At 40.9% G+C, this 922,746-nt stretch carries 801 protein-coding genes, 14 tRNA genes and 1 pseudogene (2 of these 816 running past the window's edge); 432 read left to right on the top strand and 384 right to left on the bottom strand.

Going from position 1 to position 922,746, the window contains the following annotated elements; genetic code table 11:
• The 7 genes from WG989_RS06300 to WG989_RS06270 all read right to left on the bottom strand — a co-directional run.
• On the bottom strand, positions 1-1,336 hold the 5' portion of the coding sequence (locus WG989_RS06300; protein WP_340428108.1) for a POTRA domain-containing protein. The gene continues 158 nt to the left of window position 1, outside the view; only the first 1,336 of its 1,494 coding nucleotides appear in the window; it begins with the start codon at positions 1,334-1,336; the stop codon falls past the left edge of the window.
• Positions 1,337-1,409: 73 nt separating this feature from the next.
• Positions 1,410-2,069, bottom strand: a complete 660-nt coding sequence (locus tag WG989_RS06295; RefSeq protein ID WP_340428107.1) for a CBS domain-containing protein — start codon at positions 2,067-2,069, stop codon at positions 1,410-1,412.
• A gap of 17 nt (positions 2,070-2,086) precedes the next feature.
• On the bottom strand, positions 2,087-2,860 hold the full coding sequence (locus WG989_RS06290; RefSeq protein WP_340428105.1) for an alpha/beta fold hydrolase: 774 nt from the start codon (positions 2,858-2,860) through the stop codon (positions 2,087-2,089).
• Positions 2,861-2,940: 80 nt separating this feature from the next.
• Complete coding sequence (locus WG989_RS06285; protein ID WP_340428104.1) at positions 2,941-3,480, bottom strand: CvpA family protein; 540 nt, start codon at positions 3,478-3,480, stop codon at positions 2,941-2,943.
• 5 nt (positions 3,481-3,485) lie between these two features.
• Positions 3,486-3,935: a GatB/YqeY domain-containing protein gene (locus WG989_RS06280; RefSeq protein WP_340428103.1), complete on the bottom strand. Its 450-nt coding sequence runs from the start codon at positions 3,933-3,935 to the stop codon at positions 3,486-3,488.
• A gap of 6 nt (positions 3,936-3,941) precedes the next feature.
• Entirely contained in the window at positions 3,942-4,286 is a 345-nt protein-coding gene (gene gldC / locus WG989_RS06275; protein WP_340428101.1) for a gliding motility protein GldC, read from the bottom strand.
• A 26-nt stretch (positions 4,287-4,312) separates the two neighbouring features.
• Positions 4,313-5,443 (bottom strand): glycosyltransferase family 4 protein, encoded by a 1,131-nt coding sequence (locus WG989_RS06270; RefSeq protein ID WP_340428099.1) that lies wholly within the window; start codon positions 5,441-5,443, stop codon positions 4,313-4,315.
• Between the two features lie 592 nt (positions 5,444-6,035).
• Here WG989_RS06270 and WG989_RS06265 point away from each other — a divergent pair.
• From WG989_RS06265 to murA, 4 genes are all read left to right on the top strand, one after another.
• A complete protein-coding gene (locus WG989_RS06265) occupies positions 6,036-6,500 on the top strand; it encodes a hypothetical protein (protein ID WP_340428098.1) in 465 nt (154 codons plus the stop codon).
• A gap of 50 nt (positions 6,501-6,550) precedes the next feature.
• On the top strand, positions 6,551-8,173 hold the full coding sequence (locus WG989_RS06260) for a T9SS type A sorting domain-containing protein (protein WP_340428097.1): 1,623 nt from the start codon (positions 6,551-6,553) through the stop codon (positions 8,171-8,173).
• A gap of 93 nt (positions 8,174-8,266) precedes the next feature.
• Positions 8,267-8,974: a DUF4290 domain-containing protein gene (locus WG989_RS06255; protein ID WP_340428096.1), complete on the top strand. Its 708-nt coding sequence runs from the start codon at positions 8,267-8,269 to the stop codon at positions 8,972-8,974.
• A gap of 146 nt (positions 8,975-9,120) precedes the next feature.
• Positions 9,121-10,431: a UDP-N-acetylglucosamine 1-carboxyvinyltransferase gene (gene murA, locus WG989_RS06250; RefSeq protein ID WP_340428094.1), complete on the top strand. Its 1,311-nt coding sequence runs from the start codon at positions 9,121-9,123 to the stop codon at positions 10,429-10,431.
• 69 nt (positions 10,432-10,500) lie between these two features.
• Here murA and typA read toward each other — a convergent pair whose 3' ends face one another.
• The 5 genes from typA to WG989_RS06225 form a co-directional block, all read right to left on the bottom strand.
• Positions 10,501-12,312: a translational GTPase TypA gene (typA, locus tag WG989_RS06245; RefSeq protein WP_340428093.1), complete on the bottom strand. Its 1,812-nt coding sequence runs from the start codon at positions 12,310-12,312 to the stop codon at positions 10,501-10,503.
• Between the two features lie 271 nt (positions 12,313-12,583).
• Entirely contained in the window at positions 12,584-13,498 is a 915-nt protein-coding gene (locus WG989_RS06240; RefSeq protein WP_340428092.1) for a cupin-like domain-containing protein, read from the bottom strand.
• A gap of 85 nt (positions 13,499-13,583) precedes the next feature.
• Positions 13,584-14,963 carry a UDP-N-acetylmuramate--L-alanine ligase gene (locus tag WG989_RS06235; RefSeq protein ID WP_340428091.1) on the bottom strand — a complete coding sequence of 460 codons (1,380 nt, stop codon included), beginning with the start codon at positions 14,961-14,963 and terminating at the stop codon, positions 13,584-13,586.
• 43 nt (positions 14,964-15,006) lie between these two features.
• The gene (locus WG989_RS06230) at positions 15,007-15,657 is read right to left on the bottom strand and encodes a polysaccharide deacetylase family protein (RefSeq protein WP_340431696.1); all 651 of its coding nucleotides are present in this window, start codon (positions 15,655-15,657) and stop codon (positions 15,007-15,009) included.
• A 68-nt stretch (positions 15,658-15,725) separates the two neighbouring features.
• Positions 15,726-17,564: a glycoside hydrolase family 9 protein gene (locus WG989_RS06225; RefSeq protein WP_340428089.1), complete on the bottom strand. Its 1,839-nt coding sequence runs from the start codon at positions 17,562-17,564 to the stop codon at positions 15,726-15,728.
• Between the two features lie 170 nt (positions 17,565-17,734).
• Here WG989_RS06225 and WG989_RS06220 point away from each other — a divergent pair, with 170 nt between their 5' ends.
• The 6 genes from WG989_RS06220 to WG989_RS06195 all read left to right on the top strand — a co-directional run bounded on the left by WG989_RS06220 (position 17,735) and on the right by WG989_RS06195 (position 22,212).
• Complete coding sequence (locus WG989_RS06220) at positions 17,735-18,742, top strand: fumarylacetoacetate hydrolase family protein (protein ID WP_340428088.1); 1,008 nt, start codon at positions 17,735-17,737, stop codon at positions 18,740-18,742.
• A gap of 25 nt (positions 18,743-18,767) precedes the next feature.
• Positions 18,768-19,154 (top strand): GxxExxY protein, encoded by a 387-nt coding sequence (locus tag WG989_RS06215; RefSeq protein ID WP_340428086.1) that lies wholly within the window; start codon positions 18,768-18,770, stop codon positions 19,152-19,154.
• 60 nt (positions 19,155-19,214) lie between these two features.
• Positions 19,215-20,069, top strand: a complete 855-nt coding sequence (locus tag WG989_RS06210) for a flavin reductase family protein (RefSeq protein ID WP_340428084.1) — start codon at positions 19,215-19,217, stop codon at positions 20,067-20,069.
• Positions 20,070-20,246: 177 nt separating this feature from the next.
• Positions 20,247-20,759: a hypothetical protein gene (locus WG989_RS06205; protein WP_340428082.1), complete on the top strand. Its 513-nt coding sequence runs from the start codon at positions 20,247-20,249 to the stop codon at positions 20,757-20,759.
• A gap of 131 nt (positions 20,760-20,890) precedes the next feature.
• Positions 20,891-21,358 (top strand): hypothetical protein, encoded by a 468-nt coding sequence (locus tag WG989_RS06200; protein ID WP_340428081.1) that lies wholly within the window; start codon positions 20,891-20,893, stop codon positions 21,356-21,358.
• Between the two features lie 77 nt (positions 21,359-21,435).
• Positions 21,436-22,212: a sterol desaturase family protein gene (locus WG989_RS06195; RefSeq protein ID WP_340428080.1), complete on the top strand. Its 777-nt coding sequence runs from the start codon at positions 21,436-21,438 to the stop codon at positions 22,210-22,212.
• Positions 22,213-22,274: 62 nt separating this feature from the next.
• Here WG989_RS06195 and WG989_RS06190 read toward each other — a convergent pair whose 3' ends face one another.
• The 4 genes from WG989_RS06190 to WG989_RS06175 form a co-directional block, all read right to left on the bottom strand.
• On the bottom strand, positions 22,275-23,315 hold the full coding sequence (locus WG989_RS06190; protein ID WP_340428079.1) for an AI-2E family transporter: 1,041 nt from the start codon (positions 23,313-23,315) through the stop codon (positions 22,275-22,277).
• Between the two features lie 103 nt (positions 23,316-23,418).
• On the bottom strand, positions 23,419-24,240 hold the full coding sequence (locus WG989_RS06185) for a CHRD domain-containing protein (RefSeq protein ID WP_340428078.1): 822 nt from the start codon (positions 24,238-24,240) through the stop codon (positions 23,419-23,421).
• A 141-nt stretch (positions 24,241-24,381) separates the two neighbouring features.
• Positions 24,382-25,437, bottom strand: coding sequence for a radical SAM/SPASM domain-containing protein (locus WG989_RS06180; protein ID WP_340428077.1), 1,056 nt, complete (start codon positions 25,435-25,437; stop codon positions 24,382-24,384).
• A gap of 71 nt (positions 25,438-25,508) precedes the next feature.
• Entirely contained in the window at positions 25,509-26,816 is a 1,308-nt protein-coding gene (locus WG989_RS06175) for a DUF418 domain-containing protein (RefSeq protein ID WP_340428075.1), read from the bottom strand.
• A gap of 138 nt (positions 26,817-26,954) precedes the next feature.
• Between WG989_RS06175 and WG989_RS06170 the strand changes: the two genes are divergently transcribed.
• The 7 genes from WG989_RS06170 (at position 26,955) to WG989_RS06140 (ending at position 35,286) form a co-directional block, all read left to right on the top strand.
• The gene (locus WG989_RS06170) at positions 26,955-27,395 is read left to right on the top strand and encodes a MarR family winged helix-turn-helix transcriptional regulator (protein ID WP_340428074.1); all 441 of its coding nucleotides are present in this window, start codon (positions 26,955-26,957) and stop codon (positions 27,393-27,395) included.
• A gap of 46 nt (positions 27,396-27,441) precedes the next feature.
• Positions 27,442-29,232, top strand: coding sequence for an acyl-CoA dehydrogenase FadE (locus tag WG989_RS06165; protein ID WP_340428072.1), 1,791 nt, complete (start codon positions 27,442-27,444; stop codon positions 29,230-29,232).
• Between the two features lie 100 nt (positions 29,233-29,332).
• Complete coding sequence (locus WG989_RS06160) at positions 29,333-31,075, top strand: N-acetylmuramoyl-L-alanine amidase (protein ID WP_340428071.1); 1,743 nt, start codon at positions 29,333-29,335, stop codon at positions 31,073-31,075.
• Between the two features lie 281 nt (positions 31,076-31,356).
• Positions 31,357-31,803 carry a hypothetical protein gene (locus tag WG989_RS06155; protein ID WP_340428070.1) on the top strand — a complete coding sequence of 149 codons (447 nt, stop codon included), beginning with the start codon at positions 31,357-31,359 and terminating at the stop codon, positions 31,801-31,803.
• A gap of 173 nt (positions 31,804-31,976) precedes the next feature.
• Complete coding sequence (locus tag WG989_RS06150) at positions 31,977-32,951, top strand: deoxyhypusine synthase family protein (RefSeq protein WP_340428069.1); 975 nt, start codon at positions 31,977-31,979, stop codon at positions 32,949-32,951.
• 113 nt (positions 32,952-33,064) lie between these two features.
• The gene (locus tag WG989_RS06145) at positions 33,065-33,517 is read left to right on the top strand and encodes an RDD family protein (RefSeq protein WP_340428067.1); all 453 of its coding nucleotides are present in this window, start codon (positions 33,065-33,067) and stop codon (positions 33,515-33,517) included.
• Positions 33,518-33,618: 101 nt separating this feature from the next.
• Positions 33,619-35,286: a putative transporter gene (locus WG989_RS06140; RefSeq protein WP_340428066.1), complete on the top strand. Its 1,668-nt coding sequence runs from the start codon at positions 33,619-33,621 to the stop codon at positions 35,284-35,286.
• A gap of 250 nt (positions 35,287-35,536) precedes the next feature.
• Here WG989_RS06140 and WG989_RS06135 read toward each other — a convergent pair whose 3' ends face one another.
• The 8 genes from WG989_RS06135 to WG989_RS06100 all read right to left on the bottom strand — a co-directional run bounded on the left by WG989_RS06135 (position 35,537) and on the right by WG989_RS06100 (position 44,809).
• The gene (locus WG989_RS06135) at positions 35,537-37,000 is read right to left on the bottom strand and encodes a M28 family metallopeptidase (protein ID WP_340428065.1); all 1,464 of its coding nucleotides are present in this window, start codon (positions 36,998-37,000) and stop codon (positions 35,537-35,539) included.
• Positions 37,001-37,108: 108 nt separating this feature from the next.
• Complete coding sequence (rpiB, locus tag WG989_RS06130; RefSeq protein ID WP_340428063.1) at positions 37,109-37,546, bottom strand: ribose 5-phosphate isomerase B; 438 nt, start codon at positions 37,544-37,546, stop codon at positions 37,109-37,111.
• Positions 37,547-37,674: 128 nt separating this feature from the next.
• A complete protein-coding gene (gene tatC / locus WG989_RS06125; RefSeq protein WP_340428061.1) occupies positions 37,675-38,556 on the bottom strand; it encodes a twin-arginine translocase subunit TatC in 882 nt (293 codons plus the stop codon).
• Positions 38,557-38,728: 172 nt separating this feature from the next.
• On the bottom strand, positions 38,729-41,314 hold the full coding sequence (locus WG989_RS06120) for a zinc-dependent metalloprotease (RefSeq protein WP_340428060.1): 2,586 nt from the start codon (positions 41,312-41,314) through the stop codon (positions 38,729-38,731).
• Between the two features lie 115 nt (positions 41,315-41,429).
• Positions 41,430-42,689, bottom strand: coding sequence for a hemolysin family protein (locus WG989_RS06115; RefSeq protein ID WP_340428058.1), 1,260 nt, complete (start codon positions 42,687-42,689; stop codon positions 41,430-41,432).
• 43 nt (positions 42,690-42,732) lie between these two features.
• The gene (gmk, locus tag WG989_RS06110) at positions 42,733-43,311 is read right to left on the bottom strand and encodes a guanylate kinase (protein WP_340428057.1); all 579 of its coding nucleotides are present in this window, start codon (positions 43,309-43,311) and stop codon (positions 42,733-42,735) included.
• 56 nt (positions 43,312-43,367) lie between these two features.
• Positions 43,368-44,114 (bottom strand): SDR family NAD(P)-dependent oxidoreductase, encoded by a 747-nt coding sequence (locus WG989_RS06105; protein WP_340428056.1) that lies wholly within the window; start codon positions 44,112-44,114, stop codon positions 43,368-43,370.
• Between the two features lie 62 nt (positions 44,115-44,176).
• Entirely contained in the window at positions 44,177-44,809 is a 633-nt protein-coding gene (locus WG989_RS06100) for a hypothetical protein (protein WP_340428055.1), read from the bottom strand.
• 284 nt (positions 44,810-45,093) lie between these two features.
• On the opposite strand from WG989_RS06100, the gene WG989_RS06095 reads away from it, so the two are divergent.
• Positions 45,094-45,591 carry a DUF5606 family protein gene (locus tag WG989_RS06095; protein ID WP_340428054.1) on the top strand — a complete coding sequence of 166 codons (498 nt, stop codon included), beginning with the start codon at positions 45,094-45,096 and terminating at the stop codon, positions 45,589-45,591.
• A 100-nt stretch (positions 45,592-45,691) separates the two neighbouring features.
• On the top strand, positions 45,692-47,413 hold the full coding sequence (locus WG989_RS06090) for a M3 family oligoendopeptidase (RefSeq protein ID WP_340428052.1): 1,722 nt from the start codon (positions 45,692-45,694) through the stop codon (positions 47,411-47,413).
• A gap of 149 nt (positions 47,414-47,562) precedes the next feature.
• Here WG989_RS06090 and WG989_RS06085 read toward each other — a convergent pair whose 3' ends face one another.
• The 3 genes from WG989_RS06085 to WG989_RS06075 form a co-directional block, all read right to left on the bottom strand.
• Entirely contained in the window at positions 47,563-48,213 is a 651-nt protein-coding gene (locus tag WG989_RS06085) for a hypothetical protein (protein WP_340428050.1), read from the bottom strand.
• A gap of 220 nt (positions 48,214-48,433) precedes the next feature.
• Positions 48,434-48,853: a Fur family transcriptional regulator gene (locus tag WG989_RS06080; protein WP_340428048.1), complete on the bottom strand. Its 420-nt coding sequence runs from the start codon at positions 48,851-48,853 to the stop codon at positions 48,434-48,436.
• A 12-nt stretch (positions 48,854-48,865) separates the two neighbouring features.
• The gene (locus WG989_RS06075; RefSeq protein WP_340428047.1) at positions 48,866-49,522 is read right to left on the bottom strand and encodes an SCO family protein; all 657 of its coding nucleotides are present in this window, start codon (positions 49,520-49,522) and stop codon (positions 48,866-48,868) included.
• 102 nt (positions 49,523-49,624) lie between these two features.
• Between WG989_RS06075 and WG989_RS06070 the strand changes: the two genes are divergently transcribed.
• Genes WG989_RS06070 through WG989_RS06055 form a run of 4 tightly spaced genes read left to right on the top strand, consistent with a single transcriptional unit; the run spans position 49,625 to position 52,446 of the window.
• Positions 49,625-50,023 carry a MerC domain-containing protein gene (locus WG989_RS06070; RefSeq protein WP_340428045.1) on the top strand — a complete coding sequence of 133 codons (399 nt, stop codon included), beginning with the start codon at positions 49,625-49,627 and terminating at the stop codon, positions 50,021-50,023.
• Positions 50,024-50,043: 20 nt separating this feature from the next.
• Positions 50,044-50,352 carry a DUF3817 domain-containing protein gene (locus tag WG989_RS06065; RefSeq protein ID WP_340428044.1) on the top strand — a complete coding sequence of 103 codons (309 nt, stop codon included), beginning with the start codon at positions 50,044-50,046 and terminating at the stop codon, positions 50,350-50,352.
• A 53-nt stretch (positions 50,353-50,405) separates the two neighbouring features.
• Positions 50,406-50,933, top strand: coding sequence for a PH domain-containing protein (locus tag WG989_RS06060; RefSeq protein WP_340428043.1), 528 nt, complete (start codon positions 50,406-50,408; stop codon positions 50,931-50,933).
• The gene (locus tag WG989_RS06055; RefSeq protein WP_340428041.1) at positions 50,920-52,446 is read left to right on the top strand and encodes a PH domain-containing protein; all 1,527 of its coding nucleotides are present in this window, start codon (positions 50,920-50,922) and stop codon (positions 52,444-52,446) included. Before WG989_RS06060 ends, WG989_RS06055 begins: the two co-directional genes overlap by 14 nt.
• 4 nt (positions 52,447-52,450) lie before the next feature.
• Here WG989_RS06055 and WG989_RS06050 read toward each other — a convergent pair whose 3' ends face one another.
• From WG989_RS06050 to WG989_RS06030, 5 genes are all read right to left on the bottom strand, one after another.
• Positions 52,451-54,109 (bottom strand): amidase, encoded by a 1,659-nt coding sequence (locus tag WG989_RS06050; protein ID WP_340428039.1) that lies wholly within the window; start codon positions 54,107-54,109, stop codon positions 52,451-52,453.
• A 56-nt stretch (positions 54,110-54,165) separates the two neighbouring features.
• Entirely contained in the window at positions 54,166-54,672 is a 507-nt protein-coding gene (locus WG989_RS06045) for a GNAT family N-acetyltransferase (RefSeq protein ID WP_340428037.1), read from the bottom strand.
• 51 nt (positions 54,673-54,723) lie between these two features.
• Positions 54,724-55,224 (bottom strand): hypothetical protein, encoded by a 501-nt coding sequence (locus WG989_RS06040; protein ID WP_340428036.1) that lies wholly within the window; start codon positions 55,222-55,224, stop codon positions 54,724-54,726.
• Between the two features lie 249 nt (positions 55,225-55,473).
• Positions 55,474-56,547: a recombinase RecA gene (gene recA / locus WG989_RS06035; RefSeq protein ID WP_445298474.1), complete on the bottom strand. Its 1,074-nt coding sequence runs from the start codon at positions 56,545-56,547 to the stop codon at positions 55,474-55,476.
• A gap of 124 nt (positions 56,548-56,671) precedes the next feature.
• A complete protein-coding gene (locus WG989_RS06030; RefSeq protein WP_340428034.1) occupies positions 56,672-57,586 on the bottom strand; it encodes a CE1 family esterase in 915 nt (304 codons plus the stop codon).
• Positions 57,587-57,766: 180 nt separating this feature from the next.
• On the opposite strand from WG989_RS06030, the gene WG989_RS06025 reads away from it, so the two are divergent.
• Positions 57,767-58,237 (top strand): DUF4920 domain-containing protein, encoded by a 471-nt coding sequence (locus WG989_RS06025; RefSeq protein WP_340428033.1) that lies wholly within the window; start codon positions 57,767-57,769, stop codon positions 58,235-58,237.
• Positions 58,238-58,315: 78 nt separating this feature from the next.
• Here WG989_RS06025 and WG989_RS06020 read toward each other — a convergent pair whose 3' ends face one another.
• Positions 58,316-58,954 (bottom strand): YceI family protein, encoded by a 639-nt coding sequence (locus WG989_RS06020; protein ID WP_340428032.1) that lies wholly within the window; start codon positions 58,952-58,954, stop codon positions 58,316-58,318.
• 232 nt (positions 58,955-59,186) lie between these two features.
• On the opposite strand from WG989_RS06020, the gene WG989_RS06015 reads away from it, so the two are divergent.
• Complete coding sequence (locus tag WG989_RS06015; protein WP_340428031.1) at positions 59,187-62,303, top strand: WD40/YVTN/BNR-like repeat-containing protein; 3,117 nt, start codon at positions 59,187-59,189, stop codon at positions 62,301-62,303.
• 77 nt (positions 62,304-62,380) lie between these two features.
• Here the strand turns inward: WG989_RS06015 and WG989_RS06010 are convergent, their stop codons facing one another.
• Entirely contained in the window at positions 62,381-62,920 is a 540-nt protein-coding gene (locus WG989_RS06010) for a DUF4199 domain-containing protein (RefSeq protein WP_340428030.1), read from the bottom strand.
• A 106-nt stretch (positions 62,921-63,026) separates the two neighbouring features.
• Entirely contained in the window at positions 63,027-63,509 is a 483-nt protein-coding gene (locus tag WG989_RS06005) for a helix-turn-helix transcriptional regulator (protein WP_340428029.1), read from the bottom strand.
• 125 nt (positions 63,510-63,634) lie between these two features.
• Here WG989_RS06005 and WG989_RS06000 point away from each other — a divergent pair, with 125 nt between their 5' ends.
• Positions 63,635-64,303 carry a hypothetical protein gene (locus tag WG989_RS06000; protein ID WP_340428028.1) on the top strand — a complete coding sequence of 223 codons (669 nt, stop codon included), beginning with the start codon at positions 63,635-63,637 and terminating at the stop codon, positions 64,301-64,303.
• Between the two features lie 11 nt (positions 64,304-64,314).
• Here WG989_RS06000 and WG989_RS05995 read toward each other — a convergent pair whose 3' ends face one another.
• Positions 64,315-66,003 (bottom strand): B12-binding domain-containing radical SAM protein, encoded by a 1,689-nt coding sequence (locus WG989_RS05995; RefSeq protein ID WP_340428027.1) that lies wholly within the window; start codon positions 66,001-66,003, stop codon positions 64,315-64,317.
• A 346-nt stretch (positions 66,004-66,349) separates the two neighbouring features.
• Here WG989_RS05995 and WG989_RS05990 point away from each other — a divergent pair, with 346 nt between their 5' ends.
• From WG989_RS05990 to WG989_RS05970, 5 genes are read left to right on the top strand one after another with little or no spacing between them, the layout of a single operon-like run.
• The gene (locus tag WG989_RS05990) at positions 66,350-66,706 is read left to right on the top strand and encodes an ArsR/SmtB family transcription factor (RefSeq protein ID WP_340428026.1); all 357 of its coding nucleotides are present in this window, start codon (positions 66,350-66,352) and stop codon (positions 66,704-66,706) included.
• Positions 66,690-67,145: an SRPBCC family protein gene (locus tag WG989_RS05985; protein ID WP_340428025.1), complete on the top strand. Its 456-nt coding sequence runs from the start codon at positions 66,690-66,692 to the stop codon at positions 67,143-67,145. Before WG989_RS05990 ends, WG989_RS05985 begins: the two co-directional genes overlap by 17 nt.
• A 20-nt stretch (positions 67,146-67,165) precedes the next feature.
• On the top strand, positions 67,166-67,642 hold the full coding sequence (locus tag WG989_RS05980) for an SRPBCC family protein (RefSeq protein WP_340428024.1): 477 nt from the start codon (positions 67,166-67,168) through the stop codon (positions 67,640-67,642).
• A 17-nt stretch (positions 67,643-67,659) separates the two neighbouring features.
• Entirely contained in the window at positions 67,660-68,100 is a 441-nt protein-coding gene (locus WG989_RS05975) for an SRPBCC family protein (protein ID WP_340428022.1), read from the top strand.
• Between the two features lie 11 nt (positions 68,101-68,111).
• The gene (locus tag WG989_RS05970) at positions 68,112-68,612 is read left to right on the top strand and encodes an SRPBCC family protein (protein WP_340428020.1); all 501 of its coding nucleotides are present in this window, start codon (positions 68,112-68,114) and stop codon (positions 68,610-68,612) included.
• Positions 68,613-68,708: 96 nt separating this feature from the next.
• On the opposite strand, the gene WG989_RS05965 is transcribed toward WG989_RS05970, so the two are convergent.
• From WG989_RS05965 to WG989_RS05955, 3 genes are all read right to left on the bottom strand, one after another.
• The gene (locus WG989_RS05965; protein WP_340428019.1) at positions 68,709-69,068 is read right to left on the bottom strand and encodes a cupin domain-containing protein; all 360 of its coding nucleotides are present in this window, start codon (positions 69,066-69,068) and stop codon (positions 68,709-68,711) included.
• 62 nt (positions 69,069-69,130) lie between these two features.
• On the bottom strand, positions 69,131-69,550 hold the full coding sequence (locus WG989_RS05960) for an OsmC family protein (protein WP_340428018.1): 420 nt from the start codon (positions 69,548-69,550) through the stop codon (positions 69,131-69,133).
• A gap of 75 nt (positions 69,551-69,625) precedes the next feature.
• Positions 69,626-70,741: a saccharopine dehydrogenase family protein gene (locus tag WG989_RS05955; protein ID WP_340428017.1), complete on the bottom strand. Its 1,116-nt coding sequence runs from the start codon at positions 70,739-70,741 to the stop codon at positions 69,626-69,628.
• 73 nt (positions 70,742-70,814) lie between these two features.
• Here WG989_RS05955 and pnuC point away from each other — a divergent pair, with 73 nt between their 5' ends.
• Both pnuC and WG989_RS05945 read left to right on the top strand, forming a co-directional pair.
• The gene (pnuC, locus tag WG989_RS05950) at positions 70,815-71,435 is read left to right on the top strand and encodes a nicotinamide riboside transporter PnuC (RefSeq protein ID WP_340428016.1); all 621 of its coding nucleotides are present in this window, start codon (positions 70,815-70,817) and stop codon (positions 71,433-71,435) included.
• A 49-nt stretch (positions 71,436-71,484) separates the two neighbouring features.
• Entirely contained in the window at positions 71,485-72,024 is a 540-nt protein-coding gene (locus WG989_RS05945; protein WP_340428015.1) for an AAA family ATPase, read from the top strand.
• On the opposite strand, the gene mtgA is transcribed toward WG989_RS05945, so the two are convergent.
• The 5 genes from mtgA to WG989_RS05920 all read right to left on the bottom strand — a co-directional run bounded on the left by mtgA (position 72,013) and on the right by WG989_RS05920 (position 77,612).
• A complete protein-coding gene (mtgA, locus tag WG989_RS05940; RefSeq protein WP_340428014.1) occupies positions 72,013-72,795 on the bottom strand; it encodes a monofunctional biosynthetic peptidoglycan transglycosylase in 783 nt (260 codons plus the stop codon). The two genes, WG989_RS05945 and mtgA, sit on opposite strands and share 12 nt — an antisense overlap.
• The gene (locus tag WG989_RS05935) at positions 72,795-73,316 is read right to left on the bottom strand and encodes a hypothetical protein (RefSeq protein WP_340428013.1); all 522 of its coding nucleotides are present in this window, start codon (positions 73,314-73,316) and stop codon (positions 72,795-72,797) included. The genes mtgA and WG989_RS05935 overlap by 1 nt, the downstream gene beginning before the upstream one ends.
• 65 nt (positions 73,317-73,381) lie before the next feature.
• Positions 73,382-74,017: a LysE family translocator gene (locus WG989_RS05930; protein WP_340428012.1), complete on the bottom strand. Its 636-nt coding sequence runs from the start codon at positions 74,015-74,017 to the stop codon at positions 73,382-73,384.
• 90 nt (positions 74,018-74,107) lie between these two features.
• Positions 74,108-75,634 carry a GH3 family acyl-acid amido synthetase gene (locus tag WG989_RS05925; protein ID WP_340428011.1) on the bottom strand — a complete coding sequence of 509 codons (1,527 nt, stop codon included), beginning with the start codon at positions 75,632-75,634 and terminating at the stop codon, positions 74,108-74,110.
• Positions 75,635-75,674: 40 nt separating this feature from the next.
• Positions 75,675-77,612, bottom strand: coding sequence for a glycosyltransferase family 2 protein (locus tag WG989_RS05920; protein ID WP_340428010.1), 1,938 nt, complete (start codon positions 77,610-77,612; stop codon positions 75,675-75,677).
• Between the two features lie 73 nt (positions 77,613-77,685).
• Here WG989_RS05920 and WG989_RS05915 point away from each other — a divergent pair, with 73 nt between their 5' ends.
• From WG989_RS05915 to WG989_RS05865, 11 genes are all read left to right on the top strand, one after another.
• A complete protein-coding gene (locus WG989_RS05915; protein ID WP_340428009.1) occupies positions 77,686-78,465 on the top strand; it encodes an inositol monophosphatase family protein in 780 nt (259 codons plus the stop codon).
• A 75-nt stretch (positions 78,466-78,540) separates the two neighbouring features.
• Complete coding sequence (locus WG989_RS05910; protein ID WP_340428008.1) at positions 78,541-78,933, top strand: four helix bundle protein; 393 nt, start codon at positions 78,541-78,543, stop codon at positions 78,931-78,933.
• A 21-nt stretch (positions 78,934-78,954) separates the two neighbouring features.
• Positions 78,955-79,989 (top strand): thiamine-phosphate kinase, encoded by a 1,035-nt coding sequence (thiL, locus tag WG989_RS05905; protein ID WP_340428006.1) that lies wholly within the window; start codon positions 78,955-78,957, stop codon positions 79,987-79,989.
• Between the two features lie 8 nt (positions 79,990-79,997).
• The gene (locus WG989_RS05900; RefSeq protein ID WP_340428004.1) at positions 79,998-81,497 is read left to right on the top strand and encodes a S41 family peptidase; all 1,500 of its coding nucleotides are present in this window, start codon (positions 79,998-80,000) and stop codon (positions 81,495-81,497) included.
• A gap of 19 nt (positions 81,498-81,516) precedes the next feature.
• On the top strand, positions 81,517-81,813 hold the full coding sequence (locus tag WG989_RS05895) for a hypothetical protein (protein WP_340428003.1): 297 nt from the start codon (positions 81,517-81,519) through the stop codon (positions 81,811-81,813).
• A gap of 135 nt (positions 81,814-81,948) precedes the next feature.
• On the top strand, positions 81,949-82,650 hold the full coding sequence (locus tag WG989_RS05890) for a response regulator transcription factor (RefSeq protein ID WP_340428002.1): 702 nt from the start codon (positions 81,949-81,951) through the stop codon (positions 82,648-82,650).
• 32 nt (positions 82,651-82,682) lie between these two features.
• Positions 82,683-84,062: an ATP-binding protein gene (locus WG989_RS05885; protein ID WP_340428001.1), complete on the top strand. Its 1,380-nt coding sequence runs from the start codon at positions 82,683-82,685 to the stop codon at positions 84,060-84,062.
• A gap of 219 nt (positions 84,063-84,281) precedes the next feature.
• Positions 84,282-84,782 carry a hypothetical protein gene (locus WG989_RS05880; protein ID WP_340427999.1) on the top strand — a complete coding sequence of 167 codons (501 nt, stop codon included), beginning with the start codon at positions 84,282-84,284 and terminating at the stop codon, positions 84,780-84,782.
• An 18-nt stretch (positions 84,783-84,800) separates the two neighbouring features.
• A complete protein-coding gene (locus WG989_RS05875) occupies positions 84,801-85,280 on the top strand; it encodes a hypothetical protein (RefSeq protein ID WP_340427998.1) in 480 nt (159 codons plus the stop codon).
• Positions 85,261-86,085 carry a YoaK family protein gene (locus WG989_RS05870; protein WP_340427997.1) on the top strand — a complete coding sequence of 275 codons (825 nt, stop codon included), beginning with the start codon at positions 85,261-85,263 and terminating at the stop codon, positions 86,083-86,085. The genes WG989_RS05875 and WG989_RS05870 overlap by 20 nt, the downstream gene beginning before the upstream one ends.
• A gap of 186 nt (positions 86,086-86,271) precedes the next feature.
• Entirely contained in the window at positions 86,272-86,601 is a 330-nt protein-coding gene (locus WG989_RS05865; RefSeq protein ID WP_340427996.1) for a hypothetical protein, read from the top strand.
• A 28-nt stretch (positions 86,602-86,629) separates the two neighbouring features.
• Here the strand turns inward: WG989_RS05865 and nagA are convergent, their stop codons facing one another.
• From nagA to WG989_RS05840, 5 genes are all read right to left on the bottom strand, one after another.
• The gene (gene nagA / locus WG989_RS05860; protein ID WP_340427995.1) at positions 86,630-87,745 is read right to left on the bottom strand and encodes an N-acetylglucosamine-6-phosphate deacetylase; all 1,116 of its coding nucleotides are present in this window, start codon (positions 87,743-87,745) and stop codon (positions 86,630-86,632) included.
• Positions 87,746-87,751: 6 nt separating this feature from the next.
• Positions 87,752-88,621, bottom strand: a complete 870-nt coding sequence (locus WG989_RS05855) for a nitrilase family protein (RefSeq protein WP_340427994.1) — start codon at positions 88,619-88,621, stop codon at positions 87,752-87,754.
• A 9-nt stretch (positions 88,622-88,630) separates the two neighbouring features.
• Positions 88,631-89,599 (bottom strand): lipid A-modifier LpxR family protein, encoded by a 969-nt coding sequence (locus WG989_RS05850; protein ID WP_340427993.1) that lies wholly within the window; start codon positions 89,597-89,599, stop codon positions 88,631-88,633.
• A gap of 36 nt (positions 89,600-89,635) precedes the next feature.
• Entirely contained in the window at positions 89,636-90,097 is a 462-nt protein-coding gene (locus tag WG989_RS05845; RefSeq protein WP_340427992.1) for a regulatory protein RecX, read from the bottom strand.
• Between the two features lie 146 nt (positions 90,098-90,243).
• Positions 90,244-90,840, bottom strand: coding sequence for a NifU family protein (locus WG989_RS05840; protein WP_340427991.1), 597 nt, complete (start codon positions 90,838-90,840; stop codon positions 90,244-90,246).
• 140 nt (positions 90,841-90,980) lie between these two features.
• On the opposite strand from WG989_RS05840, the gene WG989_RS05835 reads away from it, so the two are divergent.
• Both WG989_RS05835 and WG989_RS05830 read left to right on the top strand, forming a co-directional pair.
• Positions 90,981-91,502, top strand: coding sequence for a ferritin (locus WG989_RS05835; protein WP_340427990.1), 522 nt, complete (start codon positions 90,981-90,983; stop codon positions 91,500-91,502).
• 99 nt (positions 91,503-91,601) lie between these two features.
• Positions 91,602-92,333 (top strand): esterase family protein, encoded by a 732-nt coding sequence (locus WG989_RS05830; RefSeq protein WP_340427989.1) that lies wholly within the window; start codon positions 91,602-91,604, stop codon positions 92,331-92,333.
• A gap of 108 nt (positions 92,334-92,441) precedes the next feature.
• Here WG989_RS05830 and WG989_RS05825 read toward each other — a convergent pair whose 3' ends face one another.
• From WG989_RS05825 to WG989_RS05805, 5 genes are all read right to left on the bottom strand, one after another.
• Positions 92,442-93,713, bottom strand: a complete 1,272-nt coding sequence (locus WG989_RS05825) for an ATP-binding cassette domain-containing protein (RefSeq protein WP_340427987.1) — start codon at positions 93,711-93,713, stop codon at positions 92,442-92,444.
• A 17-nt stretch (positions 93,714-93,730) separates the two neighbouring features.
• The gene (locus tag WG989_RS05820) at positions 93,731-94,504 is read right to left on the bottom strand and encodes a class I SAM-dependent methyltransferase (protein WP_340427985.1); all 774 of its coding nucleotides are present in this window, start codon (positions 94,502-94,504) and stop codon (positions 93,731-93,733) included.
• A gap of 145 nt (positions 94,505-94,649) precedes the next feature.
• A complete protein-coding gene (locus tag WG989_RS05815) occupies positions 94,650-95,519 on the bottom strand; it encodes a TraB/GumN family protein (RefSeq protein ID WP_340427982.1) in 870 nt (289 codons plus the stop codon).
• Between the two features lie 10 nt (positions 95,520-95,529).
• Complete coding sequence (locus tag WG989_RS05810) at positions 95,530-96,153, bottom strand: DUF8845 family protein (RefSeq protein ID WP_340427980.1); 624 nt, start codon at positions 96,151-96,153, stop codon at positions 95,530-95,532.
• Entirely contained in the window at positions 96,143-96,652 is a 510-nt protein-coding gene (locus WG989_RS05805) for an RNA polymerase sigma factor (RefSeq protein WP_340427978.1), read from the bottom strand. Before WG989_RS05805 ends, WG989_RS05810 begins: the two co-directional genes overlap by 11 nt.
• A 75-nt stretch (positions 96,653-96,727) precedes the next feature.
• On the opposite strand from WG989_RS05805, the gene WG989_RS05800 reads away from it, so the two are divergent.
• The 4 genes from WG989_RS05800 (at position 96,728) to WG989_RS05785 (ending at position 99,835) form a co-directional block, all read left to right on the top strand.
• Positions 96,728-97,084 carry an arsenate reductase family protein gene (locus WG989_RS05800; RefSeq protein WP_340427977.1) on the top strand — a complete coding sequence of 119 codons (357 nt, stop codon included), beginning with the start codon at positions 96,728-96,730 and terminating at the stop codon, positions 97,082-97,084.
• A 170-nt stretch (positions 97,085-97,254) separates the two neighbouring features.
• Complete coding sequence (gene epsC, locus WG989_RS05795; RefSeq protein ID WP_340427976.1) at positions 97,255-98,067, top strand: serine O-acetyltransferase EpsC; 813 nt, start codon at positions 97,255-97,257, stop codon at positions 98,065-98,067.
• 32 nt (positions 98,068-98,099) lie between these two features.
• On the top strand, positions 98,100-99,011 hold the full coding sequence (gene cysK, locus WG989_RS05790; protein ID WP_340427975.1) for a cysteine synthase A: 912 nt from the start codon (positions 98,100-98,102) through the stop codon (positions 99,009-99,011).
• A gap of 302 nt (positions 99,012-99,313) precedes the next feature.
• On the top strand, positions 99,314-99,835 hold the full coding sequence (locus tag WG989_RS05785) for a transposase (RefSeq protein ID WP_340427974.1): 522 nt from the start codon (positions 99,314-99,316) through the stop codon (positions 99,833-99,835).
• A 37-nt stretch (positions 99,836-99,872) separates the two neighbouring features.
• Here the strand turns inward: WG989_RS05785 and WG989_RS05780 are convergent, their stop codons facing one another.
• The 3 genes from WG989_RS05780 to WG989_RS05770 are packed head-to-tail and all read right to left on the bottom strand — an operon-like array spanning position 99,873 to position 103,638.
• Positions 99,873-100,571, bottom strand: a complete 699-nt coding sequence (locus tag WG989_RS05780) for a DUF2490 domain-containing protein (protein ID WP_340427973.1) — start codon at positions 100,569-100,571, stop codon at positions 99,873-99,875.
• Positions 100,561-101,145, bottom strand: coding sequence for a hypothetical protein (locus WG989_RS05775; protein WP_340427972.1), 585 nt, complete (start codon positions 101,143-101,145; stop codon positions 100,561-100,563). Before WG989_RS05775 ends, WG989_RS05780 begins: the two co-directional genes overlap by 11 nt.
• A 36-nt stretch (positions 101,146-101,181) precedes the next feature.
• On the bottom strand, positions 101,182-103,638 hold the full coding sequence (locus WG989_RS05770) for an ATP-dependent helicase (RefSeq protein ID WP_340427971.1): 2,457 nt from the start codon (positions 103,636-103,638) through the stop codon (positions 101,182-101,184).
• A gap of 180 nt (positions 103,639-103,818) precedes the next feature.
• On the opposite strand from WG989_RS05770, the gene WG989_RS05765 reads away from it, so the two are divergent.
• Genes WG989_RS05765 through WG989_RS05755 form a run of 3 tightly spaced genes read left to right on the top strand, consistent with a single transcriptional unit; the run spans position 103,819 to position 110,263 of the window.
• Positions 103,819-106,881, top strand: coding sequence for a tetratricopeptide repeat protein (locus WG989_RS05765; protein ID WP_340427970.1), 3,063 nt, complete (start codon positions 103,819-103,821; stop codon positions 106,879-106,881).
• Position 106,882: 1 nt separating this feature from the next.
• Positions 106,883-108,550 (top strand): DUF6531 domain-containing protein, encoded by a 1,668-nt coding sequence (locus tag WG989_RS05760; RefSeq protein ID WP_340427968.1) that lies wholly within the window; start codon positions 106,883-106,885, stop codon positions 108,548-108,550.
• A 36-nt stretch (positions 108,551-108,586) separates the two neighbouring features.
• Positions 108,587-110,263, top strand: coding sequence for an RHS repeat domain-containing protein (locus WG989_RS05755; protein ID WP_340427967.1), 1,677 nt, complete (start codon positions 108,587-108,589; stop codon positions 110,261-110,263).
• 8 nt (positions 110,264-110,271) lie between these two features.
• On the opposite strand, the gene WG989_RS05750 is transcribed toward WG989_RS05755, so the two are convergent.
• Positions 110,272-110,433 carry a hypothetical protein gene (locus WG989_RS05750; protein ID WP_340427965.1) on the bottom strand — a complete coding sequence of 54 codons (162 nt, stop codon included), beginning with the start codon at positions 110,431-110,433 and terminating at the stop codon, positions 110,272-110,274.
• A 246-nt stretch (positions 110,434-110,679) separates the two neighbouring features.
• On the opposite strand from WG989_RS05750, the gene WG989_RS05745 reads away from it, so the two are divergent.
• The 3 genes from WG989_RS05745 to WG989_RS05735 all read left to right on the top strand — a co-directional run bounded on the left by WG989_RS05745 (position 110,680) and on the right by WG989_RS05735 (position 114,399).
• Positions 110,680-111,522: a CvfB family protein gene (locus WG989_RS05745; RefSeq protein WP_340427964.1), complete on the top strand. Its 843-nt coding sequence runs from the start codon at positions 110,680-110,682 to the stop codon at positions 111,520-111,522.
• A gap of 91 nt (positions 111,523-111,613) precedes the next feature.
• Complete coding sequence (locus tag WG989_RS05740; RefSeq protein ID WP_340427963.1) at positions 111,614-112,315, top strand: SGNH/GDSL hydrolase family protein; 702 nt, start codon at positions 111,614-111,616, stop codon at positions 112,313-112,315.
• A 170-nt stretch (positions 112,316-112,485) separates the two neighbouring features.
• Positions 112,486-114,399 carry an ABC transporter ATP-binding protein gene (locus WG989_RS05735; RefSeq protein WP_340427962.1) on the top strand — a complete coding sequence of 638 codons (1,914 nt, stop codon included), beginning with the start codon at positions 112,486-112,488 and terminating at the stop codon, positions 114,397-114,399.
• A gap of 194 nt (positions 114,400-114,593) precedes the next feature.
• Here WG989_RS05735 and WG989_RS05730 read toward each other — a convergent pair whose 3' ends face one another.
• The gene (locus WG989_RS05730; RefSeq protein ID WP_340427961.1) at positions 114,594-115,028 is read right to left on the bottom strand and encodes a hypothetical protein; all 435 of its coding nucleotides are present in this window, start codon (positions 115,026-115,028) and stop codon (positions 114,594-114,596) included.
• Between the two features lie 235 nt (positions 115,029-115,263).
• Here WG989_RS05730 and WG989_RS05725 point away from each other — a divergent pair, with 235 nt between their 5' ends.
• The 4 genes from WG989_RS05725 (at position 115,264) to WG989_RS05710 (ending at position 117,688) form a co-directional block, all read left to right on the top strand.
• The gene (locus WG989_RS05725) at positions 115,264-115,641 is read left to right on the top strand and encodes a four-helix bundle copper-binding protein (RefSeq protein WP_340427960.1); all 378 of its coding nucleotides are present in this window, start codon (positions 115,264-115,266) and stop codon (positions 115,639-115,641) included.
• Positions 115,628-116,005: a hypothetical protein gene (locus WG989_RS05720; protein WP_340427959.1), complete on the top strand. Its 378-nt coding sequence runs from the start codon at positions 115,628-115,630 to the stop codon at positions 116,003-116,005. Before WG989_RS05725 ends, WG989_RS05720 begins: the two co-directional genes overlap by 14 nt.
• Before the next feature lie 12 nt (positions 116,006-116,017).
• Positions 116,018-116,815 (top strand): hypothetical protein, encoded by a 798-nt coding sequence (locus WG989_RS05715; protein ID WP_340427958.1) that lies wholly within the window; start codon positions 116,018-116,020, stop codon positions 116,813-116,815.
• A gap of 327 nt (positions 116,816-117,142) precedes the next feature.
• Positions 117,143-117,688, top strand: a complete 546-nt coding sequence (locus WG989_RS05710; RefSeq protein ID WP_340427957.1) for a hypothetical protein — start codon at positions 117,143-117,145, stop codon at positions 117,686-117,688.
• Positions 117,689-117,794: 106 nt separating this feature from the next.
• Here the strand turns inward: WG989_RS05710 and WG989_RS05705 are convergent, their stop codons facing one another.
• Entirely contained in the window at positions 117,795-119,444 is a 1,650-nt protein-coding gene (locus WG989_RS05705; RefSeq protein ID WP_340427956.1) for a hypothetical protein, read from the bottom strand.
• Positions 119,445-120,020: 576 nt separating this feature from the next.
• On the opposite strand from WG989_RS05705, the gene WG989_RS05700 reads away from it, so the two are divergent.
• From WG989_RS05700 to WG989_RS05690, 3 genes are read left to right on the top strand one after another with little or no spacing between them, the layout of a single operon-like run.
• Positions 120,021-121,979, top strand: a complete 1,959-nt coding sequence (locus WG989_RS05700) for a hypothetical protein (RefSeq protein ID WP_340427955.1) — start codon at positions 120,021-120,023, stop codon at positions 121,977-121,979.
• On the top strand, positions 121,969-122,832 hold the full coding sequence (locus tag WG989_RS05695) for a hypothetical protein (RefSeq protein ID WP_340427954.1): 864 nt from the start codon (positions 121,969-121,971) through the stop codon (positions 122,830-122,832). The genes WG989_RS05700 and WG989_RS05695 overlap by 11 nt, the downstream gene beginning before the upstream one ends.
• A gap of 11 nt (positions 122,833-122,843) precedes the next feature.
• Complete coding sequence (locus tag WG989_RS05690) at positions 122,844-123,596, top strand: DUF6339 family protein (protein ID WP_340427953.1); 753 nt, start codon at positions 122,844-122,846, stop codon at positions 123,594-123,596.
• 91 nt (positions 123,597-123,687) lie between these two features.
• On the opposite strand, the gene WG989_RS05685 is transcribed toward WG989_RS05690, so the two are convergent.
• The 5 genes from WG989_RS05685 to WG989_RS05665 form a co-directional block, all read right to left on the bottom strand.
• Positions 123,688-124,830 (bottom strand): HpaII family restriction endonuclease, encoded by a 1,143-nt coding sequence (locus WG989_RS05685; protein WP_340427952.1) that lies wholly within the window; start codon positions 124,828-124,830, stop codon positions 123,688-123,690.
• Positions 124,831-124,835: 5 nt separating this feature from the next.
• Positions 124,836-126,113 carry a DNA cytosine methyltransferase gene (locus WG989_RS05680; RefSeq protein ID WP_340427951.1) on the bottom strand — a complete coding sequence of 426 codons (1,278 nt, stop codon included), beginning with the start codon at positions 126,111-126,113 and terminating at the stop codon, positions 124,836-124,838.
• Positions 126,110-126,349, bottom strand: a complete 240-nt coding sequence (locus tag WG989_RS05675) for a helix-turn-helix transcriptional regulator (protein ID WP_340427950.1) — start codon at positions 126,347-126,349, stop codon at positions 126,110-126,112. Before WG989_RS05675 ends, WG989_RS05680 begins: the two co-directional genes overlap by 4 nt.
• Positions 126,350-126,422: 73 nt before the next feature.
• Positions 126,423-126,836: a very short patch repair endonuclease gene (locus WG989_RS05670; protein ID WP_340427949.1), complete on the bottom strand. Its 414-nt coding sequence runs from the start codon at positions 126,834-126,836 to the stop codon at positions 126,423-126,425.
• A gap of 513 nt (positions 126,837-127,349) precedes the next feature.
• On the bottom strand, positions 127,350-127,892 hold the full coding sequence (locus WG989_RS05665; protein WP_340427948.1) for a nuclear transport factor 2-like protein: 543 nt from the start codon (positions 127,890-127,892) through the stop codon (positions 127,350-127,352).
• A 284-nt stretch (positions 127,893-128,176) separates the two neighbouring features.
• Here WG989_RS05665 and WG989_RS05660 point away from each other — a divergent pair, with 284 nt between their 5' ends.
• Together WG989_RS05660 and WG989_RS05655 are read left to right on the top strand one after the other, a co-directional pair.
• On the top strand, positions 128,177-128,932 hold the full coding sequence (locus tag WG989_RS05660; RefSeq protein ID WP_340427947.1) for a fatty acid desaturase: 756 nt from the start codon (positions 128,177-128,179) through the stop codon (positions 128,930-128,932).
• 315 nt (positions 128,933-129,247) lie between these two features.
• Entirely contained in the window at positions 129,248-129,517 is a 270-nt protein-coding gene (locus WG989_RS05655) for a hypothetical protein (protein ID WP_340427945.1), read from the top strand.
• On the opposite strand, the gene WG989_RS05650 is transcribed toward WG989_RS05655, so the two are convergent.
• On the bottom strand, positions 129,514-129,651 hold the full coding sequence (locus WG989_RS05650) for a hypothetical protein (RefSeq protein ID WP_340427944.1): 138 nt from the start codon (positions 129,649-129,651) through the stop codon (positions 129,514-129,516). The two genes, WG989_RS05655 and WG989_RS05650, sit on opposite strands and share 4 nt — an antisense overlap.
• Positions 129,652-129,666: 15 nt before the next feature.
• Here WG989_RS05650 and WG989_RS05645 point away from each other — a divergent pair, with 15 nt between their 5' ends.
• Positions 129,667-130,455, top strand: a complete 789-nt coding sequence (locus tag WG989_RS05645) for a helix-turn-helix domain-containing protein (protein ID WP_340427943.1) — start codon at positions 129,667-129,669, stop codon at positions 130,453-130,455.
• Between the two features lie 355 nt (positions 130,456-130,810).
• Here WG989_RS05645 and WG989_RS05640 read toward each other — a convergent pair whose 3' ends face one another.
• From WG989_RS05640 to ybeY, 5 genes are all read right to left on the bottom strand, one after another.
• Positions 130,811-133,264 carry a TonB-dependent receptor domain-containing protein gene (locus WG989_RS05640; protein ID WP_340427941.1) on the bottom strand — a complete coding sequence of 818 codons (2,454 nt, stop codon included), beginning with the start codon at positions 133,262-133,264 and terminating at the stop codon, positions 130,811-130,813.
• Between the two features lie 227 nt (positions 133,265-133,491).
• Complete coding sequence (mnmG, locus tag WG989_RS05635) at positions 133,492-135,360, bottom strand: tRNA uridine-5-carboxymethylaminomethyl(34) synthesis enzyme MnmG (RefSeq protein WP_340427940.1); 1,869 nt, start codon at positions 135,358-135,360, stop codon at positions 133,492-133,494.
• 71 nt (positions 135,361-135,431) lie between these two features.
• The gene (locus WG989_RS05630) at positions 135,432-136,049 is read right to left on the bottom strand and encodes a hypothetical protein (RefSeq protein WP_340427939.1); all 618 of its coding nucleotides are present in this window, start codon (positions 136,047-136,049) and stop codon (positions 135,432-135,434) included.
• Between the two features lie 71 nt (positions 136,050-136,120).
• Entirely contained in the window at positions 136,121-136,783 is a 663-nt protein-coding gene (locus WG989_RS05625; protein WP_340427938.1) for a CAP domain-containing protein, read from the bottom strand.
• Positions 136,780-137,220, bottom strand: a complete 441-nt coding sequence (gene ybeY / locus WG989_RS05620) for an rRNA maturation RNase YbeY (protein WP_340427936.1) — start codon at positions 137,218-137,220, stop codon at positions 136,780-136,782. The genes WG989_RS05625 and ybeY overlap by 4 nt, the downstream gene beginning before the upstream one ends.
• 57 nt (positions 137,221-137,277) lie before the next feature.
• Between ybeY and WG989_RS05615 the strand changes: the two genes are divergently transcribed.
• The gene (locus WG989_RS05615) at positions 137,278-137,505 is read left to right on the top strand and encodes a FeoA family protein (protein ID WP_340427934.1); all 228 of its coding nucleotides are present in this window, start codon (positions 137,278-137,280) and stop codon (positions 137,503-137,505) included.
• Between the two features lie 18 nt (positions 137,506-137,523).
• The gene (nadD, locus tag WG989_RS05610; protein WP_340427932.1) at positions 137,524-138,111 is read left to right on the top strand and encodes a nicotinate (nicotinamide) nucleotide adenylyltransferase; all 588 of its coding nucleotides are present in this window, start codon (positions 137,524-137,526) and stop codon (positions 138,109-138,111) included.
• Here the strand turns inward: nadD and chrA are convergent.
• Positions 138,091-139,269 carry a chromate efflux transporter gene (chrA, locus tag WG989_RS05605; RefSeq protein ID WP_340427930.1) on the bottom strand — a complete coding sequence of 393 codons (1,179 nt, stop codon included), beginning with the start codon at positions 139,267-139,269 and terminating at the stop codon, positions 138,091-138,093. The genes nadD and chrA overlap by 21 nt on opposite strands.
• Before the next feature lie 66 nt (positions 139,270-139,335).
• The gene (locus tag WG989_RS05600) at positions 139,336-140,280 is read right to left on the bottom strand and encodes an isopenicillin N synthase family dioxygenase (RefSeq protein ID WP_340427928.1); all 945 of its coding nucleotides are present in this window, start codon (positions 140,278-140,280) and stop codon (positions 139,336-139,338) included.
• 69 nt (positions 140,281-140,349) lie between these two features.
• On the opposite strand from WG989_RS05600, the gene WG989_RS05595 reads away from it, so the two are divergent.
• Complete coding sequence (locus WG989_RS05595) at positions 140,350-141,402, top strand: DUF3089 domain-containing protein (protein ID WP_340427926.1); 1,053 nt, start codon at positions 140,350-140,352, stop codon at positions 141,400-141,402.
• 2 nt (positions 141,403-141,404) lie between these two features.
• On the opposite strand, the gene WG989_RS05590 is transcribed toward WG989_RS05595, so the two are convergent.
• The gene (locus WG989_RS05590; RefSeq protein WP_340427924.1) at positions 141,405-142,082 is read right to left on the bottom strand and encodes a hypothetical protein; all 678 of its coding nucleotides are present in this window, start codon (positions 142,080-142,082) and stop codon (positions 141,405-141,407) included.
• 52 nt (positions 142,083-142,134) lie between these two features.
• Positions 142,135-143,583, bottom strand: a complete 1,449-nt coding sequence (gene asnS / locus WG989_RS05585; RefSeq protein WP_340427922.1) for an asparagine--tRNA ligase — start codon at positions 143,581-143,583, stop codon at positions 142,135-142,137.
• Positions 143,584-143,876: 293 nt separating this feature from the next.
• Here asnS and rho point away from each other — a divergent pair, with 293 nt between their 5' ends.
• The 9 genes from rho (at position 143,877) to WG989_RS05540 (ending at position 151,820) form a co-directional block, all read left to right on the top strand.
• Positions 143,877-145,535, top strand: a complete 1,659-nt coding sequence (gene rho, locus WG989_RS05580) for a transcription termination factor Rho (RefSeq protein ID WP_340427920.1) — start codon at positions 143,877-143,879, stop codon at positions 145,533-145,535.
• 21 nt (positions 145,536-145,556) lie between these two features.
• Positions 145,557-145,865: a hypothetical protein gene (locus WG989_RS05575; RefSeq protein WP_340427919.1), complete on the top strand. Its 309-nt coding sequence runs from the start codon at positions 145,557-145,559 to the stop codon at positions 145,863-145,865.
• A 44-nt stretch (positions 145,866-145,909) separates the two neighbouring features.
• Positions 145,910-146,098: a hypothetical protein gene (locus tag WG989_RS05570; protein WP_340427918.1), complete on the top strand. Its 189-nt coding sequence runs from the start codon at positions 145,910-145,912 to the stop codon at positions 146,096-146,098.
• A gap of 29 nt (positions 146,099-146,127) precedes the next feature.
• Positions 146,128-146,622 (top strand): hypothetical protein, encoded by a 495-nt coding sequence (locus WG989_RS05565; RefSeq protein WP_340427917.1) that lies wholly within the window; start codon positions 146,128-146,130, stop codon positions 146,620-146,622.
• Positions 146,623-146,624: 2 nt separating this feature from the next.
• Positions 146,625-147,704, top strand: coding sequence for a tRNA 2-selenouridine(34) synthase MnmH (mnmH, locus tag WG989_RS05560; RefSeq protein WP_340427916.1), 1,080 nt, complete (start codon positions 146,625-146,627; stop codon positions 147,702-147,704).
• A gap of 15 nt (positions 147,705-147,719) precedes the next feature.
• Positions 147,720-149,429 (top strand): hypothetical protein, encoded by a 1,710-nt coding sequence (locus WG989_RS05555; RefSeq protein WP_340427915.1) that lies wholly within the window; start codon positions 147,720-147,722, stop codon positions 149,427-149,429.
• 36 nt (positions 149,430-149,465) lie between these two features.
• Positions 149,466-150,341: a hypothetical protein gene (locus tag WG989_RS05550; RefSeq protein ID WP_340427914.1), complete on the top strand. Its 876-nt coding sequence runs from the start codon at positions 149,466-149,468 to the stop codon at positions 150,339-150,341.
• A 23-nt stretch (positions 150,342-150,364) separates the two neighbouring features.
• Positions 150,365-151,423: a selenide, water dikinase SelD gene (gene selD / locus WG989_RS05545; protein ID WP_340427913.1), complete on the top strand. Its 1,059-nt coding sequence runs from the start codon at positions 150,365-150,367 to the stop codon at positions 151,421-151,423.
• A 64-nt stretch (positions 151,424-151,487) separates the two neighbouring features.
• The gene (locus WG989_RS05540; protein ID WP_340427912.1) at positions 151,488-151,820 is read left to right on the top strand and encodes a hypothetical protein; all 333 of its coding nucleotides are present in this window, start codon (positions 151,488-151,490) and stop codon (positions 151,818-151,820) included.
• 37 nt (positions 151,821-151,857) lie between these two features.
• Here WG989_RS05540 and WG989_RS05535 read toward each other — a convergent pair whose 3' ends face one another.
• From WG989_RS05535 to WG989_RS05525, 3 genes are read right to left on the bottom strand one after another with little or no spacing between them, the layout of a single operon-like run.
• On the bottom strand, positions 151,858-152,088 hold the full coding sequence (locus WG989_RS05535; protein WP_340427911.1) for a 4a-hydroxytetrahydrobiopterin dehydratase: 231 nt from the start codon (positions 152,086-152,088) through the stop codon (positions 151,858-151,860).
• Positions 152,089-152,105: 17 nt separating this feature from the next.
• Positions 152,106-152,543: an IPExxxVDY family protein gene (locus tag WG989_RS05530; RefSeq protein ID WP_340427910.1), complete on the bottom strand. Its 438-nt coding sequence runs from the start codon at positions 152,541-152,543 to the stop codon at positions 152,106-152,108.
• On the bottom strand, positions 152,543-154,180 hold the full coding sequence (locus WG989_RS05525) for a M28 family peptidase (RefSeq protein WP_340427909.1): 1,638 nt from the start codon (positions 154,178-154,180) through the stop codon (positions 152,543-152,545). Before WG989_RS05525 ends, WG989_RS05530 begins: the two co-directional genes overlap by 1 nt.
• An 85-nt stretch (positions 154,181-154,265) precedes the next feature.
• On the opposite strand from WG989_RS05525, the gene feoB reads away from it, so the two are divergent.
• Positions 154,266-156,479, top strand: a complete 2,214-nt coding sequence (gene feoB / locus WG989_RS05520; RefSeq protein ID WP_340427907.1) for a ferrous iron transport protein B — start codon at positions 154,266-154,268, stop codon at positions 156,477-156,479.
• A 12-nt stretch (positions 156,480-156,491) separates the two neighbouring features.
• Here feoB and WG989_RS05515 read toward each other — a convergent pair whose 3' ends face one another.
• The 3 genes from WG989_RS05515 to WG989_RS05505 form a co-directional block, all read right to left on the bottom strand.
• Positions 156,492-157,637 carry a hypothetical protein gene (locus tag WG989_RS05515; protein ID WP_340427906.1) on the bottom strand — a complete coding sequence of 382 codons (1,146 nt, stop codon included), beginning with the start codon at positions 157,635-157,637 and terminating at the stop codon, positions 156,492-156,494.
• A 96-nt stretch (positions 157,638-157,733) separates the two neighbouring features.
• Positions 157,734-158,612, bottom strand: a complete 879-nt coding sequence (locus WG989_RS05510) for a serine hydrolase (protein WP_340427905.1) — start codon at positions 158,610-158,612, stop codon at positions 157,734-157,736.
• Positions 158,613-158,617: 5 nt separating this feature from the next.
• Positions 158,618-159,109, bottom strand: a complete 492-nt coding sequence (locus tag WG989_RS05505) for a hypothetical protein (RefSeq protein ID WP_340427903.1) — start codon at positions 159,107-159,109, stop codon at positions 158,618-158,620.
• Between the two features lie 66 nt (positions 159,110-159,175).
• Between WG989_RS05505 and corA the strand changes: the two genes are divergently transcribed.
• On the top strand, positions 159,176-160,270 hold the full coding sequence (gene corA / locus WG989_RS05500) for a magnesium/cobalt transporter CorA (RefSeq protein WP_340427902.1): 1,095 nt from the start codon (positions 159,176-159,178) through the stop codon (positions 160,268-160,270).
• A gap of 29 nt (positions 160,271-160,299) precedes the next feature.
• A complete protein-coding gene (locus WG989_RS05495) occupies positions 160,300-160,818 on the top strand; it encodes a RidA family protein (RefSeq protein ID WP_340427901.1) in 519 nt (172 codons plus the stop codon).
• Position 160,819: 1 nt separating this feature from the next.
• Here WG989_RS05495 and WG989_RS05490 read toward each other — a convergent pair whose 3' ends face one another.
• From WG989_RS05490 to WG989_RS05480, 3 genes are all read right to left on the bottom strand, one after another.
• Entirely contained in the window at positions 160,820-161,161 is a 342-nt protein-coding gene (locus WG989_RS05490) for a hypothetical protein (protein WP_340427900.1), read from the bottom strand.
• A 6-nt stretch (positions 161,162-161,167) separates the two neighbouring features.
• Complete coding sequence (locus WG989_RS05485) at positions 161,168-161,686, bottom strand: DUF2480 family protein (protein ID WP_340427899.1); 519 nt, start codon at positions 161,684-161,686, stop codon at positions 161,168-161,170.
• A 160-nt stretch (positions 161,687-161,846) separates the two neighbouring features.
• Positions 161,847-163,970 (bottom strand): peptidylprolyl isomerase, encoded by a 2,124-nt coding sequence (locus tag WG989_RS05480; RefSeq protein WP_340427898.1) that lies wholly within the window; start codon positions 163,968-163,970, stop codon positions 161,847-161,849.
• A gap of 595 nt (positions 163,971-164,565) precedes the next feature.
• On the opposite strand from WG989_RS05480, the gene nadA reads away from it, so the two are divergent.
• Entirely contained in the window at positions 164,566-165,579 is a 1,014-nt protein-coding gene (gene nadA / locus WG989_RS05475; RefSeq protein WP_340427897.1) for a quinolinate synthase NadA, read from the top strand.
• Between the two features lie 156 nt (positions 165,580-165,735).
• Here nadA and kdsB read toward each other — a convergent pair whose 3' ends face one another.
• Positions 165,736-166,452 (bottom strand): 3-deoxy-manno-octulosonate cytidylyltransferase, encoded by a 717-nt coding sequence (gene kdsB, locus WG989_RS05470; RefSeq protein WP_340427896.1) that lies wholly within the window; start codon positions 166,450-166,452, stop codon positions 165,736-165,738.
• Positions 166,453-166,557: 105 nt separating this feature from the next.
• On the opposite strand from kdsB, the gene WG989_RS05465 reads away from it, so the two are divergent.
• On the top strand, positions 166,558-167,193 hold the full coding sequence (locus WG989_RS05465; RefSeq protein WP_340427895.1) for a 3-keto-disaccharide hydrolase: 636 nt from the start codon (positions 166,558-166,560) through the stop codon (positions 167,191-167,193).
• 81 nt (positions 167,194-167,274) lie between these two features.
• A complete protein-coding gene (locus WG989_RS05460) occupies positions 167,275-168,594 on the top strand; it encodes a DUF389 domain-containing protein (protein WP_340427894.1) in 1,320 nt (439 codons plus the stop codon).
• Between the two features lie 6 nt (positions 168,595-168,600).
• On the opposite strand, the gene WG989_RS05455 is transcribed toward WG989_RS05460, so the two are convergent.
• Positions 168,601-168,927, bottom strand: coding sequence for an MmcQ/YjbR family DNA-binding protein (locus tag WG989_RS05455; protein ID WP_340427893.1), 327 nt, complete (start codon positions 168,925-168,927; stop codon positions 168,601-168,603).
• Between the two features lie 57 nt (positions 168,928-168,984).
• Here WG989_RS05455 and WG989_RS05450 point away from each other — a divergent pair, with 57 nt between their 5' ends.
• Positions 168,985-169,452 carry a hypothetical protein gene (locus tag WG989_RS05450; RefSeq protein ID WP_340427892.1) on the top strand — a complete coding sequence of 156 codons (468 nt, stop codon included), beginning with the start codon at positions 168,985-168,987 and terminating at the stop codon, positions 169,450-169,452.
• A gap of 48 nt (positions 169,453-169,500) precedes the next feature.
• Here WG989_RS05450 and WG989_RS05445 read toward each other — a convergent pair whose 3' ends face one another.
• The 3 genes from WG989_RS05445 to WG989_RS05435 form a co-directional block, all read right to left on the bottom strand.
• Positions 169,501-170,757, bottom strand: coding sequence for a pyridoxal phosphate-dependent aminotransferase (locus WG989_RS05445; RefSeq protein ID WP_340427891.1), 1,257 nt, complete (start codon positions 170,755-170,757; stop codon positions 169,501-169,503).
• Between the two features lie 85 nt (positions 170,758-170,842).
• Positions 170,843-171,946, bottom strand: a complete 1,104-nt coding sequence (locus WG989_RS05440) for a trypsin-like peptidase domain-containing protein (protein ID WP_340427890.1) — start codon at positions 171,944-171,946, stop codon at positions 170,843-170,845.
• A gap of 23 nt (positions 171,947-171,969) precedes the next feature.
• Positions 171,970-173,295 (bottom strand): type III secretion system chaperone family protein, encoded by a 1,326-nt coding sequence (locus WG989_RS05435; RefSeq protein WP_340427889.1) that lies wholly within the window; start codon positions 173,293-173,295, stop codon positions 171,970-171,972.
• 188 nt (positions 173,296-173,483) lie between these two features.
• Between WG989_RS05435 and dnaN the strand changes: the two genes are divergently transcribed.
• Together dnaN and WG989_RS05425 are read left to right on the top strand one after the other, a co-directional pair.
• On the top strand, positions 173,484-174,599 hold the full coding sequence (dnaN, locus tag WG989_RS05430; RefSeq protein WP_340427888.1) for a DNA polymerase III subunit beta: 1,116 nt from the start codon (positions 173,484-173,486) through the stop codon (positions 174,597-174,599).
• Positions 174,600-174,758: 159 nt separating this feature from the next.
• Entirely contained in the window at positions 174,759-175,454 is a 696-nt protein-coding gene (locus WG989_RS05425) for a hypothetical protein (protein ID WP_340427887.1), read from the top strand.
• A gap of 46 nt (positions 175,455-175,500) precedes the next feature.
• Here the strand turns inward: WG989_RS05425 and WG989_RS05420 are convergent, their stop codons facing one another.
• Positions 175,501-175,974, bottom strand: coding sequence for a hypothetical protein (locus tag WG989_RS05420; RefSeq protein ID WP_340427886.1), 474 nt, complete (start codon positions 175,972-175,974; stop codon positions 175,501-175,503).
• An 82-nt stretch (positions 175,975-176,056) separates the two neighbouring features.
• Here WG989_RS05420 and WG989_RS05415 point away from each other — a divergent pair, with 82 nt between their 5' ends.
• From WG989_RS05415 to WG989_RS05365, 11 genes are all read left to right on the top strand, one after another.
• A complete protein-coding gene (locus tag WG989_RS05415) occupies positions 176,057-176,479 on the top strand; it encodes a putative signal transducing protein (protein ID WP_340427885.1) in 423 nt (140 codons plus the stop codon).
• Positions 176,480-176,543: 64 nt separating this feature from the next.
• Complete coding sequence (locus WG989_RS05410; RefSeq protein WP_340427884.1) at positions 176,544-177,368, top strand: sterol desaturase family protein; 825 nt, start codon at positions 176,544-176,546, stop codon at positions 177,366-177,368.
• Between the two features lie 329 nt (positions 177,369-177,697).
• Positions 177,698-178,096 carry a PadR family transcriptional regulator gene (locus WG989_RS05405; RefSeq protein WP_340427882.1) on the top strand — a complete coding sequence of 133 codons (399 nt, stop codon included), beginning with the start codon at positions 177,698-177,700 and terminating at the stop codon, positions 178,094-178,096.
• A gap of 19 nt (positions 178,097-178,115) precedes the next feature.
• Entirely contained in the window at positions 178,116-180,347 is a 2,232-nt protein-coding gene (locus WG989_RS05400) for a PspC domain-containing protein (protein ID WP_340427881.1), read from the top strand.
• A gap of 108 nt (positions 180,348-180,455) precedes the next feature.
• Entirely contained in the window at positions 180,456-180,926 is a 471-nt protein-coding gene (locus tag WG989_RS05395; RefSeq protein ID WP_340427880.1) for a nuclear transport factor 2 family protein, read from the top strand.
• 213 nt (positions 180,927-181,139) lie between these two features.
• Positions 181,140-181,655: a GNAT family N-acetyltransferase gene (locus WG989_RS05390; protein WP_340427879.1), complete on the top strand. Its 516-nt coding sequence runs from the start codon at positions 181,140-181,142 to the stop codon at positions 181,653-181,655.
• 110 nt (positions 181,656-181,765) lie between these two features.
• Positions 181,766-182,851, top strand: coding sequence for a glycine cleavage system aminomethyltransferase GcvT (gene gcvT / locus WG989_RS05385; RefSeq protein ID WP_340427877.1), 1,086 nt, complete (start codon positions 181,766-181,768; stop codon positions 182,849-182,851).
• 104 nt (positions 182,852-182,955) lie between these two features.
• A complete protein-coding gene (locus WG989_RS05380; protein WP_340427875.1) occupies positions 182,956-183,426 on the top strand; it encodes an SRPBCC family protein in 471 nt (156 codons plus the stop codon).
• A 76-nt stretch (positions 183,427-183,502) separates the two neighbouring features.
• The gene (locus WG989_RS05375; protein WP_340427873.1) at positions 183,503-185,599 is read left to right on the top strand and encodes a matrixin family metalloprotease; all 2,097 of its coding nucleotides are present in this window, start codon (positions 183,503-183,505) and stop codon (positions 185,597-185,599) included.
• A gap of 79 nt (positions 185,600-185,678) precedes the next feature.
• A complete protein-coding gene (locus WG989_RS05370) occupies positions 185,679-186,410 on the top strand; it encodes a 2-phosphosulfolactate phosphatase (RefSeq protein ID WP_340427872.1) in 732 nt (243 codons plus the stop codon).
• 340 nt (positions 186,411-186,750) lie between these two features.
• The gene (locus WG989_RS05365; RefSeq protein ID WP_340427871.1) at positions 186,751-190,509 is read left to right on the top strand and encodes a DEAD/DEAH box helicase; all 3,759 of its coding nucleotides are present in this window, start codon (positions 186,751-186,753) and stop codon (positions 190,507-190,509) included.
• Between the two features lie 186 nt (positions 190,510-190,695).
• Here WG989_RS05365 and WG989_RS05360 read toward each other — a convergent pair whose 3' ends face one another.
• Positions 190,696-191,787, bottom strand: a complete 1,092-nt coding sequence (locus WG989_RS05360; RefSeq protein ID WP_340427870.1) for a ligand-binding sensor domain-containing protein — start codon at positions 191,785-191,787, stop codon at positions 190,696-190,698.
• Between the two features lie 237 nt (positions 191,788-192,024).
• Between WG989_RS05360 and WG989_RS05355 the strand changes: the two genes are divergently transcribed.
• Positions 192,025-192,915, top strand: coding sequence for a winged helix-turn-helix domain-containing protein (locus WG989_RS05355; protein WP_340427868.1), 891 nt, complete (start codon positions 192,025-192,027; stop codon positions 192,913-192,915).
• 131 nt (positions 192,916-193,046) lie between these two features.
• Here WG989_RS05355 and WG989_RS05350 read toward each other — a convergent pair whose 3' ends face one another.
• Positions 193,047-194,810 (bottom strand): hypothetical protein, encoded by a 1,764-nt coding sequence (locus WG989_RS05350; protein WP_340427867.1) that lies wholly within the window; start codon positions 194,808-194,810, stop codon positions 193,047-193,049.
• 267 nt (positions 194,811-195,077) lie between these two features.
• Here WG989_RS05350 and WG989_RS05345 point away from each other — a divergent pair, with 267 nt between their 5' ends.
• A complete protein-coding gene (locus tag WG989_RS05345) occupies positions 195,078-198,410 on the top strand; it encodes a S41 family peptidase (RefSeq protein WP_340427866.1) in 3,333 nt (1,110 codons plus the stop codon).
• A 94-nt stretch (positions 198,411-198,504) separates the two neighbouring features.
• Here WG989_RS05345 and WG989_RS05340 read toward each other — a convergent pair whose 3' ends face one another.
• From WG989_RS05340 to WG989_RS05330, 3 genes are all read right to left on the bottom strand, one after another.
• Positions 198,505-200,622 carry a glycoside hydrolase family protein gene (locus tag WG989_RS05340; RefSeq protein WP_340427865.1) on the bottom strand — a complete coding sequence of 706 codons (2,118 nt, stop codon included), beginning with the start codon at positions 200,620-200,622 and terminating at the stop codon, positions 198,505-198,507.
• A gap of 290 nt (positions 200,623-200,912) precedes the next feature.
• Positions 200,913-201,608 (bottom strand): hypothetical protein, encoded by a 696-nt coding sequence (locus tag WG989_RS05335; RefSeq protein WP_340427864.1) that lies wholly within the window; start codon positions 201,606-201,608, stop codon positions 200,913-200,915.
• Between the two features lie 135 nt (positions 201,609-201,743).
• The gene (locus WG989_RS05330; RefSeq protein WP_340427863.1) at positions 201,744-203,591 is read right to left on the bottom strand and encodes a hypothetical protein; all 1,848 of its coding nucleotides are present in this window, start codon (positions 203,589-203,591) and stop codon (positions 201,744-201,746) included.
• A gap of 284 nt (positions 203,592-203,875) precedes the next feature.
• Between WG989_RS05330 and WG989_RS05325 the strand changes: the two genes are divergently transcribed.
• Entirely contained in the window at positions 203,876-204,733 is an 858-nt protein-coding gene (locus WG989_RS05325; RefSeq protein WP_340427861.1) for a L,D-transpeptidase, read from the top strand.
• A 90-nt stretch (positions 204,734-204,823) separates the two neighbouring features.
• Here the strand turns inward: WG989_RS05325 and WG989_RS05320 are convergent, their stop codons facing one another.
• Positions 204,824-205,018 carry a hypothetical protein gene (locus tag WG989_RS05320; RefSeq protein ID WP_340427860.1) on the bottom strand — a complete coding sequence of 65 codons (195 nt, stop codon included), beginning with the start codon at positions 205,016-205,018 and terminating at the stop codon, positions 204,824-204,826.
• Between the two features lie 129 nt (positions 205,019-205,147).
• Here WG989_RS05320 and WG989_RS05315 point away from each other — a divergent pair, with 129 nt between their 5' ends.
• On the top strand, positions 205,148-206,053 hold the full coding sequence (locus tag WG989_RS05315) for a lysophospholipid acyltransferase family protein (protein WP_340427858.1): 906 nt from the start codon (positions 205,148-205,150) through the stop codon (positions 206,051-206,053).
• A 104-nt stretch (positions 206,054-206,157) separates the two neighbouring features.
• On the opposite strand, the gene WG989_RS05310 is transcribed toward WG989_RS05315, so the two are convergent.
• Complete coding sequence (locus WG989_RS05310; protein ID WP_340427857.1) at positions 206,158-207,489, bottom strand: Gfo/Idh/MocA family protein; 1,332 nt, start codon at positions 207,487-207,489, stop codon at positions 206,158-206,160.
• 125 nt (positions 207,490-207,614) lie between these two features.
• Here WG989_RS05310 and WG989_RS05305 point away from each other — a divergent pair, with 125 nt between their 5' ends.
• Positions 207,615-208,757, top strand: coding sequence for a methionine aminotransferase (locus WG989_RS05305; protein ID WP_340427856.1), 1,143 nt, complete (start codon positions 207,615-207,617; stop codon positions 208,755-208,757).
• Positions 208,758-208,801: 44 nt separating this feature from the next.
• On the opposite strand, the gene WG989_RS05300 is transcribed toward WG989_RS05305, so the two are convergent.
• Complete coding sequence (locus tag WG989_RS05300) at positions 208,802-210,349, bottom strand: BRO1 domain-containing protein (RefSeq protein ID WP_340427855.1); 1,548 nt, start codon at positions 210,347-210,349, stop codon at positions 208,802-208,804.
• Positions 210,350-210,752: 403 nt separating this feature from the next.
• Here WG989_RS05300 and WG989_RS05295 point away from each other — a divergent pair, with 403 nt between their 5' ends.
• Both WG989_RS05295 and WG989_RS05290 read left to right on the top strand, forming a co-directional pair.
• Positions 210,753-212,093 carry a M24 family metallopeptidase gene (locus tag WG989_RS05295; protein WP_340427853.1) on the top strand — a complete coding sequence of 447 codons (1,341 nt, stop codon included), beginning with the start codon at positions 210,753-210,755 and terminating at the stop codon, positions 212,091-212,093.
• 110 nt (positions 212,094-212,203) lie between these two features.
• The gene (locus WG989_RS05290; protein WP_340427851.1) at positions 212,204-212,491 is read left to right on the top strand and encodes a hypothetical protein; all 288 of its coding nucleotides are present in this window, start codon (positions 212,204-212,206) and stop codon (positions 212,489-212,491) included.
• A 33-nt stretch (positions 212,492-212,524) separates the two neighbouring features.
• Here the strand turns inward: WG989_RS05290 and WG989_RS05285 are convergent, their stop codons facing one another.
• The 20 genes from WG989_RS05285 to WG989_RS05190 form a co-directional block, all read right to left on the bottom strand.
• Positions 212,525-213,139, bottom strand: coding sequence for a hypothetical protein (locus WG989_RS05285; RefSeq protein ID WP_340427849.1), 615 nt, complete (start codon positions 213,137-213,139; stop codon positions 212,525-212,527).
• 42 nt (positions 213,140-213,181) lie between these two features.
• Complete coding sequence (locus WG989_RS05280; RefSeq protein WP_340431694.1) at positions 213,182-213,745, bottom strand: methyltransferase family protein; 564 nt, start codon at positions 213,743-213,745, stop codon at positions 213,182-213,184.
• A gap of 316 nt (positions 213,746-214,061) precedes the next feature.
• Complete coding sequence (gene argH / locus WG989_RS05275; protein WP_340427848.1) at positions 214,062-215,363, bottom strand: argininosuccinate lyase; 1,302 nt, start codon at positions 215,361-215,363, stop codon at positions 214,062-214,064.
• A 19-nt stretch (positions 215,364-215,382) separates the two neighbouring features.
• Entirely contained in the window at positions 215,383-216,456 is a 1,074-nt protein-coding gene (locus WG989_RS05270; RefSeq protein WP_340427847.1) for a M20 family metallo-hydrolase, read from the bottom strand.
• Positions 216,457-216,466: 10 nt separating this feature from the next.
• On the bottom strand, positions 216,467-217,258 hold the full coding sequence (gene argB, locus WG989_RS05265; protein WP_340427845.1) for an acetylglutamate kinase: 792 nt from the start codon (positions 217,256-217,258) through the stop codon (positions 216,467-216,469).
• On the bottom strand, positions 217,251-218,207 hold the full coding sequence (locus WG989_RS05260) for a Rossmann-fold NAD(P)-binding domain-containing protein (protein WP_340427843.1): 957 nt from the start codon (positions 218,205-218,207) through the stop codon (positions 217,251-217,253). The genes argB and WG989_RS05260 overlap by 8 nt, the downstream gene beginning before the upstream one ends.
• A gap of 38 nt (positions 218,208-218,245) precedes the next feature.
• Positions 218,246-219,388 (bottom strand): aspartate aminotransferase family protein, encoded by a 1,143-nt coding sequence (locus WG989_RS05255; protein ID WP_340427842.1) that lies wholly within the window; start codon positions 219,386-219,388, stop codon positions 218,246-218,248.
• A 75-nt stretch (positions 219,389-219,463) separates the two neighbouring features.
• Entirely contained in the window at positions 219,464-220,441 is a 978-nt protein-coding gene (argC, locus tag WG989_RS05250) for an N-acetyl-gamma-glutamyl-phosphate reductase (protein ID WP_340427841.1), read from the bottom strand.
• An 85-nt stretch (positions 220,442-220,526) separates the two neighbouring features.
• Positions 220,527-221,729 carry an argininosuccinate synthase gene (argG, locus tag WG989_RS05245; protein WP_340427840.1) on the bottom strand — a complete coding sequence of 401 codons (1,203 nt, stop codon included), beginning with the start codon at positions 221,727-221,729 and terminating at the stop codon, positions 220,527-220,529.
• A gap of 78 nt (positions 221,730-221,807) precedes the next feature.
• Positions 221,808-222,518, bottom strand: a complete 711-nt coding sequence (locus WG989_RS05240) for a GNAT family N-acetyltransferase (RefSeq protein WP_340427838.1) — start codon at positions 222,516-222,518, stop codon at positions 221,808-221,810.
• Positions 222,519-222,858: 340 nt separating this feature from the next.
• Complete coding sequence (locus tag WG989_RS05235) at positions 222,859-223,308, bottom strand: GNAT family N-acetyltransferase (RefSeq protein WP_340427836.1); 450 nt, start codon at positions 223,306-223,308, stop codon at positions 222,859-222,861.
• Between the two features lie 39 nt (positions 223,309-223,347).
• Positions 223,348-223,800 (bottom strand): DinB family protein, encoded by a 453-nt coding sequence (locus WG989_RS05230; RefSeq protein WP_340427835.1) that lies wholly within the window; start codon positions 223,798-223,800, stop codon positions 223,348-223,350.
• A gap of 34 nt (positions 223,801-223,834) precedes the next feature.
• On the bottom strand, positions 223,835-225,553 hold the full coding sequence (locus tag WG989_RS05225; protein WP_340427834.1) for a DUF2207 domain-containing protein: 1,719 nt from the start codon (positions 225,551-225,553) through the stop codon (positions 223,835-223,837).
• A 10-nt stretch (positions 225,554-225,563) separates the two neighbouring features.
• Positions 225,564-226,121 (bottom strand): LemA family protein, encoded by a 558-nt coding sequence (locus tag WG989_RS05220; protein WP_340427833.1) that lies wholly within the window; start codon positions 226,119-226,121, stop codon positions 225,564-225,566.
• A gap of 135 nt (positions 226,122-226,256) precedes the next feature.
• Positions 226,257-229,541, bottom strand: a complete 3,285-nt coding sequence (locus WG989_RS05215) for a S41 family peptidase (RefSeq protein WP_340427831.1) — start codon at positions 229,539-229,541, stop codon at positions 226,257-226,259.
• Positions 229,542-229,661: 120 nt separating this feature from the next.
• A complete protein-coding gene (locus WG989_RS05210; RefSeq protein WP_340427830.1) occupies positions 229,662-230,741 on the bottom strand; it encodes a WD40/YVTN/BNR-like repeat-containing protein in 1,080 nt (359 codons plus the stop codon).
• Positions 230,742-231,044: 303 nt separating this feature from the next.
• Positions 231,045-231,500 (bottom strand): hypothetical protein, encoded by a 456-nt coding sequence (locus tag WG989_RS05205; RefSeq protein ID WP_340427829.1) that lies wholly within the window; start codon positions 231,498-231,500, stop codon positions 231,045-231,047.
• Positions 231,501-231,657: 157 nt separating this feature from the next.
• Complete coding sequence (locus tag WG989_RS05200) at positions 231,658-232,809, bottom strand: hypothetical protein (RefSeq protein ID WP_340427827.1); 1,152 nt, start codon at positions 232,807-232,809, stop codon at positions 231,658-231,660.
• A 226-nt stretch (positions 232,810-233,035) separates the two neighbouring features.
• The gene (locus WG989_RS05195) at positions 233,036-233,701 is read right to left on the bottom strand and encodes a hypothetical protein (RefSeq protein ID WP_340427826.1); all 666 of its coding nucleotides are present in this window, start codon (positions 233,699-233,701) and stop codon (positions 233,036-233,038) included.
• A gap of 232 nt (positions 233,702-233,933) precedes the next feature.
• Positions 233,934-234,437 (bottom strand): hypothetical protein, encoded by a 504-nt coding sequence (locus WG989_RS05190; protein WP_340427825.1) that lies wholly within the window; start codon positions 234,435-234,437, stop codon positions 233,934-233,936.
• Positions 234,438-234,530: 93 nt separating this feature from the next.
• On the opposite strand from WG989_RS05190, the gene WG989_RS05185 reads away from it, so the two are divergent.
• On the top strand, positions 234,531-234,752 hold the full coding sequence (locus WG989_RS05185) for a hypothetical protein (protein ID WP_340427823.1): 222 nt from the start codon (positions 234,531-234,533) through the stop codon (positions 234,750-234,752).
• A 73-nt stretch (positions 234,753-234,825) separates the two neighbouring features.
• Here the strand turns inward: WG989_RS05185 and mqnC are convergent, their stop codons facing one another.
• Positions 234,826-235,950, bottom strand: a complete 1,125-nt coding sequence (gene mqnC, locus WG989_RS05180; RefSeq protein ID WP_340427822.1) for a cyclic dehypoxanthinyl futalosine synthase — start codon at positions 235,948-235,950, stop codon at positions 234,826-234,828.
• A 184-nt stretch (positions 235,951-236,134) separates the two neighbouring features.
• On the opposite strand from mqnC, the gene WG989_RS05175 reads away from it, so the two are divergent.
• The 6 genes from WG989_RS05175 to WG989_RS05150 all read left to right on the top strand — a co-directional run bounded on the left by WG989_RS05175 (position 236,135) and on the right by WG989_RS05150 (position 240,962).
• Complete coding sequence (locus tag WG989_RS05175; RefSeq protein ID WP_340427821.1) at positions 236,135-237,319, top strand: aspartyl protease family protein; 1,185 nt, start codon at positions 236,135-236,137, stop codon at positions 237,317-237,319.
• A 99-nt stretch (positions 237,320-237,418) separates the two neighbouring features.
• Positions 237,419-238,657 (top strand): M16 family metallopeptidase, encoded by a 1,239-nt coding sequence (locus WG989_RS05170; RefSeq protein ID WP_340427819.1) that lies wholly within the window; start codon positions 237,419-237,421, stop codon positions 238,655-238,657.
• Positions 238,658-238,684: 27 nt separating this feature from the next.
• The gene (locus WG989_RS05165) at positions 238,685-238,873 is read left to right on the top strand and encodes a hypothetical protein (RefSeq protein ID WP_340427817.1); all 189 of its coding nucleotides are present in this window, start codon (positions 238,685-238,687) and stop codon (positions 238,871-238,873) included.
• Positions 238,855-239,163: a type II toxin-antitoxin system RelE/ParE family toxin gene (locus WG989_RS05160; RefSeq protein ID WP_340427816.1), complete on the top strand. Its 309-nt coding sequence runs from the start codon at positions 238,855-238,857 to the stop codon at positions 239,161-239,163. The genes WG989_RS05165 and WG989_RS05160 overlap by 19 nt, the downstream gene beginning before the upstream one ends.
• Before the next feature lie 11 nt (positions 239,164-239,174).
• On the top strand, positions 239,175-240,473 hold the full coding sequence (locus WG989_RS05155) for a M16 family metallopeptidase (RefSeq protein WP_340427815.1): 1,299 nt from the start codon (positions 239,175-239,177) through the stop codon (positions 240,471-240,473).
• A gap of 129 nt (positions 240,474-240,602) precedes the next feature.
• Positions 240,603-240,962: a phage holin family protein gene (locus tag WG989_RS05150; RefSeq protein WP_182802888.1), complete on the top strand. Its 360-nt coding sequence runs from the start codon at positions 240,603-240,605 to the stop codon at positions 240,960-240,962.
• Between the two features lies 1 nt (position 240,963).
• Here the strand turns inward: WG989_RS05150 and WG989_RS05145 are convergent, their stop codons facing one another.
• Positions 240,964-241,341 carry a T9SS type A sorting domain-containing protein gene (locus tag WG989_RS05145; RefSeq protein WP_340427812.1) on the bottom strand — a complete coding sequence of 126 codons (378 nt, stop codon included), beginning with the start codon at positions 241,339-241,341 and terminating at the stop codon, positions 240,964-240,966.
• Positions 241,342-241,359: 18 nt separating this feature from the next.
• On the opposite strand from WG989_RS05145, the gene WG989_RS05140 reads away from it, so the two are divergent.
• Positions 241,360-243,378: an alpha-ketoacid dehydrogenase subunit alpha/beta gene (locus WG989_RS05140; protein ID WP_340427811.1), complete on the top strand. Its 2,019-nt coding sequence runs from the start codon at positions 241,360-241,362 to the stop codon at positions 243,376-243,378.
• Here the strand turns inward: WG989_RS05140 and WG989_RS05135 are convergent, their stop codons facing one another.
• Together WG989_RS05135 and WG989_RS05130 are read right to left on the bottom strand one after the other, a co-directional pair.
• The gene (locus WG989_RS05135) at positions 243,379-243,987 is read right to left on the bottom strand and encodes a response regulator (protein ID WP_340427809.1); all 609 of its coding nucleotides are present in this window, start codon (positions 243,985-243,987) and stop codon (positions 243,379-243,381) included. It abuts the gene before it with no gap.
• Entirely contained in the window at positions 243,956-245,899 is a 1,944-nt protein-coding gene (locus tag WG989_RS05130; RefSeq protein ID WP_340427807.1) for a sensor histidine kinase, read from the bottom strand. The genes WG989_RS05135 and WG989_RS05130 overlap by 32 nt, the downstream gene beginning before the upstream one ends.
• Positions 245,900-246,008: 109 nt before the next feature.
• On the opposite strand from WG989_RS05130, the gene WG989_RS05125 reads away from it, so the two are divergent.
• Positions 246,009-246,443 carry a hypothetical protein gene (locus WG989_RS05125; protein ID WP_340427806.1) on the top strand — a complete coding sequence of 145 codons (435 nt, stop codon included), beginning with the start codon at positions 246,009-246,011 and terminating at the stop codon, positions 246,441-246,443.
• An 11-nt stretch (positions 246,444-246,454) separates the two neighbouring features.
• Here the strand turns inward: WG989_RS05125 and WG989_RS05120 are convergent, their stop codons facing one another.
• The 6 genes from WG989_RS05120 to WG989_RS05095 form a co-directional block, all read right to left on the bottom strand.
• Positions 246,455-248,248: an ABC transporter ATP-binding protein gene (locus WG989_RS05120; protein WP_340427804.1), complete on the bottom strand. Its 1,794-nt coding sequence runs from the start codon at positions 248,246-248,248 to the stop codon at positions 246,455-246,457.
• 28 nt (positions 248,249-248,276) lie between these two features.
• Complete coding sequence (locus tag WG989_RS05115; protein WP_340427803.1) at positions 248,277-249,098, bottom strand: aminotransferase class IV; 822 nt, start codon at positions 249,096-249,098, stop codon at positions 248,277-248,279.
• Positions 249,099-249,100: 2 nt separating this feature from the next.
• Positions 249,101-250,231 carry a DmpA family aminopeptidase gene (locus WG989_RS05110; RefSeq protein ID WP_340427802.1) on the bottom strand — a complete coding sequence of 377 codons (1,131 nt, stop codon included), beginning with the start codon at positions 250,229-250,231 and terminating at the stop codon, positions 249,101-249,103.
• A gap of 18 nt (positions 250,232-250,249) precedes the next feature.
• The gene (locus WG989_RS05105) at positions 250,250-251,821 is read right to left on the bottom strand and encodes an N-acyl-D-amino-acid deacylase family protein (protein ID WP_340427800.1); all 1,572 of its coding nucleotides are present in this window, start codon (positions 251,819-251,821) and stop codon (positions 250,250-250,252) included.
• 172 nt (positions 251,822-251,993) lie between these two features.
• Positions 251,994-254,177: a penicillin acylase family protein gene (locus WG989_RS05100; protein WP_340427798.1), complete on the bottom strand. Its 2,184-nt coding sequence runs from the start codon at positions 254,175-254,177 to the stop codon at positions 251,994-251,996.
• 63 nt (positions 254,178-254,240) lie between these two features.
• Positions 254,241-255,014, bottom strand: a complete 774-nt coding sequence (locus WG989_RS05095) for a DUF2490 domain-containing protein (protein WP_340427797.1) — start codon at positions 255,012-255,014, stop codon at positions 254,241-254,243.
• Positions 255,015-255,281: 267 nt separating this feature from the next.
• Here WG989_RS05095 and WG989_RS05090 point away from each other — a divergent pair, with 267 nt between their 5' ends.
• The 3 genes from WG989_RS05090 to WG989_RS05080 are packed head-to-tail and all read left to right on the top strand — an operon-like array spanning position 255,282 to position 262,052.
• Positions 255,282-259,934: a GAF domain-containing protein gene (locus WG989_RS05090; RefSeq protein ID WP_340427796.1), complete on the top strand. Its 4,653-nt coding sequence runs from the start codon at positions 255,282-255,284 to the stop codon at positions 259,932-259,934.
• Positions 259,935-259,969: 35 nt separating this feature from the next.
• Positions 259,970-260,347, top strand: coding sequence for a response regulator transcription factor (locus tag WG989_RS05085; protein WP_340427795.1), 378 nt, complete (start codon positions 259,970-259,972; stop codon positions 260,345-260,347).
• A 25-nt stretch (positions 260,348-260,372) separates the two neighbouring features.
• Entirely contained in the window at positions 260,373-262,052 is a 1,680-nt protein-coding gene (locus WG989_RS05080; protein WP_340427793.1) for an adenylate/guanylate cyclase domain-containing protein, read from the top strand.
• A 4-nt stretch (positions 262,053-262,056) separates the two neighbouring features.
• On the opposite strand, the gene WG989_RS05075 is transcribed toward WG989_RS05080, so the two are convergent.
• From WG989_RS05075 to WG989_RS04885, 39 genes are all read right to left on the bottom strand, one after another.
• Positions 262,057-263,091, bottom strand: coding sequence for an adenylate/guanylate cyclase domain-containing protein (locus WG989_RS05075; RefSeq protein ID WP_340427792.1), 1,035 nt, complete (start codon positions 263,089-263,091; stop codon positions 262,057-262,059).
• Positions 263,091-263,465, bottom strand: a complete 375-nt coding sequence (locus tag WG989_RS05070; RefSeq protein WP_340427791.1) for a response regulator — start codon at positions 263,463-263,465, stop codon at positions 263,091-263,093. Before WG989_RS05070 ends, WG989_RS05075 begins: the two co-directional genes overlap by 1 nt.
• A gap of 12 nt (positions 263,466-263,477) precedes the next feature.
• The gene (locus WG989_RS05065; RefSeq protein WP_340427790.1) at positions 263,478-266,243 is read right to left on the bottom strand and encodes an ATP-binding protein; all 2,766 of its coding nucleotides are present in this window, start codon (positions 266,241-266,243) and stop codon (positions 263,478-263,480) included.
• A gap of 179 nt (positions 266,244-266,422) precedes the next feature.
• On the bottom strand, positions 266,423-269,782 hold the full coding sequence (locus tag WG989_RS05060; RefSeq protein ID WP_340427789.1) for a sensor histidine kinase: 3,360 nt from the start codon (positions 269,780-269,782) through the stop codon (positions 266,423-266,425).
• A gap of 199 nt (positions 269,783-269,981) precedes the next feature.
• Positions 269,982-275,843 (bottom strand): ATP-binding protein, encoded by a 5,862-nt coding sequence (locus tag WG989_RS05055; RefSeq protein ID WP_340427788.1) that lies wholly within the window; start codon positions 275,841-275,843, stop codon positions 269,982-269,984.
• 1 nt (position 275,844) lies between these two features.
• Positions 275,845-276,951 carry a hypothetical protein gene (locus tag WG989_RS05050; RefSeq protein WP_340427787.1) on the bottom strand — a complete coding sequence of 369 codons (1,107 nt, stop codon included), beginning with the start codon at positions 276,949-276,951 and terminating at the stop codon, positions 275,845-275,847.
• Between the two features lie 11 nt (positions 276,952-276,962).
• Entirely contained in the window at positions 276,963-279,014 is a 2,052-nt protein-coding gene (locus tag WG989_RS05045) for an ATP-binding protein (RefSeq protein ID WP_340427786.1), read from the bottom strand.
• A gap of 2 nt (positions 279,015-279,016) precedes the next feature.
• On the bottom strand, positions 279,017-280,057 hold the full coding sequence (locus WG989_RS05040) for a sensor histidine kinase (protein ID WP_340427785.1): 1,041 nt from the start codon (positions 280,055-280,057) through the stop codon (positions 279,017-279,019).
• Positions 280,058-281,191, bottom strand: a complete 1,134-nt coding sequence (locus WG989_RS05035) for an FIST signal transduction protein (RefSeq protein WP_340427784.1) — start codon at positions 281,189-281,191, stop codon at positions 280,058-280,060. It abuts the gene before it with no gap.
• A 33-nt stretch (positions 281,192-281,224) separates the two neighbouring features.
• The gene (locus tag WG989_RS05030; RefSeq protein WP_340427783.1) at positions 281,225-281,620 is read right to left on the bottom strand and encodes a nuclear transport factor 2 family protein; all 396 of its coding nucleotides are present in this window, start codon (positions 281,618-281,620) and stop codon (positions 281,225-281,227) included.
• Positions 281,621-281,662: 42 nt separating this feature from the next.
• Complete coding sequence (locus WG989_RS05025) at positions 281,663-282,826, bottom strand: FIST signal transduction protein (protein WP_340427782.1); 1,164 nt, start codon at positions 282,824-282,826, stop codon at positions 281,663-281,665.
• Between the two features lie 11 nt (positions 282,827-282,837).
• Positions 282,838-282,987: a hypothetical protein gene (locus WG989_RS05020; protein WP_340427781.1), complete on the bottom strand. Its 150-nt coding sequence runs from the start codon at positions 282,985-282,987 to the stop codon at positions 282,838-282,840.
• Positions 282,988-283,229: 242 nt separating this feature from the next.
• On the bottom strand, positions 283,230-284,642 hold the full coding sequence (locus tag WG989_RS05015; protein ID WP_340427780.1) for an APC family permease: 1,413 nt from the start codon (positions 284,640-284,642) through the stop codon (positions 283,230-283,232).
• 41 nt (positions 284,643-284,683) lie between these two features.
• Complete coding sequence (locus WG989_RS05010; RefSeq protein WP_340427778.1) at positions 284,684-286,000, bottom strand: agmatine deiminase family protein; 1,317 nt, start codon at positions 285,998-286,000, stop codon at positions 284,684-284,686.
• 11 nt (positions 286,001-286,011) lie between these two features.
• Positions 286,012-286,950 carry a hypothetical protein gene (locus tag WG989_RS05005; RefSeq protein ID WP_340427776.1) on the bottom strand — a complete coding sequence of 313 codons (939 nt, stop codon included), beginning with the start codon at positions 286,948-286,950 and terminating at the stop codon, positions 286,012-286,014.
• 3 nt (positions 286,951-286,953) lie between these two features.
• Positions 286,954-287,823 (bottom strand): hypothetical protein, encoded by an 870-nt coding sequence (locus tag WG989_RS05000; RefSeq protein WP_340427774.1) that lies wholly within the window; start codon positions 287,821-287,823, stop codon positions 286,954-286,956.
• Positions 287,824-287,903: 80 nt separating this feature from the next.
• On the bottom strand, positions 287,904-288,875 hold the full coding sequence (locus WG989_RS04995) for a hypothetical protein (RefSeq protein WP_340427773.1): 972 nt from the start codon (positions 288,873-288,875) through the stop codon (positions 287,904-287,906).
• A 3-nt stretch (positions 288,876-288,878) separates the two neighbouring features.
• On the bottom strand, positions 288,879-289,826 hold the full coding sequence (locus tag WG989_RS04990) for a hypothetical protein (protein WP_340427772.1): 948 nt from the start codon (positions 289,824-289,826) through the stop codon (positions 288,879-288,881).
• A 7-nt stretch (positions 289,827-289,833) separates the two neighbouring features.
• Positions 289,834-291,153, bottom strand: a complete 1,320-nt coding sequence (locus tag WG989_RS04985; protein WP_340427771.1) for a Zn-dependent hydrolase — start codon at positions 291,151-291,153, stop codon at positions 289,834-289,836.
• 41 nt (positions 291,154-291,194) lie between these two features.
• Positions 291,195-291,830 (bottom strand): DUF2306 domain-containing protein, encoded by a 636-nt coding sequence (locus tag WG989_RS04980; RefSeq protein ID WP_340427769.1) that lies wholly within the window; start codon positions 291,828-291,830, stop codon positions 291,195-291,197.
• Between the two features lie 21 nt (positions 291,831-291,851).
• Positions 291,852-293,621, bottom strand: coding sequence for a DUF885 domain-containing protein (locus WG989_RS04975; protein WP_340427767.1), 1,770 nt, complete (start codon positions 293,619-293,621; stop codon positions 291,852-291,854).
• 4 nt (positions 293,622-293,625) lie between these two features.
• Positions 293,626-294,777, bottom strand: a complete 1,152-nt coding sequence (locus WG989_RS04970; protein ID WP_340427766.1) for an acyltransferase family protein — start codon at positions 294,775-294,777, stop codon at positions 293,626-293,628.
• Positions 294,774-295,934, bottom strand: coding sequence for a DmpA family aminopeptidase (locus WG989_RS04965; protein WP_340427764.1), 1,161 nt, complete (start codon positions 295,932-295,934; stop codon positions 294,774-294,776). Before WG989_RS04965 ends, WG989_RS04970 begins: the two co-directional genes overlap by 4 nt.
• A gap of 19 nt (positions 295,935-295,953) precedes the next feature.
• Positions 295,954-297,399: an amidohydrolase family protein gene (locus WG989_RS04960; RefSeq protein ID WP_340427762.1), complete on the bottom strand. Its 1,446-nt coding sequence runs from the start codon at positions 297,397-297,399 to the stop codon at positions 295,954-295,956.
• Positions 297,400-297,441: 42 nt separating this feature from the next.
• Positions 297,442-297,888: a YybH family protein gene (locus WG989_RS04955; RefSeq protein WP_340427760.1), complete on the bottom strand. Its 447-nt coding sequence runs from the start codon at positions 297,886-297,888 to the stop codon at positions 297,442-297,444.
• A gap of 41 nt (positions 297,889-297,929) precedes the next feature.
• A complete protein-coding gene (locus tag WG989_RS04950; RefSeq protein ID WP_340427759.1) occupies positions 297,930-299,267 on the bottom strand; it encodes an APC family permease in 1,338 nt (445 codons plus the stop codon).
• 33 nt (positions 299,268-299,300) lie between these two features.
• The gene (locus WG989_RS04945) at positions 299,301-300,446 is read right to left on the bottom strand and encodes a serine hydrolase domain-containing protein (RefSeq protein WP_340427758.1); all 1,146 of its coding nucleotides are present in this window, start codon (positions 300,444-300,446) and stop codon (positions 299,301-299,303) included.
• A gap of 216 nt (positions 300,447-300,662) precedes the next feature.
• On the bottom strand, positions 300,663-302,141 hold the full coding sequence (locus WG989_RS04940) for a M28 family metallopeptidase (RefSeq protein WP_340427757.1): 1,479 nt from the start codon (positions 302,139-302,141) through the stop codon (positions 300,663-300,665).
• A gap of 5 nt (positions 302,142-302,146) precedes the next feature.
• Positions 302,147-302,998 (bottom strand): sterol desaturase family protein, encoded by an 852-nt coding sequence (locus tag WG989_RS04935; RefSeq protein ID WP_340427756.1) that lies wholly within the window; start codon positions 302,996-302,998, stop codon positions 302,147-302,149.
• A 9-nt stretch (positions 302,999-303,007) separates the two neighbouring features.
• The gene (locus tag WG989_RS04930) at positions 303,008-304,258 is read right to left on the bottom strand and encodes a DUF418 domain-containing protein (protein ID WP_340427755.1); all 1,251 of its coding nucleotides are present in this window, start codon (positions 304,256-304,258) and stop codon (positions 303,008-303,010) included.
• 115 nt (positions 304,259-304,373) lie between these two features.
• Positions 304,374-305,261 (bottom strand): dioxygenase family protein, encoded by an 888-nt coding sequence (locus WG989_RS04925; protein ID WP_340427754.1) that lies wholly within the window; start codon positions 305,259-305,261, stop codon positions 304,374-304,376.
• A gap of 82 nt (positions 305,262-305,343) precedes the next feature.
• Entirely contained in the window at positions 305,344-306,531 is a 1,188-nt protein-coding gene (locus WG989_RS04920; RefSeq protein WP_340427753.1) for an acetyltransferase domain-containing protein, read from the bottom strand.
• A 19-nt stretch (positions 306,532-306,550) separates the two neighbouring features.
• Positions 306,551-307,033 (bottom strand): lipocalin-like domain-containing protein, encoded by a 483-nt coding sequence (locus WG989_RS04915; RefSeq protein ID WP_340427752.1) that lies wholly within the window; start codon positions 307,031-307,033, stop codon positions 306,551-306,553.
• Positions 307,034-307,247: 214 nt separating this feature from the next.
• The gene (locus tag WG989_RS04910) at positions 307,248-307,889 is read right to left on the bottom strand and encodes a DUF2306 domain-containing protein (RefSeq protein ID WP_340427751.1); all 642 of its coding nucleotides are present in this window, start codon (positions 307,887-307,889) and stop codon (positions 307,248-307,250) included.
• 114 nt (positions 307,890-308,003) lie between these two features.
• Complete coding sequence (locus WG989_RS04905) at positions 308,004-309,044, bottom strand: DUF3500 domain-containing protein (RefSeq protein ID WP_340427750.1); 1,041 nt, start codon at positions 309,042-309,044, stop codon at positions 308,004-308,006.
• Positions 309,045-309,125: 81 nt separating this feature from the next.
• A complete protein-coding gene (locus WG989_RS04900) occupies positions 309,126-310,574 on the bottom strand; it encodes a flavin monoamine oxidase family protein (protein ID WP_340427749.1) in 1,449 nt (482 codons plus the stop codon).
• Between the two features lie 18 nt (positions 310,575-310,592).
• Positions 310,593-311,345 carry a hypothetical protein gene (locus WG989_RS04895; protein WP_340427748.1) on the bottom strand — a complete coding sequence of 251 codons (753 nt, stop codon included), beginning with the start codon at positions 311,343-311,345 and terminating at the stop codon, positions 310,593-310,595.
• Between the two features lie 74 nt (positions 311,346-311,419).
• Positions 311,420-312,595 carry an acetyltransferase domain-containing protein gene (locus tag WG989_RS04890; protein ID WP_340427747.1) on the bottom strand — a complete coding sequence of 392 codons (1,176 nt, stop codon included), beginning with the start codon at positions 312,593-312,595 and terminating at the stop codon, positions 311,420-311,422.
• Positions 312,596-312,811: 216 nt separating this feature from the next.
• A complete protein-coding gene (locus tag WG989_RS04885) occupies positions 312,812-313,552 on the bottom strand; it encodes a hypothetical protein (RefSeq protein ID WP_340427746.1) in 741 nt (246 codons plus the stop codon).
• Between the two features lie 226 nt (positions 313,553-313,778).
• Here WG989_RS04885 and WG989_RS04880 point away from each other — a divergent pair, with 226 nt between their 5' ends.
• Entirely contained in the window at positions 313,779-317,906 is a 4,128-nt protein-coding gene (locus WG989_RS04880; RefSeq protein ID WP_340427745.1) for a hybrid sensor histidine kinase/response regulator transcription factor, read from the top strand.
• A gap of 255 nt (positions 317,907-318,161) precedes the next feature.
• On the opposite strand, the gene WG989_RS04875 is transcribed toward WG989_RS04880, so the two are convergent.
• Positions 318,162-319,307 carry a dipeptidase gene (locus tag WG989_RS04875; RefSeq protein WP_340427744.1) on the bottom strand — a complete coding sequence of 382 codons (1,146 nt, stop codon included), beginning with the start codon at positions 319,305-319,307 and terminating at the stop codon, positions 318,162-318,164.
• Between the two features lie 83 nt (positions 319,308-319,390).
• Between WG989_RS04875 and WG989_RS04870 the strand changes: the two genes are divergently transcribed.
• Together WG989_RS04870 and ric are read left to right on the top strand one after the other, a co-directional pair.
• A complete protein-coding gene (locus WG989_RS04870; RefSeq protein ID WP_340427743.1) occupies positions 319,391-319,864 on the top strand; it encodes a GNAT family N-acetyltransferase in 474 nt (157 codons plus the stop codon).
• Positions 319,865-319,979: 115 nt separating this feature from the next.
• On the top strand, positions 319,980-320,717 hold the full coding sequence (ric, locus tag WG989_RS04865; RefSeq protein ID WP_340427742.1) for an iron-sulfur cluster repair di-iron protein: 738 nt from the start codon (positions 319,980-319,982) through the stop codon (positions 320,715-320,717).
• Between the two features lie 48 nt (positions 320,718-320,765).
• Here ric and WG989_RS04860 read toward each other — a convergent pair whose 3' ends face one another.
• The 5 genes from WG989_RS04860 to WG989_RS04840 all read right to left on the bottom strand — a co-directional run bounded on the left by WG989_RS04860 (position 320,766) and on the right by WG989_RS04840 (position 324,839).
• Positions 320,766-321,311 (bottom strand): DUF8685 domain-containing protein, encoded by a 546-nt coding sequence (locus WG989_RS04860; protein WP_340427740.1) that lies wholly within the window; start codon positions 321,309-321,311, stop codon positions 320,766-320,768.
• 268 nt (positions 321,312-321,579) lie between these two features.
• Complete coding sequence (locus WG989_RS04855; RefSeq protein WP_340427739.1) at positions 321,580-322,053, bottom strand: hypothetical protein; 474 nt, start codon at positions 322,051-322,053, stop codon at positions 321,580-321,582.
• A gap of 177 nt (positions 322,054-322,230) precedes the next feature.
• The gene (locus tag WG989_RS04850) at positions 322,231-322,662 is read right to left on the bottom strand and encodes a hypothetical protein (RefSeq protein ID WP_340427737.1); all 432 of its coding nucleotides are present in this window, start codon (positions 322,660-322,662) and stop codon (positions 322,231-322,233) included.
• Between the two features lie 147 nt (positions 322,663-322,809).
• Positions 322,810-323,904 carry a DUF695 domain-containing protein gene (locus WG989_RS04845; RefSeq protein WP_340427736.1) on the bottom strand — a complete coding sequence of 365 codons (1,095 nt, stop codon included), beginning with the start codon at positions 323,902-323,904 and terminating at the stop codon, positions 322,810-322,812.
• Positions 323,905-323,999: 95 nt separating this feature from the next.
• Positions 324,000-324,839: a class I SAM-dependent methyltransferase gene (locus WG989_RS04840; RefSeq protein WP_340427735.1), complete on the bottom strand. Its 840-nt coding sequence runs from the start codon at positions 324,837-324,839 to the stop codon at positions 324,000-324,002.
• A gap of 86 nt (positions 324,840-324,925) precedes the next feature.
• Here WG989_RS04840 and WG989_RS04835 point away from each other — a divergent pair, with 86 nt between their 5' ends.
• A complete protein-coding gene (locus WG989_RS04835) occupies positions 324,926-325,684 on the top strand; it encodes an FkbM family methyltransferase (protein ID WP_340427734.1) in 759 nt (252 codons plus the stop codon).
• A gap of 113 nt (positions 325,685-325,797) precedes the next feature.
• On the opposite strand, the gene WG989_RS04830 is transcribed toward WG989_RS04835, so the two are convergent.
• Together WG989_RS04830 and purN are read right to left on the bottom strand one after the other, a co-directional pair.
• The gene (locus WG989_RS04830; protein WP_340427733.1) at positions 325,798-326,535 is read right to left on the bottom strand and encodes a hypothetical protein; all 738 of its coding nucleotides are present in this window, start codon (positions 326,533-326,535) and stop codon (positions 325,798-325,800) included.
• A 64-nt stretch (positions 326,536-326,599) separates the two neighbouring features.
• On the bottom strand, positions 326,600-327,163 hold the full coding sequence (purN, locus tag WG989_RS04825; protein ID WP_340427732.1) for a phosphoribosylglycinamide formyltransferase: 564 nt from the start codon (positions 327,161-327,163) through the stop codon (positions 326,600-326,602).
• A 199-nt stretch (positions 327,164-327,362) separates the two neighbouring features.
• Here purN and WG989_RS04820 point away from each other — a divergent pair, with 199 nt between their 5' ends.
• A complete protein-coding gene (locus tag WG989_RS04820; RefSeq protein WP_340427730.1) occupies positions 327,363-328,271 on the top strand; it encodes a tetratricopeptide repeat protein in 909 nt (302 codons plus the stop codon).
• Positions 328,272-328,377: 106 nt separating this feature from the next.
• Here WG989_RS04820 and WG989_RS04815 read toward each other — a convergent pair whose 3' ends face one another.
• Complete coding sequence (locus WG989_RS04815) at positions 328,378-328,674, bottom strand: DUF6787 family protein (protein ID WP_340427728.1); 297 nt, start codon at positions 328,672-328,674, stop codon at positions 328,378-328,380.
• A 246-nt stretch (positions 328,675-328,920) separates the two neighbouring features.
• Here WG989_RS04815 and WG989_RS04810 point away from each other — a divergent pair, with 246 nt between their 5' ends.
• The 17 genes from WG989_RS04810 (at position 328,921) to WG989_RS04730 (ending at position 352,656) form a co-directional block, all read left to right on the top strand.
• The gene (locus WG989_RS04810) at positions 328,921-330,159 is read left to right on the top strand and encodes a c-type cytochrome (protein WP_340427727.1); all 1,239 of its coding nucleotides are present in this window, start codon (positions 328,921-328,923) and stop codon (positions 330,157-330,159) included.
• A 94-nt stretch (positions 330,160-330,253) separates the two neighbouring features.
• Positions 330,254-333,406: a TAT-variant-translocated molybdopterin oxidoreductase gene (locus tag WG989_RS04805; RefSeq protein WP_340427726.1), complete on the top strand. Its 3,153-nt coding sequence runs from the start codon at positions 330,254-330,256 to the stop codon at positions 333,404-333,406.
• Positions 333,407-333,615: 209 nt separating this feature from the next.
• A complete protein-coding gene (gene nrfD / locus WG989_RS04800) occupies positions 333,616-335,058 on the top strand; it encodes an NrfD/PsrC family molybdoenzyme membrane anchor subunit (RefSeq protein WP_340427725.1) in 1,443 nt (480 codons plus the stop codon).
• A gap of 90 nt (positions 335,059-335,148) precedes the next feature.
• Positions 335,149-335,739: a DUF3341 domain-containing protein gene (locus tag WG989_RS04795; protein WP_340427724.1), complete on the top strand. Its 591-nt coding sequence runs from the start codon at positions 335,149-335,151 to the stop codon at positions 335,737-335,739.
• A 10-nt stretch (positions 335,740-335,749) separates the two neighbouring features.
• The gene (locus tag WG989_RS04790; protein WP_340427723.1) at positions 335,750-336,406 is read left to right on the top strand and encodes a c-type cytochrome; all 657 of its coding nucleotides are present in this window, start codon (positions 335,750-335,752) and stop codon (positions 336,404-336,406) included.
• Positions 336,407-336,446: 40 nt separating this feature from the next.
• The gene (locus WG989_RS04785) at positions 336,447-337,724 is read left to right on the top strand and encodes a quinol:cytochrome C oxidoreductase (protein WP_340427721.1); all 1,278 of its coding nucleotides are present in this window, start codon (positions 336,447-336,449) and stop codon (positions 337,722-337,724) included.
• A gap of 52 nt (positions 337,725-337,776) precedes the next feature.
• Positions 337,777-338,880 carry a cytochrome c oxidase subunit II gene (locus WG989_RS04780; RefSeq protein WP_340427719.1) on the top strand — a complete coding sequence of 368 codons (1,104 nt, stop codon included), beginning with the start codon at positions 337,777-337,779 and terminating at the stop codon, positions 338,878-338,880.
• A 35-nt stretch (positions 338,881-338,915) separates the two neighbouring features.
• The gene (locus tag WG989_RS04775; protein ID WP_340427717.1) at positions 338,916-340,730 is read left to right on the top strand and encodes a cytochrome c oxidase subunit I; all 1,815 of its coding nucleotides are present in this window, start codon (positions 338,916-338,918) and stop codon (positions 340,728-340,730) included.
• A gap of 38 nt (positions 340,731-340,768) precedes the next feature.
• Positions 340,769-341,689, top strand: coding sequence for a heme o synthase (gene cyoE / locus WG989_RS04770; RefSeq protein WP_340427716.1), 921 nt, complete (start codon positions 340,769-340,771; stop codon positions 341,687-341,689).
• 51 nt (positions 341,690-341,740) lie between these two features.
• Positions 341,741-342,310: a cytochrome c oxidase subunit 3 gene (locus WG989_RS04765; RefSeq protein WP_340427714.1), complete on the top strand. Its 570-nt coding sequence runs from the start codon at positions 341,741-341,743 to the stop codon at positions 342,308-342,310.
• Positions 342,311-342,344: 34 nt separating this feature from the next.
• Positions 342,345-343,016, top strand: coding sequence for a cytochrome c oxidase subunit 3 (locus WG989_RS04760; RefSeq protein WP_340427713.1), 672 nt, complete (start codon positions 342,345-342,347; stop codon positions 343,014-343,016).
• Between the two features lie 36 nt (positions 343,017-343,052).
• Positions 343,053-343,481, top strand: a complete 429-nt coding sequence (locus tag WG989_RS04755) for a cytochrome C oxidase subunit IV family protein (RefSeq protein WP_340427712.1) — start codon at positions 343,053-343,055, stop codon at positions 343,479-343,481.
• Positions 343,482-343,567: 86 nt separating this feature from the next.
• The gene (locus WG989_RS04750) at positions 343,568-344,266 is read left to right on the top strand and encodes an SCO family protein (protein WP_340427711.1); all 699 of its coding nucleotides are present in this window, start codon (positions 343,568-343,570) and stop codon (positions 344,264-344,266) included.
• Between the two features lie 21 nt (positions 344,267-344,287).
• Positions 344,288-344,866 (top strand): DUF420 domain-containing protein, encoded by a 579-nt coding sequence (locus WG989_RS04745; RefSeq protein ID WP_340427709.1) that lies wholly within the window; start codon positions 344,288-344,290, stop codon positions 344,864-344,866.
• 288 nt (positions 344,867-345,154) lie between these two features.
• Positions 345,155-349,477, top strand: a complete 4,323-nt coding sequence (locus tag WG989_RS04740) for a T9SS type B sorting domain-containing protein (RefSeq protein WP_340427708.1) — start codon at positions 345,155-345,157, stop codon at positions 349,475-349,477.
• Positions 349,478-349,543: 66 nt separating this feature from the next.
• Positions 349,544-350,554: a PorP/SprF family type IX secretion system membrane protein gene (locus WG989_RS04735; RefSeq protein WP_340427707.1), complete on the top strand. Its 1,011-nt coding sequence runs from the start codon at positions 349,544-349,546 to the stop codon at positions 350,552-350,554.
• Positions 350,555-350,592: 38 nt separating this feature from the next.
• Positions 350,593-352,656: an OmpA family protein gene (locus tag WG989_RS04730; RefSeq protein WP_340427706.1), complete on the top strand. Its 2,064-nt coding sequence runs from the start codon at positions 350,593-350,595 to the stop codon at positions 352,654-352,656.
• A 57-nt stretch (positions 352,657-352,713) separates the two neighbouring features.
• Here the strand turns inward: WG989_RS04730 and WG989_RS04725 are convergent, their stop codons facing one another.
• From WG989_RS04725 to trmB, 9 genes are all read right to left on the bottom strand, one after another.
• Complete coding sequence (locus WG989_RS04725; protein ID WP_340427704.1) at positions 352,714-354,414, bottom strand: CHASE3 domain-containing protein; 1,701 nt, start codon at positions 354,412-354,414, stop codon at positions 352,714-352,716.
• 212 nt (positions 354,415-354,626) lie between these two features.
• Complete coding sequence (locus WG989_RS04720) at positions 354,627-355,862, bottom strand: purple acid phosphatase family protein (RefSeq protein WP_340427703.1); 1,236 nt, start codon at positions 355,860-355,862, stop codon at positions 354,627-354,629.
• A gap of 38 nt (positions 355,863-355,900) precedes the next feature.
• On the bottom strand, positions 355,901-357,205 hold the full coding sequence (locus WG989_RS04715; protein WP_340427701.1) for a sugar MFS transporter: 1,305 nt from the start codon (positions 357,203-357,205) through the stop codon (positions 355,901-355,903).
• A gap of 113 nt (positions 357,206-357,318) precedes the next feature.
• Positions 357,319-358,734: a SusD/RagB family nutrient-binding outer membrane lipoprotein gene (locus tag WG989_RS04710; protein ID WP_340427700.1), complete on the bottom strand. Its 1,416-nt coding sequence runs from the start codon at positions 358,732-358,734 to the stop codon at positions 357,319-357,321.
• A 35-nt stretch (positions 358,735-358,769) separates the two neighbouring features.
• The gene (locus tag WG989_RS04705) at positions 358,770-361,910 is read right to left on the bottom strand and encodes a SusC/RagA family TonB-linked outer membrane protein (protein ID WP_340427699.1); all 3,141 of its coding nucleotides are present in this window, start codon (positions 361,908-361,910) and stop codon (positions 358,770-358,772) included.
• Between the two features lie 243 nt (positions 361,911-362,153).
• Positions 362,154-365,738, bottom strand: coding sequence for an amidohydrolase family protein (locus WG989_RS04700; RefSeq protein ID WP_340427698.1), 3,585 nt, complete (start codon positions 365,736-365,738; stop codon positions 362,154-362,156).
• 117 nt (positions 365,739-365,855) lie between these two features.
• On the bottom strand, positions 365,856-366,230 hold the full coding sequence (locus WG989_RS04695; protein WP_340427697.1) for an MGMT family protein: 375 nt from the start codon (positions 366,228-366,230) through the stop codon (positions 365,856-365,858).
• Positions 366,190-366,408 (bottom strand): C1orf53 family protein, encoded by a 219-nt coding sequence (locus WG989_RS04690; RefSeq protein ID WP_340427696.1) that lies wholly within the window; start codon positions 366,406-366,408, stop codon positions 366,190-366,192. The genes WG989_RS04695 and WG989_RS04690 overlap by 41 nt, the downstream gene beginning before the upstream one ends.
• Positions 366,409-366,489: 81 nt before the next feature.
• Entirely contained in the window at positions 366,490-367,284 is a 795-nt protein-coding gene (gene trmB, locus WG989_RS04685; RefSeq protein WP_340427695.1) for a tRNA (guanosine(46)-N7)-methyltransferase TrmB, read from the bottom strand.
• Positions 367,285-367,467: 183 nt separating this feature from the next.
• On the opposite strand from trmB, the gene WG989_RS04680 reads away from it, so the two are divergent.
• The 3 genes from WG989_RS04680 to WG989_RS04670 are packed head-to-tail and all read left to right on the top strand — an operon-like array spanning position 367,468 to position 371,203.
• A complete protein-coding gene (locus tag WG989_RS04680) occupies positions 367,468-369,219 on the top strand; it encodes a hydroxysqualene dehydroxylase (RefSeq protein ID WP_340427693.1) in 1,752 nt (583 codons plus the stop codon).
• 41 nt (positions 369,220-369,260) lie between these two features.
• Positions 369,261-369,941 (top strand): transmembrane-type terpene cyclase, encoded by a 681-nt coding sequence (locus tag WG989_RS04675; RefSeq protein WP_340427690.1) that lies wholly within the window; start codon positions 369,261-369,263, stop codon positions 369,939-369,941.
• The gene (locus tag WG989_RS04670; protein ID WP_340427688.1) at positions 369,938-371,203 is read left to right on the top strand and encodes an adenylate/guanylate cyclase domain-containing protein; all 1,266 of its coding nucleotides are present in this window, start codon (positions 369,938-369,940) and stop codon (positions 371,201-371,203) included. The genes WG989_RS04675 and WG989_RS04670 overlap by 4 nt, the downstream gene beginning before the upstream one ends.
• Here the strand turns inward: WG989_RS04670 and WG989_RS04665 are convergent.
• From WG989_RS04665 to WG989_RS04655, 3 genes are read right to left on the bottom strand one after another with little or no spacing between them, the layout of a single operon-like run.
• Positions 371,200-371,655 carry a Crp/Fnr family transcriptional regulator gene (locus WG989_RS04665; protein WP_340427686.1) on the bottom strand — a complete coding sequence of 152 codons (456 nt, stop codon included), beginning with the start codon at positions 371,653-371,655 and terminating at the stop codon, positions 371,200-371,202. The genes WG989_RS04670 and WG989_RS04665 overlap by 4 nt on opposite strands.
• A 17-nt stretch (positions 371,656-371,672) precedes the next feature.
• The gene (locus WG989_RS04660) at positions 371,673-374,426 is read right to left on the bottom strand and encodes a hypothetical protein (protein WP_340427685.1); all 2,754 of its coding nucleotides are present in this window, start codon (positions 374,424-374,426) and stop codon (positions 371,673-371,675) included.
• Positions 374,423-375,037 carry an HD domain-containing protein gene (locus WG989_RS04655; RefSeq protein WP_340427684.1) on the bottom strand — a complete coding sequence of 205 codons (615 nt, stop codon included), beginning with the start codon at positions 375,035-375,037 and terminating at the stop codon, positions 374,423-374,425. Before WG989_RS04655 ends, WG989_RS04660 begins: the two co-directional genes overlap by 4 nt.
• 728 nt (positions 375,038-375,765) lie before the next feature.
• Here WG989_RS04655 and WG989_RS04650 point away from each other — a divergent pair.
• Genes WG989_RS04650 through WG989_RS04640 form a run of 3 tightly spaced genes read left to right on the top strand, consistent with a single transcriptional unit; the run spans position 375,766 to position 378,589 of the window.
• Positions 375,766-376,242, top strand: coding sequence for an Lrp/AsnC ligand binding domain-containing protein (locus WG989_RS04650; RefSeq protein ID WP_340427683.1), 477 nt, complete (start codon positions 375,766-375,768; stop codon positions 376,240-376,242).
• A gap of 60 nt (positions 376,243-376,302) precedes the next feature.
• Complete coding sequence (locus tag WG989_RS04645) at positions 376,303-377,145, top strand: GumC domain-containing protein (RefSeq protein WP_340427681.1); 843 nt, start codon at positions 376,303-376,305, stop codon at positions 377,143-377,145.
• Between the two features lies 1 nt (position 377,146).
• Entirely contained in the window at positions 377,147-378,589 is a 1,443-nt protein-coding gene (locus WG989_RS04640) for an O-antigen ligase family protein (protein ID WP_340427680.1), read from the top strand.
• On the opposite strand, the gene WG989_RS04635 is transcribed toward WG989_RS04640, so the two are convergent.
• Entirely contained in the window at positions 378,584-379,573 is a 990-nt protein-coding gene (locus WG989_RS04635; RefSeq protein WP_340427679.1) for a LacI family DNA-binding transcriptional regulator, read from the bottom strand. The genes WG989_RS04640 and WG989_RS04635 overlap by 6 nt on opposite strands.
• 268 nt (positions 379,574-379,841) lie before the next feature.
• On the opposite strand from WG989_RS04635, the gene WG989_RS04630 reads away from it, so the two are divergent.
• The 4 genes from WG989_RS04630 to WG989_RS04615 all read left to right on the top strand — a co-directional run bounded on the left by WG989_RS04630 (position 379,842) and on the right by WG989_RS04615 (position 391,355).
• A complete protein-coding gene (locus WG989_RS04630; protein ID WP_340427677.1) occupies positions 379,842-382,919 on the top strand; it encodes a SusC/RagA family TonB-linked outer membrane protein in 3,078 nt (1,025 codons plus the stop codon).
• Between the two features lie 24 nt (positions 382,920-382,943).
• Entirely contained in the window at positions 382,944-384,506 is a 1,563-nt protein-coding gene (locus WG989_RS04625) for a RagB/SusD family nutrient uptake outer membrane protein (RefSeq protein ID WP_340427676.1), read from the top strand.
• A 132-nt stretch (positions 384,507-384,638) separates the two neighbouring features.
• Positions 384,639-387,950 (top strand): VCBS repeat-containing protein, encoded by a 3,312-nt coding sequence (locus WG989_RS04620; protein ID WP_340427674.1) that lies wholly within the window; start codon positions 384,639-384,641, stop codon positions 387,948-387,950.
• Between the two features lie 36 nt (positions 387,951-387,986).
• A complete protein-coding gene (locus tag WG989_RS04615; RefSeq protein ID WP_340427672.1) occupies positions 387,987-391,355 on the top strand; it encodes a VCBS repeat-containing protein in 3,369 nt (1,122 codons plus the stop codon).
• Positions 391,356-391,358: 3 nt separating this feature from the next.
• Here WG989_RS04615 and WG989_RS04610 read toward each other — a convergent pair whose 3' ends face one another.
• Positions 391,359-392,291: a hypothetical protein gene (locus WG989_RS04610; protein ID WP_340427671.1), complete on the bottom strand. Its 933-nt coding sequence runs from the start codon at positions 392,289-392,291 to the stop codon at positions 391,359-391,361.
• A gap of 205 nt (positions 392,292-392,496) precedes the next feature.
• On the opposite strand from WG989_RS04610, the gene WG989_RS04605 reads away from it, so the two are divergent.
• The 14 genes from WG989_RS04605 to WG989_RS04540 all read left to right on the top strand — a co-directional run bounded on the left by WG989_RS04605 (position 392,497) and on the right by WG989_RS04540 (position 406,859).
• Complete coding sequence (locus WG989_RS04605) at positions 392,497-394,539, top strand: kojibiose hydrolase (RefSeq protein ID WP_340427669.1); 2,043 nt, start codon at positions 392,497-392,499, stop codon at positions 394,537-394,539.
• A 23-nt stretch (positions 394,540-394,562) separates the two neighbouring features.
• Positions 394,563-394,769 carry a hypothetical protein gene (locus WG989_RS04600; RefSeq protein WP_340427667.1) on the top strand — a complete coding sequence of 69 codons (207 nt, stop codon included), beginning with the start codon at positions 394,563-394,565 and terminating at the stop codon, positions 394,767-394,769.
• On the top strand, positions 394,766-395,032 hold the full coding sequence (locus tag WG989_RS04595; protein WP_340427666.1) for a type II toxin-antitoxin system RelE family toxin: 267 nt from the start codon (positions 394,766-394,768) through the stop codon (positions 395,030-395,032). The genes WG989_RS04600 and WG989_RS04595 overlap by 4 nt, the downstream gene beginning before the upstream one ends.
• Positions 395,029-395,691, top strand: coding sequence for an HAD family hydrolase (locus tag WG989_RS04590; RefSeq protein ID WP_340427665.1), 663 nt, complete (start codon positions 395,029-395,031; stop codon positions 395,689-395,691). The genes WG989_RS04595 and WG989_RS04590 overlap by 4 nt, the downstream gene beginning before the upstream one ends.
• 21 nt (positions 395,692-395,712) lie before the next feature.
• Complete coding sequence (locus tag WG989_RS04585) at positions 395,713-396,267, top strand: hypothetical protein (protein WP_340427664.1); 555 nt, start codon at positions 395,713-395,715, stop codon at positions 396,265-396,267.
• Positions 396,268-396,367: 100 nt separating this feature from the next.
• Positions 396,368-397,693, top strand: coding sequence for a vanadium-dependent haloperoxidase (locus tag WG989_RS04580; protein ID WP_340427663.1), 1,326 nt, complete (start codon positions 396,368-396,370; stop codon positions 397,691-397,693).
• A gap of 45 nt (positions 397,694-397,738) precedes the next feature.
• Positions 397,739-398,845 carry a transporter family protein gene (locus WG989_RS04575; RefSeq protein ID WP_340427662.1) on the top strand — a complete coding sequence of 369 codons (1,107 nt, stop codon included), beginning with the start codon at positions 397,739-397,741 and terminating at the stop codon, positions 398,843-398,845.
• 40 nt (positions 398,846-398,885) lie between these two features.
• Positions 398,886-399,830, top strand: coding sequence for a transporter (locus WG989_RS04570; RefSeq protein WP_340427661.1), 945 nt, complete (start codon positions 398,886-398,888; stop codon positions 399,828-399,830).
• A gap of 24 nt (positions 399,831-399,854) precedes the next feature.
• Positions 399,855-401,405, top strand: coding sequence for a vanadium-dependent haloperoxidase (locus WG989_RS04565; RefSeq protein WP_340427660.1), 1,551 nt, complete (start codon positions 399,855-399,857; stop codon positions 401,403-401,405).
• 89 nt (positions 401,406-401,494) lie between these two features.
• A complete protein-coding gene (locus tag WG989_RS04560) occupies positions 401,495-402,631 on the top strand; it encodes a DUF3179 domain-containing (seleno)protein (RefSeq protein WP_340427659.1) in 1,137 nt (378 codons plus the stop codon).
• Between the two features lie 137 nt (positions 402,632-402,768).
• Positions 402,769-403,761 (top strand): LacI family DNA-binding transcriptional regulator, encoded by a 993-nt coding sequence (locus tag WG989_RS04555; RefSeq protein ID WP_340427657.1) that lies wholly within the window; start codon positions 402,769-402,771, stop codon positions 403,759-403,761.
• 62 nt (positions 403,762-403,823) lie between these two features.
• Positions 403,824-405,089 carry an MFS transporter gene (locus WG989_RS04550; protein WP_340427656.1) on the top strand — a complete coding sequence of 422 codons (1,266 nt, stop codon included), beginning with the start codon at positions 403,824-403,826 and terminating at the stop codon, positions 405,087-405,089.
• A 2-nt stretch (positions 405,090-405,091) separates the two neighbouring features.
• The gene (treF, locus tag WG989_RS04545; protein ID WP_340431693.1) at positions 405,092-406,585 is read left to right on the top strand and encodes an alpha,alpha-trehalase TreF; all 1,494 of its coding nucleotides are present in this window, start codon (positions 405,092-405,094) and stop codon (positions 406,583-406,585) included.
• Positions 406,578-406,859 (top strand): hypothetical protein, encoded by a 282-nt coding sequence (locus WG989_RS04540; RefSeq protein ID WP_340427654.1) that lies wholly within the window; start codon positions 406,578-406,580, stop codon positions 406,857-406,859. Before treF ends, WG989_RS04540 begins: the two co-directional genes overlap by 8 nt.
• Positions 406,860-407,005: 146 nt before the next feature.
• On the opposite strand, the gene WG989_RS04535 is transcribed toward WG989_RS04540, so the two are convergent.
• The 7 genes from WG989_RS04535 to WG989_RS04505 form a co-directional block, all read right to left on the bottom strand.
• Positions 407,006-408,949: an alpha-amylase family glycosyl hydrolase gene (locus WG989_RS04535; protein ID WP_340427652.1), complete on the bottom strand. Its 1,944-nt coding sequence runs from the start codon at positions 408,947-408,949 to the stop codon at positions 407,006-407,008.
• Between the two features lie 6 nt (positions 408,950-408,955).
• Positions 408,956-409,909, bottom strand: coding sequence for a carbohydrate kinase family protein (locus WG989_RS04530; protein WP_340427651.1), 954 nt, complete (start codon positions 409,907-409,909; stop codon positions 408,956-408,958).
• A gap of 3 nt (positions 409,910-409,912) precedes the next feature.
• A complete protein-coding gene (locus WG989_RS04525; RefSeq protein ID WP_340427650.1) occupies positions 409,913-411,640 on the bottom strand; it encodes a glycoside hydrolase family 13 protein in 1,728 nt (575 codons plus the stop codon).
• 10 nt (positions 411,641-411,650) lie between these two features.
• On the bottom strand, positions 411,651-412,988 hold the full coding sequence (locus WG989_RS04520) for an MFS transporter (protein WP_340427649.1): 1,338 nt from the start codon (positions 412,986-412,988) through the stop codon (positions 411,651-411,653).
• 202 nt (positions 412,989-413,190) lie between these two features.
• Entirely contained in the window at positions 413,191-414,270 is a 1,080-nt protein-coding gene (locus WG989_RS04515; protein ID WP_340427648.1) for an ABC transporter permease, read from the bottom strand.
• 116 nt (positions 414,271-414,386) lie between these two features.
• On the bottom strand, positions 414,387-415,469 hold the full coding sequence (locus WG989_RS04510) for a glycosyltransferase (protein ID WP_340427647.1): 1,083 nt from the start codon (positions 415,467-415,469) through the stop codon (positions 414,387-414,389).
• 58 nt (positions 415,470-415,527) lie between these two features.
• Positions 415,528-416,340 (bottom strand): alpha/beta fold hydrolase, encoded by an 813-nt coding sequence (locus WG989_RS04505; RefSeq protein ID WP_340427646.1) that lies wholly within the window; start codon positions 416,338-416,340, stop codon positions 415,528-415,530.
• A 54-nt stretch (positions 416,341-416,394) separates the two neighbouring features.
• Between WG989_RS04505 and WG989_RS04500 the strand changes: the two genes are divergently transcribed.
• The 3 genes from WG989_RS04500 to WG989_RS04490 all read left to right on the top strand — a co-directional run bounded on the left by WG989_RS04500 (position 416,395) and on the right by WG989_RS04490 (position 418,035).
• Positions 416,395-417,192, top strand: coding sequence for a glycoside hydrolase family 25 protein (locus tag WG989_RS04500; RefSeq protein ID WP_340427645.1), 798 nt, complete (start codon positions 416,395-416,397; stop codon positions 417,190-417,192).
• A 70-nt stretch (positions 417,193-417,262) separates the two neighbouring features.
• Positions 417,263-417,724 carry a hypothetical protein gene (locus WG989_RS04495; protein WP_340427644.1) on the top strand — a complete coding sequence of 154 codons (462 nt, stop codon included), beginning with the start codon at positions 417,263-417,265 and terminating at the stop codon, positions 417,722-417,724.
• An 83-nt stretch (positions 417,725-417,807) separates the two neighbouring features.
• A complete protein-coding gene (locus WG989_RS04490; RefSeq protein WP_340427643.1) occupies positions 417,808-418,035 on the top strand; it encodes a hypothetical protein in 228 nt (75 codons plus the stop codon).
• A gap of 3 nt (positions 418,036-418,038) precedes the next feature.
• Here the strand turns inward: WG989_RS04490 and WG989_RS04485 are convergent, their stop codons facing one another.
• The 11 genes from WG989_RS04485 to WG989_RS04435 all read right to left on the bottom strand — a co-directional run bounded on the left by WG989_RS04485 (position 418,039) and on the right by WG989_RS04435 (position 430,440).
• Complete coding sequence (locus WG989_RS04485) at positions 418,039-418,359, bottom strand: SPFH domain-containing protein (RefSeq protein ID WP_340427641.1); 321 nt, start codon at positions 418,357-418,359, stop codon at positions 418,039-418,041.
• A 57-nt stretch (positions 418,360-418,416) separates the two neighbouring features.
• Positions 418,417-419,913, bottom strand: a complete 1,497-nt coding sequence (locus WG989_RS04480; protein WP_340427640.1) for a sulfatase-like hydrolase/transferase — start codon at positions 419,911-419,913, stop codon at positions 418,417-418,419.
• Positions 419,914-420,045: 132 nt separating this feature from the next.
• Positions 420,046-420,951, bottom strand: coding sequence for a prohibitin family protein (locus tag WG989_RS04475; protein WP_340427639.1), 906 nt, complete (start codon positions 420,949-420,951; stop codon positions 420,046-420,048).
• A gap of 51 nt (positions 420,952-421,002) precedes the next feature.
• Positions 421,003-421,428 (bottom strand): YybH family protein, encoded by a 426-nt coding sequence (locus WG989_RS04470; RefSeq protein ID WP_340427638.1) that lies wholly within the window; start codon positions 421,426-421,428, stop codon positions 421,003-421,005.
• A 113-nt stretch (positions 421,429-421,541) separates the two neighbouring features.
• Positions 421,542-422,444 carry a TIM barrel protein gene (locus WG989_RS04465; RefSeq protein ID WP_340427637.1) on the bottom strand — a complete coding sequence of 301 codons (903 nt, stop codon included), beginning with the start codon at positions 422,442-422,444 and terminating at the stop codon, positions 421,542-421,544.
• A gap of 73 nt (positions 422,445-422,517) precedes the next feature.
• Positions 422,518-423,156, bottom strand: coding sequence for a gluconate 2-dehydrogenase subunit 3 family protein (locus WG989_RS04460; protein ID WP_340427636.1), 639 nt, complete (start codon positions 423,154-423,156; stop codon positions 422,518-422,520).
• A gap of 21 nt (positions 423,157-423,177) precedes the next feature.
• Positions 423,178-424,863: a GMC oxidoreductase gene (locus tag WG989_RS04455; RefSeq protein ID WP_340427635.1), complete on the bottom strand. Its 1,686-nt coding sequence runs from the start codon at positions 424,861-424,863 to the stop codon at positions 423,178-423,180.
• Between the two features lie 21 nt (positions 424,864-424,884).
• Positions 424,885-426,567, bottom strand: coding sequence for a GMC oxidoreductase (locus WG989_RS04450; protein WP_340427634.1), 1,683 nt, complete (start codon positions 426,565-426,567; stop codon positions 424,885-424,887).
• Positions 426,568-426,800: 233 nt separating this feature from the next.
• Positions 426,801-427,703, bottom strand: a complete 903-nt coding sequence (locus WG989_RS04445; protein ID WP_340427633.1) for a hydroxypyruvate isomerase family protein — start codon at positions 427,701-427,703, stop codon at positions 426,801-426,803.
• Positions 427,704-427,723: 20 nt separating this feature from the next.
• Positions 427,724-428,950 (bottom strand): nucleoside permease, encoded by a 1,227-nt coding sequence (locus WG989_RS04440; protein ID WP_340427632.1) that lies wholly within the window; start codon positions 428,948-428,950, stop codon positions 427,724-427,726.
• 218 nt (positions 428,951-429,168) lie between these two features.
• Positions 429,169-430,440 carry an MFS transporter gene (locus WG989_RS04435; protein WP_340427631.1) on the bottom strand — a complete coding sequence of 424 codons (1,272 nt, stop codon included), beginning with the start codon at positions 430,438-430,440 and terminating at the stop codon, positions 429,169-429,171.
• A gap of 303 nt (positions 430,441-430,743) precedes the next feature.
• Between WG989_RS04435 and WG989_RS04430 the strand changes: the two genes are divergently transcribed.
• From WG989_RS04430 to WG989_RS04395, 8 genes are all read left to right on the top strand, one after another.
• The gene (locus WG989_RS04430) at positions 430,744-432,492 is read left to right on the top strand and encodes a GMC oxidoreductase (protein WP_340427630.1); all 1,749 of its coding nucleotides are present in this window, start codon (positions 430,744-430,746) and stop codon (positions 432,490-432,492) included.
• A gap of 43 nt (positions 432,493-432,535) precedes the next feature.
• Complete coding sequence (locus tag WG989_RS04425) at positions 432,536-433,207, top strand: gluconate 2-dehydrogenase subunit 3 family protein (protein ID WP_340427629.1); 672 nt, start codon at positions 432,536-432,538, stop codon at positions 433,205-433,207.
• A 29-nt stretch (positions 433,208-433,236) separates the two neighbouring features.
• Positions 433,237-434,655 (top strand): Gfo/Idh/MocA family protein, encoded by a 1,419-nt coding sequence (locus WG989_RS04420; RefSeq protein ID WP_340427628.1) that lies wholly within the window; start codon positions 433,237-433,239, stop codon positions 434,653-434,655.
• Between the two features lie 116 nt (positions 434,656-434,771).
• Positions 434,772-435,929 (top strand): Gfo/Idh/MocA family protein, encoded by a 1,158-nt coding sequence (locus WG989_RS04415; RefSeq protein ID WP_340427626.1) that lies wholly within the window; start codon positions 434,772-434,774, stop codon positions 435,927-435,929.
• A 128-nt stretch (positions 435,930-436,057) separates the two neighbouring features.
• Positions 436,058-437,113 (top strand): sugar phosphate isomerase/epimerase family protein, encoded by a 1,056-nt coding sequence (locus WG989_RS04410; protein WP_340427625.1) that lies wholly within the window; start codon positions 436,058-436,060, stop codon positions 437,111-437,113.
• A gap of 46 nt (positions 437,114-437,159) precedes the next feature.
• Positions 437,160-437,561: a c-type cytochrome gene (locus tag WG989_RS04405; RefSeq protein WP_340427624.1), complete on the top strand. Its 402-nt coding sequence runs from the start codon at positions 437,160-437,162 to the stop codon at positions 437,559-437,561.
• A gap of 2 nt (positions 437,562-437,563) precedes the next feature.
• Positions 437,564-438,334 (top strand): 3-keto-disaccharide hydrolase, encoded by a 771-nt coding sequence (locus tag WG989_RS04400; protein WP_340427623.1) that lies wholly within the window; start codon positions 437,564-437,566, stop codon positions 438,332-438,334.
• 115 nt (positions 438,335-438,449) lie between these two features.
• Complete coding sequence (locus WG989_RS04395) at positions 438,450-438,794, top strand: hypothetical protein (RefSeq protein WP_340427621.1); 345 nt, start codon at positions 438,450-438,452, stop codon at positions 438,792-438,794.
• 14 nt (positions 438,795-438,808) lie between these two features.
• On the opposite strand, the gene WG989_RS04390 is transcribed toward WG989_RS04395, so the two are convergent.
• Positions 438,809-439,471, bottom strand: coding sequence for a hypothetical protein (locus WG989_RS04390; protein ID WP_340427620.1), 663 nt, complete (start codon positions 439,469-439,471; stop codon positions 438,809-438,811).
• Positions 439,472-439,690: 219 nt separating this feature from the next.
• Here WG989_RS04390 and WG989_RS04385 point away from each other — a divergent pair, with 219 nt between their 5' ends.
• Positions 439,691-441,331, top strand: coding sequence for an ABC-F family ATP-binding cassette domain-containing protein (locus tag WG989_RS04385; RefSeq protein ID WP_340427619.1), 1,641 nt, complete (start codon positions 439,691-439,693; stop codon positions 441,329-441,331).
• A 113-nt stretch (positions 441,332-441,444) separates the two neighbouring features.
• Here WG989_RS04385 and WG989_RS04380 read toward each other — a convergent pair whose 3' ends face one another.
• Positions 441,445-442,617, bottom strand: coding sequence for a T9SS type A sorting domain-containing protein (locus WG989_RS04380; RefSeq protein ID WP_340427617.1), 1,173 nt, complete (start codon positions 442,615-442,617; stop codon positions 441,445-441,447).
• 486 nt (positions 442,618-443,103) lie between these two features.
• Between WG989_RS04380 and rbp the strand changes: the two genes are divergently transcribed.
• Entirely contained in the window at positions 443,104-443,409 is a 306-nt protein-coding gene (gene rbp, locus WG989_RS04375; RefSeq protein ID WP_340427616.1) for an RNA-binding regulator, read from the top strand.
• Between the two features lie 78 nt (positions 443,410-443,487).
• Here the strand turns inward: rbp and WG989_RS04370 are convergent, their stop codons facing one another.
• Together WG989_RS04370 and WG989_RS04365 are read right to left on the bottom strand one after the other, a co-directional pair.
• Positions 443,488-445,404 carry a peptidylprolyl isomerase gene (locus WG989_RS04370; RefSeq protein ID WP_340427615.1) on the bottom strand — a complete coding sequence of 639 codons (1,917 nt, stop codon included), beginning with the start codon at positions 445,402-445,404 and terminating at the stop codon, positions 443,488-443,490.
• A 9-nt stretch (positions 445,405-445,413) separates the two neighbouring features.
• The gene (locus tag WG989_RS04365) at positions 445,414-446,877 is read right to left on the bottom strand and encodes a DUF4369 domain-containing protein (protein WP_340427614.1); all 1,464 of its coding nucleotides are present in this window, start codon (positions 446,875-446,877) and stop codon (positions 445,414-445,416) included.
• Positions 446,878-446,959: 82 nt separating this feature from the next.
• Between WG989_RS04365 and rlmD the strand changes: the two genes are divergently transcribed.
• The 8 genes from rlmD to WG989_RS04325 all read left to right on the top strand — a co-directional run bounded on the left by rlmD (position 446,960) and on the right by WG989_RS04325 (position 456,092).
• Entirely contained in the window at positions 446,960-448,426 is a 1,467-nt protein-coding gene (rlmD, locus tag WG989_RS04360) for a 23S rRNA (uracil(1939)-C(5))-methyltransferase RlmD (RefSeq protein ID WP_340427613.1), read from the top strand.
• Between the two features lie 100 nt (positions 448,427-448,526).
• Complete coding sequence (locus WG989_RS04355) at positions 448,527-449,366, top strand: rhomboid family intramembrane serine protease (RefSeq protein WP_340427611.1); 840 nt, start codon at positions 448,527-448,529, stop codon at positions 449,364-449,366.
• 14 nt (positions 449,367-449,380) lie between these two features.
• Complete coding sequence (locus WG989_RS04350) at positions 449,381-450,310, top strand: rhomboid family intramembrane serine protease (RefSeq protein ID WP_340427609.1); 930 nt, start codon at positions 449,381-449,383, stop codon at positions 450,308-450,310.
• A gap of 5 nt (positions 450,311-450,315) precedes the next feature.
• Positions 450,316-451,455 (top strand): endonuclease/exonuclease/phosphatase family protein, encoded by a 1,140-nt coding sequence (locus WG989_RS04345; RefSeq protein ID WP_340427608.1) that lies wholly within the window; start codon positions 450,316-450,318, stop codon positions 451,453-451,455.
• Positions 451,456-451,580: 125 nt separating this feature from the next.
• The gene (gene cysS, locus WG989_RS04340; RefSeq protein WP_340427607.1) at positions 451,581-453,074 is read left to right on the top strand and encodes a cysteine--tRNA ligase; all 1,494 of its coding nucleotides are present in this window, start codon (positions 451,581-451,583) and stop codon (positions 453,072-453,074) included.
• A 156-nt stretch (positions 453,075-453,230) separates the two neighbouring features.
• Positions 453,231-454,193 (top strand): fasciclin domain-containing protein, encoded by a 963-nt coding sequence (locus WG989_RS04335; protein ID WP_340427605.1) that lies wholly within the window; start codon positions 453,231-453,233, stop codon positions 454,191-454,193.
• 58 nt (positions 454,194-454,251) lie between these two features.
• Positions 454,252-455,289: a sensor histidine kinase gene (locus WG989_RS04330; RefSeq protein ID WP_340427604.1), complete on the top strand. Its 1,038-nt coding sequence runs from the start codon at positions 454,252-454,254 to the stop codon at positions 455,287-455,289.
• 41 nt (positions 455,290-455,330) lie between these two features.
• A complete protein-coding gene (locus tag WG989_RS04325) occupies positions 455,331-456,092 on the top strand; it encodes a LytR/AlgR family response regulator transcription factor (RefSeq protein ID WP_340427603.1) in 762 nt (253 codons plus the stop codon).
• Here WG989_RS04325 and WG989_RS04320 read toward each other — a convergent pair.
• Positions 456,089-457,276, bottom strand: coding sequence for a glycosyltransferase family protein (locus WG989_RS04320; RefSeq protein ID WP_340427602.1), 1,188 nt, complete (start codon positions 457,274-457,276; stop codon positions 456,089-456,091). The two genes, WG989_RS04325 and WG989_RS04320, sit on opposite strands and share 4 nt — an antisense overlap.
• Complete coding sequence (locus WG989_RS04315; protein ID WP_340427601.1) at positions 457,273-458,085, bottom strand: UDP-2,3-diacylglucosamine diphosphatase; 813 nt, start codon at positions 458,083-458,085, stop codon at positions 457,273-457,275. Before WG989_RS04315 ends, WG989_RS04320 begins: the two co-directional genes overlap by 4 nt.
• A 224-nt stretch (positions 458,086-458,309) precedes the next feature.
• Here WG989_RS04315 and WG989_RS04310 point away from each other — a divergent pair, with 224 nt between their 5' ends.
• Positions 458,310-458,909 carry a DNA-3-methyladenine glycosylase family protein gene (locus WG989_RS04310; RefSeq protein ID WP_340427600.1) on the top strand — a complete coding sequence of 200 codons (600 nt, stop codon included), beginning with the start codon at positions 458,310-458,312 and terminating at the stop codon, positions 458,907-458,909.
• Between the two features lie 50 nt (positions 458,910-458,959).
• Complete coding sequence (locus WG989_RS04305) at positions 458,960-459,460, top strand: TlpA family protein disulfide reductase (protein ID WP_340427599.1); 501 nt, start codon at positions 458,960-458,962, stop codon at positions 459,458-459,460.
• Positions 459,461-459,482: 22 nt separating this feature from the next.
• Here WG989_RS04305 and WG989_RS04300 read toward each other — a convergent pair whose 3' ends face one another.
• The 8 genes from WG989_RS04300 to obgE all read right to left on the bottom strand — a co-directional run bounded on the left by WG989_RS04300 (position 459,483) and on the right by obgE (position 466,971).
• Positions 459,483-460,004 (bottom strand): hypothetical protein, encoded by a 522-nt coding sequence (locus tag WG989_RS04300; RefSeq protein WP_340427598.1) that lies wholly within the window; start codon positions 460,002-460,004, stop codon positions 459,483-459,485.
• The gene (locus WG989_RS04295; protein ID WP_340427597.1) at positions 460,004-461,113 is read right to left on the bottom strand and encodes a mandelate racemase/muconate lactonizing enzyme family protein; all 1,110 of its coding nucleotides are present in this window, start codon (positions 461,111-461,113) and stop codon (positions 460,004-460,006) included. The genes WG989_RS04300 and WG989_RS04295 overlap by 1 nt, the downstream gene beginning before the upstream one ends.
• An 80-nt stretch (positions 461,114-461,193) precedes the next feature.
• Positions 461,194-461,538 (bottom strand): hypothetical protein, encoded by a 345-nt coding sequence (locus WG989_RS04290; protein ID WP_340427596.1) that lies wholly within the window; start codon positions 461,536-461,538, stop codon positions 461,194-461,196.
• A 112-nt stretch (positions 461,539-461,650) separates the two neighbouring features.
• Positions 461,651-463,813: a S46 family peptidase gene (locus WG989_RS04285; RefSeq protein WP_340427595.1), complete on the bottom strand. Its 2,163-nt coding sequence runs from the start codon at positions 463,811-463,813 to the stop codon at positions 461,651-461,653.
• 89 nt (positions 463,814-463,902) lie between these two features.
• Positions 463,903-464,103, bottom strand: a complete 201-nt coding sequence (locus WG989_RS04280; RefSeq protein WP_340427594.1) for a hypothetical protein — start codon at positions 464,101-464,103, stop codon at positions 463,903-463,905.
• Between the two features lie 40 nt (positions 464,104-464,143).
• Positions 464,144-464,965, bottom strand: coding sequence for a hypothetical protein (locus WG989_RS04275; RefSeq protein ID WP_340427593.1), 822 nt, complete (start codon positions 464,963-464,965; stop codon positions 464,144-464,146).
• A gap of 83 nt (positions 464,966-465,048) precedes the next feature.
• Positions 465,049-465,942: a CPBP family intramembrane glutamic endopeptidase gene (locus WG989_RS04270; RefSeq protein ID WP_340427592.1), complete on the bottom strand. Its 894-nt coding sequence runs from the start codon at positions 465,940-465,942 to the stop codon at positions 465,049-465,051.
• A gap of 39 nt (positions 465,943-465,981) precedes the next feature.
• Positions 465,982-466,971, bottom strand: a complete 990-nt coding sequence (gene obgE, locus WG989_RS04265; protein WP_340427590.1) for a GTPase ObgE — start codon at positions 466,969-466,971, stop codon at positions 465,982-465,984.
• Positions 466,972-467,152: 181 nt separating this feature from the next.
• Here obgE and WG989_RS04260 point away from each other — a divergent pair, with 181 nt between their 5' ends.
• Together WG989_RS04260 and WG989_RS04255 are read left to right on the top strand one after the other, a co-directional pair.
• The gene (locus tag WG989_RS04260; protein ID WP_340427589.1) at positions 467,153-467,515 is read left to right on the top strand and encodes a hypothetical protein; all 363 of its coding nucleotides are present in this window, start codon (positions 467,153-467,155) and stop codon (positions 467,513-467,515) included.
• Positions 467,516-467,517: 2 nt separating this feature from the next.
• Positions 467,518-467,919: a hypothetical protein gene (locus tag WG989_RS04255; protein WP_340427588.1), complete on the top strand. Its 402-nt coding sequence runs from the start codon at positions 467,518-467,520 to the stop codon at positions 467,917-467,919.
• Positions 467,920-467,964: 45 nt separating this feature from the next.
• On the opposite strand, the gene WG989_RS04250 is transcribed toward WG989_RS04255, so the two are convergent.
• The 3 genes from WG989_RS04250 to paaI all read right to left on the bottom strand — a co-directional run bounded on the left by WG989_RS04250 (position 467,965) and on the right by paaI (position 469,775).
• Positions 467,965-468,558 (bottom strand): acyltransferase, encoded by a 594-nt coding sequence (locus WG989_RS04250; RefSeq protein ID WP_340427586.1) that lies wholly within the window; start codon positions 468,556-468,558, stop codon positions 467,965-467,967.
• A gap of 30 nt (positions 468,559-468,588) precedes the next feature.
• Positions 468,589-469,278, bottom strand: coding sequence for a hypothetical protein (locus WG989_RS04245; RefSeq protein ID WP_340427585.1), 690 nt, complete (start codon positions 469,276-469,278; stop codon positions 468,589-468,591).
• Positions 469,279-469,352: 74 nt separating this feature from the next.
• Entirely contained in the window at positions 469,353-469,775 is a 423-nt protein-coding gene (paaI, locus tag WG989_RS04240; RefSeq protein WP_340427584.1) for a hydroxyphenylacetyl-CoA thioesterase PaaI, read from the bottom strand.
• A gap of 274 nt (positions 469,776-470,049) precedes the next feature.
• Here paaI and WG989_RS04235 point away from each other — a divergent pair, with 274 nt between their 5' ends.
• Both WG989_RS04235 and WG989_RS04230 read left to right on the top strand, forming a co-directional pair.
• Positions 470,050-471,540, top strand: a complete 1,491-nt coding sequence (locus tag WG989_RS04235) for a hypothetical protein (protein WP_340427583.1) — start codon at positions 470,050-470,052, stop codon at positions 471,538-471,540.
• Positions 471,541-471,563: 23 nt separating this feature from the next.
• A complete protein-coding gene (locus WG989_RS04230) occupies positions 471,564-473,015 on the top strand; it encodes a T9SS type A sorting domain-containing protein (protein ID WP_340427582.1) in 1,452 nt (483 codons plus the stop codon).
• Positions 473,016-473,068: 53 nt separating this feature from the next.
• Here WG989_RS04230 and WG989_RS04225 read toward each other — a convergent pair whose 3' ends face one another.
• From WG989_RS04225 to WG989_RS04210, 4 genes are all read right to left on the bottom strand, one after another.
• Complete coding sequence (locus WG989_RS04225; RefSeq protein WP_340427581.1) at positions 473,069-473,845, bottom strand: enoyl-CoA hydratase-related protein; 777 nt, start codon at positions 473,843-473,845, stop codon at positions 473,069-473,071.
• A 29-nt stretch (positions 473,846-473,874) separates the two neighbouring features.
• Positions 473,875-474,516: an MgtC/SapB family protein gene (locus WG989_RS04220; protein WP_340427580.1), complete on the bottom strand. Its 642-nt coding sequence runs from the start codon at positions 474,514-474,516 to the stop codon at positions 473,875-473,877.
• 146 nt (positions 474,517-474,662) lie between these two features.
• Positions 474,663-475,982 (bottom strand): Gfo/Idh/MocA family protein, encoded by a 1,320-nt coding sequence (locus WG989_RS04215; RefSeq protein WP_340427579.1) that lies wholly within the window; start codon positions 475,980-475,982, stop codon positions 474,663-474,665.
• Between the two features lie 171 nt (positions 475,983-476,153).
• Complete coding sequence (locus tag WG989_RS04210) at positions 476,154-477,116, bottom strand: formylglycine-generating enzyme family protein (RefSeq protein WP_340427578.1); 963 nt, start codon at positions 477,114-477,116, stop codon at positions 476,154-476,156.
• A 162-nt stretch (positions 477,117-477,278) separates the two neighbouring features.
• Between WG989_RS04210 and WG989_RS04205 the strand changes: the two genes are divergently transcribed.
• Positions 477,279-478,193: a hydroxypyruvate isomerase family protein gene (locus tag WG989_RS04205; RefSeq protein ID WP_340427577.1), complete on the top strand. Its 915-nt coding sequence runs from the start codon at positions 477,279-477,281 to the stop codon at positions 478,191-478,193.
• Positions 478,194-478,265: 72 nt separating this feature from the next.
• Here the strand turns inward: WG989_RS04205 and paaD are convergent, their stop codons facing one another.
• The 6 genes from paaD to WG989_RS04175 all read right to left on the bottom strand — a co-directional run bounded on the left by paaD (position 478,266) and on the right by WG989_RS04175 (position 482,952).
• Positions 478,266-478,784: a 1,2-phenylacetyl-CoA epoxidase subunit PaaD gene (paaD, locus tag WG989_RS04200; RefSeq protein WP_340427576.1), complete on the bottom strand. Its 519-nt coding sequence runs from the start codon at positions 478,782-478,784 to the stop codon at positions 478,266-478,268.
• Between the two features lie 64 nt (positions 478,785-478,848).
• Positions 478,849-479,586 (bottom strand): 1,2-phenylacetyl-CoA epoxidase subunit PaaC, encoded by a 738-nt coding sequence (gene paaC / locus WG989_RS04195; protein ID WP_340427575.1) that lies wholly within the window; start codon positions 479,584-479,586, stop codon positions 478,849-478,851.
• Between the two features lie 20 nt (positions 479,587-479,606).
• Complete coding sequence (paaB, locus tag WG989_RS04190; RefSeq protein ID WP_445298473.1) at positions 479,607-479,972, bottom strand: 1,2-phenylacetyl-CoA epoxidase subunit PaaB; 366 nt, start codon at positions 479,970-479,972, stop codon at positions 479,607-479,609.
• A gap of 21 nt (positions 479,973-479,993) precedes the next feature.
• Positions 479,994-480,959: a 1,2-phenylacetyl-CoA epoxidase subunit PaaA gene (gene paaA / locus WG989_RS04185; RefSeq protein ID WP_340427574.1), complete on the bottom strand. Its 966-nt coding sequence runs from the start codon at positions 480,957-480,959 to the stop codon at positions 479,994-479,996.
• A gap of 99 nt (positions 480,960-481,058) precedes the next feature.
• Positions 481,059-482,141: a 1,2-phenylacetyl-CoA epoxidase subunit PaaE gene (paaE, locus tag WG989_RS04180; protein WP_340427573.1), complete on the bottom strand. Its 1,083-nt coding sequence runs from the start codon at positions 482,139-482,141 to the stop codon at positions 481,059-481,061.
• Positions 482,142-482,361: 220 nt separating this feature from the next.
• Positions 482,362-482,952: a TetR/AcrR family transcriptional regulator gene (locus tag WG989_RS04175; RefSeq protein WP_340427572.1), complete on the bottom strand. Its 591-nt coding sequence runs from the start codon at positions 482,950-482,952 to the stop codon at positions 482,362-482,364.
• Between the two features lie 189 nt (positions 482,953-483,141).
• On the opposite strand from WG989_RS04175, the gene WG989_RS04170 reads away from it, so the two are divergent.
• Entirely contained in the window at positions 483,142-483,609 is a 468-nt protein-coding gene (locus tag WG989_RS04170; protein ID WP_340427571.1) for a hypothetical protein, read from the top strand.
• A gap of 135 nt (positions 483,610-483,744) precedes the next feature.
• Positions 483,745-484,668, top strand: a complete 924-nt coding sequence (locus WG989_RS04165; RefSeq protein WP_340427570.1) for a PfkB family carbohydrate kinase — start codon at positions 483,745-483,747, stop codon at positions 484,666-484,668.
• 325 nt (positions 484,669-484,993) lie between these two features.
• Here WG989_RS04165 and WG989_RS04160 read toward each other — a convergent pair whose 3' ends face one another.
• On the bottom strand, positions 484,994-486,031 hold the full coding sequence (locus WG989_RS04160; protein ID WP_340427568.1) for a hypothetical protein: 1,038 nt from the start codon (positions 486,029-486,031) through the stop codon (positions 484,994-484,996).
• A 70-nt stretch (positions 486,032-486,101) separates the two neighbouring features.
• Positions 486,102-487,823 carry a lamin tail domain-containing protein gene (locus WG989_RS04155; RefSeq protein ID WP_340427566.1) on the bottom strand — a complete coding sequence of 574 codons (1,722 nt, stop codon included), beginning with the start codon at positions 487,821-487,823 and terminating at the stop codon, positions 486,102-486,104.
• Between the two features lie 314 nt (positions 487,824-488,137).
• Here WG989_RS04155 and WG989_RS04150 point away from each other — a divergent pair, with 314 nt between their 5' ends.
• Positions 488,138-489,127 carry an aspartate-semialdehyde dehydrogenase gene (locus tag WG989_RS04150; RefSeq protein ID WP_340427564.1) on the top strand — a complete coding sequence of 330 codons (990 nt, stop codon included), beginning with the start codon at positions 488,138-488,140 and terminating at the stop codon, positions 489,125-489,127.
• A 161-nt stretch (positions 489,128-489,288) separates the two neighbouring features.
• Here the strand turns inward: WG989_RS04150 and WG989_RS04145 are convergent, their stop codons facing one another.
• Entirely contained in the window at positions 489,289-489,963 is a 675-nt protein-coding gene (locus WG989_RS04145; protein WP_340427563.1) for a DUF2461 domain-containing protein, read from the bottom strand.
• Positions 489,964-490,042: 79 nt separating this feature from the next.
• Positions 490,043-490,957 (bottom strand): helix-turn-helix domain-containing protein, encoded by a 915-nt coding sequence (locus WG989_RS04140; RefSeq protein ID WP_340427562.1) that lies wholly within the window; start codon positions 490,955-490,957, stop codon positions 490,043-490,045.
• Positions 490,958-491,374: 417 nt separating this feature from the next.
• Between WG989_RS04140 and WG989_RS04135 the strand changes: the two genes are divergently transcribed.
• Both WG989_RS04135 and WG989_RS04130 read left to right on the top strand, forming a co-directional pair.
• Positions 491,375-495,034: a hypothetical protein gene (locus tag WG989_RS04135; RefSeq protein WP_340427561.1), complete on the top strand. Its 3,660-nt coding sequence runs from the start codon at positions 491,375-491,377 to the stop codon at positions 495,032-495,034.
• 27 nt (positions 495,035-495,061) lie between these two features.
• Positions 495,062-496,168, top strand: coding sequence for a T9SS type A sorting domain-containing protein (locus WG989_RS04130; protein ID WP_340427560.1), 1,107 nt, complete (start codon positions 495,062-495,064; stop codon positions 496,166-496,168).
• A 100-nt stretch (positions 496,169-496,268) separates the two neighbouring features.
• Here WG989_RS04130 and WG989_RS04125 read toward each other — a convergent pair whose 3' ends face one another.
• Positions 496,269-496,838 carry an NUMOD4 domain-containing protein gene (locus tag WG989_RS04125; RefSeq protein ID WP_340427559.1) on the bottom strand — a complete coding sequence of 190 codons (570 nt, stop codon included), beginning with the start codon at positions 496,836-496,838 and terminating at the stop codon, positions 496,269-496,271.
• Positions 496,839-496,902: 64 nt separating this feature from the next.
• Positions 496,903-499,047 (bottom strand): NAD-dependent DNA ligase LigA, encoded by a 2,145-nt coding sequence (gene ligA / locus WG989_RS04120; RefSeq protein ID WP_340427556.1) that lies wholly within the window; start codon positions 499,045-499,047, stop codon positions 496,903-496,905.
• A 132-nt stretch (positions 499,048-499,179) separates the two neighbouring features.
• Between ligA and WG989_RS04115 the strand changes: the two genes are divergently transcribed.
• On the top strand, positions 499,180-500,823 hold the full coding sequence (locus WG989_RS04115; protein WP_340427555.1) for an amidohydrolase: 1,644 nt from the start codon (positions 499,180-499,182) through the stop codon (positions 500,821-500,823).
• On the opposite strand, the gene WG989_RS04110 is transcribed toward WG989_RS04115, so the two are convergent.
• Complete coding sequence (locus tag WG989_RS04110; protein ID WP_340427554.1) at positions 500,820-501,665, bottom strand: AraC family transcriptional regulator; 846 nt, start codon at positions 501,663-501,665, stop codon at positions 500,820-500,822. The two genes, WG989_RS04115 and WG989_RS04110, sit on opposite strands and share 4 nt — an antisense overlap.
• A gap of 264 nt (positions 501,666-501,929) precedes the next feature.
• On the opposite strand from WG989_RS04110, the gene WG989_RS04105 reads away from it, so the two are divergent.
• The 13 genes from WG989_RS04105 (at position 501,930) to yidD (ending at position 518,623) form a co-directional block, all read left to right on the top strand.
• The gene (locus tag WG989_RS04105) at positions 501,930-504,842 is read left to right on the top strand and encodes an alpha-amylase family glycosyl hydrolase (RefSeq protein ID WP_340427552.1); all 2,913 of its coding nucleotides are present in this window, start codon (positions 501,930-501,932) and stop codon (positions 504,840-504,842) included.
• A gap of 166 nt (positions 504,843-505,008) precedes the next feature.
• Positions 505,009-507,981, top strand: a complete 2,973-nt coding sequence (locus WG989_RS04100) for a SusC/RagA family TonB-linked outer membrane protein (protein WP_340427551.1) — start codon at positions 505,009-505,011, stop codon at positions 507,979-507,981.
• Between the two features lie 19 nt (positions 507,982-508,000).
• Positions 508,001-509,581: a RagB/SusD family nutrient uptake outer membrane protein gene (locus WG989_RS04095; protein WP_340427549.1), complete on the top strand. Its 1,581-nt coding sequence runs from the start codon at positions 508,001-508,003 to the stop codon at positions 509,579-509,581.
• 22 nt (positions 509,582-509,603) lie between these two features.
• Entirely contained in the window at positions 509,604-510,446 is an 843-nt protein-coding gene (locus tag WG989_RS04090; RefSeq protein ID WP_340427548.1) for a SusE domain-containing protein, read from the top strand.
• Positions 510,447-510,457: 11 nt separating this feature from the next.
• The gene (locus WG989_RS04085; RefSeq protein WP_340427547.1) at positions 510,458-511,594 is read left to right on the top strand and encodes a SusE domain-containing protein; all 1,137 of its coding nucleotides are present in this window, start codon (positions 510,458-510,460) and stop codon (positions 511,592-511,594) included.
• Positions 511,595-511,719: 125 nt separating this feature from the next.
• Entirely contained in the window at positions 511,720-512,487 is a 768-nt protein-coding gene (gene uppS, locus WG989_RS04080) for an undecaprenyl pyrophosphate synthase (RefSeq protein ID WP_340427546.1), read from the top strand.
• A gap of 174 nt (positions 512,488-512,661) precedes the next feature.
• Positions 512,662-515,397, top strand: coding sequence for a BamA/OMP85 family outer membrane protein (locus WG989_RS04075; RefSeq protein WP_340427545.1), 2,736 nt, complete (start codon positions 512,662-512,664; stop codon positions 515,395-515,397).
• Positions 515,398-515,441: 44 nt separating this feature from the next.
• The gene (locus WG989_RS04070; RefSeq protein WP_340427544.1) at positions 515,442-515,957 is read left to right on the top strand and encodes an OmpH/Skp family outer membrane protein; all 516 of its coding nucleotides are present in this window, start codon (positions 515,442-515,444) and stop codon (positions 515,955-515,957) included.
• Between the two features lie 67 nt (positions 515,958-516,024).
• A complete protein-coding gene (locus tag WG989_RS04065) occupies positions 516,025-516,537 on the top strand; it encodes an OmpH/Skp family outer membrane protein (RefSeq protein WP_340427543.1) in 513 nt (170 codons plus the stop codon).
• A gap of 71 nt (positions 516,538-516,608) precedes the next feature.
• Positions 516,609-517,436 (top strand): glutamate racemase, encoded by an 828-nt coding sequence (gene murI / locus WG989_RS04060; protein WP_340427541.1) that lies wholly within the window; start codon positions 516,609-516,611, stop codon positions 517,434-517,436.
• Positions 517,437-517,696: 260 nt separating this feature from the next.
• Entirely contained in the window at positions 517,697-517,864 is a 168-nt protein-coding gene (gene rpmH / locus WG989_RS04055; protein ID WP_340427540.1) for a 50S ribosomal protein L34, read from the top strand.
• 104 nt (positions 517,865-517,968) lie between these two features.
• Entirely contained in the window at positions 517,969-518,376 is a 408-nt protein-coding gene (gene rnpA / locus WG989_RS04050; RefSeq protein ID WP_340427539.1) for a ribonuclease P protein component, read from the top strand.
• Positions 518,357-518,623, top strand: a complete 267-nt coding sequence (yidD, locus tag WG989_RS04045; RefSeq protein ID WP_445298472.1) for a membrane protein insertion efficiency factor YidD — start codon at positions 518,357-518,359, stop codon at positions 518,621-518,623. The genes rnpA and yidD overlap by 20 nt, the downstream gene beginning before the upstream one ends.
• Here yidD and WG989_RS04040 read toward each other — a convergent pair.
• On the bottom strand, positions 518,620-519,099 hold the full coding sequence (locus WG989_RS04040) for a GNAT family N-acetyltransferase (RefSeq protein ID WP_340427538.1): 480 nt from the start codon (positions 519,097-519,099) through the stop codon (positions 518,620-518,622). The genes yidD and WG989_RS04040 overlap by 4 nt on opposite strands.
• Before the next feature lie 57 nt (positions 519,100-519,156).
• Here WG989_RS04040 and WG989_RS04035 point away from each other — a divergent pair, with 57 nt between their 5' ends.
• Positions 519,157-519,726, top strand: coding sequence for a DNA-3-methyladenine glycosylase I (locus WG989_RS04035; RefSeq protein ID WP_340427537.1), 570 nt, complete (start codon positions 519,157-519,159; stop codon positions 519,724-519,726).
• A gap of 90 nt (positions 519,727-519,816) precedes the next feature.
• Here the strand turns inward: WG989_RS04035 and WG989_RS04030 are convergent, their stop codons facing one another.
• The 4 genes from WG989_RS04030 to WG989_RS04015 all read right to left on the bottom strand — a co-directional run bounded on the left by WG989_RS04030 (position 519,817) and on the right by WG989_RS04015 (position 521,873).
• Positions 519,817-520,416: a superoxide dismutase gene (locus WG989_RS04030; protein WP_340427536.1), complete on the bottom strand. Its 600-nt coding sequence runs from the start codon at positions 520,414-520,416 to the stop codon at positions 519,817-519,819.
• Positions 520,417-520,650: 234 nt separating this feature from the next.
• The gene (locus WG989_RS04025; RefSeq protein ID WP_340427535.1) at positions 520,651-521,013 is read right to left on the bottom strand and encodes a hypothetical protein; all 363 of its coding nucleotides are present in this window, start codon (positions 521,011-521,013) and stop codon (positions 520,651-520,653) included.
• A 117-nt stretch (positions 521,014-521,130) separates the two neighbouring features.
• Positions 521,131-521,433 (bottom strand): DUF6958 family protein, encoded by a 303-nt coding sequence (locus WG989_RS04020; protein ID WP_340427534.1) that lies wholly within the window; start codon positions 521,431-521,433, stop codon positions 521,131-521,133.
• A gap of 2 nt (positions 521,434-521,435) precedes the next feature.
• Positions 521,436-521,873 carry a nucleoside deaminase gene (locus tag WG989_RS04015; protein WP_340427533.1) on the bottom strand — a complete coding sequence of 146 codons (438 nt, stop codon included), beginning with the start codon at positions 521,871-521,873 and terminating at the stop codon, positions 521,436-521,438.
• Positions 521,874-521,991: 118 nt separating this feature from the next.
• Between WG989_RS04015 and WG989_RS04010 the strand changes: the two genes are divergently transcribed.
• The 5 genes from WG989_RS04010 (at position 521,992) to WG989_RS03990 (ending at position 526,303) form a co-directional block, all read left to right on the top strand.
• Positions 521,992-523,377, top strand: a complete 1,386-nt coding sequence (locus WG989_RS04010; RefSeq protein WP_340427531.1) for an aldehyde dehydrogenase family protein — start codon at positions 521,992-521,994, stop codon at positions 523,375-523,377.
• 6 nt (positions 523,378-523,383) lie between these two features.
• Complete coding sequence (locus WG989_RS04005) at positions 523,384-524,064, top strand: glutathione peroxidase (RefSeq protein WP_340427530.1); 681 nt, start codon at positions 523,384-523,386, stop codon at positions 524,062-524,064.
• A gap of 4 nt (positions 524,065-524,068) precedes the next feature.
• Complete coding sequence (gene trhA, locus WG989_RS04000) at positions 524,069-524,701, top strand: PAQR family membrane homeostasis protein TrhA (RefSeq protein WP_340427529.1); 633 nt, start codon at positions 524,069-524,071, stop codon at positions 524,699-524,701.
• A 70-nt stretch (positions 524,702-524,771) separates the two neighbouring features.
• On the top strand, positions 524,772-525,761 hold the full coding sequence (locus WG989_RS03995) for an MBL fold metallo-hydrolase (protein WP_340427527.1): 990 nt from the start codon (positions 524,772-524,774) through the stop codon (positions 525,759-525,761).
• 23 nt (positions 525,762-525,784) lie between these two features.
• The gene (locus WG989_RS03990; RefSeq protein WP_340427526.1) at positions 525,785-526,303 is read left to right on the top strand and encodes a hypothetical protein; all 519 of its coding nucleotides are present in this window, start codon (positions 525,785-525,787) and stop codon (positions 526,301-526,303) included.
• On the opposite strand, the gene WG989_RS03985 is transcribed toward WG989_RS03990, so the two are convergent.
• From WG989_RS03985 to dusB, 3 genes are all read right to left on the bottom strand, one after another.
• Positions 526,300-526,629, bottom strand: a complete 330-nt coding sequence (locus tag WG989_RS03985; RefSeq protein ID WP_340427525.1) for a DMT family transporter — start codon at positions 526,627-526,629, stop codon at positions 526,300-526,302. The two genes, WG989_RS03990 and WG989_RS03985, sit on opposite strands and share 4 nt — an antisense overlap.
• Positions 526,630-526,672: 43 nt before the next feature.
• Positions 526,673-527,275 carry a hypothetical protein gene (locus WG989_RS03980; protein WP_340427523.1) on the bottom strand — a complete coding sequence of 201 codons (603 nt, stop codon included), beginning with the start codon at positions 527,273-527,275 and terminating at the stop codon, positions 526,673-526,675.
• Between the two features lie 117 nt (positions 527,276-527,392).
• Entirely contained in the window at positions 527,393-528,433 is a 1,041-nt protein-coding gene (gene dusB, locus WG989_RS03975) for a tRNA dihydrouridine synthase DusB (RefSeq protein WP_340427522.1), read from the bottom strand.
• A 45-nt stretch (positions 528,434-528,478) separates the two neighbouring features.
• Between dusB and WG989_RS03970 the strand changes: the two genes are divergently transcribed.
• The 5 genes from WG989_RS03970 (at position 528,479) to WG989_RS03950 (ending at position 532,385) form a co-directional block, all read left to right on the top strand.
• Positions 528,479-529,435 carry a CPBP family intramembrane glutamic endopeptidase gene (locus tag WG989_RS03970; RefSeq protein ID WP_340427520.1) on the top strand — a complete coding sequence of 319 codons (957 nt, stop codon included), beginning with the start codon at positions 528,479-528,481 and terminating at the stop codon, positions 529,433-529,435.
• Positions 529,436-529,446: 11 nt separating this feature from the next.
• Positions 529,447-530,364, top strand: a complete 918-nt coding sequence (locus WG989_RS03965; RefSeq protein ID WP_340427518.1) for a phosphatidate cytidylyltransferase — start codon at positions 529,447-529,449, stop codon at positions 530,362-530,364.
• A complete protein-coding gene (locus tag WG989_RS03960) occupies positions 530,364-531,026 on the top strand; it encodes a M949_RS01915 family surface polysaccharide biosynthesis protein (protein WP_445298482.1) in 663 nt (220 codons plus the stop codon). Before WG989_RS03965 ends, WG989_RS03960 begins: the two co-directional genes overlap by 1 nt.
• A gap of 37 nt (positions 531,027-531,063) precedes the next feature.
• Entirely contained in the window at positions 531,064-531,720 is a 657-nt protein-coding gene (locus WG989_RS03955) for a phosphatidylserine decarboxylase family protein (protein WP_340427516.1), read from the top strand.
• 104 nt (positions 531,721-531,824) lie between these two features.
• On the top strand, positions 531,825-532,385 hold the full coding sequence (locus tag WG989_RS03950; protein ID WP_340427515.1) for a transposase: 561 nt from the start codon (positions 531,825-531,827) through the stop codon (positions 532,383-532,385).
• A gap of 78 nt (positions 532,386-532,463) precedes the next feature.
• Here the strand turns inward: WG989_RS03950 and WG989_RS03945 are convergent, their stop codons facing one another.
• Positions 532,464-533,162, bottom strand: a complete 699-nt coding sequence (locus WG989_RS03945; protein ID WP_340427514.1) for a YjjG family noncanonical pyrimidine nucleotidase — start codon at positions 533,160-533,162, stop codon at positions 532,464-532,466.
• 80 nt (positions 533,163-533,242) lie between these two features.
• Between WG989_RS03945 and WG989_RS03940 the strand changes: the two genes are divergently transcribed.
• The gene (locus WG989_RS03940) at positions 533,243-533,959 is read left to right on the top strand and encodes an SDR family oxidoreductase (protein WP_340427513.1); all 717 of its coding nucleotides are present in this window, start codon (positions 533,243-533,245) and stop codon (positions 533,957-533,959) included.
• 196 nt (positions 533,960-534,155) lie between these two features.
• A complete protein-coding gene (locus WG989_RS03935) occupies positions 534,156-535,955 on the top strand; it encodes a BatD family protein (protein ID WP_340427512.1) in 1,800 nt (599 codons plus the stop codon).
• Positions 535,956-535,963: 8 nt separating this feature from the next.
• On the opposite strand, the gene WG989_RS03930 is transcribed toward WG989_RS03935, so the two are convergent.
• Together WG989_RS03930 and WG989_RS03925 are read right to left on the bottom strand one after the other, a co-directional pair.
• On the bottom strand, positions 535,964-537,679 hold the full coding sequence (locus WG989_RS03930; RefSeq protein ID WP_340427511.1) for a tetratricopeptide repeat protein: 1,716 nt from the start codon (positions 537,677-537,679) through the stop codon (positions 535,964-535,966).
• Between the two features lie 215 nt (positions 537,680-537,894).
• Positions 537,895-538,992, bottom strand: coding sequence for a VIT1/CCC1 transporter family protein (locus tag WG989_RS03925; RefSeq protein WP_340427510.1), 1,098 nt, complete (start codon positions 538,990-538,992; stop codon positions 537,895-537,897).
• A gap of 52 nt (positions 538,993-539,044) precedes the next feature.
• Between WG989_RS03925 and WG989_RS03920 the strand changes: the two genes are divergently transcribed.
• Complete coding sequence (locus tag WG989_RS03920) at positions 539,045-540,865, top strand: DUF885 family protein (protein WP_340427509.1); 1,821 nt, start codon at positions 539,045-539,047, stop codon at positions 540,863-540,865.
• A 525-nt stretch (positions 540,866-541,390) separates the two neighbouring features.
• On the opposite strand, the gene WG989_RS03915 is transcribed toward WG989_RS03920, so the two are convergent.
• The 10 genes from WG989_RS03915 to WG989_RS03870 all read right to left on the bottom strand — a co-directional run bounded on the left by WG989_RS03915 (position 541,391) and on the right by WG989_RS03870 (position 549,410).
• On the bottom strand, positions 541,391-542,467 hold the full coding sequence (locus tag WG989_RS03915) for a glycoside hydrolase family 130 protein (protein WP_340427508.1): 1,077 nt from the start codon (positions 542,465-542,467) through the stop codon (positions 541,391-541,393).
• 87 nt (positions 542,468-542,554) lie between these two features.
• Complete coding sequence (locus WG989_RS03910; protein ID WP_340427507.1) at positions 542,555-543,289, bottom strand: hypothetical protein; 735 nt, start codon at positions 543,287-543,289, stop codon at positions 542,555-542,557.
• A 214-nt stretch (positions 543,290-543,503) separates the two neighbouring features.
• Complete coding sequence (locus WG989_RS03905) at positions 543,504-543,926, bottom strand: DUF1801 domain-containing protein (RefSeq protein WP_340427506.1); 423 nt, start codon at positions 543,924-543,926, stop codon at positions 543,504-543,506.
• A gap of 12 nt (positions 543,927-543,938) precedes the next feature.
• Positions 543,939-544,442 carry a GNAT family N-acetyltransferase gene (locus tag WG989_RS03900; protein WP_340427505.1) on the bottom strand — a complete coding sequence of 168 codons (504 nt, stop codon included), beginning with the start codon at positions 544,440-544,442 and terminating at the stop codon, positions 543,939-543,941.
• Between the two features lie 217 nt (positions 544,443-544,659).
• On the bottom strand, positions 544,660-545,214 hold the full coding sequence (locus tag WG989_RS03895; protein WP_340427504.1) for a hypothetical protein: 555 nt from the start codon (positions 545,212-545,214) through the stop codon (positions 544,660-544,662).
• Positions 545,215-545,432: 218 nt separating this feature from the next.
• Entirely contained in the window at positions 545,433-546,038 is a 606-nt protein-coding gene (locus WG989_RS03890; RefSeq protein WP_340427503.1) for a hypothetical protein, read from the bottom strand.
• A 107-nt stretch (positions 546,039-546,145) separates the two neighbouring features.
• Positions 546,146-546,862 carry a response regulator transcription factor gene (locus WG989_RS03885; RefSeq protein ID WP_340427502.1) on the bottom strand — a complete coding sequence of 239 codons (717 nt, stop codon included), beginning with the start codon at positions 546,860-546,862 and terminating at the stop codon, positions 546,146-546,148.
• 11 nt (positions 546,863-546,873) lie between these two features.
• The gene (locus tag WG989_RS03880; protein ID WP_340427501.1) at positions 546,874-547,845 is read right to left on the bottom strand and encodes a sensor histidine kinase; all 972 of its coding nucleotides are present in this window, start codon (positions 547,843-547,845) and stop codon (positions 546,874-546,876) included.
• Complete coding sequence (locus WG989_RS03875; protein WP_340427498.1) at positions 547,845-548,345, bottom strand: gliding motility lipoprotein GldH; 501 nt, start codon at positions 548,343-548,345, stop codon at positions 547,845-547,847. Before WG989_RS03875 ends, WG989_RS03880 begins: the two co-directional genes overlap by 1 nt.
• Before the next feature lie 186 nt (positions 548,346-548,531).
• Positions 548,532-549,410, bottom strand: a complete 879-nt coding sequence (locus WG989_RS03870; RefSeq protein ID WP_340427497.1) for a YicC/YloC family endoribonuclease — start codon at positions 549,408-549,410, stop codon at positions 548,532-548,534.
• A gap of 710 nt (positions 549,411-550,120) precedes the next feature.
• Here WG989_RS03870 and WG989_RS03865 point away from each other — a divergent pair.
• Positions 550,121-551,074: a UDP-3-O-(3-hydroxymyristoyl)glucosamine N-acyltransferase gene (locus tag WG989_RS03865; protein ID WP_340427496.1), complete on the top strand. Its 954-nt coding sequence runs from the start codon at positions 550,121-550,123 to the stop codon at positions 551,072-551,074.
• A 73-nt stretch (positions 551,075-551,147) separates the two neighbouring features.
• Here the strand turns inward: WG989_RS03865 and WG989_RS03860 are convergent, their stop codons facing one another.
• The 3 genes from WG989_RS03860 to WG989_RS03850 all read right to left on the bottom strand — a co-directional run bounded on the left by WG989_RS03860 (position 551,148) and on the right by WG989_RS03850 (position 554,488).
• Positions 551,148-552,236 (bottom strand): carboxypeptidase-like regulatory domain-containing protein, encoded by a 1,089-nt coding sequence (locus WG989_RS03860; RefSeq protein WP_340427495.1) that lies wholly within the window; start codon positions 552,234-552,236, stop codon positions 551,148-551,150.
• A 338-nt stretch (positions 552,237-552,574) separates the two neighbouring features.
• A complete protein-coding gene (locus WG989_RS03855; protein ID WP_340427494.1) occupies positions 552,575-553,564 on the bottom strand; it encodes an NAD-dependent epimerase/dehydratase family protein in 990 nt (329 codons plus the stop codon).
• Between the two features lie 75 nt (positions 553,565-553,639).
• Positions 553,640-554,488, bottom strand: coding sequence for a 3-hydroxyacyl-CoA dehydrogenase NAD-binding domain-containing protein (locus tag WG989_RS03850; RefSeq protein WP_340427493.1), 849 nt, complete (start codon positions 554,486-554,488; stop codon positions 553,640-553,642).
• Between the two features lie 82 nt (positions 554,489-554,570).
• Between WG989_RS03850 and WG989_RS03845 the strand changes: the two genes are divergently transcribed.
• Entirely contained in the window at positions 554,571-555,461 is an 891-nt protein-coding gene (locus tag WG989_RS03845) for a hypothetical protein (RefSeq protein ID WP_340427491.1), read from the top strand.
• Positions 555,462-555,514: 53 nt separating this feature from the next.
• Here the strand turns inward: WG989_RS03845 and pheS are convergent, their stop codons facing one another.
• Entirely contained in the window at positions 555,515-556,546 is a 1,032-nt protein-coding gene (pheS, locus tag WG989_RS03840; protein WP_340427490.1) for a phenylalanine--tRNA ligase subunit alpha, read from the bottom strand.
• Between the two features lie 151 nt (positions 556,547-556,697).
• On the opposite strand from pheS, the gene WG989_RS03835 reads away from it, so the two are divergent.
• Both WG989_RS03835 and WG989_RS03830 read left to right on the top strand, forming a co-directional pair.
• A complete protein-coding gene (locus tag WG989_RS03835; RefSeq protein WP_340427488.1) occupies positions 556,698-557,834 on the top strand; it encodes a formimidoylglutamase in 1,137 nt (378 codons plus the stop codon).
• Positions 557,835-557,857: 23 nt separating this feature from the next.
• Positions 557,858-558,502 (top strand): hypothetical protein, encoded by a 645-nt coding sequence (locus WG989_RS03830; protein ID WP_340427487.1) that lies wholly within the window; start codon positions 557,858-557,860, stop codon positions 558,500-558,502.
• 53 nt (positions 558,503-558,555) lie between these two features.
• Here the strand turns inward: WG989_RS03830 and WG989_RS03825 are convergent, their stop codons facing one another.
• The gene (locus tag WG989_RS03825; protein WP_340427486.1) at positions 558,556-559,005 is read right to left on the bottom strand and encodes a hypothetical protein; all 450 of its coding nucleotides are present in this window, start codon (positions 559,003-559,005) and stop codon (positions 558,556-558,558) included.
• 98 nt (positions 559,006-559,103) lie between these two features.
• Here WG989_RS03825 and WG989_RS03820 point away from each other — a divergent pair, with 98 nt between their 5' ends.
• Complete coding sequence (locus tag WG989_RS03820) at positions 559,104-560,438, top strand: D-alanyl-D-alanine carboxypeptidase/D-alanyl-D-alanine-endopeptidase (RefSeq protein ID WP_340427485.1); 1,335 nt, start codon at positions 559,104-559,106, stop codon at positions 560,436-560,438.
• A gap of 170 nt (positions 560,439-560,608) precedes the next feature.
• Here WG989_RS03820 and mutL read toward each other — a convergent pair whose 3' ends face one another.
• Entirely contained in the window at positions 560,609-562,513 is a 1,905-nt protein-coding gene (gene mutL, locus WG989_RS03815) for a DNA mismatch repair endonuclease MutL (RefSeq protein ID WP_340427484.1), read from the bottom strand.
• A 33-nt stretch (positions 562,514-562,546) separates the two neighbouring features.
• Here mutL and WG989_RS03810 point away from each other — a divergent pair, with 33 nt between their 5' ends.
• Positions 562,547-565,483 (top strand): serine hydrolase domain-containing protein, encoded by a 2,937-nt coding sequence (locus tag WG989_RS03810; RefSeq protein WP_340427483.1) that lies wholly within the window; start codon positions 562,547-562,549, stop codon positions 565,481-565,483.
• A 17-nt stretch (positions 565,484-565,500) separates the two neighbouring features.
• A complete protein-coding gene (locus WG989_RS03805; protein ID WP_340427482.1) occupies positions 565,501-566,004 on the top strand; it encodes a hypothetical protein in 504 nt (167 codons plus the stop codon).
• Between the two features lie 25 nt (positions 566,005-566,029).
• Here WG989_RS03805 and WG989_RS03800 read toward each other — a convergent pair whose 3' ends face one another.
• The 7 genes and pseudogenes from WG989_RS03800 to radA form a co-directional block, all read right to left on the bottom strand.
• On the bottom strand, positions 566,030-566,857 hold the full coding sequence (locus WG989_RS03800; RefSeq protein WP_340427480.1) for an alpha/beta fold hydrolase: 828 nt from the start codon (positions 566,855-566,857) through the stop codon (positions 566,030-566,032).
• A 143-nt stretch (positions 566,858-567,000) separates the two neighbouring features.
• Positions 567,001-568,413: a PSP1 domain-containing protein gene (locus tag WG989_RS03795; RefSeq protein WP_340427479.1), complete on the bottom strand. Its 1,413-nt coding sequence runs from the start codon at positions 568,411-568,413 to the stop codon at positions 567,001-567,003.
• A gap of 946 nt (positions 568,414-569,359) precedes the next feature.
• Positions 569,360-570,010: pseudogene (locus WG989_RS20950) on the bottom strand (DNA polymerase III delta subunit-related protein); the annotation flags it as partial.
• A gap of 78 nt (positions 570,011-570,088) precedes the next feature.
• Positions 570,089-570,634, bottom strand: coding sequence for a glutathione peroxidase (locus WG989_RS03785; RefSeq protein ID WP_340427475.1), 546 nt, complete (start codon positions 570,632-570,634; stop codon positions 570,089-570,091).
• A gap of 94 nt (positions 570,635-570,728) precedes the next feature.
• Positions 570,729-572,120 carry a beta-helix domain-containing protein gene (locus WG989_RS03780; protein WP_340427474.1) on the bottom strand — a complete coding sequence of 464 codons (1,392 nt, stop codon included), beginning with the start codon at positions 572,118-572,120 and terminating at the stop codon, positions 570,729-570,731.
• 56 nt (positions 572,121-572,176) lie between these two features.
• Positions 572,177-572,938, bottom strand: coding sequence for a ComF family protein (locus tag WG989_RS03775; protein WP_340427472.1), 762 nt, complete (start codon positions 572,936-572,938; stop codon positions 572,177-572,179).
• Between the two features lie 66 nt (positions 572,939-573,004).
• On the bottom strand, positions 573,005-574,399 hold the full coding sequence (radA, locus tag WG989_RS03770; RefSeq protein ID WP_340427470.1) for a DNA repair protein RadA: 1,395 nt from the start codon (positions 574,397-574,399) through the stop codon (positions 573,005-573,007).
• 507 nt (positions 574,400-574,906) lie between these two features.
• Here radA and WG989_RS03765 point away from each other — a divergent pair.
• The 4 genes from WG989_RS03765 to WG989_RS03750 all read left to right on the top strand — a co-directional run bounded on the left by WG989_RS03765 (position 574,907) and on the right by WG989_RS03750 (position 583,752).
• Positions 574,907-575,599, top strand: coding sequence for a zinc metallopeptidase (locus WG989_RS03765; protein ID WP_340427469.1), 693 nt, complete (start codon positions 574,907-574,909; stop codon positions 575,597-575,599).
• Positions 575,600-575,798: 199 nt separating this feature from the next.
• The gene (locus WG989_RS03760; RefSeq protein WP_340427468.1) at positions 575,799-578,879 is read left to right on the top strand and encodes a SusC/RagA family TonB-linked outer membrane protein; all 3,081 of its coding nucleotides are present in this window, start codon (positions 575,799-575,801) and stop codon (positions 578,877-578,879) included.
• A 38-nt stretch (positions 578,880-578,917) separates the two neighbouring features.
• Positions 578,918-580,282: a RagB/SusD family nutrient uptake outer membrane protein gene (locus tag WG989_RS03755; RefSeq protein WP_340427466.1), complete on the top strand. Its 1,365-nt coding sequence runs from the start codon at positions 578,918-578,920 to the stop codon at positions 580,280-580,282.
• 113 nt (positions 580,283-580,395) lie between these two features.
• Positions 580,396-583,752: a methylmalonyl-CoA mutase family protein gene (locus tag WG989_RS03750; protein WP_340427463.1), complete on the top strand. Its 3,357-nt coding sequence runs from the start codon at positions 580,396-580,398 to the stop codon at positions 583,750-583,752.
• Between the two features lie 57 nt (positions 583,753-583,809).
• Here WG989_RS03750 and WG989_RS03745 read toward each other — a convergent pair whose 3' ends face one another.
• A complete protein-coding gene (locus tag WG989_RS03745) occupies positions 583,810-584,400 on the bottom strand; it encodes a WG repeat-containing protein (protein ID WP_340427461.1) in 591 nt (196 codons plus the stop codon).
• A gap of 157 nt (positions 584,401-584,557) precedes the next feature.
• Between WG989_RS03745 and WG989_RS03740 the strand changes: the two genes are divergently transcribed.
• Both WG989_RS03740 and WG989_RS03735 read left to right on the top strand, forming a co-directional pair.
• A complete protein-coding gene (locus WG989_RS03740) occupies positions 584,558-585,370 on the top strand; it encodes an N-acetylmuramoyl-L-alanine amidase (protein WP_340427460.1) in 813 nt (270 codons plus the stop codon).
• A 188-nt stretch (positions 585,371-585,558) separates the two neighbouring features.
• A complete protein-coding gene (locus WG989_RS03735; RefSeq protein ID WP_340427459.1) occupies positions 585,559-588,174 on the top strand; it encodes an MGH1-like glycoside hydrolase domain-containing protein in 2,616 nt (871 codons plus the stop codon).
• Positions 588,175-588,196: 22 nt separating this feature from the next.
• Here the strand turns inward: WG989_RS03735 and WG989_RS03730 are convergent, their stop codons facing one another.
• A complete protein-coding gene (locus WG989_RS03730; RefSeq protein ID WP_340427458.1) occupies positions 588,197-589,738 on the bottom strand; it encodes a sulfatase family protein in 1,542 nt (513 codons plus the stop codon).
• A gap of 53 nt (positions 589,739-589,791) precedes the next feature.
• Here WG989_RS03730 and WG989_RS03725 point away from each other — a divergent pair, with 53 nt between their 5' ends.
• Positions 589,792-590,730 carry a DUF72 domain-containing protein gene (locus tag WG989_RS03725; RefSeq protein WP_340427456.1) on the top strand — a complete coding sequence of 313 codons (939 nt, stop codon included), beginning with the start codon at positions 589,792-589,794 and terminating at the stop codon, positions 590,728-590,730.
• 67 nt (positions 590,731-590,797) lie between these two features.
• Here the strand turns inward: WG989_RS03725 and WG989_RS03720 are convergent, their stop codons facing one another.
• From WG989_RS03720 to WG989_RS03710, 3 genes are all read right to left on the bottom strand, one after another.
• On the bottom strand, positions 590,798-592,090 hold the full coding sequence (locus WG989_RS03720) for a metal-dependent hydrolase family protein (RefSeq protein WP_340427454.1): 1,293 nt from the start codon (positions 592,088-592,090) through the stop codon (positions 590,798-590,800).
• Positions 592,091-592,162: 72 nt separating this feature from the next.
• The gene (locus WG989_RS03715) at positions 592,163-593,518 is read right to left on the bottom strand and encodes a Y-family DNA polymerase (protein WP_340427452.1); all 1,356 of its coding nucleotides are present in this window, start codon (positions 593,516-593,518) and stop codon (positions 592,163-592,165) included.
• A 39-nt stretch (positions 593,519-593,557) separates the two neighbouring features.
• Entirely contained in the window at positions 593,558-594,001 is a 444-nt protein-coding gene (locus WG989_RS03710; protein WP_340427450.1) for a LexA family protein, read from the bottom strand.
• A 292-nt stretch (positions 594,002-594,293) separates the two neighbouring features.
• Here WG989_RS03710 and WG989_RS03705 point away from each other — a divergent pair, with 292 nt between their 5' ends.
• The 23 genes from WG989_RS03705 to WG989_RS03595 all read left to right on the top strand — a co-directional run bounded on the left by WG989_RS03705 (position 594,294) and on the right by WG989_RS03595 (position 605,236).
• Positions 594,294-594,917 (top strand): 2'-5' RNA ligase family protein, encoded by a 624-nt coding sequence (locus tag WG989_RS03705; RefSeq protein WP_340427448.1) that lies wholly within the window; start codon positions 594,294-594,296, stop codon positions 594,915-594,917.
• A 168-nt stretch (positions 594,918-595,085) separates the two neighbouring features.
• Positions 595,086-596,195 carry a PA0069 family radical SAM protein gene (locus WG989_RS03700; RefSeq protein ID WP_340427446.1) on the top strand — a complete coding sequence of 370 codons (1,110 nt, stop codon included), beginning with the start codon at positions 595,086-595,088 and terminating at the stop codon, positions 596,193-596,195.
• Between the two features lie 35 nt (positions 596,196-596,230).
• Positions 596,231-596,635: a Dabb family protein gene (locus WG989_RS03695; RefSeq protein WP_340427444.1), complete on the top strand. Its 405-nt coding sequence runs from the start codon at positions 596,231-596,233 to the stop codon at positions 596,633-596,635.
• A gap of 326 nt (positions 596,636-596,961) precedes the next feature.
• Positions 596,962-597,117 carry a hypothetical protein gene (locus tag WG989_RS03690; RefSeq protein WP_340427442.1) on the top strand — a complete coding sequence of 52 codons (156 nt, stop codon included), beginning with the start codon at positions 596,962-596,964 and terminating at the stop codon, positions 597,115-597,117.
• A gap of 80 nt (positions 597,118-597,197) precedes the next feature.
• Positions 597,198-597,335, top strand: a complete 138-nt coding sequence (locus WG989_RS03685; RefSeq protein ID WP_340427440.1) for a hypothetical protein — start codon at positions 597,198-597,200, stop codon at positions 597,333-597,335.
• 82 nt (positions 597,336-597,417) lie between these two features.
• Positions 597,418-597,490 (top strand) — tRNA-Pro (locus tag WG989_RS03680).
• Between the two features lie 7 nt (positions 597,491-597,497).
• Positions 597,498-597,569: transfer RNA gene (locus WG989_RS03675), tRNA-Asp, on the top strand.
• 91 nt (positions 597,570-597,660) lie between these two features.
• Positions 597,661-597,733, top strand: a tRNA-His gene (locus WG989_RS03670).
• A gap of 101 nt (positions 597,734-597,834) precedes the next feature.
• A tRNA-Arg gene (locus WG989_RS03665) sits at positions 597,835-597,907 on the top strand.
• Positions 597,908-597,915: 8 nt separating this feature from the next.
• Positions 597,916-597,987, top strand: a tRNA-Met gene (locus tag WG989_RS03660).
• A 7-nt stretch (positions 597,988-597,994) separates the two neighbouring features.
• A tRNA-Ile gene (locus tag WG989_RS03655) sits at positions 597,995-598,067 on the top strand.
• A gap of 8 nt (positions 598,068-598,075) precedes the next feature.
• Positions 598,076-598,150, top strand: a tRNA-Ile gene (locus WG989_RS03650).
• 7 nt (positions 598,151-598,157) lie between these two features.
• Positions 598,158-598,229, top strand: a tRNA-Val gene (locus WG989_RS03645).
• A 5-nt stretch (positions 598,230-598,234) separates the two neighbouring features.
• Positions 598,235-598,309: transfer RNA gene (locus WG989_RS03640), tRNA-Lys, on the top strand.
• Between the two features lie 4 nt (positions 598,310-598,313).
• A tRNA-Asn gene (locus WG989_RS03635) sits at positions 598,314-598,385 on the top strand.
• Between the two features lie 47 nt (positions 598,386-598,432).
• A tRNA-Ser gene (locus WG989_RS03630) sits at positions 598,433-598,516 on the top strand.
• Positions 598,517-598,612: 96 nt separating this feature from the next.
• A tRNA-Ser gene (locus WG989_RS03625) sits at positions 598,613-598,702 on the top strand.
• Between the two features lie 188 nt (positions 598,703-598,890).
• Positions 598,891-599,373 (top strand): ribonuclease H-like YkuK family protein, encoded by a 483-nt coding sequence (locus WG989_RS03620; RefSeq protein ID WP_340427439.1) that lies wholly within the window; start codon positions 598,891-598,893, stop codon positions 599,371-599,373.
• Between the two features lie 109 nt (positions 599,374-599,482).
• On the top strand, positions 599,483-600,559 hold the full coding sequence (locus tag WG989_RS03615; RefSeq protein WP_340427438.1) for an AAA family ATPase: 1,077 nt from the start codon (positions 599,483-599,485) through the stop codon (positions 600,557-600,559).
• Between the two features lie 699 nt (positions 600,560-601,258).
• The gene (locus tag WG989_RS03610; protein WP_340427436.1) at positions 601,259-602,356 is read left to right on the top strand and encodes a slipin family protein; all 1,098 of its coding nucleotides are present in this window, start codon (positions 601,259-601,261) and stop codon (positions 602,354-602,356) included.
• Positions 602,357-602,485: 129 nt separating this feature from the next.
• Complete coding sequence (locus WG989_RS03605; protein ID WP_340427434.1) at positions 602,486-603,043, top strand: DinB family protein; 558 nt, start codon at positions 602,486-602,488, stop codon at positions 603,041-603,043.
• A gap of 5 nt (positions 603,044-603,048) precedes the next feature.
• Positions 603,049-604,494, top strand: a complete 1,446-nt coding sequence (locus tag WG989_RS03600) for an RtcB family protein (RefSeq protein WP_340427432.1) — start codon at positions 603,049-603,051, stop codon at positions 604,492-604,494.
• A gap of 133 nt (positions 604,495-604,627) precedes the next feature.
• Positions 604,628-605,236, top strand: a complete 609-nt coding sequence (locus WG989_RS03595; RefSeq protein WP_340427430.1) for a hypothetical protein — start codon at positions 604,628-604,630, stop codon at positions 605,234-605,236.
• Here the strand turns inward: WG989_RS03595 and WG989_RS03590 are convergent, their stop codons facing one another.
• Genes WG989_RS03590 through WG989_RS03580 form a run of 3 tightly spaced genes read right to left on the bottom strand, consistent with a single transcriptional unit; the run spans position 605,237 to position 607,208 of the window.
• On the bottom strand, positions 605,237-605,845 hold the full coding sequence (locus tag WG989_RS03590; protein ID WP_340427427.1) for a hypothetical protein: 609 nt from the start codon (positions 605,843-605,845) through the stop codon (positions 605,237-605,239). It lies immediately after the preceding gene.
• A complete protein-coding gene (locus tag WG989_RS03585; protein ID WP_340427425.1) occupies positions 605,832-606,323 on the bottom strand; it encodes an RNA polymerase sigma factor in 492 nt (163 codons plus the stop codon). Before WG989_RS03585 ends, WG989_RS03590 begins: the two co-directional genes overlap by 14 nt.
• Positions 606,324-606,362: 39 nt before the next feature.
• A complete protein-coding gene (locus WG989_RS03580) occupies positions 606,363-607,208 on the bottom strand; it encodes an alpha/beta fold hydrolase (protein ID WP_340427423.1) in 846 nt (281 codons plus the stop codon).
• Positions 607,209-607,434: 226 nt separating this feature from the next.
• Between WG989_RS03580 and WG989_RS03575 the strand changes: the two genes are divergently transcribed.
• Positions 607,435-609,363, top strand: coding sequence for a M1 family metallopeptidase (locus WG989_RS03575; RefSeq protein ID WP_340427421.1), 1,929 nt, complete (start codon positions 607,435-607,437; stop codon positions 609,361-609,363).
• A 66-nt stretch (positions 609,364-609,429) separates the two neighbouring features.
• On the opposite strand, the gene WG989_RS03570 is transcribed toward WG989_RS03575, so the two are convergent.
• Entirely contained in the window at positions 609,430-610,200 is a 771-nt protein-coding gene (locus tag WG989_RS03570) for a DUF2490 domain-containing protein (protein ID WP_340427419.1), read from the bottom strand.
• A gap of 25 nt (positions 610,201-610,225) precedes the next feature.
• A complete protein-coding gene (locus WG989_RS03565) occupies positions 610,226-611,314 on the bottom strand; it encodes a metallophosphoesterase (protein ID WP_340427417.1) in 1,089 nt (362 codons plus the stop codon).
• Between the two features lie 49 nt (positions 611,315-611,363).
• Here WG989_RS03565 and WG989_RS03560 point away from each other — a divergent pair, with 49 nt between their 5' ends.
• From WG989_RS03560 to WG989_RS03550, 3 genes are all read left to right on the top strand, one after another.
• A complete protein-coding gene (locus WG989_RS03560; protein WP_340427416.1) occupies positions 611,364-612,818 on the top strand; it encodes a RapZ C-terminal domain-containing protein in 1,455 nt (484 codons plus the stop codon).
• A 140-nt stretch (positions 612,819-612,958) separates the two neighbouring features.
• Positions 612,959-613,693, top strand: coding sequence for a nucleotidyltransferase family protein (locus tag WG989_RS03555; protein WP_340427414.1), 735 nt, complete (start codon positions 612,959-612,961; stop codon positions 613,691-613,693).
• A 42-nt stretch (positions 613,694-613,735) separates the two neighbouring features.
• Positions 613,736-614,188 (top strand): hypothetical protein, encoded by a 453-nt coding sequence (locus WG989_RS03550; RefSeq protein ID WP_340427413.1) that lies wholly within the window; start codon positions 613,736-613,738, stop codon positions 614,186-614,188.
• A gap of 67 nt (positions 614,189-614,255) precedes the next feature.
• On the opposite strand, the gene WG989_RS03545 is transcribed toward WG989_RS03550, so the two are convergent.
• On the bottom strand, positions 614,256-615,407 hold the full coding sequence (locus tag WG989_RS03545) for an acyltransferase family protein (protein WP_340427411.1): 1,152 nt from the start codon (positions 615,405-615,407) through the stop codon (positions 614,256-614,258).
• Positions 615,408-616,265: 858 nt separating this feature from the next.
• Between WG989_RS03545 and WG989_RS03540 the strand changes: the two genes are divergently transcribed.
• The 58 genes from WG989_RS03540 (at position 616,266) to WG989_RS03255 (ending at position 676,784) form a co-directional block, all read left to right on the top strand.
• Positions 616,266-616,775 carry a UpxY family transcription antiterminator gene (locus WG989_RS03540; protein ID WP_340427408.1) on the top strand — a complete coding sequence of 170 codons (510 nt, stop codon included), beginning with the start codon at positions 616,266-616,268 and terminating at the stop codon, positions 616,773-616,775.
• Between the two features lie 135 nt (positions 616,776-616,910).
• Positions 616,911-617,786, top strand: coding sequence for a polysaccharide biosynthesis/export family protein (locus WG989_RS03535; RefSeq protein WP_340427406.1), 876 nt, complete (start codon positions 616,911-616,913; stop codon positions 617,784-617,786).
• Positions 617,787-617,798: 12 nt separating this feature from the next.
• Positions 617,799-620,189 carry a GumC family protein gene (locus WG989_RS03530; RefSeq protein WP_340427404.1) on the top strand — a complete coding sequence of 797 codons (2,391 nt, stop codon included), beginning with the start codon at positions 617,799-617,801 and terminating at the stop codon, positions 620,187-620,189.
• A 553-nt stretch (positions 620,190-620,742) separates the two neighbouring features.
• Positions 620,743-622,518 carry an asparagine synthase (glutamine-hydrolyzing) gene (gene asnB, locus WG989_RS03525; protein ID WP_340427402.1) on the top strand — a complete coding sequence of 592 codons (1,776 nt, stop codon included), beginning with the start codon at positions 620,743-620,745 and terminating at the stop codon, positions 622,516-622,518.
• A gap of 157 nt (positions 622,519-622,675) precedes the next feature.
• The gene (locus WG989_RS03520) at positions 622,676-623,782 is read left to right on the top strand and encodes a glycosyltransferase family 4 protein (protein ID WP_340427400.1); all 1,107 of its coding nucleotides are present in this window, start codon (positions 622,676-622,678) and stop codon (positions 623,780-623,782) included.
• A gap of 193 nt (positions 623,783-623,975) precedes the next feature.
• Positions 623,976-625,019, top strand: coding sequence for a Gfo/Idh/MocA family protein (locus WG989_RS03515; RefSeq protein WP_340427398.1), 1,044 nt, complete (start codon positions 623,976-623,978; stop codon positions 625,017-625,019).
• 201 nt (positions 625,020-625,220) lie between these two features.
• The gene (locus WG989_RS03510) at positions 625,221-625,697 is read left to right on the top strand and encodes an acyltransferase (RefSeq protein ID WP_340427396.1); all 477 of its coding nucleotides are present in this window, start codon (positions 625,221-625,223) and stop codon (positions 625,695-625,697) included.
• An 85-nt stretch (positions 625,698-625,782) separates the two neighbouring features.
• Complete coding sequence (locus tag WG989_RS03505; protein ID WP_340427394.1) at positions 625,783-626,649, top strand: ABC transporter permease; 867 nt, start codon at positions 625,783-625,785, stop codon at positions 626,647-626,649.
• Positions 626,650-626,685: 36 nt separating this feature from the next.
• A complete protein-coding gene (locus tag WG989_RS03500; protein ID WP_340427392.1) occupies positions 626,686-627,534 on the top strand; it encodes a beta-keto acid cleavage family enzyme in 849 nt (282 codons plus the stop codon).
• Entirely contained in the window at positions 627,512-628,159 is a 648-nt protein-coding gene (locus WG989_RS03495; protein WP_340427390.1) for an LbetaH domain-containing protein, read from the top strand. Before WG989_RS03500 ends, WG989_RS03495 begins: the two co-directional genes overlap by 23 nt.
• Before the next feature lie 47 nt (positions 628,160-628,206).
• Entirely contained in the window at positions 628,207-629,286 is a 1,080-nt protein-coding gene (locus tag WG989_RS03490; RefSeq protein WP_340427388.1) for a DegT/DnrJ/EryC1/StrS family aminotransferase, read from the top strand.
• A 64-nt stretch (positions 629,287-629,350) separates the two neighbouring features.
• Complete coding sequence (locus WG989_RS03485; RefSeq protein ID WP_340427386.1) at positions 629,351-630,025, top strand: NeuD/PglB/VioB family sugar acetyltransferase; 675 nt, start codon at positions 629,351-629,353, stop codon at positions 630,023-630,025.
• Positions 630,026-630,042: 17 nt separating this feature from the next.
• Positions 630,043-631,308 carry an ABC transporter ATP-binding protein gene (locus WG989_RS03480; protein ID WP_340427385.1) on the top strand — a complete coding sequence of 422 codons (1,266 nt, stop codon included), beginning with the start codon at positions 630,043-630,045 and terminating at the stop codon, positions 631,306-631,308.
• Entirely contained in the window at positions 631,305-631,715 is a 411-nt protein-coding gene (locus WG989_RS03475) for a sugar 3,4-ketoisomerase (protein ID WP_340427383.1), read from the top strand. The genes WG989_RS03480 and WG989_RS03475 overlap by 4 nt, the downstream gene beginning before the upstream one ends.
• Entirely contained in the window at positions 631,702-632,265 is a 564-nt protein-coding gene (locus WG989_RS03470) for an acyltransferase (RefSeq protein WP_340427380.1), read from the top strand. Before WG989_RS03475 ends, WG989_RS03470 begins: the two co-directional genes overlap by 14 nt.
• A gap of 40 nt (positions 632,266-632,305) precedes the next feature.
• Complete coding sequence (locus WG989_RS03465) at positions 632,306-633,385, top strand: hypothetical protein (RefSeq protein ID WP_340427378.1); 1,080 nt, start codon at positions 632,306-632,308, stop codon at positions 633,383-633,385.
• 17 nt (positions 633,386-633,402) lie between these two features.
• Positions 633,403-634,509 (top strand): DegT/DnrJ/EryC1/StrS family aminotransferase, encoded by a 1,107-nt coding sequence (locus tag WG989_RS03460; protein WP_340427376.1) that lies wholly within the window; start codon positions 633,403-633,405, stop codon positions 634,507-634,509.
• Positions 634,509-635,444 carry a glycosyltransferase family 2 protein gene (locus WG989_RS03455; RefSeq protein ID WP_340427374.1) on the top strand — a complete coding sequence of 312 codons (936 nt, stop codon included), beginning with the start codon at positions 634,509-634,511 and terminating at the stop codon, positions 635,442-635,444. The genes WG989_RS03460 and WG989_RS03455 overlap by 1 nt, the downstream gene beginning before the upstream one ends.
• Entirely contained in the window at positions 635,417-636,280 is an 864-nt protein-coding gene (locus WG989_RS03450) for a glycosyltransferase family 2 protein (RefSeq protein ID WP_340427372.1), read from the top strand. Before WG989_RS03455 ends, WG989_RS03450 begins: the two co-directional genes overlap by 28 nt.
• Positions 636,280-637,503 carry a glycosyltransferase family 4 protein gene (locus WG989_RS03445; RefSeq protein WP_340427370.1) on the top strand — a complete coding sequence of 408 codons (1,224 nt, stop codon included), beginning with the start codon at positions 636,280-636,282 and terminating at the stop codon, positions 637,501-637,503. Before WG989_RS03450 ends, WG989_RS03445 begins: the two co-directional genes overlap by 1 nt.
• Before the next feature lie 5 nt (positions 637,504-637,508).
• Positions 637,509-638,675, top strand: a complete 1,167-nt coding sequence (locus tag WG989_RS03440; protein WP_340427368.1) for a glycosyltransferase family 4 protein — start codon at positions 637,509-637,511, stop codon at positions 638,673-638,675.
• A complete protein-coding gene (locus WG989_RS03435) occupies positions 638,672-640,228 on the top strand; it encodes a hypothetical protein (RefSeq protein ID WP_340427366.1) in 1,557 nt (518 codons plus the stop codon). The genes WG989_RS03440 and WG989_RS03435 overlap by 4 nt, the downstream gene beginning before the upstream one ends.
• Positions 640,229-640,234: 6 nt before the next feature.
• Positions 640,235-641,302, top strand: a complete 1,068-nt coding sequence (locus WG989_RS03430) for an NAD-dependent epimerase/dehydratase family protein (protein ID WP_340427363.1) — start codon at positions 640,235-640,237, stop codon at positions 641,300-641,302.
• Between the two features lies 1 nt (position 641,303).
• Complete coding sequence (locus WG989_RS03425) at positions 641,304-642,365, top strand: NAD-dependent epimerase/dehydratase family protein (RefSeq protein WP_340427361.1); 1,062 nt, start codon at positions 641,304-641,306, stop codon at positions 642,363-642,365.
• Between the two features lie 15 nt (positions 642,366-642,380).
• On the top strand, positions 642,381-643,097 hold the full coding sequence (locus WG989_RS03420) for an FkbM family methyltransferase (protein ID WP_340427358.1): 717 nt from the start codon (positions 642,381-642,383) through the stop codon (positions 643,095-643,097).
• Between the two features lie 22 nt (positions 643,098-643,119).
• A complete protein-coding gene (locus WG989_RS03415; protein ID WP_340427357.1) occupies positions 643,120-643,902 on the top strand; it encodes a glycosyltransferase family 2 protein in 783 nt (260 codons plus the stop codon).
• Complete coding sequence (locus WG989_RS03410; protein ID WP_340427355.1) at positions 643,892-644,764, top strand: glycosyltransferase family 2 protein; 873 nt, start codon at positions 643,892-643,894, stop codon at positions 644,762-644,764. Before WG989_RS03415 ends, WG989_RS03410 begins: the two co-directional genes overlap by 11 nt.
• Positions 644,765-644,815: 51 nt before the next feature.
• Positions 644,816-645,592 (top strand): class I SAM-dependent methyltransferase, encoded by a 777-nt coding sequence (locus tag WG989_RS03405; protein ID WP_340427353.1) that lies wholly within the window; start codon positions 644,816-644,818, stop codon positions 645,590-645,592.
• Positions 645,593-645,594: 2 nt separating this feature from the next.
• Entirely contained in the window at positions 645,595-646,575 is a 981-nt protein-coding gene (locus WG989_RS03400) for a glycosyltransferase family 2 protein (protein ID WP_340427352.1), read from the top strand.
• Positions 646,572-647,831, top strand: coding sequence for a glycosyltransferase family protein (locus tag WG989_RS03395; RefSeq protein WP_340427351.1), 1,260 nt, complete (start codon positions 646,572-646,574; stop codon positions 647,829-647,831). Before WG989_RS03400 ends, WG989_RS03395 begins: the two co-directional genes overlap by 4 nt.
• Positions 647,821-649,266 (top strand): MBOAT family O-acyltransferase, encoded by a 1,446-nt coding sequence (locus tag WG989_RS03390; RefSeq protein ID WP_340427350.1) that lies wholly within the window; start codon positions 647,821-647,823, stop codon positions 649,264-649,266. The genes WG989_RS03395 and WG989_RS03390 overlap by 11 nt, the downstream gene beginning before the upstream one ends.
• A gap of 9 nt (positions 649,267-649,275) precedes the next feature.
• Positions 649,276-650,301, top strand: a complete 1,026-nt coding sequence (locus WG989_RS03385; RefSeq protein WP_340427349.1) for a hypothetical protein — start codon at positions 649,276-649,278, stop codon at positions 650,299-650,301.
• Complete coding sequence (locus WG989_RS03380; RefSeq protein WP_340427348.1) at positions 650,288-651,196, top strand: LB_356 family protein; 909 nt, start codon at positions 650,288-650,290, stop codon at positions 651,194-651,196. The genes WG989_RS03385 and WG989_RS03380 overlap by 14 nt, the downstream gene beginning before the upstream one ends.
• A gap of 64 nt (positions 651,197-651,260) precedes the next feature.
• Positions 651,261-652,100, top strand: a complete 840-nt coding sequence (locus WG989_RS03375) for an O-fucosyltransferase family protein (RefSeq protein ID WP_340427347.1) — start codon at positions 651,261-651,263, stop codon at positions 652,098-652,100.
• 130 nt (positions 652,101-652,230) lie between these two features.
• Positions 652,231-653,445: a glycosyltransferase family protein gene (locus WG989_RS03370; RefSeq protein WP_340427346.1), complete on the top strand. Its 1,215-nt coding sequence runs from the start codon at positions 652,231-652,233 to the stop codon at positions 653,443-653,445.
• A gap of 55 nt (positions 653,446-653,500) precedes the next feature.
• On the top strand, positions 653,501-654,244 hold the full coding sequence (locus WG989_RS03365; protein ID WP_340427345.1) for an O-methyltransferase: 744 nt from the start codon (positions 653,501-653,503) through the stop codon (positions 654,242-654,244).
• Positions 654,245-654,308: 64 nt separating this feature from the next.
• Positions 654,309-655,334, top strand: a complete 1,026-nt coding sequence (locus tag WG989_RS03360) for a TDP-N-acetylfucosamine:lipid II N-acetylfucosaminyltransferase family protein (protein ID WP_340427344.1) — start codon at positions 654,309-654,311, stop codon at positions 655,332-655,334.
• Positions 655,335-655,343: 9 nt separating this feature from the next.
• Complete coding sequence (locus WG989_RS03355; RefSeq protein WP_340427343.1) at positions 655,344-656,159, top strand: glycosyltransferase family protein; 816 nt, start codon at positions 655,344-655,346, stop codon at positions 656,157-656,159.
• A gap of 44 nt (positions 656,160-656,203) precedes the next feature.
• Entirely contained in the window at positions 656,204-656,836 is a 633-nt protein-coding gene (locus tag WG989_RS03350) for a class I SAM-dependent methyltransferase (protein WP_340427341.1), read from the top strand.
• 4 nt (positions 656,837-656,840) lie between these two features.
• Positions 656,841-657,995 (top strand): glycosyltransferase family 4 protein, encoded by a 1,155-nt coding sequence (locus tag WG989_RS03345; protein ID WP_340427340.1) that lies wholly within the window; start codon positions 656,841-656,843, stop codon positions 657,993-657,995.
• A 76-nt stretch (positions 657,996-658,071) separates the two neighbouring features.
• Positions 658,072-659,229 (top strand): glycosyltransferase family 4 protein, encoded by a 1,158-nt coding sequence (locus WG989_RS03340; protein ID WP_340427338.1) that lies wholly within the window; start codon positions 658,072-658,074, stop codon positions 659,227-659,229.
• Positions 659,230-659,297: 68 nt separating this feature from the next.
• Positions 659,298-660,605, top strand: coding sequence for a hypothetical protein (locus WG989_RS03335; protein WP_340427336.1), 1,308 nt, complete (start codon positions 659,298-659,300; stop codon positions 660,603-660,605).
• 231 nt (positions 660,606-660,836) lie between these two features.
• A complete protein-coding gene (locus WG989_RS03330; RefSeq protein ID WP_340427335.1) occupies positions 660,837-661,991 on the top strand; it encodes a glycosyltransferase family 4 protein in 1,155 nt (384 codons plus the stop codon).
• Positions 661,992-662,036: 45 nt separating this feature from the next.
• Positions 662,037-663,764, top strand: a complete 1,728-nt coding sequence (locus WG989_RS03325) for a carbamoyltransferase family protein (protein WP_340427333.1) — start codon at positions 662,037-662,039, stop codon at positions 663,762-663,764.
• 4 nt (positions 663,765-663,768) lie between these two features.
• Positions 663,769-664,536 (top strand): glycosyltransferase family 2 protein, encoded by a 768-nt coding sequence (locus WG989_RS03320; RefSeq protein ID WP_340427332.1) that lies wholly within the window; start codon positions 663,769-663,771, stop codon positions 664,534-664,536.
• 99 nt (positions 664,537-664,635) lie between these two features.
• On the top strand, positions 664,636-665,748 hold the full coding sequence (gmd, locus tag WG989_RS03315) for a GDP-mannose 4,6-dehydratase (protein ID WP_340427331.1): 1,113 nt from the start codon (positions 664,636-664,638) through the stop codon (positions 665,746-665,748).
• Complete coding sequence (locus WG989_RS03310) at positions 665,748-666,677, top strand: GDP-L-fucose synthase family protein (protein ID WP_340427329.1); 930 nt, start codon at positions 665,748-665,750, stop codon at positions 666,675-666,677. The genes gmd and WG989_RS03310 overlap by 1 nt, the downstream gene beginning before the upstream one ends.
• Positions 666,678-666,907: 230 nt before the next feature.
• Positions 666,908-667,660, top strand: coding sequence for a tyrosine-protein phosphatase (locus WG989_RS03305; RefSeq protein WP_340427328.1), 753 nt, complete (start codon positions 666,908-666,910; stop codon positions 667,658-667,660).
• A 6-nt stretch (positions 667,661-667,666) separates the two neighbouring features.
• A complete protein-coding gene (locus WG989_RS03300; RefSeq protein WP_340427327.1) occupies positions 667,667-668,869 on the top strand; it encodes a glycosyltransferase in 1,203 nt (400 codons plus the stop codon).
• A 76-nt stretch (positions 668,870-668,945) separates the two neighbouring features.
• Positions 668,946-669,830: a MerR family transcriptional regulator gene (locus WG989_RS03295; protein ID WP_340427324.1), complete on the top strand. Its 885-nt coding sequence runs from the start codon at positions 668,946-668,948 to the stop codon at positions 669,828-669,830.
• A 167-nt stretch (positions 669,831-669,997) separates the two neighbouring features.
• Positions 669,998-670,498: an RNA polymerase sigma factor gene (locus tag WG989_RS03290; protein WP_340427323.1), complete on the top strand. Its 501-nt coding sequence runs from the start codon at positions 669,998-670,000 to the stop codon at positions 670,496-670,498.
• 12 nt (positions 670,499-670,510) lie between these two features.
• On the top strand, positions 670,511-672,010 hold the full coding sequence (gene crtID, locus WG989_RS03285) for a bifunctional phytoene desaturase/3,4-desaturase (protein WP_340427322.1): 1,500 nt from the start codon (positions 670,511-670,513) through the stop codon (positions 672,008-672,010).
• Entirely contained in the window at positions 672,007-672,843 is an 837-nt protein-coding gene (locus tag WG989_RS03280) for a phytoene/squalene synthase family protein (RefSeq protein WP_340427320.1), read from the top strand. The genes crtID and WG989_RS03280 overlap by 4 nt, the downstream gene beginning before the upstream one ends.
• Positions 672,844-672,865: 22 nt before the next feature.
• Positions 672,866-673,405: an isopentenyl-diphosphate Delta-isomerase gene (gene idi / locus WG989_RS03275; RefSeq protein ID WP_340427318.1), complete on the top strand. Its 540-nt coding sequence runs from the start codon at positions 672,866-672,868 to the stop codon at positions 673,403-673,405.
• A complete protein-coding gene (gene crtD, locus WG989_RS03270; protein ID WP_340427316.1) occupies positions 673,392-674,885 on the top strand; it encodes a 1-hydroxycarotenoid 3,4-desaturase CrtD in 1,494 nt (497 codons plus the stop codon). The genes idi and crtD overlap by 14 nt, the downstream gene beginning before the upstream one ends.
• Before the next feature lie 2 nt (positions 674,886-674,887).
• Positions 674,888-675,577 carry a carotenoid biosynthesis protein gene (locus WG989_RS03265; RefSeq protein ID WP_340427314.1) on the top strand — a complete coding sequence of 230 codons (690 nt, stop codon included), beginning with the start codon at positions 674,888-674,890 and terminating at the stop codon, positions 675,575-675,577.
• A complete protein-coding gene (locus WG989_RS03260) occupies positions 675,574-676,056 on the top strand; it encodes a sterol desaturase family protein (RefSeq protein WP_340427312.1) in 483 nt (160 codons plus the stop codon). The genes WG989_RS03265 and WG989_RS03260 overlap by 4 nt, the downstream gene beginning before the upstream one ends.
• A 5-nt stretch (positions 676,057-676,061) precedes the next feature.
• Positions 676,062-676,784 (top strand): lycopene cyclase domain-containing protein, encoded by a 723-nt coding sequence (locus WG989_RS03255; RefSeq protein ID WP_340427311.1) that lies wholly within the window; start codon positions 676,062-676,064, stop codon positions 676,782-676,784.
• Positions 676,785-676,856: 72 nt separating this feature from the next.
• Here the strand turns inward: WG989_RS03255 and WG989_RS03250 are convergent, their stop codons facing one another.
• Together WG989_RS03250 and WG989_RS03245 are read right to left on the bottom strand one after the other, a co-directional pair.
• A complete protein-coding gene (locus WG989_RS03250; protein ID WP_340427310.1) occupies positions 676,857-677,711 on the bottom strand; it encodes a DUF6089 family protein in 855 nt (284 codons plus the stop codon).
• Positions 677,712-677,830: 119 nt separating this feature from the next.
• Positions 677,831-678,127: an RNA polymerase alpha subunit C-terminal domain-containing protein gene (locus tag WG989_RS03245; RefSeq protein WP_340427309.1), complete on the bottom strand. Its 297-nt coding sequence runs from the start codon at positions 678,125-678,127 to the stop codon at positions 677,831-677,833.
• A 173-nt stretch (positions 678,128-678,300) separates the two neighbouring features.
• Between WG989_RS03245 and serC the strand changes: the two genes are divergently transcribed.
• The 8 genes from serC to pdxH all read left to right on the top strand — a co-directional run bounded on the left by serC (position 678,301) and on the right by pdxH (position 686,921).
• Positions 678,301-679,371: a 3-phosphoserine/phosphohydroxythreonine transaminase gene (serC, locus tag WG989_RS03240; protein WP_340427308.1), complete on the top strand. Its 1,071-nt coding sequence runs from the start codon at positions 678,301-678,303 to the stop codon at positions 679,369-679,371.
• A gap of 77 nt (positions 679,372-679,448) precedes the next feature.
• On the top strand, positions 679,449-680,687 hold the full coding sequence (locus WG989_RS03235) for a DUF1015 domain-containing protein (RefSeq protein ID WP_340427307.1): 1,239 nt from the start codon (positions 679,449-679,451) through the stop codon (positions 680,685-680,687).
• A gap of 64 nt (positions 680,688-680,751) precedes the next feature.
• Positions 680,752-681,768, top strand: coding sequence for a tetratricopeptide repeat protein (locus WG989_RS03230; protein ID WP_340427306.1), 1,017 nt, complete (start codon positions 680,752-680,754; stop codon positions 681,766-681,768).
• A 123-nt stretch (positions 681,769-681,891) separates the two neighbouring features.
• Positions 681,892-683,685: an AMP-dependent synthetase/ligase gene (locus tag WG989_RS03225; protein WP_340427305.1), complete on the top strand. Its 1,794-nt coding sequence runs from the start codon at positions 681,892-681,894 to the stop codon at positions 683,683-683,685.
• Positions 683,686-683,707: 22 nt separating this feature from the next.
• The gene (locus WG989_RS03220; RefSeq protein WP_340427303.1) at positions 683,708-684,097 is read left to right on the top strand and encodes a hypothetical protein; all 390 of its coding nucleotides are present in this window, start codon (positions 683,708-683,710) and stop codon (positions 684,095-684,097) included.
• Between the two features lie 264 nt (positions 684,098-684,361).
• The gene (pyrH, locus tag WG989_RS03215; RefSeq protein WP_340427302.1) at positions 684,362-685,075 is read left to right on the top strand and encodes a UMP kinase; all 714 of its coding nucleotides are present in this window, start codon (positions 684,362-684,364) and stop codon (positions 685,073-685,075) included.
• Between the two features lie 127 nt (positions 685,076-685,202).
• The gene (locus WG989_RS03210; RefSeq protein ID WP_340427300.1) at positions 685,203-686,219 is read left to right on the top strand and encodes a coiled-coil domain-containing protein; all 1,017 of its coding nucleotides are present in this window, start codon (positions 685,203-685,205) and stop codon (positions 686,217-686,219) included.
• A gap of 60 nt (positions 686,220-686,279) precedes the next feature.
• Positions 686,280-686,921 carry a pyridoxamine 5'-phosphate oxidase gene (gene pdxH / locus WG989_RS03205; protein ID WP_340427299.1) on the top strand — a complete coding sequence of 214 codons (642 nt, stop codon included), beginning with the start codon at positions 686,280-686,282 and terminating at the stop codon, positions 686,919-686,921.
• An 81-nt stretch (positions 686,922-687,002) separates the two neighbouring features.
• Here the strand turns inward: pdxH and WG989_RS03200 are convergent, their stop codons facing one another.
• From WG989_RS03200 to WG989_RS03150, 11 genes are all read right to left on the bottom strand, one after another.
• A complete protein-coding gene (locus WG989_RS03200; protein ID WP_182803750.1) occupies positions 687,003-687,122 on the bottom strand; it encodes a 30S ribosomal protein THX in 120 nt (39 codons plus the stop codon).
• A 123-nt stretch (positions 687,123-687,245) separates the two neighbouring features.
• Positions 687,246-687,515, bottom strand: coding sequence for an HU family DNA-binding protein (locus WG989_RS03195; RefSeq protein WP_340427297.1), 270 nt, complete (start codon positions 687,513-687,515; stop codon positions 687,246-687,248).
• 285 nt (positions 687,516-687,800) lie between these two features.
• Complete coding sequence (locus WG989_RS03190; protein WP_340427296.1) at positions 687,801-688,106, bottom strand: DUF4286 family protein; 306 nt, start codon at positions 688,104-688,106, stop codon at positions 687,801-687,803.
• Between the two features lies 1 nt (position 688,107).
• On the bottom strand, positions 688,108-688,878 hold the full coding sequence (locus WG989_RS03185) for an exodeoxyribonuclease III (protein ID WP_340427295.1): 771 nt from the start codon (positions 688,876-688,878) through the stop codon (positions 688,108-688,110).
• Positions 688,879-688,942: 64 nt separating this feature from the next.
• Positions 688,943-689,914 carry a c-type cytochrome gene (locus WG989_RS03180; RefSeq protein ID WP_340427293.1) on the bottom strand — a complete coding sequence of 324 codons (972 nt, stop codon included), beginning with the start codon at positions 689,912-689,914 and terminating at the stop codon, positions 688,943-688,945.
• 148 nt (positions 689,915-690,062) lie between these two features.
• On the bottom strand, positions 690,063-692,276 hold the full coding sequence (locus WG989_RS03175) for a TonB-dependent receptor (protein WP_340427292.1): 2,214 nt from the start codon (positions 692,274-692,276) through the stop codon (positions 690,063-690,065).
• A gap of 18 nt (positions 692,277-692,294) precedes the next feature.
• A complete protein-coding gene (locus tag WG989_RS03170) occupies positions 692,295-693,599 on the bottom strand; it encodes a tetratricopeptide repeat protein (protein WP_340427291.1) in 1,305 nt (434 codons plus the stop codon).
• 93 nt (positions 693,600-693,692) lie between these two features.
• On the bottom strand, positions 693,693-694,220 hold the full coding sequence (locus tag WG989_RS03165) for a DUF4331 family protein (RefSeq protein ID WP_340427290.1): 528 nt from the start codon (positions 694,218-694,220) through the stop codon (positions 693,693-693,695).
• A 34-nt stretch (positions 694,221-694,254) separates the two neighbouring features.
• Positions 694,255-694,920, bottom strand: a complete 666-nt coding sequence (locus tag WG989_RS03160) for a DUF4331 family protein (RefSeq protein ID WP_340427289.1) — start codon at positions 694,918-694,920, stop codon at positions 694,255-694,257.
• A gap of 243 nt (positions 694,921-695,163) precedes the next feature.
• On the bottom strand, positions 695,164-695,745 hold the full coding sequence (locus tag WG989_RS03155) for a fasciclin domain-containing protein (protein ID WP_340427287.1): 582 nt from the start codon (positions 695,743-695,745) through the stop codon (positions 695,164-695,166).
• A gap of 256 nt (positions 695,746-696,001) precedes the next feature.
• A complete protein-coding gene (locus WG989_RS03150; RefSeq protein WP_340427285.1) occupies positions 696,002-697,369 on the bottom strand; it encodes a vanadium-dependent haloperoxidase in 1,368 nt (455 codons plus the stop codon).
• 307 nt (positions 697,370-697,676) lie between these two features.
• Here WG989_RS03150 and WG989_RS03145 point away from each other — a divergent pair, with 307 nt between their 5' ends.
• Entirely contained in the window at positions 697,677-698,444 is a 768-nt protein-coding gene (locus WG989_RS03145) for a LuxR C-terminal-related transcriptional regulator (protein WP_340427284.1), read from the top strand.
• A gap of 46 nt (positions 698,445-698,490) precedes the next feature.
• On the opposite strand, the gene metH is transcribed toward WG989_RS03145, so the two are convergent.
• The 8 genes from metH to WG989_RS03105 form a co-directional block, all read right to left on the bottom strand.
• Positions 698,491-701,214 carry a methionine synthase gene (metH, locus tag WG989_RS03140; RefSeq protein ID WP_340427283.1) on the bottom strand — a complete coding sequence of 908 codons (2,724 nt, stop codon included), beginning with the start codon at positions 701,212-701,214 and terminating at the stop codon, positions 698,491-698,493.
• A 34-nt stretch (positions 701,215-701,248) separates the two neighbouring features.
• The gene (locus WG989_RS03135) at positions 701,249-701,635 is read right to left on the bottom strand and encodes a GxxExxY protein (RefSeq protein WP_340427282.1); all 387 of its coding nucleotides are present in this window, start codon (positions 701,633-701,635) and stop codon (positions 701,249-701,251) included.
• A 47-nt stretch (positions 701,636-701,682) separates the two neighbouring features.
• Positions 701,683-702,678: a homocysteine S-methyltransferase family protein gene (locus WG989_RS03130; RefSeq protein ID WP_340427281.1), complete on the bottom strand. Its 996-nt coding sequence runs from the start codon at positions 702,676-702,678 to the stop codon at positions 701,683-701,685.
• Between the two features lie 272 nt (positions 702,679-702,950).
• Positions 702,951-703,334: a hypothetical protein gene (locus tag WG989_RS03125; protein WP_340427280.1), complete on the bottom strand. Its 384-nt coding sequence runs from the start codon at positions 703,332-703,334 to the stop codon at positions 702,951-702,953.
• Between the two features lie 42 nt (positions 703,335-703,376).
• Complete coding sequence (locus WG989_RS03120) at positions 703,377-704,285, bottom strand: DUF5777 family beta-barrel protein (protein WP_340427278.1); 909 nt, start codon at positions 704,283-704,285, stop codon at positions 703,377-703,379.
• 3 nt (positions 704,286-704,288) lie between these two features.
• Positions 704,289-704,855, bottom strand: coding sequence for a YceI family protein (locus WG989_RS03115; RefSeq protein WP_340427276.1), 567 nt, complete (start codon positions 704,853-704,855; stop codon positions 704,289-704,291).
• A gap of 10 nt (positions 704,856-704,865) precedes the next feature.
• Complete coding sequence (locus WG989_RS03110; RefSeq protein WP_340427275.1) at positions 704,866-705,222, bottom strand: c-type cytochrome; 357 nt, start codon at positions 705,220-705,222, stop codon at positions 704,866-704,868.
• The gene (locus WG989_RS03105; protein WP_340427274.1) at positions 705,219-705,692 is read right to left on the bottom strand and encodes an OB-fold protein; all 474 of its coding nucleotides are present in this window, start codon (positions 705,690-705,692) and stop codon (positions 705,219-705,221) included. Before WG989_RS03105 ends, WG989_RS03110 begins: the two co-directional genes overlap by 4 nt.
• A 309-nt stretch (positions 705,693-706,001) precedes the next feature.
• On the opposite strand from WG989_RS03105, the gene WG989_RS03100 reads away from it, so the two are divergent.
• Positions 706,002-706,586: an RNA polymerase sigma factor gene (locus WG989_RS03100; protein WP_340427272.1), complete on the top strand. Its 585-nt coding sequence runs from the start codon at positions 706,002-706,004 to the stop codon at positions 706,584-706,586.
• Positions 706,576-707,781 carry a hypothetical protein gene (locus WG989_RS03095; RefSeq protein WP_340427271.1) on the top strand — a complete coding sequence of 402 codons (1,206 nt, stop codon included), beginning with the start codon at positions 706,576-706,578 and terminating at the stop codon, positions 707,779-707,781. Before WG989_RS03100 ends, WG989_RS03095 begins: the two co-directional genes overlap by 11 nt.
• Before the next feature lie 10 nt (positions 707,782-707,791).
• Here the strand turns inward: WG989_RS03095 and recR are convergent, their stop codons facing one another.
• The 4 genes from recR to WG989_RS03075 form a co-directional block, all read right to left on the bottom strand.
• Positions 707,792-708,412, bottom strand: coding sequence for a recombination mediator RecR (recR, locus tag WG989_RS03090; RefSeq protein ID WP_340427270.1), 621 nt, complete (start codon positions 708,410-708,412; stop codon positions 707,792-707,794).
• A 56-nt stretch (positions 708,413-708,468) separates the two neighbouring features.
• Complete coding sequence (locus WG989_RS03085; RefSeq protein ID WP_340427269.1) at positions 708,469-709,884, bottom strand: Ig-like domain-containing domain; 1,416 nt, start codon at positions 709,882-709,884, stop codon at positions 708,469-708,471.
• A gap of 108 nt (positions 709,885-709,992) precedes the next feature.
• Positions 709,993-713,151, bottom strand: coding sequence for an ATP-dependent helicase (locus WG989_RS03080; protein ID WP_340427268.1), 3,159 nt, complete (start codon positions 713,149-713,151; stop codon positions 709,993-709,995).
• A 421-nt stretch (positions 713,152-713,572) separates the two neighbouring features.
• Entirely contained in the window at positions 713,573-714,232 is a 660-nt protein-coding gene (locus WG989_RS03075) for a tetratricopeptide repeat protein (protein WP_340427266.1), read from the bottom strand.
• Between the two features lie 115 nt (positions 714,233-714,347).
• On the opposite strand from WG989_RS03075, the gene WG989_RS03070 reads away from it, so the two are divergent.
• From WG989_RS03070 to WG989_RS03050, 5 genes are all read left to right on the top strand, one after another.
• Positions 714,348-714,422 (top strand) — tRNA-Arg (locus tag WG989_RS03070).
• 347 nt (positions 714,423-714,769) lie between these two features.
• Positions 714,770-715,414, top strand: a complete 645-nt coding sequence (locus tag WG989_RS03065) for a carbohydrate-binding family 9-like protein (protein ID WP_340427264.1) — start codon at positions 714,770-714,772, stop codon at positions 715,412-715,414.
• Positions 715,415-715,425: 11 nt separating this feature from the next.
• Positions 715,426-716,457, top strand: a complete 1,032-nt coding sequence (locus tag WG989_RS03060) for a LacI family DNA-binding transcriptional regulator (RefSeq protein WP_340427263.1) — start codon at positions 715,426-715,428, stop codon at positions 716,455-716,457.
• A 271-nt stretch (positions 716,458-716,728) separates the two neighbouring features.
• Positions 716,729-718,081, top strand: coding sequence for a Gfo/Idh/MocA family protein (locus WG989_RS03055; protein WP_340427262.1), 1,353 nt, complete (start codon positions 716,729-716,731; stop codon positions 718,079-718,081).
• Positions 718,082-718,189: 108 nt separating this feature from the next.
• Positions 718,190-719,257, top strand: a complete 1,068-nt coding sequence (locus WG989_RS03050) for a phosphotransferase enzyme family protein (protein WP_340427261.1) — start codon at positions 718,190-718,192, stop codon at positions 719,255-719,257.
• Between the two features lie 34 nt (positions 719,258-719,291).
• Here the strand turns inward: WG989_RS03050 and WG989_RS03045 are convergent, their stop codons facing one another.
• Positions 719,292-719,705, bottom strand: coding sequence for a DUF4345 domain-containing protein (locus WG989_RS03045; protein WP_340427260.1), 414 nt, complete (start codon positions 719,703-719,705; stop codon positions 719,292-719,294).
• A gap of 84 nt (positions 719,706-719,789) precedes the next feature.
• A complete protein-coding gene (locus tag WG989_RS03040; protein WP_340427258.1) occupies positions 719,790-720,005 on the bottom strand; it encodes a hypothetical protein in 216 nt (71 codons plus the stop codon).
• A 250-nt stretch (positions 720,006-720,255) separates the two neighbouring features.
• Between WG989_RS03040 and WG989_RS03035 the strand changes: the two genes are divergently transcribed.
• From WG989_RS03035 to WG989_RS03015, 5 genes are all read left to right on the top strand, one after another.
• Complete coding sequence (locus WG989_RS03035) at positions 720,256-721,200, top strand: c-type cytochrome (RefSeq protein WP_340427257.1); 945 nt, start codon at positions 720,256-720,258, stop codon at positions 721,198-721,200.
• Between the two features lie 11 nt (positions 721,201-721,211).
• The gene (locus WG989_RS03030; RefSeq protein WP_340427256.1) at positions 721,212-722,486 is read left to right on the top strand and encodes an OmpA family protein; all 1,275 of its coding nucleotides are present in this window, start codon (positions 721,212-721,214) and stop codon (positions 722,484-722,486) included.
• A gap of 471 nt (positions 722,487-722,957) precedes the next feature.
• The gene (locus WG989_RS03025; protein WP_340427255.1) at positions 722,958-724,022 is read left to right on the top strand and encodes a sensor histidine kinase; all 1,065 of its coding nucleotides are present in this window, start codon (positions 722,958-722,960) and stop codon (positions 724,020-724,022) included.
• A complete protein-coding gene (locus WG989_RS03020) occupies positions 724,019-725,107 on the top strand; it encodes a sensor histidine kinase (RefSeq protein ID WP_340427254.1) in 1,089 nt (362 codons plus the stop codon). The genes WG989_RS03025 and WG989_RS03020 overlap by 4 nt, the downstream gene beginning before the upstream one ends.
• Position 725,108: 1 nt before the next feature.
• On the top strand, positions 725,109-725,882 hold the full coding sequence (locus WG989_RS03015) for a LytR/AlgR family response regulator transcription factor (protein ID WP_340427253.1): 774 nt from the start codon (positions 725,109-725,111) through the stop codon (positions 725,880-725,882).
• 62 nt (positions 725,883-725,944) lie between these two features.
• On the opposite strand, the gene WG989_RS03010 is transcribed toward WG989_RS03015, so the two are convergent.
• Positions 725,945-726,457, bottom strand: a complete 513-nt coding sequence (locus tag WG989_RS03010; RefSeq protein ID WP_340427252.1) for a GIN domain-containing protein — start codon at positions 726,455-726,457, stop codon at positions 725,945-725,947.
• Positions 726,458-726,595: 138 nt separating this feature from the next.
• Complete coding sequence (locus tag WG989_RS03005; RefSeq protein WP_340427251.1) at positions 726,596-729,655, bottom strand: ligand-binding sensor domain-containing protein; 3,060 nt, start codon at positions 729,653-729,655, stop codon at positions 726,596-726,598.
• A 273-nt stretch (positions 729,656-729,928) separates the two neighbouring features.
• On the opposite strand from WG989_RS03005, the gene WG989_RS03000 reads away from it, so the two are divergent.
• From WG989_RS03000 to WG989_RS02990, 3 genes are all read left to right on the top strand, one after another.
• Positions 729,929-730,699 carry a hypothetical protein gene (locus tag WG989_RS03000; RefSeq protein WP_340427249.1) on the top strand — a complete coding sequence of 257 codons (771 nt, stop codon included), beginning with the start codon at positions 729,929-729,931 and terminating at the stop codon, positions 730,697-730,699.
• 252 nt (positions 730,700-730,951) lie between these two features.
• Positions 730,952-731,635 (top strand): hemerythrin domain-containing protein, encoded by a 684-nt coding sequence (locus WG989_RS02995; RefSeq protein WP_340427248.1) that lies wholly within the window; start codon positions 730,952-730,954, stop codon positions 731,633-731,635.
• Between the two features lie 35 nt (positions 731,636-731,670).
• The gene (locus WG989_RS02990) at positions 731,671-732,516 is read left to right on the top strand and encodes an RNA-dependent RNA polymerase family protein (RefSeq protein ID WP_340427246.1); all 846 of its coding nucleotides are present in this window, start codon (positions 731,671-731,673) and stop codon (positions 732,514-732,516) included.
• A gap of 53 nt (positions 732,517-732,569) precedes the next feature.
• On the opposite strand, the gene WG989_RS02985 is transcribed toward WG989_RS02990, so the two are convergent.
• Positions 732,570-733,967: an MATE family efflux transporter gene (locus WG989_RS02985; protein WP_340427244.1), complete on the bottom strand. Its 1,398-nt coding sequence runs from the start codon at positions 733,965-733,967 to the stop codon at positions 732,570-732,572.
• A gap of 278 nt (positions 733,968-734,245) precedes the next feature.
• Here WG989_RS02985 and WG989_RS02980 point away from each other — a divergent pair, with 278 nt between their 5' ends.
• Entirely contained in the window at positions 734,246-734,863 is a 618-nt protein-coding gene (locus WG989_RS02980) for a PsbP-related protein (protein WP_340427242.1), read from the top strand.
• Between the two features lie 72 nt (positions 734,864-734,935).
• Here the strand turns inward: WG989_RS02980 and WG989_RS02975 are convergent, their stop codons facing one another.
• Positions 734,936-736,447 carry a peptide MFS transporter gene (locus WG989_RS02975; RefSeq protein WP_340427241.1) on the bottom strand — a complete coding sequence of 504 codons (1,512 nt, stop codon included), beginning with the start codon at positions 736,445-736,447 and terminating at the stop codon, positions 734,936-734,938.
• 148 nt (positions 736,448-736,595) lie between these two features.
• On the opposite strand from WG989_RS02975, the gene purD reads away from it, so the two are divergent.
• From purD to WG989_RS02935, 8 genes are all read left to right on the top strand, one after another.
• The gene (purD, locus tag WG989_RS02970; protein ID WP_340427239.1) at positions 736,596-737,900 is read left to right on the top strand and encodes a phosphoribosylamine--glycine ligase; all 1,305 of its coding nucleotides are present in this window, start codon (positions 736,596-736,598) and stop codon (positions 737,898-737,900) included.
• Between the two features lie 193 nt (positions 737,901-738,093).
• Positions 738,094-739,122 carry a rod shape-determining protein gene (locus WG989_RS02965; RefSeq protein WP_129131681.1) on the top strand — a complete coding sequence of 343 codons (1,029 nt, stop codon included), beginning with the start codon at positions 738,094-738,096 and terminating at the stop codon, positions 739,120-739,122.
• A gap of 43 nt (positions 739,123-739,165) precedes the next feature.
• Positions 739,166-740,014, top strand: coding sequence for a rod shape-determining protein MreC (gene mreC, locus WG989_RS02960; protein ID WP_340427238.1), 849 nt, complete (start codon positions 739,166-739,168; stop codon positions 740,012-740,014).
• Positions 740,011-740,541: a rod shape-determining protein MreD gene (locus WG989_RS02955; protein WP_340427237.1), complete on the top strand. Its 531-nt coding sequence runs from the start codon at positions 740,011-740,013 to the stop codon at positions 740,539-740,541. The genes mreC and WG989_RS02955 overlap by 4 nt, the downstream gene beginning before the upstream one ends.
• Before the next feature lie 32 nt (positions 740,542-740,573).
• Positions 740,574-742,667, top strand: coding sequence for a penicillin-binding protein 2 (mrdA, locus tag WG989_RS02950; RefSeq protein ID WP_340427234.1), 2,094 nt, complete (start codon positions 740,574-740,576; stop codon positions 742,665-742,667).
• On the top strand, positions 742,667-744,010 hold the full coding sequence (gene rodA / locus WG989_RS02945; protein ID WP_340427233.1) for a rod shape-determining protein RodA: 1,344 nt from the start codon (positions 742,667-742,669) through the stop codon (positions 744,008-744,010). The genes mrdA and rodA overlap by 1 nt, the downstream gene beginning before the upstream one ends.
• Before the next feature lie 92 nt (positions 744,011-744,102).
• The gene (locus WG989_RS02940; protein ID WP_340427232.1) at positions 744,103-744,396 is read left to right on the top strand and encodes a hypothetical protein; all 294 of its coding nucleotides are present in this window, start codon (positions 744,103-744,105) and stop codon (positions 744,394-744,396) included.
• 81 nt (positions 744,397-744,477) lie between these two features.
• Entirely contained in the window at positions 744,478-745,221 is a 744-nt protein-coding gene (locus WG989_RS02935) for an MBL fold metallo-hydrolase (RefSeq protein WP_340427230.1), read from the top strand.
• Positions 745,222-745,495: 274 nt separating this feature from the next.
• Here the strand turns inward: WG989_RS02935 and WG989_RS02930 are convergent, their stop codons facing one another.
• The 10 genes from WG989_RS02930 to WG989_RS02885 all read right to left on the bottom strand — a co-directional run bounded on the left by WG989_RS02930 (position 745,496) and on the right by WG989_RS02885 (position 754,598).
• Positions 745,496-745,921 carry a hypothetical protein gene (locus WG989_RS02930; protein WP_340427229.1) on the bottom strand — a complete coding sequence of 142 codons (426 nt, stop codon included), beginning with the start codon at positions 745,919-745,921 and terminating at the stop codon, positions 745,496-745,498.
• A gap of 18 nt (positions 745,922-745,939) precedes the next feature.
• Positions 745,940-746,734, bottom strand: a complete 795-nt coding sequence (locus WG989_RS02925) for a hypothetical protein (protein ID WP_340427227.1) — start codon at positions 746,732-746,734, stop codon at positions 745,940-745,942.
• A 36-nt stretch (positions 746,735-746,770) separates the two neighbouring features.
• A complete protein-coding gene (locus WG989_RS02920) occupies positions 746,771-747,319 on the bottom strand; it encodes an RNA polymerase sigma factor (protein WP_340427226.1) in 549 nt (182 codons plus the stop codon).
• Between the two features lie 194 nt (positions 747,320-747,513).
• Complete coding sequence (locus tag WG989_RS02915; protein WP_340427225.1) at positions 747,514-748,206, bottom strand: hypothetical protein; 693 nt, start codon at positions 748,204-748,206, stop codon at positions 747,514-747,516.
• A 133-nt stretch (positions 748,207-748,339) separates the two neighbouring features.
• Complete coding sequence (locus WG989_RS02910; protein ID WP_340427224.1) at positions 748,340-749,299, bottom strand: transketolase family protein; 960 nt, start codon at positions 749,297-749,299, stop codon at positions 748,340-748,342.
• Positions 749,300-749,471: 172 nt separating this feature from the next.
• Positions 749,472-750,527 carry a UDP-glucose 4-epimerase GalE gene (galE, locus tag WG989_RS02905; protein ID WP_340427223.1) on the bottom strand — a complete coding sequence of 352 codons (1,056 nt, stop codon included), beginning with the start codon at positions 750,525-750,527 and terminating at the stop codon, positions 749,472-749,474.
• Between the two features lie 21 nt (positions 750,528-750,548).
• Positions 750,549-751,412 carry a glucose-1-phosphate thymidylyltransferase RfbA gene (gene rfbA / locus WG989_RS02900; RefSeq protein ID WP_340427221.1) on the bottom strand — a complete coding sequence of 288 codons (864 nt, stop codon included), beginning with the start codon at positions 751,410-751,412 and terminating at the stop codon, positions 750,549-750,551.
• A 96-nt stretch (positions 751,413-751,508) separates the two neighbouring features.
• Complete coding sequence (locus tag WG989_RS02895; protein WP_340427219.1) at positions 751,509-752,648, bottom strand: inorganic phosphate transporter; 1,140 nt, start codon at positions 752,646-752,648, stop codon at positions 751,509-751,511.
• Positions 752,649-752,729: 81 nt separating this feature from the next.
• Positions 752,730-753,380 (bottom strand): DUF47 domain-containing protein, encoded by a 651-nt coding sequence (locus tag WG989_RS02890; RefSeq protein ID WP_340427218.1) that lies wholly within the window; start codon positions 753,378-753,380, stop codon positions 752,730-752,732.
• Positions 753,381-753,398: 18 nt separating this feature from the next.
• The gene (locus WG989_RS02885; RefSeq protein WP_340427216.1) at positions 753,399-754,598 is read right to left on the bottom strand and encodes a porin; all 1,200 of its coding nucleotides are present in this window, start codon (positions 754,596-754,598) and stop codon (positions 753,399-753,401) included.
• A 500-nt stretch (positions 754,599-755,098) separates the two neighbouring features.
• Here WG989_RS02885 and WG989_RS02880 point away from each other — a divergent pair, with 500 nt between their 5' ends.
• Together WG989_RS02880 and WG989_RS02875 are read left to right on the top strand one after the other, a co-directional pair.
• Entirely contained in the window at positions 755,099-757,897 is a 2,799-nt protein-coding gene (locus WG989_RS02880) for a TonB-dependent receptor (protein ID WP_340427215.1), read from the top strand.
• Positions 757,898-757,932: 35 nt separating this feature from the next.
• A complete protein-coding gene (locus WG989_RS02875; protein ID WP_340427213.1) occupies positions 757,933-759,303 on the top strand; it encodes a beta-helix domain-containing protein in 1,371 nt (456 codons plus the stop codon).
• Between the two features lie 362 nt (positions 759,304-759,665).
• Here WG989_RS02875 and WG989_RS02870 read toward each other — a convergent pair whose 3' ends face one another.
• On the bottom strand, positions 759,666-760,757 hold the full coding sequence (locus tag WG989_RS02870; RefSeq protein ID WP_340427211.1) for a sensor histidine kinase: 1,092 nt from the start codon (positions 760,755-760,757) through the stop codon (positions 759,666-759,668).
• 13 nt (positions 760,758-760,770) lie between these two features.
• On the bottom strand, positions 760,771-761,457 hold the full coding sequence (locus WG989_RS02865; protein WP_340427210.1) for a response regulator: 687 nt from the start codon (positions 761,455-761,457) through the stop codon (positions 760,771-760,773).
• Between the two features lie 155 nt (positions 761,458-761,612).
• On the opposite strand from WG989_RS02865, the gene WG989_RS02860 reads away from it, so the two are divergent.
• From WG989_RS02860 to atpA, 8 genes are all read left to right on the top strand, one after another.
• On the top strand, positions 761,613-763,796 hold the full coding sequence (locus tag WG989_RS02860) for a hypothetical protein (RefSeq protein WP_340427209.1): 2,184 nt from the start codon (positions 761,613-761,615) through the stop codon (positions 763,794-763,796).
• Positions 763,797-763,869: 73 nt separating this feature from the next.
• The gene (locus WG989_RS02855) at positions 763,870-765,153 is read left to right on the top strand and encodes a DUF5690 family protein (protein WP_340427208.1); all 1,284 of its coding nucleotides are present in this window, start codon (positions 763,870-763,872) and stop codon (positions 765,151-765,153) included.
• 94 nt (positions 765,154-765,247) lie between these two features.
• Complete coding sequence (locus WG989_RS02850; RefSeq protein WP_340427207.1) at positions 765,248-767,035, top strand: ABC transporter ATP-binding protein; 1,788 nt, start codon at positions 765,248-765,250, stop codon at positions 767,033-767,035.
• A gap of 188 nt (positions 767,036-767,223) precedes the next feature.
• Positions 767,224-768,354 (top strand): F0F1 ATP synthase subunit A, encoded by a 1,131-nt coding sequence (atpB, locus tag WG989_RS02845; protein ID WP_340427206.1) that lies wholly within the window; start codon positions 767,224-767,226, stop codon positions 768,352-768,354.
• Between the two features lie 36 nt (positions 768,355-768,390).
• The gene (atpE, locus tag WG989_RS02840) at positions 768,391-768,627 is read left to right on the top strand and encodes an ATP synthase F0 subunit C (protein ID WP_340427205.1); all 237 of its coding nucleotides are present in this window, start codon (positions 768,391-768,393) and stop codon (positions 768,625-768,627) included.
• 93 nt (positions 768,628-768,720) lie between these two features.
• Entirely contained in the window at positions 768,721-769,215 is a 495-nt protein-coding gene (gene atpF, locus WG989_RS02835; protein WP_340427204.1) for a F0F1 ATP synthase subunit B, read from the top strand.
• 72 nt (positions 769,216-769,287) lie between these two features.
• Complete coding sequence (atpH, locus tag WG989_RS02830; RefSeq protein ID WP_340427202.1) at positions 769,288-769,851, top strand: ATP synthase F1 subunit delta; 564 nt, start codon at positions 769,288-769,290, stop codon at positions 769,849-769,851.
• A gap of 59 nt (positions 769,852-769,910) precedes the next feature.
• The gene (gene atpA / locus WG989_RS02825) at positions 769,911-771,491 is read left to right on the top strand and encodes a F0F1 ATP synthase subunit alpha (RefSeq protein WP_340427201.1); all 1,581 of its coding nucleotides are present in this window, start codon (positions 769,911-769,913) and stop codon (positions 771,489-771,491) included.
• A 106-nt stretch (positions 771,492-771,597) separates the two neighbouring features.
• Here the strand turns inward: atpA and WG989_RS02820 are convergent, their stop codons facing one another.
• Positions 771,598-772,968: a vanadium-dependent haloperoxidase gene (locus WG989_RS02820; protein WP_340427200.1), complete on the bottom strand. Its 1,371-nt coding sequence runs from the start codon at positions 772,966-772,968 to the stop codon at positions 771,598-771,600.
• Between the two features lie 271 nt (positions 772,969-773,239).
• Here WG989_RS02820 and WG989_RS02815 point away from each other — a divergent pair, with 271 nt between their 5' ends.
• The gene (locus WG989_RS02815) at positions 773,240-774,379 is read left to right on the top strand and encodes a sensor histidine kinase (protein WP_340427199.1); all 1,140 of its coding nucleotides are present in this window, start codon (positions 773,240-773,242) and stop codon (positions 774,377-774,379) included.
• Complete coding sequence (locus WG989_RS02810; protein ID WP_340427198.1) at positions 774,351-775,076, top strand: LytR/AlgR family response regulator transcription factor; 726 nt, start codon at positions 774,351-774,353, stop codon at positions 775,074-775,076. The genes WG989_RS02815 and WG989_RS02810 overlap by 29 nt, the downstream gene beginning before the upstream one ends.
• Positions 775,077-775,098: 22 nt before the next feature.
• Here the strand turns inward: WG989_RS02810 and WG989_RS02805 are convergent, their stop codons facing one another.
• Positions 775,099-775,530 (bottom strand): GNAT family N-acetyltransferase, encoded by a 432-nt coding sequence (locus tag WG989_RS02805; RefSeq protein WP_340427197.1) that lies wholly within the window; start codon positions 775,528-775,530, stop codon positions 775,099-775,101.
• Between the two features lie 60 nt (positions 775,531-775,590).
• Between WG989_RS02805 and WG989_RS20945 the strand changes: the two genes are divergently transcribed.
• The 4 genes from WG989_RS20945 to WG989_RS02785 all read left to right on the top strand — a co-directional run bounded on the left by WG989_RS20945 (position 775,591) and on the right by WG989_RS02785 (position 778,576).
• On the top strand, positions 775,591-775,995 hold the full coding sequence (locus WG989_RS20945; RefSeq protein ID WP_445298471.1) for an acyl carrier protein: 405 nt from the start codon (positions 775,591-775,593) through the stop codon (positions 775,993-775,995).
• A 45-nt stretch (positions 775,996-776,040) separates the two neighbouring features.
• Positions 776,041-777,291, top strand: coding sequence for a beta-ketoacyl-ACP synthase II (gene fabF, locus WG989_RS02795; protein WP_340427196.1), 1,251 nt, complete (start codon positions 776,041-776,043; stop codon positions 777,289-777,291).
• A gap of 78 nt (positions 777,292-777,369) precedes the next feature.
• The gene (rnc, locus tag WG989_RS02790; protein ID WP_340427194.1) at positions 777,370-778,080 is read left to right on the top strand and encodes a ribonuclease III; all 711 of its coding nucleotides are present in this window, start codon (positions 777,370-777,372) and stop codon (positions 778,078-778,080) included.
• A 31-nt stretch (positions 778,081-778,111) separates the two neighbouring features.
• The gene (locus WG989_RS02785; protein WP_340427193.1) at positions 778,112-778,576 is read left to right on the top strand and encodes a hypothetical protein; all 465 of its coding nucleotides are present in this window, start codon (positions 778,112-778,114) and stop codon (positions 778,574-778,576) included.
• 54 nt (positions 778,577-778,630) lie between these two features.
• Here the strand turns inward: WG989_RS02785 and WG989_RS02780 are convergent.
• Both WG989_RS02780 and WG989_RS02775 read right to left on the bottom strand, forming a co-directional pair.
• Positions 778,631-778,717: transfer RNA gene (locus tag WG989_RS02780), tRNA-Ser, on the bottom strand.
• Between the two features lie 32 nt (positions 778,718-778,749).
• On the bottom strand, positions 778,750-779,517 hold the full coding sequence (locus tag WG989_RS02775; RefSeq protein ID WP_340427192.1) for a TatD family hydrolase: 768 nt from the start codon (positions 779,515-779,517) through the stop codon (positions 778,750-778,752).
• Positions 779,518-779,680: 163 nt separating this feature from the next.
• Between WG989_RS02775 and WG989_RS02770 the strand changes: the two genes are divergently transcribed.
• The gene (locus WG989_RS02770; protein WP_340427191.1) at positions 779,681-780,574 is read left to right on the top strand and encodes a hypothetical protein; all 894 of its coding nucleotides are present in this window, start codon (positions 779,681-779,683) and stop codon (positions 780,572-780,574) included.
• 114 nt (positions 780,575-780,688) lie between these two features.
• Here the strand turns inward: WG989_RS02770 and WG989_RS02765 are convergent, their stop codons facing one another.
• Together WG989_RS02765 and WG989_RS02760 are read right to left on the bottom strand one after the other, a co-directional pair.
• Positions 780,689-781,315 (bottom strand): polysaccharide deacetylase family protein, encoded by a 627-nt coding sequence (locus WG989_RS02765; RefSeq protein WP_340427190.1) that lies wholly within the window; start codon positions 781,313-781,315, stop codon positions 780,689-780,691.
• An 8-nt stretch (positions 781,316-781,323) separates the two neighbouring features.
• Positions 781,324-782,265 (bottom strand): ARPP-1 family domain-containing protein, encoded by a 942-nt coding sequence (locus WG989_RS02760; RefSeq protein WP_340427189.1) that lies wholly within the window; start codon positions 782,263-782,265, stop codon positions 781,324-781,326.
• A 78-nt stretch (positions 782,266-782,343) separates the two neighbouring features.
• Between WG989_RS02760 and gltX the strand changes: the two genes are divergently transcribed.
• Positions 782,344-783,858, top strand: coding sequence for a glutamate--tRNA ligase (gene gltX / locus WG989_RS02755; protein ID WP_340427188.1), 1,515 nt, complete (start codon positions 782,344-782,346; stop codon positions 783,856-783,858).
• Positions 783,859-783,918: 60 nt separating this feature from the next.
• Here gltX and WG989_RS02750 read toward each other — a convergent pair whose 3' ends face one another.
• Positions 783,919-784,908 (bottom strand): aldo/keto reductase, encoded by a 990-nt coding sequence (locus WG989_RS02750; protein WP_340427186.1) that lies wholly within the window; start codon positions 784,906-784,908, stop codon positions 783,919-783,921.
• A gap of 35 nt (positions 784,909-784,943) precedes the next feature.
• On the opposite strand from WG989_RS02750, the gene WG989_RS02745 reads away from it, so the two are divergent.
• The 5 genes from WG989_RS02745 (at position 784,944) to WG989_RS02725 (ending at position 789,276) form a co-directional block, all read left to right on the top strand.
• Entirely contained in the window at positions 784,944-786,500 is a 1,557-nt protein-coding gene (locus WG989_RS02745; RefSeq protein ID WP_340427185.1) for an ArnT family glycosyltransferase, read from the top strand.
• A 71-nt stretch (positions 786,501-786,571) separates the two neighbouring features.
• Positions 786,572-786,979, top strand: a complete 408-nt coding sequence (locus tag WG989_RS02740; protein WP_340427184.1) for a cobalamin B12-binding domain-containing protein — start codon at positions 786,572-786,574, stop codon at positions 786,977-786,979.
• 25 nt (positions 786,980-787,004) lie between these two features.
• Positions 787,005-787,787, top strand: coding sequence for an enoyl-CoA hydratase/isomerase family protein (locus tag WG989_RS02735; protein ID WP_340427183.1), 783 nt, complete (start codon positions 787,005-787,007; stop codon positions 787,785-787,787).
• A 49-nt stretch (positions 787,788-787,836) separates the two neighbouring features.
• The gene (locus tag WG989_RS02730; protein ID WP_340427182.1) at positions 787,837-788,529 is read left to right on the top strand and encodes a hypothetical protein; all 693 of its coding nucleotides are present in this window, start codon (positions 787,837-787,839) and stop codon (positions 788,527-788,529) included.
• Positions 788,530-788,580: 51 nt separating this feature from the next.
• Positions 788,581-789,276: a hypothetical protein gene (locus tag WG989_RS02725; RefSeq protein ID WP_340427180.1), complete on the top strand. Its 696-nt coding sequence runs from the start codon at positions 788,581-788,583 to the stop codon at positions 789,274-789,276.
• A 1-nt stretch (position 789,277) separates the two neighbouring features.
• Here WG989_RS02725 and WG989_RS02720 read toward each other — a convergent pair whose 3' ends face one another.
• Entirely contained in the window at positions 789,278-790,696 is a 1,419-nt protein-coding gene (locus WG989_RS02720; RefSeq protein ID WP_340427179.1) for an alpha-L-fucosidase, read from the bottom strand.
• 86 nt (positions 790,697-790,782) lie between these two features.
• On the opposite strand from WG989_RS02720, the gene fumC reads away from it, so the two are divergent.
• Entirely contained in the window at positions 790,783-792,180 is a 1,398-nt protein-coding gene (gene fumC, locus WG989_RS02715) for a class II fumarate hydratase (RefSeq protein ID WP_340427178.1), read from the top strand.
• 49 nt (positions 792,181-792,229) lie between these two features.
• On the opposite strand, the gene WG989_RS02710 is transcribed toward fumC, so the two are convergent.
• On the bottom strand, positions 792,230-792,451 hold the full coding sequence (locus WG989_RS02710) for a hypothetical protein (protein ID WP_340427177.1): 222 nt from the start codon (positions 792,449-792,451) through the stop codon (positions 792,230-792,232).
• 73 nt (positions 792,452-792,524) lie between these two features.
• Positions 792,525-796,487, bottom strand: a complete 3,963-nt coding sequence (locus WG989_RS02705) for a PQQ-dependent sugar dehydrogenase (RefSeq protein ID WP_340427176.1) — start codon at positions 796,485-796,487, stop codon at positions 792,525-792,527.
• Positions 796,488-796,782: 295 nt separating this feature from the next.
• Here WG989_RS02705 and WG989_RS02700 point away from each other — a divergent pair, with 295 nt between their 5' ends.
• The 3 genes from WG989_RS02700 to WG989_RS02690 all read left to right on the top strand — a co-directional run bounded on the left by WG989_RS02700 (position 796,783) and on the right by WG989_RS02690 (position 806,720).
• Positions 796,783-799,119 (top strand): T9SS type A sorting domain-containing protein, encoded by a 2,337-nt coding sequence (locus WG989_RS02700; RefSeq protein ID WP_340427175.1) that lies wholly within the window; start codon positions 796,783-796,785, stop codon positions 799,117-799,119.
• A 141-nt stretch (positions 799,120-799,260) separates the two neighbouring features.
• Positions 799,261-802,827 (top strand): T9SS type A sorting domain-containing protein, encoded by a 3,567-nt coding sequence (locus tag WG989_RS02695; protein WP_340427174.1) that lies wholly within the window; start codon positions 799,261-799,263, stop codon positions 802,825-802,827.
• Positions 802,828-803,108: 281 nt separating this feature from the next.
• Positions 803,109-806,720, top strand: a complete 3,612-nt coding sequence (locus WG989_RS02690; protein ID WP_340427172.1) for a hypothetical protein — start codon at positions 803,109-803,111, stop codon at positions 806,718-806,720.
• Between the two features lie 142 nt (positions 806,721-806,862).
• Here WG989_RS02690 and WG989_RS02685 read toward each other — a convergent pair whose 3' ends face one another.
• The 6 genes from WG989_RS02685 to gldF form a co-directional block, all read right to left on the bottom strand.
• Positions 806,863-807,567 carry a lipoprotein signal peptidase gene (locus WG989_RS02685; protein ID WP_340427170.1) on the bottom strand — a complete coding sequence of 235 codons (705 nt, stop codon included), beginning with the start codon at positions 807,565-807,567 and terminating at the stop codon, positions 806,863-806,865.
• Positions 807,568-807,672: 105 nt separating this feature from the next.
• Positions 807,673-807,999: a four helix bundle protein gene (locus tag WG989_RS02680; protein ID WP_340427169.1), complete on the bottom strand. Its 327-nt coding sequence runs from the start codon at positions 807,997-807,999 to the stop codon at positions 807,673-807,675.
• A 75-nt stretch (positions 808,000-808,074) separates the two neighbouring features.
• Positions 808,075-810,537, bottom strand: a complete 2,463-nt coding sequence (locus WG989_RS02675) for a bifunctional UDP-N-acetylmuramoyl-tripeptide:D-alanyl-D-alanine ligase/alanine racemase (protein WP_340427168.1) — start codon at positions 810,535-810,537, stop codon at positions 808,075-808,077.
• Between the two features lie 17 nt (positions 810,538-810,554).
• Positions 810,555-811,526: a TerC/Alx family metal homeostasis membrane protein gene (locus WG989_RS02670; RefSeq protein WP_340427167.1), complete on the bottom strand. Its 972-nt coding sequence runs from the start codon at positions 811,524-811,526 to the stop codon at positions 810,555-810,557.
• Positions 811,527-811,552: 26 nt separating this feature from the next.
• Positions 811,553-813,385, bottom strand: a complete 1,833-nt coding sequence (gene gldG / locus WG989_RS02665; RefSeq protein WP_340427166.1) for a gliding motility-associated ABC transporter substrate-binding protein GldG — start codon at positions 813,383-813,385, stop codon at positions 811,553-811,555.
• Between the two features lie 6 nt (positions 813,386-813,391).
• On the bottom strand, positions 813,392-814,114 hold the full coding sequence (gene gldF / locus WG989_RS02660; protein WP_340427165.1) for a gliding motility-associated ABC transporter permease subunit GldF: 723 nt from the start codon (positions 814,112-814,114) through the stop codon (positions 813,392-813,394).
• Between the two features lie 267 nt (positions 814,115-814,381).
• Here gldF and WG989_RS02655 point away from each other — a divergent pair, with 267 nt between their 5' ends.
• Entirely contained in the window at positions 814,382-818,545 is a 4,164-nt protein-coding gene (locus WG989_RS02655) for a T9SS type A sorting domain-containing protein (RefSeq protein WP_340427163.1), read from the top strand.
• A gap of 213 nt (positions 818,546-818,758) precedes the next feature.
• On the opposite strand, the gene WG989_RS20940 is transcribed toward WG989_RS02655, so the two are convergent.
• The 5 genes from WG989_RS20940 to carB form a co-directional block, all read right to left on the bottom strand.
• Positions 818,759-819,118 (bottom strand): SxtJ family membrane protein, encoded by a 360-nt coding sequence (locus WG989_RS20940; protein WP_445298470.1) that lies wholly within the window; start codon positions 819,116-819,118, stop codon positions 818,759-818,761.
• Position 819,119: 1 nt separating this feature from the next.
• Positions 819,120-819,272, bottom strand: a complete 153-nt coding sequence (locus WG989_RS02650) for a DUF5989 family protein (RefSeq protein ID WP_340427162.1) — start codon at positions 819,270-819,272, stop codon at positions 819,120-819,122.
• Positions 819,273-819,338: 66 nt separating this feature from the next.
• Positions 819,339-821,201 (bottom strand): carbamoyltransferase family protein, encoded by a 1,863-nt coding sequence (locus WG989_RS02645; protein WP_340427160.1) that lies wholly within the window; start codon positions 821,199-821,201, stop codon positions 819,339-819,341.
• A 70-nt stretch (positions 821,202-821,271) separates the two neighbouring features.
• Complete coding sequence (locus WG989_RS02640; protein WP_340427159.1) at positions 821,272-822,354, bottom strand: SGNH/GDSL hydrolase family protein; 1,083 nt, start codon at positions 822,352-822,354, stop codon at positions 821,272-821,274.
• 193 nt (positions 822,355-822,547) lie between these two features.
• Entirely contained in the window at positions 822,548-824,194 is a 1,647-nt protein-coding gene (carB, locus tag WG989_RS02635) for a carbamoyl-phosphate synthase large subunit (RefSeq protein ID WP_340427158.1), read from the bottom strand.
• 332 nt (positions 824,195-824,526) lie between these two features.
• Here carB and WG989_RS02630 point away from each other — a divergent pair, with 332 nt between their 5' ends.
• Positions 824,527-826,233 carry a M23 family metallopeptidase gene (locus WG989_RS02630; protein WP_340427157.1) on the top strand — a complete coding sequence of 569 codons (1,707 nt, stop codon included), beginning with the start codon at positions 824,527-824,529 and terminating at the stop codon, positions 826,231-826,233.
• Between the two features lie 76 nt (positions 826,234-826,309).
• Entirely contained in the window at positions 826,310-826,888 is a 579-nt protein-coding gene (gene bcp, locus WG989_RS02625) for a thioredoxin-dependent thiol peroxidase (RefSeq protein ID WP_340427155.1), read from the top strand.
• Positions 826,889-826,897: 9 nt separating this feature from the next.
• On the opposite strand, the gene WG989_RS02620 is transcribed toward bcp, so the two are convergent.
• Positions 826,898-827,980 (bottom strand): acyltransferase family protein, encoded by a 1,083-nt coding sequence (locus WG989_RS02620; protein WP_340427154.1) that lies wholly within the window; start codon positions 827,978-827,980, stop codon positions 826,898-826,900.
• Between the two features lie 172 nt (positions 827,981-828,152).
• Here WG989_RS02620 and WG989_RS02615 point away from each other — a divergent pair, with 172 nt between their 5' ends.
• On the top strand, positions 828,153-828,542 hold the full coding sequence (locus tag WG989_RS02615; protein ID WP_340427153.1) for a hypothetical protein: 390 nt from the start codon (positions 828,153-828,155) through the stop codon (positions 828,540-828,542).
• A gap of 54 nt (positions 828,543-828,596) precedes the next feature.
• On the opposite strand, the gene WG989_RS02610 is transcribed toward WG989_RS02615, so the two are convergent.
• Both WG989_RS02610 and WG989_RS02605 read right to left on the bottom strand, forming a co-directional pair.
• On the bottom strand, positions 828,597-830,048 hold the full coding sequence (locus WG989_RS02610; RefSeq protein ID WP_340427152.1) for an NADP-dependent isocitrate dehydrogenase: 1,452 nt from the start codon (positions 830,046-830,048) through the stop codon (positions 828,597-828,599).
• An 84-nt stretch (positions 830,049-830,132) separates the two neighbouring features.
• Positions 830,133-830,876 carry a biotin--[acetyl-CoA-carboxylase] ligase gene (locus WG989_RS02605; RefSeq protein WP_340427150.1) on the bottom strand — a complete coding sequence of 248 codons (744 nt, stop codon included), beginning with the start codon at positions 830,874-830,876 and terminating at the stop codon, positions 830,133-830,135.
• 100 nt (positions 830,877-830,976) lie between these two features.
• Here WG989_RS02605 and rsfS point away from each other — a divergent pair, with 100 nt between their 5' ends.
• The 8 genes from rsfS to WG989_RS02565 all read left to right on the top strand — a co-directional run bounded on the left by rsfS (position 830,977) and on the right by WG989_RS02565 (position 837,948).
• The gene (rsfS, locus tag WG989_RS02600; RefSeq protein ID WP_340427148.1) at positions 830,977-831,384 is read left to right on the top strand and encodes a ribosome silencing factor; all 408 of its coding nucleotides are present in this window, start codon (positions 830,977-830,979) and stop codon (positions 831,382-831,384) included.
• A 109-nt stretch (positions 831,385-831,493) separates the two neighbouring features.
• Entirely contained in the window at positions 831,494-833,542 is a 2,049-nt protein-coding gene (gene ftsH / locus WG989_RS02595) for an ATP-dependent zinc metalloprotease FtsH (RefSeq protein ID WP_340427147.1), read from the top strand.
• A 2-nt stretch (positions 833,543-833,544) separates the two neighbouring features.
• A complete protein-coding gene (locus WG989_RS02590) occupies positions 833,545-834,183 on the top strand; it encodes a LutC/YkgG family protein (protein ID WP_340427146.1) in 639 nt (212 codons plus the stop codon).
• Between the two features lie 55 nt (positions 834,184-834,238).
• A complete protein-coding gene (locus tag WG989_RS02585) occupies positions 834,239-834,667 on the top strand; it encodes a gamma-glutamylcyclotransferase family protein (RefSeq protein WP_340427145.1) in 429 nt (142 codons plus the stop codon).
• Positions 834,668-834,699: 32 nt separating this feature from the next.
• On the top strand, positions 834,700-835,458 hold the full coding sequence (locus WG989_RS02580; RefSeq protein WP_340427144.1) for a UDP-2,3-diacylglucosamine diphosphatase: 759 nt from the start codon (positions 834,700-834,702) through the stop codon (positions 835,456-835,458).
• Entirely contained in the window at positions 835,455-836,255 is an 801-nt protein-coding gene (locus WG989_RS02575; RefSeq protein ID WP_340427142.1) for a hypothetical protein, read from the top strand. The genes WG989_RS02580 and WG989_RS02575 overlap by 4 nt, the downstream gene beginning before the upstream one ends.
• A gap of 33 nt (positions 836,256-836,288) precedes the next feature.
• Positions 836,289-837,356, top strand: coding sequence for a mechanosensitive ion channel family protein (locus WG989_RS02570; RefSeq protein WP_340427141.1), 1,068 nt, complete (start codon positions 836,289-836,291; stop codon positions 837,354-837,356).
• A 34-nt stretch (positions 837,357-837,390) separates the two neighbouring features.
• Positions 837,391-837,948, top strand: coding sequence for a GNAT family N-acetyltransferase (locus tag WG989_RS02565; protein WP_340427140.1), 558 nt, complete (start codon positions 837,391-837,393; stop codon positions 837,946-837,948).
• Positions 837,949-837,978: 30 nt separating this feature from the next.
• On the opposite strand, the gene WG989_RS02560 is transcribed toward WG989_RS02565, so the two are convergent.
• From WG989_RS02560 to WG989_RS02550, 3 genes are all read right to left on the bottom strand, one after another.
• Positions 837,979-838,491 carry a thioredoxin family protein gene (locus WG989_RS02560; RefSeq protein ID WP_340427139.1) on the bottom strand — a complete coding sequence of 171 codons (513 nt, stop codon included), beginning with the start codon at positions 838,489-838,491 and terminating at the stop codon, positions 837,979-837,981.
• Between the two features lie 31 nt (positions 838,492-838,522).
• The gene (locus WG989_RS02555; RefSeq protein ID WP_340427137.1) at positions 838,523-838,939 is read right to left on the bottom strand and encodes a MerR family transcriptional regulator; all 417 of its coding nucleotides are present in this window, start codon (positions 838,937-838,939) and stop codon (positions 838,523-838,525) included.
• Between the two features lie 189 nt (positions 838,940-839,128).
• A complete protein-coding gene (locus WG989_RS02550; RefSeq protein ID WP_340427135.1) occupies positions 839,129-840,100 on the bottom strand; it encodes a M23 family metallopeptidase in 972 nt (323 codons plus the stop codon).
• Positions 840,101-840,211: 111 nt separating this feature from the next.
• On the opposite strand from WG989_RS02550, the gene alaS reads away from it, so the two are divergent.
• The 4 genes from alaS (at position 840,212) to WG989_RS02530 (ending at position 846,888) form a co-directional block, all read left to right on the top strand.
• A complete protein-coding gene (alaS, locus tag WG989_RS02545) occupies positions 840,212-842,830 on the top strand; it encodes an alanine--tRNA ligase (RefSeq protein ID WP_340427133.1) in 2,619 nt (872 codons plus the stop codon).
• 172 nt (positions 842,831-843,002) lie between these two features.
• Positions 843,003-844,043: a PDZ domain-containing protein gene (locus tag WG989_RS02540; protein ID WP_340427132.1), complete on the top strand. Its 1,041-nt coding sequence runs from the start codon at positions 843,003-843,005 to the stop codon at positions 844,041-844,043.
• Positions 844,044-844,284: 241 nt separating this feature from the next.
• Positions 844,285-845,736 carry an Asp-tRNA(Asn)/Glu-tRNA(Gln) amidotransferase subunit GatB gene (gatB, locus tag WG989_RS02535; RefSeq protein ID WP_340427130.1) on the top strand — a complete coding sequence of 484 codons (1,452 nt, stop codon included), beginning with the start codon at positions 844,285-844,287 and terminating at the stop codon, positions 845,734-845,736.
• A 9-nt stretch (positions 845,737-845,745) separates the two neighbouring features.
• Positions 845,746-846,888: a redoxin domain-containing protein gene (locus WG989_RS02530; RefSeq protein ID WP_340427129.1), complete on the top strand. Its 1,143-nt coding sequence runs from the start codon at positions 845,746-845,748 to the stop codon at positions 846,886-846,888.
• A 72-nt stretch (positions 846,889-846,960) separates the two neighbouring features.
• Here WG989_RS02530 and WG989_RS02525 read toward each other — a convergent pair whose 3' ends face one another.
• From WG989_RS02525 to WG989_RS02500, 6 genes are all read right to left on the bottom strand, one after another.
• Positions 846,961-848,406: a RagB/SusD family nutrient uptake outer membrane protein gene (locus WG989_RS02525; protein ID WP_340427128.1), complete on the bottom strand. Its 1,446-nt coding sequence runs from the start codon at positions 848,404-848,406 to the stop codon at positions 846,961-846,963.
• Positions 848,407-848,426: 20 nt separating this feature from the next.
• The gene (locus tag WG989_RS02520; RefSeq protein ID WP_340427127.1) at positions 848,427-851,570 is read right to left on the bottom strand and encodes a SusC/RagA family TonB-linked outer membrane protein; all 3,144 of its coding nucleotides are present in this window, start codon (positions 851,568-851,570) and stop codon (positions 848,427-848,429) included.
• Between the two features lie 405 nt (positions 851,571-851,975).
• Positions 851,976-852,839, bottom strand: a complete 864-nt coding sequence (locus WG989_RS02515) for a hypothetical protein (RefSeq protein WP_340427126.1) — start codon at positions 852,837-852,839, stop codon at positions 851,976-851,978.
• A gap of 19 nt (positions 852,840-852,858) precedes the next feature.
• A complete protein-coding gene (locus WG989_RS02510) occupies positions 852,859-854,358 on the bottom strand; it encodes a RagB/SusD family nutrient uptake outer membrane protein (RefSeq protein WP_340427125.1) in 1,500 nt (499 codons plus the stop codon).
• An 18-nt stretch (positions 854,359-854,376) separates the two neighbouring features.
• Positions 854,377-857,499, bottom strand: a complete 3,123-nt coding sequence (locus WG989_RS02505; RefSeq protein WP_340427124.1) for a SusC/RagA family TonB-linked outer membrane protein — start codon at positions 857,497-857,499, stop codon at positions 854,377-854,379.
• Positions 857,500-857,663: 164 nt separating this feature from the next.
• Positions 857,664-860,066, bottom strand: coding sequence for an efflux RND transporter permease subunit (locus WG989_RS02500; RefSeq protein ID WP_340427122.1), 2,403 nt, complete (start codon positions 860,064-860,066; stop codon positions 857,664-857,666).
• Positions 860,067-860,254: 188 nt separating this feature from the next.
• Between WG989_RS02500 and porZ the strand changes: the two genes are divergently transcribed.
• Both porZ and recO read left to right on the top strand, forming a co-directional pair.
• Positions 860,255-862,555, top strand: a complete 2,301-nt coding sequence (gene porZ, locus WG989_RS02495) for a type IX secretion system anionic LPS delivery protein PorZ (RefSeq protein WP_340427121.1) — start codon at positions 860,255-860,257, stop codon at positions 862,553-862,555.
• A gap of 20 nt (positions 862,556-862,575) precedes the next feature.
• Positions 862,576-863,316 carry a DNA repair protein RecO gene (gene recO / locus WG989_RS02490; protein ID WP_340431690.1) on the top strand — a complete coding sequence of 247 codons (741 nt, stop codon included), beginning with the start codon at positions 862,576-862,578 and terminating at the stop codon, positions 863,314-863,316.
• Between the two features lie 115 nt (positions 863,317-863,431).
• On the opposite strand, the gene WG989_RS02485 is transcribed toward recO, so the two are convergent.
• Positions 863,432-864,607: an amidohydrolase family protein gene (locus tag WG989_RS02485; protein ID WP_340427119.1), complete on the bottom strand. Its 1,176-nt coding sequence runs from the start codon at positions 864,605-864,607 to the stop codon at positions 863,432-863,434.
• Between the two features lie 70 nt (positions 864,608-864,677).
• On the opposite strand from WG989_RS02485, the gene prfA reads away from it, so the two are divergent.
• The 3 genes from prfA to WG989_RS02470 all read left to right on the top strand — a co-directional run bounded on the left by prfA (position 864,678) and on the right by WG989_RS02470 (position 867,790).
• The gene (gene prfA, locus WG989_RS02480) at positions 864,678-865,739 is read left to right on the top strand and encodes a peptide chain release factor 1 (RefSeq protein ID WP_340427117.1); all 1,062 of its coding nucleotides are present in this window, start codon (positions 864,678-864,680) and stop codon (positions 865,737-865,739) included.
• Positions 865,740-866,066: 327 nt separating this feature from the next.
• Positions 866,067-867,014, top strand: coding sequence for a thrombospondin type 3 repeat-containing protein (locus WG989_RS20935; protein ID WP_445298469.1), 948 nt, complete (start codon positions 866,067-866,069; stop codon positions 867,012-867,014).
• Between the two features lie 191 nt (positions 867,015-867,205).
• Positions 867,206-867,790 (top strand): hypothetical protein, encoded by a 585-nt coding sequence (locus tag WG989_RS02470; RefSeq protein WP_340427116.1) that lies wholly within the window; start codon positions 867,206-867,208, stop codon positions 867,788-867,790.
• Positions 867,791-868,221: 431 nt separating this feature from the next.
• On the opposite strand, the gene WG989_RS02465 is transcribed toward WG989_RS02470, so the two are convergent.
• Genes WG989_RS02465 through WG989_RS02450 form a run of 4 tightly spaced genes read right to left on the bottom strand, consistent with a single transcriptional unit; the run spans position 868,222 to position 870,110 of the window.
• Positions 868,222-868,614 carry a VanZ family protein gene (locus WG989_RS02465; RefSeq protein WP_340427114.1) on the bottom strand — a complete coding sequence of 131 codons (393 nt, stop codon included), beginning with the start codon at positions 868,612-868,614 and terminating at the stop codon, positions 868,222-868,224.
• Entirely contained in the window at positions 868,614-868,991 is a 378-nt protein-coding gene (gene gcvH, locus WG989_RS02460; RefSeq protein ID WP_340427112.1) for a glycine cleavage system protein GcvH, read from the bottom strand. Before gcvH ends, WG989_RS02465 begins: the two co-directional genes overlap by 1 nt.
• A 48-nt stretch (positions 868,992-869,039) precedes the next feature.
• Positions 869,040-869,702, bottom strand: coding sequence for a peptidylprolyl isomerase (locus tag WG989_RS02455; protein ID WP_340427110.1), 663 nt, complete (start codon positions 869,700-869,702; stop codon positions 869,040-869,042).
• A complete protein-coding gene (locus WG989_RS02450; RefSeq protein ID WP_340427108.1) occupies positions 869,703-870,110 on the bottom strand; it encodes a hypothetical protein in 408 nt (135 codons plus the stop codon). It lies immediately after the preceding gene.
• Positions 870,111-870,275: 165 nt separating this feature from the next.
• On the opposite strand from WG989_RS02450, the gene WG989_RS02445 reads away from it, so the two are divergent.
• The 5 genes from WG989_RS02445 to rsgA all read left to right on the top strand — a co-directional run bounded on the left by WG989_RS02445 (position 870,276) and on the right by rsgA (position 875,166).
• Positions 870,276-871,277, top strand: coding sequence for an AAA family ATPase (locus WG989_RS02445; protein ID WP_340427107.1), 1,002 nt, complete (start codon positions 870,276-870,278; stop codon positions 871,275-871,277).
• Between the two features lie 69 nt (positions 871,278-871,346).
• Positions 871,347-872,219 (top strand): DUF58 domain-containing protein, encoded by an 873-nt coding sequence (locus WG989_RS02440; RefSeq protein WP_340427106.1) that lies wholly within the window; start codon positions 871,347-871,349, stop codon positions 872,217-872,219.
• Positions 872,216-873,109 carry a hypothetical protein gene (locus tag WG989_RS02435; RefSeq protein WP_340427105.1) on the top strand — a complete coding sequence of 298 codons (894 nt, stop codon included), beginning with the start codon at positions 872,216-872,218 and terminating at the stop codon, positions 873,107-873,109. Before WG989_RS02440 ends, WG989_RS02435 begins: the two co-directional genes overlap by 4 nt.
• A complete protein-coding gene (locus WG989_RS02430; RefSeq protein ID WP_340427104.1) occupies positions 873,102-874,106 on the top strand; it encodes a vWA domain-containing protein in 1,005 nt (334 codons plus the stop codon). Before WG989_RS02435 ends, WG989_RS02430 begins: the two co-directional genes overlap by 8 nt.
• 130 nt (positions 874,107-874,236) lie before the next feature.
• A complete protein-coding gene (rsgA, locus tag WG989_RS02425) occupies positions 874,237-875,166 on the top strand; it encodes a ribosome small subunit-dependent GTPase A (protein ID WP_340427103.1) in 930 nt (309 codons plus the stop codon).
• Positions 875,167-875,212: 46 nt separating this feature from the next.
• Here the strand turns inward: rsgA and WG989_RS02420 are convergent, their stop codons facing one another.
• From WG989_RS02420 to WG989_RS02410, 3 genes are read right to left on the bottom strand one after another with little or no spacing between them, the layout of a single operon-like run.
• Positions 875,213-875,527, bottom strand: a complete 315-nt coding sequence (locus WG989_RS02420; protein ID WP_340427102.1) for a hypothetical protein — start codon at positions 875,525-875,527, stop codon at positions 875,213-875,215.
• 51 nt (positions 875,528-875,578) lie between these two features.
• Positions 875,579-875,752 carry a hypothetical protein gene (locus tag WG989_RS02415; RefSeq protein WP_340427099.1) on the bottom strand — a complete coding sequence of 58 codons (174 nt, stop codon included), beginning with the start codon at positions 875,750-875,752 and terminating at the stop codon, positions 875,579-875,581.
• A gap of 49 nt (positions 875,753-875,801) precedes the next feature.
• Positions 875,802-876,335, bottom strand: a complete 534-nt coding sequence (locus WG989_RS02410; RefSeq protein WP_340427097.1) for a gamma carbonic anhydrase family protein — start codon at positions 876,333-876,335, stop codon at positions 875,802-875,804.
• A 168-nt stretch (positions 876,336-876,503) separates the two neighbouring features.
• Between WG989_RS02410 and WG989_RS02405 the strand changes: the two genes are divergently transcribed.
• Positions 876,504-877,778 (top strand): aspartate aminotransferase family protein, encoded by a 1,275-nt coding sequence (locus WG989_RS02405; RefSeq protein ID WP_340427095.1) that lies wholly within the window; start codon positions 876,504-876,506, stop codon positions 877,776-877,778.
• A gap of 383 nt (positions 877,779-878,161) precedes the next feature.
• On the opposite strand, the gene WG989_RS02400 is transcribed toward WG989_RS02405, so the two are convergent.
• Positions 878,162-880,660 (bottom strand): DUF5686 and carboxypeptidase-like regulatory domain-containing protein, encoded by a 2,499-nt coding sequence (locus tag WG989_RS02400; RefSeq protein WP_340427094.1) that lies wholly within the window; start codon positions 880,658-880,660, stop codon positions 878,162-878,164.
• A 168-nt stretch (positions 880,661-880,828) separates the two neighbouring features.
• On the opposite strand from WG989_RS02400, the gene WG989_RS02395 reads away from it, so the two are divergent.
• The 6 genes from WG989_RS02395 to WG989_RS02370 are packed head-to-tail and all read left to right on the top strand — an operon-like array spanning position 880,829 to position 884,697.
• Positions 880,829-881,512, top strand: a complete 684-nt coding sequence (locus WG989_RS02395) for a hypothetical protein (protein WP_340427093.1) — start codon at positions 880,829-880,831, stop codon at positions 881,510-881,512.
• Positions 881,509-881,811 (top strand): winged helix-turn-helix domain-containing protein, encoded by a 303-nt coding sequence (locus tag WG989_RS02390; RefSeq protein WP_182802367.1) that lies wholly within the window; start codon positions 881,509-881,511, stop codon positions 881,809-881,811. Before WG989_RS02395 ends, WG989_RS02390 begins: the two co-directional genes overlap by 4 nt.
• Positions 881,812-881,862: 51 nt before the next feature.
• A complete protein-coding gene (gene creD / locus WG989_RS02385) occupies positions 881,863-883,212 on the top strand; it encodes a cell envelope integrity protein CreD (protein ID WP_340427088.1) in 1,350 nt (449 codons plus the stop codon).
• Positions 883,209-883,688 (top strand): Coq4 family protein, encoded by a 480-nt coding sequence (locus tag WG989_RS02380; RefSeq protein WP_340427086.1) that lies wholly within the window; start codon positions 883,209-883,211, stop codon positions 883,686-883,688. Before creD ends, WG989_RS02380 begins: the two co-directional genes overlap by 4 nt.
• Positions 883,689-883,696: 8 nt before the next feature.
• On the top strand, positions 883,697-884,047 hold the full coding sequence (locus WG989_RS02375; RefSeq protein ID WP_340427084.1) for a diacylglycerol kinase family protein: 351 nt from the start codon (positions 883,697-883,699) through the stop codon (positions 884,045-884,047).
• Entirely contained in the window at positions 884,044-884,697 is a 654-nt protein-coding gene (locus tag WG989_RS02370) for a DUF1361 domain-containing protein (protein ID WP_340427082.1), read from the top strand. Before WG989_RS02375 ends, WG989_RS02370 begins: the two co-directional genes overlap by 4 nt.
• Here WG989_RS02370 and WG989_RS02365 read toward each other — a convergent pair.
• Positions 884,694-888,128, bottom strand: a complete 3,435-nt coding sequence (locus WG989_RS02365) for a hypothetical protein (RefSeq protein ID WP_340427080.1) — start codon at positions 888,126-888,128, stop codon at positions 884,694-884,696. The genes WG989_RS02370 and WG989_RS02365 overlap by 4 nt on opposite strands.
• Before the next feature lie 70 nt (positions 888,129-888,198).
• Between WG989_RS02365 and WG989_RS02360 the strand changes: the two genes are divergently transcribed.
• Together WG989_RS02360 and WG989_RS02355 are read left to right on the top strand one after the other, a co-directional pair.
• Complete coding sequence (locus WG989_RS02360; RefSeq protein ID WP_340427079.1) at positions 888,199-888,837, top strand: MBL fold metallo-hydrolase; 639 nt, start codon at positions 888,199-888,201, stop codon at positions 888,835-888,837.
• A 43-nt stretch (positions 888,838-888,880) separates the two neighbouring features.
• The gene (locus WG989_RS02355) at positions 888,881-889,207 is read left to right on the top strand and encodes a hypothetical protein (protein WP_340427078.1); all 327 of its coding nucleotides are present in this window, start codon (positions 888,881-888,883) and stop codon (positions 889,205-889,207) included.
• Here WG989_RS02355 and WG989_RS02350 read toward each other — a convergent pair.
• Complete coding sequence (locus WG989_RS02350) at positions 889,204-890,694, bottom strand: oligosaccharide flippase family protein (RefSeq protein WP_340427077.1); 1,491 nt, start codon at positions 890,692-890,694, stop codon at positions 889,204-889,206. The two genes, WG989_RS02355 and WG989_RS02350, sit on opposite strands and share 4 nt — an antisense overlap.
• Before the next feature lie 101 nt (positions 890,695-890,795).
• Here WG989_RS02350 and WG989_RS02345 point away from each other — a divergent pair, with 101 nt between their 5' ends.
• On the top strand, positions 890,796-891,434 hold the full coding sequence (locus WG989_RS02345) for a hypothetical protein (protein ID WP_340427075.1): 639 nt from the start codon (positions 890,796-890,798) through the stop codon (positions 891,432-891,434).
• Between the two features lie 33 nt (positions 891,435-891,467).
• On the opposite strand, the gene WG989_RS02340 is transcribed toward WG989_RS02345, so the two are convergent.
• Positions 891,468-892,499, bottom strand: coding sequence for a cytochrome-c peroxidase (locus tag WG989_RS02340; RefSeq protein ID WP_340427074.1), 1,032 nt, complete (start codon positions 892,497-892,499; stop codon positions 891,468-891,470).
• A 5-nt stretch (positions 892,500-892,504) separates the two neighbouring features.
• Entirely contained in the window at positions 892,505-892,960 is a 456-nt protein-coding gene (gene arfB / locus WG989_RS02335; RefSeq protein WP_340427073.1) for an alternative ribosome rescue aminoacyl-tRNA hydrolase ArfB, read from the bottom strand.
• Between the two features lie 11 nt (positions 892,961-892,971).
• Here arfB and dtd point away from each other — a divergent pair, with 11 nt between their 5' ends.
• From dtd to WG989_RS02315, 4 genes are all read left to right on the top strand, one after another.
• Positions 892,972-893,424, top strand: coding sequence for a D-aminoacyl-tRNA deacylase (gene dtd / locus WG989_RS02330; RefSeq protein WP_340427071.1), 453 nt, complete (start codon positions 892,972-892,974; stop codon positions 893,422-893,424).
• 26 nt (positions 893,425-893,450) lie between these two features.
• Positions 893,451-893,789: a nucleotide pyrophosphohydrolase gene (locus WG989_RS02325; RefSeq protein WP_340427069.1), complete on the top strand. Its 339-nt coding sequence runs from the start codon at positions 893,451-893,453 to the stop codon at positions 893,787-893,789.
• Between the two features lie 107 nt (positions 893,790-893,896).
• On the top strand, positions 893,897-895,354 hold the full coding sequence (locus WG989_RS02320; protein ID WP_340427068.1) for a glycine--tRNA ligase: 1,458 nt from the start codon (positions 893,897-893,899) through the stop codon (positions 895,352-895,354).
• 112 nt (positions 895,355-895,466) lie between these two features.
• On the top strand, positions 895,467-895,763 hold the full coding sequence (locus WG989_RS02315; RefSeq protein WP_340427067.1) for a hypothetical protein: 297 nt from the start codon (positions 895,467-895,469) through the stop codon (positions 895,761-895,763).
• A 77-nt stretch (positions 895,764-895,840) separates the two neighbouring features.
• On the opposite strand, the gene WG989_RS02310 is transcribed toward WG989_RS02315, so the two are convergent.
• On the bottom strand, positions 895,841-900,871 hold the full coding sequence (locus WG989_RS02310) for a S8 family serine peptidase (protein WP_340427065.1): 5,031 nt from the start codon (positions 900,869-900,871) through the stop codon (positions 895,841-895,843).
• Between the two features lie 215 nt (positions 900,872-901,086).
• Here WG989_RS02310 and mfd point away from each other — a divergent pair, with 215 nt between their 5' ends.
• The 6 genes from mfd (at position 901,087) to WG989_RS02280 (ending at position 910,381) form a co-directional block, all read left to right on the top strand.
• Positions 901,087-904,506, top strand: a complete 3,420-nt coding sequence (gene mfd, locus WG989_RS02305; RefSeq protein ID WP_445298468.1) for a transcription-repair coupling factor — start codon at positions 901,087-901,089, stop codon at positions 904,504-904,506.
• A gap of 79 nt (positions 904,507-904,585) precedes the next feature.
• Positions 904,586-905,632, top strand: coding sequence for a sensor histidine kinase (locus tag WG989_RS02300; protein ID WP_340427062.1), 1,047 nt, complete (start codon positions 904,586-904,588; stop codon positions 905,630-905,632).
• The gene (locus tag WG989_RS02295; protein WP_340427060.1) at positions 905,632-906,339 is read left to right on the top strand and encodes a LytR/AlgR family response regulator transcription factor; all 708 of its coding nucleotides are present in this window, start codon (positions 905,632-905,634) and stop codon (positions 906,337-906,339) included. Before WG989_RS02300 ends, WG989_RS02295 begins: the two co-directional genes overlap by 1 nt.
• A gap of 105 nt (positions 906,340-906,444) precedes the next feature.
• Positions 906,445-909,081 (top strand): outer membrane beta-barrel protein, encoded by a 2,637-nt coding sequence (locus WG989_RS02290; protein ID WP_340427058.1) that lies wholly within the window; start codon positions 906,445-906,447, stop codon positions 909,079-909,081.
• A 153-nt stretch (positions 909,082-909,234) separates the two neighbouring features.
• Positions 909,235-909,600, top strand: a complete 366-nt coding sequence (locus tag WG989_RS02285; protein WP_340427056.1) for a DUF4870 domain-containing protein — start codon at positions 909,235-909,237, stop codon at positions 909,598-909,600.
• A 124-nt stretch (positions 909,601-909,724) separates the two neighbouring features.
• Entirely contained in the window at positions 909,725-910,381 is a 657-nt protein-coding gene (locus WG989_RS02280; protein ID WP_340427055.1) for a hypothetical protein, read from the top strand.
• Positions 910,382-910,465: 84 nt separating this feature from the next.
• Here the strand turns inward: WG989_RS02280 and WG989_RS02275 are convergent, their stop codons facing one another.
• Positions 910,466-910,663, bottom strand: a complete 198-nt coding sequence (locus WG989_RS02275) for a hypothetical protein (RefSeq protein WP_340427054.1) — start codon at positions 910,661-910,663, stop codon at positions 910,466-910,468.
• Between the two features lie 189 nt (positions 910,664-910,852).
• The gene (gene gyrB, locus WG989_RS02270; RefSeq protein ID WP_340427052.1) at positions 910,853-912,850 is read right to left on the bottom strand and encodes a DNA topoisomerase (ATP-hydrolyzing) subunit B; all 1,998 of its coding nucleotides are present in this window, start codon (positions 912,848-912,850) and stop codon (positions 910,853-910,855) included.
• A 267-nt stretch (positions 912,851-913,117) separates the two neighbouring features.
• On the opposite strand from gyrB, the gene WG989_RS02265 reads away from it, so the two are divergent.
• From WG989_RS02265 to WG989_RS02255, 3 genes are all read left to right on the top strand, one after another.
• A complete protein-coding gene (locus WG989_RS02265) occupies positions 913,118-914,053 on the top strand; it encodes a helix-turn-helix domain-containing protein (protein ID WP_340427050.1) in 936 nt (311 codons plus the stop codon).
• Between the two features lie 133 nt (positions 914,054-914,186).
• On the top strand, positions 914,187-916,634 hold the full coding sequence (locus WG989_RS02260) for a TonB-dependent siderophore receptor (protein WP_340427049.1): 2,448 nt from the start codon (positions 914,187-914,189) through the stop codon (positions 916,632-916,634).
• Between the two features lie 101 nt (positions 916,635-916,735).
• On the top strand, positions 916,736-918,016 hold the full coding sequence (locus WG989_RS02255; protein ID WP_340427048.1) for a PepSY-associated TM helix domain-containing protein: 1,281 nt from the start codon (positions 916,736-916,738) through the stop codon (positions 918,014-918,016).
• Between the two features lie 32 nt (positions 918,017-918,048).
• On the opposite strand, the gene hemL is transcribed toward WG989_RS02255, so the two are convergent.
• The 5 genes from hemL to WG989_RS02230 all read right to left on the bottom strand — a co-directional run.
• Positions 918,049-919,332: a glutamate-1-semialdehyde 2,1-aminomutase gene (hemL, locus tag WG989_RS02250; protein ID WP_340427047.1), complete on the bottom strand. Its 1,284-nt coding sequence runs from the start codon at positions 919,330-919,332 to the stop codon at positions 918,049-918,051.
• A gap of 16 nt (positions 919,333-919,348) precedes the next feature.
• A complete protein-coding gene (gene hemB, locus WG989_RS02245; RefSeq protein WP_340427045.1) occupies positions 919,349-920,326 on the bottom strand; it encodes a porphobilinogen synthase in 978 nt (325 codons plus the stop codon).
• 17 nt (positions 920,327-920,343) lie between these two features.
• Entirely contained in the window at positions 920,344-921,309 is a 966-nt protein-coding gene (gene hemF, locus WG989_RS02240; protein ID WP_340427043.1) for an oxygen-dependent coproporphyrinogen oxidase, read from the bottom strand.
• A gap of 61 nt (positions 921,310-921,370) precedes the next feature.
• Positions 921,371-922,399, bottom strand: a complete 1,029-nt coding sequence (hemE, locus tag WG989_RS02235; RefSeq protein WP_340427042.1) for a uroporphyrinogen decarboxylase — start codon at positions 922,397-922,399, stop codon at positions 921,371-921,373.
• A 66-nt stretch (positions 922,400-922,465) separates the two neighbouring features.
• Positions 922,466-922,746, bottom strand: the end of a protein-coding gene (locus tag WG989_RS02230) for a uroporphyrinogen-III synthase (protein WP_340427041.1). The gene runs 421 nt beyond the window's last position; 281 of the gene's 702 nt are visible here — the last part of the coding sequence; the start codon falls outside the window, past its right edge; its stop codon occupies positions 922,466-922,468.

The following is a 922,746-nucleotide window of genomic DNA, read 5'->3' as shown; positions in this document are numbered from 1 at the left end:
GCAAGTGGCTTGCTCCAATATCACCATAAACTTTAGCTACTATCTTGAACGGTATTTTTTTGTACTTCTCATTTTTAATAATGAATGTAGGCACATTCAAATTCAGGATCTCTTGCCGGATCGTTCCTTTTAATATGCCAGCCTGCACGCCGTCGATCACATAGTATTCCAATCCACGCAGGAAATAATCGCCATATCCCAATGCGCCCATGTTATACATTGGTTGCTGAAACGGCACTTTCACAATATAATAACCAACCGTTGAAACAGAGGTTTTTTTCGACAGCTGGAAAAACTTTCCGGCTTTACCGGAGAACTGCCACAAGTTCATTCCCTTTGCACCTAATCCTCTTTGTGTAAAGATGCCACTGAAAAGAAATCCCTTCCAGGGATATACATTGTTATTGGCATTGAAATATTGATAGCTGTACACAAACTCACCATATGCCTGCCGTATTTTGTTGTTGTTAAAATACGGAAGAAATCCTTTTAGTGAATTATCGGCAATGAGCTGATTAACACTATCAGGAATTTTTTCATCTACATAATTTAAACGGAATGTATGCCGGTGGTTCACTCCTTTCCTGATCGAATAACCTGCCTCAATTTTAAAAGTGGTGCGTACAAACTCATTGATCTGTGCATTACTAACGGGAAAGAACACCTGTTTATTACTATCTGTTGCATAGGTCATTTGGCGTGACTGCTTGTAATAGATGCCTCCGAGAAAACCTCTTTCCAGTTTTTTATCGGCATAAGGCTGTTCGTAAAAAATGGAATACTCTCTTGTATAGCCGTTGATAAAATTGAAGTTGAGTTTATCTCTACGGCCCGATACATTATCCCAATTTAATTTCAAACCATAATTTACCCGTTCAAGACTTCCACCTTGTTCTACCAGCCATTGATTGGGGTTTCGGTCTACCAATTTAAAATAGGGAAAGGGAAACAAATACCATCGTTCTTTTACATCAAATACGAGATCAATATTTTTTTCATCCCACGAAACAATGCGGGGAATAACTTCAAGAAAAAGTAACGTGTTCAACACATTCACCCTTGCCTGCTCAATTTGCTCTTCCAGTTGATTAGTAAAAAATTTTGAACCTGCCCGAAAAGGAACTTCACGAAGAATAATATATTCCTTTGTTTTTTTATTTCCTGTTACAATAAGAGTCCGTATAACAAGTTCAGCAGAATCAGGAAATTGACGAATGATTTTTTGCAGTTTTTCTTTTGCCGTATCTATGGCAACAGAAGGCTGTGCACAAATGTTTGCAGACAGCAAGTGAAAAAGAAAAAAGAAAAAAATACTATAAAAAAATTTCGGCAGCATAGATAGTTTTCCGCTAAGAACAGAACCTTAAATGTACTATGATTTGAGGAGAAAAAAGATACCGTTGAACAATCTAAATGTTAAGATAATTCATGAGGTGGTCGTAATTAAGGCGCAGTTCCTCTTCCGAAAGATTTTCACCAAAATATTGGATGATATTATACTCGTATCGTTCAAATGATGAAAGGATATCCTGAATATCGCTTTTGTTTACTTTGATAGCCACCATTAATTCACCGGTTGAAGGATCGGTCCAGGTATTGAGGTGAATGATCTTTGCATTGTTCGATTCAACAATGCGGCCGATCTCAGAAATATAAAAGCTGTTGGGCGACATTTGCAGAATAATTATTCCGCCTGGAATTGCTGCTGAATTATAGTGTGCTGTTGCCTGTAACAGATCTTCCATTGTAATGATGCCCATCAATTCCCCATCTTCTTTCACCACCGGTAACACACTCAGCTTTTGCTGATGCATGATTTTTAATGGAACAAGAAAAAAGTCAGCAGGGTTAATACGGGCGGGCACACCATTGTGCAGCATGGTTTCCACTGCTAATGTCACCTCCTTATCTTCGAGGTCTTCTTCATGTACCAAACCAATGTATTTGAGATCTTTTACAACAGGTAATTCTGTAACCCGATGCTCTTTCATGAAATCCATCGCCTGCCGAACCGTATCTGTGGCTTGTAGTGTGGGTATGTGATTTGATATGAGTTCGGCTGCTGTCATTGTCATTTGTTTCTTCTTTAGACGGGTACCGGGGTATTCAACTTGGTAAGAAACCCGTTTAATATTTCGTTAAACTCATCCGGTCGCTCCATCATGGGGGCGTGGCCGCATTTATCAATTAAATGCAATTCAGAGTTTGGAATCAGCTTGTTAAATTCTTTCCCTACAAACGGAGGTGTAATAGTATCATTATTCCCCCAAATAAGTAAAGTTGGTGTTTGAATTTCTTTCAACTCATCGCCAAGATTATTGCGGATGGCACTTTTTGCCAATGCGATCACCTTAATTACTTTCAACCGCACATTTACAATTTCATACACTTCATCTACTAGTTCCTTGGTTGCCATGGCAGGGTCGTAGAATGTTACTTCCGTTTTTTTACGAATGTATTCATAATCGCCACGCTTAGGATAAGTATCGCCCATTCCATTTTCAAACAACCCGGAGCTGCCCGTTAATATGAGCGACTTGATCCGCTCAGGATGTTTCAACACATGCACCAACGCCACATGACCACCCAATGAATTACCTAATAAATGAATATTGTTATAATTTTTGTACTCAATGAACTTTTGAACATACTTCTCCAGGCCACCAACTGTTGTATGTAACAGATCCAATTCAAATAAAGGCAGCATGGGAACCACCACTTTATTTCGCTGGCTGAAATAGTCGATCAGGTCCTTGAAGTTACTCAATGCACCAAATAACCCATGAAGCAACATCAACGGCTCGCCTTCGCCTGCTTCGATATACTTAAATTTTCCTTCCTGTATAATTTCGTAGTTCATGTACTGGCAGCAAATAACGGTTGTTAATTGCTAAAATAGTCGATTTGAGTGAAAAATTGTAATTCAGTTGCAGAATGATGCTATTGCCGCTGCAGTTGGCTACCGAGCTTTTCAAAGTAGGCTTCCAGCTCTGTAAACATGTTGCTGAAAATTGGAATTACAATGCCGATCATTTCAATAACTTTTGGTCCAAACGGTTGAATAATGGCGTATGTGCGTGATGCTGCAATTGCTTCAGCTGTAATTAATTTCATCTGTGCCGCATAAAAAAACAGTACACTTAAAATGAGTGCATAAAGCACAGCATATACAAGTACACCTGCCAGTTTATTCATCCAACCCATCCAGGCCATATCAACCGCTTTCTCAATCAACTTTGCAACAAAACGTATTGCAAATACAGTGATGAAAAACACCAATGCAAACGCAATGAACGGCAGCCATTGCATATTGATATTGGTAGATTGTGAAAGCCATGCAGCCACTACAGTACTAAGCTTCAATGCTGCAGCTAATCCTATTACAAATGCAAGAATGGAAAATACGGCGATTATCAGGCCATTACGAATGCCCTTTATCACTGCAAATGCCATTGCTATAATTACAATGATATCAAGCATTGTTATTATTTACTGAGAAGTTCTTTTACAACTGCACTGATCGTTTTACCATCAGCTTGTCCGGCGAGTTGTTTGTTTGCTGCTCCCATTACTTTCCCCATATCTGCTGCCGATGACGCTCCCGTATCAGCGATGATAGCAGCGATGATCGTTTTCAACTCTTCTGCATCCAATTGTTTCGGCAAAAATTTCTCAATGATCGCAATTTCTTCTTCTTCTTTCTGCGCAAGATCAGCACGGTTTTGCTGACGATAAATATCCAACGAATCTTTTCGCTGCTTTACTAATTTCTGCAACAGCTTTACTTCATCATCACTTGTAAGTTCGCCACTTCCGCCGGAAGTTTTTGCCAACAGGATAGCTGCTTTAATTGCACGTAAGCCACGTAAACCTGCTTCATCTTTTGCTTTCATGGCATCTTTCATCTGTGCCATGATCTGTGTTTCAAGACTCATCGTTAATTATTGATTTTGTTTTAATTGCTCTTTCTTGAATTTTTGCATGAAGTCTTTTGCAAATGCCTTCATTTCTTCGCTCAACTGTGGTTGATTGGTAGCACGATTAAATGTGTCGGCCATCGTCATCAATAATTGATAATAAAAATCGGCCATTTCATCAACCATCATTTCTTTCGTCCAGAGATCGATCCGCAATGCCGATTTATCGGCACCATCCCAAAATGCAACCATCATAGCTTTAGCTACCTGTTCCATATCTGCATTACTGTCGCTGGCTTTCCACTTAATTTGTTCGGGCACTTTCTGATCGTCCAGGTAAACGTCAATTGAAATATTACTTTTATGCATACGTAAATTTGTGCGGCAAAGGTAAGTTATTCAGTAACTGCAGCCAGCTCAATACAGCTCCACATTTTTTCGGCAGCAGCATCCCAACTAAACTGAGGCAATCGCTTTTTTCCGTTTTCAATCAACCGGCTTCTCAAGGCTTCATCTTTATAGATCAGCAGCATTTTCTCAGCCATATCATCTACCCGTTCAGGGTCAATATATAAGTAAGCATCACCACCCACTTCAGGCATTGCACTGTTGTTGGAAACAATAGCTGGCACATGGCATTGAAGTGCTTCGAGAGGAGGCACGCCAAATCCTTCAAAAAAAGATGGATAAACCATTGCATAGGCCGATGCAACCAATGCAGCCAGCTCCTTTTTTTCAAGATATCCAGTAAGTATAACATCGTTCCTGAACTTAAACGTGGAAAGAAGTTTGGTGAATTCATCCGTTTTCCAGGCAAGTCGCCCTGCAATCACCAGCTTCATATTGCTCCGTTGCCACTTTTTGAACTGCGAAAAAGCTTTGAGCAGGTTGATGAGGTTTTTGCGGGGATGAACTGAGCCTGTGTAAATAAAGTACTCGCAACCAGCGCTGTAACGCTCCTTTATTCGTTCCTTTTCTTCAAATTCCAATGGTTGAAAAACAACATTTGGCGCATTACCGGCAATATGGATCTTATCGGGTTTTATTGGATAATGGCTGATGATATCGTTTTTTGAGAACGCAGAAACGGTCACGACCAGCTTCGCTTTTTCAAGAAAACGCCCGGTATATTTTTTGTAAAACCGGAGATGTGGTTTGTTGATGAAGTGTGGATAGTGTAAAAAAGCCAGATCGTGAACAACAAGACATTGCGGCACTTTTGTCCGTAACGAGCAAAATCCATCCGGACTCACAAATACATCTGCTTTTATTTTTCGAAGTACAGCAGGTAACTTCCAGTTATACCATAGCTGCCATAAAATAGGCAACCGGGCCTGCGGATTAACTATAACCGGTTGGATATTAGTAGCGTAAACAAATCGCTGATCAAATGGCCGGTCGAACAGGAAATAAAACTGATGTTCCGGATGGCGGATGGCAATGCGGGAAAAAATTTCTTCAATATAATAACCATAGCCCTCCATTTTCCCCGGAAGCAACGCTTTTGTATTTATTGCAATCACCATATGAGAACGCAAAGGTAGGTGTGAAATATTTTGTGCCGTATAGTTCCTTGTTATTCAACAAATAAGAGTGCCTGGTCTTAATTATCAGCAAATCGTGCAGAAGAAACGTTGATTTCCCAAGCATTTATTCAAAAGAAGTACGATTGTTTTTTTTAATAAGTGCAATTACTTTTACAGCTACAAACTAGCTTTTTTGGGCATTGATACAGGTCCGTTTCGGGGTGAAAATGTAGAATTTACGGTACGGGTTTTAAGCATTTTCACCTAATTTTTGAAGAATCTTTTACCCTCTGGAAAAAAAATGAAACAGGGAGAAAGTTTGGAACAGTAATTGCTATTTATTAGAAGTTCTTATAGTTAAAAATAATATTGTAAATAGTTGTTCGTTAATTATTTATAATTTACAAATAATTCTTTCGCAACAGGGAAGAGTCAGGATACATTGATGGTTTTACAATGTGGATTTTGGGTAAACGACCCCGCTTTCCAGCGGGGTCTATTTTTTTTTATAGGGAAACACCTATTGCGTAGTTTAAAGCTTCACTATACATTTGTTTCGTAATCCAGTATTCAATATCCTAAAACGTATTCTATGAAGAAGCTAGTCTTTGTACTCGTGTGCAGTACATTCTCCATTCTCTCCTATTCTCAAGAACTTAAGTTTGAATCAGGTCGTCAGAAGCATGATGGTAAACCGGCAATGTTCAATACAGTAGCCAGCAGGTTTGCACCATCACAAAACTTCATTCACGATGTGATGAACTATCGTTTGAATCAACAGGTTGATCTCGTTGTAACCAACGGTTTTCGTTTCAAAGGTGAAGTAACTGCTATCACCAGCGATGCACCTGGTCTTACAACTGTTACCATTCAATCAACCGACCGTCCGGGTCTTTTACTTTCCATTTCAAAAATCACATTGCCTGATCATTCTATCACGTTTCGTGGTATTATGCTCAGCAAAAAGCATAGCGATATGCTGATGATGGAAAAAGATTCCGTAACCGGAAACTATAGTTGGAACAAACACCAGGTTTCAAACATGCTCGCCGATTAATTTCTACTTGTTCCAGCAGGTAATTTTATATCCTTTTAAAATCCAATACTATGACACGTACTCTATTCCTAAGCCTTGTTGCTATTATAGCAACAGCTTTCAACGCAACCGCACAGGTGCCAAAACTCAGCAGCAACCCAAGTGCAAGCGCAACCATTTTTCTTGATTTTGACGGACACACCGTACAAACTCCTTATTGGAATGGCGGCACACGCTTTTATGCCACGCCATCAGGTTTGTCAACTGAAAAAATCACTACTGCGTTTTACCAAATTGCAGAAGACTTCAGTCCGTTCAACTTAAATATTACAACAGACTCTACTGCATATTTTGCAGCCCCCATCAACAAACGGCAACGTATCATTATTACCGCTTACAGCAGCTGGTACGGCAGTGCCGGTGGTGTAGCTTACCTCAATTGCTTTACCTGGGGTCTTGAAATTCCCGGTTTTGTATTTGCGAATCTGTTGGGCTATAATGAAAAAAATATTGGTGAAGCATCTTCACATGAAACAGGCCATACACTTGGCTTGAATCACCAAACATTGTACGATGCGAATTGCAACTTCGTATATGAATACAACCCTGGCTCTGGTTCAGGCACAACAAGCTGGGCACCTATTATGGGCAACAGCTATGGCAAAACACTTACCTTATGGCATAAAGGAACAACCACACAAGGTTGCAGTAAATTACAGGACGACCTTGCAATACTTTCGAATTCAACAAATGGTTTTGGATTAAAAGTTGATTCTGTAGGTAACACACACCGAACTTCAACACAGGTTTCAATGACATCGGGTGCGCCTTTGAATTCTCCAACACCAGCCACTAAATCATTCACAGTAGAAAGTGAGATCAATACTTCTGATGACGTAGATATTTTTCGCATTGATATTACTGAAGCATCACGCTATCAAATGACTGCAAATCCGGCTCCATCAGGAACTACAAAGCCGAATGTAGATCTTCAGTTATCTATTTTAAATGACAGAGGTAACGAGCTTATGTCATACAACCCTGCTTCAACATTAGGTGTATCTATTGACAGTATGTTTACACCGGGCACGTACTACTTAAAACTCAGTAACGCTGCTAATACAAATGTTTCCAACTATGGTATGTTGGGCGATTATGTAGTCAGCGGTGCAGCATTACCTTCAACCTTACCCATTCAAAGTATGAAACTTACCGGTAAGGCGGTTAACAACAAACATGAATTAAACTGGAACATCATTGCCGATGAACCGATTGAATCAATCGTGGTGGAAACATCAACAACAGGAAGCAGCTTCACCAGTTTACAATCAGTAAACAGCAGCAGAACACGCTTCGACCATCAGCCAACTGAAAAGAAAACAGTCTTCTATCGATTATTTGTAACCACTGCTTCACAATTAAAATACTACTCAAATGTGGTAGCATTACGTGAAGTTGGCAACAGTTCAAAATTCGATGTAGTAACTAATATAATCAACAAGAATGAAGTTGCTATTAACAGCAATGGCTCTTACAACTGGCGGATCCTGGATATGAGCGGACGTGCCTTAGCGAACGGCAAAACAAGCACAGGATTTAACCTTTTGCAAACCGGAGCAATTACCAGTGGAATGTACCTGCTTCAAATCATTGACGGGAACGAGATCACCACAGAAAAAATAGTGAAACAATAAGTTTTTCGATAGTCATAGTTTACCACTGGAACCAGCTGCCCCAAAAGGGCAGCTTTTTTTATCATCCCTTTGCTTACATTTGCTTTTACAACTATGGAATATAATACAACAAGGAATCATTTAACCATTCGTGAATATGGACGACATATTCAGAAAATGGTTGATCATATCCTGACCATTGAAGACAGATCGAAACGCCAGGAACAGGCGTATGTGGTGATTGAATTAATGGGTTTTCTGAATCCGCATTTGAAAAATGTGGAAGATTTCCGTCATAAACTATGGGATCATTTATTCCTCATCTCTGATTTTAAGTTAGATGTTGAAAGCCCTTACCCTATCCCCACTCGTGAATCATTAAAAGCAAAGCCGGAACCTTTACCTTACCCCAAACGCTACCCTCGTTTGAACCACTTGGGAAAAAATATTGAGATCGTTATTGATAAGGCGTTGAAAGAAGAGAATCCTGAAAAGAAACAGGGCTTTGCAAATGCCATTGCTTATTACATGAAGCTTTCTTACAATAACTGGCATAAAGAAAATATTCATGATGATGCCATACAAGCTGAACTAAGTGCCATTACCAAAGGCGAACTGGAATTCAATAACCGGCCTTTTGTACGCCAGTATCGTCCGAGCGATGATTTCAGAGAAAACCGTGGCGGCAGCGGTGGCGGTAAATTTAAAAAGCATTTCCAACAACGCAGTGGAAGTGGTGGCGGAAGAGATAACCGTGGTGGTAGCGGGCGTGACAATCGTGGCGGCGGCGGTGGTGGCGGTAAATTTAAAAAACGCTATTGATCTTTTTAGATATCATTGCAAAGGCTGATAAGTTTAAACTTATCAGCCTTTTATTTTTTGTTGTTTGTGTCTGTCATCTTCCAATCAGAATTTGCTACACGCAACAACTCTTATTACCTTGCTTTCCGAATCATTAAATTCAACACATGCATTCTTTTGAAGTTAGAGGTGGAAAAAAATTAAACGGTGAAATTGTTCCTCAAGGTGCAAAAAATGAAGCACTGCAAATTATCAGTGCAGTATTGCTTACACCAGAGAAAGTAACCATTACAAATATCCCTGATATTGTAGATGTAAATCTGCTCATTGAACTGCTGGGCGATATGCATGTGAAGATCGAACGGCCACAACGTGACACCTGTATTTTTCAAGCTGATGATATTGATATTGATTATCTGCACGGTGAAGCGTTTAAAAAGAAAAGTGGACGATTGCGTGGAAGCGTTATGCTGGCAGGACCATTACTGGCCCGTTATCAAAAAGCATTTATTCCAAAACCGGGTGGCGATAAAATTGGCAGACGAAGATTAGATACACACATCATTGGATTTGAAAAATTAGGTGCCGATTTTAATTATCATCCTGAAGATGGTTTCTTCCATTTAACAACTGCTGAATTAAAAGGAGTTGATATGTTACTCGATGAACCATCTGTAACAGGCACCGCAAATATTGTAATGGCCGCCAGTATGGCCACGGGCACTACCACTATTTACAATGCTGCATGTGAACCATATATTCAGCAGTTGTGTGCCATGCTCAACCGCATGGGTGCAAAGATCAGTGGCGTTGGAAGCAACCTGCTTACTATTGAAGGTGTTGATTATTTAGGTGGAACAGCTCACCGTATTTTACCGGATATGATCGAAGTTGGTTCGTTCATTGGTCTTGCCGCTATGACGCAGAGCGACATTACGATCAAAGGTGCAGGTGTTGATCAACTTGGAATTATTCCTGAAAAATTTCGTCAGCTCGGGATTCAACTAAACATTGATGGTGATGATATACATATTCCAGAACAGGAAATGTATGAAGTGCAACGTTATTTTGACGGAGGCGTGTTAACCATTTACGATCACCCATGGCCGGGCTTTACACCCGATCTGTTAAGTATTGTACTTGTTACTGCTATACAGGCAAAAGGCAGCGTACTCATTCATCAAAAAATGTTTGAAAGCCGACTGTTCTTTGTTGATAAACTGATTGACATGGGTGCACAGATCATTTTATGCGATCCACACCGTGCAGTTGTTATTGGTTTAGAACGTGAACAGAAGTTAAGAGGAATTACGATGAGCAGTCCCGACATTCGTGCCGGACAGGCATTGTTGATTGCAGCGTTAAGTGCCGAAGGAAAAAGTACAATTCAAAACATTGAACAAATCGACAGAGGTTATCAATACATCGATGAACGTTTGCGAAAATTAGGTGCAGATATAAAACGTGTGGAAGGATAAAGAATTTCTGCAGCTTATAAAATAAAAAAGACCCGATCAATTGATCGGGTCTTTGCATGTATCTTTTTATTACGCCATTTGAGCGTTCATCGATTTTGATTGTTTTTTACGTTCCTCTTCATCAAGAATCACTTTCCGCATACGGATGAAATTAGGCGTTACTTCAATACACTCATCAAACTGAATGTATTCCATACACTCTTCCAATGTCATCAATGTTTTTGGAGCCATACGAGTTGCATCATCCGTTCCGCTTGCACGGTGGTTGGTCAACTTTTTTGGTTCCGTTGCATTTACAACCAGATCGCCCGGTTTAATATTTTCTGCAATGATTTGTCCTGCATACACTTCTTCAGCAGGGTCAACAAAGAACGTACCACGGTCCTGTAATTTATCAATCGAATAACCGGTTGTTTTCGCAGTGTTTTTTGAAATCAACACACCATTATTTCTTCCGGGAATATTTCCTTTCCATGGTTTGTATTCATTAAAGCGATGCGCCATTACTGCTTCACCTGTTGTTGCCGTGAGCATTTGTGTACGCAATCCGATCAATCCTCTTGATGGAATTTCAAATTCCAGATGCTGCATTTCACCTTTGGTTTCCATGATCAGCATTTCACCTTTACGGCGTGTAACAAGATCAATTACTTTACTGGCAAATTCCTGCGGCACATCTACTACCAATGTTTCATACGGCTCACATTTTTTACCATTGATCTCTTTGGTAATTACCTGTGGTTGACCAACAGTTAATTCATATCCTTCTCTGCGCATGGTTTCAATTAAGATACCAAGGTGAAGAATACCACGACCATACACCATCAAACTATCACCATCTTCACTATCTGTTACACGAAGTGCTAAGTTCTTTTCAGTTTCTTTCATTAACCTGTCACGCAAGTGGCGACTGGTAACAAACTTTCCATCTTTACCAAAGAACGGCGAGTTGTTTACACTAAACAACATGTTCATTGTTGGCTCATCTACACTGATCACCGGTAATGCTTCCGGATTTTCTGCATCGGCCAATGTATCACCAATATTAAAATCATCCACACCTACTACAGCGCAAAGATCACCTGCAATTACTTCTGTTACTTTTTTCTTACCCATTCCTTCAAACACATACAGCTCTTTCACTTTCAGTTTCCTGATCGTTCCGTCTGCCTGCATCAGTGCTGATTGCTGACCTTCTTTAATTACACCACGACTTACTTTACCAATGGCAATACGACCAAGGAAAGAAGAGTAGTCCAAAGAAGTTAACTGCATTTGCAATGGACCTTCCGCTACTTTTGGAGCTGGCACATACTTAATGATACCATCTAACAATGGGAAAATATTGTCGATCTCTGTTAATGAATCGTTGAACCAACCGTTCTTTCCGCTACCATAATACGTAGGGAAATCCAATTGCTCTTCAGTAGCATCCAGATTAAAGAATAATTCAAATACTGCATCATGTACTTCATCCGGACGACAGTTCGGTTTATCAACTTTATTGATAACTACGATCGGCTTCAGATTTAAGTGCAATGCTTTCTGCAACACAAAACGTGTTTGTGGCATCGGGCCTTCAAAGGCATCCACCAACAGGATCACACCATCGGCCATTTTCAATACACGCTCTACCTCACCACCAAAATCGGCGTGACCAGGAGTATCGATTACGTTAATTTTTACACCATTATATACTACGGCTGCATTTTTTGAAAAGATGGTAATGCCACGCTCTCTTTCGAGATCGTTACTATCCATAATCAGTTCGCCGGTGTCCTGATTATCACGAAACACCTTGGTAGCGTGTAAAATTTTATCTACCAGGGTTGTTTTCCCATGATCTACGTGAGCAATAATTGCTATGTTGCGAATGTTCATAATCAATACGTTAGGCTTGTGGCAACTGCCCCAATACCGTTTTTGAGTCGGCAAAGGTAGGTCATTTAAGCGGGGTGGCAAGGGAAAAGGAGGTTAATGTTTGGTTACGGGCTTTTATGCGTTTAGCAGCCCGGTTGCCACGCTCGCTTGTACTTTAGGGGAAACAGGAGCATCTTTTTTCAATGATGTAAGTAATTTACTAAAACAAGAAAGGACTTCATTGCAATAAAGAACATCTCTTTCCACTAACATCAACTCAATATTGTTACTGTTATGCAGCTTCTGCTTTAATTTTTTGAATTGCTTTTTCTGCTCGTTTAATCGCCAGTTCCTTTTTATAGTTGAACCATTTTTGTCCACGGATCTTGAACATAATATCGTCGAACTTACGCTGGAGTGTTACATTCCATAAACCGGTTAAGATCGTACCCATGGTTGCACCAATTGTACGAACCGATAAGCCAAATCCTCCTTCTGCATATTCAATGTGGTGCCAGTAACCGCTGGGCATGTAAAGAGTATCGCCATACTCCAAATATCCAGTGAAGCCTTTTGCATATTGCATGGCCGGATAGGTTTCAAAATCAGGCTTATCAATATCAACCAACCCATGTACATTAAAGGGAAGACGGTATAAAAAATCACTTTGATCAGGAGGAAACAACACTACTCTGCGTTTTCCGACGAACTGGGTAAGAAATACATTGCTCATGTCGATATCCATATGCATACGTGTTACGGAATGCTTAGGTCCAAAAAACATGAATGGTATTTTAATATAGCGACCGGTAATGTTTGGATAACCAAAATCTTTTAGCAACTCCGGTTTGTGTTTAAAGACAGGAAACAAGAACAGGCGCAGATCGGTTGGTTCTTTTTCAATGAGGTCGAGATATTCATTGAATTTCATTTCCGCATGCGCCACGCTTAATGTTTCGCTTGGGTTGGCTTTCTTGGTGCTGAAAAGTTTCACTTTAATATCGCCCATCGATTGCCTGAAATAATCCATTGTCCACTTTTCATAAGCAGGATATTGCTTCCATAAGCCACGAAGAATGACCGGCTTTTGCGGCCTTAAATATTTTTCCGTGAATTCCTTGCGTGTGATGGTTGTTCCATCAACAATAGGAATTGGGTTTTCAATGTTCATCTTCATTATACTCTGCTCTTTTTTCAACGCTTGCATATTTTGCAAAATTAACCCAATTCTTAGTACAGCAGTACAAATCAAAGAACCATTCGTACAAACAACTCAAATTTTTACAATTGATTTACAGTTGTTTCCAAACTGTTTTGGCAAACTGCTCGAGTCCGGGGTCTCTGGCACCCATCAGGAGCAGCACACAATCATCCGTAAAATGCGAACGAATTGCTGCAACCAGATCGTTCCTGTTTTCTACAAAAAAAGCCTGTGTCCCTTTTGCTTTAAGGTCGTTAATAAGATCATTGGCTGAAATATCTTTCACGGCAGTACCACCTGCATAAAAAATTTCACTCATCCATATTTCATCTTCCGGACGAAGTGCTTTGCTGATCTCTTCTACAAAATCATTACGCAGGAATTTGGTTGGGCCATATCCATGTGGTTGAAACCAGGCAATTACCTTTTTTGCAATTGGCTGACAAGCTTCGATACTTGCCGCACACTTGGCTGGGTTGTGTGCATAATCATCGATCAACCAAACGTTGTTTTTTTGTCCGATGATCTGGTGGCGACGATAGATACCTTCATAAGTTTTTAATGCCTCTGCTGCTGTCGATAACGGAACGCCAATGAGATGAGCGACTGATGCAGCAGCAAGCGCATTTTCCATGTTATGTTTCCCAACACTGTTGAGTGTAAACAGAACATCATTGATTTCAAATGAAATACTGAAGCCGTCCTGTTTAAAATCAGTTGCATGGTAAGCTGCATCATCTGTCGGGTCAACTGAAAAATTATGCAATGGATTTGCTGATAATTTTTTTGCTAATGCATGCGATTGATTCACGACAAAAAATTCAGTAGTATTTTTTTTGAACTGTTCAAAAATTTCAATGAGTGTATCGATCTCTTTATGATCCTTGTCAATGTTGATGAGCAAACCAACTTCTGGTGTATAGTTCACAATGCTGCCATCGCTTTCATCGGCTTCAATTACCAGCCAATCGCCACTGCCCACTTTTGCATTGCCGATCTTACCTTCTTTTATGATACTGGTGAGTCCTGCTCCACTGATAATGCTGGGTTGCATGGCTGCATGTTGCAATATATCAAACAACATTGCACTGGTGGTTGATTTGCCACTTGTTCCACCTACCGCAATTGTTTTTTTACTTCTTGCAATAATGGCTAGTAATTCTGCCCGTTTGATAATAGGAATATTGAGTTCTTTTGCCTTGATCACTTCTTCAACAGTATCTTCCACTGCCGTTGACACAACCACCAAATCTGTTTTGTTGGTTATGCCTTCGCCGTTTTGTAAAAAGCAACGGATGCCTTCTGCTTCGAGTTTTTCTTTTGTTTCATTGTGCTCGCCGGGATGAAAATAACGGTCGCTGCCGCTTACTTCTTTACCAATACCTTTTAAGTACTGTGCAATAGCACTCATGCCGGTACCGGCAACTCCAATGAAGAAAACGTTGTTGAAATCGTTGATGGATTTGATCATAGTTTACAAAAATAAGTGCTTCAGGGTTGATTATATGGATGACTCACTCTTTCAATAAATCATTTACGTTTTTGAATTGATAGCCCTTTTGTTTGAGCTGTTGAATCAATTGCGGCAAGCGATCATAAAACTTATCCTTACGCCGTGAATCGGTGCCGATGTGCAACAACAATAGAAATCCATTCAGTCCTGCGGGTTTTGATTGCTCATAATTAAAAATGGATCGATAGATGGCCTCACTGCTTTGATAGTTCGGTAATTCAGGCCATGTGTAATCTGCTGCTGATCTTGTGCCGGGCGAATAGTTGATGAGTTGCAGATTTAATTCTTTTGTCCAGACAGCAATTGAATCATTATACCATTCGTAAGGTGGAAGAAAGAATGTTGCATTTGGTTTGCTGATGCCATAACTATTCATTTCTGCATAATTCTGCAACAGATCTTTTTTGAATTGCTGCTTCGTTACAAGCAGACTATCCCGTCTAGTCCAATCGGCATAAAGCAAATGTTTATCGGAATGAGCGCCGAGATAATGTCCGTCTTTTTTCAGCTGTCGAATAAGCAATTGAAATTTTTTATTCCGGTAGAAATCCCCGGTAAAGAAAAATGAAGCTTTTATGTTTTGCTGTTTCAATGTTTGCAGTATACGATTGCCGCCATCTGCAAATTCATGACCGGTGAAGACAAATGCTATTTCTTTTTTTGTTGTATCGCCACGAACGATTGCTCCACGATCGTAACGGAAGCCTCCTGCGGAGGCGTTTACTTTTTTGGCTTGCGTTGCGCCTCCATCGCTGCTAACAAGTAAATGAGTGATGCTGTGCCATCCATGGTTGGTTCATTGGTGCTGTAGTCACCATAATCATCATGATACACTGCCAACTCACTTTGAAAAGCCGCATACTCATCGGGCTGGTACAATTTCAAACCAATTAAATTTTTGAAAATACTATTGTAAACCGGACCATCTACCAAACCTCCATCAATCGGATAATTTTTTAAATGCGTGAATGCACTATGCGGATCAATAGGTGTATCACCCCAAGCTGGCAAACCATACACCATACTCGTGCCCCATGGATTACAACCAAAGAGCCAATCGATATTTGCTTGTTCCAGTTGTTCAAATTGCCGGTCGTTGGTTAACTCTTTGTACCAATAACATTGCATGGCGAAACTCACCGTGAGATTATTGCTGCACCAAATAAACGGAACGCCCCTATAGAAAGCATTTTGTTTAGCTTTGATCCAGACACGATTGATGCCCTCTTTGTAAAAACCAATGATGGTATCTCTGCGTTTATCTTTTAACTGCTTTGCTAATTCGTAATGTCCAAGATTGATAAACGGATACCATTGGTAGTGATTGGCGGTATCAGCACCAAGCCAAGATGTAATAGATTCTTGCTTTGCGTAAGAAAATGCAAATGAAAGAAAATCTTTATCAGGGATAGATGGTGAAACATATGCCTCTTGTCGCTTAAATTTCTTATAAATAAACTCTTGCGATTGATAGTAAGAAGAAGCTGCTAATTGAATATCATCCTTCCAGTTATCTTCTGCATAGATATAAGGAGCTTTCACTGATGCTGTTTGAGTTATCCCTGGTTTTTTAAAAGCGAAGTTTAAAGCCGAGGTAGCCGATGTAAATAATCTTTCACTAAATAATTCGTCATAGTTAAAAATGATTCCACCCAACCCAAACGCACTCGCAAACTTTGCAGCAGTGGAACTGGTTCCAGTCGTGTTATTCAAAAACTTTCCTCGCTGTTGTTTTTCTCCATTAATAAAATAGACTGGGCGCTGAAATCCTCTTCCATACTGACTGTCCATTTTCGGAATTCGCATACTGATATGATCTCTGTCATCACCCAACTGGTTAAACATCCAATCATCACGAGGGTGCATTTTCAGCAACCAATCCAATCCCCATTTTGCTTCATCTAACACATCGGGTAATTGATTGCTTCCTTCCAATCCATTTGCCAAATGTTTATCAGTAAAAATGGATGGGAAATCACGGTAAGCCATCAACAGATGATAGGTTGCATTGGCGCTGGTTGTGGAATATTGTAAATAATCACTTGCATCGTGCCAGCCACCACTTACATCAATAAATGTACTATCGGGTAAACCTGCTGACGATCCATACAATGTATAACCATCCTGTGTATGACAGCTATCTTTCAAAAACGGATTAAAGCCGCTTCGTTGCTGGCGCATGTAACGTAAACAAAAATCCGCCGCTCCTTTGTACACATCTTCTCCGATTGTAAACACAGGAGACTTTGTGGTGCGTGTTTGTAAATAATATTTTCCCGGCTTTTGAAACCCGGAAAAATTCATCCGTTGTGTTTGTTCGAATGGGCCGTATTTTCCAAAGCTGCTGCTGGGCTTAGCTGTTAACACAGGCTTGTTTGTTTCTGCATCTATGAGTTGAAATGAACCAATGGGATTATTTTCTTTACTGCACCATACCGCTACTTTTATTCCGTTGGGTGTGTAGCCGAGTTGATTGATGCGGATCCATGCTGTTGACTCCTGCTTTACAGAAAAGCCTACTGAACAACAGATGAAAAGAAATAACGAAACATTCTTCATGGCATCAAGTTAATGAATTTTCGTTGCAGCTGTTTTCTCTACCTTTGGCATTCTTCAAAAAACGTATTGCATGAACTGAGCCATAAAAAATTATCGGGAAATTTATACAAGTAACGATGATGATTTTTATGGCGAACAACATATGACCAAATAAAAATGAAAATAAACATATGAAATTGATCTCCTACTTAAAAGATGAGCATGAACAGTTAGCTACTTTACATAACGGACTTGTGTATGATATGGATACGCTCCATCCTGACTTGCCAACCAGCATGAATATGTTTTTGCAATACTGGGATGAATATCTTGAACTTGCACAAGCCAGTTTAAAAGCTCTGCAGGAAGGTCGCCTGATGCCGGGCAATGTTGTACCGATAGAACAAGTGCAACTACTGGCTCCGGTTCCAATGCCGCCCAGTTGCAGAGATGGGTATGCATTCCGCCAACATGTGGAAGCTGCCAGACGAAACCGCAAAGTGGACATGATCGCTGAGTTCGATCAATACCCGATCTTTTATTTCACCAATCATCACAGCATACAAGGCCCCGGCGATGTGCGTTGCATGCCCGATCATTTTGAAAAACTTGATTTCGAATTGGAAGTGGCGATCGTTATCAGCAAACACGGCCGCAACATTCGTGCAGAAGAAGCAGATGAATATATTGCCGGATTAATGATCATGAACGACATGAGTGCACGACGTTTACAGATGGAAGAAATGTTACTCAATCTTGGCCCGGCAAAAGGAAAAGATTTTTCAACAGCGATCGGTCCATGGTTGGTAACGCTTGATGAACTGGAAGAGTTTGTAGTGCCGGCACAAGAAAATCATGTTGGTCGTAACTGGAATTTGAATATGACGTGTTGGGTAAACGGTAAGCAGGTGAGTGCTGGTAATGTTGCTGATATGAACTGGACCTTTGCAGAGATCATTGAACGTGCAAGCTATGGTGTAGATCTGTACCCCGGCGATGTAATTGGCAGCGGCACCGTTGGTACGGGTTGTTTTCTTGAACTAAACGGTACTGGTAAATTCAACGATCCGAATTATACAGAACAATGGTTACAAGAAGGCGATGTTGTTGAAATGGAAATTGATGGATTGGGAAGATTAAGTAATACGATGGTGAGAGAGGAAGATGATTTTTCGATTTTAGCCAAGAAGAAGATTTAACCGCTAAGGCACAAAGACGCAAAGAATGACGAAAGAGCAATACAATTTATTGGCAAAGCAAATTGTTGATGCTTGTTTTCAGGTGCACATTGAGATTGGGCCTGGGCTGCTTGAGTCTGCCTACGAATTTGCTCTACTAAAAGAGTTTGAATTGAGAAATATCAAAGCCCGAAACCAGATTCCTGTAAAACTATTTTATAAGGGGTATGATACCGGTAAAACATACGCAATTGATATTTTGGTTGAGGAAGAAATCGTAATTGAAATCAAAAGCAGTGAAATCATGCATCCTGTTTATGAAGCGCAAATCATTTCCTATCTTAAACTTGCTGATAAAAAACTTGGATTTCTTGTAAATTTTAATGTGCCACTGATTAAAGATGGCATCAACCGATTTGTAAACAATTTTTAAACTTGGCGTCTTTGTGCCTTAGCGGTTAAAATGATTATCGACTTACAACAACTCACGCCCATGCAAAAACAACAATGGCTGCAACATGCTGTTGCGCCACGCCCTGTTTGTTTTGCATCAACCATCGATAAAGAAGGAAATGTAAACCTGAGCCCGTTCAGTTTTTTCAATTTGTTTTCTTCGAACCCACCTGTCGTTGTTTTTTCACCTGCTCGAAGAGTACGGGACAATACCACGAAGCACACTCTGGAAAACGTATTGGAAGTTCCCGAGGTAGTGATCAATATTGTCGATTACGATATGGTGCAGCAGGTAAGTTTAGCAAGCTGTGAATTTCCAAAAGGCACCAACGAATTTATCAAAGCCGGCTTTACAGAAGAAGCAGCCACGTTGGTAAAACCACCAATGGTAAGAGAAAGCAAAGTAAAGATGGAATGCAAAGTGGTGGAAGTAAAACCACTGGGCAGCGAAGGTGGAGCCGGAAACTTAGTGATCTGTGAAGTACTGCGCATGCATGTGAATGAAACTGTTTTAAACGCAGAAGGAACCATGATCGACCAACGCAAGTTGCATCACATTGCCCGACTCGGCGGTGATTGGTATTGCAAAGTTGACGAGAGCAGTTTGTTTCATGTAGCCAAACCCAATACACAGCTCGGCATCGGTATTGATGCATTGCCGGAAACGATCCGCAACAGTACTGTGCTCACTGGAAATAATCTTGGGCAACTGGCAAACGTTCACGAATACCCTACTGTTGACCCGACATTTGAAGATGATAAACTGAAAAATATCATTCAGTATTTCTCCATCAACCCCGATGAGATGGATCAAGAGCTACACAAGTATGCAAAGGAATTACTTGATGCCGGAAAAGTAAGTGAGGCCTGGCAAGTGTTACTGGCCGATAGTTAACAGCAAGTTTTACTAATCCGGGTTGTTACCGGGAATATCCTATGCAGGAATTGCAAAACTTCATTTCTAAACAAGCAAACATCAATTAGAAGTTGGCTGATAACTATGGTAGATTAGCTAAAGAAAATCTGCAGAAAAAAACTGCAGCATTCATCAACTACTATCAGTTACAGTATTATGAAAAAAGTCCTTCTCCCAGGCTTTTTCTTTTTGTTTTTTGAAATAAGCCATGCCGCAACGAGACAACCCACTGTTTCGTTTGATACTTTTCCATTAGTGAAAGTGGTAACACAAGGAGGTAAAATTGTGATTGGCCAGTTGCAGTACATAACTGATAGTACGATTCAAATTCTACCGGGCACACGCAAAGAGGCAAGAAAAGGATACCTGTACGAGTCGGTAACACTGCATTATGCTGATATCATTTCGTTTCGAGTGCGAACCAGCTATTGGTTTGTTCTGCTGGTTGGTTTACTAGGAGCTGTGGGCCTTGCCGCAATACTCGTTGGCGAAATCCCTGTTTTTAATAATGGGCTGGGCGAAGCAAATTTGTTCATCTGGCTTTCGCCGGTTTTTATAGGCGGTTCCGTGTGGAAAATGTTGCAACGCAAACGGTTTGCAATCAATGGTAATAAGCAGAGCTTCGATAAATTCAGATCCTGGATTGATCGTAAAAGAGATAAGTTCTGATAGCTGTATAAAGAAAAACAAGAATTATCTATAGAAAGTTGAAACAGCAGTTTTTTTTGTACCTTCTGAATGCTAAAACCGATACCGCTGCGTGTACAAATCAGTTTCGTAAATCCACATAAAATCAAAATATGAAAAAATTATTCTCTCTTCTATTTGTCATTCTTTGTTTACATACCGTAAACGCTTCAACACTTTTTTCTACAGACACAATTCCGGTGCAAAGCAAAGAAGACTATTTACTCAAAAGCAAACGGCAACGAACCGGAGCTATTATAAGTTTAACAGGAGGTATTTTAACCTTTACAATGGGCGGAGTAATGGTGATAGGTGGCAGCACCCTGTTTGTAGTTGAAACAATTGGCTCGGGTATTACCGGCGATCAATCGGATAATGAATCGAAAAAAATAACCAATGCAGGAGTTGCATTACTGTTGTTAGGAACCGCTGCTATTGTTACCAGTATTGTTCTATTCAGCAATGCCGGTAAAAACAAACGAATAGCTATGTCAATGACCGGCCAATCAGTACAACAGCTCCAACCAAGATCGGTAGCAAATGTTTTTGTTCCTTCTGTTCGATTTACTATCAAATTGTAGATGCCCTGTTTTTCTTACTTCAAAACACAGGATAAACAGTCCGGTTTCATGTAACTACAATCAAGTAATTTTAGTGCATGCTTCATCCTAACGGAACATGGGTCAGTTATTTTTTGGTCATCGGCATAAGATACCTTGTAATTGCAGGTCTTGCTTTTCTCGTATGGTATCTGTTGTTACGTAAGAAAATTTCATTCAAAAAAATTCAACAACGTTTCCCTGCCAATAAAGATTACCAGCGTGAAATTTTCTTTTCGCTTTGTACCATGTTCCTGTTTGCATTTGTGCCCTGGTTTTTTCTTGGTCATGCTGAAATACGAAAACATACTACGTTCTATAGCAACATCAACCAATATGGTCAATTGTATTTCTGGCTTGCATTTCCTTTAATGCTGTTGATACACGATACTTATTTTTATTGGATCCACAGGTTGATGCATCACCCAAAACTGTTTCGTTTGCTTCATCTCATTCATCACAAAAGCACCAACCCATCGCCTTGGGCTGCGTTTGCGTTCCATCCGCTGGAAGCATTGTTGGAAGTAGGCATCTTGGTTGTGTTGATCTATACCATCCCTGTTACCAAAGCACACTTGTTCTTTTTCTTTTTATTCCAGATGTTTTACAATGTATATGGTCATTTAGGGTGGGAATTATTTCCAAAGAATTTTCAACGCACATGGATCGGCCGTTGGATCAACACGTCTGTTACGCACAACCAGCATCACCAATATTTCACCGGTAATTATGGATTGTATTTTTTATTCTGGGACAGATTGATGGGAACGTTACGGAAAGACTACGATACAACGTATGATGAAGTAAAAAACAGGGAAAAACAAATCCCTGCATAACCGCAATTGCTGATGTGTAAATAAAATAAAGTGATTATTATTTTGCTATCTACAGCAATTGATCACCTCCCGTGTTCATGCGGATTTTCTGCTGGCTGCATTGGGCCAAACTCGTTGGTATAAATTTTAAACAACAGCATAAAATAACTGATCAGCAATGGCCCAAAAATAAAACCCCAAAAACCAAACAAACTCAAACCCACAATCACTCCTAATACTGTCACCAGCGGATGTACATCGCCAAGGCGTTTCATGAGTGTAACTCTTGCCAGATAATCAACATTGCCTGTAACAAGTAAACTGTAGATCAATAAACCAATTCCCTGTCCGGTGTTTCCTTGTGAAAAAAGAAACACGACCAATGGCGCCCATATCAATGTAGTTCCAACAATGGGGAAGAATGCAAATACACCGGTAATAAACCCCCACAGCACAAATTCATTAATGCCGAAGATCCAGTAACCAACGAGTGCAAAGATCCCTTGTATTAAAGAAATCAGAGGGATGCCAATGGCGTTAGCTCTTACAACGCTGATGGTTTCTTTGGCAAGAATATCAATATTCTCCTCGTGTAAGGGTAAAAAGTAATCGAATGATGCTTCCATCGCTTTACCGTTAGTGAGCATAAAGAAATACACAAACAACATCATTGCCAGATTCGATACGATCATAGCAGTGCTATTGAGGAAAGCAGGAAAAAAATTAGCGATCCGTTTCTGCAGTTCAATTACATTTTCATCTGTAAATAATTCCTGGCCCGTCCATTCCTGTATTTGTGCCGAAACAGATTTTAAACCCTGAACCACTTCATCGGAATGACTGAAGACTTCAGTAATTTTTGGCGACAATAAACTAATGATATAGTAAACCGGCAAACCAAACAACACGAGGAAACCGAGCATAAAAGTGGTTGCTGTTAAGCTCTTGTTCCATTTTTTCTTAATGGTCAAATAACGATACCAACCTCTGCTGAGAATATAAAGCGTAATGGCACCAAGAAACCCCGGCAGAAAAATGTACAGCTCTTTAACAAGCAACAGGCCTAATGCAATTAAAACAACTAAGAGTATGATTTGCCGTAACCGGCTGCTGAATGATGCCATGCGATGAAATTACAAATAAAAAACTCGGTACAAAAAACATCGTCCGGGCATTTTCGGAATAAAAAAGCCGGGCAATGCCCGGCTTCTAAAAAAAGAATGCCTTTTATCGGATCTGACCTCTTACCACACCATTTGCATACAACGTTGAATGAGCATTCACATACATCGCATCATTTTTGATGGAGTTGTAAATCACATCGGTAAGCGCAAATACTTTGTCTGTTGCAAAATCGCTGGCACTACCGGCAATTCCCAGTACAATGGCTCCGTTTACACCTGCTGCACCACTATGTAAATGAGCAAACAGCAATGCATCACCAGCCTGCAGATTAGTAACAGTCACGATTGAATATAGTTTTTTGTCGGCAGTAAGTCGCAAGCGAGCTGTACCCGTAGCTGATGTAGAAACAGCTGGCACTTCGTTTGACCCGCTTAACATGATGTCCATTGCCAATTCAACTTTGGTATTGATCTGTGCACGCACAAGACCGGAAGCCACCTGGTTTGAATGAACATTGAAATAAATTTCATTGGCATCACTTTTCAAACTATCAACCAATGTTTGACGAACATTTAAAATGGTACCACTTGATGAAGTTCCTGAAAATGTTGGATTGAAATTTAAGATCACACTACCATTGGCTCCGGCATTACCGGAATGAAAATGTGCTCCGGTTAAAGCATCGCTGCTTGCAAGACCCGTAACATTAAAATTATACATGATCGAATTGTCGCTCATCAGTTTAATAGTAGCCATACCTGCTTCTGACCGTCCGGCCGGTGCAGGGTTTTCATTTTTTGCACTCAGGTTGAGCGACCATTCCTTTACCACCGTAGCGTCGGAGCCGTTGTTGTTTTTTTTACAGGAGAAGAGAATAACAGGCAAAAGGAACAGCACCGCACTTTTTAATAAGAATCTTTGCATAACACACATTTTTTTAAATAATGAAATAGATGACAAACGGAGAATTAATTTCTCCGTTTTGGTCAGCAGGTTGTTGCGGCTTAAACCATGCCATAAGACCAAAATGTGTGAATGATGAAACCTATTGCAAAAATTAAGAAACTATTCCTCCCAAACCTTCAACCCTTCGCTGCAATTTGCGCAGATGTCGATATTTTTCCGGCTGGTCATTAGTTCGCTGCGGAACTGTTTGTAGTTATCGTTGTGCCAAACCTCTTTGAACGATTGCATTTTTAAATTGCCGAGTTGATGCATGGCATCTTTATCAAAACAACAGGGCACCACCAAACCATCCCAGGTAATAACGTTTGCATGCCACAGCTTCCAGCAATGGTTCTGCAATTTATTTTTGGGTGAATGAGAGCCGTCTGCATTCTTTTTATAGCGACTGTATTTGCTTAATGAAGGAATCAGTTTATTTGGATCATTTTCATAATCGTATACCTGTGCAGTTTTAAACCATACGTCATCTACGCCTACTTCTTTTGCTAATTGTTTTACGTCCTCCAGTTGGTGTTCATTCGGCTTCACCACTAAAAACTGAAACACCACAAAAGGTTTTTTGCTGTTGAGCTCTTTTTTCCACTTCACAATATTCTTTGCGCCTTCCAATACTTTATCAAGCTTGCCACCAACTCTGTATTGCTGATACACATCTTGTGTAGTACCATCAATCGAAATGATCAAACGATCTAAACCGCTTTCCACCGTTTGCTTTGCTTTTTCTTCCGTTAAATAATGCGCATTGGTAGAGGTAGCTGTATAGATTTTTTTCTGCGCAGCATATTTCACCATCGGTAAAAACTCCGGATTGAGATAGGGCTCGCCTTGAAAATAAAAAATGAGGTAAAGCAGATCTTTATGAATATCGTCGATCGTTTGTTCAAAAAAACTTTTCTGCAACATACCTGTTGGCCGTGTGAATTCACGCAAACCACTCGGGCATTCAGGACAACGCAGATTACAGCTTGTAGTTGGTTCAAACGAAATCGAAATCGGATAGCCCCACTGTACCGGCTTTTTTAGAAAGCGGCTCAACTGGTAACTGCTCCACACCTTCGTCATATTCCAGGCACGGCGTGGGGTTATCTTCGAAAAAAGGTTGAGTATATCGTTACGGTGTAATTGCGGCATTGAGGGTTCAAAGATAGTCTGCAAAAACAGTATTTGGGTAAGTAGTTAAGAAGAAGAAAGCCTGTTGCTCTTTATCGAACAACAGGCTTGCAATTTTATTTCACAAATGGCTGCCTCTTCCAATACGTTAAACTACGCCAACACCACTCGAGCGGACCAAAGCGGAAGAATCGTAACCAGATATGGCTCCAGATAATTTGTAATAACCAGGTGGCCCCCACTACATAATAAATTTCGTAACGCTCAAGTTTGCCAAACATGCCAAATCCAATACCGTAAAAAAACAAGCCAACCAATAATGATTGCATCAGGTAATTGGTGAATGCCATTTGTCCAACCGGACGAAGTAATGCAAAGAACCATTTGAACCAACCGGATTTGTACATCAACATAATCAGCCCAAAAATTCCAATGGAACGAAAGGCTCGTGACAACTCGTAAGATTCAAATTGTACATTTTTTATATAATCAAACTCGTTGAATTTAAAATCGATCAGCGGTTTAAGACGGAAATAAGAAAGCAACAACCCTATACCTAAGCCTCCAATAAATAGACCCCAGTAAATTTTAGAAGACGCCTGCCCCTGTATGATCCCTGTCTTATAAAAGGCCATGCCTAAAAACATAAACAATAAAATATCCCATGCCATATAATACAGGTAAAAAACTTCGGTGCGGAAACTTCGCTCACTTTGATATTCATAAAATCCAAAATAATCACCTCGTACACTCTTCGTGCTTTTTTCCATTTTTTTAAGCTTCTCTTTTTGTGTGGATTTTTCTTTAAATCCTGTCATAGCACCCAGTTCTTCTTTTTGCTGATCTGTTAGTTTTGTAACAGTGGTATCTATTTTGGCAATTAATTCGCCTTTCGTAATTACTTTCTTATCACGATAAACATCTACATTTTCCCTCGCTGTTTGCAACAACAAACAAATAAAGGCAGCGATCAGTAATCCCTTCGGTGACATCCTTCGAAATGCAAACATGATCATACCAATACAGGCATAATGAAACAAAATATCCCACATCCACAATAGCACATATGCATTAAACAATCCAAAAACAAGCAGCCACAGTTGCCGGCGGAAAAAATAATCGGCTGGCCAAAGCCCTTCGTTCTTCTTCTCCTGTCGGCTTAGAAACAAAATAATACCAGCACCAAATAGCATCGAGAACAAGGCCCGTTGACTTCCTTCCGGAAAAAATTCAATAAAATACCAGGTTTGAAAATTAATGGAACCCCACTCATTTAACACTGAAGGATCTCGATAAGCCGGTTCGGGTAATCCAAAACCGGGAATATTCATCAATAAAATGCCGAGAATAGCGATTCCCCTCAGGGAGTCGAGAAGAACAATACGTTCGCTCTGCGAAACAGGAGCAGCCTGATCGATGGTCATGTTAGATTGGTTTTGGCAGTGAAAAATAGGAGGCGGCTTTTCGTAGGGAGAGGAGAAATAGTAAGATACTCTTTTAGGAAAAAATTTACCGGTTTTCGGAAAGTATTCTTATATTTGATTAGTTGCATAAACAACTATATGCCAAACAACCAATTTAAAAAAGGCGAATTATACAGCTTCATGACGGGCAAAGCCAGCACGGCTATAGCACGGCGTTTGCAGAAGAACATGAAGCAGGGTAAAATTGAAATTACCGTTGAACAATGGAGCGTACTCTACCATCTGTGGAAGAATGATGGTTTGAGTCAGCAGGATTTGTGCAATGCTACGTTTCGTGATAAACCCAGCATTACACGTTTAGTGGATAATCTCGAAAAGCTGAAGCTTGTAAAACGGGTAGCGAGTAAAAACGACCGGCGTATTAATCAGGTGTTCTTAACTGATCAGGGCAGAAAGCTGGAAGAAGAAACGATGAATGTAGCCAACAACACATTGAACGAAGCATTGCTCGGAGTACCTGCTGATAAAATTGATATCTGTAAAGAAGTGTTACAGATAGTATATGATAATCTGAAATAAGAATCGTTTCAAAAAAATAATTCTACACACTTTAAATACTATTGATATGAGCACCGCAACGATTGCAACAAAACTGAAAGGTGGCGAATGGTTAATTAAAACAAGCACGCCGCAGGATACTTTTACGCCTGAAAATTTTAATGAGGAACAAGTGATGGTGAAAGAAATGTGTGCATCATTTCTTGATACTGAAGTTTTACCGGTTGTAGCCCGACTCGATAAAATGGAAGAAGGGTTGATGCCTTCGCTGATGGACAAAGCCGGTGAACAAGGTTTACTTGGCACATCTGCTCCTGAACAGTTTGGCGGACTCGGCAAAGATTTTATTACTGCTACATTAGTGAATGAAGGATTAGGTGGTGGTTATTCTTTTTCTGTAGCTATTGCTGCACACACGGGTATCGGCACATTACCTATTCTTTACTTTGGTACACCCGAACAAAAAACAAAATACATTCCGAAGTTAGCAACGGGGGAATGGAAAGGTGCGTACGGTTTAACCGAACCAAACAGTGGTAGTGATGCATTGGGTGCAAAAACAACAGCTGTGTTAAGTGAAGATGGTAAGCACTACATCTTAAACGGACAAAAATGCTGGATCACCAATGGTGGTTTTGCTGATATCTATACCGTGTTTGCAAAAATTGATGGAAAAGATTTTACCGGCTTTATTGTTGAACGTGGTATGGAAGGTTTTACACAAGGACCGGAAGAACATAAGATGGGCATTAAAGGTTCATCAACTGTTCAACTCTATTTCCAGGATTGTAAAGTACCGGTTGAAAATTTATTAGGTGAACAAGGCAAGGGTCATATCATTGCGTTTAACATCTTAAACATTGGTCGTTTGAAATTAGCAGCCGCTGCATTAGGTGGTTCAAAACGTTCCTTGAATATTGCGTTAACCTATGCAACCACACGTGAGCAATTCAAAACACCTATTATCAACTTCGGCGCCATTCAATACAAGCTGGCAGAAATGGCAACCCGTATCTGGGTTTGCGAAAGTGCTTTGTATCGCACCAGTAAGTGGATCGATGATATGGAACATGATCTTTTAGCTGCAGGCAAACCTTTCAATGAAGCATTGTTAGGTGCTGCTGAAGAATATGCCATTGAGTGTGCGATGTTGAAAGTGGATGGCAGTGAGGTATTGGATTATGTAGTTGATGAAGGTGTGCAGATACATGGCGGAAACGGATTCAGTGATGAATATGATATTTCAAGAGCTTATCGTGACAGCCGCATCAACCGCATTTACGAAGGAACAAACGAGATCAATCGTTTATTAACTGTTGATATGGTGTTGAAGCGTGCAATGAAAGGTCGTTTGGATATTATGACGGCCGCCATGAATGTACAAAAGGAACTGATGAGCATTCCTGATTTTGGTAGCGAAGATGAAACGCCATTTGCAAAAGAATACAAAGCCATCGCCAATTTCAAAAAAGCTATCATGTTAACAGCAGGTGCTGCAGTACAAAAGTTCATGATGAAGATAGAGCATGAGCAGGAAGTGTTGATGAATATTGCTGACATGGCCATTCAAACCTTTAATGCTGAAAGCGCATTGTTGCGTGCAGCAAAAATGGTTGCAGAAAAAGGTGAATCGGCTTGCCAGTTTGAACTGGATATGATGCATACTTATTTATATGATGCGGCCGACCGTATTAATAAGTATGGCAAAGATGCCATCAATGCATTTGCAGAAGGTGATGAACATCGAATGATGTTGCTGGGCCTGAAACGTTTTACAAAAGTGGATCCATATAATTCCAAAGAAGCAAGAAGGCGAATCGTAGCAAAGCTGAGAAACGACGGAAAGTATCCGTTGTAAAATGTACATGCCGGTGGGCCACCCCTAAAACAGCGGGTGACCCACCTTTTAAAAATCCTTTGCCTAATTTGCAAAGGATTTTTTATTTCAACCTGTTTCTATGCGTACACTTATTTTCTTTCTGGCTTTTATTTTAAGTACGGCTCTTTCTGCGCAGAAAGTTTTTCTGCGTTTGGCAACACCCACCAAAAATCAAAACACCGTAACAACATCCCGACAATTTATTACCGGTGTTACTTGTGTTGGTTGCAGTATCACCATGAACGGCGAGGAAATGTGGGTCTGGCCAACAGGTGCATTCGCTTTCGAATTAAATCTTTCGCTCGGCGACAGCAGTTTTCAATTGATCGCAACAAATGACAAAGGCGAAAAACTAACGCAAAAACTATTTTATACCTACCAGCGCCCGGCAAAAGAAAAAGAAGTAACCACTAATACAGTTGAGTATTGGCGCATCGAACCACAAGGTGATCTGTTACTCAAGCCCGGTGATCGATTACGCATGACGGTGAAAACAATACCGGATGCAGTATTGAAACTGCAGAACGGACAGGAGTTCAAAGAAGTACCGGTGAAAGATTCAAACGGTGTACGTGGAATTTACAAAACTGAATATGTAGTAAAAGAAAACGACGACTTGTTTACGGAGTTTAAAAATAAACTCAAGTTGTTGGTGCAGCCGGCTTCCGGCGATCTGTTGGAGGTAATCAGCCGAAGTGAATTTGCATTGATGCAACCAAATGGACTTGTGTTACAAACAAAAGGCAAACTGCCTTACCTGTTACTCGGCTTGGGTGAAGACAGGCTTGGCGGCACCAAAATGGGTTATCTTGATTCATTGGTTCGATTAAAAGCTGTCAGCAAGGTTGGTAATAAGTATGCTGTACAGTTAAGCAAAAACCGACAGGCGTATATTGAAGAGGAATATGTTGATGTGGTACAGAACGGAAGTTTTTCTCCTGCATCGCTCACCAATAGTATGCGTGTGTGGGGCGATAGTACGTACGATTATGTTTCATTGACAATGTATGACCGTTTGCCGTATCAATCTTTCCATGAGATCAATCCATCAAAAATTATCGTGGATGTATTTGGTGCAACATCCAATACCAACTGGGTTACACAAATGAGCAGCACCAAAGAAATTAAAAATGTGTACTACAATCAAATTGAAGAAGATGTTTTTCGTGTAACCATCGATCTTACACACCAACAACATTGGGGACATCGTATTTACTACAGCGGTAATAATCTTGTCATCAAAATAAAACGTCAGCCACAAAACCTCTTGCTGAAAGATCTGGTGATTGCTGTTGATGCAGGGCATGGTGGCAGCAACAAAGGTGCGTTTGGGTTAACAGGTATCATGGAAAAAGACATGACCCTGTTGATCGCAAAAGAACTCAAAGAAGTGTTGGAAGCAGAAGGCGCAACAGTGATCATGACAAGAACAAAAGACACCAGTTACGACAATCATGATCGCTACAATTTCTTCAAAGCAAAAGATCCAGACCTTGTTGTAAGCATTCATCTCAACAGCAGCGCCGACCCAATACGTGTGAAAGGCGTGAGTACGTACTATAAACATATCGGCTACCGTCCACTCACACAAACCATTCTCCGTCATATGTTGGATATGGGGTTGAAAGAATATGGCAACGTTGGCAACTTCAATTTTCTGCTTAACGGCTTTACTGAATTTCCCAATGTGTTGGTTGAAACGTTGTTCATCAGCCACCCGGAAGATGAAATGAACGTACTCAACCAAGGCTACCGCAAACAAATAGCCGATGCAATTGTAAAAGGCATCAACGATTGGCTGGAGCTATGTAAAAAACAGTAAAGTCGTTTCCATTCATCATTGCAGCAGTTACCATTCAGCAAGCCAATCGGCATTTATCATTTCTTTAAGAATACCTGAAACCCTTTACAGATAAGGGTTTCTTTATTTGTGCATGTCCATGTTACACATGTTGCATCCGTTCATCACTATGAAGACAGTGTTAACAGCCTCTTGTCAAGATTCGCTTGCAGCAGCGGTTGCCACATTCTACTTTTAGTTCATCATCACATAATGATATCTCAAAAGGATACATTAATCATTAAACCTTAAATATGTTCATCATGAAAAAGATTTTTGTTCTTTTAGTTGCCGTGGCATTAACCGTCACCACACAAGCAAATGCCTCTCCCATTATCGAAAATGAAGTTGTAACTGCAGCTTTTCAGAAACAGTTTACAGACGCAACTGATGTAAGCTGGAGTCAGAAAAACGACTTTTACCTTGTGTCTTTCAAGTATAACAACGATCGTATGCTGGCCTGGTACCGGCCCGATGGTGTGGTGGAAGCAGTACAACGTATGGTACAATTGGAGCAAATGACCTATCTGGCATCCACAGCTGTTCAGGAATTTTCGAAAGACAAATCACTGCTGAGTATTGCTGAGATCAGTAAAGAAGGCGAAATATTCTATCTCGTTAAAACCGATGATGAAAAATGCGTTTCTGTGTACAAAGTATTTGCATCCGGCGATTTTATACGTATTGATAAAACAAAAAAGAAAAAATAAATACACTCAACAAGTGTTGTTTTGGAAATAGCTCCCCGATCTCTTCGGGGGGCTTTTTTTATTGATTAATTAATAAAGGCAAGCGCTAGAATCTTTACTTTTGCAGCTCTTTCGCAAAGTCTCCCGATACAAACGATCGGGATCTGAAGGCGGTCACTTTTAAAAATTAAAAAATGAACAAAGGACCCGTTTCACAATTCATTCAACATCATTACCGTCATTTCAACGCCGCCGCATTAATGGATGCCGCCAAAGGTTATGAAACACACCTCAACGAAGGTGGTAAAATGATGATCACCTTAGCAGGTGCCATGAGTACCGCCGAACTTGGTTTAAGCTTGGCAGAAATGATCCGTCAGGATAAAGTGCAGATCATCAGTTGTACCGGTGCTAATCTGGAAGAAGATGTGATGAACTTAGTAGCGCACAGTCATTACAAGCGTGTGCCCAATTACCGTGATCTTACACCACAGGATGAGTGGGATCTGTTAGAGAACCACTACAACCGAGTAACCGATACTTGTATTCCGGAAGAAGAGGCTTTCCGTCGTTTGCAAAAACATTTGCATCGTCAATGGGTGGAAGCAGAAGCAAAAGGCGAACGTTATTTCCCACACGAATTTTTATACAAAACTGTTTTAAGTGGTGATCTGAAACAGTATTATGAAATTGATCCGAAGAACAGTTGGATCGTAGCAGCGGCTGAAAAAAATATTCCTATCGTTGTACCGGGTTGGGAAGACAGTACTACCGGTAACATCTTCGCCAGTTATGTGATCAAGAACGAACTGCAGGCGAGCACTGTAAAAAGTGGTATTGAATACATGGTGTGGTTAGCTGATTGGTATCGCCAAAACAGTGCTGGTAAAGGCGTTGGCTTTTTCCAGATCGGTGGTGGTATTGCAGGCGATTTCCCGATTTGCGTTGTACCCATGATGTACCAGGATCTGGAGTGGCATGATGTTCCGTTCTGGAGCTATTTCTGCCAGATCAGCGATTCAACCACATCATTTGGATCGTACAGTGGTGCAGTGCCTAACGAAAAAATTACCTGGGGTAAATTAGATATCAATACACCCAAGTTTATTGTAGAGAGTGATGCAACGATTGTTGCGCCGTTGATCTTTGCATGGATACTGGGTATGTAACTATTCAACAAGTTTTTATGATAAGACCGCAGCAGTTGCTGCGGTTTTTTTATTGATACATCGAAAGCAGAAAATTATTATTTTACTTCTTCATCACTAAACCAACTCTATTTATGGAACAACAAACAAATGTTTTACACGAATTTCATGAACCTGCTTATGAGTTTGCAAGTGCAGGGCAACGATTCTTAAATTATGTGATCGATATTATTGTATTTTATGTACTCATTCTCATTGTTGCCTTTATTGTAGGCGCTGCCTTTGCATCATCTATCAGCGATGGTGAAGTAGGTGGTGCTTTAGGTTTTGCCTTTGTTACATATCTTCTTGTGTTTGTTATCTTCTTTGCATACTACACATTCCTCGAAGGCTCAAAAGGAAAAACGCTTGGCAAAATGATCACGAAAACAAAAGTGATCCGTGAAGACGGAGAGCCGATGACATTTGGTAAAGCATTTCTCCGCACCTTATGCCGCCTGGTACCATTTGAATTTATCAGTGCATTTCTTGGGCAGAAGATGTGGCATGATCAATGGACAAATACCATTACGATTAAAGACAGATAACGAGTGTTTAAACAGAACCTGCTTATTGTAAGCAGGTTCTGTGATTTTAGTTAGTTACGTAATGAAATTTTGCAGATAGCTTTATCGTATATTTCGCTACCATGAACTGGTTTCTCCAACTACTGCTCGAAGAAAGTATTCCGCAAACCGTCATCATCTATGGTGTAGTCATCGCCATCGGTACCTGGCTCGGCCGCTTGAAAATTTTTGGTATCTCGTTAGGTGTTACCTGGATTCTTTTTATGGGCCTTGCCATCTCGTATGCCGGTATTCATATCAATAAAGAAACCGAGCATTTCTTAAAAGAATTTGGTTTGATACTTTTTGTGTACTCTATTGGCTTGCAAGTAGGGCCGGGTTTCTTTTCTTCATTAAAAAAGAATGCAGCTGTCACCAACGGGCTGGCTGCATTGGTAGTTTTTCTTGGTGTACTCATTGTTGTTGCTTTTTACTACCTGTTGCAACAACCTATCACTACACTCACCGGTGTAATGAGTGGTGCCGTTACCAACACACCCGGACTTGGTGCAGCACAGGCCGCAGCAAAAGATCTGCACCTGGCTGCAAACGACACATCGTTTATTACCTTGGCGTATGCAGTGGTGTACCCGTTTGGCGTGTTTGGAATTATTGCCGCACTCCTCATTCTGAAAAAAGTATTCCGTGTTAACCTTGATAAAGAACGGGAACTGCATCGAAAGCTGGATGTCATCAAATCAAACAAACCCGTTTCGATTCATTTGACGATGCAGAATAAACAACTGATCGGTAAACCACTCCGTACAATTTTTGAGTTATTGAAAGAGCCCATTGTGGTATCGAGATTATTTCACAACGGAACAGTTGTTACCCCAACACCGCAAACGCATTTAGCAGAGAATGATGTGTTGCTGATCGTTGCACATAAAGATCAGTTAGAGGTGTTGAAAATGATTATTGGTGAAGAAAGCAACATGAATTTGAAAGAGATCCCACAAAGTGAATTGATCTCACGTATTGTTGTGGTAACGCAGCCCGATGTTACGCATAAACGATTGGGTGATATTGCTGCCTTACATCAACATGATTTTACATTAACCCGGTTAAACCGTGCAGGAGTGGAGATGGTGGCACATGGCGATATTGTATTGCAGCTTGGTGATCAACTGAAAGTAGTTGGTACAAAAGAAGGTGTTGAGATGGTGACGAAAACCATCGGTAATCAATTGAAGCGTTTGGATGTGCCTGATCTTGCACCGATCTTTATTGGAATTGTTGCAGGTGTATTGCTCGGCAGTATTCCCATGTTCTTTTTTACTATGCCTGTTCCTGTGAAGATCGGCTTGGCAGGTGGCCCACTTATTATTGCCTTGTTGTTGAGTCGTTACGGTGGTAAATTATATTTGAATCAATACACAACCTATAGCGCCAATTTAATGTTGCGTGAGTTAGGTATCAGTTTATTCCTTGCGAGTGTTGGCTTAAGCAGTGGTGCCAATTTACAAACAGCATTAAGTGGCAACAATGCGTGGTTATGGATCGTGATGGGATTGACCATTACTATTGTTCCGCTGTTGATCGTTGGCTTGCTGGCGCACTATGTATTTCGAAAAACTTTTTTTGAAGTATGTGGTTTGCTTTCCGGCGCCAGTACCGATCCGCCTGCATTGGCCTTCTCTGCACAGTTGGCAAAAAACGAAGTGGCATCTGTAACGTATGCAACTGTTTATCCGTTGACGATGATTCTAAGAATTATTGCAGCGCAATTGCTGATACTTTTCTTTTCGTAGAAGAAGTTTCATTAACGAACAACAATGTTTTGTTCCATGTGAACAACTGATGGGTAGAAATCATGAAATGGATGTGTTGCGTTCCGTTAGGAACGCTTGGTGATTGATTTAATCCATATTCACCAAACGTTCCTACGGAACGTACTCCTCGCTTGTTTCTTGTTCTACCAACGAATTGTCCCAATGGGACACAAAAGCAAAAACCCCGGCAATTCAGTCGGGGTTTTTGCTTTTGATATGTTGTATACAACTATCTCGGAGGAATATTCAACGGAATATCTCTCACAAACATATTGTTTCGATTAGCTGCATCCCAAGCTAAGAAAAATACAAGCCGTGTACGTTTTTCGTGAAGATCATAGTTGATCTTATCAGGTGTATCGCTTGGTTTGTGATAATCTTTATGGATACCATCAAAGAAAAATACGATCGGAACTCCTTTTGCAGCAAAGTTGTAATGATCGCTGCGGTAGTATAAACGATTCGGATCTTTTGGATCGTTGTATTTTCTGTCGGTGATCAGTTTGATGTACATGTTGTTGATGCTGTCAACAAAACGTGGCAGATCACTGCTGAGTTTATCGTCACCAATCAAATACACATGGTTGTTACTGTCGAGTGATTTCAGGTTATCATCCTTGCGGCCGATCATGTCGATATTAATATCGATACTTGTTTTTTCCAATGGATAAACCGGATGGTTTGCATAGTATGCACTTCCCCACAAACCTTTTTCTTCACCACTCACTGCTAAGAATAAGATACTGCGGCGAGGACCTTTGCCTGCTGCTTTTGCTTTTGCAAATGCTTCAGCTACTTCCAGTACACCTACGGTACCGCTGCCATCATCATCGGCACCAGGATGAATTTTACCACCAATAATTCCAACGTGATCGTAGTGAGCCGAAATGATCACCCACTCATCTTTCTTGTCGGTTCCTTCGATCATACCCAACACATTCGAAGCCTGTGTAACTTCGGCCTCTTTCTGAAAATGGAACATCAGTTCAGTTGCTACCGTTTTTGTTTCCAGTGTTTGTGCTTTGGCGCTTGCAAAATCTGTTTTTAATAATGCTTCACCCATTGCTTCTGAAATGCGAATGCTGATAGGCGTCTGGCGTGCTTTGTACAAATTCAGGTATAAACGACCGCCTCTTGGTGAAGGCACTTTATCAACTCCGCTCTGGACAATCAAAACAACTGCCGGCTGACGGTTGTACAAACGAAAGATGTCGGCATTCGAAGGAAGTTGCGTACCGTTCTTTGCAACCAATACAACTGCTTTTCCTCTTACATCAGTTGTTGTATCAACCTTACTCATGTACACCACTTCGCTAATGAAAAGTTGAGTACTTACAAGATTGGTTAACTGCGCAGAGAAATCTTTTCCAAATTCAAAACTGCTGTTGCCGATTGTGATGTTGGCTGCTTTCAACGTGTCTTTGTACAATGGATAAAATTGTTCGTAGTTGCCATTATTTGCAGGTGCAATACCGATTCGTTGAAACTGTTGCTTCAGATACTCTGCTGCTTTGCGCTGACCTTCCATTCCTGTTTCCCTTCCTTCCATTTCCGGTCCGGCAAGGATGTACAGGTGAGTTTGAAGGTCGTTCGCCGTAATGGTTTTTGAAAATTGCTCAGCCGTTTTGTTTTTCTTTTGGGCCGAAGCTGTTAACGCAAGCACAGAGAGTGCTGCCAATAAGTATGTCCTCATGCATTAAATTTTTTGAAGGCCGAATATAAATGAAAATCCCGCCATTGGCGGGATAGTTGTATGAATGGTATCGTAATTGGCCTTATCGCAGACCCGTCTATTAAGAGATTAAGCACAGGCAATTTTATCAACCCTTAACCCATGCCGGCCACCTTCAAATGCGGTTGTCATAAATGTATTCACCATTTTTTCTGCGTCACCTTCACGTACAAAGCGTGCAGGGATACAAATGATGTTGGCATTGTTATGTGCACGTACTAACTGTGCAATTTCTTCACCCCAGCAAAGTCCTGCACGAATGCCCTGGTGTTTATTGGCTGTAATGGCCACACCATTCGCACTGCCGCATAATAAAATACCAAATGCTGCTTCGCCATTTTCCACAGCCGATGCAACGGGGTGTGCAAAATCAGGGTAATCAACACTATCTTTTGAATACGTGCCGAAGTCTTTAAATGCAATTCCTTTCCCTTCGAGAAAAGAGATGAGGTCCTCTTTGTAATCGAACCCTGCGTGATCGCAGCCAATGGCTACGGGCTTAGTCATATCAAAAATTTGCATAGTGTGAAAATTTATAGTTGATAATGGAAGAATTGATAATCTACTTCAAAGTTACCATCTCTCAACTGGTTAAATTCATTATCCATTATTCATTTCAAAATTATCCATTAACATCAACTCCACTCTTCAATATCTTCTTTCTTGATCTGCCGCCTGTAAATACGCATACTCAGCATAATACTGAATTCATACAAACCATACAACGGAATTGTAACCAGCGCCAAACTGAATGGATCGGTAGAAGGTGTAATGATGGCCGCCATAATAATGATCACCACAAATGCATACTTGCGGATGCGGCGAAGTGTTACAGGTGTAAGCATACCCACTTTTGTAAGCAGCATTACCACCACAGGTAATTGAAACAATAATCCCACACCTACGGTTAAATAGATCAGGTTCTCAAAATAATCGCTGATAGTTGGACGAAACTCAATTAACGGACTGAGTGAGTAGTTTGAATAAAAATTCACCATGAATGGTGTGAGTACAAAATATCCAAATGCAACACCCAGAAAGAAAAGAGAAGATATCCAGAAGATGGCACCGGTAGTGCCGCTGCGTTCTTTATCACTCAACGCCGGACGAACGAATTTCCAGATCTCCCAAAAAATATAAGGGAAGGCCAAAATAAAGCCTGAAGTAAAACCAACAGTGAACGTGGTGAGGAACTGCTCCGTCATTGCATTACTCTGGAACTTGATGCTGAAATCACTTAGGCAAAGCGCATCTACATGCATCCATTTACCAAGATCGCACAACCAACGGTAGGTGATAAAATCTTTATGAGCCGGGCCCATGAAGATATTGTTTACCACATAATCAATATTGAACAATACAATAAGTGAGGCAACTATAATGGCTATGACTGCCCGCACCACATGCCAACGCAGTTCTTCAAGATGATCGATAAAACTCATTTCAGCTTTTTCTACCCCTCTTGCACCACGAATGCGTTGTATGATCGATCGACGTTCTGTTTTTGTTTCGGCCACGGTTAATGATTTCAGTTGCAAATGTAACCCGAAAAGGATGAGCAAAAAAGGGTTGCCAACCTTTCAGCAGCTTGGCTACGTTCATCGGAACGAATAAAGGTTGGTAACCCTGCGCTTTTCATAAAAAAAGCGGCCCGAACGGGCCGCTTCTATCAAACAGAGCTGAAACAATTTATTTTGTTGCCAGCGCTTTGTCGATCATAAAAATGAGCATGCTGCGGTGAGCTCTGGTTTGCTCGTTTGGCGAAACAGCAGTACCCAACATAGTTCTTACTTTGCGAAGGGTATTGTAAGCTGCACTCTTCGATGGATTATCATACCCTGCTTTTGCTTCTACAATGCTGATAGCACCTTTTACAAACTCACTTTGCAGATTTTGACGGTACACATTTACGGCACCGGCAGCATCTGCTTTAAAGACCGCATTCATTACATCATTCATTACATCGGCTACACTATATGTATTGCCGTACAATGCACTGTTGTTGATACGACGCAATGTTGTTGGGTGCAATAGCTGTGCAAGAATATTGGTTTGAAAATTCTGTACAAGCGATGTGTGTTTCGGATCTTCCGGCGCACCAAAGAAATTGAAACCACGACGTTGTACTTGCAAATAAGGCAATACCTGCTGATCTGCATCAAACGCATTTGGCGCAAACACATACGTTGCCAGGAAGCCCATTGCTTTTTTCTGATACGCAACCGGTGTGATCACAAATGGCTTGCTGCCATTGTTCTGGCCGGGGAAACTTCTGTCAACCTGTACACCACCAATATAACGGCTGATGGCATTAGCCATTGAAAAGCGTTGGCCATTCAGTACATTATAACGGATCATAATTTCCTGATAGCTCTTATCGCTTTTTGCGTATTTACTTACGAGTTTGCTCATGGCATTGTTCACAAATTTGATACGGTCTTCGCCATAAGTAACCATATCGTTACTCATATCGTTCACCATTACCCTCGGATCAATACCACCACCGGGGCTACGCATATCATCCGCATCGTTTCCGAATGTGAGATAGGGCTCGTGGCTGCGACGGAGAATTTTATTTAATTCTGCCTGCTCCTGACTGGCAGGGAATTCACGGTAACCAAATTCAATGGCCCACAAATCGTAAGGACCGGGTTTCATGGTATAATAATCACCTTGCTTGCTGCGATCACTACTGATGTTGATCGAAGGGTAATCCATTACCGAACCTTGCAATCCTAATTTTTGTGTGATGGCAGTATTGTGTACTTCTGCAGGGCTCAGCATCTGGCTGGCTTTCATGTTATGATTCAAGCCAAGTGTATGACCCATTTCATGCAAAATGAGATAATATAAAAACTGCTCATGCGCTTTTCTTACTTCACCTGCAGGAGCACCTGCCGTGGTGATCAATGTTGAGCCAGCCATGTATTGCTGTGCTAATTCAGAACCAATGGCACATGTCGCCCAATGTTTGCGCATGTGCGATGGCATATTGGCCATCATTTGTTGCTGCAAATCATTTGCTGTAGTTGAACCGATCTCCTGAATTATATCAGTAAATGGTGTTTCAGCACCACTGGCCCACTCAATGGTAATATCGCTACCAAGAATTTGACCTGTTTTTGGGTTGACAAAGCTTGGCCCGATTGCTCCGTATGGAGGATAAGGCGACGATACCCAACGGATCACGTTGTAGCGGATATCGGCCGGATCCCAATCTGCATCTTCAGGCATGATCTTCATTACCATTGCATTTTTGAACCCTGCTTTTTCAAACGCTTCGTTCCAGCGTTCACCAGCGGCTTTTACAATTTCACGGTATTCAACCGGTGTGGTGTTTTCAACCCAGAAAGTGATCGGTTCAACCGGCTCACTCAATGCTGCCGAAGGATCTTTTTTCTTCAGATGCCAGCGGTTGATCACATCACGATAATTTACGATCTCGTTAGAGGTAAGATCATCAACTTCCTGCGAAAAGAAACCAACACGTGGATCATCAAAGCGTGGTTTGAAATCGTTTACCGGCATTTCAATAAATGAATGCTGGAGTTTTACCCGCACAAAACGTGCATCGGTAATATCTTTTCCGCCCTGGTTAAATGGCATCGGGTTGTCGTATGCCAGATCAACCACCACATCGCTGTTGTTGGGATAAGAACGGATATTGCTGTACTTACTTTTTGCAGGATTGTATCCACCTAAATTAAATACGGCACCGGGAGGAATGGTTGGTGGAAAGATCGGTTTTACCGGATCAAGCTTATCGCTCAGGAATAACTGGTCCACACTTACGAGATAACCGTCTGCATCTTCAACACTGAATTTATCAGTATAGAAAACGGCATCGGCCACATCCACATTCGCAGCTTTGCTGACAGCATTGTTTTTGTCGTAATAAAAATTCGTGTTCACAGTGCTGAACTCAATTTTATCAAATGCTTTTTTCATTTGAAAAACTAATGTTGCACGGTGCATGCTCTGATGCAGAAATAAACTGGTAGGGCCGCTGAGTGAAAAACTCTGGTAAATAAAATCTTTGTTCAACTGATCTTTCCGGATGTACATCTGTACACTGCCTGTTACAGTATCCTGGTACAGTGTAAATAAGCCGGGAAGTTTTTTACTTGATTTTACTTTTTCTGTAATACTTGGTTTGGGTGGGGCCTTTTTGGTAGTGTCGGCAGGAGCAGGGGCTCCGGGTTTTGACTGGGCTGAAATTTCTGTGCCCAGTAACAAACAAACAGCTGATAAGGCCAAGACGAAACGCTTGTTCATAATTAAGGTTTTGATGTTAACTGAATAAGAAAGATAAAATAAAGTTTTCGTAGATGTATGTGGTTTGTATGAGCGGACAAAGCGGCTTGTAACTGGTTGTATAAAAGACTAAAATTTACCTGAGTACTTTTATTTTTACCGTTTCAATTCTTGTTTCGCTTACTGAGAGGATATCAAACTCGTAGTCGTCGATAATGATACGTTCTTTTGCAATGGGTATGGTTTCGTGGTGTTCTACAATATAGCCCGAAAGGGTTTCGGCATCGGTTTCTTCTTTAAAACTAAGGTTGAATTTTTCTGCGAGATAATCGAGCTCCAGCCTGCCACTGAAAATAAACTCATCTTCGGCGAGTTGTTTTTCAACAAACTCTTCGGTATCGTATTCATCCTGTATCTCACCAAAAATTTCTTCCAGCAGATCTTCCATGGTTACAATACCGCTGGTGCCACCAAACTCATCCACCACCCACGCAATACTTTTGCGCTCTTTGGTAAACTGCGTAATAAGATCTGTAAGTCCCATACTTTCCGGCACCGCAGGAATAGGTTTTAAAATCGATTTAATATCGGTTGGTTTGCGAAACATATCCAACTGATGCGCATAGCCGATGATGTTATCAATATTCCCATCATACACAATCAGTTTACTCAATTTTGTTTCAACAAATTTTTGCTTCAGCTCATCAATGGTTGCCGATGCTTCTACTCCCACAATTTCTTTCCGGGGAATTAAACATTCACGCACTTTTACACCCGGTAAAGACAATGCGTTTTCAAACAAATCCGAATTTATATCCTGACTTTCGTCGTCGTTGTCTTTGCTTTGCTGAATAAAATGTTCGAGATCAACCCTTGTAAACGCCTCTTTTTTATCGTTCACCCGCACATCAAATAAGTATTTTAAGATCCATTCAGCAAGTCCCACAAACAATGAAGCGATGGGAGAAAACAATGCATAGAAAAAACTGGCAGTGCGTGAAAAGAAAGAAAGTACAGCATTACTGCGTTTGCGGAAGATGGCTTTGCACACCATTTGTACAAGCAATGCCAGCAACGTAGTTACTAATATTTCAATGATGATCCGAATCGCTGAATTCTGGATCACGGTTGGCATTTGTTTCCACAGCGGATCAAAGAATCGATTGACCAATAAAACAAAAATTACCAGCGACAATGTAACGCCTACCAACAACGAGCCGATAAACTTACTTTGATTGTCAATAAAATTGCTGAGAATACGTCCGCTGCTGACGCCTTGCTTTTTTTTCAACTCAACCGAAAAGCGGTTCAAGGAACCAAAGGCTGTTTGCAGACCGGCAAAAAAACCGATAAACACAACAGTTACGCCAATCCCTATGATCAAATACCAATTCATGAATCTTAAAAATAGTGTTTTTGAAAGGAAAATCAAATGCTCATTATGGCGCTGCAAGAAACCCGCCGGTAATGCGGATGGCTTCTGCTACAGCTTTCGGCAGATCATCATTTACTATCACGTGCTGAAATGAATGTTTAAAGGAAATTTCGTACGATGCTTTATTGATCCGTGCCTGTAATGAATCGGCAGTTTCGGTGCCCCTGCTTTCCAGCCGGCGTTTCAATTCATCGATGGAAGGTGGTTCAATAAAAATGGTGAGTATTTGTTTGGGATACAGGTCCTGCACATGAATGGCTCCTTTTACATCAATATCCAGCACCGGAATTTGTCCGTTGCTCCAGATGCGTTCCATTTCTGATTTCAGTGTTCCGTAGTAATTCCCTTCGTACACCATCTCCCATTCCATAAATGCATTTTCATGAATTTTTTGCTGAAATTCTTCAACGCTCATGAAATGATAATCAACTCCGTCTTGCTCGTGTTTTCGTTTTGCACGTGTGGCAGCTGAAATCGAAAACGCCAGTTGCGGAAAATGCTTCATCAATTGTTTGGTGATGGATGTTTTTCCGGCGCCTGAAGGAGCTGTAATAATGATGATCTTGTGAAATACCTGTTCCATAAAGCCCAAAAATAACCGAATCAACGTAATGTTCGCAGAAACAATTCGGCATCAACTTACTGACACACATAACCGCCATCAACTGCAAACAGGCTTCCGGTTGTAAAACTGCTTTCATCGCTCAACAGAAAAACAACTGTTTTTGCGATCTCTTCCGGCTTCCCAATGCGTCCCATTGGCTGAATGCTGTCCAAACTTTTATACACTTCCTCTTTCGCCGTATTGCTTAATTGCGAAAAACGATCAACTGCTTTGTGCAATAATGGTGTATCGATGGTGCCGGGGCAAATACAATTGACACGTATGTTGAAAGGCGCATAATCAATGGCTGTACTTTTAGCAAGTTGAGCAATGGCTCCTTTCGTCATTCCATAAACAGAGCTGGCTGCTTTGCCTACAAACGATTGGTCTGATCCCATCAGCACAATACTTCCTTTTTGTTGTGCTTTCATTACAGGAATTACTTTCTGCAATGTATAATACACACCAAACAAATTTGTGTAAACCACACGCTGTAGTTCTTCATCACTCGTTTGTTCAAGCGTTGCAAACAAATGAATACCTGCATTGGCAAAAAGGAAATCGATTTTCTTTTCGGTGGAGATTACTTTGTCGATGGCATCATTCACCTGTTGACGGTGGCGCACATCACAGGAAATATAATAGTGCTGGTCTGTTGGATCGTTATCTGCAAAATCAAGATTGTAAACAGTACAACCTTTGCTGCGCAGCAGATCTTTGGTGGCTTTTCCAATGCCTGTTCCTGCACCGGTGATGATGGCAATTGTGTTTTTCCAGTTCATACAAATGTGTTTGCTTAAAGATAAAAGAATCTTTTCTGCAAACAGAACAGATGAAAACAGCATTAAGCAAGTCCTAACGACTTGCGGATATTATTATGAAATTCACGGATGGCCTTTGTATGAAAGAACGGATAAATTATTTTATCCCGTAGCCACGATCCGCTTTTGTAAATGGTATGATGTGATATTTCGGTGAAACCATCTTCAGTTGTAGTTAACTGAATACGTTGACTGCCCAACGACTTTCCTTTCACCAGATAACTTGTTTCGAGGCATTTCTCTTTTTCATGCACAGCCGTTATTTCATGACCTACGGCCACTTTCGCCAAACCGCCCAACGCTTTCACACGAATGAGAACGATCTGCCCTGCTTTTGCTCCTGCATATTCATCATCGATATACGAAATGGAGTTGTTCTTGCGGCAGTACTGCATACCAAACTGGAGCATGTTGCCACACCATGCTTCTTTTGGATGAATATTTTTGTACGCATTCCACACCTTATCGATCCCCTCACGGATATGAAATGTTTTATGATGGGTATAAAACGCCTTAGTACAATTTGATTTGGGGCAGAAGGATTCCAACGCTGCAAAATCGTCCAATTGATACAACTGGTTATCATGGATAAAGGAAACTACCTGTTTGTTGGAAATTCGATCAATATTTACGTCCTGTGTATGTAGCAAGCTCAAGATGAGGATTTTGGCTTTTAAAAGATATAAACGAATATAAACAGTTTCGCCTTTCAGGCAAGCCTTGTATAGGAATAACGCTGATTTTTCATATATCGTACTACAAAAAACCTGTTAAAGAAGCCGGATCCTGCCTACAAAAAGCAGAACGTCCTGTTGGTGAGCATTTTAATATCGCAAACGCTGTGTATATCAACACGTATTCTCAGCCAGATTTGTTTGCTGTTAAATTGAAATGCGGTTAACCGAAATCCGTTAACTTGCACCCCTTGAATTGAAAAATTATGGAATACGGAAAATTAATTGCAGTAACCGGAATGCCCGGTTTGTTTGAACTCGTTAGCAGCAAAACCGATGGCGCTATAGTGCGTTCACTGGACGATAATTCAACCAAGTTTGCGTCTACCCGTCAGCACCAGTTTTCACACCTGGAAAGTATTGAAGTATATACCGTTCGTGATAACGTGAACCTTGCCGATATTTTTAAGGCAATGGAAGCAGATGGCGGCAAACTTCCCGATGAAAAAGATGCAAAAGCCATCAAATCTTATTTTGAAAAAGTATTTCCTGATCTTGATTTTGAGCGGGTATATACCAGCGATATGAAAAAGATGGTGAAATGGTATGGCATTATCAGCGCAAAAGGAATTGAGATCAAATTGACTGAAGAGCCAATTGAAGAAGATGAAGCTCCTGTTGAAGAAGTAGCAGTTGCAGAAGCAAAGCCAGCTAAGAAAGCGGCGAAAAAGAAAGCAGCCGCTAAAAAGAAGAAAGAAGACTAATTCTGAATCAATACATTTTTGCCGGTAAGACGGGAAGGCGGGAAGTTCAACTTCTTTTCAGCTTACCATCTTACCGGCATCATTTTTTAAACTCTTTTCTATGACACTCACAGCCGATATCAAGCCGATCGAGCGTAGTTTTTTACCGAAGGATTTCACTATTACTACTTGGGACTTGGTAGAACCTTATTTTCAGCAATTACTCGATCGTACCATCAACAATAAAACAGAACTGGAACAGTGGCTGAAAGACAGCAGCGAACTGGAAGCCATCATCAGCGAAGATGCTTGCTGGCGCCAGGTACGGATGACCTGCGATACCGAGAACAAACAACTGGAAGAAGCATTCAATTATTTCTACATGGAGATTGCACCGAAAATGCAACCCTATGCCGATAAACTCAACCGCAAACTTGTTGAGTGTCCATTCACGAAAGAACTGGATACTGATAAATATTTCACCTACTTACGTTCCATCAAAAAAAGTATTGAGCTGTTTCGTGAAGCCAATATTCCCATTATGGCGGAGATGAATGTAATGCAGCAACAGTTTGGACAGATCGCCGGTAAAATGACCATTGAAGTAAATGGCAAAGAGTACACCTTACAACAGGCCGGAAAGTTTTTAGAAAATCCGGATCGTACGTTACGGGAAGAGGTGTATATGAAAATTCAGACCCGCCGTTACCAGGATCGGGAAGCGTTGAATGAGCTGTTCAATAAACTGGTTGCGCAACGCCACCAAATTGCATTGAATGCAGATTTCAAAAACTACCGTGATTATAAATTTAAAGAGCTCGGCCGTTTTGACTACACGTCGCAGGACTGTTTCAATTTTCACGAAGCAGTGAAGCAACATGTAATTCCATTGGTGAAAATTATTTATGAAGAACAACGCAAAGCAATTGGTGTTGATCAATTGCGCCCTTGGGATATGGATGCAGAACCGGCAGGTATTACGCCATTGCAACCTTTCACAACCGGAACAGAATTAACTGAAAAAACAATTGAATGTTTCAAACAACTAAATCCCTTTTTTGCAGATTGTTTGCAAAAGATGAATGAGATGAAGCGGTTCGATCTTGACAGCCGTAAGGGAAAAGCTCCCGGCGGTTACAATATGCCGTTAGCTGAAACGGGTGCTCCGTTTATTTTTATGAATGCAGCCGGCACATTGGATGACGTAACCACCATGGTACACGAAGGCGGCCACGCTGTTCACTCGTTTTTGACACATAACCTGGAGTTGACCGGCTTTAAAGAATATGGTGCAGAGATCGCTGAAGTGGCAAGTATGGCCATGGAATTGTTCAGCATGGAGCATTGGAATATTTTCTTTACAGATCAGGAAGAGTTGCGCCGTGCGAAGTTTAAACAACTGGAACGTGTGCTCACCATTTTACCTTGGATCGCACGTATTGATGCATTTCAGCATTGGCTCTATGAAAATCCTGCACATACCGCAGAAGAGCGTGGTGAAAAATGGATGTCGCTTGCAAATGAATACAGCACTGGCTTGATCGATTACAGTGGATTGGAACAATTCCGTCCGTACGAATGGCAGCGTCAACTGCATTTGTTTGAAGTGCCGTTTTATTATATTGAATATGGAATTGCCCAGTTGGGTGCTATTGGATTGTGGATGCAGTTCAAACAAAATCAGCAGGAAGCATTGCAGCATTATATCAATGCCTTGAGTTTGGGCGGCACCAAAACATTGCCCCAACTCTATGAAGCAGCCGGGCTGAAGTTTGATTTTTCGCCCAACCATATCAAAACCTTGATGGATTTTGTAAAAACAGAAATGGATAATCTGAATTAATACCGATATTTGCCCTGCTAAATCAGAACATTAATCATGTCCTGCCGTTTCTACGGGAGGGCATTTTTATTTTGGGGAAGGAGGATGAGATACCCAGAAACTGAATACGTATTGCTGATTGGTTATTCTGTCACCCCGCTACGCTCATGTTAGCGGTTGTATTTTACTAATTTCTCTACTTCGGTATAATGATCTCTTCGACTAACAATCAGGTTTCTCTTTGTCAAATTTTTAATGTCGTAATATATTATGTCACTTTGGTTTTCATAAGGCAACTTATATCCTTGTCTCATGCCCGACTTCACATTATAAAGAAAAATGCTATCTGCATATTTTCTATTAATATAGTTACCGATTAGTTTGACACTATGATTGTCGTATAAGAAAAACAAAGTGTCTCCTAAATACTTAAAATTCCATGCTTCCACTTTGTCACCCAAAAGGTTTTTACTTGTTGTTTTATCAAATACCTGAAATGTTTCTGGAACTCCATTCCCATTATCTATTCTGGTTATGAAAAAATTATCGAAATCTTTTTCTAATACACCCAAGCTCCATGTTGATGTGTAAGTAGGTGTCTGGTTTAATAAATGTAATGTGTCTCCATGTCGCAGATAAAAATACTTCATACTATCATCTATACCATAGCAGGTTAAATATCCCCCTGTTAATGTATCAGTACCAACAACCTCTTTATAATAATGATCCATTCCTGAGTCGATGTTATTCAATATTTTTTTACCATTAGGAAGTGTATCCTCGTCTGATTCTATTATTTCATTTTGTTTGGGTACCGTCAACAGATTTGTTTCCGATTTTTTTTCGATTCGGTCACAGGAAAATAGATACAGTATAAATATCAGTATAAGTCGATTCATTTCGCCAGCTAACTTGTTTCTACACACAGACCTGACAGGTTGATTATGCTCGTTCAAATTATATTCATCGGGAAACTTAAGAGAAAGGCGTAACCTGGAAGGTTAATGATCTTTTCTATCTCTTTTTTTTAACTCTTAACCCTTAACTCCTGCAATCATTACAAAAACCACTTACCACCATATTACTTTGGTGCGGTTGAAACCCTTTCGGCAATTTCACTTCCGGCACATGTACATCATCCAGGCAAATGGTTTTGCCACATTGATCACATACAAAATGTACGTGGTTATCGTGATGATGACCATCTGCACATTGGTCTTTACACAATGCATACTTAACCGAATTATCGGCTGTTGGAATAGTATGGATGATCCCTTTTTCTTCGAAGGTTTGCAGCGTACGGTAAATAGTAACACGGTCAATTTTATCGCTGGCTTTCTTTTCAATATCTGCATGCGCCAACGCACCGGGTGAATGATAAAATAAATCCAGTATTTGTAACCGGCTGTCGGTTACACTCATGTGGTTTTTTTTCAACAGATCTTTGATCGCTTCGCTCATAACCGAATTTACTTAATTGGGATTGTTCTGAAAAATTCCGTTCACAAACCGGGGGCCATCGTAGCGTTCTTTTAATACCAGGCTGATATCTTCATTGAGTTTGGCCAGTTCCTTTTTATCAAGTCCGTCGTAAATACCCCGCAGTCTTCCTGCCCTGTCAACAAGTGCAAACAGTTGGGTATGGATAAACTGATCGGCGATTGGATCAAGGCCGTTCTTCTGATCATCGAGCAAATAACTTTTGCGGGCAGCCTCGTATAATTTTTCTTTTGTACCGGTAAGGAGCATCCATTTTTTGGGATCGATCTTCATTGAATCGGCATAGTGTTTCAAACGGGCCACCGAATCTGTATCCGGATCAACTGTATGACTCAGCATTACAAAATCCTCTTCCGCAGCAAAATCTTTTGCAATTACCGCCATATTCGTATTCATTTTTGGACAAATGCCTGTGCAGGTGGTAAAGAAAAATTCCACTACCTGTACCTTGCCCGCCACATTGCTGTTGGTGATGGTGTCGCCCAATTGATTCACAAATGCAAAGTCTTTTACATCGTTCATGGTGGGCAATTTTTTACGCCACAGGTCGGTGCCCCAGAAAATCGAAAGAAAAAAAACACCCGTCAACAACAGGAAGAATCCAAGATAAAACCACAATTTTTTCGACATATGCTTGTAATGAGCTGCAAAGGTACGGAGCGAATTGAGGCGAATGCGTCTTGAAAATAAAATTTGCAACATAATTGCAAATATGTACTTTTGCTGTCCTTTATGAATATGCGTATTAATTGGGAAGCCTTAGGAATCGCCGCATCTGTAGCCTGTGCCATACACTGTGCTGTAGTACCATTATTCATCACCAGCTTACCGCTGTTTGGTGTCAACATCATTCACAATGTGTTTTTAGAAGTCCTGTTATTGGGCACTGCCTTCGTAATCGGTTTTTCTACACTTTGGCATGGTTACAAAAAGCACCATCACCACTGGGGCACTTTGGTTCCGTTTTCAGCAGGGATGTTGCTGTTTACCCTCAACCAGTTTATCAAGTTTCCTTATTCTTCTTTTGTATTTGTTGTTCCTGCAGTTGCGTTGATCATTACCGCACATATGCTCAATCATCGTTTTTGCAGAAAAGCAAATCATTGTCATACTACAGATTGTAATCATTGATCTGTTCGTTTCTTTGCAGCATGAATCTCAAACCACTTCAACTTTTACGTAAAACAGGTATTGCAGAAGGTATATCCTTCCTGGTGTTGTTATTAATTGCAATGCCACTCAAGTATGCATTTGATTTACCGCTAGCTGTAAAGTATGTTGGATGGGCACATGGATTATTGTTTGTTGTGTACGTGGCACTCGCCTACTACGTAAAAGAAGTGTACAACTGGCCTTTCAGGAAATTTCTGTTTGCGTTTGTTGCTGCGTGGTTGCCGCTGGGCACATTTGTGTACGATAAGCAATTGAAAAAAGAAGAGCAGTTGCTTGCGGGAAAGTAAACAGATCCTGTATTTCGCTGTTCATTTGCTATTTTACGAAAAACTTCCTGCCGATGAAATTAGTTCACCCGCAAATAACCTGGGAAGAAATTCCAAAACACGAAGATGTAGCGCTGCATCCTGTTGAAAAGAACTATAAAAAAGTACTGCTTACTGAATGGGCTGTTTTATGGTTGATCGGCTTCGCTGTTGCGGTAACCGCCATTTTCTTTTTTGATGCGTTACATCCTACTCCTGTTTTTCTTTTGATCATCGCCTGCGTTGTTCTTCTTTCAGGCTTTCACTTTTTTTCGATTACCAAATCGTTTCCGCAGATGGCCTATGCCATGCGTGAACATGATGTTTTATTCCGAAAGGGATGGCTGTTTCAGCAGATGCATATTGTGCCGCTTTCGAAAATTCAGCATTGTGTGATCAAGAAAGGGCCATTGGAAAGAAAGTATAAGCTTGCCTCTCTGCAATTATTCACAGCAGCCAATTCATCCTTTGCTGATATTAAGATCGGCGGCTTAACAGAAGAACAGGCAGAACGATTAAAAGAATGGGTGTTATTAAAACAGATGAGGTATGAAAATAGTTGATTGGGAAAAACCGCAACGCCAGTCGCCCATTGTTCTGCTCATCATTCTATTGGAAGGGATCAAACAGATATGGCCGCTGATCCTGTTGGGACTTGCCCGCAGCTTTTTTAAAAATAAAGATGGAGCCAAACCGCTTGACCGGCAATTGTTGAGTGTGTTGATCGGTTCAGTTGTGATCCTTCTGTTGATAAAAACCAAACAGCTCATCCACTACTTTTCATTTCGCTTTCGTCTTCAGCCGAATTTGTTATTGGTAGAAAAAGGAATTTTTACAAAAGTAAAAACAGAGATACCATTCGGAAAAATTCAAGCGATTCATCAAAATCAAACATTTCTGCATCGCCTAACTAATACCTGCGAACTCATCATCAGTACATCAGGAACAGCGAAAGAAGAAATCACTATACAAGGAATTTCACTTGCAAATGCCGGGCATTTAAAAGGTCTGCTCTCTTCAAAAGCAGAGATCAATACAAGTGAAACTGAACAACCTGCACAGGCAGAACAGGTAAACAGCATCAAACTTACCGGCAAAGATCTGTTGAAACTATGCTTGTCAGAAAATCATCTGAAAACACTGCTGATCATTCTTGCATTTATTCTTGCCCGCTTTCAGGACTTGCAGGAATATCTCGGATTTGATTCTGTTCAATGGGTGGAACAACAAAGCAATCTGCTGCAAACAACAAGTATCTTATCATTTCTCATTCTGGCGGGCGTTTTTCTTTCTGTGATCGTTTCGTCGATCCGTGTAGTACTTCGCTACTTTAATTTCAGCATCCGTTTGCAAACCGGACAGTTTTTTATGAGCTGGGGGTTGATTGAAACCAAAGAGAAAAAAATTCGATTCTCCCGAATTAAGTTGCTGAGCTGGAATGCAAATTATGTACGCCGGAAACTGCAGCTCTATATTATGCGATTATGGGTAATGGCCGAAGACAATACGGAACGTAACAGCAGCAATAATATTCCCATCACAAGGGCCGATCAAATTCAGCGAATCACTTCCTGGTATCAGCCTGTATTACCCTCTGCAGTTTCTACAGCATTTAAAATTGAAGCTGCTTACACCAAACGGAAAACATTGTTGTTCGGTATTGTACCGGCAATGATTGCGGGGTTTAGCTTGTTTTCCTTTGTTGGATGGAATGCACTATTTGTTATTGCATGGACAGTTTACTATACCATTCGAACACACGTGTTCAGAAAGAATTTTAGTATCTGGATACATGAAGATGCAATTGAAATTGAAAAAGGTGTTTGGGGTCTTGAACATATTTTACTGAATCTGAACGATGCAGAAAGTGTTGCGGTTGAAACTTCTTTGTATCAACGACGCAATAGACTTGCCAACCTTCGCATCAACACATCAGCAAAACCAGTGCACATTCCTTTTCTGCAGCAGAACCTTGCAGCCTTTCTAGCAGATTTTATTTTATATCGTATTGAATTTAATAAGTCAGTTGCAGGAACAACTGACTTATCAAAACAAGAACATTCAGGAATAGAATAATGACCTACTGCTTAAACATTTCCGGATGCACATCATCCCATGTTGTTGCCTGCTGAAATAATTTTCCAACCTGTAACAAAGTTGCTTCGTCATACAACTTGCCAACCAATGTAATGCTTGTTGGAAGTTTTCGTTGGTTAAAGCCTGTCGGCATCACCAATGCCGGATGACCGGTAAGATTGGTAATGGCTAATTGTCTGCCTCCGTATGTTGGTGTAATAACAATATCAACTGTTTCAAAAAAAGTTTTCATGTGTTGCATCAGTAAATAGCGATGACGGTTTGCATTGATATATTCCACTGCAGGAATTAATCTTGCAGAGCGAAAGGAATTCGGCCAATCGTTTTTGGTTTGTGCTGTTAACTGATCATCCATATCTGTTCTTGTTAACTCATCAAATGCAGCAGCACTTTCTGCACCAATGGTAATGCCAACTATATTGAAGGGGTATGCAGCACTGTCGGGAAAGAAAACAGGAATTAATTGAATACCCATCTTCTCAAATGCTTTCAACACTTTCCATTCATTCGCACTGGTATCGGTTATGCGGTCGAAATGATTCTTTGCATATCCGATCCGCAGTTTTCTGATATCCTTCTTTACAGTATAGTTGAATGGCATATTTACTGCACCTGGATCTTTACCATCAGTTCCATGAATATAATTGAATACAACGGCTGCATCTTCTGCACTACGACAGATGGGACCAACTTTATCAAGACTCCATGAAAGAGTCATAGCTCCGCTTCTGCTGATGCTACCGAATGTTGGTCGTAAACCTGTTGCACCACAAACTGTAGAAGGCGAAACAATAGAGCCTAAGGTTTCTGTTCCAATGGCAAAAGGAACAAGCCCGGCTACAGTTGCAGAAGCCGACCCTGCTGATGATCCTGATGATCCGAAGTTCAGGTTCCACGGGTTTTTTGTGCGGCCACCATACCATCTGTCGCCCATGGCCAATGCGCCGAGTGTAAACTTTGCAACAAGTACAGCACCCGCTTCTTTCAGTTTTGTGTACACATAACTGTCTTCTTCAATTGTTTGATCTTTATAAGGAGTAGCACCCCATGTAGTTTTTGTTCCCTTCACCGCAAACAGATCTTTTAATCCATAAGGAATACCATGCAACGGCCCCCGGTATTTTCCTTTTGCAATTTCGTCATCAGCAGCCTTTGCCTGTTGCAATGCAATTTCTTCTGTTAATGAAATCACACACTGCAACGTGTCGCCATACTTGCGGATACGTTCAATAAAAAACTTAGTGAGATCAACGGAACTGATCTTTTTATTTTTGATGAGAGATGCTAATTGCAGGATATTGTAAAACGAAAGATCAGCTTTGTTAACCGGCATGTTTACATTGGCAGGAATATTCCATTGTACGGGTAATTGCTTTGAGTTGAACTGCATACCGGGCAACACCGGGCTTTGCCAAAGACTCATTGGTACATTGTTGTTCAATGGAAGATTGTGCATTTGCGAATACTTCCTTGCATTATCTCTTACGTCACGCAACATACTGTCACGCTCTGCCTCTGTAAAGTCAACACCGATTAATTTGGCCGCAATTCGAATATCTTCTTTTGAAATTGTATCCCGCTGCTGAGCGATCATAAAAAAGGGAAGCGAACAAAAAAGAACTATCTGGAATGATTTCAACATAAGCGTAAGTTTAGAAAAAGGAAACTACAAAATTTGCGGATAGCAACCTGCGTTTGTTAAGTGTTACGGAATTTCACCCACATATATTCGTCCAGTAACTGACCGTTCTTGATCACTCCTTTTTTATGAATGCATTCCAATTCAAACCCGTTTTTTGTCAGCACTTGCATCGAAGCTTTGTTATGCTCGTACGTAGTTGCATAAATGCGGTGAACGTTTGGATATTTTTGCCAGATATGATCTTCAATTAATGCAACAGCTTGCGTGGCGATCCCCTTTCCCCAAAACGGTTCACCTAACCAGTAGCCGATCTCTGCATTGCAACGATACACATCAGTTTGCGGCACCATACCAATACTTCCTGCAAAATTACCGTTCACTTCAATTACAAAATTGATAACAGGAGTTATGCCGATATTCTGCAATAACCATTGCTTCCCATCTTCCAACGTATAAGGATATGGAAACAGATCACGTACCTGATCGTAGATGCGTTTGTTATTTGCCAATGCAATCAATGGATCAAGATCTTCTACTTTCCATTCTCTGATTTTCACTTGCATAGAATATGAAGATAAAAAAAGCTCCTTCAGGAGCTTGTTGAAAGATTTGCCTTAATCGAGCCGCAGGTACACATCCTCTTCTTTTTCAAAGAAAAAGGAGTGGTTCATGTTTTTTTGTATAAATGCCTTTAGCTCTGCTGAGCTTGTAAACATCTCATCGATATTCTCCGTTACAGCACTCAATGTAATACGTGAGCCGCTGGGCGATACTTCTATTTTGTAGAGAAAATACTTGGGAGCTGAACTGTATTCGCTTAGTTCCGATACATTCAAAAACTTCATACTGCCGACTTCAGAAATAAAGGCTTCATATTGTTCAACCGAATCATCCGGCTTCGCATCCTTCTTTGCTTTTGTAATAGTTACTACAAAATCATCCTTTCGTTTTATCGTCAGCACATCATCACTTGAACTCTTTGGTTCCCATTTTCCAAACAGGTTGGTGGGAAATTTTATGGATGGTTGATCAATGGATACCGCTGTTTCATACGGACATCCCATTAATAAAAAAGAGAAGCAGGCCACAGCAAAGAGTTGAACTGATTTTTTCATATGTTCTTTTTTATTGTTTTTTAGCCATATAGTATAACTCATTAAAAATGATCATCGAAGGTTGGTGTAAAATAGTCTGCGCATTTTTAATGGTTATTTCATGTGAAACGTACATTAAGTTGAAGACGAAAGTAAATCTATTCGCAGGGCTTTGCAATACCTTTACGGGGGTATCAGCAAAAAACAGAAAGGCCCTCCGGTACGCATTACTGCAACCGAAAGGCCGATACTTACAAACAAACCCGACGTTTACAAAGCAGCTGCGCCGCTTTGAATTTCTTTTATCTTTTCACGGATCTTCACTTCTATTTCATTTGCCATGCCCGGATTATCAAGTAAGAGATTTTTTACAGCATCTCTTCCCTGTCCCAGTTTGTCGCCATTGTAACTATACCAGCTACCGCTTTTCTGGATAATGGCCATATCAACACCCATATCAATAATTTCACCTGTTTTGCTGATACCTTCTCCAAAAATGATATCAAACTCGGCTGCCTTGAACGGTGGCGCTACCTTGTTCTTTACCACTTTTACTTTTACACGGTTACCAATTGCTTCATCACCATCTTTGATCTGACTCATACGACGGATATCCAGGCGAACCGATGCATAGAACTTCAATGCGTTACCGCCGGTAGTTGTTTCGGGGTTGCCAAACATCACACCAATTTTTTCACGCAACTGGTTAATGAATATGCAAATGGTATTTGTTTTATGAATCGTAGCGGTGAGTTTACGCAAAGCCTGGCTCATCAAACGTGCCTGTAAGCCCATTTTGCTATCGCCCATTTCACCTTCCAGTTCACTTTTTGGAACCAAGGCTGCTACTGAGTCAATAACGACTACATCCAATGCTCCTGAAAGAATCAATCGATCTGCAATTTCCAATGCCTGTTCACCATAATCAGGCTGAGAGATCAATAAATTATCTACGTCAACACCTAATTTCTGCGCATAGCCACTATCAAATGCATGCTCCGCATCAATGATGGCGCAAATGCCGCCTTTCTTTTGTGCTTCAGCAATAATATGTGTAGCGATGGTTGTTTTACCACTGCTTTCCGGGCCATAGATCTCAATCACACGTCCTTTAGGTACACCGCCAATGCCGAGGGCAGTATCCAACCCAATAGAACCTGTTGAAATAGCTTCAATTTCATGAACGCCTTTCTCATTCATCATCATCACACTTCCTTTTCCATAATCCTTGTCAATCTTGTCGATGGTGAGCTTTAATGCTTTGAGCTTTTCATTGTTAATGCCAACGCTCTCTTTACTCATTTTTTCCTTTTTTGGTTTCTCCAAAATTAAAGTCTCTTCCATAACGGGTTTGTTTTGTTTGTTAACACTAATTTGTTTAGCAAACGTAAAACTAATTATTTTAGAAGCCAAATATTTTAGCAAAAATTATTCGGTACTGCTTTTTTTAACAGGAACCGTCATAAGATCAGGGCAACTGGTATTGCTGGAAAAAGCTCCACAACAAATCGTTTGCGTTGATGGAGTTGGAAGGAATATCAGAGTTCGGTCCGCCGGGCAAACCATCGGGCCAGCCATGAGCACCATCGTTGGTGAGATAATAATCAATGATACTATTGTTTGTACAATTGAGCCAGCGTTTATGTGTATAGTTTGCGGTTGTTGTTATGACCTGCGAAGGAGAAGCACAATTGTTTTTAAGCGACCACACATTCAACACCGAATCAAGCGGCGGACAATAAACTCCACTTACCCCATTACCATAACCGCCGGTATAAACAACATGTTGATCGAGTTTTGAATGCATATGCAAAACAGGAACGGCACGGCCGGGATTACAAGCCTGCGTAACTACCATAGTAGAACCATTTGGCGCAATGGCTGCGATCTTGTTTGATAGTTCACATGCAAGCCGGTAACTCATCATACCTCCGTTTGAATGACCTGTTGCATAAACTTTCTTCGGGTTGATCTTATAGGAAGCCGCCAATTTATCGATCAACATGCTGATGAATTTTACATCATTGATGTTATTGCTTACTGATGACCCGCAACAAGTGCCTGCATTCCAGGTATTGATAACCCCGGTGCCTTCGGGATAAACAACAATAAAACCGGCAGCATTGGCTTTCTCTGTAAGTTTTGATGTGCTTTCGAATTGGCTGGCGCTACCTCCTCCACCATGCATCGCAATCACCAATGAAAACCCTGTGTTATCGTAATAAGCAGGAGGAAGATTGAGTACATAGCTTCGTGATAATCCATCCACAACAATTGTTTCATTGAAACGATAAGGTTTGGTGGATGGCTTTCCTTTTCCGCAGGAATTCCAGAAAACAGCAAGAGTGCTGATTATAAAAAGTTGAAACAGTCGGTTTTTCATTGCAGATTTGATTTGGATTCTATTTTTCATGACCGGTATGACGACTGCAGGATCAAACGGTTTAACGGTCTTATTATTTTGTTGATCTGATGGCAGCGGGCTTACGCATCAATTAATTTTTAACAAGCTTCATTTGCTTGCTCCAAACTCTTGACTAACTTTGCCTTTCAAATTTTTTTTATGAAAAAACTTTCTTTTGTATTGATGGCTGTCTTCATGAGCGCAGCTGCCCTTGCCCAAAACAACCCGAAGCCTGCAGAAAAAGGCGTAACCTACGGAGCTGGTACAGAAAATAAAGATGTTGTTACGATTGGCAACATGGAAGAGCAGGTGCAAAGCGCCGGCAAATTCAGCGGAAAGATCACCGGTAAAGTAACCGAAGTATGCCAGGAAAAAGGCTGCTGGATGAAAGTTGACAAAGGAAATGGCGAAACCATTATGGTGAAATTTAAAGACTATGCGTTCTTTATGCCAAAAAACCTTGCCGGTCAAACTGTGGTACTTGAAGGTGATGCAACTGTAAAAGAAGTAAGTGTAAAGCAACAAAAGCATTATGCTGAAGATGCAGGAAAAAGCAAAGAAGAAATAAACAAGATCAAAGAAGTAAAGAAAGAAGTGCAGTTTGTAGCGAAGGGTGTGTTGGTGTTATAATTCACTACAACATAATTTATAAATAAGAAAGCTGGTTCCAATGGAACCAGCTTTCTTATTTATCACTTTGAAAAACTATTACTTTGCTTTATTCATTTCGAGTAAAACTGTAACATCCACATCTTTTCCTACAACAAGTCCACCTGCTTCTGTTGCACGGTCCCATTTTAAGTTATAATCAAAACGGTTGATAGTTGTTGTTGCTTTAAAACCTGCTTTATCGCCACGTGTGCTGGTAGCAATGCCACCAAATCGTACTGCAAACTTCACACTCTTGGTTACATCACGTATTGTAAGGTTACCAACCAGCTCATATTTATTATCACCAAGTGGTTTGAATGATGTGCCAACAAATGTTGCAGTTGGAAATTTCTCTGCATTGAAAAAATCATCGCTCTTCAAATGTTTGTCACGATTTTCATTCTCCGTGTTGATCGAATTCATATCAACCGAAAAATTGATCTTCGCATCACTCATGTCGGCTTTTGTATGTTCAACCGTACCGTCGAAGATTTTAAAAGATCCTTCTGTTTCAGAAACCACCATATGTGTTACCGTAAACTTCAGGTTTGAGTGTGATCTGTCCAGCGTCCACTTTGTAGGTGTTTGCACATTCGCTGAAGGCTGTTGATTGTTGTTTGTGTTTTCCTTCGGAAGAAAAGCCGCCATTACAACGAAAGAACCAATGGCAACTACTGATAAAAAGAAATGTTTCATACTGTGTTTGTGTTTAGGAATTTTTATTGTTTGAACATCAAAAATAAAGGTTTCATCTATTGCGTTCCTGTTAAAACAAGATTAAACAACCGGCTTAAACTGTTTTCACCTGATCAACGCAATGATAATCAGGTTAGTCGCTAAAACCGTTCCATTCTTGTGCCGCTTATCAAAAACATTTGGAGAGGCGGTATTGTTTTCTGAATTTCAGTTTTCCTAAAAACAAGCTTGTATGAGAATAATCGCTCTGGCCGTTTCGGCCTTGTTGTGTCTTTCTGCCACAGCACAAATTAAAAATGAACATTTTAAGAACCTGAAACCCCGCAACATCGGCCCGGCCGGTATGAGTGGACGGGTAACCGCAATTGATGCACTGTACAGTAACCCCGACGTGATTTTTGTGGGAGCTGCCAGCGGTGGTGTTTGGAAAACAGGCAATGGCGGTGCCACCTGGGCTCCTTTGTTTGATGAGCAGCCACTGCTGAATATCGGTTCGCTCAAAATTCAGCAAAGTAACCCGGATGTAATTTGGGTAGGTACTGGTGAAGGAAACCCCCGCAACTCTCTCAACCTTGGCGATGGTGTATTTAAAACCCTCGACGGTGGTAAAACATGGAAACGTATGGGGCTAGAGAAAACAAGAAATATCCATCGTATCCTAATCGATCCAAACAATCCTGATGTGGTGTATGCCGGTGCTATTGGTAACCCTTATGGCATCCACAGCGAACGTGGTGTATTTAAAACGACAAACGGTGGCGCTACTTGGGAGCGTGTGTTATATACAAACGATACAAGTGGTTGTGCCGAACTGGTGATGGATCCTTCCAATCCCAATAAACTCATCGCCAACATGTGGCAACACCAACGTAAGCAATACAACTTTAACAGCGGCGGCCCCGGCAGCGGTTTATATATTACGGTGGACGGTGGAAAAAACTGGAAAAAGTTAGGAAAAGAAAATGGATTGCCTGATGGACCGATTGGCCGTATCGGTATTGCCTTTGCAGCAAGTCAACCTTCACGGGTATATGCAAAAGTAGAAGCTACAAAAAACGGTTTGTATAAAAGTGATGATGGCGGATTTACCTGGAGTTTGGTGAACAGCGATCCGGCACAGATCACTGATCGACCGTTCTACTATCAGGAAATTTATGTAGATCCAAAAAATGAAAATCGTATTTATGATATTCATTCAACTGTAACGTATAGTGAAGATGGTGGAAAGAGTTTCAACACATTGATTCCTTACAATGGTATTCATCCTGATCACCATGCCTGGTGGATCCATCCAACCAATTCCAATATTATCATTGAAGGAAATGATGGTGGTATCGGCATCAGTAAAGATCGTGGTGCAAGCTGGCGCTTTGATGAGCAATTACCTTTTGGTCAGTTCTATCATATTAATGTAGATAACGAAATCCCTTACAATGTAATGGGTGGTTTGCAGGATAATGGTAGCTGGAGAGGCCCTGCCTACACATGGGTGAACGGCGGTATCCGCAACTACTATTGGGAAAGTTTGTGGGGAGGTGATGGTTTTGACGTGGTGCCCGATCCGGAAGACAGTAAGTGGGTCTATGCCATGAGCCAAGGCGGAAATGTTGGTCGCTATAATTTCACAACCGGTCAGCGTGAAACCATTAAGCCACCTGCACCTGATGCAAAAATCAAAATGCGTTTTAACTGGAACAGTGGTATTGCATTGGATCCATTCGACAGCAAAACCGTTTACTTCGGTTCACAGTTTTTGCATAAGAGTACTGATAAAGGAACTACCTGGCAGATCATTTCCCCCGACCTCACCACCAATAATCCGGAAGAACAAAAAGAAGAAACCGGTGGTCTGACCTTGGATATTACCGGTGCTGAAAATTTCAACACCATTATGGCCATTGCACCATCTGCAAAAAATAAAGAAGTGATTTGGGTGGGTACTGATGATGGCAATGTGCAGCTGACAAAAGATGGCGGTAAAACATGGACCAACTTCCGCGGAAAAATTCCGGGTATGAATGCTGGCGCATGGATCACACAAGTACATGCAAGCCGTTATAACGAAGCGGAAGCATTTGTTGTAAGTAACGATTACCGCCGTGGAGATTTCAGCATTACTATTTTCCGCACAAAAGATTTTGGGAAAACATGGGAAAATATTCTGGCGAATAAAGGATTGAAAGGTTATGCACTTTGTATGATCCAGGATCCCGTACAACCCAATTTGATTTTTGTGGGTACTGAACATGGTTTGTGGGTGAGCTACGATAATGCAAAAACATTTGCACAATGGACCAATGGTTATCCTTCAGTATCAACCTACGACTTAGCGATTCAGGAACGTGAAGCAGATCTGGTCATCGCAACTTTTGGTCGTGCATTATGGATCATGGATGATATCCGTCCGCTACGTGCTATGGCGGCTGCTAACGGCGCCGTACCAACGAAAAAAATCACTGCGATTGAACCGCCTGTTGCCTACCAGGCACAATACCGCAATGCTCCCGGTTACGAATGGAGCACATGGGGTTTGTATGAAGGTGAAAACAGAAGAAGAGGCGCAGCCATTTCCTTCTTTGTAAAACCGGAAGCAACTGCTTCTGCTAAAGCAGATACAGCCATCGTAAAAATTTATGATGCACAGAATAATCATCTGCGTACGTTACGTGCAGCAGCAGGTCCCGGCCTGAACCGTTTTTATTGGGGATTTGAAACAAAAGGTACACGTCAGCCCGGTCAACCAAAACCAAGACCGAACGCTCCCGAGCAAGGCGGTGGCTGGCAAGTGTTCCCCGGCACTTACAAAGCTGTGATCACATTAGGAAAGGAAAGTGATTCAACGATGATAACCGTAAAAGATGATCCACGTATTGAAGTGAAGAAAGAAGTGTATGAAGCCAAGAAAAAAATGATGGATCGCATCCAGCAAAGTGCTGATAAGTTAACGGCTGCTTTAGATAAAATAGCTGATGCAGAAGAAACCATGACGAAGATCGAAACATCGTTGCGTGGTGTGGAAGGAAAAGAAGCAGATAGTTTACGCAAAGCAGGTGTTGCCATGCGTGCAGAAATTAAAAAGATCCGTGAAACAATTTCAGGTCGTAGCGCTGAAAACAGACAGGGTATTACACGTTTTGCAGACAGAACAACCAATACTGCATTGCAAGGTGCCCGTTCAGAAATCATGGGAAAGATCGCTGCACCTACTGCACAAACAGAACGTTTAGTTGTGGAAGCTGAAACAGCAGTGAACAACAGTGTGAATGCGATCAACGAATTCATCAGTGGTAAATGGGCCGGCTACCGCAAACTGGCAGAAGCTACCCCGATCAAGTTTTTTAAAGATTGATCATTGAATTGATAAACTATAAGAGGCTGCTTTGTTTTAAAGCAGCCTCTTTTTATTTCCGGTCACAACCAACTCGTTTATGCAGCAACCTTGGTTGCGTTCTTCTTCTTTAAGATCAATGCAGTGATCAACGAGACAATCAACCCCACTGGAAAAATTTCAAAATAGGTAAAGAGCACAAAGAACAACGGGTTCTTATACATCTCCTTTTGTGTATTCATCTGTTCGGTCAGTTCCTGTATTTTGGCGGGAGAGGAGGTTGGTTTTGCATTTTCAATCATCTGCGCACAATAGCGATCCATAAAATCGGGCATATAAAAATTGTAGAGCAATGCCCACATGATCACATACATCGTAGAGCCGATCAATGCAATCAACAACCCCATCTTAAAGGCTTTGCCAAAACTGATAACACCACCGTTTTGTTTATCACGATAATTTTTTACCGCCACGAAAATTAAGGAGAAGGCAACGAGCATACTCAGGTACCCGATGATCATGGAACCGCCTCCATGACCAGCATCGGGATTGTTATACATCGTAACCATGCTGATGGCCATAAGCGTGGAAACAACCAATCCTGAGATCAATCCAAATACAAGTACATTCTTTTTCATACAGATTTTTTTTGTGCTGTAAAAGTGGGTGTTCTGCAATAGAAATACCTCATACTAAAGTATGAAATTGATAAAACAGCTGGGAAATGATACGAAAGGATGAGGGTCAGGCAATCAATTTCAACTGTCTTGCTTTTTCAACTGCCTGTGTTCTTCGTTTTACATCCAGCTTTTCAAATAATTTCGATGAATGTGTTTTCACTGTTGGAAGCGACAGAAATAAACGCTCCGCAATTTCCTGGTTGCTCAACCCTTCGGCCATCAGTTGCAATACTTCCATTTCCCGGTTGCTTAAGCCAAGCTTTTGTTTTTCTTTCTCCATTGCTTCCAGTTCTGCGGGTGAGAGTTCCTGGAGATACACATGCTTTTCCACCACCACCGTTTGTATTTCGGTTTTTGGTTTGATGAGTTTTAACGCCAGCCAAATACCAAGGCCGGTAAACACAACAGCAATACTGAGAATATAGAGTTCGTGGGAATGATTGATGAGCACCAGCTTGTACTGCAGCAACTGCAATACGATCAAAATGCCAACCATTAATGCAGCATAAAGCAGTATCTGTTTGTATTTCTGTAGAAAACGACGCATCGTCCTACGAATGTACGGCTGTTGATGATATGTAAGAAGTGGCGGCTGAGTGAATTTGCACACTTTAATTATTACCTTTAAAACAGCATTAGTAGAACATAGAATAACAGAACTTCCAAAATACAATGAAACGAATTCTATTCATCCTTACAATCATATATAGTTCAATTCATTCAACTGCACAAACGATTAGGCTGGATACTAACAGACTAGAAGCTGTACAAGTAGCACTGTCCATTGAAAAATTTATGGGGATTGACGTGGTAAAAGTGGTCAAGGATTCAAGTATAAAAGCAGTTGATGAACCAACTTTTGCAAAGATCAAAGGAATTGAATTCAGCAACGGAACAATCGAATTAAAAGTCTTGAGCAGATTGTTAAAAAATGCATCGGAGTTTGCAAGAGGATTTATCGGCGTTGCTTTTCGCATCAACGATAACAATACAAAATTTGAATGTATTTATTTGCGTCCTACCAATGGGAGAGCAAATGACCAGGTAAGACGAAATCATTCTATTCAATATTATTCCTATCCTGATTATAAGTTTGATCGTCTTCGTAAAGAAGCACCTGAGCGTTATGAATCGTATGCCGATATGGAATTGAATAAATGGATCACCATGCGCATTGAAGTAAATGGCGCACAGGCTAAACTGTTTCTTGATAACAATCGACAACCTTGTCTGATCGTAAATGATTTGAAGCACGGAGCCAATGCCTCTGGTGCCATCGCACTATGGGTTGATGTTGGTACGGAAGGATATTTTAAAGACCTGAAGGTTATAAAAAAGTAAAATGCTTGATCTTACCAACGCTCTCTATTGATGCCAATTCCTTCCAACACTTTTGGCTTGTTCTTCCCATCAAACGCAATCACCATTGTTGTTTCCGCTGACAGTATATGATTGTGCTCAACAAATTCAGTCCAGTTAAAATTGATGGGCAACATCGCAAAACGAAGTTTGTGATGATTCAGTTTATGTTCTTCGATCAACTGTTGTTTTGCAGGTGCATCGACTTCCGGTAATAAAAGTGAAACAGGTTTTATTTTATGTTGCAGGTAATAATCGATGCTGATGAGCTGTTGCAACACGGCATCTTCAGGATAAGTTTCTTTTGCATAGGTAAATAAGATTGTGTACACATCTTTCAGATCATGTTTGTGAAGATCACAGTGATCGTTGAAGTAATTGCCAAGGCTTTGTAAGAAATCGAACTCACTGTAATACGCCGTAACATATTTCAATGTGTTGATGGCTCGTGGCTTGTTCCAGTATATTTCCAAAGCTTCCTCTGCCAGTGTCACTTGCTCAAGTTCTTCTTTGCTCATGTATTTGCTTTCGATAATCTGGTAAGGTGCAACAGGATCGTAGATATAACCATGTGCTGCGGCTGTTTTACGCACCGGTGTTCCTTTTAAAAATTTCAGGAAGCCCAATTGTAATTCAGGTGCAAAGAGTTTGAATACTTCTTCGAAACTGTATTTGATATCTTCAAAATAATCGAGCGGTAAACCAACAATGAGATCAAGATGCAGATCCACCACATCCTGCACTTGTTTGATGATGCCTTTTGTTTTTTCGAAATTCTGTTTCCGGCTTACTTCGAGGTTTGCTTTTTGATTGACGGTTTGAATACCGATCTCAAAACGGAACAAACCTTTCGGCACTTTCTCATTAATGAACTTGATAATATCTGCATGCAGAATATCAGCCGTAATTTCAAACTGGAATACATTACCCGGCTTATGATTGTCGAGAATGAACTGAAACACATCCAATGTAAAATCACGCTTCATGTTAAACGTACGGTCGAGGAATTTGATCACACGGCCATGTGTCATTAAATAAAGCAGGTTGCTTTTTATATCAGCCATTGGCAGGTAACGCACATTGTTATCGAGACTGGCCAAGCAGAAACCACATTTGTACGGACAGCCCCGGCTTGTTTCGATATAACAAACCTTATTGTACAAGTCTTCAACCGGATCGTTGATGTATGGATTTACACCAATGAAATTGCTTACATCATACGTAACGCCTTTTTCTTCGTAACGAACTTCACCATCAACTTTATACACAAGATTGGGAACAGCTTCCACATTCGGGTAATGCGTTAAAAATTCATGGAACGGGATTTCACCTTCGCCACAAATAATATAATCAATGCAATCATGCGCAATGATCTCTTCCCACTCATAACTCACTTCCGGTCCGCCCAGTAAAATTTTGCAGTTGGGGTTGATGGCTTTGATGCGCTCCGCCACTTTCAATGTTTGTGTAATGTTCCAGATATAACAACTGAACGCCACCACATCATATTCGGCACACTCCTTCGCCATTTCATCCACATTCATGCGAATGGTAAATTCCTTCCACGACAAACGTTCGTGGTGCTTATTCAACTCATACAAGATCCGGATCGCCAAGTTGAGGTGAATGTATTTTGCATTAAGGGTGGTGAGTAACAAACGCATCCGGCAAAAATAGTTCATCTGAGGCAAGGGTTAGTCATTCTTACCTAAGCTTGTCAAAGGATAAAGGTGGCCCGCACGCTATATTAGAACCAATTTGCTATCATTTGGAAAAGTTCAATCAATTTGTGAATAAGGCCTATCCACTTTAGAAAATCAAATTTCCGTACTCTTTTTAAGTTGATTTTCAATCTTCTTCTTTTTTTATTCATCCTATTGTTTACTATAAATAGGTGCCTTAGCGGAACTGATCAAAAAAGGGCAATCTGTTGCGTTTGAGGTGTGATGCAAAAAAAAATTGCTCCAAAAACTTGCGTAAGCAAATACTTACATATATATTTGTGTAAGTAAATACTTACGCATTATTATGGCATACGAAGCAAGAAGAGATGTGTTCCAGGCAATTGCAGACCCAACACGCAGGGAAATTATCGGGCTGGTGGTGAAACAACCGCAGAATCTGAATGCCCTCGCTGAAAATTTTAATGTTAGCCGGCCGGCTATTTCGCAGCACGTGAAAATATTGACCGAGTGCGGCCTCATTATCATTAAGCAAAAAGGGCGTGAGCGTTATTGCGAAGCAAAACTGGATGCTCTCAACGAAGTATCGGCATGGATCGAGCAGTACAAACAATTCTGGGAACAGAAACTGGATGCATTGGAAACTTATCTCGAAAAAATTCAACAGCAACCAAAAACAAAAAAGAATGTCCGCAGAAAATAACAAAGCTGGTCGTTTCATCCGATTAACAAAAGAGCTCCATGCTCCTGTTGAAAAAATATGGGAAGTGTGGAGTAATCCGGATCACATCAAACATTGGTGGGGGCCTGATGGCTTTACGAATACCATTACAAAAATGGATCTGCAGCCCGGCGGCGAATGGTTATTGGTAATGCACGGACCAGATGGTACGGATTATGATAATACAAGTGTGTTTACAGAAGTTGTAACAAACAAGAAGATCGTATACGAACATATCAGCGGTCATTTCTTTATTGCAACAATCGAGTTTGAACCGAAGGATGATACAACTGTGATGCACTGGGAAATGCTGTTTGAAACAAAGGAAGAATATCATCAGTTTGTTGAAGTATACAAAGTAGGCGAAAGTCTGCAACAGAATATTGAGCGACTGGCACAATACATTGAACGCTCAAATTAATCATCACAAAAACGAAAAACATGTCTGTAGAAAATAGTACCGCAGATCGGGAACTTCGTTTAACACGCTTGCTGAATGCATCTGTTGAACTGGTGTGGGAAGTATTTACCGACCCCGAACATATCAAGCATTGGTGGGGACCAAACGGCTTCACTAACACGATCACTAAAATGGAAATAGAACCAGGTGGTGAATGGGACTTGGTCATGCACGGACCTGATGGTACTGATTATAAAAATAAAATCGTGTTTAAGGAAATTGTGAAGCACAAAAAGATCGTGTACGATCATGTGAGCGGACCGAAATTTTTAACCACGATTGAATTTGAAGAACTTGGCAAGCAAACACAGATCAACTGGCATATGTTGTTCGAAAGCAAAGAACAGTTTATACAAGTGGTAAAAACATTTAAAGCTGATGAAGGATTGAAACAGAATATAGATAAACTGGAACTCTACCTTCAACAACAGGTACAGTTATTGAACAAACAACTTTAACCATTAAACACATCATCATGCAAACGGCAAACGATATTGTACTCGAAAAAATTTACAAAGCACCCATTGCTCTTGTATGGCTTGCTATTACGGAAGAGCAACACATGCGTAACTGGTATTTTGATTTTAAAGGACAGTTTCAATTAAACGTTGGACATTCATTCGATTGGTATGCCGGTGATCTCAAAGACAAACAATGGCTACACCGTGGTGAAATGCTGGAGATCATCCCCAATAAAAAATTAGTGCATACGTGGGCCTACCCCGGTTATAGCGGCAAAGCCATTGCTTATTGGGAACTGAGTGAAGTAGATGCGGCTACAACCAAACTCAACTTCCGTTTTGAATTTGCTGAACCGTTTGATGCAAATGAACCTGCATTGGCCAGCACTAATTTCGTCAATGGATGGAACGAAATTATTCTCAACAGTCTTGAACAATATCTCAACAAACAATAAAAACTATCATCATGTCAACAGTTAAAGAACAGTTTTCAATTACACGCACATTCAAAGCAAGCAAGCAACAGGTGTTTGATGCATTTGCAAATGCAGAAGCATTAGCCAAATGGTGGGGACCAAAAGGTATGTCTGTTGATGTGTTGCAACTCGATTTTCGTCCCAAAGGAATTTTCCACTACAGCATGAAGGTTGCTGATGCTGTTCGTTATGGTGTATTTCATTATGTGGCAATTGAAGAACCGAATCGTATTGAATGGGTCAATTCATTCGCTAACGAAGCAGGAGAAATTATACAGGCACCTTTTCCGGGTTTGGTTTTTCCAAAACAAGTGATGAACATCATGACGCTTACAGAAGAAAATGGCGCCACTACTTTACACCTGACAGGATATCCCATCAATGCAAGTGCAGAAGAAGAGAATACGTATTACTCAATGTTCACAAGTATGGAGCAGGGTTTTGGTGGAACAATGGATCAACTCGAAGCATATTTAGCAAACATGCAATAAGTTTTACATGATTGCTGGTAAAAGGATCCTGTTTGTTGTGTTTACTGCAAACAACAACTAAATGCAACAAACGGATCAATTTAGAAATACATTTCTTTACAATCGACCCAACGTTTTCTTTGTAAACGCATTCTCTACATTGCCTGTATTCAATGTAGTGGCGGGTTCAAATAATAACACCTGTACTTCTTCTTTGGCATTGGGCCGGTGTTCAACGCCTCTCGGAACAATAATAAATTCACCTTCATTGATTGTTACAACACGATCGGTAAATTCCATTTCAAAACTTCCTTTCACCACATAAAATAATTCATCTTCATGCTCATGATGATGCCAGGTGAACGGACCTTTGAACTTTACCAGTTTTACATGTTGCCCGTTTAACTCGCCAGCTATTTGAGGACTCCAGTGCTCTGTAAACAGGTTGAACTTTTCGGCAAGATTTACTTTTTCCATACTCTAAAATAAAACAGCCGGTCTTCAATTGAAAACCGGCTGTATAAATAATGATCTATAATTTATGCAACAAGTGTTGCGGTGCTGCTGATCTCCAATCCTTTCCCTAATAATTTTGAGATAGGGCAGTTTGCTTCAGCGTCTTTTACACACTCCTGAAATTTTGCATCATCAATACCTGGTACTGAGGCAGATACAATCAGGTGTGATTTCGACAAGGTACCATCCACAAATGTGATCTCGCATTTTGTATCAATTTTTTCAGGTGTAAATCCTGCTGCACCTAATACAAAACTCAATTTCATACTAAAACAACCGGCATGTGCAGCTGCTACTAATTCTTCAGGATTAGTACCAACACCGCTTTCAAAACGGGAGAGGTAAGAATATTGTGTATCAGTTAAAACGGTGCTTTGCGTTGTAAGGTGTCCGTTACCTTCTTTTCCTGTGCCATTCCAAACGGCCGATGCGTGACGTATCATACTATTTGTGTTTTTATTTGAGTTGGTAAATCTAACTCAAAAATAGCTTCTTCACAAACCGGGCCAATGAAAGTTTTATGATGTTTTCTTTATCCAATTCACATTTCTTTCCGCCAAATACTTCAATACAAAATCAAAACAGTTTTTATCATCGCCCAGCAGCTCCGGTGGAAACACACCTTTTTTTGTAACCATGCTCCTCGCCAGTAAATGAACAACGGCTGTACAGGCATATCCTGTTGTACGTGCCATGGAGGAAGTTTGTGTGGTAGTGTCGAATTGATCGTAGAGTTCGTATTCGATGAGTTTCCCTTCACCGTGTACAATCACTTTCATCACCGTTAATTCCTCTTCTGTTTCACCGAGCTTCCATTGATCAATGAGTAGTTGCGAGGTAAGTTGCATGGGCGAAACTGCATTTCCGTTGATCATCATTTTCTCGGTACTGAAAAATCCACTTTGCTGAAGTGCAATCATTAAATCAACATGACCGGGATAACGCAAGGTTTTTTCAATCTGCGTTGGAATGTGTGGCATTGTAAACAATAAGGATCGTAGGCCATCGGTATTAAAAGCTTCCAGCGTATCAACACGATCAAAGTGCATCAACTCCCGATCGGTCAACGCAGGTTTCGTTACTATAATTCCGTTTTCTTTCAATCGTGCAGGTCTTGTATATTCTTCAATTACATCAATGGGTGAGAAAGGCGCTTTGTAAAAGAAAGGTGGTTGTGGATGCAAGGGTAATCCACCAACATAAATTTCAAATGCATCAATTTTCATTTCGGTGTTGTAGCGTCCAATGATCCAGTTACTCATGCCAGGAGCAACGCCGCAATCAACAATAGCGGTTACATTTTTTTCTTTTGCCAATGCATGTAACTGCAATGCATCTTCAGGAAAAAAAGAAATATCTGCCACATTCTTCCCTGCATTGATCACCGCTTTCAATGTTTCAAAACCCATAAAACCGGGCACAGCAGTAACAACGATATCAAAGGGTTGTAAGAATGAGGAATAAGCATCCGTTTTACCAAGATCGGCAACAACCGTTTTTACAGTGGCTGTTCTGCGTTGTAACAATTGCAGATTTTGTTCACTTACATCAAACGAAGTAACATCAAATATTGTGGCTAGGTCAAGTGCAATGGCACGGCCTACCATACCGGCACCTAATACAGCAATCTTCATACAAGCAATTTTTGCAAAGATGCCCGAAAATTTTTTAGCACTCAATCTGAAAATTTCAATGCATTTTTGAAAAATGATCGATACTATCTGGCAGCAATTTGTAACGGGAATGAAGGCAACAACCTTACCCGAATACATTGCTGTATTTTCCGGTATTGCCAGTGTTTGGTACAGCCGTAAAGAAAATATCTTGGTTTATCCTGTGGGCCTTATCAGTACCACTATTTATATCTGGCTGAGTTATAAACAGCACTTGCTGGGCGAAGCGGCAGTGAATATTTATTACACCATAATGAGTATTTATGGTTGGTGGTTGTGGGCAAAAAAAGACAACGAGCATCATCAGGTGTTACATATCAGTTACTCAAATAAACGCTGGATTGTTTATCAACTTTTGTTCTTCGCTGGTTTTTACCTTGCATTATACGTTTCGTTGTATTATCTTAAACAGAACTTTGCGCCCGGTGCAATCCCCTGGGCCGATTCGTTCGCAGCTGCAACAGCTTTCACCGGCATGTGGCTTATGGCAAAAAAGAAAATCGAAAGCTGGTATTGGTGGATCGCAACCAATATCGCTTCAGCTCCTTTGTACTTTGTGAAACAATATGTGTTTACCAGTGTTTTTTATGTGGTGTTATTGATCATGGCCTTTTTTGGATTGGCAGAATGGAAGAGAAGAGTAAAATTACGATAGAAGAATTACCCTTGTTTTGTATTGCATCACCCGTTACATTGCAACCTTTATGAATTTCCCGAAGAAAGTTGTTCTACTCGGCCCGGAATCTACAGGTAAATCTTTTTTGAGCGAACGATTGGCAAAGCATTACCGATCGGTGTGGTGTCCTGAATATGCACGGGAATATTTACTGATGTTGGGAAGGCCTTATACTGCGGATGATTTATTGGTGATCGCCAAAAATCAAACCGAGCTGGCGGAAAAATATACTGCCGACGCTCTTGCAAAACAAGTGAACACGATCTTCTTTGATACAGATATGCATGTAATGAAAGTATGGAGCGAAGTTGTATTTGGCTCCTGCGATCCATGGATACTGCAGGAACTGAAACAACAGAAATACGATCTCTATCTACTTTGTAAACCCGATATTCCATGGGTGGAAGATGAACTTCGTGAATATCCGGAGCAAAAAGTGCGGAATGATCTGTTTGCTGTATACAAAGAACTCCTGCAACAACAAACTACACCCTGGAGTATTGTAAGTGGGAATTTTGATGAGCGTTTCGACAAAGCTGTGAAAGCTGTAGATGCTTTACTTCGCTGATCGTTTTTTCTTCTGTTCTTTTTTTGGTTGCACAGCATCCTTTATCAACAATTGAATATCTGCATCGCCTTCTAAATTATTCATTTGCCGCAAAACCCATTGCGAACGTACTGCAACTTGCTGCGTCAAAGGTTTTACTGTGTACTTTTTTGGATTACGTAATGAAGCTGCTATTTGTGCAGCTTCTACACGTGTAAGTTGCTTTGCAGACTTCTTATAATATTGCTTTGCTGCTGCTTCAATACCATATACGCCTTTGCCCATTTCCACCACGTTGAGATATACTTCCAGTATCCGTTTCTTGCCCCATATCCATTCGATCATTTTAGTGAAGTACATTTCCAACCCCTTACGGAACCAACTGCGGTCCTGCCATAAAAAAACGTTCTTCGCTGTTTGCTGTGAAATGGTAGATGCACCACGGATACGTGTAGGTTTTTTTTCGTTATGATCCAGTGCCTTTTCAATCAGCTTCCAGTCAAAGCCCGCATGATCGGGGAACAACTGATCTTCTTCAGCAATTACTGCAAGCCGTGCATGACTACTCATCTGTTCGATGTTGATATAGTCACGTTTTAATCCTTCACCTTTTAGTACGCTTACAAGCTGGGTGATCGTTATTGGAGGATCGATCCATTTTAAAAGGATGATATAAACAAACTGTGCAATAAACAAAATGATGAATAAACGCTTCAGGAAACGAAGCGTACGTTGGAAAAAAGTTGTTGTACCGGTATTGGATTTTTTTGCCGCCATTGCTGCAATATACATCACTGTTTTTTTTCAGGAAGATTTTCGGATGGATAAAGATCCAGCACCTGAAGATCATACTTGTTACCGATACGGTAACGCTTGTTTCCTTTAAAAATAAGTTGTTGTGCATTGTACAACAGAACCGGGATGTAAACCAATGCCACACCGGAGAGCACTGAATTTAACAATGGTTCGCCGCTGATCACAAGCCCTGCCGTAAACAATGGGATACCGAGGTTGCTGTACAAAAAAGCTTCGTTGCTGAAGGGAATGATGCGGTGTTTTTTTGAAGGTTTTTTAAACACGATGGCAATATCACGTTTATGAATACCGCCATCTGCAAAATAAATACTGTCGTTCTGGATGAGATAAATAGTGCCGCTGAATTTTAATCCGAGTTTGGTTTGAAGAGCGATCACCGCTCCTTCTGCATAACGTTTTTTGGCAATACCATTCTTGCGCAGCACCAGTTCATTGAATTGTGCTTCTGCCTGTGTGGCTGCAATGGAAAGAAACAAAAACAGAAAGATTGATTTCATGTACTGGCGATAAAAGAACAACAGAAAAATCAAATGCTTTGTTAAGAAGTAACGATCAATACAGCTTAGCCATTGTTTTTATAAAACAATATCCCGATGATCAGTATAAAACCAAACACAATTAAAATTGTTCCGGATATTTTATTGATCAGGGTGATCATTTTTAAGGTAAGTCTGCTTCGCAAACGATTTGCCAAAAATACTTTCAACAGATCAGCGATTAACACAACAGCTAAACATGCCGCAAAGGTAGCAATGCGTTCGGTAACCGGCATAGTAATAAACGCTGTGGCCCATGTAAACCAAAATGCGATCACAGTTGGGTTAAGGGTGTTCATGAAATAACCGGCGAAAAAAATGCGGACATAATCACCGGCACTCCGTTTCATTTCAATACCATCGCCCAGATCACTGGCCTGCATTTTTTTAAAGAAGAGAAAGTAAACGCCAATACCGATCAGCAAAATGCTGCCACCCATCCCGATCACTTTTTCAAATTTGAGCAGGCGGTTAAACAATTCAGTAAATACATTGCTTATGAGAACGAGCGTAAGATCACTTGCCGCTACACCAAATACAAAGCTTAATCCACCTTTATGCCCATTACTGATGCTTTGTTTAATAATGGAAAAAATTACCGGACCCATACTGATGGCCAGTAATAAACCCAATGCCAAACCTTTGATGATTGCTTCAGTCATGTTTGATGATGGATTGATAGAGATACAGATCAAACGGATTGTAACAGATCATCACAACTGTATGATAAACGCTAGCTGTGAATTGATTCCCTACAATTTACCCGTTGTTAAAAACTGCTGCCAATCGGCCAGCATTTTTCCTTTCAACACTCTTGGAAATTTATGTTGTGCCCCAAGTTTTCCCTTCAGCTTCATGAATTCCATAAAACTTGATTCGGGCAAAATATCCAGGTACACATCTTTCAATGCACTGCCCCGTTCCACTGCATAATCATCATTGATCTCTTTCAACGCATTGTCAATTTTTGTACGCAGCTCCTCTGCATTTGCATGATCATCACAGGCCACATACCAATGGTGGGCAAAGAAATTACCATGTGGTTCGCCTACCACGGTGTATTCAGGAATCGAAATATTCATGTCTTCACTCACCAGTTGAATGGCCTTGTTCATATTATCAACACTCAGGTGCTCACCAACCAAACTTAAAAAGTGTTTGGTGCGACCTGTAATAACGATCTCGCATTTTTCTTTGTTGGTGAAACGAACCGTATCGCCAATCAAATAACGCCAACTGCCTGCACTTGTGCTCAACAACAACGCATACTCTTTTCCTTCTTCCACTTCGTGCAACATCAATGCTTCCGGCTTTTCAACAATATTTCCATCCGCATCAAAATTTTTATCCTCAAACGGAACAAACTCGTGGAAGATATGTTCGTTGGTTACCAGGCGCATACCATCTGCATCCTGCCTTGCCTGGTAAGCAATAAACCCTTCACTCGCCAAATAGGTTTCAATATAGATCAATGGTTTACCGAGTAATTTGGCAAAGCCGTGTTTGTATGGTTCAAACGATACGCCGCCATGTACAAAAAAGGCAAGGTTGGGCCATATCTCATGAATGTTCTTGAGCTGGTAACGCTCAATGATCATTTCCATACACATCTGTATCCACGCTGGTACACCCACTACAAAACCAATATCCCAGTTGGGCGCTTCGTTTACGATATAATCGAGTTTCGTATTCCAGTCTTTGGTTTTCGCAATTTTCTTTCCGGGCTTATAAAACGGGCTGAACCAGAACGGCATTTTCTTCGCCGTAATACCACTCAAGTCACCTGAATAATAACCCGGCCCTTTTTGCAGATCGGTACTGCCGCCCAACATCAACCAGCCTTTTCCCAAACTGCGTACCGGCAAATTTTCATACGTACGTAATGAGAGCAGTTGCTTGATCATGGCAATGCGGTTGCCCTGCATCAGATCGTTGGTGATCGGAATATATTTACTGGCAGCTTCGCTGGTGCCGGAACTTAGGGCAAAATATTTGATCTTGCCCGGCCAGCATACATCGGTATGCCCTTCCAGTGTTTTATGCCACCAATCTTTGTAGATCTTGTTGTAATCATGAACCGGTACAAGCTCCTGGAAACGTTTGCCCGGATGTCGGCTGTTCAGCACTTCATCAAACCGGTATTTCTGACCAAAGCCTGTATGCTTCGCTTTTTTCAACAGCTTTTTCAGCACCTTGATCTGCTGACGTTTCGGTGAATTGACCGGCAGATTGAGTGCTTTACTGACTGACTTAGGGAGGTTGATTTCAAATATTGACATGCGTACCGTTCAATGTTGACAAAAGTAGTAACTCAGGGCCTTACTTACTGCCTAATTTTTGATAATTCGTAAAGATGATCTTCAGGTCGTAAAGCGGTTCATATTCCCTTGCATACCATTCGTCGGCCAATAACAACCCTTCTTCTTTTAATGTATATCGGCTGTGAGGTAAACCCGCAGGGCCAAGTATTGATGGATGTATTACCGGCAATTGCGGACGCATAGCTGAAAACCCGATCCACGTTTTTTGGTTGAAGAATACCTGAAGACTATTTTGCAAGAACCCAACCGGATTTTTATGAATGATAAAATGAATTGGAAAACTCAATAAAAAAAATAATGAACTGCATAGATCGATCAACCGTTTTAAACGCAGGTTCACCGATTGTGATAAACGATAATGTTGATGATGCAACACCTCGCCTGCTTCGTTTTTCGAATCGCTGGCAATTATGCTTTCACTTCCTTCGGCGTGTAACCGGAGTTTTACCTGCTTGCCTGTTTGTTCATACAACTCAATGATCTGTGCAAACGAAAGTGAATTGCTCTGGCAAAGGATGAGTTCATTTGCTGGTGTATTTTGCAACAACTGTTGTAACTCGGCAACGTTTCCCAATGCATGCTCTTCGTTCAACGGACTCACAAAACCCTGTATGGTTTGTGTTCGTCCGTATTGATGCAGCAGATTGTTTACTTTTTGCAGATCTTCTTCCGTGCCGGCAACCAATGAAAAATAATCATCTTCTTCCACTGCTCTTTCCAAAACATCTGTTTTCAGTAACAGCCTTCGCCATACATACAACAGCACATAACTGAAAAATGAACCCATCAACACCATCCCTCTTGAAAAACGATATTCTTCCGGCAACAATGAATAAGCTGCCAGAATGATGAGCAATGAAATAAACGTGGAGCGCCAGAGATTTTTATATCGAAACTGTTTATCGTACAACCCTGTGTAATAACTCACAATTAAAAACAGGAAGGAGAAAACGATGAACGAGATCCATAATAATTTGTTTTGATACACAATTTCCGGACGAACAAATTTCGTCCATACAAATTTCGACAGCAGGTAACTGAAAAAGATCAGCGCTGCATCTAACAGCGGAAGTCCCACACGTTGAATAAACCGCTTTACTAAACTCATGAACGCTCTTACCCAAATTGCGGCATTGATGAGCGTTGTAAACAATCCGGCACTGGACGATGAATAATGTTTTTGTACAAACCTGCTCATTGCATCGTAAAACATCCGCACATAATTCGCTGATGCTTTTTTGGTACTCTCCCCTTTAAAGTGAAGAATAGATCGTTCGCTGAAATAATAGTTCTTGTATCCGGCTTTTTGAATGCGATAACTCAGGTCCACATCTTCTCCATACATGAAAAAGCTCTCATCAAAACTTCCAACCTCATCCAGCACTTTTTTCGGAATCATCATAAACGCACCTGCCAATACATCTACTTCATGATTTTGATGTTCATTCAAATAGCCAAGATGATAGCGGCCAAAGGTTTTTGAATGCGGGAAGATGTACGATAATCCGCTCAATTTATAAAACGAAGTGGCGGGCGATGGAAATGAGCGCTTGCTCTCCGGTAAAAACTTGCCACTTCCATCCAGCATGCGGATGCCTAATGCCCCGGCATTTGTTGTTTGTTTGAAAAACGAGATACATGCTTCAAAGCAATCTTCCGGCACAACCGTATCGGGGTTGAGAAACAAAATATACTCACCCCTTGCATGTTTCAATGCCTGATTGCACGCCTTTCCAAAACCAACATTTTCAATATTCCATATAAAACAAGTGTTCTTGAATTTTGGTTCCAGGTATTCACGGCTTCCATCGGTTGACGCATTATCCACCACCAACACCTCTGCTTCCATGCCATCCACAGCCTTGTGCACCGAAAGCAAACACTGCTCCAGGAAGAATTTGACATTGTAATTGACGATGATAATGGAAAGTTGCATGGGCTGATAAAGCCCAAATCTAAAATCTAAAATCTGCAATCTCAAATCTGTATTGCCGGGGTTATCTTTGCGCATGCTTAAACAAACCCTCATTGAAGCCACAAAGGCTGGCGCAGCACAACTCACTCATTTTTTCAACAACGAGTTTGCAGTTCATCACAAAGAAGGCGTCAACAATCTTGTAACCGAAGCCGATCATGCAGCTGAACGGGCTATTTTTGAAGTGATCCGGAAAAATTTTCCTGAACATTATATATTAAGTGAAGAAGCCGGCGAAATTGTACAAGACTCTTCCTACAAATGGATCATCGATCCAATTGATGGTACGGTCAACTTTGCCAACGGTATACCCATTTGTTGTGTAAGTATTGCAGTGGAGCACGGAGGGAAAATGATTTTAGGTGCTGTGTACAATCCATTCATGAACGAATTCTTTTTTGCAGAACGTGGTCAAGGCGCTTATCTCAACGATAAACAGATCCATGTGAGCAATCAGGATCAACTCATCAAAGCCTGTTTGGTAACCGGTTTCCCTTATACGTATCTGGATATGCCGAATGGTCCGTTGCAGGTGTTTGAGCGTTTCATTCGCAAAGGAGTGCCCGTTCGCCGATTAGGAAGTGCTGCCGTTGATCTGTGTTGGGTCGCTGCCGGTCGCTTTGATGGTTTTTATGAACATAAATTACAAGCATGGGATAGCGCTGCCGGTTTTTTAATGGTGGAAGAAGCAGGCGGTACTGTTACCGATTTCGAAGGCACTCACTACTCGCCGTATCAACCGCATTTGGTTGCAACGAACGGGAAAATACATCAGGAGTTGTTGGAGGTGGTGAATAATAAAAAGGTATTGTAAGCTTATGTTTTAACTATGCAGTTTCAGCGAAATTGTAGATTTTAGATTTACGATTGCAGATTAACCTGAAACATCATGGATAAAAACGAATTAAAAAAGCGCACAAAAGAATTAGCAGTACAAACTGGCTGGTTATGTATGAAACTACCGGTTAACTTGATCAACAAGTCGCACATTGCTCAGCTTGTAAGATGTTCAGCATCAAGCGGAGCAAATTACAGGGCTGCTTGCAGGGCTAAATCAAAAGCAGATTTTATTAATAAGCTACGAATAGTAGAAGAAGAACTGGACGAAAGCATGTTCTTTTACGAACTGCTGGCAGAATTCAATCATGAATTTAAAAGCGAATTAAGAGTATTATACAAAGAAGCGAACGAGTTGCTCTCAATTATAATTGTATCAATCAACACCTCGCTGAAGAATATTGAAGCTGACAAACAAAAAGCTGTAAAGAATCTGAAATCGTAAATCTAAAATCTGAAATAAGAAATGAGTGAAGAACGTACAGAACTATCAACCCTCGGTGAATTTGGCTTGATAGAGCATCTTACAAAAAATATTGAGCATCAGAACGCATCTACTATTTTGGGTGTGGGCGATGATGCAGCTGTGATCGATCATTTCGGAAAACAAACGGTGGTAACAACTGATCTTTTGATGGAAGGTGTCCATTTTGATTTGATGTACACGCCATTGAAACACCTCGGTTACAAAAGTGTAGTGGTGAATGTGAGCGACATCTATGCCATGAATGCAACACCTACCCAAATTACCGTGAGCATTGCAGTGAGCAACCGTTTCAGCCTGGAAGCGCTGGAAGAATTTTATGACGGCGTGTATGTGGCCTGTGAAGAATACGGAGTAGACCTTGTTGGTGGCGATACCACTTCTTCCCAAAAAGGATTTGTGATCAGCGTTACTGCCATTGGCGAAGTGGCGCCTGACAAATTTGTAAAACGCAGCACAGCTAAAGTGAATGATCTCATTTGCGTGACCGGTTATCTCGGTGGTGCCTATTTGGGCTTGCTTTTGCTGGAACGTGAAAAGAAAATCTTTCTTGAAACAAAAGGCGTACAACCCGACTTAGAAAACCGGGATTATATTGTTGGACGTTTATTAAAGCCGGAAGCACGAAAAGACATCATTGAGTTTTTTGAAAAAGAAAATATTGTTCCTACTGCAATGATGGACATCAGCGATGGACTCAGCAGCGAAGTATTACATATCTGCAAGCAAAGCGGAGTAGGTGCTGTCTTGTACGAAGACAAGTTGCCCGTACATCCGGATGCAAAAGAATTTGCGTATAAGTTAGAGATCGATCCTACCGCCTGTGCTTTAAGTGGCGGTGAAGATTATGAATTGATCTTTACATTGTCGCAAGCAGATTATGATAAAATAAAAGATGTCAATGGCATTCGTGTGGTAGGATATGTGGCCGAACAAAAAGAAGGCGCTCACATTCTTACCAGAGGCGGTAATAAATATGCATTAACAGCTCAGGGCTGGAATGCATTTGGAAAATAAATTGTGCAATGAAGAACATCACCTTTTTTACGTTGCTGATCCTTGGCTATCTGCTCTCGTCCTGTTCCGCAACGGGTAATCTTAACTATACACCTGAACGGAAATACAGTCCCGATCAGTTGCGGGAAGATGTGGAGGTAATGGAAAAAGCGTTGAAAGAAAATCACCCATCGCTTTATTGGTATTCATCAAAAGAAGAAGTGGATGCTTCTTTTCAAAATGCATATACTCGACTCAATGATTCGCTCAATGAAATTCAGTTCAGGACCATTGTAGCAGAAACATTGTTCCCCATTCGTTGCGGACATACCAGTGTGCGGTTCTCAAAAAACTATTACAACTATACAGAAGGAAGACGTTTAAAAACCTTTCCCTTGTTGGCGAAAGTAATTGATGATTCATCGTTGGTCGTAACCATCAACCTCAATCGCAGAGATTCCATTATCCGGGTAGGTACACCCTTACTTTCCATCAATGGTTTATCAGCAAGATCGATCATTGATTCAATGCTGCCGTTGGTATCGATCGATGGGAATGCAAAAAATTTCAGTTATCAAAACCTCAGCAATAATTTCACTACGTATTACAATATGCGTTTTGGATTACAGAAGAATTATGCTGTTGAATTTATTGGGTTCAATGGACTGAGCCGGCAATTAAACTTGCCTGTATATGATCCGCAAGCCGATACGTTACGACGCAGACCTTTTACTTCTACTATTCCTGCGCCGGCTCCGCCAACTCCCACCATAACTGATCGGGAGCGCCGTTTACAACGCACACGAAGTTTCAATATTGATTCAACGGGTACATTCGCTTCGTTACGCATCAACAGCTTCAGCACCAGTTTGAGTAAACATTATTTGAAAAAAAGTTTTCGTCAGTTAAAAAAGAAACAGATTCAACACTTAGTAATCGATGTGCGTAACAACGGCGGTGGATTAATTAAAACATCACTTTGTCTTACCAGGCTTATCAAACAGGAGCCGTTTATTTATGCTGATTCCATTTATGCAACACATCGAAAACTTCGAACCGATGCACGGGTGTACAAGCGATTCATTTATAACCTTGGTTTGTTTTTTCTGAGTAAGAAGAAAAACGACAGCATGTATGCGTTTAAATATTTTAATAATAAACAGTACAGCCCGTTAAAAAACAGATATACCGGACAGGTTTATGTACTCACCGGCGGTTATTCATTTTCTGCTACTACATTATTTGCTGCCGCTGTAAAAGGACAAAAGAATGTAACGATTGTGGGCGAAGAAACCGGCGGTGGTTATTATGGAAACAATGGAGTGTTTATTCCGGAAATGATTTTGCCGAACAGTAAAATGCGTGTACGTATACCGCTGTACCGTATCGTGAATAATAAAAATTATCCCAAAGACGGGAAGGGTGTGCTGCCCGATGTGGAAGTGAAAGCCAGTGCAGAAAGCATTCGCCGTAACATTGATCCCAAAATGGAGAAAGCACTGGAGCTGATCATGCAACGGAAAAGCTGACACAACTGTCAATGAATGTATGAAGCAATTCCTTCTCTCATTTTTTGTATTCATTCTTTTTAGCGCCTGCCAAAAAGATCAACTGTGTACCGATGGTGTGATCCGTTGGGGAGGCGAACCTGCAGTTGATGGGTTGGGCTGGTATTTTGAATCGGCCGATCTTCCACGAATCGTTAAACTGAAAGATATTCCGTCAAGATATTTAACCGACAGCCTCGCAGTTTCAGTTTGTCTTATCAAAACAAACGAAAAATATCAATGCTTTTGTGCAGAACCAATGGATGTGTATGAGGTGAAACGCATCGGTAAACGATAAATATCTTTTACCGATCGCACCCGCATACCGATCATTCTTTAACGTCCTTTTACTTTTTTATTCTGGCTTAACAGATACCTTTGCACAGCAGTACAGCATACTGATGACTGATGCTGTTAAATGTGTGAAGCCATCATGAAAAAAATATTACTGGTTGAAGATGAAACACATGTTGTTTCGTTTATCAAAAAAGGACTTACTGAGGAAGGGTTTGATGTAACAGTTGCATTTGATGGCACCACAGGGCTACAGCTGTTTGATGCCAATTATTTTGACATAGTGATCCTCGATATAATGTTGCCCGATAAAAACGGGCTGGAAGTTTGCCGGGAGATCCGTAAAACCAACAACTCCATACCGGTTCTTTTTCTAACAGCACTGGGCACTGCAGAAAACATTGTGCTGGGCCTTGAAACTGGTGCTGATGATTATCTCGTAAAACCATTTAAGTTTATTGAACTGGTAGCCCGCATCCGAACATTGCTTCGCCGCTCATCAGACAATTCAAACTCGTTGCCCGAAATACAGGAAGAGCATGTATATCGGTTTGCTGATCTGGAGCTGAATGATTATACCAAAACAGTTACACGTGATGGTAAGGTGATTTCACTTACCACAACCGAATACAGGTTGTTGCTGTATTTCATGAAGAATAAAAACAAAGTGCTTTCACGCATTGATATACTGGAAGAAGTGTGGGGTGTAAATTTTGACATCGGCACCAATGTGGTGGATGTATATGTAAATTACCTCCGCAAGAAAATCGACAGCTATGCCGATCAAAAACTCATTCACACTGTTATAGGAATGGGATACGTGTTGAAGGATAACGGATAAACTCCCTGTTTCACTTTTAAACTACGGTACTGATGAAGATACAGGTCAAGACCATGCTCATTCTGTTAACAGCTTTTTTAACCATCATTTTGCTGTTTAGCGGATTTGTGTACCTCTCAGTTTCAAACTATTCCTACGAAGATTTTTACAAGCTGCTGGAAATTCGTGCCGTTACTGCAGCCAAAGTTGAACTTGATCAGGACGAAGGCGCCGCACAAGCCGGTATCAAAGATCTGCGGAACGAATTTTTCGAAAAACTTCCGCAGGAACAGGATCGGTTTTTTCGCATATCACCGGGCGAATCATTTGCTGAAGAAGCAAAAACAATTGGTATCCCGGTTTCTTTTTTTAATAATGTGCTGAGCGATGGCAAAGCAGAGTTCAGCAAAAACGGAATGTTTTACAAAGCCATCCGTTATAAGAGTAAACAAGGCGAGTATGTAGTAGTGGCATCAGCACAAAATTATTTTGAACTGCATCACTCTGCCTATCTGCGCCGTACTCTTGTGTTTGCCATAATTGCTGCATTTTTATTCTCTGCACTTATTGCGTTGTATTTTGCAAAATTTGTATTCCGCCCGTTGCGAAAAATTACAGACAGTGTGAAAGAAATCAGTTCTGAAAATCTGCATCTGCGTCTCGATCAAACTAAAAGCAATGATGAATTGGCAGAACTTACACGAACGTTCAACAATATGCTTGACCGTATTGAAACATCATTTGAAACACAAAACAATTTTGTAAGTAATGCATCTCATGAGTTACGTACACCATTAACAGCCATTATTGGTGAAGCAGATGTAACCTTATCCAAAGTGCGGAAAACTGAAGAGTATATTGAAACCATCACCGTAATTCTTGATGAAGCTGAAAAACTGGATCGAAAAACCAAGGCCTTGCTCTTCCTTGCGCAAACAGGTTTTAACGGTAAGAGTCAGAAGTTTGACAAAGTGCGGATCGATCAGTTACTATGGGATGTAAAAGAAACGATCGAAAAAATAAATCCCCGCAGTAATATTCATATTGATATGAGTTTGCTGCCTGAAAATCCTTCTAAGTTAAAAGTAAAAGGCAACGAACAGTTACTGCATCTTGCATTGAGCAATATTATCAGTAATGCATGTAAGTACAGCGATTATAAAGTGGTACATGTATCGATCGGCGCCTCCGATCAAAATGTATTCGTCATTATAAAAGACCAGGGCATTGGTATTCCTGATAGTGAGCTGAAATATATTTATGATCCGTTCTTCCGGGCATCGAATACACTCAAGTATGAAGGGTATGGCATCGGGTTGCCGCTTACACGAAACATCATCCGTCTTCACCAGGGAGAGATCATTGTTTCGTCCATTATGCAGCAGGGAACTACTGTGCAGATCAATCTTCCGGTAGGGCAATACGAATTGTAAGTGCAACTGTACAACCAAAAATTAATCAGCATAAATTATAATGTTGAAAAAACGGCGCTGTTCGGTTTTATATCCTTCAACAAATTTTACAGTCCTGTTGAACTTTTAATTTGATTTTAATTTAATCACTCATATTCTAATAGCATTCTAACAGTACCCTTACATCATTTTAATGACCCGGGTACATTTTTGCACTCTAATCGCAAAACAAAAAATGCTATGGAAAAAACAGTATTAGTCCCTACAGATTTCAGTATTGCCTCTTTGAACATTGTAAAATCCTATCTCAATGAGCAGGATCGCAATACAAGAATCAACATTGTTCTGTTGCATGGTATGCACCAGAGCGATTCCATTACAAATCTGCTTTTCTTTTCCAAATCAAAGGTGTTGGAATCACTCACCAATCCTGCGTTTGAAGAAGCATTGCGTGTATTAAAAAATAAATACGCTTCGCAGGTACGCATTATGCGCAAAGACATTTTCACCGGCTTTACACAAGCAGCGTTCAATCAGTTTGCTGAAGCAAACCGGATCGATGAAGTATGCTTACCTATTCTTTATAATCCGCAATTCAAGAATCGCAACAGCTTTGATCTGCTGCCTTTTATCAAAGCAAGCAAATTGAATATTATAACGATTGGTTCGGCAATTGAAGTGCCAATGCCTGAAAAAGGAAATGTGGCCGAGTTGTTTACGAACCGTGTATCAATGGGATAACGTTTAAATTTTTTTACAATGAAACTTTGGTTGATCTATATCGCAGTGTTTGCACTGGGGCTCACGGGTTTTACAGTGATGATGAGCTCAGCCGCCAGTCCGGAGAAAGTTATATTGGGGCCATGGGATGAAAAAACGTGGATGTATGAAAACAATACATCCATTGGTGCCGATATTATGGCTGCCAGTAAAACAACAGCAACAAACAGCCAGCCCGCTTTTTCATTACACGAAGCAGAGAACTGGGAATTTTTACCCGATGGTAAACTTCGACTGACCGTTAACGATGAGATTCAACAATTAACATGGACCATCAAAGGAAGAGGTCATGTTTTGCAAATTAAATATGCGGATGGCCATGTAGAAAATTACCAGTTAACTGAGTTAAATAAAGACAGAATGATACTGGACGCCGAATCGGATGTGCAGGCCAGGGGCATTGCCCGCTTAACGTTTGAACGGAATAAAACAAATACCTATGCTCAGGAAATTCAGTAACAGCAGAACGTTGGGAGATAACATCAGGCTTGGAGTTTTAACCGCATTTTCAGCAGGGATGGTCAATATTGCATCATTGCTATTGTTCTTCTCGTTCAGCTCCAACATTACAGGACACTTCGCCATCCTTGCATCGGAATTAGTGAAAGGAAACTTATATCAGGGAGCGGTGGTGTTTGCCTGGATCTTCCTGTTTTTCTTTGGAAGTTTTGTATCCAACATGTTCGTGATACACTTGAATAAACGCAATGCGTATGTAGCGCATGCATTGCCTGTAGTATTAGAAATACTTTGCCTGGTGGCCGTTGGTACCTATGGATCATTTTTTTATAAAGAGACATTAGCTGAAACAGAAACGTTGTTATCTCTCATGCTGTTTGCAATGGGTTTGCAGAATGGGTTAACTGCCAGCATTTCCAACTTTGCAGTTAAAACAACTCACCTTACCGGTACAACAACTGATCTTGGTATTCTCTTTTCGATGTTTACACGAAAAGAATACCGCCAGAACAAAGAGTTAAGAGGAAAAGCAAAACTGTTACTGTCCATAGCAGCCGGTTATCTGGTGGGTGCAGTAGCATCAGGCTTTACGTACATGTACATGGGCTTTGGTTTGTTTTATGTAGTGAGTTTATTTTTGGTGGTGGTGATCTTCTATGATTTCTACAAATTAAAATTATCACGCTACCTGAGCAATAAACGATCAAAAATGGAAACGGAACAATTGGAAACAATTGCCAAACCACTTCCAAACATACCGGAACATAAAAAGAAACGAACGCAGGAAGAAGTGCCCGCCTATTAAAGGCTTTGTATATTTTCCATGTTGATCAGGACTGCGGTATTCATACTGTGGTCCTTTTTATTTGTATCCGGTTGCGGAAAAACGAACCAATGTGACGATTTCTAAAAAGTTGAATTTCTTCGTAATTTGCTTAACGAACACAACGGTGGTTTCACCAGTGATTCGTTGAACTGAGAAATTCTGTATATGAAAAAAATGATCATTTCGCTGTTGCTCCTGATTAGTTTCAACGCATGTATAAAACCTGTACAACCGAAACTTGATTTTTGTGCGGATGGTCATATTTTCTGGGGTGGCGACCCCTCAGCAAATGGAATTGGCTGGTATTTTTCAAATGGGAGAACAGGCAACTGGAAATTTTACCAGGTAAAGGATACTGAATTAGCTGCAGAATTTAAAAGCCCGGCCGATTCGGTTGCAGTAAATATTTGTCTTGTTTCGACAAAAGACCAGGCTCCCTGTCCCTGTGTTGAACCAAGCTATTATTTCAGAATTAAATCGATCAGAAAAAGATAACTGCTGCAGAAGAATTGATTGATTCAGATCAATTACAAAAAACACCGTTGCGAAACGCTGCTTTAATTTTTCGTTCGTTGGAAAGAACAATAAGATCAGCTTTAAATCCCTCTTCAATTTTCCCTAAACCCTGCAGCTGTGCTGCCCGTGCCGGATAAAGCGAAGCCATACGTAACGCTTCATCAAATTCAATACCCGCTTGGTTGATACAATTGCTCACTGCTTTTATCATGGTTAGTGCAGAACCAGACAATGTTCCATCAGGTAATACATAACGATCATCTTTCAATACATGTTGATAAGCCCCTTCGCTTGTTTCGGTTACTGCATCGGTAATTAAAAACAAACGCTCCTGCATCATTTTTTTGCTGATACGTACAGCCGCAAACGATGTATGAAAACCATCACACACAATACTGCTGTGTGCAGTTGCATGATCATAAATGGCACCCACCATTCCTAATTCTCTTCCCTGCAATGGAGACATCGCATTGAATAAATGCGTTGCAGTTGTAATGCCTTTGTTAAAACCTTCAGTTGCCTGTTGATACGTTGCATTACTATGCCCGGCTGAAACAATGACGTTGTTATCAAGCAACAGTTGAATCACTTCATCACTGCATTGTTCAGGTGCAAGCGTCATCATCTTTACAATGCCTTTACTTTTCTCCAGCAATAATTTTACTTCATCAAGTGTGGGTTGTTTGATGTGTTCCAATAAATGTGCGCCACGTTTTACCGGATTAATGTACGGTCCTTCCAGATGTAATCCCAACAAACCACTGTTTGGATTTTTATGCAGAAAATTTTTTGCAACATCAATCCCTTGCAGAAAAATGTCGATACTGTTGGTGGCCATCGTTAACAGGAAACGTGTACAACCCCCGCTTACACAATAAGCATCTGTTGCAACGATTGCTTCTTCATTCAACGCTTGTGAAAACAGCAATCCGTTGCCGCCATACAATTGCAGATCAATAAACGCAGGCACTAACACATTTCCCTGCAGATCGTAACGATCGATATCAGCAGGAAGATCAGCTGCTGGCAATACCGCTTCAATCAGCCCCTTGTTTACCAACACTGCATGGCCGTTGACAAAACGATCGCCCGTAAAAATTGTTCCGTTGTAAAATGCCAGCATATTCGATCAGGGGAGAATGCTGAACGCATCTCCATCTTTTAAGAAAGGAAGTTTATGACGTATCTCTTCGAGTTTTTCTTTGGACAGCGTAATGGTATGAATATCTTCTTCATGCTCTTTTTCATACAATACTTCACCCATGGCATCAATCACCATACTGCTGCCACTGTGATAAACACCGTTCCCGTCATCACCTGTTCTGTTTACGCCAATAACATAACATTGGTTTTCGATGGCTCTTGCCGTGAGCAATGTTTTCCACGCATGCACTCTTCGTTCGGGCCAATTGGCAACATAGATCAATACATCATACTCAACCTCACCCCCCGCCCTCTCCAAAGGAGAGGGAGCTTGCTGCCTTGCCCAAACCGGGAACCGCAGATCATAACACACCTGCAAATTGATCTTCCAGCCATTTACCGAAGCAATTAAACGTTTGGTTCCTGCAGTATAATGTTTGTCTTCATTTGCATACGCAAACAAATGACGTTTATTATACACACCATGTTGGCCATTCGGTAACATCCAGATGAGACGGTTGAAATACTGGGTCGGCCCGGCTTCGCCGGTCTGACCACTTTCGTTCGCTTCAATCGTTTGGCCGCTTGGAGCGGCCTCACTTATCATCAAACTACCGGTAACAATCACCCGCTTTTCAGCAGCGATTTTTTTCATCCATTCAACCGTAGGACCATTCATGGGTTCTGCCAACTCTTCGGGCTTCATACTAAACCCTGTATTGAACATTTCAGGAAGTACAACGATCTGCGTTGGATGTTGGATAGAATTGATCTTCTCCTCCAGCATCTGCAGGTTGGCAGCTTTATCTTCCCAATGAAGATTGGTTTGAATAAGTGTGAATGTGAGATGGCTCATGCCACGAAGTTAGCGAAAGCGGATGCTGAATGCAAAAGCACCATACACTTCAAACGGATCGATCATGGTTTTTGCTTCCCGTTGTTTGATATGGTAATACGCTGAGAAAGATGTTTGTCGGTTAGATAGAATGATCCCTGATTTAATGAGATAGATGAATGGATTCAGCTCTGATGTATAGTTGCCTTTGTCCTTTCGAAACATTCCACCTTGCACTGTTGCGTTGTAGGCCTGCGCCATCAATGTTGGTTCAAGAAAAAAGATAAACTCAGTTTGATGGCGTTGCTGTTGTTTGTTTTGTCCGAGTCGGCTCGTCCAGTAAGCGCTGTATTGTTCCGCTTCCAGCTTACCGACTTTTAATAAAACTCCGGCGGATGCATTCGTAAACGTATTGCCCAAAGTTGCCTTGCCCGTTGCATGAAGAGTCATGTTCTTTCTCGCTTCCATTAATGGCTGATAAAAACGTAACGATGCATTTACACCTGCTTCATTCAGTAACTGGTTCTCCCACCCATACAGTTTATACAGACCAATAAAGTTGTGATAGTTTGTTTGCACTTCTTTTCCTTTTGCAGCAGGACCAAGAATACCAACGGCTCCATCAAATTGCAGCACACGTTCATCGTTCAACACATTTGTTTGCCCATAGCTGGCGTATAACCAACCTGCATACGGACGATCCTGTTGCTCCAGCACCTGTTCCAATGAACGACGGTTGAGATGTGGGTTATAGATCATGTGCCCGGCTTCAATGCGGTGCAGTTTGGCAGCCAGCTTTGATGACGCCGTTTGTTTTCCGAGCCATTGATAGCGAAGAAAAATTCCATTGGAATAATAGCGATCCTGTTTAGTGAAATTATAATTATCATTCTCTGTAATGAACGTCAACTCCTTTGTAAAAACAGCAGTTGAGTCCTGTGCCTTTGCAAAAGCAAAACAGGAAATAAGAAGAAGAGTTACAATGGCTGGTTTCAACATGCGGTTACAAGATTACTAAAAATCGGCACAAAGCGTTCAACGTAACAATTCGCTAATAATGTTTTGTTCATAGCCTTTTTGCATTAAGTAATCGGTGAGCTTCCGTTTACGGATGAACATATTTGTTTCGCCTTTCAGTTGTTTGAGTTTTTGATCATACAGTTTTTGAGCCGTGGCCCAATAGTCTTCTTCATCAATTGCTTTCATCGCTTTTTTGATCAGGTACTCACTTACGAATTTCTGTTTCAGTTCGTATTTGATCTTGATCCGTCCCCATTGTTTCATCCGGAAGCGCCCACCGGCAAACTGCACCGCAAACCGTTCTTCATTGAGATAATCTTCTTCAATCAGTTTCGACAACAACTCTTCCACATCTGATTTACGCAACCCAAAGCCATACAGTTTTTCTTTTACCTCACTATGACAACGCTCCTGGTAAGCACAATAATGCTTTGCCTTTTGGTGAGCCTGTTCTTTGGTGAGTTGTTGCTTGTACATGAGTGGAACAAATGTAAGAAGTTGGTGAGGTAAAGATGAAATGTGTGTTTCGGTTAAGGTTGCCAACCTTTTGCCATAAAAAAAGAGACACAGTAACGTGCCTCTTTTCGTATCATAATGCTCTTTTAATCAAATCATCAGCAATCTTATTCTGCTTCCGCTACCACTTCCTGTACTTCCGGGATCATGCGCTTCATCATTCCTTCAATACCTGCTTTCAGTGTGATCATCGAAGAAGGACAGCCACTGCAACTTCCCTGCAATGCGAGGTTTACTTTTCCATCTTTAAAACTTTTGAACTGGATAGCTCCACCGTCCATTTCAACGGCTGGCTTTACATAGTTCTCGAGAATTTCCTGAATGCGTTTTACCACATCGCTTTCATCGCCACTCAATACCACCTCATCCTTTACAGGCTCAACTATTTTCGATTCGTCGATCACCGGCTTACCTTCTTCCAGGTAATCTTTCAAAAACTGGCGAATGGTAGGGATCAGCTCTTGCCAATCGGTATCTGGTGAAGAACGGGTGAGAGTTACAAAGTTGCTGGCAATAAACACGGCTTTCACAAATGGAAAACCAAAGAGTTCCTGCGCCAGCGGAGATGCATCGGCACTTGCTACTTCAGGGAAATCAATGCTTTTGCCGGGATAGAGAAGTTTATTGGCCACAAACTTCATTGTTTCCGGGTTTGGCGTCATTTCTGTATAGATGCTGATAACGGGGTTACCTGTTTGTATCATGTTGGTGAAACTTTAAGCTGCAAAAATAACAACAAACGGCCGGTTTTGGTTGAGGTTTTACGTAATTCGTAGATTTCAGACCATATCAGGCATTAAAAGTTCCAGTAATCGTAAATTAGAAGAATTAAAAAATCAAAATTATGCTATCCCCAAAAATTGAAAAGGCGCTTAACGAGCAGGTATTGCTCGAAGCAGAATCATCGCAGATCTATTTAGCCATGGCCAGTTGGGCCGAAGTGGAAGGACTTAGCGGCGTAGCTGCTTTTTTATATAAACACAGCGATGAAGAGCGCATGCACATGCTGAAACTGGTGAAATTCATCAATGAGCGTGGCGGACATGGCGTTATTCCACAGTTAAAAGCACCTGCCGCTAAATACAAGGGAGTTAAGGAATTATTTCAGCAGGTGCTGGACCATGAAATATTGGTGAGTACTGAGATCAACCGTTTGGTTGACAGTTGCCTGAAAGAAAAAGATTACACCACACATAATTTCTTGCAATGGTATGTGAGTGAACAGATCGAAGAAGAATCATTGGCACGCCATATCCTCGACAAATTAAAACTGATCGGTGGCGATAAGAGTGGCTTATATATGTTTGACCGTGATGTGTCCAGCATGGGCGGCGCTGCTACTACCGGTAAGCCGGGAGCAGCATAATTGAAAAATTCGTTAACTCCCTTTCTGTTTAAGTAATGTTCCAAAACAGAAAGGGAGTATATTGCTACAGAAGCATTCGCTTCCATTAAATCAAAATATATGCATAGAGAATTATTTGGCTGGCATAGCCCCGCACTCAATAAAGAAATGCCCATCGCTACGTATGGTCATTATGGTTTTGCATTGTTACTTGTGCCAACAGCAGCGGCTGATTATTTGGAATACGAACGTTTTCAATTAATGGATACATTGAAACCGTGGATCGAAGCCGGTAAAGTAAAAGTGTATTCTGTCAACAGCATCAATACCGAAAGCTGGATGAACAATGAGATGGAAGGTGCACACAAAGCCATCCGTCAAAACCAGTTCAACGAATATATTTTTAATGAAGTGGTGCCGTTCATTAAAACCAATACATCGTTCGATACGCCCATTATTACCTGTGGTGCATCGTTTGGTGCGTTGCATAGTATGAATTTGTTTTTAAAACGTCCTGATTTGATCAATGGTGTAATTGCGATGAGCGGCGTGTATGATTTGACCGAATACACGAAAGGTCACTATGACGATCAGGTGTATTACAACAGTCCCATGCATTATATGCCCAACTTAACCGATCATGCTATATTGGAACAGGTGCGCCAAAGCAATCATATTCATATTTTCAGTGGCAGTGGTGCGTATGAAGATCCTTCGAGCAGCGGACGCTTTGCAAAAATTTTATACGATAAAGGCATTAACTACGAACTGGATATCTGGGGGCAAGAGTGGCCACATGATTGGAATACATGGCGTGCATTACTGCCGCATTATTTAGAAACAAGATTTTGATTTTGCCACAAAGGCACTAAGACGCAAAGTTTACAGATACGAATACATCTAAGAAAGGGCGGGCACATTTGCCCGTCTTTTCTGCCTTTGAGCCTTAGTGGCAAACAATCACACAACTCTTCCAATCGATCCGTTTTCAGTCTTGATTAATTCAAATACTTTCTGCGGCTCCAATCCTTTTTCTGTTTGATGAGAAACGTATAAAATAGCAGTGGTACTTTCTGCTGCGAGTTTATTGATGAGCTGAATCACTTTTGCAGCATTGGCATCATCTAATCCCATCAACGGTTCATCTAAGATCAATAAGGGAGGATGTTTTACCATGGCCCGTGCAATCAATGCAAGCCGTTGTTCACCTGTACTCAATTTGTTGAACGGCAGCCGTGCTTTTTGTTCCAGTTGCAGCAACTGCATCCATTCAAATGCTGCACGCTGCTGCATATCGCTTGGAACAGAATACAAACCGATCTGATCCACAAAACCGGAGACGATCATTTGCTCCAATGTATGGCGTGTGCTGAACAGGTCAGTCATAGCCGGTGTGAGATAACCGATCTTTTGTTTAATATCCCACACACTTTCACCAGTTCCTTTTTTTCGCTTGAAAATGAACAGTTCCTGTCCATAGCCTTTTACATTATCACCGGTGATCATGGTTAGCAATGTTGTTTTACCCGATCCGTTGGGACCTTTCAATTGCCAGAAGTCTCCTTTATTGATGGTCCAGTTGATGTGTTGCAAAACCTGCCGGCCATCATAACTTACACTTACATCTGCAAAGCGAACGAGTTCATTGTTGTTGATCGCATAGTGATGCAATGGAGCAGGTATTGGCTGATCGCTTGGTTGGTTAGTTGCTGTTGCGTCTGCCTCAAACGGAACAAATTCATTTTGCTGATTAACGGTTACTGTTTGTTGAATAAACGGAAGCAGTTCCCATTGCCGGTGTAATAACTGAATAAAGATTGTTTGACCGGCTGCTTGTTCTAATGCTGCTTTGAGCGATTGCTGTGCGGTTGTATCGATATTATCAAACACATTATCCAATATGAAAACATCCGGTTTTAAGGAAAGTAAATGTTGCAGCAATACTTTCTTCTGTTCGCCACTCGACATGGAACGGAGTGTTTGTGTTCGTGCAGCTTCAATACCACAGTATCCGTGAATCTCTTCTTCGTGTAAATATTGCTGAAGTGTGTAGGAGGAAAACAATTGCACATCGCTGCTGTTGAACATCGATAACAAACCGGTTGCTTTTTTCTCAAGCAATTGCTGAATGAGTAACTGTTTGTTGAATGTATTGGAAAGAAAAATAGCCAGATGCTGCATGTTGCGAAGATAAGCAGCGGGGATGCTGTATGAAATGAGAAATTCAAACAAACATTGGTTGTACCGAATTATACTTTCCCTTTATCGTTTAACCGGAATGTATCGATCTTTCCAAACAGTTTTAGTTTTAGCTTCCTGAGCAATGAAGACTTTTGAAGCTCTTTTTGGACATACGGTTCAATTGTCTCCTCCCCTTTTTTAATGTGAAAAGGATCGTTTCGCTTTTTCTTTTCAAACACCACAATGCTGTCGTAAAAAGAAATACCTGAAATATGTTTTGTGATCGTGTTTACTACCACTTTTTGCTTCTCGTTCAAATGACCTTCATATAGAGAGTCAACCAGGTTCTTTGAATACTCGATAAAACTATTAGGGTTTTTCAGACCACCATGAAACTCATACCAATATGAAGTATGTGTGTCTTCCACCACATAAAGCCCCCCTTCTTTTACTTTCAGATATAAAGCTTCGAAAGAAACAATTTGTTGCTGCATGGTATGCCCACCATCATCAAGAATAATATCAAGTTCCGGCAAATCGTTAATAATATGCTGAAGGAATTGTTTGTCACTTTGGGATCCAATAAAAATTTTTATGCGCTCCTCCTCCAGCTTTTTACATTCAGGATTAATATCGATTGCGTAGATGTTAACATTCGGTCCGAAATATTTTTTCCAAAGTTGAAGGGAGCCTCCGTGTGATACACCTATCTCAAGAATATTTAGTTCTTTCCCTATGTATTTTGAAAAATATTTTTCATACACATCAAAGTAATGGTCCCATTTATGGATCAGTTTACCTTCGTGATGATAAAAAAGTTCTCTAAGTTTAGACTGCTCCATGGTTTTTGGTTTCGCAAATCTAAATTAGAAAAATCCAACTATTAAATCTCATCTGTCTGCAAAAAAGAGCCCTAAACTTGTTAGCTGTTGCCTCGCTGGTCTCTTCCCCAATATGTCCTTGAATTATTTTCTTATAAAAAGCTGCTTACAACTTCACCGGCTTCACAGTATATCCTTGCTTCCGCAGTAATGCAATCACGCCAATATCACCACCTAAATGAGCAGCACCTACAGCAAAGAACGTATTGCCTTTTTCCATACTTGCTTTCATTACCGGAATCCATTTGTTATTGCGTTTGGTGAGCAACTCGTCTTCAGCGCCCATCAATTCGGGTGATTGATTGGTGAAGCGATACATGGCGTCCACATCCTGTGTTTTATAAACCGCTACCAGTTTTTTAAATTCTTCTACCTGCTTGTCAAAATCTTTCAGCATGGTTTGCAGATTGGTAATTTCTGTGCTGTCGGGGATGCCGTCAAATACTGCGATCTGATCTTCCATTGTTTCAAGCCCTTTGAGATCTTTTTTCAGCGTTGCTGCCAACGCCATAAATGTTTGTTCGTATGATTCACTGTTTGCACAGTTCAGCGATTTCTGCGCCAGCATACTCATCAGCATAAATGGTTTGAATGTATTAAACATCATGGCAGATGTACCGGTTATTTCCTGGTACTTTTTATCAAATGCTGCAAAGGCGGCACTATCAGCAAATAACTGTTTAATGGTTTGTCCTTTGGGCAATTGCAACATCGTCATCATTTTCATCATCATCATCGGGTCATCCATGTCCAATTCAAGAAATACTTCCTGTGCATTGGAAAATTTTTCTTTTACGATAGCAGGAAAAAAGAAATCTTCTTCACAAATAATATGGATGGTTCCAAACAGATAAGAAGGTTGTTGCAGATTGTTGCCTGTAATTTCCCAGAGCAAACTACTTTTTGGTTGTATCTGTGCAAATGCGGAGCTGGTACAAATCACTGCAACTAAGAACGTGCTGATAATTTTTTTCATGGTTTCTTTTTTAGTTTTCTTCTTCACTCATTTCACTTACAATCAACTTCAACTTTTCAACATGCTGACCATATAGTTTACGAACATACCATTTATTCAAAAAGTACATAGGGATTGTTAAGACGATTGCACTTCCTGTTACAATAGCCATAAACGGAAGAAACGGCATAGGCTTCGATAATTGTTGCATTTCGGCCGAATAGAAATACAAAACTACACTCATAAAGATCATGGTTAGCGGAAACAACAACGTACCAGCCAGCATGTAAAAGCGAACATATTTTTCGAGTATGTTTAGCTGCTGCTGTAAGTTTGATTTCACTTCGCAGGTAACACATTCCATATCTTTCAACAATTTTCGTTTGCGGATATAGTAAATAACAAACAGAACTCCCAGAACAAACATTAACAAAGGAATACTAAGCATCACACCATTATATGTCATCACATAATCAATAATGATCAAGGTGTAAAGTACAATCACCGCAACCATTTCGATCATCAGATTGCGTTTCATTTTGGCAATGGGGCTCTTCGATTTTTTACGCAGCATGGCCTGTATCTCTTCAAACGAAGAACCTTTTTTACTTATGGCCATATCGCCCCACATTTCTTTTAGCTGATCAAGCTCCATACGATTCTGCTTTAGTAAGTGTACGTAATTTGTCTTTGATACGGTTCATTTTTACCCGCAGGTTACCGTTGTTGATACCGAGGATCTCTTCCATCTCTTCGTAACTTTTATCTTCGAGGTAAAGCATAACAATTGCTTTTTCCACTTCCGATAAACGGCTGATGGCCGCATACATTTCTTTGAGCTTTTCTTCTTTGATCCGTTCTTCATTTGTATCAGCCTCTTCCCGTGGAATAAATTCCGGAAAGCTGAGTGCAACTTTTCTCGACTGTTTCCGCAGGTTGCTGATGGCTGTGTTTAACGCAATGCGGTACATCCAGGTACTGATCTTCGAATCGCCCCGGAAACTACCGAAGGCTTTCCACAACTGGATCACAATTTCCTGGTACAGATCATCCCTGTCCACATCGCTGCGGCCATAGAGATGGCATACCTTGCGTATAATGCCCTGGTGCTGCTGTACCAGTTGCAGAAAATTCTGTTCAGTGTGGTCGGTCATTCAACCAATTGGTTTGCGTAAATGTATATGTAGAGCAAAAATCGCTTAAGTTACAAGCAAATTCAAGATTTGTTTATGAAGAAGAAAATGTACCACCTCGCTCACTGCACCACCTGCCAGGCCATTATCAAAGAAACAGGAGCCGATCTGGCTGGTATTGAATTTCAGAATATCCGTGAAGAAAAGATAACAGCCAAACAGCTGGAAGAAATGAAACAACTGGCGGGTAGCTATGAGGCACTGTTCAGCCGCCGTGCCCTGAAGTATAAAGAACTGGGGTTGAAAGACAAACAACTGACAGAGGAGGATTATAAAAATTATATTCTTTCAGAAGACACCTTTCTCAAACGTCCGGTAACCATTCTCAACAAACAGATCTTTGTCGGGAACGATAAAAAAACAGTAGAAGCCTTGAAAAAAGCGCTGAAGTAAAGTAATTTGTTAGCATTCTGTCATAAATGGACGCCGATGGATTGCGAAGATGCTAAAAATCAACCGGATCAGTAGACTAAACAAAAGATGCCTTATTTTCGCTTGATCACTTGATGTAAAAGTGACCGACCATTCATTGCCTGCCACAGAGGACGTTTAAATTTTTTCACATGTATACATTCCCCGGTTACCTGCTCAGCAGTAATTTTCCGTCCCGGCAAACGGTGATCACCTTTACAGAAGAGTTGATCAACTACCTCTTTCCGCTGATCAGTGATCCGAAGTCGTTTGTACAAACGCAGGCAAGTATGCAGGCATCGCTCCACAAAAAATTCATTGAAATTCTTACTCCGCTTTCGCAGAAATATGAAATGGATGTGCTGGCTGTTACCGAAGAATATTTTGAAGAACTTCAACACATCAAACAAGAGCTGATAGAAGATGCGGAGTTGATCCTTGAATTTGATCCGGCTGCTTACTCTATTGAAGAAGTGGTGCTTTCGTACCCCGGCTTTTATGCCATCATTGTGTATCGCTTAACACATGCATTGTACAAAAAGAAAATTCCCATTCTGCCCCGTATGATGGGCGAGTGGGCACATAGCCGTACCGGCATCGACATCAACCCCGGCGCAACAATTGGTTGTCCGTTTTTTATTGATCACGGAACGGGCATTGTGATAGGCGAAACATCGGTGATCGGGAAGTATGTAAAAATATATCAGGGCGTTACGCTTGGTGCGTTGGCAGTACGGAAAGAAGATGCGCAAACAAAACGACACCCTACCATTCAAGACAACGTAGTGATCTATGCCAACAGTACTATTCTTGGTGGTAATACAGTGATCGGTCACGACAGTATTGTAGGTGGCAACACCTGGATCACACAAAGTGTAATACCGCATAGTGTAGTGTACACGAAAAGTGAAACCATTGTAACCGATAAAAAAGATTTCACAGAGCCGCTGAATTTTATCATTTAAAATATTCGCAACAAACAATAAAACAAATCGAGATGAAAGCAAATAACATTTTAGAAACCATTGGCAACACGCCACATGTACGCATCAACCGTTTATTTTCTGCTGATGTAGAAGTTTGGAGTAAACTGGAACGTGCCAACCCCGGTGGAAGTATCAAAGACCGTATTGCATTAAGTATGATCGAAGATGCCGAAGCAAAAGGAATTTTGAAAGAAGGTAGCGTGATCATTGAACCAACCAGCGGCAACACCGGTATTGGCCTGGCAATGGTGGCTGCCGTAAAAGGTTACAAGCTGATACTTGTAATGCCTGAAAGTATGAGTATTGAACGTCGTAAACTGATGAGCGTGTATGGTGCTACATTTGAATTAACACCTCGTGAAAAGGGAATGAAAGGTGCGATTGCAAAAGCAACGGAGCTGGTGGAAGCAACCCCCAATAGCTGGATGCCGCAGCAATTCGATAACCCTGCCAATATTGATGCGCACGTAAAAACAACGGCACAGGAAATTTTGAATGATTTTCCGGAAGGGCTTGATTATTTAATTACGGGTGTTGGTACCGGCGGACATATCACTGCGGTAGGTCGTGAATTAAAAAAGAAATTTCCCAATGTAAAAGTGTTTGCGGTTGAACCGGAATTGTCGCCCGTGATCAGTGGTGGCGAACCTTCCCCACATCCTATCCAGGGAATTGGTGCCGGATTTATTCCTTCCAACCTGCATACAGATGTATTGGACGGAGTAATTCAGGTAAGTAAAGATGAAGCGTTTTCGTATGCGCAACGTGCCGCCAGCGAAGAAGGAATTTTCCAGGGCATTTCCAGTGGCGCAACCATGGCTGCCACTGCTAAAAAAATTCCGGACATGCCAAAGGGAAGTCGTGTATTGATCTTTAACTATGATACCGGCGAACGTTATTTTAGTATTGAAGGATTGTTTTGATGCAAGGCCCATGTTGGTCGCCTGACCAACATGGGATTTAGGATCGTTTTGATACAAACTTTGTTGATATAAAAAAGACGTCACTCTCCGACGTCTTTTTTATTTTTTCTTGTTGGCAAAGCAACCAACAAGGGCGTGTTATTGAAAGATTATTTTGATACGGCTCGTATTCGCATTCTTTAAAAGCAGTATTACAATCGGTGAGCAAACTGCCTTTGTTGGTCGCCTGACCAACAAAGGATTTGAACATTCTGCTTACCTGTTCTACTTGTATTCTTAGGAACCATTTTCTATTTTGCTGAATGATTCGATTTGAACATCATCCGCAGTTTATAACAATTACCAATTTAAATTGGCTGCCGGTTTTGGAAAATGAATATCATAAACAGATCGTCATTGAAGCCATCCAAAGAAGAGTGAACATTGAACAGGTAACCGTATTTGGTTTTGTTATTATGCCAAACCATTTGCATTGTATCTGGCAATTGCATGACGGAATTAACAGAGCCGATTTTCAACGTGATTTTTTAAAGTTTACAGCACGCAGTATACTCAACTTTATGCGTATGCATGATGATCCGTTGTTGAAAGCATTAAGGGTAAATGATGCAGACAGAAAATTCCAGGTATGGGAACGCAATTCATTAAGTATTGATCTGTTTACAGAAAAAGTATTTCTCCAAAAGTTAGATTATGTTCATAACAATCCGGTGCAACCAAAATGGGCGCTGGCCATATCGCCAGAAGCATATCGATGGAGTAGTGCGAGTTTTTATGAAAACGGGGTAAGTGAGTTTACTTTTTTAACGCACTACCGATCTTGAACTTCTTTGTTGGTCAGGCGACCAACAAAGGCGTAAACTATTTTCCAATCTCAATAAACCAATTCAAGCTCACCCAAAAACTATGCTCGGCTTTCTGATTCAAAAAAGAGTTGACTCTGTAATCCAAACCCATCTCCAGCTTATTATTCGCTGCAATATCATATCCCAGTAAAGGAACAAGACGTAATTCAAGATCGTAATCTGCAGATTGAAAGCTATTAAGATATTCGTTATTCAGCTTTACGTAAAACTCCTTCGGATCAACTGATTCTCCGTTCAACGGAATTTCTGCAGTGATCCGGTAACGTAATCTGAATTGAGGTGATTCAATTGTTGAAAACGTCTGGTCGGTTAACAAACGATGGGCTAGCCGGTAACCGGACTTTCGTTGCACAATAATGAATTGTTGAATAAACCTGTGAATTCGCTCGCCTTCTTCAAATCGTATCAGGTAGCCGGCTCCTGCCCGTGAATTCAAACCAATCTTCTTTCCGGCAATCAACGAAAGATCGGTGAGTACATAGTTGTATTCCTTATCAGCAGCACCACCCCATTCGCCACGTTGCAGCAACTGACGGGATTCGATTTTTGTATTGACGGACCAATCATTTTTCAACTTAGTATTTAAGTTGAACGATGGTAGAATGCCAAGCTGGTATGTCTGTTGAGAAAAAACAACATTCACCAACAGTACAAATAGAATTGAAAAAATAAACTGTAGTTTTTTAATATTCAAGATGACTGCTGTTTTTAAATACAATGGTTGATGTAGAAAGAACGGTGCCTGTATCATTAAACAGGTATTCAAGCAGTTCAACTTTATTTTTTGAAGTGCATTTCACCACCACTTCATACTTGACGATCAGTTTTTCGGAAGATGGTCTGTTCTTCAGTTTTGCTAACAACGCCTGTTCCGTACCGGAATATTGTACTTGAATTTTTTCTATTTTATATTTTAGACAGTCTTTTTTCAGTTGGTTGTTGATAGCATCGTTGATAGCTGTTGTCAATTCAGCTTGCAGTAGTTCAATTTCAACATCTTCAACATGTCCCAGTGTATCAAACTCAATGCTGTATCGTTTTTTGTTTTGCCGAAACTTCGCTTCGATACTTCGCCTGTTCATGCCTTCTTCAACATACCATTTCAGCTTTGTTTTTACATTTACTGAATCGATAAACTCCAGCGCCTTCGGCGGTACATCCCGTTGCTTGATGCGGCTTTCCTTTTCAAATTTTTCCTGCGCAAACAAATCAGCAGAACCAAACAGAACCAACAAAATAGGCGCACAGATGTAGATGTACTTAGCCATTCCGTTTCTTTTAGTTTATATAATCATTGTAACCGATCATTCCACGATCCGCAACTTCGCATAATTCAACATGATCTTTTTTTCACCGTTCAATTCAAACTTCACCGTTGCAATGGGGTTGTGTGCACTGCCTTCCATTTTCACTACTTCACCAAAACCAAATTTCTGGTGTTCCACTTTTTGTCCTTCCTGTAAATTGCTGGTATCGCTGGCAACAAAATCAGGTGCAGGTTTATGCTCAACAGTTTGTGGTCGGGTAGTGGGTGTTAAATACGATGGCTTGGGTTGTGCTTTGGGTGGAGCGCCATATCGCTTTTCAGCATTGGCTGCTTCATTGCTGTCAGCTTTGTTTCCCCATCCTTTCATACGATCGAATGCAGACCCGCCGCCGAATGAAGAACCCTGGTTGCGTGAACCGCCGCCTGCATAACTCTTATCAACAAACTGTTCCGGCAATTCTTCCAGAAAACGACTTGGATCGTTTTGTACAATTTGTCCAAACTTGTAACGGGTGTTGGCATAACTGATCCAGAGTTTTTTCTTGGCTCTGGTGATCACTACATAAAACAAGCGACGTTCTTCTTCCAACTCTTCTCTTGTGTTAATGCTCATTGCATTGGGAAACAACATTTCTTCTAATCCTGCTGCAAACACACATTCAAACTCCAGTCCTTTTGCTGCGTGGATGGTCATCAGTTTTACACTATCAGCATTGGGATCTTTATCATCTGCATCCGTTAACAAGGTGATCTGTTGCAGATACGCACCAAGTGTAACCGGACCTAGTTTCGTTTGATCGATTGTTGCCGGTGCTTCAAACGACAATTCTTTTTGTGCTGTATCGGTTGCGGCAAAAGGATCTGCTTCTTCCACCACCACACCATCATCATCGATCTGACTTCGATTGGCCGTATCATCAACCCACTCTTTAATAGAGTTTAGTAACTCTTGAATATTTTCATAGCGTTGCAAGCCTTCGGTACTCTTATCGTTGAATAATTCTTTTACAATATTGGTTTGCTTACCTACATGCACGGCCACTTCATATGCATTGTGTTTTTGTAACATGCTGGCAAAGCTTCTGATCATGGTTACAAACCCATCGATCGCTTCTAAGGTTCCTGCTTTAAAACCGAACTGTTGTGCACGGGTGAGCACTTCCCACATGCTGATGTTTTGTTCATTGGCGTACAACACGCATTTGTCAATGGTTGTTTTTCCGATGCCTCTTGCCGGAAAGTTGATGATACGTTTCAATGCTTCTTCATCTCTTGGATTCACAATGATGCGCATGTACGCAATAAAATCTTTGATCTCTTTGCGTTGATAGAAACTGATACCGCCATAAATAATATAAGCAATGCCCATGCGCCGTAAGCTTTCTTCAAACGCACGACTCTGTGCATTGGTGCGATAGAGAATTGCAAAATCTTTATTCCGGTAATGATTGCGAAGCTTCTGCTCCTGAATGGTATCGGCTACAAATTTTCCTTCATCATTATCCGTCATGGTACGTACCAAACGAATTTTTTCTCCTTCTCCATTTTCTGTAAACAAAGTTTTCTCGATCTGCCCTTTGTTATTAGCGATCACTTCGTTGGCTACACTGAGAATATTTTTTGTACTGCGGTAGTTCTGTTCCAGTTTCACCACGTGTACATTGTCGTAATCCTTTTGAAACATTAAAATGTTTTCAATGGTAGCGCCACGGAAACTATAAATACTTTGTGCATCATCACCCACCACACACACATTTTCGTGCATAGCACCCAGCAACTTGATGATCTCATACTGTGCCGGATTGGTATCCTGGTACTCGTCGATCATAATGTATTTGAACCGTCGTTGGTATTTGCTTAAACTCTCCGGTACATTTTTCAACAGTTCATAAAACTTGATGAGCAGATCATCAAAATCCATGGCGCCGTTTTTAAAACAACGGTTGGCATAGGCACTGTAGATCTGTGCAATGGCGGGTCGGTTGCTCCGCATGTCTTCCTGCTGGATATGATAATCGGTGGCATATTCGGCCGGACCAACCAATGCATTCTTGGCTGATGAAATTCGATTGTAAACAGTGGATGGTTTGTAATGTTTATCATCCAGATTCATTTCATTGATCACTGTTTTGATCACACTCTTCGCATCGTCGGTATCATAGATCGTAAAGTTGGAAGGATAACCGATCTTGGTGGCTTCACTTCGTAAGATGCGTGCAAACACACTGTGAAACGTTCCGATGTATAAATTCCTTGCTTCCTGGTTGCCGAGGATATGCTCTACACGTTCTTTCATTTCCTTGGCAGCCTTGTTGGTAAAGGTGAGTGCCAGAATATTAAACGCATCCACGCCCTGTGCCATCAAATGGGCAATACGTGTGGTAAGTACTTTTGTTTTTCCGCTGCCTGCCCCAGCCACGATCATCAACGGCCCGTTGAGATACATAACTGCTTCTTTCTGCCGCTCGTTCAGTCCTTGTAAATAATCAATCATAAAACGAAATAAGCCTGCAATTTACGGCTTGCAAACGGGACAAGCATTGCTGTGGAGAAAGAAAAAGAAAGAGTTGTACAGTAATTCATCTACACAACGCACCGGTTTTTTGTGCAGTTCTCAGAAATACCAATTTGTGGGTATCTCTTCTTCGGCAGATAATCTTTATTTTTAACCATCATGTCCCTGCGAATTTTTCTACCCATATCCCTGTTTCTTTTATTTGGTACAACAAGGGCCTTGTTAGCGCAGGAAACTGCAAAAGGTTCTACTGAAGAAGAAGTGGTAACCAAAGAAACCAAAACAACCTTTGCTGTGGTGATCGGTGTTTCAGAATACGATGCCGAACGATTGAAACTGAATGCAGCAGATAAAGACGCCGCATTGTATGCACGCTTTTTACTGGAAACAAAAAAAGTAACCCAGGCAAATATTCAACTGCTCCTCAACAAAAAAGCCAACAGCCAGGCAGTGAATGCGGCCATCCGGTCGCTGCAGCAAAAGCCAATGAAAAAGGGTGATGAAGTGATCATTTATTTTTCAGGACACGGTGATATTCAGAAATCAAAAGATACGGCGAACAAAGATGGCTATGTAGGTTACTTGCTTTGCAGTGATGTAAATATTGAACGTGCTTATACGGGTGCACAGGGAACATTAAGTTTTAAAGACCTGAACGAAACAGTTACATTCCTCACACAAAACGGAATCGAAGTAAGTCTTGTATTAGATGCCTGCCACAGCGGACAAACGGTGAATGAAGAAGGGGCCGATCTGTTAAGTGAATCTGCACTTACATCGTTCCGCAACACGATTCGTTATTTGAGTTGTGGCGCCAATCAGCGTTCGTTCGAAAGTGAAAGTATCGGTCATGGATTTTTCACCTACTATTTGGTACAGGGAATGATGGGAGCTGCTGATAACAGTCCTGCCGATAACAAGATAAAAGTAAATGAACTCAACATTTACGTGTACAACAGCGTGTACGAAGAATCAAAAGAAAAACAAGAGCCGAACATCGGTGCCTCTTCAGGAGGAAAAGTGGTGATGACCATTTCACCCGAAATAAAAAATATTGCATTGGCGAACCTGCGGCAAAATGCATTGCTGGAAATCAAAGAATCAAACAGTACGGGTCGATCCATTGGTATTGAATCCAATCCAATGCTCACACCGTTAACTGCTGCACAACAACAGCAACTCGACAGGTTGAACAGTTTCCTGAAACAAACAAAGCCTGTTTACCAAGAAGCGGTAGCGTTGTATCAATCATTTGTTACTCAAAAAACATTCCCGACCGATTGGTTACGTTTCATCAAATTAAAACTCGTTCAACAGTTGGGGATCGATCCGCAGCAAGCAGTGAACACTGTTTTACTTGGCAAAAATAATCAACCACCTGCTGCTTATTTTATGGCTGCGGCTGAACAAAGCAAACGCATCCTTTCTGTTCTTGATACTGCTGATTATGGTTACAGCGTGTATTATATCTATGCCCGTTACTTAGAAGCCTACTCGTACCTGCGTGGTAAAAATTATAAAATGTATACCACCGCTAAACAGTTGTTGCATGAAGCCTTGTTGAAAGAACAGGATGCAGCCTTTCTTTTACATGCGTTAGGCTTGGTGGCAGAATACCAGGATGATTTTCCGTTAGCTGAAAAATATTACCGGCAGGCGATCGAACTCATTCCTACCTGGACCTATCCAAGAAGTAGTCTTGGCAATGCATTGCGTGATCAGAACCGCTATACAGAAGCAATGGAGGTGTTTAAAGAAGTAATTCGTCTGGCACCGGGTTTCAGTTGGCCGTATAATAACCTGGCCAATGTGTATTATGATTTGAAACGATACAAAGAAGCCGAACAACTCTACAAATACTCAATTGAAATTGACACCATTGATGCAGCTGTTGAATTAAGTAACCTTGGTCTTATTTTTAAAGACAGAGGAAACATTAAAAAAGCAGAAGATTTTTTTACACGATCCATAGCTGCCGACAGCAACTTTGTGTATGCCTATCACCACTTGGCTGAGCTGTTTGAAAAGATCAACGCCAAACAAACATCCGAGCTGCTACTCACTTCGATTACACGTGAACCATATTTTGCAGAAGGTTTGGCAGAATTAGCAGATTATTATCGTGATGGACCTTCAGTCGCAGAATGGAAACTGGCTGATAGTTTATACAGTACTGCTATCAGCAACAATCCGTATTACACATGGGGCTATGCAGGAAAAGCATGGGGCAAAACACAATTGAAAGACACAGCCGAAGCCATTCGTTTGTTTGAAGAAAGCGTTCGCATCAATGCCGACAAGCCATCTGCCTATGGTTATTATGGACGATATTTTCAGTTGACGAAAGATTATAAGCAGGCAATCAGTTGGTATAAAAAAGCACTGCTGGTAAGCCCATGGTATTGGAATGGCTACGAATGGATGCACGAAACATGGATCAAGTTAAACAAGTCCGACAGTGCATTGGCCATTCTCAAACAGGCAGGGCAATACTTCGATCAAAATCCTGATCTCTACAACCTGCTGGGCAACTTCTACTATGCTGCAGGAAATTTCAAAGAAGCAGCAACACAATATGCCAAAGCACTTACGGCCGACAGCAGTTATGCAAATGCTTATGGAAACCTGGCCTACACATCACTCGAGATCAACGATTTTAAAAATGCCGTGCTCTTTTTTAAAAAGGCAAATGAAAACGATCCATTGCTGTTTCCGTTAAAAGACCTGGTGCTGATCTTTATTGACAAAGCGGATAATTTACTGCTGGAAGGAAAGAACAGCAATGCTTTGGAATTACTTGTATTGGCTAACGACTGGATACCAGCTGATCAACCGGCTTATCATATCAAAACAGCGCTTTTGTATTATCTCGAAGGAACATACAAACAAGCTATTCCATTACTGGAACGAAGCATACAGCAACCGGACCTTTCGGAAAGTTATCGATATCGTTTTCTGCAATTGTTGGGATGGTGCCATGTGGATGCAGGTAATTATGAAGAAGCGATCAAACAGTTTGAACGTTCCATCGGGCACTCCACCAATCCTTCTTATCTCGGTTTGGCAACAGCATTGTTTGCATCCGGAGAAAAAGAGAAAGCATTGCCTTGGCTGCAAAAAGAAAATCAAAACAACAATAACTGGAAAAACAAATCGGGCTGGAGCAAACTATACAGTGCACGCAGCATCGAACTCTTAGACAAATTGAAACTTCTTCCATAGTATGATCCGCATTCCACAACTTCTATTTGTATTACTCCTCTTCATTGCAACATCTGCAACGGCTGGAGTTAATATCAAGAACGGTAATTTTTATATCTCGTATTCCGATCATGATCTTACAAAATTCAACGGGTTTGAAATAATGCGTACCTACAATTCCAAATCAACCGACAAAGGTTTATTTGGTTTTGGCTGGGGTTCTGAAATTGAAACAAGGCTTTACATCATTGGCGATGGACATATTCTTATCAAAGAATTTGGATCCGGTGCTCCCAATCAGTTTTCACCGGGTGAAGAAGATGAAACACGTATTACAGATTGCATCAATCAACTGGTGAAAGCAGCATTGACATATGAAGACATTGAGAACAATCCTGTTTCGGTCAATGCGTTTCGGCGCAAAATGAGAAGCAGTCTCGAAGATCGTTTTAGAAAATGGTTGCTCTATGCTGAAGAAGGGTTATTGAAAGAACCCACACTTTCGCTCAACGAAAAATGGATCAGTTATGATCTCGGTTACCAGCAACTGCTGAAAACAAAAACAGGTTTTCAACGCATCAATGATGATGGCAGTTATGATCTCTTTAATAACAAAGGATTTTTTACCGGTCGCTATACATCAGGTGGAAGAGCAGTGTACAGCATCAGCTATAATGCCAATAACCAGATCGCACAACTGAAAGATAAAGGCGGTAACATTTTTACATTTACAATTGATAAAGAAGGGAGAGCTGTTACCATTAAAAGCAGACAAGGCATTTCCTATTATTGGTACGATGGGGTAGTGCTTGTAAAAACAAAAGACATTGCCAATAATACCTACCGGCATTCCTACGACTCTTCGTACAATATGATCGCCATCCATTATACCGATGGCACCAGCATGTTGATGGAGTATGAAACCACTACGCTGTTCTGCAAAAAAGTAACCCAGCCCAATGGCGATGTAACCGAGTATGAATACAAAACATTTTATGATGCAGAAGGAAACATAAATGATAATCATTACGCCACGCTTGTACTTGCTAAACCAAAAGGCAATACAAAAACCGACAGCACGTATTATGAATATGAAATAAAAGACAAACCCGATGGAAGCTCCTACATCTATCATTTTTATTACAATAAAAACGGTGAAGAATTTGAAGAACTGAACAACGAAGAATGCGAAATGCCCATTTTCGTTCGAAAAGGAACCATCGTCGACAGTTTTGCGTATAACAACAACTGTATTACGATTTTAAAAGAGAACGATACAATACGTATCACGGCTGAGATCGATAGCGCATGGAACAAAGCAAGCAACATTCGTTTTACAAATAAAAAAACAAAGCAGGTTCGTAATAAAACGATCAGCTACAACAGCAACGGAAACCCTGTTTTGATGACGGAAGGCACTGCTGCTACAACCATCAGCTATTCCGCTGCACAACAGATCACCATGGTTAAATCTGAAAAAGGAGAATTGCTGTATAAGTACAATAAGTTTGAACAACTCATGTCGGTAACGCTTACAGGAACCGGTGAGTTACTGTTTGTTTACGATGAGGAGGGGAATGTGTTGAAGAAAGAAAGTAAACAGGGAAAAGAAGCCGCTCTGAAAATTGAAGCAGTGTATAATGAATTACAGAAGCGGATCAGTGAAACGTCAATTAATTTTGATCTGTAATTGGCTGATAGGTCAATTGCAACAAACGAAATGAATATGAACATCATGAACCGTAACAACCTGTTACAGCTTTGCTGTTTAGTTTTTTTATTCCCGCTGTTGAGTAAGGCAGGCGTGAATCTGAAGAACGGAAACTTCTACATTACCTATACCGATCATGATCTGAAAAGTCGCAATGGCATCAGCATTGATCGCACCTATAATTCCAAAACAACATCGATTGGTTTGTTTGGTTTTGGATGGGGGTCCGAATTAGAGACCCGTTTGTTTACCGTTGGTGACGGCACGATTTATATCAGGGAACATGGTGGCGGAGGCGTTAACAGTTTTGTGCAAACAGAAGGCAATGAACTGTTGCTCACATCAAGTATCAACAGTCTTGTGGCAGCAGCTATTGAAAAAGGAGATATCGCCAATAACCCTGTAGCTATTAACAACTTTAAAAAACAAATGCGGGAAAGTGAAGAGCGTCGCAGAAACAATTGGGAAAAATATACAACAGCCGGTTTGCTCCAGTCGCCGGTTTTTGCAGAGAATACCAAATGGAATACCCGTGATATGGGCAACCAGCAAGTAGTAAAAACAGCAACCGGTTTCAAACGCAGCTACAGCGACGGAAGCTATTTCCTGTTTAATAACGAGGGCTTGTTTACCGGTAAATATGATAAATACGACCAACTGCTTTACAGCCTTGCCTACAATGAAAAAAAACAACTCGTACTTATCACAGACAAAGGCGGCAATCAATACAACATCACAACAAACGAGGAAGGACTCATTACCCGTTTACAAACCAGCCAGGGCACTTCTACATATTTGTACAACGGCAACAGTCTCATCAGCACAACCGATGCAGGAGGAAATGTATACAACTATACCTACGATGATAAATACAATATGACCAGCATCGGCTACAGCGATGGTTCTTTTTTAAAAATTGAATATTACAATGTAACGCTCTTTGTAAAAAAAATCACCGACAGAAACGGAACAGTTACTGAATATGTGTACAGGAATTTTTATGATGCTGACGGAAAGATCAACGACAATCATTATGCTACCTGGGTGATCAAAGAAAACCCCGACACAAAAAAAGCAGACAGTAATTATTATGAATACGAAGTGCGGAAAAAACCAAATGGTGCAAGTTATACCTACCGTACACTGCAGCGTGTAAATGGCATTGAATCGGAAACAACCTACAGTGAAAATTGTAATAACCCGGTGATGAAGCGGAGAGGTCGTAACAAAACCGTGTTTGAATATAACAACAACTGCTTCCTCGTATTCAAAGAAAATAACAGTTATATTTCACGGGCTACTTATCATGAAACACTGAACAAGATCATCCGCACAGAATATATTGATAAGAATACCGGCGACACCAGCATCAATACATTTGAGTACAACAGCAATGGCGATCTCATCAAAGCAACCGAAGGCGATAAATGGATCAAGCTGTTTTATAACAACGATAATAAGATCGTAAAAATGGAATACGAAGACGGCGTACTGCAGTACGAATACAACAGCATCGGTAAACCGTCAAAGATCATGGTATCCGGAAAAGGAGAAATTAATGTGGAGTACGATGAAAATGGTGAGATCAGCAAAGTAGAAAGCCCCGAAGGCTCCAGCGTTTCACTGGCAGTAACACAAGCTATGCAGGCATTGCTTTCCCGCACAAAACCCAAAGGACTTGATTTGAACTGATCGGCTGATTATGCACCACGCTGTGCGCCACCTACATGTTTGCCGGCGTTGCTGGATGTTTTCGTGTTTGCTTTACCACCACCTTTTGGTGCAATGAATGATGACTTGTTTGCAGGTAAGCTGCTCTTCTTTTTGTCTTTCTTATTCTTGCCAGTATTAAACAACGACATAACGGATAATTTAAGTTGATGGATGATTCCTGTTTAGCCAACCGGTTTTCACAGGAGCTTTCAACAGGAGGGTGAAGATACCGAAAGTTTTTGAACAGCGTTTTGTGTAGCAGGCAAGTTGAATTTGCAGATTTTAGATTGGCGATTGCACATTGCTTATTTGGTTTTCTTCTTTGTCTTTCTCCGTGTCTTTGTGCCTTCGTGGCAAAACCAGCAGAGCACAGCGAAAATCTTATCTTCGCCCCCATGATTCAAGTTGGTCAATACAACCGCCTCATCGTACAGCGACTCAAAGATGCCGGTGCTTATCTGGATGATGGCAGCGAAGGCATCCTGCTGCCCAAACGTTTTGTGCCCCGTGGTACAAGAATCGGTGATGAACTCACGGTGTTTGTGTACCACGATTCAGAAGACCGGCTGATTTCCACCACGCTCCACCCAACAGCTGTGGTGGGCGACATTGCCTTAATGAAAGTAGTAGGCACAAGTGGTCATGGTGCGTTTTTAGACTGGGGGTTGATGAAAGATCTCTTTGTTCCCAAAAGCAAACAAATCACTGCCATGCGGTTGGGCGGCGAGTATCTTGTGCAGGTGTACATTGATGAGCAAACGGGCAGAGTCGCTGCTTCACAGTATATTGAGCACCTGTTGAGCAATGAAGAAATCACGGTCAAAGAAATGGATATCGTTGATCTCATTGTTTATCGCCAAACCGATCTCGGCTATGCCATGATCATCAACAAAAAACACATCGGCCTCTTGCATTTCAATGAAGTGTTTCAGGAACTCAACATCGGAGATAAAGTGGAAGGTTTTATCAAAACCATCCGTCCCGATAATAAGATCGATGTATCACTCGGCAAACCCGGCTACCAGAAAACAGAAGATGAAGCCGGCAAAATTCTCCGCCTGCTGCAACAACACAACGGCTATTTACCCTACCACGATAAAAGTGAACCCGAAGCCATATACTCTTTCTTCGGCATGAGTAAGAAAACATTCAAGATGACCGTGGGCAAACTTTACAAAGAGAAAAAAATTGAATTGACGACAACAGGTATTAAACTGCTGGAACAACCAACCGAATAAGTGCAGTGAGTCACCCGCCATCCTCAGCTCGTCGAAGGATTAGGGTGACCCACCGGCGAACCATCTTCCCCGTTCATTCGTAATTAATACAATGAAGTTCTTATTCGCCACCATATCAATCCTTTTTTGCTTCGCCTGTGTAAAAAAACAGGAACCTGTAGTTAATCCTCCCATCAGCACACCGCCAACACCGGTTGTATATACATGGCTGGCGCTCGGCGATTCCTATACCATCGGGCAGGGCGTCAATCAAAATGAACGTTTTCCTGCACAAACCGTAACCGCATTGTTGCAGTCAGGCATCCAGGTACAAGCACCTACTTATATTGCCACCACGGGTTGGACCACAGGCAATCTTCAAAATGCAATCAGTAACAGCAATCCGAACAAACATACTGTGGTGAGTTTACTCATTGGTGTGAACGATCAATACCAACGCCGGGATACAACCGGTTATCGTCAACGTTTTACCGAGCTGTTGGTAAAAGCAATTGAACTGGCCAATGGAAAAAAACAAAATGTGTTTGTGCTTTCCATTCCCGATTACAGTGTAACACCGTTTGCAGCTTCGTTCGATACTGCACAGATCCGCAAAGAGATTGACTGGTTCAATACCATCAACTACAACGTAACCCAACAATACAATTGTCCCTATCTCGACATTACGCCATCCACCAAAGAAGGAAGAACCAACCGCAGCCTCATTGCATCTGACGGACTGCATCCCTCCGGACTGGAATACAAACGCTGGGCCGACAAACTGGCGCCGATGGTTGTGCAGGCGTTGAAGTAATTTTTTTGGTGTGTCACCCGCTCGCCTTTGGGGTGGCTCACCAGATCTCCTCGGGATTATTGCCGGTTTGCCACCATTGAACATAGCGGGCAATCCACCGCTACACCCCTTTATCATTACCTTGCAGGGAATAAAGTAATACCGGAAACCGGTTCGTTATAAACTACATCATGGCAAGAGCAACACATCAACGGGGAAGTTCAAAAAATGAAGGATCAGGCAAAGCAAAAATTTCAAAGGAGAGTCTGAAACAGGCGCTCATCCTGTTCACGTATTTAAAACCCTATCGTGGTAAGTTCATCTGGGGCCTGGTGTTTATTGCCATCTCCGCATTTACCACCAGTTTATTTCCGTTCTTATTAGGAAAGATGATCGACGCTGCTTCACCCGGTGCAAGTCTTCCCGGCATGAGTGGTATGTCGCAATTCGATTTTGGATTGAAAAATATTCAGCTCTCGTTAAATACAACACTGCTACTCATTTTTGCACAGCTGAGTTTGCAAACTGTGTTTTCATTCATGCGGGTGTACTTACTAACGGCGGCGGGTGAACGCTCTTTGGCCGATATGCGCAAAGATGTGTACAGCAAATTACTCAGCATGCCCATGAGTTATTTCACGGAAAAAAGAGTGGGCGAATTAAGCAATCGTATCTCCTCTGATCTGTCGCAGATACAAGATGCAATTTCTTTTACGCTCGCCGAATTTCTGCGTGGCATCTTTACGCTCATCATTGGTTTGTTTTTTATTTTCTGGATCAGTGCAAAGCTGGCGCTCATCATGCTGGCTGTGGTTCCCGTCATTGCAATTTTAGCGGTGGTGTTTGGTATGCGTATCCGTAAGATGGCCCGCAAAGCACAGGATCAACTCGCCGAAAGCGGAACCATAGTACAGGAAACATTCCAGGGCATTTCAATAGTAAAAGCATTCACCAGTGAGTTTTATGAAATTGGTCGCTATGTAAAAAGTATACAATCAGTAGTGGCAACATCCATCAGCAATTCACGCTACCGTGGTGCGTTTATTTCGTTCATGATCTTTAGTGTATTTGGAAGTATTGCATTTGTAATGTGGGTGGGTGTTGGTATGATCCATTCAGGCGAACTCACATTGGGAGCACTCACCATGTTTGTGATCTTCTCCATGTTTGTGGGTGGTACTTTTGCTGGTTTTGCCGATATGTTTTCGCAACTGCAAAAAACATTGGGTGCCACGCAAAGTGTACGGGAAATTTTAAGAGCCGAGGGTGAGCCCGTTGTATTAACAGACATAAAAGTTGAACCGCAAAACCAGTTAAAAGGAAATGTTCGGTTTGAAGATGTGGCCTTCAGTTATCCCGGCCGTAAAGATGTACCCGTATTAAAAGGACTCACACTCAATGCATCAAACGGAGAACAGATCGCCATTGTAGGACCAAGCGGTGCAGGTAAATCAACCATCGCTTCTTTGCTCTTACATTTTTACGAACCCGATAAAGGCACGTTGTACTTTGATGAACGACCTGCTGCTTCTTTTCCTCTGTCTCAACTACGCAGACAAATGGCGTTTGTTCCGCAGGAAGTATTATTGTTTGGCGGCAGTATCAAAGAAAACATTGCGTACGGTAAACCCAATGCAAGTGAGGAAGAAATTATAGCCGCTGCTAAAAGTGCGAATGCCCATTTATTTATTCAACAGTTTCCTGAACAGTATGAAACCATTGTTGGAGAAAGAGGTATTAAATTAAGTGGCGGACAACGACAACGCATTGCCATTGCACGTGCCATTTTAAAAGACCCTGCTATTTTAATTTTAGATGAAGCCACTTCATCCCTCGATAGTGAAAGCGAACAGCTGGTGCAGGAAGCCTTAGATAATCTCATGAAAGGCCGCACTTCCTTTGTGATCGCACACCGGCTCTCCACCATACGCAATGCCGATAAAATTGTGTTGATCGATAAAGGCGTTGTTACAGAAAGCGGAACACATAACGAACTCATGAGCCACAACGGACTCTACCGCAAACTCAACGACATGCAGTTTGAGTTTGGCATTGTTACACAATCGCCACTTGCACAGGGGGCTGAGGTAGAAGAGGAGAATTAATGGTAGCCACGAATTGCACGAATCTACACGAATGGGTTTGCCACAGATGAACGCAGAGGAACACAGATTGTATTGTTGGTGAGGGTTGACAACCATGTAGTTCGGTCGGCCCGGCTCCGCCGGTCTGAACGCTTAAAGAAAACACACCCGGTTTATTCACCGAATCATTTGCATTGAATGAATCTTTGTTTCATTTAATGCACCCCCTCTTTGCTCCAGTCAACAACGTTTTTATCTATCTCAAGATCAATATGGCAATCGTTGCAGTTGTTAATGAGTAAACGATACGATTCAACAGCAGCAGGAAAATTCGTTTGTTGTAATGCCTTGCGAATTTGATTGATGGGCGGTGCAAGTTCTTTGTGATATGATTGTTGAAAGGGCCGCACCAGTTTGCGGTGTTCGGTAAATGTAACGGCAAGCACATGCAATGTGCTATCCAATCCTTCCAATAACCAGAGCGAATAATCAGCATCCTGTTTGCGAAGGTATAATCCAAGATTATCGCTGTACATCGCTACATCGATCATGTTTTCATCAAGATCTTTTTTATTCGGCACGTTGTTGCTGCATTGTACAAAAAGCAGCACCACTACAAGAACAGAAACAATGATCAGCAGTGCTTTCATCTTGTGAAAATAAAAGGTCTGCCCGAGAATGCGAAAGAAACCAGTACAGCGATGCTGTTTCGTTTCGACTGTTTACAACAGCAGTGGAAGATGCTCTTCTTCAAGTCCATTTTTTTGGTTCGATGAACCTGTGAATTGTATAAACCATTTAGGTTTCTCTGTAACAGTGAGGGCAGCAAAGCAATCTACCTTCATGCTATTGTACAGTTGTTTGTACATAGCAAGCCGGAAATGTATGAATCATGAATCGTTGAAACACCTGCTGGAAGAATGTCTGGAAGCTTCTACTCATTGTTCAGGTGCATGCCTTCTGGAAGAAGAAAGCTATGTGTTAACCCGCTGTGCAAAATTAAATCACACGGCGGTGATCATTTGCAAACTGGTTACAAAAGCAATGGACAGCAGCACCGAACTGCTCACACAAGTATGCCGCTTATGTATTGAGATCTGCACTACCTGCGCTGAAGAATGTGAAAAATTTTCACACCTGGAACATTGCAACCAATCAGCGATTGCCTGTCGTAATATCGTTGCCGAATGTCGTTTATACCTCGCAACAATTTCCTGTGCGTATTACGCCCCACAAACAAATGAACACTATGAACTATATTAAAACAATGCTGTGTACAATGAGCTTCGTGTTATTGTTTGCCGCCTGTACCAACACCCCCACCGTCAATCAACTGCTTGCCAACAAAGAAACAAGAACGGCCATCATCGACACAATTGCTAATGACGATAAAATGGCAAGAGAAATGATGAATGCCATAATGAACAGCAGAGACAGTATGCAACAACATATTGGTGTGATGATGGAAATGATGCGGAACAACCCCGGTATGATGAACACCATGATGAGCAACCTGATGGAAGCTTCCAAAACCGACAGCAACATCATGATCCACATGTATGAAAATATGATGAACAATCAGGAAATGATGGACCGGATGAAACAACGGATGATGAAAAAAAGTTAACTTCAAACTACGATGCTCCGCAATAGTATCATATTATGTTTGCTGTTTGTAATACAACAAAGCAATGCGCAAAAACTGATGCAGTTGCCTGCTAACATTGCACAACTTGCCGAACCCTTACAGGTAAAACAAAAAACAGGGATTGGTTTCCTGCGCTATGAATTTGGTCCTTATCGTTTACTCAACAGCCGCAAAGGATGGACAAGCAAATCAAATACAACAACCGAACAGCAAGATGTGCTCTCACGTCTTTTATCGAACGTGAAAGAAGTGGAACAAAACATTAAGCAGAAACGATCATTCAAACTCCTGCGCAACGAGACCGATACAGCCATTGTAAACATGGCTACCACCACCACACTTTATTACACACAACCCAAGAACAATATTTTTGGCCGCAACGAAGGACCCGCCACTTACAATCGGGGCAAGACCGACCTTATTACCACGATACTTTCGGCCGATACAAGTGATTGGATCTTCAGCACAGCACAGCAGGAAACAGCAGGTGTTGTAAGTATTTCAGAAGAGATCGTAGGAGTGCTCACCAATGGCATCCGTGAAATTGAACTGCTGCCGGTGAATCATTATGCTGATGGGAAGAAAGCGATGTATGTGCTGGGTTATGTGTTCCGGGAAAACGGCATTTCCATTGGTGCTGTACAGTTCAGAGGTTTACCACTGATGGCACACAAGCAAAATTTTGTGTGGTTGCCGAAAAATGAAAGCAAGGAATTTCAGTTTGTGATTGCTGCAGTTGCTACGGCTATGATGGCACTGTCGCAGGAAATGGTAGCGCCGGGTGGGTAAGCCAGTTTGGCCACGGATGAACACAGAATTACACAGATAAAAAACACCCAACAACAGTAAGCAGTAAGTACGGTCGGCCCGGCTCCGCCGGTCTGAACGATTGGCACGGAGGAGTAAGGGTTGCCAACCTTCGAAAGGTTGGCAACCCTGTTCACAAACGGTCAGAACGGTTCTACCGGTCTGAACGCTTGCAGAAAAGCCATCGAATGCTTGCAGTTACTGTTTTAATCAACTACCTTCTTACCTGATCGTAACCGTTCACGTACCGGTTACATCTCTTCCCTCCCTTTTCCTGCATTATTTTTTTAAACCCAAAACCAATTTTACATGAAACAGATCTTTGCTTTTTTATGCCTTGTCTTTGCCTTGGATTCCTGCAACAATGCCGACACCAAAACCACTGAAGCACCGGCAACATCCGAAGCCGCTGCAGCTGCTGAGGTAACACTGCCTTACACATTGTCGGCTCCTTACAAAGACTGGTCGATCGGCAGTAAAGAAAATGTAGCTGCTGCCATGGCTGGTTTAAAAGCCTTTGTTGATAAAGACTTTACAGCACTGGCCAATGCTACAGGCGATTCTATTCAACTCGACTTTGATTATTACCAGGCAAAACTCAGCCGTGACAGTGCCATGAAATTTTTCGCCGATGCACGCAACATGTATAACGATCTTGTAGTGACCATGGGTGACTATGTATCCGTTATATCAGCCGATAAAAAAACGGAGTGGGTAACCCTTTGGTACAAACAAAGCTGGAAAGATGCAAAAGGTGTAGCCGACTCGATGAATGTAGTAAACGACATCCGCATGGAGAATGGTAAAATGGTGCAGCTCGATGAAAAAGTGAGCCATTACCAGAAGAAGAAGTAAACGTGATTGCATTTTATAGAAAAGCCCACCGTTAGCGGAGGGCTTTTTTATTAATACGTATGCAATCTGGTATGAAATGAACAGTTTGTTTATGTATTGTCTTTCATCACATTTTTTGTGTGATCGTTTTATAGAGTCCTATCTGTGTAAACTGCAATTGCGTTGGCGTAATCCTTCCGGAATGGGAATTAATTGCCATAATATAATTTCCATTTGATTTTGTTACGCTCCATGAATAAGCGATTGAATACTGTTCCACCAATCCGGAGGCATACCTCGATTCATACCTCGTTGCAACCCCATTTGGCTTCACTTCAATTTTATCTTCCTGGAGAAACTTATCTCCATTAGGGCCATCATACCAATTGACTGTCCAGTTACCCAGTACCAGGTTTTTATAAAAGTCTGTTGAATCGGGTACGGGTATAAATACACAAGGAATATTTTTTACAAACTCAACACCATCAAGCGGTCTTTTCACTGCTACGTTAATATCGAAATTGATTTCCTGTGTTGAAGAAGATGAAATTTTTATCATCCTGTTACCGTTCGTTAAAGAGGATGTATAGCTGATACGGTTATCACTTACGCCCTTTATAATAATCTCACTCCCTGTTCCGGGCACCGTATTGGTAACCTGGGGATAGGTTCCAAGGGTTGCAGCGTATGGTTTATAAGGCGCTTTTAATTTGGAGGTATACTGCTTTGCTTTTGTGTATAATTTTTCTACTTCCCGGTCTTCTGTCTGCAGCTCATTATCTGAAGTAAACGCCTTGGAAATATTCTGCTGAATCGTTTGGTCGGTTGATTTCAGGTTACGAAACAAAACATCCAGCGCAATCGTCTTCTCGGTATTGTTATTGAACTCGTTTGCCATTACCCGCTTAACATTGGTAGAGAAGATTGACTCCAAAATTCCCGGCAATTCGCCAACACGTTCAGCTTGCCGGATAACCGCCTCCCGCAAAATGATAAACGTGATAATAGAACCGGCCAGTATAAGTGCTGAGATGGGATTCGGTGCCGCAACCGTCCAAATCAGGCTTCCGGCAATAATCGGAATTTGAACAACACAGGCAATTTGTAATATCACAAATTTGTTCGCCAATGAAACCAACTTTTCTCCCGCATCTATTAATCCCTGCTCTTTGTTCAATATATTATTCGATTGACGAAATATGGATGAAAAATCTGAAGGCTGCGGCATCATCTTCTTTAAAATATAAGCAAGCAGCAGTTTGTCATTTACCTGCAGTTTAGCCAACTGATCGTCCCACTCTTCTTTTAACTGGCTGATCATTAAAGAGGTTTCAGGAGAGGTCTGGTAGCTGCTTCCTGCTACGCTTTTTGCCAGCGAATCAATACAACTGTTACGTTTCGTAACAAACTCGTTGATCACAATTTGCGGATCAGCAATTACTGTATAGTCACGAACATTGAGGGTTAAGCTGTTTGAATTTGTGATCGACGGAATCGTTACGGCCGTTTTCCCCGGCATCATAACAGGTAAAAAGAAAACATATTCTGAATCGTTGCCGGCATACGCCTTTGTTTGTACTGTGCCCAGGTTTACGATAATTTCTGTTTGCGTGATCTTCCTGTTCAGTTTAATTTTTAATGGATCGCCCGGCAGGGCAAACGCAGAATCCAGTGTTAGTATGGTTGTTTCTGCCGCTGCAGCCGGAGTATTTTTATCTTTTTTTGAACAGGCAGATAACATCAAAACAAAACAGAGAAATACGGATAGCTTCTTCATGAAACGGATTTTAATGTGTGTGAAAGGCGGCCTGTAAAAGTAGTGGATGTAACACGAGGCATATATACCCCAAAAGGAGTATTCTTCCTTTTGATCGTTCGAATGGTACCCTCTGATACAAACAAAACAGGAAAGAGGCGAATGTTGTGGCCGACTCGATGAATGTAGTCAACGGTATCCGGATGGAGAAGGGGAAGATGGTGCAGTTCGATGAAAAAGTGAGTGATTACAAGAAGAAGTAAATGTTCTTTTGTTTTATAGCAGGCCCTCCGGTAGCGGAGGGCTTTTTTGTAACGAAGAGTTGGCAACCCTGTTCAGCAACGGTCGGAACGGTTCTACCAGTCTGAACGATTTTGGGACAAACCTGTAACACGGCCTTGCGAGATATACAGGATTTGCTGCAGAAAGAATATAGGTGAAAGAAATTGGCGGCAGGAGAAGTACAAGTTATGTGTTGGGGGGATGGAAAATAGTTTACATCGAGCTTCGTTGAAAATTGAAGAGAAAAAACATTGCATTTATTTTTTATCTGCTATTTTAGATTAATTATCTTACTACCCATTAAAACACCCATAAATGCTTCAATGGTATTTTGGCCCAAGCGGCTCCGAAGAACATGGTCCCAAAGATTCAATTACCCAAACTTTTAAAGGTGACAAATACTATTCTCTTGCAAGAGAAGTTATTCAAAATAGTCTTGATGCTGTTGTTGATAAATCGCAACCGGTAAAGGTTAAGTTTTCCCTATTTACTATTCTAAAACAAGATTTACCCCAGCTTTTTGATGTATCAAAGAGATATCAAATGTGCTCAGATTATTATTCTGCAGATAAGCCTTTTGTTAACTTCTGCAATACCGCTCAGGACATCCTAAGTAAAGAAGCCATCACATGTCTTAGAATAAGCGATTATAATACGACAGGCCTTGAATATAGCCCAGATGACACACGATGCAAGTTTTATGCATTTATGGATGCGGTAGGGGTAACTAACAAAGCATCGGCAGGTGCCGGGGGATCATTTGGGTTTGGTAAAGGGGCTTATTACGCCGCTTCGCCATTGAGAATAATCACTGTCTCGAGCATTTATGATAGTGACAAATTTATATTTAGGGGAAAGGCCAGATTAACAACTCATAAAGATGAATCAGGGAAAAAATCTGATTATACCGGTTTGTTTGGATTCGAAAATGGAAAAGCAATTGATAATCCTGACTTACTTCCAGATTTATTCAGAAGAAATGAGACAGGAACAGATATTATAATTATCGGATTTAAAAGCGATGAACACGTTTGGAAAACCAGTTTAATAAAATCAATACTAAATAATTTCTGGCTATCAATTTGGGAAGAACACCTAGTTGCAGACGTCGATGGTATTACAATTGACAAAAGTAATCTTGAACAAGTTATGCTCGAGTATTATTCAGATGAACTTCCTGACGGCAGCGTGAATGAACCAGAAAACTGGAATCCATACCCTTACTTTAAAGCGATAAAATTTAAAGAAGATTCCAGATTTACCAAATACTTTGAAGACGAATTACCAACTATCGGAAAAGTGAGGCTGGCTGTTTTTCTAAAAGATAACTACCCTAACAGAATAATGTATATGCGTAGTCCCAAAATGGTGGTTTTTAAAAAAACTGACAATAGGGGTTTTAATTATGCAGGTGTTTTTGTGTGTGATAACGAAAAAGGGAATGAGATATTGAGACAAATGGAAAATCCACAGCACAATGAGTGGAAGAAAAATAATTACCTGGATAATGAAAGGCCTCATACAGAAGCAGCACTTGCAGAAAACGAGCTAAAATCATTTGTCAAAAAATGTCTGGAAACATTGATGACGGCAGATACAGGAAAAAAGCAGCGTATTATTGGACTAGACCGCTATTTAAATATTCCTGAAGATCTACTTGAAGAAAATGAAACGGGAGATGGTGATGCTGTAGGGGGGCTTAATATTTCCGAAGAAGCCACAATTGAGGAAACCGCAATTGAAAACACGTTAAATGAAAGTGAAGAACCTATAAAGCTTGCAATTAGAAATCAAAATATTTCAAGAAATACACAAGGTAACGTAAATCCTGAAGGTGATGATAACGTTTTTACGGGAACAATAGGTATTAATACAGACTCTCAAGGTGGAGAACCTGCATTAGCTCCAGGGCTTTTGCCTGGACAAAGCACTGCAAGAGGAAATGAATCTGGGCTTGAAAAAATAAAAATCGTTTTGCCAGTAAAGACAAGAGTTATTGCCACAAAAACAGCAGATGGCAGATTTGAACATATTATCAGAATCTTTAGTTCGAAAAATGCAAATGCAGAATTACAACTTCATGCAGGAGTTGATAATGATTCTGAAAAGGATGACATGCTAACAATTAGTGAGGCGGCTCATGATACAGATATATTAAAAGTCGATGCCAATAAAATAAAACACGTAGCACTTAAAGCAGGGTGGAATGAATTGAAAGTAAAGTTTGATAGTAATCAAAAACACTCATTAAAGCTAAAATCTTATGAAATTTAACGGCTATTCCTTCCCGCATCCTGTCAGTGGGTTGGGAGATGATTATATTGGTGAATACCCAACCATGAATATTAACTACGATGACAAAACAGATAAAGAAAACTATATTCTTTCTTTTGAATATATTATAAATAATGACGAGATAAATCAGCTCATAGAAGTGGGCAAATTGTCTTTCGCATGTGAAGTAAGCTGTTCTTCCACATTATATAGAAAGGTGTTTACAACACAACAAAAAGAGCAAAAAATTCTAATTGCAAAAAATGAAGTTAGAAATCAGGTAAACCTATTGTTTCTTGTAGTTGCGAATGAAAAGCTTGCAAACTATTCAAATAGATATTTTCATAACGACTTCGGGGGCTATCAGTTTGATATTGAACAAGGAGATATTCTCGCATATATGGGTGAATCTTCTTTCTTTGCTAGCATTTCATATCAAAAATTAAAAGCAGTTTCCTCTTTTATGGAAATAATAAAGGGAAGCGAAGAAACAGGTGGCTTTAATATAATTTTAGACGGACCTAAGATCAGAGTAGAGCTTTCTCAAAAAGACTATGAAAAATATAGTGATCCAAGGATTGGAAAAGATCCCATTTTGGCATCTTTATTTCATTCTTCTATCGTCTTGTCTACTTTAATTCATGCAATTCATCGGCTCATAAAAGAGCCTGCAGATTTTGAAACGTATGCTTGGGCTCAGGTTATTAATAATCGAGTTATGAATGAAATGCCGCAAATACCTTTTGAAGAAATCAATATTCCTAAAATTGTACAAAAACTTCTGGGCCTTCCAGTCAGCAGACTAATCGGAGATCTTTTTAACAAGCAAACTGATAACGTTGACGAAAATTAATGTAGTAATATATGGAGTTTCAAAAAATATTTAAACGTTCCTATTTAGATAAGTTAAAAGAAGGTATCAAGAATGGATCTTTAATTAAATACTATCAAAGCGATACTTTCCTTTTTGACGATCAGTCAACGCTCGTAACACCAGCAATCAATGCACCTGATAAATTATCGCTGATAACTACTGACACATCATCAAAAGGATTTGAAGATTGTGAAAATGCTAAAAAAATTCATATCGCATATAAAGACTTGACCCCTTTACAAGCTTCAGATGAAAGATTTTGGATTTATCTCGCACATGTCGATTGCTTTAAATACATGAGCATGAGGTGGCCTGGAATTCGTACTAATAATGCTAAGGATCCTTCTAAGTATATTCTTGATCACTGGTTTATTTCCAGCCCGACGCAGTCAAATTTTTTAAGACATGGAATTTCGGGCTTATGGTGGTCAGCCTATCTTTCTTATGACGCAGAAAATTCTGAAAACCCATATCATCTGACTGAGGTATTATACAGAAATGTTGATTTTGCTACACGCACTCTTGGAACATATAATTTATCCAGACATAAAGAAGCTGTTATTGGCATTTTATCTTTTATCAAAAACAACCCCCAGTTATTTGAAAATAAATTTGAAGATAAAACCAGGTTTATAACTAAGTATATAAATCTTATTGGAGGTACTAAACCCGTTAGCTTCATGAAAAGAGGTTTCTTTGAACAATCACTAGAGGCCGTTACAACAAAAATTGAAGCCTTATAAACAAGTGTCGTATGAGTCGTCTATGCAGATTTTACTTATAAAAAGCAGAGGATTCATCTAAAAAGAATGATTACACTAAAAAAGCTAGTTCTCAAATAAACCTAATTTGCAGATTTAGCTTTAAATAATACTCGCCAGATTCTTCGTAAAGCCAACCATAATGATATGTCTTGGTTCCCTTTTTTGTTCGGGGCTTCCCAGGATTACTTTCATCTTCGCCAGTAGAGGCCTGCTCAAACTTGGTATTATTAACCAAATAATCTTGGAAAAGATTTCTATCATAAATATGATAACAAATAACGTCCTCATCATTTTTTGCAACGATAATACCTCCGTTTGCATTATACTGTCCCTTCCATACTACTTCAGGTGTCATACCAAGAGCATAATCATAAAGCAAACTTGTAAGCTTATATTTATAAAAAGGATGCCCTTTGCCTAAGTCATAATTTAAGGGATTGATTTGTTCAACTAAGGATAACAACTCTTTAGTTTTTGATTTTGAGTATTTGTATTTAATTAATAACAGTTCAGCAAGAATTCTTGGTAAATCACCGTCAAGTAACTGAAGGTTTAATAAGAAGTTTTCTGATTGAATTGTTTTAAATTGGATTGAATAACCGTCACTAATTAGCTTATTAATTCGATTAGTAATTTTAGGCTTAGCTATTGTCGCTTTATTAAACTTTGCTACATCAATAGATTTTCCGCCATTTGATGGAATTATTTTGTAGATAAAATTTGTTCCAGGTCCAGGATTTAGCAATGTAGGCTCCTTACCTATAAGTGATTTAATACTAAAGGAAAGTTTCGGTGTTGTCGCTGTGTTCGTATCATGAATCACTAAAATAATATCAGCCTTTTCTACGCTTTTAGTTTTTAGTTGTGTGATGCTTATACTTTGTAAAAAAGATTCTACTGCTGAAATAGAAAATGCATTTCCTTTCCCTTGCTTTATACTTTTGAATAGTTTCTTTGCCTCTCTAATAAAAACTGAAGTAGCTAATTCAACTAAGACATTTTTTGTATTTGCCTCAACCACTTTTATGTTCCCATTAATCAAGTATTCAATAGTAGAATTTTGAGCTTGTTCACGTATGATCTTTATAATTGGATTGAATGTCCCAGCTATTTTGTTTAAGTTACTATCAGCAGAAAAAAGTTTACCCTCTGCTAACAGCTTGAGTACAACATATACTTCACTCCATTCTCCTTTATTACCAGATAATGCCATAAAAATTATTTTAGGTGTTTTTGAATCTTTTCGATAACCAATTCAGCTGTTGCTTGTATTGCAGGCACTGCAACTGAATTACCAAACTGCTTATAAGCAGACGCATCTGCTACTTTATCTATAACATAATGATCAGGAAACCCTTGGAGCCTTGCCCATTCTCTAGGCGTCAATCTTCTTACTCCTTCACGATTAACTTCGCCTTTGATTTTTGTTGTAGGAGTAAAATTTTTTAATCGTTTATCAATTACTAGATTTCTTTCTCTTCCCATGCCTCCTACCACAATTGCATTTGCAACACCATCTTTGTTTAAAATTTCATAGCCAAAACCGTTACCCTTACTTTCATGTCTTGCCTTATGTTCAACAAGAGTTTTCAAATACTGAGTTGACATGTAGTATTTTGCATTCACAACTTTCTTTTCTAAAATATCTTCTACTGCTGCGGTTATTTCTTTTTGTTCTGGATATTCAAAATCTTTAACGCCTAGCTCTTTTTTGAAGCCAACAATAAAAATCCTTTCTCGATTTTGTGGCACACCAAAATATTTTGCATTTAAAATTTCAGGATCGGGGACATAATACTTTAACTCTTCCCTTAGTACGTAAAGAATTGTTTCAAGCGTTTTTCTCTTATCATGGCTAACAAGCCCTTTTACATTTTCCAGAAAAATAGCTTTAGGTTTATGTCTTCGTATTATTTCTGCAACATCATAGAAAAGTGTTCCTCTTGTGTCATTAAAACCTCCCCGCTTACCGGCAATTGAAAATGCCTGACATGGAAAGCCTGCGCAGAGAACATCAAACTCTTTTGGAATCCATTTTTTTGTTTCTTCTTTAGTAATATCTCCAAACGGAATTTCACCAAAGTTTGCGTAGTAAGTTTTTTGAGCTTCTTTATCCCACTCAGAAGAGAAAACACACTCACCTCCTAAATTTTGCATAGCAAGTCTGAAACCTCCAATCCCGGCGAATAAATCGATGAATTTAAATTTTGGTTTAGGAGGTGTGGGAAACGGGATATCGTCGTTGAATTTTATTAAATATTGTAATGCCTGCTCAGCAACAGCATTTGAAATTTCGTTCTCTTCAAAATATCCTGTCAGCAATTCCTTTGCAAATGCAATTGCAGGCTTTTTAAGTTTCTTCTCTTTTGTTTTTACGTAATGACTTATGACTGCTGCCTGGTAATTATCAGGACCAAAAAGAGCTACTTTCCAAAGCTTCTCTGCTACTATATAAATTTTTGCGCTAACCAATATTGGTTTTTCGATTGTTTTCATTTGCTTTTCCTTTTCCCGTTAAATAGTTCTGTGTGAAAAAAATCCTTGAAACTTGTTTCTAATCCGTTGCAGATAATTTTTGAAAGTGTATCAACAGAAACATTGCGTTTACCATTTTCAACATGGTTCATAAATGTTCTGTCTACCTCTGCTTTCCATGCAACTTCTTCCTGTGTGAGATTTTGATCGGTGCGTAGTTCTTTAATGCGCAAACCAATTTTGGTTTTCATATCCATGAAAACAATAGTAAAGCATGTGACGTAAAGTACATTTGCCTTTAAGTCACGTTCAGTTTGTGGGAGTAATTAATCAGGAGAGTTTTTTTACCAGAGCGGCAAGTGTTTGTTCAAGCTTAGCAGGTTTTAGTTTGCATTCCCAGATCGTAATTATTTTCCATCCATCTTCCTTCAGCAGCTTCATTGCTTTTACATCATTCGTACGATTCTTATTGATCTTATCCATCCACCAATCGGTTCTTGTTTTGGGAATGGTAAAATATTTACAGTTTGCGTGTCCGTGCCAGAAGCAGCCGTGTATGAAGATGGCGGTGTTGTATTTAGGTAATACGAGATCGGGCTTGCCGGGTAAAGTTTTGTCGTGCAGTTTGTAACGAAAGCCCTGTGCATGTAAATATTTCCGCACCAGCAGTTCGGGCTTTGTGTTTTTGCCTTTGATGCGGCTCATGTTGTAGCTGCGTTGTGCTTTGGTATGTACATCGGCCATTGGCTAAAGGTAGAAAAGAGAAGTGAGGAGCAATGGGCAATAGACAATGTGCAATATTCAAGGGACAAGCAGTAAGATGTAAGTAACAATTGGCAAGAGGCAAAGCAAATTCAAGTCGGGTTGTTGCAAGCGTTCAGGCCGGTGAAACCGTCCCGACCGTACTACTATTGATTGTTTTTCATGCAGAGAGGATGAGGGCGCAAAGGGATTTTTCTCTGCCAACTAAGTGAACTCGGCGTGGAAGTTTCTTCAAGCGTTCAGACCGGCAGAGCCGGGCCGACCGTACTTACTGCTTGCTGTTATTGGCTGTTTTTTATCTGTGTTCTTTTGTGTTCATCGACGGCAAAACATTTTTCAACAGATCAGATCCCTCGTGCCTCCCGCCGATTGCGGGACCGGTCGGGATGACAGGAAGGTTGGGCAGCAGGAATATGACCGGCAGAGCCGGACCTCGGTGGCACAAAAAAACAGCAACCACTTGGCTGCTGCTTCATATACTGGTTGGGTTCGTAGTTACTTTTTAAGCAGCGGGCGTTTGTACTGGCTGTACCAAACAATTTTTCCGCCCTTTACCATATTGATATCATGGTAATGCGCCGAATCAACTCGTCCGCTTTTGTAGGTATCAATTTGTTTATACCACACCACCACAATACTGTCTTTCTGTTTTTCGCTGCGCATTTTATGCCAGGCATCCATTTGAATTTCTACAGAGCTGAGACTGTCACGTGATGGTGCCCAACGTTTCCGCAGATCGGCATTGGAATAATTGGCACTAACACCATCGCTTCCATCTACCCAAACCGAATCGCCCATGGCACGCATCACGCCATCGAGGTTTCCATCGGCCCAGTCTTTATAACTCTGCAGCACCGTTTTCAAATCAGTATCCGATACATTGGTATCCCAACTGCTGGAATACATGGCAGTGTACGGAAGATCGGGGGGAGTTGTTGTTGCAGCAGGTGCTGTGGCCGCATCTGTTGGAGTTTCTGTTTCGTTGTTGCACGCAAGCATAAGGCCAATAATGCTGGCTACCAGGAAAACATGTTTCATGTGTGGTTGGTTTTGAGTAAAAAAATAGAAGTGGCAGCAATCAATGGGGGTGGAACTAAGTGCAAGCAATCAACGGGGTGGGGTTCTGTTGCAGAAAGTTAGTGATTGTAATTGGCAAGTGAACAGATAGTTACCACCAGTTTTTAACACACAGTTGTTTGCTTTTACGACTGAGTGTTGAGTAATTGGGTCAAAACTTCGTCTTGTTTTTCTACAGTTCATGTTGTGTGCTTTTTATATGCTTTCTTTGCAACCTTATTTCATTTATTCTATTTACGTTTCTCATGACAGCGATTCTCTTGTTTTTTACATTGCATTGGTTTTTAAGTTTGTTCTTCCACTCATTCTTTCTCCATCGTTATGCTTCCCACCAGATGTACACGGCCAAACCGGGTTGGGAAAAAACATTTTATTTCTTAACATGGTTTGTACAGGGTTCTTCGTTTTTAGTTCCACGTGCATATGCGGTGATGCATCGCATGCACCATGCGTACAGCGACACGGAGAAAGATCCGCACTCTCCGCATTTCTTTAAAGATATCTGGCAAATGATGGTGCACACAGCACGTATCTTCAGTGGATTTGTTACCGGTAAAAATGTACCCGATCCCGAATTTACACGTGAGTACTTACCTGTTTGGGATAAGCTCGATAAGTTTGGCCATAACAATATTACCCGTGGCTTTTTTATTGCAGGGTATGTTGCCTTCTATTTCTTTTTTGCACCAAGCTTCTGGTGGTTCCTCTTGTTGCCGATTCATTTTTTGATGGGCCCTATCCAAGGTGCTATTGTAAACTGGTTTGGTCATAAGTTGGGTTACCGCAATTTTAAAATTGAAGACCACAGTAAGAACACAACGCCATGGGGTGTATTGCTGATGGGCGAATTGTTTCAAAACAATCACCACAAGGATAAAGACAATGCCAACTTTGCACGGAAGTGGTATGAGTTCGATCTTACCTTTCTGATTATGCGTGTGATGCATGCTTTGCACATCATTCGTTTAAAGCCGGTGCATTTGCCACAGCGCAAACAGTAACATTAATTTTTACTACTGATCATAATTGAACGGCCGTTGGATATTTTCTGACGGCCGTTTTTTTTGTTGGTGAATAGTTGCCACGGAAACACGAAGGCAGGAAGGAACACGAAGAAGAAAAAAAGACAAAAACCAATATCTATCGGATAAGGCATACAGTGAAACACTCCGTTAGAGGAATGATCAATTTGATTTTCTTCTTTGTGCCGCTTTGTGCTTTTGTGTCTTTGTGGCAAACAAAGGCAGATCATGATTTCTTAACATTGAAGGTTGTAACAAATTTCTTGTGACGTCTACCTATCAGAAAAGAAAAACATGACAACAGAAAAAACAACTGCAAAAGACATCAGCCCTGCGATCAACCGCTGGGGTTATGTGGCATTCGTTTTATTAAGTCTTTACTTTCTGTTTGTAAGTAAGGATATTTTTACCGCAGCATCCAACCTGGGAATCGCATTGATCTTCGATCCGTTTAACCCAGCTGTTAAGTGGACTAACCGAAAAGGCTGGCAAAAAGCATGGCTCTTTGTGCACGTGTTACTAACGCTTGGTTTGTTTGTGTACGGTTTACTAATAAATCGTTAACGTGAATAGTTGATAAGCGGTGTGCCGTTCATCACGTATCCATTGCATACAGTTGCGTTGTTGTTTACTTTGGTAGCGTGCAACACATTGAGTTTGTTCATACCGATCACTTCGAAACTAACTACTACCGACATTATGTAACGGGGCCGTTGGCATTGTTCATTGAGTTTTTCTGGCAAACAAAATTTGAACATCTCTGGCAGAAATATCCGGAAGGTTTTAGCGATGTATTGTTTCCCAATCTTGGTTATTCGTATCTCATTAATCTGGGTACGCCTTACTCCATGCAGATCGAGCAAAACAAACAACAACTGCGTGGCGATGGCTTTTTACCAAGGCTCAATAATATTGAAGCATTTCACCAACCCGGCAATGTGGTGTTTGGGATCAAGTTTAAAGTGAGTCCGGTGATCTTTGAGAAGAAGGTGAATTTTTCCGAATACAGCGGCACCATGTTTCCATTGAGTTACCTGATGGAACAAACAGTGATCAATAATGTAAAGCATTTGTTTACGTTTGAAAAACGGGTACAGTATTTAACCCAGCATTACGAACAGATCATTGAGCAATACCAGGGTTCATTAAAACCCATCAGCATTGTTACTTCCATTTTACAAAAAGCGGTGATCGATAATAGTTTCCATACCGCTGTGGAAGAGCTGGCTGCCCAGCATCATGTTTCCACCCGCACACTGCAACGTTATTTTGAAACCAGTACCGGCCTCAGCAGTAAGCAGGCACTGCAGGTGCTGCGCATACGCAAAGCCGTTAGTCATATCATTACCCGTCCGCAAACCTTTCACTACGGCGTGTATGGGTATTACGATTACAGTCATTTCTACAAACATCTCCGCCAGTTTTTACAAAAAGACAGTCTGGTACATTTACAACCACACTTACAGTTATTGCAAATTGCAAGGAAGAAAGAGCTACGATAAGAAGCTGCGAGCTTTGAGCAACTTCACTTTGTGTATTACTCTTTTGATCCGATACCGGTCGGACAAAAATAATAGGCAATTGACAATTTGCAATAGGCAAAAAAATACAGCCAATCGAAGTGTTTGATGCTTTGCCAATTGCTTATTGCCTTTTGTTTTTCCTTTGTGACACTTTGCGTCTTTGTGTCTTTGCGGCAAACAAAAAAAGAGGGCCGGCAAGACTACCAGCCCGATATCAACATGAGAAAAAATGTATCTAAGTTTTTCGCCACAAAGTCGCTACGTCACGAAATTCTCAAAGAGAAGGATTAACCGAATCTTCTTCGTGCTGCTTTCTGCCTTTGTGCCTTCGTGGCTACTGGGCACGTTGGCGTTCTTCTTCTGATGCCGTTGTTCTTCTTCTTGCCTGTGCTACTTTATTACTTCCAAAGCGGTAGGTGAAGCTGAGGTTGGCTACTCTTGTTTCACGGTAGGCTCTCCATATTTCTACATAATTATTATACGTTATTGTTGCACGTGGAAGGTTGGTCCAGAAAATATCGGTGATGTTGAACCGTACTTGTCCTTTTCCTTTCCACAAACTTTTTTGCACACCTGCACCAACACCCCATTGCGGACGCATCACCATAAACCCGTATTGTCCTCCGGAGTTATAGTTTCCAAATAACTCACTGGTCCATCCTTTTCCAAATGTGAATGTGTGGTTGCTGCTCAGACTTACTACAGCTTTTCCATTATCCAGCGTGGTACCTGCAAGGTTACCGTTGAAATGATTGTAGAAAATATTGGCGTTGTTCATCATGTTCCACCACTTGTTCACACGGATAGGTGCAGCAATGGTCAAGCCATAGTAATCAGATGAGGTGAGGTTCACCGGTATCTGTACAGTAATGTTATCATCGCTCGGAATATTCGGGAACACATCTTTGAAACGGGTGATCACGATATTCTGATTATTCTTTGTACGGCTGTAACCCAATGTAAAGTTGATATTCTTCATCGTATAATTCAACTCATAACTCCAGGTGAACTGTGGCAACAGTGATGGGTTACCGGTTGAATAGGTTGTTACATCAATCAAGAACAGGAAGGGGTTGAGTTGCGAATAATTGGGACGATCAATGCGGCGACTTACCGACACACCCAATGTATGATCTTCATGCAATTTGTAATTGAAGAATGCGCTGGGGAATAATTGTGTGTACGATGAATCCCAGGTGATATTCCCTCTTACCTGTTTTGTTTTTACATTAGTGTTTTCTGCACGCAAACCAATTTGCAGATCAAACTTCTTGAATTCTTTTTTGAAGTTGGTATATGCAGCGTTGATGTTTTCATCATAATAAAAATGATTGGTCTTGTTTTCATCATCCACCGGTGTTCCGTTGCTCATGTCAAAAAAGCGTGCATCATTATCTGCATGCACCAGGCTTGTTTTAAATCCTGCTTCGAACCTTGCTTTGTTTTTTAACGGATGTACATAATCTGCTTTTGCTGTTGCAAGACGAAGAATACCATCCTGCAAACCATCTAATATATAATCGGGTTGCAACTGTCCGCCATTGAGATTATAATATTGCGTTGCTACACGTGAATTATTAGCTGAGCCAAAATAACCAAGATCAATATCTGCAGTCAGCTCTCTTCCTGTACTGTCGAATGTATGTTTGATGTTTACATTCCCCACTGCATTCCGGTTACTGCTTCTGTTTCTTGTTTGTGTACGGAAGGTGAAGATGGGTTGTTTGTTTCCATCAATTACAACCGAGCTGTTATTATTAAATGGATTGATAAAATTCAAATTGCTGTTCACAACAAAACCGATCACTGTTTTTTTAGATGGAAAGAAATCGGCACCTAAGCGAAGCGTGTGTAAGTCGAGTGGAATTTTGGTGTAGTTGTTTTTTTCATCTTTTCCGGTAAACACACCATCGGTATAAAAATTCCGATCGAGTAAAAGATTGTTGAGGTTCATCCGGTAGGCATAGTTGTAGCCACCAAACAAGTTCATGATCTTGTTGCGATGGTTGAAATTAATTCCACCGTTTGCTTTTGGATAAACACCTTGTCCGTAACCGGCTGTAATACTGCCATTGGTTCCAAAGCGTTGATCTTTTTTCATGCGGATATCAATGATGCCCGCATTACCCGCCGCATCATATTTGGATGATGGGTTGGTGATGAGATCAATCCGTTCAATGGCATTGGATGGAAGGCTGCGTAAATAATTTACCAAGTCTGCACCACTCATGGGTGTTGGTTTTCCATCGATCATGATGATAACGCCGCTGCGTCCACGCATGCTTAGGTTATCATTTGCGTCAATTAAAACACCGGGCGAACGTTCCAGCACATCAAATGCAGAACTACCTGCATTTACGACACTGTTTTCTACATTCACCACAATACGATCGCCGAGTCGTTGAATAAACGGCTTCCTTCCGGTTACTTCAATTGTTTTTAATTGTGTGGCTGATGGACGCAACACCTGATCAGCGACGGTTACTGATGTTTGCGTTTCGGAAACTGTAACAACTGTTGAGAATTGTTTTTCGTGATTCACCAAACTTGTGCGGATGATGTAAGTACCGAATGGTATCTGTTCAAATTCAACCAGCCCGGCTTTATCTGATAACGCCGTTTTTACTAAGGAAGAATCGTTGCTGCGTAATAATTCAGCTGTTGCATTCTCAACCGGTTGTTGATCTTGATTGGCAACTTTCAATGTAATTTTTCCACGCACGGATGTTTGTGCTGTTGCAACAATACAAGCAAAAAAAAGGATGATAAGGTTTAACGTAATTTTCATTTGTTCAAGTGTTGAGCTACACCTGAATCAACAGCAACCATTGTATAAGACAAAGCAATACGATTATGGCCTCGTTCTATATTGCATGATGATTCGGTTCAACAAATGTTGCTGAAAAACGAATGATATCGTAGCAATTAATGACAGGCAGTAAAACGAAAAAGATAAATGGAGTTAACAGTTCTAAAAAGCTGTCAGAAATTTACAGAAATGATGTGCATCATCTCCTATCGTCCCATATACACCATCAGTATCTGTACATCGCTTGGGTTTACACCGGAGATGCGTGATGCCTGTCCTAATGTTTGTGGTTTGATCTTTTTAAACTTCTGTAATGCTTCGGTACTTAGTGAAGAGAGTTTGTTGTAATCAAAGCTGGATGGAATTTCAAGATCTTCCAATTGACTCATCCGTTGTACCAGTTCTTTTTCTTTTTCAATATATACATCATATTTCACCTGTATCTCGGCCTGCTCCGCAATTTCTGCGGTAGGCGTTCCCGTTAGTTGTTGCAAAGTGGGTGATGCAAGGATGAGTTGTTGTAATGATATGCCGGGGCGCAACAGAATTTGTGCAGCCTTTTGTTTCTGTGTTAACGCAGCACTATTGTTCGCTTCAAGAAATGGATTGATCTCTTCCGGCGCTAATGAAATTTCGTTGAGTGTTTGTTTGATCTTTTCTACCGCTTCAAGTTTGTTTCTTGTTTTGTCCATCCTTTCCTGTGTAGCCAATCCCATTTTATAACTGAGCTCTGTCAACCGCAGATCCGCATTATCCTGGCGCAACAAGGTGCGGTATTCAGCACGACTTGTAAACATGCGGTATGGTTCATCGGTCCCTTTGCTGATGAGATCATCAATGAGTACACCAATGTATGCATCGCTACGTTTCAAAATGAACGGTGCCTGTTCAGATGCTTTTAAATGTGCATTGATGCCCGCCATCAATCCCTGGCAGGCTGCTTCTTCATAACCGGTGGTACCGTTGATCTGTCCGGCAAAGAAGAGGTTCTGGATCTGTTTTGTTTCGAGCGAATAGGTTAACTGTGTAGGTGGAAAAAAATCATATTCAATGGCATAACCCGGGCGGAACATGCGGGCATTCTCAAAACCCACCACTTTACGAAGCGCTTCGTATTGAACTTGTTCCGGTAATGAGGTCGAGAAGCCGTTCACATAGATTTCGACCGTATTCCAGCCTTCCGGCTCTACAAACAATTGATGACGTTCCCGTTCTGCAAATCGGTTGATCTTATCTTCAATACTTGGACAGTAACGGGGACCTGTACCCTGAATGCGTCCCTGGTACATGGGGCTGCGATCGAAGCCGGTTTTTAAAATATCGTGTACAGCTGCACTGGTGTACGTTATATAGCAGCTGCGTTGTTCAGCAGGTTTGATGATGGGCACATCCATATAAGAGAAGCCGGTGATCTCTTCGTCGCCCTTTTGCTCTTCCATTTTGGAATAATCGAGGCTGCGCCCGTCAATACGTGGAGGTGTACCAGTTTTCAAACGGTCGCTTTCAAAACCCAGTTCTACCAATTGCTCTGTAATACCGGTGGATGCTTTTTCGGAGATACGTCCACCGCCCAATTGTTTTTCACCAATATGGATAACGCCATTCAGGAAAGTACCGCTGGTTACTACTACCGCTTTCGACCTGATCTCATGACCAAGTCCAGTGATGACTCCATTGCAATAGCCATCTTTTACAAGTAATCCCTTCACCATGTCCTGGTAAAAATCAACATTGGGAGTTTGCTCCAGCATTTCCCGCCAGGTAGTGGCAAACAACATCCGGTCATTTTGTGTGCGAGGGCTCCACATAGCCGGACCTTTGGACCTGTTAAGCATCCTGAACTGGATCATGCTTTTATCGCTTACGATCCCGCTATAACCTCCGAGGGCGTCTATTTCCCGTACGATCTGTCCTTTTGCAATACCACCCATGGCCGGATTACAGCTCATTTGGGCAATGGTTTGCATATTCATGGTAATGAGCAATACTTTGCTACCCATGTTGGCCGCAGAAGCTGCAGCCTCACAACCGGCGTGTCCGGCGCCTACTACTATCACATCGTATTCTGGAAACATAAGCCGCAAAGTTAGCCAAATTGTTTTCCAACTTGTTTTCGTTTAACCATCAGGAAATTGGCAGCAAAGGTCTAGCGACCTAGCTTTTTGATCAATTCTGCTTCTTTCTTTACTTCTTCGATATCTCTGCCTGAATTCACTAGTTCAAATTCATAGGAGCTAAAGCCTTCAATATGGCGTAAATAGTCTTTGTGCTGGTTAATAAACTCCTTTTGCTGAGTGGTTGAAATCATCTCCGACACTTCAATCCGGGTAATCTTTTCCAATAAAGCCCGGCAAACCTCATAACCTGTTTCATTGTAAAGCCTCCCGAAATAATCCTTTGCCATCAACACATCCACCCGATTGCCGCTTTCTTTCTTGCTTTGTGCCCGTTCCACCCGAATGTTTGTGAAGTTCCAACAAAGCATTAGCTCCTCATCGCTTGCAAAATCAAAATAAGTAACGGGTATAATATGATCGAACTGCCAGTCGGTTCCGAATCTGTCCCAGGAAAGGTCAGGAGAGAACTGTGTTTCAATCCATTTGCGGAAGCTTTCAATATCCAGTCCAAAGTAAGGCGCATAGGAAACACAAGGATTACGCTCCAGCAAATACCTTCTAAGTGCTATCTGCCACTTTCTCTTTTCTCTGAACTTTAAAAGTGAGGGGGTAAGTTCTGTTTGAGGAGTCCATCTCTTTCTGGGCATGTGTTCTGATTTTGAGCAAAGTTACTGTTTCACGAAACACAGTTTCAGGGTGAAACTGTGTTTCGTGAAACTTATTTACAGCCGAAATCCTGAACCAATACAGCCTTGCTCTTGCCGGTTTCGACAAAGGAGGCTCCCATCATTGTAAAATTTTGATCAAGTAGGTTTTTTCGATGTCCTTTATCTCTTATTCCTTTGTCGATCAAAAGCAGGATCAAGGCGTCCAATGCCTGAGGCGTTCCTACAAACACATTCTCAGCCCCGCAACGGTACCCTCCTATCTCTTTGATTCGATCAACAAAACCTTTCCCTGAAGCTGATTGATGGGAAATGATCCCGCCCCTGTTCTTGAGATCGGCTGCATGAGTCTTGGCCATTCGGATCAATCCTTCATCAGGAAGCAAAAAAGGAAGCACCGCTTTCACTTGGTTCAGATCGGTGATCAACGATCTTGCCTCCGCTGAATTTGCCTCCGGAAACTGAATCAGGAATTCTTTTACAACCGTTTCGCTAAACCCTGCCGGGTTCTTTCGCATCAGATTGCTCCAATAGAAAAACTCCTGCTCCATGGTTGAGAGTGACCGGAACGCTGAGTTTGCCGTTAGTCTATTCCAAACAGCTGTATCACGGTTATCCTTGTACACAAAAGGTTTATCCTGAAGTACAATCACACCTTGACCATAGGCAAGACCGGTAGATATAAGAAGAAAGAGAGAAAAGGCGAGACGGATCATGGACGATGTTTGGCGTATAAACGCAAATAATGATCCTCACGTTCACGCATCTTCTTAATTTGTTGTGAAGACTTGTCGTTATAGCCAGTAAGGTGCAGACAACCATGAAAGATCACCCGATGCAGCTCCTCTTGAAAACTTACAGCAGCTTGTTTTGCATTATCTTTTACCCGATCGATGCTGATATACAATTCAGCGTTTACAGGCTCTCCCTTTCCCGACAGAGGAAACGTGATAATGTCGGTGAAATAATCATGCTGTAGAAAATCTTTGTTAATGGCAAGCAACGCCTCATCGGTGCAGAAAATGATATTGATACTCTCTAGCCGCTGCCCTTCTGTTGAAAACAATTTTGTGATAAAACTCTTGAGTAGTGTTCGCTTGGGTAAACTGAACCTGATATCCTGGTAAAAAAAATGAACGGAAGTAGCTGCCATTATTCTCCAAAATTCGGAAAACTTTCAAAGCAGGATGCAATACTTTTGCAATTGAATATGAAAAGATTATCTGAGTTAGAACCGGGACAGAAAGGGGTGATTCATTCATTTGAAAATGATGAGATCTTTTTAAAACTGATGGAAATGGGTTGTGTTCCGGGCGAAGAAGTATTGGTAGAAATGCTGGCACCACTGGGCGATCCGATCAGCATTAAAGTGGCAGGTTATCAATTAAGCCTACGCATTGAAGAAGCAAGAAGCATACTTGTAAACACTCCTAACTAATTGTATTTCAATTAATTAATGAAAATAGGACTTTATTTTGGCTCCTTTAATCCAATTCACAACGGGCACCTGATCATTGCACAGCATATCCTGAACGAGACCGATCTTGCCCAGGTTTGGTTTATCATATCTCCACAAAATCCGTTTAAACAGCAAAAACATCTCTTGAACGAATATGACCGGCTTCATCTGGTAAATCTTGCTATTCAAAAAACAGCAGCGATGAAAGCTGTTGATATTGAATTCCGTTTACCCAAGCCATCTTACACAACTACCACCCTTGCCTACCTGGAGGAAAAATATCCTCAACACCGGTTCACGATCATAATGGGAAGTGACAGTTTGCAAAATCTTGATAAATGGAAGAATGCAGAAACGATCATGAATAATTATCCGATTCATGTTTATACAAGACCCGGCTTCCCCGCCGTTCAACCGAATGTAAAACAACTAACAGTGTTGCAGGCGCCTCTGTTAGAAATTTCGGCTACACATATCCGTGAGTTAATTCAACAAGGCAAATCGATCCGTTATCTTGTTCCCGATATTGTGTGTGATGAAATTGAAAGTGCTGGATATTACAAACTAAAAAATCCAGCCGAGTAGCAGACAAACAAATGCAATTACCGGTGGCGGAATTTTTGTAGTTGTCAACAAAACTGTTGTTGAAAAAATAACCATCAGATTAAGATAACTGATCGCCTTCATATCAAGAATGGAAATATCTCTTGCTACATAAAAGGCAGAAGCTGCCATTAGACCTACCGTTGCAGCATTGATCCCCTCCAACGATCGGTATACAACTGCATACTTTTTTAGATTATTCCAGATCGGAAAAAAGAATAACACCAATAACAGACTCGGTAAAAAAATTGCGACGGCTCCGATGATAATTCCAAGCACCTGTTGCTCTTTCCCCAAATCACGCATGGCCATGCCACCCGCATAAGATGCCATTGAAAAAACAGGACCCGGCACTCCTTGCACAAAACCCGCACCAGTTAATAATTCTTCTCCCGTCATGTATTGCGTTTTCTCCCGAATTACAAACTGCTCATACATCATTGGCACTAATACCTGTCCACCTCCAAAAACCAAACTTCCAAAACGATAAAAATTTTCAAATAAATTAAAAGCACGCCGGTTTTCCCATTGTTGCTTTCTTGCAGTTTCACTCAAAAAACCGGCAACAATAAATACAAAAGCAAACATCCAGATATTGGTCCATTTTACTTTTCGGCGAGGTATTTCTTTTTGCGGAATACGTTTCTTATTAAAATTTGTAACAACACCTGCAGCAATAAGAATGATGGGAAACACCCAAGGCGTTTTAAAAAATAAATAAACGGCTACAGCCGCCACTACCATGATGACACGGGTGATCTGATTATTCACAGCTGTTTTGTAAGTACTCCATGCAGCATAGATCAGAAAGCCAACGGCCATCGGTTGTAAGAATTTGAAAATATCCGTGTGCAGTGCTTTTTTGTCAAGAAAATGTACAAAGAACGAAAGCCCACCCATTATTAAACAAGCAGGTAACACCCACACAATGAGTGTAACCAATGCAAGTGGTAAGCCTCCCCGTTTATAACCGATAAGTGTAATGGTTTGTGTAGAACTTGCACCAGGAAGCAACTGACAGAACGAGATGAGATCGGTCAACTCCTGCTCCGTTAAATCTCTGCGTCGCTTTACAAATATTTTCATCAGCATTCCAATATGCCCTTGCGGCCCACCGAATGCAGTGAGCGTGTAAAGCAATACAGCTTTTAAAAAAGGAATGTGCCGGATAAATTTCAGGTGATGCGTTTTAAGTTGTTTCGCTGTCTATTTTTTTAAACCAATTTCACGCAAGCGTTCATCCAAATATTCACCTGCTGTTGCATCCGGATAATGTTTTTGATTTGTTTCATCAATACAACTATCCAAACATGCTAAGGACATATTTCCTTTCGGGTGCAAAAAGAATGGAATTGAAAAGCGGGACGTGTGCCATAACTCACGTGGAGGATTTACAACACGGTGTGTGGTTGAGCGTAATTTGTTATTGGTAAGCCGTTGCAACATATCACCTACGTTCACTACTATTTGTTCCGGCAATGAAGTAACGCCTACCCATTCATTTTGTTTTGTAAGAATTTGCAAACCATCAGCGGAAGCACCAACTAACAGTGTGATCAAATTAATATCTTCATGTTGTTCGGCACGTATCGCACTTTTCGGCTCATTGGTAATGGGAGGATAATGAATAGCACGAAGAATCGAATTCCCGTTACGCACCCATTGATCAAAATAAAACTCATCAAGTCCAAGATACAGTGCAATGGCCTGTAACAGTTTTTTACCCGACTCCTCAAATGCTCGATACGACTCGTGAAACGTTGGGTTGAATGCAGAAATCTCGTTCACTTGAACATTATCCGGATACTCCTCCGGTATATATTCCTCACCTTCGGCTTTTTGTCCATATTGAAAAAACTCTTTCAGATCCGGTGCATCACTTCCTTTCGCATGTTCTTTTCCAAACGATGTATAACCACGTTGTCCTGCCAGATCAGGAATTTCATACTCTCTCTTTTTTTCAAGTGGCAATGAAAAGAACTGCTGTACATATTTATACAGATCGGCTATTAAATCATCTGGAACACCATGATTTTTTACCGCTACAAAACCAACCTCTTCATAAGCACGGCCCAATTCATTTACAAATTTTTGTTTTAAAACTACGTCACCACTGGTAAACTCTGCAAGATCAACAACTGGAATTGTCATAACTATCACGTTTTATTAGTACTCTATTCGATTCAATTATAGTAGGTTTGACTTGCAAAAATTACAAAATTGATTGAATCAACGAAAGGTTTTTTCTGGAGCCTCCTTTTTATTAGTGTTCTGCTTGCCAGTTGCTCATCATCATATCACACTCATACCAGCAACTATGCACGTGAGCTGAAGGCTGCAGATAGTCTTCCAAACTATGCTGATCTTCGCTTTTGGGCTGCACATCCCCTCAAGCAGGACCCGTCGGACAGTATTCCCAAACCCTTACGAAATCAAAAAACTGAACAACTGGCCGACGTATTCTTTATTCACCCCACTACACTCACCGCAAAAAATCTGCAGGGAATTGTTTGGAACGCTGCAATCAATGATGCCGACATTAATGCAAAAACCGACTATACTTCCATTTTGTACCAAGCCAGCTTGTTTAACGGAAGTGCAAACGTATATGCGCCCCGTTACCGGCAGGCACATATCTATTCATTCTTTTCAACCGATACAACGAACGCCAACGCTGCTATGGAATTGGCCTATGCTGATGTAAAAGCAGCTTTTCTCTATTATCTTCAAAATCACAATAAAAACCGGCCGATCATTATTGCTTCGCATAGCCAGGGAACATTGCATGCAGGCCGACTACTAGAAGAATTTTTTGAAAACAAACTGTTGAAGGAACAATTAGTGTGTGCGTACATTGTTGGCTTAACTGTACCGAAAAATTATTTTACAGAACTCACTCCATGTACCGATCCAACAGATACGCAGTGCTTTGTAACCTGGCGTACATTTCGTGAAGGCTATTTACCGGATTATATTGAGCGGGAAAAAGGAAACAGCTGGGTCGTAAATCCGTTGAGTTGGTCATTATCGGATTCTGCCATTTCAAGAAAAGAAAATAAAGGAGCTGTTTTATTTAAATTCAATAAACCATACCGGCATACAAACGGTGCCCGTATTGTTAACGGTGCGCTGTGGATCAACAAGCCAAAGTTTCCTTTTGGTATGTTTTTGAAAACAAAGAATTATCATGCAGGCGATTTCAATCTCTTCTATTATTCTGTAAGAGAAAACCTTTCACAGCGAATCAGTTCATATTTGCAACAAAAGAAATAAAACTATTTAATGGTATAAGCACCCAGTTTTGTTTCTGAGCTGGAATTTATAGCAGCAAAGCTGATGACAATACTGGCCTTGCTGTAGATCAATCCTATATTTTTTGCGTAGAAATATTGCAGGTCGTGTGAATCAACCGGAACACCTGCTCCAAAGGCTGTAAAAGAAGGAACAACCGTCACTTTTATTACATCCTTAAATGTAACACCGTTAACTACATGATCAATTCCCTTTTCTGCAATCGTAAATACCAATGTTGCTGTAACTGGTACCGTACCCAGACCAGTAATTGTTGCATTAATCGTTTTTGTTTCTGTCCACGTTTGCCCTTTCGCAAGATTATCTTTCAAATACAGTAACTCGATAAGCTGGTTGTTGAGTTCAGGAAACTTATTAAACCTAAGATAATCGCTGGAAAATTTTGCATAGTATTCATTCGGGCCTGCACTGTTGCTGGCTACGCTATAGGTTTTTCCGTTAACTGTTGTATCTCGATTGAGGATGGTTACTTTAAATGCTCCTGCATTGCTCCCCGTCACCGTATAGTTCCATTCGCTGCCAACGGTCAATGGCTGATATGTACTTTCGGCTGCCGGAGGGTTATCGTTACCCGGCTTTTTACAATTACCGGCCGACAAAACAATGAACAGGATTGTACAAATAAAAAGGCTTTTTTGCATGGTTGAGGTTTTGCTTAAAGATACTAAAACGAAATTCTTTGCTGCTTGTTGCTTAAAACTCGCAGTTCTTCGGAGTGCGGGGGAAAGCAATTACGTCACGGATATTTCCCATCCCTGTTACAAATTGCACCATACGCTCAAAACCAAGTCCAAAACCGGCATGTGGTACTGAACCGAAACGCCTTGTATCCAAATACCACCAGAGTTCTTCAGCGGGCACATGCATTTCTTTCATCCGCTGTTCCAGTTTCTCCATCCGTTCTTCCCGTTGTGAACCACCTACAATTTCACCAATGCCCGGTGCCAGTATATCCATCGCTGCAACTGTTTCCTTTCCGGGTTCGCAACCATCGTCCTGACGCATATAAAACGCTTTAATTGCTGCGGGATAATTCGTAACAATCACTGGTTTTTTGAAATGCTTTTCAACAAGGTAACGCTCATGTTCACTCTGCATATCAATACCCCACTTTACATCGTACTGAAACTTTTTCTTTTTGTACGCTGGTGATTGTAGTAGAATTTCAATCGCCTGTGTATAGGTGATGCGTTCAAAATCGTTGTTGAGTACGAACTCGAGTTTTTCAATCAATCCCATTTCACTACGTTTGTCTTGCGGGAGTTGTTTCTCTTCATCTGCTAATCGTTGTGCAAGAAACTCCAGGTCTTCCCGGTTATTTTCCATTGCATAGCGAATGATGTATTTGATGAACTCTTCTGCGAGGTTCATATTATCTTCTAAATCACAAAACGCCATTTCCGGTTCAATCATCCAGAACTCAGCTAAATGTCGTGCCGTGTTTGAGTTCTCTGCACGGAAGGTTGGACCGAATGTATAGATCTCACCAAATGCAGTTGCCCCTAATTCACCTTCCAACTGTCCGCTTACAGTGAGGTTAGTAGCTCTTCCAAAAAAATCTTCTTTAAAGTTGATGCTTCCATCTTCATTGCGGGGAGGATTATCAAACGGCAGTGTTGACACCCGAAACATTTCGCCGGCACCTTCCGCATCGCTGGCTGTAACAATGGGTGTGTGGAGATAAACAAATCCTTTCTCGTTATAAAACTTATGTACTGCAAATGCCAATGCATGACGCAGACGAAACACGGAACCAAACGTGTTGGTGCGAAAACGTAGGTGAGCGATCTCACGCAAAAATTCAAGACTATGTTTTTTGGGTTGCAATGGATATTTCTCAGCATCACTATCGCCCAGTATTTCAATGGTAGCAGCTTTCAGTTCCAGCTTTTGACCCTTCCCTAATGAGGGCAACAACGTTCCGGTGACTTTCAACGAAGCGGAAGTCGTGATTCGTTTCAGTTGTTCTTCATCAAACTTCCCCAGTTCCAATACTACCTGCAGATTGTTATTGGTGCTTCCATCATTCAAAGCAATGAACTGGTTATTTCGAAATGTACGCACCCAACCCATGACAGTTATCTCTTGCTCCTTTGGTTCCCAACTAAGCAATTCCTTGATCTTGATCCGTTTGTTGAACATAAACACTGAAATTTTGAGCGGCAAAGATAATTACTCCACTATCAGAAAGCTTGTATTTTACTGAACCATCCTGAGAAAGGTAAAACCATGATAAATGCCCGCCATACGTTTTTTTTTGCTTTTTCCAAATTTACCGTAACATTGCAGTGGAATCTGACCGATATTTAAAATCCGACTTCATCAAGCTCATCAAATTCGGTCGCTCCAAGTTCCCTTAAACTTTAGCAACACATACTTTCAGATTAAAACAAGTCTAACGATTTACCCACCCGTGTTAATGAACTAAATTTTTTATGTACGACATCCTCCAATTGAACGACATGCTCGTTCCTGAGTTGCTTGATATTGCTGAGCAACTAAAACTTACAGGTTCCAAGAAAATGGACAAACAAGAACTTATTTATAAAATTCTCGATAAACAGGCGGTTATGGCAAGTGAAAACAAAGGTGCCGATGAAAAAGGCAAACGCAAGCGTATTATCAAAACGACCACTGCTTCAGGCACTGAAGAAGCCGTAGTAGAAAGTGGTGATCTGGAAACAACAGCACCAAAAGTGAAAAAGAAAAAAGAGGAAGCGCCTGCACCTGTTGCAGCAGCTGCCAAAAAACCAATCAAAAAAGTGGTTGAAAAACCACAGCCAATTATTCCTCCCGGTTTTACGTTGCCCGGTGAAGATGATTTCGTTGCCGGTCCTCCGGAAATGGAGTTGGGTGAACTCTTACAAGAGTCGAACCAGGAAGCGGAGAATCCGCAACCGAATGAACAGCGTCCTTCACAACAACAACAGCAACGTCCGTTTCAAAATAATAAACGTGAACAGGCATTCAATATCGAATTTGATGGGATCATCCAGGGCGAAGGTGTATTAGAAATGATGCCTGATGGATATGGTTTCCTGCGAAGCAGTGATTACAACTATTTGTCAAGTCCGGATGATGTATATGTATCTCCATCACAGATCAAACTGTTTGGCTTAAAAACAGGTGATACAGTTTATGGATCGGTACGTCCGCCAAAAGAAGGTGAGAAATATTTCGCTTTATTAAAAGTAGATACGATCAATGGAAAGCGCCCCGACGAAGTGCGTGACCGTGTACCGTTTGATTATCTCACACCATTGTTCCCGTATGAAAAATTAAATCTTACTACTACTTCGAATAATTACAGTACCCGTATCATGGATCTGTTTACGCCAATTGGTAAGGGACAACGTGGTTTGATCGTTGCCCAGCCAAAAACGGGTAAAACCATGTTGTTAAAAGAACTGGCCAATGCCATTGCAGAAAATCATCCGGAATGTTATTTGATGATTGTGCTGGTTGATGAGCGTCCGGAAGAGGTAACAGATATGGAACGTAGTGTAAAAGCAGAAGTGATCGCCAGCACGTTTGATGAACCTGCAGAGAAACACGTGAAAGTAAGTACCATCGCTTTACAGAAAGCTAAGCGTTTGGTTGAGTGCGGACATGATGTTGTAATTCTGTTAGATTCAATTACACGTTTGGCCCGTGCACATAATACAGTAGCACCATCAAGTGGTAAAGTATTAAGTGGTGGTGTGGAAGCAAACGCCATGCAGAAACCAAAACAGTTTTTTGGTGCTGCACGTAAAATTGAAAACGGCGGATCGTTAACCATCATTGCAACTGCACTTGTTGATACAGGTAGTAAAATGGATGAGGTGATCTTTGAAGAATTTAAAGGAACCGGTAACATGGAATTGGCACTTGACCGTAAGCTTGCCAACCGTCGTGTGTTCCCTGCAATTGACATCGTTGGTTCAAGTACACGCCGTGATGATCTGTTGCTCGACAAGGATACTTCGAAACGTATGTGGGTGTTACGTAAACACATGAGCGATATGAATCCGGAAGAAGCCATCAATACGTTGTTACAACATATGCGTGGCACAAAAGACAACAATGAATTCCTCATCAGTATGAATGGTTAATCGTTTTAAAAACTTTACAGTATGAAACAACTTATCACATCGCTGTTACTTCTTTCATTATTCAGTTGCGACAACACACAGCAATCTGACAACGAAAAAGAAACAAGCGAAACCAACATTGAGATCAGTGGCGACTCTGGTGAAATAAAAATCAGTAAAGAAGGCATTTCAATTCAAGGAGATGATTCAGCGAGTATCAAGATCAATTCTAAAGACGGGATCAAGATTGAAGGGAAAGATGGCAAAGTGGAAATAAAAACCGGCGATGGTGGAAAGCTCAACGTGGAGAAGAAGGGAAAAGAAGTAAACATCGAGATCAAAGAAAATTAAACGATACAGTCCTGCTTTCAGAAGCAGGACTTTTTTATTTGTACATGATTTATACAATTGGAAATATTTGCAGAGCCATTGGTTTTCTTGCATTTCTTATTATGTGCTATGCCTGGTTTATGACAAGTGATCTGCAATTGTTTCTGAAAGCCAAACAAGTGACCATTGTATTTTTCAGCTTGTCGATTGTACTGTGGCTTATTTCCATTGTTGCAGCACGCAGAAACAGATAAATTATATTACCACTATACAACCATCAAACTTGAAAGAAATTATATTATTCCTTCTTTTATCCTTTAATACAATCACAACTTTTTCACAGCTAACAGCTGAACTTTGTGGCGAAAATGAAAAAGTAATCTTTGCTTTTCAACTACAGAATAAAAAATGGGTTTCTGTCTGTATGGAAAAAAATGAAAAGTATATTGCTTACCGGTTTGGAACAAAAACAAACATTGAGTTAGTCTATCCGGAAACTTTAGACTCAACCTCTTGGCAAAAGTTTCGATTCAAAGGATATAGCCGTGGCGGAGGCAAACAAAACGCTGCAATGAATTATGCATTTCTTTCGTTTCATAATAATGAAGCTCAGTATGAGATATATGAAACCTGGAATTCAGAAGATGAAAAAGAATATTGTGGCATTACAGTAATAAACAACAATAAAACGTTTGATAAGAAAGGAATCCTGAAAACCAGAAAAGGGTATCTTCTCTCCTTACGAAGCAATGAAAAAATCAAACCAGAGGAAGACTAGCAATGGCTGTTACGAAAGTTGATATCGAAGAATTCTTAAAGTTGTCAGTACAATATGCTGTTCTTGACGTTCGTAGTCCGGGCGAATACAAACATGCCCATCTCCCCAATGCAATTTCATTTCCTTTGTTTAGCGATGAAGAACGTAAAGTGGTAGGTACTGCTTACAAACAACAAAGCAGAGAACAAGCCATCAAATTCGGTCTTGACTATTTTGGAGTGAAGATGCGGAAAATGGTGGAGGAAGCAGAAGGAATAATAAACAATTGGCAAAAGACAATCGGCAAAGATGCCTCATTGAACAAGACGCTGCTCGTTCATTGTTGGCGTGGCGGTATGCGCAGCGGAGCGGTGGCGTGGCTGCTCGATCTATATGGTTTTAAAGTGTACACGTTGGCGGGGGGCTATAAATCCTTTCGGAAATGGGGGTTAAGCCAATTTGAAAAACAATATCAGTTCCGTATTCTTGGAGGTTACACGGGCAGCGGCAAAACATATTTGCTGGAGGATCTGCAAAAACAAGGTGAAACTACCATCAACCTTGAAGGTCTCGCACACCACAAAGGCTCCGCTTTTGGCAATATCGGAATGCCGGCACAGCCTTCACAAGAACAGTTTGAAAATAAACTGGCGTTGGCGCTTTCCGCAGCTTCAATCAGCAATAAGCCTATTTGGCTGGAAGATGAAAGTCAGCGTATTGGCGACGTAAATATCCCCATCAACATCTGGAAACAAATGCGGCAGACGGAAGTGTACTTTGTAGACATTCCTTTCGAAGAACGGTTGAAGCATATTGTGCTGGAATATGGCAAATTAGAGAAGGAACGCCTCGTAAATGCTGTGATCCGTATCAAAAAAAGACTGGGCGGCCTCGAAACCAAAGAAGCGGTGAATGCTTTGATTGAGGACAGGACCGAAGATTGTTTTCGTATCTTACTTACCTATTACGACAAGTGGTATTCCAAGGGGCTGCATAATAGAGAGAACCTGGAAGCGTTATTATACAAAATACCCTGTAAAACCGTTGACCAATCCAATACGAAACAACTTTTACAGCTGCAGGTTCCGCAAAAAGAACTGTAGCGAAACACAGACAGCATGAAAAACTTTTTACTACTCACTCTTTTTTCTTTTTTCTTATTCACAGCTACATCGCAGGTGGTAACCGGTGTGTACAAAGGAAAAATGGAAGTTGACAGTCCTAAATACACAATCGATTTTGAACTCACACTTAAAGAAAAAAACGGAAAGCTGATGGGGTATTGCCACCGGCTGTTTATTGTTGAAGATGTGTTGTATTACAATCTGGTAAAAGTGACTGCCCGTGTTGCCGATAGCGTACTAATCGTAGAAGATGAAAAATCGGTTTCCAATAACTTCAAAGAAAGAACAAGTGGTGTAAAGACCGTTATGTTCTTTAAGATACAAACCGATCATGATACTGTTTCGGTAATGCCCGGCGAATGGAGCACAAGCCGTACAAAAAAATATTTACCAATTACCGGTTCCATTGCTGTACGGAGAGAACAAAATTATCTTGCAACGCAACTATACAATCGTTTGGAAGACAAGCAGCTGGCAACCGAAATGCTGTTTGAAGAAAAAACAAAACCGCAACCTGTACTTGTGTCTGCCCCGATTACAACACCTGAAACAAAGAAAGAACAGCCTGCAAAAACAGATGTTGCTAAAACCGAACCGACACAACAAATCAATCAGCCAACAACAAGCAATCAACCTGTAAAACTACCAACAGCAAAAGACTCAGCACAAACCAATACAAGTATTGCTGCGAACCAACAACAGACGAACGTTCAAAAAACCGATGTAGCAGTCAATCAACCAAAACAACAAAACAATCAAACCACAAAGAATACAGCAGGTAAACCTGTTGCAAAAAAAGATTCGATTCAAACTTCTCCTAACACAACAAGTGTTCAACAGCAATCAAACATACAGAAAACAGATCTAGCAGTTAATAAACCAAAGCAACAAACCAATCAACCAGCAAACAATAATCAACCCGCTGCTAACACAACGGGTAAACCAACAACTGTACAGTCAAAAGATTCAATACAAAGCAATACTACTGCAGCTGCTAATCAACAAAAGAGCAACGTACAAAAAACAGATGTAGCTGTTAACCAGCCCAAACAACAAACCAATCAACCTTCAAACAATAGCAGACCGGTTACTAACACACCGAACAAACCAACCACTGTACCATCAAAAGATTCGGTAAAAAATAATACATCCGTTGCAGTCAATCAACCAAAGCAACAACCAACAACAACTGCTGCCAACAAACCTGAAACAAAACCTGTAACTCCTGTTGTAACAAACCCTCCTGTTCAACAACAGCAAACAGAAGCAGGTATTACATCGATCGGACAAATCACGAAAGAAGATAAGAATAATCAACCGGTTGCTTCCGGCAAGCCACCGGTGATCAATAATCCAATGATCATTAAACGTACAACTGAAATTATTGAAGCATTGGAAGTAACAGGCGATAGTGTTGTATTGTCATTGTATGATAATGGTGAAATTGATGGTGATACAGTAAGTGTGTTCCTGAATAATGAAATGGTGCTTGCTAAAGTTGGTTTAAGGGCACAGGCCTTTAAACACACAATTGCCATCAGACCGGGTGAGGTTGTACAACTTACACTCTTCGCTGAAAACCTCGGATCTATTCCGCCAAATACCGGTTTACTCGTTCTCACCACCAACGATCAGCGTTACCAGGTAAACTTCAGTTCAACACTTAACAAAAGTTCATCGATCGTTATTCGACGAAAAGAATAACAATTCTGATTCAAGTTGAATTGTTTTCTTTGTACTATGAAAAGGATACTGCTGGTTTGCTTTCTCTTTAGTACATTAATCTCCTCTGCTCAATCGGTAGCAGGACTGTGGCGTGGCAGGTTTACAAGCAATCATCCATTACAACAATCAGCTTCTTACAAATATGAACTGTTACTTTTCCAGGACGGTAACAAACTAACCGGTTATTCGTATTCCACATTAATTGATGGTCAGTACTACGCCGTTTGCGAAGTAACCGGCAATGTGTTCGATGATTATTTTGTAGTAACAGAAAAGAAAACGATCTATCAAAATCCTCCGGGTGATGGTGGTGTATTGCAAAGTCATATTCTTTTTTTAAATGCCGGTCAACAGGAAGTAACAGGCGAATGGAAACAAGCCAATAAACGAACCACACAATTGTTTGTAGAAGAAGGAAAAACGTTTTTGCAAAAAGAAGAAGACCCATCTAAATCAGGACTGATAAAAATACTGGAACAGAAAAAAGTAATTGAGTCAACGGATGAAACAAAAAAAACAAGGCCGCTCAATGAAGATTCGATGAAACTTGCTTCACGTTTAAAGAATATTGTACAGATAATTGAAACATCTTCTGATTCCATCTTTATTGAACTGTATGATGATGGTTTGATTGACGGCGACAGTGTGTCTGTTTTTTCCAACAATTCCGTTCTGTTAAATAAAGTTGCATTAACAGCCACCGGATTGAAACAAATAATCGCCATCCCATCGGGCAACAATGGTATTGTGCTTACACTGTTTGCAGAAAACCAAGGAACAGTTCCACCCAACACAGGTGTGTTAATTGTAAGAGATGGAGACAAACGCTTTGAAGTGCGTTTTACATCCGATACAAAGAAGAGTGCTGCAGTGCAGATACGCCGCAAGTAAGCATTCCTTGTTTACATTTGCAGATGCTTACAGAAACCATCAAGCTTACTCAGTTTTCCCACGGTGCCGGTTGTGGTTGCAAAATTGCACCTGCCGTATTGGAACAAATACTTCAATCGGGTTTAACAACGATCAGCGATCCCAATCTATTAGTTGGTAACAGCAGTAAAGACGATGCTGCTGTGTACGATCTTGGTAATGGAACAGCCATGATATCTACTACAGATTTTTTTACTCCCATTGTGGATGATGCCTTCAACTTTGGACGTATTGCTGCAGCTAATGCCATCAGCGATGTATATGCCATGGGAGGAAAACCAATACTTGCCATTGCTATTTTAGGATGGCCTGTTGAAAAATTACCCGCCTCATTGGCACAAAAGGTGTTGGATGGTGCACGAACAACCTGTAATGAAGCAGGTATTCCATTAGCTGGTGGGCATAGCATTGATTCGCCCGAACCGTTCTTTGGTTTAGCGGTGACTGGAATAGTTGTCAACACGAATCTCAAACAAAACAATACGGCTGGTGAAGGAGATCATCTTCTCTTAACCAAACCAATTGGTGTGGGCATTTTAAGCACAGCTGAAAAACGAAATGTGTTGAAAGAAGAACATATTGGAATCGCCGCTACACAAATGATGCAATTGAACAAAGTAGGTGAGCTGCTTGGTAAATCATCAGCAGTAACAGCGATGACAGATGTAACCGGTTTTGGATTGCTGGGTCATTTGATTGAAATGGCGGAAGGAAGTAATGTATCTGCTGAGCTACAGTATGCACAAATTCCATTTCTTGCTCCCGCAAAAGAATATTTGGCGCAACGCATTGTTCCTGATGCAACCTACCGAAACTGGAACAGCTATAGTACAAAAGTTGGTTTTGGTACAGGTGTAAATGTGATGGAAGCGTTTAACCTGTTGCCCGATCCACAAACAAATGGTGGCTTGCTGATCGCTGTAAAGGAGAACGAATTGGCCACTGTTCAACAACTTCTTATTGATAACGGTTTAGCTGCGTTTACTGAACCAATCGGTCGTTTAATCCCCAAAGCTGAAAAGGTTATTCAGGTTTTGGTCTGATGTATTGCAATAGAAATGATTGGTGATTATATTAGTTGTCTGTAATCAACTTAAACCAATTATTATGGATGCAAAAACGATTGCCTGGGTAAGCTATCTTACCATCATCGGCTGGATCATTGCTTTTGTTTCTTTTGGAAGTCTCAATCCTAAAAGCTCATTGGCAACTTTTCATTTAAGACAAAGTTTTGGCTTGTTTGTATTAGGTGTAGCCTGCTCAATTTTGTTTCGAATGCTCTTTTGGGGGTTTGCATTTATCGGCTTTCTTTCACCCATCGTCTGGATCTTACTCGTAGTGCTTTGGGTACTTGGCTTATTGGCCGCAATTAATGGCGAAGAAAAACCATTGCCGGTGGTAGGACCACTTTTTCAGCAATGGTTTCAGTTTATTAAATAAAAAACTTTTAATCGTCCGACAAGGCCGTTAGACGAATTTATAAAAGCTTGTCGATACGTTCGGCGAGCTTTTTATCTTTCTCGGTAACTATATCACCGGCATCATGTGTGCTCAACCAGATCTCAACTTTGTTCCACACATTCGTCCACAACGGATGATGATTCATTTTTTCTGCTTCAATAGCAACCCTTGTCATAAAAGCAAACGCTTCTGAAAAATTATTGAACTCGAATTTCCGATAAAGCTTATTGTCTGTTTCTGTCCACATATCACTTGCTTTTATTGTTAGAAAATAAGGTGTTGTTTGTGCTTGATCTTTTCATTGGTCAACTCTACTACTAACTGAACGCCGGGAATATTGCGGATATCGTTCACTAATTTACTTTCATCTTCTTTACCGGGCAGATCCCCTTTAGTGAGCCACAAATAATCCAGGTGTTTGAACTCCGGTAAAAGATACTCTCCATCAAATTGATTTTTGTAGAGATAATATTCAAGGGCCATGTTTGGCTCTCTGTATTCATACACCGAAAAAAAATATTGCCGTTTCTTTTTGCTGAGCTGAATTTCGATCTCATCGTTAATTCGAAAATCGAAACGCATCGATTGGTTTACCTGCCATACAAACTGATGACTGTTCATGGGAGCCATGACACCCAGCAAAAGCGTTTTTTCAAAAAACTCTTCTGCCAACAGTTCATTATCGATTTTCAGTTTCGACATCAGAAATTAATATCAAATTCCAGTTCTTCTGCGCCACGTTTTACTTTCACTTTTGTTGCATCCCCTTTCTTGAATTTACTCAACGCCTGCATATAGCTTTCCATTGAAGTAATCGTAAACTCGCCCAGTTTTGTAACTACATCGCCTGTTTTTACGCCGGCTTTTTGTGCAGCACGACCTTCACTAACGCCATCAACTTTTACGCCGCCACCACTGAACGTATAATCGGGCATGATTCCCATACTCACAGTAAATCTTGCTGAAGTAGTAGTTTGTTGTTCTTTTGTTTTTGTAAATGCCAGCTTCGGTTCTTTGCTGCTGCGTGCCACAAGTCGTGTTATATATTTTACAACAAGCAGTTGACCATTGTAATTGATCTTATCAAAATCATCACTTGGCTTATGGTAATCGGTATGCAAGCCTGTAAAGAAAAATAACACCGGCATATCTTTCCGGTAAAATGAGGTATGATCGCTTGGGCCTGTTCCGCTGCTGTCAATTTTAATATTGAATACGGGCTTTTTTTCTTTGATCAATTCACCCCATGAAGGTGATGTGCCAATACCACCAATGGTAATTGATTTGGCTGTATCACTAAAACGCCCCACCATATCCATATTGATCATATAGTTCGCTGATGTAAGTGGAACTGTTGGATGCTCTGTAAAATATTTTGAACCAAATAAACCAAGCTCTTCACCGCTGAATGCAATAAACAGATAATTGCTTGTTTTATTTCCTTCAAGTTTTAATAACCGACTCAACTCGATCAAAGCTGCAGTGCCGCTTGCATTATCATCGGCTCCATTATGAATAGATACCTGTCCTGTATGACGGGAGTTATTGTCTTCTCCATATCCAAGATGATCATAGTGAGCACCCAGAATAACTGTATTGGCAGCGTTATTATTGATAAAGCCTACAACATTGTACCCTTTCCGGATCTTCTCCCCTTGTTCAATCTTGATATTAATATCCATCATGTGCGATGGTTCGGCAGCAATTTTTGTGGCCCATTTTTTTTCTAACCAGATAACGGGAATGGATGATAATACAGACCGATCTTTTCCATCATATTTTACCACAGCCTCTTTTGCTCCGCTGTTGTAAAGAATCAATGCGATGGCTCCTTTCTGTGCAGCATCCTTTTCTTTTTCCCGGATCGCATTGATCAAATCAAAATGCGGATTGTTTGCATTATCCTGTAACAGTTCTTTGATATCCCAAAACCACGCACCACCACCTTCGTGCAAAGCTGCCGCTGCCACCGCTTCAACAGTTCCATTCTTACTCCAGCTAAAGGGAAAGTAATCTTTCTCAAGTTTTAAATGTTCACCATCGATGATGAAGAACGAAGAAGGCATTACCTGTTTTCCCTCATTGATCTCAAACGTCTGCAGGAATCCATTTTCTCCCTTTGGCTCCAACCCGTTCTTTTGAAATTGCTCACTGATATATTTACTGGCGAGCTCTTCGCCTTTTGTTCCGGTTCGCCTGCCTTCCAGTTGATCGCTGGCAAGATAGCTTACGTGCCCTTTCAGGTTTTCCAATGTAACACGATCTGTTTTGCTGACCTTTTGTGCGGATGCTGAGAAAAATAAACAAACGAGAAGAAGAAAAGAGAAAACGTTTTTCATGTAATGTACTTCTGTGATTTTGTCAAAGTTAAACAGATGAAAGCTATCCTGACATTAGAAACAGAAATTTAAAAGATGATTGGCAATGTCAGCTCCGGAAATGGGTCGTTTAAACTGGAATGTTTCCAAACTTCGTAAATCACCCAAAAAATTTGCTCCTACATTTGCACTTCCTTACATGGCCACAAACAACATTCATATTGCATTAGTTGGAAATCCTAACAGCGGCAAAACCTCCTTATTTAACACACTAACCGGTTTAAATCAGAAAGTAGGTAACTTTCCCGGAGTTACGGTTGATAAAAAAACAGGTGGGTTTTCTGTTGCTGATGGAATCAAAGCAGAGCTGATCGATCTTCCGGGCTCGTACAGTCTCTATCCAAGAAGAGCAGATGAATGGGTAAGCTATAGGGTGTTGATGAACCAGGATAAAGACGTTAAAGCAGATGTAGTTGTTATAGTGGCCGATGCCAGCACCTTAAAAAGGAACCTTCTTTTTGTTTCGCAGATCATCGACTTAAAAATCCCGGCAGTGCTGGCGCTCACCATGATGGATGTGGCCAGAAAGAAAGACATCATCATCGACATTAAATCGCTTGAACGTGAGCTGGGTATTCCTGTTGTTCCGGTGAACCCCCGTAAAAACAAAGGCATCGATGCATTAAAGAAAGCGATTGAAGCAACTGCATTGCAACGCTACCGGCCACCGGCCTTCGATTTTATTCCCAATAAAGCACTTGCGACAGATGCGGTAACAGAAGTAAAAGAATTGTTACCTCACCTCAGCGATTATGCAGCCATTCATCATCTTATCAATCACGAATCGTTTTTATTGAGTGATGCAATGCAGGAGCAGATCGAACAGATAGAGGTGAAGAATAAAGTACAGCACACCCGTTTGCAGGCAGAAGAAATCATGCAGCGTTATCAACGCATCAAGCAAATTGTACAAACAACGATCTCCGAAAAATCGCCGGTAAAAAAACAACTGATCGCTGAAAAGCTTGATCGGGTGTTGCTCCATCGTACCTGGGGTTACGCCATTTTGTTGTTTGTGCTGTTCCTGTTGTTTCAAAGTATTTTCTGGTTGGCGCAATATCCCATGGACATGATCGAGCTTTTCTTTTTGAAAGCATCGAACTGGTTCAGCAGCTGGTTGCCCGAAAATGTTTTTACTGACATCTTTCTGAATGGTGTATTGGCCGGACTCAGCGGCATCTTTGTATTTGTACCACAGATCATGATCCTGTTTGGCTTGATCACTATACTCGAAGAAACAGGATATATGGCAAGGATCGGTTTCCTAACGGATAAGATCATGCGAAAAGTGGGATTGAACGGAAAGAGTGTGATGCCCATGATCAGCGGATTTGCGTGTGCTGTACCTGCCATCATGAGTGTGCGGAATATCGAAAATCAAAAGGAGCGCTTGCTTACAATATTGGTTACACCATTGATGAGTTGCAGTGCACGGCTTCCTGTGTACACCATCCTGATTGCCTTAGTGATTCCAAAAACATATTATCTCGGCTTTCTCAGTTTACAAGGATTGGTGATGATGGGTCTGTATGTATTCAGTGTACTTATAGCATTGGTAGTATCTTATGTCGCCAAGCGATTTATCAACCTCAAAGAAAAAAGTTTCTTTATTCTTGAGTTGCCGCTCTATCGTCATCCCCGTTATAAGAACGTGTTGTTTACAATGATCGAAAAGGCAAAGATCTTTGTGTTCGATGCCGGTAAAGTGATCATGGTGATCAGTTTGTTATTGTGGGCGCTCAGTTCGTACGGACCGGGCAACAGAATTGAAAAAGTGAATACAGAATTTGCACAACGCATTGCAGCAAACCCAAATCAAACAGAGTTGCTGGAAAAAGAAAAACAAACCGCCCTTCTTCAGAATTCATACGCCGGCGTAATGGGTCAATACATTGAACCGGTAATTGCGCCACTTGGTTACGATTGGAAAATCGGGATTGCACTGATTACTTCTTTTGCAGCCCGTGAAGTGTTTGTTGGAACCATGGCAACTTTATATGCTGTGGATAGTGATGGTGCTGATGAGCAAACACTTCGCCAAAAAATGGGCGCTGCAGTAAAAGCAGATGGCACAAAAGTGTACAGCCTCGCAACCGGCGTTTCTCTCATGATCTTTTACATGCTTGCCATGCAATGCATGAGTACGCTTGCTGTAGTAAAGCGGGAAACAAAGGGTTGGAAGTGGCCTATGATCCAACTTGCCTACATGACAGCCTTAGCCTACTTTATAAGTTTGCTGGCGTATCAACTGCTCAAATAAAATCCTTTCGATTTACCAACTTACTGTACTTCGTATGCGGCTTACAAGATTGCTGTAAATACGTTGCATCATTTCTGCCATAGCATCTTCTTTTGTTGGCAAGGGTTGATTTTGACTGCGATTGATGAGTGTAAGATCATTACTTTCCAACGCACGCCTGTCGCCTGTGTAAGTTGCAAATTCATAATTGTATCTGAATTCAGAGGGAAGTCGATCCCACTTGATCTGATTGCGGCTTACGGCATCTGTTATAATTACATTCATATCCGCATCAGCATTGAGTAATCGTTGTGTAACACGAACAGTAGCAGTTACCGTTTGATAGATGGGTTTACCTGCTGTATCCTTTCCTGTTTCAATTTGCTTACTGCGATTGTAGGATCGTGTTTGATCGTACGGTTGATCGAAGCGAAGATTTCTCCAAACAAGATCTACTACCAGATCCGGACCTGTACCCATGCTGCGTAATTGGTATTCATCAAAAAAGCGGGCAGGGTTGGTTGTTGAATTTTGTCCACCAAGATCACGGATAATATTTGCCTGGTGCTGCCTGTCACGATTGGCGTATTGATTCCATCCCCAATTGTTGCCACCCATTCCAAACTGATCGTATTGTATTTGATTGATGAGCACATTGATGATGCTGCGGTCGAAGGCTTCCTTCATCTGCAATTTTGCATCACGATAGTTGGGAACATATTGTTGTGCCCGTTGAAAGGCATAGTATGCTTCTTTATTATTCTCTCGTGTTTGTTGAGCCAATTGACTTCTTCCGAATTCATAATAATCTGCTGCTGCAGAATCTTTCGTTGCAACCAACTGCGGATAAACGTTTGCCGGTTTTACCAAACGCACAGCATAGGCGCTTTGACTAACGGTTTCGTACATACGATGCAATCCTTCCAGTTCCGGAATGATCTTATCCCATTTTTGTGGAGCAGCATCATACCGATAGTTCTCCAACCGTTGCGTTGCTCTGAGATAGGCGTTGCCATATACTTCCTGCAAATCAGCAATTATTTTTTCGTCGCTTCCTTTCTTATTCAATCTGTTGATGAGCGTGGCAAGATCTTTTTGATCGCCACGTGTGCTGCTTTTACTGCCACCGCAGGAGCTGAGCAGGAGTATAAGTGTGAGGATAGGTAAAAGTTGTTTCATGTATTCAGGATTTTGTGGTTGATTCAATTACTTCAAAGTAAATACCAGTTTGGATTTATTCTCTGCTTTTAACGATAAATTTTAATGTGTGTTGTGTTACGGTTTCATCTTTGGTTCAAAATAGTTCCAGAGAAGTGCAGATAGTTGCCTGGTAAGGGCCCAGGCTTCATTTGTTGCATTCCAGCTTTGGTCTTTATTGTTTTTGGTAACAATACACACAACATATGGATGATGCGGCGCATTTACTAACATTACTTCGCTCCGGCTGGCATTCACTGCACCGTTTTTACTAAACACTTCAACGGTTGGCGGAATAGCAGAGAGGCCTTCTTCGTCCCAGTAATTACGGCCCAACAAACGCATCATCTGAATGCAACTGCTGTCACTAAAAATTTCTTTCTTATAGATCCGCTCAAACAGATTCGCCATTTCAAAAGCGCTTGTTTGTCCCCAACCATACATTGTCCGATTGTTTTCACGGCCTGTTGTTCTTGAGTTTACTCTTGTGTGTTTGTATCCAAGACTATCCATGAGTTGGTTGATACGTGTTCCGGTTCCTGCGAGGCTTTGCAACCAAAGGCTGGCCGTGTTATCGCTGGTGGTAAGCATCAACATCAGCACTTTTGAAAGATCGATCTTCTCGTTGTTTTTAAAAGAGCCAAGTATATCTACACCTTCGTACAATAATGAATCGTTGTACAAAAGCGACTGATGATAATTTAATTCGGCTTTATTCAGCTTATCAACAATACCAATGAGAATGGGCACTTTTACCATGCTTGCAGTAGGAAAAACAGAATCTGCATTGACAGCAACCACTTTTCCGGTTTTCAAACTCTTCACATAAATTCCAATATCACCCTGAAAGCCTTTTATAAGTTCTTCTACTTTTCGTTGTAATTTCTGATCTGTTTTTTGTGCATAGACAACTTGCATTCCAACAAGGAGTGCAAACAAAAGAAAACATTGCTTCATACAATTTATTGAACAGATGATGGGTTTAAGGTCCAGTCGCTGAAGTCTTTCATGCTCCAGGTTGAAGGCCGTGCATGTACACCCGCTGTAAAATCAAAATGCACATATTTTACGCCTCTTGTTTCAAGAAGATTTAATGCAGCAAATGAAAGATATTGTTCAGCACCTGTGTTACCGGCACGGTCGGTTAACCATGAAGCATCAGGGATTTTTACAAAAAGCGTATCGGCTGTTAACCTGTCAAATTCAATTTTAATTTCGCTGTACGTTTTATTGATGCCATTAATAAATGCCTCCGGTACTGTTACAGAATCTTTGGGTGAGAAGATCTTTTTACGATCCTTGTCTTCGGCGCTGCAATCCCATACAATTACTGTATCGGTAACAAACCATTGTTGTGGAGGAGTTGCTTCGGCTGAAGCGGGTTCTTTGGGAGCTTCGTTGTTGCAGGCCACAACAAGTGCAACAAGGCAAAAGGTTATGAGATATCGAATCATGTCTTAAAGCTACATAACACTTGTGAAGATGCGTAATGAATGTTTAAATTCGTTCAAACTTTCGTTATGGCCAAACGCAGCTCCTATTTAGACCTTGTGTTAAATCCGCTGAACCTGCTTCGCACCAAGCGTATTCTCCACGTAAACCCAACCGTAATTCCACAGCGGAAAGAACCCGAACAGATCAACTTATATGTGTATGATTACGATGCAGAAAAACTGCACCAGCAAAAACTGGCAGAGGCAAAAGATGCATTCCTGTATAAAAACTCCGCAACTGTAACATGGATCAATGTAGACGGAATACGGCGAAAAGATATTGAAGAGATCTGCAATCACTTCGATATTCACTCGCTTGTGCTGGAAGATATACTGAGTATTGGCCAACGTCCCAAGATGGATGATATTGACGGCGTGATCTTTTGCTTATTGAATATGCTTTACTTCAATGAAAAGGAATCAACCGTAGAAACGGAACAGATTTCGATCGTACTCGGTAAAAAATTTGTGTTGAGTTTTCAGGAAGATGCATCAAGAGACGTGTTTAATCCATTACGTGATAAACTTCAGTTCCGGAATAATAAGATCCGGCAAAGCGGCACCGATTATCTCTTCTACTCACTCATTGATATGATCGTTGATAATTATTTTGTGGTGATGGAAAAGCTGAGTGATAAAATTGAGTTACTGGAAGAAGATATTATCCGAAACGCCAATAAACGATCGCTCGCCAAAATTAATCAGCTACGCAAAGAAATGATCGTACTCAAACGAAACATTACACCGGTACGTGATATGGTGAATGGAATTCTTCGCAGTGAAAGTGATTTGCTGGAAGAACGAACTGAAAAATATTTTAAAGATATTTATGATCATATTGTACAGGCAAATGATCTGGCCGAGAACTATCGTGATATGATGATGAACTTACACGATCTCTATTTGAGTAATGTCAACCTGAAGATGAATGAAGTAATGAAAGTGATGGCCATTGTAACTTGTTTGCTGGCGCCGGCTACAGTAATTGGCGGTATGTTCGGGATGAATTTTGATGTGATTCCTTATGGCCATCATAAGTGGGGCTTTTATCTGGCTTGCGTTATGATGATTGCTATCCCCATGGTGATGCTTTATCTTTTCAGAAAGAGAGGCTGGTTTTAATTGTTGCTTATTAACTCAATAAAATTGATATGAAATATTTTATCGTGCTGCTGTTCATTTGTTCTTCGCTATCACTCCATGCACAAACGGTTGATGAAAAAATAAAACAACTTGGGTTGGAGTTGCCTCCCGTAAGTAAACCCATTGCGAATTATGTAAAGTATGTACGCACAGGTAACCTGATCTTTCTTGCCGGCCATGGACCATCAAAAACAGACGGAACAAATGTTACAGGGAAAGTGGGAAAAGAGTTAAGTATTGAACAGGGATATGAAGCGGCGAAAATTGCAGCGTTGAGTCTTATCGCTACATTAAAAGATGCCTTGGGTGGCGACTTAAGTAAAGTAAAACGAATTGTAAAAGTAAACGGCTATGTAAACTGTTTGCCCGATTTTACAGATCATCCAAAAGTGATCAATGGCTGCAGTGATCTGTTAGTTGCTTTGTTTGGTGAAAAAGGAAAACATGCAAGAGCTGCCATGGGGATGGTGGCACTTCCTTCCAATATTGCGGTAGAAATAGAGATGATCGTGGAAGTAGAAGATTGAATTAAAAATGCTCCATGCTTTTGAGCATTTCATATTCTGTTTCAAAGCTGCGGTGCTTAAACCAACCAATGATACCGCCGCCGCCTAACCAGAAACAAATTTCAAGTACAAGAAATACAATACCCATTGCATTGAAATAAAAGCCGGAAAACGCCTGCGGATCAAACACAAACTGCAGCAACTTGATGATGAGCATACAGATCAATCCCTCCCGTAACACACCGTGATAGACAATATATTTCCACCTCGGAATCTCCCGTCGTTTTTCCCACTGCTTGAGGAACTTTCGTTGCCTGGGAGTGAGCCGGTAAGGGTGGTAGTTACGAAAGTCGTTGAGTGGCACTGAGTTTTACGCAGTTGGTTTTGGTTGTTTAAAAATTGGAACAGTGCTGCATGGTTCGCCGTACATAATGCTTTTCGCTACAGGTCGTAACCGGCTGGTAATTTCAAGATATGCTGCTTCGGGAATTGGTTCGTCCCCACATCCTTTGATTACTACACGCTGGTCTTGGTAAGTAGAAATATCCAGTGCCGCAATTGCTTCTAATAACTTTCGTTTTTTCCATTCTTCTTTTGATGCCAATACCACTTCTTTTGCTACCGGCTGCAATAAGGCTCCAACCAGCATATAGGCCCACATAGGAATAATGGCATCAGCACTGCAGGTAACCAACACAACCTTGCCATTAAATACACTGGTATCTGTTTGTTGCAGTGATGCTCTGAATTCTTTTTCTTTTACGATCAATCCCATGAAAAGAAAATCTTTCAGATCAAACACTACGGGCTCTTCGGTTGGTATCCAGGCTTCAAGGTCGATGGTTTGCAACGCACTTTCTGCTACTTTATTTACTATCACACTGCTCATACTATTTTATATTGAGATAGTAAAATTACTTCAAATATGCAACTTCCCTTTTTACCATGTATCAGGCACGTGTTTTTTCATTCTTTCTATCGTAAAACTACTGTGCATAAAAATGGGCATAACTTCCGTTATGCCCACCTGTTATTCGATGCTTAAAAAATTAATAAAACTTGATTCTTCTGTCTTTTACCGTGGCTGCTTTTGTTAAGGCCTGTAAGGCAGCATTTGGTCCATTCTGCTTCATACCCTGTTCCATTTGCATACGACGACCGCTATAGTCAGCATTACCCGCCGGCATCAAACCAACATTGGTAGTGTTGATCACGTACACTGCACTATTGCCCGGAATCGGTTCGCTTACTTTTCCTTTTACTGCCGGGTTAAATGCTGCACCGGTTAATTTTGGCTCCATACCTATACCTGGAATAAACGGAGAGAAATAAGAAATACTATCTGCATTCAACACGTTTGTTTTAAATGCTGTGGCAATGGCACCAAGATCTCTGTTATTTCCAATTTTCCCAATGATCTCTGCAGCCTTCTTCTGATTACGGATAATACTTTCAACCTGAATGCGTGCTGTTTTAGCATCAGGTAAACCCTCTTCTTTTGATTCAGCGATCAATGCTACAATAAACTTATCGCCGAGATTAGTAGGTTCTGATACATTACCTGTTTTATTTTCATACACCCATTTGATCAAACTGCGGGCACTTCCCAATCCAATAATGGTATAATCGTTCGGACGAACTTCTGCTACACGTGGCACAAGTTTCTTCGACGTTACTGCTGCTTCAAATTGTTTTGCATTGCGGCTTTCTGCTGCAAACTGCGCTGCTGCAGTGCTTGCTGCACTGATGGTTTCATCACTCGGCTCAACCGTTTTTGAGAAGTAGGCAATTTTATAGGCTGGTTCTATTTTCTTTTGTTCCAACACTTCCATTACATGATAACCGAAATCGGTCTTCACTACTTTTTTTGTTCCTTTTGGATTGTAGAAAATAAATTCGGCAAACTCTTTGGCAATGCTGCCAAACTGCTGTGAAGAAAATTCATACTCCCCACCTTTATCCTTACTACCAGGATCGGTAGAAAACTGTGCAGCCAATGTTTTAAAGTCAGCACCATTTGCAATTGCACCGGCAATACTATCTGCTTTTGCTTTTGCAGTACTGTCATCCATAATTACCTGTCCGCTTTGCGGATCTCTTGTTCCAATTAAAATATGGCGACTCTTAACTGAATCGGGCATTTCACGCTTTGCGATCATTTTCGCAATTACATAATTGCCGGCATCCTGATAAGGTCCAAACACTCCACCAACAGGCAGATTGCGAATTGAATCTGCATTGGGTACCTGGAGACTTGATTTCAATACAAAACCATCATAATAAGCAGTAGTAGAGTTGTTAGCTACCAGAAACTGAGCCGGATCTGTTGAAGCTGCAAACGCTGCATATTGCTTGTTTACTTCTGTTAACGCAAAATTTGAATCAGCCTTATTAGGAGCAGCATCAAATATTACATATGAAATAGCACGGCTTTCTTCCTGCTTAAATTCGTTTTTATGTTTACGTACATACGCATTAATATCTTCATCCGTCACTTTTACTGCACTATCACTGATCGTAGTATAAGGAATAGCTACATAGCTGATTGAAGCGATGCTGCTTTGATCGGTGAGATCTTTATCACTTAACCATTTTGGATAAAACGCACTACCTGCGAGTAAGGCTCCGTACTTGGTACGTAAACCATTTTGAATAAGGTAATCGATAATATTCCGCTCTACATACATGCGCTGCGGATCGTTCGCTTTTTTACTACGCATCGAATTGATAAACTGGCGGGCAGCATTTGCATCGTATGCACCTGTTTGTTGATCTTTGAATTGTTGTGCCAATACAGGTGGTGGGTTATTACCATACAACGCATCGTTGAGATCAGCGCCGGAAAACGTTAAACCAAGCTTCTCATATTCAGCTGTAAGAATGGTTTCTTCAATTTCGTTCGTCCACAACATATCGATCAATTGCTGACGCATTTCATCATTTACATCCATTCCCTGCTGGCGATATCCGTTTTCCATCTCCGTCAAACGGTCATTAAAAACGGTAATATCAATATCTTTTCCGTTTACCGTACCAATGGAAGAAGGTTGCGAACCGGCACCACTGCCACGGCCGGCAAAGTAATCTGTAAGAATAAATCCGATAAGGCTCAAAGCAATCACAGCAATGCTCACGGCTGCATACTTTTCACGAATCTGCTGAATAATCGACATAATAGTATATTGTACGTTATAAAAGTGAGCGGCAAAAATAGGGGGAAAAAGAGGTTTGAACAAATTGTGGAAAACTCCCGTAATCTGCACAGGGTAAAGGTTTTAGAAAAGATGGGGTGGGATGTTTCAAAAATCAGATTTATCAATTCACAATAGCCCTGTTAATAACCATCAAAAGCTGTGGATATGCGCCAATTTAGCTGGCATAAGTTCGTGAATGGTTCGTTGACATCTGTTGAAGTTGGGTTAGGCTTCCAAAACCACGTTTACAAACCCCTGTTTATCCCCTCCCGGCTAACACAACAAAAAACAGAATTGAGTATGTTAGTTGTACAACGTTTTTTGAATCCACAGTTGTGAACAACAGGCTTGTTTGCTTACTGCTGCCGCATATACCAATGTGGATGAAATGGGAATTGATGTGAATAAAACTGTCATTACTAACTTTGCAAAACAATTGACAAAGCAGATATCCACGAATTCACATACATAGTAATAGTAGTTTATTAAATAAATAGATATCTATTAAGATATACTACGGCAAAACAGCTAAAAAAATTTAGCATAGTTTCGAATCAAATTTAAACAAAGCGTGATGAACACAATGCTTGTAACTGATCCAAAGATAAACATAGAAAAAAATGGATTTTTAAATATTGAGCTGGATCCGGAATTAGATCTGTTCGCTGAAATTGAGCGGCTCAAAAAAGAAAAAAATGCAATTATTCTGGCGCACTACTACCAGGAGCCCGATATTCAGGATGTGGCCGATTACATCGGCGATAGTTTAGGCTTGGCACAGAAAGCTGAAAAAACGGATGCTGATATCATTGTTTTTGCCGGCGTGCATTTCATGGCTGAAACTGCCAAGATCCTCAACCCAACGAAAAAAGTAGTGATCCCTGATCTGAAAGCAGGTTGTTCACTCAGCGACAGTTGTCCGCCGCCTCTGTTTGAGCAGTTCAAGCAAAAGCATCCGGATCATCTTGTGATTTCTTACATCAACTGCAGTGCCGGTATAAAAGCCCTGAGCGATATTATTTGCACCAGCAGCAATGCACAAAAAATTGTAGAAAGCTTACCGGCAGAACAGAAAATCATTTTTGCGCCCGATAAAAATTTAGGTGCTTACATCAACAAAGTAACGGGCCGCAACATGGTGTTGTGGAATGGTGCCTGTATGGTACATGAAATATTCAGTGTTGAAAAAATTACGAAGCTTAAAATTCGCCACCCGCAAGCGAAAGTAATTGCACATCCTGAATGTGAGGAACCTGTATTGAAGCTGGCAGATTTTATTGGAAGCACAACACAGTTATTGAAATACACAGAGAAAGATGCCAGCCAGGAATACATTGTGGCTACAGAAACCGGTATTCTCCATCAAATGATCAAGAGTAATCCACACAAAACATTTATTCCCGCACCACCTGATAATGCATGTGCATGTAACGACTGTCCGCACATGAAACGGAATACACTGGAAAAAATTTACCTGTGTATGGAATATGAAATGCCTGAAATTTTAATGGATGAAGAACTGCGATTGGCAGCAAAAAAACCAATTGATCGTATGTTGGAATTGAGTGCACAGTTCGGATTAATCTAGTTTTCTCCGGAAAGCTGTAAAATAAAAAAGGGGCCAGATAGAAATCCTGCCCCGTTTTAAAATCCAATATCCTATGAAAAACCGAGTGTAAGATAGAAACGTTTTCGACAATCCGAAAATGTTTTGCACTTTTTTTTAAAAGTTAGCGGTTTTTACTTAGAGTAATTTCCGGGCTTTCTCCAGATCAGACGGAGTATCAATCGAAATACCAATAGGTTCTGTTACTGCCATTCGGATATTGATTCCGTTCTCCAGCAGGCGTAATTGCTCTAATTTCTCTGTTTTTTCCAGTAAAGAGGCGGGCAATTGGGTAAAATCAAGCAAAATTTGCTTGCGGAAGCCATACATACCAATATGCTTGTAATACGGAACTGAAACAGATTCATCACGCTGAAAGGGAATAACACTCCGGCTGAAATACAAGGCATTCATTTGCTGATTCACCACTACTTTCACACAATTTGGGTCGTTGATCTGTTCTTTATGGCTGATAAGATGCATCAACGAGCCAACCTGTACCGAGGTATCAGTAAACAAACCGCATAATTTTTGAAGCGATTCTTTTTGCACAAAAGGTTCATCGCCCTGCACATTAATGATCACATCCACATTCATCGCCTTTACTGCTTCAGCAATACGATCGGTACCGCTTTCATGTTCGTTCAAACTCATCACTGCTTTACCACCGTTGTTGCTGATCTCTGTGTAAATAAGATCACTGTCGGTAACAACCAATACTTCATCAAACAAACCTGTTGCCACAGTATTATCATATGTATGTCGAATAACTGTTTTATCACCTAATAACTGCATGAGTTTTGCAGGAAAACGTGTGGCTGCATAACGGGCGGGAATAACAGCAATAATGCGCATGTAACAAATGTAAAATAAGATTTGCATAAGCAAACGCACAAAGAAAAGCCGGTTACAAAAACATATTTGATACTTTAGAGAATCAATTACACAAACAACAATTTTATGCGGATCATTCTATTGCTTTGCCTGCTGTTCTTTTCACTTTCATTTACCTCTCTTCCTAAGCAAGAAAAGAACGAAGAATGGATTTCATTATTTGATGGTAAAACACTCAATGGATGGAAAGTGGGAACAAATGCTGAAACATTTAAAGTGCAGGATGGTGCCATTATTGTAAATGGAAAAGTGGCGCATTTATTTTATGATGGTGCTGTTGGAAATCACAACTTCACAAACTTCGAATTAAAGCTAGATATTATGACCAAGCCGGGCGCAAACTCTGGTGTATACATTCATACATTGTTTCAGGAAAGTTCATGGCCAAAAAAAGGATATGAAGTACAGGTGAATAATTCGCAAACAGATTGGCGACGCACTGCCAGTTTATACGCCATACAGGATTTGAAAGAAGTTTTTGTAAAAGATGATGAGTGGTTTACGATGCACATTCTTGTAAAAGGAAAAAACATCCAGATAAAGATCAACGATCAACTCGTGAACGATTATACTGAACCGGGGAACGCCACCCGGCCAAAAGGAATGGAAGAACGTTTACTCAGCAGTGGAACCATTGCATTACAGGGACATGATCCAAACAGTATTGTTCTATATAAAAATATTCGTGTAAAGATCCTTTAGCGTTTGCTGATAAATCGAAGCAACTGATTGCCGGTTTTTCAACTCTTAGCCAGATTACGCAACATTCAAAACCATTACCCGATGCTTCGAAAATTTTTACATTACATCGATATACGGGATGAGCTGGAAGATTTTGATAACATCCATTCAGAAATTGAAAAAGGAATTGCGTTTAAAGGCACCAACTTATGGATCCTTGTATTTGCCATTATAGTGGCATCGGTTGGTTTAAACACGAATTCAACAGCCGTTATTATTGGAGCGATGTTGATCTCACCGTTAATGGGACCGATCAATGGAATGGGTTACAGTTTAGCTACGTATAATTTTGAATTATTCCGCAGAGCATTGCGTAATTTTTTATTTGCAGTAGTAGCCAGTCTTGCGGCCTCAACATTATATTTTACCATCAGCCCTGTATCAACCGCACACTCTGAATTACTGGCACGAACAAGCCCCACTATTTATGACGTTTTGATCGCTTTGTTTGGTGGCCTTGCCGGTATTGTTGCCATCAGCAGCAGAATGAAAGGAAATGTAATTCCCGGTGTGGCCATTGCAACTGCGTTGATGCCACCATTATGTACCGCAGGATATGGATTGGCAACCGGACAGTTTGGGTTTTTCTTTGGTGCGTTCTATTTATTTACCATCAATACAGTGTTTATTGGCATTTCATCGGTTGTAATGTCGCAGGCATTAAAATTTCCTATCCGCACATTGGTAGATACAGCACAGAAAAAAAGAGTGAATCAATACATTTCACTAATCATCGCCATCACTTTATTACCCAGCATTTATTTTGGTTATGAGTTAGTGCAAAAAGAACGGTTTACAGAAAGAGCAAAGCAATTCACGAACAGTGTATTGTTAAGTGGCGGCGCCTATCTGTTGAAAAATGAAATCAACGCAACCAGAAAAACCATTCGATTGGTATATGGCGGTAACATGATGAGTGAAGAAACGAAACAAGGGATTATTAATAAAGCAAAGGATTTTAAACTTGAAGAAGCTGAATTGATTTTTGATCAGGGCTTTTCGCTGAACGAAAAACAACTGGATGAAAATGAGCTGCTGAAAAATAAAATCAGTGCACTCACTTTTTCAATGGAGCAAAATGAAAAACAAAAAGACAGTATTCAGAAACGGCAGCAACTGGGCGCACAACTATTAAAAGAAATTCAGGCAAATTATCCGGGTGTGTACAGTTGTTCGTATGCAGAAACGCTCGAGTTTACTGACAGTGCGAAAAAAAGTATAGCGAAACCGATCGTTGCTTTTACCTCAACTCCGGGGCGGCTTTCCAATGCAGAAAAAATAAAGATCCGCAACTGGCTGCAAATCCGATTGCAACAAAAGGAAGTGAATGTATATTTTGATGAAGCAGTGAAGCCGAAGTAATACCTGTTATTTCTTTTTTTTATTGACCAGATCGTACGAATGATCGATCCATTCCAGCAGCAGTTTGGATGGTGTAGAACCATCCACAACAATGGTGTTCCAGTGTTTCTTATTCATGTGCCAACCCGGCAACACACAGGAATATTGTTCACGCAGTTCAAGAGCAAGATCAGGATCGCATTTTACATTGAACTGAAGCTGCTCCGTATCCAACGGCAGCAACAGAAACGATTTACTGTTTACTTTAAACACAATTACGTCAGGGCCGAACGGAAGTGTTTCTTCGGTTCCGGGTTTTGTAAGACAGTAGTCCCGTATCGTTTCAATGTTCATGTAATTATTTTAAGAAAGATGCTGCAACGAAATTATTTCTTTTGTTGTCAACAACGTATGAAATACTCCTTCCTTATCATTTGTGCATGCTTAGCCCTTTCTGTTTCCTGTAAAAAGAAAACAGAAAACCGGTTTGATTGCGGCGAACCGGTTGTTTGCCCTGCTGTTGTTTGTGTTGCATTCTGGAGCAACTTCAATTTTACGATTGTAGACGGGCAAACGGGCGCTGATTTGATTTACGGCAGCAATCCAACCTTAACGGCAGCCGATATAAAACTGTACATCAAAAGCAATTCGCCGTATACCCAAGTACAGTTGATCAACGATGTAGATAAAAAACAGTTACGCACCATGAGCGCTGCTGATACAATGGCAATTCAGATCAAAGACGGGCCGTTGCAATATATTCTGGTAAAAAACTTTTGTGCCAACGAATGCTGCAGCCGGACAGCAGTAGAAATTGTACACGAAGGCAACTTCATGATTGCGGACAAGCAGAAGTTGTTTCGCTTTAAGAGATCGTAGTTGGAAAAGTGAATGTTGCCTATTCGCTATTGCAGATTGGTCAACTCATCAACTCAACTTTTGCATCGCCTCTTTCAGCTTTCCTAAAAATTCAGGAATTTCTTCCTTGCGACAAGTACCAACGCTCAGTCGATACCAGGGAGAAGTTCGTTCCGCACCAAATGCATAGAAAGGAACAATGGCAAGCTTCGCTTCATCGAGTAAGTATTGAGTTACGTCAGCTTGTGTTTGCAGCAACACACCATCCGCTTTTTTCTTTCCCACTAAATCCACTTTAATGGTCAGATAAATGGCGCCCTGTGGTGCAATCACATCCACATTGAAACCTTCGCTTTTCATTTGTGAAAACCCTTTGGAGATTTCTTCCAAACGATAATAGATTTCCTGCTTGAAGTTGACGAGGTAACGATCGATATTGTCTTTCTGTAATAAATACTTTGCTGTTGCTTTTTGTTCAGCCATTGGTGCCCAGGCTCCCACGTGAGAAAGAATAGCTTTGATTTTTGTGATGATCAACTCCGGTCCAAGCGACCAGCCAACACGTACACCCGTTGCAGCAAACACTTTGCTGATACCATCCACAAACACAGTAACATCACGCATAGCAGGACGAAGTGAAACGGGATTGTAATGAACATTATCACCAAAGGTTAACGTCCAGTACATCTGATCAAACATTAAGAATAATTTCTTCTCACCTTCTTTGCGTGTGCTGTTCTCTTCCAGAATGAGATCGCATATTTTTTCCAGTTCTTCTTTTGGAAACATGGTGCCCGTTGGATTTTGCGGCGTACACAAACACAACAAAGTAGCACCTCTAAGATGAGGTTTTATTTCATCGGCCGTAGGCATAAAATTATTTTCAGGTGTTGCTTCGATCAACACATGTTCAGCATCTGTGAAATGTGCATAGTGATTGTTGTTCCAGGATGGTGCAGCATAAATCACTTTATCTCCTTTATCAACCAACGCACGAAAAATCGAATAGATCAACGGACGGCCACCGGCTGCAATTTGTATTTCATTTACCCCATACTCCAATCCTTCACGCTCTTTTAAAAACTGCGATACACTTTGACGCAATTCCAAAATTCCTTCTGCTGCAGGGTACGTGGTAAAATGATGTTTGTAAGCAGCTACTATCTCATCTTCCAGCTCCTGTGGAATGGGAAATACAGAACTGTCAAAATCGCCGATGGTAAAATTGTAAATATGTTCCCCCTGGCGCATACGCTCTTTGATCTGGTTACCCAGTTTCACAATTTCGGAACCAACCAATGTTTCGGAGAGATGGGAAAGCTTCATACTTCAATTTTAAGAAAGCGCAAAAGTAGGATAAGACCATTAAAAACGATCAAGTGTTCGCTTTTTGAGGCCATACGGCGATTTTCTATTCTTCAATTCGCTCCAAACAGCCATATTGTTTCTTCAGCAGATCATCATAAGCATCTGCTTTTTGAAACAGTTGCAGGAATAATTGTTCGCCATTTTCCTGCGCAAGGTCCAGGTCATAAATAATGCGACTGAGTACGATGTTTTGATTCATACAACTTAAAACCAACCCTTTGTTGTGATAGTTTTCGTGCAGCAGAAATTCGTAGAGCAGTTTTATTTTTAATGTATCGTTGGGCAGCAAACACAAATAGGCATCGCTGGCAATAAAATAATTTTCAGGATTGTAACGGATGATGATTTTTGCGCTGCCTTCTTTCACACTCCAGGTATTCACACCTTCACGAGCCAGCTTAATATCTTTCCCCAATGCTTTGAGTACATTTTCAATGGTTTTACCAACTCCTACGGGTTCATATTCTTCTTTCGGCATTTCGGGCAGCTTCACTTCTGTACCACAGGAGGGACAATATTTGCCACTGTCTAAATTTTCAGGTAATACTAAAAACTCACATGCATGACAACGGGTTGAAGGCTGTCCTCTGTAGGGCGCATAGATTTCCAACGCTGTTCGCAGGTATTGCTCCGGTAATGCAAAACCAAGATTATCGCCACCACGAATAATGAATGTGTTTACACCAATGATTTCACCACTCATATTCACCAACGGACCGCCGCTGTTACCGGGATTGATGGCTGCATCGATCTGGATATACTTTAGTCCTTCACGTACACGATCTACTTTTGAAATAACACCTTGTGTAGCTGTATAATTTAATCCATACGGATGACCGATAGCAATAACAGGATCACCATCTTTCAACCGTGCATATTCTCCAAGTGTAATAAAAGGCAACTCCAACTGATGAGGTGGTTGAATAAATGCCAGATCATGTTTACGATCGGTGTACCAAACCCTGCTCAATGCTTTTTCAAATTGCTTACCAGCAATGGTTACTTCTGCATTTCCATCAATCACATGATTATTGGTGACGATGAGATCGTATTGCTTTAAATAAAAACCGGTACCCGTGCCGGTTTGTGTGGCAATTTGTATGATGGCATCTTTAAACGAATCAACTATCTCGACCGCTGATGGCATGATGGACTTTTGATTTTAATGATTTACTTGACCTCAGTGTTTACAAACTCTACTTCTGCAGTAAATGATTGTGTAAAACTCAACAGGGAATCGTACTTCAGATTTTCTGTTTTAAAGTTGATCTGCGGATATTTTTCTTTCCACTCGTTGATGATCTGTTTGATCTTTTGTTCGATCAGCTCCCGGTTGAAACGGTTCCGGTCGCTGTTGTAGAATTCTTCTGTAAAACCAAGCTCCCGGAAAAAATCATCATACGAAACCTTCATGAGAATAAGGTAGAGATCACTCACCGGTTTTGGCAAACTGAAATTATACTGGCAATAAGCTAATCCATATTCACTGATCTGCTGAGCAATGTAAGGATGATTGTTTTCCCGAAACCAAACCATCGCCTGGTTGGCAGCAAAAATGCTGTCGGCAATAATTTTTTGTGTTTGCGGTTGTGTTATAGCAAAGCTGTGTTTGCTGCGAAACAAACAGGGAAACACATCCTCTTTCGGCTTGTTCATCATCTTCAAAAACGCTTGCAACATGGCTTTGTTTTTTTCGGCCACGGGCTTCTCGTCTTTTACAAAATAAATGGTTACCAGATCTTCCAGATCGTATAACAATCTGCTTTCTGGCACCAATAAAAAATCGATCCTGTAAGCAAGATTGAGTAAAAGGTAGGTAATAGCCGTGCTCATTTTTTCTGCATCCAATGGATCAATCACTTCGGCAGTTTCCTTGATCCACTGCATCAGGTAATTGTACTTCACTTCTTTTTCAGCATCAGGAATTACTTCAATATGCTCCGTATCGATGGGTTGCAGATTTTGAAAATCCTGGATCAACAGATCATCCTGCTTATCGGCTCTTGTGGCCAGTTCTTTAAATGCGTAATAGAGTTTGTTCGGATTGGCTGTATTGATCTCTGTATCAAAACGCATACAAAGCCGTTCGCCTTCCATGGCATAACGGGAATAATACAAATTGAAATTCTGTTCCAGCAACCGGCGCATCACAGGCACCGAAGGTTTTGCCATCCGAGCCAACGTAACCTCGGCCGTTAAACTGTTTGCATTGTAACTGCCCCGCACCATTTTGCTGCCTTGGTAAAAACGAAACACATTCTCAGCACCGTCACGAGATGTGTGTACATTTTGAACGGTATCATCCCGCAGGTAATCAAAAAACGCCTCAATACTTTCGTGATGTTTGTTTTCTTTAAACAGGTTATCGGCGTCGGCCCACCGTTTTGTTTTCAGCAATGTTTTATTGTTGTCGCTGTACCGTCCAAATGTAATCGGCGGCGCAACAGCTTCCGGGCTATCCTTTTTCTTTACCCAACGAAATAGTTTATCCAGCATTTGCAATCAATAAATGAGTGCCCAATGTACGGCGATTTTGCCTGAAAGTTTTGTTGTTTTCTATGAACAGGAGCAGGAGCATAACGTTCGCTTTTTCTACAAAACAAGTTGATAATTTAACCCTTATCTTGCAGCGGTAACAGGCAAAAATGCCTTACCTTCCCCGTTATTAAATTAAGAACAGCGTTATGAAGTTTATCGTTTCGTCATCGGCTTTACTGAAACAACTGCAGCAGATCAATGGTGTAATCAATGCCAACACCGTATTGCCCATTCTGGAAGATTTTTTGTTTGAGATCAATAAGAACAAACTCACGGTAGTAGCTACCGATCTGGAAACAGTGATGAAGATCCACATGGATATTGAAGCAAAAGACAATGGTCGTGTTTGTATTCCTGCTCGTATTCTGATGGATACATTAAAGAATTTACCGGATCAACCATTAACGTTTAATATTGACAAGAACTTTGGGATTGAAATTACCAGCGACAGCGGTAAGTATAAAGTGATGGGCGAAAACCCTGATAACTTTCCAAAAGAACCGGTGGCTGATGATACCACATCATTCACCACTACTTCTTCCGCATTGGTTACTGCTATCAACAAAACCTTGTTTGCGGTAAGTAATGATGATCTGCGTCCAGCCATGACGGGTGTGTATTTCGAACTAGATAAAAAAGGATTGACCTTTGTTGCAACAGACGCACATCGGTTGGTGCGTTACAAGCGTACCGATGTAAGTTGCCCGAAGAGCGAAAACTTCATCGTTCCAAAAAAACCATTGAACTTATTAAAGACAGCATTGCCTGATAATGGCGATGAAATTACTTTATCTTATAACAGCAATCATTTGTTTGTGGTGCATGGCACTACAGAATTGGTGTGCCGGTTGATCGATGCACGTTTCCCTGATTACAAAGTGGTGATCCCTGCTGACAATCCTTACAGCATGATTGCCGGCCGCAATGAACTGGCCGGTGCATTGCGTCGTGTAAGCGTGTTCAGTAACAAGAGCACCAACCAGGTTGTATTGAGCATCGGTGGCAGTCAATTACAATTGGCCGCACAGGATGTTGATTTCAGCTTTGAAGGAAACGAACGCATGAAATGCCAATATGATGGTGAAGACATGCAGATCGCATTCAACGCAAAATTTTTAGTAGAAATGTTGAATGCAGTTGAAACAGACGAAGTAAGAATGGAACTCAGCACTGCTACCAAAGCTGGCCTCATTAAACCAACCGAACAAAACGAAGGTGAAGATGTGTTGATGCTGGTGATGCCGTTGATGTTGAATCAATAATACGGAAACTCATAACCTTAAAGCAAAAGTCGAAACCAAAACTAACAATAGAAGTCCCGCTTACAATGGCGGGACTTTTTTATTCAATATACCCTGTGGCGGGTACAATTGTTTGAGAAATGCTGGCGTACTTAGCCAGCAAAAAATCAAACACATTGTATGCAGCAACAAAAACACGCCAAAAGAGGAATCATTATTCTTTTCATTGTATTTATCATCAGCACCAATCATATACATGCACAGGATGATTTTGGAAAAGGCCTTGGTGTCCAGTTGGCACTTCCTGTGCAAAACGCAACCTTCAGCGGCGAAGATTTTGGTGAAGTAAAAATGGGCCGGCAGGGATTTTATCTGCAGTTGAGCAGGCAATCATATCTCAGACAAAACAACCTTGGATTTCATTCGTACAAAACAATCGGGTTAGCACTCCGTTCAAACAACATCAATATTAAAGAAGGACAGTACTCGGGAACTCAACTCAAAATTTCAGCGATTGAGTTGCCAATTACAGTTGGCGGTTACGGACGATTCTTTGGCGTGCTGCCATTGGGAATGAACGTGGGCGGTTATCTTGCTGTGCCGTTGCAATACAAAGGCACCATTAAAAAAACCGGAGCTGCAGATTATGAATTTGGCAACAAGTATGAAAAGCCGTTGGGTTATGCCGGGTTGTTAGGTAATATCAGTTTGAACTTTACTGTAAAAAATATGGGCGTCATCCGCTTATTGGCTGGTGGACATATTGGTTTAATTCCGGCCTACCGCTCAGCACCTGAAGGTAGTGAGCCCCCTTACAAGACACCGCTGCCACGAAGTTTTCAACTTGGAGCAGAAATTGTATTTGGAAAGAATTGATGATATCGTTTAGGTATTTGATCCCGCTTGGTAAGGCGGGATTTTTTTATTGGAAAAAATACAGCTTTACATAAAAAAATATGAACAATGGAATAAGAATATAATTATTTGCAAACTTAAACTCAAGCGTAGCATTCAGCAGCATAATGCGCAGAAACAAAGCAATCATATCAAAGAAAACTACCGTAAAAATTGGTATTCCGCCAATGCCTACTCCGTAGCCACCTTTCCAATAAAACAACTTCAGTAGCCAATACAGCAATTCTAAAAAGAGGAACCAGATTCGCTCGTTATTGCGTTGAAAAGAAACGCCTAGTGTTAAAAGGATAATTGATGTAGCGCTAAAAAAAATATTATCCTGTCCTAGAATATTGTCACTTTGAATGGTGCAGCCAACCTGCATATTATTATCCCATCGAAAGAGAAAACCAATGATTGTCCATGCAATCAGTATCAGATACAAATATTGAACTTGGCGGGTGTGTTTTATTAAAGAGGTAAGTGGTTGCGTTGTGTTCATACTATTAGATCTGTTTAAAATTAGGAATTTCAGACTTATTCTCATTAAGGTGATAATCAAATATTAGTTCCTAAATTAGACAATGAGCTACACCCTCGTTAACACATACGACAATTACATTGATGCTAACCTTCACCTCATGCAACTCCAGGAAGAAGGCATCAATTGCTGGCTCAAAGATGAGTTTACGGTTACCATCGATCCTATCTTAACCAATGCACTCGGCGGCATCAAACTCATGGTGCATGAATCACAAAGCGAACGGGCTGCCGGGTTACTGCGAGTTCTCATCAACAAAGCAAAAGAAAACAGAGCCTGTATCAACTGCGGCTCATTGAATGTTGAACACATTGTGAGCAACCGGAAACCATCCAATTGGTTCAGCGCCATCTTTACGTTTCTGTTGGGCGATATGGCTATTGGTGCTAAAAAAGTATATCATTGTTTTGATTGTGGAAATGAGTTTGAAGAAGTGAAAGAAAAACCGTCGGACGCCGTCGTTTGACAGGACTAAACATTTTTTCTCTATCAGCCGATCACTTCGTAACTTTTGGACGAAATCGAACGCCATGTGGAATCAAATCCTTGAACATTTTCAAACACTTGAACAACGTCCGCTTGAACGGATGGCCATTTTAGTAGGCGGCTTGCTGTTGTTCTGGATCATTGAAGGTGCTATTCCACTGTTTTCACTCAACTACAAAAAAACAAAACTGCGCCACGCAGGTGTCAATTTTGTATTCACTGTTATTCATCTCATCATCCATACATTCCTTGCAATTTTAATTGTTGGGTTGAGCGATTGGTGTGCCGATGCAAAGTTTGGACTGGTGTACTGGACCAATGCGAATGTGCTGGTATCGATCTTTATTGGTGTATTTGCGCTCGACTTCAGCAGCTGGCTGGTGCATTTGGTGATGCACAAAGTACCGGTGTTGTGGCGCTTTCATCTCATCCATCATAGTGATACCAATGTGGATGTAACAACGGGCCTACGCCACCATCCCGGCGACAGTTTGTTGAGAGGTATTTTCTTTTTACTGCTCATTTTTATTTCTGGCGCACCGATGTACAGTGTTATGATCTATCAAACACTGGTTGTGCTGGCTACCGCCTTTACACACGCCAACATCAGCCTGCCCGTAAAACTTGACAAAGCGCTCAGCTGGTTTCTCATTTCACCCAACATGCACAAAGTGCATCATCACTGGAAGCAACCTTATACCGATAGTAATTATGGTGCCGTGTTTTCCATTTGGGACCGGCTGCTGGGCACATTTTCCAGCCTGGATATTAAGCAGGTGCGTTATGGCCTCGACCGCTACTATCCCGAAGAAAAGGATGAAGATGTGGTAACGCTGATGAAAAAGCCGTTCGGTAAACTGGAGAAATAGTCTCCCCAAAACTCGTCCCATCAGGTTGTTTCTGTCCGATTTCTACTAAATTTTCCAAAAATCCGACAATGAGCGAAAAATATTTTCAATTTCCTAAAATTTTTTTTGGAAGGGAAAGTGTTGAAAATCAGCATTTTGATATTTTTATACTATCGTTTTCTGCCAGCTACTAAAAAAAAGATGGTACTTTGTGTTGCATAGTACTGAATTTTCACTTAGCTTTGTTTTGTCAATGTAATTAAGGTGATTGGAAGGCAGAAGCAAAAAGGAAGAGCTCTCCGTACAACTTCTCCACCACCTTTCACCCAAACAAACAAACTCCTCAGGTTATGAATATCGAGAACACACAAAGCCAGATGCGCAAGGGAGTCCTGGAGTTTTGCATTCTCTCCGTTATCCAACGGGGCGAGGTGTACCCCAGTGATATTATAGAGGAAATGAAAAAGGCAAACCTTAACATCCTCGAAGGAACCCTGTATCCACTACTTACCCGATTGAAGAATGCCGATTTGCTAACGTACCGCTGGGTTGAAAGCAGCAGCGGACCACCCCGTAAATATTTTGCACTAACAGAAAAAGGAGCTGCCTTTTACAAAGAGCTGGAACAAACATGGAACGAAATGTCCAGTTCGGTTGAAGCCGTTACCAAGAAGAACGGAAGGGTCAATGCTACCGTTACCGGCGAAAGCGTACAGGTTCATCCTCCAACATCTGAAAGTCCACTTTAACCATTAAACTGTTATTATTATGAAAAAGGTAATTAATATAAACTTCAAGGGCCGGGTAATACCCATTGAGGAAGCGGCTTTTGAACAATTGCAGAGATACACCGAAAGTCTGCGCCGCTATTTTGCCAATGAAGAAGGACGTGATGAGATCATCAATGATATTGAAGATCGTATTGCTGAGTTGTTTGATGAAGACCTGAAAAAAGGCGCTACCTGTATTACCGAAGAAAAGGTAACCGCTATTTGCAGCAGCATGGGTAGTGTGGAAGATTTTGAGCAAATGGATAATGAAACAGGTGCATCAACCGGCCATAGTAGCTCAACTTCATCATCAACATCGTCTACATCATCTGCTTTCGCAACAGCTTCTGAAGAGCCACGTGGAAGTCTCGGCCGAAATGCCAACGATAAAGTGTTGGGTGGTGTTTGTAGCGGATTGGCACATTATTTAAAGATCGATCCTACAGTAGTACGTATTCTGTTTGCCCTTATCACCTTTGGTGGTTTTGGTACAGGTGTACTCATCTATATTGTATTGTGGATCGTGTTACCGATCAAAGATCTCAAAACAAATATCCGCAAGCGTTTGTTCCGCAACCCCGATGATAAAGTGATTGGTGGTGTGGCAAGTGGTTTAGCGAGCTACTTTAATATACCTGTTTGGATTCCACGTGTAGTGTTTACATTACCACTCATTCTTGGAATCATTTCTTCGATCTTCCGCAATGCAATGTTCGACTTTGATTTTGAACCTGATTTCATCTTCGGCGGTTTTGGCGGAACACTGTTTGTGATTTATGTGATTCTCTGGATCGTATTACCATTGGCCAGCAGTGCAACTGAAAAACTGCAGATGCGTGGTGAAAAGATCGATGTGAACAGTATTAAAAATGCAGTACAGGAAGAACTTGGTACCGGTGGTACTATTAAAGAAAGAGCTTCACAAATGAGTGAAGAAATAAAAGAAGGCGCACAACGTGTAAGCTCAACAATAAGTGAAGGGGCACAACGCATCAGTTCCGAAATGGGAACAAAAAGCAGAGCCTTCGCAACAGAAGCAGCACCTATTGCACGCAGTGCAGGAAGTGGTATCGGTCATGCAATTGGTGTGTTGTTCAAAGCATTCTTTTTGTTTGTTGCCGGTGTTATAGCATTTTCTTTATTGATGGCGTTGATCGGTGTAACATTCGCCGGTGTAGCAGCCTTCCCTTTTAAAGGATTTTTCTTAGAAGGCACATGGCAACATGTAGCGGCTTGGGGAACATTGTTACTGTTCATGCTTGTACCGGTGATTGCATTGTTAACCTGGGTGATCCGTAAGATCATCGGTTCAAAAAGCCGCAATCCTTATCTCGGTTACACATTCGGTTTCTTATGGTTCTTAGGTTTGGTTTGCTTTATCATCCTGGTATCATCATTCGTGAACAACTTCCGTGTATCAGCACAGGAACAACAGGTAGTGGAAATTGCACAACCGGTTGCAGGTAAAATGATCGTGAAAGTGCCAACAGAAAAAGTAAAAGTATATGGCCGTGCATTTGGAATAGATGATGTGTTCAGCATGGATGGCGACAGTTTATATATCAACAGCATCCGTTTACGCATCGTAAAAAGTACCGACAGCCTGTTTCATGTGAAGTATGATAAACGCAGCTCAGGACCAACAAGAGACAAAGCATACAACAGTGCACAATCAATCAAATACGGACTGAATTTCAAAGACAGTGTGCTTTCATTGAACAAAGGATTTACAGTGAGTGAACAATCAAAGTTCCGCAACCAGCGAGTGGTTGTAAGTATTGAAGTTCCGGTTGGCAAACGAATCTATATCGACAGAAGTGTTGATCGTTTAGAGTGGCATAACATTACCTTCAACGGTCGTGGTGGCGATTGGGAGTGGGAAGATGATCATCGCTGGAGCAACAGTGGGTGGAATGATACAGATGTTGAATATATAATGACAGAAGATGGATTGGAGCGTGTAGATGGAAAAGATAAGATACAGAAAATTGAGCGTGAAGAAGGAACAATTGAAAACGAACTGGAGCGCCTGGAACGTGAAAAGAAAGAGTTGCAGGAAAAAGAAGAAGAATTAAAAAACAGGAAGAAAGAAAACGACAGCCTTCGCTACCGTTACAATCCTGAAGCACCAAAAACACCTACTACCCCGGCAAAACAGATCGTTGAACGGATAGCAGCACCCAATACCGATGCTGTGATCATACAACCAATGACTATTAACGCACTATAACCTCGGTTAAAGTTGGAACAGCCAACGGCCCCGAAGTTTTGCAAAAAACGGAGGGGCTTTTTTTCAGGCGCTTACACAACAGTCATCATCAACCATTCAACCTTATTTATGCGTAAACTGAAGTTTATTACTGCTGTATTAATTGCGATCGTTGTATTTGGTGCAGCACATGCACAGCGAACAAATAAAAAACAGCACGACAAAGAATTGTTTGAAACTATTTTCAAATTAGACAGTGCATGGTTTGCTGCATTCAACAAAGACGTGAAGGTTTTCAGCAGTTACATGGATTCAACACTTGAATTTTATCACGACAGGACCGTTGTTACGTTTTATGCAGATAACATTGCAGCGTTTGAACGAATAAAGAAAAATGTTCCGGATCTGAAACGGGAATTGTTGAAAGAAACGATGGAAGTATATCCCATTCCCGGCTATGGTGCCGTTCAGATTGCACAACACAGATTCTGCCATATGGAAAACGGAAAGATGGATTGTGGTGTTTTCAAGTTTATCCATACCTGGAAAAAAACAGAACAAGGCTGGAAAGTAACACGCATCATCAGCGTAGATCATTAATACATCCGCATTAACCATTACCTTATCATATCATTGAATACATAACGGGTTTTCCCGTTGATTCAATTCAAATCACCTTGTCATGAAATCAAGAATTAAAAAGATCTCAGAAGTACTGCTCATCAGTTTTCTGATCATTGCCATTCTCTACGGATTGCTTTGGCTGCTGGGTTATCTTCGGTAATTTTATTGGAGCAAACCAAAGCTTGTGCGATGGATCAATTATCACAAGTCATCACGCTTCGTGCGGCTACCATTGAAGATTTGCCCACACTCGAATATTGGGATCAGCAGCAACATGTCATTGATTCCGACCCCAACGATGATTGGGAGTGGGCAACAGAATTGCTGAAACTTTTTTCCTGGCGTGAACAACTGATGGCAGAACTAAACAGCGTGCCAATTGGTTTTGTGCAGATCATTGATCCGGCTTTGGAAGAAACGCATTACTGGGGCGATGTTGAACAAAATCTTCGTGCTATCGATATATGGATCGGTGAACAACAACACCTGAATAAAGGCTACGGTACACGCATGATGCAGCTGGCCATTGAACGCTGTTTTGCAAATGAACATGTTACCGCCATTCTTATTGATCCGCTTCTTTCCAATACAGCAGCACATCGTTTTTATGAACGACTAGGTTTTCGGTTTGTTGAAAAGAGAACATTTGGTGAAGACGAAACAGCTGTTTACATTTTAGATCGCAGCAGTTGGAACCGAAGTTAATAGCGTACAGTTTGTGCAATCGTTTTTTCAAACGATCCTGTTTTTCAAAACTTCTCATCGTTCATTCTCCTGCTTCCTTTACTTTTGTGCCCATCACAAACGATTGAAAAATGAAATCAACCCCCTTTACAAGCAAACACATTGCTCTTGGTGCGAAGATGGCCGAATTTGCCGGTTACAATATGCCTATTTCTTATACCGGTATTAATGATGAACATGCAGCTGTACGTAACAACGCAGGTGTGTTTGATGTGAGTCACATGGGTGAGTTCATTTTAAAAGGCGAAGGAGCGTTGGATCTTATACAACGTGTTACCAGCAACGATGCGGCTAAACTCAGCAATGGAAAAGCACAGTACAGTTGCCTTCCGAATGCACAAGGTGGTATCGTGGATGATCTTTTGGTGTATTGTGTGGAAGAAAATAAAGTATATATGTTGGTGGTAAATGCCAGCAACATTGAAAAAGACTGGAACTGGATCCAGCAGTTCAATACCAATAATGTTGAGATGCACAACATCAGTGAAAGAACCTGCTTACTTGCAATACAAGGTCCCAACGCAACAAAAATTCTGCAGCCGCTTACTGAAATGGATATCCTCAACCTCAAATATTACACTTTTGTAAAAGGAACATTTGCCGGAGTTGATAATGTATTGATAAGTGCAACCGGTTATACAGGCGCAGGTGGAGTTGAAATTTATTTTGAAGACAGCAATGGTGCTGCAGATACAATATGGGATGCCATTTTTGAAGCGGGCAAATCCGCAGGTATTAAACCGATAGGACTTGGTGCAAGAGATACACTGCGTTTAGAAAAAGGTTTTTGTTTATACGGCAACGATATTGACGATACAACAACACCATTAGAAGGTGGGCTCGGTTGGGTTACAAAATTCAACAAAGACTTTACAGCCAAAGAAATTTTAGAAAAACAAAAAGCTGAAGGAGTAAAACGCAAGCTGGTTGGTTTTGAAATGATCGATCGTGGTATTCCCCGACATGATTACAAGATCAAAGATGCAGATGGTAATGAAATTGGCAAGGTAACCAGCGGCACACAATCTCCTTCGTTACAAAAAGCGATCGGGCTTGGCTACGTGGCAACCTCTCATGCCAATTTTGATTCCGAGATCTATGTGGAGGTTCGTGATAAACTGTTGAAAGCAAAAGTAGTAAAGACTCCCTTCCTGTAAAAAATGTTCTGTAAAAGTAAAAGGCATTATTCTTGCTGATAAATAGCAGCCGATGAGTCACCAACGAAAAAGGTGACTCATCGTTTTTTAAACAACCACTTTCTATGCCATCTATTCACGTTACCACATTTATTGCAGCGCCCATTGAACGTGTGTTTGATCTTAGCAGGCACATTGGGTTGCATAAAATTTCGCAACAGGATAATAACGAAGAAGCTGTGGGTGGTGTTACATCGGGCCTTATTAAACAAGGAGAGTACGTTACATGGAAAGCGAAGCATCTTTATAAAACACGGTTCATGACGGTGAAGATCACCGAGATGAAGAGCCCTGATTATTTTGAAGACATTATGGAGAAAGGAGACTTTGTTTCGTACGAACACAAACATCATTTCAAAGCTGTTAACAATGGAACCATCATGATCGACGAAGTGGTTTTTGAAGTACCATATGGTGCTGTTGGAAAACTCTTCAATCGTATTTATCTCACGGGTTATATGAAACTACTTATCGAGAAACGAAACAATACGATTCGTGAGTATGCGGAAAGCACGAAGTGGCAGGCTTTATTATAATTTAAGTGTTTTCCTGCTGTTGATATTTTGTACAAATAACCTTTAATAGTTATACTTGTACATAAATCGTATCCTGATGAAGCCAGCAAAGAGCATCCTGCTTACTGCTCTGACTTTTTTTTCTATTCTTCCCCACGCATTTACACAATGTATGATGGTGCCCGTTTCATTAAACGAGCGGGTTAGTAAAAGCGAACTGATTATTTCCGGCACTGTACTCGATAAACAAAGCTTTCTGGATTCTGCTACCATGCGGGTGTACACGCTGAATAAAATTGCAATCAAGGCATGGCTAAAAAATCAACAGCCCATGCAGGAACTGTTTGTAATTACAGAAGGAGGTGTATTGAAGAATCGTTCTACCATTGTTTATCCATCGTTGCAATTACAACCGCAAATGAGTTATGTCTTGTTTTTGCAAAAGGCAGACGCAAAAAAAGAAAACAAACAAATTCGAAGTCGATATAAACTATCAATACAAACCATTCCATTTGCAGGTGCACAGGGCGCCATGCAACAGTCGATGGGACTATATGTTGATGTGATGCAGCAACGAAAACAAAACGAAGCTGATCTGTTCAACAGCATTCAACAAATAACAAAACAGGAAGCACTTACACCTGAGGGAAAAAAATATAAAGCAGTAACAGAAAATTCAATTGCAAACCGAACGCTGGCTATCACTTCTTTTACACCTGGTACAACAAGAGCAGGAACGGTTGTAACCGGCGATCAGATCACGATCAGCGGCAGTGGATTTGGAACAACACCCGGTTCGGTTTATTTCACCAATGCTGATGATGGTGGCGCTACAATGTTTTCTACAGGGTTAAGCAGCGATATTATTTCATGGCAAGACAATACGATTATCACAAAAGTACCGGCCGGTGCAGGTACAGGGCCTATCAATGTAGATGGATTGTTTACCTCCTCTAGCAATCTTACTGTGCAGTATGCACACATCGAGGTGAATAATAATTTTGATGGTTTTACAGCGCTTACACGTCAGCGTTATTACTTACGAAATCTTGATGGAGCAGGTGGCTATACATTTAACTTCAACACGGCGTTTGCAGCCAATACTGCAGCCGTTGCTTCTTTTAACCGGGCGTTGATCACATGGCGTTGTGGAACAGGTATCAATTTTCATGCAAACGGAACAACCAATATTGAAACGGCAACAAACGATGGAGTGAATGCAGTCTTCTTTAATGCATCTCTTCCCGAAGGAACATTGGCCGAATGCATCAGTAACCTCGATGCTGCTGCTACTGTTTCCTGTACACAGGCAAGTACAGTGTGGTGGTTAAGGGATATTGATATACAGTTCAGAGATATTCCAGCAACAGGTTTCAATTGGCAGTATGGACCGGGTGCCCCAACTTCTTCGGAGTTTGATTTTGAGTCGGTGGCGTTGCATGAGTTAGGACATGCGCAAGGGTTAGGCCATGTAATTGCACCGGGCACAACAATGCATTATGCACTTGCCAATGGAATTATCACAAGAACAGTATCACCCAACGACATAGCAGCAGGAAATGATAAACTTGCGTACTCCGATGATGCAACTTGTTTCGATCCGCCCGGTTCGGGCACACCCACGGTGGCAGTTGCATCTGGAAGTTGTGTAGCCCTTCCCATTACCATGGGTGAATTAAAAGCAAAACGCATCAGCAAAGCAAATAATCAACTTACCTGGAAAACCATTCAGGAGCTGAACAATGATGGTTTTATTATTGAACGAAGTGAGAATGCACAAAATTTTCAACCGATCGGTTTTGTAAAAGGGAAAGAGTTTTCGCTTGAACAGCAACAATACAATTTTATTGATGCAACAGCTGGTCCGTATGACTGGTACTATCGTCTGGTTCAAAAAGATCTGGATGATCATCGTGTTGGTTCCAGCGTGGTGTTTGTAAAAGGAGAAGAAAGCAAACAGTGGCAAGTGTGGAGCAGCAGCGAAGGGAACAGCGTTTCGCTCTACAGGAAAACTGTACAAAACCGGAAAGCACAGTTCATGTTGTATAATGCAACAGGGCAACTCGTATTCACAGCGGAAATAATAAATGGCCGTGCACAATTCCCGTTTCACCATTTACGAAAAGGATATTACAGTTACCGCATTGTTGAAAACAACGAATCGGTCACCGGCAAATTAGTAGTGGGACAGTAGAAAAAAAAGTAGCTGTTGTTGAAACAGATCGATTTTGTTTACATCAGCATTGCCTGCTCTTTCTTATTTTTGCAGCTTCATGGCAAACAATAAACCCACGCTTTATACCTGTCTCTCTCCTGCGCTGTTACATTTATACGATCTGCGAAATGCAGTCGTTGTGATCATTGATGTGTTTCGTGCAACCTCAACCATTGCATCTGCATTATACAACGGTGCCCAATGTATAATACCTGTTGATGAAGTAGCTAAGGCAATTGCCTTAAGTAAAAATATCAATGGAAGCATCGCAGCCGGCGAACGTGACGGACAAATTGCAGAAGGGTTGCAGCATGGTAATTCACCGCTTGAATACAATCGTGAATTTATTGAGAACAGAACATTGGTTCTCACTACCACAAACGGTACCCGTTTATTGCAGATGGCATTGGATAACGAAGCAGATACCATTATCACCGGATCGTTTCCCAATTTAAGTGCAGTGTGTGATTTTCTTATCAAGCAAAACAAAAATGTGGTGTTGGGTTGTGCCGGTTGGAAAGATCGTTTCAATTTAGAAGATACCTTGTTTGCCGGTGCTGTCATCAGCCGCATTAAAGAAAACTTTACCATTCATTGCGATAGTTCACTCACTGCTGAATTACAATACCAGCAAGTGAAAGATGATCTGCATGGCTTTGCTCCAAAGCTTACTCACTACCATCGCTTGGTAGATCGTTTTGGTTTGATTGAAGACATCCGCTTTTGTATGACACCTGATGTAGCGAATGTATTACCGTTGTATAAAGAAGGAATGTTGTTGAAAGGATAGAAGAATTAATTGGCAATGAACAATAGTCAATAATTTACCTGCGTTTATTTGTGTTCATCCGTGGCGTTCCCTATTCTTCATTCGTGCAGACTTGCCTTCCGTCAGACAGGTTCGTGTAATTTGAGGCCCGGGTTCGCAATAACAAAACCTGTAAAGATATGAACCTTTTCCTGTTCAACAATCACATCATCACTGTTGATATTTCTTTCTTTTTTTAACGGGAAATGTGCTGTGAAAGCCTTTACTTTTGCAGATTACCCTTTTTTGAACGGACCCTGTTTTCATTCTGTTTAATGAGGTGAAGCAATCGTTATTCTGAACAAGAAAAAACTCAAATCGCTTGGCATTACCACACCTGTTGAAGTTTGCTTATAATCACGGTACCGAAGAAGTGATCCGTAGAGGAAAAAAAATTCATGCCATTGGTTTTGCCGAATTGGTGGAACACGATGAGCTTATGGGCACAGTGGTGTTTCGTGTGCGTGATGATTCGTATTCCACATTTTACAAAGTCTATATTCAGAAGTACAAAGATGCAAACGCCATGAATGTGCGTTGCAGTTGTCCGTATAACCTGGGCGATATTTGCCGCCATGAAGTGGCCTCGTTGTTTCAACTGCAGGATCTTATCGATAAAAACATTCTCGGCATCAAAGATCTTCGACACGATCAGCGCCACACCGTGGTGAAAATGAAAAATATCGAATTGAAGATCATCCGCACATTAACAGCGGCTGCTGCACTGGATGATGCGGAAGTATTTCTGCGCAGCAATAAAGCTTCCATCCTGTCAGCAAAAGATGAATGTGTAAAAGCGGAATTGCAAATGAACGGTGAAACATGGCCGGTTACCATTCAGAAAAACGACGAACGCAATTTTGATACGTCCTGTACCTGTGGTGAGAATGCACATGCTATTTGCGAACACAAAGCCATTGTGTTTATGCAACTGCTCAACTCACACGGGCCCATGTACTTCGACAGCATCCGTAACATGGATAAAGAAAAAGGAAAGCTGTTAGGTATTTATGGTTATTCGTTGAACGATAACTGGAAAGAAAAATTCGAGTTCATTTATAAAGATGGCAAACCGTTTCTGCGTGTATTAGATCCGGGTGTAAAACGTGTAGAACCTTCTACATTGAAAAAGCAACCCGAACCGGTAGCTGAAACTGTTACAGAAGAAGCAGAAGTGGCAGTTGAAACAGAAGAAGAAAAGAAAAATGAAATTCGGTTGGGTGTGGTGTTGAACAACAACAGCAAACTGTTTCCTTATTTCAGTATTGAAGTAGTAAAAGGTGAAGTAAGTGAAGACAGTGGCGAGTTTGTAGATACAGTTGAAAAGCTAGACGTAAGTAAGTTTATTGAAACAGAAGATCTTTCAGAGAATGATAAACTGTTATTGCAACTTCTGCGGAGGTTACAACCGGCAGAGATCAGCAAGTTTGTAAACCGCAACTCACCATTCTCGGGTATCTGGGAAAATATTATTCATCATGAAGAAGATGATCTGCCTGAAGATACCAAGACCTTGATGCTGGAATATTTGTTACCACGCATTCAAAAATTATTTGCTGAGACCAACTCTCCGGTTTTGCTGTTGCCGAAAGGAAAAGAGTTCAAAACTAAAAATCTTGTACACGTTACTACAACCGGCACCTTCCTCAAACCCTTCTTTGAATTAAAACAACAAAAGAATAAATGGGAATGGAGTTGTAAAGTAAAGATCAACGGTGTGCCGATGGATGTGCACGAAAATGACTGGAACAGTCCGCTCATTTTTTTATTAAATGGTGAAGCACGTACCTGGGACAAACAGGAAGATGCTCAACATGTAATTGACAGTGTATCTACAAAAAACCGAATGATCAGTAATGCAGATCTTTCTGCATTTCTTGAAAAGGAAGCATTAAAAATTGCACGTGATTATCATGTGGATTTTGATCCGGCGTTGATCAAAGAAGTAAAATCAGGCGAACCGGATATTACGTTGCAGCTACAGGAGCGAGGTGATTATTTGGTGATGGTGCCAACGTTCAGCTACAAGGGATACAAAGTTCGTCCGACTGATAAAGAAGAAATTATTCTCCCCGGAGAAGATGGATTAATTGTGGTGAGCCGCAACCGTGAAAAAGAAAATGAGTTCATTGAAAAAGTAGAGAAGCTCCACTCTCAATTCATAAAACCTGAAGGTGGTGCACAACTGGCATTGAAAGGTGCTGAGGTATTAAAGAACAACTGGTTCTTTTTGTTTGTGGATGCGATGAAGGAAATGAAAGTACCGGTGGAAGGTTGGGAAGTACTCAAAAATTTCCGATTCAACACCGCCAAACCAAAAACAGAAATTTACATCAGCAATGGTGTTGATTGGTTTGATGCAAAAGTGAAAGTAGTGTTTGGCGATCAGAGTGTGAGCATTGCAGAAGTAAAGAAAGCATTAGCCAACAAGCAATCACTTGTTCAGCTTCAGGATGGAACCTTAGGTGTGTTACCGGAAGAATGGATCAAGCGTTATTCCATGCTCTTCCGTGTGGGTGAGAACAAACATGATCAACTTCGTTTATCGAAATACCATATCAGCGTTATTGATGAGCTGTACGAAAACAGGAATGAAGAAGAGTTGATGATCCAACTCGAAGAAAAGTATGAACGCCTGCGTGAATTCAAACACATTAAGAAAGTGGATCCGCCTGCGCATCTGCAACCGATTCTTCGTCCGTATCAGGAAAGTGGTTTTCACTGGCTCAACTTTTTAAGTGAAGTGGGCTGGGGTGGAATATTGGCTGATGATATGGGTTTGGGTAAAACCATCCAGGCACTATCGTTTTTGCAACACATGCAAACTAAGCATGGTAAACTGAAAGCATTGGTTGCTTGTCCCACCACGCTGATGTATAACTGGGAAAATGAGATCAAGAAATTTACACCATCACTCACCTATCATATTCATCATGGTGCACAACGCAACCGTGATAAAGCGTTCTTCGATCAGTTCAATGTAGTGATCACCACGTACGGAACACTCCGCAGCGATATTAAATTATTAAGTGAACAGGCGTTTGATTGTGTGGTGCTGGATGAAAGCCAGGCCATCAAAAATCCAAACAGTAAAGTAGCGAAAGCAGCTTGTCTGCTCAAAAGCAAACATCGTTTGTGTATGAGTGGTACGCCGTTGCAGAACAATACATTTGATGTGTATGCACAAATGAACTTCCTCAATCCCGGTATGCTGGGAACAGTTGAACATTTCCGTAACGATTTTGCAACACCGATTGATAAGTTTGGTGAGAAAGAACAGAAAGATCATTTACGCAAACTGTTGTTTCCTTTTATTCTGCGCCGAACAAAAGAACAAGTGGCAAAAGATCTTCCGGAAAAAACAGAAAGCATTTTGTATTGCGAAATGGAAACCGAGCAACGCAAAATTTATGATGCGTACCGTAACGAATACCGTTCAAAAATTCTTGGTACCATTGAAGAGGTGGGTATTGGTCAATCGCAATTAACCATCTTACAAGGTTTGATGAAACTTCGACAGATCTGTGATTCTCCTTTCATTTTAAATGAAGCAGAGAAGTTGCCAAATCATTCCATTAAGCTGGATGAACTGGTGCGTGAACTTGAAGAGAACATGGGCAACCACAAAGCCTTGGTGTTCTCTCAGTTCCTTGGTATGCTGGCATTGATCAGAGAAAAATTGGAGGAGCTGAATATTCCGTTTGTATACTTTGACGGAAGTACCTCAGCTGCTGATCGTGAAAAAGCGGTGCAGGATTTTCAGAACAACGAAGAAACAAGAGTCTTCCTTATTTCATTAAAAGCCGGTGGTGTGGGTTTGAACTTAACTGCTGCCGACTATGTGTACATTGTTGATCCATGGTGGAACCCTGCTGTTGAGCAGCAAGCCATCGATCGTACACATCGTATCGGGCAAACGAATAACATCTTTGCCTATCGTATGATCTGTAAGGATACCATTGAAGATAAAATTTTACAACTCCAGGAACGCAAGCGTTCACTTGCACGTGATCTCATTGCTGATGATAACGGATTTGTGAAGAGTTTGAGCAGAGAAGATGTGGAGTATTTGTTTAGTTAACGCATTGCCACAAAGGCACAAAGTCACGAAAAATACAAAGGAAGTACAGCGAAAGTTGTGCTTCCTTTTTTTATAGAAGAGAGTGCTGCGCTGGAGCGGTTCAAATTCCAAAAAACGCAAACCATCGATGCTAATTGCACCGACAGCTTGTGTTACATCTATCATTGAACATTAATCAAACCTTTTCTAACAACCTTCTTTTATAAAATTAACCAGCGTCGATTCCCTCAACCGAAACACACCACCTGAAAAACCAAACCACATTTCACCATTTCTTGTTTGCAAAATGCTTTGCACATGATTTTTGGTGCGGCCCTGCTGTTCGGTGTAGGTTGTAAAAGTGGCGCCGTTGAATTTGCTGATGCCGCCACCCAATGTGCCCATCCATAAATTTCCCTGATTGTCCACCAACATACTCCACACATCGTTACTTGCCAGTCCGTTCTTATCACTGAAATTCTGAAATCCGTTGGCAGTGAAACGACTTACACCCTTGCCCCATGTTCCAAACCAAAGATTGCCGGCTTTATCGGCGGTAATGGATAACACATTGTTACCAGCCAATCCATCCGCTTCGGAATAGTTGGTAAAGGTTTTGCCATCGAATTTTTTTACACCATCACCATCGGTACCAAACCAGATAGCACCGCTCTTGTCTTCATACATACTCCAAACCAGTTTGGTTGAAAAGCGTGACGCTCTTGTGCTGTTACTCACAAGCGGCACATCCACTTTTGTAAAGCTTGTTCCGTTGTACACACAAACACCTTCCATCGTTCCCACCCAAAGTTGATCTTTACTGTCGAGCAACATACTCCAGGTATCGTTTGAACTCAGGCCATCTGCTTCGCTGAATCGGATAAATGTTGTTCCGTTATACATCGTCACGCCATTGTTGGTGGCCAGCCAGATATTTCCTTTTTTATCTTCCAGTATCCGTCGCACTGCATTTCCGGCAAGCCCGTCTTTCTCAGCATAGTAGAAAAAGCGTTCGCCATCATAACGGCACACGCCCTCGTTGTTGGTACCAAACCAGATATTGCCTTTTTTATCCTGGATCATACAACGGACGTATTCACTTACCTGCAACGAAGGATCGGGTGCCGTGATCAACTTCACGGATAAGAAATTATACACCGGCACTTTCGGCACTGTTTGAGGCTGACCATTACTGATCGATTCGGTGATGGAACTCAGGATGGCCGCTTCGTTTGGATTGTTTTGTCCGTTGCAAGAGCTGATGACCAAAGCGAATAGTAACAAGGGAAAGTATTTCATATACATGTTGTTTGTGTGAAACCGGATTGCCGGCTGTTTCACTAAAGTACACTGCCGGCAAGGCTTAACCGGTAAAACCCCTGTAAATAGATTGTAAACGGATGTAAAACCTTTGTAAACCAAAGCGCTTGCCGGCAAGGATTGATTAATTTTGAACAGGAAACAGCGCAGGTAAATTTCTTGTATGATCTTTTGCCTTTGCAGTTTCATTCGTCTCCATCAAATAATTATGAGCAAATGAAAGGGAAGATACTGTCGTTGGTTGTGGCAGGCGCACTGTTGCTGTTGGTTGGTTTTGTAACAAAACAAGCCAGCAAAACCGAATTTGATTCGGCCAAAGAAATGATCGTGATGCGACAGATCGCCCACAGCATTTTATTGTACAGCAACGACAGTACCACACAAGTATCGCCCATCAACCGTATTTCAGCAAACGAATTTCAAATTCCTTTTCGCAGCAGTTTTTCATTTAAGCCCGATTCGCTGGTGAAGATCATTGGTCGCATCATCAGCCGCAACCAGCTCCCCGGCAATTATATTGTACAGGTTACCGAACCGCAAACGGATAAAGTAATTTTCGGTTATGCCATACTTGGCAGTGAGCAGGAAAACATTGTACCCTGTGTCGGCCGCATCCAGCCGGCCAAGCCTTACAGTATTCTCATCAGTTTTCGTGACAAACCATTCCGTGCCGCCACCTGGTTAATGGGTGCCGGTGTGTTGCTATTGCTCAGTGCAGTCATTATTGCATGGCGCATCAAACAGCAATCTACAGCAACGAACGAAACGATAGAATCAATCACAACCGGTACTAACAATCAACCATTCCGAATCGGCAATTATTTGTTTTATGAACAAACACAACGATTGGTGATTGGCAGCGAAGAAATTATTTTAACCAGTAAAGAATCGAAGTTGCTCGGCATCCTTGCAGCGGCACCTAACCAGATCATTGATCGTAACAGGTTGCAAAAAGAAGTGTGGGAAGATGAAGGTGTGATTGTGGGCCGCAGCCTCGATGTATTTATGTCGAAACTGCGGAAGAAGTTAGAACAGGATACCGCTGTAAAAATTATCAGTATTCATGGCAAGGGATATAAGTTGCAGATTGAGGAAGAGAAGAGTTGAAGTGGGAGAATGCAATTTTCTTCATGCACTTTTTTTCTAAGCAAAATGCCCCCTCGCTTGTTGCAGTTAATCATCTGCATTTATGGGATCATTGCTGAGAAGAAATGAATTATCAACTCCGCATAAGATGACTATTGTACGGTATTTAGAATGGATTGTACTTCAGATTGCATTAGTTCTGGGGGGGGAGAAGTTGCATGGAAAAATTCTCCCGAAAGCTGATTTATTGGATAATAGAAGTCGTACTTGCTGATGCCTGCACTAGGACATTTGCCGGGTCTGATATTTGTATCTACACTATAAATTGCACGCCCATAATTCGTTGTGCTCATTTTACCGTTTCTAATTACAATAAGAGGTAACTCCATACCACTTATTCCTCCACTACTGTTTGCAATCCCTCCCTGAAGTTCACATGATACAGTGCCATCACTCCACCGAATGATTGGTCCATTAAGATTATTTAATAAATCGGGAAAGGTGCTATTGAAACTTTTTATTAAACCTCCTCTTTTGTCATTTACGCCAATATATAAGTAAAAAGATCCTTTCTTTCCAAAGTCATTACCACAATAGTCATCACCCGAAACTCCTATTGTATAAGTACCCTTGTACCATCCTGCAACAGAATAAATGCATGTACCAACTTTTTTATCCAAGACTTCAAAACATGTATCAATAGCAGCTCGTGAATTATAAAGATCATAAACATGCATACCTATATTTAAACCTTGCCCTACTTTGCCAACCTTATCAAAGAATTTGAAAAATTTACCAGCGGCAATCCAATAAGGGTTTTTGTAGTTTGGATCTTTATAATTCGAGCAATCTTCAAATAAAGAAGCTCTGGTATTAAACAAATCCGAACAAAAACCCAAGGCAGTACTCGCAAAGTCAGCCGGTGTACTTGCTTTAGAAAAAGCTTGTGTGCTTTCTATCGTTGATTTAATACCATCGTATGCATTTTTCGTACACTTGCTGTCAAGAGGCATTTTGCTTTTTACCAACGTGAAAATATACTCTACAATATTTTCCTTAAATGCTTCTTTATATTCTGTGCTGTTATCATCAGTACCAGGTGCACCCGACCGTATTCTAAATTCAAGTGTTCCATCTTCTGCAGTAGAAAAAATTTTCGAATCAGGTGATGAATATCCGTTTCCAAATACACCATCTATCACGTCTTTGAAAGAAGCCGCAAAAGATTGAGTTCCATTCACAACAAGCTTTTCAATACGACCATTGTTCTTGTAAATACCAATCACATATTTATGCGAAACGTTATTATTTGCAAAGGAAAAAGTACCCGGATTGGCCGTTTTTATGTTTAAAGGAACAGGTCTATAAGTATTAAGTCTATATCTGGAAGCACTTTCAAACAATTTACTGGTTGCAAGTATTAACGATGTGTTGGTGGTATCAATAATACTTTTGTTCAAAGTAATTGCATTTTTAATCTCATCAACTAAGGACGGAAAATTAGAGTCAAGTTGTATTTTATTAATCATTGCTAGCTGTCCTTCATCGGATAAGGAGGTAACTATAGGTGCATTCATGATCAGTGCTAAAGCAGTTGAATTTATTGATATGTCATTATCCTTTTGCCCGGGATAGTTATATCTCATCATCTTAACGTCTCCCTTCGAATCTGTTACAAATACTGTCGAAAACTTATTAATCGTGTCTACTATGAATCCATTTTCTTTTATGGAAGCGGCACTATGAAATGTTGAAACTTTAACCCCGGTTGTATCTAAGTTTAAGTTTGCTGGCCAAACTATTCTACCGGTCATTTTATTGATTGTGTTGGGTGTATCGGTTTGGGATCTTTCATTTTTTTTGCATGATGTACAAAAAATTAAAGCGAATAAAAAGAGCATTGAGTACTTTCTCATAAAAAATTTTTAAGACAACCCCTAAGGTTAATTTGAACGAAAGAAATATTGATTTGGTGCTAATTTTGACCTTATTGCTATTTGGAATATAACAGTCAGGCACGAACGATTGAAGATAGCGAGTAGATTTCATTTAATGAATACCAACTAGTGGGTATTCTAATGTGGAAGAAAATAAGTATTGACTTCCTTTTTTTCATTTGTATCCCTCCCATTTTGCACTTATATTAGTATCCTGTCTTTTCTTTTCATCTCAAATTTCATTACATGAATTTCTTGTCATCCAAAACATGCGTTGCGTTTGTAAAACGGCAATGCTTCTTACTCATTGTTTCAATTGTGTTGTTGACAACACAAAGCTTACAGGCACAAAGCACACGCCTGTTACGTCAACCCGATATCAGTGCCACACAAATTGTGTTTGTGTATGGTGCCGATCTGTGGATCAGCGATCTCAACGGACAGAATGTACTGCGTTTAACCAGCACACCCGCTGTAGAAACCGATCCGCATTTTTCACCCGATGGAAAATGGATCGCCTTCACCAGCAACCGCAGCGGAAGTCAATCTGTTTACATTGTACCAAGCAAAGGCGGCGAAGCAACAAGGCTTACCTGGCATCCATCGCCCTCTGTTGCACGTGGCTGGAGTAACGATGGAAAACAAGTGCTGTATGCATCGGAACGGGAAACCGCACCATCAACTTATTTGCGTTTGTGGACAGTGCCAACAACAGGCGGTCCATCTACATTGCTGGCCAAACAATGGGGCTTTGATGGAAGTTATTCGCCGGATGGCAAACGAATGGTGATCGATAAAATGGATCGCTGGGATGTAGAATGGCGGGCGTATCGTGGCGGACAAAACACGCCGCTTATTATTCTCAACCTTGCTGACTACAGCGAAACACTATTACCCAACGATCGCAGTACTGATCTTCAACCAATCTGGTTGGGTGATAAAATTTATTTCATGAGCGACCGCAACGGTGGCGTTTCAAATATCTGGAGTTACACGCCCGGAGCAGGTACACTTACACAGTTGACAAAGTTTACCGGTGCTGATGTAAAATGGCTAAGCGGTTATGGCTCTACGTTAGTGTACGAACGGGAAGGCTGGTTGCATCGCATCGATCTGAATGGAAGCAATCAAAAACAACTCGACATTACAGTAGTGGGCGATTTTCCATGGTCGGCACCACGTTGGGAAAATGTGAGCCGTCGTATTTCGTGGGCATCACTTTCACCAACAGGCAAGCGTGCCATTGTTGAAGCAAGAGGTGAAATTTTTACTGTGCCTGCTGAGAATGGTGATGTACGCAACATCACTCAAAGTTCCGGTACGGCTGATCGGGCACCAATGTGGTCGCCGCTTGGTAACGACGTAGCGTGGTTTTCTGATGCCGGTGGAAAAGGCTATGCATTAATGCTGGCGCCACAAGATGGCATGGGCAAAACCCGCAGCATTTCCATTGGCGAATCGAAAATGGCGTGGGAACCAACCTGGAGTCCCGATGGAAAATACATTGCATTTGCTGATGATGATCTGCGTGTTCGTATTGTGGAATTGGCAAGTGGCAATATTACTACTGCTGATGTGGGTGGCGTAAATATTGAACGTGGAGGAATGGGTCTAACCTGGAGTCCCGATGGACAATGGTTGGCGTATAGTAAAACCGGTGTCAACATGTTGCGCAGTATCAAAGTGTACAATGTAAAAACCAAAACGGTCCAATCGTTGACCAACAGTTTTGCAGATGCGTTTTGTCCGGCATGGGATAAAGACAATAAACATCTTTACTTTTTAGCAAGTACCGAAGTTGCATTGGGCAGTGGCTGGGCCAATACCAGTTCACAAAATGCACGGCCGGAATATGAAGCGTATGTGATCAATTTGCGCAAGGGTGATCAATCGCCGTTTAAACCAACAAGCGATGAAGAAGAAGTGAAGCCCGAACAAAAACCGGAAGCAAAAACAGATGCTAAGCCGGAAGAAAAACCAAAAGAGAAACCAAAGGAAGAACCGAAACCTGCAACGGATAAACCAAAAGAAGATAAAGCGGTGCTGATCGATTTTGATGCGATCGAACGACGCACTATTCCATTGCCGATTCCAAAACGAAATTACTTTGATGTAATTGCAGGACCAGCAGGCACGGTGTTCATCAACGAACGTGTACCAAACAGACCGGGTGTGTTACATAAATTCACACTCGAATCAAAAGAAGCGAAAGAATTTTTACCGGGTGCGAATGGTGTAAGTGTATCAACCGATGGAAAGAAAATGCTGGCCAATGTAATGGGTGTATGGAAAGTGATCAACACCGGCGGCCCCAATGGAAATGATGGAAAAAATCTGAAGACCGATCTGCGCATGCAGCTCGATCGTGGTGAAGAGTGGAAACAAATGTTTGAAGAAGCATGGCGTTATGAGCGTGATTATTTCTACGATCCCAATATGCATGGCCGCAACTGGAACGAGGTGTATCAACGGTATGCACCGCTTGTTCCGTACATCAAACACAGAGCCGATCTTACCTATATTCTCGATCAGGTAAATGGTGAATTAAGTGTGGGACATAGTTTTGTTTTTGGCGGCGACTTTCCGGAAGTTGAAAGCCCGAGTGTAGGTTTACTCGGTGCAGATCTTGCAGCAGAAAACGGACGTTGGAAAATTACACGCATCTACAATACTGAAAGTTGGAATCCGGGATTAAGCAGCCCGCTTGATCGCCCCGGAATAAAAATGGAAAACGGATATTATCTCGTTGGTATCAATGGAAAAGAATTAACAGCAAGTGATGATCCGTACAAAGCATTGGATGGAACAGCGGATGTACAAACGGTGTTACACATCAACAGCAAACCTGCATTCGAAGGTCATTGGAAAGAAATTGTAAAACCTTTGCGGAATGAAAATGCATTGCGTCAACGTGTGTGGGTAGAAGATAACCGCAGGTTGGTTGATAGTTTGTCGGGTGGAAAGCTGGCCTATGTGTGGGTACCCAACACAGGTGGCGGTGGCTTTGTAAGTTTCAACCGTTACTATTTTGCACAACAGGATAAACTGGGTGCAGTGATTGATGAACGTTTTAACGGCGGCGGATTATTAGATGATTATATGGTTGATCTGATGACACGCACTTTACGTGCATCACTCACCAACGAAGTGCCCAACGGTAAGGCAATGAAATTACCTGCCGGTATTCTTGGACCGAAAGTATTATTGATCAATGAACAGGCGGGTTCCGGTGGTGATTTCTTTCCATGGGCCTTCCGTCAGCAAAAAGCAGGTTTGTTGATTGGTGCACGTACATGGGGCGGCTTGGTAAAATCATCGGTGCATTATTCACTGGTAGATGGTGGCGCACTAACGGCGCCGGATAATGCAGTATTCGATCCCATCAACAGAAAGTGGGTGGCAGAAAATGAAGGTGTACCACCGGATATTGAAGTAAGACAAGATGCAAAATCGTTGCAGGAAGGTCGTGATCCGCAACTGGAACGTGCAGTGAAAGAATTGATGGATCAGTTGAGTAAGTTACCGGCGATGGACATAAAACCACCGGCTTATCCAACTCCGGCGAAGCCAAAAAATTAAACGGCTGATTTTATAATGTATAAAGAAGAAGGAAGTACAACTGTACTTCCTTCTTCTTTTATGCTCATCGAATGCTGTAGAAGTGTAGTGTATTTTATTCCGGGACAAACATCACATTGTACGTTTTTACAACGCCTTTGTAATCAAATTTTACAACCGCATTTCCCTCTTTTGACGAAGCTTGCGTAATGCTCACTTTTACAGTGCGGTTGTTCGAAGATGCTGTTACTTTCGGTATGGCTGTTGTAGTTGCGGGAACTTTCACTGTTGCCTGGTAAATATTGTATTCTGTAATGCCATTTGCATTGGTAGATCTTACCGGCGTAGCAGGAATATCAATTGCTTTTCCATTGACCATAATGTTAACAACAGGAACAACGGGACGTACCAATTTCTTTGTCTTTGAACTGAAACCAAGTCCACTTAAGTTGAACAGTACATCTGTGCTATCTCCATCTGCTACTAAAAAGATTGCATGCTTTTTATCCAGGTTGTCTACATATTTCGCTACATCAATCGTGAATTGCGTAACCTCCTGTTTGGAATTTGCAGGAACAATTACTTCACCGATCTTTTTGCCTTTCCATGTAGCATTATCCCAAGGCCCGTCAATCCATACATTCACCTTGAACGATTTTGTTGTAGTGGGTGTCAGGAAAAGATGAAACTTCGTTTGGTTACCCGGCTTCGTTCCTTCAAAAGCTTTCAACCCGTTTTTATTTTGCGACAGCCCACCAAATCCGAAATATTTATAACCGATGATGTGGCCGTTTTTTACTTTTTCAATCGGCATATGATTATCCCAGATATCCCATGAATCTTGTTGGGTGGCCGGAGTTGAAAGATAAGAGGCATATCCTGCTGAATAATATTGATAGGGATCGAGGCCATAGAAATGAAAACCTTCCGAAGTAACTTCGGCACCTTTGTATTCTTTTCCCTGGTTGTCTTTTGCGGTCCACAACTTATCTGTTGCATAAGGATCGTATGCTCTGATGGTAACTCTTCCACCATCTGCTACCGGTTTTTCATCGGCAATCACCGTAACGGGGGCTACCATTGGCTGACGTGCATAACCAAAACCCCGGGGCGGCCGGTGGTAAAACGCATACCACTGACCGTTGATGTCCTGTATACTTCCATGTGTATTATGTCCGGAGTAACTTGTTTGCAAAGCTGTTCCATCCTGATTGAGAACCGGCGCACGGGAATCCACCAATACACCACCGCTTTTCCATGGGCCTAAAGGAGAGTCGGCATACGCATAACGCAATGTAGAGTTAGAGCTGGTCAATCCATAGTCAGGTCCGGAATAACCACTGTACACGGTCACAAATTTGTTGCCCACTTTGCGGATAGATGATGCTTCAAAAAAGTTGAAGGTTCCCAGATCTTCATTCGGGAAAATGCTGGGATACACAGTGCCTGCGGGTTCACGAAGTGCTCCGCCATATCGTGCGCTTGCAGGTAAAAATGGTTTGAGAATGCTGGTGCCGGGACGCAGCGTGTACATCGTATTCTGATCTAATTGTGCTGCAGATGAACCCTGAAAACCCCAGTAACCATAGGCACGGAAACCAATTGCGTAATCAGGATCTTTTGGATCGGTGATGTATTCAACATACACGGCAGGGTCGAAACCTAAAATACTTCCAGGTACAGTTGCCTTACCATCTGCTGTTAAGTTGATGGGAGTAAAAGGACCATCAGGACGATCTCCCTTTACCACCATCGCTTCCCGGTTGCGACCACGACTGTGAGGGTACAGGTAGTATTCCTTTTTACCGTTCTTACGTTTTACTTCTACGAGATCGGGGGCATACATTACATCCCACTGATTGTCGATCGGGTAGGTAAACACAGGGCCTTCATCTCGCCAACTCGATAAGTCTTCTACCGGTGCCGACCAGATACGAATGTCGGGGCCGCAATAACTGTTCACTCGCAGATCATGTGAGCCAATGATATAAGCCCGGTATTTTCCCGGCGTGTCAGGATCTTCAAACACACGGGGCTCACCGTCGGGTAAATGTTCCCACAATGGCAGGTAGGGATTTCCTGCTCTTTTATGAATAAACTTGTTGGTATTCTTTTTTGCGGGCAGGGTATTTTGCGCTCTTGTACCTGCTATTGTAAACAGGAACATGCAAACAAAAAGTATTGATTGCTGATGAAAGCGGAACATCCTGTTGAACGATCGATTTTTTGCCATCTGATTGTTATTGGTTTTGGACTTGTTTTTTTGTTGATTCCGGGTTAGGTTCAGGATATGTTTTGAATACATCGTGTTTTCTAACGTACTGTTCGTAAAGTGAAAGCAGTTTGTTGATTTGCTTTATCGACGAAAAGGGGAATACAATCTTGTGTTTTGAATATAATTAAAGTATAAGATTTATAACAATAGACAATAATACCGCAGACTTGTACCAAACACAGAACATAGATATTTATAATAAAAAAGCCTGCCGGACGGCAGGCGCTTCTTTTTTAATGTAAGGCTGTTTACAATTCTGTTGCGAGCTTATCCACCAGTTTGCGGCCCATGAGCGTCATTGCAGCATCGTACTGCTGCAAATAAAGTCCCATTTTTTTCTTAACCGATTGATACAGTCCTGCTTTTACCGGTTGTACCGAAATCGGCACTGTTACTGTTCCTGTTTTGGCAATGCTTTTATCAGCGTTGATCACTTTGTAAGAAACCTGCAATGCATGTTCCTGCGGCAGCAGCGTTACGGTTTCCCAGCCGGCACCATAAAGTCCCAGAAAAATATAATGCCCGGTATTATCCAGGTCGAACGCCGAAGGAATTTTTTCAACGGTTAACTCCATGGTTTGGTTGGGCAGTTTTGGTTTCAGCACACGAACGGCATAACTGTTTACAGTTGTTGTAAAATTATTCAGTGCCATTTGCGGATTGAGCTGGCAGGCATTTACATAATTCCATTTCCAGTAAACGATCAACGGTAATACGCTTACAGATTTTCTCCGGCTCTCGGAAAGTACCGAACCCATCGATGCAACAGTCGATTGTACTGTAACCAGGTCGTTTTTTCGTTTAATGGGTGCAGGTACACTGCCGTAATAATTGGCAACCCATTTATCGGTTTTACGTGGACTGATACACGCTCCGAGTAACATTGTTGCCAAAAGGATACAGACAATCGTTTGCGGCAGTACGGTTGGTTTTCTTCTGTTCATGCAGTGATAGCTTTGCTGATTGTAAGCAAAGATTTACAAATATGCGCAACAACGAAAGTTGTTTTCATGGTTGAGTCAAAAAAGGCAATAACTGTGAATGCTGCGATCTTCTATTTTTTTGATGAGCAATAATTATCAAAGCCGCAGTTTATACGGCCCGTCAGGATCATGCTCCAGTGTAATATGAAACCATGCATATTCAGTGGCCGCATTTTCGGGAAACAATTCTTTCCCATTGATCTTATCTTTTACAATCACTTTGTTTTTGTTGTTTACGGTTGGTTGAAACACATACTTGCCGGGATCTTTCTGATGAACCATGTCGGTAACCTTGCGGGTAATTTCCTGGATATTATTATACTGGTTGAGTGTTTGTAAACTCATATCGCCTGTTGCAGGCATTTTACCATTCTTCATTTGCTTCATCATCGATTCGTATTGCGCCATCATTTCCTTTTTCATTTTTTCGATCTGTTGCGGATTTTGCATCGCTTGTGCATCACGTCTTACCTGTTCAATATCCATGAAGCAACCCAACAAAACACCTCTTAATTCTGCAGCGTTTGTTACACCCATTGGTTGCGGAAACTGCCAGAGCTCTTGAAACCCTTCGGGATAAAAGGGATAAGCAATAATGCTGTCTTGATCAGTTGAACAAAAGTCGATGCGCAGCAAAGGAATATCACTCATCCAGCTTTTTGTGCCGACGTAGGGAATATCAAGTGCGGGACCTCTGAATTCAGCAGACAAGAGATTATATTTCGATTGATGAATATCGGTGCCTGTTTGTACCCAACGTAATTTGCAACTGCTGTCGGGAATGGCAGCAAACCAATTGTCGCCACGAATATGTCCGGCAATATAGCCGCCATCGGCACCCAGCTTACCGGTGATATTGCTGTTGAGTTTAAACTGGTTAAAGCCGAGCATTTTATCAAGAAAATCATCCGAATTAATTCCGGTTAGCTGCATGGTTCGTGCTAGTGATAATATTGCTTGCAGGTTGAGTGCAATTGCATAATCCCGTTCATCGGCTGCACGCAATAGTTTATTTTTCACAGCAAGAAATGAACGGTCGAAATAATCATTCGGTATCAGGTTGTCAGTTGCTTCTTCTCCTATCAAGTGGCGGATGCGATCGATCTCGAGTGTTATTTGCAACACCGCATATGTTTTGGCAGGATCGTCAATGTATTTTTCAAGAAGTGCATTTACACGATAGGCAAGCCGATCGAGAACATAATTTTTCATCATTTCTACTTCACGCATTACACGACGTAGTTTGTCTCCTTCACCCAATTCAAAAAGTGCTTTGCGACCCATCAAAAAAGCTTTCTCCAGCATTTCTTTATCGCCTCTTGATAATTCTTCACGAAACAATTCAAGTGCATGTTCAAAAGCGTTGTTTCCTTCTTCATCACAAGTAAAACAATAACTGTAATCATAATCGGGTGGCACAGGAACAAGTTTTAAATTATCATTCGCATGGTCTTTATAATACTGGCGGAACAAGCGAATGGTTTCTTCAAATTCTTCTTCCGGATTTGTTTCAATAGCAGCGCCTCCCACACCCGGCTTTGTAATAGCGGTATTGCCTGGTATTGCAGGTAACTGTACAACATTTGACAGAATACTGCTGTATTGTTCCCGCACTGCTGTAAAGGATGTTTGAACCGCACCTGCATAATACGAGAGGACGGGTTTAGGAAACTTTGCAAAACGGGTTATCTGTTGCTGAATCCGTTGATTGGTTTTATTCAACTCCAGCATCATGTTGTCGAATCGTTTCCCATCACCGCTTTTACTGATCACTTTCAATTCACCGCTGGCAGGATTGAATCGAACAGTATCTCCTTTCATTGTGAGCAATACATTGGGTTTGATTTTTTTTCCTTTGTACCAAAGTAAGTGATAGGAAGTATCTGTTTGTGCAATGGTGTTAACAGCAGCTAACAAAAACAGCAACAGTGCATATGATCGCATAGATGAAAAGGTTTATGTAGCAAAGCTGCCGTTACAAAAGCAATGCAGGAAGTTCGATTGGTATGAACTGTTTGTTGGATGTAATGAATTGATGGCGATGATTGTATACCCGATTGGGAAAAGGGATGAAAGTATTACAATCCAACAGACCTGATTTTTGCGCCGTTTAATTACAGCATCTGTTCATAATCTCCCCGAAATAGTAAAATGGCATAATCTTTTCCTGTAATTATGTAACAGTTGATACGGCTGTTTCGCTCATCTTTACCTGTTAATCTACAACTATGCAAAAAAGTATTTTCGGAATTTGTTTCAGCCTGTTTGTTTTATTGTCTTGTGATCAATTGACACAAACTCAACCTGCTGAACTTGTATTGCCCAGCCGACCGGAACCAAAAGAGCTCTCATACAAAACGGATAGTGCGAAGCAATGGCTTACACAACATGCATCAAGTAAAGAGCATTTACGCATTGCGTTAGCAGTGAACCGAACAGACAGTGCACATTTTACAAAAATGGATTCAGTGATTATTCCGGTTGATCTCACGGGTGATATTGTGTTTTATCTTCCTTTTCCATTAAAGGTTTCGTATCTGCGGGATATTAAAAAGATCATTTTCTTTTCGTACCCCACGCAAACATTTGCAACTTATGAAAATGGATTGTTGACATACACGGGTCCAACGAATATGGGCAGTAAAAAAAATCCAACACCTACCGGTTTATTCTTTACCAATTGGAAAGCAGAAGAAACCATCAGTACGTTTAATGATGAGTGGGAATTGCGTTGGAATTTTAATATTCAAAACAAAGAAGGGATTGGCTGGCACCAATATGAGTTGCCCGGCTATCCGGCATCGCATTCCTGTTTGCGTTTATTAGAAACCGATGCAAAGCATTTATATGAGTGGGCCGAACAATGGGAATTGCAGAACGATGAAAAAGTAAAAGTGAAAGGAACACCTGTAATTGTTTTTGGCTCGTATAATTTTGATGCGCCGAAGCCTTGGTTGCAGTTATTGGCCAACCCAAAAGCGCTTGATATTACGGAAGATGAAATTCAACAACTCACAACGCCACACCTATCAAACATTCTTGCTGAACAGAAGAAGCGGGATGTAATGGCTGTAGCGAAGAAATAAATGTTTGAGATTTATAATTGCCGGTGTTGGAACCCTGTTCTTTATCAGTTCAACTTTCCAGCACCGGTTATTTTTTGCGGGATTATAACCTTAGCTTGCTTTGTCATTTGTATTTCTTACAAGACCAATACCGGCAAAGAAGAAAATAGCGCCTACAACTCCGAACGCTGTGATCATCTTAATATTTGTTGTGCCTGTGCCGCCATTAATAAAACTAATTGCTGCATATATAATCCCCACCACTCCCAACAACGATAAAATGATACCCAATACTCGCTTTTCCATATTTGTTTTGTTACAAGGTAACGGTATCGAATTGATATTGACCGGCTCCTGATCAAAACATGTGAATGATACAAGAAATAGCAATAATTATGTAAAGGCTGTGTACCTTGCAGACGAATTGCCCAAGCCATGTACTACTTAGTTTTTGGAATATTATATGTGTTTTCGTTGTTACCCATGCGTGTACTTTATCTGATCTCAGATTTGGGTGCTTTTGTTTTGCAAAAAGTTCTACGCTATCGGATAGATGTTGTGATGAACAACCTCACACAGGCATTTCCTGAAAAAACAGCGATTGAAAAAAAGCAAATTGCCAATAAGTTCTATCATAATTTTTGTGACAACTGGATTGAAACAATCAAACTGCTTTCCATCAGTAAGGAAACAATGAACAAACGGTTGAGTGGCAACTTTGAAGTGTTTCATCAACTGTTTGCAACAGGTAAAGCCGTGCAGGTAAACCTCGGCCATTTTTTTAATTGGGAAATGATGACGTTGCATGCCGGTATCAATCAACCCTATACATTTCTTACCGTTTATCTTCCGCAAAGTAACCAGGTAATGAACCGGCTCATTTGTTATATCCGTGGGCGGTGGGGTAATCCCTTGCTTTCAAGCAACGACATGGCGAGAGCCATTATCCCTTGGCGAAAAAAACAATACCTCCTTGCATTGGGTGCTGATCAACGACCGGTAACACCCGACAATGCATATTGGCTCAATTTTTTAAACAAGCCCGCCGGTTTTGTAAAAGGCCCTGAAAAGTTTGCACGTGTACAATCGATTCCTGTTGTAATGATGACGACCACCCGTGTGAAAAGAGGCCATTATCATTTTGATTATTTTCTATTGTGTGAAGATCCTAAGTCGTTACCCGATGGAGAATTGATCCGCCGTTATGTACGGCACCTCGAAGAAAACATCCACTTACAACCCGATCTGTATTTATGGAGCCATAAACGTTGGAAGCATCAATGGAAAGATGACTATGCAAAGTTGTGGGTGGATGATGTGGAGATGCCGATTTCGAAATAAGTGAAACCAATAGCAAACGTATCTGTAAAAAATAAGCCTGTCGAAATCTTGACAGGCTTTTGCAATAATGTTGAGAATGTATTTAGCAGCTCATCAGCACTCAATTAAACAACCGGTAACTTATATCCATTATGGTATTCGTTCAATAAATATTGTTTGTTAATTGCTTCATCCGTAAACGCACCCTTGGCTTTGTTCCACAATAATTTTTTTCCACTTCTGAAAGAAATATTTCCCATTTGTGCTACTGTAGCTACATGCGCCCCCGCTTGTATAGAACAATGTAAATCTTCAGCTTTGCGTGACTTTACAGCAGCAATAAAATTCACCCAGTGTTTATCAAGCCCGTTATCTGCTGATTTTTGAAACGGCATGATCACTTTATTTTTACTTTGGCGCTCTTCAATTACTTCCCAACCACCACGATTTAAAATGAGTGTTCCGTTATTGCCAATAAACGCAATACCATGATCTCTTCCGTATGAACCATTATCAATACCCATTGCAGAATCCCAAACCATGTTGAATTTATCAAACTCATACAGTGTAGTTAATGTATCAGGTGTTTCTTCATATAAATCGGGGTAAGCAAATTTTCCGCCAAGCCCGGCAATGCTGATCGGCAGATCGGCTTTCATACCAATCAATGCATAATCTAATAAATGCACACCCCAGTCTGTCATCAATCCTCCGGCATAATCCCAAAACCATCTGAAATTAAAATGAAAACGGCTGCTGTTAAACGGTCTTGTTTTCGCAGGACCAAGCCATTGTTTATAATCCACACCTTCCGGCGGTGCTGAATCAGGAACAACCGGTCCGGGTTTCATCCACCCTTGATAGCACCAAACTTTCGCTGTTCGTATATTCCCCAACTGCCCGCTATGTACAAAAGCAACGGCATCTTTAAAATGTTGCTGACTGCGTTGCCATTGTCCGGCCTGTACAATTTTATTATAACGTTTTTGTGCAGCTACCATTCTGTTACACTCAATAATAGAATTACCAACCGGCTTTTCGACATACACATCTTTACCTGCTTCACATGCGTGGATCATCATGAGTGCATGCCAGTGATCGGGTGTGCCAATGATGACCGCATCAATATCTTTCTGCTCAAGCAGCTTCCGGTAATCGCCATATCTTTTTATGTTGGAAGTAGCTATATTTTTTTTGCTCAGCTCGTCCAGCCGTTTATCGATAACAGATTTGTCAACATCACAAACAGCCACCAGATTTACACCCGGAATTTTTAATGCTGCCATTACATTACTCCAGCCCATTCCTTTAATGCCAATAGCACCAATGTTTACCTGATCGGAAGGGGAAACACGACTTTTGAAAATCGAAAATGCATTGGATTCAAACGCAGGGATCAGTAAACCTCCTGCAGCCAGCAAGGCAGATTGTTCAAGAAACTTTCGGCGGGCATTCATCGTTAAAAAGTTTTAGTAAAGAAAGATAAGTATTTAACCGTTTAACAGCTGTAAGTTATTGCCGAAAAAAGAGTTCCACAGAATAAATACGTACAGAAACAATTCATCTTCTTTACTTTGTAGTTATGCAGATCAAAAGTAAACTTCCCAATGTTGGTACGACCATTTTCACCGTGATGAGTGCGTTGGCAACCGAACATAAAGCAGTGAACCTCGGGCAAGGATTCCCCGATTTTCCGATGAGTGAAGAACTGACAGGGAAAGTTGCTGAAGCAATGAAGAATGGGCATAATCAATATGCACCCATGCCGGGATTGATTGGTTTGCGTGAAAGCATCGCCGAGAAAGTAGAATTTCTTTATCAAACAAAAGTGAACCCTGATACAGAGATCACGATTACACCCGGCGGTACGTATGCGATTTATTCGTCGTTGACTGCGATTCTGCAACCGGGCGATGAAGTGATCTTGTTTGAACCGGCTTACGACAGTTATATCCCCAACATTGAGATCAATGGAGCAAAAGCAGTTCCGCTTCCATTAACGTATCCTGATTATAAAATTGATTGGGAGTTGGTGCGTGCATCCATCACCGCAAAAACAAAAGCGATTCTCATTAACTCACCGCATAATCCAACAGGAAGTGTGTTGGATAAAAATGATATAGCTGAATTAAAATCGATTGTTGCCGGTACAAATATTTTTATTGTGAGTGATGAAGTGTATGAACATTTGATCTATGATCAATTGCCACACGAAAGCATGTTGAAGTATCCGGAGTTATTTGAACGCAGCTTTGTGAATTTTTCGTTTGGCAAAACCTATCATTGCACAGGTTGGAAGCTGGGTTATTGTATTGCTCCTGCTGCTTTTACAAAAGAGTTCAGGAAAGTGCATCAATTCAACTGTTTCAGTTGCTTTACACCAGCACAGGTTGCGTTGGCTGACTATTTAAAAAATAAGGATGCTTATTTATCGCTGCCACGTTTTATGCAACAGAAGCGTGATTATTTTATAGAGTTGATGAAACAGACAAAATTTGATTTGCTTCCTACGAGTGGCAGTTATTTTGTTTGTGCAAGCTATGGCCGCATCAGTGATGAAGCAGATAAAGATCTGGCAATACGTTTAACAAAAGAAGCGGGTGTTGCTACCATTCCGCTCTCTGCTTTTTATCATAACCAGAAAGATGATAAGGTGGTGCGTTTTTGTTTCAGCAAACAAAACAGAACTTTGCAACAGGCGGTTGAACGATTGATGAAGATTTGATCAGCGGGTGAGCCACCCAGCCCAAGCTCACCGGCAGGGTACAATTATTTTCGCTTACTCTTCTTATACTTACCATGCACCACTTCTTCCATGGTTTTATTGTATACTTTACTTTCGGCCCATGAAATGATATCGAGGTAGGCAAAGGAGCGTGTTTGAAAACGGTTGTTCTCCAGGTGTTTGATGTCTGACAACAATTTTTCCAATGCCTTTTTGATCTTATCAGGTGATTGCGTAAAACTTGTTTTCAAAAATTTAAAAACCGCTTCTTCCACAGTCGTTAAATTTTTCATCTTTTCCATAAAACGGTGAACCGATTTACTCAACGAATCAAGTATTTCATAGTTCCCCAATTCATAATGACTCAGCAGATGCATTAAACGGGCATAACATTGAAGATCGATACGAATGTCCATCGGGCCGTTAATAATGCGATGCAGATAGTCAATTGCTTTTTCATAATTCCCGTTTCCAAAATACAACGATGCAATTTTATAGTTGAATACAAGTATCCTGTGCTGATCTACAAACAACGCATATTCATGCAACTTCTCTTCGATGATCGGTACTAATTTCAAACCTTCTTTAAATGTTCCCTTCATCAAATGTCCGTTCACTTTTGAACTGTTGATATAAATGGAAGTATGTGTGCGGAAGTTATCGTGTTGCTGTGCTTCGGGTGTTTTTTCATACGCTTCAAATTCACGTACGGTTTTTTCAAACTTATCAAAGTTGCGCAAATCAAAATGTGCATTTAACAATGCCTGCATGCCTTTGATATAATGACCCGTTTCAATGCTTTTTAAATGCGGCTCTTCTTTATACAGATCAACCCACTTTTGTGCATAACGATAGTACATTAAAAAATCCTGGCGAATGAACGCATACCAGCAATAGCTTTGATAGAGATAGAGTTTTTCATAAAACCCGTTTACGAGTGTAAGATCTTTTGGTAAATAACTTTTGAAAAAATCTTTAATGTCTTTTTCATCTTCTTCATTACGTGCATGTCCGTTGATCACATACCAGCGGTAGAGTAACAATGCAAGATTTGATAAACGTGTTACACGATCAATATGCCGGCTAACATCGAGTGCTTCACGTGCCATCTGCTCGGTTTTATCCGTTGTACTGCGTGTAATGTGGAGAGTTTCAATTTTCTTTTCCAGCGAAATGATCTGCACCAGCGTATTGAACTTTTGATTGGCCCTTGCCAGTTCTTTTGCTTTCTCAATAATGCGCAGGCTTTGTTGTTTCAAGCCTTTGTTGTACAACAAACGGGCATTGTCCAAGTGTTCACTCAACTGCAGATCCACATTCTCTCCGGTTTTGAGTAGCCGCAAGCTGGCCAGCACCTCTTTATAAAGATGTGTTTTGAGATTGGCGAGTTTTGTTTTGCTGTTGTCGGTGAGTTTTTTGAGCAGGGCATATTCATCATACTCCTGCATTTTATCTAAGGCATCGAAAAGCTGGATGATCTTGAGGTCTTCTTTGGAGGAACTACGCTTGATGTAGAGTTTAAAATGGCGTTTCTCCGCTTTCTCTAAAGAATGAATTAATTGAAATAATGTATCTGAAAACCTGTTGGCCATAATAATTTTTTTTCCTGAAACCCTTGTCCTGCCTGTGTTTCATTGCCTTTCCCCGACTTTGACGTCATAAAAAGACCCGTTTTTTGATTTGATGTGCAAAAACAACAGGTTTACATTTGTCTCGGATTCGGTCGTAAAAAGTATATGGCAGGCAATCGTTAAAGGGGAAGCATCGTAAACGGCCAAGAATCAAGTCGCTTCAAGCGACAGGTAAAGATACAGATCTATTTTTTTATATGGCAAGCAATCGTTAACGGTCAGCTGTTTCTACAGGTGACCTTTTCTTTTCTAAAAGGTTTGCTAAAATAATATAAAAAATCAATTCACAAATTTTTTTCTACTCCATTTTCTTACACAGGTAATAGTTTGTTGCTTTCGTAACTTAGAAAACTAATTCTGATGTATGAGAAGATTACTTTTTTTCCTGTTTTTACTCACGTCCGTTCGTTATGTTAATGCGCAGGCAATTTCAATGCGGGAGCAATCACGTGTTATTGATGAAATTCTTGCAGATCGTTTTAATAACCTGTTGCCAACATTGATGGAACGCAATGGTATCGATTTATGGGTGATTGTTTCAAGAGAGTATAATGAAGATCCTGTTATACGCACCATGTTACCTTCCACCTGGATATCTGCAAGGCGAAGAACCATTCTTGTTTTTTACAACAATTCGGCAACAAAGCAATTTGAAAAAATTGCGATCGCACGGTATAATGTTGGCGACAATATCAAAGCAGAATGGGATATGCAAAAATTCCCGGATCAATGGGATGCGTTGATGCATATCATCAGCACAAGAAATCCAAAAAAGATCGGTATCAATACGTCCACTCATTTTGGACATGCAGATGGAATAGATGTAACAGATTACAATGAAATGATGGCAAAGCTTCCTGCAGCCTTCAAATCAAAAGTGGTGAGTGCTGCAACGCTTGCAGTGAATTGGTTAGAAACAAGAACAGAAAGGGAGATGCAGCTTTATCCGCAACTGGTGTATGAAACAAGAAAAATTATTGAAGAAGGATTTTCTGAAAAAGTAATTACACCGGGCATTACCACAACCGATGATGTGGTGTGGTGGTTTCGTGAAAAGATCAGAAGCATGGGATACAGTACATGGTTTCATCCATCTGTTTCTATTCAACGAAACGATCCGCAAAACTTTGAACATCTTCGCAGTTTTTCCAATCGACCAAAAGATGATGTAATTCAACCCGGCGATCTGTTACATGTAGATATTGGCATTACCTATCTGCGATTGAATACCGATGTACAGGAACATGCCTATGTAAAAAGGCCCGGCGAAACAGAAGTGCCGAAAAATATCCGTGATGCATTTACAAAAGCAAACCGCTTGCAGGATATTCTTACATCACAATTCAAATTTGGCAAAACCGGTAACCAGATTTTAGCAGATGCGTTGGCGCAGGCAAAAAAAGAAAATATTGCTGCAGTGATCTATACGCATCCATTAGGTTTTCATGGTCATGCTGCCGGCCCAACTATTGGCATGTGGGATCAACAGGGCGGTGTACCCGGTTCAGGCGATTTTCCCATGAACTACCGTACAGCTTACAGTATTGAACTGAACGCTGCAACCGATATTCCGGAGTGGAAAAAGAGCATTCGCATTATGCTGGAGCAGGATGGTTATTTTGATGAGAATGGTTTCCGTTACATTGGCGGGCGACAGAAAGAAATTTATCTGATTCCAAGAGCAACGAAAACAACCGGAGACTGAGTTTACTGAATGGCGTAAAGGAGAAGCAAATAAAGCACCCTGATAAATTCATTTCCGCTGCAACGTTGGGAGTTCTTTTCACATCATAGAGCTGTTTAATTTTATACAACATGAACAAACCACAAACGTCTCTCCTTTTTTGTCTCGCAATGGATGCAGTTGGTTACGCCAGCTATGCACTTCCTTTTCTTGGCGAATTTGCAGACATAATCTGGGCACCCATCTCGGCGCTTATCTTCTTCCGCACATTCGGTGGATGGAAAGGTGCTTTTGGCTCGTTATTCAATTTTGCAGAAGAGTTGTTACCGGGGTTGGATTTTGTACCCAGCTTCACCATCATGTGGGCGTGGAAATATTTCGCTGTCAAAAAGAATCATGAAGTGATAACTGTACAATAAAAAAACGTCACGCTTTAGCGTGACGTTTCAGTTTTATAATCCCTGGTTGTTACCATATCGCCACGGATCGTTTTTATCTTTTGTTGGTCGCACTTCTTCATCTTTCTCTTTATCATATACACGCAGATAAATCACCCATTCAAAATTTTCAAATTCAGCAACCAGATCAACTACCAGTCTGCTGAACTCACCTGTTACATCATTAATACGGAATTGATTACTCCATAAACGTAACTTTTCTGTTGGAGCACTGTAAGGCCCTGTTGCAGTGATACTGCTGTTGGATGCTTTGCTGAAAAGTGATTTGCCGGCAATATCATTATAATAAGCTTTGTATTGTTTCTGCATTTCACTGGTTTCTTCTGTTACCAGCAACTTTGCTTCCCATAACCAATTGATTTTTTTATTGGCAGGATAGCCAAGAATTTTTGTTTCAACAGCTCCTTTTAATTCTACTTTAGAAGTGTACTCAATAATGCCGGGGTTACCTTGATTTTGTTCACCTTTAATTAATGCAAACTGGTTGGGATAATCGCTGATCACTTTTTCGAGTTGTGGACGTATGCTGGTAAACGTGTTTTTCGTTTGTGCAAAAGAGGAAATAGCAATAAAAATAATTGCTGATGATAGCAGTAGTTTTTGAATCATGGATAGAGATTTGATTGCAATATAGGAAAACAAATCATTTTTTCATAGTACTCCGGGGATGAGTCGTTTTACTCTTTTCTTATACTGCACATACGCATCGCCAAAATGCCGGATAAGTTTTTTTTCTTCCAACCAAATACCGATCAGTAGATACACAAACATCAATAGTAAGACATACCAGTTTTTCAATTGTGGAAAAGCCATGCAGATGCCAAAACACAACAAAAGCGTACCACTATAAAGCGGGTGACGCATATAACGATGCAACCCCTTTATCTGCAGCGGCATTTTTGTTTCAGTACCAAAACCAAAAAAAACACGAAGGTCGTAGCTTTTGGCAGCCAGCATCATCAGCCACAAACCAGTTATTGCTAAGAGTAAACCTGTAGCGAAAGAAACTGTGTTACCTGCAAATAAATAGGTTGATGGAGTAATGAAATGCAACCACAAAATGGCAGGTAACCCTAGCAGATTCAATAAGTTATACAATCGTCTGTACACTTGCTTCGACAACCTGAAACTGTTTGTCAGCCTGTCTTTTACGGCTTCGTTTGCCAAAAGACTGTGCACGAAAAAGTAGAAAACCCATATGGTAAGCAGGAGCATCATGTATCGAATGTAGTATGATATTTACAAGAAAACCCGTAAAAATAACAAGGGAAAAAACATTGTTTCTACGCTTGCACAAACGTTGAACTCTTTTTACTTTTATAGTCTTAAATCCAATCGTTATGAAAAAGAACCCAACCGTACGTAAAAGTTCTTCTGTTATGCAGTCGATCAAACAGATTGTTCACTTGTTCGTTGAATCATTCGAATCACCGCAAACAAAACAATTCAGAAGATTGAAAAGCTTTATATCAGAATAATATGAATGAACTTTACCCATGAAAGCCATTCGCTGAAAGTGCATGGCTTTTTTTTATGCCCCGAATTTTTCAATCACCTTTTCCATCTCTGCTTTTATTTCTTCACTGCAAAGGTTACCAATGCTTCCCTCATGGGTATGATGCAATTGTTGCAGATCGTATTCAAACTCTCCTTTGTTAATGGAATTCCCAACTTGCTGATAGGCTTCACGGAACGGCACTCCTTTGTTCACCAGCTCATTTACAGCTTCCACACTAAATAGATATTTATACTTTTCATCGGTAAGAATATTTTCTTTCACCTTCATATTGCTGAGCATTAGTTGCATGAGTTGCAAACATGCTTTCAGTTCTTCGATTGCAGGAAACAGAATTTCCTTTGTCAACTGCATATCACGGTGATAACCGGAGGGCAGATTATTGATGAGCAATGTCAATTCATTTGGGATCGATTGAATGCGATTGCATTTTGCACGGATGAGTTCAAACACATCGGGGTTTTTCTTGTGAGGCATAATGCTGCTGCCTGTTGTCAACTCATCGGGAAATGAAATGAAACCAAAGTTTTGGTTCATGTACAAGCAACAATCCATCGCCAGTTTGCTGAGTGTTGCTGCAACAGAACTCATACCGATGCTTGTTACTTTCTCTGTTTTACCACGGCTCATTTGTGCATACACACTATTCCAGTTAAGCGTACTAAACTGTAACAATTCTGTTGTGCGTTTTCTGCTGAGCGGAAAAGATGAACCATAGCCTGCACCGCTGCCCAATGGATTTTTATTGGCCACTTGGTATGCTGCTGCTAACAATTCCAGATCATCTACCAAACTTTCAGCATATGCACCCAACCATAAACCAACGGATGAGGGCATGGCAATCTGCAAATGAGTATAGCCGGGCAATAATGTATTCTTATGCTGATCACCTGTTTTCACCAACAGATCAAACAGATTTTTTACTTCGTCTTTGATGTTGTTGATCTCTGCACGCAGGTATAATTTAATATCAACAGCAACTTGGTCATTTCTGCTTCTTCCGCTGTGGATTTTCTTACCAACGTCACCTATCTTTTGTGTGAGCAGGTATTCAACCTGTGAGTGCACATCTTCAATTCCTTCTTCAATAATGAAAGAGCCAAGCTCAATTGTTGCTGCAATTTCTTTCAACCCATTTACTGCAATTTCTGCTTCTTCTTTGCTCATCAAACCCACTTCGCCTAACATGGTAACATGCGCAATGGAACCTTGTACATCGTACTTTGCCAGGAGCAAATCAAATTCTTTATCACGACCAACGGTGAATTGTTCTACCAATGCTGATGTGCTGCTGTTTTCTTTGCTCCAGAGTTTCATGTGCGAATGCTTTCGGCTTTTAAAGAATCTTATCTAATAACTGAATGTACAACTCAATCCCACCTTTGATCTCATCGATATAAATATACTCATCGGCAGTATGACTTCTTGCACTATCACCGGGACCCATTTTCAATGCGGGGAAAGGCATTAATGCTTTGTCGCTTGTTGTTGGTGATCCATAATAACCACGACCTAATTCTATTCCTGCTTTCACCAATGGATGATCCATGGGGATAGAAGTTGACTTCATTCTTGTTGTACGTGGCTTGAACTGGCTCTTGAGGTTTTGTTTTAACTCTCCAAGAATTTCATCAAACGTATAAAGCTCGTTCACACGTACATCAATCACAAACTTGCATTGAGGTGGTACTACATTGTGCTGTTGGTTCTCTGTACCAATTACAGTGGCCGTCAACATTGATTCACCAAGTAGCGGACTTACTTTGTCGAACTTATAATTTCTGATCCATTCAATATCATCAACTGCAATATATAATGCATTCACACCTTCTTTGCGTGCAGCATGACCAGCCTTACCTTGTGCAATACAGTCGATCACCATCAATCCACGCTCGGCAACAGCCATGTCCATTTTTGTTGGCTCACCTACAATACCAAAGTTGATATTGCCGAGATAAGGTAACACCAGTTCAATACCGTTTACCCCGCTGATCTCTTCTTCGGCGCTTGCTGCAAACACTACGTTGTGTGAAAGATTTTCTTTTTCGTAGTAATAAAGAAATGTAGCAATCAAGCTCACCAAACAACCGCCGGCATCATTACTGCCAAGACCATACAATTTTCCATCTTCAATAATTGGTTCAAATGGATCTTTTGTGTACTTCGCATTTGGCTTCACCGTATCATGATGCGAATTAAGTAATACCGATGGTTTGGATGCATCGTAAAACTTATTCTTTGCATATACGTTGTTGCCAACACGGAAATGTTCAATTCCTTTTTGTGCAAAAAAGTGAATGAGAATTTCTGCAGTTTCGTTTTCCTCTTTTGAAAAAGACGGAGTGGCGATCAGCTGCTTTAACAATTCAAGAGCCTCTGCGTGAAGTTGGCTGATGTCCTGGTTTGCCATAATAATTTTTTTAACTGTTTGTAATGGATGTTCCGCTTTCTCCATTGATCAGATCTTTCAATTGCTCTGCTTTACCAATTACTACTTTTTTTACGCCACTGTTTAACGCAGCAAATGCGTTATCAAGTTTCGGGATCATGCCCGCAAATATTTTTCCTTCTGCTTTTAATTCTTGATACGATGATGGATCGATATTGCTGATAACCGTTGTATCATCATTTGCATCGAGTAAAACACCTGCTTTTTCAAACGAGTAGATAAGACTTACTTCGTACAAGCTGCTCATTGCTTTTGCTACTTCCTGTGCAATCGTGTCGGCATTGGTATTGAGTAGTTGACCATTACCATCATGGGTAATAGGTGCTACCACCGGAACAAATCCATGATCTAACAAACTGCTCCAGCTTTGTGCGTTGATCTTATCCGACTTCACATCACCCACAAAACCGTAATCAATTTCTTTTACCGGACGCTTGTTGGCAGGAATTAAATTACCATCTGCACCAGTAACTCCAATTGCATTGCAGTTGAGCGCCTGCAATTGTGCAATTACTTTTTTGTTGATGAGACCGGCATATACCATCGTTACTAAATCTATGGTTGCAGCATCGGTAATACGTCGTCCGTCAACATATTTACTTTCGATGCCCAATGATTCACCGACCTTGGTTGCAACTTTACCACCACCATGAATAAGGATCTTCCTTCCTTCCTCTGCAGCAAAACTTTGCAGGAACGATGAAAGCTTTGTTTCATCATCTACAATGTTGCCCCCAATTTTTATAACAATCAGCTTATCCATTTCCTTTTAGTATTTCTGCCAAAACAGTTTGTGCAGCCCATACACGATTGCTCGCCTGTTGGGTAACAATACTGTTGCTGCTGTCAAGTACTTCATCACTTAATTCTACATTTCTGCGAACGGGTAAGCAATGCATCACTTTCGCATTGTTGGTTGTTTTCAGTTTTTCTTCTGTGAGCATCCATGCAGGATCGTTACAGTAAATGCGACCATAATCAGTATAAGTGCTCCAGTTCTTTACATATACAAAGTCCGCATCTTTCAATGCTTCATCCTGGTTGTGTGTGATGGTTGCTCCATTTGTGAATTGCTCATCGAGTTCATAATCTTCGGGATGAGTAATGACAAAATCAGCTTCCCCCCATGCATTGATCCATTGTGCAAAACTGTTGCTCACACATTGTGGTAACGGTTTAATATGTGGCGCCCATGTTAATACAATTTTGGGTTTGCGTTTTTCTTTGAATGTTTCGGTGATGGTGATGATGTCGGTCAAGGATTGCAATGGATGCAATGTTGAACTTTCCAAACTCACCACGGGTACACCTGCATATTTGATGAACTGTTTAATGAACAGTTCACTGTAATCATCTTTCTTATTTTGCAACGTAGGGAATGTGCGGATGGCCAGCACATCAAAATAATTTCCAAGAATTGGCGCTGCATCTTTTACATGCTCAACCGTTGTACCACTCATGATGGCCTCTTCTTCAAACTCCCATGTCCAGCCTTCGCTGCCTACATTGAATACGATCGGCTTCATACCAAGATTCTCTGCAGCAACCTGCGTACTAAGGCGTGTACGTAAACTGGGATTTAAAAAAATAAGACCTATACGTTTGCCCTTACCCAATTCCTGATCTTTCAGCGGGTTGGCTTTGTAGGCTAATGCTTTTTCAACAAAAGCATTAATGTCTTTTACATCATGAACGGAAATAAATTGTTTCAACCTTATCTATATTAAATCAGTAAAAAATCTTTTTACAATTAACCTTTCATCGCTTCAAGTTCTTCCTTCACTGCATCAATAAACATTTCTGCATCTCTCTTCTTCAAACCAAGGCTTGGCAGCAAACGGATCACATTCGGTTTTGCTTCGCCGGTGAAGATCTTTTGATTGAGCAATAAATTTTTCTTAAGTTCCTTGTATTCTTCAGGTACATCGAAGCCGATCATTAAACCACGGCCTCTTACATTTTCAAGCTCTTCAATCTTTTCTAATTCCTCACGTAAATATTTACCGATCATTACCGCATTGCCCATCAGCTTCTCTTCTTCCATTACTTCCAATACTGCTAATGCAGCAGCACAAGCCAAATGATTTCCGCCGAAAGTTGTGCCTAACTGAAAATGTTTGGGTTTGATGTGTGGCGCAATAATGATCCCACCGATCGGGAAACCATTGCCCATACCTTTTGCCATGCTGTAGATATCCGCATTTACGCCTGCAAAATCATGACTGAAAAACTTACCGCTTCTGCCATAACCACACTGTACACTGTCAGCAATGTAAACTGCACCGTATTGATCACAGAGTGAACGGATCTTTTTGAGGAATGAATTTTCTGCAACATTAATACCGCCAACACCTTGAATCCCCTCAATGATCACCGAAGAAATTTCATCGCCTTGCTTTTTAAAGCAAGCTTCCAACGCTGCTTCATCATTCAACGGAAGAAAGATCACATTATCGGTTTCATTTACCGGTGCGATGTAATTTTTATTATCAGTTGCGCTAACGGCGAGTGATGTGCGACCGTGGAATGCTTTTTTAAAAGCCACAATTTTCTTACGTCCGTTGTGAAAGCTTGCCAGCTTCAATGCATTCTCGTTTGCTTCAGCTCCTGAATTGCAAAGGAAAAGTTGGTAATCTTCTTTACCACTTATTTTTCCAAGCTTCACTGCTAATTCTTCTTGTAATGGAATTTTAATGGAATTGGAGTAGAACGCAATTTTATTCAATTGCTCTTCAATTCGTTTTACCCAATGCGGATGTGTGTGTCCGATACTGATCACGGCATGACCTCCGTAAAGATCTAAATACTGTTCGCCTTGATCATCCCATACATATGTGCCCTTGGCTTTTGAAATGGCGATGTTGTTAATTGGGTAAACGTCGAATAAGTTCATGTTTTGTGTTTTTACCGCTAAGTCGCCAAGACGCTAAGTTGAAATTCTTTGCGCCTTTGTGTCTTTGCGGTTATGCTAAAAATAATTTGCTTTCAAATTCAATCCTGCTTTCTCATCCAGGCCAAACAACAGGTTCATGTTTTGTACCGCTTGTCCGCTTGCTCCTTTTAATAAGTTATCCGCTGCTGAATGAACAACAAGCATGTCAGCAACTTTCTCTAATTGAATGAGACACTTGTTTGTATTTACCACTTGTTTTAAGAAAACAGCTTCTTTAATCACATGTGTAAATGCAGCATCTGCATAAAAATCTTCGTAGAGTTTGTTCAGCTCATCCAAACTCTTTTCACATTTCAATTGTGAGCTGATGAAAATTCCTCTGGTGAAATCGCCACGCCAGGGAACAAAGTTCACGGCAATATCACTGTTCGGTTGTAACTGCAATAATGATTCGCCGATTTCTCCGAGATGTTGATGCGTTAATGTTTTATAGGCCTGGATATTATTTGCTCTCCAGCTGAAGTGTGAAGTAGCAGACAAACTTTGTCCTGCACCTGTACTACCGGTGATGCCGGTTGTGTACACATCTTTCAGCAACCCTGCTTTTGCTAATGGCAATAAACCAAGTTGAAGCGTAGTAGCAAAGCATCCCGGGTTCGCAATGTTGTTTGCGGTTTTGATTTGCTCTTTGTTCAATTCCGGTAAACCGTAAACAAATTTGCGGTTGCCAATTGTTGAACTATTTGCTAAACGAAAATCGTTGGCGAGATCAATTACTTTGATCTTTTCATCAATTGTATTCTCAGCTAAGAACTTTTTTGATTCGCCATGCCCAAGACAGAGAAACAACACATCCACGTCGTTCGATAACTCACCAGTGAACTTTAATTCCGTTTCACCAACGAGATCCTGGTGTACTTTATAAACAGGTTCACCTGCATTACTTCTGCTATGAATAAACGATAACTCAGCAGAAGGATGATTGATCAACAAACGAATCAATTCGCCACCTGTATAACCTGCTCCACCAATGATTCCTATTCTGATACTCATAATGAAAAATTAAGAATGAAGAATGTGAAATGAAAAAGTGAAAACCGATACTTCAGTTGCTTTCTCATTCTTCATTTCTCATTTGTTATTTTTTATTTTCTTCCTGAACTGAAGTCCAGATAGAAGTTTGATTGCCGAATATTTTTGAAAAGCCTCTCACATCATCACCGGTAAAGCCGGTGTTCATTTCACCATACTTACCAAACTTGCTGCTCATGAGATCGTATTTGCTGTCGATACCAATTACCTGGAAACGATAAGGCATCAATTGTACAAACACATCACCTGTTACATTTTGCTGACTGCTTATGAAGTATGCTTCAACATCACGCATCACAGGATCAAGGATCTGTCCTTCGTGCATCCAGTTGCCGTAGAACTGAGCCAATGTATCTTTCCATTGCAACTGCCATTTGGTGAGCACATGCTTTTCTAATGCATGATGCGCTTTCAGGATCACCATTGGAGCAGCTGCTTCAAAACCCACACGACCTTTAATACCAATGATAGTATCACCCACATGAATGTCTCTTGCAATACCATACGCACCAGCAATAGATTGTAAATGATTGATGGCATCAACCGGGTGATCGAATTGTTGATCATTCACTGCTTTCAATTCACCTTTTTCAAAATGAAGTTTTACTTCTTCGCTTCCGGTTTTACTTACCTGCGTTGGCCATGCTTCCTCAGGTAACATGCCTTTACTGTTGAGGGTTTCTTTTCCGCCAATGCTTGTTCCCCAAAGTCCTTTATTAATTGAATAAGCTGCTTTTTCAAAATTCATTTCTACTCCCTTGCTCTTGAGGTAAGAAATTTCTTCCTCACGGCTCAGCTTCATATCACGAATGGGAGTGATGATCTCAACACCGGGAATCATGATGTGGAAGATCATATCAAAACGCACCTGGTCATTACCCGCACCGGTGCTGCCGTGTGCCACTGCATCAGCATTTAATTTCTTTGCATGTTCAGCAATATGCAATGCCTGACTTAAGCGCTCTGCACTTACACTTAACGGGTATGTATTATTCTTTAAACAGTTCCCGAATACCAGGAACTTAATGATGCGTTCGTAGTAACCTTTTACTGCATCAACCGTTGTATGCGATTTTACACCAAGATTATAAGCATGCGCTTCGATCTTTTTTAATTCGTCTTCACTGAAGCCGCCGGTGTTCACAATCACCGAATGAATTTCATAACCTTTATCATCGCTGAGATATTTGGCGCAGTAAGTAGTATCCAATCCACCACTAAAGCCGAGTACAATTTTTTTGTTTGCCATTGCTGAATAGAATTATTGAACGTAGAAGAGTGCGACGCAACCAAAATTCAATAGTGAACTTGCGTTGGAGACACCGTATTAAAAATTAAAGAAATAATGAAAGAATTTTTTTGGTTTTGCTTCACCGCCGTTTTTATCTTCTTTCCTGCGAAATGCTTTCAGGAACTTCCATTCTTTTAAGCGAAGCAAACGCTCAAATCCTTTTTTATTTTCTTCAAAGAATTGTTTTGTTTCTTCCGGCTCATAATGATCTTTCGGATCGTAAAGCATAGCGGTACACATACAGTTTTTCCGCTCTTTACTCATGAGAATATCATAGTTGACACAGCTTTTGCAGCCGGCCCAAAACTCCTCGTCTTGTGTAAGCTCACTGTAAGTAACAGGTTCGTAACCGAGGTCGGAATTAATTTTCATTACCGCCAACCCTGTTGTTAAACCAAAGATCTTTGACTCAGGAAATAATTGCCGTGACAGTTTGAAGATGCGTTCTTTGATCTGTTTGGCAACGCCGCTCTTCCGGAACGCTGGTGACACGATCAATCCGCTGTTGGCAACAAACGCTCCATGGCTCCATGTTTCAATGTAGCAGAAGCCAACCCATGTACCATCTTTGAGCAACGCAATAACAGCTTTGCCTTCGTTCATTTTGTTGGCTACATATTCGGGGCTGCGTTTGGCAATACCGGTGCCTCTTGCTTTGGCACTTTCTTCCATCTCCCGTGTAATTGTTTCGGAATAGTGCGTATCGCCACTATTGGCTACACGTATAATAATTTCCTGATTGTTCATGATTGAAAAGCTTGTCAAAAACGAGGGGTCACCAATCCTAAGAGTATTACCGGGAGGTTGTTCACTGACAGGGGCCGGGGTGAAGGGCTCGTCCTATCAGACGATGCGTCGAGGTCGTGGGGAAAATACATAGAAGTTAGAAGTGCTGTTGTTGGCACTTACTTCAATTGTGTGATATGTATTTGCGTTTGTCAATTGCTTAATAAAATTGAGCAACAAAAGTAATTGATATAATTATAATACAGACATAAAATTTTTGTAAAGGTTTAAGAACGCTTGTTAGCGAAACCTTTGCCTGTGCGGGTTTGGCAGGTTTGTTTGTTCGATGGGGGGAGGACCATTACAATTGCTTCTGCATACACAAACTGATCTCCACACCAATGTATTGTCCGTAGTTAGGAATACGTTTATATCCCTCACGCTCATATACCCTGATAGCTTCAGGTTGCTTGATGGCAGTTTCGAGAATACAGGTTTTAAAACCTTCTTCTTTTGCCCATTGCTCTAGTGCAGCTAAAATCTGTCCTGCAATACCTTTGCCCCTTTGTTGCTGCTGCACAAACATGCGTTTGATCTCTGCCACTCCCAGCTCATATTCTTTAAATGCACCACAACCAACCGGTTGGTTATTTTCATAAGCCACAATTACATGATGGATATGATCGAGCTTATTGAATTGCGAAAAGAAAGATTGCTGTTCGCCATAGCGTGCCTGCAAATCGGCATCGAGTGCAACAACCAATGAACGGAAATCGCTGCTATCGGAATTTGTTTTGATGAGGCTTAGCATGTGTTATAGTTATGAATACAAGATAAAAATCTTTACGCATCATTTCTGCACGTCAAGTAATCGCCTGTGATAATTAATTTGCCCGAGATGATAACTTAAATGCGCAGCCAGATGTACAAGAAAATATTCAGTGGATGTTTTTTCAGCAAATACCAACATTGGATATTCTTCCTGTAATGTATTTGCCGGAAGCCTGCGTAATGTTTCATCAACAATCGTTCTTGTTTCAGCAACCATTGAAAGCAATTCTGCTTTTGGTACACCATTCAAAGAAAATTCAAGATCACGGTTTCGTGTGTAAGCAAAACCACCAAGCTCAGCACCAATATACGTTTTAAGATTACCTGCTAAATGCAGACAAAGATTACCGGCTGAATTAGCAATGGATCGTTCTGTTATCCAAAGCTTCTCTTCGCTTTTGTATTGTTCTATTTCGGAATAAAGTTTTGTGAGATCTCTTTGAAAGATGGTTGCAAGTGTATCTGTAAGCATTGAATTTTTATTTGAAGAAATAAGGAAACGAAGTTTACCAACTGCTTCCGCCACCGCCGCCAAAACCCCCACCGGAGAAACCGCCGCCACCGCTGCTAAAGCTGCCGCCACTGCTTCCACTGCTGCTGGGTGTGCTGTAAAAGCTATCGCTCATTTGATTCATAGAATCATTGAGACTGTTTAAGAACAGATGCGTATTAAAGCCATGAAAATTGCCAACATACCATGTAGGTGGTGGCACATCCAACCCCTGCAGTTTATCTTTCCAGTTATCAGCCACATCAAACACGATGGCAAAAGGTAAAACCTTATCAAAATAATGTTCATCCTCTTTTAAGAACAGTGCAAGACGATCTTTATCTACCTTTTGTATAAACTCTTTAAAGCCGGCTAACTGTTGGTAAAGTGCATTTCCTTTTGGTGTTTTCTTCGACATGAATACACCAAAACTCATGAGTATGATACTACTGGTTGCTATTGCCACGGGGAACCAAAAAGGGTTACCCCAGTTAATAATGAAAAGAAAAATGCTGAGACCAAACAAAGCAACCCCAATAAAAATAAAGAAGTAAACCAAACCTCTGGAATAGGCTTCATAGTAAGCAGTTTTGTCAACCTCAGCTTCCAATTGCCGCTTGGCCTGATTCATGGTTGTGTACAATACATTTTTAAGACTTTCCAGTTGTACTTTTTTGCCGGATGCAAATATTCCATTGAATAATGTTTTTTCGAATGAAAGAACTGTTGGAGGCAGCTCTTTTAATTTGATGAATTCGTATTCAGAATATTTGATAAGCCCCAGCAATACTTTCTTTTCTGTTTCTTTTACTTGTAAATATCCACCTGCACCCCAATATGGAATCAATGCAGTAAGGTCTCTTTTATCTAATCCATCATCAATAATATATCCGGCAACACTCGGGCTTATATTATCAGGCGGATAATATTGTGTGGTAATGGGAAGCGATGCATCTTTCCCCCATTTTCTCCAAACCCAAAACATGAGCCCGAAAACAAGGAGAGGCAAGAGCAGCCAATGAAGGCCACGCAACAGATAGTTTTGTTTGATCAAAAACTGATCAGGAAATGCAATGCCAACAGTAAGTCCTTGATTTGATTGCAGTGGGATTGTTGTGCCACCGGTAAACAATTTATTCCCCGACCATGTTGAAACAGTATTGTTTTCCTGTGAACCGGTGCTGCCTGTTGCAACAAAAAACGCAGGACTGGCCGCCAATGCATCATACAATTCAATAGAGAACGTAGCGGAATCGATACGGGTATCCCATTGGTCGCCAATAATATTCAGATAAAGTTCGGAATGATCTTTAAAAAAATTAACAGCATTCAAAAATCTGTAATGGATGATGTATTGTTGTTGACCTTCAACATAACTATCTTTTGAACCGATTTTTATTTCCTTGTAATTGCCGCTGTTGCTTACTGAGTAATCATGTCCCCACACATTAATATCTTCTATGATGATTTTAGCAAAGCCGTTCGATTCCAACTGCCTGTCGGCTTTTTGTGTACCAGCGGGTAATGGCACCAGTGCATATTTATAAGGTATCTTTCGGATAATACCATGACGGCTTTCTGTAAAGTTTACATTGATCGTTTCAGTTATATCGACGGATGCATCTTTGTTTACAGTTACAGCTACATGATAATGCTCAATGGTAAATGCTTCCTGTGCATTCACAGCAAGCGTGATCACCAGAGAAATAAGGAGTGATGCAATATTTTTTTTCAAGGGAAGCGGTTTAAAATTTTACTTCCACATTTTTTGCTTCCTCTTTATTTTCCAGTTCAAAGAAATCACGTGCTTTAAAGGAAAAAGCATTGGCAACAAGAACACCGGGGAATTGCTGGATCGATGTATTAAAATCCCTTACGGTCGCATTATAATAACGGCGTGAGTTACCAAGATCGGTTTCAATATTCTGCAATGCTGTTTGCAGTTCGAGAAACTGTGCATTTGCTTTCAGATCGGGATAGCTTTCAGCAATGGCCAGTAACCCTCTTAACGCACCACCTAATTGCTGGTTGGCTGCTGCCATACCTGCCACATCGCCGGGAGCAACAGAAACTGCTGCATTACGTGCCTGCACTACTTTTTCCAATGTCTGACTTTCATGTGCTGCATACCCTTTCACTGTGTTCACCAGATTAGGAATGAGGTCGAAGCGCTTTTTCAGAAACACACTGATATCACTCCAGGCATTGTCAATTGTTATTTTTGCTTTTACCATTCCGTTGTACATGCCAATGATCCAGAGAACAAGTAAAACCAATGCGCCAAGAATGATCAGTAGTGCCATAGTTGAAGGTTTAAATGATAAGAAAGGAAGTGTGCTGAAATTTTCTAACTCAAGATAATAACAAAAGCAGAACCATGTCAACAAAAAAATCCACTCTTATCAAGAGTGGATTTTGAAAAAAAGGTTTATAAAATACTACGATGGTCGTTTGTAACGTATCGGCGCTGCAGGTTCTTTTTTCAATTCGACTCCTTCTGTCTTTAATAATTTCAATGCTTCCTGTACAGCACGTTCAAGTTGTGGATCTCTTCCTTCGATCAATGCTTTTGGATCATAGAACACTTCAATATCAGGAGCAATCCCTTCTCCTTCCACTGCCCATTTACCATCGGTATCAAAGAAGCCACCACGTGGTGCCACCATTCTTCCACCATCAATAAATGGTGGTGTATCCCATGTGCCAACCAAGCCACCCCAGGTACGTGTGCCCACTAACGGACCGAGTTTACTTTTACGGAACATATAAGGTAACAGATCACCACCCGATCCTGCATTTTCATTAATGATCATCACCTTTGGACCAAAGATACCTGCCATTGGAGTTGTAGATACCTTGTGACCTTCAACACGGTTGTTGAAATAGCCTTGCAGTTTTCTTCCCATTACATCGATCATATAATCTGCAGCGGATCCACCACCGTTATTGCGTTCATCAATTACGGCACCTTGTTTATCCTGCTGTGCAAAATAATAGCGGTTGAAAGAAGTATAACCGGGGTTGCCTGTGTTAGGCACATACACATATGCAAGCTTACCGCCAGATAGTTCATTTACTTTTCTTCTGTTGCCTTCTACCCATGCCCTTGAACGCAATCCTGCTTCATTTGCAACTGGCACAACGGTGATCGATCTTGCTCCTTCTGTTGATGGTTTATTGTTGACACGAATTTTAATTTGTCGGTTAGCAGTGCCTTCAAACAAACTATACAAATTCATATCAGCAGTTAACGGCCGTCCATCAACTTCAACTAAATACTCACCTTCTTTTACATTCATACCCGGACCACTTAACGGCGAACGCAATTCAGGATTCCAGTTTTCGCCGGTAAATATTTTTGTGATCTTAAAGAAACCTTTGTCGATTGTATAGTTCGCACCCAGCAATCCAACAGGAATGGTTGGCACTTGTGGAAAATCACCACCTGATGTGTACGAGTGACCAACGGCGATTTCGCCACCAAGAATATCAATAATGTAATTGAGATCAGAACGATGCTTTACATGTTTCAACCACGGTTGATACCAGTCATATACTTTATCCCATGGTGCACCATGTGTATTGTTGACGTATAAAAAATCACGTTGATAGCGCCAGCCTTCTTTAAAGATTTGTTCTGCTTCTTTTGCAGGATCAACATACACTCGCATGCCATCAGTAGACAAACGACCATCACCAGGCCTTGGTGCAGCAGCCGTTGTATTCACAATAAACCATGATGGGCCACTGCTGTACAACAGATTTTTTCGATCGAAGCTGGAAGATGCAAATGAAATGCCTCGCAGGAATTCAATTGCTTTTCGGTCTTTAACGCTGTAACGATGCAATACCAGTCCATTTTCATTGGCGATTGCTTCTGCAATAAACACATGTCCATCTGGTCCTGCAACGAGATCCTGATAATCACGTACCGGAATGTTTACTGAAATGATGCGTTGATCAATACCATCAAAATCAATCTTCACTCTTACGCCGGTTGGTTTTGTTACAACAGGCTTTACCGTATCACCGGTATTTTTAGTTGTGAGTACAGGTTTTTCTTCGCCCGGCTTTGTTGGCTCTTCATCACTCTTCGGTTCAAATGGATTTGATGTTTCTTTTGAAAGAACAGCCATGTACAATGCACGTGTAACCGGATAATTGTAACTGCTCATATCTAACCAACCGGTACTTAATGCATAATCGGTACTCGCCAAAAAGTATAAATATTTTCCGCTTTCATCCCATTGCGGACTGATAGCATCACTCAAACCATCAGTGATGGCGGTGCTTTTATTGTCATCAACATTATACACTTTTACCGCTTTGTATTGGTTCTCCATGATCTGCACATAAGCGATCCACTTACTATCCGGACTCCATACAGGATGCAATGTCCTATTGGGATGAGCGAGCCGATCGGTAGCTACCAATGTTGCTTTACCACTGGCAAGATCTAAGTTCCAGAGATTATAATCTGTATCAGTAAATGCAATGTATTTTCCATCGGGCGACCATGATGGATAGTAATAGAATTTTTTATTGGGGATGGGATATGCTTTTGGCGTTCCCGATCCATCCTGTGCACCAACCATTAACTGGTATTCACCACTTGCATCAGAGAACCAGGCGATCTTTTGTCCATCAGCTGACCATGCAGGATAACGGTCAGCAGCAGACGTAGTGCGGGAAATATTTCTCCAATCACCATTTTCTTTTGGTACAGAAAAAATTTCACCACGATGTTCGAACAACGCTCTTTTACCCGTTGGTGAAAGACTTGCATTTGTAAGTTGTGCACCTGAAATAGTATTCCATCTTGCACGTCCCCAGTTAAGATCACCGCTTGCATTGATGGTTAACGGTTTTGTTTTACCTGTTGCAATATCATAACTGTGCAAACGTGCACCTTGCTCATAAATCAAAACACCATTGCTGGCCGATAAATTTTTTACATCATAATCTTTATGAAAGGTGAGTTGCTTCTGCGCTTTTGTTTTTGGGTTGTACGACCATACATTGTTTGCATAGTCCTGTTCACTCAAAAAATATAAAATTCCATTGTCCCAAACAGGTGCAGTGTGTCGTTCCCGATCACCCTGAAATGTTTTTGTTGTCTCCTGTGTTTTCATGTTGAAGATCCAGATGGGTTGTGCCTGTCCGCCACGATAGTTTCTCCATTCAGGATCCCAAAAGCGATGCGGTTGATACGCCATCATACTTCCATCGTCACTCATGCTGCCAACAAAACCAAACGGCAGGATCATTGGCTCCGGTGTACCACCTGTTGTTGCAACGGTATAAAATTTTGTATTGGCAGTTGGGTAACCCATTCTGTCGGAAGTGAAAATGATCTTGTTATCATTTGACCAGCCCTGAACAAGATCGGGTGTCGGATGCCAGGTAAGACGTTTTGGTGCGCCACCATCAATAGATACCAGGTACACATCGGTATTACCATCATATTGCCCGGTAAAGGCCACCCATTTTCCATCGGCACTGATGCGTGGATTATTTTCTGCACCCACGGCGCTTGTTAACCGTCGTGCATCACCACCTTCACGGGCTACCACCCAGAGATCATCGCCATGTACAAATACAATCTGTTGTTTGCTCACGGATGGCTGACGCAGCAACAAAGTGCCTTGTGCTATTGTTGAAAGGGAAAAGATGGCACTGCAGATAGTTAACAGCACATGAAAAGGAGCTTGATTTTTTCTCATACGAAGTAGTTTGAATGTTCAAGTTAATTCATCTGAACAAAAAACCTCCGGTGTTTCAAAAACACAGGAGGTTTAAACTACTTCATTTCCTTCGGGTGAAATGAACTACTTCTGACCTTCTCAACATCCTCTATTCCTCGGTATTGCATAGATCACACCGTTTGAAACAGATAAATTAAAAACCTTGTTTTCAATAGAAGGAAGTATCAGTTTCCATGTTTTCCCGTTGTCTGCTGTTTTGAAAATACCGTCTGGATGACCACAATAGAAATTTTCACCAACCTGCACAATGGAAGTGATAAAGGCTTGCTTCGGAAGACTGGTATTGTTATTCGGATTCCAAATTGAATCAGTTTGATTCATTTGAGAAAAGGGCCTCACTACCGGAACAATCAAGGTTTGCTCCGGAAAGCCGGCATCAATTGGCTGCCAGGTTTTACCGCCGTCGTACGATGTTCGGATTCTTCTTGTATTCGATTGTGTATTGAACGTAATAGCAGCAAATCCGCCTTCGATGCCTGCTACATCGATACCCACACCGCCCTCGCTTATCACCAACTCCCAGTTTTCGCCGGCATCGGTCGATCTGATGATCCCTCGGTGGCTGGTTGCCAGCAGTACACCGTTTAACTCAACCAATTTCATTGCCCAGCCACCAGCCTGCACTTGTTTCCAGGTTTTTCCACTGTTCGTAGATCTGAAAAGGCCGTTGTTGCAGCCAATAAAAACGGCACCTCCGGTAGTTTCAAAAACGGTGCGTACCCCTTTCTCTTGAAAATTCGTGTACACAGGCAACCACACATTTGTTCCGTTTAATTTTTGTAAAAATTGGCCATCGTTATTATAGGCAATTAGCCCACTCTTACAAGCAGCAATGCTGCCCTGTTTGTCAGGGAAAATCTCTTTTCCCCAAAAAGGAGCAGTGGAATTTGGTTTACTCTGATAGATCCCGTTTTCAACACGTACATAGAAACCACTTTCGTTTGCAAAAAAACCATCTCTCTGTGTACCATCGTCCTGCAACTTTTCGGGTAGCCCTTCGCTGATATCTTTCCACGTTTGTCCGCCATCAGTAGATTTAAAAACGATGTTTGCAACACCGGGTTTAGTTTTATTTAGCGTTGGCTTATTACGATCTGCGATAGGAGATACAAAAGGAGATTGAAAAAGCAGCAGAATTGCAAGAAGATAGATTTTCATGACTTGAATTGATTTGGTGAAACAATTAAGTAAAGCTATCAGTTGTCAATTTGCCTGCAGCTTTTTATTGGTAAAAACTTGTAAAGCAGATGTAAAACGTTTGTAAAATCGCTGCAACCGTTGTCAATTGTTATGTATTGTGTGATTTAGATGATTTCGTTTTAACTGATAAGAAGAAATTTTTTTTATACGGTTGGTCGGGAGACACAACCTCGGCGTGCTTATTTCTGGAATACCAACAAGGGCTGAAGCCTATGTTCATCAGCCGGTATATTGGCAAACCCATGTTACCTGCCGTTGGTGTTAGCCGTCTATTAAAATGCCATTAGGTTCAAAGTCGATGAAGTCTATCGTCACATGATGGTTCTCGTCGTGAATGGTCGTAAAAGCCATGTCCCATATCAGCGGTCTGACGTCAAACCGTGGAATTGTAATACACACAAGTTCAAACTCCTTATTGAAGTCTTTGATTACAAAATCTTCTTTCCAGTTGCGGAACTCGTCTTCAATCAAGGGTTTGATTTTGTCGATGAACTGGTTGAAATTCGATTGTAAATCCCGATAGAACTGTTTCTGTTCATCAGTTGGACCATTTTTGTCCGCCTGAATTAAATATTCAGTTTCGTTGCCAGTCGGGGTGAAATGACCATTGCCTTCAAAGTAATCTTTTGAGAGGTCTTTAAAGTCTACAAAGCGTAAAGCGCCGAAAAAGTCATCGTTAACGATTAGTGGCTTTTTAAATAAATCAAATAGTCCCATAGCAGAGTGGTTGTGAAATAGCAGCCAACGTTAAAGTGTTTATGAAGTTGTGGCAATTGAAAAACTCTGTTTTAATTAACCACAAAAGCAAAATAGCGATTTATAGCTGAATGCTTAACGTCCAGCCACAATTTTATAAACACACTGTTGGCTGCAGTTAATGTAACTTAAATGTTGCGGGGTCAATCATAATGTTGTCACCCCATTTTTTAATTGTATCATTTAAATTTTCTAACAAGTTGCTAAACAATTCAGTCAAAACGAACATTTCAGTCTCTTTGACTTTATAAAACTTTAATGCTCTGTCAAGGTTGTATTTGTAGATAATGCCAGCGTCTAAAACCTTACCTGCTTTTGCATCTTTCTTTTTCCCAAGCAGAATATAGCTGTCTTCGTGGTTGGACTTATTCATTTCATTTGCCGCTATAATTTCGCAATTGTCAGCTTGCTTATTTATTTCATTGAAAAAGTTACGTTGTTTAAAGTTCAGTTCAATTAGCATCAAAGTGTTTGTCATTTGAATAATTGGTGCAAGCTTATCTTCATCAATGTACTTTGAAAATGTAGGATTTTCAATTAGCGTTTTCAAATTGTCACGATAACTTTGCCAATCCTTCACTACCTGAAATCCAATAAATTCACTTTCGGAAAAGATTCTATTCAAAGCATCACGCTTTAAATCAAGCATATTAAAGATGTCGTTCAGCGTGAAAAATTTGCTATAACCGTACAGTAGTTTTTTGATATGATTACATATTGATAAAACTTCTTTGTCAAGCTGAAGTTTTATGTATTCAATGATTTGGTCTTTACTGCTTTGTTTATGAATAATACTGGAAATTTCTTGACTCAATTGCTTTGACAGTAATTCTCGTTCCTTTGTTTTGTTTGCGGCGTCAGCGATTTGATAACTTAAAGGTCTACGGTGGCGAAGGTCAAAAGGCAATTGTTCAACTTTACCAAATTGTGTATTGAATATACAAATGATATTTTCCCAACCAATTGCTTTTGCTGCATAACCAAGCTCAATTAAAACGTTAGGATTGGAACTCCTCTTTTTACTTCTTTTCCCGTCTATAAAGGAAATGTCAGCAATAAAAACATGACTTTCCGCAATCTTGTCAAAAATAGTTTTAATAATGTCTGGTGTTCCAGAAACCCCTTTTGTATCTCTGTCAATTGCAATTTCTAAATGAAGGTCTTTATCCTTCAAATCCTTTATAGCTTTTTGAAGGCAACTTTCAATAAATCCTCTATTTGTATTATTAGGCAGGTCTGATTGCCAGGAATAAAAAATGTTCTTTGTCAATAGAGGGTAATTTTAATTGCAGCCAACGTTCAGGGCTTTGTGCAGTTGGGGAATTGACTAACTGTCCGCCCGAAACTGAAGCTAAATTTATAACTAAAAGCCGAAGTTAAGAACTACTGCCCCGCAGAATTACGTCCGCCGAATATAAAGCCTGGATATGCACTGCCGATGATTGCTTCAACGTCATGCCCCAATTGCACGAAACCTGATGTTATGCACAGGCTTTTCAATTTTGCTTTGTCATTGCTTTGAGTTTATCAAAGTCTGTTTTTAACCGCATTTGTTCCTTTGATAAATAGTCGCTTGCAAAAGGAGAACCACAGTCTTGGTTGTTTACCTGATGAATTAGCTTTTCGTTGTCGAAATAACTTCTGTCCTCAATAATTTCAGATTTCTCAAAGTCAAAAGCTTGATTATCCTTATTTTCCTTCATTGAAGTCGAATCGTAATAAATTGGTCGATTGTATTTGTAAGACTTCTCAAATACAAATGAGAGTTTTCCTTTCAATAAATAGTACTCTGTCAACTGTTGAAAGGTTTCACCAAAATGCCGTGTCACCATTTTTTCTAGAACTCCATTTGAATAGTAAAATGTTACTTCACCGCTTTCGGTTGATTCATTAAGTTCCTTTTGTTCAGTAGATGTCCATGTGGCAATTGAATTAATGCGTTTAAAATTTTCCCGGATTGGTTTTAGTCTGTCCGTAAGATATTCATTGTAGGCGGTGTCCTCTTGTTGAAACGTTTCTTTTAAAGCGACTTTGTCAATATGTAATGTGTCAACGTCAATATTTGCTGATGGTTTATTTAAGTTAGTGTCCTTTTGTTGGGTTGAGTTACAACCAACAAAAAGAAGAGAAATTATTGTCAGGGAAATATTTGTCAATTTCATTGTCAACGAAATCTTGATTTAAGCTTATGCATAACGTTTTGCATACACGCAGGGCAGGGAAGTCATAGCTGGTCCAGCCCGGTGGAAATGATTTTAAGAAATGTGACTATGAATTTAACGTAAAAATTATTAGAACGAGTCTAGCCCCTAACTACTGTTGCCATGTTGATGCTGCACAAGTTTCAATGTCCAGCCCTGACTTTCGTGTATGCTGTGTTGTGTGCTGTACTTTTTACCAGGGGAACGAACCGAAATATAAACGACTACTCGTTGTTTTGAAATAAAAGAAATCGTTTTTCAATTTAAAAGTGCTTTCAAAAGTTATCAAAGCAAAAGAACAAAGCCAAAATATACAAACTATAACTCCAAGTGAAACGAAAGTCCAATGTGTTTTAAGTTTTATTCCGATTGCCTCAATTAATTTAAAGAATAGAAGTGTCAAAATAAAATAAAGCAGCAAGTCAAAAAGTAATGCTAAAATATAAACGTCAAAGTGATGTGTAAAAGCATAGTTACTTGAAATATACGAAAGAGGCAACCCATATAATTTTTCATATCCACCAATATCTGGCTCCATATTTCTTTCAATCGTCACAAGCATAAAGAAAGAAAGTGTCGTTGGTAAGTAATATTGAAACAGTTTTTTAATTGAAAAAAACTTAACGCTAAACTCTGTCATGGTAAGATTACGTATTGGATATATTTTTAAGGATTGAATAATTTCTTTCTTATTCAAATTTTAAGCCGTCACACAGTATAGCACACAACACATAAATATACGCACCTTCTTGTATAAAATTCTATTGATTTTCAACTTATATTTATACAAATGATCATACTCAAATACTGGAATGCGCAACTGCAAATCGGTATGCAGGATTGGCGAACGGTGTACCAGTTTCCGCAACAGGAAAAGATGTTTGTAGAAATACATCAAAACAAATTGTATTACAGAAACCGAGGTCAATCGAAACGCATCAGCTATCAACAGCTAAAAAAAGGACTTATTAAAAAAGAGATTATTTTAAACGAAGAGCCATTACCGTTCTAAACGAAAACAGCCGATGCATCGCATCGGCTGTGCTTATATACTTACGGTTCAGGTCGCTGTAAGCGCCCCGACCCTAATAATCCACCACCTGTTCTTCAATCACATTCGGTAATTCTCTCCACTCATATTGTTGTGTGCGGAGTTGCGGTTCAAAACCTGCCTCACGAATAGCTTCCTGGATTGATTTGTAGGTGAAGCGATGCGGTGCACCGGCAGCACTCACTACATTTTCTTCCAACATAATACTTCCGAAATCATTGGCACCTGCCTGCAAACAAAGTTGCGCTGTTTGTTTACCAACAGTTAACCAACTCGCCTGTATATTTTTCACGTTTGGTAACATGATTCGGCTCATGGCGATCATACGTACATATTCTTCAGCAGTAGTTAAATTATGTACACCACGAATTTTTGCCAGCAATGTATCTACATCCTGGAAGGTCCATGGTATAAATGCAAGAAAACCTTTTGCTTCTTCCGGTTTGCGGCTTTGCACTTCACGGATCTTTACCAAATGTTCAAAACGTTCCTGCAATGTTTCTACATGACCAAACATCATTGTTCCGCTGGTGGTAATGTTGAGTTTATGTGCTTCATGCATAATATCCAACCATTCCTGCGCACCACATTTTCCTTTGCTGATCAACCGACGTACACGATCAATTAAAATTTCCGCACCCGCACCCGGTAATGAATCCATTCCTGCTTCTTTCAATGCTTTCAATACTTCGTGATGCGTACTTTTTTCCAGCTTGGTGATATGTGCCACTTCGGGTGGCCCGAGTGTGTGCAGTTTAATGTTTGGATATAATGCTTTAAGTTGTTTGAAGAGGTTTACATAGAAATCCAATCCGAGTTCAGGATGATGCCCACCTTGTAACAGTAATTGATCGCCACCCCACTTTATGGTTTCTTCAATTTTCTTTTTATAGGTTTCAATATCGGTGATGTATGCTTCAGCATGACCGGGTATGCGAAAGAAGTTACAGAACTTGCAATTGGCAATACATACATTGGTAGTGTTCACATTCCGATCGATCTGCCAGGTTACTTTACCATGCGGCACCTGTTGTTTGCGTAATTCATCGGCCACAAACATCAGCTCAGTAAGTGGTGCATGTTGAAAAAGATACATGCCTTCTTCAACAGTTAAAAATTCAAAGTTGGAGGCTTTTTGATAGAGATCGTTGAGGTTCATGTGCTGGATTTTCAAAAATTAATAGACAATAGCCAATTGGCAATATGCAAAGCCTTGACCTGTGTTTGCCTGTTGTTTCTTGCATGTTGCGTATTTGCAAAGTTACGGTCGGATATTTTACCAACCACGAAGCGTTCATCCTAATTTGGTTGTCTGTACCGGTAGTTTCCATTAATATTGAGAAGTGAAGTTGACCAAAACGATATGCCTGCTGTTGCTCTGTTTCCGTTTGTCGGCTCAGAACGATGAGTTTCCCCCTGCAAAACTGCTTACCAGCTTTAAGTTTGAGCAGTTGACCGGTGGCATTATTATACTCCATGCTACGCTCAACGATTTTCCTGATACGCTCAACTTTATCCTGGATACGGGTAGCGGAGGTATTTCACTCGACACTTTAACGGCGTTGTATTATAAGCTTCCGCTGGAACCCAGCGACCGTACCGTTCGTGGGATCGGCGGCATCAAGAACATCAACTATTATAAGAATGGAACGCTTCACTTTCCCGGGCTGGATGTGGAACGGCTCGACTTTCATATCAACGATTATGAAATATTAACGGAGGTGTATGGTCTTCGTGTTGATGGCATTATCGGCTTCTCGTTCTTACGCCGTTACATTGTTGGCATTGATTACGACAAACAATTGATGAGTGTGTACATGCCCGGCAAGTATGAATATCCAAAAAAAGGAACCACGTTAAAACCCACCTTCGCTTCCATTCCTATTACCAACCACTATGTACAGGATGAGCGGAGCTATTTGCTCAACTTTTACTTTGACACCGGTGCCGGTTTGTGTGTGCTGATGTCGGAACAGTTTATGCAGGACAGTGTGTTCATCAGCAAGCGAAAAAAATCGGTGAATACACAAGTGGAAGGATTGATCGGTAAGATCAACATGCGGCTCACTACGATGAAACGAATGAAGATCGGTCCGTACAGATTTTCAAAAGTGCCCATTCATGTGTACAGCGATTCGATGAATGTGTTGGGCTATCCGTCCATCAAAGGCTTGCTCGGCAGCGATTTGTTGCGAAGGTTTAATATTGTGTTGAATTATCCCGAGCGGACAATTCACCTTACACCTAACTCGCATATGCGTGATCCGTTTGACTACTCTTATACAGGCATGAGTTATTATTTTATTGAGGGAAAGATCATTATTACTGAAATACAACAAGGCTCACCTGCCGAAAAAGCAGGATTAATGCCCGGCGATATCATCTTTGGTGTTGAAAGCAATTTCAGCAATAACATTGGACAGTACAAACTGCTGTTGCAAAACCAGGGACAGAAAGTCCGCATCCTCATTTTCCGGAATAGCGTACCACAAATGTTTGAGTTAAAAGTAGGCAGTATTTTAAAGTAGCCACGTTCCCCATTCGTTTTTTACCGAATTTTACAGCTTCGCCTGTTTCAATAAAGGCGTTTACAGAAAACATACAATCAGAAATAAGATTTACGAAATATGATCAAGTTTGAACGGTTTGAATTGAAGAATGGATTAAAGGTTTTAGTACACAAGGATATGGCCACGCCCATGGCTGTGGTGAATGTATTATATGATGTAGGTGCACGGGATGAAGAAGAAAACCGCACCGGCTTTGCACATTTATTTGAGCATTTGATGTTTGGAGGTTCTATCAATATTCCTGATTATGATGAACCACTACAACTGGCAGGTGGTGAAAACAATGCATATACTACCAACGATCTTACGAATTATTACTGCCAGCTGCCTGCTGAAAATCTGGAAACTGCTTTTTGGCTGGAGAGTGATCGTATGTTGAGTTTAGCGTTTGATGAAAAAAGTTTGGATGTGCAACGCAAAGTGGTGAGTGAAGAATTTAAAGAACACTATCTAAACAAACCTTATGGCGATGTGTGGAATAAAATGCGGGAGATGGCATACAAACATCATCCGTATAAATGGATGACGATCGGTAAAGAGCTGAAGCATATCGAAGAAGCACAACTGCAGGATGTAAAGAATTTTTTCTTTAAACATTATACACCGGCCAATGCTATTCTTGTAGTAGCGGGAAATGTAGACACAGACAATGTAATGCAGTTGGCAGAGAAATGGTTTGGTCCTATACCGGCAGGCGAAAAATATGTGCGGCAGTTGCCGAAAGAGCCGGTACAAACAGAAGCCCGTACATTGGAAATAAAAGCCGACGTACCATTGGATGCATTTGTAAAAACATGGCATATGGCTTCACGTTTAGAGCGGGGATATTATGTAACTGATCTCATCTCCGATATTTTAGGCGGTGGTGCCAGCAGTCGATTGTATGAAGCATTGATCAAAGAAAAAAAATTGTTCAGCAGTATTGAATGTTATCACTTTGGCAGTATCGACAATGGTTTGCTAGCCATTGAAGGTAAATTGGTAAAAGGTGTCAACATTGAAGATGCACACAAAGCTGTGAATGAAGAAGTGGAAAAGATGAAGACCGAACTGGTGGATGAAAAAGAGTTACAGAAAGTGATCAACAAAACAGAAAGCACAATTTTATTTGAAGATATGAGCGTGATGAGTCGTGCTAACAGTTTAGCATATTATGAACTGCTGGGCGACGCAGAACTGATGAACGATGAACTGGAACGCTACCAAAGCATTACTGCACAGGAGTTGCTGGAAGAGAGTAAAAAGATCTTTGCAGACACGAACAGCAACACATTGTATTATTTGAGTAAGAATTAATTTGTAAATTCAGGGAAACAAAAAAATATGCTCACAGTCAAAAAAATACAGGAAAAGGTTAGTACCGTTCCGAAAACGTATTCAACTGAAAAATTGTTGAACGAGTTGCTGTTGATGTATAAAGTGGAGAAGGGATTAAATGATACTGCCGCAGGCAAAGAAAAAGACTGGGAACAGTTTAAAAAAGAAATGCGGTCATGGTCAAAATCAAAATAAGCAAGCAGGCGCAAAAAGATATGCGCCAAATCTATGATTATGTTTCGGACACATCTTTTCAAAATGCCGATAAGTTAAATGAAAAGTTTATCACTAAAATTGATTCATTAAAAAACTTTCCTGAAAGGGGTAAAATAGTAAAGGAATTTGCAGACCCGGCTTTACGGGAAATGAGTGTTTATAAGTTTCGAATTATTTATAAACTTGGAGCACGGGTTTTACGTATTGTTACAATCCATCATTCCTCCCGTCTTTTAACAAACAACCCGTTTTATAAACGAAGAAGATAGATTATTAAAAAATGAACATCGCAACAGAACAATTGAACAGAAGCAAAGCACCTTTGATAAAAGATGCGACAGAATTTGAACTTACATTAAAGCCTTACGATAAATTTATACTGGACAATGGTGTTGAAGTGTATGCTGTAAATGCCGGTACACAGGAAGTGCTGAGCCTTGAATTGGTGTTCAAGGCCGGTAACTGGTTTGAGCAGCAAAACAATATTGCAGCAGCTACCAACTTTCTCATTAAGAACGGTACAAAAAATAAAACAGCTTTTCAACTCAACGAACATTTTGATTACTATGGCTCACATTTGAGCCGTGGTTGTTACAATGAAACTGCCAATATTGTATTGCACTGTATTGATCGGCATTTTGCTACACATTTACCGGTGATCGCTGAAATGATCACCGATGCCGTGTATCCGCAACATGAACTGGATATTTACAAACAGAACATGCAGCAGCGCTTAACGGTTAATTTGAAGAAGTGTGATTTTGTTGCAGGTCGTTTGATCGACGAATACGTGTTCGGGAAAGATCATCCGTATGGTGTGTACAGCAACAAAGAACATTACGATGCACTGCAACAGCAACAATTGCAGGATTACTATAAAAAATATTATACCGAAGGTCATTGCGTCATTTTTGCTGCGGGTTTACTGCCGGCTAATTTTGAACAGGAGTTGAATAAAACCATTGGACAATTACCGTTGAATCAAAAAAAAATCCCAACAATTCTTCATCCGCTGACACCTGCTGCAGAAAAGAAATACAGAATTGCAAATGATCCTAATGGTGTGCAGGGTGCTATCCGGTTGGCACAACCATTCCCGAACCGTCATCATCCCGATTTTCAACCTGTACAAGTGTTGAATACGTTGTTTGGTGGTTTCTTTGGTTCAAGGTTGATGAGTAATATACGTGAAGACAAAGGTTATACCTATGGCATTCACAGTTATATTCTCAATCATATTTCTACAACCGCATGGATGGTGAGTACGGAAGCCGGAAGAGATGTGAGTGAGGCAACAATTACTGAGATTTACAATGAAATGAAAGACCTGCGTGAAGAATTGGTGGATGAAGAAGAACTGCAGCTCGTAAAGAATTATCTCATCGGTACTATCCTCGGTGATCTCGATGGGCCGTTTCATATCATTGGCCGTTGGAAGAATTTAATTTTAAATGGGCTGGATGAGCAATACTTTTATAAATCAGTAAACATCATCAAAACTATTTCAGCAAAGGAATTACAGGAGCTGGCGAATAAGTATTTGCATCCGGAAAAGTTTTATGAGCTGGTGGTTGTGTAAGAAATGGGCTGTATGAGAAGTTTCACACAGAGTGGCAGAGATCGCTGAGACGAATTATTTAGGTTGTTTTCTTTGTCTTACTTTGTGTCTCCGTGTCTTTGTGGTTCAAAATAATTAAACATATTTGAAATGAAATTTGTCCTCAAGGTTCTCATCACTGCTGTTAACGCCTTTGTATTAGCTTATCTGTTACCAGGTATCAGCATCAATCATTTCTTTACAGCAATTGCGGTGGCGTTTGTATTGGCGTTGCTCGATGCGGTGGTGAAGCCAATTCTCGTATTGTTTACATTACCTGCCACCATATTTACATTAGGCTTGTTCCTGTTTGTGATCAATGCCTGTATCATTCTGCTTGATGCCTATTTTGTAAAAGGATTTATTGTTGATGGATTTTGGTATGCATTGCTGTTCAGCATCTGCTTATCCATCATCAATTCCATTGTTCATAAAATGGTGTTGAAAGAAGAAGGGAAGGAGAATAAGTAAATTACCGAACCATTACTCTTGCTGCAAACCGTTGCGTACGGTTTTCCAACACACATTGATAAATGCCTTTGGGCAGATTGCTGATTGAAACGTTGATGGCTTCCAGTCCTTCATCCACCATCACCGCTTTTACTACAGCTCCGTTGTTATTCATAATTTTCAATGCCGCTCTAAACTCGGTTCGCTGAAACTGGAACTGCCAGTTGCTGCCCTGCTGCCGTACTTTCAGTTCGGCTGTTTTCAGAATAGTTTTTGTTTTGCTGCTATCGGCCGGTTTGCCTTGAGCCTGTATGGTGAATGGCAGAAAAAGAGTAACGGCTATCGTCACCAAAAGAAATTCCTTTTTAAAAGGAGATGAAACCTGAACTTTGTTCCTCATCAGATATTGAATTTTAAAATGCTCTTCGAACGCAAAAACCTTACCAATACCGAACTTGCCGGCATTTATAAAAGCTTGCTGTACCCCAGATTAATCGAAGAAAAGATGCTTTTATTGCTCAGGCAGGGAAAAATTAGCAAATGGTTTAGTGGAATTGGCCAGGAAGCAATTGCTGTTGGAGCTACATTGGCGCTGGATCAAGACGAATGGATCATGCCGCTGCACCGCAATCTGGGTGTGTTCACCACACGGAATATGCCTTTGCACAAACTCTTTATGCAATGGCAGGGCAACAAAGAAGGTTACAGCAAAGGACGGGAACGCAGCTTTCATTTTGGCAGCAAAGAACATCATGTGTGTGGGATGATCTCGCATCTTGGTCCGCAGTTGGCGATTGCTGATGGTGTGGCGCTCGCTCATAAATTAAGAAAGGATAAAAAGGTTTCACTTGCTTTTACAGGTGAAGGTGGCACCAGCGAAGGTGATTTTCATGAGGCCTTGAATGTAGCGGCTGTGTGGGATCTGCCTGTGATCTTCGTCATTGAAAACAATGGCTATGGGTTGAGTACACCTACAAATGAACAATACCGTTGCGAAAGCTTGGTGGAGCGTGCAAGAGGTTATGGTATGGATGGAGTGAAGATAGATGGTAACAATATTCTTTCGGTGATTGACACCATTAAAGGCGTGCGCAATTATTGCATCGAACACCAAAAACCTTATTTGATCGAATGCATGACCTTCCGCATGCGTGGACATGAAGAAGCAAGCGGAACAAAATATGTACCCAAGCATCTATTTGAAATATGGGAAGAAAAAGATCCCATAAAAAATTTTGAAACGTATCTGTTGAGCGAAGCAGTATTAACTGAAGACGATGTAACATCGATCCGTGCAGAATTTAAAAACTTAATTGACAGTGAACTGCTGTTGACGAATCAAGCGAAGCCAATGGAGATAGATACGGAAGAAGAGTTGGATGATTTGTTTGCGGAGTCAACAGTCAACGGTCGACAGTCAATAGTGAAGCATCTCGATCATTCAGATATCACTCACCATTCACAACTCACTACTAACGACAAACGTTTCGTTGATGCTATCAAAGAAGCCCTTCATCAAAGCATGACCCAACATCCTAATCTTGTGCTGATGGGACAGGATATTGCTGAATATGGCGGTGCATTTAAAATAACAGAAGGATTTGTTGAGACGTTTGGTAAAGAACGTGTACGCAACACGCCTATTTGCGAAAGCGCTATTGTTGGTGCTGCACTTGGGTTAAGTCTGGAGGGTTATAAGGGATTGATGGAAATGCAGTTTGCTGATTTTGTAACAGTAGGCTTCAACCAGATCGTTAACAACCTGGCAAAGATCCATTACCGTTGGGGACAAAATGCAGATGTGGTGATACGCATGCCCACAGGTGGCGGTGTTGGTGCCGGTCCTTTTCATAGCCAAAGCAATGAAGCGTGGTTTACGAAAGTGCCGGGATTGAAAATAGTATATCCATCAACGCCAATGGATGCGAAGGGTTTGTTGATCGCTGCTATCAATGACCCCAATCCGGTTTTATATTTTGAACACAAAGCATTGTATCGTGCAGTTAGCGGACAAGTGCCCGAAGAATATTATGAAATTGAAATTGGTAAAGCAAGGCATGTAAGAAGTGGTGATGAAGTAGCCATCATTACGTATGGTGCTGCTGTGCATTGGGCCGAAGATTATGCAGCGGAGCATCCTGAAATTTCAATTGATATAGTTGATCTCCGCTCATTGGCTCCATTGGATTATGCAGCTATTCGTGCAGCTGTACAACGCACCGGTCGTGTATTGCTATTGCATGAAGACACATTGATCGGCGGTATTGGCGGCGAAATTGCAGCATGGATTGCAGAGCATTGTTTTGAATTGCTGGATGCGCCGGTATTGCGTTGTGCAAGTTTGGATACACCGATACCGTTTAATATTGAACTGGAGCAGAATTTTATGGCGAAGGCGAGGTTGGGTGAGGTGATGGAGAAATTGTTGAGATATTAACTACTTCCTCAACAAATCAGCAATATTCCTCGCTCCCATCTTTGCCATGATGTTTTTTCGGTGGGTCTTTACCGTTAGTTCGCTCAGGAAAAGTTTTTGAGAGATCTCTTTGTTAGAATAGCCATCCTTCAGTAATTGCAGTATCTCTATTTCACGTGAGCTTAGCTTCAGCTTTCTGCTGAAATCATCGGAGCCATGATGATTGGTAGATTGAATATTGGGATCAAAAAAACGTTCATTGTTGCGCATGCTGTTCAACGCAGCCAATAAAATTTCTGTTCCCGAATTTTTTAATACATATGCATCGATCGGTTCTTTTTCCGGCTGTAAACGTATATCGGCCGGCATATACATACTCAGGATCATGATCTTCAGTGCAGGAAATTTTTGCTTCAGCTCAGGTAACAATTCCAATCCGTTTTTTCCCGGCAGATTAATATCAAGTACCAGCATATCCGGCTCATGTGTACGAACAGCAGTTACCACCTCTTCACCCGATTGCACACTGGCAACCACCTGGTAGGAGGTATCTGCACGAAGGGCGTTGGTCAACCCTTCCGAAAAAAAAGGATGATCGTCAACGAGAAGGAGTCGGATGGTTTGCTTCATCTGGTAGAACAGGAAATTCAATCGTGATCCTGCAACCTTTTTCCACAAGAGAGTCGATTGCAAGAGTTCCTTGCACGAATGTAACCAATTGTTTGATTTGAGAAAAGCCAAGACCTTCTTTGATGAACAATGGATTAAAACCATGTCCGTTATCTTCAACAAACAGATAGATCAGTTCTTTTTCTAATATCACCTGTATTATTACTTCAGTAGCGCCAGCATGTTTAATAATATTCTGGATCAACTCCTGCATAATGTTATAGAGCAACAACTCATAACGAAAGGAAACTTTTTGTAAAGTACCGATCGATTCAAACTGAATATACAATTGTCCGCTTTGATTGATACCCGTTACGATCTCTTCTACAGCTGCCACCAATCCTTTTTTCTGTAACAACACCGGCGAAAGCGTATGTGAAAACTGTCGCACATCAGTAGCCAGCTCACCCAGGTCTGTTATCGATTGTTCAAGACCGTTAGAAGTACTGGTATTTTTTTTGATGGATTCAAGATTGAACCTGATCGCCGAAAGTCTTGCACCAACGGAATCGTGCAACATACTGCTGTAGCGTTGCATTTCTTTTTCCTGGTAATCGCTGATACTTTTAAAGATCTGCTCTTGCTGCAAATTCGTTGTACGTAATAATTGTTCAGATTGTTCTTTGTACTGCCGGAAACGCAGCGTAAGTACAAATGCCAGGATACTGATCTCTAATGTAAAGCCAATATTCATCATGTTGCGTGTAAGAAAGGTATCAAGAATGAAACCCGACACAAACTGCATGAAAATGAAAAATGCCAACAGGAGTACAATACTGGTACCTACAATATAGCCGGCATACGGAATTTTTTTACGTACAGCCGCAATAGCAATAATAAGCATGAAAACAGCGGTGAGGTTTTGATAGATCTGCATCAGCCAAACCAACACCATCCGTATTACGCCGGTATCCGGCATCAGGAATAAACTGATCACAAGGCTCGACATGTACAGTATCAAATAACGCACGGCCCATTTATAATAGGCGGGAAGTTTTTGTTTTACAGAAAGCAAGTTGAGCGCAAACATCATGTACAACGGTGAAGCCAGACTGATGGCCATGGGCCTTGTAAAATCAGCAGGGAACGGATGATTGGGAAACAGGTACATGAACGAGTAACCGTAATCACTGAAAATATAAAAGAACACCATGAGTATGTACAAACTGTAATACACGTACAATCGCTCACGCATAGTGTAATAAAGAAAAAAGCTAAACAGAAAAAGAAACAATCCCATCCCCGTCATTAAACCGGCTAATAAATTTTTGCGAAGGTTATAGGAAGTAAATCCATTTTCTGTTACAAAATGTACAGGTATGTTGAGTTGTTCATTTCGTTTATCGATCAGAAACAGAAATGATAGTTTATCCCGGTTAGTAAGCGGAACGGGATAAACAAAATCTGCATGATACAGTGTACGGCTGTTGAAGGGAAGATGATCGCCGGTTGCAGCAAAGCTTTGAATGATGCTGTCGTTACGCAGCACCCATGCCTGCAGGTAATTGATATGCGGATTACGGATCATGATGTTTTTAAGATCAGTTATATCCGGTACAGCCGTTAATGGTATTTGCAACCACAGCATTTCATTCTGATAGCTTAAGTTGATTTTGTTTTCGCCAAGCGGCCGCAACTGATCTCTGATCAGTTCAAATTGTTGTTGGGTCCGGTTCGTGGAGCTGTCAATGTAGAAACGCAGTAACGAACCATTGATATTGATCTTCTCTTCATTCGAAAAAAAATACACCTGTGCCGATAGCAGTTGGGCTGCTAACAGGAATAAGAAAAGGAGTGTGTATGGTAAGCGTTTAAAGATGACTGTTAGAAATGGTTTAGGGAACAAATGTAACTGCTGTAAGATAGCAACCAAACAATGAATGTAAAATACTCCTTTGTTGGTATTGTGAGCCGCTTGGAACAAACTACTTTTGAATGAAGGTTATTCAACGCTACTCATCAGTACGGTCAAATGTATCAATATGAAACGATTCTTCCTGCTCTTGTTGGTTATACTTCTATCTGATTGCAGTTTACTATCTGCACAAGACGTCGGGTTTAAAAAAGCGATCGACAGTATTAATGTAAAGCTGGAACAGTGGGCAGAGCCGGGCAATGTAGTTTACATCAAGGCAACTGTAAATGGAAACATCAGCATTATCAACAAGCGGGAACAGTATCAAAGGTTCAATCTATTTGAGCTGGCGAATGAACCGAATGATCGTTCTACTAAGAAAAATGGAATTGAATTACTGGCATGTGAAGAGAGAGCACATGCGCCGTTAACCTGGATGAATTTTTATACTGCAAATGGACAGGTTGCATTTATACGGCTTACCTGTAAAATTCCTGCTGCTGAACTGGAACATCTCTACAACGCATTCATGCACCTGAGATCTTTGTGTAAGAAAAGCTAAGTATAGGTTCTTTACTCTACCTCTTCACTATCATCTGCTTCTTCGGTAACAGCTGCTGCCATTGTTTTCCGTTCACCGATCTGCTGCCTCCACATGGCATAGTACAATCCTTTTCGGTTCACCAATACATCATGGCTTCCCTGCTCTATAATTCGTCCCTTTTCCAATACATAAATCGTATCAGCGTGCATGATCGTCGAGAGACGATGAGCAATGAGTATGGTGATCTGTTGTTTTAAACTGGAAATTTCACGAACGGTTTGTGTGATCTGTTCTTCGGTAATTGAATCCAATGCAGAAGTAGCTTCATCAAAGATCAATAACCGTGGTTGACGTAACAAAGCACGTGCAATAGACAAACGTTGTTTTTCACCGCCTGATAATTTTTTGCCGCCTTCTCCAAGCAATGTGTCCAATCCCTTTTCTGTGTTGTTAATGATGGGTAGTGCTGACGCTTTTTCCAATGCTGCATAAATTTCTTCATCGGTTGCATCGGGTTTCACAAATTTCAAATTATCACGAATGCTGCCGGAAAATAATTGTGTTTCCTGTGTTACAAACCCCAATTGCTTGCGCATGCGGTTGTAGCGGATGTCTTTTGATGAAACATCGTCGTACAATATATCGCCAGTTACAGGTGCGTATAATCCTACCAATAATTTTACCAATGTTGATTTACCGGAACCGGATGGGCCCACAAACGCAATGGTATTTCCGAGCGTTGCTTCAAATGAAATTTGTTCAAGCGCATAGCTGGTAGCATTGCGATGGCGAAAGGTTACATTATCGAAACGCAACTGTTCAATTTCACCTACATCAACCGGTTCTTCAGGCCGGTACTCTGTTTCTTTCAACATCAACTCATTGAATATTTGTAACGACGCTTCCGCTTCACGATAGGAAAGAATAATACTGCCGAGATCCTGCAACGGCCCGATGATACCGGCTGAAATAAATTGCATCGATATCAATTCACCCGGTGATAATACTTTGCGGAAGATGAGCCACAATAAAATAAAGAGGATCGATTGCTTGAGTAAAATGAGAATGCTTCCCTGCAAAAAAGAAAGTGAGCGGATTTTTTTTACTTTCTGCATTTCAAGATCAAAAATTTCCTGTGTGTGTACACGCAGCCGCCTGATCTCCGGATAGGTTAATCCTAAACTTTTTACCAATTCGATATTGCGTAAGCTTTCGGTAATGGTGCCGCTCATTTGCCTGTTCTGGCGGATGAGTGAACGCTGCAACACTTTAATGGAGCGACTGAGAATACTGGTAAGTCCGCCAAGCAACACAACGCCAATTAAAAAAACAGGGATCAATGCCCAATGTTTGGTGAATGCATACCACATGAGAAAACCGATACCTACAATAGAAGAAAATAAAATATTGATGAAGGAAGTGATGAAACGTTCGGTATCGTTCCGCACTTTTTGCAGTACCGATAAAATTTCGCCGCTGCTTTGGTCTTCAAAATCCTGGTAGGGTAGCCGGAGCATTTGTTTTAATCCATCATTAAAGATCTGCATGCCGAATTTCTGCACCACCAACCGCATCACATAATCTTTCAGTGATAAAAAAAGCCGGGCAGCTAATGCAATGGCAACAGCAATCCCTAATAATATCAGCACACCACGGATCAATTCTTCTTCTGTCCTGTTTTCAGGATTGAGTGTATACTCGTCGATAATGCGGCCAAGAATAATAGGATCGTACAGCGAAAGAATTTGTGCAATACCTGCCAGCAGCAATGCAGCGAATACCAGCAGCCGGTAAGGTTTTAAATATAGCCAGAGTATTTTCATTTGATGTGGTTAGTATATTACAAACAAGCTATTGATTTGTTTCAAACTCCAGAAACCGTTGGTAGAGCTGTGTGGTTATTACACCTGCTTTTCCTTCACCAATCAATTTTCTATCTACAGAAAACACAGGCATCAACCGTTTCGTGGTACTGCTTACAAACACTTCTTTTGCGTTTAATACATCGTTTAATGAAACGGACTGTTCGTTTACTTCCATCACCTCTGCTGCAAGTTGCAGAATATGTTTACGGGTGATGCCGTACAATACATGTTCATTTGCTGTGATCAATTTGTTATCTGCAGTTACCACAAACACATTGGAACGTACCAACTCACTGATGAATCCATTCTTTACATACAATACATCGCCTGCCCCTGCGTCTTTTACTTTTTGTTGCAGATATACACCCATCAGGTAATTAATTGATTTTACCGTTGGTAATTCACGTACATATTCTTCGGTGATAAGGTGTAAGCCTTTTGAAGCATCAAACGCCCCATCCATCGTTAATGTGCTTTGTGTGATGATGATGTTGGGTGTTGTGGGTGTGTACGTATCAATTGAATTGCCACCGGTAACCGTAATGCGGATGCCGGACGTTGAAAGATCATTTTTGTTGATGAGTTCATAAACAATATTCTTTAACTCATCCTTGCTGAAAGGGAGTTGTAAGCGCAGAACTGAAGCTGAATGTTGTAAGCGATCTAAATGATGATCGAGGAATAAAGGAACTTTATCAACAGTGCGAAAAAAATCAAATACGCCATACCCACGCTGGATCGCAAGATCACTTACCGGCAATACTGCCTGATCTGCTGTTACAAATTGATTGTTGATGAATGCCCACATACTCAGTTGATGCGATTGTATTGTTTTAAGATCGGTACTACTTTATCCATTGGCAAGGCTTCAATGGTTCTGCCTCCTTTGCCTTTCATATCGGTTGCCGTGAATAAGGAATTGATGATGGCTTCTTCTGTTGCTTCGATAGCTGCCATAAACAGCGGACTCATTACATCATTACGTAACACAGTTGTTGTAATGGTAGATGTTTTGCTGTCGTGTGAAATCAATACCGATGCATTGTTGGAGAAAGCGATCACATAATCGCCACTGCCGTTCGATGCAATGCCACCTGTTTTTGCCAAACCCATAAATGCACGTTTAGCTAACCGTTCGAGGTTACGACTGTCGAGCGGAGCATCGGTTGCCACCACGATCATACAGGAACCATCAACCGGATTTTGTAATTGATCGCTGAATGAATAACGTCCCAGCTTTTCACCAACGGGAACGCCGTCGATCTGCAACACACCTCCAAAATTTGTTTGAACTAATACGCCAACTGTATAACCACCTAAGGATGCAGGCAATTTTCGTGATGCAGTACCAATACCACCTTTGAATCCGAAACAAACAGTACCGGTTCCTGCACCCACATTTCCCTGTTGCGGTTTTTGTGTTGATGCGCTGTTGATGGCTTGCAATACATGATCAACTTTTACATGCTTGCCACGGATATCATTCAACGCACCATCGTTGGTTTCACCAACAATAGCATTCACCGATTGTACCTGTTCATTTCCTTGTTGTGCAAGTGTATAGTTGATCACTCCATTGATTCCTTCTGCAACACTTAATGTATTGGTTAAGATGATCGGTGATTCAATATTGCCGAGTTCTTTTATTTGTGTGGTGCCTGCGAGTTTACCAAAACCATTTCCGGTAAAAACTGCCGCAGGTACTTTTTGCTGAAACAGATTGTCGCTATGCGGCAGAACAGCGGTTACCCCTGTTCGAATGCTATCTGCAACAATCAATGTAACCTGTCCAACTTTCACACCTGCCACATCCACAATAGAATTTGTCGGTCCTTTTTGCATCACACCTATTTTGATACCGTACGCTTCAGCAGATTTTCGTTCCTGTGCATCAACAGAAAAAAAGACGAGTGAGGAAAGTATGAGCGAAAGAAATTTCATTCTTATTTATTAATCCGTTTACAATTGAAATCCCGGTCCTTTCAATGAGCGACCGCTTCTTGTTCCGTTATGCTTCCCTTCTTCAACAACAACCTGTCCATTCACCAACACAAACGTAAACCCTGTTGAGTATTGGTGCGGTTGTTCAAATGTTGAATTATCTTTTACTGTAGCCGCATCAAAGATCACAATATCAGCAGCCATCCCTTCTTTCAACAAACCACGATCTTTTAATTGAAATTTTTGTGCAGGCAATGAGGTCATTCTGCGGATAGCTTCTTCCAAAGTGAGTACATTTTCTTCACGCACATATTTCGCTAATACTCTTGCATTGGTACCATAACCCCGTGGATGCGGAACACCGCTACCAAACAAACGGATACCTGCATCGCTGGCAAACATATTGAATGGATATTGCATGATGCGTTTTACATCGTTCTCACTCATACCATGAAAGACCATTTGTGCGCCGCCGTTGATCACCATTTCAATAATCGTTTCTGCCTCTGCTTTTGCTTTATGCTTTCTTCCTTTAATAAGATTTACCTGTTCAATACTTTTCCCATTGAGCGTTGTATCAAAACGGTAATTGGCCACAACAGGATAACTGAAATGCTTCAGCTTGCGTTTCTTTAAACTTTTCAACATCGATGCAATTACATATTTCCTTACATCCGGTCGGTTCAATCGTGCAACAATAGAATCCTGTCCGTCAGCTAATATTTCATCCGGTATTAATGTGCCGAGCGAAGTACTGCTGGCAGTGTAAGGATATTGATCAATGGTTACATCCACACCATCTCTTCTTGCATTTTCGATCATGGCAACGGTTTCTTTACTTCGTCCCCAGTTTTGCTGACCGCTAACTTTGAAGTGAGAAATTTCAACCGGCATTTTATTTAAATAACCGATCTGTATGGCCTCACGAATCGCCACTGCCACACTATCACCTTCATTTCGGATATGACTTGCATACACACCGTTGTATTTTGCCGCAGCACCTGCCAACTTCACCACTTCATCTGTTTTGGAATATGTGCCAGGGATATAGATCAGTCCGGTTGAAAAACCTACTGCTCCGTTTTTCATGGCTTCTTCCACCAGTAAGATCATCTGTTGCATTTCTGCTTCAGTTGGATCTTTCATTGCACGACCCAATACTGTTCTGCGAACATCATTATGTCCGATGAGTGCTGCAATGTTGATCGACGTTTTCAAACTATCTATGAATGCAAAGTATTTTTTCATATCCACCTGCGATGAACCACAGTTGCCGGTTACCACGGTTGTAACACCATCATAAATAAAATTCTCTGCTGTGGGGGTTCGTTTTTCTTCGCCTTCAATATGTGTGTGCACATCAATAAAGCCGGGTGCCACCATTAATCCTTTTGCATCAATTACACGTTTTGCATCTTGCTGTTTCAATCTACCAATGGCGATGATCTTTCCATCTTTCACAGCAAGATCGGCATAGAACCAATGATTGCCTGTACCATCGAGAATTTTTCCGTTGGTAATAAGTACATCATATTGCTGAGCAACAGCAAACAGGGGAAGCAAAAACAGAAAGCTGAAAAATGATTTCATGTTGTTGAATTATGATTGCTTGTGTTCTTTGTGCTACTAAAAATTTGTTGCACAAAGTTCGCAAAGGATACACGAAGTACACAAAGAGATACTACAAATTAAAACTTATTCGTCGGGTTGACATGATTTTGCCAGGGTTGCCAACCTTCAAAAGGTTGGCAACCCTTTGTTACTATTCGCCAGGATGATACGTACGTTCTGCATGTTTCAGTACATCTTCTTTATAAAACAATACGTCTTTAAATTGCCCTTTCGTATACATTTCGAGTTGATCGGTGAAATGTTTACTGTTGGGATCGCCACTGTTACCACCCGCCAGTAAGGATTTTGCTTTTATCTTATCTCCAAACTCAACAGCACACACAAAGCTATTACCATGAAAGCCGTAACGTTTTTTTGTTCCCGGGAAAGTGCGACTGTTATAAGAAGGCAACATGCCCCATAAGGCAGAAGCAAACGGAACGGGATAGCTGATCTTGCTATCATCATACTTTTGAACGAGATCATTACTCACCCGCTGATAACGGTTGATATCGCCCCATGGAATTTCCCATGTACCATATTCCTGTTTCAATTGCTTTACTGTTTCATTCAATGGCGCTAAAAATTGCAGTGGAATAGCTGTTGCAGCAAAACGTTTGCTGGCTGTTACCTGGTCGTCTTCACCATCTTCAATATAAATTTTGCGGATGGATGCATTTAAACGTTGTGCCCATTCAACAGCCAATGTTGTAGCAATGGAATGATTGGATGAATAGTAGTTCCAGTTTTTTAATACAGCAATAGGTGCTGCCAATGAACGATGCAGAGTGTCGCCCGGCTGCACACCTGTTTCATAGGCTTTCACCAGCGCAGGGATCAACACGTCAAATGCAGACAAATAGGTATCATAACCTGCAGCAATCGTTTTATCAATTGTGAATCTATGTTCACGTTTCAACACTTTTGCTGCGTTGATGCCACGAAAGTTTTCTCCATCAGGTGCCATATAAACCGGGTAATCTTTTTTCTTTGGACTTGCTTCGCCACTGACAGTGTAAGGAGTAGAGTTGCAGTTTTGTATCCACCCTGTTGATGGATTGATCACCTGTACTGTTTCTGTAGCATCATGCAAACCCTGCCATTCTGTTGCGGGTGTTGTACCATCAACCACCTTACTCCAATTGAATTTTATATCTCTCTTTGGTACATAGTTACCATGCCAGTATGCAATGTTGCCTTTGTTATCAGCAAAAACAGTACTGTTACTTGTGTTACCACGAAGCGCCATTACTTTTTTATAATCATCCAATCCCTTTGCTTTGGTGCGTTGCCAGCTTTGCAACAATCCATTTATCATACGGTTGCTTGAACGTACACTGATGTATTGCCCGTTGCGTTTTGCCATTACCGGGCCATGATGTGTTGCGTAAGTTGTAAATGTTTTTGTAACGAGCTGATCACCTTGTTTCACTTTAATGCTGATCTGCTTTTGTTTTACAGCACGTTTTTCATTGTTGTATTCATACATCATGTTTGCACCACTTCCACTCATCTTTTCTGCATACATATCAGCTACATCCACATTTGCACTTGTATGCATCCATCCACAATATTCATTAAAGCCCTGGTACACGAAAAACTGTCCCCATGTAACGGCGCCGTATGCATTCAATCCTTCTTCACTTACAACATGCACTTCCGGACGGAAATAAAATGTTACATGCGGGTTGATATATAAAATAGCTTTACCGCTTTCTGTTTTTGTTGGTGCAATTGCAAACCCATTTGAACCACTGCTTTGGTCTGTAAATTCTTTGGGGCGATAAGCAACAGTTGCATTTCCCTCGCCATATAAATTTCTAACATCTGAAGCTGTTATATCACCAGTGCTGATTGCACCAATGCTTCCATCGGTCCATAGTAATTGATACCAGGGTTTAAAACGTGTAAGCAAAGCCGGTTTTACACTTGGATGTGTATAGAGATAATAATTGATCCCATCTGCATAAGCCTGTAATAATGTTTTTAACCATTGCGGTGCTTTGTTATAATCAGCAACTGCTTCTGCACTGTCGATCACTAAACGTAAATAAAGATCATTGTATAGTTCACTTTCGCCGGCAACTTCTGCTTTGCGGCCCAGCTTTTCAATATAGTTTGCTTCCACCCGTTTAAAATCATCTTCACATTGTGCATACAACAAACCAAACACAGCATCTGCATCTGTTTTTCCATAGATATGCGGAACACCCCAGTTATCACGAATAATGGTAACACGTTGCGCCTGTTTTTTCCAACGTTTGATCTCTGATTGTGAAAACGATTGGGCAAAAATTTGCGATGGCAGCAAAAAGAATAATAATAAATACTTCATAACTCATGCTTGATTGGTCAATTCCTCTAAGCTAAGTATTCGCTGCTGTCTGAACAAAAGCAGTTATTGTTCGTCTGGTAAAATTGTATGAGTGGTGCCTGCAGTTTGTTTTTTTCGAAGATCGGGCTGCCAGTAAAAAAATAAACGGATGGTGTGGTTGCGGTTGTATTGATAACCACTTAAACGTTGCTGATACACCAACATGTATCCGGCATCAAATGAAAGAGATGGGGTGATTTGTTGCCGAATGCCTGCAAACAGCCGGTTTTGATCGAACGTATTATAAATAATGTCATTGCCTGTTTGGAGCAGTAATTCATCAGCAATGGCAATTGAAGGGATGTATGCGTTTTTACTTACAGGGATATTGGCCGATAACTGATAACGGTAACGTGTACTGTACCGATATTGATTAGTTGGTAAAAAATTCACTACCCGTTGTTGCCATCGCTCTTCGATCCGTAACCGTTGCTGTAATCGTATGTTACCAAACGAATGTGTGAGTTGTGCATGTTGATACAACCGGTTCTCATTGGTAAATAATTCAGTGGCGCCATTGCGGTTGGCCAGCCATAAATGACCACCACCGCCGCCAATATTAAACGTTGGCTTAATATGATAAACAGCACCCAGCCGCAGAAAATAAAAGCTGTTGTTTTTCAGAAAATCGGTGCGGCGGATATGTGCATCGGCAACCACACTCCATTTATTGCTCACACGGAGTTGATTGTTGATACTCCACCAAAAATGATTTTGTGTTTGTACTTCGGGGTTACGTTGTGCAACAGAGGAAACAGTGATGAGCGCCAATACGAAAACGAGAAATGCGGGTTTCAAGAAATACTTCATTTGATTGAATCGCAAAGCTATCGGATCGCAGAAAGATCAAATGTGACGTTGGTCACACCTCTTACAAATAAAAGTTAGAAACAGATGCATATTATTTTAATTCATTCTGTACCTGAATTAATCAGCAGCAGGCTATGAGGTTTAATCATTTATATCTATATTTAAAGACCTGCATTTTGTATTCCTGTCCGCACTATTTAAACTCTCCTGTTCATTATCCTGAAGGCCTGGCCACATTTAAACCCATCCATTGTTATGGTAAAAGACGCACTCCGCATTGCAGAACTGGAAAAGTTATTGGCTGAACGTACTGCTGAATTAATACAACAGGGCGAAGAACTGGCTGTGATCAACAGTGTACAGGAAGCACTGGTAAAAGAGCTCGACATGCAGGCCATCTACGACCTGATAGGTAATAAAATACAAGAGCTGTTTGATGCACAGGCGGTGATCATTTCCACATTCGATCACGAAGCAGATACAGAACATTTTCAATACACCATCGAAAACGGCGAACGGTTTTATCCTGAACCCCGCCCCATCAATAAATTACGCCGGCACTTAATTGATTCAAAACAAAAAGTATTGATCCAAACAGAAGAAGATGCTATCGAATGGTTTGGCAAGGAAGTAATACCAGGTACAAAGTTTATGAAATCGGGTGTGTTTATGCCGCTGATTTCGGGTGATGTGGTAACAAGTTATATCAGTTTGCAGAATGTAGAAAAGGAACATGCCTTCAGCGATTCTGAAATTCGATTGCTTGAAACGCTGGCCAACAGTATGAGTGCGGCATTGCAGAATGCACGATTGCTCAAAGAAACCGAACAGCGTACCGCAGAATTGGCTGTGATCAACAGTGTGCAGGAAGGCCTTGCCAAGGAACTGGATATTCAGGCCATATACGATTTGGTGGGTAACCGTATCCGTGAGTTGTTTGATGCACAGGTGGTGGGTATTGCTACTTTCGATCATGAAAAGGCAACAGAACATATTCATTATCTCATCGAAAAAGGAGAGCGCTATTATCCTACACCAAAACCGATCAATTCATTAAGAAGGCATATCATCACAAACCGTGAAAAGCTGGTGATCAATAAGAATTTTGCAACCGTTGCTGATACATTTGGGATCAAACCGGTGCCAGGCACGCAACAACCAAAAGCAGCAGTATATGTTCCGATGTTGATCGGTGAAAAGATCACGGGTTATGTAAGTCTGCAGAATATTGATAAAGAAAATGCCTTCAGTGAATCTGATTTGCGATTATTGGAAACACTGGCCAACACCATGGGCGTTGCATTGGAAAATGCCAGGCTGTTTGATGAAACTACACGTCTGTTAAAAGAAACTGAACAGCAAAAAGCAGAGCTGGGTGTAATCAACAGTGTGCAGGAAGGGTTATCGAAAGAGCTGGATATGCAGGCCATTTATGATCTGGTGGGCGAACGTATCCGTAAATTGTTTAATGCACAGGCCGTTGTAATTGCCACTTTTGATCATGATACCGCTACTGAACATTTTAAGTATTTAATTGAAGATGGACAGCGTTTTTATTTGGCATCAAGACCATACGATAAACTACGGCAACATCTGATCCTTACAAAACAAAAGATCGTCATCAATGAAAACTATGCAGAAGCTTATGCAAAGTTTGGATTGAGAACATTGCCGGGAACCAATCCAACAAAATCGGCTGTATTTGTACCACTCATTATTGGCGATAAAGTAAACAGCTATATCAGTTTACAGAATAACGAAACAGAACATGCATTCAGTGAATCGGATGTGCGTTTACTGGAAACATTGGCCAATAGTATGAGCGTGGCATTGGAAAATGCACGACTCTTTGATGAAACTACAAGGTTGCTGAAAGAAACCGAACAACGTACAGCAGAACTTGCGGTGATCAACAGTGTACAGGAAGGCCTGGCACGTGAGCTGGATATGAAAGCCATTTACGATCTGGTGGGTAACAAGATCCGTGATGTGTTTGATGCACAGGGTGTCATCATTGCAACTTTTGATCATGAAACAGGAACAGAGCGGTTCAATTATTTGCTGGAGAAAGGAGAACGGTATTATGCAGAACCACGACGTTACGATAAACTGCGTTACCAGTTGATCATGACCAAACAAAAAATACTGATCAACGATAATATTGAAAAAGCCTTTGCTGATTTTGGATTAAAAGTGGTTGAAGGAACTGAAACACCTAAATCATTATTATATGTTCCGTTGATCGTTGGGAATAAAGTAACCAGTTATGTGAGTCTGCAGAATGTAGATAAAGAAAATGCATTTACAGATTCCGATGTTCGTTTATTGGAAACATTGGCTAACAGTATGAGTGTGGCACTGGAAAATGCACGGCTCTTTGATGAAACTACAAGACTGTTGAATGAAACTGAACAACGAACAGCAGAACTTGCCGTTATCAACAGTGTGCAGGAAGGTTTGGCAAAAGAGCTCGATATGCAGGGCATTTACAATTTGGTAGGCGATCGTTTATGTGAATTATTCCCTGATTCGCAGACATTGGTGATCCGCACATTTGAGCATGAAGCCGGGCTTGAAGTTTGGCATTATGCAAAGGAAAAGGGAGAACGGCAACATGTTGAACCACGGCCTCTGAACTGGAACAGTAGACAACTGATTCTAACGCAGAAATCTTTAGATATCAAAGAAAATTATGTTGAGATATCGAGGCAACATGGAGGTACAGGCGTAACTACTGGTCAGCCACCTAAGTCGGCTGTTTTTGTTCCCATGCTCGTAGGCGATGTTGTAAAAGGATCCATCAGTTTACAAAATGTAGATAAGGAACATGCTTTTACTGATTCAGATCTTCGCCTTCTTACCACGATTACCAACAGTATGAGTGTTGCATTGGAAAATGCACGTTTGTTTGATGAAACAACATTGCTTTTAGCCGAATCAAAACAACGTGCTGCCGAACTGAGTACAGTAAACAGTATCGGTAAAGCATTGGCATCACAGCTAAATGCAAATGAATTAATTGGCATGGTGGGTAATCAGTTGAAAGATCTGTTCAATGCCAATATCGTTTACCTCGCATTACTGAATCAAAAAGACAATATCATTTATTTCCCGTACCAGTATGGCGATAATATGGCTCCCATGAAACTTGGTGAAGGGCTTACGTCAAAAATTATTTTAACAGGCGAACCTTTACTGATCAATAAAGATGTGGCTGAATTAACGGAACAACTGGGAATTCAAAAAATCGGTTTGCCTTCAGCATCTTATCTCGGAGTACCGATTCCTGTTGGTGATGAGAATCTGGGTGTGCTGAGTGTACAAAGCACGGAACTTGAAAACCGCTTTAATGAAAATGATCTCCGGTTGTTATCAACCATTGCATCATCAGTTGGTGTTGCGTTGCGGAATGCAAATTTGTTTGAAGATGTAAAGCAGGCGAAGATGGAAGCAGAGGCAGCCAGTAAAGCAGCTGAAAAGGCTAATGATGCAAAGAGTGCATTTCTTTCAACCGTAAGTCATGAATTACGAACACCATTAACATCTGTACTCGGGTTTGCAAAGATCATCCGCAAGCGATTAGATGAAAAAATATTTCCGATCGTTGATAAGAGCGATCCGAAAACAGAAAAAACAATTGGACAGATCTCGGATAATCTGAAAGTAGTGATCTCCGAAGGAGAACGGTTAACACACCTGATCAACGATGTATTGGATCTTGCAAAAATTGAAGCAGGTAAAATGGAATGGAATCAGGAAAATGTTTCCATGCAGGAAGTGGCAGAGCGTGCCATCGCTGCAACCACATCGTTGTTCGATCAGAAATCAATTGAACTCATCAAACAAATTGATACAGATCTTCCTGAAATTACCGGCGACAAGGACAAGTTGATCCAGGTAATGATCAATCTCATTTCCAACTCTGTAAAATTTACCGACGCCGGTTCTGTTACATGCCATGTGTATAAAGAAAAAGAAGAAATTATTGTAAGTATTACAGATACAGGCATTGGTATTGCACCCGAAGATTTTGGTGCTGTGTTTGAACAGTTCAAACAAGTGGGTGGCGATACTTTAACGGATAAGCCAAAGGGAACAGGTTTGGGCTTACCTATTTGCAAGGAAATTGTAGAACACCATGGAGGTCGCATTTGGCTGGAAAGCGAACAAGGGATGGGCAGTACGTTCTCGTTTGCATTACCTGTTAGTAAAACGGCTGCATCAACAAGACCGGTACACCTGAATGATCTCATCAAACAATTGAAAGAGCAGGTGGCACATTCGCAACTCAAACTCATTGGCAGTGCAGCAAAAATTCTGATCGTTGATGATGATGATTCCATCCGCTCGTTGTTGCAGCAGGAATTGGGTGATGCAGGTTATGCAATTGATGAAGCCAGTAATGGAAAAGAAGCACTTGAAAAGGTTAGAGACAATCGTCCCGATCTGATCATACTTGATATTATGATGCCGGAGATGAATGGCTTTGATGTTGCGGCTGTTTTAAAAAACGATCCTGAAACAATGGATATACCCATTATCGTTTTATCTGTTGTACAGGATAAAGCAAGAGGTTTCAGAATTGGTGTCGACAGGTATCTCACCAAACCAATCGATACAGGGCTGCTCTTTAATGAAATTGGCAGCTTACTGGAGCAAGGCAAATCAAAAAAGAAAGTAATGATCGTTGATCAGGATGCCGGTGCGGTAAAAACATTAACCGATGTGTTGGCCACCAAAGGATACGAAGTAAGTGAATCAGTTGAAAAAGAATTGGTGGAGCAGGCCATTGCCAGTCAGCCCGATATTATTATCATCAACTCAGCACTTTCAGGTAAACATGATATTGTACAAACACTCCGTTTTGAAAAAGGATTGGAGAATGTATTGTTCATCGTTTACCAGTAAACTATACATCATTCACAAAAAGGAATCGTAAAATCATGGAACAAAAAATTTTAATTGTAGATGACGAGGCACATATCCGTATGCTGATTGGTCAAACGTTGGAAGAGCTGGAAGATGAAGGCGTTGAATTTTTAACGGCAGAGAACGGAGAAATTGCACTCGACATGATCCAGAAAGAAAAACCAGAGTTGGTATTTCTGGATGTAATGATGCCGAAGATGAATGGCATGGAAGTTTGCCGGCGAGTAAAAAAAGAATTGCAAATGAATGATGTGTTCATTGTATTACTAACAGCAAAGGGACAGGAAACCGACCGGCAAAAAGGACAGGATGTTGGTGCTGATGTATATATGACCAAACCATTTGACCCGGAAGTATTATTGCAAAAAGCGAAAGAAGTATTAGGGCTTTAGTTTTTCACCAACACCTGGCATCCGCATGGCGCAACCTACATTAAAATCATTACTGGGTAAACGAAGTGACACCACTGCTTGGCTGCAACAATGGGTTGACACCACGAAAGCAGCCATTGTGGTGGAAGATGCGCAACATAACATTTTGTACAGTTCATCAGCAGCGATCCATGAGCCGGAGTTTCCTGTTACATTGGATGATGATGTGGCGGGTTATGTAAAAGGCGATGCAAATGCAATTGTTATTGCCGGTTTACTTTCATTGATGCTGCAGAAAGAAGCGGAGAAGAAAAAACTGGGAACAGAAGTACTTCATCTGTACCAGGAGTTAAATGTGATCTATAATTTTTCAGAAAAACTTACAGAAACAATTGATCCGGATGTGATCGCTCAACTTACGTTGGAGCAGGCCATGCATTCCATTCCATCCGATAGCGGTGTGGTTGTGTTGTGGGATGATGAAAGTAAACAGTTAACCATACCGGCCATTACAGGCGAACAGCTTTTTGATGAGCATCAACTCAGCAGCAATATTATTTCACTCTTGAAAATTGGATTGAACGGTCAATCAGAAATATTAAGCGACCTGGCTTTGTTGAAAGAAAAAGAAATGATCAGCAGCGATGTACAATCGTTGATCTATGCAACAATGAAAGTAAAGCACCGCATATTGGGCGCTATTCTTCTTGCAGGGAAACAAGGAGAACAATACTCAGCAGCGCATTTGAAACTATTGGTAACGCTGGCAACGCAATCGTCCACTGCCATTGAAAGTGCTATGCTGTATGAAAAAAATATTCGTGAAGTACAGGAGCGGGAAGAAGCGATCTTACGGATACATGAAGTAACCAAAAAGTTTGTACCGAATGAATTTATTCGATTGTTGGGCAAAGAAGCACTGACGGATGTAAAGCTGGGTGATCAGGCAGAAAAAATCGTAACTGTTTTATTTACTGATATACGTGATTTTACTTCACTGTCAGAAAAAATGACACCGGAAGAAAATTTTCGGTTTGTTTCTTCCTTTAACGAAAGGCTGGGTCCCATCATCCGTTCACACAACGGATTTATCAATCAATACCTCGGCGACTCCATCATGGCAATTTTTCCATTGCACCCGGAAGATGCATTGAATGCAGCCATTGCCATGCAACAAGCCGTACATGAGTTGAATGTGCAACGGCAGTTAATTGGATTAACAGCCATCAAAGCAGGGATCGGTATGCATACCGGCCCGTTGATCATTGGAATTACAGGCGATGAAAATCGATTGGATGCAGCCACTATTTCAGATACGGTGAATACGGCGGCACGTATTGAAAGTCTTACTAAGTACTACAAAACATCATTACTGTTGAGTGGAGAGACCATGCGTTATATTACAGAACAGGAAAAATTTAAATTACGTCATCTGGGGAAAGTGCAGTTAAAAGGAAAACACAATCTGCTGAGTATTATTGAATGCATCAACGGCGACAGTGCCGTTAAATCAGCAATAAAAATGAATACATTATTACAGTTTAACCAGGCGATGAACCATTATTTTGAGCAACGCTTTGATGATGCAATCCGGTTGTTTGAAACCATCCTTGCAATTGATCCGGACGATCACACTGCAAAACTATTTATGGGAAATGCAATAAAGTATGCTCATGATGGTATTCCCGAAAACTGGAAAGGTGCAGAAGAAATGCTGCATAAGTAATTCATCAATCCATTACTTCATATACCGCTACTTCCTGTTGTTTATTTTTCAAGGCTACATCACCCACTTTTCTACAGTTGAATGATTCCTTTACATTGTGCCACGCCGCTTCACTGATAACGATCTGGTTGGGTTTTGCAATTGACTGTAAACGTTGTGCTGTATTTACTGTATCACCAATAACGGTGTAGTCCAGCCGCTTTAATGTAACGGAGCCAATATTACCGGAGATCATTTCCCCGCTGTTGATACCAATGGATACTTTAGGTGTGAATTGATCCGACACCGACGGCAGCATAGCAACTTTGCTGCGAACTGCCAATGCTGCATCAATGGCACGGTCGAGATGAAAATTTCCACGGAACACTGCCATCACAGCATCGCCGATAAATTTATCAACGTGGCCGCCCTGTGCAATAATTTCTTTCACCATCACATCAAAATAATTGTTGAGCAGATGTACCACGGCATCGGCACTGGTGGTTTCGCTGATCGAAGTAAAGCTGCAAATGTCAACAAACATAACCGTGGCTTCCAGTGTTTCGTTTTCCATTAACGAACTTTCATATTCACGGCTGCCCATAAAATTGAGCACCGTTTCATCTACATACATTTTCAGGATATTGTTTTCTTTGATCGCCTTTAAGGTATCCTTGATATGCAGAACATGTTTCAACGTTTTTTCCATTGTAACCTGCAGGTCTTCAAAGTTGATGGGCTTGGTAATAAAATCAAATGCACCTCGGTTCATGGCGGTGCGGATGTTTTCCATATCACCATAAGCTGATACGATCACCGATTTGATCAATGGATTCGATTCACCCAATCTGCTCAGTAAGGTCAGTCCGTCCATTTCCGGCATGTTGATATCACTCAACACAATATCAACATCGGGATGCTGCAGGATTTTTTCCAGTGCATCTGTTCCGTTGATGGCAAAAACAAATTCATACTCCTGCTCACGTATCTTTTGCCTGAATTTTTGTTTGATCAGCACCTCAAGATCCGTTTCATCATCGGCTACCAGTATTTTGGCCATTAGTTGATAGTTTTTAGTTTTTCTTTCAGTGATGTAAAATCAACCGGCTTTGTTAAAAAATCATCTGCGCCAAGACGTTTGGCTGTATTAAAATTTTCTTCGTCACCATAAGCAGTGATCATCATTACAACAGGAGGTGGTTTGTAGTATTTCTGTTTGATGTGTTCCAGTAATTCAAGGCCGCTCATGCCGGGCATGTTGATATCGCTGAGTATAAGCACAGCTTCATGTCCATGCTCCTGGAGATAAGTGAGAGCTGCTTCTCCCGAAAAAGCAAAAGCAAAATTAAATTCACCGGTTTTTATTTCCCTGCGAAAACGTTGCTCAAACAATACCTGTACATCCTGTTCGTCGTCTACTACTAAAATGTTCATTGTTATGTAAGTTTAAATTGGTAGTTGAATGTTGAAAGTGGTTCCTTCATTTTCTTTTGTTTCCACATTGAGTACGCCGCTATGTGTTCGTATAATATCATAGCTCAACGATAAACCTAATCCCGTTCCTTCGCCGGTAGGCTTGGTGGTAAAGAAGGGTTGAAATATTTTGTCTAATACTTTTTTGGGAATGCCGTTACCATTGTCTGTTACAGAGATCGTAATACCATCCGTAGTTTTCCTGGTGCGTACAATAACAGTAGGTGTGTATTCTTCGCCTTTTGCCTGTTGGAGCGCTTTGCGTTCATTCACTGCATAGAACGCATTGTTGATGAGGTTTAAAACAACACGGCCAATATCCTGCGCTATAACTTCCACCTTACCAACAAATGCATCAAAGTCAGTTTCAAATTTGGCATTGAACGATTTGTCTTTTGCACGCAACCCATGATACGATAAGCGCAAATACTCTTCTGCCAGCGCATTGATATCGGTCAACTCTTTTTGGCCGCTGCTGCTGCGGCTGTGTTGGAGCATACCTTTTACAATCGAGTCGGCACGTTTACCATGATGGTTGATCTTTTCAAGATTCTGGATCAGATCTTTTGCAAGGGATTTCACTTCTTCTGTATTTCCCTGTTCTACTTCTTCAACCAGTTCTCTGGTTAGCTCAGTACTCACCTCACTAAAGTTGTTCACGAAATTCAACGGATTTTGAATCTCATGTGCGATACCTGCTGTAAGTTCACCAAGGCTCGCCATTTTTTCTGACTGAATGAGTTGCTTCTGCGTTTCCTTGAGGTTATTAACTGTTTCGTTTAATTTTTTAAACGATTCTGCATTTTCCAGACCAATGGCGGCATAAATAGCAATGGTGCGCAACATGTTTACATGATAGTCGGTAAATGCATTTTTTTGAAAACTTTGTACAGTAATAACGCCAAACATTTTTTCCTTCACCTTCAACGGTAAATAAATCAGTGAAGCGGGCTGATCGCCGGCAATTGGAGTTGGAATATTTTGCAGATAGTTACTGTACTCTGTACTAAGGTCGTTGATGATGATCTCTTTTCCGCTGATAAAACACAAACCGGCAAACCGGTTTTGATCGTAAATGGAATTGCTGTAAGCATCTAATGCTTTTCCGTTTTCATACGTAGCGGGGAAGTCGATCGTTTTTGTATCATCGTGATAAATGCCAACACCAAAAATAGAAGCATCCATCAATGTATTTACATTGTCGTACACAGTTCCAATGATCTTTTCGATGGAAAGTGAAGAAGTGATCTTGCGGCCTATCTCGCCAAGTAACTCTACATTGTTGTACGATTTTTCAAGATTATCTTTTTGCAATGCCAACTCTTTTGCCTTTTCATCAATTTCCTGTTTTTGCTGTTGCAGGATTCGATTGGCTTTTTGCTTTTGCCGGATATTGCGAAGCAACAGAACGGCTGAAATGAGAATAAGTCCCAGTACGATCAGTGCACTAATAAGAAAAAACCGTTGTGATTTTTTTTGTTGATTTAATAATTCGATCTGGTCTTCTTTTTTCTCCATTTCAAAATTATGCTCAAGAACAGTCGTTTTATTTTTTACTTCTGCACCAATCACGCTGTCTCTGCTGTTGATGTAGCGGTTAAAATAGAGGTAAGCATTTTTATAATCATTCTTGAGTGCATATGCATCAGCCATCGATTTGGAAGTGCTGAGGATATCTTCCATAATTCCTGTTTGGCTAGCGTTGTCGTAGCCTGCTTTTGCATAATACAAGGCACTGTCGGGCATATTTTTTTTCAGGTAGGCACGGGCAAGGATGCTTTCTACCCATGAATCAGCTTCAGAATTATTTGCTGCTATAAAACCTGCTTTTGCCAGATCAGCATATTGAAAAGCAAGTGGTAGGCTATCAAGATTTACATATACATCTGCGAGGTTGCTGTTTGCAATTGCAATAGAATAGATATTTTTTGTTGCAGCAATTGACTGTTTGTAATAACCAATGGCTTCGGGATATTTTTTTGCCAGTCGGGCATTTTCACCTAAGGCGTTGTATAAGTTAGCCAGCTGTTCGTTGCCTAATCCAAGCTGCTTGATCAAACCTGGTTGTTTCTGAAGATACTCATTCGCCTTATCGTACTCTCCAATCAATGAATAGATGCTTGACAGGTTATCATAACTACCATATAAAATAAGAGGAATATTCAGCGTCTCGGCTTTTTTCAGGGCCTTAATACCATATTCCAGGGCAAGTGCATAATCACCAAGTGAAAAATAAAAAGATGAAATTTGATTCTGCGATCTCGCTATTAATTCATTGTTGTTGATTTGCTGCGCAAAAGCTTCCGCTTTTATTGATTCGGAAAGGATAAGCCTGTAATCTTCGTTGTTCAAACTGGCGGATCGTACCATCGCCCACCATTGCAAGGGCTGGTCGCCTATTTGTTTTGCAATTGAATCGGTTTGCTGAAGCAATGTTAGCGCTGCGGCCTTATTACCTTTACGATTTGTTACTCTTGCTGTGCCGAGAAGTGCATACGCTTCGCCTTTTGTATAATTCAGCTTACGGGAAAGCATCAACGCTTCGGCAGCAAATTTTTCCATCTCATCAACAGAGATCATGGGACTGGCGTTGCAAATTTCATTCAGGCGGTTTACCCGAAACGTATCCTGCTGCGGATGTTCCTGTATTTGTTTCCGCAGCCGTTCAATCTCAAACGACTGAGCCTGGCAACAAACAGAAATAATGAGGAAGGCGAACCATACAAAGGCTTTTCTCATGGTAATAATGCAGATTTTGGCTGGATGATTAAAACATATGAAATATAAATAAAAATGACGGAAGATGAAAACATTGTTCAGTTATTTATCCGATAGAATTTTTTTGCATGCGTTACAAAATATCACAGCATTTTGCCGGTATTCATCTGTGTGATCCACTCGTTCTTTTAATCAGTGATTCAGACAATTGGTAATTGAATCATGAACGTACTTCCCTCGCCCTCTTTCGTTTCTACCTTCAACTCACCACCGTGTGCTTTTACAATATCATAACTCAAACTCAATCCTAAACCCGTTCCCTGCCCTGTTGGCTTGGTGGTAAAGAATGGTTGAAAAATTTTGTCTAACACTTTTAAAGGAATGCCATTGCCGTTGTCGGCAACTTTTATTTCTACCGTATCATCCATTTTTTTTGTGCTTACCGAAACAGTTGGTTCATAACCTGCCATGTTTTGTTTTGATTTTTCATTGACTACATAAAACGCATTGGTGATCAAATTCAAAATCACTCTTCCAATATCCTGTGGAATAATGTTGATGTTGCCAATGCTTTCATCAAACTCTGTTTTCATACTTGCATTGAACGACTTGTCTTTGGCACGAAGACCATGATACGCCAAGCGTAAATATTCATCAGCCAAAGCATTGATGTTGGTTGGTTCTTTTTGTCCGGAACTTGAACGACTGTGTTGCAACATTCCTTTTACAATTGAGTCGGCCCGTTTTCCATGCTGAATAATTTTTTCTTCGTTACTGATCACATCATCGGCAATTGCTTTTGCATCATCCAGATTTCCTTTTTCCATTTCTTCTTTCATTTCTGTAAGCAATTCCTTGTTTACTTCCGAAAAGTTGTTGACGAAGTTTAACGGGTTTTGAATTTCGTGTGCAATGCCTGCAGTAAGCTCACCAAGGCTTGCCATTTTTTCTGACTGTATCAATTGAGCCTGCGTAGCCTGAAGCGTTTTGTATGCTTTCTCAATTTCTTTTGCCTGTTCTAATTCTTTTTGCTGTGTTCTTTCCCTTTCTCTTTTTACGATATAATATTTTTGGTACTTGTAAATGAAATACCCTGACAGGATAAATAGCAAAGCGTATAAACCATAAGCCCACCAGGTTTTCCACCAGGGCGGAGAGATAATAATAGTTATTGTTTTTTCTGTTACAGAACCTTCGCTATTGATTGCTCTTACTTTAAGTATATACTTACCAGGAGGTACATTGAAAAATGAAGCTTTGTGTTCTGTTAGCAGATTATTCCAGCCATTATCAAAGTTTTCGAGTTGATAGCTATACTTGATAGCTTCGGAAGAATTATAATTGAGCGCTATAAAATCAATTGAAAATGAGTTTTGATTAAAATGAAGGTTGATTATTTCTGTTTTCCAAATCGGATTTTTAAGAACACCATCTTCACCTGGAAATATCTCTTTGCCTCCAATGCTGAGTTGAGTAAAATTCAATACAGGTGCAGGGCTGCTTACATTAATCTCTTCGGGATTAAACATGTAATACCCATTGTGACCACCAATGAATAAACGACCATCTGATGCTTTATAATTATTCAACCAATTCCAATTGGACGAAAAAATGCCATAGTCTGCATTAAACATTTGAACACGTTCCCGGTTGGCATTAATTTTTAGAATAGCATTAGCTGTTGTAATCCAAAGTGTTTGCTGATCGTCTTCTAGTATGTTTAGTATCGACTCTATACCTGTTGGAAAACTGGGAGAATTAAAAGGGACAAATTGGTCTTTTGCTTCATCATACAGAAACAAGCCAACATCAGTACCTGCCCATACAATGCCTTTTGCATCGGTTAATACAGCTTTCACAATGTAACCATTCAAATAGTGTTTGAAATAATTACTATCGCTAATAAACTTATCTACTCCGCCAAAATTAGCAAACCATAAATGGTTGTTTTTGTCTTTGGTAATACTGTAAACAGTGTTACCGCTGATACCCTTTTTATCTTCATCGTTGAAACGATACACTTTGAACTGATTAGTAGAACGATCAACTCTTGCCAAACCATGTTCACCTCCCAACCACAGGTATTGTTTGTTTTCTATAAAAATGCTGTGAAGTGAATCCAGGGTATTTCCCCGGGTTGCATTTACAGGTTTGATGTGCGTAAATTTTCCTGTTTCCGGATCTAGAAGATCAAGCCCCCCCACATGAGCAGCAATGTATAGCTTACCATTTTCATCGGGTTGAATGGCTACAACTGAATTATGGTTGATGCTGTTGGAATTTTTTGAATCATGCGTCAAGTATTGTAAGGTATTAGCCGCAAGATCCTTTCGTACAAGCCCTGATTCCGTACCAAACCAAAGAATATTATTATTTGGCTCCAGATAAAATGCATTGACTGCTTTTTTATTCTGGTAATAAGGAATTGATTTTTTGCCATAGGATACTGTATAAATATTGCCTGTAATACCGGCAATCCAAGTTGTACTATCGGCAGCTATCAGTATACGAAGGGCACCATTTTCTTTAAAACCTGTTATCGTGTCCTTTTCAAATGATGATATATTTTTTTTGCTTTGAGGTATCCCAAAATGATAGGTCTGTTGTTCTTTGGGGTCATACCAATTGATACCGTTGGCATACGATCCAATCCAAATTTTACCTGCGTAATCTTCACTTATAAAAGTAATGGCATCAGTACTGTCGTTTTTAATTGGTGAACTTAATTTTTCCGGTTTTGCAGGGTCAAACAAAAGCCTTGTAAACTTCCCTGTTTCTCTGTTGAGCGTATGTAAACCGTTTCCGCTTGTACCTACCCAAAAATTACCCTTACTGTCTTCAAAAATGGAAGAAACAAATGGATGAATGAGGCAGTCCGGATTTAACGGATCTGCTTTGTAAAAAGTTTGTTTACCCGTAGCAGGATCCAACCGAAAAAGCCCTCCATTTTCAGGTACATTGCTAGATGGGTCACCGCTAGAAAACCAGATGATTCCTTTTTTGTCTTCGTAGATTACAAAAACTGATATACCACGGTTAGCTGAATTTTCCTGAACGATTGTTGGAATATGGATAAAGCTATTGGATTTGGCATCGAATTTTTCTAACCCTTTATTTGTTCCTATCCATAGCTTACCGGTATGATCAATTACAACACTAAAAACAGTATCGGAAATGATGCTTTTGGGGTCAGCTTTGTTGTGCCTGAAGTGTGTGAAACTGTTGGTAACAGGGTCGAACCTATCAAGTCCACTACCCACGGGTGATAGCCAAATTTTACCCGAAGGATCTAATGCCATAGAAATAATGAAGTTGCTGGCAGGAGTATTTGAGTTTTCTGGATCATGTCTGAATGTTTTAAAAGTTTTGCCATCGTATCTTACAAGGCCTTTTGTAAAACTGCTAAACCAGATATACCCTTGCTGATCCTGTATCAATGCATTGGCCTGACCAAAGTGTTGCGTTTTTTCATCTACCTGCAAATTGAATTGTGGTAGCTGTGCAAATGAATATTTGCCCATAAAAACCCATACTAAAAAAAGCAAAAAAATATTCTTCATACATTATTTTATTTTGCTGGTAATTGAATCAACACCTTTTTCTGTTTTAACAATTTATGCTTCGCCATGTGCCTTCACAATATCATAGGTGTCTGAATCACGGATGTTCACGGGTGGATGGATTGCACTGATTTCGTTTATGTTATTCATCCGTGTAATCCTTTAATCCTGTTAACCTGCCTGCCGGCAGGTCCATGGTTCAGACAATAGGTATTTGAATAATAAATTCACTTCTTTCTCCTTCCTTCGTTTCCACTTTCATCTCACCTCCATGTGCTTTTACAATATCATAACTCAAACTCAAACCTAATCCTGTTCCCTGCCCGGTGGGCTTGGTGGTAAAGAATGGTTGAAAGATTTTTTCTTTAATAGAATCAGGTATGCCTTTGCCATTATCTTTTACGCTGATCTCAATTTTTGAGTTCGCTTTTTTTGTACTCACTGAAACAGTAGGTTCATAACCTGCAATTCCCTGCTTTGATTTTTCATTCACTACATAAAAAGCATTGGTAATTAAATTGAGAATCACTCTTCCAATATCTTGCGGAATAATATTGATGTTACCAATCGTTTCATCAAAATCAGTTTTCAATGTTGCGTTGAATGATTTGTCTTTTGCACGCAGACCATGATAAGCTAACCGCAAATATTCATCTGCCAGTTTATTAATATTTGTTGGTTCTTTGGTAGCACTGCTGCTGCGGCTGTGTTGTAACATCCCCTTTACAATATCACCGGCACGTTTACCATGATGATTGATCTTTTCAAGGTTTTGTTTCAGATCCTCTGCAATCTGTTTTGCATCTTCTAAATTTCCTTTCGCTATCTCTTCGTTCATCTCGTCGATCAACTCCGTACTCACATCAGAAAAATTATTGACGAAGTTCAACGGGTTTTGAATTTCATGTGCAATGCCTGCGGTGAGCTCACCGAGTGATGCCATTTTTTCTGATTGGATGAGTTGCTTTTGGGTGGTTTGCAGTTCTGACAAAGCTGTTTCCGCTTTTTGTTTTTCTTCCTTCAATCGTTGCAAGTCAAACCTTGCCTGTGTTAAATCCTTAAACCTTGAATAAGCCAATGAGAAAACGGAAGCTGCTCTTTGCAACAGATCCCAGCTTTCGGACGATATATCGCCGGCTGACGCAGCTCCAATGGCGCCATGTGAGAATTTAAAGAGATGGTAGGTTCGGTCGGGTATACTCTGTCCATAATACCCCTGCAATGAAATGGATTTTGTTTCGCAGTAGTTGATCCATTCTTTCCGGTTGGCTCCCTGCATCACAATGGAAACCTGTTTTGAATCAGAACTATAAAAATTTTTCATTTCTCTTCCTACCCATGTGTCGTGCAGTTGCAGCGGAAAATGATCACTGACTAATTTGTTTTCTTCCGACCTGCTGTCTTTTAATGCATACCAGCATTCTGTCCGGTTCATTGTTTCATCATGAATAAAAATGCTGCAGGTCTCTAATTCTTCAACTCCTAATAAACCCATTTCATGCCGAAGTACTTTGGCTACTTCTGTCAATTCTTCGGGCTCTTGCATAGCCAGTGCCCTTGCACGTACTTTCTCCAATGCCGTTTCAATTTTTGCCTGGCGGGCTTGCGATTCGGCTTTTTGCAGATCGAGAAAGCGTGTATAAGCCAGGTCAAATGCAGCACCCATTTTCTCTAAGATCGATTCGATTTCAGGAGCCGGTTTCTCCAGTAAATCGATGCCCATCCTGCCATTGTTTAACTGGATGGTAGGGTGATAAAGCTGTTTGAGATTAGTACTTGCAATAAACTGTTCGGTTTCATCCGCCTGTTGATTACGGTCGATATCACGAAGCCATTGGATGGTGCATTGTAAATCATTTTCATCCTGCATTTCTACAAAGTAATTGGCTGTATTGCCCCAGATCCTTCTCATAAAAAACGTAGGGTCGGTGTCTTCAAGCCTGAATCGGATATCCATTGGATGTTGCAATGCTTCGTCATTTATTTCAATGGACGTAATATCCCATATTCTGCATCTGCCATCGTTTTCTTTGAGATGAATGGTGGCGGCGATAACATTGGGGATATCTAAACTCATGATCTCTTCTTTGAGCTTGTGCACGACATAAAGTATTTCTTCAGATTGAAACATCGCCAGGGCCCTTGCCCTCACTCTTTCTACAGCCAGATTAATTTGTGCTTCTCTTGCCTGCGCCTCTGCCTTTTTTAAATCGAGAAAACGGGTATAGGTTTGTTCAAACACTTTTGTGAAGCGTTTGAAAATATCATGTGAGTCAGGAACTTTTTCATACGTGATGAACAATAGAAAACCTTGCGTGAATTTGCAGAGATGGTTGATCTGATACGTAGGTAGCGATAGTCCCAGTTCATCGATCTGATCAAACGTCGGTTTCAGATCAGGAAAAGATTTCATAAACGCATAGTGTTCTTCTAAGGCTTTACCACCGAGTTCCTGCACCAGCATTGTTTGTTCACTACGGAGAAAATCACCCATTTCAGCAAAGGATGCTTCACCATACAGGCGAAGCTTAAATGGTGTTTGTAATGTTCCTTCACTACTCATACAGCAGGTAGCTGAGGTTTTATCTTCAGCAAGAATATTATACCCGCAGCTCCAGGCGGGAATACCCAATCCCTGCACTTCCAAAAATAATACGTTGGCTACTTCAGGTAACTCATCGCTTGATTGCATACCCATGGTTCGTGCCCTTGCCTTCTCGAGAGCAGCTTCGATCTTTGCTTCCCTTGCCTGTGCTTCTGCTTTCTGTAAATCAAGAAAACGGGTATAGGTTTGTTGAAACACTTTTGCAAAACGCAACATAATATCTGTTTGCTCCGCAGATAATTTTGTGCCGCCAACTATCAATATATACCCTTCTTTAAAATAGAAATTATGCAGAAATAATTTTGCAGGCGAAATGGCAATCAGTTCTGCTGCGCTTAACGGAAAATTTGTACTTCGTTCGGCAATAAACGTTTGGTGTTTGATGGTTTCGTTTTCATCCATTTCAACTATGAAAGAAGAATCTCCTTTTTTCCAGTTCTCCACCACCTGTTGCATATGAATGGTTTCATTATGCGGAATGATTACAGGCACGGGCATTATTTTTTTTGTACCCGGATGTGGTGTGTAATTCAATCCATTTTTTTCTTCTTTATCAATTAATACGTAACCGGCTGTAAGGCTTTCAATGCCGAGCTTTTGCATTTCTAAAAAAAGTATTTCACCTGCTTCCAGTAACTCATCACTTTTGTGCATGGCCATACTTCTGCTTCTCACTCTTTCTAATGCTGCTTCTATCTGCGCTTCTCTTGCCTGTGCTTCTGCTTTCTGTAAATCAAGAAAACGGGTATAGGTTTGTTGAAATACTTTTCCAAAACGCAGCAATGTATTATTCTCATCATCGGTGTAAGGAGTTCCTGAAAAGTTTTCGATATACAATCCAACATTCTCTAATAAAGCAGTAGATGCGGCAAGACCGGGGCAGTTTAAATAAAAATCTTTTGATGCTTCCGGTAAACCGGGAACATAGGAGAGAAGCTCCTTATAAAATTTGTTCTTTTCTTCAAAATTCAAATGGGTAGCAAAGAAGTGTGTGTCTTTTTCTTTTGCTTCATTAAATTGATTTGCCCAAACAGATTCAAAATAGGGATGCGTTATTTTAGAAGGAATGTCCTGCTCATCCGCAATCCAGAAATGCCAATCTCCTTTCGGCTTATAGTCAACAACAAAACCGGCGTGGTCAAGATGAATATTTAATTGCCTCAGTTGCTGGTAAACAATTTTTATTACCTCTTTAAGTTCCTCACTTTTTTGCATTCCCATGCTACGGCTTCTCACTCTTTCCAAAGCTGCTTCAATCTGTGCTTCTCTTGCCTGTGCTTCTGCTTTTTGCAGATCAAGAAAGCGTACGTAAGCTTGTTCAAAAACTTTTGCAAAACGCTTTATTATTTCTTTATCACTTTCATTTAATGACTTCCCGGAAAAATCTGCGATACCAATACTTGAATTTTTTTCGAAAGCCGGTGAATAAGAATAAAATTCCTGTTCAAAAAGCCATTTTTTCTGTTCTTCAAGCCCCTCGACATTTTCATAAGTAGAATTTTCAAAAAAGAATTGGAAATAACTATTTTTTACCTCCAATGAATATGCTTTACTATAAAAGTCAACTCCACCTTCTTTAGCAGACCAAAAATCATCTAAAATCGGGTTTTGAAAGTAGGGCGTTGAAATGTAAATATTAGAAAAGTCAGGGGAAGCCACCCATTGATTAAAATTTCTTGAATTTTTATCAAAAACAACAACGACCGCTACCCTTGATTGCATGGAAATGTCCAACTCCTGAAATTTTCTTTGCACCTCGGCAATTACTTCACTTAATTCATCACTTTTATGCATTGCTAGAGATCGTGACCGAACTTTTTCCAACGCCGCTTCTATCTTTGCTTCTCTTGCCTGTGTTTCTGCTTTTTGCAGATCAAGGAAACGGGTATAGGTTTGTTCAAATACTTTTGCGAAACGCATAAAAATTTCATGCGCTTCGGGAACCGGTTCATAAGTGATAAAGAGTAGGTAGCCATATTTGAAAAAAGCTACATGATCAATTTGCGAAGCAGGAAAAGGAATACCTGCATTTTTCATTTGCAATAACTGATCTCCCACACCGGGCAAACTGCATAAATACTCATAGTGAGCAGGACATTCGTTTTCACCGATCTCGTTTATAAAAAAAGTTTCTCCATTTTGTGCTGCATTAAAGTAACGAAGAAAAACTCCTTCTCGTGGCGTTCTGTATTGCGGAAACGTACCTTGTCCATTACTGCCCCATTCCAGTGAACTGTTGGGATCTTCATCGTTTATATTGAATGCACAAAACCACGTGGCTACTCCTAAAGCCTGTACCTGCTTCACCAATTCAAGTGAGAGATCTGCCAGCTCTTCACTTTTATGCATGGCCATGCTTCTTGCACGCACCCTTTCCAGTGCTAATTGTATCTGTGCTTCTCTTGCCTGTGCTTCGGCCTGCGTTACATCTGCATATCGACGGTAAGCAAAATCAAACACATTTCTGAAACGTTTCAGAATATTCAGTTGCTCATCTGTAATGGATTTGAAGGTTGAAATGCCGATGGCTCCAACACCAATGGAATAGAAATAATAATACAATGCATCTATCTGATTGAGTCGGGGATCTTCATATTCACCACTATCACGGCGCCGTTGTTTCCAACTTTCCAAGTCGTCTTTTGTAACAACCAATTCAGCAAACGCATCTTGAGAGTTTTTGATTTTTTTCTGGAATTGCTCAAAAACAGGGTGACTGCTGTATGAAAGGATGGCTTTATGTCCTCCTGTTTCATCTGAATAATCATAATCAATTAACGAACTGCTGTCATCATCCCAAAAATTAATCAGCGTATTTCTTAATTGGGAGAAACCGAGTGATTGCAATTCTGTAAACATTACTTTGCAGATAGCAAGAATATCATCCGGTTTTTTCATGCCCATTGCTTCGGCCCGCACTCTTTCTAATGAGGTTTCAATTTCCAGTTCCCGATTTTTTTGTTCCAGTTCAACAGTGCGGCGCTTGATTGCTTCACGCAGTTGAAGGTTCTCTTCTGCTATTTTATCAATGGAAATGTTTTGACCATCCTCTGTTTTTGTATCCGGGAAAGAAGAATGTTGATGAATGATTTTCCAGCTATCATTTTTTTGCTGCATCAATGAGGATGCCCTGAATTTGGAATAAAAAATCCAGTTACCATCTGCCAACGCATAGAGATCGCAGAACTCATGTATCAGAATCGAATGCTCCTGCTGTTCTAATATTGTTTTGCGGTTCCGCATTTCTAATTTTCCTGCTACCTGTTCAATGGTATCATACAGAAATTGAACAGCATCTTTTTTATTAAAGAATACTTCACTCTCTGCACTGCCTACCTGTGTATATTCATCCGCAAGTAATGGATGCATTGCTTCTACATCACCTTTGATATAGTTATCCCAATAGGCGTGGTACACCTGCAGTATTTCATTTTCCTGTTTCGTAGTTAGATTCATTTTAATCTTCTTTCAGTCCTTTAATAATCACATTTCCAGTTCCGGTTTTATCGCAGGGATAAGCAAATTCTTTTTGCCACGCTTTGGTTGTGTTGATGGTTGTATAAAATTCATCTAAATACTTTGTTGCAGTTTTCAGATATTTTTCATCAATGAAAGAACAATTTGTGAACAGTTTATAGATCTCCGGTTTCAATTGATTATAATGTGCAATTACCGGTTCAAATATGGTCAGCTCATTTACACAATAACCACGGTAACGGCGTTGACGAACCGAAATCATGTGCAACTCTTCGGGAGGTAATGCATAAGGAGCACTTACAATACCTGCATGATCAAAATCGTAGGGCACTGCAAAGGGAACAGCAGTTTCATCTTTTGCCAGCAGCTTGATGTTCTGCATATATTGAATGGACCAATCGGTATTGCCTATCAGGTATTGAAATACAGCCATCGTTAAAAATTCAGTTTGCTGTGTTTGCTGCGGCTGTAATTTTTTTTCAACAGCAATCAAGTTGTTTCGTTTTGCCATTTGCGATTCTTCTTCGAGCAGGATGCCATAAAAAGACGAAGCTGTTTTCTTTGTTCTGGTATCTTCTAATGTTACTTTCACTAATCTTGTTCTGAAACTTTTTGGCGTAACAAGATTATAAATTTTATAGGCCAACCATTCACGGATAATGTATTCATCTCCCTTGCATGGCATCACCAGTTTTAATTTCCGTTGCTCTTTGAAAATGGAGCTGAGATGTGAGCCTTCTTTTGGAAATTGGATGAGTAAGGGAGGATAAGTGCAGTTGCCCAATACTCTGCGGAAATGACCCCTTGTTTTTACTTCAACCGGAAGATCAAGTTGATTGTTATTTTCATTGGAATAGGAAAGAACTAACGGAAAGTTCTTTGGATTGTCGGATTTGTCATTTAATAAATTCCGCAAGTTTCCTTTCAACGTGAGATTCAAAATAGCATCCGATTCAAAAAGGCCTTTTTCAGCAAATGGTGCTTGTGCTGCAGGAACAGCGGGTGCTGCGGCTATAAAAAACATAAAGCAAATACCAGCAATACTGGCAGCCAGTATGGGCCAACGGGCAACTAAATATATTTTCATAACTCCATTTTTTAAAAAGGTAATTGAATAGTAAACTCACTTCCCTCTCCTTCTTTCGTCGCCACTTTCAACTCGCCACCATGTGCTTTTACAATATCATAGCTCAAACTCAATCCCAAACCCGTTCCTTGTCCCGTTGGTTTGGTGGTGAAGAATGGTTGAAATATTTTTTCTTTGATAGAATCAGGTATTCCGTTGCCATTATCTTTTACAATGATCTCAATTTTTGAGTTCGCTTTTTTTGTACTCACTGAAACAGTAGGTTCATAGTCCACAATTCCCTGCTTTGATTTCTCATTCACTACATAAAATGCATTGGTTATTAAATTCAGAATTACTCTTCCGATATCCTGCGGAATAATGTTGATGTTGCCGACGCCTGCATCAAAATCAGTTTTCAATGTTGCGTTGAATGTTTTGTCTTTTGCACGCAGACCATGATAAGAGAGGCGGAGGTATTCATCACACAATGCATTGATGTCGGTTGGTTCTTTTGCCCCGCTGCTGCTGCGGCTATGCTGCAACATCCCTTTTACAATTGCATCGGCCCGTTTACCGTGATGATTTATTTTTTCTAAGTTTTGTTTTACATCATTTGCAATCGCTTTTGCTTCTTCAATATCTCCTTTGTTTAATTCTACATTCATTTCATCGATCAACTCATTACTTACTTCACTGAAATTGTTGACGAAGTTTAACGGATTTTGAATTTCATGTGCAATACCTGCGGTGAGTTCGCCAAGGCTTGCCATTTTTTCGGATTGGATGAGTTGGGACTGTGTTGATTTTAATTCCTGCAAAGCAGTATCTGCTTTTTCTTTCTGCAGATCAGTTTCTGCTTTTTGCATTTGTAACTGATCATAGGCTTTCTGTTTTTGCCGGTTATTGCGGTAGATCAGCAAAATGATAATCATGGCCACAGCAATGCCTGCAAACAGGATATACATTCGCCGTTTGTTTTCGGCTTCTGTTCGTTTCTTTTCTTCTTCCTGTAACCGGATTTGTTCATCTAATGTTAAACGTTGAAAGGCTGAAAGTCTGCTTAATTTATTGGTTGTTAAACTATCCTTCACCGTTATTGCAAGTTGCAGGTATTTGTTGGCGCTGTCGGTATTTCTTTTTAGCAAATAAGCCGTCGCAAGATTCTGGTATACCTTACCAAGGTTTATATCTCTGGACCAGAATGTAGTTACAGCGCCAAGTGATTCAACTACTGCAAAGGTTTTAGATGCATAATGTAGCGATGAATCGGCATTTCCATTTGTTTTATAGTAGTTAGTGAGGCTTTCATATACACCGGCAACAACAGTAAAGTTTGCTTCGGGGATGGCATATTGAAGCGATTTGTGATAATAGTTCAATGCTGTTGTGTCAAGTCGTTTTTGCCAATAGATATCTCCTATAACAGAATAGATATTGGAAAGGTATTTTGAAATGCCGCCACGAATGCCGTACGCTTCACCTTCCTTTGCATAAAGCAAAGCAGAATCGGGCTCATTTAACTGCATGTAATTTGTGGCCAGCAACATATCGGCAACAGTAACCCGAAAGGCATTATCGATTTCTATACCAATTCTTCTCCCTTCTTTGAAATAGTGTACACTTTCAGTGCTTCCTGTTTGCAGTTTCAGGTGGCCGAGCATATGATTGAGCATTGATAAAGTAACCTGGCGGCTTTTTCCCGGCGTATTAAAAGCAGTAAGTTCCCAGGTGTTTGCGTCTTTGCTTTCTGTTGCAATTTGAACAGCTTCTGTAAGATTGGTTAATGCTTCACTGAAACGACCAAGATATATTTGTTGATATGCCATTTGTCCTAGCAAATGCGCTTCTTCAATCCTGCGATTGTATTTTTTTGCAATGGCATAACGTAGCTCTGCATAGCGAAGTGCAGAATCCCGGTTGGTTTCTTCGTAAAACGTATAGATGGCTCTGGAGGCTTTAAATTTTACAGAATCATTCGAAGCCAGTTGAAAGGCTGTTTTTAAACTGTCGGGCAATGTTTGCTGAGCTTTCGCAGCAAAGGAAACGGATACAAAAAGAAGTAGGATGATGGGGTGCTTCATTGTTATAACGAATCTGGTAATTGAATAATAAACTCACTTCCTTCTCCATCTCTTGTTTCTACTTTCAACTCACCGCCGTGTGCTTTTACAATATCATAACTCAAACTCAATCCTAAACCGGTTCCTTGTCCTGTGGGTTTGGTGGTGAAGAAGGGTTGAAAAATTTTATCGAGTGCTTTTTGTGGAATGCCGGTGCCATTGTCTTTTACATGGATCTCAATGCGGTCATTTAATTTTTTTGTGCTGACTGAAACAACGGGTTCGTATAATTCAGGCTGTTGTTTTTTCCGTTCTGATACTGCATAAAATGCATTAGTAATGAGATTGAGCACTACACGACCAATATCCTGCGGAATAATTTTTATCAAGCCAATCGTTTCATCAAAATCTGTTTTCATGGCTGCATTAAATGTTTTGTCTTTTGCACGCAAACCATGATACGCTAACCGTAAATATTCATCGGCCAATGCGTTGATATCGGTGAGTTCTTTTTGTCCGCTGCTGCTGCGGCTGTGTTGCAGCATGCCTTTTACAATATCACCAGCACGCTTGCCGTGATGGTTTATTTTTTCAAGATTTTGTTTTAAATCCTTTGCTATTTGTTTTACATCTTCTATGTTTCCTTTTTCGATTTCATCATTCATTTCATCCACCAGCTCTGTACTTACTTCCGAAAAATTATTGACGAAGTTTAACGGGTTTTGAATTTCATGTGCAATACCTGCAGTGAGTTCACCGAGGCTGGCCATTTTTTCGGATTGGATCAACTGTGCCTGTGCAGCTTTTAATTCCGCCAGCGATTTGGTCAATGCTTCGTTTGTTTCTTCAATGGCTTTTCGTTTTTGGTCCAGCTCTTCAATGGTTTCTTCCAATAAAATAGCAGTGGTACGTTTTACTTTTTCGGTACGGTCAAGTTTGAAGGCAGTTATCTCTAATTCTTTATCAGCATCTTTCAACGATTTTGTGATCGCAGCTTTGTATTCAGCGGTTAGCGTTTCATCCTGTTGAATTAAACTCAATATGTTTTGTAAATGCTGATTCATTTATTTTTCTTTTATCGCCACACAACAGGCCGTTAAGTTGTGCATTTCCAGATTTCCACCGGTAGCCCTTGCCAGTTCTGCATTGCTGAACATGCCGACCATCGGCACATCCCACACTTTGCTCATGCCTTTTATTTCTTCATTGATAAGCGGCCCCAGCGAAACAAACCGCCCTGCGCAACTGAATATGATCAACGCTTCTGCATCAGGTATTTCGGTTGCTTTCAAATCTTCGCACCCTTCAATTACTTTTTCTATTACATCAAAATCCGGTGGCAACGAAAAACGAACTTTGGAACCCTGGGGAACCGCACCGCTACAATAAAAAGAGTGGTCGGTCCAGTCAATCATCAGACCGGGCCTCATTACCGGGTCGCCGGTTTCTCGTTGCAATTGCAAAGGAAATTGTGCTGCTACTTCTATGGAAAAGCCGCCATCATCTTTTATTGTTAGTCCGCCATATTTTGCTGTAAGGTCCAGCACCGGTATATCATCCACTGTATACACATGATTGCCTTCGCTTTTTGTAACTGTTTTTACCGTACCTACTGCTTTCCAACCACAGATGGCCCGACCCCGTAGTTTAATTTTGTCTTCATCAAAGGCCAGCATAACGACGCCCCTGCTGGTTTCTTTATTATTGGTAAATACAAATTGCTCCTTAAAACTAAAATCATCACCCGCCATGCAGCCATGTATGTTTACAGTTTTACCTATTACATCTTCGAAACCAAAAAGCAGTTGCTCTGCATCCGTTTCCATATTACTGCCGGCAATAAGAAATGCAGGATGAGCAAACCGTTCCAGCGTTTTTGTAGCCATGCCTGTGGCTACTTCCCGGTAGTTTTTATCGGGGTATTCTTCAAAAAGAATAGTAAAGTAATCCCGGCTTATGTCTAGTAACATGATGGCCGCAGAACCCATTTCTATTTCATCATCAATAAAACCACCATTGGTAGTGGCCCCAAAAATGGTGATGCCTGCATCATCTAATATTTTGAAGATGGCATTGCGATCTTGTTTAATGGACAGTAAGGCAATAGCCAATGTTGGTTTGAAACCATCGGACATGCTTTGTTGTACGGCGGATTGGATTTCTTCTATTGAAACTCCTTTTATTGATTTTGCCTGCATGGTAGAGCTTGATTTTTTTAATTGTTGATGCTATTATTTCATTGCATCTGTAACCTGTTTCGTATCGGTATATTGCTGGAAGCTTGTTGCTTTACCATTGTTTAGCGTCCAGATATGTGTAAACTGGGCTTTGATAACTTTCCCTGTGATCTTATGTTTTGCATTGTACCTGCCGGTTACAATAATTTTGTCGCCGGTTGTTTCATGATACTCATGATCAGACAAGGTCCAGTATTCCCAATCGGCAGCAATACGGCCAAACACACCTGCTGCAACAGCACCCGGCCCGATATAAGGATTGTTGTCTGCATAAGGAAAGTTCTCTGCTTCGTTCCATTCAATAGCTGCGTCCATGCCGTTTAAAAAACCCGGAAAGTCGCCGGTGGCCACAGCCTGATACATGTCTTGAATAATGTTTACGTTTTGCATGATTGAAAATTTTGGGTTTTGATGTATGATAAAAAAGTGATGCTATTTTTCTTTCAGTACCACCAGGCAGCATGTGTTATTATGATAGTCATATCTGCCGGTTTTGGATTTTCCATATTCACCATAGGAAAAAAAGCCTGCCATGGGTGCATCCCAGATCTGTTGAACCTGTTCTATCTCCTCTTTCATTACAGCTCCAAACGATAAATGCCTGCTTACACATGAAAACATGATCAAAGCTTCGGCTTGCTGCTGTGCATTTTCCTTAATGCTTTTACAATCTGCAACAACTGTATCAATGGAATCAAAATCGGGTGGAAGTGAAAATCTGATCTTTGATCCTTGCGGTACCTTTCCGGAGCAAATAAGCGAACGTTCTTCACGGTTTGCAAACATGGCGGTTCGTATTACAGGATCTACATTTTCACGCTCCACCTGCAACGGATAATACCAGGAGCTTAGAAATGTTACAATGTCTTTGTTGCCTTCCTGTTTTATTTCAACACCGAGATAATTCATCAACGTATCCAATGCCGGTTTATCATCAATGGTGTACACAATATTGCCTTCGCTTTTCGTAACAGTTTTTGTAGTGCCAATTGCCTTCCAGCCACAGGTAGCGATTCCTTTTACATCTATTTTATCTTCATCAATAATGAGTGCTACCAGTGCACTGTTATTACTTTTTCCATTGGTAAAAACAAAGGTTGATTCAAGTGCCAGATCATCTGCTGCTTTCCCTCCGAATATGGTTACTTCCTTTTCCGGCGATGAAGTATGTTTTCCAAAACCTTGTATAATACCTTCAACAAATGGTTCACCATCTAAAGCCACACCACTGTTTGCGATGATAAATGCAGGGCTGTTAAATGTTTCTTTTCCGGCAATACCAAGTTTGATTGCATCTTCTAAAGCTGTCTCCTGGCTTGTTTCCAAAAATTCAATTTTAAAACAAGTTGGATTCATGTCGAGCAAGAGAATGACGATGCTGCCTGCTTCCATTTCGCCATCAATAAATTCGCCTGCTGTAGTAGCACCAAAAATCTGAATGCCATTATCGTCCAATAATTTGGAAACCGCTTCTCTGTCTTGTTTAACAGACATGAATACAATGGCTAATGTTGGTTGATAGCCATCGGCCATGCTTTGTTGCAATGCATTTTTTATTTCTTCAGTTGAATTTCCTTTGATGGATCTTGCTTTCATAATGAATTGATTCAGCCTTTATACTGCAAAGAGTAATGCCTGTTGTACAGATTGTTGTTTTGTATAGTGATCGTAAAAAAGTATTGTGCAGATAAGAAAAACATTGCGTACAACGCACTTGCTGCAAGTAAGGAATTGCGGAAGGTTGATTTTGGGCGCATGTTTTTTGGTTTATTAATTACAATGGATGCGCTTTCACTTTACACAATAATATGTACAACTTTCAGAAGCAGTATTGTGCAGTTTAAGGTTGGGATCAGGGTTTGATAAGGTTTGGGTTGGTTTGACTGAGGGTCTGGTTTTATATGCAGGAAGATAACCAAACTTATCCGGTTTTCAATTGAATACGGGATTAAAACGCAAACGAAATTCATCCACAAAAAAACCGACAGATTTGCAAGTGTTATTTATTTTTTGCTTTAAAGTAAAAGTAAAAAAATACGCCACTTAGCACAAGTCCTGAACCGATCAGCGATTGCTTTGGTTCTGTAACAACTGTATTAATAAGTAACGCAATAGAAAACAAGGTAATGAACGCAGGAATAACCGGGTAACCGATCACTTTTGCTTTGATGGTTCCGTTGCGTTTCATCTTAAATAATGCAATTGCCACCAAACTGTAAAACAGAAAACCGGCAAAGATCACCATGTTCGTGAGCATGTCGAATGTGCCTGATATAACAAGAATACAACTCCAGATCATTGTGTAAAGCAAGGCCACAGAAGGCGTACGATATACGGGATGTACGTTCGCTGCTTTTTTGAAGAAGAACTTTTCCTGAGCCATGCGGTAATAGATGCGTGCATGTGCAAGAATAATTCCGTTGATGGCACCAAATACCGAGATCATGATGAGCAGTACAATAAGCGTTTGACCCACGTTGCCTAACAATGTTTCTGCAACCACCGCCGCACCGATCTGGCTTTGTTCAACTGCTTTTAAAGCTTGTAGCGGAAGTACATGCATATAAGCCACATTCACCAAAACATATAACAGCATGGCAATGGCAACACCACTCATGATCGCTATGGGAATATTTCTTTTCGGATTTTTTATTTCACCGGCAATGAACGAAATATTACTCCAACCATCATAGGCCCAAAACGCACTAAGCATAGCAGCCAGCACTGCACTGAATAAGGCCATACCATGTAACTCCTCTGTCGGTTCGTTTGTAATAACCTGTTGTGCTGCACCTGTACCTGAGTAAGATAATCCAAGGATAATAAGTAACAGGATGCCGAGTATTTTGGCTGATGTAATGATGTTGTTGATAAGACCGCCATTTTGTACACCACGATAGTTGACCCATGTAAGTAATACGATCACTGCAATGGCCAGCAACTTGATGCCACTATCCGCAAAAGGAAAAATAAACCCTGCAATTGAAAGATGTTCCAACGATTGAAACGGGTTGCCTAATGGAACAAATACATTCACCGTTTGAGCGAAAATAAAACCAAGTGCAGCAATGGATGCACAACCAATGGTTGTAAAATCGGTCCACCCAAAAAGAAAGGAAAAGAAATTACCAAATGAAAGCCGCAGGTATTCATACACACCACCTGATTCTTCGGTTAAATTGGCAAGGCCGGCAATGGTAAACGCACCAAACATGGTAATGATACCTGCACCGATCCATGCAAGAATAATCCATCCTTCACTCAACCCCGTTTGTGCCATGGGAACGATCTTCTTAAATACACCTGAACCGATCATCATACCTGCAACTAATAAAATACCCGTGCCTACACCAAGAGCACGCTTGAGTGTTGGAGTTTGCTTGCTGGAAGAAGTAGTTGTTTCGATACTCATTAATTTTCGAATGCGTTTTTACTAAAGTAAACAGTTTTCTTTTATTTCTTCTTCGGTTGTTGCTGTGTACTGCAATGAATACCTCCGCCACTCCAGTTTTGCATGATGGCATCAATGAACACGATCTTTCTTCCGGGAAATTGCTCTTCAAAAATTTTCCGCACCTGTTCTTCTTTGTCTTTTGAAGAACCATGAGCTGTGTAAGTGGGTAACAACACGGTTTTATTTGTTACGAGGTAATTCATATAACTGCCTGCGGGTACACGTAAAATACTGTCACCAACAGCCGGTGCTTCTGCGGGAACAAAACTCTTCATGTCCACATCAAATGTTACTTCGAGTGAATCAATTTTTTCCCTTGCCTTTATCTTCTTGGTAATCAAGTCTGGCAATGGAACTTTTATAATGGTGAACGATTTCCCATCCTGGTCCTTTGCATTTTTAAGAATGTTGTAATTCTCATTCATGCGTTCATAATTCATTTGATTGATGGGATTGAGATCTTTTTCTTTTTCATCAACCCATGCAAGCATAATGGTGTGTTCGTTGGCAAAGCGTACAAACTCATCGGTATGTCCACCTGTTCCGCCACCATAATAACCGGGAGCAATACGACGAAAGAAATTCTGCGGATCATCAGCCAATCCTTTTTTCACCCAAATGATATTGGTAACGCCAAGCACACGTTTAAACTCTGTTTCAATGTATTCTTTTTTCAGATCAGGGTTGCGCTGAAAAACAGTTGCTTCGCAAAGAATCAATGTACCGGCTCCATTTACTTCAATGGCGCCACCTTCATGTTTTACATCTGTTTTTAAAATTGTTGCGCCTTCAGCAACAGCCATCAGGCTGTCAACCTTTGCCGTTTTCATCCGGAATTCTTTACGCAGATTCAGGTAATGATCAACACTGTCTTTATTACCGCTATACTTTACTTCCAGGAATCCGGGATAACCATAACTGTTCCATGCAAAATCTGCAACACCTAATTCTCCTTTTCCATTTATTAAAAAAGCAGCACCATGATCTCTTATCCAGTAACGATCACCGGGCATGATATAACTTTTGTACATACTGCTATCTATTCCCTGCGATGCGAGGTATGCTTTTGCTTTTTGCAGTAACGTATCATTGTTAAAAGCAATCTTCACCGCAACATTTCCCGCCAATGCTTTGATGATGTTTGCAACAGCAGGATAATAACCACGTAAACTGTCCCTTTCCCAACCGAGCCACACAGCATCATGTTGCTCCCACTCTGCAGGCATGTAAAATGTTTCTGCAGAGCGTTGCTGTTTGTTGGAAGTACAACTAAGAATAAGGAACATGGTCAGAAGAAGAAAAGAAAGTTGTTTCATGTCTTATAATTTTATTCAAGATGATATGCTTTTTGTAAAAAGCTAATAATACCTGCTGCTTTTGCATGCAATTGTGTGAGCCTCGTATCAAGAATCCTGTTACTTCCTTTTAATTGATGAATACGATAAGCTAAATCCTTGTGCAACGAAGCATCATATGAACGCAGCGGCGGATTACCCGCAGGTTTATGTATGATGTTGTTATCGTCCAGCATTTTATCAAAAACATAAGGATCAAATATGAGTGACATTAGCGGATCAACATCTCTTCGCTCATCCCGTTCATCTGCTATATTGCCAAGAATTGTTTCAACCAGTTTCTGATAACTGATGATGCTGTCCGCTGCCTGCTCATTCCGGATAAGCCTTAATGCTCCTGAATTTTTTAACTGGGTAATTGTTCTGTCGCTTGGTTGAAAACGCCTGGTTCGTATAAGAACTCTTCCTAAATAATAAAATTCACTCTCATTACCTTTGATCGTTTGTGTTTCTAGAAAAAGCATCATGGAATCCAACTGCTCTTTTCTTGATAGTTGGTAAGCAAGATTTCGGTTGATGGAAGCCGTATCTGTTTTCAGATCTTCTATGTAAGATCTGATGAACTGTTTTTCCCTGCTGTTTTCGATTACATGCTCCAACTGGTACTCTGCTAAAAAGCCACAGAACACAGCAAGGAACAACATTAAAAATTCCCAGAAATAACTTTTCCAGTTTTTTTTATGATGTGGTGCAGCAGGGTCGTGGGTATGATGATGTACTTCCATTTCTTGTTCAGTTACGGGTGATGGGTTATGAGTTATGGGTTGGTCTGCTTCAGCAATTGTTTCAGCAGCAGGCACAGTGGTTTCATCAGTTGAAGGAACGTTCAACTGCGGTTCTTGCTGTGGACTATCGTCTGTTGGCGGTGGACTTTTTCCCTCTTCGTTGTGGATGGATTTGTTTTCTTCCATAGTTTATTTCAGATGATATTCATTCTTAAGTTCATTTATCAATTCATCAGCCAGCAACTTCGTCGGCTTTAACCGGATATCAATATTAAAACGAAGATTTCGTTGCTGTACTATGGCCATATTCAACAGTACCATTATTTTATCCCTTTTTGGTTCGAGAGATTCCGTTTTAATTGAAAGGTAATTTTCGATTAATGCCGATGACAACGAATCAATAGATGCAATTCTGTATTTAGATAAAAGCTGGTGGTAAGACGGGTCGATAATTTCATTAATGCTGTTCAATAAAGTATTGCCTCTTGTTTGATGATTACTGAATTCTGCTTCCGTTTGGTTTACCATGGCTTCATACTTCATTAATTTTTCTAACAACGGATAGTTCTTAAAATAACGAAGGCTACCCGAATTTTTAATTTGTTCAAACGTGGCCCGGTTCCACGAAAATGCTTCGGTCCAGTATAAAAATCGGGTGTAAAAGGAAAATGCAGCAGCATTTCTACCCTCCAGATTTCTTTTAGAAACCTGAAGCAAGCTATCTACAAAAACAATGTAGCGTTCCGACTTTATCTGATGAAAATCTGATGACAGTTTATCGCTTTCCAAATCTTTTATTAATGATTTTGCAAACTCCTTTGCTCGGAGGTGTTCTATATAATGCTCACGTTGATTTTCTACAAGAAAGCCAAGTGTAATGGCCAGGAACAACATTAAAAATTCCCAGAAATAACTTTTCCAGTTTTTCTTATGATGTGGTGCCGCAGGGTCGTGGGCATGATGATGTACTTCCATATCTTGTTCAGTTACGGGTGGTTGGTTAAGAGTTATGGGTTGTTCAGCTTCGGCATTAGTTTCATCAGTTGAAGGAACATTCAACTGCAGGTCTTGCTGTGGACTGTCGTCTGTTGACGGTGGACTTTTTTCTTTTTCGTTGTGAATGGGTTTGTTTTCTTCCATTATTTTTTGAAATGATATTCCTGATTTATGTCACCAATTAATTGTTCGGCACTTTCTTTTGTCCAACGTAAAAAAGCATTGTAGTTCTTCAATCCGTCCTCATACCTGGCTACACTATTGTACAATACCTGCAATTCTTCCGGGCTTTCTTTCAGTAAACGTAATGGAGGATTGCTGGAAAAAATTGCTCTTAACTTTTTCATTGAAGAATCCGGCTTAATTTTTTCCATTTGCCATTCCTCTTTGAGTAGTTCATCCATATAGCGGAAATTAAAGAACCTTTGATATACTTGCTCTCGTTCTTCGCCTATGCTTCTAAGAATAAGTCTGTTGACATCAGTAGAACTTACCTTTCGTTCATAATAGGTTAGTATTTTATTCACCAACGAATCATTATTTATAAGTCGGAGATGCCCTGAGTTTTTCAGTTGTGTTATTGCCGCTTCATTAAATGTTACAGCAAATGCACTGCGGTTATTATACCAAAGTTCATACAATCTGTTACCATCAATGTTACCCTGTATAGCTTTAAATATTTCTGTCCGGAAGGAGTCTAATCTCAATCCAGCCTCCACATTCCTGTTTAAAGTATAACCACATCGTGCAGTGTCATACTTTAAATTCTCCACCATGTCATGCATGAATTTTACAGCTCTGTCTTTTTCAATTTTATGCTCCAACTGATACTCTGCCAAAAAGCCACAGAACACAGCGAGGAATAACATTAAGAATTCCCAGAAATAACTTTTCCAGTTTTTCTTATGATGTGGTGCAGCAGGGTCGTGGGCATGATGATGTACTTCCATATCTTGTTCAGTTACGGGTGGTAGGTTAAGAGTTATGGGTTGTTCAGCTTCGGCATTAGCTTCATCAGTTGAAGGAACATTTAACTGCAGGTCTTGCTGTGGACTGTCGTCTGTTGACGGTGGACTTTTTTCTTCTTCGTTGTGGAGGGGTTTATTTTCTTCCATAATTTATTCCAGGTGATATTCTTTACGTAATAGTTTCAACAGCTCTGCATTTACCTCAATGTACTTTTGAATGTGAACCTGGCGGGTTGAGCTTAATACATTACCTAAATAAAAGTTCAGTTTGTTTACAGTATTCTGTCTGTCAAGTTTTTCAGCTTGGTTTATTTTATACGGTACAGTTTCGTTGCTTGCTTCATATTGATGAATTGCTTCAAAGATTGTCTTCCCCTCTTTTTTCATGACCGCATTAAAATCATAATCATAATGGCTAACCAAAATCGGGTTGATATATACTAACCGTTGTTCATGCTCAAGATCCTGCCGGTTATAGATATTTTTTATAGCCACGGTTAAATCGCCAATCAGTTCCTGCAATGTTTCATTTTTAAAATACCGAAGCGACCCGGAGTTTTTTAACTGGTCCAGCATCATGGCTCGTGGTTCAAATAGGGTTGGGCTTCGAAAACTTATTCCATATTCAAAGTTGATGGCATATGTTTTTGAAACATTACTAAGACTGCTATCTCTGAAATAATTAATAAGATATTTTAATGCTGCTTCTTGTTTTAACCTGTTCTCTACTTTTATTGCTGCAGTTACAGAATCTTTTTTAAGTTCTCTATAAAAACTTCTTGCCAACTCTTTTGCTCTGTCTCTTTCTATCTTATGCTCCAACTGATACTCTGCCAAAAATCCGCAGAACACAGCGAGGAATAACATTAAAAATTCCCAGAAATAACTTTTCCAGTTTTTCTTATGGTGCGGTGCGGCAGGGTCGTGGGTGTGATGATGTACTTCCATATCTTTTATGTCTGATGGTGGATTGATGATGCTTGATGTTTCAGCAGCAGGTACAATGGTTTCATCAGTTGAAGGGTTATTCAACTGTGCGTCTTGCTGTGGACTGTCGTCTGTTGACGGTGGACTTTCTTTGTTTTCTTCTTCCTCCATGGTTGAATTATGCTTTATCTATTTTCAAAATCGTTTGCAACAACACATTTGCTCCATTGGCCATATCTGTGGCTGTTGAAAATTCTTTAGGTGAATGACTGATGCCGCCAACACTCGGAATAAAGATCATCGCAGCGGGTGCTATCTCTGCTATTTCCTGTGAATCATGCCCTGCACCGCTTTGCATAAACTTCGTGGTAAAGCCCAATGCTTTTGCTGATGTGTTGATGATCTGCTGTAATTTTTTATCGGTCAATGCAGGCTTTGATTCATTGGCCTGCCGTTCAAAACTGATCTTTGTTTTGGTTGATGTGGCAATGGTTGCTGCACGCTTCTCCATTTCTATAAACAGCATTTCAATTTTTGCAGCATCCAGATCACGGATCTCTAATCCTAACACAACTTTACCCGGAATAACATTATAAGCACCTGGCTGTACTGCAATTTTTCCAACAGTACCTACTTGTGTGCCTTTTACACTGTTCACCACTTCGTTTACTGCAATAATAAATTGAGAAGCAGCCAGCAAAGCATCCTGTCGCAGATTCATTGGTGTTGCACCTGCATGATTGGCAAAACCTTCAACCGTAACTTCCCAATGCACAATACCAACGATACCTTCCACCACACCGATCTGTATTTTTTCTCTTTCTAAAATGCCACCTTGCTCAATATGCAATTCGATCCATGCATGGATATCTCCTTTATTACGCTTTGCTGATTGAATATTATCGGGATTGCCGCCAAGAACTTTGATGCCTTCTGCCTGTGTGAATCCACTCTGGCTTTTTTGTTTTAATCCTTCAGGAGTTAAGTTTCCTGCCATAGCCATACTTCCAATGGTGCCACCTTCTTCATTGGCAAAAATGATCACTTCCAACGGATGTTCTGTAATCACATTATTTTCATTGAGTATCTCAATTACTTCCAATGCACTGATGGAGCCAAGTGTACCATCATAGTTACCGCCATCGGGCACCATATCAATATGCGAACCAAATGCAATTGGTTTGAGTGATGCATTTTTTCCTTTGCGTTTGCCGATAATATTACCTGCTGCATCAATGGTTAGATCAAGCCCCGCTTTTTTCATGAGCTCCATAAACCATGCACGACCTTCAATATCGCCTTTGGTATAAGCTACACGGTAACCACGGCCTTTTTCATCCACACCAAATTTTGCCAGTTCAAAAATGCGGCTTTCAATACGTTTGCTGTTTACGCTTAAAGTGGCTCCTGCTTTTTTAGTATTTGAAAGTAAGGATCCAAATACACCCAAACCAATAACAGTAAGTGATGATTGTTGAATAAAGTTTCTGCGTTGCATAATTTGTAATTTATTTTATAGGAACACTGGTATAAAATCCGCTAAACAATTTCCATCCCGTATCTTTTTTCTTTTCTGTCTCTTATCAACCAATACATCCAGAACAACAGCAATGGAACCAGCCACACAAATACATCTGAAGCCAGAAATGCTGTTGCTTCATTTCGAAATATAGAATTGAATAAGTCCATGGCAAAAGCATCAATTACCCGTATCGTTACAAAGTAAGCTGCACAGATAAAACTGCTGATCATCATTCGTTGATGCATTACTATTCTTCGTTGCTTGATAAAATAAAAAGCAAGGATGATGAACAGCAGCCACAAACTGGTGACTATATATTGTGATGGCATACAAGCCGTGCATCCGGTTCTGGGTAACATCACATACAATGAAGTAATACAGAGCAATGATGAAAGAATATAGAGCTTGCCCGTTTTGCGATGAAAGGAAATGTACTTATTTCGGATTGCAGGTGTGAATTGCAGAACGGCCGTGCAATAAACAATGATACCCGCAAAAATATGCAATGCAAAAATGCTGTTGTCAAAGGTGCTCTTACTTCCCCAATGTTCTAAGGCATCATTGCTGAGATACTTGTACTTCGGTATCAACATAACGAGAAAGAAACCGAAGAAGGCGAACCAAAAAACAGCTATGGAAATTTTTTTAAGCATGTGTTGTTATTTAATTTTTCATCACTTCTTGCTTTCTATCCACCGATTGATTTTTGATTCCAAAATAATCAGAGGAAGGCTGCCATCTTTCAACACTTCATCATGGAATTCTTTAATGTCAAACTTGTTCCCCAATCTCTTCTTTGCTCTTTCTCGTAGTTCAATAATTTTTAACTCACCTATTTTATAACTTACTGCCTGTCCTGCAGTAACCATATATCGCTCTATCCGTTGTACCGCTTCAACAGATGATACAGGTTGGTTCTCCAACACATAGGCTATGGCTTTTTCACGGCTCCATCCTTTGTAATGGATGCCCGCATCTACCACTAATCGAACAGCCCGTTCGATTTCACCATTAAGTCTGCCTAAATATTGATACGGGTCTGTATACATGCCCAATTCAGTTCCTAAACTTTCTGCATACAATGCCCATCCTTCTCCAAAAGCACTTGTGGCATAAGCTTTTCTAAATTCCGGGATATCGGCTTCCTGTTGAATAGCTACCTGGTAGTGATGCCCTGGAATAGCTTCGTGTATAAATAGATCTTCCATGGAGAAATAATTGTATTGAGCCGGGTCACGGATTACTTCATAAAAAATGCCGGGCCTTTTTCCATCTCTTGATGGTCGGGTGTATTCAGCATTAGCACCGGCAGCCCGAAATTTTTCAGTAGCCCGTACTTCAAATTTTGCTTTGGGTGTTAAATTGAAAAGCATGTTCAGTTGTGGCGACATTTTAGTAAGAAAGCTTCTGAACCTATCCAATACTTCCTCTTCTGTTTTAAATGGAAAGAATTTAGGATCGGTTTTTACATATTCAAAAAAAGATTTCAAATCACCTTTAAAGCTAACCTGTGCTTTTACAGAATCCATTTCTTTGCGAATACGGGCAACTTCACTAAGTCCTAAATTGAAAATTTGTTCGGCTGTAATGTTTGTAGTGGTATAATACTTTAGCCACAGCTCATATTCTTTCTTGCCCTTATCATTATCTAAAAGACCAGATGTTGTTCTTGCCTTTGGAATATATTCTGTAACAATATAATCGTGTAATTTTTTGTAGGCCGGTTTTAAAATGTTTTGAATTACATCAGAATAATCTTTCTTTAACCGAATTGCAGCAGCACTATCGATATTGGTTGGTAGCTTTAGTAAAGGTTTATAGAAAACATTTTGTTGTAAAGTAGTTTCAAACAATGCTTTTAATTGTAGTGGCACTTTTTCCATTGCAGCCTTTGGGTTGGTGTTATTTTGGGCAACACCCTTTTTCATATTTGCAATGGCCTGATCAACCCATAGCTGGAAACCTTTCATGCGGCTCATAAAATCCCGGTAATCTTTTTCAGTATTAAAAGGAACAAACCCTGCTCCCGAACCTAATGTTGCAAACCTGGTTGTAAAGCTGAACACGAATTGGTCAACAGGTCTGTAAAACCCCAAAGAATTATTCCATCTTTCGTTTTCGGATTTCAGTTTATAGGTAAGAACATCAATACTCAATAGCTGAGATGCTGTTAAGCCTGTTTTGTTGATGACAGCTAATTGGCTGAGATATTTTTGATTAAGTGCTTTTGCTTTATTTCTATACTCATTGCTGATGGTAATTTCAAGTTGATTGTTGTAGTCGTTGATACCTGCTTGTGTGGCTTCTAATGGATTTAATGCATAATATTCTTTTGAATATTGTTCCAGCAGTGACTCCAATTGAATTGATTGATTTTTCTTTTGCGCCGAAAGCTGGAAGGAAAAAAGATTAATCAAAGTGATAAGCAGGAATGTTATTTTCATTTTTCTAGTTTTTAATCGTCGATAAGTTTTGAGTGATATGTTGTTTTTTCTGAAGCACCACATCTCTCCATTTCATAAACGGTTTTTCAATGACCAGATGCAGTAACCATGCAATCAGAAAACAACATGCAATACAGATCAAAAACATCACATTTCCGTTTTTGTCTATTCCCCAATCAGAAAAGATTTCCTGCGCCATATGAATCACTCCTTTGTGAGAAAGGTATATACCATAAGAAAGTGTAGCAATAAGTGTGGTGACTTTTGAATTCCATTTATACAAAACACTTGTTGGGCAAACAGCTCCCGTTACAAGAAATCCATAGCCTATTGAAATAAAAGGAAACCCAACAATTGAAGTTGTATAAGTCGAAAGGTCAGAGCAAAAGAAATAAGCGATGGTTAACAGAACAAGACCCGCCAGCAGTATCTGATTTCCATAGGCTGAGATTTTATTCCACGTGTTTGGCAGGTATTGATAAATGGCTGCAATGGAAACACCAACTAATAGCCCATCCAACCGATTGTAGGTTGGATAATAAACGAATTCTGTCCACGATGCCAACGAGCTTTCATTGCCAACTGTTGGAAGGTATCCTTCATGCCAGCTTAACAGTCTTGCTGCAAACCCGGCAGCAAACAGTATTATCAAAACCCAATAACCTTTTTTAAAAAGCTGTGTAGTTTGAAGAAAAATTAATATCAACGGAAGAAATAAATAAAAATGTTCTTCTACACACAAAGACCATGCGTGTGAAAATGTACCGAAGTTTATTGCATCTAACCCAAAGTTTTGAGTAAAGGTTAAAAACTTCCACAGTGGAGGCAGCGCTTCTTTTTCCCGAAAAAATGGAACGCAAAAATAAATGGCAACCACTACAAAGTAAATTGGGATAATTCTGAAAAAGCGTTTCAAAAAGAATTCTTTCAACGAAATAGATTTGCCCTTTTTCATTTGTGAAAAGAGCTGCGATGAAATTAAAAACCCACTTAGCACAAAAAACAGGTCAACGCCTGTCCAGCCAAATTGATTAAACTGTGTGGTCCATTCAGGAAATCCAAAATACCCAAGCTGGTAATGGAATCCAAGTACCAGTAAAATAGCTAATGCTCTTAAATGGTCAAGTCCGTAAAGTTTGGATTGTTCTTTTATCATTTTAACCGCTTATATTTTTTCAACAAATCAATTACCAGTTGATGCGGCATTGCATACGATTTGTTTCCGTTAATACCTTCCATGGTTTCTGCAGCAACCATTGCATTGATGATGGCTTCTTCGGTTGCCTGGATAGTTGCTTCAAACAAAGGGTCAATTAGGTCGTTGGGCAACTCATCAATTTTTGTAAATGCCTGTCTTTGAAACGCAGTTAGGTTTGCAGTAGAGAAGGCCATAAAAATATCGCCTGATCCATTTGTTCCCTGCCCACCTACATTTCCAATACCCAGCGTTACCCGTTGAGCAATTCTTTTTAACTGATGCGGAAGTAATGGTGCATCAGTTGCAACAACCACAATAATAGAACCATCCCCTTCCTGACGGTACGATGGAGCGGCTTTTAATTCATTATTGAGTGTGTCGATTAATTCTTTTCCTACAGGTACACCTGCAATTGTCAGATTTCTTTTTCGGCCAAAATTTGCCTGTACAAAAACACCCAATGTATAAGTGGAGTCTTTAATTTTTACAACTCTTGATGAAGTACCACTGCCACCTTTAAAACCCAAACACCTCATCCCCGTTCCGCCACCTATATTTCCCTCTTTTATAAAACCACTCTTTGCATTGTCTAATGCTTCATATGCATGTGTTTCTTTCACATGAAAACCATAAATATCATTTAAGAAGCCATCATAGGTTTCGGCCACAACCGGATAGGTGTACCAAAAATCTTCGGTGTACCAGCCTTTCTTTACATACCATTTTAATACTGCATCTCTTACCGTGCCCACACTGTTTGTATTCGTAATCATCACTGGTCCTTCCAAAAAGCCGGATTCTGTTACCCATGTTGTACCAGTCATTTCACCATTGCCGTTGAGTGAATACCAGTTTGCATAAACAGGATTATTATTCATTCCTCTCGGTAAGATGGCTGTTACGCCAGTTCTTACGGGACCTTTACCTCTTATGTTTTTACCAGTTCCCGAAATGATGGTGCTGTAACCAACCTCCACACCTTTTACATCAGTAATGGCATTGAATTTTCCGGGTGTTCCATCAAACGGGATTCCGATATCTCTTGCTCTTGGTTTTTGTGCGGTAACCGACAAGTTGAAGAGTATGCATACAGCAACTACAAAATTATTTTTCATACTGAGTATTGTTTTTAGTTTAATTAAATCCTACTTTTCCTTTTACAGATTCGAATAATTTTTTTGAGTTATAGCCGATGCCGTTTCTGAATACAAAAAGAATTTTCCGCAGATCATGAATATCTTTTGATGGGTCTCCGTTAATAATTAAGAGATCAGCAGACTTACCGGGTTCAATAGTTCCTATTGTTTGATTTAATTCTAAAGCAATGCTTCCATTTTGTGTAGCAATCTTAATTGCTTCCAGCGGTGTGAAGCCGGCAACTTCAACTAATAATTCGATGGCACGCCAATTACCATAACCTGCAAGGATGCCGCCATTACCGGTTGGATCAGTACCAACAGTAAGTAAGCCACCCATTTCGTAAAACAGTTTTTCCATTTTGGCAGTAGTGGCAAATGCTTTATCGTATGGAGTTGGACCTTTCGCCGATTTGATGGTTGCCAATCTTTGCAGATAATAATCTCTTGTATCAGGCGACATCGCATGGAGCGATTCCTGGTTGGGCAGCGGCTGTGTGGTAGTAGATCCTTCGAATACAGCTAGCGATGAAGTAATGCTTACTTTTTTATCAATCAAAAACTGAATGAATTGTTTTACGCTGTCACTTTTAATAGTAAGATTACCCAAGGACATGATCGCTGCACCGGGAGCTGGTGGTTCATTTTCTTTTTTACCAACGACAAAATCTGTACTGGCCATAAAGCCATGTTCCAGATGATCCATACCCAGTGAAGCTGCTTCTTTATAGGTAACAACATCCAGATGGCCAGTGATTTTCAACTTTCGTTTATGTGCTGCATCTATCGCTGCTTTTAATGTGGGCTTATCAACACCCATGTATGCTTTAAACGAAGTAAATCCCTGGTCGGCCCAATAGTTAACAAAAGCTGCTGCATCGGCTGCTGATTTATTGTCTTTCATTTGTGGAAAGCGGGGTGACTTTCCTTCAATGTAAGGAGCCGTCAATTCAATACTTGGGCCGGGAAATATACCAAGATCAATATCTTTTTTTATACGCAAATCGGAGTAAGGTTCAATGCTGCCACATGTTCTGATGGTAGTAGCACCTGCTGCGAGGTAAAGCCTTGGAAAACTAAAAGGCAATTGTTTTAAATTAAGATAACGGGCTTCGATTGAAGCTGCTGATATGTACATATGCTCATGCATCATTACCAAACCCGGCATAATTGTTTTACCATTCAGATCAATGACGTTGGCAGCTTTTGGAATGATGGCTTTATCATCATCACCTACCCAATCAATTTTTCCTTTGCTGATGATAACTGTTTGATGAGGTTTAGCTGCATTGCCTTTCCCATCAATCAGCAAACAGTTTATGAAAACTATTACGGAGTCGTTGTACTCAATATATTTTTTTGTTTCATCGCTGAATTTAAGTTGTGAAAATGCTGGGCCTGTCAGCATGAAAGCAATTACAAGAAAGGAAATGGTTATTCGCATAAATGTTAGTTGAGAATTTGTATGATAAGCGGGCTGTTGATTTTAACTTCTTTTAATGAGTGTGGAATGAAGATGCTTTACTTTCCATTGGTTACGTTCTTTTATCAGCACTACTGTTTCAAGCCATTGTAATGTTGCCTGTTTCCCATCTCTCATTATTACTGATTGCAGACGATAATTAACCAATGCCATCTTGTTGTCTACAGTTGTATGAATAAACTCGAATGTGTTTGTACGTGCAAATTCTTTTGCCGTGTTTAGTGTAATCGCTTTCAGAATCAGCGTGTCGATGGTCCACACCCCGCCATATTCATACAATGTAATATCTGATGTACTCATTGCTTTCAGGTTTACAGAGTCACGATTAGATAAGGCGTCAAAAAATTTTACAACGGTTTGCTGTACGGCCTCTTGTTCTTTAATACTATTTTGAGCAGATGTAATTACTGACAGCAGTAATAAAACAAGCAGGAGGTTTATTTTTTGCATGATGCGGAATTGTTTTGTCTGTCTTTTTTATAATGAACTTGTTAGTCTTTCAAACCACTGTTCTCTTTATTCTGCTTCTTCTTTTTTACCTGTTTCATAGTGAAATAGATAATTGAGAGTACGATCATAAACAGGCCAATGCCTGTAAGTTCATTTCTGGTTAAATTGGATAGCAACCAAATAATACCGGCAGCAGCCAACAATGGAACAATGATGCCACCGGGTACACGAAATGTTTTTTCGGTTGTTGTGGTCTCTTTTCTCCGGAGCTTTACTGAGGACAATACAACGCCCAGATAGATGATCAATAAAGCTGCGCTTGCAATAGTGGCTAATTGCTTGAAGCCACCGGAGATGGCGAGTATCAATCCCAACGACGCATAAAATACAATGGCAACATGTGGTGTAAAGTAACGGTCATGAACTTTCGCCAATGGCTTAGGCAGTAGTCCATCTCTTGCGCCGGCAAATAAGATCCGCGGAATAGAAAGTATTTCACCACCCAATGCACCGAGCATCGAAAGCGCACTGGCTGCAATAATGATAATGGCTCCCCATTTACCAAATGCAATACCCGCAACTGCCGCAAGTGGAGCATCTTTATGTGCCGTAACAGTTGCACCGAGAACACCGTGCGTTACCAACTGAATGGAGATGTATAAAAGTAATACCGCCGTAATACCGAAAAATATTCCAAGAGGAACGGTACGTTTTGGATTTTTAATTTCTCCGCCGTTGCTTAACGGACCATCTAAACCAATGAAAGCAAAAAATAAAAGTAAGGATGCAGCACCGAGATTGCTGAAGGTTGGTTCGATCGTCCAACGTAAATTTTCGGGTGATAAAAATGCTGCTCCTGCAACAACTACTGCAATGAGTGGAATTAATTTTCCCAGTGTTGCAAACTCGATCAACCGCACACCGTTTTTTACACTGCGGATATTGATCAACGCAATGCTGCCAAAAACAAACACGAGTAATGCAGCCCGGTAGATCTCGTTACTCAAGAAAGGAAAAAAATATTTCAACGTATCAACCAATGCGTTCGCAATGGCTGCGTCTGATACAATGCATCCTCCCAGCCAATAGATATTGTTCGCTAAAAATCCTGCATAAGGACCAAATGCATTTTCAATATAACTATACACGCCACCGCTTACAGAAGTTTTAGAACCTACTTCGGCAAAGCAAAGACCAATCAAAAAGATCAGTGCACCACAAACCAGGTAAGCAAGAATAGCAGCAGCACCAAGATCTTCCGCAATAATAGCCGGAATAATAAAGATGCCGGAACCTGCTGTGATATTCAGAATTGCTAATGTGAGTGACCGTACGCCGATTTCTCGTTTTAAATTTTCTTTTTTTGAAACCGGGTTCATGTGGTTGGGTTCAGTGTTGCTATTGTTTGGAAATTATTTCGCTTCGATCGATTTAATAACGAGGCTCAGCATTTCTGCCACCTTACTGTCATCCATCCATCGGGTAACAACTACAAGGTCATGTTCTTTATCGATGATGATATAGTTGCCGCCAAAACCATTTGCATAATATACTTTGGTTGAAATGCCTTTCCAGTTCTGTTCTGTGTTGAGCCACCACAGGTAACCGTAATTTTTATTTGCTGATGATGGTTGTATTGCAGCGTTGATCCATTTTTCAGAAAGCAGTTGTTGATTTTTCCATTTGCCGTTTCGCAGAAACAACAAACCAAACCGTGCGTGATCCAATGTATTAATAAAGATGCCGCCGCCATGATGTCCGCCGCCACTTACTGATTGCATCGTTAAGCCATCAAGTGTTACAAATGAATTTTCATAACCAAACCAACGCCATGTAGTAGATGCACCAATGGGATCCATGATCTTTTCTTTGAACACAACCGGCAATGGTTTACGCCAAACCTGCAACAACGAATAGGCAAGGAGATTTACACGTACATCATTGTATTCATAATTGGTTCCGGGTTCAAGCAGCTTGCGGTTTTTCCAATCATCAATTGTTCCTTCTCTTGGTGGACGGTCGGCCCAGTCATCTAAACCAAAAAGTCTGCCATTCCAATCACTTGATTGTGTAAGTAAATGATCCCAGGTAACTTTTGAATTGTGTGGCCCTTCAAATAATTCGCCCCATACATATTGACCAACTTTATCATTTACATTTTTAATGAGGCCTTGATCAACAGCTAAGCCTGCAACAGTGGAGAGATAACTTTTCGTTACACTAAACGTCATATCAACTCTGTTTACATCGCCCCATTGTGCAACGATGTATCCGTTCCTGATCACAAGCCCGGCAGGCCCGCCTCTTTCTTTCATTGGCCCGATCATTTTATATCCCGGTTCACGTGAATAAGATTTCATATTGGCAATACGCAAGTCCCGTTCAACTTTGTTTTCACTTTTCAATGCGAAGCTTACTGCACTGTCGATCCAAACTTTATTCATCTTTAACTCTTCGGGTTTTTTTGTTTGCCAATCGGCATCGGGGAAATAAGTTTGTTGTGCATGAATCGTGGACGTATTCAAACCTATCAAAAGGAGCAATATTATTTTTCTCATAATTTCTATTTTCATTTCTTTAGTTCAAACTTATGGTTGTTAACAATAACCTCGTTCTATTTCTGCTTGTGGACTTTGTGCCTTCTTCGTGTTCTTTGTGTTACTCTTAATTAGAATGATCTTAGTTGCACAAATCACACAAAGATTTTCACGAAGGGCACAACGTATGTTACGATTCCAATGTTGCTATTGTTTCTTATTCTGCTCTTCAAAGTATTACCGCTCCAATTTGAAATTGGGTACTCTGTCCGGTCGTTGTGTTGTATTCGCTGCTTTCCATCCGGTACGATACATCCATTCGGTCACTTTTTTCAGTTTAGCGTAATCAATATTTGCCGCATTATCTTTTGGTGTATGATAATCTACATGCAGCAGTGTAGTGTACATGAGTGAAGGAATACCCAACCTTGCATAGGGTAGATGATCGCTTCTGAAAAACCAGTATTCAGGATGTTCCACTTTATCCCAAAGTGTATCTAACTTAAACTTCGGCCCCTCGTTATTCGCATCCAATACCATTTGTGTGAGTTCGTTTGATGTACGATGTGGTGGTTGTATACCTAAAACGGTGGCACTATCCGGATGGTTTCTGCCAATCATATCTCCATTTAAAACCGCTACAATATTTTGAATGGGTACCGTTGGATGCGATGAATACCACCTTGAGCCTAAAAGCCCACGCTCTTCAGCACCATGGATCACAAACAGTACCGAACGTTTACCAGGATTTTTTTTGAATGCTCGGGCTACAGCAAACATGGCTACATTAACACTGGCATTATCATCTGCTCCGTAATAAATACTGTCTCCATCAATGTTGTTGCGAATGCCATGTGCATCGGTATGGCCGCTGTACAGAACATATTCTTTTGAAAGTACAGGGTCTGTTCCTTCAATAAGGCCCACGAGATTTACAGAAGGATAACTGTAGCGCTCAATAACAATGTTTGCTTTCAGTCGGGCAGTATTGGTTGCAATTTCTTTTTGTGCGGACTTGTGTAGCCAAAGTACCGGTACGGTTGCTGTTACTTTTTCATTGGGTCCTCCTTCTAAATCAAAACTGCCTTCCTTAAAATTTTCTATTGCATCGGGCCATGCTGTTTCGGTTTCTTGATCGGCAAGGAGTATAAGTGCAGCAGCTCCTTTGGCAACGAGAGCATTTCCATATTTTGTCATCATAAACCGTTGATAGCGCCAGCCGGGTAATGACATGTTGTAATTTAGTATGCCCGGTACTGCATCAAAGGCTACGACCTTTCCTTTTACATCAATGTTATTTAAATCAACAGATGAAATACTTCCGAGGTAAACAATCGGTTGATCTAAAGCAACTGCTGCCATTTGTGCAATCGCAACTTCGCTCCACAATGACAAAGAGCGACCATTGATGGATACTCTGCTGACGGAAGCGATCCTGTTGCGCCACATATTAAAATACTGATAGTAAGAATTGTTTTCACCGGCTGGTTTTAGGCCGAGACTTCTGTATTTTTCTGCAACCCAAACAGCGGCATTCAGTTCATTGATGGTACCTGCACCACGGCCTTTAAACCGGGCATCAGCATGTTGATACAAATCGTTTTTTAAATCCGATTGTTTGATAGCAGCCAGACCAGCAACAGGTACTTTCATTCCCGTTTGCGAAAAAGCAGAGCTTGCAACCAGCAGAACAAAAACAAGAGATAGTTTATTCATCATATTTATTTATTCAATTGTGTGATAGCATTGGTATTTTTATTTAGTTCTTCTGACTCAACTCTTTTTATTTCTAAAAACGGACTTTTCATCAAATACCAAAACGTTTGTTTTTTCTCTTCGTCAAATTCTTTCAATCCCAATTTGATCTGTTCAACCGGTTTACTTTTATAGGTACCGAACAGGCGATCCCATAAAATAAAAATGTCGGAGAAGTTTGAATCGGTATAACTCTGATCCTGCTCATGATGCACTTTGTGGATGTTAGGTGTGGTGATCACTAACCCTAAACTTTTATCGAGCCATTTCGGAAAACGAAGATTGGAATGTTGCAGTACAAAGAAAATCATCGTAATAAATAAATACAATCCGAGTGTAAGAAGGTCAAGACCAAAAACAGCAGCCGCAAGAATATTACTACTTCCAAACCAAAGAAAACTTTCCAATGGGTGTCCGCGGAAATTAGTGGATGCATCCATCGTGGTATCGCTGTGGTGTACACGATGGAAACGCCAGAGAAACGGCACCACATGCGACAGGCGGTGAAACCAGTAACTCACCAGATCGAACAATGCAACGCCAACTAATAATTTTAACCAGAGAGGTAGTTGTACCAAATAGAAAAGCCCGATCTGATGATTGTTCAACCACTCAATACTAAATACTGAAACAAACGACCAGAGAATGCCCACGAGGAAAAAGACAACATAGAACAAGCTGTTTTGAAACAGGTGTTGCGGTCTTTTGTCGAACTTGAATTGATTGCCGAGCAATTGTTCGAGTGAATAAAACAGCACCATCAAACCAATTAAGATGTAATTGGGATTGATTGCGAGTAATGAGTTGATAAATTCCATGCTATAGTTTTAAGTATTCAGTTTCTTTTTCAACGGCTGCCATTTTTTATACGTTGCACTTCGCCATAACCATTCAATGGGTCCGTAATTGAAATACTTTAACCATACAGTACTCACGATGATTTGCCCGATAAACACAAGTAATGCAAGCATCGTATAGTAAACGGGGCCTACTTCACGGGCAAGACCCAAACCGGCACCATAGAATACAAGTGTACCAATAATGGAGTGTGTGATGTAATTGGTGAACGCCATTTTGCCAACCGGTTGCAACAAAGCAGTAACTTTTTTACCAATTGCCGTTTGTGCAAACAGAAAAAATAACGATACATAAGCCAACGCTAATGGGGTCACACCCAACGCATAGGCAATGCTTTGATAAACACCTTCTATCTTCAACTGGTAGTATAAACCAGTTTCCATCAGTTTTGATAATTGATAGTTTGCAGGCAGGCCAATAAGCAAACCACCTCCTGCAACCATCCAAAGCAATTGTTTATTCGCAAGGATGGTTTTATAACGATCATTACGCCCCAATAAGTAACCCAGAATAAACATGCCCAACACTTTTAAAGGCCGGCTTTGGAAAATAAGATCACCAAAACGATAAAACACACCAGCCACAAGGCTTTTTAACTGGAAAAAATAATTTTCTGTTTTCAGGTTGATCAAGAACTCGTCAAAAGATTTCGAACCTGTTAAATACGAATCAACTGTTGTACCTGTGCCATAAAGCAAACCTGCAGGCGCCAGCAATACATTCCATTTCATGCGCAGGAAATAAATGAGCACAGGTAAGCATAGCATAACAATAGCGGAGATGAATAATTTCCGGTCGCTCCATTTTCTGATCCATAAAAACACGAAACCCACCAATGCATAAAAGGCAACGATATCGCCCGTCCATAATAACAACAAATGTGCAAGACCAAGCAAGAACATAAACGTTAAACGCCTGCGCATAAACTTTACAGGAGTTAAACCCTTTACTTCGCTTCGTTTCAACTGAATGGCCATACCCCACCCAAACAGCAAACTGAAAATAGAATAGAATTTTCCTTCAATAAAAACATGTTGCCAAAACTGAAATGTTTTATCAAGCGGATGAAAGAAAGGTCCGCTGTTGTTCAACGTAGCATCATAAAACGAAAAGCCTGAACCCAGGTTCGCTATAAAAATTCCCAGAATTGCAATTCCACGAAGCGAATCCATGATACTTATCCGCTCGTTTAATTGCACAGGTATAAATGCTTGTTGCATGGATGTGGTTTTGGTTGGTAGAAGGGGTGAATTTCGTCGATTCGAACGGAGGACATAAGGTAGACAGAAGTTTTGAGGTATGCAAATGCAACAGGCAATCTGTTGCTGTCATTTTTTACTCATTATACTTTAAATACTTTTCACCTGTATAGGTCTTGGTTTGAGTTGTAATAACTGCTTTCGATCCACCATTTGTTAATACCTCAAAACGAACTTTTGGAAATCCAATTCCTCCCTCAAAGCTGTTTTTTCCATTGTACGTTAATCCCGCCATTAATTGACCATTACGTTTCATAAACAAGAGATCATCTTTCTGAATAAACTCAATTTTACTGCCGTCGTCAATACTGTACAGTCCTGTAATCTTATCATACACTTTTTTATCCAGCGGAATTTCTTTACGCATGATCACATTAAAAACAATTTCACTTTCTCCCGATGCATTCTTTGATACATCAAGGATTCGGTTTACAGCCTGTGGAGCAGAAGCCCAGGTGTCCGTTTCAACATACTTGCCACCTTTAAAATAAAGTTGTGTGATCAGGTCCTGTTGACCGGGAACAGACACACGCATGTGTATATGAGCCGGCCGCCAGGATGCTTCGTTATTCGGGTCGGCTTTATAAGGAACGGGTAAAATAGATTTGAATACATATTTCCCATCTGCTTTTGTTTTTTGTGCGCCACGATAGTTGTAGTCGTCAGAAGCATTATCATAAACTTCATGTTCATCGCAATGCCAGATCTCAACGAATGCATTGTTGACGGGTGTTTTTCCATCTTCTTTAAAAATGATTCCTTTTAAAACGATTGGAGCTCCGTTGGAAGCGGGCAATCTTAAATTACTTCGCAATGGTGCACCGGGTCGGTAAAATGGACCAAGTATATCGGTGGTAGTTTCGTTATCGCCTTCAAAATTTTTTCCATTCCAGTTCAACCCTCCGAATGCACTGATGCTGATCACTGTAAGTGATGAGTTTTTGATAAATGTTCTGCGTTGCATAATGATTAGTTTTAGTTGGTTAAGATTTATTATTGCAAGCCTTGTGGTTCGTGTCTTCACGAATCACGGCTGTATTGATTGTTTACAAATAACTCAACCACCATTTTTCTTTATGGGCTTGTTTATAGCGGTCGTACCATTTACACAAAGGGTATAAGCACAATACGATCCCTATCCAAACGATGTATACAATGCCCAATGAAAAGCCGTAACCTTTTAATGTTTGAGTTAACCATAACGGCTCTTTCAATACCCATACCTGCCAGCTGAAACCGGTAAACAATCCGGTTGCTACCAAGGCTGCAGCATGCAACAGGTAAATGTGCAGGATGTAGTAGAACATCGGCACTCTTCCATAAATTGAAATGAATTTTGTAAATGTGTTATTTGCTCTTTCTGTAAATGCAAGGAATAAGACAGAAGGTCCAAGTGTCATTAATGCATATAATAATGAGGGTGGATATTTAGTGGTACTGATAAAATCCAGGAATGTTTTTAAGAAATTGTCTTGTTTACTCCAGGGGCCGGGATCACCATAAAAATTGGCAAAGCGTATACTAATAAATAAGAGTACAGCTCCGCCACCAATATTGAGCAACCATTTTTTTCTTTTTTCTGTACCAAAAGCAGGTGAATACAATGCGCCAAAACAATAACCCAGCATAATAATGCCAATCCATGGTAATACCGGGTAACCTACTAATATATCTTTACCTGCCCATGTAAATAAATTCTGATCATGAACGATTGCCCACGTAAATGCTTTAAATGTATTTCCCTGTACATGAATTCCATCTAAAAGATTATGCCCGGCTAAAATGAGGAGTCCAATGATAAAAATCCATTTTCTTGGTAAATGAACAGCTGCTGCTAAGGCGATCATGCTTAGGCCCAGTACCCAGATAACAATAAAGTAGATGTTGTTAAATGTAATATCAAAGTTCCATCCGAAATTGATAACTGTAAGTTCTAGCAGTATCAGCCATGCTCCCCGTTTAAAGAGAAACATAGACAATTCTTTTTTACTTTTTCGTTCACCTACCAGCGATGCAGATGTACCCGCAAGGAACATAAATACCGGTGCACAGAAATGAGTGATCCATCGGGTAAAAAAAAGTACCGGTGTTGTTTTTTCCAGATCAAGCGGATCGTAAATAAACGCATCGGCATGGAAATAATCTCTTACATGATCCAGTGCCATTATGATCATAACAACACCACGCAAAAGGTCAATTGATGTTATTCTCGATTTCGTTAAGTCTGTTTTCATTAAAAAAATGGTTTAAATATTATTCTACCCTAACCAGTACTCTTCTTGTTCGGATGTTATCGCCTATGATTGCTGTATCGCCTTTTAGTTGAATTTGCCTGGGCTGTTCTGTATCGGTATAGAAAGGAAGCGTTCCTCCTTTTACATGATGGATCACTTGTCCCTTTGCAGGTTCGTATGTGTACGTACCAAAGTATCCGAAAGAATGACTGCTGAAAAATTCATGAAAATTGATCGTGTAATTTTTTGATCCTTCCTCCGTCATTTTAAGTGGCGTATCGCTGGAAACATTAATACTTAATATGCCACCTGGCGAGTAAATAAAATAGCCTCGTGGATTTTTTCCGTAGCGGTTTATCCATGTATTGGAAACAGAATCATAATCAGCAAACTCAACCAATTGCCATATACCCGCAATGCCTTTGGTAGGTTTTGTTTTTTGTGCAGATGAGACAATACATGCAAATTGAAAACAGAGAATAGGCAGAATAAATTTTCTCATGTTACTGGTTTTACTTATTAAGTAATGCTTTGCTGAAGCAAAGTCATTGTCAAACACATAGGGAGTTAAAAGGAAAGCGTACACACTTTTCTCAAGGGGAGATGGATTTGGGAAAGAATCGATGACTTAAATCTAATTCTTAATATGCACATGCCAACGATTTTTGTTACTAATTCTGGCTGTTTTTCGTAAGGCAACAATTGCATTTTATTTATTATTTCTTTTTCCGACTCAAAACAATTTCAGTTATTAATAATGGAATTGCCCAGCAAAACCAAATAATCGTTACGCCTCTTTCTTTAAATTCCGGTATAATAGATTTCACATAAGTTGAATTATTTAAAATGCGGAAAAAGAAAAAAGCCAGCGTTACTACATAGCTTCGTATCATCCATTCCTTATGCTGAACAATGCGACCTCTCCTCACTGATGTATAGGCCATCAATGCCGTAGAAATCCAGGCAAAGGCTAATGCCTCTAAACCAAACGCCCATGCAAAACTTATCTTGTAGCCACTGGTCCACGCTAAATAAGTTGCACTGATGGTACCGGTTAAAATTGCGATCAGATAGATACGCCCCAGCATTCTGTGTATTTTGATATATCTGTTTCTGAATTTCTTCCAGAATTGAAACGGACCAATTAACATGGCTGTAATTCCACTTGAAATATGGAAAAACAAAGGCCATTTATAATCCCAAAACCTGCCATAACTTTCTTTGTTCAGACGTAGGTAGGGTAAAATCTCCTGAAATGTAACTACACCTACATAGAGCGTAAGAAGTAATACAAAGCCTGATTTTACAAACGAAGCTGGCTTGCTTTGATTCATTAAGGGTGATGCGTTATTATTCATTTTAAAAATTGTTGTGTTTAGTACTACTGTTCTGCAAAGTCAACGACGTGTTTTGTTTGTTCGCTATTTATTGAATCTTGATAGTTTAATCTTGAAAAAAACGTATCATCAATTTTATTTGTGGTGATGCTTGCTTATTTTATAATGCTCATTTAGAAGGTCAACTCCAAAATCGCCATTGAAATCACGCCATACAATGTGTATATGATTCGCATTGTGTGTAGTGTTGTCAAACTCAATTAAAAAAGTTTTTCCCTGTATTCTGTAATAATGTGGCACTCCCTTTATTAGACCTCCTGCCCATCCAAATCTTATTTCGCTAAAATCTTCTGATACGATTCGCTTCATTCGCATCTCTGCTATTTCAGTTGGCATAGAAGAAAGATGACAGGCAATTAATTTGTTTAGAATGTTTTTTTGTTGAAGTGTCAGGTCCTTGGCTACAATACCAACAGGGGCGAGAGGTCCAACCTGAATAGCGTTTGTAGTAACAATATCAGTAAATGCTTTTGATTGAAAGATAGCCTGGAGCTTTTGTTCAGCAGTAAGCATATTGATTAACTCAAAGCCAAGATCCTCTTCGTCTTTTATGATTCGCCTTCCTTTATTCTTTCCTTCTTTTATTTCAGCAGGATATACTCCAAAGAAAACCGGAGTGAATGCTAATTGATTGTTTACGATTGTAAAATTTAAAGCGATGTGATGTCCGCTGAATTTCCATCCCCAAACGCTGTCTTTCCCGGGATTTCCATAAAATGCGATGAAATGATTTTCAGGTATCCGGTGTATCATGGTTGGCTCTAACTCTTTTAAATAATACTCGTTATTCATGATGTCCTGCGTTTGTGAAAAACCTTTCTCACTTAAAAAACTTTTAAGTAAGGCATAAACATTTTTCTTTTGCGAGCTATCCAGGTCTTTTAAACAAACGCCTCTTCTTGGAATCAAACTTGGAGGAAGATAATGCCAGTCATATCTTGACATTTCATCAAAAGGAAAAACAGATTTTGTCTTTTGTTCACTGTCGAAGGAATGAATAACTGTTATTGCAGATGAAAAGTCTACAGTATTATGCTGAGCTGTTAAAGTGAAAGGGATCATGAATAGTTGCGAAAGCACAATTGCAAGCAGGATTGTGATTGATTTACTTTTCATTTTGTTCTTTTTTCTTTTTCTATATCTGTGTTTCGTGTCTTCACGAACCCACGGCAGCGTATGCCGGATCAGAATATCCTCTTACACTTCGTTAATCTCCTTTGCTGCACGTGCACCCGATTCAACCGCACCTTCCATACTTCCTGAGTATATAGAAGTATGTTCTCCGGCAAAATGTATACGACCTTCTGGTCGGATGATTTCAGGCAGCCATGAAGTAATTTGGCCGGGAAGAAATAACGAATATGCTCCAAGCGAATAAGGGTCAAGCTGCCAACTCTTTGAAATTCCACCCTCGTAGTAGTCGGAAACGTCAGGGTGAACTTTGCTCATCTGTTCAAGTGTGAATTTTAATCTGTCGTCATTCGACATCTTGTCAAGTTGCAAAGCATCCTGCCCACGTGCATGACCTTCAAGGATAGCTCTTTCTCCTTCTTTTCCTGTTTTGATCATTGGATGTTTTTGTACTTGGCCTATAGGGAGATCAGTCATAGCTGAACCATTCTCTCCATTGTCTTCCCAAAATCTTTTCTTTACTTCCATGAACACACGGGTTGCCGGTGTGTAATGCAGCCCGGCAATGATCTCTTTTTTGAAGGTGGATAAGGAAGGCGAGATATTAATGTTTCGCAAAACTGAAAAAGGAATTGTGCATACAATGCGGTCTGCACGAATGCTTTCTTGCTTACCGGCTGCAGTAACAGTTACTTCTACATTATTGGGGACATTTTTTATACTCACCACCTCAGTATTAAAATGAATTCGTTCTCCCAATCTAATTGCAAATGCAGAGGATAAACGATCAACTCCGCCGGGGAAGCTGTACACATCTTTACTTTTGGCACTCTGTAATACGGGTAACAGATTCGCTGCAGCCGAAGCCAATCCCTGCCGGTCACAATACCAGGTTGTTACACGAATAATTTCCTGAGCACCTGCAGACGCACCATTTTCTGCAACAAGCTGAAGCAATGTCTTGTTGTCAATTGAACGGGCCCAGTTGTACAGTGAATTGGAAATAGATACATCATCCACACCTTCCAGTAAAGGCTGAATGTACCTGTTGGTGATACTATCCTCCCGTTCCTCCGGTTTTAGTTCATAGGGCCAATCTATTTTGCCGTTAACCGGAACAATTCGCTTGCCACGCAAATGATAGACTGTATTTCCTCCAATACTCCGTATAGCAGGGGCTTTCAGCGATTCGTACGGAATATTGAAAAGTTTCACATAACGAAGCAGGTTGAAATAATTATCGTTGAAACTCATAGCGCCGGCTTCAGCTGTTAATCCTGAAGTAAAACCTTCCCGAAGTGTTAGTACACGGCCACCAGACCGATTTCTTGCTTCAATCACGATCACCTCATGACCGGCTTGTACGAGTTCCCATGCGGCAGTTAAACCAGCAAGGCCAGCACCAAGCACAATTACTTTCTTCTTTGTTTTTTGGCCAGATGCAGCTACACTAATCGGCAGCAAAACACCTGCGCTTGCAATAGTGGAAGTTTTTATAAAGTTTCTACGATTCACGAATAACTATTTTATTGACTAACGAAATAAAAAGCTTTCCGCAAACCATTGCCAGGCAGCAGTATTGCCTGCAAAATCAACGATCAAAAAACTAATTACATAAATACCAATCACGATCAATATTGGTTGCAGCGATTGTTTTTTCGAACGTTGGTAAACAGCAAGGGCAAGCAATAGAATGAGTGCGAACAGTTGCGAACTATATTCAACAAAAAAGTTAGGCTCTATATTATTGGCTTTTGCCCAATGACCAATCATGCGGGCTAAAGCAGGATCAATGGAAGTAAATATGGCACCTATCATATACGTTGCATGATGGAGAAACCGTTTGCGATTGGCAATGGCCAGTATGTAAAAGATAACGAGCATAAGAAGGAAAATAATTCCAAGCCGTTGTGAACCGGCTACTCTGTTAAGTACCTCCTCAGTTGTAATGTTCAATTTCCCCGTTGCTACTTCATTTTGAATGCGAAGAAGTATTCGTTCGTAGCGGGCCTGAATAAGCATGTAACCGGATATTACGATTAAGGGAATCAACACATAACTTATTTTGCCAACAATTTTATGAATGCTGGTCTTCTTCCTCATGATCAACCAAGGTTGTACAATACTCATAATTACCCATAAACACATAAAGAAGGTATGAACATGTAGTATCGTTGTTTTGTTATCAGTTATCTTACTCCAATAGCCGGGATAAAAGCCAATGATTACTAAGGGAATAAATAAGAGGAACCATTTTTCAATGTGTGGGAATAAGATTTTTTTCATGTTTTTAGTTGTTTAAAATAACTATTTACCTACCCCGCTCTCAGCCTTGGTTTCACTTATTATAATTTCTTTTTTTACAAATAACTCAGCCACCATTTTTCTTTGTGGGCTTGTTTATAGGCGTCAAATTTTTTGCATAGCGGATAAAGCAATACGATAACCAAAAACCAAATCAGGTAAACGGTTATCAAATTAAAGCCATAACCCGTTAACGCTTCTCCTTTTCTAAAGTGTTTGACTAAAATCATAGACTGCCAGCCAAAACCGGTAAGCTCAGCAGCCAACAGCGCTAATGCATGAATGAGATAAAGATGAATGATGTAGTAAAAAAATGGCACCCGGCCAAATACGCAAAAGAAATTAACGACTTTGCCTTTTAACTTTTCGGCATGGGCAAGAAAAAGAAATGCTCCGCCCAATGTTACCAGCAAATACAACAAAGAAGGTGGATACTTGCTAACGTTGAAAATTGACATCACTGTCTTTACTGTATATCCATAGTTTGTCCACTTCACAGGATCGCCATAAGCATGGATTGTTATCAGAAGAAAGAAAAGTAAAATGCTTCCTAAACCCAGGCCGTTCAAAATTCTCTTCCTTTTGAAGGCGTCAAAACTGTTGTCATATAACGACCCAAAGCAATACCCTAATGACATAACTGCTATCCAGGGTATGATGGGATAGCCAACGAGGATAGCATGAGTTCCATCACTCCAAAGAAGACCAGGTTGATGCAGGAGCGACCAAAGTATATTGTCTTTTATATCAATGCTATCCAACAGGTTGTGCCCGAAAATGATGATAATGCTAAATAGCAGGATGATATTTTTGGGTAGATGAATAAGACCAGCCAATGCAATCATACTCATGCCAAGCACCCATATTACCACTAATCCGGTGCGACTGAATTCAGGGTTAAAAGACCATGCAAAGGATACAATGGTTAGTTCGATAAAAATTAACCAGAGCCCACGTTTAAGTAAGAACACGGATAATTCAGCGGGTGATTTTCTTTTGCCAATCATAAAGGCAGAAAGCCCTGCCAAAAAACTAAATGCGGGTGCACAAAAATGAGTGATGAATCTGGTAAAGAAAATAGCCAGTGTTGTTTGGGTTGGATCGGTAGGATTAAAAAACGGTGCGGAATAATGAAAATAATCCCGCACATGGTCGAGCGCCATGATGACCATTACTAAACCTTTCAACAGGTCAATAGATTCTATTCTGGGTTTTGTTTTGATTTCGTTCATGAAGTTGGTTGGTTGGTTTTAGCAGTTCCTGCCTGCGGTCATGCCTTCGGCTCCCTCACTCACATCACAAAGCATGTAACTGTATGCAGTTACAGAAAATCTGCATTAAAATGTGTGTTCGGTATAAGCGACTTTTTTTGAAAGGATTTTGGAAAAAACAAACCCCACCACTAATCGAAATGATGAGGTTGTTTAACTATCAACATGGAAAAAGGGTTATTTTGAACTGAGGTCTTTGCGCATAAAAAGTAATTCGCTCCAGCTTTCCTGTGTGTACTCGGCTATATCTTTTAGGTACTGTTCATAAGAACCTTCACCGTTTGCAGTTTCATACACTTCTTTAAACGGTTTGCGGAAACCAACAGCCCGTTCCTTCAATCCCTGCTTATACCTTGTTGTTAAGGTATATTGCGATGGGCCGGAAGAACTGCTTACATACACAGCAACAGTTACACCTGAAGCCTCCCATGCTTTTTTTATTTTCTTAAGAATGGCTACCACATTATCATTTTGCCCCGGTTTTGGGTATACATGTGTGATCTGGATCTTCTCAGTAAAATCGCCCAGCGCAATGGTGCTTAACGATTCCTGGTAAACGGAATAGCCGCCGCTCTGCTTGTCAGTTAAATAGACCGCTACATTTTTATTCCAGTCGTTTTGATGTTCGGGACTGATGTCGCCCCTTGCATCTTCACTCTCCCAGCTCTTTGGACCTTCGGTGATATGATATCCGCCAAGATCCGGTCCCGATTGAATGGCAAACACACGCCAATGATTATCGCCGGAATGATATTTTTGGGCATGGTTGGCAACGGCCTTTTCAAATTCTGCGATCTTGTCAATTTTAGGAAATACCCGGTGTGTAGATATTACGTTTTTGGTTTGGCTGATGCCGGCAAAAGAAATCAAGAGCATCAGCAAGCTTGCGCTGAGCTTTGTAACAAGTTTCTGTTTCATACAAATTTGTTTTGGTTTAGGAACAATGTAATAATGGGGTCTCTCAAAGCTCCATTCAAACCAGATTTTTTGTGAGTACAAATCAACCATTCAACTTCAGTTTCTCTTCAATCAACAGGACAAATTGTGCAGCAGCAGGATAAATTCATCATTCTGTGCGGAAACAAGTGCTTTAGCAAAAGACAAGTGCAGTAAAAAATAAGGCTTCGTTTATCTTTATAAGCAAATGCACCCAAGCCACATTACGTCTAAACTGCTGCTGATCCTTTTTGGGGTTTGGCTGGCTGTGCCTGTCTCGGGTCAGTTGAAGTATAAGCAGTTGACCACCTCTCATGGTTTATCGCAAGGTTATGTGTATGATATACTGCAGGATAAAGATGGCTTCATGTGGTTTGGTACCAAAGACGGGCTTAACCGCTACGATGGGTACAGCTTTAAAGTGTACACGTACGACAGCTACGATCCTTACTCTATAAGCAATAACAATGTTTACTGCCTTTTTGAAGACAGTAAAGGCAGGCTTTGGGTAAGTACAGATGATGGCATTAATATTTACGATAAAACCAGTAATCGTTTCCGGCGCATTTTACACAATCCCAAAAATGCCAACAGCCTATCCGGCAATAAAGTTTTTTTACCGGTCATTGAACTGCCTGATGGAAGGTTTCTTGTATTTCCGCAGGAGAAGAGTATAAATGTTATTTCGTTGCCCAATGATTTTCTGGAAAACAATTCCCAACCTGTCATTACACATTTAACGGTACCGGGGGCGCAAAATGTTTCGTGCATGTATATGGACGGCAGTAAAAAAGTCTGGATCATTTCTGATAAGGTTTATGAATTGCTGCCCAACGATCTGTCGCTTGTTTGGCGGAAGAACAGTTTTGCATTTGGCCAAACAGCTCCGGCTGCAGATGGCAGTGTGTGGGCCGATGACTTTTTCTTTAGCCAGGTGCAGGATACCAACGCTTATCCGCTGTTTTCAAAAGATATCGTCAAAGGTCATGGCAGAGTTTTTTTTCACGAAATGGATAAAAAAAGATTTTGGCTGGGCATCACCGATTCGGGCAGGCTGGAAATTTTTGATATTAAAAACTGGAAGCGGGGCAGCCCGGTTGATCCTGAACAAACAAGACTGTATAGTTTTTCAGAAGTAACACCAACAAGAATTTACAAAGACCGTTCGGGGCTTGTTTGGGTGGGCACGAATGGTTACGGCTTGCGCAAGTACAGCAACGAAACGGAAAAATTTCATCATATTGATCGTGGTTTTAGTGTGCGTAAAATAATGGGGTTGCCAAACAACGAGGTTTTTATAAGAGGCTGGGGCGAATTAAAAAGGTTTGATATTGATGGAAAAAATTTATCCGGTAAAGAAGAAAAGCTGTTGTTTGATGGCAGTGATTTTTTTATGGGCAAAGACTTTACCATTTGGGGCTTGCGCCGTAAAAGCGGTTACAGTGCCAATAATTATGATGAAGTAATTGAAAAATTAAACATCGTCACAAAAGTTTCAACTACTTACAAGATCAATGTTAACAGGGAAGAAGAATTGTGGGAACCAAAACTTGAAGACAGCAAAGGCAATATATGGGTTACAGGTCTTGGCGGAATGCTGATTGTATTAAATCCTTTTACAGGAGCGTATAAAAAAATTACAATCAACACCGATGCTGCCAACCCGATGCTGAAAGGTGCACAGATAAATGCTTTGCATGAAGATGCAACCGGTGTGTTTTGGGCGGGAACCGAAAACGGCCTCGCAAAAATTAATTTTCAATTCAGTGCTGCAGCACCGCCAAAAATTACATGGTACAAAACAAACGCTGCTGATAAAACAGCGTTGAACTACAGCCATGTGTCATGCATCATCAATGATGCATTCGACAATACTATTTTGTGGGTGGCAACAAAAGGCGGCGGTCTCAATCGCCTGAATAAAACAACCGATCAATTTACACATATCACTACCAAAGAAGGTCTTTGCAATAATGTGGTGTATGGATTGTTGACTGATGGTGCAGGAAATATTTGGGGCAGTACCAATAATGGTATTTTTTGTTTACTGAATAGTAAGAAAGAAAAACAGGACCAATGGTTGTTCCGGCATTTCACAAAAGCGTCGGGCTTGCAGGACGATGAGTTTAATACAGGCGCTTATGCAAAACTTCCCAACGGAGATCTGGCATTTGGCGGAGTGAACGGACTAAACGTTTTTAATCCGGCAGCCGTTTTGCAAAATGGTATTTCACCAAATGTATTTATCACAAGCGTTTTAGTAGGTAATGAAGTGGTATTGCCCAATGATAAAACCGGACTACTGAAACAGACGATCGAATATGCTCCATCCATTACCTTAAATCACGCACAGGATATTTTAACGCTTGAATTTTCATCGCTTGATTTTACGGCACCCGATCAGAATAAATACCGCTACCAGTTGGTTGGTATTGATAAAGACTGGGTAGAAAGTGGTACAAGACGTAATGCTACATACTTACATCTGCCGGCCGGCAATTATATTTTTAAAGTACAAGCCAGCAACAGTCAGGGTGTATGGAGTGATAAAATAAAAGAACTGCAGATAAGAGTGCTGCCACCTTGGTGGCGAACATGGAAGGCTTATCTTTTTTATGCGCTGTTGATCGGCTTTGCAGCCAGAGCATACTTTTTATTCAGGATCAATAAAGCGAAACTGCAATCGCAATTACATTACGAGCAGCAGGAAGCAAAACGTGTAAAGGAATTAGATACACTGAAAACACAACTGTATGCGAACATCACCCATGAATTCCGCACACCACTTACCGTTATTTTAGGAATGGCACAACAGGTAAAAGAAAAGCCTGAAGAACATCTCGATGGCGGAATGGATATGATCGTTCGCAACGGAAATCATTTACTCAATCTTGTAAATGAAATGCTTGATCTGTCGAAGCTCGAAGATGGAAAGATGACGCTGCATTTGGTTAAAGGTGATGTGATCAATTTTTTAAGATATGTGGTGGAATCATTTCAATCATTGGCTGCAAGTCAGCAAAAACAATTTCACTTTTTAGCGGATGCAGATGAATTGGTGGTTGCGTATGATGCAGAAAAGTTGCGGCAGATCATTACCAATCTTTTATCCAATGCGTTGAAGTTTACTCCGGCAAAGGGCAATGTGTATGTAAGTATTTCGCAGGAAGCAACGGCAGAACCCGGTACTACTGTTGTGGTTTTGAAAGTAAAAGACACCGGTATTGGTATTCCTGAAAATCAGTTGCAGCACATCTTCGATCGTTTTTATCAACTGGATAACAGCCATACACGTAAAGCGGAAGGAACGGGTATTGGACTTGCACTTACCAAAGAACTGGTAAAACTCATGAACGGAACCATTGCTGTTAAAAGTCCGCCGGTTGGTGCAACAAAAGGTACAGAGTTTACCATCACTTTACCCCTGCAAAAAGCAAATGCAGAAGATATTGCAGCAACTGTTCCTGTATTTACAAAAGAACCTGCTATTGAACCTGTTTCTGTACGACGGGAACCTGTTATCATCAACAATGAACATACAACAGCAACCACACCGTTGATCTTACTGGTAGAAGATAATGTAGATGTTGTGGCCTATACTGCCAGTTGCCTGCCCCAATATAAACTGGCGGTTGGTAAAGATGGAAAAGAAGGATTTGAAATTGCTGTTGAAATGATTCCTGATCTGATTATTACTGATGTAATGATGCCGTTCATTGATGGGTTTGAAATGTGCAGGAAACTACGGCAGGATGAACGTACCAGTCATATCCCTATCATTATGCTTACGGCAAAAGCTGATATGCAAAGCAAACTGGAAGGACTGGAAAAAGGTGCAGATGTGTATTTAGAAAAACCGTTTCATAAAGAGGAGTTGTTGCTGCGTATTAAAAAACTATTGGAGCTGCGGAAAAATTTGCAGGAGTATTACAGCAAACAAATGGGCATAGCAGATAATGCTGAAACTATATCAACAGAAGGAACAGAAATTGTTGCAGAAGAAAAAGCCGAGCATGAGTTTGTAAAAAAAGTAAGAGAACTGGTGGAAGCTAATTTCACCAATTATGAATTTAGTGTGGAGCAGTTGTGCAAACTGATCTTTATGAGTCACTCGCAATTGCATCGCAAACTGGAAGCGCTTACCGGTTGTTCGCCCAATAAGTTTATCCGTATCATTCGTTTAAACAAAGCCAAAGAATTATTGGCGAATCCTTCAGTAAGTATTGCGACCATTGCATTGGATTGCGGCTATAACGATCCCGGTTATTTTGCACGGGTATTTAAACAGGAGTTTGGTGTAACACCACAAGATTGGCGGTTAACACTCAGCAAATAAAAAAATACGCACGTGTTACTCAGCAAAAACTTTTCTAACCCCATCGGGGTGAATATGTCAGTAGAGAAAATCAAATGATCAAGATATAGCTCCGTAGGAGCGACATGTTTTTCATTTTATGCAATTATATGCTGCCCCGATGGGGCTTGCTGAATTTTATTTATCCGTTGTTATTGATATTTCGTCTCTCTGAGGCTGTTGCATACATTCAAACTGCTATTTTAATAGAACACAACACGGTAGTCTATTATCAGATCACTGCTTAGTATTTTTCATATTCGCTTCAAACACTCTTATAAAATTACCACCTAATATTTTCCTGATATCTTTCTTACTGTAACCCCGTTCCAATAATGCTTTTGTAATAAGCGGATAATCTTCTACTCCATTTAATTGCAGCGGTGCAGCGGAGATACCGTCAAAATCGCTTCCCATCCCAACATGATCAACACCCACCAGCTTTACAATGTAATCGAGATGATCGATAAGCAGCGCCAGTGACGGACGCATAGCATCCGTGATTGATTTGTATTTTTCGCCCACCATCATGCGTGCATAATCTCGCTGCACATTGTTTTGTACTAATGAATCTACTTCGGCTTTGCGTTGCTGCAGAAACACACCCATCTTCCGTTCATAACTGCTGTCGAGAAAGCCTGCATAAAAATTCAGGAAGATCACGCCACCGGTTTTTGCAATGGCTTTGATCTGCTCATCTTTTAAATTGCGTCGGTGCGGACAAATGGTCCACACACAACTATGCGAAGCAATAATAGGCTTGGTTGAAAGACTTACAATGTCCCAGAATGTTTGTTCACCTGCATGACTGATGTCTACCATCACACCTAATTCATTCATTCGTTTGATAACAGTTCTTCCAAATTCAGTCAAACCCTTTTTTCCTTCGCTGTTAACAGCACCGCCCGGGGTTGTTTCGTCGGCTGCACTCGTAGCCCATGGCGTGGAATTATTCCAGGTAATGGTCATGTACCGCATGCCCCGTTTGTACAATGCTTCGAATTTGGTAAGATCATTTTCAATCATATGCCCACCTTCCACACCCAGCAATGCACCCAGTTTTTTTTGTTTGAGAGCCGTTGTAAGATCGGCTGCTGAATACACCATCATCATCTTTGTTGGATTGCGTTGCACCCATGCATACACACTGTCGATTTCCTGATTGGCATATGCATACGGATCTTTCTGTTCACCATCACAGAAAATGGAAAACATCTGTGCATCCAGTCCGCCTTTGAACATACGGTTAAGATCGGAATGTGTTTTACCACGCAGATCGGTATCAAACACTGCTTTTTTCTCAATGGCAGACGAAGGAATATCATTGTGTGTATCAATCAGCACAGCCGATTTGTGAATGCGTTGATGTTTCTGTGCCTGCATGCAACAGGGAATTAACAGAAAGCATAGAATTCGTAGCAGCATAAGCAGTGAAAGGTTGTAAGTTTGCAGTTAAGATATAACAAATGACGGAGTTAATTTATATACAGCAGGAAGGGTGGTTATTGGATGAGGTACGAAAGCTGTTTAAAGAATATGAGCAGGAGCTGGACGAAGATCTTTGCTTTCAGAATATTGATGATGAAATAAAATTTCCACTGCGCAAGTATGGTCCGCCAAGAGGGGTATTGTACATTGCCAAATGGAACAGCGAAGTAGCAGGCTGTATTGCGTTGGCACCGTTGGTGGAACGTGGCGCCTGTGAGATGAAACGGTTGTATGTGCGTCCGCATTACCGCAAACACAAAATCGGTAAAGTTTTAGTTGAGCAATTATTGAAAGATGCTGTACAGCTGGGCTATACCAAAATGAAACTCGACACACTGGAAAAACTGCAACCCGCCATACGGCTCTATCAGCAGATCGGTTTCCTGGAATCAACGGCTTATTACACCAACCCACTCGACGGTGTGGTGTACATGGAAAAAAGCCTGGTGTAAATTTCCCTTTCTTCAACGCTTTGTAATGGTTTCGTAAAACCTTCACTTTATGATTTGCCTCATAAAGCGGGGCTGCGAACGGCAGTAGTTTCGTTGCAACAAATTCAATCAAATCATGAATGCAACAAACGAAAGAACCGTGGCCGAACTCGTAACCGAAGATTACCGTACGGCCGATGTGTTTAAAAAATTCGGCATCGACTTTTGCTGTGGCGGTAAAGTAACTGTAGAAGAGATCTGTGTAAAAAAGAATATCTCTTACGATCAGTTGACGGAAGAACTGAATCGCATTGGTGAATCAGTACAAACAACCGATACAAATTTCAACGAGTGGTCGCTGGATAAACTGGCGAATTATATTGTAGAGAAACATCATGGTTATGTAACCGGTAATCTCGAACTCATCCGCCAATATGCCAACAAAGTTGCATTGGTACACGGAGCCCATCGTCCGGAAACAAAAGCCATTGCACGTTTGTACAACGAAGTAGCCGATGAGCTGGCGCATCATCTCGAAAAAGAAGAGATCATCTTATTTCCCTATGTAAACCAACTGGCAGCCGCCAAACGAAACAACGTAAAAATTCAGGCACCGCATTTCGGTACTGTAAAAAATCCCATTACCATGATGGAAGCCGAGCATGAATTTGCCGGCGATCATTTTCATCAAATTGCTACGCTCAGCGATCAGTACACGGCACCGCCGGAAGCCTGCAACACCTATCGTGTGTTATATGCCAAGCTGAAAGAGTTTGAAGATGATCTGCACACGCATATTCATCTGGAGAATAATATTCTCTTCCCGAAAGCAAAGCAACTGGAGCAGGAAGTAGTTGCACAGGCGCATTTGTAAAAAAGTTTTATGCGAAAAACAAAGGCCGCACTGGTGCGGTCTTTCTGTTTACTCTTCTTTGTTACTTTTTTCACCTACAAACCACTGTTCTTTGTTTTTGAACAGCACGTTGAAAGTGGTGAGTGAACCGTAGCAACGGGTAATATATTGCTGAATGTTTACTTTCTCTTCGTCGCTGAGGGTTTTGTTGCTGTTGATGTTTTGTTCCAACACACGCAAACGATCACGAAGCATCACAATTTTGTGAAAGAAATCTTCCACAGGAATTTCTTTGGGCTTGAGTGATTTGTCTTTGGGTTGCAGGAGCATGGTGCCGCCTTCCCATTTTTCGCCGAGCGGCACCACTTCGCTCACGCCATTCCACAAACGTAAAATTTTCAACAGCGATTTTTCTACTTCGCTGTGCGTTTCAATTTCTTCGGTTACATTTTCGGGGATTATCTCATCCAGTGCTGTATCGGTTTTGTCAATTTCTTTTATACCGCTGTGGATGAACGAAATTAAATACGTGGCGTAACGAATGCCAACGATCACACCGGGACCGTGTTGTGTATGTTGCAGGCGTGTGCCGATGCCGAGGTTTGTTTGTTCCATGTTCGAAAATTTTGGAAGAGCAAAGTACAACTGAAATGGGAAATGAAACAACTGTTGTTGCGATTCATACAGTTTTCGAAGCTGTCTGACCTTTGCAAGGTCCTGACAGCACTACCTCTCCGAATATCGGAGGCTGATGTCAGGACGTCGTTGAGACGTCAGACATCTTTGCAATGGTGATCAGCAATGATTGAATGAATGAATGAAAGATGAAGCCCGCCGTGGTTGTGTCGCTAGACCAACCACATGCACTTGTGTTGATGATTTCTTAAAATGAAAGCGGCTTGCCGTTTGATTTTTCTTTATCAAATATCGTATCTCTATTTTCTTTATCGCCTAGATGAGGTAACCGTCCCCAGCGTAAGGTTACGGCTGAGATATCCAGCTTTGAAATTATCACTTCTATAAAGTCCCTGTGTTCTTTTAAGGAGCCATCAAAAATTATTCTATTAGCATTATCAAAATTAATTTCGATTTGCTCAAATTGTTCCAACCCCCAGGTAGTTAGTGAATATGCTTTTATTTTGACTATTTGATCCAACGAAAACAACTTGGTATTGCGTGTAAACCTTACTTCAATTGTATCTTTCGAATATTTCAGATTGCCAATTGAGTGAGGATCAACATCACCGATATGACTTATTCTTACTTCTCGATTTAATAAAATTTTTCCATAGACTCTCCAAAGAAACCACATTACCAATATCAGACAGGTTATCAATATGTAAATAAAATTCTGCATAGTTAGTTACTTCTTACCCCACCCTCATCCAAAATGTCTTCCCAGTTTTTCTAACGCATTTGGGTTGATGATTTGTTTTTATGAACATGTTTGGTTGTTGATTGGTCAGGCGACTAACAATGGCGTAGGAAATAATATTAGTCATGCTTGTCGATCATGCGGCCAACGACGCCGTAATTAAAAATATTTCCAGTTGCCATTGCCATATTTAATTTTCTCAACTGTGAAATAGGGCGTCCCATGACAACTTTCGAAAAGGCCTTTCCTTGGATATTTATGAAGGCGGCCACTTAAAATAAAATTTTGAATGGTTTCATTTTCTTTGAACCGGGAATCATAGTAACTTCTCATGACAAAATCACAAAACTCTGAAAATCCTTTTTCTTTTGGAATTGGGAAAACGTCTCTGCCAATAATGAAATTAAATTTTTCGTTGTCAACTTTAATAACTTTCATATCTATGCTGCAGTCACCACATGCATACTGCATATAATTTGCAGTGATAGTGATAGACTCTTCATATTGCATTTCTTGTCGAACCTTAAAAAACAGATATAACAGTAAAAGAAGACTGCCAATACCAAACAATATCTTGAAAATTAATTTCATTTAAACGTTTCAATAGAAATGTCGACTAGTATCCGAAGCTTTGTGCAATGTTCAGCGATTGTAACACCAACAACGGCGACAGCACTACCTCTCCGAATATCGGAGGCTGATGTCAGGACGTCGCTAAGACGTCAGACATCTTTGCGATTATTTCTCCATAAACCTTTCAAATAATTGCCAATACTTGTCTTTATAAATATCGTACTCAATTTCAAAATTGGCAGAGTACGATTGCTGTACTTTATAAAACACTTTTGATGGTTTGCGAAAGTCTTTACAAGCGAAGTAGATTTCCCTCTCTCCATTTGCTGTTTGCCGACCAACGTTAAGATACCCATCTATGTCTTTAAGGTCTAGTGCGATTTCTTCTTCAATTTTATTTAAAAGCTCATAATCTTCATCACTTGGCATTCCGTTATTATTGATGCCATCATACTTAAGCGTTACGATAGCCATCCAGGGATGAGATGCTCTACTGTCCCACTCCAATAATTCGGTATTGATAACAGCAAACAATTTATTACCACTTTCCAGTTCGGCTTCGAGCATTGAGTAATTGTCGTTTTCTGTATTATAGCGAACTGCTTCATACTTTTCAACAAACTCTTTTTGACGCCAGTTAAGAAAGTCTTTCAGTTTTGAAATGGGAATTGGTTCTTTCTCTGCTTCTTGTGTGCCAACTATACTTATACTGTCGATGTTGTTAGCAAAATCAAGCTCACCTAAATAGTTGTCGAGAAATACATAAACACCGGTACTAATCTGCTTTCTGTTTTCATCAGTAAGATCATGATGAATAATTGAAATATCTACTTCATCAGGATAGGCAGGATTATCATTTGAATAAAAAAATAAGTTTGTGCCATTGAACTCATGACCAGACATGCTGATATTTACGTCTTCCAGATCAAGAGCAGGTTTTAATGCTGTAAATTTCCATCTGTCAATTTTTGGAGCAGAGCTTACCAGTTCTTCAACAAACACAATATTCTTTGTGTTTCCATCTGCTGTTATTACCAATTCAGCAGTATTATCATTGTACATACCCGTTACAAAGAAATAGCCATCTTTCAATTCGTCAATTTTTGGGGATAGCTTATCAAAGAATTGTTTTTCAATGTCTTTGCGAGTTTTAACTATAGTAAAGAAGGCAGCTTCATTTTTTACAAACCAAGCCCAAAAGTCATCGTATGATTTTATCGGTTCATCCTTTGTACCAAAAAATTTCTTTAAAAAACTCATTCGGCTGTATTTCGTTTATGTTTAATTGAATGTCTTTTCCGCTAGTTTACGAAACAATAATCCCTTTGACAAAATTTGTAACATTAATTTACTTCTCACTTCACCCTCCACCAAAACGATCCCCCATGCTTCTCCACTTCTGGTAACTCTTTCCACAAGGGTTCTAAAATTTTATTCAGTTCTGCATCTTCACTCATATAAAAATTCGGTGCAAGTATTTCGTAACGATCAGGATTACTCAACAACATCGCAGCCAGCATATATTGCTCGGCATAAAATCGGTCGCACATGTTTTGCGGATAATCGTACGGTAAATAAATATCATGCACCTGTACCACAACGCCTTTTTTCAACCGTGGCAGCAGTTCCAGAAAAAACCATTGCACATCGCTGTTGGCATGTAACAGATGCGAACCATCAAAGAACAACACATCATTCGGTTCTAAATTTTCAAACAACGAAAGCGGAACCTGTTGCAACGGAACGTTCAACCATTCATTCGCAACGGCTGTAATTTCTTTGCGTGGTGATGGATCGATACAGGTAATGGAAAACGAAAGTTGTTGTTCGGCTTTTGTTTTTGCAGCGATCTTTGTGCTGGTTCCGCTGCCGATCTCAACATATCGTTTTGGTTGCAGTGTTGTAAGCAAACTGTACAGCATCACCATATCAAGCCCGGGAAAAAAACTATTCTTCCACGAAGCAACTGTATGATCTGTTCCTTCGTTGATTGGAATAGCAACGAACTGTTGCTGATAGTGTAATACTGTTTTCAGCAATTGTGCATAGCTGTTATTATTTGCAGCGATCTGTTTATACAAGGCATCATGCGGTTGTTGTTTGCTGTACACGGGTGATGGCTGTATCGCATAATCAAGCAGCGCCAGTTTCGCCGGACGAAAAACCGCATTGTATATTTTTTTCAGCTGCTGCATGGTTGAATTTACAGCAAAGTAAATCTTTCTCTGTAAAAGAGGTTATCTTGCTGTTTTGGATCAATGAAGAAAACCTTTTACGCTTGATGATGGTTACGTTTTTCAATACCGGCATCTTATTGCGATTGAAACGTTTGGTAAAAAAACTGCCTGTTGCGTTGACAAAAAATCAACAGTACGACAGTCAGACCAAACAGATCATCCGGAAAGTATGCACTGCTAACAGTAACACGGTTGATGTAGGTACACATTCCGGCGATATACTCGATGTGCTGTTGCAACAATCGCCCAACGGTACACATTATGGGTTTGAACCATTGCCGGTTTTTTATCAATCGCTTCGCACCAAGTATCAGCAACAGAAAAATATTGTGTTATACGATCTGGCATTGAGTGATGCAAACGGCAGCAGCAGTTTCAACCATGTTACCAGCAACCCATCGTATAGCGGTATTAAAAAACGCACCTACGATCGTACCAACGAAACCGATGAAACCATTGAAGTAAAAACAGCGAGACTCGATGATGTGCTGTTGCAGCAAAACAAGAAGATCGATTTTATGAAGATCGATGTGGAAGGAGCGGAGTTGGGCGTATTGAAAGGTGCAACAGCGTTGATCAAACGGGACCGGCCGGTCATCATCTTCGAATGTGGATTAGGTGGTACTGATGTGTACGATACAACACCTGCTGAACTCTTTGCATTTTTTGCAGAGCTGGGTTATACCATTTCGTTGTTGAAGAATTATCTGAAACAGGAAGCAGCGCTTACAAAAACTTTGTTTGAAGAACAGTATTACCTGAAGCTGAATTATTATTTTGTAGCGGTTCCATTAGAGGAATAATGCTTCACGCAGAGTTGCAGAGAAATAGAAAACATCTTTGTGTTCTTTGTACAAATTACTTCGTGTTCTCTGTGCTACTGCATTTACCAAGCTCATCGCTCACAGTTCGCCTTCTACAATCCCTTCTCTTTCTGAAACTCTTTTGCCGCCGTTTGAATGTAGAGAAACAATTCAATATCGATCACCTGCGACAGAATATCATAATCAGGTTTGTAACGCCGGATAAATTCATCGAGCAATGGTCCGTCCTGTAAGGTCGTCAATCGTTGAATGATGGTTTTATTAAAACGATAATCCACATATTTATTTTGTTCTTCACGGATCAAACGTTCCTGGAAACGGGCCATGCTTTTGTTGCGGCGGAAACGAAACACATTGATGAGTGCATCCAGATCGATCCCGGCACTCATGCCAGCTTCCGGATTGGAACCGGAGAAACGGACCCCGCCTTTATCGAAATTGAACACCTTATCATATTGAACACGATTGTCAATGGAATCCTGTCGACGGTTTTTTCCATACACAATAATTTCTTTCAACTGTTTGTAACGGCCGGGCACATGCATTTGAATGGAAATATCAAACGCAGCCATATCACGAATAGATGCAACAGAAAATTTTTGCGTAGGACGATTATTAAAGAAAAAGAAAACAGAATCCTTGGCGCCTACATAAATGGAATAGTTGCCGGCACTGTCGGTAAAACTCATGGTGCCGCAGGTACAGATCACCTGCACATCCATCACGAGGTTGCGTTTGGTACTGTCGTACACGGTGCCGCTGAGTTGAATTTGTGCAACACTGCTTTTTGCCAGAAAGAATACAATGATATAAAGGGTAAGTTTTTTCAAAACTGCTGCAATGATAATCGCTAAAACTGAAAAAAGCGGAGCTTGCTGATATTTTAGGAAGCTTTTACGAAACCAATTCTTCGATCACTGTTGCATAATGCCGGTGTTCCAGTTCATGAATGCGTGCAGCTAATGTATCAGGCGTATCATCGGGCTGCACTTTGCAGGTTGCCTGAAAAACAACTTTGCCATGATCGTACAACTCATCCACCAAATGAATACTGATGCCGCTTTCGGTTTCTTTATTCTGAATTACTGCTTCGTGAACAAAATGGCCATACATGCCTTTGCCTCCATATTTTGGTAACAGGGCCGGATGAATGTTGACGATCTGTTGCGGATAAGCCTGGATCAATGCCGCCGGCACTTTCCATAAAAAACCAGCCAATACAATAAAGTCGATGGCGATTGCCTGCAGTTCATCTACATAGGCATTGCCACGAAAGAATTGTTCTTTGTCTAGAAGCAGGGTAGGAATATGATGTTCTTCGGCGATCAACAATACACCTGCATGCGGTTTGTTGCAAACAATCAGGGCTACCTTCACTTTCGTGTGATCCTGAAAATGTTCAATGATCTTTCGTGCATTGCTTCCTGCACCCGATGCAAAAATGGCGATCTGTTTCATGTATATAGTTGGTTGAGTCAGGCCGCTCCGGTTGGCCGATCGATTGATGGCTGAACCATCACCGTTAGCCGCAAAATTGTAACTTTCTTCTGAGAATTAGTGAATTAGTATCTGTTCAAACAGAAACAGTTGCTTGGCGCATATCAAGCGTATAATTATTATCTTACACCTGAAAATTTCATACCCCATCATCTCTCCCATGCAAAACTTGATACTGTTTCTATTTCTGTCCTTTTCTGTACAAACCCTTTCAGCCCAGCCTGTCATTTGTAATGGTAAGACTTATCCGCCGCTCAGCTTTTCAGCAGCAGCTATGCAGAAAATGGAGGCCGATCTGCAAGTAGCCAAAACAAACTACGAAGCCGATGGTTCCAATGCTGATAATATAATATGGTATGGCAGGCGGCTTGCTTATATGGGCCGCTACGATGAAGCCATTGCCATTTTCACTCAGGGAATTGCAACGCATCCAAACGATGCAAGAATGTATCGCCATCGTGGCCATCGTTACTTAACCACCCGTTGTTACAGGAAAGCCATTGCAGATTTTGAACAGGCAGCGTCGCTCATCAAACGGAAAAAAGATGAAATGGAACCCGATGGAATGCCCAATGCAAAGAATATTCCTACGAGCAGTTTGCATTCCAATATCTGGTATCATTTAGGGTTGGCGTATTATCTCACAAAGGATTATCAGAAAGCAGCAGCAGCTTACAAAAAATGCCTCGCTGTTTCCAATAACCCAGATATGTATGTGGCCACTGCCAACTGGTATTATCTTACGTTGCGGAAGTTAGATAAAGACAAAGCAGCGAAAGCGTTGTTGCAAACGATTAACCGGGAAATGGAATTGATCGAAAACACCGATTACCTCACCATCTTACTGATCTATAAAGAACAGCAGAATGCTGCGGCCGTCCGTACAAAATTTCTGGATAGAGACCTTACGGGCACGCTTTCAAACGCCACCATTGGTTTTGGACTTGGGAGTTATTTCCTGAGCATCGGTAAAATAGCGGAAGGGAAAGATATTCTGCAGCGTGTAATTGCCGCACCGCAATGGGGAAGCTTTGCCTATATGGCTGCGGAAGTGGCGCTGGAAAAATAGGAGTCTGTTCCGTTTCAAACACTTTTTACGACTAACTTTTATAAGTTCTTCAAATAAGCTGGCCTTGTGTGTGGCAAAGTCCCCCTTTGGGGGAAATGAGGGGGCGTTAGGGGGCCGGTGTTTTGGATTTCAACCCCATCCGTTGCCCCATTTTCTTCAAATAGCCCGTAAAAAACTTGAATTGCCCAAACGGGATACTGATCAGCAGCACCATCATCGGCCAGATAAGGGTAACCAATAAAATATACACGGGGATATAGATCCAGGGAGCTTCAATGCCAAACAGCGGCATAATGCGTTTGCCGAGGTAACCGGTAAAGCTGCCGCCAATGGCAAAGGTGCAAAGGATCAGCGCCAGTTGCAACGGACCGACTTTCCATTTATTTCGCAGCTTTTCAAACATCAAACAAAAATCGGGGGAAAAACTTTGTTTAACAACAATCGGGCATCGAAAAAACTTTATCGAACAAAGCCTTCCATTATTTTCAGGATGAATTGAAAGCAAATTGTTCGGCAAGATGTTCATTGTCAAGTCACAACTAAGTAAAATTTTTTTTGAAACTGTGGATATTATGTCAGTATCCTCCCCTATTTTTGCAGCCTGTATAACAGGATATTCTTCCTAATCACAATACGGTTCCAGAACGTTATGAATCAACCAAAATTACTTCTCCGACAGTCGTTCACGCTCTGCCTGGTTTTCATTTCCTTATTGATTGGTAATAAATCATTTGCACAAGATGGTAAAGCACTGTTTCAAACAAACTGTGCCAGCTGTCATGCCGTTGGTAAGAAATTGACCGGTCCGGCATTGAAAGGTTTTCAAGAACGAGGCTCTTGGAGTGATCGGAAAAAGCTCTACGCTTGGGTGAAAAACCCAGCGGGCTATGCGAAAACAGATGCATACGCTGCCAACTTGATCAAAGAATACAATGGTGTATTGATGACAGGCTTCCCAAGTTTAGCCGAAGCCGAAATTGACGCTATAGCTGATTATATAATTAATTTCAAAGACCCAACTCCACCAACTCCACCTCCTGGCGGTGGCGAACCGGCAGAAGATAACTCACTTCTCTTCGGTATCCTTGCTTTGGTATTGGCCATCGTTGCTCTCATTTTATTACAGATCAACAGCAACCTGAAAAAATTAACCGACGAGAAAGATGGTGTGGTACGTGGTGAGCCGGTTGCTTTCTGGAGAAACAAAGCTTATATCGCTACCGGTATTATCCTGTTGTTTTTAGTGGGCGGTTACTTTACTATTCAAGGTGCAATTGGACTGGGTCGTCAAACCAGTTATCAACCGGAACAACCGATCTACTATTCACATAAAGTACACGCCGGTATAAACCAGGTAAACTGTTTGTATTGCCACGGTGGTGCAATGGAAGGCAAGCATGCAAATATTCCAAGTGTGAATGTTTGTATGAACTGTCACATGGCCATCAATGAATACAACGGTGAAAAAATGTTCCGTGAAGATGGTACAGAAGTAAACGGTACTGCGGAAATTCAAAAACTATACGACTTTGCAGGTTGGGATCCTGCTGCTAATAAATACACTGGAAAAGGCAAACCGATCGAGTGGATCAAAATCCACAACCTGCCTGACCATGTTTACTTCAATCACTCCCAACATACCAAAGCAGGTGGGGTACAATGCCAAACCTGTCATGGTGAAATTCAAAATATGGGTGAAGTGTACCAGTTCAGCAATCTGAGCATGGGATGGTGTATCAACTGTCATCGTGAAACAAATGTAAAGTTCCAGGAAAATGGATTTTACAGCATGTACGAGAAGTTTCACAACGATATTAAGAATGGCAAAATGGACAGTGTAACCGTTGAAAAGATCGGTGGTACAGAATGTCAAAAATGTCACTACTAATAATTTGAACATTTGAAAATGTGCTGATGTGTTATTGAAATCATTTTCAAATTTTCAAATTCTCAAATTTTCAAATTAGCTATCAACCAAGCATATGAGTAAGAAAAAATATTGGCAAAGTTTCGGAGAGCTGAACAATACAAAGGCATACGTGAATGATGCGGAGAATGAGTTTAAAGAGGACTTGCCTTTTGAAATGGATGATAACGGAGCCAAAACGCCACGCCGTGATTTCTTAAAATATCTCGGCTTCAGCACGGCTGCTGCTACATTGGCTGCCAGTTGCGAAATGCCTGTAAAAAAGGCCATCCCTTTTCTCAACAAACCTGCTGATATTGTTCCCGGTGTTGCGAATTACTATGCAACTACCTACGTGTTAGATGGTGATGTAGTGCCGGTGTTGGCGAAAGTAAGAGATGGTCGCCCCATCAAACTGGAAGGAAATGAAATGGGCTTTACCAAAGGTGGTACTTCACAGCGTGTACAGGCATCTGTACTCAGCCTGTACGATACAGCCCGTTTGCGTTACCCCATGGAAAAAACGGGAGATGGTTTTAAAGAAGCGCCAACGTACGAAGCAGTTGATAAAAAAATTGCAGCAGCATTGGCTACTGCAGCAGGCAAGCAGATCGTATTATTAAGTTCAACCCTGAACTCTCCTTCTGTTGCTGCCATCATTGAAGAATTCAAAGCAAAATATCCAACGTTCAAGCATGTAACATACGATGCGGTTTCTTACAGTGGTATGTTGCAGGCCAACGAAGCAACGTTTGGTCAACGTACAATTCCATCTTACCATTTCGATCAGGCAAAAGTGATCGTAAGCTTTGGTGCCGATTTTCTCGGAACCTGGTTGAGCCCTGTAGAATTTGCAAAGCAATATGCTACGGGTCGTAAGATCGATGAGAAGAACCCAACCATGAGCCGTCACTTCCAGTTTGAAGCGATGTTCAGCATGACGGGTGCAAGTGCCGATGAGCGTTATACACACAAGCCAAGTGAACTCGGCGCAGTGTTATTGAACTTATATGCAAAAGTTGGCGGTGCAGTTACAGCTCCTGCTATTACTGATAAACGTTTAGCTGCAGGTATTGATGCCGCAGCCAAAGAATTATTGGCTGCAGGTGGTAATGCATTAGTAGTAAGCCGTAGTAACAATGTAAATGCACAAATTTTAGTAAATGCCATCAACGCACAAATTGGTGCTGTTGGTAAAACCATCAACTTCGGTACAACAGTGAACTACCGTAAAGGGGTAGACGCTGATATGGAGCAACTGGTAACTGATATGAATGCAGGTGCAGTTGGTGCTGTGTTAGTATATGGTGCAAACCCTGTGTACACGTACTACGATAAAAAGAAATTTGTTGACGGTTGGAAAAAAGTAGGTCTTACTGTTTCATTCAATGAAATTGAAGATGAAACAACTGAACAATGTCAGTTTGTATTGCCTGCTCATCACTATCTCGAAAGCTGGGGCGATGCCGAAGCAAAAAGTGGCTATCTCTCTTTCATTCAACCAACCATTCATCCGTTATTTAAAACAAGAGCGTTTGCAACTTCATTGTTGAAATGGAGCGGCAGTGCTGAAGCGGATTACGAAACATACTTTAAAAATTACTGGATCACGAAACTCGGTGGACAAACTGCATTCGATCAGGCATTGCGTGACGGTGTAATTGAACCTGCCACTCCGGTAGTTGCAGGTGCAAGCTTTAATGGCGGCGCAGTTGCTGATGCTGTTGCAAAACTCAGTGCTGCTAAAAAAACAGGCAAGCACGAATTGGTGATCTATCAAAAAGTTAGTATTGGCGATGGTAAAATGGCCAACAACCCATGGTTGCAGGAAATGCCTGACCCCATTACCCGTGCATGCTGGGATAACTATGCGATCATCTCTGTTAAAACAGCTGAAGAATTTGGCTACAAAGCAGATGATGATTACGAAGTAAATCCTCCGAAGCCTGTATTAAAAATTACTGTTGCCGGAAGAGAGCCGATCGAACTTCCATTGCTCATTATTCCTGGTATGAACAGCAGTACCGTTGCGATAGCAACCGGTTACGGCCGCAGTGAAAAAGTAGGACGTGCAGCAAAAGGAGTTGGTAAAAACATTTATCCGTTTGCAAGTTTTAATGGACAAACATATGATCTTACTGCTGCCGATGTAACTATCGAGAAGACTGATAAGATGTACGACATTGCGCAGATGCAAACGCACAGCACGTACGGTAATCGTGTGGAAGTAGTAAAAGAAACAAGTCTCGCTGTATTCAAAAAAGATCCCAAGCATTTCATTAACGAACGGATGGCTGAGATCAAAGATTACGGTGGTGTAGATAATTTAGAAGCAGAAGGTACCATGTACCCTGTGTACGATAAGCCCGGCATTAAATGGGGAATGAGTTTAGACTTAAACCTTTGTAATGGTTGTGGTGCTTGTGTAGTTGCCTGTAGCGCCGAGAACAACGTTTCTGTTGTAGGTAAAACTCAGGTGGCAAAATATCATGACATGCATTGGTTACGTATCGACCGTTATTTCAGCGGTGATATGGAAAACCCGGATGTTGTGTTCCAGCCAATGCTTTGCCAACACTGTGATAACGCTCCTTGTGAGAACGTTTGTCCGGTGGCAGCAACCAACCACAGCAGCGAAGGTTTAAATCAAATGACCTATAACCGTTGTATCGGTACAAGATATTGTGCCAACAACTGTCCTTATAAAGTACGCCGCTTTAACTGGCACGACTGGAATGGTGCGGATAGCTTTAAAGACAATCAGAATCCATTGATCGAAAGCGGAAGGATTAATGAGGTAACACTTGATATGAACGAAGACTTAACACGTATGGTGTTGAATCCTGATGTTACTGTGCGTAGCCGTGGTGTAATTGAAAAATGTTCTTTCTGCGTACAACGTTTACAGGAAGCTAAATTGACAGCGAAGAAAGACAGCCGTCCGATGGTTGACAGCGATATCAAAACTGCATGTCAGCAGGCTTGTCCTACAAACGCAATTGTGTTTGGTAATGTGAATGACAAAGAAAGTGAGATCCGCAAAGTGCGTACAACAGAAGCAGCCAACCGTACTTATTATGTATTGGAACAATTACACGTATTGCCAAACGTAAGTTACATGGCGAAACTGCGTAATACCGATCGTACAGTAGGTAATCACGAAGAAGAAGGCGGACATGGTGAAGCACATTCTGAAGCAAAAGAAGCGGCAACTGAAGCAGCACATTAAGCCCCATCCCCTAAAGGGGAGTAAGTTAACCGTATGGAATGTTTTTAGATAAAAACAGAAGAGCGTTTGAAAGGGGTGGATTTGTTGAAGTGAATTAAAAAGTTGAAGTGTGCGACGCAACAGAAGACGAACAAAGAATCTGACGCTAAGTACAAAACATAAAACCAAAGCTGGCAGCGAATAGCTGAAAGCGAAAAGCGAAAACAAGTATGTCATTACTAAGGTATGAATCACAGGTACGGGAACCATTGGTTGATGGTCATAAAACCTACCACGATGTTACAGAGGATATTTGTAAGCCGGTGGAAGCTGCGCCCTCACGTTTATGGTGGGTAGGTTTCATTATTTCGGTGGCACTCCTCTTGTTTGGTGTGGTGAGTCTTTATAAAGAAGTAGTGTACGGTACGGGTATGTGGAACCTGAACAAAACCATCGGCTGGGGTTGGGATATCACCAACTTCGTATGGTGGGTAGGTATTGGTCACGCCGGTACATTGATCTCTGCGATCTTGTTGCTCTTCCGCCAGGGATGGAGAACGGGTGTAAACCGTGCGGCTGAAGCCATGACCATCTTTGCGGTTATTTGTGCGGGCCAGTTCCCGATCTGGCACATGGGTCGTGTGTGGATGGCCTTCTTCGTAATGCCTTATCCAAATACACGTGGTCCTTTATGGGTGAACTTTAACTCACCATTATTGTGGGACGTATTTGCGATCTCTACTTACTTTACAGTTTCTCTTTTATTCTGGTATAGCGGTTTGTTACCTGATATGGCTACGTTGCGTGACCGTGCAAAAAAGAAATGGGCAAAAGCATTTTATGGTGTTGCTTCTTTCGGATGGTCAGGTTCTACCAAACACTGGCAACGTCATGAAAGCTTATCATTGGTGTTGGCTGGTTTGAGTACACCACTTGTATTGTCTGTACACACCATCGTATCGTTTGACTTTGCCACGTCGGTTATTCCCGGATGGCATACTACCATCTTCCCTCCTTACTTCGTTGCGGGTGCCATCTTCTCCGGTTTCGCCATGGTGCAAACCCTGATGTTGGTTACACGGAAAGTGATGCAGCTGGAAGATTATATTACCATCAGCCACATTGAAAATATGAACAAGGTAATTGTACTGACCGGTTCCATTGTGGGCTGTGCATACTTAACTGAGTTGTTCATGGCATGGTACAGTGCGGTGAAATATGAGCAGGATATCTTCTTTAAATATCGTATCGCCGGTCCTTACGGATGGAGCTATTGGTTGATGATGACCTGTAACGTAATTACACCACAGTTGTTCTGGGTTAAGAAATTGCGTCGCAACATTGCCTTCACTTTCTTAATGAGTGTGGTGGTAAATATTGGTATGTGGTTCGAGCGTTTTGTGATCATCGTATCATCTTTGTATCGTGATTACTTACCATCATCGTGGTCGGTGTACTATCGTCCAACCATTTGGGAAATTGGTTTCTACATGGGATCATTTGGATTGTTCTTCACTTGTTATTTCCTGTTCTCTAAATACTTCCCGGTAATTGCCATTGCTGAGATCAAACACATTCTCAAGAAAAATGGTGAAAGCTATAAAGAACAAATGGACGGAATTGAAGAACAGTCGGTTGAAGAGTTTGCAAAAGAACATGCGCATTCACACTAAGCCTATCTGAAAAGAGTAAGAATAATCGTTGATAAGAAAATAGGTTCACAAGCTCGCAGCTCACAGCTAAAAGCTAAAAGCGAAAAAAATATGTCTGTAAAAAAATTTGTAGTCGGCTGTTTTGATGATGAAAAAACGCTGTTCCCTGCGGTAAAAAATACCCGCAAGGCAGGTTACAAGATTCATGATGTGTACACGCCCTTCCCGATCCATGGTTTAGATCATGCAATGGGTTTGCGTGACACCAGCTTACACACAGCCGGTTTTATTTATGCAATGACCGGTACAACAACTGCCTTAACATTTATGAGCTGGGTGTTTACCAAAGACTGGCCTATGAATATTGGTGGTAAACCACATTTGCCTTTGCCGGCTTTCATTCCGATCGTGTTTGAATTAACGGTATTGTGTGCGGCTGTTGGTATGGTGCTGACTTTCTGCTACCTCTGTCAGCTGGCTCCGTTTGTGCGGAAAGATCATTTCCACCTGCGTGCAACAGATGATCTGTTTGTAATGCCTATCGAGATCACCGAAAAAACAAATATCGAAGAAGTAAAAGCATTCTTTCAAAGTGCGGGCGCAGTAGAAGTGTTTGAGAAAGATGCAGAGACCGGCTGGTGGTTAGGTCGCTACGACAAAACAAGAAAAGCATTTGAAAAAGAAGAAATCGTTACAGCATAAACATATTGAAATGCGTTCAACACAGATTGTTACAATTGGATTGGTTACAGTAGTATTGGCAGCAGCGTCCTGCAACAATGGTCCACGTCGTGAGCCGGGTAAGATCTATATGCCCGATATGGCGTACAGCCGTGCAGTAGAAACCTATGCTGATCATAGCCATCTGAAAGATGCCGGTATCTACTACGATGCAACTCCGGTTGCAGGTACTGTAAAGCGTGGTGATGTTGCTTATTTCCCATTAGCAATGGACAAAGTTGGTGATACTGCCAATTATGTAGCATCAAAGCAGGTTCAAAACCCTTTACCTGCTCTGAACGATAAAGAAATTATTGAAGCAGCAAGACTATATAAGATCAACTGTGGTATTTGCCACGGTGAAAAATTAGACGGTAACGGTCCTATTTACAATGGAGGTAATGGCCCTTATCCTGTTGCTCCAAAAAACTTAGTGGCTGATCCCGTGGTATCAAAAATGCCGGAAGGTCAAATGATGTACTCAGTTACTTATGGTAAAAACCTGATGGGTAGTTATGCATCGCAACTGAGCACAAAGCAACGCTGGATGATCGTTCGTTATATCAAGCAATTGCAACCGGGAGGCGCTCCGCAAACTGCTGCGCCTGCAACTGCACCTGCGGCCGATTCAACAACAGCAACAAAGTAAATTATAGACCAAACTAACATTCAACTATAAACGAAGTTCAATGGCACTGAAAGAACAATTTGAAATACCGGGCGGATTAAAAAAATGGAGCTATGCATTGATGGGTGTGGGTGTGTTAACACTCATCCTCGGTATTATATTTCTGCATCCGTTTTCCGGCGGTCATGGCGAAGCACATGGTGAAGAAGCCTATGGCGCAACCAAATTCTGGATGGCGCTGATGCATAACAGTATCTATTGGTTACTGGTGGTTGCAGCCAGCTTTTTCTTTATTGCCGCCACAACATTGGCACAGGCAGGTTGGCCCTTGGTGTTCCGTCGTGTACCGGAAGCGATCTCCGGTGGTTTGAATGTATTAGGGCCGGTTACACTCGTTATTCTGTTGGCATATGTGTGGATCTCCGATGATCATCATATTTACCACTGGAAAGATGCAGCGCATCTCGACGAAAAATTACAAGCGAAAAGTGGATTTTTAAATCCAACTTTCTATACGGTTGTTTCAATTGTTGCGGTTTCCTTGTGGATCTGGTTCCGTAACTGGTTCCGTAAACTTTCTATGACAGAAGATATGTCGGTGCAGAAATCAACAGCGAATTATTACAAAACATTAGCTGTTTCTGCTGCCTTCCTTGTAACATATGGTTTAACAGTATTGAGTACGCTTCCATGGTTGTGGTTGATGAGTATTGATGCGCATTGGTTCAGCACTATGTACAGCTGGTACACATTCGCCAGTTCATGGGTAGCCGGTATTTCACTCATCATGTTATTTGTGGTGTATTTAAAGAATCATGGTTACCTCGAATTTGTGAACGAAGAGCATATCCACGATATTGGTAAGTTCATGTTTGCCTTTTCGATCTTCTGGACCTATCTCTGGTTCTCACAGTTCATGTTGATCTGGTACAGTAACCAACCGGAAGAAACCGCTTACTTCATCGATCGTTTGGGTTATGGCGGAAAAGGTGATGGTCCGTTCAGGGCAATGTTCCTGCTCAACCTCATCATCAACTTCCTGGCGCCGTTGTTAATTTTAATGCGTCGTGGATCAAAGCGTAGCTATACAGTTGTTACATTGATGTCAGTAATTATCATCTTCGGCCACTGGTTGGATTTCTATCAAATGATCACACCGGGTCCGTTGAAAGAATTGGGTAAAGATTCAAATCCCATCAGCCATTTTGTGTACAGCCTTGGTATTGCAGCAGGATTTTTAGGATTGGTGATTTTCCTTACGGCCCGTTACCTCACCAAAGCATCGTTGTTACCAAAGAACCATCCGTTGGTGAAAGAAAGTATTATTCATCATACCTGATGATTGAACAAAGAAAAAAGAATTGACGAACTATAAATAATTTGCGCAAGCTATGAGTACTACAACATATCTGGTAATAGCAGCAGCCCTTCTGGTGTTTATTGTGATCTTTCAAATCGCAAAGGCCAGCGAGTATGTAAGTGTGTTAAAGGGAGAAGAGAGTGCCCGTAAACAAAACAATCGTATTAACGGATTTTTGCTGTTGGGTTTTATGATCCTTGGTTTTATTGGCGTGTACTACTGCAACAAACTGTTGTATAAAACAACGTTGTTTCCACAAGGGGCTGCCTCTGTTGAAGGTGAAGAGATTGATTTTATGTTTATGATGACAACGGCTGTTACCGGGTTCGTATTCGTGCTTACGCAGTTCTTCCTGTTCTACTTTGCATGGAAATACCAAGAGAGAGAAGGTCGTAAAGCATACTTCTTTCCGCACAATAATAAGTTGGAATTGATCTGGACAGTTGTGCCGGCAATCTTTTTAACGGTGTTGGTAGTATTCGGTTTGAAGTTTTGGTTCCGCATTACATCCGATGCTCCGAAGGGTGCGTTAGAAGTTGAAATTGTAGGAAAGCAATTTGGATGGATGATGCGTTACCCCGGAAAAGATAAATCGTTCGGTAAAACATATTTCAAAGTGATCAGTGATGAGAATAGCAATCCTTTCGGACAGATCTGGGAAGACAATGCTGATCTGAAACTGAAAGCTGACCCTACCAACTTTGATGATGTGGTAACCACACAAACCATGTACATCGTAAAAGACCGTCCGGTGAAATTGATCATAGGTAGCCGTGATGTAATTCATGATGTTGGGTTGAACCATTTCCGTTTAAAGATGGATGCAGTGCCTGGTATTCCAACCACACTTTGGTTTACACCGAAGTACACCACCAAAGAAATGAAAGAGCGTACGGGCAATCCGAATTTTGCGTTTGAAATTTCCTGCGATCAGATGTGCGGCAACGGCCATTACTCAATGAAAGGAATTATTGAAGTAGTTACACAGGAAGAATTTGATGTGTGGATGGCAAAGCAAAAGCCAAACTATTATGCGGCATTTCCTGATAAAGATCCATCGGCTGTAAAACCGGCTGCTGATTCAACTGCTGCAGTGCCTGCACCTGCAACTCCGGTTGTAGCCATGAATAAATAATTGTATAGTCAACAGAATTGAATAAAAAAGAGATTATGAGTAACGAGACATCACACGTACACACTTCAGTAGTAAGCGTTCCGCATGAAACGCATGACGAGGTGCATCATGGTCACCACCATGAAACGTTTTTGACGAAGTATGTTTTCAGCCAGGATCACAAAACAATTGCAAAACAGTTTTTGATCACTGGTATGTTCTGGGCATTGCTGGGAGGTTTGTTCTCTGTTATCTTCCGTTTGCAACTGGGTTATCCGGATGCACGCTTTCCATGGATGGAAACATTGTTAGGCGAGTGGGCAAAAGGCGGACAACTGCAGGCAGAAGCTTATTATGCATTGGTAACCATGCACGGTACCGTGTTGGTGTTCTTTGTATTAACAGCAGGCTTGAGTGGTACGTTCTCTAATTTCTTAATTCCTTTACAGGTGGGTGCACGTGATATGGCGTCACCATTTTTGAATATGCTTTCTTACTGGTTCTTCTTTACTGCCAGTATCATCATGTTGTCTTCTTTGTTTGTACAAACAGGGCCGTTCAGTGGTGGTTGGACAGCTTACCCTCCGTTGAGTGCATTGGGTGAAGCATCACCTGGGTCTAAAGTGGGGATGGATCTATGGCTTGTATCAATGGCATTATTCGTAGTATCATCATTACTTGGTGGTTTGAACTATATCGCAACCGTATTGAACATGCGTACAAAAGGTATGAGCATGACAAGGTTGCCACTCACTATCTGGGCATTCTTCTTTACAGCAGTATTGGGTGTATTATCATTCCCGGTGTTGTTCTCAGGGTTTATCTTATTGATCTTTGACCGTCACTTTGGAACAAGTTTCTACTTAAGTGATATCTATATAAACGGACAGGCTTTACCGAACGAAGGTGGTAGTGCAATTCTCTATCAACATTTGTTCTGGTTCTTAGGTCACCCTGAAGTGTACATCATTCTGTTACCGGCGATGGGCATGGCTTCAGAAATTTTATCGGTGAACAGCCGTAAACCAATCTTTGGTTATATGGCAATGATCGGATCATTATTTGCGATCACGATTCTGGCCTTCCTGGTATGGGCGCATCATATGTTTGTTACGGGATTGAATCCGTTCCTCGGAGCATTCTTCGTGTTACTTACTTTGTTGATCGCTGTACCAAGTGCTATCAAAGTATTTAACTGGTTAACTACAATCTGGAAAGGAAACATCCGCTTTACACCTGCTATGTTGTTTGCATTGGGTTTTGTGAGTTTGTTTATCTCCGGTGGTTTAACGGGTATCTTCCTTGGTAATTCTGCATTGGATATTCATCTGCACGATACATATTTCGTAATTGCTCACTTCCATATCGTAATGGGTGTGGCAAGTATGTTCGGAATGTTTGCAGGTATCTATCATTGGTATCCGAAAATGTATGGCCGTTATCTCAACAACACACTCGGCTATATTCACTTCTGGGTTACAATGATCGGTGCATACCTCATTTTCTGGCCAATGCACTACCAGGGTTTAGCGGGTGTGCCACGCCGTTATTACAAATTTGATATTTGGGAATCGTTCAAACATTATGATACGCTCAATAAGTTTATCAGTATTGTAGCCATCATTGTATTCCTTGTGCAGATCCTGTTTATCATCAACTTCTTCTACAGTATCTGGAAAGGAAGAAAAGTAACCACACAAAATCCATGGGGCGCCAATACATTGGAGTGGACCACACCGATCAACCCCGGCCATGGTAACTGGGCTGGTGAAATTCCTGAAGTACATCGTTGGGCGTACGATTACGGAAAAGATGGACAAGAATTCATTCCGCAAACCACACCGGTTGGCGCTGATGAAAGCAAACATTAATTGAACAGACACCAGGTGTCATTAGGATAAAAAACAAATTGAGCAGTCAACCGGAAGATAAGAAACCAGTGAAGTTTGGGGTGATGGGCAAAATTGAGGACTATAAACAGCTCATCAAGTTTACGCTCAGTTTTACAGTGGTGTTCAGCAGTGTGATCGCTTACATGTTGGCGCCAAATGTAGTGGAGTATGATTTTGGAAGTATTCTGCTGTTGTTCCTTGGAGGTTTACTGGTAACAGGAAGCGCCAATGCGATCAACCAGATTACAGAAAAAGATACAGATGCAGTGATGAAGCGCACGGGCAATCGTCCTGTGGCAAGTGGAAGAATGAGTGTGCAGGAAGCAACAGCATTTGCATTCATTGCTGCGATCGTTGGCTCTTTGATCTTGGGATTATATTTTAGTTGGTATGCTGCAGGTTTAGCGCTGCTGAGTTTATTTATTTACAGCTTTGTATATACGCCGTTAAAAAAGGTAAACTCGATTGCTGTACTTGTAGGTGCAATACCAGGAGCCCTTCCCTGTTTGATCGGATGGGCCGCAGCATACAATGAGGATGAGTTTTCATGGACGGGTGGCTGGATATTGTTCGCCATACAGTTCCTTTGGCAATTCCCTCATTTCTGGGCCATTGCATGGGTAGCCCATCAGGATTACAGCAAAGCCGGATTCAAATTGCTGCCATCGCAACAAGGACCAACTAAATTTACAGCCATCCAGACAGTTATTTATTCTTTGTTGATGATACCTGTTGGGATGTTGCCTTATTTCTTTAACATGAGTGGTATTGTAAGCATGTGGATATTGGTTGCAGCAAACATGTTTATGGTGATGCAATGTGTGCGGTTGTATATCAACATGGATGTAAAGAGTGCAAGAAGAGTTATGTTCAGCAGTTACATTTATCTGCCGATCGTGTTACTTGCGTTGCTTGCCGATAAAATTGCACAGCAATAAATGAAAAGCAGAATTGCTCAAAAGCAATTACTTATAAAAAGCGTTTGAAAGATGGAGAAGGTTATGAGTAGCGAACGAACACAAAAAATGCATCCACATAAATTTACCTTGTGGATCGCCATTGGAAGTATTACAATGATGTTTGCCGGTTTTACCAGCGCATACATTGTAAAGAGTAACCAGGCAGGTTGGGAAGCTGTGCAAGTGCCGAAGATCTTTTATTTATCAACTGCATTGATCGTTGTAAGCAGTTTAACCATTTACCTGGCACAAAGAGCAATGGCCATAAGGGAAATGGCGAGGTACAGGATGTTGATCACAATAACAGCGGTGTTAGGCTTGGCTTTTATAGCAACACAGTTCATTGGGTTTTCAGAATTGTGGTCAAACAAGATAACGTTGAAAGACAGTATTGCGGGATCGTTCTTTTATATTATTACCGGTGTGCATGCGCTTCACGTAGTGGGCGGTATTATTGCATTGGCGGTTTTGTTTTTCAGGGCGTATAATCCCAAAACAAAATATTATAGTACAGCACCTGTTGAAACAGCAGGATTGTACTGGCACTTTGTTGATTTGTTATGGATCTACCTGTTTGTATTTTTCTTACTGGTAGCCTGATAACTGTAAATTGAGAACAAATAAAAACTGATAAATGGCACAAACAGTAGCAGCAAACACAAAATGGTGGAGCGGTGGTAAAAGCCCGTTCAATGTGGAGTATGGCAAGTTGATGATGTGGTACTTTTTAATGAGTGATGCATTTACATTCGGCGCATTTCTGATTGCGTACGGAACTGTACGTGTATCGAGTATTTCATGGCCCGATCCAAACTTTGTGTTTCAATCGTTCCCGTTTCTGGGTAATGGATTACCATTGGTGTTTGTGAGTTTAATGACATTTATTCTCATCGTAAGTTCTGTTACCATGGTATTGGCTGTTCATGAAGGCCATCATGGAAATAAGAAGGGTGTGATCAAGTGGATGATCTGGACCATTATTGGCGGACTTGCTTTCTTAGGTTGCCAGGCTTGGGAGTGGACACATTTGCATCATGAAGGTGCATGGTGGGGTCGCAATCCTTTTCCGAATGCAGATGGTACTGTAGCTTCCAGTAATTTTTCCAACTTCTTCTTTACCATTACAGGCTTCCACGGTTTCCACGTATTCTCCGGCGTTATCATCAATATTATTGTAACATTGATGGCATGGAGAGGAGTTTTCGAACGCCGCGGCCATTATCTGATGATCGAGAAGATCGGATTGTACTGGCACTTTGTAGACTTGGTGTGGGTATTTGTATTTTTATTCTTCTACCTCGTTTAACCTTTTACACAAATCATTCATTGAAATAATTGATATATGGAACATCAAACATTTGGCGGTGAAGTAACAATGCCTCACGATGCACCGGGCGACGATTCAAAAAAGCGGATCTGGAAAACGACCTGGATACTTTCCGGGATCACACTCGTTGAACTTGGATTCGGTTATTTACTATATGCAACTGATTTTGGCGATGGCTTAACCATGGCTATTAAAGGATTGATCGTAATCCTTTCGCTGGCAAAAGCATTTTATATCGTTTCGATCTTTATGCATCTGGGCGATGAAATACGCAACCTGATCATGACCATAGTAGTGCCATTGGCTTTATTCATTTGGTTTATCATTGCGTTTTTATGGGATGGTAATTCATGGAAGAATCTCCGTAACGAATACCGACCATTGGATCCGGTGAAGTATGAACAAAAAGCAGAACCGGCCACACACGAAGGTGGATTGAAATAAAAGAGTTTCAGTAATTCATTCGTCCCGGTTTTCCTTTCACAAAAGGAATATCGGGACATTTTTTTAAGCAGAGCAGGAACAAGTGTATGAGTAAAAAAGGAATTTTTGGTTTATTGCTGGCAGTAGGTATTCCGGTAGCAGCCTACATGATCGTGAAGTATGCAAGTGAGGATGCTATCAACATGCCCCGCCATTATTTTTTCGATTCAGTATCTGAAAAAACAGTGAAGGGTAAGTTGGTGAAAGATACAGTGTGGCACAAGGTGGAGAATTTTACATTTACCAATCAACTTGGAAAGTTGGTGAGCGCCGATTCTCTCAAAGGAAAAATACTGGTGGTGGATTATTTTTTTACACGCTGTCCCAATCCATGCCCCACATTAACACGTAATATGAAGAAGATGCAGGATGCGTTTTTAAAAACGGATTCGCTCGTTCATTTTATTTCCTTTTCAGTTGATCCGGCAAGAGATACCGTGGAAGCATTGAAACGTTATGCCGATAAATACAAAGTGCGCCATAGCAACTGGTGGTTTTTAACCGGAGATAAGAAAGCGATCTATGATCTAGCATATAATGAATTTAAAGCAGCCACGATTGATGGCGGCGAAATTGATACCGCCTTCCTGCATACCAGTAAATTTTATCTGTTAGATAAAGACCGAGTGATACGTGGCTGGTATAGTGGTACAGATACAGTGGAAATGGCAAGAATGGCAAGAGATATTGGCTTGCTGTTTTTAGAAAAAGATAAAAAGAAAAAAAGAAACCTATTTCGTAAATAAAGAAACCAAGAACGATCACTTATGTCGTACAGCAGCAGCGGACAAAGACGTGGGAGAGCCTTACCTCCATCCATTCAAAAAAATGATAAGCTTGCTTACATCCTCATATTCACAGTTAGCATAATTGTATTTGTGGCGGTTGCTTTTCTTAGTCGTATTGAGGTAAAGGTGAATCTTGGATTTGATAAACATATTTTTGCACGGCTGAATGCACTCATCAATACGTTTGTTGCATTGTTGCTGTTGGGTGCTTTATATGCTGCGAAAGATAAACGTTACCGTACACACAAGAAGCTGATGTTATGGGCAATCGGCTTTTCTGTTTTATTCCTTGTCTCTTATATCTGTCATCATCTGTTTACTGGCGAAACAGCCTATGGCGGAAGTGGGTTAGTAAAGATTGTTTACTATTTTATTCTCATCACACATATTGTATTGGCTGGTTTAATTCTTCCTTTTATTTTATTTACAGCCTATCGTGGATTAACTGCTGAATTCCATAAACATAAAAAACTTGCACGCATTACATGGCCATTATGGTTTTATGTAGCAGTAACAGGTGTGATCGTATTTCTGATGGTGAGTCCTTACTATACGTAAGCATTGTGCACTAAGAGTTTCTACTTATTATTAATTGCATCGGCTATAGTTCGTATTTTTTCCTGCGTACAACAACAATATCAATAAGAGAACATGTTGTAATTCAAGTGTTTTCTGCAATACAGATCCGTTTGTTTTAACTGTACAAATCCCTTGATTTCGTCTCCCCGTTACCGTAAGTAGAAACACACAATTTTTAAGGGAAAATACTGTAACGCTCTGAAAATAATAATGAATGTGTTATGTTTATGCGTTAATTCGATAGTAACCTGAACTAACAGCTTAAAAATGAATCCCAAAAATCCAATTTCCCTTGCAGGAACTTTCCTGTTTTTATTGCTTTCTTTTTTTTCACAAGCACAATCGTTCGGAAGTTTTGCATCTGCAGTCTGGATCACAGATTGTAATCAAAGTAATTTCTACAATACATCTGGTACAGGTGCCAATTTGATTGGTCCTTCCGGAAATGTATTTCAGAGTGCAAATCTTGGTGCACATACGCAAAACTCCGGAACACTGATCCTCCGTGGTGCAGAAGTGAAATCGTTCAAGAACCCAGCATTATCCAATGTATGTTCTGTTCGGTTGAACTATCGTGTGTACCCTGCAGGAAGTCCTTCCGGTACATTTAATGTAATTGATATTCCATTTCTGGAAGATTGTAATGCAGGTGCTTTTCCATCAGGCGGGCCTTGCAATGCAGGCGATCAAAAATGGCAACGCATTATTCCTAACGGCGCAACCACTCCCTACGCACCTGTAAACCTTACAGGCTTTGCACCGGGCAACTACGAACTGGAAGTGTATTATGAACTTGTTGGATCAAACACCACAACCAATGGTTGCGGCGACATTGCCTACGACAATAACAGCGGCGCAAATTATAAAGCAAGGTTTTCCATTCAGGCACCAACTGTAGCAAGTAATAATCCTTCAACCTGTAATGGAACCGAAGGTTCTGTAACCATCAATGGATTAGTGCCGGGTGTTAGCTATGATATTACTTATACTGACAATGGTAATCCTGTTGGCCCTGTAACAATTGTTGCCAACGGATCGGGCCAGGCGATCATTACCGGACTAGATGCCGGTGTGTATGCAGGTTTCTCAATTACAGCAAATGGTTGTACAACCAATTTGTTTTCGGGTGTTATTCTTTCCAACCCGATCATTGTTCCATCGTTTACTGCTATACCAGCTTTCTGTGCAGGAGCAACTGCACCAGCTTTACCAACTACATCCAACAACGGCCTTACGGGTACATGGAACCCGGCCATCATTAATAATATGGCATCCGGTTCTTATACGTTTACACCAGATGCAGGACAGTGTGGTTTGCCTGTTACCATTAATGTAACAGTAAATCCAAACATCACACCAACGTTTAGTTTTGGAACATCGTTAACGATATGTGCAGGTGGAGCCGTTCCAACATTGCCAAACAATTCAACCAACGGATTCAATGGTACATGGAGTCCGGCTGTAGTTGATAATCAAAATTCAGGTGTATACACATTTACGCCAACTGCCGGACAGTGTGCTACTACTGCAACATTTACCGTAACAGTAAATCCAAATATTACACCCACATTCAGTTTTGGTACTGCTATCAGTTTTTGTGAGGGTGCAGCTGCTCCTGCATTACCAACAACATCAACCAATAATATTACAGGTACATGGAGTCCTGCAGTGATCGATAATCAAAACTCAGGAACGTATACATTTACACCAACCGCCGGACAGTGTGCTACTACAACCAGCCTGACTGTTACTGTTACACCGAATGTAACACCAACATTCAGCTTTGGAACAGCATTGACGATCTGTTCGGGTGAAGCAGTTCCAACCTTACCTACCACTTCCGATAACGGGGTAACAGGTACTTGGAACCCTGCAACGGTAAGCAATACAGCAAGCGGAACTTATACGTTTACACCAACTGCCGGATTGTGTGCAGTACCAACAACATTTACGGTAACAGTAAATCCCAACATTACACCAACATTTAGTTTTGGAACAACATTGACGATCTGTGCCGGTGGAACTGTGCCTGCATTACCTGCCGCATCAACAAACGGTATTAATGGTACGTGGAGCCCTGCGGTAGTTGATGATCAGAATTCAGGTGTATACACATTTACACCAACCGCCGGACAGTGTGCAGTACCAACAACATTTACTGTAACAGTGAATCCGAACATTACACCAACATTTAGTTTTGGAACAACCCTGACAATATGTTCAGGCGGAACAGTGCCTGCACTACCAACCACATCCGACAATGGTATTACCGGTACATGGGCAGCATCAACCGTAAGCAATACTGCAAGTGCTGTGTATACATTTACACCAACCGCCGGTTTGTGTGCAACCACCACCACATTTACAGTAACTGTCAATCCGAACGTGACACCCACATTCAGTTTTGGTACAACTTTGACAATTTGTGAAGGAGGAAGTGTGCCTGCATTGCCAACAACATCTGATAACGGAATTACGGGAACATGGAATCCATCAACTGTAAGTACTACTGCAAGTGGTGTTTATACATTTACACCAACTGCCGGTTTGTGTGCAACTACAACAACGTTTACTGTAACAGTAAATCCGAATATCACACCAACATTCAGTTTTGGAACAACCTTGACGATCTGTGCCGGTGGAACAGTTCCTGCATTACCTGCTGCATCAACAAACGGTATTAATGGTACATGGAGTCCTGCAATAGTTGATGATCAAAATTCAGGAGTGTACACATTTACACCAACTGCCGGACAATGTGCATTACCAGCAACATTTACTGTAACAGTAAATCCGAACATCACACCCACATTCAGTTTTGGAACTGCATTGGCAATTTGTTCAGGCGGAACCGTTCCTGCATTACCAACAACATCAACCAATAATATTACAGGTACATGGAGCCCCGCAACTGTAAGTAATACAGCCAGCGGCACCTATACATTTACACCAACTGCCGGACAATGTGCAGTACCAACAACTTTTACTGTAACAGTTGATGTAAACATTACTCCAACGTTTAGCTTTGGAACAACGTTAACGATCTGCTCAGGCGGAAGTGTACCGGCATTACCAACAACATCCGACAATGGTATTACAGGTACATGGGCTGCAACAACAGTAAGCAATACAGCAAGTGCAGTGTATACATTTACACCTGCAGGCGGACAGTGTGCTACCACAACAACGTTCACTGTAACAGTGAATCCGAACATCACACCAACGTTCAGTTTTGGAACAGCACTCAGTGTTTGTGACGGAGCTGCAGTTCCTGCTTTACCTACTACATCAACCAATGGTATTACCGGAACATGGAGTCCTGCATCAATAAGTAATACCGCAAGTGATGTGTACACTTTTACACCAACCGCCGGATTGTGTGCAGTACCAACTACACTCACCGTAACAGTGAATCCAATACTTACACCAACATTCAGTTTTGGAACAACACTTACGATTTGTGCCGGTGCAACTGCTCCAACATTGACCACTACATCAACCAACGGCATCAGCGGCACATGGAGTCCTGCAACGGTGAATAACCAGGCCGATGCTGTGTACACATTTACACCGAATGCCGGAGAGTGCGGAACGACCACTACATTTACTGTAACCGTAACGCCGAACACCATTCCAACATTCAGCTTTGGAAGAACGCTTACCATCTGTTCTGGTGGTACCGTTCCTGCTTTACCAACTACATCTGATAATGGTGTAACAGGTACATGGGCCGCAACAACAGTAAGTAATACAACAAGCGGCGTATACACATTTACTCCAACAGCAGGTATTTGTGCAACTACACAAACATTTACTGTAACAGTGAATCCAATACTTACACCAACGTTCAGCTTTGGTACGTCTGCATCTATTTGTATTGGCGCAACCGTTCCTACATTACCAGCAACATCCAGTAATGGTATTGCCGGTGTATGGACGCCTGCTACAGTTAGCAACACTGCAAACGGAACTTACACGTTTACACCAAACCCGGGTGAATGTGCGGTTGCAGCAACATATACGGTTCAAGTAAACCCTGTTCCATCTGTAACAGCTCCTGCAAACATTACAGTGAATGATGGCGTACTTGTTCCTGCAACAAATTTTGTTACAACACCTTCAACAGGTGTAACCATTAGCTGGACAAACTCAAACACAGCGATTGGTTTAGCTGCATCAGGTACAGGCAATGTGCCGCAGTTTACCGCAACCAATGCAGGTAACACAGATATTACCGCAACCATTACCGTTACACCACGAATCAATGGCTGTATTGGTACACCGGTAACTTATATCATTACTGTAAAAGCATTGAATAAAGATGTGTTTGTGCCGAATGTGTTCTCACCAAATGGTGATGGCAAGAATGAGGTACTGATGGTATATGGTAATTATATCAACAAAGTGGAGATGCGCATCTTTAACCAGTGGGGGCAGCAGATCGCTATGATCAACAGCCGTACTCAAGGTTGGGATGGTACACATAACGGCAAGCCACAACCGGTGGGCGTTTATATGTACGTATTACGTGCCGTAATGAATGATGGACGTACAATTGATCTGAAAGGTTCCATTACACTTGTAAGATAAAAAACCAACTACCCGATAACCATATTTAAAATCTTATATCTGATAAATACAATGAAAAATAAAGCGATGATACAAACCGGGATACTCACAGCATGTTTGCTGCTTGCAGGCGTGCTCCAATCGGTTGCGCAAACAGATCCGCATTTTACACAGAACTATACCTATCCTATGTACACCAACCCGGCAATGACGGGCGGCAGTGATGGTGAATACAGGGTGTCGGCTGTGTACAGAAGTCAATGGGGAAGTGTAAGCAATCCATACCGTACAAGCGGATTATCGTTTGATACACGCACCAGCAAAAATCTTGCGATCGGTGTAAATGTATTGAACCAATCAGCAGGTGATGGTGGTTTTAATTACTTCAATGCATACGGTTCTGTTGCCTACACCGGTGTAAAGTTTGGCACTGATAATAATCACCGGTTGGTGCTTGCTATACAAGCTGGTCTCATCAATCGTCGTGTTGATCAAAGCAAATTCAAATGGGGCGATCAATGGAATCCTATCACCGGTTATAATGCAAACAACGCAACAACTGAATCATTTGCCAATACAAACTCTACTACGTTTGATGCAGGTGCAGGTATCTTGTATTACGATGCATCGCCCGATAAAAAATCAAATGCGTTTGCGGGTGTTTCTGTTTTTCATCTCAACCGCCCGAAAGATCCCATCATTTCTACACAGAGTGTAAGTTTAAATACTATTCCGTTACGTTATGTAGTACACGGTGGTTTGAGTTTTAATTTATCAGAACGTACCAGCATTGTACCACATGCATTGCTGATGCGCCAGGGAACAGCCACTGAAGCAATGATCGGTACTTATATACAATTGAATGTAAATGAGGAAACCGATTTTATGTTTGGCGGATATTATCGTTTCAAAGATGCCATTGCACCATTTGTGGGTGTTGACTGGAAAAATTTTATTGTGGGATTGAGTTATGATGTGAATGCATCGAAGCTGGGAACCATGACGAGAAATGTGAACAGTTTTGAATTAAGCCTTTCGTACGTTAAACGCAGCGGAACAAGAAGCATTATTGACTGGATCCGTTGTCCACGTTTATAATTTCAGAAAAGTGAATGATCAACCCTAAAGAAGCACACATGCAATCCACTATCTCACTTCAACAAAATGATTCAACAATGACCACTATTTATAAAGCTGCAGGAAAAATTTTCCTGTCGGCTGTAGCCTGTACACTGTTTTTGCAAACACAGGCGCAGGACAAACGTATTGTACAAGCCAATGCCTATTATGCATCCGGCGATTATTATACTGCCGCACAATTGTATGAGCAGTTTTTGAAACCACCTGCCAGCGAAAAACCAAAAGCTGATTTTCCGCTCAATGCAAAGCGCAACCGCCAGGGAAGCGGCATGGGAAAGGGGGTCACAAAAAATGATATTCTTTATAAGCAGGCCGAAAGTTTTCGCTTAGCCAACTATTTTCCGGAAGCAGCCGAGCGTTATAAAGCTGTTGCAGAAAATGATCCTTCCACCTATGGAAGTGCCTTGTACTGGTTAGCTGTATGCCAGCGCAGCCTTGGAAAATATGACGATGCTGCTGAAAGCCTCAACCGTTTTCTCAGTAACGTAACTGCAAACGATCCTTTGAAAGCAGCTGCAGAAAATGAACTGCAACGTTTAAACTATATTAAAGCACAATTAGCACGTCCCGATACAGTGATGTACACCGTTACCAAAACAGGTCTGTCGAACGGAACCGGTAAAGGCGTGTTTGCACCGGTGCATATCGGCGGCAATCAGTTTTTAATTACGAGTACAGAAAAAGATACAGCTGCAATTGCAGGTGTAAATCCATACCACAGTCGTGTGTACAAAGCTACATTAGCAAACAATGAATTTGCAATCGGCGATGCAGAATCACTTTTGTCAACAGATCCATCTGCCAGCCAGGGTGCTGCCAGCATGAGCGCTGACGGCAATCGAATTTACTTTACACAGTGGAAAGCTGTTAATGGCAAAAACACAGCTGCTGTTTTCTATGCAACCAAAGACGGAAACGGATGGACAACACCTGTTGCACTTTCTTCGGTTAACCGTGAGGGTTACAGTAGTCAACAGCCTTATGTTTCTACCGATGGTAAATATTTGTTCTTTGCATCTGATCGTCCAGGTGGCGCAGGTGGATTCGATATCTGGTATGCTCCCCTGCAAGCCGACGGTTCAACGGGTGAAGCGGTGAATACCGGAACGATGATCAATACAGCAGGCGATGAGCAAGCTCCCTTTTATCACAGCTATACCAGCACACTTGTTTTTTCATCGAATGGAAAACAGGGAATGGGCGGCTTTGATCTTTTTACAGCAAAGGGCTGGGAAACAGCATGGAACACGGTAGAAAATATGGGCCACCCTGTTAACTCTATCCGGGATGATGTGTATTATTATACGAACGATAAAACATCCGTATTAAAAAATGCACTGTTCAGTTCAGATCGTGGTGCTGAATGTTGCCTTGAAACCTATACAGTAAGTAAAGTGCCGAAGAAGAAAATTATTACCGGACTGGTGATCGATAAAAAAGATAACCAACCGGTTGCGAATGCAACTGTATTATTGAATGTAGGCGGCAAACAGCAAAAAGCAACCACGGATGCTTCCGGCCGTTATTCGGTTGAAGTAGATACAGATATTAACGGTAATGTAACTGTAAGCAAACAACGTTACAACGAAAAGCAAACAGATATCAGTATTACCAGTACCGACGAAAGCAGCTGGAGCACCAACCGCTTTATCAATAAAGATATTGTGTTGGAGCGCAGGATCATTCTTACACCTGAAACAGTTGTAACAGTATATTTTGATTTTGATAAATACAATCTTAAAGAAGATGCGGTAGCTAAGCTTGATTCCATTTATGACATTCTTGTAGCTAACCCCGGAGCGTATGTACAGATCAGCGGTTATACAGATGGGTTAGGAACAGAAGAGTACAACAAAATACTTTCTGATAAGCGTGCCAAAGCATGTGCTGATTATTTACGTGCAAAAGGAGTGGATGAAACAAAACTTACGTTCGAATCATTTGGCGCCTGTTGCCCGGTTGAAATGGAACTCATCAACGGACGTGACAATGCTGATGGCCGTGCAAAGAACCGCAGAGGGTTGATCAATATCTCCTATCCACCGAAAGAAGAAGAATAAAAGGAAATAATAAAACATAAAGCCGCATCAATGTTGATGCGGCTTTTTTGTTTCTTTTCAAACAGCTTGATACAGATCTTCCGTCTGTAATTCAACTGATAATATAAATCCATTACCAGGACTTGTTACAATATCCATTGTGCCGTTGTACACACTTAACCGGCTGGCAATATTTTTTAACCCAATGCCCCGGTTTGCATCTTTTGCTGTCATGCCTTTTCCGTTATCGGTGATGGTTAAGCGAACAGATTCATCGTTCGACTCAAGTAAAAAAACAACTTCCGAGGCATCTGCATATTTCACAATATTGGTACACTGTTCCTGCACAATACGGTACAGTGTAAGTTTTTGTTTTTCATTCAGTACGGTCTCATCAAAATTGTTCAATTCAAACTCAACTTTAATACCACTGATGGTAAGCATATTGTTGGCTATTTTATAAATGAGCTCGACAAACGATTCCATGTTTAAATAAGGAGTAACCATCTCGTGTGCAATACGCCTGTTCTCATTCATTACCTGGTTGATGGCATCAATACACATACTGATATGCTCGGTATATTTTTCCGGATTACTTCTGATCGTTTGCAAAAACAACTTGGTGCCAGCCAGCAGCTGGTTGATATTATCATGTAACTCTTGCCCCAACATGTTTCGTTCTTTCTCCTGCGCATCAATCGCAGTGGCTGTAATTTCCCTTGCAATTTTTTTCTCCTGTTTAATGAGTTGTTGCTGCAGTTCTTTACGCTCTGAAATATCTCGGATATAGGCACAGGTAAAATTGTTGTTATCCGACTGAACGTTGATGGCAAAAAACTCTACGGGAAACTCTTTACCAAAGCGGTTTACTACTGTTGTTTCAATAATATGATCAAACCTTTCTGCATTTCTCGATTGTAAATAATCTAAAATTCCCGTCTTCGCATAGCTGCGGTAGGCCACAGGAATAATTGTTTCATGAAAGAATTTATCCTTCACTTCATCAAACGACCAACCAAACAGCCGCTCTGCCTGACTGTTCCAGAAAGTAATATTGTTGTAATCATCTACACAAATAATTGCATCAAGTGATGAGTTCATGATCAACCGTCGTGTTTCTTCACTGCTCCTTACCGCAAGTTCTTTTTGTTGTTTGAGATGCATTACGATCCATTGAAGATTAAATACCAGTAATGCAAAAATGATAAAGAGCATTACAAACAGGAAAATATTCATGTGGCGCAACGCCTCTTCATTGTCGTTTCTTTTTTGTTGCAGATAGTTATTTTGCAATGAGTTTATTCGGGTGCCAAAGCGGCGGATACTGTCTGTATAACCTTTGCCCACACCACTTGCTACTAAAAGGCGTGTTTCATCTGCATTATGCAGCATTTTTGTTTTGATCATCAGCCTCGAAAAAATGATGCGTTTAGTGATGAGGGGTTTTAATGAATCTTTGAATATTGATTTGATATCATCGTTTTTAATTCGATGTTCCAGTTGACTGCTGTATGATTTTAATGTTCGTTCCGATGCATACAGAGGTTCAAGGAAACTTTCATTGCCGGTAATAACATAACCTCGGGCACCTGTCTCGTTCTCCATTACGGCCAATAAAAGTTGTTGTAACTGGTAACGGATCTCTTCAGAATAAACGGCTTCCTGGTTTGTATCTCTGAGTGTAACTGTGCGGCGTATAGTAATAACAATAATTGATACAATAACGATTGTAAAAAGCAATAACGCCAGACGTATAGAAGTTCTGATCGATAGTTTCATAGATTCATTACTTAAATGTGACAAAACAGCAAGGCAACAATGTGGGCTTTGTTCAGATTTTAATAATGAGCTGGTTAAAATTAGTGAACATAAATAAGAATTGCAAATGCAGGGGCATGTATCAACAGAAAAACTGTACTGAAGATGCAGCAGTTTTAATTTGTACACGACATACGGGAAATTATACAAATACAAAACGTATGATGAAGTAATTATCGTTTTGAATAGATCGTATAACTACCTGCCTCGTTTCCATCATCTTTCAACATGCGTATGGTCAATTGCTGTTGATCGGCGTGTACTTTAATGAGTGTACGTTTACCGGCAGTTGGTCCGCCACCGATAATGATTGGATAGTTATGCTTCCCTGCAACAGGTGGATGCACACCATATGTATGTGTATGTCCGCAAATAAGCAGATCGATCTTATACTTATCGAATAAGGGAGAAAATAATTTTCTGCAATGCAAGGTGCCATGCGCATCTTCCGTATAAAAAGGCGGGATGTGCATCATCACTACTTTGTACTTCGCTTTCTTATAAGCTTTTGATTGCAGTTGTTGTTCAAGCCAGACCGCTTGCTGAATGCGAAACTGATCAAAATCAACAATGCCTGCATATACAGGATGTGTATCTTCTTTGTCTTCGCCTGTATCAAGTGCAATAGTAAATACAGGTCCCGATTGAAAAGAAAAATATGCGCCTTGTGGTGCAGCAAAATAATCTTTCAACTGGCGGGCATACTTTCCTCTTGTCTCATGGTTGCCACGCACAAACAACATCGGCTTTTGTGTGGCAAAAGATTCAGTACATGGAGTGAGCAGATGATCGATGATCTGTTGTTCGTTGGTTTGATAATCGAATATATCTCCATTCAGAAAAACATATTGATAAGGGTCGTTGCCGTTTAATTGTATGAGTTGTTGAAACGATGCAGGCCGGTCATGAATATCATTCAACACCAGCCATTGTGTTTCTTTTGCAGCCGGGTTATAGGTTATAAATGAATACACATCACTATTGATCGTTTCCCCATACGTGAGTTTATAGGGTTGAAAATCTTTGATCTCTTTTGCAATTATTTTATACTCGTAGGTAGTGCCTGGTTTTAAACCGGTAAGTTTAATTTCATGTACACGGTTATTGGCATCTACCAAACCATCTGATAAGGTATGTGCTTTTTGAATTGGTTTACCTGCTTCGCCATACTCCACCCAGCAATACGAGTTTTTGTTTGTGATACAACGTACATACATCGTGGTATGTTCAATGCTATGCAGGTAAGGTTTGCAGAGAAACCTGTGGTCATCAACAAGCGTTTCTTTTTTTGTATCTGCAGCCAAAGCAGCCGATGATAGACCTGTAAGGCTTACAGTACTGAGTGCAGCCGCTTTGGTTATGGAGTCAAGAAATTTTCTACGGCTTACCCCGGTTAATTCATTATTCATACCATAATTTTTTTATATAGTAAAAGAACGTTGTAAGATTATGTGGTGATTCTCTTTTTTAAACCAACCTTATGTCCGCTTACGGCAAAGTAGAGGATGTATAGATAGCATGGAATTACTGCAATGAAAAAGGCCAGTTGAAAATCGAGTTTCAAGTTGTCTTTTAAATACGCATAGATCATTGGCCAGATAGCACCACCGGAAATACCCATGATCATAATAGCTGAACCTGTTTTGGTAAACTTACCCAGCTGGCTGATACCCAAAGGAAAAATAGCCGGCCACATTAATGAATTGGCTAATCCTAACAATGCAATAAAAGTTACGGATGTATAACCACCGGTAACATAAGCAGCAATACTGAAAATAATACCAATAACAGCACAGATACGCAGAGCTTTTTGCTGTGAAATATATTTCGGGATGGCAATGATGCCTGCGATATAGCCAAGAAGCATTCCACTTAAGGTTAATGCAGTGAAGAATTTAGAGATATCGGCACTAATGCCAAGTTCTTTTCCATAAACACCAATGATGTCTCCCGCCATCACTTCAGCGGCAACATATACGAAGATACAAAATGCACCAAGGAACAAGTGAGGAAACTGGAAAATACTTTTATGATGCACCACTTCACCGCTTGCATCTACTACATCTTCTTCAACTTGTACCTCGGGGAGATGTGTAAATTTTATGAGTAATGCGAACAAACAAAAAACAATTGCCAAAACAATGTAAGGCATGTTAACACGTCCCAATACTTCCTGCAACAGCTGTTCTTTTTCAATGCCTGTAGCTGTTTCAATTTGCTTTTCAATCGCTGCTGCATTTTTCAGAAACAAAGTACCCATGATGATGGGTACAAGTATGCCTGCTGTTTTATTACAGATGCCGGCAAAGCTGATGCGTTTCGCTGCACTTTCAATTGGACCAATAATAGTGAGATAAGGATTTGCAGCAGTCTGCAATAATGCAAGCGCCGAACCTTGTATAAATATTCCTGTTAGAAACAATGCAAATGAATTGGATTTTGCTGCAGGTATAAATAATAACGAACCAACTCCTAATATGAGCATGCCCAGAACAAGCCCATTCTTAAATCCTGTTTTCTTTAAGATCCACGATGAAGGCAATGCCAAAAAGAAATAAGCCATGTAAGAAGAGAACGTAACAAAGAATGCCTGGAAATCAGTTAAGCCAAATGACAGTTTGAAAAAAGGAATCAACGTTCCATTTGCCCATGTTACAAACCCGAAGATAAAAAACAGGGCACAGATCATGATCATTGGAATAAGTGTTGTTTCTTTTTTGGGTACAACCATCTGTATTGTTTGTTGTTGCATGCAGTTAATTTAATATTGAAAATATGTTAATCAATGTTGAATGCAGAAGACAACCGTTTGCACAAAGAAAAAGCCGCATCATTTGATGCGGCTTTTTCCCTCTCCCTTTTTTGTTATTGATCCCACCACAACTTCTGCGTTAAAGCAGGTACTTGTGGTACATTGGTTGAATTCAATGATTGTTCGGTGGAAGGATAATCGATGCGTCGGATCGGTTCGGTGAGCAATGAACTTTGTGGGAGTTGAAAACCCGTGTATGCATAATTGAAACGTCGTGCATCCACCCATGCTTCCGGACTCAGGAACATGATAATATATTTTTCACGAAATAAGATAGGTAATGTAAGATTGCCTTGACCTACTCCAATTTCCGGCCGTGCCAGATAGGTATCTCTGTTTGCTGTTGATATTCCAAGCTTGTTCATGTGGGCAGTAATGCCTGCAATATAAGCTGTATAAGCTCTGGCAGGCAAACTGGCACGTAGTGCCGCCTCTGCTTCAATGAACTTTATTTCTTCCAGTGTAATGACAAATAACGGTGCCGCATCAGCGCTGTAAAAGCCATTGGTGGTTAAATAACACTCATCCCGGTTGGTACCGGTGCCTACACGACCTGCGCCATTGCGTGTGCCACGGTAATCGCCAAAGCGAGTTGTATCTGTAAAGCGACTGATGCGTGGATCTACATAACCAAAGCGTACACCATTCATTGATTGGATCAAGTTGCTGCTTAACCATGCATCAAGCACCAGTGCCGCATTGTTACGTGCTAACGTAGCCCATGGGTTGCGTAAGGTAAACACAGAAACTTTTGCTTCCTGTGCAGCAGCGGTGTACGAACTGTCAACTGCAGCCAACACATTGGCAGCATTATAGGCAGCTGTTTTGCTTAACTGGTTGAGCAATCTTGCTTTCATACTAAAGGCCGTGCGTATCCAATAGGTACGGTTGCCGGCATGTAGAAAATCAGCATTGTTAGTAACAGTGATCGTTGGATTTTTTCGCAACTCAACAATGCCCTCGTCAAGCAAGGTCAAACAACGTGCATGCAGATCCTGCGCATTATCATACTTCGGGCTCAGAATTTTCCCAGACAATGCTTCATTAAACGGAATGTTGCCCCACATATTAAGCGTAAGACTGAGGTTGATCGCCATCATTACTTTGGCCATACCTAAGTGTGCTGTACTTCCATTCTTGATCGCCAATTGCTCCAAGTCATAAATGTCGGCCATGTTATCGTACAACAAACGCCAGGTGGTACTGAAGTCGACACGATCGTAAATATCAGTTGGGGAATTTGAATTGGGCGATGCGAAATACTGTACATAGTAGTTGCTCACATTCGCTGCCCTGAACACATTCAACCCGGTGTTTTGTGTAGTGGCCGCCAAAATTCCATTGATCGTAGGTTCTGTTGGACGGTTGGGATCGTAGTTAATATCTAAATATTTCTTACATCCGGTAAAGCCGATGAGTAAGAGCAAGGCAACCGGTATGCTTTTGTATAGTTGGAATCTTTTTTTCATTACGTGTGATTTAAGCTTGAAAAAATTGTACTGCATTAAAAGTTTACATTAATGCCTACAAAATAGCTGCGTACACCCGGATAGCTGAAGCCTGCAAAACCATCAGCATTACTGCCGGAAGGGTTTGAACTGTTTTCAGGATCAAAGCCGGTGAATGGTGTGCTTAGCCAGAGATTATTTCCGGTAAACGTAACCGAAGCACCTTTGATCAATTTTGTTTTGGCCAGAGTTTTTGCCGGAAGATTATACGACAAGCTGAGGTTGCGTAAACGAACCCACCCCGCATCTTCCACAAAATTCTCTGTTACACCACGATGAATATTCCTGTAGAACCCATCACCATAATTCCGTCCGTCAGGACCTGTTTCCATGCCCAGCCAAACTTGCTGTGTGTTAGGCGCACCACTTGCAATCACACCATCAAATACTTTTGTATCGTTACGGTTCTCGGTGTACTTCGCTATACCAAACGCACTCATGAAGTTGCCCATCTGATTAAAGCGTTGTACGCCTGCACGCATATCAAAGAGGAATGATAAATTAAATTGTTTGTAAGTAAGAGAGTTGCCGATGCCATACATAAAGCGTGGCAATGCATTTCCCAACAGGCGTTGATTCGTTACATCACGAATCGGAAAGCCTGCATTTGTTCCGGTAGTTGCAATGAGCAATGGCAAATCGTTTCGGAGTGTTACACGATCATCAGTTTGTGTACCATAGTAGCGTGTGTAGGCTATACCATACAAACCACCGGCTGGTTGCCCTACCACCCATTTTTGTGTGGCACCGCTGGAGATGTATCCAAACTGTGTTGCAATTACAATTTCATTTAACCCTTCTGCAAGGCGCACTACTTTATTCCGGTTGGCAGTAAAGTTTCCGTTGATCTCCCAACTGAAATTATTTGTACGAACCGGTGTTGCATTCACTGCAAGCTCAATGCCTTTGTTTTCTACTTCACCCGAATTCAACACATACGATGAAAAGCCTGTGGAAGTAGGAACCAATACACGATTGATCACATCTTTACTGTTGATCTGGTATAAACTGAAGTCAAAACCCAAACGGTTGTTTAGAAACTGCATCTCTAAACCAACCTCACGGTTATCAGTAAACTCAGGTTTCAGATCTTCTGATCCTTTTACATCATCTCTTGTCCATCCATTTACACCATTTACCGGTTGACCGAATGCACTGTTGTAATATGTATTGGTGAGATAAGGTTCTACCGGTGCAATACCAATGCGTGCAAATGATGCTCTTAATTTACCATACGTGATCCAGTCGGGCATTTTCAAATGCTGACTGAATACATACGCTACACTTACACTTGGGTAAAAGAAACTACTGTTGCCACTTGCAACAGAGCTGGCAAAGTCGTTGCGGCCTGTTAGTGTGAGATACAGAAAATTATCATACCCAATTGTTGCATCACCAAAAATACCCATGGTACGCAGTTGTGTACGACGACTGTTTTGTGTGATCACTCTTGCATTGTTCAATGTAGTTAGCCCGATAATATCTAATTCAGTTCCCTGTGTTTGTTGAAAATTGTAATTAATATCTACCACATCATGTCCGGCCCTTGCATTGAGTGTAATTTTTTCGCCTAAATTAAATTTACCTGTTACAAGTAAGTTGCTGTTGAGTACTTTGTTGAGAATACGGTATTCACCTACAAAGCCAAGTGCGTTATCAGCAAAGTTTACAAAGCCAGGTCGTGCAATTTGTCCGGGTGCTGTGGCACGGCGGTTATCAGATGTAAAATCCAATCCTAAGCGATACGATACATCTAACCAATTTACCGGTGAGTATGTAAAGGCAAGATTGGAAAGCATACGATCAACGTTGTCTTCAAACTCATTGTAATAAGCTCCAAAAACAGGGTTGTTGTTGAGATAGGTTTTATGTCCACCTTCGGGAGTTTTGTAATCTCTTACATCCCAACGTGGGCTCCAGTAAGAAAGGCCTTCATTAAAACGATCGGCATTATAACGAAGACCACCGCTGTTGATATAGTTGAAGGAAGGATTGAATTGCAGTTTGTCACTCAGCTTCAATACTGCATTTACACGTGCATTCCAGTTACTGTAATTGGTATTGGGTAACACGCCGTTATGTGTAAAGTAACTGAATGATGTATTTACAAGTGCTTTATCGTTACCACCGCTTACATTGAGTGTATTACGGAATTGATTTCCTTGCTGATAAGCTCTTGCATAGTGATGGAACAATTTATCTGGGTGGGTTGGATCCAATGCTTTTGCAGTTTCAACACTCGGTCCCCAGGTAGGAAAGAAATCTGTAGCACTGTAATAGATCTGTCCACCGCTGCGATAACCCTGAGTATATTTCATCTGCACATCCGGAAACTTATTTACTTCTTCAATACCATAAGTGGCATTATAACTAACCCGCATCTTTCCTTCTTTTGCACTCTTGGTAGTAATTACAATTACACCGTTACTTCCACGGAAACCATACAATGCAGTGGCAGCACCACCACGAAGTATACTCATGCTTTCAATATCATCGGGATTAATATCAGCCATGCGGTTACTCATTCCCCGCAGGTTTGCCTGGCCACCTTCGGTAACAGTAGAGTTATCAACGATAACACCATCAATTACAAAAAGCGGTTGATTGTTTCCCAGTGCACTTTTTGGTCCGCGGATCACAATGTTTGCACCTTGGCCAGGACCACCACCGGTTGAATTAATTTGTACACCGGCTACACGTCCCTGAATTGCATTCACCAGATTCGGTTGCCGGCTTTCCATCAACTGTTTGTTGTTGATCTCTGTGGCAGCAAAGCCAAGCGATTTTTTTTGTTGACGAACACCAAAGGCCGTTACAACTACTTCGCCCAAGGCTGTACCCGATACAAGCGTAACCGAAATGTCGCTGGCAGAAGTTACGTCTACCTGTTTGTCCTCATAACCGGCCGAACTGATGATGAGTGTTTTTTGAGTACCTGTGAGTTCAATTGAAAAAATACCGTTCGCATCGGAAGCAACAGCTTTTTGTGTTCCTTTAATGGTAACAGTAGCGAAGGGAACCGCCTCACCTTTTTCATCGGTTATCTTGCCGGTTACTTTTCGTGTTTGTCCCTGCATAGACAATGGAATGATGAGCAAAAGGCTCAGCAGCAGCTTAAGCAGTTTGAATTTTTTCATGCGCTGGTTTTGGTTTTAAGAGAGATGATGACTAAGAGATACTAACAAGATAGAGTGAAAAAATCTTTATTAAAAGCAGATAATGAAAAAATTTAATAACAATTATACCAGCGGAAAAGAAATTGATAAAGGCTGATTTTTATGTTATAAGTGACGCAGCGAATGAGCAATGAAACTGTCCCGTATAAACAAAAAAGCTCCATCGATCAAGATGGAGCTTTTTGAAAAAGTATTCTTTGTAATTTATTCTTTCACGTCAGTTGTCACCTTCGGAATTTCTTTCGTCCAGCTGCCAACATCGAGTTTACGTGGAGTAGGATACACTTCATCCAATGTATTACCGTCATACAATCGGCCGTTCTTTACCACATAACGAATGGTATTGGTGTTGCGGATATTCTGCAGCGGATTATTATCCATGATAACAATATCTGCAAGTTTACCTTCTTCAACACTACCAAGTTCTTTGTCTAATCCCAATGCTGTAGCACCGAGAATGGTTGCTGTACGTAATGCATTCATGGGACTGATGCCGCCACTTGCTACACTCCACAACTCCCAATGATAACCGAGCCCTTGTAACTGACCATGACTGCCAATACCCGCCAGGCCACCTTGCTGTACTACACTGTTTACGCCTTGTGCATGTTTTTTAAACACATGATCTTCCGGTGTAAACCATCCACCCAAACCACCTGCTCTGCGACGTGCTTTTGCACTTAACTCTTCATACGGTGTAAAGCGATTCAGCTTTGGATCTTTCACCGGACTTTCAGTTGTGTAATAGAAATTCTCAGCCCAGGGTCCACCATAAGCAACAAGCAATGTTGGTGTGTACGCCATTTTACTTTCTGCGATTGTTTTTGTTACATCACTGTATAATGGGAAAATGGGAATGGCATGTTCATGACCGGGATAACCATCGAACAATTGTGTCATGTTCAATTTATAATCAAGACCGCCTTCTGTTGTAGGCATCAGCTTTTGTTCTTTTGCTGCCATGATCACCCATTGGCGATGTTGCCTGTTACCAACCAGGTACATTTTAATGTATTGTGTGTTGTAATACTTGCTGTATTGCTTCAACACATTGCGGGTTTGTTCAAGGCTTTTTAAATTATACATCCAGAAACCAACACCGGGACCGGTACTGTACACACGTGGGCCAGGCATTTGTCCGGCTTCCACCATATCGCTCCACGTTAATACATCGCTGGTTGCTGTTTGCGGATCACGTGTTGTTGTAACACCGTATGCAAGATTGGCTGCATAGATCCATGAAGTATTTTTATGTAAACCCCAATACGTCCACATGTGTGAATGTGTATCTACAAAACCGGGTGTAATGGTTTTACCGGTACAATCGATCTCCTTTGCTCCGGCAGGTACAGTAAGTGTACCTGTTCTGCCCACTGCTTTGATACGATTGTTAACGATGAGTACATCACCATTCTCGATGACCTCTTCACCTTTCATGGTAATGATGCGTGCATTCTTCAGCAACATGGTACCAGTTGGCAGATCTTTTTGATAATACACTTTCACCTGTGTTTCAGCTGGTGAATATTTTTCTTTCTTCTTTAGTTCTTCTTTTGCCAATGCTTCACGCTTTGCACGTGCTGTATCTGATTTCAACACTAAGGCAAGCGAATCAGCACTTTTCTTTGCTAATGAATCAGCCAGTTTTTTTGCATCAGGCCCAAGAGCTAACAAGGCTTTTACGCTATCAGCCAATCGTTGCGTTTCGGTTTTCTTCGCCGCTTTTACTGAGTCTTCAACAAACTGTGCACGCTCTGTATCATACACCCAATGGCCATTACCTAAACTCCAGTGAACTTTCTTTCCATCGGCTTCCCATGCTGGAAACTCACCTCCAATTTCTGTAAGTTGTCTGGAAGGAAAACTGCTGAATGATGGATCTGCAACATTGATCGTTGGTAGTTTACCTGTTTGCGGAATGGTTACCACATATACATTGTTGTTTACTTGTGCCAATGCCTGGTTGCCTTCGGGTGCCATCAAAATAATACCTGCGGATGATGGCATGTTCTGTGGTTCACGGTTACTTGCTCCTTCGGGTAACATGCAATAATTAACGGAGCTGGTTTTCATGATTGGTTTACCCATTACATAGGTAACATCATTTGCTGTACCAGCTGTATGTTCATGACCTGAATGATCATCATGTGCATCGGCAACTGCACCATAGGTTGTAATACCGGTGATGCGTACATGTGTTTTAAGATCGGTACCATCCCACCGGCAGGAGATCAGAGTACCTCCCTGTCCGTTTAAGAAAATGCGATCTGTATTTTTTGTGAAGTGTACATTGCCGGCATTTACTGTAAGATCAACTTTTGTAATGGGGCCACCTGTTGCGTTCATCCACACCAATTCACCTTCTGCACCACTGTAAAACGGATCTTCTGCATCTTTAAATAAACGAAGCGGTGCTTTAAAAAAGGCAATGCGGTTGTTGTAACTCCAGGCGGGAAACATAAAAAAGCCCGGCTCTGTTGTTAATTTGGTTACAGTTGGTTTATTACCAAATGCTGCTTTCATTACATGACCGCCTTCGGCTTCATTCCATGTTACAAACGCCAACTGTGTTCCATCGGGGCTCCACGCAGGCATCGCTTCTGTAAAGTTGTTACTGGTTACACGCTTGGGTGTTCCGTTTGGATAATCCATTACGTACAAACGGTTGAGTACAGTGAATGCTAATTTTTTTCCATCGGGGCTGGGAACGCCATCACGTATTTGTGTTGCAAGTGCTGCGCTTGTATCTTTAATGGCATAGTTGAAATACAAACGAGGGCCCATTTCCAGATTCATATCTGCTTCAAATGCAATTTCAGTTGCTTTACTGTTTGCATCAACGGGAATACGCCAAATCTTTCCACCATAGCTGGCAACGAGAACCTTACTGTCGGGGGTAAACGCCATACCGGGTAACACACCTTGCGGTGCAATGCTTTCCTGTTCATCACGCTGTACCGGATAAGCGAGCCAACGCTCATCACCATTTTTCATGTTGCGTAATACCAATCCGGTTTTATCCTGGTAGCGGCTGCCGTATACCATCCACATACCATCTTTACTGAGCGTGGGTGTAAACGCAGAACCATAACGTGTAGTGATGGTGTTTGCAATTCCTTTATCACGATCGTACGTGCCGATCTGGTATTGTGGTAACAGTGCGTTGTAATTCCATGAACCATTGCGCTGACTGTAGTAAACCATTTTACCATCCGGACTTACAAACGGATCAATTGTTTTTGCAAACCCATCATACAGTTGTGTACCACCGCCACCATCTTTGTGGTAGATCCACAACTTTGGAATGCGACGGCCTTTACTGGCGATGATGTAATTACCATCGGGTGTCCAAACGGCAGCAGGAAAATCTTCAGTAGGATCCTTTGTTAACTGCACGGTATCTTTCTTCTCCATATCGATGTACCAGATATTATCACTACCACTGCGATCGCTGGTGAAAAGAATTTTCTTTCCATCGGGGCTGAACCGTGGATGCGTTTCATAAGCAATGCCTTTGGTTACAGCAGTTGCTTTACCACCTGCTATGGGCATGGTATAAATATCTCCCATCAGATCAAACGCAATGGTTTGTCCATCAGGACTCACATCCACACTCATCCATGTACCTTCTTTGGCAGTGAACTTTACTGTGCGTTCGGGTTTAAGGGGAAGTTTTGCAAATGCCGTGTAAGGCATCGTGTCTTTTTTTGTACTGTCTTTAGCAGGTTGTTGTGCAGCAAGTGAACCTGAAATGCCGAGGAGAGCAAACAGGTATGCAGTCTTTCTCATACTTTTTAGTTTTGAGCCAAATTAATATAAGGCGCTGAGATTTTTAGGGAATTCTTGTTTAGTGGTTGTTTGGCTGTATAATCATTATCGAATTAAGTAAGATAGCCCAAACAAGTATCACCCCAGTTCCACCGCGGGGTCCCAAAAGCGCTTTTCAAAATCAACAACTGTATCATTCTTTACGGCAACACCATCTTTCTTCAACAGTTTTTCCATATGTGTAGGCGTTTCAAAATGAGCCTTACCGCTAAGCATGCCGTTTCGGTTTACTACACGTTGTGCAGGAACTTTTGGTTTTACATTATGTGCGCCATTCATGGCCCAGCCAACCATACGTGCAGAAAGTTTTGTGCCGAGGTAAGCAGCAATTGCACCATACGATGTTACACGACCTTTTGGAATTTGTCGCACCACATCATATACATCCTGAAAAAAAGAATATTCTTTTGCTTTACCCGTTTTGGGAAGTTGAGGTTGTTTTTTGGAGGGCATCGTTACGCTCTTTTACTACCAAGGTACGACGAGGTTCCGGAACAGCTTCATAATCGTAAGGGCAATGCCGGCAACCATGGCCGCAACAATAACCCTTGTCAAGATGGTACTTGGCCGTAAGCACAATGTTATCGTGCTCATCATAATAAAAGTCGATCCCTTCTTTTAAGTTTTTCATTTTTTCCGGTGGGCGAAGTAAACCTATTTAACCACTAATAACCGTTTTTGTTGCAGCTATTTTTTGCACAAATCAATTCGTTCAGTCTTTCTCCGTATCAAATACCCATTGTTTTAACAGGGCGTCAGGTTCAAGCGGTAAAGCGGTTGCAGGTAAACTGAATTGCAGATAATGAATGCGGTTGCTTTGTGCAATGTCCAATCTTTCATAATGGGTTTTGATCTTCAACTCATCGCTGCTATTTTCCAGCCCGTACACATCATCGGTTGAAGCATGTACTTGTAAGCCGCAGAGATCAATTGCTTTTTTGGTGAAGTTGTACAAAACAGGTGAGTCCGTTTTCAAATGAATTTTTCCGCCGGGCTGCAAGAGTTGCTGATACAAACGCAGAAAACGTGGATGCGTTAATCGCTTTTTATGTTTGGAAGCACGGAGTTGCGGATCGGGAAACGTGATCCAGATTTCACTTACTTCACCTTCATTAAAATAATTGGTTACCTGGTCTATTTGCGAACGTACAAATGCAACGTTGCTCAAGTTTTCTTTCAACGCAGTTTTCGCACCCACCCAAATACGATTGCCTTTTAGATCGATCCCGATAAAATTCCGCTGCGGATATAAACGTCCCAGCCCAACAGCATATTCACCTTTACCACAAGCCAGTTCTAATGTGATGGGATGATCGTTCTTAAAAAAATCCTTCCACTTCCCTTTCATGTCTTGCGGATACTGTAACACATTCGGGAAGGTTTCTATTTCAGCAAAACGGATGAGCTTTTTTTGTCCCATAGCGGGCAAAGGTAATAAGCAGAAACGGAACTGCTCGTCTTCAACTTTTGTTTGTAATGTGTTGTTGAACAGGAGTATGAACAACATGGTACTTCCTTTTTGCCGCAAAAAGAATTATATTGGTAGCCCAACGCTTTCTGTGGATCGATTTTTTCTGCACTAATTTGTAATGAATAAATTACGAAACAGAACGTTTCTCAATCCTTCCCTTCGATTACATGCTGACTGATTCACCATTGCCCGTTTAACAAACAGTAAAACCAAACTATCATGCCCAAAGTTGTGATCCTTGGAGGAGGTGTTGCAGGAATGAGTGCTGCACATGAATTGATTGAACGAGGATTTGAAGTGGAAGTGTACGATCGTCATAAACAGTACCCCGGCGGTAAAGCAAGGAGTGTAAATGTACCAACAGTTGGTCCCGGACCGGAAGAGCCGTTACCCGGTGAACATGGATTTCGTTTTTTTCCGGGGTTTTACAAACACATCATCGATACAATGGAACGTATCCCCTTTACCAGCAAAGAAGGGGATACAACAAGAGTGGTTGATAACCTTGTACCAACCGAGCGTGTACGCATGGCACGTGAAGGCAAAGCATCGATTACTACGTTGGTAAATTTTCCGCATTCGTTCAACGATCTGCATGTACTGCTTGAATCAATGCATGCCAACACCGGGCTTACTGCAGAAGAAAAGAAATTCTTTGCAACCAAAGTATGGCAACTGATGACATCTTGTTTCGACAGAAGGGCCAACGATTATGAACGCATCAGTTGGTGGGATTATCTGGAAGCCGATCGTTTCAGTGATGATTACCGTGCTTTACTGGTGCAGGGTTTAACACGAACACTGGTAGCTGCCAATGCACGCAAAGCCAGTACAAAAACCGGCGGTGATATTTTTCTGCAACTCATTTTTAATATGACCAATCCCGGTGTGCACACCGACAGGGTGTTGAATGGCCCCACAAATGAAGTATGGTTACATCCATGGTTCACCTACTTAACAGAAAAAGGCGTAAAGTATGTGAAACATCATGAAGTAACAGCATTGCAAATGGAGAAAGGAAAAATTACAGGCGCAACGCTGCTTAACCGTACAACAAATGAACCGGTAACTGTTACCGCCGATTATTATTTGCTGGCAGTACCTGTTGAACGTGCAGCCCCATTGTTTACACCCGAAATGCTGGCAATTGATCCAACCTTGCAAGGCGTGGTAAATCTTGCACCGAGTGTGGCGTGGATGAATGGTGTGCAATATTTTTTAACGGATGAAGTGAATGTAGTAGATGGTCATTGTATTTACTCCGATTCTGCATGGGCTGTTACATCTATTTCACAACTGCAGTTCTGGAAACATTACGATATACGCACCAAAGGCAACGGAAAAATAAGAACTGTTTTTTCGGTTGATGTATCGGATTGGGATACACCCGGCTCAATGGATTGTACCAACGGTAAGCCTGCAAGAGATTGTTCACATGAAGAAATTAAAGATGAAGTATGGCACCAGATAAAAGCTAGCCTGAATGTGAACGGACAAAAACTGGTGCAGGATGAAACACCTGAGTTGTGGCATATAGATGGAGACATCAAATTGATTCCCGGCTCAGGAAGTCGTGAAAAAAATGAAGAACCTTTGTTGGTGAATACGATCAACTCATGGGGTCTTCGTCCCGATGCACATACGCTGATACCCAATCTTTTTCTTGCATCGGATTATGTACGCACTTACACCGACCTGGCAACTATGGAAGGTGCGAACGAAGCAGCACGCCGTGCTGTGAATTCCATCATCAGTGTATCTGGCAGCAAAGCCAAACTTTGTGAAATATGGAATCTGCATGAACCTTCTATACTTGCACCGCTTCGTAACCACGATCAGAAACGGTATGAAAAAGGATTGCCCTGGCAATCGTATGAACCGTGGTGGATGAAATTAATATTGATGGTGCTCCATGCGCTGAAGTCGATCTGGGATTTTTTCAAAGGACTGTTTTCAAAAAAGAAAAGCTGAACAAGTAATTCAGACTTCGTTTATCGTAAAAAACAACTGCTATGACAATCTGGGAATATTTACAGGAATCGCATCCTTGGTTTGATACAACGCATTACACTCCACTACAGATCGGATTATTTTTTACCGGTGCCATGTTGTGGATCGTTGCGTATATCGTCATTATCCGGATGGCACTGAAAAAGAAAACAGTGATCATTCCGGCCGCAGCGGTGATCTGTAATTTTGGAAACGAAGTGGGCGGTGCCATTTTCTGGGTGCCCGATATGGGTAATGCGTTGGTGCTTGCTTACTGGGGTTGGATGTTGCTCGATATATTTATTGTGATCAGCCTGTTCCGCTACGGATATAAACAATTTACAACAGAATTTTTCAGAAAGAACCTGCGTTGGTTGATTGCTTTGGGTTTGGCAGGCAGTATTCCGCTGTCTTGTTTTTTTATGGTGCAATACGATTTACCGATGGGTGTTATTGATGCATACATTGTAAACGTGGTAATGTCGGTGGCATTTTTGAGTTTGTTGTTTGTACCTGATTTCCCGGAACATTCAATTGCACTGGCCTGGTCGAAATTTTTAGGCACAGGTTTGATCAGTATCATGTTTCAATCAAAATATCCCGATAATCATTTTCTAACAGTTGTATATTTAGTCGTGGCAGCATTTGATATCTTGTTTCTTGTATTGATGTATCAAAAGCGACGTAAACTAAACCTGGCGTGAAATTATCATTAACAAACTGGCTCGATTCTTTTTTACCTGCAAAGCTTACACAGGATCAGGATTCTATACGCAGGCACCGTTTGTTCATCATCATTAATTTTCTGATCACAGTTTTTGCCATCAGCTATGGAGTGCTGAGTTATTTTATTCATTTCAAAGTGGGGATGAATGCGATGATCGTTTCGGCTATCTTCTTTTTTTTACAGCCCTATTTACTGCGATCAGGAATTCATCTTAACATCATGGGAATGGTGTTTGGTATTTACAGTTTCCTGTTGAATACCGTACTTGTGTATTATTCGGGTGGATTATTTATTTCGCCTGTTACACCGTTTATTATTCTTACACCACCTGTGGTGCTCATCTTTACCAATTATAAAACCGCTTCTGTTTTTGCATTGCTTTGTGTGTTTTATGTTATTGGGTTTGCTATTGTAAAACAACGCATCAAAGTATTTCCGTTTACATACGAGCCTACTTATCATTTAATGTTTTTAACGTTGGCGCTTGCAGGATTGGTAGTCATCTTCTTTTTAATAACCAACACCTTTGAAAACACGAAGAATTTTGCATTACGAAGATTGGTTGAAAAGCAAAATGAACTGGAAGCAGAACAGAAACGTTCGGATCGGTTGCTGCTGAACATTTTGCCGGAAGAAACTGCAAAGGAGTTGAAATCATTTGGTATTGCAAAACCTAAGCGACATGAAAATGTAACGGTGATGTTTACTGATTTTGTGGAGTTCACCAAACAGAGCGAAAATATTCCGGCCGATGAATTGGTAAGTGATATTGATTTTTATTTCCGGGAGTTTGATGAGATCATCAGTAAGTATAATATTGAAAAGATCAAAACCATTGGCGACAGTTATATGTGTGTGGCAGGATTGAACGGAAATGATGGGAATGATCATGCAGTGAGTATGATACATGCTGCATTTGATATTATGCAGTTCATAGAAAGAACGAAGAAGGAAAGGGCCAAACGGCAAAAACCATTTTTCAATATCAGAATTGGGATCAACTCCGGTGCTGTAGTGGCGGGTGTGGTAGGCTCTAAAAAGTTTGCCTACGATATCTGGGGCGACTCTGTAAATGTAGCAGCCCGCTTGCAGCAAAGCTCAGAGCCGGGGCGCATCAATATTTCCGACAGTACTTACCTGCAAGCAAAAGATCAGTTTGTATTTACAAAGCGGGGAAAAATTGCCATTAAAAACCGCGGCGAACTGGAAATGTATTTTGTAGACAGTGTGCTTGCCTAAGCATTTGCTGCAGCTACTGATTTTTCATTTTGTTGCCGCAAACGTTGACAAAGTATTTTAATAAATCCTCTTGCAATTTCCGGCCTTGCTTCCAGTAATTCATAAAACGGTTCCTGATCGATCTTGAATAAAAAACAATCTGTTACACAGGTTGCAGAAGCTGATCTTGTTTCTGAATCAAGTAACGATAATTCACCAAACACTTCCTTCTCTGTTAACACAGCTAACGTTACCTGTTTTTTATGAATTTTTACCTGGCCTTTGTAAATGATGTACATACAGTCGCCAATATCTGCTTCTTTGAAAATAACAGTATCGGCCTGGTATTCTGTTTCTTCCATCAATGGTGCCAGTTCCGATAAAATAGTTTCAGGTGTTTCGCTGAACAACCGGAGCGATTTCAGGATCAACACTTTTTCAAACAACAATAATTTATCAGCCGATGGATTCATGATGTGGAATTTGGGGTTTAGGTTACTGCATAGGCGGCTGTTTCCCGCAACAATCTGTTTTCGGATTGAAGATACTTATGGAAAATGGTATGATCTACCCGCAGCTTATGAAATTTACAACTGTGTAAAGAACAGGCTTTGGTCCAGTGATTAAATTCTTCTTTTTCTTCTTCCAGAATATGTGTGATCACCTGCTCAATATTTTTGTACAGACTGTCCGGTATCATTTTACGAAGCCGTGAACAGCGGAACGAAATATCTGCTTCTTCAAATACGGTATTGAACGTAAATGCAAAATCTTTGCGGATGGTGAGCTCGATCAACTCCAACGCATTAGCAGCCGTTTCCCGTTGATTTAATTGCAATGCTTTTTTGATCTTATCTACCTGCTCTTTTTCGGAATAAAACGAGAACAGGTTTAATACGGTTTCCCGTTCTTCCAGTAATTCCAGTTGCAGTGAATTATAGAGAAAGAGATTTGTTTTTTCTGTTGCCAGCAATCGATTCAGCATAAACAGCAATTCAACAGCCCGTAACAAATGTTGATTGGTTCGTTCATCGATCAATGCCTGATGTTTTTCATCAGATGTATAATTCATCCGGTTCAATGCTTTGAGAATAGCAGCACTGTTGGTTGTTTGTTGCTCTAATAATTCGATGAGTAATTGCTCTGCTTCCTCTCCGCCAATTCGTCCGGCTGCTATGATCAAACTGCTTTGTTCTTTCGCTGTGGTTGTTTGTTGCAAGAGCAAACGTATCTGTGTAAGTCCTTTGCTTCCCGCAGTGATCAATGCCTGTAACACCTGTTTCGGATGTAATGCAAATAGTGCAGGTAGCAATTCAAGGTTTTTTGGTTCAGCCGATTTGCCTGCTGCAACGATCGCTGCATAACGGATCTCTTTATCAGCATCATTCAACAAGGCAAACAATAATGTATGTGAAGATGCAATTGATACGCTGCTTAAGATCTGCACAGCATTCATCCGTTGTTTTTTTACAGATGATGTGGCCCATTGTTGCAGCAGTGTAAGTGCCGGCTCTTTATCTGTTGAAGGAGCATATTGAACAATACTTTCCAAAGCAGCAATTTGGATCTGTTCTTCGTCATGATTAAGCATTTGAAGAAAATAAGCATGCTCGTACGATAAAGCTGCCAACACTTCAATTGCTTTGGCACGAACAGCAACTGTCTGTTCTTCATCAATCAGTTTCCTGACATCCGCAGCGAGATTATTTAATTTTTTCTTCCCCACCAATTCCAATGCTGCAATGCGTACTTCACCCGATGGATGTTGCAGTGCTTTTGCGATCAATCCTTCCTGTGCTTTTTCTGTTTCCGTTTCAAGCAATTTCAACAGGTACAATACTTCCAGCTCTGTACCTGTTTCCATTTTCGCTGCAATTTTTTCGATGGTTGCTTTGCCGGTAAGTTGTACATCGTCGGTTTGGAAATAACGGCTGCTGATGGTTTGAATCAATGTTTTGATATATTGTTTCTGCAACTGTATTACTGAAATGATCCAGCAGATAGAAACGCCAATCAATACCCAGGAAAGAACTGCCAGCTCATAGAGCTTCCAGTTATATAAAACAAACAGTAATACGCCAATTGTGAGATACGCAAACGGATCCATCACACCTTTTACAATATTATGTGCCCGTAAACGCTCAGGTGTTGAAAGCGGTTGCAGAATGGTAAGTAATACGGGTGAGTTGATGGATGCACGCAATGCATCAACCAAAATTGCGGCGGCACCAAATACATACAGGATCAAATTGCTTTTTGCATCGTTCTCATAGATCACAAGAATAGAAATATTGAAAACAAGTAATGCAATAGGTGTGATGAGTAAGGCATTCCGGTTGCCGATATTCGTTACCAACCTGCTGGTTAATCCAAGTTTTAAGATCCATGCCAACAACCGGGCGCAGCCCATAAACAAGGCAGTGAAGGTTGCAAAGGCCTCATCGGTTTTATAGTTTTTTGATTCTTTTATTTCAGCATAAAATGCATATTCAACCAATACAAAACCGGTGAAGGCAATCATGGATAAAATAGCCGTATCTAAGATTAGGCGGTTGCTGATAAAGTTTTTCCACAATGCACCTGCGCTTACAGTGTGATGTTGTTTTACTTTATGTGTGTGTTTATTAAAACCGGCCCACTCTGTTGAATTGAATACTTTATTAATAAAGAGCAGGGAAATGAGTACGCCAACAAAACCGGTGAGTAAAAGGTTTTGTGCACCAATGTAAGGCACCAATACTAACGCAAATGTGTAACCGAGAAATTTCGCCGGAATGTCACCGGAGCTGATCACACCAAACAGGCGCTTGCTTTGTCGTACATCATACAACTGTGCAGCTAATCCCCAGAATTCAAGATTGTTGATGAGGTATAATACGTTGAACCAGGCCAGCATTAAATAGTAAAACCAGTTTTGCGTAATCGCAAAAAACTGACCAATCCAGAAAAACAACATGCTGCCTGCAATAATGAGCGTAAGTACAATACTTAATTGACGAACAGGTAAGCGATGTTCGAGCCTGTTACATACATAGCCTGCGATCCATAAGAGGAACGCCGATAGGATAAACACATAGGCCAGTTCGGAGATCGGAAAACGTTTGAGAAACTGTGAGAGTGCTGATGTAAAAAACAAGGCAATACCTGCTCCCTGGAAAAACTGAAGCAAAAACAATCGCCTCACCATGGGCCATTCAATGGGTTGAATATTGAGCAGCTGAAAAAATCGTTGTAAACCGCTCATAGAGGATGGTTGTTTGTACCGGTTGAATGTTGTTGTAAAAGTGTTTCGTAGTGCAGTTGTTTTACAGGGGCACGGAGTGCACGGGATGATGAGGTGAAATAACTATGCGATTCAAGGAACCGAAGCTGAAGTGCATCAAATGCTGTATCCGTATCTACAATTTTATGATCAAGAAATTCGGTACGTAGTTTATTGCTGATGGAAACGAAATCGGTGCGGCCAAGATAATCAAGGTCTGCATCTGCAAGAATTTGCTCAAATAAATTATGAGGCTGCTGCGGAATTTTTGTCGCCATGATCATTCCACAAATTCGTTGAATTGCTGCGTCGCCCAATCCAACCGCTGTAAGTTCACGGGTAGCTTTTACACAACTCACTTCTTCGTGTCCTTTATATACTTCCAGAAATCCGGTATCATGATACAGCGCTGCCAGTTTAATCAATAAAAAATCCTCGGCATCAAGAATACCTTCTCTGTTGGCAATGGCATCGGCTTGTTCCATTACATCAAGCGTGTGTTGTACACTGTGATAGGTTAGATGCGATGAAAGCCCGGTGCGTAACTCCGTGAGTACCCTGTCAACTAACGGGTTAAGATCAGTTGCCTGCATAGTTTGATTTATGCTTCAATGTACAAACTGATTATGGAAAATGATAGTAAATAATTAAGGGAGCGGGCTGAAAACAAAAGAGCCCTTTGTAAAAACAAAAGGCAATCGTAAAAAAAGCATGAGAAAATCTGTACGGAAAAAATCGTTAACTGGTATTGCTAAGCAATTGAAATATGCTGTAGGGGGAGGGATCGAACCTCCACGGAGCAGTTAGCTGCAGCACAAAGTTTAGTGGTCAACCCCGGTCGGCCTTACCAAAAGTAACGTCGGCTCTATGCTGCGTTTATCCTGTTATCTCCACCCCCGAGACGAGAGGGCATGTCTGCCAAAAATTTCATCACCCCACAGTGTAAAAAAGAACTCGTTAACAACAGATGATTTCGTTCAAAGGCTCATTGCCAATTGTCTGTTTCTTCACCTGATTGTTTTGCTGTAGAGGGAGGGATCGAACCTCCACGGAGCAGTTAGCCATAACGCATGGTTGGTGGTCAACCCCGGCATTACTGCCCTACGTTACGTTTATCCTGGTTTCTCCACCCCCGAGACGAGAGGGCATGTCTGCCGAAAATTTCATCACTCCACAGTATGTTGTTCAAAGAACGATTACAGTGCAATATTAAACCATATCCCCTATTCATTGCAAATTATTCAACAAAAATTTTAAAACTTTCGATATTATTCAAAATTTAATCACTAATATTGGAAAAGCATTAAAACGAATCGTAAAAATGGCATCGAAATTAAATCTTGACAAACTCGATCTGCAGATCATTTCAGAAATGATGGAAGATGCGCAGATCTCTTACGCTGATTTGGGCAAAAAGCTCTTTGTTTCCGGGGGAACCATCCATGTACGGATCAAAAAACTACAGGAACATGGAATTGTTAAAGGTACAAAGTTGAATGTAGATATTAAAGCCCTCGGTTACGACATTACTGCCTTTGTGGGTATTTATCTTGAAAAAAGTTCGTTGTACGATACGGTGGCAAAGGATCTGCGTAAGATACCGGAGATTGTTCGCCTTAACTATACTACCGGTAACTACAGTATGTTTATTGAAGTGGTATGTAAAGACATTAATCAGTTGCGGTATGTATTGCACGATGCGTTGCAAAAAATAAAGGGGATCGAACGTACCGAAACTTTTATTTCACTCGATGAAAGTTTTAACCGCAAAGTGCAGGTGGCATTGGATGTAGCCTGATTTTGATTTGTGCGTATAAAAACGAATTGTACTTTCGTTTCATTTGAATTGTAATTGCTTATGAATGTAGATATTGTTTTTGAAGTGATCCGCAAACGATGGAAGCAGGCAGCTATACTGGTATTGCTTGGTTCGTTGGCAACAGGTGTAATTCTGTTTATACAAAAACCCTATTTCAGAAGCTCCGCTGTTTTTACGGCTGCCAATCCCAATCTTGGCGATCGTTCGAATATTTACCGCACCGAATTTTGGGAACAATACTTTTATTACGGTGGCGAATTTGATAATGACCGGTTGATGGCGCTTGCACGTTCGGAAGAAATGTGCAGGTTTATGGTAGATAGTTTCCGATTGATGAAGCATTACAAAATTGATTCTTCCAATGTACGAGCTGCTTACCTCGCCGATTATGAATACAAAGAGAATGTACATATTCATAAGAACGAGTTTGGTCATGTAAAAGTGAACGTGTGGGATACCGATAAACAACTTGCTGCTGCCATTGCCAATGCCATTGTTACACGCACCAATCAAAAGAGTGTAGCATCGTCCAATAATATGAAGCTGGAAATATTGCAAAAGCTGCAGCATGATTTCAACACACAAAAGGATACGCTGCAGCAAATTGAACAGCAGTTACAATTAGGTGCTGATGCGTTTTTGTTAGCAAGAAAGACCGATATCATCAACCGGCTGAATGAAACAGAAAAACTCATCCAGCAATTCAACACCAGTGTAAACAATGTAAGCTCTTTATTTGTGATCGAAGAAGCATTACCGGCATTGAAAAAAGATAAACCAAAAATTATTGCAGGCGTCATTATGGCGGCTGTTGTGTCGTTTATTTTTTCTGTATTGTTATTGTTGTTTGTGGAATGGCGTTCCCGGTCAAAAGCAAGCTGATATGCAACACCTCTTTACAAAACAGGAGTTGATCAACTATTGGTTGCCGGCATTGGCAGCCATTGCATGTTTTGTATTGGGTGTGGTATTGGATGAGAAAATCTTGCTGATCCTTCCGTTTGCCGTATTGGCCATTTTGCTGTTTACGATCAACGTACGCTATTTGTTTTTTGCTTTGCTGGTTGCTGTTCCACTTTCTACTGAATTTGCAGTAACCGATACACTATCCACCGATCTTCCTGATGAACCGATGATGCTGTTACTGTCGGGTTCACTTGTATGTATACTGCTGATAAAGCCCTCGCTGTTTCCGGTTGAATTAAAAAAAAGCAGTTTATTTTTTTTGCTGCTGCTGCAACTTAGCTGGACGTTGGTAACGGTTTTCTTTTCGCATGAAGTATGGTTGAGTGTAAAATACAGCCTGGCGAAAACCTGGTTTATTCTTGCGTTTGTGGTGGGTAGCTTATTGTTTTTGCGAACAAAGAAAGATCTTGTACTCGCATCAAAGTGCCTCATCTTTTCCATGCTTCTTCCCGTCTGCGTCAGTTTGATCCGTCATGCAGAAAAAGGATTTACGTTTGAATCGATCAACTCTACATTAGATCCGTTTTTTCGTAACCATGTGAATTATTCGGCGCTGCTGGTGTGCTTGTTCCCGATCCTGTTTGTATGGCATCATTTTGCAGTCGGTCGTTTACGTACATGGATACTTGTTTGTATGGGGTTGTTTCTTGCTGCTTTATTTTTTGCTTATTCAAGAGGCGCATGGCTTTGTTTATTATCGGGAGTGATTGCGTGGGTGGCGGTAAAACGGAAATTTTTACTGTCGCTGATAATGGCTGTGATCATTCTCGCAGCATTAAGTTTGTTCTGGTTGGTTCAAGAAGATAACTATCTCAAATTTGCACCTGACTTTAATACAACTACTCAGCATACAAATTTTAATGAACACCTGGAAGCAACCTATACATTGAAAGACATGTCGACCATGGAACGTTTTTACCGCTGGATCGCCGGGATAAAAATGGTGAATAAAGAAAAGTTGAAAGGGTATGGTCCGAATACGTTTACCATTTATTACAAAGAATACACTGTTGCAGCGTTTAAAACATGGGTAAGCAAGAATGAGGAAAAGTCATCGGTTCATAATTATTTTCTGCTCATTGCAATTGAACAGGGCATACCCGGTTTATTACTGTTGATCATTTTATTGTTCGGCATGTTTGCAATTGCTGTAAAAGGATATCATGTATTGAATGATCAGTTTGAACGATCCCTGTCGATGTTGTGCGCAGTTGTATTAAGTATGGTTGTAACCTTAAACCTGTTGAGTGATTTAATTGAAACCGATAAGATCGGCAGCATTTATTTTCTGTTGCTGGGATTATTGATTCGTGTTCAGGTGAAGATCAATCAACAGCAAACAAACAACGCTGCATTATAGCGAATTACCTTCTACAAAGCGGGAACTTACAAACAACTCTTTTGGTTCTTCTTTTCCTTTCACACATTGCATCATTCGTTCGCAGGCAAGTTTTCCCAAACGGTAACCACTTGTTTCAACATAGGTGATCTCGGGAAAATAGATCTTTGGAAAAAAGCCATCGCTTAATGCAATCACTCCTGCTTGCTTTGGAATGTCAAGTTTCAATTGCTGCACACATTTCATTACGCCCATTAATATTTCATCGCTCATACAAAACACTGCATCGGGTGGTTGCTTCAATTGAAAGTAACGATGGGTGATTGCTCCTGCTACCTCCATGGTGTCTGCATGTTCAACAGTTAATTTTATTTTCTTGTGGGGTTGCAATGTTTCGTTCAATGCCTGTAATCTTCGTTTGGTAATAGATATTTGCGGATCACCAAAAATGGCCAGTATGTTTTTCTTCTGTTTTTTCAATAAGGCTTCTGCTGCCATTACCGCTGCATCTTTATCGGCCAGGCAAACTCTGTTGTATGTATCATCATCCGGCACTTTATCAAAAAACACTACCGGGATACCTGCGTCTTTCATTTTATGATAGGAATCGAGATTAGTTGTTTCTTTAGCTAAACATACAAATACACCACTTACCCTGTTCTGCCGGTAAATTTTTAAATTCTCAATTTCGGTCTCAGCATTGTCTGCACTTTGCAGGATCATCAATGAATAGCCTGATTGTTTTACTTCTTCTTCAACCGCCGCAATAAATGAATCGTAGAAATTATTGGTAATAGATGGGATCATGATACCAAACACTTTCGTGTTCTTGCTCCGCAGGTTCACCGCCACTGCGTTGGGTTCATACTCCAATGTTTCAGCCAACTCCATTACTTTTTGTTTTGTGTTGGTTGAGATATCGGGATGATTTTTCAGTGCTCTCGATACAGTAGAAATACTGATATCCAATACCTGGGCTATTTTTTTGAGTGTAGCATTCGCCATATTAAGAGATTAGGGTCGATAATTTTTCCACCGCAATTATTTTCGCAATCGTTTGCGAAACGGTTTCATAAACTTAACATGTTTTGTTGGAACTATTTGCTGAAAACTTCGTTTAAATTCACAGAAGATTAACAGCCCATCGATTGCATGTTGCCATATAAGTATGGTTCAGGATGATCAGTTCTGCAAAACTGGACCTCCCCCTTGGTGTATTGTGCATAGACGAAGCTGCAGTCTATAACCCTCAACAATTTAAAAACTACTGATTATGATCTTGACGAAACTTGCAAGAGGCATTCTCACTATGCTCAGTTTGTTTGTACTGGTGGCTTTTGCATCAGCTCAAACACGAACTGTAAGTGGAAAGGTAACAGACTCCAAAGGCGACGGAGTTCCATCAGCAACAGTATTGGTAAAAGGAACAAAAGTTTCTACCACAACAGCAGCCGATGGATCGTTTACATTAAACGGTGTTCCTGCAAATGCTTCAACTTTAGTAATTTCTTCCGTTGGCTTTTCAACGCAGGAAGTTGGTATTTCCGGAAAAGACAATGTAGCTGTTTCACTCGAAACACAAGATGCTGCCTTAAATGAAGTAGTAGTTATTGGTTATGGTACAAGAAAGGTGAAAGACCTTACTGGTTCTGTAGCCAACATCACTACAAAAGACTTCAATAAAGGGCAAATTGGTACGCCTGATCAACTGATCCAAGGCCGTACGCCCGGTGTATTAGTTACACCTGCAAGTGGCGAGCCCGGCTCTGCTGCTACCATCAACATCAGGGGTACAGCTTCCATCAGAGGTAATCAGGAACCATTGTATGTAGTAGATGGTGTGCCTATTGCCAGTGGTGGTACATTGGGTAGTGCCAGTGGTGTGGAAGGAAGTACAACTCCACGAAATCCATTGATGTTCCTAAACCCGAACGACATTGAAAGCATTACCATTTTAAAAGATGCATCGGCTGCCGCTATTTACGGTTCAAGAGGTGCAAATGGTGTTGTGTTAATTACCACAAAAGCAGGTAAGGGCGGAAAACGAGGTCAGTTTAATTTCGGCGCAACCACAAGTGTTGCAACAACTGCGAAGCGCTATGATATGATGAGCCCACAGGATTTCCTGCTTGCTGCTAAAAAAGCAAATATCGACGGTGGTTCTAATCCGAACGATGCTGCAATTGCCGTTGGTCTGTTAGATAAGGGTGCCAATACTGATTGGCAGGATCAGATCTTCAGAACTGCTATTTCACAAAACTATAATCTTGGCTGGGGCTTCAGTGCAAATGGTACAAACCTACGCCTGAGTGGTTCTTATGACGATCAGCAAGGTATTATCAAAAACAGTTCGCTGAAACGTTTAACAGCACGTGCAAACATTACACAGAAATTTTTGAAGGATAAATTGAAATTTGAATTGGCGACAACTTATTCCAATACAAAAAATCAATATCCTCCTTTAAGTAATAACGCCGGTTACCAGGGAAGTTTGTTGGGAGCTGCTTTGCAGTTTAACCCAACCTATCCTATTTACAATGCCAACGGCTCATTTTATCAGCCGGGTGATCAACGTAATCCATCTCAGATGCTGGCTTATTTTGATGACAACGACCGTGTGAACCGTTTCTTAACCAGTATTTCAGGTAGCTACCTTATTACAAAGGGACTTACTTACAAAGTATTGTTTGGATACGATAACATGAAATCTGAACGTATTTCGTTTGCAGATCCACGGTTAAGTGCCAATGCTTATGGTGGTAATACCGTATTGGGTGTGCCTAACGGACCAACTGTAAAAGATTATCAAAATCCGATTGCAGGCAATGGCCGTACAACCAAACAAAATCTCGATCTGAGATCTATATTGGTTGAACATACTGTAACATATGATAAAGACTTTGGTAAAAACAACCTCAATATTGTAGGTGGTTTTTCATACCAGAATTTTATTACTGAGTATGCACAAAGAGTAGGTTGGGGTTTAAATACAGCTGTTGTTAATCCAACCGATGTATTTGTGAAAGACTTCAACAACTTTAAGAACTATGCTGATATGTTTCCCGGCTATGATAAAAATGAATTACAATCAGTATTCGGACGTGTAAACTATTCATATGATAACAAGTATTTCCTTACAGCTACTGTAAGGGCCGATGGTTCATCTAAGTTTGGTGCAAACAACCGATATGGTGTTTTCCCTGCCTTTGCTGCAAAATGGAAACTCATTAATGAAGATTTTGCAAGCAACAGCCTTGGCAAATGGTTTAGCGATTTCAGCTTAAGAGCCAACTATGGTGTATTGGGTAGCCAGGATGGTTTGCCTTCTTACGGATCAGTGAACAGACAGTTCTCTTACAAAGATGCAAACGGTGCAGACCAGGTAGCATTTATCCAAACAGGTAATCCTGATTTGAAATGGGAAGAAGCTGCTACAACAGGTGCAGGTATTGATATCACAACTGCTGATAACAGATTATCAGTAACAGTTGATTATTTCTTTACCAAGCGTACAAACATCCTCTTTAATGCTCCAACCCCCGGCGGTTTTGCTCCTACATCAAACTGGTTCATTAATCTGCCAGGTTATGTAGTAAATAAAGGATGGGAATTCAGCATTAACTACAAAGTAATTGATAATGCAAAATTCACCTGGGATGTTAACTACAATATGACATTGGTGAAGAATGAACTCAGAGACTTACCGGTTCCTGTAATTACAGGTGGCGTAAGCGGACAGGGTTTAACAGGTGCATATGCACAAACATTTACAAACGGCCAACCATTGTTTACATGGGCGATGCCTGTGTTTGGTGGGTTTGATGGAAACGGTAATGCCCGCTACGAAAATGGAGCACAAAGCCAGCTTGTTGGTTCTGCTATTCCAACATTCTACGCTGGTCTTACAAACAATTTCACGTTTGGCAACTGGAGTTTGAGTGTTTTCATGAACTCTGTAGCTGATTTTTACGTTTATAACAATACGGCCAATGCCTTGTTCTTAAAAGGAAGTTTGAGAAACGGGCGTAACGTAACGAATGCTGCCGGAACAAGTCCTGAAAATCCATTCAACCCCGGTAGTGTTTCAACCCGTTTTCTTGAGAAAGGCGATTTTATCCGTCTTTCAAACGTAAACCTGAGCTATGCATTCAACATGAAGAACAGCAAAGTGGTGAAAATGCTTTCACTTTTTGTATCGGGTCAAAACCTTGCTTTGTTTACGAAGTATTCCGGTATAGATCCTGAAGTGAATGTTGATAAGAGCATCAGTGGTGTACCATCACGTGGTTTTGATTATACAAACTATCCAAGACCACGCATTGTATCAATGGGTGTAAATGTTGGATTCTGATTTTAAATTAAAAAATTCATTAGAATGAAAACAAATATGAAAAGTTATGTTGCAGGTGTAGCCGTTGCTTTTGCTTTGTTTGCCTCTTCGTGTACAAAGCTGGAGCCCGAGTTGGGAGGCAACGAGTCTGTTGCTCCTCCTAAGCAGGATGGTGCACCAACACCTCCAACCATCTCGTCTGTTTATGGTTCCTTGAACCAATTGATCAGCCAGGAAAACTGGTATGCATTGAATGAGCATACAACCGATGAACTGTTAGGACCAACACGTGGTACCGACTGGGATGATTTTGGTACATGGCGTCGTTTGCACCTTCATACATGGGCTGGAGATCACAACCAGATCAACAACGTATGGAATGGTTTGAACGGTGCATTATTCCAAACAACGCTTGCTGCTGAATTATTGACCGGACAGGCACAAGCTGAAGGTAAATTCCTTCGTTCATACTTCCGTTTCTTGATGATCGATGCATTTGGTCAAATGCAAACAAGACCTGCAACTGCACCTGCAAGCAGCATTCCAAATGTTGTTCCACGTGCACAAGCTATCGATACAATTATTCTTGAACTGGAATCAGCAGTTGCCGGTTTACCTGCTTATACCGGAACAAACAGGCATCTTGCTACAAAAGAAGCGGCCTGGACATTGTTAGCGAAATTGTATTTGAATAAGGCAGTGTATAAGGCGAATCCTGAAACACCTGCCGGTCCTTACACATTCGCAGCAGCCGATATGAACAAAGTAATTGAGTATTGCAATAATGTTGCGGCTAATCCTTTGTTACAGATCGAAACAAATTATTGGGACAACTTTGTTTGGACGAATAATTCAACTTCTTCTGAAAACATTTTTGTAAGAAGAAACAGTGATGGTATAAATGTGGTATGGGCAACAGCCATGGGAGGACATTATAACCAAACACCATCGGGCTGGAACGGATTTACAACACTTTCTGATTTTTATGACAGCTTTGAAGATGCGGATGTTCGTAAGAGCACAACGCTTCCAGGCTTTACTGATCAGGTAGGTACCAAAGCTGGTTTTAACGTTGGTCAGGTTCGTGGACCTCAGGGACAGCGTATCGGTAATCCACTGGTTGATCTGAAAGACAGAAGTAACAATCCATTGGTGTTCACAAGAAACGTAAGTATCTTCTTTAACGGAGAGGCAAGCGGTATCCGTACAAATAAATTTCCATTAAATCCGGCTACTATCAACGATGGTGGATTTGGAAGTACAAATGATTTTGTGTTCCTGCGTCTTTCTGATGTTCGTTTGATGAAAGCAGAAGCGGTCTTAAGAGGTGGTACATCACCTGAAACTCCTTTGGCAATTGTCAATGATATCAGAACCAAACGTAATGCAAGTGTTTTGGCATCGGTAACATTAAATACTTTGATCGCAGAACGTGGTCGTGAGTTGTACCTGGAAGGCTGGAGAAGAAATGACATGATTCGTTTTGGAATATTTAATAGCCCTGTTCAGGAGCGTCCTAATGCATCTGAAGCTTTTAAAGTAGTATTCCCGTTACCGAACATTGCGTTGTCTTCAAATCCTAATCTGAAACAGAATTTTGGTTATTAGTTTTTGTCATAATCAATAGGGAACGAGGTCGCTAATTTTGGCGGCCTCTTTTTTTGAAAATTTTTTACTTCCTGTTCATAGCAACATGAACAGTTTTATCTTGTATTGCTAAAGCAACTTGTTTGAAGGATGATGAATATAAAAATAGTAGTACCGTTTTTGTTTGTTATTCTACAGCTATCCTGTAATAAAAGGAAAGCAGATACACTCTTTTCCTTAGAGGCCAACACAGGGATCAAATTTGAAAACAAACTCACTAATAACAAAGACTTCAACATTTTCACGTATCGTAATTTTTACAATGGTGGCGGTGTTGCAACTGGTGATTTGAACAATGATGGATTGCCGGAAGTTTTCTTTACGTCCAATCAGGGAAACAATCAACTCTATCTCAACAAAGGAAATTTTCAGTTTGAAGATGTGTCTGCAAAAGCAGGCTTTACAGAAAAAAAACAATGGAGCACCGGAGTTGTACTTGTTGATCTGAATGCTGATGGCTGGCTCGACATTTATGTTTGCAACGCAGGTAATATGTTCGATTCTTCATTACGCAGAAACCAGTTATTCATCAACAACAAAGATCTTACGTTTACAGAACGTGCTGCAGAATACGGATTGGATAATGATGGATACAGCACTCATGCTTCCTTTTTTGATTACGATCTTGATGGTGATCTCGATTGCTTTATTGTAAACAACAGCCCCATCCCTGTAAATACACTCAACTATGCAAGCATGCGTGATCTTCCTGCAAAAGATTGGCAGGTTGCAGATTTTTTAAAACCCGGCGGCGATCATTTTTATCGGAATGATAGTGGGAAGTTTATTGAAATAACCAAGGAAGCAGGCATCCATGGAAGCCTTATCAGTCTCGGACTTGGTGTAACAGTTGGCGATGTAAATGAAGATGGGTATCCTGATGTGTATGTATCGAACGATTTTTTTGAACGGGATTATTTATACATCAATCAACGCAACGGGACATTTAAAGATGAACTGGAAGAACGCATACAACACACCAGCCTTTCATCGATGGGTGCCGATATGCAGGACATCAACAATGATGGGTATCCCGATATTTTTACAACCGATATGTTACCCGGCGATGACTATCGTTTACGTGCAAATTCTTCCTTTGAAAGTTATGACGTGTTTCAACTGAAACTCAAACAAGGTTTTTACAATCAGTACACACAAAACGCTTTACAGGTTAATAACAAAAAAGGTAAATTTTATGAAACAGCATTTTATAGTGGAGTAGCGGATAGTGACTGGAGCTGGGGTGCGTTGCTGTTTGATGCAGACAACGATGGATTGGTAGATATTTTTGTTTGTAACGGAATTTATTATGATGTGACCGATCAGGATTTTATCGACTTCTTTGCAAACGAAGTGGCGCAACAAATGGTGCGGACAGGTAAGAAAGAAGAAGTGAGTAACATCATCAGTAAAATGCCATCGAATCCAATTCCGAATAAAGCATACCGAAATACAGGAAATCTTCGGTTCAATGATGCAGGCGAAGAGTGGGGGTTTTCCAAACCAAGCTTTTCTAACGGAGCTGCTTATGCAGATCTGGATAACGATGGTGATCTTGATCTTATCATCAACAATGTAAATCAGGAAGCAATGGTTTACAGGAATGGCAGCCGGGAAAAAAATAAAAATAACTATGTAGCTGTTTCAGTAAACTATGAAGTACCCAATACATTTGGTATAGGCAGTACGATCCGGATTTTTCAAGGCGATCAAATCATTACAAGAGAAGTAATTCCCAGCCGCGGCTTTCAATCATCGATCGATTACAAGCAAACCATCGGCTTGGGTAAATCAACGATCGATTCCATTTTAATTACATGGCCCAACCGAACAACTACATCGATCATCAAACCGGCAATTAATCAATCTCACAACATTACTTACTCTGCTGCTGCAACGAAACAGTTTGTTCCGGCTGCTGATGTTGCACACCAGTATCTTTTTGAGCAAGTGCAACATCGTTTTGAAAAACATACCGAAGATGAACATGTTGATTTTTTCTATGAACGAAATATTCCGTTCATGCTTTCAACACAAGGTCCGAAAGCTGCCACAGCCGATGTAAATGGTGATGGATTGGATGATGTATATATCGGTGGAGCAAGAAATCAACCCGCACAATTATACCTGCAAACAGCAAACGGACTTGTAAAGAAGGAAACTGCCGATTTTAAAACATTTGCTTTCAATGATGTAACCGTTGCCTTCTTTTTTGATTGCGATAAAGATGGAGATGCAGATCTCTTTACAGGTGGTGGCGGAAACTTCTCTGCTGCGTCCGCAGGTGGTTATCAGAATCAGTTATTTGTAAATGATGGAAAAGGGAATTTCAGTTTAAAACGTGGCGCACTTCCTATCATCAATACAAATTGCGGAGCCGCTGTTCCATTTGATTATGATGGCGACGGACATATTGACCTCTTTATTGGCAGCCGAAGCATACCACAGAATTATGGAGAGAGCCCTAATAGTTTTTTGTTGCGAAATGACGGACAGGGAAATTTTACAGATGTAACAGATGCTGTAGCTCCTGTTTTTTCAGGTGCAGGTATGATCACCGCAGCAGTTGTAGAAGATGTTAACAACGATCAGCGAAAGGAACTGATCATTACAGGTGAATGGATAAGCCCACGTGTGTTTACATATAACGGGAAACAATTCACAGAACTCAAAACCGGATTGGAAGCATTGCCCGGTTGGTGGCAAGCAATGGCTGCTGCTGATGTTGATAAAGACGGAGATATTGATTTTGTGCTCGGCAATCTCGGTGAAAATTTTTATCTCAATGCAACAACAGAAAGCCCGGTTAAATTATGGATGAAAGATTTTGATCAGAATGGCATTGCTGACAAAATGCTTACCCGAACCTACAACGGAAAAGATGTACCGGTGTTTATGAAACGTGAAGTAACTGATCAGGTACCATCGTTAAAAAAACTCAATTTGAAACACCAGGACTTTGCATCAAAAACAATTCAGGAACTTTTTGGCAAAGAACTGAATGATGCTGTGGTAAAGCAAGTGAAGTATACGGCGTCGTGCATTGCGTATAACGATGGTAAAGGCAACTTTACGATAAAAACACTTCCGTATGAAGTACAACTCTCATCAGTAAACGCCATTCAATTGATTGACATCAACAACGATGGCTTTGTGGATATTGTTGCTGCAGGTAATTTCTTTGGTATGCTACCGCAATTCTGCAGGCTCGATGCAAGTTATGGGCAGGTGTTGATCAACGACAGGAAAGGCAGTTTCATTTATATGCCCATCACAAAGTCGGGATTGAATTTGTACGGACAAACAAGAGATATTGTTTCATTGAAATTCAAAAATGAAACACATGTACTTTTTCTCGAGAACAATGATTTCCCTGTATTATATAAATTAAATGCGAATCAGTGACGTTCACGCAACAGCACTGATGAATAGTAACAAAGGATGAAGCAGAAACGTAACAGGAATAGAATTGTGCAATTGTATCATGGCGGTGCAGTGATGCTGCTGTTACTTCTGTTTTCCTGTTCGGATAAGAAGATCGAATCTCCTTTTTTTGAATCACTCGGCAGTAAGCAAACTGGTATAGATTTCACAAACCAACTAAAACCAACACCAGCGTTTAATCTTTTCTCTTACATGTATTATTACAACGGTGCCGGTGTTGGTGCAGGTGATTTTAATAACGATGGTTTGATCGATCTGTTCTTTGCTGCAAACCAGGGAGAGAATAAATTATATATAAACAAAGGCGGGTTGAAGTTTGAAGATGTCACAAAGGCAGCTGCTGTTCCACAGGATAGCGGATGGAGCACCGGCGTTTCGGTTGTAGATATTAATAACGATGGACTGCTGGATATTTATGTGTGCAGAGTAGGCCAATTCAAAATGCTGAAGAGCAAGAATCAGCTTCTGGTATGTAAAAAAATAGATCAACAAGGTGTACCTGTTTATGCAGATGAAGCAGCTGCATACGGCCTGGATTTTTCAGGCTTTAGTACACAAGCTGCGTTTTTTGATCATGATGGAGATGGAGATCTGGATATGTTTCTCCTCAATCATTCTGTGAATCATGATGGAAACTATGCGCCACGTAAAAACTTTTTAAATACGTATGATTCACTGGCAGGTCAAAGACTTTACAGAAACGATCTGTCAACAACTGTTGATGGGAAACAACAATCCTATTTTACCAACATAACAGCAGAAGCCGGCATCAACGGAACCAAGATCGGTTATGGGTTAGGTGTTGCGGTAGCCGATATCAATCTTGATGGCTGGCCCGATCTCTATGTGGGAAATGATTTTCATGAAAATGATTATCTCTACATCAATCAGCAGAACGGAACATTTACAGAAGAAACCACAACGAGATTGATGCACACCAGTCAGTTCAGCATGGGTGTTGATGTGGCTGATGTTACAAATGATGGTTTCCCTGAAATTATTTCAATGGATATGTTGCCGTACGATCCGTACATGCTGCGTCGATCATTGGCAGAAGATGATTACAATATCTTTCAAAATAAAATTAACTACGGGTATAACTATCAGTATGCACGGAATAATCTGCAATGGAACCGACGAAATGGTTTGTTTAGTGAAGCAGGACAGTATGCCGGTATCAATGCAACCGACTGGAGTTGGGCTGCTTTGTGGATGGATTTTGATAATGATGGAATGAAGGATCTGTTTGTATCAAACGGCATTCCAAAGCGGATGAATGATATTGATTACATCAATTTTGTATCGAATGAAGAAATGCAGGAGAAGCTTCGGAACAACAGTATGGAAGAGAAAGATATGCTGCTGGTGAATAAATTTCCGGAGATCAAGATTCCTAATCGTTTTTTCAGTAACCACGGTGAGTTGCAATTTAAAGATGTAACGGATAGTATTGAAAATAACACGCCCACTTTTTCAAATGGTTCTGTTTATGCAGATCTTGATAATGACGGCGATCTTGATATTGTTGTGAATAATATCAATGATCCGGTTTTGATCTATGCGAACAAATCAAATGATGCAAAACAAAAACCTTATGCATCAGTTAAGCTGCAAGGAGCTAAAAATAATAGTAATGCCATTGGTGCAAAGCTGGTTTTGTTTGCAGATGGCGGCATCAGAACCTATGAAAATAATCCCGTGCATGGATTTTTATCGAGTATGCAATTGCCGATTCATGTTGGATTGTTCAACACAACAATTGATTCGGCTTTTCTGATTTGGCCTGATCAAACCTATCAATCAATTACTATAAAACCCGATCAGCAGCTTTCGTTTTCCTATGCCGAAGGTTTACCGAAATTCAATTACAACCTCATCACTTCGTTTTATCAATCAAGCAGACCTGTGCTTGAAGATATTACTGTTGCTACAGGTATTAATTATACGCATCTTGAAAATCCATTTAATGAATTCAATCGGGAGCCACTTATTCCACACATGAATTCAACGGAAGGTCCTGCGTTGGCAATTGCAGATATCAATCATGATGGGTTGGAAGATGTATTTGTTGGATCCTCTAAAACATTCCGTAATGCAGTGTTTATCCAAACAGCAAATGGAAAATTTATACAGAAGCAACAACCCGGCATGTGGCAGGATAGCATGGTGGAGAATGCAGCTGCAGAATGGGTTGATGTGAACAATGATACCCATCCCGATCTGGTAATTGCAAGTGGTGGAAATGAATACTATGGCGAAGACTATCATCTGCTTCCGTTGTTATATCTCAACGATGGAAAAGGAAACTTGACAAAGAAGCCGGATGCGTTTAGAGCTATCTATACAACACAAAGTAAAGCCGTTTCATATGATTTTACCGGTGATGGATTTGTTGATCTGTTTATTGGCGGCAGAGCAGAGCCCTGGAACTACGGTGCTATTCCACGATCGTATTTATTAAAGAATGACGGCACAGGAAAATTTATTGATATAACTGAAACTTATTCGAAAGACTTGCTGCAACCGGGAATGGTTACTGATGCACAATGGATCGATGCAGACAAGAATGGGGAGAAAGATCTGTTGCTTTGTTACGAGTGGGGTGGTATTGATTTATTCATCAATCAGAAAAAAAGTTTTACCAGGAAATCGATAACTGCAAAAAGTGGCTGGTGGAACTTTGTGCTACCAGTGGATGTAGATGCTGATGGTGATATTGATTTTGTTGCGGGGAATTTTGGATTGAACAGCCGCATCAAAGCATCAACAGCAGAACCCGTTTCCATGTACGTGAATGATTTTGATGAAAACGGACGCAGCGAACAGGTGCTCACATATTTTATACAAGGCAAGGAAATACCGTTTGCCACCAAGCAGGAACTGGAAAAACAGCTGCCGGTTTTAAAGAAGAAATTTTTGTATGCAGCAGACTTTGCCAAGTCAACACTGGTTACGTTGTTTGGGGAAGCGAAACTGCAAAATGCACAAAAGCGAACGGCTAATTATTTTGCTAATGCCGTATTGATCAACAACGGCAATTTTGAATTTGAAACAGTTGCATTACCGTACGAAGCACAGTTAAGCACGCTTAGAGATGCAGTAGTTGTAAATGCCAATAATGATAACCTCCCTGATCTATTGTTGATGGGTAACTACTTTGATAACAATGTTGAAATCGGCAGACAGGATGCAGACTTCGGTACTATGCTTATCAACAACGGCAAAGGAAAGTTTGCAGCAGAATCGTTGAATGGGTTAGCGATCAAAGGTCAGGTGCGACATATCAAGCCTATTCAAATTAACCAACGGCAGGCATTTGTATTAGCAAGAAACAATGATCAGTTGATGATCGTTCAGTTCAGGTAAGTGTCAATAAAAAATCGGAAAGTTTAATCGGGTGATCCATTTGCTGCTGTCAGGTTCAAGTGACCGATCGGTAACAAGCGATTGAAATGGAATGGCCGGAGACGATTTGCCATAATCAAATACATAATTCGCCATTTGTTTTTCAGCATTCATCACTGTTGATACACCACCTTTTACTTCGCCAACCAGAATATTACCGAGCACCATCTTTTTTAATTTAAAATTTCTCTCTTCCGGTAAATCCCATTTGGTAGGTAGCGCAACCATTACTTCATAACTGGTACTTGCAACAGGAAAAATATTCAACAACGGCGGATTGGTTTGCTCTCCCTTTTTCTGTTGTACATAGTTCTTTAATGCATTTACCATTTGATAAATATCGTTGGTGGAAGGATAGTGATCAAAGGTTTGCTTCAATGAGATCAGCGATGAATCTTTTACCTTTTGTTGCTCCACCTTCATTCCGTAAATATTTTCTTCTTTTTCGAAATAAGGCTTTACGGTAACGAGAAACTGCTGCAAGTCAGTTTTCAGTTTCTTTAAACCAATGTATTGTTGAATTCGTGTGATTGGATTTGAGGAATAGTTATAGGTAAAACTCCATTGAAAAATGGTTGTATCGGGCTTAAGTGCAGATACCTGAAAAAATGCATTAACAGTATCGCCGTTGTTATCGATACTTGTTGCTATACCCGGTAAAATAATATTGCGGATGTTGAATGTTCTGTTTGCAAAACTGTAACTGTTCTCACTTACTTTGTTGCCTGGCCACCAGCGTTTCCATTTCGAGCTATCATGCAATTGCCGGATAGCTCCGTTTTCAGTACAATGAAATTTGATGCCGTATGTGTAACGATCGGTTGCAGGGATACGTGCATAGAAAAATGCAGCCGCTGCAAGAATCAGTAAAAGAGAAATAAGAAGCAATCGTTTCATATGTGAATTTTTTCAGCCGTCAATTCGTGCGTTGCAATTTAATCGAATTCTTATTTCCTGTACTGAAATGTTTCGGTTTTGGTGAGTTGCACAATTGTTTTAAACTGAATTATTCATTGCAATCGTTTGCAGCATCGGTTTTCCATAAGAGTGCTGGATTGATTCAGCATTAGTATCTATCTTTCTGCCAATAACGAAGATTGCCATGAAACGATTAACAATACTTGCATTGCTCTTTACAGCATTTACAGCAACAGCACAAACCATCAACCCCTGGAAAATTTCTGCTGATAAAATTGATGCGAATAATTACTATGGCATCACCGTTGCAAACGGAATGATTGGCGTGGTATCATCACCCGAACCGTTTAAAGTGAAAGAAGTAGTGTTGGCGGGTGCATACGATCTGTATGGTCGGGGCCGTGTAAGTAATTTTTTAAAGAGTTTCAATTTACTCAACAGTTACCTTGAAATTGATGGCAAACGCATCGATGCAAAATCAGCTTCCAATATGAAACAGGAACTGGATATGCAACATGCCAGCTTCACTACTTCATTTGATTATGCTGATAAAGCAACAGTAACGTATACCTATTATTCTCTACGTCAGTTGCCATTTACGGTGCTGATGGATATTACAATCATACCAAAAAAGAATATCAACATCACCGGCGCCAGTGTAATGGAAGCACCGGATGCGTTGAAAGATGTACAGAATTACTACAATGAAATTGATCGTCCGCATGTAACCATGAGTTTATTGACATCATCTGCAAAAAGCCCGACAGGTAAATTGCTGATGTGTGCCAGCAACACATTTTTATTTTCTGAACATCACGGCAGCGAACCAAGAGTGATCCATGAAATGTGGGATAATAATATGCACCTCGTAAAATTCAGCAAGCAATTAAAAGCAGGTGAAACCTATCGTTATTCGATTGCGGGGTCATCGATCACATCCGCACATCATGATGATCCGTTGAATGAAGCAGAACGTTTGACCATTTACGCAAAGCTTGAAGGAAGAGAACGTTTGCTGCAGTTTCATACTAAAGCATGGGATGAGTTATGGAGCAGTCGTATTACAATTGAAGGCGATGCTGCCGCAGCACAGGATCAGCAAGACATCAACAGCATGCTTTATCATTTATATTCGTTCACAAGAGAAGGTACAGCACTCTCACCTTCGCCGATGGGATTGAGTGGTTTAGGTTATAATGGTCATGTGTTTTGGGATACAGAATTGTGGATGTATCCGGCATTGCTTGTATTAAAACCGGAGTTGGCAAAAAGCATGATGGAATATCGTTATCAAAGACTAGAAGCAGCGAAACGAAATGCATTCAGTAAAGGATTTAAAGGAGCCATGTATCCGTGGGAAAGTGCAGAAACAGGTGTTGAAGAAACGCCGGTGTGGGCATTGAGTGGTCCGTTTGAACATCACATCACTGCATGTGTGGCAATTGCTGCGTGGAATTATTATTGTGTAACGCAGGATAAACAATGGCTGCGGGAAAAAGGATATCCCATCATTAGTGCAACCGCTGATTTTTGGGCTAGTCGTGTTGAACGGAATGGTGTTGGTAAATATGATATTAAAAATGTAGTGGCTGCTGATGAGTGGGCGGAGAATGTAGATAACAACGCCTTCACCAATGCAGCAGCAAAAGCCAATTTACAATTTGCAACAGAAGCTGCAAAGCTGTTGGGCATTACTCCCAATGCTGATTGGATGAATGTGGCGAATAATATTCCGGTGTTGAAATTTCCTGATGGTGTAACAAGAGAACATGCAACCTACAATGGTGAAGGAATTAAACAGGCCGATGTAAACTTATTGGCCTATCCGTTAAAAGAAGTAAAAGATGTAGCATCAATAAAGAAAGATTTAGAATATTACGAACAACGTGTACCTAACGAAGGCACACCTGCCATGACACAAGCAGTGTTCACCACCTTATATGCAAGGCTCGGCAATTCTGAGAAAGCTTATCATTGGTTTAAAGATGCATTTATTCCAAATCTCAATCCACCGTTCCGTGTAATTGCAGAAACAAAAGGCGGAACCAATCCTTATTTTGCAACAGGTGCGGGAGGAATTTTACAAAGTGTGCTGATGGGTTTTGGTGGATTAGAAATTACGCCGACAGGTATTACTCAAATCAAAACGGTATTGCCAAAGAACTGGAAGAGTGTTACAATCACGGGTGTTGGTGTGCAGAAGAAAACATATTCTAATAAACAATAAATAGAAAAGATTAAATTTGAGGTATGGATACATTTGTTGTAACATCAAAAAACAGGGCAACTTCCTCTCTCCTCAAAAAATTATTGAAGGAGATGAAGGGAATTGAACGTGTAACAACACTTTCAAAAACTGAAAAAGAAAACATCGCCTTGATGAATGCAATCAATAAAGGTCATTCGAAGAAATACATTGATACAACAGCATTCCTCAAAAAACTTGAACGGAAATGAACATCCGGATTGATGAAACGTTCGAAAAGGATTTGCGTAAAATAAAGAGTAAGCCACTTGATAAAAAAGTGGCTTTACTTATTCGTGACCTGCTTGCTGCAGAATCACTCACAGAAATAAGAAATCTCAAACTGCTGAAAGGCTCCGATGTTCACTATCGCATCCGCTTAGGCGATTACAGAGTTGGCCTGATTGTTTCGGGTAAAACCCTGATCCTTGTTCGGATTCTGCACCGTAAAGAAATTTATCGTTTTTTTCCATGATGAATAACAAAGCCTTTCTCTTCGATCTTGACGGTACACTCATCGATACTATGCCCTGGCATTTCAAAACATGGCAACTGGTGGTTACTGAAATGGGAAGCCCGTTGCAAGGTGATGAACTGATGAAAGAATTATATGGCAATGGTGCTGAACTCATGAACCGCCTCATCCCCGGACGAATATTCACAGAAGAAGAAGCCAAAGCAATTGTTGATGCAAAAGAAGAACGCTACCGTCAACTTTACGGTAAACAAATCACTGTGCTGGAAGGAGCAAGGGAATTTTTGGAGGAGGCGTTCAGTATGCAAATACCCATGGGCATTGGCACCGCCAGCAACCAGGCCAATATCGATTTTGCAATAGACTTTCTGAATCTCCGTCATTATCTATCCGCCATTGTGGGTGCAGATGATGTGCAACTCAGTAAACCACATCCTGAAACATGGTTGAAATTGGCCGATGCATTGCAAACCCCGCCTGAACAATGCATTGTGTTTGAAGATGCACCAAAAGGCGTTGAAGCCGCCCAAAAAGCAGGCATGAAAGCTATTGCCATCACGGGTCATTATACTGCAAACGATTTCGGGGAATATGATAATGTTTTGAAAATTGTTCCGTCGTTAAATGCGTTGCAGGTACGGGATTTCCTTTATCTTTAGTTAGCCAAAAACGAATTGCTGTTGCGAATCATTGCTTCCATATTTTTCCTCACGATCCTTCTGTTCAACTGGTTTGGCTACCGGTTGGTTATGGATTATGTACAGCACAAGGCCGATACTCATTTTGAAATAAAGCTTGATAATAAAGAATACGATGAAACCGCATTGATTGAAATTCGTGTGCCGGTTACATTACCGTATCAAACCGATTGGAAAGAATTCGAACGTGTAAGCGGCGAGATCAATATCAACGGCATGCACTACAAATACGTAGAACGCAAACTCGAAGCCGGTGAAATGATCTACAAATGTATTCCTGATACAGACAAAGCCAAACTACTCAACGCACGTGAAAACTTTTTTAAACTGGTGAACGATTTACAAACACAACCTGATAAGAAATCGAATAACCAGTCCCCACATTCTTACAAAACATTCAGCTTTGATTATTGCGACAAACTGACCAACTGGAATTTCCATGCATTGGAGCTCCAATCTACAAGTCGGTTTATGCACGCAACCAGGCCGTTGCTTACAATGGTGATCCCTGCACCTGTACAGCCACCGGATGCATAATTAATTCTTCCAGAACGATTCGTCAGTCACAAACTTCATTTGTATTGCAACAACTGCAATCCATCTGATGTCTCCATTTCACGATTTTGAATTTGTATTCATGAAGTTATTTTTTTCTGTTGCAGGCCTTTGCCTGTTTCTGATCGGTTGTAAACCTGCCGGTGATTATAAGAAGTTTACCAATGATCCCTTGCTTTATTCGAAAACAGTAAAGAAGTTGAATGATGTGGTATTGGGAAATAATTTTCCACCCATGATCGGCAGCCGCAATTATGTATATGCAAGTATTGCAGCGTATGAATGTATTGTGGCCGGTGATGCGAAGTATCAAACACTCAGCGGACAAATCAAACACATGCCGCCAATGCCGAAACCAGATACATCAAGGCCAGTTGATTATTCATTAGCTGCTTTATTGTCGTTCACAAAAGTGGGGAACGCCGTAACCTTTCCGGAAGGAAGTATGATGGATCATTACAACGAGTTAAAAGAGAAAGCAGATTCAGCCGGTATACCATCGGATATACTGGAGAATACAATTGCTTTTTCTGATACCATCGTAGCAACGATCATGAAATGGAGTAAGGGCGATAACTATGCTGCCACACGTGGATCGGAACGCTTTACCGTACGGGAAGAAGCCGGACGTTGGATGCCAACGCCACCCATGTACGCAACAGCAGTTGAACCACAGTGGGGCAAAATCAGAACCATGGTATTGGACAGCTCATCACAATTTGAAATTCCACGACCACCAGTATTTGATGTTACAAATAAAAACAGCACTTACTACAAGGCGTTGATGGAAGTAAAAAATGTGGGCGATAGTTTAACGGAAGAACAAAAACACATCGCTGATTTTTGGGACGACAATCCGTTTAAGATGAATGTAAGCGGACATGTAATGTTTGCTACCAAGAAATTTTCTCCTCCCGGCCATTGGTTGAATATTGTAGGCATTGCAGCAAAAACTGCAAAGGCCGATTTTAATTCAACTGTTGGTGCATATGCCATCACATCCATCGCATTTTTTGATGCCTTTATTCGTGGGTGGGAAGAAAAGTATAAAAGCAATTACGTTCGTCCGGAAACAGCTATTAACAAACATGTAGATCAGGAATGGCGTCCTTATATTCAAACACCTCCTTTTCCTTCGTATGTAAGCGGCCATGCAACCAACTCTTCTGCAGCAGCAGAAACAATGACGTCGTGGTTTGGTGATCAGCTTTCGTTTACCGATACTTCTTTACTGGAGTTTGGTATTGCAAACCGTGAGATCAAATCATTCCGTGCAGCTGCCGCCGAAGCGGCCATGTCGAGATTGTATGGCGGCATTCATTATCGATTTGATAATGACGAAGGATTAAAAGTAGGTCGACAATTGGGAGAACTGATCGTGCAACGGATCAAATTAAGAGCTAACTGATAAAATACCTGATCGATTACAATCAACAACCAAACTATTATTGAAATGAAAAAAATATTTGTATTACAATTGATGCTTACCGCATTCGTTTCTTTTACTATAAATGATGTTGCTGCACAAGGTTGCGTTGCTGTACGCAGCAATGGAGCAATGTGTACAGTGAGCCATGCTGATGGAGATGACGATCACAAATGGCAATTAACAACGGGCTATCGTTATTTTCATTCGTTCCGTCATTTTGTTGGAACTGAAGAACAAAAACAGCGTGTAGAAGAAGGAACCGATGTTCGTAACTGGCAGCATGCACTTGATTTCACCTTGGTACGTAAACTCAACAAACGCATGTCGCTGGCTGTAAACATGCCGCTAATTTCCAATCGTCGTTCATCAATGTATGAGCATTATGGTAACAGCAGTACAAATCCCAATGCAAGAAGAGAAACAACAACGTTCGGCATGGGTGATATCCGTATTACTGCATACCGTTGGATGCTTGATCCAATGAAAAGCAAAAAAGGAAATATACAGGTGGGATTAGGATTAAAACTTCCAACTGGTGATTATCGCTACAACGATTTCTTCTGGAAAAATGATTCTACAAAAGTGTTAGGCCCTGTTGATCAATCGATCCAATTGGGTGATGGTGGTACAGGTATTTCATTGGAGTTGAATGGTTATTATGTATTCACAAAAGCGTTGAGTGCTTATGGTAATTTCTATTACTTGAGCAATCCACGTGAACATAATGGTGTATCAACTGCAAGAGGCGGAACAACTTCTGCTACAAATATTTTGTATGGCAGCAGTGTTATGAGTGTGCCCGATCAATATATGTTGCGTGGTGGATTGAACCTGATGGCTGGTGCATTCTCAGCATCTGCCGGTGTTCGTTTAGAAGTAGTTCCATCAGAAGATATTATTGGAGGCAGCAGCGGTTTCCGTCGTCCCGGTCGCATTTTTGGTGTAGAGCCAGGTGTTGCTTATCAATTTAAAAAAGTAAGTCTGTTTGCAACTGTTCCATATTGGTTCAGTAAAAACCGCACACAGAGTTACGCTGATAAAATGCGTACAAAAGCAACCGGTGTGTTTGCACAAGGCGATGCTGCGTTCGCTGATTATTCTATTAACATCGGCTGTACAGTAAAATTCTAATTGTAAAGAAAAAGCACAGTTCGTATAAAACAATCATCAAATGAAATTGACTATTAAAACAGTGTGGGTACTGTTGCTGTGTATTACAGCAAAATACTCATCGGCCCAAACAGATATTGATGCCATCATGATGGAGAAGAATGCGTTTTGTGTTGGCCCCGGTTATTCATACAGCAGTTGGAAAAATTATTGGGAAGGAGCGAAGAAAAGAGAAAACCTCAATCTTGGAACTGTATCTACGCAAATGTTTGCCGTAATGGGCAACTACGGCGTTTCCAATAAACTGAATGTGTTGTTTAATGTACCGTATGTTGTTACAAAAGCAAGTGCCGGAACATTAAGAGGACAAAGCGGCTTGCAGGATCTGAGTTTAATGCTGAAGTATCGTGCCATCAACCAAAAGATCAATAACAGCCGGATCGCTTTGTTTGGTTTGTTGGGCGGCTCTCTGCCGATGAGTAATTACAATGCTGATCTGTTGCCACTTTCTATCGGATTACAAAGTAAAACAGCAATGGCCAGGTTGATGCTGGATTATTATTACGATAATAAATGGTTTGCAACAGCGTCTGCAACCTATGTGTACAGAAGTAATGTTACACTTGATCGTGATTCGTATTATACTGATCAATTCATTCTTTCGAATGAAGTGAAAATGCCGAATGCAACCAGTTATAATATCCGGGCCGGCTACCGTACACAATGGTTGATTGCCGAAGCGGTTTTGAATAACTGGACAACAAAAGGTGGATTCGACATCACACAAAATAATATGCCTTTTATCAGCAATCGAATGAACGCCACTTCGCTTGGTGCCAATTTCAAATTTGTTTTTCGCAAGCTTCCCCAGCTTTCCTTAACAGGAGGAGCCAGCCATGTAGTTGCGGGGAGAAACATGGGACAAAGCTTCAATGTAAACGGAGCTGTGTTTTATGTATTCGATCTCAATAAAAAGGAGAAAAAGGATAAGCAAGGCACAAATTGATCTAACACAAGAAAAAACGAAATTATGTACATCAACATAAAACAAATTACTGCTGCAGTACTCATCTGTGTTACTGTTGTATCATGCAGTAAAGAAATTGCAGAACGAACAAAAAATACACCTGCCTTAAATCCTGCTAACATTGATCTTAATGCAGGCACGTGGAAACCTGTATTGCTTTCAGCTCCCGATGAATTTGCAGTGGCCGCACCCGGTGCTGCAAGTGGTCCCGGATATACGGCTGAACTCAACGAGATCAAAGGTTATCAGAAGTCGATGACGGGTGTACAAAAAGAACGATTGAACTATTGGAGCGCAGGTGCAGTCTTCCGTTGGAATGAAATTATGCGTGGACTGGTGGCGAAATATAACTTGCCACCGTTTCAAAATCCTGATGGCACTTATCCTGTTCCTGATGCAAACAATCCATTTAATAATCCGCAATTTCCGTTTGCCAACCCACCGTATGCATCACGTGCATATGCTTATGTAAGCGCTGCGCAATATGATGCATTGGTAGCAGCATGGCATTATAAAAAATTATATAACCGCTCAGCACCATACAAGATCAACAATACTATTACAACGTTGTTGCCACAAAGCGATCTTCCATCTTACCCAAGTGAAGATGCTGTAGTTGTTGGTGTAATGATTGAAATGCTGAAACTGTTTTTCCCTGGTGAACAAGCTACCATTCAACAATTAGCAACCGAACATAAGAATGCAAGAATTATGGCGGGCATGAATGTGCGAAGCGATATTGAAGCAGGTGAAGCGTTAGGAAGATTGGTTGCACAAAAATTTGTTACACGTGCAAGAGGTGACAGAGCCGGTGCAGCTGTGGGCACACCAGCTATCTGGCAGCAAATGGAAACACAAACTGCTGCAACAGGTGAAATGCCATGGATCAGTCAGGAGTCGCCAAAGCGCCCTGCTATGTTGCCACTGTTCGGTCGTGTGCGCACATGGTTATTCGATTCAGCTACGTTGGTAACAACCGTACGACCTGGTCCGCCACCATCAACAAAATCAGAAAAATTTAAACAGGAAGTAGCAGAAGTATTACACTATAGCAAAAATGCAACACGAGCAGAGTTGGCCATTGTACACTACTGGGCCGATGGTTTGGCTACGCATACACCTCCGGGTCACTGGAATGCAATTGCTGCTGATGATTTTGTCGGGCAACGTTTCAGTGAAGTGCGTTGGGCACGTAACATGGCGTTGTTGAATATGAGTATGATGGATGCTGCTATCGCTTGCTGGGATGCAAAGTTTGCGTACTTCAATCCACGTCCTTCGCAGGTAAATCCTGAAATAAAAACATGGACAGGCTTACCGAATTTTCCAAGTTATACAAGTGGTCACTCTACATTCAGTGGAGCAGCTGCTACAATTCTTGGTCGTATTATACCGGCACGTAAAACAGCTTACGAAAATATGGCAAGAGAAGCATCGCTTTCAAGATTATATGGTGCTATCCACTACAGAAGTGATTGTGAAGAAGGATTGAAATGTGGAAATGTAATTGGTGGTTACGCCATTGCAAGAGCAAATCTTGATGGAGCGAATTGACAACGAGTATTTATTTTTAATCAGTAGTATAAATTATCCCTCCCCTGTTTTCACAGGGGAGGCTGTTTTTTAAAACAACAATCAATCATATGAAATTGCTTTTTTGGTTCGCTGTCATTGGTTTGATCCTGTTTGAAGTATGCAATGTGTATTTCATTATGCCCATGCCCGGCAGTCAACGGATGAACAGTATTGATCTTGCTTACTTCCTCCATAAATGGCGATGGGTATTTCGTGGATTGTTTGCTTTGCTGCTCATTGTTGGTTTATTCAAATCAACATGGAAACAGAAATGGGTAGCAGCAATACCATTAATTCTGCTGACTACAGTTATCTACATGGCCAATTTTAAAATGGCGGCTGATGCGATGTTTCAACAACCCAAACAGATCATATTCAAACATGCTGCTGATAATAAAGTTGACAGCAACCGGTTGATCATTGGAATTGTAATTAATGGAGAAGCAAAAGCTTATCCTGTACAATACATGGGTTATCATCATCACCTGCAGGATACTGTTGGAGGCAAACCAATATTAGTAACGTATTGTACTGTGTGCAGAACAGGCCGTGTGTTTGAACCAATGGTTAATGGCAAACATGAACAGTTTCGATTAGTAGGTATGGATCATTTCAATGCCATGCTTGAAGACAAAACAACTAAAAGCTGGTGGCGACAGGCAACAGGTGAAGCGATCGCAGGTGAACTAAAAGGATTGAAATTGACAGAATTGCTGAGCAAGCAAACTTCATTAGATAAATGGATAGAGTTGCATCCGCAAACAAGTATTCTGCAAGCTGATCCTTCCTTCACAAAACATTACGATACTTCATACAAGTATGAAAGTGGAAAAAGTAAAAGTAAACTCACAGGAACAGATAGTATTTCCTGGAATGATAAATCATGGGTTGTTGGAATAAGAATCGGGAATAAAGCAAAAGCATATGATTGGAATCGTTTAAAAAAGGAACGGATCATTCATGATACATTTAACAGAACAGCTGTTCTTCTGCTTCTTGCGAAAGATGATAAAAGTTTTTTTGCATTCGAACGCTCTTCATACCACGATTTGTTTTTGTTGAACAATGATACAATAGCACTTGGCAATAATCATTTTCGTGTTAATGGAACAGGTATTGATACAACACTCAACTTAAAACCAATTATAGCATACCAGGAGTTCTGGCATAGCTGGCGCACGTTTCAACCACAAACGGAAAAATAAAAAGTACATATAACAATTATAGTGCTGCAGTGATCTATGATTTCTGTGGTCGTTTTTCTTTTTGATTGCTGGATGTAGAAAAAAATTATCTTTAACCTACTAACGATTAAAAATAATTCGATTCCAAAGATTATTGCATGCAGCAAAGCACACTCAAAAAATTATCCGAAGCCCTTGGTATCAGTATTTCAACCGTTTCCCGTGCCTTGAAAGATCATCCGGATATTTCAGCGGCCACCAAGCGAAAGGTAAAGGAGCTGGCAGAAGCGATGGAATACGAGCCAAACAGCTATGCAGTACAGTTGCGTACACGGCAAAGTAACGTACTAGGGTTGCTGGTACCATCGATCGATAACTTTTTTTACGATTCGTTTATTGCAGCAGTTGAAGACGAAGCACGTAAGGTTGGATACTCTGTGCTCATTATGCAATCGAGAGATAACGTGGAAATTGAAACAGCAAGTTTGAATATTTTCCGGAAAAATATGGTGATGGGTGTGTTTGCAACAGTATCTGTTGCAACGGAGGAAATGGCGCCCTTTAAAAAACTGGAAGACTTAAACATTCCGGTTGTATTCTTTGATCGGGTTCCGGAAGAAAAAGGATTTTATACAGTTTGTCTGCCCGATGCATTGGCCGCAAAAATTGCAGCGGAAGCCATCATCGAAAAGAAAAAGAAAAATCTGTTGGCGTTGTTTGGTCATCCACATTTGAGTATTTCAAAAGTACGTTGCCAGGCATTGGTCGATACATTTAAAGAACAATCACCCGATACAAAAATTACGATCCATTATCCCGAACAATCAGCACCATCCAAAGAAATTGCATTGAATGCACTTACATCCAGCGAACCGCCGGATGTAATTTTTTGCATGGGCGATTTGATTTTAATTGGTGTAATGAAAGCCATTCACGAACTTAATTTGAAAGTACCCGAAGATGTAGCAGTGATTGGCATTAGTAACGGCTTTATTCCAACCATGTATAATCCTGTAATTACCTATGTAGAAACAAGCGGTTATAAGTTAGGAAAGCTTTCATTTGCACAAATGCTGGGTCGTTTAAAAGGAGAAGATATTAGCGAAAACGTTTGCGTTGAATCAATGCTGGTAAAAGGCGGTTCTTTGTAAGCAATTTGCTTTGGCAAATGATGGGTAACGGGTATATTTAATGCTCATTTCATCAACTTACCATGACCAGCTTTCGCATTAAACTTTCACTCTTCCTCAACTATTTTGTTTTTGCAATTCTGCTCAACAGTGTGGGCACTGTTATTCTGCAGGTGCAGAATAATTTTGATGTGTCGAAAGGATCAGCCAGTATACTGGAAGCGTTTAAAGATTTCAGTATTGCTATCACTTCTTTTCTCATTGCATCCTACGTCAATAAGATCGGGTATAAAAAAACAATGCTCATTTCACTGGGTTTGATTGCAGTGATGTGCCTCATCATCCCATCCGTCAGTAGTTTTTTTATGACGAAAATGTTATTTGCTGTGGCAGGTATCGGATTTGCATTGATCAAGGTGAGTGTGTTTGCAACAATTGGGCTTGTTACAAAGTCGAAGAACGAACACCTGAGCTTTATGAATTTCCTCGAATCATTTTTTATGGTTGGTGTATTAGCCGGTTATTTCTTGTTTGCATCAATGGTTGACAACAATGATCCAAAATCGACAACATGGTTCAATACGTATTATATTCTGGGCGCACTTGCGGTTGTTGCCTTTCTACTGTTGCTCACTACCAAACTTGATGAGTCAAGTATCAAAGAAGCGGAACAATCCAAATCAGCAGGGGATGATTTTGTAGAAATGTGGAAACTTGTTTTGTTACCACTTGTACTGGTGTTTATTTTCAGTGCATTCTTTTATGTATTGATCGAACAGAGCATTATGAGTTGGTTGCCTACGTTTAATAAAGACGTGTTGCAACTTTCTACAAGTCTTAGTATACAAATGGCCAGTATCCTTTCAGCATCCATTGCATTGGGTCGTTTTTTGGCGGGGTTAGTATTACGAAAAGCTGATTGGTTTATAGTATTAGCTGTTTGTCTGCTTGCGGCCGGCGTATTGGTGTTACTGGCTGTGCCGTTAACAAAGAATATTACGGGGATAACAGTGAACAGTTTAGCCGATGTTCCTCTGGTTGCATTTATTTTTCCGTTGATCGGTTTGTTTCTGGCGCCGATCTATCCGGCGATCAATTCAGTTATACTTAGTAATCTTCCGGCATACAGGCATGGTCCGATGTCGGGGTTAATTGTTGTGTTTTCTGCATTGGGTGGTACAACCGGGTCAATCATCACCGGAAATATTTTTGAAGCATATGGCGGACAAACTGCTTTCTATTTTTCATTGGCACCTATTTGTATGCTGATCGCACTGTTGTATGTATTCAAGCGCCTGCAGCCAAAAGCAGGAACTGTTGTTGACCTTAAAACTGCAGGAGGGCATTGATCGTGAAGCAGAAAGAATTATTTGAACTGAGTCCTTTGTTTGAAGATGTACAGATGCAACGCATTTTTACAGATGGAAAAACATTTGTTGATTGTATTCCGAAAGAATCAATCGACTTGATCCTTCAACAGTATAATGAACAAAAGACAACAGCCAATTTTGATTTGAAAGAATTTGTAACTGCACATTTTGAGTTGCCCCATGTATTTGCCGGCGATTATCATACAGATGAAAGTCAGGATGTGGCAGCACATATTCAATCGTTATGGCCGGTACTTACCCGTATGCCCGATGAAAAGAAAGGTTCATTGATCCCATTACCAAATCCATACATTGTACCGGGTGGGCGTTTTGGTGAAGTGTATTACTGGGATAGTTATTTTACCATGCTTGGTTTAAAAGAATCGGGGATGCAGGAGATGGTGGAACACATGGTCAATAATTTTACACATCTCATTCAAACAATTGGTTTTATACCTAATGGTAACAGGACGTACTATCTCGGTCGTTCACAACCTCCGTTCTATTCGTTGATGGTAAAGTTGATGATGGATTGGAAAGGAAAAGAAGTGCTTGTTACCTATCTCGATGCAATGGAGCAGGAATATCATTTTTGGATGAAGGATGCTGATCTGCTTTCTGCAACAAGAATTGCATCGAAGCATGTGGTACGTATGAATGACGGCGCAATATTGAACCGCTACTGTGATGCATTTGAAACAGCAAGGCCTGAATCATTTCATGCAGATGTGGAACTGATGCATAACAGTTCGCAGCAACCATCACAACTCTATGCACATTTGCGTGCAGGTGCAGAATCGGGTTGGGATTATAGCTGTCGCTGGTTCAAAGACCAAACTGATTTTGGAACCATTCATACCACTGAAATTATTCCGGTTGATTTGAATTGTTTGTTATACCATCTGGAATGTACAATAGCCGATGCGTGGCGAATAAAAGGCAACGAAGCAATTGCAGCAAAATACGATGCGGTTGCTGTAAGCAGGAAGCAGGCTATCCATCAATACTGCTGGAATGCTGCAGCGAATTTTTATACAGATTATGATTTTATGAATCAACAACCAAAGCAACAAAAAACACTCGCAGGAGCGGCCGCATTATTTTTCAAAATAGCAACCGATGAACAGGCCCATGCAATGGCTGCAGTACTGGAAGCTGAATTTTTAAAAGATGGCGGACTCGTTGCCACGCCTTATGTTACAGGTCAGCAATGGGATGCACCCAATGGCTGGGCTCCCTTGCAATGGATGAGTATTATCGGGTTAGAAAATTATGGTTATCATACACTGGCAACCACAATTGCAAAGCGATGGATACAACTGAATACAGATGTGTATAAACGTACCGGCAAACTCATGGAAAAATACAATGTGGTTGACACACATTTGGAAGCTGGCGGTGGCGAATATACAGGACAAGATGGCTTTGGCTGGACGAATGGAGTTTTATTAGCTTTGATGAAAAAGTATGGATAGACTTCAGCTTGATAATAAACTTTCTTTTGCAGTTGAACCTTACAAACGTAAACTGCGGTTCATTGTTTATGACAACAAGAGTGAGTTTGTTTGCAGAATTGAAGCACTAAACAAGATAGAACAATTTCTAAAATTGAATGAAGCACGAATTTTTAAGGGTAGATTACAACTGTATAAGATGAATAGTAAAATATATGTAGAAGTTAAGCGTAATCCAATTGGTTTTATAAGTGTGGATCATTTCACAAGCATGCTTCAAAAAGCAGCAGTTTGATTTGGTAGAGATGTCTCGTTCCTCGACATGACGTTGGAGAGTTTAATAAAATGAAAACCGTATAAAACTCAGAGTGTCGTCATCCCGACGAAGGAGGGATCTCTAAACATTTAACTGTAAATATTTAGGCGGAAAAAATCCAATCATCACCCCTCCAGCAACGCAAACCCATAAGGCGGCAACACAAAAAATTCATGATCTGCTCCAACTTCAAATGTAGTCTCACTCCAATGATCGTACAATGAAACAGGTGGATTTCCTTTTTCTTTAAATGCATACCAGGTAAGAAACGCTGTTTGATTACTAAAATTGAAAACACAGAATAGTCGTTGTGCATCTTTCTGCCGCAAATACCCGGCAACATGTACATTGTGTGGTGTTAACCAAACAAGATTGCTGTGATCAACAACAGCAGGCAGTTGTTTGCGAATAGAAAGCAGTCGTTTGGTAGAATTGAAAATCAGTTGTTCTACAGTCCCTTCTTTGTCTTTACGTTTATTCTTCTTCCAGTCGATCAACGGCCGATGCATCCATCTGTTATCATAGCTTTTTCCTTCGTCCTGCAAATAGGAATAGTCATTGGTATAGCCAACTTCATCTCCATAAAACAACATCGGCACACCACCTAAGAAAAAACTATGCGCCTGCATTAGTAAAATTTTCTGGATGGAAAGATCAATAGCTGTTTGATCATTTTCATTCAATGCTTTTTCCAATCCGCAAAGCGAAGCCAATGATCCACTGATGCGGGCATCGCCGGTTTTTGGATTGCTGGAAAACAATGCACCAATTGCAGGCGAACTTTTATGAGCACCTGCATAATATTCTTTCAGATATTTACGATGTGCATAGGAGTTATATCCTGCCTGCTCGATCATCATGTCATCATAACCTAAACCAATATCATCATGGCAACGGGTGTAGGTGATCCAGGAAGTGCCGTATGGTTTTTGAAGCAGTTCATGTTGTGCAGCCAGCATTACTTTGGTATCGCCTGTTGCCAGCATATCCCATTGCAATGCCATATGTGTGGCGTTGTAGGCAAAATCACATTCACGTGCTGTATATTGTCCGGTACCAAAATATTTCATGATCTCTTTTGGAGCTACGATCGCTTCACCGAGCAACGCCATTCCCGGTGTTGCTACCTGTACACATTGTTTGATCAATCGTAAAAGTGTATGTGCCTGTGGTAAATTCTGACAGGTTGTACCAAGTTGTTTCCAGATAAAAGCCGGCGCATCAATACGCAGAATATCTACACCAAGGTTTGCATAGAAGAAAATGGTATCCAGCATTTCAATGAACACAACGGGGTTTGTATAATTGAGATCCCATTGGTAGTTATGAAACACCGTCATTACCCATTTGTTACATTCTTCAATATAGGTGAAACTGCCGGGTGAACTTTCAGGAAAGATCTCCGGCATCGTTTTATCGTATTGGTCGGGTAAACTTCTGTCGTGGTAGAAATAAAAATAGTCTTGGTATTTTTTTTCTCCGGCTTTTGCTTTTAGTGCCCATTCATGTTTGTGCGATGTATGGTTTAGCACAATATCGATCATCAGGTACATATTGCGTTTCCGCATTTCTTCCTGCAAGTGTAACAGATCTTCAAGTGAGCCAAAACGTTGATCTACTTTCCTGAAATTGGAAACGGCATAACCACCGTCGCTCTCATTAGCCGGGCTTTCAAATACAGGCATCAGGTGAAGAAAATTAACACCAAGCTCTTCAAAGTAATCAAGTTTGGTTTGCATGTTTTGCAGGTTGCCGCAAAAACGATCAACATACAAACTCATGCCGTTGATCTTATTACTGAGAAACCAATACTCCTGTTCCAGCTTTGTAATATCCCGTTGTTTTAATACCGCACTTCGTTGCTTGTATGCTTTGATGATGGTTGTTATTACATCATCAAATAATTGTTCTGCAGCAGGGTGATGTTCATACAACTGCATGTATAATTCAAAAAGAGAAGTGGTATTTGCAAGAAAGCGTGTATAAAATGAATTATCTGCAACAGCTACATCGATGTTGTACTCTTTCAGAATTGCATTGATATGTTCGTGTAAACCGAAGTGATACATACGTGCTTATTTAAAAATATCGTTGCTTAAATGACGGAACGCTTCCATGGCACCCATGTACTCACAGGTGCGTGCACCTGCTTTGTTTCCATTGATAATGATCTGCTTCCATTGATCAACGGTAAGCTCATTGATCTCACTCATTGAATAATTACGTAGCTGATACAACACGGCTCCAACAAATGCATCACCTGCGCCAGTAGTATCTACCGGTTGAACAGGAATACTTTCGATCAGATGAGTTGTTCCATTATGGCCAAGTAATGTTCCTTCTTTTCCAAGCGTAATAGCAAATACGGATGTTGTATTTTGTAAGAAATAATCAGCCGCTTCCTTTACAGTTGTTGTATTGGTGAGCATGAACGCTTCTTCATCGCTTACTTTAAAGAATTGGCAGCTCCGTAAAAAATGCCAGGACTGAATACTGAACGATGGAATATTATCAGCAAACAACAGTTGCCGGTAATTCGGATCAAAACTTACCATGCAGTTGTTATCCAAAGCACGACTTAACAAACTAATATATGCCTGTTGCAATGGTCCCGGTAAAAAAGCGGTGGCCGAGCCAAAGTGAACAATGGAATAGACCGACAAATCAATGGCATCCACTTCTTCTTTGGTCAATACTGCATCGGCACCACGATTAAAATAAAAATCACGTTCACCATTTTCCATCAGCGATACAAAAGCAAATGTGGTAAAGCTGTTTTTATCCTGCAGCATATATTTTGTATTCACTACAAAGCTTTTCATTTCATCGATCAGGAATGTGCCGAACGGATCAATGCCTACTTTGGCTGCCAGATCAACATCGCCACCTAATGCAGCAATGGCTGCTGCTACATTTGTAGGGGCACCCCCTGGCTTCTTTAGAAAATGCTCTCCTGCAGATAAAGGCTTCCCTTTGTCTGAGCAGATCATATCGATCAACGCTTCACCTATACAAAGAATTTTACGCATAGTTTATAATTCATAAATGAGGGCTTCGTAAGGTCGAAGGCTATTTGAAACCGGTGCAGAGTTGTAATTACCAATCAGCAGTTTGGCTTTGCTTACATCAATACCTGTATTTACAGAAGCATCTTTATTCCTGAAGTTGAGCAAAACGAGCAATTTCTTCCCGTTTAATTCTCTTGTATAAGCAAATACATCGGGATTGTTTTTATCGATTGATGTAAACTTTCCATACACCAGCACTTCATTATCTTTTCGCAGTTGCACCATCTTTCTGAAATAGTTCAAACAACTGTTTTCATCTTTTTCCTGCGCTGCTACATTGATCGTTGTATAATTTTTATTTGTTTTCAACCACGGTGTTCCGGTTGTAAAACCAGCATTGGCTGTTGTATCCCATTGCATCCCTGTTCGTCCATTATCACGACAACTGAATTTGATCAGCTCCATATACTTTTTTAAATCCCCACCAATATTGATCTGATGCTGGTATTCATTCAGCGTTGGCATATCCTTGTAGTCTTCTATTTTATCGAAGCCTGCATTCGTCATGCCTAATTCATCACCATAATAATAGTAAGGCGTACCACGCATGCTTAAAAGAAAAGTAGTGAGCATTTTGGAAGACAGTTCTCTGTATGCAGGTTGATCGTTTCCAAAGCGACTTACCAATCTTGCCTGGTCGTGATTGGCCAGCACAATGGACAGCCATCCTTTTTCGGCAAAGGCGCTATCCCATTTGCTGAAAACATTTTTCAAATGCAACACACTGTATCCTTCAGGCTTTGCAATATCAATAGCTTCGAATGCATATGCCATGTTTAATTCGTTACGGTCGGCATCAACAAGATCATGTGCATCTGCAAATGTATTACCGGCCCCTTCGGCCACACTCATTACATCATACTTGCTGAACACTTCTGTATGCATCTCTTTTAAATAGCTATGCAGGTTTGGACCCATTGCATAATACTGCACAAAGTTTTTTTCAAATCCATCAGGGAATGCAGGGTATGTTGTGTCTTTTGCAGCAAATTGAAATGCATCTAACCTGAAACCATCTACCCCTTTCTCTGCCCAGAATTTCATCATGTCATAAATTTCCTGGCGGAGTTTTGGGTTTTCCCATTTCAGATCAGGTTGCTTTTGTGAAAAGTAATGGAGGTAATACGCATTGGTGAGTGAATCATATTTCCATGCGTCATGATTTACATCAAACAAACTGTAACGGTAAGGAGGTTTTCCTTTTTCTGCATTCCACCAATGATAATAATTACGATACGGATTATCTCTGCTGCTGCGGCTTTGTTTGAACCATTCATGTTCATCGCTGCTGTGGTTCACTACAATATCCATCACCAGTTTGATCTTCCGCTCATGCATTCCTTTCAACAATGCATCAAAATCTTCCATGGTTCCAAAATCTTTCATGATGTTGCGGTAGTCGCTTACATCATACCCGTTATCGTCATTCGGCGATGTATAGATCGGGTTGAGCCATACCGCATCTACCCCAAGACTTTTAATGTAATCCAGTTTTGAAAGAATTCCTTTAAGATCACCAATGCCATCACCATCACTGTCTTTAAAACTGCGGGGATAGATCTGATACACCACTGCTTCTTTCCACCACTTACGATCGACCTGCTCATCTGTTTGTGTAGTTGTTTTTGATTTGCACGAAACAAACCCAAACGCTGGTAAAAGGAACAATATGTAATAACTGAACCGTTTCATATCAATCAATTTAATGTCCGCCTCCACCACCCAAGGTCATTACTTCATCGGCTGGTTTTTTTGTTTTGATCAACAGCGTTGCTGAAGCGGCGATCAATAAAAAAACACCTGCAAATGTGATGGCTTTACCGGGATCGTTGTTTAAAAAGTTTTTTAAAATATAGCCGAAGGAAAGATTCTGAATGATCATTGGTATTACGATCATCATATTAATAATACCCATGTACACACCATACCGTTCTTTGGGAATATTACTCACCACCATTAAATACGGAATGCCCATCATGCTTGCCCAGCCAATACCAAAGCCGGTAATAGCGGGGAATAACAAATACTTGTTTTCAATATGTGGGAATGCAAGAAACCCAATGCCTGCTAATACTAAACAACTAAAGTGCACAAGCTTTGGTGAATAGCGTTTGGCAAACCAAACCAATCCAAAGGCACATAAGAACGTAACGATATTATACCAACCATTCACTAAGCCCGTCCAGCTCACTGCTTTTTCATACAGATCAGGATTTTCAGCTGGTGATGTTTTCCAAACTGATTGTGCAATACTCTTCGATGAGTTTTGCCAATAACAAAACAACGCATACCATTGAAACAAATACACCAATGCCAATTGCCACATAACTTTCGGCATATCTTTAATGGCATGAGCAATTTCAATGAACGGAGAAAAAATACTCAACGGTTCTGCTTTCATTTTTTTCAACTCTTCATCTGTTGGTGGAATTTCAGGAGTGGTACGCATACTCCACCAGATAGATCCAATGGAACAAACAGCACCTAAAAAGAACGATGCAAATACCCAGGTAGGAAGCTTCCCTGTTTTACCAATAAAGATCAATGGAAAAATAAAGAGCGAAACGTTGGCCAGTGTTTGTCCAAGCCCCGTAAAAAAACTTTGCGATTGAAAACCGGTTGGCTGTTGCGATGGATTTAATTTGTCGGCAATAAATGCACGGTACGGTTCCATAGCGGTATTGTTTCCTGCATCTAATATCCATAACAAACCCGCCGCCATCCATAAGCTGCTGCTGAATGGATAAAAGAATAAGGCAATGCTGCAGAGCAAGGCACCAACAAAAAAGTAAGGTTTACGACGACCGAAACGTGGATGCCATGTTTTATCACTTAAGGCTCCAATAATGGGCTGTACCAACAAGCCCGTCATAGGTCCAGCTAAATTCAGAAACGGAATTTCGTCTGGACTTGCACCCAGCATGTCATAAATAGGATTGACAGCGCTTTGCTGTAAACCAAAACTGTATTGAATGCCGAAGAAACCAACATTCATATTGATGATCTGCCAAAAACTTAAATGGGGTTTGGGAATAGACATGCAGTGGTAGAAATGGTTGGTTGATCAATTACACAACTGCACGGCGGCAGCAATCGTTATGAAGATAAAATAAGTTTCTTATCGGTGTTTTTCGCAAACGGTTGATGTTGGGAAAAAGCGATATGGCTGTCATCTTAACGAAGAGAGATCTGTTGAACTACTTATAAACGCTGGCAGATTCCTCGTTTCCCGGAATGATAATTTAATTCCTTACATCCAGCACATCCCGCAATCCGTTGCCCAGCAAATTAAAGGCAAGTACCAGCAGCATAATAGCAATACCCGGCGCAATGGCCAACATGGGATTATTGGTGATGATGAAGTTGTAATTTTCTTTGATCATGAGTCCCCAGCTCGGTTGCGGCGGTTGAACTCCAACGCCCAGAAAACTCAAACCGGCTTCAATGACAATGGCACTGGCGAAATTACTGGCGGCAATAACGATCACGGGGCCCATTACATTTGGAAGAATATGCTTGAAGATGGTACGTGCATTTGAAAAACCCATGGCTTTGGTAGCTTCGATATAATTGAGTTCACGCAGGCTGAGTACCTGTCCACGAACAAGCCTTGCAACATTCACCCAAAGCGTTAAACCAACGGCAAGGAACACTTGCCAAAAACCTTTGCCCAGTGCAAGTGTAATAGCAAATACCAACAGTAAGGTTGGAATACTCCACACCACATTGATGAGCCAGAGAATAGCTTCGTCTATCCAGCCACGAAAGTAACCGGCAACAGCGCCGAGAAAAATTCCAACTGTAAGAGAGATGGCAACTGCAATGAGTCCGACACTTAAACTGATGCGTACACCAACAATTAAACGACTGAGAATATCCCTGCCGAATTTATCGGTACCTAACCAAAATGTTTTTGTAACGATACGGCTCGAAAGTTTGTTCTTGAAAGTAAAACTCAACGGCTCTGTTATGCCTTCATCTACAAATTTCTCCACATCGTACCGGTTGCCTGTTTGTTTGTACGATGTAATGGGGATGTATTGATAGCGATCATCTTTCCCAAAAAGAAATTCGTTGAAGAAAGAAGAAGTTGTTTGTTGCTCTTTGTCAAGTTTGATGAACTGTTGCTGATAGCCGGGTTTTTTTGCAGCGATCTCTACAATAATACGGTTTGCATCAGGTGTTGCATCGGGGGCAATTACATAGGCAAACACAGCCGTTAGCAAAGCAAGGATAATAATACAAAGACCAAACACGGCGCCTTTGTTGCGGCGGAGTTTTTTCCAGAAAATTTTTGTGAATGAGTAATCAGTTGTTGTCATGCCCCCATCCCCTAAAGGGGAGTATTATATTTAAAAAATGAAGCTAACTAATAATATCAAAACGATATAGCATTTACTCTTTCTGCCAAGAGTCCTTTTTTTAAAGGCGGAGGGGTTTACTTTACCTTTCTCCCCTTCCATTCATAACTGCCAAACTTACCAAGCCATCCTGCAATCACCGTATAGAAAATATGAAAGGGTTGGGCCAATGGAAACCAAAGCAACAGCTTTTCTTTTTGAAAAAAAGTTGCCACAGGCAATAGAAAAATTAATTCAACCAATATTTTGAAAAATAAACTTCCTGCAAATAACATCCACAAACTACTGTTGAAAAATGCAGCAACAAACAGCACAACAAAAAATACATTGAGCAGATACACAAGCAGCAATACCCAAAAGATGCGGTTATCATCATATTGATCGGCTTTGCTGGCCCAGCGAATCCGCTGCCGGAAAAATTCCCCCACTGTTTCAACAGGGTTGGTGAGAACAATACTGTCTGCTGCTTTGCAATACTGCACTTGCGTGGGGAACCTGCTGTATAGTTTATGCATCAACAGCATATCATCACCGCTGGCAATATGATCAACATTTTTAAACCCATCCACTTGATGAAATGCTGCCTTGCTGTAACAAAGATTGGCACCATTACACATGCTGTGAAAACCCGCACCAACAGCAGCAGCAGTTATTCCCTGCAATGTTAAAAAGTCAAGCGATTGAAATAGTTTGATAGCCGAGCTTTCTTCTTTCATGGCAACCGGTGCAGCTACAAATACTGTTGGTTGCTGTTGAATAATGAATGCAAAGTTATGCAGCCAGTTTTTTGGCACAGTGCAATCAGCATCTGTTGTTACAATGTAATTACCTGTTGCCTGTTTAACCCCAACTTCGATCGCTTTCTTTTTATAAGAATTGATCTTTTCGTTCAGGATTGCTTTTAACTCAATCACTTTTACGTTGCTAAATTGTTTTACAGTTGCAACAGTAGCATCATCACTAAAATCATCGATCACAATTACTTCAAATAACTGAGTTGGATAATTCAGTTGCTGTATTGATCTCAGACAGGCGTTGATATTTTGCTCTTCGTTTCTTGCGGGGATCAAAATGCTGAAGCTGGTAGTTGGCTGAAATGTTCCCGGTACCTGCAACGGAGCTTGTTTGTTCCACCAGTAACGGTAAAGCAGGAGCAACATTGCATAAGGGATAAGTAATAGAAGTGAAAGCAACAACCAGAGCATGGCTGCAAAATAATCATTCAGCAGCCAGTAAAGAAATAATCAATGCTGCATGTTTTTCCCGAAGTAGCTGATGACCGGATGAGACCACATGTACGTGAATGAGATCGACTGCTCCCTGTTGAAACCGGTAACCATATTTGGCAAGAATGATACGGTCGTATTCGCCAAAAACAAGATGAACAGGAGTATGATGTTGCTGGAGAGATGTTTTGATTTGATGTAGACTGGGACGAAACTTCCGCATGGTTGTCCAGATACGGTACAGATCATCTCTTACCTTTTGATCATCGATGTAATGATGTACATATTTTGCCACACTGCTGTTGATCCATTTACGTTGGTTTAACCAATCGGTCATTGAACCAAACCATTTCGGGTTATTCATCGTTACACGAAAAAGTTTATTTCCAAGGGATGTTTGTGTGGCCAGCCAATACCAACCGTTCATTTGTAGTCCATCCGGAGCTAGTAATACTGTTTTTTCAATTTTATGTGGAATGTGCTGAAGTAAACTCAATCCAATTCGTCCACCCATGCTGTAACAAAGTAAATGCAGCTTTTGATGTTCATAATCAGGTATCAAATTTGAAAGAAGATCGATGAGATTTTTTACCGGAAAAGTGAGTTGGTTGTTCCAATCCGTTTTTCCATGCCAGGGGAGATCAATTGCATAGATCGTAAAATCTTCTGTAAAATGTTTTTCAAGAAACGAAAATGTAGCAGCTTCTTCACCAAATCCATGAAGGCACAGTAATGTCTTTTTCCCTTTCCCTCCTTTTAGATAAGAAATCGTTGCATTCTGCCATGAGATGAAATGTTGCTCCATAAGTTGTGTAAGCTAAAATAAAATTAAATCTGTCCACATTCAGGTAAATCACGCTTGCTGAAATTAGATTTGCAACCGTTTATGGCCCGTCGTAAAAAGAAATCGGTTCGCTATCTCCCTGTTATCATCCTTGCTGTTGTGTTTGCAACCGGTGCATTTCTATATGGCCGCAACTGGTGGCTTGAAAAGCAGGCAGGCATGATCCGTTACCGTGAGTTTGGTATTGCCATTCCTACCCGATACAGTTTGCACGGAATTGATGTAAGCAAGTACCAACAGGTGATCAACTGGGATACAGTAAAGGCAATGAATGTAGAAGGCGTACAGATACAGTTTGCATTTATGAAAGCAACCGAGGGAACGAATAACACCGATCAGTATTTCAAACGTAACTGGCGAAAGGCGAAAGAGGCAGGTATGACAAGAGGGGCCTATCATTTCTTCATTGCATCAAAAGATGGTACACAACAGGCACGGAATTTTATTTCTACAGTAAAACTATCTCCCGGCGATCTGCCTCCTGTGTTGGATGTGGAACAAAAAAACGGCACCAACAAAGCAACCTTACAGCAACGAGTAAAGGCTTTTTTGTATGCTGCTGAACTTGCGTATGGTGTAAAGCCGATCATTTATACCAATGCAGATTTTTACAAACAGAATCTCAAAGGAGAGTTTGATGACTATCCGCTATGGGTGGCGCATTACCTGCGACCGCTGGCACCACGTATTGAACGTAACTGGCATTTCTGGCAACATAGTGAAAGCGGACGGGTAAACGGGATTGCCGGTAAAGTTGATTTCAATGTATTTAACGGGGATAGTACCGAATTTGAAAAACTGCTGCTGAAATAATTACTTTTGCAACATCGGCTATACAAATTGCGTCTTGATAAATTACAGATAGTAAACTAAAATGAAGCAGATGAAAAGAATAGTATTGTTATTGTTCGTTGTTTTTTCGTTCAATTCTTTGATGGCACAAAACAGAACCACGAACAGTCCGGAGTATAAAACAGCAATTGGGGTGAAGTTGTGGGCCGGTGGCGGCGTGTCGTTGAAAACATTTATCAGTGATCGTAATGCACTTGAATTTATCGGTTTCTTCGATCGCTATGGAACACGTATCACCGGTTTGTATGAAATACATGGCAACCTCAGTTCAGAAGGCTCGTTGAAATGGTATGTTGGACCGGGTGCCCACGTTGGTTTGTACAAAGGCATTACAGCAGTAGGTATTGATGGTGTGGTAGGTATCGACTATAAATTCAACAATCTTCCATTGAACCTGGCTCTCGACTGGCAGCCAAGTTTTGAATTGGGTAGCGGTACACGCAATGGATTTAATGGTAACTGGGGAGGTTTTGCTATCCGCTTTACGCTTTAATAAAACAAAATCATACAAATGCTGTTGTACACTGGTGCAACAGCATTTTTTATGTTCGTAACTTTCCTTAAAATTTACTTGCTATGAGTGGTATGGAACCGGAAGCCCAGGAGTTTTTAAAACGGATCGTTCAAACGGTTTCGGTGGGTATTTTGTTTATGCTGCTCCACATGACTTTTGGTTTGTATCTCAACTGGGGCTTCTTTCAAGGAACACCCCGCCTTGGTAATATTATTTATTACATTGTTTTTCTTGCTTCGCTTTCCGGGTTGATCTATTTCTATTATCGGTTGTGGAAAGGGAAGTTGTAATGTTTACTTATCCGCATTCAATATAACCGGTGTATTTCCTTTGCCCATAATAATAATCTTGGCGTTTTGTGATTTACTTAATTCCAATTGGGCTTTAATACTTTCATATTGCAACTGCCGGTCGGTTAAACTTTCGCTGATGATGCGTTGGTAATCAGCAATACCTTGCGCTTCTACACGCTTCCGTTCAGCTTCCTGTTTTTCTTTCTGCAATACAAACTGCATTTTCTGTGCGTCCTGTTCGGCATTGATCTTTTGTTCAATGGTTGCTTTTACGCTCGCCGGTAAAGTGATGTTTCGTACAAGCAGATTCTCCAGAAACAAACCACGTTTTTCAGAATCAATAAAATTTTAAAGGATAGTAATTTATATTTAAGTACTTCATCGTATGCCAATGTAAAATGTTTGGTCGGGAATCAAAGGGAGCGATTGATTCATATATTTATTAATTATAATCCTGAAACTATTTACATTACTCATGCTATCATATAGCATTGAATAATCTCCATCTGGGAAATAAAAAGCAGAATAATTTCGAAATGCATCAAGCTTTCTGGAGGTATTTATATCAGATAAGCCATGATCACTTTGCAAAATAATTACAGCTTCATTATTTGTCTTACTTTTAATTGAATTGATTATTTGTAACAATTGCTTGTTTGTATATCTAATATAACCTGCAAATCTTTTTTTGTTAACTATCATATCTTCGTTATAGATACTGTCTGGTGGATAGGCTTTTCCATTTTCGTCATAAAAGTAGGGGAAGTGTGGTAAGTTTAAATGGGCATATGTAAAAACAGGGTGCTTGTTACTCGAAAAATTATTATGTAGAAGTGTATCAATAATTTTGTGGTTGTATTGTTTTAACGATTCATTGGTTTGCCTATTCAAGTTTTGTTTATAGTTTGCCTTTTTAAAAAACCAGGCATAGTAAATATCACGACTGAAATAATTCCAGAATGTATGGCTAAGAAACATTTCTCTTGGCGTAGTACTTAAAAACTTTTGCTTTCGTAATGCCTTTGTATCCGCAAGATCAAAAATTGATAAGTTGATAAACTCGTAGTTTGCTTTTTTTAAATATTGTAATAATCGTGCTTTGCTAATTTGTTTAAGTGCGAGCATATATTCTCTTGGGCCAGAAGCCCGAGAGGTATCGGCGATCTTCGGGTATGACATGTTAAATGTTGATAACATTGAAAAGGCTGTCCGATTATAGTTGCTTTTACTTTGATTAAGAACCAGAAAGCCTAAGTTTCTAAGTGAATCATCAAAAGAATTGTTGTCAACTTCAAGAATTTCTTTTTGGTAGGACGATGAAGGATAACAATCTGGCACCAAGAAATATATATCTGGAAGATCTTGTTTTATGGTGTCATGAAACTTGAGTTCAGTAGCGGGGTTTTCTAGTTTCAACTGATACCTTAATTGAAAGACCTTTATTATTTCAATACTGGTAAAAACAAGCAACAAGAAGCTGAAAAAAATATTAGTACGCCTTGTCATTTTATCGGACTTAATTGCCTTTAGAAAAAGAAAGAAGATAAATATTAATGTTGGCAATAGAAATTTGTATTTGGAGAAAAGGTTTAGAATCAAGGAGTCCTTTAAGTACACACGAATGTCTCCAAAAAAAAGAAACAATAGGGCACAAAAAGAAATTATTAGCGCTGATTTTGTGGCATTCCGGGTGACAAGATAAAGTAGGCCCCAAGAAAAAACTATTGCTAAAGTAAGTTGTAAGCCAACAACTATTGCTACTTCAGTACCCGATAGACCTTGATATTGCACATATTTACTCAGAATAAAAAATACAGGAACAAGAAAAATATGGAAAGGAGACTCTTTGAGCCTTATTTTGTTGATTTGTATCATTTTTAATAGAAGTTTTCCCGGTCATTTATAAACTTCTCCTTAAGGTATATTAATGTTTACTTAGGTGTCCTATTCTTATATGAAAACTAAATGATATATTGAATAAATTGATGAAAAATTCCTAAGAGGCCTTTACTTATCCGCATTCAATATAACCGGTGTATTTCCTTTGCCCATAATAATGATCTTGGCGTTTTGTGATTTACTTAATTCCAGTTGAGCTTTAATACTTTCATATTGCAATTGCCGGTCGGTTAAACTTTCGCTGATGATGCGTTGGTAATCAGCAATACCTTGCGCTTCTACACGTTTCCGTTCAGCTTCCTGTTTTTCTTTCTGTAATACAAACTGCATTTTCTGTGCATCCTGTTCGGCATTGATCTTTTGTTCTATGGTTGCTTTTACACTGGCAGGTAAAGTAATGTTTCGTACAAGCAGATTCTCCAGAAATAAACCACGTTTCTTAAAATCATCTTCAATGGTTTTGAAAATGCGTAGTTGAAATTCGTCCCGCTTGGTTGAGTAAAGTGCAATGGCATCGTAATAAACAGCGTTGTCACGAATACGTGTTCTTGTAAGCGGACGAACAATTTTATCTTCATAATCTTCACCTGTTTCGGCAATTAATCGTGGTGCTTCAGCAGGAATTACACGATACAAAACCGAAAGATCGATGGTTACTTCCAATCCATCGGCAGTTAGAACACGAATGGCATCGTCGCTGCGAGCAGTTCCTTCATCGTGCATACCACTCATGGTATAATTCAATGTTTTGATATCCATTTTCACAACTTCTACCAACGGATTTACGACATTTAGCCCACTCTGAAGTGTTCGGTTCTGTACTTTACCAAACAGTTTTTGTACGCCAACCTGGCCAGCATCGATCTGTACAACGCAGGCAGTAAGCATTCCGATTACAATCACTACAAAACCAAGCGAACGGATCAATTTACCATATCGCTGAACGGGGCTGTCGGCTTTTGCAACAGAGAAACCAACAACAACAATGATGATTCCGAGAATGATGAGAAACATATGATTTATTTTTTGTGAACTGTTGTTGAAGATACAACAGGATTGATGGAACTAACTGCTGTGGTCGGCCACAATTACCCATTCCCCGTTTATTTTTCGGAACAGCAAGGTATAATGTCCGCCAACATCTCCTTCTTTGGGTCTTGCCAAGTGCCATTGCCCGATCACAAAATACGCATCTGCAGAAATACGTTTTAGCTGAAAGAATGGAAACGTGAGTGTGCCCATTGCATCCTTGCTTGGATAGCCTTTCTTATAATTTTCCAGTGTATTCTTGTAGCCATACGTAATACCGCTTTTACCAATGAACATCAATGAATCGTTGTTCCAGTAGCCTTTCATGAATTGTTCCAGATCGCCATTGTTCCAATGTTTGGTTTGTGCTTCAAGTATGGAATGTATTTGTTGCTCATCGGTTTTTTGTGCAAACACTGTCAATGCAAACAGCAGCAGGGGAAGTAGAAGTAGTTGTTTCATAGGTTGAATGTAACTAAAATTGAAACCACGGTGGGTACGAATTTTCACGAATCAGACCGCAATAAAAAAGCACAGGCGGAAGGCCTGTGCTTTGTATTGTTGATCGAAAAAACTTAACCGTTTCCCCAGTTTTGTTTTTTCATGTAAGCAATGCTTTTCTTAATACATTCTTCCTCGGGCATTGTGTAGGCTTCCTGTTCTACAAAGGCATATTTTAAACCGGCGTGTTTTTTATGTTTAAAAATGCTGGCAAAGTCAATCACACCATCACCCACTTGTGTACTTTCTTTTTTGCCTTCTTTATTGGTAGTGAGATCTTTTACATGCCACATGGTAAAACGGCCGGGATATTTATTAAACCACTCCACTGCATTTTCATTCATGAAACTCGACCAGTAAATATCCAATTCGAAGTCAACCATCGATGGATCAGTTCCATCCAGCAATGTTTGCAGGAATGTTTTACCGCTATCCATTTTCTTAAATTCAAAATCATGATTGTGGTAGGCCAACTTCATACCTGCCGCTTTAGTAAGTTCAGCTGCTTTATTTACCAGCTCCACTAATTTGGGAAGTGTATCAGCACCACGTTGATTGGCATCTAACCACGGAACAGTCGCATATTCATTACCCATAATGTTGGCAGCTTCCAATACTTTTTTCCAGAAATCAAGATTGCCACTCTGTAAAACCCCACCGAAATTGTAGTGACCACTGGGCGATGTGAGTTTCAATCCATCAAACATTGCTTTGAATTCTTTGGGTGATTTTCCAAAGAATGTGTTCCCATCAAAACCATATAATTCAATTTGCGAATAGCCTGCTTTTGCTACATAATCCAATGTGCCGGCAAGATTTTTTGCTACATCGTTACGTACAGTATATAGCTGGAGGCCATATTTTTTTGTATCGGCTGTTACTTTACCTGCGCAGGAAAACAAAGGAAGACCTGCTAATGAAATACCTGCTGTGGCAGCAGCGGATGTTTTTAAAAATGATCTGCGGTTGTAAGCCATGTTATTTAAATTTTATTCCGTCTAACGGATTTATTTTTTATAAGACGAGAGTATGGGATGTGAAGTGCTCATGTTACTCCGCCCATGCTTTATCACCCTTCGCATAAGGAAACTCACCATCAAATTTACCCGGCACAGGAACATGACGTAATGTTTCCGTCATACCTGTTTTGGAAGTAAAGAAGCCTGTTAATGTTAATTGCTTCATCATGGTATAATAATGACTCGGTGATCCTTCAAATTCTGTTTGATCCTTCCAGGGCAATGCGTCATTCTTCTTTTTATGTTCTTCACGCAGCGGCTTATCGGTTTCGTTCCGCTTTTGATTGAATTCTTTGGCTTCTTTTTCAAGACTTACCAATAAAGCGTGGCGTTGCTCAGGCGTACATTCCATGAACGATTTGCTGTGCATTTTTTTGCAAGCTTCATCTACTTGGTTGATGCCGCTCATAAATGCATCCTGCTGGCGTTGTGTATAACAATCGGTTACCATTACTTTCATAAACTCACCGATCTGTGCCGCTTTCGCACCGGGAGTTGTGGTAGCCGGAATGATGGTTTCACCAATTTCATCTAACAGTGAAATAGTAGTGGGCGAAAATTCTGCTGCTGCTTTTGGTCCGGTTTTGCAACCGCTCAAAAACAGTTCACCACCAATAACTGCAGCACCAGTAAGGAGTGCTATGTTTTTTAAAAGCTCTCTGCGATCCATAATTGTTGATTTATAAGTTGCTTAAAGATTTCCTTTTTTCAATTCGCTTACGGCAAATGCTGCGGCCCTTGCAGTTAATGCCATATATGTTAACGATGGGTTTACACACGATGAACTGGTCATACATGCACCATCTGTAACAAACACATTTGTTGCATCCCATACCTGATTGTTACCATTCAGTACCGATGTCTTTGGATCACGCCCCATACGGGCAGTTCCCATTTCATGAATGCCATGCCCCAATGCATGTCCGGAATCGTAGGTTGTAATATTTTTTACACCCACGGCTTCCAGCATAGCCACCATTTCATCTTTAATATCCTTGCGCATGTTCAATTCATTCTCTTTCATTTCAGCATCCATGGAAAGAACCGGTAACCCCCATTTATCTTTTACAGTTTTGTCCAATGAAATTTTATTTTCATGATAGGGAAGCACTTCACCAAAACCTGTTGCACCAAGTCTCCAGCCACCGGGTTCGCTCAACGCTTCTTTTAGTGAGGCACCGATATTCATTTCAGCAATTGTTCTGCTCCATCCCTGCCGGCTGGCACTACCCTGGTAACCATAACCTCTCACAAAATTCCGTTGCTTGTTATCGCCGGGAATATTTGCAAATCGACTGATATAAAAACCTGCCGGACGGCGACCATATTCTGTAAGGTTTTCATACCCATCTATATCACCGGAAGCTCCGAGGTTGTAATGATGATCCATCACGTTATGACCTAGCTCACCGCTGCTGCTTCCTAACCCACCAGGCCATATATCTGTTGCTGAATTGAACAGTAACCAAGTTGAGTTTAACGCCGACGCACAAACGAAAACAATTTTTGCTTTGTACTCATACGTTTTGTTATCCATTGTATCGAGCACTTCAACACCGGTTGCTTTTTTTGTGTCTTTGTTATAAAGAATTTTTGTTGCGTACGATAATGGCCTAACTGTAAGATTATTCGTTTTCATTGCAGCAGGCAACGTAGAAGATTGCGTACTGAAATAACCACCGAACGGACAACCTTCCCAGCAACGGTTTCGAAACTGGCAATTAGTGCGTTCATTGTGCGGTACGGTAATATTGGCAACACGACTGTTGATCAAATGTCGTTGACCTTTATAAAACTGTTTGAGTTTTGCAGCTACATCTTTCTCTACAATATTCAATGGAACAGGGGGAAGAAATTGTCCATCGGGTAAATAAGGCAAGCTTTCGAGTGATCCGCTGATGCCTGCAAACCGTTCAACATGATCGTACCAGGGAGCAATGTCTTTATAACGGATGGGCCAATCAACACCAAACCCATCTTTTGCATTGGCTTCAAAATCCAATTCACTCCAGCGGTAACTGTGCCGGCCCCATAAAACAGAACGGCCACCCATGCGGTAACTGCGCCACCACGTAAACGGTTTAACTTCTGTATAGGGTGAATCTTTTTCATTCGCCCACGCATCCATTACCCGCTCATTGGCTGCCCATCCACGATGCACCACCGGATAATCTTCCTTTTGTTGTTGGGTTGTTTTACCACGGTGTTCAAATTCCCAAGGCATTTTGTTGGCAGTTTTGTAATCTTCAATGTGCTTGTGCTCGGCACCACGTTCCAGCATCAGCACCTTCAAACCTTTTTCACAAAGTTCTTTTGCTGCCCAGCCACCGCTGATCCCCGAGCCAATTACAATTGCATCGAATGTATTTTCTGCCATGAGGTAATGCTTACTTGTTGATTACAGATTTCCTTTCTTTAATTCTTTTACAGCAAAATCAGCAGCACGTGCTGTTAGCGCCATATACGTTAACGAAGGATTTACACATGATGCCGAAGTCATGCATGCACCATCGGTTACAAACACATTTTTTGCATCCCAGATCTGGTTGTTACCATTCAATACCGATGTTTTTGGATCACGACCCATACGTGCAGTACCCATTTCATGAATACCCATGCCCGGTGCATATCCTGCATCGTAGGTTTGTACATTCTTTACACCTGCTGCTTCCAGCATTTCCTTCGCATCGTTCATCATATCCACCCGCATCTTCTTTTCATTCTCTTTAATTTCTACATCAAACTTCAATACCGGCAATCCCCATTTATCTTTTACATCTTTATCCAGTGTGATCTTATTCTCATGGTAAGGGAGCATTTCACCAAAACCGGTAATACCCATATTCCAGTTTTCACTTGGTACACTTAATGCTTCTTTCAAGCCGGCACCGATCGTTAACTCAGCCACATCAATTCCTCTTCCACGGCCTGCACCTCCCTGGTAACCAAAGCCACGCAGGTAATCACGCTTATCATCATAAATGTTGCGGAAGCGTGGAATGTAAATACCTGTTGGTCTCCGTCCGTACTCATACTTATCGCTAAAGCCTTCTACAGCACCGTTGGCACCTGCACGAAAATGATGATCCATTACATTATGACCTAACTCGCCACTGCTGCTGCCCAAGCCGCCTTCCCACACATCGGTTGCTGAGTTCATCAATACCCATGCAGAGTTTAACGCTGATGCACAAACGAAAACGATCTTCGCTTTGTACACATAGGTTTGATTTGTTTCTGCATCCAGTATTTCAACACCGGTTGCTTTTTTTGTATCCTTATTGTACACAATTTTTGTAACAATGGAGAACGGACGCAACGTAAGGTTGCCTGTTGCCATTGCCGCAGGTAATGTAGCCGATTGTGTGCTGAAGTAAGCACCAAACGGACAACCTCTCCAGCAACGGTCACGGTACTGGCAATTGGTGCGGTTATGATGTGGCTGCGTAATATTTGCACTGCGGCCAATCACCAAATGGCGCATGCCTTTATAATGTTCTGTAAGTCGCTTCTTTACATCTTTTTCTACACAGTTCAATTCCATGGCCGGCATAAAATCACCATCGGGCAATACTTCCAGACCATCTTTGCTTCCCTGAATACCAGCAAAACGTTCTGCATAGCTGTACCAGGGTGCTACGTCATCGTAACGGATAGGCCAGTCAACAGCAATGCCTTCTTTTGCATTGGCTTCGAAATCCCATTTATTGAAACGGTAACTCTGGCGGCCCCACATAATGGAACGGCCACCTACATGATATCCACGAAACCAATCGAACCGTTTCTCTTCAACGTAGGGGCACTCTTTATCCTTCACCCAATAATCCAGCACCATTTCATTGAGTGGGTAATCACGCTTCAACACAGGATAATCTTTGATCATCTGCTGCGTTCGGTTGCCACGATGTGGAAGATCCCACGGCTCTTTTGTAGCGTTCACATAATCTTTGATGTGTTCAATATTCCGGCCACGCTCCAGCATGATCGTTTTCAAACCTTTTTCGGTCAATTCTTTAGCGGCCCAACCTCCGCTGATTCCTGAGCCAATTACAATGGCATCAAACTCATAATTATCCGGCATGTTATCGTATTTGAGTGGTTATTGTTTATATGAATTAAACTTCTTTATTCTGACCTCTATCTCCTTCACTTTCTCCTTTAAAGAAAGAGCGGTGCTTTCTGTATACTTCCAAACATCAAATCTTTCACCTCATCTTTTGTTTCCTAGTCATCTTTCTTTCTGTATCAATTAATTCAGTTTTGTATATTAGAAAGGGCTGTGCCTGGTAAGTCCCCCTTTGGGGGATTAAGGGGCTACACATCACATTTCTTCACGGCATCCTGCAAAGCTGCCATCTTTTCTTCATTTGTTTTTCCCGTTGGTAAAAACTCCTGCGCCACATATCCTTTATAACCGGTAGCTACAATTGCTTTCATAATGGCGGGATAATGCAACTCCTGTGTTTCATTGATCTCATGACGGCCGGGTACGCCAGCCGTATGATAATGACCAAAGTACTGATGATATTTATTAATGGTGTTGATAATGTCGCCTTCGCTTATCTGCATGTGATAGATATCATACAGAATTTTAAAATTCGGAGAACCAAGCCGCTTGCACAATTCAATTGTCCATTTGGTATTGTCGGCCATATAATCCGGATGGTTCACCTTGCTGTTAAATACTTCGATCTGGATGATGACCTTATGTTTCTCCGCCAACGGCATGATCTGTTTCAAACCTTCTACACAATTCTGCAAACCCGTTTCTTCATCCATGCCATTGCGGTTACCACTAAAGCAAATCAGGTTTTGATAACCCGCTTCCGCCACCAAAGGAATTGCTTCTGTGAAAGCAGCAATCAATTGTGCATGATTTTTCTTATCGTTCCATCCTTCTGTTAAACTGATCTTACCTTTTGTATAGCACATGGAACAATGAATACCATGTTTTTTGGCGATGGGAAATTCATCAGGTGTAAGCAGATCAATAGCGCTAAAGCCAATCTTCTTTACGGCAATACATAATTCATCAAGTGATAAATTACTGTAGGTCCATTTACAAACAGAATGGTTGATGTTGCCTTTTAATGTGTACTTATCTTCTCCCATAATTCGTTCCATTGTACCGGCACTTACTGCATTGCCGGCAGTTACAGCAACTGTTGCAGCTGCAAATTTTTTAAGGGCTTCTCTTCTGGTCGATTGTTTTGACATGAATACTGTGTGCTTTAATATTAAACGGATTTGTTTGTTTGTTCATTTTTAAACAGCAGTGCAAAAATCAGGAATACTGCAAACGCAATACCCGCCGGAATGAGCCAAACCATTTTGTAATCCAATGTTCCGTCTGCTAATTTGTAACTATCGGTAATTTTTCCTGCCACTGCAAAACCGATCAACATACCCAATCCATAAGTAGCCAATGTAATTAACCCCTGTGCTGCACTTTTGTGTTGTTCGCCTGCTTTTGAGTCGGTATAGATTTGTCCGGATACAAAGAAGAAATCGTAGCAAATACCGTGCAGGGCAATACCTATTATTAACATAAATGTGAGGTCGCCGGCATTGCCGTATGCAAACAACACATAACGCACGGCCCATGCAAGCATGCCTACTAAAATTGTTTTCTTAAAACCAAAGCGGTTAAAGAATACAGGTAATAACAACAGGAACAATACTTCCGATCCCTGGCCAATCGTCATTTTACCGGTAGGGTTGTCAACGCCAATGCTTGAAAGAAATGAGTTTGTATTCTGATAGTAGAATGCGAGTGGGATACAGATAAGGATAGAAGAGATAAAGAAGATAAGGAAGTTTTTATCCTTCAGTAATTTTAACGCATCTAAACCAAGAATATCGTTAACAGTTACTTTTGTGCCTTTCCCTTTCGGAGGAGTTTTTGGCAAAGTGAAACTGAACAAACCGAGTATCAATGATGCAACACCTGATAGTAAGAATGTATTTTTTAATAAACCTTCTTTTGTTCCTTCTGCTGAGTCCCAATGAAACAGATAGCTGATCAATAAACCTGCAGCGATCCAACCAAGTGTACCAAACAAGCGGATCACCGAAAATTCTTTTTCCGGATTTTTCATTTGGTTGAATGATACTGAGTTCACCAATGCCAGTGTAGGCATGTAGCAAATCATATATATTAATACGTAAGGGTAGAAAACAGCAATATTATCGGCACTGTACATCTGGTACATCAACACGGCTCCTATGATATGCAGCACACCAAGGATCTTTTCTGCATTCACAAAACGATCGGCAATTAACCCGATAATAAACGGAGCAATAATAGCGCCCCAAGATTGCGTAGAGAAAACCTGTCCCGATTCAGCGCCCGATGCAGATAAGTTGTTATTTAAAAATGTACCCAATGTTACAAACCATCCTCCCCAGATAAAGAACTCAAGAAACATCATTAGGGAAAGCTGTACACGGGTGGTAGAGGACATGCGCAATCGATTTAAGTGGTTGGTTAAAGTTCAAAAATACAATGGCTGAATATTGGCTCAACCACAGCTTTGTACGAGGTCTTAAATTTAGGGTATTTCTGCATTGTGAGAACCGATTTTTTTAGAGTTGTCAACGCAATCGTTTGAAATTTTAATGAATAGTAAACCTATGGTTCTAATCATTCATTTCTTATTGATACATTATTTGAATAATAAGTTTATGCAGTTGTTAAAATTTGTTTGCTTTTGCCACGCATATAAATATATAAACCGATAAACGCAACAGTTAATATAATAGGTATAATAAGCGTAGCATTGATGATTTCAGGACCGGCAGTAACTTTTGCCTGTGCTAATGCTTTGCCCATTTCAGAGTCTGCAGCAGCAGCGCTGTAATCAGCTAAACTTGAATTTGCAGGAAGTTTAGCTATAAGTTTTTCATCGTAAAACTTACCCATAAACATCATATACACCGAAACGGCAAACATGCCTGCACCGCCCATGAAGTTTAATCCAACAGCTCCTGTCTTTGGTAAATATTCTGCTACAAATCCCAGCATGGTTGGCCAGAAAAAGCATACACCCATACCAAACACAACAGCCCCAACAAATAAAGTATTACCACTGCTGTGTCCTAATAAATATAAACCTGCAGCAGATAAAATAGCGGAAATAACCAACACACCTGTTGGCGAAAGCCGATGAACAATTGGTTCAGCAAAAGCACGCCCAATTACCATAACCAATGTTGTTACCGTAAGAATAAGAAGAGCGTTGTCGGTTACGTTACGTAACAATACATCGATCCACTGGCCTGTAAACAACTCCGTAATTGCTGTGCCAAACATGCAGATGATCATGAACAGGAATAATGGATTACCCAATGATTTATACATTTCACCGGTACTTACACCTGCCGCTACACGTTCTGTAACCGGGAATTTGAGCTTTAAGAAAAGGAACCCATAAATAACAGTAGGTATCAGCATAGTACCAACCTGAACCTGCCAGCTGATACCAAATTTTGAGAAATAATAACTGATCAAAGTTCCAATTACAATACCACCCGGGAACCATAAATGGAAGTGATTTAGTTTTGTCGTTTTTTTATCGGGATATAGTGTTGTTACTAACGGGTTGCAGGCTGCTTCCACTGTACCATTAGCAATACCCACAAGTAAAGTAGAGAAGAATAAACTCCAGAAGCCACCGGCAAATATGGTGAGTAAAATACCTGCAAGGTGAAAGAAGAAAGCAAGTTCTAACAAACGCTTCATACCAATAAGATCAACAACCATCCCGCCAATAATTACAGCAAGTGGGAAACCCCAAAAAGCCGTTGCAGCTATTGTACCTAATTGTGTAGCGTTTAAATTAAAATCAGTTCCAAGTTTACCGAGAATACCGGCCCTGATACCAAAAGATAAAGAAGTAACTAATAATGCAAGGCAACTGCCAATAAATAGTTGATTACGGTTGATGGAATTCATTCTACAATCGTTTAAAGTTTAGGTTGGTCGAAGGAAAAATAAATTTAGGCTATTTCCTAATTGATAAACCCGAAATTTTTAACGAAGAATGGCAAACGCCTGAAACTACCAACTGTTTATATCCATGCAGCCAGTTGAACAAAATAATATCAGTGAATGCGAAAATAGTATTACCAATGGTTACAGAAACCTTTCATAAATAATCGATATGTTACATTGAATATTCAACTGATTTCAGATTTATTTCAGTTTTTCATTTTGATTTAGTCATTACCTTTAGAACCTTCAAACCAATTGCATGTCATGGGAGATTTTCAGGTAAAAGTTCAGCCAAAAAGTTATGATGTAGTGATTGTAGGATCAGGTGCCGGCGGTGGTATGGCTGCGTATGAATTAAGTAAAGCCGGATTAAAAGTGTGTTTGCTCGAAGCTGGCACTATGTATGATCCACAAAAGAACGTTACACAGTTTAAAAATCCATGGGAAAGTAAACGCCGCGGCGCCAGTACAAAGTACAGGCCTTTTGGCGATTTCGATGCTTGCTATGGTGGCTGGCAATTAGATGGCGAGCCTTATACAAAAGAAAAAGGAACGCAATGGGATTGGTGGCGTGCACGTATGCTTGGCGGACGAACCAACCATTGGGGCCGCATCTCTCTCCGCTTTGGACCCAAAGATTTTAAACGTAGAAGTATTGACGGGTTAGGTGATGATTGGCCGATCGGTTATGACGATATCAAACCGTATTACGATCGGGTTGATCAGCTCATCGGCATTTTTGGAACCAACGAAGGGTTGGAAAATGACCCCGATGGATATTTCCTTCCACCGCCCAAGCCCCGTTTGCACGAACTGTTTATTAAAGAAGCAGCAACAACGGCTGGTGTAAAAGTAATTCCATCACGCTTATCAATTCTTACAAAGAAAATAGAAAGCACCACTGACAGAGGTGCATGTATTTATTGTGCACAATGTGGGCGTAACTGCAGTGTGGCCAAAGCCGATTTTTCATCGACCAATGTATTGATCTATCCTGCGCTCAAAACAGGAAATGTGGATGTAATTGCCAATGCTATGGCACGGGAAGTGCTCACCAACAAAGAAGGATTGGCAACCGGCGTTAGTTATGTAAATAAAGAAGACCTCAACGAATACCAGGTGATGGGCAAAGTGGTGATCCTCGCTGCAAGTGCCTGCGAAAGTTCAAGATTATTACTCAACTCGAAATCGCAACGTCATCCAAACGGATTAGCCAACAGCAGCGATGTTGTAGGAAAATATTTGCACGATAGTACAGGTGCTGCGTTAGGTGGCGTGTTGCCTAAACTCTTTGGCCGTAAAAGATATAACGAAGATGGTGTTGGCGGTATGCATATTTATTCGCCGTGGTGGTTGGATAATAAGAAACTTGATTTCCCTCGTGGTTATCATATTGAATACTGGGGTGGTATGGGTCAACCAGCTTATGGCTTTGGTATGAATATTCAAATGATGAACGGGAAATATGCAGTAGCAGGTAAACAAAAAGAGGCGGGAGGTTATGGTGCATCATTGAAAGAAGACCAGCGTTATTTCTACGGTGCTAATGTGGGTATGGCCGGTCGTGGCGAAGCAATTCCGTTAGAAAGTAACTATTGTGCAATTGATCCCGATGTGGTTGATCAATACGGTATTCCTGTGTTGAAGTTTAATGTAAAGTGGAGTGAGCACGAGATCAAACAGGCCAAACACATGAAGGAAACGTTCAAAGAAGTAATGCACAATATGGGTGCGATTATTACATGGGGAGCCGATGATGGCCCGGAAAACAATTACGGATTGGAAGCACCCGGTAAAATTATTCATGAAGCAGGAACAGCACGCATGGGTAACGATCCAAAGAAAAGTGCATTGAATAAATACAACCAGGCACACGACTGTAAAAATTTGTTTGTAGTGGATGGTGCTGCTTTTGTTTCACAAGCTGATAAGAATATTACGTGGACGATATTGGCATTGAGCATGCGGGCGAGTGAATACATTGTTAGTGAATTGAAGAAGGGGAATTTGTAAACCAACTCAGCGGACTCTGTGCCGTTGCGTGAAATTTTGTTTTATGAAAAGAAGAGATTCCATTAAAGCCATCTTAGTTGGCACCGTTGCATCATCAGTATTGGTTGATGCATGTAAAACAGCTGATGAAAAAGCAAATGCATCCGGCGTTTCCTCAGCAGGTGCCAGTACTATTGACCGCACAAAAGAAGAAGCAGCGCTGGAAGCAAAGCTGATGGCTGAAACATTTTTTACAAAACACGAAATGGCAACCATTGCGGTGTTGAGTGATATTATTATTCCGAAAGATGATATGAGTGGTAGTGCAACCGATGCAGGGGTGCCCGATTTTATTGAGTTTATTGTAAAAGATATGCCACAACATCAAACTCCTATGCGGGGCGGATTGCGTTGGCTCGATCTGGAAAGCAGCAAACGTTTTGAAAAAGCATTTGTTGATTGCGACAGTAAACAACAGATCGCTATTGTTGATGATATTGCTTATCCGGAAAAAGCAAAACCTGAAATGAAACAAGGTGTTGCCTTTTTCAATCTCATGCGGAATTTAACAGCAACAGGTTTTTATACATCAGAAATTGGTGTGAAAGATATTGGCTATGAAGGTAACAAGCCCAATCAATGGAATGGTGTACCAGATGATGTGTTAAAACAATACGGAATTGCTTATTCCGAAAAAGAATTGAAAGAATGTATTTCATTCGAAAAGACTGCTTAACGATTTTGCCTGATCTATAAATTAGCTACATGAGTAATCACAAATCCAGAAGAGATTTTATCCGCACCGGTGCAGTTGCCACAGCTGGTTTTTTTATTGTACCACGACATGTACTCGGAGGCCCCGGCTACATTGCACCGAGTGACCGGTTGAACATTGCCGGTATTGGTGCAGGAGGAAAAGGTGCCAGCGACCTTTCTGAATTTGCAAAAAGCCCGAAAGTAAATATTGTATCGTTTTGCGATGTAGATGAAGCACAGGCTGCAGGTTCGGTCAAGCGTTTCCCCAAAGCGAAATTCTATTACGATTTCCGTGAAATGCTCGAAAAGGAAAAGAATAATATTGATGCAGTATCAGTATCAACACCTGATCATACGCATGCTATTGCAACATTAGCTGCCATGGAAATGGGCAAGCATGTATATGTACAAAAGCCGTTGACGCATGATATTTATGAAGCACGTATGCTTACCGAAGCAGCCAAGAAATACAAAGTGGTTACGCAAATGGGTAACCAGGGTGGCAGTGGCGATGGTGTTCGATTAATGAAAGAATGGTACGATGCAAAACTGATCGGTAAAGTAACCAATGTGTATGCGTGGACTAACCGACCTGTATGGCCGCAAGGTTTAGCAAAACCAACCGGTGCACATAACGTACCTGCAAATTTCAAATGGAATCTGTGGATCGGTCCTTCGAAATATGAAGATTATAACCCGGCTTATCATCCGTTTAACTGGAGAGGTTGGTGGTCGTTTGGTACTGGTGCGTTGGGCGATATGGCTTGTCATATCATGGATCCTATTTATCGAATCTTGCCGATTCTTTATCCAAACGAAGTAGAGTGCAGTTTGCCCAATCAATTTACTGCAGCATGGACAGAAGCAGGATATATTGATAGCTGTCCCCCAGCTTCAATGATCCATCTCAACTATCCACGCATTGATGGTAAGGGTGAAATAAAAGTTACCTGGATGGATGGAGGTTTGTTACCAAAACGTCCCGATGAACTATTACCTGATGAAGAAATGGGTAACTGGGATGGTGGAGTAATTTTTGAAGGAACAAAAGGCAAGATGATGAGTGGTTGCTATGGTGAAAAGCCGACCTTATTACCAACCAAACGAATGAAAGAAGACCGCTTGCCAAAACAAACATTGAAGCGTGTACCCGAAGGTCATTATGTACAATGGGTAAATGCATGCATGGCCGGTTATGGTAATGGAGAAACAAGTTCGCCGTTTGAATATGCAGGTCCGTTTACTGAGAGTATATTAATGGGTAATCTTGCAATACGATCATGGATGATCAAGAATCCGAAGCTTACAGGTTGGGGCGATAAATATCTTGGTCGTAAGAAATTATTGTGGGATGCGGCAAATATGAAGATCACCAACTTTGATGAAGCCAATCAGTTTGTGAAGAGGGAGTATAGAACGGGATGGTAAGATGGTGAATACCAAATTGTCATTAGTGAATGCGCAATAAGCCGACTCAGCATTATTACACAATTCACCATTTAAGACAGATAATTTGATTTTTTTATTAATGAACGATTGATACTATGAACAGAAAATTAAGAATGGCAATGATCGGTGGCGGTAAAGATGCCTTTATTGGTGCAGTACATCGCCTTGCCATGAATATGGACGGACAGGCCGAACTTGTTGCCGGCGCATTAAGTGTGAACCCTGAAGTTGCAGTTGAATCAGGTAAACTATTGTTTCTTGATGAAGACCGCATTTATACCGATTATAAAACTTTGCTGGAAAAAGAAGCAGCAATGCCTGCTGATAAACGGATTGATTTTGTAAGCATCGTTACACCAAACTTTGTGCATTTCGACCCTGCAATGATGGCGCTTGAAAAAGGATTTAATGTAGTGGTTGAAAAACCGATCACCTTTACATTGGAAGAAGCCATGCAACTGAAAGCAAAAGTTGAAGAAACAGGATTGAGCTTATTGCTTTGTCATACCTACACTGGTTACCCGATGATAAAGCAAGCAAAACAGTTTTTGAAAAGTGGAGCATTGGGTAAGATCAGAAAAGTTTATGTAGAGTATCCGCAAGGTTGGTTAAGTACCTTACTGGAAGCAGCGGGAAATGCGCAAGCCAGTTGGCGTACCGATCCGAAGAAAAGTGGTAAAGCAGGAGCAATGGGCGATATTGGTACACATGCATTTAATCTTGCTGAGTATGTTACCGGGTTAGAAGTAACACATCTTTGTTCCAATACAAATATTGTAGTTGAAGGAAGAATGCTGGATGATGATGGTGCGGCATTTTTAAAATTCAACAATGGTGCAACGGGTGTGTTGATGGCTACACAAATTGCAGCAGGTGAAGAGAACAATGTAAAGATCCGTGTGTATGGCGAGAAGGGAGGCATTGAATGGAAACAGGAAGATGCCAATACATTATTAGTAAAATGGCTCGATAAGCCAACTGAGATCTACAGAACGGGTGGCGGTTACAATAGTTCGTTTGCTGCTCATAACACCAGAGTACCTGCGGGTCATCCGGAGGGTTACTTAGAAGCATTTGGTAATCTTTATCGCAACTTTGTATTAACTGTTCGTGCAAAAATAAATGGGGAGCAACCAAAAGATGAGTGGCTCGATTTTCCAAGTGTAAAAGAAGGTGTGCGTGGAATGGCGTTTGTAAATAATGTGATCGAGAGCGGACAGAGTGATGAGAAGTGGAAGGAGTTTACCCTCTAAATCTCCCTAAAGGGAGACTTGTTACAGCAAATCTCTGATGATCTTTAAATTGAAACTCAACTGTTAAAAAATATTCAGTTGATCATTACATAACTAAAACTAAATAGCCCCTTTAGGGGTTGGGGTTTATGAGAACGATAAAAGGACCAGCCATATTCTTAGCTCAGTTCATGGGCGATAAAGCTCCATTCAACAGTTTGGAAACTATTTGTGAATGGGCAGCATCACTTGGTTTTAAAGCAGTACAAATTCCAACATGGGAAAAACGACTGATCGACTTGAAACTTGCAGCAGAAAGTAAAACCTATGCTGATGAGCTAAAAGGAAAGATCAACAGTTATGGTTTAGAAATTTCTGAACTCAGTACACATTTACAAGGTCAGCTTGTTGCAGTGCACCCGGCATACGATACCATGTTCGATGCATTTGCTGCCGATGAAGTAAAGAACAATCCCAAAGCAAGACAGGAGTGGGCGGTGCAGCAATTGACGTATGGTGCAAAGGCATCGCAGAATTTAGGTTTAACAGCACATGCAACATTCAGTGGTTCGTTGTTGTGGCATACCTTTCATCCGTGGCCGCAACGTCCGGATGGTTTGGTAGATGAAGGCTTTAAAGAATTAGCAAAACGCTGGTTACCTATTCTGAATTACTTTGATGAATGCGGTGTTGATGTTTGTTATGAAATTCATCCCGGCGAAGATCTGTTTGATGGCATTACCTATGAAATGTTTTTAGAGAAGGTAAATAATCACAAGCGTGCTTGTTTGCTTTATGATCCATCACATTTTGTATTGCAGCAACTTGATTATATTGAATACATCGATCTGTATCATGAACGCATCAAAGCATTTCATGTAAAAGATTCGGAGTTTAATCCAAGCGGGCGACAAGGAACCTTTGGTGGTTATCAAAGTTGGTTGAACCGTGCAGGTCGTTATCGTTCACCAGGAGATGGACAGGTTGATTTTAAAACCATCTTCAGTAAACTCACCCAATACGGTTACGATGGCTGGGCAGTAATGGAATGGGAATGTTGCATTAAGCATCCCGAAGATGGTGCAAGAGAAGGTTCCGAGTTTATCAAAAACCATATCATTCGTGTAACAGAAAAAGCCTTTGATGATTTTGCAGGTGCCGCAAGTGATACAGCAACCAATCGTAAAATATTAGGACTTGATTAAAACAGTTTTACTTTTTAATTTATACAACAACCAAAAATCAGATAACATGAAAAAGATTTTATTGACATCAGCAGTTGCATTGGTCCTGATTGCCTGTGGCGGTTCCGGTACCGAAAATAAAGAGCAACCAAAAGAAGAAGCAAAGCAGGAAACGCCGGCAGCACCTGTTTTATCAGACAATCCCGATTATGAAAAAGGATTGGCATTGATTGCAGCAAGTGATTGTTTGACCTGCCATAAAGTAGATGAAAAAATTATTGGGCCAACGTACAGAGATGTTGCCAATAAATATGAGAACACAGAAGCAAATGTAAAAATGCTGGCGGAGAAAGTGATCAAAGGAGGAGCTGGTGTATGGGGCGATGTTGCAATGACGCCGCATCCAACCGTATCACAAGCTGATGCAGAACAAATGGTAAAATATATTCTCTTACTGAAAAATAACTAAGCATGATCCGTTCTATTTTAATGATCGCAGCAATTGGGATTTTTTCATCTTGTAATAATGAAGGCGAAGCAGTAGATACAAGCGATACTTCAACTGCAGAAATTCCCACTGTACCGGTGTTATTAACGCCGGAAGAAGTAAAAGATGGTTGGGTATCGTTGTTTGATGGACAAACCACAAAAGGTTGGCATAAGTATGGCGGTGCACCTGTAGGCAGTGCGTGGAAAGTAGAAGATGGTATGTTGCGCCTCGATGCATCACAACAGGAAAACTGGCAAATAAAAGATGGCGGAGATATTGTGAGCGATGAAGAGTTTGAAAACTTTCATTTTAAACTGGACTGGAAAATAGATACCTGTGGTAACAGCGGGGTTGTGTTTAACATTCATGAGGATTCTGCCAAATACCAATGGCCCTGGATGACGGGTCCTGAAATGCAGATACTGGATAATAGCTGCCATCCCGATGCTAAAATTGTAAAGCATCGTGCTGGTGATCTCTACGATCTCATCACATCAGCTCCTGAAACTGTGAAGCCGGCATTGGAATGGAACACAGCTGAGATCAAATCACAAAATGGCACATTGGAATTTTATCTCAACGGAGCTAAAGTGGTAACGACAACCATGTGGGATGATGGATGGAAGAAGATGATTGCGGGAAGCAAGTTTAAAGACATGAAAGATTTTGGTACTTATAAAAAAGGACGCATCGGGTTGCAGGATCATGGTAACAATGTGTGGTTTAAAAATATTAAGATCAAGAAATTGTAGGTGGAACTGATTGTTTGAGTCCGTTAACAAACTGTAAAAGCTGTTATGCAAATGCGTAACAGCTTTTGCTTTAACGGGATGTTTTCATTTGCATGAGTAGATTGCTGAAAAAAAGATGAAACAATTTTTTACAACTGTTTTTCTGCTCGGCTTCTTTCATTTTTTACCGGCGCAGGAAGCTGCAACCATTGAGCAATACAGCATGGCGAGAATTTTTTGGAATGCGTTTGCCGGCGAAGCGAGCATTGCCATTGATGATGGCACGAAAGAAGAAGCGATGACAATATTCAGTCAACGGTTACGTGATAGCAGCAACCGCATCATCAAATTCAAATCACGGGTAGATGCATTGAATTATATGGGCAAGCAAGGATGGAAGATGGTGCATGTAGTTAGTAGCAATACAGATAATACAGATTATGTCTATTTATTTAAGAAGGAGGTGAAGAGAGAAGAATAGCTGACTGTAATCGTTTATTCTAAGCTATATGTTACTCGCCTCTTTTTATCAATAAGCTTACTCTTTTTTATTTTTAGAATAGCTGTAGAATTCCTGCTAATTGTAATGTGCGGATAATTCAGACAATAAAATGGATAATTAAACATAACAGTGAAATACATATTCTCTTTATCCAACTCTATCCATGGTATTTCTCTGTTTGTATTTGCATTTAATTCAATGACATTTTGATAAATAAAATGTGAGGACTTTTTACGATCAACAATAACAAAGCCGCTGTCATTTGTGCTAATCATTTCAGTCATGAATTGGGTTCCTGTTGGAAATGGCAGTAATGCAATTCCAAAATCACGAAGTGGAATTTCGTTAAAATCAATTGCTTGTATATAAACGGAATCACTTTTTCCCCCTTTATTTGAAGTAATGATTGCATTTAATTCCACGTTAGCACCTGTATCAAGATTGAAAATGACGTTCCTTTTCTTCCGGATAAACTTTCCTTTTGCTATTGACACAGTTCCTTCGCAACCTTCTTGATAGTAGAATATTCCGGTGGATTCGTTTAAATAAATATGATTTGAACAAAAACTACCATTCCAATATTTGTAGTGCTTTAAGTTCTGGCAAAAGACACAATTTGAAATAAGTAATATTGAAAGAAAGAAAATAAATTTCATTTAGATAAGTAACTCATCGAAAGTAGTAAAACTTCATTTTGTTTCTAACTATCCGCACGAAATGTTTAGTTGGTGATTCAAGTACCTGACCCCCAACGAGTGCGACGCAACAGCAGCTGCCCTTGGCACTAAAGCCGGCAACAATGAATTCCTCTCTTCCTCCAAACCCTTTCCCTGCCTGTTTTCCCGTACCTTTGCGGCTTCAAATTTTCGGAAATTATGATCAGTGCAAGAAATATTACCCTCTCCTACGGCAAGCGGGTGTTGTTCGATGAAGTGAATATCAATTTCGTCAAGGGCAACTGTTATGGAGTGATTGGCGCCAACGGTGCAGGGAAAAGTACATTTTTAAAGATCCTGAGCGGCGAAATTGAGCCCAACAAAGGAACAGTGGAAATCAGCCCAGGCGAACGATTGGCGGTATTGAAACAAAACCACTTTGAATTTGATGAGCAAACGGTGTTGAATACGGTGTTGATGGGGCACAAAAAAATGTGGGATGTGATGCATAAAAAAGACGCCATTTATGCTGATCCGGAAGCAACCGAAGATGATTACATGAAAGCGGGTGAACTGGAAGCGGAGTTCGGTGAAATGGGAGGCTATACCGCCGAAAGCGATGCCGCTACTTTCCTAAGCGGACTCGGCATTAAAGAAGAATATCTTCAGAGTTTGATGAAAGACATCCCCAGTAACTTGAAAGTGCGGGTGTTGTTGGCGCAAGCTTTGTTTGGTAATCCGGATATTCTGTTATTGGATGAGCCGACCAACGGATTGGATATTGAAACTATCGGATGGTTAGAGAATTTCTTAGCCGATTATGAAAATATTGTATTGGTAGTGAGCCACGATCGTCACTTTTTAGATTCTGTTTGTACGCATGTGGCCGATGTGGATCGCCAAAAGATCAAAACCTTTACAGGTAACTATAGCTTCTGGTACGAGAGTAGTCAGTTGATGGCGAAGCAGATGGGCGATAAGAATAAGAAGACAGAAGAAAAACGCCAGGCATTAATGGACTTTATTGCACGTTTCTCTGCCAACGCATCAAAAAGTAAACAGGCAACTTCAAGAAAGAAAGCTTTAGAGAAACTGACGCTGGATGAAATTGAACCATCGAACAGAAAATATCCAGGTATCATTTTTCAACCATTGCGTGAGGTGGGTAACCAAATTCTGCATGTTGAAAAATTAAAGAAATCGATTGATGGCCGTGTGTTGTTCGATAAAGTAAACTTTACAGTAAATAAGAACGATAAGATCGCTTTCATTAGTAAAGATCCATTGGCGGTAACGCATTTCTTTGATATCATCAATGCAGAAGAAATTCCGGATCAGGGTAGCTACGAGTGGGGAACCACAATTACAAAAGCTTATTTGCCGGTTGAACATAACAGTTTTTTTACGGACGGATTGAATTTGATGGAATGGTTGCGTCAATATGTGCCCAGCCATGTAACCGATGCCGATGAACCTTTTCTCCGTGGATTTTTAGGAAAGATGCTGTTTAGTGGTGATGATATTATGAAGAAGACAAACGTATTGAGTGGTGGTGAAAAAGTACGTTGTATGGTGAGCAAGATGATGATGCAGAATCCGAACGTCATTGTGTTGGATCAACCCACCAATCACCTAGATCTTGAAAGTATCCAGGCATTCAACGAACAATGTATTGCTTACAACGGAATCGTGTTGATGACCTCACATGATCATACATTCATGCATACAACAGCTAACCGTATTATTGAGCTAACGCCTTCCGGAATTATTGATCGCTTAACAACATTCGATGAGTACCTTGAAGATCCGAGAGTAAAACAATTGCAGTTGGAAATGTATGGTGCAGCTGTAATGGCTTAAACCTATTCTTCTATAAATTTCAAAACCCATGGATCCATCCACGGGTTTTTTTATGCAATAAAAAAGGGCAACAGCCTAAGCTATTGCCCGTGTCCGTACCAAGGGAACCAGAATTATTTTACAAAGCGGTGTACTTCTGAAGTACCGTCGCTGTTGATGATTTGTAAAGCATACACACCGGTAGAAAGATTGTTTACATCTAAAACCTGTTGTTGTGTAGTGCTGTTCATTTGTTTTACAATGATACCGCTGTTGTTCACGATTCGGAACTGACGGTTATCGTTGCTGAAGAATTGAACCATGATCTTGTTACTGCCCAATCCGCCAACTAATGTTTTTTGTCCGCCATTACCTTGTTTGATAATTGAAGAGTAGTTGATGCTGCCATCGAGGTCAACCTGCTCTAAGCGATAGAAATGAGTTGCAGCAGTTGCGTTTTTGTCATCGAAATTGTAATCACTTACAGATGATGTAGTTCCCTGCGCTGCAACAATTGCAATGGTGCGGAAACGGATACCGTCTTCAGAACGTTGTACATTGTAGTGTGATGCATTTTGCTCCTGCATTGTTCTCCACTGTAAAGCAACCGTTGAATTATTTACACGCTTACCTGCAAAACCACCCCAAACTACTGGAAGAGGACCGGGAGCAGATGATGAATTAGCAAAACCGAATTCTACCATTTGTGCTTCGTTACCGTTGCCCATTGTGCCAGACATTGTTACAGTGCCAGTCACCACAAAACCGCCGGTTAAGTTTGATGAAGCAATATGCCAGTTTGATGTGCCATTTGAGTTACGGCTGTAGCTACCACTTATTGGCATACCATCAATCGTAAGATTTGATACAGTAAGTGTTGCGTTGTTTGGTGTAGTAACTGCCAGATTCATCATATTGATACTGTTTGCGGAAGCGATCTTACCAGCATTTGATAAGTTTCCTGAAACGTTTGCAAATGATGTACTTACAGGGTTATCGTTAATTGTTGTTACGGTTGTGAAGGTATTGTTGCTACTGTTAAAAGTAATAGTGAAAGAAAACGAACCAGAGTTCCCGTAACCAAAATCGCCTGAAGCTTTGTTATTATTGTTCAGGTCAGGAATACCTGAGAATACAGCACCGCTTTGATTACTTGGGTTACTCATTTTACGATAACGAACACCCAAAAGCGATTCTGAAACGCCTGGATATTGTCCAATTAGCAAAGATTGAGCGATAACTGTGTTTGAGAGGAAGGTAAGGGCAATTACGATTGCACAAATTACGGGAGTAAATTTCTGTTTCATTGTAGGGGTACGTTTAGTTTTCTAGTATAAACCCCTAATTAGCGATGGTAAAAAAACAGCTGATAATTAGCTATTTAGATAAGTATGTATCGTTCTCTAGGGGTAAATGCTTAGCAAAAGTATAGTGTAGTTTTATATTATCCTAATCTTTTTCAGTATTTTTCTTAGAGGGTATCGTTAATCTACGATTCAGGGTTCGTATTAACTGCAAGTAAGCAATTGTGATTTAATACGTTAAGTAATTGCCTCGAAACCGTAAAAAAGACAAAAAAAATTTTCAAACGGGGTTGAAAAAGGAGCTGAATGTTCAACAAAGCGCAAATCCTGAAGCATGATTGGACTATATTTGCACCGTTATTTTTGAGTTATACAGTGATATGTAATTGAAATCGTCTTATCTGCTACGCACACACTGCTAATAGTTAGTCATTTTTTACGCCTCGTATTTTCTCAGATCATTATTAATCAAATGTTTAATTAACAAACATGAACATTTATGTTTCAAACTTGAGCTTCAACGTAAACGATGATGACTTAAGAGGTTTTTTTGAAAGCTATGGTGAAGTAACCAGCGCAAAAGTTATTAATGACAAATTCACCGGTAAAAGCCGTGGTTTTGGATTTGTTGAAATGAGCGATGATGCAGCTGCTAAAACAGCGATCAGTGAACTGGATGGTGGAATGGTTGAAGGCCGTGCCATTAAAGTAACAGAAGCAAAGCCACGTGAAGAGCGTAGCAACAGCGATCGCCGCCCTTCTTTTGGCAACAAAAGCTACGGTAACCGTTACTAATCTTGTTTCACACAAGAAATTAAAAATGCCCCTGAATTTCAGGGGCATTTTGTTATGCGAACGTTTTATGTGTTGGATTTACTTTACCATACTCTTCACCACTGCTTCGTTCACCTTTACCGGATATTTCTTTTTTAACTGGCTGATCCATTTTTCTTCCAGCTGTAGTTGATAATCGTTGATCACCAAACCTTTTGATTCATCAAAACTACGTGGCTCAGTTGTGTTGTATACGTTAATGATATAGCAAAACGAAGAAGAACCATCATTCGGATTGGTGGTAATGGGTGTAAATGTTCCGGCTTTGAAATTGGTTTGATCTGCAACAGGCAGTTGATTGAACTCAAATCGACTGCTGTCGGCCAATGCTGTTCCGCCCAGCAGGTCCATGTGTTCTTTCCATTTCAGCGGATCTTTTTTCATCAGCTTCAATGCTTCATTGGCAACAGCTGTATCGGCACAATTAAAAATAATTGCATTCACACTCGGTTGCCATTTATACTTTGTTTTGTTGTTGTTGTAATAGTTGAGAAGGCCAACGCTATCTGTTGGGGCTACGCTCCAGATCTTCCGCTCCATAATTTCAAACAACAAACTTCCTTCACGAAACTCCTGTATCTGGTAGCCTACTTCTTCATTGGTTTGTTCGAGCCGGTCCTTATAATATTGCTCAGCAATGCCATCAACAAATTGTTTCATAAACAATTTGTATTCCCGCTGCTGTGGTGTGTAGGTAGATGTTTGCAGGCTTTTTACATGTTTCAGCCAGTCTGCTGCATATACCGTTTTGCTGCCAAGCTGAAACAACGGCTTTTTACTATTCGCCGTAAAGATGGCCGCATAATTTTTTGCTTTGAGCATGGTATCGGTAACGATCCATAGTTGTTGTTCATTATACGGAAGCGGCTTATAGTTACTGCTTTTCAGAATTTCTTCTTTCTGCTTGGCAATTGCTACGTTGATACGTGGGTCGGCTGTTACTTTTTCAGTCATTTCCTGTACAAGCTGCGGATCATTTTTATCAGATGCCGGTGTAACCAATGCTATTCGCTTAATGATGTGAAACCCGGATGTTGTTTGAACAGGCGTACTGATGTCTCCATCTTTCTGCAAACCAAACGCAGCTTTGCTGAACCCGGCATCATATTTTGTATAAGTGAATTCAGGCATCTCGCCTCCGTTCATATAGGTAAGCTTATCCTCGCTGTAAGTAGAGGCCAGCGTTTCAAATTTTTCTCCTTTCAGTAAAAGTCCATGCACCATTTCAGCTTTGGTACGTGCGATTGCAATTTCTTCCTGTGTTGCATTGGCTGGTAGTGCAATAAGAATTTGTGCAGCTTTCAGTTTACCGGGTGATGGCCGCTTGCTGATCACTTTGAAAATGTGATAGCCGTTTTTGCCTGCTACCGGTTTCGAATAAGCGCCAACACTTGTGTTATACACAACATTCTCAGAGGTATAAGGCAATGAGAAGGCCGACACAAAACCAATATATCCAGCGGTGGCCTTTACATAATCGTTGGTCGAAAGGGTACGTGCAGAAGTAGAAAAATCAGCTCCTGTTTGTAATTGACCGTATGTTTTGTCAATAGCAGCTTTGGCTTTTGCACTATCAGCATCGTATCCAATAAATATATGTGCGAGTTCAATTTCAGTAGCACTTCGTTCAATCGCTTCCGTTACCAGTTCTTTACTGCTGCCCTGGTTACGCATAAACTGTTCGATCATTTGTGCACGAAAAGCAGCAATATCGTTCTGGATGTTTGGCAACGTATCCAGTTTTGCATCTCTGGCTGCCTGCACTTTCAGTTTAAAACGGACAAACAGATCGAGGTATTCACGGATCGATTTTTCATCGGTAGCGCCGTTGTTGTTTTTTGAAAACGCACGCCAGAATTCCTGTTTGTCAACTTTTTTGGTGCCGTAAGTAAATAGTGTTTGTGCCTGGCTGCTGAGGCTGGCAGCCATCATTACAAAAAATAGAATGTTACGCATAAGCTTTGGTTATGGATGTTTGGATGTTTGATTGGTTTGTTTGAATTGCAGAAACTCATCTACCTGTTCAGGATTGATCTTTTTGGCAACAATGCGTTTCTGTTCGTCCAGCAAATATATAGTGGGTGTTTGAAATACATCGTATGCCTGCTTAAAGCCGGGCACCTTGTTTGTTTGTTCTGCTACTCTCATTTGCACTGTTTGATACAAATGCACCCAATCTTTCAACTGTTGCTGGCGGATATAATCAACCCACTTTGTTTTTGCTTCTTTTGATTTTGTTTCATCAGTAGCAGATACATCAGATAATACGCCCACAATTTTTACTCCTTGTTGTTTCCATCGCAAACGATACAGGCTATCTACTTTCGGTACCTGCTCTCTGCAATGCCCGCAATCCGGATCCCAAAATACAATTAATGTGTAAGGACTTTTAATGGAATATAAATTTACTTTCCGGTCGAGTGTATCCAGCAAATTCAATTCGGCTGCAGGTTCACCAATAATATTTCCGTACAAACTGTAAGCACGGTTAAAAACAAGATCACGGTCTTTTTTCTCCAGCCAATCTACCTGATCAGTGACGTAGTATTTTTCAAACAAATGAAGAAACACTACATCCAGCCCCATGTATTTCGGATTCATGTACTCGTTGGTAAACCGGTTAATGAAATACCGGAACATGGTTTTGTTGGTGCGACTGAACAAGATGAACTTATCCAACTCCAGTTTAATACTGTCCGGATGGCGAATCACCGCCGTTTCCAAATAACGGTTGAGCCGTTGTTCAAACATGGGCGTGCGCAACAGGCGCTCATCTGCAAAAGAAACAGACGGCCAGAACTGTTGCTTGTATTGATAAAAAGCATTGATACTGTCTTGCCGTACTCTGGTTTTTGGTGAGTTGTACACCGGCTCTTTCAATAACCGAAACAACAATGCCAGATAACTTTCGGGTTGCACAGCTACAAAACTATCCCGCCATTGCTGCGCAGAAATATTGGCTTCATTCATGGTTGTTTGAATGGTGGTGCTGTCTTGTTTTGTTTTGGCTGCTGCTAAACTTGTTTGCAATTGCTGAAAATTGCGGTAGTAATAAGCGGATGCCGTTTTATATGCAATAAGATATTCGTTTTCTTTTGAACCGTTCAGTGATGCAATGGTGAAATTGGACGTATCGATCTTGATGCTGAACTCCTGTTCCTTATCAATCAGAATATCGAAGAAGGTTTTTTTCTGTGGGTCAACGATCAGATACAATCCGCCGGTGAGTTTTTCTGTACCGCTGAATACTGCCTGGCCGTTTGGTTGAAGAATAGCCGAATCCTGCACATATTTTTGATTACCGAAATAGTAACCAAGATAGAGGTAGCCTTTCTCAACAGGTTTATAGTTGACGGTGATACGAAAACCCTGCGCTTTGACGAAAGCACAAAAGAATATAATGATCAGAAATAAGCTTGTCTTCTTCATAGCGGAACAGGCGTAAAGTTAATTCAAAAGCTTTCTGTTGCTGTTAATGATTTGCAAAGTGCATGATTGTTACCTTTGCGCCGTGAGAAAAAAACAAAAAATCAGGATACTGGAGCAGGTGAAGGTGGAAGATTATGCCGCCGAGGGTAAATCGATAGCCCGTGTAGATGGTAAAGTGATCTTTATCGAAGGTGCCGTACCCGGCGATGTGGTGAACATTCAACTCGGAAAAAGTAAAAAAGACTGGGCCGAAGGAAAAGCTGTTCATTTTCACGAATACTCGGCCGATCGTACCCAACCGTTCTGCGACCATTTTGGGTTATGCGGCGGTTGTAAGTGGCAAATGCTGCCGTACGAAAAGCAACTGGAGTTCAAGCAAAGGGAGGTGGAACAAAATCTCAAACGCATTGGCCGTATTGAACTGCCCGAGCTGTTACCTATTGTGGGAGCCAAGCAAACAAAATACTATCGCAACAAGCTGGAATATACCTTCAGCAATAAACGTTATTTAACCCGTGAAGAATTACTGAAACGGGATGAAGTACGGTTGAAAGTACAGGAAGCAAACGCAGGAGCCGATGAAAACGCAACGCCGGCTCCAGAGCCACCTGATGTGGCATTGGGTTTTCATGTTCCCCGCATTTTTGATAAGGTGATCGATATCGAAACCTGTTACCTGCAACAGGAACCCAACAATGCCATCCGCAATTTTGTGCGTGAGTTTGCCAAGCGATATGGATTTTCGTTTTATGATATCCGTGCACACGAAGGTTGGCTCCGTACTATGATCTTTCGCATGACGACAACAGGCGAAGTGATGGTAAATATCACCTTCGGGCATGATGATATCGAAAACCGTGAATTGCTGTTCAATGCAATGCTCAGCGAATTTCCGGAGATCACCACACTACTCTATACCATCAACCCCAAATGGAACGATAGTATTTATGATCTGCAGCCGCAAACCTATTTTGGCAGTGGTTATGTAAATGAAAAGCTGGAAGAGTTTGTGTTCAAGATCGGTCCGAAATCTTTTTTTCAAACCAATACCAAGCAGGGCGAAGAATTATACAGGATCACAAGGGAGTTTGCAAAACTAACCGGTAACGAAACCTTGTACGATCTCTATTGTGGTACCGGCAGCATTGGTATCTTTTGCAGCAAGGGAGCAAAAAAAATCATCGGCGTAGAAGCAGTAACCGAAGCAATTGAAGATGCAAAATTGAATGCACAGGCGAACGGTTTATCCAACACTTCGTTTTATGCAGGTGATGTAATTGATATCTGCAATGATGAGTTTTTTGCGGAGCATGGTCGCCCTGATGTGATCATTACCGATCCGCCACGGGTAGGCATGCACGAAAAGTTGGTGCGTAAACTGCTGGAGATCGAAGCGCCACGTATTGTGTATGTAAGTTGTAACCCTGCTACACAGGCAAGAGACTTGCAGCTGCTCAACGAAAAATATGTGGTGGAACAGTTGCAACCGGTTGATATGTTTCCGCATACGCACCATATTGAAAATGTGGCGGCGTTGGTGTTGCGTTAGTCGTAAACGAAACTTGATTTAACGTTTCCGTCAAAATGTTTTCAGGTGGGTTTCATGATCTATTCCGAAATTCGCAGTTAACCTCTCAAATAAGTTTATAGTGAGTTATCAGCAAGTACGTCCGGGTGGTTTTAATGTACTGCCTCCAGTAATTAAAAATCTCATCATTATCAACGGCCTTGTATTGCTGGCGCAATACACCAGTGGTGCATGGGGTAATGAGCAGGCGATCATTGATTTATTTGCATTGCATAATGTGCAGTCCGATTTGTTTAAGCCGCACCAGCTGGTAACGCACATGTTTATGCATGGCGATTTCTTTCACTTCTTCTTCAACATGTTTGCCTTGTGGATGTTTGGAAATATGCTGGAAAATTTCTGGGGCTCCAAACGTTTTCTTACGTTTTATGTATTGTGTGGATTAGGTGCGGCAGCGATACATCTCGGTTGGCTATCGTACGAAATGCAACCGATGTTGAGTGATGTGGCTGCATTTCAATTGTCACCTTCGCCCGGTAAGTTCATTGCTTTTTTTCAGGAACATGGCGTAGGAAGAGAAATGAATGTTGAACAACTCAACACACTGGCCAATCGCTGGTCAACTGATCTGAGCAATCCTGCCTATATCAACGACAGTATCGTATATGTAAAAGAAGGTTCGCAATCGATTTTGAGCCGACCAACCGTTGGTGCATCGGGCGCTGTATTTGGTTGCCTGGCAGCATTTGGTTACCTCTTCCCCAACACACTCATTTATATTTATTTTTTCTTCCCGATAAAAGCAAAATGGTTTGTGATTTTGTATGCTGCTGCCGAACTTTGGATGGGCGTACGAAACAGTGGCGGCAGTGTGGCACACTTTGCACACCTTGGCGGGGCTTTGATCGGATTTTTATTAGTGTGGTATTGGAACAAACGGAACCGAAAGACGTTTTATTAATAAATGGTTGATCTATGAGTTATATGCAGGCAGAACGGAAACGGAGAGTTCTCTTTGGAGAAGATGGCGATGCAGTTATGCGGCTCATTGCCCTTAACGTAATCATATTTGTGATCCTCAAATTTGTTGAGATCGTATTTCAGCTTACACCGAATGTTGATGTAAGTCTATACAAAACGAACGTTTTGGATTGGGTAGGCTTGCCGGGAAATCTGTCCACCTTTATCACCCGCCCATGGGTATTGCTTACACACATGATTGCGCAGTACAGCCTTTGGCAATTGCTGGGCAATATGCTTTTTCTCTGGGCCTTTGGATTTTTATTGCAGGATATGGTGGGTAACAAACATATCGTTCCACTTTATGTTTATGGCGGACTGGCTGGTGCTGTTTTGTTTATGGCAAGTGCTAACCTGTTGCCCAAGTTTGCTGCTGAGATCAATTCGTTCAGTTATCTTGGTGCAAGTGCATGTGTAATGGCTATTGCCATTGCTGCAACGGTTACAGCTCCCGACTATCGTGTGTTTCCTATGATCAATGGAGGTATTCCGCTTTGGATCATTACACTCATTTATGTGATCATTGATTTTGCAGGTTTGGCGAGTTCATCTTTCCCGCATCATTTGGCGCATTTGGGCGGCGCAGCTATCGGGTATGTTTATATTAAACAGGTGCAGGCCGGCAAACTTCCCGGTGCATGGATGCACAATTTGTACAACTGGTTTACTGGTTTGTTTGAACCGGCGAAAGAACCAAAGCAAAAGCCATTTAAGAAAGAAGTATTTTACAACACAAAGGGGCAAGATCCTTTTGTACGTAAACCAACGGTTACACAACAACGTGTGGATGATATCCTGGATAAGATCAGCCAGCAAGGGTATCAATCACTCACACAGGAAGAAAAAGATATCTTGAAAAAAGCGGCTGACAACGAAACTTCATAATAACTATGGCCGGATTTCTGCGCAGGTTCACCAAGCAGTTTGTCATCATCTGCAATTTGATTGTGAGTGTTTGTATGCTGTTGTTGTATGCGCTGCCTCATCTTTCACCGGCCACTTCGTGGATCGTTAATCTCTTTGCATTACTGTTTCCTTTTTTATTGATTTTGCAACTGGGATTTTTGGTTTTTTGGTTGATGGCAAAACGGAAGCTCGCTTTTATACCTGCGATAACATTGTTACTTTGCTGGAACCTCATTGGTTCTTTTTTTGGCTTTCATCCATCGGCAAAAGCAACGCAATCAACAGGGGATACATATCGTGTAGTTACATGGAATGCACACCTTTTTAATTTTTTTGATCAGGGTGGCAATCTTGATCCCGCCATGTTGCAGGAAGCAAAATCGTTCAAAGCAGATGTATTGGCGTTGCAGGAGTTTGTGTTTTCATTAGACAGTTCATCATCCTTTACATTGGAAAAGGTAAAGAAAAAATTAGGCTACCGGTATGCCGTAGCCGCTAATGATCGTGCTTTTGGTGTACACACCAACATCCGTCAGCGAAATGAACGGTATCATCCGTTTTGCGTGGCCATTTTTTCTAACTATCCCATCATCCGTTGGGAAAAAGTGCAAAGCATCAAGGAATACAATCATACGTTTTTATGGGCCGATGTGTTGGTGAAAGGCGATACCATCCGCATCTTCAATATCCATCTGCAAAGCATGCATTTTGCAAAAAAAGATTATGCGTTCATTGAAAACATTGATCAGCAGGATATGAGTGATGTGCAAACAGCAGGCCGTAGCATCATTCGTAAAATGAAAACAGCCAACCTGCTGCGCTCAGGTCAGGCAAGAGACATCAAAGATGAAATGGCGAAAAGCCCCCATCCTGTTATTGTTTGTGGCGATATGAACGATGTGCCTAACTCCAACGCTTACCAAATCATCAGCAACGATTTGTATGATGCGTTTACAGAAAAAGGCTGGGGCATTGGCCGCACATTCAAGTTTCTATCGCCTACGTTACGGATCGATTATGTGCTGCACAGTAAATCGCTGAAAGTAGAGCGGGTACAGGTGTTACGTTCGCCCCGCAGCGATCACAGCCCCGTACTCGCCGATTTTATTTTGGATAAAAATTAACCGGTGGAAGCCCTATCTTTGTTTCAATGAAGAATTTAGTACATACCTGTTGTTGTTTTTGTTGTTGCTGATCAGGCAACCTTTCCCGCTATAACAACCATTCTTCATTCCAATCATTCAGTTTTATGTCGCAGCTAAAAGTTTACAACTCCCTTACACGCCAGAAAGAAGTTTTTGAATCCATTACACCCGGCCATGTAGGCATGTATGTGTGCGGACCAACCGTAAGTGGTGAAAGTCATTTGGGTCATGCACGTCCTTATATCACGTTTGATGTATTGTATCGTTACCTCACTCATCTCGGCTATAAAGTGCGGTACGTTCGCAACATCACCGATGCCGGTCATTTTGAAGAAGAAGGCAGAGAAGCGGAAGATAAAATTTCGAAGAAAGCGGTATTGGAAAAACTGGAGCCGATGGAACTGGTGCAGAAATACACCAATCTGTTTCATTGGGCAATGGAGCAATTCAATACAGTACAACCATCGATTGAACCAACTGCAACCGGACATATTGTAGAGCAGATCGGAATGATCGAAAAGATCATTGAAGCGGGTTATGCCTATGTAACAAACGGTTCTGTTTATTTCGATGTAAAAAAATATGCGGCGAGCCACGATTATGGAAAACTCAGTGGCCGTGTGATTGATGATCTGTTAGAAACAACACGTGAACTTGAAGGCCAGGAAGAAAAGAAAGACCGTGCTGATTTTGCGTTATGGAAAAATGCAGCACCCGAACATATCATGCGTTGGAAAAGCCCATGGGGTGTTGGTTTCCCGGGCTGGCACATTGAGTGCTCGGCAATGGCTACAAAATATTTAGGTGCACAATTCGATATACATGGCGGTGGTATGGACTTGCAATTTCCACATCATGAAAGTGAAATTGCACAGAGTACTATTTGCAACCATACAGCACCTGTTCGTTACTGGATGCACAATAATATGATCACCATCAACGGAAAGAAGATGGGGAAGAGTTATAACAATGTCATCAAGTTAACGGAACTGTTCAGCGGTAACCATCCGATATTGGAGAAAGCCTATCACCCAATGACGGTGCGTTTCTTTATTCTGCAAACGCAATACAGAAGTACACTTGATTTTGGAAACGAAGCATTACAGGGTGCAGAGAAGGGATTGAAGCGTTTGTGGGAAGCATATGAATGGATCAGCAAGTACGAAGTAGCAAAAACATCGTACGAAGCGAAAGATAAGTCGCTTAATGAAAAGGTGTTGCAACTGATAGCCGAGTTTGATGAATTTATGAATGATGATCTCAACACGGCCAAAGTATTGGCGAGCATGTTTGAACTGGTTCCTGTGATCAACGGGTTAAAAGATAAACATATCGCTGCCGATGCATTGAGCAGCGATACCATCGCATTGCTGCAACAACAAATGAAGTTGTACATCGAAGACATCATGGGCTTGCGTAACGTAACAGGAGAAGACAATAACAAGCTGAAGGAAGTGATGCAGATCCTGATCGACCTGCGGAAAGATGCAAAAGCAAAAAAAGACTTTGTTACCAGCGATAAAATACGGAATCAGTTAGCTGAACTTGGCATTCAGTTAAAAGATGAAAAAGATGGCGGCATGAGTTTTTCAATTTAAGTAGTAAAGGGTTCATTCTACATCAATAAATTTTCAGAGGGGCATGTGCCCCTCTTTTCATTACCTCCAACTGTACATTCACTCCCTCTATTCAACAGTTCAGCGGTTTTTGCTGCCCGTTGTGCTTTTTCGTTGTTCTATACCAAAATCAAAATCATGAAAAAGAACCAGGTATTACGTAATGGGGCAATGGCCCTTGCTGCCTTAACATTGATGGGCAGTATCAGCAGTTGTAAAAAGAAAAATGATGATCCGGCTCCTAACACATTGGTGGAAGTGGCAACGTCGGCCGGGCTCACTTCATTGGTAGCAACAGTAGAAGCAGCCGGTTTAACCAACACGTTGAGAGGCGCCGGTCCGTTCACTGTTTTCGCACCAACAAATGCAGCCTTTACTGCAGCAGCAATTCCTGCAAACACACCGGCAGCAACTTTGCAAAGTGTATTGCTTTATCATGTGTTTGATGGTAAAGTATTAGCAGCAGCTGTTCCAACTACATTAACAGCCATTGCATCGAAAAATGCAACTACCGACACATTGTATGTGAAGCGTGTAGGTAACGATGTGTTTGTAAACGGACAGCGTGTAACAACTGCCAATGCAGAAGCTTCTAACGGTGTGGCACATGTGATTGGACGTGTGTTGATTCCTGCAGGCGGACGGAATATTGTACAAGTAGCAGTTGCAGCAGCACCGGCACTTGATTCATTGGTTCGTGCTGTAACACTTGCAAGTGCGGGTACTGCAGCAGGCAGTGCTGATAACATTGCCGAAGTTTTATCGAACATTAATGGTGCTACCGTATTTGCACCAACCAACCAGGCATTTACTGATTTGTTGGCACAATTAGGAGTTACCAGTTTGTCACAGGTTTCGGTTGCAACCCTGAGACAAGTATTAAGGCATCACGTTGTTGCAGGTGCTCGTGTGTTTTCCAATGATGTAGCCGCAGGTAATGTGGCTACGGCAAGTGGTACGAACGCAACAATTGCTATTTCAGGTGGTAACGCTACCATTAAAGGAAGCGGAGCAACCAGTGCAACAGCAACCATTGTTGCCACTGATATTATGGCGAAGAACGGGGTGGTTCACCTCATCAACAAGGTAATTCTTCCGTAAGTATTCATTAAATCATTTATACCGGCCCAAACCTTTGGGCCGGTTTTTTGTTTCAACTATGGACTACATGTTATTTCAGCATAAATACCGCTACTGGTTCATTCTGGCGCTGGCAGTATATACGTATGTAAATACAGCAGTTTGCCGGGTGTATGACTACTTCCAATTGCCCATCGATTGGTACCAGGCTTTCCTGAGCATTTTGCTCATTACTCTTCTCAGTTGGGAATGGAGCCGGTTGATTCAACCCTATTTCACCAAATGGTTTCATGGCGATGAGCATATTAACAAACGCCTGCTTTCTTTTTTTGGTTTGGGTTTGGCGGGAAGTCTCATTTTAACGGTAATGGTGGTAGTGTCGTTTGAAGTGTTTGTGTTACATGTGCCCATGTCGTTAGATAACCCGTTGAAGCTGACACTTACCTACACATCATTGATCACACTGTTGTTTCATTTGCTGAATGCGGTTGTTTTTTATATGCAGAAATATAAAACCAAACAACTGGAGGCAGAAGAATTGTTGCGGATGAACACACAGGCACAATTGCAAGGCATCAAGTCGCAGATCAATCCGCATTTTTTATTTAACAACCTGAACGTATTGTCATCGCTGGTAATGAAAAACAGCGAAGAAGCAAATGATTTTATTGAAGCCTTCTCGAAAGTGTATCAATATATTTTACGCAACCAGGATAAAGAGTTGATCGAGCTGCAGAAGGAAGTGGAGTTTTTACAACCCTATATGTATCTCCTGAAAAAACGTTTTCCTGCCGGTGTTGAATTGAAAACAGAAATTGATGAGCGATGGAATCATGCATATGTTGTGCCCGTCGCATTACAAATGTTGGTGGAGAACGCAATTAAACACAACGTGGTGTCGCATACAAAACCATTGGAGATAACAATCAAAGCAAACGGAACGGCTGTACTGGAAGTGAGTAATAATCTGCAGCCGAAAATTAACCGGGAGCCATCATCCAATATTGGGTTGAATAATATTAATCAGCGTTATGAAATCATAACTGGCAGGAAGATTGAGGTAGAAAAGAACGATCATGAATTTAAAGTTACCCTGCCTTTAATTGAAATAGGATGATCTGAAAATAATACCAAACAAAACCAGTAAACTGCAAACCGATGAATACAAAACGAATTGTGATTATTGAAGATGAGCAACTGGCGGCAGAGCGCCTGATCATGTTGTTGAAACAATATGATCCCGCAATTGAAATTATAAAGCATCTGTACAGTGTTGAAGAAAGCATTCAATGGTTGAATACAAATGCACATCCGGATCTGCTGTTCCTCGATATTCAATTGGCAGATGGTTTTTGTTTTGATATTTTTAAACAGGTGGATTACAGAAAGCCCATTGTTTTTACAACAGCCTACAACGAATATGCGCTGGATGCATTTCAACTTTGCAGTATCGATTACCTGTTAAAACCGGTAACAGCAGAAGCATTGGCGAAAGCCATGCAGAAGTTTGCACAACTGCAATCCAATTTTGCAGCAGGTAACTACGATCAGTTATCAAATTTGTTTGACAGTGCTTCGTTTAAATCCAGATTCCTTGCCAAAGCAGGCCAGCGTATGTTTTTTGTAGAAACATCGGAGGTGCAATATTTTCAGGCCGATGATAAGATCGTGTACCTCGTAGATAAAGAGGGAAATAAGCTGATGGTGGATTACACGCTGGAACGCCTCGAAGGATTGCTGAATCCCAAAGAATTTTTTCGTCTCAACCGCCAATACATTGCACGCTACAGCAGTATTGCTCAAATAAAACCGTATGTGAACAGCCGTTTGAAATTGTTGTTACGCAATGGTTCCAAAACAGAAGAAGTAGTGCTGAGCCGTGAGCGGGTGCATGAATTTAAAACCTGGGCCGAAGCTTAACTATGTCCCAATTGATGATTCCCGGATAACAGCGAAGGGAACTGAAAAAATGGCGACGCTTTTTCTTCTGGTATTTCTTCTTCCATTGGCTGATGCAATACTTCTGTAAAACTATGCAGCAAAATTTGTTTCGTTTGTTTGGTCCATTGCCGGAACTGTGCACTGTTATTTTGATGTTGCGGTAAATAATCCAGCAACACATCCAGATCAAATGTTTCTGCATGTGTACCCGCACCTGCTTTGGCTCCATCTCTTGCATTGCACCATTGTTCGAAATGACCTTGCACCGGTACCATTAAAACAAGTTTACCGAAATACATCGCTTCGCATACACTTTCAAATCCTGCTGTTGTAACCAGTGCTTTTGCATTTGCCATAAAGTGCAGAAATTTCTGATCATCCAATGAATGAAAGCAAAGGGTTTCATCAAATCGCCATTTGCCTTTTACCGTTGCGCTATCAGTAAAGCAATGCAGTTCTACTTCCGGATGTTCTTTGTGCCAATTGATAATATCCTGCATGTAACCCGAGTTAAGCAGGTATATCAGAATATGATTGCCTGCGAATACTTCCTGCTGAAACACTTCTTTGCGCAACAAGGGTGGACAAATTTTCAGTTGTTTGAATGATGATGGGTCTAATGGATAAAACGAAAGAGCTAATAATTTTTCAGATCCTTTGGCGGTGAGTTTTGTATAAAATTTGATCGCCAGCTGATCTGACTTGCTGCCGCCTTCCGGAAACTGAAACGAGGGATGCAGATAAATGTATTGATGTGCTGCTGAAATGATTTTTGTGTTGAGTTTTTTAAAGATGGAGCAGATGCCGATCAGCGGTTCATAAAAGTTGAGCAGCAGATCAGGTTGGTATTCATCCACTACTTCACGGATCAGTTTCATACTTTTTCTGAACTTCCTCCATTGCAATACATTTTTGAAAACAGATGCACCCAGCAGAATCGATTTGTTTTCCTTATCTGTTACAAAATTTGGACTGCGATAGGTAATGATGGGTGCTTTGATCCGCTCTCTTACAAACGATGGAATTTCTCTCCGGCTGCTGCTGCCAATAAGGACTGCTGCTACTTTGTGGCCACGTGAAAGTAATAACTCATATGTAGCAATGGCTTGCGTTAAATGCCCACGGCCTTCGCCTTGTACAGCAAAAACAAATGTGTTGTTCATAAAAGTTCAGGTGTTAAACTTGGAAAATAGCTTGTGCTTGTTTCAATTGTCTCAACCGGTGATTGTTGTTGCAACCAATCGTTATAATAAAGAATACTCCAGTTGCCATCTTCTGTTTCAACCAATGCACACATTGTTTCCACCCAATCGCCGCTATTGAGATAATGGATATTGTTGATGTTTTTATCGGCAGCCTGATGAATATGCCCACAAATAACACCTTCACAATGGTTGGCTGCTGCTACTGCACATAACTGCTCTTCATAATCGCTGATGAACGAAACAGCCGTTTTCACTTTTGCTTTTACCACTTGCGATAGCGAATAGTAAGGCAATCCTCGTTTGGTACGATATTGATTGTAATGACGGTTGAGCCAGAGTAAAAATGTATAACCCACATCGCCAAGTTTGGCTAACCATTTCAGCTTTGTAGTAACGGTATCGAAGATATCTCCGTGTACTACATAATATTTCTTAGCACCGCTTTGCAGAATATGATGCCGTTTGATAATGAACTGTCCAAATGAGAACGGCAGTATTTCATCCAGGAAATCATCATGGTTACCACGCAGGTAAATCACTTTGGTGTTGTACTTGTGCATGTACTTCATAATGATGCGGAAAAAAGAGGTATGCTTCTTTTTCCATTCACCCGATTTCCGGAGTTGCCATCCGTCAATGATATCGCCATTGAGGATAAGCGTATCACATTTGTGATGATTTAGAAAATCCACTACTTCTTTTACCCGTGAGTTACGGATACCGAGATGAATATCGGAAAGGATAATTGTTTTATACCAGGTCTTCACAGCGAAGGGTTTTACAAAGATTGAAAGCATTTGTTACCTGAAGATTGCTTGTGTATTAACGAAGAATGAATAAATTGTAAGGGGAATGTTAAGCCGGTGTCGGGAGGTCGCAGACGTCAGACACCTTTAAACGAAAACACAAGGTTGCCAACCCTGTTTGACACCGAGAGAATAGTAATAATCTGTGTGAGGGTTGGCAACCTTCACAACCTTATTCAATCAATATGCATTACATCGAACATCTTACAAAAGATAAAAAACTCAGAAAAGTATTGGAGAACCAGGACGCTCACGTTTTGGTAAAACGGAAGAAAGTTTACCTGCATCTCTGTGCATCCATAATGAGTCAACAGTTATCAACCAAAGTAGCTGATGTGATCTACAAACGGTTTCTTGCATTGTACGGGAAGAAAGAACCGACTGCACAGCAAATACTGGACACGCCGTTTGAAACCCTACGGGCAATTGGATTGAGTAATGCAAAAACCAACTACGTACACAATGTGTGCAGGTTTTTTATTGATGAAAAAATTACGGATGCGCAGCTATATAAAATGAGTGATGAAGATGTGATCAATAAACTCACGCAAATAAAAGGCGTTGGAAAATGGACAACAGAAATGATCCTGATGTTTGCCTTGCAGCACGAAGATGTGTTGCCGGTGGATGATCTGGGAATCCAGCAGGCAATGATTAAATTGTATAAGTTAGACAACTCCAATAAGAAATTACTTTACGAACAAATGCACAAGGTTGCAGAAAAATGGCGGCCCTACCGCACCTATGCCTGTGTGCATTTGTGGCGATGGAAAGACAATGGTTAATTGATAATGTTATAATGAATAATGAAAATAGTTCAAAGGGATTGTGCTGTATGAAACAGGCGATAATGATACTGTTGTTATTGGCTTTGTCGCATAAACTTGATGCGCAGGATGGCCCTACTGCGGGCTCAGCACTTCGTTCATTGTCGGGTGTAGATATGATGACGAACAAAGTGATCAATGTTGTGTTCCGGGAATCGAAAGATTATACCTTGTTTCATTTCTGGAAAAGCCAGAGCGATAGTTGTATCAACGATTTTCCAAAGCTGGTTGCCCTCGTTAAGAAATATGATCAGAAACTCACGGTGTATGGATTCCCGTATGAGTACAAGCAACAAATTCCTGCTGCCAAAGAAATGACGGTTACCAAGCAACTCAAGTGGACACATTTACTGCAGTACCGGCAAACGAATCCTGCGGGCGCAAACGTAATTGATGTATTGCAGATCACCGATTTTCCAACGTATATGTTGCTGGATAAAGAGGGAATGATATTGGTTCGCTCAGGATCATTGGAAGATGTGGAAGTGGTTTTGAAGCGGTTGGATTAGCTGAACTATTTGTGAGCTCTATTTATTTTTTGTAAAAAAGCGAAAGGTGTTTTTTTGCCGATGTTGTAAACTCTTTTTCTGCATCGTTGTGTTCATCATCTTCAAAGCGGTTGTGACCCAAGCTTACCTGATCGAAGAGTTTGTTGTTGCGAAAAAAGTATTTTCCGAGAAACCGGTCATCTTGTGAAAATTTTCCTGTTAGATCACCAGTAACAGGATGACGTTCGTACGTGAACTCTTCATCTCTTACATAAACAAGCTTTCCCGACTGAAAATAATAATCCATGATAACAACATAGCCAGATAACCCAATCCATTCTGTTATCCTGTAAACGATTCCTTTCTTATAGTAAAAGGTCAAACTTCCCCCGTTATCTGTTACATGATCCATGAACTCTTCCTGCTCAAATACCTTTTTTTTGAGAGAACTATCTTTATCAATCAACTTACAAAACGATTCGATTTGCTTCGCTTGTATTGATAGTTGAGCGACAGCTTTGCAGGAACCAAAAATCAAAAGAAGAAGTATTAGGTCTATTCTCATTAAATTTCTATCATTTCACAGCCTTTCAAATACGCTTCATCAACAGTAGCACCTATCCCATCCGCATCATTAATTTCTACAATGCCATTCTCAAGAAACTTCATGCCACCCACAACAGGATCTTCTTTTAACATCAACGGTGTATCCAAATCGTAATGTACGATCAGATCACTGCAATAGGCAAAGTGCACCAACGCTGTAATGGCCAAACGACTTTCCATAAAACAGCCTACCTGTAATTTTAAATTATGTGCTTTGGCTACTTCCACAATTTTCAATGCATGCCAGATACCGCCACTCTTTCCAAGTTTGATATTGAAATAATCGCAGGCGTTGAGTTTTGCTAATCGTTCGGCATCGTGTTCATCAAAACAACTTTCATCGCTCATGATCTTGATGGGACTGTTTTTTCTTACTTCCGGCAACGACATATAGTTCCAACGTGCAATGGGCTCTTCACAATGTTCAATCCCGAAATCTTTCAAAGCATTTAATGTTGCAATGGCTGTTTCAACATCCCAACCCTGATTGGCATCAATGCGCAATGGTAATTCGTTGCCAATTTCATCACGTATGACTTTGATCCGGGCTACATCGTCTGCCGTGGTAGTACCCAATTTCACTTTAATGGAAGGGAAACCTGCTGCTTTGTATTGTACAGCTTCTGCAGCCATCTTTTCAGGAGAGCCCAATCCCACCGTCATATCAGTAGAGATCAGTTTATTCTTAGTGCCGCCGAGTAATTGATACAAAGGCTGCTGCATAAACTGCGCAGCAATATCATACAACGCCATATCAAATGCACTCTTGATACTTTCATTACGGGTAATGAGTCGATCCATCGCCAACACACATTCTTCAATACGCAATGGATCTTTTCCTTTCAATAAACCGGCAAGGTATTGACCAACAATAAAACAAGTGTCCATGCTTTCGCCGTTAATGCTCATGTACGGGCTGCATTCGCCAAAACCACTGATGCCCTTGTTGGTGCGGATGATGACCAATACATTATCTGCATCGTATTGTGCGCCCAATGAAATCACAAAGGGTTGTTTGAGTGGAATACGAAGCTTATATAATTCGATGGATGTGATTTGAAGTTGCATAGAATGAAGTTAGGAAAACTATATTCAGTTTCATTATGTGATGTATGAGATTGGGAGTAGTTTGAACTATCAACAATTATTCATAAATCTTCTTTTCCTGTTCGCCAGTTTCGATACGATGTGGACGTTAAACAAAGAAAACCTTCTATGAGCAAACCCAGAAAATAATAAACGATAAAGCCCAGACAAATTGCGAATACAATACGTTGCCAATGACTTTCGCCAAAACGATTCTCAATATCAAACAGGTCAGATAATAAAAGAAACAGCCACACTGTTATTATAAAGCCCAAAATAAATTGAAAGACCATAAATCCATTCTTGTCCTTTTCAGGCATAACATCATGCGGGCAGTTGTAGAATTGAATAATGCCAAACGACCCTTGGATAAATAACAAACCTAGAAGTGAAAGAAGAAAACGCATAAGTAGAAAGAATGCTAAAATAGCTTATTTACATGTTGGTTTCAACCTGTGACTTTCTATACAAAACGCCCGTTATTCTGTAGCGGGCGTTTTGTATAGAAACTGAATTAGTTTATTTCACCAACTTCAACTCCTTAATCAAATGATCAGCACCACCCAGCTTATCAATACACCACAGCACATAACGAATGTCAACACAAATGGTGCGGTTGAGATCTTTATCGAATGTGAGTTTATGACTTAATGCTTCGTAATTACCGTCAAAGGCCAAACCAATCAATTCCCCATTTGCATTGATAACGGGTGAGCCACTGTTACCGCCGGTAATATCATTGCTGGTAATGAAACCAATCACAAGATCGTTGCGGCTTTTATCGATGTACTGACCGAAGTCTTTTTTCTTCAGCAACTCAATTTGTTTGGCAGGAAGATCAAATTCATAATCACCCGGTTTATATTTTTCCAGCAAACCTTTTGAAGTAGTAACGAAATCATATTTCACTGCATCTTTCGGCGCATAGCTTTTTACATTGCCATACGAAACACGCATGGTAAAGGTGGCATCGGGATACATCTTCTTTGCTTTTGCCGGATTCATCTCCATAATACCTTTCAGGTATAATCTGCCCAGATCATTATTCTTGATCGTAAACTCTGTAAAACGTGGTTGAAATTTTACATTCCAGTTTTTAAAGAACGCACTGGCAATCGCAAAGGCAGGGTCTTCCTGTAATTTCACTCCATCGGGATTACTTACAAATGCATTCCATTTTGATTCATTCAGGATCATTGTATTGGCAAACACAGCGGCTGCATATTTTTTCCAGGTAGCTTCCTCTTTCAAATCCCCAAAACTGCCTTTCACGCCTTCAAAATAACTGATTGGGTGTTGCTCTTTTGGTACATTTTGGTAATACATCATCAATATTTTTCCAACGATCTGTTGGTCACTGGCTGCATTGTGTGCTTCCAGAAAACTCTTGCGGGCAGCAACAGCAGCATTCGTTGCATTGGTTACATCGGCTTTACTTGCATTTGGTTTTACAATGGCGGCTTCCAGTTGAATCAATGAAGAAGCAAAGGAGAGTAATGGTGATCCAAAAATTCCTTCTATCATGTACACACGATGAAGTGCATATGGTTGCCAGGCAGCATATACTTTCTCCCATTCAGGAAAAATAGCAGCATAGTCCTGTTTGTCGCTTGCCCATTTAATAAAGGCAGCCTCGGCTTTTTGTTTCTGTCCATACACATCATACTTCAACAACTGTTTTGTTTCGCCATCATAAAACTTCCAGTAATTGGCAATACTTGCATAGCTGCTGGCTAATTTTAATTTGGTACCGGCATCTTTCTGCATTTCTGCAAACATGTATTTCAAACGTTCATCACGCAGCTTTACTAAAGTTGGGTTGTTGATATCGGTTGATAGTTTTACACCCAACGATGTTTCATAACGGTTGGTGCTGCCGGGGTAACCCCAGGTCATGGCGAAATCACCATCCTTCAATCCACGGATCGAAACAGGTAAAAAGTATTTTGGTTTCAATGGAATATTTTCAGGACCAAACTCAGCGGGCTTACCATCTTTACCAGTGTACACACGAAACACACTGAAATCACCGGTGTGGCGTGGCCATTCCCAATTGTCTGTATCGCCACCAAATTTTCCAACACTTTCCTGCGGTGTTCCTACCAAACGAATATCACGATAACGCTGATAGATGAACGCTAAAAACTGATTGCCTTTAAACAACGGACTGATGCGGCATTCGATCGATTGCTCAGCATTTGATAAACGTTGATTGATGGATGCAAGCACCGCTGCTTGTTTATCGGCTCTTGCTTTGCCAAGCAATGTGCCCAGCGAATCGTTTACTTCTTTTGTAACATCGGCAATGCTTACTAAAAACTGAACGCTAAGTCCGGTTCGTATCTCATCTTTCAAACTTTTTGCATAAAAGCCATCACGCAAATAATTGTATTCTACTGATGATGCGGATGCTATAGCGCCATAGCCACAATGGTGGTTGGTAAAGATCAAACCCTTGCTGCTTACAATTTCGCCAGTACAGCCGTTTCCGAAAATGATGATGGCATCTTTCAGCGACGCTTTGTTGATATGATACAATTGCTCTTTGGTAAGCTTCAACCCTTTTTTCTGCATATCAGCATATACCTGCTCGCCTAAAAGAAGCGGTAACCACATGCCTTCATCGGCATAGGTGCGCAATAATGTAAAAGCAAATACAATCGTTACAAGAATCTTTCTCATGTGATTATTTTTTATGACAAAAATTTAAGCGAACAAACCTACGGAAAAAGCAAAATCAGAAAACCTGTTTGCGGTCAGCCTTTCTGCTTTCATTCAGCTTTTGGGCTGGGATGTACGGGGATAGTTGAATTGTTTTCGATGGTATTGATCTTATTATCAAAATACTGATTGGTATGACAATTATCGCCATCGCAACAAGGCAGGGCATTGATAAAGCAAACGGGACATTGATAATGTCCATGCACATGTACCAATTGTACCGTATGTCCGCAGAATAAACACTGTTGCATATCCTGAAATTAAAATTGTTTGATTTGTTTTCAAAATCAATCAGCGATAGCCGATCCAGCTTCGTTTCCGGGCATCATACAAAAAATACGTATTGTTTGAATAGCTGAAATTGAGTTTATCTTTTACAACAGCATCGGCCGGCAGTTTCAGTTTTTGCGAAATGAGTCCGTCGTTTTTGCTGTACAGTTCAATTTCTTTTGTTTCAAGATTCAGCAAACCATATTCTGCATTGCTGATGCCGGTGTAAACAACCGTTGTTGTATTGTATTTTGTAAGCACTGCATTTGAATCGATCACCAGATCAGCAGGTGGCGGAGTTTTTTTACCATAGCCAGCTTTCAGCAATACCGTTCGTTCTTTTACTTCTGCACCGGTAGCTGCATTGTAGGCTACTACGGTTGAACCTTTTAAAAAGTGTACAAGATTTTCACGCAGATTGTATTGTGCAACTGAATTCGGATAAGGTTGTAACTGTCCGGGTAAAAATGGTTTTGCATCGTATGGAATTCCGGCATCATCCAATACATAATTTACCCAGCCACCATTGCCAAATAAATTCCCCTGGAATGTTTTAAGTGCATTGTTATACCACAAGCCACGCACATCGGCCAATATTGAAAGATCGGGCGGCGACATCATTTCACCAACCTGGTTGAAGTATGCAAAGCTGTATGTTTTATTACCGGCAACGGTTGCATAGAAATACCGGTTCTTTCCGTTTTGTGCAACCGTACCACCGTTATCGCCAGGACCTTTCGGCATTTTCAATTCAATGGTTTGACGTAATTGGCGAACAGACTGTGCTGATGCTGACGAAAAAACAATGGCTGCACTAAAAAAGAAAAGAAAGAGTTGTTTCATGTGTTACGATCTTGTTAGGGTGTAGCAGCTTTCGGGCTGCTGAAATGAATATTAAAATTAACGAAAGCACTCCAACTGCACTGTTAAAATAAGAACCCGAATAACTCCATCAGCAATGCAATACTTACATGTACCAATAAACCGCCCCAGATGCTTTTGCTGTTGTAAGAAATAGCACCGAGTATCAATCCGCCAAAAAAACTGCTGATCGCTTCCATCATTGGTTTGCCTAAATGGATGGAAAAATAGAAGAGTGCAATCGGCAGTAGACATTGCCTTCCCATAATTTTCCCAAGTGTAATAATTAGAAATCCACGGAAGAATAATTCAATGCTGATGAAATCGGAAGCATAGGTGGTTTCAAATAATACGTAGTGCCATGGTTTTGCTTGTGTACCTAATTGGGCAGCTACAATTTGAGCTTTGGGATATACGGCCGAAAAATCAGTTTGTAGTGATGCCCAAATGAGCAACGGAACCATCATGAGCACTAATAAAAAATAAGTTTGCAATGAAACTGTTTTGACTGTGCCGTACAGTCCGTTTTGTTTTTCTGTAAAGCGATGTAAAAACAACAATGAGCTGATGAACAGAATAAGTCCGCCGAACCAGGTAGCCGGTTGCTGAAATATTTTTTGGTAAGGGCTTCCTTCAGCAAAAGGCAGAAGATGATAAAATGGGGTAGCTACTTTCAGTGCAAACAATACCGGTGCTGCAATCAACAGTAGTTGTACACTTTTGTATCTGAAAAAACCGGTTCCTGCTTCAATGAGAATACCGGCCGCAAAAAAAACAGCAAACAGAACACTGTACCAGGTCAATGAAATGTGAAACGGTTCTCTTTTCAACCACAACGAAACATCAGCATAATAGTTGAGGTAACACGCAATGGCAATAATGCCAAAAGCAGCAAGATATTTTTTAAAGGATGCAGGTTGCAACAGGTCTGTTGCTGTAAGTGCAATCAGGTTTTTCAAAACGATTCGTTATGATTTGCTGAAAATATGCAACGCTATTTATGCATTCAACTTCTGCCACAGAATATCTTTCAGCTCCACCAACCCTTGCCCTGTAACAGCAGAAATAAATACATGCGGAATATTTTTCGGCAACTCTTTTTCAATGGCTTCTTTCAATTCATCATCCAGCATATCGCTTTTACTTACAGCAATGATGAATTCTTTCTGCAGCATTTCCGGGTTATATTCTTCCAGTTCATTGTGCAGAATTTCGAATTCTTTTTTGTGATCATTGCAATCGGCCGGAATTAAAAATAGCAATACTGCATTCCGTTCAATGTGTCTAAGGAAACGATGACCAAGCCCTTTGCCTTCAGCAGCCCCCTCAATAATTCCCGGCAGATCGGCAATGCAAAAACTTTTTCCATCACGGTATTCCACCATGCCCAGTTGTGGCGTAAGCGTAGTAAATGCGTAATCAGCAATTTTTGGTTTAGCAGCAGTGATCGATGAGAGTAACGTTGATTTCCCCGCATTGGGAAATCCAACCAACCCAACATCAGCCAACACTTTCAATTCTAATTGCATCCAACCTTCCACGCCCGGCTCACCCGGTTGTGCATGTTCAGGTGCCTGGTTGGTAGGCGTTGCAAAATTGGCATTGCCCAAACCACCACGTCCGCCTTTCATTAATATCACCTGCTGACCATGTTCCAGAATTTCAGCCTTTACTTCACCGGTTACTTCATCACGGGCAATGGTACCAAGCGGTACTTCAATAATAATGTCTTTGCCATCCTTTCCGGTCATATTGTTTTTGCCGCCGGGATCGCCATCATCGGCTAATACGTTTTTGTAATAGCGGAGGTGTAACAGGGTCCACAGTTGCGAATTACCCCGTAAAATGATGTGTGCACCACGGCCACCATCGCCACCATCGGGCCCGCCCATAGCAGTTAACTTATTGCGCATAAAATGCTTAATGCCTGCACCACCATGTCCGCTGCGGCAAAATACCCGTATGTAATCAATGAAATTCTTTTCCATGCTGGCGGCAAAGATAGTTTTTATGGGCCGAGCAGCCGTATTTCTATTCAACTGCATTGGCGTCGCACTCTTGTACTAAATCACATTACTAAACAGGGTAAGTAAATTTAATTTTCAGAAAATATTGAAAATTCGGAAAATATGGTTTAAGTTTGTTCTGTCATTCAATCAAACGGATTTTATGAACATAATCGCCTACGTCGTTTACTTACTGCTCACTTATCTTATTACAGTACATGTTGGGCTTCGGTTTTACACAAATGGCAGGCTCTATATTCTCAACTTACTCAACGGAGATGAAGCGCTGACAAATTTCATCAACAGGTTATTACTTGTGGGCTATTACCTTCTCAACCTTGGTTATGCTGCAATGATGATCAGCGTTTGGGAAACAATTACAAACTGGATCGATCTGTTCACCAGTATCTGCATCATGACCGGCCGCATTATGCTGACACTCGGAGTGATTCATTTCATCAACATGACAGTTATTTATTTTCTGAGCAAACAAAAACAATCTCCCCTCACTTCTAAAAACAAATGATCATGAAAGCTTCTTTCAACTTCGCCGCCTACCTTATTTATCTTCCAATTGTTATTTCTCTTACCTGGTATGTAGCCTATGTATTGTTTAAAAACAGCCGAACATTCATGCTTGATATTTTTCATGGCAAAGAAGAAATAGCCACATCAACCAATACCTTATTTAAAACAGGATTTTATTTATTGAATCTTGGCTTTGCATTAGTGATCATGGAAATAGCAGCAGAAATTCTGGACGGACAAACAATGCTTGAAATACTGAGTTACAAAATTGGTGGCTTTAGTATTTATTTAGGCATTATGTTGTTCTTTAATCTTTACCTCTTCTTTCGTGGAAGAAGAGTTTCGAAAGAGAAAAGTCGCATTGCCGAAATAGTGAGAAATGCTGAACAACGAAATGCATAAATTTTAGAAAGAGAAAGCCCCTGTTACGACAGGGGCTTTTTAAATTTATTCTTTCATTTTCTTCCAGTTCTCATATAATTTTTCCTGTGCTGGTCTGTCGGCAGGAATTTTCCGTAACGGTTCACAAGCTTCCCATTCTTCCATCATTTCATTAGGTAATGATTGATAGAGTTGTGTTCCTTTTGTTTTCCAACCGACCATTTCATCGCTCACTTCTTTTATTTTTTTTGCAGGGTTGCCAACAATTAAACTGCGTGGTTCAAACACTTCACCCTCTTTAATAAAACTCAGGGCGCCAACAATACATTCATCACCCAACTGAACATTATCCATGATCACGCTGTTCATCCCAACCAAACAGTTGCGGCCAATAGTTGCACCATGTATGACTGCACCATGACCAATATGTGCTCCTTCCTTCAACAAAACCGTAACTCCGGGAAACATATGAATGGTACAATTCTCCTGCACGTTGCAACCATCTTCTAAAACAATGCCACCCCAATCGCCACGTAATGCAGCACCGGGTCCAATATAACAATGCTTGCCAATAATTACATTGCCGGTTACTGTTGCCTGCGGATGTACAAACGAAGTTTCATGTACAACCGGTATAAAACCTTTGAAGGAATAAATCATGACTAAGCAAAAATTGATACGAAGGTAAAATCAATCTGTGGTTGATGTACTTCTCTTTTTCCTTCGTTTTTTTCCGAGAATAGCCTGAATTAAACGAATAGCGCCAAATACAATTCCAAATGTACCCACGAGTGCAACAATTACAGCCAATGCTTCGGAGCCATTACAGGAAATTGTACATGCCAATGCTGCCAGTACATACAGAAGACCTGCTGCAACAACAACCGCCAAAAAGATCAAAACTATTTTCGCCCAAAGCGGTAAGTTGTTAACTTTTTCATCAACTTTTAGAAACAGGTTCTTCGATTCCTTCCGGCTTAATTTTTTTTGCGGCTTTTTTTCTTTCGCTTGTAAGGGTTTAGAAATGGTTGTTGATAACAAGGAGGTTCCAACTGCATTAACAGATTGGCTGAACGGGAAATAAGGTTTCGGTTGATGTACCTGGTTTCCTGCAAAAACAAATAGTAAATACGTACATACTGCCATGGTGAGATGCAGAAATTTCCGGGTGTAGTAAGGAGTTTTCTTCCGTTCAAAAAGAAATAAAAGTAGTGTAATGGTAATGAGAGAGTAAATAAATGCTTGCCCCATTGAAACATTGAGATCGAATAAAAGTAAACCCGTTACAATACCTGCAATGTTTAAAGGGATATGAAGCAAGATGATACTAACTCTTGCTGTTTTTGGATGAAGCTTAGCCCAATACGATAATTGTTTCATATACTTTGATTTTGGGTGAAAAGAGGGGACTCCTTTTACAAAGTATAAAAAAAGGATTGTTCTTACAATGATCGTTATGAAATAAGTGGCTTGCCTGTGCGGTAACAGGTTCCTTTAAACTGTGCTACCAAATGATCTTTCTGGTTAAAGATCTGAATATGATACAAACCTGTTGATCGGCCGTTGTGCAATTCTTTTGCTTCAGCTGTTAATACATCACCCACATGTACGGGCTTAATAAAATTGATGGATGTGTCTAATGCTACTGATAAATTATTCCGGTTATTGCAGGCAAATGCAAAGGCGCTGTCGCCCAACGAAAAAGCAACGCCTCCATGTACGATCCCAAAGCCGTTGATCATTTCAGGACGTACCGTCATTTTTATTTTACTGTATCCTTCTTTAATGTGTATTACTTCAATGCCCAGCCATTGGCTGAACAGGTCGTGTTGCATCATGTGAGAAACAACATTTTCGGCAGTTTGATCTGTGCTCATGATCAAGTTTACATCATTATTTTCAAATGCTTCATTTTCATCGAACGAGCCACGGATTCTGCTAAGTAAAAACAAGTAGAAGGAATAAGGGTTAAATAGACAATTGTAGTAGAAAAACGAGTAAACATTAGATTAATGTTCTATAAAGGAAACTGATTAGTTCGTCTACTTTTACTTCTTAATTCGAACGTAAGGTTCGCTTTAATTTATAATCCTTATTCCATATCCAATGAAAATCGTTTTTGCTTTATTTTTTTGTGCATGTTTGGTAAATGTGAATGCCCAGATTGGGATCGGAACCACGTCGCCCGTATCTACTTTAGATATACGTGGGTCATTATCACTCAACTCCCGAAGTTTTACATCTTCTACCACGGCTGGCTCTACTGATCAAACCTTATTGTTTACCGGCGCCTCAGCTGCAACCGTTACGCTGCCGAACGCCAGCGCCTGTGCAGGAAGAATGTACACAATAAAAAATATCAGCTCAACAACACCGATGCCCGTTGTAACGCTGGCAACCACATCATCCCAAACAATTGACGGGAATACAGCGCTGTTACTTTCTAATTCCAAAGCAACGGTGACTGTGATCAGTGACGGGAGTAACTGGAACATCATCAGTTCCGGTATAGTAAAAGCCAGAAATAATTTTGTGTTAGTACAATCTACTGCCGATTTACCTGCACCTGTATCGGGTGTTATTACATTAGCTGCCGGTACTACCTATGAAATTAACGGTACCATCATGCTTACGAGTAAGATCAACTTAAATGGTTGCTATTTGATCGGGAAAGATGCCAATAATGATAAACTGATCTATACTCCGGCCAGTGGCGAATTGTTTACCGGTACAAAAGGCGGAACCATTAAAACACTTACACTGGCAGCAATTACTACCGGTGCAAAGCTTTTTAATCTAGATCTTGCCTCAACTGAAAATCTTGTTTTCAGAGATAATGTAATTGCCAACTGTAAAGATGTTGGCTTAGTGAAAGGAGGATACATTGTTTTCTTCAGTGTTGTAAATTATTCAGGCAACACAAATGGTATTACCTACCAGGATGTGAACCATCTTTTATTGGATAATACAGCCTGGTTCTCTACAAACTCTAATACGTTTGAGAAATTGGTAGGAACATTTTCAATGATTGAAAAACTCGGTGGGTTTAGTCATGGTTCGAGTGCTAACTCAGCAGTAGAACTTGATGTAGCAGGTATTGTAGATATTACAGATGCCGCAACATTCAAGAATACAGCGATGATGGGTACCGGAACAAGGGTGAACGGAACCTTCTCCGGAAAATGGGAAGTGGAATGTCCCGGTATCACTACCGAAAAAGATGATGTGGCAACAGGTAATCTTTATCTTACGTCTGCTGCTGCAACAACATTTTCAGCCGTTAACACGCCTACAAAAGTATTATGCACAACAACTGGCGTTGGTTTTTTCAGGGTTAGTTCATCAACAAGTAACAGGTTAGTGTATGATGGTATTAAAACCCGTCGGTTTTCTGTAGTGGCGTCTGTGAGTGTTACTTCACAGTCAGCCAATAAATATTTTTCCTTCTACATTTATAAAAACGGGGTAAAACTTCCTGAATCAGAACAGGCAATGCGTTTATCTACGGGTGTAGATAAAGGCTCACTTACAATTACCTGCACCGTGCAGCTTTCAACAAACGATTATGTTGAAATTTGGGCAGCTAACACATCTGATGCCAGCAGCATGACGGTTGAAACAATGAACCTGACCATTAAATAAACCGGGATAAATATTCAAATGCTATGAGGAAAATAATCTGTTCCTGTTTATTTTTTTGCACTGTACTTCTTACAAATGCACAAGTTGATATTACGAACAACGGGATTTTCTATATTACGGGCAATACAGATACTGTTTCTGTTACTGGTAATTTCACAAATGCTTCTTCTGCATCCCTGACCAACAATGGAAGATTTTATGTGAAAGAAAGTTATACAAATAACCAAGCTTCAACTCCGGTTGGTACCGGTGAGCTTACATTAAATGGTACAGGTGCACAATACATTACTACAACGGGCACTTCGCCTTTTTATAAACTCACCATCAACAAAGCATCTGGTCTTGCAACGCTCTCCTCCGCTGTAACAGTGAATAATACATTAACGTTAACTGCAGGTAAATTATCACTCGATAATTATAATATGACGATTGGAAACAGCGCAAGCATCGTTGGAGGCGGAACCGATACCTATTTAATTGCGACCGGCACAGGTGAATTGAAACAACAGATAGCTGCCTTGGACACAAAAACTTTTCCGGTTGGTACTTCTGTAGCTTATACGCCGATCACCATTTCACTGGCAATGTTTTCAACCACAGATGTATTTAATGTGCGAATGCTGACTGCTGTTTATACAAACGGAATAACCGGCAACACGATGAATTCGAACTCTGTTAATGCAACATGGATGGTTTCCGAAACGGTGAATGGTGGTTCAAGCGCTACCCTTACCTGCCAATGGCCTGCATCATTAGAGCTTACAGGCTTCAATAGAGTATTCAGTCGTCTTGCACATTACACATCATCCGCCTGGGATTATGGAATGTTAAACATTATGGCATCCGGAATGAACCCTTACACGGTTACACGTTCAGGGTTTACAAGTTTTTCTCCCTTTGCAGTAACCATGTTGATGGCTATTTTACCGGCTGGTTCATTGGAATTGACAGGTAAGAATAACGGGAATGAAAATATACTCAACTGGTCAACTGCATCAGAACAGCATACCGCTTTTTATACAGTTGAATCTTCATTGAACGGAACTGATTTTACAGAAGAAGGAAGAGTAGTGGCTGCAGGCAACAGTAACAGATTGCGTTCGTATCAGTTTACTCATCAGCAAATCAATAACCGATCATTTTATTATCGTATTAAGCAAGTGGATGTTGATGGAACGATCGGATATTCAAAAACGATCCGGATCAATGTTGCTGCAACCAACAGAGCTACGCTTTATCCAAACCCGGTAAAAGATAAAACAACCCTCAGTTTTTCGCTACAGCAAAATGCATTCATTACTGCAACTATTACCAATGCATCGGGCGTGTTGATCTATAAATACAACCAACATTTTACAAAAGGGGATCATAAAATGAATTTTGACCTGGGGATTCTTTCTGCAGGGTCATATCTTCTGCAATTAAAAGATGATGTAGGGAATATGCAAACGTTCCGTTTTATTAAAGCTAATTAAGATAGCTTCCGAAACCACCTGCCCGGCCCGTTACATTTTTTTGTGACGGGCCTTTATATTCCTTTGAATGCCGCCTGTCTTTTTTCTAAGAAGGCATTGATGCCTTCCTGATAATCTTCTGTTGAAGCGGCTTTCTGTTGAAACGCATCTTCCAGTTGAAGTTGCTCATCCCATGAATTGGTGAGCGAAGCATTCAGCACCTGTTTGGTATAAGCCAGGCCTTTCGTTGGCATTAGCGAAATAGTATTCGCAATTTTTTTACTTTCTTCTTCAAACGTTACATCGGCAAATACTTTGTAGATCATACCCAGTCGTTCGGCTTCATTCGCAGAAACTTTGTCGCCCGTCATCATTAACGCACTTGCTTTTTGCCAACCGATCAAACGGGGAAGTGTAAACGTACCGCCACTGTCGGGGATCAATCCGATTTTAGAAAACGCCTGGATAAACGAAGCTGATTCTGCAGCAACCACAATGTCGCAACACAAAGCAATGTTGGCACCCGCACCAGCTGCCACTCCATTTATTGCTGCAATTACCGGCTTTGGCAAATTGCGGATACGTTTCACAATTGGGTTGTAATGTTCTGATAAAATTTGTGCCAACTCAATTTTATTTTCACCAACAAGCTCACCAATATCCTGTCCGGCACAGAAAGCCTTTCCTGCTCCGGTGATATATACACAACGTATTTCCTGCATTGATGCACATTCATCCAGCTTGTTTTGCAGCAACAATGCCATCTCACGGTTAAACGAATTGAATTTATCGGGACGATTGAGTGTAATAAAGGCGATGGAATCTTTTATTTCAAACAGAATGGATGACATAAAGCAATTGTTATAGAGTCAGTAAAAAATTAAATATCAAAGCTATTGATGCTTTTATGTTTTAACAGAAATTCATTTACAATATCGTAATCATCCTTCGGAGCACCAATACGGTAGACATAAATAGCCTCGTTATTTTCTTTGTTCATTTTTACGCAGCGGTAACTGATATCGTGCGATTCGAAAAAGGATTCCATTTCATTTTTTAACGCATCGGTTGTGTCGGATGTTTTGATCTTATAATCTTTCACTTTGTGGAAGCGGTTGATAAAACGTTGTACCGGCTCCAGAACAAATAAGGCAATTACTACCATACTTGTTACAACAATCGCTATTGGATAGTTTTTATAACCAATAGCCATGCCCAATGCCGCTATGATCCAGATGAGTGCTGATGTGGTTAAGCCGTTTACTGAAATACCCTCCTTAAAAATTACACCTGCTCCAATAAAACCAACACCTGTTACAATATTGCTGGCAATACGATCCGGACTAACGGTGTTACTTTCTTTTGAAAGAATGGTATACAAACAGGAACCAACACAAATGAAGATCATGGTACGAAAACCTGCAGGTTTATTGCGGAACTCACGTTCAAGTCCAATAACTGCACCAATGATGAATGCAGCAGAAACCTGTGCGGCTTCTTCTAAGTAAATGGTAATATCCATAAGTTGTATCCTTTAAGCCAAGACAAGTTAGTAAAATGTAGTTTAAGATATGCGGGGAAGTGGGTAAGCGGGAAAGTTTTATGCTGTTTATAACGCATAAAAAAAAGCCATCACTAACTGATGGCTTTTTTATCAATGAAAACTATTTACACATATTTTGTAACACCCGGTATTGCAACAGGGTAATAACCATCATCATTTGGAAGAATAGGAGGTGCTGCATCCCAATCGTATTTCTTTGGTTGAAGATTGAGGTTGGATGCTAAAATTTTATCCCACTCAAGCATTTGGCCGGAATATGTTGCCATACGACCCATGATTGCAGTAAGTGTACTCTTAGCACCAATTTCTGCATCAGCAAATTTGTATTCACCTTTTGCAATGGCTGCAAACAGTTCATCATGTTCGTTCTGGTAAGGATTGTTTTCTCCTTTCTTATCGAACTGGAAAATGGGTTTTCCTTTTGCATCAAGAATTGTTGCTGCATCACCTTTAATACTTCCTTTGGTACCAACGATCAATTCATCTACACGACTCATGGTACCAGGAATATGACGGCACTGACTGTTCAGCACAGAACCATCGGCATACGTAAACTCAACAAAGTGATGATCGAAAATTTCACCATGATCTTTTCCTTTACGTACTTGTCTTCCGCCCATACCTTGTGCTTTAACAGGGAAGCCACCTTTGAACCAGTTCACCACATCAATATTATGAATGTGTTGTTCTACGATATGATCGCCGCAAAGCCAGTTGAAGTAATACCAGTTACGCATCTGGTATTCCATTTCTGTTTGTCCGTATTTGCGTTTGTTCACCCAAACACCATCATTGTTCCACCAGGCTTGTGCAGATGTGATGTCACCAATTACGTCTTTGCGTTTATATAATTCACGGTAAGAATTTTGATAGCGACGTTGCAAACCAACCACCACGTTCAGCTTTTGTTGTTTTGCCTTTTCAGCAGCTTCCAACACTCTGCGAATACCAACAGGATCAGTTGCTACCGGTTTTTCCATGAACACATGCTTGCCTTTGTTGATCGCTTCTTCAAAATGAATTGGGCGGAAACCCGGAGGTGTGGTAAGGATCACCACATCAGCCAATGCAATTGCTTTTGCATAAGCATCAAAGCCAACAAACTTGCGCTCCTCAGGAACATCAACTCTTGATTTAACAGAAGAACCTGATCCATCATCTTTCGTTAATGTTCTATAACAGTTGTCGATGCGGTCACGGAATGCATCGGCCATTGCTACCAGTTTTACATTTTGTTTTGTGAGCAATGCCTGCATGGCAGCACCGGTACCACGACCGCCACAACCAACCAATGCAACCTTGATAGTTTCATCGGCACCGGAAAAGAAATTAGCATTTGAAAAGAGGGGACTCATGATGAGACCACCGGCAAGCAGCGAAGAATTTTTTACAAAATCCCTGCGTGATTTGTTATCGTTGTTCATGAAGATGGTTTAGATATTTACAGTTTATAATTTTAATTTATCACTAAGCCTCAGAAACACTGAAGTTCTTTCAATTCCTAAATCCCAATTCCTTACCTCTTGATGTTACACGTCCGGCGAGGGCGTCTGACGGAGCGTTCGTACATCGTACATCTTCCTTCGTACATTTCTTCAGTCTTCACCGAAATACTTTTGAAAAAATGCTTCTGCTTCTTCCGCACTTGGTTGTTTCAACGGACGGATGATGCGAAAACCAATAAACGGCGCATCAGCATTCCACCATTTGCTTCTTGGTATCTGCGGATCACGACGGTTCCATACAGGATCAGACTTAATGCGATTTGCACTACGTAATTCCTTTGCTTCATCCTGGTAAGTGCCGCCTTTCACTGTTCTTGGGTAACGTGCTGTTGGTTCAATCAATGGATTGCTTGCTTTATCACCAATAGTTGTAAAATACGTTTCACTGTATTGATCTAACACCCATTCACCAACATTGCCCAACATATCATACAAGCCCCATGCATTTGGTTGTTTCTCTCCAACTTTATGATAACGGTTATCGCTGTTGGTTTTAAACCATGCGAACTTCTCTAATTGTTTTGTATCTGTGCCAAACGGGTAAGCAGTTGTTGCACCAGCACGACAGGCATATTCCCATTCTGCTTCTGTTGGCAAACGAAAGAACACACCTGTTTTTTTATACAACCATTTGCAATACATCAATGCACCATATTGCTGCATGCTGTTAGCAGGGAAGCCACTTTCTTTGCCCATGCCCAATGTCATATCAATATAAGGAGAGCTTGGTCTTGTTACTGCATCAACAACTGTATTTTGACTGATTGATTCGTCAAGGAAAAAAGCATTGAACTCATCATAGGTAACTTCATAAGCTCCCATCCAGAAAGCATCTACTTTCACCTGTCGTTGCGGCGTTTCATCTGCTTCTTTCAGTTTGTCGGCATCACTGCTTCCCATCATAAATGATCCTGCAGGGATGGCGATCATTTTGCTTTGTAAACTGCCGGAAGGAATAGCTTGCAGATAGGTACGGAATGATGTATCGGCCGTTTGACTCTTACCAAGTAAAATCGTTGCAAAAAACGGAATAGATAATAATAACTTCTTCATGATTGAAATAGGAACATGGAAATTACTGAAACTAATGGTTACACTTGTTAGCGAAATGTGAATGGTACCTCTTTTGCCTGCGAAACCGTTTGCGCAGCCGGATAAATGGAGTTCTTAATTATTGAAACATAGTCGTTAAATTGAGAACCCAAACAAACAACTATGCAACGCAGACAATTTCTTCAACAATCGGTATTAGCAGGTGCAGCAACCGTAACAGGCGCAGGTGTGTTAGCAGAATCAAATAAAACTCAGGCAGCAGAAAAACCTTTTCAACTCGATTATGCTTTTCATGCAGGGATGTTTAAAAATCATGGCGGCGAAAGTTTTTTAGATCAGATCCGCTGGGCATATGATCAGGGCTTTCGTAGTATTGAAGACAATGGTATGATGGGCCGCCCTGCAGATGAACAAAAGAAGATTGGTGATTTGTTGGCAAAGCTGGGTATGCGTATGGGTGTGTTTGTCATTACATCTGATAACTGGCATTGGATCACATCGCTTACAACAGGCAAGCAAGAATGGATTGATAAGATGATGAAGGATTGTAAAACAGCAGTAGAAGTAGCCAAGCGTTGCAATGCAAAATGGTTAACCGTTGTACCGGGAAATTATGATCGTCGTTTATCACTCGATCTGCAAACGGCAAATGTGATCACCGCTTTGCGTAAAGGTGCTGAAATATTACAGCCACATGGTTTGATCATGGTGCTTGAAGCGTTGAGCGACAACAATGATCTGTTCTTACGTGGCACTGATCAAACCTATATGATCTGTAAAGCAGTGAACAGTCCGTCGTGCAAGTTTTTGTTTGATATGTATCACATGCAACGCAACGAAGGAAACATCATTGCATCCATCGATCGTGTTTGGGAAGAAACCGCTTATTTCCAGATCGGTGATAACCCCGGCCGTAAAGAACCCGGCACCGGTGAAATGAATTACAGGAACATCTTCAAACATATTCACAAGAAGGGCTTCAAAGGAATTATGGGTATGGAACATGGTAATGCTGGGCCTGGTAAAGAAGGTGAGCTGGCTTTGATAAAAGCATATCGTGAAGCAGATAGCTTCTGATGATTGCAGATTTCAGATTTGCTGGCATTACTTAGAATCAATCTGCAATCGTAAATCCCAAATCTAAAATCCTCAATGGCATTTGAAGTAATCGAACGGCTCTTTGCAATCATCGCATTGATATAATGCTTTGCAGGCCGTTGATCCAAACTCGCTGATGCGGTGCGTGTGATGTGAGTTGCAGTGCGGACATTGAACCGCTTCATTTGCCGCAAACAATTGATCGTTACAAACCTGTTGCTTGGGATTAGGAGGAGCGATGCCGTATTGTTTCAGTTTTTCTTTTCCTGCTTCGGTCATCCAATCAGTTGTCCATGCAGGAGAAAGTACAGACGTAATTTTTACCTGTTTATATCCCTGCTCAGCTAATGCAAGACGAATGTTCATGGCAATCATATCCATGGCAGGACAACCGGTGTAAGTGGGAGTGATGATCACTTCAACTTCACTTGCATTAATTATTACATCCCGAACAATTCCCAAATCAAGTACCGTTAACACAGGAACTTCCGGATCAACTACTGTTGCAAGTATCGACCAGATTTTTTGTTCTGCTGCGGAAGCATCAATATGTTGTTCGATATTATTCATGTTGCTGAATTATCCCTCCCCTTCGGGGTTCCTGTAAGGAAGGAACGTAGTTCGAGGTGGGGCTTTACCACTTTGCTCCCGGATAAGTGCGTTGCAGGTATTGTAATTCTGTTAAGATATAACCGAGTTGTTCTGTATGAATTCCTTTCTTACCACCCGACTGCATAAATACATTTTCAGGAACAGGGAGTTTTGCTTCATCAAACACTGCCGTTACTTTTTCTGTCCATGATTGTTTGATGGAAGCAAGGTCAATGCCCATTGCTGTTTCATAATCTGCTGCTTCAAACAGTTCGCCGGTGTAACGCCACAGTTCATCAATGGCATGCAGTATACGTTTATGACTTTCTTCTGTTCCATCGCCCAAACGAATCACCCATTCACTGCTCCAACGAAGGTGATAGGTTGTTTCTTTAATAGCTTTTGCTGCAATAGCTGCTAACTGTTCATTACTGCTTTGTTGCAGTTGTTGAAACAGTAAATGTTGAAATTGGCTGAAGAGAAATTGACGTAAGATGCTTTGTCCCCAATCGCCACTCTCCAGTTCAACAAGCAATAAATTTTTAAACTCCCGTTCTGTTCTCAAATAGGCTAATGAATCTTCAGTTGATCCATCATTCATCAATGAAGCAGCGTATTGATAAAAATTTCTTGCCTGCCCGAGTAAGTCCAATGAGATATTGGTGATGGCAATATCCTGTTCCAGTATTGGTCCATGTCCACACCACTCACTGTTTCGTTGAGAAAGAATAAGCGTTGTGTCTGCTAAATGTAGCGTATAGTTGATTAGAGAATTATCCATTGAAAAATTATCAATTAAGATCACATATGCTTCACCTCATCAGGCAAATCATAAAAAGTAGGATGACGGTATACTTTATCATTCGCAGGATCGTATAAACTTTCTGCTTCATCAGGATTACTCGCATGAATGTAATTGCTTTCAACCACCCAGATGCTTACACCTTCCATTCGTCGTGTATAAACATCACGTGCATTTTCAATGGCCATTTGTGCATCAGCAGCTTTTAAACTACCCACATGTTTGTGATCGAGACCTTGCTTGCTGCGGATGAATACTTCCCACAAAGGCCAGGCGGCCGCATCAGCTTGTGTCTGATAATTACTGCCTCCTCCTTTTTCTTCAGGAATATCGCCGTAATAAAATTTTCTTATCTGAAAGTTCATCATTCAAAATTTTAAGATTAATCAAGCTGCTGCCAAAGTCCCTCCTTTGGAGGGATTTAGGGAGGCCTTTTGTTTCTCCGCATGCGCTGCCGCTGCTTCACGCACCCATCTTCCTTCTTCGTGTGCTTTGCGGCGTGCTTCTAAACGTTGTTTGTTACAAGGACCATTTCCTTTCACCACATTCCAGAATTCGTTCCAGTCAATTTCACCAAAATCGTAATGACCACGTTCTTCATTCCATTTCAAATCCGGATCGGGCAAGGTCATACCTAACAATTTCACCTGTTCAACCGCCATGTCTACAAACTGCTGACGCAGCTCATCATTTGTTTTGCGTTTGATCTTCCACTTCATGCTTTGATCGCTGTTGGTGCTTTCACTATCCTTAGGTCCAAACATCATCAGGCTCGGCCACCACCATCTGTTGATGGCGTCCTGGCACATCGCTTTTTGTTCATCGGTTCCTTTTGATAAAACAAGCAACGATTCAAATCCCTGGCGTTGATGAAAACTTTCTTCTTTACAAATTCGCACCATCGCTCTGGCATATGGTCCGTAGCTGGTGCGGCACAACATTACCTGATTGAGAATGGCAGCGCCATCCACCAACCAACCGATGGCACCCATATCGGCCCATGTTAAAGTGGGATAATTAAAGATGGAAGAGTATTTGGCTTTGCCGCTGTGCAGGTCGTCGATCATTTGTTCACGACTCATGCCCAATGTTTCAGCAGCACAATAGAGGTACAAACCATGTCCGGCTTCATCCTGCACCTTCGCCATCAGAATAGCCTTGCGTTTGAGCGATGGAGCACGGGAAATCCAGTTGCCTTCGGGCAACATACCCACAATTTCGCTGTGCGCATGCTGACTGATCTGCCGGATATTCGTTTTCCGGTAGGCATCGGGCATCCATTCCTTTGGCTCGATCTTTATTTCCTGATCGATCTTCGATTGAAATACTTGTTCAAAATCGTGTACTGACATAACAATGCTTTAGAAACCACAAATTTAGTCAAAACTAACGCCTGTTTGTGGTTTTTGTTTATTGTTTGTACAGATTATCTCATGCTAAAATGTGAGTGCTTACTTCACATCAAAATCAACCGTTACGTTTGCGGTTGTGGGGTGGGCCTGACAGGTAAGAATAAAACCCTGTTCAATTTCCTCCTGCTCTAAACCCCAATGAACATCCATTTTTACTTCACCTTCCAATAGCTTGGCTTTGCAGGTGCAGCATACACCGCCTTTGCAGGCATAAGGCACATCGGCACCTTGTTGCATAGCAGCATCAAGAATGGTTGTATCGCTGTTGAGCGGAATGGAGAAATCAAAACTCCGTCCATCTAACTTAACCGTAATATTGCTTTGCGGGCCGTTTGATTCGTACTTCGTACTTCTTACCTCTGACTTCTTATTTTGTCCCGGTGTAGTAAACAATTCAAAGTGAATTTTCTTTTCAGCTACGCCGTTGCTTTCTAAAAATTCTTTTACAGAAAAGATCATGTCTTCCGGTCCGCAAATGAAAAACTCATCAGCTGTTTTTACATCCAGCAGTTTGTCGAAGAGATCGCTGCATTTGTCTTTGGTAATTCTGCCGAAATTCAGATCCGCATCTGTTTTTTCCCTGCTTAAAATATGAATGAGGTTAAACCGGTTGATGTATTTATTCTTCAACCCTTCCAGTTCTTCAAAGAAAATAATAGATGAACGGGTTTTGTTTCCATACACCAAAGTGAACGTACTATCCGGTTCAATTGCCAGGGTTGTTTTGATAATGGAAAGAAGAGGAGTGATACCGCTGCCTGCCGCAAAAGCCACATAATTTTTTCTGTTGGCTGCATCAAGTGTTGTGTAGAAACGACCGATGGGCGTCATTACTTCCATCACATCATTCATCTTGAGTTGCTCGTTGGCAAAGTTGGAAAACAAACCACCCTCTACTTTTTTGATGGCTACTTTCAGTTGATGTTCTAATGGACTACTGCAAATGGAATAAGTACGTCTTACTTCTTCACCATTGATGGTGGCACGCATGGTAAGGCTTTGTCCTTGTGTAAAGTTGAATTCTTCTTTCAGATTTTCGGGCACATCAAACAAAACAGAAACACAGTCGCTGGTTTCTTTCTTAACCTCTTTCACTTTCAACGCATGGAAATGGATAGACATATGGCAATCAAAAAATTAATCCTTTTTATTCTTTTAAGCAGCTTTTGTTGTGCAATTTGAACAATCCGCTAATAATTTTTCAGCAACTCCTGAATGGTTTGTTTCAGCAAAAGGCTGTCTGTTTGCGCCTTCGGTAGTAAAACTGAAAGGCACAGCGCAAGTATAAAACAGGTATTTCATTGGAAAAGCAATCAGCTTGATGTGAAGTAATGGAGCAATCTTATTTTCTTAACCCGTCGATCATGATCAACACCATATTGTCTTCCAGCTCAGGACCACTGATCTTGGCAGTGGAACGGTGCCAGCTTTCAATGCCACTTACTGAATGAAGCAGAATAACAACTGCTGTTGGGGCATCAATTTTTTTGATCTCGCCTTTTTTCATTCCTTCTTCAATGATCAATGCAAAACGTTTCCTGTAATTACGACGCTGCGTGTGGAAGTTGGAGCGATAAGGCTCATCGAGGTGTTTCCACTCTCTGTCGCTCACCATTACTTCTTCGTAGTTGTCGATCATCTGCTGGATATGAAAGCGAAGCAGCGTCTCGATCTTTTTGATCGGACTCAAACTGCCACTTTCAATTTCATCCAAATGCAGGTTAAAGCGATTGGCTACATTAAAACATACCGATTCCAGAATCTCGTTCTTGGAGCGGATGTGGTTGTACAAGCTGGCTGCTTCGATACCAAGGTTCTCAGCCAGGTCTCTCATACTGGCTGCACCAAAACCTTTTTCCCTGAAGAGGGCGGCGCCGGCTTTTACAATGAGGTCTTTGCGGTTGCCATTCTTTGGCACTTTCAGTTTTCCCATGTAACAAATGTAATGTGTTTGTGTCTTTTTTTAAAAATACCGTTTGGTGGGTATGGCAAGGGTTTTTAATGCAAAGTAAATTTGAGGTATCAACAAAGCAATTGATACTACCTGCAGAAAGTTGAGCTGCGACCATTGCCTCGTTTTTACTGGTAGATCAGGTTGCCCCAAACCAATAAAATCAATCAAATGAAACAAAAACTTCTTTTCCTCGCCCTTGTTTGCGGAGCTATAATGATGGCTGCCCCCGCAAAAGCCCAGTCTGACTATTATTATTATGAAAGCATCTCCAACCCCAGCAAAACCATTAATTTTCTGATTGGTGTGTATGTAACAAAAAATGAATTTATTACCCGTGATGATGGTACCGGCTACACAAAGATCCGCATGGCGGTCATTAACCAGGAGGGAGCCGATCCCCTGAAATGGAGCGATTATAAAGTGTATATCAAGTTAAAGAACAACGAAATGTTCTATAATTATACCACACAGGCCAAAGATGGCGACCTCGCCTGCACGTGGACGGTACCAGCCGGACAAAACCACATTCAGTATATCTGTTTTGATAAAGCTTTTGACATTAATCAGATCGATATGATCTGGCTGGGCATGAGCGATAATAAGTTTTTCGACCTCGTTCGTAGCGATAAGAAGTAAAACGGGTTTTTAATCATCGTAAGCGTTGCCGGTAATGGCAACGCTTTTTTTATGCATTCTTTCATGGATAGGTCTGTAGCCATTACCTTTGTCCGCATCCGTAAAAAGCGGAAAACTTAAAAACAAACTCCCATTATGTCGTTAGTAGTTGTTGGTTCCATGGCCTTTGATGCAATTGAAACCCCTTTTGGTAAAAGTGATAAGATCATTGGCGGTGCGGCTACCTATATTGCCTGGAGCGCTTCAAACTTTACCCAACCCATCAAACAACTGAGTGTTGTTGGCGGCGATTTTCCGAAAGAGGAATTGCACATGCTGGAAGCAAGAGGTGTGGTTACAGAAGGCGTTGACATTAAAGAAGACGAAAAATCATTTTTCTGGAGTGGCCGCTACCATCTGGACATGAACACCCGTGATACGCTGGATACACAGCTGAACGTGTTGGCGAATTTTAACCCGGTAGTGCCAGATAGTTACCAGGATTGTGAGTTCCTGATGCTGGGGAATCTGGTGCCAGCCGTACAGAATTCTGTGATCGATCAAATGAAGAACAAACCCAAACTAGTTGTGCTCGATACCATGAATTTCTGGATGGAAATTGCCATGCCCGATCTTGAAAAAGTGTTGAGTAAAGTGGATGTGTTGATGGTGAATGACAGCGAAGCCCGCCAGTTGAGTGCACAATACTCGTTGGTGAAAGCGGCAAAAGTGATCATGAACATGGGTCCGAAATACCTGGTGATCAAGAAAGGCGAACATGGAGCTTTGCTCTTTCACGAAGACAAAGTGTTTTTCGCTCCTGCGTTGCCGTTAGAAGATGTGTTTGATCCAACAGGTGCGGGCGATACATTTGCGGGCGGATTTATTGGTCATATTGCAAAAACAAAAGACATCAGCTTTGAAAATATGAAGACGGCTATTATTGTAGGTAGTGCCATGGCCAGCTTCTGTGTTGAAAAATTCGGCACCACACGGTTGAAAGAAATTTCAAAAGAAGAAATTGATGCCCGTATTCAACAGTTTGTACAACTGGTGAGTTTTGATATTGAGTTGGTGTGATAAAACAATTGATATTTTTAAAGAACGCCTCCCGACTTATCGGGGGTCGTTCTTGTTTGCTGAAAATGCATTTGATTACTTTTTTGGAGATAGCTTGTCATTTGTGCGATAGGAAAAAATCGGCGTATTTGCTGCACACCCTAGTCTTTAGAGATTTCTCCTGCGTCGAAATGACGATACTCCGAATATTTTAGAACCCTGCGGTTACTCAAACCAACTGCACCGTCATGTCGAGGCACGAGACATCTCAACAACCTGAGGTTGCAAAGTCTAATCAGGCTAATTAATTTCTGTTATGGAGAGTGAAACTAGAGCAGATTTAAAATCACAACGGACTCTTCACATGCGTTGTAATCAACACCCGTTTCAAACTCCGGTCAATTAATTCGCCCATACTGCTGCATCTTGAAAATACAGGATCTTCATAGTGATCTGCTAATTCACTACCAAGTTGTTTGATCTTTTCCTTGGTTGAAATTTCATCTTTCACCAGCACATCACGCAGATCGGTTAAACGGTAGCGTTCTTCTTTGATACGCCGTGCAATCAAGGCACGTTCTTCCTGTTGATATTGCATCATCACATCTTTATTAAAGTGCGTAAGCGCCATGTCAACGTACGGAAAGTTTTCTTTGAAGTATTGGGGCAGATAGATCTTCAAGCTTCCTTCAAAAAACTGCTGATCAAAATCAATGGCACGGATGCGGAACTGGAAGTCATCAAAGTCTGGCGTAATATCAAACACAAAATTATAGGCACGCATATCGCCCAGTAAACGCACAAAACAACGCTCATTAAATTTTACAAACTCTTTGCCGATTCGTTTTGCATTAAACTCCGGTCGGTTGCTGTACAAGGGCAAAAACACATCGCCCGGAATACCGGCAATATGTTCTTCCACTAACGTGTTCTCATCTACCAGATAATTCAATTGATTGGGCGATAGAATATGCTCCAGCTCCAACCCATACACCCGTGATGCATCAGGAACTTTTACATAGAAATAATCATGCACATCGTTATAACTGTTTACGATCTTGATGCGGAAGGGATGTGTATTGCCAAACGTGCAGTAATCAATGCGTTCAATGTACAAATGCTTCTGTACTTTAATATCGCCACCTGCTTTTAACATCGCATACACCTGCTTGAGGCCGGTATGAATATCTTCGATCTGATCCTGTGTATAGATCACGCTTTCCCACAACGTATCTTTTCCACGTGCATCAATAACAGGAATTGTTTCTAAGAAAAATTTCAGTTGCTGGTACGATACAGGTAATCGTTTTTCACGCTGGTACGTTTGCAGATACTTGCGTAATGCTTTGTTAACGGGGTAAATGATTTTTTTGCGGGTGATCATACATGCAAACTTCAGCTTCCTGTTAAAGATAATTCATATCGGTACGCAGATGCGTTGCTGATTTTCATCATTAGAACCGGCGGGCAAGTACTACTTGTTTCTTAAACCGCTTTACTTTTCCCTGCAGGTTAAATACTTCGGTAAAGATCACATACGGCCCAAGCGGCAACGGTTGAAATTTATCATTCAATCCATCCCAACGGAAATTTCCCTGCTGACTGCAAACAGTATTTCGCTGCAATGCTTTTACCGGACGACCGGCCGCATCAAATACTGTTATGCTCATCACATAACCGGTTTCAGGGAACCGATAGCCGATGGTTACAAAATCATCGTTGCCATCATTATCGGGAGAAAATACTTCAGGAGTTGCTGTCACCTCACCTTGTACCTGCAAGTCTAAACGAAACTGCGAGTTTTGATAAGATGGCGTTCCATAGCCAACATCTTTGGCGGCACTATGCCAGTTATCTTTATTTTGAGTAGCAGCGTTTGGATCAATGCGCTCCAACGCAACACCTTCCGGATTATTGATCAATGCAAAATGCCATTTCTCATCGTAGGCGAGTTCATCAATTACCAACCCGCCATTATCACTTAACACAACTGTTCCGCTGGCATCCGGATACGAAGGCATGGAAGACAGATTGAGAAACGCAGAAAGATTTTTTGCAGTGAACTGTCGTTTTACAATTTGCTCATCGGCACTTAATACATAGTACTCACCTGGAAACATCGCAAGATCATTTGCACTAAATGGACGCATACTGGCTATTACACCTGCACTGCTTCTGTTAGCCAGCAATACATTTTTCAGATTGATGATCTTATTGCTTCGATTGTAGATCTCCACATAGTCGGTTCCATCACTGGTTGGGTTAAACAACACTTCGTTGATGATCAAATCATTTGCTGCAACTGCTGAACTGATTCCCGCTTTGGTTTGATTAAAAGCAGCAATGCGGTTGCCTTTACAATCAGTAACGTTACTGGCGGTAATTGTATAAGTTGTTCCGGCCTGTAATGCATTGCTGAGTGTTAGTTGTACCATATTGAACAATGGTGCAATACAAATAGCAGAAAGCGGTGAACCGATACCGTTACTGATCTGGTAGTTGGCTGCTGTAGCAGCTGACAAACTATCTAACGGTTCATCAAAACTCAATAGTATAGTTGTATTGTCAATGGCGAATGCTTTGAGCAAAGCAGGAGGTATTTGATCGGTATTGGTTCCGTCAACAGAGTTTTTTATACCGGGTGTTCCACCTCGTGGATCGATACTCGCCCGCCAGTTATTGACTCCGCTGCAAGGATTGTTGACATCGATTATTTCAAGTGTCCAGCCACCATCACTTTTTACTGTATTGTTAAACCAGTTAAGATTGTATTCGACAGCATGAATCGTAGAGCCATTGTTGCTGCGGATAAAAATCAATTCACCTGTATTATCAAGAGAAGGAAAACTTGTAACGCCGAAAGTGCGGCCATACTGTTGCATGGTTGCTGCGGCAGCTGTGCCGCAAATAATAGCACTGCTATCGGGTTGTAATAAGAAGTTGGGTAGTGCTCCGCTTACTCCGCCGGCATCGCCAACACGCCAGTTTTGAAGATTGATAGCAGCGTTGGTTGTATTGCGTATTTCGATCCATTCATTATTGGGTAACCCGATTTGCGGCGTAGGGTCGCTCATGATCTCCGTGATCACAATTGCATAACGGTTTTGCGCAAACGAACTGTTGCCGTGCACACACGAACAAACAATCGTTACAATAAAATACAGAAAACGAAGCATGCTTTAAAAATAACATTAATCAAACGATTGCGTAAAAACCTTATTGAAATTTCTAAAACAATTTGGTGAAACGCAGATTCAGCTTTACTTTTGAATTTCATGATGATTATTAAACATACAAAACGCACAAAGAAACAGTTCCGCAAGGGAAGGTAACATTGTACGTTGTGTTGTAAACATAATAACAGGCCTTCCCGAAATGGAAGGCCTTATTTTTTTCCACCCGTCAGATGCCCTCGTCGGACGGAATTATTAATCAAACAAAAAAATTCTGTCAGATGAGGGCGTCGGACAGAAACAAAACAAAACACAAAATGAAAGTTGCAGTAGTTGGCGCTACAGGTCTTGTAGGTACCAAAATGTTACAGGTATTAGCAGAAAGAAATTTTCCCGTTACTGAATTAATTCCCGTTGCCAGTGAACGTTCTATTGGTAAAGAAGTAGAGTTTAAGGGAAAGAAATACAAAGTGGTCAGTATGACGGATGCAATAGCTGCCAAACCTGCTGTGGCTTTATTCAGTGCCGGTGGTGGTACTTCAACAGAGTGGGCACCAAAGTTTGCAGAAGCCGGTATAACCGTGATCGATAACTCCAGTGCATGGCGCATGGACCCAACAAAAAAATTAGTGGTACCTGAAGTAAATGCTGATGTATTAACAGCCGAGGATAAAGTAATTGCAAACCCAAACTGTTCTACTATTCAAATGGTGGTGGCATTGCAACCGCTGCATAAAAAATACCAGATCAAACGTGTGGTTGTATCAACCTACCAGAGTGTAACAGGTACGGGTGTAAAAGCAGTTGATCAGTTGTTGAATGAGCGAAAAGGAATTGTTGGTGAAATGGCATATAAATATCCAATTGATCTGAATGTGATTCCGCAGATCGATGTGTTCCTTGAAAACGGTTACACCAAAGAAGAAATGAAAATGGTGAAAGAAACCTGCAAGATCATGGGCGATGATTCCATTCGTGTAACGGCAACTACTGTACGTATACCTGTAATGGGCGGACATAGTGAAAGTGTAAACGTTGAGTTTGCAAATGATTTCGACCTGAATGAAGTGAAATCATTGCTCAGTTCTGCGCCCGGTATTGTAGTTGTTGACGATCCTGCTACACAGCAATACCCAATGCCAATGGATGCGCATGAAAAAGATGATGTGTTTGTTGGTCGTTTACGCAGAGATGAAACACAGGCCAACACATTAAATATGTGGATCGTTAGTGATAACCTTCGTAAAGGTGCGGCAACGAATGCAGTACAAATTGCAGAGTATTTAAGCGGCAAAGGTTTGTTGTAATGGTGGCAACGGCTTCCAGCCGTCAGAGCCAAAAAAACTTAACACAAAAAAGAGCGCTTCATATGAAGCGCTCTTTTATTATTGTTACCAGTATAAAACAAAATTTGTTCAGCAGAGTTGCTAACCTTCATCCTTCGACGAGCTCAGGAGTTAGCAACTCTTTATTCACCTGCATGCAATCCTTCATTCAAAAACTGTAACAATGGTTGCAGTGTTTCAAAATTTGTACATACTTTTTTAACCAGGTCTTTTGAAGTAAGATCAGCATCTGAAAATTGTTGCATTCCAACCCAGCTTTTCAATTTCAGGTATTCAATGGCCGGATTATCGGCTTCATATCCTTTTGGTGGCCGGCTCAACTTCATGTCGCCTTCTGTTGATAAATCACCAAACACCGCTTTGAATTTTTTACTGTTGATGATCTTGAAAAATTCTTTCCAGTTATAATCAATTTCCTGGCGCACATTTTTTATCTGATCGGGAGGTGCCATATACAAACCACCACCACCAAAGGCAGCACCGGGTTCACAATGAAAATAGTAACCTGCACTGATACCTTTCTTTCCATCTTTATTAATGTACGCTCCCATGTTTGATTTGTAAGGACTCTTGTCTTTACTGAAGCGTACATCACGGTTAATGCGGAAGATGCAGTCTTTTGCAGCAAGATGTGCAATAGAAGGATCTTTTTTGCCGTGTTTTTCAATCACTGTATCAACAAAGCCGATAAAATCTGATTTGGCAGCATCGTATGCTTTTCGATTCGCATCAAACCAGGGTTTATTGTTATTCTTTTTTAAGTCCTTTAGAAATTTAAGTGTAGCAGTTTGCAGCATAAGAAAGCGTTTTGTAAAACAAATTGACAAAATCTTTATTGTTTTACAAAACGCTTTTCACCAAGAATAGTTTAAATGGTTACGCACATAATTTACCGGGCGAAATGCCATACACTTTTTTAAACGACTTAATGAGGCAATTGGGGTCTTCATACCCAAGCTCATAGGCTACTTGTGAAACGGAACGGTGCGAGTCTTGAATAATGTTCCGGGCGAGCATCATTTTTTGCTCCAGGTAGTATTCATAGATTGGTTTGCCATGTACTTTTTTAAAATGCCGTTTGAGCGAACTTAGGCTCATATTGTATTCTTTGGCAAACACTTTCAAATCAGGTAATGCAATCTTCAAAAAGCTGCTTAGCTGCGCACTTAAGGCTTCCATTTCTACAGCATAGGAAAGATGTTTACAGTTAGCTTTTTCATTCATTACAGCTGCTTTTTCAAACAACTGATTCAACAGGCCAAGAATATTTACACGTAAGGCAAGTGATTCTGTTGCGCCTCTTTGTAATAAACTGATAATTTTTTTCAGGTATTGTAATGATTCAACGTTAATGATTGCAGTTAAATCATTTGTACTGCAGAGAGGTTGCAGTTGAATAATATAATCTTCAATAACGGATGCATTGTTGCCATAATTTGCCTCAACCCAGCAACTACTGAAAGAAAGTGCAACAATAATATCAGATTGTATATTTTTTTGTTTTACGGCTCCCGGCTTGTAAATAATTCGACGATTAGTTAAACTATCAGCTGCTGTTTGACAGACCAGTAATTCTGCTGTTTGCTGATTACTGCAATAAAAAAGTTGATAGTTACTCTTAATACCCGCTTTGCCGTAAAGGTTTTGTAACTGGGCTTTGCCGGGCGATTGTAGAAATGAATAACTGATAAAAAGCCCATCTTCAATACGGATGTGTAAGCCTTGTTCAAGTACACAGGAAATCGGTAGCTGTGAGTTGCTCTTTGTTGTGGTGTGCAGATGAGGTTGCATATGTTTTCGGTTTGGTTAGGGGTGTTAAAATACCCTTACGAAACTTCTGAAAACATGGATTTTTGTTTTAATGCGAAATGCACAAAAAATGTTGGGTTTTTTGATTGAAAAGGCAAATTATTATTTACAGATAAGTGTTTTCATTTAGTTTATTCGGTTGCAGGTCTCCATCTCAACTACTACTTCCTTCAACCAACCTAAATAAATAACTTTTTTTCAATTTGACCTTTTGGTTATATAGGTTGACCCTTCGGTGAATACGAATATGAAGGTTAGCGGGCAATCTTTGTACCAGATCATTTGAAAACACCTATTCCCTTTTTCTTCTGGTTGTTAATCCAATACTTGTGAAAAACCTGCACTAAGAAATCAAGTCTATCCTGTGAGACCATAATTATAACCTCCAAACAAATAATTATGTCTCCACTTCTACACCTTGCAAAGAGAGGGCTGCTTTTTATGCTCTGTTCTTTGTGGATGCTCTCCTCGTTCGCTCAAAATGTCAGTGAATGTTACAAACCAATTACTGGATTTGGTGTCCAGGTTAATCCAATCAGGAACTCACTTATTTGTCTTGATTGCGACCGTACCGGAATCAACAATGTAACAGATGCCAACAAAAACAATTTTGCTGATCTATCTCAATTTGTTTCGCTTATCAACGGTAATGGTATTACTGTAAAGCAAACATCATTTGATTATCCTGCAGGTTATTATGCAGGCTTTGTTGTTGCATTGGGAAATGATCTCAATGTAAATGTGTTAAATGCGATCAGCATTTCAACATTTAAAGATGATGTGTTGCAGCAAACTGCAACTGGCGCATCATTGAAAGCAACGCCAATTTTAGGTGGAAGCACTGGTCGGGCTTATCTCTATTTCGAGACCAACCAATCGTTTGATGAGGTTCGTTTTACGTTTTCTTCACTTGCATCAGTGCTTAGTGAAGTAAGAGTGTATTACGCAATGGCATTCGATCCTAATTGCGGTACAATTGAAAACAATGCAATTTGTGATGATGCAATTCAGGGCAATGGCACAAGCGTTACTTACAATGGTGGTCTTGTTTGTGCATTATGTTCCTTGCTTAACAGCAATAACCTTGTTGATGCCGATAAAAACAATTATGCAACATTAACCATGCCTGCTGCAGCACTCAGTACTGTATCGGTAGGTGTGTTGGATGAAAAAAATATTTACCCTGCGGGTAACAAGGCAGGTTTTGTAATTGCACCCGATCTTGCAAACACAATACTTGATGCTAACCTTTTAAATAGTATTACCATTGAAACTTATTTGTTTGGCACCTTGCAGGAGTCGCAAACATTTAACAGTGGAAGCGGTGGTTTACTTACTGTTTCTGCTCTTAGTTTCAATTCGGTTCAAAAAACTAAGATCGGCTTTACAACAACAAAGAATTTTAATGAAGTAAAGCTTCGTGTAAACCAACCCGTTGGTGTTACACTCGGTGCATTGCGTATCTTTTATGCATTTGAAGAACCTGCAGGTTGTGGCGATTGTCATGAAGCATTGACCTCAGATCGTTCAAATCCATACACTGTAACAATTGTAACTGGAAGCAGCTGGACAACAGCTGGCGGTCTTACGTTGAATATTCCGATTTTGCCGGATGTAACAATTGCCGGTACTATTCAGGATCAGGGAAATGTTGTTAACAGCAGCCTTGCAGACTATGCAACCTATACTCCTCCTGTAATTGATTTAGGTTTAAATGTTATTGGTCTTACAAGCAGCGCAAGTTTCAAATTAACAGTTGATAACAGCCCAACTGGTGATGCAGGTCCCTTGTTCCCTGCCGGAACCTTTGGTGGTTTTGTTATTCAAAAAGAAGGTGGCTTGCTTGATGTAAATCTTCTTTCAGCCATTACAATAAAACTTTATAATGGTACAACAGAGGTGGGCAGTAAAACAGGAGCAGCTTTATTAAACGCCGGTGTTTTATCGGGCACAGCAGGTAAATCTTTCGTGGGCTTTCAATCTGCTGCAGCATTTAACCGCATACAAATCATTATTGATAACGGATTACTGTATGCAGGTGGTTTCCTCGGTAGCAGTTACCGTATCTATTATGCGTTTGTGATTGGTGATATTGATAATGATGGAACACCGGATTGTATTGATGCCTGTCCAAGTGGTGATAACAGTATTGATACAGATGGTGATGGAACGCCTGATGCTTGTGATGACTGTACCGGTAATCTATTTAAATCTCCAACAAAAGATACCGATGCTGATGGTGTTGCTGATGCATGTGATGCAGATAGTGACAACGATGGTATTGCAGATGTGGTGGAAGATGCTAATAACGATGGCGATCCAACCAATGATGATTTTGATGGTGATGGTGTTCCGAACTACCAGGATCTTGATAGTGATAACGATGGTATCAATGATATTAACGAATCTGGTATCGATGCAGCAACTGTTGCAACATTGGATGCAGATAATGACGGTGTAATTGATGCATCTGTTCCAAAAGGCAGCAACGGTATGGCCAATGCTGTTGAAACAAATGATAACAGCAATGCATCAATCAACTATACATTAAAGAATACAGATGGTGATGGCAATCCTGATTATCTTGATCTTGATAGTGATAACGATGGCATCAATGATATCATTGAAAGCGGCCACCCTGGTTTGATCGATGCAAATAATGACGGTGTGGTTGACGGACCTGATGCTGATGGTGATGGTATTCAGGATAGTGCTGATGGTAACGATGCAGTGTTTGGCGATGCAAACAATCCTGCAGTAAAAGATACAGATGCTGATAACGTTCCTGATTTCCGTGATCTTGATAGTGATAACGATGGCATCAATGATATCATTGAAAGTGGCCATCCCGGTTTGATCGATGCAAATAATGATGGTGTGGTTGATGGTCCTGATGCAGACGCTGATGGAATTATGGATAGTGCCGATGGTAACGATGCAGCATTTGGTGATGCAGATGAAATGGCACCAAGAGATACGGATGGAGATAGCATTCCTGATTTCCGTGATCTTGATAGCGATAACGATGGTATCAATGATATTATCGAAAGTGGTCACCCTGGTTTGATCGACGCTAACAATGATGGTGTTGTTGATGGACCTGATGCTGATGGTGATGGTATTCAGGATAGTGCCGATGGTAATGATGCAGTATTTGGTGATGCAGGTGAAATTGCACCAAGAGATACAGATGGAGATAGTGTTCCTGATTTCCGTGATCTTGATAGCGACAACGACGGTATTGGTGATTTAGTTGAAAGTGGTCACCCTGGATTAATTGATGCAGACAATGATGGTGTTGTTGATGGACCTGATGCTGATGGCGATGGAATCCAGGATAGTGCTGATGGTAATGATAACCTGTTTGGTGATGCCGCCACACCTGCACCAAAAGATACCGATGCAGATGGTACGCCAGACTATCGTGATCTTGACAGTGATAATGATGGCATTAAAGATATTATTGAAGGCGGTCATGGTTTCCTTGATCAGGATGGCGACGGAAGAGTTGATAATCCTTCAGATCCCGACGGTGATGGTATAGCTAACAACGGTGGCTTAGATACCAAACCAGATGAATTTGGCGGCATTAACTCTCCGGCTGTTCCTGACTTAACACCTTCAACAAGAGTTTCATCTTCAGGTTTCAATGTGGCTGAGCAAACTGAACGCACCATTGTAATTGATGTAAGTGAAATTGCCGGAGCAACAACCAATAACGCAGCAGTGCCGATACAGGTGCGTGTATTAAAATCAGACAACTTTATTTATACGTTTGATGCTGCTTCTGCTTCTGCTTCTGCTAACGTACCCGCTGCAACTCCGGTGAATAATGCTGATTGGGATCTTACGACCAATTCGGGTACGGTGCTGGTGTTTACGTTGAAACCCGGAAAAAACATTGCTGCATCAGGGTTGAGTTCCATTGCAGTGAAGTTGAAAGTAGTAGCCGGTGCATCAAAAGGCACAGATAACTTCAATGTGTCCATCGTTGCGGGTTCTGGTACCGAAACCAATTTTTCAAACAACCTTGTTAACCGTATTCTTAACATCTTTTGATTATAACAACCTCTAAAAATTATTTTTATGAAAGCAATTTTATCATATAGCATAGCGATCGTACTTAGTACAGTACTTTTTATCAACACTTCATTTGCTCAAATAACAGCAACAGAAGCCGATCCGGCAGTGATCACTATTACACAGCAATCACCAACTGATCCTTCACCAATTGGTACAAACATCGCTGGTAATACGGTGTTTAAATTCAGAGTGGCCAATAACAGTGCTGTTCCAGGTGCAACAGGTACAATTCCTGCGGGAGCATTAACCTATACTGTACAGTTCAATCCATTCTATACATTTAACAGCCTTGTTTCTACAACTGAATTTGCAGTAACATTTATGGATGCTGAAACTTATGTGATTCAGCTAACCAATAGTGTACCGATGGCAGCAGGTGATGTGTTGGATTTCTATTTGAATGTAAAGCCAACATCGAACACTACGACTCCGGCAGGTGAAACTGTTACATTAAATGTTGATCGCACCGTTCCTATTACAACCGCAAACAGCTCAACCGGAAATGATAATGTTGCAAAGCAGTTTACAGTTGCAGCAGGTTCCTCATTACCGGTACGCTCTGTTCATTTGGGAAGTACCAGCAATGCATCATCTGTAAATTTGAAATGGGTAACTGAAAGTGAATACAACACCGATCATTTCGAAATTGAACGTAGTGTAGATGGGCGCAGCTTCATGGCATTGGGTACAACAAAGGCAGCAGGTAACACTACGTCAACTACAACTTATACTTCTGCAGATGATATCAGAGCTATTGCAACAAAGCCGGTAGTATTTTATCGTATCAGAGTGGTAGATGTTGATGGTAAGTACAGTTACTCAAATACAATTGCAATTCGCCTGGTAAAACAAAGCAAAGTACAGGTGTGGCCAAGTCCATTCAGCAGCCAGTTGAATTTGCAGGTTGAGCAGGAAGCAGGTGCTGTACTCGAAGTGCGAATGTTCAATATGAGCGGTGTAATAGTATATAACAAACGCCAGATAACAACTGCCGGTACAAACAATATTCAGTTGGTTGATCAATTAAGTAGATTGTCAGGTGGTCTGTATGTAATTGAACTGATGTCGAACAACAGCAAAATTTATTCTGAAACAATCGTTAAACAGTAAAACAATAAGCTTAGTCCGTTTTAGAGGTTCTAACAAAAAGGCCATACAGAAATGTGTGGCCTTTGTTATGTGTACTATTTTTTGAAAAAGAAAAGCGTAGTTAAACAGCGCCCCAATTCTCACCGCTTCTGATGCGGTACAATGTCATTTCACTAACGCTGTATTTTTTTGCAAGCTGTTTGTAGGTAACACTGCGATTAGGATCCTGAATAATTTTCTTGATCGTTTTCACCTGCACCGGTGTAAGCTTTAATCCTTTTTGCGAAGTGCTGCGTTCTTTCTGAAGTTGTTTGTATGCAATTTTTTGCGGGCTCTTTTGCTGATGTGTTGACATCTGTTCCAATGTGGCCCATTTCAGATTAGAAGCTTTGTTATCTGTTTTATTATGATTGACATGAATCACATATTTGCTGCGGGGCGATGGTTTTGTGCAAAATATTTTTGCCACTTCACGATGCAGATAAATGGTTCCCTTGTTATCGGCACGATGCAGATTTAAAGTGCGGTAGCCGGTTGTAATGGAACCATTCAGCAACTTACCATCTTCCGTTACATCGGTTGAATAACTGGCGCAACGTCCAAGATTGGAGACAGCATATTTTTTCCGTAACTGTTTCCAACCGGCAAATTGCAATTGTTTCCATTTTTCGCCGGGAAGTTTCTTGATCATATCAATAAATTGGAGTTTCTAAATATACAACAGCAAACCCTGTACCTGCAAGCGGAACAGCATATTAATTTTTTAACAGCGCCAGAAATTCTTCTTCTGAAATAACTTTAATAGTGCTGATCTTTTTCGCTTTCTCTAATTTGCTACCAGCATCTTCGCCCACCACTAAGTAATTCAGCTTCGCACTTACTCCTCCAAGAATTGTTCCACCATGTTCTTCCGCCATCTGTTCTGCCGCACTTCTCTTCAAGGTAGGCAATGTTCCTGTAAATAAAAACGTAACACCGGTTAAATTTCCTTCGTGCTTCCGTTCTTTGTGTTCATTCTTCAATTGCAGTCCCAGTTCTTCCAGTTGTTTCAGCATGTTGAGATTGTCTGCATTGCTGAAAAAATCATGAATGCTGTTGGCAACCCTTGGCCCAACGTCTTCAAGTTGTTGTAACTCTTCCACCGATTTATTACTCACTTCCAATAAATGATTGGTTGCAGTAGCTAATGTTTTAGCCGTTGCCTCACCAACAAAACGAATGCCCAATGCATAGATCAAACGGAACAAAGGCTGCTTCTTTGAATTTTCAAGCGCTGCCTGCAGGTTCTCTACACTCTTTGCTCCATATCCTTCCAGCGTTTTGATTTGATCGAATGGTAAACGATACAAACCGGGAACATCTTTCAAAAAACCAAGCTCATAAAATTTCCGCACATTCGCATCGCCCATACCACGTATGTCCATCGCATCTTTACTGGTGAAATGGATGATGCGTTCTACCAGTTGTGCTTCACAATTATAATTCACACATCGCCACACAGCCTCTTCTTCGGGCTTTACCAGTAAGCTGTTGCAAACGGGACAATGAGTTGGGAATATGATCTTGGTTTCTGATCCATCACGTAACTCGGCCATCGATTTTACGATGTAAGGAATTACATCACCGGCCCGCTCTACCAACACCGTATCACCCAGCATCAGATCTTTCTCTGCAATAAAATCCTGGTTGTGCAGTGAGATACTCGTTACCGTTACACCGCCAATGGCAACAGGATCGATCTTGGCAACAGGTGTAACAGCTCCTGTTCGGCCCACCTGATATTCAACTGCACGGAGTTTGCTGGTTCCTTGTCTTGCTTTAAACTTGTATGCAATAGCCCAGCGTGGATGATGACTGGTCATACCCATCTGATCCTGCAACTGCAGATCATTTACTTTTATCACCATGCCATCAATTTCATACGGCAGTGTATCACGCTTCTGCTCAAACTCGTTACAGTAATCAATTACTTCCTGTATGCCTTTGCAGATCTTTTTTTCTTTTTCCGGGCTCCGGAATCCAAGCTCCCACATCATCTTTAATGCGCCGCTATGTGTATGCAAAACATCATAGGTCGATTGTTTCCGATCAACCATCGCCACGTAACCAACATGATATAAAAACGCTTCCAGGTTTCTGCGTGCAACTTCTTTGGCATCTTTAATGCGCAAACTTCCACTGGCAGCATTGCGTGGATTGGCCAGCGGTGGTAAATTTTCTTCAGCCAATTGATCATTGTAAGCTTTGAAATTTTTCTTACTCATCAATATCTCGCCACGTATCTCAATTTGTTTGATGCCGTATGTTGAAAAATCAGCTGATAAAGGAATGGAACGTATCTGCCGTACGTTGGTGGTGATCTCTTCGCCTTCTGTTCCATCACCACGTGTTGTACCACGAATGAGTTTGTCATCTTCATAGATCAATGAAATGCTGGCGCCATCAAACTTCGGTTCTACACAATATTCGATCTCAGATAAACCGCTTGCTTCTTTTGCTTTCCGGTCCCAATCAACAAGATCGTCGGCATTGTACGAGTTTTCTAAACTCAACATCGGAACCAGGTGTTGCACTTTTTTAAAATCATTCCCCAATCCTTTTGCAACCCGTTGTGTGGGCGATTCAGGCGTAATGAGTGAAGGGTTTTCCGCTTCCAGTTTTTCCAAAGCTTTGTACAACTGATCATATTCAAAATCGCTGATGAGCGGATCGTTCTGGATGTAGTAACGGTATTCGTGAAAACGGAGCACAGCTCTCAGTTCTTCGATCTGCTCTTTTTGAATAGCTGAACTTTTTAATTGGGAAAGTAAGTTGGTGGCAGCGTGTTGTAATTCTTTGGTAGTGTTGGCTGAATACATATAAAATAAATCAGGCAGTAAAAATACAAGGATGAAAGACAAAACAATTTAAATTCACAGATTCATTTTCAGTTGTTCCATTTGTCAGATGGAATCACCATCAATAAAATTTATACCGGACGGAATAAACAATCATTGTTGTTTTGAGTTATACCGTCACCAATACTACTAATTATGATCCGATTGTTTGCGCTCTTTTTGCTCGTTGCCATGTTTACGCAGTGTACTACCAAAAACGCAGTTGATTCTTTGTTGATCAACGGAACGGTGTACACAGTTGATTCTAACTTTTCTAAAACCGAAGCGGTAGCTGTGAAAGATGGAAAAATTGTTGCCACGGGAACCACTGCCGAACTGCAGCAAGCGTACACAGCGAAAGAAGTAGTTGATCTTCAAGGGAAATTTTTATACCCTGGCTTTATTGATGCACATGCACATTTTTACCGTTATGGATTGGGGCTGCGTACGGTTGACTTAACCGGTACTACCAGTTGGACTGAATGCTTGGAACGATTACAAAAGCGTGCTGCAGAACAAACGCTGCAACCGGGCGAATGGTTGATTGGCCGTGGCTGGGATCAAAACGATTGGGAAGTGAAAGAGTTTCCAACGAATGACTCGTTGAATAAATTATTTCCTGGCAATCCTGTTCTGCTTACAAGAGTGGATGGACATGGTGCTGTTGTAAATGATCTTGCATTGCAGCAAGCAGGTATTACTGCACAAACCAAATTAACCGGTGGTGATGTGTTTGTGGTAAATGGGAAACCAACCGGTGTGTTGATCGATAATGCGATCGATCTGGTATCGGCTAAAATTCCGGCTGCAACAACAGAACAAATCACTGAAGGGTTAGTGGCAGCGCAGAAAAATTGCTTTGCTGCGGGATTGACTTCTGTAGTGGATTGCGGATTGGATTATACCGATGTGCTGAACATTGAAAAAGCAAACGAAAGTGGCGTATTGAAAATGCGTATGTATGTAATGCTGAGTGATGCAAAGAAAAACTATGATGCCATTTTTGAACGGGGTAAAATAAAAACCGATCGGTTGAATGTACGCAGCTTCAAAGTATATGGCGATGGGGCATTAGGTTCAAGAGGTGCATGCTTGCTGGAGCCGTATGCAGATAAGCCCGGTCATACAGGATTTTTATTAAGCAATCCGGAGCATTTTGATTCCGTAGCATCTGTGTTGTATGCAAAAGGATTTCAAATGTGTACACATGCCATTGGTGATAGCGGCAACAGAACCATTCTCAATATTTATGGTAAGTATTTAAAAGAAACCAACGATCTGCGTTGGCGCATTGAACATGCGCAGGTGGTGAATGAAAATGATTTTAACCTCTTTGGTAAATACAGTATTGTACCGAGTGTACAACCCACTCATGCAACAAGCGATATGTATTGGGCAGAGCAACGCCTTGGACCAAAGCGTGTAAAAGGCGCATATGCCTTCAATGATCTGTTGAAACAAAATAACTGGATTCCGTTGGGTACTGATTTCCCCGTGGAAGATATTGATCCGCTGAAAACATTTTATGCTGCTGTATTTCGCAGAGATGCAAAAGGATGGCCAGAACAAGGTTATCAAGTGGAAAATGCATTAACAAGAGAAGCTACGTTGAGAGGTATGACGATCTGGGCGGCCCGTTCCTGCTTTGAAGAAAATGAAAAAGGAAGTATTGAAAAAGGAAAGCTGGCCGATTTTGTGTTGCTCGATACCGATCTCATGACAGCAACATTCGAGCAGGTGTTGAAAACAACAGTATTGAAAACCATTTGCGGAGGCGAAACTGTTTTCAATAAAAATTAATACACCGCTTCATTCCTGAATTCCCGTGGTGTGCTGTGTTTCTTACGTGCAAACACACGGTTGAAATAGGTGAGTGATTCAAATCCTGCACTGCGGGCAATGGTGGAGATCTGTTTATCTGTTTCGATCAATTGATAACAGGCATAACCCACACGGAGATCGTTCACATAATCAGAAAATGTTTTACCCGTTGCCCGTTTAAAAAACTTACAGAAGGCGCTGGGCGAAATATTAATAATGGATGCTGCTTCATTAATGGTGATGGGTTTTGCAAAATTCTGTTCAACATAGGTACATACTTTGTTGATTCTTGGCTCACTGCTTTTCGCCTGGGAAATATCGTAATCGGCGGACGCAAGCTTGGTTCCTTTTTGTTTCGAGAGTTGATTCAGCAATTCGATCAGGTCAGTAATTTTTTCAACGCCTGTTTTTCGTGGCAGCGAAAGAATAAGATCTTTAAACGGCTTGCTGTTTTTAAAATGCAATCCATGCCGGCAGTTTTGCAGCAGTCGCTTGATACTTTCAAACTCCGGTAAACCTGTAAAGCTGTTGAACAAGGAACCTGAAAACTGGATCACCACAAAATCGCAGGATTTGTTTTTGATCTTTTTATCGGTTACCCAGGTATGCGGCATATCAGGACCGATCAGCACCAGATCACCTTCACCGAATTCTTCATAACTATCGCCCACAATTCGCTTGCCCGATACATTGATCTTGTAGGTCAATTCATATTCCGGATGGTGATGCCAGTAAAACTCAAGGAAAGGGAGGCTCATTTCGTAAGCCACAAATACCGGCTTGTCGTTTCCCGGAACAATTTTTTCGAGTTCAGCTTTCATAAAACCACCAATTTTTTTCGTGACATAAATGTACAGGAAGTTGGCAATATAGTGCCAGAAATTGGAATTTTAGTTCAATTTGTACCCTCGAACATAGGTTAATTTTGTGCTGTTCTGATTGCGGAAAATGAAGAGGGTAATGATTTTGCGACCAGCTGTTATATAAAAGACCGAACATCTTTCTTACAAATTGCAATCACAACGATAATCCAACAAATTTCATTGATCATTGTTTTATTTGGTTTGATGTAAACGGATTGCGTTATGAGAAAAACTTTGCTTGCGTTCTATCTGATTTGCTTTGCAGCTGTTGCTGGCCATGCACAGCTGTTATCTACCGATATTGCTTTTCCAACCGATGCCAGTACCGTTGTTGTAACAGTGGATGCAAATAAAGGCAACAAAGGATTACTCAACCACACTGCATCTGATGTGTACGTTCACACAGGTGTTATTACAAATCTCAGCACCGGCCCAACTAACTGGCGTTACGTTAAATTCAATCAGAACTTTAATCAGCCCAACGTGGCATTGCAGGCCACATCGATCGGCGGCAATAAGTGGCAATTTACGATTGCAAATATTCGTGCTTTTTATGGCGTTCCTGCAGGCGAAACGATTTTACGAGTTTCTATTCTTTTCCGCAGCGGAAACGGACAACTGAAGCAAGCGAATTCAGACGGTAGTGATATGTATATTCAAGTGTATCCCGCCAATGAATTTGCACTGAAGTTTACTTCACCGGCCATGCAGCCAACGTACAATCCTATACCGGAACCTGTTGCTACAGCTGCATTACCGTTTAATGTGCCGGTTACAGCCGTGAGTTCAAAAAATGCAAATCTCACCATACGATTTAACGGCAACCAGATCGGTACAGCAGCAGCCGCACAAACAGTTAGCGGCACAGCCAATGTAACAGCCAACTGCGATCAGCAAATTACTGCTGAAGCAAACGATAATGGTACCATCAAGCGTGATACGATCAATTTCTTTGTAGCACCGGCCACCTATCCAACCGGAGCAAGACCGGCAGGACGGAAAGATGGAATTACCTATGAAAATGGGAATACAAAAGCTGTATTGATCTTATACGCACCACAGAAAAATAAAGTTTCCCTTGTTGGTGATTTTAATAACTGGACAGAGACCTGTTCCGGTTTAATGACAAAAGATGGTGACTATTTCTGGACCGAAGTAACCAATTTAACACCGGGTCAACAATACAGATATCAATACAAAGTGGATGATACCATTCGTGTAGCAGATCCATATAGTGAACTGGTGCTTGATCCCAACAACGATCAGTTTATTTCAGCATCCACTTATCCCAACCTGCCTGCTTATCCAACAGGAAAAACAACGGGCGGTATTGTTGGTGTACTTACTCCCGGTGAAGCTGCATACAACTGGACAAGTAACAGCTATGTTCGTCCCGATAAGCGTGATCTGATGATCTACGAATTACTGGTGCGTGACTATACCTCTGCCCGAAACTGGCAAGCATTAAAAGATACACTCAACTATATTAAAAATCTTGGTTTCAACGCCATTGGCCTGATGCCCATCAATGAATTTGATGGCAATGAAAGCTGGGGTTACAACCCGATGTACTTCTTTGCACCGGATAAATATTATGGTACAAAGAATGCATTGAAAGCTTTTATTGATCAGGCTCATAGTCTTGGTATCGCAGTGATACAGGATGCTGTTCTCAATCACGCAACGGGCCAATCAGCCATGGCAGCCATGTGGTGGAATCCAACGCTCAATCGAACAGCAGCCAACAATCCCTATTTCTATGAGACAGCACAACATCCGTTCAATGTGTTTCACGATTTCAACCACAACGTTGCACCAACGAAGTTGCTGACAGAACGCTTTATTCAACATTGGTTAACTGAGTACCGTATTGATGGTTTCCGTTGGGATTTGAGTAAAGGGTTTACAACCAATTTTACCAACGATGTTGGTGCGTGGAATAATTACAATCAAGGCCGTGTTGATATCTGGCAGAATTACTATAATGCGATGCAAACCGCATCGGCGGGATCGTATTGTATATTGGAGCACTTGGGGAATGATGATGAAGAAGCAGAACTTGCAAAGCGTGGATTGATGTTATGGGGGATTATGCATTCCGGTTTTGCACAAAACACAAAAGGTTTCTCATCTGGTTCCGACCTCAATCGTGGATTCTGGAAAAACAGGAACTTTTGGAATGATGCCTTTTTAAATGATAAGCCGCATTTGATTACCTATGCCGAGAGTCATGATGAAGAAAGGCTGATGTATGATAATATAAACTACGGTAATTCATCAAATGCCGCACATAACGTAAAAGATACAACTGTGGGTTTGTATCGTAATGAAGCGGCGGCTGCAGTACTTCTGGGAATCCCCGGTCCGAAAATGATCTGGCAATTTGGTGAGTTGGGATACGATTTTTCAATCAACCGGTGCCCCGACGGGTCAATTAATAACGATTGCAGAACAGCCAATAAACCTGTTCGCTGGGATTATTTTCAACAAACACGCCGGAAACGTTTGTATGAAACCTATGCAGCAATGGCCAAGCTGCGCAATTTATACAAGAATACATTCCGCACACCGAATCTTGCGTTGGGTACAAATCTCGGTTCAAGTTTGGTGAAAACTATTGTTGTTGATCATGCCGATTTAAAATATGTAGTGGTTGCAAACTTTGATGTGGTGCAACAAACACCGGTTGTTACATTTCCTGCAAACGGTACATTTTACGATTATACAAATGGAGGAACTATTTCTGTATCGGGCAATCAGCAGGCAATTGTGTTGGCACCCGGTCAATACAAAGTGTTTCTCAATCAGAATGTATCAGGTGGAGTAGTGACGAATATCAGGGATATGATTGCTACAAATGCAGATTTTCGATTAAGCATTTATCCAAACCCGATCCAGCAATCGGCCATTGTAAAATATGAGTTACCCAAAAGTGGTAAAGTGAGTGTGCAGTTGATGAATATGCAGGGGCAGGTATTGGCTTCAAAGAATATGGGTTTCCAATTAAAAGGTTACCAGTTGTTTGAACTGGATCGCAACAGTTTTGCAGGCATGCCTTTAACAGCAGGCCAATATGTGTTGCAGGTGCGGGTTGATAATCTTGTACGCTATGAAAAGGTGATGGTGCAGCAGTAAGCACACGGATACTGTCTTCTTATGCTGCCTTGTTTTTTTTGAATCGATGAACGTGTTTTTATTTTTTTGTTGAACGTATCTGCATTAACAGAAATGATTATTTGACAAACAAAATAATTCCATGCGACTGGATATAAATTGTAAATTTTAAAACCCACTATTGATTATGACTCTTAAACGAATGCTTGCCAGGGCGGGGGCGCTAGGCTTCCTGCTGATGGTTTTTGCAATGCATGTGTTTGCCCAAAGCAGAACTGTTACGGGGAAAGTGACAGATAGTAAAGACGGAAGCCCGATAGCGAATGCGTCTGTTACTATTAAAGGAACCAACCTTGGTACCACTACTGATGCAAGCGGCAGCTTCAGGCTGGCCGTTCCTGATAACAATGCAGTGCTTGTTATTTCTTCCGTTGGATTTTCTGAAACCGAAGTTGCAGTAGGTGCACAATCCGATCTTTCTGTTACCATGATCTCCTCACAGGGAACCTTAAACGAAGTGGTAGTAGTTGGTTATGGTACACAACGCAAGAGAGATCTCTCCGGCGCTGTTGCAACTGTTTCATCGAAAGACTTTGTGAAAGGTGCTCTTCAAACACCGGAGCAATTGATTGCCGGTAAAGTAGCGGGTGTACAGATCACTCCAAACAGTGGTGCGCCGGGAAGCGGTAGCCGCATCAGGATTCGTGGTGGTGCTTCATTAAATGCAAGCAATGATCCATTAATTGTAATTGACGGAGTACCGGTTGATAATGGTGGCATCTCAGGTGCAACCAATCCGCTGAACCTCATCAATCCCAACGACATTGAAACATTCACCATTTTAAAGGATCCATCAGCAGCTGCTATTTATGGTTCACGTGCATCGAATGGTGTAATCCTTATTACAACAAAGAAAGGTAAGAAAGGAAAAACACGTTTTAATTTCAGTGCACAAGGGTTTGTACAAACACCCAATAAATTGGTTGACGTTTTAACAGGAGATGATATTCGTTCTATTGTAACTGCAAAAGGAACACCTGCACAGGTTGCGTTATTAGGAAAAGAAAGTACCGATTGGCAAGACCAAATTTTCAGAAATGCGTTTGCACAGGATTTTAATTTAAGTGCAACGGGTGCATTTGGAGATGGTAAGTTTCCGTTCCGCATTTCAGGTGGCTATTTGAACCAGGATGGTATTTTAAAAACAGGAAACTTCCAGCGTTTAACCGGAGCTATTAATCTCAGCCCTAGTTTCTTCAATAATAAATTAAAAGTTGACTTAAACCTGAAAGGCGCACGCACAACCAATGCTTTCGCAAATGAAGGTGCTATTGGCAACGCAGTTACGTTCGATCCTACTAAACCGGTTCGCTCAGGAAGTGCACGTTATGGTGGCTATTGGGAGTGGACCGATCCAGATGGATTGCCTACACAATTGTCGAATCGTAACCCGGTAGGATTGTTGAACGATCGCACAAATACAAGCGAAGTATATAGAAGTATTGGTAATATTCAATTTGATTACCAGATTCCATACGTAAAAGGATTGCGTGCTAACTTGAATCTTGGATACGATGTATCACAAGGCAGCGGGTTGAACACTACGTCAGACAGTGCAGCCAGCTCTTATCGTCGTCAGGGTAATTTCAGTCCTTACTTCCAGCAGCGCACAAATAAACTGATGGACTTTTATTTAAATTATGTACGATCATTTGGCGACAACATTAACAGCCGTATCGATTTTACAGCCGGTACGGGTTATCAGGATTTTGAATTTTACAGCTTTAATCATCCAGACAGAAGATTTAATGGTGATGTAGTGCCGGGTTCAGAGCCGGAATTTCTTTCACAAGCTCCCGGTTATACCATGATCTCTTACTATGGACGCTTAGTGTATACATTGGCAGACAAATATACCGTTACCTTAAATGGGCGTACAGATGGAACCTCTAAATTCAGTAAAGAAAGCCGCTGGGGTTTTTTCCCATCAGCAGCTGTTGCATGGCAGATCAACGAAGAGAATTTCTTGAAGAATTCGAAAGTTGTAACGAATCTTAAACTTCGTGCAGGTTATGGAGTTACCGGTCAGCAAGATGGTATTCCATTTTATGGATATATTCCTGTGTATGGTATTAGCAATGACCAGGCTCAATATCAATTGGGTAATAACTTCATCAACATGTTGCGTCCGGGTGCTTACGATGCTGATCTTCGTTGGGAAACAACAACAAATATCAATGCAGCAATTGACTTTGGCTTTATAGATAACCGAATAAGCGGTACAGTTGAAGGGTTTATTCGTAAGACAAACGATTTGTTGAGTACAGTACCTATTCCTGCGGGTTCAAACTTTACAAACCAGTTATTCACCAACGTAGGAAATATCGAAAGCAAAGGTTACGAACTAACCTTAAATGCAATTCCTGTGCGTAACAAAAAAGTTGAGTGGGAAATCAGTGCCAACTTTACATATGTTGTACCTGAAATCACTAAGCTGCTTGTAAATGAAGATCCTAATTTCACAGGTATTGCTGTTGGCGGAATCAGTGGTGGTACGGGTAACACCATCCAACGTCATATTGTTGGTCAGCGCCCTGCTTCATTCTATGTGTACAAGCAGATCTATGACAGTAACGATAAACCAATTGAAGGTTTGTATGAAGATCTCAATCGTGATGGTATTATCAACGAAAAAGATCTCTATATCTACCAGTCTCCTGAAGCAAGATATTTTCTTGGTCTAAGCTCCAACATATCGATTGATCGTTTTACCGCCGGTTTCGTAATGCGTGGAAGTATTGGCAATTATGCTTACAGCAATGTTAATGCTAATATGGGTGTTCTTCGTCAGGTTATTAACCCATTAGGGTTTCTGGCAAACGGATCAAAAGATTATCTGAGAACCGGTTTTATAAACAATCAGTATTTCTCTGATTATTATGTTCAAAACGCCTCTTTCCTGCGTATGGATAATATCAACTTTGGGTATGACGTAGGAGAAATAGCCAAGAATGTTCGACTTCGCATTAGTGCCAATATTCAGAATGTATTTGTAATTAGTAAATACAGTGGTGTTGATGCAGAAATTGCCGGCGGTATTGACAACACAATTTATCCACGCCCACGTACCTATGTACTCGGGTTCAATTTTGATTTCTAAAAAATAAATATCTGCAAATATGAAACGTATTTCAGTTTATATAAGTTTACTGCTGACGGGTGTGGCGCTTTTAACAAGCTGTCATAAACAACTCGACCGTCAACCACCAAATACATTGCCTTCGGCGAATGTATATACAACAGAGAATGGTTATTTACAGGTATTGGCAAAAGTGTACGGCAGTGTAGCGCTTACAGGGAATGTAGGTGGTGCAGGTGCTGGCGACGTGGCCGGTATCGATGAAGGTACTTCCGACTTTCTGCGTTTGTTCTGGAAAGCACAGGAGCTAAGTACCGATGAAGCGGTTGTTGCGTGGAACGATCCGGGCATCCAGGATTTTCACAATATGAACTGGAGCTCCAGCAATCCAATGACCAAAGGATTGTATTACCGTTGTACCTATATCATCACGTTAACCAATGAGTTTATCCGTGAAAGTGCTCCTGATAAAGTAGCCGGTAAAGGCTTTGCAGGTGTTACCGTTGACAATATCAAAAAAATGCGTGCCGAAGCAAGATTTGTACGGGCATTTGCTTATTGGGTGTTAATGGATCTGTATGGTAATCCCGGTTTTACAACTGAAGCAGATCCCATCGGTAAATTCAATCCGCCACAAACAAACAGGGCTACTTTGTTTGCTTTTATTGAAAGTGAATTAAAGGCCATTGAAAATGATCTTTCCAATGCCCGTGCAGGAGATTATGGCCGTGCCGACAAAGGTGCTGCCTGGGCGTTGCTTGCAAGAATGTATCTGAATGCAAAGGTTTACACAGGAACAGAAAAAAATACGGATGCCGTTACTTATTCTAAAAAGGTAATCGATGCAGGTTATGGTTTGTTGAGCGATTACCGCTGGTTGGGACTTGCCGATAACAACGTAAGTAATCCTGAATTTATCTGGACATTGAATTATGATGGGATCAATTCCCGAAACTTTGGTGGTACAACCTTTTTGGTGAACGCTTCAGTAGGTGGTGATATGGATCGTAATGTATCGGGTTTAGGCGGATGGGGTGGTATCCGTGCAACAAGAAGTTTGCCTGATCTGTTTCCTGATGTTAACGGCAATGGCGATAAGCGTGCACAGTTTACAACAGGTACACAAACTCTCGAGATCAATAATATTTCTGAATTCAAAGACGGCTTAGCAGTTATCAAATACCGTAACCGTACAAGGTCGGGTGGTTTTGGAAAAGATCCTTCGAAGGAATTTTCTGATGTTGATTTTCCATTATTCCGGTTGGCAGAAATGTATCTGATCTATGCCGAAGCAGTGAAACGTGGAGGTACCGGTGGTACCGAAGCACAGGCATTGATCTACCTCAATGCATTACGCTCACGGGCACAGGTAACCGCAGCTCCTCTTGGTTTTTATACTCTGGATTATGTTATCGATGAACGTGGAAGAGAGTTGCATTGGGAAGGTTTCCGCAGAACTGATCTGATCCGTTTTGATCGGTTTACAGAAGGCACTTATTTGTGGCAATGGAAGGGTGGTGTAAAAGGCGGAACGGGAGTAGCAGCTACACGCAAACTGTTTCCGATTCCGGATTCTGAAATTGCAGCTAATCCAAATCTGAAACAGAACGATGGCTATTAATCAACTAAAAAAATCAAGCGATATGAAATCATACACAATCAGATTTTCGCTCTTATTGGCAGTGCTCTCGTTGTTTGCCTGTGAGAAAGTGGAAAATAAAATCTCCTACCAGAATGGAACAGCTCCTGCTCTTACAGGCAGTACAAGTGTTGTTCGGTTAGAAGCAGGGGAAGAAGCCAATGTGGCGATCCGTCTTAACTGGACAAACCCTGCCTATAGCTTTTCAACCGGTATCAGTTCACAGGATGTGAAGTACACGTTAGAGATCGATACATTGGGTGCAAACTTCGGGAGTGGAAACAAATATGTAACTGTTTATTCCAAAGAGTTGTCGAAGACTTTCACCGTTGGTGAATTGAACGGCATTTTTGGAAACAGTTTACGCATCCCCCTCGATCCACGCAAATCGTATACCTTCCAGGCAAGAATTACCTCCAGCCTCGGAATTGGCACTGATGCTGTTCCTCTTCAATCAAATGTTATCACGTTTACGGCAAGCCCTTTCCCTCCGCCTCCAAAGGTTGCTGTTCCCGCAGCAAATAATTTGTGGGCTACAGGTGATGCCTTTACTTCTTCCTGGCAAAATCCATTGCCCGGACCGTTTGATGTAAGTCAAAAATTTACAAGAATTTCAAGGACACTATATGAGCTTACCGTGAGTATGCCCGGCGGTGGTAACTACAAATTGATACAAACCCAAGGCGATTGGGGTTCACAATATCATATGCTTACAGGTGGTTCATGGCAAGGCGGTGAGTTTGAACAACGGGATGCTGATCCCGGATTCCCCGGCCCGCCAACTGCAGGCACGTATAAAATAACGGTAGACTTTCAGCTAGGTCTTTTCAATGTTGTTAAACAGTAAAACGTAATCAAATGAAATTATTCAATCAATCAATTTTCAGTTTGCTGTTGTTGGCCACAGTTTTTGCAGCATGTGAAAAGGCCGACAAGCTTCCATTCTACGGCGAGGGGGTTGCTACCACTTTGTCAGCTGCATCCACAACTGTAGCACCCATACCTGCTGATTCAAATAAGTATTCCTTAATACTTAACTGGACCGATCCAAAATATGCACAAGACCCAAAGTTGTACAAGTTTGTAATTGAGATCGACTCTACTACAAAGAATTTTACAAGAGCATACAAAAGAACAGTAATCGGAAAACTTACCGATTCAATTGTTGCAAAAGAATTGAATGCCGCCATGCTTGGCTGGGGCTTTGAATTTAATAAAGCATACGATCTGGATGTGCGTGTAACTTCCTCTTATGGCAATAATAACGAAGTGAAATATTCGAATATTCTAAAGATCAGAGCTACACCTTATAAAATTCCACCGAAAGTGGCATTACCAACCACACTACGTTTGTTTATTGTTGGTGATGGTACTGAGCATGGCTGGAGTGATGCAAATGCAAACAACCCGGTTCGTGCATTTACACGACTTGATGAAACAACCTGGGGAGCTATCTTTAATTACTCAGCCAGCGGCAGCTATAAAATATGGGAGACCTGGGGTAATTGGGATACCCAGTTCCGTTATTTCAGTGGGGATGCGTTTGCAGGCACATTTGAAAAGCGGAATGCCGATCCGGGATGGAGCTCACCTGGTGCCGGTGCTCACAAAATGATCATGGATTTCCAAAAGGGAACGTATACGGTAACCAAGGTTGACAATGCTGTGCCAACACAGCTTTGGATCACCGGCGATGCTACTACTACCAGCTGGACCAATGATCCTACTTCAAATACAGCACAGCGCTTTACACATTTATCGAGTGGTTTGTTTGAACTTACAATTGATCTTGCACCAGGAAAATATTATAAATTCCTTTCCAGCCCGGGTAACTGGCAGCCACAATTTGGTGGTTCATCAGCAACCGGAGGTAATCTTGGCGGAAACTATGGAGGTGGCGGAGACCCCGATGCGGTTCCAACACCTGCTGCTGCCGGATCGTACAAAATCACTGTGAATTTTATTACAGGGAAGTACACGGTTGTTAAATTATAACTGTTGTTTCTATATCATTCAAAAGCCGACTCAACCATTGAGTCGGCTTTTTCTTTGAATTCCCCGAATCAAAATCAGCCACAGCCCTTATTTTCATTACCTTCGTGCCCTTAATTTTCAAGGCTATGAGTTCCTTGCGTGAACAATTGGATATGGGTCGCCTGCCGCAGCATATTGCCATCATTATGGATGGCAACGGTCGTTGGGCAAAAGAGCAGGGACAAGACCGGCTCTTTGGCCATTTCCACGGCGTGGAAAGCGTAAGGGATATTGTGGAAGGTTGTGCAGAGCTGGGTGTGAAATATCTTACCCTTTATGCGTTCAGTACCGAAAATTGGGACAGGCCCATTGAAGAAGTAACGGGTTTGATGGAATTACTGGTTGACACCATTCGTAAGGAAACGGCCACGCTCAATAAGAACAAGATCAAGCTGCATGTAATTGGTGATACCAATATGCTGCCCGATTATGCAAGAAAGGAATTACAGGAAAGTGTGGATGAGTTGAAAGATAACACAGGCATGAACCTGATCATGGCACTCAGTTACAGCAGCCGATGGGAAATTGTGAACGCCATCAAGAACATTGCGGCCGATGTGAAAGCAGGCAAACTGGAACCGTTTGAAATAGACCAGGACACGATCAAGGATTATTTGACCACACGTGAGTTTCCTGATCCCGAGTTGATGATCCGCACCAGCGGTGAGTACCGGATCAGTAATTTCCTTTTGTATCAACTGGCCTATGCAGAATTGTATTTTACCAATGTACGCTGGCCCGATTTCAGAAAAGAAAATCTGTATGAAGCCATTCTTGATTTCCAGGGAAGGGAACGCAGGTTTGGCAAAACAGGTGAGCAGGTACAACCAAACGAACAGCTAACACAATCATAAGATACCCGTGACAACAGGCATTTTAACAAAGAGTTTCAGCAAAACCATTTATTTTGCCCCTCGGTCGAACACGTTACCAGCAACAGCTCCTTTTGTGTTGCAACAAAGAACTGTAACAGGCTTGAGCGGCATTTTTTATAACACGACTTACAATATAACCGTAACTGAATTTTGATGCGTTTGAATAGAAAATTACTACTGCTGCTTCTGATTTGCTCCGGCTTTCATTTTCAATTATTGGCACAGCAGACCGACACCATAAAGCCTGTTTCGATTGACCCGGAACTGGAAGCGATCATGAACTCCAAAGTGCCGAAAGAATATATTATTGCGGGCATAACAGTGAGTGGTTCCAAAACATTTGACTCAGCATTATTGGTTTCCATTACCGGTATGGGCGTTGGCGACAGAGTGTATCTGCCGGGTGGCGACCTGTTCAGTAAAGCCATTGCTTCGATCTGGCGCCAACAATATTTTGATGACGCCTCCATTTTTATTACACGTGTTGATGGAAAAGATATTTATATCGAGATCTCTGTTACAGAGCGTGCAAGATTAGGGAACTTCTTTTTCAATGGTATTAAAAAAGGAGAGCAGGATGAACTGAAAGAAAAAGTTGGACTAACACCCAACAAAGTAATAACGGAGAACCTCAGACGCACCAGTATTGAACGCATTGAGAAATTCTATACAGAAAAAGGATTTCGCCAGGTTGATGTAACGATCACTGATACGAAGAACGCAGTGAATCCTAATTTCATTGATCTTACCTTCAATGTAAGTAAAGGGAACAAAGTAAAAATCGAACAGGTTTTTATCAGTGGTAACGAAGTAGTGTCGGATCTGCAGTTGAAGAAACAATTGAAAGGAACGAAAGAGCGGATGCGGTTTACCTTACACCCCGTCGATCAAAAACCACTTTACGGACCGAAAGATTCTGTGACCTTCAAACAATTCATGAAAGACCGTGGGTTTCTTTCGCTTTCCAAAGTGAGGGATTTTGTAGATCCATGGTTCCGTATCAAGTTTTCGGCCGCCAAGTTCAATCAAACCAAGTATGTTGAAGACCAGGAAAAGCTGCTGGCCTATTATAATAAGCTGGGTTACCGTGATGCGGTAATTGAAAAAGATACCACCTATTATAACAGTAAAGGAAACCTCATTGCAGAATTGAAAGTGGATGAAGGACGCCAATACTATTTCGGAAACATTACATGGAGAGGAAACACAAAGTATAACGACTCAACATTAAATACGATCCTTGGCATTCAACGTGGTGATATCTATAACCTCGAAACACTGAATTCAAAACTCGGAAAACAGTTATCTGCGGAAGGTGGCGATATCAGTGGTTTATATATGGATGATGGTTATCTCTTTTTCCGTGTAGAACCGGTTGAAACAAAAGTGTACAACGATACCATCGATTACGAAGTACGTATTTCAGAAGGCCCACAGGCAACGATCCGTTCCGTGAATATTACAGGCAATGATAAAACCAAAGAGTATGTAATTCGTCGTGAATTGCGTACTGTGCCGGGTGAAAAATTCAGCCGTAGTGATATGATCCGTTCGATCCGTGAATTATCGGCACTCAACTATTTCAATCCTGAGAAAATTAATCCCAACCCTGTTCCTAATCCTGACGATGGAACGGTAGATATCAATTATTCACTGGAAGAAAAATCAAGTGATCAGCTGGAGTTAAGTGCCGGCTGGGGTGGATTGATTGGTTTAACCGGAACATTGGGTGTTACCTTCAACAACTTTTCTACCAAAAACCTGTTCAAAAAATCAGCATGGCAACCATTGCCAAGCGGTGATGGACAACGTTTATCATTACGTATTCAGTCGAATGGCCCATCGTTCAGTTCACAAAACTTTTCGTTTACTGAACCTTGGTTAGGCGGTAAAAAACGTAACAATCTTACAGTAAGTTTATTCCGCACAAAATTGTCGAATGCATTTGATCCGCTTACGGGATTGCCAACACGCCAACGGGCCAATAACCAGTTTTTGCAAACATTTGGCGCCAGTGTTTCGTTAGGTAAACAATTGAAATGGCCCGATGATTATTTCAACCTGATCACATCGGTTAACTACACACAATATAAGTTGAAGGATTATCCCATCTTCCCTGAATTAGATAGCGGTACTTCCAACAACGTCAATGTTCGTTTTCAAATCATTCGTTCAAGTGTAGATCAACCAACCTTTCCACGTTCGGGTTCAACGTTTTCTTTAACGGCTACATTTACGCCGCCATGGAGTTTGTTCCGTGATGCAAGTAAGTATAGCGATCCGGCGGAGAGATACCGTTTGGTGGAATATCATAAATGGCGGATGAACTATGAATGGTTTATTCCGATCGGTAAACCGGCAGGTGCAGAAAAGAACCGCCAGTTTGTACTAAAAGCTGCAGCGAAATTCGGTTTCTTAGGAAGATATAACAGAGATCTGCCGATCTCTCCATTCGAACGTTTCCAGGTGGGTGATGCAGGTTTGCAAAACAACTTTGGTATTATTGGTTTCGATATCATTGCACATAGAGGTTACCCTGTGTACGATAATTCTGATCCACGGATCAACAATCCGAATCAAACATCGGCGAGCCAGTTCTTTACCATCTTTAACAAGTACAGCATGGAGCTTCGTTATCCATTGAGTACAAACCCAAGCAGTACCATTTTTGCATTGGCCTTTTTTGAAGCAGCCAATGGATGGTATGATGTGAAGGATTACAACCCATTCAAATTGCGCCGCAGTGCCGGTTTGGGTATGCGTTTCTTTCTGCCAATGTTTGGTTTGCTTGGATTTGATTATGGGGTTGGTTTAGACAGAACATCACCCGGTGCAAGATTCAGGGATATTACCCGCTTTACCTTCATGCTTGGGTTTGAACCGGAATAAACAACGTTTTGCCACCAGAACACATCATGTATAAAAACAAGTATATGAAAACATTCCTTCTTGCCGCCTTCAGCTTTATGCTCACGGCTTTTACAGCCAACGCACAGCGTTATGCTATTATTGATACCAAGTATATCCTGGATAAAATTCCGGAGTACAGAGGTGCTAATACAAAACTGGAAGAGATGGCTGATGCCTGGCAAAAAGAAATTGACCTGATGCAGGCCGATCTGGATAAAATGTATCGCCAACTGGAAACAGAAAAGGTGATGCTTACTCCTGAGTTGCTTAAAAAAAGAGAGGATGAAATTTTCAATAAAGAAAAGACAGTGCGTGATCTGCAACGCCGTCGTTTTGGATTTGAAGGCGACTACTTCCGCAAAAAGCAGGAATTGGTGAAACCCATACAGGATAAGGTTTACAACGCCGTTCAACGATTGGCAACTGAAAGATTATACGATTTTATTTTGGACAAAAGTGAAGGAATTACCGTTATATTTGCCGACCCTAAACTGGACAAAAGTGATGATGTGCTGAAGATTCTGGGTGTTAAACTTTAATCAAAACCACACACTGACACAACCAAAAGGGATCGTAAGTACACTTTATTTAAAAACAAACAAGCAAATGAAAAAAGTTATTGTTCTGGCAGTGGTGGCAATTATGGGAACTACTGTAGCAGTGAATGCACAAAAAATTGGTCATATCAATACCAATGATTTACTGATGGCGATGCCTGAAACCAAAAAGGCACAGGATAAATTGAAAGGCGTTCAGGATTCGCTGAATGTAGTGTATGGTGAACTCATTAAAGAGTACCAGGAAAAAGACAGCATTATCCGTGTTGATTCAATTAAATGGACCCCAGCTATCAAACAAATTCGTTTCAAAGAATTCCAGGATCTGGCTGATGGTGTACAACAATACTCAACTACAGCACAACAATATTTGCAGGCAAAAGAGCAGGAAATTTTTGCTCCCGTACAAAAACTTGCATTGGAAGCAATCCAGACAGTAGCAAAAGCAAACAACTATGCCTATGTTGTTTCGAGAGAAGCGTTATTGGTTGTTCCAACTACAGACGATCTTCTTCCATTGGTAAAGAAGTTTTTGAAAATACCTGAAACACCGGCGAAGTAATTAATCGCTTTCATTTACAATATTGATCCCTCGATTTATCGGGGGATTTTTTTTGTGCTTACATTAGCGGCATGCACACAGGACCTATCGGCATATTTGATTCGGGTTACGGCGGTTTAACCGTGATGAAGGAAATTGTGGAACAGTTACCGCAATACGACTATTTGTATCTTGGTGATAATGCACGTGCACCTTATGGTACACGAAGTTTTGAAACGGTGTATCGCTACACATTGGAATGTGTGGAATGGTTTTTTAAACAAGGATGTCCATTGGTGATACTGGCATGTAATACTGCTTCTGCAAAAGCATTGCGTACCATTCAGCAAAATGATCTGCCGCATCTGAATCCAAACAACCGGGTGTTGGGTGTAATACGCCCAACTGCCGAAGTGATCGGACAGTTCAGTAAAACCGGAAGTGTTGGGGTACTTGCAACAGCCGGCACCGTGCAATCGGAATCGTACGAAATTGAGATCAATAAGTTTTATCCGGCGATCCATGTTGTTCAACAGGCTTGTCCTATGTGGGTGCCGCTTATTGAGAACAATGAACATGAAAGTGAAGGGGCTGATTATTTTGTAAAAGAATATTTGAATGAATTAATGCAGCAATCCGTTTCCATTGATACAGTGTTGCTGGGTTGCACACATTATCCCTTGCTCAGTAAAAAAATTAAACAGTATTTGCCTGCGGAGGTCAACTTGCTTTCGCAGGGAAAGATTGTGGCAACCAGCTTGGCCGACTACCTGCAACGACATCCTGAGATGGAGGAGCGGTTGACGAAGCACGGCAAAAGGCAGTTTTTCACCACTGACTCAGCTACTGATTTTGACAAACATGCCAAGCTGTTTTATGGAACGGATGTTCAAGCGAAGCATATTGAGCTTTCAAGCTGATCATCCTCTCCGGGGCATCAGGTTACTATCAAGGGATTGCAGCAATTGATGTTGAGGATGAGCCACTCTATCCTTCGACAGGCTCAGGACAGGCTTGGGACTCACCATATTAGATTTTTCTTGCCTCAAACCCTGTGTTTTCGGGCAGTTTCCCCTACCTTTGCCGTCCTTTCACAAACAGCGGGAAGTGGTGTTCTCACTGCGTGATCTGAAATTTCCGGTTTCTCCCCGGTATTTTTAAAGAAGTAAAACAGCAAACAATGCCAGGAAAAAAACGTACATACCAGCCTTCAAAGCGTCGCAGAAAGACCACACATGGTTTCCGCAGACGTATGCAGGATGCTAACGGCCGCAAGGTGTTAGCAAGCCGTCGTGCAAAGGGCCGTCATAAGCTCACGATTTCTGATGAGCGTGGCGCTAAGAAATAAGCACTATTCATTTGAAGAAGATATTTTGAGTCTCCCGTTAATGCGGGAGACTTTTTTATTTAATCCCATGCCATAAAGGGGAGTTATTTTTGCTTCTGTAACAGTTGGAAAAAACAATACGATATACACTCGGTAAAGAGGAGCGCCTCAAAAGCCGCAAGCAAATTGAGCACTTGTTCAAAGAAGGGAAATCATTTTCCGTTCCGCCGTTACGTGTATATTATACTTCCTGCCCGTTGCCTATTGACGATTGTTCCTTGCAGTTTGGTGTAGCTGTTGGGACCAAACATTTTAAAAAAGCAGTTGACCGTAACCGTGTGAAGCGATTGATCCGTGAAGCATGGCGGTTACAAAAAAATAAGCTGAAGCAACAATTGAAAGAAGAGAACAGTCAACTGCATGTGTTTTTTATTTTCACAGGAAAAGAAGTGCCCGATTATAAATTGATTGCAGAGAAAACAATAATAGCGTTACAAAAACTTGAACAACTGAGTGTGCAGTCAACATCATAATACAGCCACCTCTACTTCAGGCAGGATCAAAACGATCCTGAGTTTTCCGTTTATTTTATTGATCCGTTTTTATCAGTATGTTATCAGTCCGGCCATTGGTCCAAAGTGCAGATATACACCTACCTGCAGCCAATATGGAATTGAAGCATTGAAAAAACATGGACCTATAAAAGGCTTGTGGTTAACAATGAAACGCATCGGCCGATGTCATCCATGGGGAGGAAGTGGTTACGACCCTGTTCCTTAAAATAAATACGCCATCACTGCTTCATCTACATACTGATCTTTACTTTTTAAATACGTGTATTTTTTCAACACACCTTCGTGGTGAAAGCCTGCTTTTAGATAAAGTTGAATTGCTTTTTCATTGGAAGTAGAAACGGTTAACTCTAATCGAATAAAGCCTTGTTGCTTTGCATAGTCAATGATCTCTTTCATCATTTGCAAACCATGTCCTTTGCCTGCATGCTCGGGATCAATGGCCACACCGCCTAAGTACGCAATGTGTGCATTGCGATGGTGTTGTGGCATCAGTTTAAACATACCAACATCGACCCCATTTACTTCAAAAATGTACAGCACGTTTTTGTGCAGCAACTCATTGAATACAGAATGGAAATCATCCTGCTGCATGTATTCATACAACAGGTACGGATTTACCTGCGGATGCATATACAGATAATACAGAAAATTAAAATCGTTACCGGTTGCTTTGCGTATCATTTTACACTGTTACGAATTGTGAAATTAATTACTTTGCAAGTGTATAAAGCAAAAATCATGGCAAAAGAAAAAGTACGCTGCAGTTGGTGTTTGAAAGATGACTTGTATAAGAATTATCATGATGAAGAATGGGGAACGCCGCTTCACGATGATCAACAACTTTTTGAACTGCTTTGCCTTGAAGGGGCACAGGCTGGACTTAGTTGGTACACCATTTTGAACAAGCGTGAAAACTACCGCAAAGCGTTTGATGGATTTAATGCAAAGAAAATGGCGAAGTACAGCGATAAAAAAATAGAAGCGTTGTTGCAGGATGCAGGTATTGTACGCAACCGTTTAAAAGTGAATGCTTTTGTACAAAATGCAAAAACATATCTCGCCATACAAAAAGAGTTTGGCAGCTTTGACAACTACATCTGGCAGTTTGTTGGCGGCAAACCAATTGTAAATAACGTGAAGACGATGGGTGATGTGCCTGCAAAAACAGAACTCTCCGATACCATGAGCAAAGATCTATTGAAACGTGGGTTTAAGTTTGTTGGCTCAACGATTTGCTATGCATTTATGCAGGCGAGTGGCATGGTGAATGATCATGCAAATAATTGCTGGAAGAAGAACCGCAGATGATGGGATGAAATGATGCAAATGATCTGATTGATAATTAAAAGGCTCGCCAATTATGGCGAGCCTTTTAATTATTACAAAGTATATTCTTTCTTATTTACCGAAGCGTTCTGCTACTTTACTCCAGTTTACTACGTTCCAGAATGCAGCCAAGTAATCAGCACGGCGGTTCTGATACTTTAAGTAGTAAGCATGCTCCCACACATCAGCTCCAAGGATCGGTGTGCCTTTTACTTCGGCCACATCCATCAATGGATTATCCTGATTAGGAGTTGATGAAACTTCCAATTTGCCATCTTTCACGATCAACCAGGCCCAGCCACTTCCGAAACGTGTCATACCTGCTGCTGCAAATTTTTCTTTGAATGCATCGAACGATCCAAAAGCAGCAGTAATTGCATCAGCCAAAGCACCTGTTGGTGTGCCGCCTGCATTCGGTGCCAATGATTCCCAGAAAAATGTGTGATTCCAGTGACCACCACCATTGTTACGTACAGCAGGAGAAATACTGCCGGCTACTGCTACCAGTTCTTCCAGCGATTTGCTTTCGTGCTCAGTACCTGCCACTGCTTTGTTGAGATTATCAACATAAGCCTGGTGGTGTTTACCATGATGTATTTGCATAGTGGTTGTGTCGATATGGGGTTCCAATGCATCATGCGCATACGGAAGAGGTGCTAATGTAAATGCCATGTTCTGTAAGTTTTAAAATTTACGAAATTGTTAATTGGAAGGCAAAGGTACAAACAGATAATTTAAAATGCAGATGGATTAAGTAGATGGCAATTAGCATGCCGACAAGTTTTTTAGGGTTGCCAACCTTGCAATTTGTAATTAAGTGGTGCAACTCATGAAAGATTGGCAACCCATACAAAAAAGAAAGGAACGCACTGCTGCATTCCCTTTCTCCATAGAGGACACTTGGGTTTATTGAGAACAGTACCAGCTGATACGGTCCTGTGCGGCAAAATAGCTTAGCCAGTAATCTTCCACATCAATGGCCATTAATGCACCACGGCTCCGGTTATATACATTTTTAAGTCCGTAGAAACTGAGGTCACCATACAAAACATCACCGGTGTAGGGACGGAACGACCAGTTTTCAGCAACGGTGTACCCGTTACGTGTTTCAATTACAAAGTAGTTACAATCGAAATCAGCAAACACAACCACACCCCGTTCCTTTTGTAACCATACTGATTCGTCAATGGGTGCTGTTGGCAGATCAGCTTTGCGACAAGCCGTAAGCAACAACATGCTCAGGATAACAAAACCAATGCTTTTTTTCATATGCTTATGCAGCCGTTGCTTTACAGCTACAACCATATAGATGGCTGCAAAAACCGGAAGTTGTAAGAGGAGGTAAAAAGGTTTTGTTAAAGAAAGCTATTGCCGAAATGCTGAAGTTTATTTTGCAAGACGGTTGAGCTTTTTCCCTTTCTCAACAAAGGTTTCTACAAGCCCTCTTGTTTCAAGATCGAGACGGATGGAGATGGTGTACCAGGGAATCGATTTGGTAAAGCCCGGCATTTGTTTGCGGATGATCTTTACCACGTCATCCGTTAATTCAGAAAACGTTTTACCCTTACTGCCTTTGAGACTTTGCAGAATGGCCGCTTTGAACGGTTCGTAAATAGCGGCATCAAATTTCCGTTCTGTTCCTGTTACAGGATGTGTAACTGTGATTGTTTTAGCAACTGCTTTTGCCATGGCTATCGTTTTGCTGCAAAGAAATCTTTCATTAAACGGGCGCACTCGTCTTTTAAAATTCCGGTGTTTATTTCTGCCTTTTGATGAAATGGAGATTCATCTTTCGTAATGCGTTTGTGTCCGTTCTTTTCATCGTCAGCTCCCCATACAATGCGGGTCAGTTTGCTCCAGTATAACGCACCTGCACACATCAAACAAGGTTCAACCGTTACATACAATGTTGCACCTGGTAAATATTTTGCACCGATATGACTGAAGGCTGATGTTAACGCAATCATCTCCGCATGTGCTGTGGGGTCATTGAGTTTCTCCGTCATGTTATGACCACGTGCAATAATTTTTCCTTCCATTACCACTACGGCACCCACCGGTACTTCGCCTTCTTCATAAGCGATCACTGCTTCTTTAAGTGCCTGTTGCATGAAATATTCGTCCGTCATACAGCGAAGGTAGCTATTCATTTACGTAACAGAAAGAACAGGAAGCTTTGGTACATTTGTAGAAAGGGGACCATCCTTCATCGATTGCTTTAAAATTATCAAAACCGGAAGGCCATTCATGAATTCATATCAATCCATATACGATGCACAGGTTGCTTTCTACAAATCAGGTGCAACCCGTTCGCTTGCCTTTCGCAGGCAACAGTTAAAAAAACTGGAAGCCGTTTTACGCAACAATGAAAAAAAGATCGAAGAAGCATTGTTGAAAGATCTGGGTAAGCATGCACAGGAAGTTTATATGACAGAGCTTGGTCCTGTGTATGAAGAGATCCGTGTGCAGTTGCGGGGCGTTCGGCAGTGGATGCAGCCACAATTGGTTGATACGCCATTGTATCTACTTCCCTCAGTTACAAAAATGTATCCTGAACCTGTTGGGAATGTATTGGTGATATCACCCTGGAATTATCCTGTGTTGCTCACCTACCGGGCAGTGGCAGGTGCTATTGCTGCGGGTAATACAGTGCTCATTAAGCATTCGGAATTAAGTGCACATACATCTGCCGTACTGGAGCAACTCATCAATGAAAATTTTGAAACGGAATTTATACATGCAGTTGCAGGCGAAGGTGCAGTGGTTGTTACAGCATTGCTTGATCAGTTTCATTTTGGGCATGTGTTTTTTACAGGAGGTACAGAGATTGGAAAAAAGATCATGGCGATGGCGGCAAAACATTTATCACCGGTATCGTTGGAGTTGGGCGGAAAAAGCCCGTGCATTGTAGATGCAAGTGCCGATCTGAAAATGGCAGCGAAACGAATTGTATGGGGGAAGTTGCTCAACTGCGGGCAAAGCTGTGTGGCTCCGGATTATTTGGTGGTGCATGAAAGTGTAAAAGATAAACTGATCCACAGCATTATTGGAACAATTGAACAATCGTATGGTACAGACCGTGCAGCAAATGATAATTATGGATGTATTATCAATGCAAAACGGTTCCAGTCCATTGTAAAATATTTGAAAGAAGGAAAGATCGTATATGGAGGTGATGTAAATGAAGCAAGCAGACATATTGGTCCAACCATCATGGATGAAGTGAAACCAGATGCAACAGTAATGAAAGAAGAAATATTCGGTCCGGTATTGCCGGTGTTTTCTTATAAAGAAAACAGTGAAGTGTTGCAATTGATCGCTTTGAATCCAAATCCGTTGGCGGTATATGTATTCAGCACCTCCAAAACAAACCAGCGCTTCTTTATTGAGAATATCAGTTTCGGAGCAGGTTGTATCAACGAAACCATCTATCAATTGGGAAACCATAGTATACCATTTGGAGGAATTGGTACAAGCGGCCATGGCGGACATTTGGGTAAATTCTCATTCGATACATTTACACATTACAAAGGTGTTGTAAAAAAAGCCAATTGGTTTGAACCATTTTTCAGGTATCCGCCGTTTAACAGATCCAAACTTCGATTATGGCGTTTGGCATTGGGAAGAAAATAATACAGCATGCGTAAACTTAAACGTGTTACCGTTGTTTTATTGATGATCGCTATAGTGGCGATGAGTTATTTTTTTTATGTAAACCGAAACAGTGCAGGTATGACAACAAGACAAAAAGTATTAAAAGCAGTTTACCCGGCATGGATATTTTTTACAAAACTGATTGGTAAAAACACCGATGCGTTGGCAAATGAACACCAGAAGCCGGCCGTTCCGTTCCATTCACTCAAGGGTATTTTGAACAATGGGACTACGTACGACTTTTCATCCTTGAAAGGAAAGAAAGTGTTGTTGGTAAATACCGCCAGCAATTGTGGTTACACCGGGCAGTATGATGAGCTGCAACAGCTCCAGAAAAAATTTGAGAATAAACTGGTGATCCTCGGTTTCCCTGCCAATGATTTTAAAGAACAGGAAAAAGGAAGTGATGAAGAGATCGCACAATTTTGCAAAGTCAACTTTGGCGTTACATTTCCGTTGATGAAAAAAAGTTCGGTTGTAAAAAGTGAAACGCAGAACGAAGTATTCAAATGGCTTACCGATTCAACCAAGAATGGATGGAATGGGAAACAGCCAAGCTGGAATTTTTCGAAGTACCTCGTAAACGAAGAAGGAATTCTTACGCATTATTTTGATCCTTCTGTTTCTCCAACCAGTGAACAGATGTTGAAAGAAATCGAACAATAGCTACATGACAGAGCAGCACAGTAACCTCCGGCTTGAAATTGCCAATAGTATTACACACGGTATCGGAATTATTTTTGGTATTGCTGCGCTGCCGGTATTGAGTGCAATTGCTGCGAATAAAGATCATACCGTTGCTGTTGTTGGCGCAGCCATTTATGGATTCTCGTTTATACTTCTGTTTACATTCTCAACGCTGTACCATGCATTTCAGAATCCAAAAGTGAAAGCTGTGCTGCATGTATTCGATCACATCAGTATATATTTTCTAATTGCAGGAACATACACTCCTTTTCTGTTGAACTACATGTTAAACACAACCGGCATTGTAATGCTGAGTGTATTGTGGGGACTCACATTGATCGGCATCTCCTTTAAAATATTTTTTACAGGCAGGTTCAATTACATCTCAACAGTCATTTATCTCGGTATGGGTTGGATCTTATTGTTCAGCGGCCGGCAGTTTTTTGCAGCTATTCCAGGCCCCGTTTTAACTATGATCATTATTGGCGGTTTACTGTACAGCATCGGTGTTATTTTTTATCTCTGGGAAAAGCTGCACTATCATCATGTTATCTGGCATTTGTTTGTACTGGCGGCTGCTATCTGTCATTATGTAGCTGTATTGTTGATGGTATAAATTTTTGGTTGTCATCGTTCAACTATCATTCACCGCCATTGGCGACGCTCCGTTCATCATTAGAATAACAATGAAACAACTTCCAACACATAATCCCGATCTACCGTTTATTAAAGATGGTTGGCATGGTAATCTGTTGAATGAAAAACAACAGTACATCAATCTGGATGGACCATCAGAACGAAGTGTAAGTGAATTATTCAAATGGCAGGTGGAAGCGAATCCACTAAAGCCGTTGAAGAAAAAACAACAGCCGAATGTAGAGGTGATAATCAATCCAACGCTTACAAGCAATCGGGAAGATGGGATTGTATGGTTGGGGCATGCAAGTTTTCTGTTCACAGTCAGCGGTAAACATTTTATTACTGATCCGGTATTGTACAATGTTGGTCCGGTAAAACGATTAACGCCATTGCCATGTGATGTTGCAGATCTCAAGCACATCGATTATATTTTGCTGTCGCATAATCATCGTGATCATTGCGATCAGAAAAGTATGCAACAGTTGTGTACATTAAATCCATCCGCCATTATTCTTACAGGTTTAAATATTGCGCCTTTATTACGTAGCTGGGAAATTACCAACCCTATTGTTGAAGCTGGTTGGTATCAACGCTATCAGTTAGAAACAGATGTTGCGGTTACCTACTTACCTGCCAAACATTGGAACAGACGTGGACTCAATGATATGAATAATATGTTGTGGGGAAGTTTTATGCTGGAAGGCAATCAGCGAAAGATCTATTTTGGTGCCGACAGTGGTTTGGGCATTCACTTCAGCGAAATTGCCCAGCTCTTTCCCAATATTGATGTGGCCTTGCTGGGCATCGGCGCATACAAACCTGAATGGTTTATGCATACGGCACATACAAGTCCGGCAGATGCATTGGTTGCTTTTGAACAATTGCAGGCAAAACAATTGATTCCCATGCATCATGCTACATTTGATTTGAGCGATGAGCCCATCTTTTATCCGAAGCAGGAGTTGCTCTTGTTGCAGGAGCAATTGGGCGTTGCTGCAGTCAATCATCTTTCTATCGGAAACAAATTACAGTTGTAGTATCTTACTGCAAACAATTCATCATGTTCAGCAAAACCGATATTGAACAATACTTTTCCGCAGAGAAACAAGGCAGCCTGTTTTTTATAGCAGTTGGTATAGTGGCAGTTATTGCTGCTATCATTTTATTTTTTGTGCTGAAAACGCCTTTCTTTAAAGGTGCTGCCATTCCGATGATCGTTGTGGGTGTTGTTGCCGGCAGCATTGGCTTTACCATTTATAAACGAAGTGATGATGATCGAATCCGGAATGTATATGCTTACGATTTGAATCCCGGCGATTTGAAACAAAAGGAATATCCTCGTATGGAGAAAGTAATGAAGAGTTTCCGTGTTATTCTGATCGCTGAAGTTGTGTTGTTACTCGTTGGAATTTCTCTCTTCTTCTACTTCCGAACAAATGCTGCACAACAATTGTGGAGTGGAGTTGGTGCCGGGCTTTTTATCATGGCTGTTGCTGCATTGGTTTTGGATATTGCTGCTGAACGAAGAGCAGCTGTTTACACAAAAGGACTTGAAAGTTTCGTGCGTAAACAAACTTAATGCGATGAGACTGCTTTCAATCCAATAATGGAAGCGATCAATGTTGTAATAAAAAACAGTCGCCAGAAATCGGCGGGCTCTTTAAAGAAAATTATTCCCATAATGACTGTTCCAACTGCACCAATGCCTGTCCAAACTGCATAGGCTGTACCAATCGGTAATGTTTGCGTGGCTTTATACAATAAAAACATGCTGATGCTGAGGCAAACAAAAAAGCCAACCATCCAGTACAAAGATGTATTGCCGCTTGTTGCTCTTGCTTTCCCAAGACAGGTAGCAAAACCAACTTCAAATAAACCTGCAATGATGAGGAGGAACCAGTTCATGATGGTGATGTGTGGGTCGGGGCGCTCAAAGCGACCTGAACCCTTATTCTAATTTGAAACTAATTTCAGGATCAATTGCAGTTTCTGAATGGTGAATGATGTCCGAAACCGTTAGTCCCGTGAATGAAAAAAATAATTCTTTATTACACAAAGTTCCGTTTCTTTTATCACAGTAATCAAGATGTGATGAATATTTCCAATCGTTCAGATCTTTAACCAAATCTGCTGCCAGGGGATTCTGATGTATGTAAAAGAAGCAGTGCTCAAGATAACTGACTTTGTGATTGTTTATTTCTTCCGCCAATAACTTGGCCTTTGTCTTTTGTTGAAAAAGCGAACCACTGGTTTTATTTGCCTTGTTAACAGCTTGCGTGTAACTGCTGAGCAGCATTCCAATTTTGTAAGCAAACTCCTGCATTGGCTTTCCTCCAAATGAATTACGTTCTTTTACACTTTGTTCGTTGGCCTTTATCAAAATATGAAAGTGATTTGGCATCAGACAGTATGCAAGAATATCGGCAACAGGCAGTAGTTGCTCCCGGATCTTTTTAATAAAGAAAACATAGTTGTCATCATTAAAGAAAATAGATTGCTTGTTATTCCCTCGGTTATAGATGTGATAAAATTCACCTTCTTCCAGATGCATTCAAACGTGTTTCTGTTAAGATACAAAAATGAAACAAAAAAAATAATGGAAGAATTCAGGCCGCTTTGAGCGTCCCGACTCAGACAACGGTTCAGGTCGCTTTGAGCGCCCCGACCCTTAATTCACCGGGCACTTCTCGTGGTAGTTGATCAATTCAATTTTCGAAGGAGCAAATTCAAAACCGCTGAACTTTACAACGATCTCATCTAACACCGCATCTATTTCTTCAACCGTGTTCAGCGTAACTAATTTGCCACGATATTCTTTAATGTTAGGAAGGCCTTTCAGATAATTGGCGTAATGACGACGCATTTCGAAGATGCCCACTTTCGGTCCTTTCCATTCGAAAGATTTATGCAAGTGTTTGCGACAAACTTCAACCCGTTGCTCAATTGTTGGTGGTGGAAGATGCTCTCCTGTTTTTACAAAATGTTTGATCTCGTTAAAGATCCATGGGTAACCAATGGCTGCACGACCGATCATCACGCCATCAACGCCATAACGGTTTTTGTACTCCACTGCTTTTTCAGCACTGTCGATATCACCATTGCCAAAAATCGGGATATGAATACGTGGATTGTTTTTCACTTTAGCGATGAGTGTCCAATCGGCTTCACCTTTATACATCTGGCTACGTGTACGTCCGTGAATACTCAAGGCTTTAATACCAACATCCTGCAAACGTTCAGCCACTTCTTCAATGTTCTTGGTATTGTCGTCCCAGCCCAATCTTGTTTTTACAGTAACAGGCAACGAAGTGGAGTTAACAACGGAGGCGGTTAACCGCACCATCAGGTCAACATCTTTCAACACACCGGCACCCGCACCCTTCATCGCCACTTTCTTTACGGGGCAACCGAAGTTGATGTCAACCAGATCAGGATTTACGGTTTCGCAAATACGTGCACTCATGCCGAGCGCTTCTTCATCACCACCAAAAATCTGAATACCGAATGGACGTTCCTCTTCTTCAAAATCGAGTTTCTGGCGGCTCTTGATGGCATCACGAATCAATCCTTCACTACTGATGAATTCACTGAACATCATATCGGCACCATTATCCTTGCAAACAGCACGGAATGGAGGATCACTCACATCCTCCATCGGAGCAAGGAGGAGCGGAAACTCAGGAAGCGATATGTTACCTATCTTTACCACTTTATAAAAACAAGCTGCAAATTTAGTCAGTTTTCACCAGTTATTATGTACGAAAATCAATATCAGCGCAAGTTAGAACCACCAATCGAGTTTTTGATCCTCATCGGTATCTGGGTAGGATGTTTTGTGATCGGCAGTGCAGCGGCCATTCCTATCTGGATCGGTATGACGGGCAAGTCGTTGTTTGACATGCAAAAAGAAATGTTCAATCCTGCAAACGTGGATGCCGTAAAGGTGATGCAGGTAGTTTCGACCATCATCATTTTTTTTATTCCTGCTTTTGTAACGGCACGTATTGCCAGCAAGCAACCATTTGAACGGTTAGGGTTTAAAAAAGGATTGCATATTAACCGGGCAGTTACTGCGATACTGATCATGTTATGTGCGTTGCCCTTTGTTGGTTTTTTAGCAGAGTTGAACAAAGCCATTCCCATTACTGCATCTATGAAAAAAATGTTTGATGGCATGGAATCGCAATATGCAGAACAGGTAAAGCTGATGGCGACATTTAAAACTCCTGCTGATTATGTAATTGCATTATTCATTATTGCCCTGATGCCTGCGATTGTGGAAGAGGTGTTTTTCAGAGGTGCCATGCAAAGCATTTTTATGCGTTGGTTTAAAATTCCCTGGCTGGTGATCTTTATAACCGGATTTATTTTCAGCGCCATCCACTTTTCCTGGTATGGATTTATACCACGTGTTGCTTTGGGAATGGTACTCGGTTATATTTTTTATTACACCGGTAATTTATGGTACAGCATCATTGCACACTTTTTTAATAATGCGTTGATGGTAACAATTCTGTATTGGCAATACACAAAAGATAAAAAGATCGATATGGAAGTGGGTGATAGTGCGCCTTGGTGGGCAGGAGTCATCAGTGCGGCGATATTGGTGGGCCTGTTTATTTTATTAAAAAAACTGACGGCAACAAAAGTATATCCCGACAGTATTGCTGCTGTACAAAACAACTCATCGCCCAACCAATATCTTAAATAACAAATTCATTCATGGCGTTTAACTGGCAAACATTCCGCACACGTGCACTTACAGCTTTGCTGTTTGTTGCAATTATGCTTGTTGGCTTGTTGTGGAATAAATGGAGTTTTCTGCTGTTGTTCAGCATCATTCATTTTGGTTGCTGGTTCGAATACCAGAAACTGGTGGGTCTGATCGACAAAGGATATCAAACCATCAATCCATTTCATAAGTATGGTGTAATGCTGGGCGGTTATGGACTGCTGTTATTCTTTACCAACGATTGGTTTGTTACGGACAAAGTATCGCTTCATTCGATTGGTTGGGTATTAGCGTTGATCGGCTTGTTGATCATCCCTTTAAGTGAGTTGTTGTTTTCCAAACATTTTAATTTTAAATACATCGCCCATTCAGTATTCGGACTGATCTATATTTCATTTAGTTGGGCATTGTTGCTCAGTCTTCGAAGTGGTGCAATGTGGATGCCGCAAAATGGTGACGATTGTAATGCTGATGCATTTTCGATAATCTCATTTTCATTAGCAGAAATAACAGGCTTTGTAGTTCCATTAATCATAATCGGTTCAATTTGGGTAAATGATACCATGGCATACATTGTTGGTTCATTGATTGGCAAAACACCATTAAGTTCCATTTCTCCTAAAAAAACATGGGAAGGAACAATTGGCGGATTCATTCTTGCAGTTATAGTGATGGGTATAATTGGTCATTTGATGCAGCCATACTCCGCAGGTTTATGGGCCGCTATAGCAGCAGTGGCAGCCATAGCCGGAACCTTTGGCGATTTGCTGGAAAGTAAATTGAAACGATTGGCTGCCGTAAAAGATAGTGGTAGTTTTATGCCGGGTCATGGTGGTTTTCTCGATCGCTTTGATTCTTTATTACTGGCAACACCTTTTGTATGGATCCTCTTAAAACTGATAAACTGATGATACGTATTTGTGTGATACTGGTTTTGGGGCTGCTACTCTCTTGTAAAAATAAAAAGCAGGAGGGTGCTGCAACACCTGTTGTGCAGGAACAAAAAAATGTATCAGAAGTAGAAGAAGTAACAGCTGCTGTTAGTGCATTGTTGCCGTTGCCCAGTTCGTATCAGTTGAAACGTGCAAAAAAATGGCACGATGTATCCGGTGAAAACTGGCTGGTGTTGTATGAAACGGGAGCATACATTGAAAAAGGACAAACGGATGCGTCGGCAAAACTATCAGCTGTGCTGTATCAAAAAACAGATAGTGGGTTTGTGACGAAGTGGAAGATGAAGGACAATATCACGAATTGTGGACTGGACATTACCTGTACATTTTATGATGATCATTTGTCGATCACCGATCTCGACAGCAATGGTATTGCTGAAATAACAATGGTGTATGCGTTGAGTTGCAAGGGCGATGTGAGTCCGAATGAAAAAAAGCTCATCATGTATGAAGCAGGAAAAAAATATGCGATCCGTGGTGAGGAATTAATGATTCTGCAGAACGATACTATTGGCGGAAGCTGGAAAGCCGATACCGCCTTCAGCGATGCGCCGAAAGCATTTCTTTCATTTGCAGTGGAGCATTGGAAGAAGTTTGGCCAGCAACAATACCAGTAGCCCGATTCTTTGTACTTTCGCAGCTCAAATCAGTTACATGACCATTCACAGAGAAGGATTCAAAAGTATTTCCATTGCAGCCGTTTTATTTATCGTTATCAACCTGCTGGTGTTCAATTTTGTAAGCCCGGGGTTGCCCATATTATCCTGGCTCATTTTTGCAGTAACCTTATTTTTCTTCCTGTTTATTGTTTCCTTCTTTCGTATTCCGAAGCGTAGTACACCACCCAACGAACATGCGATCTACAGTCCCTGCGATGGCAAAGTGGTAGTGATCGAAGAAATAACCGATGTTGAATATTTCAAAGACAAACGCATTCAGTTAAGTGTGTTTATGAGCCCGGCGAATGTACATGTGAATGTAAATCCTATTGCAGGTGAAGTGAATTATTCGCAATACCACAAAGGTAAATACCTCGTTGCCTGGAATCCGAAATCATCCACCGAAAATGAACGTCATAGTGTGGTGTTGAGTAACGATCGTATTGTGATCCTTGTAAAACAAATTGCAGGAGCTGTTGCCAAACGCATCGTAAACTATCTCCAACCCGGACAAAAAGTAGAGCAGGGCGGTGAACTTGGTTTTATCAAATTCGGTTCACGTGTAGATCTGTTGTTGCCTCCCGGTACAAAGATCAATGTAAAGTTGAATGAGAAAGTGCAGGCAGGCGTTACGGTGCTGGCTGAATATTGATGGTGAGGGGTGAGTATTGAATGGTCAGTGTTTCGGTTCTATTATTCCTGAAAGAAGTATGAACCGCTACGCCGAGGTCGGTGTCCCCACCGACCGCAATCAAAATGTCTGATACTAACTATAAAGGACACCGAAATTCCTATACAGAGTTAAGTGCTGTTTATTTCTGGACAATCACAATCAGGAATTGGGCACATCTTTTAAAAGAAGACGCATACAAAGAAATAATTATCTCCAGTTTTAAATGGCTATGCGATAAAAAATTGGTTGAAATTTATGGGTATGTGATAATGCCGAATCATATCCATCTTCTGTGGCAACAATTTGCCATGAATGGAAAAGAGTTTCCCAAGAATAGCTTTGAAAAATTCACTTCTCATCAATTTCAAAAAAAGCTGGTAGCAGAAAATCCAGAGAAGCTACTTCAATTTTCTGTTTCAGCATCAGATCGAAAGTATAATTTTTGGCAACGAGATCCACTGGCTGTGCATATTTTCAGCAAAGATGTCGCAGAGCAAAAGTTGAATTATTTACATTACAACCCTTTGCAAGATCATTGGAACTTATGTCGATTACCAGAAGACTATCGATTTTCATCAGCAAGATTTTATGAATCAGGGTTTGATGAATTTGAAATTCTTACGCATTATATGGATGCATTTTGATTGAGTTCGGTCGGTGGGGACACCGACCTCGGCGTGTAGATTAGTTCACTATCGGAGACCCACTCGCTTCACCACTCACTAAAATATCTCCTCCAATTCCCTCAAATGCGTAATCACATACGTTGGCTTTATTCCTTTCAACTCTGCATTGATATGATTCACAAAAATCGAATCCATTCCTGCGTTAATGGCGCCTTTAATATCGGCATCTAAATTATCACCGATCATAATGCTTTGTTTTAACTCAGCACCGGTAATACGAAGGGCGTATTCAAAAATTTCTTTGTTTGGTTTTACACTGTTGCTGGTTTCGCTGGTGATCACTTCTTCAAAATATTGTCCCAGTTTGCTGTTGTCTAATTTTCGCCATTGTGTTTTTTCAAAACCATTGGTAATGAGGTGAAGCTTGTATTCCTTCTCTTTTAAATGTTGCAGAATTTCATGGGTATATGGAAACAGGTTTTGTTTTGTGGGTAATACCTCAAGGAAATAGCCGCTCATTTTACGAGCCAGTTCTTCGCTGCCATTTTTAAATTCAAGTAAGGTGCGCCACATCCGTTTCCACTTCAGTTCCTCGGCTGTAATGTATCCGTGATGATAGCGATCCCATAGTACAGCATTGTGGTGCAGGTAGTGTTTGCAAAACAGATCAAAGTCATTGATGCCGGCTGTTTGCAGATCGAGATCCTTATATACATCCGCCAACGTTTCCATAGCATTGGCATCAAAATCCCAAAGGGTATGGTCGAGGTCGAAAAACAAGTGACGATAGTTCATAATTGCAAAATACGAAGTACAAAGGTAGAGGTACGGTTTAGAGCAAAAAAAGTTCGTACTTCGTACCTCAAACTTTTTTTATGAACGTTGTAATAACCGGTGCATCAAGAGGAATTGGTAAAGCCATCGCCGAAATTTTTGCGGCGAACGGGCATGCATTGTATCTCAGTTCGAAAAGTGAAGTAGCGATCTACAAAACCATGGCCGAGTTGCAGGATAAATATCCCGGCATAAAGATCAAAGCCAAAGCAAGAGATCTCAGCAAACGGGAGGAAGTTGATAATTTCGGAAAATGGGTGCTCGACAATAGTTTCAACATTGATGTGTTGGTAAATAACGCCGGTAATTTTTTACTTGGGAGCGTACATAACGAAGAAGACGGTTTTCTGGAAGAAATGATCGCTACCAATTTGTACAGCGCCTATCACCTTACCCGAAAGTTATTGCCGCAGATGATGAAACAAAGTCCTGTAAGTGGTTCACGTGGCCACATTTTCAACATGTGTTCCATTGCTTCGTTGCATGCCTATAACAACGGCGGTGCCTACAGCATCAGCAAATATGCCATGCATGGGTTCAGTAAAAATCTGCGGGAAGAAATGAAACCGCATCTGATCAAAGTAACTTCTGTTTTCCCGGGTGCCGTATTGACTGATTCATGGGGCGATTATGATAATTCTACCAAACGGATCATGGAAGCAGACGATATTGCCAAATTGGTATACGCCAGTTCACAACTTTCGCCACAGGCCTGTGTGGAAGAAATCACCATCCGGCCGCAGTTGGGGGATCTTTGACCGCTGATGAGATGATGATTTGATGATTGGCCACAGATGGACGCAAATAAATACAGATTTGCCTGTTGCTTATTGCCAATTGCCTGTTGAACACATCATTCATATCAATCAATCAATTAAATCAACGGTCGTTTTAACATCAACTTACATCAACGGCATCTGCTCAACGCCACTCTTCCGCTAATTTTGTACACGCATGTTACAGCAACGGTCATATGGTTTTGTATTAACAGTGTTTCTGCTGTTGCAGGTTACAGTTGTATCGGCGCAGGTAAAATTCTCTGTGATACCCAGTAAAACAGTGGTACAGTTGAATGAAACCATCCAATTGCAGTTTGTAGTGGAAGGCGCCAGCCAGATCGATGAATTTACGGCACCTTCGTTCCGCAACTTTGAACAAGTGACCGGGCTCGATCAAACAAATGGATGGACATGGATCAATGGTGCATTAACAGAATACGTTACCTACAGCATATTACTTCGCCCAAAAATAAAAGGCAAACTACCTGTTGCATCGGCTGTGGTAAAAGTAAAAGGACGGGTTTATACATCTTCTCCGTTTATGATTGTGGTAGCAGATGCAAGAGTATTGGAAGAAGAGAAGCCAGATTATTATTTGCGACCCGGTGAAAATGCAAAAGAGAAAATTGAAAAGAATTTATTTATTAAAGCCACGATCGATAAACGAACCTGCTATGTTGGAGAACCCGTGTTGGCAACCTTCAAATTATTTACACGGCTCGACAGCGAATCGAAAATTGTAAAACGTCCATCGCTCAATGGATTTTCGGTAGTAGACATGGAACGGCCGGAGACGGGTATTTTTTCAAAAGAAATGTACAATGGGAAACTCTACAACTGTTATCTCATCCGTAAAGTGCAGTTGTATCCGTTACAAGCCGGACAGATAACCATTGAGCCGGTTGAAGTAGAAAACCTGGTGCGGATGATCAGGGCACGAACACGCAGTACAAAAGAAACCGGCAGTTGGTTAGATGCGGTGATGGAAAAAATGAAAGAGGCTGAATTGGAAAATGGTGATATTGTTGAAGAGCGTATTGTGTTACGAAGCGATTCATTGCAGGTGAATGTGCTGGAACTGCCTGAAAAAAGCAAACCTGAAAACTTTAATGGCGCTGTTGGTCAGTTTAAGATGGATGCAACATTGCTAAATACATCCATTGCCGCCAACGATAATGCCACCTTACGTATTACCATTAAAGGCAAAGGCAATTTGCCCATGATCACAGTGCCAACGATCAGCTGGCCCTCGGGTGTCGATTCATTTGATGCAAAACTAACAGAGCAGATCGATAAACATTCATCGCCCATCAGCGGAAGCAAAACATTTGATATTCCGTTCTCTGTTTCCAAAACAGGATTGTTCAATATTCCATCCATCCGGTTTTCGTATTTCGATGAACAAACGAAAACCTATCACACCATTTCAAGCGACAGTTTGCAATTAAATGTAACGGCAGCGGTTAAGCGTAAAACGCCGGTGTTTCAGGACGTGCCGATCGTTGAAGATGGAACGCCACGTTGGGTGTGGGTTGCTGGTGTTGGAAGTGGATTGCTCGTATTGATCGGTGGCATCTTTTTCATGCAACACAAAAAGGAAACGAAAGTTGCAGCACAAGCAATTGTTGAAGAAGTGCAGGAAGATATGCAGCCACAAAAAACAATCGAAGCGTATTTGCAACCGGCGGCTTATGTGCAGCAAGGTCTTCAACCCAAGCAGTTTTATTCGTTGCTGTTACAAGGCCTTCAGGATTTTTTAATGGAACGATTGGATTTGACGGCAAAAAACATCAGTAATGTACAATTAGTGCATGCATTGCAACAAAAAAACTGGCCCGACCTTGCAACAGCGTTCAGTCAAATTTTCCAGTTATGTGAGTTGGCTTTGTTTAGTCCGATGGAAGTAACAGATAACAGGGAACAACTGATGGAGCAATCAAAAGAACTAATGCAGGAAGTTGACAGAAGAATATAACGCAGCAATTATTTTACAACAGCAATTACATCATTTTTTAAAAATACTCTCGCCTTTTCCAATTCAGTTCTGCCGGCATTGGGAGAGCTGGCTACTGTAAGCAATTGCTTGTAATAGTAGTTTGCTTTTCCGGCATCGCCAGATAACTCGCTTGCCAATCCTGCACCATACAATGCATTGAAGCGGTTAGGGTGCGTTTTTAAATTTGCTTCATAAGCTGCCAAAGCTTCCTTCGGTTTATTCATCAGCAGTAACATATCCGCCATTGATTCTTTTGCAGGTATAATTTCACCGGGCGTAACGGGACTTTTTCCTGTTTTATCTTCCAGCTCAACAGCAGTTGTTATTTGAATTAAGGCTTCATTTGTTTTTCCTTCTTTAAAAAGTATCCACGCTTCGCCTGTTTTTTGTTGTATCAACACCTGGTTTGCTTTGTACACATCTTTTTCAGCGATCAATAAGTGACGCATACTGTCAAGAATTTTCAATTCAGTTTTTGCTGCATCAAGTTTGTTTGTATGAACAGCGCCCATCAACCGTGTAAAATGAATGATCGCTTTTTGCCAGGGAAATTTTTGCCAGGGAAAATCAATTGGATGCATCTTCATGTCAGCTGCTTCTTTCCATAATTTATTTTCGAGATAGTAACGTGCAGGAATAGCCGCAAAGGCATAAGCATCTTTAAAATTTACCGGGTACACTTCTTTAATGGTGTTAAGGTAATCGAATTGCTGTTTGGCTAAACCCGTTTCGCCCCGCTGCAGGTAAGCATAAACAATATAATCCATGCCATGCAGTTCTTCATCCCAATGACCTTTAATGCCGGCTGTTTCAGCATAGCATTTTGCAGAAGATGTTGAAACAAGATTTGATTGAATACATTCATTCCAAAGCCCGAGTCTTGTAAAAATATGCGAAGGCATATGTTGTGCATGTGCCGAAGAAGGAGCGATGGCTGCATATTTCCTTGCTGCCGGTAATGCCAATGATGCAAGCTCAGGATAATCGTAGGTGTGAATAATGTAATGTACAATGCCGGGATGATTTGGTTCGCCGGGAAATAATGCGGTTAATATTTCGCCGGCTTTCCGTTGTTTGATATATGTTTTATCAGCAGGATCTGCTGCACCTACAAGAGCTAATGCATAAAATGCTGCAACTTCTTTATCGGTTGGGTAAGTAGCATAAACTTTCTCCATTGCCTGTTCAAAACTGAGTGTGCGTGTACGATGATCGATTGTATTCCAGTCTTTGTAAAAAGTGGCAATGGCATTAATATAATCTGTTTCTTTTTTTGATTTATTCTTTAACGCTTGTGCAATCAGGATCGCTTTTGTTCCTTTCTGCAACTCGGCTTGAGTTGGTGGCGAAGGCCACACCTGGTGATAATTGCTCATAGCCACTCCCCAATATGCCATGGCACAGGTTGGTTCTTGTTCAATCACTTTTGCAAACACTTTTTCTGCTTCATCATATTCAAATGAATGTAACAGCGCAATTGCAAGATCAAAGTCTTCTTTGGTTTTCGGCGAACAGGAAGTAATAAACTGAACAGTACCGAATTGTTCATCAGCAGGGCCGCACAAAACAACATTGCCACGTTTGAGATTTATCTCGTTGATTTCTTCTTTTGATGGAGAAGTACTTCTTTCTTTACATGCCGCAAACAATAACAACAATAGCCCAAAGCTAATTTTCGGAATACCTTGAAATAAACTGTTCATTACTATCGGAGTTTAAAACTACTATATAGCTTCTGTGATATTGCTGATAAAATTCTCAAGCAACATATAAGGTACAACCTATCAGTTACAAGTTAGCAGTTATTTTACCAGCGATTCTGTACTGTTGTTGAGTCATCTATGTCAGGAACAGAAATGAGTCTATCAGCTGTATACAATTAAACGAAGCAATTCCAATGCAACCGCATATGTTTAAGTTACCCTGCAATTGATATACCGATCAACTTACCTATGCCGAAGGTGATAGCTGCAGCAATTAAACCAAACAACACCTGCCGGAAACCGGAGAACCAAACATTTCGTCCGGTGAATAATGTAATAGCAGCGCCGATCAGGAATAAACCCAATGCACTCACTGCAACACTGATGCCAATAGCAGCAGTGCCTGTGGTAAACATAAACGGCGCAACAGGTATGATGGCGCCAATGGCAAATAAGATGAATGAATAAACAGCTGCTTCAACTGCTGATCCTTTTAATTCTTCAGCATCAATGCCTAATTCTTCTTTCACTAACAGATCGTGTGCCTTTGTTTTATCTTTCATCAGTTCATCTGCCAGTATGTAAGCCTGTTGTTCATCAATTCCTTTTGCCATATAGATCAAGGCAATTTCTTTTTTCTCTCCTTCGGGATTTGTTTCCAGCTCTTCCATTTCCAGTTGCATCTGGTTTTCATACAACTCCTGCGAACTTTTTACAGAGATCCATTCGCCCAATGCCATCGATAACGCTCCGGCCAATAATCCTGCAAGACCTGCCAGTAAAACGCCCTCCTGACCATGTGTAGCACCAGCAATACCCATTACCAGACTGAAGTTGGAAACCAACCCATCATTACCTCCTAACACCGCTGCACGAATGGCATTGCCGCCAACAGAACGATGTCGTTTTTCAAACCGTGAAATTTGTTTGCCGGATACTTCAACTTCTTTTTCTAAAATGGAGCGGAGGATTTTTACATGCGTTGTTTCGCTTCCGGTAATAGCTTCTTTGTTTTTCTTTTTGGTTTGAACGATTGCGTTGGAAATACTTTTCTCTGTATCCATCACTGCACCCAATACGTAATCGTAACCAAATACTTTACCGATCAGATTTAAGGTTTTTGCCCGCCAAGACGGTTTAGGAAGAAATGATGCATCGATCTTTTCTTTGGCAGCAAACGCAACGGCATGGCTGTTTTCAATTTCACTCATTTGCCTGAACACGTTGGCGATAACCGGATCGTCTTCATGTGTTGCCAGCTTTTGATAAAGAAAAGCAGCATCTATTTCGGTTTGAATATTTTTCAGGTTCATAGCTTGAATATAAATAGTTGGAACAAAATAAGCAATATACTCCCGGATTACTATGACCTTGATCGTGATGTGGGCTGATGAATACCAGCATCGGTTAATTTCATCAAAAAACAACGAAACGGTTTATTACATTGCAGGAACGTTCATCCCAAAAATCAGTTCTATGCCCCGTCGTTGTACACTTTTCCTCTTGATTCTTATTGCTGCCGGTTCGCTTTCTGCACAAAGTGGCGATGCAGGCAAAGTATATGGTTTCATCAATCAATACAATGCCGATGCGCAAATGCTGCAACGGAAATATGTGATCAAACATTCGCCGGAATATTTCAACCGTATGAAAGGTTTTTATACTGATTGGCTGGAGCGTTTAAAGAAACAACCCTTTTCTACTTATACAACTAGTGATAAGGTCGATTATTTATTGTTGAAACGAAATATTCAAAAAGATCAATCGCAATTGTTAGCCGATGAACAGCAATACACATCGCTGCTGCCGGTTATTCCATTTGCCAAACACATCACTTCGTTTGAAGAAAAACGCAGAGTAGGGCAACAACAACCCGGTAAAGAAGTGGCGCAATCTTTTATACAGTTGAAAGAGGAAGTGCTGCAAAACATGAAGCAGCTCGAAACAGGTACTGACTTATCAGCTCAACAATTTCAACTGGCTTCTGTAACAGTAAGCGATCTGCGCAGGGCGTTCAACGAAGCGTTTAAATTTTATGATGGATATGATCCGCAGTTTACCAGCAATGCAAAGCCATCTTATCTCGAAGCAGACACAACACTTGGTACCTACATTGCGTGGTTAAAGAAAAAAGCAAAAGCGGTGCAACAGAAAGATGATGGCAGCGGCATCATTGGCAATCCCATTGGCAGAGAAGCACTCATTCGTGATCTGCAATATGAAATGATCCCGTACACACCCGAACAGATACAGGCCATTGCCATGCAGGAATTTGCCTGGTGTGATAAAGAAATGTTGAAAGCATCGCAGCAGATGGGTTTTGGAACCAACTGGAAGGCGGCATTGGAAAAAGTAAAAACAAACTATGTAGAGATCGGTAAGCAACCGGAGCTGGCGAAATTTCTGGCTGATGAAGCCATTCAGTTTATTGAACAACGACAACTGGTAACTATTCCTGAAATGGCGAAAGAAGGATGGAGTATGCGGATGCTTACGCCTGCTGAACAAAAATTTGCACCGTTCTTTTTAGGTGGTGCACAGATATTAATTGCTTACCCAACAGAAGATATGAATGAAGCGGATCGGATGATGACGATGCGTGGCAACAACCGTCATTTCTCAAGAGCGGTGGTGCATCATGAATTAATTCCCGGTCATAACCTGCAGTATTATATGAACAGCCGATACAAACCTTACCGTAACCCGTTCCGCACCTCTTTCTGGGGCGAAGGTTGGGCGCTTTGGTGGGAGATGCTGTTGTGGGATAATAATTTTGCCAGCACACCTGAAGATAAGATCGGCATGTTGTTCTGGCGCATGCACCGTTGTGCACGCATTATTTTTTCAATTAACTATCACACAAATAAATGGACGCCGAAACAGTGTATTGATTTTTTAGTGGATCGTGTTGGGCACGAACCTGCTAATGCAGAAGCAGAAGTGCGCCGTTCCTTTGCAAGCACTTACGGACCGTTGTACCAGGTAAGTTATATGCTGGGCGGCTTGCAGTTTAAAGCATTGCACAAAGAATTGGTGGGCAGTGGTAAAATGACGAACAAAGTTTTTCACGACCGGATATTACAAGAGAACAGTATGCCGATTGAAATGGTACGTGCTGTGCTCATCAATCAACCATTAAAAGAAAATCATGTAACGGGTTGGAAGTTTGCGGGGGAGATGAAGTAGTGTGCTACTTGTAAAATCACGCCGAGGTTGGTGTCCTCACCAACCGTAAGATAGAAATCGCAAGTGTCTCGTTTGCGTTAAGCTGCGCTCAAAAATGAGAGTTCAACCACATTGTATCGTTTGCTTTTGTTGTATAATTCCAGAGTGTTTCATCGTCGATGTTTCCTTTATAAAATATACGGTTATTTTCTTTTTTAAAGCTAATGTTATAGTACGAAAACACTTTCTCTATATTTTCTTGATGTTTTTCAGTAAGAGAGTATGGGCATTTTAAAAAGCTGCTGCCGCTAAAACAGGTAGGAACATATTCTGTAAAGCCACTGCCAATACAGGAATGGAATAATAGGATGAATGCAATAAGCGTAGAAGTATAGTTTTTCATTGATTTAAACTGCAAGACTCTTTGCCCTTATGTGTGTTCTTAATTTATTTAAAGATAAGAAATGTAAATAAGCTGCCATCGTTTGGTGCTATGAGGCTGTCCGAGAATATTTTTTTTAGCGGTTATTTTACGACAAAGCAAACTCATTCTCTCACCGCTACCGCAATTTTCGAATCAGCCGTTCCATAATACAAAAACCATTTGTTCTTAAAATAAACTAATCCTTCTACAAAACACACTTCGTTTACTTCGCCCACACGTTCGTAGTCTTTATCAGGACGAATAAAATTGGAATCAGTACGGCTGATGAGCTTCCACGGCTCCTCTTTATCAAACAATGCTTGTCCGGCAGCGTAGGTAAACTTCGGCATACTACTGTCACTGAAGTTAGCAGCATTACTTCCGTTGTAAATTAAAAGAATGCCATCGTTTTGCAGCAATGGATGCGGCCCGGGTTCTACCAACCTGCTGTCGAAATAACCCATACGTGGATGTAACACTGTGATCATCTTTTTGCTTTCTTCATTTTCTGCAACGGTCCAGTGAATCAAATCATCAGACGATGCCATGAACAAATCTGTATCGCCGAAATACATCCAGTACTTTCCATTGATCTTTGTAGCTACGATCTTCTCTCCGTTTTGCTTGGCAACAATAGCTCCCGATTTCGACCACACATCTTTGTACTTCTCATTATTCAATACCAAACCATGTTTGGTCCAGCTGCGCAGATCTTTTGATGTAGCCAAACAAAGCCTGGCTGTTTTACCGTCGTACGAAGTGTAAGTAAGTATGTAGGTGCCGTCTTCGCTTTCCACCACCCGTGGATCTTCCACACCACCTTTCCATTCATAGATCTTCATGCTGTCGTTATCGGGAAAGAAAACCGGCTGCGGCAGTTTTGTGAAATGCAAACCATCATCACTTACAGCAAGACCAAGACGTGAAGTCATATGCCTGTCCTGTGCACGATAGAGCAGATACACTTTTCCATCTCTTACAACAGCTGATGGATTGAGCACATTCCGTTCTTCCCAGTTGACGGTTTGTTTGCTCACGGGGCAATTGAATTGTTGTGTTGAATCGGGCTGCAGTATAGGGTTGAGGCTATCCACTTTTACAAAGTTGAGCATGGCCCAACTGTTGGTTGTTGGTTCTTTTGTTTGTTCAGTACAACTGTAAAGAAGAATAGTGAAAAGGAAAATGAAAACCTTGTTCATGCCGGCAAGTTTATTGGAAGATAGGAAAAATGTGGGTAGGGATTTCTGTGGGTTCCGGTTTCGATAGCGCAAGCGTCTCGCTTGTGCTTACATAGAATTTTTTTTCTCGTCATTCAATATCTTCTCTGCCCACGATAGTGTTTCTGCAAAGCTTTCCTTTTCATATTTATAAAAAGCTTCTTCAAGTCTTGTTATTGTTTTATCTGATAATAGCCAGCTTCTAAGTTCAAGAATATGATCACTTTTATTATGAAAGCCGGGAATTACACCTTTATCAAAAATATTTGCTCTTTCATTAAAAATGAATTTTGCCAGGTGTAGCGTAGCGTTTTTATCGTTATTGTTTTGCCACTCCTCTAAAAGATCGCTGAAGCTTGGATAGAAATGAGCAATGGAGGAAAAATAGTCCATAAAAAAGAAGTCTGTTTTGTCAGGGTCTTCTTTTATTAAACAGGCCCACAACTGGAGCATGTATTGATGAATTGCTTTTATTTCTGATTCATTCCAGCTGTTCCAGTGTCCGTATTCGAGTTTATCAAAAACTATCCAGATTTCGTACGGTGTATTAAATTCTGCAGTTAACTCAAGTATCCTTGGTAAGAAGTGCTTATAATCGTTAACATCTCCCCAGGTTGTCATTGCTTTCCCTGCAAAACGTGACAGGTCAGATGCAGAGAGTTCTTTCAATTGATTAGACAGCAGTTCCCGGTTCCACATTTCGAGGTTATCGTAATTTGAACTTCCTTGCATGGCAGAGTTGCCGGGATATTTGGCAAAAACCTCGTAAAGCTTTTCAATTGCATTCTGTAGTTGAGAGCTCATCAATACGATTAAATATTTTTATTATTGCTTGTGTTCATAGTGATTCTAAAGATAGGAAATGTAAATAGCCCGCTGTCGTTGTGTGTTATCACCAACGACACATGTATATAGATGGCTTTGATTTGTTATAATTGATACGGTTGGTCAGGAGACGCAATCTTGGCGTATTTTCTCGAAAATATTCCAACACATCATGCTACGGAAAGCTGAATGTTCAAGGATACTTTTCTTTCATATACTTAAGAGAATTTTTGATCATCTTTTTTAAAATACTTGTATCAACATCTTCAAGTCGTTTAAAATAGATACAGGCCTTTGCTACTTTATGTTTTCCGAATTGTTGCAACAATTCTTCCCGTTGATCAAACCCGGAGGAAAGATAGAGTGAGAACTCAGCCTTGCGTGGCGAAAAACCAATTAAGGGTGCATCTCCTTCATGACCGCTTTCATAAACATAATGATAGCTGCCAAAACCGATAATGGATGGCCCCCACATTTTTGGCTCAAATCCTGATTCTTTCTGCATCAACTCAACAAGTGCCAATGCATCTTTTTGTTTTTGCTGATCGGGAACAGCAGCAATAAACTTAAAAACATCGCTTGTTGTTTCTTTTGTTTTTACCTGGTATTTTGCCATGGGATGAGTTTGTTAGGCTTTTTTTAAACAATAAATAATGTTATTTGAATTATCAGGATCTGTTTTGCCCGGCATGAGTTTAAAACAAAATTTCTCTAATAACTTTCTTGAAGAAAGATTTTCTGAATGAGTAAAGGCCTCTACGGTTTCTATATTTAATTCTGTAAAAGCAACGTTTATGATTTCATGCAGAGCACTTGTCATGATGCCTTTGCCTTGAAACTCGGGTAAAAGTTCATAGCCAACTTCCGCATATTTTTTTTCTTTATTGATATTCCATAGGCAGATAGTGCCTGCAACTTCATTAGTTGGGAGACTTTCAATGATAAAATAAAACGGGTTTGGGTCAGCATTTCTTAGCTCTATAAATTTTTCGACATCTGATAAATTTTTGGGTAAGTCTCTTTCAATAAACTTGTTTACAATGGGATGGGTGCGTAAGTAATAAAGCTTTGCAGCATCTGATTTTTCAGGAGCTCTTAATTTTACTTTGTCTGTATGTAATTCAGTTTTCACTCTTTACTTTTCTTGTGTTCAGTTGCTCAAAACTGGTTTGAAGTTAATGAAATGTATGAAGCCCGCCGTCGTTGGGTGTTATCACCAAAGACACATGCATATAGCCGGGTTTGATTTGTGAAAACTTATGCGGTTGGTCGGGAGACACAACCTCGGCGTGTTTTTCTATGAAATACCAACAGGTACAAAAACGGCGAAAAAACCGCTGTTAGCAGCATTACTCTGAGTTTCTTTCTTTAATGTAAACTCCCGGTGGCAGGTTTTGGGGCGGTTGCGGAATATTTGGGTTCTTCTTTCTAAACTGATTTATTTCTTTTCGTTTTTTCTCTAAAGCGGTTGGGTCTTTAATAAAAATATCCACAATCTTTGAGGAAACGTCGCCTTTCAAAAAGAATAGCTCAAAAAGATAAAAGCGTCCGTCTTCGTTGTAATAAATTACTTGGTCAATATTGAAACTGTCTTTATAATTTTTGTAAGAGGTCTGAAATAGAACTTTTGTTTTCACTTTTATTTTCTTTATATCCTTTGAAAGCTTTTCAAGCTGCTTGGTTTTAGCTTTACGGTCAGTCTCTGATATGAACGTAAAGTAAGCGATTGCCTTGTGTACTTTTTGCTGTTCCAGAAAAGAAGTGACATTTTTTGTCACACTCAAATTGACTGTGTCAATCGGATCTGGCTTGTCAACTCCAATTCTTAATTGCGCAGATAACGAAGAATGAATAAGTGTAGAAATAGCAATAGTGACGAGAAATTTCAAGTGATCTTTTTGCATAGGAAAGACTGTTTATTTACTCCTACCGATCAGGGCTTTTACAGGTTGGGAATTAGTATTCCGTCTGCCCACAACCGCTGCTGATTGAAAATATGTTGATGAAGTTAAGTACAAAAGCTGATAGTAATTCGTCGGCTGGAACTGAAGCTGAGATTTGCAATGAGCTGATGTTACAAAGTCAAGCCCAACTTGCATAAAACCCAATGTTGCCTGCCGTTTTACTTCGTGCTGTTACCTGTGTCAATATCAAGAATAAAGTCTGTCCAACCATCTGGTGGGTCTATTTGTTCACTTCCATATATTTTTCCATTCTCAACTTTATTGATAATTATTCCATCAAGTCCAATGTTGTTGTTATGCCATTTTATTTGTCCGTACTTTGTCAAACAATAAATGCCTGAATTATAAGCAACTAATAAATGCTCGTCTGAAATCGTAAATCCGTCAAAGTAACCATTGAAGTCTATAAAAAGTACAACACTTTTTGTTGATAAGTCATACAAATATAAAAAGCCACTTAGTCCAACCGCAACAAATCTGTAAAATTTTATTGCTTCTTTTTTGTAAGAACAAGAGTAGGAATATCGAAGGTCAAGTATAGCTAATGGATTTTCTGTTTTATAAATTGTCAACCTGTCCAACAACTTTGATTTTGTCAAGTCGCCAAAAGAAATTACTTGGCAATCTATGTCAGCACTTATCGTTTCGTTGAAAACTAATCTATAATCATTGTCATTCGTTGAATAGTCCGAACTATCAGTGACAACTTCAATAGAATTTGTCTTGTCGTTTGTTTTATGTCTGTTGAATAAATTAAATTTCATTTCAGTTTGTAATGGTGGTCGTCGAAAATGGCAGGTAACTCTTAAATATATGCACCTCCTTGTAAAATTCTTTCTGATAGCCAATGCTTATTTATACAAGAGCGAATTTAATTTTCCCCCTCCACAAACCGATACCCAACGCCTCTTGCCGAATGGAAATAAACCGGGTTACGGCTGTCTTCTTCAAAATACTTACGGAAGTTGAGGATGAAATTGTCGATGGTACGTGTTGTAGGATAAACGTTGTAACCCCAAACAACCTGCAGAATTTTTTCACGGGTCACCACTTCGTTCTTGTTTTCAATGAGCAGTTGCAGGAGCATGTTTTCTTTTTTGCTCAGCTGAATTGTTTCGCCTTTAAAGTTGACGGCCTCTTGCGCTTTAAAATCAATATGGTTATTGCCGAAGCCGTAGCTTTCGCCAATGGTATCTTTATCCTGTATCTTTTTGTTTTTCTCGATCAGCTTTTCAACACGCAACAACAACTCTTCGAGATTAAAAGGTTTGGTGAGGTAATCATCGGCACCTTTCTTTAAACCCAGCACCCGGTCGTGTGAGGTATTCTTGGCACTCAACATCAAAATGGGCACATCGTTCTTACGTATGCGGATACTTTCGGTTGCACTGATACCATCCATCTCGGGCATCATCACATCCATAATAATGAGATCGAAATATTCATTCTCCACAGCTTTAAGAGCAGCCACACCATCACCGGCCGTCGTTACTTCATAACCTTCCAGTTCAAGATTTAATTTCAAAGCATCGAGTAAATGCTCTTCATCTTCCACGATTAAAATTGATGCTTTGTTTGTGGCCGACATATGTGTAGTGTTTAAAACTGAATTACAAAAATACTTCCACGTGGGGTATTGTTCATCACAAATATGTCACCATTGTGATCGGTAATGATCTTGCGGGTAAGGTACAAGCCAAGCCCGGTACCTTTTGCTTTGCGTGTGTTTTCGTTACCGCTGCGGTAGAATTTTTCAAATATCTTCTGTTTCTCTTCGTCGGGCACGCCCATTCCCTCGTCACTTACTTTGATCTGTGTTGTATCGTTATCATCCATCAGATCAATATACACCGGGCTTTCCTTGGGAGCATACTTCAACGCATTATCAATGAGATTGCTCAGAGCGATCTGGATCAGCAATTCATCGCCTTCAATGTACAGATCTTTATCGGCACTGGCTTCAATACGCCGGCCCGGATAGCGGTTCTTATAATCGCTCACTACGGTTTCCACCACATCGGCCAGATTTACTTCTTCATGCTCCCGTTGAAAATTCTTTTCTTCCATTTGTGAAGCAAGGAGAATATTATTGGTGAGAATATTTAACCGGTTGGTTTCGCTCAAAGCACTCAACAATAGTTTCTGTTGTTGTACTTCATCCAGTTTACGACGTAATACCGTTTCAATGCTGAGACGTGTAGTGGCGATGGGGGTTTTTAGTTCATGCGTAATGGCCATCATAAAATTCTGCTGCAGGGCCGATACTTCAATTTGTTTACGGATGGAGCGATACACAAACACGGCACCTGCGAGGATCAATGCAAGAAAAGCAACACCTTCACCTATAAATTTTGCTGATTGTCTTTTCTGGAATTGCAGTGCTTCATTGCGTAGCAGATCGTACTGCGGATCGTCCAATTTCAATTGGGCCAGTTTCAAAGCAGTCATATCAGCGCTTTGTCGTTCCAAAGAGATAAACCACCACACCAAGGCAGCCACTACATAAATGAGAAGGATCCAGAACCAGAAGGAGAAATTGCGGAAACTATATACTTTGTTGGTATAAGCCATTACTGTTTTGCTTTTTCAATACGCACACCGGCATTCATTACATGTAACAACGGATTATCACGCATTGTTTGCTGCAGCCGGATGGTATAGTTGCCCTGTTTTGTAAAACGGAGATCGTTGAACAATGGATAACGCACTTCCCAGATATCGCTCATCCCGGTACCGATCCATTCGCCGTTTTGATTTTGAAGGGTTAGTTCAAAGCGTTCTTTCTGAAACGTACTGTCGCCGGGTTGGCGGGTAGAAATATAGAGCCAGATATTTTTATATGCATACGCATCGGTATGTCGCAACGTTACAAATACATTGTAGGGCGTAACGGTATCGGTAATTGTAAAATTGATCTCGGGTTGCAGGCTGTAGCTCCATTCGTGTTTCGGGATCTCCGCATTTTTTTCAAATGTATCCATGGTGCTGCAACCGGCAAGCAAGATCACTGCCAGTAAACAACTGAGAAAAATACTTTGTGTAAGGGTCTTCAATACGGGGAAAGGTTTCAAGCGAATATTTTTACAAATGTAAATACCTGAGCAAACAAAATCCAAAGAAAACATGAAAGGAAAAAGAGACAAGGTAAAAGGCATAAGGTACAAGGTGTAAGCTACAACTCACAAATCCCAGCTCCTAATTCCCAAATCTTAACTCCTGCTACAGGAATAGTACCCTGTCAAACCGGGTCTCTTGAATTAAAGAATATTCAACACCTGTTCTTTTGCTTTTTCCAGTTCATCTTTCATTAATACCACCAGCTTTTGAATACCTGAATCGTAGGCCTTGGCACCGGTTGTATTTATTTCACGTCCAATTTCCTGCAATACAAAGCCCAGCTTTTTACCTTTTGAATCGTCGTTTTCTTTGAGGATGTTGAGGAAATAATCGCAGTGATTGCGGAGGCGCACCTGCTCTTCGCTGATGTCGATCTTTTCAATATAGTAGATCATTTCCTGTTCGAGTCTGTTGGCATCGTAGTTCTCTTTGCCCAATTGTTCTTCCATTTTGCGACGCAGCTCTTCTTTCATTTTATGCTGACGCAACGGTTCCAGTTCAGAAATTTTTTCCTGGTAGGCGAGTATATTATTAATACGTTCGATGAGATCTTTTTCTAAAGCCGCACCTTCCAGCAGGCGATGCTTGTTAATAGCATTGATCGCATTTTGAAGCGTTTGCTTAAACTGCCCGTATTGCTCTTCACTTAAAATATCAGTGTTGGGTACCACCACATCCGGTAAACGTAACATGGCAGCCAATACATATTCACTCAACCCGATATTTAAATCATCGGCCACTTCTTTCAATGGTTGAAAATAAGCTTTCGCCATTTCTTTATTGATGGTGATAGCGCCATTGCCTCCATTTTGCTTTAATAAAATATTGCAATCGATCGTACCACGCATTAGTTGTTCCGACAACATGGTGCGGATGGCAAACTCGTATGGTTTTAATAAGGGAGTAATTTTTAAATTGAGTTCAAACTGTTTTCCGTTGAGAGATTTTATTTCAACCAGGAAGGTCTTATCGCCGGCAGCTTCTTCGGTTCTTCCAAAACCGGTCATTGATTTAAGCATAGCTTATTTTTCAGCAATGTAAAGAATTTCAGTTGTTCCAACTGATTTTATTAAGAATCGTAAAAACAGGCATTTTGCAGAAACTGATTTTTATAAAATGAACTGGATCGAAAACAGGAGAGTTGTTGTTGTGATGCGTAAAACTGTGGAAGAAGATCGCTTCTGCAAAAGCGGAATTGTATAAAACTAAAAAGCCCGGAAGACACCGAGCTTTTATGATGGATGGGTTAGTAAGTACCAGGAAATTTCTTTCCCTTCACAATATTAAAAATAATTTCTCCGATATAAAAAATTTTTCAAAAATATTTTATGCACATTTTAATTTTGTCTGTGGAAAAGGGTTATGGAATTTTAGCATCTTTTGCGGTTGATGTGTTTCGTTTTTTTTGAAAACAAGTAAACAGTAAAACAGGAAATTGATTTTTATAGTTTTTATTGTTTCGCTGTAACATAGTGTTGGCAATAGTTTCAGCGTTGTTGTTTTTGTTGTGCTGTTTGTTTTAAAAAGTAACGTACCTGTTTTTTTGATTTGAAAAAGCAGAAAGAGCCAGCTGTTTTTTTACGATCAGCAACCAAAAAAAGGCTCAAAAAAAAGTTTAAAAATTTTTATCCAGAACCTTGTTTTTACCCCGAAAAAACCCAAAACGGATTCATTTGAACGTAATACTCGGGCAAACACAAACCATATTACCTTTGGTGAAAATCAGTTTATGAAGTTTCCTTCACCGGTTCCGGTACAATGGATTGCAGAATTAATCAACGCAACAGTTACTGGAAATACAAATGGGCTTGCAACAGGAATCAACGAAATACATAAAGTTGAAACCGGTGATCTGGTATTTGTAGATCATCCCAAGTACTACGATAAGTGTATTCACTCAGCTGCAAGTTTTATAATCATCAATAAAGAAACGGATGTACCTGAAGGAAAAGCATTGCTGGTATGTGAGCAACCGTTTGAAGCATATCTCAAGATCGTTCGGCACTTTCGTCCGTTTGTTCCATCTGCAACTCTCATCAGCGATACAGCTGTAATTGGTGAAGGTACCGTTGTAATGCCCGGTGCCTTTGTTGGTAATCATGTAACCATTGGTAGCAATTGCGTTATACATCCCAACGTTTCTATTTACGATCATACAGTTATCGGTAACAATGTGATTCTGCATGCAGGTACTGTTATTGGCAGCGATGCATTTTATTTCAACACCAAAAAGAATCGTGATGTATGGTATAAAAAAATGGAAAGCTGCGGACGGGTTGTAATTGAAGACGATGTGGAAATGGGATCGTGCTGTACGATTGATAAAGGTGTAACGCATGATACGGTGATTGGACGTGGTACTAAATTCGATAACCAGGTGCATATTGGTCACGACAGTGTGATCGGCAAAAACTGTTTGTTTGCGGCACAGGTAGGCGTGGCCGGGGCTGTTGTAATTGAAGATGGTGTAGTATTGTGGGGACAGGCAGGTGTAAGCAAAACGTTGACCATTGGAGAAAATGCCGTGGTGTTTGCACAAAGTGGTGTGCCATCATCATTGGAAGGAAATAAATCGTACTTCGGTACACCGGTTGACGATGCATTGCAAAAGCGCAAAGAGTTGGTGTGGGTAAAACGTATTCCCGAAATATGGGAACGATTACTAAAGTTGGAATCGAAATAGAATCCACTTTTAAAATCTAAAACATACATTGGTTTTTGTGTTAGCTCACAGCTAAACGATCGCAGCTTTTTCCCTATTCTTCCGGCCAATAATCATACGGCAACTGATCGGCTAAATTTTTCCAGGCCCAGTAACCACTATTGATCACTTCCGTTTGTTCATAGAAAAAACCGTTTTCGGTAATTACAAATCCGTTTAGGAATTCAAGTGTTGAAAGTTGTTCTTTTGCCGAAGGAGGATATTTGTTGGCAACCAGATATTCTTTTTCCATGGGCGATAAGGTGTACACGATTCGGTATTTCCCAAAAAGGTTAATCTCTCTGTCAACACTATTGATCAGCACATATACCGCAGTATCGTAAGGATTTTCAAGTGTACTGATCTTGGGTTTGTTGGTCATGCTGTCGGTATAAACTTCTTCAATTACGAATCCGTTTTCAGCAAGTGTACTGTCGTAATAACAACGCATAAAATGCATGCGTGAACCGAGGTAAGCCTTTTCTCTGTTTTGCACCCAGATCGCTTTTTGTTCGGCTGTTGAATCCATCTCTGTATAAAATGCTACACCAACATAGGCGCTGAATTTTGTACCGTAATCATAAATAAATGAATCGAGCTGGTATTGAATTTTATAGCCCAACGCATAATTCAGTACTACTACTGGTTCTTCTGCTTTTACTTTTAATACATTGCGTTTACGGGAGAAGTAAAATTTTAATGCCTGCGGATTTTCAATGCTGCATTGTTTGGCAAATGGCGTGCTGCCGATAAAGTAATTCGAAAAATGAGATCCGTATTTTGTCCAGCCATCTTTTACTTCGCTGCTGGCCTGTATTACTACTTCTTCCAGTTTGTTTTCTTTCTTTTTTAAAACAATGGTGAGTTCATTGCTGTTATCCTGCGATGAACTGATACGCACACTTTCACTTTCAAAACCTGTGTAAGATATTACGAGATTATGCCCACCTGCAGGAACTTCTAACCGGAACTCACCTTCTTTATTGGTAATAGTTCCCTTGGTGGTATTTTGACAAAGCACCGATGCGTTTTCCATTGGAAGACGTGTACTGTCGTCGATCACTTTGCCTTTGATATAAAAATAGGATTGCGCTGAAACACAGAAGGAACAACAGGCAAGGATAATGGAGAGGATTGTTTTCATACGTGATCTTTCATTGAGCTTTAAAAATAAACAATTTTTGAGCCAACCATGAAATCTGTGCTCTTTAACTCATAAATAGCAACAACAACGCTGACCCAATCAAGGCCAATTCGATGAAAAACTGTACCCGTGGCTTTTCTTTAATAATGCGGGCGAATACAAAATGAACGAACATTCCTGTTACAGCAATTAGAAAAAGTGGTATTGCAATAAGTAATGCCCAGGATTCCGGATCGAAAAGATTTTCTACCGCAAGGAATAAACTGAATAATAATAAAAGCGAAGAGGTAATAAATAAGGGCGAATAATAAACTTTCATATCGATACAAAAGCGCCAACTATGTTAAACGATAAAATTCTTTCAGCCACTTACTCGTTCGCTCAATCGTTTCATCAATTGGCGTAAACCTGAAATCGGGTAATGCAGCTAATACTTTCGATGAATCGTAATAGGTTCTTACTTGTGCAGTGCTGGCTGTTTCTTTGGTGAGCAATGGTTCTTTGTTGCTGAACATGGCTTTGAGTGCTTCCATGCGCCACACCAATTCACCCATCCATGGTTTTGCAAAACGATTCGGCGGCCGTTTCCCCAATGCAGTTGCAATTTTGGTAAACAGTTCCTGAAAACTTAAGTGTGTATTGCTTAACAAAAATCGTTCGGCTGAAATGTCGCTGTGCATCAAACGGATCATAGCTTCGGCCACATCTTTTGCATCAACAAAACCTGTTCCGCCGGTTGTGTACCACGGAAACTGTTCCCACATTTTTTTAAAGATAGCAACTGATCCTGTTTCCCAATTTGATTCGCCTAATATCACCGATGGATTGACTATAGCTGCATTTAATCCTTCACCAATGCCACGCCACACTTCCAGTTCAGATAGGTATTTTGTTTTGCCGTAATGGGAATTGTTTGTCTCATCGGTCCATTCTGTTTTTTCAGTGATTTGTTCGCCTTGGCGCAAACGTCCAATGGCCGCCACCGAACTTACATGAATGAGTTTTTCAATATTATGTTCCAAAGAGAGATTGACAATATTTGCTGTGCCTTCAATATTGATCTTGTACATCTGCTGCCGGCGACTGGAATGATACGAGACTACGGCTGCACAATGATACACCTGCCTGCAACCTTGCATAGCTTCATCCAATACCGACGTATCTAACACATCACCTTTGATCCATTCGATCTGTTGCTTTTCTTCTTCCGTGAGTGTGAGTGGCATGGAGTTTCGTACCAATGCTTTGATGGGCCCTTGCTTTTGTTGCAACAACTGTTTTAATAAAGCCGAGCCAACTAAACCTGCGCCGCCGGTAACGAAAACCATGATGGAATGGATAATTTAATAATGGAAAATGTAAAATTAGGGGCTGCGTTCGATTATCAACTATCAATTATACAATTATCCGTTGTACTTGTAATAGCCCTCGCCGGTTTTGCGGCCAAGCTTATTTGATTCCACTTTTTCTTTTTGTATGGGTGATGGTTGTAAACGTTCAGGGTTACCTAACTGTTCATATACGCTGCAGCTTACAGCATAGTTGATATCGTTACCAATAAGATCCATGAGTTTGAACGGACCCATTTTAAAACCACTGGCTTCCATCAATGCATCCACCGTTGCAAAATCGGCAACGCCGTCCTCAACTAATTTTAATGATTCAATGTAATAAGGTCGGGCAACACGGTTTACGATAAAACCCGGTGCATCTTTGCAGATGACAGGTGTTTTGTTCATCTGCTTTGTTAACGCAATTAACTGTTCGATCACTTCTTCTTTGGTTTGATCGCCTTTTACCACTTCCACTAATTTCATGATCGTAGCGGGGTTGAAGAAATGCAAACCTGCCACCCGTTGTGGTTGCTGTATTGATTGTTGTAACAATGAAATGGAAAGAGAGGATGTGTTGCTGGCGAAAATTGTATCACTGTGATTGATCTCTGCCAGTTGATTGAACAAGGAAATTTTTGCTTCCGGTTTTTCAATGATAGCTTCAATGATCACATCAGCAATACAATTGTTGATATCACTGATGTATTGAAGATTGCCTTTTATAGTAGTGCGTTGTTGTTCCGTTATTTTTTCTTTTGAAACTAAACTATCCAGATTAGCATTGATGGAGATTTCTGCTTTTTGCAACACTTCTTTATTGAGATCAAACAGCAGTGTATAAATGCCGCTTTGTGCAGCAGCTTGTGCAATACCGCTGCCCATTGTTCCTGCACCGCAAACGCAAATTGAGTGAACCATGATTAAACATTAAGGGGTAAAGATAATTTCAGTAATTGAATTCCGCTTAGAAATGTATTAATTTGCATGACTCAAAATTTACATGTACTTCAGACTAACCTGCTTTTTATCCGCAGTTTTTTTCTGCATTTTTTCTACCGCCCAAACATCTGAGTGGTGGGAGCGTAACGTTCGATGGAATGGAGTAACACACTGGCGGCATTATATTCAATTCAGCCCTGCTCATCTTGGACCAAATGCATTGCCTGTTCCTTCTGTTACAAACGGAATAGCAGATAGCAATCATGCTGTAACTATCGCTGCTGCCGGGCACTTTATGCCGGGCGACCGTACATTCAATGCAGTGATAAGAGGCAATTACTCTATTGTAAAAAATAAAGTTTCGGTTGATGCGATGTGGGTGCCGTTAGAAACGTATCGAATGAGTCATGCATTAAAAGAAGAGCGGCATGTATTTTACCTTGCTTACAATAACCGCTCAGCAATAGGTGATGTTCACATGAATATTAATATACAGTTGCTCGATCCTTCTAAATATAAAAATACGCTTGCTGTGAGGGTGGGTTATCGTTATCCTACTTCTTCAAATGTAGCTTCTGCACGCATGACGGACGCACCCGGTTATTTCTTTGATGCATCAACAGGTGGTTCTTTTTCAAAAACTAATAAGTGGAGATACATGGCTATGGCCGGCTTCCTGGTTTGGCAGTTGAATAATGATATACCGCAGAATGATGCATTTCTTTTTGGAGCTGGCGTTGAATACAATCATAATAAGTTCCAACTGCAGACAACCGTGGCGGGTTATCTTGGATATCTTAACGATGGCGATAAACCTGTAGTTGGCCGTATAAAAGCAGGTACTGTAAAGCCAGGTTTAAACTGGCAGGTGCAGTTGCAGCAAGGTTTCCACGATTTCAGGTATAGCAGTATTGAAGTTGGAACAAAGTATGTGTTTAAAACAAAACAATAAAAAAGCAACAGGTAAAACTTTTGCCTTTTCAGTAAATTCATGAATGGGTTTGTTTACACTGCTCCCGTAAACTGTTTCAAAAACCGCACATCATTTTCACTGAACAAACGAATATCCTTGATGCCGTACTTCAGCAACGCAGGACGTTCGATGCCCATCCCAAATGCAAAGCCTGAATATTTATTACTGTCGATGCCGCAGTTCTCCAACACTTTCGGATGCACCATGCCGCAACCTAAAATTTCCAACCAACCGGTTTTTTTACAAACACTGCAACCTTCGCCATTGCACAATAAACAACTAATGTCCATTTCTGCACTTGGCTCAGTGAATGGAAAATATGAAGGACGGAAACGAACTTTCACATCTTTCCCAAACATTTCCTGTACAAAAAAGTAGAGTGTTTGTTTGAGATCGGCAAAGCTTACTTTCTCATCCACATACAATCCTTCGATCTGGTGAAAGAAGCAATGACTTCTTGCACTGATGGTTTCATTGCGATACACACGGCCGGGAGTAATAATGCGGATGGGTAATTTGCCTTTCTGCATTTCATGGATCTGCACATTGCTGGTATGTGTACGCAGCAACCACGCAGGATCGGTGCTGATATAAAACGTATCCTGCATGTCACGTGCCGGATGATTTTCCGGTAAATTAAGTGCTGTGAAGTTGTGAAAATCATCATCAATTTCCGGGCCTTCCGCAACGGCGAAGCCTAACCGCTGAAAAATATTCACCATGCGGTTACGCATTAAACTGATGGGGTGACGACTTCCAACGGGTAATGCATCGCCAGGCAAACTAAGATCGATGCCGGCGGCAGTATCTGTTTGTCCATCACCATTCAATGCTTTCCACTCTTCGTATTTTGCTTCGGCGAATTGTTTGAATTCGTTCATGCTCTGGCCAAACGCTTTCTTTTGTTCGTTCGCCACATTTTTCATTTCGCCCATGAGCGATTTCACCAAACCTTTGGTACCAAGAAATTTAATGCGGTATTCTTCCAGTGCTTTTGCACTGTCGATCTGCAATGCCTCAATTTCTTTCCGAAACGTTTCAATCTGTTGTAACACCTGTTCCATGCTGCAAAGATAAGGTCTCAACCACGATTTGGGAGGATTTTGCTGATGAAGAGGATTGAAAAAGAAGCAGGGATGTTGAATGTTTTTACATCCTACATCGTACTTCATACATCGTACATCTTTCTTATGTTTGCCACCGAAACAATATTACATGAGTGATTCACAGATGATCGAAGATTTTTTGCAGCCCGTTGACTTATCGGCGGTATTGGGCGATGATGAATTAAATGCAGCACAACTGGGCCGGAATATCCAGACCTATGCCTTTCAATTTCCTGACCTTGATAATGTTGATCTTGTGTTGCTGGGCATTACCGACGAACGTGGAACGGGGAATGGTATATCGTTGTGTGAAGCACCCACGTTGATCCGTAAACATCTGTATCGTTTGTATTACTGGCATACAGATGTTCGTATTGCTGATATTGGAAATGTACAATCAGGAGCATCGGTAAAAGATACATATGCAGCTGCGAAAGCGGTGATTAAGGAATTAGTAGATGCCGGAAAAAAAGTGTTGATCCTTGGCGGCAGTCATGATCTTACATTGGCGCAGTATGGTGCATATGTGCAGCGTCAGCAAATTATTGAAGCCAGTTGTGTGGATGCATTTATTAATCTGAATAACGATACACCCATCCGCAGCGAAAACTTTTTGCTGGAGATGTTAACGGGTGAACCCAATTTTATCCGTCATTACAACCACATCGGTTTCCAGAGTTATTTTGTTCACCCCACAATTTTACAAACCATGGATCGCCTTCGGTTTGATTGTTTTCGTGTAGGTGTGGTAAAAGATGCACTGGAAGAAATGGAACCGGTGATCCGTGGATCGAATATGTTGAGTATTGATATGACGGCTTTGGCACATGCCTATGCGCCGGCCAATCGTACAACACCTAACGGATTAAACGGAATGGATATTTGTACACTCACCCGTTTTGCCGGCATGAGTGAGCAATTAACTACACTTGGTATTTATGGATATAACGCCAAGCTGGACAAAGATGAATTGACTGCTATCCAGATCGCACAGATGATCTGGTATTTTATTGATGGCACCAGCAAAGCCAAAACAGAAGCTTCGTTGGAAGACAGGCATCAGTTCACCGAATATCATACTACCGTTGCAGATATTGATGCGTTGTTTTTACAAAGTAAAAAAACAGGACGTTGGTGGTTACAACTGCCGAATAAAAAATTTATTGCCTGCAGTGCTACCGACTATCAGTTAGCCATTCATAGTGAAATACCGGAACGTTGGTTGCGGGCACAGGAGAGAGATTGATAAATTTTTTAATTATAATACCTATGTTTAGAAAAATACCAATAGCTTTTTTGCTGATTTATACAACTACGTCGAGTGCCCAAACTGCAACCCTTGGTGACTTTGGCAAAAGAATGTATTTCCATTTGTTTACTGATTCTGCCCATCCTGTAGTTTACGATTTTGCGAAATCATATAGTTCAGTGCTCGTAGAAAGTCCCGATACGAGCGCACAATGGACAGTTTCTTATGAGGCAAATCCAAAGCCTGACACGTTAACGTACAGCAAACATTCACTGTTTATTCCCAAACATCCTTATTTCGAAGCAGAATATTTATATTGTACGTTTGAGATAACCATGAAGAAATCAAAGCACTACTCGCCATCAATTTACGACCTATACTTGTCTTTTACATTTGATAGCAAGCAAAAAGCAATTGCAGCATTTGAGAAACTATCTTTTATTTTAGATGGATATGGTACAAAAAAGGAGACCTCAAATAATTTCGGTCTACTATTTGCGAAGTACTATTATGCTGCTGATTCTTTGTTATATGATCAGGTACAGTTTGCACTTGTAAACGATCAGTTTAATAAAAACTTATATCATCTCTATTTTTCGAAGTGGATAAACCTATTTAATACCGATAGAACTATTTACCAGTTTTGGTTCAATGTTCCAGAATAATTTACGCAATACGTCTTTCACGGAATGAGTCCCCGAAAGGCATCGATATCAGGCTATTCTATTGATAGAATCTGATAGAAAATATTATTGAAATGAAATTCATCACCCGCTTTCTTCATCAACAATAATTTCCCCAACGGTGCATCGGGCGAGAGTGCGATCACTGTTTTTTCGTTGATCGTTATTTTTCCCAAACCAAGACTGAGAAAGAAAATTCCTTTGTTGGTCGTGATGATGCTGCCTCTAACAGCTTGTTCTGTTTGCAGGGTTGGATCAATTTTTTCAAGTACTGCTTTTTGCTGCAATGCATCCTGCAACTGGCGGCTGTTATTCTCCTGTTCAATCTGCAGCATCGCCAATGCCGTTTCATGTTTATCGCCTGCTGTGCGTTTGGTTTCGTTTCCTGCACTGTCGGTTAAATCATGTAATTGCTTTTGCAGCAAACTGATCTTGGTTTGAATGATGGCTGCACATTGGCGGTATACGTTTTCTTTGAAGGACATGTCATTCAAATGTAGAGAAGAAAAACGATTCAACCGGAATTCGTGAACCGGTGAACAGAAACAGAAAGAATGTATATTTATCAGCAAAATAATAGCTGATGATCCTCGTCAACCAAAAGGTTCTTCTTCTTTGTTTATCGGTTTTCTTTTTTTCGTGTACAGCACAAAAACAAGTGCGTCAATCTGAACTGCAGCAGAATCTGATCAATGATACTGCATTGACCAATGCGTTTGTTGGCATTGCTGTGTATGATACAGACACGAAGCAATTTATTCATCAGCACAACAGCAATAAATATTTTGTACCGGCCAGTAATACAAAGATTCCGACGTTATATGCCGGTTTGAAATATCTTGGCGAAAAGTTGCCGGGTATTCAATACAAAGAACAGAACGATACATTGTACCTGCAGCCAACCGGTGATCCTACTTTTTTGCATATCGATTACAAGCAACATCCTGTGTTTGATTTTCTCAAACAGCAGAACAAGCCAATGGTGATGAATAATCATAACTGGAAAACGGAAGCCCTAGGGTTTGGTTGGGCCTGGGATGATTATGCCAGTTATTATATGACGGAGCGGAGCCCGATGCCGGTTTACGGAAATTATATCAAGTGGATCCAGCAACGGACGATTGAAGAACGGGATGGAAGACAAGACACATCGGCGTTTATATTTACTGATCCAGAAGTAAACTGGGATGTACAGTTTAAACCGGGTAAAGCAAATGTGTTTGATGTGACACGTACCCGTACTGAAAATAAATACACGATCATCGAAGGAAAAGAAATGAAGCGTGAACTGGAAGTGCCGTTTGTGACCAATGGATTGCAGGCTGCATTGGAGTTGTTGAAGGATACGTTACATACGTCCATTACAACTGAATCGCTCACCATTTCAGAATTAAATACAGTGTACTCGCAGCCCGTTGATTCGATGTTTAAGCCACTTATGCATCGCAGTGATAATTTTTTTGCGGAACAAACATTGATGATGGTGAGCAACCAACTCTTTGGTGAAATGGATGAACAAAAGTTGATCGCTCATTTGTTGCAAAATGAACTGAGTGGCTTTCCGCAAAAACCAAAATGGGTAGATGGCAGCGGCTTGAGTCGTTACAATTTATTTACGCCTGAAGATTTTGTATGGTTGCTGGGAAAAATGAAAGATGAATTTGGGTTAGAACGATTGAAAACAATTCTTCCAACAGGAAATACAGGTACACTCCGCAATTATTATAAAGATGAAACAGGATTGATCTTTGCAAAAACCGGTTCCTTATCAGGGCATTTGGCATTGAGTGGTTTTCTCATCACACCAAAAAACAAATTACTGATCTTCTCGGTGCTGGTGAATAATCATTATACATCGCCGGTTGCTGTAAGAAGAGCCGTTGAGAAATTTTTACAGCAGGTGAGGAGGGAGAATTAAAACGGTGTTGATTGTATTTTGATCCGTCAGGATCGTACTGTTTATAGGAATATTAATAAAATGAAGGTTGGCTCCGTAGGAGCCTTCTGTAAATACGGGTGACTCCTACGGAGTCGGCATGTCAATAATAATTCTTTCTATAATCGGGAAGCTGCCACGCAGCTTTAGAATTACCTTCCAAACATTTTTTCCAACTCTTCTTTCTTCAATTCCATATAAACAGGAAAGCCATTGGAGGTAGCATTTGGTTGTGCACAGTTAAAAAGATCTTCTACCAGCTGTTTCATTTCTTTTTGCGCAAGTGATTTACCGGCTTTGATGCTGTGCTGTTTTGCTAAAGAGCGAATCAGTTTTTCACGTTTGGAAAATTTGAGATCACTTGTGTAATGTTTGAATTGTTCCAGCAATAATTCAATGGCCATACTTTCATTCCCCTGATCTACATCAGCAGGCGTGCCCTGTATCACAAATGTATCTTTTCCAAACGGCTCAATGTGATAGCCGAGTAGTTGCAGATCATCGCTGAGTTCCTGTAACAACACTGCATCCTGTGGTGAGAGTTGCAATGTTGATGGAAACAAGCTGCGTTGTGTAGCAATGGCTTTTCCATCGGCAGCAGCTAAATAGCGTTCATACAATACACGTTCATGTGCATTCTGCTGATGAATGAGCATTATACCTTTTGTTGTTGAAGCAACAATATAGGTTTGATGTAACTGTGTAAACTCCTGATCAGGCACCAGCTTCTGCTGATTGTTGAGTAACGAAAAATCAGTCGCACCAACTGTGGACTGTGGACTATCGACTGTCGACTTGCTCACCGGTTCATAAAAATCCCTCCAGTGTTTCAACTCACTTTTCTGCTGCGGATCAATTTTATGTGCCGCATGTTTTTGTGTGAACGTATTGTACAAGGAAGAGGAGGATGCCTGTGATTTTTGTTCGCTGGTAAATGGTTTGCTTACCGCATCAAGGCGTTGAATCGCAGGATCGAGATCAAAATCTAATGTAGGTGTTATGCTGAACTGTGCCAATGCATGCTTCACTGCTGATTGTACAAATGCATACACGATCTTTTCATCTTCAAATTTAATTTCCTGTTTGGTGGGATGAACGTTGATGTCCACCTGTGCAGGATCCAGGTCAATAAACAACACATACGCCGGGAAACTATCGGTAGCGATCATTTCCTGAAACGCACCGGCTACTGCATGATTGAGATAAGCGCTTTTAATGAAACGCTTGTTTACAAAAAAGTATTGATCGCCTCTTGTTTTCTTTGCCGTTTCAGGTTTGCCGATAAAACCAAAAATGTTCATGTAGTCGGTCTGTTCTTCAACCGATACTAATTTCGAATTATATTGATTGCCGAGTAATTGTACAATGCGTTGTTTCAATGTTCCTTTATCGAGGTGGAACATCTGTTGGCCATTCGCTGAAAGTGAAAAGAAAATCTCCGGATACGCCATGCTCACACGAATGAACTCATCCACAATGTGACGCATCTCTGCTGCATTGCTTTTTAAGAAGTTTCTTCGTGCAGGAACATTGAAGAATAAATTCTTCATGGCAATGCTGGTGCCGTTTTTCATTGCAACAGGCTCCTGTCGTTTCACAATGCTGTTTTCAATTTCAATGAATGTGCCCGCACTATCGTCTGCACGTTTTGTTTTTACTTCCACCTGTGCAACAGCAGCAATGGAAGCCAATGCTTCGCCACGAAAGCCCATGGTTTTAATACGAAAGAGATCTTCAATTTCTCTGATCTTGGAAGTAGCGTGGCGTTCAAACGCCATCCGTGCATCGGTTTCGCTCATGCCACCGCCATTATCAATTACCTGGATCAATTGTTTGCCCGCATCATTAATGATCAGTTCAATTTCTGTTGCACCTGCATCTACTGCATTTTCCAATAATTCCTTCACTGCACTGGCAGGGCGTTGAATTACCTCACCGGCAGCAATCTGGTTAGCAATATGATCGGGCAATAATTGAATGATATCCGGCACGTACTCTCCTCCTTTTAGAAACGGCAAAAATACGTCTCTTAACCCAACCGTCGAAGGATAATTCATTACCTTTAAATCTTTCGAACTGAAGAAACTTACATGAAGAAATTAACCCTTACACTTGCCGTTTTTATCTTTTCATTTTCATCCTACGCTCAATCAAAACAGGAACTGGCCAAACGCTGGGCCGATAGTGTGTTACAAACATTGACGAACGATCAGAAAATTGCCCAGCTCATGATTGTACGGGCACACAGTAACCTCGGGCCTGCACATGTGAAACAGGTAACCGAGCAAATTCAAAAATACAATATAGGCGGACTTTGTTTTTTTCAGGGAGGTCCGGTACGCCAGGCAAATCTTACGAACTACTATCAAAGCATTGCACAAACACCATTAATGATCACGATTGATGGCGAGTGGGGTTTGGGTATGCGTTTAGATAGTGTTGTATCGTTGCCACGCCAATTGATGTTGGGCGCTGCGCCGGATGGAGCGCTGGCTTATGAATATGGAAAGATATTGGGTGAGCAATGCAAGCGCATGGGCATCCAGGTAAACTTTGCACCGGTGGTGGATGTAAATAATAATCCCAACAATCCGGTGATCAACGATCGCTCTTTTGGTGAAGACCGTTACAAAGTTGCCTTGTTTGGTGTACAGGTAATGAAAGGAATGCAGGATGTGGGCGTAATGGCTTGTGCTAAACATTTTCCCGGGCATGGTGATACCGAAACAGACAGTCATTATGATTTGCCCATCATCAATAAAACAAAACCACAACTTGATTCATTGGAATTATATCCGTTCCGTGAACTATTTGAAGCAGGTGTTGGAAGTGTAATGATCGGACATTTATATATTCCTGCTATAGATAATACAAAAAATCTTGCAACTTCTTTATCGTACAATAATGTCACAAAACTGTTACGTGAAGAGTTGCAGTACAAAGGCATCACGTTCACCGATGCGTTGGAAATGCAAGGCGTCAAGAAATTTTTCCCGGATGGTGAAGCAAGTGTACAATCGTTGATTGCCGGAAACGATCTGCTTTGTTTACCGGGCGATGTACCTGCCTCGATTGCAAAAATTAAAAAAGCGATTAAGAAGAAAAAACTCACGTGGGACGATCTCAACAGTCGTGTACACCGTATGCTGATGGCGAAATATTTATACGGACTTGCGGAGCTGCAACCGATTGATACGAACAACCTCACAAATGATCTCAACGAAAAAGCAGATGTATTCCGTAAAAAAATAGCGGCACAAACAACTACACTTCTTAAAAACGATAATTCCTTATTGCCACTTTCTGCTGCTGCGCTGTCCTTTATGGATCGGGCAAAAAAAACGGAACATAAAATTGCTTACATCGCCATTGGTACAACAACAGCGAATGTGATTACGCAAAAAATGAGCGATGAACTGAAAGCAGATATCTTTTTCTTTTCCAATAAAAGTGATGCAGGACGGATTTTATCTTTAGTAGAATTGATCAAAAATAATTATACGCATGTAGTAGTTGGTATGCATGGTTACAGTCGACGTCCGCAGAATAATTTCGGTATCAGTATTCCTGCCATACAACTAGCAAATAAGTTATTAGCATTACCACAATCGGCTTTGCTCTTGTTCGGTAATCCATATGCGTTGAAGAATTTTTGTGATGTAAAAAATGCTATTGTGTGTTATGAAGACGACAGCTATACACAAACAACAGCTTTTGATGTACTAACAGGAAAGCAACAGGCCAACGGCAAACTGCCTGTTACCGTTTGTGAAAACTTACGGTATGGTACGGGACTGGAATATGTAATGCCCAACACCGGTAATCTCCAACGTGCATTGATCGATGAAACAAAATTTGCAGTGGTTGATTCGATTGCTGCCGATGCTATTGAGAAAAAGGCAGCGCCTGGTATGGTGGTAATGGCTGTTAAAGATGGCAAGATCGTTTTTGAAAAAGCATATGGTTATTACACCTATGAGCAAACAGAACCAATGACATTGGAGTCGGTGTTTGATATGGCATCGGTCACAAAGATTTGTGCAACGACTATTTCGGTGATGAAGCTGTACGAAGAAGGAAAGATCGATCTTAAGAAACGGCTGGGCGATTATATCCCTTGGGTAAACGGGACCAATAAACAGGACCTGTTGATTGAAGATATTCTGCTGCACCAGGCAGGATTAAAATCATTCATTCCTTTTTTTCGGGAAACAATGGACACCAATTCAGGTGTACCGTTTGAACAATTGTATGCAACAGGCCCGTCCGATGAATTCAACATACGTGTAGCGGATAATTTTTTTATGCGGAACGACTGGCGTGATACGATGTATCAACGCATTCTGCAAAGTGAAGTGGGTCCGTTTGGAAAATATGTGTACAGCGATAATGATTTTATTTTCCTTGGGAAAGTAATTGAACAGATCACAGGCATGAGCTTAGATGAATATGTACGCAAAGCATTTTACGAGCCGCTTCATTTAGAATCGTCTGGATTTTTACCATTGCAACATTTACCTGTCAATCGGATTGTACCAACAGAACGGGAGGCAATGTTCCGCCGGCAATTGTTACGGGGTGATGTACACGATCCCGGTGCAGCCATGTTTGGTGGTATTGCGGGCCATGCAGGTTTGTTCAGCACGGCATATGAACTGGCTGTGTTGTTACAGATGTTGAACAACGGAGGAGCCATTGGCAATCAAACATTCTTCAAACCGGAAACCGTGCAAAAATTTATTGCCTACGGAAGTGAAACCAGCAGAAGAGGATTGGGCTTTGATAAACCGGAGAAAGATAATCTTACACGGAAAGATCCTTATCCGGCAGTGAGTGTATCGCCATCAACATTCGGACATACAGGTTACACCGGCACCGGTGTGTGGGCCGATCCCGAAAATAAGATCGTGTATATTTTCTTAAGTAATCGTGTACATCCAGAAGGTGGTACCAATACAAAATTGCTGACGATGAATGTAAGAGGGAAAATACAGGATGCGTTGTATAAAATATTGTTGAGTCAGTAAAGATCAAATAACAATACATGATTCGCTTTTTTGCACAAACATTTTTCGGAACAAAGTCTGTGTACATATTAACCTATTCTGAAGAACAGTTTGTTGAGCAATTGCAATCGTTGATAGAAGGTTCAAAAGGATTTTATACAAGAGTGAATCTTACAGGGAGATTTACAGACCACCCGAATGAGTTTGTGTTAACACCTAAATGGTCATTGAGTTTTATAAGAGGGTTTGAAACTGAATTGTCTTATCTAAAAGGCGAAGTCTCTGAGTCGTCAGTTGAACAAACAAAGCTTATAGTATCTGTTCGACCGAATATCATCTTTTTCTTGCTATTTCTGACCTCAAGTTTTATTGGTATAAAAAACCTGTATCATTTAATTGTTGAAGGTTGGAGTGAAGAGTTGTTAGTAGGTTTTTTATTTTTCATGGTGTTTTTCAATGGTGTTGTTATTTATATTGCCAGAGGAGTTTCCAAGAGTATCAGTGATAGGTTTAAGAGATATTTCTCTATTTTAAGTAACTAATTGATAGCAGCATTGAGGTTCTTTATCACTTCAATTTCATCAATAACTCCACAATCTCTTTCTCTCTCGTCCACACAATAAAATGATTTTCTTTTTCGAAGGTTGTTACGAAAATCGAATCTGTTTTTGTGAGCATTTCTTGCGTGTAAGCTACATTGCTGTAAGGCACCAACATATCTTTTGTACCGTGTAGTATATAAACAGGACAAGTAACTTTTTCATAGTCCGGTTTCATATCAACCAGATCTTTTTTCAAATACCATAACTCTTCATTGCTGGGGCGCAAGGCACCGGGCACTAAATAATTCAATGGTGTTTTGAATAACACAGGTCGCCACTTTTCCGGTTTCTCTGCGGCTGGATCTTGCGAGCCGGCCAGTATCACCAATGCTTTTGCATAAGCAGGCCGGGCAGCAGCAAGTTTAACTGTCATTGGTCCACCCAAACTATGACCAATAATAATAAATGGTTTGTTGTTATTGATCGAATCCATCCATGCTGCAATGATCTCTGTTTGTGCAGATAGATTCATCGCATTACCAAAATCGCTATAACCAAATCCAGGACGATCAATGGAAATGATGCGGAAGTGTTGCAGCAGATCTTTATTCTTCAGATAATTTTCAAAGGCATCCCAACTGCCGGGTGTTCCATGTACAAATAATAAAGTAGGTAATGTATCACTTCCGGTTTTTGCATAATGCAACGGAAACCCGTTGATCATTTTTACAGGTGTTTGTAATTCAATACCTGCTTGTAAAAACTGTTCCTTGGCTTTACTGTCGCTGATGCGCATCTTCATACAGCTTTGTGCCATGATGAGCCAGAGCAGTAAAATTATTCCGAGAATCATAAAGGAGCGTTTCATCCAGCGTGGCATATTCAAAGTAAGTTATGAAATGTTGATTGTTGAACTTCGTTAAAAACACGTGAGCTGCAAAAATTGTTAAGCACAAATTCAAATGAAAAACCCCAACTCTCGTCGGGGTTTTGTTTTTATGCATTATCATTTTGTGGCGGTTGATCTTTTTTCTTTTCGATCTGTGGCCGGTTTTGTTGTGGTTGTTGCGGCTTGTTCTGCTGCTGTGGCGGACGTTGCTGTTGAGGGCCACGTTGCTGCTGCGGTGGTCGCTGCTGTTGTTGCTTTTGTGGCGGACGTTGTTGTCCTCCTTGTTTATTTGGTTGACCACCACCTTGTCCTTGCTGCGGCCTGTTTTGTTGCGGTCTTCTTTGTTGAGGTTGTTGTTGACCTTGCTGTCCACCTTGACGTTGCTGTTGCTGACGTTGCTGCCCTTGTGCTTTGTCTTTTCTCCGGCGGCTGTCACGCTCCAAGGTTTTCAAACTGATCTGTCCAACCAATTCCACATGTGCATGTTCTTTCTCTTCAGCTTTTGCAGGTGAAAGTTCAATGGCACCTAATTCATCAGGACGTTGCCCCTTTACATTCATCAACCTGATTTCTTTTACCCTTTCAATGGGAACAGGATATTGTTGGTTACTCCCCGGCAGAATGTACCACATCAGGTTTTTGAAAATATCTTTCTTGATGAGTTGTGCAGTACCACGACTCAGCTCCAATGTTTCGGCATTGTTGGGGAAATGCTGCAACGCATCGAGGTATGTATCCAATTCATAATTCAAACAACATTTCAAACGTCCACATTGTCCGCTGAGTTTTGTTTGATTAATGGTGAGGTTTTGATAACGGGCAATAGTAGTGGTTACGCTTTTGAAATCGCTCAACCAACTGCTGCAACAAAGCTCACGACCGCAACTGCCGATGCCGCCGATCTTGGCAGCTTCCTGGCGAATACCGATCTGCTTCATTTCCACTTTTATCTTAAACTCGCTGGCGTAGATCTTGATCAGTTCACGAAAATCCACACGATCGTCAGCAGTATAATAAAAAGTAGCTTTTCGTCCATCGGCCTGGAATTCCACTTCAATCAGTTTCATATCCAGGTTCAACTGAATAATGATCGCCCTTGCACGAACCTGCGTTGGTTTTTCACGTTCCTTGCTTTCACTCCATTTTTGCAGATCCATGTCGTTGGCCCGGCGCATGATCTTTTTATGGTCGGGATTATCTTCCTTCACGCCTTTTTTCTTCATCTGCAAACGCACCAACTCTCCGCTGATGTTCACCATGCCTACATCAAAACCACTTACACCTTCCACGGCCACCATGTCGCCTTTGGTAAAACTCTGCAAGGTATTATTGCGGTAAAATTCTTTCCGGCTACCGTTATTAAACGTTACTTCCACAATCCGGCAATCACTATCAGGGTCACTAAACGGCAGGTTCGCCAGCCAGTCATGCACATTCAGCCGGTTACAGCCACCTGTGCTGCAGCCACCGTTGCTTTTACAACCGCCCGGTTTACCCGTACTACAACTTGTACAACTCATTATAATGAGAAATTAATCGTTAAAAAATAAGACAAGAGGATATGGCAAGCGGAAGAATGGCTAGGGGCTTTGGTTGTGTCACTCACTTGTACGCTTTGTTCGCTATGCAGCTGGGAAAGCCTGAAATTCAGTAGATATGTTGAAATACGTTGCCGATATGGGCAATGTAGTACAAGAGTGCGACGCAACAAAAGACGATCAGTAATTCAAAAGCTTACTCACAAAATCCTTCTTTACAGGTTGACCTTTTCTCCGCTCAAATCCTTTACCACAGGTCAATTCATCAAAAATAGGGATTTATATGCAAAGCTAACAGTTGTGCAGGAGTTGATTGCTTTCCCTGTCATCTCGACGAAGGAGAGATCTGCCGGGAAGAAATACGAATGAGCGGCAGATTCCTCGTACCTAGGAATGAAAAAAATTAGCCTACCTCAATCACCGAATGATTGGCAATAATATGGTAGAGTTTAATGGTGAGCGCCAGAAACAGCATCTTAGCGTTGGCGTTCCGTTCAATATGGTAGGCAGCACGATCGAGTTCCTGGGTAATAGCCTGTTGCTGACTTACATCGCAAAGTTTGTTGAGGCGGATGGCGAAATCTTTTTCTGCGCCGGTGAGCGGTAAATGTTCTTCGCCCATGGTGCGCAGTCGGATGCTTTGCTCCAGCAAATGCGTAAAGTAGCGGAGGAATTGCTTTTGCTTTTCACGGCCCAACTGGCTGATGGTGTCAACCCATTTTACCTGTGCAATAGGTCCGCTTTTTAGAACTGCGTTGAGCCATTCCCGTAACAGCGATTGCCAATCTTCCTCCGCATGTTGAATCAGTTGAAGTGCTTCCCGGTAGTTGCCTTCGCTTACACCGGCAATTTGCATTGCCTGTTCTTCGGTGAGTTTGGCACGTTCCACTAATGCGGTCGCCGTATCTTTCAAGTCAATCGGCGGTATGCGAACCGTTTGGCAACGACTTAGAATGGTAGGTAACACCAGACTTTCATTTTCAGCTACTAATATAAATAAGGTGTTGGCCGGTGGCTCTTCGATCAGTTTCAATAATTTGTTGCCTTCGTTGCCGAGATATTCGGGCATCCACAACAACAGAATTTTGTATTCGCTTTCGAAACTTTTTAAACTGAGTTTGCGGATAATGTCAGCACATTCGGCGGCCGTGATATTTCCCTGTTTGTTTTCTGCACCAATAAACTGCAGCCAGTCGTACACATTGCCGTAAGGATATTGTTTGATGAACTCCCGCCACTCGGTAATATAATCAGTGCTTACAGGTTTATCGCCACTCTTTCGTGGAATAACGGGATAACTGTAATGTATATCTGGATGGATGTATTGTTCTGCCAACTCTGCACCATGACTTACAGGTGCTGCCACTGGTTCATCGCCAAACAACCCTGCGGTTACAGCAACGGGCTTGTTTTTTTCGCTTTGCGAAACCACATAGGAGCTGAAGGCAAGTGCAAGTGGTAATGCACCGCTTCCTTCCTTACCAATGAAGAGCAATGCATGGCTGAGGCGATTATGATCGACCATTTCCTGCAGTTGCTGAATCACATGTTGCTGCCCGATGATGTGGCTGAATTGCATGCGGCGAAGATAGGATTTGATGAAAAGCAAAAAGCAGAAGTAATTCACTTCTGCTTTTCTTATTTACTTTGAAATTTGTTACAACTTACTTGTGATCTCTTCACTCAACGGCGTCACTTTACTTGGAAAGTAAGCAACCAGTTCACCTTTTTCGTTCAATAAAAATTTGTTGAAATTCCATTTCACTTCTGCATCCAGCACACCATTTTTGTCTTTACTGGTTAGCCACTGGTACAACGGATGCATATCATCACCCTTTACACTGATCTTGGCAGCCATCGGGAATGTTACATTGAATGTGCCTGTACAAAATTCTTTGATCTCAGCGTTACTGCCGGGTTCTTGTCCGCCGAAATTATTTGCAGGGAAGCCAATGATCACCAATTTGTTTTTGTACTGCTGGTACAATTTCTCCAGGTCTTCGTATTGTTTGGTGTAACCACACTTCGAAGCAGTATTGACAATCAATATCTTTTTTCCTTTGTACTTCGAAAAGTCAATTGTTTTACCATCAATATCTTCAACCTTAAAGTTGTAAACAGTAGGAGGTGCAGTAACTGCTTTATCATTCACGGTAAAAGCAAACGAAACAAAAACCACAAGGGCAAGAATAAGACGTATCATAAAATTGAGTTGTTTAAGATGAATAACAGGAAACTTGTAATTCTGTTCAAAGATGATGCAAAACTGATCAGGAACGTTGCCCGTTCGTCCTTTTTTACTGCTTTTCGTAACAGCCAAGGTCGGGAAGTCCAACCCGGGGCAACCCGTCAAAGTCGGTAACCAATGAAGTAACGATTCCTTTATTAATGGCAGGAGAGCCGTCTTTCAGCCGGAAATTATAAATACGTCGAACAACATCAACGCTATCAAACTGTGGAATGTTGTTTTTGATCACGTTGTTAAATGTTGTGTTGGATGGATCGGTTTTGGCACGGTACAACACATTGTTCAATATAAGCGTAGCAGCATCATTTCCTTCCTTCTGTACCACAATTTCATTTTCTACAAAACCTTCATCGCCCCAAACAATACTATTGGTAAAGCTTGCAGTTAATGGCGAAGTGAATACCTGATTGTTTTGCTTTACAAAGTTGGTTGCAGTAAGTACGGGGTTCTTATGTTCAATAAACGAACTGGAAGCGGTTACGATGGTGCAATGGTTGAATTGATAATTGCCACCATAAATTAATGCAACATTACTTCCGCAATTACTGATGAGACAGTTGTTGGCAACAATACTTGTGTTCACCGCAAACAAGCCAATATCATAAATATTATCAAGCACACAATTATTGAGGATCAGTTTCGGGTTTGCATTGGTAGCAGGACGTTCAACAACAATTCCCTGGTAAGCGTTCCTTATATATGTGTATGTTAATCGATTGTTGATGCTGCTGCCACGGAAATAAATACCGGGCCATGCGCCGGGGTACTCATTATATGGTATATCCAGACGATTGCTTCTAAATACCACACTGTCTGTTTTTGTTCCGTTTACGATCAACGTACCATCAACAATAAACGGAGCATCGGCATTCAAATGAATTCTTGTTCCTTGTTGAATCGTAAGTACAGCATTGGTATCCACGATCATTCCACCAAGTATCACGTATGGCTTATCGTTTGCCCAATTAATGTTGCCCTGAAAAATTGTACTGCGGATATAGTTTGCATTTTGTCCCCACGCTTCAAGTTGTTTGAATGAAGTATTGCCGTTCCATTCAATTTTAATACTGTCTCGTAGAATAAATGGTTGGTTATCGGCATTGGGATTTACGTTTACCCGAACAAAAACATAAATACTGTCGTTGGCAGCTATTTCAATACCGTTGAACTGTGTACCCTGACTTCCATCTACATTTATTTTAAAGGCAGAACTGCTGCCACCCATCAGCTGCAGATTATTGATGTTGATCTTTTGTTTGTTATCGTTCTTAATCAGAAAGAATTGAGTGACCGATCCGGCTGTGGTAAACACCGTGTCAAATTTTAAACTGTCGGCATCAATTGAAAGTCGGGCTTCTTTGCTGGTAAGTAAATTGTCTTTGCGGCAGGAGCCAGCAAACATAAGGGCAAGGATCAGCAGTATGGGTAAATAGGTTCTCACAAGTTGTAAAAATAGGAATGAAGATCGGAATCGTTTGTTTTTATAGCTGTTAAACTTTATTCGTTACTCGACCAGGCAAGTGTGGCAATGCTGAGTTCTGTATTTTCAGCTTGCGTGATGGCGAAGCCACAAGCTTCCAGCGTGGCGCCGGTTGTAATAACATCATCTACCAGCAACACATGTTTCTGCTTCATCAGTTGAGCATCGCCTAATTCAAAACTACCTTCTACATTTTTCAAGCGTTCGGTTCTGCCCTTTTTTGTTTGGGTATCGGTGTAGCGTTTCCGGCGAACGGCATCGTTCAATACGGGCAGGTTGCAGATGTCAGCAATGCCCTCACATAATAAGGTAGCCTGGTTATACCCCCGCTTTTTTTCCTTTTCGGGAAAAAGCGGCAAAGGTACCAGTGCCTCAACATCGGTAAATCGACCGCTGTTTTGCAGTTGCAGCCCCATCCAACGGCCGAGTTGGCGACCAACTTCCCGGTTTCCGCTGTATTTCAGCTGATGGGTGAGCCGCTGGAGCACCGAGCTTTTCGAAAAGTAGTATCCGGTGGCTGCCTTTTTAACAGGTAACCGCCCATAAAATATTTTTTCGATGGGGTTGCCGGGAAGGCCAAAAAAGCCCGTTTCGGGCAAAATACTGTAGCAATGGAGGCAGATGGACTGGTCCTGTTCCAGCAAATCGCTGCCGCATCCGGCACAGGTATGGGGGTAAAAAAGATGTGCAAAATCGTTGAGTAATTTGCGGGTGTTAATCATAAAAGTAAGATACGGAACGAATATAAAAAATGCAATGGCTGCATTTTGATCAACCATACAATTACATGATGCATCAAGCATCTTACTTATAATAACAAGTGTAGTTACGTTTTTTCTGCAGTGTTATTGAAATAAATATTGATACAGTTCTTCTACTTTCCCCATCGTAATAATTTCAATATTGTATTTCTGCATCATCTTCTTATCTGTTTCTTTTCTGTGACCAAGATTGTAACGACTGATGATGATTTTTTCAAAGCCTAATTTTTCAGCTTCGGCAATGCGTTGGTCAATTCTGTTCACTGCACGGATCTCTCCACTTAAGCCTACTTCGCCTGCAAAACAAATATGTGGATTGAGCGGTACATCTTCATAACTCGATAACAACGCACAAAGTACAGCGAGGTCAATGGATGGATCTTCAACTTTTATTCCACCAGCAATATTTAGAAATACATCCTTCATTCCAAAATGGAAGCCACCACGTTTTTCCAACACTGCTAATAACAATTGCAAACGTCGCAGATCAAAACCTGTAACAGTTCGTTGTGGTGTTCCGTATACACTTTGTGTTACCAATGCCTGTACTTCGAGTAACAACGGACGCATACCTTCCATGGTAGCTGCAATGGCAATGCCACTCAGTTGATCTTCTTTTTGTGTGATCAGAATTTCACTTGGATTTAGTACAGGTCGCATACCTGTATCACTCATTTCATAAATGCCTAATTCAGATGTTGAACCAAAACGATTCTTCATGGTTCGCAAAATTCTGTATGCATAATGACGATCGCCTTCGAACTGCAAAACCGTGTCCACCATGTGTTCCAGGATTTTTGGTCCTGCTATGGTTCCGTCTTTTGTTATATGACCAATCAGAAAAACAGGTGTGTTTGTTTCTTTTGCAAAACGTTGCAACTCTGCTGCTGTTTCACGTATTTGTGAAATGCTTCCCGGTCCGCTTTCAATGTACGGTGTTTGTAATGTCTGGATCGAATCGATGATAACGAGTTGCGGTTTTAGTTTTTTTATTTCCTGGAAAATTGTTTGTGTAGATGTTTCGGTGAGTAGATAAAAATCTTCGTTACTCATCTGCAAACGATCGGCCCGCATTTTAATTTGCTGTTCACTTTCTTCACCACTTACATACAACGTGGTTACATTTTTTAAATGCAAACCGATTTGTAAAAACAAGGTTGACTTTCCAATACCCGGTTCACCTGCAATCAATACAATACTTCCCGGCACAATACCACCACCCAACACACGATTCAATTCACTATCCTGTGTAACGATTCTTTTTTCTTCGCTGCTTTTTACATCGCTCAACGAAATGGTTTTCATTTCGCCGTTACCAGCAGATTCCTTCCAGCTTTGTTTTTGAGGATTGTTTTTTTCTTTCGTTACAAGTTCTTCAGCAAACGTATTCCATTCATTACACGATGGACATTTACCTAACCACTTCGCAGATTCGTAACCGCAATTCTGACAAAAAAAAGATGTTTTGATTTTACTCATATATTGATTTGCTCAAGCGCATAAAAGTCCATCAAAAAAAATTAATGCTGCAAAAATTATTTCAATCAATGCGGTAGTTGAAAATGAAAAATAAAACGTGAAGAAAAATGAGAAATGAATGCAGTAAAAATCAGTGGTTCCTGAAAAGTAAAAGGGCTGGAATTTCTTCCAACCCTTTGTACTTACTAACCCATTAAATTCTGTTGCTAAATTACAAATTGCTGCCACATTACAAAATTATTTTTGGACGATGTGCATAAATTAAGTGGACATGTGCTTATTGAATATGCCCCTAACACGGACACTAGAAATGCTTTCAATCAGCTGAATTTCAACAAGTTGTGATTTGGTTTGTTTTTTATTTCACTCTTCTGTTTTCTTACGGCAACCATTAGACGTAACTGGTTCTGCCAAAACGACTTAGGCTTTTTTTAATTGGCGGAAATTTGGCAAAAAATAAATTTTGGAAACCAATTTGATGTGACCTTTGCTAACAAATAAATAATTATGACACCTGGAATTCTTATTATTTCCCTGCTCTTTATGGGCATCGGTTTTTTGGTACAAATGCGGTTAAAATCGAAGTTCAAACACTACAGTCAGCAGCCTTTATCCAGCGGCTTAAGCGGCAAAGAAGTAGCTGAAAAAATGCTCCGGGAAAACGGCATTTACGACGTGCAGGTTGTGTCTGTCGACGGCTACCTGAGCGATCATTATAACCCAACCAATAAAACGGTAAACCTCAGCCCGGATGTGTTCAACGGACGGTCAATTGCTGCGGCTGCTGTTTCAGCTCATGAGGTTGGCCATGCTGTACAGCATGCAACGGCTTATCAGTGGCTTATGCTCCGGTCTAGGTTGGTTCCTGTTGTACAGGTGAGCACTACTCTTTCGCAGTGGATCTTGGCAATTGGGGTGGGTATCCTTGGTTTCGGCGGTGGCAACCCCACAATTTTGCTGGTGGGTATTCTGTTATTCGCAGCAACAACCGTTTTTTCGCTGATCACACTTCCGGTTGAGTTTGATGCCAGCAACCGGGCATTGGCTTGGTTGGAGCGTACCAATGCAACAAGTCCAGAGGAGCACCCCGGTGCAAAAGACGCTTTAAAATGGGCCGCCACAACCTATGTAGTAGCCGCCATTGCTTCAATAGTTACATTAGTACAGTACATTTTGATCTATATGAGTCGAAGAAATTAAAAATAAATTTAATGTTTAAAATAAATACAAAAACTCAAAGCAATTGCTTTGAGTTTTTGTATTTTGATCAAATATGTTTTTTCATCATAAAACTAATTTTGACCGAAGCAGCAGTCTCTGAATTTTACTTGTCTGGTTGAGGTGACAAGGAAATGTTAAATCTTTTTCCTTATTTTCGAAAACCAAAACTAACTATCACATGAGAAAATTGATTGGATTGACAATAGTCTTCCTATTGTCGTTAACGCAGGTTTGGGCACAAACCAAAGAAGTATCAGGAAAGGTGATTGATGGCAAAGACGGTACGCCTGTATCCGGAGCCACGATTACAGCTAATGGCAGATCTGTTGGAATAACATCTCCTACAGGCGAATTCTCGGTAAAAGTTTCTTCAGCAACTAAAAAACTTATTTTTTCTTCAATAGGCTATAGTGATATTGAAGTAACGATCGGTACTGGCTCTCTGTCGGTTTCCATGACACAGGGCGAATCAAAAACCTTAAACGAAGTTGTTATTACCGGTTATGGTTCACAGATCAAGCGTGAATTAACCGGTAACATTGCCCGTGTAAAAGGAAAGGATATTGAAAATATGCCTTTACCCAGCGTAGATGCTGCTTTGCAAGGAAAAGCAGCTGGTGTGTTTGTAAACAGCCAGTCAGGTAAATTAGGTCAATCAGTTACTGTCCGCATCCGTGGTAATTCATCTATCAGTGCAAATAGTCAACCTCTTTACGTTGTGGATGGAGTACCCATTACAACCGATGATCAAAGTTCGTATGGCGGAGACATGAACCCGCTTACCGATTTAAATCCAAACGATATTGAATCTGTGGAGGTTTTGAAGGATGCATCTGCCGGAGCCATTTATGGTTCACGTGCTGCAAACGGTGTGGTCTTGATCACAACAAAACGTGGTAAGGCAGGAAAAACCAATGTGAGTGTAAATTTTCAATCCGGTTTTTCAAGAGAAACAAGAAGAGTGAAGTTTTTGAATGCTGAACAATATGCCCAACTGGGATACCAGGCAACGCAATATTCAGATAATTTTTACGGAACCCCTACTACTTCTCCTTCCAGCGATACACGCTACTTAACGGATCTGATGTCGTATCATAGTTATGGCCAATGGGACACAGACAAAACGAAAACATATGATTGGCAAGATCAGGCCTTTCAGCAGGGCCTGTATCGCCAAGGCGATATTCAAATTAATGGCGGTAATGATAAAACTAAATTTTATGCTTCATTACAACTGTTAAACCAAACGGGAATCGTTGTAGGAAATAATCTTGACAGAGTTACCGGACGTATCAATTTGGATCATAAAGCCAGCAATTGGTTAAACCTAGGATTTAATATGAGCTTGGCAAGAACATTGAACCGCAGGTTGCCGGATGATAATGCGTTTTCAAACCCATTACAGTCGTCTGCATTGTTGCCAATGTCTCCATTTACCGATCCTAATACTGGACTCCCATCAGGCACACCTCCAGGTGATGTGAATGTAGGATTGTATTATAACCCCCGCATTACTGTTGATTATGCAAAGTATACACAAGAGGTGTTTCGTAATTTCAGCAATGCCTATGCAACCATTAAATTTACACCTGATCTAAGTTTCCAATCAGAGTTTGGTGTTGACTTATTAAGTCAGAACGAAGAAGGATATTTTCAGTCACAAACGATTCGTAACCAAACCCGTGCTACTAATGGTGTGGGAAGCAATCGTGCTGCATTTGTTCTGAATTATAATACCAACAACTATTTCAATTATGTAAAGGAATTTGGTAAACATTCAATCGATGCAACGCTGGGTATGCAATATCAACAATCCAGTTCTAAGTATAATTTTATTGAGGGCTTAGATTTCCCATCTGACTCGTATCAAAAAATTGCAAGTGCTGCAACGAAATCCGGCGGTAGTTCAAGTCAGTCAGACTATCGTTTCTTATCTTATTTCTTGCGTGCAAACTATAAATTCAACGACAGGTATCTTGCAACATTCAGCATTCGTCGTGATGGTTCTTCACGTTTTGGTAAAAATTCACGTTACGGATATTTTCCTGCCGGTTCAATTGGCTGGGTAATGTCTGAAGAGAAATTTATCAGTTCAATTAAATTTATCAGCTTCCTTAAACTCAGAGCAAGTTTGGGTCAGGTTGGAAATGCTGAAATTGGCAACTTCCCGCAGCTTGGCCTGTTTTCAGGTGATGCAGGTTATGCAGGTGCTGCAGGTCAGCGACCATCACAAATTGCAAATCCTGATCTGAGATGGGAAACAACAACACAAACAGATGTTGGGATCGATTTTGGTCTTTTCGATAACCGCATAAGTGGTGAGATCGACTACTATTATAAAAAAACAACCGGATTGTTACTGAATGTAAATATCCCTTCTACGTCGGGCTTTACAACTCAAACTAAAAATGTGGGTACATTAGAAAATAAAGGATTTGAATTTGTACTGAATACACAAAATCTGGTTGGCAAATTCAAGTGGAGTACAAGCTTTAATATTGCATTTAACAAAGGACGTGTAGTGGATATCCTCGGTCAGGTAATTGAAGGCGGAATCTCTTCAATGAATCGTGTAATGGAAGGACAACCGGTAGGTGTTTTTTATACTGTTGAGTGGGCGGGTGTTAATCCTGCAAACGGAGATGCGCAATTTTATAAAAATACAGTTGGGTCAAATGGAGATTTAGATAAAACAAAACTCGCACCGGGTCAATACAACCAGGCGCAGCGTATAGTTGCAGGTGATCCAAACCCTGATTATATCTATGGGATCACAAACAATTTCTCTTATAAAGGATTCGACTTGTCTGTTTTCTTGAATGGCGTAGCTGGAAACCAGATCAACATTTATGGTATGGGTAGATACTCTTCAGCCAGCTTCCGTTTTGAGGATAACCAAACGGTTGATCAGTTAAGAGCATGGACAAAACCGGGAGATGTTACTGATATTCCACAGGCAAGATTTTATTTTAACAATGGAGCACAGGTAAGCAGCCGTTATATTGTTGATGGTTCATTTTTACGTGTACGCACAATTACACTCGGCTATAATTTGCCAACTCAATTCCTTCGTAAGTATAAAGTAGATCGTATCCGTCTTTATGCCTCAGCATTGAATCTGTTCACGTTTACGAAGTATCCATATTGGGATCCTGAAGTAAATGCTGACAGCTTTGATTCGAACATTGCTAAGGGTAACGATTTCTACACGCCACCTCAACCCAAAACCATCATGTTTGGTATTAATGTTGGCTTCTAGAATTATTTAAAGAATTGAAAACAACAAAAATGAATTTTATGAAAAAATATATAATTGGTGTTTGTTTACTAACTACTACCCTGGCAGCATGTAATAAGCGCCTCGATGTAGTTCCTACGCAAAGCATCGGGCAAGATCAGGCTTTGTTACAGGAAAAGGATGTAATTGTAACACTCATTGGCGCCTACGATGGCTTACAAAGCACCGCTGCCTGGGGCGGCGACATCCATCTCATGAATGAGCTTACGGGTAACTCGGCCGATATACGTTTTACGGGTACGTTTGCAGGATTGTCGGATGCTTATAAGCTCGAAATGACTGCAAATAATACCTACGCATTGGGTATCTGGAATCAATCGTATAATACGATCAATCGTTGTAACAACGTGTTATCAGCAATTGATAAGATCACTTCATCAGCAACAACAAAAAACAGAGTAGAAGGAGAAGCATTGTTCATCAGAGCTTCTTTATATTTCGATCTTGTAAACCTGTTTGCGAAAGCATGGGGTGATGGTAACAATGCAACCAATCTTGGAGTTCCATTGGTATTAACACCCACTACATCCATAACTGATGCTGATTATCTCAGCAGAAGCAGTGTTGCCGATGTTTATCAAAAAGTAATTACTGATCTTGAAAGAGCAGAATCGCTGCTGCCAAATACCAATGGCATTTATGCAACCAAAAATGCAGCTGCAGCTATCCTTTCAAGAGTTTTTCTGATGCAGGCTGATTATGCAAAAGCAAGAGACGCAGCGAATCGTGTCATCACATCAAACAGGCAAACACTCTCTACAACTTTTGCCAGCTTATGGTTTACGTTCATTAACAATGCAGGTAACAGCCCCGCTGAGTACATCTTTTCAATGAAGGTTACTGCGCAAGATGGTGCAAACGGCATGAATACTTTTTTTGGAACGAATGCAGGAGCTGGTACTGCTGGACGTAGTGATTGCAAAATTTTCCCGGCTCATCTTGCAAAATATGAAGCAGGGGATGATCGCTTAGCAAACTTTGTAGTTGTTGGTGGTAATAACTATACCCGTAAGCATCTGGATCGTTTTGGCAATGTTTGTATTGTACGTCTTGGTGAAATGTATCTAACAAGAGCAGAGGCAAACCTGCGGTTAGGAACCAACATTGGTGATACACCATTAAATGATGTGAACACAATTCGCAACAGATCGAATCTTGCTGATTTGGTTACAGTTGATTTGAATGCAGTTTTAAATGAGCGTTATTTAGAACTTGCGTTTGAAGGTCAACGACTCCATGATATTAAACGTACACGAGGCACACAGTCAGGAACTGCCTGGAACTCTCCTAAATTAATACTTCCTATTCCACAGCGTGAAATTGATGTAAACAAAAATCTTACGCAAAACGAAGGTTATTTTTAATCGTATTTCTTCTGAATAGCAAAGGCCCTGAAACTTCAGGGCCTTTTTATTTGCTAACGTAAATTAGTTTTGTCTGCAACCTTTACCTTTGCCCTTTATTTAAGTAAAGCCATATGAGCTATTCCCCTTCCAATAAAGTCCGAATTGTTACAGCCGCTTCCCTTTTTGATGGACATGATGCTGCGATCAACATTATGCGCCGTATTATGCAAAGCAAAGGCGCAGAGATTATTCACCTTGGGCATAACCGAAGTGTGTTGGAAATTGTAGAATGCGCCATTGAAGAAGATGCACAGGGGATTGCGATTACCAGTTACCAAGGTGGCCATGTGGAGTTTTTCAAATACATGAAAGATTTGCTGGAAGAGAATGGTTGTGGACATATCAAAATTTTCGGCGGTGGTGGCGGAACAATTCTGCCTGCAGAAATTGAAGAGCTGCATCAATATGGTATCACCCGTATTTATTCTCCGGATGATGGAAGACACATGGGGCTTGAAGGCATGATTGAAGATGTGATCAAACAATGCGACGTTTCATTGAATGGAAGCGGTGATTATAAAACTCCGATGACATTGGGTGAGTTGAAAGATGTGCGGACGATTGCACGGAAAATTACAAATGCCGAAAATGGTATTCTCAATTCCCAAAGCCAAACTCCCAAGTCCACTATTCCTGTGCTCGGTATCACCGGAACAGGCGGTGCAGGCAAGTCGTCTGTAACGGATGAAATTGTTCGTCGATATCTCAATGCGTTTGCCGATAAAACAATTGCTGTTATTTCTGTTGATCCATCAAAGAAAAAAACAGGTGGTGCATTGTTGGGGGATCGTATTCGTATGAATTCGATTTCAAGTCCACGAGCTTACATGCGTAGCCTTGCTACAAGAGAAAGCGATAAAGCATTGAGTGTACATGTACAGGAAGCGATCGACATTTGTAAAGAAGCAAATTTTGATTTTATTATTCTCGAAAGCGCAGGTGTTGGACAAAGTGATGCATCTATTCTAGATTACTGCAATGTGAGTTTGTACGTGATGACACCGGAATATGGTGCGGCATCGCAACTTGAAAAGATCAATATGCTTGATTATGCCGATGTAATTGCGATCAACAAATTTGATAAAGCAGGTGCATTGGATGCATTGGCCGATGTGCGCAAGCAATACAAACGCAATCACCAACTGTTTATGGCCAAGGATGATGAGTTGCCGATTGTTGGCACCATTGCATCGCAATTTAATGATGCAGGCGTAAATGAATTGTTTGAAAAAATTATTCATTCGATCGTTAAAAAAACAGAAGTAAATTTTGGGAGTGTTGAACATTTCGTTCATCGGGATACCGTGAGTAAATCACTCATTATTCCTCCGGCACGTGTTCGTTATCTCAGCGAAATTGCAGATACAATAAAAGATTATAATCAACTCGTAGTTGATCAGGCAGCGATCGCATCGAAACTTTATCAATTACATGGTGCGTTAGAGATCATTAAAGACAAAGCAGATCTTGCTCTCCTGGAAACCATCAAACAACAAATTCAACTTTATACAGATCAGCAAACACCGGTTGCCAAAAAACTGATTACACATTGGCCGGAAAAGGTACAAGCGTATCAGAAAGACAACTATGAATACAAGGTGCGTGATAAAATCATCAAACAACCGTTGTACAGTACAAGCTTAAGTGGCACACGGATTCCTAAAGTTGTTTTACCAAAATATAAAGATTGGGGAGATCTATTAAAATGGCAGGCGCAGGAAAATGTGCCCGGCAGTTTTCCATTTACATCGGGTGTGTTTCCGTTGAAACGTGAAGGTGAAGATCCAACAAGAATGTTTGCCGGTGAAGGTGGGCCAGAGCGTACCAATAAACGTTTTCATTATGTATCACTCGATCAACCAGCCAAACGATTATCGACTGCATTTGATAGTGTAACATTATACGGAGAAGATCCTGCGCATCGTCCTGACATTTATGGGAAGGTTGGAAATAGCGGAGTAAGTATTGCAACGGTTGATGATGCGAAGAAATTATACAGCGGTTTTGATCTCTGCGATCCAAAGACAAGTGTAAGTATGACCATTAATGGTCCTGCACCTATGCTCTTAGCGTTCTTTATGAATGCAGCGATAGATCAGCAATGCGAAAAGTGGATCGAAGCGAATGGTCAGCAGCAATTAGTTGATGCGGCATTTGAAAAGAAATTCGGCAAAGGAACAAAACCAGTTTACAACAATACCTCTTCGCCCAATGAATTACCATCGGGTAACAACGGACTTGGTTTGCGTTTGCTTGGTTTAAGTGGTGATGAAGTATTACCAGCAGATGTTTATGAACAATGCCGCCAAGCTGCATTGCAACAAGTAAGAGGAACAGTGCAGGCTGATATCTTAAAAGAAGATCAGGCACAAAACACTTGTATCTTCTCAACAGAGTTTGCATTGAAGTTGATGGGTGATGTGCAGGAATATTTTATTCAGCAAAACATCCGCAATTTTTACAGTGTAAGCATCAGTGGTTATCATATTGCAGAAGCAGGTGCAAACCCTATTACGCAATTGGCCTTTACATTGGCGAATGGCTTTACGTATGTTGAGTATTACTTAAGTCGTGGAATGAATATTGATGACTTTGCGCCGAATCTTTCCTTCTTCTTCAGCAATGGAATGGATCCGGAGTACAGCGTCATTGGTCGTGTAGCAAGAAAGATCTGGGCGAAGGCGATGAAGTATAAATACAAAGCCAATAAACGCAGCCAGATGTTAAAGTATCACATTCAAACATCAGGAAGAAGTTTGCATGCACAGGAAATTGATTTCAACGATATCCGTACAACGTTGCAAGCCTTGTATGCGATCTATGATAATTGTAATTCACTTCACACGAATGCATATGATGAAGCCATTACAACTCCTACAGAAGAAAGTGTGCGTCGTGCAATGGCCATTCAATTGATCATTAATAGAGAACTTGGTACGGCGAAAAATGAAAATCCAAACCAAGGGGCATTCTTAATTGAAGAGTTAACCGATTTAGTAGAAGATGCAGTGATGACTGAATTTAACCGCATCACAGAACGTGGCGGTGTGTTGGGCTCAATGGAGCGGATGTACCAGCGTAATAAAATACAAGAGGAGAGTTTGTATTACGAACATCAAAAACATACAGGTGAATTGCCGTTGATTGGTGTCAACACGTTCTTAAGCAAAAATGGAAGCCCCACTATTTTACCGCAGGAAGTAATTCGCAGCACTACCGAAGAGAAGGAGCAGCAAATCACAAACCTGCAAAATTTCTGGAAGCGAAATGAAGACCGAAGTGCAGAAGAGTTAAAGAAGCTGAAGGAAGTGGCTGTGAACAACGGAAATATTTTTGCCCAACTGATGCACACTGCGAAGTATTGTTCATTGGGTCAAATTACACATGCACTGTATGAAGTGGGTGGCCAGTACCGAAGAAATATGTAACTCAAATAACGAAAGGGCGCTCTTGATGGCGCCCTTCTTTTTAACCTGTCATCATCATCAATCATTATTTTCTTTTACTTCTTTTCCTTTCTTATCGATCATGATCATGTTTCCGTTTTTCATTACACGGGCAATACCTTCCACAAAAAAATCTGCGAAGTTGTATTGATAATCGAAAACGATCTGTCCTTTTTTATTGATATAGCCCCACAGTCCATTGCTGTTTGATACTGGTGCTAATCCTTCCGAAAATCCACGGGCTCCTTCATATTGAAAAGGGATGATAGTTTTAAATGAATGGTTCACATATCCGAATTTATTATGTAACCGTACAACAGCCAGGCTGTCTCTGAAACAACCGGCTTCTTCATATTTCAGTTCTTCGATCAGCTTACCGGTTGAATCAAGATAACCCCATTTTTTATCGATCCGAACGGTTGCTTTTCCTTCCCGGAAAGTCATTGCTTCATCGTAGATCAATGGCACAATTACTTCGCCTTTTGCATTAACAAATCCTGCTTTATCTCCTTTTGTTACTTTGGCAAGGCCAAAAGCAAATTCATCCACATAGTCATATAATTTGGTCCAGCTTTGTGCAGTTGCATCTGTCGCAATGAACAGCATGAATAAGAATATATACTTTTTCATAGTTCATATTTTTAAGATGGTGAATAATAATAGGTAAGGTAGAAATGGTATTGTTCAATTTCTATGATCGCAGGCAGAATGAAAAGTGATCGTAAGCAGAAAGCGGGCGCATCTATTACGCTGCCTGCTTTTCTCATAAATCATTTAACTTTCAGCTATGAAACAGTTTTTTCTTCCATCGTTGCTGTTAATCAGTTTGTTATTTACAGTTGGGGGTTGTGCAAACAACCCATACGCAGCAACCAACAAAGCATATAAAAAACAGGCGAAACAATTTGCCAACCTGCTTCGTCAATATCCATTAAAGGATTCGGTGGAAACAGCTTCGTTTGTTGGAACCACAAATTTTTCCATGCGTCGCCCAAACTTTGTCATCATTCATCATACGGCGCAAAACAGTTGCGAACAAACATTAAAAACATTTACGTTGCCACGTACACAGGTAAGTGCTCATTATGTGATTTGTAAAGACGGTACAGTGCATCATATGTTGAACGATTATTTGCGTGCCCATCATGCAGGTGTAAGCAGGTGGGGTAATGCAACAGACATCAATTCAAACAGCATTGGCATTGAGTTAGACAATAATGGATTTGAATCATTTGATGAACGACAGCTCAGCAGTTTGCATCTCTTATTAGATCGGTTAAAAAAATCGTTCAATATACCGGCAGCAAATTTTATTGGACATGGTGATATTGCACCCACTCGTAAAAATGATCCGAACTGGCGTTTCCCCTGGCAAACATTAAGTGAGAAAGGATTTGGGTTGTGGTGGGGCGATACAACAAATGTTCAGGTGCCTGCGGGCTTTGATCCATTAACGGCTATTCGGATAGTAGGCTATGATATAAAAGATACAGCCGCAGCCATACTTGGATTTAAGCGACATTTTATGATGGATACTACCAAAGGGATGACCCCCGAAGCTTCCAAAGTGCTATTTCAGCTCCACAAAAAATACCTGTAACTTTATTGATCTCCGATTGTTTCAAGAGAACGATCATTCTGCGATTGCTTCCATTCAGAAAAGATGACAACCGAAATCGTTTGCAATACTGTGCTGTTTGTAAGAAAGCATGGGATAGAATATATTGCCGACGGGTGTGGGTTTATTGAAAGGATGATAACGATGAAGCCGGTATTAAATTGAAACGTATGACAGCAGAACAACAACGACTTTTAGAAAATGCAAATAAAACCGTTCCACTTGAACGCTGGGGTCCTTACCTGAGCGAACGCCAATGGGGAACAGTACGGGAAGACTATGGCGAGTATGGTGATGCATGGGGTTATTTCCCATTTGAACATTCGCATTTCCGTTCTTATCTCTGGGGCGAAGATGGAATTGCAGGCATCTCCGATTATTTTCAAAATCTCTGTTTTAGTGTAGCGTTGTGGAATGGCAAAGATCCTATTTTAAAGGAGCGTCTGTTTGGATTGGGCAACTACAGCGGTAACCATGGCGAAGATGTAAAAGAATTGTACTACTATCTTGATAATGTGCCTTCACATTATTACATGGAATACCTGTATAAATATCCGCAGAGTTTATTTCCGTATAAAAAATTGTACGAAGAAAACAAAAACAGAAATCGAAACGAGCCGGAATTTGAAATACTTGATACAGGTGCATTTAAGAACAATCACTATTTTGATGTACAGGTTAGTTATGCCAAGCAACATGCAACCGACATGTTCATCAAAATCGATATTACGAATCGATATCACAAAGCGTCAACTATTTCGGTGTTACCAACACTTTGGTTTGCGAATAAATGGAAGCAGAACGGAAAGGAAATGAAACCGGTGTTGGAATTTGTAAATGAATCCTGTGTACATGCATGGCACAACCGTTTAGGCGATTATTATTTTTATTTTTCCCAAAGCGACGATCTCTGGTTTACTGAAAACGAAACCAATAAAGAAAAATTAAACGGATCAGTTAATGAATCCATTTTTGTAAAAGATGCATTCAATGACGCAGTTGTAAATAATAAGAATAAGAAAAAGTTACGGGAGAAAAAGACCGGCACCAAATGTTCGCCTGTGTACGAATTGCATGTGAAGGCACACGAAACAAAAACAATTTATTGCCGATTGGTAGATGGTTATCTTGACCAGGCTTTCCCGGAAGGGTTTCAATCTGTATTTACGCAACGTAAACAGGAAGCCAATGAATTTTATAATACTGTAATTGCTCATTCATTAACGGAGGACGAAAAACGTGTTTCCCGTCAGGCGTATGCCGGTTTATTGTGGAGTAAACAATACTATTCATTTGATGTAGAGCAATGGATCAATGAAAGTGATGGTATTACTGCTGTGAATCATGGAAAGAAAAATGGACGTAACAGCGATTGGACGCATTTAAAAAATGCAGACGTTATTTCGATGCCGGATAAATGGGAATATCCTTGGTATGCGGCATGGGATCTGGCATTTCAATGTATAGCCATGGCAGCAGTTGATCCGGTGTTTGCAAAGCATCAGCTGTTATTGATCATGCGGGAGTGGTACATGAAACCTGACGGACAGTTACCTGCTTATGAATGGAATTTTGGTGATGTAAATCCACCGGTGCATGCAACGGCTGCGTGGTATGTATATAATATTGAAAAGAAACGAACAGGAAAAGGTGATGTTCAATTTCTGAAACGCATCTTTCAAAAACTCATTATCAATTTTACCTGGTGGATCAACCGGAAAGATGAAAACGGAAACAATTTATTTCAGGGTGGCTTCTTAGGTCTTGATAATATCGGCGTATTCAATCGCTCTCATCATATTCCCGGTAATCATCAACTGGAACAGGCCGATGGTACTGCCTGGATGGGCATGTATGCATTGAACATGATGGATATTGCAGTAGAGATCGCCATGTATGATGATGCGTTTGAAGATACTGCTACACGTTTCTTTGAACATTTTGTATTGATTGCCGAAGCATTGAACGAACATCATACATGGAACGAAGAAGATAAATTTTATTACGATGTATTGGTGATGCACGATGGAAGTCATCTTCCTTTGCGCATAAAATCAGCAGTAGGACTTACGAGTTTATTTGCAGTGTCCACTATTCACAGAGGTAATTTGTCAAGGCTTCGTGATTTTAAGAAACGTATTTCATGGTTTGAGAATTACCGGAAATCAAAAAATCGATTCTGGCCCAACGAAGAGAAAAGTGATAGTGAAGAAATTCTGATTTCACTTGTACCACGGGAAAAATTAGTTGCTATTCTGCAACGTCTGTTGGATGAAGATGAGTTTTTATCTCCGGGTGGAATCAGGGCATTATCGAAAGATCATGAAGCAAATCCGTATTCAGTAGAAATCGATGGACAAACTTATTCGATCCAGTATGATCCCGGCGATAGCACCAGCGATATGTTTGGCGGTAACAGCAACTGGCGTGGCCCTGTGTGGATGCCGTTGAACTTTTTGACCATTCAGGCAATTCAACGCTTCGGTGAATTTTATGGTGATTCGGTTACCGTTGAATATCCTGTTGGTTCGGGCAAGCAGCTTACCTTGCAGGAAGTAGCACATCAACTTTCCAAACGTATTCTTTCTTTGTTTACAAGAGATGAAAAGGGCGACCGTCGTTGTTATGAAGATTACAACTGGTTTTACAAACAACCGGGCAACGAACATCTTGTTTTGTTTTATGAATATTTTCATGGCGACAGTGGCAAAGGCTTAGGCGCAAACCATCAAACAGGATGGACGGCATTGGTGGCTGAACTCATGTATGAATTTAGCGGGAAGTAAAATGCTTTAATCGAAAAAAGATTCAGTTCAGTTCGCCAGCTGGTTCATGATCATCGTATTGATCCCGCAACTTCATCAATTCAGCTTTCAATTGTTTGATGACGGATTGATGTGCTGTAGAGTTGATGAGATTGGTTTGTTCTCCAGCATCTTTTTTCAGATCATACAACTGCCATTCATTAGCCGTGTAGAAATAAATGAGCTTATACTGTTCACCACGAACAGCAAGATGCGGAATAACTGTATGATCTTTTACAAACTCATAGTAATGATAGTAAAGATATTTCCGGTCGATCGTTTTTTGTTTGCCTGTAAGTAAAGGCTTCAGACTGATACCGTGCATCGAAGCAGGAATTTTTGCATTGGCAAGATCAAGGATCGTTGGCGCAAAATCAATATTCTGCACCATCGTGTTACTCACCGTATTTGCTTTGATATGGCCGGGCCAGCGAACAAGCAACGGTGTTTGCATACTTACATCATATGCAAAACGTTTGTCGAACCAACCATTTTCGCCCAGGTAAAATCCCTGATCGCTGGTGTATATCACAGCTGTATTGTTGCTGAGTTTGTTTTCATCTAAGTAATTCAAAATTCGTCCCACACTTTCATCAATAGATGCAATACAGGCAAGGTAATCCTGCATGTACCACTGGTATTTGTATTTGAGCAATTCCTTTCCACGTAATTTCTTTTCCTGTATCAGTTTGCCACGTTCTGCATAAATTTTTTTGTAGCGGTTACGTTGCGCTTCCGGCATTCGTTTGATGATGGCATTGTAGGTGGCGATATCTTCTGCATCAGGCTTGAGATCTGGAATATCCATTAAGTAAGCAGGATCAACTTTCAGATCTGCACTCAAGCGCATATCCAGCAAAATACTCATCGTTTGTTTGTACCAGGCCGTTCCTCTTCCTGTTGTATCGGTATAAAGCGTAGAGGGTTCGGGATAGATGCGTTTAATAAATTGTTCTAAATGTTTCAGATCGGGAACAAAATTGCGGTGCGGTGCTTTGTGGTGAAAGAACAATGCAAAAGGTTTATTCTTGTTACGATTGTTTAACCAGTTCAATGCATCATCCGTAATCACATCAGCCGAATAACCTTTTGTTGTAATGGTATCACCACTCATTAAGATCATTCTTGTATCATGATACTGACCCATGCCAGGTAATATTCTCCAATGATCAAAACCCTGTGGCCGTGAATGCAAATGCCATTTACCGATCAATGCAGTTTGATAACCGGCATTGCGCAAATGATGACCGATGGTAGTCTTCGTTGTGTCAAAGGGAGTGCGATTATCTTTCACTCCGTTTTTATGCGAATGCTGTCCTGTCAGTAATGTTGCACGTGCAGGTGCACAAATGGAATTTCCTACAAACGCCCTGTTGAAACGAACACCTTCTTTTGCAAGACGATCAATATTGGGCGTTTGAATAAATTGTTTATTGTATGCGCTGATGGCATCGTTATCATGATCATCACTCATGATGTAAATGATGTTGGGCTGTTGTGCAAGAGCACTATGGCAGCAAAGCAGGAAAAAGAAGAAAAATCGCATAGCCGAAAGTTACAATAGTTGCAGGATATGTAGATTTGAAAAAAGATTGAACCATGGAATTTGGACGGGTTGATGAACAGCTGTTAGATACGATCGATTTTTCTTTACCTGCAGAACCTGCATTTAATAAAACAGTGCTCAGTGGTAAGCCAGTGAAAGATGCGAAAGTATATCTGGGTTGTGCTAAATGGGGACGAACAGAATGGGTCGGCAAGATCTATCCGCCTAAAACAAAAGAGAAAGATTTTCTGCAGCACTATGTGCATCATTATAACAGCATTGAATTGAATGCGACGCATTACAAAGTGTATGGCGAAGTGGGTACACGTAAATGGGCAGAGAAAGCGAAGGGGATGGATTTTAAGTTTTGTCCAAAGATGTACCAGGGCGTTACCCATCGTGGAAGTTTGAAAGGGAAAGATTTTATTACCAATGAATTCTTTCGTGGTATTGTAGGGTTTGAAGAACATCTCGGCCCCATCTTCGTGCAGGTGAGTGATGCATTTTCGCCCAAAAGAAAAACAGAGTTGTTTGATTACATGGCATCGTTACCAAAAGACCTACAGTTCTTTTTAGAAGTCCGTCATCCCGATTGGTTTGGTAAAGAAGAAATACGAAATGAATTGTTCAGCACACTAAAACAACTGAACATTGGTGCAGTGATCACCGATACTGCAGGACGAAGAGATTGTGCACACATGCATCTTACTGTTCCGAAAATATTCATCCGTTATGTGGGAAACAGTTTGCACAAATCAGATTATGCCCGTTGCGATGTATGGGTTGAACGTATGAAGCATTGGATGAAACAAGGTATCGAAGAAACTTATTTCTTTATGCATATGCATGATGAAGCAACATCACCGGAGCTGACGGTTTATCTGGTTGATAAAATGAATAAAGAAATGGGGCTGAATTTAATTAAGCCGAAGTTTATTGAAGGCGGTGTGAGTGAAAAACCAAAGCCGAAGCAACGTGGTTTATTTGATTGATGAATTATATTTTAACAAACAAGGGAGGCGAAGCGCCTCCCTTGTTTGTTAAAAAAAGAGTTGTTTTTTATTTACTCTGCTTATAAACTTTTCCGTCTTTCATCACCCACTTCACATCACCTAATACTTTAATATTCGTGATTGGGTTTTCTTTTACTGCGATGATATCAGCAAATGCACCGGGAATAATTTCACCGATCAAACCTGTTTGCTCCAGTAACTCAGCTGCATTGATAGTTGCAGTTTGTATAGCCTGCAAAGGTTGCATACCGTATTGAATGAAGTATTCGAAATCTTTACTTTGCGGTTCGTTCCAATCGTAGCCACCAATATCGGTGCCGTAAGCGATCTTCACACCAAAGCTCATCGCCTTTTTAAAAATTTCCGGTTCTGATTGTGCGAAATATTTATTGATGGGGCTTCCTGCTTTTGCTCGTCCTTCTGCCACAAAATCATTTACATAAATAGTAGGGCACCAGAATACATTTTTCTTTGCCATCAGCTGCATACATTCTTCATTCATACCGAAGCCATGTTCAATACTGCTTGCTCCTGCGTTGATGGAATAAATAATACCATCGGGTGTAACGGCATGTGCTGCTAATTTTTTTCTGCTCTTGAGTGTTTCATCGGCAATGGCTTCAATTTCTTCTTTGGTAAAATTGGGGATACTTTTGTACCCACCGTTTGGTAAACGCACATAGCCACGATCAGCATAAATTTTTATCCAATCGGCACCATAGGCAATTTGTGTACGAACCGCCTTGCGTCCTTCATCGGCACCGGTAATTTCCTGCAAGCCTTTGGGTAATTTCAATTCCCATGCATAATCTTTCTCCGCAATTAAATAATGCCCCGTTGTGTTGATCGCCAAGGTTGATACAAACATTCTTGGACCGGGAATTACATTTTTGTTGATCGCTTTCTTAATATCTACATCCGCATAGCCTGCGCCTTCAGTTCCAAGATCACGAATTGTAGTAAATCCATTCAGTAAAGATTGATATGCACTTTTTGATGCACGCAGTGTACGGTAAGGAATGGATTCTTTTAACACCTGTACATCATAATCTTCGGTAGTAATATCGCCCTGCAATAATACATGTGTGTGACAATCGATCAGTCCGGGCAAAATAAAATAATCTTTCAGATCAATCACCGAATCTGTTTTTTGTTTGAAGTTGGCAGCATCGGTAATTGATTCGATCTTGTTTCCTTTTACAAGAATTACCTGGTTGGCCAGAATTTTACCTGTGCGTACATCGAGTATCTTACCACACTGAATAGTGATCGTTTTTTGTTGTGCGAACGAAAACAGAACAACTGCCTGCAGCAGAAGCAGGGAAATAATTTTTCTCATGTATTTGGTTTAGGAAAATGAATGTACAGAATTACTGTTATCCATAACAGTAAAAGGGATCAATGGTTCAGCTTACCGTACCTCATACAACTCTTCCCATCGTGTTGTATAACGTGGGCTTCGTAACTCCTGTCGCATCTTCCAGTCTCTGGTAGTGCCGCTGGCCGCAAACTTCAACACATCATCCCGTTGACTGAAATTGATATTATCAATCATATCCATCAGCAAACGACCATTGTTTTTTGTTTCAGGAAGAAATAGATTTCCCTGGATTGATGCATCGGGAACAAGTCCACTCAACATGACGCCTGCTTTTTTATACAACGTACCTTTTTCATACAAACTGTCAACCAATGCAACTGCAGGTTTAATTAACTCATTGGTGAAGGATGTTGCAACAGGCAACGTTGTGTACCTGCTGTGCGTAATACCCCGGTTAAATGTTACATTATGATTTTCGCCTTTCGCTACCACAAACACACTGATGATGCTGGCAGCGCTGTATTGTCGTCTTAATTTTTCGGCAGCCCTTGAAGTATAGGTAGCAACGGCCTCTTTAATATCGTTAATGTTATCAACAGGGCTGCCGAACATGCGTGTGGTAGCGATCATTTTTTTTGTTACGAGTTCATCTTCCATGTCTTTCGATGCAATACCGTTCAGTTCACGTATCAGCCGCATACCAACTACGCCACCTAAGTGCAAACGACCAAACTCTTCGCTCATTTTGCTTAACTGCAACGCATCATCAATAAACCATTGTTCCTTTAATTTCTTTGCATACTGGCCACCCACACCCCAGATATCACCAACAGGTGTAATTGCTAATGCTTTTTTTATTTTCTCTATTGTATCCAGCACAATTACACCACCCGATTTTTCTTTGTTCTTTTTTGATAGGCGATTCGCCAGCTTGGATAATACTTTGGTTGGCGCAACACCGATGGATACTTTAATGCCGGTCCATTGTTCAACGGTCGCTTTCATATCACGTGCAATACGATCCAGGTCTTCTGTCGGGAACATGCTCAGGTCTACAAATGCTTCATCAACGGAATACACTTCAACTTTCTCTTCACCAATGATGGCCCGCAGCGTATCCATCACCCGCATACTCAAATCGCCATAGAGATTATAGTTGCTGCTGAATACCGCCACATCATGTTTTTTAATTAATGGCTTCGCCATGAAGTAAGGCCCTGCCATATCCACACCCAACAACTTCGCTTCATCGCTGCGGCTGATAATACAGCCATCGTTATTGCTGAGTACCACAACAGGTTTGCTATCCAGGTGTGGTTTGAATAAACGCTCGCAGGAACAATAGAAATTATTACAATCTACGATGGCATAGATACTACGGAAGGTTCCATTCACTGCGTGTTGTGCAAACAGATCGGTTTGTATGGATTGTACTGTTGTTGCCATAATTTTTTCAGTTCGTTGTTCATTGAACCGCCGTCAGGTCTACATTAATTTTTCAAACGAATGAATACTATGAATTACCACCCCCCACACTTTAAAATCACTAAACTCCGCCAGGTTCACGGGTTTGTATCTTGTATTCTCCGGTATTAAAAACGCCGATGAAAAGTTTTTATGAAACCGCCGCACCAACAATTCGCCATTCAACACTGCAACAATAATTTTTCCATTCACTAGTTTCAACGAACGGTCCACAATTAAAATATCGCCATCAAAAATGCCTGCCTGCTGCATCGCATCGCCTTTCATTTTAAAAAAGAACGTTGCCGGTTTGTTTTTAATCAGCTGTTCATTTAAATCAATACCCCGTTCAGCATAGTCATCGGCCGCAGCACCAAAGCCCGTGGCGTTGGCTGTTTTCACCTGCTGTTGTGTAAACTGTTTGCTGCCTTTATAAGCAGCGCCAAAAAAATCTTCCCCATCCATAAAAAAATAATTTAACTCCTGTAATGCAAAGAGTGGTGATAAAAAAAGTATGTCTGGGTTTGTAAGAAAGTTTGGTAAAGCTAAAACTTTTAGTAATTTAGTAGTGCGGTTTCAGGAAATATTTTTTTGAAACTGCTACTTCAGCAAACCCCATCCTGCTGTCAATTATCTCTCAGCAAAAAGATGATTGTGCAATCAGCAGAAGTGTACAACAGTATTTCAATTAATAACTACTTGCCTGGCCTCCCTCTCCATTGGAGAGGGAACGAGGGTGAGGCTTAAATGATGGGTCATGCAATTACAATCAATCACAACAACAACCATTCCCGGTTACAGGGTGTACGAATACCTGCTGGTATTAAGTCCGCATGAAGAATTATGGAACCGTATTGTAAAAGTGAAAACAGAATTTTCAGAAAAGTACAAGTCTGAACATGCAAAATGGGGCAAGCCACATATTACATTGGCAAATTTTCTGCAGTACGAATTAATGGAAGAACGATTGGTGAATCGACTCAATATGATTGCAATGGGCTTTCATCCCATTAAAGTAGAACTGCGTGATTACGGAAGTTTTCCTTCGCACACTATTTACATCAACGTGGTGAGCAAGTTGCCGATACAATCATTGGTGAAAACAATTCGTACTGATGCACAACGACTCATGAAACTCAACGATGAGAATAAGCCGCATTTTATTCTCGAACCCACTATCAACATTGCACGCAAACTGCAACCCTGGCAATTTGAAAAAGGTTGGCTCGAATATTCGCACAAGCATTTCACTGGACGTTTTATTGCCGATGGAATGTTGTTGTTAAAGCGGCCACTTCATGAAAAAGCCTACCAGATCGTTCGAAGGCTTTCATTTCAAAACCTCGCTGTTACAACAAAACAGGGAGAATTATTTGGGTAATCAGCAACTGTATTACAATTAAACTTTCGTTGCGTCGCACACTGCATCGTATAGTAATTCTATTCATCTTATTGGTTACACAAAGTGCACAAAGCATAACACAAAGAGCACAGAGGACTCTTTGTGCACTCCGTGAAAAAACTTCGTGTCCTCTGTGCTACACAATTCATGTCAGAAAAATTACAACAGGATCATTATAAAGTAAAACCCAAAGATGCCGATGAAACACAGCCGTACCATGCCGGCCGTGGCGCACAGTTCAACACCAAGAACCGCTTTTTAAAAAACGAAGTCACCAAAGAACACATCGAAGGCATTGATGATTGGCAAGAAACCAATCTCAAAACACAATACATTGAAGTGCATCCCAAAACAATTGTAAACAAAGTGGAAAGTCCCGATGTAGGGATGAGCTACAGTATGAACCCTTACGCCGGTTGTGAACATGGTTGCATTTACTGTTATGCACGCAATGTGCATGAGTACTGGGGTTACAGTGCGGGAATGGATTTTGAACAAAAGATCCTCATCAAAAAAAATGCACCGGAGCTGCTGCGTAAATTTTTAATGCACCCCAAGTGGGATGCTACACCCATCATGCTCAGTGGCAATACCGATTGCTATCAACCCGCCGAACAAACTTATCGCTTAACAAGAGGCCTGCTGGAAGTTTGCAACGAGTTTAATCAACCTGTGGGCATCCTCACCAAAAATGCATGGATACTCAAAGACAAAGATGTGCTGCAGGAAATGGGTAAGAAGAATATTGTATCGGCGATGGTTTCTATCACATCGTTCAACGAAGATCTGAGAAGAGTGATGGAGCCACGCACCGTTACCGCCAAAGCAAAACTGAAAGTAATCAACGAACTCAGCAGTGCAGGTGTACGTATGGGTATTATGATGGGGCCGATGATACCCGGATTAAACGAACACGAAATGCAACGCATCATGAAAGCAGCAAGAGATAACGGTGCTACGTTTACGGCTTACACATTTATTCGGTTGAATGGAGCCATCAAATTTTTATTTCATGATTGGTTGTATAAAAATTTCCCCGACCGTGCTGATAAAGTGTGGCACCACATTGAACATAGTCATGATGGAAAAGTAAATGATACACGTTTTGGTGTGCGCATGCGTGGCGAAGGAGCCATTGCACAACTGGTGGCACAACAGTATAAAAAATATGGCAAGCTGTACGGCATGAATGCAGAAGAATGGAGTTTAGACAGAACAAAATTCAGAAGACCGGGTATGCAGACGAGTTTATTTTAGATTTGTAATGTAACTTAACGCATCAAACAATCCTTATGCAACGCAAATCATTCATCGCAAAACTTTCTGCAGCCACGGCTGCTATTGCCGGCTTATCTTCGTTCAAACAAAAACCAATGGACAAAGAATTAAAGAACATCTTCATTCACCATGTGTACTTCTGGTTGAAGAATGCAGACAGTAAAACCGACAGGGATAAACTTGTAGAAGGTTTAACCAAACTGGCGAAAGTAAAAACCATTCAAAACTTTCACATCGGCAAGCCGGCCGATACCAATCGTGAAGTAATTGAAACGGGTTATGCTGTTTCATGGTTCGTACAGTTTACTAACGGTGCTGATCAGGCCAGCTATCAGACCGATCCCATCCATTTGAAATTTATAGAAGAGTGCTCGCATGTATGGAGCAAAGTGATCGTGTATGATTCTGTTGATGTTTGATGTTCAAAAAAATATTTTAAAAATTTTTGTTCAAAAAGTTGGCAACATCAAAAAAATAAATTCATCTTTGCACTCACAAAAATTATAAACAACAATAAATGCTACGCATACAATCACATATCGAACGAGTGAATAAGTTTAGTCCCATGAGTGACTATACTGTTTGCGGGGCAAGTACTGCTGTTGAATAAAGTTGAAGAAACGAATTCGCTATAACACAGGCCCCGCAAGAGATTGCGGGGCTTTTTGTTTTACATGGTTTTTGCGAAAACATAACAAAGGCCGTTGCTATGAAATGAAAAACACTATTTAAAAACAATGAATAAATGATCAGAACAAAAAGAGAAGACATACGATTGAGTTTAACACATGCAATGAAATCATCAATGCATAGTTGGTTACTGCAACCAAACAGGAATGGTATGCCCAATAGTTATGTGATTGATTTTATTCATAAGCGACCGGATTGTATCCATACATAAATACTTATGTAGAGGAAGAGCAAAGCCCGGTCGTAAAAAACGACCGGGCTTTTTTGTTCGATGAAAAAAAGGAGGATATAATGAAACTGATTGCTGTTGTGTTGATCGTTCGTTTCTTTTTAGAAATGATCAGCAACAAAAATGATGGAGAGGATAACAACAACGATGCGAATGTGCAGGAGAATGTATTACACCCTGCAGCATATCAGTTGAGATAATATTATAGTGCAGAGGAGGGAAATAAGCGTACCCCGTGAGATGCAACGGGGCGCTTTTCCAAAACTGTTTTGCATAAAGTACATAGCAGCATTCCAATTGGTTGGATACTCCGCCTGGAACGGAGAGGCTACAGGTTCGAGTCCTGTCTGCTATACAAAATTGGTTCGTTGGTGTAACGGCTAACATCACAGATTGTCGATCTGTTGCAACGGGTTCGATTCCCGTACGAACCGCTTTATTGCCGGGTAGTGTAATGGTTAACATATCACACTTTGACTGTGATGTTCTCAGTTCGACTCTGAGTCCCGTGACGTAAACTAAAATGTTGGCTTTCGCTTATCTGGTAAAGCATCACACTGTGAATGTGAAGAACAGGGTTCGAGTCCCGGAGTCAACCAATACGGTTTGGTGTAATGGTAACATGATTGTCTCCCTCTCTTTCTGAGAGGCAAGTAGCAGATGATTGTATTCGGTTCAAATCCGGAAGCCGTACAAATTTGACTTATAGTTCAATGGATGAGAATACTGCGCTACGAACGCAGAGATACAAGTTCGACTCTTGTTAAGTCAACAACAGATTGCGGTTTAGAGTAATGGTTAATTCGGAAGTCTCATAAGCTTCAGATACAGGTTCAACTCCTGTAACCGCAACAATCATTGACCCATAGCTCAATGGTGAGAGCAGGAACCTTATACGTTCAAGGTTATCAGTTCAAATCTGATTGGGTCAACATAGCAAGATGACTTAGCTCAATTGGTTGAGAGCGTTACCCTGATACGGTAAAGGTTGAAAGTTCGAGTCTTTCAGTCATCACAAACAATGCGACTTAATTCAATGGAAGAAGATCATCGTTACAAGGTGATAGTTGAAAGTTCGAATCTTTCAGTCGCAACAAATTGGCTCGTAGCTCAACTGGATAGATGTTCCCGGCTTTTAACCGGGAGGTTGTGAGTTCGAATCTCACCGGGCCAACAATGGATGAATAGCTCAACGGCAGAGCAGCGGTTTGTTAGACCGTAGGTTGAAAGTTCGAATCTTTCTTCATCCGCAATTGTGAGTGCAACGAAGTTGGAGAGTCGTACCACTCACACTTATGGAGAGAGTCCGGCTGGTCATGGATGCTGTCTTGAAAACAGACTGGGTGTAAAAGCCTCAAGAGTTCGAATCTCTTTCTCTCCGCTGTGTATTTGAAAACATGATTTGCGATATGCAGTACAAGAGTGCGACGCAACGAGGATGATTGGAGTTTTTGTTACCGGTAACAAAAAATAAAAAGGAGAGTTGACAGAGTGGTAATGTGCCAGCCTGCTAAGCTTGGGCTGTCCGCCGCAGGCGGATACAAAGGTTCGATTCCTTTACTCTCCGCAATTGTTTGGAACAGTTTAGTTCGATGATGAGGAAATAAGATATCAGTCAGTAACTGTAACAAACAAATGGTGCTTTGGCAGAATGGATATATGCACCGGAGTGAAATCCCGGACATCGTGGTTCAATTCCACGGGGCACCACTTAAAATTAGAAAGGAAGAATGAAAAATTAAAAAATGTAAAACAATGGAACAGCGGCAATGGAGAAAATTGAACGGAGAAAAAATTCGGCGGCCTATTGAGGACGAAGTAAAAGCTGTGTTGGTACGTGAAAAAGAAATGGGACACAAATTAAAAGTGTGCATTGGTACCGATAGCCAGGTGAAAGGAAAGGAAACTGAATTTGCAACCGTGATCGTTTTCATCCGGAAAGGAAAAGGCGGTTTCATGTACATCCACAATGAAACAACAAAACAAAAGATGAACATTAAGCAACGGATGTTAACGGAAGTTGCCATGAGTATTGATGTGGCGTACGGATTGTGCAGGTTGTTTACGTTGTATGATGTGGATATGGAAGTGCATGCTGATATTAACACCAACCCTTCTTTTAAAAGCAATGATGCATTGAAAGAAGCAATGGGTTATATCATGGGGATGGGCTTTGCGTTCAAAGCAAAACCGGAAGCTTTCGCCAGTTCCAGTTGTGCAAATAAAGTAGTACAATAAATCAGAACCGGGATATATGAGATGATTGGGACAAATAGGAAATGTATTTAATCCTGTAAATCCCAGTCATCCTAAACATCAAGGTTCAGACAATTAAAAATTAAAAACAATGGACAGTTTATTTAATCAAAAAGTGATCAGTGCTAACAATGTGTTCTCTGATAATTTTTTGGATACGAAAATTTTATACCTGTATTGCTTCAACAGCTTGCCGAGTATTCATTTCATGAATTATATCGATGGTGAAAAAGCATTTGGAGTATTTAAGGAGCGTTATGCTGAAATGATAAAGGATATTCATCAGACACGCTGGTACAAGCAAAAGAAAAAGAAATTCCAGTTCGATAAAACAGTGGTGATTTTAATCAATAATTGCATACTTGAATTTGATGATGACTATTGCGAAGTATTGCACAACGGAAAAAATGATGCGTTTGTGCAGGAACTCAGCATCATGGTCAATCAGTTTAAGGAACGGCAACGTCGCCAGCCATTAGAAATAAACCTGATCGTGCAGAACAGAAATCATCTTGATTTAAAAGCAATGGAGATCAAACGTACAAAGCTTGACTTGAATCTTTTTTATGAAGATGATTTTAAGGAAATAGATGAAGTGATCAGAAAAAGATTGAGTCAAAAGAACGACAAAGGAATTGTACTGCTGCATGGTTTACCCGGCACGGGCAAAACAACCTACCTGCGTTACCTGGTTGGAAAAATCAAGAAACGTGTATTGTTCCTGTCGCCTTCTGTTGCAGGTAATTTGATGAATCCTGATTTTATTGAACTGCTGATTGATAATCCTAACACGGTATTGATCATTGAAGATGCAGAGAATATTATCATGGACAGAAAGTATAGCAGCAGTTCATCTGTATCGAACCTGTTGAATATTTCAGATGGGTTACTGGCTGATTTCCTGAATGTGCAATTGATCTGCACCTTCAACAATTCGCTTACGATGGTGGATAGTGCGTTAATGCGCAAAGGAAGACTGATCGCAAAGTATGAGTTTGGAAAATTGGGTGTGGAGAAAGCCAATCGTTTATCAAATCATTTTGGTTTCGATAAGCTGATTGATCAACCGATGACCATTGCAGAGATTGCCAACCCGCATGAAAAAACACAACAGGTTGAAAAAGTTGAAGTGATTGGTTTTCGCAGACAGGTGGAATTAATGAATTAAAATGTCTGAACCGGGATTTGGGTGGATTTAATGGATTATGAAGAGAATAATCTTATGAATCTGTTTCATCTCCCCAAATCATGGTTCAGACAATAAAAGCTTGCTTAACGGCAAGACAGGTATATGCAGATTGACAGCAAACCGGATCTGTGTTTCAAAGAAGCACGATAGTGCAACGGTAGTAACCTGTTGTATGCTGTTGTTGCAGTTGTGCTATGCCTGCCAATACGCTGAAGGACGAAGGTTCGAATCCTTCTCCCGTAAAAACGGGGTAACTCAAGTGGCTAGAGTGTCAGCTCCCAAGTACAGGTTCGAATCCTGTTTCATCTCAAGGGTGAATAGTTCAATGGTAGAACACTACACTGATAATGTAGCAGACGAAGTACAGCGCTTCTCAAATGCTGACCAACAAATAAAGCCGGGTGATTGGCCGGCGGTATCAAAAGATGAATCGTTAACGATCAGTTGATTGATGCTGCAATCAGGTAATTACCCGCAGGTGAAAAAGAAGTTGTGCAAAAGCATTCGCTCCATCACTCAGAATTGATGATACCTATCATCAACAGGCGTTTGATGAACCGCTTGAACTAACGCAATTGAACATTCATCTCCGTAACAACAGGATGATCAACCAACCGGCTTTATTCTTTTTAAACAACTGCAAATTGCATGTATGCAATGCGCAACAAAACAAATAAAATGAAACGTGTAAAAGTAAATGCCTACCATGTGGCATTGGTATTTAAGAATGGTGTATATCAGCAAATGCTGAAAGAAGGTAACTACTGGTTGTGCAACAAAGAAGTGCAGTTTTATGATCTTAATAAACGATTTGTAGCGCCAATTGAATTGAACATCCTGTTGCAGGACGCTGCATTAGCAGAAGCCTTGCATGTGGTAGATGTAAAAGACAATGAAATTGTGTTGAAATATGAAAATGGTTTGTTGGATCAGGTGTTGACTGCCGGTCGTTACACTTACTGGAAAAGTGCTGTTGAGTATGCGTTTGTAAAGGCAGACATCAGCAAAGTGGAGATCGATGAAAACATTGATCGTGCTGTTTTGCAAAACAGGTTGCTGGCTCCGTATGTGCGTAACTACAGTGTAGAAAACTACGAAGAGGCTTTGCTGTTTGTTGATGGTAAATTCCAAAAACGTTTGCAGAGCGGTGTGTACTACTGGTGGAAGAACAGCATTAGTGTGTTGGTGGGTAAAGTAGATAAACGTCAGCAACAACTGGAGATCAACGGCCAGGAAATTCTAACCAAAGACAAAGCGGCTTTGCGTTTGAATGCATGGGCACAATACAAAGTGGCCGATATTGAAAAAGCATTGTTGCAAAACAAAGAGTACGATAAACAATTGTACGTAGCTTTTCAATTGGTGCTGCGTGAATACATTGCCGGTTATGGATTCGATGAATTGCTGGAGAAAAAAGAGGCAGTTGCTCCTTACATTCTGGCGCAGGTAAAAGAGAAAGCGGAAGCGTTGGGTATTGAAGTGCTTGGTTTTGGTATCCGTGATATCATTTTGCCGGGCGATGTAAAAGAGATCATGAACCAGGTGTTGATCGCCGAGAAGAAAGCGCAGGCCAACAGCATCATGCGTCGTGAAGAAACTGCCAGCACCCGTAGCTTGCTGAACACTGCCAAGCTGATGGAAGAAAATGCGATGTTGTGGAAACTGAAGGAAATGGAATATGTAGAAAAGATCGCCGACAAGATCAGCAACATCAGTGTAAGTGGTAACGGTGTGTTGATTGAACAGTTGAAGCAGATTTTCGTACCACAGAAATAAAATGGGAAGTAGTGGTGAGCGATGATTATTTTGTTGTCGCCGCCACTGCTACTATTGAGTTTTTGTTGCGTCGCACACTTGTACGGTTGGGAATTCTATTGAATAAACCTATTTAGCTTTAATCAAATTATGATACAAAATGTAATTACTAGGATTAGGGAAGATCTATCAAAAGCATTTGCTCATTTGTTTTTGTGTTTTGAAGCGAATGATGAACTATTAGATTATCGACCGGTAAAAGGCGGGTGGAGTATCAGAGAAGTGTTGGAACATATTTCTCTGACTAATCATTACTTGCTAATTCTTGTCAGAAAAGGAACTGCTAAAGCTGTTGAAATAGCAAAAGATAAAAACTATGATGATTTGCTTCTTAACTATGACTTAGATTGGGAGAAATTGAAAATGATTGGCGAACACAATTCTTTTAAATGGAGCAGGCCTGAGCATATGGAGCCAAAAGGCACCTTGTCATTAAATGAAATCAAATCAACTTTGAACGAACAAATGCTGGAATGTCTGTTATATCTTGATCAAATGCCTAAGGGAGAAGGAGTGCTTTACAAAACAATGATGAGTGTTAATGATCTCGGAAAGATTGATATGTATCACTATATCTATTTTTTAGTGCAGCACATAAATAGGCACCTTATGCAAATGGAAAAAGTGCGTAGAGAATTTAAAAACTAAAAACAATGAGCAAGTTAAAAATATCAGGAAAAGAATTAAGAGCGATTGGCTATCCGGAAGGACCGGTGATCAGCGTCGCCATGAATGTGATGCAAAAAAAATACAAGCATCACACAAAGGAGGAAGTTATGGAACTGTTGAAAGCAGTGTTGGCATCACCTGCAAATTATTTAGATGATGCTGTGCTGGCATTGATCGCAAAACAATTGATGCCGGATGAAAAAGAAAGTGAAGGAGAGTTGTCGTTGAATCAAAACGGAATTCAATTTAATGTGTTCGGAAGCGAGCATATTGAACAAAGCGCCATGCACCAGATGTACACCGCAGCAAAATTACCTGTGGCAGTAGCCGGCGCATTAATGCCCGATGCACATCATGGTTATGGTTTGCCGATCGGTGGTGTATTGGCAACTGAGAATGCAGTGATACCTTATGGTGTTGGTGTAGATATTGGTTGCAGAATGTGTTTGAGCATTTTTGATATCGATCCGAAAGATCTGGTACAACGAGAAGCATTCTTTGCAAGAGAGATTGGCGAAGCTACTTTATTTGGAAGCGGCGCACAGTTTAAACAAAGTGCCAATCATGAAGTGATGGATAACGAATTGTTTTTCGAATTGCCGTTGCTGAAAAACCTGCACGGTCGTGCATGGAAACAATTAGGTAGCAGCGGAAGCGGAAATCACTTTGTTGAATTTGGTGTGGTGGAAATTGCAGAGAAAGATGAAGTGTTGGGTGTGGAAGCAGGGAAGTATGTTGGGCTGTTGAGTCACTCCGGTTCAAGAGCATTGGGTGCAAACATTGCGAACCATTATACCAAGATCGCTATCAGTAAAAGACGTTTGCCGCAGGATGCAAAAAATCTTGCCTGGTTAAACCTCGATGAAGAAGAAGGAATGGAATATTGGTTAGCGATGAATTTAGCCGGTGATTATGCAAGTGCCTGTCATCATGTAATTCATCAAAAGATCGCCAAACAACTTGGACGAAGACCAATAAAGATGGTGGAGAATCATCACAACTTTGCGTGGAAAGAAAAGTGGGAAGGAAAAGATGTGATCGTTCATCGTAAGGGTGCAACACCAGCAGGTAAAGATGTACTGGGTATTATTCCGGGAAGCATGACAGCCGCTGGCTTTATTGTAAAAGGTAAAGGAGAAACAGCATCTGTTAATTCAGCTTCACATGGAGCCGGACGTTTAATGAGTCGTTCAAGAGCTATGCAAAGCATTACGCATAATGCATTGAAAGATGAATTGAAAAAGCATGGCGTGAAGTTAATGGGCGGCGGATTAGACGAAGCACCATTTGCTTACAAGGATATTGAACTGGTGATGCAGAGTCAGCAATCATTAGTTGATGTTGTTGGAAAGTTTACACCGAAGATCGTGAAAATGGATGGACCGAGTATTAAGCCTTGGCAGAAGACGAGAGAGGTGGAAGGAGAGTAGATGAATGGATAATTGATAATGAATAATTGGTAAATCAAAAACCGTTTCAACTCCTGTTGCAGTAATGTAGCAGGAGTTTTGTTTTTACTGAATTTAACATTGTGGTAATATTGGCTTTATAGTTTTGTGTAAGATGAATGAAACCCTTGAAAAAAGACAAATAGAATTACTACAAGCACTGAAAGAACGATTTAGAGAACAGCCACGAAGATGGTGGCAACAGAAAGAGAAAACCTACAAAACAACATGGGATGTCGGTAATACATACGAAGATTACCAGGTTCCATCAGAAGAAATAACTATCAGATACAATTTAAAAGCGGCGATTTACAGAATCGCCGCTTTGCATTTGTTTATGTTTTTATTTTTTTATCAATCATGGAGCCAGGATTCAGGCAATCCCTACATATCAATGACAATGCTGATGATTTTTGTAATGCTTGAACTTCGATCGATCGTTGACCGAAAACCGAAAATTATCATTAGTTCCAAAAGTATTTGGTTTCAAAAGTTAGAAATGGAAATAGCCTGGGAAGATTTTATGGCCAGTTATATCGAAGAAGATCATTCAAGCGATTCAGTCACGAGGTCACTCATCCTGTTTCACTACGATAGGTATTCCGACACCATATATGAGACAACAATGAAACTTAATGATGACCTTGAAATGAATGACGCTATGCTTTGCTACTACATCGAATACTGGAAAATAAAAACCGGGAACCGAACGCCTACTGTTTAATCATTCTGTCTTCAACTGCTCTTCAATCCCCTTCAACTCATCCATAATTCCTTTCAGTCTTTTTTCTTCTTTTGCTAAAATGCGTCTGCCGAGAATGAAATACGCATACAACATCCAGCCACAATACACAACAATAAGTGTAATAATATAACCGATCGGTCGGCCATGCACCACTTCAAGAAAATATAAACCCATTCCTAAATTCAAAAAGAAAAAGTAAAGTGGTTTATTCCATTGAATTTGTTTTTTACGAAATGCATAATATTCCTCCCATTGCTGCAAATGTTGTGCAGGTGGCAACGTATCATCAACCAAACTCACTTTGTAAGCTGTAAAAAGTGTAAGGATCGATTGCAACAGAACGGTCGTGTTAATAATCCATATGGCAATATGTGTAACGAACCAAGTGAGTTTCATAGTACTGAAATACATCATCCAAGTAATGAAGACAACGGTAAAAAATAGAATGATACCTCCAAACAACAGCTGACGGAATAGCTTCGTCCTCGTATCTTTCGATTGACGGGTAATGGCCTGCATGTCCACTGCTTTTTGTTCAGCCGGTTTCGACTGTTGCCACAAATCTTTTATTGCATCAAAGTCTTTCATAACTGTTGTAAATTTCGCTGAGCTGTTTTTTAATACGGTGAATTTTTACACGCAGGTTATTTTCAGTAATACCGGTGATCTCGGCAATCTCTTCATAGGGTTTGTCTTCGAGTACCAGTGTAATGATCAGCCTGTCTGTTTCTGCTAACTTGCTGATGCATTTATACAACAACTGCACTTCCTGTTCTTTGTTGCGTTCATCATCCGGTATCATTGCTAAGCGTTCTTCATCGGCATCTACAAATTGTTCGTTCTTTTTTCGGAGGTGTGTTAAACAGGTGTTGGCCGCAATCCGATAGATCCAGGTACTCCATGCAGCATCGCCTCGAAACTTGTCCATATTCTTCCACACTTTCACAAAGCTCTCCTGCAACAGATCTTCGGCCAGCATTGCATCACCTGTGTAACCAAGACACAGCTTGCGGATGCCTGAAGCATACTGGTTGTATAACTCTGTAAACTGTTCTTCTTGTCTCATTGCAGCGGTAAGATAATGTTGAATTTGGTCTTGCAAAATTTATTGTAAGAATGCATCCACTTTTGCATAGAACCATTCAGGCACATCATACATAATAAAATGTTTGCTGTTGGCGACTTCAATGGTTTTGTTGGGCACGTTTCTGAACTGGTGATTCAACATTACATGACTGTTTGCTTCTGTACCATAAATACTACCGAGTACCAATACCGGTTGTTTGATCTTTGCAATGTCTTCACGCAAATCGGTAGTTGATATCTCCACAATGGTATAACCCAATGTGCGACGATCGCACTGCGAACTCCACGTTGCGATCTGTATTGCACGGGCTGTATCATTTACCTGGTACAACATTGCACCCGTCATATTTTTTACATAATTTTCATTCGGGATCATTTCAAAATTTTTTGCTACAGCTTCCGGATTGAACTGTGGATTCTTTTTCAATACTTCTGCGTTGGTAGTGGTATCTGAAACCGCCGATACAAACGGTAACCCATCCACGCAAATGATCTTTCCAAACAGATCGGGCTCCACGCTGCTCACCCACAGACTCATAAATGCACCCAAACTATGACCGATCAACATCGGCTTGTTTAGCTTTTTTGTTTTTACATAGTTGATGAGTTCGTTGCGAACGGTTTTGAGGATAGGTGTATCCAGTTTCGGTACACCAGCATAACCTGCAATAGTGATCACGTGACATTCGTAACGGTCTTTCAGGTGAGCAACGGTTTCGTTCCACACCTCACCACTGCAACTGTAACCAGGAATAAGAATGATGGGTTGGCCTTTCCCACTTACTTCTACTTTAAAGGCATTGGTTTGGGCATTTGCTTGAAAGATGATAAGGCTAATGATTAGGAGGCTGATGATTTTTTTCATGATGATATATTTTATAAATGTTTATTTTTTGTGGTTTACAGCTATTTGATGCAGGGCTGAACGGATTATTACAGAAAAAGAAAAATATTTTTTTTGGGGAGGGTGATCGATCCGCCAACCACAACATTTGAAATGCATAAAGTCTTACTGGGCTTACCTTTTAACAAAATATTCTTTCCCATATAGGCAAAGCTTCGTTTCTTTAGCGCTACTATTAATCACAACTATGAAGAGATTATTTTTCCTGGCAGTGAGTGTGTGTTTTACCACTGTATTGCTTGCACAGAGTAAGTACGACCATCGTGAAGCATTTCATCCGTTCTTCTATCCAAACTTTGGTAATGAATACAGGAGTGCAAGCGGTCAGCCGGGGCCAAAGTATTGGCAGAACCAGGCCAATTATAACATACAGGCAACCATCGATCCGGATAAACATACAGTAGGCGGCACCGTTGCGTTGCAATATGTAAACAACAGTCCCGATGCGTTAAGTTTTCTCTGGTTACAACTCGATCAGAATATTTATCGCAAAGATTCACGTGGTTCTGCAACCACCACCACGTTGGGTGGACGTTGGGCCAACGGTGAGTTTACGGATGGTCACATGATCCAATCCGTAAAAATTGAACAGAACGGCAAACTGGTGGATGCCAAATACCATGTAACCGATACACGCATGCAGGTATGGTTGCCGGAAGTATTAAAGAATGCAGGTGCATCAGCAAAAGTGGTGATTGAATATAAGTTTTCGGTTCCTGAATATGGAACTGATCGTATGGGCCGCCTCAAACAAAAAGATGGCTGGATCTATGAAGTAGCACAATGGTTTCCACGTGCTTGTGTGTACGATGATATCAACGGATGGAATGTAAATCCTTATCTCGGTCAGGGTGAGTTTTACCTGGAATATGGAATAATTGAATACAGCGTTACAGCACCATCGAATATGATCGTTGTAGGAAGTGGTGGTTTGATGAATGCAGAAGAATGTTTTACGGCAGAGCAGATCAAACGTTGGGGTGAAGCAATGAACAGCGATAAAACAGTGGTGATCCGTTCGGCTGATGAAGTGAACAAAGCTTCTTCACGTCCCGGTAATCCATTTACAACCTGGAAATTCAAATGTGAAAATACAAGAGATGTTGCTTGGGCCGCCAGTACTGCATTCATCATGGATGCAGCACGTATGAATTTGCCGAGTGAAAAAACGGCAATGGCAGTGAGTGTGTATCCGAAAGAAAGTGCATCAAAAAAAGATGGGAACGATTGGCGTCGTTCAACAGAATATACAAAAGCAAGTATTGAGTTTTACAGTAACTATTTATATGAGTTTCCTTACCCGGTTGCAACAAATGTGGCAGGTATTGTAGGTGGTATGGAATATCCCGGTATTGTGTTTTGCAGTGCTTCTGCAATGGAATCAGGTTTATTTGGTGTAACAGATCATGAGTTTGGCCATACATGGTTTCCCATGATCGTTGGTAGTAACGAACGCAAATTTGCATGGATGGATGAAGGCTTTAATACATTCATCAATATTCTTTCCAGCGAAGCATTCAATAAAGGTGAATATAAAGATGTACCGGATGTTGGCAGCATATCTAACGCAATGTTTAACGATCGAATGGATGGAATGCTCAACGGTGCTGACGTAGTGCAACAACAAAACCTTGGAATAGCAGCGTATTATAAACCGGGCATTATGTTATATGTGTTACGGAATGAAGTATTGGGTGCCGAGCGTTTCGATCGTGCATTGAAAGAATATGTACGTCGTTGGGCTTTTAAACATCCAACGCCTTGGGATTTCTTTCATACCATTGAAAATGTAGCCGGTGAAGATCTCAATTGGTTCTGGCGGAGTTGGGCTTTGAATACATGGAAGTTTGATGTAGCCGTAAAAGAAGTAGATCCAATAAAAAATGGCGCAATGATCACGTTGCAACTGTTGGAAAAAATGCCGATGCCACTTACTGTAAAAGTGGTAGATGTAAATGGCGATGAGCAATTGATCCGGTTGCCGGTAGAAGTGTGGCAGCGTGGTGATACCTGGACTTTCCCGGTGCAAACAAAAGCAGCCATCAAGGAAGTGGTAGCTGATCCCGAACAGCGTTTACCTGATATGAATACCGGTAACAACAGTTGGAAGAAATAATAAACTTGAGCAACAATAAAAAAGTCACGCTGTTCAGCGTGACTTTTTTATTGAAATGAACTGTGTTTATAAGTTCACGTTGAAGAATGTATTGATGATAAAACCATTGTTGTGTTGAAATACATTTCGTCCGCCAATTTCTCTTGCAAGTTGCGCAATCTGGCTGATGTAACCTGCTTCCAGTCTGAATTTAGGTGAGAAACGGTAGCCAAGTAATAAGCCAAACCTGTTCTGATCGAAGATATTTTCATTTACATTTTTTCCAAAGCCAACAAGTATTTCATCGTACGCAGCAACATAGGGTTCTTTATCTTCCAATGTTTTTCCTTTTAATGATTGTTGTAAACGCAACATGTAACGGGCACGGTTCATAAATAACCAATTATCCGGCTTTACTGATGCTGCAGAGTTGTAACGTGGTAACCAACGTTGCTCTAAGATCATACGATGACTGATATCAATACTACCGCTACGTTGTGTAAGTGTAGCCATTTGGTACATGCGATGTTCTGTAAATGTTTTGCCAAACGCATTGAGCGGATTATCACCATAGGCATAGGTTTCAGCCCAGGCATAACCCAACCGGAATGTTGTGTTGCTGTTTGCATGGTAGTTAATGCCGGTACGTAACAAACTTTGCTGCCAGTTGGTGATGTAGTTATCTCTCCGCCATTGATATTCTAAATGCCCACTCCATTTTTTGTTGAAAGCAAATGTGCCGGTGCCGGAGAACCAGCCAATATTATTGTTATCTCTGATTCTTGTATTTTGTGCAGTGCCTGTTGTTGCAATAAACAAAAAAAATACTACTGCAAAAAGATGGGTCAATTGTTTCATGGCCCGCAAAGTTAATGGCAAACGATCAAATGAGCAGATCGATCAACTTCATTTCTTCCAGTATTTCACGAATGGAAACATTGTCTTTCTTTTTCCATTTGATCAGTCGTATCATTCCTTCAGCTATTTCAATACCGGTAATATCTCCATCGCTGTAACAGCAGCAACCCGTATTAAAATAAAATGGCTTCATTTTAATATAATTACTGTTTACATAATCATATTCGTCCTGCCGGAAACGGATCTCTTTATTCAGTTGCTGTGCGGTGGGTTCATCTGCTTTTTCACGTGCATGAATCAGTTGTTTGTACAAACGCTCCAGATGTGTTAATGATGCAAACACGGGTTGATGGGTATGACCTGTGATCAGCACAGGATTTTTTTCCTGCTTGCTCCACTCATACATAAAACGGTTATGTGCTGTTTTTAATTCTTTGATGGTGGCCGGTGTATTGGGATTGAGGTTGAGATAACTCTGCAGCGGTCCCCAGATGCGTGATACAAACCATGCACTGAACGGATTGCCATCGCTTTGTCCATCGCCCTGATGCCCATGTGTAAGAAAAAAATCAAGTGCCGTATTGCTGATGCTTGTTTGTAATACAACCGCTTCATAGATCTTCACCGTTTCGCCATACATGCTGAACAGTTGCAAGCCTGCAAACGGATCGTTGTTCCAAAACAGATCGTGATTGCCGAATACTTTGGTAAATCGTTTTTCAGTCAGAAATTTTTTCTCTGCTTCTGTTGTTATTTTATTTTTTGATTTTACCGGCCACACTGTATTTTCCCAGAGTTCTTCACTATCGCCTAATGAAATAAAATGATAGCCTTCATTGTAATAATGAGCCAGAGCGGCGAGATAGTTTGGTTCGGCCCACATAAAATCATCACTGCCATTTTTGGCGCCTTTGTGTTGATCGCTGAAAATGATGAACCGATCTGTTGCTGCATTCATCGGTAACAGCAATCCTTTCTTTCCCGGATGTTCTAACGTGTGTGCATACAATTTACTTAATGCCTCGTGTACTCGTTGCAGGTTAGGTTTGCTGGAATAGCGTTTGGCCATTGCGGCAACGGGTTTGGTGAGAATCGATTGCAAAAACTTACGCATACATATTTACTTATTGCTAAAATAGCTATTTTTCGTTCCTTTGATTGTTATGCAAGAAATACATGAACAGATAGCGCTGCTATATCAAGGTTGTTTTGGCACACTGCCTGTATTGATTGAAAAAGTGCCACAAAGCGGAAGCGACCGTGTTTATTACCGTGTAACAGGCGAGCCAACCTGTATTGCCACCTGGAGTAAGAATATTAAGGAAACACAAACCTTCTTAAAATTCAGTAAACATTTTAAACAAGCGAAATGTCCGGTACCAACCATCTATGCAGTATCGGTTGATGAAATGATTTATCTGCAGGAAGATTTTGGTGATGTATCGTTGCTGAATGAACTGGAGCAACATGGTTATACTGATCATACGTATCGGTTGTTCCAACAAAGTTTGCAGCAACTGGCACATATGCAGATCAAGGGGCATGAAGAATTTAATTACGACTGGTGTATTACATCCAGAGAGTTTGGCCGACAAGCAATCGTTTCTGATCTGTTGTACTTCCGTTATTATTTTCTGGATACGTTGAAGATCCCATACGATAAAGAAAAACTGATCGAAGATTTTGAAGACCTGAGTATCTATCTCACCCGAGTTGATCATAAATATTTTATGTTCCGTGATTTTCAAAGCCGGAATATACAAGTGAAAGATGGCAACGTTCATTTCATCGATTACCAGGGTGGTATGAAAGGTGCGGTGCAATACGATGTTGCTTCTTTGCTATGGCAGGCAAAAGCAGAGTTATCGGATGAATGGAAAGACAGCTTGCTGGATTATTATATGGATTGTGTAGAAAATGTATTGCAGAAAGAAATTGACCGTACCCGATTTGTAAGTCAGTACAACGGTTATGTGTTGATCCGTTTGTTGCAGGTGCTGGGTGCGTATGGTTTCCGTGGTTTGTTTGAACGCAAAGCACATTTCTTAACAAGTATTCCATTGGCGTTGCGAAACATCCGTTGGTTTTTAAGTAACCGCAATGTAGGGATTGTATTACCTGAATTTGAACGGTTGCTGGGCTTGATGGTACAGGATGAAGTGATCCATCGTTTTGAACCGCCAAAGGCAACCGATGAAACACCGTTGCTGGTTCGTATCAGCAGCTTCTCTTATAAATCAACCGGAATACCTGTTGATGAAACAGACAATGGCGGTGGTTTTGTGTTTGATTGCAGAGGTATTTTAAATCCCGGCAGGATCGAAGAATTTAAAACACAAACCGGACGAGATAAAGGCGTAAAAGATTTTCTGGAACAGCAAACAAAGATGCCGCAGTTTTTAAACAGCGTGTATAACATTGTTGACATTGCTGTGGAAGATTATATGCAACGCAACTTTGCCAATCTGCAGATCAGTTTTGGATGCACGGGTGGACAGCACCGCAGTGTGTATGCTGCTGATGCATTGGCCCGTCATTTAAAGAATAAATATGGCGTGAAGATCGAATTGAAACATGTGGTGCAGGATGCAAAAAACTGGATCAATAAAACGTATTAAAAGGTGAGTGGTGAATGGTGAGTGGAAGGTTGCAAGTTATAGGTTACGGGTTTGCAGGTTGTGAGTTGTTTCTTACTTCGACGCAGAGAAGGGAGAGAAAGAGTTTAACGCAGAGAAAACTAAAAGTAATTACAGCGAGTATGAAAGCAATGATTTTTGCAGCGGGTTTGGGTTCACGTTTTAAACCATGGACTGATCATCATCCCAAAGCGTTGGCATTGGTAAACGGCAAGAGTTTGTTGCAACGAAACATTGAATACCTGCAGCAATATGGTATTACAGATGTGGTGGTGAATGTGCATCATTTTGCTGACCAGATCATCGAAGCAATAGAAAAAAATAAAGGTTGGGGTAGCAATATTGTTATCAGTGATGAACGGGATCAAGTGCTGGAAACAGGCGGTGGTTTATTGAAAGCAAGACCATTGCTGGAAGGCGATGAGCCGTTTGTTACGATCAATGTGGATATTCTTACAAACTTAAATCTTCATGATCTGCTTGCTTATCATTATCAACACAAACCCTTGATTTCGTTTGCTGTTACCAATCGAAAAACGGCCCGTAATTTTTTATTTGATGATGCAAATAAATTATGCGGTTGGCGTAATGTAACAACGGGCGAAGAGAAAGGTCCGGTGCTTACGTATACAGAAGATGAAAAGAAGAAGCTTATTGAAAAAGCATATAGTTGTGTAGTTGTGTTTGAACCACGCTTTTTTTCATTGGTAAAACAAAGCGGTAAGTTCTCTTTGACCGAACCTTATCTTGATCTTGCAGCAGAGCATACGATTTTAGGTTATGATCACAGTGGTGATGTGTTGGTTGATGTGGGGAAGCAGGAGAGTGTGGCGGTGGCGGAGAATTATTTTATGTAATTTTTTAATAAATGAATCTAAGCTACAAAGTCATTTATTTTTATGAGGAGATTTGTTTATTTACTTATACTTTTTACTTCCTATGATTCTTATGCTCAGGAAAATGTCAATGAAAAGAACATTGACAGTATCGTGAATTATATAAATAAACAAAAACTACAAATTAGCAAGACGATCACATCTGATAGTACAGAAGACAAGGATTTCTTTATTGATATTTATTATTCTGATAGTAACGGTAATTTAGTGCTCTTTACTAGTAAATTTTCTGGCAAAATAAAATTCGGAAAGTTGACGCTTTTCTCGGAAAGCAACTTTTTCTTTCATGAAAATTCATTAATTAAACTTGAGATTAAAAGAAATATACAGACCTATAATCCAAGTATTAATGAGCTTTATTTTTACAGGGATAGTAAATATACCAAAAAGGAGAAGAGGTTTCGTTCTGATATAGCAAAAAAAGAAAAGAAGATTTTAGAAACGTTTGAGAAATAAGATATTTTTTGATCCTTCGACTGGTTCTCAGGGTTGCACAAACACCCTTCGACTGCGCTCAGGATGTTTACACTTTAATATAAATCTTCCTCTTATCTAACCAATAACAAATTGCCCAGTACATGATGATCATGCTGATGGCATAAACGAGTGAGCCGTTTTCAGGAATGCCGGGAACGAGTTTGCACACCTTTTCATAAAACCATCCAAATGGCGAAAGGTATTTGGGTAAGCCTTCCGCATTGAGACCATTGTGAATACGGATCAAACCCAATGCTCTTGGTAAGAAACCACTTAATACAAAAATGAACAAGGGATTTTTGCCAAACACATCAAAGAATTTCAGCAGAAACCCTTTTGCCTGTTTGAATTCGATAAAATAGATCATCGTTGCAATGGTATAGATGGCGAGCCCTGTTGTGTAGAGTGTGTATGAACTGGTCCAGATCTTTTTGTTGATGGGGAATACCATGTCCCATGCAAGTCCGCTTACAGTAAGTATGGTTGCAATAACAAAAAGTCCACTAACCATTTCAAAGGTCTTGCCCTTTTTCTGAATATAATCACCCACTAAATAACCAAAGATCACCTGCACAATGGCAGCGAAGGTGCTCATCAATCCTTCAGGATCAAATGCAATGCCTTCGCCTTTGTACATATGCGCTTCACCGAGAATGGCTTTGTCGATATTAGTGCCAAACCAGCCTTCTAAACTGTAAGGAGTACCGGGAGTACCAAGAAAGAGCGACAGCAACCAATACAATAACAGCAAGATGGCTGCTGTAACAAACGCACCCCGTTGTTTGAAGTAATACACAATTACCGATGCAAAAAAGTAGCAAAGAGCAATACGTTGCAATACACCCATGATGCGAATCGAATCCAGTGTTTTCAGTACTAATGCATTGTTGCTCCATTTCACGAAAGGACTTAAGTTGAGCAATAGACCAATGAGAAAAATAAGCGCTGTACGTTTGAGCACTTTTTTCCAGAACATGCCATCGCCTCCCTGTTGCAGTTTGGGCATCACAAACGCCATTGCATTTCCCACAGCAAAGAGGAAAAATGGAAACACCAGATCGGTAGGTGTACAACCATGCCACGGAGCGTGTTTTAACGGGGCATAGATATGCGACCAGGAGCCGGGGTTGTTCACCAGGATCATGAGTGCAACGGTGGCACCACGAAATACATCGAGTGAGTAAAAGCGTTGATTCAAAGCAGTGGGTTTTGTGGTGATGAAAATAGGAAGGTTTTTCGATGTAGGATAGGATGAGGGATTTGTATGTTGAATGTTACGGGTAAGGATTGAAGACTGGTCAAAAGCTTTGCTTGTAATTGTGAAGCTGTTTTGACAATAAGGTCAGAATTTTCGGTTTCTGCTTGATTTCAGGCACGATTGTACATAGGAATGGCTTACTTTCTTTGTGTCGCTTTTTTACGTCTGCTACGCCTTATATACGCTTCATCATGGGCGTAAGGTGGGAGTGTCCTGCCTTTAGCAACGAAGCTGCATCTTTTTTCAAATGAGGACTAAGTGTATCATTCAGTAAGTTGATTTTTTCAACAAATGAGATATTGTTTGTCAGTTGGATATGCAGTTGATGTTAAATATTATTTTTTTACGATTGAGGCTCAACCGTTATCTTGCGCTCAGATCAACTGAATGAAAAACATCGTTGCTCCGGGGTGGATGGATTGATGTGTAAGTGTCTAAACGACATAAATTTGCAACAATGGAATCGGTGCCGGCGCACCTGTGAATTGTAACGTGAAACGGAATAACAACAAACACATACCTGCTACGGCAGTGTTTATAACATTATTGGAAGGGTAAATAAGCCTAACAGGCTTGTTTGCCCTTTTTATTATTGCAGGATTTTTATTAGTAAGTACTTAGTCTTTTTTTGTGGATGTGACTGAGGGGGCGAAGCTTTGTAGTAAATTGTGGTTGGAGGAGGGGTGATAGTCGATGGTTTGGAAAGCCGATAGCCGGTAGTGAACTGTCGTTAGTGGGTAGTCGGGCTTCAATAGGCAAAAGTTGGGACCTGACAGTCGATATAGTTTGAAGGAAAACATGAATGAAAGCAAACATTGGTACGCTGTTTATACAAAGCCCAGGTGGGAGAAGAAGATCTGTGCGCAATTAGAAAAAAAAGGGTTGGTTTATTACTGCCCGATGAATAAGGTGCGGCGCAAATGGAGCGACCGATATAAAATAATTGAAGAGCCATTGTTTAAAAGCTATGTGTTTGTGCAGGTTTCTGAAGAGGAGAAGACAAGGGTGCGGTTAACAGATGGGGTGGTGAATTTTTTGTACTGGAACGGGAAGCCGGGCATCATTAAAGATGAGGAAATTGAGGTGATCCGAAAATTTTTGAATGAGTATGAGCAGGTGGAAGTTAGGCCCATCAGTTTGGCAGCTGGCGAAAAGGTGCGTGTGAAGACGGGGCTGTTGATGGATAAAGAAGGTATTGTGATCAAAGTGTTGAACAACCGTGCTTTCGTGGTGCTGGAGAGTTTGGGTTATGAATTGACGGCGCAGTTTGAGAAGAGTAATCTGGAGGTGGTAGTCAATAGTTCATAGACCATAGTTGGAAGACAGAAGCAGATAGTGGATAGTCATTAGTGAGGAAGACAGCAGTTGTTAGTTGTGCGTTGTAAGACGGGAAGAAAAAGTTCAAAAAGATCGAGTTCAAATAAATCATTTATTGTAACGTTCATGGATAAACATCAATCGACTGATCAAACTTATAGTATGATGCGATTTCTGGGCCTGATGGCTGTGAGTATGGCGCTGTTTTTATCGGCCTGTGTATCGCCTGAAAAATTGCGGAAAGAAACTGTGTATTTTAATGAAGGTTTGGATACGTCCAAACTTGGTCAGTACCAGCTGGTGGAGCCAATTATTCAAAAGGGTGATTTGCTGCAGGTAAATATTTCATCAAGAAGCTCCGCAACCAATCAATTGTTCAGCCAGAATTATTCACAGGGAACCGTGGGTGCCGGTGCGGAAGGTGCGGCAGGTGCCGGAGCAAGTTCCGGATCAGGCGGAGGAACTGGCGGGGCCTCTAACAACTATTTGGTTGATATTATTACCGGTGAAATCAAATTGCCCTTGCTTGGAGTTATAAAGGCCGACGGGATGACAAAATCTGCATTGGAAAAGGAAATTGTAAAACGTGCAAGTGAATATCTCAAAGAAGATCCGATTGTAAATATCCGTTACCAAAATTTCCGGGTAACGTTTCACGGGCTGGTTGGGTCGCCAGGTTCTATTATCTTCCCCTCTGAACGTGTTACTTTTCTGGAAGCGCTTGGGATGGCTGGCGGTATTGAGGAGGGAGGGAACTTAAAAAACATCCTGATCATTCGAGAGCAAAATGGAATTCGGACTATGCATACGGTTGACCTCACGAAGGGAGATTTTTTCAATTCCCCTAATTATTACCTGAAGCAAAATGATATGGTATATGTGGCACCGACTGACAGGCGGTTAGTATCTACTGATCAGACTTTTCAAAGAAGGTTTCAATTTGTCAGTTTAGGGTTCTCACTTATCAATTTCATTATTATTCTTACTAATTTATTCCGCTAATTTTTATATAGAATGGCCAACGAATTTGAACATTTGCCTCAGGCAGAAGCCGAAAGCAGATTAATGACCTTTAAGGAGATTCTGTTTAAGTATATCTCCAACCTGCCGTTGTTTTTCTTTTCTCTTGGTATTGCCCTGATCGTTTCATGGGCTTACCTCCGTTGGGCAACCCCTGTTTATACGGTTAGCAGCAGCATGATCGTGAAAGTGGAGAATGCCACCAATATCAAAGGGAACGACAAGTTCAGCAGTATTTTTAACCCGACCGATAAGATCAATACAGAAGATGAAATTGACTTGATGCGTTCGAAAGAGTTTTTAAAACGTGTAGTAGACAGCCTTCACTTGAACAGTACCTATATTGAACATGGAAAGGTGCGTAGCAGTGAAATTTATAACCGTGCTCCTTTCGTTGTCGAGCCAGTTAGTATTGTGGATAGTACGAGAGTATATTCTTTCAATTTAGAACTTTTAACCGCAAACAGTTTTCTCATTAATAAGGAGACCAAACCACGGCAATTTTTCAGCAATTTTGAAATCGGGAATGCCATTTTTCGTATTGTTCCCAGTGGCAGTATGGAGGAGGTCAGTGGAAGAAAATTCACTTATAGCTGGAGTCCTTCCAAATCTGTGGCTGGTTCGATTTCAGGTCGTTTGAATATTTCACCTAAGAGCCGAAGCTCAAGTGTGTTGAATTTAAGTCTGAATACCCTGAATGTGGAAAAAGGGCTTGATATCCTCAATCAGGTGATGAAAGAATATGGATCGTACAATGTTCAAGATAAAAGCCGGATATCTGAAAACTCTTTAAGATTTATTTCTGACCGACTTTCAAGCCTGGAAAATGATCTTGGTATTGTGGAAGCTAACCTTCAGGATTTCAAAAAGCGGAATCAATTTCTAGATCTGGAAAACCAGTCGCAAATGTACTTAGATAATCTAAGTCAAACGGAAGTGGAATTACGCACACAGGAAATGCAGATAATGGTGCTAGATCTGTTAGATAATTACATTAAAGACAAGCAAAACGTATATAATCTTACACCTACTACTTTGGGTATTCAAGACCCAACATTGGGTGCCCTAATTTCGGAGTATAACCAACTTCTTCTCCGTCGTGAGAATGAATTACGGGTAAGCCGTGAAGGCAGCCCAGTGATCAGAGAAATTGAGCAAAGCATCGAAAAGACCCGCACATCTATGATCGAAAATCTGAAGAATATCCGTGAGGCCTACATGCTTTCCAAAACAGAACTATTGAAGCGAAACAATTTGATGCGTACTGAAATGTTTGCCTTACCTGCAAAGGAAAGCCAGATTCGGGAGATCAAACGTCAGCAACTAATTAAGAATGAATTATATACGTTCCTGTTACAAAAAAGGGAAGAAACGGGTATCCAACTTGCCTCTACTTTATCGAATTCGAAGATTTTTTCTGAGGCGGAAGGTGGCGGGATGCCTATTTTCCCTAAACGCAGAAATGCTTATATGCTTGCTATTTTCTTCGGAATTTTGGTGCCTGTTATTATTGTGTTGATCCGTGATCTGATGAATGACCGGGTAACCACAAAGGCTGATATTGTAAAGTTTACCAAAATGCCGGTGATAGGGGAGCTAGGTCATAACGACAAAGCCCAAACGCTGGTTGTTGTGAAAAACAGCCGAACCATTTTAGCAGAGCAGTTCAGGATCATCCGTTCTAACCTGCAGCCGGTATTAAAGAAAGACCGTACACCAGTGATACTGGTTACCTCCTCTTTCAGCGGTGAGGGTAAGTCGTTTGCTGCCACCAATCTGGCTGCATCTATTGCATTGACCGGTAAGCGCACTGTGATTCTTGAATTTGATCTACGAAAACCGAAAGTGGTGAGTGGTTTGGGTTTGCAACGTGCTTTTGGTATTACCCATTATGTGATCGGTAAGATCGGGCTCGATGAATTGCCGATGAAAGTGCCTGATATTGATAACCTGTACGTCATCGCCTGCGGACCTACTCCGCCGAATCCATCGGAAATGTTGCTGGAACCAAAGATCAAGGAATTGTTTGAGTTTTGCCGTGATCATTTTGATGCAGTGGTGATTGATACGGCACCAGTTGGGCTTGTGAGTGATGCGATGACACTTGCCCAGTTTGCCGATGCCACGCTTTTTGTGATACGCCAGCGCTATACTTTCAAAAAGCAACTACAAATGCTGGAAGATCTTTATCAGCAAAAGAAATTCCCTGCAACCAGTATGTTGGTGAATGATATTAAAGTGGAAGGCTATAACAGTTATTATGGTTATGGTGGATATGGTTATGGCTACGGATATGGATATGGATATGGTTATGGGTATTACGATAATGACCCCTCGAGGAATAAGTGGTATAATAAGGTGTTGCAGTTTATTGGGATTAAGTAGATCGATTGCGGCGCTACACTTGCAATGTGAATAGAATCCAGATGATACTGATTGGAAAGATAGTCGTTGATTTAAATACTGTGCAGACCCAGCATTTTTGCCAGGATCTCCAACAACTTGGTTTTCAGATAAGGCCATAATCGAACATTGAACTAGTGAATGAAAATGCTTGTGATACAATCTCTTATGTGGCCCCTCCGACTTTTTTGAACAGTTACAATGTTGTGGTTCATAGATGAACTGATTATTAACAGCAGGAACTTGTTAACGGGAAGTTGCCCAGGCGGTCCCGCCCGAGTGAAAAATATATAGTTTGAAAAAAGATGAAAGGGTGGTAAGAACGGGATTTCGGGAAAGGTTTTGTAGACCACCGACAAACGCAGAAGAACGCAGATAAGCAGGTTTGAGTTTAGTAGACTAAAGAATAAAGAATTGATTTCTCATTATAGGTCCAAAGCTACGCTGGCTAGTATGTCCCGACACTCCAAACGAGAGCTTTGCTTCGAAATGGGAGTACTAATTATTTTTCAAAACATGTGCAAGTCCATACTCTATGTGTCGAATAGCGGGAATATTTGATCCTTTGGCAGGTAACCTGCCCCAGCGTATTTTGCAGATGCGTGATACGATGCACCGGGGCGGACCGGATGATGCGGGGCTGTTTATTCACCCATTGTTGCCATTGGCGTTTGGTCACCGAAGGTTGTCGTTGATCGATCTGAGTGAAGCAGGACATCAGCCGATGATTGATGAAGAGCTAACAATTATTTTCAACGGCGAAATATATAATTATCTGGAACTGCGTGCCACGTTGCAACAGTACGGACATCAGTTCCGTACGGAAAGTGATACTGAGGTAATCTTAAAAGCCTATCGTCAATGGGGTTTGGATGCCTTCGAGTTTTTTAATGGGATGTTTGCCCTTGCTATTTGGGATGAGAAGAGACGACAATTGATATTAGCAAGAGACCATGCTGGCATTAAGCCATTGTATTACTTTATTGACCGGGAGTGCCTGTATTTTGCATCGGAGATACGTGCTTTTTCTGCATCAGGAAAGCATTTTGAAGAGAATCCCCAATGGCGTTCTGCTTTTTTAACCTTTGGTCATTTACCTGAACCTGTCACTACTTTAAAAAATGTGATCCCTCTGGAAAAGGGAACGGCGGTGGTTATTGATCTGCCTTCGCTGAAACGGAAAGTACATCGTTTTTTCCGTTGGACGTTTACCCAGCAGTTGAAGAATGAAGACGAAGCATTGGCGCTGATGCGTGAAACGCTGGAACAAGCTGTGGGCCGTCATCTGATCGCTGATGCTCCGATCGGATTGTTCCTTAGTGGCGGTATTGATTCGAGCCTGCTGACGTTGATCGCCAGCCATACCCGAACAGATGATTTGCATACATTATCAATAATCTTTAATGAGAAAGCTTATTCTGAAGAAAAGTATCAACAGCTGATCATTGATAAAACAGGCGCCAGGCATCAGAGCTTTTTGGTTACGAAAGATATTTTCAACCAGCAGTTGGATGATGCCATGGAGGCGATGGACCAACCAACATTGGATGGCATTAATACGTATTTTATTTCGATGTATGCGAAGGCATATGGCTTGAAAGCTGTGTTATCTGGCCTTGGTGCCGATGAATTGTTTGGCGGCTACCCCTCATTTCAACAGCAGAAGATCATGAAGTATGTGCAAAAAATGCCAGCAGGTTTTTTGCGTAGCCTGCAAAACTTTCCTGATCACCGGATGCGTAAACTCAGTTATGCCGGTATGCCCAATGTGGCGTCTGAATACCTGAGCTACCGAGGCATTTTTACACCTGTTTCAGTTGCATCCTTACTCGGCACAACACAAGCGGAAATTGAAAAAGATCTTCTTTCGATCAGTGATCATTACCCGGTGGGTGAATTGAGCAACGGGAACCGGGTCAGCTGGTTAGAGACGAATTTTTATATGCAGAACCAGTTGCTCAAGGATTCTGACTTCATGAGTATGTGGCATGGTATTGAAATACGTGTTCCGTTTTTAGATAAGGAAGTGATGCTGATGGCGGGGGCGATTGATGCGGCAATAAAGTTTAAAACCGTTCCACCTAAATATGTATTGGTGAAATCCTTTGCAGATGAATTACCGGAGGCAATCTGGAAGCGGAAAAAACAAGGGTTTACGTTTCCATTTGAAGGATGGTTAAAATCGAATGAATATATCAAGCCTTCCAATAGGGCGGAAGAAGGTTTATACAAAGACTTTCAAAAAAAGAAATTATCGTGGGGGAGGTATTGGTGTGCGTTATTGATGAATCGGTTTCAGGAGAAGATGTGATCCGCCACCCCGAACTTCGTTCCTTCCTTAAGGGTCCCCCTTAAAGGGGAGGAGTGACATCGTTCAAGCGAAGAGATGAATATTTTTAAGGATGAATTTGACAAAGTATAAATACATGTTTACATGTTGGTGAAACGTTTCTGGGATACGGTTTAATATGAAGGAGAAACGGATCTTATTTCTTGTTTTGACTGCTTTTTCTCATATGGGTGGGATTGAAAAGTTCAACCGTGCTTTGATCAAAGCACTGATGGATCTGTCACCTACCCTTTCTCTCCGCAACAGTTTTGCAGGGATGTATGATGACCGGTTCGATGCGCAGTACACGCAAGGTGCACGGTACCATGTTTTCAACGGACAAAAAATAAGTTTTGTTTTTTCTGCAGTGATGCAGGCATTCAAGCAGGATGTTATCGTTCTGGGTCATTTGAATCTTGCTTTGATCGGGGTATTGATCAAACTGTTGGCACCAAATAAAAAAATCATTGTGATTTGTCATGGCATTGAAGTGTTTGAACCGGTGAGCGGATTAAAGAAAAAAGTATTGGAGCACGCAGATCAGATTCTGGCTGTGAGCACATTCACCAAACAACAGTTGATCGAACAACAACAATTAGATGCAGAGAAGATCACCGTATTCCCAAATACGATCGATCCTTATTTTCAACTGCCATCTCAATTTATTAAGCCTAATTACCTGCAACAACGGTATGGGCTAAGCGCAGATGAGAAAATCATTTTTACATTAACCCGGCTCAACAGCAGCGAAGGGTATAAGGGGTATGATACATTAATCAGTGTATTACCTCAACTGATTCAAAAAAACATTCGGTTCAAATATATTCTTGCAGGGAAGGCTGATGCAGCCGAATTGCAACGTATGCAAACATTGATTACATCACTTGGATTAGCGGACAAGGTGATCATGCCGGGGTTTATTGCTGATGTAGAAGTGACCGATCATTATTTATTGGCTGATGTATTTGTGATGCCCAGTAAAGGCGAAGGGTTTGGAATTGTGTATTTAGAAGCCATGGGGTGTGGATTGTCTGTGATTGCAGGGAATAAGGATGGGAGTACGGAGGCGTTGCAGTTTGGGAAATTGGGGACGTTGATTGATCCGGATAGTTCCGATGAATTGACTGCGGCGTTAGTGAACGTTTTAACAACAGAACATCATTCAAGAGAAGTACAGCAAAACATGCTAACGTATTTTTCATTTGAGAAATTTAAAGAACGCTTGAAGCGTATTTTGGAATCATGATGTGCCCTGCACATTCATCTTTCTTTTGTCTTGACACAAAAGAAACAAAAAGTCAAGCCGAAACATATTACCACTCCCATGTTTCGGCGGAAGCCTTGATTTAGCAGTTGTAATACTGTAGTGAATAGCAGCAGTGCTTTCACGATCATCTCATGTTCATTATGTTGATTTTTTTGAGCCAGAATTGTTATTCATGAGCAGAGAAAAAAGAATGAAGCACACTCGTTTTTTATTGGTCGGATGTGGAACCATCGGACAGCGTCATGCAGCATTGGCCGCAGAAAAGGGCGTGCTCGTTGCAGTGTGTGATATTAATGAAACAAAGGCGAAGGCATTTTCAGCGAAATATAATTGTTATGGCTACACATCGATAAAAGAAATGTTGAAAAACGAAGAAGCGGAAGCATTACTTGTTTGCACACCCAATGGTTTGCATGCAACACATAGCATCAGCGGATTGAAAGCGGGGGTGCATGTGTTGTGTGAAAAGCCAATGGCGATTTCATCGGTTGATTGTAAGCGGATGATCAATGCTGCTGCTAAAGCAAAAAAACATTTGCTGATCGTAAAGCAGAATCGCTTGAACCCACCTGTAGCTGCTGTTAAGAACCTGCTTGCTAAAAATAAACTCGGAAAAATTTACAGTATACAAGTGAATTGTTTCTGGAAACGTGGTGCGAAGTACTACCAACAATCAGATTGGCGGGGAACAAAAGCCTTGGATGGTGGCGTATTGTTTACACAGTTCAGTCATTTTATTGATCTGTTGTATTGGTTTTTTGGTGAGGTAAAAACTGTAAAAGGGTTCACCGCTAACGTGGCGCATCAACTATTGATCGAGGTAGAAGATACCGGTGTGTTTTCGTTTGTTACCAACACCGGAGTGCCGGGTACACTCCATTACAGCACAAATACAAAGAATAAAAATTACGAAGGTTCAATCACAATCCTTGCAGAGAAAGCAACAATCAAGATCGGTGGGTCATATTTGAATACGATCGAGTATCAGGAACCGGTTTTGATTGATGTGGCGAAACTTACTGCTGGTAATGATGCCAATCAATACAAAGGGTACCAGGGATCGATGAATAATCATGCGAGGGTGTATGATGCGTTTATACGGGTGATCGCAGGAAAGCAGAGGAATTATGTGTCGGGGGAAGAGGGGATTCATAGTGTGAAAATGATTGAGCAGTTCTATAAAGCCGGCGGAAAGCTGCGAGCTGCCAGCTTCTAGCTCTGCGAGCCAATACAAAAGCTAGCATACGAAAAGACTTGCCAGATTACTTCGTTCAAATTATATTGCCACTAAGACACAAATCCTCAAAGGAAAGAAAGGTTAAGCTGGTCGGTGCGGCCCTTAGACCGTCAAACTATTTCAATAAATAAAATTCAAATGATCATGGTCTGACGGTATATAACCGTACCAATCCAATAAATGGCAACCTATAAATTAAAAAAAGTAAGTCTCCGGAAAGTAAAAACGGGTAAGGGAGTTGTGATCATGCAACCATCGAATTTGTATGAATGTACATTGGGTGATGATTGTTTTGTGGGTCCGTTTACTGAAATACAAAAAGGGGTAGTGGTCGGCAACAACTGCCGCATCCAAAGCCATAGTTTTATTTGTGAACTGGTAACCATCGGCGATGATTGTTTTATTGGGCATGGCGTTATGTTCATCAACGATACATTCAGCGATGGAAAACCTGCCGGTGGTGATCACAGCAAATGGAAGAAAACAATCATCGGCAATAATGTATCTATCGGTAGTAATGCAACGATTTTGCCGGTGAGTATATGTCATGGAGTTGTGATTGGTGCAGGTGCTGTAGTAACAAAAGATATTAAAAAAAAAGGTGTGTATGTGGGCAATCCGGCGAAGAGAATGAAGGGGAAGGCCGGTAGCCGGTAGGTGAATAACCGATAGTGGAGGAAGAAGGTTGAAAAGTTGATAAAGTGAAATGATGACAAGAGTTAATAAGGTGAAAGAAAAAAACATGAATCAGCAAACTATACAAGAAGAAAATTGGGATCTGGAAATTAAACCCAAGGCTTCTTTATTTGATCTCAACTTAAAAGAAGTGTGGAGGTACCGTGATCTGATGATGTTATTTGTGCGGCGTGATTTTGTGGCGCAGTATAAGCAAACCATTCTTGGTCCGTTGTGGCATATCATCCAGCCTGTACTTACCACCATTATGTTTCTGCTGGTGTTTGGTAAAATTGCCAATATCCCTACTGATGGTATCGAGCCTATTTTGTTCTACATGAGCGGCATTACCATATGGAATTATTTCTCTACTTGCTTAACGGCTACTTCCAATACGTTTGTAGCGAATGCTCATATTTTTGGAAAGGTTTATTTTCCACGGTTGGTATTACCGTTATCAATTGTACTTTCCAATATTGTGAAATTGGGTATTCAGTTTGGCATTTTGTTTTTGGGAATGGTTTGGTTTGCGGTATTTCGTGGGATACCTATCAATTTTGGTGTGAACTGGTTATTAATACCGGTACTTGTGATCATTATGGCAGGTATTGGTTTAGGACTGGGAATCATTATTTCTTCTCTTACTACCAAGTATCGTGACTTTACGGTGTTGATCGGTTTTGCGGTACAGTTACTGATGTATGCAACACCGGTAGCTTATCCGTTATCGTTCTTAAAAGATAAGTCGTTTGCTCCTCTAATTGAATGGAACCCTTTAAGCCCTATTGTAGAAGGGTTCAGATATGCATTGTTTCAAAGAGGAAGTTTTGATATCTTTTCACTGGGTTATAGTGTGGTATTTATGTTTGTGGTGCTGGTAATAGGTGCTGTTTATTTTAGTAAGGTGGAACGGACGTTTATGGACACAGTGTAGAAGGAAGTGGAAAGTTCAAAGTAGTAAGTAGTTGCTATGAATAACATTATTGTAAATTTCTGTCCAACGGGGATGGTACCAACAACAAGGCATACTCCCTATGTGCCGGTACAGGTGTGGCAAATTGTGGAAGAGGTGCACGCAGCCTATGAACTTGGTATTACCATTACCCATTTGCATGCACGAAATACAGATGAAACACCTACCCATAAAAAAGAAGTGTATAGAGATATTGTGGAAGGTATCCGCAAGTATTGCCCGGAGTTGGTTATTTGTCTTAGTACTTCCGGACGTATTGCAGGTGATTTTGAACAACGATCAGAAGTAATCGAACTGCAGCCGGATATGTGCTCATTAACATTGAGCTCACTCAACTTCATGAACCAGGTATCGGTAAATTCACCTGACATGATCATTGCTTTAGCAGAAAAAATGAAAGATTACGGAGTAAAGCTGGAACTGGAATGTTTTCATATGGGTATGATCAACTATGGCAAATATCTCATACGTAAAGAAGTTCTTGAGCCGCCATTTTACTGGAATGTATTATTCGGAAATATTGCCGGTATGCAGGCTGAGCTTACACAAATCGGAAATGCGATACGGGAGATAAAAGAGGATCCTTCTTTTCATCATTTTGTAGCCCTTGCCGGTCTTGGCCAGGATCAACTGAAAATAAATACAATTGCCATTGCAGCAGGGTATGGTGTGCGGGTTGGATTGGAAGACAACATCTGGTTCAATAAAGGTCGAACACAACTAGCCAAAAATATTGATTTATTGACACGGGTTCACGAACTGATGGCGATGCACGAGTATACAGTGATGCCATCGAAAGAATTTGGCAAAAAAGGCTTTTATAATGAACATTCTGTTAGGGTATAGCGAAAGTGTATTGTCGAGGGTGATTGATGTGCTACAAGCGACTGATGAAGTAATTGCTCTTCAGATCATTCAAAATATTCCTGTTGAAACAGTGATGGATTATTGCCCTACTACCATCAGTAGTGAAATAATACTGCATTCGCATTGGCAACCATCAGAACAGGATCAATACCTGTTTTCGGTAGCAACGCCATCCATCAAGAAACTTTTATTTGATTTTTTTGTCAACGAAAAGAAGATTAATCCGGAACAGTTTCGTAAACTGGTTCACCCGAGTGCAATTATTTCAAGTAGTGTTAGTGCCGGAAAGGGACTTTTTGTAGAGCCCGGTTCCATCATCACTTCATATACGTCATTGGGTTTTGGTGTAACGGTGAATCGCAACGTAAGTATTGGGCACCATTGTACGATCGGAGATTTTGTAACCATTAATCCTGGTGTAAATATGGCCGGGCACTGTACAATTGGTAATGGGGTTCAAATAGGTATCGGAGCAACTGTATTCGATCATATCAGCATTGGTGAAGGAAGTGTGATAGGCGGCGGCAGCGTGGTTACGAAAAATATCCCTGCCGGTGTGAAAGCGTGGGGCAACCCCTGTAAAGTGGTAGCATCAATTAACTGAGCAAGAAACAAATCCTCAATTGTTTTTTCAAACCAAGTGACATAACCATGATCAATGTAACCAAACCTTTTCTTCCACCCAAGGAAGAATACGATAAATACCTGCAAGGCATCTGGCAACGCAATTGGATCACGAATCATGGTCCATTGGCTAATGAACTGGAATTGCGGTTGAAAGAATTTCTGGGAGCACCTCATTTATTGTTTCTCAACAATGGAACTGTTGCATTGCAAATTGCCATTAAAGCGCTGGAGTTAAAAGGCGAAGTATTGACCACGCCCTTTTCATACGTTGCTACAACATCTTCCATTGTGTGGGAAGGTTGTAAGCCGGTTTTTGTTGATATCGACCCCGATAGTTTTAATATTGATCCTACAAAGATTGAAGCAGCTATTACAGCCAACACGTCGGCTATTTTAGCCACCCATGTATTTGGGAATTCCTGTGATATTGCGGCCATCAGCGCTATTGCAAAAAAGCACAAGCTGTTTGTTATTTATGATGCAGCGCATTGTTTCGGTACAACCTATAAAGGTCAATCTGTTTTTAACTTCGGCGACATCAGTACTACAAGCTTTCATGCCACTAAATTATTTCATACAGGAGAGGGGGGTGCCGTATTTACACAAGAACCTTCATTACTAAAAAAGCTTGCTTATCTCCGCAACTTTGGACATGAAACGCCCGTTGAATTTGCCATGATGGGTATCAATGGAAAAAACAGTGAGTTGCATGCTGCTATGGGGTTGAGTGTGTTGCCGCATATGCCGGCCATCCTCCGCAAGCGAAAAGAACTGAGTGTACATTATGATGCAGTGTTAAAAAATCTGCGTATCAAAAAACAAAAGATCCAGCGAGAAGCCGGCTATAATTACAGTTACTATCCTGTTGTATTTGAAACAGAGGAACTGTTGCAAAAGAGCATCGAAGAATTAAATAAATACCAGATTTTTCCAAGACGTTATTTTTATCCATCATTGGACACGCTGAATTATGTGGGTGAACAGTTGTGCCCGGTTTCAAGAAATATTGCAGCTAGGATTCTATGCCTGCCATTGTATTATGATCTTTCAATCGAAGAAATCGATATGATCGCCCGTGTATTATTGAGGGTTCAAAATAATTGAAAAGGTTAACCTGAAAGATTTTGAAAGTTCAATTACTAAATATTCTATAATTTAAAAATAGCGCATGCATAACAATTTATTGGAATTCGTAAGTAACACCAATGAGAAAAGAATCTGTATTGTAGGAGCAGGCGGCTTTGGAAGAGAAGTATTTTGCATCATAACAGATGTGTTTAGGGCATATAGCAAAGACATCTCAGATCGAGTTTGTTTTATGGTTGGGGACAAACACTACGAGGACAAAGAAATTATGGGAATACCGGTAATTAGGCAATCGGAATTTCAACCATCTAATTTTTTTACTTCGATTGCTATTGGTGATCCTGAACAAAGGAAAAGCATGGTCGATAGTTTGCCCTTTGAAACGGAATATATAAGCATTATTCATCCTTCTGCTATCGTTTCATCCTGGGTGGAAATTGGACTAGGAAGCATTATTACTGCTGGTGTAATAATGACATGTAATATTAAAATTGGCAAACACGCACAACTCAATCTTAATACAACCATCGGACACGATTGCAATATGGGAGATTTCTTTACCACAGCCCCGGGTGTAAATGTAAGTGGACACTGTGAATTTGGCAATCAGGTCTATTTTGGAACAAACTCGAGTGTACGTCAAGGCATAACAATTACAGATAATGTTACGATTGGGATGGGAGGAGTTGTGGTAAAAAATATCACGGAGAGCGGTGTTTACATAGGAAATCCTTTGAAAAAACTTGAAAAGAAGTAGGGTTTAATTTATATATTATGTCTGATTTAGTAATTAAAGTAGAAAATATCTCCAAACAATACCGGTTAGGCCAGGTGAGTACCGGCACCTTGAACCATGATATTAACCGCTGGTGGCACAAGCTCAGAGGAAAGGAAGATCCCTATCTGAAAATTGGAGACAGTAACGACCGTACTGCCAAAGGCGGCAGTGATTATGTGTGGGCATTGCGTGATATCAATTTTGAAGTACAACAAGGAGAGGTGCTGGGCATTATAGGCCGTAATGGAGCGGGTAAAAGCACTTTGCTGAAAATCCTTAGCCGAACAACAGCTCCAACGATCGGCAATATCAAGATCAAAGGACGGGTAGCCAGCTTGCTGGAAGTGGGAACAGGGTTTCATCCGGAATTAAGCGGCCGTGAAAATATTTTCCTGAACGGCGCCATTCTTGGTATGACCCGAAAGGAAATTGAACGCAAGTTTGATGAGATCGTTGATTTTGCAGGAATCGAACGTTATGTTGATACACCGGTAAAACGGTACAGCAGCGGTATGTATGTGCGGCTGGCCTTTGCAGTAGCTGCTCACCTTGAACCTGAAATACTAATTGTGGATGAAGTGCTGGCCGTAGGTGATTCCGAATTTCAGAAAAAGTGTTTGGGGAAAATGAAAGATGTAAGTGAGCGGGAAGGCCGTACGGTTTTATTTGTAAGCCATAATATGGCAGCAGTAAAACAACTCTGTACAAAAGGTGTTGTATTACGGAACGGTGAATTGGTTTTTTCAGGCACACAGTATGAAGCTGTTAATAATTATCAAAATGCAAGCCAGACAAACAGCAGTTTTTTACACTATGGCGATATATCAAATGCACCTGGAAACGAAAACATAAGAATTTTATCTTTCAATATTCTGCCACTTAAAGCAGATGTAATTACTATTTCAAATGGTATTTATTTCGAGATCGAGTTTGTAAATTATAAAGCGAATACAAATGTTGATGTTACATTTGAGTTGAAAACAATCGATGAAATTATTGTTTTTCATAATGGTGCACTTATTTCCACCAAGCAAGATTCAAAACTTGGAAAATATAAAGTAAAAGGGGAGTTGCCTCCGAATTTTTTAAACGCAGGCACGTATTATTTTAATCTTATTTTTGGTGAAAATCAACGCTATCCCTTACACATTGAAAGAGATTTTGTTCAATTTGAGGTAATGAATGAGAGTGTTGGCACTAACTCCCATCCTTCACCAGGTGTCGTAAGACCGGCTATCACTTATCAAATATCGTTTGAATGAACAAGAAAATTCCAGAATTGATACAATTCGAATCAATAGGGTCTGCTGAGCTTGGATATATTTCTGTTGCTCAGCAAGATCGAAATATACCTTTTATAATTAGGCGTACGTACTGGACATATTTTACTCCACAAAATGTAAAACGTGGAGGGCATGCAAATATAGAAAAGGAGCTGGTGCTTGTTGCTGTTGCGGGTACAATTACTGTTTCAACTGAGCTGCAAGATGGGTATAAAGAGGATTTTATTCTTGACCGACCTGACTATGGTTTGTATCTTCCAAAACTCTGTTGGCATAGTATGCAATATTCCCACAATGCTGTTCAGATGGTATTGGCGTCTAATTTTTATTCAGCTGAAGATTACATACGTGATTACAACGACTTTTTGAAATATGGGAAATTATAAAGTACATAGTTTAGCTGATGTGCAAACTTCCAACATTGGAGATGAAACTTATGTTTGGCAATATGCCGTAATACTTAAGGGTGCTAAAATCGGTAATAATTGCAATATTAATTGTCATACGTTTATCGAGAATGATGTTTTTGTTGGCAATAACGTTACTGTTAAAAGTGGTGTTTATTTGTGGGATGGAATAACAATAGAGGACAATGTTTTTATTGGACCCAATGTTACATTCACAAACGATCGATACCCCCGTTCAAAGATTTATCCATCTACTTTTCAGCGAACAATTGTTAAAGAGTTTGCGTCTATTGGAGCAAATTCAACTATTCTTGGAGGAGTTTCAATTGGTTCCTATGCATTAGTTGGGGCGGGGAGTCTGGTTACCAAATCAATTCCTGATTTTGCATTGGTGTATGGAAGTCCGGCAAAAATTATTGGCTGGGTTGATGAAAGTGGGAATAAGCTTTTAAAGGAGAATGGATTGTGGGTAAAAGCGGATGGTACAAAGTATAAAGTTGAGAATAACAGCTTAGTCTCCTATCAATAGACAGACTACCAGGTGACTATTTTTCAAATATTAAAGCTGAATGAAAGTATTACTTCTAGGGTATAATTATGCAAGCGTTATTAGCAGTATTTGCGACGGCAATAAAGCTATTGGAGTTGACTGCAGGGCAATATTAGCCGAAACGTATATTTATAAATACCGTAAATACGACAATATTGAAACTCCGTTTGTTAACAACAAAAAAACCTGGATTGGCAAAAGATTGAATACAATTCAAGCTTACTTTAAACTTTACAAAGCCTTGAAAAATGCAGATGTCATTCACGTTTTCTCTGATTTTGACGTAAGCAACAGGTTTTTTTCAAGTCAACAGTTTAAAAATTATTTCTTTGGAAAAGTGTTCAAAGGAAAAAAGTTTGTGACATTTCTTGGGGTTGATATTCGAAACCCAAAAATCGAGTATGAGGTTAATCCATTCTATAAATATGCTGCTTATTCTAAGAATTATGAATACGGACATATTGAAACAGAAAATCAATCAAATCGATTACAGGAATCATTTAGCAAGCTTGGCTTTCATTTGATAAGCAGTGTAGAAACGGAAATGTTTATCAATCCTGAATATTTTCCTCAGTTTAAAATCTGTCATTATCCGTCTAACCCCATATCTAAATCCTCAGAGGAAAGTAAAAGGTCAGAAAAAAAAATTAGAATTGCTCATGCTCCAACAGCTCCATTTGCTAAGGGCACTCCTTATGTTATAGAGGCAATTAGAAATTTAGAAAAACAAGGAATAACTAATTTTGAGTTTGTACTTCTGAAGGATTTAACTGTAGATGAATACCTTTCAGAACTGGCGAAGACAGATATTTTAATTGATCAGTTGATTTGGGGATGGTATGGTGTGGCAGCACAACAGGCATTATCAATGGGTAAAATAGTTTTTTGTTATGTTAGTGATAATCGAACCAAATACATAGAAAACGCTCCTGTCATTAATGTTAATTGCAATAACCTCACAGAAACACTGATTTCTTTTCTTAAAAAATCCCAAGAAGAAATCGATCAGATTAAACAATCCGGGGTTTCTTACTATGATTTGAATCATAGGCCCGAATTAATTGCAGCTCAGTTTTTAGATGCATATCAAAAGGCATAATATTTAAAGCAATTCGAATGAAACTACCTTTCTTATCCTTCGATAATACGAATAAACAAATTGGCCCCGAAATTCATCAGGCTTTTGAAAAAGTTTTTAAAAGCAATTGGTATATCATGGGCGAATCGGTAAAACAATTTGAACAAGAGTACTCGTTGTTTAATGAAACTAAACATGCAATTGGCATCAGCAATGGTTTAGACGCTTTGCATATTGCTCTCCGGACCTTAGAGGTCGGCGAGGGTGATGAAGTGATCCTTCCTTCACATACATATATTGCAACGATACTCGCTGTTTCGTATACAGGTGCAACACCTGTGTTTGTAGAACCCGATGAGCATACATATAATATTGACGTAACTAAAATTGAAGCAGCAGTAACCGCTCGCACAAAAGCAATTATGCCGGTGCATTTATACGGGCAGGCATGTAATATGGAGGCTATAATGACCATAGCCGAAAAACATAAATTGTTTGTAATTGAAGATAATGCGCAGGCGCATGCCGCCGTGTGGAACGGGAAACTAACCGGTAGCTGGGGGCATATCAACGCTACCAGTTTTTACCCTGGTAAAAACCTGGGTGCATTAGGTGATGCCGGTGCTGTTACTACAAACGATCTTGCACTTGCTGCAAAAGCAGCCATGTTTCGTAATTATGGTTCGGTACAGAAATACAAACATGAGATAATTGGTTATAACCAAAGGCTTGATGAAATGCAGGCGGCCTTTTTAAGTGTTAAACTGAAGTATCTGCAGCAATGGACAAAGCAGCGGCAGGAGATCGCTTCCTGGTATAACGAACTACTGGCAGGAGTGGGTGATATTATAACCCCTTATGTGGCAACCGGAGCAAGCCATGTGTATCACCTCTATGTAATACGTACGCAACAACGGGACTCACTGCAACAATACCTGCACCAACAGGGAATCGGTACATTGATCCATTATCCCATACCTGTACATTTACAGGAAGCATACAGCAGCCTTGGTTATACAAAAGGCGACTTTCCCATAGCAGAACAATTGGCTGATACCTGCCTGAGCTTGCCTGTATGGCCGGGTATGCAGAAGGAGCAAACGCAATTTGTAGCAGCCAGCATTCAACAATTTTTTGCAAGCTGATGCAGGTTCCCTTAGTAACGGTAACAGCACTTTGTTACAACCACAGCCGGTATGTAACTGAAACACTGGAAAGCATCCGGCAGCAGGATTACTCAAATCTTGAAGTGATCATTATTGACGATTGTTCAACCGATGATTCGGTGTTGGTGATTCAGCAATGGTTACAGCAACATCAACTGAACTGGGAATTTATTCCGCATACTGTTAACTGCGGCGTTTCAAAATCGTTGAACGAAGGGAGTGACCGTGCAAGCGGAACTTATTTAAAAGTGATTGCCTGCGATGACCGATTACTTCCCCATTGTATCAGTACACTTGTTGGGGAGCTTGATCCATTGTCTGCAGAATATGCCATGCTGTATGCAAACGTGGAAACCATTGATGAAAACGGGCAGTTATTTGGCAGTACACCTTTTGAAGAACGGAACTGGCTTACTGATGCTGATGTACCATCGGGTAAATTATTTGCCCAGTTGGCACAACTCTGCTTTATACCTGCAGCAAGCACACTCATCCGTACTTCAGTTTTGCAAGCATTACGGTTTGATGAGGAATTGCATTTTGAAGATTGGGATATGTGGCTGCGTATGTCGAAACAATATCTGATCAAGGGCATTGCAACGCCGGTGGTACAATACCGCATCCACCGTACATCCATGTATCAGCAAAAATCGCCTGCTTACCAGGATGCTGAACTTCGCACTGCTGAAAAACACCTTGGGTTTGATCAAGAGGCAGACACTTACCTCAAAGAATATATCTACCGCAAAAGTATCAGCTTGTATATGCATGGCGGTTTTCGTCCACTGTACTGGCTCTGGCAGCGTTTCCTGATCAAAAAAAACGGAAAGAACCTGCTGCATGTTTTATTAGCACTTGCGGGAATCAGTTATAAAAAGAAATTAAAATGGGAGAATCGATTCAAGGGGGTTTAGTAGATATTCTTATCTTATTTTATAATAAAGTTGATCAGACAATTGACTGCATCAATAGTTTTTTGCCCTCTGGTCAGCATATTTATGTGTTGAACAATGGCTCGGATGAGCAGCAGCTTAAAAAGCTATCCCGGTTTTATGCAAGCAATCCGCAAGTTCATCTACTGGATGCAGGTAAAAATCTCGGCGTATCGGGAGGTCGTAATTTTCTGATACAGCATACCCGGGCACCATGGCTCCTGAGCGTAGATAATGATATTACTATTGAACCTGTTCAAAGCTGGCTGCATTTGTTCCAGGAATTTACAGCCGGGCATCCGGATACTGCGATCATTGTACCGCAAATTTATAATGTTCATGAACAGTGTAACAGCGACCAGTTAAGAGTGCGAGTAGAAAATAGCAAGGTGTTTGTGGATGCGGGGAGTTTTGCTGTTACAAATTGTTTTCCCGGCGGGGCCTCTTTCATTCAACGAGCAGTGTTTGAACAATACGGGCTGTTTGACGAAGGGATGTTTGTTGGATTTGAGGATTATGAATTTGCTTTACGTGCAATACTTTCTGAAAAGGGAGCATTTGCAGTGTACCATATCAATACAATCCGGTTGATCCATGATCACCAGTATCAAAAAAGCAGTTCAGATAAAGAGGCCGTAAAGCAGCGCTACAGTGAGGAACGTTTAACAGCCAGTTATAACCGAATAGTTGAAAAATTCGGAATTGAATTTGACCATGACTGGCAATGGTGGACAAAAAAACAGGTGCAGGAGATGACGGAACCAGTATGGGTGAGCAAAGCCAAATCAATCTTTGGCAGAATCCTAGGTAAGAACTGATGCATATTTTACTTGTAACGTATGAATTTCCGCCAGCGATGGCAACAGGTGGCATTGGTTCGTATATGAATCATTTGGCAAATTTGCTTTATCGGAAAGGGCACAAGGTGTCGGTAATATCGGCTACTTATTACCATAACAAGGAGTCGATTGTGCAGCGTGAGTTTTGTATCAATTATCTGGTTCCTGTGGCAGACCCGAATCAATTTCGAGCCCGGGCATTAGCAGTTTTTGAACAATATTTTAACGCCCATGAAGTTGATTTAATGGAAAGCCCTGAGGTAGGGGCTTGTGGATTGGATATAAAGTTGAAGTATCCGTTTATTCCATTGCTGGTAAAAATGCATACACCCGGTGTGTTGATTACAAAAGTGTCGAATACTTATCAACCGTTCCTCACGAAATTGCGTTTTGTAGCGGGCGCATTTCTTCGAGGACGCATCGATTTTGGTTACTGGAATAAAACAGATAGCAACAAGCACCAGAATCCCGAATATATTATTTGTACGCAAGCCGACCTGATTCTAACGCCATCAAAGGCTTTGCGAGATTGGGGAATATCCTATTGGAAATTACCGCAGGAAAAAATCAAGCTACTGGCAAATCCCTTTACAGCTGACAGCGAATTGTTTCAGTTTCCTATTGATCGTGAAACAAAGACGATTTGTTTTGTGGGCAAACTCACCATACTGAAAGGAATGTTTACGTTTACTCCGGCGCTTAAAATCATTCTTGAGCAGCATCCGGATTATTCAGCGATTATTATTGGAAGAGATGAATCTGTGTCGGAAGAGATGCCCTCCATGAAAGGGTGGATGCAGCAGGAGCTTCGCACCGTCGCCAAGCGGGTGCGTTTTACCGGCGCTCTTACAGGTGCTCAGGTAAAACAGGAGTTAGCCAAAAGCGATATTGCAGTAGTGCCAAGTTTGTGGGAGAATTATCCAACAGTAGTACTGGAAGCAATGGCCGCCGGTTGTGCAGTAGCTGCATCGGATCGTGGGGGGATTCCTGAAATTATTAAAGATCGCCAAACAGGTTTGCTCTTTGAACCCAAACATGTTTCTTCCATTGTTAATTCAATCAATGAGCTGATTACAAATAAAGTGTTTCGTTTACAGATTGCAACGGCGGGCCGGAAAAAAATTCAAAATATGAATAACGAATTATTTATTCTGGAAACAGAAAGTATTTACAGATCCGTGATGAAAATACCTGTGCCATAACAGCAATGCGAATCATCCATTTTCATAACGGAGCAGGCGGTGGAGTATTATCCGTTATCAGAAACCTGTTGTTGTACAGGCAGCATAATGAAATTGAGAATCATGTAATTTATACAATCAATAAGGATCTGGTAAAAAATTTTCAGCTTCCGGGTTTAGTTGGTGCGGCCAGTGAGCAAGTGTTTTATTACTCGCCTCGCTGGAATTTCTACTACACATGCCGACAGCTTTCAAAACTGCTACCTGATGAGCAAGCTGTAATTGTTGCGCATGATTGGCTCGAGTTAGGTATGGTATCACAGCTCGGTTTGGCAAATCCTGTAATTATGTTTTTACATGGCGATTATGAATATTATTACCGGCTCGCCATTAAGCATGTTACGTCGGTAAACGCATTTGCATGTGTGGCATCGGCCATTAAAAAAAAATTACAACAGCAGCTTCCTGCACGTACAAATGATATCACTTACGTAGAGTTGCCTGTACCAGGTATAAACGCCTTTGCCAGCAGAAAGTCAGGTAGTCGGATTGTATTCATCGGACGATGTGAGGAAGGGAAAGGTTATTTTTTACTACCACTTATTGATGAACAATTACGAACGAAAGGTCATCATTTTGAATGGCACATTTTTGGGGAAGGGTCTGACAACTGTGAAAATCAATCGGTATGGGGAGCTCAAAGTAATGTTACTTTTTATGGAGTTATACCCAGTGCTCAAATGCTCAACGAACTACCACGTTTTGATTTTTTAGTATTGCCAACAATTGCAGAAGGGATGCCTGTTACAATCATTGAAGCAATGAAAGCAGGCGTGCTCGCAATAGTCAATAATTTGCCCGGAGGTGTACAAGAGTTGATTGGTAGAAATGAGCGGGGGGTGTTAATTGAAGGAAATAAAATTGATGGATATGTAAAAGTGTTTCAGAAACTTCAACTGCATCCAGAAGAGGTGCAGGCCTTAACAACGGCTGCAATGCAATATGCCAACATTATATTTGATGCTGCACGTTGTACAGCCAATATTGAACAGTTTCTATTGCAGCATAGTCAAAAACGAAGCAGCATAAAAAAAGTGAAAGTATATGGAAGTATACTTGATCAGCCCGGTATTCCCAATTTCATTGTTTATTCAACAAGAATGGTGTTACAATTAACTAAAAAACTTAAATGATAACGATTACAGAAGACAAGCAGGTAGTTCTTTTTCGTTGGCTATGGGTGCTGAGTGCAGTTGCTTTTTTAGCAGTTACACTTATTTCGTTATCTCCCAACCTAACCATTCATCATTACCGCCAATCGCAAACGGCTATAACGTCACTGTATCTTTCACTATCAGAATTTAAACTGAGTTATCTTACTCCTATCATGGGTTCTCCATGGACAGTGCCTATGGAGTTTCCGCTGTATCAATATTTGGCCTTAGTCATTCATAAATTTTCCGGCATAGATTTAATTGTTGCAGGTAAGGTCATCAACATCAGTGCGCACATCATTAACAACCTGCTGCTGCTGGCAATCGGCAAACGATTGAACATTTCTTCTGCAGCAGTTTACATCGCTTTGATTTTTTATAATTTATTCCCTTTCTATCTCGTATTTGATACGGTTTTTTTGATCGATACATTTTCGCTAACTCTTTGTCTTCAGGCTATATATTTTCTGTGCGAATGGTTTCACTATTCAAAAAAGTATACATCGCTTTTTTTCTTTACAATATTTGGCACACTATGCGGCTTAAGTAAAAGCACTACGTTTATTGGAATTTTAGCCCCTGCAACAGCTCTTTTGTTTTTTTACTATGCAAACAGACAGTCGGTTTTTGCCAAACCACTACGACTCAGCCTCACAAAATTGCGTTTTTTCCTGTTGGCTACAACAGGTTTCGTACTGGCTTTTTTCATTACGTTTATGTGGGTGAAATATGCCGATGCTGTAAAACAGGGAAACCCTTTATCCGCCATGTGGACATCATCTGCCACAAGAACATGGAATTTTGGAACACTTGAACAACGGTTATCTATCAACAACTGGAAACAGTATTTTACATATTCGATGCTTTCGCATTTAAGCTCTTATATGCTTGTTGGTATTTTGTTTGTATTATTCTCAGTTCTTTCAGATAAAAAACAAAAGCTAGCCGCACTCAGTTTACTTTTGTTGTATCTGGCTCCATTGTTTTTTTTCTTCAATCTTTTTTTCATCCATACATATTATAGTACAGCTAATATTTTGTTTTTGTACCTCTTTTTTGGATATATGTTTTGGGTAGTGGTCAGTGCAAAAAATAGGTTTGCGAGGGTAAGCGGTTGGGCTGTATTGTTGCTATTCTTTGTTTTTGGATTATACCGTTCATATGCTTTTCGACACCAGATAATTAAAAATAAACCAGAGCCAGGTGTTTACAGCCAGTTAAATCGTTTACCCATTCAGCCAAAGCCGAATGATGTAATTGTTGTGGTACAGAATTCAAGAGACCCCTACATCGGTTTTTATTTTAAATGCAGAAGCATAAACCTGAATGAGGCGGAGTACGTGACAAATGGTAAGGCGGAAGGAATCAAAAAACTTGCCGGTGGCCTGCCAATTGTGATGTTATGTATTGTAAGTGACGATTCTCTGAATGTTTTGCCAGCAAATTACCAGGGTATTTTTACTGAACGCTACAAAACAATTTCTGTTTCCCATTATCCTGAAACAAATAAGTACTATAATTTTTTTTGGTAACTAATTATGCTTACATCAATTCTAATCACCGGCGGTTGCGGTTTTGCAGGGTCAAACCTGGCACTTTATTTTAAGGCTGCTTATCCTGACGCAAGTATTATAGCGTTTGATAATCTCAAACGTCGTGGCTCTGAGTTAAGTCTTGGCCGATTGAAGGCAGCAGGTATTGAGTTTATACATGGTGATATCCGCAACAAAGAAGATTTTGATGAAGTGGGGAAGGTTGATTTTATTATTGAAGCGGCAGCAGAACCTTCGGTACTTGCCGGGATTGATAGCACACCTGATTATGTAGTGAACACCAACTTGCTTGGCACCATCAATTGTTTAAATTATGCTGTAAAGCAAAAAGCAGGTATCATCTTTTTATCAACCAGTCGTATCTATCCTTTTGGTTTGCTTGATGAAGCGGCTTATACAGAAAGTGATACCCGGTTTCATTTCAGCAATGAACAAACGATAAAAGGTGTTTCATCAAAAGGCATCACTACTGAGTTCCCTATTGAAGGTGCGAGGTCACTCTATGGTGCTACAAAACTTGCTTCAGAATTATTGATCACTGAGTATATTGAATTTCTTGGATTGAAAGCTGTCGTCAACCGTTGTGGTGTGCTTACCGGTCCGTGGCAAATGGGTAAGGTGGATCAGGGTGTCATTGTATTGTGGATGGCCCGTCATTTCTGGAAACGGAATCTTACCTACAATGGTTATGGCGGAATGGGAAAACAGGTAAGAGACATGCTGCATATTCACGACTTGTTTCGTTTAATTGATTGGCAAATTCAACATATTGATGCGATCAACGGCCAGATCAAGAATGTAGGAGGAGGATTTGATTGCAGTGTATCACTGAAAGAACTCACAGCTATCTGCGAACGTATCACCGGGAACAGTATTACGATAACACCTATACCTGAAAACAGAAAAGCAGATGTACGATTATACATCACTGATAATACAGCCATCACTGCAAACACGGGATGGCAACCATTGTACACACCTGAAAAGATCATGCAGGAAATCTATGCATGGATAAGAGATCATGAAGAACAACTAAAACCAATTTTATATTAACATGTCAGTAGCTATTGTAACAGGATCAGCAGGATTGATCGGAAGTGAATCCGTAAGTTTTTTGGCAGATAAATTTGATACTGTTGTGGGGATCGATAATAACCTGCGTCAGTATTTTTTTGGCGAAGATGGTAGTACCAAATGGAACAGGGAACGACTCGCCAATCAATACGACAACTATAAACATTATACGGTTGACATCAGAGACACAACTGCTTTGCAAAAAGTATTTGAAGCGTATGGAAGTGCCGTTCAGCTTATCATTCATGCAGCTGCGCAACCTAGTCATGATTGGGCTGCACGTGAGCCGCTTACTGATTTTTCCGTTAATGCAACGGGCACGTTGAACATGCTTGAAATGACAAGACAATTTTGTCCTGAAGCTGTTTTCATTTTTACCTCTACCAATAAAGTGTATGGTGATACGCCCAATTACCTGCCCTTAGTAGAAACAGATACGAGATGGGAGATCGATTCCTCACATGCTTATTACGAGCATGGTATTGATGAACACATGAGTATCGATCATACAAAGCACTCTTTGTTTGGCGCATCTAAAGTTGCTGCTGATGTACTGGTGCAGGAGTATGGCAAATACTTTGGTATGAAGACAGCTGTATTTCGTGGCGGTTGTTTAACAGGTCCCAACCATTCAGGTGCGCAGCTACATGGGTTCCTGGCCTATCTTATGAAGTGTGCCATTACCGGTAATCAATACACCATCTTTGGTTACAAAGGAAAACAGGTGCGTGATAATATTCACAGTAACGACTTGGTAAATATGTTCTGGCATTTCTATCAGAACCCCAGACCCGGCGAAGTTTACAATGCGGGAGGCGGACGTTTTGCCAACTGCTCGATGCTGGAAGCAATTGCACTCTGCGAAAGCGTAAGCGGCAATAAAATGAATTATACTTATTCTGATACAAATCGTATTGGCGACCATATCTGGTACATCAGTGATCTTTCTAAGTTTAAACAGCATTATCCTGAGTGGAACTGGAAGTTTGATCTCACTGTTACACTTGAAGAAATGTTCAATGCATTACGTTCACGTATCTAAGCACTACTATTCCTTATGTCATTACGTATAAAACTTATTCAGTTTCTGATCGATATTAATGAGAAGCTGATCTTTTATCCAAGGCTTTCGAACTATTACCGTAAACATGTTGAGGTTAAGAAACCGGTTATATTTGATGTGGGCGCTAACAAAGGGCAGACCATCAGCTTCTTTCTAAATTTATTCCCTGAGGCAAAGATCTTTGCATTTAAACCTAATCCCCGGTTGTACCAGGTTCTGAAGAAAAAATTCGGCCACTTAGAAAATGTAAAACTTATTAATAAAGGTGTAAGTAACCAGAGTGGAAAGTTGCTGTTAAAAGAAACGGTTACAGACGAAACATCAACGTTTGAAGAATTGAATTACGATTCTGATTACCTGAAAATGAAGGCAAAGGTACTTGGTGTAAAGCCTGAAGAAGTAGTTGCAGCTTCTTATGAGGTAGATGTGATTACCCTGAATGCATTCATAAAAGAAGAATCGCTTGATTTTATTGACGTGGTTAAAATTGATACCGAGGGGCACGAGCTTAAATGTCTGGAAGGATTATTTGAAGGAAATACCGCTACGATTCAATTCATTCAACTTGAACAGCATCATGATGATATGTATCTAAAGGCAGTTAAAGCTGAGGAGATCGATTTGCTGTTACAAAATAGTGGATTTGTAATAAGCGCTAAGATCAAACATGGGTTTGGTGATTTCGAAGAGTTGATGTTTAAGCGAATCTGATTTTAAAAATCTTTATACAAGTATGCTCAAACTTTCCATAGTAATACCTGCCTATAACGAAGAAGGATCCATTGCAGAAACTGTGCAAACTCTTTTCGAGGTATTGCAGAAGTATAAAATTGATCATGAAATTGTTGTGATCAATGATAATTCAAAAGACAATACTATACAGGTATTGCAGGGGTTGCAGGAGCAGGTTCATTCGTTGGTTTACTATACAAATAAAGGACCGAATGGTTTTGGTTATGCAGTACGCTATGGGTTGGAAAAATTCACCGGTGACTGTGTGGCTGTGATGATGGCTGACCTCTCTGATGATCCGCTTGACCTTGTACGTTTTTATCATCGTATGTTGGAAGATAATGTGGATTGTGTATTTGGATCCCGTTTTATAAAGGGTGGTAAGCTCATTGATTATCCGTTTCATAAACTGGTGATCAACCGCATGGCTAACACAATAATACGTATGGTGATTGGCACCCGTTATAATGATGCAACCAATGCGTTTAAGTTATACAAAAAAGAAACTATTGCAGGAATACAGCCATTAATGGCGCCACATTTCAATCTAACAATTGAACTTTCGTTAAAAACGATCGTGCGTGGATATAGTTATACGGTTGTGCCAAATTCGTGGCGAAACCGTAAAGCAGGTGTTTCAAAACTCAAGATCAGGGAAATGGGTAGCCGTTATTTTTTTATTTTAATGTATTGTTTCATTGAGAAATTTTTCTCAAGGGGAGATTACAAAAAAAATATTCTTCATCTGGAACAAAAAAAGGGGAAGGCACAACATGCAAGCTGAACAACTATTGGTGAGTGTATTGATGACGGCTTACAACAGAGAAAAATTTATCGGCGAGGCTATTGAAAGTGTCCTTGCGTCAACATATACAAATTTTGAATTGATAATTGTTGATGATTTATCAGTTGATGGAACTGTTGAAATTGCACAATCGTTTGCGGCTAAAGATCAACGAATAAGGGTGTATAAAAATGAAAGGAATCTCGGAGACTATGGTAACAGAAATAAAGCTGCTTCATTTGCAAAAGGGGATTATTTGATGTATGTTGATTCCGACGATCAAATATTGTATAACGGAATTGAACTCTGTGTGAGTGCAATGCAAATGTTTCCAGAGGCTGGTTTTGGGATTCATGTTAAGGGATCAGATACAAGTAACCCCGTTCTGATAAACCCAACAAAGGCAATTCACGAACATTTTTTTGACCAACCCTTTCTTGTTTGCGGCCCAGGTGGTACTATTCAAAAGCGTAGTTTTTTCAAATCTATAGGCGAATATCCAACTAAGTATGGTCCTGCAAATGATATGTATTACAATCTTAAAGCTGCATCACAAGCCTCAATTGTGAAATTACCCTTCGATTTCATGATTTATCGAAGACATGAAGGGCAAGAGATAAATAACCAATTTTCATATCTATCGAATGGATATTTGTATCTACGAGATGCGATAAAAGAATTAAATCTTCCAATTACAGAAGATGCGAAAAGGTGGATTCTGAAAAAAAATGACCGCAGAATGGTTGTAAATTTGGCTATGTTTTTTTTTAGAGGATTTAATTTAAAAAAAACAATAAAAGTTATAAAAAAAACAGAGTTTTCTTTGATGAACTTTGTTAACGGGGTATTTCACATTAATTAATCTATTCTTACTCCGACCATTGAAATATCAGAGTAAATTAAAAAAGAATGTATGAATAAATTTTATCAGGAAAAATATTTCAATTCTCCCATCTTTCAGTATGACTATGCGCCAATAGCTGATGCTATAGTAAAATCATACAATCCAAAAAAAATTATTGAGTTTGGCTGCGGAAGCGGACAGTTAAGTAAAGCGCTTGGAAAGCGAGGTGTAGCAGTTCTTGCTTTGGATGGCTATGCAAAACCGGATTTTAGTGGTTATGATTCTATAAAGTTTCAATCACTTGATTTGAATGATGAAACCGGGGTTTCGCAATTTTTAAGTCAATTAAACGAAACATATGATCTTGCAGTATCACTTGAAGTAGCAGAGCATCTCCAGCCGACAATTTCTTTCTCTTTAATAAAGTGGATGACGGGAGTCGCAGATGTTGTTGTGTTTTCTGCTGCTGTACCAAAACAAAGCGGCGATGGGCATATCAACTGCAGGACTCATCTGGACTGGTATAAAGATTTTCAGGCAAATCACTTTGTTATTGCAGATACAATCCGTGGCCAGTTTCGACATCATGTTAATGTTGGAATGTGGTACAAAACCAATACTATCGATTATGTGAAAGCCGGTTCAGTTTTCGATAAACCCGCTTTGAGAGAAGATTTGACAGAACGATTGATTGAAGCAGAAGGCTTTGCTGTTTCTGAGTGCTTTCATTATACACATCAAACTGAGCTACGAGATTGGGCTCTGGGTTTACAGCCCATAAAATTGGCGGTCAGGTTTCGCAATATGATCACTCGAAAACTTGGGAAAACATCGATTGATTTTTAGGCATGACTGCTTGTAATGTTTCTTTAATAAGTGTTATCGTTCCTTGTTATAATGCAGAAGCCTTTCTGCAGCAGGCAATTCAAAGTGTGTTACAGCAGACCCACCGTAATTTTGAATTGATTTTAGTGAATGACGGATCAACCGATGAAACGGCAACCATCATTCATCGCTTCAACGATTCCCGCATCCGTTATTATTACCAGGAAAATAAAGGACAATGTGCGGCATCAAATTTCGGATTGTCTGTTGCAAACGGCGATTATATCAAATTTTTTGATGCGGACGATTTGATGAATCCGATGCATCTGGAAGCACAGGTTAAACGGATGGAAGGTCGTACTGATGCTCTGGCATCCTGTGCGTGGGGTCGTTTCTACGATGGCAAGCCTGCTTCAGCCATCTTTACACCTGAACCTGTTTGGAAAGATTTGCCAAGCCTGGATTGGATCAAGATATCAATGGCGCAGAAATATGATATGATGGGTGCATGGTTGTGGTTAATTCCACGATCCGTGATCACCAAAACAGGCGGTTGGGACGAACGTCTTTCACTCAACAATGATTTCGAGTTCAGTATGCGTTTGTTAACGCATGTAAATGAGGTGTTATTTGCTAGCGATGCGTTGTTGTATTACCGATCGGGTTTGCCATCGCTGTCGCAACGTCCATCGGTGCCGGCTTTCAAAGCAGCAGTACTTTCTACCGATCTTGGTTGTGGTTATTTGCTCGCAAAAGAAAACAGCAGGGTTACTCAACAACTTTGTGCCGACCGATATAAAGAATGGTTATTCCGCATTTATCCAGCCGATGCGGAACTTGAACAACTGGTGGCAGAAAAGGTGAGCACCCTCGGCGGCAGCAAACGCAAGATGGATGGAGGACTTGTTTTTCAAAGTATTTCATTTTTGTTTGGCTGGAAGCGGGCAAAACTGCTGAAAGGATACTTGCGAAGAGCAGGGTACCGAAAATTACCTTTTAATTGATACCACCTAAACAAATTGTATTTGTTACAACCTCCAGTCTGGCCACCAATCCACGATTGGTAAAAGAGGTTGAGCTGGCCGTTTCTCTCGGTTATAGCGTTGTGGTAGTGGCATTTAGTTTTGAGAACTGGAGTAGGCCGTTAAATGATCGGTTAAAAAAGCGATTTGGCGATGCGGTAAAACTGGTGGAAATTTCTGCTGATCGTAAACCGTTTATACCCTGGCTTATCAGCACTGTGACCCAGATAGTTTGTAAGGGGCTGGTATGGCTAGGTGTTCGCACGAAACCTATTCTTTCCCAAGCTCTGCAAAAACGTACGATTCTATTGTTATATGTGTTGCGCCGTTTGCAAGGTAAAGCAGACCTAGTAGTTGCTCATAATCCCGGAAGTTTTTATCCTGTTCAATATTATGCCCAAAAGCATCACATTCCCTTTGGTGTTGATGTGGAAGATTATCACCCCGGTGAATATACAGATGAGCGGAGCCGGCAACGTATGAAAGAATTGATTCAGGCTACATTGCCTTATGCTTCTTATATCACAACCGCAGCACCACTTATACTGAAAGAAGTGCAAAAGGATTGTAACGGAAGCCTGAAACAGATAGCAACGGTTCTCAATTATTTTGAAGCTGCTGAGTTTGTAGCACCAGTTGCTGTTAGTGAACACCGGTTTCGGTTTGTTTGGTTTTCACAACATATAGCAGCGGGGAGAGGACTGGAGCAATTGTTGCGAGCCATTGGTTCTTTTGCTAACGAGGCAGAGTTGCATTTGTATGGCCATTTAGACGGGGCATTTTTTCATAGCCATATCCAGCATGTGGTAAATGTTGTTGTACACAAACCCTTGGCGCAGTACGAATTGCATGCCTTGCTGGGAAGCTACGATGTGGGAGTTGCATTAGAGGATGCTGCGTCAAACGAAAACAGAGATCTCTGTATCACAAATAAACTGCTTGCTTACTACCAAGCCGGTTTGTTTCTTTTTGCATCAAACACGAAAGCACAAATTGACTTTCTTTCTCAAAATCCGGGACACGGCATTATAACGCAACTTTCAACCGAAGTTTTGGAGAAAGGAATCCGTCAACTGATTAATTGTAAGAAGGAGATCAGGCAGCAGGCATTGACCCGATTTATGAATGCCAGTTCTTTTTCTTCAGATTTGGAATTAATGTACGTATCGAATCAATGGATGCGTGTTTTATCGTCGAACCAATATTTAACTGAACCCGATTCGCCAAATGCTCTTTAACTCTTTAGACTTTGCTTTTTTCCTGCCAATTGTTTTTGTGCTCTATTGGTTTGTAACCAATAAAAAATTGTGGTTGCAAAACAGTATGTTACTGTTGATGAGCTATGTGTTTTACGGCTGGTGGGATTGGCGTTTTTTGTTTTTATTATTGTTTTCCACTTTACTGGATTATTTCTCCGGTATTAAGATCCATGAAACGGAGAGTAAGGCAAAACGAAAGTTTTGGCTGGTGCTGAGTATCGGGATTAATTTAGGGTTTTTAGCTGTATTCAAGTATTACAATTTTTTTGTTGTTGAGTTTACAAGTCTTTTGACGAGCCTTGGATTACAGGTAGATAAGTACACATTTAAAATTGTTCAAATCATTCTGCCGGTAGGTATTTCGTTTTATACGTTTCACGGGCTTTCCTACATCATCGATATTTATAAAAAACGGATACCGGCGGTTTACAATTTCGTGAATTATGCGTTGTTTGTAAGTTATTTTCCGTTGCTGGTTGCAGGTCCTATTGAACGTGCTACACATTTATTACCGCAACTGGAAGTGCCCCGTAAATTCAATTACCAGCAGGCGATTGATGGGTTACGACAAATATTGTGGGGGCTTTTTAAGAAAGTGGTGATTGCCGATACCTGCGCCGAATATGTTAATATAATTTTTGACGGAAGTGCCGATTACAATGGCAGTACGTTGTTCTTAGGTGCGTTACTATTTACTTTCCAGATCTATGGCGACTTTTCCGGTTATTCGGATATCGCATTGGGAGTGTCAAAACTGTTTGGTATAGAACTTCTGCGCAATTTTGCCTTCCCTTATTTTTCAAGAGATATTGCTGAGTTCTGGAGAAGGTGGCATATCTCTCTTTCCACGTGGTTCAGGGATTATTTATACATTCCACTTGGCGGAAGTAAGGGTGGTACATGGATGAAGGTGAGGAATACATTCATCATTTTTCTTGTGAGTGGTTTTTGGCATGGAGCCAACTGGACCTTTATTGTTTGGGGCCTGCTCAATGCTTTGTATTTTCTGCCATTACTACTATCGAACAAAAACCGGGATCATATTACGATTGTTGCGCAGGGCAAACTATTGCCTTCCATTCCCGATGCAGGTCGTATTCTGTTGACGTTTACACTAACGGTCTTTGCATGGATCTTTTTCCGGTCGGCTAATCTTACGCAGGCCTGGGATATTGTGAGCACTATTTTTTCGTCCTCGTTCCTGGAACCGTTGCAGTTATTTCCAAAAGAACCGCTCCTGTTTATTCTGTTCTTTATGGTTGTGGAATGGCTGGGAAGGGAGCAGCACTATGCATTACAGAAATTCGGGACGGGCTGGCCAAAACTGCTTCGCTGGTCGTTTTATTACCTGCTTGCTATTCTTATATTTATGTACAGTGGTAAAGAAGAGACCTTTATTTATTTCCAGTTCTAAATCATGCAGATGAAACGACTTTTGTCGAAACTGCTTTTGTTTTGTTCGCCACTGTTAGTGCTTATGGTTTTATATTTTTTATACGATCCGTTTAAGGTACTAAGACATTATAATAGCTACTATGAATCCGGCGGTAATAATTATGTTACACTAAACAAGGATTATGTTTCAACAGAGAATTTTATCAACCGCTATCCCAGGCAACAATATACCAGTTATGTATTGGGTAATTCACGCTCAATTTATTACGAAGTAAATACGTGGGGTCAACTGACTGGTGAGCCCGCTGACCGCTGCTATCATTTTGATGCATACGGTGAAAACCTTTATGGTGTTGCCAAAAAAATTCGATTTCTAGATAATAACAATTGCCAGATCAAACATGTGCTGCTTGTTATTGATAAAGTACTACTGGAAGAAACTAAGAATCAAAAAAAATATTTTCGGATCAAACACCCGGCTGTGTCCGGTGAAAGCCGGCTGAAGTTTCAGATCACCTTTTTTAAGGCATTTCTTAATTATGCATTTCTCAAAGAGTTTATTCCAGCCTTTGTTTTTTCCGTTAAACCGGATTCGGCAGCAGGCGGCATTTTTCAATCCATACCAATGCTGTATGATCCAGTTACGAACGAACAACGCATGGAGTTCCTTGAGCAGCAGATCCGAACAAACAAAGAGCAGTATTACCTAAAGCGGAAGCCTGTATTTTACAAACGGGATAGCTTAGCTGTTAACGTAGCGCCGGTGATCGGGCGAGCACAAAAAAAATTGTTAACCGGCATCAAACAAGTATTTGATAAACATCAAACAAATTATAAAATCGTTGTATCACCACTTTATGATCAACTAAAATTAGCCCCTGTTGATCTGTTGTACCTGCAGGAGTTGTTTGGTACAATAAATGTATTCGATTTTTCGGGCAAAAATGCATTCACTGAAACCATTGAAAACTATTACGAAGATTCACACTATCGTCCTCATGTGGCCGATTCAATTATGTACAGGATCTATGGACAACCCAATGAAAACAATTAAACAGTTTATCGTTCGCCTGTTTGTTTTTTTTGCGGGTGTAATTAGTTTGGCATTAGCGCTTATTTTACTTGGTAATAAGGCTGCGTCTGAAACATCTCTTTACCGAACCGTGGCCGGGAAAACCATTTTCCTGTTTGGGCATTCCCGAACTGCTTATGCATATAATGATTCACTCATTCCACGGGTTCGCAATTTTGCAAATACGGCCGAGCCTTATTTTTTTACGAGTGCCAAAGTAGATAAATTACTTTCAGCCAATCCACAAGTAAAAACGATTGTTGTTGAATTGTCAGAAATTCATATGAGCGAGAGGCAGACAAATGAATGGACTAACGGAAATGGATTTATTCAGCATCATTTACCAAATTATGGTCCGCTTATTACACTCAAACAACATTGCCAGCTTCTGCAACGTAATACCAAAGAGTATTTGAACACACTGCCGCTGACTACAAAGCAAAATTTACTTTTATTGCTGAAACCAAAGCAAACGATCTTCAGCTCCCGAAATTTTGGTGGTTATCTTGTTCATGATAGTTCATTGGTTGATTTTAAACGTGATCAGAATAATCAAAATCCAAAAAAGGGGCTCATGGTGAGCGACAGCTCACCCGATCTTGTTTATCTTGATGCGATTGCAGAATTATGTAACCAAAAAAAGGTGAGATTAATTTTGCTAAGGTCGCCTGTGCATCGGGACTTTGGTATGGGGGGGTATGATTCTGTATGGCATTCCGTTTATCGTACAAAGTATAGTAACTATACAGTTATTGATTTTTCAAGTTACCCTCTACCTGACGAGGGATTTTATGACTACCATCACCTGAACAGAAGGGGAGCTGGTATACTATCGCCAAAACTTGACAGTGCCCTATATGCAGCGGGAGCAAAATAGCTACAAAAGCAATCATGAAATACCGAGTCGTCGTTGGCAACAATAAACTCTAATAATTATATACATGAACGTTATCGTAAAGCCGCATTCAGGACTTGCCAACAGAATACGGGTCATGGTTTCGGCAATCAGCCTTGGCAAGCGAATAGGTTGTGACGTAAAAATTGTATGGGAGCGGGAGAAGGGATTAAATTGTAATTTCTATGATCTGTTTCAAAGGCACCCAGCACTGCACATTGTTCAACGAAGCATGCGAACAGATATCCTGGATAAAGTGAGGGCAAAACCAGTGCTTGTTGCAACTATTTCAAAGTTACTGGGTATTGGTTTTATTATGTATGATGTAAATATGCGGGAGTATGTTTGGTGTGCGCCTAACGGGGTAATTGATGTTTCGAAATTTGATCAACTTAATAAGGATATTTATATAAAAGCCTGCAACGATTTTTACTTTCAAGGAGAAAATTTGCAGTATTTCATGCCATCTGATCTTATTCAGGCTAAAATAAATGCAAATACGAAACATTTTACGAATAACACGGTTGGTATTCATATTCGAAGGGGAGACCATCAAACCAGTATTTATGAAAGCCCTACAGAATATTTTAAACTGAAAATGCGTGATGAAGTTGCATATAACAAACAAGTGTCGTTTTATGTTGCAACCGATGACCCGCACGTAAAAGAGGAATTAATAACAGAGTTTGGTGAACGGGTATATTACGCAAATGCAGTTTTAAGCAGAAATACAGTTGAAGGTATGACAGATGCCATGGTTGATTTGTATTCATTATCCCGCACCTGTAAAATTTATGGATCTTATTGGAGTTCCTATTCTGACATTGCAGCAAAGATTGGAAATATCCCATTAGAGATAATACAAAAGAACAACCAAAGCATTTGAGAAAAATAATTTCAACGAGTACAGGTACTGTTAAAAAACAAACTAGTATCAGTCAATAATTCCGTAAATATGTAAATTGAAAACTATTCTCATTATAACACCACATTATCCGCCCTCCAACTTGGCAGCTGTGCACCGAAGCCGATTATTTGCGCAGCATTTACCGAGTTTTGGATGGACGCCAGTGATCTTAACTGTGCATGAAGATTTCTATGAGGAGGAATTGGATTGGAACCTGCATAAGCTTTTGCCCGAAGAACAGCGTATTGAGAAGGTACAAGCTCACAATGTAACGAAGCCAAGGTTGATTGGCGATATCGGACTGCGTGCTTTTTATCAATTACGAAAGCGGGCCCTGGACTTAGTTCAAACGGAACAAATCGATTTTGTGTATATCCCAATCCCATCGTTTTATGTTTCGTTGATCGGGCCCTACCTGCATCGGAAAACAGGTGTAAAATATGGTATTGATTATATTGATCCATGGGTGCATGTATTTCCCGGATCTGGTCAGTTATTTTCCCGGCATTGGTTCAGTACACGACTGGCGAGGTGGTTGGAACCAAAGGCTGTAAAACAAGCGGCGCTAATTACAGGTGTTGCTGAAGGTTATTACAAAGCGGTGATTGAACGTAATCCGCATTTAACAAAAAGCTGTTTATTTGGAGCTATGCCTTATGGCGGCGAAGCGCAGGATCATGAACGAATGAAGGATCTGTTATTAAAGCCCTATTTGTTTCAAAAAAACAAGAAACTGCAATTTCTTTATGCCGGCGCCATGTTGCCAAAAGCATACCGGCCACTTGAGGAGATATTCAAAGCCATTGCAGCGCATAAAGAACAATTTGCCGAAGTTGAATTTCATTTTATCGGTACGGGTAAATCGCCCAATGATGCCAATGGGTATAATATCAAACCATTGGCAGAAAAATATGGTTTGTGGGAGCGTGTCGTTTTTGAGTATCCCAAACGCATTCCATACCTGGATGTATTGGTACATCTTACAGCAGTTGATGCTGTATTTATTCTTGGCAGTACCGAGCCGCATTATACTCCCAGTAAATCGTACCAGGCAGTATTAAGTGGTAAGCCTATACTTGCGGTATTACACAGTGCAAGCACAGCGGTGCAAGTGCTGGAAGATGCGAATGCAGGGTTGGTATTAGGGTTTAACGGCGAAGAAGAGATCGATCAGATTGCTTCCCGCTGGCTAACGATCTGGAATTATTTTTGTGAGTATACGAAACAGTTTCAGCCATCGGATGTGGGTCAAAAAATATTTGAACAATATTCTGCAAAAGCTGTAACTGCAAAGCTTGCTAAACTGTTCGATCAAATAATATAACTAATTCAATTTGTGAGGACCGGCTTTTGCAGCAGTATATAAGCAACCACTATTCATGAAAAAACGAAGTGCTTTTTTTGATTTTTTTATTTACAGTTTTACTTCAGTAAGGTACCTGCTGTTGCGGGGGAAACTTCTTCAGTTTATAAATGACCTTTCTTATTTTGGCCAATGGCGTTTTTATAAAACTTCCGGAGAGGGAATTTTACATTATCGTATTCCGTGGTTGGTATTTAGTTCAATTTCTTTCCTTGAAAAAAAAGTGAACAAACAAATGCGTGTTTTTGAATATGGTTCGGGAGGGTCAACATTATTTTTTTCTGAAAGGGCAGCAGCTGTTGTTTCTATTGAGCATAACCCGGAGTGGTATGACAAGGTAGCTTCGGCAATAAAGGACTTGAATTTATTGAACATCAGATATTCGATTATTGAACCTGAAGTAACTGTTGAAATGGCAGAAGCAGATTGTACTGATCCTCAAAATTACTTGTCGTGTTTCACTGAATATAAAGGCATGAGGTTTGTCGCCTATGCCGAAGCAATTGATGAATATGCCGATTCGTCTTTTGATCTGGTGGTGGTTGATGGGAGAGCTCGCCCTTCTTGCATAGCCCATTCTATAGTGAAAGTAAAACGTGGGGGAATGTTGTTGATTGATAATGCAGATCGTCAATATTACCTTCAATCATTCCCTGAATTACTGAGTTCAAACAAGTGGATTCCGAAAGAATTCCAAGGGCATTGCCCCTACGGTCTTACCTCCGTTTTATATACAACAATGTTGTTTATCAAAAATTAATTTATCCTATCTCTGAATAGTTTGTTCATCAGCTCATATAAAATTGAAAAACACAGAACACATTATGCGTATAGTCCACATCATGATCTTTGAAAAATTCATTCGGGGATATATTGAATTTGTGGTGAAGGAATTTGATGTAAGAGATCATCACTTTTATATTGTTGGAAAGGATTATAAAAAGTATAATCTTGACAATCTACCGAATGTTACCATTGTTGATAATTATTATAAGCTTTTGAAGTTTGTGTTTGCCATTAATCGATCGCAGCGGATTATTCTGCACGGTCTTTGGCACGAGGGAGTTATCCGTTTACTTTTGTTACAGCCATGGCTCATAAAAAAATGTTACTGGATGATGTGGGGCGGTGATTTTTATTATTACGATAGCGAAACGGTTTCAAAGAAGCGGCTCATTAAAAAGCTGCAACACTTTGTGGGGTTTGTAAGGGGTGATTATGAGTTTGTGCGAGAAAAGTATGGCGCAGCAGGTGAGTTTCATGAATCGATCCTTTATACTGTTGCTTTTTTTGAAGAGCTTGTCCGAAAAAGAACTGCTGGGAAAGAGGAGTCAATCAAAATTCTGGTCGGTAATTCTGCAGATCCTTCGAATAATCATCTTCAAATTTTTGAAATACTGCTGCCCTTCAAGGACGCTGGTATTGAAGTGATTGTTCCTCTGAGTTACGGGAACGAAAGTTATAGAAATGATGTCGTAGAAAAAGGTGCCGAGTTATTTGGTGATCATTTCAAGCCGTTACTCGATTTCATTCCTCTGGATCAATATAAAAAGATGTTGACGGAAATACAAATCGGCATTTTTAATCATGGGAGGCAGCAAGGGTTGGGTAACATTATTACGTTACTTTCTTATGGGAAAAAGGTATTTCTGCGGAAGGACGTTACAACTTGGGGTGCATTCAAGGATTTGGGTGTAACACTTTATGATATAAAAGAGTTTACGCTTACCGATATTGATCCGGAAACACGGAAAGAAAATATTCAATCCATGAAGCAGTATTTTACGCCCGAAAACTATAAGACGCAGCTAACCCGTTTATTTTATTCAAATCAAAACAGCAGTAATTAAGAGATGCAGTTGCCAAAATTTGCAGTAATCATTCCGTTTCGTCCAAAGGCAGAATCCGTTGATTGGGTCAAGGAAAGTTCTCTTCTGCGAGAAACAATCTATTCAGTGTTAAGGCAAACTTATGAAAGCGTCCATATTTTTGTTGTTTATACCGATGCGCCCGACTTTCAGATCGATGATTCCCGTATAAGGTATGATTTATTCCCGTATGGCTATCAGGAATATGAAGAGATGGAAAACAGAGATTTACTATTGGGAAAATTCAAATCTAAGAAACTGGTTGTACGTCGTTGGGACAAAGCCCGTAAACTTTGCTATGCTTCAAAATTAGCAAAGGAATCAGGTTGTGACTTTATCATGGCTCTTGACGCAGATGATCGTTTGTCGAACAGTTTTTTTGAATATTTGACAGCAGACCTGCAGAAACACACAAGAAAAGGTTGGTATCTGGAGAAAGGATATCTCTATCGAGCTCCTTCAAATTACCTGATTCGGATTCCGAAAAATATGCGTTTTCTGAACGGTTCAACACATGTGCTCCATACAGATCTGGTTACAATTCCCGACTTTCAATCACTTGTTTGGGAGGACTTTAATCTTTTTACAGATCATGGCTGGATAAAAGACAGAATGAAGATAGAAATGAATGTAGAAATTTATCCTGTTAAGCAAGCAATGGTTGTGTACGTTGTTCATCAATCAAATATTTCCCAAATTGGTAGAAAAGAATTCGGTTTCAGACTGAAGGCCATTGTAAAACGGATCGTCAGGTTTGTGCCACTTACCAAGCGTTTACGGGAAGAGTTTAATATTACGCCGCGATAACTTTTACCAGAATCTATCTTTGTAAAATGTAAACCCAAAATACGATGACTCAATATGTACAATTCGGCTGCGGCTTAAATGCTCCCGATGGATGGTTAAATTTTGACGCATCGCCCACGTTGCGTATTCAACGCATTCCTTTAATTGGCAAGCTGCTTACCCGGAACATGGTCACTTTCCCAACCGGTGTAAAAGTTGGCAACATTGTGGAAGGGTTGCCGGGGATTAAAACGGAAAGCTGCGATGGAATTTATTCTTCACATGTATTGGAGCACCTTTCATTAAATGATTGCAGACGGGCTATTGCAATGAGCTATTCTTATTTAAAACCCGGCGGTGTTTTTCGTTGTATTCTTCCCGACCTTGAAGCATTTATTGCTAAGTATAATCGTATGCGTTTGGAACAAAATGAAGATGCATCTATTGAGTTTATGCATGCGGTTTTACTTGGACAAGTTGAGCGTAAAGTGGGATTAAAGGGACTTGCCGTAAGCCTCCTCGGTCATTCTCATCATTTATGGATGTGGGATCGTTATGCACTTGCCCGTGAATTGAAAAATGCAGGATTCTCGTCTGTTCGGGAAGCGGTTTACAAAGACTCTGCAGACAAACACTTTCATATCGTTGACGATGAATATCGTTTTAACGATGGTTTCGGTTTAGAAGCAATTAAATAATTTTTTGAAACGCCTTGCCATCATCACTACCCATCCCATCCAATACAATGCTCCATTGTTTCGCCTCTTGCATGAACGGCAGCATATTGCTGTAAAAGTATTTTATACCTGGGGACAATCGAAAGAGCAAGTGTATGATGCAAAATTTGGAATGAAGCGGAGTTGGGATATTCCCTTACTGGAAGGTTACGATTACGAGTTTGTAAAAAACATTTCCGGCAAACCGGATTCAAACCGATTTTTTGGCGTTATTAATCCGGGGCTGATCAAACAATTAAAAGAAGCGCAATTTGATGCGATCCTGGTTTACCGCTGGAGCCTGTTCAGTCACCTGCGGATACTCCGTTCATTTGGAGGATACCCTAAACTATTGTTTCGTGGTGATTCACATTTGTTACATGTGCAGAACAGAGGTTTTAAGGTGTTTGTAAAGAAACGATTGTTTCGATTGGTTTATGGGCGGGTAGATAAAGCGCTGTATGTGGGAGAGCATAACAAAGCCTATTATCTGCACTATGGAATTCGACAAGAGCAATTGGCTTACGCTCCGCATTCGATCGATAACGAGCGATTTTCTATGGATGCAGACAAGCGGGAAACGAATGCACGTGTAGAACGGGAACAACTTTCCATTCCGGACAACTGTATTGTTTTTCTTTATGCCGGCAAGTTTTATGAAGTGAAACAACTACAACTCTTACTTACTTCATTTCAGCAGTTGAAAGGGGAGCATTACCGATTACTTCTTGTTGGTAATGGTGAACAGGAAGAACAACTACGTGCAGCGGCTGCGAGTGATGACCGGATTCTTTTTCAAGCTTTTCGTAACCAAAGTGAGATGCCTACACTGTATCGCGTGGGAGATATTTTTGTATTACCCAGCAAAAGTGAAACATGGGGGCTTGGGGTGAATGAGGCAATGGCTTGTGGAAGGCCTGCAATTGTGAGTGATGCTTGTGGCTGTGCGCCTGAATTGATAATAGATGGGGAAACGGGGTTTGTTTTTCGAAGTGGTGATGGTTTGAGTCTTTTGCAGGTGATGGAGAAGTTTGATGATCGTGGCATTGCAAGAGAGATGGGGAAGAATGCATTTGCCTATATTCAGAAATTTTCGCTCGAGCGGGTGGCCGAGGTGGTGGAAGAAGCAGTTTTGAGTTGATAAATAAGGGGTTTAAAGTTGATTAGGGTGGCCGATGAGTTAAATTAGGATTTATTATGCAGGAAGTACGACAGGTATGAAAAAATTAGCGATTGTTACATCTCATCCAATTCAATACAATGCGCCATTGTTCCGATTGTTGGCGGAACGTAAGAACATTGATTTAAAAGTATTTTATACTTGGGGACAAACAGAGCACGGGTTTGTATATGATCCTGACTTTAAGAAGGAGTTTAAATGGGATATTCCGTTGCTTGATGGATATGATAAGGAATTCGTTGAAAATATTTCGAAACAACCCAGTGCAGGTGAATTTAAAGGAATTAAAAATGCAGATATATTTCAACGTATCGATCGATACAATCCTGATGCGTTGTTGGTTTTTGGCTGGAGTTTTCACAGTCATCTGCAGGTATTGCGGCGCTATAATGGAAAAAAGAAGATCCTTTTTCGAGGCGATTCCAATTTATTGGATGAGAAGCAAGGGGTCTCGCCAAAAAAAATACTACGCCGCCTGTTTCTGCGATGGGTTTACCGTCATATTGATATAGCCATGTATACAGGAGAGGCCAATAAGGCTTACTATAAAGTGCATGGAGTGGATGATACTCAACTTGTGTATGCGGGCCATGCGGTTGACAATGACCGGTTCTTTGATGCTGATGGAGTATATACTTCCAATGCAAAGGCTTTGCGGAATGAATTAGGTATAGCTCAAGACGAGTTGGTTTTTCTTTTTGCCGGTAAGCTCGAACCAAAGAAAGACCCTGGTTTGCTGATCGATGCTTTTTTGAGATTGTCACAACATCAGGTTCGCTTGATTATGGTAGGTAATGGTGTTCTTGAACAGGAGTTGAAACAGAAAGCAGCCGATGATTCCCGTATTGTGTTTCTGGGTTTTCAGAATCAGCAACAAATGCCGGTGATTTACCGATTGGGAGATGTTTTTGTGTTGCCCTCTAAAGGGCCGGGAGAAACATGGGGCTTATGTGTAAATGAAGCGATGGCCAGTGGACGGCCTGTTATTGTAAGTGACCGGTGTGGTTGTGCAGGAGAATTGATAAGCGGGAATGGCAAAGCTTTTCGTGCAGGTGATTTGCATGCCTTATACAATACAATGCTTTTCTTTGCAGAACACCGGGAAGCTTTGGTGGAGATGGGTAATTTGAGCCAATCTATGATTAAGTCATTTTCCTTTGAACGAATTGCAGCTGTTACTGAAGAATTGATATGAACTACAATAAGATCTTATTTGGATTGCTTGCCTTTATTACTGCTGTGTTATTCACATTGGTAGAAGGTATGATGATCGAGGAGATTCTGTCAATCGGGATTTTTGTTTATTTTCTACTCGATTTTATTGATTCCATTGGTAAGAACTATAATATTCTGGATATTCCCATTCTGCTGGCATTATTTCAATGTCTGCTGATGCCCATCGTGGTATTTCATGTGTATAATGATGATGCGTTGGTAATTGCGCTAAAATATGATATGGGTGTATCGGCCGAAACTTATTATAGTTTTATGTTTCCGGCGGTGGTTGCAATGGCCATTGGAATGAAGCTGCCGCCTTTACTTCAACCGTCGTATCAACAAAAATTTTTGCATGCCGTAGTAACTGTGCGAAAACACCTTGAGGGTAAGGGAAATTTAGGTGTGTTGTTAATTCTGATCGGGTTTGTGACCACCATTATGAAAAGTTTTATCAGTGGTCAACTACAATATATTGCGTACCTGTTTAGTTTGCTTTTGTATGTTGGAGTTCTCTACACGTTCTTTTCTGACCATAAGCAAAGGTTTTTGTATTTGATCGGCGGCACGGTGGTCATTGTTGGTCAGGCAATCGGATTGGGTATGTTTGGCGAACTAGTATATATCATGTTGCTTGTGTTTTTATTGGTGATGCTGGGCCGAAAAGTTAGTAGTCCGCTGAAATTCGGGTTAGCCATTACCGGTTTTTTCTTTATTCTTCTTTTGCAAAGTGTAAAGGCCGATTATCGTGCAATCGCCTGGCGTGGCCAAGGAAAGGGTGATCAGACCAATACCGGCGCCTTTTTTACATTGATTCTTGAGCGTCTAGCGGAGCCGGGACGATTTTTTGATATTGATCTAATGTTCCCCACTGTGAACCGTTTTAACCAAGGGATGATTGTGGGTAAGGTATTGGATCATGTGCCTAAGCGGGAGCCTTTTGCCGAGGGAGAAACTATCTTTAAGTCGTTGGCAGCAACCTTTGTGCCGCGGGTTTTATGGCCGGATAAACCAGAGTCGGGCGGGCATCAAAATATGTTGCGGTTTACTGGCTTTAAGATTGAAGGGTATAGTATGAATATCAGTCCTATGGGTGAGGCTTACGGTAATTATGGTGTTGAGGGTGGGATCTTTTTCATGCTGCTTTACGGGTTATTCTTTGCGTTCCTGATTGTGTTGTTAATGGGTTATGTAAAGAAAAAGCCGACGCTGATTTTATGGTTTCCTATACTTTTTCTGAATTCGGTACAAATTGAAACAGATATTTTGATGTGTTTGAACTCTTTAATCAAGAATATGTTTTTTGTGGCTTTTTGTTATTGGGCCGCAGATCGGTTTTTGCGGTTGAAGTTGTAGGAAGTTAAGGGTTAAGGGTTTAAGGTTAAAAGGAGTTGAGAGGTTAAGAAGTTAGTAAGTTGAAAGGGAAGGGCAGTCGTTATGGTTCATAGATCATGGTTCATGGGGAAAGCGAGTGGGCAAGGGGTGGAATTGGGAATTAGGGAAGAAGTAGTAAGTTGAAAAGTTGATAGGTTAATAAGTTGATAGGTTGAGAGTAAGGTTAAGTTTAAGGCTGAAGAGACTGTTATTTTGAACAAGCGTATCCTCATTTTTTACGATCATTTTTATCCGGCCTGGAAAGCAGGGGGGCCTGTGCAATCGCTGGTGAATCTGGTGCGGGAATTGTGCAAGGACCATGATTTTTATGTGGTATGCAAACCGCATGAGATGAATGAAACAGCCGCTTTATCAGGTATCGTTACCAACGAATGGAATGATTGGGAAGGGAAGGCCAGGGTTTATTACATGGACTATGGTTGGAATAGGCGTTCTCAATTAATCGAGCTGATCAAGTCTGTTGCGCCGGATGTGATCTATATCAATGGCTTGTTTTCACTTTACTTTAATATTCTACCTGTTCAATATGCTGTTGATTATTGCAAGCAGCAACAGGATTGCAAACTGATCTTATCAGCAAGAGGTATGCTTCATCCCGGGGCTTTGTCGCAAAAGGCGCTGAAGAAAAAATTATTTCTATCCTTGTTTCAAATGATGGGATGGCAGAAACAATTGCTGTGGCATGCTACGGATATGCAGGAGCAGCAATACATATATCAACAATTTGGCAATAACATCCAAGTGGCTGTTGCAGGCAACTTCCCGAATTTTCTTCCAGTAACTGAGGGACCTTACAAGAAAGAAAATAAACTCATAATGGGCACGGTAGCCTTGATCAGCCCCATGAAAAATCATTTGGCTATACTCAACGCATTGAAGCAGGTTTCATCAAACATTTCCTGGCATATTTATGGTCCGGTGAAAGATGCTCTTTATTGGAAAGCGTGTGAGCAACTCATCGGGCAACTCCCTTCGCATATCACGGTTCATTATCACGGCGAATTACCGCCCACCCAATTGATCAATGCGATGCAACAGATCCAACTCTTTATTATGCCGAGCAAAAGTGAAAATTTTGGTCATGCATTACTGGAAGCATTGAGTGCAGGTAAACCGGTGATCACAACCGATACCACACCGTTTAAGGATCTGCAGAAAGCAAATGCCGGTTTTACAGTGCAAGTGAGTAAGCTGGAAGAGCAATTACCGGTTGCAATTGAACAGTTTGCGGGTATGAACAATGAACAGTTTGCTTCTTATTGTGAAGGGGCGGCTTTGTTTGCACGGGATTTTGTTGAGGTGGACGCTATACGTCAGCATTATCAAACTTTATTTACTACGGCCTGAAGGAACCTGAACGGTTATCTTTGCGGCCCTTAATACAATACTATAATGATCGTTTTAGGAATTAATGCTTACCATGCCGATAGCAGCGCTGCCATTTTTGTGGATGGGGTGATGATCGCTGCGATTGAAGAAGAACGCTTTCGTCGTGTAAAACATTGGGCAGGTTTCCCGAGTATGTCGGTTGCATTTTGCTTGAAAGAAGCTGGTGTGAGTTTGAAAGAAGTGGATCATATTGCCATTGGCCGTGATCCCTGGGCCAAGTTGGGAAAGAAATTATTGTTTCTGTTACAGAACCCGGGCGGCAGTGTAGCTGCTGTAAAGAACCGACTCAGCAATGCAAAAAAAGTATCAACCCTTGAAGATGAGTTTGTACAGATCGAAGCTATTGATAAAGCTGAACTGAAAAAGAAAATTCATAACGTAGAACATCACCGCAGTCATTTAGCTTCTGCATTTTTTGCGTCACCCTTTGAAGAAGCGGCGTTGTTATCGATTGATGGTTCCGGTGATTTCACCACCACTATGATCGGTATTGGTCGTGGCAATCACATCGAAGTGATCGATTCGGTTGACTTTCCTCATTCGGTTGGTATTTTTTATACAGCCATGACGCAGTGGTTGGGCTTTCCTCATTATGGTGATGAGTACAAAGTGATGGGGCTTGCACCATATGGTGAAGCAAAGTATGTAGATCAGCTAAGAGATCTTATACAATTTACTCCTGATGGATTATTCAAATTGAATCTTCCATACTTCAGAAACCCCACAAAAGGAATTATCACGTATGGTGATGATCATATTCCGGTTGTAGCCACGTTGTTTACTGATTATTTTGAAACGAAGTTGGGCAAGGCGAGACAGAAGAGTGAAGAGTTGACGCAGTTTCATAAAGATATGGCGGCATCGGTACAACGGTTTACAGAAGAATTGATCTTTCATATTTTAACGGCTTTGCAAAAACGAACAGGGTTAAAGAATGTTTGTATTGCGGGTGGTGTTGCGCAGAATTCTGTTGCCAATGGAAAGATCACACGCAACACTCCGTTTACAAATGTTTATATCCCCAGTGCGGGACATGATGCAGGTATTTCGATGGGTGCTGCGTTGTATGTTCACAATCAAACATTGAAGCAACCACGTCAACCTGCTATCTGGAGTGCTTATACCGGGAGCCATTTCAGCAATGATGAAATTGAAACGTATCTGCAATCAAGAAATATCAGTTATAAAAAATTGTCTGATACTGAACTGTATGAATATGTGGCGAATCGTTTGGTGAATGCAGGTGTAGTTGGATGGTTCAGTGGCAGAAGTGAGTTTGGTCCGAGAGCATTGGGTGGACGATCTATACTTGCAGATCCACGACGCAACGATGCAAAAGATCTGTTGAATGCAAAAATTAAACGAAGAGAAAGTTTTCGTCCTTTTGCACCTTCCATCCTTAAAGAATATGTAGAAGAATATTTTACGGTGAGCGATGTAGTGCCGTTTATGGAGAAAGTATTCCCGATCAAAGAAGAAAAAAAATCATTGATACCTGCTGTTACGCATGTGGATGGAACAGGTCGTTTGCAATCAGTTGACAAATCTGTTTCACCACGATACTATGCATTGATCGATGCGTTTCGTGAAAAAACAGGTGTGCCAATTTTACTAAATACATCGTTCAATGAAAATGAACCGATTGTGAATTCACCGGCAGAAGCATTGGATTGTTTCCTGCGTACACAGATGGACATGTTAGTGATGGAAAATATTATTGTGGAGCGATAATCTGATGAAAGTTTCCATTATTACTGTTGTGTACAATCGGGCTGCTACCATTGAACGGGCTATAAGGTCTGTACTCAATCAATCGTATCAGCAGATCGAATACATCATCATCGATGGTGCATCCACCGATGCGACCATGGAAGTGGTGCAGCAGTACAGCGACCGCATTGCAACCATTGTATCGGAAAAAGACAGCGGTATGTATGATGCGTTGAACAAAGGGATTCAATTGGCGACAGGTGATATCGTTGGTATCCTTCATGCAGATGATGAATTTACCAATGAGCAGGTGATCCAAATCATTGTTGAAAAATTTCAAGAGAACCCGGTGGTGGATGCGGTGTATGGTGATGTTGGTTTTGTACATGCGGATCATTCACATAAGATCATCCGTTATTATTCATCCGCTATTTTCAAAACTAATTTATTCAAGTTTGGTTTTATGCCGGCGCATCCAACGTTCTTTTGTTATCGCCGTTTTTTTGAACAATTTGGATACTACCGGACTGATCTGGAAATTGCAGCCGACTTTGATCTGCTCTTACGTTTTTTACGGAAGCACAAATTATTTACGGTTTATATTCCCCAGATGTTGGTGCGGATGAATATGGGCGGCAAGAGTACCAATGGAATCAGCAGTACGATCAAGATCAATAAAGAACTGAAACAAATATTGAAAGAGCATCAAATGCCATCAAGTTATATTCGTTTGTATTCGAGGTATTTTGTGAAGGTGAGTGAGTTTTTGCGGAAGAAGAGAGCGAATGGATAGCATGGGGGATTAGGAGTTGGGAATTTGGAAGAAGGAGTTAGTTGAAAAGTTAAAAAATAAATAACGATAACAACTATTATAAATTACGAAAAGCAATCAATGAAAAAAGCATTAATTACAGGGGTTACCGGACAGGACGGCGCTTATTTATCTGATCTTCTGTTGAAGAAAGGATATGAAGTGCATGGCATCAAACGCCGTTCTAGTTTGTTCAATACCGATCGTATCGATCATTTGTATGAAGATCCGCATATTGACAACCGTCATTTTGTGTTGCACTATGGTGATCTCACTGACAGCTCCAATCTCATTCGCATTATCCAGGAAGTGCAGCCCGATGAAATTTACAATCTCGGTGCTATGAGTCATGTGAAAGTAAGTTTCGATATTCCTGAATACACAGCCAATACAGACGCTGTAGGTACATTGCGTATTTTGGAAGCGGTGCGTTTACTGGGCTTAACCGAAAAGACAAGAATTTACCAGGCATCTACTTCTGAATTGTATGGATTGGTACAGGAAGTTCCGCAAAGTGAACGGACACCATTCTACCCACGTTCGCCATATGCTGTTGCAAAGATGTATGGGTTCTGGATCACGGTCAATTATCGTGAAGCGTATAATATGTTTGCATGTAACGGGATTTTATTTAATCATGAGTCACCTTTGCGTGGTGAAACATTTGTTACCAGAAAGATCACCCGTGCCGTTGCAAAAATTGCATTAGGCATGCAGGATAAATTGTGGTTGGGTAACCTGAATGCACAACGTGACTGGGGCCATGCAAAAGATTATGTAGAAGCGATGTGGTTGATGTTGCAGCAGGAGAAACCGGAAGATTTTGTGATTGCTACGGGCGTTACAACAGAGGTTCGTGAATTTGTGCGGATGGCTTTTGCAGAAGTGGGCGTTGAAATTGAATTTAAAGGTGAGTTACAGAATGAAATCGGCATTGTGAAGTCATGTTCGAATGCCGATTATCAATTGGCCATTGGTACAGAAGTCGTGGCGGTTGATCCACGTTATTTCCGTCCAACAGAAGTGGAATTATTGATCGGCGACCCAACAAAAGCAAATACCAAACTTGGTTGGAAACCAAAATATGATCTTAACGGATTAGTAAAAGAAATGGTAGCAGCCGATCTTGATATTTTCAAGAAAGAAAAACTGTTGCATGAAAGTGGCTTTAAGATCAAAAATCAATTTGAATAATGGAGAAGAACGATAAAATTTATGTAGCGGGTCACAGAGGAATGGTGGGTTCTGCGATAGTACGCAAATTGCAGCAAGAGGGATATGATAATCTTGTACTTCGCACATCAGCCGAACTGGATCTGCGGAACCAGGAAGCAACCGATCGGTTCTTTAAAGAATATAAACCCGATCATGTGTTTCTGGCAGCAGCAAAGGTGGGTGGTATTGTTGCCAACAATACCTTTCGTGCAGAGTTTTTGTATGATAACCTGATGATCCAGAATAATGTCATTCATTCGGCACATAAGCATAGTGTAACGAAGTTATTGTTCCTCGGTTCATCCTGTATTTATCCAAAGTTTGCAGAGCAACCTATCAAAGAAGAATACCTGCTTACAGGTTTGCTGGAACATACCAATGAGCCGTACGCTATTGCAAAAATTGCAGGGTTGAAATTGTGTGATGCGTATCGCAGTCAGTACGGCAGCAATTTTATTTCTGCTATGCCGACCAATCTGTATGGTCCGAATGATAATTATGATCTGCAGAACTCTCATGTGCTGCCTGCTTTGTTACGAAAGATGATCGTTGCCAAACGTACACAACAACCATCGGTCGAAATCTGGGGTTCGGGTATGCCACGCCGTGAGTTTCTGCATGTAGATGACCTCGCAGATGCCTGTTATTTTTTAATGCAGGGTTACGATGAAGGCGGACTTGTGAATATTGGTGTAGGTGAAGATATATCAATCAAAGAACTGGCGGAAATGATCCGGGCTATTGTGGGATACGAAGGCGAGTTAACGTTTAACACCGAAAAGCCCGATGGTACCCCACGTAAGTTGCTGGATGTTTCGAAGCTGCACAGTCGTGGGTGGCAGGCGAAGATCGGGTTGAGAGAAGGAGTTGAAAAAGTGTATCAGGAAGTAAAGTCGTTGGGGTTTTAAGTTATTCTTGTTCTTTTGTCTTGACACAAAAGAACCAAAAAGTCAAGCCGGAACATATTACCCCCATGTTCCGGCAAGCGCCTTGATTTGGTTGTGTTGCTACTGTGGTGAATTACTTTGGAAGATCATTCAACATCCTCTGTTCATCAGTTTGATTAAATGTATTCTGTTATAGCAGCCGCATTTTACTTTTTATTTTCAGTAGACTATTAATTTACTATCCAGAAGTTATGTTTGGATTATTTAAAAAGAAGAAAGAAGAAACACCATCTGCTGCTGGAATTGATTACAGTGGTTTGGGGGTGGATATGCATTCGCATTTGTTGCCGGGTATTGATGATGGATCGCCTGATGCAGCTACATCGGTAAGTTATATCAAAAAAATGATGGAGCTGGGCTATCGTAAGTTCATCACCACACCCCATATTTATCCAGACCTTTATCCCAACACAAGAGAAACCATCCTGGCAGCACATCAACGCTTAACAGAAAAATTGAAAGAAGAAGGTATTGATGTGGAAGTGCATGCGGCGGCTGAATATTTTATTGATGATCTGTTTGCCGACCGATTGAAAAATGATGAACCCCTTTTAACCTTTCATAAAAATTATGTATTGGTAGAGATATCGTTTATGCAGGCACCAACTGATCTGAAGCACATATTGTTTGAACTGATCGTGAAAGGATATCAACCTGTACTTGCACATCCGGAGCGATATAATTTTTATCATAGCCGTAAAGAAGCCTATCATCGCTTCAAAGACCAGGGATGTTTGTTGCAGATAAATCTTCTTTCGCTCAGTGGGTATTATGGAAAGGGCGTACAGGATGCAGCACATTATCTCGTAGAACATAAGTTGGTTGATCTGATCGGTACCGATCTTCATCACCAGCGTCATCTCGATGCATTACAACATCCACAATTAGTAAAAGATGTACAACATGCGTTGCAAACAAATCTCATTCTCAACTCTACGCTTTAAGTTTACTTGCACAAGCCCCGCTTACTCATAGTTCTCAATCGTCTTTCTGTAGGAGGCCCTGCTTCCAATACCATCAGTGCTGCATCGTTGTTAGCTGATCAGTTTGATATTTTGTTGGTTGCCGGTGCACCCAATGCAGATGAACAGGAAGCGGATTATTTACTCGAACAATACAAAGGATTCCGTGTGCAGAAAATAGCCTCTATGAAACGTTCGGTTATTCCGGGAAACGATTGGCGGGCATACAATGAATTAAAAAAGATAATTCGCTCCTTTCAACCACATATTGTTCATACACACGGTGCCAAGCCGGGCGTATTGGGACGATTGGCGGCACATCGAAGTAAAGTGCCCGTGGTAATTCATACATTTCACGGACATGTATTTCATTCTTATTTCTCCTCTTTTATATCAGATTTAATTGTACGGATCGAACGTTGGCTGGCAACTTATTCAACAGTATTGATCGCTATCAATCAAACTCTGCAACAGGAATTGATTTATCAATACCGGATCGCTGCCGAAAAAAAAATAAGACTGATCCGACTGGGCATCGAAACAAATCTTTACCGAGATGGTGATCGGCACAAGCGCAAACAGTTTCGGGATGAGTTTGGATTGCAGGAAGATGTTGTTGCAATTGGTATTGCAGGGAGGTTGGTTCCGGTGAAACAACATCGTCTTTTTATTGAAGTGGCCGAAGAAATCTTACATACACATGCTGCAACAAAAAAGCTGCGTTTTTTTATTGTGGGCGATGGTACGGAGAAAAAAATGCTGCAGGAAATACTTTCGGCCAAACAGTTAGCATACTCCATTACAGCTGATGCATCGTCGGAGAATATTCCGTTTGTATTTACATCCTGGCGCACCGATATGGACCGTGTATTTGCCGGTTTGGATATTGTGATGCTTACCTCACTCAATGAAGGAACACCTGTTTCGCTTATGGAAGCTATGGCGGCGGGTAAACCCATCGTAAGTACAAACGTGGGTGGCATTCCGGAGTTGATCGAAGATGGGCGAACGGGTTTGCTGGCCGCTGATCAACAAGGATTGGTTGCCCAGTTAACAAGGCTCATCAATGATGTTGGTTTGCAGCAACAGCTTTCAACAGCGGCGGCGGCAGAAGCCCAAGCCCGTTTATCCAAGCAGGTTGAAACGGCTGAACTTGCAGCTTTGTACAAGTCCTTTTTGCCTGGTTCCTGATCTTTTTTCCCCTTCTTTTTGTTCTACTGAACTTTTTTATTTTGCAGTTGTAATTATTCCCGGAGCAACGAAAACGATGAACAAGTTTACAATTAAAGACCTTGAAAATCTCAGCGGAATAAAAGCGCACACCATACGGATATGGGAGCAGCGCTATTCATTTCTTAAGCCGCAACGTACAGCTACGAATATCCGCTACTACAGCAACCAGGAATTAAAAATGTTGCTGAATATATCCTTGCTGAATAAGTACGGGTATAAAATTTCTCATATCAATCGTATGAGCAATGAAGAGTTGCGGGAGAAAACATTGACACTAACCGGTCCGCAGGCACAGCAGGAGCGTATTATCAATGAATTGATCCAGCACATGGTTGACATGGAGTTGGATGGTTTTGAGAAAGTAATTGATCAGCATATTGCTGCCCGTGGTATTGAAAAGACGATCACTTATATCATTTTTCCTTTCATGGAGCGGATAGGTATTTTGTGGATGACGGATCATATCAACCCGGCACAGGAACATTTGATGACGAATATCATCCGTCAAAAATTGATCGTGGGTATCGATAGTGTTGTTACGCCGCTTTCACTCAAAACTAAAATGCTGCTTTTCTTGCCGGAAAATGAACATCATGAAGTTGGATTGCTTTTCCTCCAGTTTTTATTAAAAAGCAGAGGTGTAGAAGTGATCTATCTTGGATCGAACGTGCCGGTGAAAGATCTGGAATATGTAGTGGGACTGAAGAAGCCTGATTATATCTATACGCATCTTACCACGGTAATGAAGGAGTTTAATTTTGACAAATTCCTCAACAATCTGAAGATGCGTTTCCCACAGCAACAGATCCTTATTTCAGGATTGCTGGCACAAACATTCGAGAAAAAAGTAGTTCCTTCAAACATCCGTTTTCTGAAATCACTTGCCGAAGTAAATGAACTTTTAGGCACATTGTCATAATCTTTCCAACTGTTTTTATACGTATATCCCCCGTACTCCGGGGGATTTTTCATTATAACTGGTTGGCTGCAAAGTGTTTAATCTTTTTAAAAAATAATTAAACAAAAATTTGGTGTGCTAACATTGATTTGTTTAACTTTACACTATAAATTATTAAACACGATTTTATGTCAACTGTAGAATTTAATCAAATGCTTTTGAACAATACCGATTTTCTGAAGCCCTTTGCCTTTACGTTGACGAGGGATAATGAAACGGCAAAGGACCTGTTACAGGAAACCATGTTTCGGGCATTGTCGAACCGTGAAAAGTATAATGTGGGCACCAACATCAAAGCCTGGCTGTACACCATTATGCGTAATATTTTTATTAATAACTATCGCCGCAAGGTGAAACAGAATACCATTTTTGATTCTACACCCAATGATTTCTTTCTGGATTTTCAGCAGGCAACCGTAGCCAATGAAGCTGAAACGAGTATGAAGATGAAAGAGATCCAAAAAGCCATCCATCAACTCCCCGATATTTTCAAACAGCCTTTCATGTTGTATTTTGAAGGTTTCAAGTATCATGAAATAGCCCATGTTTTACAAGAGCCACTTGGAACAATCAAGAGCCGTATCCATTTTGCCCGTAAATTGCTGAAGGAACAAATCAGCAGGTATTAAACAATTTCTACTTTGGCCCAACAAGCAATCGTTATTGGTAGCGGCTTTGCCGGTATGTCGGCTGCCTCATTTCTTGCCCGTAGCGGGTGGAAAGTGACTGTATTTGAAAAGCATGAACAACCCGGTGGCCGTGCCCGTCAATTGAAAGCCGACGGTTTTACATTTGATATGGGCCCGAGCTGGTACTGGATGCCGGATGTGTTTGAACGATACTTCCGTCAATTCGGGAAAAAGGTAAGTGATTATTATCAACTCAAGCGGTTGGATCCTTCGTACCGCATATATTATAATAACGATGTGGTTGATATTCCTGCCGATTACGATGCGTTGCGTAACTTGTTTGAACGGATCGAACCCGGCAGTGCTGCAAAGCTTGACCATTTTATGGATGAAGCAGCTTACAAATATGAAGTAGGCATCAACAAACTTGTTTTCAAACCCGGACAATCACTCACTGAATTTGCAGAAATGGATCTGCTCAAGGGCATTCTTCGCCTGGATGTGTTTGCTTCCATGAAAACACATGTACATAAACATTTTACCGATCCACGCTTACGTGAACTGATGGAGTTCCCTGTGTTATTTCTCGGTGCATTACCTGAAAAAATTCCTGCGCTTTACAGTTTGATGAACTATGCTGATGTTAAACTGGGCACCTGGTATCCTGTTGGCGGTATGTATAAAATTGTGGAAGCTATGCATAGTCTGGCTGTTGAGCTGGGTGTGAAATTTGAATTCAACAAAGATGTACAATCCATCAAAACAAACGATGGTATTGCAACCGGAATAATGGTGGATGATGTTTTGTATGAAGCCGATGTGATCATCAGCGGCGCTGATTATCATTTCACCGAAACAAAACTGCTACACCATCACGATCAGGCTTATTCAGATGCCTACTGGAGTAACCGTGTAATGGCTCCCTCCTGTTTACTTTATTATGTAGGCTTGAACAAGCGGTTGAAGAACAGTCCACACCACACATTGTTCTTCGATGCCGATTTTGAACGGCATGGAAAAGAAATTTACAGCGATCCGAAATGGCCTACCGATCCCTTGTTTTATGTAAGTGCCACCACCGCTACTGATCCGGGTGGGGCTCCTGAAGGACATGAGAATTTATTTTTCCTGATTCCTGTTGCTGCCGGTCTTAGCGGCGATACCGAGGAACTTCGTGATCAATACTTCTGTCAAATTTTAAATCGATTTGAGCAGCGTATTGGTGAACAAATTCAGCAATCGATTGTTTATAAAAAATCTTATTCAGTAAGTGATTTCGTAACGGATTACAATGCGTTTAAAGGGAATGCTTACGGGTTAGCGAATACGCTTCTTCAAACGGCTGTTTTAAAACCATCGTGCAGGAGCAAAAAAGTCACTAATTTGTACTACACAGGGCAGTTAACGGTGCCGGGACCCGGGGTTCCGCCAAGTTTGATCAGTGGTGAAGTGGTGGCAAATCTGGTGAGTAAGCATTTCTCAAAATCTGTTCAAACAAAGGTGCATTTATGATGAAGGTTTTTCATGAAGTATGTGAATTGTGCAGCCGCAATACAACCGAGCGGTATAGTACTTCCTTTTCATCAGCCATTCGGTTGTTGCACCAGGATCTGCGTCAGCCTATTTACAATATTTATGGATTGGTTCGTTTTGCTGATGAGATCGTTGATACATTTCATGAGCATGACAAAGCCGCTCTTATTGCTGATTTCAGAAAACAAACTTTTGATGCAATTGACCGTGGCATCAGCCTTAACCCCATTCTTCATAGCTTTCAGATAACGGTGAATCAATTTGAAATTGATCACGAGTTGATCCATGCGTTTTTTAATAGCATGGAGATGGACTTGCAACGCACCAATTATACAGAGCAGGGTTACAACGATTATATTTACGGCAGTGCCGAAGTGGTGGGATTGATGTGTTTGTATGTTTTCCTCGAAGGAAATAAAGCTGAATTTGAGCGACTCAAACCGGCCGCCCGTTCGTTAGGTGCAGCGTTCCAGAAAGTAAACTTTTTACGTGATGTGCAGGCCGATTACAACCAATTGGACCGCACTTATTTCCCCGGACTTGATTTTTCCAATTTCACCGAGCGTCAGAAACGTGAAATTGAAGCCGATATTCAAAAAGATTTTGATCACGCCTACGAAGGCATCATGCAGTTGCCCGGCAAGGCACGCTTTGGTGTATACGTAGCGTATAAATATTATCTCTCGCTGTTTCGAAAGATCAAAAAACTGCAACCCGCCGTTATTATGCAGGAGCGGGTGCGTATTCCCGATTATCACAAAGTGATGATCCTTGTAAGAGCAGGCGTACGCAGCCAGTTAAATATCATGTAATCCTGTAATCACTTATTTTTGAATGATGCATGAAGTAATTCTCGTGAATGAGATCGATGAAGCTATTGGTTCCATGGAAAAAATGGAAGCACACGAAAAAGCTTTGCTGCACCGTGCTTTCAGTGTATTCCTGTACGATAAAAAAGGAAACATGCTGTTGCAAAAAAGGGCGGCAACAAAATATCACAGTCCATCATTGTGGACCAATGCCTGTTGCAGTCATCCAATGCCCGGCGAAACAACAGAGCAGGCAGCTCTCCGCCGGTTGCAGGAAGAGTTGGGATTTACAGTTGCCATCAGCAAAGCATTTCATTTTACGTACAAAGCAGCATTTGATAATGGATTAACGGAGCATGAATTCGATCATGTGTTTGTAGGTGAGTATGAAGGTGACATGCAATTGAATGAAGAGGAAGTAAGTGAAGTTTGCTATAAAAGCATGACCGATATAAAAGTTGAACTGGAGCACAACGCCGGTGATTATACTGAATGGTTCAAGATCGCTTTTCCGTTACTGGAAGAATGGATGCAACAAAATAAATCATCACATGCGGCAGCCTAAAGCAGTAGTGATCGGTAGTGGTGTAGCAGGTTTAGCGGCTGCTATACGGTTAACTGTACAGGGTTTTGAAGTAGATGTGTTTGAACGCAATGCATATGCCGGCGGCAAACTTTCCTTTTTTGAGAAAGATGGATTTCTTTTTGATGCAGGCCCATCGTTATTCACGCAACCGCAGAATGTAGAAGAGTTATTCGCTTTTGCAGGTGAACCGATCGAAGATTATTTCCAATATCAACAAGTGCCACTTTCATGCAAATACTTTTATGAAAACGGGAAGCAGGTAAGTGCGTGGACAAATGCAGAACAGTTAGCTGATGAATTGCATGAGCAATTGGGCGAAGACAAAGAAGCCGTTAAAAATTATCTCCACAAAAGCGAAACGCTTTATAACAATATCGGTCGTATTTTTTTGAATCATTCGTTGCACAAACGTTCTACGTGGTTACAAAAGTCAATACTCAAAGCCTTGCAAACTGTTCGGCCTTCACATCTTACAGGCACCTTGCATGGATTTAATCAAGCTGCGTTTAAAACAAACGAAGCTGTTCAGTTATTTGATCGTTTTGCAACGTACAACGGAAGTAATCCTTATCAAACACCGGGTATGATGAGTTTAATTCCTCATTTGGAATTGAATGAAGGAACGTTTTATCCGAAAGGTGGAATGATCAGCATCACGAATGCCTTGGTGAAACTGGCAGAGAAAAAAGGCGTTCGTATTCATTACAACACAGCTGTACAAAGCATCATCCATCACCAAGGCGAAGTGAAAGGGGTAGTGGCAGCTGATGAAAATATTGCAGCTGATGTAGTGGTGAGTAATGCTGATGTGTATTTCACGTATCAGCAATTACTCGACGATCATTATCAAACCAAAAAAGTATTGAAGCAGGAACGCAGTTGCAGCGGAGTTATTTTTTACTGGGGTATGAACCGGGAGTTTTCAAATCTGCATCTGCATAATATTTTCTTCAGTAAAAATTATGCGTCTGAGTTTACAGCGCTGTTTAAACAACAACGTTTGTACAATGATCCCACGGTGTATGTAAACATCACTTCAAAAATGGAAAACGGGTTGGCACCAAAAGGAATGGAAAATTGGTTTGTGCTCATTAACGCACCATCGAATGTGGGTCAAAACTGGGAAGCGATGCGTGTGCAATTGCGGCAACAGGTAATTGATAAACTAAGCAGGATCTTACAAACGAATATTGAAGAAGCCATTGCTGTGGAAGAATATCTCGATCCCATTCGTATTGAAGAACGTACCGGTTCTTTCATGGGCTCATTATACGGTACCAGCAGCAATGGGAAAATGGCAGCTTTTCTTCGCCATCCAAACTTTACAAAGAAAATTCAGGGATTGTATTTCTGTGGCGGCAGTGTTCATCCGGGTGGTGGTATTCCGCTTTGTTTTAAAAGTGCTCAAATTGCAACGGACTTGATCAAAGAAGATTTTTTAAAACACCCGGTTCATTAATCATGTTACAACAGTTCAGTAAACAACAGATCGCAACTGCTATTGCCGTGTTATTTCACTGCATTGGCTTAGCTGGTATTTTGTTGTATGATGCTGCGTTGTTTGCTTCGCTTACACCCATGAACCTGTTACTTTCTGCCGGATTATTGATCTATACACAAAGCGAACGGAACAAACATTTTTTTCTGTTTGTGTTGATTTGTTACATCGTTGGTTTCGGAGTAGAATATATCGGAGTGAATTATCAATTGTTATTTGGAGAATACCGGTATTTACCTGCCATGGGTTTGCAGGTTGGTAATGTTCCGCTGGTGATTGGTGTTAACTGGTTTATTATGATGTATTGTTGCGGAGTAACCATTCAACACTTCCTCAACTTTATGTGGAATAAACTGAAGGATGAAGATCAGCCGCAGCGAAATAACGTTGGCTTTTTTGCGATCATCATTGATGGTGCTTTACTGGCTACTTTTTTCGATTGGGTAATGGAGCCCATTGCTGTAAAGCTTGGCTATTGGCAGTGGCTGGGCGATGGATCGATCCCTTTGCTTAACTATCTCAGCTGGTTTGGAGTCAGTGCCCTGTTAATGTTGCTGTTCCGGCTTTTATCGTTCCCGAAACAAAACCAATTTGCTGTAAATTTGTTATTGATCCAGTTTATGTTTTTTTTAATCTTACGCACCGTATTATGAGTTTAATCGTTTACATCTTACTGGCATTTGTTGTGTTCTTCACGATGGAAGGCATTACCTGGCTCACGCATAAATTTGTGATGCATGGTTTTTTGTGGTATCTCCACGAAGATCATCACCAACCCAAGGGTCATTTTTTGGAAAAGAATGATGCGTTTTTTCTAATTTTCGCTATTCCCAGTTGGCTGTGTATTATGCTTGGTTTAATGAACCAGGTTTATTGGGTGGTAAGTATTGGTGCCGGTATCGCCATGTACGGGTTGGCTTACTTTATTGTTCACGATATTATTATTCACCAACGGTTTAAAATTTTCAGCAGGTGGAACAGTACCTATGTACGTGCTATCCGCTGGGCGCATAAAATGCACCACAAGCACATGGATAAAGAACATGGTGAAAGTTTCGGAATGCTCTTCGTGCATAAAAAATACTGGGAAAAAGTGCGGAAAGAAAAGCAACTCAATCCCAACATCAGATAATACAATTGAATTCACATTACACTTACTTTTTTATTCTGGCGGCTTCTCTTGCCGGCCCCTTGCTGTTGAGCTTTGATAAAAAAGTAGCGTACTATAAAAAGTGGAAGTATTTGTTTCCTGCGTTGCTGTTACCTGCTCTCTTTTTTCTGATCTGGGATGATGTAAAAACAAAGGCAGGCGTATGGAGTTTCAGTGAAACACATATTACGGGGTTGAAACTATCAGCACTACCGCTTGAAGAAGTGTTGTTCTTTTTTGTTGTTCCATATTGCTGTGTGTTTGTGTACGAATGTATCATCAGTTATTTTCCATCGGTGAGAAACAGGAAGTGGGGGAACAAGGTATTGTTGTTGATGGGTATTGTGTTTTTGATCGCTGCTGTTTTTACATACGGGAAAGCGTATACGTTTTACACTTCACTCTTCAATGCATTGTTTATTGCAGCCTTGTTTATTTTTAAAAAGTGGTTCAAGGGATTTGATGCGTCTTCGTTTCTTGTTTCGTATCTGGTAATTGTGATTCCCTTCTTAGTGGTGAATGGTTTTTTAACAGGCATTCCGGTTGTGTTGTATAACGATGTAGAGAATCTCGGCTTTCGTATTTTTTCATTTCTCCCCTGGCCGATGAACAATATTCCGTTTGAAGATATTTTTTACGGCATGTTATTGATCATGATGAACGTAGCGTTGTTTGAGCGATTGCGGAATGGATCGCCGCAAAGTCGCTAAGGCGCAAAGAAGATCGAAGAAGGCACAAAAAATCTGTGCTCATCATTTAAATCTGTGTCATCTGCGACTCTATCAGTACCCTTTCTCTCTAACACCGGGACATCCCACTTTTTTATTTTTCTTGAATGATGCAATGCCCGATGTGCGTTCGTACCAATCCACAAATGGGCGCCAGATAATAGTTAGCTGTACAAAATAATAAGCGTCTTTATTTTTTTCACTGCCACGTAAACTGCCACCGGTTGGATAGGTACCACTGCCACGATAAGCCATGTCAACAGCAGTTTGTCCACGGGCTGCAAGCAAGGTTGCCTGATCAACATAACTTGTACTTACATCATCAATATAATCGGTGAACGTTTTGCGATAGCCCAGTTCCAAACCAACACGCAAATCTTCCGTCAATAAATATTCAGCACCAATGCCAAACGGAATAGAGAATTGTGTTGACTTGTATGCTTTCTTGCCGGGAAGAATTCCCTGTCCTTCGGTACTTAATGGTTGCAGAAAAACTTTGGTGCCGCTGTTATCAGCCGTAAATGGTTTAATGCGATATAACGCACCACCTGCAAACACGTAAGGCGTCCACCATTTATAATTCAGATTAAAAATATTGTATTGTGCGCCGAGTTCCCATTCAAACAAGTTGGTTTGAAAACTGAGGTTACGGCTTTGCAACGAAGCGCTTTTGCTTTTTGCATCGGCAGCACGCAACATCCCCAAACTGAAATGCGTTCGTGCCACTAAATGTTCCGTCAAATCATAACGGGCACCAATACTGCCTACAAATTTTGATTGATTGAACGTGAAGGCTTTCTTCTGCAGATCGCCCTGGTAATTGGCCAGTCCTCCACGAAATGATAAATGAAAGTTCTGCGCTTGCAGCAATACAGGTAAAAGACAAAACAAAAAGAAGAGTTTTTTCATACATCGATAGTTGGATAGAGGCCTAAAGATACTATTCGAAAGAGAAACGTAAAAACAGTGTAGAAAGTATTAGCAGGGTTGCCAACCTTCAATGCTTAGACCGATGAACACATATTTCCTTAGTCATCAGCAAATGAAAGCCCATGTTTCTGTAATTCCACTAACAACTTTGGAATGGCTGACGGGCCGAACCCATGTAGTTTCAACAACTCTTTTTTATTCCATGTTGCCAGTTGCTGGATGGTGTTGATGCCTTGGCCTTGCAAGGCTCTTCGTGCCGGTGAACTGATCATCGAGAGAAATCCATCTTCCGGTTTTTCTTCGGCCGCACAAATGGGACAAACCGGGCAATCGCTGCTTTTATAATACTGATGCCCTTTTTTGCAACTGCGAAGTGTTCCTTTTGTTGTTGGCATGTGTGATCTGATTTTGGATAAAGATAAAAACGGGAATGAATGGTTGCCAATCTTTTCAATGAACGATTTTGTGTTAAAGGTTGGCAGCCCTTTGAATCCCCGGCCGACCTTTGGTCAGACGGGGCAGTAAGCTCCTAACAATTGTTCCTTTCAAATCAATTAATTTCGCCATCATGATGCACAATTTCAACGCAGGTCCTTCTATTTTACCGAAGGAAGTTTTTCAGCAGGCAAGTGAGGCGATTCTTAATTTTCATAACAGCGGTTTGTCGATTCTTGAAATCGGTCACCGCACACCGTTATTTGAAGACGTAATGCAGGAAGCCCGTTTGCTCGTGAAGGAATTGATGCAACTGGACGATGAGCATGAAGTATTGTTTCTGCATGGCGGCGCTACTACGCAGTTTATGCAAGTTCCCATGAACCTGTTGAACGAAAACGAAATGGCTGCTTATACCGAAACCGGAACATGGGCAGGTAAGGCCATTAAAGAAGCAAAGTTGTTTGGGCATGTTGAAATTGTGGGTTCATCCAAAGACACTAACTATACGACAATGCCGCATGAGTTGGCTGTTCCTGCAACGGCTGCTTATTTGCACATCACTACGAACGAAACCATTGCCGGTACACAATGGCATCAATTACCTTACGATTGCGGTGTGCCGATTGTTGCTGACATGAGTAGTGATATTTTGAGCCGTGTACTGGATTTTAATAAATTCGATATCATCTATGCCGGCGCACAAAAAAACATGGGAGCAGCAGGGGTAAACCTGGTGATCGTCAATAAAAATATTTTGGGTAAGGTTGAACGTAACATTCCAACCATTCTCGATTACCGCAATCATATCAAAGAAGGCAGTATGCTCAATACGCCGCCTGTATTTGCCGTGTATGTAGCGATGCTTACGTTGCGTTGGTTAAAAGCACAAGGTGGTGTAGCAGCTATTGAAACCATCAATGATCAAAAAGCAGCGTTGCTGTACAGCACATTGGAATCAATTCCTTTCATCAATTTACCGGTGGCAACAGCTGACCGGAGTAAAATGAATGTGGTGTTTACCATGGATGATCCTGAAAAAGAAGCGCTGTTTATGAAGATGTGCAAAGAGAGTGGTATGTATGGTGTAAAAGGTCATCGCAGTGTAGGCGGATTCCGCATCAGCTTGTACAATGCGTTACAAATGGAAAGTGTGGAGGCGATGGTTGCATTGCTGCGGGACTTTTCACAGAAAATCGGGTAAGCAGAGCAGGCTGCAATTTATCCCGATACCACCTGAAATTTCCGTTTCTTTGCAGCCGGTTAGTAAGAAAAAAATATATGGCTATAATCGTTCCGTTTAAGGCACTGCGTCCGCAGGCCCAGTTCGCCAAGCAAGTGGCAGCACGTCCTTACGATGTGCTCAACAGCAAAGAGGCAAAAGAAGAAGCACAAGGCAATCCTTATTCGTTTCTGCACGTTACCAAACCCGAAATTGATCTGCCCGAAGAAACAGATCATTATGCACCGGAAGTGTATCTCAAAGCAAAAGAAAATCTTGCCGCTTTTATGCAGCGTGATATTTTGTTTCGTGAAAGCAAACCCTGTTATTATATCTATCGGTTGATCATGAATGGTCGAAGTCAAACTGGCTTGGTGTGTGGGAGTGCTGTTGTTGATTATGAAAACGATGTGATCAAGAAACACGAGTTTACACGTCCTGAAAAAGAGAACGATCGTATCAATCATATCAAGATCAGTGGCGCACAAACAGGCAATGTGTTTTTAGCCTATCGTGATGTAGAGCAGATGAATGAACTGATCGCTAAATGGAAAACAGAAAAAAATCCGATCTACGATTTTACTGCTGATGATGGTATCCAACATACGATCTGGGTGGTGAATGATGATACATCCATCAGAACCATCAGCACGTTATTTGAGCAACAGGTACCACAAACCTATATTGCCGATGGACATCATCGTGCAGCATCTGCGGCTAAAGTTCGTGCCGCATTATGGGATGCCGCAACGGAAGAAAGCAATTATTTTTTAACCACTTTGTTTCCTGCCAGTGAATTGCAGATACTCGATTACAATCGTGTCGTAAAAGACCTCAACGGTTTATCGGCTGATGAACTGCTGGAAAAGATCAAAGCCGATTTTGATGTGGCATTGGTGGGGAAAGATCCGGTAAAGCCAACACAGTTGCACAGCTTTGGCATGTATCTTGACAAGAACTGGTATCAACTCACGGCAAAAGAAGGAACCTATCAAACAGATCCCATTGGTGTGCTGGATGTAACCATCTTATCTGATAATATTCTTGATAAACATCTTGGTATTAAAGATCAACGTACTGATAAACGGATCGATTTTGTAGGTGGTATCCGCGGATTAGGTGAATTGCAGAAACGTGTTGACAATGGTGACATGCAGGTTGCTTTCAGTTTGTACCCTGTTACAATGGAGCAACTGTTTGATATTGCCGACAGCGGTAATGTTATGCCACCGAAGAGCACCTGGTTTGAACCGAAGTTGAGAGATGGATTACTGACGCACCTCATCTATGAATCATAATAAAAACAGAATATCGGAGAGGCAACCGTACAATCGTCTCTTTTGAATTATTTTTGACGCTGATATGAATAAACAACTCCTTACACTTTGTTTTGTTTTGCTGAGTCTTTTTGCTACAGCACAGGACCCTGATGCATCGCAACTGCACGAAACAGGCAAACAGTTTATGCGTAGTGGCGATTGGGCCAATGCCGTACTCGTTCTCAACAAAGCATTGCAGAAAGAACCGCAGAATATTTTGATCTTGAAAGATCTGGCAATGACTTATTACTATCAACGTGACTTTGCAAAAGCACGTGAGATCATCAAACCATTGGTTGATAAAGATGATGCAGATGTTCAGGCATACCAGATCGGAGGTAATGTGTACAAGGCATTGCAGGAGCGGAAGGAAGCGGAGAAAATGTACAAGAAGGCGTTGAAAAAATATCCAACCAGCGGTCCGTTGTATGCAGAGTACGGTGAGTTGTTATGGATGATGAATGAAAATTTTACCAGCATTGAACAATGGGAGTTGGGTATCAAGAACGATCCCGGTTATGCAGGCAACTATTATTTCGCTGCACGTTATTACTATTTCACAACCGATAAAGTATGGGCACTGCTCTATGGCGAAATTTTTGTGAACATGGAAAGTTACAGCAGCCGCACGGCTGAGATCAAAAACCTGTTGCTCGACAGTTATAAAAAATTCTTTGTGGTTGATCCAAAAGCAAAACCTACCAAAGAAAAGAACGAATTTACAGAAGCATTTATGGCGGTGATGAACCGTAACAGCAGTGTGGTGAACAATGGCATTACCAGCGAATCACTAACGATGCTGCGTACACGCTTTTTACTGGATTGGAATAAAGACTATGCTGCAAAATTCCCGTTCCGATTGTTCGATCATCAAAAACAATTGCTGCAGGAAGGAATGTTTGATGCCTACAATCAATGGATCTTTGAAGCAGCCGGTGATCTGGCAAAATATGAAAGCTGGACCAAACTCAATGCAGAACAGTACAGCGAGTTTACACGTTTTCAAAAATCAAAATTATTTAAAGTGCCCAACGGGCAGTATTATAAAAACAGTAACTAACACAATGAAAATCCTCCGCATCACGGAGGATTTTTTAGTTCGTTTCATTGCGCTTTTCTCCTTAACTTACTGTTACAACAGCAGGATATCCCTGTTCTATTTTCTTATTCAATTGCATGCTATATGACGAGTCCCAAACGTTTATTTGATTGTATTGATGTACAGTTAGCAAAATTTCCACAGGAAGCAATGTTTGCTGCCAAAGAAGAAGGCGGCATCTGGAAAAAATACAGCACGGCCGAAGTAAAAACAACGGTTGATCGCTTAGCAGCCGGGTTGATCCATCTCGGCGTCAGCGCCAACGATATGAGTGTGGAGAAGCGAGATAAGATCGCCATCATCAGTAATAACCGGCCTGAGTGGATGTTGCTTGATCTGGCTGTGCAAAAAACAGGTGCTGTGTTGGTGCCCATTTATCCTACATTGGCAATTGCTGAACTTGAGTTTGTTTTGAATGATGCGGCAGTAAAGCTGGTGTTTGTAAGTGATCAGGATCTCTACGATAAAGTACAAATTGCACGTGCCAAAGTACCAAGTGTGCAGGCCGTGTTTACATTCGATTATTTACAGCCATCGTTGCATTGGAAAGAAATAATGAGCAAAGCAACCGATGCAGATTTCAAACAATTGGCATTGGCGGCGGACTCTATTCGTTACGACGATATGGTAACGATCATTTACACATCAGGTACTACCGGAACACCAAAAGGTGTAATGCTCAGCCATAAAAATATTCTCAGCAATGTAGTATCGAGCACTATGGTGTTTGATGAGTTTTGTGTGCCCGGTGATAAAGCGTTGAGTTTTCTTCCGCTCAATCATATTTTTGAACGGATGGTCACGTACATCTATCTGTTCAATGGTGTGTCGATCTGGTATGCAGAAAGTTTGGAAAAGATCGGCGATAATTTAAAAGAAGTACAACCTTCTGTATTTACAACTGTTCCCCGCTTGCTCGAAAAAGTGTACGAACGTATTATGGGAAAAGGGCAGGAGTTAACAGGGCTAAAGAAAAAATTATTTTTCTGGGCAGTAGACGTGGGCAGTCATTATGATGTTGGACGGAACCGGGGCTTCTTCTACAATCTCAAACTCGCCATTGCCAATAAACTCATCTTTAAAAAATGGCGTGAAGGGTTGGGTGGGAAAGTGAAAGCTATTGTTACAGGTGCCGCTGCTTGTCAGGTACGTTTGTTGCGTGTGTTCACCGCAGGCAAAATGGTGATCATGGAAGGGTATGGTTTAACAGAAACATCGCCGGTGATTGCAGTGAATCAATTCAGTGAAAAAGGACGACGGTTTGGAACAGTAGGTCCGGTGATCAATGGAGTGGAAGTAAAACTGGCGGAAGATGGCGAGATCTGTTGCAAAGGTGATAATGTGATGATGGGTTATTACAAACGCCCGGATCTGACGGCTGAAGTAATTGACAGTGATGGTTATTTCCACACCGGTGATATTGGTGTGCTGGAAGGAGGTAAATTTTTAAAGATCACAGATCGCAAGAAAGAGATCTTTAAAACAAGTGGTGGTAAATATGTGGCACCACAGCCGATTGAAAACAAAATGAAAGAAAGCAAATTCATTGAACAGATGATGGTGGTGGGATCGGAACGGAAATTTGCAGGTGCGTTGATCGTTCCTTCATTTGAAAATCTGAAGGTATGGGCCGGTCAGAATAATGTGAGCTTTGGAACAGTGCATGATCTCATCCGCAACCCCGCAGTACTGGAAATGTATAAGAACATTGTAGAAGAATACAACCGGGAGTTTAACCATGTGGAGCAAATCAAAAAATTTGAACTCTGTGCCAATGAATGGACGGTGGATGGTGGTGAGTTAACTCCCACATTGAAACTAAAACGGAAGGTGATCATGGAGAAATATCGGGATGCGATTGAGCGGATTTATTTGTAAACGATTGTACTAAATGGAGTTCATGTCAAATAATGGGATTGTAGACTATACGATTTTAATTATGATGCTTTTAGGGATACTTGGTTTTACTTCTTGTGACGAAAGTCGTATTAATAAATTGAAGCGGCAAGGTATTGTGGGGAAAGCAAAAATTATAGATTGTAATAGCAGATCAAAAGGTGCTGGTGTTATTGTCGATTATACGTTCATTGTTTCAGGCAAGATGTTCAAAGGGAAACAAAGTTATTATGAATTAGGAAGCACTGTTTGTAGCGAACTATTTTATCAGGATGTTTCTATTATATATATTGAAGACGAACCCGATGTGAACAGGTTGATGATTAGTAAAAATGATTTTGAAAAACTAAAGTATCCTTTTCCTGATTCTCTAAAATGGGCAGAACGTTATTAATTAAACTGGCGGAGTTCGAAATGACGCACTCCGATTAAATGGAACTTTAAGATTACTCAAACACTTACGCCGTCATGTCGACGGCAGGAGACATCTCTAGAATTGAGGAATGTATAAGTCAATGGTTAGGCCTAAAGAATAGCTGCTCTATGCAATGCCGCACAAGAGTGCGACGCAACGAAAGTGTCATAGCAGCACCACCGCCAGTCACCCAAAAACCGCATTCATTTTTTCCCGTCACGGCAAATCTTCTATCTTCGCAGCATGCTTCCAAAATACAAACGCATTCTGCTGAAACTTTCCGGAGAGTCATTAATGGGCGATAAGAATTTCGGAATGGATTCCACCGTTATTTCGCAATACGCTAAAAGCATCAAATCGATTATTGAACTGGGTGTGCAGGTGGCCATTGTTATTGGAGGCGGCAACATTTACCGTGGTATGAACGAGGCAGAGACAGGTATTGAACGGGCACATGGCGATTACATGGGCATGCTGGCCACGGTGATCAATGGCATGGCGTTACAGGCCGGACTTGAAAAAGCAGGTGTGTACACCCGTTTGCAAAGTGCGATCAAAATGGAACAAATTGCTGAACCCTATATCCGCAGAAGAGCGATCCGTCATTTGGAAAAAGGACGTGTAGTGATCTTTGGTGCAGGTACAGGCAATCCTTATTTTACAACTGACACTGCCGGTTCGTTACGTGCCATTGAAATTAATGCCGATGTAATTTTAAAAGGCACAAGAGTCGATGGCATTTACACGGCCGATCCCGAAAAAGATCCCACTGCTACCAAATTTGAACATATTACATTCCAGGAATGCCTGAGCAAAAACCTTCGTGTAATGGATATGACGGCGTTTACACTCTGCATGGAAAATAACTTACCCATCATTGTGTTCGACATGAATAAGCAGGACAATCTGAAACGTGTTGTAACCGGCGAGAATGTTGGAACCATCGTAAACGGGTAAGCCTTTGCACATTCGGTATAAGGTTGGGGATAAAAATACGCCTGCAACTATTCCACACTTCTTTTATTGAAGCTAACTTTCCTTTGCAATCCGTTTGCAGAATTTGTTGCACCTAAATTTTACAACCATGCCGTCTATTTTTCTTGCGATCCAGATTTCTGTTTTAGAAATTGTGATGTTCCAGATAGGTGCATTGGTATTAGGTTTTGTGATCCATTATTTCTGGAACATGCGCAATGGCAGTCAGTTTGATCAGGATATTGATGTAGAAAAATATGAGAAAGAAGCGCATGACTGGCGCATGAAATATTACAATGTACTGGAGCAACAGAAAGAATCGGGTGAACACCTGAGTAAAGATCTGCTGCAGGCAAGAGAGAATGAGCAATTGCTGGTTGATGAAATTGAAGAGTTGAAAGAATTGATACAAGAATTAAAGCAACGTCCGCAGGAAGTGATCGTTCAAACTTCTTCAGTTGTTGCTGCTGCAGATGTAAGTCCGGCTGAATACCTGGCGCAATTAAAATCCGCACAGGATCATTTGCTGCAGCACAATCAAAATATTTCCAAACTGTTGAACCAGGTGGATCTGCTGGAAAAAGTGGAGCAGAAACATCAGGATACATTACAGCAGAATCAATATCTCTCGGAACAATTACAATTGTTGCGTCGTTCATTAACGGAGAAAGAAGGTGAGCTCAATACCATCCGTCAGCAAACTGTGCTTACACAGGAAATGAAGAACCGATTGGAAACAGCGTATGATGAGTTCAATGAAATTCAATCGAAGCTGATGAAAGTGGAGCAGCAGTTATCATCGCCACAAACACATTCGTTGCACAATGATGAACTGGAAGAAGCCAATCACATGTTGTCGGTTGAGTTAAACGATATGCGTACCAAGCAACGTGAATTGGTGGAAGAGAATTCCCGCTTGTCGCAGCATGTGATCGAAATGGAAAGTAAGTTGAAAGAATCGAACATGCAACGCCAGCAACTCAATAAGCGGAATGAATTTTTAGAAGAGCTGAACAAAGATTTACAGCAGGTGAGTGATCATAATAAAAAGCTGGAATCGCAACTGTCACGCCTTTCTGAAATTGAAGCGATGCTCGCAAGGATTTCTTCCAATCAAAATCAATAAATCAGCGTTTGTTCACTATTCCTTCCTTAGTTTTGGCGCCTCACTAAAGCAACCTGTTTTATGTCGTCCATTGCTGATATCCGCAGAGATTATTCGCTCAAAACATTGAATGAAGACGAAGTAGCCGATTCGCCGTTTCTGCAATTTGCTGATTGGTGGCAGCAAGCCATTGAATCAGAAATTGATGAAGTGAATGCCATGACGCTGGCAACTGCGTCACTGGAAGCAGTTCCTTCGGCACGCATTGTATTGTTGAAAGGATACGATGAAAAAGGGTTTGTATTTTACACCAATTACGAAAGTGCAAAAGGAAGAGAGCTGGCCGAAAATCCCAAAGCCAGTTTGTTGTTTTTCTGGAAAGAGCTCGAACGGCAGATCCGCATTACGGGCATTGTAGAAAAAGTGAGTGCTGCAGAAAGCGATGAATATTTTTTATCACGCCCTACGGGTTCACAAATAGGTGCATGGGCATCGCCACAAAGTCATGTGATTGAAAACCGCAGCTGGTTAGAGAAGCAGGTGAAAATGCTGGAAGAAAAATTCAGTACAGAATCTGTTACCCGTCCATCGCATTGGGGTGGCTACCGTGTAAAGCCGGTGATCATTGAATTCTGGCAGGGAAGGAGCAGCCGTTTACACGACCGGTTACAATATTCGCTGCAGGAAAATGGTAATTGGAAAATTGAGCGATTAGCACCTTGACCTTCAACGACGAAGCAATGCACAGAAAAAAGGGTTGATGAGGATGTTCCTATCAACCCTGTTAACTTTTCAACATTGTGTTTAGTCTTTTTTCTCAGCTTTTTTAGGAGCTGCTTTCTTAACAACTTTTGCGGGACGGCTCTTGCCGAATGAACCTAAAAAGCGTTTTCCTTTTGCTGTTTTTTTATCACCTCTGCCCATAGTAAAATTTATTTGAAACGTAAAAGTAATGATGATGGAGCAATTACAGCTCCTGTTTTGTGAAGTTGAGTATAAAAAAAGCAAGAAACGTAGGGTTTCTTGCTTTTTCTACGAAGCAAACAATTAGAGTTTTGCAGCCAATTCTTTACCTGCTTTAAATTTCGCAACTTTTTTCGCTTTGATTTTGATAGTTGCACCTGTTTGTGGGTTACGACCCGTACGTGCAGCACGCTTGGTTACAGAGAAAGTACCGAAACCAACCAATGTTACTTTACCACCACCTTTTAATGTTTTGGTAACTGCTTCAATGAAAGAATCCAATACAGCATTTGCCTGTGTCTTTGAAAGTTCTGCATCTTCGGAAAGTTTTGCAACTAATTCAGCTTTGTTCATGTGAGAAGTTTTTTAAGTGGGACAAATATAGATGCTTTTGCTTTCCAACAAAATTTTTTTCGAATCACGAAAACCTGTAAGGAAATCGCTCAAATCCGCACGGGCAAAGGATTTCATAAAAACAAATCTTTTTATGGATCACATGATAAGTGAAGTGTAATTGCTGAAATGCCTGTGCAGCAAGGGTTTCGGAAGAGTGATTGCTGGAATGCTTGTACAGCAAGGGTTTCAGCAGGTGATTATTGTGTATACAATGTTTCTAACGCAGTTATTTATTTTCCACAATTACTGCACAAGCTCCATCACACTGCGGAATGAAATAAATCGATTACCCCATTTTGCAAATGCTTTTTCACGCAAGGATGCTGAGAATTCAGCAATGTATTTTTCCTGCAGTTCTTTGGTGGTTGCAAAATATTGTGCGGTGTACGTGGCACCCTCTTCATCATCCGATTCAAGTAAACGCAATAATTGTGCATTGGTAAAACAACCGGTTGATACCACTTCGGACAGATGTTCTTCCTGCATCCATTTCACCCATTCAGCTTCTATTTCCCAGGCAACTTTTGAAGTAACATTGTATATGATCATTTTATTTCAGTTTTAATTCAAGATAAACCGGACAATGATCGCTGTGTTTTACATCCGGAAAAATTTCTGCATCTTTTACGTTGTTCTTCAGTGGTTCTGTAACACTGATGTAATCAATACGCCATCCTTTGTTTTGCAAACGTACAGTTGGAAAACGCTGGCTCCACCAACTGTAACGATGTGGTTCGGGATGGAATTCACGAAACGTATCCACCCATCCGCTTTCAAAAAACTTTGTCATCCATTCACGTTCTTCCGGTAAAAAGCCACTTGATTTTTTATTGCCCTTGGGATCATGAATATCAATTTCTTTATGTGCAATATTGTAATCGCCGCAAAGTATAAGTTTGGGATGTTTCTTTTTTAATTCATTGAGCCATTTGAAATATTCATCCAGCCATACATATTTGAATGCCTGTCGTTCATCGCCACTGGTACCGCTGGGGAAATAGGTATTGATCAAACGAATGTCGCCAAAGTCAAGTTGTATAACACGGCCTTCATCATCACTGGGTCCATGGCCATTTCCTGTTTCTACATGATCGGCTTTTATTTTTGAAAATACTGCCACGCCGCTGTATCCTTTCTTTTGCGCACTGAACCAGTAAATATGATAACCAAGATCAGTAAACAAAGCTTGGTCAATATCTTCCAGTTGCGCTTTCGTTTCCTGTACGCAAATAATATCGGCAGGATCAGTTTTCAACCAATCGATCAATCCTTTTTTAATGGCAGCACGAATGCCGTTTACGTTGTAAGAAATAATACGCATACTGATTTTTTTCTGCAGCGAAAATAAGAAAGGCGAACTGTTTCTGTTCGCCTTTCTTTCGTGGTTACGATTTCTTCTCGTAAACTGTTTGTTCAATTTTATTATGAACCGGTTTTACCGTTTGCAGAAATTTGTAGATGGCTTTTATTTCGAGGTCGCTCATGCGACTGAAAGGCCCCCATGCCATCGGGCTGTGTTTGATCAACTTACCATCACGAATTCGTTTGCGAAATTGTTCTTCGCTCCAACCATAGATGCGACCGGTTTCTTTATCGGGTGTAAGATTGGGCGACATACATTCAAATTTTGTAGGATCGGTCACCGATTCCATTTTAAAACCACCGGCAAACGGTTCACCAATAAATGCACCTGTTTTTAAATCACGATCGGTATGGCAACCTATACAGTTGGCAACACTCATGGCCATGTATCGTCCATATTCAACCGTTGTATCGGGTTGTACAGTTTGAGGTGGAGTGCCATTTGGTCCAACAGGTTTTATTACGAATGCTTTTAAAACCATGCCTAATGGATTCATCTTGTTTTTTGGCACTTCATTTTTTACAGGCTTGATGGTTCTGATATACGAAATGATCGCTGTAAGATCTGCATCGCTGATATTATAAAACGGCATGAAATCAAAAAGTGCCCGGCCATCGTGCCCAACGCCATAGCGTAAAGAACGTGCAATGGTTTCATCCGATAAACTGCCGATTCCGGTTTCTTTATCGGGTGTAATATTTTTCACATAGATATGGCCGATGGGTAATGCAAAATCTCTTCCGCCAGGCAAATCAACTTCTGCACCACTGTTGACTAACTCTTCTGTTCCGGGTTTTGCATGACAATCGGCGCAATGTGCTGGGCCATAAACAAGATATTTGCCTCTTGCAAGAATAGCACTGTCGGTAGATGCTTTAATAGCAGGCAATGGTGCTTCAAATGTTTTGTTCTGATTCAGTAATGTAATAATGGCAATGCCGGCAATGAGAAACAACAGGATGAGCCCTGTCCATTTCAGGATTTTTTTAAACATGATGGTTGGTTTTGGGGTTGATGAGTGTAAACGAATGAACGTTCTGCAATAGAAAAGGTAAAAATAAAATCAGAAAACTGCAAGCAGTTCATAAAAAAAGCCTTGATGTGTTTCATCAAGGCTTTTGCAGTAAGTGTTCTGACACGTATTAAAATTTAAATGCAATTTTCAGTTTCAGGAAGAACGGATTCCCTGGTGTGTAGTGCAATTCATTTACAGGATCAGTTTCATTGCGTAATCTTGATTCTGTAGCAAACTGTGCTTCGTTCCATTCGGTATTAAACAAATTTTCGATTACTGTACCAATTTCAAATTTGCGGAATGCATAACTGATCGACGCATCGGTTACAAAATATCCTTTGGCTGTAATGCTATAGTCTTCGGTAGCGGCTCTGTTTGCCAGGTAACGGTAACGTATACTTGCATTCCAGCTGTTGTGCTGATAGTTAATTCCACCGGTGCTGGTAAATGTGGGAGCTAACGGAATATAATTTTCTCCTTTCGGGTCTTCAATGCTTCTTGCATGTGCGTAGTTGATATTTGCATCTGCACTGAATTGTTTAGAGGGTTGCCAACGTACTGATACATCGGCACCCACTCTTCTTGTTTTGCCACCGGGTTCCACAATACCTGCATCGCCTACATATACAAACTCCTGCTCCAGAAACAAATGCCAGGCTGTTGCATTGATAAGTAATGAACTGAATGGTTTCCAGATAAAGCCAAGATCAGATCCGTAGGAGGCGGGTAAAATTTGCCGGCCGGTTTGTGGCAACACCACTCTTGTATCGTTGCTGTGAAAACCTTTTCCGTTTTTAAAGTAGAGTTGAAAGTTTTTAGAAAACGTATAATAAATGTTCACTTTCGGGCTTACGATCATTTTTTGTTGCGATGGTAACGAAGTATTCAGTTGATCAGCATAAGCGAAATGAAAATAATCGGCTCTTGCTCCAATATTGAACAGCCAGTTGCCACGTTCTATTTTTTCATCGGCATACAACCAGGCATTGGCTTCTTTTACATTACCCAGTTGAATGGCTTCCAGTGTTTCTGTTTTGTTTTTTGTACGTGATAACTCTGAATTTGTTGTTGCATCAAAACGCACACCGCTTCCAATGCTGCTGATAAAGCGGGTAATACCTTTTTCTCTTGTTCGTTGCCAGGTGGATTGTGCACCATAAATATCTCTTGCTTCCTGCTGGCGTATCTGATCACCATTCACCGGATCAATTAAGAAAAAGGTGAAATTGGAAATAAGATTGAAGTGATAGCGTGAATAATACAACTGATGTTCCAACAAATCATCGTTTCGCAAACGCTGTGAAAGTTTTGTATTAAAGTTGATTCGACCTGTATAGCCGCCTTCTGTATTATCAATGGCGCCAAAGCGTGTAATGGTTCCATCAGCAACGGCACGTTCAGGAATTTGACCCGATGCATCCCATTTGCTGTTGAATACATTTGCCTGCACCGATAGTTTTGTGTTGTCGTTCAATGCAACATTGTATTTGCTCCAGATGTTGAAACGGTTAAAGTGTTGTGCACTTTCAAATGGCCCGTCAGAATAAATATATTCAGCTGCTACATACGCATTCTGTTTCTGATTGCTTTTCGGCAGCATATTCATCATTACAAGATTGCGGTAGCTGTTGAACATGCCCACTTCTGTTTGTATAATATTTTGTGTAAGTCGATTTGCGGTTTGTAACTCTACATAACCGGCTGTATTAAAATTGCCTTGCTCAGTATAGTAACTTCCTTTTCCATAATCAATGGCTCTTACCAATTCAGGGATTACAAAATGCATATCAGCATAACCTTGCCCGTGTGCATGCGATACCATGTTCACAGGCATTCCATCCACTGTAATCTTTACATCGGTACCATGATCTACATCAAAGCCACGTAAAAATATTTGTTCTGCTTTGCCACCACCCTGGTGTTGTGCAATAAACAAACCCGGTACATAACGTAAAAATTCCTGTGCAGAATTAACCGGCCGTTGATTGAGATCTATTTTGCTGATGGTTGCATGTACTTTGCTGGCATTGCCTGCGGAGATCACTAATTCTTTTAGATTAAATGCAGCACGACTAAGCGAAATGATAATTGAAGATGAAGAAGCGGTGAGTTCCTGCTTTGCATAACCGATTGCTGAAACGGTAATTGCTTCTTCGCCTGGTACATTGAGCGAAAAACTTCCATCTTTTCCCGAGGTAGTTATTTTGGAACGTGTTTGCAATACAGCACCTTCAATCGGTTCGTTGGTAACACTGTCAACAATACGACCTGTAATGGTGCTTTGCGCCATTGTGCAAATGGTAAGCACAGACAAGATGAATGTGAGTAAATATGTTTTCATAAACAGCAGTATGAAAGGTTATAGCGTTTTTAATTCCTGTTTAATTTCATTCGTAACCAGCGGGCCTAATTCAAAACTACTTTCCAATGCTTCCGTTAAGTATTGTTTGGCTGCAGTTTTATCGCCGCTTTGTTTTAATAATAATCCGATATGGAAAAGAGCGTCGGGTTCAAATGTTTTGTTGATGATACGGCTTTGTGCAATACGTGTTGCTTCGTTTAATTGTCCGTTTTTATAGAGTGCCCATGCAAACAGTTCGTACGATTGCGGAGTGGGGCGGTTATTAATTTCTGTTTGTGCAATTTTCATGGCTTCTTTTGGATCGTTCAGTTCATCACTTAAAATGCTGAACATGTATTTGTTGTACATATCACCATAAGCCGGGTTGCTTACTTTGTCAATAAACGAAGCGAGGTATTTATTTTTTGCATCATTGTTTTGTTCAAAGGCAGCAATTTCACTCAGCAGCAGATCGTAGTCGGGAACAGGATGTTTTTCCTGTAACCAGATCAATATTTTTTTCGCAAGGGTTGTGTTCTTGTCGTTTGAATAGGCGATCCATGCAATTCCTTTCCATGCATGGAAATAGTCAGGATTTTCTTTGATTACTTCAGTATAGAGTTGATACGATTCCTGAATGCGGTTGTTGTGGCCATACATATCGGCCAGGTTTGTTTTTACCCAAAGCAGTAATTGCTCATTTTTTGATTCCAGCACATCAGCGTATGCTTTTTCCATAAAGCTGATACTTGCTTCACTGTTTCCTTTGTGATCTTCCAGTTTGGCTGCACGACTGTAGTAATCGAAATTGGTTTTTGAACGAAGACTGTTGAGGATAGCTTCTGCTTCTTTCATTTGACCCAGCTCCAGTTTTACATCAAACTGTTGCAGTCTGGTAAAATAGAGATCATCGCCCATGATGGCAGCAGAATCCAAATAAAGATCAGCCTGTAAAAATTTGTGTTGTGTAACACAGTTGGCGGCAAGTGAACGATAAACACCTGAACCGAATTTGTGTTGAATTTGATTGGCTATACGATACAAGCTATCACTTTGATGTACGTCGTTGATATTGCCGCTGTATTGAAACCTTCTGCTGTACAATCCGGCAAGTTTGATTTGTGCAACCAAATCATCATTCGCTTTTTCTTCCAATCGCATTGTCCAGAACTGCATATCTGCTTTCAGTACTTCAGATGAAGTACTTGCGCTTTTCTGTTCCATCAAATTTGTGACGATCTCTTCCTGTACAACAGCATTATTTTTTGTTGAGCAGGCAAACAGAAAGCTAAACCAGCAGGCGATGATAGATAACTTGTACATAAAATTAAATTTGTAGTTGATTGGTTTGGTTTTAAAAAGGCGAAGGCTGTAACCCCTTCGCCTTTATTGATTCTCTTGGTACGGTCTATACGATTAATGAGGTGTTGCGAGGTAAGGGAATGAAGTAAGGAATGCTTTATCATTCATACTTACTTTATCGCTTGTAAGGCCGGGGTTTGAACTTCCATCAGGACCGCCAAACAATAACAATAATTCCACATCAATTACATCATCGCCCAGTGCACGACCGGTTAAAATATTGGTACCGTCAAAAAACGTTGTTTTAGGAGCGGTAGTTGATACATTCAATACATCTGTTACCAATAAACCGATCAACTGATCTACATTTTGGCCCAATGCATTGGTTGTGTAACCTGGATTGAGTGCAAGAAAATTTGTTTTGAACTTGGTGAAGAACGCAGCGTTCATTGCTGAAGGAATGGTTCCGTTGAAAGCGTCTTTATCGGCGCTGCCTACGAATACTGTATTAATAGCAGGACGAGCCATTTGATCCTGTAATTCGTAAACCTGTTGTGTAGCAGGTGTGTTTTCGCCTTTCTTACAGGCTACAAAAAACATAGCGCCTGCGAGAACTGTGTATAAACCTATTTTAAGTTTCATCTGATTATAATTTTAGAATTAAGAATGGTTGAGATTAGTTGATTGCTTTTTTTGATTCAGCCCATACACTTAATGCGCCTGTGCTGCTTGCACCCAATCTTGATTTGGGAACTTCAATAACAACGCTCATTACGTTTGTGCCTTTGAATGTATCATCACCGGGATTGTTAAAACCTGCCGCTGTTCCGCCAATTACTTTTTTGAATTGATTCAGATCAAAAAAGAACGGATCATCACGTGGACCGGCAAATACTTTAATGCCATTTCCTTCGCCAATCTTCGCTGCTTGACCGTAAGGAGTTACGTCAGCTTGCGCAGTAAATGCACTTGGCACAATTACACTTCTTGTTCCAGTTGCGGCTGGTCTGTAAGGACCGTATACACGCATTTTTCCATTCATAACAATTGCCTGCAAAACAAGATCTTCAACATTGTCACCGTTGTTGTCGATATTGAATTCAATGAGTGTTTTTTCATCGAATTTTGCAGCACCGGTTGCTGATGGTGAAAGTAAACCTTGTGTATTTGCGACAAATACAAGGTTGTTTGTGTTTTCACCATTGAAGACATACACATCGGTAATGTCAGTTGTTTGGTTTGATACAGCTGGTGCATCCAGGTGATCGGCGGCGTAAATGATGCCTCCGGTTACCGCTACTACTGCAGCCAGTACAGTCAGTAAAACTTTTCTCTTTTTCATTGTTTGATTTTTTTGATTTAAAAATTCAGTTTGATTGATGATGCGTTTTCATGTTACTCACAAGGTGTTTGTGGAACAGATATGCTACACTTACGTTGAATGAAGTGCGATTGGATTTTGAACAGAGAAATAATTAGTGATTATTCTGCTATCAATGAATCACATCTTATTTTGGCAGTAACAGAAAAAAGAAAGAGGCTGGTAGAAACCAGCCTCTTGTAAACCAAAACCAGGACTACATATTTAGCCTTTCGGCAAAACAACGGCGTCGATAACATGGATAACGCCATTACTTTGATAAACATCTTTGATTGTTACAGATGCCATTCCACCCTTCTCATCTTTGATCCAGAGTGTTTTGTCTTTCATCCATAACCATAATTTTCCACCTTGCACAGTTGTTAATTCAGCTTTGCCATTTCCTTCTTTAATAAGGCGTGCAATTTCTTTTGCATCCAAACGGCCGGCTACAACATGATACGTGAGTATTGCTGTAAGTGTTGCTTTGTTTTCAGGCTTTACTAATGTTTCAACTGTACCTGCAGGTAATTTTTCAAACGCTGCATTAGTAGGAGCGAATACGGTAAACGGGCCAGCACTCATTAATGTTTCAACCAGGCCAGCTGCTTTAACAGCTGCAACCAATGTTGTGTGATCATTTGAATTGACTGCATTCTCCACAATATTTTTTGAAGGGTACATGGGCGCACCGCCAACTTCCACTGTTTTTTCTTTCATCTTATTAGATGTTGAAGTTTGTGCATTCACTGTACTTACGGTAACAACCGCTGCAATTGACAAGGCTAACAATTTTACTCTTTTCATGTTTCTTAGATTTATAAATTGATGATTGATATACTGGGTTACCTGACGAGCAGTTGTTGGTTAATACTGCTTTTGTTGATTCAGATACAAGTACAGTTACGGAGCTGCAGTAATTGCGGATTTAAAAACAAAACATTTTTTAAAGAAAAGCCCCCGATAGATCGGGGGCTTGGTTAACTGTATATTTTTTCAGGTGTTTTCTTTAATGCTGATTAAACAAGACGGGACATGACCGGAAAAGATGAAGAATATCTTTTTACTCTTTCAAAAACTTTACAGTGCTGATGATATTTTCTGCTACTTTTTTACCCTGTGCAATGCTTCTTTCGCAGGTAAGCCTGTAGTGCAAGCCACCATATATTCTGCTGTTGGCAATATCTAATCCCATTTGTGTGAACGTGCTGTAACTACGTGGAGGATAATTCAGGTAATCGTATGTGTGCAGCGTCATGGGAAATTTTTCTCCAAACACATTGCTCATCATTGTCAATGCACCACCTGTTATTGTTGCGTGGCCTGAAGGAAACTCAGGATGATTGGGAGTTGGGATATAGGTATTCCATGCAGGATTTATGTATAACCGTATATAGGTGATCGGACGCATCACATTGAAAATGTATTTGTTTATAAACAAAACAATCGTAGCATCATGCTGAGCAATACCAACTTTGGCGTAAGCCAGCGCTGCCATATCCAGTTTGAATTGTGCTATGTTGAGTGCTTGTGTAAATGCAGCTACATAAGTGCCACCCGCACCATAGCCGGGATTATCCTTAAAATAATCAGCCATTGCTTTTTGCTCCGTTGTTAATGTAAGTGATGCATCATACACTTCTTTCACCATGGCATAATAATCAGACGATGGATCTGTTGAAAACGCCGGTAATGGTGTAAGTGTTGTGCCATTTGCTGAGGCAGGTGTAAGTAACCTGCGCTGACTTGCATACGGATTTATTGCAGGTGTTGCTGCAGTAGGTACCCAAAGACCCATCCCAACAGGTGGAACGTATGGTGGATTTACATTTGCTGAACCATCAGTTGCTGCCCACGCAAAAATTCTTATTGCGACTTCTTTTCCAAAAGCAATGGAACGTTGCAAGGTTGCATCGTTTACTTCGGTAGCATAGGTAGCTTGCAGGGTGCTTTCCAGATTATTCATCGCAGTTTTATTGGCCGCTGAAGTAGTTGGAAAAAGTCGCCTGTTCATTTCAGCCAACGCCGCATTGGCACTTGCTGCCCAATGATAAGCTTTGCCGGGTTCTGTTTTTGGCATTTCCGGAAAGTCCGTTAATTGATTCTCGAGCGATTGATAAGCAGGCATACCATTTACAACAGCCTCGTAAGCCGCAATACCACAATACGCCTGGCTGCGATCCGTAGCCTGAGCACCTGTTCCTGCGGGCAGTGGCAATCGTAGCATCTCCATTTGCATATTTAACCAACGGATAATTACATCAGAAGAGAATGTTTTGGCCTGCTGCAGATGGCCGTTTACACCGGTCTTGTTCGACGGGCTGACATTTTTTTCCTGTGCAAGATCTTCGCTTACTTCTTTTTGGCAGGAAAAATTAGCGAAGGAAAGGAACAGCAACAGAAAAAGCGCCCCTTGAAGTTTTTTGCTCATAGATTTAAGTTTTAGTGATGATGACGAATGATTTTCATCAGGCTCACGGGGATAAAATCCGGTTAAGCAGTTTCAGAAAGTAAATCGTAAAAATTACTTTCTCTTGAAAGAAAGGGATTGCAGGGAGTAAGTACGTTTTTCCAGGAATAACATATAAATGTAGGGTTGATAAAAGCTATAAAAAATACCGATTTATAGGTAGTTTTGTCGTTCACACCAGTTTACTCCTCTCCCCCTGATCACCACCAAACTCTGTGAAATAAAAGGATAACCCGTCTCTTTTCATTTATACACTAATAAGTTGTTTATGAAACAGGAGCCTTTTGATCTGGCATTTAACCGGATGTTTAAATGGTTTGGTAGTGATTCTTTGCCAAGCCAGTTACAGATCGAACTTGATCTTTACAAGAAGCTGTTGAATTTTTTCCTCGTTGGCGATTCGTATTACTTTGTGATCAACCATCATAACCTGATGATTGAATACATCAGTAATGAAGTTGAAGATGTGATCGGATATCTTCCATCTGAATTTAGCATCCCCTTCATGAACGCAAAGATCCATCCCGACGATCGTTCCTTTTTTTTAGCTATCGGCAACAGTGTGGTTGATTTTTTCTCCCACCTGCCGATGGATAAACTCTTGAAGTATAAAGTGCGATATGATATCCGGTTCCGGAAAAAAGATGGCAACTATGCCCGCATTCTTTACCAGGGAATATTATTAGAACATGATACGAACGGACGGTTTTTACGAACACTAAATATGCATTCAGATATTACTTACCTGAAGCAGGAGGGTAAACCCATGCTTTCATTTATCGGGATGGAAGGTGAGCCTTCTTATTTAGATGTTGTGTCGGAAAAGGCATTTGTTGAAAGCAAAGAAGAATTTACGAGACGTGAAAAACAGGTGTTGAAATTATTGATCGAAGGAAAACCGAGTAAAGAGATCAGCAGTTTACTGAAGATCAGTAAACAAACTGTAGATACACATCGTAAGAATATGCTGCATAAAAAACATTTGAATAATACAGGCGAGTTGATTGGAAAGGCAATTAGAGGTGGATGGATATGAAAAACCCTCACTTGAAAAGTGAGGGTTAACACAATTATTTGTTTTATCATTCCAGTATCGGCCTCAACCATCTTGTCGCTTCTTCCAAACTCATTCCTTTACGTTTGGTATAATCATTCAACTGATCTTTTTCAATTTTACCGACACCAAAATATTTTGATTCAGGATGAGCAAAGTACCAGCCGCATACAGAGGATGCCGGATACATGGCCAGTGATTCCGTTAAATGAATACCGGTTGCTTCTTCGCCACCAAGCAGTGAAAATAATTTATACTTTTCTGTATGATCCGGACAGGCAGGGTAGCCCGGTGCCGGACGAATACCGATGTATTGCTCTTTGATGAGATCTTCATTGCTCAGCGTTTCATCTTTTGCATAACCCCAGAATTCTTTCCTTGTACGTTGATGCAACACTTCAGCAAATGCTTCGGCTAAACGATCGGCCAATGCCTGTAACATGATCTTGTTATAATCATCATGTGCTGCTTCAAAACGTTTGATGTGCTCTTCAATCCCGTGAATGGTAACAGCGAATGCGCCAATATGATCCTGTGCTTTTGTTTCAGCAGGTGCAATAAAGTCGGCTAAGGAAATATTCGGTTGTCCTTCTGTTTTCTTGATCTGCTGACGAAGGAATTGAAGATGCAGTACTTCATCCGGTCCTGCCTGTTCGTGCAATACCGCAACAGAATCTTTTCCATCGCTGTTCGCAGGCCAGAAACCAATGGTTCCCTTTGCAGTTAACCATTTTTCTTTAACGATCTTATCCAGCAATGCATTTGCATCATTGTAAAGTTTGGTTGCTTCAACACCTACAATGCTGTCGCTTAAGATAGCCGGGAATTTACCATGCAGTTCCCACGCAATAAAGAATGGTTGCCAGTCAATATAGTTCCTGATCTCCTCCAGATCGTATGCATCGAATCGTTTTGCTCCGGTGAATGTTGGTGCAACAAGCGTGAAGGCAGTCCAGTCAATTTTTACTTTATTCTTCTGCGCCTCTTCAAAACGTAAAAACTGTTTTACAACTTTCTTATTATTAAAATCATCACGCAGTTTTTCATACTCTGCCTGTATGCCTTGCAGGAACGCAGGTTTCTGTTCCGGACTTAATAAGTTACCTGCAACAGTTACACTACGGCTCGCATCCAATACATGAATTACACCTTCGTCGTACTGCGGATTAATTTTCACCGCTGTATGCATACGTGAAGTGGTTGCACCACCAATGAGCAATGGTTGCTTCATGCCTCTGCGTTTCATTTCATGTGCCACATGCACCATTTCATCAAGCGAAGGCGTGATCAATCCACTCAAGCCAATGATATCTACATTTTCTTTTTGTGCCGTATCTAAAATTTTATCGGTTGATACCATTACACCCAGGTCAATTACATCATAACCATTACAACCGAGTACAACACCCACAATATTTTTACCAATATCATGCACATCACCTTTAACTGTTGCCAATAAAATTTTTGCAGCACCGGCACTTTCTTCATTCACTGTTCCTGCTGCAAGATGCGCCTGTTTGCGATCTTCTTTTTCCTGTTCAATATAAGGTGTAAGGATCGCCACACTCTTCTTCATCACCCTTGCACTCTTTACCACCTGTGGCAAAAACATTTTACCTGCACCAAACAGATCACCCACTACATCCATGCCGGCCATAAGCGGTCCTTCAATCACTTCAAGCGGCGCACTGTATTTCTGTCTTGCTTCTTCGGTATCAATATCAATATAATCAGTGATGCCATTTACCAACGAATGTTTCAAACGTTCTTCAACAGAACTGTTGCGCCAAGCTTCATCTTTTACAATTTCTTTTCCTTTTGCTTTTACTGTCTCTGCAAAATTGATGAGCTTTTCAGTGGCTTCGTTGTTATCGTTGTTGCGGTTGAGAATTACATCTTCACAGAGGTTTCGAAGGTTCGGTTCAATTTCATCGTAAACCACCAGCTGACCAGCATTCACAATACCCATATCCATACCGGCTTTGATAGCATAGTAGAGAAACACACTGTGCATGGCTTCACGTACATGTTCATTACCACGGAAGGAGAACGAAAGGTTACTTACACCACCACTTACTTTGGTAAGCGGCATCAGTTCTTTAATTTCTTTGGTTGCTTCAATAAAATCAACACCGTAGTTATTGTGTTCTTCCAAACCTGTTGCAATGGCAAAGATGTTTGGATCGAAGATGATATCCTGTGGCGCAAAGCCAACCTGCTCCGTTAATATTTTATAAGCACGGTGACAGATCTCTACTTTGCGTTGTTTGGTATCTGCCTGTCCTTTTTCATCAAAGGCCATGACGATGACTGATGCGCCATACATGCGACAGATGCGTGCCTGTTCAATAAATTTTTCTTCTCCTTCTTTCATGGAGATAGAGTTTACAATACTTTTCCCCTGCACACATTTCAAACCTGCTTCGATGATCTCAAATTTTGATGAGTCGATCATCAACGGAATCTTGGCAATGTCAGGTTCACTTTGCATGAGGTTGATGAATGTGGTCATGGCATGTACACCATCGAGCAAAGCATCATCCATGTTTACATCAATGATCTGTGCACCATTCTCTACCTGCTGGCGTGCAATGCTTAATGCTTCTTCGTATTGGTTTTCACGAATAAGACGTGCAAACTTTTTACTACCGGTTACATTGGTACGTTCACCAACGTTTAAAAAGTTGGTTTCCGGACGAACAACCAAAGGCTCTAATCCGCTGAATCTTGAATATGGTTTAATAGTATTCATGTTTTTGCCACAAAGGCACTAAGACGCAAAGTTCTCAAAGGATCATGCGCTTGATGCCGTTTTTAATTAATGGAACAGTAAAGTTTATAATAAAGCCAAGTTGTTTATCTGTTAGGCGCATATAGCTTAGAAGCTGAGCTTCCCATACAGGGTTAAAATTTTCCTGAGCTTTTAATTCAATAATAATTCTGTCATCAACAAGTATATCAAGTTTTAAGGCTTCTTCAAACTCAATACCATCGTACAGAATGGGAACTTTCTTTTGTGTAACAAAAGGGATTTCTCTTTTCTTTAATTCATAGCAAAAACAGGCTTCGTACACTTTTTCCAGTAAACCCGGCCCAAGTGTTAAATGAATTTGGTAAGCGATATCTACTATCTCTTTGCCAAGCCATTCTCTTATTTCTGTTTCATTCTGCATTTTTCTTCTTTGTGTTTCTTTGTGCTTTTGTGCCTTCGTGGCACAAATCAAAAAGCTGCTTCTACAACCGGCAATTCCCTCGGCTGCAATTTCTTCACATGATCTGCTATATGTTTAATGTGATCAGGTGTGGTACCACAACAGCCGCCAACAATATTCACCCAACCTTCTTTTGCCCATTCTTCTAAGTAATGACCGGTATCTGAAGGTTCTTCGTCATACTCACCCATTGCATTTGGTAAGCCTGCATTGGGATAAGCAGATACATAACAGGAAGCGATCTGCGAAAGCTCTTCAATGTGCGGACGCATTTCATGCGCACCTAATGCACAGTTCAAACCAATACTTAATGGATTGGCATGCATTACTGAAATGTAAAAAGCTTCAAGTGTCTGTCCGCTCAAAGTTCTTCCACTTGCATCAGTGATGGTACCACTGATCATGATCGGCAACTCTGGCTTATTGGTATCATGAAAATATTTCTTGATGGCGAAGATGGCAGCTTTCGCATTGAGTGTATCGAAAATGGTTTCGATCAACAATACATCCACGCCACCATCAACCAAGCCTTTGATCTGTTCGTAGTATGCAGTTACAACTTCATCAAATGTAACAGCACGGTAACCGGGATTATTTACATCGGGAGAAAGTGACAATGTTTTATTTAAAGGCCCGATGGCGCCGGCAACAAACGCAGTTTTGCCCGATTGCTGAATCGCCTCTCTTGCACATTTTGCAGAAGCAACATTTAACTCATAAGCCAACGATTGCATATCGTAATCGGCTTGTGCAATGCTGGTGCTGCTGAACGTATTTGTTTCAATAATATCAGCACCTGCATCTAAATATTGTTTGTGAATACCGGTAATGATCTGTGGTTGTGTGATACTTAGCAGATCATTGTTGCCTTTAACATCGCAATGCCAATCTTTGAAACGTTCGCCTCTGTAATCAGCTTCTTCCAATTTATGCCGCTGGATCATGGTGCCCATTGCGCCATCAATAACGAGGATTCTTTTTTCGAGTTCTTTTCTGATGTCCATAGTTTATCATTTTAACTGCCCGAACAAAGTGTTCAATAAAGCAGATGAATAATAGCATCAGGCGTACAAGAGTGCGACGCAACAAAAGATGATAGCAGCATAAAAGCTGGCTACATAATTTAAACTATAAACGTTTCGGAAAACCGGGTGAGAGTTTTATTGACGTTTATTAGTTCCGTTTGGCCGAACAATAAACAAATCCGCCTGAATGAAGTGCAAATGTAAATGAAAAACACGCACCAACAAGGGGTTTGGGCTTTTGAGGGAGAGGGTTAGTTTTTTACAAAATGTAATTGATCGTCCTGCGAGGGACTGTCGTCTTTGAGTTTGATACCTGAATTGGTGAGTTCGGTCTTGAGCCAATCACCGTTGAGGTCGCTCATTGTGGGGTTGCTGAAGTTGATATTGATTCTTGTACCTGTTTGGCTCCATATACCCGTGATGGTGGTTGAACTGCCATGCGCCATGAAGGTGCCGCCATTCAGGAACATGAAGTAGTATGACGTGTAGTTGGATGTTTTATCCTGTTGATCCCAAAAATAGCTGATACGCCAAGTGCCGTCGCTGATGTTAACTGAAGGCTCATCGGTTGTACCCGGTTTTCTGCAGGAGCTGATGCTGATAAACAGTAAGAAGTATAGTAAAGTGTTTCGCATTCAGGAATGAAGTTCAGCAATGAGCAGCTACCTGCCAAATGCTTATGCTGTTTTAACCTTCTTTTTCTTTTGCAAGTTGAACATCCGTGAAATGTTGAAACCAAAGAGGATGTTTCCTTTGCCCCAACTGCCAGCCGTTTCGCTGATGAATGTTCGCTCCGTCATACCACGTGAATTGGTGAAATGAAGTTGAAACACATGCCCGGCAGTTTCAAGATCGAAGCCAATGGAAAAAGAGTTGGTGGTTCCTTCGAAACGGGACCCCGGCAACAGGTAATAATATTCTGCATTCACCGATACCATTTTAGTTATACGTTGACGACCACCAATGCCCAACGCCAGAATATCATTTGGATCGCTGGCCTTTGGTACAAGATTGTAATGCACCATCGTTGGCATCAGTTGAATGGCCGTACCTTCTGAAAACTTACGGGCAATGATGAGTTGATGGGCATATTGCAAACGTGATGAAAACAGATTCTCTCTTGTCGGGTCTTGCCATTTTAATGTTGTAAGCATGATGGATGATGCAATAGCCGCACTGATGGGCATAGTCCGTTCGCCTTTGCTTTGCCGGAGAAAGCGATACTTGCCGAATGCATCGTATTGTTTTTGATAAGTGCTTCTTCCAACCCCGAACATAAGATTGGGTGTTAAACCAAAATCGAAACTCATACGCATGCTGGCATTATCTAATCCAAACAATTCATAAAAGCCACCATTGACTGTGCCGAAGCGGTGTGCAATACGAAAATCCATATAACCCTTTGGTGTAATTTCAATGGAATGACTGTTGATGATGCGTGTTGATTGAAATGTATTGGCTGTGTACTGTGTTTTAGGTTTTTCTTTTTCCTCTTCAAGTTGTTTGTTGAGATCGATCTCTTGTGCTGTGAGAAAACAACTACTGATAAGCATTATCAATAACAACATATATTTTTTATCAAGCATGGGTTATTTTGTTTTTGGTTGATAGAGTTGGTAATTGCAATTCACCGTTACTTCCACTTTCTCTGCTATTTTTTTTGAGACAATGGTTGGAACAGAAATTTTATAATCGACAAGCTTAATTGTGAAGACAGCAGTAGCGGTTACAGTACTACCTTTTACAATGATATTCCCTGCAGTTTTGATCTTATTGCTGACACCATGCATGCTGAGTGTACCCTCCACTGTTACAGGATAAGTGCCGTCTTTTGTAAAATCAACCGTGCTGATGTTGGTGATTGTTCCCTTCAACTCAGCTTTGGGATAACGATCCGAATCCATATAATCTTTTCCATTGAAATGATCCTGCATGGCAGCTTTCCTGAATTGGAAACTTTTGATTAGTACAATAAACTGAACGCTGCCGGTCTTTCGGTTCATCACAGATGCCACTTCGTTATTGATCGCTTTAATATCTTCCAATGGTGTGGAGGAGAAAAAACTGATCTGCCCGTTGCGGGTCATATAGTTTTCCTGCGCCTGCAACTTCAGCAGTGAGAAGCAAAGAATAAGTATGAAAGAAATTGTGCGCATGTTTTCAGGTTTAATTATTCAACATGCCATTTCTGATCCATGTTCTGATTTCAGCAATACGGCATTCGGGAAGTTTGGGAGCAAAGTCGGGCATTGCACGATAGCCGGGTGAATGAGTGACAGCGCCAAGCAGCCGACCGCTCATGGCAACTGTACGCACATCTGTATATGTATCAAGCATGATACCTCCGGGTGCACTTGCACCTGTATGACAGCCTAAACAATTTGCAGAGAGTGTGTTTACTATTTGCACACTGTATTTCACATTGCTGGTATCGCAGGTGTTATTGTACAACAACTCTTCTTTGTTATACGTACAGGAAGAAAAAAGTGCTAAACACAGAATAGTAATATAGATCAGTTTCATGTTGTTTTATTAATAAGGTAACAGCGTATAAGAATAACATCAGTTGTAAAGCCACTACAAACGCCTTTTATTATAACGTTCTGGCCCTCTTTTATACTTGACTCTTTTTCCATGGTGCAGTTAATGCCAAATAAGGGATCATTGGTTTGCAACTGCACAATCGTTTTTCCTTCCTGGTTCATTGCAATTGAGCTGACGATGCCGGTTATTTCAAGCACTTTGCCATTGTAGGTTTGTGTTGCCTGCTGTTCATTTTCTGAAAACTCACGGAAAAGATCAGCTGCATTTATACGAACAGCCTCAGCGTTTTCAATGCTTTCTGGAGCTTTATTCCATTTCGTATAGATAAAGAGTATTGCTGCGCCAATCAATACTGCAAATAGAATAAAGACTATGAGCGATCGTTTTTTCATACCAAAAGCCGATTGAGTTACATATATAAAATGGTTAACGGATAATTTTTGAAGCAAGCACTACACTTAACCAACTGTCATCTCCATTGCTATGCTTCACAGGCGAAAGTTCATGAGGTTGCAACCACCAGGCATCATAAAAATATCTAACGGATAACTCAACAAGCTTTTAATATCTATCAACCAATTACCAAACCGCTGTATTCTAACTATCGTAGTCAGAAGGAGAAAGGTTGCCTTTCTACGAATAATTTTGTAACTTTTATAGAGTCTTAAGACAGGGAATTGGTTTCAGGCAATATCTGAATCACAAGGCAACTGTTTGTTCTGTCTTTTCGTTACTTAATATAATATCAACCACAGGCCGTGCTGACAAAAGAGGAATTAGTTAATTGCATAGAAGGATGCAGGCATAATAAGCGTATATATCAAAACAAGATATATGTTGCTTTTTATGACTATGCTATGTCTATATGTTTCAAATACAGCAACGACAAGGAAGACGCAGTGGAAATCATCAACGACGGGTTTTTAAAGATCTTCAGGGAAATATACAATTACAAACCTCTTTCAGAAGATATTGCTTTTGGCTTCACATCGTGGTTGAGGCGTATCATGATCAATACCGCAATAGACCATTACAGGAAGAATAAGAATAACGCCATTTTCAAAGACTTGAATGATGAGCATACGAATGTAACTGTTGGCGAAGAGAAAGATATGCTGGCGAATCTCTCCTACAATGAATTGATCAAAATTGTTCAGGAACTAAGTCCTGCTTACCGCATCGTTTTTAACCTGTATGCCATTGAAGGAATGACCCATAAAGAAGTGGGTAAGCAGTTGAACATAACTGAAGGAACATCTAAATCAAATTTTGCAAAGGCAAGAGCTTTTTTACAGAATAAGCTCCTGCAAAAATCCACTAAAAAAGAAATAAATGCCTGGTGATGATCTATATAAAAAATTAAACGAACCTTCTCCTGACTCTTTTCCAAAATTTGAAGAGGAATCGTGGAGGAAGATGGAGGTATTACTGGATAAACATTTGCCGGAGACCAATGGTAAACCATTCCCGTATATCTTATTGCTGAGCTGTGTTATTTTGGCATCGTTAACTACATTTCTCCCTGCAAAGCGATCAACCCAATTGGATGGAGGCAAGCTAAGCAATGCAAAAAACTCAATTTCTAAACCTGTTCCTGTAATTGAGAAATATGACGTGCAACAACCTCCTGTTGCTGCTGATGATAATAGTGACCGTTCAACTGATCTTGCACTACAACCTAAGAAAACAGTTGCAGCTGATGTTGTACAAATAAAGCCGAATCAGCAACGGTTGTTGTTTGTCAAAACAGAAAAAGGTGAAACGAAGCAAGAGGAATTTGTAAACCATACAATACATGATGCTCCACTGGAAGGTTCATTAACGCCAATCCAGAATGTTGCTTTACTTACGAACAGGAAAAATTTCCTGTTGCTGCCAAATGAGTCGGCAAAGAATAGCTCGTTGATTGCAGCCAATAAAAAAATCGCTCCGGTGAGGAAGCCGGTTAAGAATAATTTTTCCTTAACCTTCAGCACGGGGCTTGAAGCACCCGGTACTGCTTTTAATACATGGGGAAGAGTAACGCCGTTGGCAGGAGTGGGGGTGCAGTATAGTTTTCGTAACAGAATTATACTGCGCACAGGTATTGCTACAGCAACAAAAATTTATTCTGCCGCAGATAAAGATTACAACCCCTCAGGCTATTGGTATAGTTATGTAACATTTAATAAGATTGATGCAGATTGTAAGATCACCGAAATTCCATTGAGTGTAGCATACAGAGTTGCAGGTGGCAGACAAACGAGTTTGTTTGTATCTGCAGGTGCATCCTCCTACATTATGCGGAAAGAATCATACGAATATTATTATAAGAATCAATACGGTAACGATACCGTTGTAAACCGTTCCTTTAACAACAACAGTTTTCATTTATTCTCCGGCGTAAATTTTTCTGTAATTGCCGAACGGAAAATAACTGATCGGTTTTCATTAATGGCTGAGCCAATTATCAAGATCCCCACAGCAGGAATTGGCTATGGAAAAGTTCGTTTGTATAATGCCGGGATAACTTTGAGTGCAAGATTTCAACTCAGGTAGTGCAGCGTTTTTATTTCATGCTTACATAATTCGCCACAGGCTGGCGGTTTTGTAAACTACGGGCCAATGTTAACTCATCCGCATATTCCAGTTCGCCGCCAAAGGCAATACCACGTGCAATGGTGGTTATCTTAACAGGCAGGTCTTTTATTTTTTTACTGATGTAGAATAATGTTGTGTCGCCTTGTATGTTAGGGCTGAGTGCAAAGATGAGTTCTTCCACTTCATCTTCTTTTAAACGGCTGATCAATGGTTCAATTGTCAACTGATCAGGCCCAACACCATCCAATGGCGAAATGATACCGCCGAGTACATGATACAATCCGTTGAACTGCTGTGTACTTTCAATGGCAATTACATCACGGATATTTTCCACCACACAAATGATCTGTTTTTTGCGGGAGATATTGCTGCAGATATTACAAACTTCGGTATCGGATACATTGCAACATTTGTTACAGAATTTAATTTCTTTCCGCATGCGTGCAATGGTATCAGCAAACAGTTTTGTTTCTTCTCCCGGTTGCTTGATGAGATGCAGCACTAAACGCAACGCCGTTTTTTTACCAATGCCGGGCAGCTTGGAAAATTCGTTGACGGCCTGTTCAAGCAAAGTAGAAGAAAATGACATGTGGCGAAAGTACGAAGGATGCTGAATTAAATATTCGTTTGTGCCGGTAACAACGGTTATTGTTTTTTAGGAGGAGCGTTCATGTCGATCACCAATTCGTTGTCCCAGTTTTCTTTCACCAAGAGCGGATTGCTGAGAGGTTGTACCAGTTCCGGTTGTCGTTTTGGTTTGGAGAAATAATCACCCGGGTCCCAAACGCCGTTTTGATTTGTATCGTACAACAGCGCCAGTTTGTAATTACCCGGTTTAAACATCGAACGGTAAAATTCTTTTCCTGTTAATGGGTAGCGGCCAACGATTTCTTCACCGCTATATACAAATAGAACCGGGTGTGCGGCTGTATCTAGTGCTGAAAAACGAACCCGAACAGTTCCATATTCCTTTTCTGATTTTACACGAAAGGAAATGGTGTCGTTTTTAATAGCAGTTAACCCTGAAGTGTCGGTAGCGTATTCTTTCTCTAAAAAAAGTTTGTACTTGCTGCCTGCTTTCCATGGTGCCATCACAATGATCTGTTTCCGGATACTGTCGTTCAGGAACGTTACATCGCTTACCGTTTGTGCGGAATCAATCACCAATCTTGCTTTTGATTGATCAAACTTTCGGATTGGTTTTGTATAACGTAGACGAAAACTATCCAATATATCCAGCGCACCTGCCTCGAGATTGGGGGATACAAGTAAGCCACGGATTTTATCGCCACTTGCTGAAGAAGATGGTTTTGGTTTTTCTTTTTCTGCAGCATACGCATATAACTGAACAGATGGAGTTGTAGTACTTACAACAATCGGAGAATCCAAAAACGCAAATTGCTCGATCGGTTGATTGTATTGTTTATTGCCATCTACATCGCCAAGACCGTATAAATAAAAAGCGCCTGTTGGTAAATTGGTGAAACGGAAATTGCCTTGCCCATCTACACGTGCAACGTACATGGGTTTTTGTTTGGCTACCGTTGAATCTTCCTGTTTGTTGTACAACACAGCAAACATGGTACTGTCGGTTTTGCCGGTTTCAGCAAGAATGATTCTTCCTGTTATTTCGTTTGAATCAATCGATGTGCCTGTAGAAAATGCGTATCGGAAATTTTTCAAGATGTTGCCTTCGTTCAAATCAACTACTGCATCGCCAAAATCAATAGTATAAGTAGTATTTGGCAGCAATGAATCTTTTAACCGGATGGTAATTGTTTTGAGTTTGGAGTCAATATCCGGATCCTTCGTTGGGAAAGGTGAATAGAGTACTTTTTCTCGTGCATTTTTCAATTCAATAAATTCATCGAATACGATGGTAATCTTTTGATCCTTTACAAATGTGGCCGAATCCTTTGGTGTTGCTGATACGAGTACAGGTGGCAAACTGTCTCTTGGTCCACCACCGGGCGGAACAATGTTGGCGCAGCCACTGCCACTGAATAACCCAATAAACAAAGCGCTGATAACTAAAAAAGATATAATTCTGCCTGCTGTCATAGAAGCTGCAAACTTAGGCTAATTGTATGAACGTTGATTTTGATGATGAAGAGGATTAACAGGATTTTCTAAAACATACATCTTCTTCATCTTTCGAATCTCCCCAAATCATGGTTCAGACTCTTCTTCCTCTATTTCATGCAATGCCACCGCCATTTCATTGGTCTTTACAAAATTGCACCAATGACAATCCTCTTTACCACAGCCGATGTAAAACTCACGGTTCTGAATTTTTTCCCATACCCGAACGATTTGTTGGGTCACTGTTTCAATATCTGCCGGAGTAATTACAATTTTTTCTTTTCGGTATTCTTTCTTTTTGTCGGGTTCGATAAAATCAAATTCGGTGCTTACTACTTTCCAGTCTTTCGCTTCGTAGTTGTCAACAAGAATTTTATAGAAGACCGCCTGTCGCCAGTAATCACCACCATCGGGTTGTTTATCGTTGGGGCCTTTTATTTTTTCTTTGGCATTATCAACATTGCCGGTTTTATAATCCACTACATTCACCGCTTTGCCATCAAACTCCAGTTTGTCAAGCTTGCCTTTCAACGGAATGCCTTTGATCATCACATTGCGGATGTTGCGTTCAATAGCCACAATAGTTGAGAAACTGTTGATGTATTTATCGTAGTAATTGCTCAATACTTCCACTCCGTATTCCATTCTTCGTGCAAACTGTTCTTTGGTAAAACTTTCACGGTGGCGCCGCATATACCATTCAAAATCGGCAATGAATTGTTGTTTCGAATGAAACGTATCTGTTTTGCTATCCTGCATTTTACGAAACAATTGTTCCAATGCATAGTGAACAGATGAACCAAATTCCGTTGCTTCATTTTTGGGCGACGGAATACGGATGAGATTTTTGAAATAAAATTCCAGCGGACATTTTAAATAATTGTTCAGCGCCGTCACATTCATTACAAATTTCTCCAGTATTGGCTGAATAAAACTTTCTTCGATCTTTTCAATTTCAGGTGCCTGTGCTTCGCCAAACAACAACGCAGTGAATTCACTCAATGCTTCCGGACTCAGCATCACTGGCACAATGTCAATTGGTTGTTCTTCTCTTATCTCTTCCACGAACATCGATGGTTCCAGTTCTTTCCCATCATTTTTAAATTGACTGAAAGAAAGATTCAAATGTGTTTCTGCTCTTGTAATAGCTACGTAAAATAAACGACGTAATTCTTCCGTAGAGGTTTCTTTTGTTACAGATGAAGTAGTGAAAATGGTATCCGGTAATTTATAACCATTGGAAGGATTACGTTTCTTTTCCCAATAGCCGGAGTTACAACCGGCCACAAACACATGCTCAAATTCCAAACCTTTGGAACCATGTGCTGTTAGAAGATTTACTCCGTTGTCGCTGCCGCTTACCTGCACTAGTGGAAGTTTCAGATCTTCCTTTTCCATCAGTTCAATAATAGAAACCAAACCCTGCAGTGAAAGTGAAGGGTCACGTCTTGTTTCTTCTTTTATAAAATCGAATAAGCCGGTGAGTATTTTCAACTGCCAATGTTTGTCCGGGCTTTGCATGGTGTGTTTGAGAATGCCTGTTTCACGAATGATGTTGTCGAACAAATGCTGCAACGTTACATTCGGTACATCGCCCACAAGTTTTTCAAAAATCCCACTTGCTGATTTTAAACCATGATGAATGCCTTGCGAAAAAAGATCTTTGGCAGGTGCGTGTGCTTTTTCGTACAACAATCGCCTGAGCGATGTTTTGTTGTCGCTGAATTGTGTGGCCGATACTTCAACCGTAAGTTTCGCAATTTCAATCGGCGGAATATGGAACCAACTGAAGTGTAATAATTCAAACAGCATTTCATCGCCACCATACGGCACATCATGCTCGGCAGCTAAATATTTCAGTATAAGAATGATCTTTTGTGCCAACGGCAACTCCAGTATATTCAAATGGCGCTTGCTGTAAAAGGGAATACCAAGGTGATTGAAGTAATGCGTTAATTCTTCACCATATTTATTCTCTTTATAAATCACTGCAATGCGACCGGGCAATATACCTTCTTTCAACAGCTGTTGCACCTGCAACGTAATATCGATCATCTCCTCTCGTTGCGTTTGATAACTTTTGATCGATGGGTTGTGCAACAGGTGATTGATCTTACTGTTACTTGCGAGAAGATCTTTTGTTAAGCCCGGTATCTTTTTAATTAAACGTTCATCGTTCCTGTTGATGAGCGATTTTGAAATATCAAGAATGGGTTGTGTTGAACGATAGTTGTTTGATAGAACAACTGTTACCAGATCGTTCGCATACATGCCTGCAAAACTTTCCATGTTCTCCACGTTTGCCCCCTGGAAACGGAAAATACTCTGGTCATCATCGCCCACTACAAACACATTCGGCTGATCCCAATAGCTGATAAGTAGTTCAACAATTTTATTTTGCGTACCGCTTGAATCCTGGAACTCATCAACCAAAATATATTGAAACTGTTCCTGGTAATTGGCCAGCATGTTTTTATTTTCTTCAAATGCTTTGATGACCCATGTGATCATATCATCAAAATCATAACGGTTGCGTTTGCGCATGAGTTGCTGAAAACGATCGAACTCTTTTACAGCTGCACGGAGTTTTTCCATGCGTTCGGTTTCTTCATCCAGCTTTTCTTTTTTAAGATCACCTGCGTTGAATTGTTTGTACTTACGTTTGTAAACATATTCATCACGTGTTGGGAGGTCGGTCAGGTACTCATCGATCTTTTGTTCAATAAAGGTTGCTGTCCAGCCTTCTTTCTTCATGGTGCTGAACAAGCGATCAAGATTCGTTATCTCAAAATACACATCACCTCTGTATCGTTTCAGTGGATGGTTTTTAGGAAATGAATCAATGAGTTCTTTAAACAATTCGATCTTCTCCAGTTCAGATAAAGGATCGAGTGCTGTTTTTTCAAACTGCGAAAGATTTTCCTGTATCACATCATTACAAAAAGCATGATAGGTGTAGATGTTTACTTTGTATGCATCGGGCCCGATGAATTTTAATAGACGTTTGCGCATGGCCACCACGCCTGCATCGGTATAGGTAAGACATAAAATATTTTGCGGCAGCGCATCGGTTTCCAGTAAAATCTTGCCAATGCGGCTGGCAAGTATCTGCGTTTTGCCGGTGCCTGGTCCGGCAATCACCATCACAGGCCCTTCAATATGATCAACCGCCAGCTTCTGTTTTTCATTGAGCCGTTCGTATTCTTCTCGGAACCGTTGTTCCAGGCGTTCTTTATTAATGGACATGTTTCAAAGTTAATCGTCTCTGCTTGTGCTGAAAGGGATTTTTGACCGTTGCGAAAGGCTTCACCCTTTTGTGGATAAAGCTTGCAAAAGATAAAGTGGAGAAAAGTTAAACAGAAAAGGTTTTAGCCTAATTTTCAACTACTAACTACACGCCCGTTTTTAAAATCCAGCTTAAACCGTACAGTATTGACCGTCTTTTTGCAAAAAAAGGCGGTTTTTTTATGGGCTTGGGGGGAATCGTATACCCTATAAGTGGTATTTTTTGAATGAAGTGATAGGTTTACATTTACGTGTTGAAGGTTTTAGCCGTTGTTGTCCTACCACACCCGCTGATTATTCAGCTTACCTGTAAAGATTATGTCGAGGCAGAAAGAACCGCCGATCTATTCAGCAAAACATCCTTTCTGCCTCTTTTCTTTACTTATCCCGGCATCCGGGAAATATATTTCTCCATTTGTTTGATCTGATCGGCCAACTGTTGCGTTGAAGGCTTCAGTGCTTTTGCTTTGCGGAAAAATTCTTTTGCCGCTCTGAATTCCCGTTTGTTCATCATAATACTGCACATCTGCAGGTTGGCGGCAGCCTGGTTTTCTTTATCGGGCAATCCTTTGCGGAGAGCCTGACGAATATAACTTTCTGCCTGTTTGAAGTTGTTTTTCTGCATGGCCAGCATTCCCATTTGTAATAAGCTTGCACCTTCGGTGCCTTGCATCAGTGATGAACCGGAACCGAGGTCCATTCCTTTCTTCATCATTTTCTCTGCACCATCAAAATCCTGCTTCATCATGGCGATATTACCCTTTAGTGTATAGAATACTGAACGGATCGGTTTGAATAATAAACCGGGAAATGTTACGGAGTTAAGGATCTTTTCAGCGCCATCCATATCACCTGCTTCCATATATTGTTGAATGAGACGAAGCGGACCAAAGAAAAAATGACCGACAATACTTACCACGGCAATCAGGTAAATAATAAAGGATGGCCAAAAGCTGGTATAATAATGAACTACACCTGCCACCAGCAGCAGCACAATACCGATAATAAGTCTGTAGCGGATATAAACGTTTAAGAACTTCATATGTAAAACAAATTGGGCTGCAAAGGTAAGGTTTGAGGGTAGATTTTAGATTGGAGATTGCTGAATTCTGTTATTTTTGCCGCCCGAGGGAAACAGTTATACTGTATTTTCTGCCGGTCCCGTAGTTCAATGGATAGAATAGAAGTTTCCTAAACTTTAGATACAGGTTCGATTCCTGTCGGGACTACCAAATGGGAATACCGAAACCTTGCAGTAATCAACGTTGCAAGGTTTTTTTATGTTCCAACCTAACGGTTGCTTAACGGTAACCCGTAAAAAACAGGTATTCGCTTTTTCAAGACCGGCACTGCAAACACAGGTTAGTGTAATCGCAGTAAATTGATTTTCCTCCTTTAAGGAGATATTTGGCAGTTATTGATATTTGTACATCTATTGCAGCAAATGATTGACTTCTTTTACGGTTGCCTTTTCAATCTGCGCATACGTTTGTGCAGGAGCAGCCCTTTTATATTTCTTACATTTATCTGCTAAGGAATTATTTTCAAAAAGATCTTAAGGAGGATGGTTTTAAACAAGATGCGTGTACTTCATGTTCCACATATCGTGTGTAGGGAAGATTTGTCAACAACAAAACAGGCGGTTGTAATAACACATCCTCTCCCGTTGCAACAATTGGCAGAACAACCTTGGCCATCTTTTGCTTATAAACCCGACGTTACATTTTCTATTGCACATACAGGCGATCACATTTTGCTTACGTTCAATGTAGAAGAAGCAGAAGTGCGGCATGAAAATACAGCCATCAATTCTTCTGTGTGGGAAGATAGTTGCGTGGAATTTTTCATCAGCTTTGATACCAGCGGTTATTACAATTTTGAATTCAACTGCATCGGCACCGCATTGGTTGGTTTTGGCAGCGATCGAAACGACAGGAAGCTGTTACCTGTTACATTGGTAAAACGTATCCGGTGTTTTGCTTCAATGGAAAAAAATGCAAACAGTATACAGTGGCAATTACAGGTCATTATTCCGGGGAGTGTGTTTATGTACCATACTGTTTTTTCACTCGACGGAAAGAGTTGCAAAGCAAATTTTTATAAATGCGGAGATAAGCTTACACAACCTCATTTTCTTGCATGGAATAATATTGAAACAACCGAGCCAGATTTTCATCAGCCGGCTTTTTTTGGCGAACTTAAATTTGAAACGAATATTTTATAATCTTGTGATGCATGGATAAACTACCAACCATAAAAGAAATTGCTGAGCGGCTGAAAGTATCGGTATCAACCGTATCAAGAGCATTGAGCGATCATCCACGTATTGGGCTTGGCACAAAGCTGAAGGTGAAACAACTGGCCGAAGAGTTGGGGTACGAACCAAATGCACAAGCCATCTTTTTCAAGCAAAAGAAAACATTTGTAATTGGCGTGGTGATTCCGTTTATACGGGAAGAATTTTTCTCACAAGCCATCAGTGGTATTGAAACAGCAGCCATGGAACATCAATACACCATTTTGTTTGGACAGAGTTATGATGATCCTGAACGTGAGAAGCAGGTAGTGGATGCCATGAAAAAACAGCGGGTTGATGGGTTGCTTATTTCCTTATCAAAAGGCACAAACAGGTACGATCACCTCGAGGCGCTTCGTAAATATGAAATACCTGTTGTGTATTTCGATCGTGTACCAAACATGACAGATGCACATAAAGTATATTGTAATTTATACAAGGGTACTGTTGAAATGGTAGGTTGGTTGTTTCATAAGGGTTACCGCCGTATTGCATTTATCAATGGTCCCGATAAGTTGCAGGCCAGTAAAGAACGCATGTCGGGTTATATGGATGGCGTGGCGAAACAAAAACTGAAAGTGGATATGCAGTTGGTTGAAAAAACCGATCTCAGCAAAGAGAGCACACAAGCTGCAATGAAAAAATTACTTGCTTTAAAAACTCCTCCACAGGCGATCATCAGTTTTAACGATTATGTGCATATGGATGCAGTGCAGTATGCACAGCGGCAGAATATTGAAGTGAATAAAACGATTGTATTTGTGAGCTATGCTAATTTGCCCATCACCAGTTATACCGCATTTCCACCGTTGGTTTCTGTAGAGCAATATCCTTATGGCCAGGGTGAGCGTGCAATGGAGTTAATGATCAGGATACTCAACGAAAAATCCGATAACAAAGTTTCTCCCCAGGAATATTACAAAGAGGAAATACCTGCTACGTTGGTTGTTTACCAGCAGTCGATTATATAATTAATTTTTCCTTTAACGGATTGCTGATCTTCTAACGCTGAGCAGACGGTTTTTTGCATAATTGCAGGTTTTTAAGGAACGCACATTTTTGTGGTGTGAGTTTGTGAACCTGACTCATCGGAATTGTATGACCTGTAGCAGCTGAATCTTGTGCAAACGACTGCGCTCTTTTCTCGTATTGAATTATCTTATTTTCACAAATAGTTATTATCTGAACAATGGAGCCAAGGCCTCTAAACGTTGCGACATTAAAAAAACTTAAACTACGTTCATGAACAGAAAAGATTTTATAAAAAACACAGGGCTTACTGCAGCCTCACTCACAGTGTTACCTACAGGAAGTTTGTTTGCTGCGAAAGCAGACACAAAAGTAAAACTGGTAATGATCGGCGTTGGCCTTCGTGGACAGAATCATCTTGATCTTGTATTAAGACGTAATGATGTAGAGCTGGTAGCTATCTGCGATATCGATGACCGTATGCTCAGCCGTTCAAAAGAAATGATCACCAAGAGCGGAAAGAAGATGCCCCAGATATTTACCGGCGATCCATATGCATGGAAAAAAATGCTGGAGCTGAAAGGTATTGATGGTATTATCATATCTACTCCGTGGGAGTGGCACAAAGAAATGATCATTGGTTCTCTGCAATCAGGTATTAAGTATGTAGGAAGCGAAGTAATGATCGGTATTACGTTGCAGGATCACTGGGATGTAGTAAAAGCAGCCGAGCAATACAATGCACATGTAATGATGCTGGAAAATGTTTGCTACCGCAGAGATGTAATGGCAGCGTTGAACATGGTGCGGCAGGGATTGTTTGGTGAGCTGGTGCATTTACAAGGTGGCTACCAACACGATCTGCGTGAAGTAAAATTCAACAATGGTGTTGATGCATACGGAAAAGGTTGTGAGTTTGGCGATAAAGGCTGGAGCGAAGCAAGATGGCGTACGCATCATTCGGTATATCGTGATGGTGATCTGTATCCAACACACGGCATCGGCCCCATTGCACATTACATTAACATCAACCGTGGAAACAGGTTTGTAAATATTTCTTCGTTCTCAAGTAAAGCAAGAGGCTTGCATGAGCATATTGTAAAAAAATGCGGACCTGAACATCCGAATGCAAAAATTAATTTTAAGTTGGGTGATGTGGTTACTACATCCATTGGTTGTGCAAATGGCGAGACTATTTTATTACAGCACGATACCAATCTTCCCCGTCCTTACTCATTAGGCTTCCGTGTGCAAGGCACTAACGGTATCTGGATGGATGTAAATAAAGGGGTGCACATCGAAGGCCAATCAAAGCCGCATCAATGGGATGCATCCAAAGATTGGTTCGATAAATACGATCATCCGTTATGGGCACGTTGGAGTAAAGAAACAGCAGGTGCAGGTCATGGCGGTATGGATTTTTATGTGATCCATTCGTTTGTTGAATCTATCAAACGAAAAACAGCAACACCAATGGATGTGTATGATGCGGCCGCATGGAGTGCCATTACACCGTTGAGCGAACTCTCCATTGAAAAAGGAAATGAAACAATTGAGTTTCCCGATTTTACAGGAGGAAGATGGATGTATCGCAAACCTGTATTTGCATTGAACGATGATTATTAATAATGAAGTGGCAAGTATTGAACGAATGACCGGAGATGATTGTATTACAGAAACAGAATCGCCGCAAGAGTTAACATGAGCTATAATATATTGGAATATCAACAAATCATGTCGAAATCCGTATTGCCTGTTTTTGGTTTAACGGAAACGAAAGTGAAACTGGAAGCTTTTGGAAGTGGCCTGATCAACAGCACCTGGAAAGTTACAACTGCCTCAAACGAATATATTCTGCAACGGTTAAATCATTTGGTATTTAATGAACCCGAAGATATTGCATACAACATCAGTTTAATTGCAAACTATCTTAAACAGCATTATCCTGCTTATTCATTTGCTGCACCAATTACTGCTGAAGATGGGGCCTCGCTTGTTTACTTAGAAAACGAAGGTTTTTTTCGCATGTTTCCATTTGTAAAAGGCTCGTATGCAAAAGAAGTGGTGGAAACAGCAACCGAAGCGTACGAAGCGGCTACACAGTTTGGACGGTTTACTCATTTGCTTAGCGGACTTGACATTGCGCAATTGAAAACCACGATCCCGTCTTTTCATGATCTGTCGTTGCGATATCAGCAGTTTCTTGTTGCATTGGAACATGGAAATGCAGATCGGATCATAGAAGCAGATGCCTTGATACAGAAAGTGATGGATAAAAGGTCCATTGCAGAACAATATCAACAGATAAAAACAAATACTGATTGTAAGTTGCGGGTTACACACCATGATACAAAGATCAGCAACGTATTATTTAATAAAGAAGGTAAAGGCTTGTGTGTAATTGATCTTGATACAGTAATGCCCGGCCATTTTATTAGTGATGTGGGTGATATGATGCGTACCTATCTATCGCCAGTAAGTGAAGAGGAGGCTGATTTCGGCAAGATCGAAATAAGGGCAGATATTTTTGAGGCGATCGTACGTGGCTACTTTAGCGAAATGAAAACCGATCTGACTGCAACAGAAAAGGAATTGTTTTTTTATGCTGGCAAGTTCATGATCTACATGCAGGCCATCCGTTTCCTTACTGATTATTTGAATGATGATGTGTACTATGCTGCTCGCTATCTCAAACATAATTTCATCCGGGCATCTAATCAACTGGTGTTGCTTGAAAAACTCATTGCAAAAGAAAACGAATTAGTTCCTTTGATCAACCGGGTACTTTCAACCAATGAATAAAAAATCCCCCGTAACAACGGGGGATTTTTATTGCTTATGCGTTTGCCTCCTGCATTTTTACACGAATGATCAATAAGATGACCGATATAATACAAAGTATACTCTCGATCATCAGCCATTGCTGACCAAACGCACCCAGTGGGCCTTCGATTGAAATGGTGAGTAATCTGGAAAATGCATAGCATCCCCAAAGAATGGCGGCAAAGGCCAATCCTCTGGTATGGTCTTTAAATGCCAAATAAATAAAGCTGATAAAAATGGTGAAGCCCACGCCGCCATATACTCCACGAATTGAACTGAAGGCGTCGTTGTTCGGCAATTTTACCTGTACCAGATCCATTACGGCTTGTGGATTTTGAAAAGCCATGAGGCTCACCATTAAAATAGCAAATGCTGAAAAACCGATGAGCGTGGCAGAGGAAATGCGTAAAAGTTTGTGCTGTTTCATATTTGTTTTTTTAAGAATACAAAAATCGAAACAGCACAAGACTTGGTTCTTGGTGTTTACCAAGATTTTCAGATGTTCATTGCATCAGGCAGCAAAAGATCGGCTACTGCTGTTAAATATCCTTGCTTTTAATTCTTCACTTGGCTGCAACTGTAAAGCAGCGGCATCACACAACGCCTGCCAGAAAGAATAAGGCTGATGCATACAGCCATGATACGTATAACAGTTGCTGCAACTGTTGGTGCTGCATTCATCTCCGGCAACCGGCTTGCCGTTTTGTAAAGGTTGTTTTTCGTTCATAATGAATAAGGTTTGATGATAAGGTTAAATGAACAATACAAACATAGGATCACTTCATACAAATAAAAAAGCCCGGAAGTATGAACTGAAAAAACAACAACATGAATTGTTTTGATCTGTTTGTAAGTAACAAAGGCTGCTTTTCGAAAGTCTTCTTTCCAATTCATCATTCAAAAAATACAATTCATGCAAGCCATGCTGTTGATTGTAGTTGCGGCAAAACATCTTTGCTGTCCAAAACCTTATTATCATGAAGCGATTTAAAAAAATTGCGAAATGGACCGGCATTATTCTGCTGTTCATTGTCGTAGCACTCACCGCATTAACTGCCACCCGTCAGGACCTTCGTTTTGAAGCACCTTATCCCAACATTAAAGCATCAACAGACAGTACAGTTATTGCACAGGGGAAACATCTTGTTTACAGCATGGCGCATTGTGCCGATTGCCACAGCGATCAAAACACAGATTCATTAGCACAACTGGGTATTGAACCAACGCTGAGTGGCGGAAGAAAGTTTGAATTTGAATTGGGAAAATTCTATAGCAGAAACATTACGTCTGATGCTGAAACCGGTATCGGTAAATTATCAGATGCTGAGATTGCCCGCACATTATATTATGGCGTTAATTCAAAAGGGCAGGCTATGATCGATTTTATGCCTTTCCACAATGTAAGCGAAGAAGATATGACAGCGATTATTTCGTATCTGCGAACATTAAAGCCAGTAAAAAATAAAGTACCTGAAAATGAATACAGCACAATGGGGAAAGTGCTCAAGGCTTTTCTAATAAAACCTGTTGGTCCAAGTGGGGAAATTCCAAAAACTGTTACGAAAGATACATCGGCTGCATATGGTAGTTATATTGTAAACTATGTAGCCAATTGTACCGGTTGCCATACACAACGTGGCCCAACCGGTGAATTGATAGGAGAACATCTGGCTGGTGGTAATCCGTTTATTGAACCCGGTGTTGATACTTTAACGCCTCCCAATCTTACACCACATACTGAAAGCCGAATGTATGGCTGGAGTAAAAAGAACTTTATTGATCGTGTACGCATGGGCAAATTGATAAAACATAGTCACATGCCATGGAATTCATATAAGAAAATGACAGATGATGAATTGACCGCTGTTTACAATTATCTGCAATCGGTAAAGCCATCTAAAACATCAGTTGAAGAAAAATAAAACAATTAACCATGAACAAACATCTTTTTATTGCGATTCTGTTTTTAGTGCCAATGATGTTGCAGGCACAAGTCGGTAATATATTGAATCGTGCAAAGGCAAAAGTAAATCAGCGTGTCAATACAAAAATTGACAAAGGGATTGATGAAGCATTGGATGAAGTGGAAGGAAAAGGAAAACAGAAACCTGCCACCAACAATTCAACCGATGGCTCTGCTTCTTCAACTAAAAAGAATGTGGGATATGCAAGCAGCTTTGATTTTATTCCCGGCGAAAAATTATTGTACACCGAAGATTTTTCGCAGGATGCCATTGGTGAATTGCCACTTAACTGGAATACGACCGGCAAAGGTGAAGTAGTAACTGTAGATGGTTTGAGTGGCAACTGGACAAAGATGTACCAGAACTCTTTTTACCTCACAGGTAATAAAACGGAGTTTCCAAAAAACTTTACGGTTGAGTTTGATCTGCTGCTGGCATTTAACTACAAGAGTTATACACTTCCGTTGGTTACGTTTGGGTTGTTGTCAAGTAGTGACTTGGCTACTACAGAGAATGAGCTAATGACCAATCACAGTAAATACCAATCAACAGAAGTAATGCTTCGTCCGGGTTATAAAAGTACACCCAGCTATGCCGGCGTGAAAAGTTTTATTGAACGAAAAGATTTTTATAAAAGCACTGATCAGGAATTAAACAGCTTTGATGATAATTACAACAAAGTAATACACATTGCCTTGCAGATACAGGAAAGCCGCTTACGCATCTGGATCAACAGCGAAAAAGTATTTGATATACCAAAAGCACTGGCAACACAATACATGTTTAATCAACTATTCTTCAAGATCCATAGTTCGGGGTATAAAGAAAATGAAATTGGCTTTTATCTCGGCAATATCAAAGTGGCAACGGGTATCCCTGATACAAGACATAAGCTGATGGAAGAAGGTACATTCTCAACAACAGGCATTCTCTTTAATGTAAATGAAGCAACGTTGCAGCCAACATCGTATGGTGTGATCCGGGAAATTGCAGCGGTGCTTAAAGCAAATCCATCGGTACGCATCAGCATTACCGGACATACTGATAGTGATGGGGCAGATGCCGCCAATCTTACGCTCTCACAAAAACGTGCAGCAACTGTAAAGGATGTATTAACGAACGAGTTTGGTATTGATGCAGCAAGACTTGAAACTGATGGGAAGGGCGAAGCAAAACCTGTGGCCGACAATAAAACCAAAGAAGGAAAAGCAGCCAACCGCAGAGTTGAATTTACTAAACTGTAAACCATTGTTGATGGAACTGAAGATACTGCTCCCAGTAAACCTGTTTGCATATACCAGTACGATTGTTTAGTGTTTAGGTATCATTATCTGCCCGTCGGGTTCTCCCTGCGGGCTTTTGCTATTTAGAAATATTGGTTTTTTCAGTGTGTTTGTACCGTGAAGCGTACACTTCAATTGTACAGGTCATACAATGAATAAAACAGTTCATGCAAGTACGGCTGTTTTTCAAACATTGTACCCGGTAAGTTTGCACTTGATTATTAATTCTGTCAACATGAACACACAAACGTTTCGGATGCAGGCTGTGAAAATTGACCTTGGGGTAATTTTATAAACCAATAGCAGGGATACAGTATAGGTAGTCCGGCTGCAATTCATCCCTTCTTTTCCTCAATTCATACAGTATGATCCGTAAATCCTTTCGGCCCCATTCAACAAAATCAGCAAAAGATGGTAATTTGTAGTAGTACCATGAAATTGAAATTACCATATTACACCAGCCGGGATTACAGTGTTTTAGCATTGATTCTTTTGCCAATTTCTATTGTGCTTAATTCAATTATTCTGGGCATTAAATATTATTCAAGCTGGCAAATATTTATCGTAGCAACAGGATTGGCATGTTTTGCATTTGCCATCAATTTTACACTTTGCGGTGGATGGGCAGTATTGATGAAACGTCGGTTTCCTGAGGAGCGGCAGGTTGGCATCAAGTTGAGTGTAATGATCTTGACGTTCATAGTAATTACAGGCTTGTTTCTGGCTTCGCTGTTTAAGGGGTATGAACTGATTCAGATGTTCAATTACACGTTCGATCAACGTATTTTTTTTCTGGCTTATATCGGAATGGGGATTGTGAATGTTTTTATTACTCTACTCATGGAGGGGCTCGACCGTTATGAAAAATGGAACAATAGTTTAAAAGAAACAGAGCAATTAAAAAAAGTTTTCAAACAGAGTCAACTGCAGGGGTTGAAGAGCCAGTTGAATCCGCATTTCCTCTTCAACAGTTTAAATTCATTATCAAGTTTAATACAGGATGATGAAGAAAAAGCAGAACGTTTTTTGAATGAAATGAGTAAAGTATATCGTTATATGCTGCGCAACGATGAAGATCATTTGGTAAGCCTGGAAACAGAATTACAGTTTGTGGATTCTTATTTTTATTTGCTGAAAGCACGCTATGGCGAAGGGTTACAATTATCGGTGCGTGTAAGCGATGCGGCTGCTAAAAATTTATTACCACCATTATCGCTGCAGGTGTTGATTGAAAATGCATTTACACAAAACAGTATGAGCAAGTCCAGTCCACTATGCATTGCCATTGACACACCTACTGACACAACATTGATCGTGCACAACAACGTGCAACCAAAACTTGTAACTGAAGAGATACATGATATGGAAGCTGAGCTTGATCACCTGGTAAATAAATTCCAGTTGCTCAATCAATCGCCCGTACTCATCAAAGAAACAGGAGGCGAGCGAAGCATACGTTTGCCATTGATCGTTAAACAAGAGGAGGTAGCTGTATGAGTAGTAAATGGAATAAGCCGACCAAGCTACAGGTGCATTCGTTCTTTGCATCCATGCCTATTATTTCAATACTGCTGAATTATATTATGTTCGATCAGCGGCTGTTCAATGATTTTATGGTATGGTTCATTTCTTTTCCATTGATCTTTATAGTCGGTATGGGCTCGTGGAGAGGACATGTGTTTATCGGGAACTACATTAAGCATCGGCTGCCGGAGATCAGACAAACAAAAAGCAGGATACTGATACAGGCATTTTGTTTGATCCCGTTCATGTCGCTGTCTGTTACGTTTATCTTTTTTTTGTATGATCTTATACATGTGCTCAGCTATGAATTTTCGATGGAAGATTTTAAAGCAGGGCTGATCATTGGTTTTTGTGTGAACCTCATTTTTGAAACCTTGTATGAAGCTGATTACGTGCTGGAGCGGTACAAAGAAAGTGTGGAGGAAAAACAGAACATGCAGCAGCTGTCAATGTTTCAGGAGTTTGACAGTTTGAAGAACCAGGTAAACCCCCATTTTCTGTTCAATTGTTTTAATACACTTTCTTCACTGATCTCGGAAGATAAAAAAACAGCCGAGAAATTTTTGAATGAATTGAGCAAAGTGTATCGTTACCTGTTACGTAATAATGAAGATGGTCTCAGTACGGTAGACAATGAGATCCGTTTCATCCGTTCGTATTACCAGTTATTACAAACACGTCATGGTGAAGCGGTGCAGTTAAATATTGAAATTGATAAACGCTACGATACCTACATGCTGCCTTCTCTTACATTACAACTGCTGGTGGAGAATGTAGTGAAGCACAATGTGCTGTCGAAAAACAAGCCATTGGTGATCGATATTTTTACAACGGCCGGCAACAAACTGGTGGTGAACAATAACCTGCAACGAAGAACGGTAAAAGTGCCCAGTAATAAAGTAGGGCTCGGTAATATAAAGGCAAAATATGAACTGTTGAAGCAGCAAGGCTTCCAGGTAATTGATGATGAAAAAAATTATACCGTGGTATTGCCGTTAATATGGAATAACAATACCGAAACAAAGCGAACAATTATTAACGAAACCAAAACAGTATAATATGCAAATTCTTATTGTTGAAGACGAAGAACTGGCAGTAAAAAAACTGCAAAAAACTTTACTGGCCGTGGATAGCACTGCTAATGTAATAGGCGTAACCGATAGTATTAAAGCAACCGTTGATTGGTTAAACGAAAATGAACGTCCGGATCTTATTTTGATGGATATAGAGTTGGCCGACGGACAAAGTTTTGAAGTGTTTAATCTCGTAGATGTAAAGAGCCCGGTGATCTTTACTACTTCGTACGATGAATATGCATTGAAAGCATTTAAAGTAAACAGTATAGACTACTTGCTGAAGCCTGTGCAAAAAGAAGAGTTGCAGGCCGCTTTGCAAAAGTATCGTCAGTTACATGTGGCTGCAGCAGAAGGGAAGGCGGATATTAACCTGGATAGCCTTGTGAAGCAATTGCAGCAGAAATTACAACCAAAAGAATACCGTAAGCGATTCCTGGTAAAACATGCGCAGAAACTGGTATCGGTTGAAATTGACGAGATCGCTTATTTCTATAGCGATGGACGGTTGAATTTTTTCAAAACATCCGATAACAAAAAATATGTGGTTGATTATACAATGGACGAATTGGAAGAAATGCTGGACCCGGAAAAATATTTCCGTATTAGCCGTTCCTTTTATGTGTCAGTTGGGAGCATCGAAAAAATTGATGATTATTTTGGCAACCGCCTCATCCTGCAATTAAAACCAGCGGTGGATAAAGAAGCATTAGTAAGCCGTGAAAAGGTGAGTGATTTTAAAAAGTGGATGGGTAAATAAAAAAGGAACAACATAAAAAAGGACAGCATTTGCTGTCCTTTTTTATGTACTGATGTGGATCCTTATTTTCCGAAGCTGTTTCTGTACTGCCTGGGCAACTCTTTAAATTGCGTATAACTGGTTTCAGTATTCGTTTTTAATTCAATTGGGCCGGTCGATTTCAAACTTACAATACAATCATAGTTCATTTTTACAATTAAGTTTGGAGATTTCAGCGTATTCATCCCCAATACAAACGAAGCTGCATTGATCTCCACTTCTTTCAGTTGTTGCACCGGTAAGCCAATGTAAATACGCTTTTTGTAATTCCGGTCTTTGGTGGCGGCAATCGTAAGCACACCTTCTTTTTCAGTAACTGTTATCTCATTGAAGTAAGTGGAGTCACCCTCAATATAAAGTTTGCCGGGTGCATCGTCTTCAATGAGGAGTACATCAATGGATGCATCGATCACCAGTTTGTGAAAACGTTCAACGTTGATTTTTTTGATGGCTGCTTTTTTTGATCCGCTTGTTTGTGCATTTGCAGCAGTTGCAACCAGCAACAGCATGGCTGCAAACAGATGTTTAACATTCATGAGAAAAGGTTTAATGATGATAAGGTTAAAAAATTACAACACAAAGATGAGGCAGCAGCAAACCTTGGTCAATGCTGCTGTGAATGAATTGTACGAATAGCCGTATAAAGTGTAAAAAACAATTCGGCAGAGATGTGTTTAAGCAACAGGAACCTGCAGTATAAAAACCGAACTGCTTTTATGAACCTGCACATCCAGCTTTGCTTTGATAGCAGCAAGCCTAATTTCCATATCCTGCCGTTGAAGGAGATTGTTGAGCTGCTGCATGTCGCAACAATCGTTTTCAATTTGCATGGTGAATTGCAGCTTCGATTTTTCAATGCCTAAATGGATCTGGCATTTTTTTGCACCGGCCTGTACCAGGCTGTTAATGGCATCTTTAAAAAGGAGAAATGCTTCATGGCGCAGTTTCATATTCAACTCCAGCAGCTCCACATTTTTTTCAAACACAATTTCGATCTCTACCTGGTGCCGGTTACGTAATGCGTCCAGGTATTCTTTCATGCGTTCGATCGTTTTCTGCATGTTATCGTTATGCGGATCAATACTCCATAACATATCATCCATTGCGATCATCATGTTATGGCTTTTGGTATGGATTTGTTCAATGTATTCTTTCGATTTCTGTGGATCTTTATCGGCTTTAATCTTCGCCATCTCACTCAGGATATTGATATTGTTCAAAGCAGTGTTTACTTCATTGTGCAGATTGTCGGCAATAGAAGTACGCATTTGCAACATCGCTTCTTTCCGTTTCATCCGTTCCCGATCGAGCCAATAAATAAATGCTGCACTAAGCAAAATAAGAATACCATAGAACCACCATGTTTTCCAGAACGGCGCATTCATTTTTATTTCAAGTTGCGTAATGGTGGTACCCATTCGTCCTTCTTCATCGATCGAACGCAGTTCAAACAGGTATGTGCCGCTTGGTAAATAGGAATAGATCGCTTGCTGACTGGCATCTGCAATTACCCAGTCTTTGTCAATATGGCTCATCCGGTAAGCCACTTTATATGGAGTAGAAAATTCCAGACAGGAAAATTCAATACTGATCGAATTGTTGCCGGGTTTCAGATTAATTGTTTTCAGTTGTTGCAATGAATCAACCGGTACTGATTTATTTCTGATCTTAAAATCAGTAACGATCACCGATGGGGCCGAGCGTTTTACAATAATTGCAAGCGGATCAAAAACAATAAACTGATTGGTACTGCCTAACAACATCCGGCCATCACGTAACAGCGCTGATGCTGCAACAATAAAATTTTCGTTGTCAATTCCATCTTCTTTTGTAAAACGAACGAATACATTTTTTTCAACGTTGATCCGGTACAGGCCACTGGTGCTGGTTAGCCATACATAGCCGTTCTTGTCTTTGCGCAGGTCGGTAATATAACCGGAAATTGTTTCGGCGGTTCCAACAAGCGACGACTTGTTACTGCGCTTGTTGTACAACACGATTTGCGTGGAAGTGGTGATGATCATCATGCTGTCGTTATATTCCAGTAGCGATGATACACCCTCTTCAGGCAGTTTGTAAGGATACGGAAGTTGGTCGCTGAATTGATAAACAATTTTTTCTGTTGCTGGATCTATAGCATACGCACCTCCAATTCCAAATGCAACCCAAACCAACCCTTTTGAATCAATTATAATCTTGTTTACCTGTTGTTGCGGTACGTTCTTAAGTTTTCGAATTCCGTTGTTAAAATCATTGGCTCCCTTTGCAGCATCCCACTTAAACAGTCCAATACTTTGTGCGCCGACCCATAAGTTGCCAAACTTATCTTCTGCTATTTGCCGCATTGTCCTGTTTTCCAACGCAGGAGGGTTGTAGTACGTTGCCGTTCGCTGATCCTGGTTGATCTTCATAATGCCGGGTTGTGCCGATAACCAAATCGTATTGCTGTCGGCAGATGCAACCATATTCCAAAACGAATAGCTTTCATTTTCTTTTATTCCTTTCAGATTCAAAGGAATTTGGTTGAAGTTTTTATCGTAATGATACAATCCATCGCCCCAGGTGCCAACAAGTACAGTTCCCCATTTGGTTTCCGAAAACGACAACGCACTTCCTGTTCCCTGTTTGCCGATGATCCGGTTGATGTGTGTGATGTTTTGAAACGCATGCTGTGCAGGGTTAAAACGAAACACACCATTATTGCTGGTGGCGACCCAGATATTTTTTTCACGATCTTCGATTAACCCTCTGATGTTTTCATACGCAATACTTCGCTCGTTGCCATAACCGTTCTTTACAAATTGAAATTGTTTTGTTGTTTCGTTAAATCGCCCAAACACCTGCAGGCCCCGTAACCAGAGACTCCCATCTTCCTGCTCCAGAAATCCATGCACTTCATAGTAGGTTTGAAGTGTTGCGATCAAATTATATTCATACAGGATAAATTCTTTCTTTCGAAGATCGTAGCAATAGATCGAAGGAAAACCATTGCCCCAGGTAAAGAACCAAAGCCGGTTCTGTTTATCAAAGTATAACCCATAGGGATGGCGGTTGCCGTTAAATTCATCGATCAGTTTTTCATCTTCTTTGTTGTTACCTGCATAACTCAGCGATTTGGTTGCATGATTGTAAATCGCAAAGCCGTGATCCTGTATACTGATCCAATATTTTTGGGTGCCGGGTTGCGGAGCAAAATCAGCAATACGCCATTCAGGTTTAAATAAGAAAAAATTATGTGCCGGGGCGAATTCATGCAGGGCTGCATTATAGGTGAGTACTTCATTGCCACCCAGTATCAAAAAAATATTTCCTTTATCATCTTCGGTCATCCGCTTCACCGACGTTTTTTCAGCACGTGGATGAATGGTTTTAACATGCGCTTGACGAAACTTGAATGTTTTCGTATTGAAAATGCCGATCTCTCCACTGGCAAGAAACACCCATAAGTTTTTTTTGTGATCAACTTTCAACTGCCACACCGGGTTGGAAGGCAGGCTGGTGCTGTCGTTCTTTATATGCCGGAATGATTTATAACGGATACCGTCAAAACGTTGCAGTCCGTCGGTAGTGCCCGTCCAGATAAACCCTTTTTCATCCTGCACAATGCTGTTGATCTGGTTCGATAACAATCCTGAATTGGTGGAGTAATGCGTAAATGTATAATCCAATTGCTGCGCAGATAATCCGCTCAGAAAAAATATACATCCGCAAAAAAGGAAAAACTTGTGCAGCATAGTGTTCAGGTATTCCAAATGTAATGATTGGTTGTATAAACTGTGTAAATGCCTGTATGAATTGTAATTCGGGTATCTGAATTGATGAAATGCGGGGATGAATTGTACTGCTGTTTTTTGATGCTATTATAATGAAGTGTAATGGCAGTATGCGCTTACAATTCAATACTTCAAATCAGCATTTCATTCACATGCAGGTTCTGTTGCAGATAACGGATGTACATCTTTGCAGTGTTATTCAATCAGTATTAATCATTAAACCTTAAACAAAAAATGAAACGGATTTTATTCTTTGCTGTAATAGCAAGTGCTCTCTTTACTTCCTGCAAAAAAGAAAGCAATGAAAAAGTATTTATTGGCCCGGTTACAACTTTTCAACATGGTAAAGCATGGACCTGGTATGAAGTAGATGATAACAATAAACCACTGCGTCTTGCAGTTGCTGTGGATGAAGCAGCGATGAGTAGTTTAGACAGAGGGCAAGATCAAAGTGGTGGACACAGTCACAACAATTCAGTGATACTCAAATTACATCCCAAAGCTGCGGCCACTCCGTTCAACCACGTAGATCTCGGTTGGAATCCACATGGACATGAGCCTGAGTTTATTTATGGATTACCGCATTTTGATTTTCATTTTTACAGCATCACACCGGAAGCAGTTGCTGCAATTCCTCCCTACGAAGTTGACAGCAGCAAACACAAGAACTGGCCTGCTCCTGCTTATTTTCCTGCTACTTATTTTAACCCTGGAGGCGGTGTTCCAAAAATGGGCGTGCATTGGCTTGATTTTACAGCACCTGAATTAAACGGTGCTCCGTTTACACAAACATTTATCTATGGTTCGTACGATGGGAAAGTAACATTCTATGAACCGATGATCACGGAACAATTCATTCTTGCAAATCCGAATTTTGAACGCAGCATTCCACAACCTGCGAAAGTTCAAACAACCGGGTACTACCCAACAAAAATGCGGATTGCAAAAATTAATAACATCACAAATATTATTCTGGAAGGATTTGTTTTAAGACAGGCATCATAAACAACCTGCTTGCCCCGTAAGGCGAGTATTGTTGAAACAGCAGCTGCAGCCGGAAGTCCCGTAAGACATCCGGCTGTTTTTTTTAGAGTGATGGAATTTATTTGAGGTTGATTTTTCGTTCAGAGTTTGCAGAAGATTTTATTTGTTTTCATTTCATTCAGTAAAACAATCAACTCATTACAGTGCTTGTTTGCAACGCAGCAGAAACGCATCAATTTTACAGTAGTTATTATTTATCATTAAACCTTTTTTATGAAACGTTATAATATTTTCAACCAGGTCCACAAAGGATTACGTGCATTGTTGTATGAAACAATTATCAAACTTCAGCAAACCGATTTTACAGATGCAGAAGATGCAGAAGAAGCGGTTCAGCAAGTGAAAATTATTCTTGAATTATTTGATGAGCATGCGCATACAGAAGATACATTTATTCTTCCGGCCATTGCTGAATATGAACCTTCTGTTGTGGATGTGTTTGAACAGGAGCATGTAAAAGATCTTACTCTCAGTAAAAATGTACATGGGTTACTTCAGGCATTTTCGCTTACGATTTCTGCAAATGCAAAACAGGAAATTGGCGCAGCTATCAGTAAGGCGGTATTTGAATTTACATTGTTCAACCTGGAGCATATGAAAAAGGAAGAAGATGTTCTCAACAAATTATTATGGCGCTATTTTGATGATGAGCACTTGCATAGTATTACAGCTACTATAATTGCGAATGTACCTGCTGAGAAAATGCCACTTTACAATAAATGGATGATGCGTGGATTGTCAAATACAGAGATCATTGATTGGCTGAAACAGGTAAAAAACAATGCGCCCGATTTTGTATTTCAATCGTTCCTTGGTCTTGCAATGGCAGAGCTGACGGACAATCGCTGGCAAAAAATTCAGGAGCACTTAACAGAGGGAGCAATGCTGGCTTCCTGATACTTTTTACTCATCACAAACGAAACATCATCACAATGAAAAAAACACAATTCAAACAAATACTGCCAGCCATTCAGGTATTGAGTATTGCAGCAGTGCTCACCATTCTTGCATCTTCACTTGTATCATTTAGTATTCGCTCATTCAGCGATGATTTTTTGAAGCAACTCGGTTTATCAAAACCCGGGGCGGAGGAAAAGATCAGGCATGGATTTTTAAGCGGTTCATTTGATGCCTATGGCGTTAAGAATTTAAAAAGCATTGCTGCAGGCAGCAGGGTAGTATTGACAAATGAGATAATGACGTATTCAAAAAAATATGTGGGCTCTGCTGATTTTATCAAGAACTATACTGAAATGCGCAACTACCACAAACCTGCGTTTCAAAAAATTCAAACACCTGCAGAAATGCGTGAGCAATCAATTGCAAGCTTTAGAAAAAGTGTAGCCGACATGGAAGAGAGTTATAAAAAAGCTGATGCTTCCATGAAACCCTTGTTTGAAAAAATGCTGGCAAGCAACAAAGCAGAATTAAAAAAAGCGGAAGATCCCAATAATAAATCAGTTGTAAACTATGCAAATGCATACGACGACATGGTAAAAAGTAATCAGGAAAATTATGATCGACAAATTAAAGCGTGGGAAGAAAAATATCCCGCCAATCATTTATTATATGTTAAGAAGCGGTTGCAGGAATTCATGGATGAAACAGCAACTGTTGATTTTGATGCGAAAGTTGTAACAAAGGGCAACAAACTTTATTTTGAAAACCGTGCTTACGAATCAAAAGGCAACCGTTGGAAAATGGCATTCCGTGCAGGAAAAGACGTAGTAACCGTTGCTCGCAACTTTGCGCAGCAATGGATGAACGAAATAAAATGATCACTTGGTCTTGTTTGGTAAAAGCCCTGTGCATTTGCACAGGGCTTGTTATTTTATACCTGCACCAGTTTCCACTTTCCTTTTTTGAAATAGTACCACGCTACCAATGCGATCAATGTTTCAGCCACCGGTATGGCAATAAATGCACCGGTTGAATTCATATCCAATCCTTTTGCGAGGAAATAAGCAAGCGGAATCTGGAATAACCAGAAGCCAATAAAGTTGATCCAGGTAGGCGTTTTTGTATCGCCTGCGCCATTCAATGCCTGTATCATTACCATCCCTATTCCGTAAAAAATATAACCGGTACCAATGATCTGCAAAGCTCTGGCACCGTATGCGATCACGCCTGCATCCTGCGAGAAAATGCTGATAATGGGTTTTGCAAAAAATACAAACAGTACCGTGACAAGGCTCATAAAAATGGCATTATACTTCGCCGTTAGTAACACACTTTGCTCGGCCCGTTGAATTTGTTTGGCGCCAAGATTTTGTCCTACCAATGTTGCCGCCGCATTACTCAATCCCCATGCCGGTAAAATAAAGAACACCACATTGCGGATGGCTACCTGGTAACCTGCTGATGCGGTGGTGCCACCTGTTTCTGCTACAAGACGTGCAAGAAAGATCCAGCTGCCGCTTGCAATTACAAACTGTAAAGTGGCTGGCCATGCAATGGTTACAATAGAGCGAATGAGTTTTGGATCAAACCCAAAGTGAGCAGCCGTCATTTTTAAAATACCATTGCCTTTGAATAAATGCCAGCATTGATACAACACACCGGAACTTCGTCCAATTACGGTTGCAATAGCAGCGCCTTTCAATCCCAGGTAATGGATAAATATGGGGCAGAGAATGATATTGATGATACTGGCGATCCATAAACTTTTCATCGCCATGGCCGCATCACCTGCTCCTCTGAAAATACCATTGATGAGGAAAAGTAACATGATCACAATACTTCCGCCCAGCATGATCTGTGTAAAAATGGTGCCGTCTTTTACCACATCATCACTGGCACCCATTAATCGTAAAATATCCGATGCATAAACAATACCTGCTACACTGATAAGAGCAGTTACAACAAATGCAATAAGTAAGGATTGTGCACCGGCGTGTGCAGCAGCATCCGGATTTTTTTCACCGATCCGTCTTGCTACAACGGCCGTAGCTGCTGTGCTTAAGCCAATGGCTACGGAATAGACAATGGTGATCACCGATTCGGTAAGGCCAACAGTTGCAATTGCATTTTCGCCAAGCTTACCTACAAAAAACATATCTACTACAGCAAATACGCTTTCAAGGCTCAGTTCTAGGATCATGGGAATGGCCAGCAGAAACACTGCTTTGCGAATACTTCCTGTTGTATAATCCTGCTGCTCCCCGTTCAGTGATTGTTTGAATGTTTGATAGATATAGGATAGCCTGTTCGGTTTTTGGTTAGTCGTCATGAAAAAGGTTTAAATCTGTTAATGAAATAGAAGATAAGCCGAAGAGATTGACTTCAGCTAAACAGTGTCGGGAGAGTTTGTCTTTTGAAACAAAGACAGCTTAGAACTTCATATGCGTAAAATAAGAGTTGTAAAACTAAATATTTTCTGGTGGAATCAAAAACTCCCTTGTTGACGGACGGAAACTATCCGTGGAATACGGTATTTTAAGGGGTTCACAGGATTTTTCATTGCATTATGGAATACAAGTTTGTACTTTTATAACACAATCAATGATAATGAAAAAGATAATCGTAGCCCTTTCCCTTGTTGTATCTGCTACGGCTGTATGGGCACAGCCTGCACGTATACCTGTGAACGACCTGAATACAGGCAACAACAAACCCAATACCAACACACCCACCAATTCCAATTCAAACACCCCCACAACCAGCAGTGAGTTGAAGAAGTACAGCGATCCGCAAGGACGTTATACCATTGGCTATCCCGGCGACTGGACTTTTAATGATAAATCGGATAACGCTATTTTTCAGTTAACATCACCTGCAGAAAACAGTGATGATAAATTCAGACAAAATCTGAATCTTCAAATTGAAGAATTAAAAGCAAATACTACCATTGAACAGTATGTGCAAACAAATATGGATGCCGTAAAAGAACTGGTGAAGGGGTATAAAGAAGTATCGTCCATGTATTTCAACCGCAATGGCGCAAGAGCATACCAGATCATTTACAAAGGAAGATATGGAAGCATGACCGATGATATCCAGATCAAACAACTCTTTACCATTTCAAGCAGCGGTAAAGGATATGTACTTACCTATGTAAGCAAAGAAGGAGAGCGTGATGCATTTGAAACCACAGCGAACAAGATCTTTAATTCATTTAAGTTCTGATAAAAATATTGAAGTAAAAACGAGGGCGGTCGCTTAGCGACCGCCCTCGTTTTATATACATTAAATAACTGATCAATGTTGATCGCTATGCATCATCGTCTGCAGTTTCTTGGTTAGCAAGAAAAGGATGAGTGATGCAACGCCTGCCATCGCAACGAACAACATAAAGAAATCGTAGTTGTTATTCATTTCATAACCCATGAACGATTTTGTTTTTCCATCTGGATACAAAGCACTCAAAACACCCGCCAGTTTATTGGCAAATGCATTGCCTAAAAACCATACGGCCATAAGAAGTGAAGCATATTTAAACGGTGCAAGTTTGTTTGCAAGCGACAATCCTATTGGCGACAAACAGAGTTCGCCCCATGTGTGTAACGCATACATACCCGTAAGCCAGATCATACTTACTTTAATACCTGTGCCAACATTTTTTACACCAAATGCAATCCACAAATAACCAACTGCAAGTAAAAACAAACCGATCGCCATTTTGGTAGGGGCAGAGGGTTCATGTTTACCAAGCTTTATCCAAAGCCATGCAAATAAAGGTGCAAAGGCCACTACAAAAATTGAATTGAGCGATTGAAACCAGCTGGCAGGCACTGTATAAAATCCAAGATCACGTTGTGTTTGTTCTTCAGCAAAAAATGTAAGCGATGCTCCGGCCTGCTCAAAAGCGCTCCAGAAAAAGATCACAAAAAATACAACTGTAAACAGTACGATCACCCGGTTCTTTTCAAACTTATTGAGTGTTTTATCAGCCATTACCATCACAAAAATAAAAATAGCGGCACCTCCCAACAGATAGGTTAAGTAACTCACCACTTTTGCATCGATGTAAAGCATGCCAATTGCAAGAGCAGAAAAAACGGCCAGTCCTAAAATGATCGCTATTGGTTTTATCCAAATTGCGGGTGTGTTTTTTGGAGTTAGTCCAAGTACTTGATTATCGGGGCCAAGCACATATTTTTTGTGAAAAGCTAACTGTACAGCCACGCTGATCAACATGCCGATACCACCAGCCAAAAATGCCCATTTGAAATCTGTGGGGTCGCCGGTATCACCTACCAGCCCGCATATAAAAGGACCTAAAGCACCGCCCACATTAATACCCATATAGAAAATAGTGTATGCAGGGTCAATTCTTCGGTCGTTCTTTGGGTATAGCTGCCCCACGAGCGAAGAAATGTTGGGTTTAAAAAATCCATTCCCAGCGATCATTAATCCAAGACCGGAAAAGAACAACAAAGAAGATAACTCGGGTGATGATTGGTAGGTTGATCCGCAGAAGAATAATAAAAATTCGCCCAAGGCCATTACAATACCGCCGGCAATAATGGAACGTTGATTGCCCCAGTAGCGATCAGCAATATAGCCACCAATCAACGGTGTGAGATATACAAGGCTGGTATAGCTGCCATATAAATTGGAAGCAAATACTTTGTCAAATAACAAGGCCTTGGTCATAAATAAAACCAGTACGGCACGCATACCGTAATAATTAAATCGTTCCCACATTTCAGTGCCGAATAAAACCCATAGCCCTTTCGGATGTCCTTTCTGTGCAGTTAATTCACTCATACAATTGGTTTATGTTTTTTTACGATGCGAAGTTTCGAAAGTAAGGAATTAATACTAACAATAATTCGTGTTAACTCTTCCCGTTTTTATGAATGGTTTAGGAAGTTGGAGATGTAAGAACTAATTTCGGGGCGAAGAAAAATCCGACATGAATATACTACTGCTTGGCTCTGGCGGCCGTGAACATGCTCTCTCGTGGAAATTAACACAAAGCCCGTTATGCGATCAGCTATACATCGCACCGGGTAATGCTGGTACATCTCAATGTGGCATCAACGTGCAATTACGTGTCGATGATGATTTTGCTGCAATGGAAGAATTCTGTCGCAGCAAAAATATTCACCTTGTAATTGTTGGGCCCGAAGATCCGCTGGTAAAAGGTGTGTACGATTATTTTGAAACCGCACATCAAACCAATCCATTTACTGATGGCTGGCTGGGAGTAATAGGCCCATCCAAATACGCCGCACAGTTAGAAGGAAGCAAGGCATTTGCAAAGGCATTCATGGAGCGTCACAATATTCCAACCGCTTCTTATCGTGAGTTTACCGATGTCAACTTCGATGAAGGAAGAGAATATCTCATGAATCATGCATTGCCGGTTGTGCTGAAAGCTGATGGATTGGCCGCAGGAAAAGGAGTGATCATTTGTAATAATCATCTGGAAGCCGTGGCTGAATTTGATATGATGATCCATCAACACAAATTTGGCGACGCCGGTAAACGTGTGGTGATCGAAGAGTTTTTGAATGGAATTGAAATGAGCGTGTTTGTGCTCACCGATGGCAAAAATTATTGCCTCTTACCCGAAGCAAAAGACTACAAACGCATTGGCGAAGGCGATACCGGTTTGAATACGGGAGGAATGGGTGCAGTAAGCCCGGTTCCGTTTGCCGATGATGTGTTTATGAAAAAAGTGATCGATCGTGTGGTAGAGCCAACCATCAATGGATTTCGTAGAGAGAACTTGGTGTATAAAGGCTTCGTATTCATTGGATTGATCAAGGTGAACAACGAACCGTATGTGATCGAATACAACTGTCGCATGGGCGATCCGGAAACAGAAGTGGTGATTCCGCGGCTTAAAAACGACCTGGTAGAATTGCTCACAGCTACGGCAAACGGAACCATTGATACTGTCAAAATAGAACAGGATCCACGCTTTGCCGTTACCATGATGGCAGTAAGCGGTGGCTATCCCGGCGATTATATTAAGGGATATGAAATTGAAGGGCTCGACCAAACAGTCGAAGGTTCCATGATCTTTCATGCCGGCACAGCTGCTGAAGGAGATACAATTGTAACCAGCGGCGGACGTGTGCTTGCTGTAACATCAATGGGAAACGAGGTAGCTGATTGTGTGGCACAATCAAAAAATATACTGTCGAGTATCCGCTTCAAAAAAATGTATTACCGCAGCGATATTGGGTATGAATTTTTGAATACTAACTGAAACGTATAAACGAAGTTGAGCGACTCTTCTTTTCCTGTTTACTGCCATCAATGAAAAGTCAGGTGGTAAAGTGTTGGATGATGTTTTGAAAAATTTGTTGAAAAAACACTTACGGGCACGGTTTTAGCGTTGTTATTCCAAATTTTTCACTCAAATTTGCAAGCATCGGAACAATCAATTTCCAGTAACCAATATGGGACTCTTCAACTTTTTTATTCAGGAAATAGCTATGGACCTGGGTACCGCCAATACCCTCATTATACACAACGATGAAATTGTTGTAAATGAACCGTCTATCGTAGCACTTGATCGCAATAATCCAAAGAACGTTTTAGCAGTGGGAAAAAAGGCATTGATGATGCACGAAAAAACCCACGAAAGTATACGCACAGTTCGTCCGTTGAAAGATGGTGTAATTGCCGATTTCAATGCAGCGGAACTGATGATCCGTGAACTCATCAAATTAGTATTGACCAAAAAACCATTGTTTGCCCCCAAGTGGCGGATGATGATCTGCATACCAAGCAGTATTACCGAGGTAGAAAAAAGAGCGGTACGTGACAGTGCCGAGCAGGCCGGTGCACAGGAAGTATATCTGTTGCATGAACCAATGGCAGCAGCTCTTGGTATTGGCATTGATGTAGAAGAACCGGTTGGTAATATGATCGTTGATATTGGTGGTGGTACTACCGGTATTACCGTTATTGCGTTGGCAGGTATCGTGTGCGATCAGAGTATCCGTATTGCCGGCGATGAATTTACAGCTGATATTATGGAAGCACTTCGCCGCTACCACAGTTTATTGATTGGTGAACGTACGGCCGAGCAGATCAAAATTCAGATCGGTGCTGCCATGAAGGAACTGGACAATCCACCCGATGATATTCCGGTAAACGGTCGTGATCTTGTAACGGGTATTCCCAAACAGATCATGGTGAGTTACCAGGAAATTGCAGAAGCACTCGATAAAAGTATTTTCAAAATAGAAGAAGCCATCCTCAAAGCTTTGGAAATGACGCCTCCCGAACTGGCGGCCGATATCTACCGCAGAGGTATCTATATTACAGGTGGTGGTGCCTTGTTACGTGGACTGGATAAGCGTTTGAATCAAAAGATCAAACTGCCGGTTCATATTGCAGATGATCCGCTAAAGAGTGTGGTAAGAGGTACAGGTATTGCATTGAAAAACTACAATCGCTACCCGTTTGTGATGCGCAACTGATGATAGCATCCACAAACGGTGGAACCAATAAAACCCACCTTTCGTGCGGAATCTTTTTGCTTTTATCAGACGATTCTCAGTCTTACTTTTTTTCCTGGTGCTCGAAGTCATCAGTCTGATGCTTTTGTTCCGCTACAACAAATTTCATCAGGCGGCTTATATGGATACAGCCGGTGAAATTACAGGCAGTATTGAAGCCCAGTACAGTAAAGTAAGCGGTTACTTTAGTTTGAAAAAGGAGAATGAAGCATTACGTCGCCGGTTAACCGAAGTACAAAATAAGCTGGCCGAAAATTTTCAAAGCCCCGATACTTCACAACGAATCATCACTGATTCTATTCCCATTGATACGCTTGGTAACAAACGCAAGTACCTGTATATGGATGCAGAGGTTGTAAATAACTCTGTTTCGCAGCCCAATAACTATTTCACTATTCATCGTGGAACTAAGCAAGGCGTACAGCCGGGCATGGTAGTTATTTCACCCAATGGTGTAGCGGGTGTTGTATTGGATGCTACTGATAATTTTGCCACTGTAATGAGTATGCTCAACAAGCAAAGCCGCATCAGTGCACGGTTAAAGAAAACAGGCGAAAGCGGACGTATTGAATGGGATGGCAAAAACCCCCGGCAGGTGCAGTTGAGGGATATTCCAAAAAGTGTAAAACCGGCAGTAGGCGATACTGTTATCACCAGTCAGTATTCTGATTTTCCTCCGGGTGTGATGATTGGCGTAATTATAAAAGTAATTCCGGAACAAAGCAGTAATAACTATTTGTTGCAGATACGTCCTTCCAACGATTTCAGTCGTTTGCAAAATGTATTTGTGATATCCAACCTGCAACGCAATGAACAACTGGAACTTGAAAACCGTTTGAAAAAGAAGAAATGAGTACGCTCTTACGAAATATTATCCGTTTGATTTTATTCATCCTGTTGCAGGTGTTTGTACTCAATCAGGTGCCGCCGTTGCATCAATACATCACTCCTTATATTTATTTCCTGTTTATTTTGTGGCTGCCGTTCAGTCTTAGCCGCAGTGGATTATTGATCGTATCTTTTATTACTGGTATTTGTCTTGACTTCTTTACAAAAACGCCGGGGCTTCATGCAGCCGCCTGTGTATTGATCGGTTACCTGCGTCCCTTTCTCATTAACTTATTAATGCCACAGCAAGGAGTTGAATTTAATTACCGTGAGCCTTCGGTAGCAAGTTTGGGGTTTACACAATACATCACTTATGTATCAGTGCTTACACTTTTTCATCATGGTTTGTTATTTACCATCCAGGCATTCCAGTTTGGAAATATTTTATATCTCATTTTAAAAACACTCGGGTCAACTGTAATAAGTTTGTTGCTTGTTACCATTATAGAAATTATCTTTATACGCAAGCAGAAATTTTTAACCAATACCTGATCTTCCATTATTGAAAAACCTAGTAACAGGCTATGGCCGAATTTAATCAGTCACGACAAACCACCTTCCGTATTATTATCGGTATTGTATTCGCCATTATTCTTGTACGATTAATGACGTTGCAGTTATTTACATCCAAGTATTCAAAATTGGCGAGTGATCAGGCCATCCTCCGCAAAATTGTTTATCCAAGCCGTGGTATTATTTTCGACCGGAAAGGCAAAGCCATTTTGGATAACGTAACCATGTATGATTTGATGGTTACACCTTCGCAACTGAAAGGCGTTGATACATCTGCATTATGCCGCATCTTAAATATTGATACAGCCGAATTCAAAAAGAGGGTTGTTACATCGATCATTAAAAATTCACGAAACCGTCCGGGAGTTTTTGAACCACTGCTTTCCCCTGAGCAATATGCAAAAGTGAATGAGAACCTGTTCAAGTTTCAACCTGCCTTCTTTTTGCAGGAACGACCTATCCGGAGTTATCCATACAAAGCTGCTGCACACCTGCTTGGTTATATTGGTGAAGTAGATTCATCCATGCTGAAACGATCTAACTATTTTTATCAGATGGGCGATTTTGCCGGTCGCAGCGGATTAGAAAGTTATTATGAAAAAATATTGATGGGACAGCGGGGTATACAATATGTACTGCGTGATAATTTCAACCGACCCATTGGTCCATACGAAAACGGCGAATTTGATTCAGCTGCAACAGCCGGTCGCCATCTTAATACCTATATCGACATTGAAGTACAGGAACTAGCTGAGCGATTAATGAATGGTAAAGTGGGCAGTGTAGTGGCGATAGAGCCAAGTACAGGTGGCATCATCGCCATGGCATCGGGCCCCAGTTATGATCCAAACGAATTAACAGGTGGTGAATCAAGAAAAAATTTCAGCCGTTTATTTTTAGATCCTTCCTCGCCATTACTGAATCGTGGAATGCAAGGTGTGTATCCTCCGGGTTCAACGTTCAAGCCATTGGGTGCATTGGTGGCGTTGGATGAGGGATTGATCACACCGGATTATGGATATGCCTGTTTTGGGCGTTATGGCCCATGCGGTCGGCCTGCCTGCACGCATTCAAATGCAGGGCATGCTGCAAACCTGAGTTTATCAATTGCCAACTCCTGCAACTCGTATTACGCACATATGTTTCGCATGGCCATTGATAACCCTGCGTATAAAGATGTAGAGAAAGGATTGTTGAAATGGAAAGAATATATGACCGGCTTCGGACTAGGTCATCGTCTTGGGGTTGATATGCCGGGTGAATATGCCGGGTTTATTCCGGACACTGCACGATACAATCGTGTTTTTCGAAAAGGTGGCTGGAGTTCCTGCACTATTGCATCGCTGGGTATTGGGCAAGGCGAAATTCAAGCTACCCCATTACAAATGGCCAACGCCATGTGCCTGATTGCTAACCGTGGCTGGTATTACACGCCACACTTTGTGAAAAATATTGACGGCGAAACGCCGGAAGATACGGTGTTGAATAAGTACCGTCAGAAAATTTCGCCTTTGCATATTCCCAATGATTACTACCAGGCAGTAATTGACGGAATGGAGATGGTGGTAACAAATGGTACGGCCCGTAATGCACACATCGACGGTTTTGCTGTGTGTGCAAAAACAGGAACTGTAGAAAATTATTTCAGAAATGTAAAGCAGCAGAACCACTCGTTCTTTGTGGCGTTTGCACCAAAAGATAATCCACGGATTGCTATTTGCGTGGTGGTGGAAAATGCAGGGTATGGTTCTACATGGGCTGCACCAATCGCTTCGTTGTTGATGGAAAAGTTTTTAACGGATTCCATTGCGGGCGATAAACGAAAAGCAGAAGTGGAACGCATCAGCAATGTAACCATCACACCAACACGTATTAAGTACGAGCTGTTCAAACGTGATTCGATCAAACGTATCAAAGATTCAGTGATACGTATGAAGCAAAATCGTTTGCGTGTTGATTCAACGGCAATTGGTATGCAACAGCAACAGCTTCCAGTAGTACCTGCAGAAAAGCCGCAACAAAATAGTCAAACAGAAAAAATGATGGCTGTTTTACCATCCGATCGGTTCGTCATTAAGAAATTCAATTACACGTTTCATAGTTAATGGAAAATCAGGCCACCATAGGGAAAGGAGTAGATACGATCACCGTATTGTTATACTATGCATTGGTGACAGTTGGTTTCATTGCTATTTTTTCAGTAGAGTTCAGAGATGGGGATGCTTTTTTTCAATCCTTACTGGAGTTGAAAAAAAATTATTCAAAACAGGTACTCTTTATCGGCATCAGTTCATTGGTAGGCGTTTTTATTTTATTGACTGATAGTAAATTCTTTACCACCATCGCCAACCTGTTGTACATGGCTGGTATCTTGCTCATGTTACTCACGTTTGTAATTGGGAAAGATATCAGCGGATCAAGATCATGGATCGCATTGGGAGGTGGTTTCAATTTGCAACCGGCTGAGTTGTGTAAAGTATTTACTGCACTTGCATTGGCGAAATATTTAAGCCGGCAAGAAACTGAATTCACCACTTTCCGATCGCATGCAATTGCGTTTGCTTTAACGCTGGGTCCTGCATTGTTATCCATCTTGCAAAAAGAAACAGGATTGGCATTGGTATATTTTTCATTCTTTCTGGTGATGTACAGAGAAGGGTTACCGGCTATTTATCTCATTGCAGGCTTTTCAATTGTTGTATTGTTTGTTACGGCCATTGTGTTTTCGTTTCCTGTGTATGCCATTTTTATGGCAGCTGCGGTTGTAATTGCCTGTTATGTGTTGTGGCGAAAAATAAGACGCAATTATGGCTTGATGGTTTTTATTGTATTGCTGGCAGGCGCATGTGTGGGCTTTAAATATTTTGTTGACCATATTGTGTTTGATAAAATTCTGAAACCTTACCAGGCCGAACGTGTATTGAGCATGTTTGGTAAAAGTTATATTCCGAAGGATCCTGCACGGATCGCTCAATTTGAAAAAGAACGGGAAGCCGGAAAAAAACGTGATTATAACTACAATGTGAAGCAATCTAAAATTGCCATTGGTTCCGGTGGATTTTTAGGAAAAGGTTTTTTGAAAGGCGTAACCACTCAGGGTGATTTTGTACCGGAGCAACATACTGATTTCATTTTTACAGCTATCGCCGAGAGTTTCGGTTTTTGGGGCAGTGCTCTGCTGTTGGGCCTGTATTTTGTGCTCCTGTTCCGGATCATTACCCTGGCTGAGCGGCAACGAAGTACATTCTCCCGTGTGTATGCCTACAGCGTAGCCGCTATTCTGCTATTTCATGTAATGATCAACATCAGCATGACCATTGGTCTGATGCCCGTAATCGGGATTACACTACCTTTATTAAGCTATGGAGGGTCATCGTTGGTTACATTTACCATCCTGATCTTTATTATGCTGCGGCTGGATGCTGACCGAAGTATGGTGTTACGGTAAGCTGTATCAACTTTTTTCAAGTCCCGCTGTTTCATAATCGTGTTTTAGTTCATGCTGTATTTGCAGCGATTGATCACTGCTAAAACAAACAAATGAAAAAGTATCTCTGCACGTTTTATTTGCCTGATATGCTCGATGATGAATTTTGGGCATTGATCCCCGGACATCGCCAATATGTAAATGAATTAATGCGTGATGAAGTGATTGTTACGTATTGTGTAAACGATGTACGCAGTAAGGGATGGGTGGTGTTGAATGCCGCCTCTGAAATGGAAGCAGCCGCACTCATTGATCGGTTTCCCATCAGTAAGTTCATTCATTATGAACTGGATGAACTTTTCATCTTTGATTCCATGATCGGCGCACCCAAACTGGTTATGAACTGATTTCGTTGCTGTGCCTGTATCTTTGCAGCCTCAATGTTGTATTGTATACAACAGGATACATGAAATGATAACACAGTATACATGAAAATAATTCCACTTTCTGAAGGTAGTTTTACAGTAGATGGTTCTAAAAAATTTGTTCCCTTTGATCCCGAACGTGATAATATCAAAGACCGACCTGTAGGTAGTTTGTTGGTAGAAGTACAACCCTTTGTGGTGATCACTGAAAAAGATATTTTATTACTTGACACTGGTCTTGGTTTTACAATGCCCGATGGTACGTTGCAGATCCATCACAATCTGATGCAGGCCGGCATTAATCCCATGGAAGTAACAAAAGTATTGATGAGTCATTTGCATAAAGATCATGCAGGTGGTGTAAGCAAAGAAGATGCTGTATTGCAACAACAGTTTTTAAGTTTTCCCAATGCAACTTATATCGTCAATCAACAGGAACTGGAAATTGCAGTAAGCAAACTCTCGAAGTCGTATGCAATTGATGATGTGAGTTTATTAGCTGAATCAGATAAAGTACAATTGATCGAAAGCTCCGGTGTAATTGATGAGTACATCCATTATGAATGGACAGGCGGACATAGCCCATGGCACCAGGCATTCTGGATCAAAGAAAATGACGAGACGGTTTTCTTTGGTGGTGATGTGGCACCGCAGTTATTCCAAATGAAAACGAAGTTTGTAACCAAGTACGATTTTGATGGAAAGCTTGCTGCTGATCTTCGTGTAAAATGGTGGGAGCAGGGTCAAAAAGAGAACTGGAAATTTTTATTTTATCATGATCTTAAAACTCCGGTATTCAGCTTTTGATTCGTTGCTGAAGCATAATCGTTTTGTAGACGTATTACTACATATTCAATTTTTATGTAACGTAGGGAATTCAAACCTCTTATTAAGCAGATGGCATGAATGATGAACAAGCAACATCATTCATGCTTTTTTTGTTTTTTGGGTTAGCTGAAATGCTTTGCTGGCGCAGGTTTCAGGGCAAAAAAATAGGCCAACCCTGAAAAGAGTCGGCCGTTGCTAACCTATGAAAAACACCTATTCGCAAATTTATAGCATAAGAAATTAAAATTCCAAATTAATTTCTCTTTTGACGTTGCAACATTGGCCTGTTGGGGCGGTTTTTTAACTGATTCAATAACACGCCACGAAATTCACGTTCGGCCTGAAAGAATTTATTCATTCTGGGCTGTCCTATCACACCAACAAAACGATCACGATATTTTTTTCTTACATCAATGATCTTCTGTTCATCATCAACAATATCACGGTTGCTGTTATTCTTTTGTGCGATCATTACCTGCCGAACATCTCGTTTGTATTCGTTGTAAATGGGCCAGAAACGTTGTGCTTCATCCGTAGTTAAATTCAACTTTCTGCTGATGAATGCGATCTCCAATGCCTGGATCTTTTCCTGTTCTTTCGGATCGGGTTGGTCCTGAGCATACACATAGCTTGTTAAGCTACATGCAACGATCATCATCAGTGTAAATATTTTTTTCATAATCTGTTCCTCCGTTTCTTATTTTGTTTCTGTTTCTGTTTCTGTTTGTGGTTCTGTTGTGTTGTTGTTTGCTTCCGGTTGTTCCAATTGTTTCATCAATGAATCCAGAAACACATCATCCATATAATCTGTTTCTTCAGGCAACTTGCTTTGATCAATTGATTCGCTGATCTTCTCGACATCTTTTACATCCGATGTCATTTCCAGATAACTTACAATAGCATCATCACTCAATGCAGCTAATTCGTTATTAAATTGCTTTTCTGTTTTAATAGGTGAAATGATATCTACTGTATCATTTACGGTTGTTTGGTTGTTCATGAAGAAGTTAATTCCAAATGCAATCATTGTAAACACAACAGCGGCTGCTGCATAACGGATCAATAATTTGCGGCTGAAGAGGGAAACAACTTTTGTTGCCGAAGTTGTTTGTGTGGCAACAGTTGCTGCAATTCCATCAAAATAACCAACCGGTACTTCATACACATTTGTTTTGCTGATGCGGGCTAACACCGGTGACAATTCTTTCAACTCATCATTCACCGATTGCTCCTGTTTTCTGTTGATTTTGGAAAGAATATCGTCAGCTAAATTTTCGAAATAACCAGCTGGCACATCCTGCGGCATTTGTTTACCCACCACCTGCAGCAATGAATTTTCTTCATGTCCGCCGGCAGCAATTCGTGCCATGATCACCGAGCTCAAAGTGTCGAAATAAACCTCGGGCACCTGATACGGAACCATGGGGTTTAGTTGCGCCACAACGGGGCTGATGTCTTCTAACTCCTTCAATATGTCTTTACTACGTGTCATTTTCTGTATCTATAGATGATTTTCGAGGCTGAAAGTTTAACGGTTGAGGATATAATCCTCTATTTTTTTCACGGCATGGTGATAGCTTGCTTTGAGCGCTCCTTCGCTGGTTTCCAGCACACGGCTCATTTGCTCGTACGGCATTTCATCGTAATACCGCAGATTGAACACAGCACGCTGTTTTTCAGGCAGTTGCTGGATGGCCAACTGTAATTTCCATTCCAGCCGGTTGGCATCAAAATGTTTATCGGCCTTAATGGAGTTGCTAAGTCCGGTTTCAACCTGGTCCATCGAGATGGCTGTCCGTTTTTTCCGTTGTTCCAGAAAGGTGAGGCTTTCGTTGGTGGCAATACGGTACAGCCAGGTATAAAGCTGGGCATCTTCCCGGAAGTTTTCCAGCCCGTTCCATACTTTGATGAACATGTTTTGCAGCACATCGTTGGCATCTTCGTGCTCCACCACCATGCGGCGGATATGCCAGTATAATTTTTCCTGATATTTCTTGATGATACGGGTATAAGCCCGCTCTTTAGTAGCCGGCTCATGGAATTGCAGCAGTAATTCCTTGTCGTCTGGTTGCGTCATTGTTGAATAGAGGTTTTCTGGTTTGGATCTTTCTGAACGAGGTTAAAGTTAGAAAAAGCCGACGGTAAGATGGAATTTGGAGGGAGAAGTTTAATGAGGGTGAATTTTTCCAGTCTGTAATAAAAGGTTGTACAGCTAAGGCTGAGGCGCCTGCTGTTTTTAGGTGGTTATATTAAACTAACTTTTAGAAAAGTTTATAGCCTGATTTCCACCTGCCTTGTATTATTTGCAGGAATAAATATTGTATCGAATTTTTCAACATTCACACCATTGCCTTTAGCATCAACTTGAATAAAAGTTCGAATGTCTCCGGCAGTCTTAAATGTAATAGTTGTATCAATTGATCTCGGACCATTTATAACAACTCCGTCTGACCCGTTTCCGTAACCATAGCTGACAGTCAAAAAATTAAAGCCAGTTACTGTAGTTGTAACAATTCTGAGCTTTAAGGTTGCTGGCCGGAATAATAAAAGGTTCTTTACTACCGGGATATCAAAATCAGTAGAATCGAGATGATAGTTCGCTACTTTATTTTTAAAGAATGGACTATTAAACATATTATCCTTAAATGCTTCTGCATAAAAATATCCAGACACATACTGATACACGTTGCCGGGCATTACAAAACGGTAATTTCCCATTGCATCCGTTTTCACTCTTCCTAAAAAATCAGTCCTGCCGAATATACCGCCTGAGTAGTTGAAATAAAATTTCACTTCTCCGTTAGCTATTCCCTTGTTAAAGGCAGAGTCAAGTAAAACGCCTGTGAGAATATAGCATTTGCTGTTACAGGTAACCCCATCAAACTTTGGTTGTTTCATTTTCAAACAGCCAGTTGATGAAAGGACGAGAAGGAGAATGTAGAGGTGTAAAAACTCTTTTTTCATGGTATTTGTCGTCGTATTGAAGATACATTTTTTGCCCGACTGCCTAAAGAATGTTTCTAAGTAATATGCCTTTCTTTAAAAACAAAACCCCAACACATCGGTCGGGGTTTCTTATTCTAAGCAAGTAGTTCTCTTATTTTCTGCTCATCACTTTTTCGGCAGCGGCAACAATATCTACCACATCTAAACCATACTTCTTCAATAGGTCCATTGGTTTGCCACTTTCACCAAATGTATCTTTTGTTCCCACCATTTCGATTGGAATCGGGAAGTGCTTGGCTGCAACTTGTGCAATACTATCACCCAAGCCACCAATAATGTTGTGCTCTTCAGCAGTTACTGCACATTTGGTTTTTTTGATAGAAGCTAATACGGCTTCTTCATCCAGAGGTTTGATGGTGTGAATATTGATCACTTCAACAGAGATTCCTTTTTCCTGCAATTGCAAACCGGCTTGAATAGCGTACCAAACCATGTGACCGCAGGCAAAAATGGTTACATCGGTACCATCGCTGAACTTTTGTGCTTTGCCAATAATGAAATCATCTTCAGGCTTTGTAAAGATGGGCCATACGGGGCGACCGAAACGCAGGTAAACCGGTCCATGGTGTTCAGCCACAGCCATGGTTGCCTGTTTGGTTTGATTGTAATCGCAAGGAACGATCACGGTCATTCCAGGCAACATTTTCATCAAACCAATATCTTCTAAGATCTGGTGGGTTGCACCATCTTCGCCCAGTGTTAAACCGGCATGTGATGCACAGATCTTTACATTCTTATCACTGTAAGCAACTGACTGACGGATCTGATCGTACACACGGCCCGTACTGAAGTTGGCAAACGTCGTTGTGTAAGGAATTTTACCGCCAATGGTTAAACCGGCTGCAATACCGATCATGTTTGCTTCGGCAATACCTACCTGAATAAAACGCTCCGGAAATTCTTTAATGAAGGCCTGCAGTTTTAATGAACCTGCGAGATCGGCTGTTAATGCAACTACGTTTTCGTTTTTACGGGCGGCTTCTAAAATACCATCACCAAAACCGCTGCGGGTATCTTTATTACCACTTACCTGAATATCCTGTAATGCCATTTGCAAAAAATTTAGATTGAATGTAACCCGTTGATAAAGCCATCAACTAAGGCAAACTTTAATTTTGCTGCAAAGAAAAGGGAAAGTTTTGAGTTGATGAGAAACAAAAAACCGTTACCGGATATTTCTTCCCGTAACGGTTTTTGTTGCAGCAATAAATGCTGTTGTTGCATTAATTCAGTACGCTGTTCTGGCTGTTGAACAAGCCTTCGTCCCGCTTTACATTCAGTTCCCACTGCCAGGCGGTAGACATCATATCGTCGAGGCTGAACTTTGGATCCCAGCCGAGCAATGTTTTTGCTTTATCGTTATTCGCATAAGTTGCCACTACATCACCCGCACGGCGTGGACCGATCTTGTAATTGAGTTTTTCGCCACTTACTTTTTCAAACGTTTGAATGGCTTCCAGCACCGTTACGCCATTACCGGTGCCGAGGTTAAATACTTCGCAGCGGCTGATGTTCTTTTTCTGTACGAGGTAATCAAGGGCCAATGTATGTGCATGCGCCAGATCGCACACATGAATAAAATCACGCACACAGGAACCATCTCTTGTATCGTAATCATTGCCATACACCACCATTTGCGGCAATTTGCCAATGCCGGTTTGTGTAATAGCCGGTACCAAATTTTGCGGACGACCAACGGGCAATTCACCAATAATGCCACTTGGGTGTGCACCCGCCGGGTTGAAGTAACGAAGCAGAATAGCGTTGGTAGAAATATTTTTTACGGTTTCGCTTACGATCTGCTCACCCATTTGTTTGGTATAACCGTATGGACTTTCGGCCGGCTTCGGTGGCGTTTCTTCAGTAACAGGTACCACATCAGGATTACCATAAACTGTACAGGAAGATGAAAATACAAAATGAGGAATCTGAAATTCCTGCACACATTTCAGCAGGTTGATGAGTGATAAAAGATTGTTTTCAAAATACATCAACGGACGTTCTACACTTTCACCAACTGCTTTGTAGGCTGCAAAATGAATAACACCGGTAATATCAGGATTCTCCTGCAACACCGCATAGGTTTCATCATAATTGCAGAGATCTACTTTGTAATTCTTTACTTTTTGGCCCAGGATTTTTTCTGCACCATCCAGCAGTTTCATGTTTGATCGTGAATTATTATCAACACATACCACTTCGTATCCGTTTTCAACCAGGTCAACAATGGTATGTGCTCCAATGTATCCGCATCCGCCTGTAACTAATATCTTATTCATAGTTGTTTGATCGCTGTTTGTTTATTGTTTGATGAGATTCATGATATACTGTCCGTAACCGCTTTTTAATAATGGTTTCGCCAGCTCCTGCAATTGTTCAGTTGTAATAAATCCTTTACGCCATGCAATTTCTTCAATACAGGCGATCTTGATTCCCTGTCGCTGCTCAATTACCTGTACAAACTGTGAAGCTTGCATTAACGAATCAAACGTACCTGTGTCTAACCACGCAGTGCCACGGTCAAGAATGGATACTTTCAGCTTGCCACGTTTCAGGTATTCTTTATTTACATCGGTAATTTCATATTCACCACGAGGGCTTGGTTTCAAATCTTTTGCGATCTGTACCACATCATTATCATAGAAGTATAAACCGGGAACAGCATAATTACTTTTCGGTTCAGCAGGTTTTTCTTCAATACTCAAAGCATTGAAGTTTTCATCAAAATCAACTACGCCATAACGTTCCGGATCGCTTACATGATAGGCATAAATAATTCCGCCATCGGGGTTTGTATTGTTGGCGAGTAATTTGCCCAGTCCTGCACCGTAGAAAATATTGTCACCCAACACCAACGCCACACTATCGTTGCCAATGAATTTTTCGCCAATTACAAATGCCTGTGCCAAGCCATTTGGAACAGCTTGCTCTTCGTATGTAAAACTCACGCCGAGTGTACTTCCATCGCCAAACAGTCGTTTGAAGTTGGGCAGATCCTGCGGGGTAGAGATAATTAAAATTTCACGGATACCTGCCATCATCAAAACAGATAATGGGTAATAGATCATCGGCTTATCATAGATCGGCATGATCTGCTTACTGATCGCAAAGGTGATGGGATGCAATCTGGTACCCGATCCGCCTGCAAGAATAATTCCTTTCATGTGTTCTTAATAGTTGAGTCGCAAAGATGCAACTACCTGCTATAAATAAAAAATCCAACCTTAGGGGTTGGATTCTTCAATGTTATCTGGTGTGGTTTAATCAAACCCCGGAATAAAGAAGTGAAACAGTGCATACACCAATGCAGCCACACCTGCACTCACAGGTATGGTTAAGATCCACGCCCACAACAGGTTGATGGTTACACCCCAACGTACCGCACTTAAACGACGGGTAGCTCCCACGCCCACAATAGAACCGGTAATGGTATGCGTAGTACTAACCGGCGCACCTAGATTGGCAGCTGTAAACAACGTGATAGCACCGGCAGTTTCAGCAACAACACCTTCCAGTGGTGTAACCTTGGTGATTTTGGTGCCCATGGTTTTAATGATCTTCCAGCCGCCGCTCATGGTGCCAAGTGCAATAGCCGAGTAGCAGGCAATGGGAATCCAGTTAGGCATTTCACCTAAACGGAACTGCGTAGGGTCGTAGGCGATCAATGCAGCCATAATGATACCCATTACTTTTTGTGCATCGTTACCACCATGACCAATGCTGAAGATGGCGGATGAAACCAGCTGCAATTTTTTATACATATTGGCTGTACGGTAAGCCGTTTCACCACGCAAGTGGTTGTAAATATAGGTCCCCACAAAAATTACTCCGAGACCAAGCAAGGCCCAGCGTTCAAAATCTTTTTTGAATGGAATGAAAATAATACTTGCACTGATGAGTAAAGTGATGATAGCGATCTTGAGCCAGAAATTACGTTGAATGGTAACAAGCGTAATAAAAATGGAGATCAGCATTCCAATGATGGGAGCAAGAATAATAAAGATGAGTGTTTTATAAATACTCGTTGGATCAATACTCTGGAAACCGGCATGCGCAATAGCAGCACCCGCAAATCCACCGATCAATGTATGTGATGATGAAGAAGGAATACCATACCACCATGTGAGCAGATTCCAGAAAATGGCCGCAATTAATCCAGACAAAACAAGCGGCATTGTGATAAATTCTTTGTGTACTGTTTTGGCAATCGTGTTCGCCACTTCATGATCAGTAAAAATGAAAAAGGCTACGAAGTTGAAGAACGCTGCCCACACCACCGCTTGAAACGGTGTTAATACTTTGGTTGATACAATGGTGGCAATAGAGTTGGCCGCATCATGAAAGCCATTGATATAATCAAAAATGAGAGCCAGTGCTATGATGATTACAAGTAAAGTCATTAGATCAATTTGAAAAGGAAGTAATTTGAAAACTTGAAAATGAAGCCGGCAGTTGTTGCATGCTTTACATTTTCAAATTGTTTATGCGTATTTCACAATAATAGATTCAATTACATTCGCTGCATCTTCACATTTATCGGTTGCAATTTCCATTACCTGATAAATTTCTCTTTTCTTGATTACTTCTTTGGCATCATTCTCTGTTGCAAACAAGCGTTCGATGCTGTAATCAAACACATCATCGGCCTGGTTTTCGATGCTGTTAATGCGTACCAATGCATCTGTGATCTGGCGCATATTTTTCATATCCTTTAAACCGGTAACAGCAATCTTAATGTTTTCGCAACCTTGTACAATCAGGTCAGCCATTTTGCTGAAACTTTCGTGTTGTGGATCTACACGGTAAAAGTTGATCTTTTTAGCAGACGCAAAAATATAATCCGCCACATCGTCCATTGCTGAGGCGAGATAGTGAATATCTTCCCGATCGAAAGGAGTAATAAAGTTGCGGCTCAGCTCCGTGAATATCTTGTGTGTCAAATCATCATTCTTATGTTCCAGGTCTTCGATCTGGCGTATAATATCGGCCCGTACATCAAATTCACGTTCGTTTACCATCTTTTTAAGCAGTACTGCCATTTCTAAAGATGTTACAGATACTTCTTCAAACAACTGATAAAAAATACGATCCTTGGGCAGAAAGAATTTCATGAACGAATTGATCACTGACATACGGTTGATTTAATGATGTTAAAAATTTAATTGTGCCTGTAATCGCAACAAGTTTCCCTGCTGGTAATTTTCACGCAACTTAGAATCTTCGAATCTTCTCTTTGAAATAGTGTAAGCAGCCGTAATTTCAAAAAAGCGGTTCATCTGCCACTCAACGCCCATTTCAATTTCTTTTACATTGTAACTTCTTGCATCCAGTTCATGTTTTTTTCCACCTTCATATTGTTGTACACGGGTATATGGAAAAAAGAACATGTCTTTCTTTGTTTTACTTTTTATGCGTCCATAGAGTGTAGCATAACCACCACGCAGGTTTTTTACTTCAATGGAATCATTAACCGGATTGTATTGCGGGCCACGTCCCCAGTTATATTCCGTAAGTAAACCGATAGGATTGGGATACAAGTTAAAACTTACAGCGGCACGTTCATCTCTGTATTCAAAACTTTTTACTGATTTAACCCCGGCTGTCCGCACATCGGTGGGTAACACGTATTGGCCGGTATATGCCTGAATGGCCGGTTCAATTGTCTGGTTTTTTATTTTGAAGGGATAGCTGAGTCTTGAAACAATATGAGCTTTTTTATTTTGCTCAGGTTTGTTCGCAGTTTGACCATTATATACTCCAAATGCAAATACACCATAATCACCTGATCCTTTTCTGTTATCATTAATAAACTCGGGATACTGTTCTCTTGTTTTTGCAGGAGCCCAATAGAAGAATACACCCAGATCACGTTCGTTCGATACAGCGCTGTTCATCGCATCGTTCCGGTCGAGCGGCAAACGGTTCTGACTCGATTGCATATTCTCAAAACCATACGGTACTTTACTTTGACCAATACGAACTCTGAACTCACTTTTTTTATCGAACGCAACATCTACATATGCATCACGTAGCTGGAATACATTTTGTGATGTTCCGACGGTGCTGCCAAAATCGGGTTGAATGTAGAAGTAGATTTGTTTTGTGAGGTTGCCACTTAAGATAAGTCGTGCACGTCGAATGGCGAATCCACCACCTTCGCCCCATGATTTGTCGCATTGTTCACATTTCAGGTTTTCATTCGTTTCTAACAAGCGGTTATAACGAACCTGCATGTAACCACGTAAGGAAATGGTTTCGTACCACTTCTTCTTAGCGGAAGTACTAATTGTGTCGAGCTGATTGTTTTGGGCCATGAGGTTGTCCGAAATGAATAATAGTACGACAATCATAGCCCCTACGATTGTTCTCAATGGTATTATCTTTTAATTGCAGCGCAAAGGTGTAGAAAACGGGCATTGGCATACGGGTTATGCGTATTACCAAATTGTTAACTCTAACCAAAAGCCCCGCCAGGAAAGGCAGGGCGTTGCAATTAAAAGATAATATATGCCTTATCTTGAGGCTGTATGAATGCCTGTTAATCAGAATAATGTCTTATTCATTCTTAACCGGGAAGCGCAAATGTTTCAGTTCTATGTTACCCAATTGTTACCCTGCGGTTAACTGTATATTAATTTTCCATATGTGCCTGTTCCGAGCAAAAACAGTTATGCAGATCATTCTTTTAATCATATGCAAGCATCCGATAAACTGATTCAACGGGTTTTTTCTTCCGTCGTTAACATTGGCTTAATATGCAGGTAATGTTTCCTTAACACGCTCTTCACTTTGGGGTAACATAGCAAGGGTTCCTTTGCGGCATCAAATTGATACTATGCAAAGGAAAAACTTGAGGAAACTATTTTATCTCCTTTCTCTGTTACTAATTACCCTGTCTTCAGCTGCACAATCTATTCGCATTAACGGCCGTGTGCTCAACCAAAAAAACGAACCTATACCGGGCGCTTCTATTTCTGTTTCAGAAATCAACCGCTCGTTTGCTGCTGATGTTGAAGGACGTTTCTCTGTTTTGTTAGAACAGGGAAAGAAGTACACATTCACGGTAACCGCTGTTGGTTTTCAAACCAAAGCCGTGGATGAAGTAGAAGTAAAGGCAAATGAAATTGACAACACGCTTACCATTTTAATGGATGTTGCTGCAAAAGAAGGAACAGAAATTATTATCCGTAGTACTGCACGCAGAGAGAACACATCTGGGTTGTTAAGTTTTCAGCGGAACAACACATCGTTATCAAGTGGTTTGTCGGCAGATTTCATCCGTCGTACACCCGATAAAAATACAGGCGAAGTGTTGAAGCGTGTAAGTGGTGCATCTATTCAGGATAATAAGTTTGTAATTGTACGTGGTTTGGGCGATCGTTATAACCAGGCACTCATCAATGGTGCACAGTTACCATCATCCGAGCCGGATAAAAAAGCATTTTCATTCGATGTAATTCCTTCAGCACTCATCGATAATATCATCATCAACAAAACTGCAACGCCTGATCTAACAGGTGAGTTTGCAGGTGGGTTGGTGCAAATCAACACAAAAGATATTCCAACAAAAAATTCGCTGGCATTTGGTGTTGGCTTTGGTTTCAATACGCAATCAGCATTTCAGGATTTTGTAAGCAACGAACGTGGTTCAACTGATTACTTAGGTTTTGATGACAGAAGAAGTATTCCTTCTTCTTATCCAATGAAGTATGGTGTTTACAATACATTGCCGGCAGAAGAACGTCGTCAGATATCTGCTGACTTTCGTGATGATGTTTGGGCCGAACAAACTTCCGTTGCAGGTCCTGTTCAATCATACAATCTTACATGGGCCAATGCAGTACGCAGTGAAAAAGGTGGTGCTTTTGGTTCTGTAATTGGTGTTACATACCGTAATTCAAAGCTTATTTACAACGCTACAAAAGAGTTGTTTGAAAAAGATGGACAGCAGGCATTCTTTAGTTATGCAGATCAGCAAAATAAATACAGCACAACTGTTGGAGCCATTGCCAATTTTGCCTGGACAAAACGTAATCATAAAGTAGCGTTCAAGAATTTATTCAACCAGTTGTATGAAGATAATTACTACCGTCGTGAAGGTCCGAATACAGAGAATCTGCAAGATGTACGCTTGCGTTCATCGGTATTGAATCAACGCAGTTTATTATCTTCTCAGTTAGAAGGTGCGCACACATTCTGGCGTAACCTGAAAGCTACCTGGAACATCAACTATTCATACAACAGTAAAGAGCAACCCGATTTACGTGTACTCACTTATGGTCGCAGTCTCGGTTCCAATGATCCGTTCAGCGCCAACCTTCGTGGAAACAATACCAATCGTTTCTTCAGCAGCTTAAGTGATCACGCAGCAGGTTATAATGTGTCACTGGCTTATACATTTGACATTGGTAAACAAAAGCAAACCATCAAAGCAGGTGGTAATGCGTTGGTACGCTTCAGAGATTTCAGAGCAACGATCTTTGGTTTTAGTGAACCAAGTGATGCAAGTTTGCTTACGCAACCTTTCGACCGCATTTTTGCCCGTGACAACTTTATCAAGAACGGTGGATTTGAAATGATCACTGCGTTGCAAAACCCACAGGATAAATATTATGGTATTTCTGCTCTAAATGCAGGGTTCCTGATGTTTGATAATAAAATTTCTGACAAATGGCGTTTGGTGTGGGGTTCACGTGTTGAAAGTTTTCAGCAGTTCCTCAAATCGCAACTTCCGGGAACAGATAAGGCGATCATTATAAACACAGAAAAAATTGATTTCCTTCCATCATTCAATTTAACATACAGTCCTGCAAGCAGAGCAAATATCCGCATTGCCGGTTCACGTACAGTAGCAAGACCTGAGTTCCGTGAAATTGCACCATTTACATTCTTTGATTTTGAAACCATTGCTTCAACGGCAGGTACACCTGACTTGAAGCGAAGCAGTATCCTCAACGCTGATGTTCGTTTTGAGTGGTATCCCAAAGCCGGTGAAGTAATTTCTGTTGCAGCTTTCTATAAACAATTTACTGATCCAATTGAATTGCGTTTGAATAGTGGTAGTGTAGCCACACGCCGTCAATACGAATTCCAGAATGCTGTTAGTGCCGATTTATATGGTACTGAGTTTGAGATACGCAAGAATCTTTCATTTCTATCTAAGTCAAGCGAATGGTTAGAACGCTTCTTTCTGTCTGGTAATGTATCGGTGATTTTCTCTGAAGTATTGCTGGGAAATACAGATCCATCAGGTAATCCATTGCCTGCTACAATCCGTCCGTTGCAAGGCCAATCACCTTATCTCGTGAACGCAGGATTTCAATACGATTCAAAAGGCGGTACCGGCGTTTCGTTATTATATAACAAGATCGGACAACGTTTAGCATTGGTAGGTAATGCAGATTTTGGTGATATCTATGAGCGACCAAGAGATCTTCTTGATTTCCAGCTTTCACAAAAAGTATTAAAGACAAAAGGAGAAGTTCGTTTAACAGTGAGTGATATTCTAAATCAACCTATTCAAACTTACGAGAACAGAAATGCAGCAAAAGCATACAACAAAGGAATTGATAAAGCATTCAGTTCTTACACACCGGGCACTACCATTACAGTAGCCTTTACATATGATTTTGATTTAAAAGGAAAGTAAACCATCAACAAACAAATAAATATTAAAAATAGATTATGAAACAGCTTTTATGGACATTGGCTGCAGCAGTTACGGTAAGTTTTACTGCCTGTATTAAAGTAAACATTGATGATTCTACTGTGAACAATGGTTCTACAACGCCTGTTGGCACAACATTGCAGGATCGCATCATCAGCTCAAAAGTGATCAGCGGAAGTATCAATGAGAATGTGGAACTGCCAAAAGGCAAATACACATTAAAAGGATATGTGTATGTAAACGACAGAGCCCGGTTAACCATTGCAGCAGGGTCTATCATTTTAAGCGATACAGTAAATAAAGGAGCCATTATTGTAGAGCAGAATTCACGTTTGATCGCTGATGGTACTGCAAGCGAACCCATCATCTTTACATCAGGCAAAGTACCTGGTCAACGTAAGCCGGGCGATTGGGGTGGTATCATTCTTTTAGGGAATGCTCCAACAAACCGATCAACCACTCCCATCATCGAAGGTGGTGTAAATGCGGTGTACGGTGGAAGTATTGCGAACGATAACAGCGGTATTCTTCGCTATGTACGTATCGAGTTTGCAGGTATTGCAGCCGATCCTAACTCTGAGATAAATGGCTTAACCTTAGGTGGCGTAGGTAACGGCACAGTGATTGAAAACATTCAGGTATCGTACGGTAATGATGATTCATATGAATTTTTTGGCGGTACCGTAAATTGCAAAAACCTGATTGCATTTGCAACAGCCGATGATGATTTTGATTTCGACTTTGGCTACAATGGTCGTATCCAGTTTGCCGTTTCACTTCGTGATCCGAAGTTTGTTGATGGTGGCGATGCAGGCAATGGTATTGAGTGTGATAATGATGGTGCAGGTACGGTTGCCGGACCACGTACACGTCCTCAGTTAAGCAACTTTACTTTTGTTGGTCCAAACGGTGCTGATGGAACATTAGCTAATCACAATTTTACTACACGTTTCCGTCGTTCTACACAATTCTCATTGACCAATTCTATCTTGATTGGTTACATGGATGCCGGCTTCCAGTTTGAAAGTGATTCAACTGCTGCAGCTTACATTGATGGGCGTTCAAGTTTCCGTCATAACCTTGTACATGGAGTTGTTGAACCATATAAAGTAAGCAGTACTTCATTGATCAATGCAGCAACAGTTAAAACAAAAGCAGAAGGTGTCGATAGCTGTAAAACATACGCATCTGCTAATGATGTAATGTTGGAGAATCCATTCAATCTTACTGCTCCAAACTTTTTACCAAAAGCCGGTAGTCCTGCGTTGACCGGTGCAAGCTTCTTTGGTTTAAGTGGCTTTACAACTACTACTTATGTTGGTGCATTTGGAACAACGAACTGGATGCAAGGCTGGACAAGCTTTACACCACAAACAAACGTGTACTAAAATATTATACTCGAAAGAGTTCAAAGATTTTCCTTAAGCAAGTATCCTCTATTCAGCCTCCCGTTCCCGGGGGGCTTTTTTATTTGGAGCCCTTAGCTTTTAAATGCAGGTAAAAACAGATTGATAGCCGGGAATGTATTACTAAAAGCTGATAGCTTGTAGCTATCAGCTTTTTTGAAATAACAATTCCAACATATTTCCATCATCATTTGGTAAAACAGCAACCACATCTTTACAGCGCAGTAAAAAAACTTATCGTTTAGCAGTTTTAAACAATCGAGGGTTCATTTTTTCTCATGACTTGACTGGGAACTACGCCGTACTGATTCTTCAGAACGGCCTTTTTATTTTGGAAAGTGCAGTTATGCTTCTTCTTTTTCCATTCGGCCCTGTAATGTAAATCCGAAAGTGGTGCCTACATCCAATGTGCTGCGTACATGCATGGTTTGTCCGTGTGCTTCAATAATGTGTTTGCAAATGGAAAGGCCTAAGCCGCTTCCACCTTCTTTGCGGCTGCGTGCAAGATCGGTACGGTAGAAACGTTCAAAAATGCGTGTGAGATGTTCTTCTGCAATGCCAAACCCATCATCACTTATTTCAATAAGTACAAGATTGCTATGCGTTTTATATACACTAAACACAATACTGCCGTTTTGTTTTCCGTATTTGATGGCATTATCAACCAGGTTGATCAATACCATTCGCACTTTCTCTTTATCGGCATAGACTGTGATCGGTAATTCAGAACCTTTTTTAATGGAAGTCTTAATATGTTTTTCTGCTGCTTTAATAGATAGGCTTTCAAATATTTCTTCCACCAGCTCCTGGATCACAAAATTGCTTTTGTACAATTGCTGTTCGCCACTTTCAAGTTTAGAAATTTCATCCAGGTCGTCAACCAGGTTTACCAAACGATCGATGTTACGGGAGGTGTTCAGTAAAAATTTTTTCGCCACCTCTTCTTTCTGCATGGCACCACTCAATAGTGTATCTACATAACCCTGCACCGCAAAAATGGGCGTCTTTAATTCATGGCTCAGGTTTTGTAAAAATTCTTTGCGGTATTGTTCGTTTTGTTTGAGCGTTTCAATTTCTTCTTTCTTTTGTTCGGCCCATTCCTTCACTTCTTCGCTTACTTCTCGTAAACTTTTTTCGGGCAAAATAGATTTATTAAAAAACTCTTCCCGCTTGGTAGCTTTTGTTTGCGAAATGAATTTGTAAATGAGTTTGATGTGGCGATAAATAAACCGCTCGGTAAAATAACGGATGAGTAAATAACTGATGAGGAACAACACTGCAAAGCTCAGCAAAGCGATCCACCAACTCCGTATAAAAAAGTAATTCGCCAAACCAACCAATACGGAAATAGTGAATGCTGTGATAGCGGCAACCTGTACAGGACTGATCTGGCGGGGAGTAAGCATGGTTTGTTTGTCGGTTATAGAAACAAACAAAAATAATCAGGAATTAAGTTGTGCCCATCTCAAACTTATACCCAACACCTTTTACGGTGGTAATACAATCGATATCGAGCTTCTGCCTGATTTTGCGGATGTGTACATCAATGGTACGGTCGCCCACAATTACATCAGCACCCCACACCTGGTTTAATATTTCATGACGGAGAAACACACGTCCTGGTTTGGAAGCAAGCAGCGCAAGCAATTCAAATTCCTTTTTGGCAAGTACAATATCTTGTCCATGATATTTTACCATGAACTGTTCTTTGTCAATTTGCAGATCACCTACTTTGATTATCGTATCATCGTCTTTGAACGTGCGGCGGAAGAGTGCATTTACACGGCTGATAAGCACTTTAGGACTGATCGGTTTGCTTACATAATCATCAGCACCCATTTCCAATCCTTTGATATGATTGGCTTCATCGTTCAGGGCAGTGAGCATAATAATGCGTGTATCGGCAAACGCAGGTTGGGAGCGTAGTATCTGGCACACATCCATTCCGGTTTTGCGTGGCATCATTACATCGAGAATAATGAGATCGGGCTGTTGCTTTTTGGCGAGGTCGAGTGCTTCATCGCCATCCTTTGCTTTAACTACCGTATATCCTTCAACCGTAAGATTGTACTCAAGTATTTCCAGAATATCAGGCTCGTCGTCGGCAATAAGAATTTTTTTTCCTTTGGATTCCATGACTGTGTTGCAAATGTAGATGCCTGCTTCCATGCAATAGCGTTCGTAATATTATAAAATTGTTAACGAGTTTTAGCGCTTTGGGCATGCTTTTGTAGGTATAGGCCTGAAGCGATTCTGCTTTTGAATGAAAATTGAGGTTAATTTTGTACGCAATGAGAAAATACGCCTTTACAACTTTGCTGGTTTTTTGTGGTTTGGCAGCGTTTGCACAAAACAGGATCACGTTTGATACCAATGTGGTGAAAATTCCCATGACCCGTGTAATATGGCATGAGAATATTGATAAAGAACAAAAACGTACCGACCGGGTAGATGGTAAGATTGATAATTTCCTGAAGCTTACAACCAATGAAGACCTGAACATCCAGATCACTGACGTGATTTTGCGGAGGGTGGATGAAATGCAGCTGGATATCGAACGGATGGACGGCGATAATAATTTCAAGATCGGTCAGCTTCGTTCGCTTCGTGAATTGTTACAGGCCATTGCAAGCCGGGCAAAAGAAAAAGAAGTAACGCCATTGATCCCCCAACTCTTCAGCAGTTACGAGGAATGTATGAAACTGCAGGCAAACAACCAGAGCATGATGCCGGTGTTTGATAAATTACCTTACCAGGGAGCTGAATTATTATCCACCATTTTTGTTCAAACAAATGAGCTGAATGATATCAAGAAGATGGTGTTTCTGAAAAAAGCGAGGATCAACCCATCGTTTATTTTACCGGGCATTGCTCCATTTGAGAGCGAACCATTTGCAGATAGTTTAATTATACTGGCGGCTGATAAAATTCCCATGGAAGTATACAGCTATGCACAAGCTACCAAGTCGGTTGCTGCAAGAGTTATTCGCCGCAATACAAATCCAAAAGTTCAAACCATTGCCAAGCTCAGCTCTATCCTGAATGGTACCTTGTATCTTCCTTTTTTGGATGAGCTGTTGAGCAACCGCTTAACGATCGATGATATCAGAGGAGTTGTGGAAAACGAGTTGGCCTATTACAAACTGCTGGTAAAAACACAAACAAGTTATTATAACCGAATTGCAACCGGCGATACCCCTGTGCTTGCGGATGTATTGTATAAAATGCTTGAACGCAAAGCAACTGATGTGTTTGTAAATGTGATGAACGATCTGCACGATTCACCTGATGCTGTGCGGATGCGTGTTTCTGATCCATTGAGTTCACAGGAAATTTATTATTTGATTGTTACAACGGAAGAAGTGATCTATACCAGTACGTACACCAAATTGTACGACCGGATGATGACCCGTTTTCCCGGACGAAGAAGCGATTCATTACTAATGTCATTGAATTTTGACAAGTTCAAAAAGTTTATCAAGATAGCAGCAAACTACAACCGTTTGGATGATTTCTTGAAAGCTATGCCGGAAGACAGAAGTTTAAAACTAATGTATGCTTTTGTACAAGGCTTGCAGAAAACCGGCTCATTGGAAGATGCGGTGGATGTGGCCGATAGCTATGGCAGTATTACCGATTTAGATCTGCAGAATTTTTTGAAGCAGCAAGTAAAGCAGAATTATGAAAAAAGCTTACAGGAAAAAGACCGTAAAGGCGAAGTGATCTATAATATTTTGCAAACCTTGTTTCAATCAGCTTCAGATCCAACATTGGATCTTTCTGCAAAGCTGGGGATACCTCCGGTGTACAAAGTAGATTACAACAGTATTGCCGATGATAGTGGCCGTGTGGTACAACATGTATTTTTTTATGGTGATGAAGATGGTGTTACTTCCTTCCGAAACTTTATGGGACTGTTCAACGGAAAGCCTGAATGGAAAGTTGTAACAGGCAAAGAATGGGTAACCATCAATTCCATTAAAGGAAAGCCGTACACCATTTATGCAAATCTTCCATTGGATTATAAGCAGGATCTGGATGCAAAAGCACAACAGAGTTTAATTGATTATTTAACGAAGAATAATATCAATCCAAGTTTTGTGGTCCATCGTGGGCACAGTTATCATTTGAAATATACCATTCAGCAAATGCTGCCATCCTCACGTATCGTTATGTTAGGTTCTTGTGGTGGTTATCAGAACCTGGCGAAAATTTTGAATGTAAATGAAGATGCACATATCATTTCCACCAAACAGGTTGGTAGTTATTCTGTAAACGAACCCATTCTTCGTGCATTGAATGAAGATATCCGTAACGGACGCAATATTGAATGGATTCCTGTTTGGCAGCAGATCACCGCATCTGTAAAAAATGATCCAAAAGCAAATGAGCTGATGAAAGATTATGTACCACCACATAAAAACCTTGGTGCCATCTTTATCAAAGCATATCGCAAAGCAACCGGTGAAATGTAATGATTGCCGGTGAGCCACCCCGAATACTACTGCGGGTGACTCACCCAAAAAAATCCATTATCTTCCCGTTGCTTTGAATCAACAACTAATTACCCCTTCAACTTTTTCAGCTAAGCAGATTGCAGCAGCAGTTTACTTAGCTGTTGTTGTTTTTTTTACCTACGCTTCCATTTTTGCATTTCGCAAACCATTTACAGTTGCAACGTTTGATGGATTGCAGTTTGGAAAAGTATCTTATCAAACATTACTCATCATCAGCCAGGTAGTTGGCTATATGTTGAGTAAATTCTATGGCATCAAATTTATTTCCGAACTGCAACGACGTGGAAGATGGAAAACGAGTTTGCTGATGGTAGGCGTTGCATGGCTGAGTTTATTATTGTTTGCTATTGTTCCCGCACCGTGGGGCATTCTTTGCTTTTTGGTAAATGGCTTTACACTTGGTTTTATGTGGGGCGTGGTGTTCAGTTATGTGGAGGGAAGAAGAGCCACCGATTTTATTGGGGTAGTGCTGGCCGTTAGTTTCATTTTTGCCGGCGGATTTAGCAGGAGTGTAGGGAAATGGTTGTTGCTTGAATGGAATGTTACGGAATACTGGATGCCGTTTGCAACAGCTTCGTTGTTTGCTGTCCCCTTGCTGCTTTTTTATTTTTTATTAGAGAGGGCACCTTTTCCTGATGCTGATGATGTAGCTGAACGAACGATCCGTTTGCCCATGAATCAACCGGAGCGAAAACATTTTTTGAAACAGTTCAGCGCTGGTGTTATCTCCTTTGTGATCATTTATCTTCTGCTAACCATTATGCGTGATCTCCGTGATAATTACATGGGAAATATGTGGGCGGAGTTAGGTTATGGCGGCAATGCAGCCGTGTTTGCAAAAACAGAAACCATCACTTCGTTAGTGGTGTTGGGAATGATCGGTATGCTGGTGTTTGTAAGAAAGAATATGCGTGCCTTTCGTATTATTCATGTGTTGATGATTCTTGGGTTTTTAGTAGCAGGGCTCTCTTCGGTATTATTTAAACAACAACTTATTTCCGGTGCCAGCTGGATGCAGTTTACCGGCTTGGGTTTATACATCGCCTATGTGTTATTCAACAGTGTGTTTTTTGAACGATTGCTTGCATCATTCACCATTGCGGGCAATGTCGGGTTTCTGATTTATGTAGCAGATGCATGGGGTTACTTGGGCAGCATCACGGTAATGTTATCAAAGGAATTATTGAAACTGCAACTCAACTGGGTTTCATTTTATTCGCAACTCGTGATCGTGTTTGCAGTGGCGGGTATAATAGCCAGCATTTTCTCGTTGTTTTATTTTAACCGAAAATATCAACTGCAATCAGGTTCCTGAACATCGCCACTCATCCTTTTTAGCATCCGGTTAATACGATGAGGTTCGGCCACAAACCGAAAGAGTTTACCTTTGCCGCTAAATGTAAAAACGCTTGGAGCAGAAAGCAGGAAAAAAGCAGGTGTTCGATTTTAAATTACTCAGCCGTATCATCGGTTATGCATCGCCGTACAAGCGCAGGTTTAACAGCTCCATTATTTTGGCTATTGTACTGGCGGTAATGGCACCTGTAAGGCCATGGTTGATCAATACAACGGTAAACGATTATATTCAGCATAATATGGCGGAGATGGTAATTCGTATTACCATCTTTCAAATTGCACTGATTATTGTTGAGACTGTACTCCGTTTTTTCTTTTCCTATTTTACTGCATGGCTTGGACAAACGGTGGTGAAAGATCTGCGGGTAAACGTATTTAAAAAAATTCTTGGGTTGAATCTCCGGCAGTTCGATCAAACACCGATCGGTACATTAACCACAAGAACGGTGAACGATATTGAAACCATCAGCGATGTATTTGCAGAAGGATTTATTCCGATTCTCGCCGATTTTCTCACCATCATTGCTGTGTTGTTTACAATGTTTTATATCAACTGGCAATTAACATTGATCTGTCTCATTCCATTTCCTTTTCTCATTCTTGCAACGTATTATTTCAAAGAAAGTGTCAACAAAAGTTTTCATCGTGTACGCAATGCAGTTGCGGCATTAAATGCATTTGTGCAGGAACACATTCAAGGCATGCAGGTGGTACAGGCATTTGCTGTTGAGCAAAAAGAGTTCGGTAAGTTTAACCGCATTAATAAAGATCATCGCAATGCAAACATCCAGGCAATTTTTGCGTACTCTGTTTTCTTTCCGGTAGTGGAAATTATTCTGGCTATTTCACTGGGCCTATTGGTTTGGTTTGGTGCGGGACAAGCTGTTTCAGCAACCAATGGCGAAGCGGCAAAAATGGCGGGTGAGATCATGGCCTTTATCATATTGCTGAACATGTTGTTCCGTCCGCTTCGTTTTATTGCTGATAAATTCAACGTATTACAAATGGGCATGGTGGCGAGTGAACGTGTATTTAAAGTATTGGATAATACAGATGAAATAAAAGAATCTGCCCCCGATGCATACAAACCAATGACACAAGTGGCTGGTAAAATTGAATTTGAAAAAGTATGGTTTGCTTACAACGATGAGAACTGGGTATTGAAAGATCTTTCGTTTACGGTGAATGCAGGTGATACAGTGGCGATAGTTGGTCATACAGGAAGTGGTAAAACATCGATCATCAGTTTGCTCAACCGCTTGTATCATATTCAAAAGGGAAGCATCAAACTCGACGGCGTGAAGATCGAGGAATACGAATTAGATGCACTCCGTAGTAAAATTGGCGTGGTGTTGCAGGATGTATTTCTGTTTGCCGGAACTATTACTGAAAATGTAACGCTACGAAACGAAGCGATCGGAAAAGAGCAGGTGATCGAAGCGGCTAAGCTGATTGGTCTGCACGATTTTATTATGCGGTTGCCCGATAATTATGATTTTAATGTAATGGAGCGGGGTGCCACCATGAGCCAGGGCCAACGTCAGTTACTGAGTTTTATCAGGGCGTTGTTGTTCAATCCATCCGTTTTGATCCTTGATGAGGCAACTTCCGCTGTTGATACCGAAACTGAACAAATGATCCAGCATGCGATCGACAAACTGATCGAAGGGCGAACGTCGATTGTAATTGCACACCGATTGTCTACCATCCGTAAGGCCGATAAGATCATTGTGTTGGATAAAGGCGAGATCAAAGAAATGGGAACCCATGAAGAACTACTGATGCTTGGCGGTTATTATTCCAAATTGCATGAAATGCAGTTTTCGAAGGCGATTGTATAATTATCTATCCCTAGAAAGCTGTGCTTCGCCCAAAAGAGCAGATTGATGTGATTGAACTCGAAAAAATCAAAGAAGAGCGCCGCAAAATGGGTCTCGATTAACCTGAACAACTTTTTTCCGTTTTCAATTTAGTTTTCCCTTTTTTTCACCTGCCGCTCCTTATCTTTGCGCCAAATTTCAGGAAACGTATGGCGTTCAAGAGCTTCAAATCCTTATTGGTAGCGGTTTTCAGCGGATTTTTGTTGACGATGGCTCAAGGTGCTTATGCACAACACGAACAGGAAGGGCATGAGCAGGCACAGCCTGAGCACGCCGGTGCCGAGCATGCGCCCAAAAAAGAAGGCTTTGATGCCAAAGAAGTGATCTTCGGTCATATTATGGACGGCCATGATTTCCATTTTTTCGATTGGAACGGCCATGCGGTTGGTTTCCCGCTCCCAGTAATTCTTTATTCGCAGCAAAAAGGCCTGTCTGTGTTCATGTCTTCAAAATTTGAACATGGCCATGCAGAGTACAACGGGTACAAACTTGTAAAGGAAGAAATCGGCGAAAAGATCGTATCAACTGATCCAACTGAACAAGTATTTGATCTGTCGCTCACACGCAATGTGGTGCAAATGCTTCTTGCGCTTTTCATCTTGGTTTGGATATTGATCAGCATTGCCAAATCATACGGCAAAGGGTTGGGTGTAACGAGTGCGCCAAAGGGCAAACAGAATTTCTTCGAGCCCATCATTACATTTGTGCGTGATGAAGTAGCAATTCCTAACCTTGGTGCAAAAGCCCCCAAGTATCTGCCATTCCTCTTAACAGTATTCTTTTTTATTCTCATTAATAACATCTTTGGATTGGTTCCGGGTTCGGCTAACGTAACCGGTAATATTGCTTTTACAGTGGTGCTTGGTTTAATTGCGTTTATCGTAATTCTGTTCAGTTCAAACAGGCATTACTGGGGTCATATCTTCAACCCTCCCGGAGTACCATTAGGTGTAAAATTCATTTTGGTTCCTGTGGAATTACTGAGTGCTGTGTTGATCAAACCTGGAGCATTGATCATACGTCTTTTCGCCAACATGGTGGCGGGGCATATTATCATTATCTGTTTGATCTCGCTGATCTTCGTGTTCACCGAAAAATTAGGACAGGGCTTTGGTATCGGATCAACAGTGATCTCTATTCCTTTTACCATTTTCATTTATTTCATTGAAATATTGGTTGCGTTCCTGCAGGCCTTCATCTTTACTATGCTTACTGCTGTATTCATCAGCCAGGCAATGGAAGGTGATCATGGTCACGGCGAAGAAGCAGCACATCATTAATCGGTTTTTATTTTTCACAATTATAAATTCAAAACAATGGATTTAATTCTTTTAGATGCGGTAGCAAATGCAGGTGGTGCAGTAGGTGCAGGTTTAGCAGCTGTAGGTGCCGGTATCGGTATCGGACAGATTGGTAAAGGTGCATTGGAATCAATTGCACGCCAGCCAGAAGCTTCTAACGACATCCGTGCAAACATGATCCTTACTGCGGCACTCGTAGAAGGAGCTGCTCTGTTTGCTATTATCGTGGGCTTCCTTGCAATGGTGTTGTAATCATTGCCGCACAAACATTTTACTGCATCCAAAGCACAGGGCGGAGGATGCAGTATTTTTAAACTAACATCGAACGTTTTAAAATAAAAAATCATGGGTTTACTTACCCCCGCCTTAGGGTTACTTTTCTGGACATTGGTTGCTTTCTTAGTTGTGTTTTTTCTATTGAAAAAATACGCCTGGCCTGCTATCATCAAAGGATTGCACGAACGGGAGCAGGGTATTGCTGAATCGTTAGCAACTGCTGAAAAAGTGAAAGCTGAAATGGCGCAGTTGAAAAACGAGAACGAAGCATTGTTGATCAAAGCCCGTGAAGAAAGATCACAGATGCTCAAAGAAGCACGTGAAACAAAGGAAAAGATCATCAACGACGCTAAAGAACTTGCCAAGGCTGAAGCAAACAAGATCATGGTAGAAACACAGGCTGCTATCAACCAGCAAAAAATGGCTGCTATTACTGATGTGAAAAATCAGATCGGCAACCTGGTAATTGAGGTAAGTGAAAAAATTTTGCGTCGTGATCTGGCAAACAAAGCCGATCAGGAAGCGTATATCCACAAATTGGCTGAAGAAATTAAATTGAACTAATACAGCAACAAGCTATTCGCTGCAAGCCACAAGCCCGCAGCCTGAAGCTCAAAGCTAAAAGCTGAATTTTTTATGCAAAATCCCCGTCTCGCAGGTCGTTATGCAAAGTCGCTGGTTGATATCGCTCAGGAGCAAAATCAATTGGAGCAGGTGTATACCGACATGAAATATTTGCAGGATGTGTGCAAGCAAAGCAAAGAGTTTACAAATGTGCTGCGCAGTCCGGTGATCAAGGCTGATGTAAAGGATAAAATACTTACTGAAGTAATCAGCAAAAAGATCGGCCCATTGGCAGCTGCATTTATTCATTTAATTGTAAAGAAAGGCCGTGAAAACACATTGCCCGAAATTGCGTTTGCATTTGTTGAGCAATACAATGCGATCAAAGGTATACATCGTGTTAAGCTTACTACCGTATCACCTGCAAGTGAAGAGTTGAAAGCTGCGATCGTAAAAAAGGTTATGGCTGATGCATCGTTAGCGCATGTGGAACTGGAAAACATAGTGAACGAAGGAATTGTTGGCGGATTTCAACTTGAGTACAACGGTAACCTGATCGATGCAAGTATTGCACGTGATTTGAGAGACCTTAAGGCTCAATTCCAGAAAAATATTTACGTACAGAATATCAGATAAAATTCAATTGTAAACTTTCCTCATGCGTCCGTTTGGGCATGGGGGTTAAATAAAGCGTCATGGCAGATATTAAACCGGATGAGATTTCAGCGATACTTCGCCAGCAGTTAAGCAATTTCAATGTTGGTGCTGATTTGGAAGAAGTAGGTACCGTATTACAAGTGGGTGATGGTATTGCCCGTGTATATGGATTGAACAATGTTCGCTACGGTGAACTGGTAGAATTCGATAATGGTGTACGTGCCATTGCATTGAACCTTGAAGAAGATAATGTGGGTGTGGTATTGATGGGTGAAGGAAAAGATATCAAAGAAGGTTCGAATGTGCGTCGTACTTCACAGATCGCTTCGATCAAAGTGGGCGAAGGAATGTGCGGACGTGTGATCAACGTGTTGGGCGAACCAATTGATGGCAAAGGTCCCATCACAGGTGAATTATATGAAATGCCATTGGAGCGTAAAGCACCGGGTGTAATCTTCCGTGAGCCGGTAAAAGAACCATTGCAAACAGGTATCAAAGCGATTGATGCGATGATCCCGATCGGTCGTGGTCAGCGTGAGTTGATCATTGGTGATCGCCAAACTGGTAAAACAGCGATTGCTGTTGATACCATCATCAACCAAAAAGAATTCTTCGAAGCAGGTAAGCCTGTATATTGTATTTATGTGGCCATTGGTCAAAAAGCATCAACGATCGCCGGTGTTATGAAAACACTGGAAGATAATGGTGCAATGAAGTTCACAACCATCGTTGCGGCTTCTGCAAGTGATCCGGCTCCTCAGCAGTTCTACGCTCCGTATGCGGGTGCAGCACTTGGTGAGTTCTTCCGTGATACCGGACGTCCTGCATTGATCATTTATGATGATCTTTCAAAACAGGCCGTTGCTTATCGTGAAGTATCATTGTTGCTGAAACGTCCTCCGGGTCGTGAAGCATATCCTGGTGATGTATTCTATCTCCACAGTCGTTTGCTTGAGCGTGCTGCAAAAGTGATCAATGATGACAGTGTTGCTAAGAATATGAATGATGTACCAGACAGCATCAAGCACCTTGTAAAAGGTGGAGGTTCGTTAACTGCATTGCCGATCATTGAAACACAAGCCGGTGACGTATCTGCATACATTCCTACAAACGTGATCTCAATTACCGATGGTCAGATCTTCCTGGAAGGTAACTTGTTCAACGCAGGTATCCGTCCGGCGATCAACGTAGGTATCTCAGTAAGCCGTGTGGGTGGTAACGCTCAGATCAAATCAATGAAGAAAGTAGCCGGTACTTTGAAACTGGATCAGGCATTGTACCGTGAGTTGGAAGCCTTCTCTAAGTTTGGTGGTGATATGGATGCTGCTACAAAATCTGTAATTGATAAGGGTGGACGTAACGTGGAAATTCTGAAGCAGGCACAATACTCTCCATTTAAAGTAGAAAATCAAATTGCGATCATCTACCTCGGTACTAATGGTTTGTTGAATGCTGTACCTATTCGTAAAATGAAGGAATTTGAAGAACATTTCTTACACGAAATGGAAGTTAAATTACCGGAAGTTCTAGCTGAGTTTAAGAAAGGTGCTTTACCTGAAGATGGTATCAAGAAAATGGTGGACATGGCAAACAGCCTGATTCCTCAATATAAAGCATAATTATAAGAAAGAAGTGAAATAGGAAAGGGAGTCGAAAGACTCCCTTTTGTTTTATAGATGTGGCTTTACAATTTTTGTGGTGCTGTGTTTTGTCAGCAACAGCCGGTCAATCTTTCAGAAATTTCAGATTCGAGATAATATTATGTGCAACTTTTCTTCCTTGCCAAAACCCGGCTTCAATTGATTGTCTGTAATGAATACCACCGTACAATCTTGACCAGCCAGCTTCTTCTCCTGCCGCACGAAATGAATTAAAATAGCGGGGAGGTTGTTTGCTTCCTACAGGATTGGTGGTTTCATAAATATAAAATGTACTGTCAGTAAAAGAATAATTATCACCGAATACAGCGGTCATTGCTTCTGCATTTGCAGAAGATAACGTTGCGTGGCCTGCAGGATATTCAGGATGCGGGGCACCAAGCAGAGGTAGAAATGATTGACCAATCACATCATCATAATTAAAAGGCCGTGCTAAAAGATATTTGTATTTGTCCTGCCAGGTGCTGATGGTAATATCAACATCAATAATACCGCCCAAAGCATACGCAAGCGCTGCAATATCAAGACTTGCATGTTCTTTTTGTAACACTTGTCTTAAGATGCTTACATAGTGGCCGGGGGTACTGGTGCCGGGAAAATCTCTCCACCAGAAAGCCATTTTAAATTCATTGGTACCGGGCGCAGGTTTAGCGTTGATCACTTCAATGGTCATGGCCTCAAGTTCATCATAAGGAGGTGGAGGTAATTCTGCTCCTTCGCCACTATTTAAAACGATACGACGAAGGTTACCGATATATGGTAAACTATGAACCGGCATTGGATTGGGCGCTGTCCAATAAATGCCACCGCTTTTTCCTGCAGGTGCCGTATAGGGGTTATTACTATTCTGATAGCCATCTGTTTCGGACCAATTAAATACAGCTTCGGCAACTGCTTTGCCAAATGCAACAGATCGTTCGATGATGGCCGCATCAGCTTCACTACTGTATTGTGCAAGCAGTGTTGCTTCCAGTTCATCCATAGCAGCTTTGTTCTCAGCGCTGGCGGCAGGAAAAAGCTTTTTGTTGATAGAAGCTAATGCTGCATTGGCGCTGGCAGCCCAATGATAACCTGCGCCGGGTTTTGTTTTGGGCAAACCGCTCAACCCATTCAGTTGTGGAGCGATGGACTGGTAGGCAGGCATACCGGGTACTACTGCTTCATATAATGCAATTCCGCTGTATGCATAATGACGTGAGTAAGCCACATTGCCAACTATGCCCGGATACTTATACATCTGCCACACCTGCATGTTCATCCATTGAATTGCAACATCGGAAGAGAATGTTTTGGTTTGTTGTAAGTGACCCTGATCGCTGTTTCTTACTGTTATTCCAGCTAATGTTTCTTTGCCTGAAACAGAAATTTCTTTCTGACAGGAATAGTGAATAAGTGTTAGTGATGTAAATAGAAATGCATAGAGAATGTTCTTTTTCATAATGAAGTGTTTTGTGATTGATAATATGTAGTTTGATGTTGTGTTCATAAGTCTCTTCATTTTATTGAAACAAGATAAATAGTAGTGATGGCGCTGTTGATCTGTATTCGCTGAACGTACTTGTTTCGTAGAAATAAAGCAGATCGATTTGGGCAAAAGGCTTTTGGCAGAAAAACAAGTTGTTTGTCGGAAATATTTGCGGTTGGTCTATTACATGCATTCAGGATGAAAATGATTGCAGCCAATTGTTTAACTTGTAGTTGACAAATTCATGAACTCCTTTTTATATAACGACTTTATTTTTTCTCCCCGCTATCGTGTATGGCGTCATTTGTTTTATTGGACATTTCATATTGCTATATGGGCTGCATTCTGGGTAGTGATAGGGGTACCGCTTTCATATGGCCGGCAACTGATCAATATGATCATGTGGGTGCCTGCGTTTATATTATTCGGCTATCCGTTAGTATACGGTGCTATTCCATATCTTTTATTAAAAGGAAGATTGTGGCAGTTTTTTTTGCTGGTGTTGTTATGGGGGATACTTGGGCTTTACATTGATGCGGGTTACAGAAGTTATGTATTAATTCCTGCGCAGGAAGCAATGGGCTTAGATAATATTCTTCCAAGAGGGCCACTCGCATTTTGCTATTTATGCATGACTACTTCTGCAGCAAGCCCTATGATCATAAAATTCTTTAAGCTGTGGACGATCAAGCAAAGAGAGTGGATGCGTGTACAACAGGAAAAAGCAACTGCAGAACTTCAGTTGTTGAAAGCACAGGTTCATCCGCATTTTCTATTCAACACACTCAATAACATCTATTCATTTTCACTCGATAATTCACCCAAAACACCAGGGCTTATTTTAAAATTATCATCGCTGCTTAGTTATATGCTATACGATTGTAAAACAGAAGAAGTGCGGCTTGAGAAAGAAATCGAGATCATGAAAAATTATCTTGATCTGGAAAAGGAACGTTATGGAAATAAAATTGAAATATCCTGGAACGTAAGCGGCGAAATAAAAGACAAATTTATCGCCCCGTTATTGCTACTTCCCTTTTTGGAAAATGCGTTTAAGCATGGTGCTTCAGAACAAATTGAGCAACCATGGCTGGGTGTAGACATTTCGGTAAAAAATGATACGATCCTGTGCAAAATTGTAAACAGTAAAAACGAGTATGTACAGGAAAGTAAAAATGGTATTGGTATCAACAACGTTAAAAAGCGTCTTGAGCTTCTTTACCAAGGTAAATACGAATTGAAAATTAATGATGAAGGGAATTTCTATGTTGTGTCGCTGATGCTTATTTTGTCTGACGCAGCACACGCAACTGCGAATACATATTCTCCATTGATCATCGCACAAAACATACGGCATGAAACTTCGCTGCCTGCTTATAGATGATGAGCCACCTGCATTACAAGTATTGGCAAGATATATTTCTTCCATAAACGGGCTTGAAATTGTGGGCCAATGCAGAAATGCCATTGAAGCTTTAGATATACTTCACCAAAAAGCCGTGGATGTAATTTTTCTTGACATAAAAATGCCCCGTATTATCGGTACTGAGTTTTTGAAAAATCTTTCACACCCTCCAAAAGTGATCTTTGTTACAGCCTATCGTGAATATGCTGTTGATGGGTTTGAGTTGGATGCTGTTGATTACCTGGTGAAACCTGTTTCGTTTGAACGTTTCTTTAAGGCCATTACCAAGCTTAATCGACTGATGGGAAAAGAAACCTCTTCTGTATCAACAGGCGAAACCTCCAATTCAGCTGCATTTGTTTACCTGAAAGTGGACAAGGATATGAAGAAGATCTTTGTGAACGAAATTGAGTATATCGAAAGCTGGAAAGATTATGTGATGGTATTTCTTACCGGAGACAAGCATTTCCTGGTGAAGCAATCCATTACTGCTTTCGAAAATCTGTTATCGGAGCATATGTTTTTACGTATTCACCGGTCGTATATGGTTTCATTAAGTAAATTGACCGGATACAATGCCCTCTCAGTTCAATTGGCATCAAAAGAAATCCCGATCGGACGTTTATACAAACAATCAGTCATGGAAAAATTGCAGGAGCATCAGCGGCAATTGTAACAGAAGCCGGAATAATAAAATACTACCGCAATTTTTTCTTCATTAAAAAGTGCGGAATCCCAAGTTGTATAAATTCATCGCCTTCTGTTTTGTATCCCTGCTTTTCAAAAAACTCAAGTGCTGCTTTACGGGCATTGAGTTGAATGGAGCGGAAACCTCTGTCTCTGGCAATGTTTTCAGCAAAATTCATTAACGATGCGCCAATGCCTTTTCCCTGCAGATTATTCTGCACCGCCAATTGCCGAAGCTTTACATGTTGGCTATCGATTGCAGTTAAAAAGCAGCAGCCGAGCATCTTTTCCTCCTCAAATGCAGCAATCAGGATGTCGTTCTTTTCATGCTCCAACTCTTCGGGAGTAAATTGCAGCCCAAGCGGTTTGCGTAGTATCTCATACCGCAAACTGAGCATTTGACGGTATTCAGAAGTTCCAAAGTCGATTTGTTTCAGCGCCATAAGTAAGTTTAAGCAGGATTGACAAGTTACATTTTTTTAGGTAAAAACAAACAGTCGTACATGTCTGGTTTCACGTTTGATGGTTACCCAGCTTGTCTTGTTTTTCTGAAGCGGCTTAAAATACGGGGAAACTTCCTGAAAATGAACAGTTTCAGACAATTTTATCAGAACGCTTGCCAATTGAGTAAAAACTCTATTTTTGCAACCTGTAACCAAATTATTACGACAATGTCAGACATCGCAGCAAGAGTAAAAAAAATCATCGTAGACAAGTTAGGTGTTGAAGAGTCAGAAGTAAATCCTGAAGCTTCTTTTACCAATGATCTGGGAGCTGATTCATTAGACACAGTTGAACTGATCATGGAATTTGAAAAGGAGTTTAACATCTCTATTCCCGATGAACAAGCTGAAACCATCACAACGGTTGGTCAGGCAGTAGCTTATTTAGAAGAACACGCTAAGTAATTCACCACTGGATATTCAGTGTAATTAATCTTTCCCAGGCAACTTATGGAGCTCAAACGAGTAGTAGTTACCGGAATTGGTGCCCTTACACCATTAGGCAAAACTCTTGATGAATATTGGGAGGGTTTGACTAATGGTGTATCTGGTGCTGATCACATCAAGCAATTTGATTGTTCGAAGTTCAAAACACGTTTTGCCTGCGAGGTGAAAGATTTTGATCCAACAACTTATTTGGACAGGAAGGAAGCGAGAAAGATCGATCGCTTTACCCAATTTGCATTGGTTGTTAGTGATCAGGCTGTAAAAGATGCCGGCATCAGTAAAGACAATGTTGATGTAGATCGTGTAGGTGTCATCTTCGCAAGTGGTATTGGCGGCCTTATTACCTTTCAGGAAGAAGTGGTCAACTTTGCCAATGGTGATGGAACACCCCGTTTCAATCCTTTCTTTATTCCAAAGATGATCCTCGATATTGCAGCCGGACAAATCTCTATGCGTCATGGTTTCAGAGGTCCCAATTTTGCAGTTGTATCAGCATGTGCTTCATCTACCAATGCGATTATTGATGCGTACGATAATATACGCCTCGGTAAAGCAGATATCATTTTAACCGGTGGTAGCGAAGCAGTGGTAAGTGCTGCAGGTGTTGGTGGTTTCAACGCCATGAAAGCATTGAGTGAGCGTAACGATGATCCTGCAACTGCAAGTCGTCCGTTTGATAAGGACCGTGATGGTTTTGTGATGGGCGAAGGAGCAGGAATGTTAGTGCTGGAAAGCCTCGAACATGCGTTACAACGTGGTGCAAAAATTTATTGTGAAATAGCCGGTGGTGGTGCCACTGCCGATGCTCATCATATAACAGCCCCTCACCCCGAAGGGCTTGGTGCAAAAAATGTAATGACCGTTGCATTGAAAGATGCAGGCTTACAGCCATCTGATATCGATTATATCAACGTACACGGCACTTCTACACCGCTCGGCGATATTGCAGAAACCAAAGCCATCATGAGTGTATTTGGTGAGCATGCGTACAATCTCAACATTAGTTCTACCAAATCAATGACGGGTCATTGCCTTGGTGCAGCGGGTGCATTGGAAGCCATTGCCTGTGTAATGAGTGTGGTGCACGATATCATTCCACCTACTATTAATCATTTTACAGACGATCCGGAGCTTGATCCCAAATTAAATTTCACGTTTAACAAAGCACAGAAACGTACGGTACGGGCTGCTTTGAGCAATACGTTTGGATTTGGTGGACATAATGCTTCTGTTATTGTAAAAAAATATTCCTGATTTACTTTAGATTTGTTACTACATCGGCCGGAGAGCGGATTGCTCCCCTGATTTTAATGATGTGATTAAATCTGTATGGTGCGGAATCTGGTCCGACAAATATTACCTGCTAAAAACAAATTCGAGAGTAACCTCCGTAACATATTAGGTTATAGCCCGGGCGACCTTAATTTGTATAAAACAGCACTCAGTCATCGATCGATCAAAGAAGGCAACGATCAGAACAACGAGCGTCTTGAGTTTTTAGGCGATGCTGTGTTGAGTTCAGTGGTAGCCGATTATCTTTTCAAAAAATATCCCTACAAAGGCGAAGGTTTTTTAACCGAGATGCGTAGCAAAATGGTGAACCGTGTAACGCTGAATGATATTGCCGTGCGGATGGGGCTGAAAAAAATCACCATTTACAACAAAGGTGATAACTCCCTTAAAATTTCGCAGATATTCGGGAATACATTGGAAGCACTGTTAGGTGCTATTTACCTCGATCTTGGTTATAAGAAAACACAGAAGTGGATCGTGAAGAATGTGATCGTTCCTTACCTCTTCATGGAAGATCTTGAATTACTGGAGATCAATCATAAAAACAAACTCTACGGCTGGGCCAATAAAAACGGAAAGGCACTGGATTTTGAAACCATTGATGAGCGTTTGGAAAACGGCCGAAGGTTATTTACCATTGGTGCGGTAGTGGATGGCGAAGTAATAGCAGAAGGCAAAGCCTTTAATAAAAAAGATGCCAGCCAGATTGCAGCCCAGGTGGCCGTAGAAAAATTAGGGATCATCACTTGATGTTCATATTTGTAAATCCTTTTGCAGCGATATGACTCCGCTATTCAAAAAACTAAATTTCAAAGATCACTCCGCTATTTTATCGATCAATCATCCGGATAGTTTTCTTTCCGAGTTGAAAGCAATGGGTGAGCTCACGAATGTTGTTGAAAGCATCGGCAAGTTGAAATCTATTTCATTTGCAATTGTATTTGCAACCAAACAAACTGAAGTAAACAAAGCCGCTGAGCAAATTGCAAAGAAGGCCGAAGAGGATGCTGTGCTTTGGTTTTGTTACCCCAAGGGAACTTCTAAAAAATACAAATGCGATTTTAACCGTGACAGCGGTTGGAAAAAATTAGGCGAGCTTGGGTATGAACCGGTTCGTGCCGTTGCTATTGATGAAGACTGGAGTGCTTTACGTTTTCGTAAGCCTGAAAAAATTAAAACGATGACACGTTCCTTTGCTATGACAGAAACAGGGAAGAAGAAAGTGGCTGCAGCCAAGAAGAAATAAAAGTAATTTGAAATAAAAAATGCTCAACAGATTCTGTTGAGCATTTTCATTTTGCGGAGACGAAGGGATTCGAACCCTTGATACAGTTTCCCGTATACACACTTTCCAGGCGTGCTCCTTCAACCACTCGGACACGTCTCCGTTAAAGGGCAGCAAAAATACAGTTATAAGAATCAGCTACCGAATAAATTTTGTGCGTTGAGTGTTGTTTGAATTGCAATTTCTTCAGGCGAAAGATTCATTGTCTCTGCCATTTTATCGACCACATATTTTAGATACGATGGCTCATTTCGTTTTCCCCGAAACGGAACGGGAGTTAAGTAAGGCGCATCGGTTTCAAGTACAAGTTGTTCGATCGGTATAGAAGCAAGTACTTCAGCCAAACCTGATTTCTTGTAAGTGATTACGCCGCCAATGCCCATTAAAAACCCAAGGTCGATGATTTGTTTTGCCTCTTCCACAGTTCCGCCAAAGCAATGAAAAATACCCCGCAGCTTTCCGTTCTGATGTTCACGAACCAAATCAATACAATCCTGCATGGAATCCCGGCTGTGGATCACGATTGGCAGGTTTAGTTCCTGTGCCCATTTGACCTGCAGTCGAAAAGCATCTTTCTGTTCAGCAATAAACGTCCTGTCCCAATAATAATCCAGCCCGATTTCACCAACTGCCACAAACGGCCTTTTTTTCAGCCATTCTTCTACCAGCTTCAATTCATCAGCCACATTTTCTTTTACTGAACAGGGGTGCAGCCCCATCATTCCAATACATTCTCCGGGAAACTGTTGTTCAAGATTCAACAGGTCTTCGATGGAACTGCTGTCAATATTGGGCAGATAGAATTTTTCAACGCCGGCACTTCTGGCCCTGCTGATCACTTCCTGTATATCCGCTTTAAAATCATCGAGATAGAGGTGTGTATGTGTGTCGATCATCGTCATAGAACGGCAAAAGTAAGCTCTTCCGGCAAGCTATAAACGGGATGGACTTTTCAAATATCCGACCATCATTCCCTAATTATTTTTAACAGGCTTTAAACCAACTGTTGGGTAGCCAGTCTTTGTACAGATCAGTTTTTAATTTAAACCACCAAAAGCGTATATCATGAAAACAAGTTCAATTTTCACAAAAGGCACAATGGCATTCCTGCTTCTGGGTGCTCTCACCTTCACAGCCTGTAAAAAAGAGGCCAGTCAATCACAAGACGAAGAAATATCAACAGTAGAAAGTACCGAAAGCAATAGCGAGGCCGAAGCTGCATTTGACGACGTATTTGATAACACCATGGGTATTGGTGCCGAAGCCAATGGCGAAGACCTGGGTATTACTGCCGGTGTAGGTATTTATGGCCGTATGGAAGGCGGCAATTTTGTGGGTCGGGTAGACAGTATCCGCTGCTTTACGATTACCGTAGTTCCTCAAACACCGGGTGTGTTCCCAAAAACAGTTACGATCAATTTTGGCGATGGATGCAAAGGTCGTGATGGAAAAGTCCGTAAAGGCAAGATCATTACGGTGTATTCTGGTCCGATGCGTATCCCTGGTAGCAAGGCAACTACAACCTTCGACCGTTATAAAATAGACAGCTTACAAATACAGGGAACTCATGAGGTTACCAATAACAGCACCAGCAACAACAAGATTTTCACCACGAAAGTGATTGAGGGTAAGCTTACATGGGACAGTGGCCGTTGGGTAAAATGGAGTAGTGTTCGCACTGTAGCCCAGTTGGAAGGCAATGGTACGCCACTTTGGCCATTGGATGATATCTTTTCGATTACAGGCGGTGGCCGTGGCGAAAACAGCCGTGGCAAAAGCTGGGGTCATGAAGTAATTGAACCCCTGATCAAAAAATTCACCTGCCGCTGGATCTCCAAAGGCGTTCTCCGGATCAGGGTCAACAATACAAACGGGCTCCTGGACTTCGGTGATGGCCGTTGCGACAATAAAGCGGAATTAACCGTAAACGGAAACGTAAGAATCATTACGCTGCCCTAAGAAAAAACACTTGCATCTGATAAAAGAAATTGTACCTTAGCAAAAGTTTTCATAGGGTACGGATTAAAAACGGGCCAGGGTTTCCACCCCGGCCCTCCTTTTTTCAGCTCATTTCTAGCGTATTACTTCAAAACGGTAACCCTCACCCGAAAATAATTTCAATACTTCAGGCAGTGCAAACCGCAGATTGGGAAAGGCCTTTTCACTATCGTGAAATACGATGATGCTACCCGGTTTTGTGTTCTTCGTTACATTATCAAGGCATTTTTGCGGACTGATGTTCGTATCGAAATCGGCACTCAGTACACTCCACATGATTATTTTAAAAGGCGGGTTTGATTCTTTCAACACTTTTGCGGGGAAGCTTCTGATCTTTCCATAAGGTGGGCGAAACAGATCTGAATCGATCCATTTTGCTGCTTCTTTAATATTATTCAACCACAATTCATCTGTTGTATGAAATCCATTTAAGTGATCGTATGTATGATTACCTACACGATGACCTTCTGCAAAAAGACGTTGATATAACTGAGAATGTTGTTGCACATTGTTGCCAATGCAAAAAAAAGTTGCTTTAGCATTGTACTTTTTTAATTCATCCAACACAAACTCAGTTGCAACAGGAGTTGGACCATCATCGAATGTTAAGTATAACACTTTTTCTTTTGTAGGAAAACTCCATGTAAGATCCGGAGGGAATAACATACGGAGCCACCATGGTGTTGTTGTGGTATAAAACATAGTTGAAGTTAGTACAGATGAGAGAATCCGGTTAATTGGATCAAGACGTTTTTATAAAAAAATCGTTTTCCTTTCTTTGATAGAAAAGCAGATTGTGTTTGTGGAGAAAACATTTCGTTAGCATATGCAGTTTCGAGGCTGTTGTTTGAATTTGCAGTTGTACCCGTAAGCACGGCTTCGTTACAGTATTTTTCCAACAAGCCAGGTAGAGTTTGATAAAAAAGGGAGGTGCTGATAAAAACATCAGCACCTAATATTTTATGACCTGTTGATGCGATGATGCCGACAATACTGCTGTCTTTACTTCTCAAAGCTTGTAAGAAATAACGAACGTATTGTTGCGAAGTATCAGCTACTTTCCGATTGTTCAACAATGCTGCATACGATGACGAACCTGTTTGATTGTTTTGTTTGAGCAGTCGACGAATTTCATCCCAAACCTTTGTTTGGTTTTGTGCTGTATCAATAATGGTTTGTAATCCGCTTCCGGTTGTACCACGATAGATAAACTTTTTTTCTTTTTCGCTCCAGCGGTTTTCTTCAATGCAATAAACAGGAACAAGATGTTGTTTGCCTGTTTCAAGAATAGTGTCTCTGGCAAAAACACGGTCCTGCCTTCCTCCCATTACAATTTCTCCACTTTTGATCACGAGATCTTTGCCGCTGTTGTTTTCAATCAACAGAACGTTTATGTTGTCGAGCATATAATTTCCACGCTCTTTTAATTTCACCGTTCCTTTGCCCATCCCTGCTTTTAATGAAATGGAGTTGGGTGTTACAAAGTTGCTGTCGGTTAACTGCTCAATTCGTTTGATTGGGATCAGTTTCAGGTGTCGAAAAATGATGGCGCTATCATAATCAACCACAAGTGATGGAAACGTAAAATCAGTCTGCGCATTCGTGGCAATACAGGTAAAAAGTAAAATGAGCAGGCAGAAATATTTCTTCATTGATTTGGTGAAGGTATAAAATTGAAAACGTTTAAAGCGCCTTTAGGGGTTTGGGGTTTTTGACTTTATCTTTGCGGCATGAGTGTACGAGTTCGTTTTGCTCCCAGTCCAACGGGAGGTTTGCATTTGGGCGGTGTACGCACCGTGTTGTATAATTATTTATTTGCGAAGCATCATGGTGGCGAGTTTGTATTGCGGATAGAAGATACCGACCAAACACGCTTTGTAGCCGGTGCTGAAGAATACATTTTCAATTGTTTGAAATGGTGCGGATTGGAGCCCGATGAAAGTCCTGTGCATAATGGCCCTTATGGTCCTTACCGCCAGAGTGAACGCAAGGAGATGTACCGCAGCTATGCGGAAACGTTAGTAGCACGTGGTTTTGCTTATTATGCATTTGATACCAAAGAGGAGTTGGAGAAGATGCGTGAAGAATTAAAAACCGACGAGAACCCTTCACCACAGTACGATCATCGTGCCCGCAGAGACATGCGGAACAGTTTGAACTTAACTGATGATCAAGTAAGGGAACTGTTGGAAAAAAATATACCGCATGTGATCCGTATTAAAATGCCGGAGAATGATGTGTTGACTTTTACAGACATGATCCGTGGTGAAGTAAGTTTCCAAACAGGATTGGTTGATGATAAAGTATTGCTGAAAGCCGATGGTATGCCCACTTATCATTTGGCTGTGGTGGTAGATGATTATTTAATGAAGATCACCCATGCATTTCGTGGAGAGGAGTGGTTGCCAAGTGCACCTGTGCATTTATTGTTATGGAAATACTTGGGATGGGAAGCATCGATGCCGCAATGGGCACACTTGCCATTGATACTAGGACCGAGTGGAAAGTTGAGTAAACGTGATGGTGCTAAATATGGGTTCCCTGTTTTTGCAATGAACTGGACCGATCCTAAAACAAATGAATTAACCGAAGGCTTTCTTGAAAAAGGATTTTTGCCGGAAGCATTCATTAATTTATTGGCAGTGCTTGGCTGGAACGATGGTACAGAAAAAGAATTGTACAGCATAGATGAGTTGATCGCCAGTTTTGATATTAAACGTGTACATAGTGCAGGTGCAAAGTTTGATTATGAAAAAGCAAAGTGGTTCAACCATGAATGGATCAAGCGATTGCCGGTTTCGGATTTGCGATTGCAAATTGAATCATACTTTGCAGCAAGTGGTATTGATGTAAGTGATACAGCAAAACTTGAAAAAGTAATTGAACTGGTGAAAGACCGCTGCACACTGTTGCCTGATTTTGTACAGCAGGGTGGTTTCTTTTTTAAAGCGCCGGAAACTCTAGAGCTGGATGCAGTGAAACCAAAATGGAGCGAAGAGAAAAAACAGTTTTTTGCAGAGTACGTTGATGTGCTTAAAACAATGGGCGACTGGGAATTAACAGCTATTGAAAATGCATTTAAAGCGTTGGCAACAGCAAAAAATATTAAGCCAGGCGAACTGCAATTGCCTATGCGTATTATGTTGGTTGGCGGCAAGTTTGGCCCTGCTGTTTTTCAAATAGCAGAAATAATTGGTAAAGAAGAAACAGTAAAGCGGATGGAGTATGCGTTGAGCTTACTGTAAAAAACTTTGTTATATCATAAAATGCCTCTGCAACTGCAGAGGCATTTTATGATTTCAGTGCTATCCCTGTTTTCGTATCAACTCCATCAACTCAACAAATGAGCCCTTGCCTAACTCTTCAATCATTTGTTGATCGGCTTTCTCCAGTTTAAATAAACCATCCGTATTCAACTTCACCTGTTCCGGTGTGCGAATACCGGGAATAATTACAGACACTTCATCATAACTTAAAATATAGCTCAACGCCAGTTGTGTTTTTGTGCAATTGTATTTGCCGCACAGTTTCCAAACAGGTTCTGTTGCACGTAAAGTAGCATCAATCACTTCTTTTGTTAACCGGTTCTTCCGATGATCATTGTCAGTGAAATTCACCTGCTCATCAAACTTGCCGGTAAGCAAACCAAACTGTAAAGGCATACGTGCAATAATGCCATAGCCTTTTGCTGCTGCGGTTTTCATTAACGGTAATGCTTTCTGATTAATGATGTTGAGCACTAACTGAAAACCATTCCCTAAATGATTATTCAATAGAAAATCTGCATCATCGTTTGGTTCAAACGTATTCAACGATAAACCCCAGTAGCGGATCTTACCTTGTTGCTGTAACTGTTGCATAGCTTCAATGCATTCGCCGTTTTGTAAATGTGTTAGACGGGCTGTGTGCAGCTGATAGTAATCAATTGCATCTCTGTTCAATCGTTTCAAAGATGCTTCGCATGCAGAAAGGATATATTCTTTGGAATAATCAACAGTGAATTGTTCGTTGCGTGCAACATTGCCCACTTTCGTTGCAATAACTACATCGCTTCTGTTACCAATTTCATTGCCAATCATTTTTTCTGAATGACCAAGACCATAAATATCCGCAGTATCAAAAAAGTTGATCCCTGCATCCAATGCTGCATGGATGGCTTTGATCGATGTGTTATCGTCTGCATCACCCCAACCAATAGCGGTAGTGCCGATCATGGCACCTCCGCCAATAGCCCATGCACCAAAACCAATTTCACTTACTGATAAGTCTGTGTTGCCAAATTTTCGATAGTTCATAATGTAATTTACAGATAAGCTATTATCTTAACTTCATGAACCTTACTAAATCTGCCTGGCCATTTATTTTCTTGCTGGCACTCATCAAATTTGCCTTGCCGTTTTTTTTACAGCATCCCGTTTACGAATTACACCGAGATGAATTTTTGTATTTGGAACAAGGACATCATTTAGCATGGGGTTATATGGAAGTGCCACCAATGCTTTCCTGGTTGTCATACCTCACACATGTATTTGGCGGAAGTTTCTTCTGGGTAAAATTCTGGCCTTCCTTGTTTGGAGCTTTCACACTCATCATCACTTGTGCTATGGTGTTGGAAATGGGTGGAAAATTGTTTGCTGTATTTATCGCCGGCTTGTGTATCATGTTTACGGCTTACCTGCGGTTACATTTTTTATTCCAGGCAAATTTTCTGGAAGTGTTCTGGTGGACATTGAGTGCTTACTTAATTATCAGATATATCAATACGAGACAAGTAAGGTATCTGTATTGGATCGGCTTAGCGTTTGGTTGTGCGTGGTTAAGTAAAAATTCGGTTTCATTTTTTATACTAGGTTTTGCAGTGGCCCTGTTGCTTACACAATACCGTTCACTTTTATTAAATAAACATTTGTACGGCGCAGGAATGCTTGCGTTATTGATCGCATTGCCCAATTTAATTTGGCAGTACAATCATAACTGGCCCTTATTACATCACATGGAAGAACTAAGAGAAACGCAGTTGAAGTTTTTAAGTCCGGTTGATTTTTTGATGGGACAGATACTGATGTACTTCACCGCATTTTTTATTTGGGTGATGGGATTGATCTGGTTGTTTACTGCAAAAGGTAAGCCGTACCGCATGCTGGCTTTGATCTATCTCACAGTAATTGTATTGCTGATAGTAAGCAGCGGAAAAAATTATTACTCCATGGGTTTATATCCTATGTTATTTGCAGCAGGTTCAGTGGCTTTGCAACAATGGACAACTGTAAAACTAAAATGGTTACGATGGGTAACTGTTGCAGTCATTCTTTTTCTTGCCGGCTTTACCTTGCCGATGGCTATGCCACTATGGGAACCTGATAAACTGGCCGCTTATTATAAAGAGCGTGATGTGGAAGGAACAGGTATGTTGAAATGGGAAGATCAACAAAATCATTCGTTACCACAAGACTTTGCGGATTACCTTGGCTGGAAAGAAATTACAACTAAAGCTGAGAAACAGTTTTTATCGTTGCCGCAGAACGAAAGAGACAGCACAATTGTTTATTGCCGGCATTATGGACTTGCAGGTGCATTAAAATATTATGGAACGGATGAGCAGTTCAAATCAAAAGTGATCACCGACAATGGATCGTTCCTGCATTGGATTCCGAATGATATTGGTTTCAAACATTTAATTTTTGTTGGACGAAAAATGCCGGGTGCAGATGATGAAGTATTTCAGCATTTTGAAAAAGTAACATTGATCGATTCTGTTACCTACAAACATTCACGCCAGCTGGGTGATCGGGTGATCTTTTTTGAAAATGTTGATTCAGTTGGTTCAAAACTGGCAGCTGAGGGGTTGAAACAAATGAAGCAGGAGTTCAGCCGAAAGAAATTGTAATCCCTAGTTCTGCCTTGACTAGTTTACAATCGTTAGCCGAAATGCCTATTTTCGCAACATAACATTGCTGTATGAACAGACCTGTACGAGTACTCGTTGCTAAAGTTGGACTGGACGGCCACGATCGTGGAGCGAAAGTAATTGCTACTGCACTCCGTGATGCAGGTATGGAAGTAATCTATACCGGCCTTCGCCAAACGCCGGAGATGGTGGTAAATGCTGCGTTGCAGGAAGATGTAGATGCAATTGGTGTAAGTATTTTAAGTGGTGCCCACATGACTGTTTTTCCCCGACTGTTGAATTTGATGAAAGAAAAAGAAATGAATGATGTGCTGCTTACAGGCGGCGGCATTATTCCTGATGAAGATGTGGATGCATTAACAAAGATGGGCGTTGGTAAATTATTTCTGCCCGGTACCAATACACAGGATATTGCGGCTTATATAAAAGAATGGGTGTCAAAACATCGTAACTTCTGATTGTACATTTCTTAAACTTACTTATATGAGTTATCAAACATTGCTTACTTCTTTGGAAGATGGAATTTTTGTGATTACTATTAATCGCCCCGATAAATTAAATGCACTCAATAAAACAGTGATCGAAGAATTATCTGCTGCTGTTGATGAAGTGTACAGCAATGCTGCTATCAAATGTGCTGTAGTAACCGGTGCCGGACCAAAAGCATTTGTTGCCGGTGCAGATATTTCCGAATTTCTTTCGATGGGCACAATGGATGGTGAAGCATTAGCAAGAAAAGGGCAGGAAATGGTATTCAATAAAATTGAAAAATCGCCCAAACCCATTGTTGCTGCTGTGAATGGTTTTGCATTGGGAGGAGGTTGCGAACTGGCTATGAGTTGTCATTTTCGGTTGGCAAGCGAGAATGCAAAGTTTGGTCAGCCGGAGGTAAACCTTGGATTGATACCGGGTTATGGTGGCACTCAACGGTTGGTGCAGCTTATTGGCAAGGGAAAAGGTCTTGAATTGATGATGACAGCTGCGATGATCGATGCCAACGAAGCAAAGCAACTCGGGCTGGTGAATTATGTTGTTGCGGTGGATGAATTACTTCCCAAAGCAAAGGAGTTACTTATAACGATCATGAGCAAGGGGCCAAATGCAGTTGGAAAAGTAATTGCAGCGGTGAATGCATTTTATGATTCTTCAGTAAATGGATTTGATGCAGAAATAAAACTCTTTGGTGAGTGTTTTGGAACAGAAGAGATGAAAGAGGGGGTGGGAGCTTTTCTGGAAAAGCGGAAGGCGAACTTTAATCAACAATAAACAGCGTTTAGTTTTTCATATGGATTTATGTAAATTTATATTGAAGAAAATGAAAAGCATCTTGCTCATAGTGTTGTTATTAACTTACTTATCTCCTTTTGCTCAGACGCAAAAAAAATACACCATACAGCCCGGCGAGAGTCTTCTTGAAATAGTTCCGAAAAATGAAATGTATGAATATCCCGGTTTTCAAGAAGGGGTGGTCTATTTTAGGAATGGAGTAAGATCTAAAGCACGACTCAACTATAATTTTATCAATGAGGAAATTCTTTTTGTTTCGCCTGATAACGATACGCTTACAATTCTGAATCCAAACGAAGTAAAGTCTGTCAATATTGGAAGCGATCAATTCTTCTACGCAACAAATAGATTTGTAAAGTTGGATACTGTAATTGGAGATATTAAGATCGGAGTTGCCGGTTTCTTTGTGGTTGTCGGCAAAAGAAAGGTAGGTGCCTATGGTTCTACAACTGATGGAGGAACAGATTCATATGGTTCCTTTGTTACTCCAGCTAATGTAAAACTGGATCTTGTTCCAAATATTGTTACAACAATCGCCAGGAGAAACGCTCTGTTTATCGGGAATAAGTTTAATCAATTTATAACAGTAACGAAGAAAAATATTTTTTCACTTTATCCGGAGAAGGAAGCTGAACTTGTAAAGTATTTAAATAATACGAAAGTCGATTTTACATCACGGCAGCATCTCGTACAATTAATTGAATACATGAGCAGGCATTAACTTGAGCAACCTGAAATTTTCTTTGTTACCAAATCAAAACTAACTGAACGCATGATCAAATATTTTTCACTCGGTATCTTGGTATTTTCGTTTACCGGCTTATTTGCTCAAACACAAAAATTTTACACGATTCAACCGGGCGGAAATCTGCTGGATGCTGTTCCGCAAAGCGAAGCATACGAATTTCCTCAATTTGAGCAGGGCATTGTGTTTCTGAAAAACGGGATAAATTCAGCAGCAAAACTGAACTACCATTTGATTTTTGAAGAGATCCTTTTTATTGATGCAAATGGCGATACAGTTACAATTGCAAATCCGGAAGAAGTTAAGTATATATATATCGGGAAGGATCAATTTTACTATGCTCAAAATAAATTTGTAAAACTTGACACAACAATGGGAGATGTGAAATTGGCGGTGGCTGGCTTTTTTACTACTGTGAATACAAAAAAAATAGGCGCTTTCGGTACCAACACCGAAGGTGCCGGTGTTTCACAAGGTGGCTTTATAGCTCCGGATGGAAGAAAAATGAATCTTACTCCCAATGTAATTACAACGATAGCCTATAAAAAAGCACTGTTTATTGGTAACAGGTTCAATCAATTTGTGCCTGTCAACAGAAAGAATATTTTTTCGATCTATCCTGAAAAAGAAAATCAGCTGAAGCAATACCTGGATGGTAATAAGGTCAATTTTTTTTCACGGACTGATGTTGTCAACCTGATTACATATATGGCAAAGTTGTAGTCTATTTTTCAATCAGCATTTCGCTAACAAGATACGCTTCTATTTCACTGATCACCGTCGGCTTTTTCTGCTCATCAATTACAAGACTGATGATGCTGATATTTTCAATTGCCGGGAATGTGATGATCCGCTTTCTTCCAATGGTTGTACCCTTTAACTCCTTTATTACCTCACGCTCCTTGTTCAATAATACTATTCTGTACTGCGCACAAGCTTGTCCATTTTGGAGGTCTTCATTCAACACAATACAATTAATTTTTTCAGGGATATCAAAAATTAATCCAACAGAATTAAAATTGGTAATTGTTTCCGATGTTTGACTAGTTGCATCATTTAAAGCAGGCGCTGGCCTCGAGCCATTGTGTGGTATAAAATAACCTTTACTTCTTAGTGCAAGATTCTTTGTAAAATTTTCTGTTCTCAGTTTCCGAAACCCAACCAAAGCAGCCGAATCATTTGCATGGAACTTCCCTCGTCTGTCAGGCGGCACATTCAACAACAATGTTGTACCACGCCCAACTGATTTTAAATACAACTGCAACAACTCTTCCGGAGATTTTACTTTGTTATCTTCTTCTGCATGATAAAACCAACCCGGGCGAATACTAACATCACATTCAGCAGGAATCCAATGTGTACCATATTTGTTTCCCACATTCAAAGTATCTGTTGAGGGCGCACCAAGTCCGGGAGTAAAACCATCAATGTTTAACGTGTTCCAATTCGTTGTGCCTGCAATTCCTTTTTCATTTCCTACCCAGCGAATATCAGGACCAATATCGCTAAACACGACTGTTGTTGGAGATAGTTTTCGAACGGTTTCTTTAAAACGTTTCCAGTCGTACACTTGTTTTTTGCCATTTGGCCCTTCGCCATTGGCACCATCCCACCACAGTTCGGTAATGGGCCCATAATTGGTGAACAGTTCTTTCATCATATTCACAAATACATCATTGTATTTTTTAGTACCATAATCAGGATGGTTACGGTCCCAGGGAGAAATATAAACACCAAAGTTCAATCCAAATTCTTTGCAGGCAGCAGCTAATTCTTTCAACACATCACCTTTGCCATCCTTCCATTTGCTTTCACGAACGGTGTGTTTGGAATACTTACTCGGCCATAAACAAAACCCGTCATGATGTTTGGCGGTGATGATGATGCCTGTTGCACCCGCTTCTTTTGCAATACGGCACCATTGGCGACAATCAAGCTCTGTGGGGTTGAAGATATCTTCCGGCTCATCACCATGTCCCCATTCTTTATCGGTAAATGTATTGGGACCAAAATGGGCAAACAGATAGAATTCTGAATTATGCCATTTGAGTTGTTGAGGCGTTGGCACGGGGTTAGGGTTTTGTCCAAAGCAAACAATAGTGAGGACAAAGCAAGCTGCGATTGAAAAAATGAATTTTGTCATATGATTTGATTACTCAAATTAGGAAATCCAACTCAGTTAACACCTAACTTTGCGGCACTTTCCGAACTTACAAAAAATCATTTATTATGAGCTTCAGAATTGAAAAAGATACAATGGGAGAAGTAAAAGTTCCCGTTAACGCTTATTACGGTGCACAAACCCAACGCAGCATCGACAATTTTAAAATTGCACAGGATATCAACCGCATGCCAAAAGAAATTATCCGTGCATTTGCTTATCTGAAACATGCAGCCGCTATTACAAACAATGAAGCAGGTGTGTTGCCGAAAAAGAAAGCTGTGTTGATCGGTAAAGTGTGTAAAGAAATTCTGGAAGGAAAGCTGGATGATTTTTTTCCCTTAGTTGTTTGGCAAACCGGTAGCGGTACACAAAGCAATATGAATGTGAACGAAGTGATTGCTTATCGTGGTCATGTGATCAATGGGGGTAAACTTGATGATAAAGAAAAATATCTGCATCCAAATGATGATGTAAACAAAAGCCAAAGCAGTAACGATACATTCCCAACTGCGATGCATATTGCGGCATATAAGATTCTGATAGAAACAACGATTCCCGGAATAGAGAAGTTGCGGAATACATTAGATAAGAAGGCAAAGGCTTATAAGAAAGTAGTGAAGATCGGTCGTACGCATTTTATGGATGCAACGCCGCTTACAGTAGGGCAGGAGTTCAGCGGTTATGTATCGCAATTAGATCATGGATTGAAAGCGATCAAAAATACATTGGCACATTTAAGTGAATTGGCATTAGGTGGTACTGCAGTTGGTACAGGTATCAACACACCTCCAAAATACGATGTGAATGTAGCCAAGCATATTGCCAAACTCACTAAGCTTCCGTTCAAAACGGCCGAGAATAAGTTTGAAGCGTTGGCAGCACATGATGCTATTGTTGAAGCACACGGTGCATTGAAAACAGTTGCAGTTAGCTTGATGAAGATCGCAAACGATATTCGTATGTTGAGCAGTGGCCCACGCAGCGGTATTGGTGAAATTTTTATTCCTGATAATGAGCCAGGTTCTTCTATTATGCCAGGTAAGGTAAACCCAACTCAATGCGAAGCATTAACTATGATCGCTGCACAAGTAATGGGTAATGATGTAGCAATCAATGTTGGTGGTGCAATGGGGCATTTTGAATTGAATGTATTTAAACCTGTAATGATCTACAACTTTCTGCATAGTGCAAGATTGATAGGTGATGGTTGTGTAAGCTTTAATGATAAATGTGCAGTGGGCATTGAGCCAATTGAAGCAAACATTAAAAAGCATGTAGAAAACAGTTTGATGTTGGTTACTTCACTCAACACCAAGATCGGTTATTACAAAGCTGCGGAGATTGCACAAAAAGCACATAAGCAAGGAACAACGCTGAAAGAAATGGCGGTGAAACTTGGTTATGTTACGCCAGAGCAATTTGATGAGTGGGTGATCCCTGCAAACATGGTTGGAAAAATATAAAGAACGATCGACTGAAAACAAAAAAGGAGAAGCTAGCTTCTCTTTTTTTTTATTCATAACTGCTGTATTCATCAGGTTCTGAAAATATTTGTTGTTGTTCGGTTGGCTTAGCGACTTGTGCAGTACCTCCAAAGAACAGGCTGTAAAGTCTTGAAAAGTGATTTGTATCTGTTTCCCGGATGAGATAGGTATTGTCATCGCTCTTCAATATCGATTTGTGATTTGCCAGTGCTACAGACAAAAATGAAGCAGGGATCAATGTGTTTTGCATGTTATAGGTTTTACAGGTTATTAAAGACAAAACCCCTGCCATTGTTTGGCAAGGGTTTTACTTTAACAGGGTTTTATTGTTTGATGAGTTTTACTTTTTCATTGATTGATTTGCCGGTAATATCAAGGAAGTAAACACCTGGTTTATAATTATTCAGATCAAGTTGTAAGTTGGTTTTACCTTTTACAAGGTTGATCTCCAGTGTTTGAATAGTACGACCAGTATTGTCAATTACTCTTAATTGAGCAGTTTCGTCAGCAATAGCATTGATGGTAACAGTTGTTTTTTCGATAACCGGATTCGGGAACACATTTACGTAAACGTCTTGTAGTGCTCCAAAACTTACATCAATGATATCGGTATATTTCTTAGCACCATTGTTTTCATTTGAATGTACACGGTAGTAAACTTTGTTTGCCAGTTTGCCTGCATTGTAATCAATGAAATTGTAGGTGAGGTTTGTAGCCGGGATGTTTTTAGCATCCACCTTTCCGATCTCTTCAAAGTTTACATTGTCAAGGCTGCGTTCTACTGAATAAGAGATCACATCCACTTCGTTGTTCACTACCCATTCAAGTCTTGAATTATCATTGATCGCTTTACCGGTAAAGCTGAATAGGTCAAACGGTAACGTTGAAGACGAAGACATAAAGTAGAAACTGGAGAAGGATGTAACATCAAACTGAATGGCATGTCCATAAGATGACTGAACATATTTTCCGGTAACTGTTTGTCCTAATGCAGACGAAGCCATTGTTGTACCACAGGGGTCATTGTTTTTAAAGACAGACAGATCAGTAATACTAGTAACATTGCTGCCAGAGGTTGCGATCATATCTGCCAGTTCTTTTCCAGTAATATATAATCTTACAGAAACAGGTGTTGCAGGCGGATTATTTTGTACGTTAATTGTTACGTTACGGTTTAAATATTTGTTGCCAAACCCAGTTCTTACCGGTGCTCCCGTTCTTGTAAAAAATGATGTACTGATATCGCCAAGATCGTTGTTGTTTGCATCAATTTCAGCAATAATATTTCCGTTAGGGCCTGTAATAGGTACCCATAAATTGTTATTACCATTAGAAGCATTGATGGTTACTGCAGTTGCGGTAACACATCCTGCACTTGTGCTTGAATCAATTGGGATGCTTGTTGGGATGCTGCTTGGAAAAGGTGACGCACCTGTTGGATTGTAACCAAGGAACTCATATTTTATTACACAACCCGCACAGGCACTGACTGTAGCTACGGGATTGCCAACAGTTGCTGCTGATGCAGCGCTTGAACGATCCATAGAAAGAAAAATTTCTTTCCCATTTGGCGCAAAGGCAATGTCTCTGTATCGGTTTGTACTTTGAAAATAAGTAACTGTATCGGCTCCAGCTGTAGGAATTACAGCTGTACCGGCATCATTCAATTTTAATCGAATGGTACGTCCCCATTTCAATCCAGCGGCAAGTAAAGAGTTTTTCCATCCGGGAATTAATGTGTGTGTGTAAATATCTAAACCAGACCACCCTTCTGAATGCCAGCCAGCATTACCAGGTGTGGTTGCAGCACTCCAAATAGAAGAAACAGTTCCTGCGCCGGTTCCGGGATAGGCAGTAAAGAGCGGATCTTTGTAGGCTCCGTATAAAGAAGCACTTGCATTGATCGTATTCATGTTGGTTACTTCATTACCAATAGGCGGAGCGCTTGATGCTGCTGCTGCTTGGCCATCAACGGTATATGAACCACCTGTCCATCCAAAGGATACGCCTGCAGAAGTGCTGGTACTCAAACCCGGCGTTGTGGTTCCATTATAATTGCCATCCGCTGCATAGCCTATCACTATCGGATGTCCATAATTCTTAAAGCCTTCAATGATATTTATTTCGTCATCGCTGAAGGGGCCATGCGATGAACCATACAAAATATTTAATGCTGGATTATAAGCAAAGCCCTGGTTATTTCGTATTCCAATGCTCCAAACTGCACTTTTGCCAACAATTGGAGCAACATCATTATAGGGATTTGACGCCGGGATCCATTTTTGATTACCGGTACCTGAACATGTATCGGACAATGCAAAGCGTAAAATTTTTCCTTCGTATGCATTAATATGCTGCGCCTTCATTGGTCGGGTTATGTTTGCTGAAGTTGGAAACTGTTGCCCGGCACCCATATCTCCTGCCGCATAAAATAAATAGTAATCTGAACCTCCCTGTGTCATCGGTGCAATAATCATTCGTTGCGAATTATGATCACCACTGCCAGGTATTGTGTCGCAAATGGAAACAGGTGATTCTAATTTGTTGGTACTATGATTATACAGGAAACGAACGATCCTGTTTGTATAGACTATGCCGCCATTCCAGGTGTGTACATACGAAACATACACATAATTTTCACCCCCGGATGCGCCGGTAAAATTGGGATGTAATGCCATGCCTGCAAAACCTCCTTGTGGGTTATTGGCTGAAATATCAAACTGTCTATTAAATGTTTGGTCTGGCGCAGGCAAAAAAGTACTACCCTGCGAAACATCCAGTACTACTTGTTTTGCACCTGTAACAGGATGAATTCTGTTGAGCTTATAACCTTTCGCTTCTGTAACCCACAAATAATTGTCCGGTCCGTAAGTTATTTCCCATGGGTCGGCCAGCACGTTTGCCGCCGATAAGATGGTTTGCCTGTAAACTTCATTCATTTTACCGGAAGTAATGGACGTACTTGTTGGTGGTGCCGATACAAGAATGCTGAAATTATTCGCTACTGATTCTGCAGCAGGAGTAGTTGAGTAAGCAGACGATGAATATACTCTGATGTAATATTGCGTTGATGGAGCTAGTCCACTTGATATCGTTAATTCACCTTGGCCACAAGCAATACTAGCCAAGCTGCCACATGCGCCTGAGTACACTTGTATCATAGCTCCGTTTGCACTTAATGTTGCACCGGGTGTTACAGTAATACTCGCATAAGTTTGAGTGCTTCCAGTTGTGTAACTGAACCAAACGTCATCATCAGGCGTTCCTGTTGCACAACCAACTGTTGTTCCACTGGCAGCAGCATTTAAAACAGATCCTGTTGAATTGGTTGTACCCGATGTAAGTACAAGTGCACCTGCACAGTTATCGTTTGAAGGTACTGCTGTGTAAGAAACGCAGATGTCGAATCCCCAATTGGCAGCTGTACCACCAGTGGCTGTACCGGTTGTAAAAACCCTGAAATAATATTGTGTGGCTGGTGTAAGATTTGTCAATGAAAGACTTGAAGTGCCGCTTGCTGTTGTACCAATAGAAGTTCCGGTAAATACACCCGCAGCACAACTGGAAGAAGTAAATGCTTCAATAAATGTATTAGATGAAGTGAGGCTTCCTCCAAAATTGGAAGCAGCAATTTGAACGTTTCTGATATTAGCTGGTGTTGTAAACGTGTACCAAACATCTCTTGTTGTACCTGCACCGTTGGTTGGACTACCGGTAGTAGTTGCATTCAATAATGTTTGATTGGTTGTAGCACCGCAGATTGTTACTGGTGAGATGTTTGTTGCACCTGTGCAAACATCATTGGAGGGAGGCGGCAATAAACTTACGCAAGCAGTAAAGGTACCTTGACCACTTCCATTACCTGAGCTATAAACTCTGAAATAATATGTTACTCCACTTGTGAGTCCTGTCAAAGTAGTTGTTTCACTTGAAGAACCGCTCGTATTGTTCACACATCCATATGAGCTCAAACTTGAGCAATCGCCACTATATGCTTCAAGTACAATATTGGTTATTGGAGATGCACCACTTGGTGTAATTGTAATTACATGTGAACTAGCAGTTGCGATGAAATTAAACCAAACATCGTCATCAGCAGTTGTTCCGCCAGCACAACGAGTTATAGTTTGGGTTGCTGCTATCGTCGTGCCCGAAGTAGTACTCGTGCATGTTGCGTCGGAGTTGACAACTACTGAAATGGCCCCGGCACAATCGTTGTTAGCCGGTTGTGCATATGAAATAAATGAAATAGCACAAAAGAAAGAAATGAACAGGATACGTTTCATGATTTTACGAGGATTGTTTGGATTTTGTAAAAGTAGGATGACTGTACTTGCCTGCCAATAGAAGATTCCCCTTATTAAATGCGGAAAATACTGGAATGAAAAGGATGCAGTTTTACAGTTCATCAAACAGCGTAATTAATTGTAATACTACTTTTTCAAAACTTCGTATGAACTACAATACAGATGCATCAATTACTGCATATAGGTTACCGTAGTTATTCATCTTGGTTTGAATTGATCAGCAGCCTACTTTTATATTCCTTTTTAATTGAATTTGTTTTTAATCCGATAGCTTATGCAGAAATCTCTACTCCTTATTTATCAACTTATTTTTATTTTACTTGTCTCGGCTTTTTGTAACAAAGCGATCGCACAATCTGTGCAAACCGGAAAAAGTTATATCAACATCAGCAAGCCAACAGGTGGTACAATTCAAAATGGTGATCAATTAGAGATACGTGCTGTAATTGCTGTAACAGGCAGTTCTGCTTATTTTGCGAGGTACAACGATACAATTCCAACAGGCACCACCTACATTGCAAATTCAATCCGCTTTACTACGAATGAAGGAATGAATTATGGCACGCCGTTACGGACAACGGGCTTACTCACCGATGCAGGTGGGGATGATGAAGCACGATATAATGGAGGCGTGTTACGTGTAAACGTTGGCAGCCTTACAAGAGTTGGAGGGCAAACCGCTGCATACAATGCTGTTGCTGCACCCAATACGATCGATATCCTTCCGGCAGCATCTGGTTGCAGAATTTATAATACAGGTCGCCCGAGTTTTTTTGGAGGTACATGTATCATCATGATCACTTACAGAGTAACGGTGAATACAACTGCCGGTAATTCCTTTACAATAGCCGGAGGTGCTTTTCGATATAAAACAGCCAATACATTGAGCGAAGCAACATTGCCCAGTGTTGTTCGCTACTTAAACCGAATGACGGTGATGGTAACAGATCCTCTTCCTGTTTGCAGCACTGTAGGCGGTAATTCAATTACAGGTAACGGTGGAAATTTCGGGAGCGGTTCTACACAAAATTTAAGCCCGGTTCCTGCTGCGGGAACGGTAGTGCCGGGGTACCAATGGCGTGCGTTTGCAGCACCAACTTCGGGACCTAACGACAGCATGTTTACGGTTGCTAACAACACCAGCCCAACCGGCAGTACCAACGCAAGTCTTGCTTATCCCAATTCAAACCGTCAGTTTAATTTATGGGACATCATCGGCGATCATACCAATGCAGCTGATCCGTTGGCGGGCAATCCGGCAACAACACCCGGACAACCCGGAGGTTACATGGCTGTGGTAAATGCTGCCTACGGTATTAATAATGCAGTACAGCAAACAGTAAGTGGTTTGTGCCCGGATACATACTATGAGTTTTCCGCATGGTTCAGAAATATATGCCGCAGGTGTAGCAGTGATACTTCGGGCAAAGGTTCAGGAACCACAGGATTTAAAAACTATATGGCTCCTGTTGTTCCTAACACAAATGATTCTGCAGGAGTATTACCTAATCTTACTTTCCAGGTTGATGGAATGGATTATTATACAACGGGTAATCTTGACTACAATGGCCAATGGGTTAAGAAGGGTTTTTTATTTAGAACAGCGCCGGGTCAGACATCTGTAAATATTGTCATTCGTAATAATGCACCCGGTGGTGGTGGTAATGATTGGGTGATGGATGATGTTGCGTTTTCAACTTGTTTACCCGGATTGAATATGCGGCCATCAAATAACCCTGTTTATTGTAATAACGGGCAAGTTGACATGTCAGTAATTGTACAATCTTTTTACAGCAACTATCAATATTATCGTTGGGAACGAAGTATTGATAATGGTGCTTCCTGGAACAATGCACCAATGTCCCCGAGTGCTCAAACCTTCAGCTATACTTATAATTCACCTTATTATGTTGATACTGTTGCGTACCCAAGCTTTATTGCCAATCCTTCAAATAGTGGGCATCGTTTCAGAATTCGTGTTGGCACATCGCTCACTAATTTAGGTAACAATAGTTGTGCTTCATACAATAACACTGATGTTATTTCACTTGGATTAAATGCCACTTGCGACGTATTGCCTGCAAGTTTTATAAGAGTAAACAGCTCTCTCATTAATCGTCATGCAAAACTGATCTGGGATATTGCAGATGAACAACCAAATACTTCTTATAGTATTGAACGAAGTGAAAATGGAATGCAATACGCAGAAACAGGAAAAATTAACGGAGCATTACTGTTACGATATGTGTGGAATGATCCTGTAGCTGCTCATCAAAGAACATACTACAGAGTGAAAATGATCACAGGAAGTGCTGTTAAATACAGCAAAGTAGTTGTTGTAGCGCAGCAAGGATATGAATTGGATATGCAGGTATTTAATAACCCTTTTCATGAACGCATACTTATTGATTTTACAAGCGACAAACAACGTCCTGTAACAATTCAACTGATTGATATCACCGGCAGAGTAACACATGAACGGAAACAACTATTAACTGCCGGAATCAATACAGTTCAGCTTGAACTAAACGACAATGCATCTTCGGGTATCTATATTCTTCAGGTATTGTATGAGGGAAAATCAATTCAGAAAAAACTAATTGGTAATTAAATCCTGACGCAACTAAGTGTAAACCAATACGAGCTCATAGAGGCTTCTCGTTAGAATGTCATAATCGGGAAGTTTTACTATTGCTTCCGAAGAATTTATGATTGAATTTTGGAAAGTCGTCCGTATACTATCCAAATAGCTATGAAACCAAATTTGTATCTGAAGTCAATTCGACTAATTATTTTATTGCTTTCTCTTATAGCAATTCCATTTATTTCATTTGGGCAGGCAGCTAATAATACTTGTGGAAGTTCTGTTTTGCTGACTTCAGGCATTGCGTGCTCAACAACCATAGGAGATTTGCAAGATGCAACAAAAGATGGCCCTAACAGCGGTGCCGGTTGCTCTCACACAACAACAAACGATGTTTGGTATCGGTTCTCTGCACAGTCATCAACAACAACCATAACCATAAGTGGTCTGGGTTCGAATCTTTCCGGTGCAAATACATTTGTTGAAATATTAAGCGGGAGTTGCGGATCATTTACATCAATCAGTTGTCAAAGCGTTTCTACAAGTCTTGTTGTATCAGGCTTATCTGTAAGCACAACTTATTATGTGCGGGTATATACTACAAGTACAACAACAGGTAACCCATCTAACAGAAGAGGTTTTTCAATTTGCATAACTCATCCCGCTCCGCCACCTGCAAATGATAATTGTGCATCTGCAACATCGCTAACCTCAAACACTTCTTGTAGTAATATCGCAGGTACAGTAATTGGAGGAACCAGTTCCGGCATCGCCGTTCCTTCGTGTGGTGGCACGGCTGATGATGATGTGTGGTATAGTTTTACTGCTGTACAATCTATCACAACTATTTCATTGAGCGGTATTGAAACAAATCTCGCTGCTTCCGGAACTGTTGTGGAATTATTCTCGGGTACCTGCGGCAGCTTAACATCGCTGGGTTGTAATTTTGGCACTTCTTCAGCATTAAGTTTATCCTCTTCGCTTACAATAGGAGCTACCTATTATATTCGTGTTTACTCAATGGGTAATACAGCGTTAACCTCTACAGGTGGTTATAATATTTGTATTACACATGTTTCGCCGCCAGCCAATGATAATTGCGCAGGAGCAATTAATCTGATTCCGGGAGTAAGCTGTATAAATACAGCAGGCACCGTGGTTGGTGCTACTAATTCAGGAATTACAGCGCCTTCATGCGGTGGTGTTTCTGATGATGATGTATGGTATATGTTTACAGCTACAGTTGCACCCACTACTACTATTACGTTAAGCGGCTTGGGAACTAACCTGAGTGGATCCGGCGCCTATATGGAATTATTTTCAGGCACATGCGGCAGTTTAACTTCACTATTCTGCAGTACCAGTGGAAGTATTTCAATGAGTTTAACAAACGGCGCTGTTTATTATGTAAGGGTTTATTCTGCAGGCTCATCCGCAATTACAAGTAATGGCACATTTAATATCTGTATTACAACACCTGCGGCAACAGTGCCAGCTAACGTATCAACAGGTAAAAGTTTTATTAATATCACCAGACCAAATGGTGGTACAATTATTCCGGGTGATGTGTTGGAAATAAGAGTTTCTGTAAACGTAGCTAATAATGGATCAAATCGAATTTTCAGAGCACGTTATAATGATACGATTCCCTCTAACTTAACGTATGTGGCGGGCTCATTGAAATTATTGACCAACGAAGGCAAGCAGTATGCTGCTTATACTGATGCATCCGGTGATGATTTTGGTATGTATGATGGTTCTAACAGAACAGTTCGATTCAATCTTGGAAGAGATACAACGAATATGCCTACCAGTTCAGTTAATTCAACAGGAATTGATAGTGCAACAGGAGGTTATTATAATTCCGGCACACACAGGCCACGTGGAAATGGGGTGCTTGTGATCGTTACGTATCGTGTTACGGTTGATGCATCAATTGCATACAATACAATTGTTAACTATGGTTCCGGAGCAGTCCGGTATCGTAATCAGCTGTCATCGGTTGGTGCAGTTGATTATACAAATAACCCAAACAGTCTTTCTTTTATCATTTACCCTAACTATGGTTTATGTTCAAATGCAACCGGTGCAAATAATGTAAACGCAGGTAGTGGAGATTTTGGATCAGGAACCAGTCTTAACGGAGCTAATCCCGGAACTGTATCAGGATATAACTTTGTGGCATTGGCGGCAAGTAACCCGCAGGATGGTAATTTTTCCGTCACAAAAAATCTAAGCCCTAATCAATTAACTGATCCAACTGTCGCCCGTCCTAATACAACATCAGGCAATCGTATTTTCGGCGTGTGGGATATTATTGGTGATCATACCGGTGCCGCAGATCCCTTAGCTGGCAACCCTGCACCTGCAAATGGTGTAAGCGGTGGTTATATGCTGGCCGTAAATGCGGCGTATCAATTAAGTATTGCCAATAACCAAAATATTACGGGCTTGTGCGAGGATACTTATTATGAATTCTCGGCATGGTTCAGGAATGTATGTAAACGATGTGGTTCTGATAGCACCGGTACAGGAGCTTCAGGAGTTACAGTGAATGCAAGTTATATTCCAACAGCACCGGGTGATTCATCGGGTGTAAAACCAAATCTTACATTCCAGATAAATGGTATTGACTATTACAATACAGGAACCATGGATTATATTGGTACATGGGGTCAATGGGTGAAGAAAGGTTTTGTATTCAAAACAGGTGTTGGACAAACAGCGCTCACTATCTCCATTAAAAATAATGCACCGGGTGGTGGTGGTAACGATTGGGTAATGGATGATATTTCTTTTGCTACCTGCTTACCTACATTAACAATGCGTCCAACAAATTCACCCACCTATTGTGACAATAACCAGGTAGATATTTCAGTTGCTGTTTCTACTTTCTTTGATAACTATAATTATTATCAATGGGAGCGTAGTACAGATAATGGTACAACCTGGATATCTGCTCCAGAAAGCCCTTCCGTGCAGAGCTTTGGATTTACGAATTACAGTGGAGAATACAGAGATACTGCAGCATTGCCTTCGTTTATAGCCTCAAGTACATACAATGGTTATAAGTATCGCATCCGTGTGGGTACATCAACTACAAACCTCTCGTCAGGTAGCTGTGCTTTGTATAACGATGTTGATATCATTACGATCAATGTACAACCATCCTGTGCAGTTTTACCTGTTGAAATACTTCAATTCAATGTGCAGTTGAAAAACGAATTTGCTGTACTTCATTGGAAAGCAAAACAGGAAGCGAATCTTATTGGCTATACCGTTGAACGTAGTACCGATGGTAGAAATTTCACTTCAGTTGGCATGCTGACTGCAAAAGGGGCACAGTCTAACGAGGAACAATATTTTTTCAACGACACTAAACTTGTGTATGGTAAAGTATATTATCGCCTGCGTTTATCTGCTGTGCAAGGCGGAACAAAATTCAGCAACGTACTTACTGTACAGCCGGGGCAGGCAAAGTTATTTGATGTAAGTAATCTTGTAAATCCAATCGCTTCAAAATTGTCATTCCAGGTTATCGTTGCAGAAAAGGAACAGATCGATGTTCAGTTACTTGATGCCACAGGCCGGTTTATCCTTACAAAGAAACTTGCTGTAAGTAAAGGAACAAACGCAATGATGCTTGATGTTCCGGATAACTTACAGCCTGGCTCTTATATTGTACGAATTGTTTCAAGACATGGTATCGTTAACAAGCCCGTGCAAAAACGATAGTGTTGTCAGTTTGGGAAAATGTTTTTTCAACTTTATCAGTAAAGAAATTTTGTGCGGTTAATGCACCGTAAATATTGTACTGAACTAATTTGGATCCAGTGTACTTTATGTATGCTGGATTTTTATTTGCACACGTTTTCCGTGAGGAATTGATCCGCTAACTGTTTTTCTGTTATAAAATACGTGATTTTACGGTATAGTTTAGAGGTTCTACTATAGGTAGATTAAATGGATTTGTTCATTTTTGTAATGGTTTACCATTATCCTAAGTAACAATCACTATGAAACTATCGTTGTACCCAAGATCGATCCGGCTGTTTTTTTTAGTATGCTCCTTTCTGAGCATTCCATTCACACAAATATTTGCACAGAACGAATGTGCAACAGCCGTTACACTTACTTCATCAACTGGTTGCAATAACACAAATATTAACTTAAGCAGTGCTACAGCAAGTGCAGGTATTCCTTTGGGATGTGCTGCTGCCGGTACATACAATGATTATTGGTATAGCTTTACAGCAGTATCAACTTCGCATACAATTACACTAAGCAATATTGGCGGAAGAATTACTGCTCCGAGAATTCAGCTTTATAGTGGCACATGTGGTGCATTAACATCTGTTGCCTGTTCGTCATCTCCTCACACAGCTTTAACACAAGCAGGGTTAACGATTGGTGCAAACTATTATGTACGTATATCACAATATGGTGCATTTGGCGGAACAGGAAATTACAGAGCAGATATTTGTATTACACATCCGGTTGCGCCACCGGCGAATGATGAATGTAGTGGATCTGTCCTTTTAACATCAAGTACTGCATGTAACAATACCGCTTCAACGTTATTTTATGCAACAAGCAGCACCGGTACAATTCCGGTTGGTTGTGCTATAGCTACACCGGTGTATGAAGTATGGTTCAGGTACGTTGCTACATCAACAACGCAGATTGTAAGGTTGAGTAGTTTAGGAAGTTCACTCACGAGTGCATCCACCTATGTGCAGATGTTCAGTAGCTCTACAGGTTTATGTGGCGGTACACTTACTTCGTTAGGTTGTAGTGCAGCAAGTTCAGCACTTACGGTCAATTCGCTAACCATTGGTACTACCTATTACATACGGGTATTTGTTTCTTCTAACCCGGTAGGTATAACGTCGGCAGCGTATGCATTTAATATATGTGTGCAACAAAGTGGCGGCAATGATGATTGTGCTAATGCCATACAATTGACAAGCGGTACCACATGCAATACTGTTTCTGGAACATTAGATGGTTCAACAACATCTGCATCATTATTTGGTGGCAGTTGTGGTGTAGCAAATGCCGCGGATGTGTGGTATAGTTTTGTTGCTCAGTCAACAAATCCTACTGTTACTTTTAGCAATATCGGAATTCCAACAGGTAATCCAGGTGGTAGAAGATGGGCATTTCAAGTACTTTCAGGTTCATGTGGAAGCTTCTCAAGTTTGTATTGCTCAGAAAATACAAATGGAGGGGCAAGTATTTCAACGACAGGTCTTACCATTGGCACAACTTATTATGTCAGGGTATATTCAAATCAAACAACTACGCCAACAAGTGCCTGGACATTTACTTTATGCGTTACTGATCCGGCAACAAACTATGCAGTTGAAACAGCGAAAAGTTATGTCAACATCACAAAACAAAACGGTGGTGGAAGTATTGATGTGGGCGATGTACTTGAAATAAGAACAACCATGTCATTAACGGGTACAGCTACCATCGATAGTTTATCGTTTCATGATACATTAAAAACAGGCGCTGGGTTTGCCTACCAGTCCGGAACATTAGCAATGCGGACAAACGAAGGCAAGGTCTATGGTTCGATGTATACCGATGCTGTAGGCGATGATCAGGCTTTTGCAGTAGGAAGTGGCGCAGGGACTGATACAATTATCAGGATCAATTTTGGTGCAAATGCTACTTTAACTCGTGGAGGATCAGCAGTAGGAAATACCTCAAGACCAAGAACAGCAGCGAACAACTATCTTATAATGGCTACTTACAGAGTAGTTATAAACAGAGGTGAAGGAACAAGAATCAATTTTGGTGGAGGTTCTTTCCGATACAGAGAAGCAAGCACAGGCGTGTTCAGAGTCGTTACATTTCCAAGGGATAGTATGATTGTGTACGCAAGTCCTGAGGTGTGCCCCAATGCAGTATCTGCAACAAATGTAATAGGTGATGAATTTAACGGAACCTTTGGTACAGCCACCGGAACTAGTCAGCACAACAGAACTCCTTCTGCCAACACGAATTATGTGTACAGAACATTTACATCAGGCACACCAAATGATAATTTTTATGGGATTACAAATAATACTGCCGCTTTAGGAACAGTTACTGATCGGTTATTGCCGATTCCGACAACTAGCGGCACTAATCGGGTGTTTACTGTGTGGGATATCAGTGGCGATCATACGGGTGCGGCGGATGAAGAACGAGGCAACCCACCTTGTGATGCTGCGCAGCCTGTGAGTCCCACAAACCCTTGTGGTTACATGATGGTATTTAATGCGGCGTATAAAACCGATACTGCATTTCAGTTTAATGTGGCCAATGCTTGTCCTAATACTTACTATGAAGTTTCTGCCTGGTTTAAAAACGTATGTTATAAATGTGGACAGGATTCAGTTGGTAGGGGACAATGGGTTGCTTCAGGATATATTCCAACAGCTACAAATGATACGGCCGGTGTTCGGCCAAATATTGCCATCAAAGTAAACAACCTTGATTATTATAATACCGGCGATATTCGTCATCAGGCTGCAGGCGTACCACGAATGTCAACAACGGCCGATACAGCCAACCGTTGGGTAAAGCGTGCATTTGTTTACAGAACAGATGCAACTACCACCAACTTTACACTAACACTACGCAACAATGCACCGGGTGGTGGTGGTAACGATTGGGCTATTGATGATATTTCATTTAAAACCTGTTCGCCTACATTGCAAATGACGCCAAATGCCAGCCAAACATTTTGTGAAAATGCCCAGGTTGATATGCGTGTGTTTGTAGAATCGTATTACAATATGTACCAGTATTACGAGTGGGAACGAAGTACCGATGGTGGTAATACTTGGGGACCTGCTCCTGAAGTTACCGGTGCACAAACGTTCAGTTATACGAATGTTGGAAACGGGTACAGAGATACTGTTGCCTATCCTTCAATTCTTGCAACAGCAATGGCGAATGGCAATCGCTACCGTATTCGTGTAGCCACTACAGCAGGTGGTTTAAGCAATTCATGCGCCGTATTTAATTCAGACGAAACAATCGTGATCAATGTTAGTAATCCTACAAGTTGCAGTGTATTACCTGCTGATTTGTTGAAGTTCAATGTGCAGTTACAGGGCGAAACAGGTGTGCTTACCTGGAAATCTAAGAATGAAAATTTAAGGGGTTATGAAGTGGAAAGCAGTAAGGACGGACTTCATTTCAACTATATTGGTTATGTAGATGCAAGGGGCAATGATGGCGCAGAAATCAATTATACATTTAATGACCCTACACCTGTTTCAGGTAAAGTGTATTACCGTTTAAAAATGCTGGGTAAAGTAACAGGCAACAACAAGTTCAGCAACACGCTTTCTGTTACACTCCTTCACACAGAAAAAATGGAGATTTCCAATCTGGTAAATCCATTCATCAGTAAAGTGAACTTTCAGTTGACAGCATTCCGTAACGAAGAAGTGCAATTGCAGTTAACCGATGCATTGGGCAACCCGATCGTAAATAAAAAACTGATGGTGAGTAAAGGTGTAAACGGTATTTCATTTGATGTACCACAGCACATTGCAAAAGGTTCTTATCTCTTACGTGTTGTATCTGCATCAGGAGCAATTCATAGAATAATACAAAAACAATAGATCATCAGGTACAAATAAAAAAAGACTACTTAAGCGGTAGTCTTTTTTTATTTGAAGCAAACAATGTCATTCACTTCGTGAATGCTATCCTTTGTATTGTTTGATAAAGTTGATGAAACTAAATAGTTTGAAATTGCTGGTTCTACATTACCTGTGCATCATCGCCTACTTCTGTATTTGTTTCAACGGTTGTATTAGTTTGTTCCTCGTTACGTGGTTTAAAGAAACGTTTTTGAAAAACCAAGATCGTAATAACTCCTGTTGAAATAGCGGCATCAGCAATATTGAAAATAGCCTGGAAAAATGTAAATGGTTTGCCACCCCAGATCGGTACCCAGTTGGGCATCATTTTATTTTCAATGATAGGGAAGTACAACATGTCTACAACATGGCCGTGTAAAAACGATGAGTAACCTTTGCCGGTTGCTTTTGCCAATCCGTCGTAACCAAAATAGGTATCGGTTGCAGCATTATAGATCATGCCTTTGTCGAAGATCATTCCATAAAACAAACTATCGATCAGGTTGCCCAAAGCGCCGGCGTAGATCAACGCTGCACAAATAATAAAGCCTCTGTGGTATTTTTCTTTTACGATCTTAACGAGGTACCAGGTGCCGAAGATAACTGCACCTAAACGAAACAAGGTAAGTGCCATCTTCGCCCATTCGCTGTTGCCTAATTTCCAACCATAGGCCATACCTGCGTTCTCGATAAAGTATAAACGAAACCAGCGTCCAAAAATGAATTTTTCATCCTGGTACAGCATGGTGGTCTTGATCCAGATCTTTAACCCCTGGTCAGCAAACAGAATCAAAAGAATAATTAATATGACGTAACGAAGTTTCACGAAAACGAATTTTAGTGAGCAAAGATAGTAGAAAGGGAGTGAAGCTACACGCTGTTCGCTGCTTGCCACTCGCTACTCATCATCTGGAAAGCTTATTCAGGAAACCTAGTAGCATTTTTGCTCATCATTTATCTCGCCTAATAATTCAACTAATTTATTCTCATTGCCAAAATTTAATCGCTGTGCAATTAATAAATGGGTCTCTAATTCGTAAGAAGAGCCTAACGAAATTTCTATAAATCTTGCATAATCTTTTTCACTGGCTCGGCTGCTGCCCTCGGCAATGTTAGCGGGTATTGACACGCCAGCTCTATTAATCTGTGAAATAATGCCAAATTTTTCTGCTGATGGAAATTCATTTGTTAGTTGAAACGAGTTAACAGCGATATCCATTCCTTTTTGCCAGATTCGAAGCTCTTTAAAATTTTTCATGTAAGTGTTTTATTTTAAAGTTAGAAGTTACGAGAAGCGTGAGGCGAGTGGCGTGCAGCGTTTTGTCAGCTTTTCTTATTCTTCAAAATACACTCGTTTCACCCGTTGGCTAATACCTGTCATCAACTCATAAGCAATAGTTTGACTTTGTTTGGCAACATCATTAACAGAAAGGGTTGGTCCAAATACAATTACCTCATCCCCTTCCCGAACGTTTGGGATATCAGTAACATCCAGCATGGTCATATCCATACAAATGGTGCCGATAACGGGAGCTTTCTGTCCATTCGCCAGCATGTATCCAATGCCGTTACTAAGGTTGCGTGGATAGCCATCTGCATAGCCGATACGTACTGTTGCAATTTTAGAAGGCCTGTTAATGATCCCTTTTCGGTTATAGCCAACCGTTTCACCCGGTTGTAATATTTTGATTTGAGCGATGGTTGTTTTTAACCGTAATGCTTCTTCTAATTGTAAATTTCCTGAAACAGGACTGATACCATACATGCCAATGCCCAGCCGCACCATATCGTATTGCAATTGCGGGTGACGGATAGTGCCGCTGGAATTATCAAGGTGGCGAATGAAGGAATAGTTCAATTGTATTTCGATAAATGCACAGGCATCTTCAAAACGTTTTGATTGTAATAATGTAAAAGCATCTTCATTGACATCTTCACTGGCCGCCAGATGACTGAATACTGATTGAACAGTGAACGTGTTTTTTGCAGTGAGTTGCTGACAGAGCGCAGGTAATTCTTCCGGCATAAAACCAAGCCGGTGCATACCGGTATCAATTTTTAAATGCACGGGATAACTATTGATACCCTCCTGTTCAAGATACTGCTCAAATGCGTGAAGAATCGAAAATGAAAACAGTTCAGGTTCAAGATTCTGTTCAACCAATACATCAAACGTTGCAGGTTCAGGATTCATTACCATAATGGGCAACGTAATACCTGCCTTACGCAAATCAACACCCTCATCTGTAAAAGCAACAGCTAAGTAATCTGCTTTCATAAATTGCAGAAGGTTGGCAATTTCATAACTGCCACTTCCATAGGAGAACGCTTTCACCATTGCCATGATTCTGGTTGATGGATGCAATAGCTGCTGATGTGCTTTGATATTTCGTGCAATGGCGGTAAGATTAATTTCAAGAACAGTTTGATGTGTTTTCTGTTCCAGCAATTGTGCTACACGGTCTAATTCAAAAACCCGTGCACCTTTGATGAGAATAGTTTCGTTATGAAAAGAAAGTGATGCAAATTGTTCCAATAATTCTGCTGTTGAAGAAAATGAAAACATTTCGATCGATGCGGGGATCAACGGAAGTAAAAACTGTTTTGTTTTTTCACCAACGGTTATCAATCTTTTTACAAAATGGCTTTTTATGAGCGCTGCAACCGAAGCATAAACAGTTGGTTCCTGATCGGCCGTTAATTGAAAATCGGAAAGTATAACCGTTCTGCCTGGATGTTGCCATTGTTGCTGCAGCATGTTCAATGCAATAATGAATGAACTTAGATCGGCACTGTAACTATCGTTAATGATCGTGGTATTATGTAACCCGCTTTTCAATTCCAATCGTAAACTTACAGGTCGAAGTTGATTGAATTTTTCTCTTACTTCTTCAAACGGGATCTGTAAATAAGCACAAACACATAAACAGGTAATGGCATTTTCAATTGATGCATCATCAATAAAGGGAATTACAATTGTATCATTCACCGATCCGTTTGTAAAATCAATGCTTGTTTCAGTGATTTTTTTTGTGATGTTCTTAAGAACGATCGTGTTGTCGGTTTCTTTTCCCCAACTGATGATGTTCGTATGAGTAAATGAAAGACCATTAAGTTTTTCAGTGGAACAGATAAGGGTTGATGCATTCAGAAACAGGATTGATTTTTCATTCAGCTTCTCTTGCATATCTGCGAACCCATCAGCATGTGCTTCACCTATATTGGTTAAAATGCCAAGTGTTGGTTGAATGATTTTTTCCAGCTTATCCATTTCACCTTTCTGCGAAACACCGGCTTCAAAAATGGCCAATGTATGATGTGATTGCAATTGCCATACACTTAACGGAACGCCTACTTGCGAATTATAACTTTTAGGACTGCGGATAATCGTAAAATGATCACTCAGTAATTGATACAACCATTCTTTCACGATCGTTTTACCATTACTGCCGGTAATACCAATTACCGGGATATTGAACTGGCTGCGGTGATAAGCTGTTAACCGTTGTAATGCACTTAATGTATCGACTACTAATAAAATGTTGGCCTCGGGAAATTGATCAACAGTGATCTTCTTTTGAACAATGAAATTCCGGACACCTTTACTGTATGCTTCTTTAATATAATCATGCCCGTCTCTGCGGCTGGTGAGCAAGGCAAAAAATAAAGCAGTGGGGGGATGAATTACACGTCGGCTGTCGATCAATAAATGTTCAATATTGCAAGTAACATCTGCCTGTTGTAAACAGACAGCCTGTAAAATACCGGCAATACGATCAATACGATAGTGCGACATAACGATATAAATGAGATCTAACTGGGCATATCAGGTGGTGCATTTTTTTTCTTATGGTAGATCGAATAAACGATCGATCCGCCAATGCATGCCACAATAACGACTAATGAAATGACCACCTGCGTGCTTTTATTGACTACTGTGCCAATAAGTTCTTCACCTAACATTTTCAAACCAATAAAAACAAGCACTATTGCAATGCCTTGTTGCAGGAAATCAAATTTACTTACCGCTCCCCGTAACAGGAAAAACAATGAACGCAAGCCCAGTACAGCAAACACATTCGATGTGTAGATCACTAATGAAGCATACTCACTTTTTCGATCAACAATACCCATTACAGCAGGTATTGAATCCAATGCAAATACAATATCAGTAGTAGCAAGCATCACCACTACAACAAACAAGGCTGTGTAAACCGGTTTGCCATGTTGTTTTATTACATACTTGCCATGCCCATCTTCCATTGTAATGGGTAAGAATTTTTTAAGGAAGAGATACACTTTACTTTCTCTTGGGTCATATTCTTCTTCCTGGTTGGTGGTAAACATTTTGAAACCTGTATATACCAGGAACACACCGAAAATATACAACACCCAATGAAAACGATTGACCAGTTCAACACCCAGCGTAATAAAAATAACACGGAATACAATTGCCATTAATACGCCGATCAATAATACACGGGGGATATACTCCTCTTTCACTTTAAAAAAACTGAAGATCAGTACAAATACAAAAATATTATCAATACTTAAGCTCCACTCCATCAGGTAGGCTGTTACATATTCAAGTGCAGCGGGCTTACCGTCTTCATACCACATAAATGCACCGAAGCCCAACGCAAGGAGTACCCAAAAGATGGTTTGTGTTAACGCCTGCCTGGTAGTAAGGTGCGCAGATTTTTTGCTGAGCAAGCCAAGATCAAATACAATGGCAACTAATAATACGATTCCGAATACGAGATAAGTGATCTGTGTGTGAGTCATGAATGATAATTCAAAAAATGAAAACGTTATGCTTGTTTACTAAAAGTTCGTTTACGCCATTGCATATAACTAAAGCCAATCAATACAATGATAAGGATAGGTACTGCAATATTGATCAACTGCCATTGCAAACGCTGTTCAGTAACTTTTTGTGGATTCAATAAGCGCAAGGCCACATCTTTATTACGCAAAGCTACGATACCTGCATTACCTGTCATGTATTCCAATGTATTTTGCAAAAATGCTTTGTTGGCATAACTGCGTTCCTGCACACGACTGTAGCCCATAGTAAATGGTTCCTGTTTGGTAAAGCTGTTAAGCAGCACATCACCATCGCCTACAATTAACTGTTGCGTTGCTGATGCCGTTTGTGTTTGGAAAGAACCATAAGCACTTGTAAAGTATTGCCGCATTTCTGCCGATGCACGGTTTGCGTAAAAACTATTGAACTTTCCTTCCAACAAAACAGCAACGGGTAAATTCTTTTTGTTGTACAGGTTAATGTCTTCGATGGTTTGCAATTCCTGTAAGCTGATGATGGCAGGAGTACTTACAAACTTTGCATTTTCGCTGGATGTAAGTAAAACTGTTTTGGTTATTCCTTCTGCTTTTACAGTATCCAATGTATTGGTGAACTGACTGAGTACTGGTTCTAAATTTTTTGTAATGGGATGATTGCCAGTTGCTGTTAACAAAGGATAATAGTTGAACGGAACATCGGCTAACTGCGGCTGACCGCCGGCGTTACCTACTACTAATTTGCTAAGGTCGCATTGCTGATCCTGTAACAGATCACGGTTAATGCGTACGCCGAAGCGAAACAGCAGATCATCAAGATTTAATCCACGATCGTATGCCAATGTTTGTGCAACAAACGTAAGACTGTCTTTTTCTGCATGCAGCATATCGAGGAACCACAATACCTTTCCTCCCTGCATGATGTACTGATCGATCTTCATTTTTGCTGAGTCAGTAAACCCAACTGATGGTTTTACGATCATCACAGCTGCAAATTCTTTTGGAATTACAGCTGTTGTATTTGGATCGATGATACGGAAGAGATAATTGGCATCGAGTGTTTGAACAAGATCGAATGTTTCGGGTCCCATTGGCTGGCCGTTTCCTGTCATGTAACCGATCAATGGTTTTTGTTTGCGTTGAATTTTTTCAATGGCATCTGCAAACTTAAACTCCAGCAGTGCTTCTGCATTACTGATGCTTTTTGCTTCATCTGTAACCAAGCTTCCGGTTAAAGGATCACGACTATACTCTGTTTTGCCACTTAGTAAATCAACCGACATTACTTTGCCTCCATACTTCACCAATGCAGAAGGGTAGATAACACGTTGTGTTTTGGCTTCTTCTTTTTCCTGTACTTCTAATGTATAAGGCAAAATGCCAAGACTCTTTAACGAATCGGTGATCATCTGCTGAATCACTTCTTCACGAAAACCGGGCCTTGTTTGTCCAAGGCTATCCACATTTACACCGTTCATCCGCAATTCGTTGATCACTTCTCCGAACATGAAATTTTTCGCTTCATCATCAAACAGTTCATCAACCGATTTATAATTGATCTGCAAACGGCTGCCACTATAATCCTTCATTTCATTGAGAAGATCATTTGTTGTGTTGCGCAGTTTACGAAACGATGCCCTGAAATCGCCTTTGAGAAAAACATCAACTGTAATTGTACTGTCGATATTTTTTAAAAGTGTTTTTGTTTGGGGAGAAAGTGAGTAGCGTTGTTCGGCTGTAAGATCCCAACGTAAGCGAAGAGATGATGAAAGAATATTGAGCCCCACTAAAGCAGCCAGCAGTAAGAGCCATCCGTATTTGATCGAAAGCAATTTTTTCATGGGTGCTTAATTTTTACGGCCAATGCGTTGCACGGTGATGAATAAGGTGAAAAAGATAAAGCTGAGGAAATAAATTACATCACGGCTATCGATCACTCCTTTTGATAAACTGCGGTAATGAAATTCCATACCCAGCATTTCAATAATATAATCAGCACCCGTACCTACCAATTGACTCAAGGCAGTAAAACCGCTGTAGAACACAAAACAAAAAAAGGCACTCAATAAAAAAGCAACAACAGGATTTAATGTAAAGCTGCTGCAACAAACACCAACGGCTGTAAAGGCAGCACATAAAAAAAGCAATCCAATATACGAACCTGCAATGCCTCCCATGTCGATCGTTGTTCCTTCAGCGCTCATGGCGCTGATGGTAAACAAATAGGTAAGCGTTGGTAACAATGCAATGAGTACTACCAGTAATGCTGCAAGATATTTGCCCCACACAATTTGCCAGGCCGTGAGTGGCCGGGTAAATAGTGTTTCCATGGTGCCGCTTCGCCATTCATCCGGGAAAAGGCGCATCGTTACAGCAGGTATCAATAACAAAAGAATATAAGGGGAGAGGTTAAAGAAGTTTTCCAGCGTGGCATAACCATAATCTAAAATGTTGAAGCTGGAGAACACGAACAGGAAGAGTCCGTTCAACAAAAGGAAAAGAATGATGGTGATATACCCCGTAAGATTGCTGAAAAACTGGCGGAATTCTTTTTTGCAAATGGCCCACATAGAGCAGCAAAAATAAAGGAATCTGTTTCTCCTTCCGAACCTTAATTCAGGAGTACTGTTACAGTTATGTTCTACCTGAATCATACAGGCTACCAAACAAACAGGCTGTTTTGCTTCGATCACTTGCACAGACGTTCAAATTTTCGTCAAAATGTCTGGGTTTTCTGGATTGAACGATTATCTTTAAAGCTTGTTCTGATATCCCCCGAAACATCATTGCCTTACAACCTGTAGAAAGCCAACCAAATCTAAATCTCAGGCGTGATGATGAAAACGTTATTTGGCGTACTCATATTTATTTTTGTTGGAGTAGCAGCAAGAGGGCAGGTGATGCTTACCAATGCAGCTCCGAGTGTAACAATTGATTTCAGCAATAGCACAGTTGCATCTATCGGCAGCAATCCTCAAACTGCATTTACCGGAGTAGGATTTGGACCAAATCCTTCAACCACTGGACAATTGAATTCAAATGCTTGGAGTATTATTGGTTGGGATAACGGTAGTTTATTCTTTGGTGGCTCACAGGTTACCGCGGCAACCGACTTTACTCGAGGTGCTGTTTCAGGACCTGTTTCAACAGGTGGGATTTATGCTTTTACAGGTGCACCCCATTCAGCATCAAATCCTTGCCTGATGTTACAACCCGGCGGCTCCGATTTTGCACCGGGCGCCATTATTCTCCGAATTCAAAATAACGGCACATCACCCATTGCTGAGCTTACTGTTTTTTATAACCTTTTTGTGCGTAATGATGAGGGAAGATCGAGTTCATTTAATTTTTCTTACTCATCTAATAACATTAATTACAGTGAAGTTCCGGAGTTGGGTTACGAAACACCTGAAGCAGCAGATGCAAACGGTTGGGTGAAAGTGGAAGGGAATCCATCCCGTTCGACAATAATTAAAGGATTAGGTATTTTACCCGGAGACTATTTTTATATCAGATGGAACAGTGAGGATATTTCAGGAGCAGGCTCACGAGATGAGATAGGCTTGGATGACGTTGGAATTGCTGCTTTGTATAATACTAACACTATTACACTCACATCTCTATCTTCAACTACCTATAATCTTGCAAATTGTTTTACTACCGCCACCGGCTCTTTAAATTTTACTGCAACTGGCATATACAACAGCTCCAACATTTACACAGTTCAGTTATCCAATGCTGCTGGGTCTTTCACATCTCCGGTTAATATTGGTTCGTTAAATGGAAATGCGCTTAGTGAAACAATCAATTTTACAATACCAGCAGGAACATTTTCAGGTACAGGGTATCAAATGCGCATTGTTAGTACAGATTATGTAACCTTTTCCAACAACTCATCACCTGTCACAATCAGTCAAGCCGGTTCATGTGTTAGCACAACAGGAAGTTATTTCAGGTCAAGGCAGTCCGGCAATTGGAATGATGTTTCTACCTGGGAATCATCAACGGATAATAGCAATTGGATAACAGCAACCCTCGCACCAACAAATGCTGCCAATGTTATACGTATTCGTAATGGCCATACAGTTACGATTTCGTCAAATGTATCAGCAGATCAATTGGTAGTAGATGCAGGGGCGGTGTTAAAACATCTGAATGGGAATTCACTTTCTCTCAGTAATGGTGGTGGAGATGATATGATTATAAATGGCACGTATGTTTTGTACGGAACAAGGCCAGCACTTGCTTCAGGGTCAACAGTTTCGGTTGAAGAGAGCGGATTGGTAAGGGTAGATGGTAACAGCTCTCCCAGCCAATCGGATGATTTTGCATTTGAAAGTAATGAGGTCATTTTTAAAACAAATGCCGTATTTCAGTGGAACTTAAACGCTATATCTTTTCAAACTTCCGGGATTACATATTTCAAGACAGTATTGGATTACAAACCTATCTTCAGGATTTCAGGTTCGGTTGCAGTAGGCGGGGCAACACAAACACTTATTAATGGGGTTATAGAGGTTACTTCCGGTAAAAACTGTAGTTTTCAAAATGCGGGAGCCAAAATTTTCAGAGATGGAATTGTTGGCGCTGGAACAATAACACAACTTGCATCTTCCGGCCCTTTACAGATTTCAGGTAATGATGGCGCTCAATTAGGAGGAGCAGGAACGATCAACTTACACACAGCAGGGTTACAAATTAATGTGGGTGCACAAGTGTTTTTAACAGCCAACAAAACAATTAATAATTCTGTATTCACCAACAACGGTATTTTAAATTGCCAGAATTTTATTGTTTCCGGTTCAACATCATTTGTAAATGCTTTAGGTGCCACATTAGGTATTGGCTCAGCCGATGGCATTACAACCGGAGCAGCCGGTAATATTCAAACAACAGGAGTCAGAACGTTTGATCCTAATGCAACTTACGTTTACAATGGAACAACGAATCAGGTAACGGGTAACGCATTGCCTGCAACTGCGCAGGTATTATCAATTTCGAGTTTTGGAGCAAGCGGAAACAATACGGTATCACTTACAAATAACAATACAACCGTAAATCGCTTAAACTTGAATAGTGGGTATTTTGAAGCTGGCTTAGATGGGAATTTGAATATTGCAGATGGTGGAATCATCACAGGTGGTAATGGGGCTCAGCCAAATGAAGCAAAGGCGGGAACGATTACTTTTTTGGGTGCAGGAATAACAGAAGGTATATCTAACTATAAACCTCTTTTGTACGCTGTTATTATAAGAGGCGGAGTTGATTTTAATGGACTATTGGAAACCGGTTCTGCGAAGATTATAAATCGCTTGCAGATTAATACCGGAGGCTTTATTGCAAACGATGCTCCCTTTTATGAGACGGGTTCAACACTCATTTATAATACCGGAACAATTTCTAGATATGGAAGAGGAATTGAATGGGGGAATACTGTCGGCTTACAGGGCTACCCACACCATATTGTAGTTCAGAACAGCATTCTTGATTTATTTAATTCTGATTTTCCTGCCAGCGAACTCGAGATCGGCGGCAACCTTATTATCGGTAATGCAAATGGAAGAGGTGAAGTTCACATGAACAGCAGTATGTACAAGCCGCTTTCGGTATTAGGCAATGTCATAATTGGCTCTGATGGCGCTACTTCAAGTGTATTGCAGCTTTCGTCAAACTTAGGCGGTGATTTATGGTTGGGTGGCAGCTTTACACGCTATAACAACAGTTCATTCAATCAAAATAACCGTGCTGTTTATTTAAAAGGTAGCAGCAATACAACCATCAGTACTCCAGGCGTTAGTACCCCGGGTATCTCGTCACAGGATTTTAATTATCTACGTTTACAAAAAACAGGAGGTGCTTCTGTCTCACTAGGGTGTACTATTGGAATTACACATGAGCTAACATTTGATAGTGGCTATATTGTTAGCTCAAGTAATAATGTTTTAATTTTTTACGATGAGGCAAAAGCCCTCGAAGCAAAGTCTACATCATTTACAAATGGCCCTGTTAAAAAAATCGGGAATGATGCATTTGTGTTTCCGGTTGGAAAGCCTGCACTCTCTGGGCCCGCAGGTGGCGGCTATCGTTTTGTGAGTATATCAGCACCATCGCAAACAACAGATGCATTTACTGCTGAGTTTATGGTTGCAAGTGCAACTTCATTAGGCCCCATTGGAATTGCCGGTATAACGAGAGTGAGCCGTTGTGAATATTGGAAGCTAGACCGAACTTCAGGATCTTCATCTGTTGATGTCACACTTTCATGGAACGCAAGAAGTAATTGCAATGTTTCGTACGTATCTAACTTGCCTTCCCTTTCGATTGCTCATTTCAACGGAAGTGTTTGGGATTCGTTTGGAGGAAAAGGGGCTACTTCGCCGGAATCAACTGTAATTGAAGGATCCATTACTTGGGCAGGTGTTGCTACCTTCAGCCCATTCTCTTTAGCCAGCACCGACGTAACTGAAAATATTTTACCACTCCCACTCTCCAGCTTCACCGCCCGTACCCGCAAAACAGATATCGCTGTCGATTGGATGTTAACGAACAACAACGATTACGATGAATTTATGCTGGAACGTAGTAAAGATGGCGTTCGATTTGAAACATTGAAAACAGTAAAAACAAAAGTGGTCCTGAATACCGCTGCCTATGCAGAAGTGGACAGCAATCCATTTACCGGCTGGAACTATTACCGTCTGCGTGCCATCAACAAGATTGGTAGGGAAAATATTTCACAAGTTGTGAAAGTTTGGTTTGGACGTGAGGATGTGATCCGCATCACCCCCAACCCCGCCTCCGAAAAAATTCTGATCAATTTTGCAGCGCCAAGCAGCATATCACAAATTGAACTTGTCAATATAGCCGGTCAGGTGTTGCAACGCATCCAAACCATTACTTTTAATACTGAGATCAATATAGCTCACTTGCAAGCGGGAATGTATGTACTCCGTATAAAAGGAAAGAACGGGCTTTCCACAAAAAGCTTTATTAAACAATAAAGACCCGAAACCAACTGCTGAAAGATCCCCTCCACCAGAGGGGGTTTTTATTTTAGAGGGGTGCCTCGACTGATTGATCGCTGCATAAATTGGTTATTGTTAGAAAAATAGCTTTTTGCAAAGCATATCATTCCTCTATCAAATAAAGGCCATCAAGGATCAGGCGCCAAATTTCCCCCGAACTTAAGACAGTGCGACCAATGAGGAAGAGACTTAGAATGGATGTTGAAGGTCGTTTTTGGAATAAAAATGATTACGGGTCACAAAAGACGATCCTTTGTGAGTTAAAGACAAAAGAAAATCGCTTTTTTTGAAAAGGCGCATTAACAAAGCTATTGGCGTAAGAAAAATAAAGAAAATAAGGCTGAGCAGAATACGGTTATTGATATAGCTCAACACTTTGGCAATTGCTACCCAAAAATGATGAACAAATTCACCTATCGGGCCAATCAGGAAGCCAATCAACGAGATCGTGAAGGGAAGCAACAACCATTTTTTGTGAAAAATGAAATAGAGGATGACAAAGCCAATTGCGATTACCAGGAGGGATGTATGCTTAGGTTGCCACTTCATGCTAAAAGAGGGAATAAATAAAAGGTGCCACCGCACTGCTGCCTCCGAATATGAGCAAGGCACCAAGTAATAACATAACAATAATAATGGGAGCTAACCACCATTTCTTACGCACTTTTAAGAAGATCCACATGTCTTTTAAAAACTCAATCATAGTTGTTACAAAAGTAAAGGTTCGTTCTTATTTCGCACTTTATAGTTAGAAGAGGGCATGAGATGATTAATCACTCTGAAACTTCTCTTTCCAATCATATTTTTCTTTCCACTCAGGTTGTTCTTGTTTTCTGAGTAGATAATTTTCGATGACAAGATAATCCATTTCTGTTCGCATGAAACACTGATACGCTTCCTGTGGTGTACAAACAACCGGTTCGCCACGTACATTAAAGCTCGTGTTGATCAACACGGCACAGCCCGTTTGTTGTTTAAATGAACTGATGAGCGAATGAAAAGCCGGGTTTGTTTCTTTATGTACTGTTTGTACACGGGCCGAATAATCGATATGTGTTACTGCAGGCAAAGTACTTCGCTGAAAATATAATTTATCGGTTAAGTTGAGTTGATGATAATTCGCTGGAACAGGATGCTGTAAATCTTTCTTCACCGGTTGCACCAGCAACATGTAAGGCGACAGAGTATTCAATTCAAAATAATCTTGTACATCTTCTGCAAGCACTGCAGGGGCGAACGGGCGGAAGCCTTCTCTGTATTTGATTTTAAGATTTAGTTTTTTCTGCATGTCAGGATTACGTGGATCTGCAATAATGCTTCTGTTACCTAGTGCACGTGGGCCAAACTCCATCCGCCCCTGAAACCAACCAATCACATTTCCTTCGCTTATATGAGCTGCAACAGTTTTATTTAATTCATTTCTATCACTAAATGCAGTTGCAACCGCTTTGTATTGTTGAATAGTTGATTCAATTTCATCAGTAGGAAAAAATGGACCTAGGTAGGAACCTTTCATTGCATCCATTGCTGAGCTGACAAGACGTTCCTTTTCAAAATAAATATAATGAGCTGCCAATGCCGAACCAACTGAACCACCCGCATCACCACTGGCCGGTTGAATGAACATGTTCTCGAAAAGAAGAGCGTTTTGGAGTTTGCCATTTGCCACACAATTCAAAGCCACACCACCCGATAAACAAATGTTCTTCGAACCGGTAATTTCTTTTGCATGTGCAGCCAGTTTCAACACAATTTCTTCTGTTACCTGTTGAATGGCCAAAGCAAGATTACAATGTTCTTGCGTTAATTCTTCTTCTTTGCTCCTGCGCTTGAAACCAAACAATGTTTCAAACTTTTTATCTTTCACCATTCGTAATCCAACAGAATAATTGAAATACTGCTGATCTAAATAGATAGAGCCATCATCATAGATCTTAACCAGTTTTTCTTTAATGATGGAAACAAACTGCCTTGTTTGTTCTGCATTTGGATCGCCGTAGGGTGCTAACCCCATCAGCTTATATTCACCACTGTTTACTTTAAAACCTAAGTAGTAAGTAAATGCAGAATACAGCAAACCAACAGAGTGGGGAAAGTTGAGTTGTTTGAGTATTTCTATTTCTTTGCCTTTTCCTTTGCAGATGGTTGTGGTGGCCCATTCGCCCACTCCATCAATGGTCAATATTGCTGACTCTTCAAATGGAGATGGATAAAAAGCCGATGCTGCATGACTGAGATGGTGTTCGGGAAATAACAGCTTTAGTTTCTTTTTATCATAGAGTTGATTTTTTTTCAACTCATCACGGATTATTTTTTTTAAAAATAGTTTTTCGTTCAGCCATATAGGCATAGCCATAAGAAAAGATGCAAAACCTTTTGGCGCAAATGCATAATAAGTTTCAAGCAATCGTTCAAACTTGAGTAATGGTTTATCGTAAAACACGACTGCCTCTAGTTGATCAATGTTGATGCCTGCTTCTTTTAAACAGTAAGTAACGGCTTTTGAAGGAAATCCTGCATCATGTTTTTTACGGCTGAACCGTTCTTCCTGTGCAGCGGCGATGATCTCGCCATCTTTTATGATGCCTGCTGCTGAATCATGGTAAAAGGCCGAGATGCCTAGGATATACATGAGTGCAAAATAAATGATTTGAATTGAAACACAGATAGTACGGGCAGGATAAGTAAATAAGGAGTTGACCTTATCTTAATACAGGTAATAATTCTTTACTGAGTACGTCAGCTATTTTTTCGGCTCCTTTTTTGTTGAAATGAATAAAATCGTAATAGTAACTTGTGTTTTTTGGCATTAACCTCGAAAGATCAATTACTGTTGTTTGAGTGGCAAATGAACGAACTATATTGTTATATTTTTCCAACACTTGCTCCTGAAGTAAATTGTTTTTGGCGCTGTTATCTGCAAAATATTTCGTGTCCATTTTTATTCCGGTAGCTGAATCGGTGTACGCACCATACAAGGAAGGTTGAGTTAGCAACACTGGCTTTACGTTGTTTGCCTTACAGATATTGATAATCTCCTGCAATCTTGTTGCATAACCTACAAGGTAATTTTTCTGTTGTGCAATTACATCGTGTATGTAAGCAGGTGAATAGCTTGTATCCGCTAAGATTTTAAAATCAACTTCTTTATGAATAAGTCCTTTTTTATAAGCTAATTTGATAGCATAGAATTGAAAAATAGTAGAACCGATCTCTGTTTTGTTCATTACCGATTTCAAAAACTGTTTGAAAGAGTTGTAATGAATCCTGTTATCATTCATCAGGTCAAAACCTTCCGGTTGCTTTGTTTCCACATCGTTTACGCCCGTCAACAGGAATACATATTTTGGTTTGAGCTTAATCACATATTCTTTTAGTAGATGCAAATGGCCAAACGTTGAATGACCATCAATACCTGCATTATTCACCCATAGGTTAGGGATTGAATCTTTCAATTTTTCTCCCAGTAAGAATGACCAGGTGGTACTATCACTCAGAAAACGACATTCAGTCGTGCTGCCACCAATCGTAATAATCGAATTGAGTTTTGAAATACTATCCGTTGGCATTGGTCCTCGAAAACCCAATGCATTGCGACTGTAGTGGATTTTTGAATCCAGCTGTTTGATCCATTGATTATCGAATACTGTTTGCTGATTGGCGGGTAGTACTAATTTCCCTTGCTTGGTGAAATTGGTAAACGGATTGTAAATGCGCAAGATAATTTCGCATAATACCAATGCAACAAGTAAACCAAAGAATAATGCTTTAAGGTTTTTAATCATGACGATGTAAGATAAAAACTGTTTAGGATAGAAACACTGATAACGCTGATTTTAGCGGCTGATAAAGGATTTGATCCGTGCCAATCCGTTTCATCAGTGTTATCTATGACTCTATTTTTTTAAATAAAAAAGCAGCGAATCATCTCCGCTGCTTTTTTATTTATTTCTTTTCACTCTTTTGAGCTTTGGGCAATTATTCAAACGTACTATAGAAATACGGCGTTTTTGCTTCAAACTCAGCGCTGCAGGTATCCACCATTTTGTACACACGGGTAATGCCCCAGGCTTTACGCTTTTCGTAGAGCTCATCTTCGCTGGCATCCTCTTTCATAATGCGGCAGATCTGCTCGTCGCCAAAGCCCATCCGTTTTGCTTCGGTGAGTAATTCTTTCGTGAGCGACTGCATATCGTGCTTCGCCAGTTCTTTTTCCATGTTCACAATATCCTGGATCTGGTAAATGAACCAACGGTCGATCTTGGTTGCTTCTACGATCGTCTTCACACTCACACCCGCCATCAGGGCATCTTTAATGCGGAAGATGCGGTCCCATTTCGGCACCTTAATATATTCGATCAGCTCTTCTGCATGTTTCAAACTCTGGCCATAATAACCAAGGCCTACTGCATTGTTCTCCAAACTCTGACAAGCTTTCTGTACCGCTTCCGTAAAGCTGCGGCCGATGGCCATTACTTCACCCACGCTCTTCATCTGTAAACCCAACCGATCATCTGCACCTTTGAACTTGTCGAAATTCCAGCGAGGCATCTTTACAATTACATAGTCCAGTGCCGGTTCAAAGTAAGCAGAAGTAGTCTGGGTGATCTGGTTTTTCAACTCATCCAGTGTATAACCAATGGCTAGCTTCGCTGCAATTTTTGCAATGGGATAGCCCGTTGCTTTACTTGCCAAGGCTGAAGAGCGACTTACACGTGGATTGATCTCCACCGAAATAATTTCTTCATTCTCCGGGTTCATGGCAAACTGTACATTACAACCACCGGCGAAATTGCCGAGGCTACGCATCATTTTGATCGCCATGTTCCGCATATTCTGGAACGCCGTATCGCTCAAGGTCATTGCCGGAGCAACGGTAATACTGTCGCCGGTATGTACCCCCATCGGGTCAAAATTCTCCACCGTACAAATGATCACCACATTATCATTCTTATCACGCAACAACTCCAACTCAAATTCTTTCCAGCCGAGCAATGCTTTTTCTACCAACACCTCATGCATGGGACTGGCAGTTAATCCACGTTCCAATGCCCCATCCAGCTCATCTTTATGAAACACAATACTTCCGCCACTACCACCAAGAGTAAACGAAGGACGGATCACCAATGGAATTCCTATTTCCTGCGCAAATTCTTTTCCTTCCAGTAATGAGTTGGCTACACGACTTGGTGCCACACCAATACCAATATCGATCATCAGTTGACGGAACTTCTCACGGTCTTCGGCTGTATCGATCGCCTTCACATCCACCCCGATCATTGCCACACTAAATTTTTCCCAAATGCCCAACTCATCTGCTTCCTTACAAAGGTTGAGGGCTGTTTGTCCGCCCATGGTAGGCAGCACAGCGTCGATCTGCGGATTTTCTTCGAGGATCTGTTCAATACTTTCAATGGTGAGGGGCAACAGGTACACACGGTCAGCCATCATCGGATCGGTCATAATGGTAGCCGGGTTGCTGTTGATCAGGATCACTTCAATTCCTTCTTCACGTAAACTGCGGGCCGCTTGCGAACCCGAATAGTCAAACTCACAGGCCTGGCCAATCACAATGGGGCCGCTGCCTACAATCAGCACACTGGTTATCGATTTGTCTTTTGGCATGAGGAGAATTTGGCTGCAAAAGTATTGGATTGAGCGCTAATCTGAACGTGAAATTTTGAACGTTTTTGAAGTTTTTACTGAGCAGTTTTGGTAACAGGCGTTAGTAATGTTGTTCAGCTGCATTGGCGTCGCACTCTTGTACATTCGGTATTTCTGTTCAACAACACAGTAAAAAAAGCGCTCAGTCAATTTTCTAAAGAGTCTACATAATGGAGCACACAATTTATTTTTCTTTTTTATGCGTGGCAGTTATACACAACTTGCAACGGATTGTTGACAGTACTTCGTCATAACGGCAAATCGCTTTATTTCATCTTCTTTATTTTTGCCGCATGTTGAAACAGTTTTCCCTTCTCTATTTTTCGTTGTTTATTTTCTTTACTGCAACTGCTCAACTTTTTCCAGAGCAAAACTATCCCACCAATTATTTCCGGTATCCGTTAGATATTCCGTTAAAGCTGAATGCAAATTTCGGAGAGATGCGCCCCAACCATTTTCATATGGGGCTTGATCTGTTTACACTTCGCCGTGAAAATTTACCGGTATATGCACCTGCTGATGGATGGATATCAAAAGTAAAAGTAGATCCCAATGGTTTTGGGAATGCGATTTATGTTAGTCATCCGAATGGTTATACAACGTTGTACTGTCACATGAATACGTTTCCTGTAAAAGTGTTGAAAGCAATGAAAGAAGGACAGTATGCAAAGCAAAGCTGGAAAGGAGATGTGGAATTTGCGAAAGGTGAATTTCCAGTAAAGAAAAATGAACTGTTGGCATACAGCGGAAATACCGGCGCATCTGCAGGTCCACATGTGCATTATGAGATACGCAGAACAGATGATGATGCATGTTTGAATGCATTACTCTTTCATCGTGTACATGATGTTACGCCACCCGATATAACAAAACTTGCGGTGTACGACCGCACAAAAAGTACATACGAGCAAACACCCCGTACAATGATGTTAACCCGGGTAGCCGGTGGGTATAGTGTGGCAGGCGGTACAATTACCGTAAGCAGCGAAGCTGTTTCATTTGCGATTGTTGCAACCGATCGTGTTACAGGAATACCAAATGCAAATGGAATTTTTGAAGCAGTGGTTTATGTTGATGAAGAACCCGTTAGTGGATTTCAGATCGATGGTATTGATTATTTGCAAACACGTTACCTAAATGCGCATATAGATTATCGTATAAAAACAAATGGTGGTTCTTACTATCAACACTTGTCTCCTTTACCAGGCGATCGCTTACCGATCTATTTCAAACAAGATGATGGATTGATCCATTTGAATGATACAACAACCCATCAAGTCATGATTGTTGTAAAAGATGCAAATAACAATGCATCCACACTTCGGTTTAAATTAAAACGCACACCAACAGTATTGCCTCCCGCCAACGTACAGAAAGACAGCAGGTATATGCTACCCAACCAGATCAATATTTTTGAACAGGGCGATGTGCAAATGGTGAGCAGCGAAAAAAGTTTTTATGATGCTTTCCGTTTTGTGTACAACTATAAAACAAGTGCAACTGCTTATTCCAATATTCATGTAATGCACACGCCGTTGATACCTGCGCATGATTCGATGATGTTTCGCATAAAACCAACTAAAGAAATTCCTACAAGTGCAAGCAATCGTGTGATCATGATCCACAACAGCAGAGGAAAAACGGTAGTGGAACGTGCAGCATTGGTAAAAGGTTGGTACGAAGCAAAGTCACGTGACTTTGGTGAGTTTTGGCTGGAAGTGGATCTAGTGCCGCCTACACTTGCAGTTGCAGGTGTGGTTGATGGTGGAACAGTTGGGAATGGATCAACAATTACATGTACTGTTGCAGATAATAAAAAAGCGATCTACAGTTTTCGTGCAGAACTGGATGGTGAATGGCTGATGTTTAGCGGACTTGGCCCGGTATACCGATACAAGGTAGATGAACATTGTCCGCCGGGCGAACATGAATTAAAGATCATGGTAGAAGACGAGGCTGGCAATACAACCGAACGGATCATTCGCTTTACAAGAAAATAGGGATGCAGATGTTCATCTGATTCTGTTCGAACAAATCAACAACATCGGTGTTTCTACCGAAACGTTTTATATCAACATGGCAACAAAAAAGAAAGCAGTAGTAAAGAAACCGGCGGTAAAAAAAACTGCTTCAAAACCTTCGGCAGCTAAGGCAATCAAAAAAGAACCGTTTAAGAATTATGTGACCAAATTAAAAGTGGGCGATAAAGCACCTGCTTTTAAAGGTGTTGACCAAGACGGAAAGAAGATATCTTCAGCTGATTACAAAGGCAAGAAAATAATTCTCTATTTCTATCCGCAAGATCTTACTGCAAGCTGCACGGTACAGGCCTGCAATCTGCGTGATAATTTTTCAGAACTGAAAAAACTCGGGTACGAAATCATTGGTGTTAGTGAAGATGGAGTGGAGAAACATAAGCGGTTTGAAGCAAAAAACAATCTTCCTTTTCGTTTAATTGCGGATGAGGATCATGCAGTGATCAATGCATATGATGTGTGGGGTAAGAAACAATTCATGGGTAAGATCTATGATGGATTGGTTCGTACAACATTTGTCATGAACGAAAAAGGGATCATTGATGCAGTCATAACAAGAGTGCTCACGAAGATTCATACGCAACAAATACTTGATGCATTACAAGCAGCAGAGAAATAACACACAGGATCATTTGTTCCAGCGCCTTTGCAAATACTTTCTTACAGGTATGTCATAAAATTTCATCACCAAGTAACTGAAAGCAACCAGTAATATTGCGCCGCATGAGATCACAATTGCCAGTTCACTTGTACCGGGTTTTTGTGCAAGATAATAATGGCCGAATACCCAGATGAATGCATAATGCGTCATGTACAATGGATAAGAAACAGAACCTGAGAACATACATGCTTTCTTAACTTTTTCCGACAGCTGTGTACCTGCACCCAGCGAAACAATCAACGGAAAATAAATGATCACAGCAAACGATTCTGTAAGCCAGTTCCATTTTCCAAAGGGCATCAGGAAAGCCAGTAGTAATAATAGTGTTAGCCCTGTAAAGCCCAATTTGTTTTTAATGATCCAGTTTGAACGATAAATGAACATACCTGCTAAAAAGGAGTAGGCAACCCGTACAGCACCATCCCAAAAATTATCTTTACTCCAGCCTCCCAACAGATTTCCTGTGCGATAGGCGATGATACAAATGCCTGTTGCTGCAAGTAGTGCTAACAGTAACAAAACTGTTCGGCTCAATTTGCGTAAAATGAGTGCATAAAGAATATTAGCAATGTATTCCCAGAACAACGACCATGCAGGTGCATTAAAACCAAACAGATTAAAACTACGGTCAGTCATTATGGGAAGAGGAATGAGGAATACCGAGCTTAGAAATAATAATGCGATCATGCCGCTGCTGTATTGTGCTGCTTCATTCGAAAACGGGTCAAGAAAAAAACCAAGCAATCCCAATACAGAACCAAGCAACACCAATGGATGTAAACGGATCAGCCGGAGTTTGAAAAACGTTTTGATTCCTAATGTTTCCATGCGGTTATCATATGCATAAGCGATCACAAATCCTGATAGACAGAAAAAGAAATCAACAGCAAGGAAGCCATGTGCAATAAAGTTTTTGCTGAAGTCGGTAATGATCCATTCCATAAAATGGAATACCACAACTGCAAATGCAGCAACTCCTCTTAACCCGTCGAGGATCAAAAAATGTTGCTTGCTCTGTACGGATTCAGGAATTACTTTTTGATTGTTCATACAGTGGGGAGTGTATAAAAGCTTATGATCTGTATACGTCCCGCAACATAATCAATAATTGCTCATATCAATTATTCACGACCGCAAACTTTAAAATTATGGCACAGGCAACCTGTTAACTCAATCTTCCGTTAATTGGATTATAGGTGTTATAACTTTTAAATTCTTCTTTATGAAATGGCTTATTTCATGTGCAATGCTGTTAACAGTATGCTTTATCTATTCCTGTAAAAAATCTGATGGAGGTTCAACGGGTGGTGGTAATAATGGCGGTGGCGGAGGTGGTGGTACTACGTATACTCCCAATTGTTCAGGTGCTGCCATTCAGTTTTCAGCAAATGTGTCGCCAATTTTTCAATCGACTTGTGCCGTAAGCGGTTGTCATAATTCAGGTTCTGTAAATGGCCCCGGTCCGTTAACCAGTTATGCAGAGATCAATGCAGCCAAAGCACAGATCCGTGCAGCTGTATTGAGTGGCTCTATGCCGAAAACAGGCACATTAACAACAACACAAAAGAATTCGATCATTTGCTGGATCGATGCAGGTGCGGCAAATAATTAAATAAAAAAAGAGCGTCAAACATGACGCTCTTTTTCAAGTAGAAAAATTTATTGCTTATTGCCCTTGCGCCAAACTGTACGCTTTCTTATCGCCCCACATATTCAGTAATTCAAATGAACAGATCTTGAAATTACCACTCATGCTTACGTACAATCCAATCACGTCTTGTTGATTGAGTGGATAATCTTCAATACTTTCAAAACGTACATTGTATTGATTCACGAGGTTGGTATAAACCGAACCTGTTGGCCATACTTGCGTGCCGCGGTTGCTGATGCTTACTAATTTAAACTTAACACCTGCATGTCGCTGACATTTTTCAGCAATAGCAGTGGGTTGTTCGTCACTTTCAATAAACAGATCAACACCAACAATAGTTTCTGCATCGCCTTCTTTTGAGACCATCATGGAATTGTATTCCAATTTCAATGGAGTAGGGGTGCCCGGTTTGTTGGGAACAATTTCACGTCCGCCACTTTGCGGTTTCTTTCCAAAATTGTTGATGATGGCTTCAGCAAACTGCGTGGTATTTACAGCGGGAGTTGACTTGTCGCCAAAATCACCGGTATGAATTCCGTTTTCCAATGTATACAACAATGCATTTTCAATCAACCCGGCATTTTCTGTTAATCCAAGATGGCGAAGCATTGCCAAGCCACTTAATAACAAAGCTGTTGGATTGGCAATATTTTTTCCGGCAATATCCGGCGCTGTACCATGCACAGCTTCAAATATGGAAATATGATCACCAATATTTGCTGAAGGTGCAAAACCTAATCCGCCAACTAAACCGGCACAGAGGTCACTCACAATATCACCTTGCAGATTGGTTAATACAACCACATCAAACAGATCGGGGCGAGTAACCAACTTCATACACAAATCATCCACAATAATATCATCGGCTTTCAACTCCGGATATTCTTTTGCTACTTCATGAAAGCACTCGAGGAACAAACCATCGGTGATCTTCATGATGTTTGCTTTATGACCACAAGTGATTCGTTTTGCTTTTTTCTGCCTTGCCATTTCAAAAGCATAACGGATCACCTGCATACTTCCGGGACGGGTAATAAAACGACGGCTCAGCGCCACATCATGCGTGAGCATATGTTCAATACCGCCATAAGTATCTTCAATATTTTCACGAACTACAGTAATGTCGATGGGTATGCCTGCTTTGCTGAAAACGGTATCAACACCATGCAGTGTTTGGAAATCTCGTTTGTTGGCATACGTGTTCCAGGTTTTACGTGCTGTAACATTGATGCTTTTTACACCTTTTCCTTTTGGTGTTTCCATTGGTCCTTTAAAAAGAAGACCTAATGCTTCAATGGTTTGTTTGGCTTCAGGCGTCATGCCATTGTTGAATCCTTTGTCGAACACCCATTTGCCCATATCCACCATTTCATACTCCAGCGGTACTTTATTAGCGTCGAAGATCGACAAAACGGCTTCCATAATTTCCGGACCTATTCCATCGCCTTTAGCTACAGCTATTTTCATATGTATTCAGTTTTTTTACGTGCCGCAAAGGTAAGGCCCGGCTGCTGTTTCAAACGAGAGAAGATGGTTAAAAAACAGGAAATATCATAATACCCATTCCACTTCGCCAAAATCAAAATTCTCTTCCACTTCAATCCCCGTTTGCAGTTGGCCTTGCCTGCTCACCCCATTGATGGTTGTTGTAAAACTTCTGTTTCTTTTTTTTAACGTTACTTGTTCCCCCTTCTTATAAAGCTGCCGGTTGTATTGCTGAAGAAACTCTTCAAATCCTTCTTTTTCCAGTTTGAGAAGTGAATCAAGCAAGTTGACATGGGTGGCTTTCGCCAGTTCTTTGACCTGCGTTTCTTTACCTGTGATCTGTTTAATGGAAACAGGGTTTTGTAATTGCCCGAATGTTGTTTGATTTACATTGATGCCAATACCTGCTATTGCCCATTGCCATTGTGTGCCCCGCAGCACATTTTCAATCAAAATCCCCCCTGTCTTTCTGTCACGCCAATATAGATCGTTGGGCCATTTGATTTTGGCTTCGTTTCCAATAAATTTTTCTAATTCCTGCCGCACAGAAACTGCGGTAACCGCCAGTAACTGAAACATCTGCGTGGGTAACAGGAAGTGGGGCTGCAGAATAATGGAAAAACTCAGGTTTGCGCCGGGCTCGGTTTCCCAGCTTTTTCCCCGCTGCCCTTTGCCCTTGTTTTGATAGTGGGCAAACACAACTGTACCATGCTGTGCCACTCCTGCATGAATCAACCCCATGGCATAGTTGTTGGTGCTGTCCACAATGTCCAGCTCAATCCACGAGGTATCTGATTTTTTAAGAGGCATGGTTGCGCAAGATTGTATAATTTTGGACAAAATAAAAAGTAAAAAGCTACGACCGAACGTTCTAGCAAAAAACAGATTTATTCATTAAACCACCAAGCGATTGAGTACACTATCTCTCTTAAATAGCCGAAGTAAAGATTCAAAGGCCAGTTCCCGCATCAACAGAAACAGTAAATTATTCAAAACCATCCTGCGTGCGATCCAGGAAAAAAAAGGTGAACATATCGTAAGTCTTGATTTACGGAAGATCCCTGAAGCTGTTTCCGACTTTTTCATCATCTGCGAAGCAACCAGTACCACACAGGTAAAGGCCATTGCCGATCATGTTGAATACCTGGTGAAGGAAGAATGTGGCGAAAGTCCGTACAGGCATGAAGGTAAGAATGCGCTACAGTGGGTATTGGTTGATTACGTAAATGTGGTGGTGCATATTTTTCAACCGGAAACACGCAAGTTTTATCGCCTGGAAGAAATGTGGAGCGATGCCAACAGTGCTGATCATGAATAAATGAACGGATGAAAGCCAGGGAAAAATTTAACAAATACCGCCTGAAACTTTTAGCCACACAATTGTAATACTATCAGAAATCCCGCAGAAAAGGGAAAAAAACAAAAAGATGAGTTTGAATCAAGGAAATAATCCAGAGAATAGCGGCGAAAAGAAAGACACCCGCAAACCGTTTAAATTTAATATTTACTGGCTCTATGCATTAATAGCTGCTGTATTGATCGGCTTTAACCTGTTTCGTGGCATTGCACCAGATGCTTTACCAACATCACAAGTAGTGTTTGAAGACAGCATGTTGTTGAAAGGGTATGTAAAAAACTACCTTGTTGTAAAAAACAAAGGCGTTGTAAAAGTTACCCTGAAACCCGAAGCATTCAGCGATCCGGTGATCAGTAAAATGGTAACTGATTCAAAGCTGAAAGTAGATAAAGAAAAAGGTCCACATTTTCAGTTTTCGGTATCGGATGCAAAAACATTTGATGAACGAACCAATAAATTGATCAATGAACAACGGGCGTTGACTGGGCGGCCTATTGCACGGTATGATGATGAAGAGAATTGGCTAAGTCCACTAATCAGTTTATTACTTCCAATACTTGTGCTAATTGGATTATGGGTATTGCTGATGCGCAAGATGAATAGTGGTGGTGGTGCCGGTGGACCGGGAGGTGGTGGCATCTTCAACATTGGAAAATCAAAGGCCCAGTTGTTTGAAAAAGGAACAAGAGTAAATGTAACCTTCCAGGATGTTGCAGGGTTAGACGAAGCGAAAGTGGAAGTAATGGAGATCGTTGACTTTTTAAAGAATCCCAAAAAATATACGGCACTCGGTGGAAAAATTCCAAAAGGTGCATTGCTGGTAGGCCCTCCGGGTACCGGTAAAACGTTGCTGGCAAAAGCAATGGCGGGTGAAGCACAAGTGCCTTTCTTCAGCATCAGTGGTTCCGATTTCGTGGAAATGTTTGTAGGTGTGGGTGCCAGTCGTGTGCGTGACTTGTTTAAGCAGGCAAGAGAAAAAGCACCTTGTATCATCTTTATTGATGAGATCGATGCAATTGGTCGTGCCCGTGGAAGAAACGCTATTGTAAGTAATGATGAACGTGAAAATACATTGAACCAGTTGCTGGTGGAAATGGATGGATTTGGAGGCGATACCGGTATCATTATCCTGGCGGCTACTAACCGTCCCGATGTATTAGATCCGGCGTTGTTGCGCCCCGGTCGTTTCGATCGACAGATCTCAATTGATCGTCCCGATGTAAAAGGCCGTGAGCAGATCTTCCAGGTGCATTTGAAACCAATTAAAATTTCTGAATCACTCGATATTCATAAACTGGCTGAACAAACGCCTGGTTTTGCAGGAGCTGATATTGCCAATGTTTGTAACGAAGCGGCTTTGATCGCAGCAAGAAAAGGAAAGCCCGCTGTAGACATGAGCGATTTCCAGGATGCAATTGATCGTGTAATTGGTGGTTTGGAGAAAAAGAACAAACTCATCAGCCCCGAAGAAAAAGAGATCATTGCTTATCACGAAGCAGGTCATGCAATTTGCGGCTGGTACTTAGAGCATGCGTATCCGTTATTAAAAGTAACCATCGTTCCAAGGGGAACTGCAGCATTGGGTTATGCACAATACACACCAAAAGAACAGTATCTCTATAACATCGAGCAACTGAACGATCAGATCTGTATGACGCTTGGCGGACGTGCAAGTGAGGATATTTTCTTTGGTAAAATTTCAACGGGTGCAAGTAATGATCTGCAACAAATCACACGTATTGCCTATTCAATGATCACAGTGTATGGTATGAATGATAAGCTGGGTAACATCAGTTATTATGATCCGAACCAGGAACAAACATTTACCAAACCGTATAGTGAGAAAACAGCTGAGATGATCGATAACGAAGTGCGTTTGCTCATTGAATCTGCCTACCTGCGCACCAAAGAGTTGCTTACTGAAAAGAAAGGCGATGTAGAAAAACTGGCCAAGGCTTTATTGGAAAAAGAAGTGTTGTTCCAGAGCGATGTGGAAGCGTTGATCGGTAAACGTCCGTTTGAACATAAGAAATTGTTAGATGAAGATAATGTACCGGTAATGCACGCAGCCAATGTTGACAAAGAAGGCCGTGAATTGAATCAACCACCATTGTCGTAATTATGAGCGTTTCTCCGGCAAAAGAAAATATTCTAAAAAAAATAAGACAGGCACTGAGTCATCCGGTGCCTGTTCCTTTTCCTCTGAGTGAAGGAAACAACAGTGTATTTCAACCTCCGGTTGATGATATGGCGGTGCAGTTTGCACAACAGTTTACCAGCTTACAAGGCAAGTTTGTGTTTTGTGCTGATGAGCAGGACATGGCAGAGCAATTGTTGCAATTAGCCGCCGCAAGGAAATGGGACAAAGTGGTTTGTCGTGAAAAACCTTTGCAAAAAATGTTGCAGCAAAAGTTCCCTGTTACATTTCACCAGGAGCTTGCTGATTGTGATGTAAGCGTTACCGGTTGCGAACTGCTGGTAAGCCGTACAGGCACTATTGTATTGAGTACTGCAAATGAAAGTGGACGTACCACAAGTGTGTATGCTCCCGTGCATGTTTGTGTTGCATACAGCAATCAGTTGGTGTACGATCTCAAAGATGCATTACAGTTCGTGAAGGAAAAATACAACGGCAGACTTCCCTCATTTATCAGCTTTGCTACCGGCCCCAGCCGAACAGCTGATATCGAAAAAACATTAGTAGTGGGTGTACATGGTCCCAAAGAAGTATTTGTGTTTTTGATCGACTCGACAAAGTAACCAGAATCATACGTATAATTTTCATTTGCACTTATCTGCATTGTATCTTTAAGGCATGAACGACGCCATACAATTATTATTTGTTTACGGAAGCTTGCGCAGCGGTTTTCATGGCCCTGCATTTCAATACATCACACCCTATTTCAAACATCTTTATGATGGGAAAGTAAAAGGCAAGTTGTACGATTTAGGTGATTATCCCGCCGCATTGCCGGCAACAGGCGATTTCCATATCATGGGTGAACTTTATCAGGCAAATTCTCCTGATGAATTCAATTGGGCCATCAGCCAGTTAGATGATTATGAAGGTGTGCATCCCGAAGAAGGCGAAGTACAATTGTACGAGCGTGCAGTTACTAAAGTTTATACCAATGAAGGTGAGTTTTCTGCATGGATCTATTGGTACAAATGCGATGTAACAGATAAACCTGTTATTGAAAGCGGCGACGTGCTGGAGTACTTGCGGCAAAAAGCAAAATCCTAAACTGTGTTATACAGCTTCTTTATATTTGTTTGATGCAACTCCCTTCCGGTAAAAAAATATACTTTCTTTCCGATTTTCATTTGGGGGCACCCAACTATGAACAAAGCCTTGTTCGTGAAAAAAAGATCGTTCAGTTTCTTGATGATATCAAACAAAATGCTGCGGTCATTTTTATTGTAGGAGATATGTTTGATTTCTGGTACGAATATCGCACAGTAGTGCCCAAGGGTTATGTGCGTTTGCTGGGCAAGCTGGCGGAGTTGACAGATGCAGGAATTCCCATTCATTTCTTTGTAGGTAATCATGATATGTGGATGAACGATTATTTGCAGAAAGAATTGAACATTCCCGTGTATTACGAGCCCAAAGAATTCGAATTTGATCAAAGAAAATTTTTGATTGGACATGGTGATGGATTAGGCCCGGGTGATCATGGTTATAAGTTGCTGAAGAAGGTTTTTCGAAATCCTGTTTGTCAATGGTTGTTTGGCATATTGCCACCATACGTTGGAGTTGGCTTAGCCAATTACCTCAGCCGACGAAGCCGTGCACAAACAGGAGCTGTGGAGGAAACCTTTTTGGGCGAAGACAAAGAATGGCTGATCATTTATTGCAAAGAAGTGCTTCAGCAAAATAAAATTGACTTTTTTGTGTTTGGACATAGACACTTGCCCATTGATTTTCGTCTATCTGATACGAGCCGCTATATAAACCTCGGCGATTGGATACGTTATTTCAGTTATGCTGCGTTTGATGGAGATCAACTGACATTAGAGTATTATAAAAAATGAAGAGTATTTTTTCCATACTATGTTTCCTCATTGCATTGCAAAGCACTGCACAGGATGCTGTATTTACGCAGGTAAAAAGTATTGAAGGCGATTATATTGATTTTACGATCGACAACCTTGGAAATTATTATCTGCTTTCCAAGAATAACCAGTTGAAGAAGTTGAACGGTAATGGCGACTCAATGGGTGTGTTCAACGATGTGCGGCGTTATGGAAAACTGTATTCCATTGATGCAAGCAATCCATTAAAAGTGTTGTTGTATTATAAAAATTTTGCCACTGTTGTTGTATTGGATCGTTTCATGAACATGATCAATACCATTGATCTTCGGAAGCAGAATATTTTTCAGGTAAAAGCCATTGCACAGAGTTATGATAACAATATTTGGGTGTACGATGAGCAAAGCAGCAAGTTGAAAAAAATTGCTGATGATGGCAGTGTTCTTAGTGAGACGGTCGAGTTCCGTATGTTTCTGGATGATGTGCCTTCACCTACACATATTTTTGATCAGGATGGTTTTGTATATCTCTACGATCCGGAAAAAGGAATTTACGTATTTGATATTTATGGCTCGTTCAAGAATAAAATCTCCTATGTAGGATTGACCGACCTTGGCATATTCGGTAAAACAATTGTTGGTATTGAAAATCAGCAATTGATCGCTTACACAACAGGTACACTTATCGAACGTAAACTCCCGCTGCCGGCCATGTTTGCCGATCGGCAAAAAGTACTGATACGCCCAGGGCATTTTTATCTCCTGCAAAACGGTGCCGTGCAGCACTTTACATTTTGATGCACATAAAGTTGCAAGACGTTATTTTTGCACATGCCTGAGTTTTTACAAACACGAGTATTCGACAATCCGCTGATCAGTTATTTATGGATAGCTGTTATTATACTATCCATGTTTTTATTAAAGGGAGTTATTTCCCGTTTTTTGTGTGGCATCTTATACCGGTTTTTTCCAAAAGCCAAAAAATATGTAAGCCGTGATCAATTCATTTCATTGGTGCTGATTCCGATGGAATGGTTTATTGTTACAGCAGTTGTTATTTTCTCATTGCACAAGCTCACTTTCCCTGCGGTATTGGATATTGAATTGTATAAGATCACATCCAGAGAAATTATTGAAGCAGTTGGCAAAGCAGTGCTGGTGATTTTTTTCATTCGGCTGCTGCGCAGGTTCATTGATTTTTTAGCGCTGATATTGGAAGGCAAAACCAAAAATACGGCTGATCAGGCCGACGATCAATTGGTTGTATTTTTTAGAGATTTCTTTAAAGTGGTGGTGCTGATCATCGGCATCTTGATGTTCACCAAGTTTGTTTTCAATTTTAATATTTCCAATCTTATTACGGGGCTGAGTATTGTTACAGCCGCCATTGCATTGGCTACCAGGGAGAGCCTTGAAAACCTGATTGCTTCGTTCATCATCTTTTTTGATAAGCCATTTACATTGGGGGATCTTGTAAAAGTAGAAGCCATTACAGGAACGGTGGAAAAGATCGGGTTGCGAAGTACCCGTATCCGCACCGATCAAAAAACAATTGTAACAGTTCCCAATAAAAAAATGGTTGATACCATTCTTGACAACCTCACATTGCGAACACAACGCAAAGCAGAAATACGATTGGAGTTGCAGGTGCAAACCAATTCAAAACGAATAGAAGAGTTGATCGCTAAAGCTGATATATTATTGCAACAACAGGAAGAAATTGAGAGTTATACAGTGATATTAAATGACATTGGTGCAAAGTCGATCATTCTGCACATTGATTATTTTACACAAACAATCGAGTTTGCCCGTTTTCAGGAGATCAAACAAAATATCAATCTTCATTTATTACGTTTTATGGAAGCGCTTTCCATTGAACTTGCAGGCAATCAGCAATAGTATTTTATCTACAACACCGAAGCTTGTTTTATATATGATCAACTTACAACCGGTTCTTGAAAATGAATTCATTCGTTTGCAGCCATTGCAGCAAAATGATTTTGAACGATTATATAAAGTGGCATCTGATCCATTGATCTGGGAACAGCATCCCAACAAAGACCGTTACAAACGGGAAGTGTTTCAAACTTATTTCGAAGGAGCTATGGAATCAAAAGGAGCTTTATTGCTCATTGATAAACGCTCAGGTGAAGTGGCAGGAAGTTCACGCTTTTATGATCATAATGAAAAAGAAAGTTCGTTGCTCATCGGTTACACATTTATTGCACGGAAATTTTGGGGCCAGGCTTATAACCCCGCAATGAAAGCATTAATGATCGAGCATGCATTTCAATATGTCGATAAAATACTCTTTCATATTGGCGCAAACAATCTGCGTTCGCAAATTGCAATTGGAAGAGTTGGTGCAATAAAGCAAAAGGAAATTTCTGTTGCCTATCATGGGGAACCTGAAAAATTGAATTTTGAATATTTGTTAGAAAGGGAAAAATGGAAACAGCATAAAACAAACAAAGCAATCAAGGTTTCCTGATTGCTTTGTTCCAAATAAAGGGGAGTAAAATTATTTTGCTTTAACCAATACCTCTGCGAGTTCCTTATCATAAATGCCATATTTTCCAAACTCTTCCACACGGCCAATTTCTTTACCGCCTTTCAATACCATAATTGTTGGTGCTTTGGTAACACCTAATGCTTGTGTAAGAGAGCCAAGTGTAGTTTTCTTGCGATCAATACCAATAACTGTTAAACGCTTCATATCAAATCCAACCTGGTCAAGCATTTTCAACAGTTGAGGAAATACGATCTGCGAATCTTCGCACCAGGTTCCAACAAACACCATTAACTGAATCGTATCTTTTACTGCGGTAAGGTTTGTTACACAATCAGCATTGGGTTTATACCAACTGATATCGTTTTTCATCCAGGCAAAATCAGCATCGTTCAGTAATAACTCACGACTTAGAATACCCTTCAATGTTTTCAATCCGTTTTCCGGATCTTTTGATACTTCGTATTGTACTTGTGAAAAACTGTTAAATGATAAAAAGAGAAATACGACAACTAATAATTTCATATGTTTTGTTTTCGATGCACGAATTAATTTTTTAAAGATCAGCTTTGAGCGCCAGCAGAAATTGTTTGATCTGTTGCAAACTCTTCAGCAATTCAAATCGTTCGTCTGAATCATTTGTATGTTGCTTCAAATAATCTTTCGCAGCTTCAATGCTGTATTTTTTATTTCGAAGCAGGTAGTAGATAAGATGGATCTTTTTTATTTCGGTTGCATTATAGAACCGGTCGCCTTTTTTATTCTTACGGGGTTTCAGAAAACTGAATTCGGTTTCCCAGTAACGGATCGATGAGGGATTCAGTTGAAAAAAATCACACACTTCACCAATGCTGTAATACAATTTCTTTTTCAGTATTTCGTCCGATGGCAATTCAATAAACTCAGCATCATCACCCATATCCTTCAAACTCTTGCGTCCACGTTTTTGCTTGGCTTTGGGAGGTTTGTTCAAGGGCTTGCGTCCACGTCGTGGTGCCGACTTTGGTGGTTCATCAAACTCAAATGCTATTTGTGCAGGTGTTGCCAGTTGTAAAATCTTTCAGCAAAAGTAAGGATTCGGAGAGAAGCCGATAGCCTCAAGTTGTTATCCGATAGTTAAGCTTCATACTAAAGACTATCCACTAACTACTACCGGCTTGTATTAATCAAAGCTCTGATTACCCGTTGCCGCAATTTTCAGCATACGGTCAAACTGTTCTGGAGTAAGATCATTATAGAAAAAATAGATCGGGTCAAGATCCCGTCCGTTCTTGTGTACTTCGTAATGCAAATGCGGACCTGTACTTTTTCCGGTGCTTCCTACCCAGCCAATCACTTCACCACGACGGATGCGTTGGCCGTTTCTTGCTTTAATACGTACCATATGTCCGTATAATGTTTCGTATCCATAGCCATGATTAATTACCACATGATTGCCAAAACCATTACCGAGGTTGCCTGCCACTTTTACCACACCATCAGCCGTTGCATAAATTGGTGTGCCTTGTGGTGCAGCAAAATCAAGACCTGCATGAAATTTGGTGGTTTTGTAAACCGGATCGATCCGATAACCAAAGCCGGAGGCCAGTCTTGATAATTCTTTATTACTTACGGGTTGAATGGCCGGCGTAGCAGCCAATAACGCTTCTTTATTTTTTACCATGCCTTCAATAGCAGTAAAGGAAGTATTTTGTGCGTAGATCCTGTTGCGAAGTGTATTGATCTGTTGCAGGATGGAAGTATTTAATTCATCCTCACTCAGCCTGGCAATCATTCGGTCTTCGGCTTGCTTTTCCATCATCTTTGCACGGGCACTATCCGGTAACGGACTGGCTTCAAAAATGGAACGATACACCTGGTTATCACGTTTCTCAATTTCACGAAGTTCCTGATTCATCCGTTTGATCTCTTCGCTCAAAATAGTATAACTGTCCTTGATCCGGTTATTTTCATTGATGAGTTTTTTCTCATTCGCAGAAGGGAAATACCGATAGGAAATTTGCATGAACAGGAAGCCGGCCACCGCCACCGACGCCAAAAAACTAAACACCCGCAGCAGTTTTACCCGCAGGGGCGTCACCAGTTTCTCGTACCGGAGCGTATTGGTATTGTAGAAATACTTTACTTTCTTCATATAAGCAATCAGGTGGTCATAGGTTTGGCTTACCTTTGCTACCCATAAAAAAGGGGTATTACAAATATAGGTGTATCAACCCTCAAAAATCAATCCAAACAAGGGATCATTATGTTGACTGCAGCCGAAATACGACAGAAATACTTAGACTTTTTTGCTTCCAAACAGCACCAAATCGTTCCCTCGGCACCGATAGTGGTGAAGAACGATCCTACATTATTGTTTACCAATGCGGGTATGAATCAGTTCAAAGATTATTTTCTCGGCAACCGTAAGCCGGAGCATTCCCGTGTGGCCGATACACAAAAATGTTTGCGTGTGAGCGGCAAGCATAACGACCTCGAAGAAGTGGGTGTTGACACCTACCACCATACCATGTTTGAAATGCTGGGCAACTGGAGCTTTGGTGATTATTTTAAGAAAGAAGCGATTGCCTGGAGCTGGGAATTGCTGGCTGATGTGTATGGTATTCCGAAAGATCGTTTATACGTAACCGTATTTGAAGGCGATGCAAAAGAGAATATTCCCAAAGATGAAGAAGCATGGAATGAATGGAAGAAGGTGATTGCTGAAGACCGGATTTTGTTAGGAAATAAGAAAGATAATTTCTGGGAGATGGGTGATACAGGACCATGTGGACCTTGTACAGAAATTCATGTTGATTGCAGAGCCGATGACGAACGCAAACTGGTTGATGGGAAAACGTTGGTGAATAATGATCATCCGCAAGTGATTGAAATCTGGAACAATGTATTTATCCAGTTCAATCGGTTGAAAGATGGATCACTGGAACCATTGCCAGCGAAGCATGTAGATACAGGTATGGGCTTCGAACGTTTAACCCGTGTATTACAAAACAAACAAAGCAACTACGATACAGATATTTTCACAGGCACTATTGCTGCCGTTGAAAATATCGTCAGCAAAAAATATACAGCGGGTGATGATAAGGAAAGCGTTGCGTTTCGTGTGCTGGCCGATCATATCCGTGCTATCTGCTTTACCATTGCTGATGGACAATTACCAAGCAATACCGGAGCAGGTTATGTTATCCGCAGAATTTTAAGGAGGGCAGTTCGTTACTACTATTCGTATCTCGGGTATAAACAACCGTTATTACATCAACTCGTTCCTGTATTGGCAACGCAGTTCGAAAAAGTATTTCCTGAATTAAAAGCACAGGAAAGTTTTGTACAGAAAGTGGTGAAGGAAGAAGAAGATGCATTCTTGCGAACACTCGAAAAGGGATTGAAGCGCATTGATGATATGATCACTGATGCAAAGGGTGCAACCATTGGTGGAAAAGCAGCATTCGAATTATTTGATACCTATGGTTTCCCGATCGATCTTACACGATTGATTGCGATTGAAAATAACCTGACCATTGATGAGAAAGGTTTTGAAGCTGCATTGAATGAGCAGAAAGAAAGAAGCCGTGCGGCAACAACGATTGATACAGAAGATTGGGTTGATGTTGTTCCAAATAATGGAATTGAATTTGTTGGTTACACAACAACAGAAGCAGAAAGCAAAGTGGTAAAATACCGTAAGGTAAATATCAAAGGAAAAGCAGCTTGTCAAATTGTGTTAGATAAAACACCTTTCTATGCAGAGAGTGGTGGACAAGTGGGTGATACAGGTGTATTGAGTTTTGATGGGGAAGAAGTAATTGTAACAGATACAAAAAAGGAAAACGATCTCATTATACATTTCATTGATCAGTTGCCCGTAAATATTTCTGCACTCGTGTCTGCAAAAGTTGATGCCGAGCGCAGAAAGAAAATAACAGTACATCATTCAGCTACACATTTAATGCATGCCGCTTTACGTGCTGTATTGGGCACACATGTAGCACAGAAGGGAAGTTTGGTGAATGATGAATATCTGCGTTTTGATTTTTCGCACTTTGCAAAAATGACGGATGAAGAGATTGCAAAGGTTGAAGCATTGGTGAATGAAAAGATCAGAGCAAATATTCCAGTTGTGATAAAAGAAATGCCAAAGGAAGAGGCCATTGCATTTGGTGCTACCGCTTTGTTTGGTGAAAAATATGCAGATGTAGTGCGTGTGGTAATTATGGATGAAAACTATTCGATTGAATTATGCGGTGGTACACATGTGGGTTCAACAGGTGAATTAGGGTTGTTTAAAATAACATCAGAAGGAGCTGTTGCCGCAGGTGTAAGAAGAATAGAAGCTGTTACCGGTTTTGCTGCTGAGCAATTTGTAAATAATGAGTTCGGAACTATCCGTGTAATTCGTGATTTGTTCAAGAACCCAAAAGACCTCAGCAAGTCAATTGAAAATCTGCAAGTAGAGAACAGTGAACTGAAAAAGAAACTGGAAAAACTGGAAGCACGTCAACTTATAGTATTGCGGAATGAACTCTTGCAGAAAGATGAGATCATCAACGGAGTTACATTCATCGGCGATATTGTTGAAGTAAGTAATGCTGATGCATTGAAGAAGATCTGTTTCGATCTCAAAACAAATCTCAACGATTATGTGGCTGTGCTTTGTGCCAACATCGACGGTAAACCATTTGTTGCAGTCGGCATAAGCGATACGGTTGCTACGGCAAAAAATCTGGATGCAGGTAAGATCATTAAAGAACATATTGCACCACTCATCAAAGGCGGCGGCGGCGGACAAAAAACACTGGCAACAGCCGGTGGACAAGATGCCAGCAATTTGCAACAGGTAATTGAAAAAGTGAAAGGATTATTATAGTGTCTGATGTCTCGAAGAGCGTCTTATACATCATAACTACCAGCGTAGCTACTCAGCTACGCTGGTTTTGTTTTCAGGCAAAAATGTTAAAAAATCAAAAAATCTCCGAAATAATTCGTAAATAAGAAAATGTTCGTACATTAGCCCTGTCAACTAATAAAACCTTATTTATATGAAACGTATTTCAGTGTTTGTTTTCGCATTTGTAGCCGTTACCCAGTTGCTTACCCTTTCTGCATCGGCTCAGGAAAAAAAAGAAAAAAGGGAAAAAGAAGAAAAAAAGGAACAGATCATCATTCGTAAGAAAGGTGATAAAACCGAAAAGACCACAATCGTAATTGAAGGCGATAAAGTAACTGTAAATGGAAAGCCTGTCGAAAAAGGCGATAAAGATGTGATCATCCATCGTTTTGATGGCGATGATGAGTTTGTGTTCCGTTCACCAAAAGTTCGGGTTACAGCACCCCGCATGTACCGCAGCGGACCTGGTGGCTGGAACCAGTTCAACAGTGAAGATTTTATGAGGGACTTTGACGTTCAGTGGAAAAGCGGTCCACTATTAGGCGTTGTTACCGACGAAAATGAAAAAGGTGCCATCATTGAAGAAGTACAAAAGGAAACTGCTGCAGAAAAAGCAGGGTTACAAAAAGGCGATATTATTACCAAAGTAGGCGATCAGAAAATCACTTCTCCTAATTCACTGAGCGAAGCAATTCGCAGCAAAAAGCCAAACGACGAAGTTGACATTACCTATTTGCGTGATGGAAAAGAAAAGAAAGTAAAAGCAAAATTGGGCGAAAGTAAAGGTGCCGATGGAATGGGGACTTTCAACTTAAGGATGCCCGATATGCATTTTGGAGAGGGTCAGTTCAACTTCGAACATCTGCAACCCCGCTTGCATGGTTTGCAAAATGAAGTATTCATGTATCAGAATCGCCCCAAATTCGGAGCTACGATTCAGGATACTGAAGAAGGAAATGGCGTGAAAGTATTGGAAGTAGATGAAGATTCTCCTTCAGCAAAAAGTGGCTTACAAAAAGATGATGTGATCACTGAAGTTGATGGCAAGGCTGTAAAAAATGTAGCTGAAGCACGTGCCGCTTTACGTGGTAATAATGAGAAGAACCTCTGGAATGTGAAAGTATTACGTGGCGGAAAAACAGTGAATATTGAAGTAAAGATTCCAAAGAAACTCAATAAAGCTGATCTGTAAACCTGTCTGACGTCTCGAAGAGCGTCTGACACATTCATTCGTAGAGATTTCCTGATAAATATTCTGATTTAAGCATCCCCCGATTTGTCGGGGGATTTTTTTGTGAGCTTACGCACAGATGCTTCGGTGTAAAACGGGTATTTTTGCAAACCTTGAAACCCTGAGCTACCCTGAGCGTAGTCGAAGGGTTTGCTTTTTGTCGAGCGGTTAGTCGAGACAAAAAGAGTTGAAAAAAAACTTTATGTCGAATTACAGCGATAAATACGAAGCAGTCATTGGATTGGAAGTACATGCACAATTGCTAACGAAGAGCAAATTGTTTTGTGGCGATAGTGCAGGTTTTGGTGCAGAACCAAACAGGCATGTGAGTCCGGTTACTTTGGCACATCCCGGCACATTACCTAAGTTGAATAAAGAAGCGATTGAATTAGCAGTGCGGATGGGCCTTGCTTGTAACTGTGAAATTGAACAGAAGAATTATTTTGCCCGCAAGCATTATTTCTATCCAGACTTACCGAAAGGATATCAACTGTCGCAACACACTACGCCTGTTTGCAAAGGCGGTTTTGTAAAGATCAAAACAAACGAAGTTGAACGCACCATTCAACTCAACCGCATCCACATGGAAGAAGATGCGGGCAAGAGCATGCACGATCAACACGATCTGTATTCAGTTGTTGATTACAACCGTGCGGGTGTTCCGTTAATTGAAATTGTAACAGAGCCCGATCTGCATAGTGGTGATGAAGCGGCGGCTTATGTAACAGAAATACGAAAACTCGTTCGTACGCTAAACGTGTGTGATGGTAATATGGAAGAAGGAAGTTTGCGTTGCGATGCAAATATTTCCATTCGTTTGAAAGGTGAACAAAAGCTGGGAACAAAAGTGGAGATCAAAAATCTCAACTCCATCCGTTTCCTGAAAAAAGCAGTGGATCATGAAGTGATGCGGATGATTGACATGAAAGAAAAAGGTGAACCGATTGTTCAACAAACAAGAGGATTCAATCCGGATACAGAAACAACATTTGCGATTCGCACCAAAGAAGATGCGGATGATTATCGCTACATGGCTGATCCGGATCTGCCGCCGTTCATTATTACGGATGAATTCATCAGCCATGTAAAAGCTTCGTTACCTGAATTGGGCGAACAAAAAAAGCAACGCTTTATTACACAATATGCATTGCCTGAATATGATGCTGCTTTGTTGAGTGAAGAAAAAGAAACGGCTGATTATTTTGAAGAAACAGCTACACATACTTCATCATTCAAACAAATTGCCAACTGGTTGTTAGGTCCGGTGAAATCAGTTTTGAATGAGGAAGGAAAAGAAATTAATCAGCTTGCATTTCGTCCGCAACAACTGGCAGACATTATTCAGTTGGTTGAAAGTGGGAAAGTTAGTTACACAATGGCTACACAGAAATTATTTCCTGCAATGCTTGTTCATCAAGAAACTTCTGCATTAGAGTTGGCAGAACAGTTGAATCTGATACAGGAACGTAATGAAGATGCATTACAACAATTGATTGAAGAAGTGTTAAGCAATATGCCGGAGAAAGTAACCGAATATAAAAAAGGAAAAAAGGGATTGATTGGTTTATTTGTAGGAGAGGTGATGAAGAAATCGAAAGGGAAAGCCGATCCGAAACTGCTGAATCAATTAGTCATTGAAAAATTAGCGAACTAAATAATGAAAATGAAAAGTAGTATATACATGAAACAAACATGGATCGTTGCAGCGATTGCTTTATCGGCCGCAGCTTGTCAATCTAACGGCAGTAAAAATTTTACTGTTACCGGTGAAGTGAAAAACGCACCTGCAACAGTGGTTTACCTGGAGCAGATCTCTTTTGAAAACATGCCGCCGCAGGTATTGGACAGCATCACAGTAACCAATGGAAAATTTACACTGAAAGGAAAAGCAGCCGAAGAATCATTACTGCAGCTGCGATTTCCTCAAGTGGAAAACAGTCCGTTGTTTTTTGTGATCAACGATAAATCTGATATCACGCTCACCGGCGATTGGAGCGATATCCGTAAGCTGAGCTACAAAGGATCACCCGCCAGCGAACGCTTACGTGTATTTGTTGATTCACTTTCTGCAACACAGCAGAAGTTGTACATGATGCAGAACGAACTGCAAAATGGAGTACAAGACAGTTTGGGCATGATCAAACAAACTGAAATGACCAATATGGTAACGGCATTCAAAACATACGTAAAGAAAACAGCAATGGAAGATAAAAGTCCCATGCTGAGTATGTTTGCTACATCGATCAACATTGGAACAGATGTAACGGAAAACGAAGCCATGTTCAACAGTTTGGTGAAACGTTTTCCAAAGCATGCAGGCATTCAGGCAGTGGTAAAACAGTTTCGTGAAAGCACTGCAAACGCAGCACCACCAAAGCAAGGCACGCCGGCTATTGGTACAATGGCACCGGATATTACAATGCCCGATGTAAACGGAACGAATTTTTCATTAAGCAGTTTAAAAGGAAAATATGTGTTGGTTGATTTTTGGGCAAGCTGGTGCGGACCTTGTCGTGCAGAAAATCCAAATTTGGTAGCAGCTTACAATAAGTATAAGAGTAAAAATTTTACCATTCTTGGTGTGTCGTTAGACAAAACAAAAGAGGCGTGGTTAAAAGGTATTCAGGAAGATGGATTGACATGGAGCCAGATCAGCGATTTAAAATTCTGGGATAGTGAAGCAGTAGGTTTGTACGGCTTCAATGGAATTCCTTACAATGTATTACTTGATCCAACAGGAAAAATTATTGCAGATAATTTAAGAGGAAGTGCTTTGGAAAGTAAGTTGGCGGAAGTACTGCAATAAAAAAGGATTTGACCTATAATAAAAAACCTCTCCGATCGGAGAGGTTTTTTATTATATCTGTTTTTTACAGAATTAATAACCAGGATTCGGCTGACAAGATTTATTCACCAATAATTCAGCGATTGAAATTGGCCATATATACTGATCAGCAGAAGGTGCAACAGATCCTACATTTCCTTTTGCAGGGAATGTGGCACCTGTGCGGGCAATATCAGAAGTTCTGAAACCTTCACCAAGAAGTTCAATTCTTCTTTCAGTTAAGATCAGTGCAACTAACTCATCCTTTGTTGCAGGAGCAAAGTCGGTAATGGTTGGATCTGAGCGTTTGCGAATTGCATTCAGGATCGTTAATGCTCTTGCATCCACCGAAGTGCCGGCTGCGTTTCTTGCTAAAGCTTCTGCTAAATTAAGCATCACTTCCGCATAACGGATAACAGGGCTTGGGTCTGCTGCGTTATTTGGATTTGGAAACTTACGCAACCAAGTTTGTCCGCCTGATACTACGGTTAAAGCTCTTCTTGCATCTTCAGTTCTCCAGCCTGCGTCTGCAGCAATTCCGGGAGCGGTTAAATTTAAAGCATACTCACCTCCACCGTTAGGCCCTGGATTATAATACCAACCTAATCCATTTTGCGTACCTGGTACATCCAGAGCGGTAAATGGCATCGAAAGGATCATTTCAGAGTTAGTATAATTTGTAAAAACCGTAGCAACTGAAGCTTGAAGGCTGTTTGCTACTCCGGAAGGTGCAACCCAAGGAGCTGCGTTTGGCACAAGCTTATTTCCTTCTGAAATTACACTGGCCCAGTTGCCCATGTTGAGATACACACGTGTTTTTAAAGCAATCGCAGTATTTCTATGTGCACGGCTGGTGCTTAAGCTACCGGGATGGCTTAACGGAAGATCTGGTTCGGCTTCATTCAGATCTTTTAAGATCTGAGTATAGATCTCAGCTCCGGTTGTACGTTCCTGATTTTGTTCGCCACTTGAAGTTTCTGGCAACAACTTCAGAATTACGCCCAGCTTACTACCATTTCCATCAGTGTATGGACGAGCATACAATTGCATCAACATAAAGTAAGAAGTAGCACGTACTACTTTGGCTTCAGCAATCAGGTTCTTTTTAAGACCGTCGCTGATCGTTGTTGATTTTGAAAGACCATCAATTACCACATTACAACGGTTGATTGCAGCATAACCTGCAGCCCAAAAACCTTGCACTTCATTGGCACTTGCTGTTAAGTTAAACTGCCAGGTTAACCAAGCAGTTACAGCGTTATTGGTTCGGTTGATAAATTCTTCACCACGTACATCCTGATAAACCTGATAGCGGCCTGCATACATTTGACCTGCCTTCAATGCAGAATATAAGCCGTTAACCTGTTGTACAGATCTGGCTGAGTCACTGAATGCAACAGCATCAGACAATGCCGTTTGAGGGATGGGATCCAGCTTGGTTTTATTACAGCTTGTAATAGCTGCTGCCATGAGCAAAAATGATACTATTTTAAATTTCATAAACTTCATTTTTTAGTTGATTAAAATCCTACGTTAACACCAATATTAAAACTTCTTGCCTGTGGTACTGAGTTACGGTCTACACTTGGGTTGCCGTTACCATTACCGTTAGAAGAAATTTCAGGATCATATCCTGTGTATTTTGTTAACGTAAAAGCATTCATGATCTGGCCATAGAAACGGATGTTGTTGATACCGATTTTTTGTACAATTGTTTTTGGTAATGAATAGCCTAATGTAACTGTACGTAGTTTCAGGAAATCACCTTTTTCAACGTTTTCACTGATTACTACACCTGAACCATTGGAGATATTATCGCCAAATACGATTCGTGGAATTTCGGTCACATCGCCTGCTTTTGTCCAGCGGGTCAATGCTTCTTTTGAATTGTTCCAGCTACGCATATCACGTAAACCGGATTTTGAACCATTGTACACATAGTTGCCACCAGAGAAGAAGAACAGCATGTTCAGATCAAAATTGTTGTAACGGAATGTATTATCCCAACCACCTGACCATTTTGGCAAAGCTGGTCCAATGATCACACCATCATTTGATTGGTCTGCAACACGAGGAGCAACAGCGCCTGTTGATACCAATGTCCAACGCTGGGCAACGGGTGCAGCATGGTTGTATTGTACAGCTGTACCATCACGGTAATAGAAAATACGCTGACCATTCGCAGGATTTACACCGCCGGTACGAACTGCATAAAAACTACCAATTGATTCACCAACACGAATCATACTTGGACGCTCTAAACCTGAAGTAGCAGGCTGAATGTCAGCACCACCTGCAGCTAAAGCAGTTACTTCGTTTCTAAGCGTTGTGATATTGAAACCTGTATTCCAAGTAAAACCTTGTTTCTGAATAACAGCTGCATTGATTGTTAATTCAACACCCTGATTTTTCATGCTGCCGATATTCTGAAGAATAGAGTTACCCGGAATTCCTCTTGAAGGAGCTTGAGGTTCGTTCAAAATGAGGTTGTCGACATTATTGATGTAGTAAGTAGCCTCGACATTGATTCGATTATTCAGGAAGCCCATTTCCAAGCCAATATCAGTTTTCTGACTGGTTTCCCATTTCAGATTTCTGTTTCCTGCTTGCGAGAAGAATAATGATGGGTTTGTACCATATAAGCCACTGCTGAAAAAGCTCCAGTAAGCAAAATCTCCAATTCCCTGGTTGTTACCAACCACACCATAACTACCTCTTACTTTCAGATTGCTGAAAACTTTCGACAAGCCTGAATTCATAAAGAAGTTCTCATCGCTGATAACCCAGCCTGCGGAAGCACCCCAGAAATTACCATATTTGTTATCAGGAGAAAATGCTGAATAACCGTCTCTGCGTCCGTTCAACGACAGAAGATATTTTTTCTGGAAATCGTAGTTCACACGACCGAAGAAAGACGCTAAGTAGTTTTCACCCAGAAAGTTTCCGGATGGAACGATCGTGTTGAAACCACCCTGAAATTCATTATAGAATGGATCGGTTACACCTTGACGGTTAGCACCCCAACCTTCCTGAAAAGTATATTGTTGTTCGTTACCGATCAATGCAGTAATGCTGTGATCGCCGAAACTTTTCGTGTAGTTCAATACATTCGATAAATTCCACCTTTTGTAGGTTTGATTTGTGTTAAACACAGAACCTCCATTGGCAACACCGTCACCATGGCGTGCATTCTGGAACGCTTTGTTTACCACAGTTAAGTTATCGATACCAAAGGTTGTTCTGAAACTAAGGCCATCAAAAATTTTCACATTACCATAGATGTTTGCAATAACACGGTCGCTGGTTGATGAGAAAGTGTTAAGATCTAACAACATCTGAATGTTTGTGAACTGTAACGGTGTAAGATTGGCACCCTGGCCAATTGTATTACTTACAGTATTAATGTTGTAATCTCCATTGTTAAGAAATACAGGCACGTTTGGCATCAGGTTAAAGCCCAAACGGCCAATACCTGAGGTTGCAAACGCACCACCGGGCGTAGAGCCAGAGTTTACACCATCATTTTTTGAATTGGCATATTGGAATTTTGTTCCTAAAGTTATCCGGTTGTTTACTTTATGATCCAGGCTCATGGTAGCGTTCAAGCGGCTAAAATCATTCGCTCTGATCATACCTTCCTGCTTCGTATAAGCGCCGGAGAAGTAGTAGTTGGTACGCTCATTTGCTCCCGATATGCTTACGTTGTGATTTTGAGAAGTACCTGTTCTGTAGATCACATCATACCAATCGGTGCTTACAGGATTACCATCTGGTCCGATATAAGGATAAAAACCTCTTGTGGTTCCGTTAGGAGGAGTGCCAGCATTGGTTAAGCCTTCATTTTTGATCAACTCGTATTCACGTCCATTTAATACAGGAATCAGGTTGAATGGTTTTGTAAAACCAACCCATGCATCGTAGCTAACTTTTGCACGTCCTTGTTTTCCTTTTTTAGTAGTGATGAGTAACACACCTGCTGAGGCTCTTGAACCATAAATGGCAGCGGCAGCGGCATCTTTTAATACATCAATACTTTCAATGTCGGCAGGGTTAATATCGCCCAATGGGTTGTTGGCAGCGTTACCGTTACCAACATCACCTGAAAAGCTGGGAATTCCATCGATAACCACTAACGGGAAAGAACTCAAACTGATTGAGTTTACACCACGTACCCTGATCACCGGAGGATTGTTTACAACACCATTTGGAATAGTGATGCTTACACCGGCAGCACGGCCGGAGAGCGCCTGATCAAAACTCTGAATCGGCATGTCTCGTACTTTTTCGCCACCAATGGTAGCAACGCTGCCCGTAAGGTCTTTCTTACGTACTGTACCATAACCTACCACAACTACTTCAGCAAGCGAACGCTCTTCTGAAATCAACACAATTGAAACCTCCGACTTGTTACCGATCGGAACCTCTTGTGTTGCAAAGTTGATAGAAGAAAATACCAGTACTCTGGCTGTTGATGGAACGCTTAAACGGTATGTACCGTCGGCTCCGGTTGTTGTACCTACTGTGGTACCTTTTACTGTAACAGAAACTCCAGCTAATGGAGCGCCGTCTTTTTCGTCAGTTACCTTACCGGTAACAGTTTTGTCTTGGCCGAAGATGTGGTATGAGCACAGCAACAGCGACAACATCATTACGATTTTTCTCATGCTAGTTTAGGTTTATAAATGAAAATTGTTTCCTTGTTTGCAGGGTTTTCAGAAGCGCTGTCAATTTTCTGTTTCCTTATATGGTCGGTCCATCGTGATGATAAGCGTTCAAATTTAACAGCTTTAGCAACACGGAATCAAAGAATAAGACAGAATATTTTTTTGATTGCTGCTTTTGACAGCCATGTTACTTGAAAATTTTTCGGGAACGGGAAAAGATTCTGGTTGGAGTTTCAATTCAACAATAAATGAGAAAGATTTATAAAGCGAGGGCAAAACAAGAATGTCGGTTAGAATTTTGATGGTAAGCCAACAAGAATCACTTTACAGAAATTGTAGCGCAAAAAAAAGCCCGGCATTATTGCCGGGCTTTTCAAATTATAATTTCAAACAGAACGTACTTCCTTATCTCACTAACCTGAATTGATAACCTGTACCAACTACGGCTTGGTTAGCATCGAGCAGATCGAGTGAAATTGTAAAGGTGTTGTCACACGATGAGAATGTGTTGACCGCTCCCGCAGTACTTCTTACAAAACTAACGCCGCTTCCAGGCGCATTTGTAGCTTGTAAAGGGACTGAAATTGTAAATGCGGCCGGATTTGCCCAATTCATTACAAATTTAATATCATCCCAACCATAATCATAAAGATTTACAGCATAGCCTTCTGCAGTTGTAGCGCCGGTCGAAACAATATCTCTTATTTGTGTGGTGTACGGACCGTATTGCAGAGCACCTGCACTGTTATATTCTCTGGTGCGGGTGTAGTTCCCCGTTAAGTTACCAATCACAACATCACAATATGCCTGCAAAATAACTTCAAAAGAATCTCTTCTCTCTACATCTTTCATATTTGCAAACGTAATTTTCACGGTATCTTTTCTACCAGTTGGGTAACCGGCGAAAATTCCTTGAAAATTAATAGTGTCAGTTGACGTACCACCTTTAATGGTCACAGTTGCAGGTGCATTGTACTGAACACCCTGTTGTGCATTTCTGGAAGTGTATGTAAGGTTAATTACACGGTCTTCGCTGGAAACATTGGTGATTCCAACAGGGATTTTCAATGCGGGACCGCCATTTCTCACAAAGTAATCAACACGTAATATTTTGTTGATCGGTACAAATTGAGCAGCTGTAGGAGCTAACAGAGCATCCTTATCTACAGCGTAATTATTTTTTTCACAGCCTGCGAAAAATAAGGCAGAAACTAATGCTGCTGCCAGCATTAGTTTTCTACCTATGTTATTTATACGAATTGTATTCATTAGTTGTATTTTTTTTGAATTAAGGGTTTTGGTCTGCAGGAGTCATCTTCGAATTGTTATTCAACTCTCTGGTTGGAATACGCATCAGGAACAAAGGACTTGCCGCTGGTAATTGGTAAACAACCGGATTAAAGTTTGGCGCACCATGATTGCCTGCACCTGTTGGTCTGTTTAAACCGGCACCGGTTCTCTTAATATCAAACAATGAGAAACCTTCTCCCCATAATTCAATACGACGTTGTAATAAAATTTCATTAACCAAGGCAGCGCCAGAAAATGCAGCAGCACTATAACCCGGGTTACGTAATCCTACCAATGCTTCCAAAACTGTACGAGCTTCAGCATCTTTACCACCTTGTCTTGCCAATGCTTCTGCTTCGATCAGATACATTTCAGATGCACGCATGTAAAGATAATCAGCAGCCCAGCTACCTACAACCGGTACAGCAAACTTGGTTTGTGTATAGTCCGGTAAAATAGATGTACCTGTACCTGGAGCTCTGAATACATTCTTACGAATATCTGTAGCAGGAATTTGATCGTATAAAGCTTTGGTGATCTTCTTTTGTCCGCCTAATTGCGCATAACCAAACTGGGTAGCATCAATATGCGAGAAAAATGAAGCAAAGATGGTTGCTTTATCAGCAGGGATCAACGCACCCCACATCCATTCTGGATTGCTGATGCTTGAAAAACCGCTTCTTGATTGGTAAACTGTATTGCTCATCAGGGTGTAACCTGTGCGTGCACTTTTGGCATATGTAGCCGCTGCAGCCCAGTTTTCCATCACTAACGCAGCACGGGCTCTGAAACCACGTACAACTGATACATCAATACGCTCTTTAGAAGCTCTTGCTTTACCTGTCAATAAAGTTTCAGCTTGTGTAAGATCTGCAATGATCTGGTCATACACTTCTTGAACAGTTCCTCTGCCTTGATCTTCAGGAGAAATGGTAATGTGTAAGGGTACACCTTTTGCATTCTCATTTCCTTTATATGTCTGCTGGAAATTATTGATAAGGTTCAGGTATGCCCAAGCTCTTAAACCAAGTGCTTCACCACGAAGTGCATCTAAACTTGCTGAAGGAGTTTGATTTGCCGTGTTATCAAGAAGCAGGTTCGCATTCTTAATAACCGCACTGTAATAGAACGACCATGCTTGGTCTGAACGTGTAGCAACACCGTTTGGCAAAGTCCAGGCAGTGTAGTTATAATCACCATTGTACCAACCATAACCTTGGGTATGAACAATCATGTCATTTCCCATCAGATCATTTGCAAGATCAATAGACTTTTGACCATAGTTGTCATGACCGCCATTACCGTTACCACCACCAAACGCAAATGTTTGCAGGTAGCCACTGTTAATAGCAGAGTTAACAGCTGAAATAGAAGCATAAGCCTGTTCCAATGTAATGGCGTCAGACGGCTTCGTATCCAGGTATGACTTTTTACAACTAACTGCCAGCATAGTTGCTGAAGCTAATAGTAGCAAGTTTAAAAATCGTACTTGTTTCATAATTTCTCGTGTTTTAGATTATAATTTGATTGTTGTACCAAACGTGATTGTTCTGTACGGTGGATAACCTGCATCAACGTTACCATCAAAACTTTGCTGAGGATTACCACCACTCTTAGAAGTGAAAGTATAAGCATTATCAACACTCACAAAGAATTGTGCATCTTTTAAGCGCAAAGTCTTTGCAAGACTTGAACTTAAATTATAGCTAAGGGTAATATTCTTGAGGTTTACATACGATGCATCAAATAAGAATCTTGATGAAGCTCCATCCTGTCCACCAGCATTCTGCAAACGTGGAACATTGGTTACATCACCAGGCTTCTGCCAACGATTCTTGATATCTGTATGCCATGCTGTACCTGCTGCACCTGAGTGCATGATGCTTTGATAGTTGCCATCATAAAAATGACCACCATAAGAGTAAGTAGTAAGGATCGACAATTGGAAATCCTTATAACGGAACGTATTTGACAAACCGCCATAGAAATCCGGAATTGAAGTAGCGCCAACATAGAAGAAATCAGCTCTTGTGATATCTGATGTAAGTTCACGCTGACCTGTTGGTTTGCCATCAGTACCTAAGATGTCTCTGTAATAAAGTGATAAACCTGTTGCAGGATCAACACCAGCAAACTCTCTTAACCAGAAATCGTAAATTGAACGACCTTCCTCATATTTCTTATTTCCGGTTACGATACCAAGTTCTTTTTGTTTTGGCGGAAGTTTGGTGATCTGGTTTTTGAAATGGGTGATATTGAAATCAACTTTCCAATCAAAATCCTTCTTTTGAATCACGTTGTAGCCTAACTGAACTTCAACACCATAGTTTTTAGATTGACCGATATTTTGCCAAACACTTGCGAATCCACCAGCAGGTGCAAGCGGTGTATTGAACAAAAGATCATCTGACGTTCTTGTAAAGTATTCAACAGAACCCTGCAATCTTCTTTTAAACATGGCAAAATCAACACCTACGTTTGTAGAAATGTTTCCTTCCCATTTCAAACTGGGGTTACCAATTCTAGCAGGAGCCTGAAAATTACCAAAACCATCGGCATAGTAATAATCAACATACTGATAGAACAATCCGATATCATCATTACCAGATTCGCCATAGCTCGCTTTCAATTTCAAATCATTCAGCCAGTCAATATCTTTCATGAACTCTTCCTGTTTGATTCTCCAGCCAAGACCAAATGAGTAAAAAGTACCCCATCTAACATCTTGTGCAAAACGTGAAGAACCATCTGTTCTTAAGGAAGCAGATAACAGGTATTTACCATCAAAATCGTAGTTCACACTTCCAAAATAACTCTCAATTCTGCGAACATCTTCAGAGCTGCTTGGGGGAGCTTCTACAACGGCTGCGTTATTTAACGCATATTGACCAGGGTAACTGAAACCGGTTTTTGTTGCCGAAACAAATTTTGTACGGAACTCATAGTTCTCATGCCCTGCCAGCGCACGTATATTGTGCTTGTCAAGACGCTTGTTCCATGTTAAAACCTGATTACCTGTCATTGAAATGTTTTGTGTAGACGATACAGTTGAACGGCCACGAACGTTCGATGCGTCACCGAACTCATTGTTCTGATACGTTAACCCATCATTTTGAAAAAGGTTCAAACCAAATGAAGTTTTGAAGCTAAAATCCTTCAGGAAAGTGATCTCAGCGTATGTGTTCAGGTTACCGTTAATTCTTTTTTGTTCACGTCTGTCAAGTGCCAATGAACCAATAAGGTTTGAGTTGGCGGCATATGGTCTGGCACCCATTTGAGCAGGTACACCCCAATCCAACGCAGGTTTACCATCTGCACCCAGAACAGGAGCACCTGTTGGGCTGTACTGATAAACAGGGTAAATAGGACCCATTTGACGACTGTAATAGAATGGGTTTGACGTGGCAGTACCACCGGCAAATAAACCATCTCTTCTGTCAGAAGCGGCATCCATGTTTAAGCCAACTTTTAACCAGTTATTTACTTCGCTGTTAATATCGGCACGGAAGTTATAACGCTTGTATCCTGAAAATTTAGCGATACCTTTTTCATTCAGGTAACCGCCACTTACAAAGTAATTTGTTTTATCACTTGCGCCGGATACGTTCACGTTCACATTTGTACGTGTAGCATCCTGAAACAGCGCATCAGCCCATGATTCATTCCACAAAAGCTGTGCATTTGGGTTCAACTTACCAGTGGTTGCATCAACCAGTTGGTTGCCGGGAACATTGTAAGCATTGTAAACAAGCCCTGACGCACTTGTTAATACGTTTGTTGCACTTGTACCAGCTGCTGCGTATGATTGACCACTGCCAAATACGTATGAGTTGCGATATGCTTCCCAGAATAATTCATAATAATCTTGTGCACCTACACGATCATATTCAGGAATACCTCTTTTAGAGATACCGTGACGAACGGAAGCCTGAATTTGTGCAGGGCCTTTTTTACCTTTTTTGGTTGTGATCATGATCACACCATTTGCGGCACGTGAACCATAAAGGTTACTTGCAGCTGCATCCTTCAATACGTCTACTGTTTCAATCTCATCAGCAGAAATAGATGAAATTGATCCATCATAAGGAATGCCGTTCAAAACAATCAGGGGTGAAGAAGATGCATTGATCGATCCGAAACCACGGATACGTATATCAGTGCCACCACCCGGTGTACCACCACCATTTGTGGTTGCCAAACCCGGAACCAAACCTTCCAACATCCTTGTTACAGAAGTTACCTGCTGTTTTTGGATGGTAGCGGCTGTGATTGTACCGGCGGATCCTGTGAACGTTGATTTTTTTACTGTACCATAAGGCACACTTACTACTACCTCTACAAGTTCATTTACTGAAGCTGCCAGCGAAACTGATACAGTTCCGTTGCCAATGCTTACTTCTTTTGCTGTAAAATTCAATGAAGAAATTACCAATGCTCTTGCGGACGTGGGTGCGTCTAATGAAAACGATCCGTCTGCTCCTGTAGTAGTACCAACTGTGGTACCTTTTACGAGTACGGATGCATTTGCGATCGGACTTCCATTTTCATCTGTTACTTTACCTGTTACTTTTTTCGTTTGCGCTAATAGTGACGATACCGACACCATTAGTACAAACAGCAGTGATACAAGTTTTCTCATACTTCTGTGTTTAGTTAAAAATTAAAAAATTACGATTTCAAGTTAAAAACAAGGTTAAACGGTCAGTGCAGGCGTTTTTCGGGGCGACAAGATAGTAAAATGACAACATTTTTAACAGTTTTGTTGCTTGTCTGTTAAATAATAATAAAATAAACAAAACAGTACTATTTCTTTGTCTGTTTTTTACTCGTTGTGATCAATAAAACCGGCAATAAAACCAGGTTTGTGATCATGGCAACCAACAGCGTAAGAGAGGTAAGCCAGCCAAGTGCCTGTGTTCCTCCAAAATCAGATAAACAAAAAATAATGAAGCCGGCAACTAATACAAGTGAGGTATAAATAATACTGATGCCTGTTTGACGGATGGTTTGTTTCACTGTTTCCTGTACATCATGTTTATGCAGCGGCAGTTCCTGTTTGTAATTGATGAGGAAACGGATGGTTACATCAATAGCAATACCCAGTGCAACACTGAAAACCAATACTGTACTAGGTTTCAGGGGGATGCCTACCCAACCCATTACACCGGCTGTAATTACAAGTGGAACAATATTAGGTATGAGTGAGCAAAATAAAATACGGGCAGAGCGGAACAAATACAACATGCACAACGCAATTAACAGGAATGCCCAAAAAATACTTTCTTTCAACCCATTGATAATAAAACGACTTCCTTCTACGAAAATGATACTGGTACCTGTTAACTGAATATTTGCAGAGCGTTGAAGTTTTGATGAATCAATATCAGCAGTTGCAATTTTACCGCTGTTCAGTAGAGTTGCATATTCAATACTATCGTTGTTAAAAAGTTCCTCGGCTTTTTGTTGTACAGCCGCCAATATTTTTGGCAAGCTATCACTTCCAACATCAGCCATATTTACACTGATCCTTGCTTTTTGTTGTGTACTGTCCACAAAGTTGGCAACCAGTTTTACAAAATTGTTGTTCTTGCTGTTGCTGTCGGCTTTCATGCGCAGGTAAGGTGCAAGAAAAGCAAGATCAAATTCATTGGGAACAGCGTACATATTACTGTCGTTGTCATAATAAGCTTGTCGTGCAAATTTTAATCCTTCCGTTACGGCCAATGCTTTTCCAATCTCCGGACGGCCTTCCAGATAATAAACAAGTGAATCAATTTTTGTAAGATTGGGAATGCTTCGTGTAACCCCTTGCTTTCGCTTTGTGTCAACTACAATTTCAAGTGGCATTACCCCGGAAAAATGTTGTTCAAAAAACTTCAGATCAACATACAGTTTATCGTTCTTAGGAAGATCGTCGACGATATAGCCAACACTCTTCAATCGTAACACGCCCATTAATGAAACAATCACTATGATTGTAGTAGCAGTGTAGATGTATTTTGGATGATTGAACACCCAGTTTTCAATACGGATAATGCTGCGGTTCAACCGTTCATTTTCGAGGTAACGAACATGACGTTGTTTCGGCGCAGGCAGATAGCTCAATACAATCGGGATCAGTATAAATGAGATCACGAACAGCACCATAATGTTGATGCCCGCTACAATTCCGAACTCACGGAGTATCTGGCTTTTGGTCAAGGCAAATACCGCAAAGCCAATGGCAGCAGCAATATTGCAAAACAGGGTTACAATTCCCATGCGCCCCATCATGTTTACCAACGAAAGATGTTTGTCTCCCGTTTTTTTAAATTCAGTATGAAACTTATTAAGGAAGTAAACGCAGTTCGGAATTCCAATTACAACCATCAACGGCGGGATCAATGCATTCAGGATGGTGATCTTATATCCAAAAAATACCATAGTGGCCAGGCTCCATATTACTCCGATTATTACAACCACCATGCTCAACCACATCGCACTAAATGAACGGAAAAAAACTAACAGAATCAACGCTGATAATAAAACAGAACCCAGAAGGAAAAACTGCATTTCTGCTGCAATACGAGTACTCATTTCAGTACGCACATGCGGCAAACCACTGAGGTGCATTTCCAACTTTTGTTTGGCTTCGAACTGGCGTACCAGTTTTACAATTGCATCAACCGAGCTTTGTCTTTTTTTGGAGTTCAGTACTTCTCTGTTCAAACGTACAGCAAGCATGTAAACACCTGCATCATAATTATAAAACAAGCCCTTGTAAAAAGGAAGATTCAGCAATACATCTTTGCAGCTATCTAATTCAGTTTGTGTTTGTATGTTTTCCGGAAAAACTGTGCTCGTTCGTAATTTTTCAGTAGCTGAATCTTTTACAAGGTTTACCGCTGCACTAAAACTCAACACATCTTCAACACCAGCAACCTTTTTAATTTGTTGCTGTAATTCAACAAACGTTTGAAAAAAGGGAAGCTGAAACATCTCCTTTTTCTCAAAGCCAATTACCAGCAAACTGCCATCCTCACCAAATTTCTGTTTAAACGCTTCGTATTCAAGAAACTTCGGATGATCGACCGGGATAGCTTTTGCAAAGTCGTAACTACGCTCCACTTTGGAAGCGAAATATGTCATCACGGCAGTAGAAAGAAGAACGGCGATAATTAACGGAAGCCTGTTGCGCAACACCCATTTACCCAGATTATACCACATGCGTTGTTGATACGATTTTGTTGAACGAAAACAGCGCAAAGAAACAGCATTCCTACTGAACAGGCGCATAAAAATTTTACGTATTTCCCATGTTTTCCGCATGCAGGAAGGGTTTCAGCCTCTCTCATTCGCAATGCTGTTTGGAGATTTATGCGGCTTGATGGAAAAGAAACTAAATTTGAACACGAATGCGCTACCTGTTTTGTTTTTTGTTTTTACAGTTGATCTTCTTTTGTGATGCCCGTGCGCAACTTGCACCTGTTGGGCAATGGCGTGAGCACATGGATTACCGGGAAGGGAAGCGTGTAGCCTTGTCCGATGGGCATGTGTTTACTGCTACTAACTTTGGTGCTTATGTTGTAAGTCGCAAGGAGGGTGAAATTTCAAGATTAAGTAAAGTAAGCGGATTAAATGATGTGGGTGTGCGTACGCTCAATTACAACACAACCACAAACAAGTTGTTGATCGCTTACAACAACAGTAACCTTGATGTATTGTATAGGAATGATGTGATCAATATTCCGGATATCGCACGAAGTACTGCAACGGGCGATAAAACAATTTATGATATTAGTTTTGCAGGCAACAACGCCTATCTCAGTAGTGGGCTTGGTGTAATTGTAGTTGACCTGCAGAAATATGAGATCAGTAACACATACATTATCGGCAATAATGGAAGCAATGTTAAAGTGAATGGGTTTGCTGCAACTTCCACTCAATTTTTTGCTGCAACCGACGAAGGTTTAAAAATAGCGAATCAAACAGTTGCAAATTTAAACGACTATCGTAACTGGAGTTTGGTCAGCGGTACAAATGGTTTGCCGACTGGTGCTGTGCAACAAGTTTTTGTTGTGCAGAACACAGTTGTTGCAAGAATACTTAACAGACTTTATTCATTCAATGGAACTTCATGGCAATTAATCTATAATGATGACTGGCGTTGGGAAACCGTCAATGCAAGCGATGGTTCATTGCTGATTAGTGAAGAACGTTTTGGATGGATTGAACGACGTGTTGTAGTGTTGAATTCAAGCGGCACAATAACCGCAGTTTTACAAAATAATGCGGAACTACGCTATCCGATGCATGCAGTAAAAAGCGGCAATGAAATATGGATCGCCGATCTGGAAAAAGGATTGGTAAAAGCAGAATCAAACCTGTTTGAACGTTATGCGATCAATTCACCCTACGGTCGTTTAGATGGAGAGATGTTGTTTTACAAAAACACATTGTACGTAGCCGGCGGAAGTATTAATGATGCTTGGAATTATCAATTCAATGGTTCCGGTTTTTTCACGTTTACAAATAATGAATGGAAAGATTACAATCGCTTCACACTTCCGTGGATGGATACCATCTTCGATATTATCAGTATCGCAGTTGATCCACGAAATGATGTGATCTACGCCGGTTCGTTTGGAGGTGGATTAATTGAATTTACAAGTGCTGCACAGTTTAAAGTGTACAAACAGAATTCACCATTGAATGTCGCCATTGGCGATCCTAATAATTATCGTGTTGGTGGAATGGCGTTTGACAAAGAGAATAATTTATGGATCAGCAATTTTGGCGGCAGCAACAATTTTTTGGTAAAGAAAGCAGATGGTAGCTGGCAATCGTTTCGTGTGCCTTTTTTAATTCAGGATAACATGGTGGGTGCTGTGTTGATCGATGATGCTGATCAAAAATGGATACAGGTGCCGCAAGGGAACGGTGTGTTTTGTTACAATCATGGTGCATCGATTGATAATACAGGTGATGACAGATGGAAATGGTTGCAGGCAGGCAGGGGGAATGGAAATTTACCAAGCAATGCAGTGAACTGTATGGTAAAAGATAAAGATGGATTTATCTGGTTTGGAACCGATAAAGGAATTGCTATTATTCAATGCCCGGCAGATGTGTTTACATCCAACGGTTGCGAAGCATTTCAGCCGGTTGTTCAACAGGATAATTTTGCAGGATTTTTATTTGAGAATGAAGATGTGCGTGCATTAGCTGTTGATGCAGCCAATCGTAAATGGGTAGGCACACGCAATGGAGTTTGGCTGATCAGTGCCGATGGCGAAAAAGTATTGCAACGGTTTACTGCTGAGAACAGCCCGTTGTTAAGTAATGAAATTATTCGCATCGCAATTGATCCAAAAACCGGCGAAGTATATTTCTCAACCTTCAATGGCATTTGCAGCTACCGGGGTGGGGCAACCGAAGCAAGTGAAAATCCTGATAAAGTGATTGTTTTCCCAAGTCCCGTTCCGCCTGGTTATAATGGCACTATTGGTATTCGTGGTTTGCCGGAAAATTCAATTGTAAAAATTATTGAGTTAAACGGACGATTGGTTTTTCAAACAAGGTCATTAGGCGGACAAGCTGTCTGGAATGGAAGAGATTACAGGAATCAGCGGGCATCAAGCGGCGTTTATCTTGTATTGGCAAAAGATGAATTTGGAGCCGAGAAACAAGTGGGTAAAATTGTATTCATCAAATAATTTTTTTGCTGTTGAGTGAAGTGTTACATAAAACGAAAGCTGTTATACTGCGTACTGTAAAGTATGGTGAAACAAGTTTAATTGTTGCAGCTTATACAGAACTTTACGGGCTGCAGAGTTATATTGTACAGGGTGTGCGAAAGGCAAGTAAGAAGGGTGGCGGCAAAGCAAATTATTTTCAGCCCGGTGCAGTTCTTGAATTGATCGTTTATCATCATGATCTTAAGAATCTGCAACGCATCAAAGAATTCAAGTGGAGTTTTTTGTATGAAGAATTGTTTGCAGATGTAATGAAGAGCAGTGTACTGTTGTACATGATGGAGCTGTTGCAGAAATGTGTGAAGCAACCCGAGAACAATCCTGATCTGTTTTATTTTGTAGAGGAATCGTTGATGCAGTTAGACAGAGCTGATGCAAGAGTAACTGCTAATTTTCCTTTGTATTTTTCATTACATCTTACCAACTTCTTCGGCTTTCAAATGAATACAGAAGATGCGATCAACTGTACAATTCTTGATCTGCAGGAAGGGAATTTTGTCTCCGCTTATCCGCAACATGTTTACTATATCGAAGGACAACCCGCATCGCTCATCAGTGAGTTGTTAAAAGCCATGCAGCCGCATGAGTTAAATGAAATTCCCATGAATCATTTGCAGCGCCGTGAACTGCTCGAAGCAATGGAAACCTATTACATGTTGCACTTGCCGGAGTTTAGTAAAATGAAAACGTTACAAGTATTGCAGCAAATCATGGAGCCGTGAGATGAGTGCTGAAAGCTGAGTAGTTAAGGATTCGCTGAAATGCTTAGCTGAAAGAGTTGATTGAAAGTAAAAGATTGACCTTCCTCTCTTTTGGAGAGGGATTGAGGGTGAGGTGTTACAAGATCCTTTTTGAACTACTGAAATCATCAGCCAGTAATACAACGCCCGGTTGTTTTCCTTTTTCAAAACTTCCCAATGCGTCATCCCAATGCAATGCTTTTGCTCCGTTAAGAGTAGCCATTTGCAACGCCTGTTCTGCAGTAACTGAAGTATGTTGCAACAACGTCCGGATTTCATTTGCAATACTCAGTTGCCAATTGCTGCTGTAACTGTCTGTGCCAAGTACAAGTTGACAATTGTGTTTCAAAAAAAGTTCTGCAGGTGCTGTCTTGTTTTCGATATAAAGATTTGCATTGGGGCACAAACAATAAATAAGCTGTAAGCCGTTTGCAGTTGCATATTCATTTGCCCACACAATATCTTCTTCCGGCATGAATGTATTGTGAACTAGAAAAATCGTTTGTCCATTGTTGAAATAAGGAAGATATGAGCGGATACTGCTTTTGCCGGTAACGTTAAATGGGGAAGTTTCAATACCAAAAACGTTAAACAGTTTTAGAAAATCTCCAACACCAGTTTTATACAATTCATCTTCTGCAGGATTCTCCTGGTTATGAATGGAAATAATTTTCCCCTTTGTAGCTTCATTGATCAATTGAAATGTTTTCGCTGACACACTGTAAGGTGCATGCGGAACAAGTGAAGTACGGTGTGCGATGTGTGATGTATGCAGTGAATCTTCCAGATCGTTTGCAATTTTTCCGTATTGCTCGAGGGTTGTTTCTGCTTTCTCATCATAAAATCCCAATACTTCTACAAAATTTTGCCAACGGATATTACTCTTCCTTTTTACCAACGCAGTATCAGCAGTATTACCTATATCTCCAACTGCAACAATGCCGTTGTTAAACATTTCTTCTTCTGCCTTTTCAATTTCCTGTTGAATGATGGCGGGATCAAACCCTCGTTTGGTGACAACCGAACAAAGAAAATCAACCAGCCCGGTATGAGGTGGAATCACATTCTTTAAATGGCTCAATTCAAGATGGCAATGACAATTGATCAAACCGGGTGAAAGTATTCCGCTTAGTTGTTGAATGTCGTCACCTGCATCGGCAATTAGAACAATATCGTGCACAGTACCTGCTTCATCGGTGATCAAAATATCATCTGCTTTTCTGAATCTGTATCCATCAAACAACCGGTCCGCTTTGAATTTCCTGTATTGCATGCGTTAATTCATTTAAATTTGCCGCTCAAATTTAAGACGAAACAAATCCCTTTCAGGAACCAATTGATTTATGCTAGATAAGTTAGAAGCAATACAGGCAAGATTTGATGAAGTGGGCGTGGCTCTCACCAACCCGGAAATCGTTGGGAACAACCAGAAATTTTCTGCATTAAGCAAAGAATACCGCAGTCTTGAAAAAATTGTTCGTGCACGTAAGGAATACCTCGCAGCACTTGACGATGTAAAAAGCTATCGGGAAGCATTGAATGGGAATGATGAGGAGTTACGTGAAATGGCAAAAGAAGAGTTGCCTGCAGTAGAAGAAAAGAAAGAGGAGTTGGAAAAGTACATTCGTCAGTTGCTTATTCCGAAAGATCCGCAGGATGATAAGAATGCGATCCTTGAAATACGAGCCGGAACGGGTGGCGATGAAGCCAGCTTGTTTGCGGGTGATCTGTTGCGGATGTACACGAAGTATTGTGAACGTCGTGGTTGGAAAACAACTATACTGAGTGAGAGCGAAGGAACAGTTGGTGGGTATAAAGAAGTACAATTAGAAGTAATTGGTGATGATGTGTACGGTATTATGAAATTTGAAAGTGGTGTACATCGTGTACAACGTGTGCCAGCTACAGAAACCAGCGGTCGTGTACATACGAGTGCAGCAACAGTGGCTGTAATGCCCGAGGCTGAGGAAGTTGATTTTGAATTGCGTGAAAGTGATGTAAAAATGGAAACTTCACGCAGTGGTGGTGCTGGTGGACAGAATGTAAATAAAGTTGAAACCAAAGTAATGCTTACGCATATACCAACAGGCACTGTGGTAATTTGTCAAACAGAACGTACACAGTTGGGCAATCGTGAAAAGGCGATGCAAATGATGCGTACCCGATTGTATGAAGAACAGGTGCGCAAACATGAAGAAGAAATTTCCAGGCAACGAAAAAGTTTGGTGAGCACAGGCGATCGTAGTGCCAAGATCCGGACTTATAATTATCCGCAGGGCCGTGTTACCGATCATCGTATTGGTCTTACACTATATAATTTAGACGCTGTTCTTAACGGCGAAATTGATGAATTGATTGATGCCCTGCAGTTTGCTGAGAATGCAGAAAAGCTTACTCTTCAATAATAGGAAACCCTAACGCCGCACCCAGATCTGACTACATTTTATTAAGCACTCATTCGACATTATGGTGCTGGCAGATGAATTTACTTTACACTTTCTTTGAAAGCAGTGATTGGATTTTGTAGGTATCAGCAATTCAATTTTGCTGCTCTCTACGAACGACAAAATTCTATCCGCTTTGGACAATAACGAAAACATTTCTGACTTTGGCATCATGTTTTCAATTCATAAAACGAAAAAATTATTTGAAACAAGCAGGGAGACAAATGCTGCCTGCTGCAGATGGTAATTAACTATAAAATCGAATATCCAATTTAAAATCCAATCACTATGAAAAGAGTAATCTTCTATTCTTTGCTGTTGCTTGCAACGGCCTGTCAAAAACAAGACTCAGTTAATGACGAATCCGTAAACGATCTTACAAACAATCCGGCTCCAGCTTCACGAAAAACAGAAACCTGTGATTTTCTGAAAGGAAATTATAACCAGGTGCGCAGGGGCGAGTTTTTTGCCAGTGCAGAAGCCACATACAGAGGTGTAAAAGGAAGAGATGGAGATAGGGACGGCATCCCGGACTCAATGGATAATTGTCCGAAAACGTATAACCCCGATCAAAAAGATACCGATGGAAATGGAGTAGGCGACGCCTGTGATACTAATACGACAACTGTTATTGATCCACCGCCTCCAACAACATCTACTTCATGGGTAATTTTTCTCGACTTTGACGGGCAAACTGTAACAACACCTTATTGGAATGGCGGAACTACTTTTTATTGCACGCCTTCCGGATTTTCAAGTATCGAAATTCAGAATATTCTTACAGAAGTAAAGAATGATTATGCAGCTTTTCCAACAATTACGGTAACAGCTGATTCAACAGTTTATTTTGCTGCAAGTGCTGCTAAAAGGCAACGTATTATCATTACTGAAAACAGTGCATGGTATGGATCTGCAGGCGGTGTTGCATATCTTGATTGCATTTCCTGGGGGTTAGAAGTTCCTGCTTTTGTATTTTCAAAACTGCTTGGTTATAACCAGAAATACAACTGGGAAGCAACATCACACGAAGCTGGGCATACGTTGGGGTTAAAGCATCAAACCAAGTATGATACTAATTGTACGTTTGTAGCAGAGTATAATCCCGGCGGAAATGGTGAAGCACCGATCATGGGAGTATCATATTATCAGCCAACAGGTAAGTGGTGGATTGGAACATCAACCGGTTGCAACTCTGTTCAAGATGATGCGAAAATAATTGCAAACAAGATTCGATAAACCTGGATTGTTATAAAAATTTATTAGTAAAAGCCCGGATAAAATTCCGGGCTTTTGTTTATCAATTTGTTCTATAGATCTGCTTCCTGAAGAATCTTTTGTATCAAACATCAAAAGAATTTACTTGTATCCCTTGCATGTAAATTTTATTTCATCTATCTTAAATGTCCTTAACAAATAAACTTATAATTATGCTAGACCAATTGCTCAACATGGTAAAAGAACAGGCAGGCGCTGCTATTATTCAAAACCCTGATATTCCCAATGAGCGGAATGAAGAAGCGGTGGCGGATGTAACGAACAATATTGCAGGTGGTTTACAACAGGCATTAGCTGGTGGACAATTCAATGATGTGTTGCGTTTACTCGGTGGGCAAGGGGGTGATTTGCAAAGCAATCCTCTGGCAAATCAGCTTTCGGGCAATGCGGTTGAATCTCTCATGAATAAATTTAATCTTAATCAGGGACAGGCTGGCAATGTAGTAAATAGTCTGTTGCCGGGCGTGCTGCAAAAACTCATTTCGAAAACAAACGATCCGTCAGATAACAGCATTGATCTGCAAAGTATTTTCAGTTCACTTACCGGCGGCAAAACCGGGGGGCTGGATCTGCAAGGTTTATTGGGTAGAGTTACACAGGGTGGTTTAGATCGGGATGGTGATGGGGATACTGACCTTAACGACATTATCAATATGGTAAAAGGCGGTGCAGCCGAGCAACAACAAAGTGGTGGTGGCGGAATGATGGATATGGTAAAAGGGCTGTTTGGCCGCTAATCATCTGTTGCAGAACAACTTGGCGATGACATTTTGAAAATACCCCGATTTTTTTGCGAAAGCTGCATGGAACCATAGCGAATGCTGTTTCGTACAGAAGTTATCAGCTTGGCATGGTTTTCGAAATAGTAGGATAGATTACTTTGCGACAAAAGCTCTTTTAGAATTTTTTAACAAACACAGAGCAAACTTTGGAATCGCTTTTGCGTCATAGTAGTGAAGTTCATTTAAAAGCAGTCAATTTTCTCATAAGCAGTTAGTTTTGGTTAACGGTCCCGGTTTCTACCGGGACCCGTTTTAAAAACAAAACGTTTCAGGAAATATTAACAAGGAGGTGACAGTTTCGAGGGATAGATTGACCGAACTTTGTATAACAAATCTGAATTTAAATTTTTCTCATAAGCAGTTAGTTTTGGTTTCGGCCCCGGTTTCTACCAGGGCCTTCTTTTTTGTATCAACAACCAAAAACCTGCAACAAAAGCACCTGCTGCATCGGCCACCATATCCCATACATCAAAATCACGACCAACCCAACCCTGCACATACTCCATTGCAATTCCATACAATGTTGCAATAACTACAATGATCAAAAGTTTTTTGAAGAAGAGTTTGCCGGAAGAAATGAACTGCTGTTGATAGAAACCCCACAAAAAAACCATCAGTCCAAAAAGAAAAAAGTGAATGAATTTATCAAGACCGGAAAAACCAATCACCTGCTTTTCGCCGAGGTTTATCGGTGGCATAGCCAGCAATAAAAAAATAATGACCGACCAAATAATGGCCGGCCATTTTGTAAGAAGATATTGTTGGATCTTTTTTTTCATTAAGCCACTAGAGCACTATACGCTGCTGCATCCATCAATTTTGCGACATCAGCAGGATCGTTCACCGTTACTTTCACCATCCAGCCTTCACCGTATGGATCGTTGTTAACAGTTTCCGGTTTGTCGTTCAATCCACTGTTTACTTCTGCAATGGTGCCTGCTACAGGTAAAAACAAATCACTTACTGTTTTCACTGCTTCTACTGTGCCAAATATTTCTTCTGCATTCAGTGATTTGCCAACGGTATTAATGTCTACGTATACAATATCACCCAACTCCCGTTGTGCAAAATCGGTAATACCAATTGTGGCAACATTGCCTTCTAAGCTGATCCATTCATGGTCTTTTGTGTAGCGGAGATTCTCTGGAAAATTCATGATTTGTTTTTTGTTTAGAGCGCTGCTAAATTGACTGTTTTCTGGGAATCAGAAAAATAAAAATTTCTTCTTCAACCTGATCTTCATAATTCGCACATCTTCTTTCGGTCGGTCGTACTGATCCCGTTCCGTTTGTGCAATCGTATCCACAACGGCCATTCCTTTGATCACTTCACCAAAAACTGTATAGTTCTGGTCGAGATGTGGAGCGCCACCAATGGTTTTATACACTTCACGTTGGTGATCGGGGATTACCCGTCCGCCCATACGTTTTTCCCGGACATCGTTCAACGTGCTATCTGTAAATTTCTTTCCTTGTACAATGTAAAAATGACTGCCGCTGCTTGCTTTCTCCGGGTTGCCGTCTCTTGCTGCCGCTAATACACCTCGTTTATGAAATAGCGATGTGTCAAACTCTGCCGGTATTTTATATGTTAATCCACCACTTCCGTAACGTTTGCCTTGCTCAGATCTTTTGGTGGTTGGATCGCCGGCCTGTATCATGAATTCTTTAATGACCCTGTGAAAAAGAATGCTGTCGTAAAATTTTTGTTTTACCAGTTTAATAAAGTTGTCACGGTGTAAAGGTGTTTTATCGCTTAAGCGAACAACGATCTTACCTTTGTTTGTAACGATCTTCACTTTCCGGTTTCGTGCATCTGCATGAAAGAATAAGCAACCAAAGACAAGCAGTAAAACAATTTTTCTCATTTAGAATCCCTTTTGTTCAAAGTATAGCAACACATGATCTTTAATGAAATTTTCCTGTTCCCGCATATCCATCACAGGCATTGCTTTCAGCTGTTTAAAATGTGGCCATCCATCTTTATCAAATGAATCAAATTCAAAATAGCCGCTTTGCGACAGTAATGAACAAACAGCTACATGCATCAGATCCTGCTTTTGCTCTTTGGTATATTTATCCTTCATCTGTCCAAACTCCTGCACTCCAATCAGGAAAAGAATGGCTTCCAGATCGGGTTTTTTACCAAAACGCTCCACCATCTTTTGCTCAAGGTTCATCCATCGTACAAATAAATCATTCGCTGCATCCATAGGGCGCAAAGATAGTGGATAGCCGGTAGTAGACAGTGGGTAGTAGATAGCCGATAGTTGCACAGGTGTTGAAGCAGTTTGATAATGACTAAAACTAAAGACTATCGGCTTTCCTCAAATTCGGTCTTCTTTTTGCATGAAGGAAATGAAATTTGAATACAGCCGTTTATAAAATGATTTTAATTGAAGCCAACGGGATTGTATTTTCACAACCTAAACCGAGATTACATGTTAAAAACCGCAGAAGACATCAAGATCCTGAATGAAAAAATCGAATACACGGGTGCGTTTCTCGACCGTTTACGTGCAGAAGTAGGAAAAGTGTTGGTGGGGCAGCAGTATATGGTGGATCGCTTGCTCGTAGGTTTACTTGGTAACGGCCACATTTTACTCGAAGGTGTACCGGGTTTGGCAAAAACCTTGACGATCAAAACACTTTCACAGGCCATCAATGCAAAATTCAGCCGTATTCAATTTACGCCGGATATGTTGCCGGCCGATGTAATTGGTACAATGATCTATAACCAGCAGAAAAACGAATTTTTTGTAAGGCGAGGTCCCATCTTCGCCAATTTTGTGTTGGCCGATGAAATTAACCGTGCCCCGGCCAAAGTACAAAGTGCTTTACTGGAAGCAATGCAGGAACGCCAGGTAACCATTGGTGAACATACTTACAAACTGGAAGAGCCGTTTCTTGTACTGGCCACGCAAAATCCGTTGGAACAGGAAGGTACTTACCCGTTACCGGAAGCACAGCAGGATCGCTTTATGTTGAAAGTGGTGATCGATTATCCGAAAAAAGCAGAGGAGCAGATGATCATTCGCCAAAACACACAACAGATCGCATCGCCCGTAATTAATCCCGTGGTGTCAATACGGGAGGTAACAGAAGCAAGAGATTTGGCACGTACCATTTATATGGACGAAAAAATTGAAAATTATATTCTTGATATTGTCTTTGCCACACGCAAACCCGAAGAGGTGGGGTTGAGTAATCTGAAACCACTCATTGCATATGGAGGTTCTCCTCGTGCTTCAATTAATATGGCGTTGGCTTCTAAAGCGGTTGCATTTCTTCAAAAAAGAGGTTATGTATTGCCGGAAGATATTCGAGCCATTGCTGCTGATGTATTACGTCATCGTATTGGTCTTACCTACGAAGCGGAAGCAGAAAATATATCAGTTGAAGATATTATCAGTCAGGTGTTGAATGCAGTGAAAGTACCTTAGAACCTCTAATACCTGAAGGGGAATAAAGAAGCATTCTTCAACTTAAAACTTTAAAATGCAGAACTCATCTTGCTGACAACCGACGAAATACTAAAAAAAGTACGGGCACTTGAAATAAAAAGCAAGCGGCTTACCAATCATATGTTCACCGGCGAATACCATTCGGCATTCAAGGGGCAAGGTATGAGTTATAAAGAAGTAAGAGAATATCAACCGGGCGATGATATCCGGTTTATTGATTGGAATGTAAGTGCACGCTATGCACATCCATATAGCAAAGTGTTTGAAGAAGAACGTGAACAAAGTGTTTTTTTATTGATCGATAACAGTGCCAGTATCAGCTTTGGTACACATCTGCAACGCAAGAAAGATCTGGTAACTGAATTAGCTGCTGTGCTTGCTTTTTCTGCTGTAAATAATAATGATAAAGTAGGCGCCATTTTGTTTGGCGATAAAGTGCAACGTTTTATTGTACCGAAAAAAGCAAAACAGCATACGCTTTATATTGTGCGTGAAATGTTGAGTAACGATGCGGCATCAAAACAAACAAATTATATTGATGCGTTCCGTATGTTCAATAATGTATGTCGTAGAAAAAGTATTTGTTTCCTTATCAGCGATTTTTTAGGGAAGGGTTATGAAGATGCGTTACGGGTTGCCTGTAAAAAGCATGATGTGATCGGCATTAAAATTTATGATCAGTTGGATATGAAATTGCCCGATGCAGGTTTGTTGCAGGTAGCAGATGCCGAAACAGGCGAGCAACGATGGATCGACAGTTCCAGTGCACTGGTGCGGTTTGAATATGAAAAGGATTTTCACCGGCATAACGATCATGTGAAAGATGTGTTTCGCCGTTCGGGTGCTGATCTGCTGCATATGCGTGCAGGCGATGATTATGTAAAAGTGTTACAGAAATTTTTTATCAATCGAATTCGATGAGTAAACGGGTACCGGCGATCATATTGTTTTGTTTATTCACAGGCTTGTACTCCAATGCGCAGGTAACGCCTGTTGTTACCGTCAGTAAAGAAAAGATATTGATTGGAGAGCCATTTAAAATAAAGCTTGAACTCAAAGCTATTGAACGCAATGCTGCTGTTCAGTGGAAATTCCCCGACAGCATTCCTCATTTTGAATATGTGAAATTCGATACCAGTAATCTTTTTAAACGGGAAATTACGCTTACCAGTTTTGATAGTGGGTTATGGGCCATTGATAATATTGAGGTGGTTGTTCCTTCCAACGTAAATGGGCAACCACAGTTACTTCGTTTTCCGGCAAGAGAAATATTGATTGAATACGACACTACCGGCAACCAATTATTGAATGATGTAAAACCGATCATTGATGTAAACGCAGGCGAAGAATGGATCGGTTATGCCGTAGCAGCTGCAGCTGTGCTGAGTCTTATCTTGTTGATCATTTTATTCAGACGGTGGAAAAAGAAGAAACAGATTGCAGTAGAAATCGAATCGAAATATACAGCTTTGGAAGATTTCCTGCTATTGACGGAACGGTTGAAAAAAGAAGAATGGGATACACAACTGGCGCAGAAGAAAAATTTCTCCGATCTCGATCATGCAGTTAAACGCTTTTATGAACGAAAAATTCAGCAACCTTTTACAAGGCTCACCACCGATGAACTTGCAATGCAACTGAAACAGTATGTATTAAACGAGCCGCTCATCAGCATCATTCAAACACTTCGTTTAGGCGATGCCGTTAAGTTTGCAAAATTCAATGCTGCAAAAGATGAATGCATAGAAGTTGTAACACAAATGGAAACCATTATCCGTAAATCTGATACAGAACTCAACCCCGATGCTTAACGACTGGTATCAACATATCGTATTTGCTTATCCATACCTGTTGTGGTTGTTGGTACTGTTGCCTGTATTGATCGGCTGGTATATAGTGAGCCACAAAAAAGCAACCTCCTCCATTACAGTTTCTTCATTAAGTATTTACAGGAAAATGGGCGGGTCAAAAAATGCAATTCGTCATTTACCATTTGCTTTAAGGGTATTGTCGCTTGCCTTATTGATCGTTGCTATTGCACGTCCGCAAACGAGAAGCAATGAAGAGCGTGTGGAAGGTGAAGGGATCGATATAATTCTTTGCATGGACGTAAGCGGCAGTATGCTGGCCGAAGATTTCAGTCCAAACCGTTTAGAAGCAATGAAACGGGTTGCCATTGATTTTGTGAGTGCCCGTAAAACAGATCGTATTGGCTTGGTTATTTTTTCAGGAGAGCCGTTTACACAATGTCCTCCAACAACTGATTATGCTGCGCTCATCAGTCAGATCAATGCTGTACGCAGCGGAATTTTACAGGATGGAACAGCCATCGGTTCAGGGTTAGCTACCAGTGTTGAGCGTCTGAAGTCAAGTGAATCAAAAAGCAAAGTTGTGATCCTGTTGACGGATGGTGAAAATAACGGTGGACTTATTCCGCCAAGCACAGCAAAAGAAATTGCGAAATCGTATCAGGTAAAAGTGTACACCATTGGTATGGGTACCGAGGGATTTGCAGCCCTGCCACAGCAAACAAACAGTGGTGTTGTGCGAACAATGGAGAAAGTAAATATTGATGAAAAACTGTTGACTGAAATCGCTACTGAAACAGGTGGCAACTATTTCCGTGCAACCGATAATGAAACATTAAGTAAGGTGTATGCCGATATTGATAAGTTGGAAAAATCAAAAATTGAAACCAGCAGCTATTCCCGTTACAAGGAAGAATTTTATCCGTTTGCAATAGCTGTTGTAATTCTTTTATTGATCGAAGCATGGCTGCGGTATAAAGTGTTACGGAAGTTCCCTTAATAGTTAGCCATAGGTACTCTAAGGCACAAACTAAATAAGCTTACATCTTTCTTATCCTCTCTCATCTCTCACTGTGTTTTCTTAGCGTCTTTGCGCCTCCGTGGCAAATAATCACTTTTCTTTGCATAGCATGAAAGCCATCATTTATAAATCAACCGGTAGTTGGTATGTTGCCAAAACAGAAGAGGGAAAAATTGTGCAGGCACGTATCAAAGGCAAGTTTAAGATCGATGGATTTACGTCTACCAATCCAATTGCTGTGGGCGATGAAGTGGAGATCGAAATGGAAAATGATCTGGAACAAACGGTTATGATCACCGGTATTGCTGATCGCAGAAATTACATCAACAGGCAAAGCCCGGCGAATAAACATCAGCACCATATTATTGCTTCCAACCTCGATCAGAGTTTGTTGTTTGCCACCTTAAAAGAGCCACGTACTTCCCAAGGTTTTATCGATCGTTTTCTGATTGCATCGGAAGCATTTCATATTCCCGGCGTGATCGTATTTAATAAGGCAGATGTTTATAAGAAAAAAGAACAGGCGCAATTTGAAGACTGGAAAGAAATGTATGAAGCAGTTGGTTACAAAGTGATTCTCGCTTCGATGGAAACCGGTTTGGGGATTGATGATATTAAAACCGCATTGAAAGATAAAGTGACCCTTTTAAGCGGCCATTCAGGAGTAGGGAAGTCAACGTTCATCAACGCATTGATGCCTGATCTTTTGTTACGTACCGAAGAAGTGAGTGGCTGGAGCGGCAAAGGAATGCACACCACCACCTTTGCTGAAATGTACGATCTGCCATTTGGCGGAAAGATTATTGATACACCTGGTGTAAAAGAATTTGGATTGGTGGATATCAGCAGGCAGGAACTCTCACATTATTTTCCTGAAATGCGTGTGTTGATCAACGATTGTCAATTCAACAACTGTCTGCATCTGGAAGAGCCAGGCTGCGCAGTAAAAGAAGCAGTGATGGCTGAGACCATTCATCCCCTTCGCTATATCAGCTATTGCGGTATACTCGCTACCATCGAGACAAAAAAAAACTACTAAACTGCGTAGCAGTCTGGTAGTTTGTATATAGAAATAAAATAGAAATTTATGCTTCGCCGGGATCAGCGTCTTTCAAAGCATCAACTAATTCAGCGATCGCTGCATTTTCAAAATGCTCACTTTTTTCCTCCAATGATGGAAAAACAGAAATACCGTTGAAAATGTTGAAGCTGAGGGTAAGCGCTGTGCCTTTATAAATGAAATCCCAATACAAGGCTTCAAAATCGTCCAGTTTCTTGGTAAAGGAGATTTTTAGTTTGTCTGAAATGACATCTGCCCAGCGATGAAATTTTTCAAAACTAGCATCATCATCGAGGATGGCCTCATTGTATCCTACATGGTTGCGTAATGTTGGATTCATAGTGGTAATTTTTGTTGGTGTTATAAATGGGGTTAGTTCTATTTATTTTATTTAGCTGTTAAATCGTTTCGCTTTTTTAATTTTTTCACCGCCCAGAAGTTTTTCTGCCCCTACGTTCTTTCCGTTGGTTGGACATCCTTCTTTGGGTGTTCGTTTAAACACATTGCAACTTGTAATGAAAGACAGTAATAATACGACAAGCGCTGCTTTGGTGATCTGTTTCATATAATTATTCTTGTTTAACATGTGGGTATAGACAATGTTCGTACCGTAATCAGGTGTTTTCTGTTAAGGCATCTTTAAACCAGCCGGAATACTTGATATAATTATTAGCGATCCGGTTGATCTCGCCATGGATCAGCTCCTGGCTGATGTCTTTTACTTTTTTAGCAGGAACCCCTGCATATATACTTCCCGCTTCCACTACGGTTCCCTCTAGCACAACAGCACCTGCTGCTATAATTGAATTGCTGTTGATAATAGCATTGTCCATCACAATAGCACCCATCCCGATCAACACATTATCATGCACAGTACAACCATGAACAAGAGCGTTGTGCCCGATGCTTACATTATTACCAACGATGGTTTTCGTCTTTTGGTATGTAGCATGCAACACAGCCCCATCCTGCACGTTCACCTTATTACCCAGTCGTATACTGTTAACATCACCACGAATAACAGCATTGAACCACACACTGCATTCATTACCCATTACAACGTCACCAACTATTGTTGCATTAGGGGCAATAAAGCAATCGTTGCCAAATTGTGGAAAAACGCCTTCTACGGGGAGAATTACGGGCATACGGAATGTGGTTTTGTTCTGCTGTAAATTTCGTAATGTTTTCTGAGGGTACATAATGTTTGTACTCTTTTTTAATTAGTTGCCCGTTTTTTAATGCAATTCTGCCTATAAAGGTCAGAATAATGTCTCGTTTCAGCATTTATCCAGACTTATATACGCAACGACAAGATGGATGGTTTCAACAGTTGGTCAACCATCACTCTGCGGAGGAAGGTGGGTAACCGTTCAACTATTTCCCGACATTTGCAGGCACAATACAATATGAATCAACGGGAACTATTTTTAAAACATGTCGCTCAAACATCCCCCGCACCGCTGGCGCTGGAAATTGTAAAGGCAGAAGGAAGCCGTTTGTGGGATGCTGAGGGTAACGAATATATCGATCTGATCGCAGGCATCAGTGTTTGTAATGTGGGGCACCGGCATCCAAAAGTGGTGGAAGCCATAAAACAACAGGTTGATCAGTATATGCATTTGCTCGTATATGGTGAATTTGTGGAAAGTCCGCAGGTGCAGTATGCCAAGTTGTTGACCGATCATATGCCAGCATCACTAAATTCTGTATTCTTCACTAACTCCGGAACAGAAGCAACCGAAGGTGCCATGAAATTGGCCAAACGGGTGACTGGTCGCACCGAGATGGTTGCATTTAATAATAGTTATCATGGCAGTACCCAAGGCGCATTAAGTGTAATGGGCGATGAATATTGGCGCAATTCATTCCGGCCGTTATTGCCGGGAGTTCATCATGCAGATTATAATTCCTTCGAAGCATTGGAGTTGATTGGAAAGAACACAGCGTGTGTAATTGCTGAAACCATCCAGGCAGAAGCAGGTGTAAATGCGCCTTTGAAAGAATGGATCACGGCCTTGCGTAAACGCTGTAACGAAACCGGTACCTTATTAATATTGGATGAAATACAATGTGGCTTTGGCCGAAACGGATCATTATGGGCATTTGAACAGTTTGATGTGGTGCCTGATATTTTATTATTAGGAAAAGCTTTGGGCGGCGGTATGCCATTGGGTGCATTTGTTGCTGATAAGGAATTGATGTGGAAGCTGACAGAGAATCCGGTGCTGGGCCACATCACAACCTTTGGCGGTCATCCGGTTTGTTGTGCTGCAGGTATGGCGGCCATGAATGTATTGTTAGAAGAAGAGTTGGTGAAGGGCGTGGCTGAAAAAGAAATTCTCTTCCGCACATTATTACATCATCCAAAAATTGAAGCCGTACGTTCACGTGGTTTGATGATGGCCGTTGTGTTTGATAGTTTTGAAACAAACAAAAAAGTAATTGATGCCTGTATTGAAAAAGGCGTGATAACTGATTGGTTTTTATTTGCAGCAAATTGTTTGCGTATTGCACCACCACTGACAATTAGGGAAGAAGAAATTACAAAAGCTTGTGGAGTGATAATTGGCTGTTTGGATGAATTGTAAATGATATCAATTTTCATTGACTTCCCGGATTGTAGTATTTTTTCTTTGCGGGAAAGTTGTTTTCTTGTGCCGGGCTCACTAAGCAAACTGTGTGAGTCTTGTAAAAATTACAATAGCGATGGAATCTAACATTGAAATTTATTTCATACTAATCTTAGTTCTATTGACGATTGGCTTTGGGGTCAGAGAGATATTGCGTGATCAAAGTCTGTCTCTTGAAAAAAGAGTTTTATGGATTGTTTTTATCGTCTTTTTCAATATTTTGGCAGTAATTATCTATTTGATAGTTCGTCTTTTTAAGAAGGGTTACAAAAGTTAGATGACAAGTCTTGCCTGAATGTGTTTTGTAATGATTAGTTTAAGATATCAACGTCGAAGAGAAATTAAAACTGCAACTTAAAACTTCCAAAAATGCCAAAACGTTTGTAGCGTTCCTGTGGTAATGGCTGAGGCGATAATCGCCAGATAAAATCAAATCGCAACACACGAAAAATATTATCAACACCGGTACCCACTTCCATATAGGTTTTTCCATTCAGCGATTGAAACTGATGACCACGATCAAACACCGCACCCACCTGATTAAAGCTGCGGTTGCCTTCACTCAAACTTCCCCACAACACTTTTGCGGTCCAGAACTGGCGAAGCTTTAGTACACGTGTTGGTGCCAGCAAACGGAACATGCCATTACCAATATTATGTTCAATGTTGATACCTGCATATTCATCACTCAAATATTCAAACCTGTTCATGAGGTTGAACGCATATTTATTATAGTAGAAAATTTCATTGCCCGGGTGTATTTCCAATAAGGGAAACGGAAGCGTGCCATAAATCTTACCTCCGTACACATTGTAATACAGCTCACCAAGATTAGCGATCTTGAAATAATCATGAACTGATCCTGTTAAACGATGATACTGGTAATTACTTTTTAAGAATCCAGGAAAACCTCTTGCATATTTAAGTTCAGCAATAGGATAGGGGCTGCCTAAACTTGATCGCAAGAATGTTCCTTCGAGGAAACGTTCAAGGTATGCATAACGAATACGAAGACCAACTTCAGAATTATTCAACGCATCACCAACGCCATCCGGATAAATTGATTTTGCAGGCAAAGAACGAATGGGGTCGAACCGTTTACGTGTAGCAGAGACTTCAAATGTAAAACCTGCATGTGTTTCTTTCGAAAATTCAATACGCTGTTGTTCTACCCTTAAGAACTTAATAGGCACTTGCGATTTACGTGCTGCTAATGTAAATACATTATCGGTTCCCACTTCATCATAATAGCGTTGTCCATTGTCATAATCATTTGTGTACGACAGGTACATACGAACACGTGGGTCACGTTTGAACAGATGTGTGATCTCTGCACGGCCTTTAAATTTTTTATCAGTAAATCCATACGCAAGATATCCACGCAACCACCATGTTTTATTGAAGTTGGTACTCGTTCCCAAATCCAATCTTGTGCGGAAACCTTCCACCACATTTGAACTCATTACGTTGAACCACGGACCGTATTCAAAACTTCCGAATGCTTTATAACCCGTTGCAAGAAAAGTAGCGATTTCGCTGTAGCGTTTAAACAGCGGCATTTTCTGCAACGTATCGATCATACTGTAAATCGCCTTCTCATTTTTTGCAAGCTCTTCATGCCTTGACTCTTTCCAATAGGTTTCGGGTTGTTGTGTTGAACCTGCGAGCAATATTGTTTCTTCCAGTTTTTTATTCTTCTGCAACTGCTCCCACACTAAACCAGAATTTATGAGTACGTCTTTATAGGTAGTGGTCTTTCGTCCTGTTACACCGAACTTCTGTTTACCAATTGGTGCCACATCAATAATAAATTTATCCTTCAGCAAAAACCAAATGGAGTCATTCACGAATTTGTATTCCTGTACAATACTCAGCTTCTCAACATAGTTTACGTTGGCGCCTTTTGCTAAACGCAGGTTCATTTTTTGTACGGCATAGGTTGTGTCATGGATCCAGCAATCACCTTCAAATGTATTTTCTCCTTTACGCTTCGGTGAGAAAACAAGATGAAAGAAACGTTTGCCGGCCACATACTGTGTATCGGGTACACGGTAGTTATAGAATGCATCGCCGTTATCGCTGATGGGGCTGATGAAACGTTTATCAAAAATCGGAATGTAGTTATTGTAAACATTGATGTTCTGATCCATGCCGCCCAATAATTTCTGTACACTTTCATTATCTACACCTGATGTACGACTGGCTTTGATCTCTTCCCGTCGGCGTAGCGGTGATTTTTGATAGTAGTAATTCGAAATCGTTTCGGTAAGGAAGATCGGGAGAAATGGTTTTTCTTCGCTGGTACTGTCAACTGTTTGATCAAGAATAAAACCAAATGGTTTGAGCGGCCCGATGTTCTTGAACTTATCTTTATTAAAGCGATTGAGATCAAGTTCAAGTTTGTTGTATAATTCGTAACCAAAATTTTCAAAACGATAGCGGTCGTTCACAGGTTTTTGTCTTACTACTTTTCGCCAAAGGATCCAACCTCGTCCGTACTTTGATTTTATTACCACTTCTTTTCCGGCGCTTCCCCGCTCAAGTTGAATTGTTAGAAAAGCAGAATCGTTTGTACCGGCGGGTATTGCAACAGTCATACTGTTGTAACCAACATAACTAACGAGCAGGGAATCGGTTGCTGAAACAGAAGCAAGGTTAAGTGTAAACAAACCTGCTGAATCACTCAGCTTACCAATCGTTGTATTTTTCAATTGTACAGAAGCAAATGGGATCGGCTCATCGGAGTGTGAATCTTTAATGATACCGGAAACAACTTTTGTTTGCGCCGTTATGTTTAAGATGCACAGGACACACAGTACAATAGAAACGATATACTTCATCCGGTTAATGCGATTGTTTGGAACGATAAAATTAGTGAATCCAAGCCGCTCATCCCGTGAGGGTTTTTACGATAGGCAATTCTTTTCTAAAACTTTCTGTTAAAAAGGGCAACAGATTATTAGAAGAATCGATGAAAAACCATTTACTTTGCAATTCAAAGTGCTTTTATGAATAGCCAGAATCAAACGCTTGAAACTATCCAGGACATCCGTAATATGATGGACCGCAGCAGTCGCTTTATCAGCCTTAGTGGCTTAAGTGGTATTGCTGCAGGTTTGTGTGCATTAACCGGTGCCTGGTTTGCTTATGATGTGATCGAAAGTGCAGATGGATCGGGCGTAAGAAGAGCCGGCTTAATTGGCGAAAGCTACAGCACTGATGGTGTTAGCATGTTACGTTCTTTCATGGGCAGCGGCTTATTTTTAATTGCGGTGCTTACATTAATTTCTGCGATCATACTGGCTGTATTCTTTACCTACATCAGAAGCAAACGACAAGGGGTGCCCGTGTGGGGATCAACAGCAAAACGTATGATCTGGAATATTGCAGTGCCGTTGGTGGCAGGTGGATTATTTCTTTTAAAATTGATCGAAGCAGGTGTGTATGGTTTAATTGCACCGGGTTGTTTGATCTTTTATGGCATCGCATTGATCAATGGAGCGAAGTACACATTTGGAGAAATTCGCTTTCTGGGATATGTTGTCACTGCATTGGGAGTAATTAATTGTTGGTTTCCGGGTTACGGACTTTATTTTTGGGCCGCAGGTTTTGGAGTGTTGCACATTGTATACGGAATAGTGATGTGGAATAAATATGAACGACAGCCCATGCAAATGGAGAAGAAAGTATGAAGAATCCGATAGAACAGTTACAGAAGGTGTTCGATAGCCGGGTAAGGTTAGGCGTAATGAGTGCGTTGATGGTAAATGCGCAGGTAAGTTTTAATGAACTGAAAGAACTAATCAATGTAACTGATGGAAATCTGGCATCACATCTCAAAGCACTGGAAGAAAACGGTTACGTGAAAGTGAACAAAGGATTTGTTGGTCGTAAAACAAACACAACTTATGCAGTTACAAAAGCAGGCGAGAAAGCATTCAGGTTACACCTTGACGCATTGGAGCAAATGATCAAGCAAATGGGCAAGTAAATTTTTTTGTACATAAACTTTGAAATTCAAAGTACTTTTAAAATAAACATAATGGACACACAACAACCTTCTTTCTGGCAACGGTATGGCATCTTTATCAAATCCATTCTTGTTGGTTTTCTCATCCTGGTATTATTGATACCAACTGCTTTTATAACTGAATTGGTTCGTGAACGACAAGACAGGCAACGTGAAGTAATAGCCGAAGTAAGTTCTAAATGGGCATCAGCCCAAACGGTAAGCGGTCCCTTTTTAATGATTCCCTACCAGGAAAAGTTTGTTGACGATAAAGGAAAAGTGATGATGGTGAAACGCATGATGCATTATTTACCTGAATCAGAAAATATCAATGGCGAACTGATTCCGGAAGAGCGTAGCAGAAGTATTTTCAAGATCATTCTTTATAAATCAGACCTGACGATCAGCGGAAAATTTTTGCCGGTACAACTTTCGCAGCTTGGTATTGATCCTGCAGATGTTTTGTGGAATGAAGTGAGGCTTTGTCTTGGTATATCCGACAACAGGGGTATTGCAGAAGCATTGTCATTAAACTGGAATGGGGCATCATCAGAAATGGATCCCGGTTTTCCGCCAACAGATATTGCAGGTTCAGGTGTAAGTAGTTTATTAAAAAATGCGTTGGCATTAAAAGATTCAGGACCATCATATGAGGTCAAATTGAAACTCAAGGGATCGGAGCGGCTTTACTTTACACCACTTGGTAAACAAACCAATGTACAATTACGATCCACATGGCCCGACCCTTCGTTTGACGGTAAATTTTTACCAACTCAACACAGCATTACTGATAAAGGATTTACTGCGAGTTGGAACATCCTTCATTTCACACGTGATATTCCGCAGCTATGGAAAGAAGGCAAACAGAATATTGATGGATTTGCATTTGGTGTAGAATTGTTACAGGGTGTTGATTCGTACAGTAAAACCATGCGTACAGTAAAATATGCGTTGCTTTTTATTGCACTTACATTCTTCCTTTACTTTTTTATTGAAACGCTAAAGAAACGAAGTGTACATCCTTTGCAATATGTGTTGGTGGGATTAGCTCTTTGTATATTTTATACGTTGTTGTTATCTGTTTCTGAATACACAGGATTTAATATTGCATACCTGATTGCATCAGTTGCTACGATTGGACTGATCACATCATACACTTACAGCATCTTTAAACAATCAACTGTTGCCATTGCGTTGCTGGTATTCCTGTCATCATTGTACGGCTTTATTTATATTCTTATCCAATTACAGGATGGAGCGTTATTGTTTGGAAGTATTGGTTTGTTCATCCTGCTTGCAATTGTGATGTATTACTCCCGTAAGATCGATTGGTATGGCGAAGCAAAAAAAGAAACAATTACCGACAATACAACCATATCATGAAACACTTATTGAAAAAACTCCGTAGTAATATATTGGTCATGCTGACGCATACAATTGCATTGCCGATATTAAAGATCATAAGAAGAAAGAAAAAGTTTCCTTACAGTATGGAACAACTCAGTGCCTTGCCTTTTGAAACCGTGGGGAATGAATTGTGGCAATCATTAAATGCAGAAAACCTACGGTTGCTTCCTTACTATGAGCGGCATGATATTAAACATGTGGTACTTGATTATCCCTTTACAGATGAAGGCGAAGTGAGTCTGCAGTTTTTTATGCTGGCAAACGGAAGGGTTTCATTTCCTGTACTGGCAACAGCTATTTACGGACTAATTACAATGCCGGAGTATTATTCATCGTTCCGAAAGGCATATCAGCGGGGTAAAGAAGCGAACGATCTTTCTTCACTTGATTGGTTTGCGATTATGCAAGAACCACTTGCTGACGTAAGGTATCAGTTTTCATTAGCTAAATGAAATTGTTTATGCGATCATTTTATTACGCTTTTAAAGGAATAGCAAGTGCTTTCAGGAGTGAGTTCAACATGCGTATACATGTTCTTGCTGCAGTGCTTGTTACTATTGTGGGGTTTTACTTCAGAGTATCTCCGGCAGAATGGGTAATGATCGTATTTTGTATTTGCTCGGTAATTGCAATGGAACTGATCAATACAGCTCTTGAACAATTATGCAATCATGTTACAGCGGAACAACATCCCGCCATAAAGCAAATAAAAGATATTGCTGCGGCTGCGGTTTTGGTTACAGCTGTAGGCGGTTTTGTGGTGGCGCTTATCATTTTCCTTCCTAAACTCATTCTCATTTTTAGCACATGAGGAATATCTTGATCTACTCGGTTGGCTTTTCGTTTTTATTGTATGTATTTCGAGTGTGGTACACAGGGAGTTTTCTTTTCCTGTTTATTCCATGGAATCTTTTTCTTGCATGGTTGCCATTGCTGTTTAGTAGTATGATCAAAGATTCAAAACTTTCAATGCGGAATGTATCGCTGTTCAGTTTATGGTTACTGTTCTTTCCCAATTCACCTTATCTCATCACTGATCTTTTTCATTTGCAGGAAAGAGCAGGTGTTCCTTTGTATTATGATCTGGTGTTATTATTCATGGCTGCATGGAATGGTTTACTCATGGGTTTGTATTCATTGCGGAATATTGAACAACTGCTGTTGAAACGTTTTTCAGTTACGCAGGTGCGGCCGATGATCTTAATCTTTTTTGTACTCTGCGGTTTTGGTATTTATCTCGGCCGCTACGATCGTTATAACAGCTGGCATTTGATAACACAGCCATTTGATCTGGCGCAGGGAATTTTATCGAAGGTTATTTCACCGGCATCACATCCACGTGTCTGGGCTGTAACAATTCTTTTTGCAGTTGTGCTGTTGCTGATCTATGAAACACTCAAAAAAATACCTGCTCATTTTACTGAGCAGGTATCTATATCGTCACCGAATCAATCGGATTAAAAATCAAATCCTAACGATACATGCATCACCGGCGTTCCTCTGAAAAATCCATTCATTTGCCAGCCGGCATCAAATCGTAAAAAATATCCGAGCAAGGTGCTTCTTGCACCAAATCCATAACTGCCAAGGAATGGTCCAATACCCGGTGCTTTAATAACAACTGAAACCGGATTGTTCGGATCGCTGGCATCAGAATAAGTTATTTCAGGACGACCGATCTTATCATAACGTCCGTTCCAAGCTGTGCCAAGATCAATAAATTGTACTAACTGAAAATTGCGAAGGAAGGCGTTGTTTACAGGTCGGTTGAAAAACGTTGTAAACACAGGTAAACGTAATTCACTATTGATCACTACTGCATTGTTTCCATTCGCTGCATTTTGTGTAAAGCCACGCAGGTTCACAGCTAATGATTCATACACATAACTTTGATCGGGTGCAGGGCGGTTGGCTGTATTGAAATAACGTTGCTTTGGCACACCATTCCGCACTACATCATTGTTGCCAAGCATCAGCCATCCATCTGTTCCACCGAGGTAATAAATGAATTTATTATCACCCCATGATACATCGGCTGCACCACGAACGGCCCATATAAAATTGCGGTAAATGCGCAGATAATGCCGTGCATCAAAACCGAAATTGAATGTAAGATCACCGGGACGTTCAGAGAAGTTTCCACCAAGGCGGTTGAACATTTCCACCCAACCTTTTGCACGGAAGCCATTCCAGATATTACTTACCGGGTTAATACTGTTGTCATGTACAAATTCAGCTCTTGCCATCGCAAAGTTTTCATCATAATTCGGCTCCTGTAATGAGCCGGGAAACTGTTCATCTGCTTTTACATTGTACACATCTCTGCGAATACCGCCAATGAAACGGATGCTTTGTACTTCATTTAACGGGTACGATAAATTGCCTTGGTAAATACTGCTGATGAGTTGTATAGGAAACGTGCCTCTTGATGTAATAATGCCTGTTGATACAGAAGAACGGTAATAAGTAAGTCCCCAATCGATCCGGCGTTTGAGATTATCGAAACGCATGTAGATCTCATTGTCTTCAAATCCATAGTTTACACGGAATGCACCACTGAATTTATAATCTTCCAGAAATTCCATTGCACCAACTCTTGTCATTGCATTTAATGCATTATAGTTGCCAAGATTAACAGGACCATTGGCTCCTGAATAGGGTTGAAAGCGGTTGACGAGTAAAGCGCCATTGGAAGCAAAGTTGGTGGTTACATTATCAACAAAGTATTTTTTTGAATACGGGAATAAACGCATCCGGCTCAATACTTCTTCACGACTTTGTTTTTTTGCACCCATCAGTTTTTCTGTGGGATTGATTGAATCGGTTTTAAACTCTGTTTCAAAGAAATCAGTTGGAGGAGCTGCAGTAGTAACTGTGTCCTGTATATCGGTTCTGTCTTGTGTGTTTTCACCCGCCACTTTATCAAGCCTCGTCATGCGTTTGATATATTCAGTTGGTCGTGCATTTACATTCCGTTTCCGGAGAGTATTTTCATCTACTTTCAGTTTATACAGGAATTTAAATTCACCCTGACGGTTTACTTCAGTCACTTGACCGTTTTCTCCCGCAATACGTGTTTCCAACACACTACTTTGATAGTTGCTCATCGGGAAAGTGTAAGAACTGTCATCAGTAACTCGGAATGTAAATACAGAATCAGGTTCCTGTTTGTTCCAAGCCTGTAATGTTGAGTCAAGTTCTTTAGGTTCAGGATTACGAAGTATTTCATCGCCGATCTGGAAAATAGTATCAAGCCCGGCAGCTTGTGTGCTGAAGAAACCTGCCCAGCGGTTACCGATACCATTTTCATCACTGATAAATGTAAAGTGATTGGTATTGTATTGCGTTGGGAAACGGGCATTGCCGTATTTAATATTACTGAGCTGCGAAATTTGTTTGAACTCAGATTTATTCCAGTTGTCGATCAGGAATACATTGTAACGCTCTTTCGGTAAAACGGTATCGCCGGTTGCTGCGTTTGGCGATGGGCGGTTACTCGAGAAAAGAATACCTGTTTTATTGGGGAAGGCTACAAAACTCGCATCCAGATCATCGTACACATCGTTGGTAACCTGTTCCAGTTTGTTGTTGTCAATTTTATAAACAAACACATCACTTTGTCCGCCTTTAACTGCACTCATCACCAATGTATTTGGATCGAGCATGTACTGCATATCATTCACCTGTTCAAACGGAAGCTCAACATTCTTTACTGTTTTAATACGGCGGAATGCATCGTACACATTCAATAACACTTTTCCTTTCTCCCAAACTACCATGGCAATTCTTGTTCCTTTCGGATCCCATGCCAGTAACGGATAATTGGGGTTTGGTTTTTCTTCCAGGTTACGTACACCGCTTTTCCATAATACTTTTTCTGAAATGAAATTTTCATTCAGGATCACACGGGTTTGCCCTTTGCGATATTCAACTACGGCAAACGTAAAGCTCTTAGGGTTTGGGTTTGCCTGAAAACGGAAGTAGTCGTTCTTGCCGATTTCTTTTGGAACAGTTAAACGGCCACTCGGTACGTTTCTGCGTGCACGAATGTCTTTGTAATATTTATCACGGTTGTACAGCATAAAATCTTTCAGTACATCCTTCAGTTTCTTTTTAGCAATGGTATTAGTAGCCCTGTTTACGTTTTTGTAAATGCGGCTGAGATATAACAGATAGGTTACGTTTTCTTTACGGTAACGTTCTTCAATATAATACCAGAACGCATGGCCAGCCAAACGTGGCTGCTCGTATGCAAAGTGATAGAAGTTTTTATAATCGGCGCCGATCATGGCACTCTTCAATTCATTATCCAACTTCGTACTCCAGTTTTCGGCCGCATAAGAAATGTATCCATCAGTCATCCATTTGGGTAGATCAAGTAAGGCTTGGTTTTGTGCGAACTCACCAAGATCATCACCAAACAATAACGATTCAACCAATACCTTGGCAATACCTTCACGGATTTGGCGGCGCAAATCGTTATGATCGCCGTTGTAGTACACCACCATTTTATTATTCACCAATTTGGTAAGGCCGCCAGCATTGGGAATATCTAAACCAATACCAATATTCGATTGCTTATAATCGTTGAAGTTGTTATACAACACAATATTTAGACGGCGTTGAATTCCAAACTCAATAAACTCTTCCAGCGATGGCAATTCCTCTTCAGCTACCTGAGTGGTAAATTTAGCGAGCTCAAGTCCGTTGAGATTATAGTGTACATTGAAATTCGGGCTCTGGTAAAAACTCCATTTGAACTTGGTATGTTGCACACGGTTTTTGCCAAATTCTACCATGTTTATTTGTGCAGACGATTGACTGCAGAAAAAAAGAAAAAGAATAGTTGCCGTTGCTGTTAGCCTTGAAAAACCGTTCACTTGAATTCGCATATTTTCGTGTTATATCTTTTTGAGAATTTGGTTAGTGAAAACCAGCATTTAAAAGTACAAAAATCAATCCATGTTCACTGTTAAAGCTTTTACATTCAGCCCTGTTCAGGAAAACACATATGTACTCTATAACGACAAGGGCAATGCGTTCATTATAGACCCCGGCTGTTATTTTGAAGAAGAACGGGATACACTGGCACAATTTCTTCAACAAAACAAGTTGCAGCCGGTAAAATTGCTCAATACCCACTGCCACCTCGATCACGTATTTGGAAACAAGTGGATCTACGAAACCTATGGTTTGGAACTCCATCTACACACAACAGAACAACAGGTGCTTGCTTTTGCCCCTACCAGCGGGCTGATGTGGAACCTGCCGTTTGATAATTACAATGGACCGTTTCATTTTTTAAATGCCGGGGATGAATTATTGCTGGATGGCGATCAACTAACGGTGCTGTTTGCACCAGGTCATTCGCCGGGCCATGTTTGTTTTTATTGTAAAGTGCAGGGTTTTGTAATTGGCGGAGATGTGTTGTTTCGTGAAAGTATCGGCCGAACGGATCTGCCGGGCGGTAACCATGAAACATTGCTCAACAGTATCCGTACACAACTTTTTACGCTCCCGGATGAAACGATCGTGTACAGCGGGCATGGACCAATCACCACGATTGGCTATGAAAAGAAACACAACCCTTTTTTACGGTAATGCAACGTTTTGGATTGCTGCAAACTCAAATTGAAAAAGAGTTATGAAGACGGGTTTTATTATTTTGTTGTTGACGCTTTTGTTGAGTTGTAAAAAAGAATCTGCTAACGGAGATGTTTACGTTTACAGTCAAACCCAATGTTCTGATAAGTGGGCGAACGGAGATACAGATGCTAAAACAATAGCGAATATGCTTTCTTATCTCTCTTCAAAAGGTATTGTTGTTGCAAATGCTGTACTTACAGATGCTCCTGTTGACCGGGTTTATTGCATGGCCTGTACCTGTCCCACCGGTCGCTCATTTATAATAACGATTTCAAAAGCAGCAGTGGCCGATCTGGAAAAAGAAGGCTTTTACAAAGCTGATTAAATATACTTGCCCACTACCGGCAATCGTTGCAATTCTTTTTTCTCAATGCGCAGAATGAACAATGCGAAGGCAATGATCAACGCAAGGCCAAGCCCATGGCTGAACCATATTGATTCAATGAAATAAACGCCCAGCCGGTGTATGCCGAACAGCAGCACACAAATCACTACATAAGCCGTGAGTTTTTTCCATGCGTACGGAATCGGATAATACTTCTGTCCAAGTTTATACGACGTAACCATCATAAAGGCATAACAGCAAATGGTGGCGATAGCGCAAGCCATGTAACCCAAATACGGGATCAACATAAAATTGATCAGAATGGTAATGGCAGCTCCGCCCAATGTGATCCAGGCCCCGATCAAATTTTGATTGGTTAGTTTATACCACACAGATAGATTGTAGTAAACACCGAGAAATAATTTTGCCAACATCAGAATAGGAACAACTTTCAACCCCGTCCAATACTCAGGGTGAGCGCTGCCCATAAAATATTTCCAGATATCTAAAAACAGCACCACACCAAGAAAACAAAAACAACAGGCGATCACGAAAAACTTCATCACCCGTGCATAGGTACGTTGCGCATTTTCCTGTGTTGATTGTTTAAAGAAAAACGGCTCGGCACCTAACCGAAAAGCCTGTATGAATAGAACGATCAGTACTGCCAGTTTATAATTAGCACCATAAATACCGCTTTGCGAATACGCTTCTTCCGTTGTGCCGGGTATTAGTTTCAACAGCATGAACCGATCAATAAGTTCGTTTACCATGCCGCCCAATCCTACAATGATCAGCGGCCAGCTATAGTTCATCAATTCTTTCCAGAATTGTTTGTCGATCGTAAATCGAAAACGAAAAAGCTCTTTTGATAATAACAATAACGTAACGGCACTGGCAGCGAGGTTGGCCAATATCACATAACCTAATCCGATCTTTGGACTGTACAATACAGAGAAGAAGGTTCCTTTTTGTGCATTTTTACAAAGCACCAGGAAAAACAATACCAGCCCAACATTGATGAGAATGTTTAGCACTTTAATAGATGCAAATTTTCGTGGTCGTCCTTCAAAACGAAGTTTGGAAAAGGGAAGAACGGCCAGTGTGTCCAGCGCAACAATCATCATCACCCAACGCACATATTCCGGGTTTTTGGGTATTTCGAGAAAACCAGCAATGGAATTACTGAAGAATAAAAATAAAACGGTGAGTAATGTTGTAGTGATGAAGAGTGAACTTAATGAAGTGTTGTACACTTTGCCTTCGGGCTCTTTGGATGCAAAACGGAAATACGCCGTTTCAAGTCCGTAGGTATAAAGAATGTTGAGAAATGCAGCAATTGCAAACAGGGTGCTGATCTTACCATAGTCGGCCGATGCAAAAATGGTCGCCAACACAGGCGTGAGCAGGTAATTCAGAAATCGTCCGAAAATGCTGCTGAATCCATACCAAATTGTCTGCCCGGCTAATTTTTTAACGCTGCTCAAGAAAACGAAATTAAGATTCTTCAAAAATAAATAAACATATTTCCACTTGAATGCAACACATTAGTGTTGTTTTTTATCTTAGTAGCACAAAATTAAATGGCATGAAAAAACAAATCTACTCGTTCGTTGCATTTTTACTGGTTAGTTTCTATGCTCATGCGCAGGCTTTTGGTGAAATGGACTGGCAAAAGAAAAAGATTCCTGCCATGGTAACCGAAGTGCCTTACCCGGCTTCTGTAACCGAAGATGCCATACGGCAAAAATTCAGCCAAATGGGTTACAGTGCCAAAGAAAGTAAAGGTGTGTACACATACAAAGGCATACGCATTCCGGAAATCAGCGATGAAACATTTGATGTGATGCTGAAAGTAGATCGCAAAAGCAGAAAAGAAAAAGATGAAAGCAATGTGTACTTCGTGTTGTCAAGAGGAAATGACAACTATGTAAAAGGAACAGAAGATGTAGCGTTTATTACAAAGATCAGACAGTATTGTCTCAATTTTATTCCGATGGCTGAAGCACAAGCATTGGAAGTGGAGATCAAAGGCCAGGAAGACAAAGTAAAGTCGAACGAAAAGAAATTGAAAGACTACGAAGATGAAAGTGGCAGCCTTGAAAAGCGGTTGAAAAAATTGCAGGACGATATTGAGGAGAACAAAAAGAACATCGAAAAGCAGAAAAGCGAAGTAGAGAACCAGAAAAAAGCATTGGATGTGTTGCGGGCCAAACGCAAAATCTAAAAATAGAATCCCTCGTTTTTAACGGGGGATTTTTTATTGCGGTGCATTAAAACTTATGTTGCTGGTGAATTTATTATCCGTTAATGTTCGCAGAAAGTCAACCAAGGCTATTCGTTCCTGTGCTGAAAGTGGAATTCCATTAGTCAGCAATGGATTAAGCGTTGCACTTTGCACAACGCCCGATTGATAATGATCAAAGATCTGCTCAAAACCAATAAAGCGACCATCGTGCATAAACGGATAACTCTTGAATAGATTTCGTAACGAAGGCACTTTGAATTTGAATGCATCTGCATTATTTCCTGTCACCATCATTCGTCCTTTATCATTTAGCATCGTTTGTGGTAAACCGTTATTACGATACGAAAAATCGGTGAACAATGGTTCGGTATGGCAACTGTTGCACTTGTTTTGAAAAATTGTATAACCGGCTTGCTCGCTTGCGGTAAAAGTGGCGAGATTTTGTTTTACTGAATCGTATTTGGTAGCAATGCTGATGAGTGCTCCCACAAATTGTGTAAGAGCATTGGAGATGCGTTGCTGATTGATATCCGTTGAGCCAAACACCGTTTTGAATTGCTGCGGGTAGCGACTGTCGGCTTTTAATTTGTTGATAACGTTACTCACTGTTTCGCCCATTTCGATGGGGCTTGTAATGTGCGCCGCATAAACGGCTTCCATCGAACTATACTTTCCATCCCAACCAAACGAAGTTTGCCATGCAAGATTATACAAGCTCATTGCATTGCGGATGCCATGTGCACCATCCACTCCATGACTCAGATCATGATCATATGTTCCAAAAGCAGATCGTTGTTCATGACAAGAGCCGCAGGAAATGGTTCCATCTTTTGAAAAACGTTGATCATAAAATAAGCGTCGGCCCAATTCAAATCCTTCTTTCGTAATAGGATTATTTTGGTAAAAAGAAGTAGGAGGGAAATGTGCAGGTAATGAAACAGGATATGCCGTGAGTTCCACTTTATTTTTACGGCAGCTCTCCATCAGCCACAGACTTAACAGCAGTGTTGCAAGGATGGTTATGATGCTGTTTCGTTTTTGCATGCAGCTTAATAATCAGATAAACGTATTTTTCTGCGAGTTTGTTTGTGTTCGCCTTGTTTCTTTTTTGCTTCGATGCGTTTTTCTTTGGCAGCTCTTGAAGGTTTACTGGCGATCCTTGCTTTTTTAGGAGTAAGGGCAACAGAGATCAGCTGGTTGATCTTTTCAATTACTTCCTGTTTATTGGCCTGCTGACTCCGGTGCACCTGACTTTTCACAATCAGCGTTCCTTCTTTATTAATGCGGTTGCTTAGTTTTTCCAGCAATATTGTTTTTTGCTGATCGGTTACAAGTGCAGATGAAGCAATATGCCAATAACCCATCACCATGGTTTCCACCTTGTTTACATTTTGTCCGCCGGCACCACCACTGCGTGCCGTTTGGAATTGTAATTCACTGCTTACATCTTTTATCATTTCTCTTACCCGATGCGTTGTATTTTCGGGATTCGAATTTACAACCAATTGAACAGATTATGAGAGTGGTATTACAACGAACAGCAAATGCCAGTGTTAAAGTTGATGGAACTATCACCGGTTCTATTCAGAAAGGGTTGCTGGTGCTGATGGGTGTTGAAGATGCAGATACTTCTGAAGATATCGAGTGGCTGAGCAACAAAATTGTAAACCTGCGCATTTTTGATGATGAAAGCGGCGTGATGAATTTGAGTGTGAAAGATGTGGCGGGTGATGTTTTGTTGGTAAGCCAGTTTACATTGCATGCATCAACTAAAAAAGGCAACCGGCCTTCGTATATTAAAGCCAGTAAACCTGATGTCGCCATCCCGATGTATCAGAAAATGATCGCTCAACTGGAATTGGATCTGGGAAAAAAAATCCAGACCGGTGTTTTTGGAGCCGATATGAAAGTGGAATTGCTGAATGATGGTCCGGTTACGATTGTGATCGACAGTAAGAATAAAGAATAATTTGATAATGAATAATTGAAAATGCAATGAGCGCAGACTTAACAATAAAGCAGGCACAAGCCGATGTTGATCAATGGATCAAAACCGTAGGTGTTCGTTATTTTAACGAGCTTACCAACCTGGGTATTTTAATGGAAGAAGTAGGAGAGCTGTCGAGATTGATGGTGCGGAAATATGGTGAACAATCTTTTAAAGAAAGTGATAAAGGCAAAGAGATCAGTGATGAGATGGCTGATGTGTTATGGGTACTCATTTGTTTGGCGAACCAAACAGGTGTTGATCTAACCGAAGCCTTACAAAAGAATTTTGAAAAGAAAAATATCCGGGATGCAAACAGGCATCAGGAAAATGAAAAGTTGAAGTAACATCTTATTACCGGTCTTTGAAATTTTGATTTTGTCTCTAGTTCTGTGTTCCTTTCGTCTTGCGCCTTCAAACACTTATCTTTGCCAACCTTCAAACAAATGTGAATATGGCGAACGAAAAGCTTTTTGCAAATATCATCTCACATGCCAAAGAGTATGGCTACATTTTTCAATCATCTGAAATTTACGACGGCTTAAGTGCAGTGTACGATTATGGTCAAATGGGTGCCCAACTCAAAAAGAATATCCGTGACCAGTGGTGGAAAAGTATGACCCAACTTCACGACAATATTGTGGGGATCGATGCTGCCATCTTTATGCATCCTACCACCTGGAAGGCAAGTGGACACGTTGATAATTTCAGCGATCCGATGATCGATAATAAAGACAGTCAAAAGCGTTATCGTGTGGATCACCTGATCGAAGGATTTGCTGAATCATTACCTGCATCGGAAGGCGCTGCCCTGATTGTTCAAATGGAACAATTGCTGGCGGCGGATAATTTCGCCGGCATCAAACAGCTCATTGAAGAAAATAAGATCAAATGTTCGGTAAGCGGCACGGCCAACTGGACCGATGTGCGCCAGTTCAACCTCATGTTCTCAACTGAGTTTGGTGCTGTGTCGAGCGATAACCCCGACGATAATATTGTGTACCTGCGTCCGGAAACGGCACAGGGTATTTTTGTAAACTTCCTCAACGTACAAAAAAGCGGACGAATGAAGATCCCGTTTGGTATTGCCCAAACTGGTAAGTCGTTCCGTAATGAGATCGTTGCCCGACAGTTCATTTTCCGTATGCGTGAGTTTGAGCAAATGGAAATGCAGTTCTTCGTTCGTCCCGGTACAGAACTTGACTGGTATGCAAAGTGGAAGGAAACCCGTATGCAATGGCATAAAGACCTGGGTTTACCCGCTGACAAACTACGTTTTCACGATCATATCAAGTTGGCACATTACGCCAATGCAGCCGTAGATATTGAATACGAATTTCCGTTTGGCTGGAAAGAGCTGGAAGGGATTCACTCAAGAACAGATTACGATCTGCGCCGCCACCAGGAATTCAGCAAAAAGAAAATGCAGTATTTCGACAATGATCTCAATGCCGATGGAAAACCATATGGTAATTATATACCGTATGTAGTAGAAACCTCGGTAGGGCTCGATCGTTTATTCCTCACCATTCTCAGCAATTCCTATCATGAAGAGGAAGTGCCGACTGCGGAAGAGGGAAAAACGGACTTGCGAACGGTGCTAAGGCTGCCTGCCAAAATAGCTCCGATCAAGTTGGCGGTATTTCCGCTCACCAAAAAGGACGGTTTGCCTGAGCTGGCAGAGGAAATTGTGAAGGGTTGTATGCCTCATTTTCATTGTTTTTATGAGGAAAAAGATGCGATCGGTAAGCGTTACCGCCGCCAGGATGCCATTGGTACACCTTTTTGTGTAACGGTCGATCATCAAACGAAGGAAGACGGTACGGTAACCATCCGAAACAGGGATACTTTGGTGCAGGAACGCATCCCAGCCACTGCCGTTAAACAATTTGTACTGAATTATATTGCATAATTGGCTGAAGTGAACTAATTTGCCCCCGTAAGTTGACAAATTTTAAAAATTGATTACCCATCAATGTTAATCGCTTAAAATCGATGAAGTTGAGCTTAAACAAAAGGAAGAAATGAACCTTACTCAATTAACCCTTGAAATCCATGTACTCATCTTTGCAGGCATTATGCTTTTCGTTGTATTTGTTGGATACTTATTTGGTAAGAAACAAGTAAAAGCTAAGGAAAAGAGAATACTTGAGTTGGAAGACGAAATGCTGGCTGCTCATAAAGAAATTCTGCATTTTGCAAAAAACAACAAGCAGTTGGCCGAAACACTTGAAAAAGCAAAAATTCCTTACCCCGTTACACGTATTGAGGAAGAAGAGGATGAAAAGGTTCGTAAAATCCCTCTCGGTAAAATCGGATGATCTTATTGAATTGATAAAGAAAATGCCCCTGAATTATCAGGGGCATTTTCTTTGTATATGATTTGTTGATCAGGGATTTATTTCCCCGCCTTGACGATTTTTTTCACGAATTGTTCTTTGCCTTTTTTATCCTTGATCTCCACGAAGTAAATTCCGGTTGACAGGTTGTTGATGTTGATCCTTGTATCTGAATACGAAGTTTGTTTATTTACTACTTCCTGTCCCACACTGTTTACGATACGGATACTCATTTCACGAACCTGCGGTTTATTTCCTGCAAGTATTACAAGACTGCCTGCTTCATCAGCAAAAACATTTTTAATAAAGATGCCTTGCGTATTGATGTCATCAACACTTGTTACAGTTTGTGTAAGATTCATATCGACCGCATTGATCCAGAATTCTGAAAAACTCTTCACTTTGAATTCGGCGTAGTAACCGTTGTTAAATGGCACAATATCTACCTTGCCTGAATCAATAAACTGGAATGTTCCATCTGCTCCATCGTTCAATACACCATTTTCAAACGAAGGACTTCCATTGTATTTAGTAACCGCAGCCAGGTATGCATCGCTGAACTTTATACAAGTGCCGCAACCTGTGACAGAAATTAAAGCTTTTGCTTCCTGTTCAGTAAAGTAGAAACGAACCAGCACACTATCGGTTGGAGTATTGGTTGATCGGATCACAAGGTTTCGGTCGAGATAATATTGATTATTCATGATCCTTACCGCACCGGTATTGATGTAAGCACTTACATCGGTGCTTCCCAGATTTTGTCCCATAGGGTGAATAGAGGCAACTAGATTTCCTCCGTTACTGAAGTGCACCCAGTTATTACCACTTACGGTTTGGTTGATGTTGAGTACATCAACACCTGTATAAATGGTTGCTTTGTCAAAAATGTGAATGTCATCAATACCAATTCCTTCACCTTGTGTTAATTCATCACTTGAAAGGAAGAAACGGAAACGTACATTGGCAGCATTGGGCACTTCTGTACTAGATACATGCCAGCGTTGAATATTTTTTCGCCAAGATTGATTGGCTGATGAGTCGAACCAGTTTGTGCCATTGGTTGCTGTAAGTCGTTGCCATGTATTACCATTGTCAACACTGTATTCAAGAGTATGAAAATCGCAGTTGCAATTATCTTCCTGTTGTGAAATATGGCTGAAACTCAACACTGGTTGAGTCAACATACTTAAATTAAAGCACGGCGAATAGAGGTATGAATTTTCATTTTGTTTGTACACACTGTTGAGTGTTGTAAACCAGCCTTTGCCTTCACTTGCCGATCGGTTCATCACTGATTTTTCAGGTGTACCCCAACGCCAACTGCTGTAGCTGAGTGTATCTGTAAACCAGTTTCCATTACTTGTATTGAAACGTTCTAAATAAGGAAAGGAGCTGATTGACGGACTGCTGTATACATAACGGTTGTTGATGCTGTCGTTCACAGGATAATCATCACCACTCAATTGTACCCACGCATCAATTTCATAAGCTTGGCTGGCAGACAGATTGGCTTGAGTTGGAAATGTAAAATCAAGTTCAGTATTTCCTGCCAATGATGGGACAGATCCAGCGACCGCAGTTCCGTTGTTAATGCGGTAATACACCGGCACATTTGTGTAGGTAGTTGAAGTTGTGTTTTTAACACGAACCGTAATGTTGGCATTACCGGGTGTACAGTTAAATGTATCAGGCGCAACTAACCGGGTAAGCAGTAAATCATTATTTGTTTGAAGAATACGGATGTCGTCGAATGTAAAACCATCGTCCATGTCATATCCGTCAATGTTATAAGCGCCATTGTTGGCAGATGTGGTGCTCTGCTGATCAAACCTCACCTGGAAGCTTGTACCAACCGGTTGCCCCAATTCATTGATGTTAATGCTCACTTGTTTTGTTTCGCCCCGATTTCCCTGGTTGTTGATGAGATCATATACCTGAACCCATGGGTCGGTATCTGTTCCTCTCATCCACACACCTGATGCAGGTTGCTTTAACTGACCATGATTTTTGAATTTGAAATCAAAACGTAAACCTTGTGCAGCCGTATAACTGCTCAAATTGATGGTTGCTGTAATGCTGTTATTTGCAAGCACACCATTATAATTTATAGCGTCTAAAGTAATGGCTTTGTTTCCTGAAATAGCAACACCGGAATTTACAAAAGTTCGTAACCGTCCATTGATCGTATTAGTATAATCAAACCGATCAGCATTACTGAGTGAAAAGAAATTGGTTTTGTATTCATCCGATCCGGTTGCTTCAAACGTTTCTGCAAAGGGTAGTACAACAGCGGGATTTGCAACATGCTTTACTGTGTAAGTAAGTTCGTCATTAGCTGTTTGTGTATCACCGGTTTGCTTTACAAAAATCCGGATGGTATAATTTCCTGTTGCTGCTAAATTAGCTGTTGCAGCAAATGTGTAATTCACAGTTCCTCCGGCGGGAATAGAAACGGCTGATGATTCTGTAACAATTGTACCACCGTTTACTTGGTATGAAATATCGTAACTGCCACTGGTAGTAATATTGTCTAAATTTTTGATTCGAACTGTAATTGGATTGGCAACGCTTAATGCTGTACTGGTATTTTGGCGACCATGTACAGGTGAAAGCAATGAATCTATTTTCAGATCATTATCAAACTCTGCTGCTGAACAAGCTGTTGCCAGTATAGGCGTTACGCTTCTGGCAACAGCACGCATCCCTAATGAATCAGTCATACGTGCTCTTACAGTGAACCAATATGTTTGCGTTTTATCCAGTCCACTTACCCGATGGTTCAATAAATTAGTTGTGCCAAGCGATATAAACTCACTATTTACCAGTTGCAGCACTTCATAATCAGTTGCACTGGTTACTGCCGGCCAACTAAGATTTACATATCCTTCGCAAGGAACGGTTGCAGTTAAAACTGGTTGTGCAAGAATGGTAAAGTTGCCGGGAGATGTTGCGGATGCGCCGCCACCGTTTCTTGAGATTCTTACTTTACCTTTATTGGTGGGGTTATTTGGTACACCAATCCATCTGTAACGATGCTGGTTCGCTGCAATGTTATTATTAATTACGATCCAGTTTGCTCCATCGTCGATAGAATATTCAAGTGTAAAAGTGTTAGTACTGTTATCGGTTGCGTTCCACTTAATAATTTCTTCCAGGTCAGGAGCAAAACGTTCGCCGCCATAAGGATGTTCCAATTTTATTTCATCCAGTAAATATTCATATGTAACAAAATATTCTTGCGGACCATTAGGTATATTAAAACCACTCAGGTTAATTGTAACGCTGATACCAGGATTATCGATCGTTACCTGTTCAATATTATTGATACGGTCAACACCTCTCGTTGCAGGAGTATTTACAGAACCAGGAGCTGGATTTAAAATCCAGGGCTCATACGTAGTTGCTCCGTCAGTAACGGTAAGATCAAGATCGTTTACTAATGCCGTTGCTGCTAAGGGAGAGCCTTCTTTATCGTGCCAGTATAACATTACTTTTACTTGTCGAGTACCTGCTGGAATGGCAATGATTTGTGTTGATGTTCCAGATGTAGAAAGCGAGCCTGTGAAGTAACGGTTGTTTTCAATAGCCTCCACAGCTTTGCGGGGATTAATAAAACCAAAGCCATAGCTGTAATCGGGTCCTGCGTTTCCACGGTCATCCCCCGTGTTGCAGATAATTGCTTTTAGTAATCCGGATTTAGGAAGTGCATTTGCATGAAGTTGTTTGTACCGTTCAGTAAGCAAAGCCCAAACACCTGTTACAAAGGGTGATGAGAAGCTGGTGCCGAATCCATTTGTATAAGTATTATTTGAGCTGGTAGTCAAAATGCTGCCACCGCTAGCGGTTATTTCTGGTTTAATGCGTCCATCTTCCACAGGTCCTCGACTGGAACTTGTGTTCAAGTTATCAGTCGAATTTGCATAATCTGCTACATCAAGTACGTTCTTGCTCACCTGATAACCACTTTTAATTGTTGCAAACGAAAGTGGGTAAGGCGAACATGTACGTTGTCCATCATTACCTGCTGCAAAAATGTGTTGTAAAAAGGGGTTTGAATTGATTTGTCGGTCTACATATGAACTTAACTCATTGTAAACTGCATTTCCTGGGCATCCAACTAATCCGGTAAAGTATGAATTGTTTGTAACAGTCATACCATGATCGGTAAAATAAGTGGCTGATTTAGTTAGGACATAATCAAAAAAATCAACAATCAATAAACTGTTTGGAGCCGCTCCTTTAAACCGTTCTTCAATTAAACCGTCACCTCCAACAACTCCTGTAACTAAACGCCCGTGGTTTTTTGAAATATAGGAAGGGTTTCGGTTGATTACTTTGTTTGTATTGTCAAGATGAAGAGGATTGGAATCATCTCCAATACCAATAACGGTACCGTTACCTGTTAAACTCCGGCCGGCAACTTCCGAACTCGTAAGATTGGTTAAACCAAACAACCCTCTTTCACGCTGATTTAGTGTTGTTGGTTGCAAGAACGATAAATTCAAATACGCAACAAAAGGCAACTCACTTATCGCTGCAATATTCTTTGATGCAATATTCACTTGCGCTAACCCTTGATTCAGGTAATCCGATTTAGTTAACGAAACTCCGTAAGATGATAGAATGGCAAAGACCTCGTTCCATTGTACACCTGGATGTAATTGCAGATTGAGTGATACGATTCCATCTGGCTTTTCTACAGCAAGTTGGGTGTGTAATTCACTTCCTAATTTGGAGGCACCCGGCAAATGCATCATGGCTCTTACGCCCACCTGGTATAACTGCGAAAACTGTGGTGTTGTTTTCATCCGCACCTGGTATGTATTATCCGGCAAATAGGTGAGCAGTTCAATACCCATTGAACGCAATGCCTGTTGTTGACCGGCTGTTACCGGTTTCTCAAAAGAAAGCAAAGTATACGTCCATTGACCAATCTTCCCCTTTCTTAATTCAGCAGAAAGCGTTTCGGCCTTCATGTTGTCTTTGATCAACAGGTCGCCACTTTTTAAATGAAGTGTGGTAACAGTTTTTTGGGCAACAACAAACTGTGCACATAGCAACAATAAACTAAACAGAAATGATTTGATCATAACAGATTTTCGATCGATGGAATGGGAAGCTGGAGTGAAACAACTACGATGTAGCTGAAAAGATGGTTGGCAGTGCTTCATGGACTTGGTTTTAACAGATTTGGATTGACTTCAAAAATAGGCTTTCTTTCCCGAAAATGAAAGCTTATGCAGGGTTTTCGTTTCATTTTGACGGACTCGTTTAATTGCCTGTTCCTGTTGTATATTTGCCGCCTGTGAATTTTGAGTTGTTGCAGAAGAAATTTAATGATGATCCCCGCCTTTTTCAACTGGCGGACAGGCTTTCTTTTTCCCAAACTCAACGGATCTATCTCAAAAACCTGTTGGGAAGCTCATCACAGTTCGTAGCTGCTTCGGTTTTCAATCATTCTTCGCTGGAGCAATTCAATCATGTGTTTATCGTAAACGATGCCGAAGAGGCCGCATACTTCCACAATTCACTTGAGAGCATCACGAAGGAACTCAACCTGTTTTATTTTCCTTCTTCCTTCAAACATCAAAAGAATTTTCGGCTGCTTAATTCGTCGCATGTAATGTTGCGTACAGAAACGTTGACGAAATTTTCTATGCCTACGGGCCAACGTGTTGGGGCCATCGTTACTTACCCAGATGCATTGTTTGAAAAAGTGGTGTTGCCCAAAAAACTGCAGGGCAATATGCTGCTCATTAAAACCAACGACACATTGGACGTTGAGAACATGATGGGCTTTTTGGTTGATCTTGGGTTTGAACGTACAGATTTTGTTTATCAGCCCGGACAATTTGCAGTACGAGGCGGCATCCTCGATATTTATTCGTTTGGTAATGAAAAGCCTTATCGTCTTGAATTGTTTGGCAATGATGTGGACAGCATCCGCATTTTTGATCCTGAAACGCAATTGAGTGAACGACGTTTGGCGCAGGTGAGTATTATCCCGAATGTGGAAACTCAATTTGAAAGCGGCGAGAAGGTTTCGTTGTTTGAATTTTTACCGGAGAACACCATTGTGTGGGTGAAAGATTTTGATGTGATGAAAGAACGATTGCTCACTATGGAAGAAGACATGGAGCAGTTTTTGAAATTACCGGTTTCAAAACAGGAGCGTGACGATGATGAGCGATTGGAAAAGATCGATCTGAATGAACAGGATTTTATTACTGCTGCAATTGTTGAAGAACAGATACAGCAACATCATACCATTGAGTTTGGCTACGAGCCACACTTGTTAAATACAGTTGAGGAAAGGAACAGGTTTGAACTTGCTTATAACACCAAACATCAACCTGCTTTCAATCGTCAGTTTGAATTACTCATTAGTGATCTGAAGAGTTGGGGTGCGAAAAAATTTGAAACATTCATTTTTGCTGAGAACCCAAAGCAGCTCGAACGCCTGCACAGCATCTTTGCAGATCTGAAAGCAGAGATTCCTTTCACGCCAATTGCATTGGCAATTCATGAAGGATTTATTGATGAGGATTTGAAAGTGATCTGCTATACTGATCATGAAATTTTTCAGCGTTATCATAAATACAAAGTCAAGCAGGCATATAATAAAAGCAAGGCACTTACAATCCGTGCATTAAAAGAATTACAACCCGGCGATTATGTAACGCATATCGATCATGGTGTGGGAACCTACAGTGGGTTGCAGAAGATAGAAGTGAATGGTGTAATGCAGGAAGCGGTGCGTTTGATCTACAAAGACAGTGATATTTTGTATGTGAACATTAATTCACTGCATAAAATTTCAAAATACACGGGCAAGGAAGGAAGTGTGCCGAAGATCAACAAGCTTGGCAGTGATGCATGGCAGCGATTAAAAGAAAAGACCAAGACGAAAGTAAAAGAGATTGCTTTTGATCTTATTCAGCTATATGCTCAGCGTAAGGCACAACAAGGATTTCAACACACACCGGACAGTTATCTGCAAACAGAACTGGAAGCATCGTTTATGTACGAAGACACGCCTGATCAAAGTAAAGCAACAGCCGATGTGAAGAAAGATATGGAAGCGCCATCGCCCATGGATCGTTTGGTGTGCGGTGATGTAGGCTTTGGTAAAACGGAAATTGCTGTGCGTGCTGCTTTTAAAACAGTGTGCGATGGTAAGCAGGCAGCTATCATGGTTCCTACTACCATTCTTGCATACCAACACTACAAAACATTCCAGGAGCGATTGAAAGATTTTCCTGTTACGGTTGATTATGTGAATCGTTTCAAATCAGCGAAGGAGAAAAAGGAAACCTATCAAAAATTGCAGGAAGGCAAAGTTGATATTATCATAGGTACACATGCATTGTTAGCCAAAGATGTAAAGTTTAAAGAACTTGGTTTGTTGGTGGTAGATGAAGAACAAAAGTTTGGTGTGGGGCATAAAGAGAAAATCAAAACGTTAAAGACGAATGTTGATTCTCTTACACTAACGGCAACTCCTATTCCACGTACGTTGCAGTTTAGTTTGATGGGTGCAAGAGATCTGAGTATTATGAATACGCCGCCACCAAACCGTCAGCCCATACAAACCGAAGTGCAGGTGTTCCAGGAAGATTTTATCCGTGATGCGGTTTATTATGAAACAGAACGTGGCGGACAAGTCTTCTTTATTCATAATCGAATTGCAGGTTTGGCTGAAATGGCGGCTATCATTCAACGCTTGTGTCCTGACCTCAGCATTGGTTTTGCACACGGACAAATGGAAGGTCATGATCTTGAAGAACGAATCTTTGATTTTATCGGGAAGAAATATGATGTATTGGTTTGTACCAACATTGTTGAGAGCGGAGTTGATATTCCCAATGTGAACACCATCATGATCAACAATGCGCATCAGTTTGGTTTAAGTGATTTGCACCAGTTGAGAGGAAGGGTAGGACGTAGTAACAAAAAAGCATTTTGTTATTTGCTGGCTCCACCAATGAGTACATTGCCGAACGACTCTCGAAAACGTTTACAAACTCTCGAACAACATAGTGAGTTGGGCAGCGGTTTTCAGATTGCCATGCGTGATTTGGATATTCGTGGTGCAGGTAATATGCTGGGTGGTGAGCAAAGTGGTTTCATGGCAGAGATCGGGTTTGAAATGTATCAGAAAGTATTGGACGAAGCCATCCGTGAATTGAAACGCACCAAGTTCCGTGAATTGTTTAAAGACGAAATTCAGCAACAGGAAAACTATGTGAAGGATTGTGTAATTGATACTGATCTTGAAATTTTGATCCCTGATGCTTATGTTGAAAGCATTGCTGAACGTTTGAGTTTATATACAAGGTTAGATAACTGTGAAACAGAAGCCGATCTTGTGGAGTTTCATAAAGAACTCATTGATCGTTTTGGTCCTATACCTCCACAAGTGGAAGATCTGTTTACGACTGTCCGTTGCCGTAGGTTGGCTGTAGAGCTGGGCTTTGAAAAAATGACCTTGAAAGAACAAACCCTTCGCTGCTACTTTATCAATAACCCTGATTCACCTTATTTTGAATCAACCGTGTTCCAGGGTATCATGCAGTTTGTGCAAACCTCACTCAACAAAGCACAACTGAAACAAACCGGCAAACTGTTCCTCTTGGTTGTTCGTGATATGGAAGGTATGGAAGCATTACTTCGCCTGTTAACCCGTATGCATGCAGCCGTAATTGAAAAACCGGTTACCGCCTAAACACGCTGTCATCGACAGAATTATCCATTTCGTCGCAAAATGGAAAACTTTCAACTGAATAAATAAGTACTTTGTAAGTATGAGCAGTAAATGGAGTACACGTAAATGGGTGGTCATTGGATTACATATTTTATTTTGGGCATTGTTCCTTGCCGCTCCTTTTTTATTGCGCCCGGTTGGAGATGTAAATAAATCACCACATTCTGAAGAGCAGCTTTACGGCATGTACTATCTGCATTTTCTGAAGAATATCCTTTGGATTGCCCTGTTTTATGTGAATGCTTATTTTCTGATCCCATCAATTTTTTATCAAAAAAAGTACAAGCGCTATACGCTTATTATGCTTTCTGCTTTTTTATTGATCGGCTTGGCCGACAGGTTGATGTTTGATCTTTTTATTAAAGGGATCGCTTATAAACCCAGGAATTTTATTGTGTTTAATCTTCCTGTTTTTGTCTTCATCTTTTTATCAAGTTCAGCTTTTCGTATTATACGTGACCGGGTTATTGAGGACCAGGAGAAGCAGGAAACGCAAAACGAAAACCTTAAAACAGAATTGTCTTTTTTACGTTCGCAGATAAGCCCGCACTTCATGTTTAATATTTTAAATAACATGGTGGCGTTAGCAAGAAAGAAGTCGGATATACTCGAACCATCACTCATTAAACTCTCATCGTTGCTTCGGTATATGTTATACGAAACAGATGAAGACAAAGTATTACTTGATAAAGAAGTGGAATACCTGCAAAGTTATATCGATCTGCAACGTTTACGTTTTGGTAAGAATATGCAGATCAATACACAATTACAACAAGCATCTTTTGCCTATACGATTGAGCCAATGTTGTTGATCCCTTTTGTAGAAAATGCATTCAAGCATGGTGTTGGTTTAATTGAAGATGCACAAATTGATATTGATCTGAAAGTAGAGAAAGATCAATTGTATTTTTCTGTGCGGAATAAGTACAATGATACAAACATAGATGAACCGAAAGATAAAACTTCGGGTATTGGATTGGCAAATGTGAAAAGACGTTTAAATTTATTATACCATCAGGATCATGTCTTGAGTATTGATAAACAAGATGGTTGGTTCACTGTTTCACTTCAATTAAAACTGCATTAATGCTCCGTTGTATTGCAATAGATGATGAAGAATTGGCGCTTGAACTGTTGGTAGATAATATCAGCAAAGTTCCTTTTCTGCAATTGGTAGCAGCCTGCAACAATCCGTTGGAAGCTTTGCGCATTATGCAGCAGGAGCAGGTTGATCTTGTATTCATCGATATACAAATGCCCGGTCTTAATGGGTTGCAGTTTATTCAGAGCAGTCCGCAGCAATGCATGTTCATCTTAATAACAGCGTATGAAAAGTATGCGTTGGAAGGATATAACCTTAACGTGGTTGATTACTTATTAAAACCAGTTGAACTCAATCGTTTTATACAAGCTTGTAACAAAGCCAATGAACTGCATCAGTTAAAGCAAAAGCCGAAACAGGAATCGGTGCAGCAGGATTATTTCTTTGTGAATGTGGAGTACAGTCTGCACAAAGTTGAAAAGACCGACATCACCTGGATCGAAAGCCTGAAGGATTATATCAAGATCCATCTCAAAAGCTCGCCGAAGCCTGTTATTACCCGTATGAGTTTAAAAGCAGTTGAAGAGCAACTGCCAGCCAATCAATTTGTACGTATCCATAAATCATTTATTGTGGCTGTTCCGGCTATTACTTCTATTCGCAAAAGCAGTGTATTTATTCAGGATGCAGAACTCCCCATCAGCGATAATTTCAGGGATAAACTCTTTGCCCTGATCGGTCGTGCTGAATAGATTCTTTCTCTCTTTCAGATTTCGTCGCATCATTTCCCGCTGTTGTCTCATTTGCCCTAGTCAAGGCTTTCCACCAAATTACTTTTGCTGCATAAATTATCAAAAATGAAAAAGTTTATTCTGGCGTTTGTGGCAATTGTTACAGTGAATTTGGTAAATGCACAAATGCCCGGTGGCACAATGGCTGGCGGAGTTAAGCAAGCACCTCCAAGTATTGGTCGTATCTATGGCAAACTGGTCGATAGTACCGGTAAGGCAATTGACGGGGCTTCTGTAATGGTGCTTCAAAGCAAATACGATAGCACAACAAAGAAAAGAAAAGATGTTTTGTTAAAAGGAACCATCAGTTCAGCGAATGGTGATTTTAATATTGAACAGTTGCCCATCATGGGACCGTTGAAAATAACGATATCGGCAAGCGGGTTTGAAGCATATACACAAACTGTAGCATTTCAACCAAAGATGCCGGCAGCTGGCGCACAAGCAAAACCGGGACAAATGCCGGATATGAGTGCAATGGCTTCTGCCTTTGAAAAAGATCTCGGTAAAGTGAGTTTAATGAAATCAGTGAAAGAATTATCAGAGGTTGTTGTAACAGCAACAAAGGGTCGATTGAAAATGGATATTGATAAAAAAGTATTTAGTGTTGATCAGAATATTGTAAGTGCAGGTGGTACAGCGGTGGATGTGATGAAGAACGTCCCTTCTGTAAATGTTGATATAGATGGAAATGTAACCTTGCGTAATGCATCGCCACAAATTTATATTGATGGTCGTCCAACTACGTTAACGCTTGATCAAATCCCTGCAGATGCAATTGAAAGTGTAGAGATCATTACCAATCCTTCTGCAAAGTTTGATGCGTCAGGTGGTAATGCCGGTATCCTCAACATCGTTTTAAAGAAGAATAAAAAGAATGGGTACAATGGTAATGTGAATGTGGGTGTAGATAAACGTGGTGCTATTAACGGTGGCGCAAGTTTAAATCTGCGTCAGCAAAAGTTTAATCTTTCGCTCAGCGCATTCAGTAACCAAATGAAAAACCGTACAACAAGTTCTACTGATATCACCAGTTTGCTTACAACTCCTAATATCCTTGTGAATCAAACGGGCAATACTACAATGAATGGTGGTTTTCTGTTTGGCCGTGCAGGTGTCGATTATTTTGCAACCAATCGTTTAACGCTTTCGTTATCGGGCGTACGAGTACATGGCGAATTTAACCCGGGCTCTGTATTGAAAACAGATAGTACTTACAGCAATGGATCTTATATCAGTTACAGCAATCGTTCAACTGCAACGAAGAGAGAGTTTAATGCAACAGGTGTGCAAGGCGGCTTCAAATATTTATTTCCGAAAGAAGGAGAAGAGTTGACAGGCGATTTCAATATTTTTAGTGGAACAAACACTAACAGTCTTAATTACAATACTGGTATCTATACGTCAGATGGAGGTACAAAAACAGGAACGTTGTTGCAGCAGATCCTTGGTAACGGCACTAACAACTTTATTACCATTCAAACAGATTATGTAAAACCGTTTGGTAAAGCTGGTAAAATCGAAACTGGTGCAAGGGTGCAGTTGCGAACAATGACGAATAACCAGGAAAATTACATGTTAAATAACTCTACAAACGAGTATGTAGTGATCCCAAACGCAACAAGTAATTACAAAAACAAAGACAATGTGTATGCTGCTTATCTTTCGGTAGGTAATCAGATAAATAACTTCGGTTATAAGGTCGGTTTACGTGCAGAAAGTTCTGACTACACTGGTGAGTTAACTGATACCAAACAAACTTTCAGCAATAAGTACCCGTTGAGTTTATTTCCTTCGTTGTTCTTAAGTCAGAAGTTGAGTGATAAACAAGAGTTGCAATTCAGTGTAACACGGCGAGTAAACCGTCCGTTCTTTATGCAGGTGATTCCATTTATTGATTCAACTGATCAATTGAACTGGAGCAGAGGTAATGCAGCATTGAAGCCTGAGTTTACGAATTCAGCAGAAGTATCTTACTCAAAAAGTTTCAAAGGAGGGAATATGCTTTTGGTTTCAGCATACTACAAATACAGCACTAATTTAATTACACGTTTCCTCGATACAGTTACATTGGCATCCGGAGAAAAACGTCCATTGAGTACATATCAGAATGCACAATCAAGCCAATCCTATGGTATTGAATTCACCACACAGAACACCGTTACAAAATGGTGGGATCTGAATTCAAACCTCAACATTTATAATTCAAAGATCAATACAGACAATATTACAGGTACATCACAAGCTGCTATGTGGAGCTGGTTTGCAAAGCTGAACAATAACTTTAAGCTACCTGCTGATTTTAAACTGCAGTTATCAGCTACGTATCAATCAAAAACAAATTTACCGGTGAACCAGAATAGTGGTATGGGTGGTCCGCCGATGGGTGGTGGTGCACAAAGTGCAGCGCAAGGTTATATTAAAGCGAACTATGGTATTGATGCTGCTATTTCAAAAAGCTTCCTCAAGAACAAAGCAGCAACAGTAACCTTTAACGTAAACGATATTTTCGGAACAAGAAAGTTCGATCAGTATTCGGCAAGTTCATTCTACATCCAGAACAGCTACCGGTTAAACGATGTGCCGATGTTCCGTATCAACCTTGCTTACAAGTTCGGGCAAATGGATATGTCGCTCTTCAAGCGTAAAAATATGAAAGCCGAAAGCGAAGGTTCGCAAGGCGCTATGCAGGGAATGCAGTAAGATGATAGATTGATGAGATGTTCAACCCTGTGTACTTGTTGCGCAGGGTTCTTTTTTATATGTAAAACGAAATTTTAATCTTATTTTTAAGTGTACAAAGTCGTTGTTTCTTCCATCTTTAACCGATCATTTTCAAACATTAAACCTTCATTCATGGAACAAAACTTTGCAAATTCAGGCGAGATCAGGTACGCACAGGTAAGCAGCGACGAACGATCCATCGCTATTCTTACACATGTATTATCGATCTTCTTTTCCATCATCCCCGCTTTAATTATTTATCTCGTAAAAAAAGATGAATCACGTTATGTGGGTGAACATGCGAAAGAAGCATTGAATTTCGGGATCAGCATGTTCATTTACTGCATCATCTGCATACCATTGATCTTTTTAATTATTGGTATTTTCCTGTTGATCGCTATCGGGATAGGTTCGCTCATCCTCTATATTATTGCAGCGGTAAAAGCGGCCGACGATGTGTTGTATCGCTATCCTTTTACCATCCGTTTCATCAAGTAGTTTTACTTTTTTTAAGTTAATTCATTGATAAAGGCTTTCATAAACGAAAGCCTTTATTAATTTTGGTATTCCAATTGTTCCAATTCTATGACACATTGTATTATTCAATAAAAACCGAAACTTTATGAAACAAGTTCTACTCTTGATTTCTCTCTCACTACTGATCAATTCCTGTGCAAGGAAAAAAATGATGGAAAGGGTACAGCAATACAACATCCGCACCATCGCTATTCTCCCGGCACAACTCGAAGTAACAGGTAACATTCCAAAGAAATTAACACCTGAACAGGTGCAGGAGATCATCAACAGAAACACTGTTTTTCTGAACCGTGCATTATACATTGATCTGGTGCAGTATGTTGATACCCGCCTTCGTCGTTATTCGCAGGTACAATTCCAAAGTTCAGAGCGTACAAAAAAACTTTTGGAAGAAAAAGGGATTACTGATTCTGCTTCCTGGCAAATGGATCCAATGGAGCTTTCAAAAATACTGGGTGTTGATGCAGTGGTATCAACCAAAGTAACACAAAATCATATTCTCAGTGATGAAGTAGCGTTAGGTGTTGATGTGGTAGGCGGAATCCTTAATCGCACCATTCCCGGCATTGGTGTTCCTACTGGTATGGCCCGCACAAGCGATATGTTTGTGAGCAGCGCATTGGTACGTGATGGGTATACGGTATGGAGCACACGCTTTACCAATCAAACCGATTGGAACTATCCGTTTCAACAATCCATTCAAAGTGTAACAAGAGCGATAGCAAGAAGATTTCCGCTGTAAGTTTAGCTGTTAATAAAAATTACGACAATAAAAAAGTCGCCCTGCTTTCAAAACAGGGCGACTTTTTTTATGGATAGAATCAGATTAATCCCAACCTTTCTTTGCAGTTCCGGCAGCGATAGCAGCAAGTGCTTTTGCTTCACCTAACAAAGCAGTAAGCTTGTTACCTTTTCCATCATCACCTTTAGCAATGTATCCGCCTTTTGCAGTACGCTCAACAACTGCATTCTGGATAGGAACATTTTTTTCTTTCGTTTTTACATTATACGCTGTTAATTGCATAGTTTAATTTTTTTGGGGGTTAGTTAAAAATCCGGCCTCCGGTTCAGGCTAAAGTACAGATTTTCGCCAAAAACGGGCCAAAATGCTTTCCACAAGATATTAGTCATTGAAAATCAACGAAAAAGCGGCCCAAAGGCCGCTTCTATCTCAAAATAATCAGATTCATTTCCCCCTGAAACAGCCTGAAACTTATACGTCGATATTGGCGTATTTCGCATGTGTTTCAATAAACTCTCGGCGTGGGGCCACCTCGTCGCCCATCAACATGCTGAACACACGGTCGGCTTCTGCAGCACTTTCAATCGTTACCCGCTTCAATGCACGGGTGCCGGGATTCATCGTGGTTTCCCATAACTGATCAGCATTCATTTCACCCAAACCTTTGTAACGCTGTACGCCTACGCTGTCTTCCTTGCCTGCTCCAAACTGAAGTACAAATGCTTTGCGTTCTTCTTCGTTCCAAGCATACGCCATGTCTTTTCCTTTCTTTACCTGGTATAACGGCGGCTGTGCAAGATAGAGATAGCCTTGTTCAACAATAGCTGTCATATAGCGGAAGAAGAAAGTGAGGATCAATGTGGCGATGTGACTACCATCCACGTCGGCATCCGTCATGATAATGATCTTATGATAACGAAGCTTACTGATGTCTAATGCTTTTGGATCTTCCGGTGTGCCCATCTTTACGCCAAGGGCAGTAAACATGTTGCGGATCTCTTCGTTGTCGTAGATCTTGTGTTCCATTGCTTTTTCAACGTTGAGGATTTTACCTCTCAACGGTAGAATAGCCTGGAAGCTACGGTCACGGCCTTGCTTGGCAGTACCGCCCGCCGAATCTCCTTCGACTAAATATAATTCGCAACGTTCAGGATCACGATCAGAACAATCGGCCAGTTTACCGGGTAACCCGCCACCGCTTAAAACGGTTTTACGTTGCACCAGTTCACGTGCTTTTTTTGCTGCTGCTCTTGCCTGTGCTGCCAGAATAATTTTTTGAACGATGTTCTTTGCTTCACGTGGATTTTCTTCGAGATAAGCCTCAAGCGTACGGCTTACGGATGTTTCAACAATACCACTTACTTCACTATTACCAAGTTTTGTTTTTGTTTGTCCTTCAAACTGCGGTTCAGGAACCTTCACCGAAATGATGGCTGTTAAACCTTCACGAAAATCATCACCTTCCACATCTACCTTGGCTCTTTCAAACAGGCCTTCTTTTTTTCCGTACGATGTGAACACCCTGGTGATTGATCTGCGGAAGCCGGTTACATGTGTACCGCCTTCAATGGTGTTAATGTTATTTACGTATGAAAAAATATGTTCACTGTACGAATCATTATACACCATCGCAACTTCTACTGCCACATTGCTCTCTTGGTCGTGGCCATCCATGTAGATCACCAAAGGCAGAAGCGGACTACGCTTTCCGTTCTTCTCGATCAATTCAACAAATTCAGTGATGCCACCTTCGCTGAAAAACGTATTGGTATAGGTTGCGCCATTATCATCTACTTCACGAAGATCGTTGAGGATAATGCGGATGCCCTTGTTCAAAAATGATAATTCACGTAAACGTGCTTCCAGTATTTCTTTCTTGTAAACAGAAGCAGTGAAGATGGTTGTATCGGGCCAGAAATGAACTCTTGTACCTGTAATATCGCTTACACCTGCTTCACGAACGGGATATTGCGGAACACCAATGCGGTACTCCTGCTCAAATATTTTTCCTTCACGTTGAACTGTTACCTGAAGCTTGGATGACAATGCGTTTACACAACTAACACCCACACCATGCAAACCACCGGATACTTTGTAAGAACCTTTGTCGAATTTACCACCGGCATGCAATACCGTCATTACAACTTCAAGAGCAGAACGCTTTTCTTTTGTATGCATGGCAGTGGGAATACCACGACCATCATCCTGCACACTGATGCTGTTATCTTCATGAATGTTTACCGTAATGTTTTTACAGTAACCTGCTAATGCCTCATCAATAGAGTTATCAACCACTTCATACACGAGGTGGTGTAAACCTTTTTCACTGATATCGCCAATATACATGGCCGGTCGTTTACGAACCGCTTCTAAACCTTCTAAAACCTGGATACTGTCGGCGCCATAACCTGCATTTTGTGCTGCTGCGCTCAGGGCTTTTTCCTGTAGATCTGTTAACTCTGTGCTCATATAATGTTTCTCAAAAAATCTGATTGGGAGTGGTGAAAATATATTCGGACAAATGTACGGAAAAGGCAGCGGTTGAAGCGTTTTTGCAACCTGATTTTAGCCCAAGAAATCCACAATTTCCAGCCTGAAAATGAAGTGGTTAAACCGCATTTGGGAATAACTCACAATTGGTTGTTTTTGCATGGCTTAAAGAGCCGATCAAAACATGACAAAACTCTGTCAAATGACAGGCATTTCAGGACGTTACAGCACTTAACTTTGCCGCTGATGCAGCAGTTGAACGATTTACTAACATTGGCACACAAGCACCCGCTCATGACACATGAGCTGGAATTGTTGTTTGAGCAGGAAAAACAGATTCCCGGCTCGGTGCAGTATAGTATTCAACGGTATCAATTACAACAGCAATGGAATATGGAAGATGTGGGCATGCTGGCGTATAATTATGAACCAAAGCTTGCCAAAGACAAAAGTATTGAGCTGCGGTTTTGTATCTCAGGCAACCGGTATTGTACAAACGAGCAATGCACAAACGGTATTTGCAAAAAACAATCGGCTGTATGTAAAGAACCCGTTGCTACGTTTGATGTATTCAGTTTTCGTTATTCAGCAGCTTATCTCAGCCAGTTTGTAAAAGGAAAGACCATCCAGACAAAAAGCGATCAGATCCTTGCATTCAAACAAAAACAATCGTTTTATACCGTTGTAAATCTTTGCAACCGTACAAAAGGAATTCTGGAGAATCTGTTACAGCATAATTACAGCGATACACTCGAAAATATATTTGTCAACAGTCAGTTACAAACATTACTTCTTTATGGTCTTGAATGTTTGGTAGAAGAAAAGCAGGAAGAGACCTTCTCTTGTAAATTTTTGGCGAATGAAGCTGACCGGGAAAAGATCAACATGGCCCGTGAAGTACTGTTGCAACGCATTGGCGATCCCATCACTATTAAAGAACTAAGCCGTAAAGTTGGTACCAATGAATGTTATTTAAAGAAAGGGTTCAAGGAAATGTTTGGTACAACTGTGTTTGATTTTTATCAAAGCCAACGGATGGAACATGCCAAATATCTTTTGTACGATAAAGGACTAAGCGTAACAGATGTAAGTGCAATGCTTGGTTACTCTTCTATTTCACATTTCTCTACTGCGTTTAAAAAGCATACCGGCTTAAAGCCTTGTGAGTTGTTGTTCCGCTAATAACACTCGTAAGTATTTTCCTTTCTTTTATTCTCTTTCCGTTTTGCGTAAATGCTTTTCCTCATTCTGTAAATGATTTGGAATGGCATGATCCAAATTTGCATCTTATAAAAACACATAATACATAAGATCAATGGAACGGAAATTAAGGACCAAACTAATTATTCTCTTTACACTTTTTACATCAACTATATGTGCACAGCAGATTATCAACACCGGATTAACTACAAGTCAGCAAAACAGCCAGGTGACTCCGGGGGTTGCACAGCAAACGATCAAAGGCATTGTTACAACTGTTGATGGGAAGGCTGCAGAACATGTGAGTATTGTATTGAAGGAGATCAATAAAGGAACCATTACACTTGAAGACGGCTCTTACAGAATAGGTAATGTACCGGTTGGCGAATACACCATGATCGTGTCTTTCACAGGCCTTCAAACAATTGAAAAGAAAATACAGGTAACTGAAAACGAAGTGCTCACAAGCAATTTTATCCTAAAGGAAAATGCGAAGGAACTGAATGAGATCGTGATCGCCTATTTCAGAGGCGTGAATGATAGGGCAACCGTGTTTGGCAAATCGGCTATTAAACCAATGGACCTGCCTCAAGCGATTGCATCCGTAAGTGAAGTGGTGATGAAAGATCAGCAGGCGCAACGTTTGAGTGACGTGGTGAGAAACGTAAACGGTGTGTACCTCAGCACAACAAGAGCCAGCACACAGGAAAGTTTTTCGGCAAGAGGTTATGGCTTTTCATCAACCAATATGTTTCGTAATGGTTCAAGGGTTAACAGCGGTGCAATGCCCGAGATCAGTTCATTAGAAAGCGTGGAAATCTTAAAAGGAGGCGCTGCTATTTTATATGGTAATGTATCACCCGGTGGCGTATTGAATATGGTTACCAAAAAACCAAAGTTTGAATTTGGCGGCGAAGTAAGTGTTCGTGCAGGAAGTTTCAACTTGTGGAAACCAACATTTGATGTGTACGGACCCATCAGTAAAAAAGTAGCGTATCGTATAAACGGAACGTTTGAATCAACTGATAGCTACCGGGATAATGTATCATCTGCACGTTATTATATTAATCCTTCTTTCCTTTTCAAGCTTGGTAAAAAAACGGAGCTGATTGTGGAAGGCGATTATTTAAAGCATGATTTTACACCTGATTTTGGTATTGGCTCATTAGGCAATACTGTAATTCCCGATGTGCCACGCTCACGTTTCATGGGAACTGATTGGCAGTATAATATTACACAGCAAAGCACCGCATCTGCAACCATCAAACATGCCTTCAATAACAACTGGCAATTGAGTAGTGTTGTTTCTTATCAAAACTTTGATCGTGATTATTATTCAGTAGAACGGATTCAGGCAAAAGCAAATGGCGACTGGGGACGTCCGCTGGGGCGTATTGATACAAAAGAAAATTATTTTACAGGTCAGGTCAACCTCAATGGAAAATTTAAAACAGGTTCAATTGAACATACCTTTTTAGCTGGTGTGGATGCCGACAGCTACGTGACTGAAACTTACAATTACGATATACAAGGAAAGATCTACGATAGCATTAATATCCTTGATCAAAGTAAATTTGTTCGTCGTACCGATATTCCTGTGGCAACAAGAACAACATTTGTACAAACACCGGTAATCAGAGGAGGTGCTTATGTGCAGGATCTTATCAGTATTACAGAAAAACTTAAATTATTGGCAGGTATCCGTTGGTCGCTTCAGGAATCTGTGCCGTCAACAACCACAAATCTTGTAACAGATGCAATTACTAAAGGGAAGCGTAAAGTTGACAGAGCATTTTCTCCCCGCTTCGGGTTGGTATATCGGGTAAAACCAAATGTATCACTCTTTGGAAGTTATTCGAATTCATTTGCGATCAATACCGGCCTCGATGTATTCAACAATGTTTTGCCGGCTTCAATTATTGATCAATATGAAGTAGGCGTGAAGAATATATTCTTCAAAGGCAAATTAACGGTTAACCTCACAGCTTATAAGATCATCAATAATAATCTTGCACAAACAGCACAGTTCGATCAGAATGGTAATCCGAACAACAACAGCAATCTGAAAGAACTTACAGGACAAACAACCAGCAATGGTATTGAGCTGGATGTTACAGGGCATTTCATAAAAGGGTTGTCAATGATGGCAGGATACAGCTACAACGATATGCGTTACACCAACACGCCTGACAAAACAGGAAGTTATATTGAAGGCGATCGACTGGTAAATATTCCGGCGCATACTGCAAATGCAAGTGCATTCTACACATTTAGCGAAGGAGCCTTGAAGCGGCTGAAGCTGGGTATTGGAGTATTTTACATCGGCGATCGTATTGGTGGATGGAATAATACCCAAGGTCAGGCGCAGAACTATTCCCGTATGATTCCTGTAGAAGCGTTTACAACCGTTGATATAACTGCGGGCTACAGTATCAAGCGTTTTTCTTTACTTGCAAAAGTTTCAAACCTTACAAACGTTTTAAATTACTACGTGCATGAAAATTATAGCATCAACCCAATTGCCCCACGTCAGTTTGTGGCTACGGTTGCCTATAAATTTTAAGCAAGAAAAATAACTAAACAACGTCAAAAAGGGACTCGTAGCAATGCGATCCCTTTTTGACATACTAAACAAATCGTAAAAGAAGATAATCGAGAAAAAAAATGGCCAAAATAACCACACAAAAAACCAGTTGGCAACGAATAAGAAAGTTCTTCAATGACATACATCTCTGGTTGGGACTCAGCAGTGCATTAATTGTAATTGCTGTTTGTTTCAGCGGAACCGTTTATGTGTTCAATACAGAGCTTACTGAAAAAGCAGCGCCGCATTTATACAAAGTACAACCTGTAGCAGGTAAAGAACGTATTCCTGTTGATTCGTTAGTAGAGAAAGTAAAACAGGAAACAGGTGGCACTATAGCAAGTGTAACGATTCCCGCAGAGTTAAACCGTACTTATCAATTCAATGTAAAGAAGAAAGAGGATAGCACAGCAAGAGGTGGTACAACCTATATGGTAAATCCATACACAGGTGCAATTGTTGGTAACTCCAAAGAGAAAAATGGTACAAAAGAATTTATGGGAACGATGTTCAGTTTACATCGTTGGTTGTTGTTGGATAAAGTGAAGAAGCCCATTATCGATGGCGTAGAAAACAGGAAGCTGGGTAGTATGATCACCGGTTGGGCAACCATCATTTTTACATTGGGTTGTATCACAGGTTTGATCATCTGGTTCCCGCAAAAAGTAAGACATTGGCGACAAGGATTAAAAATAAAATGGAATGCAGGATGGAAACGTGTGAATCATGACTTGCACAACAGTCTTGCATTTTATTCATTGATCTTTTTATTGCTGATGGGATTGACCGGTCCGCAATGGTCGTTTGAATGGTACAGAACTGGGTTGCAAAAAACATTGGGTACATATAAGCCGGCTGAAGGAGGAAAAGGAGGAGAACGTAAAGAAGGTGAAGGAAAGAAAGAAGCCGCAGCAGATACAACTGCATTGGCAACTGTTCAATTATCTGTTGCTGATTATGTGAAAGAAGCAGATAAGTTATTAGCGTATAATGGAAATTATGTGATCACTTTGCCTGCAGATGCAGATGCAAAAACAATGATCAGCAAAACAAAGCTTGGCTTTTTTGCTCCTGCTGCTGGTGACAGAATCACCATGGATCCCAAGAATGGGAAAGTGGTGAAGCTGGATATCTTTAAAAAGAAGCCATTTAATGAACGTGTGGCCGGTTCAATTAAAGCGATTCATGTTGGTAACGTATATGGTACGTTTACCAAGATCCTTTATTTCCTCGCTTGTTTGATCGCAACAAGTTTGCCGATCACAGGAACAATGATCTGGTTGAATAAAATGAAGAAGAAAACGAAAAGTAAAAAAGAAGAACCTGTTGTTGCATTAACAGGCGATGAAAAAGTAGCATAACAAAAAGGGGCTGAATTTCAGCCCCTTTTTATTTATAGCTCCTGTAAACTTTCTTTTGTTGCTGCAATGGTCTTATCTAAATCTTCATACGTTAATGCATTGTTGAGGAACCAGCTTTCAAAAGCAGATGGTGGTAAGTACACACCACGCTTCAGCATCGCATGAAAATACTTTTTGAATAACTCGTTGTTGGCTGATGCTGCTGTAGCAAAATCAACCACAGCATGATCGCTGAAGTGAATGCTGATCATTGAACCGAGTTGATTAATGATGTATGGTTGTCCCCATGCTTTTAATACTTCGTTCAACCCATCACGTAAATAGATCGTTTTCTCTTCAAGTTCTATAAAAATAGAAGGATTGTTCTTTAGTTCAGTCAGTAACGTGAAGCCGGCAATCATAGCAATAGGATTACCACTCAATGTTCCTGCCTGGTACACATTTCCCAATGGAGCAATATGCTGCATAATTTCTTTCTTACCACCAAATGCACCTACAGGCATACCGCCGCCGATTACTTTTCCATAAGTAACAAGATCAGCTTTAATACCGAGACGTTCCTGCGCACCACCGGGCGCTAAGCGGAAACCTGTCATCACTTCATCAAAAATGAAAACGATTCCTTCTTCATCACACAACTTTCTTAATCCTTCATGAAAACCAGCCTTTGGTAAAATGCAACCCATGTTCCCTGCAACAGGTTCAACTATGATCGCTGCAATTTCTCCTTTGTGTTCTGCTGCTAATTTTTTTACTGCATCAAGGTCATTATATGCTGCCGTTAATGTATCGTTCGCTACACCTGCCGTTACACCAGGCACTGTTTGAATGTTAAACGTTGCAACGCCACTTCCTGCTTTCACCAAAAATGAATCAGCATGACCGTGATAATGTCCTTCGAACTTGATGATCTTATTTCTTCCGGTATAACCTCTGGCCAAACGAACTGCACTCATACAAGCTTCGGTACCGCTGCTAACCATACGGATCATATCGACGTTTGGTACCATACTCAAAATGAGTTCGGCCATTTCAATTTCCAATTCTGTTGGTGCACCGAACGAAGTTGAATCAAGCGCTTTTTCCTGGATGGCTTTTACAATTGGTTCATGTGCATGACCAAGGATCATTGGTCCCCACGAAGCAATGTAATCGATGTATTGATTACCATCTGCATCATACATGTAAGCACCTTTTGCTTTTTGCATAAACAAGGGCGTACCGCCTACACTTTTAAATGCACGTACCGGTGAGTTAACTCCGCCTGGAATACTTTTTTGTGCCCGTTCGAATAGTTCTTTGCTTTTTTCGTACATCTCTTTATGTTTTGCCTTACTGGCCTGTAATTCTAATAAAATCTTTCGCAAAATAGGTAGCGATCAGATCTGCACCTGCACGTTTGATCGAAGTCAATACTTCCATGATTGCTTTGTCTTCGTTGATCCAGCCTTTTTCTGCAGCTGCTTTGATCATGGCATATTCACCGCTGATATTATATGCACTCACCGGAACATTCACTGCGTTCTTCACCTCACGAATGATATCTAAATAACTCAATGCAGGTTTTACCATTACAATATCAGCACCTTCTTCCACATCCATCAACGTTTCTTTGATGGCTTCAATTCGATTGGAATAATCCATCTGGTATGTTTTCTTATCACCAAAGCCGGGTGCACTATCGAGTGCATCACGGAAGGGGCCATAAAAACAGGAAGCATATTTTGCACTGTAGCTCATGATGCCTGTGTTGATGAAATTATTTTCTTCAAGTCCTTTACGGATAGCACCGATGCGTCCATCCATCATATCACTTGGGGCAACCATATCTGCACCTGCTTCTGCATGACTGATACTCATCTTCACCAGTGCTTCTACTGTTTCATCATTGACGATCTGTCCATCTTTAACAATACCATCATGTCCATAGGAAGAATAAGGATCTAATGCTACATCTGTTATCACATAAATTTCCGGCACAGCATCTTTAATGGCTTTGATGCTGCGTTGCATCAGTCCATCTTTATTCCATGCTTCTTTACCTGTGTTATCTTTTAATTCGTCTTTTGATTTTACAAAGAGCAATACACTTTTCAAACCCATGCTCCAGAGTTCTTTTACTTCCTTCACAGTTACATCTAAACTGTTACGGTAGTAGCCGGGCATGGAAGCGATCTCTGTTCTTACATTCTCGCCTTCATCAATGAAAAGCGGAACAATAAAGTCATTTGCTGTAAGAATCGTTTCACTCACCATGCTTCTGATAGCAGATGATTGACGGGTGATTCTGTTTCTTCTTTGTAAATACATAGAAAGAGTTTAATCTGTTAACATGAATTCGATCGTTTGGCCCACGCAATCTTTTCTTCTTCACTTATTTCATTCAGCCATTCTCTTGGATGCAGACAGGCTTCCTGCAATTTGTATTCTTCACTGCCGAAAGCAGAATGATAGTTGTATTCGAACCGAACAGTAGGAGGTAAGCTCATCAAAATACTTTCAATACGGCCGTTGGTTTTTAAACCGAAGATCGTTCCTCTGTCGTGCACTAAGTTAAACTCAACATATCGTCCTCTGCGTATCTCCTGCCAGTGTTTGTTTTCTGCAGTGTAGGTTGTGTGTTTTCTTTTTTCTACAATGGGGATGTACGCCTCAATAAATGCATTGCCGCATTTCTTCGCAAACTCAATCCAGAAAGTTACATCTTGTTGTTCAGTTACTCTTTGGTAATCGTAGAAGATACCACCAATACCTCTGCGTTCAGCATTGCGATGCCAGTTCACAAAATAGTTATCACATTCTTTTTTGAACTTAGGATAGAACGACGCATCAAATGCATCGCATGCATTTTTGTAGGTCTGATGAAAATGTTTTGCGTCTTCTTCGAACAAATAATAGGGAGTAAGATCAGTGCCGCCGCCAAACCATCTGTCGATCACTTCATCGTTTTCATTGTACAACTCAAACATGCGGTAATTGCAATGGACTGTCGGCACAAACGGATTCTGCGGATGAATCACCAAACTCAAACCACAGGCAAACCATTTGGCTCCGTTGATCTTGAGTTGTGTACGCATTGCATCAGTAACATCACCAAATACGATCGAAGTATTTACGCCGCCCTTTTCAATCACGTTGCCATTAGCAATCACACGTGTTTTACCGCCACCACCTTCGGGGCGTTCCCATGCATCTTCCACAAAAGTTGCTTTGCCATCACTTTGCTCCAAAGCAGCACAGATGCGGTTTTGCAAATCGTGAATGAATGATATCCAGGTTTCTTTAACGTTCATATGATGAGTAATCAGTGATGAATGATGAGTTAACTACTGATTACTCATCAGTCATCATTCATTATTTGTATTCCTTCACAGCATCAACAAATGCTCTTGCATGATCAACCGGTACATTGGGTGTAATACCATGACCTAAGTTGGCAATGTATCGTTGGGTTCCAAATGCATCGATCATTTCCTTCACTGCTTTCCTGATCTCAGGAATAGGAGCTAATAATTTCGCCGGATCAAAGTTACCCTGAATGGTGATCTTATTCTGTGTAAACTCTCTTGCCATTTGTGGTGTAATGCACCAATCGATACCCACACCACTTGCAGCACTTTCGCTGATCTCTTTCAACGCATGCCATGTTCCTTTCGGAAATAAGATCACAGGTGCGTCGTCTTTCAACGCTTCAGCGATCTGGAATAAATAAGGTTGTGCAAATAATTTGAAATCAGCTGGCGATAATGAACCTGCCCAGCTATCAAATACCTGTACGGTGTCTGCACCTGCTTTCACCTGGTGCTTTAAATAAACAATTGTAATGTCAGTGATCTTTTGCAAAAGTTGATGTGCCATTGCAGGTTGTGTGTATGCAAACTGTTTTGCTTTATCCCATGTTTTGCTTCCTTTCCCTTCCACCATATAACAAAGAATGGTCCAAGGTGCACCTGCAAAACCGATCAATGGTACACGACCATTCAATTCTCTTTTGGTTAATGCCAACGCATCATACACATACTTCAAACTTTCTTCAGCACCTGTTGTGATCAATGCATCAATATCTTTTTGCGTGGCAATTGTTTTTGGTAATGACGGTCCTTTACCTTCTTCCATCAATACTTCAACACCCATTGCTTGTGGTATCACGAGAATATCACTGAAGATAATGGCTGCATCTACACCAACCTGGTCAACCGGTTGCAAGGTAATTTCAGTTGCAAGCTCCGGTGTTTGACAACGGGTGAAGAAATCATATTTCTGCCGGAGCTTAATATAATCAGGTAAATATCTTCCTGCCTGTCGCATCATCCATACCGGTGGGCGTTCTACGGCTTCTCCTCTGAGTGCTTTTAATAATAAATCGTTCTTTAGTTGAGTCATAATAAATAGTTGTGAGTGGTTAGTGGTGAGTAGCGAGTGATACTACTTGCCAATTACTACTTTCCACTAGCTGAAATACTCCATCGCCTGCCTTACCAGTTCTTCTTTCCCCGGTTCTTTGCCAATGATGATGGTATTGTTACAATATTGTTGAATCGTTTTTGCTGTAGTATTACCAATGGCAAACAAAATTGTTTGCGCAGGTACTTTATTGTTGCTGAAAAAACTGCTCACCGCACTTGGACTGTAGAATAAAATAGCATGATAGTCTTTGCTGACCTTGTGTGGTGTGTGGATGGTTTCGTACACAAAAATTTCATGTACTTCAATTCCTTTACTCCGTAGAA

This window comes from Lacibacter sp. H407 (assembly GCF_037892605.1).
Classification (GTDB): Bacteria; Bacteroidota; Bacteroidia; order Chitinophagales; family Chitinophagaceae; genus Lacibacter.
This window is presented reverse-complemented; position numbering and strand designations above follow the sequence as displayed.

Bases quoted from the DNA above. Each gene is read 5' to 3' on its own strand.
- WG989_RS03800 (WP_340427480.1), bottom strand. From the start codon at position 566,857: ATGATTCTCGGAATAATTTTACTGCTCTGGCTCATCATGGCACAAAGC.
- WG989_RS04960 (WP_340427762.1), bottom strand. From the start codon at position 297,399: ATGCGAATAACCATTTCCTTTCTTGTAATTGCTTTCATGCTGACAGGC.
- WG989_RS02650 (WP_340427162.1), bottom strand. From the start codon at position 819,272: ATGATTGAGTTTTTAAAAGACATGTGGATCTTCTTAAAAGTGCGTAAG.
- WG989_RS05220 (WP_340427833.1), bottom strand. From the start codon at position 226,121: ATGGCACTACTGATCATTCTTGGCGCATTGGTTTTACTTGTTCTCTGG.
- WG989_RS04905 (WP_340427750.1), bottom strand. From the start codon at position 309,044: ATGAAAAGTAAATCAATCACAATCCTGCTTGCAATTGTGCTTTCGCAA.
- WG989_RS04215 (WP_340427579.1), bottom strand. From the start codon at position 475,982: ATGAACAACGATAACAAATCACGCAGGGATTTTGTAAAAAATTCTTCG.
- WG989_RS04600 (WP_340427667.1), top strand. From the start codon at position 394,563: ATGGATACATTTGTTGTAACATCAAAAAACAGGGCAACTTCCTCTCTC.
- WG989_RS06140 (WP_340428066.1), top strand. From the start codon at position 33,619: ATGAACTGGTTTCTCCAACTACTGCTCGAAGAAAGTATTCCGCAAACC.
- WG989_RS02775 (WP_340427192.1), bottom strand. From the start codon at position 779,517: ATGACGATGATCGACACACATACACACCTCTATCTCGATGATTTTAAA.
- WG989_RS02720 (WP_340427179.1), bottom strand. From the start codon at position 790,696: ATGACAAAATTCATTTTTTCAATCGCAGCTTGCTTTGTCCTCACTATT.
- WG989_RS05845 (WP_340427992.1), bottom strand. From the start codon at position 90,097: ATGTACAAGCAACAACTCACCAAAGAACAGGCTCACCAAAAGGCAAAG.
- WG989_RS03860 (WP_340427495.1), bottom strand. From the start codon at position 552,236: ATGAAAACAATCCTCTCCATTATCCTTGCCTGTTGTTCCTTCTGTGTT.
- WG989_RS06215 (WP_340428086.1), top strand. From the start codon at position 18,768: ATGACGAAAGAGCAATACAATTTATTGGCAAAGCAAATTGTTGATGCT.
- WG989_RS05105 (WP_340427800.1), bottom strand. From the start codon at position 251,821: ATGAAATCATTTTTCAGCTTTCTGTTTTTGCTTCCCCTGTTTGCTGTT.
- WG989_RS05750 (WP_340427965.1), bottom strand. From the start codon at position 110,433: ATGTCGTTGTTTAATACTGGCAAGAATAAGAAAGACAAAAAGAAGAGC.
- WG989_RS05890 (WP_340428002.1), top strand. From the start codon at position 81,949: ATGAAAAAAATATTACTGGTTGAAGATGAAACACATGTTGTTTCGTTT.
- WG989_RS06260 (WP_340428097.1), top strand. From the start codon at position 6,551: ATGACACGTACTCTATTCCTAAGCCTTGTTGCTATTATAGCAACAGCT.
- WG989_RS02645 (WP_340427160.1), bottom strand. From the start codon at position 821,201: ATGTATATCCTAGGCATCTCGGCCTTTTACCATGATTCAGCAGCAGGC.
- WG989_RS04110 (WP_340427554.1), bottom strand. From the start codon at position 501,665: ATGAAAGCTGAACTCGAAAAAATTGTTCCGGGAAACGACAAGCCGGTA.
- WG989_RS02505 (WP_340427124.1), bottom strand. From the start codon at position 857,499: ATGAGAAAACTTGTATCACTGCTGTTTGTACTAATGGTGTCGGTATCG.
- WG989_RS05740 (WP_340427963.1), top strand. From the start codon at position 111,614: ATGAAGTTCTTATTCGCCACCATATCAATCCTTTTTTGCTTCGCCTGT.
- corA (WP_340427902.1), top strand. From the start codon at position 159,176: ATGGCCAAACGCAGCTCCTATTTAGACCTTGTGTTAAATCCGCTGAAC.
- WG989_RS05480 (WP_340427898.1), bottom strand. From the start codon at position 163,970: ATGTCGATTATTCAGCAGATTCGTGAAAAGTATGCAGCCGTGAGCATT.
- WG989_RS02805 (WP_340427197.1), bottom strand. From the start codon at position 775,530: ATGGCGCTGAAACAAATCGACTTTGGAACTTCTGAATACCGTCAAATG.
- WG989_RS05820 (WP_340427985.1), bottom strand. From the start codon at position 94,504: ATGGAGCAGTCTAAACTTAGAGAACTTTTTTATCATCACGAAGGTAAA.
- WG989_RS02455 (WP_340427110.1), bottom strand. From the start codon at position 869,702: ATGAGAAAAATTGTTTTACTGCTTGTCTTTGGTTGCTTATTCTTTCAT.
- WG989_RS05350 (WP_340427867.1), bottom strand. From the start codon at position 194,810: ATGAGAAAGTACTCAATGCTCTTTTTATTCGCTTTAATTTTTTGTACA.
- WG989_RS05140 (WP_340427811.1), top strand. From the start codon at position 241,360: ATGCTCTTCGAACGCAAAAACCTTACCAATACCGAACTTGCCGGCATT.
- WG989_RS03220 (WP_340427303.1), top strand. From the start codon at position 683,708: ATGTCAAATAATGGGATTGTAGACTATACGATTTTAATTATGATGCTT.
- WG989_RS05345 (WP_340427866.1), top strand. From the start codon at position 195,078: ATGAATTTCTTGTCATCCAAAACATGCGTTGCGTTTGTAAAACGGCAA.
- WG989_RS04765 (WP_340427714.1), top strand. From the start codon at position 341,741: ATGGAGAAGGTTATGAGTAGCGAACGAACACAAAAAATGCATCCACAT.
- WG989_RS06030 (WP_340428034.1), bottom strand. From the start codon at position 57,586: ATGAAAAACCGACTGTTTCAACTTTTTATAATCAGCACTCTTGCTGTT.
- WG989_RS03600 (WP_340427432.1), top strand. From the start codon at position 603,049: ATGAGCAAGTTAAAAATATCAGGAAAAGAATTAAGAGCGATTGGCTAT.
- WG989_RS04980 (WP_340427769.1), bottom strand. From the start codon at position 291,830: ATGCTTAAAAAAATTTCCATAGCTGTTTTTTGGTTCGCCTTCTTCGGT.
- WG989_RS05900 (WP_340428004.1), top strand. From the start codon at position 79,998: ATGAAGAACATCACCTTTTTTACGTTGCTGATCCTTGGCTATCTGCTC.
- WG989_RS04230 (WP_340427582.1), top strand. From the start codon at position 471,564: ATGAGGAAAATAATCTGTTCCTGTTTATTTTTTTGCACTGTACTTCTT.
- WG989_RS03490 (WP_340427388.1), top strand. From the start codon at position 628,207: ATGATCAATGTAACCAAACCTTTTCTTCCACCCAAGGAAGAATACGAT.
- WG989_RS06020 (WP_340428032.1), bottom strand. From the start codon at position 58,954: ATGAAACATTTCTTTTTATCAGTAGTTGCCATTGGTTCTTTCGTTGTA.
- WG989_RS05965 (WP_340428019.1), bottom strand. From the start codon at position 69,068: ATGGAAAAAGTAAATCTTGCCGAAAAGTTCAACCTGTTTACAGAGCAC.
- WG989_RS05640 (WP_340427941.1), bottom strand. From the start codon at position 133,264: ATGAAAATTACGTTAAACCTTATCATCCTTTTTTTTGCTTGTATTGTT.
- WG989_RS04680 (WP_340427693.1), top strand. From the start codon at position 367,468: ATGCCCAAAGTTGTGATCCTTGGAGGAGGTGTTGCAGGAATGAGTGCT.
- WG989_RS03755 (WP_340427466.1), top strand. From the start codon at position 578,918: ATGAAAAAATATATAATTGGTGTTTGTTTACTAACTACTACCCTGGCA.
- WG989_RS03310 (WP_340427329.1), top strand. From the start codon at position 665,748: ATGGAGAAGAACGATAAAATTTATGTAGCGGGTCACAGAGGAATGGTG.
- WG989_RS03460 (WP_340427376.1), top strand. From the start codon at position 633,403: ATGAAACTACCTTTCTTATCCTTCGATAATACGAATAAACAAATTGGC.
- nadD (WP_340427932.1), top strand. From the start codon at position 137,524: ATGAAAATAGGACTTTATTTTGGCTCCTTTAATCCAATTCACAACGGG.
- WG989_RS04410 (WP_340427625.1), top strand. From the start codon at position 436,058: ATGAGAACGATAAAAGGACCAGCCATATTCTTAGCTCAGTTCATGGGC.
- WG989_RS04515 (WP_340427648.1), bottom strand. From the start codon at position 414,270: ATGACAACAACTGATTACTCATTCACAAAAATTTTCTGGAAAAAACTC.
- selD (WP_340427913.1), top strand. From the start codon at position 150,365: ATGCTTACAGAAACCATCAAGCTTACTCAGTTTTCCCACGGTGCCGGT.
- WG989_RS03895 (WP_340427504.1), bottom strand. From the start codon at position 545,214: ATGCAAAAAGATCACTTGAAATTTCTCGTCACTATTGCTATTTCTACA.
- WG989_RS06205 (WP_340428082.1), top strand. From the start codon at position 20,247: ATGAAAAAAGTCCTTCTCCCAGGCTTTTTCTTTTTGTTTTTTGAAATA.
- gcvH (WP_340427112.1), bottom strand. From the start codon at position 868,991: ATGAATTTTCCAGAGAATCTCCGCTACACAAAAGACCATGAATGGATC.
- WG989_RS03500 (WP_340427392.1), top strand. From the start codon at position 626,686: ATGAATAACATTATTGTAAATTTCTGTCCAACGGGGATGGTACCAACA.
- WG989_RS05775 (WP_340427972.1), bottom strand. From the start codon at position 101,145: ATGGCTAAGTACATCTACATCTGTGCGCCTATTTTGTTGGTTCTGTTT.
- WG989_RS05305 (WP_340427856.1), top strand. From the start codon at position 207,615: ATGCAGATCAAAAGTAAACTTCCCAATGTTGGTACGACCATTTTCACC.
- mrdA (WP_340427234.1), top strand. From the start codon at position 740,574: ATGGCCGAATTTAATCAGTCACGACAAACCACCTTCCGTATTATTATC.
- WG989_RS04065 (WP_340427543.1), top strand. From the start codon at position 516,025: ATGAAAAAAGTTATTGTTCTGGCAGTGGTGGCAATTATGGGAACTACT.
- WG989_RS02915 (WP_340427225.1), bottom strand. From the start codon at position 748,206: ATGAAAAAAGAGTTTTTACACCTCTACATTCTCCTTCTCGTCCTTTCA.
- argH (WP_340427848.1), bottom strand. From the start codon at position 215,363: ATGAAACTCTGGAGCAAAGAAAACAGCAGCACATCAGCATTGGTAGAA.
- WG989_RS05035 (WP_340427784.1), bottom strand. From the start codon at position 281,191: ATGCAGGCAAAATCAATAAAAGGAGTTTCAATAGAAGAAATCCAATCC.
- WG989_RS04655 (WP_340427684.1), bottom strand. From the start codon at position 375,037: ATGCAGGCAACTGATCTTAACCCGTTAGTTGACAGGGTACTCACGGAG.
- WG989_RS03015 (WP_340427253.1), top strand. From the start codon at position 725,109: ATGCAAATTCTTATTGTTGAAGACGAAGAACTGGCAGTAAAAAAACTG.
- WG989_RS04940 (WP_340427757.1), bottom strand. From the start codon at position 302,141: ATGAATAAACTATCTCTTGTTTTTGTTCTGCTGGTTGCAAGCTCTGCT.
- atpF (WP_340427204.1), top strand. From the start codon at position 768,721: ATGGGTTTACTTACCCCCGCCTTAGGGTTACTTTTCTGGACATTGGTT.
- uppS (WP_340427546.1), top strand. From the start codon at position 511,720: ATGAGTTCCTTGCGTGAACAATTGGATATGGGTCGCCTGCCGCAGCAT.
- bcp (WP_340427155.1), top strand. From the start codon at position 826,310: ATGGCAACAAAAAAGAAAGCAGTAGTAAAGAAACCGGCGGTAAAAAAA.
- WG989_RS04210 (WP_340427578.1), bottom strand. From the start codon at position 477,116: ATGAAGAAGTTATTATTATCTATTCCGTTTTTTGCAACGATTTTACTT.
- WG989_RS05435 (WP_340427889.1), bottom strand. From the start codon at position 173,295: ATGCTGGATAAACTATTTCGTTGGGTAAAGAAAAAGGATAGCCCGGAA.
- WG989_RS03950 (WP_340427515.1), top strand. From the start codon at position 531,825: ATGTCTGATACTAACTATAAAGGACACCGAAATTCCTATACAGAGTTA.
- WG989_RS02875 (WP_340427213.1), top strand. From the start codon at position 757,933: ATGAAACAGCTTTTATGGACATTGGCTGCAGCAGTTACGGTAAGTTTT.
- WG989_RS04075 (WP_340427545.1), top strand. From the start codon at position 512,662: ATGCGTTTGAATAGAAAATTACTACTGCTGCTTCTGATTTGCTCCGGC.
- WG989_RS05710 (WP_340427957.1), top strand. From the start codon at position 117,143: ATGAAACAGATCTTTGCTTTTTTATGCCTTGTCTTTGCCTTGGATTCC.
- WG989_RS06200 (WP_340428081.1), top strand. From the start codon at position 20,891: ATGAAAAAATTATTCTCTCTTCTATTTGTCATTCTTTGTTTACATACC.
- WG989_RS05510 (WP_340427905.1), bottom strand. From the start codon at position 158,612: ATGAAGCAATGTTTTCTTTTGTTTGCACTCCTTGTTGGAATGCAAGTT.
- WG989_RS04510 (WP_340427647.1), bottom strand. From the start codon at position 415,469: ATGTTGCTCCTGCTTTACCGTTACTGGTGGAACAAACAAGCTCCGTTG.
- WG989_RS04945 (WP_340427758.1), bottom strand. From the start codon at position 300,446: ATGAGAAAAATAATATTGCTCCTTTTGATAGGTTTGAATACGTCCACG.
- WG989_RS04625 (WP_340427676.1), top strand. From the start codon at position 382,944: ATGAAAACAAATATGAAAAGTTATGTTGCAGGTGTAGCCGTTGCTTTT.
- WG989_RS04025 (WP_340427535.1), bottom strand. From the start codon at position 521,013: ATGAAAAAAAGCATTGGTTTTGTTATCCTGAGCATGTTGTTGCTTACG.
- rpiB (WP_340428063.1), bottom strand. From the start codon at position 37,546: ATGACTAAGCCCGTAGCCATTGGCTGCGATCACGCAGGGTTCGATTAC.
- WG989_RS04405 (WP_340427624.1), top strand. From the start codon at position 437,160: ATGAAAAAGATTTTATTGACATCAGCAGTTGCATTGGTCCTGATTGCC.
- WG989_RS05255 (WP_340427842.1), bottom strand. From the start codon at position 219,388: ATGAACTTATTCGACGTTTACCCAATTAACAACATCGCCATTTCAAAA.
- WG989_RS03335 (WP_340427336.1), top strand. From the start codon at position 659,298: ATGATGATCGAGGAGATTCTGTCAATCGGGATTTTTGTTTATTTTCTA.
- gldF (WP_340427165.1), bottom strand. From the start codon at position 814,114: ATGTGGGCCATTTGCAAAAAAGAATTCCGCCAGTTTTTCAGCAATCTT.
- WG989_RS04570 (WP_340427661.1), top strand. From the start codon at position 398,886: ATGAAATTGACTATTAAAACAGTGTGGGTACTGTTGCTGTGTATTACA.
- WG989_RS03265 (WP_340427314.1), top strand. From the start codon at position 674,888: ATGTTACAACAGTTCAGTAAACAACAGATCGCAACTGCTATTGCCGTG.
- WG989_RS04165 (WP_340427570.1), top strand. From the start codon at position 483,745: ATGTCGTTAGTAGTTGTTGGTTCCATGGCCTTTGATGCAATTGAAACC.
- WG989_RS05770 (WP_340427971.1), bottom strand. From the start codon at position 103,638: ATGATTGATTATTTACAAGGACTGAACGAGCGGCAGAAAGAAGCAGTT.
- rbp (WP_340427616.1), top strand. From the start codon at position 443,104: ATGAACATTTATGTTTCAAACTTGAGCTTCAACGTAAACGATGATGAC.
- WG989_RS03905 (WP_340427506.1), bottom strand. From the start codon at position 543,926: ATGGCAAAATACCAGGTAAAAACAAAAGAAACAACAAGCGATGTTTTT.
- WG989_RS04855 (WP_340427739.1), bottom strand. From the start codon at position 322,053: ATGCAGAATTTTATTTACATATTGATAACCTGTCTGATATTGGTAATG.
- WG989_RS05135 (WP_340427809.1), bottom strand. From the start codon at position 243,987: ATGAAGCAAACCATCCGACTCCTTCTCGTTGACGATCATCCTTTTTTT.
- hemF (WP_340427043.1), bottom strand. From the start codon at position 921,309: ATGAACGTTAAAGAAACCTGGATATCATTCATTCACGATTTGCAAAAC.
- WG989_RS02560 (WP_340427139.1), bottom strand. From the start codon at position 838,491: ATGAAATTATTAGTTGTCGTATTTCTCTTTTTATCATTTAACAGTTTT.
- WG989_RS05575 (WP_340427919.1), top strand. From the start codon at position 145,557: ATGAAACAACTTATCACATCGCTGTTACTTCTTTCATTATTCAGTTGC.
- fumC (WP_340427178.1), top strand. From the start codon at position 790,783: ATGAGCTTCAGAATTGAAAAAGATACAATGGGAGAAGTAAAAGTTCCC.
- WG989_RS04790 (WP_340427723.1), top strand. From the start codon at position 335,750: ATGCGTTCAACACAGATTGTTACAATTGGATTGGTTACAGTAGTATTG.
- WG989_RS03360 (WP_340427344.1), top strand. From the start codon at position 654,309: ATGCGTATAGTCCACATCATGATCTTTGAAAAATTCATTCGGGGATAT.
- WG989_RS04630 (WP_340427677.1), top strand. From the start codon at position 379,842: ATGATCTTGACGAAACTTGCAAGAGGCATTCTCACTATGCTCAGTTTG.
- WG989_RS04155 (WP_340427566.1), bottom strand. From the start codon at position 487,823: ATGCTTCGTTTTCTGTATTTTATTGTAACGATTGTTTGTTCGTGTGTG.
- WG989_RS04100 (WP_340427551.1), top strand. From the start codon at position 505,009: ATGACTCTTAAACGAATGCTTGCCAGGGCGGGGGCGCTAGGCTTCCTG.
- WG989_RS02765 (WP_340427190.1), bottom strand. From the start codon at position 781,315: ATGTTTTATACCACAACAACACCATGGTGGCTCCGTATGTTATTCCCT.
- WG989_RS05380 (WP_340427875.1), top strand. From the start codon at position 182,956: ATGCCATCTATTCACGTTACCACATTTATTGCAGCGCCCATTGAACGT.
- WG989_RS03870 (WP_340427497.1), bottom strand. From the start codon at position 549,410: ATGCTTAAATCAATGACCGGTTTTGGAAGAACCGAAGAAGCTGCCGGC.
- WG989_RS04595 (WP_340427666.1), top strand. From the start codon at position 394,766: ATGAACATCCGGATTGATGAAACGTTCGAAAAGGATTTGCGTAAAATA.
- WG989_RS03145 (WP_340427284.1), top strand. From the start codon at position 697,677: ATGAAACAGGAGCCTTTTGATCTGGCATTTAACCGGATGTTTAAATGG.
- WG989_RS03470 (WP_340427380.1), top strand. From the start codon at position 631,702: ATGGGAAATTATAAAGTACATAGTTTAGCTGATGTGCAAACTTCCAAC.
- WG989_RS04695 (WP_340427697.1), bottom strand. From the start codon at position 366,230: ATGCCCTCCAAAAAACAACCTCAACTTCCCAAAACGGGTAAAGCAAAA.
- WG989_RS04705 (WP_340427699.1), bottom strand. From the start codon at position 361,910: ATGAAAAAATTCAAACTGCTTAAGCTGCTGCTGAGCCTTTTGCTCATC.
- WG989_RS02965 (WP_129131681.1), top strand. From the start codon at position 738,094: ATGGGACTCTTCAACTTTTTTATTCAGGAAATAGCTATGGACCTGGGT.
- WG989_RS05570 (WP_340427918.1), top strand. From the start codon at position 145,910: ATGATTTATACAATTGGAAATATTTGCAGAGCCATTGGTTTTCTTGCA.
- WG989_RS03890 (WP_340427503.1), bottom strand. From the start codon at position 546,038: ATGAAATTTAATTTATTCAACAGACATAAAACAAACGACAAGACAAAT.
- WG989_RS03410 (WP_340427355.1), top strand. From the start codon at position 643,892: ATGCAAGCTGAACAACTATTGGTGAGTGTATTGATGACGGCTTACAAC.
- WG989_RS05335 (WP_340427864.1), bottom strand. From the start codon at position 201,608: ATGAACAGAAGAAAACCAACCGTACTGCCGCAAACGATTGTCTGTATC.
- WG989_RS03430 (WP_340427363.1), top strand. From the start codon at position 640,235: ATGCTTACATCAATTCTAATCACCGGCGGTTGCGGTTTTGCAGGGTCA.
- WG989_RS04370 (WP_340427615.1), bottom strand. From the start codon at position 445,404: ATGCGTAACATTCTATTTTTTGTAATGATGGCTGCCAGCCTCAGCAGC.
- WG989_RS04580 (WP_340427663.1), top strand. From the start codon at position 396,368: ATGAAGTTATTTTTTTCTGTTGCAGGCCTTTGCCTGTTTCTGATCGGT.
- WG989_RS05070 (WP_340427791.1), bottom strand. From the start codon at position 263,465: ATGAACATTTTAGTAGTAGACGACGAACAGGATGTACAGGTATTGTTT.
- WG989_RS04935 (WP_340427756.1), bottom strand. From the start codon at position 302,998: ATGGAATTTATCAACTCATTACTCGCAATCAATCCCAATTACATCTTA.
- WG989_RS03505 (WP_340427394.1), top strand. From the start codon at position 625,783: ATGAATCAGCAAACTATACAAGAAGAAAATTGGGATCTGGAAATTAAA.
- WG989_RS06195 (WP_340428080.1), top strand. From the start codon at position 21,436: ATGCTTCATCCTAACGGAACATGGGTCAGTTATTTTTTGGTCATCGGC.
- WG989_RS05310 (WP_340427857.1), bottom strand. From the start codon at position 207,489: ATGAATGCCCGCCGAAAGTTTCTTGAACAATCTGCCTTGCTGGCTGCA.
- WG989_RS03085 (WP_340427269.1), bottom strand. From the start codon at position 709,884: ATGACAGCAGGCAGAATTATATCTTTTTTAGTTATCAGCGCTTTGTTT.
- WG989_RS02725 (WP_340427180.1), top strand. From the start codon at position 788,581: ATGATCAAATATTTTTCACTCGGTATCTTGGTATTTTCGTTTACCGGC.
- WG989_RS02640 (WP_340427159.1), bottom strand. From the start codon at position 822,354: ATGATTAAAAACCTTAAAGCATTATTCTTTGGTTTACTTGTTGCATTG.
- pnuC (WP_340428016.1), top strand. From the start codon at position 70,815: ATGATCGATACTATCTGGCAGCAATTTGTAACGGGAATGAAGGCAACA.
- WG989_RS04495 (WP_340427644.1), top strand. From the start codon at position 417,263: ATGAAAAGAATAGTATTGTTATTGTTCGTTGTTTTTTCGTTCAATTCT.
- WG989_RS04255 (WP_340427588.1), top strand. From the start codon at position 467,518: ATGAAAGCTTCTTTCAACTTCGCCGCCTACCTTATTTATCTTCCAATT.
- WG989_RS03565 (WP_340427417.1), bottom strand. From the start codon at position 611,314: ATGCGTAAGTTTTTGCAATCGATTCTCACCAAACCCGTTGCCGCAATG.
- WG989_RS02355 (WP_340427078.1), top strand. From the start codon at position 888,881: ATGAAGACGGGTTTTATTATTTTGTTGTTGACGCTTTTGTTGAGTTGT.
- WG989_RS04745 (WP_340427709.1), top strand. From the start codon at position 344,288: ATGTCGTACAGCAGCAGCGGACAAAGACGTGGGAGAGCCTTACCTCCA.
- WG989_RS04160 (WP_340427568.1), bottom strand. From the start codon at position 486,031: ATGATCACCCGCAAAAAAATCATTTACCCCGTTAACAAAGCATTACGC.
- WG989_RS03435 (WP_340427366.1), top strand. From the start codon at position 638,672: ATGATAACGATTACAGAAGACAAGCAGGTAGTTCTTTTTCGTTGGCTA.
- WG989_RS05355 (WP_340427868.1), top strand. From the start codon at position 192,025: ATGAAAGGGAAGATACTGTCGTTGGTTGTGGCAGGCGCACTGTTGCTG.
- WG989_RS03125 (WP_340427280.1), bottom strand. From the start codon at position 703,334: ATGCGAAACACTTTACTATACTTCTTACTGTTTATCAGCATCAGCTCC.
- WG989_RS03530 (WP_340427404.1), top strand. From the start codon at position 617,799: ATGGCCAACGAATTTGAACATTTGCCTCAGGCAGAAGCCGAAAGCAGA.
- rfbA (WP_340427221.1), bottom strand. From the start codon at position 751,412: ATGAAAGGAATTATTCTTGCAGGCGGATCGGGTACCAGATTGCATCCC.
- WG989_RS05150 (WP_182802888.1), top strand. From the start codon at position 240,603: ATGAAATTTGTCCTCAAGGTTCTCATCACTGCTGTTAACGCCTTTGTA.
- WG989_RS05945 (WP_340428015.1), top strand. From the start codon at position 71,485: ATGAATTTCCCGAAGAAAGTTGTTCTACTCGGCCCGGAATCTACAGGT.
- WG989_RS04285 (WP_340427595.1), bottom strand. From the start codon at position 463,813: ATGAGAAAGATTCTTGTAACGATTGTATTTGCTTTTACATTATTGCGC.
- WG989_RS04175 (WP_340427572.1), bottom strand. From the start codon at position 482,952: ATGGGAAAACTGAAAGTGCCAAAGAATGGCAACCGCAAAGACCTCATT.
- WG989_RS03615 (WP_340427438.1), top strand. From the start codon at position 599,483: ATGGACAGTTTATTTAATCAAAAAGTGATCAGTGCTAACAATGTGTTC.
- dnaN (WP_340427888.1), top strand. From the start codon at position 173,484: ATGAAGTTTATCGTTTCGTCATCGGCTTTACTGAAACAACTGCAGCAG.
- WG989_RS04720 (WP_340427703.1), bottom strand. From the start codon at position 355,862: ATGAATAATGAATTAACCGGGGTAAGCCGTAGAAAATTTCTTGACTCC.
- WG989_RS03555 (WP_340427414.1), top strand. From the start codon at position 612,959: ATGAAAGCAATGATTTTTGCAGCGGGTTTGGGTTCACGTTTTAAACCA.
- WG989_RS06055 (WP_340428041.1), top strand. From the start codon at position 50,920: ATGAAAATAGTTGATTGGGAAAAACCGCAACGCCAGTCGCCCATTGTT.
- WG989_RS05075 (WP_340427792.1), bottom strand. From the start codon at position 263,091: ATGGCCAAAATACTGGTAGCCGATGATGAAACGGATCTTGAGGTGCTG.
- WG989_RS05390 (WP_340427879.1), top strand. From the start codon at position 181,140: ATGGATCAATTATCACAAGTCATCACGCTTCGTGCGGCTACCATTGAA.
- murI (WP_340427541.1), top strand. From the start codon at position 516,609: ATGCACACAGGACCTATCGGCATATTTGATTCGGGTTACGGCGGTTTA.
- mtgA (WP_340428014.1), bottom strand. From the start codon at position 72,795: ATGTATATTGCAGCAATGGCGGCAAAAAAATCCAATACCGGTACAACA.
- WG989_RS04430 (WP_340427630.1), top strand. From the start codon at position 430,744: ATGGGAGATTTTCAGGTAAAAGTTCAGCCAAAAAGTTATGATGTAGTG.
- WG989_RS03475 (WP_340427383.1), top strand. From the start codon at position 631,305: ATGAACAAGAAAATTCCAGAATTGATACAATTCGAATCAATAGGGTCT.
- WG989_RS05320 (WP_340427860.1), bottom strand. From the start codon at position 205,018: ATGGAAAAGCGAGTATTGGGTATCATTTTATCGTTGTTGGGAGTGGTG.
- WG989_RS06265 (WP_340428098.1), top strand. From the start codon at position 6,036: ATGAAGAAGCTAGTCTTTGTACTCGTGTGCAGTACATTCTCCATTCTC.
- WG989_RS02470 (WP_340427116.1), top strand. From the start codon at position 867,206: ATGCTAGACCAATTGCTCAACATGGTAAAAGAACAGGCAGGCGCTGCT.
- WG989_RS06120 (WP_340428060.1), bottom strand. From the start codon at position 41,314: ATGAACAAGCGTTTCGTCTTGGCCTTATCAGCTGTTTGTTTGTTACTG.
- WG989_RS05205 (WP_340427829.1), bottom strand. From the start codon at position 231,500: ATGGGACTATTTGATTTATTTAAAAAGCCACTAATCGTTAACGATGAC.
- WG989_RS03590 (WP_340427427.1), bottom strand. From the start codon at position 605,845: ATGAAAGACTTTGATGCAATAAAAGATTTGTGGCAACAGTCGAAACCG.
- WG989_RS03535 (WP_340427406.1), top strand. From the start codon at position 616,911: ATGGATAAACATCAATCGACTGATCAAACTTATAGTATGATGCGATTT.
- WG989_RS05415 (WP_340427885.1), top strand. From the start codon at position 176,057: ATGAGCTACACCCTCGTTAACACATACGACAATTACATTGATGCTAAC.
- WG989_RS03495 (WP_340427390.1), top strand. From the start codon at position 627,512: ATGAACATTCTGTTAGGGTATAGCGAAAGTGTATTGTCGAGGGTGATT.
- WG989_RS03035 (WP_340427257.1), top strand. From the start codon at position 720,256: ATGAAGCGATTTAAAAAAATTGCGAAATGGACCGGCATTATTCTGCTG.
- gmd (WP_340427331.1), top strand. From the start codon at position 664,636: ATGAAAAAAGCATTAATTACAGGGGTTACCGGACAGGACGGCGCTTAT.
- WG989_RS04780 (WP_340427719.1), top strand. From the start codon at position 337,777: ATGAGTACTACAACATATCTGGTAATAGCAGCAGCCCTTCTGGTGTTT.
- ric (WP_340427742.1), top strand. From the start codon at position 319,980: ATGAATGCAACAAACGAAAGAACCGTGGCCGAACTCGTAACCGAAGAT.
- WG989_RS03920 (WP_340427509.1), top strand. From the start codon at position 539,045: ATGACCTTGATCGTGATGTGGGCTGATGAATACCAGCATCGGTTAATT.
- WG989_RS06010 (WP_340428030.1), bottom strand. From the start codon at position 62,920: ATGAAAAAGAATGTACTTGTATTTGGATTGATCTCAGGATTGGTTGTT.
- WG989_RS04645 (WP_340427681.1), top strand. From the start codon at position 376,303: ATGAATGTAGATATTGTTTTTGAAGTGATCCGCAAACGATGGAAGCAG.
- WG989_RS03970 (WP_340427520.1), top strand. From the start codon at position 528,479: ATGTACGAAAATCAATATCAGCGCAAGTTAGAACCACCAATCGAGTTT.
- WG989_RS02810 (WP_340427198.1), top strand. From the start codon at position 774,351: ATGAAACTTCGCTGCCTGCTTATAGATGATGAGCCACCTGCATTACAA.
- WG989_RS04565 (WP_340427660.1), top strand. From the start codon at position 399,855: ATGTACATCAACATAAAACAAATTACTGCTGCAGTACTCATCTGTGTT.
- WG989_RS04465 (WP_340427637.1), bottom strand. From the start codon at position 422,444: ATGGCTTACAACCGCAGATCATTTTTAAAAACATCCGCTGCTGCCACA.
- WG989_RS03325 (WP_340427333.1), top strand. From the start codon at position 662,037: ATGATCGTTTTAGGAATTAATGCTTACCATGCCGATAGCAGCGCTGCC.
- WG989_RS05760 (WP_340427968.1), top strand. From the start codon at position 106,883: ATGATCCGCATTCCACAACTTCTATTTGTATTACTCCTCTTCATTGCA.
- WG989_RS04520 (WP_340427649.1), bottom strand. From the start codon at position 412,988: ATGTCTATTCCCAAACCCCATTTAAGTTTTTGGCAGATCATCAATATG.
- WG989_RS05505 (WP_340427903.1), bottom strand. From the start codon at position 159,109: ATGATTCGATATCTCATAACCTTTTGCCTTGTTGCACTTGTTGTGGCC.
- WG989_RS05625 (WP_340427938.1), bottom strand. From the start codon at position 136,783: ATGATCCGTCTCGCCTTTTCTCTCTTTCTTCTTATATCTACCGGTCTT.
- WG989_RS03045 (WP_340427260.1), bottom strand. From the start codon at position 719,705: ATGAAACAGCACAAACTTTTACGCATTTCCTCTGCCACGCTCATCGGT.
- WG989_RS04755 (WP_340427712.1), top strand. From the start codon at position 343,053: ATGGAACATCAAACATTTGGCGGTGAAGTAACAATGCCTCACGATGCA.
- WG989_RS05730 (WP_340427961.1), bottom strand. From the start codon at position 115,028: ATGAAAGCACTGCTGATCATTGTTTCTGTTCTTGTAGTGGTGCTGCTT.
- WG989_RS05115 (WP_340427803.1), bottom strand. From the start codon at position 249,098: ATGTGGGCATTCATCAACAATCAATTTGTAACAGCAGATCAGGCAGTA.
- WG989_RS04085 (WP_340427547.1), top strand. From the start codon at position 510,458: ATGAAATTATTCAATCAATCAATTTTCAGTTTGCTGTTGTTGGCCACA.
- WG989_RS04535 (WP_340427652.1), bottom strand. From the start codon at position 408,949: ATGTATCACTTCGGTTTACACGAACATATCAATGCAATTCTGAAAGAG.
- WG989_RS05515 (WP_340427906.1), bottom strand. From the start codon at position 157,637: ATGAAACAACTTTTACCTATCCTCACACTTATACTCCTGCTCAGCTCC.
- carB (WP_340427158.1), bottom strand. From the start codon at position 824,194: ATGCCAAAAGACAAATCGATAACCAGTGTGCTGATTGTAGGCAGCGGC.
- WG989_RS03340 (WP_340427338.1), top strand. From the start codon at position 658,072: ATGAAAAAATTAGCGATTGTTACATCTCATCCAATTCAATACAATGCG.
- WG989_RS04920 (WP_340427753.1), bottom strand. From the start codon at position 306,531: ATGAAAACAGACTTAACGAAATCGAGAATAACATCAATTGACCTTTTG.
- WG989_RS06160 (WP_340428071.1), top strand. From the start codon at position 29,333: ATGCGTACACTTATTTTCTTTCTGGCTTTTATTTTAAGTACGGCTCTT.
- WG989_RS06175 (WP_340428075.1), bottom strand. From the start codon at position 26,816: ATGACCATCGATCAGGCTGCTCCTGTTTCGCAGAGCGAACGTATTGTT.
- WG989_RS05970 (WP_340428020.1), top strand. From the start codon at position 68,112: ATGTCAACAGTTAAAGAACAGTTTTCAATTACACGCACATTCAAAGCA.
- WG989_RS03175 (WP_340427292.1), bottom strand. From the start codon at position 692,276: ATGAAAACATATTTACTCACATTCATCTTGTCTGTGCTTACCATTTGC.
- WG989_RS03405 (WP_340427353.1), top strand. From the start codon at position 644,816: ATGAATAAATTTTATCAGGAAAAATATTTCAATTCTCCCATCTTTCAG.
- WG989_RS04555 (WP_340427657.1), top strand. From the start codon at position 402,769: ATGCAGCAAAGCACACTCAAAAAATTATCCGAAGCCCTTGGTATCAGT.
- WG989_RS05925 (WP_340428011.1), bottom strand. From the start codon at position 75,634: ATGTCAATATTTGAAATCAACCTCCCTAAGTCAGTCAGTAAAGCACTC.
- WG989_RS03120 (WP_340427278.1), bottom strand. From the start codon at position 704,285: ATGCTTGATAAAAAATATATGTTGTTATTGATAATGCTTATCAGTAGT.
- WG989_RS03135 (WP_340427282.1), bottom strand. From the start codon at position 701,635: ATGCAGAATGAAACAGAAATAAGAGAATGGCTTGGCAAAGAGATAGTA.
- WG989_RS05445 (WP_340427891.1), bottom strand. From the start codon at position 170,757: ATGAAGCTTTCCCATCTCTCCGAAACATTGGTTGGTTCCGAAATTGTG.
- WG989_RS05685 (WP_340427952.1), bottom strand. From the start codon at position 124,830: ATGGCATTATCTGGTAATAAAGGAGAATGGAGTGAAGTATATGTTGTA.
- dtd (WP_340427071.1), top strand. From the start codon at position 892,972: ATGAGAGTGGTATTACAACGAACAGCAAATGCCAGTGTTAAAGTTGAT.
- WG989_RS03350 (WP_340427341.1), top strand. From the start codon at position 656,204: ATGACTCAATATGTACAATTCGGCTGCGGCTTAAATGCTCCCGATGGA.
- WG989_RS03935 (WP_340427512.1), top strand. From the start codon at position 534,156: ATGTTACAGCAACGGTCATATGGTTTTGTATTAACAGTGTTTCTGCTG.
- WG989_RS02980 (WP_340427242.1), top strand. From the start codon at position 734,246: ATGAAAAAGATAATCGTAGCCCTTTCCCTTGTTGTATCTGCTACGGCT.
- WG989_RS04425 (WP_340427629.1), top strand. From the start codon at position 432,536: ATGAAAAGAAGAGATTCCATTAAAGCCATCTTAGTTGGCACCGTTGCA.
- WG989_RS04950 (WP_340427759.1), bottom strand. From the start codon at position 299,267: ATGAACCCGGTTTCAAAAAAAGAAAATTTAAAACGAGAAATCGGCGTA.
- WG989_RS04130 (WP_340427560.1), top strand. From the start codon at position 495,062: ATGAAAGCAATTTTATCATATAGCATAGCGATCGTACTTAGTACAGTA.
- typA (WP_340428093.1), bottom strand. From the start codon at position 12,312: ATGAACATTCGCAACATAGCAATTATTGCTCACGTAGATCATGGGAAA.
- WG989_RS04795 (WP_340427724.1), top strand. From the start codon at position 335,149: ATGTCTGTAAAAAAATTTGTAGTCGGCTGTTTTGATGATGAAAAAACG.
- WG989_RS03075 (WP_340427266.1), bottom strand. From the start codon at position 714,232: ATGAAGTTCTTAAACGTTTATATCCGCTACAGACTTATTATCGGTATT.
- argB (WP_340427845.1), bottom strand. From the start codon at position 217,258: ATGGATAAGCTGATTGTTATAAAAATTGGGGGCAACATTGTAGATGAT.
- WG989_RS06090 (WP_340428052.1), top strand. From the start codon at position 45,692: ATGACACTCACAGCCGATATCAAGCCGATCGAGCGTAGTTTTTTACCG.
- WG989_RS03865 (WP_340427496.1), top strand. From the start codon at position 550,121: ATGAAGTTTCCTTCACCGGTTCCGGTACAATGGATTGCAGAATTAATC.
- gcvT (WP_340427877.1), top strand. From the start codon at position 181,766: ATGAAATCAACCCCCTTTACAAGCAAACACATTGCTCTTGGTGCGAAG.
- WG989_RS04860 (WP_340427740.1), bottom strand. From the start codon at position 321,311: ATGGAACAAACAAACCTCGGCATCGGCACACGCCTGCAACATACACAA.
- WG989_RS05440 (WP_340427890.1), bottom strand. From the start codon at position 171,946: ATGCCATCAGCGGTCGAGATAGTTGATTCGTTTAAAGATGCCATCATA.
- WG989_RS04475 (WP_340427639.1), bottom strand. From the start codon at position 420,951: ATGTTTCTCATCATTCTCGGAATCATCATTGTTGTTGTTGGTTTCTCT.
- WG989_RS04490 (WP_340427643.1), top strand. From the start codon at position 417,808: ATGAGTGGTATGGAACCGGAAGCCCAGGAGTTTTTAAAACGGATCGTT.
- WG989_RS05675 (WP_340427950.1), bottom strand. From the start codon at position 126,349: ATGGATATGAAAACCAAAATTGGTTTGCGCATTAAAGAACTACGCACC.
- WG989_RS04365 (WP_340427614.1), bottom strand. From the start codon at position 446,877: ATGAAGAAGACAAGCTTATTTCTGATCATTATATTCTTTTGTGCTTTC.
- WG989_RS04140 (WP_340427562.1), bottom strand. From the start codon at position 490,957: ATGCAACCTCATCTGCACACCACAACAAAGAGCAACTCACAGCTACCG.
- WG989_RS05855 (WP_340427994.1), bottom strand. From the start codon at position 88,621: ATGAGCCATCTCACATTCACACTTATTCAAACCAATCTTCATTGGGAA.
- WG989_RS03915 (WP_340427508.1), bottom strand. From the start codon at position 542,467: ATGAACAAGGTTTTCATTTTCCTTTTCACTATTCTTCTTTACAGTTGT.
- WG989_RS05055 (WP_340427788.1), bottom strand. From the start codon at position 275,843: ATGAATCTAACTACGAAACAGGAAAATGAAATACTGCAGGTGTACCAC.
- mnmH (WP_340427916.1), top strand. From the start codon at position 146,625: ATGGCTGTTACGAAAGTTGATATCGAAGAATTCTTAAAGTTGTCAGTA.
- WG989_RS04450 (WP_340427634.1), bottom strand. From the start codon at position 426,567: ATGCCGGATAATTATGAGTTTGATGCCATTGTAATTGGCTCAGGAATC.
- WG989_RS05235 (WP_340427836.1), bottom strand. From the start codon at position 223,308: ATGCTAAGCCTCATCAAAACAAATTCCGATAGCAGCGATTTCCGTTCA.
- WG989_RS04305 (WP_340427599.1), top strand. From the start codon at position 458,960: ATGAAACAGGCGATAATGATACTGTTGTTATTGGCTTTGTCGCATAAA.
- WG989_RS02510 (WP_340427125.1), bottom strand. From the start codon at position 854,358: ATGAAACAAGTACGATTTTTAAACTTGCTACTATTAGCTTCAGCAACT.
- WG989_RS02310 (WP_340427065.1), bottom strand. From the start codon at position 900,871: ATGATCAAATCATTTCTGTTTAGTTTATTGTTGCTATGTGCACAGTTT.
- WG989_RS03195 (WP_340427297.1), bottom strand. From the start codon at position 687,515: ATGAACAAAGCTGAATTAGTTGCAAAACTTTCCGAAGATGCAGAACTT.
- WG989_RS04930 (WP_340427755.1), bottom strand. From the start codon at position 304,258: ATGCAACAAGCATTTATACCTGTGCAATTAAACGAGCGGATAAGTATC.
- WG989_RS04280 (WP_340427594.1), bottom strand. From the start codon at position 464,103: ATGCAACAGTGTTTATTCTGCGGACATACGGTACAATTGGTACATGTG.
- WG989_RS04750 (WP_340427711.1), top strand. From the start codon at position 343,568: ATGAGTAAAAAAGGAATTTTTGGTTTATTGCTGGCAGTAGGTATTCCG.
- WG989_RS06210 (WP_340428084.1), top strand. From the start codon at position 19,215: ATGCAAAAACAACAATGGCTGCAACATGCTGTTGCGCCACGCCCTGTT.
- WG989_RS02695 (WP_340427174.1), top strand. From the start codon at position 799,261: ATGAAACCAAATTTGTATCTGAAGTCAATTCGACTAATTATTTTATTG.
- WG989_RS06060 (WP_340428043.1), top strand. From the start codon at position 50,406: ATGAAATTAGTTCACCCGCAAATAACCTGGGAAGAAATTCCAAAACAC.
- WG989_RS04740 (WP_340427708.1), top strand. From the start codon at position 345,155: ATGAATCCCAAAAATCCAATTTCCCTTGCAGGAACTTTCCTGTTTTTA.
- WG989_RS03805 (WP_340427482.1), top strand. From the start codon at position 565,501: ATGATTCGCTTTTTTGCACAAACATTTTTCGGAACAAAGTCTGTGTAC.
- WG989_RS03610 (WP_340427436.1), top strand. From the start codon at position 601,259: ATGAAACGTGTAAAAGTAAATGCCTACCATGTGGCATTGGTATTTAAG.
- WG989_RS04850 (WP_340427737.1), bottom strand. From the start codon at position 322,662: ATGAAATTAATTTTCAAGATATTGTTTGGTATTGGCAGTCTTCTTTTA.
- WG989_RS02750 (WP_340427186.1), bottom strand. From the start codon at position 784,908: ATGAACTATCGAAAATTTGGCAACACAGACTTATCAGTAAGTGAAATT.
- WG989_RS03185 (WP_340427295.1), bottom strand. From the start codon at position 688,878: ATGCGTATTATTTCTTACAACGTAAACGGCATTCGTGCTGCCATTAAA.
- WG989_RS02925 (WP_340427227.1), bottom strand. From the start codon at position 746,734: ATGACACGTAGTAAAGACATATTGAAGGAGTTAGAAGACATCAGCCCC.
- WG989_RS05920 (WP_340428010.1), bottom strand. From the start codon at position 77,612: ATGCAACTTTCCATTATCATCGTCAATTACAATGTCAAATTCTTCCTG.
- WG989_RS05720 (WP_340427959.1), top strand. From the start codon at position 115,628: ATGAACTATATTAAAACAATGCTGTGTACAATGAGCTTCGTGTTATTG.
- WG989_RS04040 (WP_340427538.1), bottom strand. From the start codon at position 519,099: ATGATACGCAAAGCAACCGGTAACGATTTTAATTTTCTGTATTATCTG.
- WG989_RS03550 (WP_340427413.1), top strand. From the start codon at position 613,736: ATGAGGAGATTTGTTTATTTACTTATACTTTTTACTTCCTATGATTCT.
- WG989_RS04650 (WP_340427683.1), top strand. From the start codon at position 375,766: ATGGCATCGAAATTAAATCTTGACAAACTCGATCTGCAGATCATTTCA.
- WG989_RS05005 (WP_340427776.1), bottom strand. From the start codon at position 286,950: ATGGAAGAAAACAAATCCATCCACAACGAAGAGGGAAAAAGTCCACCG.
- WG989_RS04395 (WP_340427621.1), top strand. From the start codon at position 438,450: ATGAAACAATTTTTTACAACTGTTTTTCTGCTCGGCTTCTTTCATTTT.
- WG989_RS05405 (WP_340427882.1), top strand. From the start codon at position 177,698: ATGAATATCGAGAACACACAAAGCCAGATGCGCAAGGGAGTCCTGGAG.
- WG989_RS05015 (WP_340427780.1), bottom strand. From the start codon at position 284,642: ATGAGTATCGAAACAACTACTTCTTCCAGCAAGCAAACTCCAACACTC.
- WG989_RS03385 (WP_340427349.1), top strand. From the start codon at position 649,276: ATGAAACGACTTTTGTCGAAACTGCTTTTGTTTTGTTCGCCACTGTTA.
- WG989_RS05420 (WP_340427886.1), bottom strand. From the start codon at position 175,974: ATGAACACAACGCAACCACTTACCTCTTTAATAAAACACACCCGCCAA.
- WG989_RS02565 (WP_340427140.1), top strand. From the start codon at position 837,391: ATGATCAACTTACAACCGGTTCTTGAAAATGAATTCATTCGTTTGCAG.
- WG989_RS02940 (WP_340427232.1), top strand. From the start codon at position 744,103: ATGAAAAAGTATCTCTGCACGTTTTATTTGCCTGATATGCTCGATGAT.
- WG989_RS04835 (WP_340427734.1), top strand. From the start codon at position 324,926: ATGATGGTTACGTTTTTCAATACCGGCATCTTATTGCGATTGAAACGT.
- WG989_RS04735 (WP_340427707.1), top strand. From the start codon at position 349,544: ATGATACAAACCGGGATACTCACAGCATGTTTGCTGCTTGCAGGCGTG.
- WG989_RS04985 (WP_340427771.1), bottom strand. From the start codon at position 291,153: ATGCAACGCAGAAACTTTATTCAACAATCATCACTTACTGTTATTGGT.
- WG989_RS02885 (WP_340427216.1), bottom strand. From the start codon at position 754,598: ATGATTGTCGTACTATTATTCATTTCGGACAACCTCATGGCCCAAAAC.
- WG989_RS06075 (WP_340428047.1), bottom strand. From the start codon at position 49,522: ATGTCGAAAAAATTGTGGTTTTATCTTGGATTCTTCCTGTTGTTGACG.
- WG989_RS04815 (WP_340427728.1), bottom strand. From the start codon at position 328,674: ATGTTTGAAAAGCTGCGAAATAAATGGAAAGTCGGTCCGTTGCAACTG.
- WG989_RS05530 (WP_340427910.1), bottom strand. From the start codon at position 152,543: ATGTCGAAACTGAAAATCGATAATGAACTGTTGGCAGAAGAGTTTTTT.
- nrfD (WP_340427725.1), top strand. From the start codon at position 333,616: ATGTCATTACTAAGGTATGAATCACAGGTACGGGAACCATTGGTTGAT.
- WG989_RS04460 (WP_340427636.1), bottom strand. From the start codon at position 423,156: ATGGATCGCAGAGAGCTTTTAAAAAACATAGCACTCCTTACTGGTGCT.
- WG989_RS06050 (WP_340428039.1), bottom strand. From the start codon at position 54,109: ATGTTGAAATCATTCCAGATAGTTCTTTTTTGTTCGCTTCCCTTTTTT.
- paaE (WP_340427573.1), bottom strand. From the start codon at position 482,141: ATGTCTATCCATTTCCATGCGTTGAAAGTGAAAGAGGTTAAGAAAGAA.
- WG989_RS03540 (WP_340427408.1), top strand. From the start codon at position 616,266: ATGAATGAAAGCAAACATTGGTACGCTGTTTATACAAAGCCCAGGTGG.
- WG989_RS03130 (WP_340427281.1), bottom strand. From the start codon at position 702,678: ATGGACATCAGAAAAGAACTCGAAAAAAGAATCCTCGTTATTGATGGC.
- epsC (WP_340427976.1), top strand. From the start codon at position 97,255: ATGTATACATTCCCCGGTTACCTGCTCAGCAGTAATTTTCCGTCCCGG.
- WG989_RS03820 (WP_340427485.1), top strand. From the start codon at position 559,104: ATGATCCTCGTCAACCAAAAGGTTCTTCTTCTTTGTTTATCGGTTTTC.
- WG989_RS03010 (WP_340427252.1), bottom strand. From the start codon at position 726,457: ATGAATGTTAAACATCTGTTTGCAGCCATGCTGTTGCTGGTTGCAACT.
- WG989_RS04385 (WP_340427619.1), top strand. From the start codon at position 439,691: ATGATCAGTGCAAGAAATATTACCCTCTCCTACGGCAAGCGGGTGTTG.
- WG989_RS04445 (WP_340427633.1), bottom strand. From the start codon at position 427,703: ATGTCAAAACAATCGACCAGAAGAGAAGCCCTTAAAAAATTTGCAGCT.
- WG989_RS04820 (WP_340427730.1), top strand. From the start codon at position 327,363: ATGCAAAACTTGATACTGTTTCTATTTCTGTCCTTTTCTGTACAAACC.
- WG989_RS03620 (WP_340427439.1), top strand. From the start codon at position 598,891: ATGGAACAGCGGCAATGGAGAAAATTGAACGGAGAAAAAATTCGGCGG.
- pyrH (WP_340427302.1), top strand. From the start codon at position 684,362: ATGCTTCCAAAATACAAACGCATTCTGCTGAAACTTTCCGGAGAGTCA.
- WG989_RS05665 (WP_340427948.1), bottom strand. From the start codon at position 127,892: ATGAAACATGTTTTCCTGGTAGCCAGCATTATTGGCCTTATGCTTGCG.
- WG989_RS05885 (WP_340428001.1), top strand. From the start codon at position 82,683: ATGAAGATACAGGTCAAGACCATGCTCATTCTGTTAACAGCTTTTTTA.
- WG989_RS06290 (WP_340428105.1), bottom strand. From the start codon at position 2,860: ATGAACTACGAAATTATACAGGAAGGAAAATTTAAGTATATCGAAGCA.
- WG989_RS04730 (WP_340427706.1), top strand. From the start codon at position 350,593: ATGCAATCCACTATCTCACTTCAACAAAATGATTCAACAATGACCACT.
- WG989_RS04170 (WP_340427571.1), top strand. From the start codon at position 483,142: ATGAAACAAAAACTTCTTTTCCTCGCCCTTGTTTGCGGAGCTATAATG.
- WG989_RS03160 (WP_340427289.1), bottom strand. From the start codon at position 694,920: ATGAAAAAGAGAAAAGTTTTACTGACTGTACTGGCTGCAGTAGTAGCG.
- WG989_RS02615 (WP_340427153.1), top strand. From the start codon at position 828,153: ATGAAATGGCTTATTTCATGTGCAATGCTGTTAACAGTATGCTTTATC.
- gldG (WP_340427166.1), bottom strand. From the start codon at position 813,385: ATGAAAAAATTGCTTTCGATCAAATACGGATGGCTCTTACTGCTGGCT.
- WG989_RS04810 (WP_340427727.1), top strand. From the start codon at position 328,921: ATGAATCAACCAAAATTACTTCTCCGACAGTCGTTCACGCTCTGCCTG.
- paaD (WP_340427576.1), bottom strand. From the start codon at position 478,784: ATGAATAATATCGAACAACATATTGATGCTTCCGCAGCAGAACAAAAA.
- WG989_RS04620 (WP_340427674.1), top strand. From the start codon at position 384,639: ATGAATATAAAAATAGTAGTACCGTTTTTGTTTGTTATTCTACAGCTA.
- WG989_RS03025 (WP_340427255.1), top strand. From the start codon at position 722,958: ATGAAATTGAAATTACCATATTACACCAGCCGGGATTACAGTGTTTTA.
- WG989_RS04560 (WP_340427659.1), top strand. From the start codon at position 401,495: ATGAAATTGCTTTTTTGGTTCGCTGTCATTGGTTTGATCCTGTTTGAA.
- WG989_RS04115 (WP_340427555.1), top strand. From the start codon at position 499,180: ATGATCCGATTGTTTGCGCTCTTTTTGCTCGTTGCCATGTTTACGCAG.
- WG989_RS05960 (WP_340428018.1), bottom strand. From the start codon at position 69,550: ATGATACGTCACGCATCGGCCGTTTGGAATGGCACAGGAAAAGAAGGT.
- WG989_RS03020 (WP_340427254.1), top strand. From the start codon at position 724,019: ATGAGTAGTAAATGGAATAAGCCGACCAAGCTACAGGTGCATTCGTTC.
- WG989_RS02360 (WP_340427079.1), top strand. From the start codon at position 888,199: ATGTTCACTGTTAAAGCTTTTACATTCAGCCCTGTTCAGGAAAACACA.
- WG989_RS04455 (WP_340427635.1), bottom strand. From the start codon at position 424,863: ATGGCAGAAAATACATTCGATGCAATTGTAATTGGCTCGGGGATCAGC.
- WG989_RS03730 (WP_340427458.1), bottom strand. From the start codon at position 589,738: ATGCGATTTTTCTTCTTTTTCCTGCTTTGCTGCCATAGTGCTCTTGCA.
- WG989_RS05280 (WP_340431694.1), bottom strand. From the start codon at position 213,745: ATGCTCCTGCTTACCATATGGGTTTTCTACTTTTTCGTGCACAGTCTT.
- WG989_RS06135 (WP_340428065.1), bottom strand. From the start codon at position 37,000: ATGAGGACATACTTATTGGCAGCACTCTCTGTGCTTGCGTTAACAGCT.
- crtD (WP_340427316.1), top strand. From the start codon at position 673,392: ATGCGGCAGCCTAAAGCAGTAGTGATCGGTAGTGGTGTAGCAGGTTTA.
- WG989_RS05830 (WP_340427989.1), top strand. From the start codon at position 91,602: ATGCATAGAGAATTATTTGGCTGGCATAGCCCCGCACTCAATAAAGAA.
- WG989_RS03575 (WP_340427421.1), top strand. From the start codon at position 607,435: ATGAAGAGATTATTTTTCCTGGCAGTGAGTGTGTGTTTTACCACTGTA.
- WG989_RS04540 (WP_340427654.1), top strand. From the start codon at position 406,578: ATGGATAGACTTCAGCTTGATAATAAACTTTCTTTTGCAGTTGAACCT.
- asnS (WP_340427922.1), bottom strand. From the start codon at position 143,583: ATGTTCAACAAACGGATCAAGATCAAGGAATTGCTTAGTTGGGAACCA.
- mnmG (WP_340427940.1), bottom strand. From the start codon at position 135,360: ATGTTTCCAGAATACGATGTGATAGTAGTAGGCGCCGGACACGCCGGT.
- WG989_RS04390 (WP_340427620.1), bottom strand. From the start codon at position 439,471: ATGAAATTTATTTTCTTTCTTTCAATATTACTTATTTCAAATTGTGTC.
- WG989_RS02785 (WP_340427193.1), top strand. From the start codon at position 778,112: ATGACTCCGCTATTCAAAAAACTAAATTTCAAAGATCACTCCGCTATT.
- WG989_RS04895 (WP_340427748.1), bottom strand. From the start codon at position 311,345: ATGAAAAAAATCTTATTCCCACACATTGAAAAATGGTTCCTCTTATTT.
- WG989_RS02370 (WP_340427082.1), top strand. From the start codon at position 884,044: ATGAGGAATATCTTGATCTACTCGGTTGGCTTTTCGTTTTTATTGTAT.
- WG989_RS04005 (WP_340427530.1), top strand. From the start codon at position 523,384: ATGCGTAAACTTAAACGTGTTACCGTTGTTTTATTGATGATCGCTATA.
- thiL (WP_340428006.1), top strand. From the start codon at position 78,955: ATGAGTGAAGAACGTACAGAACTATCAACCCTCGGTGAATTTGGCTTG.
- WG989_RS05835 (WP_340427990.1), top strand. From the start codon at position 90,981: ATGCTATCCCCAAAAATTGAAAAGGCGCTTAACGAGCAGGTATTGCTC.
- WG989_RS04095 (WP_340427549.1), top strand. From the start codon at position 508,001: ATGAAACGTATTTCAGTTTATATAAGTTTACTGCTGACGGGTGTGGCG.
- WG989_RS04035 (WP_340427537.1), top strand. From the start codon at position 519,157: ATGGCAAAAGAAAAAGTACGCTGCAGTTGGTGTTTGAAAGATGACTTG.
- WG989_RS03570 (WP_340427419.1), bottom strand. From the start codon at position 610,200: ATGAAACAATTGACCCATCTTTTTGCAGTAGTATTTTTTTTGTTTATT.
- WG989_RS04530 (WP_340427651.1), bottom strand. From the start codon at position 409,909: ATGCGTAAAATTCTTTGTATAGGTGAAGCGTTGATCGATATGATCTGC.
- WG989_RS02445 (WP_340427107.1), top strand. From the start codon at position 870,276: ATGTTAAAAACCGCAGAAGACATCAAGATCCTGAATGAAAAAATCGAA.
- WG989_RS05125 (WP_340427806.1), top strand. From the start codon at position 246,009: ATGAAACGATTCTTCCTGCTCTTGTTGGTTATACTTCTATCTGATTGC.
- WG989_RS05410 (WP_340427884.1), top strand. From the start codon at position 176,544: ATGTGGAATCAAATCCTTGAACATTTTCAAACACTTGAACAACGTCCG.
- WG989_RS06285 (WP_340428104.1), bottom strand. From the start codon at position 3,480: ATGCTTGATATCATTGTAATTATAGCAATGGCATTTGCAGTGATAAAG.
- WG989_RS20940 (WP_445298470.1), bottom strand. From the start codon at position 819,118: ATGAAGTGGCAACCTAAGCATACATCCCTCCTGGTAATCGCAATTGGC.
- WG989_RS03030 (WP_340427256.1), top strand. From the start codon at position 721,212: ATGAACAAACATCTTTTTATTGCGATTCTGTTTTTAGTGCCAATGATG.
- atpE (WP_340427205.1), top strand. From the start codon at position 768,391: ATGGATTTAATTCTTTTAGATGCGGTAGCAAATGCAGGTGGTGCAGTA.
- recR (WP_340427270.1), bottom strand. From the start codon at position 708,412: ATGTCATTTTCTTCTACTTTGCTTGAACAGGCCGTCAACGAATTTTCC.
- WG989_RS06255 (WP_340428096.1), top strand. From the start codon at position 8,267: ATGGAATATAATACAACAAGGAATCATTTAACCATTCGTGAATATGGA.
- WG989_RS04710 (WP_340427700.1), bottom strand. From the start codon at position 358,734: ATGAAAAAAAGATTCCAACTATACAAAAGCATACCGGTTGCCTTGCTC.
- cysK (WP_340427975.1), top strand. From the start codon at position 98,100: ATGAAAGCAAATAACATTTTAGAAACCATTGGCAACACGCCACATGTA.
- WG989_RS02275 (WP_340427054.1), bottom strand. From the start codon at position 910,663: ATGCAATTAACAGCGTATAATGTAAAAACGAAAGAAAAAAATGTTCCT.
- WG989_RS04090 (WP_340427548.1), top strand. From the start codon at position 509,604: ATGAAATCATACACAATCAGATTTTCGCTCTTATTGGCAGTGCTCTCG.
- WG989_RS03155 (WP_340427287.1), bottom strand. From the start codon at position 695,745: ATGAAAAGAGTAAAATTGTTAGCCTTGTCAATTGCAGCGGTTGTTACC.
- WG989_RS05045 (WP_340427786.1), bottom strand. From the start codon at position 279,014: ATGAAGCACCCCATCATCCTACTTCTTTTTGTATCCGTTTCCTTTGCT.
- WG989_RS04885 (WP_340427746.1), bottom strand. From the start codon at position 313,552: ATGAAACAGAAACTTGTTACAAAGCTCAGCGCAAGCTTGCTGATGCTC.
- WG989_RS04690 (WP_340427696.1), bottom strand. From the start codon at position 366,408: ATGAAAAACTTAAAAGAAGGGATCGACTTTTATTATGATGAGCACGAT.
- WG989_RS05865 (WP_340427996.1), top strand. From the start codon at position 86,272: ATGAAAAAAATGATCATTTCGCTGTTGCTCCTGATTAGTTTCAACGCA.
- WG989_RS05660 (WP_340427947.1), top strand. From the start codon at position 128,177: ATGACAGCGATTCTCTTGTTTTTTACATTGCATTGGTTTTTAAGTTTG.
- WG989_RS03510 (WP_340427396.1), top strand. From the start codon at position 625,221: ATGGCAACCTATAAATTAAAAAAAGTAAGTCTCCGGAAAGTAAAAACG.
- WG989_RS06170 (WP_340428074.1), top strand. From the start codon at position 26,955: ATGCCAAACAACCAATTTAAAAAAGGCGAATTATACAGCTTCATGACG.
- WG989_RS06115 (WP_340428058.1), bottom strand. From the start codon at position 42,689: ATGAATTGGTATTTGATCATAGGGATTGGCGTAACTGTTGTGTTTATC.
- WG989_RS03750 (WP_340427463.1), top strand. From the start codon at position 580,396: ATGAGCTATTCCCCTTCCAATAAAGTCCGAATTGTTACAGCCGCTTCC.
- WG989_RS02730 (WP_340427182.1), top strand. From the start codon at position 787,837: ATGAAAAGCATCTTGCTCATAGTGTTGTTATTAACTTACTTATCTCCT.
- WG989_RS05395 (WP_340427880.1), top strand. From the start codon at position 180,456: ATGCGTAAACTGAAGTTTATTACTGCTGTATTAATTGCGATCGTTGTA.
- WG989_RS05080 (WP_340427793.1), top strand. From the start codon at position 260,373: ATGGCGCAACCTACATTAAAATCATTACTGGGTAAACGAAGTGACACC.
- WG989_RS04675 (WP_340427690.1), top strand. From the start codon at position 369,261: ATGACAATCTGGGAATATTTACAGGAATCGCATCCTTGGTTTGATACA.
- WG989_RS03965 (WP_340427518.1), top strand. From the start codon at position 529,447: ATGGCGTTTAACTGGCAAACATTCCGCACACGTGCACTTACAGCTTTG.
- WG989_RS06005 (WP_340428029.1), bottom strand. From the start codon at position 63,509: ATGCGTCGTTTTCTACAGAAATACAAACAGATACTGCTTTATGCTGCA.
- WG989_RS03245 (WP_340427309.1), bottom strand. From the start codon at position 678,127: ATGCCAACAACAAAAGGAACACTTCGCAGTTGCAAAAAAGGGCATCAG.
- WG989_RS05655 (WP_340427945.1), top strand. From the start codon at position 129,248: ATGACAACAGAAAAAACAACTGCAAAAGACATCAGCCCTGCGATCAAC.
- WG989_RS02280 (WP_340427055.1), top strand. From the start codon at position 909,725: ATGAAACAAGTTCTACTCTTGATTTCTCTCTCACTACTGATCAATTCC.
- WG989_RS04700 (WP_340427698.1), bottom strand. From the start codon at position 365,738: ATGAGAAAGACTGCATACCTGTTTGCTCTCCTCGGCATTTCAGGTTCA.
- WG989_RS05930 (WP_340428012.1), bottom strand. From the start codon at position 74,017: ATGACTGAAGCAATCATCAAAGGTTTGGCATTGGGTTTATTACTGGCC.
- ftsH (WP_340427147.1), top strand. From the start codon at position 831,494: ATGAGTTTGAATCAAGGAAATAATCCAGAGAATAGCGGCGAAAAGAAA.
- WG989_RS04525 (WP_340427650.1), bottom strand. From the start codon at position 411,640: ATGAAACGGTTCAGTTATTACATATTGTTCCTTTTACCAGCGTTTGGG.
- WG989_RS02760 (WP_340427189.1), bottom strand. From the start codon at position 782,265: ATGAAGAAATATTTCTGCCTGCTCATTTTACTTTTTACCTGTATTGCC.
- WG989_RS02700 (WP_340427175.1), top strand. From the start codon at position 796,783: ATGCAGAAATCTCTACTCCTTATTTATCAACTTATTTTTATTTTACTT.
- WG989_RS04875 (WP_340427744.1), bottom strand. From the start codon at position 319,307: ATGCAGGCACAGAAACATCAACGCATTCACAAATCGGCTGTGCTGATT.
- WG989_RS03380 (WP_340427348.1), top strand. From the start codon at position 650,288: ATGAAAACAATTAAACAGTTTATCGTTCGCCTGTTTGTTTTTTTTGCG.
- WG989_RS02515 (WP_340427126.1), bottom strand. From the start codon at position 852,839: ATGAATACAATTCGTATAAATAACATAGGTAGAAAACTAATGCTGGCA.
- WG989_RS03465 (WP_340427378.1), top strand. From the start codon at position 632,306: ATGAAAGTATTACTTCTAGGGTATAATTATGCAAGCGTTATTAGCAGT.
- pdxH (WP_340427299.1), top strand. From the start codon at position 686,280: ATGTCGTCCATTGCTGATATCCGCAGAGATTATTCGCTCAAAACATTG.
- WG989_RS05090 (WP_340427796.1), top strand. From the start codon at position 255,282: ATGGTAAAAGACGCACTCCGCATTGCAGAACTGGAAAAGTTATTGGCT.
- WG989_RS05425 (WP_340427887.1), top strand. From the start codon at position 174,759: ATGCAGCAACAAAAACACGCCAAAAGAGGAATCATTATTCTTTTCATT.
- pheS (WP_340427490.1), bottom strand. From the start codon at position 556,546: ATGGAACAGGTGTTACAACAGATTGAAACGTTTCGGAAAGAAATTGAG.
- WG989_RS03850 (WP_340427493.1), bottom strand. From the start codon at position 554,488: ATGGTTCACTCAATTTGCGTTTGCGGTGCAGGAACAATGGGCAGCGGT.
- WG989_RS02320 (WP_340427068.1), top strand. From the start codon at position 893,897: ATGGCGAACGAAAAGCTTTTTGCAAATATCATCTCACATGCCAAAGAG.
- WG989_RS04805 (WP_340427726.1), top strand. From the start codon at position 330,254: ATGAGTAAGAAAAAATATTGGCAAAGTTTCGGAGAGCTGAACAATACA.
- WG989_RS02735 (WP_340427183.1), top strand. From the start codon at position 787,005: ATGAGTTATCAAACATTGCTTACTTCTTTGGAAGATGGAATTTTTGTG.
- WG989_RS05495 (WP_340427901.1), top strand. From the start codon at position 160,300: ATGAAATATTTTATCGTGCTGCTGTTCATTTGTTCTTCGCTATCACTC.
- WG989_RS03560 (WP_340427416.1), top strand. From the start codon at position 611,364: ATGCAAGAAATACATGAACAGATAGCGCTGCTATATCAAGGTTGTTTT.
- WG989_RS02550 (WP_340427135.1), bottom strand. From the start codon at position 840,100: ATGAAGAAAGTAAAGTATTTCTACAATACCAATACGCTCCGGTACGAG.
- WG989_RS05745 (WP_340427964.1), top strand. From the start codon at position 110,680: ATGATTCAAGTTGGTCAATACAACCGCCTCATCGTACAGCGACTCAAA.
- WG989_RS02995 (WP_340427248.1), top strand. From the start codon at position 730,952: ATGAAACGTTATAATATTTTCAACCAGGTCCACAAAGGATTACGTGCA.
- fabF (WP_340427196.1), top strand. From the start codon at position 776,041: ATGGAGCTCAAACGAGTAGTAGTTACCGGAATTGGTGCCCTTACACCA.
- WG989_RS03305 (WP_340427328.1), top strand. From the start codon at position 666,908: ATGTTTGGATTATTTAAAAAGAAGAAAGAAGAAACACCATCTGCTGCT.
- WG989_RS05155 (WP_340427815.1), top strand. From the start codon at position 239,175: ATGAACATCGCAACAGAACAATTGAACAGAAGCAAAGCACCTTTGATA.
- WG989_RS02675 (WP_340427168.1), bottom strand. From the start codon at position 810,537: ATGTCGCACTATCGTATTGATCGTATTGCCGGTATTTTACAGGCTGTC.
- WG989_RS04480 (WP_340427640.1), bottom strand. From the start codon at position 419,913: ATGATACAAATCAACAAAATAAGGCTCAAAGAGTCTCCTTTCCATATT.
- WG989_RS02990 (WP_340427246.1), top strand. From the start codon at position 731,671: ATGAAAAAAACACAATTCAAACAAATACTGCCAGCCATTCAGGTATTG.
- WG989_RS02525 (WP_340427128.1), bottom strand. From the start codon at position 848,406: ATGAAATTTAAAATAGTATCATTTTTGCTCATGGCAGCAGCTATTACA.
- WG989_RS03180 (WP_340427293.1), bottom strand. From the start codon at position 689,914: ATGTTTAAAAAAATCCTGAAATGGACAGGGCTCATCCTGTTGTTTCTC.
- WG989_RS02520 (WP_340427127.1), bottom strand. From the start codon at position 851,570: ATGAGAAAAATCGTAATGATGTTGTCGCTGTTGCTGTGCTCATACCAC.
- alaS (WP_340427133.1), top strand. From the start codon at position 840,212: ATGTTGACTGCAGCCGAAATACGACAGAAATACTTAGACTTTTTTGCT.
- WG989_RS03745 (WP_340427461.1), bottom strand. From the start codon at position 584,400: ATGAAAAAGTATATATTCTTATTCATGCTGTTCATTGCGACAGATGCA.
- WG989_RS04760 (WP_340427713.1), top strand. From the start codon at position 342,345: ATGGCACAAACAGTAGCAGCAAACACAAAATGGTGGAGCGGTGGTAAA.
- WG989_RS05010 (WP_340427778.1), bottom strand. From the start codon at position 286,000: ATGAAACAACTTTCTTTTCTTCTTCTGACCATGTTCCTTATTCTTAGT.
- WG989_RS05615 (WP_340427934.1), top strand. From the start codon at position 137,278: ATGAAAAGATTATCTGAGTTAGAACCGGGACAGAAAGGGGTGATTCAT.
- WG989_RS03835 (WP_340427488.1), top strand. From the start codon at position 556,698: ATGAGTGATTCACAGATGATCGAAGATTTTTTGCAGCCCGTTGACTTA.
- WG989_RS03785 (WP_340427475.1), bottom strand. From the start codon at position 570,634: ATGATACGTCTTATTCTTGCCCTTGTGGTTTTTGTTTCGTTTGCTTTT.
- WG989_RS02290 (WP_340427058.1), top strand. From the start codon at position 906,445: ATGAAAAAGTTTATTCTGGCGTTTGTGGCAATTGTTACAGTGAATTTG.
- WG989_RS03200 (WP_182803750.1), bottom strand. From the start codon at position 687,122: ATGGGCAGAGGTGATAAAAAAACAGCAAAAGGAAAACGCTTTTTAGGT.
- WG989_RS03065 (WP_340427264.1), top strand. From the start codon at position 714,770: ATGCGTGTACTTCATGTTCCACATATCGTGTGTAGGGAAGATTTGTCA.
- WG989_RS03320 (WP_340427332.1), top strand. From the start codon at position 663,769: ATGAAAGTTTCCATTATTACTGTTGTGTACAATCGGGCTGCTACCATT.
- WG989_RS04335 (WP_340427605.1), top strand. From the start codon at position 453,231: ATGAAAAAGAACCAGGTATTACGTAATGGGGCAATGGCCCTTGCTGCC.
- purN (WP_340427732.1), bottom strand. From the start codon at position 327,163: ATGAAACAGATCGCCATTTTTGCATCGGGTGCAGGAAGCAATGCACGA.
- WG989_RS20935 (WP_445298469.1), top strand. From the start codon at position 866,067: ATGAAAAGAGTAATCTTCTATTCTTTGCTGTTGCTTGCAACGGCCTGT.
- WG989_RS02340 (WP_340427074.1), bottom strand. From the start codon at position 892,499: ATGCAAAAACGAAACAGCATCATAACCATCCTTGCAACACTGCTGTTA.
- WG989_RS04380 (WP_340427617.1), bottom strand. From the start codon at position 442,617: ATGAAACAGAAATTTACTCCCGTAATTTGTGCAATCGTAATTGCCCTT.
- WG989_RS04610 (WP_340427671.1), bottom strand. From the start codon at position 392,291: ATGAAACGATTGCTTCTTATTTCTCTTTTACTGATTCTTGCAGCGGCT.
- WG989_RS05020 (WP_340427781.1), bottom strand. From the start codon at position 282,987: ATGCGCCCAAAATCAACCTTCCGCAATTCCTTACTTGCAGCAAGTGCG.
- WG989_RS02395 (WP_340427093.1), top strand. From the start codon at position 880,829: ATGAATAGCCAGAATCAAACGCTTGAAACTATCCAGGACATCCGTAAT.
- WG989_RS05120 (WP_340427804.1), bottom strand. From the start codon at position 248,248: ATGAAAATACTCTGGCTATATTTAAAACCTTACCGGCTGCTGGTATTC.
- WG989_RS02415 (WP_340427099.1), bottom strand. From the start codon at position 875,752: ATGAAACAGATCACCAAAGCAGCGCTTGTCGTATTATTACTGTCTTTC.
- WG989_RS03400 (WP_340427352.1), top strand. From the start codon at position 645,595: ATGACTGCTTGTAATGTTTCTTTAATAAGTGTTATCGTTCCTTGTTAT.
- WG989_RS03810 (WP_340427483.1), top strand. From the start codon at position 562,547: ATGAAGAAATTAACCCTTACACTTGCCGTTTTTATCTTTTCATTTTCA.
- hemB (WP_340427045.1), bottom strand. From the start codon at position 920,326: ATGTATTTACAAAGAAGAAACAGAATCACCCGTCAATCATCTGCTATC.
- WG989_RS05110 (WP_340427802.1), bottom strand. From the start codon at position 250,231: ATGAAATTTCTTTCGCTCATACTTTCCTCACTCGTCTTTTTTTCTGTT.
- WG989_RS02670 (WP_340427167.1), bottom strand. From the start codon at position 811,526: ATGACTCACACACAGATCACTTATCTCGTATTCGGAATCGTATTATTA.
- WG989_RS04725 (WP_340427704.1), bottom strand. From the start codon at position 354,414: ATGAAACTATCGATCAGAACTTCTATACGTCTGGCGTTATTGCTTTTT.
- WG989_RS05555 (WP_340427915.1), top strand. From the start codon at position 147,720: ATGAAAAACTTTTTACTACTCACTCTTTTTTCTTTTTTCTTATTCACA.
- WG989_RS04775 (WP_340427717.1), top strand. From the start codon at position 338,916: ATGAGTAACGAGACATCACACGTACACACTTCAGTAGTAAGCGTTCCG.
- WG989_RS06080 (WP_340428048.1), bottom strand. From the start codon at position 48,853: ATGAGCGAAGCGATCAAAGATCTGTTGAAAAAAAACCACATGAGTGTA.
- WG989_RS06025 (WP_340428033.1), top strand. From the start codon at position 57,767: ATGAAAAAACTTTCTTTTGTATTGATGGCTGTCTTCATGAGCGCAGCT.
- WG989_RS05705 (WP_340427956.1), bottom strand. From the start codon at position 119,444: ATGAAGAAGCTATCCGTATTTCTCTGTTTTGTTTTGATGTTATCTGCC.
- WG989_RS03005 (WP_340427251.1), bottom strand. From the start codon at position 729,655: ATGCTGCACAAGTTTTTCCTTTTTTGCGGATGTATATTTTTTCTGAGC.
- WG989_RS05185 (WP_340427823.1), top strand. From the start codon at position 234,531: ATGATCATACTCAAATACTGGAATGCGCAACTGCAAATCGGTATGCAG.
- WG989_RS02935 (WP_340427230.1), top strand. From the start codon at position 744,478: ATGAAAATAATTCCACTTTCTGAAGGTAGTTTTACAGTAGATGGTTCT.
- WG989_RS04550 (WP_340427656.1), top strand. From the start codon at position 403,824: ATGACCAGCTTTCGCATTAAACTTTCACTCTTCCTCAACTATTTTGTT.
- WG989_RS04250 (WP_340427586.1), bottom strand. From the start codon at position 468,558: ATGATTTATTCCTTCAAAGGTTTTATACCGGTTGTACATGAAACTTCG.
- WG989_RS02430 (WP_340427104.1), top strand. From the start codon at position 873,102: ATGCTTAACGACTGGTATCAACATATCGTATTTGCTTATCCATACCTG.
- WG989_RS04845 (WP_340427736.1), bottom strand. From the start codon at position 323,904: ATGAGTTTTTTAAAGAAATTTTTTGGTACAAAGGATGAACCGATAAAA.
- WG989_RS05460 (WP_340427894.1), top strand. From the start codon at position 167,275: ATGCTTCGAAAATTTTTACATTACATCGATATACGGGATGAGCTGGAA.
- WG989_RS04205 (WP_340427577.1), top strand. From the start codon at position 477,279: ATGCAACGCAGACAATTTCTTCAACAATCGGTATTAGCAGGTGCAGCA.
- WG989_RS02770 (WP_340427191.1), top strand. From the start codon at position 779,681: ATGAAAACAAGTTCAATTTTCACAAAAGGCACAATGGCATTCCTGCTT.
- rpmH (WP_340427540.1), top strand. From the start codon at position 517,697: ATGCCAGGAAAAAAACGTACATACCAGCCTTCAAAGCGTCGCAGAAAG.
- WG989_RS04990 (WP_340427772.1), bottom strand. From the start codon at position 289,826: ATGGAGGAAGAAGAAAACAAAGAAAGTCCACCGTCAACAGACGACAGT.
- asnB (WP_340427402.1), top strand. From the start codon at position 620,743: ATGTGTCGAATAGCGGGAATATTTGATCCTTTGGCAGGTAACCTGCCC.
- WG989_RS05540 (WP_340427912.1), top strand. From the start codon at position 151,488: ATGGATGCAAAAACGATTGCCTGGGTAAGCTATCTTACCATCATCGGC.
- WG989_RS04435 (WP_340427631.1), bottom strand. From the start codon at position 430,440: ATGAATTCCATCAACCGTAATCAACTATTTATTGGCAGTTGCCTTGCA.
- WG989_RS05050 (WP_340427787.1), bottom strand. From the start codon at position 276,951: ATGAAAATATATTTAGTTGCCCGTTGGCCCATACTGGCTGCCAGTATT.
- WG989_RS06095 (WP_340428054.1), top strand. From the start codon at position 45,094: ATGGAATACGGAAAATTAATTGCAGTAACCGGAATGCCCGGTTTGTTT.
- WG989_RS02570 (WP_340427141.1), top strand. From the start codon at position 836,289: ATGCCTGAGTTTTTACAAACACGAGTATTCGACAATCCGCTGATCAGT.
- WG989_RS04220 (WP_340427580.1), bottom strand. From the start codon at position 474,516: ATGGATATTACCATTTACTTAGAAGAAGCCGCACAGGTTTCTGCTGCA.
- WG989_RS05375 (WP_340427873.1), top strand. From the start codon at position 183,503: ATGAAGCCAGCAAAGAGCATCCTGCTTACTGCTCTGACTTTTTTTTCT.
- WG989_RS05680 (WP_340427951.1), bottom strand. From the start codon at position 126,113: ATGAAAACAATCGAAAAACCAATATTGGTTAGCGCAAAAATTTATATA.
- WG989_RS04310 (WP_340427600.1), top strand. From the start codon at position 458,310: ATGCATTACATCGAACATCTTACAAAAGATAAAAAACTCAGAAAAGTA.
- WG989_RS02820 (WP_340427200.1), bottom strand. From the start codon at position 772,968: ATGAAAAAGAACATTCTCTATGCATTTCTATTTACATCACTAACACTT.
- WG989_RS02580 (WP_340427144.1), top strand. From the start codon at position 834,700: ATGCAACTCCCTTCCGGTAAAAAAATATACTTTCTTTCCGATTTTCAT.
- WG989_RS03980 (WP_340427523.1), bottom strand. From the start codon at position 527,275: ATGCATCTGGAAGAAGGTGAATTTTATCACATCTATAACCGAGGGAAT.
- WG989_RS05270 (WP_340427847.1), bottom strand. From the start codon at position 216,456: ATGGCAAACCAGGACATCAGCCAACTTCACGCAGAGGCTCTTGAATTG.
- WG989_RS02260 (WP_340427049.1), top strand. From the start codon at position 914,187: ATGGAACGGAAATTAAGGACCAAACTAATTATTCTCTTTACACTTTTT.
- gldC (WP_340428101.1), bottom strand. From the start codon at position 4,286: ATGCATAAAAGTAATATTTCAATTGACGTTTACCTGGACGATCAGAAA.
- WG989_RS03170 (WP_340427291.1), bottom strand. From the start codon at position 693,599: ATGTACAAGTTATCTATCATCGCCTGCTGGTTTAGCTTTCTGTTTGCC.
- WG989_RS03390 (WP_340427350.1), top strand. From the start codon at position 647,821: ATGCTCTTTAACTCTTTAGACTTTGCTTTTTTCCTGCCAATTGTTTTT.
- WG989_RS02975 (WP_340427241.1), bottom strand. From the start codon at position 736,447: ATGAGTGAATTAACTGCACAGAAAGGACATCCGAAAGGGCTATGGGTT.
- WG989_RS03095 (WP_340427271.1), top strand. From the start codon at position 706,576: ATGCCTGGTGATGATCTATATAAAAAATTAAACGAACCTTCTCCTGAC.
- WG989_RS05100 (WP_340427798.1), bottom strand. From the start codon at position 254,177: ATGAAGTATTTATTATTATTCTTTTTGCTGCCATCGCAAATTTTTGCC.
- WG989_RS05060 (WP_340427789.1), bottom strand. From the start codon at position 269,782: ATGAAGAATATTTTTTTGCTTTTTTTAGTATGGGTTTTTATGGGCAAA.
- WG989_RS02630 (WP_340427157.1), top strand. From the start codon at position 824,527: ATGTTGAAACAGTTTTCCCTTCTCTATTTTTCGTTGTTTATTTTCTTT.
- WG989_RS05400 (WP_340427881.1), top strand. From the start codon at position 178,116: ATGAAAAAGGTAATTAATATAAACTTCAAGGGCCGGGTAATACCCATT.
- WG989_RS04320 (WP_340427602.1), bottom strand. From the start codon at position 457,276: ATGAACAACACATTTGTTTTTGCTGTACAAGGCGAAGGCCGTGGGCAT.
- WG989_RS02865 (WP_340427210.1), bottom strand. From the start codon at position 761,457: ATGGAATCCAAAGGAAAAAAAATTCTTATTGCCGACGACGAGCCTGAT.
- WG989_RS03990 (WP_340427526.1), top strand. From the start codon at position 525,785: ATGTTCAGCAAAACCGATATTGAACAATACTTTTCCGCAGAGAAACAA.
- WG989_RS03725 (WP_340427456.1), top strand. From the start codon at position 589,792: ATGGAATTTGGACGGGTTGATGAACAGCTGTTAGATACGATCGATTTT.
- WG989_RS05285 (WP_340427849.1), bottom strand. From the start codon at position 213,139: ATGATTCAAAAACTACTGCTATCATCAGCAATTATTTTTATTGCTATT.
- WG989_RS02500 (WP_340427122.1), bottom strand. From the start codon at position 860,066: ATGTGGTATAATCTGGGTAAATGGGTGTTGCGCAACAGGCTTCCGTTA.
- WG989_RS03940 (WP_340427513.1), top strand. From the start codon at position 533,243: ATGAACGTTGTAATAACCGGTGCATCAAGAGGAATTGGTAAAGCCATC.
- WG989_RS05880 (WP_340427999.1), top strand. From the start codon at position 84,282: ATGGAAAAAACAGTATTAGTCCCTACAGATTTCAGTATTGCCTCTTTG.
- paaI (WP_340427584.1), bottom strand. From the start codon at position 469,775: ATGAGCACAGATCAAACTGCCGAAAATGTTGTTTCTCACATGATGCAA.
- WG989_RS05030 (WP_340427783.1), bottom strand. From the start codon at position 281,620: ATGCAAAACGTAAACATTATTCAAGACATGTATCAGGCTGTGGCCACC.
- WG989_RS03605 (WP_340427434.1), top strand. From the start codon at position 602,486: ATGATACAAAATGTAATTACTAGGATTAGGGAAGATCTATCAAAAGCA.
- argG (WP_340427840.1), bottom strand. From the start codon at position 221,729: ATGGCAAACAAAAAAATTGTACTCGGCTTTAGTGGTGGATTGGATACT.
- WG989_RS05165 (WP_340427817.1), top strand. From the start codon at position 238,685: ATGCTCACAGTCAAAAAAATACAGGAAAAGGTTAGTACCGTTCCGAAA.
- WG989_RS02365 (WP_340427080.1), bottom strand. From the start codon at position 888,128: ATGCGAATTCAAGTGAACGGTTTTTCAAGGCTAACAGCAACGGCAACT.
- WG989_RS05700 (WP_340427955.1), top strand. From the start codon at position 120,021: ATGCTTCAATGGTATTTTGGCCCAAGCGGCTCCGAAGAACATGGTCCC.
- WG989_RS04300 (WP_340427598.1), bottom strand. From the start codon at position 460,004: ATGAGAATAGACCTAATACTTCTTCTTTTGATTTTTGGTTCCTGCAAA.
- creD (WP_340427088.1), top strand. From the start codon at position 881,863: ATGGACACACAACAACCTTCTTTCTGGCAACGGTATGGCATCTTTATC.
- WG989_RS05160 (WP_340427816.1), top strand. From the start codon at position 238,855: ATGGTCAAAATCAAAATAAGCAAGCAGGCGCAAAAAGATATGCGCCAA.
- WG989_RS04955 (WP_340427760.1), bottom strand. From the start codon at position 297,888: ATGCAAAAAATAAACCTCCTGCTTGTTTTATTACTGCTGTCAGTAATT.
- WG989_RS04295 (WP_340427597.1), bottom strand. From the start codon at position 461,113: ATGCAACTTCAAATCACATCCATCGAATTATATAAGCTTCGTATTCCA.
- WG989_RS02540 (WP_340427132.1), top strand. From the start codon at position 843,003: ATGAAACGTATTTCAGTGTTTGTTTTCGCATTTGTAGCCGTTACCCAG.
- WG989_RS03710 (WP_340427450.1), bottom strand. From the start codon at position 594,001: ATGGATGGGGAAGATTTTTTTGGCGCTGCTTATAAAGGCAGCAAACAG.
- WG989_RS05455 (WP_340427893.1), bottom strand. From the start codon at position 168,927: ATGAACATTGAAACGATACGGGACTACTGTCTTACAAAACCCGGAACC.
- WG989_RS05465 (WP_340427895.1), top strand. From the start codon at position 166,558: ATGCGGATCATTCTATTGCTTTGCCTGCTGTTCTTTTCACTTTCATTT.
- paaC (WP_340427575.1), bottom strand. From the start codon at position 479,586: ATGGATAATTCTCTAATCAACTATACGCTACATTTAGCAGACACAACG.
- WG989_RS04260 (WP_340427589.1), top strand. From the start codon at position 467,153: ATGAACATAATCGCCTACGTCGTTTACTTACTGCTCACTTATCTTATT.
- WG989_RS02890 (WP_340427218.1), bottom strand. From the start codon at position 753,380: ATGTCAGTGATCAATTCGTTCATGAAATTCTTTCTGCCCAAGGATCGT.
- WG989_RS05340 (WP_340427865.1), bottom strand. From the start codon at position 200,622: ATGGCAAAAAATCGATCGTTCAACAGGATGTTCCGCTTTCATCAGCAA.
- WG989_RS03375 (WP_340427347.1), top strand. From the start codon at position 651,261: ATGAACGTTATCGTAAAGCCGCATTCAGGACTTGCCAACAGAATACGG.
- WG989_RS03855 (WP_340427494.1), bottom strand. From the start codon at position 553,564: ATGGTTTTCGTTACCGGCGGCGCAGGTTTAGTTGGCTCGGCTTTATTA.
- WG989_RS03740 (WP_340427460.1), top strand. From the start codon at position 584,558: ATGAAACAGTTTTTTCTTCCATCGTTGCTGTTAATCAGTTTGTTATTT.
- WG989_RS03880 (WP_340427501.1), bottom strand. From the start codon at position 547,845: ATGGCTTATACCAACAAAGTATATAGTTTCCGCAATTTCTCCTTCTGG.
- WG989_RS06190 (WP_340428079.1), bottom strand. From the start codon at position 23,315: ATGGCATCATTCAGCAGCCGGTTACGGCAAATCATACTCTTAGTTGTT.
- WG989_RS03955 (WP_340427516.1), top strand. From the start codon at position 531,064: ATGACCATTCACAGAGAAGGATTCAAAAGTATTTCCATTGCAGCCGTT.
- WG989_RS05810 (WP_340427980.1), bottom strand. From the start codon at position 96,153: ATGGAGCTTGATCAGCTAAAAGAAATGTGGGGCGATATGGCCATAAGT.
- WG989_RS04880 (WP_340427745.1), top strand. From the start codon at position 313,779: ATGCACCCAAGCCACATTACGTCTAAACTGCTGCTGATCCTTTTTGGG.
- atpB (WP_340427206.1), top strand. From the start codon at position 767,224: ATGGCGTTCAAGAGCTTCAAATCCTTATTGGTAGCGGTTTTCAGCGGA.
- WG989_RS03115 (WP_340427276.1), bottom strand. From the start codon at position 704,855: ATGCGCACAATTTCTTTCATACTTATTCTTTGCTTCTCACTGCTGAAG.
- WG989_RS04470 (WP_340427638.1), bottom strand. From the start codon at position 421,428: ATGAAACAACTACTTCTACTTCCCCTGCTGCTGTTTGCATTGACAGTG.
- WG989_RS05550 (WP_340427914.1), top strand. From the start codon at position 149,466: ATGAAAAGGATACTGCTGGTTTGCTTTCTCTTTAGTACATTAATCTCC.
- WG989_RS05995 (WP_340428027.1), bottom strand. From the start codon at position 66,003: ATGAACTATTTTTGCCGGATGCGTTTGTTACTCACCACCCTTAATGCA.
- WG989_RS04785 (WP_340427721.1), top strand. From the start codon at position 336,447: ATGGCACTGAAAGAACAATTTGAAATACCGGGCGGATTAAAAAAATGG.
- WG989_RS05955 (WP_340428017.1), bottom strand. From the start codon at position 70,741: ATGAAGATTGCTGTATTAGGTGCCGGTATGGTAGGCCGTGCCATTGCA.
- WG989_RS03720 (WP_340427454.1), bottom strand. From the start codon at position 592,090: ATGAGAAAAATTATTTCCCTGCTTCTGCTGCAGGCAGTTGTTCTGTTT.
- WG989_RS03910 (WP_340427507.1), bottom strand. From the start codon at position 543,289: ATGAGCTCTCAACTACAGAATGCAATTGAAAAGCTTTACGAGGTTTTT.
- WG989_RS05525 (WP_340427909.1), bottom strand. From the start codon at position 154,180: ATGAAAAACGTTTTCTCTTTTCTTCTTCTCGTTTGTTTATTTTTCTCA.
- WG989_RS06105 (WP_340428056.1), bottom strand. From the start codon at position 44,114: ATGAACTGGAAAAACACAATTGCCATCATCACCGGTGCAGGAACAGGC.
- WG989_RS02920 (WP_340427226.1), bottom strand. From the start codon at position 747,319: ATGACGCAACCAGACGACAAGGAATTACTGCTGCAATTCCATGAGCCG.
- gyrB (WP_340427052.1), bottom strand. From the start codon at position 912,850: ATGAGCACAGAGTTAACAGATCTACAGGAAAAAGCCCTGAGCGCAGCA.
- WG989_RS04615 (WP_340427672.1), top strand. From the start codon at position 387,987: ATGAAGCAGAAACGTAACAGGAATAGAATTGTGCAATTGTATCATGGC.
- WG989_RS03210 (WP_340427300.1), top strand. From the start codon at position 685,203: ATGCCGTCTATTTTTCTTGCGATCCAGATTTCTGTTTTAGAAATTGTG.
- WG989_RS05370 (WP_340427872.1), top strand. From the start codon at position 185,679: ATGGCAAACAATAAACCCACGCTTTATACCTGTCTCTCTCCTGCGCTG.
- mutL (WP_340427484.1), bottom strand. From the start codon at position 562,513: ATGAATTATCCTTCGACGGTTGGGTTAAGAGACGTATTTTTGCCGTTT.
- WG989_RS02690 (WP_340427172.1), top strand. From the start codon at position 803,109: ATGAAACTATCGTTGTACCCAAGATCGATCCGGCTGTTTTTTTTAGTA.
- WG989_RS03055 (WP_340427262.1), top strand. From the start codon at position 716,729: ATGAACAGAAAAGATTTTATAAAAAACACAGGGCTTACTGCAGCCTCA.
- WG989_RS04010 (WP_340427531.1), top strand. From the start codon at position 521,992: ATGAATTCATATCAATCCATATACGATGCACAGGTTGCTTTCTACAAA.
- WG989_RS04975 (WP_340427767.1), bottom strand. From the start codon at position 293,621: ATGAAAATAACATTCCTGCTTATCACTTTGATTAATCTTTTTTCCTTC.
- nadA (WP_340427897.1), top strand. From the start codon at position 164,566: ATGAACACAATGCTTGTAACTGATCCAAAGATAAACATAGAAAAAAAT.
- WG989_RS03945 (WP_340427514.1), bottom strand. From the start codon at position 533,162: ATGAACTATCGTCACTTGTTTTTCGACCTCGACCATACCCTTTGGGAT.
- WG989_RS05040 (WP_340427785.1), bottom strand. From the start codon at position 280,057: ATGAATCAGCATTTACAAAACATATTGAGTTTAATTCAACAGGATGAA.
- WG989_RS05600 (WP_340427928.1), bottom strand. From the start codon at position 140,280: ATGACAATTCCAGTTGTTGATCTTGCAGAGTTTACCAGTGGTGACGTA.
- WG989_RS03480 (WP_340427385.1), top strand. From the start codon at position 630,043: ATGTCTGATTTAGTAATTAAAGTAGAAAATATCTCCAAACAATACCGG.
- WG989_RS03885 (WP_340427502.1), bottom strand. From the start codon at position 546,862: ATGTCGGCCACAAACAAAGCATCAATTTTAATCGTGGAAGATGAAGAG.
- atpA (WP_340427201.1), top strand. From the start codon at position 769,911: ATGGCAGATATTAAACCGGATGAGATTTCAGCGATACTTCGCCAGCAG.
- WG989_RS02860 (WP_340427209.1), top strand. From the start codon at position 761,613: ATGAGAAAATACGCCTTTACAACTTTGCTGGTTTTTTGTGGTTTGGCA.
- WG989_RS03585 (WP_340427425.1), bottom strand. From the start codon at position 606,323: ATGAGACAAGAAGAACAGTTTACAGAGTTATACAACCAGTATGCTTCA.
- WG989_RS05975 (WP_340428022.1), top strand. From the start codon at position 67,660: ATGCAAACGGCAAACGATATTGTACTCGAAAAAATTTACAAAGCACCC.
- feoB (WP_340427907.1), top strand. From the start codon at position 154,266: ATGTCAGCTCCGGAAATGGGTCGTTTAAACTGGAATGTTTCCAAACTT.
- gmk (WP_340428057.1), bottom strand. From the start codon at position 43,311: ATGGAACAGGTATTTCACAAGATCATCATTATTACAGCTCCTTCAGGC.
- WG989_RS04400 (WP_340427623.1), top strand. From the start codon at position 437,564: ATGATCCGTTCTATTTTAATGATCGCAGCAATTGGGATTTTTTCATCT.
- WG989_RS03425 (WP_340427361.1), top strand. From the start codon at position 641,304: ATGTCAGTAGCTATTGTAACAGGATCAGCAGGATTGATCGGAAGTGAA.
- WG989_RS02655 (WP_340427163.1), top strand. From the start codon at position 814,382: ATGAAAACGTTATTTGGCGTACTCATATTTATTTTTGTTGGAGTAGCA.
- rodA (WP_340427233.1), top strand. From the start codon at position 742,667: ATGGAAAATCAGGCCACCATAGGGAAAGGAGTAGATACGATCACCGTA.
- WG989_RS03825 (WP_340427486.1), bottom strand. From the start codon at position 559,005: ATGTCCTTCAAAGAAAACGTATACCGCCAATGTGCAGCCATCATTCAA.
- porZ (WP_340427121.1), top strand. From the start codon at position 860,255: ATGCGCTACCTGTTTTGTTTTTTGTTTTTACAGTTGATCTTCTTTTGT.
- WG989_RS04145 (WP_340427563.1), bottom strand. From the start codon at position 489,963: ATGCTGCAAACTGCTACACTTAAATTTCTAAAGGACTTAAAAAAGAAT.
- WG989_RS04915 (WP_340427752.1), bottom strand. From the start codon at position 307,033: ATGAGAAAATTTATTCTGCCTATTCTCTGTTTTCAATTTGCATGTATT.
- WG989_RS06145 (WP_340428067.1), top strand. From the start codon at position 33,065: ATGGAACAACAAACAAATGTTTTACACGAATTTCATGAACCTGCTTAT.
- WG989_RS05300 (WP_340427855.1), bottom strand. From the start codon at position 210,349: ATGGCCAACAGGTTTTCAGATACATTATTTCAATTAATTCATTCTTTA.
- WG989_RS04150 (WP_340427564.1), top strand. From the start codon at position 488,138: ATGAAAGTTGCAGTAGTTGGCGCTACAGGTCTTGTAGGTACCAAAATG.
- WG989_RS03845 (WP_340427491.1), top strand. From the start codon at position 554,571: ATGTACTTCAGACTAACCTGCTTTTTATCCGCAGTTTTTTTCTGCATT.
- WG989_RS05170 (WP_340427819.1), top strand. From the start codon at position 237,419: ATGATCAAGTTTGAACGGTTTGAATTGAAGAATGGATTAAAGGTTTTA.
- WG989_RS02400 (WP_340427094.1), bottom strand. From the start codon at position 880,660: ATGAAGTATATCGTTTCTATTGTACTGTGTGTCCTGTGCATCTTAAAC.
- WG989_RS03705 (WP_340427448.1), top strand. From the start codon at position 594,294: ATGCAATTACAATCAATCACAACAACAACCATTCCCGGTTACAGGGTG.
- WG989_RS03830 (WP_340427487.1), top strand. From the start codon at position 557,858: ATGTTTAGAAAAATACCAATAGCTTTTTTGCTGATTTATACAACTACG.
- WG989_RS02465 (WP_340427114.1), bottom strand. From the start codon at position 868,614: ATGAAAAAAAAGATCCAACAATATCTTCTTACAAAATGGCCGGCCATT.
- WG989_RS03440 (WP_340427368.1), top strand. From the start codon at position 637,509: ATGCGAATCATCCATTTTCATAACGGAGCAGGCGGTGGAGTATTATCC.
- WG989_RS03735 (WP_340427459.1), top strand. From the start codon at position 585,559: ATGACAGCAGAACAACAACGACTTTTAGAAAATGCAAATAAAACCGTT.
- WG989_RS02300 (WP_340427062.1), top strand. From the start codon at position 904,586: ATGAGCAGTAAATGGAGTACACGTAAATGGGTGGTCATTGGATTACAT.
- WG989_RS04605 (WP_340427669.1), top strand. From the start codon at position 392,497: ATGAAACGATTAACAATACTTGCATTGCTCTTTACAGCATTTACAGCA.
- WG989_RS04330 (WP_340427604.1), top strand. From the start codon at position 454,252: ATGGACTACATGTTATTTCAGCATAAATACCGCTACTGGTTCATTCTG.
- WG989_RS03000 (WP_340427249.1), top strand. From the start codon at position 729,929: ATGAAACGGATTTTATTCTTTGCTGTAATAGCAAGTGCTCTCTTTACT.
- WG989_RS03060 (WP_340427263.1), top strand. From the start codon at position 715,426: ATGGATAAACTACCAACCATAAAAGAAATTGCTGAGCGGCTGAAAGTA.
- galE (WP_340427223.1), bottom strand. From the start codon at position 750,527: ATGAATAAGATATTAGTTACAGGCGGATGCGGATACATTGGAGCACAT.
- WG989_RS03280 (WP_340427320.1), top strand. From the start codon at position 672,007: ATGATGAAGGTTTTTCATGAAGTATGTGAATTGTGCAGCCGCAATACA.
- WG989_RS05450 (WP_340427892.1), top strand. From the start codon at position 168,985: ATGAAATACTCCTTCCTTATCATTTGTGCATGCTTAGCCCTTTCTGTT.
- WG989_RS02815 (WP_340427199.1), top strand. From the start codon at position 773,240: ATGAACTCCTTTTTATATAACGACTTTATTTTTTCTCCCCGCTATCGT.
- WG989_RS05240 (WP_340427838.1), bottom strand. From the start codon at position 222,518: ATGAACAATCAGGAAATTATTATACGTGTAGCCAATAGTGGCGATACG.
- WG989_RS04840 (WP_340427735.1), bottom strand. From the start codon at position 324,839: ATGCAGCAGCTGAAAAAAATATACAATGCGGTTTTTCGTCCGGCGAAA.
- WG989_RS02410 (WP_340427097.1), bottom strand. From the start codon at position 876,335: ATGCCCGTAATTCTCCCCGTAGAAGGCGTTTTTCCACAATTTGGCAAC.
- WG989_RS02585 (WP_340427145.1), top strand. From the start codon at position 834,239: ATGAACGACGCCATACAATTATTATTTGTTTACGGAAGCTTGCGCAGC.
- radA (WP_340427470.1), bottom strand. From the start codon at position 574,399: ATGAGTAAAATCAAAACATCTTTTTTTTGTCAGAATTGCGGTTACGAA.
- WG989_RS06240 (WP_340428092.1), bottom strand. From the start codon at position 13,498: ATGCAAGCGTTGAAAAAAGAGCAGAGTATAATGAAGATGAACATTGAA.
- WG989_RS05910 (WP_340428008.1), top strand. From the start codon at position 78,541: ATGGATAAAAACGAATTAAAAAAGCGCACAAAAGAATTAGCAGTACAA.
- WG989_RS03520 (WP_340427400.1), top strand. From the start codon at position 622,676: ATGAAGGAGAAACGGATCTTATTTCTTGTTTTGACTGCTTTTTCTCAT.
- WG989_RS06000 (WP_340428028.1), top strand. From the start codon at position 63,635: ATGAAACGAATTCTATTCATCCTTACAATCATATATAGTTCAATTCAT.
- WG989_RS03760 (WP_340427468.1), top strand. From the start codon at position 575,799: ATGAGAAAATTGATTGGATTGACAATAGTCTTCCTATTGTCGTTAACG.
- WG989_RS03455 (WP_340427374.1), top strand. From the start codon at position 634,509: ATGCAGGTTCCCTTAGTAACGGTAACAGCACTTTGTTACAACCACAGC.
- WG989_RS02325 (WP_340427069.1), top strand. From the start codon at position 893,451: ATGAGCGCAGACTTAACAATAAAGCAGGCACAAGCCGATGTTGATCAA.
- WG989_RS02575 (WP_340427142.1), top strand. From the start codon at position 835,455: ATGAAGAGTATTTTTTCCATACTATGTTTCCTCATTGCATTGCAAAGC.
- WG989_RS05990 (WP_340428026.1), top strand. From the start codon at position 66,350: ATGGCATACGAAGCAAGAAGAGATGTGTTCCAGGCAATTGCAGACCCA.
- WG989_RS03150 (WP_340427285.1), bottom strand. From the start codon at position 697,369: ATGAGCAAAAAACTTCAAGGGGCGCTTTTTCTGTTGCTGTTCCTTTCC.
- ybeY (WP_340427936.1), bottom strand. From the start codon at position 137,220: ATGGCAGCTACTTCCGTTCATTTTTTTTACCAGGATATCAGGTTCAGT.
- WG989_RS04665 (WP_340427686.1), bottom strand. From the start codon at position 371,655: ATGAATCCATCGGCTGATAAATTATTGTTGTTTGAAAAAGTGTTGATC.
- WG989_RS02680 (WP_340427169.1), bottom strand. From the start codon at position 807,999: ATGAAAAATTTTAAAGAGCTTCGAATCTGGCAAAAAGGAATGGATATC.
- WG989_RS02375 (WP_340427084.1), top strand. From the start codon at position 883,697: ATGCGATCATTTTATTACGCTTTTAAAGGAATAGCAAGTGCTTTCAGG.
- WG989_RS05785 (WP_340427974.1), top strand. From the start codon at position 99,314: ATGATTCGATTTGAACATCATCCGCAGTTTATAACAATTACCAATTTA.
- WG989_RS04660 (WP_340427685.1), bottom strand. From the start codon at position 374,426: ATGAGCGGTTTACAACGATTTTTTCAGCTGCTCAATATTCAACCCATT.
- WG989_RS05765 (WP_340427970.1), top strand. From the start codon at position 103,819: ATGTCCCTGCGAATTTTTCTACCCATATCCCTGTTTCTTTTATTTGGT.
- WG989_RS06220 (WP_340428088.1), top strand. From the start codon at position 17,735: ATGAAATTGATCTCCTACTTAAAAGATGAGCATGAACAGTTAGCTACT.
- metH (WP_340427283.1), bottom strand. From the start codon at position 701,214: ATGAATACTATTAAACCATATTCAAGATTCAGCGGATTAGAGCCTTTG.
- WG989_RS02345 (WP_340427075.1), top strand. From the start codon at position 890,796: ATGAAAAAACAAATCTACTCGTTCGTTGCATTTTTACTGGTTAGTTTC.
- WG989_RS03580 (WP_340427423.1), bottom strand. From the start codon at position 607,208: ATGAAAAAAATCATCAGCCTCCTAATCATTAGCCTTATCATCTTTCAA.
- WG989_RS06155 (WP_340428070.1), top strand. From the start codon at position 31,357: ATGAAAAAGATTTTTGTTCTTTTAGTTGCCGTGGCATTAACCGTCACC.
- WG989_RS03295 (WP_340427324.1), top strand. From the start codon at position 668,946: ATGAACAAGTTTACAATTAAAGACCTTGAAAATCTCAGCGGAATAAAA.
- WG989_RS20945 (WP_445298471.1), top strand. From the start codon at position 775,591: ATGTCTGGTTTCACGTTTGATGGTTACCCAGCTTGTCTTGTTTTTCTG.
- WG989_RS06015 (WP_340428031.1), top strand. From the start codon at position 59,187: ATGAGAATAATCGCTCTGGCCGTTTCGGCCTTGTTGTGTCTTTCTGCC.
- WG989_RS04070 (WP_340427544.1), top strand. From the start codon at position 515,442: ATGAAAACATTCCTTCTTGCCGCCTTCAGCTTTATGCTCACGGCTTTT.
- WG989_RS02530 (WP_340427129.1), top strand. From the start codon at position 845,746: ATGAAAAGTAGTATATACATGAAACAAACATGGATCGTTGCAGCGATT.
- WG989_RS05895 (WP_340428003.1), top strand. From the start codon at position 81,517: ATGAAGCAATTCCTTCTCTCATTTTTTGTATTCATTCTTTTTAGCGCC.
- WG989_RS06295 (WP_340428107.1), bottom strand. From the start codon at position 2,069: ATGACAGCAGCCGAACTCATATCAAATCACATACCCACACTACAAGCC.
- WG989_RS05805 (WP_340427978.1), bottom strand. From the start codon at position 96,652: ATGACCGACCACACTGAACAGAATTTTCTGCAACTGGTACAGCAGCAC.
- WG989_RS06040 (WP_340428036.1), bottom strand. From the start codon at position 55,224: ATGAAAAAATCAGTTCAACTCTTTGCTGTGGCCTGCTTCTCTTTTTTA.
- WG989_RS03230 (WP_340427306.1), top strand. From the start codon at position 680,752: ATGAATAAACAACTCCTTACACTTTGTTTTGTTTTGCTGAGTCTTTTT.
- WG989_RS05360 (WP_340427870.1), bottom strand. From the start codon at position 191,787: ATGAAATACTTTCCCTTGTTACTATTCGCTTTGGTCATCAGCTCTTGC.
- WG989_RS04350 (WP_340427609.1), top strand. From the start codon at position 449,381: ATGAGTTATATGCAGGCAGAACGGAAACGGAGAGTTCTCTTTGGAGAA.
- WG989_RS04440 (WP_340427632.1), bottom strand. From the start codon at position 428,950: ATGTCCTCTACCACCCGTGTACAGCTTTCCCTAATGATGTTTCTTGAG.
- WG989_RS03415 (WP_340427357.1), top strand. From the start codon at position 643,120: ATGCTCAAACTTTCCATAGTAATACCTGCCTATAACGAAGAAGGATCC.
- paaA (WP_340427574.1), bottom strand. From the start codon at position 480,959: ATGTCAGTACACGATTTTGAACAAGTATTTCAATCGAAGATCGATCAG.
- WG989_RS03485 (WP_340427386.1), top strand. From the start codon at position 629,351: ATGCATAACAATTTATTGGAATTCGTAAGTAACACCAATGAGAAAAGA.
- WG989_RS04275 (WP_340427593.1), bottom strand. From the start codon at position 464,965: ATGAAACAACTCTTTCTTTTCTTTTTTAGTGCAGCCATTGTTTTTTCG.
- WG989_RS03925 (WP_340427510.1), bottom strand. From the start codon at position 538,992: ATGAACCTGAAAAATATTCAAACCGAAATAGATGCTGCTTTTCTTTAT.
- rho (WP_340427920.1), top strand. From the start codon at position 143,877: ATGTACGACATCCTCCAATTGAACGACATGCTCGTTCCTGAGTTGCTT.
- WG989_RS05330 (WP_340427863.1), bottom strand. From the start codon at position 203,591: ATGCGATCATATGCACTGTTGCTGTTTTTGTTAGCTGCTGTTAACACC.
- WG989_RS05870 (WP_340427997.1), top strand. From the start codon at position 85,261: ATGCTCAGGAAATTCAGTAACAGCAGAACGTTGGGAGATAACATCAGG.
- purD (WP_340427239.1), top strand. From the start codon at position 736,596: ATGAATATACTACTGCTTGGCTCTGGCGGCCGTGAACATGCTCTCTCG.
- WG989_RS02740 (WP_340427184.1), top strand. From the start codon at position 786,572: ATGAACAGACCTGTACGAGTACTCGTTGCTAAAGTTGGACTGGACGGC.
- trmB (WP_340427695.1), bottom strand. From the start codon at position 367,284: ATGTTGTTCATACTCCTGTTCAACAACACATTACAAACAAAAGTTGAA.
- obgE (WP_340427590.1), bottom strand. From the start codon at position 466,971: ATGGAAAAGAATTTCATTGATTACATACGGGTATTTTGCCGCAGCGGA.
- WG989_RS02955 (WP_340427237.1), top strand. From the start codon at position 740,011: ATGAGTACGCTCTTACGAAATATTATCCGTTTGATTTTATTCATCCTG.
- WG989_RS06235 (WP_340428091.1), bottom strand. From the start codon at position 14,963: ATGATCAAATCCATCAACGATTTCAACAACGTTTTCTTCATTGGAGTT.
- WG989_RS04505 (WP_340427646.1), bottom strand. From the start codon at position 416,340: ATGGAGCAACATTTCATCTCATGGCAGAATGCAACGATTTCTTATCTA.
- WG989_RS02705 (WP_340427176.1), bottom strand. From the start codon at position 796,487: ATGAAACGTATCCTGTTCATTTCTTTCTTTTGTGCTATTTCATTTATT.
- WG989_RS02420 (WP_340427102.1), bottom strand. From the start codon at position 875,527: ATGAATCCAACATTACGCAACCATGTAGGATACAATGAGGCCATCCTC.
- WG989_RS02895 (WP_340427219.1), bottom strand. From the start codon at position 752,648: ATGACTTTACTTGTAATCATCATAGCACTGGCTCTCATTTTTGATTAT.
- WG989_RS02265 (WP_340427050.1), top strand. From the start codon at position 913,118: ATGCAGCAGTTGAACGATTTACTAACATTGGCACACAAGCACCCGCTC.
- gatB (WP_340427130.1), top strand. From the start codon at position 844,285: ATGTCGAATTACAGCGATAAATACGAAGCAGTCATTGGATTGGAAGTA.
- WG989_RS03040 (WP_340427258.1), bottom strand. From the start codon at position 720,005: ATGAACGAAAAACAACCTTTACAAAACGGCAAGCCGGTTGCCGGAGAT.
- WG989_RS03250 (WP_340427310.1), bottom strand. From the start codon at position 677,711: ATGAAAAAACTCTTCTTTTTGTTTTGTCTTTTACCTGTATTGCTGCAA.
- WG989_RS02485 (WP_340427119.1), bottom strand. From the start codon at position 864,607: ATGCAATACAGGAAATTCAAAGCGGACCGGTTGTTTGATGGATACAGA.
- WG989_RS02605 (WP_340427150.1), bottom strand. From the start codon at position 830,876: ATGCCTCTTAAAAAATCAGATACCTCGTGGATTGAGCTGGACATTGTG.
- WG989_RS02710 (WP_340427177.1), bottom strand. From the start codon at position 792,451: ATGCAAAACACATTGATCCCTGCTTCATTTTTGTCTGTAGCACTGGCA.
- WG989_RS06270 (WP_340428099.1), bottom strand. From the start codon at position 5,443: ATGGTGATTGCAATAAATACAAAAGCGTTGCTTCCGGGGAAAATGGAG.
- WG989_RS04125 (WP_340427559.1), bottom strand. From the start codon at position 496,838: ATGATCAAGAAACTTCCCGGCGAAAAATGGAAACAATTGCAATTTGCC.
- WG989_RS05980 (WP_340428024.1), top strand. From the start codon at position 67,166: ATGTCTGTAGAAAATAGTACCGCAGATCGGGAACTTCGTTTAACACGC.
- WG989_RS03775 (WP_340427472.1), bottom strand. From the start codon at position 572,938: ATGGTTGATCAAAATGCAGCCATTGCATTTTTTATATTCGTTCCGTAT.
- WG989_RS02620 (WP_340427154.1), bottom strand. From the start codon at position 827,980: ATGAACAATCAAAAAGTAATTCCTGAATCCGTACAGAGCAAGCAACAT.
- WG989_RS04225 (WP_340427581.1), bottom strand. From the start codon at position 473,845: ATGTCATCCATTCTGTTTGAAATAAAAGATTCCATCGCCTTTATTACA.
- WG989_RS03225 (WP_340427305.1), top strand. From the start codon at position 681,892: ATGACGAGTCCCAAACGTTTATTTGATTGTATTGATGTACAGTTAGCA.
- WG989_RS05535 (WP_340427911.1), bottom strand. From the start codon at position 152,088: ATGTGGACAGAAACAGACAATAAGCTTTATCGGAAATTCGAGTTCAAT.
- WG989_RS02315 (WP_340427067.1), top strand. From the start codon at position 895,467: ATGAACCTTACTCAATTAACCCTTGAAATCCATGTACTCATCTTTGCA.
- WG989_RS05145 (WP_340427812.1), bottom strand. From the start codon at position 241,341: ATGAGGAACAAAGTTCAGGTTTCATCTCCTTTTAAAAAGGAATTTCTT.
- WG989_RS04590 (WP_340427665.1), top strand. From the start codon at position 395,029: ATGATGAATAACAAAGCCTTTCTCTTCGATCTTGACGGTACACTCATC.
- WG989_RS06280 (WP_340428103.1), bottom strand. From the start codon at position 3,935: ATGAGTCTTGAAACACAGATCATGGCACAGATGAAAGATGCCATGAAA.
- WG989_RS04030 (WP_340427536.1), bottom strand. From the start codon at position 520,416: ATGGCATTTACATTAGCACCTCTTCCGTATGCGCATGATGCATTGGAA.
- WG989_RS03190 (WP_340427296.1), bottom strand. From the start codon at position 688,106: ATGATCATATACAATGTTACTTCAAAAGTTGCCTGGGAAATAGAAGCT.
- hemL (WP_340427047.1), bottom strand. From the start codon at position 919,332: ATGTACGAAAAAAGCAAAGAACTATTCGAACGGGCACAAAAAAGTATT.
- WG989_RS05850 (WP_340427993.1), bottom strand. From the start codon at position 89,599: ATGTTGAAACCAGCCATTGTAACTCTTCTTCTTATTTCCTGTTTTGCT.
- WG989_RS03235 (WP_340427307.1), top strand. From the start codon at position 679,449: ATGGCTATAATCGTTCCGTTTAAGGCACTGCGTCCGCAGGCCCAGTTC.
- WG989_RS04640 (WP_340427680.1), top strand. From the start codon at position 377,147: ATGCAACACCTCTTTACAAAACAGGAGTTGATCAACTATTGGTTGCCG.
- WG989_RS04925 (WP_340427754.1), bottom strand. From the start codon at position 305,261: ATGCAACGCAGAACATTTATCAAAAACTCATCACTTACAGTGATCAGC.
- rsgA (WP_340427103.1), top strand. From the start codon at position 874,237: ATGAAAGCCATCATTTATAAATCAACCGGTAGTTGGTATGTTGCCAAA.
- WG989_RS02295 (WP_340427060.1), top strand. From the start codon at position 905,632: ATGCTCCGTTGTATTGCAATAGATGATGAAGAATTGGCGCTTGAACTG.
- WG989_RS05915 (WP_340428009.1), top strand. From the start codon at position 77,686: ATGCTTAAACAAACCCTCATTGAAGCCACAAAGGCTGGCGCAGCACAA.
- WG989_RS04135 (WP_340427561.1), top strand. From the start codon at position 491,375: ATGTCTCCACTTCTACACCTTGCAAAGAGAGGGCTGCTTTTTATGCTC.
- WG989_RS02405 (WP_340427095.1), top strand. From the start codon at position 876,504: ATGGATGGTTTCAACAGTTGGTCAACCATCACTCTGCGGAGGAAGGTG.
- WG989_RS02985 (WP_340427244.1), bottom strand. From the start codon at position 733,967: ATGACGACTAACCAAAAACCGAACAGGCTATCCTATATCTATCAAACA.
- WG989_RS03930 (WP_340427511.1), bottom strand. From the start codon at position 537,679: ATGAACAGTTTATTTCAAGGTATTCCGAAAATTAGCTTTGGGCTATTG.
- paaB (WP_445298473.1), bottom strand. From the start codon at position 479,972: ATGAACTTTCAGATAAGAAAATTTTATTACGGCGATATTCCTGAAGAA.
- WG989_RS02590 (WP_340427146.1), top strand. From the start codon at position 833,545: ATGAGCGTTTCTCCGGCAAAAGAAAATATTCTAAAAAAAATAAGACAG.
- WG989_RS03715 (WP_340427452.1), bottom strand. From the start codon at position 593,518: ATGGCAACAACAGTACAATCCATACAAACCGATCTGTTTGCACAACAC.
- WG989_RS04290 (WP_340427596.1), bottom strand. From the start codon at position 461,538: ATGCGTTTTCTTCTTTCACTTCTAGGTTTGTTATTTATCCAAGGGTCG.
- WG989_RS06185 (WP_340428078.1), bottom strand. From the start codon at position 24,240: ATGCAAAGATTCTTATTAAAAAGTGCGGTGCTGTTCCTTTTGCCTGTT.
- WG989_RS05590 (WP_340427924.1), bottom strand. From the start codon at position 142,082: ATGCAAAAAAGCCTTTTTATTTGTACAATCCTGTTCATTGTTTTGTCG.
- WG989_RS05690 (WP_340427953.1), top strand. From the start codon at position 122,844: ATGGAGTTTCAAAAAATATTTAAACGTTCCTATTTAGATAAGTTAAAA.
- WG989_RS02930 (WP_340427229.1), bottom strand. From the start codon at position 745,921: ATGAAAAAAATATTTACACTGATGATGATCGTTGCATGTAGCTTAACA.
- WG989_RS03445 (WP_340427370.1), top strand. From the start codon at position 636,280: ATGCATATTTTACTTGTAACGTATGAATTTCCGCCAGCGATGGCAACA.
- WG989_RS03695 (WP_340427444.1), top strand. From the start codon at position 596,231: ATGCAACGCAAATCATTCATCGCAAAACTTTCTGCAGCCACGGCTGCT.
- prfA (WP_340427117.1), top strand. From the start codon at position 864,678: ATGCTAGATAAGTTAGAAGCAATACAGGCAAGATTTGATGAAGTGGGC.
- WG989_RS04890 (WP_340427747.1), bottom strand. From the start codon at position 312,595: ATGAACGAAATCAAAACAAAACCCAGAATAGAATCTATTGACCTGTTG.
- WG989_RS05875 (WP_340427998.1), top strand. From the start codon at position 84,801: ATGAAACTTTGGTTGATCTATATCGCAGTGTTTGCACTGGGGCTCACG.
- atpH (WP_340427202.1), top strand. From the start codon at position 769,288: ATGCAAAATCCCCGTCTCGCAGGTCGTTATGCAAAGTCGCTGGTTGAT.
- WG989_RS05755 (WP_340427967.1), top strand. From the start codon at position 108,587: ATGAACATCATGAACCGTAACAACCTGTTACAGCTTTGCTGTTTAGTT.
- WG989_RS05815 (WP_340427982.1), bottom strand. From the start codon at position 95,519: ATGAAAAAAATTATCAGCACGTTCTTAGTTGCAGTGATTTGTACCAGC.
- WG989_RS02285 (WP_340427056.1), top strand. From the start codon at position 909,235: ATGGAACAAAACTTTGCAAATTCAGGCGAGATCAGGTACGCACAGGTA.
- WG989_RS04870 (WP_340427743.1), top strand. From the start codon at position 319,391: ATGACGGAGTTAATTTATATACAGCAGGAAGGGTGGTTATTGGATGAG.
- WG989_RS05715 (WP_340427958.1), top strand. From the start codon at position 116,018: ATGCTCCGCAATAGTATCATATTATGTTTGCTGTTTGTAATACAACAA.
- WG989_RS04105 (WP_340427552.1), top strand. From the start codon at position 501,930: ATGAGAAAAACTTTGCTTGCGTTCTATCTGATTTGCTTTGCAGCTGTT.
- WG989_RS04020 (WP_340427534.1), bottom strand. From the start codon at position 521,433: ATGGCAAAAGCAGTTGCTAAAACAATCACAGTTACACATCCTGTAACA.
- WG989_RS05485 (WP_340427899.1), bottom strand. From the start codon at position 161,686: ATGAGCAGTGTGATAGTAAATAAAGTAGCAGAAAGTGCGTTGCAAACC.
- WG989_RS03450 (WP_340427372.1), top strand. From the start codon at position 635,417: ATGGGAGAATCGATTCAAGGGGGTTTAGTAGATATTCTTATCTTATTT.
- WG989_RS04015 (WP_340427533.1), bottom strand. From the start codon at position 521,873: ATGACGGACGAATATTTCATGCAACAGGCACTTAAAGAAGCAGTGATC.
- murA (WP_340428094.1), top strand. From the start codon at position 9,121: ATGCATTCTTTTGAAGTTAGAGGTGGAAAAAAATTAAACGGTGAAATT.
- WG989_RS05295 (WP_340427853.1), top strand. From the start codon at position 210,753: ATGAGAAGATTACTTTTTTTCCTGTTTTTACTCACGTCCGTTCGTTAT.
- WG989_RS06070 (WP_340428045.1), top strand. From the start codon at position 49,625: ATGAATATGCGTATTAATTGGGAAGCCTTAGGAATCGCCGCATCTGTA.
- WG989_RS05210 (WP_340427830.1), bottom strand. From the start codon at position 230,741: ATGAAAATCTATCTTCTTGCAATTCTGCTGCTTTTTCAATCTCCTTTT.
- WG989_RS02745 (WP_340427185.1), top strand. From the start codon at position 784,944: ATGAACCTTACTAAATCTGCCTGGCCATTTATTTTCTTGCTGGCACTC.
- WG989_RS03260 (WP_340427312.1), top strand. From the start codon at position 675,574: ATGAGTTTAATCGTTTACATCTTACTGGCATTTGTTGTGTTCTTCACG.
- WG989_RS03290 (WP_340427323.1), top strand. From the start codon at position 669,998: ATGTCAACTGTAGAATTTAATCAAATGCTTTTGAACAATACCGATTTT.
- WG989_RS04325 (WP_340427603.1), top strand. From the start codon at position 455,331: ATGAATACAAAACGAATTGTGATTATTGAAGATGAGCAACTGGCGGCA.
- WG989_RS03595 (WP_340427430.1), top strand. From the start codon at position 604,628: ATGAATGAAACCCTTGAAAAAAGACAAATAGAATTACTACAAGCACTG.
- WG989_RS03365 (WP_340427345.1), top strand. From the start codon at position 653,501: ATGAAAAAACGAAGTGCTTTTTTTGATTTTTTTATTTACAGTTTTACT.
- WG989_RS05025 (WP_340427782.1), bottom strand. From the start codon at position 282,826: ATGAAAGCAAGATCCATCAAAGGAAATTCAACTGAAGAAATAAAAAAT.
- WG989_RS06150 (WP_340428069.1), top strand. From the start codon at position 31,977: ATGAACAAAGGACCCGTTTCACAATTCATTCAACATCATTACCGTCAT.
- argC (WP_340427841.1), bottom strand. From the start codon at position 220,441: ATGAGTATCAGAATAGGAATCATTGGTGGAGCAGGTTATACAGGTGGC.
- WG989_RS06045 (WP_340428037.1), bottom strand. From the start codon at position 54,672: ATGCAAGTGAAAATCAGAGAATGGAAAGTAGAAGATCTTGATCCATTG.
- WG989_RS02255 (WP_340427048.1), top strand. From the start codon at position 916,736: ATGGCCAAAATAACCACACAAAAAACCAGTTGGCAACGAATAAGAAAG.
- WG989_RS04715 (WP_340427701.1), bottom strand. From the start codon at position 357,205: ATGCAACAACAAACAATACAGATGGTTGTACCCAAAAAAGAAACAACA.
- WG989_RS05935 (WP_340428013.1), bottom strand. From the start codon at position 73,316: ATGAAATCAATCTTTCTGTTTTTGTTTCTTTCCATTGCAGCCACACAG.
- WG989_RS03685 (WP_340427440.1), top strand. From the start codon at position 597,198: ATGAAACTGATTGCTGTTGTGTTGATCGTTCGTTTCTTTTTAGAAATG.
- WG989_RS02910 (WP_340427224.1), bottom strand. From the start codon at position 749,299: ATGGCATTACAGGATATTCAGGTAAGTGGTAATAAAGATACCCGCAGC.
- WG989_RS05735 (WP_340427962.1), top strand. From the start codon at position 112,486: ATGGCAAGAGCAACACATCAACGGGGAAGTTCAAAAAATGAAGGATCA.
- WG989_RS03165 (WP_340427290.1), bottom strand. From the start codon at position 694,220: ATGAAACTTAAAATAGGTTTATACACAGTTCTCGCAGGCGCTATGTTT.
- WG989_RS03765 (WP_340427469.1), top strand. From the start codon at position 574,907: ATGACACCTGGAATTCTTATTATTTCCCTGCTCTTTATGGGCATCGGT.
- WG989_RS03995 (WP_340427527.1), top strand. From the start codon at position 524,772: ATGAAACAACTTCCAACACATAATCCCGATCTACCGTTTATTAAAGAT.
- WG989_RS02610 (WP_340427152.1), bottom strand. From the start codon at position 830,048: ATGAAAATAGCTGTAGCTAAAGGCGATGGAATAGGTCCGGAAATTATG.
- WG989_RS05650 (WP_340427944.1), bottom strand. From the start codon at position 129,651: ATGTCGGTAGTAGTTAGTTTCGAAGTGATCGGTATGAACAAACTCAAT.
- WG989_RS05215 (WP_340427831.1), bottom strand. From the start codon at position 229,541: ATGAGAAAAAATCAAGCTCCTTTTCATGTGCTGTTAACTATCTGCAGT.
- WG989_RS02435 (WP_340427105.1), top strand. From the start codon at position 872,216: ATGAGTAAACGGGTACCGGCGATCATATTGTTTTGTTTATTCACAGGC.
- WG989_RS05725 (WP_340427960.1), top strand. From the start codon at position 115,264: ATGAATCATGAATCGTTGAAACACCTGCTGGAAGAATGTCTGGAAGCT.
- WG989_RS05315 (WP_340427858.1), top strand. From the start codon at position 205,148: ATGTACTACTTAGTTTTTGGAATATTATATGTGTTTTCGTTGTTACCC.
- WG989_RS03985 (WP_340427525.1), bottom strand. From the start codon at position 526,629: ATGAACTGGTTCCTCCTCATCATTGCAGGTTTATTTGAAGTTGGTTTT.
- WG989_RS05325 (WP_340427861.1), top strand. From the start codon at position 203,876: ATGCAAAAAAGTATTTTCGGAATTTGTTTCAGCCTGTTTGTTTTATTG.
- WG989_RS02390 (WP_182802367.1), top strand. From the start codon at position 881,509: ATGAAGAATCCGATAGAACAGTTACAGAAGGTGTTCGATAGCCGGGTA.
- WG989_RS05085 (WP_340427795.1), top strand. From the start codon at position 259,970: ATGGAACAAAAAATTTTAATTGTAGATGACGAGGCACATATCCGTATG.
- serC (WP_340427308.1), top strand. From the start codon at position 678,301: ATGATGCACAATTTCAACGCAGGTCCTTCTATTTTACCGAAGGAAGTT.
- WG989_RS04635 (WP_340427679.1), bottom strand. From the start codon at position 379,573: ATGGCGAATGCTACACTCAAAAAAATAGCCCAGGTATTGGATATCAGT.
- WG989_RS04910 (WP_340427751.1), bottom strand. From the start codon at position 307,889: ATGAATAATAACGCATCACCCTTAATGAATCAAAGCAAGCCAGCTTCG.
- nagA (WP_340427995.1), bottom strand. From the start codon at position 87,745: ATGCTGGCATTTTACAACGGAACAATTTTTACGGGCGATCGTTTTGTC.
- WG989_RS05195 (WP_340427826.1), bottom strand. From the start codon at position 233,701: ATGAAATTGACAAATATTTCCCTGACAATAATTTCTCTTCTTTTTGTT.
- WG989_RS05800 (WP_340427977.1), top strand. From the start codon at position 96,728: ATGAAGAAGAAAATGTACCACCTCGCTCACTGCACCACCTGCCAGGCC.
- WG989_RS05840 (WP_340427991.1), bottom strand. From the start codon at position 90,840: ATGATACAAACAGGTAACCCCGTTATCAGCATCTATACAGAAATGACG.
- WG989_RS04965 (WP_340427764.1), bottom strand. From the start codon at position 295,934: ATGAAAAATAATTTTGTAGTTGCTGTATGCATACTCTTCAACTTGTCG.
- WG989_RS06165 (WP_340428072.1), top strand. From the start codon at position 27,442: ATGAGCACCGCAACGATTGCAACAAAACTGAAAGGTGGCGAATGGTTA.
- cysS (WP_340427607.1), top strand. From the start codon at position 451,581: ATGTCGCAGCTAAAAGTTTACAACTCCCTTACACGCCAGAAAGAAGTT.
- recA (WP_445298474.1), bottom strand. From the start codon at position 56,547: ATGGAAGAGACTTTAATTTTGGAGAAACCAAAAAAGGAAAAAATGAGT.
- WG989_RS06225 (WP_340428089.1), bottom strand. From the start codon at position 17,564: ATGAAGAATGTTTCGTTATTTCTTTTCATCTGTTGTTCAGTAGGCTTT.
- kdsB (WP_340427896.1), bottom strand. From the start codon at position 166,452: ATGCGCATTATTGCTGTTATTCCCGCCCGTTATGCAGCCACACGTTTT.
- WG989_RS04245 (WP_340427585.1), bottom strand. From the start codon at position 469,278: ATGAAACAATTATCGTATTGGGCTAAGCTTCATCCAAAAACAGCAAGA.
- idi (WP_340427318.1), top strand. From the start codon at position 672,866: ATGATGCATGAAGTAATTCTCGTGAATGAGATCGATGAAGCTATTGGT.
- WG989_RS05670 (WP_340427949.1), bottom strand. From the start codon at position 126,836: ATGGCCGATGTACATACCAAAGCACAACGCAGCTACAACATGAGCCGC.
- WG989_RS03420 (WP_340427358.1), top strand. From the start codon at position 642,381: ATGTCATTACGTATAAAACTTATTCAGTTTCTGATCGATATTAATGAG.
- WG989_RS04970 (WP_340427766.1), bottom strand. From the start codon at position 294,777: ATGATAAAAGAACAATCCAAACTTTACGGACTTGACCATTTAAGAGCA.
- WG989_RS03795 (WP_340427479.1), bottom strand. From the start codon at position 568,413: ATGAGTTGTACAAGTTGTAGTACGGGTAAACCGGGCGGTTGTAAAAGC.
- gltX (WP_340427188.1), top strand. From the start codon at position 782,344: ATGAGTGTACGAGTTCGTTTTGCTCCCAGTCCAACGGGAGGTTTGCAT.
- WG989_RS03515 (WP_340427398.1), top strand. From the start codon at position 623,976: ATGAGCAGAGAAAAAAGAATGAAGCACACTCGTTTTTTATTGGTCGGA.
- WG989_RS05695 (WP_340427954.1), top strand. From the start codon at position 121,969: ATGAAATTTAACGGCTATTCCTTCCCGCATCCTGTCAGTGGGTTGGGA.
- WG989_RS03050 (WP_340427261.1), top strand. From the start codon at position 718,190: ATGTCGAAATCCGTATTGCCTGTTTTTGGTTTAACGGAAACGAAAGTG.
- WG989_RS03110 (WP_340427275.1), bottom strand. From the start codon at position 705,222: ATGAAACTGATCTATATTACTATTCTGTGTTTAGCACTTTTTTCTTCC.
- WG989_RS04575 (WP_340427662.1), top strand. From the start codon at position 397,739: ATGAAAAAAATATTTGTATTACAATTGATGCTTACCGCATTCGTTTCT.
- WG989_RS05230 (WP_340427835.1), bottom strand. From the start codon at position 223,800: ATGCTTACAGATACACTTGCAACCATCTTTCAAAGAGATCTCACAAAA.
- WG989_RS06065 (WP_340428044.1), top strand. From the start codon at position 50,044: ATGAATCTCAAACCACTTCAACTTTTACGTAAAACAGGTATTGCAGAA.
- WG989_RS03700 (WP_340427446.1), top strand. From the start codon at position 595,086: ATGTCAGAAAAATTACAACAGGATCATTATAAAGTAAAACCCAAAGAT.
- WG989_RS05985 (WP_340428025.1), top strand. From the start codon at position 66,690: ATGTCCGCAGAAAATAACAAAGCTGGTCGTTTCATCCGATTAACAAAA.
- WG989_RS04995 (WP_340427773.1), bottom strand. From the start codon at position 288,875: ATGGAAGAAAATAAACCCCTCCACAACGAAGAAGAAAAAAGTCCACCG.
- WG989_RS04420 (WP_340427628.1), top strand. From the start codon at position 433,237: ATGAGTAATCACAAATCCAGAAGAGATTTTATCCGCACCGGTGCAGTT.
- WG989_RS04415 (WP_340427626.1), top strand. From the start codon at position 434,772: ATGAACAGAAAATTAAGAATGGCAATGATCGGTGGCGGTAAAGATGCC.
- trhA (WP_340427529.1), top strand. From the start codon at position 524,069: ATGACAGAGCAGCACAGTAACCTCCGGCTTGAAATTGCCAATAGTATT.
- WG989_RS03690 (WP_340427442.1), top strand. From the start codon at position 596,962: ATGATCAGAACAAAAAGAGAAGACATACGATTGAGTTTAACACATGCA.
- WG989_RS03960 (WP_445298482.1), top strand. From the start codon at position 530,364: ATGATACGTATTTGTGTGATACTGGTTTTGGGGCTGCTACTCTCTTGT.
- WG989_RS02380 (WP_340427086.1), top strand. From the start codon at position 883,209: ATGAAACACTTATTGAAAAAACTCCGTAGTAATATATTGGTCATGCTG.
- hemE (WP_340427042.1), bottom strand. From the start codon at position 922,399: ATGACTCAACTAAAGAACGATTTATTATTAAAAGCACTCAGAGGAGAA.
- WG989_RS05065 (WP_340427790.1), bottom strand. From the start codon at position 266,243: ATGAGAAAAGCCTTTGTATGGTTCGCCTTCCTCATTATTTCTGTTTGT.
- WG989_RS05630 (WP_340427939.1), bottom strand. From the start codon at position 136,049: ATGCCCAGAAAGAGATGGACTCCTCAAACAGAACTTACCCCCTCACTT.
- WG989_RS03080 (WP_340427268.1), bottom strand. From the start codon at position 713,151: ATGTCCATTAATAAAGAACGCCTGGAACAACGGTTCCGAGAAGAATAC.
- WG989_RS05290 (WP_340427851.1), top strand. From the start codon at position 212,204: ATGAACAAACCACAAACGTCTCTCCTTTTTTGTCTCGCAATGGATGCA.
- mqnC (WP_340427822.1), bottom strand. From the start codon at position 235,950: ATGAACCTCAACGATCTCTATCAAAAAGCCTCCAACTTTGAATTTTTA.
- WG989_RS04345 (WP_340427608.1), top strand. From the start codon at position 450,316: ATGGCCGGATTTCTGCGCAGGTTCACCAAGCAGTTTGTCATCATCTGC.